This window comes from Pseudomonas lutea (assembly GCF_000759445.1).
In the GTDB taxonomy this organism is placed as follows: domain Bacteria; phylum Pseudomonadota; class Gammaproteobacteria; order Pseudomonadales; family Pseudomonadaceae; genus Aquipseudomonas; species Aquipseudomonas lutea.
The window spans coordinates 1,548,451-2,471,196 of the sequence record NZ_JRMB01000001.1 but is presented as its reverse complement, the minus strand read 5'-3'; the positions used below and the strand labels follow the sequence as shown (position 1 = coordinate 2,471,196).

Here is a 922,746-nt window from a genome sequence, read left to right as displayed (position 1 = left end):
AATCAACTGTAGGAGCGCGCTTGCCCGCGAATGCGGTGTCGCTGACGCATGAGTCCACGCCTGACCCACCGCATTCGCCAACAAGCCGGTCCAACAGGGCGGTGGTCCCGTTGAGGCAACAAATGCTCCCCCCACACGACGTTGATCCGCAGACCTGCATCCGCTGCACCAAATCTGCGACAATCCGCGCCCAGCATTTCAGACAGAAAGATCCCGCGCCCTGATGACCGACGATTCGACCTCCATCGACCAACTCTTCAAAAACCTCGACCACGCGATGATCAGCGATCGTCATCGCTTGCGCCGGCAATTGCACGAACTGCGCAAGAAACCGGACGAGACGAAGCTGGCGCAGTGGATCGAGCGAGTCCAGTCGTCCTGCGCGCGCGTGGTGAGTCGGGCGCAGAGCGTGCCGACCATTCGCTACGACGAAAACCTGCCCATCGCGGCCAAACGCGACGAGATCAAAAAAGCGCTGCTGGAACATCAGGTGCTGATCATCGCGGGCGAAACCGGCTCGGGCAAAACCACCCAACTACCGAAGATATGTCTGGAAATCGGCCGAGGCCAGCATGGCCTGATTGGCCACACCCAGCCCCGTCGAATTGCAGCGCGAAGCGTCGGCAGCCGGGTCGCCGAGGAAATCGGCACGCCGCTGGGCGGTCTGGTGGGTTACCAGGTACGTTTCGAAGACCAGAGCGACGAAAACACCCTGATCAAGCTGATGACCGACGGCATCCTGCTGGCCGAAACCCAGCACGACCGCTTTCTGGAGCGTTACGACACGATCATCGTCGACGAAGCCCACGAACGCAGCCTGAACATCGATTTCCTGCTCGGTTACCTGAAGACCCTGCTGCCGCGTCGTCCGGACCTGAAAGTTATCATCACCTCGGCCACCATCGACCTCGAACGCTTCTCCGAGCATTTCGACAAGGCGCCGGTGATCGAAGTCTCGGGCCGTACCTTTCCGGTGGAGACCTGGTACCGCCCGATGACCGCCCAGCAGGACGAAGAGGGCAACAGCATCGAGGAAGACCTGACCGTCGATCAGGCGATTCTGGCCACGCTGGACGAACTCGCCGCCTTCGAGCGCAGCGAGCGCAAGTCGCCCGGCGATGTGCTGGTGTTTCTGCCCGGCGAGCGAGAGATCCGCGACGCCGCCGAAATGCTGCGCAAGGCGCAACTCAAGCACACCGAGATTCTGCCGCTCTACGCGCGTCTGTCGCCGGCCGAGCAGCAACGCATATTCCAGTCGCACCCTGGCCGCCGCGTGGTACTGGCAACCAACGTCGCCGAAACCTCGCTGACGGTGCCGGGTATTCGTTACGTCATCGACACCGGCACCGCGCGCATCAGCCGCTACAGCTACCGCGCCAAAGTGCAGCGCCTGCCCATTGAAGCTATCTCCCAGGCCAGCGCCAACCAGCGCAAGGGCCGTTGCGGTCGGGTCGAGCCGGGCCTGTGCGTGCGCCTCTACAGCGAGGAGGATTTTCTCTCGCGGCCGGAATTCACCGATCCCGAGATCCTGCGTACCAACCTGGCGGCGGTGATCCTGCAAATGCTCCACCTGCGGTTGGGGCAGATCACCGATTTCCCGTTCATCGAGCCGCCGGACGGCAAGGCCATCAGCGACGGCTTCAACCTGCTGCAAGAACTGTCGGCGGTCGACCGTGAGAACAACCTGACGCCGATGGGCCGTCAGTTGGCGCGCCTGCCGGTCGACCCGCGCATGGGCCGCATGTTGCTCGAAGCCGCCAAACAGGGCAGCTTGCAGGAAGTGCTGATCGTGGCCAGCGCGATGTCGATTCAGGACCCGCGCGAGCGGCCGCCGGAACGTCAACAGGCAGCGGACCAGGCCCACGCGCAGTGGAAGGATCAGGATTCGGACTTCGCCGGGCTGGTCAATCTTTGGCGCGGCTTCGAGGAGCAGCGTCAGGCGCTGACGGCAAGCCCGCTGCGCAACTGGTGCCGGCGCAACTTCCTCAATTACCTGCGTCTGCGCGAATGGCGTGACTCCCACCGGCAGCTGAGCCTGATCTGCCGCGACTTGCAGCTGACGGTCAATAAAGAGCCGGCCGATTTCCCCAAGTTTCACAAGGCCGTTCTTTCCGGGTTGCTCAGCCAGATTGGCCAGAAAACCGAAGAGGGCGACTACATGGGCGCCCGTCAGCGGCGTTTCTGGGTGCATCCTTCCTCAGGACTGGGCCGCAAGCGCCCGCAATGGATCATGGCCGCCGAGTTGGTCGAAACCACCAAGCTGTATGCGCGGATGGTGGCGAAGATCGAGCCCGACTGGATCGAGCCGCTGGCTGGCCACTTGATCAAGAAGAACCATTTCGAACCGCACTGGGAGAAGAAGCGCGGCCAGGTCGTCGCCTTCGAGCAGATCACGCTGTTCGGGCTGATTGTCGTTGGGCGTAGGCCGGTGCATTTCGGGCCGATCGATCCGGTGGTGTCCCGCGAATTTTTTATCCGCGAAGGCCTGGTGCGCGGTGAAATCCAGTCGCGGGCCAGATGCCTGAGCGCCAACACAAAACTGCTGGAGCAGCTTGACGAGCTGGAAGCCAAGGCGCGCCGGCGCGACATCCTGGCCGACGAAGAAACCCTCTACCGCTTTTACGACGAGCGTTTGCCGGCCGAGGTCCACCAGACGGCGACGTTTGACACCTGGTACCGGATGGAGAGCCAGAAGAACACGCAACTGCTGATCATGCGCGAGGAAGACGTGCTCGCCCGTGAAGCCAGCGAGGTCACGGCCAACCAGTATCCCGACACCTTGCGACTGGGCGAACTGACCCTGGCGCTGACCTATCACTTCGAACCCAATCACCCCCGCGATGGCGTGACCCTGCGGGTGCCGGCGCCGTTGTTGCTGTCCTTGCCGGCCGAGCGCCTGGAGTGGTTGGTGCCGGGGCTGCTGGAAACCAAGTGCGTGGCACTGGTGCGCAACCTGCCCAAGGCGCTGCGCAAGAACTTTGTGCCGGTGCCGGACTTCGTCAAGGCCGCCCTGCAGCGCATGGTGTTTGCCGAGGGCTCGTTGCCCCAGGCGCTGGGCCGCGAATTGCTGCGCATGACCGGGGTTCGGGTGACTGACGAAGCCTGGGCCGAGGCCGCGCAGCAGGTGGAAAGCCACCTGAAGATGAACCTTGAAGTGGTCGATGCCAACGGCAAGTTTCTCGGCGAAGGACGCGATCTGGATGAGCTGACCGCGCGCTTTGCCGAGGCCGGCCAGGCTGCATTGGCGGTGCCGCAATCGGCAAAAGGCCAACAGCCTGTTGAAGCCAAGGGCTTTGCTGCGGTGGCCGAGAAGACTCAACAGAAGATCGCCGGGCTGTCGATGACGGTGTATCCGGCGTTGGTAGAAGAGGGTGGTGCGGTCAAGGAAGGGCGTTTCTCTACCCAGGCCGAAGCCGAATACCAGCACCGACGCGCCTTGCAGCGGCTCTTGCTGCAGCAACTGGCAGGGCCGACGAAGTTCCTGCGCAGCAAGCTGCCGGGTCAAACCGAGCTGGCGCTGCTGTATCGCGATTTGGGCCGGGTTGACGCGCTGATCGAGGACATTCTGCTGGCCAGCCTGGACAGTTGCATTCTGGAGGGCGAAGCGAGCCTGCCGCGAGACGGCGCCGGGCTGCTGTCACTGGCGGAGCGCAAGCGCGGCGGTCTGACCGAGCATGCCGAGCGTCTGGCGAAGCTTACGCTGGAGATCCTCAAGCTCTGGCACGGGCTGCAGAAGCGCTTCAAGGGCAAGATCGATCTCGCGCAGGCGGTGGCGCTGAACGACATCAAAGGGCAACTGAGCAAACTGGTCTACCCCGGTTTCGTCCGTGAGACGCCTGCAGCCTGGCTGAAGGAACTGCCGCGTTATCTAAAGGCTGTTGAAATCCGTTTGGAGAAACTCGGCAGTCAGGCACAGAAGGACCGGGTCTGGAGCATCGAGCTGGGCAACCTGTGGGCGCAATACCAGACCCGCGCCGACAAGCATGCGCAGGAAGGCAAGCGTGACCCTGAGCTGGTGGTCTATCGCTGGTGGCTTGAGGAATACCGCGTCTCGCTGTTCGCCCAGCAACTGGGCACCAAGGTGCCGATTTCGGACAAGCGATTGAGCAAGCAGTGGAGCCAAGTTGAAGGGTAGGGTGTTTCGGCTGCATGAATGAGATTACCGGTCGGACAAGACTTGGCGATTGCCGAAGGTTGCAGATGTTGCCCGGATCGACTGTAAGAGCGCCCTTGCCCGTGAATGGCGATTTTGCTGCGACCCACTTGTCGCCTGATCCACCGCGTTCGCCAGCAAGCCGGCTCCTACGAACTTTGCGTTTCGCCGGCAAGCCGGCGCTTGCAGACTTTGCGTTTCGCCGAAGGTTGCCGGTGTTGCCCGGATCGACTGTAGGAGCGCGCTTGCCCGCGAAGGCGATGGTGCTGCGGCGCACTTGTCGCCAGATCCACCGCGTTCGCCAGCAAGCCGGCTCCTACAGATTTTTTGCTTTCGGCAGATCAAGCCGGCGCCTACAGATTTTGCTTCCGCCAGATCAAGCCGGCGCCTGCAGACTTTGCGTTCACCGTAGGTTGCCGGTGATGCCCGGATCGGCTGTAGCAGTGCGCGGCGTGATGGCTGTGTGTAATAGCGCGAAAAACCGGCCGTTATGGCAAACTTCGCGGCTAAACTTCAAAGTGTCATCAATATCCGTCGTCCGCCAAGCGAGTCGCTGCATCGTTGCATTGGGACTGTAGTTCCAGATCAATCGCCGCCCATGCTTGTGCTGGCTGTTCAGCTGCTGCCGTCAACCAGCCGCTTTTATCTCAAGAGGAACGACCGTGTACGAAGTCGTGATCAGTGGCACCGGGCTTTTTACTCCCGCCAACAGTATTTCCAACGATGAGCTGGTGCAGTCTTTCAACACCTACGTGGCCCGGTTCAACGCCGACAATGCCGCCGCTATCGAAGCCGGAGACGTCACGGCCCTGACGGAATCCAACGCGGCGTTCATTGAAAAAGCCAGCGGCATCAAGAGCCGCTTCGTCATGGACAAAGACGGCATCCTCGACCCTCAACGCATGAAGCCGCGCCTGCCCGAGCGCTCCAATGACGAGTGGTCGATCCTCTGCGAAATGGGCGTAGCGGCAGCTCACCAGGCCCTCCAGCGCGCCGGCAGGACAGCCGCCGACATCGACGGCGTCATCGTCGCTTGCTCCAACCTGCAGCGCGCGTATCCTGCCATCTCCATCGAAATCCAGGCGGCACTGGGGGTCCAAGGCTTCGGCTTCGACATGAACGTGGCCTGCTCGTCGGCAACGTTCGGCATCCAGACCGCCGCCAACAGTGTCAAGCTGGGCCAGGCCCGCGCGCTGCTGGTGATCAGCCCGGAAATCTGCACCGCGCACCTCAATTTCCGTGACCGGGACAGTCATTTCATCTTCGGCGATGCCGCCACGGCCGTCGTCGTGGAACGCGCTGATCTGGCCACTTCAGCGCACCAGTTCGACATCGTCGGCACCAAGCTGCTGACGACCTTCTCCAACAACATCCGCAACAATTTCGGTTTCCTCAACCGCACCGCGGAAGAGGGCGAAGGCAAGCCGGACAAGCTGTTTGTGCAGGAAGGTCGCAAGGTGTTCCGCGACGTCTGCCCGATGGTTGCCGAGTTGGTGGCCGCGCATCTGGAGGAAAATCAGCTGAACATCGCCGACGTGCAACGGTTCTGGCTGCATCAGGCCAACCTGAGCATGAACCACCTGATCGTGAAGAAGCTGCTGGGCCGCGATGCCACCGTGGAAGAAGCGCCGGTCATCCTCGACCGCTACGCCAACACCAGCTCGGCAGGTTCGGTCATCGCCTTCCACGAATACCAGGACGACCTGCCAAGCGGCGCGCTGGGCGTGCTCAGCTCGTTTGGCGCGGGGTATTCGATTGGCAGCGTGATTTTGCGCAAGAAGTGATCTGACAGGCTCCGCTGTAAATTGTGGGAGTGAGCTTGCTCGCGAAGTTCTTTCAGCCCCCAGAGATGTGGTAGTCGGACTGGCCCCTTCGTGAGCAAGCTCACTCCCACAAGAACTGCGCCAGCTGCAAGAGAGGGAATATCTCGTGCAGTGGAGGGATCAGCACAAGATTCGCAGAGTCCACAAAAAAGCCCGGCGCTGCTCTGTCGGAACGGATGATGGGGATCCGGCAGGGCAACGGCGGGCTTTAGTGTTAGCGGCTTCAAACGGCAGAAGCACGCCGCTTGAAGCTTTTAACTTGTCGCTTGCAACTTGTGGCTTGGAGCTCGCTTTCTTAGAATTTCGCCAGCACGTCCAGTTGCAGCGTATTGGCATCCTGGTCACGCGGCAGCGCCGACGTTGCAAAGTCTGCCTTGGTCAGGAAGTACGTCGCGCCGACAGCGAAGTTCTTGTCGATGTCGTAGGAAACGCTCAGCTTGTGGCCACGCGACCCGGTCGTGCCGTTGGCGAAGTCAGAGTCCGTGAACGCACCGACCACCGCATTACGCTGCGTGTCGCGGTAGTTGTAGTCCAGACCGAAACCGAACACCTTGGTCTTCACACCCGCCAGCCAGGCGGTGTCTTCGTCGCTGTTCGTCGCGCTGTTGACCACGTACTGACCGTACAGACCGACCGGCACGGCGAACCCGGTCAGGTCCAATTGACCGAAGCCTTCGTACAGGCGGAAGTCCGTGGTGTTGTTGCCGTTGATGCTCAAGCCACAGAACGTCGTGCTGGTGCTCGCAGCGGCCGGATTACAGTCGTTGGAGTTTTCGTAGTTGTAGACCGAACCACCGACCGTCATTTTCACGTTATCGGTGATGGCAACGCGTGTGCCCAACTGCGCAGCGTTGAGGCGCAGGTCATTCTTGAACTGCGTACCTTCGCCGCTGATGTTGTCCTTGAGAGTGTAAGTACCGGCGCTGCCGAACAGCTCGAAACCTTTATTGATCGGCAGGCTGTAGGTGGCCGCCAGACCTTCAGGGTTGATGTCGTTGTCCCAGATGACGTCGCCTTCGCTGACCCACGGCTGGGCCATTTTGCCGCCAATCACGTGCAGGTTCTGGATGGCAGTCGGGTGGTAGTCGATAAAGCCCTGATCCAGCCACAAGTCTTTTTTGGTGAAGTAATCGTTCTGGTCAACGTTGGTGGAGTTGGCCTTGTTGTCGCCACCGGTGGCGATGCGAATGCCGGTGCTGACTTGCGGGTTGATATCGGTGTAAGCGCCCAGTCGCACGCGAATGCGCTGACGGTTTTTATCCTGGCTGTTGTTCTGGTCGTCGATCTTGACCGTCTCTTGCCGAACGCGAACGTCACCTTTGAACTGAGTCTTGGCGGCCCACGCTACTTTTTGCTCGAAGGCCGAGAGCTCGGAGGACTTGGCGGCAGTGGCGGCGGCGATTTGGTCAGAGGTGGCTTTCTGGGCCTGCTGCTGAGCCAACTGATCTTTCGTCAGCTCGGTTTGCAACTCGGCATACTGGGCCGGGGAAATCGAGCCGTTGGCCTTGAGCATGTCGAGCAGTTTCGCGTCGACTGCGGCACTGGCCGGAACGCTCATGGCCAGCAGCACACCACCACACAGGGCTGCCGCAGTTTTCGTGGAAGCAAGACGCATATCAATCTCCGTAACTGAGAGGGATGACCGAATCATCCAGGGAACAACCGACCAAATTCGGGCGGGAACAAATCGGAGTTTTTAGAACTTCTGGCTCTAAAAACAGGCGCCAGTATTGCCAGCGTTTATGACGAAACAGTGGCTAAGTGATGTCATGTCGATGACATGTGAAAATTTCGTTGGACCTGCGGGCTAGAGCGGTGCCATGAGTAATTTCATGTGCAGAACGGGTGAATAGGTGATACTGCGCCCACGTTGGCGCGACCTGGAGTGGTGGGATGTCGTTACACCGATTGGATAAGCTCTCTGACCTTGCGCCTGAACAGTGGGACGCCCTGATACCTGGCGATTCACCGTTTCTGCGCCATGCTTTTCTCAGTTCGCTGGAAGACAGCGGCAGCCTCGGGCCGCGCTCCGGCTGGCGCGCCGAGCATTTGCTGCAGTACGAGGGCGAGCAGCTGATCGCTGCGCTGCCGGCGTACCGCAAATGGCACTCTTACGGCGAATACGTCTTCGATCACGCCTGGGCGGACGCCTGCCGTCGCGCGGGTCTGGCTTACTACCCGAAACTGTTGGTGGCGGTGCCGTTCAGTCCGGTAAGCGGGCCACGGCTGTTGGCGAAGACACCCGAAGATGGCCGCGAACTGCTCGCGTGCCTGCCGGGCTATGCCCAGAGCGAGGAGCTGTCCAGCGTTCACGTCAACTTCACCGACCCCGTTGCCGACGCGTTGCTCGCCGAACAACCCGGCTGGTTACAGCGCATCGGTTGTCAGTACCACTGGCAAAACCGCGGCTACCGGGATTTTCAGGATTTCCTCGACGCGCTGAGTTCACGCAAGCGCAAGCAAATGCGCAAGGAGCGCGAGCAAGTGGCGGGGCAGGGCTTTGATTTCGACTGGCTCGAAGGGCACGAGCTGAGCGAGGCGCATTGGGATTTCGTCTACGCCTGCTATTCAAATACCTATGAAGTGCGTGGGCAAACGCCGTACCTCACGCGAGAATTCTTCAGCCTGGTCGGCGAGCGCATGCCCGACGCGATTCGTGTGGTGCTGGCGCGGCAGGGTTCACGGCCGGTGGCGATGGCGTTCAGCCTGACGGGTGGCGACAGCTTTTACGGTCGCTATTGGGGCTGCCTGGCCGAGTTTGATCGGCTGCACTTCGAGACGTGTTTCTATCAGGGGATGGATTACGCCATCGCCCACGGTTTCAAGCGCTTCGACGCGGGCGCCCAGGGGGAGCACAAGTTGATTCGCGGCTTCGAGCCGGTGATCACCCATTCGTGGCATTACCTGGCCCACCCGGGATTGCGCGAAGCAGTGGCAGACTTTCTGACCCAGGAGCGCGCGGGGGTTCTGGCCTATGCCGAAGAAGCGCGCGGGGCGTTGCCGTACAGGCAGGCTGAGTAGCTATACAGAGCTCGGCGCGTTTGCGTACCAAACAGCGCGCCGGCGAATGCGGTCATTCACCACCAACGCAACTGAACAGCGCATTCCCCTGTAGGAGCCGGCTTGCTGGCGAACCGATTTATTCAGCCACATCAATGGTGAATGACGGACCGGGTTCGCCAGCAAGCCGGCTCCTACAAAGTCGTTACCATCACCATCACCATCACCATCGCCATCGCCATCGCCATCGCCATCGCCATCGCCATCGCCATCGCCATCGCCATCGCCATCGCCATCGCCATCACCGCCCAGCCACACCCCGGCCCGAGCCACAGCCACCATCACCGCCCGATCAATCCACCCCGACGAACCCGCCTGTTTGATGCGCCCACAACCGTGCGTACAGACCCTTGTGCGCAAGCAGCTCGGTGTGGGTCCCGCTTTCGGCAATGCGGCCGTTTTCAAGGACAATCAAGCGGTCCATCCGCGCAATGGTTGACAGCCGGTGCGCAATGGCAATAACGGTCTTGCCCTGCATCAACGTTTCCAGACTCTCCTGAATCGCCGCTTCGACCTCGGAGTCCAGTGCAGAAGTAGCCTCGTCCATGATCAGAATCGGCGCGTCTTTGAGCAGCACACGAGTGATGGCGATGCGCTGACGCTGGCCGCCGGACAGCTTGACGCCGCGCTCGCCGACGTGAGCATCCAGCCCGCTGCGGCCCGCGGAATCAGTGAGCAGCGGAATGAATTCATCCGCGCGGGCCTTGCGCATGGCTTCCCAAAGCTCCGCGTCGGTGGCGTCGGGTTTGCCGTACAGCAAGTTGTCGCGGATCGAGCGGTGCAACAGCGAGGTGTCCTGCGTGATCATGCCGATGTGCGAGCGCAGACTTTCCTGCGTTACGTGAGCAATGTCCTGATCGTCAATCAGGATTCGCCCGCCCTGAACGTCATACAGGCGCAGCAGCAGATTGACCAGCGTCGATTTGCCTGCGCCCGACGGCCCGATCAGGCCGATTTTCTCCCCCGGCTTGATGTCCAGGTTAAGCCCATGAATCACACCCTTGCTTGTGCCGTACTGAAAGTTGAGGTCCTGAAATTTAACCCCGCCGCGGTTGACGGACAGTTTGGGCGCGGCGTCGCGATCCGTGATGCCGACGGGCTGAGCAATGCTCTGCAGACCGTCCTGAACCATGCCGATGTTCTCGAAAATGCCATTGACCACCCACATGATCCAGCCGGACATGTTGACGATCCTGATGGCCAGTCCAGTCGCCAGCGCGATCGCACCCACCGATATCAACGACTGGGTCCACAGCCACAAGGCCAGGCCTGTGGTGGTGACAATCAGAATCCCGTTGAGGGTGGTGATGACCGTGTCCATCTCAGTAATGACACGGCCGGCCAGCTGGGTCTTTTCGGTCTGCTCGCTGATGGCTTCGCGCGCATATTGCTGCTCGGACTGGGTGTGAGCGAACAACTTGAGCGTGGTGATGTTGGTGTAGCCGTCGACGATGCGCCCCATCAGTTTCGAGCGCGCATCGGAAGAAATAACCGAGCGTGCCTTCACCCGCGGGACGAAGTACCACAGGGAAAGGACGAACGCGATGATCCAGCTCAGCAGGGGGAGCATGAGGCGCCAGTCAGCCTCGGCGAACAGCACCAGGGCGCTGATCGAATAGATCAGTACGTGCCACAGCGCGTCCACCGATTGCACGGCCGATTCACGCAACGCATTGCCGGTCTGAACGATGCGCTGGGCGATGCGCCCGGCGAAGTCGTTCTGAAAGAAATTCACGCTCTGCTTGAGCACGTAACTGTGGTTTTGCCAGTTGATCATGCTGGTCATGCCGGGGCTGATGGTCTGGTGAACCAGCAGGTCATGCAGGGCGACGAAGATGGGCCGCAGAATGAGCGCGACGATGAGCATCCACGTCAGCTCGAATGCGTGCTCGCGGAAGAAATTCGGGTTGGGCGTACCCTGGGCCAGATCGATGATGCGGCTCAGGTAACTGAACAGCGACACTTCGATCAGCGCGCCAATCAGGCCAACCACCAGCAATGCAGCGAATGTCGGCCACACCTGCCGTAGGTAATACAGGTAGAACGACGAGACGGTGTTGGGCGGGGCGGCGCTGGGGGCTTCGCGGAAGATATCGATCAGCTGTTCAAAACGGCGATAGAGCATTGGCAATGACGCCCACGCTTGAGCGGGCTCTCCTTTCGGTAGGGTGTGTATGCAGCGGCATGAGAGCAGCTAGAGGAAGGTCCCCGATTCAGACCGCACGAAACCGCGATTGCTCAGGTTGATTCAAGCGGTCAGGCCCTGAAATGCAAAAGCCGGGCAGAGGCCCGGCTTTTGCGCTCAAGGCAGAGCTTAGTTCACGCGCTTGGCCGTCTTGATAAAGATCGGGTCCACGGGCACGTTCTGCATGCCGCCTTTGGTGCTGGTCTGGACGTTGACGATCTGGTCAACCACGTCCATGCCTTTCACCACCTTGCCGAATACTGCGTACCCGTAGTCGCGGGCACCGTGGTCGAGCATCGCGTTGTCGACGACGTTGATGAAGAACTGGCTGGTCGCCGAATTGACGTCCGAGGTCCGTGCCATGGCAACGGTACCGCGCACGTTGTGCAGGCCGTTGTCAGCTTCGTTCTTGATCGGGTCGTTGGTGTTCTTTTGCTGCATCTGCGCAGTGAAACCGCCGCCCTGAACCATGAAGCCCGGGATAACGCGGTGGAAAATGGTGTTGTTGTAGAAGCTGCTGTCGACGTATTTCAGAAAGTTCTGAGTGCTGACAGGCGCCTTGTCCTGATTCAGCTCGATTTCGACATCGCCGAAACTGGTGGTGAGCACGACATGAGGCGCCGGAGCGGCCATCAGATTTCCGGCGAACAACATGGCAGTGGCGCAGAGGGCAAGTTTCTTCAGCATGGGCAGTGTCCTGAAAGTGATTTCGACGGCGATAAAACAGGACGTAAGGGAACCACGTTTGCGCGGATTTGGACAGTGGGGACCTGCTAGTGGGACCGGCTTCAGCCGGGAAGAGGCCAACAACACGGCGTCCTTGTGGGACCGGCTTCAGCCGGGAAGAGGCCAACAATACGGCGCCCTTGTGGGACCGGCTTCAGCCGGGAAGGGGCCAGCGTGAACGCCGTCAATCTCGCGGTGTAACCCCTGGCGCATTCCCGGCTAAAGCCGGTCCCACTGAATGCACACACACACACACATTCACACATCGCCAATGACACTTTCTTCAGAGCATCTGCTTGGGCCCTGGAAAGGGGGCGTCCAGCGGCGCAGTGTCAAAGCTCTGGATCAGATCGATAAGGATCTGCGTCGCAGGACCCAGCGGCTTGTCTTTGCTGGAATAAAGGTAAAACGTCGGATGCCGGCTGCCGCCTTTGTCCAGCGGCAGAATCTTCAGCACGCCTTCGTGGATCTCTCGCTCGATGATGTGGCGTGGCAGCCAGGCAAAGCCCAATCCGCTGCTGACGAACGCAGCGGCCGTCGCCAGGCTGCCCACGGTCCAGCGCTGTTCGGCACCGAGCCATCCCACATCCCGGGGTTGATTACGCCCCGAGTCACGGATCACCACCTGCAACTGGCTTTCCAGATCCTGGAAGTTAAGCTCGCGCTGCAACTGGTGCAGCGCATGCCCGGGGTGCGCCACCGCAACGAACTCCACCTTGCTCATCTCATTGCCAAGGTAGCCCGGAATGCTGAAGCCACTGATGGCAAGATCGGCTACGCCCTCCAGCAAGACTTCCTCCACGCCTGACAGCACCTCCTCACGCAAGCGCACGCGACAGCCGCGGCTCTGCGGCATAAAAGCGGTCAGTGCCCGCACCAGTCGAGCGTTAGGGTAGGCGGCATCCACCACCAGACGCACCTCGGCCTCCCAGCCTTGTTCCATGTGGTGCGCCAGATCTTCCAGCTGGCTGGCGTTCTTCACCAGCTGCCGCGAGCGCCGCAGCAGCACCTCGCCCGCCTCGGTCAGTACCGCTTTGCGGCCGTCAATGCGCAGCAGCGGCACACCGAGCTGATCCTGCATCCTGGCCACGGTGTAGCTGACGGAGGACTGCGAACGGTGCAGGGCCTCGGCCGCTTGAGCAAAACCGCCATGGTCGACAACGGCCTGCAGAGTGCGCCATTGATCAAGGGTCACGCGGGGCGCTTTCATCTGTCGCTCCTGTTGTCCTAAGCTGGCCGTCCCTGCATGGAGACTGCCGCATGAAAATAATCAGTTGTGTGCTGCTGGCGATGTTGCCGCTGAGCGCGTTTGCCTACCCGATCGATGTCGAAAAGAACATCAAGGGCGTGCAGGTCGACTACAACAGCCATGACGTCGCCTATGACATCGGCAACATCACCCTGAACAACTTTGGCGACGTGCCTGCCAAATGCAGCGTGGTCTTCCGAAACGGCCCGGAAGCGCCGCGTACGCGCCGGGTTCAGGTCGCACCCAGGAGCAGCACTGAAGTCACCGCGAAATTCACCCGCGACATCGTCAAACTGCGTATCTCTCTGAAGTGCGAGCCGTTGTAAGGCCATGCCCGGCGTCGACGGAGCGTACTGCGCCGTCGGCGATAAAACAAATTCTTGAATGGGTTAGGGGTGATTTCCGTGCGCATTGATCGAGAGCGCTGCCAAGACCTGCCATCCGTTGGCTGACGGCACATCCCGCCAAAGCGTCATTCAATCGTTAATCGCCCGTTAATCCTGCCGCGTGATCATCCTCTCGTTCATCGACACTCCATTGGCACTCGTTCGCTCCTGAGTGCATTGCCCGATCGACCCGCAGGATTGCGCCGGGTCATCGGGTTTTTTCTTTTACGGTCGCTGCTGCCGCGTTCACGGGCGGGCAACGCAGGCAACGTTGCGCAATGGACACGTCATGGGCCAAACGGCTAAGGTCGCCGCCTTCAAAAAAGGGGCAACCATGGGCTATCTACTTTTCGTGACGCTGATCCAGGCGTTCTCCTTCAGCCTGATTGGCGTTTACCTGGCCGGGCACGTCGACAGCTACTTTGCCGTGCTGTTTCGGGTGCTGCTGGCGGGGCTGGTCTTCATCCCTCTGACCCGCTGGCGTCGAGTAGAGGCGCCGTTCATGCGCGGCATGCTGCTGATCGGGGCCTTGCAGTTCGGCGTGACCTACGTCTGCCTCTATCTGAGCTTCCGGGTGCTGACCGTACCGGAAGTCCTGCTGTTCACCATCCTCACACCGCTCCACGTCACGCTGATTGAAGATGCCCTCAATCGACGCTTCAACCCGTGGGGTCTGCTGGCGGCACTGGTCGCCGTGCTCGGCGCGGTCATCATCCGTTACGACCGGGTCGATCCGGATTTCCTGGGCGGCTTCCTGTTGCTGCAGCTGGCAAACTTTACCTACGCCGCAGGGCAAGTCCTCTACAAACATCTGGTGGCCCGCTATCCCGGCGATATGCCGCATTACCGCCGCTTCGGCTATTTCTACCTCGGCGCACTGGCTGTGGCGTTGCCGGCGTTTCTGCTGTTCGGCAACGCCCAGCGCCTGCCGGATGCGCCAGACCAGTGGGGGGTCCTGCTGTTCCTCGGCCTGTGCTCAACCGCGCTCGGCATGTACTGGTGGAACAAAGGCGCCTGCCTGGTCAATGGCGCCACGCTGGCGGTGATGAACAACCTGCATGTGCCCGTCGGGCTGCTGATCAATCTGCTGATCTGGGGGCAAAACGAAGACCTGGGCAAGCTGTTTTCCGGCGCGCTGGTGATTGTTTTGTCGGTCTGGATCAGTCGGCGCGGTCTGGTCGAACGCCGAGCGGCAGCCTGAAACATCCGGGTTAGACACCCGCGTCAACGACATCAGCGGCGGTGATGTTAGCTATCTTCACGCTTGGTTTTTCATGTTGGGGCCGACCCATTAGATTGGCCCCAACGAAACGAGTTAACCAACTTACTACCCACTAAGCGGAGATTTAAAACATGAAAAAGTCCATCGCCTTCGGTTTCGCATTGTCCATCCTGGCCGCCGGTTCAGCCTTCGCCAGCCCTGAGCAGATCAGCCAACGCGCCATCGTTGACGCCTCCAGCGCCACGCTGCTGGACAGCAAAGTAGCCAGCAAAGACGCGGTCAAGCCGTTCGCCGCTCAGACTTCGGGCACATTGACCGTCGCTGAAAACCGCAAGGAATTCGGTTCCAGCTACCAGCGTGACCGTTAATACTCTGGATGTTTAAATATCCAAAACATAAAAGCCCGGCAGACGCCGGGCTTTTTGTTGTTCGCTTGGAAGTTCCAATTGCCAAACAAGCTCTCTTTAACAGACGAAGCAAAGACTAGTTACAGCTGCACTCACATCGGTTCATCTTCCTTTAAGGACCTGATACCCGACAATCCTGCCAATCCGGTTCGCAAGTCCGACCCACTCGGCTGTTGATAAACCCCCAGCCCGAACTCCGGCAATACCGCCAGCAGGTAATCGAAGATATCGCCCTGAATCCGCTCGTAGTCAGCCCAACTGGTGGTGCGGGTAAAGCAGTAGATCTCCAGCGGCACACCCTGCGCCGTGGCTTCCATCTGGCGGACCATGCAGGTCATGTCCGGGTGAATGTCGGCGTGGCTTTTCAGGTACGCCAGTGCGTAAGCGCGAAACGTGCCGATGTTGGTGATGCGTCGGCGGTTGGCGGCCATTTCGCTGACATTGCCCTGCGCCTGGTTCCAGGCTTGGAGCTCGGCCTTTTTGCGGCCCATGTAGTCGGTCAGCAGACGCACCTGGGTCAGTTTCTGCTCCTCTTCATCGGAGACGAAACGCACCCCACTGGCATCGATAAACAGGCTGCGCTTGATCCGGCGTCCGCCTGATTGCTGCATGCCGCGCCAGTTCTTGAACGACTCCGACATCAGCCGCCAGGTCGGAATCGAGACGATGGTCTTGTCGAAGTTCTGCACCTTGACGGTGTGCAGGGTGATGTCCACCACGTCGCCGTCGGCGCCGACCTGGGGCATTTCGATCCAGTCGCCTACGCGCAACATGTCGTTGCTGGTCAGCTGCACGCTGGCAACGAACGACAGCAGGGTGTCTTTGTAGACCAGCAGAATCACTGCCGACATCGCGCCAAGGCCGGACAGCAGCAGTAGCGGCGATCGGTCAATCAATGTGGCAACGATGATGATCGCGGCAAACACGTACAGGATCATCTTCGTCAGCTGCACGTAGCCCTTGATCGAGCGGGTACGGGCGTGCTCGGTGCGCGCGTAGATGTCCAGCAACGCGTTGAGCAACGCGCCGATGGTGAGCATCAGGAAGAGAATGGTGAACGCCAGGGCGATGTTGCCCAGCACATGGTTGGCGGCGGGGCTGAGGTTGGGAACCAGGTTGAGACCGAACTGGATCACCAGCGACGGGGTGACCTGGGCCAGCCGATGGAAGACTTTGGTGTGCAGAAAATCGTTGAGCCAGAACAGCGCCGGCTGGCGGCTGAGCGCCTTCATGGCGTACAGAATGATCCAGCGTGCAAGCCGCCCGAGGGCGAAGGCGGCGACGAGCAAGAGCAGCAAGCCGACGATGGTGCGCAGCATTGGCTGGTTCTCCAGCAGCGTCCAGATTTCCTGGGCGCGTAGCCAAAGCGAAGAGGTGTCCATGGGCGCTGCATCTCCTGATCAAAAAAGCGGGGCGCGATTAGAGCATTGTTGGGAAAGGGAGGGCAGTGCGGGGCAAATCCGGTAACAAAATAGGCCCTTTGAGCTAAAGACGCTCGGCGAATCGGGCTTAAACCGGTAACCTATGCGACTGTTTTTTTGTATTCCGCCGAGGTAACACCCGTGTTCTCCCAATTCGCCCTGCACGAACGCCTGCTAAAAGCCGTGGCCGAACTCAATTTCGTCGAGCCTACGCCTGTGCAAACAGCGGCCATTCCGCTGGCGCTGGAAGGGCACGATCTACGGGTGACGGCGCAGACCGGCAGCGGCAAGACTGCCGCGTTCGTATTGCCGATGCTCAATCGTCTGATGGGTCCGGCCAAGGTGCGTGTGGACATCCGCGCAGTGATCCTGTTGCCGACCCGCGAGCTGGCGCAGCAGACCCTCAAGGAAGTCGAGCGTTTCTCCCAGTTCACCTTCATCAAGGCCGGGCTGATTACCGGTGGCGAAGACTTCAAGGTTCAGGCCGCCATGCTGCGCAAGGTGCCGGACATCCTCATCGGCACGCCAGGCCGCCTGCTCGAACAACTCAACGCAGGCAACCTCGACCTCAAGCACGTCGAGCTGCTGGTGCTCGATGAAGCCGACCGCATGCTCGACATGGGCTTTGCCGAAGACGTCGAGCGTCTGGCTGGCGAATGCGCCAATCGTCAACAGACCATGCTGTTCTCGGCCACCACCGGCGGTTCGGGTCTGCGCGAAATGATCGGCAAGGTGCTGAAAGACCCTCAGCACCTGCAGGTCAACAGCGTGAGCGAGCTGGCCCCGGGCACCCGTCAGCAAATCATCACCGCCGACCACAACGTTCACAAAGAGCAGGTCCTCAATTGGCTGCTCGCCAACGAGACCTACCAGAAAGCCATCATCTTCACCAACACCCGCGCCATGGCCGACCGTATCTATGGGCGTCTGGTGGCGCTTGAGTACAAAGCGTTCGTGCTGCACGGCGACAAGGACCAGAAGGACCGCAAGCTGGCGATCGATCGTCTGAAGCAGGGCGGCGTGAAGATTCTGGTAGCCACCGACGTCGCGGCCCGTGGTCTGGACGTCGACGGCCTGGACATGGTCATCAACTTCGACATGCCGCGCACCGGTGATGACTACGTTCACCGTATCGGCCGTACTGGCCGGGCGGGCGGCGAAGGTCTGGCGATCTCGCTGATCACCCACGGTGACTGGAACCTCATGTCCAGCATCGAGCGCTACCTCAAGCAGAAATTCGAGCGCCGCACGATCAAGGAAGTCAAAGGCACCTACACCGGACCGAAGAAGGTCAAGGCGTCGGGCAAGGCTGTTGGCGTGAAGAAGAAAAAAACCGATGGCAAAGGTGACAAGAAGGGCGACAAAAAGAAGGCCGTCGCCAAGGGGCCGACCAAGCGCAAGTCGGTGAATCGCCCGAAAGCCGAGTCTTTGGTCAGTCAGGACGGGATGGCGCCGCTGAAAAAGCGCGTCACGCGCCCGCCGGTCGCTGAATAACGCCGGTTTCTGCCACCGCCAGCCTGCTGAACGGCTGGCGCTCCGCTGGGTCACATCCACAGAGCATCAAGCCCGATGACCGGATGTCACGGGTATTGCCCTGTTGGCCCACTGGAGGTTGAGATATGTCCAAACGATACGACTGGGACGTGATCGAGCGTCTGTTGCACGACGTTCAAAACAGCGTCGCAAGCGCCGATGCATCAGAGGCGTCTGCCACCGAATTGAAAGCATTGTTGCTTGAACGTGGGTTCATTGCCGCTCACACCAGTGGTGCAGGCGGGAATGGCCAAGGCGCCAGCCTTACCCCCCGAGGCGCAAGCTTGCTGGCGATGATCGACAGCAGCATCCCGGGCAATGACCATCCGCGTCAGGTGCTGGATGAACAGGGCGATGCGCTGGATACGGCGACCTTTGATGAAGTGGCCTCCAAGGCGCAGATCGCCTGACTCTCAAAGCGTCCTGATCAGGACGCTTTTTTCATGCTCTTGTAGCAACTCAAATCTGTGAAATCCTTGCGCACGTCGGCGATCTTGGTCAGCAGCTTCTGCCGTTGATCGTCGGTGCTCTGCGCCATCAAGTCGGTGATCAGCGAGATGGCCGCCTGCTCGGTGTGGTCGTAGGCCGTGCGGTATTCGGGCGTCCAGAAGGTCTGCCGGTCCTGCAACAGGCTGGCGATCTTCTGATCGAAGCCCGGAGCATTGCGCTGTTTGACTGCGGTCAGTAGCAGCGACTGCCAGTGCGCGCGGTTGTCGATCCATACGCGGTTTTGTTCGCCCAGGGAGGTCGACCACTGCACCACTCGCGCATGCTGTGCGGGGTTCAGCTTGCCTATCCAGGGTGTCAGCCTTTTCTCCATGCGTTCGGCACGATCGCGAATCTGCCGATCCAGTGGCTGGTCCACGTATTCGTCCTCATGCTTGCGCAGGTCCTTGGCGAACGCGGCCTGCATTTCGCCCACTTGCTGATCGTCCAGCTGGCGAAGCAGCTCGACCGCCGATGGCGTGATTTCCCTGGAAAGGGTGGCGATGGCTTGCCGCGCTTCAGCGGTGCGCGCCTTGAGCTGGTCTTCGTTGACCTGGTTGTCCCGGACCATCGCTTCCAGGCGGTCCAGCCAGTCAAGGTAGCCGGGAATCTGGGTGGTGCAGTGCCAGCTCAGATGCTCCTTCAGGCGTTCATCGAGCCAGTCTTTCTGCGAAGCGTTCATGTCCAGGTAGTCGTTGAGCGACCAGGGAATGATGAAGTCCAGATGCCGATACGTCAGACCGATCTGACTGCACCCTGCCAACAGCGCCAGGCTCAGCCACAGCGTAAAACAGGTCTTCAACACAATGCCCATGACAGCTCCTTGCCGGTTCGTCTCCCAGTTATAGAGCAAGTCAGGTCATGGCGGTTCAGCCGATCAGAAAAACGAACGCACAACCTTGAGCGTGACCGTGCTTTCGCATTGGGTGTTGTGCCCGCTGTAGGCGCTGCAATCTGCGCCGGTCAGGCTGGAGCCGCTGTACATCAGGTTCATGTCCATGCCCAGCACAGGGCGCGACACGTTGAACGACCAGTCGCTGTAGGCGTTGACCACGCCGCCGCCGTCAATGACCGAAGGGGAGTCGAGTTGGTGATTGCCGTACTGCATGCGCAGGTCAAGGCCCAGCGGAATCACGCTGCCAAGGTCCAGGAACAACGTGCTGTCCTGGCGCCCGGCGTCGGTGCTGAAAGCGGTGCCAATGCGGCTGTCAAAGATGCGGAAGCCGGCATACAGCTCGTGGCTGTCGAGCTGATCGGTATTCGGGTAGCTGTAGCGGATAACGCCCAACTCATAACCGAGGGTTTTGTCGAACGGCTTTTTGAACCCCATGTAGGAGTCGACTTCCAGCGAAGTATCTGGCGCCAGCCCTGTGCTGGGTGACCATTGGCCGAAGTAGAAGCCGCTTTCGTGAGTCAGGTCGAGCCCGCCATGGAATTTTGAATCGCCACCACTCGGGGTGACCAGGCCCTGGGCCATGGTCCGGCTTGGCGTTGTGCCGAGCTTGAGGCTGAAGTCGCCCAGCTCGCGCTCGATCACCTGAGCGCTGGCGGTGTGGTGCATAAGGGTGGCGCAGGCGAACACCGCACCGGTCCAACGGGTAAAACAGCGAGCATGGGGCATGCTTCACTCCTTTCAGGTTCAGAGGAGTGGGTCGGAGGTCTTTATCCAGAAGCCGGAAGGCCAGACAAGAACCGCGAGCTAGAGCGTCGCAAGGATACCGCTGATTGACGATCTCTCGCGACCATTGGTCGATTCAATGCAGATGCACCGGATATAGCGATCAGTTTCTGGGGGAAACCAGCTGATTGACGACGATCAGCGCCTGGGGGAACGAGGGATAGCCACTCGTGGCCACGTCCAGCTTGTCGTACCTGGCACGGTAGGCGCTGGCCTTGTCCGGGTCTTGCGTTCCAGCGCGTTGCGCCAGGAGCGCGATGGCCAGCGGGTAATTGTCATCGGCAGCATCGTTGAGCTTGTCGTCCACCAACGCCGGGCTGGCATTCTGGCGCACCAGCAAGATCGCCTGATAAAACGCCGCTTCGCCCGTCGTGTCATCCCGGGCTGCCCGCTCAAGCAAGGCGCTGGCGAGCTCGTCATTCTCCGGGCGACGCTCGTTGAGCAGCAGCTTGGCCTGGAGCATGTCGTTCTGATACAGCAGATAGTCAACACGACAGGCACTGCCCGCCTGGCTGGTGTCACAACCGTGAGTCGCACAGCCCGCCAGCCCGAGGCTTAACAAGGCACCGATGATCATCCGTTTGTTCATGACTGTTTTCCGCAGAGACGTCAGCAGATCAGCGCATCGTCCGTTCATTCGCCATGGTCGTGCACAGTGCTGCGAAGAGGCAACAAGGTGCGCTGTGTGACGAAAGAGTAAAGCAGAGCTTTGTGAAGCGAGGAGCGATGGACCTGGCGCCTTGTGATCAAAGCGCCTGGATGTCGACCGCGGAGGCGGGAGAAAATTTACTTTTTGCCGAGGGAGATCTGCTTGGACGGGCCGAAGGTCTGGCCGCTGACACCTTTGGCGATTTGCTGGATCTCGCCACCGGATTTCAGAAAAGCTGCAATTTGTGCGTTGATCGAATCGCTGGTTTCAACGGCAGGAGCTGGTTTGGCTTTCGAATTGGATGCTTTTACACGCATGGCTGCAATTGACCTATATAAATTTAATACGGCCGGCCATCCTATCGGAATCAGGCACAAATTGCTTGGTAATTATCGGGCGACCGGACAGTGGGGAATGAATAATTCCCGGGCAATCTGGTTGTGATCACACGACTAAATGCCTGTTTTAATTGCATTGTTTGACTTTGGAGTCAGGCGGAAGCGCACAGGCGCTCACCTTCTGAGCAGATTCGATAACCTGACGAATGGCCTTGGCCAGCCTTGGTCACGGCAAGCGGCATGAGCGGCGCTTCATTTATTGTGGTGTGGCCGAAGGGACCGCACAGCCATGTCAAAGGGCGAAGCCAAATGCAGGCGGGAATTCGGGTAGAATGCCGCCGACGTAACGAGGGTATCTGCACATGGCTTTAGTCGGGCGCTACAACAGTTTGCAAGTGGTTAAACACACCAACTTCGGTTTATATCTGGACGGGGCGCAGGACGGCGAGATATTGCTGCCCAATCGATATATTCCCAAAGACATTCCCAGCGAAGATGAAGACTGGCTCAACGTTTTCATTTATCTGGACAGCGATGACAAATTGATCGCTACCACCGAGAAGCCAAAAGTTCAGGTGGGCGAATTTGCCAGCCTCAAAGTGGTTGAGGTCAACAGCATTGGTATCTTTCTGGACTGGGGATTGCCCAAGGATCTGCTGCTGCCGTACTCGGAAGAAAAGCGACCGTTGAAGGCTGGTGATTACTGCGTTGTGCATGTCTATCTCGACAAGCACACCCGGCGGATCACGGCGACCACGCGTCTGGATCGTTACCTGGATAAAACGCTGGCCAATTACGCGGTCGGTCAGGAAGTCGATTTGCTGGTGGCCGAAGAGACCGCGATGGGCTTCAAGGCGATTATCAATAACAAACACTGGGGCCTGATTCACAAGAACGAGGTGTTCAAGTTCCTGCGTTCGGGTAAACAGGAAAAAGGCTTCATCAAGGAAGTGCGCAGCGACGGCAATATCAGCCTGAGTCTGCAGCCGGTGGGCGAGCAGCTTGCCAGCAGCCTGAACGCGCAGATCCTCGGCAAGTTGCGCGACAACAACGGTGTGTTGCCGGTCAGTGACAAAAGCGATCCGCAGGTCATCAGCAACCTGTTCGGGGTCAGCAAAGGCAACTTCAAGAAAGCGATCGGCGCGCTGTACAAGCAGGGCCAGATCGTCATTCACGCTGACCGCATCGAGCTGGTCTGACGTGAGAGCAAGCCGCAGCGCCGGTGAGCCGGGCTGCGGTTTTTACATCATTTCCCGCTGTTTAATTCTGCACGAAAGCCGCGAAGCTCAGGTTCGCGCCGTTCGGGCGCATGTCCTTCAAGTACGAATCCTTGTCTGCCGAGAGCTCTAGGCTCACGGTGGATTTGCGCTTGCCTTCGTTGCGGATGACCACGCCGTCTTTCTGCTCGCGCAGGAACTTGGTTGTCACTTTGAGGTGAATCAACTCGTCGGTGGCCGGTGTGTGCAACAGCAGGTGCAGCCACTCGTACTGACCCACTGCCAGGCGGCTCATGGGCAAGTCGAACCACCAGATATTGCGCTTGGGGTCGAGAACCGCGAAATGCGTGTTGTTGGTGCCGAGCACGGCGCCGCCGAGCTGTTCGTTACGGCGGGCAATGGCCTGCTGCTTGTCGAGTTTCATAACATTCCTGAATCGCTGTCTCGTCAACCGGGGCCAGCGCCATTGAGCGCGTCCGGTTCGGTCGGGCATTCTCCGAGGTTCCGGGGCAAACATAAAGTCAAAATTGGTGCAGGTCGCCGTCTTGTCTCCAGCTATCACCCGACCGTTGCAGTGCCCGCAATGTTCACGGTAGGCGGTGAGATGCAGGAGCGCGCCCGCCCGCGAATGCTTCATTTCAGGCGATACATGCGCTGGGCCTGGAACGCCTTCGCGGAAAACCGCGCTCCTGCAGGGCCCGGATCAATAGGCGGACATTCATAATGGGAGTCGCCGGATTCGCGGGCTGATCAACCCGCCGTGACCTCCAATCAATCCGTTTGAGAATTCATTGAACCTCTGATCGCAGGCTTCGGTCAGTTCTAGTGTCGAGACAATGACATCCTATTCTCACCCTGGAGTGAACCCTATGAGCAGCACCGGCGATAAAGTCAAAGGCATGGCTAACGAAGCAGTGGGCAATATCAAGCAGGGCGTCGGTAAAGCGACCGACAACGACAAACTGCGCGCAGAAGGCAAGGCGCAGGAAGTCAAAGGCGAAGCCCAGCAGACTGTTGGCGACGCAAAAGACGCCGTGAAGAAAGGCGTAGACAAGGTCTAAATCCCTTGCGCCGGCGGCTGTAGCGCTCCCGGCGAGCTGATTTGAATCACCGTAACGGCCATCCTTTGATGGCCGTTATTGTTTGTGTCACCGGTAGCTGGAAACTCAACAACGCTGGCCAACCGGGAAGGCTAAGGGTAAAAAGCCGGGCACTGCGGGCGGCCGACGGAATTTCAACGCGTTTGCCTGCTCGTATGCTTAGCGCCTGTAGATGCGTTCGAATTGAAAAATAGGCTTGGGCTACATCTGTGTCGCGAAGGAGACGCCATGATATTCCCGGAATTGCGCCAGCTCAGTGTCAAAACAGTGTTGGTCAGAACGGTCAAAGAGTTTCTCGATGACGAGATGTCGACGTACGCCTCGGCACTGGCCTACCAGATGCTGTTTTCGTTGTTCCCCTTCCTGCTGTTCCTCATCGCCCTGATCGGCTTCCTGCACCTGCCGGACTTTTTCAGCTGGTTGCGACTGCAATCCGAGCTCGTGCTCCCGCCGCAGGCGCTGGACCAAGTGAACCCGGTCATCGACCAGCTACAGCAGTCCAAAGGCGGCTTGTTGTCGATCGGTATCGTCATCGCCCTCTGGACCGCCTCTGCCGGCGTGAGGCTGATGATGAGCGCAATGAATGCTGCGTATGACGTGGTGGAAGCCCGTCCGGCCTGGAAGCGCATTCCATTGTCGGTGTTCTATACCATCGGCATCGCCGGCATGCTGCTGACCGTGGCGGCGTTGATGGTGACAGGTCCGCAGGTCATGAACTGGCTCGCTGCACAGATCGGCATGGAAGACTTCATCGTCACCTTGTGGACGATCCTGCGCTGGCCGCTGATCATCATGCTGCTGATGGTGGCAGTTGCAATCATGTATTACGTGATGCCGGACGTTAAGCAGAGCTTCCGGTTCATCACCCCGGGCTCGGTCCTGGCGGTGGTGGTCTGGATTGTCGCGTCGCTGGGTTTTGCCTATTACGTGAAGACCTTCGCCGATTACAACGCGATGTACGGCAGCATCGGGGCGATCATCGTCTTGCTGTTGTATTTCTACATCTCGGCAGCGGTATTGCTGCTGGGCGCAGAAATGAATGCGGTGATCGAGCACATGTCAGCCGAAGGCAAGGACAAGGGCGAGAAGGAAGAAGGCGAGCGTGACACCGTGGCCAATGTAGAGACGGTGCACATCAAGCAGCACGTATCCGGGCTTGGCCGTGACCATAGCCATGATCACGATTACACGCCTGTGCCGCCGACGCTGAAGACCGATAAATTCTGATAACGCTTGCGACAAGGGTTCCGCTTCGGGGCCCTTGCTCCTTGTCGGTTACCCCTTGCTCCTTGCCCGTTACATAGGTGCCGCAATGATTCGTGAAATTCTGAAAATGGGTGACGAGCGTTTGTTGCGTATCGCACCGCCTGTCCCTGAATCGATGTTTGGCTCCCGGGAGTTGAAAACCCTCATCGAGGACATGTTTGAAACCATGGAGAGTGTCGGCGGCGTGGGTCTGGCCGCCCCGCAAATCGGCATTGATCTGCAGTTGGTCATCTTCGGCTTCGAACGCAGTGAGCGTTACCCCGATGCAGAGGCGGTGCCGCAGACCATTTTGCTCAACCCGTTGATTACGCCGCTGGAGCAGACGCTGGAGGAGGGTTGGGAAGGCTGCCTGTCAGTGCCCGGCCTGCGCGGTGTGGTGGATCGATACGAGCACATTCGCTACGAAGGCTTCGACCCTGACGGTCATCGTATCCAGCGCGAAGCCCGAGGGTTCCATGCGCGCGTTGTTCAGCACGAATGCGATCACCTGATCGGGCGCTTATACCCTTCGAGGATCACCGACTTCAGCCGGTTCGGGTTTATCGAAGTGTTGTTCCCGGGGATGGACCCGAACAGCGACGAATGAAGGCCAAAAAGACGCAGAGCCCTACCACGACGCAGACCCGTTGTAGGAGCCCGCTTGCCCGCGAATGCGTAGTGTCAGCCGCCATTGATGCCAATGACCCACCGCGTTCGCCAGCAAGCCGGCTCCTACGGATCTGGGGCAGCTGCAATTTCTAAAAACGACGCAGAGCCTTACACGACGCAGACCCCTTGTAGGAGCGCGCTTGCCCGCGAATGCGTAGTGTCAGCCGCCATTGATGCCAATGACCCACCGCGTTCGCCAGCAAGCCGGCTCCTACGGATCTGACCTGACTTCAAAAATTTGAGTGATTGTTGCCAATTCGTGCACTGCCCGCACCCTCTCAAAAGTGACGCAAACTGGTGTAGGAGCGCGCTTGCCCGCGAATGCGGAGTGCCAGCCGCCATTGATGCCGATGACCCACCGCGTTCGCCAGCAAGCCGGCTCCTACGGATCTGGGGCAGCTGCAATTTCTAAAAACGATGCAGAGCCTTACACAACGCAGACCCCTTGTAGGAGCGCGCTTGCCCGCGAATGCGGTGGGTCAGCCGCCATTGATGCCAATGACCCACCGCGTTCGCCAGCAAGCCGGCTCCTACGGATCTGACCTGACTTCAAAAATTTGAGTGATTGTTGCCAATTCGTGCACTGCCCGCACCCTCTCAAAAGTGACGCAAACTGGTGTAGGAGCGCGCTTGCCCGCGAATGCGGAGTGCCAGCCGCCATTGATGCCGATGACCCACCGCGTTCGCCAGCAAGCCGGCTCCTACAGTCGACACTTATTCAAGCGCGTTACTGCCGTGATCTTCATTCCAGCGCGCTCCCGCAGGTGATCTATTAAACCGCACCCACAGGTCAAACGCGGACGAAGGCAATCAGCTGTTTGCTCTGTCGGTAGCGGGCGAGTCTTTCAGCGAGCGGTGGTGGCAGGTCGGTTGCCTCAGCAAAGCCAAGCCGCTGATAAAATCCGCCAAGTTCGGGTTCGCAAAATAACCAGACATCGCCATTCGTTGCTGCCAGGGCCGCCGCCACCAGGCCCGCGGCGACGCCGCGTCCGCGCTCGGTCGGTGCGACGAAGAGCCCGGTCAGCCAGTGCCCATCAGCAGCAGGTGTCAGGCACAGGCCGCCGACAATCTCGGAAGTCCGCGCAACCCACAGCTGCGCCTCGCCTCTGGCGCGCATGGGCGAGCGATGCGCTCGGTAGAATTTCGCCAGCAGCGGGCGCTGCAAATCGGGAAGTGGCAGAAACAACATGGCGGGCATGTGCGGTATCAGCGGGGGAATGGCGCATGGTTCTACCGTCATAACCATTTGGTCTACAAGTTTTTTCCGAGCCGTTGCACAAGGGTTTATCAGCCCGAATGCAGGAACCGGCAATGCCCAACTACCTGGACGACGCGCAGCGCGAAGAAATCGTGCGCTTGCGTGCAAGCTTTACAGGCCGCACGGAATGGCCGACATGGTTGTTGCTGGTCGGCGTGTACACAGGCTGGCCAGCGTTGCTGCTTGCCAGCCCACACTTGGGGGCGTCGCTGAGCACGCTGTTGATGATTCCCCTGCTGGTGCTGTGGATGTCGGTGCAGCATGAGGTCCTGCACGGCCATCCGACGCGCTCGCTGAGATTGAACAAAGCGCTGGGCTACGCGCCGTTGGCGGTCTGGTACCCGTACACCCTTTACCGTGACACGCACATGCAGCATCACCGTGATGAAGACCTGACTGTGCCCGGTCGCGACCCGGAAAGCCGTTACCTGAGCGAGTTGCAGTGGAAGCAGACTGGCACCTTGATGCGCGTCCTCCGTTGGCTCGACAAGACCCCGCCGGGGCGTCTGGTGTTCGGCGTGCCATTGGCCCTGAGCAGCCTGTTCGTCGGCGAAACCCGGCGGCTGCTGCGAGGCAAGCGTCAGGCCTGGCTCATGTGGTCCACCCATGGCTTCTTCTTGATCCTGACGTTCACGTTCATCGAGCGTTACAGCGCGATGTCCGCAGTGCATTACCTGCTTTTCTGCAGCGTGCCGGCGCTGGCGGTATCGATGGTGCGTTCCTATTACGAGCATCGCCCTGGCGAACAACCTCAGGAGCGCACCGTGATCAACGAAGCGTCGTGGCCATGGGCGTGGCTGTTCCTCAATCTGAACCTGCATCTGGTGCATCATGATTTGCCCGGCTTGTCGTGGTATCACATGCCCCGGGTTTACCGGGCGCGGCGTGAGCAATGGCTGGCGCGCAGCGGCGGGTTTCTGGTGGCCGGTTACGCTGAACTCTTTCGTCGCCACAGCTTCAATCCTATCGACAGTCCGCAACATCCCTACGTCTGAAGCGGAAACCAGAACATGCAAACGGGCTTTGCCGAACTCCTGATGTACGTGGCCCCGCAACGCATTGAGCAGGCGCAACACCAGTGGCTGCAGCAAATAACCCGAATCCTCGGGGTCGAGCGACTGGATGCGCAGGCTGCGGGGCTGGCGTCGGACCTCATGGCGCTGTGGCTGTCGCCGCAACTGCTGCTGACGCAAACCTGTGGCTATCCGCTGATGACGGCGCTGCGCGGCAAGGTCCAGGTCGTTGGCCGTCCTGTTTACCAGTTGCCTCACAGTAACGAAGGCGCCCATTGCAGCCTGTTGGTCGCGCGCGCGGACGATTCTCGCCAGACCCTTGAGGCGTTCCGCGGCAGCCACGGCCTTGTTAATTCCCGGGACTCGAACTCCGGCATGAACCTGTTCCGTCACGCCTTGGCGCCGCTCCAGCGAGAAGGGCGGTTCTTCGCCGATACCATGCTCACCGGTGGCCATCGCAACAGCCTTGCCCGGATCAAGGCGGGCGAGGGCGACCTTGCGGCCATTGACAGCGTCACGTTCGATTACCTGGCCCGCGACGAAAGCGATGAAGTCGCCGGCCTGAAAGTCGTTGCTCGCACGGCGCCCGGACCTTGCCTGCCCTACATCACCCGCCTGGGTGCCGACGCAGCGGCCATCCGTCTGACAATGAATCAGGCATTGCTCGAACACCCGGAGGTCGCGGCGGCATTGGCGATCAGGGAAGTGCTGCCTGCGAGTGAAGCCGACTACGAGGTGTTGCTCGATTACCAGCGCCAGGCGGCATCGCTCGGCCTACATGAGGTCTGATTATTCCAGAACGGTCTATCAGTTCGCCTTTTAGGTATTTTTACTGCATAACTGCGCTTGCTAGGATGCCCCCAACAAACTCCCGACGACACGACTCAGGGCAGGGGATGTTCGATGACCGGTGCCGATCCTACGCATAGCAACTATGTAAGCGAGCTTTTTGCCCAGCACCACGGCTGGTTGTGTCTGCGCATTCGCCGTTGGGTGGACAGCATGCAAACCGCCGAAGACATCGCGTCCGACACCTTCCTGCAAGTGCTCGCTGCACCCAACGTTGTGCCGATCCGTGATCCGCGTGCGTTGCTGACCACCATTGCCCAACGCCTGGTCTATGAGCACTGGCGGCGACGTGACCAGGAGCGCGGCTACCTGCAAGGAGTGTCCCAAGAGGCCTCGGTTTCCTCCGCATCGGTAGAAAGCCATGCGGCCACGCTGCAAATTCTTGACCGCCTGGACCGCCGCCTCGACCGCCTGCCAGTGAAGATCAAATCGACCTTTGTGCTGTCACGGCGCGGCGGTCTGACCTACCCTGAAATTGCCGCGCACCTAGGCATTTCGCAGCGTTCGGTGAGCGACTACATGGATCAGGCTGAAACCTGTTGCCGCCGCGCTTGTCTGGAGTAAAGCGTGCGCTGTGCCCAACCGAACGAGCTTTTCCCATCCCTGAGCGACGAGAGACCTCATGACACCAATCAAAAAACTGCTGGGCGGCTCGCTGCTTGCACTGGCGGCCCTCACCGGCTCGGCGCACGGCGCAGACAAAACGGCGCCCATTCATTTCGGTGACATCACGTGGGAGAGTGGCAGCCTGATCACCGAAATCCTGCGCACCATCGTAGAGAAGGGCTACGGGTATCCCACTGACAAGCTGCCGGGTAGCACGGTCAGCCTGGAAGCGGCGCTGGCGAAAAACGACATTCAGGTGATCGGCGAAGAGTGGGCCGGTCGCAGCCCTGCGTGGGTCAAGGCCGAGGCGGAAGGCAAGGTGCATGGCCTGGGCGACATCGTCAAAGGCGCGACCGAAGGCTGGTGGGTGCCGGAATTCGTGATCAAGGGCGATCCGGAGCGCGGTATCAAGCCGCTGGCGCCGGACCTGAAATCGGTGGCGGACCTGCCCAAGTACAAAGACGTTTTCAAGGACCCTGAGTCCCCGGACAAGGGCCGCTTCCTCAACAGCCCGACCGGCTGGACCTCGGAGATCGTCAATACGCAGAAGCTCAAGGCGTACAAGCTCAACGACAGCTACGTGAACTTCCGCACCGGCTCCGGTGCGGCGCTGGATGCGGAAGTCGCTTCGTCGATTCGTCGCGGCAAGCCCGTGCTGTTTTACTACTGGTCACCGACGCCGCTGCTCGGTCGCTTCAAGCTGATCAAGCTTGAGGAGCCGCCGTTCAACGAAGCCGCCTGGAAAACCCTCGCCGACGCCAGCAACCCGAACCCCATCGGTTCGAGTTCTCTGGCTGCGCACCTGGCCATCGGCGTGTCGGAGCCGTTCCGCCAGCAGTACCCGGACCTGGTGAGCTTCTTTGAAAAAGTCGACCTGCCGATCGACCAGTTGAACAAGACCCTCGGCGAGATGAGCGAAAAGCGCCAGGAGCCTTCCGTTGTGGCGAAAAGCTTTTTGAAAGACCACCCGGACGTCTGGTCCAAGTGGGTGCCTGCGGACGTCGCCAAGAAGGTGACGGCGGGCCTGTAAGCGGGGGCCGTTCAGGCTGAGAGGCGAGCGTCATGGTCACTGATTTGCCTGAACGCGCCAATGTGGAAGCGGCTGATACCTTGCTGGAAACCGAGCGGCTAATGCTGCGCCGGCTCACACCGGATGATCGTCCGGCGCTGGCGCAGATACTGGGCGATTCCGAGGTCATGCAGTATTCGGTGGCCGGGGTGTTGTCGGAAAAGGCCACGGGTGAGTTCATCGAGTGGTGTCAGTATTCCTACCAGCAACACGGCTTTGGTCCCTGGGCAGTGGTGGAGAAATCCAGCGCTGCGCTGGCCGGCTTCTGCGGTCTCAACGCCGAGCGCGTCGATGATGCCGATGAAATCGAGCTTGGTTATCGGCTTGCGCCGGCATTTTGGGGCAGGGGATTGGGCACCGAAGCCGCCCGCGCCGCGCTTCGTCATGCTTTTGAACACCTCAACGTGGCGTCGGTGATCGCAATTGTCCAGCCGGGCAATGTGGCGTCGGTGGGGGTGATCAAGAAGCTGGGGTACAGTGGGTTTGTCTACAGCCAGTATCATCGCCGGGCAGTGAGGATTTACCGCATGACGGCGTTGCAATGGGCATCAGTGAGTAGCAAGTCGCTTTAGCGATGCCACTTCAGCTTTCCCGGCTAAAGCCGGTCCTACAGTATGCAATCAGTGTGCAATAAGTGTGCAATCAGTGTGCAATGCTCACGCAGCCGACTCCGCAGAGCGCACTTTTGCAGGACAGGCTGCAGCCGGGAAGAGGCCTTACCACTTTTTGTGGGACCGGCTTCAGCCGGGAAGAGCCCGTTTCGTCCGATACATGACCCACGGCACTGACGTTAGCCGACAAAAGGCGGTCAGAGCGTTGATCACACTGAAAAGTCGCCGGGAGAGGACATGGAATATCGCAGATCGACAGCGCTGACGTTGCCACGCGCAACGCGGGCACTGGCGCTAATGGGCGCGATACTGCTGCCTTCAATCACCGTCGCCGCAGACATCACGCCAGCACCGGCAACGGATTCCGCGCTGACCTTCGTCCAGGACCGGCACTTGGGCGAAAGCCTGGGCTGGCTCGGCTACCAGGTCGCGTCGCACACGGTGACTTTCGCCACCATCGTCGAGGCCGTTGGCCGCACCAAAGCGCAGGAAATCGTGCAGGACGAATTGCAAAGCCTGCAGCCCAACTACCAGCAGGAATGGGACCGCAACCTGGCGGCGGCCTACGCTTCATCGTTCAGCCCCGAAGAGCTGCAGGCGCTGGATGCCGCAGACCCGGCGCCGGACGTAGCGAGCAAATTCCGCAACAAACAGCGCGATGTCGGCGCGGACATGAAAGACCGCTCCAGCGATCTGCTCAAAGTTTACGTGTCCACCGCACTGGACAACGCGCTGAAAAAAGCCAAGCCTTGAGTGCGCGCCTTTCTCAGGCGTTGCATCGTCGAATACCCCGTCACCCAGCAAGGAGAGACCATGGACCCATTCATGCAAGCGGCCATCGATGAGGCGCAAAAAGGCCTGGCCGAAGGCGGCATTCCCATCGGCTCGGTCATCGTCCACGACGGCAAGATCATCGGCCGCGGCCACAACCGCCGGGTTCAGGAAGGCAGTGCCATCAAGCATGGCGAAATGGACGCGTTTGAAAACGCCGGCCGCCAGCCTGCCCGGGTGTACCGCGAGGCAACGCTTTACACAACCCTCTCGCCCTGCGCCATGTGCAGCGGTGCCATCCTGTTGTACGGCATCCGCAAGATCATCGTCGGCGAGCACGAAACGTTCATGGGGGAAGAGGAGCTGCTCAAGGCTCGCGGCGTTGAGGTGGACGTGTTGCATGATCCGGTTTGCGTCGGCCTGATGCAGCAGTTCATCGCCGACAAGCCGGAGCTGTGGAACGAGGACATCGGCGAGTAGGCTACGGCTCAGGCTTCAACTGCGCTGCGCCGAACAGCTGCACCTGCTGCAACTGCCCGTCGCGCTCGATCAGGCGCAACGGCGCGGTGCCGCCGGGCATCACCACCTCGACCAATCCCGCTTGCACCCACCCGCACAACCACGCGGCTGACGCGACAGCGCTGGCGCTGGTACCCGAAGATGCCGTCGGGCCTTCGCCTCGCTCGAACACCCGCGCGGTGATGCGGTTTGAGCTCGATTGCGCGGCCCATTGCAAGTTGATTCCGCCGGGGCAGGGGTCGCCGTTGCCTGACGCACCGGCGACGAAGGCAATTCGCGTCAGTGCTGCATTCAGCTCAGCTTCGTGCAGATCCTCGAAGCCTGGCAGGTCGCTGGTCTGACTGACCAGCGTGACGCAATGGGGATTGCCGACCCGCACAAACACGCTGCTATGCCAGGCCGGGTTCAGGGCGGCCAGCCGTTCGACCCGATTGACCTCGCGCGTGTTGAACGTCGCGGTGCCGACCCCATCTCCAGTGGCGCCCAAGGCGTGTGCGCCAAAACCCGGTGCGCCGATGTTCAGCCAGAAGCCGCTAGCTCCGTCGAGCAGTGCAGGGGTCACTTGGGTGGGTACGGGGCTGACCGAGCCCGTGTTGTCGTGATGCACATTCAAAATGAACGGCTCGGTGCCGGTGATTCGGCCTGCATCCGTCAGCGATTGCGCGAAGATGGTCAGCCCGTTGCCGCTGCGTTCGGCAAACGTGCCATCGGTGTTGACGATCAGCACGTCATACGACGCGGACGGTGCGGACATTTCACCCGGTGCAGGCATTTCACACGGCGCCGCCGCTTGAAACGGCCCTACCAGCAACCCGTCGCAGCGATGGGTTTTGCTGCCGAGCGGCCGGGTGCCTGGCGGCCAGTCACAGATCGCGGCGATGGCCTGAGCTGTCCAGTTATGACGCTGGGCAGCAGCGTCTGCGGCTGAGACGGGCAGAGCAACGCCGAGCCCGCGCAGGGCTTCAGGGGTAATCACCGCGTAGAGGTTGCCGCGTGCGTCGTAGAGGCGAGCCATGGTCGGTCCGAATCAGGGGATCAGCGGGCATTAAATCACGGCCCGTTGGAGCCTGCCGTCGGAGGATTCAGACCACCAGCGTTAACCACGCCGACACCAGCAGCAGCACTGCCATCGCCTGGTTGAAGCGCTTCATGCTCTGCGCCGAGCGGCAGAATCTGGCGGCACTGACGCCCAGATACGCCCAGGCGCTCATGCACGGGATCGACACCAGAAAGAACGCTAGCGACAGCCAGATCACCCGCATCATGCGGTCCGCGTCGGTGCCGGCGAATACACTGACCACGGCCAGCGCCATCATCCAGGTTTTCGGGTTGACCAGTTGCAGGCTCGCAGCGCCCCAAAGGCCTAGCGTCGGGCCACCGCGCGGTTGCGTCGGGTCGATCGCCTCGGCCGGCGCGCTGAAAATCTGCCAGGCCAGCCAGGTCAGCCAGCCGATCCCGACCCAGGACATTACCGTTTGCACCTGCTGGTGCCGAGCCAATACGTCGCCCAGCCCGGTGCCCACCATCAGCACCAGCAACGCGGCACCGGCACAGGCGCCGAAGACTATTGGGAGCGTGCGCAGCAAGCCGTAACGCGAGCTATTGGTCAGCACCAGGATGTTGGTTGGGCCCGGCGTAATGGAGGCGACGAAGGCGAAGAGCAAAAAAGGCAGCAGCGTTTGCATGGGGCAACTCGACGGTCGTTGATCGTCTGGCCATGATCGACGTGCGGTGCGCTGTCAGTCTGGAACAATTGAGCAGCGCCGCCGGTAATCGGCGGGCGTCACGCGGTAGGCGCGCTGGAACCAGCGGCCCAAGTGGCTTTGATCGGCGAAGCCCAGCGCTGCGGCGACGTTGACCGGCAACTCGCCCCGCGCCAGCAGCAGCCGGGCACGGGTCAGGCGCAGCTGAATCAGGTAGGCGTGGGGTGCCATACCGAATGCAGCCTTGAACGCGCGGCTCAGGCGAAAGCGATCAACGCCCGTTACCTGGGCCAGGTCGTCCAGACCAATGTCCTGATGCAAATGGCTGTGCAGGTAGTCGCGTGCGCGTTGCGCCACCAGCGGCAGACGTGGATCGGGATTGAGCACGGTGCGCCAGCGCAGGTGGCTGGTCAGGTTGGCAAGCAGGTGATCCAGAGCGGTCTGGCGGACGATGCGCAGCTCGTCGTGGTGCATCGCTTCAAAGGCACTGGCGGTGGCGATTGCCAGTTGCGGGTCTTCGGCCAGGGTGGCGGCGAAGCTTAACTGGGTGTTGTCAGGGGTGTCCTCAAACTGCGCACGCAGTTCGCGGTCCAGCCAGTTCGGGTCCAGGTACAAGGTGCGGTAGGTAAAGCCGCCCGCTTGTGGGGCCGTGCCGTCGTGGATATCGCCGGGCTCAAGCAGAAACACCTTGCCCGGCGTGCTGTTGTGCTGCTGCCGTCGACAATTGAACTGCTGCAGACCCTGTTCGGTAATGCCCACCAGATAACTGTCGTGCCAGTGCGGGTCGTAGGCATGGCCCTCGAAATGCGCGCGCACTGTCTCGATGCCGGACGTGGGGTCCTGCTTGAGCTCGATCCAGTTACGGTCGGACATTGCGGCCTCGGGGCGGGTGGCGTGGCGGGTGTGGGTCGTCAGTCAAGTCGGATACGTTACCGCGCTGATTACGGCAGGTCTGGAAGAATTGTGCAGAAGCCGACGAGGCGTCGTGGGTGGGTGTGCATCTGTCGCCGCGCCGCCGATCTGAAGAATGTGATCTGGCGTTCAGCCTGTAGAGGCTGGACTCATGCGTTCGCCAGCAAGCCGGCTCCTACAGATTGGTGTGATCCCGAAATATGGACGTTGTCTGCGTGACGTCCGCCTATTCGGTCCCAGCCAGATGATCGCCGACTATTCTTGTTACAAAGCGAATCGTCCTACACGTTGCCGATCCATCCGTCCGGCGCGAACCTACGCGCTTGAGCGCCATCAAAGACCGGAATCGTTACCCATCCCACAGAAGGTAAATGATGAACAGTTTTTCGCGACACCTTGCCGTTGTGCTGCTCGGCGGGCTCATGTCTGTAGGGCTCCTGCCCGCCGGTGTGGTGCAGGCCGATGAACACACCGCGCCAGCACCGCAGTTGCTGGCCGCCGCCGGTTACCCCAACCGCTCGATCAATGTGCCCGACAACGGCGCCATTCGCCGCGCCAACCCCAACAGCCGTCAGGGCACCGACTCCATCGCGCCGCGCGTCGATGGTCCGCGTCTCGGGCCTGCCCAGCCGCGGCCGCCCACGCTCGAAAACGGCGGCATCGGCAACGGCTATCCCACTCGGCAAGCACCCGCTCGGCCTTCCGGCGATGCCCAGCGTCGCAGCAATTGAGCCCGGCTGTTGATCGTCCAACCGATTCATCGCATCTCCTTCCATCTCACAAGGAATCGTCCATGTTGCGCACCACTTTCCTCCGCAAGACCTTGCTGGCGACCTTATGCGCTTCCGCGTTGCTGGGCATCTCGGTACAGGCGACCGCGGCAACGTACCAGAGCGAAAACGGCACGCTGACCGTCGATGAAGTGGTCGGCGGGCTGCAGCATCCATGGGCGGTGGCGTTTTTGCCGGATGCCCAGGGCATGCTGGTCACCGAACGTGCGGGCAATCTGCGCCGGGTCACGCCGGACGGCAAACTCTCGGCGCCGATCTCGGGCGTGCCGAAGGTCTGGGCGCAGGGGCAGGGCGGTTTGCTCGATGTCGTGCTGTCCCCCGATTTTGCCAAGGACCGCATGGTGTACCTGACCTACGCCGAAGCGGCCAGTGACGGCAAAACCGGCGGCACGGCGGCGGGCCGCGCGAGACTCTCGGACGACATGACCCGACTGGAGGGCTTCACCCGCATCTTCCAGCAGCAGCCCAAGTTGTCTGTGGGCAACCACTTCGGTTCGCGCATGGTGTTTGATCGAGACGGCTACCTCTTTATCGCGCTGGGCGAAAACAACGAGCGGGCCACGGCTCAGGACCTCGACAAGCTTCAGGGCAAAGTAGTGCGCCTTTATCCCGACGGCACTGTGCCCAAGGACAACCCTTTTGTGGGCCAGAAGAACGTGCGCCCGGAGATCTGGAGTTACGGCCACCGCAATCAGCAAGGCGCCGCGCTCAACCCATGGACCGGCACGCTGTGGACCAATGAACACGGTCCGCGCGGCGGCGATGAGATCAACATCATCGAACGCGCCGGCAATTATGGCTGGCCCATTTCGACCTTCGGCATCAATTACAGCGGCGAGGCGATCCCTGAATCCAAAGGCAAGATCGTCGAGGGCGTGAAAAACCCGTTTCATGTGTGGGAGAAATCACCAGGCATCAGCGGCATGGCCTTCTATGACGCGAGCACCTTCAAAGCGTGGGACCACAATATTTTCATCGGCGCGCTCGCGTCGGATGACCTGATCCGTCTGGAGCTCAAGGACGATAAGGTCGTGCACGAAGAGCGGTTGCTCGGCGAACTCAAATCACGCATCCGCGACGTGCGCCAGGGCCCGGACGGTTATGTGTATGTGTTGACGGACGAGGATGACGGCAAGTTGTTGAAGGTGGGTTTGAAGGTCGAGAACTGATAGGAATTCCCGGTCCTGGGATAGCGGTGTGGGGCTGGGTTTAGGCGGGAAGAGGCGGGTGCAGTTCATCTGGATGCATGCTGTGGGACCGGCTTCAGCCGGGAAGGGGCCAGTCCTGGCACCCTCATTGTCGCGACGTGACGCGCGGGCTTCCCGGCTAAAGCCGGCTCCACTAAGGGCAGAGGCTTCCAGGGCAAAGCAGGTCCTATGAAGCCAGCTAGGCTGGGTCGATGGATTCATTGCAGTTGTAAAAAGTCGGCGCAGAACGTACAAGATGCGCCGCCGAACTGGCCTGCGTTTTTTGCTGCCCGACTGCTTATTCCAGGAATTGCCCGCCGATGACCATCTCTTCCCGTCCTGCTGCCGGTTTCACGCGTCGGCTGTTGCCGCTGAGTATCGCCTTCGCTTCGCCGTGGCTGGCGGCCCAAGAAGCTGAACCGGTGACGCTGGACGCGCTCAGGGTGACGGGTGAGCAGGAATCGGTTTATCAGGCCGGCAGCGCATCAGTTGGCGGTTTCAGCGAGGCGCCTCTGCGCGACACGCCGGCGTCGATTTCGGTATTCAACGCCGAACGGCTGCAAAACCAGCAAGCCAAACTGCTCAGCGACGTATTGCGCAATGACGCCTCGGTGGGCGACAGCTATGCGCCGGTGGGGTATTACGAGAATTTCGTCGTGCGTGGCTTCTCCCTCAACGCCGCCAACAGTTATCGCATCAACGGCCGCAGCATCACCGGCGAGCAGAACGTGGCGCTGGAAAACAAAGAACAGGTCGAATTGCTCAAAGGCCTCTCGGGGCTGCAAAGCGGGGTGTCGGAGCCGGCGGGCGTGGTCAATTACAAAACCAAGCGCCCGGAAGACGTGCGGTCGGTGACGGTCTCGACCAACGAGCATGGCGAGCGCTACATCGCCACCGACGTCGGCGGCTGGTTTGGCAGCGAGAAACAATTCGGGCTGCGCGCCAACGTCGCCCACGAGGACATTCGTTCCTACGTCGAACACGCCAATGGCCAGCGCGATTTCGCCTCGCTGGCGTTCGACTGGAACATCAACGAACAGTCCACCCTGCAACTTGACGTCGAATACCAGACCAAAGAGCAGCGCTCGGTCCCGGGCTACCAACTGCTGGGCGGCACCGAACTGCCCCATGACGCCTCGCCACGCAAACTGCTGGGCTATCAAAGCGACTCGAACCCGGTGGGCATCGATTCGCTGAACATGAACGGCCGTTATGAATACCGTCTCACCGATGACTGGAAAGCCAGCCTCAGCGCCTCCCGCAGTCGCGTGGTCATCGACGACTACAGCGCCTTCGCCTATGGCTGTTATTTCCAGAGCGACTGCCCCGCAGAGCCGCTGACGGGGCACTTCACGCCGAGCGGCGGCTACGACATCTACGATTTCCGCAGCCCCGATGACACCCGGCGCAACGACGAAGTCGAGGCCACGATGACCGGTCTGTTCGCCACCGGCGGGCTCGATCACGAGCTGACCTTTGGCACCAGCGCGTTCCGCCGCACCGTGGACACCCGGCCGTATTTCAGCGAATACGTCGGCTCCGGGAACATCCACGAGACGCCCGACCAGTTCGCGCCGTCGGACCTCACCCCAGGCCACACCGAGCGCCGCCTCGACAGCCGGCAGTACGGACTGTTTGCCACGGACCGCATCAGTTTCAACGAACACTGGCAGACGGTGATTGGCGGGCGTCAGGTCAAGCTCGACGAAAAAGCCTACAACGAAGACGGCAGCGAAAATCGCCACACCGAGCGGTCGATCTTCCTGCCGCAGGCGGCGCTGATCTACAAGCCGATTGACGACGTTTCGCTCTACGCCAGCTACAGCAAAGGGCTGTCCCTGGGCGGCACGGCGTCGGTGTTCGACAGCAACGTCGGCGAGATCCTGGCGCCGACGATTTCTCGTCAGCTCGAAGCCGGGGTTAAATACGACTGGCGCCGCATGAGCTTCACCGCAGCGGTGTTTCAAACCCGCCAGGCCTATCAGTATTCAAGGCCCAACGACGACGGCAGCCTGACCTTCGTCCAGCAGGGTCAGCAAAAAAACACCGGCGTCGAGCTGGGCGCCAACGGCTACCTGACCTCGCAACTGCAACTGTCGGCCAGCGTCGCGGCCATCAAGGCAAGGGTCGAAGACAGCGGCACCACGGCCTATGAAGATCATCAGGCGATCAACGTGCCGAAATTCCGTGGCAGCCTGTCGGCCGACTACGCCTTGCCGATTCAGGGCCTGGCGCTGCTCGGCGGCGTGCAGTACAGCACAAGCAAATACGCCAACCGGGAAGGCTCGGTGAAAGTCGATGACTACGCCGTGTTCAACGCGGGCAGCCGCTACAGCACCAAAGTCGAGGGCTACGACACGGTGTTGCGCCTGACCGTCGACAACCTGTTCGACAAACGCTACTGGCGCGATGCGGGCGAATACCTGGGCGACGATTATCTGTTCCTCGGCGCACCGCGCACGGCACGGGTCTCGGCAACGGTGAGCTTCTGACCCGTCGGGTCGATAGCGCCAGCCGTCAGTGATCCGCCCTCAAATCGTCAGCTTTGTTATCCTGCGCGCCTTTGTCGCACCTAACTGCCGTTTCAACCTGTGATTTGGGGTCTTTCATGACAGCCATTCTTGGACCACGCCCACAACCGATCAGCCGGGGAGACTACAAAACCCTGGGCCTGGCGGCGTTGGGCGGGGCGCTGGAAATCTACGACTTCATCATTTTCGTGTTTTTCGCCCTGACGCTCAGTCAGCTGTTCTTTCCGCCGGAAATGCCCGAGTGGCTGCGCCTGCTGCAAAGCTTCGGGATCTTCGTCACGGGCTACCTGGCGCGCCCGCTGGGCGGCATTCTGATGGCGCACTTTGCCGACAAGCTGGGCCGCAAACGTGTCTTCAGCCTCAGCATTCTGATGATGGCGCTGCCTTGCCTGCTCATCGGCATCATGCCGACGTACGCGGACATCGGTTATTGGGCGCCGTTGGTGCTGTTGGCGCTGCGGATCCTGCAAGGGGCTGCGGTCGGCGGGGAGGTGCCGAGCGCATGGGTGTTCGTTGCCGAGCACGCACCGAAAGGCCATCGTGGCTATGCGCTGGGCGTGTTGCAGGCGGGGCTTACCTTCGGCTACCTCATCGGCGCGCTGACCGCGACCTGGCTGGCGAAAGTCTTCAGCCACGCGGAAATCCTCGATTACGCGTGGCGCATCCCGTTTCTGCTGGGCGGTGTGTTCGGCGTCATTGGCGTGTGGTTACGCCGCTGGCTCAGTGAAACCCCTGTGTTCATGGCCCTGCATGCGCAGCGCGAAGGCATGACCGAACTGCCGCTGCGCGCGGTTCTGCGTCAGCATCGGCAATCGCTGTTACCCGCCGCACTGCTGACCTGCGTGCTGACCTCCGCCGTCGTCACCCTGGTGGTCATCACGCCTACCGTAATGCAGCAACGCTTCGGCATGAGCCCCAGCGACACCTTCGCCCTGAGCAGCGTCGGCATCGTCTTTCTCAACATTGGCTGTGTCCTGGCGGGCATGCTGGTGGACCGCATTGGCGCCTGGCGCGGGGTGGTCCTTTACAGCTTGCTGCTGCCTGTGGGCGTTGGTGTGCTTTATGCCAGTCTGGTTGGCCACTGGCTGCCCATGGGCCTGGCCTATGCCGTGGCGGGGCTGGCGTGCGGCATCGTCGGCGTTGTGCCGTCGGTCATGGTCGGACTGTTCCCGGCGAATATTCGCGTCTCCGGCATCTCACTGACCTACAACATCAGCTACGCCCTCTGGGCCAGCACTACGCCGCTGGCACTGATCGCCCTGATGCCATGGAGCCCGTGGGTGTGCGTGGGCTACTGCGTGATCATGGGGGCGGTGGGTCTGGCCACCGCGATGTTCTTTGGCATGCGCAAAGGCATGCAGGTGGATGACACCCGCGTGGTACACACCGGCGGTTGAGCAGAGCAGGGGCGCCGCAATGGCGCCCGTTGGTTTCTTCCAGCTGATTCCAGACCCCGGCAGCGCAACGCTTCATCCGCTCATTTGTAACAGATGATTGTAATTATCATTTGCAGCGTTTATTGTCCCTGTCTATACAACTTGCCCGACTTTATATATATCCCGCGGCCCCTCAGAGGGTCATGCTCGACTGTGCTGCTATGCAGTTAGCTTGAGATGTATCGCACTTGTTTGTAGGAAACTTTACTTATTCTGATTCGGCTGTCCTGAACCTGATCAAGCCAGCGCTGCCATATCGGGCAGTTGCGAAAGTACCACTGTCAAAGGTGGTTTAAACAATGAGCGCAACAAGCGGAGCCTGACGAGCATAAATGTCTGAAGAAGAACGCAAGCGAAAACGATTGAATCGAGCCACACCGCGAGAACTGGAAGTCCTGCAGCTGGTATTGCAGGGGCAGACCAACAAGGACATCGCTCAGCGGCTGGGAATCAGTGATTACACGGCGCGGGACCACGTTTCAGCGTTGCTCAGGAAGCACGCCGTGAAGAGCCGAGGTCAGCTGATCGCACTGCATGCCGCCCCCCCCTCGCACGAGAAAAACATCCCCACCCCTACATCTGTCGGATTGTTCCGCAGAACGGTAAGTGCATAATCACCCTGATTTGATAACAGTGCTGAGCCAAGTTTTGCCTGATAAGTTGTGATGCTTTCTCGCGTCACTGTGTTCGCTTTTGAATATAACTCGCTGTGAGCGCTTTGGGCGGTCCGTCAAAGTGTGCACGGTGATGTACTTCAATAATCACCAATAATAAGGATGGAACCGAATGACCATTCAAATCACAACATCCGGGCCCCTCGAACACTGCCTGATCGACACCGGCTCCCATATCGATGCCTCTGTGGCATTTCAACGATTGGTTGAAGAACAAAACACTTTCTCCAGAAAACAGTTAAGCGAACTCCATGGGCAATGGCTTGGGCCGCATGGTGTGTTCGCAGCCTTCAGTGCGGAAGTCGAGCGCCTTGGGCGTCAGGCACCGGTGCTGGACGACCTGGCCTCGCTCAGCAGCACAGCCCGCATCAACGAGGCCGAGCAGGCAGTCGCCTTCGCTTTGGCGCAGTGCAACCGACGTCATGCGGCGATCAACCCTTTTGGTGGCCGCTCGCGCCAGGAGTTGTGCTGCGTGGTGTTCGACGCGTCCGGGACGTACAGCCTGGCGGAGCGCTACGCCGCCTTCGAAGCCATGCGCCAGAGCGACTCGGACTTTTTCATCAAACTGATTGCCACCACACGCGGCGTGACCGAGCGACGCATTGTCTTTCTTGGCCTGCTCGAACACTACGACCGGCTTTTGCCGGTGGAAAAAAGCATCTACCCCGAGGCGTATCGCGAGGTGCAGCAAACCCATCTGGAGCGGGAAGAGGGGTTGTACGGGCCGTTGGTGCTGAGTGACAGCCTGCAGACACTGCTGACGCGCATGACGCCGCTTGAACTGCTGAAACAGATTGATACGCCAACCGACGCCATGGCGTGCGCCGATTAGGTACCGCTTACTGCTGGCACCCATCCAGCAGTTGCCTCACCCAAGCGCCGCCCCTTCCCGGGCGCAGGCTTTGCCGGACGGGCGCGCCGACGTCACGCGGTTACGCCCGGCGCTTTTGGCCTCATACAGCGCCATGTCTGCTTCATGCAGCCACATGCCGGCGTCGGTCAGGTGCGGGCCGTACGCGGCGACGCCAATGCTCAGGCTCAATGTGAGGTCGGGGAGGGCGGAATGGGCATGGTCGTGCACCGTGCGGCGCAGCCGTTCGAGTATCTCGGTGGCCTGGGCGAGAGTGGTATCAGGCAGGATGACGCAGAATTCATCGCCGCCGTACCGCCCGGGCAGATCCGTCTGACGCAGACCGGCGCACAGTGCGTTGCTCAGTTGCTTGAGTACATTGTCGCCGGTGATGTGTCCGTAGGTGTCGTTGATGGTTTTGAAGTGGTCGATGTCAATCAACGCCACACTGTGCTGACGATCCTGGTTCTGGCACTGATCGAATTCCAGCGCCAGCCGATCCTTCCACGCGCCGTGATTCATCAGGCCGGTGAGGCTGTCGGTGGTGCTGAGCTTTTCCAGGGTCTTCTTGCTTTTTGACAGCTGCACGGCGACGCGGTAACAGACCAGGCCGATTGCCATGGGGTAGATCACCAGCATCGGTAAACAGGCGTAGAGCTGCAGCTCGTTGACGTGGGGAAACATTGGCGGCAGAAAGAGCCTGTAGGCGACCAGCGCGCCCGCGATCTGCGCGACCGAACCCATGACGAACAAACGCATGCCACCGGCCGCGATGTTGTTCATCGCCATCATCGACAGCACCGTCACGGTCGGCAGCGGGCTGATCCCCATCGCACCCGCCCAGAAGCCCCCGCCCAGCGAGTCATAAATCAGGTTCCGGCGCTCGGCGGCGTAAGGTTGGCGTGAGCGCCTGGCCAGTTGGTAGGCAACATGTGGCCAGGCATAACCGTGGGCGATCATCGCGATCCACACCCAGAGCGGCGGCTGGGACGGTTGCAACGCTGCGGCCACCGCAAAGAAGCCAATGCCCATGCCAATGCTGCGCGGCAAGTACATGCGTCTGGCGAAGGAGAGACCTTTTTGGACCGAAGTGTTCATAGCGCTCACCGGGTTTCAACACAGCATCCCGACTGATACATCGGTCACGAGTAACGGCTCAGAGTGTGGGCCTACGGGTGTGGGGCTGGGAAGAGCGTTGTGCCACTATTCATCAAATAATTCACACCGGCTGTCGGCCGACCGCCCTGGCAAGCCGGATGCGATCTGCATGAACGCCGACGGCATCTGTCATGGCCTGTTTTGCGGCCATCTGTGTATAGAAAGTTCTGCGCAGGTTGGTTGAAATGTCCGCCGATAGGGCATCGTCCGCGAGGCCTTCATTACGCGGCAGGAGCCCACGATGCCCGAACTCTCCAACCTTATCGCTTTCTCCCTCATTGCTCTGGGCATGGTGCTGACGCCGGGTCCCAACATGATTTACGTGATTTCGCGATCCCTCTCACAAGGGCGCAGGGCAGGGCTGATCTCGCTTGGTGGCGTCGCCGTCGGCTTTTTCTTTTACATGCTTTGTGCGGCCTTGGGCATCACCGGCCTGGTGATGGCCGTCCCTTATGCCTACGACACCCTGCGCATGGCAGGTGCCGCGTACTTGCTCTATCTCGCCTGGCAGGCTTTGAAACCGGGCGGCCGCTCGCCGTTTCAGATCAAGGCGCTGCCCAGGGACAGCCATCGACAGCTGTTTCTGATGGGCCTGATGACCAGCCTGTTCAATCCCAAAGTGGCCGTGCTTTACCTGTCTTTACTGCCCCAGTTCATCAGCGTCGACAACGGCAGCAGCGTGCTGAGCCAGTCGCTGATTCTGGGCAGCGCGCAGATTCTGGTCAGCCTCACCGTCAACACACTAATCGTTATGGCCGCTGGCTCCACGGCGCTGTTCCTCACGCAAAAGCCCGCTTGGGCGGCGGCGCAACGGTGGTTGATGGGCACGGTGCTGTTCGGCTTCGCGGTGAGGATGGCGGTGGACGGCCGGCGCTGAGTGGAAGCACCGTGGGGAATATTCCGCAAACCCTTGCCAGATGCTCGCCTATTCGCGAGATTGACGCCCCCGCTTCGTTAGCATCTTCACAAGGGACGTCTGATGCCTGTTTCGCTTTCCGTTGTGCGCACGGCCTGCCTCATTGCGCTGGTAGCGCCTTTTACCCTTCACGCCGAAAGCGCTGTCCATGTTCTTACCGGCACATTGGGCAAATCGCCGATTGTCGTTGAGCTGAATCTGACCAGTGCCGAGGAGGTGACCGGCCGCTATTTTTATGAGAAGTACCACAAGGACCTGCCGCTTTCGGGTAGCTCAAAGGGCAACGATCTCACGCTGACCGAAGGCCTCAGCTACGACGAACAAGCCGATCTGCCGAAACTGGTGCTCCACAAAAATCCGGACGCGACCTGGGCCGGTCAGTGGAGCAGCAAAGGCAAGACCTTCAAGGTGCAGCTGGAAGAGCGCGCTATTGCTGCGCCGGACCAAGCCGCTGAACCGGGCTGGCAGGACATCTACAAGCAGTCGGCCTACGACTATTTACGGCTGACTCAGCTACCGCTCAAGGCGGATAAAAAGACCACGTTCATGGGCCATGCGTTGCAGTGGTGGGTCGAGCCTGCGTCGGGCGTCTCGATGTTTGAAATCACATCGGGCTACCCGACGGATCAGGCGGCTCGCATCAATCAGCAACTGCGCGCGCGATTGTGGCAAGAAGTGGTCAGCTACAACGAGTGCATGCTCAATGCCAGTCGCTCGGGTGGCGACTTTGCCCAGACCGTTACACCGCATTTGCTCACGCCGGGCATCGTCAGCCTCAACGTGTTTACCTCCTACGATTGCGGCGGCGCGCACCCCGATTTCGGCGACTCACCGCTTAATCTGGATGCCGGTACGGGGAAGGCTTTGACGCTGGAAGATGTGCTGTGGGTCGGCAAGGGCGCGCCGCTGCATTACGAGCGAGATGAACAGGGTGACGGGAGTTTCGAGACTTATTCGGACTACCGCAGCAAACAGTTCGCCCCGTGGCTCGTCGCCCAGTTGAAAGCGACGCAGCCCGCCGACATGCAAGCGCCCGCGACCGAAGACGATTGCGACTACACCGACCCCTCGGTGTGGGAATTCCCTTCGTGGTACTTCACCGAAAAAGGCGTTTACTTCGGGCCCTATTTCGCCCGCGTTCAGCGCGCCTGCGAGGGCCCGGAGTGGTCAGTGGTGCCCTACAGCGTCGTCAAAGCGCATCCGGGCGGGACGAAATTGATGCTGCCGGAATGATTCAGGCTGCTGCCAGGGGCTGAGGGATCCGATGACGGTAAGTGGTGCTTTTCCGGCTGCAATCGCTGTCGGGACTGCAGCAACTTTACTTCCCTCCCGTCACGCCTTTCACCACGTCGGCATGGGCCTTGGCGTCTTTGGCCAGGGAAATCACGTTCACCATCGCCGTGCGTTTGCCGTAGGCGGCGGTGATCGTGGTGCTCAGCACCCGGCCGCCTTCGACGCTGCCGGCAATGTCCAGCTGACGCATGCCGAAGCCTTTTCGTACGATCTTCTTCTCGCCCAGTTTCTTGAAATCCCTGTAGCTCGTCTGCTGCTGTTGCAGCGTGTCCGCGATGATGCCGTCGAGGGTCTGTTTGTCGTTTGCGCCGACCTTCTGATCATTCGGCAGCGGCGCTTCAGTGATGATCACCACGCGTTTGGCCGGCTTGTTCATGTACATCGAACCGGTCACACCCGCGGCCCTGGCCTTGGCATCGATCTCCTCCATCGGACCTTTGACGTAGTCCTTCGGCAGGGTGAACAGGAATTTGCCGCCGAGCATCGAGACCTTCTGCCCCGACGGTTTCGGCGCGGGTTTAGCCTTGGTAGCGCCCTCAGCGCCGACCATCCCCAGACAAGCAGCCAAGGCCGTACAGACCAGCAGGGTTTTCAAACTGAACAAGCGCATTCCGACCACTCCCGGGGATGATTCCTACATAGGTCCGGCATTTTGCCTGAGGGTGTTTCCCAGTGGCACAAGAATGCGGAATATTCCCGCAGGGCTGCTTGCCTCCACGGGGCAAGCGCATTTCACCGACGTGACCCCAGCCGCCTAACCCCTGGGACCGGCTTCAGCCGCCAAACCTGTAGGACCGGCTTCAGCCGCCAAACCTGTGGGACCGGCTTCAGCCGCCAAGCCTGTAGGACCGGCTTCAGCCGGGAAGAGGCCAGTGCCTGCCACGAGATATCGGTGTCCCCCGCCGATCGGTGTAGGAGCGCGCTTGCCCGCGAACAGGCCGGTACATCCGACGCATGTGTGCACTCCGTGCCCAAGCCTTCGCGGGCAAGCGCGCTCCTACACCCAGAACTGCGGCAGGTCATTGCTCCCGTGTGACATCCGACGCCTCTTGGCTGACGCCGGTCCCACGACTGTCAGCGTTTCTCCGGCGGGGTTGTCATACACAGGCTCAATTGTGGGACCGGCTTCAGCCGGGAAGAGGCCAGTGCGTGCAACGAGGTATCAGTGCTCGTTGCCAATCGGTGTAGGAGCGCGCTTGCCCGCGAACAGGCCGGTACATCCGACGCATGTGTGCACTCCGTGCCCAAGCCTTCGCGGGCAAGCGCGCTCCTACACCCAGAACTGCGGCAGGTCATTGCTCCCGTGTGACATCCGACGCCTCTTGGCTGACGCCGGTCCCACGACTGTCAGCGTTTCTCCGGCGGGGTTGTCATACACAGGCTCAATTGTGGGACCGGCTTCAGCCGGGAAGAGGCCAGTGCCTGCAACGAGATCGCAGTGTTCGCCGCCGATCGGTGTAGGAGCGCGCTTGCCCGCGAATAGGCCGGTACATCCGACGCATATGTGCAGTCCGTGCCCAAGCCTTCGCGGGCAAGCGCGCTCCTACACTTTGAGGTGTGACATCCGACGCCTTCCCGGCTAAAGCCGGTCCCACGACTGCCAGCGTTTAACCGGCTAGGTTGTCATGCGCAGTCCCACTGCTGCCAGCGTTCAGCTGGCCGGATCGCCAGGCGCGATTATCCGTGACCCAGCCTCAGGCCAGTGTCAGCACGACGGACGGCAGGCCGGTGATCTCGCCCTGTACTTCAGCCATCCCTTGGGCGAAAAATATGCCGGTGTAGGAACCCGTGGTGATCACAAAGTCTTCGGGCAAGATCAGCCCCTGGAGCGTGTGATGATTGACCAGCCACGGCAACAAACGGCGCGGATCGCCTGCCGGATTGGCCGCCTTGCCGGGGACGACGCTCTCACCGTTCACCGTGAACGACAGCGTCGGTTCGGCGAACGGAAAAGACGCGTCATACGGCACGAAATCACCTACCACCAACGCGCCGTGGTTCAGCAGGTCGGCCAATTGCGTCAGCGGCTCGATCTTTGGCCACGCCGCAAATCGGCTGGACACCACCTCCACGGCCGCAGCCATCTCGCCTATGCCGGCCATCACCTCTTCGTCGCTGTACGCCTCTTCCCGAGGGCTGAAGGTGCGGTTAAAGCGAAAGGCGATTTCCAGCTCCAGACCGACCGGCGCGTACAGGCTGCGGTCCAGCGTGCCAGTGGACGGGAACAGGCAATCGCGCGGCAGGGGCGATCCCTGAATCGGCCCGGTCAGGGATTTCGAGCCGATCTTCCAGCCGCCTGCCTCCACCCCACGCAGGCGCAGGATTTTCTGCTGGGTCAGATAAGCCGCGTCGCGGTCCTTCGGGTTCAGATCGAAGTCAGGCGCGTCCAGAAGGCTGTGGGCGTTTTGCGCATCGACGATCAGCTGCGCCAGGCGCGAAGGTTGGGTCTCAGTGTCCAAAAATATTCTCCGTTCAAGTGCTTGTTGCAAGCTGCCGGATGAAGGCTTTAGCGCGTCCGCCGACGCCTGATCTATTTACTGACGATCGGCGCCGGCGTCGCATTAGCCGCCTGAGGCGATGCTGGCTTTACATACTCAAACTTGTTCTGCGGCTTCATGCGGAACGAAAGCACCACGCCAATCGCCAGCAGCACAATGCTGACCAGAAACGGCAGCTGCCAGTTGCCGAATTTGTCGATCAACAGACCGGCGGCCACTGGGCTGACGATGGCCGCCATGGCCGAGCCGGTGTTCATCATGCCGCTCGCGGTGCCGCAGTGGTCCGGCGCGATGTCCATGGGGATCGCCCACATCGGGCCGATGGTCATTTCCGAGAAGAAAAACCCGATCGCCAGACAGGCCAGGGAAATGTGCATGTCCTTGGTGAACATCAACGGCACCAGCGAAATCAGCGTCAGCCCCAGACACACGGCGACCATCAGGCTTCGCGCCTTGCTCAGGTCCTTGGTGCGCGTATAAATGCGGTCGCTGACGATCCCGCCCAGGGTGTCGCCGACCACCCCACCGAAGAACACCGTGGACGCGAAAATCGCGGTGCCTTTCAAGTCCAGGCCCATGTTCATGAAGTACATCGGCACCCAACTCAGCAGCAGCCACAGCGTCCAGCCATAACAGAAGTAAACGATGGTGACCGGCGCCATGCGCTTGAACAGGCGACCCCACGGCAGCACGACGCTGGATTTCACTTTTGGCGGCGGCAGGGTGTCCAGCTCCTGTTTCGAGATACGCGGGTGGTCCTTCGGATGCTCGGTGAACACCATCATCCATAGCAGGACCCACACGAAGCTGATGCCGGCGCAGACGTAAAACGATTCCCGCCAGCCATAGGTGGCCATGATGGCGATCATCGCGGCCGGGGCCAGCGCGTTGCCGAGGCGCGCGAACGCATGAGTGATGCCTTGGGCAAAGCCGCGTTTCTCCTTGGGGATCCAGCGCGACATCGCCGCCGTTGCGGCCGGAAACGTAGCGCCTTCGCCCAGTCCGAGGAGGATTCGCGCAACGATCAACGAGGCGAAGCCACCCGCCAGGCCGGTCAGCACCGTGGCGCCGGCCCAGATCAGCCCGCACACCACCAGTGTTCGCTTGGCGCCGAACCGGTCGCTGACCCAGCCGCCAATGATCTGAAAGATCAGATAGGGGTACGCGAAGGCCGAAAAGACGATGCCGATCTCGGTCTTGGTCAGATTGAACTCTTTACCGAAACCGACCGCGGCGGTGCTGACATTCACGCGGTCCAGGTACGTAATGAAATACATGGCGCACAGCATGAACAGCACCACCGCCGTGGGGCGCAGACGTAAAAACTTCATGTGCTATCTCCAGTTTCTTATTGTTTTCGCTGACAACGCGATGATTCGGGATAGTTCGGGACAGTTCGGGACAGTTCTGATAGTCGGGACAGCTTTGGTGTAACGCAGGAAGATTGAAAAACAGCGGAAATCATCAGGCTGCGGGCGTGCCGCAGCCAGGTGTTGCATCACTCGCGCCGCAGCGGCACGGATTGCCCTCCCAGGTAATCCATGGCCGCCAGCACGCCGCTGGACTGCAATTTCACACCGGCCATCTGCAGGCCCATTTCGCAGCCGGTCAGCGTCGCCATCAGCATCAGGTCGTTGCAGTCGCCCAGGTGGCCAATGCGGAACATGCGGCCCTTCATCTTCCCTAGGCCGGTACCCAGGGACATGTCAAAGCGCTCGTAAATGGTCTTGCGGACAAGGTCAGCGTCGATGCCGTCGGGCGTCATCACGCCGGTCAGCACCGGGCTGTACACGCTTGGGTCAGCGCACTGAATTTCCAGGCCCCAGGCATTGACGGCGGTGCGACAGGCCTTGGCCAGGCGGTTGTGGCGGATGAACACGTTTTCGAGGCCTTCGCCGAGGATCATGTCCAGCGCCTCGGACAAGCCGTACAGCAAATTGGTGTTGGGCGTGTAGGGCCAGTAACCGGTCTTGTTCATTTCGATGATTTCGTCCCACGCCCAGAAGCTTCGCGGCAAACCGCCGCGCTTGCTCGCCTCGATGGCTTTGGGCGACAAGGCGTTGAAGCTGATGCCGGGCGGCAACATCAGGCCCTTCTGCGAGCCGGAGACCGTCACGTCTACGCCCCACTCGTCGTGCCGATAATCAGCGGAGGCCAGGCCCGAGATGGTGTCCACCAGCAACAGGGCAGGGTGGCCCGCTGCATCAATCGCCTTGCGCACCGACGCGATGTCCGACGTCACGCCGGTACTGGTTTCGTTGTGGACGACGCACACCGCCTTGATGCGATGGGCGCTGTCGGCACGCAGGTGGTCTTCGATCATTTGCGCGTCCACACCACCGCGCCAGCCTTCAATGCCCGGCCGGCCAATGAACTGCGGTTTGAGGCCAAGGCTGAGGGCCATCTTCTGCCACAAGGTGGCGAAGTGGCCTGTCTCGAACATCAGCACTTCGTCACCCGAGCTCAACGTATTGCACAGCGCCGCTTCCCAGGCCCCGGTCCCCGATGCCGGGTAAATCACCACGGGATGCACGGTTTTGAAAATTTGCTTGATGCCTTCCAGCACCTTCAGCCCCAGCGCGCCGAACTCGGGGCCGCGGTGATCGATGGTGGGGTAACTCATGGCACGCAGGATGCGGTCGGGCACCGGGCTCGGCCCCGGGATCTGCAAAAAGTGGCGGCCGGCAGGGTGGAAGTCGAGCTTGAGCATCGGTGACTCCTTATTATTTTGTATTTTGAATTCAAAATTACCGTAGCACAGGGCAGTGGTGTGTCAAACGAGCCAATTACGCTAATATTTCCTGCGAACTGGTGCGTTTTCGAATAAGGCGCGTGGCTCTCACGCCGTCCTCAAGGATTTTTGAATGCAAAATACTGAAGACACCGGCCAGCTGCCTGGCGCCCCGCTGATCCCCAAAGTTGAACGCCAGCGCTTGCACGACACCGTGATCGAGCACCTGCGCGGCTTCATCACCGAAGGCGTGCTCGCGCCGGGCACCAAGCTCAACGAGCGCGAGCTGTGCGAAACCCTCGGCATTTCGCGTACGCCGTTGCGCGAAGCGTTGAAGGTGCTGGCGGTGGAGGGCTTGATTGAAATCAACCCCAATCGAGGCGCCAGCGTTGCGCGGATGTCGGAACTGGAGATTCGCGAGACCTTCGAACTGATGAGCGGCATCGAAGCGTTCGCCGGCGAGCTGGCGTGCGAGCGCATCACCGACCAGGAAATCGAAGAGATCAAGGCGCTGCACTACGCCATGGTCGTCAGCAAAAACCAGAACGACCTGCCGGGCTACTACCAGCGCAACCGCGCCATCCACGATCTCATCAACCTCGCCGCGCGCAACTCGGCGCTGCGTCAGGTCTACCTGTCGCTGAACCGGCGTATCCACGCATTACGCTTTCTCTCCAATCACCAAGCCCCTAAATGGGACCGCGCGCTGCACGACCACGAAGAAATGATCGACGCCCTGCAAGCCCGGGACGGCAAGCGCCTGGGCAGCATCCTGCGCCACCATCTGCTGGAAAAACGCGACGCCCTGATGCTGCTCGTCAGGGATGAGTCGGAGCACCCCAACTCAATTCGCCGCTAACCCCTCACTCAGGAAGCTGCCGACCATGCCCCGTGATCTCGATGCCTTGCTCTGCGCCTGTGCCGACCGGCTGCCGCAACTGCAGACGCAGCGCCTGATGCTGTATGCCGGCGCCAACCTGCCCAGCGCCCGCGCCATGGCCGCGTATAACCCGGCGCTCAGTGCTTACCCGGCCATGGGCCCGACTGACCACAAGGAGCAGCCCGACACCGACTTGGTCAGCGAACTCGAAAGCTTCACAACCCAGTCCGCCATGACCTTGTTCAACGCCGCCTGGGCCGAAGTCCGGCTAGCCAGCTGCACCCTGGCCAACCTCGCCATCTTCCACGCCTACTGCCAACCGGGCGACACAGTGCTGGCACCCGCCGCCGAACACGGCGGGCACCTTAGTCAGCGCCGAGGTGGCACGCCGCAACTGGCAGGCCTGGTCGTCGAAGACCTGCCGTACGACCGCCACAACTGCACGCTGGACACAGCGCGCGCGGCGGAAATGATCATGCGCATTCGCCCGAAGCTCGTCGTGCTGGGACGCAGCATCATGATCAAGGCTGACGACATCGTCGCAGTGGTCGAGGCGGCGCGCACGGTCGGCGCAAAAACACTGTTCGACGCCTCCCACGTGCTCGGCCTGATCGCCGGCGGCATGTACCCCAACCCCTTCGACGCTGGCGTCGACCTCATCAGCAGCTCCACCTACAAAACCCTGCCCGGACGCCCCCAAGGGCTGGTGCTCGGCCGCGACCCGGACGACGCACCGGCGCTGCGCAAGCTCCTCGACACCCGCATGCTCGCCAACTATGACGCCGGCCGGCTGCCGTCCCTGGCGGTCACCCTCACCGAAGCCCAGGCCAGTGGCCGTGAATACGCTGCCAGCATCGTCAGCAACAGCGCGGCTTTGCACCGATCGCTGCTCGACATCGGCTTGCCTGTCATCGGGGCCAACGGCGGGGAAGTGCATACCCATCAATTGCTGCTCCCGCTGTCCCTCGACGCCGACCCACGCGCGGTGATGCACGCCCTACAGACACAGGGAATTCTGATCGGGACCTGCGTCGATCCTTCCCGCGCGGGGCATCAGGCTTTGCGGCTGGGGACGCAATTCATCACACGGCAGGGGATGGATGTGCAGGACATGACAGAGGTCGCGCGATTGCTTGGCGATGTTTTGCGGGTGGGTGCTTGCGGTCGGCTTCATGCGCGCCCGGTTGCCGACACTGCGCAGATAGCAGGTCGGATTCAACAAATCCTGAGCAAAAAAAAGCCGCTGGGGAGCGGCTGAAGTTTGGAGCTTGGAGGCACCACGTCGGGAGCAACGACGCAGCGAACGACAGAAACAAAATGCTACGTGCAGATCAGCTGTTTGACGTTTCTCCGGCTTGGGTGTGGACGTTCACCGTATCCGCGCTGGGCGGGTTCGATGGGGTGAAGCCACCTTACGAAGCATCGCGGGCAGGGGCAAATGAAACCCGGATAACTATTTGTTAGCGAAATTGTTATGTGGGGAAGGGGGTTCAGGCGGGAACTTTCCCGTGTTTGGTAGCGCTTCACTTTTGTACGGGCGCCGCCCGACAGCCCCTGCCAAGCACACATCCACTGTAGGAGCGCGCTTGCCCGCGAAAATGGCCTCAGCACTCAACTTGTCACTGACACACCGCCATCTCATAACCCAGCCAGGCGTAGCAGCCGCTTTGTCCCTGCCAAGCACACATCCACTGTAAGAGCGCGCTTGCCCGCGAAAATAGCGTCAGCGCCCAATCCGTCACTGACACAACGCCATCTCATAACCCAGCCAGGCGTAGCGGCCGCTTTGTCCCTGCCAAGCACCGATCCACTGTAGGAGCGCGCTTGCCCGCGAAAATAGCGTCAGCGCCCAATCCGTCACTGACACAACGCCATCTCACAACGCAGCCAGTGTGTTGGCGTGGCGGCCGCTTGTTGCTGCGATATCTGTGTAGAGGACGTCAGGCATTGGCTGACGTCCTTATCGGGTCTGGCGCCGTCACTTCACCGTCATTGGCGCGAAGATCGGACGAATCCCCCGGCATTTCGGGTAATCCCCACAACCCCAGAAATTCCCGCCCGCGTTGGCGCCACTTCTCGCGACACGCACCACCATGGTCTTACGGCAATGTGGGCATAGCGGGGCAGGAGGCAGGGACGCAGGTTTCGGCTCGGCTTCTTGGGTGACGGGTTGCGTTAGCGTTGCAGCTGGCGCTTGAACTGGAAGAGGGGCGAGGTCGGCGCTCGGCGTCACCACCGGCTCCCGCTCCACAACCACTGGCTCGACACGCTCTGGCAACACCTCGGCAGCAGGTTGCGGACCGGGCTTTCTTGCTTCAGCGATCCACTGCTTCAGCACTGTGCCGTCGACCAACTGCACATTACGTCCGGCCGCAAAATCCCTCGCTGGTTTGGTGAACGTCCCACTGGTGACCACGAAACCACCGACAGCGCCCTCGGCCGCCATCGCGCCATACAACTCCCGCACCACTGGCAAGCCCACCTGCATGGAGCGCCATTGCTTGCACTGCACCACGTACGTCTCGCCGTCTTTGCGGGCAATCAAATCGATGCCACCGTCCGGACCGTTCTTGCCTGTTTCTCGGACTGAGTAGCCCCGGCGGCGGAGGGCTTCGCCTACCAATAACTCGAACTCGTGCCAGGTGATGCTGAGCAGGGGATTGCCTTGGGTGGTGGCGGCGGATTCGAAAAGCTTGCGGGGGCGTCGGCGTTTGACGATCGACGCTATGGCGCCTCCTGCGAATATTAGCGGCACCAAATACTGGCCGAACATCGCAAACGTGCGCCAGAAGGTGCCGAACACCACTGATTGCAAGCGTTGAGGGTCTGAGTAGACCGGCATCGGCGCGGTTGCTACGGAGTGCAGGTAAACGCCGGAGCTGATTGCGATCAGTGCGCTAAGCCACCAGGGCAGTTTGCTGGCGATGTGAAACAGGTCTTCGAAGAGAGAGGTTTTCTTGGCCATTTCCTTGGTCTTTTTTGGTCCATGAGGGTGGGATTTTGCCAGCGGTGCTGCAGCTGCAGGTGTGAGCTTATTTGAAAGGGAAGGACATCCAGAGCTCGACGGAGCAAAATTAGAGTTTATACTGGCTATCCATACAGTATCGACAATATCCAGTCACGTCCGATGCTTTGTCGGGACCGTATGATGGCCAAATGATGAATTTACTTCCTGCATCATAGGAATAGAATGGTGACGATCCGTCACAGCTTTGACCCAGCGAGCACCTAGGGCATATGAATTTTTACACACCTACAGAATCAGAAGAGAAATTTCTAGGGCAGGAGGGCGCCATTCAGGTTTCCGACCCGGCCGATGACATGGCGCTGCTTGGGAAGCTGTTAGAAATCTATGATCAAGGGCAGCTAGCAGCAAAACTTAATGAAATAGGATCATCTCACTGCCGCGAAACAGTTAATCGTTGGGTAAAGGGTAAAGCCTCGCCTCGCTTGACCTACAGAGAGTATAAACATCTGGAGTCGCTTCTCCCTACTAAGCCGAGCTATAAGCCATCTTTTACTTTCATTGATTTATTTGCGGGTATTGGAGGGATTCGGAAAGGATTTGAGGCTGTCGGAGGAGAGTGCGTATTCACCTCTGAATGGAATGAGTATGCAGTGAGGACTTATAAAGCAAATCACTACTGTGATCCGTCCCGTCACCGATTTAACAAAGACATCAGATCGGTGACGTTGTCGGATAGGCCTGAGGTGAGTGAGGAAGATGCCTACACACACATCGATACAGAAATCCCTGATCATGACGTCTTGCTAGCTGGGTTTCCTTGTCAGCCGTTTTCGTTGGCCGGTGTTTCAAAAAAGAATTCGCTTGGCAGAAAACACGGGTTTGAGTGCGAGACTCAAGGAACTCTTTTTTTTGATGTGGCCCGGATTATCGCAGCCAAGAAACCGGCTGCGTTTCTGCTTGAAAATGTGAAGAACCTAAAGAGTCATGACAAAGGCACTACCTTTCGCATTATTTGCGAGGCACTTGATGAGCTTGGATATGAGGTGTCCGACGTCAATGCGCCGAAGGGTGCCGATCCCAAGGTAATTGATGCTAAGCATTTCGTGCCCCAACATCGCGAGCGCATTGTATTGGTTGGTTTTCGTCGTGATCTAGGCGTTCACGATGGTTTTACGTTGAAAGATATCCATAAGCTCATCCCAAAAGAACGTCCAAGTTTCGGTGATATTCTTGATAAAGATGTTGACAGCAAGTACATCCTTACTCCGAAGCTTTGGGACTATCTATACCGCTACGCGGAGAAGCATCGACAGAAAGGTAATGGCTTTGGGTTCGGCCTGACTAGGTCCGACGATGTTGCAAGGACGCTGTCCGCTAGGTACCACAAAGACGGTTCTGAAATTTTGGTGGATCGTGGGTTTGTGGCGGGTCTGGATTTCCACAGCGAACTGAATCAGATGAATCGTCCAAGAAGGCTAACACCCCACGAATGTTCGCGTTTGATGGGGTTTGATAAACCAGGCGAAAGCAAGTTTGTGATCCCCGTATCGGATACCCAAGCGTACAGGCAATTTGGGAATTCGGTTGCAGTTCCGGTTTTTGAGGCGGTAGCGAAACTAATGAAGGACCGCATTATCAAAGCGAAAGAAAGAAAGTCTGATTTTGGTTTGGTCGCTGGTGATGGTATGTAAAGTTCGAATATTTTGGAGTCAGCTATATGCTGCTCTATGATTGTTATGGCGTGTGGAGGTGTTGTTGATAGACGTCGTTGATTCCGCAACCCGATCCCGGATGATGTCCGGGATAAAAAGTAAAAATACTCTTCCTGAGATCAGAATCCGAAAAGCCCTGCACGCCCGGGGGTTTCGTTATCGTATTCATGTACCCAATATCCCGGGTAAGCCTGACATAGTTCTGCCCAAATACAATAGTCTGATTATGGTTCATGGGTGTTTTTGGCATGGTCATAGCTGTCGATATTTTAAGGTTCCAAAGAGCCGGACACAGTTTTGGCTGGATAAAATCGGCAAAAATCAGGCGCGCGATCAGGTGCAGTTGTCGGCATTGACTGATACTAAGTGGAAAGTCCTCATCGTTTGGGAGTGCGCTATTCGAGAAATGCGTAAAGAGAAAGATCACGATATTATCGATCAAATTGAAAGATGGATTTTACAGGGTGCAGATGCGCCATCCGGGGATCATAGGAGCCCCGTGACTGAGATTTCCGCTGCCGAATCCCCGGGGCTAGGAGTCGGGTCGATTAGAAATTGCACAGTTAATTAGTATTTATGATATTTTGCATTTCTGATACGGTGAGCGGCGGATCTCGGCGATGCATAATGGTATGGCAGTTAGAGCACACTGGCACTAAATCTTTTCTGGGATCTAATTTATAGCTTCCGCCCATATCAGACACCATCACTAGATGATGCACTTCAATCACATCCTTTCCCAAGCTTCCGTATTTTGCACCAAAATTGAAGCCGCAGGCTTTGCAACTGCTTCCATGATGAGCTATGCACGCAGCCCTATTATTTTTATTTCGTTCATACCTATTAACGGTAACTTTCATGGAGGCGCCCTCAGGAAGGCCGTCTTCATAGAGAGGGGGGAACTCTCTTGAGTCCTCCAGTTGAAGCAGGGATAAAGCAAGAGATGTACAGGTGGCAGTAACTTCTACAAGAGCGTCAAAGGCGACGGTGTTTGTAATTGCTCTTAGTGGCATCCTTTTGTCACAATCAATCTCGAATCTTGACCAGTCTCGAGCCGATAAGTCTTTTTCTGTTTCAATTATCGAGTCGTCCAAGGTCGCGTTTACAGTCAGTCCCCTTGCTTTTGCATCTTGAAGTAAGGTTATGAAGAGTGACTGGGCGTCGCTATCTGCTTCGCCCATGAGTCTTAATAACGCACCCGCAAATCGATCGGCTTTGAAAGATGCTTCAACCCGTCGCGGTGTCCTTCCGACGACGATACTGAAGCCGGTGCCTCTATCTAGGTCAGAAGGCCGGATGACGATAAAACGGCCCCCTTCGACGTCCTCTACAGTTCCATCAAACGGTACTAAAAATCGATTTGAGATTAAGCCTGCCAAGGCATTGGCATCGATATCACTCATGACTTACTCCTGCGTTTCGGGCGCGTCCGGTAAGTCCGCTACTAATTTGAGTAGATTTCGCGATACATCAATTCGATACTCCTCGAAAGCATCTTTGCTTTCGCCAGATACATTGTTAACTTCAGCTTGAGCTAGAGCCCATAGCATAAAGTCGAGCGCCTGTATCACAGCGCTGTTCTCTTTATTTGGCAAATATGCCTTTGCATAATAGGGATGCCCCGTATTCAGTGTGACACCGGGTTTCCCATTTATGAGGGACGGTTCCCAAAGAACTCTGTTATCTAAGCTTTCAGCTGTATCTATGTGAGCAGTTCCGGGAGAACTATCGGTAACAATCCGGAAATGAGCAACTGACGTCCCGGAATTATTCTGTACGGAAGCTTCGCCTGTCTCCGAATTAATCTCGGTTACGGTCGCTTTTCGCAACGTCTCCATCTTCTGGTGCAATGCGTTGTTAGAGGAAGTGTGCAACAAGGCAGTCGATCCTTTAGCAACACTTGCGGCCCCTTTGCGGTAGCGTGTTTCAGCTTCACGACGGGGGTGAGCAAGAAAAGACTCACGGAGCCACCTATAAAGGCCCTCATTCAGTAGAATTCGTGACTTCTTTATATCTACTTGGAAAGCATCGTCTAACTTATGATCAAAGCTGAGTTCTACACGAAGCAGCGAAAAGTGAGGTTCTTGTCTGAACATTCCCAACCAGTCAGGACCATGGATAAGCCGGTTCTCCCGATATACATATACGCCTTGACGCTCATTCGAGATCGCTGCCATTTCTTTCTCGGCTGTAGAGGCAAACTCCTCTTTCCTTGGTAGTATAAAGGCTCTGACGGTAAAAGAAGTTCTCTCTCCGTTGGGAAGCTCAATCGCTTGGATATTTTCTAAAACAGGCTCATTGTTAAAGGCAGTAAAGAATGGGTCCCATGCCTCAACTTGTATGCCGTTAAGCTTGATCACAATGTTCTGCGCACGGTCATCTTTAGGATCTAAAAAGCGCTGATAGACTAACGAGATATGCGTGCTCAGATTGTCGGTATAACGTTTCAGCGCTTTTTTTATCGGTTTTCCATCGGATTTTTTATAGTCAGGAAGCAGGCGATCAATTTTGTCCCATATGACCACCGTGCCGGGCGCATCGTCAGCAACTGCTTCTAGTAACGCGATTTCGGCTTGCCCAGGCTGGCGCAGTTGTAATGACCAATCTTTCGCCTGAGCGATAAAGTCTAAGTCCCAAATTGCAGATAAAGCTGGTTGTGCACTACTTGCGCGCGATGTAACTATCAATTTTCTGCAAAAAGCAGTCGATGCGGTTTTTAGCCCTAGTCCGAACTTTCCTAAACTGGACAGGTTTGCTCGCTGCTTAGATCCGTACCTCATCGCATCGATCAGTTCCTCCCGATTCATCCCTACGCCGTCGTCTGCCACTGATACTATTACGTCGTTCATGAAGTCTACTGCGACACGAACGTCAACATGGCTAGCACCCGCAGCGATCGAGTTATCTATAATGTCTGCAATGGCCGTATTAAACTCGTAGCCAGTGTCGCGAAGACCATTAGTGATTCGAGCAATGTCCGGTTCAACAGGAATCGTTTCGTGCGAAGTCATGATAAATAATCCTTTACAATGAAATTACTTTCCAGCCACCGGACAAAATTAGCACCCCGTCGGTATCTTCACAAGGGGTGACTTTGCTACGTCTGATATTTACATATATACATGCATTTTCGTCTTTATAAAATTCCAGCTCATCGTCGGGCTGTAGATCAGCTGCTCTACAGAAACGAGTCATTCCTGTCAACCGATATTCGTTTCTAGTGCCGCCAAACAGTTTGTTATTGTAATAGATTAAATTGAAATCCCATCTGGTTTCGCTATTTTTTTCGCGAACGGTCAATTGTATCCGGGGGTTTTTTTCGGTCCGGTTAAGCGAAGGAAAAAAAGCCAAGATTTCTTCTTGTTTTGGAATTAATATCCCAGCTTGGTGGCCGCCGGTATAGCCTATGTCGTTAGCGCTTAGCTTCTTTATTATTGAACTCATCTTAAAAGCTCGATTTCTGGTTGATGGGGGAGCGGGCCAGTGCTTTTTCGACCAAAGAGACGTCTACCTCGCCATCATGACCAGTAACCGCATGGTCTGCGAGGGTTCGTTTGAACATCGCACGTTCGAGTATCACTTGTTCAATGGTATCTATGTAATACAGCGAATGTACGGTGACAGGGCGGGTTTGCTTTCGGCGGTGAGCCCTAGCAGTGGCTTGGTCTGTCAATGCTGGGTTCCATTCAGGATTAAAATGAACCACGTGGTTCGCCGCAGTAATATTCAAACCCGTACCCGCCGCTTTTGGGTTGAGAAATAACGCGCCTGCGCCCTGATGCTCAAAAAAACTATCTACAATTGGTTGGCGCAGGTGGACTGGTACTCTACCGTCGATGTAATCAAAGAAATGACTGCTCCATCGTTTGCGAGCTTCATCCATAAACATGTTTGTCATGTCTTGATAAGTCGTGAATACCAAAACCTTTTCACCATGATCGAAAATTTCTTCCAAGATTTCAAGCAATCTTACGAATTTCGGCAAATCTTCGATCTCGTACTTGTCTTGGATAAGCGCTAGGGACGGGTGAGCGCAAAAAAGACGAAGGTATGTTGTGGCTACAAGTCCCGCTGATGCGCCGTATGAGGCCAGTGCTTGAAGCCTTATATATTCGTAATCATCAGCCAAGTTTTGGCTGAGTTCTATTGCTTGGGGGATTTCAATACGGGCGGGTAGATCGGTGGCGACATCTGCAACCCTGCGCCGCAGCAGGATCGGTTTTACTATGGATGAGACGGCAGCTGCATCATCGACGTTGTTTTCGAATTTGGCTTTAAAGTCTTTTAAAGTACCCAGTAGCCTTGGAAGCACGAAGTCAGCTACGGACCATAGATCTTCGAGACGGTTTTCAACAGGGGTCCCCGTTACGGCGATGGAGACGGTTCGGGGTAGCCGTTTGACTGCTAATGTTCTTGTTGCGCCAGGATTTTTAATATTTTGGGCTTCATCTAGTACTACTAGATCCCAGTTGATATGGGCAAGTAACAACTCGTCTCGGATCAGCGTCTCATAAGAAACTATGATGACATCTGCGGACTTAAAGTCATTAGGTATCCCACTTCGTTGGGGGCCTGAGTGAATTTTTGTCTGCACAGACGGTGAAAATTGCGCAATCTCTCTGCGCCAATTCTCTAAAAGCGTTGCAGGAGCAATTACAAGAAAATGATTTTTGTTCCGCTGTTTCAAGAACAAAATCAGACCAATTATCTGGAGTGTTTTGCCTAGCCCCATCTCGTCTCCCAATATGCAACCTACTTCCTGAGTTGCAATAGCCGAGAGGAAGTTTATTCCAGTCATCTGGTACGGGTATGGGGTGGCTTCGAGGTTTTTAATCTGGCTAAAATAGTCAGTAGATTGGCTTGACTCTGTAAAGTTCGAAGTTGCATCTATATGTTGAAACGGCAAATCTAATGCTGAATTTAAAGCGATTAGTTGTCCAATAGTTGGCGGAGCTTTGGGGTTGAGTTTTCTGTTGACGAGCCATTCATTAGCCTCATCTACGAAATTAGTATCAATCGGGTACCAACAGTTATCAATGATGCATTGGTCGTATTGCCACTCCGCAGTGTGGAACCTACCGTCGACTATCAAGCCGGTTTCAAAGGTCATATTAGAGGGGGGACTGCCTCCTATACGAACAGCTAATTCAGGAGCGAATCTTGAGAGTTCTAAAGGGTGTAGATCCTGTCTTATACGTTGCGAGATGTCCGGGTTGTCGTTAAAGGCTTGGTTAAAGACCTCCGCGGCGGTTGGACTTGACTCAATCTTCTCGGAGGTCACTAGAGTGATGCGATTCTGTACCACCTTCCAGCACGGATATGTCATAAGGCATCCTTGATCTCTAATGGTTTCCGTGTATTGACCTTAAACAGCAACTATCTCGTTTGACTAACGGAGGGGTTCTCGTCATTTTTAGCGAATATATTTGGATCGTGAGTTATTAATGCTCCAAGGGTGCTAAGTTACTAACGGCACCCTTGGTGTAACGGATCGTTCAATCCCAGCTCAACGCCCCACCGGTCTGATACTCAATAACCCGCGTCTCAAAGAAATTCTTCTCTTTCTTCAGGTCCATGATCTCGCTCATCCATGGGAACGGGTTGGTGGTCCCTGGGTACTCTTCCTTCAAACCAATCTGGCTCAAACGACGGTTCGCGATGAACTTGAGGTAGTCCTCCATCATTGCTGCGTTCATGCCGAGTACGCCGCGGGGCATGGTGTCGCGGGCGTATTCGATTTCCAGCTGGGTCCCTTGCAGGATCATCTGGGTGGCTTCTTCTTTCATTTCGGCATCCCACAGGTGCGGGTTTTCGATTTTGATCTGGTTGATCACGTCGATGCCGAAGTTCAGGTGCATGGACTCGTCACGCAGGATGTACTGGAACTGTTCTGCGACGCCGGTCATTTTGTTGCGGCGACCCATGGAGAGGATCTGGGTGAAGCCGCAGTAGAAGAAGATGCCTTCCAGAACGCAGTAGTAGGCGATCAGGTTGCGCAGCAGTTCTTTGTCGGTCTCGACGGTGCCGGTTTCGAACTTCGGATCGGAGATCGAACGGGTGTACTTCAAGCCCCAGGCTGCCTTTTTGGCGACTGACGGGATCTCGTGGTACATGTTGAAGATCTCGCCTTCGTCCATGCCCAGCGATTCGATGCAGTACTGGTAGGCGTGGGTGTGGATCGCTTCCTCGAAGGCCTGGCGCAGGATGTACTGGCGGCATTCAGGGTTGGTGATGAGGCGATACACGGCCAGCACGAGGTTGTTGGCAACCAGGGAGTCGGCGGTGGAGAAGAAGCCCAGGTTGCGCAGGACGATGCGGCGCTCGTCGTCGGTCAGGCCTTCCGGGTCTTTCCAGAGGGCGATGTCCGTGGTCATGTTGACCTCTTGCGGCATCCAGTGGTTGGCGCATCCGTCAAGATACTTCTGCCAGGCCCAGTCGTACTTGAATGGCACGAGCTGGTTGAGGTCGGCGCGGCAGTTGATCATGCGTTTTTCGTCGACCGCGACGCGGGCGGCGGAGCCTTCGAGTTCGGCAAGACCTTCAGCGACGTCCAGTTTGTCCAGCGCAGCTTTGGCGCGGGCAATGGCGTCGGAGTCGTTTGCGCTGACGGCGCGGGCTTCAAGCGCAGCAGCACCACCGGCGCTGTCGAGTTTGTCCATCGCGGCTTCGGAAGCGTGGCCGGCGTTGGCGCCTTTGGCGGGTTCAGCGGCGTCTTCTTTGTCGAATTCGTCCCAGCTCAGCATGGTGAGGAGGCTCCTGCTAGAGGACCGGTTTTAAGCGGCCTGTGGATTTCAAAGTAAGCGTTGCCAGCGTTGCTGATAGCGGGGCTGGCAACGGGAAATAGGTTGGGTGGTTCTGGTTACTACTGTGATTGATCGAAAAAGGCGCTAAATGCTGCTTCAAATCGATCGACGAACATACTGCGAGGGCTGCCTGCGGCGCACCTGCGAAACAAGTCAACGGAGGCTGATTTCAGAGTGACGGTTTGGCGGGTGCAAGCGGTCATTTTGAGTACCCTGGATGAGCGCGGATTATACAGATTTTGCCCGGCGCAGGTTCGTCCGTGACGGAATCCGAGGGCTGATTTGCCGTCGTTTTCCTTTGCGTTAATTCCCGATTCGTGCGTTGGAAAAAACGCTGCCGAAATTGGACGGATCACGTATCTAGTGTGTCTTCGTGTTGCGAGACACATCATATAGTGCGTCAGATCGCTCGGCAATCGGTTGACAGGCGTCAATGTGTCGCTACGAATGCGGCGACAGAAGCGGTTTTTTTGCATTCAGACGTTAATCGTTGCGGATTCAAAGGGCCGCAGCGTCAGGCGCAATAGCATCGGCGTTTAACGGCCTGCAATGTTGATGGAAAAAATGGGACCTAATCGCGACGAATGGCGTTACGCAGGTCACCGGTCCCCCAAATCAAGCTCCTTTGCAATCAATTGCAATCACCCCACCAACACACCGCTCAAACACCCTGACCATCCCTTCATAATCACACCCCACCGCATCCACATTCGCCCGAATCCATTCTTCCGCTTCCACCGGCCACCAGCTGATCTCAAACCCCGCATTCACAATGATGTGCTCAAACAGAATCCGCTGCGCACGGCCATTCCCTTCTCGGAACGGGTGAATCACGTTCAGGTCCCCAAACAGCTCTGCGCTGGCGGCAATCAAGCGCCCGCGATCCAGGTCCTGAAACCAGTTCGCCTCAGCCAGTCCTTTGAACAGCTTGTTGGCTTCCGGCTCTATGCGATGGGTGACGCAGAAGTGGGTCTGGTCTTTGGAGATGTCGACCGTGCGCAATTCGCCCGCCCAGTCATAAAGATCGGCGAACAGCTGGCGGTGGATGGCTTGCAGGTAGGGCAGGTCATACGGAGGAGGGGAGAAGTCGATGGTTTGCGCGGCGACTTCGGAAAGATCGCGCTCGGCTTGCGCCAGGATTTTTACGTCGGTGAGGTCGAGGCGGTTGCGCAGCACATGGCTGCCGGGCGGACAGTAAGGGTCTTGTCCGACGCCGTATTTGTCGACCATCAGGCCTGTTTTTTGCGGTAGCTGTTAAGCAGCTCTTCCCGGGAGGGCAGGCGGCGTTCGGAGTCGGCGGGCGAGCTCTCGAAACCTTCCAGACGCAGGCTGGCGGCGTAGTTGGAGCGGCGCGTTTTGGCGCAGTAGGCTTTTTTGGATTCTAGCGAGGCAGCTGGCATGGGGCGTACTCCTGGCTGGGAATGAGGGGAGTGTAACGCAAGAAGGCCCCGCGCCCCAAGGGAGCGCGAGGCCTTCAATCATAGCGTCACCCGGAGGTGACGCTTGACGGTATTGCTTACTGGCAGGCTTCGCAGTCTGGCTCGTCGATCGCGCAGGCTTTTGGCACTGGCGCTGGACCGGCCGGTGCGGCTTCGGCCGGGCGCGGGGCGGTGATCGCCGAGTCGTCCGGGCCGTGGCCACCGCTGGAAACGGCGTTCAGCTTGCCGGTGTTGATAGTCGACTTCTCGGTGCTGGTCGCGGCCAGGGCACGGAGGTAGTAAGTGGTTTTCAGACCACGGTACCAGGCCATGCGGTAGGTCACGTCCAGCTTCTTGCCCGACGCGCCGGCGATGTACAGGTTCAGCGACTGCGCCTGGTCGATCCACTTCTGACGACGGCTGGCGGCGTCAACGATCCACTTGGTGTCCACTTCGAACGCGGTCGCGTAGAGGTCTTTCAACTCCTGCGGGATGCGCTCGATCTGCTGCACCGAACCGTCGTAGTACTTCAGGTCGTTGATCATGACCGAGTCCCACAGGTCGCGGGCTTTGAGGTCGCGAACCAGGTACGGGTTGATCACGGTGAATTCGCCCGACAGGTTCGATTTCACGTACAGGTTCTGGTAGGTCGGTTCGATCGACTGCGACACGCCGGTGATGTTGGCGATGGTCGCGGTCGGTGCGATGGCCATGATGTTCGAGTTGCGAATGCCTTTCTGAACGCGAGCACGCACTGGCGCCCAGTCCAGGGTTTCGTTCAGGTCGACGTCGATGTACTTCTGGCCACGCTGTTCGATCAGGATCTGTTGCGAATCCAGCGGCAGCACGCCTTTGGACCAAAGCGAACCCTGGAACGTCTCGTAGGCACCGCGCTCGTCCGCCAGATCGCAGGAAGCCTGGATCGCGTAGTAGCTGACGGCTTCCATCGAGCGGTCGGCGAATTCGACAGCCGCATCGGAACCGTAAGGAATGTGCTGCAGGTACAGCGCGTCCTGGAAGCCCATGATGCCCAGACCGACCGGACGGTGACGGAAGTTGGAGTTCTTCGCTTGCGGCACCGAGTAGTAGTTGATGTCGATCACGTTGTCGAGCATGCGCACGGCCACATCGATGGTGCGCTTGAGCTTGTCGGTGTCCAGCTCGCCGTTGACGATGTGGTTCGGCAGGTTGATCGAGCCCAGGTTGCAGACCGCGATCTCGTCCTTGTTGGTGTTCAGGGTGATCTCGGTGCACAGGTTCGAGCTGTGAACCACGCCCACGTGCTGCTGCGGCGAACGCAGGTTGCACGGGTCTTTGAAGGTCAGCCATGGGTGGCCGGTTTCAAACAGCATGGACAGCATCTTGCGCCACAGGTCTTTGGCCTGGATGGTCTTGAACAGCTTGACCTTGCCCGGGTACTCGGTCAGCGCTTCGTAGTACTCGTAGCGCTCTTCGAAGGCTTTACCGGTCAGGTCGTGCAGGTCAGGCACTTCGGATGGCGAGAACAGGGTCCACTTGCCGTCGTCGAAGACACGCTTCATGAACAGGTCAGGGATCCAGTTGGCGGTGTTCATGTCGTGGGTACGACGACGATCATCACCGGTGTTCTTGCGCAGCTCGATGAACTCTTCGATGTCCATGTGCCAGGTTTCCAGGTACGCACAGACAGCGCCTTTGCGCTTGCCGCCCTGGTTCACGGCCACGGCCGTGTCGTTGACCACTTTCAGGAACGGCACGACGCCCTGGGATTTGCCGTTGGTGCCCTTGATGTAAGAGCCCAGCGCGCGAACCGGCGTCCAGTCGTTGCCCAGACCGCCTGCAAATTTGGACAGCATGGCGTTGTCGTGGATCGCGTGGTAGATGCCCGAGAGGTCATCCGGCACGGTGGTCAGGTAGCAACTCGACAGCTGTGGACGCAGGGTACCGGCGTTGAACAGTGTCGGGGTCGAGGCCATGTAGTCGAAGGACGACAACAGGTTGTAGAACTCGATGGCGCGGTCTTCGCGGGCTTTCTCTTCGATCGCCAGGCCCATGGCCACGCGCATGAAGAAGATCTGCGGCAGTTCGAAACGGATACCGTCCTTGTGGATGAAGTAACGGTCGTACAGGGTCTGCAGGCCCAGGTAGGTGAACTGCTGGTCGCGCTCGTGGTTGATCGCCTTGCCCAGTTTTTCCAGGTCGAATTCAGCCAGAACCGGGTTCAGCAGTTCGAACTGGATGCCTTTTTCGACGTAAGCCGGCAGGGCCTTGGCGTACAGGTCGACCATTTCGTGGTGCGTGGCGCTCTCGGCGACACCCAGGAAACCCAGGCCTTCGGCACGCAGGGTGTCCATCAGCAGGCGCGCCGTCACGAACGAGTAGTTCGGCTCGCGCTCGACGAGGGTACGCGCGGTCATCACCAGTGCGGTGTTGACGTCGGTCAGTGCAACGCCGTCGTAGAGGTTTTTCAGGGTTTCGCTCTGGATCAGGTTGGCGTCAACCTCGGCCAGGCCTTCACACGCTTCGGTGACGATGGTGTTCAGACGGCCCATGTCCAGCGGCGCGAGGCTGCCGTCTTTGGCGGTGATGCGGATCGACGGGTGCGCTTGCACCGGAGTTTCGCCAGCGGTGCGACCGGCACGCTCCTTGGAGCGCTCGTTGCGGTAGATCACGTAGTCGCGGGCAACTTTTTGCTCGCCAGCGCGCATCAGCGCCAGTTCGACCTGATCCTGGATTTCTTCGATGTGGATGGTGCCGCCCGACGGCATGCGGCGCTTGAAGGTTGCGGTGACCTGTTCGGTCAGGCGCGCGACGGTGTCGTGGATGCGCGACGAAGCGGCAGCGGTGCCGCCTTCAACTGCGAGAAAGGCCTTGGTGATGGCGACGGTGATCTTGTCATCGGTGTACGCAACGACGGTGCCGTTACGCTTGATCACGCGCAGCTGACCCGGAGCGGTAGCGGACAGGTCCTGCTGGGTAGCCCCTGTCTGCGGCGCGGTGGCCTGCGGATTCTCGCGAGTTGTGTCGGTTTGCATGGGTGTCTCCAAGTTCTCTATGTTTGTTTGGGCGCAAGGTTCGCGCCCACCGTTTCGTCTTGCGGCAGTGAACTGACAAACGTCAGGCCATGACTTCAAGACGAATGGGAAGGCGGATTACCCTCCCTGGCGTTGAAGTCGAAAAGGGCGCCGGATTTGAGCCCGTCACCCTGAAAAGCAGTTGCAGATTGCGCCGTTTATGTTGCATCTCATGCGCCGCTACGCGCAGCTCCCCAGGCGGGGTGTCTGCCATTCGCGTGAGCGCGGTCCAGCGATGAAATCGGAGGTTATACGGCCCTTCTTGCACACGTCCTACAGGAGAAAAAAACCTTGAAATCCTGATACGACTTGTGTTTGGAATTTGCATGAAAACCCCACATGTAGGGTCTCCGTCGTCGAAGGGCTACAAGATATGCGTTTCGGACACTTACTGCAACGCATGACCTGTGGATAAAGCTGTGTGTAATTTGTGTGTGAAACGGGGAAATTGCGTGTAGGCCGCATGGCGTCTGGGATGGGCCACCGGTCGCTGTTTTTTCAGCGCCGCCCAGCGTGTCGAAAAACGGTTGGCCGGTCTTTTGCGGGCGCGAACGCTATCACAAAAAACCGCTTTGACAAGTGCGGTCCTACACTGGATTTGCGCTGGCCCACGCCTCAAGTCAAAACCCCGGACCCGTAGGAGCCGGCTTGCTGGCGAACGCGGTGTGTCAGCCGAAATCCATGGCACAGACCCACCGCCATCGCGGGCAAGCGCGCTCCTACAGTGGTTTTGCGTTGGCCGAAATCCCAAGGCAAAACACCTACATTGGTTGCGTCGGCCGATATATCAAGGCATGACACGGACCCGTAGGAGCCGGCTTGCTGGCGAACGCGGTGTGTCAGCCGAAATCCATGGCACAGACCCACCGCCATCGCGGGCAAGCGCGCTCCTACACCGGGTTTTGCGTCGGCCGAAATCCCAAGGCAAGACACCTACATCGGTTGCGTCGGCCGATATATCAAGGCATGACACGGACCCGTAGGAGCCGGCTCGCTGGCGAACGCGGTGTATCAGCCCAAATTCATGGCGCAGACCCACCGCCTTCGCGGGCAAGCGCGCTCCTACACCGGTTTGCGTTGGCCGAAATCTCGAGGCAAGACACCTACATCGGTTGCGTCGGCCGATATATCAAGGCATGACACGGACCCGTAGGAGCCGGCTTGCTGGCGAACGCGGTGTATCAGCCGAAATCCATGGCACAGGCCCACCGCCATCGCGGGCAAGCGCGCTCCTACACCTGGTTTTGCGTTGGCCGAAATCTCGAGGCAGACACCTACGCCGGTTTTGCGTCGGCCGATATATCAAGGCATGACACGGAACCGTAGGAGCCGGCTTGCTGGCGAACGCGGTGTATCAGCCTAAAACCATGGCACAGACCCACCGCCATCGCGGGCAAGCGCGCTCCTACACCGGGTTTTGCGTCGGCCGGTATCTCTGCGTCAGGCGCGGGATCGTTGGGTCATCTATAAAGGAACAGCGATGCGCCGGTGTTTGAAACCGCCGATGGCCGCGAAGGCGTTGTGTCGGCCGTCCGGTTTGCCCATCATCAACCGCATTTGCGAGTAAAGGCGCCATCCCCCCGACACACCCACCCCGGCCATTTCATAAGAACAACACCAGGAGCCTCACCGTGCCGCAACAACCCTGGCAGGTATTGATCGTCGAAGATGATCAGCGCCTGGCCGAGCTCACCCGCGATTACCTAGAAAACAACGGCCTGCGCGTGAGCATCGAAGGGGACGGCGCGCGGGCCGTGCAGCGGATTGTCGATGACCAGCCCGATCTGGTGATCCTTGACCTCATGTTGCCCGGCGAAGACGGCCTGAGCATCTGCCGCAGGGTGCGCAGCCGTTACGACGGGCCGATTTTGATGCTCACCGCGCGCACCGACGACAGCGACCAGATCCAGGGCCTGGACATGGGCGCCGACGATTACGTCGGCAAACCGGTGCATCCGCGGGTTCTGCTGGCGCGCATCCATGCGCTGTTGCGGCGCAGCGAGGCGCCCGAAAGCCCCGTCCAGGACCGGCAACGGCTGGAGTTCGGCGCGCTGGTGGTGGACAACACCCTGCGCGACGCCTGGCTCAATCACCAGAGCATCGAGCTGACCAGTGCCGAGTTCGACCTTCTGTGGCTCCTGGCCGCCAACGCCGGGCGCATTCTCTCCCGCGAAGAAATCTTCACCGCCCTGCGCGGCGTGGGCTATGACGGCCAGGATCGCTCCATCGACATACGCATCTCAAAAATCCGCCCGCGCATCGGCGACGATCCCGATCATCCGCGGCTGATCAAAACCGTGCGCAACAAGGGTTACCTGTTCGTGCCCCACGCCGTCGCGCCAATGCCGCCCTCAAGCGCCACGGGCGAGCGATGAACTCCATTTTCCTGCGCATTTACGGCGGCATGCTCGGCGTTCTGGTGCTGGTGGCGCTGCTCGGCGTGCTGACGCTGCACCTGGTCAACACCGTTCGCGCCGAGCACTACCGCGAACAGTTGGCCCACGGCACGTTCACGCTGATGGCGGACAATCTGCGCAGCATGAACGCCATCGAGCGCACCCGCGCCCTGGCGGTATGGGAACGCTTGCTGGGCATCCCCCTGACGCTGGAAAGCGCCGAGCAGGCGAAACTCGACGGCATCGCGCTGAGCCGCCTGAGTCGCGGGCAGGTCGTGGTCGAGCAGACCGGGCCTCATGCCGCGCGGGTGTTCCGGGAGGTTGAGCCGGCGCCCGCGGACAATCCGCTGCTGCTGACCGGCGAGGTGCGGCAAATCAGCGAGCAACTGGCCCGCGCCACGATCTTTCTTTTATTGGATGAGCTGGTGCGGCTGCCGGTGCAGGAGCAACCGGCGCGTCTTGAAGCGTTGCACCAGAGCAAGGGCTTCGGCTTCGACATGCAACTGATTCGCCTGGAGCAGCTGGATGTCGATGAGGATCAGCGTCGGAGGATCGACGAGGGCGACACGGTGATGGCGCTGGGCAAGGGCGGCGATTCGATCCGCGTCCTGTCGGGCGTGGGCGAAACGCCTTGGGTGCTGGAAATCGGACCGCTGTATCAGATGAATCCCTATCCGCCGCAGTTGCTGATCCTGATCACGCTGGTCGGCCTGTGCCTGATCGGCCTGGTGGTGTACCTGCTGGTGCGTCGGCTGGAGCACCGTTTACGTGGCCTGGAGTCCGCCGCCACGCAGATCGCCCAGGGCAGTCTGGAAACCCGGGTGCCAGAGGCGGGCGCGGATTCAGTCGGGCGGCTGGCGTCGGCGTTCAACGGCATGGCCGAGCACTTGCAGCGCTCGCTGATGATCCAGCGCGAACTGGTGCGCGCCGTTTCCCACGAACTGCGCACGCCGGTGGCGCGGTTGCGTTTCGGCCTGGAAATGATCAACGACGCCACGACCCCGCAGGCGCGGCATAAGTACATGGTCGGGATGGACAACGATATTCAGGACCTCGACAAGCTGGTGGACGAGATGCTCACCTACGCGCGCCTTGAGCAGGGCGCGCCGACCCTGGATTTTCAGCGCATCGACCTGAATGCGCTGGTCGATCAGGTGATCACCGAACTGGCGCCGCTGCGGCCGCTTATTCGCGTCAGGCGCGGGCAGTGTGTCGATGCGCTTCAACACAGCGCAGCGGATGACGGACACTGGGTTGAAGCCGAACCGCGCTATTTGCACCGGGCCGTGCAGAATCTGGTGAGCAACGCCATGCGCCATGCCGAGTCGCAGGTGTGCATCGGGTATCAGCTGAGCGAAAACCATTGCCGCATCGATGTCGAAGACGATGGCCCGGGCGTGCCGGAAAGTGCGTGGGAGCGTATTTTCACCCCGTTCATGCGCCTGGATGACAGCCGCACGCGGGCGTCGGGCGGTCACGGTTTAGGCTTGTCGATTGTGCGGCGCATCATCCATTGGCACGCCGGACGCGCATTAATCGGGCGAAGTCAGAGCCTCGGCGGCGCATGTTTCAGCCTCGCCTGGCCGCGCCGGCAGGAACGGCCGTGATATTCGAGGGCCCATTGGCCGGGTTTGGGCGAACGCGGGTGATCGATGGCGAGCGGCCGGTGTTGCCGTTGACTGAGCTGTTGCGCGACGAGGTCCTGGCGCGTTTGCTGCTGCAGGTCTACGGCGCGGAATTGGTGAGGGACCAGTTGCCGGTGCTGGCCTCCCAATGGATGAAGTACTACGCCATGCAGCTGATTCCACCGGTGGTGGTGGCGAGCCTTGTCCATGGCGTGAGTTGGTCGCTGTCGCTCGACCGGCTTGCCTTTGCCGTGGACGAACGCGGTGTGCTGGACGGGGTGCGCTTTGACGGGGCGGCCTGTGCGCTGGCGCCTGCGGATGAGCCGTTTGCGCCGCTGCTGGAAAACCTTCGGCAGGTGATTGAGCGTTTGAGCGCTTATGCCAACGTGCCTGCAGCGGTGCTGTGGTGCACCGCCGGGGATTACCTGGAAACCTGCCTGCGAGAGCTTGCCGCCGTCAGCGATGTTTGTCTTGCGCCGGGCCATGCCTTGTTAAAGGAAAAGCTGACGCCGAGCGGGTTGCGTAACCCACTGTTCAATGCCATCCGTTACACAGCGCGGCGGGATGGGCAAAGCCTCCGGCAACGGCGCACCTGTTGCCTGAGTCATCGCGTGGCGTGGGTGGGCAGGTGTGAGCATTGTCCGTTGCAGGTGTAGGCCAGCGGGCTGGAATGTGTTGGAACCGCGCAGCGTCTTGCCGGCGATGCAGCACTTGCAGGAGTGAGCTTGCTTGCGAAGAGTCCGCCTCATCCACCGAATTCCTCTCAGCCCGCAATCGCCACCAGAGTGAGTAACTGCCCATCTTGCACACTGAACTGGGCGTCCAATTCCTTGCCGTGATGCCATTCAGGTGACAGGTCAATGTTCAGGCGCAGCCGAGCGCTGCCGTCGTCCGACCATGACAGCACCTCGGCGTCCTCGAAATAGAAGCGCTTGAGCACCAGAGGGTAGAGCGCCTTGAACAGGCTTTCCTTGAGCGAAAAGGTCAGGGTCACGACTTTGGCGGCGTCATGCTCGGGCCCATCATTCAGGCGCTGCATCTCTGCCGGAATCAGAATCTCCCCGGCCAGACGCATGGCGCGTTCGTTGCTCATCAGTTGCTCCACGTCCAGACCCAGTCCACGCCAGTCGGTTGTGCGCGCAACGACGGCTGCGGCCCATCCGGCGCTGTGTGTGATCGAGCCGGTGATGCCCTGAGGCCAGACCGGCGCGCGATCTTCACCAATGGCCGGCACGTGCAGGCGACCGTCCAGACGACGCATGGCCTCGCGGGCGCACAGACGCCCGGCCAGAAACTCGGCCTGGCGCTTGGCGACCGAGCGTTGAATCGAGGCGGGCGGGTCGATCAGGCAGCGCCGAAAGTCGCCATCGCCAAGGGAATGCGGATCGAAACGAGCGCTGACCAGCACCACCTCCGCCAGCCCTTTGGGCAACGGCCAGTGAGCGGTCAGGGCAGGGCAGCATTCGGGGAGTTTTGTGGGTTGGGTCATGCCCGGCATTCTGCCGGAACCGCGACGTCGTGCGCAAAATCGGTTTGTCGGCAGGTCCCAGAATCTGCAGGCGCCAGGCAACCGAATCGAAAATCGCCCTACGCCGCGGTTCATCGCCATACAAAAGATCAATTGCAGGAGCGCGCTTGCCCGCGAACGCGGTGTGTCAGGCGATATCAATGCCACAAACCCACCGCCGTCGCGGCCAGGCCCGTGACGAGCGTTGCAGTGCGCCACGGTTTATCGGCATGCGAAGATCAAATTGTAGGAGCGCGCTTGCCCGCGAACGCGGTGTGTCAGCCGACGTCAATGCCACAAATCCACCGCCATCGCGGCCAGGCCCGTGACGAGCGTTGCAGTGCGCCACGGTTTATCGGCATGCGAAGATCAAATTGTAGGAGCGCGCTTGCCCGCGAACGCGGTGTGTCAGCCGACGTCAATGCCACAAACCCACCGCCATCGCGGCCAGGCCCGTGACGAGCGTTGCAGTGCGCCACGGTTTATCGGCATGCGAAGATCAAATTGTAGGAGCGCGCTTGCCCGCGAACGCGGTGTGTCAGCCGACATCAATGCCACAGACCCACCGTAATCGCGGGCAAGCGCGCTCCTACACCGGTGTGCGGTGGCCGAGATATCAAGGCAAGACACCGGTTTTCCGGCGGATGCCATATCAAAGCCACACACAAAACCTGAGCCGGCTTGCTGGCGAACGCGGCGTGTCAGGCGACATCAATCCCACAGACCCACCCCAATCTCAGGCAAGCGCGCCCCTACAGCCGCAACGCTTTTTCAGCCCCGGTTGAATGCGGTTCAGGAGGGGTTCAGCGCTCGCTGGGTATGCTTCACCCGTACCTGACAAGGCGCGTGGCGCCGGAGGACCTGCTCATGCTGACGTTCAACAAGCTCTTTCTGGCGCTGGCGTTTCTTGGCAGCAGCGCTGCGGCGCAAGCGGCTGATGGCAATGCAGACGTTTCCCGCACCGATTACGGCAAGAACACCGAACGCTCCGACCGCATCAACGGCCTTCGTCGCAGCCTTGCGACCAGTGCCCAGGTCGGCAGCTGGAGCCAGGCGTTCAGCCAGCAGCCTGCGGACAATGCCTACGTCGCGGGTTACGGAAGCTTTACGGCCCAGGTCAACGGCGTCCGACTGCAACCGGCCAACCTTAGCGCCTACACTGTGCAAACACCCCAGACGAGTCCGACCAGACTGTCGGGCGCCCACGCCAACACGTCGCCCCGCACTCTTCAACAGTCACCCTCGCTGAGTTTGAGCGAAAGCCCGCACACCTATTTACCCGTCCACCACATTTTGTAAGCCGCCAGCCTGTTTTTCGCAGCGTCTGGATTGCACAATCGCTGCCGGGCTCGTCACTATGATCGCGCTCGGCAGCGTCTTTGACTCGTGAACAAACGATTCGTGAAACAGCCGATTCGTGAGACATACAGATTCGCGAAACGAGAGGTATGCCTTTGCCTGGGAGAGCGTCATGAAATTGCTGGTCGTCGAAGATGAAGCCCTGCTGCGTCATCACCTGCAGACCCGCCTGACCGAAAGCGGTCATGTGGTCGAGGCGGTGGGCAACGCCGAGGAAGCGCTGTATCAGGCGGGCCAGTTCAACCACGATCTGGCGGTCATCGACCTGGGCCTGCCCGGCGTGGGCGGGCTGGACCTGATCCGCCAGCTGCGCGTGCAGAACAAGGCGTTCCCTATCCTGATCCTGACCGCGCGCGGCAACTGGCAGGACAAAGTCGAAGGCCTTGCAGCCGGCGCCGATGACTACGTGGTCAAGCCGTTCCAGTTCGAAGAGCTCGAAGCGCGCCTCAATGCCCTGCTGCGACGTTCCAGCGGCTTTACGCACTCGACCATCGTCGCTGGCCCGCTGACCCTGGACCTCAACCGCAAGCAAGCCTCGCTGGATGAGCAACCGCTGGCGCTGACCGCCTACGAATACCGGATTCTCGAATACCTCATGCGCCATCACCAGCAAGTGGTGCCCAAAGAGCGCCTGATGGAGCAGCTGTACCCCGATGACGACGAACGCGACCCGAATGTCATCGAAGTGTTGGTCGGGCGCCTGCGTCGCAAGCTCGAAGCACCGTCCGGCTTCAAGCCGATCGACACCGTGCGTGGTCTGGGCTACCTGTTCACCGAGCGCTGTAAATGATTGGTTCGCTGCGCCTGCGATTGATGCTGGGCGCCGCGACCCTGGCGGTCATCTTCATGCTGCTGATGCTGCCGGCGCTGCAAAAAGCCTTCAGCCTGGCACTGGAAAGCTCCATCGAAAAACGCCTGGCTTCGGACGTCACCACACTGATTTCCGCCGCTCGCGTTGAAAACGACCACCTGCTCATGCCGGCATTGTTGCCCGGCGAGCAGTTCAGCCTGCCCGACAGTCGCCTGCTCGGCTATATCTACAACCGTGCCGGCAAACTGGTGTGGCGGTCTCGGGCGACCGAAGACGAAGCCATCGACTACCAGCCGCGCTACGACGGGCGAGGCAACGAATTCGCCAAAATCCGCCAGCCCAATGGCGACGAGTTCTTCGTCTACGACGTCGAAATCAAATTGCTCGGCGGGCGCAACGCCGCGTTCAGCATCGTCGCCCTGCAGCCGGTGCGCGAATACCAGGAAACCATCTCCGGCCTGCGCCAGAAACTCTATCTGGGTTTCGGCGGCGCGTTGCTGGTGTTGCTGATTCTGCTATGGGGAGGTTTGACTTGGGGCCTGCGTGCGTTGCGGGGCATGAGTCAGGAGCTCGATCAGGTCGAGGCCGGCTCCCGGGAGAGCCTCAGTGAGGAACACCCCAGCGAACTGCTGCGCCTGACCGACTCACTCAACCGGCTGTTACGCAGCGAGCGCGAGCAGCGCATTCGTTACCGCGACTCGCTGGGCGACCTGGCCCATAGCCTGAAAACTCCGCTGGCGGTTTTGCAGGGCGTCAGCGAGAAAATCGCCAAACGCCCGGAGGACCTGGAGCAGGCGCGGATTCTGCAGTCGCAGATCGAACGCATGAGTCAGCAAATCAGCTACCAATTGCAACGCGCCAGCCTGCGCAAAAGCGGGCTGGTGCGCTACCACGTGGCGCTCAAACCGGTGGTGCAAAGCCTATGCAACACCCTGGAGAAGGTCTACCGCGACAAGCGCGTGAACGTGGTGCTCGATTTGCCGGACAACTGCCAGGTGCAGATGGAGGAGGGCGCGCTGCTGGAAATGCTGGGCAACTTGCTGGAAAACGCCTACCGCCTCTGCCTGAGTGAAGTGCGCGTGAGCTGGCGGCCGTCGATGATGGGCGATGAGTTGTGCATCGAAGACGACGGCCCCGGCGTTCCGGAAAGTCAACGCGCGCGCATCCTCGAGCGTGGCGAACGGCTCGACACGCAGAACCCGGGGCAGGGCATCGGCCTGGCGGTGGTCAAGGACATTATCGAAAGCTACGGCGCGCAATTGACCTTGGGCGATTCGGAGCTGGGCGGCGCGGCGTTCCGTATTCAATTCACGATCTAGCGCCGGTTCCACTCGCTGCGCGTCCCTGGTCAAGGCGGATACCCGCCAGTGTGGCGAGCGAATTCACGTCAAACGGCGGAAAACCGCCACCCTCACTCCGCCCGCATAGGGCCCTGTTGACCGCCCGGTTCACAGGATCCGGGCCTTTCAGCGGTTTACTCGATACTGGCACGGTGCTTGCGATGCACTGTGCAGAGGTCTGCCGCGCGCAGCTCGACAAAAACAAATCCCTCCGAGCAGGAGGGTTCGCACTTTAGGCGTCTCTGCAACCGGAATGCTGCAGACCGATGCTCTTGAGGAAACTGCAATGACGACTCGTCAGCCCATCTATAAATCCCTGTATGCCCAGGTGATCGTCGCGATCATCGTCGGTATCGCCCTCGGTCACTGGTACCCCGAAACTGCCGTCACGCTCAAACCTCTGGGCGACGGGTTCATCAAACTGATCAAAATGGTCATTGCACCGATCATCTTCTGCACCGTCGTCAGCGGCATCGCTGGCATGCAGAGCATGAAATCCGTGGGCAAGACCGGCGGCTACGCGCTGCTTTACTTCGAAATCGTCTCGACCATCTCGCTGATCATCGGCCTGATCGTGGTCAACGTCGTGCAGCCGGGCGCCGGCATGAACATCGACGTTTCCACCCTTGATGCCTCCAAAGTCGCTGCCTACGTGACCGCCGGTAAGGATCAGAGCATCGTCGGCTTTATCCTCAACGTCATTCCGAACACCATCGTCGGCGCGTTCGCCAACGGCGATATTCTGCAAGTGCTGATGTTCTCGGTGATCTTCGGTTTCGCCCTGCATCGCCTGGGTGCTTACGGCAAGCCGATCCTGGACTTCATCGATCGCTTCGCTCACGTCATGTTCAACATCATCAACATGATCATGAAGCTCGCCCCGATCGGTGCACTGGGTGCCATGGCATTCACCATCGGCGCCTATGGCGTCAGCTCGCTGGTGCAGTTGGGTCAGCTGATGCTGTGCTTCTACATCACCTGCCTGCTGTTCGTGCTGGTGGTGCTGGGCTCCATCGCGAAAGCTCACGGCTTCAGCATCCTCAAGCTGATCAAGTACATCCGCGAAGAGCTGTTGATCGTTTTGGGTACCTCGTCCTCGGAGTCGGCGCTGCCACGCATGCTGATCAAGATGGAGCGTCTGGGCGCCAAGAAATCCGTTGTTGGCCTGGTGATTCCGACCGGCTACTCGTTCAACCTGGACGGTACCTCGATCTACTTGACCATGGCCGCCGTGTTCATCGCGCAGGCGACCAACACCCACATGGACATCACCCATCAGATCACCCTGTTGCTGGTGCTGTTGCTGTCGTCCAAGGGTGCTGCTGGCGTCACCGGTTCCGGTTTCATCGTACTGGCCGCCACGCTCTCTGCTGTGGGCCATCTGCCGGTGGCCGGTCTGGCGCTGATCCTGGGCATCGACCGCTTCATGTCCGAAGCCCGTGCCCTGACCAACCTGTGCGGTAATGCCGTGGCAACGCTGGTTGTCGCCAAGTGGGTCGGCGAGCTGGACGTTCCACATATGCAGGCCGAGCTGGCATCCGGTGGCCGCGCCATCGACAACACCGCGCCAACCGACGACCTGGGCGTTGCCGAAACTGCACCGACCCCGGTTGTGCGTTCGTAATCCGCAAAGGCGGTAACGGTTGCTGAAAAAGCCTGTCTTCGGACAGGCTTTTTTTATGTGTTTTTTAAAGGCTGGAAGCTAACGAATATCGCAATGCACCGAGATTCATCGACATAAGGAGATCAGTTTGCAGGAGCGCGCTTGCCCCCGAACGCGGTCTACCAGCCCAAATCCCCAGCACAGACCCACCGCGTTCGCGGGCAAGCGCGCTCCTACACCGGTTCGGTGTCAGCCGACATTTCCGGGTGAATCCCAAATGTGCGTCAGCCGACATTTCCAAGTCAGACCTAAATCTGTATCCGCCGACATTTCCCAAGCCAGACGCCAAACCTGTAGGAGCCGGCTTGCTGGCGAACGCGGTATCTCAGCCCAAATCCAAGGCCCAGACACACCGCCTTCGCGGGCAAGCGCGCTCCTACACCGGTTCGGTGTCAGCCGATATTTCCGGGTAACCCCCAAATCTGCCTCCGCCGACATTTCCAAGTCAGACCTAAATCTGTATCCGCCGACATTTCCCAAGCCAGACGCCAAACCTGTAGGAGCCGGCTTGCTGGCGAACCCGGTGTCTCAGCCCAGATCCATGTCACAGACACACCGCCTTCGCGGGCAAGCGCGCTCCTACACCGGTTCGGTGTCAGCCGACATTTCCGGGTGAACCCCAAATCTGCGTCAGCCGACATTTCCAAGTCAGACCTAAATCTGTATCCGCCGACATTTCCCAAGCCAGACGCCAAACCTGTAGGAGCCGGCTTGCTGGCGAACGCGGTATCTCAGCCCAAATCCAAGGCCCAGACACACCGCCTTCGCGGGCAAGCGCGCTCCTACACCGGTTCGGTGTCAGCCGACATTTCCGGGTGAATCCCAAATTTGCGTCAGCCGACATTTCCAAGTCAGACCTAAATCTGTATCCGCCGACATTTCCCAAGCCAGACGCCAAACCTGTAGGAGCCGGCTTGCTGGCGAACCCGGTGTCTCAGTCCAAACCCACGGCACAGACACACCGCCTTCGCGGGCAAGCGCGCTCCTACACCGGTTCGGTGTCAGCCGACATTTCCGGGTGAACCCCAAATCTGCGTCAGCCGACATTTCCAAGTCAGACCTAAATCTGTATCCGCCGACATTTCCCAAGCCAGACGCCAAACCTGTAGGAGCCGGCTTGCTGGCGAACCCGGTATCTCTGCCCAAATCCATGGCACAGACACACCGCCTTCGCAGGCAAGCGCATTCCTGCAAGTAGACCTTCGCTGAACCGGGGACTTGCCGTCACTCCACCCGCGTTTCGCCGCTGAACACCAGGAGTCCGCGGCAGCGTTTGCACAGATAGCGCCGACCTTTGCGCACGAGTTTGTGGCGCTGGGGGGTGAAAGGGAAATCGCTGTCCGGGCATGGGCAGCGGTAGATGTAACGCGTCACGCTGCGGCGCTGGATTTCATAGGTATGGCAGCGGTTCGGCGGCAGCTCGTAAACGCCGCGCATGATCAGCTGCCATTCCTCGCCGTGGGGCTGGATGGTGTCGCCGAACAGTTGATGCGCGACCAGGTGCGCGACTTCATGCGGGACGGTCTGACGCAGGAAATCCTCGCTGTTCTCCAGGAACAGCTGCGGATTGAAGCGCAGCATGTTCTCGTGCAAGTGCGCCACGCCAGCTTTTTGGCCGCGCAACTTGACGCTCACGACCGGGCGTTTGAAAGGGCGTTTGAAAAAGTCTTCGGCTTGTTGATAGCAGGATTCGACGCGGGTATTGAGTGTTTCGAGCATGCTTCATCGGTCTCCAGAGACCGCAAGTATGCCGCAAGGCCGGGCATTTCCGAAAACCCGCGCGCCGAATGGTGTGCTGAAAGTCGCCACCCGCGAGCCACCCGCTAATTCACGTATTCAGGCCCCATCCCCACACCCCACAAGACCACGGTAAAGGCCAGGATCGCCATCAGCACGACCAGTCCCACCGCCAGCACCGAGCTTGAAAACATAAAGCCTTCTTCCGGATGCACGCCCATGTAAACGGGCAGGCCCACGTACAGCAGGTACATGGTGTAGGAAACCGCCGCAAGCCCGACCATCATCCCCAGCCACATGTGCGGATACAGCGCGGCCAGCCCGCCGATGAACAGCGGCGTTGCCGTGTAGGTCGCAAAGGCAACGCAGCGCGCCAGGCTGGGAAACGCATCATAGGTGCGCGCCATCCAGTGCACGAACCCGCCCATGACGCCGACCCCGACCAGCATGGCGATGTACGACATCAACGCCATCCACCCGGCGCTTTCTGCGGTGACCACCACCGGAGCCCGGTCGCCTATGACCCAGCCGACCTGCGTGGTGCCAATGTACGCAGACACTGCCGGGATAGCCGCCAGGATCAACGTGTGGGTGAGATACAGGTGGCCGATGCTTTCCTCACCCTCGCCACGTATCTCCTGCCATTCCTGGTCGGGGTGGGTGAAGAGGCCCAGAACGTGATGAATCATGGTCGAAACTCCCGTGATGTGGCGCCGCTCCGTGTGGAGCGTCTGCCCGATCAACTGCCGTCGGTAAGAGGTCATCTCGCGCGAAGGATGATGGCCCTTTAAAGCAGTATAGAAACCACGGCAGGGGGCAAACCCTGTTGCTTAGAGTGATTGCGCCGTTTATACCGGCTGCTAATCGCGATTGGCGATCAACAGGGCTTGGCAGAAGGCATATCAAGGGCACGCCGGCTGGACCAACAGCCATTACCCGATTCGGGGTTTATGCGTAAAATGCCGACCCTTTCTTATCGTCTCTTCACCTCACAGCAAGCGGAAAACAGCGCCATGGGCACCCTTTCAGTCAACCAGAACAAACTGCAGAAGCGCCTGCGCCGGCTCGCGGGCGAAGCGGTGGCCGATTACACCATGATTGAAGAGGGCGACAAGGTGATGGTCTGCCTGTCCGGCGGCAAGGACAGCTACACCCTGCTTGATGTGCTGCTGCACATGCAGAAGGTAGCGCCGATCAAGTTCGACATTGTCGCGGTGAACATGGACCAGAAGCAGCCGGGTTTCCCCGAGCACGTACTGCCGGCTTATCTGGAGCAGTTGGGCGTTGAGTACCACATCGTCGAGAAAGACACGTACTCGGTGGTCAAGGAGTTGATTCCCGAAGGCAAGACCACGTGCTCACTGTGCTCTCGCCTGCGTCGCGGCACGCTGTATACCTTTGCCGATGAGATCGGCGCGACCAAAATGGCCCTGGGTCACCACCGTGACGACATCGTCGAGACCTTCTTCCTGAACATGTTTTTCCAGGGCAGCCTTAAGGCCATGCCCCCCAAGCTGCGCGCCGACGATGGCCGCAACGTGGTGATTCGGCCGCTGGCGTACTGCGCCGAAAAAGACATTCAGGCGTATTCGGACCTCAAGCAGTTCCCGATCATCCCGTGCAACCTGTGCGGTTCGCAGGAGAACCTTCAGCGTCAGGTGGTCAAGGACATGCTCCAGGAATGGGACCGCAAAACCCCGGGCCGGTCTGACATGATCTTCCGCAGCCTGCAGAACGTGCATCCCTCGCAACTGGCCGACCGCAACCTGTTCGACTTCAACCGCCTGCGCATCGACGAAACCGCCGCGTCTCGGTTTATGAATGTGGTGAATGTGTAAGGCGTGATGCAGGCTGAACCCGTGCAACCGCCTTCCCGGCTAAAGCCGGTCCCACTGAGTGTGCGTCGATCAATGGAATCGGTTAGCAGATCCCACTGAACGCCTGGACAGTGGGACCGGCTTCAGCCGGGAAGAGGCCGGTTCAATCACCCTCGATCTGCATCGGAACACGCAGACTCGCTCACCCGGAAACCGCGTGCATCACAAACCCACCTCCGGCAAGACCGGCTTGTTCGCCAACGCCGTCTTCATCAACTTTTCTACGTATTCCCGATCACTGTCCGGCAGCGGGAGGCGAGGTGGGCGGGTGAGGGCGCTGCCGCGCTCCATGATCGCTTCGCACAGCTTGATGCACTGCACCAGGTCCGGACGCGCGTCCAGGTGCAGCAGCGGCATGAACCACTCATACAGCGCCATCGCCTCGGCGAAGCGGCCGGCCTTGGCCAGACGGAACAGCGTCTCGCCCTCTTTCGGAAAGGCGTTGGACATCCCTGACACCCAGCCCACCGCGCCGACCGCCACGCTCTCCACCAACACGTCGTCCAGCCCCGCGAACAGCACGAAACGGTCACTGACTTCATTGCGCACATCGATGAACCGGTTGGTGTTGCCCGACGAGTCCTTGAAACAGACGATGGTGTCGCAGTCCGCCAGGGAGATGAGAATGTCCGGCGTCACGTCGTTTTTGTAAATCGGCGGGTTGTTGTAGACCATCATCGGCAGGTCGGTGGCGGCGGCCACGGTGCGAAAGTGCGTGGCAGTCTCGAACGGCTTGGCTGAATAGACCAGTGCCGGCATCAGCATGATTCCGTCGGCTCCGGCTTTCTGCACGTCCTTGGCCACGGAGCAGGCGTTGGCGCTGGTGAACTCGGCGATGCCCGAAATCACCGGCACTCGACCACCTGACGCGTCTTTGGCCGCTTCCACCAAACTGATTTTTTCGGCCACGCTCAGCGAAGTGTTTTCACCAACCGTGCCGCAAATCACCAGCCCTGAAACGCCGTCGCGCACCAGGTTGGAAATGACCTTGTGGGTTGCCTCCAGGTTGAGCGAAAAATCATCGTTGAATTGGGTAGTAACGGCAGGGAAGACCCCGCTCCAGGATACGGACTGGCTCATGATTGACTCCTGTTGGGCTAAAGGTATTTCGTATACGTTCTGTTTCGGGCAAACCACGCCCGATGATTTGGCGTTTCACTGGTACTTCACAATGTTCCCCATGCCTGTAGCGGCGCAGTCCCTGTAGGAGTGAGCTTGCTCGCGAAGGCGGTATGTCTGTGATGCACAGGCTGACCGGAACAATGCATTCGCGGGCAAGCGCGCTCCTACAGGGCGTTGTGTTTATTCCGTGACATTGATGTAGCCTTCACAGCTTCAACCCCACCGGCCAGGTATCACTCAATTTGTACCCTTCCGGCCATGGGTCGCTGGGGTCGAGCATGTGTTGGTGTGTCCCGGTGATCCATGCGCGGCCCGACAGGCTAGGGATGATCGCCTTGCGTCCGGCGACCTCGGTTTCGCTCTGGATCTTGCAGTGGAACTCGGAGCCTATGATTGATCGCCCGATAAACCGGTCGCCGACGTTCAGCTGGCCTTTGGCATGCAGCACCGCGAGCCGAGCCGAACACCCGGTGCCGCAGGGCGAGCGGTCGATCTTGCCGGGGCGGATCACCACCGCATTGGCCGCATTCGCCACGCCGCCTTCATGGTTGACGGGCGCCGCGATCTGACAAAACGAAATGTGGTTCCAGTCCCGGTTCAGCGGATGGCTGAAACCCAATTGTTCGTTCGCGGCTTTGGTGATTTTCAGGCCGGTGTCCACCAGATCCTTCGCCTCATCAGCGGTCAGGGCGAACCCCAGCTTCACCGAGTCGACGATGGCAAAGCTGTCCCCGCCATAGGCGGTGTCGACCTGAATCGAACCCAGCCCTGGCACCTCGATCCATACGTCCAGTTGATCGGCAAAGGAGGGGTGGTTGTGCACCTCAACGCTTTGCACCTTGCCGTCGCGGCATTGGGCTATCGCCTCGATCAGGCCGCCGGGCGCTTCCAGAATCAGGCGGGTTTCCGGCTCGGTCATCGGCAAGATGCCGCTGTCCAGCAGCACCGTCGCCACGCACAGTGAATTGGAACCGGACATGGGCGGCACGTCCGCCGGCTCCATGATGATCCAGCCCATCTGCGCCTTCGGGTGCTTGGGCGGCACCAGCAGATTGACGTGACGAAACACGCCGCCGCGCGGCTCGTTCAGCATGAAATTGCGCAGCACGTTGTCCTGCTCGATCCAGCGTGATTGCTCCCAGATCGTCTCCCCGGGGGGCGGCGCAACCCCGCCAACAATCACATCGCCCACTTCGCCTTCGGCGTGACAACTGACCACATGAATCACTTTCGATGAGCGCATACCTTAAAGCCCTCCTGTCGGACACGGGTTGAACTGACGAAGAAGATCAACCTGCAGGAGCCGGCTTGCTGGCGAACGCGTGTTGTCATTCACCGCCGTGGTGGCTGAACGGACCGGTTCGCCAGCAAGCCGGCTCCTACGGGTGTGCTGTGTCAAACACCACAACATTGACTGGCCTCCTGCTGAATCCATTGGATTCGATTGAGCCGGTGAGCTAAACCAATCAGGCCGGTTCGACTCGATCCGTAGGAGCCGGCTTGCTGGCGAACGCGTGTTGTCATTCACCGCCGTGGTGGCTGAACGGACCGGTTCGCCAGCAAGCCGGCTCCTACGGGTGTGTTGTGTCAAACACCACAACATTGACTGGCCTCCTGCTGAATCAGTTGAGTTCGATTGAGCCGTTGGATCCATTGGATTCGATTGAACCGGTGAGCTCAACGAATCAGGCCGGCCCGACTCGATCCGTAGGAGCCGGCTTGCTGGCGAACGCGTGCTGTCATTCATCGCCGTGGTGGCTGAACGGACCGGTTCGCCAGCAAGCCGGCTCCTACGGGTGTGTTGTGTCAAACACCACAACATTGACTGGCCTCCTGCTGAATCAGTTGAGTTCGATTGAGCCGTTGGATCCATTGGATTCGATTGAACCGGTGAGCTCAACCAATCAGGCCGGTTCGACTCGATCCGTAGGCGCCGGCTTGCTGGCGAACGTGTGTTGTCATTCACCGCCGCGGTGGCTGAACGGACCGGTTCGCCAGCAAGCCGGCTCCTACGGGTGTGTTGTGTCAAACATCCCGACATCGATTGACCTGCTGCTGAATCCGTTGCATTCGATTGAGCCGGTGAGCTAAACCAATCAGGCCCGTTCGACTCGATCCGTAGGAGCCGGCTTGCTGGCGAACGCGTGGTGTCATTCACCGCCGTGGTGGCTGAACGGACCGGTTCGCCAGCAAGCCGGCTCCTACGGGTGCGTTGTGTCACACACCACGACATTGATGGCCTCCTACAGACGTGTTGTGCCGTACTCCACAACATTGATGGCTTCCTACAGGCGTGTTGTGTCAAACATCCCGACATCGGTTGACCTCACCGCATAATCGATCAATTGATCGACCGCAAAAAATCTGCCGTTTCCGGCCGCTGCGGATTGCCGATCACCTGATCCGGCGTGCCGATCTCGTGCACCAGGCCGTTGCGGAAAAACGCCACGCGGTCCGACACGTCGCGGGCGAAACGGATTTCGTGGGTCACCAGAATCATCGTCATGCCGTCTTCGGCCAGCATGCGCATGGTGTCGAGCACCTCGCCCACCAATTGCGGATCGAGGGCGGACGTCGCTTCGTCAAACAGCATGTAATCCGGCGACATCGCCAGCGCCCGGGCGATCGCCATGCGCTGTTGCTGCCCGCCCGAGAGCTTGCCGGGAAACACCTTGAGCTTGTCGCCCAGCCCCACGTGGGTCAGCTGCCTGACCGCCAGCGCTTCGGCTTCGGCCTTGCTTTTGCCCAGCACGGTGCGCGGCGCCAGCATCACGTTTTCCAGCACCGTCAAATGGGGAAAAGCGTTCCACTGCTGAAAAACGATACCGATCTTCTGCCGCAGCTTGTTGATGTCCGTGCCCCTGGCGTGCACCTCCGTGCCATCAACGCGAATGCTGCCGCTTTTGATTGATTCCAGCCCGTTGATGCACATCAGCAGCGTCGACTTGCCCGAGCCCGATCCGCCGATGATGGAAACCACTTCGCCCTTGTTCACCTGCAGGCTCACGCCCTTGATGACTTCGAGCTCACCGAATGACTTGTGAACGTTGTCGATCTCAATCATTTTCCTGCCACCTCGTTTCCAGCCGGGCGCCCAGACGCGCGACCACCAGACTCATGACGTAATAAATCAGCCCGGCGATGCACAGCACCAGCAACGGTTCCTGAATGCGCGTGACGATGGTCTGCGAGGCACGCAGCAGCTCGACAATGCCGATCCACATCACCAGCGCGGTGTCTTTCATTACCCCGAGCAGCAGATTGATCCAGCCGGGAAAAGCGACACGAGTGGCCATCGGCATGACGATCTGGCGCAAGTCCTGCCAGTACGTCAGGCCCAGCGAGCGGCTGGCGCGGCGCAGGCTGAGCGGCACCGACAGCACGCCGCTGCGCACGATCTCCGTGCAGTAAGCGGTGACGTACAGGCCGAGCACCACGCAAGCCACGGTAAACGCACTCCAGTTCAAACCGGCGATGCTTTTCAGTGCGTTGAACAACACAAACTGAATCAGCAACGGCACGCTGCGAAACACGTCCAGCACCCAGGCCAGCGGAATCGTGCTGCGCGGTAACAAAGCCCGCGCCATGCCACAGACCACCCCGGCGACCGTGCCGATGAGCATCGACACCACAGTGAGCAAAATCGTGACCCAGGCGCCCTGCAGCATGAATTGCAGGTCGTTCCAGGTGAACGTACTGTCGAACATGCCCCTCTCCTCAGTACCGGAACAAGCGCCAGGACAGCAGCCGTGCGACGACCACGATCAGCTTGGCGATCAGGTAATACAGCACCGCCGCAATGGCGAAGAATTCAAAGGTGCGGAAGGTTTTGACGTTGTAGTCCTGGGTCACACCGGTGAGGTCATTGTTCAGCCCGACGATCACCCCCATCGACGTCATCAGGACGGCCCAGACCATCTGGTTGGTCAGCGGATAGAAGACGATGCGCAGCAGCTGTGGAATGACGATCAACCGGTAGGCCTGCGGCGCGCTCATGCCCAGCGAGCGGGCAGCGCGCAATTGCGTGTCGGGCACCGCCTTCAGGCCGCCGCGAAAATTCTCCGCCAGATAGCCCGCGTTGTTGATGGTGATGCCCGCCAGCAACGCCGCCCAGGAACTGATGTGCAAGCCGAACGAGCCGAGGCCGAAATACAGGATGTACACCTGAAACAACGACGGCGTGTTGCGCGCGATGGAAATCCAGGTCGCGGCGAACCCGCGGAACAAACGGTTTTTGCCTTGACGCATGAACACCAGAAACAGCGCGATGGTCACCCCGAGGATCATCGACAGTGCTGCGGTTTCGAACGTTACCCATGCGCCATTGAGCATGTCGGGCAGGGCCTTGAACGCCGCGCGCCAATGGAAGTTGTAATCAAACATGGGCGCTGTCCTCCGCGTGTGCGGCGCCGCGCAGCCACTCCGGCAAACGGCCGCTGGCCAGCCCCGTGCAGGCGCTTTCGACGCACTCGACCAGGCTGGCGAAATGCACCCGACGGCCCACCAGCCCCGGGGCGTAATGCGCGTATTTGCCGGAGTTGGTCATCAGCGTGCGCGCCGTTGGCGGAATGACTGGCTCACCCAGCATGCACCAGCAGGTGTCGGTGACGAACTGCACGCCGAAGCGTTCCAGCGTGGCGACATAGCCGGCCTGTTGCGCGCGGTCCAGCGTGGCACGGCCGCAGGTCACCACGATCGCCACCGCGTTGTGCTTACGCTGAACGCCGCACAGGTGCGCCAGCGTCGCGCATTCGCTCAGGGAAAAATGCGGGTTGCCGAGGGTGATGACATCGACGTCGGACGTTTGCGCGCTGTTCAGTTCGCGCCAGCTTTGCAGCAGGTCCGCCGCACTGATGCGCAGGGTTTTGTCCGGCGCATGCCCGCCGAGGGCCAACTCTGCGGTGGTCGCTTCGGGCGTCACGCCGGCCATGTGAAACATTGGCGCAGCAGAGGTGGTGGCGAAGGCCGCGCCGAAGGCCTTGAGGTCATCCAGCGTCGGTCCCTTGTGCTCCAGACCGCAGATCACCGGAATCGCGGCGCCGCACATCAGCCCTACGTGATAGCCGAGCAACGGGTAGAAGCTGTCGTCCAGGCCGTCCAGTTCAGGCACGTCGATGCGCAGCGTCGCCAGCCGTTGTTGCGTCAGGTGGCACCCGATTTTCGGCGCGCGGCCGGTGAGGGCGATGCAGATGTCGAGGTAGTCCGGGTATTTCAACGTACGCGCGCCGATCACGCTGTTGGCATACACCACGGCGTTGGATTCGGCCCAGACGATTTGCTCGCCCAGCTCGGGTGCGCTGTCGAGCAGGTACGGCGCGCAAGTGAAGCTGACCCGCGCGCCCATGTCCATGTAGGCATCGCCCAATTGGCTGGCCGGCTCGCCGAGGGCCGGATCGATGCCGAGTTCGCGCCAGCGGCGCTTGTCCACCGAGATCGAATTAAGGGTGGTGGGGACGCGAACCTTGGCGCCCCATTCCACCAGTTGACGGGCGAAGCGCAGGCTGGCTGGCCCGGTGTAGATGCAACCGTCGATGTGCGCCTGGGTGATGTCCAGCAACTCGGTGGCGCCTTGCAGTTCAGCCATGCGCAGGATGATGCCCATCGCCACCTGCGCGGCTTTGCCATAGGCGCCGTCGAGCAGGCCCTGATCGGTTTCGCTCAGGCTGATCTTGCTGACGGCGTTGATGGCGGGTCGGTTTTCTGGCCGCCGTTCAAGGGCTGGGGGAGGGCTGTTGAAGCCGGTCACGCGATCGGCCTCGACCCGTACGAAAGCGACGCCACGCAGCGCCGCGAATCCTGCTTCGCCCAGGCTGATGACCGGGATCGAGTGCCCAAACATTTGCTCGGCCACCAGCACGCCCAGGGTCAGGATGTCTTCGACGCGCTCGAACACCAGGGCAGCCGGCGCATGGCCGTTGAGAATCAGCTCAAGCAACACGCTGCTGCCGGTACAGGAGCCGCGCCCGCTGGGGATGGCCAACACGCGGCCGCTGATGAATTGCCCGCTGAGCGGATGGTGACGGTCGATAACTTCGCCGGTGAACGGCTCGACCCCGCCCCAGAAGCTCAGGCCCACGTCGGCATACAGCAACGCGCCCTGAGCACTGCCGGCGACGAGACACCGCCCGTTTAACGAAACTTCAGACATCGTGGGCTCCTGAGTGAGTGAATCGGTTGCGGGTGACGTCAATGATCGTTCCCACGCGGAGCGTGGTAACGCCGCCTGCAACGCTCCGCGTTGTGGTTCTGACGCAGAGCGTCAGGAGATGCATGCCCACGCGGAGCGTTGAAACGATCATCGGGCTGATTGCATCGCACCTGTAGGAGCGCGCTTGCCCGCGAAAGCCATTTGTCTGTGTGCTCATTGGCAGCTGACCCACCGCGTTCGCCAGCAAGCCGGCTCCTACAGGTTTTGCGTTCGGCGGGGTAGCGGCGCTGGTGATCGTTCCCGCGCTTGCGGGGTAACGATCTGGCCAGGCCTCGGCGCCACGAATCAGTAGTAAACCCCCGGCACGGTGAGGTCGACCGGCTTGCCCGTTACCCACTTTTCATACAGCTCGGCGTAACGGCCTGACCGCACTTGCTGGTTCACGAACAGGTTCAGGTAGTGAATCAACCCGTACTCGTTGCGCTTCGCTGCAAGGGAAACGTAGTCGATGGTGTAGGGCGCGTTGCCGGCGATTTTCAGGCCTTTGTATTTGCCTGATTTGATCGTCGCAGCGGCGACGGTGTTGGTGACCACGGACGCTTTGATGTGGCCCTGGGCAACCGCGAGAATGGTGTCGTTCTGGGTCTGGTACGCGCGGAAACTGCCGCTGCCCCATTTTTTCTGGTCCTTCTCCAGCGCGATGGCTTCGAAGGTGCCGCTGGTGTTGCCGACGTCCTTGCCTTTGAGGTCGTCGTAGCTGTTGATGCCTGCGTCTTCGCGGGTCAGCACGACCATCTGGAACGCGAAATACGGAATGGTCATGCCGACCGTTTTGGCCCGTTCCAGTGTGTCCGAGGTCGAGGCCACGATCACGTCGGCACGACCCGAGACCAGCGCAGGGATGCGGTCCGGGAACGGGGTTTCGACCACTTCGGCCGTCACGCCGAGCACCTTCGCCAGGTCGTTGCAGTAATCCACATCGAACCCGACCGGGTTGTTTTTATCATCGCGCGAGCCCATGGGCGGGAAGTCCAGCGTCACCGCGCAGCGCAGTTTGCCGGAGTCGATGATGTCATCGAGCTTGTCGGCCTGCGCAGTGTTGAGGATCGATGAGGTCATGACGGCGAGAAGAGCAACGGCGACAGCTTGGTTTTTCATAAAAGCCTCGTGCGTGCAGATGAGAAACGGCCGGTTAGGTAATTTCGTATACGATATTTGATATGCATGCAGCGTGCCCGTTTTGTGGGGCCGTCGTGCAGGGCTCTGGATCAGCGCGTTGGCCGGGGAGGGCGTCTTTCGAGCGAGGTGATGGGTGTTACATAAAGGAGCAGGAATGCGCGGTGTGCTTCATAGGTGCACGTTGATGTAAGGCGAAAGGGTGGGGATATCGCCCCGCACGGCAAGTATTCAACGGATTGCGATCACCTGTGGGACCGGCTTCAGCCGGGAATGCGTCAGTGGTCACACTGCAAGTACTTAGGCGTCCACACTGGCCCCTACCCGGCTAAAGCCGGTCCCGCAAAAAAAAATAGGTGATCATCGAAATGAATGGCAGGAATTCAGACGCTCTTTCGCGTCTCCCGATACTCGCTCGGTGACGCGCCGGTCAAGGCCTTAAACTGGCGGCTGAACGCGCTGTGATCGGTGTAACCGCAGCGCAGGGCGACTTCCGTGATCGACAGGTCTTCCTGCAACAGCCGCGACGCTTCGCCCAGCCGCGCCTTGTGGATCATCTGCCGTGGCGTGAGTTGAAAAATGCGTTTGCAGTGCCGCTCCAGCTGCGCGATCGAGAGCCCGGCGATGGCGGTCAGTTGCTGCAGGGTGATGGGGCGGGCGAAGTGTTCGCGGATGTAGCGGTCGACCTCCACCAGCTTTTGATAGGCCGGCTGGGTCGTTTGCGGCGTTTGCAGATCCCGTGAAATACCCGCCAGCCCGATGATCACGCCGTCATGGTCGCGCAGGGCGATTTTGTGGGTCAGGCACCAGATCGGCTGGTTGCCGTAATACAAGTGCAGCTCCAGCTGATCGCTCAATTGCCTACCATCGGCCAGCACGCGACGATCCTGCGCGGTGTACAGCGGCCCGAAGCGCGCGGGAAATACCTCTTCGGCGGTCAGGCCTACAATCTGATTCTTTGCCTTGTAGCCGCAGCGCTGCACCAGCGTTTGATTGACCAGCGCATAGCGCGCCCGGGCGTCCTTGACGAAGAACACGACGCCGGGAATCGCATCGAACAGCGGCGCGACCTGCGCCAGGCTCGCGAGCAGTTGGTCCAGGTCGTGCAGCGGCGTGGCGGGGAGGAGGTCGATCATGTTCACGGGTGGGGCAGCCGGACTGGAAGATAAAGCCGATCATGCGACATCTGCCATGCGCCGCCTAGTCGAGGGGGCCCGATTCTCCAGTTGCCGCGGGGACTGTGGGAGTGAGCTTGCTCGCGAATACGTGGGTGCAACCGCTGAATATCCTGCGTCTGCAACGCCGCCTTCGCGAGCAAGCTCACTCCTACAGTTGCGGTGAACTGGCCGAGATAAATTCAGACGATGACACCCTCAAATCCCGCGCCGGGCGCAATGCCACTGTAGGAGCAATCGGAGGTTACGACGGTCGCGAAGGCGGCGGGTCTGTCACCGCAGCTTCCCCCTGCGAACGAACAGGTCGAGGTATCAAAAGAGCCTGTCCCTCATGAGCGAGAAGTAGCCTGGGTGTTGCCCCCGCCATCCTTTACTCTGGGTTCCCCCTAAACCACGTCACCCTCATCCAGGCAGGCCAGCGTTGAAATCCGCGCGGGGCTGAAGGGTGGGCGCAGCTGTGGCGGGTCCCAGCCGAACAAGGTCTGCGCAGCGGTCGAGCAGACGCGCCCCTGACAAGCGCCCATCCCGCAACGGGTGGCGAGCTTGGCATGGCTCCAGTTGCCGTGCTCGACGAGGTCGGCGTGGCGCACATCCTCGCAGCGGCACACGACAGTATCCGGCTGCGCCAGCGTTCTCAGTGCCGGGTCAAGGCTGAAGGCTGTGTTCAAGCGATCTGCAAAACCCTGCCAGCGACGCCGTTCCGCCCACATTTTTCGCGCCTCGTCGCGTGCGCCGATGGCCGCCAGCCCGGCGATGCGCCCTTCAACCAACGCCAGTTCGCCGCCGCCGAAACCGGTGCACTCACCCGCAGCATAATGATCGGCGACGCTGCTGGCCTGCCAGTCATCCACCACCACGGCCTGATCCCGCACGGCGCAGCCCAAGGCACTGGCGATCTCGACGTTGGGCACCAGACCGAAACCGCAGGCCAGACGCTCGCAGGCGAGTTCTTCTACCTTGTCACCCACCTTGACCCGCACAGCCTCAAGGCGATCCCTTCCCAATGCCGCCAGCACGTGGGCCGAGGTTCGGTAGACGGCGCTGCCCAGCGTGATGGCCTGTATGGCCTTGTTCGGCCAGCGCCACAACCCGGCGGCGAATCCTGCGACGGCGGCCAAAGGGGCCTGTTCGGCGATGCGCACTACCTGCGCGCCGTGTTTCTGCGCGGTAGCGGACGACGCCAGCAGCAGCGGGCCACTGCCGGCAATGACGACGCGTTCGTCGGCGACCGGCAAACCGCCTTTGATCAGCGCCTGCAGCCCGCCCGCGCCGGTGACGCCCGGCAGCGTCCAGCCGGGGAAGGGCAGCAGGCGTTCGCGCGCGCCCGTGCACAGAATCAGCGTGTCGTAACCCAGCACCCAGCCGCGCTCGGCGTCTTCCAGCAGCAAGCGCTTCGGCCCCGCCAGAGCGATCACCTTGCAGCCGCTGTGTACGCGCACATTGTCCAGTTGTTGTAACTGCGCGCGCATGTCCCGGGCCTGTTGAGGCACGTGCGCCTGAGGGCCGTCACGCCAGATCTGCCCGCCCGGCAGCGGGTTGTCATCGAGCACGGCAATGTTGAGCCCGCGAGGCGCCGCCGCCAATGCAGCGGCCATTCCGGCGGGGCCTGCGCCGATGATCAGCAGATCGACATGCTCGGTCATGGTCGCGTCTCGACCTGCATGCCGTCGCGGCACAGCGTCTGGCAGGCCAGCCGGCGCATACCATCGATGTTCACTCGGCATTCCTGACAAATCCCCATCCCGCACAGCGGGGCGCGACGCTGCCCGCTGACCGACGTGCGACTGCAGCGGTCGCCGCTGGACATCAACGCGGCCGCCACCGTGGTGCCCGGGACAAAGCGATGCGGCAGACCATCAATGCTCAACTCAGGCATGGGTGTGGGCTCCGATAAATCGTTGGGGCAAATACGGTTGCAGGTCGAGAGGCGGTTGAGTACGCAGCATTTGCGCTGCCAGCAAATGCGCGGTGCCTGGCGCGGTGGTCACGCCGAGCCCTTCATGCCCGACCGCCAGCCACAGCCCGGGCTGATGCGGGTGTTCGCCAATCAACGGCTGGCCGTCGGGGCTGGCAGAACGAAAGCCGGTCCAGCTGCGAATCCCGTTCATCTCGCCCAGGCCAGGAAGAAAGTCCATGGCCCGGCGCAGCATCCGCCCGAGCATGGTCGCGTCAATGTCCGGGTTATGGTTGTCGAACTGCCGCGATGAGCCGATGAACAGCTGGCCGGTCGGGCGCTGCTGCACGTTGAACGCGACCGAGGGGCCATTGCCCTTGTGCGCGCTGGTGACATAGCCCAGCTCTACCAGCGTGTGGGCGATCTGCGCCGGGTAACGGTCGGTGATCAGCAGGTGACCTTTCTTCGCCTGCAGCGGTAAATCCGGGCACAGCTCGCGGGCATAAATGCCGCTGGCCAGCACCACCGCCGGGGCTTGCAGCCATTCGCCGCTGGCCAGTCGTACGCGGTTGCCCTGTAACTCGACCGCTTCGGCCTGACGCCGGGTAATCCGCCGGCCCTGGCGTTGCAACAGCCAGCGCGCAGCATTGGGCGCGTAGAGAATGCCGTCGCCGCTGACCTTCAAGGCGCCCAACAGGCCGGGGCGCAAGGACGGCTCGGCGCGGGCCAGCTCGGCACCGGTCAGCAGCTGGCAGCTCAGACCGTAGGCACTTAACGCCACCTGCTTGCGCTCGGCTTCGGCCATTTCTTCTTCGTTGCAGGCCAGCCACATCGTGCCATTGGTGCGCATCGCGCAGTCCTCCGGCATCTGCGCTGCCAGCTCGCGCCAAGCCCGGACCGAGTATTCGCCCAGCGCCAGCTCGGCCTCACTGTGGTCGAGCACTACCAGGTGGCCCATGCCGGCAGCGGTTGCGGCGGGGCGCTGACAATCCAGCACCAGCACATGCAGTCCGCGTGACGCCAGTTCATCGGCGCAGGCCGCACCGATGATCCCGCCGCCGATGATGATCACATCCGCGGCGTCGCCTTTGAGCGCAGGGCTGTCGGTCACGCGCGGATGCCCCAGGCGAACGGGTCTTCGTCATCCAGCAACAGGGTCGCTTCGGCGCTGATGTAGGCGCGGCCTCGGATGGTTGGCACGATCCGATCCCCGACCTGACGCTCGCCGTGCAGCCAGACGAAACTGCCTTCGAACTGACTGCCGATGACGCTGGCCTGCTGCCAGAGCGTGCCGGGCTCGAGTTTGCCGTCGGCGGCCAGGCAGGCCAGTTTGGCGCTGGTGCCGGTGCCGCAGGGCGAGCGGTCGTAGGCTTTGCCGGGGCACAGCACGAAATTGCGGCTGTCGGCGTGATCGTCGTCGGCAAACAGCTCGATGTGGTCGATGATGCCGCCGTCTTCTCCCCGGATACCTTGGCTTTCCAGCGCCTGGCGGACTTTCCAGGTGTAGTCGGTGAGGGCATCGAGATTATGGGCGGCGACGCTGAGGCCATGGTCGGCGATCAGGAAAAACCAGTTGCCACCCCAGGCGATGTCGCCGGTGACACTGCCGAGACCGGGCACTTCGACGACGAAATGCTTGCGATAGCGGTAGGAGGGGACGTTGTCGACGCTGACCGAGCGGTCCTCATGCAGAGTGGCCTGGACGGTGCCGACCGGGGTTTCGATGCGATGGACGCCGGGGCCGATTTTGCCCAGGTGGGCCAGCGACACCACCAGGCCAATGGTGCCGTGGCCGCACATGCCGAGGTAGCCGGTGTTGTTGAAAAAGATCACGCCAGCACAGGCTTCAGGGTCGACCGGCTCACACAGCAGCGCGCCGACCAGCACGTCACTGCCGCGCGGCTCGAGCACCGTGGCGGCGCGCCAGTCATCGAATTCGTCGGCAAGGCGCTGACGCCGTTCAGCCATGCTGCCTCGGCCGAGGTCGGGAAAACCATCCAGCACCAGACGCGTCGGTTCACCGCCAGTGTGGGAGTCAAGGATCTGGATGCGTTTCATGTATTCCCCTGGTAGGTCTGGCCTGCGCCGGAACGACGTTGGTTGTGTCTCTGCAAAATTCAGGTTGTTGCCGCTGGCCTCTTCCCGGCTAAAGCCGGTCCCACGTAGAGCACTGCGTACATCTTGGGAGCTGGCAGCACCGTGAGGTAGGACCGGCTTCAGCCGGGAAGGCATTGGCCGTCACGCTGCAAAATTCAGGCTGTTGCCGCTGGCGTCTTCCCGGCTGAAGCCGGTCCCACTTAAACCACTGCGTACATCCCGGGAGCTGGCAGCGCCGTGTGGTAGGACCGGCTTCAGCCGGGAAGGCATTGGCCGTCGCGCTGCAAAATTCAGGTTGTTGCCGCTGGCCTCTTCCCGGCTGAAGCCGGTCCCACTTAAAGCAGTGCGTACATCCCGGGAGCTGGCAGCGCCGTGTGGTAGGACCGGCTTCAGCCGGGAAGGCATTGGCCGTCACGCTGCAAAATTCAGGCTGTTGCCGCTGGCGTCTTCCCGGCTAAAGCCGGTCCCACGTAGAGCACTGCGTACATCTTGGGAGCTGGCAGCGCCGTGAGGTAGGGCTTCAGCCGGGAAGGCATTGGCCGTCACGCTGCAAAATTCAGGTTGTTGCCGCTGGCGTCTTCCCGGCTAAAGCCGGTCCCACTTAGAGCACTGCGTACCTCTCTGGTCCCACGTAGAGCACTGCGTACCTATCCGCTGCCACGTAGAGCAGCGCGCTGCGTTTCGATTCCGATCAGAGTGCCGCGAAGCAGGCCCGGGGTCTTGACCGATTTCGCCCGTCACGATGACGAAATCGGCACAGCGGCTGACCGCTCAGATTTCGCTGAGGACTGCGTGGGGGAGGTGGGCGTATAGCGTTCGGCAGACACCGATGATGTGGTGCTCGATCAATTCGGCGGCCTTGTCGACATCACGATCGGCACAGGCCTTGAGGATCTCGCGGTGTTCCTGATCGGCGCGTTCTTTGCCCTCGTCAAAGCTCATCTGCACGCGCAGGTAGCGTTCGACCTTGTCGTGGATCGAACGAATCATGTTCAGCAAAAACGGCCGTTGCGCCGCCTCGTACAGGCAGGTGTGGAACGCCCAGTTCAGCTCTGCCCAGCGCCCGATGTCGTCGTCGCTCATGAACTCATCGCAAATCGCCTGAGCCCGATCAAGCTGGGCGGCGGTCATTCTTGGCACTGCAAGGCGTATGGCCTGGACCTCCAGCAGCACCCGCACTTCGAAAATCTGCGCCAGCTCCGGCTCGGAAATCCGCGTGACCACGGCGCCCTTGTTGCGCTGGAATTGCACCAGTCCTTCGGCCTCCAGGCGCTTCAGGGCTTCACGGACCGGAATCTTGCTCACGTTGAACACCCGGGCAATGTCGTCCTGGCGAATCGGCTCGTCCTCGGCGAATTGCCCCGAGATGATCGACTCGCGCAGGTATTTGGAGATCACCTCGGACGCGGAGGGCGCGACGCCGAGGTTGGGGGCGTCAGAAAGAAGAAAAGGCACGCGAATGACTCGGCAGGAACGGATGGCGAATATTGTATACGACCGCCGATTTGTTACGCGCTGTGTCTTTTTGCTCTGCCGGGAAAGCGATCAGTGGTTGGCGGTGTAAGACAGCATCATCGACAGCTGGCTCATCGGCCTGCCGCTCTCGGCGTGCCACTGGTTGAACGCCGTCTGCACCGCTGCCTGATCGCGCTGACTGCTCGGCACGCGGTCGACGATTTTCTGGGCGTTGAGCGCAGCCACCACGTCATGGCTGGGGATGAAGGTGTCCTTGCCGACCATGCGCAGGAAACGGGGCGCCGACAGCCCGCCCATCTGGTTGCCGTGCTTGAACAGATAGCGCCACAGCCCGACGATGTCGGTCACTGGCCAGTCGGCGATGAAATTGCCGAAGCTGCCGTGTTCATGGGCGATGTCGAGGATCAATTGCGCGTTGCGCGGCACGCTCTTGAGCTTGCCCAGGTGGCGGATGATCCGCGCGTCCTGCATCAGGCGTTCCAGATGGTCGCCGCCCATCAGCGTGACTTTTTCCGGGTCGAAGCCGAAGAAGACCTGCTCGAAGGCCGGCCATTTGGCGTCCACCAGGCTGTGTTTGAGGCCGGCACGAAATACCCGTAGCGCCATGGTCGACAGGTAGCGGTCGTCAGTCAGGGCCTTGAGTTTCTTCGGCGTGGCAGGGGTGGGCAGATGCGCCTCAAGGGCGGCGGCGGAACCAAAGCGGTTGAGACAGTATTCATTCAGCCATTTGTAGTCTTGCATGCCCTCTCCAAAACAAAATTCATGTGCGCGATCGCTGCTCAAAACCGGTTACGAATGTTGACGCCGTTCCCTTGCAGGGGCGCGCTGGGTCTGGGCCGCAGCCAAGAATCGTCGTATCAGTCGATAACGACGTCTCGGACAGGTCGCTGCGGCTCAGCCCCGGTGCGCGTTCACAAAGCTGTGCATTCGACCCGGTTTGAGCAAGGGGTTCCCACAATCGAGCGCGAGCACTGCCTGCGGTTGTTAGCCCTTGGCGGGATCCAGCAGCAGCGCGGTTTTCGCCAGACGCTGGCCCAGTGCGCGGCACAGCGCGGTTTCGTGCTCATCCAGCGCGCGCTTGCCGTCGGCCCCTGCGTGATGGCTCGCGCCATAAGGCGTGCCGCCGCCACGGGTTTCGACCAATGCCGCTTCGCTGTACGGCAGGCCGCTGATCAGCATGCCGTGGTGCAGCAGCGGCAGCAGCATCGACAGCAACGTGGTTTCCTGGCCGCCGTGCAAGCTGGCGGTGGAGGTGAACACGCTGGCAGGTTTGCCCACCAGCGCGCCGGTCAGCCACAGGTTACTGGTGCCGTCGAGGAAGTACTTCAAGGGCGCGGCCATGTTGCCAAAGCGGGTCGGGCTGCCCAGCGCCAGGCCGGCGCAGTTTTTCAGATCGTCCAGCGTGGCGTACAAGGCGCCGGTCTCCGGAATGCTCGGGGCCACCGCTTCGCAGTCGGTGGACACGGCCGGAACGGTGCGCAACCGCGCCTCCATCCCGCCCATCTCGATACCGCGGGCGATCTGCCGGGCCATCTCGCCCGTCGCGCCGTTGCGGCTGTAAAACAAAACCAGAATATAAGGCGCACTCACGGCAGGATCTCCAGGATGTTTTCCGGCGGGCGGCCAATCACGGCCTTGTCGCCAACGACGAAAATCGGGCGTTCGATCAACTTGGGTTGCGCCGCCATCGCAGCGATCAGTTGTTCTTCGCTGAGGCCGGTGTCGGCCAGATTGAGGGTTTTGTACTCCTCCTCACCGGTGCGCATCAGTGCACGCGCGCCAATGCCGAGCTTGCTCAGCAGGTCGCGCAATTGCGCCGCGTCGGGAGGGGTTTCCAGGTAACGGATGAGGGTCGGCGTCAGGCCGCGGGCTTCGAGCAATTCCAGCGCGCCACGGGATTTGCTGCAACGCGGGTTGTGGTAGAGCGTCAGTTCGGTCATTTGCAGGTCGCATCTTGCCTGAGGTGGCGGCTATTCTACCTTCGTCACGGCAATGACCGGTATCAGGCGGTGAACGATGCACAACCGACACCGCGAAGAGCCGGAATAAACAGCACGCAGAAGGAAACGGCATCATGGCAAGGCGATTGGCAGCGGTAGCAGCGCTGGTGGGAAGTCTGTTGCTCAGCGGCTGCGGCGTGGACCTGGGCACGGACCAGAACGGCCAGAAAGTGGCCAGCAACCGCATCGACAAGCACTGGCTGGTGGTCAATTACTGGGCCGAATGGTGCGGTCCGTGCCGGACAGAAATCCCCGAGCTGAACCGGCTGTCCGAGCAATTGAAAGATCAGAACGTCAGCGTCTTCGGTGTCAATTTCGACAACCTGCAAGGTGAAGACCTCAAGAGCGCCAGCAAGGCACTCGGCATCACATTCACTGTGCTGGCCCAAGACCCCGCCGAGCATTACGACCTCCCCAAAAGCGGAGCCCTCCCGGTGACCTACATCATCGACGACAAGGGCAAGGTGCGCGAGCAACTGATGGGCGAGCAGACGGCAGCGGGCGTCATGCAGAAACTGACGGAGTTGAAGGGCAGGGGGTGAGGCGGTATTGCTGCGGGACTGCCATTGTTGCAGCCTCGTCCTTTATTTTCGAACGGGGTGAGGCATGGACTGGAGTGACATGCGGGTGTTTCTGGCGATTGCCCGCAGCGGCTCGCTGGGTGGCGCCGCCCGGCAGTTGGGGGTCAGTCACCCGACGGTGGGGCGACGCCTGCAAGTGCTTGAGCAAACCAGCGGGCAGCCGTTTTTTCTGCGCACTGCCCAAGGGCTGGTACTCACCGACAGCGGCGAGAAGATTCTCAGTCTGGCGCAGGACATGGAACACAGCGCCCTGGCCATCGAACGTCGTCTGGCAGGGCATGGCGATCAGCCGGAAGGGCTGTTGCGCATCTCCTCAGCGGACTGGTTCGCCTGCCACGTGCTGTCGCCGGTCCTCAGCGAACTGGTACGGCGGTATCCGCTGATCGTTCCTGAGGTCATCGCCGGGCATCGGTTGTTTGACCTTGCCCGCCGGGACGCCGACATTGCCTTCCGGATCGTCCCTTTTACCGAACCTGACATCGTCCATCGCAAGCTGACCACATTGCCCTACGGACTTTACGCCGCGCTGCATGCCCCGGCGCCGAATACTGACGGCGAGGGCCTGGGCCTGATTCTCATGAATGTCGCCCAGGCTCACTACCCTGACGTGCAATGGCTGCAGCAGCGTTATCCGCTCGCACGCACCGTGTTCACCAGCAGTAGCCGAACGGTTCAGGCGCGAATGTGTGCGAAAGGTCTGGGCGTCGCCGTCTTGCCCCGGGTGCTGGGCGACTCGGAGCCGGGGCTGCGACGGTTGGATGAGGACGAGCCGCCACCGGGACGAGACATCTGGATGGGCTATCACCAGGACATGCGCCAGATGGATCGGTTGCGTGCGCTGGCCGACCTTGCCTCAAGCATGATCGGCGCAGGGTAGAGCGGGAGGGTCGTCGTTTCTCAGGTCGAGCGCGCAGCCGAGGTTTCCGTTATCTGCACAGGCTGGCGGACCAGACTCAGGCTCAGCGCAACACCTGCCGCCAGGCAGACGGCGATGCACAGAACAGAGACCGTGAAGGCGTGAGTAATGCTGACTGTCGTTGCCTGTTCCCCTTGCAGCGTATAGAACACGCCGCCAATCAGGGCGACGCTCAGCGATGTGCTGATCTGCAATGTGGCGCTGGTGATGCCTGCGATCATGCCGGCATACGCTGGCGCGACTCGGCCCGTCACCATGCGCATCAAGGTCGGCAGCGCCAGCCCTTGCCCCAATCCAATCAGAAACAGAATGACGGCCAGGGAACTGAAGGGTGGTGCGATCGCGGCCGGGGTTGATGACACCAGCCAGCCGAGCCATAGAAAGCCGATGACTTCCAGTCCCATGCCAGCGGGATTCACGTAGTCTCCAAGGATGCGCCTGAGTGCAGGAACCGACAGGGGACCGAGCAGAAATCCCGCTCCAAAGGGCAAAAAGATCAGCCCGGCGTCCAGTGCGCTCATCTGCAGCGCGCCTTGGACGTACACCGAAAAAATCAGAAAAAACACGCCGACCGCGTAGAAACACAGCGCGACCAGTAAAGCTCGGCCGAGACCAGGCGCCTTTAGCGCAGCTGGGTCGAGGAGGGGCGTGCCGCCGGCCAGGTGCAGGCGGGTTTCATAGCGCCAGAACAGCACGGCCAGCACGGGCGCTGCGGCCAGAGATAACCATGCCCACAGCGGCCATCCTGCTGCGCGCCCCTCAATCAAGGGCACCACCAGCGCAGTCAGTGTCAGCATCGACAATGCCGTGCCCACCAGGTCGAGCTTGCTGGCGCGCCGCGCACGGGTTTCCTTGAGCACCGGAAGGCCGAACGCGATGACCAGCAATGCCACCGGCAGATTGACCAGAAAAATCGCACGCCAGCCCATGCCCATCACGTCGACCGCAATCAAAAAGCCACCCAGCGCTTGGCCGATCACGGACGCGAGCCCGAATACAGCCCCATACAGACTTAATGCCAGTGGTCTTTGCGACGCCGGGAAGATCGCCTGCACCGAGGCGAGGGCCTGAGGCGCCATGACGGCGGCGGTCACGCCCTGCAAGGCGCGTCCCAGGATGAGCATCCCGGGTGACGCCGCCAGGCCGCACATCAGCGACGCCGCGGCGAAGCCCAGCAGACCCAGGAAAAACATCCGCCCCCGCCCGTACAGATCTCCAAGCCGCCCACCGGTTATCAGGGTCACGGCATAAAGCGTCGCATAAGAGGAGATCACCAACTGCTCGGCCGAGGACCCGGTGCCCAGGTCCTGCTGGATCGACGGCAGCGCGACGTTAACGATAAAAAAATCCAGAGGCGGGAGAAACGCCCCTACCAGCAATATGGCGAACATCAACCAGCGCCGAGGGTCGGGCGCGTCGATTTCAATTTCGGTTCGGGACATGACAGACATCCTGTGCGGAACTCAGGGTTCGCAGCGAGAGAAAGACAGAGATTAAAGACCCGGCCGTTTGGAACAGGCGTCTCGCCCGGCCGGCCAGACCGCTGCGCCCCAACTTAGGCGAATGCTGCCGCCTTTTCGCCTTACAAAACTGCACGGTGGTCGTTCATTCGTGTCAGTGCCGCGCGGCTGCCATGACGCTCATCATTGGGCGAGGTCGTTCCAGACCACCTCCAATATCCACAACCAGGAAGTCAGACATGTCAGGTAAATTCGCCCAGCAGGTGGCCGTCGTAACAGGCGGGTCCACGGGGATCGGTTTTTCCATCGCACAAGGCTTGATCGCCGAGGGAGCGAAACGCGTTTACATCACCGGACGGGGAGCAGACACGCTGGGCGCGGCGGCTGACAGGCTCGGCGACAAGGCCGTTGCGGTGATCTCCAATGTGTCGTGCCAGGCGGATCTAGATGCGCTCAAGGCCACAATTGAAAGGCAGGGCGACCGGCTGGACGCCGTGTTCGCGAACGCCGGAATATGCGAGAAAAATCCGCTGGGAAAAACCAGCGAGGCCGCTTACTACGGCATGTTTGACGTTAACGTCAAAGGCGTTTTCTTCAGCGTCCAGACGCTTCTTCCCCTGATGAAGGACGCTTCCTCCATCATCCTGACCGCCTCGATTTGCTCCAGCAACGGCATGGAAGGATTGAGCCTGTACAACGCGTCCAAGGCGGCAGTGCGATCTTTTGCGCGCACGTGGGCCAATGAGCTCAAGGACCGTAGAATCCGCGCGAACGTTTTGAGCCCTGGCTTCACCCGCACGCCACTAATGGACAACGGCCTCAACATGAGCGAGAGCGACATCGCTGCATTGCGCCAGCACGTCGAGCGGATCACGCCCCTGGGCTACATGGCAGAGCCCGAAGAAATCGCCAGTGCGGCGCTGTTCCTGGCATCTGAAGACGCCCGATACGTGAACGGCGTGGAATTGATGGTGGATGGAGGCTTGTCGCAAATCTGACGCACCGTGAAACTTGTTGTGACTCTTTTCGAATTTGTGTGTAATCCGCGCACTTCTTCAGGGATGAAGGCCGCTTGATCACACCGATGTGCTGATCCATCCCTGCAGATTTCTCTTTTACGCCAGAGGACTGTGCGATGGATCTTGCAAAAAAAACCGCTGCCGCGTTGCTCGTATTGAGCATTGGTTTTTCATCCGGTTGCGCCACGTCGGGTCCCGACTGGGCTAACAAGGAAAACATCGGCACGGTCATTGGCGGCGCCGCTGGCGTACTAATCGGCAGCCGCATTGGTTCGGGCGGCGGGCGAACCGCAGCGATGTTGATCGGTGGCCTGGGCGGCGCATTGCTGGGTAAAACCATCGGCGCGAAGATGGATGAAGCTGACCGTGCGGCGCTCGCCGTCCAGACCCAGCAAGTGCTCAGCAGAAACCAGGACGGGCAGGCCAGCAGCTGGCAGTCCGATCACAGCGGCAGCAGCGCGCAAATCACCCCTGTCAGTACCGAGACCCAGGCGCGCCAAGTGGCGGTCAAGCGCCTGCCGAAGATCCAGCCGGTCACCGACATGACCGTGTTGAACAAACCCTACCGGACCATCAAATCGGCCAACCTGCGCAGCGCGCCGGACAGCAATGCCGAGAAAGTGGGTGGGTTACCGCCGAGCTCGACCTTCACGGCGTTGGGCCGCACCCACAACGACTGGATCATGGTCGGCCGCCGCGGCGTGACCGTAGGCTACGTGTACGCCCCACTGGTGGAAGCCGTGGCGCCCAAGCCTGTCATGGTTGCCGCCAATGCTGCCAAACAGGCGCCTGCCGACAGCGCCACCGATCTGGACAACCTCGACGCTGCCAGCGCCGCCAAACAGGGCGTAGATCTTGATGCCATCGATGCCAAGCCGGTGGAAGACAAGCTCACTGCACAAACCACCTGCCGCACGATTACCTACGACGTCAAAGCCAAGGACAGCCAAGCCGAGAAGCAGACTGTCAAGGCCTGCCAGGCAGGCGACGGCGCCTGGGAACTGATTTGATGAAAAACCTGAGTAAACAATTGCCGCTGGCCCTGCTCGGGCTTGCCGTGTGTGCGAACGTTCATGCGGCCGCGTACCGACTGGCGTTTTCCAAGGGCGAAAACGTCGAAGTGTTCGTTGACCATGCCGACAACCAGCCGTGGTGCACCAACCCGCTTGCGTTGCGCTTTGCCTTCGCAGGCACGCCGGATAACGAAGCGGTGGCGCGCCTGCTGCCTAAACTGGGCGGCCTGCTTGCCAGCCAATGCCCGAGCGCTGCGACGGTGACCTGGAAAAGCTACAACGCCCAAGGTCAGCTTGTTGCCAATGGCGCGGCCGCGAAGGCTGAGGATTGGTCCAGCCACGTAGCGGCAAGCCCTGCGTCGGCTGCATCGGGCTCTGAAAGCGCTGCCGCACGTGTGCCTGAGCCAAACCCGACCTCCGCACCCGTTGTTCCTGCACCTGCAGCTGTACCCGCTGTACCCGCTGCACTCGCTGCGGCTACGGCGGCGAACCCGGTGCCTTCACCTGAACCTGCTGCGGCAGCAAATCCTGCACCTGCAGCCTCTGCGGCTTCAGATCCAGTTCCGCCACCCGCGCCTGCAGTGGCTGCAGCTCCAGCCCCTGCACCAGCACCGCCAGCAGCCGTACCCGCTGCTGCACCCCCACAAGCGCCTGAGCCGATTGCGCTGCCCGAATCACCTGCGCCTGCGACGAACGCCCGTGTGGCGCCGGCTTTCGCGGTGTCCGGCTGGACGCCGCCCGCCGAGGCCGATGCGATCAAAGCCGCGACCTTTTTCTACGAGCTCAAAGACCAGAATGGCTGCCTGTTTCGGACCACCTACAAGCCGGACGGTGACGCCAACTTTGTCAGTGCAAAATCCACCGGTGTGACTTGCGGATCCGATGGCTACGCCACAGGCGAAGGCGCAGTGGTGCTCATGCGCGCAGACGGGGTGAAGCTGAAGGAATATGAGGGCAGCTTCCATAAGGGCATCGCGTTCAATCGCCAGGCGCCGGCGCTGCCAATCGTGGGTTTCGACAACCAGAAGAACGCCCTGATGCTGCTTGCCAGTGACCCGGCCAGCCGCATTCATTACCTGCTGCGAGCGTCTTACAGCTGGAGTGGCTCTTGGGATACACGCAACCCGGCGCTGGTGGCTGTCGCTGAGAATCAGGAGCTTTTCCGCCAGCTTGAAACCATTAAAACCACTGTGTTCAGTGCGCTGAGCGCGCTGGACCAGGTTCAGCCGAAGACCTCAGGCGTTAACTTCATCGCCGTTCGGGATCTATCGCAGGGCCTGCTGAAAAATGACCGCGACAGCTGGCTTTACGAAATCAATATCAACCGTAGCTGGAGCACCAAAGGCTGGCAGTTCAACCCGCAAAACGCCAACAACTACCTCTTCATGCATGAGGCGCAGATGGCCGAGCGACAACGTGCTGCCGAAAATCAGCGCCAGTTTGAAGAACAGCTCAAGCTTCAGCAGGCTGGCTACCAGGCGCAGACTCAACTTGAGCAATTTGCCCGGCTGAAAACTGAAACCAAAGACCTTAAAAAGATCCAGTCTCGACTGCTGAACGACGTCAGTTATTCACCCATGTCGGGAGGAGGGTATGCCCGCCTGGTGGCCGGCGGCAAAGCCGACTACAGCCAGATTGTGCACATAAGCGGCAAGTCGGACGGGCGTTGGGAAACCGACTATCCCTATGAATCTCAGCTGGACATCGTGGGTGCCAATTCAAAACCCGAGAAGGGTTGGTTTCTGGCCAAAGGCAACGTCACGCTGGATCCGGTCAAGCGAGACGGGGAAGACCTGCCACTGACCCTGGTCGCTGTCAGTTACCTTCAGCCGTGCGCCGAAGAGGGCTGCAGCGATCTGCGTGATCCACTGAAACTCATGCGCATGCAGTTGGGCGACGACAACTGGACACCCGACGCGGCGCGCCAGGTATTCAAACAGGCCTGGCCTGACCGCAGTATCGAGGGGGATGTGCAATGATCCAGAAAAAACTGCTTGTCCCTGCTGCCGCTGTGGTGATTCTCGCCGCGGGTTACTTTGGTCTCTGTGCCTATGCCAGCAAGCAGGCCGAGAAGCGCCTGGACGACTTTGTGTACGACAACCATCTCAATGACAGCCTCAGTTGGGCGTCGGTGAGCTCGTCGCCCTTCGGCGGCAAGGTCGTGATCAAAGGCGTCGAGTTTGGTAACGGTAAGTCCGGCGGTGTGCATGCCGACACCGTCACGTTGACCGATCTGATCAACAGCGACAGTCGTTCCCGTGTTCGCCTGGAAGCCGCTGGCATTCAGGCTTCTGACGGCTCTCTGCAGAGCCTCAAAAACCTGGGTGCCATGGCGAGCATGATGGGGGCAGGCTTCATGGGCATGAATGGTTTTGGCCCTCTGTTGAGCAGCGGGCGCAATCAACTCAAACCGTTCGACCTCACGCTGTTCCTTGACCTGGATGACGACGCCACCCGCGCGACGGGCGAAACCTTCGTAGACATGCCTGACCTGTTCACCTTCAGTGCCAGCTATCGCATGGACAACGTCAAGGACCTTCACCGTACGGTCAACGACTTGCAACGCGGCAGCAGGACGGACGCCTATACGGTACTCGGCGGCGCAGCTCAGGGGTTGCAAGGCGCATTCGCAAGGGCTGAGTTGAGCGAGCTGAAAGTCAGCTTCCAGGACAAGGGGATGGTCAAGCGCAGTGCGCTGCTGCAGCAGCGTTACGCAACGCCATTGGACCCGCTTGCCGGCAGCGCCGATAAACAGCGTCAGGCCTGGTTTGAAACAAGCCTGGATAACTGGCAGAAGAACTGTGAAAGCGGCATGCGGCAGAATGCGCCGATGCTCAGTGATGGCTGCGAGCTGATGGTCAAGCTGTTCAAGGGCAAAAACGACGGCATCCAGTTGAGCATTGACCCGAAAGACCCGGTACGGGTCATGGACCTGATGAGTGTGTTTGGAGGAGGCAATAGCAGGCGCGTGCTGGAGCGGTTGAATCCCGAGGTGAGTTCACTGTAGGTCTGGCGCCAGCGGCCTGAAACCCCGCACACATCGAAAGCCTCTCCCGTTGAGGGAGGGGCCTTCAACAGGCCTTGACCTCACTTCATCACACGTCTTCGACCACTTCCCTTGCGCAAAATCAATGCTGGGCTATCGTCTGGCCTGAGGTATTACTGCGGCCGAACCCGATGGGTTGCTTTAGGCGCTTTCGAGCGATAGCAACTGATCGGGGATTCGTATGCAAGAGGTGAGACGATTTCACGCGCTGGACAGCCTGCGCGGTATTTGCGCGATAGCGGTTGTGCTCTACCACACTCATCTGGTCGGCAGCGTCACGGAGTGGGCCTTCTTCTCCAACGCCGACCTGTTCGTCGAGTTCTTCTTCGTCCTCAGCGGCTTCGTCATGGCTCATGCCTACGGCAGCAAGCCGCAACTGGATTTTAACCACTTTCTGGTTTCTCGCACCTTTCGCCTTTTGCCCCTGCATGCCGTCATGCTCGCGGTGTTCGTCGGCCTGGAGTTCATCAAGTACGCCGCCTACCAACACGGATTCGGCTTCAATCAGACGCCGTTCACCGGCATCTACGCGCCCTCGCAGATTCTGCCCAATCTGCTGCTGCTGCAAAGCTGGACACACCTGACGGAAAACCTGTCATTCAATACCCCTGCCTGGAGCATCAGCATCGAGTACTGGACCTACATGGTCTTCGCCGCAACCATGCTCACCGCATCGGCGGGCCGCTACCTGCTGTGGGCCGTTGTTGCCCTCAGCGGATTTGCGCTGTTCTACAGTCAGGCGGACGTGCTGACCAGTTACGCGCAAAAGGGTCTGGGTTGTTTTTTCGCCGGAACCCTGGCTTACGTGTGCTTTAACCATCTCAAACGCAGGATAGCGCCGGGCTTTGCGCTGCTCAGCGTGCTGGAAGCGCTGGCAGCCATCGCCATTTGGGCGGTGCTGACCAGTCAGTTGCAGCAAAAATCATTGGCCGCCAGCGCAGTGTTCTGTGTGACCATCGTGTTGTTTGCCTTCGATGGCGGCGCGCTCTCGCGGGTGCTCAGGTACGAATTCTTCGCGCGTCTGGGGCGCTGGTCCTATTCGATCTATCTGACCCATCTGGCCGTGCTGTTCTTCGTGATTTCGGGGTTTATGGTGGTGCAGAAGAAAACCGGCCTGGAAGCCGCGCCCATGATCGGGGATATCCGTTACCTGGACACAGGTCAGGTCTGGTCGAATAACGTCGTGGTGCTGCTGATTCTGGCGGTGGTGGTGACGGTTTCCTGCGCCACTTACCACTACGTCGAGCTCAAAGGGCAGGGGTTGGGCAGGCAGTTGCTGCGGCGCAGGATGGTGCCCGCGGGTTAACGCAGTGAGTCCTTCTACCGCCGTTACGCCGATAACCACGCCAGCGTCAATATTTGTTAATTTATCAAGCACATAGCCAGAACCAATTCAGGAATAACGGGCTCGGACCGTAGGCTTTGACTCTCAGAACAACCAAAACAGAGAGAGTCCACGATGTACTTACCCCGCTCCCCTATTGCCGCCAGCCTGATTGGCGCGAGCCTGATGGTCAGTTCTGCCGCTTACGCAGACACCCTGACCCGCGACAACGGCGCCGCCGTCGGCGATAACCAGAACTCCCAAACCGCCGGCCCCAACGGCCCGGTCCTCTTGCAAGACGTGCAATTGCTGCAAAAACTCCAGCGCTTCGATCGCGAACGCATTCCCGAGCGCGTCGTGCATGCGCGTGGGACGGGCGTACACGGCGAATTCGTCGCCTCCGACGACGCCTCTGACCTGAGCAAAGCGAAGGTCTTCAGCAAAGGCGAGCACACACCGGTATTCGTGCGGTTCTCGGCCGTTGTTCACGGCAACCACTCCCCTGAAACCCTGCGCGACCCTCGCGGATTCGCCACCAAGTTCTACACGGCCGATGGCAACTGGGACCTGGTCGGCAATAACTTCCCGACGTTTTTCATCCGTGACGCGATCAAGTTCCCGGACATGGTCCACGCCTTCAAGCCTGACCCGCGCACCAACCTGGATGACGATTCGCGACGTTTCGACTTCTTCTCGCACGTTCCGGAAGCCACACGCACCTTGACGCTGCTGTACTCCAACGAAGGCACACCCGCCAGCTATCGGACCATGGACGGCAACGGCGTACACGCCTACAAACTGGTGAACGCCAAGGGCGAAGTCAACTATGTGAAGTTCCACTGGAAAAGCCTGCAGGGCCTGAAAAACCTCGATCCACAGCAAGTCGCCGAGGTGCAGTCCAAGGACTACAGCCACCTGACCAACGACCTGGTTGCCGCCATCAACAAGGGCGATTTTCCCAAGTGGGACCTGTACGTCCAGGTGGTCAAGCCTGAGGACCTGGCGAAGTTCGACTTCGACCCGCTGGACGCGACCAAAATCTGGCCAAATATCCCTGAGCGCAAAATTGGCCAGATGGTCTTGAACAAGAACGTGGATAACTACTTCCAGGAAACCGAGCAGGTCGCCATGGCGCCCGCCAACGTCGTGCCGGGTATCGAGCCTTCGGAAGACCGCCTGCTGCAAGGTCGGGTGTTTTCCTACGCTGACACGCAGCTCTATCGCGTGGGCCCGAATGTGCTGAGCCTGCCGATCAACGCGCCACGGGTGAAGGTCAACAACGGCAACCAGGACGGGCCGCTCAATACCGGGCACACCACCACTGGCGTGAACTACGAGCCAAGCCGACTCAACCCGCGTCCAGCGGTGGAAGAGGCGCGCTACAGCCAACTGCCGTTGTCCGGCAGCACCCAGCAAGCCAAAATCCAGAAAGAGCAGAACTTCAAGCAGGCGGGCGACTTGTACCGTTCCTATAGCGAGAAGGACCGCAAGGACCTGATTCAGAGTTTTGGTGAATCGCTGGCGACGACCGATGCCGAAAGCAAGAACATCATGCTGTCGTTCCTCTACAAGGCTGACCCGGAATACGGCACCGGCGTAGCCAAGGTTGCCAAGGGTGATCTGGCCAAGGTCAAGCAACTGGCCGCGGCACTGCAGGACTGACCGACCCCCTCGGCCCGCGTGCAAGGCGGGCCGAGGCTTTTGGAACCGATTACCTTGTGGAGGACATCACATGCGCAGAACCCTGTATGCGTTGCTGCTGTGTCTGACGGCGGGCATGGCCCACGCCAGTCCGTCTGATACCGGCACCGCCGCCGACACCCAGGCGCAGCTCAGGGAGCTGTTCTTTCAGGCCGCCCGAGACGGCCGCCAGGACATGCTCAGCGAGTTCGTCAATGCCAGGTTCGATCTGAACGTACAGGACGAAAAAGGCTACACCGCTCTGATTCTCGCCGCTTACCACGGGCAACAAGCGGTCGTTACTCAACTGCTGAATGCGGGTGCCGATCCCTGCGCCAAGGATCTAAGGGGCAACACGGCCTTGATGGGGGCGATCTTCAAAGGCGAGCTCAGCATCGCTCGGCAACTGGTCGCCGCTGACTGCGCGGCCGATCAACGCAATAACGCCGGTCAGACCGCCGCCATGTACGCGGCGCTGTTTCATCGCAAAGACATTCTTGAGGCACTGGCCGCCAAAGGTGCGGATCTCAATGCAACGGACGCCATGGGCAACCGGGTGCAGAGTTTGGAGCGCGGGGAATTCCAGCCGTTGCCGGCGACCCGGTGACTCACGCGGCGCGCATTCGTGAGTCCGGATGCAGTCAGTTCTCTTCCAGCCAAAACCGCAACGGTTTGCCCTGGGCAGGCCACAGGCGCAATTGCTCGATGGGCGAGATGTCCCATCGCTGAACCTTGCCCAGCGCTTCAAGGAAGCGATGCTCCTGCTCCATCAATGCCGGCGCGCACATTTTGCGGGTGCTGCCGACCGGGCCGAAGCTCAGGGTCTCGCCCTGCAATTGGTAAGGCGCGAACCAGTGGTTGCAGCCGGCGTTGCCGTAAGCGCGGCCGTCGTTGCCCAGGGTCATGGTCAGGTGGCTGTTGTCGATCAACGGACGCTCGCCTATCCATTCCAGCACGTAGCCGTGGTCCTGCTTGAGAGGTGAAGGCTCGCTGGCACAGCCGCTTATCAGCACGGCTGCGAGCAATGTGAGCAACAGCGATTTCATGCGGCTTTCTTCGCGCAGGCAGGGCAAAGGTGGTTCTCGCCCACGACCTTCCAGCCCAGCTCCTGAATGCGCGCAGTGGCGGCGGGCTTCAGGGCTTTTTTGCCGTCTTTGCCATCGACCATGAATTCGATATCACGCTCTTTGCCGCAGTCGTTGCAGTTGACCTTCCAGGTGTGAATCGCCAGCTCGGTAAACGCCGGGCCGTTGGCCACGGCCACCCATTGGCCGGTGGGGTTGATCAGGTGACGGACTTTTTCCACGTTCAGGCGCATGAACAGCTCTTTGCTGCCTTTGACGGTGACCAATAGAACGTCGTCGGGCTTGATTGAGCCGCCGTTGCCGGTCACTTGGTAACGACCGACGGCCAGGCTGCGGCATTCGATCAGGGTGTGTTGAGGGGTGAGCATGCTGTAGCGAAAATCGTGTTCGGCCATGGGGGTCTCCAAATAGGCGCGCATGCTAACACTTAGCGGCGGGGTTCTCGCAGCCGCGCGGCAGACGACCGCGCTGATCTGCCGCGCCGCAGCGTGTGCCTGCAACGGATTGCGTCAGGACGAGCGCAGTCGGGAATGACGGGCTACACCTGATTCTGCGGGCTACCGGTCGCCCAGCCGCTGATGTTATCCAGCGTTGTCTGAGCAATGGCGCCCAGTGCTTCACGGGTGAGAAACGCCTGATGGGCGGTGACCACCACGTTAGGGAATGTCAGCAGGCGGGCGAGCACATCGTCCTGCAGCGGCAGGTCCGAACGGTCTTCGAAAAACAGCTGGGCTTCTTCTTCGTAGACGTCGAGCCCCAGGTACCCCAGCTGGCCGGTTTTCAGCGCGTCGATCAATGCCGGCGTGTTGACCAGCGCGCCGCGTCCGGTGTTGATCAGCATCGCGCCACGCTGCATGCGTGATAGCGACGCGGGGTTGATCAAGTGCCGGGTGTCGTCGTTGAGCGGGCAGTGCAAACTGATGATGTGCGCTTCGGCGAGCAAGGCGTCGAGGGGCAGATAGCGCGCGCCCAGCGCCTCGACTTGCGGGTTGGGGTAAGGGTCGTAGGCCAGCAGTTTGCAGCCGAAGCCCGCCATGATGCGCGCGAAAGTGGCGCCAATCTGTCCGGTGCCGACCACGCCGACGGTCTTGCCCACCAGGTCGAAACCGGTCAGGCCGTGGAGGCTGAAATCGCCGTCGCGGGTCCGGTTACAGGCGCGGTGCAGGTGGCGGTTCAGCGACAGGATCAACGCCACCGCATGCTCGGCCACCGCATGGGGAGAGTAGGCGGGCACCCGAACGACGCTCAGGCCCAGACGCTGGGCGGCAGCAAGGTCGACGTGGTTGAAACCTGCCGAGCGCAAGGCGATGAGCCGGGTGCCGCCAGCGGCCAGTTGCTCAAGCACGGGCGCGCTCAGGTCGTCATTGATAAACGCGCAGACCACCTCATACGCCTCGGCCAGCGCCACGGTGTCCAGCGTCAACCGCGCGGGCTGGAAGTGCAGTTCGATGTCCGCCGGGACCTGCGCGGCCAGGAAGCTCTCGCGGTCGTAGGTTTGGCTGCTGTAGATAAGCGTACGCATGGTTGCTCCTCAAAAGATGGGCCTTGGATTCGAACGCGTTGGGGCGGTCACCCAACCCACTGTAGTAGCGCGCTTGCCCGCGAATACGATTTCTCAGCGCCATTGCCATTGCCTGATACACCGCGATCTGTTCGCGCCTTCGTCATTGCCTGACCCACCGCGTTCGCCAGCAAGCCGGCTCCTACGGACGTGGCGGCGGACGCGAAATTGGGGGCTGACCCAAACCCATTGTAGGAGCGCGCTTGCCCGCGAATACGTGCTGTCAGCGCCATCGTAATTGCCTGATACACCGCGATCTGTTCGCGCCTTCGTCATCGCCTGATACACCGCGTTCGCCAGCAAGCCGGCTCCTACGGACGTGGCGGCGGACGCGAAATTGGGGGATGACCCAAAGCCACTGTAGGAGCGCGCTTGCCCGCGAATACGTGCTGTGAGCGCCATCGTAATTGCCTGATACACCGCGATTCGTCAGCGCCATCGGCATCGCTTAATACACCGCGATCTGCCAGCCACATCGCCATCGCCTGACACACCGCGTTCGCCAGCAAGCCGGCTCCTACAGACGTGGCGGCGGACGCGGAATATGAAGCTAACGCCAATCCACTGTAGGAGCCGGCTTGCTGGCGAACAGGGCCCTTCAGCACTCGCTATTCATCCTGATCCACCACCGAAACCCCACAGTCTATCCATTAAAAAACCGAACACGATGACCCAGATCAAGCCGTCACGCGGGCCTCGGTCTCAAGCCGGCTGATCGCCTTCTCCAACTCGTCCAGCGCCTTGTCGCTGTCGGCAGAATCCTGTTTGAGCAGGGTTTCGCTGCGCTGGCACGCCGCGCGCAGTTGCGGAACGCCGCAGTAACGGGTCGCACCGTGCAAACGATGCACGCGTTCAATCAGCGCAACGGTATCCTTGGCCTCGCGGGCGTTACGGATCGCTTCCCGGTCGGTGGCCAGAGAAGCCAGCAGCATGGCCAGCATGTCCGCCGCCAGGTCGGCTTTACCCGCCGCCAGGCGCAGCCCTTCCTCGTGATCGAGCACCTGCAGGTTGAGGCCGTTCTGGGCAAATTCGACGTGCCGCTCCGGTGCCTGATTGCGCAACGCCAGCCCGGTCCATTTCAACACCACCTGCGCAAGCTGGCGTTCGCTGATCGGTTTGGTCAGGTAGTCATCCATCCCGCTCTGCAACAGCGCGCGCTTTTCGTTGGCCATGGCGTGGGCGGTCAGAGCGACGATTGGCAGCGACGTCGCCTGGCGCTCGCTTTCCCAGCCGCGAATCGCCTCGGTCGCCTGACGGCCGTCCATGCCCGGCATTTGCACGTCCATCAACACCAGATCGAAAGGTTCGTCCTGCACCGCCTGCACGGCTGCGTAACCGCTGTCGACCGCCATCACTTTCGCGCCCATGTCTTCGAGCAACGTCTGCACCAGCAGCAGGTTCGCCGGGTTGTCGTCGACGCACAGAATGCGCGGCGGCCGGCTCGACAGCGGCTCCGGCACCTCGTTGCGCAACTGCTTGGGATTGATCAGCTCCGACAGGGCGCGGCGCAACTTGCGCGTACAGGCCGGCTTGGCTTGCAGCTGGTTGTACGCATCAGGCACCGACAATTGATACAGCGCCTGCTCGGTGGTCGGGCACAGCACCAGCACCTTGCAATTGAGGTTTTCCAGGTCCCAGATTTGCTGGCGCAGGCGCTCGGGTGGCAGTTCGTGGGCGGTCACCCCCAACACGGCCATGTCGATGGCGTGGGGCGTCTGATGCACCACCGTTACGCCGTTGATGAGGTTCTCCAGATTGTTGAAGACCATCGGCTGCAGGCCGCAGTCCTCCAACTGGTGCTCAAGCGCCTGGCGTGACAGGTCGTGATGCTCCAGCACCGCTACGCGCCGGCCCAGCAGCGGCGGGGCGGGCAGGTCTTCGAGGTCGTCGCGGGTCTTCGGCAGCGTCAGGCTGATCCAGAATTCAGAGCCTTCGCCCGGCGTGCTCTCGACGCCGATTTCGCCGCCCATCTGTTCGACCAGCCGCTTGGAAATCACCAGCCCCAGCCCGGTCCCGCCGGAGTGGCGCGACAGCGAGTTGTCTGCCTGGCTGAACGCCTGAAACAGCGCACGCACGTCCTGACTGGACAGCCCGATGCCGGTGTCCTGCACGCTGATGCGCAGTTGCACGGTGGTGTCGTGCTCTTCCTCCAGCATCGCCCGCGCGACGATGGTCCCCTCGCGGGTGAACTTGATCGCGTTGCTGACTAGATTGGTCAGAATCTGCCTCAGCCGCAGTGGGTCCCCGACCAGTGACAGCGGCGTGTCGCGGTAGACCAGGCTCACCAGCTCCAGCTGTTTGGCGTGGGCCGCGGGGGCAAGAATGGTCAGTGTGTCCTGCAACAGGTCGCGCAGGTTGAACGGGATTGCGTCGAGCACCAGCTTGCCGGCCTCGATCTTCGAGAAATCGAGAATCTCGTTGATGATGCTCAGCAGGTTGTCGGCAGATTTTTCGATGGTACCCAGATAGTCGTACTGGCGCGGCGTGAGCTCGCTTTTCTGCAACAGGTGGGTGAAACCGAGAATGCCGTTGAGCGGCGTGCGGATTTCATGGCTCATGTTCGCCAGAAACTCGGACTTGATCCGACTGGCCTCCAGGGCCTCCTTGCGGGCGAGGTCCAGCTCGATGTTCTGGATCTCGATGGTTTCCAGATTCTGGCGTACGTCTTCTGTAGCCTGCTCGATGCTGTGCTGCAATTCCTCCTGGGCGTTCTGCAGCGTCGCCGCCATGCGGTTGATGCCCGAGCCCAGCTGGTCGAGTTCGTAACTGCCCATCGGCGGCAGCCGTGCTTCGAGGTTGCCGTCTTTGAGCTGCGCGACCACGTGTTTGATCTGCGTGATCGGCCCATTGATGGTGCGGCTCATGCGCAACGCCAGCATGGCGGTCAGACCCAGACCGATGAGAATCAGGATCAGGCTGGCGAACAGACTGCGATAGCCGCGCAACAGCGTCCCGTTGTGTGAAAGCTCCAGTTCGACCCAGCCCAGCAGGCGGTCGGCCTCGGCCGGAACGACATTGCCGGTCAGGTGGCGACTTCGCCCGAACACCGGCATCAGGTAGCGCGTGGCGTCGTTTTCCGAACGCTGCTGTATGCGGGAGCTATTACCGACCGGGGCCTGGTTGATCATGCTCGGCCCGGCGTGCGCCAACATGGCGCGGTCGGCGTCGAGGAACGACACCGCGCGCACGTCGGCCTGCTCCAGCACTTGCCCGGCGATACGCTCCAGCATGGCCTGATCACCATCAGCCAGCGCACCGGCAGACAGGGGCGCCAGCTCGTTGGCGATCATCTCGCCACGCTTGAGCAGTTGGGTCTGCAACTCGGACAGTTGCATCCAGGTGAAATAGCCCCCGAGCAATGCCGCCATCATGCAGGCCGGCACCAGGGTCAGCAGCATGACGCGGCCTTTGATGCCCACTTTTCTCAGCACACGTGTTCTCCAGCAATTCCGACGAATCCAAGCAACGGCTGCGTCAATGCGGCGCGTAACGCTTGATCATCTGCGCAGTGTAGTCATTTGCGCTTCCCCAGGGTTGACCCGATGAACCACACGAGCATCTGATGGACGGAACGCTGCCCACGCGGCAGTCGCTTTAGGTGGGGAAAAGCGACAGTCATCACACCGCGCAATGGAGGGTGCGCAAACTGGCCTCTTCCCGGCTGAAGCCGGTCCCACTATAAAAACGCGTAGGCCTATGGGACCTGCTCAAGCCGTTCCCACTGCAGGAACGCGCACGCCTGATGGCACCTGCTGAAGCCGGTTCCACTACAGGAATGCGCAAGCCTGATGGCACCTGCTGAAGCCGGTTCCACTATTCAAACGCGTACGCATTGTGGGACCGGCTTTAGCCGGGAAGGCATTGGACGTGACACCGAGAAAATCGACGGTGTCCCAGTTGCCTTGTTCCCTGACCGCAGCAGCACTGGAAAGCGCACGGCACCGGCGGGCCAGCATTGCCCCGGCACGCTCAATCTTGAATAATCCGCGTCTTGAGAATCAGTCGCAGACGCCAATGACTCCCGCCACCCTCCATCGCCCCCACATACTCGCCATCGAGGATGACCCCGTGCTCGGTGCCTTTGTCCACGAGCAGCTTGACCGCTGCGGGTTTCAGGTGACCTGGTGCCAGAATGGCGCCGAAGGGCTGGCCTGCGCGCAGCGAGAGCCGTTCGACGTCGTGCTGATGGACATCTTGCTGCCGGGCATGAACGGCCTCGACATCCTTACCCACCTGCGGCGTCGCCACAGCATGCCGATCATCCTGATGTCGGCGCTGGGTGCCGAGGCTGACCGCATCACCGGCTTTCAGAACGGTGCCGACGATTACCTGCCCAAACCCTTCAGCGTCGATGAGCTGCGAGTGCGCATCGAGGCCATCCTGCGTCGGGTCGAACTCGAGCGACGTTTTCACGCGCTGACGGTAAGCCCGCCGGAGCCCGATGACGACACCGAAGATGCGCACGGCCTGACGTTCGACGAAGGGCGTTGCGACGTGTTGTTCGCGGGGGCCCCGGCACAGTTGACCGGCACCGAGTTCCGCTTGCTCGACACCCTCTGGCGCAATCCCGAAGACGTCCTCAGCAAGGCCTTTCTCTATCAGCATGTGCTCCAGCGCGGCTACTCACAGCATGACCGCAGCCTGGACATGCACATCAGCCAGATTCGCCGCAAGCTCAAGGCCATCGGATACCAGGCGCGGCAGGTGCGCACAGTCTGGGGCAAAGGCTATGTGTTGACGGCGGTCGTGCTGGATGCCTGAGGTGCGCAAACGGCTGCCCGGCCGCCATTCGCTGTTCTGGAAACTGGCCATTCTGTTGGTGGGATTCTGCCTGCTGATGATCTGGCTGAGCTGGTATTGGGGCCGCTACATCGAGACCCGCAACGCTTACCTGAGCGCCGAAGCCCATAGGGTACTCAATGGCTATGCGGCCCAGGCTGAACAGGCATGGGAGACCGGCGGCCGAGCGGGCATCGACACATGGCTGACGCACATTCGTCAGCAGGAAGACGTCTGGATCACAGTGATCGGCAGCGATTTGCAGCCACTGGGCAGCGCGCCGCTTACAAGGGATCAGTCGCAACACATGACCTTCATGCGCGGCATTGACTGGCCCATGAGCACACGCCAAAAGACCGTGCCCTGGCTCAAGATTGCCTTCCCCGGCAACCCCGACGCAGGCAGTCTGGTGATCGAATTACCCGAACGCTTCAAGCCAGGTCGATACGCGCTCATCGGGCAAATGCTCACCAACGTGCTGATTCCTGCGCTCTTCACCTTGCTGTTGTGCGTCGGGCTGTACCGTCTGCTGATTCGCCCGCTCAATCAACTGCGCGAACAGGCCAACGCCTGGCGTGCCGACCGACTGTCCAGCCGTCTCTCCCCGCAAATGACCGGGCGCCGCGACGAACTGGGCGAGCTGAACCGCGCGTTTGATCACATGGCCGCGCGCCTGCATTCCACCGTGCAGGTTCAACAGCAATTGCTGCGTGACCTTTCCCATGAACTGCGCACACCGCTCAGTCGCCTGCGGGTGGCGTGCGACAGCGAGCAAGGCCTGCCTGAACTGCGCGAGCGCTTGCGGCGTGAGGTCGACGGCATGCGCCGGCTGGTGGATGACACCCTGCAACTGGCATGGCTGGACACCGAACGCGAAAAACTTCCCGGTGAAGATATTCAGGTTGTGGCGCTTTGGGAAATGCTCGTCGATGACGCCTGTTTCGAAACCTGCTGGCCGTCCCGCCAATTGCGTTGCGATCTGGACAGCGAATGCTGGGTGAGTGGCCATCTCAATACGCTGGCACAGGCGCTGGAAAACATTCTGCGCAACGCCATCCGGCATTCACCCCCGCAAGGGATCGTGCGCCTGGACGGGCGTCGTGACGGAGATGACTGGCTGCTCTGGCTGGAAGACGAAGGCGGCGGCATCGACGAAGGCGACCTGGAGCGCATCTTCGCGCCGTTCATCCGCCTGGACGGCGCGCGTCCCGGTGACGGCGGTTTCGGACTGGGCTTGAGCATCGCGCGCAATTCGCTGCGGCTGCAAGGCGGCGATCTGTGGGCCGAGAACACGGGGCAGGGGCTGCGCATGACCATGCGGCTGCCTATGGGGGTGAAGGAGTGAGGACTTTCAGCCGAACAGCCAGACCTTCGAAGGTCGGACTTAGCGACGGGACATCACGGCGTTATGCACGGGTAATGCCTGACGTTCGGGATGCTCCTGCAAAAAATGCCTGATCGCCTGGTCTTGGCGGTCCACCACACACACGTTCACGCTGGGTCGCGGCACGCTGCATTCGCCTAATGCCAAAAAGCCGCAGTTTTTAACGCCGTACACTGCAACCGGTTGTGCGACAGCTGAGCAGCCATACACCATCTCGCCAAGATAATTCAGCTGCCCTTGGGTGACCGTGAAACGCAACGGTTTGGAATAAGCGCCCATGAGGCCTTGGCGATTTCCCAAGCCGCTGACCTCATAGTCACCGGCGGGCAACCAGGCAGCATAATCATCCTTGGGACCCCAGCCATAGGTTTGGTTGCTCTTGGTATCGCGAAATTCGAGGTACGTCCCGTAGGGACCGCCCTCCAGCAGCGCGCCGACTACCAAACCCGCGTTCTTCTCATCGTATACGGGGGAATTCAACGCCATTTCGGCAGGTAAGGACGAGCAACCGACCAATGAGCCAATCAGGCTTATTGCAAAGAGGTGTTGCGAGCAAAGCATTCCAAATCCTCGGTGAGAACTGAACAAGACGTAGACGATGGCGAAAGCCGCGCTGGACGGCTGCGACTGGCTTGATTAGCATGATGGCCCTTAGCCGCTTTGTACATCAAGGACGATACATTTTCATGTTCATTCTTTTCCAACGACACCTCCGTGCCGCTGTAGGTATTGCTGCGCTCTTGCTCGGCGGTTGCAGTGTCAACGGCACCTTCGTGGATGCCACCGCACCGGATGCAGCGAAACTGCGGTTTATCAGTACCAACGAAAGCGCCACGCTGGATATCTTCGACGCCGAACACTGCGGCGGCCAAACCACAGGCATTCTCAATAATCTGTTTCTTGCCAATACGCGACGGCGAGCCGTCATGAGCGCTGCGGCGCCAAGCGACGCCAAGGCTTATCTTGAGGTGCGCTTGCAGCCAAACCGTGAATTGTTCGCACGTGCCAACACGCTAAGCACCGGTAGCGTGTGCACCGTAGGGTTCAACTTCACGCCGCAGAGCGGCGGCGAGTACGAAGCGGACTTCCGCTATTTCGGCAATAGGTGCCAAGTGTCTCTTAGCCGGCTGCGCGAGATTGACGGCAAAGTCATGCGCCTGCCGATTGCGCTCACCGACAAAGGGCTGCCCGCCTGCGCTGGCCGCGGTCCGCTTTTTCCCAAAAGCGCTGAAGCACCGGCTCAATCAGCGGAGCGTGCAGCAATGATCGCGCAGATTGTGGACGCCAGCGTCATCGCGAAAATGCGGCCCGACGCCGATGACTCGTCATTCCCGACCGCTGTGATTGATAAGTCTGAAGAGGAACGCAAGCAGCGCCTGGGGTTCACGATGCCAGACACCTATTGGACCGAATATCGCAAGAATCTGGAGCAGTTCGGCAATGAACTCAAGGCCACCAAAACGCGTTCATTGCAGCTTTACAAGGATTACTACACCAAGCACCTAAGTCTGCTCGAAACTCCCGAAATGCTGAAGCTTGTGCCAGAGGGACAAGCAGCCGACCGCAGCGAGGCGATGCGCACGAATAATTCAATGCTTGAGTATTACTACCGAACCCACGAGGAACTGTTGAGGGAAACGCTGAGCGCACATCAGGCACGCATGGCTGACCTGGATCAGCGCTTCGACGTGTGTAGGCGATTCGCCGCTTGCTCGCAAAATTGAAGAGGGGCCGCATGGCAGCTTCAATGTGCTTAGCTGCGGCACGGAGAACGAACAGTCAGAGCCGACCGGCAGGGCACGAACCCGCTCCCGCACACAGAGCCCGACCCCGTCGACGTGCATCCAGGGATGGGACCGTGGATGGAACGTAGCGTGCTTTAGCCGCGTACGGAATCTGTAGATGAATGATCACCCACTCAGAAGGTTTTGAGCTTTATCCCGCAAACTTATAATCACCGCCCTTTGCCACCGCTGCGATGTATGCCGGCCGCGCCTGGAATCGCTCGATCCAGGCGGCAAGGTTAGGGTAGGGCTGCAGCATGCCTTGGGTCGAGAACAACGTGGCGTCACTTGCGCGACGCCGCCGACTGGTCGTTATCGGCTTTCTGGGCGGCAGCTCCGTCAAGGACTTCAATCTGCTGGCGTTGATGGAAAAGCAAGGCTCGGTGACAGGGTCGATGATGCGTTCGCGCAGCGCGGAGGAAAAAGCCGAGATAGCTCGCGCCATACGGGCCAATGTCTGGCCGTTGCTCAGTCAAGGCGAATGCCTGGCTATCATCGACCGTGTCTTCCCGCTCGCCGACGCAGCACAAGCGCATCAGCGAATGGAACAGGGCGACCATGTCGGCAAGATCGTGCTAAAGGTGTTGTAAATGGAAATCGCCCGGTGCGCGTCATAGACGGCCCCCGGGCGTCACCTTTCGTTTGAGGTGGCTGTGGTTGTATGGGTGGCGAGCGGCGGCTTCTGCCCGGTTTCAATGTAGAGCTTGTTACTCATGCCGCACGCTGCCACAAAACCCAACACCGCAAAAACACTGGCTCAGCTGAATGATCGCCCCACGGGAGTCATTCTCAGCTGCTACGCCGGCAACGGCCCATACGCGCGGTACGAATCGACCAGGGCATCGAAAAGCGAGATGTCCGAGCGACTTCTGGCGAAGAGCTGGGCACCGACAATAGCGGAAAAAATGGCACGTGCTCGGGATTCACTCTCACTGGGTTCGCACACCTTCGCAGCCAATAGAAGCTTGGTTAGCCACGCAATGTTCACATCAGCAAAGGTCTGAATTTCTTTCGTCATCTCGGTGGGCAGAGTGTCGGTTTCAGCCCCCATGAAGCTCCCCAGGCAGAGACGATTGTCGGCCTCAAGCGATCTGCGGAAGATCTCGGGAAAGCGACGCAAGGCCTCGATCGGGGAAGAGCTTTCAGATTCGATCGTCTCGAGCGCGAGCGCGCCGTCCTCCCAATACCGTTTGGCTACGGCAATGCCCAGGTCGGCTTTGCTTGGGAAATGGTAGTAAATACTCGCCGCTTTGATACCAACGGCTTGCGCAAGGTCGCGGAAATTCAAACCGTTGTAGCCCTGCGATTGGGCGATTTTCTTGGCAGCCAGCAAAATGGCCTCTTTGGCGTTGACGCTCATCTTGATGCCTTTCGTCTTGGGACGATCTCTTAAACAGGGTGGCTAATTTACAGCAAAGGCCTGCTGTGTGACCGGTAGATTGCCATTGAGAGCAGCGAGCTCAAGGCGAGTTGGATGTTTAACAGCAGCCGTTCCATTAAGGTTCAGCAGGCGGCATCGTCATCCGATACCAAGGAGACCACTGCCGTCACCGAGAAAGCCTGCGTGTGGCGATCTCGGCGTACGGAGTTTCCATTGAGATACCGTTATTGGGCTGGCGAATCCAGTTCAGGAATGCCGCTGTTGCCATCAGCGTAGGCAGCCTGGAAGCTCGGACGCTTGGTCCAGCGCTGCCAGTACGCGTCCAGGAACTCAAAACGCTCATCCAATGGGGTAGCGTTGACCGGAAATTTCGAGAAGGCGATCGCGGTTGCCAGAGTAATGTCCGAGAAGGTCGGGGCATCGCCGCCCAGCAGCCATTCGCGTCCGTCTGACAAATGACGATTGACCAGTGCAGCGTGAGCCAACGCTTCCTTACGGCAGTGCTCGCCCCAGGCTTCGTTTTTGGTCAGTTCCAGCTTGAAGCCGAGCCCGGTGTGCAACACATGGAACGCGGTAACGATGCGGTACAGGATGTGCACCCACACCCGGTTATCCCACATGTTGTCCAGACCCTGTTCCAGTGGGGTCGCTCCCATGATCTTGCGACCGGGATACTCCTGATCGAGATAACGAACGATGGCAGCCGTTTCTGAAATGTAGCTTCCGTCAGCCAGTTGAAGGGTGGGCGTTTCGCCCCACGGGTTCATATTCAAATGACGCCAGCCACGCTGTTCGCCGACAGGGGACATGTCGTAGATGGTCTCGGCAAATTGGTCAGCGATGCCCTTTTCGTGCATGAACAGGCGCAGACGCTGCGGGTTAGGGAAGGCCGAAGGTGAAGTGAAAAGCTGGAGTTGAGTAGTCATGGTTAATCCTGCAAAAGAGGTGGTTTGTCTACCTAACACTCGTTAGGTAGATAAACCTTAGCGAAGCAGCTGACCCACGTCAACACCTATCTAACGATTGTTAGGTAAATTTTTTCTTGCGGTGTCTGGCTGCATTGGTTCGATTGAGGTGTCTCGCTCGGTTCGATCCGGAAGGGCGCGCGCCGCGTGGCGTCGGGCGCGATTCACGTGCTTTATCCGAGATGCCGGCCTGCATGGATTTGACCGCGTACTGCAACTCCAGCAAGGCCACGTGGTTCAAGCTGGCTAGGCAGTATGGGTACGAGAAGAAGGGTGCAGCTGACAGTCAACTCTGGGACAAGATCGGTCAGTTGCAACCGGCCGCAGCGGGCAAGAGCGGTCAGTCGGTAACCGGTAGACTCGATAGAAGGAATGGCCAAACAGACCTGCGTTAACTACGCCCGATCTATTCGCCCTGAGTAGCAACCCTGTTTGGCATTGTGAACATGAATGTAACTTACCTCTGGATTGGCAAACATCCGAGTGACTACAGGTTCCATCACCATTCCATCAGCTACGTCGGCGTCCAGCATCATCCCATCATCATTGAAAGCACGAAGTGATAGCAGGCGGATGCGCATTGACTCAGGTACCTGGTCGACTGCGTCATAAGCTTGCGTAGCCCACTCCCGTATGAAGATCGCGTGTGAAGCGCGGTATGGCGTCTTGGCTGGCTGACAGACATGGTTGAGTAAAAACACGCTCTGACCCAGTTCCGCATCTTTCATTTCGATACGGTCAGGAAAACCCGGGTTGCTGTCGACGATGTAACGCTTCACTCCAAAAGATGCCAGATCCTGGTCGGGCAATCCATAAAGTGACTGGAATGGCTCGGGGGCAAGGCCAGTTATACGGAACGCCATGGTCGGACTCCTATTGGTTCGGAGTCCTATCAGACTGTGAGACGCACAGTACTTACTATCCGATTCTTGCTGCCTTATTCAACTGCCCCGACCGGCTGCTTTGAGTGGAAACCAGAGAGCTGCAACTGACAGCTATCGACCCGAAGCTGACTCTGCATTGGCCGTAAAGAGATGAGGGGTGATCTTCTCTTGGGTGAGAGAAGAACGCATCCGTTGACGTTGTGGCTGAGACAAGCACCGCAGGATGCAGGGCGAGTCTGGAATTCAGTGCCGTGATTTAATAATTGGGATCCAATTCACAGAATCTGCGCGAACTTTTCTGCATTGCTTGGCACTAAGGTATCTCTTCGGAATGATGGCCATTTAGTAGCAGTCCATCAGGCGTGCTGATCCTCAACTGATGGCCCGCCGCTTGTCGGAGAGCACTTTCCGGTAACAGGCTGTAACTCTTTCCTGGCGCCTTGTTTTACTGCCCATCAAAGCCTTGCAGATTTATCAGGCGCGAATGCCCACCTGATCCAACGCTTTGGATCAACGGGATTCGATGTTAATTTGCCGCCCCTTGATTTTTCGACGGATCGAACATGCCCTTGTCATTGCCACGGATTCGGTTGTTGCTTTGCACTTTTCTGCTCGCGTGTATGAGCCTGAACAGCGCCACCGCTGCCCCAACGCCCGGCGATCAGGACCTGATCCGCGACCGGCAGAACCGCCTTCTCGAAGAGCAGAGCCGCCGCCTGCAAGAGCTTCAGGACTTGCCCGGCAAACAGGCCAAGCCCGAGGCCCCGGCCACGCCGGCCGATAGTCGTTGCTTCCCGATTCAGGATATCGAGCTCAAGGGTGCCGACAGCCTGTCCGACACTGACCGCACGCGTCTGCTCAAACCCTACATCGGCCAATGCCTGGGCGTGACGCAGCTCAATGAACTGCTCAAGGTCATCACCGACTACTACATCGACAAGGGCCGCGTCACCAGCCGTGCCTACTTGCCGCAACAAGACCTCTCCAGCGGTCACCTGCAGGTGCTGGTGGTCGAAGGCAAACTCGAAGCGTTGAAAGCCGCCGAGGGCAGTACCGTGACGGACCGCGAGCTGGCCATGGCCTTTCCCGGCAAGGTCGGCGAGGCGCTCGACCTGCGCGAGATCGAACAACTGGTGGACCAGCTCAACCGTTTGCCCTCCAGGCAGGCGCAGATGCGACTGACCCCGGGCCAGCAGATCGGCGGCAGTGAAGTGGTGGTCAACAACGTCCCGCAAAAGCCCTGGCGCGCGAGCCTGTCGCGTAACAACGACGGTCAGGAAAGCACCGGTGAACAGCAATGGGACGCAGGGCTGGAATGGGACAGTCCGCTGGGCCTGGGCGACCAATTGATACTGCGCAGCGGCCACGACGCTGTCAGCGACCACCAGAAAACCTCGAAAAACAACATGCTGTATTACAACGTGCCGTGGGGCTGGTGGAACTTCAGCTACACGTACAGCGAAAGCGACTATCGCACCTACGGCGAGACCGACAGCAGCAAATTCAAGCTCAATGGCGACAACGAGAACCACCAACTGCGCGCCGAGCGGGTGATCCATCGCGATGACGTGAGCAAGACCTCGGTGAACGCCGGCCTGGCTCATCTGCGTACCAACAACTACGTTCTCGACGTGCGCACCGAGCCGAGCAGTAACCGCCTCAGCGAACTCCAGCTCGGCATCAACCACGGTCGGCGCATCGGCAATGCGTTCGTCAACCTTGACCTGGGCATGCAGAACGGCATCGGCCTACTCGATGCCCAGTCTGAAGAAGAACGCGATGAGTTAGGCAACCGGCAGGCCAATTCGCGCTACCGCAAATACACCGCCACCGTCAGTTACCTGCAGCCGTTCACGCTGTGGGGCGAGTCGTTCAGCTTTTCCAGCCTGGCCACCGGTCAGCGCAGTGAAGACATTCTCTTCAGCCCGCAGCGCATTAGCCTGGGTGGCTCGGCCTCGGTACGCGGTCTCAAGGACCAGCAACTGACCGGCGACAGCGGCGGTTACTGGCGCAACGAAGTGCGCTGGGCACGCCCGGTAACGCTGGATTGGATGCGCCCGGCCTTTGCCGAGTACGGCACCAGCGTCGGCTACGACCAGGGCGTGATCAGCAACGACCGCTACAACGGCGACGTACATGGTCGCGTGTCCAGTAATTCTCTGGAGCTGTTCGCTCGGGGCAAGTACGTCAGCACCAGCGTGACCTTTGCCCATTCTTTAGAAAGACCGGGAGTGGTCACCGAGCGCGAAGCGCCGATCTACTTCCGCATGGATTTCTTCCTGTAATTCAACGCCCCGTTACATCGAGAATCTGACAATGGACGTTCGCCAGTTTGCCTTCCTTGCCCGCCAACCTTCTGCTGCGCTGAAGCCGCGGGACTCGTTCTTCGGTCTGCCCAAGCGCGGCCTGGTGCTGATCCTGATCAACGCGCTGTTCTGGCAGCCACTGCTGGCTCAGGCCGAAGGCATCGTGGTCAGTGCGCCGGGCACCACCGTAGGTCAGGCGGGCAACGGCGTGCCCGTGGTGAACATCGCCACGCCGAACGGCAGCGGCCTGTCCCATAACAAGTTCCAGGACTACAACGTCGGCGCAAACGGCGTGATCCTCAACAATGCCACCGGCACTATGGCCAACACCCAGTTGGGCGGCTACATCGTCGGCAACCCCAACCTCAAGGGCGGCGCGGCCAACGTTATCCTCAACGAAGTCACCGGCAGCAACCCCAGCCAGTTGCGCGGCTACACCGAAGTGGCGGGGCAGTCGGCCAAAGTCATCGTTGCCAACCCGTACGGCGTCACCTGCAGCGGCTGCGGCTTCATCAACACACCGAACGTCACCCTCACCACCGGCAAGCCCGTGCTCGACGCGAACGGCCAACTGAAAAGCTACCAGGTCGACGGCGGCGCCGTGACCATCGACGGTGAAGGCCTGAACGCCAGCAACGTCGACCGCTTCGACATCATCACTCGCTCGGCCAAGATCAACGCGCAGATCAATGCGCGCGAACTGAATGTGATCGCCGGTCGCAACGATGTGGACGCCCAAAGCCTGACAGCCACACCCCGCGCCGACGATGGCAGCACCAAGCCCGAGCTGGCGATTGACTCATCGGCCCTTGGCGGGATGTACGCAGGGGCGATCAAGCTGGTGGGCACCGAAGCCGGTGTGGGCGTGAAGCTGGACGGCACGCTGGCGGCCAGTGGCGGGGATATTCAACTGGATGCCAATGGGCGCCTGAGCATGGCTCAGGCGGCGGCCACCGGTAACATCAGGGTTACGGCGCAGAGCGTCAACCTGACTGACAAGGTTTACGCCACCGGCAACGTAAACGTCACCAGCGCTCAAGCCCTGGTCAACCAGAAGAGCGTGGCCGCCGGCCAACGCATTGAACTCAACGCGGCCAGCGTGACCAATGCCGGCATCATCGAAGCGGGCGTGGCAGCGGACAACAGCCGCAACGCCACCGGCGACCTCGTGGTGAACGCGCAAACCGTCAACACCAGTGGCGACCTGCTGGCCAGCCGCGCCTTGGCGATCACCGCCGCGCAGGCGCTGACCAACCAGGGCAGCATCGTCCAGGCCAAAACCGTCAGCGTCAATACGAGCACCCTGACCAATCAGGGCGCCGCCGCACGCATCTTCGGCGAGCAAAGCCTGGCAATAAGTGCACCGGCCATTGCCAACCTGGGCGGCTTGATTCGCTTCGGTGAAGGCCAGGCCGCGACGCTCAACACTACCTCCCTGGATAACCGCCAGGGCCGCATTGAAATGGCCGGTGGCAGCCTGGTGCTCAGCAGCGCCGACCTGAACAACAGTGGCGGGCAAATCGTCGCCAACGACCTGACCGTCAACGCAGCCAGTCTCAACAACCAGAACGGTGTGCTGGTCGCCGGTGCGCTGACGGTGAACGCCAGCGACCTCGACAACAGTCAAAAGGGCCTGATCCAGGCCGACAACGGCGCGCTGAACCTCTCCGTTGCCAATGCCTTCAACAACAGCCTGGGGTTTGCCCAGGCCGGCACTGACCTGAATCTCAACGCAGGCAGCGTTAGCAGCAACGCCAATGGCGTACTCAGCGCCAATACCGGCAAGTTGACCTTGGTGACCGCCCAGCAGCTCGATAACGCTCAGGGCCGCTTGCAAGCCGGGCAGGGCAACGTGGAGCTGCACGCCGCGAAACTGAACAACCAGAGCGGCGTGATCGTTGGCAAGCAGATTCTGCTCGACGCCAGTGGCGGTGACATCGACAACCGTTCCGGGCGTGTGCTGGGTGATCAACTCGACGTGCGCGCGTCCAGCCTGGACAACCGTGACGCGGGTCTGCTGGCCGGCGGTGCGCAGGGTGTGAGCCTGCTGCTCAAAGGGCCGGGCCAATTGCTCAACGCCCAAGGCCGCATTCAAAGCGAAGGCCTGTTGCAACTGCGCGGCGAGCGCCTCGACAACAGCGCGGGGATCCTGCTCGGCCAGTCGATCGAAATGACTGCGCCGACCTTCACCAACAGCAATAAAGGTGCACTGGTCAGCGACGGCGGCGACATCACCCTCAACGTCAGCGACCTGCTGACCAACGCTGGCGGAACCCTTGATGCGGGTGAGCGCAGCATTCTGGTCAAGGCCCTCACCACCCTCGATAACAGCGGCGGCACTTTACGCGGCAAGCGCGTGGACATTACCGCCCAACACCTGAACAACGACGGCGGCCAACTGCTGGCTGGCGATCAAGGCCTGAGCTATAGCGGCAGCGATGTGTCCAATCGTAAAGGCCTGATCCTCAGCGGAGGCGCACACACCCAGCTGGACACCGGCAGCCTGAACAACAGCGGTGGCACCGTGCAGGGCGATACCCTGACCGTCACCGCCAACACGGCGGACAACGGCGACGGTGGCCTGATGGCAAGCTTGCTCGGCAACTTGCAACTGACCGTCGAAGCCCTGGCCAATCGCGGCGGCAAGCTGTTCGGCAAAGAGCAGGTAACCGTCAGCGGTGGGACCCTCGACAACAGCGGCAACGGCCAGATCAGCGGCAACTTGCTCAACCTGACTTCACGCGACACGCTCACCAACAACGGCGGCCTGATCGAGGCCAACCAGGGTCTGACCCTAATCGGCGGCAACGTCGACAATAGCGCCGGCGGCCAGCTGCGTGCACTGGGTGGTGCCAGTAGCAGCCTTAACCTCAGCGGCGCACTCAACAACCAGAACGGCACCCTCGAATTCGGGAGCACGGCTTTTAGCCTCGATGCCGCCAGCCTGAACAACCAATCCGGGCAATTGCAGCACGCAGGTTCTGGCCTGTTCCGCCTCAACACCGCCAGCCTCAGCGGCAGCCAGGGCAGCATCAATGGCATGGGCAGCGCCGATTGGGCATTCGGCACCGTCGATGGCCTGGGGAGCGTGCAACTAAACGAAGTCCTCACCTATAAAAGCACCCAAGGCCTGACCCTGAAGGCGGGCGACCGCATGGCCAGCGGCAAGGGTTTGATCCTCGACGTAGCCAGCCTGAACAACGGCGGAGAACTGCTCAGCGACGGTGACTTGAGCATCACCACCACCGGCGACATGACCAACAGCGGCCGGGTGTCAGCCCTGCAAACACTGAGTGTGGCGGCGAATAACCTCAGCCAGAACGACGGGCGTCTCGCAGGCGTCAATATCCAGGTCAAACTGGGCGGGACTCTGGACAACCTCGGTTTCCTCACTGCGCGTCAGCAGCTGGACATCGCAGCGGCGCAGATCAATAACCGGGGCACCCTCGGTGCTCAAGGCGCGGTGAACCTGACGGCCGTCAACGGTATCAACAACGCGGCAGACACGCTGTTGTTCAGCGGCGGCGACATGACGTTGCGCGGCAATGGTTTCAGCAACCTGTATGGCGACGTTTACAGCAAGGGCGACCTGAGTTTTGCAGCGGCGGATGGCGGCAAGGCGGCGCTGTTCAGCAACCGCTCCGGCACCGTGGAAAGCGAAGGCTCCATCGGCATCAATGCAGGCTTTGTCGAAAACGCCAAAGATGAATTCGAACTCGGGCAGACGTTGACCACCGGCAGCCTGAGTTGGATCTGTTACCAGCACTGCGGCGAGAAAGACAGCTGGGAACGTGGCGAGATCACCATCTACGAGACGTACCTTGAGGCGGCGACCAAGGATTCGGTAGCTGCGCGCCTGGTGGCTGGCAAAAACATGCTGGTGCAAGGCGACAATGTGCAGAACCGCTACAGCTTGATGGCTGCCAATGGCGACCTGAGTATCACCGCCGGTGACCTGCTGAATCAGGGCGCCGCGACGCGCACAGGGGAGCGCAAGATTGTCGTCAGCACGCCAGGTCACGTTTCCGATGATTTGTTTGAACGCATGCAATATGTCGACGTTCCAGCGTTCAATGCGGCCACGGCGGCTGGGAATTTCGACAAGGCGCGCTTCGAGGAACTGAAAAACCGCTCACCCGACAGCCAGCCTTTCGCCCACTCAAGCGACGTTACCACCTGGACCGACAACGGCGGCCCAGGCTACGCCGCCACGATGCAGGCCGGCGGCACCGTCAACCTCAACGTCGCGCGCACCCTGCAAAACGGCACGCTGCATAACAACACCCTGGCGCAGTTGACCGGCACCTTGGGCGATGACCAGACCGGCATCCCCGTCGGCGGCATCAACATCAACCTGAGCAAACACGCCAACGACCCAAGCGCCCAAGGCGCCGGCAGCGTGTTGCCGGTTGCCAGCGTCGCCCCCGGCGGCGGCTTCGTACCCGTGGACTACACCGGCACGCCGTTCGCGCCGGTCGACCCGACCACCGCGCCGAACTTCCAGACGCCCAAGGGCGAGTACGGCCTGTTCGTCAAAAACCCCGACCCTACCAGCCATTACCTGATCGAAACCAACCCGGAATTTGCCACCACCGCGGGCTTCCTCAGCTCCGACTACATGCTCGGCAAGCTCGGGTTAACCGGTGACAACGCCTGGCGCCGCCTGGGCGATGGCCAATACGAGAGCCGCCTGATCCGCGACGCCGTCCTCGCGCAAACCGGCCAACGCTTCCTCGTCGGCGGCCTTTACAGCGACGCCGACCAGTTCCGTTACCTGATGGACAACGCCCTGGCGAGCAAAGACGCCCTGCGCCTGAGCCTCGGCGTGACGCTCACCAGCCAGCAAGTCGGCGCCCTGACCCACGACATCGTGTGGATGGAAAACCGGGTGGTCGAGGGCCAGACCGTCCTCGTGCCCGTGCTCTACCTGGCCCAGGCCGAATCACGCAACGTACGCGGCAACAGCCTGATCCAGGGCCGCGATCTCAACCTGGTCACCGGCGGCGACCTGATCAACGTCGGCACCCTGCGCGCCAGCAACAACTTCACCGCCGTCAGCACCGGCAGCCTTTACAACGGCGGCCTGATCGAAGCCGGCAACAACCTGAGCCTGCTGGCCCAGGACAGCATCCGAAACGCCATGGCCGGCGAAATTCGCGGCAACCAAGTCAGCCTCGCCGCCCTCAAGGGCGACATCACCAACGACAACACCGCGATCCAGGTACGTGACGGCGCCGGCATGCGCACCCTCACCGATACCAGCGCGAGCACCATCGTCGCCCGCGAAAACCTCGCCATCGACGCTGGCCGCGACCTCACCAACCAAGGCGTACTCACCGCTGGCAAAGACGCCAACCTGACCGCCGGCCGTGACCTTAACCTGATTGCCGCCAGCGACACCCGCATCACGCACGAGAGCCGCGACGGCGGCGAAAAATCCAGCATCACCACCGACGTCAAAAACCTCGCCGCCAGCGTCACGGCGGGCGGCAACCTCAACATGAAGGCCGGGCAGGACGTCAACATCATCGGCAGCACGGCCACGGCCGGCAAAGACCTGACCGTTGAGGCTGGGCGCGACTTCAACGTGGCGTCGGTCAGCGACATGCACAACGTCGAGGGCAAGGAAAAACACGGCAAGGAACGCATCAAGACCTCGGACGACCAGACCACCCAAGTGGCGAGCGTGTTGACGGCGGGTGGGGATTTTGTGAGCCAGGCCGGGCGCGATACGACGATTGTGGCGAGCAAGATCAGCGCGGGGAATGAGGCTTATCTGTATAGCGGGGATAAGTTGAGTTTGTTGGCGGCTGAGAACAGCACGCACACCCTCTACGACATGAAGAAAAACAGCGGCTGGGGTTCCAAAAAGACCCAGCGCGATGAGGTCACCCGCGTTACCAATGTCGGCACAGAAATCAAAACCGGCGGCGACCTGATACTCGAGAGTGGAGGCGACCAGACCTATCAACTCGCCAAGCTCCAAAGTGGTAAGGACATTACTCTGGACAGCGCTGGTGCTATCACCTTCGAGGCGGTCAAGGACCTGCATCAAGAGAGCCATGAGAAGAGCAATAACAATGCGTTCTGGGTCTCCTCCAAAGGTAAAGGAAACACCGACGAGACCGTCCGCCAGAGCCAATTAATCGCCGAAGGTAATGTTGCGATCAAAGCTGTCGCCGGTTTGAAGATCGACATCAATCAAGTCAATCAGGAAAGCGTCACCCAATCGATTGATGCAATGGTCAAGGCCGATCCGCAGTTGGCTTGGATCAAGGATGCCGAGAAGCGCGGTGATGTGGATTGGCGGCAGGTCAAGGAGATCCACGACAGCTTCAAATACAGCAACTCGGGGCTAGGCCCCGCATCGCAAATCATTATCGCCATCGTCATGGCAGCGGTAGTAGGCCCCATGGCAATGGGGGCGGTAGGTGCTTCTACCGGCGCGGCGGTCACTGCCGGAACGATGGGCGTCAATACTGCGGCGTTCCTGACCGCAGGAGCGGGTGCTGTGGCCGCAGGCGCCGCGACTAATGCGACTGTGAGTGTGATCAACAACCGTGGGAACCTGGGAGCGGTATTCAAGGACGTGACATCGTCCGATGCTCTGAAGGGGTATGCCATCTCGGGTGTAACCGCTGGCCTGACCGCTGCGTATTTTGATGATTTGACCGGCACTCACACCGATGTAAACACCGGAAAGATTACGGGTCCTAATCTTTCCACATGGGAAGGCGTTGGCCAGTTTGCGGGTAATCAGGTTCTGCAAAACGGAACGTCAACCCTGCTAAGCAATGCGCTGGGTGAAGGCGGTAGCGGCAGTGATGCACTGAAAACCGCACTGTTCAACACCTTGGCAGCGGCCAGCTTTAACGCCGTAGGGGACTACACCTACGGCAAAATCTCGGATGGCACACCGCCCAAGGTCATCATTCACGCCATGGTGGGCGGCCTGCTGTCAGAAGCGACGGGTGGAGATTTCAGAACGGGCGCACTGGCGGCCGGGGTCAATGAAGCTCTGGTTGGGCATCTGAACGAGTTGGTCAAAGGCGATCAAAATCTGTTGAACATGAGTTCTCAGATCGTCGGCGTGGTAGCAGCAGCCGCACAAGGCGACGCGGATGCGAAATCACTCGAGAAGGGCCGCTGGATTGCCCAGAACGCAACGCAGTACAACAAGGGTCTTCATCAACCCGCTGCGATGGAGCTTGAAAAGGCGCGCAATGAGAATCCGGACCGTGCGGTGAGACTTGATGCGGCTGCCTGCGCCCTGGCTCATTGCAGCGCTTCCGTACCTACCACCGACAAACACTATGATGAGCTGCAGGCGCTTGAAGCAGCAGGCGCGGGCTACACCCGTGAACTGGCTGAACTGAAAGCGACAGGTCAGTTTGACTACGGCTACATGGACAGTGCCGACGACTTCATCGCCCGGCATGATGAGGCGGCAACCCGGACCGGCGCTCTTGTCAGCACCGGTGTGAATACATTCATCGGCGGGAGTTCGTCACTGGGCGCCGCTGCAACACTGCCGGGATGTGTGTCTATTTTTGGTTGCGCGGTTCCCGCCGGTCTTGGCGGCGTGGCGGCATGGTCGTTCACCAGTGCAGCCGAGTCTGCAAGCGCTATCACCGGGCCGTATGTGTCAACCGAGGGACAACGGGTCCTCAGCTCTCTCAATCCCGCAAACAACACGCCAGACAACAGTGCATTGACGGCGTTGGCCAGAAATGCCGCTGAGTCGGTCGCCGAGGCGATTATTTTGCGGGGGACTGGTAAGCTTTTGTTGAAGGCTTATGGGGAAGGTGCAAAAGAGGTAGCAGGTACAGCTGCGACGGGCGGTGCAAAAGAGGTAGTAAGCCCAGATGCGACGGGCGGGAAGAAAGTTGGTCCAGAGACCGACCTAGCCCCCGAAGTAAATCTGCATTCAGATGGAAGCTATCGAACCCCTGACGGAAAATTTGCTAGCCCGAAGGGTCTAGCTCCTCCGGGAACAGTTAAGGCAGATGAGTTTGCTAAGCATTTAGAAGCAAATGGAATGGAAGTTGTAGGCACTGAGATGGTCGTTAAAGGGCCTCTCGGTGATCGTAGGTATGACATTGTAGTCCGTGACGCAAATGGTAAATTACACGGTCTTGAGGTGAAAAGCGGAACTGCTAGTAAGACCAGCTATCAAGAATTCACCGATTATTTTGTCAATCAGTTTGGGGCGCAAGGGAAGGGACGGCTAAAAGGCGAAGTCATCGAAAGCGCTACAACAGTTTATGTGCCGTGAAGGTGAGGAATATGAAGCTCGAAGCCGAAAATAGTCCCGTATTAATTGACGTTAACCAGGCGCAGCTTGTAAAAGTGTTAAAAAAATTAAAAAGCTACGGTCCAAGCTCATACGCATGCATAACTGACGACGACGGTAATTATGTGCAAGTGGCAGGAGGCAGATTCACTTGCTTTATTGAAAGATATGACGCAAAAAGTAAAGCTCTGTTTAGAGGGTATCATTCAAATTCCAGCACGAACTTTGAAGATGGGAGCTTGCTGTCGTTTGGTGCAGGGCGTGTTCAATTAAAGAAAGATGAGTGGTTTAATATTGACGATGTGATCGAAGTTTTCTCCCGATTCAATCAGAATCAGCCTTTACCAGAAAATATTTACTGGCGCGAGGTAAAGATTTTGAATCAGAGCGACAGTTGATGAGTTGGTGCATAAGCAACTGGGGCTGTTGTAGATGACACAATCAAGGCATTACCAGCCCCAAGACAAATAGATGCATCGTGGAGCGCGAGCACTTATAACAACGGCGGTTTGATGACAGGTATTGAGCATGTATTCTATCGCCACGGACCTGACTCAGGATTTGCTAATGTTAGTAAGTTCTCGCAAGGAACATCTGTTAAAGATGTCTCTAGTTATGTTGATAACGCGCTGAGATATGGGAATGTAACTCCTAATGGCCCAGGTGGGCACGTTATTGAGTACAACACAGGTAAGGTGATTGGAACAAACGTCTCAGGCGTTCCAACATCGACAATCAAAATAAATATTCGGGATGGTGTGATTAAGACTGCATTCTCGTACTAGTTAGGAATGGTTATGAGCAGTGGCGGCACAATAATAGAACGATTTGTCGCGCAAGAGTTGAACGACAGCGTTCGCTCTATTTTGAAAGATGCCTTTGATGAGCGGATTTGCTCAAAGAGCGTTCTGTTCAGGGAGTTCGAGTTTAATTGCTTTGACGTTTCTTTGGACTTTGAAAAAGGCATCGTCACATTGCAAGATGTTCTTTCCGCTGGGGAGAGTAGCTTTCTTGATATACCGATACGTGATTTTATCTCTGCTTGTGGTTTGAATGTCTCTTGTTAATTGTAGAGTCCTAGATGTGATCTGACGCCGGCCTAGCGCCGGTGTTTTTGCACCCAATCTGCACCCTTTTTGCCGCCTTCTTGCATCCTATTTGCGCAAAACGAGAAAGTCCGTCTGACTTGGGCAGATGATAGCCCGATTGTCGCGAACGGGGAGGAGGTCGTTGCTTTCAAGTCTACAGACAAGCAATACACGGACTCGCGGCTATTCAATCCTTCGAGCAATACCACCTACAACAATGAACCCGGCGGTATGGGGGTCGTGCCTGATGCGTGGACCGAGCAATATGGAGAAGGTACGGCTGTCAGGAAGCTCCCTGAAATCGCTGCGCTCAGTTCTGACGCCGCGTCCCAAGCAGAGCAAATAGACCGGCTTCGGGTTTTGGTAGGCGGTGGCGTCAATTCAAATGTTGATCTCAAGCTGCTTGCAGAGCTCATGCCGATCGGGGGAGTGGGTAAGGGAACACTTTTAAACGCGATTAAAGAGTTGGCTGCCCGAGATGTATTGGCGGTCAAGGGTACGGAGGCTATTGCAGGGAAGGCGGCGGAAACTGTTGCTGGTAAAGGTCTCGAGAAAGGTCCGTGCTGTTTTGCTGCTGGCACCAAGGTGTCGACCCCGAGCGGCGCCCGGGCTATCGAATCGCTCAAAGTCGGCGACGTGGTGTGGAGCAAGCCAGAAAAAGGCGGCAAACCGTTTGCCGCGAAAATCCTGGCCACCTACCAGCGTTCCGACCAGCCTATCTACCGCCTCAAGCTGAAAAGCGTCCGCGCCGACGGCACAGCCTCAGGCGAAACCCTTTTGGTGACGCCAAGCCACCCCTTCTACGTTCCAGCGAAACGTGACTTCATCCCGGTCATCAACCTGAAACCCGGAGATCTGCTGCAATCACTGGCCGATGGCGACTCGGAAAACACGTCGTCTGAGGTTGAATCGCTGGAGCTGTATCTGCCGGTGGGCAAGACGTACAACCTCTCGGTGAATGTTGGGCACACGTTCTATGTTGGCGAGCTGAAGACGTGGGTTCATAATACTGGGCCGTGTGATTTGCCTGAGGGGTATTTTGGTCCAAAAGAAGCAGGTGCAGCAGGCACTGAAGTCCCAGTAATAAAAGTCAATGCTGGCAATGTTGTAAAAGGTTCGCCTGAGTTTGATTTGCTCAATAATTCTAACGCCAGAGCAGCGGATACACGATATGAACCTGATAATGGTAATTCCTTCAAAACTAACAGTGCGGGTCAGGTAGAGGAGTTAACTTTTACCCCTGTTAATACGAAGGTACCACGAGACTCTAGGCAAACAGAGGCCGGGAAGCGGGGGCGTGATACTGACGTTGGCGGACATGCTCAGGCGTGTAGCCAAGGTGGTACTTGCGATGGTTATAATTTATTTCCGCAAGATGCGAACTTTAATAACTCCGCCTATAAGGTATTTTATGAAAATAAAATCAAGGCAGCTTTGAATAATCCTGGTCAAACGGTCGGTAAAACAACTATAAGGTATTAGAGAACAGATCCTAGCTCACCTCGGCCAGATTCTCTGACGCTTACATACACAATTAACGGTAAAGAAAAAACTGTTGATTTTAAAAATGAAGCAAAAACACTGCCAACGGAGTAATTATGATCACTAAAGATTTTGAAGTGGCACAAGAAATTTTTTCGCTGATTAGTGACGGAATTGTTAATGGATATGATTCATTTTCTTTTAAAGCGGAGGTCCACTCAAATTACATTGAGTCAGAATTGTTAGTGTCTGTTGAAGGAGGTGAGGTGAGTAATGCTGAAACGGATTTCAATCGCGCAAATTTATATGAACTGTTAGAAAAGTTTAAAAGAGGCTTCGCTGATCGCGGTGAGAATTGGAAAGCATTTACCATGACTCATACTCAAGGTGGTAAAGTTGAAACTCACTTTGAGTATTAGGCTGAAGATGGTCTGGCGTAATCGGGGGGCAGACGCCAGTTAACCATCGTTAACGATTTGCCCCGAGCGCTGGTTTGGCTCCCAGACCATGCCAACTATAGCAACCTCTCCTCGGTAATCCGCGGGTAAGCCCGTGGTCGAGTTCTTAAAGCAAAGAAAGAATCGGGGGGCGGACCACGATAAAAAATCTTTTTAGTCGCAGTACGCCGGGATCAGGCTGCGGTTAGATAACAAGCTCTTTAATAATTCGGTATTTGTTACTGCTATTTCCCGCTGTTGCGCTGCGTCGGCGAGTGGCTTATTCATTGAAAATCAGGGTCCTACCACGAGAAAGGGCGCGGTAATGTTTATTTCCAGCCTGAACCCCTACAGCTGAAGTGGAGCACTGCGGCGCTACCGGTTACTTGACCCGCATCACCCTTAACCAGCAATTACCTCCTGATCTGGCCCAGCAGCAGATCAACCCGCTGAGCTTGCCCGGCTTTACCTTGCCGAGCGGGCAGGGCGGCCTTTTCCGCCTCAGCGGTCAAAGCGCCAGCGTGCCGAACTTCCAGACGCCCAAGGGCGAGTACGGCCTGTTCGTCAAAAACCCCGACCCGACCAGCCATTACCTGATCGAGACCAACCCGGAATTCGCCACCACCACGGGCTTCCTCAGCTCCGACTACATGCTCGGCAAGCTCGGGTTAACCGATGACAACGCGTGGCGCCGCCTGGGCGATGGCCAATACGAGAGCCGCCTGATCCGCGACGCCGTCCTCGCGCAAACCGGCCACCGCTTCCTCGCCGGTGGCCTCTACAGCGACGCCGACCAGTTCCGCTACCTGATGGACAACGCCCTCGCCAGCAAAGACGCCCTGCGCATGAGCCTGGGCGTGACGCTCACCAGCCAGCAAGTCGCCGCGCTGACCCACGACATCGTGTGGATGGAAAACCGCGTCGTCGACGGCCAGACCGTCCTCGTGCCCGTGCTCTACCTGGCCCAGGCCGAATCACGCAACGTACGCGGCAACAGCCTGATCCAGGGCCGCGACCTCAACTTGGTCACCGGCGGCGACCTCATCAACGTCGGCACCCTGCGCGCCAGCAACAACTTCACCGCCGTCAGCACCGGCAGCCTTTACAACGGCGGCCTGATCGAAGCCGGCAACAACCTGAGCCTGCTGGCCCAGGACAGCATCCGAAACGCCATGGCCGGCGAAATTCGCGGCAACCAAGTCAGCCTCGCCGCCCTCAAGGGCGACATCACCAACGACAACACCGCGATCCAGGTACGTGACGGCGCCGGCATGCGCACCCTCACCGATACCAGCGCGAGCACCATCGTCGCCCGCGAAAACCTCGCCATCGACGCTGGCCGCGACCTCACCAACCAAGGCGTACTCACCGCTGGCAAAGACGCCAACCTGACCGCCGGCCGTGACCTTAACCTGATTGCCGCCAGCGACACCCGCATCACGCACGAGAGCCGCGACGGCGGCGAAAAATCCAGCATCACCACCGACGTCAAAAACCTCGCCGCCAGCGTCACGGCGGGCGGCAACCTCAACATGAAGGCCGGGCAGGACGTCAACATCATCGGCAGCACGGCCACGGCCGGCAAAGACCTGACCGTTGAGGCTGGGCGCGACTTCAACGTGGCGTCGGTCAGCGACATGCACAACGTCGAGGGCAAGGAAAAACACGGCAAGGAACGCATCAAGACCTCGGACGACCAGACCACCCAAGTGGCGAGCGTGTTGACGGCGGGTGGGGATTTTGTGAGCCAGGCCGGGCGCGATACGACGATTGTGGCGAGCAAGATCAGCGCGGGGAATGAGGCTTATCTGTATAGCGGGGATAAGTTGAGTTTGTTGGCGGCTGAGAACAGCACGCACACCCTCTACGACATGAAGAAAAACAGCGGCTGGGGTTCCAAAAAGACCCAGCGCGATGAGGTCACCCGCGTTACCAATGTCGGCACTGAGATCAAGACGGGGAGCGACTTATCGCTTGTCAGTGGCGGCGACCAGTTGTATCAGCGCGCCAAGCTCGACAGCGGCAATGACCTGACGATTGCCAGCGACGGCGCGGTGACATTCGAAGCGGTTAAAGACTTGCATCAGGAGAGCCATGAGAAGAGCAATAACAATGCGTTCTGGGTTTCTTCCAAAGGTAAAGGAAACACCGACGAGACCGTCCGCCAGAGCCAACTGATTGCCCAGGGCCAGACCGTGATCCAGGCCGTGAACGGGCTGAAGATCGATGTTAAGCAAGTCAATCAGCAAACCGTCAGCCAGACCATCGACACCATGGTCAAAGCCGATCCGCAGTTGGCGTGGATCAAGGATGCCGAGAAGCGCGGTGATGTGGATTGGCGGCAGGTCAAGGAGATCCACGACAGCTTCAAATACAGCAACTCAGGTTTGGGGCCGGCTTCGCAGATCATTATCGCGATATTTATGGCGGCAGTGGTTGGGTCGCTTGCAGCTGCTGCTGCAGGTGGAGGCACTGTCGGCGCCGTTGCTGGTGCCGTTGCGGCCGGTGCTTCAACGAATGCGACCGTGAGTGTGTTCAATAATCGGGGCAATCTTGGCGCTGTACTCAAAGACGTGACTTCTTCAGATGCAATGAAGGGATACGTTATTGCCGGCGCTACAGCGGGTCTGACGGCTGAATATTTTGGTGATTGGACTGGAACCGAAACAAACACTGCAACGGGGAAAATCAGAACGCCGGGCATCCTGAATAGCTGGAGTGGTGTTGGTCAATTCGCGGCCAACCAAACGCTGCAGAGCGGTACTTCCATGCTGTTAAGCAAGGCGTTCGGACAACGTGGCAGTGCAAGTGATGCACTTAAAAACGCGTTGTTCAACACCTTGGCGGCTGCCAGTTTCAATTCGTTGGGTAATTACACCAAGAATCTGTTCGCAGACGGTTCTGCACCGAAAATTGCGATTCACGCCATGGTCGGTGGGTTACTAGCAGAGGCTACTGGAGGAGACTTCAAGACCGGCGCGTTGGCGGCAGGGGCGAGCGAGGCATTGGTCACTCATCTGGACAGCTTGGTTAAAGGTGACGATAACTTGCTGACGATGAGTTCGCAGATCGTCGGTGTGCTAGCGGCTGCAGCACAAGGGGACGTAGATGCGTCTACGCTTGAAAAAGGCAGCTGGATTGCTCAGAACGGTACGCAATATAACTATCTGAACCACAATCAGCTTGAGAGAGCAGCCAAGAAAATAGCGGGGTGTACGGACACCTCCTGCATTGAAGACACCACACGTAAATTCAAAGAGTTGAGTCTTCAACAGGATATTGACGCGATTGCCGGCTGTAAGGCTGATCCTTCGACGTGCGCCGCGCGATCTAAAGAAGTCGCCAATACCATAGCGGATCTGAACCCCATTAAAGACATAGTGGAGTACGGCTCGCCGAAGGCTCGGGAAGCCGTACAAAACCTTATCAATTCAAACTTCGAATTCCAGGAGATGTTAGCGGCAGCGACGACTGAGCACACGGTCGGTGCGATGGTCGATACGCTCAAAGCAAAATGGAATCTGAGCGACGCGCAAGCGAAAGACATTACCGACGGCCTCAAAGTTGCGCTTGCGGTGGGGCTGGGTACTGCCGCCGGGGCGTTGGCGTACAAACGCGCCATCGCGGCCAGTAAGAGAGAGTCCCCAGCATCTTCAAGACCGGATGTACTGCCGCCGGAAAGCGGCAAAAATGTTTGGGATCTTGAACCGCGCCCCCGAGGCAGGCAGATTGAGACAACGCTTACAGATACGGACTACAAAGACTGGGCCCGAACGGACGACCTCATCAATCCCAAGACCGGACAGCCCTTTAAATCTAATAACTTCCCAGTCATTGATTTTCAGCTTGACACCAATGTGGTGAGTTTGAAAACGATTGATACCCGAGGTAAAGGGTGGTCTTATGACATGAGATCCCATATCGATACGTTGCAAAGTTCAAAAATTACCGTGGATGGCGTGCCGGCAACAAAAATTTTGGACATTCGAGTTCAACCGGGTGGATCGGCGGACGCGAACAAGCTTATCGAGTATGGGAGGCAACGTAATATTACTGTGATTATCAAAGAATTCGGAGGTTAACGATATGGTTGAAATTGAAGTTGTGTTTGGCGAACGGTTGCATGGCGGCGCTTCAATTGTGTGGGGAAGCCTAATCCAGCCGCTCAAGAAATTTAATGAGAACGCAGTCGTTGATGGTTTTACGGGCAAAGAAATATTGTTCTCGGAAGTTTCAAACTACTTGATGAGTAATAAGTGTCGGAGCTTTTTTATTGAGCTCGCATCCGGTTCGGTCGAGTTTTCGTATGTGGCAGATAAAGAATTTTATCGACTTGATATAAAAAGCTTGGTGAATTCGATCGAGACGGCGCAGTCCTTGATCGAAGCGTTGATCAATGTGTCCGGCTTTGTTCAGGCTCGAGTTTACGACGCTGAGTATGATCGATGGCAAAATGCAGAGAATCTTACGCTCTTTGAAGCTGAGTGCATTGAACATGCCCATCTGCCCAAGAAAAGTAACGGGCTTCCGTTCCCGTTGACCCAAGAGATCGTAGATATATCAAAAAATCCTGGGCGTTGGGTTTTAAGAACCGGCTATATTGAGGCAGTTGGCGCTTTCATGTGGGTAAGTAAATTCTTGCTTCAGGTAATGGGTGTGAACGAGAAGAAATTAATGGATGTCGACTGCTTTTCAATTGAAGATCTGGGTAGCGTGGTGAAAATTGCCGCCTACGACCGGTGCTTCACTTCAGCCGTAGGCGCTGAAGCTGAGAGGCAGGCCTTGCTGAGGAAAGTTTTATTTAACGCGTGAAATTTCAGCGAGAGGCGGGCACGTTTAGTTGAGTGTTTTAGCCATTTTGCGACTCGGATGAGTCTGCCTCCTTTATCTTCCTCTTGGCTGCTCGTTCATAGAGACCACTGAAAAGGAAAGCGTCTCGCTGCGCCGTGTCACCAAAATTGCGACGGGCGACCAACGTTACGCCGGCATCATCCAGGCTGGCGGCGCGGCCACTGTCATCCACCCAGAACAACATCGATAATACCGTGGTGCGCCTGGGCTATACCTACGTGGGTGCGGGCGCAAAACCGGCACCGATGCCGAAAGTCGAGGTTCAGGCTAAAGCTTCAGCGGGTCCAATGGTTTCGATAGCATTGTTAGTATTAGGACAAGAACCCTATGAGTGCAGCAGATATAGAACTATGGCTTTATGCGTGCCTTGATAAAAGTCTTACTATAAGTCAGCGACATGCTGAAGTCATGGATAGGATGTCTCGTGTCGGTGCTCCATTAGGATTTTCAGTCAACGGCGCCAAGAGATCTGAACGAGCAGACTTTGTGGAACAGAGTGACAGAAAATCCCTCTGCCGGTCGTGATACAAAGCTAGCGGGCGATAAAGACTTCCCGCGGAGTGAGGGATGGAGAAAAATGGAAGTAAGTCACCGTCTACCTAGCGGAGAAAATATAACCGTCCACTACCAGTACAATTCCGTAACCGGTGAAGCATACGATATGAAAATTACTACGCCGCAACAGCTGCCCCCTGCGCTACAGCCCGGTAGGACTATTGAGTGATGTGGATATGATTATTCGAGAAATTGGACGAGAAGAGCCTGTACATGTGTTTGGGATTTACTGGATAGAGAACGAGCTTTTTTACTGGGTCATTCCTTATGATGGCTACGGTGGCCTTATGTCACTCAGCGATAGAGAAGTCAATGTTGTTGACTCTTCTTTGTCAAGTGATCTCATCCTCTGCAAGGATGGGGGGGCGGGGACATGATTCTGCATTGGGCAGCGGAAGATTTGATTGAAGAACTTGTGGAGCGTGATCCACTGGCAATGGTCGAGTTCTTAGAGCGCATAAAAGGCTGATGGTCCAAAAGCTACAGGCGGTGCTGCAGAAAAGGTAGATGATTTTGTAGCTCCATCGTCTAAACCTGAATGGTTGCAACGGCTTGATGCGGGTAATGAGTTTAGTAAGGTACAGTCTAAAAACTACCCGAATAACGAAGTTTATATTCAGTGACCTGACGGGAATGGCTATTATCGTGTTGATTCGTATAATCCCATAAAAGGCGAAATTGTCTCTCGTAAATTGACACAGCTTTCTGAGGTTTCAGAGGCGACAGCAAAGAGCTACATAAATGAGGTCATTACGAAATACCCTTCTGGTGCGACCATTGCGAAAGTTCCATCTAGTGGGTCTTTGGGTGGTCAAAAATTGCAAGGTACTGTTACCTTGGAGGTTCCTCCACAGAATGGAGTAATTCCAAAAACCATCTTGGACTCTGCCAATAAAGCAGGGGTTTTAATTAGAGATACTAATGGGAAGGTGTATTGATGGAGCTATCTATTTATTATTGTAAGACTTGGTTTCGGATGAAGAAGTTTGCGATAGAGCCTATGGATGAATCTCTGGCACATTCTAGGCATCTCTCGGGTGAGTCATATACGGCTCTCATTGGCTCGGACTCTGCGCCATCTTGCTTTGTTGAGTTCTCCATAGATAAAGGAATGGTTGGTGTCGGTTTTTTAGATAAAAAATGTCGTGAGTACCTGACCTGCCAATTTCAAGTAACAGATTCGAATAACTTGTTTTTGACTATGGCGACTCATCGTGAGTTTGAAGGGGATGGAGACGAGGTCATAGGTGGGGAGTCCTATATTTTCAATGAGGAAGGCGGCCTTGTTATTAGGCGAGAAAAATTTAATCCTCATGAGATTGAAGAGGCCAGATCAAGTTTCGAACCGTCTCGAAATCATGAAAAAATTCCCAAGTTTGGTTGTTACTCTAATTTAACAAAAGCTGAAAGATGAAACAGGCAGGTGAGTTCCATTATAAATTTTAAGGGGTCTGAGTTGATATGGCACCGGCCTTGCGCCGGTGTTTTTGCACCCTGTCTGCACCCTTTTTGCTGCCTTCTTGCATCCTATTTGCATCCTTTCTACAGTCAAGCTGCATCCCTTTTGCATCCACCCTGACGACCTACGGTCTAGCTGCTCAATATGCCCTCTTCGAGCATGATTTTTCGCCCCTTAACAGGACCAAAATCTCAATACAAAACACGCACCTCTTGCGAGGTGGGTATTTACTATATGTATCAATTGGTTATCCGGTTTATGTCTTCTAGACAGTGCTACACAAGGAGCTAGCGGCCTCTGAGTTCAACGTACCAGCGAATGGGCAGATTGCGTGGACAAAGGAATACCATCAATGCTTTGATGCAGCTAATCTTAATATTAACAGCGCCACGGAAAATTTGGTTGCGGTGCCAGCACACAGAGGGCCTCATCCTATCGAGTACCATCAGTATGTATTTGGTAGCTTGGAGCAGGCTACTCGAGGATTAGAGTCAGGGACCAAAGCTTATCAATCAGCTGTGACGAGAACATTAGAGGGGATTAAGAAGGAGGCAGTAATCGTGGGTAGTGAAGTTAATAAGTGGCTTACGAGGGACTGAGATGAAATATTATTTAATGCGGCAAGACGTAACTGTCTGCGATAAGTGGGTGCTTGGCGACGTGAAGCATGTAAATAACTGGCATTTTAGTGATCCTCCAGTTAATTTCATGGAGCCAGGTACGTATACGCTTGATGTCAAGTTCGACGGTAGAGAGGTTGATTATTCCCTCGCTGGATACGCAGGTGTTCCAGTCTTAAGCGAAAAAGCACGGAATTCGCTAGTCGGCTTGCGCGAAGTTGATGAGCCTTATCGAAATGTCATTTTTGCGCCAGTTGAAATAAGTAATAAAGAAGTTTGTCAGAACTATTTCCTGATGATCATTGAGACGCAAATTGATTGTGTAGATGAAAAATGCTCGCGCTTCAAAAAGTTTGAAGTTGATGATCCTGTCAGGCCTGATATGGCTGGCAATTACCGTGCTTTCTACAATTTAGTAATCGATCTGGATAAGGTGGGTGCAAGTCATATTTTTAGACTAAAAAAATATTTGGGCGCTATTATAGTTAGTGAGGAAGTGAGGCAGCGGTTTATCGCGGCTGGCATCGTCGGCGTCCTGTTTGACTCAGTCATTGGCGATCAAGAAACTGTTACTCAGCTGGTCGATTAGTGGTGAGGTCCTTCGGTCAACATTTGCTAAGATTGATTCGATAGCTTTACGAAATATATACCTTTGTGGAAACCCAGCGCCTAGGGGGTGGTATTGATATTTTGGATTACAAGTCAAGCGTGAGATTTGGATGTAAGTTGCTGGGTTATTCAGCACGCCAAGGGTGTGCGCCATGAACGTTAAAAAATATCCCTCCGCTCGCCACCCATACACCACAGGCACCACAAACAAAAAATGAACAACCCCCGGCGGAACCTATAACACCCGCCGGGCGATTTTCATTTACAACACCCGCAGCACGATCTTGCCGACATGGTCGCCCTGTTCCATTCGCTGATGCGCCTGAGCGGCCTCGGCGAGCGGGAAGACACGGTCGATGATAGGCAGGCATTCGCCTTGACTGAGCAACGGCCAGACATTGGCCCGTATGGCGCGAGCTATCTCGGCTTTTTCCTCCGCGCTGCGCGAACGCATCATCGACCCTGTCACCGAGCCTTGCTTCTCCATCAACGCCAGCAGATTGAAGTCCTTGACGGAGCTGCCGCCCAGAAAGCCGATAACGACCAGTCGGCCGCGTCGCGCAAGTGACGCCACGTTGCTCTCGAAATAGCTCCCGCCCATGATGTCGAGAATCACGTCTACACCTTTCTCTTGGGTTTGCCGGGCGATTTCCTGAGCGAAGTCCGCCTCGCGGTAATTGATCGCTTCGCCCCCCAGTGCGCGGATTCGGTCGCATTTTTCCTGGCTGCCGGCCGTTGCAAAAGCCTTGATCCCCAAAGCCTTGCACAGCATCAGCGCGGTCGTGCCGATGCCGCTGGTGCCGCCATGGATCAATACGGTGCAGCCCTTTTCGGCACGGCCCAGTTCGAAAAGATTGGCCCACACGGTGAAGAACGTTTCCGGAATGGCCGCAGCCTGAATCATGTCCACGCCATCGGGGACCGGTAATGATTGGGTGGCCGCCACCACGCAGTATTCGGCGTAACCACCGCCATTGGTCAGCGCACATACCTTGTCGCCCAGCTTGAAGTCAGCCACTTTTGCGCCAACTCCAACGACCTCACCGGCCACTTCCAACCCGGGCACAGGCGTCATGCCGGGTTTCATCGGGTATTTGCCCGAACGCTGTATGACATCAGGACGATTGATGCCGGCGGCGTGAACCCGGATCAGCAACTCGTGATCACCGGGCGTTGGCACATCGGCCTGCATTAACTTTAATACTTCAGGGCCACCGGGCTGGGTGATCTCGATGTAGTTCATACGGTCTGGCACATTCATGGGACACCTTTTGTTGAGTGAGCTAATTGTTGAGTGAGCTAAAGACTCTGAAAGCTGAATGTCACAGACATTCAGCCTGTTTAGCTGCCCATCGAATCAACCCTCGACTGTAAACCTCAGTCCGGCGTTCTCGGTCAGGCGCTTGAGCAACGCCTCATTCAACGCCGCCGCGGGCGTCCAGCAACCGCCTGGGGTCTGATCACGTGTCACGTCGAACGCCAGCGCCATCGCTGACTCGGCCAACATCTTGGATGTCGACAGGTAGCCCGGATCCTCATCGCAACTCACGGATGCCTTGAGCACCTGACCGTCTGCCAGTTCGGCGATGAACAGCACATCATAGAAGCCTGCATCGAGCTCCTTCTGGGTCGGCCCTTGCCCCGGTTGCGGATGACCGCCTTCATTAAAGGAGAAACCCGCCAGGCCACGTTCGTCGTCTTCGCTAGGTTGTGCATTGAGCATCAGCATTTCGTCGTACTGAAACGACGTGCCCCACACGTGCCCCTCCAGCAAGTTTGTGCGATGCACCGCCTTGGAATTGATGCCCGACATGATGAAAGGGCCGACCCAGGACTGCGCCAGTTCATCCCGGTAGGGAGTCTGGTCATCAGGTTGCTCGGCACCTTTGAAGCCTGATGTGTAGGCAAACGGATCGGCCACCAGTGCGCCAAGCGCAGGATCCTGTGCTGCCGCTGCGACTACCGCATCGACACTCAGGAATGTGCCACCGGACAGCACGCCTTGCATGTTCCGCACGCGGCCCCTGATCCTAGGCGCGTAGCGGGCGAACTTTTTCATGATCTCTTGCTGGGTGAACCATACGCCGAGGTCGAACGGCACCGAATCAAAACCACAGGAGAACACCAGTCGCGCACCCGATGCCTGAGCCTGGGCCTGATGACTATCGATCATCCGGGCAATCCAGGGGATCTCCCCCGAAAGGTCAACGTAGTCCGTCCCCAACTCGGCGCAGGCTGCCACCAGGTCCGAGCCATAGACCGAGAACGGCCCTGCGGTGGTAATTACGACCCGGGTCGCCGCAACCATGGCGCGCACGGACGCCTGATCCTGTGCGTCGGCCACGATCAGCGGCAGCGCTGCGGCGTTTGCCCAACTGTCCCGAATGGCTTCCAGCTTACTCAAGCTGCGGCCGGCAATGGCCCATTTGACAGGGCCATCGATGCCGTATTGAGCGAAGACGTATTCAGCGACCAGCCGACCGGTGTACCCCGTGGCGCCAAAAATGATCACATCGAATGTTTGTTTACTCATGGAAAAGATGATTCCTGAAAGCGCCGCAAAGCAAAGGCGACACTCTAGCCATCCTTCCTACAAATGATTAGATGGTATGGTTGGAATAGACCTATAACCGCAGAGCATCAATCGTGCGCGACACCGTCACCGACCTCCTGGCCCTCCTGCGGGTCGCCCGTGAAGGCAGTTTTACCAAAGCGGCGGCGCAGCTTGGCGTTTCCCAGCCTGCGCTGAGCCGCACCATCACCAAACTGGAATCGCGCCTGGGCGTGCAATTGCTGACCCGCAGCACTCGCAGCGTCGCGCCGACCGAAGCCGGAGCGCGCCTGATCGACAGCATCGGGCCACATTTTGACGGGATCGAGTCAGGGCTCAACGAGCTGAGCGAACTCAGCGGCACGCCGGTGGGTAACCTGCGCATCACCTCCATGGAACACGCAACCCCGCTGGTCCTTGCCCCGGCAGTGCTGCGATTGATGACCGACTATCCGGGCATCAAGGTTGAAATAAATGACAGCTACGCATTGGTCGACATCGTCGCAGAGCGCTTCGATGCCGGTATCCGCCTGGGAGCGCAGCTGGCTCAGGACATGATCAGCATGCCCATCGGCCGGGATTTTCGCATGGCACTGGTGGCCGCCCCCGCCTATCTGGAACAACGTGCCAAACCAATGACCCCACAGGATCTGACCGAACACGCCTGTATCAACCTGCGCCAGCCCACCTCGGGAGGATTGTGGGCTTGGCCTTTCGCGAAAAACGGAAGAGAAATAAAAGTACGCGCCGACGGGCATCTGGTGAGTAACAACATCTGGCTCATGCGCGATTTCGTCAGGGCAGGTGCGGGACTTGGCTACTTCCCGGAGCATCTGGTCGAGCAAGATCTGGCGCAAGGTCGCCTGGTGCGGCTGCTGGACGACTGGACTGGCACCGTCACCGGGTACCATTTCTACTACCCAAGCCGGCGCCAGCACAAACCGGCTTTTCGTCTGCTTCTGGAGGCTTTGCGGGATCAGGCAGGTCGCTGACTTCTCGCCGATTGCTCCTCTTACACAGCATTACCCCGGCCAACAAAATCAACGAGACGCTCGAGTCGCCGGAGGAAAAGTAAATTCACGCCCGCTCATCGCTGATCATCGGCAGGCCAATAGGCACCTTGCCCCCGAAGCGGCTATCTTGGCGCTTGTGAGTCAGCGCAGGCCAAAGGCACGTGTCACGATCATCCGCAGCGTGGCTCCAACCGCTGTCGCTGTATCGAAAACTGGATCGTCTGATCGATAACCGAAATAATGCCTGTTCGTACCGTCATGAACGGAATCGGCCCTACAGCCACGTCATTAAAGCCGCTCGTACAAAGAAAACGTTAGCCGGCGTTGGGAGATAGTTTTGCCTACTGCACCCGTGGATCCAGCAAGCGAAGATCGCCTGTTTCACGTGCTCGACGCCGGCGAGCGACTGGCGGCGGCAACCTCGGTGGATGAAGTCGTCGCAGTGCTTCGCGACACTGCCCGTGCCGCGGTAGGGGCTCAGGGCATATCGGTTGTCCTGGAGCAGGAAGGGCGCTGTTTTTATGCGGCGGAAGAGGCTGTCTCCCCGCTTTGGCAGGGGCAGAAGTTTGCCGCCGAGCAGTGCATCTCGGGATGGGCGATGCGGCACAGGGAAACGGTCACCGTCAGTGACGTTCGACTGGACCCGCGCATCCCCCAGGATGCCTACACCCCGACGTTCGTCCGTAGCCTCATCATGGTCCCCATCGGCCGGCCCGTTGCGGTGGCGGCGCTAGGCGCCTACTGGTCGGAGGTGCGCACCCATGATCAGAATACGATCAAGCGGCTGCAGAGCCTGGCCAGTCTGGCCACGATTTCGATTGAAAACGCGCGACTGACCGAGGCGCGTCATCGTGCGTCTGCTCTGGGGGACGCGCAGAACCGAATTTTGAAATTGTCTGTTGAAGACACGCCCCTCGATGTCGCCCTGGATGCGATTGTCCGGGAAGTCGAAGCGTTGTCCGCTTCACGGTTTCTGGGCAGCATCCTGCTTTTGAACAGTGAGCACCAAGGGCTGCGCCATGCAGGCCCCAGTCTGCCTGACGCATTCAACGATGCCGTCAAAAACATGATGACGGACATAGCCGGAGGCTTTGGCGCTACAGCCCTGCGCGACGGAGCCAAGGCACTGCCTGACGCGCCCGACGGCCTTCTCTGGCCCGAGTTGGAGCAGCTCGCCATGCGTCATGGCCTGCATGCCTGCTCGTCTTTCCCGATCCTGTCGGCACAAGGCGTTGTGCTCGGCATCTTCGTCCTGTACCACCCTGAGCTGCACGAGCCTGTATCGATAGACGTCCAGATCCTGGAGTTTGTTGTGCAGACCGTTGGACTCATCCTGCACCGTGCCAGGGCAGAGGCCAAAATTCGGGTCAGTGAAGCGCGCTACCGACAGATCGTCGAGGGCGCCGAAGACTTCGCGATTATTACCTTCGACGCACGAGGGGCCGTCACCAGTTGGAGTGCCGGGGCACAGCGCATAATCGGTTACGGCGCAGAGGAAATGCTTGGGCGCAGGGGCGATTTCTTTTACACAGAGGGCGATCAGGTCGAGCGGGTGTTTTACCTTGAGCTCGAAATTGCCCGTCAGCAGAGTCGGGCGGTCAACGAACGCTGGCACATTCGCAAGGATGGCTCGCGATTCTGGGGGTCGGGGCTGATGATGCCGCTGGCGCTGGATCACGGCGGTTTTGTGAAAATTTTCCGTGACCGCACGGCCGAGCACCAGGCAGAGGCGGCGCTTGAAGAAAGCGCGTCACGGCTGCGCTTTTTCGATGAGCTGGACGCTCGCCTGTTCAACACCCGGCATGCCGAAGACGCGATGGTCGCCGCGACCGGATTACTCGGGCGAATGCTTGACGTGTCGCGGTGCGCCTACGCCGATGTCGACAGCGACCATGACCGGTTCTGGATTCGCAGTGACTACAGCGCTCCCGGTGTCGAGACCTCTGTAGGGGCGCACAGCCTCGATGTGTTCGGACCGCGGGCCGCCGCCGATATGCGCGCCGGTCGTACGCTGATCATCCGCGACGTCGAGGCAGAACTTACGCCCACTGAAGGTCTGGAGACATTTCAAGCAATCGGCATCAACGCGATCATTTGCTGCCCGCTCGTCAAAGATGGTTACCTGACCGCCATGATGGCCGTTCACCAGAACTCGCCCAGGGACTGGTCGCATTCGGAAATCTCACTGGTAAGAGAAGTCGCCGAGCGCTGCTGGGCACACGTTGAACGAGTCGGCGCCGAAATGCGGCTGCGCCAGAGCGAGGAGCGGTTGCGGCTTGCCGTCGAACACGCCGATGTCGGCTTTTGGGACGTCGATATGGTGCACGACACCTTGATCTGGCCAGCCCAGACCAAAGCGATGTTCGGCATCTCCAGCGACGTGCCGGTCACGTTGCGCGATTTTTATGAAGGGCTGCATCCAGAGGACAGGGAGGCAACCATCGAAGCGTTCTCGGCGGCCGTCGACCCCGAACGCCGGGCGCTATACGAAGTCGACTACCGCACCATCGGCCGCGAAGACGGCATCGTTCGCTGGGTCGCGGCCAAGGGCAGGGCGGTATTCGATCCGGCCGGACGCTGTCTGCGCTTCACGGGCACTGCGGTCGATGTCACGCCGCGCAAGGTTGCCGAGGAGCAATTGCGCGAGCTCAATGCCACGCTTGAGATGAGGGTGGCCGAAGCCATCGCCGAACGGGAAGTCGTCCAGCAGGCCTTGCGTCAAAGCCAGAAGATGGAAGCGATGGGGCAGCTCACCGGCGGGGTGGCGCACGACTTCAACAACTTGCTGACCCCGATCGTTGGCACCCTGGACATGCTTCAGCGCAGGTCTGTGGGTGGCGAGCGGGAACAAAGGCTGATCTCGGGCGCCTTGCAGTCGGCTGATCGAGCGAAGACATTGGTGCAACGGCTGCTGGCCTTCGCCCGGCGTCAGCCGCTTCAGCTGGTTCCGGTTGATGTGGCGAAGCTGGTCAGCGGGATGGGCGAGCTTATCGCCAGCACGACCGGGCCGCAGATCAAGGTCATCGTCGATGCGCCGCAAGCTTTGCCGGCTGCAATGGCAGACGCCAACCAGCTCGAAATGGCGGTCCTTAATCTTTCTGTAAACGCGCGCGATGCCATGGTCAACGGCGGAACAATACGGATATCCGCCAGTGAAGAGCGGGTTGACAGCGGCCACCGCTCGAACCTCCCGCCAGGCGAATATATCTGTCTTTCGGTGGCCGACACCGGAGAAGGCATGGACCCGGCCACACTTGCCCGGGCGGTGGAACCGTTTTTTTCGACCAAGGGAGTCGGCAAGGGTACCGGGCTTGGCCTTTCGATGGTTCATGGGCTTGCCAGCCAGCTGAACGGCGCGCTCACGATCCAGAGCTCCCCCGGACTGGGCACCCACGTGGAGCTCTGGCTCCCGCGCAGCATCACTCCTCAGGTTGCAGTGCTGCCCTCGGGCGAAACCATGGACCGCCAGTCTGTGCAAGGCATCGTGTTGCTGGTCGACGATGAAGAGCTTGTCCGCGCGACGACGTCGTACATGCTGGCCGACCTGGGGTACCACGTCATTGAGGCCGCCTCAGGCGAGGAAGCGTTAAGCCTGGTAGAGGCCGGGCAAACGCTTGATGTGCTGGTCACGGATCACCTGATGCCTGGCATCACCGGCACCGAACTCGCCCGGCTGGTCAAAAGCATGCGACCTGGCATTGGTATCCTGCTGATATCCGGCTACGCCGAGCGCGAAGGGCTTGACCCGGACATACCACGGCTGAACAAGCCGTTTCGAAAGGATGAGCTTGCGGCAAGTCTTTCCCGGAACGGGGGGTGATGACCGGACGGTTGAAGCCCGGTGTCACATGCGCAGTTGCAGAGGCCGTCCCCCGGCCGCTTATACCTTTCAGCGATAACGACCTCACTTTGCGTGATATGGGCTGGCGACGATTGCCGGTATGATAGGCGACCCCCGCACGTCTGGATCGCGAACACGCCATGACCCTGCAGTATCAAACCATCGCCGATTGCGTCGGCAACACTCCGCTGGTGCGTCTGCAACGCATGGCCGGGAACACCAGCAACACGTTGCTGCTCAAGCTCGAAGGCAATAACCCGGCCGGCTCCGTCAAAGACCGCCCGGCGCTGTCGATGATCACCCGCGCCGAGTTGCGCGGTCAGATTCATCCCGGCGACACCCTGATCGAAGCCACCTCCGGCAATACCGGCATCGCCCTGGCCATGGCCGCAGCGATCAAGGGTTACCGCATGATTCTGATCATGCCGGACAACTCCAGTGCCGAGCGCAAGGCGGCCATGACCGCTTACGGCGCCGAACTGATTCTGGTCAGCAAGGAGGAGGGCATGGAAGGCGCCCGTGATCTGGCCGAGCGCATGCAGTCCGAAGGCCGCGGCAAGGTGCTGGACCAGTTCGCCAACGGCGATAATCCCCAGGCTCACTACGTCGGCACCGGCCCCGAAATTTGGCAGCAGACCGGTGGCACCGTGACCCACTTCGTCAGTTCCATGGGCACCACGGGGACCATCATGGGCACCTCGCGCTTCCTCAAGGAACAGAACCCGAACATCCAGATCGTTGGCCTCCAGCCCATGGACGGCGCATCGATTCCCGGCATTCGTCGCTGGCCGACGGAGTACCTGCCGAGCATTTATCAGGCTGAACGCGTCGACCGCATCATGGACATGGGCCAGGCCGAAGCCGAGGACGTCATGCGTCGTCTGGCGCGCGAAGAGGGCATCTTCTGTGGCGTGTCATCGGGCGGCTCCGTGGCGGGCATGCTGCGCCTGTCCCGGGAAGTCGAAAACGCGGTCATGGTCGCGATCATCTGTGACCGTGGCGACCGTTACCTGTCGACCGGCGTTTACGATGCGCCCAACTGATGGCCAAGCGTGATGCAGGCCTGCGTTTCCAGCCCAGTGGCGGCACCCGGACCGCGCAGGTTCCGACCGGCAAAAAACAACGCCTGAGTATCGAGCGGCTGGCCAACGACGGTCGCGGCATCGCATTCGTCGAAGGTCGTACCTGGTTTGTCATGGGCAGCCTCGCCGGGGAAGAGGTCGAAGCCCGCGTGCTCGGCGCTCACGGCAAGGTCGTTGAAGCGCGAACCGAGCGAGTGTTTCAGGCGAGCCCCTTGCGGCGGCCGCCGGCGTGCCCGCATTTCGGCCGCTGTGGTGGGTGCAGCACTCAACAGATGCCCCATGCCGAACAGCTTGCCCTGAAACAGAGCATGCTGGCTGAGCAGTTAAGTCGCATCGCCGGGGTCGAGCCGCAAGAGTGGGCTGCGCCTTTGACCGGCGAAGAATATGCCTACCGCCGGCGCGCCCGAGTGGCTGTTCGCTGGGACGTGCGGGCCAAACGCCTGGACGTCGGCTTTCGTGCGGCTGCGAGTCAGGACATCATCGCCATCGAGCAGTGCCCGGTGCTGGTACAGGCCTTGCAACCGATCATGACAGCCTTGGCGCCGATGCTTCGACGGTTGAGCAAACCTCAGGCCTTGGGGCACGTCGAGCTGTTCAGCGGCTCGGCCAATGCGGTGCTGCTGCGCCACACCGCGCCGCTGCCCGAAACCGATGTGGCGATCCTCAAGGCATTTTGCGACCAACATGCCGCGCAGCTCTGGTTGCACGGCGAAGGTGATCCGCAGCCCGTCGACCCGTCGGCGCAGCTGGGCTACCGCCTGGAACCCTGGAATCTGTCTCTGGCGTACCGCCCCGGTGACTTCGTGCAGGTCAACGCGCAGGTCAATACCGCGATGATCCAGCAGGCCCTGGCCTGGCTTGCGCCGCGTGCGGAGGAACGAGTGCTGGACTTGTTCTGCGGGCTTGGTAACTTCGCTCTACCCCTGGCGCAAATGACGCGTGAAGTGGTGGCAGTGGAGGGCGTCGATGCCATGGTGCAGCGCGCCACGGCCAACGCGGTCCATAACGGTTTGGGCAATGTGCAGTTTTATCAGGCCGATCTGTCGCAGCCACTGGACAAGGCGGCCTGGGTGGCGGATGGTTTTGCCGCAGTGCTGCTGGATCCGCCTCGTGACGGGGCGTTTGACGTAGTGGGTAAACTCAAATCGCTGGGCGCCGAACGCGTCCTTTATGTGTCGTGCAACCCGGCCACGCTGGCGCGCGACACCGCTGAACTGATCAGGCAGGGCTACCGATTGAAACGTGCCGGAATCCTCGATATGTTCCCGCAAACAGCGCATGTCGAGGCAATGGCGTTATTTGAAGCGAGTAAGTGAGGCGGCGACTCAGGACATGACGTCGCCTTACACGGAGTCTCGTTTAATCCGACTGGCCCGCGCGTCGACCGCCTTGCATGGCCCGCAAGGCGCACGCGCTCAAGAAGGCCGGCGACTGATGGCGCATTTCATCGCGCCGTAGGGAAGGTAAGCAACATGGTACAGGTGAGAGCACACCAGCCGATCAACACCGACGGCAGTATCAACCTCGACGCGTGGCTTGATCACGTGGTCAGCGTCGACCTCGCTGTAGACCGACAGGCCCTCAAGGAGGCCTGTGAATTTGCCCGGGTTGCCGAGCAACAGGACAACGCCGCCAAGAACCTCTGGGCGGAAGGCACGTCGAGTTTCCAGACGGGCCTGGAAATCGCTGAAATCCTGGCCGACCTCAAGCTCGATCAGGACTCGCTCATCGCCGCGGTGATTTACCGCGGCGTGCGCGAAGGCAAAATCTCGCTGCCCGACGTCAACCAGCGCTTCGGGCCGACCGTGTCCAAACTTATCGACGGCGTGCTGCGCATGGCGGCAATCAGCGCCAGTCTCAGCCCGCGTCAGTCTCTGGTACTGGGCACTCAGGCGCAGGTCGAGAACCTGCGCAAAATGCTCGTGGCGATGGTCGATGACGTGCGCGTCGCATTGATCAAGCTGGCCGAGCGGACCTGCGCCATCCGCGCGGTGAAAAACACCGACGATGAAAAACGCAACCGGGTTGCCCGGGAAGTCTTCGATATCTATGCGCCGCTGGCCCACCGGCTGGGCATCGGTCACGTCAAATGGGAGCTGGAGGATCTGTCCTTCCGTTACCTCGAGCCCGAGCAGTACAAGCAGATTGCCAAGCTGCTGCACGAGCGCCGACTTGACCGCGAGCGCTTCATCACCGACGTGATGTCGCAGCTTGAGGACGAATTGCTGGCTACCGGCGTCAAGGCCGACATCAGCGGCCGGGCCAAGCACATTTACTCGATCTGGCGAAAAATGCAGCGCAAAGGCCTGGAGTTCAGCCAGATCTACGATGTGCGCGCCGTTCGCGTGCTGGTCCCGGAAATGCGCGACTGCTACACCGCGCTCGGCATCGTGCACACCTTGTGGCGGCACATCCCCAAAGAATTCGACGACTACATCGCCAACCCCAAGGAAAACGGCTATCGCTCGCTGCATACGGCCGTGATCGGTCCGGAAGGCAAGGTGCTGGAGGTGCAGATTCGCACCCACGCCATGCACGAAGAGGCCGAGCTGGGTGTCTGCGCACACTGGAAATACAAGGGCACCGACGTCAAATCCGGTTCCAACCACTACGAAGAAAAAATCTCGTGGCTGCGTCAGGTGCTGGAGTGGCATGAAGAATTGGGCGACATCGGCGGTCTGGCCGAACAGCTGCGCGTCGACATCGAACCCGACCGCGTTTACGTGTTTACCCCCGACGGTCACGCCATCGACCTGCCCAAGGGCGCGACGCCGCTGGACTTCGCCTATCGCGTGCACACCGAGATCGGCCACAACTGCCGTGGCGCCAAGATCAACGGGCGTATCGTGCCGCTCAACTACAGCCTGCAGACCGGCGAGCAGGTCGAGATCATCACCAGTAAACACGGCACGCCGAGTCGCGACTGGCTGAACTCCAACCTGGGCTACATCACGACGTCCCGCGCCCGGGCGAAGATCGTGCACTGGTTCAAGTTGCAGGCGCGCGACCAGAACGTTGCCGCCGGCAAGGTGCTGCTGGAACGCGAACTGGCGCGTCTGGCGCTGCCGCAGGTGGATTTCGACAAGTTGGCCGAAAAGGCCAACATGAAGATCGCCGAGGACATGTTCGCTGCTCTCGGTGCCGGTGATCTGCGCATTGCGCAACTGGTCAATCTGGCCCAGCAACTGGTCGAGCCGGAGCGCGGCAACGAGCAGCTGGAGCTGATTCCGCGCAAGGCCACGGGCTACAAGCCGGGCAAGCGCGGCGACATTCAGATCCAGGGCGTCGGCAACCTGATGACGCAGATGGCCGGCTGCTGCCAGCCGCTGCCGGGCGATGCCATCGTCGGCTACATCACTCAGGGGCGCGGCGTGAGCATTCACCGTCAGGACTGCGCCTCGGTGCTGCAACTGGGCGGGCGCGAGCCGGAGCGGATCATTCAGGTCAGCTGGGGCCCGGTACCGGTGCTCACCTATCCGGTGGATATCATCATCCGCGCCTATGACCGCTCGGGTTTGTTGCGTGATGTCTCGCAGATACTGCTCAACGAGCGGATTAACGTGCTGGCGGTCAACACGCGTTCAAACAAGGAAGACAACACCGCGCTGATGTCGCTGACCATCGAGATTCCGGGTCTGGACGCACTGGGCCGGTTGCTGGGACGCATCTCGCAACTGCCGAACATCATCGAGACGCGGCGCAACAGAACGCCGTGACCTTGTAGGAGCGCGCTTGCCCGCGAACACGTTGTGTCTGCGACGAATAAGTCGATGACACACTGCAATCGCGGGCAAGCGCGCTCCTACATGTACGGTGTTCAACGGGATGACTATGTATAGCCTTCAAGACCTCATCAATCTCATGGCCCGTCTGCGTGATCCGCAATACGGTTGCCCGTGGGACGTAAAGCAGAATTACGCGACCATCGTGCCGCACACCCTCGAAGAGGCCTATGAAGTGGCCGACGCCATCGAGCGGGGTGACTTCAACGACCTGCGCGGTGAACTCGGCGATCTGCTGTTTCAGGTGGTGTACTACTGCCAGTTGGCGCGTGAAGAAGGGCGCTTCGAGTTTGACGCCGTGGTCGACGGGATTACCCGCAAGCTGATTCGCCGCCACCCTCACGTGTTTCCGACCGGCGATCTCTATGCGCCTCTGGAGACGCCGCGCCTCAGCGAAGACCAGGTCAAGCAGCGCTGGGAGCAAATCAAGGCCGAGGAACGCGCGGAAAAGTCCGCCGCGCCCGAACAATTGTCGCTGCTCGACGACGTGCCGGCCGTGTTGCCGGCGCTGTCACGGGCAGCGAAGTTGCAGAAGCGTGCGGCTCAGGTCGGTTTTGACTGGCCGGACGCCTTGCCGGTGGTGGATAACGTGCGCGAGGAACTGGACGAAGTTCTCGAAGCCATGGCCGACAACGACGGCGCGGCTATCTCGGAAGAGGTCGGGGATTTGCTGTTTGCCGCCGTGAATCTGGCTCGCCACCTCAAGGTTGATCCGGAAAATGCCCTGCGCGCCGCCAACGCGAAATTCGAGCGGCGCTTCAGATTTATCGAACAGGCCTTGCGCGACACCCGGCGCCCCATCGAAGATTGCAGCCTCGAAGAGATGGATGCGCTCTGGGGCGAAGCCAAGCGTCAGGAAAAGATCACGCCCAACTGCGGTTGAGTGGACTATTTAGAGAGAGAAGACAGATGGCGGGTATTTCCCTTCGTGACCAGTTGCTGAAAGCCGGCCTGGTCAATGAAAAACAGGCCAAGCAGGCGACCAAGAGCAAGCAGAAGGAACAGCGCCTGGTGCACAAGGGCCAGGCGGTCGCTGACGATACCCACCAGCGTGCGGCGCAGGAAGCAATGGCCGAAAAGGCCAAGCGTGACCAGGAGCTCAATCGCCAGCAGCAGGAGAAGATCGAGCAAAAGGCCCGTGCCGCGCAGGTCAAACAGCTGATCGAGGCGACGCGTCTGCCGAAGCTGACCACCGAGGATTACTACAACTTCGTGGACGACAAGAAGGTCAAGCGCCTTTCGGTCAATGCTTTGATGCGCAGCAAGCTCAGCAACGGCTCATTGGCGATCGTGCACCACGGCGGCACTTATGAAGTGATCCCCCGCGAAGCTGCGCTCAAGGTGCAGGAACGCGACCCGCGCCGCATCGTCATGCTCAGCGCTCCGACAGAAGAGCCGGATGGCGACGATCCGTACGCTGCGTACAAGATCCCGGACGATCTGATGTGGTAATCACCCTCGTTTCTGTGGGCCCGGCTCGCGGACCACTACGATGTGACCGGCACGACACCGTCCTGTAGGAGCCGGCTTGCTGGCGAACCGGTTGTGCCAGCCGCCGCCGATGGTGACTGACCCGCCGCGTTCGCCAGCAAGCCGGCTCCTACAGACGATTTTGAGCGGGCTTACATATGGGTGATTGGCGACAACACCGTTTGCACAAACAACAAAACCCGCCGAGGCGGGTTTTGTTTTGCTGCGATTCCGAAATTACGAATGACTGGCCTGCTGCTTCGCTTCTAGCTCGGCAAGCTCTGCTGCGTAACGCTGTGCGTCCGATTCATAGTGAAACATCCCTACCAACTGGTCTTGTTGGCGCACATCCCAGATCTGAATGCCATCTGCGATCGTTTCGTGAGAGATGTGGGCGTCGTCGCGTTCAGTAACAGTTACGGTCATAGTGCAAACTCCTGACTTTTGAATATCTGCGGCAGGACGTCGCAGGCCTTCTTTATAGGTTTGCCTCGCCCTCCGAGTAAACGCGCGCATCCGGCAACAGTTATTTACCGAATCGGTAACAGTGCGCTAAATGCTTGTAATTGAAGGGCCTGCGGCGTTTCGTCACACTCGGTTGAAGGGCGTGAAGAATCTTTCATGTTGGAGAGGTATTGCTATGGATCGCATTGTAGAAGCCCGCTTACCCGCGATCTGGCGCGAGGTGGCAGCAAACGATGCACGCCATGCATCAGGCGAACCGAGTCGCCAGGTTTCACGACTGCTGCGCGGCCGATCGCGGGCAAGCGCGCCCCTACAAGGTGCGGGGTATGGCGGGACCTTCAATAAAAAACCCCGCCATCAAGGCGGGGTTTTTGCGATCAGCGTCAGCGTTAATCAGCTGCCTTTGACCGACTTACCGTTCACCGTGCCGTCTTGCAGCATGATGTTGTACTCCTTGCCGTCGGTCTCTACCTGTTGCAGGCGGACCAGCAGGTAGTCGTAGTCCTTGGCAAACCACATCACGGTGATGCGCTTGTTCTGGGTCGGGTCACGCACGCGCTCGACCTTGATGGCGTCGACCGAGCCTACTTTGGTCTCGACCTTCTCGGTGCCCAGCACACGGAAGTCGTAGGTGTCGACCTCGTCGCCGTCCACCACCTGATAGGACATGCTCTTCTTGCCCGCAGCCACGTCATGCTGCAGGGCGAGCTGGTAGGTGGACTTGTCGAGGACGCCGGCATTCAGCGGGATTTTCACCGCATCACCACGGTCGGAACCGGTGATGAACTTGGTCGGCCAGTCAAACACCAGATCGACCGTCTTGCTCTTGCCCAGGCCGCCGCGTTCAAAATGGTAGGTCTGTGGCAGGAGCTGATCCTTGTCGACTTTGATGGTGCTGACCTCAGTCAGGCTGGCAATCATCATCGAGGCCTTGAAACTCAGGGTCCAGGTGCCGTTGGCGTTCTTCTCCAGGCTGCGGCTGGCGCTGCCACCGCTCATGGGCAGCTGCTTCCAGTCAGCGGTGTAGCTGGCCGAGAAAGGTTGAAGGTCGGCCGCGTTGACGGCGGGAAGTGCAAACAGGGCGAAAGCGAAGAGCAAAGCGCGACGCATAGATTCTCCTAATATCGGATCAAGTGGCCGCTGGGCCCTAGGGGCTCGCCGTCCAGTGAGGCGCCGTGTTCGTCGAGGGTCAATCGCCCTTCAGCGAACCAGCGAATGGCCAGGGGGTAAATCAGGTGCTCCCGGGCGTGAACCTTCTGTGCCAGCGTGGCGGGCGTGTCGTGCAACTCTACAGAAACAACTGCCTGTACGACCAGAGGCCCCCCATCGAGTTCCTCGGTGACAAAGTGCACGCTGCAGCCGTGCTCGGCACCGCCGGCATCCAGCACGCGCTGGTGCGTGTGCAGGCCCTTGTACAGCGGCAGCAGGGAAGGGTGGATGTTCAGCAGACGCCCATGATAGTGGCGGACAAAGCCGGGCGTGAGGATACGCATGAACCCGGCCAGTACCACCAGTGCGGGCTGAAACGCATCAATGGCCTGGATCAGCGCAGCATCGAAGGCCTCGCGGCCCTCGTAAGCGGTGTGATCGAGAACGTGGGTGGCGATGCCCGCGCGGGCTGCACGTTCAAGGCCGAAGGCATCGGCGCGGTTGGAAATCACCGCGCAGATGCGGGCCGGGCTTGCCCGTTCGTGCAGGCTGTCAATCATGGCCTGCAGATTACCGCCGGTGCCGGACAACAGCACCACCACATCACAGCGTTGGGGCATGTCAGGCATTAATGGGCCTTGACGTTCTTCAGCTCTACTTGCGCAGCGCCTTCGGCGGCAGTGCCGATCTGGCCGATCACCCACGGCTGCTCGCCGGCTTCACGCAGGGCGTTCAGCGAGACGTCGACGTGTTCCTGGGCCACACAGATAACCATGCCAACGCCGCAGTTCAGAACGCGGTGCATTTCGTGCTCGTCGACGTTGCCCTGTTCCTGCAGCCACTCGAAAACCGCCGGACGGGTCCAGCTGGCCACGTCGACGATGGCTTGCGCGCCTTCAGGCAGCACGCGCGGGATGTTGTCCAGCAGGCCACCGCCGGTGATGTGCGCCATGGCCTTCACCGCGCCGGTGTCTTTGATCAGCTTGAGCAGTTGCTTGACGTAGATGCGGGTCGGCGCCATCAGCAGGTCGGTCAACGGCTTGCCGTCGAGCTGGATGGTTTCGATGTCGGCACCCGACACTTCGATGATCTTGCGGATCAGCGAGTAGCCGTTCGAATGCGGACCGGAGGAGGGCAGGGCGATCAGCGCGTCGCCGGCAGCGACCTTGGAGCCGTCGATGATCTCGGCTTTTTCAACCACACCGACACAGAAACCGGCCAGGTCGTAGTCTTCGCCTTCGTACATGCCGGGCATTTCAGCGGTTTCGCCACCGACCAGCGAGCAGCCGGCCAGCTCACAGCCCGCACCAATGCCGGTGACGACCTGTGCTGCGGTGTCGACGTTCAGTTTGCCGGTCGCGTAGTAATCAAGGAAGAACAGCGGCTCGGCGCCGCACACCACCAGATCGTTGACGCACATGGCGACGAGGTCGATGCCGATGGTGTCGTGCTTGTTGAGGTTCAGCGCCAGACGCAGCTTGGTGCCGACACCGTCGGTGCCGCTTACCAGAACAGGCTGCTTGTAGCCGGCCGGGATCTCGCACAGAGCGCCGAAGCCCCCCAGCCCGCCCATCACTTCCGGGCGCTTGGTGCGCTTGGCGACGCTCTTGATGCGTTCGACCAGCGCTTCACCGGCGTCGATGTCTACACCGGCGTCTTTGTAGCTCAGGGAGGGTTGCTTGCTCATGATCCAGGCCTTTAGGGGGGATTCGGGGTAACGACCGACTGGCAACGACGCGGGGCCGTGTCATCGCCGGTCTGCGAAGGCGCGCGATTTTATCAGGGTTGGGCGCAAGCGGCCATCCTTGGGCCGACCGGCTGGGCCGCGATGAATAAAAAATAACGGGGTTTGGCCCTCGGATCCGTTCGTCGCCGCAACGATCCGGTGTAACGTTGGCGCCTGAGTGAGCGATTCGGGCGCATCTGCGGTCAGAGTCGGGTCACTGATGTTCATGCAGCTATTCATAGCGCTGCCTTTTTACCCAGCGGGAATCTTTCATGCGTCCACCTTCATTCATGCGCCTAAAAAACTGCCTGTTCGTGGGTTGTCTCTCATTAATGAGTTTGCCGGCGGTCGCCGAGACAGTGAACAACCTTTATCAAGTGCGCGAACCGGTCAGCGGTCAGACTCCGGACGAGAAAACCCGCGCCACCCAAGCCGCGTTGGAAACCTTGGTCATCCGCCTGACCGGCGACCCCAAGGCTGTCCAAAACGGCGGGCTTGCCGAGGTGCGCAAGGACCCTCAGCAAATCATCAGTCAGTACGGGTATGACGCCGGCCCGCCCGAAAGCCTGCAGGTCGATTTCGACCCGGCGAGTACCGAGCGTGTCATGCGTCAGGCAGGTTTGCCGCTGTGGGGCACCAACCGTCCGGTAATCATGGCCTGGTGGCTGAACGACGCAACCGACGGCGCCAATCTTGTGGGCGACGGCCAGGCTTCGGCCGAACCGCTGCGTCGCGCTGCTCAGCACCGCGGTTTGCCATTGCGTTTGCCATTGGCCGATCTCGGCGAGCAGGGCATCGGCAACGCCAAAACCCTGGACGGTAATAATGTAGGTCCGCTCAAAGAGGCTTCCGAACGTTACGGCTCGGACGCGATTCTGGCCGTTCACGCCCAGGAAAACGGTGGCCAGTGGCAGGGCAAATGGCACCTGTGGCTGGGCGACAAGATGGAGCAGGGCAGCGCCAGCGGTGCAAGCTCGGCAGATCTGGCAGACGCGGTGTTGCTGGCGGTAAGTCAGCGTCTGGCGCCACGTTTCGTGGTCAAGCCGGGCGCATCGACCGGCATGGTTTTGGACGTCCAGGGCATGAACCTTGAACGTTACGCGCAACTGCTGCGCCTGCTGGAACCGTTCGGTGGTCGTCTGAAATCAGCGGAGGGTGATCGCATCGCCTTCGACGTCAGCGGCAGCCCCGATCAACTGCGTTCCCAACTGGCCCTGGCGAAATTGCAGGAAGTGCCAGCCAGTGAAATCGCCAGCGCGCCGATCAACACGGTGGCTGGTGCGGCCGACGGCGCGCCGGTACCCGCACAACCGCCTGCTGTTTCACCGACAGCGTTGCACTTCCGCTGGTGAACAGGTTCATAACGACGTTGCACGAAGCACATCATCCCGGGGATAGAGGCAGTAATGACTGATACGCGTCGTTGGTTCTGGTTAGGCGGAGTTGTTCTTGTCTGCCTGTTCGTCTGGTTACTGCATTCGATTCTTACGCCGTTTCTCGTGGCGCTGCTGCTGGCGTACATGGGCGATCCGCTGGCGGACCGGCTGGAGAAGCTGAAACTGTCACGGTCGATGAGCGTGGTGACGGTGTTTGTGCTGTTCACCCTGATCTTCATGGGCCTGTTGCTGGTGTTGGTGCCCATGCTGGCCAAGCAGCTTTACCGCCTGTATGAGTTGGCGCCGCAGATTCTCGACTGGCTGCAGCACACTGCGTTGCCCTGGACACAGGCCAAACTGGGTCTGGCGGACGGTTTCTGGAAGTTCGACAAGGTCAAGGCGGCGATCTCGGAGCACATGGGGCAGACCGGCGACATTGTCGGCATCGTGCTGGCCCAGGCCACTACCTCGACGCTGGCGCTGATCGGCTGGCTGACCAATCTGGTGCTGATCCCGGTGGTCTGCTTTTACCTGCTGCGTGACTGGGATGTGATGACGGCGAAGGTACGCAGCCTGTTGCCCCGTCACCGCGAGAAGAAGATCGTTGCGCTGGCAGATGAGTGTCACGAAGTATTGGGTGCGTTCATCCGCGGCCAACTGTTGGTGATGGTCGCTCTGGGCGTGATTTACGCTGCCGGGCTGATGCTGGTCGGGCTGGAGCTGGGACTGTTGATCGGCGTCATCGCCGGGCTGGCGGCCATCGTGCCGTATATGGGGTTTGTGATTGGTATCGGTTCAGCGATTCTGGCGGGTTTCTTCCAGTTTGGCGGTGATCTTTACCCGATGTTGGGCATCGTTGCGGTGTTCATGGTCGGTCAAGCGCTGGAAGGCATGGTGTTGACGCCCTTGCTGGTAGGCGATCGCATCGGCCTGCACCCGGTTGCGGTGATCTTCGCAATTCTGGCTGGCGGTGAGTTGTTCGGTTTCACCGGCATCCTGCTGGCGCTGCCAGTGGCGGCGGTGATCATGGTATTGGTGCGCCATGTTCATGATCTGTACAAGGACTCCGACATTTACGGTGGACTGGACGACCCGGATCTCTGATCCGCGCCTGGGCAGGCGCAGCTCCCCGCTGCGCCTGATGTTGTAGGCCCCGGCTTGCTGGCGAACCGGGTGGGCCCGTCACATGTGTGGTATCTGGTCCGCCGCATTCGCCAGCAAGCCGGCTCCTACAGAGGTGCATCGATCAATGATTCGCCTCATGCCCCGACGCCGTGCCATGCGCCAACAAATGATTCGCGTCATGCCCCGATCCGTAGGAGCCGGCTTGCTGGCGAACCTGGTGGGCCCGTCACATGTGTGGTGTCTGGCCCGCCGCATTCGCCAGCAAGCCGGCTCCTACAGAGGTGAGTCGATCAACGATTCGCCTCATGCCCAATTCCGGTGGCGTGCGTCAACATGATTCGCGTCACGCCCGACGCCGTGCCATGCGTCAACACATGATCCGTGTCAGCCCACCGACCCGTGGCCATGCGCCAATACATGATTCGCGTCATGCCCCGACGCCGTGCCATGGGCCAACACATGATCCGGGTCAGCCCACCGACCCGTGGCCATGCGCCAACACATGATTCGCGTCATGCCCCAACGCCGTGCCATGGGCCAACATATGATTCGCTCACGCCCCGATCCGTAGGAGCCGGCTTGCTGGCGAACCGGGTGGCCCCGTCACCTTTGTGGTGTCTGGCCCACCGCATTCGCCAGCAAGGCGGTTCGTTGATGGTGCGTCACGTCAACTCGCGATCCGCGCTTCCAGACTGATGTCTTCACGGGCGTTGTTTGCGTGTAATACCCAGCGCCGCCAAGGACATACGCAAGCCTTTGATTTTGCTGGCGGTCTGCCGCATTGTGCGTGCAGCCCTGCGGGTATAGACTTTGCGCACTTTTCACAGAGGCCCTTTGGCGGTTCGTCTCGAACCGTTCAGCCAGCATGAAACCAGTTCAGCTGCCCCTGAGTGTGCGTCTGCGGGATGACGCCACCTTCATCAATTACTATCCAGGCGCCAATGCCGCTGCACTCGGCTACGTCGAGCGGCTGTGCGAAGCCGAGGCCGGCTGGACAGAAAGCCTGATCTACCTGTGGGGCAAGAACGGGGTAGGGCGCACCCACTTGTTGCAGGCCGCCTGCCTGCGCTTCGAACAAATGGGCGAGCCGGCTGTTTACCTGCCGATGGCTGAACTCCTCGATCAAGGGGTCGGCCTGTTCGATCATCTGGAACAGTACGAACTGGTCTGCCTGGACGACCTGCAGGCGGTGGTCGGCAAGCCGGAATGGGAAGAAGCGTTGTTTCACCTGTTCAATCGGCTGCGCGACAGCGGTAGACGTCTGCTGATCGCGGCGTCATGTTCGCCCCGGGAGCTGCCGGTCAAACTGGCCGACCTCAAATCCCGGCTGACCATGGCGCTGGTGTTCCAGATGCGCCTGTTGTCCGACGAAGAAAAGCTCCGCGCCTTGCAATTGCGCGCCTCGCGCCGGGGGCTGCACCTCACCGACGAAGTTGGCCATTTCATCCTGACCCGCGGCAAGCGCAGCATGAGCGCGTTGTTCGATCTGCTTGAACAACTGGATCAAGCGTCGTTGCAGGCCCAGCGCAAGCTGACCATTCCTTTTCTGAAAGAAACCCTCGGTTGGTGAGTGCATCCGTCGACCCGGCACTGGTCCGGCAAACCGCGGCGGCGTTGCGCCACGCGACGCGCATTCTCATCATCACCGGCGCCGGCCTCTCGGCGGATTCGGGTTTACCGACTTACCGCGGCGTAGGCGGCTTGTATAACGGCCAGACGGATGACGGACTGCCCATCGAGATGGCGTTGTCCGGCCCCATGCTGCGCCGCGATCCCGCCCTTTGCTGGAAGTACATCGCACAATTGGGCAGCGCTTGCCTGGGAGGACGTCCCAATGCGGCGCACTATGCCATCGCCGAATTGCAACGACGCAAGCCGGAGTGCTGGGTGTTGACGCAGAACGTGGACGGCTACCACCGTGCGGCGGGCAGTCCGTCCGAACGCTTGATCGAGATACATGGACAGCTCGCGCCGCTGTACTGTCAATCTTGTGGCGCCGAGGATCCGCTGTTGAGTGAGCATCTCGCTCGACCCCTCCCACCGCTGTGCGCCTGCTGTAATGGCGTTTTGCGGCCACCGGTGGTGTTATTTGGGGAGATGTTGCCGGAGTTGGCACTGAACGTGCTTCAGGAGGAGATGGCGAAAGGCTTTGACGCTGTTCTCAGCATCGGAACCACTGCCAGCTTCCCCTACATCCATGAGCCTATGTTGCGTGCTCGTGTCGCGGGAGGCTTTGCTGCCGAAATCAATCCCTCGCCGACCGATCATTCCGCGCACATGGATGCGTTTCTGAGGTGTAAAGCCTTAGAAGTGATGGACGACATCGTAAGTCACATTTGTTTCGATTGAATTTGCAAATGATGACGATAGAGGGCATAGTCTCGGCTTCTTTACACCTCAGCCACGGTCGTGCCCATGCTATACCGCTTCGCACCCCTCGTGCCTCTCGCACTCGTAACGCTGCTGTTCGGCTGCGCGGCCCAGATGCCAGCGTCGCAACAGCAGTCGCAGAGCCCGCAATTCCGGGACGCTGCCACCGCTCAATCCGCCAGCAAGCGTGCTGATTACGCATCCGCCCTGCTGGATGACGAAGTCGCCACCGAAGACGAACTCGCTCAATTCGCTGACAACAAGCCTTACCGTTTGCCGGTTCTGGCTGACAGCATCCTTGAACGTGGCAAATCCTTGATAGGCACGCGCTATCGCTTCGGCGGTACGTCGACCACTTCAGGCTTCGACTGCAGCGGCTTCATTGGTTATCTCTTCCGTGAAGAGGCCGGCATGAGCCTGCCACGTTCTTCGCGCGAAATGATCAACATCGATGCACCCCTGATCAAGCGCAATGACCTCAAGCCTGGCGATCTCTTGTTCTTCAGCACTGCCGGCCGCGGCCGCGTCAGCCACGCAGGCATCTATCTGGGCGATGACCAGTTCATCCATTCCAGCAGCCGTCGCAGTGGCGGCGTTCGTGTTGACAGCCTTGACGACGCCTACTGGTCCCGTACCTTCATCGAAGCCAAACGCGCACTGGCCATGGCACCTTCAACGGTCCCTGAAACCACTACCGCGATGACCTCGACTACAATCAAGCGCCAACACCGTTAATCCCGGGCGCGCAAAGGGGCTAAACCCTGCTTGCGCGCGATTCCGGCTACCGGCAAAGTAAGCTGCATCCCGCACAGGTTGTCGTGTTTATGTCGTTAACGGTTCGCCTGACTGTTGCTCTCCTGGCCATGCTGCTGGCCGCATGTTCCAGCACGCCACCGCCCGCGCCACGCAAGGTCGTCTACCGGCCTGTCGTCTCCGCTCCTCCGCAATTTCCCTCACCGCTCGCTGACGACGTGCTGCTGCGCGCCATCGGGCTGGTGGGCACCCCGTATCGCTGGGGTGGAAATACGCCAGATTCGGGCTTCGACTGCAGCGGCCTGATCGGCTATGTCTACCACGATGCTGCCGGTATCAACTTGCCGCGATCCACGCGGGAAATGATCACGCTGCGTGGGCCCGATATCGACCGTAGCCAGCTGCAGACCGGCGATCTGGTGTTCTTCGCCACGGGTGGAGGCTCGAACGTCAGCCACGCCGGCATCTATGTCGGCGAGGGGCGTTTCGTCCACGCCCCGGCCACCGGCGGTACGGTCAAGCTCGACAGCCTCGACAAGCCTTATTGGCAGAAAGCCTGGCTGAACGCCAAACGCGTCATCCAGCCATCAAACCTCGCTAAGCAATGATCTCTCCTGACGCAGCGTGTTCAAAGGCCGTTGGCCAGCGAACACTCCACCGGTGGCTCCTGCAGATTGCGTTTTGACAATGGCCAGGCTCGATCGGATCTGCGCCGCATCAGTGCGCCATGTGCGATCCCTCGATTGACGCTCCCCAGTCAACCCTCTAACCTTCGCCGCATGTTTCAGGTGCCCGGGACTCATGGGTCCGCAGGGTGAAACAGGGAAGCCGGTGCGACCGCATGTTGCGATCAATCCCGGCGCTGCCTCCGCAACGGTAAATGAGTCAAGGCCACGCACGATGCCACTGTGTTCATTGAGCATGGGAAGGCGCCTGGCCCGCCGCTTCGGCGGCAACTCATGAGTCCGGAGACCGGCCTGATCCATCGAACAGCATCACGGAGGGCGATGCTCTGCTGCAGGCCGGCCGTGTCCGGTGCCTGCTGTCAGTCTTTGCCTGTGCCCTCCGTTTGCCACACTTGCCCTCAAGCGGAGAGCTGAGATGAGCGAATCCCCCGAACGAGACGAACGCCACCTGGCGCGCATGCTGCGCAAAAAGGCGGTGATGGACGAGCGCATATCCAGCGCACCCAACGAATGTGGGTTGCTGCTGGTGCTGACCGGTAATGGCAAGGGCAAGAGCAGTTCTGCCTTCGGCATGCTCGCCCGCGCCATGGGGCATGGCATGCAATGCGGCGTCGTGCAGTTCATCAAAGGCCGCAACAGCACCGGCGAAGAGCTGTTCTTCCGCCGCTTCCCCGAGCAAGTGCGCTATCACGTCATGGGCGAAGGCTTTACCTGGGAAACCCAGGATCGGCAGCGTGACATTGCCGCAGCCGAATCTGCCTGGGCCGTGACCCGGGAAATGCTCAACGACGCTTCTCTGGGCCTGGTGGTTCTGGACGAGCTGAACATTGCCCTCAAGCACGGCTATCTTGACCTGGAGCAGGTGCTGAGCGACCTGCAGGCGCGTCCGCCGATGCAGCACGTCATCGTCACCGGTCGCGGTGCAAAACAAGAGCTGATTGATCTTTCCGACACTGTGTCCGAGATCGGCGTGGTCAAGCACGCTTTTCAAGCGGGCATCAAGGCGCAAAAAGGCATCGAGCTGTGAGTGATCGCCAACCCCGGCATTGCCCGGCCGTGTTGATCGCCGCGCCCGCATCAGGCCAAGGCAAAACCACCGTCACTGCGGCACTGGCCCGCTTGCACCGCAATCAGGGGCGAAAGGTGCGGGTGTTCAAATGCGGCCCCGACTTTCTCGATCCGATGATTCTTGAGCGCGCCAGCGGCCACCCGGTTTACCAGCTGGACATGTGGATGGTCGGCGAAGCCGAAAGCCGCCGCTTGTTGTGGGAAGCCGCCGCCGAAGCGGACCTGATTCTCATCGAAGGCGTCATGGGTCTGTTCGACGGCACGCCTTCGAGCGCGGACCTGGCCCGGCGCTTCGGCGTGCCCGTGCTGGGGGTCATCGATGGCACGGCCATGGCGCAAACCTTTGGCGCTCTGGCGCTGGGTCTGGCGCGTTATCAGCCGGACCTGCCGTTCGCGGGTGTGCTGGCCAACCGCGTCGGTACGGTGCGCCACGCGCAGTTGCTGGAAGGCAGTTTGACCGAGGGCCTGCGCTGGTACGGTGCGCTGTCCCGCGAGACCGGCATCGAACTGCCCAGCCGTCACCTCGGGCTGGTTCAGGCCAGCGAACTGAACGATCTGGACGCGCGCCTGGATGCCGCTGCCGCAGCGCTGGGCAGCACCTGCGATGCCACGCTGCCGCCGCCAGTGACCTTTACCGCGCCGGAGCATGTTCCTGCCGAACCTTTACTCGCCGGTGTACGCATTGCGATCGCCCACGATGAAGCCTTCGCCTTCTTCTACGGCGCGAGCCTGGACCTGTTGCGGGAAATGGGCGCCGAGTTGCTGTTCTTTTCGCCGATCCGCGACCGCGAGTTGCCCGACGCAGATGGCCTGTATCTGCCAGGCGGTTACCCGGAACTGCACCACACGGCCCTCGCTGAAAATCATGGGATGCGTGCCGCCATTCGCGCCCATCATGCGGCCGGCAAACCGCTCCTCGCGGAATGCGGGGGCATGTTGTACCTGCTCGACGCCTTGACCGATGTTGAGGGTCAGCGTGCTGAAGGGGTTGGCTTGCTCAAGGGCGAAGCGGTGATGCAAAAACGGCTGGCGGCGCTGGCGCTGCAATCGGTCGAGCTGCCGGAAGGCACGCTGCGCGGCCACACGTATCACCATTCCCTGACCAGCACCGAACTCACGCCTATCGCCCGTGGCCTCAGCCCCAACGGCGGGCGTGGCGCTGAGGCGGTGTACCGCGAGGGGCGCATGACTGCTTCCTACGTGCATTTCTACTTCCCCTCAAATCCTCAGGCGGTGGCGGCGCTGTTTTTGCCATGAACATGCCTGATCTCGGTCTTCTGTCGCTGCCTCCTTGTGGGAGCGAGCTTGCTCGCGAAGGCTGTCTGTCTGACGTATTTGCCTGTCTGACCCAGCGCTTTCGCGAGCAAGCTCACTCCCACAATGGCTGCATCGACGGTGATTCCTGTGTTTCAAACGCGGGGCAGGCAATCCATGACTGACCACACCTTCACCGATCCCGAACGCGCCGCCGTTTACCGCGCCATCGCCGAGCGTCGAGACATGCGTCACTTCGCAGGCGGCGTGGTTGCGCCCCAATTGTTGAATCGTCTGCTGGAAGCAGCTCACCACGCCCCGAGCGTCGGGCTGATGCAGCCGTGGCGCTTCATCCGCATCACCGATTCGGCGCTGCGTGCGCAGATACAAGCCCAGGTGGAAGAAGAGCGCATCCGCACTGCCGAAGCACTGGGCGAGCGTTCCGACGACTTCATGAAGCTCAAAGTCGAGGGCATCACCGACTGCGCCGAAGTGCTGGTGGCAGCGCTGATGGATGACCGTGAAAAGCATATCTTCGGCCGCCGGACCTTGCCGGAAATGGACATGGCCTCGTTGTCGTGCGCCATTCAAAACCTATGGCTGGCGGCGCGCGCCGAGGGCCTGGGGATGGGCTGGGTGTCGTTGTTCGAGCCACAGGCACTGGCCGAGTTGCTCAAGATGCCAACCGGTTCGAAACCCCTGGCCATTCTGTGTCTGGGCCCGGTCAAGGAATTTTACCCGGCACCGATGCTGGTGCTGGAGGGCTGGGCGCAGCCGCGCGCGGTGCAAGAGCTGGTCTACCAGAACACATGGGGAGTGACTGAATGAGTGTGGCGTTGTTGAGCGTCGCCGGGGTGGCGCTGGACGCGCTGCTAGGTGAGCCCAAACGGAACCACCCGTTGGTAGCGTTCGGTCGTTTTGCCGAGCGCATCGAACAACGCCTGAACGCGGCCGGCAGGGGCTGGCGCAGCCATGGCGTGACGGCGTGGTTCATCGCTGTGATCCCGCTGACACTGATTGCAACGCTGCTCAGTTGGCTGCCGTTCATTGGCTGGCTGGTGGAAGTGCTGGCGCTGTATTGCGCGCTGGGTTTGCGCAGTCTGGGTGAGCACGTCGAACCGGTGGCCCAGGCGCTGCGCAGCGACAATCTGGACGAAGCCCGTCGACGGGTGGGCTATCTGGTCAGCCGGCAGACTGCGGAGCTGGACAGCACCGAAGTGGCCCGTGCGGCGACCGAGTCGGTGCTGGAAAACGGCAGCGACGCCGTGTTCGCGGCGATCTTCTGGTTTGTTGTGCTCGGCGCACCGGGCGTCGTGCTTTACCGCCTGAGCAATACGCTCGACGCGATGTGGGGCTATCGTAACGAACGCTTTGAACGCTTCGGCTGGGCGGCGGCGAAAATCGACGACCTGCTCAACTATATTCCGGCCCGCCTGGTAGCGCTGACCTACGCGCTGCTGGGCAACACACGACTTGCGCTGCGTTGCTGGCGCACCCAGGCACCGAAGTGGGACAGCCCCAACGCCGGGCCGGTAATGGCTGCCGGGGCTGGCGCTTTGGGCGTCGAACTCGGTGGCCCGGCGATTTACCACGGCGAGCTGCATGATCGCGCGACCTTGGGCGACGGCGTGCCGGCGGACGCCGACTCGATTGATCGCGGTTGGCAACTGGTGCAGCGCGGCGTGTGGCTGTGGTTGCTGATCTTGTGTCTGGGGACAGAATTTTATGCTTGAACACGGCGGCCGATTGCGTGGAGCAGTCCTGAAGTACGGCATTGATGAAGCGGACTGGCTTGACCTGTCCAGCGGCATATCACCCTGGTCCTGGCCCGTTCCGGCCATCCCGGAAGCTGCGTGGGCGCGCCTGCCGGAAACCGAAGACGGCCTGGAAGCCGCTGCTCGCCGATACTACGGCGCCATGGACGTGTTGCCGGTGGCCGGTTCTCAAGCCGCCATTCAGACCCTGCCGCGCTTGCGTCAGACCGGCAAGGTCGGCGTGCTGTCTCCCTGTTATGCCGAGCATGCCGAAGCCTGGCGCAGCAACGGGTTTCTGGTGCGAGAAGTGCTTGAGCATGAGGTGGAGCGTTTCATTGACCTGATCGACGTGCTCGTCGTGGTCAACCCGAACAACCCTACCGGGCTAAGCCTGCCGCCCGAACGCCTGCTGGAATGGCACGCACGTCTGGCCCAGCGTGGCGGCTGGCTGGTGGTCGACGAAGCGTTCATGGACAACACGCCAGAACTGAGCCTGGCCGCCTACACCCAGCGCTCGGGGCTCATCGTGCTGCGTTCGTTCGGCAAGTTTTTTGGACTGGCCGGCGTGCGCCTGGGCTTTGTGCTGGCCGAATCGCGTTTTCTGAAAGTCATGGCACGGCAGATCGGTCCCTGGTCAGTCAGCGGCCCGACCCGCATCCTCGGACAGGCATGCCTGAATGACGTCGCAGGCCACCAGCGCCAGCGCTTGCGCACCGAGCAGGCGGGTCAGCGGCTGGTCGAGGTGCTGGATCGCCACGGCTTCGCCCCCATGGGCGGCTGCGCGCTTTTTCAATGGCTGATCACGCCGCTGGCCGAGGATGTGTACGAGTTCTGCGCACAACGCGGCGTCCTTCTACGCCTCTTTACCCACAACAGCAGCCTGCGTTTCGGACTGCCTCGCGACGAGGCTGACTGGCAGCGTCTGGAGCAGGTGCTGAGCGAATTCTCCCGGGATCGAGCATGAACGTCGGCAAGACCCTGATGGTGCAGGGCACCACCTCCGACGCGGGTAAAAGTACGCTGGTGACGGCCATCTGCCGCTGGCTGACCCGCCAGGGTGTACGCACCGTGCCGTTCAAGCCACAGAACATGGCGCTCAACAGCGCCGTGACAGCGGATGGCGGCGAGATCGGCCGAGCGCAGGCAGTGCAAGCGCAGGCGTGCGGGCTCGCGCCGCATACCGACATGAATCCGGTGCTGCTCAAGCCCAACAGTGACACCGGCGCACAGGTGATCATTCACGGGCGCGCTGTCACGACCATGAACGCTGTGGCGTATCACGATTACAAAGCGATCGCCATGCAGGCGGTGCTCGCCTCCCATCGGCGGCTCAGTGAAAACTGGCCCGTGGTCATGGTGGAAGGCGCCGGGTCGCCGGCAGAAATCAACCTGCGCGCAGGCGACATCGCCAATATGGGCTTCGCCGAAGCGGTGGATTGCCCGGTATTGCTGGTGGCCGATATCAATCGCGGCGGGGTCTTCGCGCATCTCGTCGGCACACTGGAGTTGCTGTCGCCCAGCGAACAGGCGCGCGTCAAAGGCTTCATCATCAATCGGTTTCGCGGCGACATCGCGTTGTTGCAGCCCGGCCTGGATTGGCTTGAACAGCGCACCGGCAAGCCCGTGGTCGGCGTGCTTCCCTACGTGATGGACTTGCACCTGGAAGCTGAAGACGGACTTGACCAGCGCCAGACCGATAAAGCCGAGCAGGTGATCAATGTCGTGGTCCCGGTGTTGCCGCGCATCAGCAATCACACCGACTTTGACCCGCTGCGGCTGCATCCGCAGGTCAATCTGCAGTTTGTCGGGCCGGGGCAAGCCATTCCGCCGGCCGATCTGATTATCCTGCCCGGCTCGAAAAGCGTGCGCAGTGATCTGGCCTACCTGCGCGCCAACGGCTGGGACACCGCCATTCAACGTCACCTGCGCTATGGCGGCAAAGTGCTGGGTATTTGCGGTGGCCTGCAAATGCTCGGTGAGGAGTTGCACGACCCGCTGGGGCTCGAGGGTGCTGCCGGGTCCAGTCCGGGTCTGGGACTGTTGGCCTTGAGCACGGTGCTCGAAGAAGAGAAACAACTGCGCAACGTGAGCGGTCGACTGACCCTAGAGGGCGCAGAGGTGACGGGGTACGAAATTCACGCGGGCGTGACAACGGGTCCTGCGCTGGAGCAGCCTCTGGTGGCGTTGGCGGAGGGACGCAGCGATGGCGCGCGCAGTCTCGATGGCCAAGTACTGGGCACCTACTTGCACGGGCTGTTCGAGAACCCGGCGTCGAGCAGCGCCTTGCTTCGCTGGGCCGGGCTGCAAAACGTGCAGCCGGTCGATTATCACGCGTTGCGCGAGCGCGACATCGAGCGCTTGGCCGATCTGGTGGAAGCCCACCTGGACGGCCAATTACTGCGTGAACTCTGCGGCCTGGAGCAACCCTGATGCTGCAATTGATTCTGGGCGGTGCACGCTCCGGCAAAAGCCGATTGGCCGAAAAACTGGCCAGCGACAGTGGGCTGGACGTGATCTATATCGCCACCAGCCAGCCGCTGGATGGCGAAATGAATCAGCGCGTCGCGTTGCATCGCCAGCGGCGCCCGGAGCAGTGGGGTCTGATCGAGGAGCCTGTTGAACTGGCGCGCGTTCTCCGGGACAACGCCGGCGCCGGACGCTGCCTGTTGGTGGATTGCCTGACGCTGTGGCTGACCAATCTGCTGATGCTGGACGATCCGCAACGCCTCACCGAGGCGCGCGATGCATTGCTCGACTGCCTCGCGCAACTGCCCGGCGAAATCATTTTTGTCAGCAACGAAACCGGGCTGGGCGTCGTGCCCCTCGGAGAGCTGACCCGTCGTTACATCGATGAGGCCGGCTGGCTGCATCAGGCGCTGGCCGAACGTTGCCATCGCGTGGTGTTCACCGTCGCCGGACTGCCGATGACACTGAAAGGACCTGCACTATGAACAACGTCTGGTGGCTCACACCTGCCCGAGAAGTCGATCAGGCCAGCCGCGAAGATGCGCTGGCCCGACAGCAGCAACTGACCAAGCCCAGCGGTTCGCTGGGGCGTCTGGAACAGGTCGCGGTGCAACTGGCCGGGCTGCAAGGCCGTCCGCGGCCGAAGGTTGACGAGGTCTGGATCGCGATTTTTGCGGGTGACCACGGTGTAGTGGCTGAAGGCGTTTCAGCGTACCCGCAGGCGGTGACCGGTCAAATGCTGCACAACTTCATCATGGGCGGCGCGGCCATCAGCGTGTTGGCCCGGCAACTCTCGGCGCAGCTAGATGTGGTCGACCTGGGTACGGTGGCGCCCCTCAACCTGCCGGGTGTTCGGCACCTCAACCTCGGCCCGGGCACGGCGAACTTTGCTCAGGGCCCGGCGATGAGCGAAGCCCAGCTTAAAGCCGCGCTGGACGGTGGGCGCGATAGCGTTCTACGTGCAAGTGCGGCAGGTGCGCAATTGTTCATCGGCGGGGAAATGGGGATCGGTAACACCACCGTCGCCACGGCGCTGGCCTGTGCGTTGCTCGAATGCCCGGCGGCCTCGCTGGTGGGTCCTGGCACCGGCCTGGATGCGCAGGGCGTTAGCCACAAGGCTCAGGTGATCGACCGCGCATTGCGGCTGCATGCTCAATCCATCGGCGACCCGCTCGGCAGCCTTCGCGCCTTGGGTGGGTTCGAGGTTGCGGCGTTGGTCGGCGCGTACCTCGCGTGCGCTCAGGAGGGCATGGCAGCGCTGGTCGATGGCTTTATCTGCACGGTGGCGGCGCTGGTGGCAGTGCGCATCAATCCGTCCTGTCGGGAGTGGCTGTTTTTCGCTCATCGTGGCGCCGAGCCGGGCCACCGTCTGGTACTGGAAGCCTTGCAGGCCGAACCCTTGCTTGATTTAGGCTTGCGCCTGGGCGAAGGCAGCGGTGCAGCGCTCGCGGTCCCGCTGTTGCGCCTGGCCTGTGAACTGCACAACGGCATGGCAACATTTGCCGAAGCCGCCGTGGCAGACCGTCCCGCATGAGCCTGCGCCTGGACTTGTTGCGCCATGGCGAGACCGAATTGGGTGGCGGGCTGCGCGGCAGCATCGACGACGCGCTGACCGACGCTGGCTGGCAGCAGATGCGTGCGGCGGTGCTCGACCATGGGCCATGGAATGTGATCGTCAGTTCGCCGCTGCAACGCTGCGCGCGCTTCGCTGAGGAACTGGCTGCGCAGCTGGGCTTGCCGGTCGAGCAGGAAGCGGATTTTCAGGAGCTGCACTTTGGCGACTGGGAAGGACAGAGCCCCGCGCAGTTGATGGAAACTGACGCAGCGGGGCTGGGGCGCTTCTGGGAAGACCCGTACGCCTTTACCCCGCCCAACGGCGAACCGGTGCAGGCATTTGCAAACCGTGTGCTTGCTGCCGTTGAGCGGGTGCAGAACGCACATGATGGCAAGCGCGTGCTGTTGATCAGTCACGGTGGGGTCATGCGTTTGTTGTTGGCCCGCGCCCGTGGCCTGCCGCGCGAGCACCTGCTGCAGGTCAGCGTGCCTCACGGTGGCCTGTTTGGCCTCGACGTGCAGGCCGATGGTCAGTTGATGGAGCGCTGAATGCTGCCTTTCTGGATCGCTTTGCAGTTCCTCAGCAGCTTGCCGATTCGTCTGCCGGGCATGCCGACCCCGCAGCAATCGGGGCGCTCGTTGTTGTTTTATCCCTTGGTAGGGCTGTTGTTCGGCCTGCTGCTGTTGGCGCTCGATCAAGTCCTGGAAGGCTCGCCGTTGTTGTTGCATGCGGCCTTGCTGCTGGGCGCCTGGGTGATGCTTAGCGGTGGGTTGCATCTGGACGGTCTGGCCGACAGCGCTGACGCCTGGCTGGGTGGATTCGGTGACCGCGAGCGCACGCTGGTCATCATGAAAGACCCGCGCAGCGGCCCCATCGCCGTGGTCACGCTGGTGGTGGTCTTGTTATTGAAGCTCAGCGCCGCGCTGGCCCTGGTTGAGGCGCACTGCAGCCTTGGCCTGTTGCTGGCCCCGGTGATTGCCCGCACGGCCATGCTGGCATTGTTTATGAACACACCTTATGTTCGCCCCGGCGGGCTGGGCCAGGCGCTCGCCAACCATCTGCCGCGCAAGGCCGGTTTGCGTGTGCTGGCGACGGTGGTTCTGTTTTGCGTATTCATGGGCGGTTGGGCTGCGGTATGGGTGTTGCTGATCTGCACCGGTAGTTTCTTCTGGCTGCGCCGGGTAATGATCCGGCGCTTGGGAGGCAGTACAGGCGATACCGCCGGGGCCATGCTGGAGCTGCTCGAAACCCTGGTGCTGGTCACATTGGCGCTGATGTGAGATGGGTAGACGCGGCGACGCGTCGCTGACGTACGTTGTGTCAGCCGATAAAGATGGCGCTGACCCATCGCGTTCGCCAGCAAGCCGGCTCCTACGGTCTGCGGCCATAATCGGGTCCTACAGCCTGCGCGCCCAAGGCGTCGACGAAATTGCCGGAGAGTGTCATGCGCCGTGTCCTTGTAGGAGCCGGCTTGCTGGCGAACCGGTTGTGTCAGCCGATAAAGATGGCGCTGACCCAACGCGTTCGCCAGCAAGCCGGCTCCTGCGGTCTGCGGCCATCATCGGCTCCTACGGTCTGCGGCCATAATCGGGTCCTACAGCCTGCACGCCCAAGGCGTCGACGAATCGGCGGCGGGTGCCATGCGACGCATCCCTGTAGGAGCCGGCTTGCTGGCGAACCGGTGGTGTCAGCCGATAGAGATGGCGCTGACCCACCGCGTTCGCCAGCAAGCCGGCTCCTACGGTCTGCGGCCATAATCGGGTCCTACAGCCTGCGCTCACAAGGCGTCGACGAAATTGGCGGAGAGTGCCATGCGACGCATCCCTGTAGGAGCCGGCTTGCTGGCGAACCGGTGGTGTCAGCCGATAGAGATGGCGCTGATCCACCGCGTTCGCCAGCAAGCCGGCTTCTACGGTCTGCAGCCATAATCGGGTCCTACAGCCTGCGCGCCCAAGGCGTCGACGAAATTGGCGGCGGGTGCCATGCGACGCATCCCTGTAGAAGCCGGCTCGCTGGCGAACCGGTGGTGTCAGCCGATACAGATGGCGCTGACCCACCGCGTTCGCCAGCAAGCCGGCTCTACGGTCTGCGGCCATAATCGGCTTCTACGGTCTGCGGCCATAATCGGGTCCTACAGCCTGCGCGCCCAACGCGTAGACGAAATTGGCGGAGAATGCCATGCGCCGTGTCCCTGTAGGAGCCGGCTCGCTGGCGAACCGGTTGTGTCAGCCGATAAAGGTGGCGCTGACCCACCGCGTTCGCCAGCAAGCCGGCTCCTAAAGACAGAATCAGGTTCCACAGCGTGCGTTACCATGGCAGCGGTCAGCATCGGTGCCGGAGCGGGGCCGGAGGTCGCACCAGGCTTCGTTCATAGATTCAATCCATCGTGTTCCGGGAAAGCCGGAGAGGTGTCATGCATAGCGTTGCTCTGGTCGTCTACCCCCAATTCCAATCCCTCAGCCTGTCAGTCGGGTCGGTGCTGACCTGCGCGAACCTCATGCAAGGCGAGGCGGCGTACTCCTTCCACCTGGTGTCCGAGAGCGGCGGGGCGGTCATGTCATCCGAGGGCTTTGCGGTGAACACTACGCCGTTACAGCCCGACGGCTACGACACCACCATCGTCAGTGGCTACCTGGACCTGCAATTGCCAACGCTCAGCCTGCTTGAGTTCGTCCGCGCTGCGTCCGCTCAATCGCGCCGGGTAGCGTCGCTGTGCACGGGCGGCTTCGTACTGGCCGAGGCCGGGCTGCTGGACGGCAAACGCGCAACCATGCACTGGCTCCACGCGCCCGAGTTTCGCAAGCGCTACCCGAACGTTCGCGTGGAAGACGACAAACTGTTTACCGTGGACGGCCAGATCTGGACCGGCGCCGGCATGAGCGCAGGTCTGGACCTCGCACTGGCTATGGTGGAGAACGACCTTGGCGCCGACATTGCACGCCAGGTTGCGCGCAAACTGGTGGTCTATCAGCGGCGTGGCAGTGAGCAATCGCAGTTGTCGACGCTGCTGGAGCTGGACCCCAAGTCTGATCGCGTGCGACTGGCCCTGGCCTACGCCCGCGAAAACCTCACGAGCGACCTTTCCATTGACGCCCTCGCGGCGATTGCCCGGTTGAGCCCGCGCCAGTTCAGTCGCGTGTTTCGTGAGGAAACCGGGCAGACGCCGGCCAAAGCCGTCGAGTGCCTGCGGGTGGAGGTGGCGCGCGCCATGATGGAAACCAGTCGCCACCCCATCGAGGTGGTCGCCCGTGAGGCCGGCTTCGGTGATCGGGAGCGAATGCGTCAGGCGTTTCTTCGCACCTTTGGCGAGCCGCCGCAGGCCATGCAGCGAGCGTTCACTGGCTAAACAGCGAAGGGTCGCTCGCGGCTGTGTTGCCGCCCTTCAGGCATCACTAGGCATTCGCGGCGCGGCAGAGTAGCGTGTCATCAGCGCCCTTTGCCTTGCCCGACCTAGAACGGATACCGCCATGCCCCTTCGCTGGATTCATGCGCCTCTGCTATTGCTTGCCCTCAGCGGCGCAGCCATGGCGGCAGATTGCCCACCGCTGCTTCAGGGCGAATTGCCCAAGCTGCGCGCCAAACAGAACATCGATTTGTGCAAGACGTTCGCAGGCAAGCCGATGGTGGTGGTCAACACCGCCAGTTTCTGTGGCTTCGCGCCGCAGTTCAAAGGCCTGGAGGCATTGAACCAGCGCTTCAAGGGCGAGGGGCTGGAGATCCTCGGTGTGCCGTCCGATGACTTCTTGCAGGAATCCAAAGACGCCGCCGAAACCGCCAAAGTCTGCTACGTGAACTACGGCGTGACCTTCGCCATGACCGAGCCGCAGCCCGTGAGCGGCGCCGACGCCATCAACCTGTTCAAGGTCTTGACGCAGCAGAGCAGTGCGCCTCGCTGGAATTTCTACAAATATGTGGTGGACCGCAAAGGCAATGTGGTCGCCAGCTTCTCCAGCAACACCGCGCCCGATGACCCCGCGCTGATCTCAGCCATTGAGAAGGCGATCGCGTCTGCGCCTTGAGCCCGTTTTGCCACTGGCTTCGGGTTTAAACCCGCTCCAACGAAAAACCCCGCAGGCATCGCTGGCTGCGGGGTTTTTCTGTATGGCGGACAGGTGATGTGCCTGTCCCGCCAACGGCATCAGAAGCGGTAGGTCATGCCCACGCCAAAACCATTGGCGCTGTTTTCATACTTGGCGTTGTAAGACTGGCCCAAGGCATTGGCGTCGCTGACCTTGACGTCTTCTTCCTGCAGGTAGGAATAAGCCACGTCGATGGTGAGGTCTTCGGTCGGGCTGTAACCGGCGCCCAGGCTGAAGATCGTACGGTCACCCGTTGGGATGCGCGGCGAGCGGTTCTCGTTGTTGGTCGGCGACTGGTCGAATGACAGACCGGTACGCAACACCCACTGCTTGTTCAACTGGTACGAAGTACCCACGGCGTAGGCCCAGGTGTCATGCCAGTTTTGCTCTTCGCTGATGGTGCCGACCAGAGATTGGGTAGCGTCGCGGCGAGAGACCGGGGTGATGCCGGAGTTTTTGACAGTGATGTCTTCCAGGCGGCTCCAGCGTGTCCACGTCGCACCGGCGTACAGCTTCCACGCGTCATTCATTTTCTGAGTGACGGAGAAGTCGACGGTTTCCGGAGTGTCGATGTTCAGCTTCGCGTCATAGCGACCGCCTGGCAGGATGGCCGAAGGCACGCCAGCCCCGGGGGTCACTTCAGTGTGGCCTTCAAGCTTGTAGGTCACTTTGGAATGGTAAGTCAGACCCACGCTGGTGGTGTCGGTGGCTTGCACCAGGATACCGGCATTGAAACCGTAACCTACGTCATCGCCTTTGACCTGGACGCGGCCGTCACCGGTGCGTGCACCCAGCAGCGGGCTCACGTTCAGCGCTGATTCCAGCGCACCGGAGATACGGTTGATGGTCGGACCGAAGCCGATCGACACTTTGTCATTGAAGGCGTAGCTGACCGTCGGCTGGAACGTCACGACTTTCACGATGCTCTTGCTGCCGAAGTTGCGGCCCTGGAAGCTGTTTTCGTAGTCGGTCACCAGACCAAACGGGGCATAGACACCGAAGCCGAATGCCCAGTGTTCATCTACCGGGTTGACGTAGAAGCCCATCGGCACGGCGATGAAAGGCACCATGTCGCCCTTGTTCGTGCCGGTGCTTCTGCCGCTGGTGTCGGTGATATCGGTTTTGGCATCGATTGCAGCGACCCCCACGGTCGCTTGCGCGCGCTTGAGCTGCGACATGCCGGCAGGGTTGCCGTACACGATGCTGGCGTCGTCAACAGAAGAGGTACGGCCCGCAAACCCGGTCCCCATCCCGCTGATGCTTTGTTCGTTGAGGGCAAAACCGGAAGCGAAAATCTGAGTGGAGGCAAGTGTAATGGCGAGACTGAGGCTGGATTTGATCATTGTTTTTTTCATTGTTAGAACTCCTGTTGATCACCGCGCGGAAATTACCAATATTTCTCACTACGCGCTATAGCCTGGAGCAGCCGATTTAGAGCGGTTTTTGTAGGACAATCCTGAAAGTTCGTGGCGTTTTCACCTAAAACCGGCGGGTCACGAAATGGCCGCCGAGGGCTGAAACAGTGGGCTGACCCATGTTTGCCAGGCTGAAGTGAAATACTGGAGCTGGCCTTCGGGTTGAAATATCTCGCGCCACATTTGTGCCATGGCCAACGAATCATCAGCGTGTGGCAACGAAATTTGACTGGCTTCGATCATTAACCAGGCGATCGCGGTGGCGTAACGCAAATTTACCGTCAGCTCCATATCGGGGCCGGTCAGGAAGGCGTGCTGGCTGGCGAGCCCTCGAACGAGGCTGGCGAGGTCCGGATCCAGCGCCAGGTATTCGTCCCAAAGTCGGCGGTGCTGGGCGTCAGCGATGCTGTAGAGGCCATGACCGCGCTGGCTGTCCAGTTCAGCCCCCAACGCGGACTGACATGCGGCAACGCCCAGCAAAAAGGCCTCTGCAGCCTGATTGTATCGATCGAGGTACAGGAGAGTCGGGCGAATTACGTAGGAACACAGTTCACTGGCGGCGATTCCCATAAAACCCTCTGGGGTTGGTGGGTCGGCGGACCCCGACGCTTGGCAGCAATAATGGAGCGGGCCCGCCGGCAGCGACCTGCGCCGCTGACTTGAAGTGTAGTGTGATACTTGCGCCGTAAAGGGCTGTTTTAAGGAGGGTTCGTCGGCGCGAGCAGCGCGCGAACCGGAGGCCGGAGGTAGCTCTGACGCTTTTCTCTAGATAAAACAGGCACAAAAAAGCCCCACCTGTATGAGGTGAGGCCTTGTCGATGCAGCTTTACATGCCGACGGGCGGTATCAGGCAACCAGTGCCTGACGGGTCCGTTCGATCACAGCCTGCAATGGCGCAGGGCTGGAGTATTGATCCGGGTACAGACGCTCGCTGTGGCGGGCGATACCGTGCTCGTTGACGATGGTGAAGCTGAAGCAGCCTTTGCGCGCTGCCATGATCAGGCAGTTCATTGGAGCAAAAGCGTTGGTCAGTGTGCGAATAGCGTTTTGAGTCTGGATATGAGTAGCCATGGTTTCGGTGTTTCCTGAATCGACACGCAATAAGAGGCGTGCAATATAAAAACGTTCCAGTAAACGCGGACCGATGCTCGAATGCGAGTCAGTGGCAGGGCGCAGAACCTGTCTGGAACAAAAGCAGCCAGTTGAGCGCATATAAAATGTGGCGCGGGGCTGACTGGTAGGTACTTAGGAGGGCAGGCAACACAACATGAGCGAAGGTTCGATGCTCGAGGTGAAGATCCTGATCAATTTGCAGGCTGGTTGAGCAGTGCATGAGTTGTCTGAACACCCCTCCGTTTTGCCGGTAGGAGGTGAGAGGTCATGCCTGGAAACCATCGAGGTGATCGATCCCTTTTTTCAATCCGTTCGCTCAGTTGGCGAACCGGGATTGGGGGATTTAGTCGATCAGAATTGACTTTCAGCTTGGTACTAACGGCGGCGATGCTAATGGACTTGCTCACACATGGCAAGCATTGAATTACTAAATACGCCCGGCAGCGCGTGTAAGTGTCTGCAGGGTGGCGCAACGGTGGGTAGCTCTGCGCTTTGTTTGCGAAAATGCCAACGGGCGTGCGCGGATGGAAAACCCGCCTGATCGGAGGCAGATTTTGACTTGTGCACATTGCGAAAGGTATCTGTCATGTCACTGTCACGTCCGCCGCTAACCGCTTGATTTAATGCAACGAATTATTAAGTCAATGAAAACCATCGTTTTTTTACGCTGGTGAAAAAATCGTCAGTTTGAACGCAGGCCCCATTCTGCGTGCGTTTGCGGAAGCTTAAGGGGTGTTGTCCACTGACTTATCCACAGGTTCTGTGGATTGTCCCAACCGCTGGCTCTACCTCGGGGCTCTCGCCAGCTTTATCTCCGCTTTGCAGCCTTTTGCGGGTTGTTTTATCGAGATCGGACGTCTGCATCGGTTCTGCGCATAATGCGGTCTGCATCAACGTGGAGTCGCAATGTTATGGTTTTTGATTTAACCAGCCTGCTACTGGGCTTGGCAGCCGCGGGCGTACCGTTGCTGGTAGTGGCGTGGCAACTGCACCGTCGCCTCGCGCAACGTGAAGCAGACAGCCTGTTACTTGATGAGCGCTTGAGTAATGCGCAGATGGCCCAGGACGGTCTCAACGCCCAGCTCGACGCCAGCCGCGACGAAATCAGCGATCTTGCTCAAGCCAATGCGGTCAAGCAGGCAGATCTGGCGGCGTTGCGCCGTGAAGTCGAGTTATTGCGTCAGCAGCACGAGGGAGCGCGGGAGGCACAGGCGGAATGGGCCCACGAGCGGACTGCCCGTGAGGCCGAGCTGCGCCGCCTGGACGCCCAGTGCGCATCATTGGGCGCCGAGCTTCGCGAACAGCAAGACAGTCACCAGCAGCGCCTCACCGATTTGCAGGGCTCTCGCGATGAACTGCGTGCGCAGTTTGCCGAGCTGGCGGGGAAAATCTTCGATGAGCGCGAGCAACGCTTCGCCGAGACCAGCCAGCAGCAGTTGGGGCAACTGCTGAACCCGCTCAAGGAACGCATTCAATCCTTTGAAAAGCGCGTCGAAGAGAGTTACCAAAATGAAGCCCGGGAGCGGTTCTCGCTCAGCAAGGAGCTGGAGCGATTGCAGCAGCTCAATCTGCGTTTGAGCGATGAAGCCACCAACCTCACCCGCGCGCTCAAAGGGCAGAAGACCCAGGGTAATTGGGGCGAGCTGATCCTGGAGCGTGTCCTTGAGCATGCGGGACTTGAGAAAGGCCGTGAGTACCAGACGCAAGTCAGTCTCAAAGGCCCTGACGGCGAGCGCTTTCAACCGGACGTGTTGATTATGCTGCCGGGTGATAAACAGGTGGTGGTGGACGCCAAGGTCAGCCTCACCGCTTATCAGCAGTACGTTTCGGCCGACGATGAGGTGATCTCGCAGGCGGCCCTGAAGCAGCACGTGCTGTCGTTGCGCAATCATGTGAAAGGTCTGTCGGGCAAGGATTACAAACGGCTTGAAGGGCTGCACAGCCTCGATTTCGTATTGCTTTTCGTACCCATAGAAGCGGCGTTTTCGGCGGCATTGCAAGCCGAGCCGAACATGTTTCAGGAGGCCTTCGACCGCAACATCGTGATTGTCAGCCCGACCACCTTGCTGGCCACGCTCAGGGTCATTGACAGCCTGTGGAAGCAAGAGCGGCAAAGCCAGAACGCTCGTGAGATCGCGGAGCGGGCAGGGTGGCTGTACGACAAATTCGTTTTGTTCATTCAGGACCTGGACGAGGTCGGCAACCGGCTTCAGCAACTCGACAAAGCCTACAGTGCCGCGCGCAACAAGCTGGTCGAAGGGCGCGGCAACCTCGTCAGCCGCAGCGAGCAACTCAAGCTGTTGGGGGCGCGAGCCAGTAAAAGTCTGTCGCCTGACTTGCTGGAGCGGGCCATGACAGATCCAGAAGGCCTGATGCAGTTGCCGGAGTGACCTGTAGCCAGGGATGACCCTGTCGTCTCTGGCTTTTGTACGGTCAGCCCCACCCCAATCGTATACAAAAAGCAGCATCGCCGGCTTGCGTCGCTTTTGCCCTGTCTCGCACCGTCATTGATCACGCTGCACTGCCGATAGGCGTTCTGCCGTGCATACGGCCAGAAGCCTGGACCTGCCCTGACGCAGGCGGGTACCGCGCATCCCTCTGTTTCAGCACCTCGCCCGACTTTTCAACGGAGAGTGGCACGCATTCTGCGTATTGGTTCGTATACAACCCGTGCTTGCTCTCGTACCCAGTGTGAGAATCAGTTGAGCGCGGGCCGCTTCATCCGACAAGGGAGAAATGCGATGAACGAGCCAATGCCCCACGGTTATAGCCCCCGCTTGTACAACCAAGACCTCGGGCCTGTTCCGCAGAAGTGGACGTGGTACAACATCTTCGCGTTCTGGATGAGCGACGTGCACAGCGTGGGCGGCTACGTATTTGCTGCCAGCCTGTTCGCGCTGGGGCTGGCCAGTTGGCAAGTGTTGATCGCGCTTCTGGTCGGCATCTGCATCATTCAGGTGATTGCAAATCTGCTCGCCAAGCCCAGTCAGCAAGCGGCGGTGCCTTATCCCGTGATCTGCCGTCTCGCGTTCGGTGTGTTCGGCGCGAACATCCCCGCGGTGATTCGCGGCCTGATTGCTGTGGCGTGGTACGGCGTGCAAACGTACCTGGCTTCAAGCGCGCTGATCATCGTAGTGCTGCGCTTCTTCCCGCAGATGTCAGTGTTTGTGGAGCCGCAGTTCGCCGGCCTGTCTTACTTGGGCTGGTTCGGTTTCCTGGCCCTTTGGGTGGTTCAGGCTGCTGTGTTCTGGACCGGCATGGATTCGATCCGCCGTTTCATCGACTGGGCCGGCCCGGTCGTCTATGCGGTGATGTTCATACTGGCCGGCTGGATCGTGTGGAAGGCGGGTTGGGCCAATATCAGCTTTACTCTGTCCGAGAAATCACTGACCGGTTGGGAGGCTGTTTCCCAGGTCATCATGGCCACTGCGCTGGTGGTGTCCTACTTTTCGGGTCCAACGCTCAACTTCGGTGACTTCAGCCGGTACTGCCGCAGCATGGCCGAGGTCCGCCGAGGTAACTTTTGGGGCCTGCCGATCAACTTCCTCGCGTTCTCGCTGGTGACCGTCGTGATCGTTTCGGGCACGTTGCCGGTCTTCGGCGAGATGCTGCATGACCCGATCGCCACCGTCGCGCGTATCGACAACGACGTGGCGGTCTTGCTGGGCGCATTCGCCTTCGTCACTGCGACCATCGGTATCAATATCGTCGCCAACTTCGTTTCACCGGCGTTCGATTTCGCCAACGTCGCACCGAGCAAGATCAGCTGGCGGGCAGGTGGAATGATCGCCGCCGTTGCGTCGATCTTCATCACGCCCTGGAATCTGTTTAACAACCCTGAGGTGATCCACTACACCCTGGATGTGCTTGCAGCGTTCATCGGACCCCTGTTTGGCATCTTGCTGGTGGATTTCTACGTGATCAAAAAACAGCAGATCGACGTTGATGCGTTGTTCAACGACGGCCCGACCGGGCGCTATTGGTACAGCGGCGGGGTCAACTACACGGCAGTCAAGGCGCTGATCCTGGCAACGGTGGCCGGTATCGCGATTACCTTCATTCCGGCGTTGCAGCCAATGGCCAACTTTGCATGGTTTACAGGATGTTTCCTGGGGGGCGGGCTGTTCTATCTGTTCGCCAGACGTCGCCAGGCCCATGAATGCGTGGTGTTGACGCCCGCAGCGGCGGGTTGACGGAATACCGTTGGTCGCGTGCGGGCTTCGCAAAAGCGATTTGGACGGTCACATGATCATGCAAGGCCAAAAAAAATCCTGCCGCGACACTCGGTAGCAGGCGTAAAGTGCGCCTTAGCACTATGATCTGCCTTAAGCAGTTCGGACATTGGCTGCCGAGTATTTCCCTGAAGGGGGCGTTATATGAACAGCAAACTCCAAGAATGGCTTCACGATGTAGGCGTCGCGCTCGGTTTGATCGAGCCGCCCAAGCTGCAACCCGTCCCTGTGCGCACCAACGATGACGAACGTCGTCGCCCACGGCGCTGAGTGACTCCACAGCAGGCTGAGCAAAGCGGTGCTATCGCCCGATAGCCCGCTCGTATTTTATCCTGGCCATTTGGCCATCCCCATGCCCAAAGCGACAATCATCCGCTGGACAATCACCCGCTGATTGACCTCAGGTCAGTGGTGGCTGCGTTGTTTTTGTTCGATGAGAATAAGATCGATGAGCCCTTGAAGGGTCAACTGTCCGAAAGGCGAATGGACTGACGCTGCCGCTATATCGGCTTTGATACGAGGCGCCAGGTGAATACTGAAGTCGTTCTGCAATATCCAGAAAAACTCCTTGAAGTCGGCCTCGTCCAGTTCCAGTTCACTGAGCATGACGTCGTCTTGCCCCTGAATCAGGGATTTATCGACGAGGATTTTGCCGATCGTGTCGATCACGTGCTGTCTGACTTCGGTACGCTTCATGGCAGGTCTCTGTTTTGATTTAAGTGGTAATCACCCCAACATCAAAATACAGAGGGTTGTGGCGGCAATGCCCTGTAAGCAACCACCCTGGAAAAGCCGCAGCGCCATTGCGCAACGCTGGCAGTGTGTAATCAAGGCTAGCCTATCCTGGGGAAACCGGAATGCGGCGCAGCGATGGTTTTTTTGTAACAGTGCATGAAAAAGCGCCCGAAGGCGCTTGAGTAGGCTAAAGCACGGCTCTGTGTCACGTTATGGCACGCGAGAGTCCTCTCAGCGGCGCTCGACCCCAGGCAAAACGCATAACATTTCGTACAGAAGGTTCGCGCCCAGCAACGACGTGTTGCCGGTCGTGTCGTAGGGCGGGGAGACTTCGACCAAGTCGCAGCCGATCAGCTGCAGTCCCTGGCATCCGCGGATGATTTCAATCGCCTGAATGGTTGTCAGGCCGCCGATTTCCGGCGTGCCCGTGCCCGGAGCCCACGCCGGGTCGATACCATCAATATCGAAGCTCAGGTAAACCGGACCACCGCCCACTTTCTCGCGCACTTCAGCCATCAGCGGAGCCAGCGACTTGTGCCAGCATTCCTCTGCCTGGACCACCCGAAAACCCTGTTTGCGGCTCCAGTTAAAATCCTCGGCAGTATAGCCCTGGGCGCGAAGGCCAATCTGAACCACGCGATCGCAGTCCAGCAGGCCTTCCTCAACGGCTCTGCGGAACGTTGTGCCGTGGGCGATCTTCTCGCCGAACATGTGGTCGTTGACGTCCGCATGTGCGTCGATATGGACCAGCCCCACCTTGCCGTGCTTTTTATGCATCGCGCGCAGGATTGGAAGCGTGATGGTGTGATCCCCGCCCAGCGTCAGGGGGATGATGTTGTGCTCCAGAAAGCCGTCGTAGGCTTCTTCGATGATGCGCACAGCATCCAGCAGGTTAAAGGTGTTGATCGCCACGTCGCCGATGTCCGCGACTGAGAGCGAATCAAACGGCGCTGCGCCTGTGGCCATGTTGTAGGGGCGGATCATTACCGATTCCGCACGGATTTCCCGCGGCCCGAACCGTGTGCCGGCGCGCAGCGAGGTGCCGATGTCCAACGGCACACCGACGAAAGCAGCGTCCAGACCGGCTGCGGTTTGTAGATGTGGGAGGCGCATCATGGTGGCGATGCCGGCGAAGCGCGGCATTTCGTTGCCGCCCAGTGGTTGGTGAAAAATCTTGTCCACAGGATTGCCTCATCGATTTAATCAAAAGGAGGGAGCTGACTTCCAGCGTGGCCTCGATTCTGTTGATCGGCCCATCGGTGAACAATCGCCCACGCGAAATACTTAGTTCAGATTTTCCAGAAGTATCGAGTAAGCTGCGCCCAAACCCCTTCATGGACACGCCATGGCCAGCGCGTTACCCGATCTGAAACTGCTGCGTATCTTCGCTTGCGTCGTCCGTCATCAGGGCTTTGCCAGCGCACAGCAAGAGCTGAACCTGTCGACGTCGGCCATCAGCACCTACATGAGCCAGCTTGAAGCCACCTTGGGTATCGTGCTGTGTCATCGCGGGCGGGGCGGGTTCAGTCTGACCAGCAAGGGCGAGCTGTTCCATCAGGAAACCCTGCGCCTGCTTGGTGAACTGGAAGGCTTCGAGCTCTATGCCGCAGCCCTCAAGGGCGAGCTGCGCGGCACGCTGAATCTTGGGGTGCTGGATTCCACGGTGAGTGATCGAGCGCTGCCCTTCGCCGAGGTGATCGGGGCGTACAGCGCCGAACACCCGGCGGTCCACCTGCACTTGTCGGTGATGAGCCCGTACGAGTTGCAGCTGGGTGTGCTGGATAACCGCCTGGACCTTGCAATCGGATCATTTTCCACGCGCATGAACGGCCTGCTGTATCAGCCGTTATACCGCGAGCAGCACTGGCTGTACTGCAGCAACCGGCACGCGCTGTATGCAGAGCGGAGGATTCCTGAACCGGTCATCACCCAGCAGCGCATGGTGGGTCGAGGCTACTGGAGCCAGGCCGAGCTTGCCCGCCACGGCTTCAAGCACAGCGCTGCCACGGTTGAAAGTATGGAAGCGCAGCTCATTCTGGTGTTGTCAGGGGCTTACATCGGTTACCTGCCCGAGCATTACGCCCAGTCGTGGGTGGATTCTGGACATTTGCGCGTCCTGCTGCCTGCCACGTTTGGCTATCAGGCGCCGTTTTCGATGATCCTGCGCCGTGGCCGCAGCCGGGAGCCGCTGATTCAGACCTTTCGCGATCTGCTGAAAGCGCAGCTCAATCCCCTGTAGGAAGCCGACAATGTCCCGTGCCCGATGCGATCGCTGCCTGCGTCCGACCGATCACTGCCTGTGCCCACTGATACCGAAGCTCGGTAGCCAGACCCGCGTGTTGATTCTGCAGCACCCGAGCGAGGTCAATCACGCGCTGAACACGGCGCGCCTCGCAGCGCTCGGGTTGGAGAATGCAGAGTTAAGGGTGGGCGAGGTGTTTGAGGATTTGGCGCAATACCTGAATCCGCCTGGCTATCAAGCACGATTGCTGTTTCCGGGGGAGGGCGCCACGACGTTGACGGCAGCACCTGCCGATGAACAACCGGTGCTGTTGGTAGTGCCTGACGGGACGTGGCGCAAGGCGCGCAAATTGCTGCATCTCAACCCCTTGCTGGCGCAGCTGCCGAGGGTCTTTCTGGAGAACGCACCGCCGTCGCGTTATCGGTTGCGCAAAGCCCCGGGGCCGGACGCACTGTCGACGCTGGAAGCGATAGTGCATGCGCTGCACACACTTGAGCCGGGGAGGTCATTCGACGCGCTGTTGCGCCCGTTCGATGCGTTGATCGAGGGGCAGATTGCGGCGATGGGCATGGAGACCTTCAGCCGCAACCATTCCTGAGTTTGACGGCGAATCAACCGTTCAGCGAGGAGGGCATGCCTGGCTGATAGGGGCTGGCTGCCTGCATGCGGCGGATGTAAGCCTCGGTTTCACGTTCGGCGTCCTGCTTGCTGACGAACGGCCCTTCGAGGGTGTTTTCCCGGGTACTGAAAAAGTACAGGCCATTCACGCGGGATACGCGGTCGCTGCGGAAACGAACGGTCGGGGCTGGATCTTGTTCACGCTTGCTCAACATGGCCTTCTCCGGGCTTCAAGTCACTACGCTGGTCATCAAAAGGGGGTGGACAACGGCGGCGTTAAAGAACATCCCGCGCTCACTAAGCAAACCAACTGCTGGCCGACTGACACTGTACCCTGAACTGAACGACTGACTGTAGAGGCATTAGCGCCTCTGCAACGTAAGTCACAGCGTTTGAATAACGGTTTTCACCAGCGTTCCATCAATTTGCAGCGTGGTGCGACAAATTGTCCCGGCAGGTTGGGAGGTGGTCAGCGCTTGCCCAAGGCCTCAGCCTGACGAATCCACTGCTGGCGCTGCTCCTCGGTAGAGCTGCGCACCGGCGCAAATTCGGTAAGCCGGGAGGTCTTGATCCCACAGAACTCCAGGATCGTCCTGACCATCTGTCGATGGGCCGGGGCCTTGAATACCCAGCGAAAGTAGCGTGACGGTGTGTCCATCGTCACCAGGAGTTCCGCAGTTCTGCCTTTGAGCAATTCATTGGAGGGATGATGCCGGCCGTGGGCCTTGAAGGCGAAACCGGGCATGAATACCCGCTCGAAAAAACCGCTGAGCAGACTGGGCAGCCCGCCCCACCAGACCGGATACACAAACACCAGATGCTGCGCCCAGTGCACCTCGCGCTGGGCTTCGAGCAGGTCATGTTCCAGCGTCTGCGCGGATTCATAGCCGCCGCGCAGTATCGGATCGAACTCCATTTCATCGAGCTTCAGCACTCGCACCACATGACCCTGACTGCGCGCGCCCTGGGCATAAGCCTCGGCCAGCGCGTGGCCGAGGCTTATGCTTTTGGGGGTGCCAATGATCATGAGGATGCGTTTGCCGTAGCCTTCCAGTGGCGTGGCGCCGCTGATGGGTTCAGCCATTGCTGCCGGCCTCAAGCATCTTCTCGGGACGCACCCAGGCGTCGAACTCGGCGTCGGTGAGGAAGCCCAGTTGCAACGCCGCCTCGCGCAGGGTCAGGCCTTCGCTGTAGGCCTTCTTGGCGATCTGCGCCGACTTGTCATAGCCAATGTGGGGGTTCAACGCGGTCACCAGCATCAGGCCGCGCTCCAGATGCTCGGCCATCTTGGTGGCGTCGGGCTCCATGCCGGCGATGCAGTGTTCGTTGAAGTTACGGCAGCCGTCGCCGAGCAGTCGGATCGACTGCAGCAGGTTGTGGATGATGACCGGCTTGAACACGTTCAGCTGCAGGTGACCCTGGCTGGCGGCAAAGGTGATCGTAGTGTCGTTGCCCATGACCTGGCAGGCCAGCATCGACAGCGCTTCGCACTGAGTCGGGTTAACCTTGCCCGGCATGATCGAACTGCCCGGCTCGTTGGCAGGCAGTTTGACTTCGGCCAGCCCTGCGCGTGGGCCTGAACCCAGCAGGCGCAGGTCATTGGCGATCTTCATGAGGGTCACCGCGAGGGTTTTCAGCGCACCCGACAAGGCGGTCAGCGGCTCATGCCCGGCCAGCGCAGCAAATTTGTTCGGTGCGGTCACGAACGGCAGGCCGGACAGCGCGGCCAGTTCCGCGGCGACGGCTTCGGCAAACCCATGCGGCGAGTTCAGGCCGGTACCTACAGCCGTGCCGCCCTGCGCCAGTTCACAGACGGCAGGCAATGCGGCGCGGATGCTCTTTTCGGCGTAGTCGAGCTGTGCGACATAGGCCGACAGCTCCTGACCGAACGTGATCGGCGTCGCGTCCATCATGTGCGTACGACCGGTTTTCACCAATTTCATGTGGCGCGCAGATTGCTCGGCCAAACCGGCGGACAACTCGGCAATGGCCGGCAGCAGTTGTTCTTTCACCGCCTGAACGGCCGCGATGTGCATCGCAGTGGGGAAACAGTCGTTGGAGCTTTGCGAACGGTTGACATGGTCATTGGGGTGGACCGGCGATTTGCCGCCGCGGCCCTGGCCGGCGAGCTCGTTGGCGCGCCCTGCAATCACCTCGTTGACGTTCATGTTGCTCTGGGTGCCGCTGCCGGTCTGCCAGACCACCAGGGGGAATTGGTCGTCGAGCTTGCCTTGCAGCACTTCGTCGGCGGACTGCTCGATCAGGTTGGCGATGTCAGCGGGCAGGTCACCATTGCGGTTGTTGACCCTGGCGGCGGCTTTTTTGATCAGCGCCAGCGCGTGCAGTACCGGCAGCGGCATGCGCTCCTGGCCAATGGCGAAGTTGATCAGGGAGCGTTGCGTCTGCGCCCCCCAGTAAGCGTCCTCGGGGACGTCGATCGGACCTATGCTGTCGGTTTCGGTACGGCTCACTGGACTCACTCCTTAAGATCGATAGGCGCAATTTAGTGCCCGGGAATCCGGTGGGGTTCCCCGTGACAGCCGCGCGGTCGCAACAGGCGCTGACAGTGTGCGACAAAAGCGGCCGGCCGGTCGCCCTAAACCTTCGCGTGTGCGGGTGCGTGAGAGCTGTGGCATAACCGCTCGTAGGGTCGGGGGTTGAGGGAAACGCGCAAAGGGGCGCAGAATGGCCGGCCTTGGGGTTCTGCCTCGCCTGCTAGATAAGGAAACTCGATGACCCGTCTTCGTGCCATTTGTGCTGCGGTTGCTCTGGTCTGCGCCAGCGGCCAGGTTCTTGCCGACACCGCCAGCCATGACGCCAGTGCTGTAGCGTTCCTCAAACTGGCTCACGCCGATCAACTGGGTGCGCCGGTTTACATGCAAGTCCAGCAGATGTTCGCTCAGCGTTTCGCTGAAACCAAAGCGCCGGCGTCCAAGCAAGCCACGCTTGAAACCTATCAGGCCAAAGCCAACGCTGCGCTGAACCAGGTGATCAGCTGGGACAAGTTGCAGCCTGACATGGTCAAGCTGTACACCTCCAACTTCACCGAAAGCGAGCTCAAAGACCTCGTTGCTTTCTATCAGTCGCCGCTGGGCCAGAAAGTCCAGGCCAAGATGCCGCAGATCAGCCAGCAGTCGTTCCAGCTGACCCAAAGCAAGCTGGAAAGCGCGGTGCCTGTGGTCAACAAGCTGCTCGCCGACATGACCAAGGAACTGACCCCGGCCGGCGCCAAGCCTGCTGCCCCGGCAGCGCCTGCCAAAAAGCCATAAGCGAAGCCTGACATGAGCATGCAACAGCGAATCGAATCCGCGTTGACGGTCTTTCAGCCTGAGTACCTTCAAGTGCTCAACGAAAGCCACATGCACAGTCGCGGGACGGACACTCACTACAAGGCGGTAGTGGTCAGCGATCAGTTCGCCGGCCTCAACGCTGTCAAGCGCCACCAGAAGGTCTACGGCCTGCTGGGTGGCTTGATGGGTGAGTTTCATGCCCTGGCGCTGCACACCTACACCCCTGAAGAGTGGGCGAAGCTCGGTGCAGCGCCGTCTTCACCGACCTGTGCTGGTGGGCACGACTGACTGGCGTCCGACCTTCGTAGGAGCGTGCTTGCCCGCGATCGCGGGGTGTCAGACACGTGAATGTGTCAGGCAAATCGCATTCGCGGGCAAGCACGCTCCTACAGTCGGTGTTGCCTGTAAACGTTTCATCACTCGCCTCACTCCGCTGATCACGACCCTGCCTGCCCGACGTTGATTCTTGATAGAATCCGCGCCGCGTTGCCCGGTCGGCGCGCGTTCACCTGAATCATTCACCCGGTAGGCCCTTTGCGAGGGTCACCACCTGGAGACGCTACATGACCCACACCGCACCCATCGTCGTCGCGGCGCTGTACAAATTCGTCACCCTTTCCGATTACGTCGCGCTGCGCGAGCCATTGCTCCAGGCGATGGTCGACAACGGCATCAAAGGCACATTGCTAATCGCCGAAGAAGGCATCAATGGCACGGTGTCCGGCAGCCGCGAAGGCATCGACGGCTTGATGGCCTGGCTCAAGAAAGACCCGCGCATGGTCGATATCGACCACAAGGAAACGTACTGCGACGAGCAGCCGTTCTACCGCACCAAGGTCAAACTCAAAAAAGAGATCGTGACTCTTGGCGTTCCCGGTGTTGACCCGAACAAGGCGGTGGGCACCTACGTCGAGCCTCAGGACTGGAACGCACTGATCGCCGATCCCGAAGTGCTGCTGATCGACACCCGCAATGATTACGAGGTTTCGATCGGCACCTTTGAGGGCGCCATCGACCCCAAGACCACTTCCTTCCGTGAGTTCCCGGAGTACATCAAAGCCCATTTCGATCCGGCCCGACACAAGAAAGTCGCGATGTTCTGCACCGGTGGCATTCGTTGTGAAAAAGCCTCCAGCTACATGCTGGGCGAAGGGTTCGAGGAGGTCTATCACCTCAAGGGCGGCATTCTCAAATACCTGGAAGAAGTCCCTCAGGAAGAAAGCCGCTGGCGTGGTGACTGCTTCGTTTTCGACAATCGCGTCACCGTGCGCCATGACCTGACCGAGGGCGACTACGATCAATGTCATGCCTGCCGCACTCCGATCAGTGCAGAAGACCGGGCCAGCGAGCACTATTCGCCGGGCGTCAGCTGCCCGCATTGCTGGGATTCCCTGAGCGAGAAGACCCGCCGCAGCGCCATCGACCGGCAAAAGCAGATCGAGCTGGCCAAAGCGCGCAATCAGCCGCACCCGATCGGCCGTAACTACCGAGCCCTTGACGCTCACGACACCGAAGCGCACCCCACAGAAACGCCTGCTGCTGAACCCCAACGCCACGAGGCCTGAGCCATGTCCACCCGCCTGCTGTACGTGATGGACCCGATGTGTTCGTGGTGCTGGGGGTTTTCTCCGGTGGCCGAAGCATTGGTGAAGCAGGCGGGGGCGGCCGGCGTGCCGTTGCATCTGGTCGTGGGCGGGCTGCGCACCGGCAGTGGCGCGTCGCTGGAGCCCTCGACCCGGCGTTACATTCTCGAACACTGGCAGGCGGTGCAAGAGACCACCGGCCAGGTGTTCCGCTTCGAGGGCGCGTTGCCCGATGGTTTCGTCTACGACACCGCGCCCGCATGCAGGGCCATCGTGGCGGCGCGCAGCCTGGCGCCGGATGTCGCCTGGCGGCTGGTCAAAGAGATTCAGCAAGCCTTTTATCTGCAGGGTCGCGACGTGACCCACGGCTCGGTGCTGGCCGAACTGGCGGAAAAAGCCGGTCTGCCGCGCATCGAGTTCGCTGAAGCCTTTGACAGCGTCGAGCAGCATGCCGCGACAGCGTCGGATTTCTCCTGGGTTCAAGACCTGGGCATTGCCGGGTTTCCAACCCTGCTTGCCGAACGGAATGGCCAGCTGGCGTTATTGACCAATGGCTATCAGGCACTCGACGTGCTTCAGCCGTTGCTCGGGCGCTGGCTGGAGCGCAACGCCGGTGTCTGACTCCCGAAATCTGGAACAGGGCGAACCCGACGCGGCGACCGATGCACCGGCTCAGGTTGATCGCCTGAACTGGGCGCAGATCCGCCGCCTTGCCCTGCAGCATAAAAAAGCGCTATGGCTGGCCAACGGCGTCGCTGTTCTGGCGGTGCTGTGCTCAGTGCCGATTCCTTTGCTGCTGCCCTTGCTGGTCGATGAAGTGCTGCTGGGCAAAGGCAACTCGGCGCTGATGTTCATGAATCAGTTTCTGCCTGCGAGCCTGCACAAGCCTGTCGGTTACATCGGCCTGATGCTGGTGGCCACACTCTTCCTGCGCCTGGGCGCGCTGGTGTTCAACGTGGTTCAGTCGCGGCTGTTCGCGGGGCTGGCCAAGGACATTGTTTATCGCATCCGGGTCCGTTTGATCGAGCGACTCAAGCGCATCTCGTTAAGTGAATACGAGAGCCTGGGCAGTGGCACCGTCGCCGCACACCTGGTCACCGATCTCGACACTGTGGACAAATTCGTCGGCGAGACGCTGAGCAAGTTTCTGGTCGCCACCCTGACCCTTACCGGCACCGCGGCCATTCTGATGTGGATGCACTGGCAGCTGGCGCTGCTGATTTTGCTGTTCAACCCGTTGGTGGTCTTCGCGACGGTCAAGCTTGGCAAACGCGTCAAACACCTCAAGAAGCTGGAAAACGACAGCACCTCCCGGTTCACCCAGGCGCTCACAGAGACGCTCGATGCGATCCAGGAGATCCGTGCCAGCAACCGTCAGGGCCATTTCCTCGGGCTGCTCGGTCTGCGCGCGCGGGAAGTGCGCGACTACGCGGTGTCGTCGCAGTGGAAGAGCGACGCGTCGGGGCGCGCCAGCGGTTTGTTGTTTCAGTTCGGCATCGACATTTTTCGCGCCGCCGCCATGCTCACGGTGCTGTTTTCCGACCTGTCCATCGGCCACATGCTCGCCGTGTTCAGCTACCTGTGGTTCATGATCGGTCCGGTCGAGCAACTGCTCAATCTGCAGTACGCCTACTACGCTGCGGGCGGTGCGTTGACCCGAATCAACGAACTGCTGAGCCGTGCCGATGAGCCGCGGTATCCGGTCCGAACCAATCCGTTTGTGGGGCACAAAACGGTGAGCATCGATGTGCGCGGTCTGAGTTTCGGCTACAGCGACGAGAGAGTGCTGGATCAGCTCGATCTGACGATCAACCCCGGCGAGAAGGTCGCTATCGTTGGCGCCAGCGGCGGCGGTAAAAGCACGCTGGTTCAGTTGTTGCTGGGTCTGTACAGCGCCGACGCCGGGGTGATCCGCTTCGGCGGGGCCAGCCTGCAAGACATCGCCCTGGAAACCGTGCGAGATAACGTTGCCGTCGTGCTGCAGCATCCGGCGCTGTTCAATGACACCGTGCGCGCCAATCTGCTGATGGGCCGCGAGCAGCGCGATGAGGCGTGCTGGCAGGCGCTTGAAATCGCTCAACTGGACGCCACGATACGCGCGCTCCCCAATGGCCTGGACAGCGTCGTGGGTCGCTCGGGCGTTCGCCTCTCCGGCGGCCAGCGCCAGCGGCTGGCGATTGCGCGCATGGTCCTGGCCGATCCCAAGGTGGTGATTCTCGACGAAGCGACCTCGGCGCTGGATGCGGCCACCGAATACAACCTGCATCAGGCCCTCAACCGCTTTCTAAGCGGCCGTACCACGTTGATCATTGCCCATCGGTTGTCGGCGGTAAAACAGGCTGATCGTGTCCTGGTATTCGACGGCGGGCGCATTGCGGAGGACGGTGGCCATCAACAATTGATCGCCGACGGAGGCTTGTACGCGAGGCTTTACGGGCATTTGCAGCAGGTTTAACCCACGCAGGTCCGACATCGTGATCAAATGGCTTAGTGCCACTGGAACACGTCAATTCTTCAGCTAAGCTTGGCTGCGATGAGGCCGGAAATGTGAAAAGCGTCATATTTACGTCTCTGCATTCAATTGGCTGGTTACGTCTTGATATAGATGTGAGAGATTGTCCGCTGCATCGTGGAAATTAGCGAAGTCCCTCAGGCTCCAGGAAGGTCGCCTGGCGAGGGGGATGGGTATCAGGCAGTGCTGATGAAAGGGACACCATGAAGCAAAAGCGGATTCTCGAGAAGCCTCGTCTTCTGGGCATCGTTTGGCCATTTATTGCCGTCGTGCTGTTACAGGCGCTGCTCGGCTGTGTCAGCCTTTATATGATGTCGGCTGTGCGCAGTTACATCGGTGGTGAGAGCCTCTGGTCCAAGGGCCAGAAAGACGCCATCTATTATCTGAATCTCTACGCCAACAGCCGCGACGAAATCAACTACCTCAAATACCAGAAAGCCTTTGCCATTCCTCAGGGCGGGCATGACCTGCGCCTGGCCATGGATCAGCCGGTGCCTGACATCGCACGCGCCAAGGCCGGGATTCTGCAAGGCGGCAACCATCCAGACGATGCACAGAGCATCATCTGGCTGTACCTGAACTTCCAGCACTTCAGTTATCTGGAACAGGCGATTGATCTGTGGAAGGTCGGGGATAATTACCTGGTGCAGCTCGATGAAGTGGCCCGGGAGATGCACGCGCGTATTCAGGAAGGGGACGTCACCAACAGTGATGTCATGGGCTGGCGTCAGCGCATCAGCGCGATCAACGAAGGCGTTACGCCCGCTGCCATGGCGTTCAGTGACGCACTGGGGGAGGGCTCGCGCCTCATCCTGCGCATTCTGCTGGTGATCAACCTCGCCACGGCGGTCTGCCTGATCATTCTTGCCTTGCTGCGCACGCACAAGCTGCTGGAGCAGCGCCATGCCTTTGCCGTTGCGCTGCAGATGGAGAAGGAGCGTGCGCAGATCACTCTGGAATCCATCGGCGACGGGGTTATCACCACGGATGTCGATGGCTCCATTGTTTACATGAACCCCGCCGCCGAACACATGACCCACTGGAAGAACGAACAGGCAGCCGGTTTACCACTGGCGGCCTTGTTCAGCCTGCTCGACGAAAACGACCAGAAGGACACCTCGACGCTGATTGAGCGCATGCTCAGCGGCAACCTGGGCGGCGGCAGTGAAAGCTCCAGATTGATCCAGCGCCTGGACGGCAGCACCGTGTCGGTGGCGCTGGTGGGTTCGCCGATCCGCACCGAGGGCAAGGTCAGCGGCGCGGTGCTGGTGCTGCACGACATGACCCAGGAGCGTCAGTACATCGCCGACTTGTCCTGGCAAGCGACCCACGACGCCCTCACCGGGCTGGCCAACCGCCGCGAGTTCGAATACCGCCTGGAGCTCGCACTCAATGGTCAGAGCGCGCAACCGGCGCAGCACACGCTGATGTTCCTCGATCTGGACCAGTTCAAGCTGGTCAACGACACCAGCGGTCATGCCGCCGGGGATGAATTGCTGCGACACATCTGCACGCTGTTGCAGCAGGGCGTGCGCGAGGGCGACACGCTCGCTCGCCTGGGCGGCGACGAGTTTGGCATCCTTCTGGAACATTGCGCGCCGGAAGCGGCCGAGCGAGTGGCCGAGAGCCTGCGCCAGACGGTAGAAAGCCTGCATTTCGTCTGGAAGGGCCGTCCGTTTGTCACCACAGTCAGCATCGGGCTGGTGCATATCGACGAGGTCCCGACGACACTCGAATCGTCCCTGCGCGCGGCGGATATGGCCTGCTACATGGCCAAGGAGAAAGGCCGCAACCGGGTTCAGGTCTACCACGACGACGATTCCGATCTGTCGACCCGCTTTGGCGAAATGGCCTGGATCCAGCGCTTGCACATGGCTCTGGAGGACAACCGCTTTTGCCTGTATTCACAAGAAATTGCGGCACTGGGGCGCAACGCGGTGCAGAGCAACGGCCATATCGAAATCCTGCTGCGGCTGCGCGACGAGTCGGGGCGCATGATTCTGCCTGACAGTTTCATTCCCGCCGCCGAGCGTTACGGCATGATGACCACTCTGGATCGCTGGGTCGTCCAGCACGTTTTCATGATCATCGCCGACTGCCTCAAGTCCGAACACTACACAGGGCCGATGGCTGTGTGCGCCATCAACCTGTCCGGCAGCAGCATTGGCGATGACGCCTTTCTGGAATACCTGCGCCAGCAGTTCCAGATCTACGCAATACCGCCTGAACTTATCTGTTTCGAAATCACCGAAACCAGTGCGATCGCCAACCTGGGCAGCGCCATTCGGTTTATCAACGAACTTAAAAGTCTGGGATGCCGTTTCTCTCTGGATGACTTCTGTGCAGGCATGTCGTCATTCGCTTACTTGAAGCACTTGCCTGTGGACTTCCTGAAGATTGATGGCAGTTTCGTAAAAGACATGCTCGACGACCCGGTCAACCGGGCGATGGTAGAAGTGATCAACCATATCGGGCACGTAATGGGCAAACAGACGATCGCCGAGTTCGTCGAAAGCCCTCAGATAGAGCAGGCGTTATTGGAAATCGGTGTGGACTACGCTCAGGGTTATGTTATCGAGCGACCGCAATTATTCACCTGCGAATCTCTGCACGCGCGGCCAGCGAGGCAGACCCCACTGTTGTTCAGCGCTCCCGGGACTTTTCGCTGAATACATACCATGAGCAACCTCATACAAAGGAGCTACACAGTGATCGATATGTTCATTAGAACCGGTCCGCTGATGGATGCCAGCAGTTACCCCGCTTGGGCACAGCAATTGATTGAAAATTGCAGTGACGCCAAGGCCAAGGTGGTAGGGCATGAACTTTATCAACGCATGCGTGATGGGCGGCTCAGTTCTAAAACCATGCGCCAGTACCTGATTGGTGGCTGGCCGGTGGTCGAACAGTTCGCGGTCTATATGGCGCATAACCTGACCAAAACCCGATTCGCCCGACACCCGGGCGAAGACATGGCGCGACGATGGCTGATGCGCAACATCCGCGTCGAACTCAACCATGCCGATTACTGGGTCAACTGGAGCGCCGCCCACGGCGTCACTCTGGAAGACCTGCAGGCGCAACGCGTGCCGTCGGAACTGCATGCATTGAGCCACTGGTGTTGGCACAGCTGTTCGTCCGATTCGCTGGTGGTAGCGATCGCCGCTACCAACTACGCCATCGAAGGTGCCACGGGCGAATGGTCCGCAGTGGTCTGTGCTCAGGACACCTATGCTGACATGTTCCCTCCGGAGAACCGAAAGCGTGCGATGAAATGGCTGAAGATGCACGCCCAGTACGATGACTCGCACCCGTGGGAAGCGCTGGAAATCATCTGCACGCTGGCGGGCAATAACCCCAGCGAGCAGTTGCAGAGCGAGCTGAGAATGGCCGTGTGCAAAAGCTACGAGTACATGCACCTGTTCCTCGAGCGGTGCATGGCCACGGAGCGTTCGCAGGAGGCCAACGGTACAGTGCGCGAACACCGCATCGCGGCACGCGCCTGATCGATCAGCCGGCCATTTCCAGGCGGTTGCGACCTTTGCGCTTGGCAGCGTAAAGGGCCGTGTCGGCGCGACGCAACATGCTGTCGGAGGATTCCCCCGGCAGCAGCGTCGAGCAGCCAAGGCTGACGGTCAGCTCCACTGGCCGTCCCTTCACCGGATACGCGAGTCGCAGTGCCGCACTGCGCAGGCGTTCGCCCACCAGCGCGGCTGACTCACGACCGGTATTGCTCAGCACCACAAGAAACTCCTCGCCCCCAAATCTGAACACCTGATCGATATTGCGCAGGCAGTCCTTGACCGCATGGGTCACCGCCCTGAGCACTTCATCGCCTGTGGCGTGGCCGTGGCTTTCGTTGATGTTTTTGAAGTGATCGATGTCCAGCATCAACACTGACAGCGGCTGCTGCTGGCGGCGTGCGATTTCGAACTCACGCATCAGCGATTGCTTCATGGCAATCCGGTTGCCGGCTCCGGTCAGGGGATCGCGCAGCGCACTCAGGCTTGCATGACGGTAAAGCAGCGCGTTGCGAAGGGGATAGAGCAAGCTCGACAGCAGCGACTCAAGCTGCAGAAGCTCATGTTCGGCAAATCGATGGTCGCGCTGGAAAGAAAGCTCGCCCATCTGTTCGCCTTCGTGCGTCATGGAGTAAGTGGCCTTGTGGCGGCCGCGCTCGCCGAGCTCCAGGCGCAAATCGGTGGGCAAGTGCTTGTAGCTGAGCGCATTCAGCGGAATGAGTTGTTGAACGCTCTGGAAAAGCATGGACAGGATCTTGTCCGCTTCAAGGCTGGTCTGCAGCTGCAGATCCAGTTGGCGCCTTAGCTGCTCGTAGTCCAGCGCCGGCCGAACGTGGCTGTGCTGCGGCGCGAAACCATGGCGTTGCAGCCGGGCGTTATCGAAATCAATGGCATTGGTAGTGGATGGAAAAATCATGGTTCCGCTCCTGCGCCTCTACGGGCTTGAAATGGAGAGAGCGAAACTCGTGCCAATTCGATTGCCTGCGTGGAAGTAACTGTCAATCAATAAGTTGCGGCGGATTGTGACAGGTTCGCGGGCTTTTCGCGCCTTGGATTTGACTGAATAGCCCGGTCGCGCGGGAATGATCAGTAGGAGACGCCGGAAAACCGCCGATTGGCGGCGTTCCGGGCCTTGAGACATTCATATGAAGGCAGCGCACATTGCACGCGCTTGCCTTGTCAGCGTATCAGCGGGTTTGCGCATCCAGCGCCTGCCCATTGATGCCTTTGCTGTCCGGGCCCATCAGGTACAGATACACCGGCATGATCTGTTCCGGTGTCGGGTTATTGGTGGGGTCTTCGGCTGGGTATGCCTGGGCACGCATGTCGGTGCGGGTTGCTCCCGGGTTGATGCTGTTGGCCCGGATCGAACCCAGACCGTCGATCTCGTCCGCCAGCGTCTGCATCAGACCCTCGGTGGCGAATTTCGATACGCCATAAGCGCCCCAATACGCACGACCCTTACGGCCGACGCTGCTGGAGGTGAACGCAATGGAGGCATCCGGCGAACGTTTGAGCACCGGCAACAGCGCTGTCGTCAGCATGAACGTGGCGTTGACGTTGACGTGCATGACCTGCATGAACTGCTCGCCCCTGAGCTGTTCGATCGGCGTGCGCGGCCCGATGATCGAGGCGTTGTGCAGCACGCCATCGAGCCGGCCGAATTCGGCTTCGATCATCGCGGCAAGTTCTTCGTACTGCTGCGGCTGAGCGGCCTCAAGGTCAAACGGAATCACGACCGGCCGAGGCGCGCCGGCCGCTTCGATCTCGTCATACACCTCGTTCAGGTTTGCTTCGGTCTTGCCCAGTAACAGCACCGTTGCACCATGGGCGGCGTAGGTCCGGGCGGCAGCAGCGCCAATGCCTCGGCCAGCACCGGTCACCAGGATCACCCGGCCTTCAAGCAGGTCGGGGCGGGCAGAGTATTTGAACATGGGGGTCTCCTTTCATCACACGGTGTGAGCCGAAGGTACGCATCTCATGCTGGCGGCATCACTGTGGAAGCGAGCTTGCTCGCGAATAAATGATGGATGCAGCAAAGGTGCGACGGCTGCGCCGCCCCCTTCGCGGGCACGGGTCACGCCGGTCGTCCTCCACGGATTGGCATCCAGACTCAGGTCAGCAACTGCACATCGCGTCATCCAGCACCCGACGCAGCTCCAGCGGGTGATTCACCACCACGTCCGCGCCCCAGTGATCCGGGTTGTCGTGGGGATGAATATAGCCGTAGCGCACGGCGGCGGTCTTGGTGCCTGCATCGCGGCCGGACTCGATGTCGCGCAGGTCATCGCCCACGAACAGCACGCTGGCAGGGTCCAGGTCGAGCATCTTGCAGGCCAGCAGCAGCGGCTCGGGGTCGGGCTTGCTCTTGCTGACGTGGTCCGGGCAAATGAGCACCGCAGAGCGCTCCGACAAGCCCAGCTGTTCCATGATGGGCTGAGCGAAGCGCACGGGTTTATTGGTGACCACACCCCAGATGAGCTTGGCGCTTTCAATGTCGGCCAGCAACTCGGCCATGCCGTCGAACAGTTTGCTGTGCACCGCGCAATCGACCTGATACCGCTCCAGAAACTCCAGGCGCAGTGCTTCAAATTCGGGTGCTTCCGGTGACATGGCAAATGCCGCCGAGACCATCGCCCGGGCACCGCCCGAGATTTCGTCGCGAATGAGCTTGTCGTTTACGGGCGGGAAGCCGCGCTCGGCCAGCATGGCCTGACAGATCGCGATGAAATCCGGCGCGGTGTCGAGCAACGTGCCGTCCATGTCGAAGAGAACTGCCCTCAGGCGCATGGCTTATTCTCCCCGCAGCGTCTGGATCATGTAGTTGACGTCGACGTCGGACGCCAGCTTGTAGTGCTTGGTCAGCGGGTTGTAGGTCAGGCCTGTAATGTCCTTGACCTGAAGTCCGGCATCCCGGCTCCACGCGCCCAACTCGGAAGGGCGAATGAATTTCTTGAAGTCGTGGGTGCCCCGCGGCAGCAGGTTCATGATGTATTCGGCGCCAATGATGGCGAACAGGTAAGCCTTCGGGTTGCGGTTGATGGTGGAGAAAAACACCTGGCCGCCCGGTTTGACCATCCGGTAACAGGCGCGAATGACCGAAGAGGGGTCTGGCACATGCTCAAGCATCTCCAGGCAGGTGACGACATCGAACTGCTCGGGCATTTCTTCGGCCAGGGCCTCGGCGGTGATCTGCCGATACTCAACGCTGACGCCGGACTCCAGCTGGTGCAATTGGGCGACTGCCAACGGCGCTTCGCCCATGTCGATGCCGGTCACGGTGGCGCCGCGCAGGGCCATGGCCTCGCTCAGAATGCCGCCGCCGCAGCCGACGTCCAGCACTTTTTTGCCGGCCAGATTGACGCGCTCGTCGATCCAGTTGACCCGTAGCGGGTTGATGTCGTGAAGCGGCTTGAATTCACTGTTGCGATCCCACCAGCGATGGGCCAGGGCCTCGAATTTGGCGATTTCGGCGTGGTCGACGTTGCTCATGTGGTTTCCTCTAAAACTGAATTCGGGGTCCGGCACGGTATCTGACCGTGGCCGTGCTCAATGGGTCAGGCTTTGGCTTCAGCGATGCGCTTGCCCCAGGCATTGGCGGTGCGGGTCAGCGCTTCTTCGTCCATGCGGGTCAGGCGCTTGTCCTGCAGCAAGGGCTTGCCGGCCACCCACACGTGGGTAACGCAATCGCGACCCGTCGCGTAAATAAGTTGTGAGACCGGATCGTAAACCGGTTGTTGCGCAAGGCCCGAGAGGTCGAACGCGACCATGTCGGCGGCTTTGCCGATTTGCAGCGAGCCGGTATGGCCGTCGATCCCCATGGCCCGAGCACCGTTGAGCGTGGCCATGCGCAGGGCGCGGTGCGCGTCCAGCGCAGTCGCTGACCCGGCAACCGCTTTGGCCAGCAGCGCGGCGGTGCGGGTCTCGCCAAGCAGGTCAAGGTCGTTGTTGCTGGCTGCGCCGTCGGTGCCGATGGCCACATTGACGCCGGCCTGCCACAGACGCTCAACAGGGCAGAAACCGCTGGCCAGCTTCAGGTTGGATTCGGGGCAGTGGATGATGCTGGAATTACTCTCGACCAGCATCGCGAGGTCGTCATCGCTGATCTGCGTCATGTGGACCGCCTGGAAGCGTGGACCCAGTAGTCCCAAACGTTGCAGGCGGGCGAGGGGGCGTTCCTGACGTTGCTGAACGGCGTCGTGGACCTCGAATGCGGTCTCGTGGACGTGCATCTGAATCATCGCGTCCAGCTCATCGGCGATGACCCGGATTTTTTCGAGGTTTTCATCGCTGACCGTATAAGGGGCATGCGGGCCCAAGGCGATTTTGATGCGATCGTGATGCGCCAGGTCGTTGAAAAGCTCGATGCCGATGTGCAGGGATTCGTCGCAATTGCGCGCGCCCGGAATCGGGAAGTCCAGCACCGGCACGGTTATTTGCGCGCGCATCCCGCTGTTGTGCACGCGCTCGCAGGCGACCTTGGGGAAAAAGTACATGTCCGAGAAGCACGTAATGCCGCCCTTAAGCTGCTCGGCAATGGCCAGGTCGGTGCCGTCGCGCACAAAGTCTTCGTTGACCCACTTGGCTTCAGCCGGCCAGATATGGTCCTGTAGCCAGGTCATCAACGGTAAATCGTCCGCCAGGCCGCGGAACAGCGTCATTGCTGCATGACCGTGCGCGTTGATCAAGCCGGGGCTGAGGAGCATGCCGGGTAGCTCGCGCACTTCCAGGGTCGGCTGGCGCAAGGCCTCGGCGCGCGGGCCGATGTAAACGATCAGGCCATCGCGAATGCCGATGCCGTGCTGCTGCAACACGACGCCGGCGGGTTCGACCGGCACCAGCCAGTCCGGCAGCAAGAGCAGGTCAAGCGGGGCAGCGGAATGAGGCATGAGCGGGCATCCAATGGCTTATTACGGGGACGGCGAAGTATACCCGAGCGTCTTCCCGGGCGGCTCGCTATAATCGGCGGCTTTTTAAGAGCTTCGGGCGCACGGGCAGCGTGGTTCGTTCAAAAATTCATCATGTGGGGTGTGCAATGCGCGATCGGTTACTGGCTGCGGAGAAGGTAAAGGCCATCGATTGGCGGGACGGCACCTTGTACCTGCTGGATCAGCGGGTCTTGCCCTTCGAGGAAACCTGGCACCCTTACACCAGCGCCGAGGGCGTGGCCGAGGCTATTCGCACGATGGTTGTGCGCGGCGCGCCGGCCATTGGCATCAGTGCCGCCTACGGCATTGTCCTGGCAGTCATTGATCGCCTCGCCGAGGGCGACAATTGGCAAATGGCGCTGGAAGAAGACTTCGAGCTACTGGCCAACTCCCGGCCCACGGCGGTCAATCTGTTCTGGGCATTGAATCGCATGCGTGAACGCCTGTACCGCATCAAGGACCATGAAGATCCGCGCAAGATCATGGAGGCGGAAGCGGTGGCCATTCACTTGAGCGACCGCGAAGCCAACCTGACCATGGCGCAACTGGGTGCCGAACTGATCCGCAAGCACCAGGGCAACCTGCAGACGGTGCTGACTCATTGCAACACCGGGGCGCTGGCGACCGGCGGATTCGGCACGGCGCTGGGGGTCATTCGCGCGGCTCATCTTGAAGGCATGATCGAGCGTGTTTACGCCGACGAGACCCGCCCATGGCTGCAGGGCTCCCGGTTGACCGCATGGGAACTGGTCAACGAAGGCATTCCGGTCACGCTCAACGCGGACTCTGCGGCGGCGCACTTGATGAAAACCAAGGGCATCACCTGGGTCATCGTCGGGGCTGACCGAATCACCGCCAACGGCGACGTCGCCAACAAGATCGGCACCTATCAACTGGCAGTGGCGGCCATGCACCATGGCGTGCGGTTCATGGTGGTGGCGCCGAGCTCCACCATCGACATGAACCTGGCCAGCGGCGACGACATTCCCATCGAAGAGCGCGACGGGCGCGAGTTGCTCGAAGTGGGCGGCAAGCGCGTGGGCGCGGACGTCGATGCGTTCAACCCGGTGTTTGACGTGACGCCCGCCGATCTCATCGACGCCATCGTTACCGAGAAGGGCATCGTCGAGCGTCCCGACACCGCCAAAATGGCGTTGTTGATGTGCCGTAAACGCCTGCATTGATCACCTTGTCGCCGGTAATGCCGTTCATCGTCACACCCGCTATCGGGCCCTGTGAGCGCGTCTCAGCCGTCTGCTGCAAAAATGGTGTGTCTGTGGCGCCTGCAAACAGTTCGTGCCTGACGGCGATTGTGGTACCATCCGGCGCTTTCCAGAGGACCGTCCAGCGGTCCCTGTGACTGCTCACATTCATGGCATAACTCGCTGATTTGTCATAAGTCGCTGCATGACAATCGTCGGCAGCGGCAAGCCTCGTTTATCCCGTATGGCTGACGAGGTTTCACCAGAAAAAGGAATCAGGCTTCTCATGGGCGAACTGGCCAAAGAAATCCTCCCGGTCAATATCGAAGACGAGCTGAAGCAGTCCTACCTCGACTACGCGATGAGCGTCATCGTCGGACGAGCTCTCCCCGATGCGCGCGACGGCTTGAAGCCCGTGCACCGGCGGGTACTGTTCGCGATGAGCGAACTGGGTAACGACTGGAACAAGCCGTACAAGAAATCCGCCCGTGTGGTCGGTGACGTCATCGGTAAGTACCACCCGCACGGTGACACTGCGGTCTACGACACCATCGTTCGTATGGCCCAGCCGTTTTCCCTGCGCTACCTGCTGGTAGACGGCCAGGGCAACTTCGGCTCGGTAGACGGCGACAACGCCGCTGCCATGCGATACACCGAAGTGCGCATGACCAAGCTGGCCCATGAGCTGCTGGCCGACCTGCACAAGGAAACCGTGGACTGGGTGCCGAACTATGACGGCACCGAACAGATCCCCGCGGTCATGCCGACCCGTATTCCCAATCTGCTGGTCAATGGCTCAAGCGGTATCGCCGTCGGCATGGCGACCAACATCCCGCCCCACAACCTCGGTGAAGTCATCGACGGCTGTCTGGCGCTGATCGACAACGGCGACCTCACCGTCGACGAGTTGATGCAATACATCCCCGGTCCCGACTTTCCTACCGCCGCCATCATCAATGGCCGTGCCGGCATCGTCGAGGCCTACAAGACTGGCCGAGGCCGCATCTACATGCGCGCCCGTTCGATTGTCGAAGACATCGACAAGGTCGGTGGCCGCCAGCAGATCGTTATCACCGAACTGCCGTACCAGCTGAACAAGGCGCGTCTGATCGAGAAGATCGCCGAGCTGGTCAAAGAGAAGAAGCTTGAAGGCATCACTGAACTGCGCGACGAGTCCGACAAGGACGGCATGCGCGTGGTCATCGAGCTGCGTCGTGGTGAAGTGCCTGAGGTCATCCTCAACAACCTGTACGCCCAGACCCAGCTGCAAAGCGTTTTCGGCATCAACATTGTTGCGCTGATCGACGGCCGTCCACGCATCCTGAACCTCAAGGACCTGCTGGAAGCCTTCATCCGTCACCGTCGCGAAGTCGTCACCCGTCGCACGGTGTTCGAACTGCGCAAGGCCCGCGAGCGCGGTCACATCCTTGAAGGTCAGGCGGTTGCCCTGTCCAACATCGACCCGGTCATCGCTCTCATCAAAGCCTCGCCGACCCCGGCCGAGGCTAAAGAAGGTCTGATAAGCACGCCGTGGGAATCCAGCGCCGTGGTCGAGATGGTCGAGCGCGCAGGCGCCGAATCGTCCCGCCCGGAGAACCTCGATCCCAAGTACGGCATGCGTGATGGCAAGTATTTCCTGTCGCCGGAACAGGCGCAGGCGATTCTTGAATTGCGTCTGCACCGCTTGACCGGCCTGGAACACGAGAAGCTGCTGACCGAGTACCAGGAAATCCTGACTCAGATCGGCGAGCTGCTGCGCATCCTCAACAGCGCTACCCGCCTGATGGAAGTCATCCGCGAAGAACTCGAACTGATCCGTGCCGAGTACGGCGACGTGCGCCGCACCGAGATCCTCGATGCGCGCCTGGACCTGACCCTCGGCGACATGATCCCCGAAGAAGAACGCGTCGTGACCATCTCCCACGGTGGCTACGCCAAGACTCAACCGCTGGCCGTCTATCAGGCCCAGCGTCGCGGCGGCAAAGGCAAATCGGCGACCGGCGTCAAGGATGAGGACTACATCGCTCACCTGTTGGTCGCCAACAGCCACACCACGCTGCTGATGTTCTCCAGCAAAGGCAAGGTGTACTGGCTCAAGACCTACGAGATCCCGGAAGCCTCCCGCGCTGCCCGTGGTCGTCCGCTGGTCAACCTGTTGCCGTTGAGCGAAGGCGAATACATCACCACCATGTTGCCGGTCGATCTTGAAGCCATGCGCAAGCGGGCTGACGAAGAAGAAGCCGAGGGCGTGGACGTCGAGGCTGAAGATCTCGAGAACAGCAACGAGACCGAAGAAGAGCGCAAGGCGCGTATCAAAGCCGCCGACAAGAAGAAGGCCCCGTTCATCTTCATGTCGACCGCCAACGGTACCGTCAAGAAGACCCCGCTGGTAGCGTTCAGCCGTCAGCGCAGCGTCGGCCTGATTGCCCTTGAGCTGGACGAAGGCGACATCCTGATTTCTGCCGCCGTCACCGATGGCGAGCAGGAAATCATGCTGTTCTCCGACGGCGGCAAAGTGACCCGCTTCAAGGAATCCGAAGTGCGCGCCATGGGCCGTACGGCCCGCGGTGTACGCGGTATGCGACTGCCGGAAGGGCAGAAGCTGATTTCCATGTTGATCCCGGAGCAGGGCAGCCAGATTCTGACCGCGTCCGAGCGTGGCTATGGCAAGCGCACCGCGATCACCGAGTTCCCTGAATACAAGCGTGGCGGGCAGGGCGTCATCGCCATGGTCAGCAACGAGCGTAACGGCCGTCTGGTCGGCGCCGTTCAAGTGCAGGAAGGCGAAGAGATCATGCTGATCTCCGACCAGGGCACGCTGGTGCGTACCCGCGTCGGTGAAGTTTCGAGCCTGGGCCGTAACACCCAGGGCGTAACTTTGATCAAACTGGCCAAGGACGAGAAACTGGTCGGGTTGGAACGTGTGCAGGAGCCATCGGAAATCGAAGGCGAAGAGCTGGAAGGTGAAGTGTTCGAAGGCGAAGAAGCCGATGACGCGGTCATCGGCGCCGTTGATACCGACGAGTCCGCCGACGACCTGCCAGCGGATACCGCCGCCGACGAAGAAGAGCCTCAGCAGTAACGTTCAAACGGGGGGCTGGTGACAGCCCCTCTTTCTGAACGCTGACCAAAGCGACGGTCAACGTTCCGGTCACAAAGAGGCTTCACTCAGAGCCTCAGTGCATCCCCCGCATTTCACCCGTTCCAAATTAAACCCGTGACACGACGAGAGTGGATATGAGCAAGCGAGCCTTTAACTTCTGCGCAGGTCCTGCCGCGCTCCCTGAAGCCGTTCTGCTGCGTGCCCAGGCCGAACTTCTTGACTGGCATGGCAAAGGCCTGTCCGTCATGGAAATGAGCCATCGCAGCGACGAGTTCGTCTCCATCGCCACTAAGGCGGAGCAGGATTTGCGCGATCTGCTGGCGATCCCCTCCCACTATAAAGTGCTGTTTCTTCAAGGCGGCGCCAGTCAGCAGTTTGCTCAGGTTCCACTGAACCTGCTGCCCGAAAACGGCACGGCCGATTACATCGAAACCGGTATCTGGTCTCAGAAGGCGGTTGAAGAGGCATCCCGTTACGGCAACATCAATGTGGCCGCCAGCGCCAAGGCTCATGATTACTTCGCCATTCCCGACCAGAGTGAGTGGAAGCTGTCCAGGGACGCTGCCTATGTTCATTACGTCTCCAATGAAACCATCGGCGGTCTGCAATTCAACGGGATTCCCGACACCGGCAACGTCCCTCTGGTGGCTGACATGTCTTCGGACATTCTCTCCCGCCCGGTCGACGTGTCGCGCTTCGGGATGATCTTCGCCGGGGCGCAGAAGAACATCGGCCCGAGTGGCATTGTTGTGGCGATCATCCGCGAGGACCTGCTGGGTCGCGCACGTTCGCTGTGCCCGACGATGCTCAACTACAAGGTAGCGGCCGACAACGGCTCCATGTACAACACGCCGCCCACGCTGGCGTGGTACCTGTCCGGCCTGGTCTTCGAGTGGCTGAAGGAGCAGGGCGGCGTGGAGGCAATGGCCAAGCGCAACGACATCAAGCAGCGCACGCTGTACGACTTCATCGACGCCAGCGGCTTGTACAGCAACCCGATCAATCCGTCGGACCGCTCGTGGATGAACGTGCCGTTCCGTCTGGCCGATGACCGCCTCGACAAGCCTTTCCTGGCAGGCGCCGAAGCACGGAATCTGTTGAACCTCAAGGGTCACCGTTCGGTCGGCGGCATGCGCGCCTCTATCTACAACGCCATCGACATCGCGGCGGTCAATGCACTGACTGCGTACATGGCAGAGTTCGAGAAGGAACACGGCTAATGTCTGAACAAGAGCTCAAGGCGCTGCGGGTTCGCATCGACAGCCTGGACGAGAAAGTGCTGGAGCTGATCAGCGAGCGCGCTCGCTGTGCCCAGGAAGTTGCCCGGGTCAAGATGGCCAATCTGGCCGCTGGAGAAGAGCCGGTGTTTTATCGCCCCGAGCGTGAAGCAGCGGTGCTCAAACGTGTGATGGAGCGCAACCGCGGTCCGTTGAGCAATGAAGAAATGGCGCGGCTGTTTCGCGAGATCATGTCTTCGTGCCTGGCGTTGGAACAGCCGCTCAAGATCGCCTATCTCGGTCCTGAGGGCACCTTCACCCAGGCTGCTGCGCTGAAGCACTTTGGCCATGCCGTCATCAGCAAGCCGATGGCGGCCATTGATGAAGTGTTCCGTGAAGTGGTCGCCGGCGCGGTCAACTTTGGTGTGGTCCCGGTGGAAAACTCCACCGAAGGTGCGGTTAACCACACCCTGGACAGCTTCCTCGAGCATGACATGGTCATCTGCGGCGAGGTCGAGCTGCGCATCCACCATCACCTGCTGGTCGGCGAGAACACCAAAACCGACAGCATCAGCCGTATTTATTCCCATGCACAGTCGCTGGCGCAATGCCGCAAGTGGCTGGACGCGCACTACCCGAACGTCGAGCGCATCGCTGTTGCCAGCAATGCCGAGGCGGCCAAGCGGGTCAAGGGCGAATGGAACTCGGCAGCCATCGCCGGTGACATGGCCGCAGGCCTCTATGGTCTGACCCGCATTGCCGAGAAGATCGAGGACCGCCCGGACAACTCCACGCGCTTCCTCATGATCGGCAATCAGGAAGTGCCGCCCACTGGCGATGACAAAACATCGATCATTGTGTCGATGAGCAACAAGCCGGGTGCCCTGCATGAATTGCTGGTGCCGTTCCATCAGAACGGCATTGACCTCACGCGCATCGAGACGCGTCCGTCGCGAAGCGGTAAATGGACCTACGTGTTTTTCATCGACTTCGTCGGGCACTATCGCGACCCGTTGATCAAGGCCGTGCTTGAGGAGATCAGCCAGGAAGCCGTGGCGCTCAAGGTGCTGGGTTCGTATCCCAAGGCTGTGCTTTGATTCAGCGTTCGACCCCGCGCAGCGTGTCTTGATGACCGGCTGCGCGGACGCTTCTCGTCAAGATCAGAAAAGGTATAGCGGTACATGAGCGGCGACTTCCTCGCGCTGGCACAGCCCGGCGTGCAAAAATTATCGCCTTACGTTCCCGGCAAACCGGTGGACGAGCTGGCGCGTGAGCTGGGCATTGATCCGGCGCGCATCATCAAGCTTGCGAGCAACGAAAACCCGTCGGGCCCAGGCCCCAACGTGCTGAAGGCGCTCAACGACGCGCTGGCGGAACTGACTCGCTACCCCGACGGCAACGGTTTCGAGCTCAAGCAGCGGCTGTCGCAGGCTTGCGGCGTGAACGCTGAGCAAGTGACGCTGGGCAACGGCTCCAACGACATTCTCGAAATCGTTGCCCGAGCCTATCTGGCGCCGGGCTTCAATGCGGTATTCAGCGAGCATGCGTTTGCCATCTACCCGATCGTCACTCAGGCCGTAGGTGCCCGTGCCCATGTAGCGAAGGCCAGAAATTGGGGGCACGATTTGCCCGCCATGCTGGCTTTGATCGACAGCCATACGCGGGTGGTCTTCATTGCCAATCCGAACAATCCCACCGGTACCTGGTTCGGCGCGGATGCGTTGGCCGACTTCCTGGCGCAAGTGCCGAAGAACGTCCTTGTGGTTCTGGACGAGGCTTATATCGAGTATGCCGAAGGTACCGACCTACCGGACGGGCTCGACTTCCTGAACGACTACCCGAATCTGCTGGTGTCGCGCACGTTTTCCAAAGCCTATGGCCTGGCCTCTTTGCGTGTTGGCTACGCGCTGTCGTCACCTGTCGTGGCCGATGTGTTGAATCGCGTGCGTCAGCCGTTCAACGTCAACAGCCTCGCGCTCGCCGCTGCCTGCGCTGCGCTGGATGACACCGACTATGTTGCGCAGAGCCGCCGCTCGAACGCGTCCGGCATGCAGCAGATGGAAGCGGGTCTGCGCCGGATCGGCCTGGGCTGGATTCCTTCCCGCGCCAACTTCATTGCCGTGGACCTGGGGCAGGAAGCCGCGCCGGTGTACGAAGCCTTGCTGCGCGAAGGTGTGATCGTTCGTCCCGTCGGTGGTTACGGAATGCCGAATCACTTGCGGGTGAGCATCGGTTTGCCGGCTGAAAACGAACGTTTCCTTGAGGCGCTGAGCAAGGTTCTGGGGCGTGGTTGATATCATGCCGTTGCAAACCGCGACGCCCGTGATAGGCCGTCTTGTGGTGGTTGGTCTCGGCCTGATCGGGGGTTCGTTCGCCAAAGGCTTGAAAGAAAGTGGCCTTTGCCGTGAGGTGGTCGGCGTTGATCTTGACCCTCAATCGCGCAAGCTGGCTGTTGAGCTGGGCGTAGTCGACCGCTGCGAAGTCAATATTGCCGCCGCTTGTGTAGGTGCTGACGTTATCCAGCTCGCCGTTCCTATCCTGGCAATGGAGAAGCTCCTCGGCGTACTGGCTGGCCTGGAGCTGGGCGACGCTGTGCTGACGGACGTCGGCAGCGCCAAGGGCAATGTCGTACGCGCCGCCCGTGGGGCGTTTGGCGTGATGCCGGCGCGCTTTGTGCCCGGCCACCCGATCGCGGGCTCCGAGCAGAGCGGGGTGGAAGCCTCCAACGCTCAGTTGTTCAAGCGCCACAAAGTAATCCTCACACCCCTGGCCGATACCGATCCGTTGGCGTTGTCGCTGGTCCACAGAATGTGGTCAGCGCTGGGTGCGGACGTTGAGCACATGCAGGTCGAACGGCACGATGAAGTCCTCGCGGCGACCAGTCATCTGCCGCATTTGCTGGCGTTTGGGCTGGTGGATTCGCTGGCCAAGCGCAACGAGAACCTCGATATTTTCCGTTACGCAGCCGGTGGCTTCCGCGATTTCACCCGCATTGCCGGGAGCGACCCGGTCATGTGGCACGACATCTTCCTGGCCAATCGCGAAGCTGTGCTGCGCACGCTTGATACCTTCCGCAGCGACCTTGATGCGCTGCGGGATGCCGTAGACGCGGGCGATGGTCATCAATTGCTGGGCGTATTTACGCGTGCGCGGGTGGCCAGAGAGCATTTTGGCAAGATTCTCGAACGCCGGGCTTATGTCGAGCCGGCAGCGCCCGCCGACCTGACTTTTGTCGCCCGGCCGGGCGGCGCGGTGTGCGGGCGGGTTCGCGTGCCCGGTGACAAGTCCATTTCCCACCGCGCGATCATGCTGGGCTCGCTCGCCTCGGGGACGACGGTCGTCGAAGGCGTTCTCGAAAACGAAGACGCGCTGGCGACGGTGCAGGCGTTCCGTGACATGGGCGTGGTCATCGAAGGTCCCCAGCAAGGCCGCCTCACGATTCACGGCGTAGGCCTTGATGGCCTGCAACCCGCGCCGGGCCCCATCTACCTCGGCAACTCGGGAACGTCGATGCGTTTGCTGTGCGGCCTACTGGCTGGGCAGCGTTTTGACAGCCAGCTGACCGGCGATGCCTCGCTGTCCCGGCGCTCGATGGAGCGGGTCATCGAGCCGCTGCGTCGGATGGGCGCCGTGATCGAAACGGCAGAAAACGGTCGGCCGCCCTTGACCCTCCGCGGCGGGCATTCGCTGACAGCGATCCGCTATGACATGCCGCTGCCGAGTGCTCAGGTGAAATCCGCGTTGCTGCTGGCCGGTCTTTATGCCGAGGGCACAACAGTGGTGCACGAGCCGGCGCCCACCCGAGACCACACCGAGCGCATGCTGCAAGGATTCGGCCGCCTGATTTCAGCCGAAGACGATAGTGTGTCGGTCCGGCCGGGGAGAGCGCTTACGCCGTCGCGCATCGAAGTCCCTGCCGACCTCTCTTCAGCAGCGTTTTTTCTGGTGGCGGCCTCCATTGCCCCGGGTTCCGAGTTGCTTCTTGAAGGCGTGGGCGTCAATCCGACGCGCACGGGGGTGATTGATGTTCTGCGCCTGATGGGGGCGGACATCACGCTGCAAAACCCGCGAGAAGCTGGCGCGGAGCCGGTAGCCGATCTCCACGTGCGCCATGCGCCTCTCAAGGGCATCACCATTCCCCAGGGGCTGGTGCCGTTGGCCACTGACGATTTCCCCGCCATCTTTATTGCTGCAGCCTGTGCCGAAGGACGAACGGTGCTGCGTGGCGCTCAGGCGTTGCGCGCCAGTGAGTCCGACCGGATCAGGATCATGGCCGACGGTCTGGCAACGTTAGGCATTGCTGTCGAAGTCACCGCAGATGGCATCATTATTGATGGTGGGGCCATGGGCGGTGGTGAAATCAATGCCCAGGCTGACCCGCGCATTGCCATGGCATTCAGTATCGCGTCGCTGCGTGCGGCCAGCCCGATCCACATTCAGGGCTGCGTCGCTGTGGCGACTTCTTTTCCCAGTTTCCTGACGCTCTGTGCGCAGGTGGGTATTCGTGTAACGCAAGAGGGGCAATCGTGAAAGTTCAAGCTCCGGTCATTACGATCGACGGACCCAGCGGTTCCGGGAAGGGCACGGTGGCCGGCAAGCTGGCCAAACGTCTGGGGTGGTCGCTGCTGGATTCTGGCGCGCTGTATCGGCTGCTGGCTTTTGCCGCCGTCAATCATCGCGTCGACCTGACCAATGAAGAAGCGCTGAAGCTGCTCGCGGCGCATCTGGACGTGCAGTTCATGGCGTCAACCGACGACCATGGTCAGCGCATTATTCTGGAGGGCGAGGATGTAACCCTGGCCATCCGCAACGAGCAGGTCGGCAGCGGTGCATCGAAAGTCGCCTCGCTGCCAGCCGTGCGCGAAGCATTGCTGCAGCGTCAGCGGGCCTTTCAGGAGTTCCCCGGCCTGATAGCCGACGGACGGGACATGGGCACAGTGGTCTTCCCTGCCGCGCCCCTGAAGGTATTTCTGACCGCCAGCGTCGAAGAGCGTGCCCGCCGGCGATATTTGCAGTTGAAGGCCAAGGGGGACGATGTTAGTCTGCCGAGTCTGCTAGATGAGATCCGTGTCCGTGACGAGCGCGACACCCAGCGAGCGGTAGCCCCGCTAAAGCCGGCGCATGACGCCATTCAGCTGGATTCCACCGAATTATCCATCGAGCAGGTGTTGGAACGCATCCTGAGCGAAGTCGCACTCCGCGATCTCGCCGGATGACCAGAGAGCCATGTGGGAGACCAGTCATAGTCCCGCAGGCTTTCTTTCATATGAACGAAACCCACGTTGTCTGGAGCGTGGCAGATGGGCGTTTTCTTCGCCCTTATCAACAGGAATTAAAATGAGCGAAAGCTTTGCTGAACTTTTCGAAGAAAGCCTAAAGACCCTTAACCTTCAGGCCGGTTCGATCATCACCGCGATCATCGTCGATATCGATTACCAGGCTGGTTGGGTCACCGTTCACGCTGGTCTGAAGTCCGAAGGCCTCATCCCGCTGGAGCAGTTCCACAACGATGCTGGCGAGCTGACCATCAAGATTGGCGATGAAGTCCACGTTGCGCTGGACGCGGTCGAAGACGGCTTTGGCGAAACCAAGCTGTCCCGCGAAAAAGCCAAGCGTGCAGAGTGCTGGATCGTTCTGGAAGCGGCTTTCGCAGCTGAAGAAGTGGTCAAGGGCGTTATCAACGGTAAGGTTAAAGGCGGCTTCACAGTCGACGTTAACGGCATCCGTGCGTTCCTGCCAGGTTCTCTGGTTGACGTCCGTCCAGTGCGCGACACCACGCATCTGGAAGGCAAAGAGCTGGAATTCAAGGTCATCAAGCTGGACCAGAAGCGCAACAACGTTGTCGTTTCCCGTCGCAGTGTCCTGGAAGCCGAAAACAGCGCCGAGCGCGAAGCTCTGCTGGAATCGCTGCAGGAAGGCCAACAGGTCAAGGGTATCGTCAAGAACCTCACCGATTACGGCGCATTCGTCGATCTGGGTGGCGTCGATGGCCTGCTGCACATCACCGACATGGCCTGGAAGCGCATCAAGCATCCATCTGAAATCGTCAACGTTGGCGACGAGATCGATGTCAAGGTCCTGAAGTACGATCGCGAGCGCAATCGTGTTTCCCTGGGTCTGAAGCAACTGGGCGAAGACCCATGGGTTGCTATCAAGGCGCGTTACCCGGAAGGCACTCGTGTCACCGCTCGCGTTACCAACCTGACCGACTACGGCTGCTTCGCAGAGCTGGAAGAAGGCGTGGAAGGCCTGGTACACGTTTCCGAAATGGACTGGACCAACAAGAACATCCACCCTTCGAAAGTCGTTCAGGTTGGCGATGAAGTGGAAGTCATGGTTCTGGACATCGACGAAGAGCGTCGTCGTATCTCCCTGGGCATCAAGCAGTGCAAATCTAACCCGTGGGAAGATTTCTCTGGCCAGTTCAACAAGGGCGACAAGATCTCCGGCACCATCAAGTCGATTACCGATTTCGGTATCTTCATTGGTCTGGACGGCGGCATCGACGGCCTGGTTCACCTGTCCGACATCTCCTGGAACGAAGTGGGCGAAGAAGCCGTACGTCGTTTCAAGAAGGGCGACGAGCTTGACACCGTGATCCTGTCGGTTGATCCAGAGCGTGAGCGCATCTCGCTGGGTATCAAGCAGCTGGAAAGCGATCCGTTCTCCGAGTACGTCACTGTCAATGACAAAGGCGCTATCGTCCGCGGTATCGTTAAAGAAGTTGACGCCAAAGGCGCCATCATCACTCTGGCCGACGACATCGAAGCGACCCTCAAAGCTTCCGAAATCAGCCGTGACCGCGTTGAAGACGCGCGTAACGTTCTGAAAGAAGGCGAAGAGATCGAAGCCAAGATCATCAGCGTTGACCGCAAGAGCCGCGTGATCAGCTTGTCCATCAAGTCGAAAGACGTTGAAGACGAGAAAGAAGCGATTCAGAGCCTGCGTAGCAAGCCTGAAGCCGCTGAAAGCACTGGTCCTACCACTCTGGGTGACCTGCTGCGTGCTCAAATGGAAAAGCAGAACTAAGTTCTGTCTGACCATTCAAAAAGGGCGACTTCGGTCGCCCTTTTTTGTGGGCGGATGGTTTTGCTTTCTGGCTGCGCAGTGTCCGCTAACGGTGGACGCACAGCCTCAAGTCTTGCCTCGCACCTCGGTTGATGAGGGATTCAGTAGGTTGCCTCTCAAGTTCTTCGAATCGGACTCATTTAACTCTGGACACAGACTGTTCAAATGTCTCAGGTCATGCTAAAACCTTCAAAGCGCTTTACCTAGCTGCTTGAAAAAGAAGGGAAAAATATGACGAAGTCGGAGTTGATCGAACGAATTGTCACCCATCAAGGACTGCTCTCATCCAAAGATGTGGAGTTGGCCATCAAGACCATGCTTGAGCAGATGTCGCAGTGCCTTGCGACGGGCGACCGTATTGAAATACGCGGCTTCGGCAGCTTTTCCCTTCACTATCGCGCACCCCGCGTGGGTCGCAATCCCAAGACAGGACAATCCGTCAGCCTTGACGGCAAGTTCGTCCCGCACTTCAAGCCAGGTAAAGAGCTCCGTGACCGGGTGAACGAAGAAGAGGAGCATGAGCTCCAATAGCTCTTTGAGGAGTTCTCATGCGAAACCTTAAACGCCTGATCTTTATTATCATCGCCCTGTTGATCGCAGCGGCGATTGTCGTATTTGTGCTTGAAAACCAGCAAAGCTTCGCTCTGGTATTTTTCGGCTGGAATGCGCCGGAGTTGCCCGTTGCAGTGCCGGTGATCTTCGCGTTGTTGGTGGGGATGATGATCGGCCCGCTTTTGGTTTCAGTCGCGCGTCTGCGCAAGAAGCCCAAGGCGTCACGTTTACCCTGATAGAATCGGTGCGCGCGGCTGTCACGGCTCGCGCCAAAGATAATTACAAGCGCCTCTATAACTAATCTTCTTTTTCAATGCCTAACCCACGCCTCAAGCTGTCAGGCGCGAGGGTTGCGTGCAGTTCGCCATTGAGCTGCTTTTACTGAACAGAGGAACCTTCGGGTTTTTTTCGTCGCATAGGTATCTACACATGAGTTCGGACTTTCCTGCTATTGAGACTCGCTGCTTCAAGGCCTACGACATCCGGGGTCAGGTGCCCAATGATCTGGATGACGACATTGCGTACCGCATCGGGCGGTCCATGGTCGTTGAGCTGGGTGCCAAAAATATCGTGGTGGGCCGAGACATGCGTCTCGAAAGCCCGGCGTTGGCTCAGGCCTTGATCAAAGGGATCCAGGAAGCTGGCGCAGATGTCATTGACATCGGCCTGTGTGGGACCGAGGAAGTGTATTTCGCGACAAGCCACTACGCCGCAGACGGCGGTGTGATGGTTACCGCCAGTCATAACCCGAAGGGTTATAACGGCATGAAGCTTGTGCAGAAATCGTCCCGTCCCATCAGCGGTGATACCGGCCTGGATGCCATTCGCCAGCGCGTTGATGCAGGCGATTTCGGTCAGGCTGCAGCTCAGCACGGTAGTGTCCAGTCCAAGCCGGATAAAACCGCTTACATCGAGCACCTGCTGACCTATGTCAAAGGCGCCGAGCTTCGTCCGTTGAAAATTCTCGCCGATCCGGGCAACGGTGCAGTGGGTCCTGCGCTGGACGCTATCCGCGCCCAGCTGCCGTTCGAATGGGTGATCATCAACGCGGAACCGGATGGCAACTTCCCGAACGGCGTACCCAACCCGCTGCTGCCGGAAAATCGCAGCATCACCCGCGACGCGCTGCTCAAGCACGGTTGCGATCTGGGTCTGGCCTGGGACGGTGACTTCGACCGCTGCTTCTTCTTTGACGAACAGGGTCGTTTCGTAGAGGGCTATTACCTGGTTGGCTTGCTGGCCGAGATGCTGCTCAAGCAACATCCGGGTTCGAAGATCATCCACGATCCGCGACTGACCTGGAACACGATTGACCAGGTCGAGCAAGCGGGCGGTACGCCAGTGCTGTGCAAAACCGGTCACGCGTTCATCAAGGAGCGCATGCGCCTGGAAGACGCTGTCTACGGTGGCGAGATGAGTGCACACCATTACTTCCGCGATTTCGCGTACTGCGACAGCGGCATGATCCCTTGGCTGTTGGTCGCTGCGTTGATGTCGGTATCCGGCAAGAAGTTCTCGCAGCTGGTTGACGAGCGCATGGCGGCTTACCCGTGCAGCGGCGAAATCAACTACAAGGTCGACGACGTCAAAACCGTCATCGCCAAGATCCTCGATCATTACTCCCCGTCCTGCTCGAACATCGACAAGACCGACGGCATCAGCCTTGAATTCGCCGAGTGGCGTTTCAACCTGCGCGGTTCGAACACCGAGCCTTTGCTGCGCCTGAACGTCGAAAGCCGTCGTGACCCAGGCCTTGTCGAAGCCAAGGTCAAAGAAATCGAAGCATTGCTCGCCAGCAAGTGATACATCGGTCCAACGGCGGCTGCCTGAACGGCAGCACCGTTGGCCAACCCCTCTTCAATGGCTCCGCTGCCTTTCAATCGGCAGCGCGGGCTCGCCTCAAATCAACAATCGCATGGACCGGATATGACCAGAAAGATCCTGGTGACGGGCAGTTCCGGATTCCTGGGGACTGCGCTGGTTGAGCACTTTGCAGGTCTGTCGGACACACACACCGTCGCGGTCAGCAGAAAGGCGATGGCCCACACTGACTCCCACGTCACGAATGCAGTGATAGCGACGCTGGATGCCGACACTCAATGGCAGCCGGTGCTGCAGGGCGTTGACACGGTTGTCCACGCGGCGGCGCGAGTGCATGTCATGCATGACACGGCGGCTGACCCTCTTTCGCTGTACCGCGAGGTCAATGCCCTCGGCACGCTTAACCTGGCCAGGCAGGCGGCCAGCGCTGGTGTTCGCCGTTTTATCTTCATCAGCACCATTAAGGTCAACGGTGAGTCGACCGGGCGTGGTCAGTGCTTTCATGCAGACGACACACCCGCGCCAAGCGATCCATACGCGGTCTCCAAGTACGAAGCCGAGCAGGGGCTTATGGCCCTGGCAAAAAGCAGCGCGATGGAAGTCGTGATCATCCGCCCGGTGCTGGTCTACGGACCTGGCGTTAAAGCCAACTTTCTGCAGTTGATGCGCGCTCTGCGCCGCGGCGTGCCACTGCCGCTGGGTGGTGTCAACAATGCTCGCAGTCTCGTGTCTCTTGATAACCTGATCGACCTCATCCGCGTGTGCCTGGATCATCCAGCCGCTGCCAACGAGGTATTTCTGGTCAGTGATGGTCAGGATCTGTCCACACGTGACCTGGCTAATCTGCTCAAGCGACATCTGCCGGCATCGAGTTGGCTCATTCCCGTTCCAGAATCCCTTATCATGCTCGGCGCCACGTTGCTGGGGCGCAAATCCGCGGCTGAACGCGTGTTGGGCTCGCTGCGCGTGGACATCGGCAAAACCCGCGGACGGCTGCAATGGCAGCCGCCCGTGTCGGTAGAGGACGGTCTGAAGAAGACCGTCGAGCATTTTCTGGTTACGGATCGAGCATGAATTATTGGTGGGTCGCGGTCGCTGTTGGGGTGTTTTCATTTGCGCTGACGCATGTGTTGCGACGCTATGCGCTTCACAAGAGTCTGCTAGATATCCCAAACGGCAGGAGCTCGCATACCGTTGCGACGCCCCGCGGCGGCGGGGTGGCCATCGTGGTCAGTTACCTGGTTGCGCTGGTCTGGATGCTTTCTTCAGGGCTGATGGCGCGTGATCCATTCCTCGCCATGTTCGGGGCCGGTGTACTGATTGCGGCATTGGGGTTTCTTGACGATCACGGCCACATCGCTGCGCGCTGGCGCTTGCTGGGGCATTTCCTTGCAGCGGCCTGGGCGTTGTTCTGGCTGGGCGGTCTTCCGGCGATCGATGTGTTCGGCATGACGCTCGCTCGGGGCCTGGTCGTGAACGTGCTGGCGGCCTTCTACCTGGTGTGGCTGCTCAACCTTTACAACTTCATGGACGGTATCGACGGGATCGCCAGTGTGGAGGCGATCTGCGTGTGCATCGGCGCGGCGATCATCTACGCACTGAGCGGTTTTGCCACTTTAATGTGGTTGCCCGTCCTGCTCGCCTGCGCAGTGGCCGGCTTTCTGATCTGGAATTTCCCGCCGGCCAGGATCTTCATGGGGGATGCCGGTAGCGGGTTCCTCGGCATCATGCTCGGTTGTCTGTCGCTGCAGGGTGCGTGGATTTCCTCGCAGTTCTTGTGGGTATGGCTTATTCTCCTCGGGGTTTTCATCGTAGACGCTACAGTAACCCTCATCCGTCGGCTCATTCGGGGCGACAAGGTCTATGAGGCTCACAGAAGTCATGCTTATCAATTCGCCTCGCGACGATTTGGCAAGCACCTTCCGGTGACGTCCGCAGTCGGTGTAATCAATCTCTGCTGGCTGTTGCCGGTCGCGGTGGGTGTCGCCCGGTTCGGGCTCGACGGTGCCCTCGGCGTGATCATTGCTTATGCTCCGTTGCTTGTTCTGGCCTTCGTCTTCAAGGCTGGAGCGCTGGAAAAGAGCTGAGTGCGAGCTGCCTGCGCTGACGGTGACGACCACGGTTCTCATGCGGGGCAGGAATCAATAGCCGTCATAGGGGTCGACTGAAAGGACCATGAACGCGTGTCTGAGGGGATGATGGAAAAACTACGCACTTCGTTGCTGGCCTTGCCTCGCCGGCACAAGCGGATCATGCAGGTCGCCGCAGACGTCTGTCTGATCTGGTTCGCGTTGTGGATGGCGTTTGTGGTGCGTCTGGGCATCGATGACCTCATCAATCCTCTTGAAATCCACACCTGGCTGTTCGCAAGCGCGCCAGTGGTAGCGATCCCCTTGTTCATCCGTTTCGGCATGTACCGTGCGGTGATGCGCTACTTCGGCAATGACGCGCTGATTGCGATCATCAAGGCGGTCAGCCTCTCGGCGTTGATTCTCGGCATCGTGGTCTACCTCTACAGTAACCATCAGCATGTCGTGCCGCGCTCGGTCATGTTCAATTACTGGTGGCTGAGCATGGTGATGATCGGCGGTCTTCGCCTGGCCATGCGACAGTACTTTCTCGGCGACTGGTTCTCCGCCGCCCGTCATGTGCCCTTTGCAACCCGCGACGATGGCCTGCCCAAAGTGGCGATCTATGGGGCCGGCGCTGCAGGGAACCAACTGGTGGCGGCGTTGCGCATGGGGCGGTCCATGCGCCCAGTCGCGTTTATCGATGACGATGACTCGATCTCCAATCGAGTGATTTCGGGCCTGCAGGTCTACAAGCCCAAGCACATTCAGCAAATGATCGATGTCACGGGTGCGCAGGAGATTCTGCTGGCCATCCCGTCGTCCGCGCGGGCGCGCCGCAGGGAAATCCTCGGCTTTTTGGAGGGCTTCCCGCTGCACGTTCGCAGCGTTCCGAACTTCTCTGACCTGGCGGCGGGTCGCGTGAAAGTCGACGATCTGCAGGAGGTCGACATTGCCGACCTGCTGGGGCGTGACGCGGTGCCTGCGCAGGAGGAACTGCTCGAACACTGCATCAAGAACCAGTGCGTGCTGGTGACCGGGGCGGGCGGTTCGATTGGCTCGGAGCTGTGCCGGCAGATACTGCTGCTCAAGCCAACCACGTTGTTGCTGCTCGACCACAGTGAATTCAACCTCTACACGATCCTCACGGAGCTGGAGCGGCGTGTTGCCCGTGAGTCGCTCAAGGTCAAGGTGCTGCCGATTCTCGGCTCGATCCGCAACCACGCCAAGTTGCTGGATGTGATGAAGACCTGGCAGGTCAACACCGTCTACCACGCTGCGGCGTACAAACACGTGCCGATGGTCGAGCACAACATCGCCGAGGGCGTGTTCAATAACGTTGTGGGCACGCTCAACGCCGCCCAGGCTGCATTGCAGGCGGGTGTGGCCAACTTTGTGCTGATCTCCACCGACAAGGCGGTGCGCCCGACCAATGTCATGGGCAGCACCAAGCGCCTGGCCGAACTGACGTTGCAAGCGCTGAGCCGCGAGACGGCGCCGGTCATGTTCGGCGACCGCTCCAATGTGCATCAGGTCAACAAGACCCGGTTCATCATGGTGCGTTTCGGCAACGTGCTGGGTTCGTCCGGCTCGGTGATCCCGCTGTTTCACCAGCAGATAAAATCGGGTGGGCCGCTGACGGTGACGCATCCGAAAATCACCCGTTATTTCATGACCATCCCCGAGGCGGCGCAACTGGTCATTCAGGCCGGCTCAATGGGGCAGGGCGGCGACGTATTCGTGCTCGACATGGGCGAGCCCGTGCGCATCATCGAGCTGGCCGAAAAGATGGTGCACCTGTCGGGCTTGAGCATTCGCTCCGAACACAACCCACAGGGCGATATCGCCATCGAGTTCACCGGCCTGCGTCCCGGCGAGAAGCTGTACGAGGAGCTGCTGATTGGCAACAACGTGGCAGCGACTCGTCACCCGATGATCATGAGTGCACAGGAAGACTTCCTGTCGTGGGACGTGTTCAAGCAAAGCCTGTCGCAGTTGGTCAAGGCGCTGGACGATGACGACTATGACCGGGTTCGGCAAATTCTCGCCGACACCGTCAGCGGTTATGCGCCCGAGGGCGAAATTGTCGACTGGATTCATCAACAGCGCCGTCGAGAGCCGTGATCGGCGGACCCGCGAAACCTTTGCTTACTCAGTGGTTCCGAACCGCATCAAGGCGACAGGGCCCGGGCTGAAAGGCCTCTCGGTGACGTACATATCCGGTCACCGATCCCTGCGTTGACGCAGCGCCGCCATCGGCTAGGTTTGGGAAGCAGCTCAGGAATGCTGCTTCCACTTACGATGCCCATGGAGCATGACTTATGCGTACTTCTTACCTGTCCTCACTGATCTTCGCATTGCTGGCGAGCACTTCCCTCGCCGTGACGGCCGCGCCCGCTGCTGTTCCTTCGGCAGAGGTCAGCAAATCCGCCATCGCCGCCCCACCAGTCGGGCAGAGTGCCAAGGTCAATCTCAACTCGGCCAGCGCGGAAATCCTCCAGAAAGAACTGTCCGGCGTCGGTGCCGCCAAGGCCAACGCAATCGTCGCGTACCGTGAAGAACATGGCGGCTTTACGGCGGTCGACGAGTTAATCGAAGTCAAGGGCATCGGCAAGGCGCTCCTGGACAAAAACCGCGACAAGCTCTCCATTGACTGAACATCCCGTAGCAAAAGGCCGATCTCAGATCGGCCTTTTTTTTGCGTCCGCCTGCCCACAATTTTCGCTATCAAGCTAACAAATATAAAAATGTCGACCGACATATTATTTTTTAAATTACGAGCGTAATATCCCTCCGCAGCTAACCTCACTATCCACGGAGAACGTTCATGAGCACTCAGACCCAAGGCAAGGCTGTAATCACCGGCGCATCGTCCGGTATCGGTTTCACCTACGCGGACCGCCTGGCGCAGCGCGGATTCGATCTGATACTGGTTGCGCGCGACCAGGCACGGCTGGAAGCCCTGGCGACTGATCTGCGGGCCAGGCATGCGGTTCAGGTGGAGGTCGTGAAAGCCGATCTGACTCAGCCTGATGACGTCAGCGCTCTCGAACAACGGCTGCGCTCGGATGCTTCAATCACCTTGCTGCTCAACAACGCCGGCGTGGCATCGAGCACTCCGCTGGCCGAGGCCGATCTGAACGAAGTGGATCGCCTGATTCAGCTCAACGTTGTCGCGCTGACGCACTTGGCATCGGCGGCAGCCGCCGGTTTTGCGGCGCGTGGCAACGGGACAATCATCAATATAGCGTCCGTCGTGCCCATGCTGCCGGAGCGGTTCAATGCGGTGTACACCGCCAGCAAGGCCTACGTACTGAGCTTGACCCAATCTTTAGCGACTGAACTAAGCGAGAAGGGCGTACGGGTTCAAGCGGTGATGCCCGGCGCGACCCGGACTGAAATCTGGGAGCGCGCGGGTATGGACATCAATGCTTTCCCGCCGGAGATGGTGATGGACGTTGACGAAATGGTCGACGCTGCCCTTGCCGGGTTTGATCAGCAAGAGCTGGTGACCATTCCGTCGCTGCCTGATGCTGCCGATTGGCAGGCCTTCACCCAGGCGCGCCTGGCATTGGGCCCGAATCTGTCGCTGCAGCATGCCGCGCAGCGTTATAAAACCGCGGACGCGTGATGGCGTCGGCATTGGCAAAACAGCTTAAAGAAGGTGAACGCATGAGCGAGCGTCGCATCGTAGTGACGGGAATGGGGCTGGTAACGCCATTGGGATCGGGTGTCGAGGCGGTATGGCGGCGGTTGCTGGAAGGTCGCTCCGGCATCGTGCAGTTGCCCGAGCAGACGGTGGCGGACCTACCCGGCAAGGTGGGCGGTCCGGTGCCCACTCTTGAAGAGGACCCGCAAGCCGGTTTCGACGCCGACGCCGCCGCGCCGCCCAAAGAGCAGAAGAAGATGGACCGCTTTATTCTGTTTGCGCTGGGCGCCGCGCAGGAGGCTGTATCTCAGGCGGGCTGGGCGCCATCGACCGAAGAAGAGCGCGAACGTACCGCGACCATCATCGGTGCGGGTGTCGGCGGATTCGGTGCTATCGCCGAGGCCGTCCGCATCACCGACACACGGGGGCCGCGGCGGTTGTCGCCCTTTACCATCCCGTCGTTCCTGGTCAATCTGGCGGCCGGCCATGTGTCGATCCGGCATGGCTTCAAAGGCCCGCTTGGCGCGCCGGTGACTGCCTGTGCCGCCGGTGTCCAGGCCATTGGCGATGCCGCGCGGTTGATCCGCAACGGTGAAGCAGACGTGGCCATCTGCGGCGGTGCCGAGGCCTGTATCGATCGCGTCGCCCTGGGCGGGTTCGCTGCTGCACGGGCGCTGTCCAGCGGCTTTAACGAGACGCCTGCGCGTGCTTCGCGGCCTTTCGACCGTGATCGCGACGGGTTTGTCATGGGCGAGGGCGCGGGGATCATCGTCATCGAGACGCTGGAGCATGCGCTCGCACGGGGTGCCACGCCGATTGTCGAGCTGGTGGGCTATGGCACCAGCGCAGACGCTTATCACCTGACCGCCGGGCCTGAAGACGGCAGCGGCGCGCGTCGGGCAATGCAGGCGGCGATTCGTCAGGCCGGTATTCAGCCCGCCGATATCCAGCACGTCAATGCCCATGCGACGTCTACGCCAGTGGGCGACAAGGGTGAAATGGCGGCGATCAAAACCGTGTTTGGTGATCAGAATGGCGTGGCGGTGACCTCAACCAAATCGGCGACCGGACACCTGCTCGGCGCAGCCGGCGGCATTGAGGCGATTTTCACGGCATTGGCCATACGCGATCAGATCGCCCCCATGACGCTCAATCTGGAGAACCCGGACGAGGCGGCGGAGGGTATCGACATCGTTCACGGTGAAGCACGCCCGATGCAGATCGAATATGCACTGTCGAACGGCTTCGGTTTCGGCGGTGTAAACGCCAGCGTGCTGTTCCGTCGCTGGCATCCCTGAGACGTTGCTGAAGATGCCGGTTCCCTGCAGCAAAGGGCAGGGAGCAGGCAGCAGGAGGTGGGTATCAGCCTTCGGCCAGAGCCTTGAGCTGCTCGCGGGTGGTCTGCAGGATTCGCTCGGCCAGTGCCGGGTCTTTCGCGCTGCGGGCCAGCACCATTGCCCCCACCAGGCCGGACATGAGCATCACGCTCTTGTCGCTGCTCTGGTCATTGGCCGGCATCCCGGCTTCAAGTGTTGCCAGCATGCGCTGCATCAGTTCGTCGGTAATCTCGCTCGGCTGCCCACGCTGGCCCAGCTCGGAGGCCATGGTGGGCAGTGGGCAGCCCTGTTCCGGATGGTCGCGATGAGCAATCGACAGGTACATGTCGATGAAGGCCTTGGTGGAGCTGTCTTCAGCCAGTTTCTCGGCGCGTGCAGCGTGCAGTTGATCCACGGCGCAGCGCAGTGATTTTTCGACCAGATCGTCCTTGGATTTGAAGTGGGCGTAAAAACCACCGTGGGTCAGACCCAGCGCCTTCATCAGCGGCTGCAGACCGGTGGCGCCGATGCCGTCACGACGAAAGCGCGCGGCCGCCTCATGCAGAATGCGCTGGTGGGTCTGGGCTTTGTGATCTTCGGCGTAACGCATGAAACGAGCCTCCCGACGGTGGCGCTTGAAATGGTGGTCGACATTTTTACACGTATGGCTCGCTACTGCAGTAGCGCTGTCATTACCCTTGTCGCCACCGATCAGAAGGCAGCGGCGGTGGTCATCCGATTTCGGTGGGTATGAGCCGGGGTCGGAAGGCGGTGATGACCGGTAGGTCACCGACACTGGGTGCGCGGTGACCGGCTGGGCTCGTGCATAATCCGCCGTTAATCCGATTGCGCTCCAATCGGTTTTTTTGGGGCCGACCCATGCACGTACTGCTTTGTGAAGACGACGACCTGATTGCCAGCGGCATTGTTGCCGGGCTCGATGCCCAGGGCTTCACGGTGGATCGTGTCGCCACCGCCTCGTCCGCTCGGGCCATGCTGTCCGCCGCGCATTTCGACGTCATGATTCTGGACCTGGGCCTGCCCGATCAGGATGGGCTGAAGCTGCTGCGTCAGTTGCGCCAGGAGGGCGTTGAGCTGCCGGTGCTGATTCTGACCGCGCGCGATACCGTCACAGATCGCGTGGATGGCTTGCAGGCCGGCGCGGACGACTACCTGCTCAAGCCCTTCGACCTGCGCGAGCTCAGCGCACGCCTGCACACGCTGGTGCGACGCATGGCCGGGCGCAGCGTCAACGTGATCGAGCATGGCGTGCTCAGCTATGACCCGAGCAGCCGGGAAACGCGACTCGCAGGCCAGCCGGTCGATCTGTCGCGGCGCGAGCAGGCATTGCTGCAGGCGCTCTTGAACAACAGCGGTCGGGTTCTTTCCGGCGAGCAGTTGAAGGACTGCATCTATGGCTTCGGCGACGAAGTGGAAAGCAACGCGCTCAACGTTCACATTCATCATCTGCGCCGAAAATTGGGCGGCGGCATTATAGAAACCGTCCGTGGCCTGGGTTATCGCCTCGGGCCGGCCGGTCCTGATTCGGGTCCTGCAGCATGATGAGCCTGAGGACACGGCTCAGCCTGATTCTTGGCTCGGCGTTCATTGTGATCTGGGTGTTGGCCGCCGCCTGGATGCTGCGCGACTTGCGCACGCAAATGATGCAGTCGCTTGATCAGCGGCTCGAGGCGTCTGCGCGGATGGTGGCAGGGCTGCTCGAACAGGTGCAGATGCCGACTGGCACTGACGCCCGATCGCTGCGGGCCGACGATCCGGCATTGCCCAGCGGCATGGCGTGTCAGTTGAGCTCCCTGCGCGGGCAAGTGCTTGCCCGGACCGACAGCTCGCCGAGCGAGCCACTCAAGGCTGACGCCAGCGGCTTTCACGACCAGATGATCGACGGCGACCACTGGCGGGTTTACACGATGATGCACGGCAACGTGCGGGTGAGCACCGCTGACCGCCAGATCGAACGCGATGTGCTGGGCCATTCGGTTTTGCTGGCTGCGTCAGTGCCGGTGCTGGTCGCGCTGTTTGGCAGCCTGGCGCTGGTCTGGTTTGGCATCGGTCGGGGGCTGGCGCCGCTCAACCGCATGCGCGATGCGCTCAATCGACACAGCGCCGACTCGGTCGAGCCGCTCGATGTGCCCAATCTGCCCAGCGAGTTGCAGCCACTGCTGACGAGTCAGAACCAATTGTTTCAGCGCATCGCCCAGACCCTGGAGCGCGAACGCAGGCTGACGGGCGACGCTGCCCATGAGCTGCGGAGCCCGCTCACGGCCATCAAAACCCATCTTCAAGTGGCGCGCATGACCGAGGGCGACAAGCGCGATACGGCGCTGGCGCATGCGGAGGAGGGCGCTGACCGTATGCACCGCACCCTTGAGCAATTGCTGTTGTTGGCGCGGGTGGAGGGCAGTCTGTCGTTTGATGACGGTGTGCAGTGCACTGCCGAGGAGGTCGCGCGGCTGGCCATTCACGACGCCAGTCATGGCGACGAACAACGCATCCAGCTTATTTTGCCGTCGCGGCTGTCCACTGCTGCCGTGCAAATGCCCGCGGCGCTGGCGGTGGCTGCGTTGCGCAATTTGCTGGACAACGCGCTGCGTCACAGTCAGGCCGCTGCGCAAGTGGAACTCAGCGTCGAAACCTTCGACGAGCAGGTGCATTTTCGTGTTCGCGACTATGGTCCCGGGATTCCGGAGCCGGACCTGGACAAGCTCACCCAGCGCTTTTGGCGCAACGGCAACAGCCCCGGCGCGGGGCTGGGCCTGGCCATTGTTCAGGCCATCGTCCAGCGCTGTGCGTGCTCGCTACGCTTTGACAGCCGCCGCGACGGTTTGCGGGTGGAGTTGAGCATGCCGTTGCGGCCCGATGTCGCAGGGGAGTGACGTGTGGGAAATGTCTGAAAGTCAGGTCGGCTGACGTCAGGATGTCAGCCGACTGTTTGTCCGAGAAACTTTTACTCAGGCATGGCCGAGGAATGATGGGAAGTGATGAGCCATTCGCCGCCAATTCGCGCATAAGTAAAGGTATAACGCGCATTGACTTCAGGCATGTCGCGGAAGCGGAACGTGTAAGTGCCGGTGTCGGTTGCACTGTTGCAACTGGTAATCAGCGTGCTGCTGTCCAGGGTGCCGATCGGGCCGCTTTTCAGAAAGTAATTGAAATAATCAAGTTTACCGCTCAGATTAGTTCTCGGCTGATTGGAGAGGGTCGGCAGCAGGACTGCGTCTGCGGTGTAATTGGCGGCCACCTTGGCTGGGTCGCCGGTTTGCAGTGAGGTGTTCCAGCGTTCAAACAAGTTTCTTGCCTGTTCTGCGTCCAGCATCGCGCACTGCGAAGAGGATGTGTTTGCCAGTACCGGTGTGGAAATAAGGAGCAGTGCAATAACAGCGGGAATCTTCTTCATAAGTTGCCTTCCATGGGCGGTTGTTTGAATCGAGAGCCTAGTGCACAGGTGTGGAACTGTTCTACTGCCGTGGAATTACAACAAATTTCAGGTCGCTGGAAGTTGCGATCCGCGTGTGGGAAATGTCTTTAGTACCCAGTAATAAAGGTTTCTCCGTGAGGGTGGAAGTCGTGCCGTTTCTGGCGCTCCTCTCGGCGCTGTCCGGACTTTTGGTCCGACAAGCCTTTGATTCTGCTTCCTAATCCCGGACAATCGCGCCCCTTTCCCTGTAGAGAATCGGTCAGGGACGCAGACCGCGATGTTTTTTCGGCAGCGTCGTTGACCATGTAGCTATGACCGGCAACGGAGAATCGACCGGATGAATGATCAGGCCAACAGTGTCGAACAGACTGTCGATGCTGCACCCGTGAGCGTCACCTCCTGGAATCGCAATGACACCACCTGGATGCTCGGGCTGTTTGGCACCGCCATCGGCGCGGGCACCTTGTTCTTGCCGATCAACGCAGGGATCGGCGGCTTCTGGCCGCTGTTGATTCTGGCCCTGCTGGCGTTCCCGATGACGTTTTATGCGCACCGCGGGCTGACCCGCTTCGTACTCTCGGGCCGGGATGGCGCAGACATTACCGAGGTGGTCGAGCAGCACTTCGGTAAAAAAGCCGGCGCCCTGATCACGCTGCTGTATTTCTTCGCCGTGTTCCCGATCCTGCTGATCTACAGCGTGGCGCTGACGAACACCGTCGGCAGCTTCCTGGAGCACCAACTGCATGTGCAGCCGCCGCCACGCGCGCTGCTGGCGTTTGTGCTCATCCTCGGTCTGCTGGCGGTGGTGCGCTGCGGGGAGCAGATCATCGTCAAGGCGATGAGCCTGATGGTGTACCCCTTTATCGTGGCTCTACTGTTCCTCGCTGTGTTCCTCATCCCGCACTGGAACGGCGGCATTCTCAGCACGGCCAGCAGCTTTCCGGGGCCGTCGGCGCTGCTGCATACGCTCTGGCTGGCCATCCCGGTTATGGTGTTCTCGTTCAATCACTCGCCGATCATTTCGGCATTTGCCGTGGATCAGAAGCGTCAGTACGGCGAGCAGGCCGAACCCCGCAGCGCGCAGATCCTCGCCCGCGCTCATGGGTTGATGGTCGTGATGGTGCTGTTTTTTGTCTTTAGCTGCGTGCTGACCCTGACCCCGGAGCAATTGGCCGAAGCCAAGGCGCAGAACCTGTCGATCCTGTCTTATCTGGCCAACCATTTCAGCAACCCGACCATTGCCTTCGCCGCACCGCTGATTGCGTTCGTGGCGATCACCAAGTCGTTTCTGGGGCACTACATCGGGGCCAGCGAGGGCCTCAAGGGCCTGGTGGTGAAGACCGGCCGTCGGCCTTCGCCGCGCACGCTTGATCGTCTGACCGCAGGTTTCATGCTGGTCGTCTGCTGGCTGGTGGCAACGCTCAATCCGAGCATTCTGGGCATGATCGAAACCCTTGGCGGGCCGGTGATTGCCGCCTTGCTGTTTCTGATGCCGATGTACGCCGTGCGCAAGGTGCCGGCCATGCGCCGATACGCAGGCAAGCTGTCGAACGTATTCGTGGTGGTGATCGGCTTGATCTCGATTTCGGCGCTGGTGTATTCGCTGCTGCAGTAAAAGTCGATATCTCACGAAGTTGGCTGACCCGCAACGCAAGGTCTCGCCGGCCTGGAAGGCGGCTCGTGCGGAGCGAGCGACGAGATACTGCGGGCTGGCGCGCAACTTGTAGGAGCGCGCTTGCCCGCGAATGCATTTTTTGCTGGTCCTTGTCGGTTGCCTGACACACCGCCTTCGCGGGCAAGCGCGCTCCTACAGTTCGGCTTGGATCGCCCGTTTTTCGTTCTGGACACGCCTGATCCAGGTTTGACAATGCGCTGAGCAGCGCCGCATGATTCTGCTCGTTTCCGATTGATACAGCTCGCACAGAGGCCCCATGTCAGCCAATCCCGAAGCGTTTCCCGGCGAGCGCCAGCGTTTGATCACCGAGCGTCTGGCCGTTCACGGTCGGGTGATTGCGGCGGACCTTGCGGCCGAATTCAACGTGTCCGAGCACTCCATTCGCCGTGATCTGGGTGCGATGGCTGCCGCCGGGTTGTGCAAGCGCGTGTACGGCGGTGCGATCTCGCTGGCGTCCGATGGGCCGCTGGCCGACCGTGTCGAGCACCAGCCCGGTCGCAAGCGTCAACTGGGTATTGCCGCGGCACGTTTGATCAGTGCCGGGCAGCATGTGTTTATCGATGGTGGCTCGACCAACCTGGCCATTGCCAAAGCCCTCGATCCTGGCATGGCGTTGACCGTCACGACCAACGCGCCGCTGATCGCAGTGGAGTTGATGAAGCTGCCGTCGGTGGAGGTGATCCTGCTCGGCGGTCGTCTGAGCCCCGTGGCCGGGAGCACTTACGGCTTCACAACGATCCAGCAACTTGCTCACTTCAACTTCGATCTGTGCTTTTTGGGCGCGTGCGCGCTGGATGCGCTCAAAGGCGTCACCGCGTTCGACATGGACGTCGCCGAGTTCAAACGCGCCGTTGTGGCGCGCAGCGGTCAGGTGGCGGTGGCGGTGATCAACGAAAAACTCTCCAGCATCGCCCATTATCAGGTGGCCGAATGCGCAGAGGTGGGCGCGTTGGTGGTCGAACACGAGGCCCCCGCTGACCGCCTGGAGCTGTTTCGCGGCAAGGTGGCGCACATCGTTATGGCGCAGGCAGCGCGCTGAGCATTGTGGTTTCCTGCCAAGCCACGGTTCGATTGCGGCCCTGATGCTTGGCCGCATACAGCGCGGCATCCGCTCGCTTGACGAAGTCTTCCGGCGTCTGACATTCCCGCGCCTGGCAACCGTAGACCCCCAGGCTGATGCTGACAATGCCGATGGGGTTGCCCTGGTGCTCGAGCGCCCGGCTCAGCACGGCCAGTCGAATCTTTTCCGCCAGACTCACCGCGCCCTGCACCTCGCTGTAAGGCAGAAACACCGCCATCTCTTCGCCACCGTAACGCACGGCCAGGTCGCCGCTGCGGTTGAGTGTGCTGCGAACGCATTCGGCCACCGCGATAATGCATTTGTCGCCAGCCACGTGTCCGTACGTGTCGTTGTAGCTCTTGAAAAGATCGATGTCGATCATGATCAGGCTCAACGGATGCAGGTTTGACTGCCCGTTGTGAAATTCCAGCCCGAGGATTTCCTGAAAATGCCGACGATTGGCCAGCCCGGTCAGGCTGTCCTGCAACGCGAGTTTTTCCAGCGAATGACTGGCAATGCGCAGTTGTGATTCGGCATTGAGCCCAAAACGGATCTGCTGGAACAGCAGCACGCCGAACAACAGGTTGGCGACCACCACGCAGATGATGATTGCCAGCGAACGCCAGGCATACTGCCGCCACTCGTCGAGCACTTCGCGCTGGGAGAGGCCCGCCAGCAGCACCATTGGGTAACGGTCCAGTTTCTTGTAGCCATAAAGACGTTGCTCTTGGTCGAGCATCGACACGACATTCGCCGTGCCTTCATAGTGTTCTTTCACATGCAGACGGAACAACTCACCCTCACCGATGGACGTGCCACGCACGTTTTCCAGCATCGGGCGTCGGGCGAGCACGGTGCCGTCAGCCATGGCCAAGGTGATGACGCCGTGCTTGCCAATATCGAAGCGCTCGAAAAACCGCTCGAAGTAGTTCAATTCGATGGTGGCCAGTACCACGCCGGCGAAGTTGCCTGCTGAATCGTCCACTCGGCGGGACACTGGAATGATCCAGTCGCCGGTGGAACGGCTGCGGATGGCTGGACCGACATGGGGCAAGGTGCTGGCCATGGTCTGATGGAAGCGGAAGTACTCACGGTCGGCGTTGTTGGCGTTGGCCGGTACCTGGCTCAACGAGGTGCCGGCCCAGTAACCGTCCTTGTCGTAAATGAACAAACCCTGAAGTTGCTCGACGCTGGCGGCGGTGGCCCGCAGGTAGTCGTGCATGCGTGAACTGCTCGCTGCACCGAAGCCGTCGTACGAAAGCCGCTCGACCACTGCAGACACCGCGATGTGCGCCTGATCGAAAGCGTCGTCGGCATGCTGCGCCATTGAGCGTGAAAGGTTGGCGACGTTGGTGTTGGCAATGTCCAGCTCGTGAATGCGCGTCTGACGCAGTTGCCAGACGGTAATGCTGGTGATGGAAACGCACACCAGCAAGGTGAACAGTCCTGCCAGCCACAGCACGGGCATGCGCTTGAGTCGACGGCTTCTGATGCCCAGTTCTGACTCTTCTACCTGTCTCAAACGCCACCCTCACTGACTGCCACGATTTCAGACCCGCCCCTGTGACGAACAAACCACCCGTTCGGACACGCAGCATCGCAACAGCGAACCGTCTGACTCACAGCGTAGGACAAGTGCGGGATTTTGAAGGGAAATTTCGGACTTATAAATCAGCGGCGGGGTATTCCCGCCGCGTGTGTAAAGCCTGTCCTTAAGCAGCGAGCGGAGCACGCAAGGTGGTTCCTCGCCCCGGTCGATCCCCCCGGTTGATTGTCCGAAGTAGAACGCAGCTACCGGCCATGCCTTGCTCGGCCATTCAAACCCGACGTCCCTGCACCTCTCCATCATTCGCCTGCCACGCTTTCTGCGCCGTGCCGGTGTGTTCCGGGATGGGCGTTTTGAGCAGCACGAAATAAGCGATGGCCGAAAGCAGCGCGACGATGGCGCTGACCGCGAAAGCCGTGGCGAACGTCCCCGAATATTGCACGCTGAAACCGGTGACGATGGGTGCGATGGAGCCGGCGATATAGCCGCCGAAGTTCTGGATTGACCCCAGCGACGCCACGCGCTTGGTGTCGACCACCGTATTGACCACCATCCACGCCGTGGCGCTGGACAGGTTGATGCCGAACAGCGCCAGGCAGAGCAGCGCGATGCAAACACTGAGGCCGGTGACAAACGTCAACGGCAGAGTGAAGACGGCGGCAAACACCAGCCCGCCAATCACAGTGTATTTGCGGCTGTTGAGCACACCAACGCCGCGTTTCACCAATCGATCACAGATGCGTCCTGCGGCGATGGTGCCAATCGCACCGAATACATAGGCAAACGACACCACCCAGGCGGTTTGATAGGGATCAAGGCCGTGCTCGCGCTGAAAATAACCGGGTAGCCAGGTCAGGTGCAGCCAAAGCATGTAGATCACGCCCATGAAACCCAGGAACGTGCCCCAGGTGCTGCGGTGTTTGAAGAGGTCCAGCCAGCCGGCAAAAAACGACGCTTTAGGGGCCGCATCGGCCTGAACTGCCTGAACAATTGGCTCGCGCCCCTGCGCTGCCAGCTCCTTGAGGTATTGCGCACGGCTTTTGTAAAACATCAGCCAGCACAACGACAGCACGATGCCGAGTACGCCGGTGATGATGAACATGCCTCGCCAGCTGAAGTTGACCATGAACAGTGTCAGCAGTGGTGGTGCCAGGCATGGCCCGATGCACGTTGCTGACCAGACGATCCCGGTTGGCGTGCCGCGCTCGTGTTCCTCGAACCATTCATTGAGAGTCTTCGCTGCGGAGGGGAACATGGGTGCCTCGCCGATACCGAGCAATACACGCAGGGCGAAGAATCCGCTGAAGCTGTTGACGAAACCCGAAGCAGTTTGGGCGATGGACCACACCATCAGCGCGCCGCCCAGGGCAATCTTGCTGCCCAGCTTGTCGATGATCATTCCCATCGGCAACTGCGCAAACGCATAGGCGAGCGAGAAGGCCGACAACAGAATGCCCATCTCGGAAGGGCTGATGAGCATGTCTTTCTGAATCGTCGTGTTGGCGATGGACAGCGCGCTGCGGTCCAGGTAATTGACGACCCCGAACAGCATCAGGAAGACGATGGTGATCGTCTGGTAAGTCTTGAGGGATTTCATTGCGCACCTTTTTTATTGTTGTCGGGCTTGAGGCTTCATTGTTCTGGTGGGACCGGCTTCCGCCGGGAAGGGGCCTGTTTGGGCACCTTCCATGTTGCGGTGTGACGACAGAGCTTCCCGGCTAAAGCCGGTCCTACCAAGCAAACGCAGGTCCTACAAGGCGAACGCACGTCTGAGTGTAGGACCGGCTTCAGCCGGGAAGGGGCCAGTGTGGGCACCCTCCATGTTGCGGTGTGACGACAAAGCTTCCCGGCTAAAGCCGGTCCTACCAAGCAAACGCAGGTCCTACAAGGCGAACGCACGTCTGAGTGTAGGACCGGCTTCAGCCGGGAAGGGGCCAGTGTGGGCACCCTCCATGTTGCGGTGTGACGACAAAGCTTCCCGGCTAAAGCCGGTCCTACCAAGCAAACGCAGGTCCTACAAGGCGAACGCACGTCTGAGTGTAGGACCGGCTTCAGCCGGGAAGGGGCCAGTGTGGGCACCCTCCATGTTGCGGTGTGACGACAAAGCCTCCCGGCTGAAGCCGGTCCTACCAAGCAAACGCAGGTCACACTTGGTGCTCCAGGCTAAAGCCTGTCCTGCCAGCTGCTCGCGGCTAGGTCACTGCGCCAATGTGCCAGGGCACGAATTCGTTCTGGCCATAGCCGTGCTGCTCGCTCTTGCTGCGGGCACCGGAGGCGATATCCAGCATCATCTGGAACACGTAGGCGCCACGCTCCTCGATGGTGGTCGTGCCCTCGGCGATCCCGCCGCAATTGACGTCCATGTCCTCCTGCTGAAATTCGAAGACGCGGTTGTTGGTCGCCAGCTTGATCGACGGCGTCGGCGCGCAGCCATAGGCCGAACCGCGCCCGGTGGTGAACGCGATCAGATTGGCGCCACCGGCCACCTGGCCGGTGGCTGAAACCGGGTCGTAGCCAGGGGTGTCCATGAACACCAGCCCCTGGGCGCGCACCGCTTCGGCGTATTCATAAACGCCCATGAGATTGGTCGAGCCCGCCTTGGCCACCGCGCCGAGGGACTTTTCCAGAATGGTCGTCAGCCCGCCGGCCTTGTTGCCAGCGGAAGGGTTGTTGTTCAGCTCGGCGTTCATGCGCTGGCAGTAGTCTTCCCACCAGTGAATCCGCTGCACCAGTTTTTCGCCGATGGCCTGGCTTGCGGCACGACGCGTCAGCAAGTGCTCTGCGCCGTAAATTTCCGGCGTCTCGGACAGGATTGCCGTGCCGCCCGCCGCGACCAGCCGATCCACCGCATTGCCCAAGGCCGGGTTGGCCGTGATCCCGGAATAGCCGTCCGAGCCGCCACATTGCAGGCCGACGATCAGATGTCGGGCACTGACCGTCTCCCGGGTGATCTGGTTGGCTCGGGGCAGCAGCGACTGCACCTGTTCGATGCCACTGGCGATGGTCTTCGACGTGCCGCCAGTGCCCTGAATCGTGAACGCGCGCAACTGATCGCTGGCTTTGAGCCCCTGGCTGTCGAGCATGTCCTGGATCTGATTGGTCTCGCAGCCCAGCCCCACCACCAGCACGGCGGCAAAATTGGGATGGACGGCATAACCACCCAGGGTCCGGCGCAACAGGTCGATGGCTTCGCCTTTGGAATCGATGGCGCAACCGGAGCCGTGAGTCAGCGCGACCACGCCATCAACATTGGGATAAGCGGCCAGAGCTTCGGGGAAAATATCGCGACGAAAACGGTCGGCGATGGCCTTGGCGACGGTCGCCGAACAGTTAACCGAGGTCAGGATGCCGATGTAATTGCGAGTGGCAACGCGTCCGTCGGCGCGCACGATGCCCTGGAAAAAGGCCTCGGTCTTCGGCGTATCGTGGGCGTCTACGCCGTAGGCATAGTCACGGGAGAAATCGCCCATCTCGACGTTATGCACATGCACATGCTCGCCGGGATCGATGGGCTGTGAGGCGAAGCCGATGATTTGACCATAGCGCCGCAGCGGCTGGCCCTGCTCGACACGCACCGTCGCGACCTTGTGCCCGGAAGGAACGGGCTGGGAAACAGTCACATGTTCCTCGTCCAGGTACGTGCCTTCACTCAGCGCCTGCCGAGCGATCAGCACGTTATCGAGAGGGTTGAGGCGGATAAACAGCGCGCTGCTGTCGAACGCGGGCGTTTTGGCGATGAGTTCCATGCAGCCTCTCATGACGGTCTTGGCCTGCATCAACAGTGCGACGCTCCTCCAGTACGGGAAGCGGCATCGTTGCCGGCCACTTATTGTTATTCGGAGAGCGGGAGCCATGTGGCGCCCGCGGGTCGGTGACGGCCCTGTCCTGTTTCAGCCACTCTATGAAGCCGTCCTGCAATTTCCCAATGAAAGGTTTCGATTGCGTGATAACTCAGGGTTATCGATTTGCGGCATCATCTGAGGATTTAAGAAACGTCAGAAGGGCCTTCAACGCGGCCGACGGCGGCCTGGCTTTGGACGTCAGCAACCCGAGATTAGCCATGCTCAGCGGCAGTTCGACCGGCAAAATGGCGATCATCCCATAGCGCGCGTAGTGTTCGGCAACGTCGTTGGGCACCACGGCGATCATGTCCGATGACTCCAGCATCGCCGTGGTGGCCAGAATCGAACGGGTCTCGATGATGTCCAGCGGCTCGATAAGCTGCGCGGCCTGCAGCGCATGTTCGACCTGGCGCCGCATGGGGCTGCCGATGGGGTGGAGGATCCAGGTCAGCGGCGCCAGCGCTGCCAGCGTCAGGCCCGCCCGCGTCAGCGTGTCGAGTTGAGCCAAGGGATGCTGAGGCCGGGCAATGATGCGCATACGCTCGCCCTGTTCAAACAGCTGAATGTCCAGGCCCTGGCCATCGAGTTGATCGGGCAGCCTGCCCAGTACCACATCGAAGTCGCCGCGAATCAACGCGGGCAGCAGCTCATCACTGGTGCCGACGTCCAGAGCGATGCGCACTTTCGGGTGCGCAGCCTTGAACGCCAGCACGCCTCGGGTGAGCAGTGTCGGCACCGGGCCCATGACCGTGCCGATGCGCACCATCCCCGTGGCTCCGCGCGCCAGTTCGGCCAGTTGCGCTTCGGCGTATTCGAACTCGTGAAGTGCGCCCCGGGCGTACCGAATCATGACTTCACCGAACGCCGTCGGCTGCATGCCACGGGGCAAACGCTCAAACAGCTGCACGCCGAGACGTTCCTCCAGTTGTTGCAGCAGCAGGCTGGCGGCCGGTTGGGTGGTGTGGATGGCGCTGGCCGCCTTGCGCAGGTTGCCCAGTTCGCCCAGCGCATTGAGCAGCGCAATCTGCCGGCTGGAGATTTTCAGCGTGGGAAACGTGCCGGGCAGTGGCAGGGCAGGGGGGGCGTCTGACATATCGGATTTGGTATCGATGATTAGGATTTGGCGATTATGCCTGTATCGCGCAGGGGCCTACAGTCAGTCTTCAGACGGCGCACAGCTGTAGGAGCGCGCTTTCCCGCGAACGCGTTATTTATGCCGCCACCGCTTCGGAGGATATCCAAGCCTCCTCGCGAGCCACCGCTCTCCCACACGTCCGCGTCAGTACCCCTAACAAGAAGAGCCCACCATGCAGATCACCTCCATTTCCGTACGCGACATCCGCTTCCCCACCTCTTTGTCCCTCGATGGCTCCGATGCGATGAACAGCGCGCCGGATTATTCGGCGGCCTACGTTGTGCTTCACACCGATTCTGCCGAAGGCCTTGAGGGCCATGGCCTGACGTTCACCATCGGGCGCGGCAACGAGATTTGCGCCGCCGCGATTCACTCCCTCGCGCCATGTGTCGTCGGGCTGAGCCTGGAATCGATCATTGCCGACATGGGCGCGTTCTGGCACGGCATCACCGCCGGTGACAGCCAGTTGCGCTGGCTGGGCCCGGAAAAAGGCGTGATTCATCTCGCCACGGCGGCGCTGGTCAATGCGGTCTGGGACCTCTGGGCCAAAGCCGAAGGCAAGCCGGTCTGGAAACTGCTGGCGGACATGAGCCCCGAGCAATTGGTCAAATGCCTGGACTTCAGCTACGTCACCGACGCCATCACCCCCGAAGAGGCCATCGCCTTGCTGCGCCGACGCTTGCCAGGCAAGGCCGGGCGCGAGGCCCAGATGCTTGAGGAAGGCTATCCGGGTTACACCACGGCGCCCGGCTGGCTGGGTTATTCGGAAGAGAAGATGCGCCGTCTCGCCCGCGAGGCAGTGGCTGACGGCTGGACCCACATCAAGCAGAAGATCGGCACCGATATCGAAGAAGACTTGCGCCGCGCCGCGATATTGCGCGACGAACTCGGCCCGGAGCGCACGCTGATGATGGACGCCAATCAGGTGTGGAGCGTCGATCAGTCGATCAGCAACATGCGTCGGTTGGCCGCGTTTGAACCTTGGTGGATTGAGGAACCGACCCATCCCGATGACATTCTGGGTCACGCGACCATACGCCAGCGCATCGCGCCCATCGGTGTGGCGACCGGCGAACACTGCCACAATCGGGTGATGTTCAAGCAGATGTTCCAGGCCGGCGCGCTGGACTTCTGTCAGCTTGACGCGGCACGGCTGGGTGGGCTCAACGAAGTCTTGATCGTGCTGCTGATGGCGGCGAAATATGACATCCCGGTGTGCCCGCACGGCGGCGGCGTGGGGTTGTGTGAATACGTGCAGAACATCTCGATCTTCGATTACATCGCGGTGTCCCGTTCGCTGGACAAGCGCGTGCTCGAATACGTCGATCACCTGCACGAGCACTTCCTCGATCCGGTGGTTATCCGTCGTGGCCGCTACATGCCGCCACAACGGCCGGGCTACAGCATTGAGATGCACGCGGATACGCTGGAGCGGTATCAGTTTCCCGATGGCGCGGTGTGGGTGGAGCTGGCAAACAACCGCTGATCCAGACACCAGGGCCTGGGTCTCTCTGGCGGCCAGCTTTCGTGGGGTGGATACCAATCATGTGGCAGTGAGCTTGCTCACGAAGAGACCGGCACTTGCGCCGAATTTTCTGGAGGCCGCTTTCGTGAGCAAGCTCACTCCCGCAGGGGCGTTAGCGCCACAGATATCGGCGACACCTCTCTGCGGTTGAGGCGTGTGCAGCGGCAACAGACAATTCCATGTCGCTGCGAATGCGGGCCTTCCCTGCGCATGACCGGTATGATCCGTCGCATCTACCCGACCACGGTGCGACATGAATTCCCCCGAGCCCGGCAACGTCACTCCTCCCGCCAGCGCACCTGTCACGCCGCCCGAGCGAGGGCGGGTGTCGGCGTCACTGCTCGGCGGCGGTTGCGAACCTGACCCACGCTTCACCCTTGCCAACGAACGCACGTTCCTCGCCTGGATCCGCACGGCGCTGGCGTTCCTGGCCGGTGGCATCGCGGTCGAAGCCTTCACCAGCGATGTCTTCAGCCCGGGCCTGCGTCGAGGCGTTGCCTTGTCGCTGCTGGTGCTGGCGTTACTGGTCAGCGCCAGTGCTTGCCTGCGCTGGCTGAAAGTCGAGCGGGCGATGCGTCAGCGTAAACCGCTGCCTTTGCCGGTGCTGGTGCCGATTCTGTCGTTGGGCGGAGCCTTGGTGGCGGCGGGGCTGATTGTCTTCCTGATCAACGGCGCGTCGTGATTCGTCGCGGTCATCCCGTGTCGTCACGGCCGTTGCGCCACGACGATCCCGGCCTGCAACCCGAACGCACCTTGCTGGCCTGGCGCCGGACGCTGTTGACGCTGATCGGCGTGTGCCTGCTGTTCCTGCGCTGGATTCCGCCGTTTGGCTTGATGGCGCTGCTGCCGATCATGGTTTCGCTGGTCGCAGCCATGCTGATCCAGATCGGCCTCAACGCACGCTACCGCAAAAGCGCGAAAGGCATGACCCAAGAGCGCATCCCCGCGCCGCTGCGCGAGGTCGCGGCGCTGGGTTGCACGGTAATCGTGTTGAGCGTGGTGGCGATTGTTGCAGTCGTGTCCGGCTGACTTCGCCGGTAAGGCATACACCGATCCGTAGGAGCCGGCTTGCTGGCGAACGGGGTGTGTCAGCCGAAATAAACGTCGCTAACACACCGCTTTCGTCCGGATGCGGCCCAGACCAAGCGCGCTCCTACAGTTTTTGCGTTGGCCTTGACGCTGCCGTCAGCTGGCATGCACCCATTCTGTAGGAGACTCCGATCGTCCAGACGCCGCGCTGTCGCGCAGCAAACACGATCCCTGTGGGATTGACCGGGGTGGCGCTCCACCTTGCTCGCGAAGGCGGAGTTACAGGTTTTGCGTCAGCCGTAGGATCGAGTGGGACCGGCTTCAGCCGGGAAGCCGCCCGCACTGAATCGCTGTCAGATCAATAAGCCGCAACCAACCCATCCTTCCTCGGGTCTGTTCCTCCGACGTAACCATGGGCCGTGCGCTGGATGATCTGCGCGCCACCAAAGGCGAATACACCGCTCGGGTCTTCGATTTCCACGTCATGGCCTTTGGCGCGCAGCGCTTCGATGACCTGCGGATCAAACGACCGCTCCACCGCGACCTTCAGGCCGGACTCGATCCGCCACCGCGGCGCATCGGCGGCGGCCTGCGGGTTCTGCTTATAACGCAGAATGCGCAGCATCATCTGCAGATGCCCCTGCGCCTGCATCGGGCCGCCCATCAGGCCGAACGACATCAGCGGCGTGCCGTCGGCGTTCATTACAAAGCCCGGAATGATGGTGTGGAATGGCCGCTTGCCTGGCGCAACGGTGTTGACGTGATCAGGGTCCAGGGTGAAACCCGCGCCGCGATTCTGCAGGCTGATGCCCGTGCCCGGCACCACTACGCCGGAACCGAAACCCATGTAGTTCGACTGGATAAACGAGACCATCATGCCGCTCTCGTCAGCCGCCGAAAGATACACGGTGCCGCCAGGCTTCGGCGCGCCGTGCAGTGGGTCCTGCGCCTGCTCGCCGACCAGCGCCGCGCGGTCACGCAGGTAAGCCGGGTCGAGCATGTGCTCGGCGGCGACGCGCATGTGGTCGTTGTCCGTCACGTGCTGATTGAGGTCGGCCAGCGCCAGCTTCATCGCCTCCAGCACCGGGTGCACGGTTTCAGCGCTGTCCACGGGCTGGTCGCCAACGCCCAGCGCTTCGAGCATGCCCAACCCCGCGAGCGTGGCGATGCCCTGGCCATTGGGTGGCAGCTCGTGGACCATCGCGCCGGCGTACGGCACCGACAGGGTGTCGATCCAGTCCACGCGATGGTTCGCCAGGTCATCAAGGCTCATGACGCTGCCATTGGCATTGGCGTGGTTGATCATCGCCTCCGCCAGCTCGCCGCGATAGAACGCCTCACCCTTGGTTTGAGCAATCAGCTCCAGCGTTTTCGCGTGGTCCCTGAGCGCGACCTTTTCGCCAGCCTTCGGCGCCTTGCCGCCCTGCAAAAAGCACTCGGCAAAACCCGGTTGATCCTTGAGCAACGCCGCACCCCGACGCCACAATTCGGCGATGATCGGCGTGACCTGATAACCGTCGCGCGCATAGCTAATCGCCGGGGCCGCAAGCGTGGCGAAGGGCAGCTTGCCGTAGCGTTCGGACAACGCGACCCAGGCCGATACCGCGCCCGGCACCGTGACCGAAGGCCAACCGCGCTGGGGCATTTCCTGCTGACCGGCGAAGTACTCGGGGGTCCAGCCCTGGGGCGAACGACCGGATGCGTTCAAGCCTTGCAGGGTCTTGCCGTCCCAAACGATGGCAAAGGCATCGCTGCCGATGCCGCAACCGGTGGGTTCGACCACGGTCAGCACCATGGCGGCGGCGATGGCGGCATCAACGGCGTTGCCGCCCTGACGCAGCATGTCCAGCCCTGCCTGTGCGGCCAGCGGTTGCGAGCAGGCGACCATGTTGTTGCCCATTACCGGCGAGCGGGCGGACGCGTAAGGTTGGCTGTAATCCAGATCATCGAACATGCAGTCGTCTCTTCTTGGCAGTTGATCGGTAGTAAGGGCGCAGCTTTCGAGCCGGTGGGCATCGAAGCCTTCAGCTTTTCGGATCGAGGGCGTCACGCAGCCCGTCACCCAGCAGGTTGAAGCACAACACCGTGATATAGATCGCCACGCCTGGGGCGATGGACATCCACGGCGCCTGCTCCATGAAGTTCTTCGCCGTGTTGAGCATCGAACCCCAGGACGGCGAGGGCGGTTGCTGACCCAGGCCGAGAAACGACAGGCTCGCTTCCGCCAGGATCGCCGAGGCGATGGTCAGGGTCGCTTGCACCACCAGCGGCGACAACACGTTGGGCAGGACGTAGCGCAGGATGATCCAGCGATCCGGCAGGCCGATGGCGCGGGCGCCTTCCAGGTAATCTTCGTGACGGATCGCCAGCACCTGGCCGCGGGTCAGTCGCGCGAAAATCGGCATCGCCGACAGCCCGATGGCGATCATCGCGTTGGTCAGGCTCGGGCCGAGAAACGCGCCCAAGGCAATGGCCAGCACCAGAAAAGGACATGACAGCAGCGCTTCCATGATGCGAGAAATAACCGCATCCAGCTTGCCACCGAAGTACCCGGCCAACAGGCCCAACGGCACGCCGATGACCATGGCGATTGCTACCGAAACGCCGCCGGCCAGCAATGAACTGCGCGCCCCCCAGAGCAGGCGCGAAAACAGGTCACGGCCCAGCTCATCCGTGCCTAGCCAGTAGATCAGCGAAGGCGCCTTGCGCACGGCGAGGAAGTTGGCCTTGAGCGGGTCATGGGGCGCGATCCACGGCGCCAGTAACGCCGCAAGAACGAACAGGATCAGCACGGCCGCGCCGACCACCGCGCCCTTGTTGGCGAGAAACTTCTTCACGAACGGCGAACGCGTGCGGGGTTTAAGCGACTCTTTTGGAGCCACAACAGGATGGGCCAGCGAAGTCATCAGGCAGTCCTCAGGCGCGGATTGATCAGGCGATACAGCACGTCGGCCAGCAAATTGAGCAGCAGAAAACCGATCGCCACGCACAGCACCACGCCTTGCACCACGGCGTAATCGCGATTGAACACAGCATCAACGATCATCTTGCCGAAGCCCGGAATGCTGAACACTTGCTCGGTCAACACCGCACCGCCGAGCAATTCGCCAAACAGCAGCGTGGTCAGCGTGACGATGGGCATCAGCGCATTGCGCAGGGCGTGCTTCAAAATCACCGTGCGCGGGAACAGACCCTTGGCCCGCGCAGTGCGCACGTAATCGGCGCGCAGCACTTCGAGCATCGCGCTGCGGGTATGGCGCATCAGCACGCCTGACAACCCGGCGCCCAGCACAAAGGCCGGCAGGATCAGGGTTTTCAGGTTCTGCCCGACGTCTTCACCCAGCGGCACGAAGCCCGAGGCCGGAAGCCATTGCAGTTTCACGGCGAAGATCATGATCAGCAGAATGCCCAGCCAGAAGTGCGGAATGGAGATCCCCGACAGGGCGAACACGTTGGCGGCGTAGTCCACCGACGTGCCCTTGCGCACCGCCGAAATCACCCCGGTTGGAATGCCGATCACCAGCGCAATGATCAGCGCCAGCACTGCCAGCTCGATGGTCACCGGCAGCTTCGACGCCAACAATACGGTCACCGGTTGCTCGGTGCGCAATGACGTGCCGAAATCGCCTTGCAGGACGTTGCCGACCCAGTGCACGTATTGCAGCGGCAGCGGGTCGTTGAGCCGGTATTTCTCGCGCAAGTATTCCATGACCGCAGGGTCGCGCTCCTCGCCCGCCATGGCCTGCACCGGGTCACCCGGCAACAGCTTTTGCAGGGTGAAGACGAACAGCGAAACCAGAATCAGCGTCGGAATGGCACTGAGCAGGCGTCGCAGGATGAATGTCAGCATGACGAGTCCTCGCGGCCGAAGCGGTTATCCACGCGTGCCGTTGTCATTTGAAAGCGACGTTGTTCAGGCGAATCAAACCATCGGGGTTGGGCACGAAACCGGTGAGGTTGCTGCGCATGGCGATGATTCGCGGATCGAAGTACAGGTAGCTGGTAGGCACGTCTTCGGCCAGCAGGCGCAGGGCCTCGAAATAAAGCGCCTGACGCTGGGCCTGATCGTTCACAGTGCGGGCCTTGTTCAGCAGCTCGTCGAGTTTCGGGTCGCAGAAATGGCCGTCGTTCTGGCCGCCCTTGCAGGTCACGAACTGATGGATATCGCCGTCCGGGTCCGGGCGGCCCGACCAGGCGCTCATGCCGATCTGAAAGTTGCCCGCCTGTTGCTCGCTGAGCAGCGTGGCGTATTCAGTCGCGATCAGATTGACCTTGAAGCCGGCTTCCTCAGCCATCGCCTGAATGATCTGGCCGACCTGCTGGGCGATAGGGTTGTTGGCCACCTTCAGTTCGACGCTGACCGGGGTTTTGACGCCGGCTTCGGCAAGCAGCTTCTTGCTGGCCTCGACATCGCGGGTCGGCAGCGGCAGGTCCTTGTCGTAATACGGGCTGTTTTTCGGGAACGGCTGGGCGCTCGGGGCGTACAGGCCTTCAAACACCACCTGATTGATCGCGTCGCGGTCGATGGCCAGTTCGAAGGCCTTGCGCACGCGCTTGTCCTTCCCCAGCGGATTGTTGGCCTTGTCGCCGTTATTGGTGTTGTACATCAGCTGCATGTAGCCCAGCCCCGGCGTGCTGAACACCTGCACATGGCTGTCGGCTTTGGCGGTCTTGACGTCGGTGGGTGCGACGCGTTCGATGATGTCCAGATCGCCGGAACGCAGGTTGGCCAGGCGCACGGAGGTGTCAGGAATCGGCAGGAAAATCACTTTGTCGAAGTGGTAGGCCTGCTTGTTCCAGTAATTGTCGAAGCGCTCCAGTACGATGCGATCCTGCTGCACGCGCTGCACGAACTTGTACGGCCCGGAACACACCGGTTTCGAGGCCACGTCGGTTGCAGAGGCCTTTGGCGCGAGCATCATCCCGGCGCGGTCCGACAGCTGCGAGATCAGCGTTGCGTCGGGTTGCTTGACCTTGATCGCCACGGTCTTCGCATCAATCACGTCCACGCTTTCCACCGAGGCCAGCTCACTTTTGCGCAGCGAATCGGGGAGGGTGCGCGCGCGGTCGAGGTTGAATTTCACGGCGGCGGCGTCGAACACCTCGCCGTCGTGGAAGGTCACGCCGTCGCGCAGGGTCATGGTCAGCGTCTTGCCGTCTTCGCTCCAGTTCCAGGCCGTGGCCAGTTGCGGCACAAAGGTCAGGTCGGGATTGACGTCCACCAGCTTGTCGCACAGCGCGGTGTAGACCAGGCGCCCGGAGTAGGTGCGCGAGCGGTGCGGGTCGAGCATGTCAGGGTCATCCTGAATGCCGATGCGCAGGGTGGTTTCGGCGACAGCCGCATTCGCAGCGAGCAGCAACAACGTGGTTGTCATCAGGTGGGCGAACTTCATGGCTGACTCTCCAGAGAAAGGGCTTGATGGCTTTTGAACAGATTGAGGCGTTGGCTATAGGCGGCGCTGGGCGCCGGTACGATCAGCGAACCGGCGCCGGCATTGGCGATTTCGCGCCAGAAGTGGCAGGCCACCTGGCGGCCCGGCTCGACCGTTTCAAACACCGGCTTCACCTCGCGGCACAGCGCTTTGGCATGCGGACAACGGGTGTGAAAACGGCAGCCGGACGGCGGCTTGCTCGGGCTTGGCATGTCGCCGCCGAGCAGCGGCCGCGGGCGACGTAAATCGGGGTGGCTGACCGGCACGGCGGCCATCAGCGCCTGGGTGTAGGGATGAAAAGGCGTTTCGAACAACGCGTTGACCGGCGCCAGCTCGACGATCTCGCCCAGGTACATCACCGCCACGCGATCACTCATGTGACGGATCACCGCCAGGCCGTGGGCGACGATCAACAGGGTCAGGCCGAATTGATGCTTGAGGTCTTCCAACAGGTTGACCACCTGCGCCTGCACCGAGACGTCCAGCGCGGAGACCGGTTCGTCGCCCAGAATCAGCCGTGGCTCCGACGCCAGCGCGCGGGCAATGCCGATGCGCTGACGCTGACCACCGGAAAACTCATGGGGGAAACGACTGCCGTGCTCAGGCGCCAGGCCGACCGTGCGCAGTAGCTCGGCGACTTTGTCCTGGCGTGCGCTGCGGCTGTCGTCACGGTGCAGCCAGATCGGCTCGCCGATGATTGATTCGACGCTCATGCGCGGATTCAGCGAGGCGAATGGGTCTTGGAAAATGATCTGCAAATCGCGGCGCACTTGGCGCAGCTTGTCAGCGGGCAGGTTGCCCAGATTGCGACCTTCATAAATCACGTCGCCCGCAGTGGGCTTGAGCAGGTTCAGGAGGACCCGGCCCAACGTCGATTTGCCCGAGCCCGATTCACCCACCAAGGCCAGGGTTTCGCCCCGACGCACCGCCAGCGAGACTTCATTGACAGCTTGTACGGGCGGCTTTTTGCGCTGCAGGAACCCGGCTTCGCTGTAGAAGTGCTTGCTGACTACGATGCTTTCAAGAATCGGCTTCTCAACCACAGCCGCCGGGAGCCCGGCCTGGATCATGTTCTCGACTGGACCGCTCATGCGCTGACTCCCACGTGCTGTTCGAGTGGCGCGCGGATGCACGCAGCGAAATGCCCGGCTGAGATCTCCAGCAAGGGCGGGCGTGCTTCGCGGCAGGCGGCGATCACGAATGGGCAACGGCTGGCAAAGCGGCAACCCGTGGGCATTTCGGCCGGGGTGGGCACGCGGCCGTTGATAGTCGCCAGACGACCTTCCCGCGGACCGACCGAAGGCATCGAGCCCATTAAACCGATGGTGTACGGGTGCTGCGGGTCGTCGAAGAGGGTTTTCACCGAGCCGCTTTCCACCACGCGTCCGGCGTACATCACCATGACCTCGTCGGCCACCTCGGCGACAACGCCCAGGTCGTGGGTGATGAGGATCATCGAGGTGCCGGTTTCGGCCTGAAGGCTGGCGACCAGCGAGAGAATTTGCGCCTGTATGGTCACGTCCAGCGCGGTGGTGGGTTCGTCGGCGATGATCAGCGCCGGGTCGTTGGCCAGCGCCATGGCGATCATCGCGCGCTGGCGCATGCCGCCGGACAGCTCGTGAGGGTAGGCGTCGAGGCGCTGAACCGCGTCGGGCACACGGACCTTCTCCAGCATCTGTAATGCGCGCTGGCGGGCGGCGCTGGCGGACAGCCCCTGATGGCGGGTCACGCTCTCGGCGATCTGATCGCCAATGGTGAACACCGGGTTGAGCGAGGTCATCGGCTCCTGAAAGATCATCGCCATGCGGTTGCCACGCACGTCCAGCAGGCGCTCATCGGACATGCCCAGCAACGCTTCGCCCAGCAGGCTGGAAGCGCTGGCCTGGACGGTCGCGGTGTCGGGGAGCAGGCCCATAAGCGCCATGGACGTCACGCTTTTGCCGCAGCCAGACTCCCCGACGATGGCCAGGGTTTTGCCCGGCTGGATGGCGAACGACACGCCGTCGACCACATTGGCCGGCGCATCCTTGAAGCGCACGGTCAGGTCGCTGACGCTCAATACCGATTCATTTCTCTCGTGTGAAGCGCTCATACGCTGGCCTCAAGGTCTTGCTGGATAACGTGATCGAGCGCTTGCTGCAGCGCCCGCAGATGCCCGCGCATGGCGGTGGCGGCCTTGGCCGGATCGCGGCTTTCAATGGCGCCGACGATGTCGTGGTGATCGTGGCTGTAGGTGCTCAGGCGGTCGGTGTTGCGGGCGCGCTGACGCAGATCGCGCCACGCCGGGTCCAGGCGGATCGCGTCGAGCATTTCAAAGATGTCCAGCATCAGGCGGTTGCCAGCGGCTTCGGCGATGGCGCGGTGCAAGGCGCTGTCCCACAACTCGATGCCTTCGGCGTCGGGTTCGCTGGCGTGTTGCTGGTGGGTGGTGCGCTCGGTCAGGCGCCGCAGGATTGCCATCTGCTCACCGCTGGCGCGCAGGGCAGCCAGCGAGGCCAGCGCCGGCTCCAGATAGATGCGCGCTTCCATGACTTCGCTGAAATTGGTTCGGCTCGACAGCTTGGCAAAGCTCATCGCCGCGCTCGGCGGGGTAGGGCCGACAAACGTACCTTTGCCCTGCCTGCGCCAGATATGCCCTTCGGCTTCAAGCACCGCCAGCGCGCGGCGAATGGCGCGGCGGCTGACGCCGAAATCCACCGCCAGGTCGCGCTCGGTCGGCAGTGGCCGCTGCGGAAACGCTGCTTGCTGGGCGACCATCTGGCGCAGCGCGTCGAGGGCCATCTTCGACGATGTGTCGTGCGTTGCGTCGGTGTCGATGCTGTCCATCTGCGTCCCTCGTCACGGGGTAAACCGGAGGCCGGGCGCTTGATCAAGCAAGGCCTGGCTAATGAGGACGAGTGCAATAGCGATGCCAATGAAAATTGGTTCACGGGCAAGGTCCGATGGCCGGGCTTGCGGCCAGGCGTGATCCCGCCGCAGCGGGCCAATCGGCAATGGTTCGGGAGTCTGGTTCGCGGGGAACGGCGGGATTGGTTCAGGCAGTAAGCGAACCAATTTCAGAGGCGGCGCCGACAGGGCGCCTGTTTATGGTTCGGGTGCGTTATTAGAGGGCGCCGAATGCAGAGCTCAGCGCTCAGCGCGGCGCTGTGGGAGTGTGGGGATTGCGCTCTTTGCTGATTGCCCATTGTGGTCCAGCACACGCTGGCCACTGTGGGAGTGAGCTTGCTCGCGAAGACGGCAGTTCAATCCATAAACGTGTAGTGGATGTACTGGCCTCTTCGCGAGCAAGCTCGCACCCACAAGTGCCTTACTTGAATCCAGGCAGCCAGGTGTCAGGGGGGCATCCCTGGTCTTGTGCTGGCATCAATCCCACTGCGGCGCGAGGCTCGCCGGGCTGGTCAGGCGATGACCGCGGTCGAGCTGGGCAATCTGTGCCATGTCGTCGTCGCTCAGTTTGAGGTCCACGGCTTTGAGGTTGCTTTCCAGGTTCTCGCGCTTGGTCGACGATGGGATCACCGCATAACCGAGCTGCATGGCCCAGGCCAGCGTCACTTGTGCAGGGGTTGCGTGGTGGCGCTGGGCGATCTGGCCGATCACCGGGTCCTTCAACACTTCTCCGTAGGCCAGCGTCATGTACGAGGTGATCTTGATGCCGTGCTGTTTGGCGAATTCGGCCACCGTGCGATTTTGCAGGTACGGGTGCAACTCGATCTGGTTGGTGGCGATGTTTTCGGCACCGACCGCCGCGATGGCTTCTCCCATCAGCGCAACGGTGAAGTTGGAAATGCCGATTTCGCGGGTTAGGCCCTGCTGCTTGGCTTCCAGCAGCGCGCCCATGAATTCGGCGACGGGCACCTGGCCTTTGGGCGACGGCCAGTGGATCAGCGTCAGGTCAACGTGATCGGTCTTGAGCTTGGCCAGGCTCTCCTTGAGGCTCGTGATCAGTTTGTCCGCGGCGAAGTTGTCGGTCCAGATCTTGGTGGTGATGTAAAGCTCGTCACGCGGCACACCGCTCTGCTCGATGGCCTGACCGACTTCGGCTTCGTTGCCATAGATTTGTGCGGTGTCGATGACCCGATAGCCCAGCTCCAGGCCGGTGCTGACGGAGTCGATGACGACCTGATCTTTGAGGCGGAACGTGCCGAGGCCAAATGCGGGAACAGTCATAGGGGACTCCATGGTTCTGGTGGAAAAGGAAACGGATCGGATGCCCAGTATCCCGTGCCGGACGGCGGCGAAAAACCGCGGCGCAGGCACGGGACTTTTGCCGGGCGATCATCAATGCCATGGAGTTTGGGGCAGCGCTTGATCGCGATCGTTCAGTGGAATGTCGTGAGTGCAGCGCCTGAACCACCGCATTCGCGGGCAAGCGCGCTCCTACACCGGGTGCTGCGTTGGCCGATTTATTAAGGCAGGACACGGACCTGTAGAGCCGGCTTGCTGGCGAACGCGGTAGATCAGGCGAAATGGATGACACAGGCAAATCGCATTCGCGGGCAAGCGCGCTCCTACGCCGGGTGTTGCGTTGGCCCATTTATCAAGGCAGGACACGGACCTGTAAGACCCGGCTTGCTGGCGAACGCGGTGGGTCAGGCGAAATGGATGACACCGGCAGATCGCATTCGCGGGCAAGCGCGCTCCTACACCGGGTGCTGCGTTGGTCGATTTATCAAGGCAGGACACGGACCTGTAGGAGCCGGCTTGCTGGCGAATGCGATGGATCAGGCGAAATGGATGACACAGGCAAATCGCATTCGCCGGGAGCCGCGCTCATACACCGGGTGCTGCGTTGGCCGATTTATCAAGGCAGGACACGGACCTGTATGGGCCGGCTTGCTGGCGAACGCGATGGGTTAGGCGAAATGGATGACACAGGCAGATCGCATTCGCCGGGAACCGCGCTCCTACACCGGGTGCTGCGTTGGCCGATATATCAAGGCAGGACACGGACCTGTAGGAGCCGGCTTGCTGGCGAACGCGATGGGTTAGGCGAAATGGATGACACAGGCAGATCGCGTTCGCCGGGAACCGTCAAAATTGATCCGGCAGGCGTAAAAGCGGGCGCAGAGCCAAGCGGTGCAGTGAGCATGCTGCTTTCCCGAGGACAGAAACATGCGCCCACTCCAAGCCTGCGCCCGGTAGCGTTGTACTGAACCTGTGCTGAACCACCATGTGCCGTTTAATCCACCGGTTCGGGGTACAGCGGCTTGGAACGCTGCATGATGCTGGCGTAGTCGTAAACGTACTGACGGCCCGCGTGACTGGTCATACGCAGGCGGTCGATCAGTTGTCGCTCTTTCTTGTTCAGGTATCTCAACCCCTGGTGGTCACTGGACTTGAGGCGATCACGTTCATGGGCGTCAGGGAAAGTGATGACGTTCGTCATGAAATATCTCCTTGGTTAAATCCGTGTCCCCGGCTCCGTATTCCGGGATTCACCGTTTATCGTGCGACAACGCACCTTACCCACAAAAAGTCGGACGCTACAACCCTGCAAATGATCAGTGGATCACAGGATCTGCGTGATCTCGAAGGATTGGCGGCTGCCGTTGACCACCACCTGCACCTCGTCCCCGTCGAGCTTGCCGAGCAGGTTCTGGCCCAGAGGCGCGCGCGGGGTGATCACGGTAATCGACTGCTCCTCGACGCTGACTCTGAGCCCCGCCGCGTCTGGTGCAAGAAACAAAAGCTGCTGCGTACCGTTGTCTGCCTGAAGGGCGATAAGGTCGCCGGTCTGAATGCCACGCTGTTCGTCGAAAGGCTTCAGCACAAGCTGGCGACACAGGTTCAGTGACTGGCGAATTTCCTCCACCCGGCGCGCCTGACCCGCAGCCAGGTACGAGGCCTCCAGCCCGAGCGTGTCGTACTTGTTCTCGGCGATGTTCTCTTCGTGGGTCGCGGTTTCGTAAGCGGTCTGCGCGGCGCGTACGGCCACGTCGAGATCGACCTGCAGCCGTTCGACGATGCACTGCAGGACTGCTGACTTGTTCAGGGGCATGGGTTGACTCGACAAGGGGTTCTATCCGCAGAACTGATAAACGCTCGCGCGGCTTTTCTCGCTCGGAGCGGTCTGGTTTTGCTGCATCCAGAACTGGCACTTTGGCCCGTTGAAGCTGCGCTGGCGTTCCGCCTGTTCGGCCGCCTGCGACTGACGGGCCTCGCTGTCGCGCAGCATCTGTTGGTACTGGTCGAACATCGGGTTGGCGCTCTCGGGCTTTGGCTTGGCCGACGGCGGGTTGGCCAACTGGGCGGCCGCGTCATTCAACGCTTGCGTCTGGCTGGCGGGGAGAAGGGCGTAGATCAGCCACAGGGTCAGTAGCACGGCCATGAACCCTAGCCAAATGCCAGCAGCAATCGACGCGATCAGCTTGAGCGGGCGCAGCGTGACGGACAATTCGCGGTGCTTGACGTACATGACAGACTCCAGACTTGTATGCAGGTGGCCAGCGGTGACGGCGATTGTCGCACGGCCGGGGCTGGTGGTTCTGCGTCCTGATGAAGGACAATCGGTTTTTTTGAACATCCTCAGGGAGCCCGGATGAAAGCCTCTTGGGATATTTTCTGCAGCGTTGTCGATAATTTCGGCGACGTCGGCGTGACCTTTCGCCTGGCCCGACAACTGGTCGCCGAGCACGACCTGAACGTGCGCCTCTGGATTGACGATCTGAATGCCTTTGCGCGGCTGCGTCCGGGCGCTGATCCTTTGGCCGACGAGCAAATCAGCGACGGCGTGACCGTTTGCCGCTGGCCCAAAGAATGGCGGCCCGTGGAGCTGCCTGAAGTGGTCGTCGAAGCCTTCGCCTGTCGCCTGCCAGCGGAATACATTCAGGCCATGGAGGCGTGTGAACATCGCCCGCTCTGGTTCAACCTCGAATACCTCAGCGCTGAAGACTGGGTATCGGGATGCCACGGTTTGCCGTCGATCCAGTCCTCGGGCGTGCGCAAATATTTCTTTTTCCCAGGCTTCACCGACAAGACCGGCGGGTTGCTGCGTGAGGCGGGGCTGATCGAGCAACGCCACGCCTTTGAGTCAGACCCTGCCGAACGAGGGGCCTTCCTTCAGTGCTTGAACATCCTGCCCCACACCGATGCGCGGCTGATCTCGCTGTTTGCCTACGAGCACGCCGGGCTTGGGAGCTGGCTGGACTGCCTGGCGCAGGCCGAGCGTCAGACCCACTTGCTGGTGCCCGAAGGACGCATCCTCGGCGATGTGCAGCGGTGGTTGGGAACGCAGGCATTAAGTGCCGGCGCGGTGCACGCGCGCAACAACCTGACAATCCAGGTGCTGCCCTTCGTGCGTCAGGAAGATTACGACCGGCTGCTCTGGTGTTGCGATTTCAACGTGGTGCGCGGGGAGGATTCCTTCGTCCGCGCACAATGGGCCGGCCGCCCGCTGATCTGGCACATCTACGAGCAGGACGATGACGCCCATTGGGCCAAGCTGGATGCGTTTCTGGAGTTGTACGGGGTCGGGCTTTCGGAGGGGGCTCAGCAAGCGCTGACTCAGGTCTGGCGCAACTGGAATGCTGGCGAGGACATGGCACAAGGCTGGATTGCTCTGGAGCGGCACGCCGCCGAATTGGCCGCGCATGCCCGCCGCTGGTGTCTGGAACAGGCCTTGCAGGAGGATCTGACGACTGCGCTGGTAAGGTTTTACCGAAATTGGATATGATACGCGGCCTTGTATTAAGCCCTGTACGAAAAGTGGCTTTTCGTACAGGGCTTAGAAAGAACTTTCATCCAAATTCGGATACTCGTAATGAAAACTGGTAAAGAGCTTAAACCCGGTACCGTGATCAAGCTGGAAAACGACCCTTGGCTGGTTCAGAAAGCTGAATTCACCAAGTCGGGCCGTAACAGCGCGATCATGAAGACCAAGCTGAAAAACCTGCTGACCGGCTACAAGACTGAAATCGTCTACAGCGCCGACGACAAGCTGGAAGACGTGATCCTGGACCGTAAGGAAGCCACGCTGTCTTTCATCAGCGGCGACACTTACACGTTCATGGACACCACTGACTACACCATGTACGAGCTGAACGCTGAAGACATCGAAGCCGTTCTGCCGTTCGTGGAAGAAGGCATGACCGACGTCTGCGAAGCGATCTTCTTCGAAGACCGTCTGGTATCCGTAGAGCTGCCGACCACCATCGTTCGTACCGTCGACTACACCGAAGGTTCGGCTCGTGGCGACACCTCGGGCAAAGTGATGAAGCCAGCCAAACTGGCCAACGGCACCGAGCTGCAGGTTGCTGACTTCATCGAAATCGGTGACAAGATCGAAATCGACACCCGTGAAGGCGGTTCCTACAAAGGCCGTGCGAAATAAGCACCGCTTTTGTAATGCCGGTGATGTGATGCCGGAACAGAAAAGCCCGACCCTCGAGTCGGGCTTTTTTGTGACTGCTGTCTGGACACTGTTCAGATGCTCGCGCCGCACTGAACAAACGCACGAAGTGCTTATTACGTCAATCCTGCAGGAGCCGGCGTGCTGGCGAACGCGGTGTGTCAGGCTGGGCGATGTCACGGCTGATCTTTTTCGCGGGCAAGCGCGCTCCTACAGCAGACCCAGGCCGCCTCAGGAATCCGCGGCATAAGGAAGCCTGCGGCGTAAGGAACCTGCGGTGTAACGAAACCTGCGGCATGCGCGAATCTGTAGGAGCCGGCTTGCTGGCGAACGCGGTGTGTCAGGTTGGGCGAGGTCATGGGCTGATATTTTTCGCGGGCAAGCGCGCTCCTACAGTCGATCCAGGCCGCCTCAGAAATCTGCGGCATAAGGACGCCTGCGGTGTAAGGAAACCTGCGGCCTACGCGAATCTGTAGGAGCCGGCTTGCTGGCGAACGCGGTGGGTCAGGTTGAGCAATATCATGAGCTGATATTTTTCGCGGGCAAGCGCGCTCCTACAGTCGATCCAGGCCGCCTCAGAAATCTGCGGCATAAGGACGCCTGCGGTGTAAGGAAACCTGCGGCTTACGCGAATCTGTAGGAGCCGGCTTGCTGGCGAACGCGGTGGATCAGGTTGGGCGGTGTCACGGCTGATATTTTTCGCGGGCAAGCGCGCTCCTACAGTCGATCCAGGCCGCCTCAGAAATCTGCGGCATAAGGAAACCTGCGGCCTACGCGAATCCGCTTTTACCAAGAGTCATAAGGTATGCCGAATTTGTCGATGTAGGCCTGCGATGCCTCATTGGGAGGGCGATAGTAAAGGCCGTTTGAATGGCCTTCATGAGGACCTTTCTCGACTATGCGACCTTGTACGCGGCTGACTTCAATCGGGTCTAGGCACCCGCCTCTTATCCAGGTTTTAGCAATGCCGCCCGGAGCGAGCCCGATTACCAGCAGCTCGCGGTGATCCGTGATCCACTCTTTGGTTCCTCTGCAGTACGTTTTTTCTTTGATCTCCAACATTGCATGCCGAGCTGATTCCGGAATTTCAATGTAAGCCTCGTAGGTCTGTGGCTCGGCCAAAGACTGCCAGCGTACGTAGATCTGCCTTGGAACATCTGCTCGCCAGACGTGCTTACCTGCTCCGTCCCCTGGCCTTGTCGGCCAGCCTCTTGGATTACCTGTTAGATTAGGTGGAGTCTGAACCGCCGCCACGCCACTCATTGCACGCCTAAATAATCGTCCTTTCATATCGACGACGTCCGCTGTCTCGATCCAGACTTCCATGTAGTTGGGAGCAAAGAAGCCCAGTCGCCATGCGTCGTAAGGTAGCTCTACGCCATAGTCATTGGCGCTGCTGCATCCGCTCAGAATCAGGCCTAATAAGCATCCGAAAAAAACGTTGATGTTTTTTGATGCGCTTTTACCAAGAGTCATAAGGTATGCCGAATTTGTCGATGTAGGCCTGCGATGCCTCATTGGGAGGGCGATAGTAAAGGCCGTTTGAATGGCCTTGATGAGGACCTTGCTCGACAATCCGACCTTGCACGCGGCTGACTTCAATCGCGTCAATGCAAACTCCCATGAGCCAGGTTTTAACAACACCACCGGGAGCGAGACCTACGACCAGATTCTTTCGGTAGTCCTCGATCCATACCTTGCTTGCATCGCAGTAGGTTTTCCCGCCTTCACGCATGGATCGTTGAATCTGCTCCGGAATATCAATGTAGGCTTCATAGGTTTGGGGTTCTGCTAACGATTGCCAGCGTACATAGATCAGCCGAGGGACATCTGCACGCCAAACATGTTTACCGGCTCCGTCCCCGGGGTTTTTAGGCCATCCTCTCGGGGTTCCCTTGAGGTTGGGCGGGGTCTGTACCGCCGCCACGCCACTCATTGCACGCCTAAATAATCGTCCTTTCACATCGACGACATTGGCTGTCTCGATCCAGACTTCCATGTAGTTGGGAGCGAAGAAGCCCAGTCGCCATGCGTCGTAAGGCAGCTCTACCCCGTAGTCATTAGCGCTACTGCATCCGCTCAGGATCAGGCTGAATACACATCCCATTAAGACGTTGATGTTTTTTGATGCGCCTTTACCAAGAGTCATAAGGGATGCCGAATTTGTCGATGTAGGCCCGTGACTCAGGTTCTAGCTCAAGGGCATAACGGCCGTTTGTACGTCCCAAGTCGGGTCCTTTCTCAACGACCTTGCCTTGCACGCGACTGACTTCCTTCGGATCGAGGCACGTGCCTCTTATCCATGTTTTAGCAATACCGCCCGGAGCCAGTCCTATTACCAGCAGTTCACGGTGGTCAGTGATCCAGCTCTTGGCCGCTTTGCAGTATGTGTTTTCCTGTATCTGCAGCATGGCGTGGCGAGTTGCCTCAGGAACCTCGACGTACGCTTCGTAAGTTTGAGGTTCAGCCAATGATTGCCAACGGACATAGATCAAACGAGGCACGTCTGCGCGCCATACATGCTTTCCTGCTCCGCTTCCAGGTCTCCTGGGCCAGCCTCTTGGAGTGCCTTTGAGGTTGGGCGGGGTCTGAACCGCCGCCACGCCACTCATTGCACGCCTAAATAATCGTCCTTTCACATCGACGACGTTTGCTGTCTCGATCCAGACTTCCATGTAGTTGGGAGCAAAGAAGCCCAGTCGCCATGCGTCGTAAGGCAGCTCTACGCCATAGTCATTGGCGCTGCTGCATCCGCTCAGGATCAGGGTGAATACGCATCCCATTAAGACGTTGATGTTTTTTGATGCGCCTTTACCAAGAGTCATAAGGTATGCCGAATTTGTCGATGTAGGCCCGTGACTCAGGTTCTAGCTCCAGGGCATAACGACCGTTTGTACGCCCCAAGTCAGGTCCCTTTTCAACGACCTTGCCTTGTACGCGGCTGACTTCGACCGCATCAATACAAACTCCCATGAGCCAGGTTTTAACAACACCACCGGGAGCGAGACCTACGACCAGATTCTTTCGGTAGTCCTTGATCCATACCTTGCTTGCATCGCAGTAGGTTCTCCCGCCTTCACGCATGGATCGTTGAATCTGCTCCGGGATATCAATGTAGGCTTCATAGGTTTTGGGTTCTGCTAACGATTGCCAGCGTACATAGATCAGCCGAGGGACATCTGCACGCCAAACATGTTTCCCGGCTCCGTCCCCTGGGTTTTTAGGCCATCCTTTCGGGGTTCCCTTGAAGTTGGGTGGGGTCTGAACCGCCGCCACGCCACTCATTGCACGCCTAAATAATCGTCCTTTCATATCGACGACGTCCGCTGTCTCGATCCAGACTTCCATGTAGTTGGGGGCAAAGAAGCCCAGTCGCCATGCGTCGTAAGGCAGCTCTACGCCATAGTCATTAGCGCTACTGCATCCGCTCAGAATCAGGCCGAATACGCATCCAAGGAGCGCCTTGATCCTACCGATTGCCATGAATAATCCGCTGGTAGTCATCGGTTGGCCGGTTGATGAACATTGGTGTGATGCTCGTTCTATTCCTTTCCTTCACCGCGTTCCAACTGGCGGAAAGGTGTATGTAGCGACGCAGGAGTAACGCCTCTTCGTCGGTGCTGAGGCTTAACGCGGCTACATGTCCAAAGGCGTAGGCTTTCAGTTTCTCAGCGATCGGCTCCAGTTCTGACGGCAAAGCTAATGAAGCGATTTGCGGGATATCTTTAAAGGGCACGCTGTACCGTAATCCCAACTCACGCATCACCCTCAGATAAATCTTCGACAAATCTCCATCCACCTCGCGATCAAGAGTGGTGAGGACGTGAACCTGCTTGTATAGAGGGATTTGGTTTTCCCGCGTGCGCTCTTCGTCTTCGGAGCGGCAATGTATCTCTACCTCAAGACCCTGATCGATCAAGCGTCTGACCAAAGGACCGACGCTTTGAATGGATTGTGAATAAGCAAGCGACTGTTGGTTGCGCGTGGTCTTTCGTTCTTGGCTACTCGCTGGTTTCGCGACCAGAAGCCGCTCACGCATATGAGGTCGGTAGCCGCCGCCAATGTCTGAATGCGAGCCGGGCAGAACGATATCGTTCTCGGTGCGGATCAGGGCGAAGTTCAATCGATGCTCATCCCGCGCTACCAACTGCACCACTTTGCGTGCGGCACCCGTTGGAAGCCCCAGGTTGAGTCCGCCGTTGCGGTCGTTGCCGGGGCTGAAATCCAGCATGAACGGCGTGACGATGGCTGGCACGGTGTCAAAAAGACCAATGAAGTTCAGATGCACATCATGCTGGACTCTCCAACCGAACCCTTCAACGAATATTGAATCACTCGTAGGCAATGCCTTTGCAAGCAAGCTTTCCGCACCTTTACGTACGTCATTTGCGAAATGACGAGCGGCGGCCGCTCCGCGGCTGAACCCGAATACATCGATCTCAAGCCGACGGATTATTACTATCGGATTGATTTTTTTAAGCCTCAGCAAGCGCTCCACAATCAATGCCGAACTCTGTTCAACCCGCGCAACGACCCCGTTTTTACCTCTACCAGTTGCTTGCCCCCACAGATCATCTTCGCCTCCGCTGACAGTTCCAATGCCCTCCAGATAAACTTTCAGCGCCGCCTCTTCAGCATCCGGGTTGATCGATACGTCGGAATGGTCCTTATACAAATCATAAAGCCGCGCTACATTCGAGGTGTCATTACCGAAGCTGTTGTCCGGCGCACTCCCGTCAATCCCATAGCCAAACTCGGCACAGAACTTCTGAATATCTTCGGCTTCATTTTCCAGCCCGACATCGCTCGCCATGCAACCTGCAACCGTTTCGCTGTTGGCCTGGTTGTTACCGGTGCCATCGAAGAACACGCCAAGGCGCAGGGTGATGAGTTGCTCTTGCTCGACTTCTTCTTCCTCTTCTTCGAGGTCCTGCTCCATCCGCGCGTCGGCAGTAAGGCTTGCGTTGAGAGGCTTCGGCGTAGCTGCAGCGGTAGCCCCTTGCCGGTAACCAGCGGCGGAAAAAGGTCTGGCCGCGAATGCCGCCGGACTGTCCTCGTTCTCGTAGGTGGCACAGAACAGCGATGGTTCCAACCGGGCTTTGCACGGGCAACCGCTGACACTGTCCAGGGTACCGGCCAGGCGAATGCCGTCACTGGTCATGTGGGAAATTCCGCCTCTGATCCGATACGTTTTGCCGTCGACACCGCACCTCACCGCGTCGCCCTCTCGCGACTGATCGATGCCGTGCAACCCCATGCCAGAGGTTGCTTCCAAGACGAATCCGCCACAGCTGGTCTTGTCGTACAGTCGAATGTAATAACCGGTAGCCATCGATGCTCGTTCCCTGTTCAGGTGTCGCGTCCACGCGAAATGTTGGAGACGTGGGTGATCCCCGCGAACGCCTGATGGGCAGGTCGCGCATTTCAATCAACGGGGGTGTTATTCGGCGTTCGCGCTACCGGCGGCGGGCAGAAAGTCATCAGCCAACGGGACGCCCTGACGGGTTACGAACAATACGTGGTGCTGTGGCGTGTTGATGATGTCGTCGCCATTGCACAAGCGGCTTCCCACCAGTGCAACGTGGCTATTGCTGCGCCCGGCGCCTGTGATGATTTGAGCGGTGGAACCATCGGGATAAAGAACGCAATCTCCGCGATGCGCTACGCGCACTTGCTCGCCGTTCTCCAGGGTGCACGTAATCGTCGACTGCGTTTCTTGAACAATGCCGCCGTTGCGCGTCTGGCTGCCTTCAGTGGCAAGCCTGTAGATGCCAATCGGCGGATGTTCCAGGCAATACGCTTCGTTTTTGCGAATGATCGCCACAGCGTCTTCGTGAAATTCAGCAATTTGTTCAGAAGTGAAGGTGGGCGTGTCGAGTGACTGAAGAAAGTCGCCTGTCACTTCATTGGTGTACATCGGAGCGAGTGAGGTAGTCATGCCCAGGTCCTGAGTCGTGATCATTCTGAGACGGCCGTATCAATCAATTCGAAGTGATTGAGCGGGTCGGGCAGAAATGATGATCAGGATCGAAGCCATGAACCGAAGCGCAGTGCCTGTGATGACGTAGGACGGAAATGAAAAACGCGTCGTCCATTTCATGCAGAACGTATCTATTCGTACTCAGCAAAAAGCCCCTGACTCTTGGGATTCACATTGCCTGCGGAGCGTTTAATTTTCGGCCGTTTGATCAAACGAGCGAAGTGCTTATAGCGCCGATCCAAGGAGCCAGCGTGCTGGCGAACGCGGTGGGTCAGGCTGGGCGATGTCACGGCTGATATTTTTCGCGGGCAAGCGCGCTCCTACAGCAGACCCAAGCCGCCTCAGGAATCTGCGGCATAAGGAAGCCTGCGGCGTAAGGAACCTGCGGTGTAACGAAACCTGCGGCCTACGCGAAACTGTAGGAGCCGGCTTGCTGGCGAACGCGGTGAGTCAGGCTGGGCGATGTCACGGCTGATATTTTTCGCGGGCAAGCGCGCTCCTACAGCAGGCTCAGGCCGCCGCAGGAATCTGCGGCATAGGGACCCTGTGGCATAAAGAATCTTGCGGCGAAACGAGCCTGCGGCCTACGCGAATCTGTAGGAGCCGGCTTGCTGGCGAACGCGGTGGGTCAGGATGGGCGATGTCACGGGCTGATATTTTTCGCGGGCAAGCGCGCTCCTACAGCAGGCTCAGGCCGCCGCAGGAATCTGCGGCATAGGGACCCTGTGGCATAAAGAATCTTGCGGCGAAACGAGCCTGCGGCGTACGCGAAACTGTAGGAGCCGGCTTGCTGGCGAACCGGGTTTGTCATTCATCCGTGCGGCGCCGGAACCACCGCTTTCGCCAGCAAGCCGGCTCCTGCAGTTAGGGACTACGGCGCGCTCAAGTTCTTTGGGTCAGATCAGGCCGGGCTGTCGCAGCAAATCGCCCATATTTCGCGACCATCTCAACGCAAAACGGGCCGACCATTGCGGGTCGACCCGTTTTTCACACCGGTGCTGCTTTACTTCAAATGCACCTTCAACTCCTGCGACGCCTGCAGCATCGCAGAGCGCACTTCCGGCACCTGGCTGACCACGTTCAACAGCCCGTAATCGTGGATCATGCCGTTGTAGCGAACCGCCGTAACCGGCACGCCGGCCTGGTCCAGTTTGCGAGCGTAATCTTCGCCTTCGTCGCGCAGCACGTCGGCGCCGGCGGTTTGCACCAGAGCAGGCGGCAGGCCTTTAAGCTGGTCGGTCGTGGCCCGCAGCGGCGACGCATAGATCTCGGCGCGCTGCTTCGGATCGGTGGTGTAGTTGTCCCAGAACCACTTCATCATGTTGCGGGTGAGGAAGTGACCTTCGGCAAACTGCTCATACGAACCGGTATCGAAGTTGGCATCTGTCACCGGCCACAGCAGGACCTGATAACGGATCGCCGGAGTGCCTTTGTCTTTGGCCATCAAGCTGACGACGGCCGCCATGTTGCCGCCGACGCTGTTGCCCGCCACCGCCAGACGTTTGCCGTCGACGTTGATTTCCTTGCCGTGCTCGGCAACCCATTTCGTTGCCGCGTACGCCTGGTTGATCGCAACCGGATAGTGCGCTTCAGGTGATGGCGTGTAATTGACGAACACCGCCACTGCACCCGAGCCCTCTACCAGATCCCGAACCAGACGCTCGTGGGTCGGGTAGTCGCCGAGCACCCAGCCGCCGCCGTGGAAGTACATGAACACGGGCAACGTGCCCTTGACGCCTGCCGGACGAACAATCGTCAGGCTGATGTTCTGGCCATCGACCGTAATGGTCTTCTGGCTGACGTCGGCTTTGGGCAGGGTCAGCTTGACGCCAGCCTGCGCACCGGTCAGGACCGCCCGTGCATCCTTGGGCGAAAGCTGTTCAATCGGCTTGCCGCTTCCGGAGTTGAGTGCGTCCAGGAACGCCTGAGTGTTGTGCTCCACGCCGGTGTCGGTCGCTGCGAAAGCGTTGCCGACGGACAGAGCGAGAAGCGAGCCAGCCAGAATCTTGCCAAACGTGTTCATGTTCTTCTCCCGGTCGGTCTAGGCGTTAGACAGTGACGTGCAAGCGGACGTCGACGTTGCCACGTGTGGCGTTGGAGTACGGGCAGACCTGATGGGCCGCATCAACCAGCGCCTGGGCTTCTGCCTGATCAAGACCTGGCAGGCTGATGTGCAGATCGATGTCCAGACCGAAACCGCCGGGGATCTGGCCGATGCCGACATGCGCGGTAATCGACGCATCAGCAGGGACGGTTTTCTTGCTCTGACCGGCAACGAATTTCAGTGCGCCGATGAAGCAGGCCGAGTAGCCGGCAGCAAACAGCTGCTCGGGGTTGGTTGCTTCGCCGCCTGCGCCCCCCAGCTCTTTCGGGGTTGCCAGTTTGACGTCGAGGATTTTATCGCTGGAAACAGCACGGCCATCACGGCCACCGGTTGCGGTTGCGACTGCAGTGTAGAGAGCTTGCATGGTAATTCCTCACTTGCTGATGGGTAGATGGCTTGGGTCTTGAATCTGGTTTGCCTGGCGCTAAATGTTTGTGCGCTAAGCAAGTGAGATGGAATGTACTGCGCTAATGTTTAGTGCGCAAGATAAATTTTTGAAATTTCTTCGCGTCGTGTTTTCAGGCTGTACGTCAGAGGCTTTCGAGCAGATTGCCGCGCAGTGCGAGCAGGTCTTTTTGCAGCGCCTTGAGTTGCTCAAGATTGATGCCGCTGGCCGCCAAAATGCAGTGGGGGATGCTCTGAGCTTTTGTGTGCAGCGCTTTACCCTGCGCCGTCAGCGTCAGCAGGACGACGCGCTCGTCTTCCTTGCTGCGCGTCCGGCTGATCAGGCCCTCGGCCTCCAGCCGTTTGAGCAGCGGCGTCAGCGAGCCCGGGTCGGTCAGCAGGCGAGTGCTGACTTCTCCCACGGTCAGTCCGTCTCGCTCCCACAAGACCAGCATCGCCAGGTACTGCGGGTAGGTCAGGTTCAGCTCCTGTAACAGGGGCTTGTAGACTTTGGTCATCATCAGCGATGTCGAATACAGGGCGAAACACAGCTGATTGTCGAGCAGCAATGTGTCGCAACTGCCAGCGCCAGCCTGGGTTGCGCTCTCGTTGGCGTTCATGGGTCGTTCCTCATTCAGTTCGTAATCGTCACTAATTTAGTGCTCTGATGTTTATTGCACCAGATAATTTCGGTAATCGGTGGGCGGACGGTTGCCTATCGTCAGCGGGTCTCTCGCAGGCTCACGCTCTGACGGCCGCCCGTGGATATCTGCGTGGCGGATTTCCTCGGCGGCGCTGACTGCGTAGCATGCGCGCAGAAATGGATGAGAGGATCGGACGTGATTGTCGATGTATTGCTGTACCTGCTGTTGGGCGCTGCCATGGGCACATTGGGCGGGTTGTTCGGCATTGGCGGCGGGCTGGTGGCCATCCCGGCGCTGGGGGTGCTGTTCGGGCTCGATCAGCAATTGGCGCAAGGCACGGCGCTGTTGATGGTATTGCCCAACGTGCTGTTGGCATTGTGGCGCTACAACCAGCGCAACCGGGTGTCGGTGCGTCATGCGCTGATGCTCATCGTGCCGAGTTTTACGATGTCCTGGCTGACGTCACTCTGGGCTGTTCGGGTCGATCCGCAACTCATGCGCCTGGGGTTCGTAGCCTTTCTGGTCGTGCTGACCCTGTTCAACCTGATCCAGATGTTCTGGCGCAAAGGCACTGCCGGCGCCGAGCTGCGCCATGCCCGATGGCTGTGGTTGTTGGGGCTGGGCTCGGGCGTCACCGCCGGCTTGTTCGGCGTTGGCGGCGGGGTGATCGCCACGCCCATCCTGACCGGCATCTTCGGCGCGACCCAAGTGGCAGCGCAAGGCCTGGCACTGGCATTGGCGGCGCCGAGCACCACCATCACTTTGGCGACCTACGCCTTGCATGACCATGTGGACTGGCAGATGGGCATTCCGTTGGCCATGGGGGGGCTGGCCAGTATCAGTTGGGGAGTGGCTCTGGCGCACAGCTTGCCGGAGCGGGTATTGCGGTCGTTGTTCTGCGGCTTTCTGGTGATCTGCGCGATCATGCTGTGCTTCAAGCTCTGACTGGGCGTTGACCCTCGGCTAAAGCTTGAAGCCTTCGGCAATGTGGTCAGCCAGACATTCAGTAATCGGCGAAGGATTGTTGGGGTTGCGCAGCAGCACGATGCTCGCCGAAGGCAACTGCGGCAGCCCGTGGCTTTCGCCCAGAACTTCCAGGTCCGAGGTGATCAGGCTTTGCAGCTGCGCCGTCACCGCCAGCCCTGCGCTGACCACTGCCATGATCGCTGACAGGCTCGCACTGGTATACGCCACTCGGTACTCCCGACCGGACGCCTCCAGCGCGTTGGTCGCCCACTGTCGGCAAAAGCAGTCGGTGTTGAACATTGCCAACGGCATCGGCGTTTGCTCATGAGGGCAAAAGCCTGCGCCGACAGCCCAGACGAACCGCTCCTGACGCAGAATCTGACCAATTTCCTTGCCCGGCTCGCGGGTGACGATGCTGAGGTCGAGGTCCTGGCGTTGCAGCAGTTGCGAAGAAGACTCGCAATGCACCTCCACTTGCACCAGCGGATAGGCCTGGGCAAAGCGCTGCAGAATCCCCGGTAAAAAACGCATCACATAATCGTCGGGCGTGCCGATTTTCACCGTACCGACCATGTGCGGCTCGCGCAGCGTGTTGAATACCTCGCTGTGCAGCTTCAGAATCCTGCGCGCGTAACCCAGCAGCACCTGGCCTTCCGCGGTAAAGCTGACGGTGCGGCCGTCTTTGACAAACAAGGGCCGCCGCACCACATCCTCCTCCAGCCGTTTCATCTGCATGCTGACTGCCGACTGCGTGCGGTTAACCACCTCGCCAGCCTTGGTGTAGCCGCCTTCGTCTGCGATGGCGACGAAGGTGCGCAGCAGTTCGCTGTCGATGCTCGGGTAGGTGGTCATGCATCAATCTCCCAGATGCAGTGCATAAGAAACATTCGTTGGATTGATCTTAAGCCTGAAGCAACACTCTGCCTATCCCCACTTGGAGGGCAGGATGATGAAAAGCCAAAAAGGTTATGTGCTGGTGGTTAAACCCGTGTCGCGGCAGTTCGCGCCTGAACGCTGGTGGAAGGCAGCGGTGGAGCAGATTGCGCGTTGGTGGAAGCTGCACCGCGAGCGCGTCGAGTTGGCGACGCTAAGTGATGACGCACTGAAGGACATGGGCCTCAGCCGTGCAGATGTGTACGAGGAAATGGAGCGGCCGTTCTGGGACGATCCTATGAAGCGTTGAAAACCGAAGGGAAGAAGGAGTCCGGTCGATGAGGCCCTGACAGAACCCCGGTGATCGGTTAGCGTTGGGCTCTGCCAAGGAGGTCGAGATGCCCGCCGAACCGCCGATTTACACGCAACTTTCCATCCAGCATGCGCGCCGTCTGGCGCTGGCGGCTCAGGGATTTGGCAGCCGCCAGCCACCTGCAACGATCAAGGCGGCGCACGTTACTCGGCTGATTGCACGGCTCGGCGTGCTGCAGATCGACTCGGTCAATGCGCTGGTGAGGTCGCACTATCTGCCGCTCTTTTCCCGGTTGGGTAACTACTCGCGCACCTTGCTTGATCAGGCGGCGTGGAGCCAGGGCCGGCAGCGCAAGCTGTTCGAGTACTGGGGCCACGAGGCGTCGCTGCTGCCGATCGAGTTGTACCCGCTGATGCGCTGGCGAATGCGCCGCGCCGCCCAGGGGGAAGGGATTTATCAGCACCTGGCGACATTTGGCCGTGAGCAAACGGCGACCATCGCCAGGGTGCTGCAGACCGTTCGCGAACGGGGCGCGTTGGGCGCCGGCAGCATCAGCACCCGTCAGGAGCGAGCCGGGCCATGGTGGGACTGGAGTGCTGAAAAGCAGGCGCTGGAATGGTTATTCGCAGCGGGTGAAGTCACGGTCGCCGGCCGTCGCGGCTTCGAGCGGCTTTATGATTTGCCCGAGCGCGTGCTGCCATCTGCGGTCATTCAGCATCCCGACATTGGCGAAGCCGACGCCCAGCGCGGCTTGCTGCTGCAGGCGGTCACGGCGCTGGGTGTTGGCACTGAAAAGGACGTGCGCGATTATTTCCGTCAGGACCCGGCTCCCGCCAGGCGTGGCTTGGCGGAGCTGGTGGAGGAGGGCGCAGTTCAGGTTGTTCAGGTGGAGGGCTGGAAACAATTGGGTTACGCACTTGCGGGCGCAGCGGTGCCGCGCAAAGTCACTGCCAGCGCCTTGCTCTCGCCATTCGATTCGTTGATTTGGGAGCGGGCACGCACCGAGCGGCTGTTCGATTTCCATTACCGCCTGGAAATTTACACCCCTGCACACAAGCGGGTTTATGGCTATTACGTGCTGCCATTTCTGCACAACGAGCGGATTGCCGCGCGTATCGATCTGCGTGCCGAACGAGCGGCGGGGCGGTTGGCGGTGCATGCGGTGCACGAAGAGCAACCTGGGCTGGATGACGAGGGCATGCACGCCCTGGCGCACCAGCTGCGGCAACTGGCCAACTGGCTAGGCCTGCCGCAGGTGCTGATCAATTGCCAGCGCGCCAGTGCGACACGCTTGCGAGGGGCCTTTGTCGCCAGCGGCTTCGATCATCTGTAAACGCATCTTGCAGTTGACGGCGCTTCTGCAAGAGCGCGTTTGCCCGCGAAAATATCAGCCGGTGACATCCCCGAACCTGACACGCCGCGTTCGCCAGCAAGCCGGCTCCTACAGGTCCGTGGATGCCGCAGATTTCTGAGGTGGCCTGGACCGACTGTAGGAGCGCGTTTGCCCGCGAAAAATGTCAGCCGGTGACATCGTCGAACCTGACACACCGCGTTCGCCAGCAAGCCGGCTCCTACAGATTCGTGTAGGCAGCAGGTTTCCTTGTGCCGAGGTTTTCTGAGGCGTCCGGATCGATTGTAGGATCGCGCTTGCCCGCGAAAAATGTCAGCCGGTGACATCCCGAACCTGACACACCGCGTTCGCCAGCAAGCCGGCTCCTACAGGTCCGTGGATGCCGCAGATTTCTGAGGTGGCCTGGACCGACTGTAGGGGCGCGCTTTCCCGCGAAGAGAAAGCGCGCTTTTAGTGGGACCGGCTTTAGCCGGGAAGGGGCAATCTCGGCCAGCCGCAGCCCCGCTTATCGACGCACCTGCTTCAACGTTTCGGCAATCAAAAACGCCAGCTCCAGCGACTGATCGGCATTCATCCGTGGGTCGCAATGGGTGTGATAACGATCCGACAGGCCGTCTTCGGTAATCGGACGGGCGCCGCCGATGCACTCGGTGACGTTCTGACCGGTCATCTCGATGTGAATGCCGCCGGCATAAGTCCCTTCCGCCTGATGCACCTGGAAGAAAGCTTTCACCTCGGCCAGGATCTGCGCGAAATCGCGGGTCTTGTAACCGCTGCTGGCCTTGATCGTGTTGCCGTGCATCGGGTCCGAGCTCCACAGCACCTTTTTGCCTTCGCGCTCGACCGCACGAATCAGCCCCGGCAAGTGATCCCCCACCTTGTTGGCGCCCATGCGCGCGATCAGGTTCAAACGCCCCGGATCGTTGTCCGGGTTGAGGATGTCGATGAGGCGAATCAGGTCGTCGGTATTCATGCTCGGGCCGACCTTGACGCCGATCGGGTTCTTCACCCCGCGCAGAAATTCCACATGGGCGCCGTCCAGCTGCCGCGTGCGGTCGCCGATCCACAGCATGTGCGCGGAGCAGTCGTAGAAGTCGTTGGTCAGGCTGTCGCGACGCACGAACGCTTCTTCGAAATTCAACAGGAGCGCTTCGTGGGCGGTGAAGAAACTGGTCTCACGCAGCTGCGGCGAGGTGTCCAGGCCGCACGCGCGCATGAACGCGAGGGTCTCGTCGATGCGGTCAGCGAGCTGGCTGTACTTGTCCGACAGGGCCGAGTTGGCGATGAAATCAAGGTTCCACTTGTGCACCTGATGCAGGTCGGCAAAACCGCCTTGAGCGAAGGCGCGCAGCAAGTTGAGCGTTGCAGTGGACTGGTGATACGCCTGGAGCAGGCGGTCAGGGTCGGGCACACGGCTTTTTTCGTCGAAGCCGATGCCATTGACGATGTCGCCGCGGTAGGCGGGCAGTGTCACACCGTCTATGGTTTCGTCGTTGGAGGAGCGCGGTTTGGCGAATTGGCCGGCCATGCGCCCGACCTTCACCACAGGGCAGCCGGCAGCGAACGTCATGACGATCGCCATTTGCAGCAGCACTTTGAACGTGTCACGGATTTTCGCAGCCGAGAACTCGAAGAAGCTCTCGGCGCAGTCGCCGCCCTGCAGCAGGAATGCGCGGCCCTCGGTGACCTCGGCAAACTGCCTGCGCAGCTCGCGCGCCTCCCCGGCGAAGACCAGCGGGGGATAGCTGGCCAGCGTCTGCTCGACACGGCGCACGTGCTCGGCGTCAGGGTATTGCGGTTGCTGCTGGATGGGCAGGCTCCGCCAGCTGTCGGGGCTCCAGGGTTGGCTCATGGTGAACTCGAAGTCAGTGCGATCGGACAGGCATGGTAGCAGCTCATTCCGAGAATTTGCGTGACCTGCGGGGCGCGATTCGCCGACAATCCGCGCTTTCCCATGGGCACGAGAGCAGTAATGACCGAGGAACGCGTAGAGCACGTATTGGCCGAGGTTCACGACGACTTCGGGATGATCCGCGTACTCGAGGTGGCCGACTACCGCTTCCTCGAATTCGGCGACGCCATCGAACAAAGCTGCACGTTCACCGCCGATCCCGCTTGGCTCGAATACGACTACACCCGTGCGATGTTCGTTGGTGCGCTCTGCCATCCGAGCCCGGAGAGCGCGTTGTTCATGGGCCTTGGCGCGGGCACATTGACCCAGGCCTGTTTGAAGTTTCTGCCCCTGGACGACGTCGAAGCCATCGAACTGCGCCCCGACGTGCCGCGTCTGGCCATGGAGTTCATGGGCCTTCAGGACGATCCGCGACTGTATGTGCGCATTGGCGATGCCCTCGAATTGCTGCCGAGCGCTGAAGACGCCGACCTCATCTTCGTCGATCTGTATACCGACACCGGCCCGGCGGTGGGCCACCTGGCATGGGGGTTTCTGGAGAAATGCCAACAGCGCCTCAACCCAGGCGGCTGGCTGATCATCAACCAGTGGGCGTCAGACGACGGCAAACCTCTGGGTGCCGCGTTGCTGCGCGGGTTGTATCACCGGCATTACTGGGAACTGCCGGTGAAGGAGGGCAACGTCATTCTCATCGTCCCTGCCGACCTTGAGCAGACGCTGGACATTGAGGCCCTGACCCAGCGCGCCGAGAGCCTTGCGCCGCAGCTGGGCTATTCACTGTTGCCACTGATCAAAACACTGAGGCCCGCCACCTGATCGGCACGCTCGTCAGCAGCCCTTGAACTGCGGCGGGCGTTTGTCCAGCAACGCCTGCAAGCCTTCCGTTGCGTCCTCGCTGTCGAGCACCCGCCGAACCAGTGCGGGCAGCGCCCTGGCCGCCACGGCTTCACCCTCCAGTACCGCCTGCCGCGCTGATTCGAGGGTTGAGAGAACGCCCAGCGGCGCGCGGTCAGCGATGTGTTGTGCCAGGCGCAACGCAGCGGGAAAGAGGTCTTCGGGCGCCAGCACTTCCTGCACCAGACCCATGCGGCACGCTTCGTGTGCGTCGAATTCGTCGCCGGTGAGCAGCCAGCGCATGGCGTTTCCCCAGCCGGCGATCTGGTGCAATCGAAGGGTGGCCCCGGCAAAGGCAAAAATCCCGCGTTGTACTTCCAGATGGGCGAAGCGGGCGTTGCTGGCACAGACGTTGATATCGGCGGCCAGCATGAGCTCAATGCCCAGCGTCAGGCAGTAACCCTGGGCAGCCACAATCACCGGTTTGCTGACCCGCGGACCGATCCCCAGCCGCCAGGGGTCATACCCACCCGGTGGCAGCGTCCAGCCCTCCTTGAGGGAAGGGCCGGCTTCTGCGAGGTCAAGCCCACCCGTGAAATGCTCGCCATGTGCAAACACAACCGCCACTCGGGCCTGCTCGTTACGCTCGAAGTCACCGTAGGCCAGGCTTAACTCGTCAAGCATGTGGATGTCGAAGGCGTTGCGTTTGCTGGCGCGGTCCAGGCCAATGAGCATGATTGCGCCGCGCTGTTCCTTGCTGACGTGGCCTTGAGTCGAAGAGGTCATGTCGCTGTTTCCTGCAGATGAGGAGAAAGGAAGGGTGAGGTGTCGCACTGTGCGGGTGAATCGTTTAAGCTCTGTTCGCCATCGATACCGGGGCAGTTGAAAAGTAGACACTGTCGCAGCTTTGCGCAAAGCCTGTGACAGTTGGCCGCAAGGCGCTGTTTTGCGAAAAAAATCCTCACTTTTTTCAGTATTTCCGGTATAGTGCGCGCCGGCCTTTCATAGGGCCCTCGTCACGGTATGGGTTTGTGAAGCCATCTTCATTAACCGGTTCGGTCACGAACCACCCATGACGATCCATTCATCAATACGTTTTCGCAAATCCCCGCCGACAAAGCAGCCAGGGTGACTCTAGGGTCTTACACGGCACGCGCAGCTTTGAAGCATGGGTCTTTGCGGATGCACTCAGAGGCAGACCCATGACCCAGGAAACCGGCGGCTTCGCCGCTCTTAACCTTCATCCGAATATTGTTGCAGCTGTAGTCGCTACCGGCTACGAAGAGCCTTCGGCCATTCAGCAGCAATCGATTCCAATCATTCTCGCCGGTCACGACATGATCGGCCAGGCGCAGACAGGGACCGGTAAAACCGCCGCCTTCGCTCTGCCTATCCTGAGCCGCATCGACCCGGCAAAACGCGAGCCGCAAGCGCTGATCCTCGCGCCGACTCGTGAACTGGCCCTGCAAGTGGCCACCGCGTTCGAAACCTACGCCAAGCAAATGCCGGGCGTTACCGTTGTGGCTGTCTACGGCGGCGCGCCGATGGGCCCACAGCTGAAAGCCATCCGCAACGGCGCTCAAATCGTCGTCGCCACCCCGGGTCGTCTGTGTGACCACCTGCGCCGTGACGAGAAAGTCCTGGCCACGGTGAATCACCTGGTGCTCGACGAAGCCGACGAAATGCTCAAGCTGGGCTTCATGGATGACCTCGAAGTCATCTTCAAGGCCATGCCGGAGACCCGTCAGACCGTACTGTTCTCGGCGACCCTGCCGCAGTCGATCCGCGCGATCGCCGAGCGTCACCTGAAAGACCCGAAGCACGTCAAGATCCAGAGCAAGACCCAGACCGTTACCGCGATCGAGCAGGCTCACCTGCTGGTTCACGCTGACCAGAAGACCTCTGCCGTGCTGAGCCTGCTGGAAGTCGAAGATTTCGACGCCCTGATCATGTTCGTCCGCACCAAGCAGGCGACTCTGGATCTGGCAAGCGCCCTCGAAGCCAAAGGCTACAAGGCTGCTGCACTGAACGGCGACATCGCCCAGAACCAGCGTGAACGCGTCATCGACTCGCTCAAGGATGGCCGTCTGGACATCGTTGTGGCCACCGACGTTGCTGCCCGTGGTCTGGACGTTCCGCGCATCACTCACGTGTTCAACGTTGATATGCCGTACGACCCGGAAGCCTACGTTCACCGTATCGGCCGTACTGGCCGTGCCGGTCGCGAAGGTCGGGCGCTGTTGCTGGTAACGCCGCGTGAGCGTCGCATGCTGCAGGTAATCGAGCGCATGACCGGTCAGAAAATCGCCGAAGTGCGTCTGCCGGACTCCCAGGCCGTTCTCGATGCCCGCATCAAGAAACTGACCAACAGCCTGTCGCCGCTGGTCGCCGATGCTGAAGCAAGCCACGGTGAACTGCTGGACCGCCTGACTGCCGATATCGGTTGCACACCGCGTGCCCTGGCCGCCGCTCTGCTGCGCAAGGCCACCAATGGTCAGGCGCTGACCCTGGGTGCTATCGAGAAAGAGCGTCCACTGGTGCCGAACAACGCGCCACGTGGTGATCGTCCCGAGCGTCCGGCAGGCGACCGTCCTGACCGCGGCGACCGCGAACGTCGTGCTCCGGTGCCGTTGGCCGAAGGCCGTGCTCGTTGCCGTACTGCGCTGGGTGCCCGTGACGGCATCGCTGCTAAAAACCTGCTGGGCGCCATCCTCAACGAAGGCGGTCTGGCTCGCGAAGCAATCGGTCGCATCCAGGTGCGTGACAGCTTCAGCCTCGTCGAGCTGCCGGAAGACGGCCTCGAGCGCCTGCTGGCCAAGCTGAAAGACACCCGCGTTGCTGGCAAGCAGCTGAAACTGCGTCGCTATCGTGAGGACTGATCAACTCTCTTGAGTTGTTTGTCTGAATAAAAAATCCCCGACTGGTTCGGGGATTTTTTTGTGTGGGATTTGGGTTGGTTTTTTGTTTTGGCGATTTTGATGCTGGTTGGCAGAGCACGGCGTCAAGGAGCGCTGGCAGGCTGTTTACTTCTATAGGACCGGCTTAAGGCGGAAGCTAATGTGTGCGCAGTTACTGTCTGAAAGAAACGCAATCTTGCCTCCACGTCCCACGCGCCTTTTTACGCTCTGCAGAGCCCGATCCCATAGATCAGCTCGTCTCTGAACGGCTCGCCGAGAATTGAAAGTATTTCTGCAGCTTGAGGGGCCGTAAGGTCATGCTCGCCGGACGGCACGTCTTGTTTGGAGGCCCAACCCATTACGTTCAGCACCAGGGGTTCTGCGCGCGATGGTATGTCTTTTTCAAATTGCAGCGAGCTGTCTGGATTCGGCTCGGGGAAGAAGCCAGTCAAAAGGAGAAATGTCATAAATAGGCCTGTTCATTTTGCTATTTTTCTTTCGGGTTTGGCTTCACCGGTCTGTTCCCCGGTTTCGGGATCGAACTCACCCAGATGATTGCCCTGTTTGTCGTACACCTCAACTGCTCCATGCTGGTAGTCCCACTCATAAACTCTCTTCTTACTCTCCCATCTGCGCCGGTTACCCTTCCGGCGAGCCGGCGCGGCTTCGGGAAATGCCGCTAGCTCTTTCGGTGGCGGATGATACCCATGATCCCCATTAAATGGCCGCGCATACACCACATACATTGACCGTAGTCCCGACTCAGCCGGGAACACGACGATGCAGTCTTCGGCAGTGACGTCTTCGCCTGGGAGGCCTTCGAGCTGGCTGTCCATGTCGTCTGGGATCGGGTGGACGAGGACGGTGCCCAGGCGTGCGTCGCTGTTTTCGGGATAAATCAGCGGGTCCAGCGACCCGAAGCGGCCCCGGCGCGGTGTCCATAGAATGGTGACGCCGCTGAGGTGGGCCTCCATCGCAGTTTTGTCAGCGTTCCAGCGGGCTTGCACTGTGCGGACCGAGTCGTCGCCCGACGCTTTGGAGTGAATGCCGTAGACCTGCAGCTCGCCCGCGTCGTCACGACGTAGCTGGAAGCGCACCCGTGTTGTCGCTTGGGCCATGCTGCGCAGTTCGTCGTCGGTGTAGAGCGTACCATCGCCCATCTTTGCCGGGAGCATCCCCAGAACGAAGAGGCTTGCAGGGCCGCCCGCTCCGCGAAGCAGCCAGGTATGGCCGCGTTGCATGATGCCGCCGCCAGCCATGCGCCCCAATGCCATGTCTGCGCCGAGTGCGGTGGCGATTGCTTCGGAAGCGGACGGCATGAGCATGGCGCCCGCCATCATGATCGCGCCGAAGTTGGAGGCGGGCTCTATCTCGGTTCCTGCGTCAGTGCTGCACCAATTGCCCGCGGCGCAGGACTTGGCGAAGACTTTGTCGGTCCGCTCACTGGGAGCGGGCCAACGTTCAGGTATCGGGGTTTGCACCCGCTCGGGTTCCGGGGGCGGGTTCTGTCCGGCCCACGATGCGCCGCCGTTGGGAAGCTTCGTGCCCGCGAAGAGCGAGTCCCCCCAGAAGGGATCTTTGTTGTCGTCCTGGAACATGACCCTGCTGGTGTCCGCGAATTTGAGGCCGGGGAGGATGCAGGCGTGCCGATGAGCGGTCAACGGCAGGGCGATTACGGGATGTTGCTGGGTATTGGAATATGGAAAGAGGGCGGGAGGTATGGTCGTTGAGAGATGTTCGTTGTTTCAGCCAGAGCAGACGTCACGGACAGATAGCGTTCGCCAGCAAGCCGGCTCCTACGGATTTGCATGAGCAGAGCTAACGCCGACCCCAGGTAGCCCGTCTTTAACGCCGCCGCGGGTTGATTGCCTTGAGGCCATCCGACGGAACTACCACTCAACCAAACCGATAGATATCCATGCCCAGCGCGCCCATGGTGAAGCCTTGATGGGCGATGCTAAACGCTCCGCCCGCCGCGCGCGCGAAATACAGCGGCAGCAGGTGTTCATCGGTCGGGTGGTTGCGCGCAGCGTGCGGTGCCTGGCTTCGATAGTCGTGCAACGCGTCCAGGTCGTCAGCTGCCAGCTTTTGCACCATCCAGTCGCGAAACGCCAACGCCCAGGGCTCGATGCTTTCGGGACCGGCGTGCCAGTCCAGTTCCCGCAGGTTGTGGGTGATGCTGCCGGAGCCGATCACCAGAACATCTTCCTCGCGCAGGTGTTTGAGCGCCTGCCCGACGCGTGTCTGCAAGGCAGGGCCCTGGCGAGCTGGTAACGAAACCTGCACCACCGGAATATCGGCGTGCGGGTACATCAGCGACAGCGGCACCCAGACGCCATGGTCGAACGGGCGTTGCGTGTCGATGCGCGCCTCAAGGCCCGCATGTGCCAGCAGTCCCACCACGCGCTGCGTCAATTCCGGCAGGCCGTACGCCGGATACTGCACGGCAAAGAGCTCAGGCGGGAAGCCGCCGAAGTCATGCCAGGTCTCGGGCTGCGGGTTACCGTTGACCCGCAGCTCGGCAGTCTCCCAATGCGCCGACACGATGACGATGGCCCTGGGGCGTGGCAGGTTGGCGGACAGTCGTGCGAGTGCCGGACCGCTCTCACCCGGTTCGAGCGCGAGCATCGGCGAGCCATGGGAAATGAACAGACTAGGCAGCATTTGCAGTGACCTGAGCGTATAAGATGAGCAACATGATCGGGCAGGCCATCGATCAGAATCTAATATAAGTTTTCGTCCCTTTTGATCGGTATATCAGGAGTGTCTATGGAGCCTCGGTTTTGGCATGAGCGCTGGGCGATCAATCAGATCGGCTTCAATCAGGCGTCAGTGAATTCGCATCTATTGCGCCTGTGGACAGAGCTCACCATTGATCCGGGGGCGCGGGTGCTGGTGCCACTGTGTGGCAAAAGCATCGACATGGTCTGGCTGGCCAACCAGGATTTTCATGTGGTCGGCGTCGAATTGTCCGAAATCGCCGTGGCCGGGTTCTTCAGTGAAAACGGCCTGCAGGCGGAAATTGAGACCCGGGGCGCCTTCAAGGTCTATCGCGCGCAAGGGTTTGAGATCTGGTGCGCTGACTTCTTTGCCCTCGGTGCCGAGGACATCGGCGACTGCACCGCGTTTTACGATCGCGCCGCCTTGATCGCGCTGCCCCCCGATCTGCGCTGGCGTTACATCAAGCAGCTCAATCATCTGCTGTCCGAAGACGCCTGTGGGTTGCTGATCACGCTGGATTACGATCAGTCACTGATCGCCGGGCCACCGTTCGCGGTCGACGAGGACGAGGTCATGCAGCTGCTGTCGCCGGACTGGCGGGTCAAACGCGTTGCGGATCTGGACGTGCTGGAGCAGGGCGCCAAGTTCAGGCAGGCCGGCGCCACGTCTCTGATGGAATATGCATACCGGCTGTATCGGCGCTAAAGGCGGGATGGGCTTGGAGCGGCATTAAGTCCAAGTGAACGGCGATTTTTTTGGGCAAAAAAAGGGCGACTTGTCAGTCGCCCTTTTTCGTTGCCCGGCTGTGATCAACCGCGGCGGCGAAGCGCCTCGATGCGCTCTTCCAGTGGCGGGTGGCTCATGAAGAGACCGGCCAGGCCGTGCTTCAAGCCACCGTTGATACCAAAGGCGGTCATGCTTTCCGGCATCTGCACCGGAACGCCCTGCTCCGAGCGCAGGCGCTGCAGTGCGCTGATCATCGCGCCAGTGCCGGCGAGGCGGGCACCGGCATCGTCGGCGCGGTATTCACGCTTGCGCGAGAACCACATGACGATGGCGCTGGCCAGGAAACCCAGCACGATTTCAGCGAAGATGGTCGCGATGTAGAACGCGATACCGCGGCCCTCTTCGTTCTTGAAAATCACCTTGTCGACGAAGTTGCCGATGATCCGCGCGAAGAACATCACGAAGGTGTTGACCACACCCTGGACCAGCGCCAGCGTCACCATGTCGCCGTTGGCAACGTGACCGATTTCGTGCGCCAGCACCGCTTTCACCTCATCGGGCGAAAACCGTTCCAGCAAGCCCTGGCTGACGGCAACCAGCGCGTCGTTTTTATTCCAGCCGGTCGCGAAAGCGTTGGCCTCGTAAGCCGGAAAAATACCCACTTCCGGCATTTTGATCCCGGCATCGCGAGACAGCTGTTCTACAGTCTGCAGCAGCCATTGTTCGTGGCGGGTGCGGGGTTGAGTGATGATTTCGGTGCCTGTGCTCATTTTCGCCATCCACTTGGAGATGAACAGCGAGAACAGCGAACCGGCGAAACCGAACACGGCGCAGAAAATCAGCAGCTGATTGAGGTTCAGATCAACCCCGTTGGCCGCCATAAACCCGTTGAAGCCAAAAAGGCTCAGGGTAATGCTGGCAATCAGCACGACCGCAAGGTTAGTGGCCAAAAACAGCAAAATGCGCATCATGGTTAAGAGTGTCTCCTCGGAAGAATATGTATCGTACTGCGGGGGTATATAAGGTGATGCGGAGGCGTATTCAACCGGGCGACTATTTCAAACTGTGTCGCCTGGCTGTGGCGCGGCAAATGAGGGCCTTGGCGAGAGTGCAGGATTAGAGCGATTGGGCACTAAACTGCAGGAGCCGGCTTGCTGGCGAATCCGGTGTGTCAGGCGACATCGTCGTCACTGATAATCGGGTTCGCCAGCAAGCCGGCTCCTACAGCAAGCAGCATTACTGCTTGTACGATTTCAGGAAATTGCCGATCCGGCCAATGGCCTGTTCCAAGTCATCCACACGCGGCAGCGTCACAACGCGGAAATGGTCCGGCCATGGCCAGTTGAATGCCGTGCCTTGAACGATCAGCAGTTTTTCCGAGAGCAACAGGTCCAGCGCGAATTTCTCGTCGTTGTGAATCGGGCACACTTTCGGGTCGATCCGCGGAAAGGCATACAGCGCGCCCATGGGCTTGACGCAGCTGACGCCAGGAATATCGTTCAGCAGTTCCCAGGTCCGATTGCGTTGCTCCAGCAAACGGCCTTGCGGCAGGATCAGGTCATTGATGCTTTGATAGCCGCCCAGCGCTGTCTGGATCGCATGCTGGCTCGGCACGTTGGCGCACAGGCGCATGTTTGCCAGGATGTCGATGCCTTCAATGTAGCTTTGCGCATTGTGCTTGGGCCCTGAAATGGCGATCCAGCCGGAGCGGAAGCCCGCCACGCGATAGGATTTAGACAGACCGTTGAAGGTCAGGCACAGCAGGTCCGGTGCCAGCGAGGCGGTGCAGATGTGCACGGCGTCGTCGTACAGAATCTTGTCGTAGATCTCGTCGGAAAAGACCACCAGATTGTGCTGACGGGCGAGTTCCAGCATGCCCAGCAGTACTTCGCGGGAATATACGGCGCCGGTCGGGTTATTGGGGTTGATGATCACCATGGCTTTGGTGTTCGGCGTGATCTTGGCCTTGATGTCGGCCAGATCCGGCCACCAGTTGGCCTGCTCGTCACACAGATAATGCACAGGGTTGCCGCCCGACAGTGCCACGGCCGCAGTCCACAGCGGATAATCCGGGGCCGGCACCAACACTTCGTCGCCGTTATTGAGCAGGGCCTGCATCGACATCACGATGAGTTCGGACACGCCGTTGCCCAGGTAGATGTCTTCGATGCCGACGCCTTCGACTTCCTTCTGCTGGTAGTACTGCATCACCGCCTTGCGCGCACTGAACAGACCCTTGGAGTCACTGTAGCCCTGGGCTGTTGGTAGGTTGCGGATGACGTCCTGCAGGATTTCCTCAGGCGCCTCGAAACCAAAAGGCGCCGGGTTGCCGATGTTCAGCTTGAGGATGCGATGGCCTTCCTCTTCCAGGCGCTTGGCGTGCTTGAGCACCGGCCCGCGAATGTCGTAGCAGACGTTGGCGAGCTTGTTCGATTTGCTGAACTGCATGGTGATGGGTCCCGATAAGAGACGGCCTGCTGTATGAAAAAGCGCAGACCGTTGAGCATGACGCCAGCAAAATGGATTTGTACGCGACAAACGCGGGTGACAGACTGGCGCCCAACGAAGGCGCAATCATACGTGCCACCCGATCCGTGGAAAAGACACAGATCGGGCTTTTTCAATTGTGGAGGTTGACCCGTGGAAAAGCTGGATAAAACCCTTGAAGAATGGAAAGCCATGCTTGATCCGGAGCAGTACAACGTCTGCCGGCTCAAGGGAACGGAGCGCCCCTTCAGCGGCAAATACAACGAGACCAAGACCGACGGCGTCTACCATTGCATCTGCTGCAACGAGCCGCTGTTCGATTCCACCACCAAGTTCGACTCGGGCTGCGGCTGGCCGAGCTTTTACGCGCCGCTTGCAGGCAGCGCGGTGGTCGAAGTGCGCGACGTCAGTCACGGCATGATCCGCACCGAAGTCGTCTGCAGCAAATGTGATGCTCACCTCGGTCACGTATTCCCCGATGGACCGCCACCGACTGGTCTGCGCTATTGCATCAATTCTGTGTGCCTTGATCTGGTGCCGCGAAGCGCCTGATGCCGGCTTATCACAGGCAATAATGGGATGGCGCGCCGGAGAACGGCGCGCTAGCTTGGCGGTTTACGACTCTGAGGCATCGCCATGAACGACAGTCTGCTCAACATTCCGGTGCAAACGATCAAGGGCGAGCAGAAGACGCTCGCCGACTATGGCGGCAGGGCGGTACTGGTGGTGAATACCGCCAGCAAGTGCGGGTTCACGCCGCAATACAAGGGCCTTGAGGCGTTGTGGCAAGGTTACAGGGACCGCGGGCTCGTGGTGCTGGGCTTCCCGTGCAATCAGTTTGGCAAGCAGGAGCCGGGCAATGAAGGCGCAATTTCCGACTTCTGTGAACTGAACTACGGTGTGACCTTTCCGCTGTTCAAGAAAATCGACGTCAACGGCAGCCAGGCCCACCCGTTGTTCGTGCAGCTCAAAAAGCGCGCCCCGGGTCTGCTGGGGTCTCAGGGCATCAAGTGGAACTTCACCAAATTTCTGGTGGGACGTGACGGCAAGCTGGTGAAACGCTACGCCCCTTTGACCAAGCCCGAAGACATTGAAGCCGACATCGAGGCGCTGTTGAAGGAATCATCGGGCAGTTGACCGCCCCTTTGTGTGGCAGCCCCTAGTGTGACAGCCTCTTGGTTGATAGCCCCTTTATTGGGGCTGCTCAACGGGGATCCACTGGTCCAGCAGTGCCACCAGTTCTTCGCGTCGAAACGGCTTGGCCAGGTAGTCGCTCATGCCGGCGGCCTTGCAATGCTCTCGTTCTTCCGGCATCGCGTTGGCCGTCAGCGCGATGATCGGCAGAGCGGACCATCGCTCGTTCTTTCTGATCTGCCGCGTGGCGTCGTACCCATTCATGACCGGCATGTTGCAATCCATCAACACCAGGTCGAAGTGATCCTGCTCAAGTTGCTGCAGGGCCTCGGCACCGTTGCTGCTGATCACAACATCGCACCCCAGCTTGCTGAGCATGCCTCTGGCTACCAGTTGATTCACCGGGTTGTCTTCCACCAGCAGGATGTGCGCGCGATGTGCGGGCAGCGCCATGCCTTGCTCGGGGCTGGTGTTGGGCTGGCCTTCGATTCGGAGGATCCGCGCCAGGCTTTGATAAAGCACGGTACGCGGCAGAGGCCGCGCCTGTTGCTGCAACGGGGCCAACGCCTCGACTTGATCGGCAGGCATGAAATTGCCGTATGCCGTCACCAGCAACACCGGCACGCGACTGGCATCGCGTATGTCTACCAGGCACTCGGGGCAATCAGTGATGAGCAGGTCGGCGTCTGCGTCGGGCGCAGCGCCCGTTTCCAGCTGCTGGCAGGCGACACCCCAATGCGGGAGCAATCGGCCAAGCATCTCCAGCAACCCGCTGTTGGCGTTGCTGGCCACCAGCACCTTGCCCTTCAGCGGTGCCCACTGCACCGGTGGAGTGTGCGCCGGCAAGGGCAGGTCGACGCAAAAGCGGCTGCCAACGCCGAGGTTCGACTCGATGCTCAATTGACCATTCATCGCATCGGTCAGGTTATGCGTCAGGGTCAGCCCCAGGCCGGTCCCACCGTATTGCCGAGTGATCGCCGCTTCGGCCTGGGTGAACGGCTGAAAGATCTTCGCTTGCGCGTCCTGAGCGATGCCGATGCCGGTGTCGCACACCTCGATGCGCACCCTGTCGCCGTAATGCGCGAGGCGTACATCGACCCGGCCGGCCCGGGTGAATTTCAGCGCATTGGACAACAGGTTGCTGACGATCTGACGCACCCGGGTCGGATCGCCCAGCACCGAAGCCGGGAAGTGCGGATCGATCAGGCAGGTCAGTTCGACGTTCGGCGCTGCGTTCTGCGACAGCAGGCTGGCGGTGTCTTCAAGCAACGCGGCGAGGTCGAACGGGATGCGCTCAAGCTCGACCTGGCCGGCATCGAATTTGGACAGGTCCAGAATGTCGTTGAGCAGTTCAACCAGCACCTTGCCCGAATCGTGAGCGATAGACAGTTGCTGGCGCTGTTCGGCGCTGAGCGGACCGTCCAGAGACAATGCAAGCATGCCCAGCAGGCCGTTCAGTGGCGTGCGAATTTCATGGCTCATGTTCGCCAGAAAGGCTGACCTTGCATGGGCCATGTCCAGGGCCGTGCTGCGCGCGACCTGCAATTCCTCATTGGACTGGCTGAGCCGGGCGTTGATGGATTCGAGTTGCTGGGTGCGGGCAGAGACGATGTCCTCCAGTTCGTTGAGGTGGTCATTGAGCTGCTTTTCAGCCTCCTGCCGCCGGGCGAACTCGCTGGCCACCGTCTCGAACTGCCGATTGGTGACCGCTACCAGCACGCCGATTTCATCATTTTCGTGGCCGGGCGGGCAGGGCATTGCCTCTTGATTCAGGCTTCGCGGGTCCCGCACAGAGAGCGCGCGGATCATCCCGGTCAGCGGTTTGGTCAAGGTGAAGTAGAACAGCGCCAGCAGCAGGCCGGCCAGCACCAGACTGCGCACGAATCCATTGATGAGGGTAATGACGGCGCGCTGCAGGAAATGACTGCCAAACGCGAACGTGTCGATGTCCAGATGCAGCGTGCCGATCGACTCGTCGGGCATGTGATCCAGGCGCAATACATCGTCGAACTGCCGGCTCTTGCCGAACAGAAAGTCGCTGACCATTCGGTAAGGGCTCTGTGCCAAGGGGCGCGTGACGCTGGCGAGAAGGACATGGTTGTTGTCGGCCAGGCGCGCGCCCACCACGGCGGGGGAGTGCAGCAGGCCCAGGGTCAGCTCTTGCGCGAGTTCGGCGTCCAGGTTGTAGGCGATACGCGAGGCGGGGTTGTGGCTGATTTGCAGCAGGGAGCGAATTTCACGATCGATGGAGGCGTCTTCGCTGGCATAATCGATCGCGATTTGAAACAGACTGAGCAGCGTGCCCAATACAAAGCCGATCAGCACAGTCAAACGGGCCTGTTTGAAAGACAGCCGGTGGGTGATCGGAATATCCATAAGGGCGCTGTTACTTCTTGTGTCCGTCGCCGAGCTAGCATAGCTGATCGCGGGCGGGCGTTAACCCGTTAAATCAAGGAGAAACCGTGGATTCTCGATTGAACGCATTTCTTGAGCGCGCCGAATCGGTACTGGCGCGGCTCGAACCCTTGCTGCCTGCCGTGCGGCAGCCCGTGGACTGGGAGACCACCCTGGCGGCGCGCTGGGTGCGCGAGGGTCGTGTCGGATACCTGATGCCACTCGACGTCACCCTGGACATGCGCCTGTCCGACCTCATCGGCGTCGACCGTCAGCGTGAGCAACTGGGCCGCAATACGCAGCAGTTCATCGACGGATTACCCGCCAACCATGCGCTGTTGTGGGGCTCTCGCGGTACAGGCAAGTCATCGCTGGTTCGCGCCCTGCTGGCCGAGCATGCCAGAGCGGGTCTGCGCCTGATCGAGATCGAGCGCGATCATCTGGGTGACCTGCCCCGCGTGGTCGAGCAACTGCAAAAGCTGCCACAGCGCTTCGTGTTGTTTTGCGATGACCTGTCGTTCGAATCCGGTGAAGGCGATTACCGCGTTCTTAAAAGTGTCCTCGACGGTTCGCTGGAGCAGGCGCCGGACAACGTTCTGCTGTACGCCACCTCCAACCGCCGCCACCTGGTGCCCGAGAAGGAGAGCGACAACGCTCACTGGCAGCGCGGTGATGACGGCGAGATTCACCCCAGCGAGGCGGTGGAGGACAAGATCGCGTTGTCGGACCGCTTTGGCCTGTGGCTGTCGTTTTATCCCTTCACTCAAGAACACTTTCTGGATGTCGTCGAGCATTGGGTTGGCGAGTTGGCCACCAAGGCCGGGCTGCAATGGCAGCGCGACGAAGCGCTCGACATCGAGGCCGTGCGCTGGGCAACCGGCCGTGGCAATCGCAACGGACGTTGCGCGTATCAGTTCGCCCGTTATTGGGTTGGTTTGAAAATGCTGGAGCAACACCCATGATCGATTTGAATACCGCAGGCGAGGGCCTTGATGGCTACCGCCTGCTCGCGGCACAGCTGGAATCCCTTCTGGCGGATGAGCGTGACTTCATTGCGAATGCTGCGCAGTTTTCGGCATTCCTTTATACCCAGCTCGATGATCTGAACTGGGCAGGCTTCTACCTCAATCGCAGTGAAGAGCTGGTGCTGGGCCCGTTTCAAGGGCAGATCGCCTGCGTGCGCATTCCCTTCGGTAAAGGCGTCTGTGGCACTGCTGCGCAAAGTCGCGAAACCCAGCGCGTGGTCGATGTCCATGAGTTTCCCGGACACATCGCCTGCGACAGCGCCTCCAACAGCGAGCTGGTGGTGCCGTTGGTCAAAGAGGGGCGGCTGATTGGCGTTCTGGATCTGGACAGCCCGAGCGTTGGGCGTTTCAGCGAGGAGGATCAGGCGGGGGTTGAGGGGCTGGCGGCTATCTTCTTGAAATATACCGATTGCTGAACTGAGGCCTGACGCACCGCACTGGGCGGTGCGTCAGGCCCGAGCCATCAGTCGTAGATGGCTTTCTTTTTCCATTCGGCGTCGGCTTCCACCACCCGCAGCCCTTCGGTCAGCTCGTTATTGTCATCTTCGGTCGGGGCGATGGTGTCCAGCACCATCGAATTGGCGCGTGCCAGCTGCCGTTCCATGGCCTGCAGGTGGGTTTTCCACGGCGCTGGCTCTGGCTGATTCTTCAAATACTGAACACCGCGCTCGAAGGCGAGTCGGGCCTGGCCGGGCTGTTCCTGATTCAGGGCGTGCTGCCCAAGATTATTGAAGAACTCGATGTGCAACAGCACCAGCATATTGCGGATCTCGCGAATCCAATGCTTGGCCTCGGCGGTCTGCAGAAAGCCATCGTGGGCCGCGCGAGTGACTTGGCCATGCATGGCTTCTAAAAGGAAGCGCACATCCTTGGCCTTGGCCTCGGTCTGGATCGGGCTGGCCGGGTTGCTGATGGTGATGGCATCACCCTGAGCCACGAGCGCTTCGAGTTCGGTCTTGCGTTCTTCAAGGTTCGGGTTGTTTCTTCGTTCCAGCGCGATCAGGCGCTTGACTACGTTGAGCTCCAGCCTGACCAACAGCAACTTCAGCGCCGGCGTCATCAGCTGACCCGGGAAGGTTTCGGACAGCTCGCTGCAGCGTCGCAGTCGGTCATTAAGCTCGACCAGGCTGCGCGCGCGCTCGACCTTTTTGCCCTCTGCGACATGGTTCAAATAGCCGACAGCGATGAGGAGCACGATGCCTGCTACGACGAACAGGGTGATAATGAGTGGAGTCACCGCACAAGCCTCAATCAAGTCAATTTGCGCGAGTGTAGTGGCAATCCACTATCGCGGGAAGATGGTCCTGTCGGTCCGCTTGATATAAGCCGCGGTGCCTGACACGTGTGTATCGGCCGTCCATGAGCTAAATAAAGGGCGAAGTCATTGATTTGAATAAATTTTCACTGGGGGGTTGACGACCCCTATATCCATCCATAGAATGCGCGCCACTTGCAGCGTAAAGCACACAGCCAAGCGTAGCAGGTAGTGAATGATGTAGCGTGTCCCCTTCGTCTAGTGGCCTAGGACACCGCCCTTTCACGGCGGTAACAGGGGTTCGAGTCCCCTAGGGGACGCCATTGCGGGAATAGCTCAGTTGGTAGAGCACGACCTTGCCAAGGTCGGGGTCGCGAGTTCGAGTCTCGTTTCCCGCTCCATTTTTAAGCAGCTTTGCTCCAGGGTGAAGTTGAGTGAAACCAGGAAGTGTCCTTGGACATGTTTCTGGAACTGGAACACAACACCATGGTGTTTCCAGGCAGTGTCCCCTTCGTCTAGTGGCCTAGGACACCGCCCTTTCACGGCGGTAACAGGGGTTCGAGTCCCCTAGGGGACGCCATTTGCGGGAATAGCTCAGTTGGTAGAGCACGACCTTGCCAAGGTCGGGGTCGCGAGTTCGAGTCTCGTTTCCCGCTCCAAATTCTCAAAAACGCCGCTCACCAGAGCGGCGTTTTTGTTCGTGTCGATTTTGTGGTCAGGGATTGCGTAGCTGTCAGTGCTGAACAATCTGCATATTTCAATATAACTATATTGAATTTATTTAATATAAATTTCGATGCTATGGTTCGTGTCCCCGCGCTGCGTCAAGCGGCAGGGCCTGGATCGGCTACCGCACAGGCGGACCGGCGTTCATTTCATGATCCGGTTCTGATGAGCCTTTCGGAGACAGCCTGTGTCGATCAAATCCATTCTGCTACGCCCTGCGTTATCCCTTCTTCTATTAACAACCTCTCTTCACGCCGCTCTGGCCGCCGAGCTGATCGTGGGCGACCAGAGCTACGGCGCGCGGACGGTCATGGAGGCGGCTGGCGTACTCGATGATTTGCCCTACACGCTGGAGTGGAAGCAGTTCACTGCGGGCTCGCCCGTAGCAGAAGCGTTGAACGCGGGCAGTCTGGACGTCGGCTTGCTGGGTGACGCGCCGGTCTTATTTCTCGGTGCGTTGGGCGCCCCGATCAAAGTGGTGGGCGTGTCCCGGCAAAACCTCGCGGGCGTGGCGATCGTGGTCGGTAAGGACTCAACAATCAAATCGGTGGCGGACCTTAAGGGCAAGCGCGTGGCCATCTGGAAAGGGTCGTGGAGCCAGCAGTTGATGCTGACCGCGCTGGACAAGGCCGGCATTGCCCGGGACGCGGTCGAGTACCGCTACCTCAGTGCCCTGGACGCGTCTCATGCTCTGGATGGCGGTTCGGTTGATGCCATCGCCACCTGGGACCCCTATGTGATTCAGCAGGAACGGCAAGGCAGCCGGGTGATCATCACCGCGCAGAACCTGATTCCGGCGCAGAGCTTCATCGTCGCCAATGACCGCTCGATTACCGGCAAGCGCGAGTTGATCAGCGATTTCATCCAGCGCCTGCAAAAGGCGCGGGCCTGGTCCGTGGCCAACAAGCGAAACACCGACACCTATGCCAATGCCTGGGCGGTCCTGTCCAAAGCGGACCCGGAAGTGGCGCGGCGCTGGTTCGAGCGTTCTGCGACGGTGGTATTGCCCATCACGCCGCAAGTCATCAGTCAGGCCCAACAGACCATCGACTTTTTCAACGACGCCGGGCTGACGAAATCCTATCCGGCTGGCACTGTGTTCGATGACTCGTTCGCCTCCGCTTTCAAGGCTGTAGAGCAGGCTCCGGCACAAGCGGCGCGTTGATCACTCATTGCCAGTCACCGCAGGCTCTGGTCTGCAGGAGCACGTATCCATGGGCTTCACCTCGCTGCATTGGGGCGTTTACCGTCCGCGCGTTGTCAACGGGCGTCTAACAGGCATGGACCCGGCGCACTGGGACGGGGACCCTTCACCGATCGGTGCGTCCATTCCGGGTGCGATCGACTCAACCACGCGCATCCGTCGGCCCGCCGTGCGGCGCAGTTTTCTTGAGCGCTTTGACGATCACCCGGCGTTGCGCAATCCGCATCTGCGCGGCAATGAAGCATTCATTGAGGTGTCGTGGGACGTCGCTCTGGACCTGGTGGCGACGGAGCTCACCCGGGTAAAAGGCGAGCACGGCAACCAGGCCATCTTCGGCGGCAGCTACGGCTGGGGCAGTGCAGGGCGCTTTCATCACGCCCAGAGTCAGTTGCACCGGTTTCTCAACAGTTATGGCGGCTACGCGTACAGCGTTGACAGTTACAGCCTTGGCGCGGGTCGTGTGTTGATGCCGCATATCGTCGGCAACATGGACTGGCTGCTGGCGGCGCACACGTCCTGGCAAAATCTGGCGGAGCATTGCGAGCTGTTCGTGGCATTCGGCGGCCTGCCCGTCAAGAACGCGCAATGCAGCCCCGGTGGCGCCAGCGATCATCTGGTCAGCAGCGGCATTCGTCAGATGTCCAACGCCGGCGTGCGCTTCGTCAATGTCAGCCCGTTGCGAGACGACCTGCTCGGGCCCGAGCATACTGAATGGCTGGCCGTGCGGCCCGGCACTGACACGGCGTTAATGATGGCGCTGTGTTGGGTGCTGGTGGATGAAGGGCTGCACAATGAGGCCTTCCTGCGCGAGTACACCGTGGGCCATGAGCGGTTCATCGAGTATGTGCGTGGCGCAGCCGATGGTGTGGCCAAGACGCCCGAGTGGGCGGCTTTACTGACAGATATCCCCGCTTACCGCATCACTGAACTTGCACGCGAGATGGCCGCGAAGCGCACCATGATCAACGTCGCTTATTCATTGCAGCGCGCGCAGTTTGGCGAGCAGCCATTCTGGATGACGGTGACGCTGGCGGCGATGCTGGGTCAGATCGGCCTGCCGGGCGGCGGGTTTGGTCTGGGTTATGGCTGCATGAACAACACCGGCAGCGGCCGCAAGGCATTTTCCGGGCCGCGCTTTTCTCAAGGGGTTAACCCGGTCAAGGCGTTCATACCGGTCGCGCGGGTGACCGACATGCTGCTTCACCCAGGTGAAAGCTTTGATTACAACGGCCAGCGTCATGTGTACCCGGACATACGGCTGGTGTATTGGGCTGGCGGCAATATTTTCCACCATCATCAGGACATCAACCGTCTGTTGACCGCCTGGCAGCGGCCGGAAACCATTGTCGTTCACGAACAGTTCTGGACGGCTCAGGCCAAACACGCAGATATCGTGCTGCCAGCCACCACTGCGCTGGAGCGCGATGACATCGGCAGCGCGGCGTCGGACCGCTTCATGATCGCCATGCATCAGGCAATCGAGCCGGTGGGGGAGGCGCGCGATGACTACGCAATTTTTGCCGAGCTGTCCCGTCGGCTGGGCTGTGAATCTCTGTTTACTGAAGGCCGCGACGCCGGGCAATGGCTGCGCTTGCTGTATGAAGAGTCGCGGCCGCGCGCCAGAAGCTTCGCCATTGAATTGCCCGAGTTTGAGCAATTCTGGCACGAAGGCCTGATCGAGCTGGATTACCCGCTCGATGAGACGGTGCTGCTGCGGGCGTTTCGTGAGGACCCGTTGGGGAACCCGCTGCAGACGCCTTCGGGCAAGATCGAGATATTCAGTGAAACGATCGCCGGGTTCGGTTATGCCGACTGCCCCGGCCATCCCGTGTGGCTGGACAAGCCCGCGCCATTGCTGCCCCTGCATCTGCTGTCGAATCAGCCGAAGACGCGCCTGCACAGCCAGTACGACCATGGAAGTTACAGTCAGGCGTCGAAAATACAGGGCCGTGAGCCGATGACGATCAGCCCGCAAGACGCCCTGGCGCGGGGGATTTGCGAGGGGGATGTGGTCCGGGTTTACAACAGCCGAGGCGCGTTTCTGGCCGGGGTGCGGGTGTCCGACGATATTCGGCCGGGCGTCGTGCAGATAGCCACAGGCGCCTGGTTTGATCCGCTGGTGAAAGGGCAAGCCAATAGCCTGGAAATACACGGCAACCCCAACGTGGTGACCGAGGATGTCGGTGCGTCGAGCCTGTCTCAGGGATGTTCGGCGCAGACGGTGTCGGTCGAGGTCGAAAAATGGCACGGCGAGCTGCCCGCCATCACCGCATTCGCGCCGCCGGAGATGTTGGCTTGATAGGCTGAACGTAGGTATGGCTTTAGCCGGGAAGACGTCGCATGTCACGCTGCAAGATTGGGTGTGCTCATAGTGGCGCCTTCCCGGCTGAAGCCGGTCCTACAGGTTCTCTATAGCTGCGCGCCACCCCTCGCAGTTCACAATTTGACCGCACGCCCCGCAAATACCGCTTTGCCCACCCCTTGCAACACCACGTCATTCTGCGGCGTGTGCACGCGGCCGCAGAGTACGTTGCGGTAGTGTCGTTGCAGCGGGTTGCTTCGCGACAGGCCGGGGTTGCCGGTTGCCTCGATGGCCAACTCGACCGCACGGATTGCGTTGCTGGTCACCAGGTATTTGATCTGCGCTGCATGGGCGGGCGGCGTCAAGCCGTGGCTCGCCGCTTGCAGCAATGTCCTGTTGGCGAACAGCAGCGTGTCGATGTGGCCGAGCACTTCCTGAAAGCGCGGCAGCGTCGACAGCGATGCGCCAAGATTTGAGGGCGCGCGTTGCTCCAGGAAATCCACCAGCCAGTCCCGTGCCGATTGCGCGATGCCGTCATAGACCGACGACAGCAGCACCGCCATCCACAGCAAACCGATCGCATCCAGCTCTGGCTGGGGAGACCTTGCCGGGCTGGTGTTGACGGCATGCTCGAGCGGCACCAGCACGTTGTCGAAAATCACCTCGTGGCTGGACGTCGCGCGCATGCCCAAATGGTCCCAGTCCTCGACAATGCGCACACCCGGGCTGTTCCTGGGCACCAGCCAAACGCCCACGCGCGGATCGACGTCATCGCTGCGCGCCCAGACATTCAGCCAGGTCAGACCGTGGCTGCCTGTCGAGTAAATCTTGCGGCCGTCGATCCGCCATCCTTCTGCGGTGCGGCGTGCAATTGTCGCCGGCAGCCCACCGCGCGAAGGCGAACCCAGGTCCGGCTCAACCCGCAGGGCATTGATCAGCGCGCCGTTTCTTACCGCATCAAGCGCCACTTGCCGGTAGAGAGGGTCAGGCCAGTTTTTGGCCTCGCGCATCCGCGCATGCTGAAGGTACTGCATGACCAGAATCAACGCAGTGGACGGTTCACCCCGCGCCACGGCGCTGATCACCTGCCGTGCTTTTTCGAGATCGGCATCGCCGCCACCCAGTGCAGCCTCGACAGTCAGCCCAAGTAAGCCGTGCTCGTGCAGCAAACGGAAGTTGGCGTGGGGGAATTCAGCGCTTTCATCGTAGTGCTGCGCGGTTTCGGCCAACCGCTGGGTGATGCCCTGCAAACGCGCGGCAAACGCGGCATCTGACTCAACGTCCGGCGTCGGGGCGGCTTGCCACTGCACACCTGCGTTCATGCCGGAACCTGCGCATGAGCGTTTGGATAACGGGGCTCTGCATCAGTCTGCTCCGCCTGCCGTGCGGCGGTGTAACGATTGACCGGAAAGGCCAGACCGAAGTGTTCGCGCAACGTCGAGCCGTTGTAGTCGCTGCGCTGCAGACCGCGCTGCTGAAGGACAGGTATGACCCATTCGGTGAACGTCTTAAGGCCGTCCGGCAGCAACGAATTGATGATGAAGCCGTCACTGGCACCATGCTCAAACCAATGCTGGATCGCGTCGGCGACCTGCTCGGGTGTGCCAACGAATTCGCGCCGGGGACTGGAAAAGTCCAGTGCAACCTGGCGCAGGGTGAGTTTTTGCTCCCGCGCCTGCTGCTTGATGCGATCAGAGCCGCCTTTCTGACTGTTGGCACCCAGATCCCCTACGTCCGGGAATGGCGCATCCAGCGGATACTGGCTGAAGTCGTGGTCATTGAACGGCCGGCCCAGCGCGACGATGGCATCTTCGATACTCACCAGTTCGACGGCTTGCTGATAGCGCCGCTCCACCTCCGTGGCATCGCGACCGACGATGGGACGGATTCCCGGCAGGATCGACAGGTCATCCGGGTTGCGGCCGAACCCTATGGCGCGTCGTTTGAGGTCTGCGTAGTAAGCCTGCGCTTCCTCCAGCGACTCGGCGTGGACGAATATCGCATCGGAGTATTCGGCGGCGAAATTGCGCCCGTCCTCGGAAGTGCCGGCCTGAAACAGCACCGGCTGGCCCTGACGCGACCGGGCAATGTTCAGCGGGCCCTTGACCTGAAAGAAGTCGCCCTTGTGATTCAGGGCGTGCAGTTTGCCGCGGTCGAAAAACTCGCCGGTCTGTTTGTTGCGGGTAAAGGCATCGTCTTCCCACGAGTCCCACAGCCCTTTGACCGTCGACACGTGCTCCCTGGCGATTCGATAGCGCACGGCGTGGGGCGGGTGCTCGTCCTTACTGAAGTTTTCCGCCGTGCCGCTGAGCCAGGACGTCACAACGTTCCATCCCGCGCGACCGCCGCTGATGTGGTCCAGGGAGGCAAGCTGTCGCGCCACCTGAAAGGGCTCGGTATAGCTGACGGTCACGGTGGCCACCAGGCCGATCTTCGAGGTTGTCGCTGCCAGCGCCGACAGAAGGGTCAGCGGTTCGAAACGGTTGAGGTAATGGGGGCTGGATCGCTCGTGGATGTGCAGGCTGTCGGCGATGAATACGAAGTCGAACTTCGCGTCTTCGGCCAATCGGGCCTGGCCCTTGTACCAGTGGAAGTTAGTGCTGGCGTCGGCCTGGGCCTGCGGGTGGCGCCATTCGCCCCAGCCGTGGCCCACGCCGTGGACCATGGCGCCAAATTTGAGTTGACGAGGTTTGCTCATGATGTGTGCTCCTGAGTCGCTGATTCGAGGCGGCGCTTAGCGCGCAGCTTGCGGATTGGTCGGGTTGGCAGCGCGCTCGGCGGCCAGGCGAATGGCGTTGAACTCCGGATCGAAACCGTGAGACACGTCGACATGCCGGGTGAGGATGCCCTCGCGCTGATAGATGTCTGCGGTGTTCTGCAGGCCTTTGATCACGCCATCGTCAATGCTCACCCGCTCCATTTTTGTGTCCTGGTTGACGGCCAGATGCACGGCCAGTGGCAGCCCTGTGACCTTGGTCTGCGCGGCGGCGTATTCGGCAGGGTGATCGTTGACCCAGCGATAGGCCCGGTCGAGGCGCACCACGAAGTCATCCAGTTGCACGCGCTTATCGGCGATGGCTTTGCTGGTCGCAGCCAGGTAGGAATGGTTGGTCAACAGGTCCGGCCCGCTCGGCAGGATGCGCGCGCCGTTCTGCGTCGCGACGGTGGTGTACGGTGCCCACGTGGCCCACGCATCGGCGTCCCCGTTATCGAGAATCAGGCGGGATTCACTGGGTAACAGATAGACGAAGTGGACGTCGCTGGTTTTCAGTCCCGCTTCGTTCAACGCGCGGATGGCCAGGTAGTGGCCGATGGAGCCGCGGCCGGTGACGATGCGCTTGCCCTTGAGGTCGGTGACAGATTGGATCGGCGAGTCATCGCGCACAATCAGCGCCGTGGTGTAGCGACCGCTGACGTGGGTAATGCTGATGACCTTCAACGAGGCGCCCGCGCCCAAGGCGAACACGTACGGCGCATCGCCCAGCGCGCCGACGTCGACCGCGCCGGCATTCAGTGCTTCGCCCAATGGCGATGCTGAAGGGAACTCCGAAAATTTGATTTCATACGGGACGTCTTTCAGCTCGCCGGAAACCTCCAGCAGCACCTTCAAGGCAGATTTCTGGTTGGCCACTAGCAAGGGCTGTAGCGGTTCGGCGGCATGTGTGGCGCCGCCGAATGACAATGCCAGCAAGCTGGCGAGCCAGACGGTTCTGACGCGTCGCAAGGCAGGGAAGGGGGCGAACATGGTGCGTGTCTCCAGGCGTCGAGGTGAATGCTTGGCCTCCGCCTGGAGAAGGGGTCGGCAAGAGGTTTGACCTTATGCCTATAAGAAAGGGAATAGAAGTATCGTTTGGTTATAAGCTAATTATGTATTTGTGTGATTATATAAATGCACTTATATCAGATTAATGCATATAGAGCTTCGAGATGATGCGTGTTTGTGTAGGAGCGCGCTTGCCCGCGAATGCAATTTGCATGCGCCGTATCCGGTCACTGACACACCGCTATCGCGTATCGCGGGCGAGGACTCCTGCACGCAGGACCCGGCTCAGATTAGATAGCTCAGATCACGTGGCTCAGATCACATAAAAGCCGTGGGTGCCGTCGCGGGCCAATTGCTCAACCAGCCCATATTCCCAGTCCAGATACGCCTGCATCGCTTCGCGTGGCGCATCCGTACCTTCATAAGGTCGGCGGTAGCGGTCAATGCGCGGGGACGCCAGATGACTTTCACCATGCTCAAGCTCCAGCCCTGCAGCGATCCAGCTGGCGGTGCCGTCCTTCAGCACAAACACCGGCTTGCCGGTCAGCGCTTCGACTTCCGCCACCGCAAGGCGCGCAAGCTTGCTGCTCCCGCAGGTGAGCACGTAACGCCCCGCGACGGGGATCGCTTGCAGCGCCTGCGCAAGATCGGCTCGCAGGGTCCACCATGCGCCTGGTATGTGCTGCTTGACGTAGTTCGCGCTGGAGGTGAAGTCAAGTACCGCAACGTCGCCGTGCCTGCGCCATTCGCGTAACGTTTCGGCCGAGACTTCCTCGACTTGAGGCTGCGGTGGCGTCGGTGCATTCCAGGCGCCGTGCTCGCTGAAATCCTCGGCATTCAAGTCGTCCAGCACTGCCACCTCCCAGCCCAGTTGCGCCAGCCAGGACGCCGACATGTTCCCGCGCACCCCGTCGTCGTCAACCAGCACAATCCGTGCACCGCGCACACTGGCGTAGTGATCGGTCTCCTGCACCAGTTGGCCGCCCGGTGTAGAGCGGGCGCCCGGCACATGCCCGGCTTCAAACTCCTCAGGCGTGCGCACGTCGAAGAGGTACGTCGTGCGGGTGGTGTCCGCCTGCCAAGCGGCCAAATCGGCACGGCTGCCGCGTTTCACGCCGGCTTTGTCCGCGACCCGGCGCGCATCCGCCCGGGCGACCTCAAGCGTCGCAGGACTGACCTGCGCAAAGCGCCGCGACTGGCCATGATCCAGCGTCTGCCCGGCCAGCAGCCAGCCAATCGTACCGTTGCGCAGCGCGGACACCGGGTTGGGCAGGCCAGCGTTCACCAGCGATTGAGTGCCGATAATGCTGCGCGTCCGGCCGGCGCAATTGACGATGATGCGGGTCTGCGGATTGGGCGCCAGCTCGCGTGCACGCAACACCAGCTCGGCGCCAGGCACGCTGACGCCGTTGGGAATGCTCATGGTCTGGTATTCGTCGAACCGGCGCGCATCCAGCACCACCACGTCGGCTTTGGCGTCCAGCAACTGCTTCACCTCTTCGGGGGCCAGCGAAGGTGTGTGGCGGTGATGCTCAACCAGCTCACCAAATGCCTTGCTGGGTACATTGACGTCGATGAACAGCTCACCGTCCGCGTCGCGCCAGCTCTGCAGGCCGCCCTCAAGCAGTTTGACGTCGCTGTACCCGAGCGATTGCAGACGCGCCAGCGCACGCTCGGCCAAGCCTTCGCCGTTGTCATACAGCGTGATGGCCGTGTCGCGGCGGGGGATGCGCGCGAGCACTTCGAGCTCCAGCTTCGACAGCGGGATATTGGCTGCAAACAACGGGTGAGCTTCAGCGAACGGCGCTTCTTCGCGAACATCGACCAGCGCGACTTCTTCGTGAGCCAGCAGTGCCTGGCGGACATCAGCATATGAACGGGTGTGCAGGGTCATTGGGCTTGGCTCTCTTTGGACAGATCCCAGATGTTCGGGAGAAAGGCATTTGAATAGCCGGAGATGAACAGTTTCTCGCTGCCATCCGCTTGATAGACAGCGCGCTTTACCGCGCCGATATTGGCGCCATACACATGAATGCTGATCGAAACCTGATTGTCGAACGCGTTGCTCACCTGATGAATATCATTGCTGTGCGGCGATAGCGTCTCGACCTGACCGGGTTCGAGGCGGATCGGCCGTCCCTCCTGCTCAAGGCGGCCATCGGCGCTGCGGGCAAAGCCCTGTGAGTACTCGGCGCCGCGCAGCATGCCGATCAGACCCCAGACCCGGTGATCGTGGATGGGCGTTTCCTGACCGGGCCCCCAGACAAAACTGACCACTGAAAATCGCTGCCGCGAATCGGCATGCAGCAGAAATTGCTGATAGCGGGTCTGATCGGGAACCGTGAATTCGTCCTGCAGCCAGTCGTCATGGCTGACCAGTTGGCGAAGCAGCTGACCGCCCCGGGAAAGCAGATCGCTTTCCCGCGGGACGTCCTCGATCAGTTCGGCCATCGCACTGATAAAAGTCCTGAGCCGTTCAGGGTGGCGGGTATGAGTCATGTCGGCTCCGCGTAGTTTGGGGTGGCCAATATAAGCATAATGCGGGCGTCTAATATGCTATCTATTGATGATTAGGTTATAACCAAAACGAAGCGCTTGATTGCTACCCACACCCCCGACTGTATTCGGACTATTCACAGATGAGGATAGCCATTATGATTTTTGCCTATCTTGTTCCTTAAATTCCATGTGCGATCCGAATGAAAATTGATGACATCGATGCCTTCGTGGCGGTGATCCGCTGCCAGTCGATCAGCCATGCCGCTGAATCTCTGGAACTGACACAGCCCGCCATCACGCGCCGCGTGCAGAACTTCGAGCAAGCGCTGGGTGTGGAGTTGTTCGACCGTAACACCAAGCCACTCAAGCCGACCCCGATGGGGACACAGGTTTATCAGAAATGCCTCGCGATCCTGCGGGAAATGGACGCGTTGCGCGAACTGGTCGCCAGCGATACCCCGCCCAGCGGCCTGCTTCGGCTGGGTGTGCCGCAAACCATCGGCGACGTGGTGCTGCTGGACGCGCTGAAACATCTGCGTGGGCAATTTCCCGATCTGCGTGCGCAAGTGGTGACCGGGTGGGGCAGCAATCTGATTGGCAAAATCGAAAACGGTGAGCTGGATGCCGCCGCCGCGTTATTCCCGGCGGGGAAAATTTTCCCCGAGGGCATCGTGGGCGAATCCCTCGGGAAGATGGAGTTGGTGGTGGTGTGCGCCCGGCAAGCGCTGCCGAAGAAGCCGGTCAAGCTGGCCGATTGTTACGACCTGGGATGGGTGCTCAACCCGGATGGCTGCGGTTTCCGCGCCGGGCTGCAACGCACCCTGACGGATCAGGGTTTGAGCTTGAAGGTTAACCTTGAAACCTTCGGCACCGAGCTGCAACTGGGCCTGGTCGCTGACGGGTTGGGCCTGGGTCTTGTGCCACGCCCGCTGCTGGAGCGCAGCAGTCACCGGGATTCGCTCGCCGTCATGCCTCTCAAGGACTTCAAGCCGGTGCTGGACCTGTGGCTGATCCAGCCGCGCTTTTTGGGCAACTTGCAGGCGCCGGTGGCTGCGTTCGGCAACCTGGTGGCTGATTCGCTGAAGCAGGAGCGGGATGCGGCGTGAATCCCCGACGCCGCACCGAGGTGGCTGCACAAGCGCATCCCCCTGTAGGAGCCGGCTTGCTGGCGAACGCAGTCTGGGTATTCACCTTAGGTGTGCCTGGCTAGCCCTGTTCGCCAGCACACCGGGTTCATCTCATAATAAAAAAAATTGATGATTAGCTTAGAAGTAAATGTGCTTTTTAATCATTTACTTCACCGGCTAGGCTGCGCTGATTACGTCTGATCCAGACTATCAGGGAGTCAAACATGAGCATCGTCAGTTCTTTGCCCGTTCTGTCAGGCAACATCGGCAGCGTGCGCGATCGAGTTAGCCCGCAAGAGTGGGAGGTGCGGGTGAAACTGGCGGCGGCCTACCGGATCGCGGCCCTGAAACGCTGGACCGACCACATCTACACGCACTTTTCCGCGCGTGTTCCGGGGCCTGCCGAGCATTTCCTGATCAACCCTTTTGGGCTCCTGTTCGATGAGATCACGGCCTCCAATCTAGTGAAGGTCGACATCGACGGCACCGTGATCGACGACCCGACCGGGCTGGGCATCAACAACGCCGGTTACGTGATCCACAGCGCTATCCATGCCGCGCGTCCCGATTTGCAGGCGGTGCTGCATACCCATACCCGCGACGGCATTGCGGTGTCCGCGCAGAAAAACGGTTTATTGCTCATCTCGCAGCATTCCCTGGCTTTCTCCGGCAGGGTGGCCTATCACGGCTATGAAGGCATTGCCCAGGACCTGGGCGAACGCGAACGCCTGGTGGCGGACCTTGGCGATAAAAGTGTGATGATTCTGCGCAATCACGGGCTGCTCACTGCAGGCGTGAGCGTCGAGCATGCGTTTCAACAGCTGCATAACCTCGAATACGCCTGCACTATTCAGATCGCTGCGCAGGCAGCGGGCAATGTCGAGCTGATCTTTCCGCCAGATGAGGTGGTCAAGCGTGTGGAGGCGCAGGCCAGTGTGATCAAAAGCGGTACGGGGCCAGGCGTAGCGCGGCACTGGAACGCTCTGATTCGCGAGCTGGACCGGCATGGCACCGGTTATCAGGACTGACCGGGATTTGCACGACGCCGTTGATAGTTGTCACAGCGATTGCTGATTGCTGATTGCTGATTGCTGATTGCTGATTGCTGACTGCTGAGTGCTGAGTGCTGACTGCCGAATGCCGGCCGCTGATTGCTGACCGCTGACTGCCGAATGATGACTGCCCGGCACCCGACATTGTAGGAGCGCGCTTGCCCGCGAAGAGGTCAGTTGATACGCCGCATCTCTAGCGCTGGAAAAATCCATTCGCGGGCAAGCGCGCTCCTACAGAAGCCGGGCAATGGCACCAATCTCGGCCATCAGCTGAGGTCCGGGCATTCAACCCGCGACGCGCGCCATGCTGCGATACCTGTAGGAGCGCGCTTGCCCGCGAAGAGGCCAGTTGATACGCCACATCTCTAGCGCTGGAAAAACTCAATCGCGGGCAAGCGCGCTCCTGCAAAAGCGGGGCGATGGCGCCAAACTCGGCCATCAGATGAGGTCCGGGCATTCAACCCGCGACGCGCGCCATGCTGCGATACCTGTAGGAGCGCGCTTGCCCGCGAACGCGATATACCTGGGTCATTTAAATGCCTGACACACCGAGTTCGCCAGCAAGCCCGCTTTTACAGGGGGGCGGTCGATTTGCGTCTTGCCTGGGCCTCGCACTGGAGGCTAAAACTCAACGCCTGTCAGTGCTTCGATTCGCTCTGCGACATCGCCAGCAGCTGCTTTTCCTGATTCCAGTCAAACGGCTCGTCGTTCTCGGCGGCTTCGTGGCGGCGCTCTTCCAACGCCGTGTAGAGGTCGATCTCATCGTCCGGCATGAAATGCAGGCAGTCGCCGGCGAAGTACCACAACAGGTCGCGCGGCACGAGATGGGCAATCTGCGGATAGCGCTGAATCACCTGACACAGCAAGTCCTGGCCCAGATACTGGCTTTCGATAGGGTCAGCTGGCAGGAGGGTCAGTAGCTCGTCGTAACGTTCGAGGAACAGCGCATGACTTTCCTCGGGGACCTGCTCGGCCTCTCCCAGCGCGACCAGGATGCCGCGAAGGTGCAGCAGCAGATTCATTGTGTGGTCGAGATTGGCGTCGGCCATGATGAAGCCCTCAGAGACAAAAACAGGCGGGGGAGTATAGAGGCCCCCGATGCCTGCCGCTATCTCAATGCCACAATCCCGCCAGATACCGATGACCTGCTTCGGTGAGCGCGAAGTGAGCGTAGGTGTGGTCCGGGCTCGGGAGACGGGTGACGAAGCCAATCATCAGCAGGGTTTGCAGGGTTTGTGAAGGCGCGCCGCTGTAAAGGTCTTCACCCGAGGCGATGTCGGCAAGCAGGCAGCGATGAGTCATGCGATGGTCAATCATGATGCGTCCCCTTGGTGTTTTCTTGTTGTTACCAAGGAGTGTAGGACAATTCTCTCGTCCGGTGTATGTAGACGTAAGTCGTGTTCAGGCTTGCGACAGGCTGACTAGACTGCGCAGCGATAGATGCAGGGGGGACCTTGGCCGAGAAAGCCTGACACAGTCGACTGGTTTTCATCGACTGTGTCACCGCCATCGCGGGCAAGCGCAGCTCTACATATTGACGGCGATCAGCGGGTTTTGCCTTCGGTGGCGAGCAACGCTTCCTTGGCAAAGTCATCCACATCGATGACCTTGCGACGGGCCGCCTCGGCTTCCCGCAGCGTTTGTGCTTCCGCAGGCAGCAGCACGCCAGCATTAAGTGCGGCATCGATCAGATGCTCACCGCCCGCCGGCTTCACCTGACCGCTCTTCACCGCGTGATACAGCTTGCTGCGCACGGCCCTGGCGCCATTCAGCAAATCGCTTGCGTGCTGCAACGCGCCCACCGGGTCGTCCGCATCCGTCGGGCGATAGCAGCCGGCGAGCACCGATTCCAGAGCCGGATCACCCTTGCTGCGACCCAGGATTTCCGCCACTTGCGCATCAAGCCGGTCCGACGGCCCTTTGTGGCGACGACCAAACGGGAACACGATCACCCGCAACATCGCGCCCATTACCCGGTTCGGGAAATTGCTAAGCAGTTCATCAAGTGCACGTTCGGCCTCACCCAGCGCCTCTTCCATGGACCAGCAGAACAGCGGCGCCAAGGCTTCGGGATAATCCAGATCGTGGTAGCGCTTGAGGGATGCCGACGCCAGGTACATATGGCTCAGCACATCGCCGAGGCGCGCCGACAGCCGCTCGCGCCGCTTCAGCTCACCGCCCAGCAACATCATGCTCAGATCGGCGAGCATGGCGAAAGCGGCGGCTTGACGGTTGAGCGCCCTATAGTAACCCTGACTCAGGCGGTCGCCGGGTACGCTGTCGAAGTGACCCAGGCCCAGGTTCAGCACCAGCGTGCTGGCCGCGTTGCGTACGGCGAATCCGATGTGTTGCATCAACAGGCCGTCAAATTCCACCACGGCGCGGTCACGATCCGTACGACCGGCGAGGGCCATTTCCCTCAGCACGAACGGATGGCAGCGAATGGCGCCCTGACCGAAGATCATCAGGTTGCGCGAGAGAATGTTCGCGCCTTCGACCGTGATGAAGATCGGCGCTCCCTGCCACGAGCGACCCAGATAGTTGTTCGGGCCCATGATGATGCCTTTGCCGCCATGCACGTCCATGGCATGGGTGATGCAGTCGCGGCCGCGCTCTGTGAGGTGGTACTTCAGAATCGCCGACAGCACCGAAGGCTTCTCGCCCAGGTCCACCGCGTTGGCGGTCAGAATGCGCGCGCTGTCCATCAGCCAAGCGTTGCCACCGATGCGCGCAAGGGATTCCTGAATGCCTTCGAACGCCGCCAGTGGCACGTTGAATTGCTCGCGAACCTGTGTGTACTGGCCCGTCACCAGACTGGTGAACTTGGCTGCGCCGGTGCCCACTGCCGGCAGGGAAATCGATCGTCCCACCGACAGGCAGTTCATCAGCATCATCCAGCCCTTGCCGAGCATGTCTTGACCGCCGATGAGGTACTCCAGCGGGATAAACACATCCTTGCCCGAGTTGGGGCCATTCATGAATGCCGCGCCCAGCGGCACATGCCGGCGGCCGATTTCAACACCGGGGGTGTCCGTAGGAATCAGCGCCAGAGTAATTCCCAGGTCTGCCTTGTCGCCGAGTAGATGCTCAGGGTCGTAAGCCTTGAACGCCAGGCCCAGCAAGGTCGCGACCGGGCCGAGGGTGATGTAACGCTTTTCCCACGTCAGGCGCAGGCCGATGACTTCCTCACCTTTCCACTGGCCTTTGCAGATAATGCCCGTGTCCGGCATTGCACCTGCGTCGGAACCAGCAAGCGGGCCGGTCAGCGCGAAGCAGGGGATGTCGTCGCCACGCGCCAGGCGCGGCAGGTAATGGTTGCGTTGTTCGTCGGTGCCGTAATGCAGCAGCAGCTCGGCCGGGCCCAGCGAGTTGGGCACCATGACCGTGGACGCGAGGTCGCCGCTACGGGTGGCCAGCTTCATGGCCACTTGTGAGTGAGCATAGGCGGAGAACCCCTTGCCACCGTACTCTTTGGGAATAATCAGGGCGAAGAAGCCATGTGCCTTGATATGCGCCCAGGCCTCAGGCGGCAGGTCCATCGCCTGGCCAATCTCCCAGTCGCTGACCATGGCGCACAGCGCTTCTGTCGGGCCGTCGAGGAACGCCTGTTCTTCTTCAGTCAGCTGGCTTTTCGGATAGCTGAGCAGAGTGTTCCAGTCCGGACGGCCGCTGAACAGCTCGCCATCCCACCAGACCGTGCCGGCGTCGATGGCGTCGCGCTCGGTGGCCGACATCGGCGGCAGCACCTTTTGAAACCACGTGAACATTGGCGCACTGAAATGCCGCCGGCGCAGGTCGGGCAGCGCGAGAAACAGCGCGACACCCAGCCACAGCAGCCAAGGGATGACCATCCAGCCGTGGGCATGGCTGAATGCGCCCATCGCCAGCAAGTAAACGGCGACGATGCCCAGGGCAGGGAAGGGCGCAATTCTCCGGTGGGCCAACCAGGCCACGCCGACTACCAACACGACAATCCACAACAACAGCATAAACAGCCCTCCATGATGGCGGCGGCGATCAGCGCAACCGACGGCGCAGTCGGCCGCTCTGGCCCGCGCATCGATAGTGACCCCATGCTACCAAGGGAGTTCGTGCGCTGGCCGATGCGCAGGAAGTTGTGGCTTGAACACCCGCATCCCGGAGTAGACTGTGGCCGCAAAAATCCTCACAGCGCGTTGACCACACGGAGATAGACCACCATGTTGAAGATCTGGGGCCGCAAGAACTCATCCAATGTGCGCAAGGCGCTGTGGATCGCCGAAGAACTGGGGCTCGACTACGAGTCGCTCAATGCCGGCGGCGCATTCGGGGTCAACGACCAGCCCGAGTATCTGGCCAAGAACCCCAATGGCGTGGTGCCGATGATCGAAGACGGGGCGTTCGTGCTGTGGGAATCCAACACCATCGTGCGTTATCTCGCTGCACAGTATGGCGCTGACACCGGGCTCTATCCTGCCGATCCTCAGAAGCGGGCCCAGGCCGAGAAGTGGATGGACTGGACCACGTCCACCTTCGCAGGTCCTTTCCGCACAGTGTTCTGGGGCGTGTTGCGCACCCCCGTCGAACAGCAGGACTGGGCACAGATCAATGCGGCGAAGGCCGGGATCGAGCAACTGCTGAGCATTGTCGATCAGGCATTGGCCAGTCAGCCCTATCTCTCTGGCGCCGAATTCGGTGTGGGCGACATTCCCCTCGGCAGCTTCATTTATGCCTGGTTCGAAATGCCGATTGAACGCATGGAGCTGGCTCACCTCAAAGCCTGGTACGAGCGTTTGCAACAGCGTCCGGCGTACCGCAAGGCCGTCATGACTGCGCTGACCTGAGTTCAGGCAAGCGTCGAGTTAATACTGACTATCAACCGATGTCGTTGTACTTGGGCGACATCGGCCAGCAAAATGGCGGTCACCGCGCAGGGCAATCCGAGGCGCGGCGCGTGAAACATCAGCGCCCGCATCAGCCCGGCGACTGCACTTTGTATTCGTTCATCATCCCCTTTTCATTTTATTGGTGTGTGTTCAGTCATGAGTTCAGCCCTGTCCATCCGGCAGCTAACCAAGACCTACGGCAACGGTTTCCAGGCCCTGAAGGGCATCGATCTGGACGTCGCCGAGGGTGATTTTTTCGCATTGCTCGGCCCCAACGGTGCCGGCAAATCCACCACCATCGGGATCATCTCGACGCTGGTGAACAAGACCACCGGCACGGTGAATATCTTTGGCAACGACCTGGACCGTAACCCGGCGCAGCTCAAACGCTCGATTGGCGTGGTGCCTCAGGAATTCAACTTCAATCAGTTCGAGAAAACCTTCGACATCGTCGTGACCCAAGCCGGCTATTACGGCATTCCTCCGAAAATCGCCAAGGAGCGTGCCGAGCAGTACCTGACTCAACTCGGCCTGTGGGACAAGCGCGACGTGCCTTCGCGCTCGCTGTCCGGTGGCATGAAACGCCGCCTGATGATTGCCCGTGCGCTGATTCATGAGCCGCGCCTGCTGATCCTCGACGAGCCCACCGCGGGCGTGGATATCGAACTGCGCCGTTCGATGTGGACCTTCCTCACCGAGCTCAACGAGAAAGGCATCACCATTATTCTGACCACGCACTATCTCGAAGAAGCAGAGCAGCTGTGCCGCAACATCGGCATCATCGATCATGGCACGATCATCGAAAACACCGGCATGAAGACGCTGCTCAACAAGTTGCATGTCGAGACCTTCCTGCTGGACCTGCGCGATCCGTTGCAGGTAGTACCTCAGCTTAACGGCTATCCGGTGCAGCTGGTGGACAACCACACCCTTGAGGTGCAAGTCGACAAAACCATCGGCATCACGTCGCTGTTCAGTCAGTTGTCGCTGCAGAACATTCAGGTGCTGAGCCTGCGAAATAAAACCAACCGCCTTGAGGAGCTGTTCGTGGGTCTGGTCGAAAAGAATCTGGCAAAGGTGGCGATATGAGCTCGGAGCTGCGCCCCAATCTGATTGCCCTGAACACCATCGTCTACCGCGAGGTCCGGCGTTTCATGCGGATCTGGCCGCAGACCCTGCTGCCGCCTGCGATCACCATGGTTCTGTACTTCGTGATCTTCGGCAACCTGATCGGCCGGCAGATTGGCGACATGGGTGGCTTCACCTACATGCAGTACATCGTGCCGGGTCTGATCATGATGTCAGTGATCACCAACTCGTACGGCAACGTGGTGTCCAGCTTCTTCGGCGCCAAGTTCCAGCGCTCGGTCGAGGAGTTGATGGTCTCGCCGGTCTCGCCTCACACCATCCTGATCGGCTACACCATTGGCGGTGTGCTGCGCGGGCTGGCAGTGGGCGTCATCGTGACGATCCTGTCGATGTTCTTCACCGATCTGCAGGTGCACCATTTGGGCGTCACCGTGATCGTGGTGTTGCTGACGGCGACGATCTTCTCGCTGCTTGGCTTCATCAATGCCGTGTTTGCGCGCAATTTCGATGATATTTCGATCATCCCGACGTTCGTGCTGACGCCGTTGACGTACCTCGGCGGGGTGTTCTATTCGATCAACCTGCTGCCGCCGTTCTGGCAGACCGTGTCGCTGGCCAACCCGGTGCTGCACATGGTCAATGCATTTCGCTTCGGCATCCTCGGCGTGTCTGACATCAAGATCAGCATCGCCCTGGCGTTCATGGTCGTTGCGACCATCGTGCTCTACGTGGCATGTGCGCGCTTGCTGGTGAGCGGGCGCGGGATGCGTCAGTAATCTGCAGGCATCTCGCGGACTCGCTAACGAGTGCGCAACCCTTTGTGGGAGTGAGCTTGCTCGCGAAGGCTGTGTTACACGCGCTGAATATGTAGCGAGTGTACTGGCCTCTTCGCGAGCAAGGTGGAGCCCTCCGGCCACTCCCGGATTTGCTGGGAACCTCCCCTAAACCACCTTGCGCCGCTGCCGGCGCGCCTTCCACTGCCGCCCGACCCACCAGCGCCAGTAGGCCATCGTTCCGAAGTACCCCACCAGCCCCAGCACGACTCCCATTACCACTGATCCCAGCAAAAAGGGTTGCCACAGCGTGGACAGCTGCCCGCTGATCCAGTCCCAGCTCAGCGAGTCCGGAAAATGCCTGGGTGGCAGACCCATCAGCACCGCACCGGTTTTGTAAGTGCAATAAAACACCGGCGGCATGGTGAGCGGATTGGTCAGCCAGCACAGACTCACGGCAATCGGCAGGTTGGCCCGTACCCAGATCGCCAGGACGGCGGCCAGCAGCATTTGCAGCGGCATCGGCATCAAGGCGGCGAACAGGCCGATCCCCATCGCGCGCGCCACCGAGCGTCGATTGAGGTGCCACAGGTTGGGGTCATGCAGGAGCCGGCCAAGAAAACGTAAGGATTTGTGTTCCCGGATGCTGTTCGGATCGGGCATGTACCGCTTGATCAGGTGGCGTGGCATACGGGAATCCGGCGAGGTGGGCGGGAAATTGGGGGGAAGTATGCACGGATAGTCGCCGCCGGAAATTCAGACTTTGTGACAATTAATAAGCGCGTGCACCTCAGCATCAGCTAAGCCATGGGAGTCGATTTCACCCGCAGACAAGGAAAGCCCCATGCGCACAGGGATGATTGCGCTCGCGCTCGGATTACTGACGTTGCGTTTTCTACCGGCCTTACCGCCGGTCTGGTTGTTGCTGCTGATGCCCGTCGTGGCCCTGATGCTGCTGCCGTTTCGCACGTATCCGTTGGCATCGTTCCTGTTCGGGTTGACGTGGGCCTGCGTGTCGGCAAAGGCGGCGATGGATGATCGTCTGCCCGAGCGGCTCGACGGGCAAACCCTTTGGCTGGAAGGCCGCGTGGCCGGTCTGCCGCAAACGATTGATGGCGTGGTGCGGTTTCAGCTCGACGACCCTGTCTCCCGCCGTTCGCGGCTGCCGCAGCAGATTCGCATTGGCTGGTACGGTGGCCCGGCGGTGGGCAGCGGCGAGCTGTGGCGTCTGGCGGTCAAACTCAAACGCCCCGGCGGTCTGGTCAACCCTGGCGGGTTCGATTATCAGGCCTGGCTACTGGCCCAGCGCATTGGCGCAACCGGCACCGTGGTCGACGGCCACCTGCTCCAGCCTGCCGAGGGCAACTGGCGCGACGGTGTTCGTCAGCGTCTGCTGGAAGTCGACGCGCAGGGTCGGGAGGGCGGGTTGGCTGCCTTGGTGCTTGGCGATGATTCCGGTTTGAGCTCCGCTGACTGGCAAGCCCTGCAGGCCACCGGCACCGTTCACCTGCTGGTGATATCAGGCACCCATATCGGCCTGCTGGCCGGCTTGCTGTACGGACTTGTCGCCGGACTGGCCCGCTGGGGCGCATGGCCGACTTTTCTGCCGTGGCTACCCTCAGCCTGCATCGCTGCGTTTATAGGCGCGCTGACCTATGGGTTGCTGGCGGGTTGGGAGGTGCCGGTCCAGCGCGCGTGCATCATGCTGGGGCTGGTTTTGCTGTGGCGCCTGCGCTTCCGCCATCTGGGCACGACGTGGCCGCTGCTGCTGGCGCTCAATCTGGTGCTGATCGCGGAACCGCTGATCAGCCTGCGTCCCGGCTTCTGGCTGTCTTTTCTGGCGGTAGCGATCCTGATGTTGATCTTCAGCGCACGGCTCGGTCCGTGGAGCTGGCTGCAGAGCTGGAGCCGGGCGCAGTGGCTGATCGCAGTCGGTTTGTTGCCGGTGTTGCTGGCGTTGAACCTGCCCGTGAGCATCAGCGGCCCGGTGGTCAATCTGCTGGCCGTGCCATGGGTCAGTCTGCTGATTTTGCCGCTGGCGCTGCTCGGCACGTTGCTGCTGGCCATCGCGCCCGTGGGCGAAAGCCTGTTGTGGCTGGCAGGCGGGGCGATGGAAGGGCTGTTTCGCTTTCTCGTGTTCGCTGCCGATCTCGTTCCGGCCTGGACAGGTCCGCACGTCCCGCCCTGGGTCTGGCCGCTGAGCCTTTTGGGGCCTTGCTGTTGTTGCTGCCCCGCGGCCTGCCGCTGCGCCCACTGGGCTGGCCCATGCTGTTGCTGTGCCTGTTCCCGCCCCAGAAGAGCGTGCCTGTCGGTCAGCTTGAAGTGCTGCAGCTGGACGTCGGCCAAGGCCTGGCGATCCTGCTGCGCACTCGCGATCACGCCCTGCTGTATGACGCCGGGCCGCGCTTCGGTGACTTCGATATTGGCGAGCGTGTGGTCTTGCCGGCCATTCGCCGAGCCGGACTGAAACAGCTGGACACGCTGCTGCTCAGCCATGCCGATTCCGACCACGCCGGTGGCGCCGCAGCCATACTCAAGGGCGTGCCGGTAAAACGCGTGTTGGCGGGAGACATTGCACGCATGCCCGTTGAGCTGTCGGCGCAGGCCTGTCGCAACGGAGAAACATGGACCTGGAATGAGGTGACGTTCGCCACCTGGATCTGGGAGCACGCTGAAGAGGGCAATCAGGCTTCGTGCGTACTCAGCGTCGAGGCCAACGGGGAACGGCTGCTGCTGACCGGCGATATCGATGTCGACGCAGAACGCGCGATGCTCAACGACGTATTCAACGTCAGCGCGCACTGGCTGCAATCCCCGCATCACGGCAGCCGCAGCTCCTCGTCTCGTGCTTTTCTGCGGGCTGTCGGGGCGCACGGGGTGCTGATTTCCCGAGGCCGCAATAATGCGTTCGGTCACCCCCATCCACTGGTTGTGTCCAGGTATGGTTGGTCCGGCATGGCAATCCACGACAGTGCCGAGCGGGGCGCTATTACCGTGCGGCTTGGCGCTTATCAGGCCGCCAGCGCCGAGCGCAGCACGCGACGCTTTTGGCGTGACTAACCGGCATGACTGGCCGGCGTGGCCTACAGGGGTGCAGCAGGCAAGAGTGAAAGAGGGCTGGTTATTCATCGACACGTTCGGCGAGGGGCCGACGCTATGTTAGAGTGGCACCACTTTTTTTCGGGGGGTGGTCGCTGTGTGGGAGCTGGTCAAATCAGGTGGCTGGATGATGCTACCGATCATTTTGAGTTCCATTGCCGCCGTCGGAATCATCATTGAGCGCCTCTGGACGTTGCGCGCCAGTCGCATCACGCCACCGCATCTGTTGGGTCAGGTCTGGCGCTGGATCCAGGACAAACAGCTGAGCGCCGAGAAACTCAAGGAACTGCGCGCCGATTCGCCGCTGGGTGAAATCCTTGCCGCCGGCCTCGCCAACTCCCGGCACGGTCGCGAGATCATGAAAGAGTGCATCGAGGAAGCCGCCGCCCGGGTCATTCACGACCTCGAACGCTACCTGGCGACACTCGGTACCATCGCGGCCATGGCCCCATTGCTGGGGCTGCTGGGTACCGTGCTCGGCATGATCGACATTTTCAGTTCGTTTACCAGCAGCGGCATGACCGGCAACGCCGGGATGCTGGCCGGTGGCATCGGCAAAGCGCTTATCTGCACCGCTTCGGGCCTGACGGTCGCGATCCCTGCAATCTTCTTCCACCGCTACCTGCAAAGCCGGGTCGACGAACTGGTCGTCGGTATGGAGCAGGAAGCCATCAAGCTGGTGGAAGTGGTGCAGGGCGACCGTGACGTCGACCTCACCGACGCAAAGCCGGACCTTAAAGCTGCCGCGCGTGGCGAGGGCAAGAAGAAGTGAAATTCCGCCGTCGCAAGCCCAGGGAGACCATCGACATCAACCTGGTGTCGCTGATCGACGTGGTCTTTATTCTGCTGCTGTTCTTTGTCGTCACCACCACTTTCACTCGGGAAACCCAGCTGCGTGTGGACCTGCCGCAGGCGGTGACCGGTGCCTCGGCGGATGATGTGGATAAAAAGCACCTGGACATCACCATCAACGCCGACGGCGTCTACTCGGTGAACAATACCCTGCTGGCCGACAGCAAACTTGATACCCTCATCGACGCCTTGCAAAAGGAATCGGGAGGCGACACCAGCCTGCCATTGTCGATCAGCGCTGACGGCAAGACACCCCATCAGGCGGTCATCACCGCCATGGATGCCGCCGGTAAAATGGGGTTTGCCCACTTGCGCATGACCACCGTCGAGGCCGCATCGGCTAACTGATGGCACTCACCGACCGATTGCTAGACGCCTGGTACAAAGGCCATCCGGCGCTGGCGTTGATGCGCCCGCTCGAAAGCCTCTACCGGCGCGTGGTGAACCGCAAACGCGCACGGTTTCTTGCAGGCCAGAGCGAGCGCTACAAGGCGCCGGTGCCGGTCATCGTTGTCGGTAATATCACCATCGGGGGCACCGGCAAGACGCCGCTGATTCTCTGGATGATCGATTACTGTCGGGCACGCGGGCTGCGGGTCGGCGTGGTCAGTCGGGGTTACGGCGCCAGGCCGCCGAGCCTGCCCTGGCGTGTGCATCCGCAACAGCCTGCCGAGCAGGCGGGGGATGAGCCGCTGCTGATCGTCAATCGCACCGGCGTCCCGCTGATGATTGACCCGGATCGCTCGCAAGCGGTGCGTGCGTTGCTGGCGCAGGAGCCGCTCGATCTCATTCTTTCCGACGATGGCCTGCAGCATTACCGCCTCGCCCGTGACCTGGAACTGGTGCTCATCGACGCCGTTCGCGGGCTGGGCAATCGCCGTTGCCTGCCGGCCGGTCCGTTGCGCGAACCCGTGGAGCGACTGCAGAGCGTCGATGCGCTGCTGTATAACGGCGCGGCAACGGATCAAGCCGATGGTTACGGATTTCGACTCAAGCCTTCGGCGCTGGTCAACCTGCTGACGGGTGAACGCCAGCCGGTCGATCATTTTCCGCCCGGCCAGGCGCTTCATGCGGTGGCGGGCATCGGTAACCCGCAACGTTTCTTCAACACCCTCGAAGGGCTACACTGGCGGCCTGTTCCCCATGCGTTCGCCGACCATGCCGTGTTCACTGCGCAGGCGCTTTCATTCAGCCCTTCGTTGCCGGTGGTCATGACCGAGAAGGACGCAGTCAAATGTGCGCCCTTCGCCGCGCCAGACTGGTGGTACCTGGCGGTAGAAGCCGTGCCTTCTCCCGCCTTTGTCAGTTGGTTCGATTCGCAGTTAAACCGTCTTTTGCCATGACTCGCTCAGGATTTCTTATGGACACCAAATTGCTCGACATCCTTGCTTGCCCGATCTGCAAAGGTCCTCTCAAGCTCAGCGCCGACAAAACCGAGCTGATCAGCAAGGGCGCCGGCCTGGCCTATCCTATTCGCGACGGCATCCCGGTCATGCTTGAAAGCGAAGCGCGTACGCTGACCACTGACGAGCGTCTGGACAAATGACTGCGGCCTTCACCGTTGTCATCCCGGCGCGTTATGGCTCCAGTCGTTTTCCCGGCAAGCCTCTGAAAACCATTGCCGGCAAGCCGATGATCCAGCACGTCTGGGAACAGGCGCGTAAAAGCAGTGCGCAGCGCGTGGTGGTTGCTACCGATGACCCGCGTATTGTTGAAGCCTGTCAGGCCTTTGGCGCCGAAGTGCTGATGACCCGGGATGACCACAACTCCGGGACCGACCGCCTCGCAGAGGTGGCCGCCCAGCTGGGTCTGGCCAACGACGCGATTGTGGTCAACGTCCAGGGTGATGAGCCCATGATTCCACCGGCAGTGATCGATCAGGTCGCCGACAACCTCGCGGCGCACCCTGAGGCGCGCATGTCGACGCTTGCCGAGCCCATCGAAGACGTGGCGTCGCTGTTCAATCCGAACGTGGTCAAGGTGTGCTCGGACATCAACGGGCTGGCACTGACCTTCAGCCGCGCGCCGTTGCCCTGGGCCCGCGATGCGCTGGCCCTGACGCGCGAAGTGTTACCCGAAGGCGTGCCGTACCGCCGCCACATCGGCATCTATGCCTACCGCGCAGGCTTCCTTCATGACTTCGTCAGTTGGGGCCCTTGCTGGCTGGAAAACACCGAAAACCTCGAGCAACTTCGTGCGCTGTGGCACGGCGTGCGCATCCACGTGGCCGACGCCCTGGAAGCACCGCCGGCAGGCGTGGACACCGCCGAAGACCTCGAGCGCGTTCGGCGGCTGCTGGAGGTTTGATGAGCGTCCCGCTGTTTGATCTCCCAATGTTTATGCGGATGCACCCATGAGCCTGAACGTGCAGACGAGCGTGTCCCTCAAGGCGTACAACACGTTCGGTGTCGAGGTGAGCGCCAGGCACTTCGCCGAGGCGTTCACCGACGACGATGTGCGCGAGGCCCTCGCATACTCGGCCAGCCACGATCTCCCGCTGATGGTCATCGGCGGCGGCAGTAATCTGCTGCTCACCCGCGACGTCGATGCGCTTGTGCTGCGCATGGCCAGTCGCGGTACCCGGATCACCCACGAGGATTGCGGCGGTGCGATTGTCGAAGCCGAAGCGGGGGAGCCCTGGCATCCTTTCGTTCTGGAGACGCTCGCGCAGGGCTTGGCCGGGCTGGAAAATCTGAGTCTCATCCCTGGCACCGTCGGGGCTGCGCCGATGCAAAACATTGGCGCCTACGGCGTGGAGCTCAAGGACGTTTTCCACAGCCTCATTGCGATGGATCGGCACAACGGTGAGCTGCGCGAATTCACGTTGGCCGACTGTGCGTTCGGCTATCGCGACAGTGTGTTCAAGCAGCAACCGAACCGATGGCTCATCCTGCGGGTTCGCTTCAAACTGAGCTTTTCCGCAAGCCTGCACCTGGACTACGGCCCGGTCCGGCAGCGCCTGGAAGAGCAGGGCATCAGGGAGCCTTCGCCCATGCATGTGAGCCGCGCGATCTGCGCCATCCGCAGCGAAAAACTGCCGGATCCAGCGACGCTGGGTAACGCCGGGAGCTTTTTCAAAAACCCGCTGGTGCCCGCGGAGCAGTTCGCCTTCATCAAAAGCGCCTGGCCGGGCGTGGTCGGCTACCCGCAGGCTGACGGGCAGGTCAAACTCGCGGCAGGATGGTTAATCGAGCATGCCGGATGGAAAGGGTTTCGCGAGGGTGACGCTGGCGTGCATGCGCTGCAGTCGCTGGTGCTGGTCAATTATGGCCAGGCGTCAGGCAAGCAGTTGCTTGCACTCGCGCAGCGGATCCAGTCGGACATTCTGGAGCGCTTCGGTGTCGCCCTGGAAATGGAACCCAACCTGTATTGAGCCAGGCTGTTCTTGCCGAGCTCAAGCGGTCTTCAGCCGGGTTTCAGTGAGCGTTTGGACGGAGAGGGCAGAACATGAGTGAAACCCTGTGTGCGATCGTTCTGGCGGCGGGGCTTGGCAGCCGCTATCGCAAGATTGCAGGTGAGCATCGCAACAAACTTCTCGCTCAATGTATTGGTCGTGACGGCATCGAGCGATCGGTGCTGGAGCAGGTGCTGGTCAATGTCCGTCCCGTCGCTGCAAAAACTGTACTTCTGACCCGCTCGGATTACTGCAGCGTCGCCGAACTGGGCCTGCGCCACGGCTGTGAAGTGGTGCTACTGGATTCTCCGGGCATGGGCGACAGCATCGCTGCTGCCGTGTCTGCAGAGCCGGCCCATTGCGGCTGGTTGATTGCGCTGGGCGACATGCCCTTTATTCACGCTACAACGCTCGAACAGGTCGCAGGCTCAGTGGCAGACGACGCCATCAGCGTGCCGGTACATGGCGGGCGCTATGGGCATCCGGTCACTTTCGGGCGCCTGTTCGGTCCGGCGCTCATGACGCTGGCAGGTGAAAAGGGCGCAAAACGGCTTTTCCAGAATGCGCGCATCCATGAAGTCCAGGTCGACGACCCTGGCGTGCTTTGGGACGTTGACGTTCCCGCTGCGCTGACTTTTCCGTCCCGCTGATCCCTCCAATGCATAAAACGGCCATCCGCCGAGCCGGGTGTGCCATGCGCCAAGCCTTAACAAAACCCAGGCGAAAAAAAGCCCCACCTGCTTTCACAGGTGGGGCTTTCGTAGTTACGCCTGTGTAGCTACGACCGTGTAGCTACGACCGTGTAGCTACTGCCGTGTAGCTACTGCCGTTTAAACAAGCGGCTTTGGCTCGTCGTGCTCGGCACGTGCTGCAGCTTCGGCTTGAGCGTGTGGCGCAGCATTCGAGGCTTGCGCCTCTTTCTGCTGACGCTCGGCTTCCAGACGACGGCGACGCACTTCACGAGGATCGTTCGGTGCACGGCCATTGCTCGCCATAGGCAGCGCTGGCTTCTCTTCAGCTACAGGCTCTACCGCCGGCGCCTGGGGAGGCTCGACCGCGACGGGCGCGGCGACGATCTCCGGCGCAGCGGTCTGGGCTGCTGCGTCGATGGCCGGTTCGGTCGCCACTGGCTGCTGTACAACAGGCTCGGCGAATTTCGGAACATCGATTTCAGACACGTTCGCCTGCACCGGCTCTGCAGCCTTGCCCGGCTCTTCGATCTGGGAAGGCTCTGCAACCTTGAAAGGTTCGACAACGTGCACAGGCTCCGAAGCGGCCACTTCAACGGCCTGGAAAGCAGGCGCAGGTGCTGGCGTTTCTACGGCCACAGGTGCAGGTATTTCCGTTGCCGCCGGTACTTCGACGACGACCGGCGCTTCTGCGGCAACTGGCGTCTCGGTGGACTCGGCTTCGGCAGCTGCCTTGACCTGACGTTCAAACGGGCTCAAAGAGGCGTCGAATGTTGCGACTTCCACTTCCGGCATCACCGAACGCTTGGTTTCTGCGGAAGGTGCCTCGACGGCAGGCGCTTCTGGCGCTGCATCGTTGGCCTGAGCCACCGGAGCGGCTTCAGTTGCGCTGGCCTCAACAGAGGTATTCGCACGTTCAGCCTGACGATGAGCATCGGCTTCGGCGGTGGCGCTGATGACACGCTCCGCTACAGCAGCAACGCTTGCACCTGCGGCAACTTCGCCACGGTCGGCATTGGCGTGCACTTCGTCGTGGGACGTCTGAGCGTGCTCATGGCCTTCACCGTCGTTGGCTTCGGAAGCGTCGGAGCCTTCCGTGCCTTCGATTTCGTTGCCATTGGCATCACGTTGACGCTCGCGACGATTGCTGCGACGACGCTGACCGCGCGAACGACGACGAGGGCGGTCGCCTTCGGCGTGCTCCTGATTGTCATCCTGCTGCTCTTCACTGTTCAGCAACGTTTCGTCTTCGGCGGCAACGGCAGCCTGTTCGGCACGCGGCTGACGTTCTTCACGCGGTGGACGCGGCTGACGTTCTTCACGCGGCGCGCGCTCAGGGCGTTCTTCGCGGGGCAGATTGACAGCCGATGCGGCGTCCAGTGGCTCGCGCAGTTCACGCACGCGCTCTTCACGCGGCTTGCGGTCTTCACGCGGTGCACGTGGCTGACGCTCTTCGCGCGGGGCACGGGCCTGGCGCTCTTCGCGTGGTGCAGTGGTTTCTTCACGGGCTTCACGTGGCTCGCGCGGTGCACGTTCTTCACGAGGCGCGCGTTCCTCACGTGGAGCACGTTCTTCACGCGGAGCGCGTTCTTCACGGTCGGCACGCGGCGCACGCTCTTCACGAGGCTTGCGTTCTTCGTCGCGGCGGCCGTTACGGCTGCGGCTCTGCTGACGGCCGTTACGGCGCTCGTCGTTACGTGCAGGGCGCTGCTCGGCAACCGGCTTTTCGACCACGGCAGCCGGTGCGGCTGGCTCTTCCTTGCTGGCGAACAGACTGACCAGCGATTTCACCAGGCCTTTGAACAGGCTTGGCTCGTGGGCAACCGGAGCAGGGGCGGGCGCGACCGGAGCAGCGGCCTCGACCGGGACCGGCGCATTGGCACGCGCTGGAGCGGTCTTGACGGCCGCTTCCTGGCGAACCAGCGTGCGGGTGGCAGCAGCAGGCGGAGCCACTTCTTCAACCTCGGCAGCCGCCGCGGCGATTTCATAGCTGGTCTGCAGGCTGTGCGCTTCAGGGCTGTCATCACGCAGACGCTGGACTTCGAAGTGAGGCGTTTCGAGGTGGTCGTTCGGCAGGATGATGATGCGGGCGCGGGTGCGCAGTTCGATCTTGGTGATCGAGTTGCGTTTTTCGTTGAGCAGGAACGCGGCGACCGGGATCGGCACTTGAGCGCGCACTTCGGCAGTGCGGTCTTTCAGCGCTTCTTCTTCGATCAGGCGCAGGATCGCCAGGGACAGCGACTCAACGTCACGGATGATGCCGGTACCGTTGCAGCGCGGGCAGACAATGCCGCTGCTCTCGCCCAGGGACGGACGCAGACGCTGACGGGACATTTCCAGAAGGCCGAAGCGCGAGATGCGACCGACCTGGACACGGGCGCGGTCGGCTTCAAGACTTTCCCGGACCTTTTCTTCAACAGCGCGCTGGTTCTTGGCCGGGGTCATGTCGATGAAGTCGATGACAATCAGGCCGCCGATGTCACGCAGACGCAGTTGACGGGCGATTTCCTCAGCCGCTTCAAGGTTGGTCTGCAGCGCGGTTTCTTCGATGTCGCTGCCCTTGGTGGCACGCGCCGAGTTGATGTCGATGGACACCAGTGCTTCGGTCGGATCGATAACGATGGAGCCACCGGAAGGCAGTTCGACGACACGCTGGAAGGCGGTTTCGATCTGGCTTTCGATCTGGAAACGGTTGAACAGCGGAACGCTGTCTTCGTACAGCTTGATCTTGCTGGCGTACTGCGGCATCACCTGACGGATGAACGTCAGCGCTTCTTCCTGGGCTTCGACGCTGTCGATCAGCACTTCGCCGATGTCCTGGCGCAGGTAGTCGCGGATGGCGCGGATGATGACGTTGCTTTCCTGGTAGATCAGGAACGGCGCGGAGCGGTCGAGGGAGGCCTCTTTGATCGCGGTCCACAGCTGGAGCAGGTAATCGAGGTCCCACTGCATTTCTTCGCTGCTGCGGCCAAGGCCGGCAGTACGAACGATCAGGCCCATGTCGGCTGGAGCAATCAGGCCGTTGAGCGCTTCGCGCAGTTCGTTGCGCTCTTCGCCTTCGATACGACGGGAGATACCGCCGGCGCGAGGATTGTTTGGCATCAGGACCAGGTAACGGCCGGCCAGACTGATGAAGGTGGTCAGGGCTGCGCCCTTGTTGCCACGCTCTTCTTTCTCGACCTGAACGATGACTTCCTGGCCTTCGCTCAGGACGTCCTTGATGTTGACGCGGCCTTCGGGCGACTTCTTGAAGTATTCGCGGGAGATTTCTTTCAGCGGCAGGAAGCCGTGACGCTCGGAGCCGAAGTCGACAAACGCGGCTTCAAGGCTGGGTTCGATACGCGTGATCCGGCCTTTATAGATGTTGGCCTTCTTCTGTTCGCGGGCCCCGGATTCGATGTCCAGGTCGTATAGGCGCTGGCCGTCTACCAGCGCAACACGCAACTCTTCGGGTTGAGTTGCGTTAATCAGCATTCTTTTCATGTAGTACCGTCGGTTTCCGGGCTGCCGGAAACGGCGTTCGGCACACACGACTTCTCACGGTCGGTGTCAGGGCACGTCAGGAGTGCTTGAACACTCCAGTGTCTAACGAGGTTCGGCCAGCGGGGCCGAGTCGCGACGACGTTCCTGCTTGCTGTGGTGACAAATGACACCCTGTCAGCAAAAGCTTTGTCAGGAGGAGGAATCAACCATCGGTAGCGGACGATATGAAGCGTCTTGAATAAAGCCTTGTGCTACACAGTCCGACGGTTGTGCGTCTCCACCCCACACGTATCCCTGATAATTCGGGTGCTGCCGCGCGCTGAATCCGCAGCGGGTTGCATTTATCGCGAGCCTCCATTGGAAGTCCGCGCGTCATGGCTCAAATAAGGCATGGTTTCCGAAACATTCGCCCGGAGCGACTGCCAGCGACTGCACTTTGTGAACTGGCCTTGAACGTGGGCCTCGATGGCGAGTGACTCACTCTGCGATCGGGCTTGTTTCAGGCCTCATGTCACCTGCGCTTGTTACGCTTGCTGATCTTCCGTTGTCACCGAAAGCCCCGTAGGACGGCCTCGCGCCCTCGTGAATTGCGTTGGGCAGGGCCGGTTGTCATACCGTTTGTCCGCTGTCCAGGCCGCTTTTGGCGGCGTTCGCGACTATAGCAGCAATCATTAAGTGCTTCAAATCCATAAAAAATTGTTATGATTTGCGCCATGACAAATATCACCCCCCCAACCCCCGGCGTCCGGCTGGTAGAGGTTGCGCCGGAACTTGCCGGTCAACGCATCGATAACTTTCTGATTACGTACCTCAAGGGCGTTCCCAAGACCTTGATTTACCGCATTTTGCGTAAAGGCGAAGTGCGCGTGAACAAGGGCCGGATCAAGCCCGAGTACAAGCTTCAGGCCGGCGATATCGTGCGCGTTCCGCCCGTTCGCGTGCCTGAGCGCGACGAGCCCGTGCCGGTTGCCCAAGGCCTGCTTCAGCGCCTTGAGGCCGCCATTGTCCATGAGGACAAAGGCCTGATCGTTCTCAACAAACCTGCCGGTATCGCGGTGCACGGCGGCAGCGGTTTGAGCTTCGGCGTTATTGAGGCTTTCCGTCAGCTGCGTCCCGATGCCAAGGAGCTGGAGCTGGTCCACCGTCTGGACCGCGACACTTCCGGGCTACTGATGATCGCCAAGAAGCGCAGCATGTTGCGCCACCTGCACGAGCAATTGCGCGGCGACGGCGTCGACAAGCGTTATATGGCGCTGGTCCGTGGAAACTGGCCGACCGCGCAGAAGCAGGTCCGCGCGCCGCTGCTCAAGAGCAATCTTCGCTCCGGCGAGCGCATGGTCGAGGTCAACGAAGAGGGTAAAGAGGCGCTGACCCTGTTCAAGGTCCTGCGCCGCTTCGGTGATTTCGCCACCATGGTCGAGGCCCGGCCCATCACCGGCCGTACTCACCAGATCCGCGTGCACGCGCTGCATGCCGGTCACTGCATCGCCGGCGATCCCAAGTACGGCGATGAAGATTTCAGCCGCGAAATCCGTGACCTTGGCGGCAAGCGTCTGTTCCTCCACGCGTATGCCCTGACAGTGCCGCTGCCCGATGGTGGCGAGCTGAAACTTGAAGCCCCGGTCGACGAGATGTGGGCCAAAATCGTGGAGCGACTGCTGCTTGCGCCCTGACTACGAACTGCTGATCTTCGATTGGGACGGCACGCTGTCCGATTCCATCGGCCGCATCGTCGAGGCGATGCAAGCCGCAGCGCGCCTCGCAGGTCGGCCGGTGCGCGATGACGTGGCGATCAAGGGCATTATCGGGCTGGGGTTGCCGGAGGCCATCCGCACGCTGTACCCGGACATCACTGCCAATGACCTGATCAATTTTCGTCAGCACTACGCAGACCATTACATGGCCATGGACGTTGAGCCGTCCAGGTTGTTCGAGGACGTGCATGAGTCGCTGGACGCCTTTCGCGCCGAGGGCTATCAGTTGGCCGTCGCGACCGGCAAGGCTCGCCGAGGGCTGGATCGGGTGTTGAAGGCCCATGGCTGGACCGATTTTTTCGACGCCACCCGCGCAGCCGACGAAACCGCGAGCAAGCCAGACCCTCTGATGCTCAATCAGATCCTTCAGCAGTGTGGCGTCAGGCCTGAAAAGGCGTTGATGATCGGCGATGCGTCGTTTGATCTGATGATGGCGCGTAACGCCGGGATGGACTCAGTGGCGGTCGGGTATGGCGCGCAGCCGCTCGACTCGCTGCTTGAATACCAGCCCCGTCTGGCGATCAAACATTTTTCCGAATTGCGCACCTGGCTGGGTGCGCGGGCTGCTGAAACTTCGCTGTTGGGGTAATTGATCTATGTCGGACGAATGGAAATCTCCGTCTTCGCCAGAGCGCGATGACACAGGGGACGCAAAAAGCTGGAAATTGCTGGAAAAAACCCTGCTTGCCAGTGTGCAGGAGCAGCGTCGTTCGCGGCGTTGGGGGATCTTCTTCAAGTCGCTGACCTTTCTTTATCTGTTCGGCGCGCTGGCACTGTTCTCGCCTCTGATGGATTTCGGCAAGGGCGGCTCGCGCAGTACCAGCCACACGGCTTTGATCGAGGTGAAGGGCATGATCGCCGACACCGAAGCGGCCAGCGCTGACAACATCGTCGGTAGCTTGCGAGCTGCGTTCGAAGACGAAAAAACCAAAGGCGTGATCCTTCGCATCAACAGCCCGGGTGGCAGTCCGGTGCAGTCCGGCTATATCTACGACGAAATTCGTCGCCTGCGCGCGCAGAAGCCGGACATCAAGGTGTATGCGGTGATTACTGATCTGGGCGCTTCGGGTGCGTATTACATCGCCAGCGCCGCTGACCAGATCTACGCAGACAAGGCCAGCCTGGTGGGTTCGATCGGCGTAACGGCCGCGGGGTTCGGTTTTGTTGGCACCATGGAAAAGCTGGGTGTCGAACGTCGCACGTATACCTCGGGCGAACACAAAGCCTTTCTTGATCCGTTTCAGCCGCCAAAGCCTGACGAAACTGCGTTCTGGCAGGGCGTTCTGGACACCACGCACAAGCAGTTCATCGCCAGCGTCAAAGCAGGGCGGGGCGATCGCTTGAAGGACAAGGATCACCCCGAGTTGTTTTCCGGGCTGGTCTGGACCGGCGAGCAGGCCGTCGGTTTGGGGCTGGTGGACGGGCTTGGCAGTGCCAGCTACGTGGCGCGGGACATCATCGGCGAGAAAGAGATGGTGGATTACACCGTGCAGGAATCTGCGTTTGATCGCTTCTCCAAAAAAATGGGCGCCAGCGTTGCCGAGCAAATCGCGATGTGGGCGGGGTTCAAAGGGCCCTCGATGCGCTGATCCTTCCGGCAGGCCTGATGCATTGCGCGACAAATACCCGGCCACTGGTCGGGTTTTTTATGGCCGTCAAGGCAACTCGACGCCTTCATTCATAAGCATGTCCACAAGGCGTATTAAAGGAAGGCCGATCAAGCTGGTGGCGTCGGGCCCCTCTGTGCTTTGGAACAGGCTGACGCCCAAACCTTCTGCCTTGAAGCTGCCAGCGCAGTCGTAGGGCTGTTCCGCCTGCAGGTAACGGCGCAGATGCGCATCGTCGAGCAGGCGCATGTGTACGGTAAACGGAACGCAGTCGACCTGGCACTTTCCGGTGCGGCTGTTGAAGAGGGCAAGGCCGGTGAGAAAGCTCACACTCTTGCCACTGCTGGCCTTCAGCTGTTCCAGGGCACGCTCGAAGGTATGGGGTTTGCCAATGATGCGGTCGCCCAACACGGCCACCTGATCCGAGCCGATAATCAAGTGGTTGGGAAATTGTGTGGCCAGCGCCATGGCTTTTTCCTGCGCCAGCCGTCTCACAAGCTGGGTGGCCGACTCGTCCGGTCGGTGGCTTTCATCGATGTCGGGCGATGCGCAGACGAATGGCAAGCGCAGCCGATCGAGTAATTCGCGACGGTAAGGCGAGCTGGAAGCAAGGAGTAGAGGCTGCATGGGTTGCTCCGAAACATGAAAGTCGAGTGTAATCAGCAGCTCAGGTTGCGAACAGGCCTGAATTTCCTTTGACAGTCGAAAGGGTCGTCCCTAGAATGCTGCGCCTATGTTGAATGACCCGATTCCACCTCACGTTGACCCGCGCAAATTAGCTGATCGTGGCACTACTCTTCAGGGAGAGATGCTGCTGGCTGATTTGGAGAGACTCTGCGACCCGCTTGCTGACAATCTCGGTACGGTGCAGGCGAAATTCGTTTTTGAACGAGACGAGCAACGCGCTGTGGTCATCCATAGCGAAATTGACGTCGAAGTCAAAATGGTTTGCCAGCGTTGTCTTGAGCTGGTCACCTTTCCCATCCACAGCGAATGCAGTTATGCCGTGGTGAAGGAGGGTGCAAACACCCAGTCGTTGCCGAAAGGCTATGACGTGCTGGAACTCGGCGAAGATCCCATGGATCTGCTGGCCTTGATCGAGGATGAGCTGTTGCTCGCCTTGCCCATTGTTCCAACTCATGATCCGAAAGAATGCCAGCCGCCGGCGGACCTCAATGAGCCCGAGCCGAGCGAGGACGAGGTAACGCGGTCCAACCCGTTCAGTGTATTGGCGCAGTTAAAGCGTGACCCAAACGTTTAGGAGTTAATCAATTATGGCTGTTCAGCAGAACAAAAAATCCCGCTCTGCCCGTGACATGCGTCGTTCGCACGACGCTCTCGAGGCTAGCACTCTGTCTGTAGAAAAAACCACTGGTGAAGTTCACCTGCGTCACCACGTATCGCCAGAAGGCGTATACCGTGGCCGTAAAGTGATCGACAAGGGCGCTGACGAGTAATTTCTTGTCTGCTCCGGTCATCGCGATCGACGCAATGGGCGGGGACTTCGGTCCCCGCAGCATTGTTCAGGCCAGCATTGCCTGCCTGCTTGCTACACCCTCGCTACACCTGACCCTTGTCGGTCACGCTCCCCTCCTTGAAGAACTCATCGCACGCCATCCCGGTGTCGATCGCTCGCGTCTGCGCGTTGTGCATGCCAGTGAAGTCATCACCATGGACGAGCGTCCGTCGCAGGCGCTGCGCGGCAAGCCTGATTCATCCATGCGTGTGGCTCTGCAGCAACTCGCCGACGGCCAGGCGCACGCCTGCGTGAGCGCCGGCAATACGGGCGCGTTGATGGCGCTTTCCCGGCTTGTGCTGAAAACCCTTCCCGGCATCGACCGCCCGGCGATGGTGGCGGCCATTCCCACGCAACGCGGTTGCTGCCAGCTCCTGGATCTGGGCGCGAATGTCGACTGCAGCGCCGAGCAGCTCTATCAGTTTGCAGTGATGGGCTCAGTCGCGGCCGAGTCGCTGGGCGTGAAGCGACCCAAGGTTGCGTTGCTGAATGTTGGCACCGAGGACATCAAGGGCAATCAGCAGGTCAAGCTGGCCGCCAGCCTGTTGCAGGCGGCGCCAGGGTTGAACTACGTCGGCTTTGTCGAAGGTGATGGCCTGTATCGAGGCGAGGCGGATGTCGTCGTCTGCGACGGTTTCGTGGGTAATGTGCTGCTCAAGTCCAGCGAAGGCCTCGCGTTGATGATCGGCGACCGAATCGAGGCGCTGTTTCGCCGTAACCTGCTGTCGCGTCTGGCTGGGCTCATCGCCAGGCCCGTGCTGGGCCGGCTTAAGACCGATCTGGCGCCAGCGCAGCACAACGGTGCCAGCTTTCTCGGTTTGCAGGGGATTGTGCTGAAAAGCCACGGCTCAGCTGACGCCCAGGGGTTTCAGAGTGCCATCCAGCGCGCGCTGGTCGAGATTCAGGAGAACCTGCCGCAGCGCTTGCGCGGTCGTCTGGAGGAGCTGCTTTAGGGCCTGAGTGCCAGTCTTGCGCTAGAATGTGACGCCTGTGACCGCCGGGTCATCCAACTTTCCATCGCAACACATTGAATTACCTCGCGTTCGGCTCGCCGGGCGCTCTTTTTGACGAGAATAATCAGGGGCTTGTTAATGTCTGCTTCCGTCGCATTTGTCTTCCCGGGCCAGGGCTCGCAGTCCCTCGGCATGCTGGCCGAGCTGGGCGCGCAGCATCCGCTGGTGCTGGATACCTTCAAAGAAGCTTCCGATGCTCTGGGTTATGACCTCTGGGCACTGACTCAGCAGGGCCCGGAAGAGAGCCTTAATCAGACGGACAAAACCCAGCCCGCCATTCTCACTGCTTCGATTGCCTTGTGGCGTCTGTGGCTGGCGGAAGGCGGCGTGCGCCCTGCTTACGTTGCGGGCCATAGCCTGGGTGAGTACAGCGCGCTGGTTGCCGCAGGCAGCCTGACCCTCGCGGACGCGGTCAAACTGGTCGAGCGCCGTGGTCAGCTGATGCAGGAAGCTGTGCCGGCGGGGCAGGGCGGCATGGCGGCCATTCTGGGTCTTGATGATGCGGTGGTCATTGCCGCTTGCGCCGAGGCGGCCCAGGGTGAAGTGGTCAGTGCGGTTAATTTCAATTCGCCCGGTCAGGTTGTCATTGCCGGTGCCAAGGCCGCCGTCGAGCGCGCCATTGAAGGCTGCAAGGCCAAGGGCGCCAAGCGTGCCCTGCCGTTGCCGGTAAGCGTGCCCTCGCATTGCGAGTTGATGCGCCCGGCGGCGGAACGGTTTGCCGAATCGATCGCTGCCATTGAGTGGCAGGTGCCGCAGATCCCGTTGGTGCAAAACGTCAGCGCCAGCGTTGTGTCTGACCTCGACACGCTGAAAACCGATCTGCTGCAGCAGCTCTACAAACCAGTGCGCTGGGTCGAGTCGATTCAGACCCTGGCCGCAGAGGGTGCCCTGCACCTGATCGAATGCGGCCCGGGCAAGGTCCTCGCCGGTTTGAACAAGCGTTGCGCCGATGGCGTGACCACTCACAATCTCAATACCCCAGACGCCTTCGCCGCCGCTCGCGCGGCGCTGGCCTGAATAGGAGACGCCTGCATGAGTCAGGGTAAAGTTGCACTAGTCACCGGCGCGAGCCGCGGCATCGGCCGGGCCATCGCCCTGGAACTGGGACGTAACGGTGCTACGGTTGTCGGCACGGCGACGTCGGAGTCCGGCGCCGAGAAGATCACCGCCTATTTCAAGGAAAACGGTATCGAAGGCTTCGGCCTGGCGCTGGATGTCGGCAGTGACGAGTCCGTGGCCGCTGCGCTGGCCCAGATCACCGAGCGTGTGGGTGCGCCGTTGATTCTGGTCAATAACGCCGGCATCACCCGTGACAACCTCATGATGCGCATGAAAGATGACGAGTGGCATGACGTTATCAACACCAACCTGAGCAGCCTGTTCCGCCTGTCCAAAGGGGTCCTGCGTGGCATGACCAAGGCACGCTGGGGCCGGATCATCAGCATTGGGTCGGTGGTGGGTGCCATGGGCAACGCAGGTCAAGTAAACTACGCGGCCGCCAAGGCGGGTCTGGAAGGCTTCAGCCGTGCCCTGGCACGTGAAGTCGGGTCGCGCGCGGTCACGGTCAACTCGGTGACCCCGGGTTTCATCGACACCGACATGACGCGCGAGCTGCCAGAAGCGCAACGGGATTCCCTGACGGCCCAGATTCCTCTGGGCCGACTGGGGCAGGCAGAAGAGATCGCGCATGTTGTCGCTTTTCTTGCTTCAGAAGGTGCAGGCTACGTTACCGGGGCTACAATCCCCGTTAACGGCGGCATGTACATGTGACGAGTCGTATTGAAAAAATGTCATACGGGCTGTCTAAAATCCGTTATAAAGCTGAAATCTATTAAGGGGCAGAGGGTCGTCGGGCTTAGCGGAAAATGCGTTTAGCTTGAAATGCGCAAATCCTCTTCTATACACTTACCCATCGGCCAGCTGCCTGAATTTGTCCACTAGGAGTTAAAACACGGTATGAGCACCATCGAAGAGCGCGTCAAGAAAATCGTTGCCGAACAACTTGGCGTCAAGGAAGAGGAAGTCACCAACAGTGCTTCCTTCGTTGAAGACCTGGGTGCCGACTCCCTTGATACCGTTGAGCTGGTAATGGCTCTGGAAGAGGAATTCGAGACCGAAATCCCTGACGAAGAAGCCGAGAAGATCACCACCGTACAAGCGGCTATCGATTACGTTACTGCCCACCAGGCGTAAGATTTTGTAATCGTAGTTTGCTGTCCTGGAGAAACCGCACTGCCCTTGGCGTGCGGTTTTTTCTTTGAATAGGGCAGCGTTTCATCAATAGAAGAAAGGAGAGTCCTGTGTCGCGTAGACGCGTCGTGGTCACCGGTATGGGTATGCTGACGCCTTTGGGCACGGATGTGCCGAGCACCTGGCAAGGCATTCTGGCTGGCCAGAGTGGCATTGGGCCTATCGAACACACAGACCTGTCCAAGTACACCACCCGTTTTGGCGGTTCGGTGAAGGGATTCAATGTCGAGGAATACCTGTCGGCCAAAGAGGCCCGCAGACTCGACCTGTTCATTCAGTACGGGCTGGCTGCCAGCTTCCAGGCCGTGCGCAACTCCGGCATCCAGATCGACGACAGTAATCGCGAACGCGTTGGCGTGGCGATGGGATCGGGCATCGGAGGTCTCACCAACATCGAAAACACCAGCCGCCTGATGCACGAGCAGGGGCCGGGCAAGATCTCCCCGTTTTTCGTACCGGGTTCGATCATCAACATGATTTCCGGGTTTCTGTCGATCCATCTTGGCGCACAGGGTCCCAATTACGCCATCGCCACGGCCTGCACCACGAGCACCCATTGCATCGGCATGGCGGCGCGCAACATCGCCTACGACGAAGCAGACGTGATGATTGCCGGTGGCGCTGAAATGGCCGCCTGCGGTCTGGGAATGGGCGGCTTCGGCGCCTCCCGCGCGCTGTCCACGCGCAACGACGAGCCTGCTCGCGCCAGCCGTCCGTGGGACAAAGGCCGCGATGGCTTCGTGCTGTCCAATGGCGCCGGTGCCATGGTGCTTGAAGAGCTGGAACACGCCAGGGCACGTGGCGCGACCATCTACGCCGAGCTAATCGGTTTCGGCATGAGCGGCGACGCCTTCCACATGACCTCGCCGCCTGACGACGGTGCCGGCGCAGCGCGCTGCATCACCAATGCCCTGCGCGACGCCAGGATTCGTCCTGAGGACGTGCAGTACATCAACGCCCACGGCACCTCAACGCCTGCTGGCGATCTGGCCGAGGTCAGCGCCATCAAGAAGGTGTTTGGTGAACACGCCTACAAGCTCGCGGTCAGCTCGACCAAATCGATGACCGGCCACCTGCTGGGCGCCGCCGGTGCGATCGAAGCGATCTTCAGCGTGCTGGCAATCAAGGATCAGGTCGCGCCACCGACCATCAACCTCGATGAGCCGGACGAGGGCTGTGACCTGGACTTCGTGCCTCACGAGCCGCGCAGAATGCCCATCGACGTGGTGATATCCAACTCGTTCGGTTTTGGCGGCACCAACGGTTCGCTGGTCTTCCGTCGGTACGCCGAGTGACCCTGAGCTGGATCGACGGCCTTGCAGCCGACTCCCTTGCCGTCAAGGACCGGGGTCTGGCTTACGGCGATGGTCTCTTCGAAACCTGTCTGGTCAAGGCCGGGCAGCCGCTGCTCTTCCAGCGTCACCTGGAGCGGCTGTCAGCAGGGGCACAGCGCCTGGCGTTGAACCTTGACCTGCCGTTGACTGAGCGCGAGTGCCGCAGTTTTGCCGGGGAAGTAGGCGAGGGCGTGATGAAGCTCATCGTCACCCGTGGCGACGGGATACGGGGTTATGCACCGGCATCGAACGCCACGCCGCGCCGCATTCTGCAGGCCGGCCCGTTGCCCGCGTACCCCGAAGCCCATGCACAGCAAGGCATCAGGCTGTTCTCCTGTCAGACTCGTCTGGCCGAGCAGCCGTTGCTGGCCGGGCTCAAGCACCTGAACCGTCTTGAGCAAGTGCTTGCCCGCAGCGAATGGCAGAACGCTGACTATGCCGAAGGCCTGATGCGGGACGTATCCGGGCGAATCATCGAAGGGGTTTACAGCAATCTTTTCATGGTCAAGGGCGGCGTTCTGCTGACGCCGGACCTGCGCCGATGCGGTGTGGCGGGCGTCATGCGAGCCGAGATCCTGGCGCTGGCGGAGCGCGAGAATATGCCTGCCCGGGAGCTGGATCTGCACATGGCTGACCTGCAGAAGGCCGACGAGGTGTTTGTCTGCAACAGCGTGTACGGCATCTGGCCGGTGCTGGGCATCGAGCATCTGAACTGGCCGGTTGGGCCGCTGACCCGTAAACTCCAACACCTTGTTCGCGGGCTTCTGGATATCTGATTCGTGATCCGAAAATTTCTTGTCTTGCTGGAAGCAGGTGTGGTTCTGGCGGGGTTGCTGCTGGGTGTGGCTTATTGGCAGCAGAGCAGCGCGCTGCATCAGACACTCAACCTGACCCAGGAAAAACTGCTGGATGTACCGGCTGGTTCCTCGCCGACCGGTGTGCTGAATCGGCTCCAGGCCGACGGCGTCATCGACGATGCCTTTTGGCTGCGGCTGTACTGGCGCTTCAATTTGCAGGGACAGTCGCTGCACAGCGGCGAGTACCGCATGGTCCCCGGTATGAACGCCGAGTCTCTGCTCGATCTCTGGCAGAAAGGCGAAGTCGTCCAATACAGCGTGACGCTGGTCGAGGGCTGGACTTTCCGCCAGGTGCGTGCGGCGCTGGCCAAACAAAACAAGCTTGAGCAAACCACCGCCGATCTTGATGACGCGGGGCTGATGGCGAAGCTTGGCCATCCCGACGTCTTTCCGGAAGGGCGATTCTTCCCGGACACCTATCGCTACGTGCGCGGCATGACGGACGTTGAATTGCTCAAGCAAGCCTACAATCGTCTTGATGAAGTACTGCAGGAGGAGTGGGACAAGCGCGCTGCCGATGTGCCTTACAACGATGCCTACCAGGCGCTGATCATGGCGTCGCTGGTGGAAAAGGAAACCGGTGTGCCTCAAGAGCGTGGCCAGATCGCAGGGGTGTTTGTGCGTCGCTTGCAGCAAGGCATGCTGTTGCAGACCGATCCAACCGTGATCTACGGCCTGGGCGATCGCTACAACGGCAAAATCACCCGGGCGCTGCTGAAAGAGCCTACGCCTTACAACACCTACGTCATTGCCGGTCTGCCGCCCACCCCGATTTCCATGGTCGGACGCGAGGCAATCCATGCGGCGATGCACCCTGTTGCCGGCAACAGCCTGTACTTCGTGGCAAGAGGGGACGGCAGTCATGTTTTTTCTGCGGACCTGGACGCGCACAATGCGGCGGTGAAGGAGTTTCAGCTCAAGCGCCGCGCGGATTACCGTTCGAGTCCGGCGCCTGTCGCCGTACCGGTAATGCCAGCCGACACCACAGAAAAGCCGGCCGACGCGACGCCGCCTTCCTCTGAGCCGCAGCCTTCGGCGTTGAAAGCCGTCGAGCCGGAATCGAGTGAGCCGCCATCGAAACCGCAGACCGAGACGGCAGACCCGTCGACCCCGGCCAATGGCAACGGCGAACCCTCGCAATGAATCTGACCAAGGACTGCCTGTGACCGGTTTGTTTATTACCCTGGAAGGCCCCGAAGGCGCGGGCAAAAGCACCAACCGCAATTATCTGGCCGAGCGCCTGCGCAGCGAAGGCATCGACGTGGTGCTGACCCGCGAGCCGGGCGGCACACCATTGGCCGAGCGCATTCGCGAGCTATTGTTGGCGACTGGCGACGAGCAGATGTTCGTCGATACCGAGTTGCTGCTGATGTTCGCCGCCCGCGCGCAACACCTCGCAGCGTTGATCCGCCCGGCGCTGGCCCGCGGTGCGGTAGTGCTTTGCGATCGGTTTACCGATGCGACGTACGCGTATCAGGGCGGCGGCCGAGGCTTGCCCATCGAGCGTATCGCCGTACTGGAGGATTTCGTTCAAGGTGCATTGCGGCCCGACCTGACGCTGGTGTTCGACCTGCCCATCGAGATTGGTCTCGCCCGCGCCTCTGCCCGCGGTCAGCTTGACCGGTTCGAGCAGGAGGGCCGTGCGTTTTTCGAGGCTGTGCGCAGTACGTATCTGTCCCGCGCTGCCGCGGCCCCCGAGCGTTATCGCCTGGTGGACGCTGCGCTGCCGCTGACCGATGTGCAGGCGTCTCTCGACCTGCTGGTTCCCGAATTGCTCACGCTGCTGGCGGCCCGCCGACATGGCTGAGGCCTATCCCTGGCAGCACGGTCTCTGGCAGCAACTGGCCGGGCGCACGCAGCATGCTCATGCGTACCTGCTGCACGGCCCGGCGGGTATCGGCAAACGGGCGCTGGCCGAGCGGCTGATGTATCTGCTGCTGTGTCAGCGCCCAGCGGGGCTTGAGGCGTGCGGGCAATGCAAGTCCTGCTCGCTGCTGGCGGCTGGCAGTCACCCCGACCATTACGTGCTGGAGCCGGAGGAGGCCGACAAGGCGATCAAGGTCGATCAAGTGCGCGATCTGGTCAGTTTCGTGGTGCAGACCGCACAGATGGGCGGGCGCAAGGTAGTGCTGATCGAACCGGTCGAGTCAATGAACATCAATGCCGCCAATGCGCTGCTCAAAAGCCTTGAAGAACCCTCGGGCAACACTATTCTGCTGCTGGTCAGTCATCAACCGAGCCGGCTGCTGCCGACGGTCAAAAGCCGGTGCGTGCAACAGGCGTGTCCGCTGCCGAGCGAGGCCATGAGTGTCGCCTGGCTGGCCGACGCGCTGCCCGATTGCACAGAGCAGGAGCGTATGGACCTGCTGGTGCTCGCCGCCGGTTCGCCACTGGGCGCCGTCAAGCTGCAAGCGCAGGGCGTTCATGAGCAACGCGCGCTGGTGGTGGAGGGCGTCAAAAAGCTGCTCAAAGGCCAGCAGTCTCCGACGCAACTCGCCGAGGGGTGGAAGGACATCCCCTTGCTGCTGCTTTTCGACTGGTTCTGCGACTGGTCGAGCCTGATCCTGCGCTACCAGCTGACGCAGGACGAAGATGGTCTGGGCCTGAACGACATGCGCAAGGTCATACAGTATCTGGCGCAGAAATCCTCGCAGCGCAACGTACTCGCCATCCAGGACTGGGTGCTTATGCAGCGGCAGAAGGTCATGTCAAAAGCGAACCTGAACCGGGTTTTGTTGCTCGAAGCATTATTGGTGCAGTGGGCAGGTCTGACCGGACAGGGTTAGACTGGCGCACTGCATGACATCAGCATTGCCGAGGAAACCGAGATGAGTGTGCCATTGAGCCCAGGTCCGCGTAACGGCATCCTGTCCCTGACCATCAAGGACAAGTCCGTCCTCTACGCCGCGTACATGCCGTTCATCAAAAACGGCGGGCTGTTCATTCCAACCAGCAAAAGCTACAAGCTGGGCGATGAAGTGTTCATGCTGCTCAACCTGATGGACGAGCCTGAAAAAATCCCGGTCGCCGGCAAGGTCACCTGGATCACGCCGAAGGGTGCCCAGGGCAACCGCGCCGCGGGCGTCGGCGTTCAGTTCAACGACGGTGACAACACTGCGCGGAATATGATTGAAAACTACCTGGCCGGCGCTTTGAAGTCCGACCGTCCTACCCACACGATGTAAGTTGCTCCCGCCGCCATGCTTGTAGATTCCCATTGTCACCTTGATCGCCTCGATCTCAGCGCCCACGACGGCTCCCTCGACAACGCCTTGCAAGCAGCGAGGGACAGGGGCGTCGGGCACTTCCTGTGCATCGGCGTCAGCGCCGAAAACGCAGGCGCCGTGAAAGCCCTGGCCGAACGTTACGATGACGTTGATTGCTCGGTGGGTATACACCCGCTGGACCTCAAGCCCGGCGAGGCGCCTGCGCTGGAGTGGTTGCTCGGCGAGCTGAATCACCCGCGAGTGGTGGCCATTGGCGAAACCGGGCTGGACTATCACTACGAGCCGGAGGCCGCGGAGTTGCAGCAGGCCTCTTTCCGCCTTCATTTGCAGGCGGCTAACGTGACGGGCAAGCCGGTCATCGTGCACACCCGTGGCGCTCGTGCCGATACGCTGCAATTGCTGCGCGAAGCGGCATTGCCCCAGGGCGGTGTGTTGCATTGCTTCACCGAAGACTGGGACATGGCCAAAGCCGCTTTGGACCTGGGCTTCTATATTTCACTGTCCGGCATCGTCACCTTCCGCAATGCCGAGGCGTTGCGGGACGTCGCCAGCAAGGTGCCGGCTGACCGGTTGCTGGTCGAGACAGACTCTCCCTACCTGGCGCCCATCCCGTACCGTGGCAAGCCGAACCTGCCGCAGTATGTGCGTGAAGTAGCCGAGTTCCTGGCCATGCTCCGCGGCGAGACCTTCGAGCGCTTCGCCGAACAGACCAGCGAGAACTTCAAGCGGCTGTTCCCGCTGGCCCACGTCAGGAACTGAACACGCCCCTCAAATCGCGGCCAAAAAAAACCCGGGTTCTGGGGGGTGAATCCGGGTTAAGACCATTAGGAGTACAACAAAGACACGCTATCCGTAGGTGTCCTTACCGGCGCTGGCACTTGGGGGAGATGCCGCGCTGGCGAAGATAAGTATTGGCTAAAATCGGCCCGCGTCCAGTCGGTCGCTGTGTGATTTTTAAACAGTTTTGGAATACCCGGCGCATTCCTGATACCCCAATCTCTCTGAGCCCTCGCGCAATTGACCGCCTGACCCGCATCGACAAAAAGCGAAACTGTATTGGCCTTGTGCGTTTCCTTTTGCTTCGATAGAGCAAAATTCGTCAGAAAACGGATACAGGTCGGATGCCCCGTGCATTCTGCTGCGAGATAGGCATAATGTGCGGCTTCGATTTCGAACCCGCAGCCCCTCCTATGCAGAAAGAACCTCGTAAAGTCCGTGAGTTTCGCCGCCGTGAGCAGGAAATTCTCGACACCGCGCTTAAGCTGTTCCTGGAACAGGGTGAAGACAGCGTCACTGTCGAAATGATCGCGGACGCCGTGGGCATCGGCAAAGGCACCATCTACAAGCACTTCAAATCCAAGGCCGAGATTTATCTGCGCCTGATGCTCGACTACGAGCGGGATTTGAACGAGCTTTTGCATTCCGCGGATGTCGACAAGGATAAGGAAGCGCTGTCCCGCGCCTACTTCGAATTCCGTATGCGCGACCCGCAGCGCTATCGCCTGTTTGACCGGCTTGAAGAGAAAGTCGTCAAAGGTAACCAGGTGCCGGAGCTGGTCGAGGAGCTCCACAAGATTCGCGCTTCAAACTTTGAACGCCTGACCTTGCTGATCAAGGGCCGGATTTCCGAAGGCAAGCTCGAAGACGTCCCTCCGTATTTTCACTATTGCGCCGCATGGGCACTGGTGCACGGGGCGGTGGCGTTGTATCACTCGCCGTTCTGGAGCAATGTCCTTGAGGATCAGGAAGGTTTTTTCCAGTTCCTGATGGACATCGGCGTGCGCATGGGCAACAAGCGCAAGCGTGACATTGATCATGCGCCCGAAGCCAAGCCTGCCTCCGCGGCAGAGTAAGAATCTGTCCAGGGCACCGCCTTCAACAAGCAAAGTTTCCTCCCCGGTCGATGTGGCGCAAAAGCTGCATTAACTGGCCATTCGCCGGTTTTCCGTCGCCGGACTTTGGAGGAAATAATGCGTAGCCTGGTTTTACTGCTGGCTCTACTGGCGTTGAGTGGCTGCATGCACGTCAGCGATCTGGCACAAGGCGCTCACGACGAGCTCAGTGACGCCGGGCTGCTGGATCACAGCTCAACCCGCCGGTTGAACAACTTTCGTCTGCAACCCGACTCGTTCATCTACATTGCCCAGGGCGCGTTCGTCCCGCGCGGTGGCGCATACCCGCGCCCCAACGTTGTGGCTGAAGAAGCGTTCAACGGCTTTGTCGAGTATTTCCCGATGGTCCGCCGCGCTCGCGCCCCGGAAGGTCTGGACGACGCGATGAACGAAGCCCGCTCTGCCGGTGCGCACTACTTGTTGTATACGCGGTTTGCCAAGGCGGACGACCGCATTGGTACTTTCGATGAATGGTCTGATCAGGAAGCCGTGGATCGTCTGGGCATCGACAATGGCGTCATCCAGCTGATGCTGATCGAGACCAATACCCGCTATCTGATCGACTCGGCTCGCATCCACAGCCGCGGTGGTTTGCTGACGTTGTACGACACCAAACCCGAAGATTTGCTAGGACCCCCTATGGAAGCTTACGCTCGGAGTTTGTTGGGCGTGGAAGCCCGCTGAGGAGGGGTGTATGACTGGCGAGGACAAAGCCAACGATTTGCTGGCGCAGATTGCCACGGGCGGCAAGGGCTTGCCGCCTGTGCATTTGTGGAACCCGGCGTTTTGCGGCGACATCGACATGCGCATCGCCCGCGACGGCACTTGGTTCTATCTGGGTACGCCTATCGGTCGCAAGCCCATGGTCCGGTTGTTTTCCACCATCATCCGCCGAGACGGGGATGAATATTTTCTGATCACCCCGGTAGAAAAGGTCGGCATCAAGGTCGACGACGCACCCTTTGTTGCGGTGCTGCTGAGCACTGAAGGCGCCGGGGAGTCGCAGGTTCTTCGATTCACCACCAACGTCGAGGACGAGGTGGCAGCCGGGCCCGAGCATCCACTGCGCGTCGTGATCGACCCGCACACCCATGAACCTTCACCTTATCTCCATGTGCGCAACAACCTCGAAGCGTTGGTGCATCGCAATGTTTTCTATCAGTTGGTGGATCTGGCCGTCACCCGTGAAATCGACGGCGAGCGCTGGCTGGGTGTGTGGAGCGCAGGCGAATTCTTCCGCATCGGTCTCGAACCCTGAAGTCCGCTTTGCCGTTGGACGCTGCACGCTCCGCCAATTGCCTGGCCTGCGCGGCGCGGTTACAGTGCCGCCCCCCGTTTTTTCCTGAGGTTTTTCCATGAGTCAGTCCTTTGATATCGCCGTGATCGGCGCCACCGGTACTGTCGGCGAAACCATCGTGCAGATCCTCGAAGAGCGCGACTTCCCGGTTGGCGCATTGCATTTGCTCGCCAGCGCCGAATCGGCCGGCAGCTCTGTGCCGTACCGAGGCAAGAATGTTCGGGTGCGCGAGGTCGACGCATTTGATTTCAACAACGCGAAGATTGCGTTCTTTGCCGCGGGCGCCGCAGTTACGCGCAGCTATGCCGAGCGCGCCACTGCAGCAGGCTGTGCGGTCATCGACTTGTCCGCTGGCTTGCCGGTCGAGCAGGCTCCCAACGTAATTCCCGAAGTCAACGGCGCCAGCTTGAGTGCTCTGGCCGCGCCGGCTCAGGTTGCCTGCCCAAGTTCCAGCGCTGCAGCGCTTGCGTTGGTGCTGGCTCCGCTGCGATCGCTGATGAACATCGAGCGGGTCACGGTAACGGCCTGCCTGGCAGTCTCGAGCATGGGCCGCGAAGGGGTCACTGAACTGGCCCGACAAACCGCAGAATTGCTCAATGTGCGTCCGCTGGAGCCCCGAGTGTTCGACCGGCAAATGGCGTTCAACGTGCTGGCCCAAGTGGGCAAGCCTGATGACGAAGGTCACGTGCCCCTGGAAAAACGTTTGGTCAGCGAGTTGCGCGAGTTGCTGTCGCTGCCTTTAATCAAGATCGGCGTCAGTTGCATCCAGGTGCCGGTGTTCTTCGGCGACAGTCTGAGCGTGTCGGTGCAGACGAGCGAAGCGGTGGAGGTCGCGGCGGTGAGTCGCGCCCTTGAAAGCGCCGAAGGCATCGAACTGGTGGATGCAGGTGATTATCCGACGCCGGTGGGCGATGCGGTTGGACAGGATGCTGTCTATGTAGGACGTCTGCGCCTAGGTGTCGACGACAGTTGCGAGCTGAATTTCTGGGTTACGTTGGATAATGTGCGCAAAGGCGCAGCGCTGAACGCTGTGCAGGTGGCTGAGTTGTTGATAAAAGACGTTGTGTAAAAGATACTTGCCCACAATTCGAAGAATCATTCTAGCTGCGGCGTGTCGATACGCCCTACACCCGAGCAGGCATTATCTTCGCGATTGCCGGGGAAATTTCAAACAAGGGATGGGCTATGGTTCAGGTTCGTAAACTCGTTTTAGCAATCGCTGCGGCGTCGGCGCTGTCATCTGGAATGGCCCAAGCGCTCGGCCTCGGCGGTCTGACCGTGAAGTCGACCCTGAATCAACCGCTGTTGGCCGAGATCGAGCTCACGGAAGTCCAGGACCTGAGTGCCTCGCAGGTGGTGCCGAGCCTGGCGACCTCTGCAGAGTTCGCCCAGGCGGGCGTTGGTCGTGTGGCGATACTCGATGACTTGACCTTCACTCCGGTGGTCAATCCCGGTGGCAAAAGCGTTCTGCGCATTACTTCCACCAAACCCATCCGCGATCCCTATGTGAAGTTCCTGGTTCAGGTGCTCTGGCCCAACGGCCGAGCGCTGCGTGAATACAGCCTGTTGCTGGATCCGCCGAAATTCTCCCCGCAAGCCGCTGCGGCCGCCGCTGCGGGCTCGGCACAGCTGCCCTCTACGGCGCCGAACGCCGCGCCGGCGACAGCGCCTGCTGCTGAAGCTCCAGCACCGGCACCCGCACCTTCGACGCCCGCACCCGCGCCTGAGCCGAAATTCACTCAATACACCACCGCCAACAACGACACGCTATGGGAAATCGCCGAGCGCGTTAAGAATGGCGGCACTGTGCAGCAGACCATGCTGGCGATTCAGGCGTTGAACCCCGATGCGTTTATTGCCGGCAATATCAACCGCCTGAAAAAGGGCCAGGTGTTGCGTCTGCCGTCGCCTCAGGAATCAACGGCACTGGCTCAGCCCCGTGCGGTTGCCGAGGTCGCCGAGCAGAATCGCGCCTGGCGAGAAGGCCGGCGCCTGCCGAGCGGCGCCCGGCAGGTAGATGCGACCCGTCGCGACCGTACCGGCCCTTCGCCTTCGCAGATCGACGCCAAGGACAGCCTCAGTCTTGTCTCGGCCAACGCCAAGCCTGGCGCAAAAGGCGCCGCCAGCGACAATGCCGATGTCAGTACCCAGCTGGCGACGACCCAGGAAAGCCTCGACAGCACCCGTCGCGACAACGCTGAGCTGAAAAGCCGCATGACCGACCTGCAAAGCCAGGTCGACAAGCTGCAGCGTCTGATTCAGCTCAAGAATGACCAGTTGGCGAAGATGCAGGCCTCGGGTGCCGCGATCCCGCCGCCCGTCGATCCTGCCAACGCGGCAAATCCCGCCAACCCTGCGGTCAGCCCCAATAGCGTCACCAACCCCAACAATGCTGCCAACCCGGCGATGCAGGCTGAGGTGGTGCCGAACGCTGCTGCCCCGGATGCTGCCGGCAAGGCCCCCAACGAAATCGCACCGGAAGACGCGTTGCCGGTAGACGGCGCAGCTGTCACCAGCGCGACGCCTGATCAGCCGTTGATTGTTCCGGCTGAGCCTGTGGTCGATGAAGACAACCGCAGCGCGCTCGACAAGATCCTCTCCAGCCCGATGCTGATGGGCATCATTGGCGGAGGGGCGCTGCTGGTATTGCTGTTGCTTCTGCTGTTGTTGGCGCGTCGTCGCAATGCGCTGATCGAGGCTGAAAAACACCGCCAGATGGCCCGCGCTCTGTCTGAAGAGTCCGACTTCGCTTCTGACATGGACATGCCGCCCAGCAGTTTCGAAGGGCTCGAGACGCCGGCACCCCATGCAAAGATGCCGCCGGCGCCGACCGTCACCGAGCCGGTCCGCGAACATCCGGCTGACGCGCTCGTTCAGGCTGAAATCCACATTGCCTATGGCCGCACCAATCAGGCGGTCGCGGTGCTTGAAGACGCCATCAAGCATGAGCCTGAGCGCAGTGATTTGCGCCTCAAACTCATGGAGGTCTATGCCGAGCAAGACAACACCGCCGGGTTCGTCGCGCAGGAGCGGCAACTGATTGCCACGGGAAAGAACCACGCTGAAGTCGAAGAACTGAAATCCCGGTATCCGTCGATGGCCGCTGCGGCAGCTGCCGTTGCCGGAGTGGCCGCAGCAGCGGTTCTGGCGTCGGAGATGGACGCCAAGTACGTCGAAGACCTGTTGCACGACGAACCTGAAGTGGCCGCTCAACCTCAGCCACATACCGAAGTGCCGCTGGACGAAGAATTCGACAACGCTTTCGACCTGAGCCTGGATGACCTGGACGGCGAGTCGACGCCCACCGCGTCCAACCGTGCCGTGGCGCAGGAAGACGCAACGCTCGACGATCTGGACCTGGACGCGCCCTTCGCCGGTTCGGCCGCTGACGATCTGGATTTCGACGCCATTCTGCGTGAGCAGCAGGCGGTTTCAACGGACGCCAAGCCTGCAGATCTGGACGATTTTGACCTCGACTTGTCCGAGGATCAGCCAGCGCTGAAGGCCGAGGACGATTACCTGCTGGGCATGGAAGACGATCTGCGAGATCCGTCGCCGGCGGTGCCTTCCGCAGAGCCGGGCGCCACAAAGGCCGACGCTGCAGACGACATCGACTTGCCGGCGGATTTCGACCTGTCGCTGGCCGATGAAATGGAAACCGATCAGGCCTCGCAAGCGTTCGCTTCCGAAATCGACGACGTCAACGCCGAACTCGATCGCTTGTCCCAGAGCCTTGAGCAGCCACCGATCGCCAAGCCATTTGACGCGCCGCCGGTGGATTCGCCTCGCTTCAATGAACAAGACGCACTGCTGGCCGATGACGAGCCGGAGTTCGACTTCCTGTCCGGCACCGATGAGGCTGCTACCAAGCTGGATCTCGCCCGGGCCTATATCGAAATGGGTGACGCCGACGGCGCTCGCGACATTCTCGACGAAGTCGTCGTTGAAGGGGATGACGGTCAGAAGACTGAAGCGCGTGACATGTTATCGCGCCTCGTCTGATCGGCTAACTCGCTTGAAAAAACGACCGCTTCGGCGGTCGTTTGCGTTTTCGGACGGGTGCTTGGGGTCGCCATTGCGCAGTGGATTAACGGCGTGTCAGGTCGATGGCGTCTTTTTGTTCGATCCGTATAATGGCCGCCCTTGCGCACATCGACAGGCTTTAAGTTCTTGGCAACTACAGACACCATGGCAGAAACGGCGGTCGCCGAACTCGCCGCTGAAGGTTTTTCCAGAATCGCATTGGGCGTGGAATACAAAGGCTCACGCTACAGCGGTTGGCAGCGGCAGCTGACCGGCGTGCTGACGGTTCAGGAAACGCTGGAAAATGCCCTGTCGAAAGTCGCTGACTCGCCGGTTTCGCTCATGTGTGCCGGCCGCACCGATGCGGGTGTGCATGCGTGCGGCCAGGTGGTGCATTTCGACACCCGGGCCGAGCGCAGCATGAAGGCCTGGACCATGGGTGCGAACATCAATCTGCCCCATGACATCAGTGTGACCTGGGCCCAGGTCATGCCCGCGCATTTTCACGCGCGGTTTAAAGCCATCGCCCGCCGCTACCGCTACGTGATTTACAACGACCAGATCCGCCCGGCTCATCTGGGGCAGGAAATCACCTGGAACCACCGTCCGCTGGATGCCGACCGGATGGCGCTGGCCGCCGAGTACCTGGTGGGCACCCATGACTTCAGCGCATTCCGTGCCGGGCAGTGCCAGGCCAAGTCGCCGATCAAGCAGCTTCATCATTTGCGCGTCACACGGCACGGCAAAATGATCGTCATTGATGTCCGCGCCAATGCCTTCCTGCACCACATGGTGCGCAACATCGTAGGCGTGCTCATGACCATCGGTGCGGGTGAGCGGCCTATCGAGTGGGCGCGTGAAGTATTGGAGAGCAGGGTGCGACGGACCGGCGGCGTGACAGCTCATCCTTTCGGGTTGTATCTGGTGCAGGTCGAATACCGCGACGAGTTTCCGTTACCGGATCGCTATATCGGGCCGCATTTTCTCACCGGCTTCACGGAACTGGACGGCTGACGCAGCTGACGGCATTTGCTACCATCCGTGACTTTCGCAAGGCCTGAGGTCTCAGTGCATGTCAGCCGTTCGCAGCAAGATCTGCGGGATTACCTGCATAGAAGATGCGCTGGCCGCCGTTGACGCGGGAGCCGACGCCATCGGGCTGGTGTTTTATCCACCCAGCCCACGTTTCGTTTCGGTGGAGCAGGCCCAGGCGATAGTCGCCGCGCTGCCGCCTTTCGTCAGCACCGTCGGCCTGTTCGTCAACGCCGAGCGCGCCGAATTGAATGCGCTGCTTGACGCGATCCCCCTCGACCTTATCCAGTTTCATGGCGATGAAACCCCGGAGCAGTGCGAAGGCTACAGTCGTCCTTACATCAAGGCGCTGCGCGTTCAGGCTGGCGACGACATCGCGGCGAGCTGTGATGCTTATGCCAACGCTTGCGGAATCCTGCTCGACACCTATGTCGCGGGTATTCCGGGCGGGACCGGCGAGACCTTTGACTGGGCGCTGATCCCCAAACGCCTTAGCAAGCCGGTCATTCTCGCGGGTGGTCTGACCTCGGCGAACGTCTCTCAGGCCATCGCCCAGGTCCGTCCCTATGCGGTGGATGTCAGCGGCGGGGTCGAGAAATCCAGGGGTCTGAAAGATCACGACAAGATCCGCGCATTCATGAGTGCCGTACACGGCGCCTAGGCGATGGCTGCGTCGGTCCGCCCGTAATGTGACGGCGGCCCGCCGGTCGCCGTCCACTAGCCTGCCATTCGCTCGTAGCAATGGCCGAATTGAGCAAACGAAGACGCACTGCGTCTCGTATGAAATTAAGAGGGGTGTAGGCGAGGGTTGTACTGGCAGGTCAGGCTTGGCGCCGACCGTCATACCGCCTTCGCGACGCCTTACCTGACATTGGTTTTAGGGCATGCGCATGGCACCGACTGCCATCGCGTTCGAGCCATCGGTACTGGAGAAAGAAAGCATGAGCAACTGGTTGGTAGACAAACTGATCCCTTCGATCATGCGCTCCGAGGTCAAGAAGAGCTCGGTGCCTGAAGGTTTGTGGCACAAGTGCCCGTCCTGCGAGGCGGTGCTGTACCGCCCCGAACTGGAAAAGACCCTGGACGTCTGCCCTAAGTGCAATCACCACATGCGTATCGGTGCCCGTGCCCGTCTGAATATCTTTCTGGACGCAGAAGGTCGCGAAGAGATCGGCGTTGATCTCGAGCCGGTTGACCGACTCAAGTTCCGCGACGGCAAGAAGTACAAGGATCGCCTCGTGGCGGCCCAGAAGCAGACCGGCGAAAAAGACGCGCTGATTTCCATGAGCGGCACCCTGCTGGGCATGCCGGTGGTGTGCAGCGCGTTCGAGTTCTCCTTCATGGGCGGCTCGATGGGCGCCGTGGTAGGGGAGCGTTTCGTTCAGGCTGCCAACTACGCGCTGGAAAACCGCTGCCCGATGATTTGCTTCGCGGCATCCGGTGGTGCACGCATGCAGGAAGCGCTGATCTCGCTGATGCAAATGGCCAAGACTTCGGCCGTTCTAGCGCGTCTTCGTGAAGAAGGGCTGCCGTTCATCTCCGTGCTGACCGACCCGGTCTATGGCGGCGTTTCCGCCAGTCTTGCGATGCTGGGCGATATCATCGTTGCCGAGCCCAAGGCGCTGATCGGCTTCGCCGGTCCTCGCGTGATCGAGCAAACCGTGCGCGAAAAACTGCCCGAAGGCTTCCAGCGCAGCGAATTCCTGCTCGACCACGGCGCTATCGACATGATCATCCATCGCCAGGAGCTGCGTCAGCGGCTGGGCAATGTGCTGGCACAAATGATGGGCCTGCCGACGCCTACATTCGTCGCGCCAAAGCTTGAGCCGATCGTCGTGCCGCCTGCACCGGCGAACCTATGACCGCACGCTCTCTGGGCGAGTGGCTTACCTATCTGGAGCAGCTGCATCCGTCCGCCATCGACATGGGGCTGGACCGTTCGCAGCAGGTCGCGGCGCAGATGGGCCTGACCCGGCCGGCGCCGCAAGTGATCACGGTGACCGGCACCAACGGCAAGGGCTCAACGTGTGCCTTCATGGCGTCGTTGTTGCGCGCCCAGGGCCTGAAGGTGGGCGTTTACAGCTCCCCGCATTTGCTGCGCTACAACGAGCGCGTGCAGGTGCAGGGTGTCGAAGCCACTGACGACCAGCTGTGTGCCGCGTTCGAGGCGGTCGAGTCCGGTCGTGGCGATATTTCCCTGACGTACTTCGAGATGGGCACGCTGGCAGCTTTCTGGCTGTTCGAACAAGCGAAGCTTGACGCGGTGGTGCTCGAGGTGGGGCTTGGCGGACGGCTTGATGCCGTTAACCTGATCGACGCTGACATGGCGCTGGTGACCAGCATTGGTGTAGACCACGCCGATTGGCTGGGCAACACCCGCGAGAGCGTGGCGTTCGAGAAGGCTGGCATATTCCGCGAAGGGCGTCCGGCGCTGTGCGGTGATCTTGACCCTCCGCAGCCATTGCTCGACAAGGCGCAGGCGCTCAATTGCCCGCTCTCGCTAAGGGGTCGCGACTTTGATCTACAGATCGGAGCAACGGCCTGGAACTGGTCGGGCACCGATGCGAACGGTCAGAGCGTTGAGTTGCGCGCGCTGCCGTTGCTTGACCTGCCGATGCAAAATGCCGCCCTGGCACTGCAGGCTTATTTGCTGCTGGGTTTGCCATGGGAGGAGGGCACCCTTCGCACTGCACTCACTGACACCCGGGTCACCGGGCGCCTGGACCGTCGCAGTTTCGAGTGGCAGGGCAAGCTGTTGAATGTCTTGCTGGATGTCGGCCATAACCCCCACGCAGCAGCCTTTCTTGCCCAGCGCCTGCAGCAAAGACCCGTCCCCGGCAAGCGGCTGGCGGTGTTCGGTCTGCTCAACGACAAGGACCTCGACGGCGTACTGGGTCAACTTGGCGAGACCTTCGGCAGTTGGGCCGTGGCGCCACTGCCGACGCCTCGCAGCCGGCCAGCAGAAGAGATTGAACAGGCATTGCAGAACCTTGGCGTTTCCGTGACGTCTCACCCGAGTATCGCGCTGGCCCTTGAGGCCCAGTGCGCGCACGCAACAGCCGACGATGAAATTGTTCTGTTCGGGTCTTTTTACTGCGTAGCCGAGGCCCTGGAATGGCTTGCTGGCGCGTCACGGAGGAAGTGACACATGGCATTGCTGGATAAAGCGTACAAACAGCGGATGGTCGGGGCGCTGGTGCTGATTGCCATCGCGGTGATTTTCCTGCCGATGCTGTTTTCGCGTCAGGACGAAGCACGTCGCGTGCAGGTCGACGCGCCCGCTGCGCCACAAGCACCGGCCCCTACGCAGCTCAAGGTCGAGCCGGTCAGCGTGCCTGAACAACAGCCGCTGCCGCAGGAACCTGTGCCATCGGACGAGGAATTGACGCAACCTGTCCAGCCCGCCCGTCCTGCTCAGCCAGTTCAGCAGCGCACCAGTCAGCAACCGCCTGCGATGCCCATTGCGCCCGCGCCTTCCAAACCTGTGGCTGCCGCGCCGAAACCGGCTCAGACCGCGCCCGCCAAACCTGCTCCGGCGCCGAGCTCTGCACCTGTCCAGGCACCAGCCGCGCCGGCGGCTGAGACCAGCCGTGTCGATACGAACGGGTTGTCGGTCACCTGGTCGGTGCAACTGGCGAGCCTGTCAAACCGTGCGAACGCCGATAACCTGCAAAAGACACTGCGCACGCAGGGCTACAACGCCTACATTCGCACCTCCGATGGCGTGAATCGAGTGTTCGTGGGGCCGGTGATCGAGCGCGCGGAAGCTGACCGCCTGCGCGACACGCTGGAAAAACAGCAGAAGATCAAAGGCATCGTTGTGCGCTTCCAGCCAGAGCGTAAGTAGGCGTCATCCCGACCGACGCCTTCCCGGCTAAAGCCGGTCCCACATTGAACGACGCCTTCCCGGCTAAAGCCGGCCCCACGGTGAACGACGCCTTCCCGGCTAAAGCTGGTCCCACGGGGTGAACTCAACCGCCCTTGTGGGGCTGGCTTAATCTCACAGAGTGTCACCACCGCCCCTGTGGGACCGGCTTTAGCCGGGAAGAGGCCAGTCCGGGCGCCCTCTAATTCAAGGGCGGATGGGCCGCGACCTTCACCAAAGTCCAATAGTTCGCCTTAATTGCTCACCATCGGCAATCGCTGCTTACCGGCAGGCGAGTGCTCTGCTAAAATGCGCCGCCTCATCAGTCTGTAGGCTGCGACGTGTCATTTACTCCGGTTGACTGGGCGATCATTGCAATTGTCGCCATCTCCGCTCTGATCAGTCTCAAGCGCGGCTTCGTCAAAGAAGCACTGTCCTTGCTGACATGGATCATTGCAGGTGCCGTCGCCTGGATGTTTGGCGGATCGCTGGCCCAGTATCTGGTCAATTACATCGAAGCACCTTCGGCTCGCGTGATTGCGGGCTGCACCATTCTTTTCGTCGCCACGCTGCTGGTTGGCGCCATGGTCAACTTTCTGATTGGAGAACTGATTCGCGTCACCGGGCTGTCCGGGACCGATCGTTTTCTGGGCATGGTGTTCGGCGCTGCGCGCGGCGCCCTGCTGGTTGTCGTTGCGGTCGGGCTGTTGAGCCTGGGCCCGGTACAACAGGATCAATGGTGGCAGCAGTCCAGGCTGCTCCCGCAATTTGTCATGGTCGCTGACTGGTCGAAAAACCTGATTCTCGGGATGTCCAGCAAGTGGCTAGCCAGCGGAGTCAGCGTACCTGTTGACATCCCGTTCAAGGATCACCTCCTGCCGCCTACAACGCCGCCGGAAGTGTTCGGTAAATCCAGTTCCACTAAGTAGGGGTTGTGTCGCATGTGTGGCATCGTCGGTATCGTCGGCAAGTCGAACGTCAATCAGGCGCTTTATGACGCGCTCACCGTCCTCCAGCACCGCGGCCAGGACGCTGCCGGTATCGTGACCAGCCATGACGGCAAGTTGTTCCTGCGCAAGGACAACGGTCTGGTTCGTGACGTGTTCCACCAGCGCCATATGCAACGGCTGGTCGGACACATGGGCATTGGTCACGTTCGTTATCCAACAGCGGGCAGCTCGACTTCGGCCGAAGCCCAGCCGTTCTACGTCAACTCGCCTTACGGCATCACCCTGGCGCACAACGGCAACCTGACCAACGTCGAGCAACTGGCCAAGGAAATCTTCGAGTCAGACCTGCGCCACGTCAATACCGCCTCCGACTCTGAAGTCCTGCTCAACGTGTTTGCTCACGAGCTGGCGGTGCGCGGCAAACTTCAGCCGACCGAGGAAGACATCTTCGCCGCCGTCGCTGACGTGCATAAGCGCTGCCGCGGCGGTTACGCGGTTGTGGCGATGATCACCGGCTACGGCATTGTCGGTTTCCGCGACCCTGACGCCATTCGCCCGATCGTCTTCGGTCAGCGTCACACCGACGAAGGCGTCGAGTACATGATCGCGTCCGAGAGCGTCTCCCTCGACGTGCTTGGGTTTACGCTGATTCGTGACCTCGCACCGGGCGAAGCGGTGTACATCACCGAAGACGGCAAGCTGCACACCCGTCAGTGCGCGGCCAATCCCAAGTATGCGCCGTGCATCTTCGAACACGTTTATCTGGCGCGTCCTGACTCGATCATTGACGGCATCTCGGTCTACAAGGCGCGTTTGCGCATGGGCGAGAAGCTTGCCGACAAGATCCTGCGCGAGCGTCCCGATCACGACATCGACGTGGTCATCCCGATCCCGGACACGAGCCGTACGGCAGCGCTGGAGCTGGCGAACCACCTGGGCGTCAAGTTCCGCGAAGGCTTCGTCAAGAACCGCTACATCGGCCGTACCTTCATCATGCCCGGTCAGGCCGCGCGGAAAAAATCCGTTCGCCAGAAGCTCAATGCAATCGAGCTGGAATTCCGCGGCAAGAACGTGATGCTGGTGGACGACTCCATCGTCCGCGGGACCACGTGCAAGCAGATCATCCAGATGGCCCGTGAAGCCGGCGCCAAAAACGTGTACTTCTGTTCGGCGGCCCCGGCCGTGCGCTTCCCCAACGTCTACGGCATCGACATGCCGAGTGCCCACGAGCTGATCGCTCACAACCGTTCCACCCAGGACGTGGCCGACCTCATCGGTGCCGACTGGCTGGTCTATCAGGAGCTCAATGACCTGATCGAGGCGGTGAGCGGCAGCAAAAAGATCAAGATCGATAATTTTGACTGTTCGGTCTTTGACGGCAAGTACGTGACCGGTGACATCGACCAGCATTACCTGAACAGGATCGAGCAGGCGCGCAATGACGCCTCCAAGGTCAAGACTCAGGCCGTGAGCGCGATCATCGATCTGTACAACAACTAATCCAGACAAGGAGCAGGCGGCATGACTCAGGAATGGGATGCCGGGCGACTGGACAGCGATCTGGAGGGCGTCGGTTTCGACACCCTCGCAGTTCGTGCCGGTCAGCACCGCACGCCGGAACGCGAACACAGCGATCCACTGTTTTTCACGTCGAGCTACGTGTTCCGCACGGCCGCAGAAGCGGCGGCGACGTTTGCCGGAGAGATTCCGGGCAACGTTTATTCCCGCTACACCAACCCCACGGTTGCCTCGTTCGAAGAGCGCATGGCAGCCCTGGAAGGTGGCGAACAGGCCGTGGCGACCTCAACCGGCATGTCGGCCATTCTCGCCACGGTGATGAGTTTCTGCAGCGCCGGTGATCATGTACTGGTGTCCAAAAGCGTCTTCGGTTCAACCATCAGCCTGTTTGAGAAGTACTTCAAGCGCTTCGGTGTCGAGGTCGACTACGTGCCGCTTGCCGAACTGTCAGGGTGGGAAGCGGCGATCAAGCCGAACACCAAACTGTTGTTTGTCGAATCGCCTTCCAATCCCTTGGCGGAGCTGGTGGACATCAGCGCGCTGGCGCAAATCGCCCATGCCAGGAGCGCGCTGCTTGTTGTCGATAACTGCTTCTGCACCCCGGCATTGCAGCAGCCGCTGCGCATGGGAGCAGACGTGATTGTGCATTCGGCTACCAAGTTCATCGACGGCCAGGGCCGCGCCATGGGTGGTGTGGTGGTCGGGCGCAGCGAACTGATGAAAGAAGTCGTCGGTTTTCTGCGCACGGCGGGCCCAAGCCTGAGCCCGTTCAATGCGTGGCTGTTCCTCAAGGGTCTGGAAACTCTCAACATCCGCATGCGTGCCCACTGCCAGAGTGCGCTTGAGCTTGCGCAGTGGCTCGAACAGCAGGACGGCATCGAGAAGGTGCATTACTCCGGTCTGCAGAGCCACCCGCAGCATGCGCTGGCCAAGCGTCAGCAAAAGGCGTTCGGCGCCGTGGTGAGTTTTGAGGTCAGGGGCGGCAAGGAGGGCGCATGGCGCTTTATCGACGCCACCCGGCTGATTTCGATCACCGCGAACCTGGGTGATACCAAAACCACCATCACCCATCCGAGCACCACGTCTCACGGTCGTTTATCGCCACAAGAGCGCGAGGCGGCCGGTATTCGTGACAGCCTGATCCGGGTTGCGGTCGGTCTGGAAGACGTCGCTGACCTGCAGGCCGATCTGGCGCGCGGTCTGGCTGCGTTGTGATGCCGGCAGAGCGTTGGCGGCACGACAGCCACGCTGGCTAAACAAGCGAGCCTCAGGGCTCGCTTTTTTGTTCACGCTATCCAGCTTCGCTTGACCGGGAAAAACTGCCCTGCTGAAAAAAACTTCAAGCAGGCTATTGACTTAGGTTCATCACCTGCGTAAATTTCGCGGCCTCAGCGAAGCAAGGGTGATTAGCTCAGCCGGGAGAGCATCTGCCTTACAAGCAGAGGGTCGGCGGTTCGATCCCGTCATCACCCACCATCGTTGAGTGTTTCAAAGCAGCATTAAACGCTGAAGGTTACTGAGATTCAGCAGGACGAAAGTCCAAGCAATGCGCAGCGGTAGTTCAGTCGGTTAGAATACCGGCCTGTCACGCCGGGGGTCGCGGGTTCGAGTCCCGTCCGCTGCGCCATATTTTCCGAATCGGGTTTTCCCGGTTTGAGATTGAAAGCCACGGTTTTCGGTCAGTGTTTCACGAGGCAGGCCCAAGGGTCGGTTTCAACAGCGTTAAGCAGATGCAAGTCTGTGCGACAAGCAGCGGTAGTTCAGTCGGTTAGAATACCGGCCTGTCACGCCGGGGGTCGCGGGTTCGAGTCCCGTCCGCTGCGCCATACATCGCTTCGAGGCCCTTGAACTCCTTGAAGCAATAGAGAAAGCGATCCCCGGATCGCTTTTTTTGTGTCTGCGATTTGATGAAACGTCGGCTGTCTCGCCGGATGCTGCAGAGCCCGGCGATAAATGCCATGATCGCCGGCTGTTGAAGCGGCGCTGTGCGGTGCCTGATTTCGAATTTGGAGAGCTGAACATGGGCATGAATCAAACCATCACTGTCATCCCGCCGGGCGTACCGCTGACGGGGCATGTGTCGCCACCCGGTTCGAAGTCCATCACTAACCGCGCGCTGCTGCTGGCGGCGCTGGCCAAGGGCACCAGTCACCTGCGCGGCGCGCTGAAAAGCGACGACACACGGCACATGTCCAACGCGCTGCGGCAGATGGGTGTGACCATCGATGAGCCAGACGACACCAGCTTTGTGGTCACCAGCAGCGGCCATCTCCAGGCGCCGCCAGACGCGCTGTTTCTGGGCAACGCCGGGACAGCGGTGCGGTTCCTGACGGCGGCGGTGTGCACGGTCGATGGCCGCGTGACCCTGGACGGTGATCACTACATGCAGAAGCGTCCCATCGGCCCTTTGCTGGAGGCGTTGCGCAAAGGCGGTCTGAGCGCCGATAGCGCCACAGGTTGCCCACCGGTGATCATCCACGGCACTGGCGCCATCACGGCAACGCGCTTCGAGATCGACGGCGGGCTGTCGAGCCAGTATGTCTCCGCACTGTTGATGGTGGCGGCCTGCGGCGATGGGCCGATCGAGGTCGCACTGACCGGTAAAGACATTGGCGCGCGCGGCTACGTTGACCTGACCATCGCCTGCATGCGCGCTTTTGGGGCCGAGGTCGAGGTGCTGGACGACGCGTCGTGGCGCGTGTCTCCCACGGGTTACACCGCCTGCGATTACCAGATCGAGCCGGACGCATCCGCTGCTACCTACCTGTGGGCCGCCGAAGCGCTGACCGCGGGCAAGATAGACCTGGGCGTGGCGGGGGAGGCCTTTACTCAGCCAGACGCCCAGGCCATGGACGTCATCGCGCAATTCCCGAAGATGCCCGCAGTGATCAATGGCTCCCAGATGCAGGACGCGATACCGACGCTCGCAGTGCTTGCTGCCTTCAACGAGACGCCCGTTCGCTTTGTCGATCTGGCCAATCTGCGGGTCAAGGAGTGCGACCGTGTTCAGGCCTTGCACGATGGCTTGAACCAGGTCCGGCCCGGGCTTGCCTCGGTGGAAGGTGATGATTTGCTGGTAGCGTCCGATCCTGGCTTGGCCGGCACCAACAGCCACGCCTTGATCGACACTCACTCCGACCATCGCATTGCCATGTGTTTCGCGCTGGCCGGTCTGAAGGTGGCGGGCGTGCGTATTCGGGACCCCGAGTGCGTCGCAAAAACCTACCCCGGCTACTGGCGTGCGCTGGAATTCCTGGGTGTGAAAACGGTGCGTGGCGAGGTCTGAGTTCAACCGCTCTCACGGGGCCGAGTCGACCACGTATCGTCCGCTGACGTTGTGCAAGGACCTTTTCGGACGATGGGGTGGCCTGATTACCGATGTGGCTGTTTGATCGAGAGGCCTGTTCACGCCCGCCCCGTGGGTTTTCACCGTCCCGATGTATCCACACGGTTGCAAACTCTGCGTTGATCCCATGCCAGCCTTGTTGCAGACTTACCGGCGTTTTCTTCGGTCCACTTCCAGTTGACCATTTGCCCCAGGATGTTTGATGCCTAAATTACTGAGCTTTCCTACCGCGTGCTGGGTATTGGCCCTGCTGGTTGTCGCAGGCTGCTCGTCAAAGAAGCCGGCCATCTATGAGCATGAGAACTTTGACGATGCGGGCACTTTTTCTCGCACCTATCCGGTGTCCGATGCCGCGACCTGTGAAGCGGCCCGTCGGGCACTGCTGAGTCAGGGCTACATCATCACCAGCAGCGATCCCAAAGTCATCAGCGGCCACAAAAGCTTCCAGCAAACCGGCGAAACCCACATGGAGATCAGCTTCAACGTGGTCTGTGCGCCGGACGGCAGTGCCGACAGCCGCACCACGATGTTTGCCAACGCCTTGCAGGATCGCTACGCGCTGAAGAAGGTCAACAACTCGGCGAGCCTGGGGGTCGGAGTGCTGGGTTCGGTGTCGATGCCGATTGGTTCGACAGATGACTCAATGGTGAAGGTCGCCAGCGAGACCGTAGCGTCTTCCAAGTTTTACGATCGCTTCTTCGGGCTGGTGGAAAATTTCCTGCCCCCTGAGGTGAAGAAGGCGGCGCACATCGAGGAAAAGCCCAAGACTGACCTCGGCATGCCCGAGCCTGTACCCGGTAAACCTGCCGCGCTGACTGAGCAGAAGCCTGCGGCTGCACCGGCACCGGCACCTGCTGCTGCGCCAACTACGCCATCGCCGGCCCCGTTGGCCACGCCGGCAACCCAGCCTGCGCCCGCTGCCGAACAAAGTAGCGAACCGATGCCTGCGCCGGCTGAACCGGAGCCGTTGAAGGCCGAAACGGCAGCCCCTGTCGAAACGCCAGCCGCCACGACGCCCGCACCGCAAACGCCGGCCGAGCCAAGCGGCTCGCCAGCGGTTGAACCAACACCAGCGCAGTGAGCGATTAGCCGGAATTACCTGTAAGGTCAGACGCCGCGCCTCATCGCACTGATCAAGATCCGTTGGGGCGAGTAAGCTTGCCCTGCGAATTTGGGGGGGCAGGCGATTTCAATGGCGCTGGAAGATTGCATTCGCCAGCAAGCCGGCTCCTACGGATCGCGTGCACCCCGCCGATACGTCATTCGCCGCAGATCCCGTTTACGCGCGTGTACCGCGTCGATGCGTCATTCGCCGCAGATCCCGCATACGCACGCGTACCCGTCGATACGTCGTCCGCCGCAGATTCCGCATACGCAGGCGTACCCGTCGATACGTCATTCGCCGCAGATCCCGTGTACACCCCGTAGTTATGTCATCCGCTACAGATCCCGTGTAGGAGCGCGCTTGCCCGCGATGCGGTGTGTCAGGCAAAGATGATGCACCTGGAAGAATGCATTCGCCAGCAAGCAGGGTCCCACGGACGTCATTCCCCCACCGATACGTCGTTCGCCGCAGATCCCGGCGTACGCGCGCGTACCCGTCGATACGTCATCCGCCGGAGATCCTGTGTACATCCCGTGGTTGCGTCATCCGCTACAGATCCCATGTAGGAGCGCGCTTGCCCGCGATGCGGTGTGTCAGGCAACGATGATGCAGCTGGAAGAATGCATTCGCCAGCAAGCAGGGTCCCACGGACGTCATTCCCCCACCGATACGTCATCCGCCGCAGGGCCCGCGTACGCACGCGCACCCCGTCGATACGTCATCCGCCACAGATCCCCTGTAGGAGCGCGCTTGCCCGCGAAGGCGTTGGGTCAGGCGATGTTAAGGGGGCGGGCAGATTGTATTCGCCAGCCATCACCCCAAAAACAGCTTGTACGCAGGGTTTCTGGTTTCGTCCCAGTACGGATAGCCAATCTCGGCCAGCGCCTGCGGCACCAGATGCCGCTCATCCTCCGGCACCACCAGGCCCGCGACCACTCGTCCATCCGCCGAGCCATGGTTGCGGTAGTGGAACATCGAGATATTCCACCGACCGCCCAGCTTGTTGAGAAAGTTGAACAGCGCCCCCGGCCGCTCGGGGAATTCAAAACGCATCACCACCTCGTCGCTCACCCGCTCCGAATGGCCACCCACCATGTGGCGTAAATGCAGCTTGGCCAGTTCGTTGTCGGTGAGGTCGAGCACCGGAAAGCCCTGCTCGGTGAGGCTCGCGATCAACACCTTGCGCGGGTCGGTGTCGGGGTGGGTCTGCACGCCGACAAAGATGTGCGCTTCGAGATCGGTGTGGTAGCGGTAGTTGAATTCGGTGATCTGCCGCTTGCCGATGGCTTCGCAGAACGCCTTGAAGCTGCCCGGCTGCTCGGGAATGGTCACGGCAATGATGGCTTCGCGGCCTTCGCCCAGCTCGGCGCGCTCTGCCACATGCCGCAAACGGTCAAAATTGACGTTGGCGCCGGAGTCGATGGCGACAAACGTTTGCGCGGTGACTTCGTATTGCTCGGTGTACTTCTTGATCCCGGCCACGCCCAGGGCGCCGGAGGGTTCGGTGATTGAGCGGGTATCGTCGTAGATGTCCTTGATCGCCGCGCAAATCTCGTCAGTGCTGACGGTGATCACTTCATCGACGTAGTCCTTGCAGATCTCGAAGGTGTAATGGCCGATCTGCGCCACGGCCACGCCATCGGCAAACAGCCCGACCTGCTGCAAGACCACCCGCTCGCCGTAGGCCATCGCCTGCTGCAGGCAGTTGGAATCGTCCGGCTCCACGCCGATCACCTTGATCTCCGGGCGCAGGTATTTCACGTACGCCGCGATGCCGGCGATCAACCCGCCACCACCCACCGGGACGAAGATCGCGTCCAGGGGGCCCTGATGCTGACGCAGGATCTCCATTGCCACCGTGCCTTGCCCGGCAATGGTGTCGGGGTCGTCATACGGGTGGACGTAAACGTAGCCGTGTTCCTCGACCAGCTGCAGCGAATGCGCCAGCGCCTCGGGAAACGAGTCGCCGTGCAGTACGACCTTTCCGCCACGCGAGCGGACGCCTTCGATCTTGATTTCCGGCGTGGTCTTGGGCATCACGATGGTCGCCGACACGCCCAGGGTCTTCGCCGCCAGCGCCAGGCCCTGCGCGTGATTGCCAGCCGACGCCGTGACCACGCCACGCGCCAGCTCTTCCGGGCTCAATTGCGCGAGCTTGTTGTACGCGCCGCGAATCTTGAACGAGAACACCGGCTGCAAATCTTCACGCTTGAGCAGCACCTGATTGCCCAGGCGCTCGGACAGCTGTCGGGCGGCGTGCAGCGGGGTTTCCACGGCGACGTCGTAGACACGGGAGTTGAGGATTTTCTTCACGTAACGATTGAGCAGGTCGCCTTGGTCGTTCGGGTGCAACGTCATAGGGGTCATTGCGCGGGCCTCGTGGTCGGGCCTGACACGATCAAAGACGCAGGGAAAAAGGCGAGGGAAGGGCGGATGATCATGTCTGGCTCCTGGTGTGTTTTTGGCCCGGAGACAGAGAGAAAAAACCCGCCTCTAGGGCGGGTTGGGTGCAAACGTCGGCTAACCCGCCATGACTGGAATGGCGGTAATAATAATCTGGCCGACGAAGTGCTTGGGTAAGTTCATGCCGCTGAGACTATGGCGAACCGAGCGCAGCCGTCAAGAGTGGATGAGCCAACCTTTTCGCGTGCAAGCGCTCCTACACGGACCGAGTGTCGTGGAGTGTTCAACCGATCTTCATTTTTTGTTCATCACGGCACTTTAGGGTGAGGGCTGTAGTCAGTGAATCTACCGTTCGATTAGAGCGGCAAGTCGCGATCATTTACACAGAATCTGCCACGAGGGCGCACCCATGGATGAGTACCAGGAAGAGCTGTTGGAATACCGGGCATCTGAGCTGGACCCGCTGGAACCTGCGGATGATGCGACCGAGCTGTAATGCCAGGTGCGTGATGCTCAGCGCGACTGCCGCTGGCTGCGTCGAAACGCTCCGGGCGTTTGCCCGGTCCAGCGCTTGAAGGCGCGCTGGAACGCCTCGGCTGAAGCAAAACCCAGCAAGTAGGCGATCTCGCCAAAAGCCAGTTCGGTGTCGCGGATATAGGTCATGGCGAGGTCGCGCCGGGTGTCATTGAGTATCGCCCGGAACTGCGTGCCCTCATCTGCCAACTTGCGTCGCAGGGTCCAGGTCGGCAGCTTCAGGCGCGCCGCCACCTCCTCAAGGTCCGGCTCCCTCCCGCCATTCAATAACGGCCCCAGCAATTGGGTGATGCGTTCGCGCAGGCTGCGAGTGCGCGTGAGTTGCGCCAGCTCCTGTTCACATAAATGCGTTAGCAGCCGCCACGTACTCGGCACATGATCGAGGTTGCGCAAACCCAGCTGCGCCTGGCCAAGGCGTAGCTGATTGGCACCGGCAGCAAAATTAACTGGCTGCTTGCAGAGGGCGGCGTACTCGTCAGCATAGGCAGGCGCGTCAAATTCGATCTCCAGGCGTTCGGCCATCAACTGAGTCCCGCTCAGCGTTGACAGCTGATGCAGCCAGCCGCTCAAGATCGAATCCACCACAAACCGGTTGTAATCGTTGTACGGATTGATCGAATAAAAGCGCAGCCAGGCGCCTTCGCTGTCCTCGTGAAAGCTTGATTGACCGCGGTAGTTCGAGCCGTAAAGGGCCTCAAATCGAATCAAGGTACGCGCCGCTTCACGGACCGTAGGCGCCTGGGCGGCGGTGATGCCGGCCAGCCCGGCGTGGCTCAGGCGACTGGCTTGACCCAAGCGCAACCCCAGCGCAGGCGTGGCGGTCAGTTCAATAGCGGCATGACCCAGACGCATGTAGCGCGGTATCGACAGCCGCGCACCGGCCTGTGCCAGCCGGGCGGCGTCCAGCCCATACTGCTCAAGTAAAGGTTGCGGATCTTTGCCTGCGCTGCGTACCGCGTCGGCGAGACTGTGGACGAATCCCACTGACAAATCGCCCAGACGCACGCGAGGAGAGTTCATCTGTCACAGCCACAGATTGATCAGGCGCGCACCTTGACCGGGGCGCACCCCTTTGGGGGCGGCACTGATGGATTGTTCGGCGATGCTTTGCCCGCCGCGGCTGGCGAAACTGTGACCGGCGCTGCCGAGGTCCCAGAATTGGCCGCGCATGAACACGCCGATACCCGCTTTGGCGGTGCTTGCCGGCGTCAGTGCCAGTCGACGCCAGGCTTCGCCTTCAGTCATGGGCTTGGCGTCCAGGTGCAGATGGGTCGCCAGCGCCTGGTGCTTGTCGGTGCGCCACGGCTGTGACCAGCCGCCACTGCCTGCCACGTAGGCCGGGACGGCGATCAGTTCGGCACCGCTGGCGTTGAGCCGCGCGTAGTTGTCCGGGTACCAGCTGTCACTGCCGATCAACGTTGCCAACCGGCCGGCCGGGGTCTGGATGACATTCAGCGGGGCGTCCTTGCCGGGACGAATGTAGCCGCGCTGGTTCCAGCCAGGGAACAGCTGACGCTGCGGCTGCCCCAACGGACTGCCGTCGGGGCCGAACACCAGACTGCTGTTGTAGAGTGCGCCATGGCCGATGTGTAACTCTCCGCCTTCCACTGTAGGACTTGGCAGCACGATTGAGCCCGCCACCAGGGTCACGCCGAACTCGCGGGCCAGGCCGCCGAATACGTTCTGGTAATCCTGCGCCATGCTGCGTGCTTTCATGCGCAGACGCGCATCATCGAAACGGCTGCTCCCGCGCGCATGAATCACGGCGTCGAGAAACAGCAGCGGATTGCTGAACGCCAGCCAGTTCATGGCTTCATCAAGGGTAGTGGCCTGATAGAACTGGGCCTTCTCGTCCACAGCCAGTAGCCAGGTGCCAATGTGCTCGGGCAGCACCACGATGGTTTTGTCATTGAGCAGCCCGTGGTCGCGAGCTTGCAGCAGATAAGACGCGAGCTTGCGATGCAGGCGCTTGACGCTGGAGTAATCGGAGGGGAATAGCTCGGGCTGGATACCCAGCAAATTGCCGTGTTCCCCAGGCTGCCCGTCGTTGATCACCACTTGAATGCGCAGGTCGGTCAGGTAATGGCCGACATGGCGCTTGCTCGTCCACAGCCCGTAGCTGACGAGCAGAATCGCCAGCACCGCAGCGGTCAGTGAACCCAGAACTTTGCGCATGTAGAAAAAATACACCCTTGGAAGCGAGCGCACAGGGCGCCATGACGTGCCGGAAGGCTACGGCAAAACGGTGCTTTGGAGAAGGCGTACGGCTGCGTCGGCGGCGCGAGACGTGCTGCTGACGTTGTGTCTGTGATCAACGCGGCCCCAAATGACCGGGGCAATGCCTGCCCTATCATCCGTGCGCGCGTTGATCATTAACTTGTTACTTACGGCCATTGAGCAGGGGCGTGGTGCTGTTTACTGTCTGCGCTATGCATTGGGCCCCATTTTTAGCCCTGCTGATCAGACGGGCACCGCAGAGCGCCCGCATCCCGTGATGATGTTGATGGAGTTTTCGTATGGCCGCCCCTCACTACCCGCATCTGCTGGCTCCGCTGGACCTGGGTTTCACCACGCTGCGCAACCGCTCGCTGATGGGCTCGATGCACACGGGGCTGGAAGAGAAGCCGGGCGGGTTCGAGCGCATGGCGGTGTATTTTGCCGAACGCGCGCGCGGCGGGGTCGGCTTGATGGTGACCGGCGGCATTGCGCCCAACGCAGAAGGCGGGGTGTACTCGGGCGCGGCCAAGCTGACCACGCCCGAAGAGGCGGCCAATCACCGCATCGTCACCAAGGCGGTGCATGAAGCCGGCGGCAAGATCTGCATGCAGATTCTTCACGCGGGGCGCTATGCCTACAGTCCCAAACAAGTGGCCCCAAGCGCGATTCAGGCGCCGATCAATCCGTTCAAGCCAAAAGAGCTGGACGAAGAGGGCATCGAAAAACAGATTCAGGATTTCGTGACATGCGCGACGCTGGCGCAGACTGCCGAATACGATGGCGTCGAAATCATGGGCTCCGAAGGCTATTTCATTAACCAGTTCCTGGTGGCCCACACCAATCATCGAACCGACCGTTGGGGTGGCAGCTACGAAAACCGCATGCGCCTGCCGGTGGAGATCGTGCGGCGGGTGCGGGAAGCCGTGGGCGCGAACTTCATCATCATTTATCGCCTGTCGATGCTCGACCTGATCGACGGCGGCAGCACATGGGAAGAAGTGGTGCAGTTGGCCCAAGCCATCGAGCGAGCCGGCGCGACGCTGATCAACACCGGCATCGGCTGGCACGAGGCGCGCATTCCGACCATTGCCACTAAAGTGCCGCGCGCGGCGTTCGCCAAAGTGACGGCGAAAATGCGGGGCTCGGTGTCGATCCCGCTGATCACCACCAACCGCATCAACACCCCTGAAGTCGCCGAACAGATCCTTGCCGAGGGGGACGCCGACATGGTGTCCATGGCGCGCCCGTTCCTGGCCGACCCCGAGTTCGTCAACAAAGCCGCAGCCGGACGCGGCGATGAAATCAATACCTGCATTGGCTGCAACCAGGCGTGTCTGGATCATACCTTTGGCGGCAAGCTCACCAGCTGCCTGGTCAACCCGCGCGCCTGCCACGAGACCGAGCTTAACTATCTGCCGGTCACCCAGGTTCGCAAGATCGCCGTGGTTGGTGCTGGCCCTGCAGGTTTGGCGGCCGCTACCGTGGCGGCCCAGCGTGGTCACGAGGTCACCTTGTTCGACTCGGCCAGCGAAATCGGCGGGCAGTTCAATATCGCCAAGCGCATACCCGGCAAGGAAGAGTTCTACGAAACCCTGCGCTACTTCGGCCGCAAGCTTGAGACCACCGGTGTTGACCTGCGCTTGAACACCCGTGTGAAGGTCGATGACCTGCTCGGCCAAGGCTATGACGAAGTGATTCTCGCGACCGGCATCGCGCCGCGCACACCGGCCATCCCCGGCGTCGACAACCCCAAAGTGCTGACCTATCTGGACGTGATCCTGGCGCGCAAGCCGGTCGGCAAGTCCGTCGCCGTAATCGGCGCCGGCGGCATCGGCTTTGACGTGTCCGAATACCTCGTCCATCAAGGCGAGGCCACCAGCCTGGACCGTGATGCGTTCTGGGACGAGTGGGGCATCGACACGCAACTGGCCGCGCGCGGCGGTGTGGCCGGGATAAAAGCCCATCCTCATGCGCCTGCGCGTCAGGTGTTTCTGTTGCAGCGCAAGGCCACCAAGGTTGGCGACGGCCTGGGCAAAACCACCGGCTGGATTCACCGCACCGGACTCAAGAACAAACAAGTGCAAATGCTCAACAGCGTCGAGTATCTGAAAATCGACGACGCCGGGCTGCACATTCGCATCGGTGCGGAGGGTGAAGAGAAGCTGCTGCCCGTGGACAACGTGGTGATCTGCGCCGGGCAAGACCCACTGCGTGAGCTGTACGAAGGACTGCAGGCAGCAGGGCAGAGCGTGCACTTGATCGGCGGCGCCGACGTGGCGACCGAGCTCGACGCCAAACGCGCGATTGATCAGGGGTCGCGGTTGGCGGCGGGTTTGTAGGGGCTATGCTGCGGCGAATTTAGCGCGGCAGGGCTGCACACGCTGGCGGCTTGGGGCCTCCAGCGGGGGCGGGTGAATTTACCAGCTGCCGTAGGGAATACCGTGCTGGTCGATCCAGGCTTGAGCCTTTGGATTAGGTGCTCGGTAAAACAACCCTTTTCCGTTTCGGTAAGGGCCAAGAGGCTCTACCTTGGCTTGGTACCGCCCGACCTCTTTGAAGCCTAGGCATGGCCCACCCATCCAAACCATGACAATTCCTCCGGGTGCCATTCCCAAGGTGATGACGTTCCGGTAATCCTTTTTCCATTTATTTGGAACGAGACAAAATGCTTCTGTAGGACGAACCATTTCGGCTCGCACCCACTGAGGAATCCGGATGCTAATTTTGTAAGCTTGAGGTTCTACCAGTGACTGCCAGCGCAGGAGAAGTTGGTCTGGCAAATCGACATTATTGATGGGTTTCCCCCGGATCCTCCCTTATGCCACCCGTCGGGTTTGCGCGTGTAACCTGCAACACCGCCATGCACGTTGAAGAAAACGTAGCCGCGCTGGTCAAGGACATCAACACTTTCCACCCACACCTCCATGTGTTTGGGTGCAGCGAAGCCCACATACCAGGCCGGATAAGGCACCTTCACGGGTGGCGGTATCGAGCCACCCGTTGCACACGCGCTGAGACTGAGTAACAAAACAACCGCGCAGAACAGGCGCCTCATGCTGAATAAATGGCATGCGATTGATCGTACTTGCAGGCGCGGTGGGCCGGGCGGCAACACGATTACGTCTGGATTGCGCCGAAGATTCAGATGCGCATTCACGGTGGAGTTACCAGCTTCCATAGGGAATACCGTGCTGGTCGATGTAGGCTTTGTTCTCAGGTTCAAGCGGTATGTACTTGCCTTTGCTGGCTCCGCGGTAAGGTCCAAGCGGTTCGACTTTAGCTTGGTAACGGCCCACTTCTTTGAAGTTGAGACAGGATCCACCTATCCAAACCTTGATGATCCCGCCTGGGGCCATCCCTAAAGTTATGGTGTCGCGGTAATCCTCTTGCCACTCACCTGCCCACTGGCAAAACCCTTGCTCTGGCTTAAGCATCTCATCGCGCACCCATTGTGGTATCCGGATGCTAATTTTGTAAGCTTGAGGTTCTACCAGTGACTGCCAGCGCAGGAGAAGTTGGTCTGGCAGATCGACATTACTAATCGGTTTGCCCCCGGATCCTCCCTTATGCCAGCCCTCGGGTTTGCGCGTGTAACCTGCAACACCGCCATGCACGTTGAAGAAAACAAAGCCGCGCTGGTCAAGTACATCAACACTTTCCACCCAAACCTCCATGTGTTTGGGTGCAGCGAAGCCCACATACCACGCCGGATAAGGCAGCTCGACGGGTGGCGGTATCGAGCCACCCGTTGCACACGCGCTGAGACTGACTAACCAAACAACCGCGGAGACCAGGCGCCTCATGCTGGAGGTACAGTTGGTTACGCATTGCGTTTGTCGACGCCGCAGACCGGGCCTACCCTCGATTACATCTGAATTGCGCCGAAGATTCTTGTGGGCACTCATGGTGGAATTACCAGCTTCCATAGGGAATACCGTGCCGGTCGATGTAGGCTTTGTTCTCAGGTTCAAGTGGTATGTACTTGCCTTTGCCAGCCCCACGGTAGGGACCGCGCGGCTCAATTTCAGCCTGAAAGCGACCAACTTCTTTATCTTTAATACAACCTGCACCTATCCATACCTTAACAATGCCACCGGGAGCCATACCTAGGCTGATCGTTTGCGGAAAGAGCGTCACAACCTTTTGATCCCAAGTACAGAACACTCGTTGAGGCTTTACCATCTCGTCACGAACCCACTGTGGAACACTGATTGTTATCTTGTAAGCCTGAGGCTCCGCCAGCGACTGCCAACGTAAGTGGATACGCTCAGGGAGGTCTACATTGTTTATGGGTTTTCCTCCCCCGCCCTCTGTAGGCCATCCTTCGACAGTGCCGGTATAACTGGCCCGGCCACCATGCACTCGATAAAAAGCGAGCCCGCGCTGGTCAAGCACATCAACGCCCTCCACCCAGACTTCCATGTGGCGAGGCGCGATAAGGCTGACATACCATGCGGGGTAAGGAAGTTTCGGTGTCGGCGGCAACCTCGGGCCACTCGCACAGGCACTTAGGCTGCAGACCAAAATTACCGCACAGGCCAGGCGCCTCATGCTGGATAACCTTCTTGCGGACGGTTGAGGTGCACGTTACGGCGGTTCAGCGCTGCCGGTCTGCTCAGTAAGAAAGGCCCTATCGGGGTCCAATGTGCAGACATGTGGATGTAACGCGCTCTTAGCAACACTTCCTGCGTGGGTTCAAGTCGCACGGCCTGGTTTGCCATGACCTGCCGTATGATTTGCTCGTTGATAGGCTTGAGCTCATCTGGCAATTCGAGCCCAGGCCACTCTTCCAGCCCTTTGAAAGGAACGCCATGACGCACGCCCAACTCGCGCATCACCCGAAGCGCAATGAGGGCCAGTTCACCGCGGATAGGCCGCTCCAGCGTGACGGTAACCCAGTAATCCTGCGTAACCGACTCAGCCTTGCCCCGAGGACTGGTCGGTGCAGGCCATGCCTTGACCGCAACAGTCCCTTCACGCGCCGCGCCTGATTCGCGTAGCACCTTGGCCTGGCCATCCGCGCTGAGCCAGATCGGATGGGCTTCGATTCTCTGACGCTCGCCGACACTGGCCTTGCGTGGCCGTATCATCCATAACTTTTCTCGGGCACGAGGCAGGTAGCCGCCACCGATATCCGAATGCGCGCCGGGCAGGCCGATTTGCAGGTGGGTGGAGTGCACGGCCTTAAGAGAGTAATCAGCCCGATATTCGTCAAGAGCTTGCAGCTGGATGACTTGTCGGGCGCAGTCAGGTGGAAGGTAGAGATTGACGCCACGATTGACGTCATCGCCGGGACTGAAGTCGCCATGCAAAGGGTCTGAGATCGCAGCGACGGTGTCGAAAAGGCCGACCAGGTTGATGCATGCGTCAGCGACGGCGCGCTTTTTCACATTTCCAGACTTATCGGCCTTGAGTAGCTTGGCAAATATTCCGCGCCCAGGCTTCAATACCTCGTTGGCACAGTGCCGAGCGGCCGCTGCGCCACGGCTGAACCCAAAGATGTCGAACTCAATTTGCCCTATCAGCAGGTTAGGATTCGCTGAACGAAAACGATCTAACTGCTCTGCAATCAATAATGGTACCTGCCTCACCCGCGCTACCACGCCCGTTTCCCCCTGCCCGAGACCCTGCCCAATCAGCGTTGCATCCGCACCGCCGCTACGAGTGCCGATCCCTTCGAGGTACACCTTGATGTATCCGGTTTCTGCGTCAGCCGAAAGGCCATCTACGGCGCTGTCAGGGTACAACCGGTACAAATGCGCCACATTGCTCGGTGCATTCCCGTAACTGTTATCCGGCGCGCTGTTGAACCCGCTCCCGTCAAACTCGCCAAACCCGTATTGCTCGCACATTGCCGCAATGCTCTCCAGTTCTTCGGCCGTGAAACTGTTCAGATCCTGACGTCGGCATTGCTCCGTCGCCGCCGCATTGCTCTGGTTGTTGCCGGTGCCGTCGAAGAACAGGCCAATCCTCAGGGTGATGCCCTCGGTGAGCCCTTCGGTGATCTCCTCTTCCTCCTCTTCCTCTTCCAATGGCTCGGGCTCTAGCTCAGGCCCGGTATCGCCCGTCGCGCTCTGCTCGGAGTGGGTGTTACTGCCGCGAAGGCTGGGTCCAAGCCCATGCAGGTTCGATGGAGCCTCCAGCCCCGCCGGCAAGACGGGCAGAATTGCCGCCTGTGTGGCTTTTGGTCTGAAGTCGAAGTGCGCGGCCTTGATCAGGTAGTCGCCGGCGGTGCCGGTTTCGATGCTGCATTGCTCAATGGCGAGGTAGCTGCCGCCTGCATTGAGGACGATGCGTTTCTTGGCGGTGATGTGAATTTCGTCTTCGGTGCTGGTGATGTTCAGGCCTTGGCGGGCCAGCAGTTCCAGATGATCGTTTTGCGCCTGGATACTCACCGGTCCCTGGTTGGCGATCAGTTTGATCCCGAGCTTGCGCACGAACACGCTCAGCCCCTGGCCGATGCCCATGAACATTTTCTTCACCACGCTGATGTCGGCTGCGCCGCCCGCGTTGAGCATCAGGTTGTCTTGCGAGGCCAGCTGCAGATGCCCGCCGCTGGTCAGCGCAATGCCCTGCGGGGCGCTGAGCAGAAGGACGGATTGCTGCAGTGCCTTGAGCTTGTCTGTCAGCAGATCGAGCTGCGCCTGTACATCCGCTGGATCTGCCTGGCTGAGAGCGGCGTCGGCCGATAGCCGTTCGAGCTGTTCGCCGGCGTGCTGCAAGCGGCCCACTGCTGCATCCATGTCCAGCTGCTTGCCTTGGGCTTTGGTCTGTTCATCCGCACTGATAAACAACCCATTCCCGGCCCGAATCGCACCCTGGGCATCGGTACGCAGCTCGAACCCTTCACCACGCTTGAGCTTCTCGTCATCGACCAGATGCCCAAGATTCAGCTGGCTCTTGCCGCTGTGTACGGTGCTGAGTTTGATGTGCTCTTTGCCGCGCTCGTCCTCCATGCGCAGTTTGTTGTTGGCCGGGGTACGCAAGACATTGCGGGTGTAATCCCGGCGCAGCAACGTGACGTGGTCGGGATGTCGGCTGTCGTGCAAAGCGTGGGCGATGTACGGCCGGTCGGGGTCGCCTTGTTCAAACGCAATCGCCACTTCGGTGCCGCAGATCAGCGGCAGGTGCAGGCCGTGGGTATCTCCGGCATACGACCTGGCAAGACGCAACCACAGGCTCTCCTGACCCAGCTTCCAGCTGTCGCGGTCGAATAAGAAGCTGACCTTGTAGCGGCCTTCACTGTCGATGTGGCTGTACGGATCGTTGGCCAGCGAACTGGTCACGCGGGCCGGAACAGTCCCGGCCATCTTCGGTTTTCCAAGCAACGGCGGTCGGAAGCACAGGCTTTCCGAATAGGGAATCGCCTCGAAGCTCAGCTCGAAACTGCGGTCCCGCGCGGCACGCAGCACCAATCGGGTAACAACCGCGCCTGGCTCAAACGCCTGCGGCGCGCCGCCTGAAATCTGCAGCACCTGCGCCAGTCCCAAAGAAGCACTGCTACAAACACCGCTGAGCAACGTCTGCCCATTCAGATACCGTTCATGCCGAAGCCGGGCATAGAAAAACCCGCTTTCCCCCAGCAGGTCCTCATCCTGATCAAGCTTGTCACCCAGCGCGGTATAAGGTTCGGCGTAGTGATACGCCTCACCATAAGTCGTCGTGTCACCCCGGGTCTGATCCACCGACCCGTCCAGCCATGCACGGGCATCGCGATGGTGATAAGCCCGAAAGTGGATGCTTTTTTCGACCACCTCATGACTCGCCTGCAACTGCCAGACGCCGTCCTCGCCACTGCTTCCCAAACCGGACTGAGGGCGATACGGAAGACTGATCCGCGGCTTGACGTAGTGGCGCTGATCGTCGTGAAACTCGACCACCGCAAGACCCAATCGCTCGTCGTTGGTGAACCGGTACCAAATGCCCACTTCTGCGAGCAGGCGCGAAATGAAGGCCAGGTCACTCTCGCCGTACTGCATCACCTGCTCGCGACGTGGATACTCGCGCACAAGGGTGAACCGGAAATCCTGCCCCTCGAAATCATGCCGCGTGCGCAAGATGCTCTCAACGATCTCCGGCACCGACTGGTGCTGGTAGATCCGGTATTGCTTGCCACGCCCGAGCAAGGCCAGCAGCGGCTGCAGCGTCACTTCGTAGCGCGCTTCATCCGCCGAACCCGAGAGCCGCTTGAAACCGGTAATCGCGCCATGCAGCGTGCGCAGCGCCTGGACCTTCGGCACCGGCAAGCCCCGAATGGCTTTGGGCAAGGTATGCGGGGCAGCATGCAGGCTGAACTGGGCGCTCTTGCCCAGGATTTGATCGGCCGCGATGTCGCGATCAAGGGAGGTGAATTCGATGCGGTAAAGAAACGGCTGACTCAGCTGTTCTTCGCCTTCAAAAGCCAGAACATCGAGCGAGACAGGCAAGCTATGGACAACGAGCGTGTGGCGGCTGTGATCGAAGAAAGGTGGCAGTGCGGTGAGCATGGATGAGCGTCCCTGGCAGGAAGAAGCGCCCCTGACCGGTCAAGCAAAAACCGGATCAACTCGTCCATGAGAGAGGGCTGAAGCGGGCGAAGATGCGGCATTTCAAAGCCCCATTCCATAGCCAAAACACGAAGAAGAAGCGTCCTAATAAAAGTCAGGAATCGCCCTACACAGCGCGCAAAAACGGCGATCAAACGCGAGGGTGCTAGACTCGCGCACCTTCCGTTACCCGACCCAAACACATGTTTGCTGTTACGTCACCCATGCCGCCCGCACCGCTGCAACGCCTGCAGTTCGACTGGCTCCAGTCGGCCGGCGTGCAGCTGGCGATCCTGCGTCTGGACCTGGTCGATCCGCTGATCAGCGGCAATAAGTGGTTCAAGCTCAAGCATCACCTGGAAGCAGCTGAGCGAGCCGGTGCGCGGGGTGTCATCAGCCTGGGCGGTGCGCATTCCAATCACCTTCATGCGCTGGCGGCGGCAGGCAAGCGGTTTGGTTTTGCCACCGTCGGGCTGATGCGCGGGCATGCGGTCGAGACGCCGACGGTGCTGGATCTGCAAGCTTTCGGCATGGAACTGCACTGGCTGGGTTACGCCGGCTATCGTGCGCGGCATGCTGCCGACTTCTGGGACCCGTGGCGTGAACGTTATCCCCACCTGTTTCCGGTGCCAGAGGGCGGTGGCGGGCTTGATGGCGCGTTGGGGTGCGCCGACATCGTTCATCAGGCGCGTAGTCAGCTTGGGCAGTTGGGTTGGCAGGATTACGACGCCTGGTGGCTCGCGTGCGGGACTGGCACGACGCTCGCCGGTCTGGTGCTGGCTGAAGCGGGGCAGCATGAAGTGATCGGCGCAACGGCGCTGCCTGCACATCATGGGGTCGAACGGAACATCGACGCCATTCTTGAGCCCTTCGCGAGCAAGCTCGCTCCCACGAGTGCGATGTCTTTCCGCACCGATGAGGTGTTATCCAGCACGGGGCGCTATCGGCTGGTGGATGCCAGCCGTGGAGGTTTTGCCAAGACCGATTCGGCCTTGCTGGACTTCATGGCTCACCATGAGGCCGAGTCCGCTGTTCCCTTTGAGCCCCTGTATACCGCCAAGGCCTTGCTGGCCCTGCGAGAAGCGGTGGAGGCGGGACGGATCGCCGAGGGCACGCGACTGATCTTCCTGCACACGGGAGGATTGCAGGGCAGGCGGACCTTCGACCTCGCATAGGCGCGTCGCTGACGGTTGCCGAGCCATCTGGGCTTCCTGGCGAAAGCGCCGGTCGGCATCTAGAGCAGCGTCATCCCGAATCGCCCGAACACTGGCATGAATCCTGCGGACGAGAGAGATCAACAGGTCGGTCCTGAATACGTCGGTGACACTTCTGGAGTCAGGCGATCGGGGCGCTGTACCGATAATCGGATCTTTCCCACGCGCGCCGAGGTTTGCATGACCACTCCCGTCTCTGAGCAGGTGGAGCCTGCCACTTTGCGAAAAGTCATCGTTGCGGCCGCCATCGGCAATTTCGTCGAATGGTTCGATTTCGCTGTCTATGGATTCCTGGCCACCACCATCGCCCAGCAGTTCTTTCCCAGCGGCGACGCGAGCGTGGCGCTGTTGAAGACCTTTGCGGTGTTCGCGGTCGCCTTCGCGTTCCGGCCCCTTGGCGGGGTGTTTTTCGGCATGCTCGGCGACCGCATTGGCCGCAAACGCACATTGGCGTTCACCATTCTGCTGATGGCCGGGGCCACGACGATCATCGGCTTGTTGCCCACTTATGCAGCGATCGGGGTCACCGCGCCGATTCTGTTGACGATCATCCGCTGCGCTCAAGGTTTTTCCGCCGGGGGCGAATACGCCGGTGCATGCGCTTACCTGATGGAGCACGCACCGCGCACGCAACGGGCGTGGTACGGGAGTTTCGTGCCGGTGTCGACCTTCTCGGCATTCGCGGCAGCGGCCATCATCGCTTACGCGCTTGAGGCTTCGCTCAGCGCGGAGGCCATGGGCAGTTGGGGGTGGCGGCTTCCATTTCTGATTGCGGCACCGTTGGGTCTGGTCGGGTTGTACCTGCGCTGGAAGCTCGACGAAACGCCGGCGTTCCAGGCGGTGAAGGAGGAACATGCAGTCGCTCATTCGCCGTTGAAAGAAACCCTGCGCAACCACGGCGCCGCGATCTGTTGCCTGGGGGCTTTCGTGTCGCTGACGGCGCTGTCGTTCTACATGTTCACCACTTATTTCGCGACGTACTTGCAGGTCGCCGGTGGCCTGACCCGGGCTACCGCGTTGCTGGTGTCGTTGATTGCGCTGCTGTTCGCGGCTGCGATCTGTCCACTGGCCGGGGCGTTTTCCGACAAGGTCGGGCGGCGCGCGACAGTGGTCAGCACCTGCGCCTTGCTCATCGTGGTGGTGTATCCCTCGTTCCTCATGGCGAGTTCCGGTTCGTTTGCAGCGTCGATTGTCGGTGTGATGCTGCTGGCGATCGGTGCCGTGCTGTGTGGCGTGGTCACGGCGGCCTTGCTGTCGGAGACTTTTCCTACGCGCACTCGCTACACCGCCTCGGCAATAACTTACAACATGGCGTACACCATTTTCGGTGGAACGGCACCGCTGATGGCGACCTGGCTGATTGGCGCGACGGGCAGCAACCTGGCGCCGGCGTTTTACCTGATTGTGATTGCCCTGTTGGCGCTGGCGGGCGGGCTGGCCTTGCCGGAAACGTCCAGGGTGTCGTTGCATGAGGTCGAAGGTTCGCTGACGTCGCGGGGCAAGCTTCAGACAGCAGTCTGAAGCCGCGCCATCGGCTGAGGCGTGCCGTGGTCCGACGATCGCGGTGGGTCAGTCAGCCATGAAGAGACACGACAAATGCATTCGCGGGCAAGCGCGCTCCTACAATGGATTGCGTTAGACGCGGAATATGCGCCATCCACAAACCTGCAGGAGCGCGCTTGCCCTCGAACACGTTGGGTCAGCAATACACGCGGCGGCTGAAAGAATGCATTCGCGGGCAAGCGCGCGCCAACAGCGGATTGCGTCAGACGCGGAATATGCGTCGTCCACAAACCTGTAGGAGCGCGCTGCCCGCGAACACGTTGGGTCAGCAATACACGCGACGGCTGAAAGAATGCATTCGCGGGCAAGCGCGCTCCTACAATGGATTGCGTTAGACGCGGAATATGCGCCATCCATAAACCTGCAGGAGCGCGCTGCCCGCGAAGACGGCCACGCATTCAGCACCGGTTTCGGCTGACACCCCATGACAACGCAGGCTCCAAAAGGGTGGCTTTGCTGTTAAGTACCAAAAAGACTGCGGTCACGATCAACGCACAAACCAGCAACAAAACATGGCAGCGCTGCCCCAAAAAATGGCACATTGGCGGCCCCTTGCGCCGCTGACATGTTCTGTAACGAGTTCCACGGCGCGTCAACGTTCGACGGATGCACCCGATGGCCGTTACCCGCACCGCAACTTCGCCCGCGACCGGCGCCACGTCCGCGCCGCAATCCAGCCCACTGGTCATGCGCATCATCGGTGCAGTCGCACTGGCGCATCTGCTCAATGACCTGATTCAGTCGATCCTGCCCTCGATCTACCCCATGCTCAAAGCCTCCTACAACCTGAGCTTTACGCAGGTGGGGCTGATTACCCTTACGTTTCAGGTCACTGCCTCCCTGCTGCAACCCTGGGTCGGGTTCTACACCGACCGGCACCCCAATCCTCTGGTCCTGCCGGTGGGATCGCTGTGCATTCTCGGCGGCGTGTTGATGCTGGCGACTGTAGGCAGCTTCCCGCTGATCTTGCTGGCAGCCGGCCTGATCGGCATCGGTTCGTCGACATTTCACCCTGAAGCCTCCCGCATCGCCCGGCTGGCCTCGGGCGGGCGCTTCGGTCTGGCGCAGTCAACCTTTCAAGTCGGCGGCAACAGCGGCTCGGCCATCGGACCGTTGCTTGCAGCGGCGATCATCATTCCGTTCGGCCAGGGGCACATCGCCTGGTTCGGGTTGGTGGCGTTGTTCTCCGTAGGTTTGCTCTACGCGATCAGCCGCTGGTACAAGGCGCACCTGGCGCTGTTCAAACTCAAGGCCGGGCACGCCGCCACCCACGGCCTGTCGAAGCGCCGGGTGACCAGCGCGCTGGTGGTGCTGGCGCTGCTGGTGTTCTCCAAGTACTTCTATATGGCCAGCTTCACCAGCTACTTCACCTTCTTCCTGATCGAAAAATTCCAGTTGTCGGTCGCCAGCTCGCAGTTGCACCTGTTCATGTTCCTGGCAGCCGTCGCGGCAGGCACGTTTTTCGGCGGCCCTATCGGTGACCGCATCGGGCGCAAGGCGGTGATCTGGTTCTCGATCCTCGGCGTCGCCCCGTTCACCCTCGCGCTGCCCTATGCGGACCTGTTCTGGACCAGCGTGCTCAGCGTGATCATCGGTTTCATCCTCGCTTCGGCGTTTTCGGCCATCGTGGTGTACGCGCAGGAATTGGTGCCGGGCAATGTTGGCATGATCGCCGGTATCTTCTTCGGGCTGATGTTCGGGTTCGGCGGCATCGCTGCCGCTTTATTGGGGCACCTGGCGGACCTTCACGGCATCCTCTATGTCTACTCGCTGTGCTCCTATCTGCCCTTGCTGGGCATCCTCGCCATTCTGCTTCCGAGAACTCCCAAGAAATGCTGATCGCCGTCCTGATTTTTCTGATCACCATCACGTTGGTGATCTGGCAACCCAAAGGCCTGGGCGTTGGCTGGAGTGCAACCTTTGGCGCCGTGCTTGCGCTGCTGTCCGGCGTGGTGCATCTGAGTGATATCCCGCAGGTGTGGCACATCATCTGGAACGCCACCGGCACCTTCATTGCGCTGATCATTATCAGCCTGTTGCTGGACGAAGCCGGGTTTTTCAATTGGGCCGCGCTGCACGTGGCGCGCTGGGGCAACGGCAAGGGCCGGCGCTTGTTTGCGTTCATCGTGCTGCTCGGGGCCCTGGTGTCGGCGCTGTTTGCCAACGATGGCGCGGCGCTGATCCTCACCCCGATCGTCATGTCGATGCTGCTGGCGCTGCGCTTTTCGCCTGCGACGACGCTGGCGTTTGTGATGGCGGCGGGGTTCATTGCGGATACCGCGAGCCTGCCGCTGGTGGTCTCCAACCTCGTCAACATCGTGTCCGCCGATTACTTCGGCATCGGCTTCAATCGCTACGCTTCGGTCATGGTGCCGGTCAATCTGGTCAGCGTGACGGCGACGCTCGCGGTGCTGATGCTGTTCTTCCGCCGCGACATTCCGAAAACGTTCGACGCTTCGCAACTGGCCGAGCCGTCCTCGGCGATCAAGGACCGCGCGACCTTCATGACCGGCTGGTGGGTGCTTGGCATTTTGCTGGTGGGCTGTTTTGCGCTGGAGCCGCTGGGCATCCCCATCAGCGCGATTTCCGCCGTGTGCGCAGCGATCCTGCTGGGCATCGCTGCCAAGGGCCACCGCATTTCGACGCGCAAGGTGCTGAAAGACGCGCCGTGGCAGATCGTGATTTTCTCGCTAGGCATGTATCTGGTGGTCTACGGCCTGCGCAATCAGGGGCTGACTGACTATCTGGCGACCTGGCTGGACCGCTTCGCCGAGCACGGTCTCTGGGGCGCGGCGATGGGCACCGGGGTGCTGACGGCGTTGCTGTCGTCGGTGATGAACAACCTGCCGACGGTGCTGATCGGTCTGCTCTCCATTGACGCCAGCCAGGCCCATGGTCTGCTGCAAGAGGCGATGATTTACGCCAACGTCATCGGCAGTGACCTGGGCCCGAAGATCACCCCGATCGGCAGCCTCGCGACACTACTGTGGCTGCATGTTCTGGCCAAGAAAGGCGTGACCATCGGCTGGGGCTATTACTTCAGGGTCGGCATCGTTCTGACGGTGCCAGTGCTGTTGATCACCCTGGCGGCGCTGGTGCTGCGCTTGAGTCTTTGACGCGGCGGGCATCCGGCAGATTCGGCCACAGGTCGGACACCAGAAACAGCCGCTCGGCTTCCTCCCAGTGGGCGTCGCCAAGTTGCGCCAGGCGCACCAGCAGTTGCGCGGGTGCCAGCGGGTCGAGGGCGTCCAGCCAGTTTTGAAACTGGTGCGGTGTCCAGGCCCCGTCACAGCGCGCCGGTGCCAGCCACGAAGGGCGCGGCAGCAGTTGCCAGCGGCCTTCGGGCGAGTGTGCGGCGTACGCAGGCCAGTCTTTTTGATGCAGCCAGTGGCCGCGCAGATGCTCGGGGTTTACCCCTCGCGGCGAGGCGGCGACACCGGGCCACGGATAAAACAGATAGCCCCCCAACCAGAGTGAAGCGCTAAACGTTTCCACACCCCGCGCGGCGAGAATGGCGGTGCTCTCCGGGCGCGAAGACATGGGCAGTTGATGCTGTTCCAGATGCGCAAGTTTGAGATCCAGCCGGTCCTGCGAGCCCGGCCCGAGCCAGTTCGCCGGGTCGTCGCCGTTGGCCGCTTGAGCTCCCAGGTACAGCTTGATCGCCAGCTCGATGTGATGGACGCCGTGCGTGTCCCGCAGCAGTATGTCCAGCTCGCCCAATGTGCGGCCTTCGCCTTGAATCGGCAGGTTGGCGGCGAGCATCTCGACACCGGGCGCGTGTTGGATTGCGAAGTGCCACAGGCGCTCGTAGTACAGCCCCAGCCGGCGAGTCGAGCTTCTTGAAAGCCAGTCGCTGAGTGCGCTGTCGTCGCGGTCCAGTTGCTTTAAAAAAACTTCGAGCGCCTCGGGATGGTGTACCCAGTGGCTGCCGCTCAGGGGATGACGTTGAGGCCATTGGGTTTCTGCCAGCATGGCCGGGGACAGGAGGGTCCATGCCAGATCACGCACGATGGGCGTACGGAGTTGACGGGGCAGGGCGCTCAGGGTCGGAAAAGGGTTGTTCATCCGGGCAGAATAGCGGGTGATGGGCGCTCGCGGCCATCGTATCCAGGCGGAGCGTCAGCCGGCATCTGTGCCGAACCTGCCGACGTCTTCGCGGGCAAGCGCGCTCCTACAGGTTTAGCGCGCTCCAGGCTGCCCGGTTAACGCCAATCTTCTGTAGGAGCCGGCTTGCTGGCGAATGCGGTGTTTCAGCGTCAAACATGCCGGCTGGTACATCGCGTTAGCCCACAAGCCCACAAGCCCACAAGCCCACAAGCCAACAAGCCAACGAGAAGCCAACAAGCCCGCAGCTACGGCGTCGTTAGCCGCACGGTGGGATGCCTATTAATGCACCACAACGCGGGCGCTGGCCCTATCCGCGCAGTTCCCCATTTGCCGCACCCGACCCCTTCGCCCATAATCGCGTTCTTTACATGCATCAAGCCTGCGGGAGCCCCATGGAGCAATTTCGAAACATCGGCATCATTGGTCGCCTGGGCAGTACTCAGGTGGTGGAGACCGTTCGCCGACTCAAGAAATTTCTGATCTCGCGGCACCTGCATGTGATCCTCGAGGATGCCATCGCCGAAGTCTTGCCAGGCCATGGCCTGCAAACCTCTTCACGCAAGATGCTCGGCGAAGTCTGCGACATGGTCATCGTCGTCGGCGGCGACGGCAGTTTGCTCGGTGCCGCGCGTGCGCTGGCCAAGCACAACGTTCCGGTACTGGGGATCAACCGCGGCAGCCTGGGTTTTCTAACCGATATCCGCCCCGACGAACTGGAAGTCAAAGTCGCCGAAGTCCTCGACGGCCACTATCTGGTTGAAAACCGCTTCCTGCTGCAGGCCGAAGTGCGCCGCCACGGCGAGGCGATCGGGCAGGGCGACGCCCTTAACGACGTCGTTCTGCACCCCGGCAAATCCACACGCATGATCGAATTCGAAATTTACATCGACGGCCAGTTCGTCTGCAGCCAGAAGGCCGACGGTCTGATCGTTGCCACGCCGACCGGGTCCACCGCCTATGCGCTGTCGGCGGGCGGCCCGATCATGCACCCCAAGCTCGACGCCATTGTCATCGTGCCGATGTACCCGCATACGCTGTCGGGCAGGCCGATTGTCGTGGATGGAAACAGTGAGTTGAAAATCGTTGTCTCAAAGGACATGACGATCTATCCCCAGGTTTCCTGCGATGGCCAGAACCACTTCACCTGTGCCCCGGGTGACACCGTGACCGTGAAAAAGAAGCCGCAGAAACTGCGACTGATTCACCCCCTCGACCACAACTACTACGAAGTCTGCCGGACCAAACTCGGTTGGGGCAGTCGGCTCGGCGGCGGGAGCGATTGATGCTCGATCCCGCGCGTAGCTACGATCTGATCGGTGACGTGCATGGATGTGCCCAGACCCTTGAGCACTTGCTCGACACCCTCGGTTACCGTTTTCAGGCGGGCGTCTGGCGCCACCCTGAACGTATTGCCGTGTTCCTCGGCGACATCATCGACCGCGGCCCGCGAATTCGCGAGACGCTGCATATCGTCCATGACATGGTCGAGGCCGGCCACGCGTTTTGCATCATGGGCAACCACGAGTTCAATGCGCTGGGCTGGAGCACACCTGCGCCGGCGGACAGCGGCAAACAGTTCGTGCGCGAACACACCCCGCGTCATGCGCGCCTGCTGGGTGAAACCCTGGCGCAGTTCGAGCAGCATCCGGGGGAGTGGAACGACTTTCTCGAATGGTTCTACGAGCTGCCGCTGTTCATCGACGCCGAGCGGTTCCGGCTGGTGCATGCGTGCTGGGACGCAGCGCTCATCGACGCCATGCGCAGTGACCGCGGTGACGGGCGCATCGACCAAGCCTTCGTTCAGGCGTCGGCGCTGCCGGGCAGCTTTGCCAGTGCGGTGTTCGACCGTCTATTGCGTGGCACCGACCTGCGTCTGCCCCATGGCATGACCCTGACCGGCGGCGACGGCCTGACCCGCGCCTCGTTTCGCACCAAGTTCTGGGAAGATGACCCGCAAACTTACGGCGACGTGGTGTTTCAGCCCGATGCCCTGCCGGAGCCGGTGGCCAGAAGGCCGCTGTCGCCCAGTGAAAAGAACGCGTTGCTGCGCTATGGCGCTGATGAGCCACTGCTGTTCGTCGGCCATTACTGGCGCAGCGGCGTTCCCGCCCCTATCCGTCCCAACCTGGCGTGCCTGGACTACAGCGCCGTACTGTTCGGCAAACTGGTCGCGTACCGGCTTGATCAGGAAACCCGAATTGACCCGAACAAATTCGTCTGGGTCGACGTCACTCGTCCGGAAATACCTCAATGAGTCCTGTCGCTGTATTACGCCTGCCGCTGCAGACCGATTTAAGCGGCTTCGTCGAATTGCTGCGTCGCCTCAACGTGCCCCACCGGGTGAGCGAGGAGGCAGGCCAACAGGTGCTCTGGGTGCCGGATGCGCCGCAGCTGGCCGATGACATTCGTCAGCTGTATCAGCAGTACCCTGAAGGCGACCCCACCGCGCAATTGCCGCCGGGCCGGGAAGTCGTGGCTGTCAGCCGCCCGAGCCCGCTGCTGCAGGTGCGCCGCAGTCCGGTGACCAGCATTATTCTGCTGCTGTGCCTGATCGTGGCCGGCGTGACCTTGCTCGGCGACAACTTCGAGGCGCTGAGCTGGCTGACCTTCAACGACTTTCGCGTGCGCGGCGAGTACATCGCTTTCACCCCCGTGGCAGCAACGCTGGCCGCCGGCGAGTGGTGGCGCATCTTTACGCCGATGTTCATCCACTTTGGCGTGCTGCATCTGGTGATGAACGCCCTGTGGTTCTGGGAGCTTGGCCGGCGCATCGAAACGCGTCAGGGCCATTGGCAGTTGCTCGGACTGACCCTGGCGTTCAGTGCGTTTTCCAACTACGGCCAGTATTTCTGGAGCGGACCGAGCCTGTTCGGCGGCCTCTCCGGCGTGCTGTATGCGTTGCTCGGTCATTGCTGGATCTTTCAATTGCTCGCCCCCAACCCCATCTATCGTTTACCGCGTGGCGTACTGGCCATGATGCTGATCTGGCTGGTGGTGTGCATGACTGGCGTGGTCGGTGTGCTGGGCTTTGGCGAAATCGCCAATGGCGCCCACGTCGGCGGGCTGATCATCGGTTGTGCTACAGGTCTTGTGGGCGGTGCATTGGCCCGCCGCAAACATTAAAATCGCCCGCTCAATTCTGGGAGAACCCAATGTCCTCTTTTGTCGAAATGATTGAAAACATCACCCCCGACGTCTACGAAAGCTTGAAGCTGGCGGTGGAAATCGGCAAATGGTTCGACGGTCGCAAGCTGACACAGGAGCAACGCGAGCTGTCGCTGCAGGCCCTGATTGCCTGGGAAGTGCGCAACGTTCCCGAAGACCAGCGCATCGGCTACATGGGGCCGCAAGAGTGCGCGTCCAAATCGGCACCCGTGCCCAATATCCTGTTCAAGTCGGACTCCATTCATTGATTGAAATCGGTAGAGGCGCTGTCAACAAAATGTCCGCGCGGCTTGAGGCCTCGCGGGTTGAATACGCATTTCGTCTGGGTGATGCGCAGATCCCGGTCAACCCGTTGATCGGCAAGACCGTGCGCCTGGAATACCTCGGCGCGATTCACTGCAGTCATTGCGGCAAGCGCACCAAAACCAGCTACAGCCAGGGTTATTGCTACCCGTGCATGCTCAAGCTGGCGCAGTGTGACCTGTGCATCATGAGCCCCGAGCGCTGCCACCACGAGCACGGCACCTGCCGGGATCCGGCCTGGGGCGAGCAGTTCTGCATGACCGAGCACGTGGTGTACCTGGCCAATTCGTCGGGGGTTAAAGTCGGCATCACCCGCGCGACCCAGTTGCCGACGCGCTGGCTTGACCAGGGTGCGAGTCAGGCCTTGCCCATCGTGCGCTGCGCCACCCGGCAGCAGTCCGGCTTCGTGGAAGACCTGTTTCGCAGTCAGGTGGCCGACCGCACCAACTGGCGGGCGTTGCTCAAGGGCGATGCGCCGGCGGTCGACCTGAGTGCCATCCGCCAGCAACTGTTCGAGTCCTGCGCCGAAGGCCTGGTCGCGTTGCAGATGCGTTTCGGCTTGCAGGCCATTCAGGTGATGAACGATGTCGAGCCCATTGAGATCCGATACCCGGCAGAGGCCTACCCGACCAAGATCGTCAGCTTCAATCTGGACAAGGATCCGATCGCCGAAGGGACCCTGCTGGGTGTCAAAGGGCAATACCTGATTTTCGACACCGGCGTGATCAATATTCGCAAATACACGGCGTACCAACTCGCCGTGCATCAGTAGCCCGTATTAGCAGAAGAAGGGACCGCACCATGCGCACCGACCAGCCGAAAATGATTTACCTGAAGGACTATCAGGCGCCTGAGTACCTCATCGACGAGACCCACCTGACCTTTGAATTGTTCGAGGACCATTCGCTGGTTCATGCGCAGTTGGTGATGCGCCGCAACCCCGAGCGCGCCCAGCTGGCACAAGGCGGCGCGTTGCCGCCACTGGTGCTCGACGGTCAGTTGCTTGAGCTGCTGTCGGTGAAACTGGCGGACGCCGAGCTCACGCCGCAGGACTATCAGCTGACGTCGGACAGCCTGACGGTGCAGCCGGCCAGCGAGTCTTTCACGCTGGACACCAGCGTGAAGATCCACCCGGAAACCAACACCGCGCTGGAAGGCCTGTACAAGTCCAGCGGCATGTTCTGCACCCAGTGCGAAGCCGAAGGCTTTCGCAAGATCACCTACTACCTCGACCGCCCGGACGTGATGAGCAAGTTCACCACCACGGTCAGCGCCAACAAGCAGGCCTTCCCGATCCTGCTGTCCAACGGCAACCTGATTGCCGCCGGCCCGTCCGAGGAAGAAGGCCGTCACTGGGCCACCTGGGAAGACCCGTTCAAGAAGCCGGCTTACCTGTTCGCGCTGGTCGCTGGCGACCTGTGGTGCATCGAGGACACCTTCATCACCATGACCGACCGCAAGGTCACGTTGCGCATCTTCGTCGAGCCCGAAAACGTCGATAAATGCCAGCACGCCATGGACAGCCTGAAGAAGTCCATGCGCTGGGACGAAGAGGTTTACGGCCGCGAATACGATCTGGACATCTTCATGATCGTGGCGGTCAACGACTTCAACATGGGCGCCATGGAGAACAAGGGCCTCAATATCTTCAACTCCAGCGCCGTGCTGGCCCGCGCCGAGACGGCCACCGACGCTGCACACCAGCGGGTCGAGGCCATCGTCGCCCATGAATACTTCCACAACTGGTCGGGCAACCGCGTCACCTGCCGCGACTGGTTCCAGCTGTCGCTGAAAGAAGGCTTCACGGTGTTCCGTGATTCCGGCTTCTCGGCCGACATGAACTCCGCCACGGTCAAGCGCATTCAAGACGTGGCCTACCTGCGCACGCACCAGTTCGCCGAAGACGCTGGCCCCATGGCCCATGCCGTGCGCCCGGACAGCTTCATCGAGATTTCCAACTTCTACACCCTGACCGTGTACGAGAAGGGTGCGGAAGTGGTCGGCATGATCCACACGCTTCTGGGCGTGGAGGGCTTCCGCAAGGGCACCGATTTATTCTTCGAGCGCCACGACGGCCAGGCCGTGACCTGCGACGACTTCATCAAGTCCATGGAAGACGCCAACGGTGTCGACTTCACCCAGTTCAAGCGCTGGTACTCCCAGGCCGGCACGCCGCGTCTGGCGGTCAGCGAATCCTATGATGCCGACGCCAAAACCTACAGCCTGACGTTCCGCCAAAGCGCACCGACCACGCCGGGCCAACCGGGTGAGCAGAAACTGCCGTTTGTGATTCCGGTTGCCATGGGCTTGCTGGATGCCGAGGGCCAGGAACTGCCTCTGCGGTTGCAGGGCGAAGCGCCGGCGGTGAATACCTCACGCGTGCTTTCAGTCACCGAAGCCGAGCAGACGTTCACCTTCGTCGACATCGCTGAGCAGCCGCTGCCTTCCTTGCTTCGCGGCTTCTCCGCTCCGGTGAAACTGAGCTTCCCGTACAACCGCGACCAGCTGATGTTCCTGATGCAACACGACAGCGACGGTTTCAACCGCTGGGATGCCGGGCAGCAACTGTCGGTTCAGGTGCTTCAGGACATGATCGCCCAGCACCAGAAAGGCGAGCTTCTGGTCATGGACCAGCGCCTGATCACCGCGCTGCACACCGTGCTGTCGGATGAGAGCCTGGATCAGGCCATGGTCGCCGAGATGCTGTCGCTGCCGGGTGAGGCGTACCTCATCGAAATCAGCGAAGTGGCGGACGTCGATGCCATCCACGCCGCACGCGAGTTTGCTCGCCAGCAACTGGCTGACAACCTCAGCGACGCCTTGTGGAAGCGCTATCAGACCAACCGTGAACTGTCCAGGCAGACGCCGTACGTGGCCGCGTCCGAGCACTTCGCTCGCCGTACGCTGCAGAACATCGCGCTGTCGTACCTGATGCTGACCGGCAAACCTGAAGTGCTGGCCGCGGCCATCGACCAGTTCGACACTGCCGACAACATGACCGAGCGCCTGACCGCGCTGGCCGTGCTGGTGAACTCGCCGTTCGACGCCGAGAAGGCCAAGGCGCTTGAAGTGTTTGCCGAGAACTTCAAGGACAACGCGCTGGTGATGGATCAGTGGTTCAGCGTGCAGGCGGGCAGCACGTTGCCGGGCGGGTTGGAACGCGTCAAAGCGCTGATGCAGCACCCGGCCTTCACCATGAAGAACCCGAACAAGGTGCGTGCGCTGATCGGTGCGTTTGCCGGCCAGAACCTGATCAACTTCCATGCAGCGGACGGTTCCGGCTATCGCTTCCTGGCCGATCTGGTCATCGAACTGAACGGCTTCAACCCGCAGATCGCATCGCGCCAGTTGGCGCCGTTGACCCGCTGGCGCAAATACGACAGCGCGCGGCAAGCGCTGATGAAGGCGGAACTGGAGCGCATCCTGGCCTCCGGCCCGCTGTCGCCGGACGTCTATGAAGTGGTGAGCAAAAGCCTGGCGTAACTCGGGCGATTGTTGAAAAGGGCTGTCCGTTTGCGCGGACAGCCCTTTTTTGTGGGCGCTGCTTCAAGGTTTCAGCGGCTTTGGACGTTGTCTTGCACGCCGATGCCTTTGTAGGACTGGCTTTAGCCGGGAAGAGGCCGGTTTGTGTGTCATCCAGTTTGCGGTGCGACGAATGACGCCTTCCCGGCTGAAGCCGGTCCCACAAGCCGAGATGTCCAATTCCGGCGAGCGGTCGATCAGGCGTTGAAGCCGATAATGGCTTTGGTCTCGAGATACTCTTCAAACCCCTGCACGCCGTACTCGCGGCCATTGCCCGAACGCTTGTAGCCGCCGAAGGGCGCCATGGGGTCCCACGCCGGATAGTTCAGGTGCACTTGCCCGGCGCGGATGCGCGAGGCGACTGCTCGGCCCAGTTCCAGGTCCTGCGCCTGCACATGGGCGCCCAGGCCGTAGACGGTGTCATTGGCGATGGCCACCGCTTCGTCGATCGTGTCGTAGGCGAGAATGCACAGCACCGGACCGAAGATTTCCTCTTGCGCGATGCGCATCGCTGAGTCCACTTCGGAAAACACCGTCGGCCGGGTGTAATAACCTTTTTCAAACCCATGCACACGGCCCGGCCCGCCGCACAACAGTTTCGCCCCTTCGCTGATGCCCGTCTGGATCATGGCTTGAACACGGCTGAACTGGGCTTGATTGGCAATTGGCCCGAGTTGGGTATCCGGCGATTGCGGGTCCCCGACGATCAACGCATTGGCGGTGGCCGTTGCCAATGCCTCGACTTCGGCGAGGCGGGCGCGGGGCACGATCATTCGGGTAGGCGCACTGCACGACTGGCCGACGTTGCGCAGGGCCGACAGCACCCCCAGCGGCACCGCCTTGGCGAAGTCAGCGTCGGGCAGCATGACGTTCGGCGATTTGCCGCCCAATTCCTGGGTCACGCGTTTCACCGTCACCGCAGCCGCCTGCGCGACGAGGGCGCCGGCACGGTTTGAGCCGGTGATGGAAATCATGTCGATGTCAGGGTGCGAGGCGAGGGCTGCGCCGACGTCAGGACCGCTGCCGTTGACCAGGTTGAACACGCCGGGGGGCAGGCCGGCGTCGTGCACCAGCTGGGCGAACAGCAGGGCACTCAAGGGTGAGAGTTCGCTGGGTTTCAGGACCACCGTGCAACCGGCAGCAATGGCCGGCGCGACTTTGGCGGTGATCTGGTACAGCGGCCAGTTCCATGGCGTGATCAGGCCGCAGACGCCGATGGCTTCACGTTCGATGGCGGTGGTGCCTTCGACGGTCTGAAAGCGATAGGTGGACAGCAGATCCCGGGCGACGCGTACGTGTTCGGCGGCCAACGGCACCTGCATGGAACGGGAGAAACTGATCGCCGCGCCCATCTCCAGCGACAGGGTCTGGGCCAGCGACTCTTTGCGCTCCAAGATCAATGCATGGATTTTCCCCAGAATCGCTGCGCGTTCTACGGCCGGCGTTGCGGACCAGCCCGCGAACGCCCCCCGCGCAGCTGCCACGGCCCGGTCAACGTCCTCGGCCGAACCTTGCGCCACCTGGGCCACCACCTCTTCAGTGGCTGGATTGACCACGGGAAGACGGGCTGGAACAACGGGGGATGCCCACTCGCCGTTGATGTAAAAATGCCCGGCGTGTTGCAGCTCAGTGCCGTGGGTGTTGAAAGGGTGTGAGGTCATCCGGTGAGCTCCCTGGAGCGGAAAAAGTGCTGCGAACAGCCCGTTCAAACGTCCTCATACGCTAACAAACCGGCCCAGGCGAAAGATGCCGTTGTTGCAGCCTGCAAGGGAGAATCTGCTGAATCCGGCGGCGTGCGCGCCATCAGTTTTGCGGTGTAACTGCCGACGCTTTCCCGGCTAAAGCCGGTCCCACAATGAGTGCTTGAACACCAGTGGTGGCGATGACGCGGAGCGTCAGGGGATGCATTCCCACGCAGAGCGTGGGAACGATCGATACGATCGAGATCAAAGGCTTCCCGGCTAAAGCCGGTCCCACAATCAGTGCTTGAACACCAGTGGTGGCGATGACGCGGAGCGTCAGCGGATGCATTCCCACGCAGAGCGTGGGAACGATCGATACGATCGAGATCAAAGGCTTCCCGGCTAAAGCCGGTCCCACAAGGTGTCGGCGTTTTTCAGTGGGACCGGCTTCAGCCGGGAAGTTTTTGATCTGCTTTAAGAGCGCTTTTGATCTCCGTATACAAAAAGTCCAGTCACCGCCAATCGCGACTTGGGTGCAGGCTGAACGCAGGTCTCGTGGAGTGGGCCGAGCGGCATGGATGCCGCGAGAGCCGCCCCCCGCCATGGATGGCGGATGGCGGCGGGCCCACGGAGCGAGACCGAAGTGAAGGAACCCTGACGAAGGAAGGGCCCAACCAGGAGCAAGCACCCTTGGTTACTTGGGGTGTTTTTCCAAGTAACTCGCCGAAGGCGAAACCCGAGGCCGTTAGGCCGACGCCCTTGATCTTGATCTGAAAAAACGCTTATTTCACCGCATATACCTTGCGAACGTAAACCGCACTCGTCCACGCACAAAACGCCCCCTTCGCCACAAAAACCGTATCACCCGCATTCACCGTCACCTCAACACCCGCCTCATCCGCCAGCGTCACGCTCCCCTCCAACAGATGCATCAACTCATGCAACCGGTGCGCACGACCATGACGCTGATAAGGCGTCGAATCCCAAATCCCCACTTTAAACTCCGTCACCGCATCATCAAACAGACTCAACGCCCGACACTGCGGCGCCGGTCCAATCAAAATCGGCGGCTCCAGCGTCGCAGACGGATCCAGCCACAGATGCGCCGGCAACAGCGTCAAGCCGGGGCGCGCCGGTGCGTTTTCCACATCCACCGCACAAAATGCCCACTCGCTGCCAGCGCTCGCCTGCACCGTGACGCGACTGCCACGGCCAATCACCGCGCTGCTCCCGATGCCCAACTCAAGCGTCTGGTCCGCACTGCTCAACACCACATGCCCGGCGTGCACCACCAGCGTCTCGCTATAGGGAAAATCCTCAATCAAGGCATCGCCGCTGAACCGCACAACACCGGCAGACACACCATCGTCGCCTCGCCACGCCACCTTTCGTGCCTCGGCGAAGGGGTCACGCGCGTTTAACGGCGCCGAGCTAAACGACGTCGCAACGCCGCTGCCATCAGCACGCGCCAACAGCAAAATACCGGGAGTAGACATGGGTAACGCTCCGTGGGGAATCAGCCGATCGCCTGAGTGATCAGCGCAAAAGGTTGAATGCCCTGGCTGGACTCGGGCGGCGTGCCCCGCGCCATCTGAACAACGGTGTCGATGTTCTTCAGGCCTGCTGCTTCCAGCCAGTCACTGAGGCCGCACGCCACGGGGATGTCGATGCGCACAAACGTGTCCGGCACCTGCGCCAGCAAAACGGCGATCAGGTGTTTGGCCTGATGGCTGTTCTCCGCCACCACCGGGCCGATGCAGCGCCCGCGCCCGAACGGTCGCAGCAGGGCGAAGCCGCGCAGCTGACCGTCACGCTCGATGCCCACGGCGTGCTCCACTTGCAGGTCGCGCAACACGTCGCTGCGGTCCAGGCCGCTGGCGGCGTTGGCGAGGGTGAGCAGGGCAGCATGATCGTCAGCATTAAGGGCACGGCAGGTTTCGCCGTCCGCCAGCTCCACCAACGCCGGCACGATGGCCTGGCCTTGATGCTGCTGCACCCGACCAAACTCAACAAAACCCTGGCTGGCATATAACGGCTTGCCGGCAACGGTGGCATTGAGGGTCGGCGTGCGCGGCTCGCATGCGGCTAGGGCCATCTCCATCAAGCGGCGGCCGATGCCCTGGCCCTGATAATCACTGCTGACGATCACCAGCCCGATGGTTGCGAAATCACCTTGAGGGCAGACAAAGGCGCTGCCGATCAGGCGGCTGCCGTCCATCACCACGAAGCCGTCGCTGACCCGATGCAACATGGCCCAGTCGTCCAGGCGGTGGGGCCACTTCAGTTGAACCGACAGGTCGTGGGCGGCGGGCAGGTCAGCCACGGTCATGGGGCGGTAGGTATAAGAAGGGTGTGGCAGGGCGGACATGGCGAGGCTCCGTTATGCATTATTAAGGTAAGCGCTGGAGGCCTGTATCCCACCTGATGCGAGGGCTGACAAGGGGCGTTGGCATATTCGGCAGATTCGTCCCGCGCCGGGGGACGGGACCCTACTTCGTACTTAAATCCGGGGCGAGTGCGGCAGCAAATGCCAAGCCCGGATTTTATCGTTTCAGCCGCTACGATCGATCCTGCGCTCTGCGTGCAGGCGATCAAGCCGCCTCGCCACATTATCTGCCGCCGCAAGCCCCATTCTTAAGCCTTCCCACGCTGCAATCCCCGGAAAAGCCCCCTAAAGGCGCACAAACACAGGCCCCGCCCAAGCCTGGCGCGCACCGCAAAGTCTGCTGAGGCCAGCCACCAAAACGGTGGTTTGTATTGAGCGCGGGTCGTTTTAGACGGCATATGCTGATTTCACAGTGATGTAATGAACCTGTGCTGCAACGAGGCCGCCGCGCCGCCAGGGCAGCGAACGCTTGCCACACTCAACTGACTTCAGGACCGCACTCAATGAGCTTTCTTCGTCCCAAATTCATTACGTTCGACTGCTACGGCACGCTCACCAACTTCCACATGGGCACCATGACCCGCGAGCTGTTCGCCGACCGCGTCAAGCCTGAACAGATGGACCAGTTCGTCAAAGACTTTTCGGCCTACCGGCTCGACCAGGTAATGGGCGACTGGCAGCCCTACGACGTCATTCTCAAGACCGCCCTGGCCCGAACCTGCAAACGTTGGGGCGTGGAGTACCGTGATGAAGGCCAGCTGTATTACGACGCCGTGCCGACCTGGGGTCCCCATGCCGACGTGCCGGCCGGTCTGTCGAAGATCGCCGACAAGATTCCCCTGGTGATCTTCTCCAATGCCAGCGACAGCCAGATCATGTCCAACGTCGACAAGCTCGGCGCGCCGTTCCACAAGGTCTTCACCGCCGAACAGGCCCAGGCCTACAAGCCACGTCTGGCCGCGTTCGAGTTCATGCTCGACAACCTCGGCTGCGGCCCGGAAGACATCTTGCATGTGTCTTCCAGCTTCCGTTACGACCTGATGTCGGCCCACGACATGAAGATCAAGCACAAGGCCTTCGTGGCCCGTGGGCATGAAGTACCGGCGAATGCGTTCTTCGAGTATCAGCAAATTACCGACATCGGCGGACTGCCGGCGCTGGTGGGGCTGTAACTCAGGCACCGTCTACCGGTTTTCGGCACGCAGGTTTTGACGCAAGGGGTTAAAGATGGGCAGTGAATCCTATTGGCTCGACACCGCACCGGCCTTCACCGGTGCCCAACTCGGCGGCTTGCCCGGGCAGGTCGACGTGGCCGTGATCGGGGGTGGATTCACCGGCCTGTCGGCAGCACGTGCGTTAGCGCTCAAGGGTGCCAGCGTGGTGGTGCTGGACGCCGGTCGCGTGATCGGCGAAGCCTCGGGGCGCAACGGCGGGCAGTGCAATACCGGCGTGGCGCAGGACTACGCCGGTCTGCGCGCCAGCCTCGGTGCGGCCAAAGCGCGAGCCTATTACCAGGCGTATGAAAGCGCGGTGCAGACCGTGGTTTCGCTGGTCGAGCAGGAAGCAATCTCTTGTGATCTGGTGCGCAACGGCAAGCTCAAACTGGCGGCCAAACCCCTGCATTACGAAGGCCTGGCTCGCACCTGCGAGCTGATCCGTCAGGAGGTGGACGCCGATGTCGAGCTGCTGAATGCCGAGCAAACCCGTACCGAAGTCAACTCGGCGCAGTTTCACGGTGGCTTGTTGCAGCGTAATGGCGTTCAGATGCACGTCGGCCGTTTTGGTGTCGGGCTGGCGGAAGCCGCTGCCCGCCGCGGCGCAATGGTCTACGAACACACCCCGGTCAAGGACTGGAAGCCCAAGGCTGGCGGTTATCAGGTCAACACCGCCAAGGGTTCGCTGCAGGCAGGTCAGGTGCTGTTGGCGACCGGCGCTTGCCAGCACGGGGACCTTGGCTGGTACCGCCGGCGGATCGTGCCGGTGGGCAGTTTTGTCATCGCCACCGAAGTCTTGCCTCAGGCGCTGATCGACCAGTTGTTGCCGCAGCATCGGGCGTACGTCACCAGCCGGATGATCGGCAACTACTTCCGCCTGACCCCGGACAACCGCCTGCTGTTTGGCGGCCGCGCGCGGTTTGCCATGTCCGACGGCGTGTCCGACGCCAAGAGCGGCAAGGTGCTGCAGGCGGCAATGCTTCAGATGTTCCCGCAATTGGCCGACGTGAAGATCGACTATTGCTGGGGCGGCCTGGTGGACATGACGTCCGACCGTCTGCCCCGCGCCGGCCAGCACGGCGGCGTGTTTCATTCCATGGGTTACAGCGGCCATGGCGTGCAGATGTCGGTGCACATGGGCCAGGTCATGGCTGAGGTCATGGCCGGCAACGCAGCGGCCAATCCCTGGCGTGAGCTGGAATGGCCGGCGATCCCCGGGCACTTCGGCAAGCCCTGGTTTCTGCCGTTTGTGGGCGCCTATTACCGCTTGCAGGACTATCTGCACTGAATCATGCACTGACTCGCCGCTGTAGCGTCACCGTCGTTTGCGTTTCCAGGACGCTCCGGACATCCGTGAGCACTCGAATATCCCGATCATCGACAGGTAGCCTGATATGACTGACCACAAAGACACCCCCGAGCTTATCTCCGGCCCAGACAGCCTGCGGGTATTTGAAGGCCTCAATCGCGGCATGTCGCGGCGCAACGCCTTGCAGATGCTCGGCCTGGCTGGCGTCGCTGCAGCGGGGGCGGGCAGCCTGTTCGGCAGCGCCGGCAAACTGTTCGCCGAAGAAGCCACCGCCGGCGGCAAGGGCAAGCCTGGCGGCAAGATTCGTGTGGCCGGCATGTCCAGTTCCACCGCCGACACCCTCGACCCGGCCAAGGGTGCGTTGTCCACCGACTATGCCCGTCAGTACATGTTCTACAACGGCCTGACCCGTTTCGATAAGCATCTGGTGCCGCAGCTGGAGCTGGCCGAGCGCATCGACAACGTAGATGCCACGCTGTGGACCATCACCTTGCGCAAGGACGTGACGTTCCACAACGGCAAAGGCCTCAGCGCCGCCGACGTGGTGTTCTCCCTCAGCCGCCACAAGGACCCGCTGACCGGTTCCAAAGTCATGCCGCTGATGGAGCAGTTTGCCGAGATCAAGGCCACCGGCCCTAACGAGGTGCAGATTCGCCTCAGCGCCGCGAACGCCGAACTGCCGTCGATCCTCGCCGTGTCACACCTGCTGATCGTTCCCGAGGGCACCACCGACTTCAACAAAGGCATCGGCACCGGGCCGTTTACCGTCGGCGAGTTCAAGCCGGGTGTCCGTTCGGTGGCCGTGCGCAACAAGAACTACTGGAAACCGGGCCTGCCGTACCTCGACGAGATCGAGTTCATCGCCATTGGCGACGAGCCATCGCGGGTCAACGCGCTGCTGTCCGGCGACGTACACATGATCAACGAGGTTAACCCGCGCTCCACCACGCGCATTGCTGCCAGCCCCAAGCACCGCGTCGTCGATGCACCGTCGGGCAACTACACTGATTTGATCATTCGCCAAGACCAGTTGCCCGGCAAAAGCCCGGAATTCACCCAGGCCATGAAGCTGTTGCTGGACCGCGAACAGGTCAAGTCAGCCGTGTTCCGTGGCTTCGCCGTGGTCGGCAACGATCACCCGATTGCCCCAGGGTCGCGCTACTTCAACACTGACTTGCCGCAGACCGTTTACGACCCTGAAAAAGCCAGGTTCCTGCTGAAGAAGGCCGGCATGGAAAGCATCACCATGCCGGTCATGGCGTCGCCTGCCGCCACCGGTTCGGTGGACATCGCCGTGCTGCTGCAGCAGTCGGCGAAACAGGCCGGGCTGAAGCTGGACGTGAACCGTCTGCCCAGCGACGGCTATTGGTCCAACCACTGGATGAAGCACCCGTTGAGTTTCGGCAACATCAACCCGCGGCCGAACGCCGACGTGATGTTCTCCCAGTTCTTCCAGTCCAAGGCGCCGTGGAACGAGTCCGGGTGGCAGAACGACCAGTTTGACCAGTTGCTGATGCTGGCACGGGGCGAAACCGACGACGCCAAGCGCGCCAGGATGTATGGCGACATGCAAACGCTGGTTCACGATCACTGCGGCATCGGCGTACCGGTGTTCATCAGCAACATCGACGGCGTCGACCAGCGCATCAAGGGCTACGACTCTAACCCGCTGGGCGGCTTCATGGGTTACATGTTCGCCGAACAGGTGTGGCTGGACGCTTGAGGAGGCTGTGCGATGAATAGCCATACGCTGTGGTTGATCTGCCGGCGCTTCGGTGCCGGGATCGTGACCTTATTGATCGTGTCGATGGTCGTCTTCGCGATCACGGCCGTGCTGCCGGGCGACGCGGCGCAGCAATCCCTCGGTCAGTTCGCCACCCCGGAACAGGTGGCGGCGCTGCGCCTGAAACTGGGGCTCGATCAACCCGGCGTGTTGCGCTATCTGCACTGGTTGATGAGCCTGCTGACCGGCGACATGGGCCAGTCGGTGTCCAACGCCATGCCGGTGGGTGAATTGATGGCCGGCCGCGTGCCGAATACGCTGATGCTGGCGGCGGCCACGGCGCTGGTGTCTGTGCCTCTGGCGCTGATCCTCGGCATCGGTTCGGCCATGGGCCGGGGCGGGCGCATCGACAGCTGCCTGAGCTTCATCACCCTGGCCATGGTCGCGGTGCCGGAGTTTCTGGTGGCGACCCTGGCGGTGCTGATTTTCGCGGTCAACCTCGGTTGGCTGTCGGCGCTGTCCTATGCCACCGACATCACCTCGCCGCTGCAGTTTTTGCGTACTTATGCCTTACCGGTGATGACCCTGTGCTGCGTGATTGTGGCGCAAATGGCGCGCATGACCCGCGCTGCCGTCATCGACCAGCTCGACAGCCCCTACGTAGAAATGGCCCGTCTCAAAGGCGTGAGCCCGATCCGCATCGTGCTGCGGCACGCCCTGCCCAACGCGATTGGACCGATTGCCAACGCCATCGCCCTGAGCCTGTCGTACCTGCTGGGCGGGGTGGTGATCGTCGAGACCATCTTCAATTACCCCGGCATCGCCAGCCTGATGGTCGATGCCGTAACCAACCGCGACATGGCCCTGGTGCAAGCCTGCACCATGCTGTTCTGCGCGGCCTATCTGGCGTTGGTCTTACTTGCCGACCTGTGCGCCATCCTCTCCAACCCGAGGCTGAGAAACCAATGAACCCGCTCATTGCGAAATCCAGGCCTGCATCTTCTGCTCTGGCCCTGGCCAAAGTCTCCGGCAACCCGCCCTGGCTGGGGCTGGTCGGCGCCGCCGTCTGCGTGATCTGGCTGTTGGTGGCGCTGTTGGGTCCTTGGGTGGCGCCGCACCCGGTCGGCGAAGTGATCTCCGACAACATCTTTGAAGGCTTCACGCTGGCGCATCCGTTCGGCACCGACTACCTGGGCCGCGACATGCTCAGCCGGGTGCTGGTGGGCGCGCGCTTCACCGTCGGCCTGTCGCTGGTGGCGGCGCTGTTGGCCAGCACCTTGGGCACCGGTTGCGCGCTGCTGTCAGTGGTGTCGCCAAAGTGGCTGGACGAAATCATCAGCCGGATCATGGACGCCTTCATATCGATCCCCAGCAAAATGCTCGCGTTGATCATGGTCTCGGCATTTGGCTCGTCAGTCACGCTGCTGATCTGCACGGCGGTCATCAGTTACATCCCCGGTTCGTTTCGGGTGGCCCGCAGCATGGCGGTGAACATCGAAGCGCTCGAATACGTGCAAGTGGCGCGCACCCGGGGCGAAAGCAAGTTGTACGTGGCGTGCCGTGAAATTCTGCCAAACATGCTCAATCCGGTGCTGACGGACCTGGGCCTGCGTTTCGGCTACATCGTGCTGTTGCTCAGCGGCATGAGCTTTCTGGGCCTTGGCGTGCAGCCGCCGGACGCCGACCTGGGTTCGCTGGTGCGGGAAAACATCGGCGGCCTCAATCAGGGCGCAATGGCGATCATCATTCCGGCGCTGGCCATTGGCACGCTGACCATCGGCGTCAATCTGCTGATCGACTACCTGTCGTCCCGACGTGGTCGGCGCTCGGGAGGCCATTGATATGACTCAATTGATTCGCGTCGAAGACTTGCGCGTGGTAGCCGGTGATCCGGGCCAAGAGGTTGAAATCGTCAAAGGGCTTAGCTTTGCCCTTGAAAGAGGCGAAGTGCTGGCACTGATAGGCGAGTCCGGCTCCGGCAAAACCACGATTGCCCTGGCCTTGCTCGGTTATGCGCGGCGCGGCTGCCGGTTGTCCGGCGGCGTGGTGCAGGTCGGCGACCACGACATGCTCGCCCTGAGCGAAAAACAGCTGCAGGGCCTGCGCGGCAATCGCGTGTCCTACATCGCGCAAAGCGCTGCTGCAGCGTTCAATCCGGCGAAAAAACTCCTCGATCAAGTGGTGGAAGGCCCCTTGATCCATGGCCTCGGCACCCGCGCGGAGCTGGAAGCCAAGGCCATCGGCCTGTTCCACGACCTGGCCTTGCCGAACCCGGAACGCATCGGCCGTCGCTACCCGCACCAGGTGTCCGGCGGGCAACTGCAACGGGTGATGGCGGCGATGGCGCTGATCAGCGACCCGTTGCTGGTGGTGCTCGATGAGCCGACCACGGCGCTGGACGTGACCACCCAGATCGACGTGCTGCGGGCCTTCAAGCGTGTGGTGCGTGAGCGCGGCGCCACGGCGGTCTACGTGTCCCACGACCTGGCGGTGGTCGCGCAAATGGCCGACCAGATTGTCGTGCTCAACGGTGGGCAGATCCTTGAACAAAGCGCCACCGCGCCGCTGCTCAAGGCGCCGGCCCACGATTACACCCGCAGCCTGCTGGCGGCGGCGCGCCCCGACACGCGCATTCGCCCGCCCTGCGGCGTCGCCGAAGAGGCGCCGTTGCTGACCATCTCAGGCCTGACCGCCGGCTACGGCAACAAAAACCTGCACGGCATGCCGGCCATCCGCGTGCTCGAAGACATCGACCTGACGGTGCGTCGGGGTCAGGCCATTGGCGTGATCGGTGAGTCGGGTTCGGGCAAATCAACCCTGGCGCGGGTAGTGGCGGGGCTGCTGACCCCGGCCCTCGGCGCGCTTACGTTTGACGGCCAGCCCTTGGGTGGCAGCCTGTCCGAGCGCACGCCGGAGCAGTTTCGGCGGATCCAGATGGTCTTCCAGAACGCCGACACAGCGCTCAATCCGATGCACAGCGTCGCAACCATCCTCAGCCGTCCGCTGAAAATGTATTTCGGCCTGAAGGGGGCGGCGTTGCAGGCGCGTATCGGCGAGCTGCTCGACCTGGTGCGCCTGCCGCGGGACATGGCCGACCGCCGGCCCAACGAGCTGTCCGGGGGGCAGAAACAGCGGGTCAATCTGGCCCGGGCGCTGGCGGCCAAGCCCGACCTGATCCTCTGCGATGAAGTCACCTCGGCCCTCGACACGGTGGTCGGCGCGGCGATTCTCGAACTGTTGCGCGACCTGCGTCAGCAACTGGGGGTGTCCTACCTGTTTATCAGCCATGACATCTCCACCGTGCGCGCGCTGTGCGACGACATCGTGGTGATGTACAGCGGCCACAAAGTCCACGCCGGCCGCCGCGAGTCGTTTACCGAGGCACCGTACCATCCGTACACCGACCTGCTCATTCACTCGGTGCCGGAACTGCGCCAGGGCTGGCTGGAAACCTGCGGCGCCACCCATGGCGAGCTGCCTCCGATCGGCGAGCGGGCCAACCTGCCTGAGCTGTGCACCTTCCTCAATCGCTGCCCGGTGCGCGTCGACGGCCTGTGCAACCGGACCGCGCCGAAGCGCCGCACGCTGGACAACGGCAGCGAAATCCTCTGTCACCGCGACGGCGCCGATCTGCTGGCCACCCAGCGCGGCGTTACCCTTACCAGCTTGGGAGCATATGCATGAAAGGGCGTTTTGTGAGGCTGGCCGAACAGGGCCGGCCGACGGTCAGGCTGACCGTGGATGGCACGCCGGTCGAAGCATTGCAGGGCGACACGCTGATGGTGGCGTTGCTGACCCAGGGTAACGCGCTGCGCCAGTCGGAATTCGACAGCGGCCGCCGTGCCGGTTTCTGCCTGATGGGCGCCTGTCAGGATTGCTGGGTCTGGACCCGTGGCGGTGAACGCCTGCGAGCCTGCTCCAATGAGGTCCGCGACGGTCTGGACATCGTCACCACACAACCGGAGGCGACATGGCCACTTCACAGCTGAGTTCCCATCGGGTCGTTATCGTGGGCGCGGGGCCTGCCGGTGTGCGCTGTGCCGAAACCCTGCTCGCGGCGGGCATCAAACCGATTCTGGTGGACGAAAACCGCCGCGACGGCGGACAGATCTACCGCCGCCAGCCAGACGGCTTCACCCGTGATTATTCCGCCTTGTATGGCAGCGAAGCCGACAAAGCCAAAGACCTGCACCAGACGTTCGACCGCCTGCGCGGCGCCATCGATTACCGACCCGACACCTTGGTCTGGAACCTCACGCCGGGGCAGTTGTGCTGCGTCAGTCAGGGCCGTCACAGCACGCTGGACTACGACGCGCTGATCCTCTGCACCGGCGCCACCGACCGGCTGATGCCCGTCGAAGGCTGGCAACTGGCGGGCACCTACAGCCTGGGCGGGGCGCAGATCGCGTTGAAAAATCAGGCCGTTTCCATTGGCCATCGTGTGGTGTTCATGGGCACCGGTCCGTTGCTTTATCTGGTCGCCAGTCAGTACGTCAAAGCCGGCGCCACTGTGGCGGCGGTCCTCGATACTTCGCCCTTCAGTCTGCGCGTCAAAGCCCTGCCCAAACTGTTGGCGCGGCCAGGTTTGTTGTGGACCGGAATGAAGTTCCTGGCGCAGTTGTATCAGGCCAAAGTGCCGGTACATTTGGGCGTCAAGCCGCAGCAGGTACTGGGGGATGCCGCCAACGGCGTGGCCGGGGTGAGCTTTATCACAGGCAGCGGCCGAGCCGTGACCGTGCAGGCGGATGCCGTCGCCCTGGGTTATCACCTGCGTCCGGAAACCCAGTTGGGTGACCTGGCCGGTTGCACCATGGCCTTCGATCAGGCTTCCAGCCAATGGTGGCTGGCGACCGACGAGGCCGGTCGTACTTCGGTGAGCGGCGTGTATGCCGCCGGCGACGGGGCGAAGATTCGTGGCGCCGATGCTGCCGAGCTCGCCGGACGCCGCGTGGCCCTGGCGCTGCTTGAAGACCTCAAGCAGCCGTTCAATGCCGGGCTGCGCGATGAACAACAACAGGCGCTGGCGGTGATGGACCAGTTTCGTCTGGGCCTGGCCGAAGCCTTTCCCTGGCCCGGCGAACAAGCGAAGGCCTTGCCCGACAGCGCCATCATTTGCCGCTGCGAGATGATTACGGCCGGCGAATTACGCCGCACGGTCAACGAGAAGGGCGCTTGTGAAGTCAACCGAGCCAAGGCTTTCAGCCGCGTCGGCATGGGCCGCTGCCAGGGGCGTTATTGCTCCCAGGCGGGTGCCGAGGTGATTGCCGCAGAAGCGGGTGTGCAGGTGCAGGAGGTCGGTCGCCAGCGCGGGCAGGCGCCGGTCAAACCATTGTCGATGCTCATCGAGGAGGTGTCGCCGTGAGCGTGCAAAAAGCAGATGTGGTGATTGTCGGCGGTGGCTTCATGGGCGCGGCGACGGCGTTCTTTCTGCGCCGGCGCGGGCAGTCGGTGATCCTCCTGGAGCGTGATCAGATCGGCCAGTACGCCAGCGGCGTCAACTTCGGCAACGTGCGTCGACAAGGGCGATTCCTTGGGCAACTGGCGCTGGCCAACCGCTCGTGGGCGCTGTGGAAACGCCTGCCGGAACTGATCGACGACGACCTTGAGTTCATCCCCAGCGGGCACATGCGCGTGTGTTATCGCGAGGACGAAATTGCCGAGCTGGAGGCCTATGCGGCTGCGCCGGAAGCCGAGCAGCTGGATTTGAAAATCTACCGCGGCGCCGAGCTGCACCAGCGTTTTGGCTTCCTCGGCGCAGACGTCAAAGGCGGCTCGCACGCGCCCCACGACGGCCACGCCAACCCGCGCCTCGCCGCGCCGGCCTTCGCCCGCGCCGCCCGACGGCTCGGGGCGCAGATTGAGGAGCGCACGGAAGTGGCCGAGGTCGAGAAGGTCGGCGGTGATTTCCACGTCACCACCACCGACGGCCGCCGGTATCAGGCCGCGCAACTGTTAATCACCGCTGGCGCCTGGGGCCAGAAACTCTCGGCGCAATTTGGCGAACCGGTGCCGCTGGATACTCATGGCCCGCAGATGGCCGTCACCGAGCCGGTGCCCTACGCGTTGCCGACGGTAATCGGCGTGTACACGAAGATTCCGGAGGAGGTGATCTACTTCCGCCAGATCCCCCGCGGCAATATCGTTATCGGCGGTGGCGTTCGCAGCAAACCGGACATGCTCAACCGTCGCGCTTATGTCGAGCCGCGCAGCATTGTCAATCAGATCGAACAGATGCGCCGCCTGCTGCCGGGCGTCCAGAACCTGAACATCATCCGCGTATGGAGCGGTATCGAAGGCTACCTGCCCGATTCGCTGCCCATCATGGGGGCCAGCGGCACGGTCGAGGGATTGTTTTACGCCTTCGGCTTCTGCGGCCACGGTTTTCAACTGGGCCCGGGGGTCGGTGACGTGATGGCCGAACTGCTCGCCACCGGCAGCACCACAACGCCCGTCGAGCCATTTTCCATCACGCGTTTTGCCCTTCCTGCCGAGCAACGGAGCCAAGCCTCATGAAACCCCGCGTCCTCGAGATTCTCAAACGGCTGATGGCCTTCGAAACGGTGTCGTCAGAGTCCAACATGGCGTTGATCGAGTACGTCCGCGACCTGCTGCTCAGCAAGGGCGTCGAGTCGCTGATCGTCAAGGACGCGAGTGGCAAAAAAGCCAACCTGTTCGCCAGCACCGGGCCGAAGGACCAGCCCGGCGTGCTGCTCTCCGGGCACACCGACGTGGTGCCGGCGGCGGGGCAGGCATGGACCTTTCCAGCGTTCGCCGCCACCGTGCAGGACGGGCGAATTTATGGCCGTGGCAGCTGCGACATGAAGGGCTTCATCGCCCTGGCCATCGACACCATGCTCGACGCGGCAGAGCACTCACTCAACCGCCCGCTGCAACTGGCGTTGTCCCATGACGAGGAGATCGGTTGCGTGGGCGTGCGACGCTTGCTCGACGTGCTGCACCTGACCCCTGTGCGGCCGTTTCTCTGCGTGGTCGGCGAACCGACCAACATGCAGTTCGTCCTGGGCCACAAGGGCAAGGGCTCCTACCGCACCCATTGTCGGGGCCAGGAGGCGCATTCGTCGCTGGCGCCGCGTTCGGTCAACGCCATTCACGTGGCCTGTGACTTCATCGCTTCCCTGCGGGAAAGCCAGCAGCACCTGCAACACCACGGCGCGCAGGACACCGACTACGACGTGCCCTACAGCACCGTGCATGTCGGCCAGATCAGCGGCGGCAAGGCGCTGAACATCGTGCCGAACCTGTGCACCCTGGATTTCGAAGTGCGCAACCTGCCGGCGGATAACCTGGATCAATTCATCGAGCAGATGCGCGAGCGTGCCGAAGTGATTGTGCGTGAGGCGCAGAAGCTTTCGAGCGTGGCGGCCATCGAGATCGAAACCATCAACGTCTACCCTGGTCTCGACACCCACCCCACCGTCGAGGCGGTGAGCTTCCTCAAGCAATTTGCCGCGCCGGACACCGGCATGAACAAGGTCTCGTTCGGTACCGAAGGCGGCCTGTTCAAGCAGCGCCTCGATGTGCCGGTGGTGGTGTGTGGCCCGGGGTCCATCGAGCAGGCGCACAAGCCGGACGAGTTTATCGAGGTCAGCCAGATGGACGCCGGTGAACGCTTTTTGCAAGGTTTGCTGGGCTCGCTGAAGGCGTAGCAGAGCCTGCCGTCCTGCGTTGAATTTCAGCACGGCACGCTGGTTTGAAGGCGCTTTCGGCATCCTCCGCCGAGCCAGATCCCTAGACTGGAATCTGTCTCGGATCAGGACTCGACCATGCTCAAGAATCGCTTGCAAGACCCCGGCCTGCTGGCTGAACGCGCTTACGTAAATGGTGAGTGGATCGCCGCCGACAGCGGCGCTACCCTTGAAGTCCGCGACCCCGCCACGGGCGACCTGCTTGCGCAGCTCCCGGCCATGGACGCAATCGATACCCGCCGCGCCATCGAAGCGGCCGAACTCGCCTGGCCGGCCTGGCGGGCGCGGCCGGCGGCAGAACGCGCGGCGCTGCTGGAGCGCTGGTTCCAGGCAATGATCGACCACCTCGACGACCTCGCGCTGATCATGACCTGCGAGCAGGGCAAGCCGCTGAACGAGGCCAAGGGCGAGGTCCGCTACGGCGCCGGCTTCGTCAAATGGTTCGCGGAAGAAGCGCGCCGGGTCTACGGCGAAACCATGCCGGCCCCCAGTGGCGACCGCCGTCTGCTGACCCTCAAGCAACCCGTGGGCGTCTGCGCGGCGATCACCCCGTGGAATTTCCCCAACGCGATGATCACCCGCAAATGCGCCCCGGCGCTGGCTGCCGGTTGCCCGGTCATCGTCAAGCCGTCTGACCTCACGCCGCTGTCGGCCCTCGCGCTGGCGGTCCTGGCCGAGCGCGTCGGCATTCCAGCCGGTGTGTTCAACGTCCTCACCGGAATGCCTGCCGGCATCGGTGCAGAACTTACCGGCAACCCGACGGTGCGCAAGATTTCATTTACCGGCTCCACTGCCGTCGGCCGCCTGCTGATGCGCCAAAGCGCCGAACACATCAAGCGCCTGAGTCTGGAACTGGGCGGCAACGCCCCGTTTGTGGTGTTCGACGACGCCGACCTGGAACAGGCCGTGGCCGGGGTGATGATCAGCAAGTTTCGCAACGCCGGGCAAACCTGCGTGTGCGCCAACCGCATCCTGGTGCAGGCGGGGATTTACGACCGCTTCGCCGCGCGACTGGTGGAGGAGGTGGGCAAACTCAAGGTCGGCAACGGCCTGGAAGAGGGCGTGACCATCGGCCCGCTGATCAACCCTGCGGCGGTCAGCAAGGTGGCGCGGCACATCGACGATGCCCTGAGTCAGGGCGCGAAACTGCTCTGCGGCGCGATTCCCGCAGGCGACAGCCAGTTCGTGCAACCCACTGTGCTGGCTGAGGCCCACGCCGGGATGTTGTTGGCGAATGAGGAAACCTTTGGCCCGGTGGCGCCGTTGATGCGCTTTATTGATGAAGCCCAGGCGCTGGCCTTGGCAAATGCCACCCCGTTTGGCTTGGGCGCCTACTTTTTCACCCAGGACCTCAAGCGCTCGTGGCGTTTTGGCGAGGCGCTGGAATTCGGCATGGTCGGCCTCAACACCGGGATCATCTCGATGGAAGTCGCGCCGTTCGGCGGCATCAAACAATCGGGTCTCGGCCGCGAAGGCAGCAAATACGGCCTGGACGAGTACCTTGAAGTCAAAGCCTTCCACATCGGCGGCTTGAACTGATTCATCCCGGGGGGGCGCAGCATGAGCAAGGCATTCAGAATCGCCGCAATTGCGGGCGATGGCATCGGCAAGGAAGTCCTGCCGGAAGGGTTGCGGGTCCTGGAGCAGGCGGCCAGGAAATGGCAACTGAACCTGAGCATCGATGTGCTCGACTGGGCCCACTGCGACTACTACCTGGCGCACGGGCAGATGATGCCCGATGACTGGTTCGAGCAGCTTAAAGGCTATGACGCGATCTACTTCGGCGCGGTCGGCTGGCCCGACAAGGTCCCGGACCACATTTCTCTGTGGGGGTCCTTGCTCAAGTTTCGCCGGGACTTCGACCAGTACGTGAACATCCGTCCGGTACGCCTGTTCCCCGGCGTACCCTGTTCGCTGGCGGGGCGCAAACCGGGCGACATCGACTTCGTGGTGATCCGCGAGAACACCGAGGGCGAATATTCGTCCGTAGGCGGCAAGATGTTCGAAGGCACCGACCACGAGTTCGTGCTTCAGGAATCGGTGTTCACTCGCCGTGGCGTCGACCGCATCCTCAAATTCGCTTTCGAACTCGCTCAGACCCGCCCGCGTAAATGCCTGACGGCGGCGACCAAATCCAACGGCATCTCCATCAGCATGCCGTACTGGGACGAGCGCACGGCATTGATGGCGGCGAACTACCCCGAGGTGACGTGGGACAAGCAGCACATCGACATCTTGTGCGCACGCTTCGTATTGCAGTCGGACCGCTTTGATGTGGTGGTGGCGTCGAATCTGTTCGGCGACATCCTGTCCGACCTCGGCCCGGCGTGCGCCGGCACCATCGGCATCGCGCCCTCGGCCAATCTCGACCCGGAACGGCGTTTCCCCTCGCTGTTCGAACCGGTGCATGGCTCTGCGCCGGACATCTATGGGCAGAACATCGCCAACCCCATCGCGATGATCTGGTCCGGCGCGCTAATGCTCGACTTCCTCGGCAACGGCGACGAACGCTACCGCGCGGCCCATGACGGGATATTGAGGGCCATTGAGGAAGTGATTGCGCAAGGCCCGATTACCCCGGACCTGGGCGGGAAGGGCTCGACGCAAGATGTCGGGGCGGCGATTGCCGAGAGGTTGGTTTAGCGGCGCGGGCAGCGTTTCAGTGGGACCGGCTTTTGATGTTTAGTGGGACCGGCTTTAGCCGGGAAGGCGTCACACGGCACACCCCAAAAATTGATCACGACTGGACTGGCCTCTTCCCGGCTGAAGCCGGTCCCACAGGGACGCGGAGCGTCCGAGGCTGCGTTACCACGCAGAGCGTGGGAACGATCAAAGTTTCATGCCCGTCCCTGTGGGAGCGAGCTTGCTCGCGGATGCTTCGGTTGGAACGCCACAAGCGTCGAGCCTCAAGCGATGTCGATCTAAGAAAACTCAATAGCCCCGATTTCGATCAATCTCACCCACCATCCGCTCCCCCCGCTCAAACCGCCTAATATTCTCCAGCAACACCCCGAATGCACTGGCCGGCTGCGTCATCGCCGCCACATGCGGCGTCAGCACCACCTGCGGGTGACCCCAGAACGGATGATCCGCCGCCGCCGGCTCCACCTGCAGCACATCCAGAACAGCACCCCCCAACTGCCCACTCTCAAGTGCCTCCAGCAAATCCTCCTCCACCAGATGCCCGCCGCGCCCCATATTGATCAGCCCTGCGCCTCGCGGCAGCAACGCAAACAGATTCCGGTCCAGTATCCCTTCCGTCTGCTCCGTCAACGGCAACACACACAGCAACATATCGCACTGCCCCAGAAACGCCGCCAACTGCGCCTGACCCGCAAAACAAGTCACCCCCTCAATCTCGTGAACACTGCGTGCCCAACCCGACAACGCAAACCCGAACGGCGCCAGCGTCGCCAGAATCTGCTGCGCCTGGGTGCCCAGCCCCATCACCCCCACACGCCGGTTCTCGGCGGGTTGCAACAGGTGCGCCTGCCAACAGCGTGCCGCCTGCTGCTCGCGATACCGCAGCATATCCCGATGCAAACTCAACACCGCCCACGTCGCGTACTCGCACATCCCCCTCGTGATGCCCGGATCCAGCAGACGCACCACCGGCAGATCCGCCGGCAAACGCGACAGATCCAACTGATCGACCCCTGCCGACAAGGCAAACAGCACTTTCAGATTGGGCAGCAACTGCTGCAGATTGTCCGGCGCCTGCCACGCTGCCAAATACTCGATCTCCTCGGCATTGCCAATGTCCGGCCAAGCGCGCCACTCAATGTCCGGTGCATGTTCAGCGAACAGCATCCGCCAGTGTGGCGCGCGCGCGGGGTCGGCTTTGTAAAGCAAGGCCATGGGCATTTCCTGCTAAAGAGAGGCGGAAGGGAGGTTGATGTGAGCAAGCACCATCATCCCCCAAGCCCGACGCAGGATCTGTCGAAAGCCGGGGCCAAAACAGTTGATCCGAATGTCTCACGGGCCAAGTTCGGCTAAGTGCGTTGCCCGCACGCCGTAACCTGACAGCATCGCAACCGCCTCCCGGTTGCCGGACTCACGATGGGAAATGCCATGAACAGCAAAGTCGACGAAACCCCTCATTTGCTCCGTCAGCGCGAGCAGTTTGTGCCCCGTGGCCTGGTGACCGCGCACCCGCTGGTGATCGACCGCGCCCAGGGTACCGAGTTGTGGGACGTGGATGGCAAGCGCTACCTGGACTTTGTCGGCGGCATCGGCGTGCTCAACATTGGCCATAACCATCCGAAAGTGGTCGCGGCGGTGCAGGCGCAATTGCAAAAAGTTTCCCACGCCTGTTTTCAGGTGGCGGCTTACACGCCTTATCTCGATTTGGCCCAGCGCCTGTGCGAGATGATCGGCGGGCAGGAAGCCTACAAGGCCGCATTCTTCACCTCCGGCGCTGAAGCGGTGGAAAACGCGGTGAAAATTGCCCGCGCCCACACCAATCGTTCGGCGGTTATCGCCTTTCGTGGCGGCTTCCATGGACGCACTTTGCTCGGCACCACGCTGACCGGCATGAGCCAACCGTACAAGCAAAACTTCGGGCCGTTTGCGCCGGAGGTGTTCCATACGCCGTATCCGAACGCGTATCGCGGCGTTAGCAGTGTTGACGCAATCAATGCCCTGAACGAATTGCTCGCTACCCAAGTGGCACCGGACCGCGTCGCCGCCATCTTGATTGAACCGGTGCAGGGCGACGGCGGCTTCCTCACCGCGCCGCCGGAGTTTCTCCAGGCCCTGCGCGCCTTGGCCGACAAGCACGGCATCGTGTTGATCCTCGACGAAATCCAGACCGGCTTCGGCCGCACCGGCACTTGGTTCGGCTACCAGCACTCTGGCATTCAGCCTGATCTCGTCACCGTGGCCAAAAGCCTTGCCGGTGGTTTGCCGTTGTCGGCGGTAGTCGGCAAGGCACACATCATGGACGCGCCACTGCCCGGCGGCTTGGGCGGAACCTACGGCGGCAACGCGCTGGCCTGCGCGGCAGGTCTGGCGGTGATCGATGCGTTTGAAGAAGAACAACTGCTGGCGCGCAGCCAACTCCTGGGCGAACGCCTGCGCCAGGGCCTGCTCGGCCTGCAAGCGCGTTATCCGCGCATCGGCGATGTACGCGGCACCGGCTTCATGCTGGCGATCGAACTGATCAAGGATGATGCCGCGCGCACCCCGGATGCCGACCTTAATGCACGGGTGATCGACGAGGCCCGCGCCGGCGGTTTGCTGGTCATCAAATGCGGCGTCTACCGCAACGTGCTGCGCTTCCTTGCGCCGCTGGTGACCACCGAAGCCCAAGTCGACGAAGCCCTACAGATCCTCGACGCCGCCTTGGCACGGGTCTTGAACTCGAATTCGAAGTAGCGCTTTGCCCGCAACGGGCCAGATGCGTCCAGGAGGTTTGATCCACATGGGGCTGACAGAATTGGGGCTGACCGGAATTGGGCTAACAGAGTACAGAGCGCTGGTTATTGATTGCGACGAAGTGCTGGTGGATCGCGATTCGGGCGTCTGGGCCGCGCTGCACCCGCTGCTCGACAGCCGTGGCGGTCGACCGGCCAAAGACCAGGTACTGGAAGAATTCAACGCCGTCATCGCCACCCTTTATCCCCGTTTCGCCGAGCTGGGCTTCAGTGGCATGTTGTGTTTCGCCCATCGCCAGCTCGCCGAAAAGTGGGGCTTGCACGCCAGTTGGGAGGAGGGCATGAGCTTCGCCCGTTCGGCGGGCAACTGGTCACTGTTCGAAGACGCGCCGGGCGCAATGCTGTATCTGCGCAAGTTTTATCGACTGCTGGTACGCGGCGACCGCGATGCCGAGGACCGCGACCTTCTGTGCGAGCGACTGGGAATTGCACCGGAAGATTTCATTTCCCTGGCCGAAGGTCCGCAATGGCTCATCGATCAGGGCGATCAGGTGCAACCGGTCCTGCACGTGACCCGACCGTCGGTCGAGCCCTTCGCCGCGCTGGACCGCTGCTTGATCGGCCGCCACCGGGCGCGTCAGCCATCGCCGTGTGCGGCCGAGTACTGCATCAACAGCATGGCCGATCTGGTGGCGCAGCATCAGCTGTCTTTACGGCGCTGATTTTGCTAGAAGATTGTCTTACAACGGCAGTCAAGAGGTACGTGATGGAAGGGCTCGTAAAACTGGATCGGATCGACATCAGCATCCTGGTCGAACTGCAGAAGGACGGCCGGATGACCAACGTCAGCCTTGCCGATGCTGTCGGTCTGTCTGCCAGCCCGTGCCTGCAACGGGTCAAACGGCTTGAATCGGCCGGTTATATCTCCAGCTACAAAGCGCATCTGAACCTGGCCAAGATCACCGACTCGGTCACCGTCTTTACCGAAATCACCCTCAGTGACCACAAGCGCGAAGACTTCGCCAAGTTCGAATCCAACATCCGCCTGGTTGACGAAGTCCTCGAATGCCACCTCATTAGCGGCGGCTACGACTACCTGGTGCGCTTTATGACGCGCAGCATTCAGCACTATCAGGAGGTAGTGGAAAGCCTGCTCGACAAAAACATAGGCATCTCGAAGTACTTCAGCTACATCGTGATCAAATCGCCTGTGCTCAAGGATGGAGTGCCGTTGCGCAAGTTGCTGCGGCACTGACATGACTTCAGGCGTTTTGTAGGCAATCTCGACGTCCCAGTGTTTATTTTTCACGCACCTTCTTCAGAAGCGCCCGGCAGAAACTTGCCTCGCGGCGCTTCATCCTCATCTCCCTCATTGAACGACACGTTGCATCAGCGACGCTTCGTTCAAACATGAAACTTTCAGAAACATCTAGTCGGCTTATTGACGTCATTCTAATGACTAATTACCATCGCGCCGTCATTTGATATCACTATGCTATTGCAAGGATGCTTCGTGGACCTCTCCACCTCCCGGGTTGCGCTGCTTGTGCTGCTCGCTGCAACGCCGCTTACCGCCCGCGCTGCCCCAAACCCGGGCGATCAGGATTTGCTACGCGACCGTCAGGAGCAACTGCTTCAAGACCAGCAACGTCGCCTCGAGGACCTCAAGAGCCTGCCCGGCAAGCAAGCCGCACCTGTCGCGCCGGCTGCCCCTGTCGACTCGCGTTGCTTCACCATCACTACGATCGAGCTCAAAGGTGCTGCATCGTTGTCCGATTCCGAGCGGCAGCGCCTGACCCAGCCTTATCTGGGCACGTGCATGGGCGTGTCCCAACTCAACGAATTGCTCAAGACCATCACCAACCTCTACATCGAGAAAGGATGGGTGACCAGCCGTGCCTACCTGCCGCAGCAGGATCTGTCGAAGGGCCAGTTGCAAGTGTTAGTGGTCGAGGGCCAGCTGGAAAAACTGCGCAGTGCTGCCGACAGCGGCCTGAGCGAGCGCGAGCTGGCGATGGCTTTTCCGGGGCGGGAAGGGCAGTTGGTCAACCTGCGGGAGATCGAGCAGATGGTCGATCAGCTCAATCGTCTGCCGTCCAATCAGGCGCAAATGGAGCTGACGCCAGGTCAGGAAGTCGGCGGCAGCGACGTGCTGGTCAAGAACAGCCCGCAAAAACCGTGGCGGGTCAGTTTGTCGCGCAACAACGATGGCCAGCGCAGCACCGGCGAGCAAATGTGGGGCACAGGGTTTGAATGGGACAGCCCGCTGGGGCTTGCCGATCAGTTGAGCCTGCGCGGCGGCCATGACGCGATGACCGACCATCAGCACACCTCACACAACGCCGGGCTGGCCTATAACCTGCCGTGGGGCTGGTGGACCTTCGCTTACAGCTACAGCGAAAGCGATTACCGCTCCCAGGCGCAAGCCAACGGCTTCAATTTCAAGCAGACCGGCGACAGCCAGACCCACCAGTTGCGTGCAGAGCGGGTGATCTACCGTGACGCGGTGAGCAAGACTTCGCTGAATGTGGGCGTGTCCAACCTGCGCTCCAACAATTACATCGAAGACAGCCGACTGGCGCAGAGCAGCAACCGCATCAGCGAAGCGCAGTACGGCATCAACCACGGGCGGCGCGTGGGCTCGGCGTTTCTCAACATTGATCTGGGGATGCAGCAGGGCATCAGTGCGTTCGGCGCTCAGGCCAACAACCACCCGGGGCCGGGCGAAGCGAACGCGCGCTATCGCAAATACACCGGCACCGTGAGTTATCTGCAACCGTTCAAGCTGTGGAATGAAAGTTTCACCTTCACCAGCCTCGCCACCGGACAGCGCAGCGAAGACGTGCTGTTCAGCGCTCAGCGCATGAGCCTGGGCGGGTCATCGTCGGTGCGCGGCTACAAGGACCAACTGCTCGCGGGCGACAGCGGCGGCTATTGGCGCAACGAACTGCGCCTGACCCGGCCCGTCACTCTGGACTGGCTGCGCCCCGCGTTCACCGATTACGGCACGGCCGCCGCGTATGACCAGGGCGTGATCTCCAACGACCGATACAACGGCGACACCCATGGGCGCTTGTCCAGCAACTCCATCGAGTTGTTCGCACGGGGTCAGCACGTCGCCGCGACCGTCACCTTTGCCCACTCTCTGGAGCGTCCCGGCGACCTGATCGAGCGCGAGTCGCCGATCTATTTCCGCATGGACTTTTTTCTCTAACGTTTGACCGAGATACCTGACATGGACGTTCGCCACTTCGATTTCCTCGTGCGCCAGCCTTCTGCTGCGCTGACCGAGCGCCCGCGTTTCTGGGGCATGCCCAAGCGCGGGATCGCGTTGATACTGGCCAACGCCATGTTCTGGCAACCGCTGCTGGCACAGGCAGACGGGATCGTCGTGAGTGGCACGACCAACACCACATTGGGCCAGGCGGGCAACGGCGTGCCCCTCGTCAATATCGCCGCACCCAACGCCAGCGGCCTGTCTCACAACCAGTACCAGCAGTACAACGTCGGCGCTCAGGGCGTGATCCTCAACAACGCCACGGCCCGCACCCAGAACACGCAGTTGGGCGGGATTGTGGTCGGCAACCCCAACCTCAATGGCCGTGCCGCGTCGATCATCCTTAACGAAGTGACCGGCGCCAATGCCAGCCAGCTTAACGGCTACACCGAAGTGGCCGGGCAGGCCGCGCACGTGATCGTCGCCAACCCGTACGGCATCAGTTGCAACGGCTGCGGGTTCATCAACACCCCGCGCGCAACCCTCACCACGGGCACACCGGTGCTGGACAACGGCCGTCTTGATCATTTCCGCGTTGAAGGTGGCGGCGTGTCCATTGACGGCGCCGGTCTGGATGCAGGCGGTGTCGATCAGTTCGACATCATCACCCGCAGCGCCAGGATCAACGCCGAAATACACGCCAACAAGCTCAACATCATTGCCGGCCGCAACGACGTCAACGCGCAGAGCCTCACCGCCACCGCTTTGGCCGATGACGGCAGTACCAAGCCGCAACTGGCCATCGACAGCTCTGCTTTGGGTGGCATGTATGCCGGGGCCATCCGTCTGGTGGGTACCGAAGCCGGGGTCGGCGTGAAGGTCGCCGGCAATCTCGCCGCCAGCGCCGGTGATATCCAGATTGACGCCAACGGCCAGCTGAACATTGCCCAGGCGGCCGCGACCGGCACCGTCAGCGTCAAGGCCCTGAACACCCAGGTTCAGGGCCCGGTGTATGGCGCCAGCGTGGACCTGCAGGGCCACGATGCGTTGAACATCCAGCAGAACGTCGCCGCTCGTGATCAGATCAGGCTGTCCACCAGTGGGCAGCTGACCAACAGCGCCATCGTCGAAGCCGGCGTCAATGCCGACAACAGCCGCAACGGCACCGGCGATGTGACGATCAACGCCCAGGACGTGCGCAACGCCGGTAACGTCGTTGCCAGCCGAACGTTGCAAGTCAGCGCTGCCCAGTCGGTCAATAATCAGGGCGGAACACTGAGCGGCCAGGCCGCCACCCAACTGAACGCCGCCAGTCTGGACAATCGCCAGGCCGGTCGCGTGCTGAGTCAGGGCGGCCTGACCCTTGTGGCCACTCAGGTCTGGAACGCCAGCGGCGGCCTTATTGCGAGCAACGGCAATCTGTCGATCACCGCGCAGAACCTCGATAACAGCCAGCAGGGCAAGGTATCGAGTGCGGCGGCCTTAACGGCGGACATTGCCGGGCAACTGCTGAACAGCGCAGGCCTGATCACCGCCAACGGCGCGCAAATCAAAGCGTCGACACTGGACAACCGCCAGGCCGGTCAGGTGCTGAGTCAAGGCGGTCTGACCCTCAACGCCGGCCAACTGTGGAACGCCGGCGGTGGCCTGATCACCAGTAACGGCAACCTGTCGATCACCGCGCGCGATCTCGACAACAGCGCTCTGGGCAAGATCTCGAGCGTTGCCGCTTTGTCTGCGGACATCTCCGGGCAACTGCTCAACAGCGCAGGCCTGATTACCGCCAACGGTGTGCAGATCAACACGGCGACCCTGGATAACCACGAGGGCGGCCAAGTGTTGAGTCAGGGCATTCTCTCGATTGCCGCCAATCAGTTGAAGAACGCCAGCGGCGGTGCGGTCACTAGCAACGGTGACCTGTTGATCACCGCGCAAAACCTCGATAACAGCCAGCAGGGCAAGGTGTCTAGTCTTGCTGCCTTGACCGCGAACATTTCCGGTCCACTGCTCAATAACGGTGGTGGGTTGATCACCGGCAGCGGTGTGCAGATCAACACCACCATGCTTGATAACCGTCAGGCGGGTCAGGTGTTGAGTCTGGGCAGTCTGACCATTGCAGCCCCTCAGGTATGGAACGCCAGCGGCGGTCTCATTTCGAGCAACGGCAATCTGTCGATCACCGCGCGCGATCTCGACAACAGCACTCTGGGCAAGATATCGAGCGTTGCCGCTTTGTCTGCGGACATCTCCGGGCAACTGCTCAATCAAGCCGGTGTGATCACCTCTAATGGCGCGCAAATCAAAGCAGCCAGCCTGGACAACCGTCAGGCCGGTCAAGTGTTGAGCCAGGGCGATTTGTCGATAGCCGCCAGCCAACTGTGGAACGCCAGCGGCGGCCTGATCACCAGCAACGGCAACCTGGCGATCACGGCACAAACCTTCGACAACAGCCAGAAGGGCAAGGTAAGCAGTGTTGGCGCGCTGTCGGCGGATATCGCCGGACAACTGCTCAACGGATCGGGAACGGTCACCGCCAACGGCAGCACCCGCATCAACGCGGCCAGCGTGGACAACCGCGGGGGCGAGCTGACCAGCGTCAGTGACCTGAGCCTGCAAAGCGGCGCGGCCGACAACAGCAACGGCGGTCGAATGGCGGGGGCTGGCGTCACCGTCAACACCGCCGCATTCAACAACCGCAACGGGACATTGACCAGCACCGGCGCGCTGCTGCTGACAGCGCAGCAAGTCGATAACAGCGACGCAGGTCGCATTGCCAGTGCGAAGGCACTAACGGCGTCTGTCACCGGGCTGGACCAGCACAACGGCGGGCATCTTTACAGCAACGGCGATGTCAGCCTGGACCTCCACGGCGGGCTGCTCAACAACCAGGGTGGCGTGATCACGGCGCCGGGGCAGTTGCTGCTGAAAAACCTCACTCGGGTCGACAACCGCTCCGGCGAAATTTCCAGCCTCAACGCCTTTGCCTTAGAAGCTGACGACCTGCAAAACGACGACGGCTCGCTGATCAGCAAACAGTCGCTGCTCTTAACGGTTAACCGGGAACTGAGCAACGTGCGCGGGCTGATTTCCGGCAAGGGCATCGACCTGCACGCCGGCACGCTGCTCAACGACGATGGCAGCGTCAGCAGTGATGCAGCGTTGAATGTGGTCGTCGACGCCGCACTGTCGAACCAGAACGGCGAGCTGTCGGCGGCGCAGATCGGCACCGTCACGGCGGCCAGTCTGAACAACGCTGGCGGGCAGATCACCGCCGATGAACGCCTGACCGTAGGCGTCAGCGGCGCGATCAACAGTCAGGGCGGCACACTGGGTGCCGCCGATAGCGTGACCCTCACCGCGAGCAGTCTGGACAACAGCCAGTCAGGCACTGTGGTGTCTGATGGCGACGTCACGCTCACGCTCATCGGCGCGTTGAACAATCAGGCCGGCGGCAGTATTCAGTCCAAAGGCGCATTGGCCTTGCAAAGCCTGTCGCTGGACAACCGAGGCGGCGTGGTGTCGACGCAGAACGCCTTGACCCTGCGCAGCGCGACCGTCGATAACCGCGGCGGCTCGATGCGTGCCAACAAAGACATGCAGCTGTTCATCGATGCGCTGGATAACAGCCAGCAAGGCCTGATCAGCGGCAAGGGCGGGATTGCGTTCTTCGGCCAGCAGTTGAATAACCAGAACGGCCTGCTCAGTGCCGCCGGTTTGCTGCAAGTCCAGGCCGACAGAGTGCGAAACGGCGCTGGCCGCATCGCCAGTCAGTCCGACCTGGTGGCCAACGTCGGCGACCTCGCGCAGCAGGGGGGTGAGTTCGTCGCTCAGGGCAATCTGACGCTGACCGGTAACACCCTCGATAACAGCGGCGCAGGATTGGTGGGTGCGACAAAAGCGCTGAAACTCAGCGTCGGAAACGTGAATAACCGTGGCGGCGAGCTGTCCAGCCAGCAGGACGTGACGATCACCGGGCAGCAACTGGACAACAGCGACGCCGGCAAAGTCATTGCCGGCACGGCCTTGCAGCTCAACGTCGATCGTCTGATCAACCGCGCCAAAGGGATGCTGTTTGGCGACACCCTGCACCTGACCGGCTCAACGCTGGACAACAGCGCCGGCACCCTCGCGAGCCAGAACGGTCTGGCCGTCGACCTTGGCGGCGCGCTGCTCAACGACGCCGGGTTGCTCAGCAGCGAAGCCGCACTGAGCCTCAAGGCAGCATCGCTGTCGAATGCCGCAGGCAGCGTATCCAGCGCGGGTGCGTTGACGATCACCAGCGCCGGCGCGATCAACAACCAGCACGGCTCGATCACCACCGACAGCGAGCTGACCCTCGCCAGTGCCAGCCTCGATAACCGCAACAAGGGGGCGCTTTCCGGCAAAACCGGCGCGGTGGTCACGACCGGCGCCTTCGATAATAGCCACGGCGGTCAACTCACCAGCGCCGACACCCTGACCCTCACCGCAGAACAGGTGACCAATCAGGACGGCGCGCGCATCGCCGCCACCAAGACGGTCACCGCGAGCGTGACCGGCCTCGATCAGCAGGGCGGCGAGCTGTTCAGCAACGGCGCCTTGACCCTCGACCTCAATCACGGCCAGCTCAACAACCAGAATGGCCTGATCAACTCGCCCGGCGCGTTGCTGTTGAAAAACCTGGCGGGCGTGAACAACCAGAACGGCGAAATCTCCAGCACCCAGGCCTTCACCTTCAGCGCCGACAGCCTCGATAACAGCAGCGGTAAGTTGCTCAGCGATAAAGCCCTGATCGTGCGCGTGGCCCAAGCGCTCGACAACGTGAAAGGCGTGATTTCCGCCGCGTCACTCGACGCCAATAGCGACAGCCTCGACAACACCGACGGCCTGCTCAGCAGCCAAGGTGCGTTTAACCTCACCGTCAGCAACGCCCTGAATAACCATAACGCCACCTTGGTGGCCGACGGCAAGCTGACCCTCAATGCCGCCAGCGTCGACAACGGCCTGGGCCAGATCGCCAGCAAACAGGACCTGATCGCCAACATCGGCGGCCTGCAACAGCAGGGCGGCCAGTTGATCGCCCTGGGCGCGCTGAACCTCACCGGCGCAAGCCTGGACAACCGCCAGGACGGCCTGGTCAGCGCCAACGGCGTCATGACCTTGAACGTCGACAGCATCGACAACCGCGGCGGTGAGCTGTCCAGCCAGGACAACATCAGCATCACCGGCCAGCGGCTGGACAACAGCGACGCAGGCCGCGTCATCGGCCAAAAGTCCCTGACCCTGACCGTCGATCAATTGCTCAACCGTAATAGCGGCGTGTTGTCCGGCAAGTCATTGCTGACGGTTACGGGCACGCAGCTGGACAACAGCGGCGGCAATCTGGCCAGCGAGCAGAACATAGACGTAGACCTCAGCGGCGCGTTGCTCAACAGCCAGGGCTTGATCGACAGCGAAGGCACCCTGAACGTGCGCAGCGCTGCGTTGACCAACGACGCCGGCAGTCTGTCCAGTGCCGGTGCGTTGACCGTCAACAGCAGCGGTGCGATCGGCAACCAGGGCGGCAAGCTGGTTACTGATGGCGCGTTGACCCTTAACAGCAGCAGCCTCGACAACAGCCAAAGCGGCAGCATCAGCGGCAAAGGCGCGCTCTCGCTGCACACCGGCGACTTCACTAACAGCCAGAACGGCCGCGTCAGCAGCGCCTCGACACTGGAGATGGTGGCGGCTCAGGTGAGCAACCGCGACGGCGGCAGCATTGGCAGCAACGGCGCGCTCTCGGCCAGTGTCAGTGGGCTGGATCAACAAGGCGGGATGCTCTTCAGCAACACCGACCTGACCCTTGATCTGAATCACGGCCAGCTGAATAACCAGAGCGGCCTGATCAACGCCCCCGGCGTTCTGCTGCTGAAAAACCTGGCCGGCGTTAACAACCAGAAGGGTGAAATCTCCAGCACTCAGGGCTTCACCTTCAGCGCCGACAGTCTCGACAACAGCAACGGCAAACTGCTCAGCAACCAGCCGTTGATTGTCCGCGTTGCCCAGGCGTTGACCAACGTCAAAGGCATGATCGCTGCCGCCAGCTTGAACATCGACGCCGGCTCGCTGGACAACAGCGCCGGCACCCTGACCAGCCGCAGTGACTTCGGCCTGAATGTTCACGGCCTGCTCACCAACCAGAGCAACGGCTTGATCAACGCGACCGGCGCGCTCGACGCCACCGCTGTCGACCTCGACAACCGCGGCGGCCTGCTGCTGGCCGGCACTGACCTGACCCTGCACAGCGGTTCGCTGGACAACCGCACCTCCGGGCTGATCAACAGCAAGGGCACACTGCACCTGAACGCTGCGTCGCTGGATTCCAGCGACGGCGGTGAAGTCTCGGCCAAGGGTGACGTGACCCTCGCGCTCAACAGCCTGACCCAGAACGGCGGACGGCTCTTGGGTGACGGTGCCGTGACGCTGGACCTCAACGGCGGGGATCTCAACAACCAACGCGGGCTGGTCACGGCGAAAGGCGCCTTGACCGTCAACCGTCTGCGCGACTTCAACAACCAGGCTGGCGAGATGTCCAGCGCCCAGAGTTTCACATTGACCGGGCGCACGCTGGACAACAGCAGCGGCCGACTGATCAGCAACCAGAACCTGGCGCTCAACGCCAGTACGCTGGTCAACCAGGCCGGCCTCATCTCCGGTTGGGAAGGGCTCAGCGTTAACGGCGCAACGCTGGACAACCGCAACAGCGGCACACTCTCCAGCCGTAGCGGCGATGTCGGCGTCAACCTGACGGGCGCATTGCTCAACGGCAACGCCGGGGCGCTGGTCAGCCAGAAAGGCCTCAATGTGCGCGCCGCCAGCGTCGATAACCGCGGCGGGATTCTGTCCAGCGGCGGCGGCCAGACGTTCAACGTCGGCGGCGTGCTGGACAACAGCCAGAACGGCCTGATCGACAGCGGCGCCGCCCTGACCATCAATGCCGCGAAACTCGGCAACGCGGCAGGCACGGTCAACGCGCAACAGAACATCAGCTTCACCGGCACCGACCTGGACAACAGCGCGGGCACGGTCGCGGGTAACGCCGCCGTCACCCTCGACCTGCTTGGCACCCTGACCAACACCGGCGGCAAGCTCGCCAGCGCTGGCAACCTGCTTATCCAGCGCGCCGCCCAGATCAACAACCAGGGCGGCCAACTCGCCAGCCAGCGCGCGCTGACCCTCACCACCGGTGGCCTGGACAACAGCAATCGCGGCACCGTCGCCGCCAACGATCAGTTTCAGGTCAACGCCAGCGGCGCCGTTCAGAACAACAACGACGGCCTCATCTACAGCAAAAACGCCAACCTCGCGTTGCAGGCTGCAAGCCTTGCCAACGCCAGCGGCACCCTGCAAAGCCAGGGCGCGCTGGACCTGACCGTCAACGGCAACATCGACGGCCAGAACGGCCGGATCATCGCCCAAGCCGGCAACCTCAACCTGACCGCCAACAACGTCGACAACCGCGGCGGCGTGCTGTCGAGCCTGCAGAGCGCCTTCGTCGCGCGCATCACCGGCGTGCTGAAAAACGGCTACGACACCAATCGTCAGGGCGGCATCACTCAGGCGCAAAGCCTCGACATCCGCGCACTCGCCGGCATCGACAACTACGGCGGCCGGGTCTCCGCGCAGAGCGGCGACGCGCTCATCTACACCGGCGGCGGCAACTTCGACAACCGCAACGGCGGCCTGTACGCCAGACAGCGGATCAACGTCACCGGCAACAATTTCGATAACAGCGGCGACAACGACGGCCAGATTGCCGGTCAGCAAATCGACCTCAGCCTCGCCGGTGCCTTGAACAACCGACTCGGCATCATCGAGAGCGACAGCACCCTTAACATCAGCGCCGCCAGCCTCGACAACCAGACCGGCAAACTGCGCGCACTCGGCACCAGCGGCCTGACCAACCTGCAAATCAGTGGCCTGTTCGACAACCGCAACGGCGCCCTGGAAACCGCCAACACCGACCTGGCTGTCGGCGTCGGCAGCCTGCTCAACGGCGGCGGCAGCATTTTGCACGTCGGCAGCGGCAACTTCGGCGTGTCCACCGACAACGTCATGAACGCCGGCGGCAGCCTGGTCACGCGCGGCGTGCTGACCCTCAACGCCGACACCTGGACCAACAGCAGCGTTCTTCAAGCCGGCACGTTGAACGTCAACGTCAACAACTTCACCCAGACAGCGGCGGGTCAGTTGCTGGCCTCGAACGCATTTGTCGGAACGGGCGGCAACTGGATTAACGACGGGTTGATCGCCAGTGACGGCGCGATGAATGTCTCGTTGTCGGGCGGTTACTCGGGCAATGGCCGACTGACCAGCCTGGGCACGTTGGGCTTGAGCGCGAATCGGCTCGATCTGAATGCGCCGACCTCGATTGCAGGGGGTGGGCGGACGGATATCAATGTGGCGGGGGCTGTGAACAACTTCGGTCGCCTGACTTCAAGTGCGGACCTCTTTGTCACTGCGGGCAGCGTCACCAACTACGGCACGTTGGGCGCGGGCCAGTCCCTCACGATCACGACGCCTTCGCTGAACAACAATCAGGGGCTGATCTTCAGCGGCGCGAACATGCAGCTGAATACCGGCACCCTGACCAACACGAAGGGCGATTTCTACAGCCTGCGTGATCTGAGCATTGGCGGTTACGGGACTGCACGTGCCGGCCAAGTCTCCAACGTCTCCGGCTCGATGGAGAGCGGTCGCACGTTCACCATCAATGCCACAGCGTTTGAAAATCGCACCGAGGGTTCGGGCGGCGCGCAGGATTTTGCGGTCGGCCGCACCCTGGTGAGCGGGTTTATTGCGGTGCAGTGCGTCGACTGCAGCGGTGACCATTACTCGGTTAATTACATCGCCCGCGAAACCTTCGACGCAGGGCAGGACAACGATACCAGCGCTTCTGCATTGATGACGTCCGGCGGTAATTTCAACTTTACCGGCGGCAGCTTTCTTAACAGCAAGAGCACGGTAAGTGCAGTCGGCAATATTTCGATCCAGGCGGATAACGTCAAGAACATTGGTGCGGTGAGTGGGACGGTTGAGCGCACACGGACGTTCTTCCATGGTGGTTCTACAGATGGGACGGTCAGACGCTTCCTGCCTACGATTGATGCCTTTAACCAACGCGACAACCCCGATTTTCCAAAGATCTACTACGTGGCCCCGTCGGGCGAGCTGCGCCTTGCGGTTGTCACCTATAAAACCGGCCGGGAGCCGGGGCATGACGGTGGCACCGTAAAAGTGACTTCAATCACGGATGCGATAACCGGCGCTGCTGTTACCAATACGCTTACAGGTTACGGATTCGGCTCCAAGCCGGTCTCCCAATACGACCCGGCAAACCTTCTGCAACTACCCACCGAAATCACGGCCATGACGCTGGTCAGCGACGTCGAAGTCGCCAAAGACGGCACCGGCAACGCCGGTCGCAGCGCCGTCATCCAGGCGGGCGGAAACGTGGCGATCACTGCCACCAAAGATCTGCAAAACAGCGTCATCCACGAAGACTACGCTTCCGCCGGCGGCACCAACAAAGTCGCCGACACCCACGCCAACGGCACTGGTCAGACCGTCGTCGTCCGCCTGAATGCACAGCTGCCTCCCGACCTCGCGCAACGGCAGGTCGATCCTACCGCGCTGCCCGGATTCAGCCTCCCCACCGGACAAAACGGCCTCTTTCGCCTGAGCGGGCAGGGCGGCAGTAACGCCGCTGTCGCTGCCCCCACTGCCGCACCGCAAAGCTGGACCATGACCGGCGCCAGCATTTCAAGCGCTCAACGCGACCAGGCCCTTCCCGTAGGTCAGGGCAGCAGCCTGCAGATCGCTTCCGCAAATCAGGCACTCGGCACAAGCCGGCAGCTCGGCGATTCGACCCGCAATGCATCCGGGATCAATGCCAATGCATCGGCTTTCGACCTCTCGGCACCCGGCGATACAGGGAACGGCGGATTCTCGGTTCCAAGCCACCAGCCCGGCTCTGGCGGCATTGCAGCCGTCGACCAAGTCGCAGGTGTCGCGAGTGTCTCAGGCGTCAGAGGCGTAGCAGGTGTCAGCGGTAGTACCGGTGTCGCCGGCCCAGCAGACGTTACTGGCTCCTCAGGAACTCGGGGCTCTACAGGCACTTTCGGCACCGGTACCGGCGCAAGCGCCATCGCAACAAGCCATTCCGCGACCGCACAAACCGTCGCCCGAGTTCAGGGCCTGCCGTCCACCGCAGCCACGCCCAACACCGGCAAATACCTGATCGAAACCAACCCGGTGCTCACCGACCTCAAGCAGTTCATGAGCTCGGACTACCTGCTCGCGGGCCTGGGCTACAACCCCGACGAAAGCGCCAAGCGCCTGGGCGATGGCCTCTACGAACAGCGTCTGGTGCAACAAGCCGTCACCTCGCGTACCGGCCAGGCGTTCATCGACGGACAGACCTCCAACGAGGATCAGTTCAAGTACCTGATGAACAACGCCATCGCCAGCAAGGATCAGCTCAACCTGTCCGTCGGCGTGTCGCTGACCTCCCAGCAGGTAGCGGCGCTGACCCACGACATCGTCTGGCTCGAAGAGCGTGAAGTGAATGGCGAAAACGTGCTGGTGCCGGTGCTCTACCTGGCCCAGGCCGACGGTCGTCTCGCCCCGAACGGCGCGCTGATCGCCGGTAAGGACGTGACCCTCATCGCCGGCCAGAACCTCGACAACGTCGGCACCCTCAAGGCCACCCACAACCTGTCCGCCACCGCCGGCAATGACCTCGTCAACAGCGGCCTGATCTCAGCGGGCAACCGCCTGGACTTGCTCGCGGGCAACGACGTCACCAACAAAGCGGGCGGCATCATCGCCGGTCGCGACGTCACCGTGACCGCCATCGGCGGCGATGTCACCAACGAGCGCAGCGTCACTTCGCTGGACAGCGACGTGCGAGGCGAACTGCACAAGGAGTACGCCGACAACGCCGCGCGCATCGAAGCGGCCAACGACCTGAACGTCTCGGCTGGCCGAGACATCAACAACATCGGCAGCGCGCTCCAGAGCGGCCGCGACATGGCGCTGAACGCTGGACGAGACGTCAACACCGCCTCGACCCAGCTGACCGACAGCCTCGTGCTGAATCGCAAACACACCAGCAGCGACATCACCCAGATCGGCTCGACGGTCAGCGCAGGCCGCGACCTCTCGGTTCAGGCCGGACGCGATATCAACGCCATCGCCAGCCAGATCGACGCCAAACGCGACATCGCCATGGCTGCGACCGAAGACGTCACCATCAGCTCGGCGGCGGATGAGGAGCATTCGTACAGCAAGAGCAAGAAGGTCAAAAAGCAGGAAGATCACGTCAGCCAGGTCCAGACCGAGATCACGGCGGGCGGTAGCGTGGCTGTCAGCGCCGGGCAAAACCTGGCCGTCACCTCCAGCCGCATCGCCGCCAACGACGAGGCGTACCTGGCGGCTGGCAACAAACTCGAAATCCTGGCCGCGCAGGACAACGATTACTCGCTGTACGACATGAAGAAAAAGGGTCACTTCGGCGCCAAGAAAACCAAGCACGACGAAGTCACGCAAGTCACCAACATCAGCAGTGAGATCACTTCTGGCGGCAACCTTGTGCTGGTGAGCAGCGGCGATCAGACCTATCAGGTCGCCAAACTCAACAGCGGTAAAGACCTCACGATCAACAGCGGAGGTGCGATCAACTTCGAGGGTGTTAAAGACCTGCATCAGGAGAATCATTCGAAGAGCAATAGCAGCCTTGCCTGGAACTCCATGTCCGGGAAGGGCAAGACCGATGAGACGTTGCGCCAGAGCGAATTGATCGCCAAAGGCAATCTCGTTGTAGATGCTGTTGATGGTCTGCACATCGACGTTAAACAGGTTAACCGGCAGACGGTAAGCCAAGCGATCGATGCGATGGTCAAGGCTGATCCTGATTTGGCCTGGCTGAAAGATGCGGAGAAGCGGGGTGATGTTGATTGGAACTTGGTGAAAGAGGCGCATGACTCCTTTAAGTACAGTAATTCAGGGTTAGGTGCAGGCGCGCAACTGGTCCTCGCCATTGCATTGGCGGTAGCACTAGGCCCTGCAGGTCTTGGACTGGCTACCACTGACGCCGCTTTTGTGGCAAGTCTGGCCAATACCGGCATAAATAGCGCGATCTCAAACAAAGGCAATATTGGTGCTGCGTTTAAAGACACGTTCAGCGGCAGCAGCCTTAAAAATGCTACGGTTGCCGCACTCACTGCTGAAGTTGGTCAGACTTTCAACTTCGATCCAACGGTGCTAAACGCAAATACTGTTATTGCAGCGGGTGAAACAGCACTTGCAAATGCGTTTATCACTACAGTTCTGCAGGGCGGAAACCTTGGAAAAAACTTTCTTGGTGCGCTGGCTGGAGAGGGCGTGACCATTGCGGGTGCAACGTTAGCCAACAACATCAGTGGTTCATCATTTGCAGGCGGAAAGATAACAAAGGTTGGCCTTCATGCAATGTTGGGCGGATTACTGTCGATGGCTCAAGGCGGTGATTTTGCGACTGGCGCGCTTGCGGCTGGCGGTGATGAAGCGCTCGTGGAAGCGGTGGCCAGCGTGGTGGCGCCAAACACTTTGAGTGGAACAGCGACACCTGAACAACAAAAAGCTGAGAGCGCGAAATTGTTGGGTGTGTCTCAGCTAATTGGTGTTCTGGCAGCGGCTGCGACTGGCGGCAAGTTGAACGTTGGAGCAGCTGTTGCAGCCAATGCAACCGAATACAACTTTCTCGGGCCGGTTTCACAGGCGCGACGCGATGCAGACCGTGAAGCGATGAAAAACGGCACTGCCACTGCGGAGCAAAAGGCGGAATTTGTCAGCGCATGGCAGAACGATCAACGAAGTGATTATCTTTTTGACAAGCTTCATAACAATCAGACGCTAACTAATGCTGAGCGAGAGGAGCTCAATAACGACTTTAAATCTTATCTGGATGAAATGGCTGGTCAAGTGGGTATCCAAGCTGCCCAAGATGCCTTATCCGGCCTGCAACAGAATGGTGTGTACAAAACCTACGATTATCCTTTTGCAGGCACTGCAGACCAGAAGGCAGCGTGGACGGCAGCCAATTCGCAGACGGTCAAGGACTTTTTCCAGACTCAGGTTCGAGGGGCTTCCGAAGACGAGCATCTTTACAACGGTATTGGCCATAGTGCTCAGATCGCAGCCGCCCAGGAAGACGACGCCAGGATCGGGCAGCTCGCTTTCTTGCTTGAAGAAGAGATGGCTATTAAGATCGCGATCGCCGCGAAGGTTTTTGCGGACGGCGTTGGCGCAGCTGGCGCAGCGGAAGGCGCTTTGCTTAGCGGTGTAAAAGCAACAGTCAGCTCTCCGTTAAAACTTGGCGAAACCAAGGTAGTCAACGATGTCAGCATGACTCGTGTAGGAAGGTGGATGTCTCCTGATGAGCTGGCGCAGATGCGAAATACAAAAAAAGTGGTGCAAGGCGGTGGAGGACAAACCTTTATTTCGACTAATGGCGTCGCCGACTTTAAAGGGCCTGCACCCAAAGGCTCTGTCTATGTTGAATTTGATGTTCCAGCTAACAGCTTGCTGCAAGGCGGGAAAGATGGCTGGTTTAAAATGATTGGCCCTGATGCGGGTAAGTCTCAACAGTTCTTGCTCAATAAGCAGGGCGGCGAGTATCTTCCGGCGATCAAGAATATTGAAATTCTAGATAAGAAGTGAGAAGTCTTATGGATGGCGCTTGGTTTAATGAAAGCGTGAAACCACTTTTGAAGGGTTTTTCTCTTGAATACTCATCATTTGCTGATGGAGATTTTGGTGACCTTGAAAGGATAGAGTTGGACGGTTTCAACAAGCTAGCTACTGTAGAATTTTGGTCTAAAGGTTGGGTGGGTATTGATATATATGACTGTGCTCTTGATGATCAGGTTATGAATATATTGCTTTCGCCAAAAGAAAAGGAATCTGTTTCTCAGGCATTTGAGAAGTTTGTAAAGATATTGACCCAGAATAGTTAATGGTGCAAAAGGCCCGGGCACAGGAAACGCGCCGTACAGCTCGACTGTCTCGACGGATGGTGAGGCTGGCATGCCGTATGCCCACCCCGTAAATGAGGCTGGTGCAAAGGTCTCGACTGGCATCAATCCTGTACTTGGAAACGTAAGTAGCACGCTGATCAAGGACACCCACAGCGGGGATCGCTTCCGCATCGCGGGACACGCGGGCAGCCAGTCTGCCAGGACGACGATGTCGACGCTGGCGCTCGCTTACGCCTTCTAGGCCCTGTCGCAAGCCGTGCTGCAGCGTGTGCCGAATGCGCATTCGGCACGGTTGACGACTGAATTGGCGATTTATAGCCACGACGCGCCCACCATCGCGGATTCCTCAATCACTCATAGTGATAACCCCCCAATCACCCACCCCGTGCTTAACAAAAGATAACGTCATGTCGATTGTCATACGTTTCCAAAGCTGGCTAGGATGAGGTCGCTTCGGTACGGCCGTCTCGCGCGCAGGCTAGAGCGTCTGCGCGAGGCGAATAGGCCCTGAAGAACCTAATAAAAATAAAGAAGGGGAAGCTCCATGCGTGAGCCTGTTATCTGGCGCACTCGGTTTGCAAGGGTTCGTGCCGACTCCTGCACACGAACACGATTCAATAGCCTGCCTTTCAGCGCTGCGCTGTCGCTTTTCATGACCCCCTTCTTCTGTGGTGTGGCGTTTGCCGCCGACACCGCACCCGCCGTCACGCCCGCCGTTACACCTGCCAACGCTGGCGAGTCCGCCGTCTACGCCCTCGAATCCGCAAAAGCCTCCCGCAGTCTGCTGCTGGACGTGACCCATGCCGGCAAACGCATGGTGGCGGTAGGGGATCGCGGCCACATCCTCTATTCCGACGACCAGGGCAAAACCTGGACCCAGGCCAAGGTGCCAACGCGCCAGATGCTAACGGCGGTGTATTTCGTCGATGAGCAACACGGCTGGGCCGTGGGGCACGATGCGCAGATCCTTGCCAGCAGCGATGCCGGCGCCACCTGGACCAAACAGTTCGAAGACCTCAAGCGCGAAGCACCCCTGCTGGATGTCTGGTTCAAGGACCTGAACACCGGCATCGCCGTGGGCGCCTACGGTGCGGTGTTGGAAACCACCGACGGCGGCCAGCACTGGGAAGACATCGGCGAGCGGCTGGACAACGAAGATCAGTTTCATCTCAACGGCATTGCGTACGTGAAGGACGCCGGCCTTTTCGTGGTCGGTGAGCAGGGCAGCATGTTTCGCTCGCCGGACGACGGCCAGACGTGGGAAAAGCTCGAAGGCCCGTATCAGGGGTCGTTATTCGGTGCAGTCGGTACCGCCGAAGCCAATACGCTGCTGGCTTACGGTCTGCGCGGCAATCTGTTCCGCTCGACCGATTTTGGCACCACCTGGGAGCCCGTTCCGCTGCAAGGTGAGCGCGGCCCGCTGGAGTTCAGCATCGCCAATGCGTCGCTGATGCCGGACCGCTCCATTGTGCTGGTGGGCAATGGAGGCAGCGTGATGCGCAGCACCGATGATGGCGAAAGCTTCACAGTGGCCAATCGTCCCGACCGGCTGTCGCTGTCGGGCGTGGCCGAAGACGACAAGGGCAATCTGATTCTGGTGGGACAGGGCGGCGTTCGCGTCACCTCGCCGACGGGCGCTGACGGCACCCGATAATAAGAACGACGCAGGCGAGGATTCGTTTTCATGACCAACCTTCAACAACATCACGACAAGCCGACGCGCCTGGAGCAGTTGATTTTCAACAACCGTCCGATGGTGATCGGCATTTGCCTGCTGGTGAGTATCTTCCTGTTCTGGCAAGCCACGCTGGTGCGCCCGTCCACCAGTTTTGAAAAGATGATCCCTCTCGGTCACCCGTTCGTTCAGAAGATGATGGAGCACCGCAGCGACCTGACGAACCTCGGCAACACGGTGCGCATCTCGGTGGAGGCCAAACAAGGGGATATCTTCTCGAAGGATTACATGGAGACCCTTCGTCAGATCAACGACGAAGTGTTTTACATATCGGGCGTTGATCGCTCCGGACTCAAGTCGTTATGGAGTCCCAGCGTGCGCTGGACGGAGGTTACCGAAGAGGGGTTCGCCGGCGGTGAAGTGATCCCGCAAAGCTACGACGGCTCGCAGCAGAGCCTCGACACGCTGCGCAACAACGTCCTCAAATCCGGACAGGTCGGGCGTCTGGTGTCCAACAACTTCAAGTCGAGCATTGTCGACGTGCCGCTGCAGGAGTTCTACCCGGACCCCAACGACCAGAGCAAACTGCTGCCGCTGGATTACCGTCAGTTCTCCCACCAGCTTGAAGAGAAGATCCGCGACAAGTACGAAGCGCAGAACCCCAACGTAGAGATCCACATCGTCGGTTTCGCCAAGAAAGTCGGCGATCTGATTGATGGTCTGATCATGGTGGTGATGTTCTTCGGCATCGCTTTCCTGATCACGCTGGTCTTGCTGATGTGGTTCACCCGCTGCGTGCGCAGTACCGTCGCGGTGTTGAGCACCACGTTGATCGCCGTGATCTGGCAGTTGGGGCTGATGCATGTGGTGGGGTTTGGTCTGGATCCCTACTCGATGCTGGTGCCGTTTCTGATCTTCGCCATCGGTATTTCCCACGGCGTGCAGAAAATCAACGGCATCGCTCTGCAGTCCAGCGATGCTGACAACGCGCTGACGGCCGCCCGACGCACGTTTCGCCAGTTGTTCCTGCCGGGGATGATCGCGATTCTTGCGGACGCCGTCGGCTTCATCACGTTGTTGATCATCGACATCGGCGTGATCCGCGAGCTGGCGATTGGCGCTTCCATCGGTGTCGCGGTCATCGTGTTCACCAATCTCATTCTTCTGCCCGTTGCCATTTCCTATGCTGGCATCAGTAAAAAAGCGATTGTGCGCAGCAAGGAAGATTCAGTACGGGAGCATCCGTTCTGGCGTCTGCTGTCGAATTTCGCCGCGCCCAATGTGGCCCGCGTCTCGGTGGGGCTGGCATTGGTCGCGCTGGTGGGTGGCCTTTGGTATGGCCATAACCTGAAGATCGGCGACCTTGATCAAGGCGCGCCGGAGTTGCGCCCGGACTCGCGTTACAACCAGGACAACAATTTCATCATCAGCAACTACTCGACCAGCTCCGACGTGCTGGTGGTGATGGTCAAGACACCGCCCGAGGGATGCTCGGCGTATCAAACGTTGTCGGCGATCAACGAGTTGTCGTGGAAGATGGAGAACACGCCAGGAGTGCAGTCGGCTATTTCGCTGGTGACCGTTTCCAAGCAGGTCATCAAGGGCATGAACGAGGGCAACCTGAAATGGGAGTCGCTGTCGCGCAACAAGGACGTGCTCAACAGCTCAATCGCGCGGGCCGACGGCTTGTATAACAACACCTGTTCGCTGGCACCGCTGTTGATTTTCCTCAACGACCACAAAGCCGAGACACTGGACAGGGCAGTGCATGCGGTGCAGGAGTTTGCTCAACAGAACAACAAGGACGGCCTGGAGTTTCTGCTCGCGGCGGGTAATGCCGGCATCGAGGCGGCGACCAACGAGGTCATCAAGCAGGCCGAGCTGACCATCCTGATTCTGGTGTATGTGTGCGTGGCAGTGATGTGCATGATCACCTTCCGCTCCTGGGCGGCGACGCTGTGCATCGTCCTGCCGCTGGTGCTGACGTCGGTGCTGGGCAACGCACTGATGGCCTTCATGGGCATCGGCGTGAAAGTCGCGACGCTGCCGGTGGTGGCGCTTGGGGTGGGCATTGGGGTCGATTACGGGATTTACATCTACAGCCGTCTGGAGAGTTTCCTGCGGGCAGGGTTGCCGTTGCAGGAAGCTTATTACCAGACGCTGAAGTCCACCGGCAAGGCGGTGTTGTTCACCGGCCTGTGCCTGGCGATTGGCGTGTGCACCTGGATTTTCTCGGCGATCAAGTTTCAGGCTGATATGGGCCTGATGCTGACCTTCATGCTGCTGTGGAACATGTTCGGCGCACTGTGGCTGCTGCCGGCGCTGGCGCGGTTCCTGATCAAACCGGAGAAGATGGCGGGTAAGGTCGGGAATTCGCTGTTTTCCCACTGAGTGACGGCGTTCAAGCGAATTTCTGAAGGTCGACGCGGTGAGGGGTGAATGACGGACTGCGTTCGCGGGCAAGCGCGCTCCTACAGTGGGTTGCGTCGAATCGGCACTCCGGCGTTGGGCACGATATTTGTAGGAGCCGGCTTGCTGGCGAATGTGTTGAGTCGGCCGATATCTTCGTTGCGGACTCACCTTCGCCAGCAAGCCGGCTCCTACAAAGGATTGTGCCAAACTGGCAATTCGCGTCTAGCTTAAGGGTTCAACGCTGACTTGCCTCAGTTATAGGTAAAGAACCCACGCCCGGTCTTGCGTCCCAGATACCCGGCCGCCACCATTTCCTTGAGCAGGGGAGCGGGGCGGTATTTGCTGTCGTTGAAGCCGTCGTGGAACGCTTCGACAATCGCCAGCAAGGTGTCCAGGCCGATCAGATCCGCCAGCGCCAGTGGCCCGATTGGCTGATTGCAACCCAGGCGCATGCCGTCGTCGATGTCCTGAGCGGTGGCCAGACCTTCCTGCAGCACCAGAATCGCCTCGTTGATCATCGGCACCAGAATCCGGTTGACCACAAAGCCCGGCCGGTTGCCGGCGGTGATCGCGGTTTTGTTCAGCCGCTCTGCCAGCTTGATCGCTGCGATGTGGGTGGTGTCCGCTGTCTGCAAACCACGAATGACCTCGATCAGGCTCATCATCGGCACCGGGTTGAAGAAGTGCAGGCCGATGAACCGTTCCGGGTGCTCGACGCTGGCCGCCAGCTGGGTAATGGACAGCGACGAGGTGTTCGAAGCGATGACACACTCGCGGTCGACATCCCCGGCGATCTGCTTGAGCAGGCGCAGCTTCAGCTCAAGGTTTTCGGTAGCGGCTTCGATCACCAGCTGCGCCCCACGCAACTGACCATAGTCGGTGGTGAGGCTGATGCGCCCCAGGGCCGCTTCGGCAACATCGGCCGCCACCGTTTGCTTGACCACCTGACGCTCCAGATTCTTGCGCACGGTCGCCATGCCGCGCTCCAGTGCGGTGTCGGAAACGTCCATCAGCGTGACGTCGAAACCGGCCACCGCGCACACCTGCGCGATGCCGTTGCCCATGGTCCCCGCGCCGATCACGGCAATGTGATGCATGTTCATCAGCAGCCTCCTTACACGCGTTCGAAGATGACGGCGATGCCCTGACCGCCGCCGATGCACATGGTCACCAGCGCATAGCGGCCCTGGATGCGGTGCAGTTCGTGAATGGCTTTGGTGGCGATGATCGCGCCGGTGGCGCCCACCGGATGACCCAGGGAGATGCCCGAGCCGTTCGGATTGACCTTCGCGGGATCAAACCCCAGCTCACGGGCAACTGCGCAGGCCTGTGCGGCAAAGGCTTCGTTGGATTCGATGACGTCCAGATCAGCCACCGTCAAACCGGCTCGCTCCAGCACCTTGCGGCTGGCCGGGATCGGTCCGAGGCCCATCAGCGAGGGCTCAACGCCGGCATGGGCATACGCCACCAACCGCGCCATTGGCTTGAGGCCGTGTTCGCGAACCAGGTCGCCGTTGGCCAACACCAGCGCCGCGGCGCCGTCGTTCAGGCCGGAGGCATTACCGGCGGTGACAGTGCCGTCCTTCTTGAAGGCGGTCTTCATCTTTTCCAGCTGCTCGGCAGTTACGTCGCCGCGCACATGCTCGTCCTGGGCGAAGGTCACGGTGCCTTTGCGCGTGGCGATTTCAATCGGCACGATCTGACTGTCGAAACGCCCCTCGGCGATGGCACGGGCGGCACGCTGCTGGCTGGTCAGCGCAAGGGCGTCCTGGTCCGCGCGGGTGATGCCGTACTGCTCGGCGATGTTCTCGGCAGTAATACCCATGTGGATATTGGCAAACGGGTCATGCAGCGCGCCCAGCATGTAATCCAAGGCCTGCATGTTACCCATGCGCGCGCCCCAGCGGGCCTGCGGCATGATATAGGCGCCGCGGCTCATGGACTCGGCGCCACCGGCCAGCGCCGCGCCCGCATCGCCGAGCATCAGCGACTGCGCAGCAGAGACGATGGCTTGCAGCCCGGAACCGCACAGGCGGTTGACGTTCATGGCCGGGGTTTCTTTGGTAAGGCCGGCTTCCATGGCGATGACTCGGGACAGATAGGCATCGCGCACTTCAGTCGGAATCACATGGCCCATCACCACGTGGCCGATGTGCTCGGGCGCCAGACCGGATTTTGCCAGCGCGGCGCGGCTGACCTGGGTGCCCAGTTCAATGGGCGAGACATCCTTGAGCGAACCGCCGAATCCACCGATGGCGGTACGCAATGCGCTGACGACGAAAACTTCGGTAGTGCTCATAAGGACTCCTGAAACGTTGGGGATGTAAGGCGTCATCTGAAATCGGGATTTGACCAGAGACCGGCTGGCGGCAAGTCTAGACCTGCGTTTGAGCAGGGCCTATGCCAAAACTGTCCAGATGGAATGGCGTTCTTTACCATCGGCAGATGAGTCGGTGGAGCACCACACAAAAAAGGGAAGGCGGTCATGCGGGAAAAGGATTCAGTGTCGATCTACTTCGTCCAGCTGGTGGTCCACGCGCTGCGCGACCAGCCGCTGCGGCTGCAATCGGTGCTGGAGGCGGCCGAGATCGACATGGCGTTGCTCGACGACGCCGGCGCGCGCGTCTCGGCCAGCGCCTTTGCAGCCCTGTGGCTGATACAAATCAAGGAACTGGGCGATGAATTCTTCGGCCTCGACTCCCACGGCATGCCGTTGGGCAGCTTCGCGCTGATCTGCCGCGGGCTTATCCAGGAGCCCAACCTGGAAAAAGCCCTGCGCCAGTGCCTGAGCAACTTCAGTCTGTTCCTGCGCGATTTTCGCGGCAGTCTGGTCGTTCGCGGCCAGCGCGCGGTGCTGGCTGTGGAGACAGCCACGGACGATCCGGTTCGTCAGCGCTTTGGCGAGGAAACCTTTTTACTGCTGATGATCAGCCTGCTGTGCTGGCTTGGCGGGCGGCGTATCAGCATTGATCGGGCACAGTTTCGTCAGCGTCGCGAGCGCCTCAGCGACGATTCGCTGCTCTGGGGGTTCAACCTGAGCTTTGGCGAGCAGCGCACCGAAATCGAATTCTCCAGCCATTACCTGCGCTTGCCCGTGGTGCAGACCCTGCCGGCGCTCAAGTCATTCCTGCGCACCGCGCCGCAGTGGCTGGTGATCCGCTTTCGCAACCAGCGCGGCTTGGCGGCGCAGGTCTATCAACGGCTGCGCAACAGCCATTACGGGCATTGGCCAACGCTGCTGGAAATGGCCGAAGAGTTGAAGCTCAGCGCTACTACGTTCCGTCGCCGCCTTGAACGCGAAGGCTGCGCGTTTCAGGGCATCAAGGACGATGTGCGACGCGGTATCGCCCAGCAGAAACTGCGCGACACCGAATTGAGTGTGGTAGAGATTGCCTCGCTGGTAGGGTTTCAGGAGCCCAGCGCGTTTCACCGGGCGTTCAAGAAGTGGACGGGGGAGAGCCCGGGGCAATTTCGGGCCGGATTTGCTCACCGACTAACCACTTGATTTTGGCCAGACGCAGCTCGATATCAGTCGAGCCATACGCTACGCCATGCTTCCATTCTCGGCGTATGAAGAAGGTGTCCTCCGAGCGTCTGGGTTTGTAGCTCGATACCTTGGTCTGTCAACACTTGAGGCGCCGCGATATAGGCCCGAATTTTCTGGATCCAGGCACTTGGGTAATTACATAAACGGGTCACCGGCAAATCGCCGGCATCGCACGCGTTCTCGCTGCATAGAACCGCAAAGCCGCACGCACCGTAGTGAAGAAGGCGGGCCAGGCTCTGAGCTGACTGCAGCGGCTCGTCGAGCAAGGGCAATAAAGCCAAATCCAGATCCATGCCTGCCAAGGCATCGGCCAGTCCAGATTCCTCCACCTGGAAGCGCTGGTCCCGTACGAAAGGACGTAACTCGATCGGGCACCAGCCCATTACCACGAAGTCAACTTCATCTGCCAGGGCGGGTACGATCTCGGCCAGTAGTCGAAGATCCAGTTGGTCGTGATCACCCCGCCATCCCACACGAAGTTTATTTCCTGTTTGGCGACGGCTGCGGATATTGGACCAGGAAACCGGTAACGACTCAGCCATGATGCGGATGTCGTCATGCATGCCATCGACCGCTGCTGCAAGCTCGGAGGACGCGACGACAACGCGGTTGACCAACTCCAGGCTCCGCAGGAAGGCCGGATCGCTTTTGTAGTTTGCGGGCAGTCGATCCAGGTCCAACACCCTAAGCGCGGGGGAAAGTTGCGTTATCAACTCAATTGCCGGGATCTGATCGGAGGTGAAGGGTTGCTGATATATAACGACGTGAGGGCGCAGGCGCTCAATTTCCACCACATTCAACAAACGCTGGGAGATAGCTCCGTCGACAATGTCTGCATCACGCAATGCCTGAAGCGGAATCGAATTTCGGCAATCCCCGTCGTTCCAGCGGCGTTGCCTCTGCAATAGAACGAGGGGCAAAGGTCGCCATGGTAAGGCCCTCCAAGTAAGATCCACCACCGGCTCGATTTCAAAGCCAGCTCCGTTCAGCGCGAAATGGCAATTGTATGCTGGGTCGTTGGCGAGGACCGGCAACCACTTTCGGTACATGGAAAACTGCTCGCCGCGAAATCGAGAAATTCTCTTTTCATAGGCTGTTGTATCAGTCTGGATCTGGCTGACACTCGATTCGTGCAGCAATGCTGCGTGGGGTGTCCATACCACAAGATAGCCCAACGCTCGTACCTTCAGGCACAAATCGACATCGTTGTACGAAATCTTAAATTCGACTTCATCGAGCCCACCCACTTCCATATATACAGATTTTCGAATCATGAGGCAGGCGGCGGTCACTGCGCTGTAGTTTTGATCGACTTTGAGACGCTGCATGTAACCGGGGCTGTCGTGAGGATGGCCTAAAAACACATGCTGTGCGGGTGAGTCGATGCCTAGTATCACCCCGGCATGCTGGACCGTTCCGTTTGGAAAGTAGAGCTTGGCGCCCACGATGCCTACTTCGGGCCGGATGGCATGGTTAAGCAAGTTGTCGAGCCATTCGGCATGGAGGACGGCAGTGTCGTTATTCAGTAAGACGAGGTACTCGCCGCGCGCATGGCGCGCGGCCGTATTGTTGATCTCGGAGTAGTTAAATGGATAAGGATGACGCAGGATACGCACCTTGTCGCTTTGCAGGCTTTCAATGCCAGCCAGCCATTCCAGCGCATCCTGCTGTTCACTGTTGTTGTCGATTATTATTATTTCGTAATTATCGTAAGCGGTTTTCTCCAACACGCTTTCAACGCAGCGAGAGAGAATACCGAGTTGGTCCTTGGTTGGGATCAGAATTGAGACTAGCGGACGTTGCTGATGGTTATAGCAAATCCGGTACTGCCCGTCAGAAGTTTCCACGACGTGGCTGCCGAGATAGCCACGCGACTGCAGATAACGACTTAGCGCAACTGTCTGGTCCTCGTTTTTTTCGGACAAAATCTCGTCACAAATTAGGATAGGTTCGGCCAGATGCTCCAAGTGTTCGACGTTCTCCCTCTGGATCAATCGCAGAATGTAGTCAAATTCGTAAGCGCGGGGATAGCGAGTGTCGAACCCTCCGAAGTCCAGTAGTGTCTGGCGATGAAAAATCCAATGCTTACACAGGGCCGCCGGGTAGCTAAGGAGAAAATCAAGGTTGAAATCCGGGCGAAATGCCGGCTCATGATTTCCTGAGGCAGTTCGGTGCATTTCATCTGCATAAAATGCAGGAGAGCTGTTCAGCTCGGGAAGTTTAAGACGTAGTCTGGATACGCCTTGAACCGTAAATACAGTGCCAGCTTTTACTATCATAAACCAGTCACAGTAATGCTCTGCTAGCTTGCGGTTTATTGCAGCTGCCTCATTGTCAGCTTTTAGGCGGTGCCATTCGATCCGGGCGTCGCGCACCCAGTCGACCGGGCACGGATTGATTGAAAACACCGCAACGCTCAGTGCGTGCGATAAAGACTGACGCTCGGTGATGCTGTTTATAGTGGAACGCAGCCCTGCCATGTCCCCAGCGTCGTCGCAAATAATCAAAAGCAGTGAGGACCCAGAGCTGTTGGCATTGATCACAGAGTCGATCAGCGCCTGCTGGGCCGCGCGGACGGTATGCCCAGCCATCCATCGACTGGGACTGAATGCAAGGTGTTTGCTGTTTTGCGCGCTTGCGAAGTACGGCCGCAAGTCGACTTCCGTGAACCGATAGCGATCCATGAAGGTGGCGACTTTTATCATCATGGGCTCGTCAATGCGCTGTGACCAACCCAGTTCACCAATACGCTTCTGGAAGATCGCGTGAGACTCTTGAGCAACTTTCGGGTGCGTTCTGCCGCCGGCACTGAACTGCACTTCCGAAACCCGGAAGAGGGAAAGCGGCTCAATGAGCATCGCCAAGTTGCCACGACGCAACAGTTTAAAATAAAGCGCGACGTCACCTACCCAGTCAATCGAACTTCCGTTGAGAACCATAAGGTCATCACCGAAGGCAGCGATGTCCGCGCGCCTGCACATGACGCACGTCGGTTCTCCAATGAAATTAACCGTGAACTGGCCGAGGAAGGCTATGAGTTCAGGCCCGGAGAAGATGACATCATGAGAAAAGGGGAAGCCTGTCGCCCAATTCTCTGGAAGGATATTCCCCTGTTCATCAATCATGTGCCTGCGTGAGCTGGCTAGCGAAATTTCTGGATGATCGTCAAGTAATTCGAGCAGCAGGCTCACGCAATCGGGCTGCAATAGGTCATCGTCGTAGAGGAATTTAAGATACTCGCCGTGCGATTGACGAACGCAGCGAGCGACATTTTTAGCCTCGCCTAACGGCACGTCATTGCGGAAGTACCGAATCGGCCACGGGCTTATCGGGCGAAGCCTCTCCACGATGTCATGCACAGCTTCGCTTCTACAGTCGTCACAGATGACAATCTCGATCTCGTCGTGTGTCTGGTTGAAAGCACTGAGGAGCGCTTGTTCAAAGAACTGAGGCTTGTAGGCTGGTATCGCAATGCTGACCAAACGACGAGAGTTCATCCTGTTATCCGCAATCAAATGTGTGTCGCTTTCAAGAAATCAAGCGAAAAAAGAGTCGGCATCGCTATGCCACGATAATGACGTGTCGCCAACTGAAGCAAAAAGGCGGCCAAGCTCATCACGTTGCAGCGCCGTGGCCTCGTTTAGTCTCATGAGTCGTTCTTCAATAGGGGGCGGCTCCGCCACTGTCAGAAGATGGTTCGTATCTTGCTTAGGACGTAAGCCTAGCCAAGTAATTGAACACCGAACACCGGCCGGGCAAATATCGTCTGGTTCTACGGTTGTAATGAGGTCGTGTAGCAATGAGTAGCAAAAAACTGATTATTGTTGGGGCAGGAGGGCTCGGCCGTGAGGTGCATGGCTGGATTAAGGATTGGGTCGTGCATCATCCAGATCACGTGCTGACCGGCTTTATTGACGATGGCGGCATCTCGCTTAACAGATTCAGCCATTATGCCGATGTCATTTCCACCGTGGATGCATATGAGCCAAAGGCAGATGAGTACCTGGTGTGTGCCATCGGCAAGCCTTCCGATAAGAAGTACGTCATTGACAAGCTCATTGCCAAAGGCGCCCAGTTCTTGACGCTAATTCATCCCACGGCCATCGTCGGGGAAAATGTCACCCTAGGGCGCGGCGTTCTCATTTGCCCGTACTCGGTATTATCCGTGGATCTGACCGTGGGGGATTTTGTCACCGTCAACACGCTGTGCACCATTTCCCACGATTCACACGTAGGACATTTCAGCACGTTAAGCCTTCACTGTGACGTTACAGGAGGAGTAATTCTGGAAGACGGGGTTTTTATGGGCTCACGGGCATCAGTCCTGCCCAAGCTCCGGGTTGGCCGGGGTGCTGTGATCGGAGCGGGTGCCGTGGTAATTCGAGACGTTTTGCCAGGCAGTACGGTCGTGGGCGTACCGGCAAGATGCATCGCACAGAACTAATAGTCGATGTGTCGGCCATAGGTTTGGCCTCGAGGGTCCGATCGAGCTGCTAAAAATCGTCGAATATTCCGGTCCCTCATCCCTGATCCAAAGCCCCGCTCGAAACTGGGCTTATCAAGGCTTTGTCCCGATGTATAGGATACTTTGCTCGGTAATCCCATGGCGCCTGAAAACGCCCGGACCAAACGATTGAGAGTCAAGCTCAAGGAGTTCGAAGCCTCCCTCCCTTATCCGCGCCATGTAGTCATCTTTGGCATACATGCGCACATGGTCGTCTTGTCCAAATCGCGCCCAACGCACATTTACATCAAGTTCCTCCGGATCCTCATCGGTATATTTTGCAGTCAACAAAATAGGGACCATTAAAATCGCCACGCCGTTATTGGCGAGTACCCTAAAAAGCTCGGTAATAGCCTTCCGGTCATCCGAAACATGTTCAAGAACATGGGAGCACACAATAAAGTCAAAAGCTTTATCAGCGTAGATACTCATATCCATGATATCCACTACATCGTCTGCCAGAGGCGAATACAGGTCGGCGGAGCGATAGCTGATATCTGGGATGCTCTTCAGAAACTGCGATAGCAGGGGGGCAGGAGCGAGATCCAAAATGCGCAACGAGCTGCCCTGTGGTCGGGCCAGGAACCTTCGGACAAAAAGGGCATATAACCGGTCACGGTCCGAAGCAGCGCAGCACGGACAGCTATATTGCCCGGTATTAAGGGTTTCAAAGTCTTCGAGGGAATAACCGACGTTGAGCTTGTTGAGCATCTCAAAGTACTGCGGTGTCAACGGTAAGAAATTGGCGAATTCTGATGAGCATACTGGACAGGTGCGCATTAATGGGTCCCCCGTGCCGCTTGAACGATTACGCTCAGAACGTCTTTTATCTCTTCCTCGGCGAGGCTGTCGAAAATGGGTAGGCAAAGTATGCGTTCAGCGATGCTGTTTGCGATGGGAAGCTTGTGCTCCCGTGCCGAGTCGAGACCACGGTACATCGGAAATGCCGATATCAAAGGATAAAAGTATCTCCTCACCATAATATTCCGCTCCCGAAAGCGCTCGAACAGCTCATCTCTGCTCAAGGGAAACTGCGTGTTAACCAGTACTGGGAAGTATGAATAGTTGTGACCCTCCCTGTCGTCCCACGCAACGGTAATGCCTTCTATGTCGCTCAGTGCGTCGCGATAAGTCGCATCCACCTGCCGACGGCGAGCCAACGCTGCATCGATGTGTTTGAGTTGTAGAACACCGAAAGCAGCATTGATTTCACTCATCTTCCCGTTGATCCCCGGCGCGACCACCGTGACCTCATCGGCAAAACCGAAGTTTTTAAGATAGTCGATACGCTGTTTAGTTTTCGCATCAGGGCACACAATCGCTCCGCCCTCAAATGTGTTGAAGACTTTGGTAGCGTGGAAGCTCATCACTGAAAGATCGCCATGGCGCAGGATGCTCTGGTTGTTCTCGCGGACGCCAAAGGCGTGGGCGGAATCATAGATAACTTTTAATCCATACCGGTCCGCAAGGCGCTGGATTCCCTCTACGTCACAAGGCCTGCCATAACAATGAACCGGCATAATTGCCGTTGTCGCCGGCGTGATCGCTTCTTCGATTCGCGCGGGGTCGAGGTTATAGGTAAGCGGATCAATGTCTACAAACACGGGTTTGAGACCGTTCCACAAGAGCGAGTGCGCTGTCGCCACAAAAGAATAAGGTGTGGTGATAACTTCGCCCGTGATCCTCAGCGCCTGTAAGGCGGTCACTAAGGCAATGGTGCCGTTTGTGAACAGCGATAAGTGTTCAACGCCAAGGTACTCGGCTAGCTCTTTTTCCAGCTGCTGATGAAACGGACCGCCATTAGTCAGCGTTCGGGTTTCCCAGATCTTTTCCAGATATGGGATGAACTCTTCAAGCGGCGCGAGCAAAGGCTTGGTGACTGGGGTCGTTTTGCTCATTGGCGTTCTACGCTCTGTCTAGATGGCGGTGTAAAACTCACCCGCTGGTAATGAAATTTGGACACCTTTTGCAGGGTGTCAGCAAAATGGCGGTCCATTGGACATACAGTGTCTCAGCAAGAAATCGGCCAACTGGAGCAAGCGATGATGTGCTTGATATTCCGAACGCCCGACGCTTATTTTGTACGCCTTGCCGCGATGCGGTGTGCCCAACGAAAAAGGACTTGAGTCATGAGTAGCGATGACCACCATTCACTCGCGCAGCGACTGATGGGCATTGATGAAATTGAATGCGTCACGCCGGACTTGAATGGCGTGCCGCGAGGGAAGGTGATGACCGCCGATGGCTTTCTGGAAGGCCGTCGCTTGCAGCTGGCCCGCGGTGTGCTGCTGCAATGCATCATGGGCGGCTACCCGCCGTCCAGATTCTACGGCAGCGACGACGGCGATCTGGCGTTGGTTGCCGACCCGCAGCAGACCCATCTTCTGCCATGGAGCGACGAGCCCCGGGCCTTGGCCATCTGTGATGCCGACGAGCTCGACGGTCAGCCATCGCCTTTATCCACGCGTGGCCAGCTCAAATCCGTCATTGCCCGCTATGCCCGGCATGGCTGGTCGCCGGTAGTGGCCACCGAGCTGGAGTTTTTCGTCTTCGCCGCCAACCCCGATCCGACCCAGCCGTTTCAACCACCGGTCGGTCTGGACGGTCGTCGGGAAGACGGCCAGTCAGCGTTCAGCATCAGCTCCAACAACGGGCTGCGGCCGTTCTTCAAGGAAGTCTATGCGTGCATGGCGGCGCTCGGCTTGCCGCGCGACACGGTGATGCACGAGATGGGCGTCAGCCAGTTCGAGATCAATCTGCTGCACGGCGATCCGCTTTTACTCGCCGACCAGACGTTCCTGTTCAAACACATGCTCAAGGAAGTCGCGCTGAAGCACGGCCTGATCGTGGTGTGTATGGCCAAACCGCTGGCGCACACGCCCGGCAGCTCGATGCACATTCACCAGAGCGTGGTCGAGACCGCCAGCGGGCAGAACATCTTCAGCGACGCCCAGGGCGAAGCCACTGCGCTGTTTCATCATTTCATCGGCGGGCAGCAGGCGGCCATGGCTGATTTCACTGCGTTGTTCGCGCCGAACGTCAATTCCTACCAGCGCCTGTGCCATCCCTTCGCCTCGCCCAACAATGCCTGCTGGTCGCATGACAACCGCGCGGCAGGCCTGCGCATTCCGGCCAGTGCGCCGGTCGCCCGTCGGGTCGAAAACCGTTTGCCCGGCGCGGATGCCAACCCCTATCTGGCCATTGCCGCCAGTCTGGCTGCGGGTCTGCATGGCATTGAGCATTCGCTGGAGCCATCGCCGCCGATTCAAGGCGAGTTCGTTGTGCCCGATAATCTGTCGTTGCCATGTACCTTGCACGCTGCCCTGGAACGTCTGACTCGCAGCTCGCTGGCCAAGGAACTGTTTGGTGCCGAATTCATCGAAGGCTACATCGCGTCGAAGACCCTGGAAATGACCAGTTTCTTCAACGAAATCACTCCCTGGGAGCGCCGCGTTCTGGCCGCTCAGGCTTAAGAATCGCTGTTCGGAAATCCTCTGCAGAAGAGGGTTTCTGTTTTTTGGAAAGCTATGCGCCAAATCTGGAAGTCCTTTCGAGCGCTGTATTTCGCTTCGCTGATGATGTTGATCGGCTCGGGCCTGTTGAGCACCTACTTGGCCCTGCGTCTGGCGGCGGATCAGGTCGACGGTTTGTGGGTCGGCGCGTTGATGGCGGCCAACTACGTCGGCCTGGCGCTGGGCGGCAAGATCGGCCACCGGCTGATCGGGCGAATAGGGCACATCCGTGCGTACGCGACCTGCGCCGGTATCGTCGGCGCAGCGGTGCTGGGCCACGGGCTGTTTGACTATCTACCGGCCTGGATCTTCCTGCGGATGATCGTCGGCCTGGGCATGATGTGCCAGTACATGGTCATCGAGAGCTGGCTCAACGAGCAGGCCTCGCCCAAGCAGCGCGGTACGGTGTTCAGCCTGTACATGATCGCGTCCTACCTGGGGCTGGTCCTCGGGCAATTGATCCTGGTGGTCCACCCGCAGTTGGGCCCTGAGCTGCTGATGCTGGTGGCGATGTGTTTTGCGCTGTGTCTGGTGCCGGTCGCCATGACCCGCAGCATTCACCCGGCGCCGATGCACCCGGCGCCGCTGGAGCCGCTTTTCTTCATGCGCCGGGTGCCGCAGTCGCTGACCACGGTGCTGAGCGCCGGCATGGTCATCGGCTCGTTTTACGGTCTGGCACCTCTGTATGCCGCGCAACAGGGGTTGTCGACCGAGCACGTCGGCTTGTTCATGGCCAGTTGCATCGGCGCGGGCCTTATCGTGCAGGGCCCGCTGGGCAAGTTGTCCGACCGCTACGACCGCGCCTGGCTGATCCGTGGCGTAGCCGGCTTGCTGGTGCTGGCATCGCTGCCGCTGGCGGTGCTGCCCAATGTGCCGATGGAAGTGCTGTTGGCGGTGGGCTTCGTTGCCTCACTGCTGCAGTTTTCGCTGTATCCCCTGGCGGTGGCCTTCTCCAACGACCACGTCGAAGGCGAGCGGCGCGTCTCCCTGACGGCCATGCTGCTTATGACCTACGGCGTCGGCGCCAGTATCGGCCCGCTGGTCTCCGGCGTGCTGATGAAGATGTTCGGCAGCAACATGCTCTACGCGTTCGTCTGCTTCGTGGCATTGGTGCTGGTGACGCGGATTCGTCCGAAAGCTGTGACCAACCTGCACCAGGTCGAAGACGCACCGCTGCATCACATCGCGATGCCCGACAGCATGTCCAGCTCACCGCTGGTGGTTGCCCTCGACCCTCGGGTCGATGAGCAAGTGGTGCAGGATCAGATGCAGGACGTTGAGCCTGAGCCTGAGCCTGAGGTTTCGCCTGATGTGGCGGCTGAGAGCGACGTGCAGCCGGAGATGGTCGAGCGGGTTGTGGCGTCAGGCGAGGGCGTTGTGCGGCCGGTGGCGATCATGGATGAGGAAGTGGCTGTCGAGCCTGAGGCGTCAGGGCTGGACGAGACGACCGAAGTGCGTCGGGATGTCGGGGTGGATCGGCCTTTGTGATGGGGGGGCTGCTGATGTGGCCCCCACATGTCTCGTTACTCATGCTGAAGCTGCGCTAACGGCAAAGCCATGTGGGAGCGAGCTTGCTCTGGGGCGCATCCGGGCGATGGCGGGGTGTCTGTGAAATGGATTTCGGCGGACTCACCCTATTCGCGAGCAAGCTCACTCCTACAGGTTTCTGCCTGATACCGACATTTTGACCGATGCAAAACCTGTAGGAGCGCGCTGGATTGCGGCGCCGTCCGAAACTCGAGCGACCCCGCAAACGGCTCTGAATCAGTTAACTACGATGTCGCCTGGGCAATAGCCGATCAAAAATCGTCGTCTTTGTCGAAGCGTCGCGCTTCACGCTGCAACTGGTAAACAAAACGCTCGACCTGACGCTGCACCAGCCCGCTCATGTTGTGGAAGCGTACGCCGGCGAAGGTGGTGTTGATGCGCTCTTCGAAGTGCAGGTAGCGCAGCTCCACCGGCGTGGTCATGTTGCCGAAGGGCAGGGCGGCGATGAAGCGTTCGTAAACCTGACCCAACTGCATGCGTTCGGACACATCGCCTTCGAAACGCAGCTTGCAGCCCAGTGCAGAGACGTCCAGCAATTTGCCGCGCAGCGGAGACTTCAGCTTGTCGCCACCGATCTCGACATTGATCAGCGAAGCAAGCTTGAGCGCTGCACGGAATGCATTACGGCGCTGGTGATAAACCACTTCTTCGGGGAGGGGGCCGCGATAGCTGCGCGGTTCTTCGATCACCGTCAGCTGTGCTTTGCTTTCCCAGGCGATCCGCACGCCATCGTGGAAGCCCTCGACTTTGAAAGGTTCGCCAGCCGCGAGGAAACGCTCACCGTCGCGCGGGATCATCTCGTCGAAGGTAACCGCGTTAGTGTCGCGGTCGACGTCGATGACGTAACTCTGAAAACGCTGGCTACGCTCGTGAAAAGTGATGATCAGCGGGTCATGACTTTCCATCAACAGCCGTAGATTGGCGGCGATTTCGAGGGGGGTGTTCAGAACCTTCGGGGGCTGCGGAACATCGTCCGCGCTTGGGGCATTCACGGTCTATCCATCTCCAGGCAAATAACGACAGCGTGCAGCGCGCGGCATATTGCCACCATGCTGCGCGCCTTGATACAAGAACTTACGCCTGGCTGAGCGGACGCGGTCTGGCCTTGCCCGACGTCGAGCCGCGGCTATCGTAGAGCGTGGGGGTGTCGCCGCCGTTGAGGATCCTCAACTGCTGTGCCGTGGTGAGTTGCTGGAGCTGGATGAGGCTGCCGTTCTGCTCGTTGGCTGCCTGGCATTCACTCATCAATGCGCTGAGTTCATCGCCCGAAGCCAGCAAGGCTTCGCCCACTGAAGAATGCCGGGCCACTTCTTCGAGTCCCGCCCGATTGGCGGGCAGGCCCAGGCTGGTCATCAGCTGGGTACGTCTGCGTCCATGCTGCTCAAGCACGATCACCAGCGCCTGTTTCTGCGCCAGGATGTGTTCCATTTCGACCATATTGCGCCCGTGAAGAGCCACTGACTCGGCTTTCAGGATGTCCAGCAGATGCCGGGCCGGCGCAATGTCGTCCGTGATGAGTTGAAGCAATGTAGTGTCTTGCATCGCATGCCCTGGTGTTTAAGCGTCCAGAAGCCCCTGCGCAGACCGGGGGCTAGCGCTGGGCTTCGAAGTTAAGCAGTTTGCTTGCAACACGATTGCTGTCGACCTTGTAGCTGCCGTCGGCGATCGCCTGCTTCAACTCAGCCACGCGGCTGCTGTTGACGACTGGCTGATCACGCAACGAATCGCTGATCTTCTGCAACTGTTGAGCTTCGCTGCTCAAATGTACTGCCTCACCGCTACCGGGCACGCTCGAGGTGCCGCTGACCGCTGCCGTAGCTTCGGTTTTTGCGGCTTCCTTGGTGCTGGCGGTACGAGTCGTACTGCCAACGGTAGTGGAGCTGTTCAAACGGTTGAAGTCGATGACCATGATTGAAAAACCTCTGGGTTCTAGGACGCTTGCCTTGGTTTCGGCCAAACCCGGAATAACTTTAGGGCCCGTGCGAAAACAGTCTCGAATGGACTTCGCACGGGTCATTGGGGTTCCGAGTGTAGGAAAAGCGCAGGCACAGCGCCAGAGGTCTTGCCCTCAGATGTGACTTACATAGCAACCTCGACCTGGCCGGGGGCCACGATATTGGCTTTGATCACGCGTTTGGAATTGAGGTTCTTTACCCGTATTTGCTCGTTGAAACCGCCGTCCGAGAGTGCTTCGCCCGGCATGCGCACGCTCATTGAACCGCTGCGCGCGCTGATCACGACCTGATCACCCTTATGAACCATTTGTGGTTGATCCAGATGCACTGGCGTCAGGATCTGATCGATGACCGTTGGTCGGACAACCTTTTGACCGATCGCCTGATCGAGTGAGTCCAGAAATCCCTGACCCAGCAGACTGACGTCACGTTCACGCAATGCCACATCGCCCTCGGACACGATGGCATCACGCTTCATCGGGCGAACTGCGGTGACCACATTGCGGTACAGATGGACCTGGGCGGGAACGAACACCGTCCACGGCGACGTGCCTTCACAGCGAACGCGCACAGTGACGCGGCCAATCGGCTGGGCCGGGCTTTCCAGTGAGGCTGTCAAATCCTTGTCACACAGGGGCATGCGCAGACGGGGGTCGAGCTGCTTGACCTCGATCTCGTAACGGCCTGCGGTCTGGTTGGTTGCCATATAGTCTTCAACAGTGAATTCAAGAAAGCCCTGGGTCACGCCGATAAGGGTTTCAGGCAGCGTCATGTTGTCCGCACGGCCCAGGCCAGCGGCACACAACAGACACAGCGCAACCAGCACGCGAATGAAGCTGAGAGTTGCGGGAGCCGGGCGTCGGGATACTGTCGTTTGTGTGTTCATGATGAGTAAATAGCAAGGCCCGTGCCGCTTACCGATTCGGTAGCGCAATTGGTCGTTTTGGGAGGAGTGGTGCATGGCTGGTGTGATGGATTCAGTAAACCAGCGCACTCAACTGGTAGGGCAGAACCGCCTTGAACTGTTGCTGTTCCGTTTGGACGGCAAGCAGTTGTACGGGATCAACGTGTTCAAGGTAAAAGAGGTGCTTCAGTGCCCGAAACTTACCCACATGCCCAAATCCAGTCCGATTGTGCGCGGCGTGGCAAATATTCGTGGCGGGACCATCCCGATCCTCGACCTGGCACTGGCGACCGGCGGCAAGCCGCTGAGCGACATTGCCAATTCCTTCGTGATCATCACGGAGTACAACACCAAGATTCAGGGCTTCCTGGTGCATGCGGTGGAACGCATCGTCAACATGAACTGGGAAGACATTCATCCGCCACCCAAGGGCACCGGTCGCGACCACTACCTCACGGCGGTGACGCGTCTGGACAACCAGTTGGTGGAGATCATCGACGTCGAGAAGATCCTCGCCGAAGTGGCGCCGGTTTCCGAGAACATCTCGGTCGGCGTGGTCACGGCCGAGGTGCAACACAAGGCGCTGTCGTTGCGCGTGTTGACCGTGGATGACTCGTCGGTGGCGCGCAAGCAGGTCACCCGTTGCCTGCAAACCGTGGGTGTGGAAGTGACGGCGTTGAATGACGGTCGTCAGGCGCTCGAGTTCCTGCGCAAACTGGTCGATGAAGGCAAGAAACCGGAAGAAGAATTCTTGATGATGATCTCCGACATTGAAATGCCGGAGATGGATGGCTATACCCTTACTGCCGAGATCCGCAGCGATCCGCGCATGCAGAAGCTGCACATCGTGCTGCACACGTCGCTGTCGGGCGTGTTCAACCAGGCGATGGTGAAGAAAGTCGGCGCTGATGATTTCCTGGCCAAGTTCCGGCCGGATGATCTGGCGGCGAGGGTGGTAGAACGGATCAAGGCGGCAGATATCAGCTGAGGAGGGGTTTTCCTCCTTGCTGTTCACATGATTTTGAGAGGCGGCATGTCGACAGGTAATTTGGATTTTGAACAGTTCCGGGTCTTCCTGGAAAAAGCCTGCGGCATTTTGCTGGGTGAAAACAAACAGTATCTGGTGTCCAGCCGTCTCAATAAATTGATGGAGCAGCAGTCCATCAAGTCGTTGGGGGAGTTGATTCAACGCATTCAGACCCAGCCGCGCAGTGGCCTGCGCGAGCAGGTGGTTGATGCGATGACGACCAACGAGACGCTGTGGTTTCGTGATACGTACCCCTTCGAGGTGCTGAAGAACAAAGTCTTGCCGGAGGCGATCAAGGCCAGTCCCAACCAGCGTTTGCGGATCTGGTCGGCGGCGTGTTCGTCAGGGCAAGAACCGTATTCGCTGTCGATGTCGATCGATGAGTTCGAGCGCAGCAACCCCGGGCAGTTGAAATCGGGCGTGCAGATTGTGGCGACGGATCTGTCGGGCACGATGTTGAACAATTGCAAGACGGGCGAATACGACAGCCTGGCCATTGGTCGTGGTTTGTCGCCGGACCGCCTGCAGCGGTTTTTCGATCAGAAGACGCCAGGGCGCTGGACGGTGAAGGCGCCGATCAAGAGTCGGGTCGAGTTTCGTTCGTTTAACTTGTTGGACAGTTATGCGGCGTTGGGCAAGTTCGATATGGTCTTCTGCCGCAACGTGTTGATCTATTTTTCGGCGGATGTGAAGAAGGACATTTTGTTGCGGATTCATTCGACGTTGAAGCCAGGGGGCTATTTGTTCCTGGGTGCGTCGGAGGCGTTGAACGGTTTGCCGGATCATTATCAGATGGTGCAGTGCAGTCCCGGGATTATTTATCAGGCCAAGTGATTGTTTGTGGTTTTGATTGGCTGAGAACCCCGCTTAGGCGGGGTTTTTGTTTTGTGTTGGCGCTGGGATTGTTGGCTTGCTCTTGATCAGAGCGGCGCTTGGAGGGGGCTGCCTGTCGGCAGAACTGTTTCGCCTTCGGCGAGTTACTTGATAGAGCCCCGCCTTCAATTTCAAAGAGCAGCCAAGGGCTTGTGCTCCTGGTTTGGCCCTCCCTCGTCGGTTCCCTCACTCCGGTCTTGCTCCGTAGGCCCGCGCCGAACGGACATCCATGTCCTGACTGCGCTCTCGCGGCATCCATGCCGCTCGGCCCACTGCGCAAAACCTGCGTTCAGCCTGCACCCAAGTCGCGTTTTGCGGTGACTGAGCTTTTTGCGCAGGAAAGAGCAAAAGCAACAGCCACAGCAAAAGCAAAAGCTTCCCGGCTGAAGCCAGTCCTACGGGATGCACGCACCTCTCTGTAGGAGCCGGCTTGCTGGCGAACGCGGTGGTCCAGTCAGGCGGATGGTGGCCGGAAGAATGCCTTCGCCAGCAAGCCGGCTCCTACAGAAGTCCGCGTAGACCCGGCCAGATCGGCGCATGCAGGACGCAGAGCTTCCGAGGCGGCATTCCCACGCGGAGCGTGGGAACGATCACAAGCAACAGCAACAGCAACAGCAACAGCAACAGCAACAGCACCAGCACCAGCAACAGCAACAGCACCAGCACTAGCAACAGAAATAGCGACAGCGAAGGCAAAAGCGTCCCGGCTAGAGCCAATCCTGCGGGATGCACGCATCTCTCTGTAGGAGCCGGCTTGCTGGCGAATGCGGTGGGCCTGTCAGGCGGATGGTGGCTGGAAGAATGCCTTCGCCAGCAAGCCGGCTCCTACAGAAGACCGGTTAGACCCGGCGAGATCGGCGCATGCAGGACGCAGAGCCTCCGAGGCGGCATTCCCACGCGGAGCGTGGGAACGATCACAAGCAACAGCAACAGCGACAGCTTCCCGGCTAAAGCCGGTCCCACAGTCGAGGTTGACGCCATTTTATCTGGGTAAACGCGCTGCTCTTTAGTGGGACCGGCTTCAGCCGGGAAGCTGTTGATCTTGATCTTGATCTTCATGCACAGCCAGCCCAGACGATGACAATCGCGACTTGGGTGCAGGCTGAACGCAGACGACGCGCAGTGGGCCGAGCCGCATGGATGCGGCGAGAGCGCCGTCAGGACAGGGATGTCCGTTCGGCGCGGGCCCACGGAGCGTCGTCGAAGTGAGGGAACCCCGACGAAGGAGGGGCCCAACCAGGAGCAGGCACCCTTGGTTACTTGGGGTGCCTTTCCAAGTAACTCGCCGAAGGCGAAACCGGAGGCCGTTAGGCCGACGCTCTTGATCTATATCCAGCCCCTCGTGCGAAAGCGCAATACGGCAAAAAAACGGCACCGCTCTTGCCACTTTCGTCCCACCAAGCGGAAAACTCTTGCCGCTTTTCTGTCATCACTGCCACTCAACCCTCTGCAAGCCCCGTAAAACGGCACTTCCAGCAACTGGCACGCCACTTGCTATAACTCCTGCAAGTACATCTGGTCAGCCCTCAAAGGTCCCGACATGAGCATCAGTTTCGACAACGCACTTGGCATCCATGAAAAGGCACTCAACTTCCGTGCCCAACGTGCCGAAGTGCTGGCCAACAACATTACCAACGCCGACACGCCCAACTACAAGGCGCGGGACCTCGACTTCTCCAAAGTCCTGGCGGCGCAAAGCGACAAGACCACCAATGGCCACTTCGCCCTCGACATGACCAACACCCGTCACATCGAAGCCGAAGGCATGAGCGATGGCGAAGCCAGCCTGCTCTACCGCACCCCGTCGCAGCCGTCGCTGGACCAGAACACCGTCGACTCCCAGGTCGAGAACGCCAATTACGCCGAAAACGCCATCGGTTTTCAGGCCAGCTTCACCTTGCTCAACAGCAAATTCAAAGGGCTGGTTGCAGCCCTGCGCGGAGAGTAATCCATGTCCCTATCCAGTGTTTTCAATATTGCCGGTAGCGGCATGAGTGCCCAGAACACTCGCCTCAACACCGTGGCCAGTAACATCGCCAACGCCGAAACCGTGTCCTCCAGCATGGACCAGACCTACCGCGCCCGCCATCCGGTGTTCGCTACCGTTTTCCAGGGTCAGCAGTCCGGCGGCAGCGGCTCGCTGTTCGAAGACCAGGGTCAGGCCGGCACGGGCGTACAGGTGACAGGCATCGTCGAAGACGCCTCCAACTTGGAAGCACGTTACGAGCCAAACCACCCTTCGGCGGACAAGAACGGCTACGTCTACTACCCGAACGTCAACGTGGTCAACGAGATGGCTGACATGATCTCGGCCAGCCGTTCGTTCCAGACCAACGCGGAAATCATGAACACCGCGAAAACCATGATGCAGAAGGTCCTGACCCTCGGTCAGTGATAAGGGGCACGACACATGACTTCCATCAGTAATAACACGACCACCGACTACCTCAAGTCGCTGCAGGCGCCGACCTCCGGCAAGACCGGCGACAGCACCACCGGCGCCAACAGCCTGGGCAAGGACTCGTTCCTGCAGCTGCTGGTGACACAGATGCAGAACCAGAACCCGCTGGACCCACAGGACAACAGTGAGTTCGTGGCCCAACTGGCGCAGTTCAGCAGTCTGGAAACCATGCAGAACCTGAGCACCTCGGTCGATGCCATCGGCGGAATGTACCAGTCTTCCCAGGCGCTGCAGGCGTCTTCGCTGGTCGGGCGCTCGGTGATCGCCGAAGCGGGTTCGACCAACGTCGACACCACCAAAGGCATGAGCGGCACCGTGGTCGTACCGGGGGCCAGCTCGCTCACCACCGTCAAGATTTACGACAGCACAGGCACCAATGTTGTCCGCACCATCGACCTGGGCGATGCCAAAGCAGGCAACACCCCCTTCGAGTGGGACGGCAAGGACGAAGCGGGCCAGCCGCTCGAATCGGGCAATTACAGTTTCGTCGCAACCGGCACCGTCGAGGGCGCCAACACTGGCTTCAAGACGTACCTGCCGGCAACGGTCAGCAGTGTGACCATGGGCACCTCGGGTGCAGCAATGACGCTCAACCTGGCCAACGGCAGCAACATCGCCTTGTCCAAAGTTCAACAAATCGGAATCTAGAGCCGACTAGACGGCGCAGGAGTGAAACATGTCTTTCAACGTAGGTCTTAGTGGGCTCTATGCAGCAAATAAAAGTCTCGACGTCGCCGGCAACAACATTGCCAACGTCGCGACCGTCGGTTTCAAGAGTTCCCGTGCGGAATTTGCCGACCAGTACGCGCAATCCATTCGTGGCACATCGGGCGGCACCAACGTCGGCAGCGGCGTGTACACCGCCGCTGTGACCCAGCAGTTCACCCAGGGTGCGCTGACCACCGGCACCGGCCGTGATCTGGACCTGGCGATCAACGGCAACGGCTTCTTCATGATGAGCAACAACGGCGAGAAGCTGTACACCCGCGCCGGTAACTTCCACACCGATACGTCGGGCAACATTATCGACACCAACGGCAATAACCTGCAGGGTTACGCCACCGATGCCAGCGGCAACGTGAAGACGGGCGTCTTGACCAACCTCAAGGTCGACACCTCCAACATGGCGCCGAAGACCACCTCGAATATTTCGATCAAGTCGAACCTGGATTCGTCGAAGCCGATCAACACTGGCGCGGCCTTCAATCCTGCTGACACCTCGACCTACACGTCGACTTACAGCACGCCGATCTACGACAGCCAGGGCAACGAACACACCCTGTCGCAGTACTTCCGCAAGACGGACACCAACTCCTGGACCATGTACACGCTGATCGACGGGCGCAACATGTCCGATCCGACCACCGAGCCTGCCGTTGCGGCTGACCAGACTCAACTGAAGTTTGACGAGTCGGGCAACATCATCACCAACCCAGCGCCGACCACCACCGCCGGCATTTCGGTAAACGGCGACGGCACGTTCAACATCGAGAACTGGAAACCGGCTCAGGGCAAGACCGTCGGTTCGACCACCACGTGGGTTGCCAACGGCGCGGCCACGGTTGACATGAAACTGGACATGCTCGCGACGACCCAGACCAACGCAGCAGGCGGGGCGATCTCCAAGACTCAGGACGGTAACTACACCGGCCAGATCAGCGCCATGAACGTCGATTCCACCGGTAACCTGTTCGCCACCTACACCAACGGCGAATCCCGGGTGATCGGTCAGGTTGCGCTGACGTCTTTCGCCAACGTCCAGGGCCTGTCGCCTGCGGGCGGCACCATGTGGCGTGAGACCTACGCGTCGGGTATTCCGGTCACCGGCGCGCCGGAATCGGGTACGCTGGGAAACATTACCGGTTCGGCGCTGGAAGAATCCAACGTTGACCTGACCGGCGAGCTGGTCGAGTTGATCAAGGCGCAAAGCAACTACCAGGCGAACGCCAAAACCATCTCGACGCAAAGCACCATCCTGCAGACCACGATCCAGATGGGCTAATAACGCCCGCTTGATCAGCGTCAATCGAACCCCTCTTCGGAGGGGTTTTTTTATGGGTTTTTTTCCGCCTTTTGTCGCGCGGTTGGCAGGGCGAAAACTTCAAGAGCCGTCCCACTCCACAACTGGAAACTTCCTACTTTCGTCGATGCGAGAATCAAATTCGCTGACAAATAAATGCCATCGAACGGCGCTGCAACCGGGTGTTGTCCGATCGCATTCCTTTGTCCGCGAAACCTTAGATGCATTGACGAACGTGTCGTTGAACAACGACTCAGGGAGTGTTCATGTCATTCAATACAGCGGTTTCCGGTTTACACGCGGCGCACAAGCGCATGGAGGTCACCGGCAACAACATCGCCAACGTCGGCACGGCCGGGTTCAAGTCTTCGCGCGCCGAATTCTCGGCGGTGTATTCGTCTTCCATGCTGGGCGGTAGCCGGACCGCAGCGGGGCAGGGCGTTGAAGTGGCCAATGTCTCGCAGAACTTCGCCGCGGGCGGCGTAATCTCCAGCCACGGCCGCGCCCTCGACATGCGCATCGAGGGCAACGGCTTCTTTGTCATGAGCGATCGAGGCTCCATCAGCTATGGCAGGGCTGGCGCGTTTATCAAGGATGCCGAGAATTACGTCGTCGATGCCCATGGCAGCCGCTTGCAGGGCTACGGTGTGACCGAAGACGGCAAGGTTATCAGCGGCGTGCGCACCGATCTGAAAATCGATTCGGCGTCGCTCTCGCCCAGGGCCACGGGCAAGATGGAAAAAACGTTGAACCTGGATGCGGGAGCGGCTTCACTCGCCGCCATTCCACGCTTCGATCCTGCCGATCCCACCACCTACACCCGGGTCACAAGCCGCGTCATTCAAGACGCCGCCGTCCCGCCACAGGATCACCAGCTCAAGCAGTATTTCGTCAAGACCGAAGACGATCAGTGGACCTCGTACCTGCTCATTGACGGGCTCAATCCGCTAGACCCCGCCAGTACCGCACCGCTCGAAGTGGGGCTGCAGGTTTCGGCTGCGGGCAAGCTGTCGCTGACGGGCAATTCGGCGGCGGTGAAAGTCGAGTCCGACACCGAGTTATCGCTGCGAGTGTGGCGGCCGGCGGTCCAGGTCAATGGCAGCTGGGTGCCCGGACCTTCGCCAAGTCCGGGACCGATCAGCCTGCCGTTGCTTGACGGCGGCGCTGCGCTGCTGGATCCCGCCGATCCGCTGATGCCGCGACCGGTGCCGGCGTTCAAGCCTGCCGACATCACCACGTACAACAAGGCGATGACCTTCGGCGTGTTCGACAGTCTCGGCGAGCGCCATGAGCTGACGCAGTATTACGTCAAGGACGGCAGCAACAGCTGGAAAATGCACACGCTCATTGACGGTCGAAATCCGCAGGACCCGGCCAGCACCGAGCCGGTGACGGCCAGCATGCTGTTTGATGCCGGTGGCACGTTGCAGTCGTTGGTAGGTAGTCAGTGGCTGAGCGCGGCGAATAATGCGTTGACCCTCAGCGGCTGGGTGCCGGCCAAACCGCTGGAAGGCAACAAGCCTGGCGGTCGCTGGGGCGCAAGCGGTGCCTCGGGCAGCGGCGACGGAATCGTCATCGACATGAGCAAAGCCAGTCAGCACCGCGCGCCCACCGGCAGTACAGGCGCGGTGATTGACGGGCATTCGGCCGGGGAGGCGACCAAGCTGTCCATCGACCGCAGTGGCATGCTCAGTATCGGTTTCAGCAATGGGCTGCAGCGCAACATCGGCCAGGTCATGCTCGCTAGTTTTGCCAACAATCAGGGCCTGCAACCGGTGAGCGACACCCGTTGGGTGGAGACCCGGGCCAGCGGCGCCGCCAATTACGAGGCGCCGGGCATCGGCACGATGGGCAGCGTCATCGGGCACTCCCTGGAAGGCTCCAACGTCACCTTGACGAACGAACTGGTGGAACTGATCCAGGCGCAAACGGCCTATCAGGCCAATTCAAAAACCCTGTCGACAGAAGCTGAATTGATGCAGACGCTCATCCGCGCGACCTGATAAAGCTGTCGGACAATTGCGTTGGGCCAGCCGTGAAGATAGCGACTGACTCAGCGTATCCGGACGGTTGCATCGGGTCAGGCGATATCCTTGTCGCCTACACACCGCTTTCGCCAGCAAGCCGGCTCCTACAGTGGTAGCTGCCCGGACCGCCAAAGTTGCGCCCGCCGCAAACCGGGTTTGCACCCGCCGTAAACCAGGTTTGCACCCGCCGCAAAACTGTAGGAGCGCGCTTGCCCGCGAATGCGGTGGTATGCAACGACGGTGTCATCTGATCCAACGCAGTTTGAGCGCGTTGGGTCATCTGCATTTTGGTTGCTGGCCCGCCGTGTTCGCCAGCAAGCCGGCTCCTACAGTGGTAGCCAGACCGCCAGATTTGCACCCGCCGCAAAACTGTAGGAGCGCGCTTGCCCGCGAATGCGGTGGGTATGCAACGACGGTGTCGCCTGACCCAACGCATTCTGAACGTGTTGAGTCATTCGCATTATGGTTGCTGGCCCGCCGTGTTCGCCAGCAAGCCGGCTCCTACAGTGGTAGCCAGACCGCCAGATTTGCACCCGCCGCAAACCAGTTTTGCACCCGCCGCAAAACTGTAGGAGCGCGCTTGCCCGCGATTTGATGTGCTTGCGACTGGAATATGCCTGACACCAGCATCCGCACGTTCGCGTCACCGCATCAGCATCACTTCAAATCGAGCAATCAGATTTCACAAACGCGCCACCCAACCGGGTCCAGCCCTTGCCGGGGCTGGTTTGTGCGCACAGCGTTTGATGCTTGCCTTGCCACCAGTAATAACGCGCCTGCTCGGCGAGCGCGAGGCTGGCGCAGAGCCCGGTGGGGAGGGCGAGGGCGAGCAGTAGGGCAAGGCGCAGACGCATGACAATTTTCCGTGGCCACAAGATGAAGAGTGAAAGTGCTGCAAGTTTCGCACCCCCATGGAAAGTTTTTTGGCGTTCGCTCTCACCGATACGACCGAAACCGGCAGTCCCTTGTCACCCCGCCTCTGAAACCCCGTGGCCAACTGCCCATGCCGCCCGCAAACATTGAAAAATCAAGGCGTTAAGACCTCGCTGAAAAACTGGTTCGATTATTGCTATGACCTGTTCAGTACAGCTACAGGCGGCAAGCGTCTGTCGGAGGAGGAAGACTGTGGACAAGTTGCTATACGTGGCCATGAGCGGGGCGTCTGAAAACGCCATCGCGCAAAAAGCCCATGCCAACAACCTGGCGAACGTTTCGACCAACGGGTTTCAGCGCGACCTTGAACAGGCGCGTTCCATGCCCGTGTTTGGCGAGGTCAACCCGTCTCGGGCGTACGCCATGAGCGAGCGTCCCGGGACTGACTTCAGCCAGGGTTCGATGGTCGACACCGGTCGCGAGCTGGACGTTGCCGTCAAGGGCGATGGCTGGATGGCCGTGCAGACCGCCGACGGTGGCGAAGCCTACACCCGCACCTCGAGCATGAACATCGACGCCCTCGGCGTGTTGCGCGATGGCAACGGTTTGCCGGTCATGGGCAACAGCGGGCCGATTGCCGTGCCGCCACAGCAGCAGATCGAGATCGGCGCCGACGGCACGATCAGCGTTCGCTCCCTGGGTGAAAGCCCGCAGGTGATGGCGCAGATCGACCGCATCAAGCTGGTCAAAGGCGACCAGTCGACCATGGAAAAGGGCCCCGACGGCCTGATGCACACCAAAAGCGGCCGACCGGCGCAAGCCGACGCCACGGTTCAGGTGGAGTCCGGATTTCTGCAGTCGAGCAACGTCAACGCGGTAGACGAGATGACCTCGGTACTCGCGCTGTCCCGCCAATTCGAACTGCACATCAAGATGATGAAGACCGCCGAGCAGGATGACGAGTCGATGGCTCGCGTCTTGCAGATGGGCTAATGACTGACAGCTTGCGCCGATAAACAGGCGCTCGAGGAGATTCAATAATGCTTCCGGCACTCTATGTTGCTAAAACCGGTCTGGCCGCCCAGGACACCAACCTGACGACCATTTCCAACAACCTGGCCAACGTTTCGACCACCGGTTTCAAAAGCGACCGCGCCGAATTCCAGGACCTGCTTTACCAGATCAAGCGCCAGCCAGGTGCTCAGTCCACTCAGGACAGCGAGCTGCCTTCAGGCCTGCAACTGGGTACCGGTGTGCGCATCGTCGGCACGCAGAAGAACTTCACCGCCGGCAGCCTGCAGACCACCAATCAGCCGCTGGACATGGCGGTCAACGGTCGCGGTTTCTTCCAGATCCGCCAGCCTGACGGCACTCTGGCGTACACCCGTGACGGTACCTTCCACCTGGACAGCAACGGCCAGATCGTGACCTCCAGCGGTTATGCCCTGGAGCCTGCGATTGTCGTTCCGCAAGATTCGCAGACCTTCACCGTCGGCGAAGACGGCACCGTATCGGTGACCACTGCGGCCAACTCGGCGACGCCGCAAATCATCGGTAACGTGCAGACGGCGGACTTCATCAACCCGGCCGGCCTGCAATCCCAGGGCGGCAACCTGTACCTGGAAACCGCTTCCAGCGGTGCCCCGCAAGTGGGTACGCCGGGCTTGAACGGTCTGGGTGTGGTCAAGCAGAACACCCTGGAAAACTCCAACGTCAGCACCGTTGAAGAGTTGGTGAACATGATCACCACTCAGCGCGCCTACGAGATGAACTCCAAAGTGATCTCGACCGCTGACTCGATGCTCCAGTTCGTGACCCAGAACTTGTAAGCCGCTCTTGAAACGCCTGATGTCCTGCAGCGAAACACCTGATCAATCTGAAGGGGCGCCTGAAAAACGCCTGCTACACCGCGAGGTTTTAAGTGTCATGAAACGGCTCTCTGTATTGCGGCTTTCCCTGTTGGCGGCACCGTTGTGCGGAATCGCGCTGCTGACCGGCTGCGTTGCGCCTGCGGCCAAACCCAATGACCCTTATTACGCGCCGGTGTTGCCGCGCACACCGTTGCCTTCAGCGGCCAGCAATGGCTCGATCTATCAGGCCGGCTTCGAGCAGAACATGTATGGCGACCGTAAAGCGTATCGGGTGGGTGACATCATCACCATCACCCTGTCCGAGCGCATGGCCGCCAGCAAGGCCGCCAGCTCCGGTATCAGCAAAACCAGCAAGACCAGCCTTGGCCTGACCTCGCTGTTTGGTGCGGGCGTGAGCACCAACAACCCGGTGGGTGGCGGCAACCTGAGCCTGGACGCCGGATACACCGGCGACCGCGCTACCAAGGGTGACGGCAAGGCGGCGCAGAGCAACAGCCTGACCGGCTCCATTACCGTGACCGTCGCCGACGTCATGCCCAACGGCATTCTGCTGGTGCGTGGCGAGAAGTGGATGACCCTGAACACCGGTGACGAACTGGTGCGCATCGCCGGCCTGATTCGTGCCGACGACATCGCCACCGACAACACCGTGTCGTCGACTCGCATCGCCGATGCACGCATCACTTATTCCGGTACAGGCGCGTTTGCCGATTCCAGTCAGCCAGGCTGGTTCGACCGATTCTTCCTCAGCCCGTTGTTCCCTTTCTGATAGCGGGATAGCCATGATCACGTTCAAGCAACTGATAGCGGCAGCGCTGCTGTTCACCACCGCACTGGGCGCACACGCCGAGCGCCTGAAGGACATCGCCAGCATTTCCGGTGTGCGGACCAACCAATTGATCGGCTACGGTCTGGTGGTGGGCCTCAATGGTACGGGCGACCAGACCACGCAGACCCCGTTCACCCTGCAGACCTTCAACAACATGCTCTCGCAGTTCGGCATCAAGGTGCCGGCGGGCTCTGGCACCGTGCAGCTGAAAAACGTCGCGGCCGTGGCCGTGTACGCCGACCTGCCGCCGTTCGCCAAGCCGGGTCAGCAGATCGACATCACCGTGTCCTCGATCGGTAACTCCAAAAGCCTGCGTGGCGGGGCGCTGCTGATGACCCCGATGAAGGGGATCGACGGCAACGTCTATGCCGTGGCTCAGGGCAACCTGGTGGTCGGCGGTTTCGATGCAGAAGGCCGCGATGGCTCGAAGATCACCGTCAACGTACCGTCTTCCGGTCGCATCCCCGGCGGTGCGTCGGTTGAACGTGCAGTGCCGAGTGGCTTCAACCAGGGCAATTCGCTGACCCTTAACCTGAATCGCAACGACTTCACCACGGCCAAGCGCATCGTCGACAAGATCAACGACATGCTTGGCCCTGGCGTCGCTCAGGCGCTGGACGGCGGTTCCGTGCGCGTCACCGCGCCGCTGGACCCCAATCAGCGCGTCGATTACCTGTCGGTGCTGGAAAACCTGGAAATCGATCCGGGCCAGACCTCGGCCAAAGTCATCATCAACTCGCGGACCGGCACCATCGTGATCGGCCAGAACGTCAAGGTGTCGCCGGCAGCGGTGACCCACGGCAGCCTGACCGTGACCATCACCGAAGACCCGATCGTCAGCCAGCCGGGCGCGTTCTCCAACGGCCAGACGGCAGTGGTCCCGCGCTCGAAGGTCAACGCCCAGCAGGAAATGCACCCGATGTTCAAGTTCGGGCCGGGCACCACGCTGGACGAGATCGTTCGTGCGGTTAACCAGGTGGGTGCAGCGCCAGGCGACTTGATGGCGATTCTCGAAGCACTGAAGCAGGCCGGCGCATTGCAAGCCGACCTGATCGTGATTTAAGAGGCAGAAGACTCATGAGTATTCCAAGTGGCGGCGTTTCATCAGGCGATTCGGGTGCGTATACCGACCTCAACCGCCTGACGGCGATGAAAACCGGCGACCGCGACAGCGAGGGCAACCTCAAGAAAGTGGCGCAGGAATTCGAGTCACTGTTCGTCAGCCAGATGCTCAAGGCCATGCGTTCGGCCAACGAAGTGCTGGCCAAGGACAACCCGATGAACACCGCGGCGACGCGGCAGTATCAGGACATGTACGACCAGCAGCTGTCGGTGAGCATGTCCCGCGAGGGTGGCGGCATCGGCCTGCAGGACGTGCTCATGCGTCAGCTGTCGAAGAACAAGAGCACCGAAGTGGCACCGGCCAGCACCGGCCTTGTCGCGGGTGGTAAAACCGCGACGCCGGCTGACGGCAAGACCGATGCGCCAGCGCAGGCCGGCCTGGCCACGCGCGTTGCCCAGCGTCCACTCTGGGCCAGCCGTGCAGTGGCTGCGCCGGACGCGGCTGACGGCACGGTTCACAACGACGTCGCTGCGCTCAATTCCCGTCGCCTGTCGCTGCCAAGCAAGCTCAGCGATCGCATCATGGCCGGTATCGTGCCGAATGCGTCGGGTGCCCAGGACCCTGCCACCAGCGCCACCACGCTGAAAAACCGCATTGCCGTGTCCAACGCCGTGGCGGCCGCGAAAAGCGCCGGTCAGAAGGACAATGGCGACTGGACCGTCGGCCCGCAATACGCCGCCGACGCCAATGCCTATGTGCGCAGCCGCGTGCAGACGCCGCTGGCGCCGGGCAAGAGTGCGTTCGCCAACAAAGACGACTTCGTCGCCACGATGATGCCGTTGGCCAAGGACGCCGCTGCACGCATCGGCGTCGACCCGAGCGTGCTCGTGGCACAGGCGGCGCTGGAAACCGGCTGGGGCAAATCGATCATGCGTCAGTCCGATGGCGGCAGCAGCTACAACCTGTTCGGCATCAAGGCCCAGGGCGGCTGGAAAGGGCCGGAAGCCCGTGCAATTACCAGTGAGTTCCGCGACGGCCAGATGGTCAAGGAAACGGCGGATTTCCGCGCCTACGACTCTTACGCCAGCAGCTTCCACGATCTGGTGAGCTTCCTGCAGAACAACAGCCGCTATAAAGAAACCCTGAAATCTGCCGATAGCCCGGAACAGTTTGTGAAAGAGCTGCAGAAGGCCGGGTACGCCACTGACCCGTCCTATGCCAGCAAGATTTCTCAGATAGCGAAACAGATGAAGAGTTACCAGACCTACGCATCCGCCTCGGGCTCTTCCACGACTTTATAAGGTTTGAACCATGTCACTGATTTCAATTGGGCTTTCGGGACTGAACGCCAGCAGTGCTGCGATGACCACCATCGGCAACAACACTGCCAACGTTGACACGCTCGGTTACTCGCGCCAGCAAGTGATGACCGCTGCCGGCGCACAGCAGAATATCGGCGTCGGCTTTGTCGGCACCGGTACGACGTTGTCCGACGTGCGCCGCATCTACAACGGCTTCCTCGACACCCAATTGCAGACCAGTACGGCACTCAGTTCCGACGCCACGGCCTATCTGAGCCAGGCGAGCAAGCTGGATTCGATCCTCTCGGACAGCTCAACCGGCATCAGCACCGTGTTGTCGAAGTTCTTCAGCGACCTGGGGACGTTGTCGACCCGGCCAACCGACTCGTCTGCGCGCACGACCTTCCTGACCAGCGCCTCGGCCCTGGCCGGTCAGTTCAACTCCATCTCGTCGCAGATGAAAGATCAGAACGCCAGCATCAATACCCAGATGAACACCGTGGCTGGGCAAGTCAATGCCCTGGCGTCGTCCATCGCCAGCATGAACCTGCAGATCACTCAGGCGCAGGCCTCCGGCGGTCAGCCGAACACACTGCTCGACTCGCGCAGCGAAGCCGTGCGCCAGCTCAATGACCTGGTCGGCGCCAAAGTCGTCGAAACCAACGGCAACTACGACGTCTACATCGGCACCGGCCAGCCACTGGTCACCGGCAGCAAAGCCAACACGCTGACCGCCTCGCCGAGCGATGCCGACCCGAACGTGTATTCGCTCAAGCTCAACTATCAGAACAGCAACGTCGATGTGTCGAGCGTGGTCACCGGCGGTACGCTGGGCGGCCTGCTGCGCTATCGCAGTGACGTGCTGCAGCCGGCGGCCAATGAACTCGGTCGTCTGGCGGTTGTGGCTTCCGATCAGGTCAACGCCCAGCTCAATCAGGGCATCGACGCCAACGGCAACTTCGGCGCCAACCTGTTCATCAATGTCAACGACCCGAGCCTGACGGCTCAGCGCAGCGTTGCGAACAAAACCAACGATCAGGCGTCGGGCAACTTCGCGGTGTCCATCACCAACAGCGGCGCGCTGACCACCAACGATTATCAGGTGACGTTCACCAACGCCTCCGGTCAGTACAGCGTCAAGCGCATGCCCGACGGCAAGGACCTGGGGTCTTACAACACCAGTGATGCCAATCCGCCGATCATCGACGGCTTCTCGTTGAAGTTCAAGGGCGCCTCGGGGGAGGGTGACACCTTCAAGATCAGCCCGGGAAAAACCGGCGCCGACGGCATCAAAGTGGTAATGACCGACCCTAAAACCATCGCCACGGCTGGTCCGCTGACCGGCGGCGCGAGCGCGAGCAACAAGGGTTCGGGTACGTTCACTCAGCCGGTGCTGTCCAACCAGGCCGACATCTACAACCCGACGGCCACCGCCGACTTGCGCAATGCGCTGACGGCCTCGATGCCAATGCGCATGATCATGGGCGACGACGTCAACGGTGCCCAAAGCTACTCGCTGGTCAACGCTCAGGGTCAGCCGGTGCTGGATAAATCCGGCAACGCGATCACGGGTTCGATCGTGCCTGGCGTGTCCAACGACGTCAGCCTGGAAGTCGGCTACACAGACTCTTCAGGCGCCAAGCAGTCTTTCACCTTTGGCACGACCATCGGTGGCACCGCCAAAGCTGGCGACACCTTCAGCATCGCCATGACCGCTGCCGGGTCTTCGGACAACCGCAACGCTGCGTCGGTGATTACGCTGCAGACCAAACAGACCCTCGACAATGCTGCCGGCAACGGCACAGGCATGAGCCTGAGCGGTGCCAACGCCAACATGATCACCACCGTGGGCAGCAAAGCGGCGCAGGCGAAAAACGACACGACGGCGACCACGGCGGTGCTGACCCAGGCCAAGACCGCGCGCGACAGCGTCGCCGGTGTGTCGCTGGATGAAGAAGCCGCCAACCTGGTCAAGTACCAGCAGTACTACACCGCTTCGTCGCAGATCATCAAAGCGGCTCAAGCCATCTTCAGCACGCTGATCAACAGTCTTTAAGGAATCGTAATCCATGCGTATTTCAACGGCCCAGTTTTACGAAACCAGCGCGACGAACTACTCGCGCAGCTACGCCAACGTCACCAAAACCGGCGACGAAGTGGCCAGTCAGGTCAAGCTCAACACCGCCGGCGATGACCCGGTTGGCGCCGGCCGCGTGCTGCAATTGCAGCAGATGGGCACGATGCTCAACCAGTACAACGCCAACATCGGCACGGTCAATACCAGCGTGGTGCAAACCGAGACTGCGATGACTGCCATCACCTCGGCCATCCAGCGCGCTCAGGAACTGGTGCTCGGCGCTGCCAATGCGACCTTCACCGATAAAGACCGTCAGGCCAATGCCGCGGAACTGAAGGAAGTGCAAACCCAGATTCTCGGCCTGATGAACAGCAAGGACGCCGATGGCTCCTACCTGTTCTCCGGGTCCAAATCCACGACAGCGCCGTACTCCGTCAACCCCGATGGCACATACAGCTACCAGGGCGACCAGACGCGCAACCTGTTGCCGATCGGCAGCGGCATTTCCATGGCCGCCAACACCACCGGCTGGGATGCGTTCGAGCAGGCGATCAACACCACTCGCACCACGACGACACTGACATCGCCTGCGGTGAACGACAACGTCATTGCCCTGTCGGGCGGCAGCGTCAGCAATACCGCGGCCTACGACAACAAGTTCGCCCCGGGTGAGCCGTACAGCATTTCGTTTCAGAGCAGCACGCAGTACAAGATTCTCGACAAGGCCGGCAACGACGTCACCGCCGATGCCACCTCGACCGGCAAGTTTTCGTCGAACAACGAAGGCAATCAAACCATTGGCTTCCGCGGGCTGGAGCTGACCCTCAACGTCAATCTGACCCCGGCGCAGTACGGCGACGCGACACAGGCCGATGCGGCCATTGCCGGTCATACGTTCAGCCTGGCAGTGTCCAACAGCACGGTGAGCACGACCCGTTCGCCGGGTAACCCGTCGACCACGGTGGTCACCGATTCAACTGTTACCGACCAGACTCAATTCAACGAGACCTTCCCGTCGGGCGGGGCGATCATCCGCTTCAGCAGCGCCACAGAGTTCGACCTGTATGCCGCGCCGTACGACGCCACCACCAGCAAGCCGGTCTCCAGCGGCACGTTGACCGGTACCCCGGTGGCCAATCAGGCCGTGGCGTCGGGCGTGACCTTCACCTTCAGCGGCACTCCGGTGACGTTGGCCAGCGGTGATCAGTTCACGGCGCAGTCGTCGACTCAGCAGAGCCAGAACATCCTCAACACCTTGTCCAACGTCATCACGGCGTTGAACGGTAAAGTGGACGGTGACCCGGTCGCCAAGCAAAAACTGCAGGCCACGCTGAGCTCGACCATCGGCAACCTGACCAGCGCGGCCAACCAGATCAACGACGCAGTCAGCGACGGCGGTGCGCGGGCAAAAACCGCCACTGACCAGGGCGTGACCAACCAGAACCTGCTGGACAACGGCAGCAACGAGGCTCAAGGCATCACTGCCTCCGACCCGGTTGATGCCATTGCCCGCCTGACCCTGCAGAAGACCATGTTGCAAGCTTCGCAGCTGGTCTTTACTCAGCTGTCAGCGCTGAACCTGTTCAGCAAACTGTAAGTGCGCCGCTGAACGGAGCGCGGGCCGAGCCTGCGTTCCCGCCCGCTGAGCGTTAACCGTTATAGTCAGCGGTTAGGCCGGCCCTTCGCGCTGAAGGCCGGCACCGCTCGTGAGTCTGCCTGTGAATTCAGTTCCCCTCGTCAGCATCGTCATCCCTGCCTATAACCCTCGGTTTTTCCAGACCGCCCTGGCCAGCGCCCTGACCCAGACCTATGAGCGTCTGGAAGTCATCGTTTGCGACGACTCCCCTGGCAGCGAAATACGCGAGATCGTCGACACCCTCACGCCTTTGAGCAACGTTGAGCTGCGCTACGTGCGCAACCCGCAGCGGCTCGGTTTTGTGGGGAACCTGCTGCAGTGTCTGGCGCAGGCGCAGGGAGAGTACGTCAAGTTTCTGTGCGATGACGATCGGTTGTTCCCTGGCTGCATCACCTTGCAGGCGCAGGCGTTCGTCGCCAATCCCGACGCCAATCTGGTGCTGGCGCAGCGCTTTCTCTGGGACGCTGACAGCATTCAGTTGCCGTCGCGTCTGGAGAACACACCGGTCGCGCCCAAGGACTCGCTGTTTCTCGGCACCGACATGCTGGCGATCTTCGAGAACTTCCCGTCCAACTTCCTCGGCAGCTTCACCAGCGCGATGTTTCGCCGCGCCGACATCCAGGAGCTGCTGCCCGCCTTGACCGGTAAGGACCAAGGCTTCGCTGCGATGCTGGATCTGGCGCTTTACACCTGCCTGCTGCGGCGCGGCAATTTGATCGTGCTCAACCAGGTGCTCAGTGTCGAGCGCCTGCACCCCGAGCGCCTCAGCCGCCAGCAAGCCATGCGCATCGCCGCTGCCAACGAATTGACCTGGCTGGTGGACATGCTCAAGGCCCGGACCAGCGAACCACCGCCCGCCCAGGGATGGGTGCGTTACGTCGAGCTGGACCATGCCGAGCGTCAGCCACGCGTCTGGGAGGAGCTGGCGTTGAGCCGGACCCTGGGCAGCCAACAGGCCGTGCTGCCACTTAAAGTGGGCGTCGACAGCCAGAGCTTTGCCGAACTGTATGCCCAGTGGCTGAGTTGCCGGACCTTCAACGCGCATCAGCAAGCCTTGCTGCCCGACAGGCTGCGACGCTTGCCCGTGCAGCCGAAGATCGTCGCCGTGGTCATCGACGAACACGGCAGCAGCGCGCGGCGCAAGCTGACGCTGGACAGCCTCGCCGAGCAGTTTTACCCCGCCGAGCTGACGGTGATGTTGACCGGTTCGGTCACCGAACCGGTGCTGGAAGAACGCCTGTTCAAATTGCCGCTTCAAGCCGACTGGGCCGATCAGCTCAATGGCCTGCTGCCTCAGTTGGAAGGCGCGGACTGGTTTTACCTGCTGCGCGCCGGTGACCGCCTGGTGGCGCCCGCGTTGTTGACCCTCGCCGACCGCATCGCTAATGCTCCGCAGGTGCGCTGTTTTTACAGCGATGAAGGCGCGCTGCGTGAAGGCGAATCCGCCGAGCCGGTGTTCAAACCCGCTTTCAACCTGGACTTCTTGCGCAGCTATCCTTATGTAGGCCGAGTGCTTGCCTTCGAGCGCCAGCGGTTCATCGCGCTGGGTGGCTTCGATGCAGGCTTCGGCGAGCTGGCGCCCCATGACGTGATCTGGCGGCTGGTGGAGAACGATGGCGCCGAATCCATCGGTCATATCGCCGATTTGCTGGTGGAAAGCCAGTTCGCGCTGGGCCAGTGGCTGATCTCGGACGAGGTCATCGAACACAACCCTCGGGTGGTGCAGGCGCATTTGCAGCGCTGCGGCATCGAGCATCACTTGCGCCAGGGCAACCAGCCGCTGCTCAATCGGATTGACTATGAGCATCCGCAGCAGCCGTTGGTGTCGATCATCGTCAGCCATCGCAATCAGTTGGCGGCACTGCAACGCTGTTTCGACAGCTTGCTGGAGAAGACCGCTTATCCGCATTACGAGCTGTTGATCGTCGACAACGGCAGCGACAGCGCCGAGGCCCGGGGCTGGCTTGAAGGCCTGGCGAACATGGGCAGCGACGCGTTTCGTGTGCTGTACAGCGGCGAGGTGCTCAGCCCCACGGCGTTGCGCAACCTGGCTGCGCAACACGCGCGCGGCGAGTACTTGCTGATGCTTAATCCCTATGCGGTGGTGACCCAGGGCGACTGGCTCGGCGAGTTGATGAATCACGCCCAGCGGCCGGAGGTCGGGGTCGTCAGCGGCAAGCTGTTCGATGCCAGCGGGGCGATTGTTCACGCCGGGGTGATCCTCGGTTTGCAGAACTCCGCGGCGACGCCGTTCTACGGCGAATCGCTCGATGCAGCGGGCTACATGCAGCGCCTGCAAGTGGTTCAGGACCTGAGCGCCGTCGGGCCTGATTGCCTGCTGGTGCGCAGGTCCGTTTTCGAGCACGTTGGCGCGCTGGATGCCGAAGCCTTTGCCGACTCGTTCAGTGAAGTCGACCTGTGTCTGCGTGTGCGAGAGCAGGGCTACCTGGTGGTGTGGACACCGTTTTCGGTGATGGCGCTGGGCGCAGCGCCGGTCAAGACGCGCGATGACGAAGCCCAACAGCGTCAGACCCGTGAGCTTGAAGCGCTGTATTTGCGCTGGTTACCGATCATCGCCCGCGACCCGGCGTATAACCCGAGCCTCACCCTGGACGCCTATAGCTTCCGCCTGGACCCTGGCCTGCGTACCGGGTGGTCGCCGTTTTCCGAACGCTCACTGCCCAGCGTGCTGGCACTGCCGATGAACGCTACTGCGGTCGGCCATTACCGCGTGACCCAGCCGTTTATCGAGCTGTCGGCGGCTGACCGGATCATTGGCCAGATTGCCTACGACGCGCCGACCACCATCGAGCTTGAACGCCGCTCGCCGGATGTGATCGTGCTGCAGGGTCGATACCACGAGGCGTCGATGGAGGACACGGTGCGTCTGAAGACGTTTTCAAACGCCCGACGCATCTTCGAACTGGACGATTACGTGATCAGCGTGCCCAAGAAAAACGCCCACGGCCGGCACATGCCGACCAATCTGGAGGCGGTGGTCAAGCGGGGTATCAGCCTGTGCGACCGCGTGGTGGTGTCCACTCATGCGTTGGGCAACGCGCTGTCTTCGATGCATCACGACATTCGCGTGGTGCCGAACATGCTCGCGCCGCACTTGTGGACGGGCCGTCGTGCGCAGCGCCGGACGTCGTTCAAGCCCCGCGTGGGTTGGGGCGGCGGCACCAGCCATGGCGGCGATCTGGAGATTATTGCGGATGTGATTCGCCAGTTGGCGGACGAGGTGGATTGGGTGTTTTTCGGGATGTGCCCTGCGGATCTGAGGCCGTTCCTGAAGGAGTTTCACCCGGCGGTGAGTCTGGAGGCGTACCCGGCGAAGTTGTCGAGCCTTAATCTGGATCTGGCGCTGGCGCCATTGGAGTATCACATTTTCAATGACTGCAAGAGCAATCTGCGGCTGTTGGAGTATGGCGCGTGTGGTTATCCGGTTATTTGTACGGACACTGAGGCGTATCGGGGGTATTTGCCGTGTACGCGGTTGACGGGCAATACGACTGAGGAGTGGCTTGAGGCGATTCGTATGCATTTGGCTGACCCGCAGGCCAGTTACAGGATGGGTGATGAGTTGCATGAGGTGGTGATGCGCGATTTCATGTTGCGGGGTGACAATTTGCAGTATTGGGTTAATGGGTGGCTTGCGGATTGAGGCTTTTTGGTTGGTAGATCGAGGGCAAGGGCAAGGGCAAGGGCAAGGGCAAGGGCAAAGGCAAAGGCGTCTGCCTGGGGGCAGACTGTTTCGCCTTCGGCGAGTTACTTGATAAAGCCCCGCCTTCGGTTTCAAAGAGCAGCCAAGGGCTTGTGCTCCTGGTTTGGCCCCTCCTTCGTCGGGGTTCCCTCACTCCGGTCTTGCTCCGTGGGCCCGCGCCGAACGGACATCCATGTCCGCAACGGCGCTCTCGCCGCATCCATGCGGCTCGGCCCACTGCGCAAGACCTGCGTTCAGCCTGCACCCAAGTCGCGATGGGTGTCGTCTGGACGTTATGTGTTTGAAGATCAAAGGCAGATCAACCGCAGATCAAAGGCAAATCGCGGCAGATTAATGCAGGTCGGGGGTAGATCACATGCAGATTAGCGGCTCCCCGGTTAAAGCCGGTCCTGCTGGATAAACGCGTTTTCCCGTAGGAGCCGGCTTGCTGGCGAATGCTTGCTCCCAGCTGCGTCTTCATATCTGACCCACCGCTTTCGCCAGCAAGCCGGTCCTACCGGGGATCACATTCGGTTGTCGATCGTCCCCGCGCTTCGCGTGGGCCTGCGCGCCGTGATGATCGGCGTCATAGCTGACTGCCTTTCTGATCGTTCCCACGCTCCGCGTGGTAACGCCGGTCCGGACGCTCCGCGTCCCTCTGAAGATATGGATTCAGGCCCAGGTAAGTGACGCCTTTACTAATGCCACGGCATGCTCACCGGTTTTGGCTGCACACACCCCTCTGTAGGAGCCGGCTTGCTGGCGAATGCTTGCTCCCAGCTGCGTCTTCGTATCTGACCCACCGCTTTCGCCAGCAAGCCGGCTCCTACCGGGGATCACGTTCGGGTGTCGATCGGTCCTACGATCCGCGTGGACACTCACCCGTGACGCTCCGCGCTCTGGTCCCGCTGTCCCGTGCCAAGCTGGCGCGTTTCCTGCAATCCCGTCCTTCATTCTGTTGTCTTTCGCGTGTTTTCCGGCGCGGGGGATGGCGTGTGGGGCCGGTATTACTGACCTCGACTTTTAATTCGGTGGGGATGGGCAATGTCCGGGGTTACGACTTCAGTATCCAGCGTCAAAAAAACTGCTTTGGCTAACGCTCACAATACGTTGCTGGTGATTTCGCGGGATCAGCCTGATTTCTTGCGCCGCACGTTGCAGTTTTACCGGGAATACGCCGGGCCGTTGCTGGTTCTTGATACGTCTGTCGAGGCGCCGTCGGTGGGGGCTGGCTTGGCGCCGGAGGTGACGGTTCTCCATGCGCCGCATTTGGCGGGGGCGAGCGCGGTACAGGCGCTGGCTCATGCGCTGGAGCGGGTGAATACGCCTTTCGTGACCCTTGCCAGGGTCGACGACTTCCTCATGGAGGACGCGCTGGCCGAGAGCGTGGGCTTTCTGCAGGACAACCCCGACTACGGTTTCTGCCACGGTTATTCCCTGAGCTATCGTGACACCGGCAGCCAGGTTGAGTATTTCCGTCGCGACAAAAAGGTACCGGAAGATGTGTGCGATGACTCCGCCGAGGAACGCGTCCAGCAGGCAATGGCGGCTTTCATTACCCCGGCGCAGGCGGTCATGCGCACCGAGCTGCTGCGCGAGTGGTGCAGCGCGGTGCCGGAGGACGTCAATGAGGTGTGGCATGGCATCGGCCTGGCCTGGTTCCTGATTGCCCGCGCCAAGGGACGAGTGCTGCCCCTGGCCTTCGCGGTCCGCGAGCAGACCACCGCGCCTGCGCGCAACAAGACCAGCCTCATTGCCGCGCTGAGCGACGCCGACCCGGTGTCTAAAAATACCCGCGAGTCGTTCGCCGACTTCCTCGCCTCCCTGTCAGGTGTCGCCCTCGGTGATGGCGCGAACACCGCGCGCGCCGTCGTGCTCGACAGTTTCAATACCCTGCTCAAGTGCGTGCGCGAAGACGCTGCTTCGGCCCACGAATTGATCATCGAATCCAGCTGGAAAAGCCCCCTGAGCGGACCGGTTCGGCGCTTCGGGGTCAATCAATATGTCGAGTTGCCGTTCTACAATCAGCCGTTCTTCGACCGCCTCGCCGATATCGAATTTCTGATGGGGGCGCTGCCGGCCGGATCGGCGCAGCGGGCCGAGCTGGAAGGCATGTGGGTGTCGCAGGCGCAATTGCTGACGCTGCACGACAACGACACCGCGCAGACCATCACCGAGCGGCTGTGGGAAGCGCTGGACGTCAACGTGTTTAACACGACGGTGGTCGCGCGGCTCGCCGAGCAACTGGCTCACCTTGACGAGCCCCAGGAGGCGCAGGGCATGCGTCAGTGGCTGGAGCGTCTTGAAGCGGTGGGCGCCGAGGACCGGCAGCACCTGCTGCATGCCACCGCGTCCGGTCAGCTGCTGCACTGGCTTGAAGGGCGCCGGCCGGATGCCGATGTCACCGCCAGGGCCGTTGCCCGTCTGGCGGCGGAGGGTGGCGGTGCGCAATTCGGGATCTTCCTGCTGGACCTCGAAGACGACATGCGCAAACTTCAGGTGACCCTGGACAGCCTCGTCGAGGGCGCCTACAAATCCTTCCGCATCGTTGTTTTCACCACCGGCGAACCGCCCGTGGCGACGTCTGTTCAGAACACGCTGCACTTCGTCAAAGTCAGCAAAAGCAACTACGTCGACAAGCTCAACCAGGTTGCCCGGCAGATCGCCTCTGGCTGGCTGATGCTGGTAGAGGCCGGTGACCAGTTCCTTCCCGGCGGGCTGCTGCGTGCGGCGCTGGAGCTGCAGGGCGCGAGCGATGTCCGCGCTGTCGCCGGTGACGAGATCCATCGCCAGTCCAATGGCGCGTTGAAAGATGTCCTGCGACCGGGCTTCAACCTCGACCTGCTGCTGCGCAACCCGGGATTGATGGCCCGTCACTGGCTGATCCGCAAGGACGTGTTGCTGGACGCGGGCGGTTACAGTGCTGATTTCACCGGCGCGCTGGAATTCGATCTGCTGTTGCGGGTAATCGAGCAGGGCGGCCCTTCGTGGCTGGCTCACCTGGACGAACCGCTGTTGATCAGCGCATCGCCCGAAGGCCTGGACAACAGCGACGAGCGTCTTGCGATCACACGCCACCTGACCGCGCTGGGCTACAAAGCGCACGTCACCTCGGCCCGTCCCGGCACCTGGCAGATCGACTATCGCCACGCCGAGCGTCCGCAAGTGACCGTGATCGTCCCCAGTCACGACAACCTTGACCAGTTGCAGCGCTGCCTGACGGCCATCCTGCAACGCACTCGCTATACGCGCTACGACGTGCTGATTGTCGACAACCACAGCCAGTCACCGCAGGTCCATGAATGGCTGGACCGTCAGCAACAGCAGAACAAACGCATCCGTGTGCTGCGCAGCGAGGTTGTCCTCAGCGAGGCTGCGCTGTACAACGCAGGCTCGCAACACGCCGACGGCGACTATCTGGTGCTGCTCGCAGCTGACAGCGAGGTGGTCAACCCGAACTGGATCGACGCCATGCTCAATCACGCGATGCGCCCCGAAGTGGCCGTGGTTGGCCCCAAACTCATTGAACGCGACGGCACCGTGACGGGCGCGGGCCTCATCCTGGGGATGAATGGCGGTGTGGGTTCGGCGTTTATTGGCGAGCTCAAAGAGGCGAGCGGTTACATGCAGCGCCTGGTGCTGGAGCAAAACTATTCGGCGGTGTCGCCTGCCTGCGTGATGGTGCGCAAGTCGTTGTTCCAATCCACGGGCGGTCTTGATGAGGCGCACTACGGTGACGCTTACGCGGTGGTGGATTTCTGCCTGAAGATCGGCCAGAGCGGTTTCCTGACGGTCTGGACACCTCAGGTTCACGTCGTGCATCCGGGCGAAACAAAACAGGCGCCGGCTGCATTGGCGCGCTTGCAGGCAGAATGGACCGCAGCGTTCGCTCATGATCTGGCCTATAACCAGAACATGAGCTTGTCAGGGAAGGGTTTCGCCCTCGACACCACGTCGCGTGCGGATTGGATGGCTCTGATCGCTTAAGGTCGCCCCCAGGTTAAGGACTTCAACATGTTCAACGGCAAATCAGTATTCATCTCCGGTGCCACCGGCTCCTTCGGCCGGATGTTCATCCGCACGCTGCTGGCGCGTTATCAGCCCCGGCGCGTGGTGGTCTTTTCCCGCGATGAGCTCAAGCAGTATGAAATGCAGCAGGAATTCAACGCCCCCTGCATGCGCTATTTCCTCGGGGACGTGCGCGACGCCGAGCGGGTGGTGCAGGGCATGCGCGGCATCGATTACGTGGTCCATGCTGCGGCCCTCAAACATGTGCCCGCGGCGGAATACAACCCGACCGAGTTCATCCGCACCAACGTCAATGGCGCGGAAAACATCATTGCGGCCGCCATCGCCAATGGCGTGACGAAAGTCGTGGCGCTGTCCACCGACAAGGCGGCCAGCCCGATCAACCTCTACGGCGCCACCAAGCTGCTGTCGGACAAATTGTTCGTCGCCGCCAACAACATCGGCGGCGAAGAGCAGACCCGTTTCGCTGTGGTGCGCTACGGCAACGTCGCTGGCTCGCGCGGTTCGATTGTGCCGTTCTTCAGCAAGCTGCTGGCCGGCGGTGCGGCCGAGCTGCCCATTACCGACCCGCGCATGACACGCTTCTGGATCACCCTGGACCATGGCGTCGATTTCGTGATGCAGAGCTTTGAGCGCATGCACGGCGGTGAAGTGTTCGTGCCCAAGATCCCCTCGGTGCGCATCGTCGACCTGGCCCAGGCCATGGCCCCGAAGCTGCCGCACAAGATCGTCGGCATTCGTCCCGGCGAGAAACTCCACGAGCTGATGGTGCCGCAGGACGATGCGCGCATGACCCTCGAGTTCGACGATCACTACACCATCGTGCCGTCGATTCGCTTCAACAACGTCGACACCGACTTCGCCGTGGATGCGACCGGCGCACAGGGCAAAGCGGTCCACGATGACTTTGAGTACCGCTCCGACACCAACCCGGACTTTCTGTCGATCCGCCAGATCGGCGAGCTGCACGCTGACGTCACGCCATGATTCCGTACGGCAGGCAAAGCGTTGATCAGGCTGATATCGATGCCGTTGTGGACGTGCTCAAGTCCGACTGGCTGACCCAGGGGCCGACCCTTGAGCGCTTCGAAAACGCCATGGCCGAGCGCTGTGAGGCCGGCTTTGGCGTGGCGGTGTGCAACGCCACGGCGGCGCTGCACATTGCCTGCCTGGCCGCAGGTCTCGGCCCGGGTGACTGGCTGTGGACCAGCCCGAACACCTTTCTGGCCTCGGCCAACTGCGGGCGCTACTGCGGCGCCGATGTGGATTTTGTCGACATCGACCCGCTGACCTGGAACCTCGACACCGCCGCGCTGGCGCGCAAGCTCGACGCGGCCGAGTTTGCGGGGCGACTGCCGAAGGTGCTGGTCGCTGTGGCATTTTCCGGCCAGAGCTGCGACATGCACGCCATCGGTGAGTTGGCCCGCCGTTACGGGTTTGTGGTGATCGAGGACGCCTCTCACGCCGTTGGCGCGCGCTACGCAGGGCGTCCGGTGGGCTGCGGCGAATTCGCCGACATGACTGTGTTCAGCTTCCACCCCGTGAAGATCGTGACAACCGGCGAAGGCGGCCTGGTGCTGACCAATCGGCCCGAACTCGCCGAGCATCTGCGCCGCCTGCGCAGCCATGGCATGACACGGGATGCCGCGCAGATGGACGAAGCCAGTCATGGCCCCTGGTACTACCAGCAAATCGAGCTCGGCTTCAACTATCGCCTGACCGATCTGCAAGCGGCACTCGGTCTCTCACAGTTGAACAAGCTGGACGCTTTTCTGGCCCGTCGCCGTGAGCTGGCGGCGCGTTATCAGACGCTGCTGGCGGACCTGCCGCTGAGCTTGCCCACCAGCCAGCCCGGCGCCGAGTCCGCCTGGCATCTGTACGTGGTGAGGCTGCAGACCGAGCGACTGGCGTTGAGTCATCGGCAAGTGTTCGAAGGGCTGCGCGCTGCCGGCATCGGTGTGAACGTTCATTACATTCCGGTGCACCTGCAGCCCTATTACCGCGAGCTGGGCTTCAAGGCCGGCGATTTTCCCGAGGCCGAGGCGTATTACGCGCAAGCCATCAGCCTGCCGCTGTACCCGGCGATGACCGACGCTCAGCAGGATGAAGTGGTCGATCAGCTGCGCCGCCTGCTCGGCGAAACGGCGCGGGCGGCCAACTGATGCGCGCCCTGTCATGAAAGGCCGTCGACCGTGAGCGCCATTGCGATCATTCCCGCACGCGGCGGCAGCCAGCGCATCCCGCGCAAGAACATCAAACTGTTCAACGGCGAGCCGATGATCGCCCATTCCATTCGCGTTGCGCTGGCAAGCGGGGTGTTCGACCGCGTCATCGTCAGCACTGACGACGAAGAAATCGCCGACGTCGCCCGCGCTTCTGGTGCCGAAGTGCCGTTCATGCGTCCTGCCTATCTGGCAGATGCGTATACCGGCACGGCGGCGGTCATTCAGCATGCGCTTCAGTCCGTCGCGGGCACTCTCAGTCAGCCATTCGATTACGCCTGCTGCATCTACGCCACTGCGCCGTTGTTGCAGGCGCGATTTCTCCGTCAGGGCTATGAAGCACTGCACGCGGCGCCGGAAAAATCCTATGCCTTCTCGGTGTCCAGCTTCGGCTTTCCGGTGCAGCGGGCGCTGTTGATTGACGGCGATGGCTGCGTGAACGCCATGTACCCGGAATTTCGCGGCGTGCGCTCTCAGGACCTGCCAGTGGCTTATCAGGATGCGGGGCAGTTTTACTGGGGTCGCAGCGATGCCTGGTTGCGCGGCGACACGGTCTTTTCCGAACTCAGCCTGCCGGTGATCCTGCCCCGGCATCTGGTGCAGGACATCGACAGCCCTGAGGACTGGCTGCGCGCAGAATATTTGTACGCTGCGCTGAAGGCAGGCGGGGAGCTGGAATGATGCGCGTGCTGATCCGTGCCGACGCGTCCGTGACCATCGGCAGCGGTCACATTGCCCGTTGCCTGACGCTGGCCCATGTATTGAAAAACATGGGCGCCGATGTGCGCTTTGCCTGTCGCGCATTGACCGGCCACCTGCTGGAGCGCCTGGCCGATCAGGGCTTCATCACGTACGCGCTGCCGGCTCGCTATCAGGCTGACGAAGACGAGGACATCGAAGCGCCCCTGCCGTGGCAGTCAGATGTGTCTGCCTTGGGTGAGCAATTGCAGGGGCAGCCCCCGTTCGACTGGCTAATTGTCGACCACTACGGGCTGGACGCGCGCTGGGAGAACGCGGCACGCGGGTTTGCAGCCCGAATCATGGCCATCGATGACCTGGCCAATCGGCCCCACGCGGTCGAGCTGTTGCTGGATCAGAATTTCAGCGCCCAGATGCTCGATCAATCTTACGCGCGCTGGGTCGGGCCTGAATGCCAGACGTTTCTGGGGCCGCGATTCGCTTTGCTGCGCGACGAGTTTCAGTGTGATCCCATTGCAATCAAGCCCCGGGTTGAACGGGTGTTGGTGAATTTTGGCGGTTTCGACGCGGCCGGCCAGGTGTACGCCACCTTGCTGGCGCTGGAAGGATTCGACGATGTACAGGTGGATGTTGTCGCCGGCCTGCATAACCCGCACTGGCAGGCAATGAGCGAGCTCGCCGCCTCTCGACCACTCTGGCGATTGCACACGCTGACCGGCGATTTTTTTGCGCTGATGCAGTCGGCGGATCTGTTCATCGGCGCGGGCGGCGGTACGACCTGGGAGCGCGCGGCGCTGGGCTTGCCGACGGTGTGCATTTCGGTGGCCAACAATCAGCAGCTCAACGCGCAGTTGCTCGCCGAGGCCGGGGTGCACCTGTACCTGGGCGCGCATGTACAACTGGACACTCGGCAACTGCGTGATGGCATCGCGCGAGTCATCGGTGACGCGGCGTTGCGTCGCGCTTTTGCCCGGGCGTCGAGGCGTTTGGTCGACGGGCGTGGTGCCAGGCGGATTGCCGAAGCGTTGACCGCCATTGATCGTGGCGCAGCAGCAGGGCAGGGCGCATGAAGCGTCGCCCGGCAACTTTTTCACGGACCGGCCCGGCGCCGGCCCACATCAGTTCAGTGAGTGAGCAACGATGAGTCATTTCAAGATCGGTTCCCGCAGCATCGGCCCCGACGCGCCGCCGTTTATCATTGCCGAGATGAGCGGCAACCATAACCAGTCTCTGGATCAGGCGTTGCGGATCGTCGAGGCGGCGGCCAAAGCGGGCGCCCACGCCTTGAAGTTACAGACGTACACCGCCGACACCATGACGCTGGACATCGCCGAGGGCGAGTTTTTCATCAAGGACCCCAACAGCCTGTGGGCCGGCACCTCGCTGTATGCGCTGTATCAGCAGGCGCACACGCCGTGGGAATGGCATGCGCCGATCTTCGAGCGAGCCAAAGCGCTTGGGATGCTTGCGTTTTCGACTCCGTTCGATGAGACCGCCGTAGACTTTCTGGAAACCCTCGACGTGCCGGCCTACAAGATCGCCAGTTTCGAGAACACCGATATCCCGCTGATTCGCAAGGTCGCGGCCACCGGCAAGCCGATGATCATTTCCACCGGCATGGCCAGCATCGCCGAACTGGACGAAAGCGTGCGCGCGGCCAGGGCAGCGGGTTGCAAAGACCTGGTGTTGCTTAAATGCACCAGCACTTATCCGGCAACACCGGCCAACAGCCACATCCGCACGATTCCTCATCTGGCCGGGCTGTTTGGCTGCCAGGTGGGCCTTTCCGATCACACCATGGGCGTCGGCGTGTCGGTGGCGGCGGTGGCCATGGGCGCAACGGTCATCGAGAAACACTTCACCCTCGACCGTGCCGATGGCGGCGTGGATGCCAGTTTTTCCCTTGAACCGGCGGAGATGGCCAGCCTGGTCGTCGAAACCGAGCGCGCCTGGGCCGGCATGGGCCACGTGCAATACGGTGCCACCGAAGCCGAACAGAAATCATTGCAGTACCGACGCTCGCTCTATGTGGTGCGAGACATCGCCGAAGGCGAGGCTTTCAGCGCAGACAACATCCGAGCGATTCGCCCCGGCCTGGGCCTGGCGCCCAAGCACATCGACGCCGTGCTGGGGCGCAAGGCACGCCACGCCTTGAAACGCGGCACCGCGTTGAATTGGGAAGTGGTCGGTTAAGAAAGAGGGTCGTACAGCGCAAAACCGATGCCTGCCGTCAAGGGTGCGTACCACCCAAAAACCGATGCTTGGCGCCGAGGGTGTTCCAGCGCAGCCCCGGTGTAGGAGCGCGCTTGCCCGCGAAGGGGCCGGTACATCCGATAAATTTTTAGCGTCTTAAACGCAGTCTTCGCGGGCAAGCGCGCTCCTACAAATGCCAGGTTCGCCCGACCGGTGTGTGGCCGCCGAGGGTTTCTACGGCGCAAAACCGATGCGTTACGGCCGAGGGTGCGTACAGCGCAGCCCCGTTGTAGGAGCGCGCTTGCCCGCGAAGGGGCCGGTACATCCGATAGATCCCTAGCGTCTGAAACGCAGCCTTCGCGGGCAAGCGCGCTCCTACAAATGCCAGGTTCGCCCGACCGGTGTGTGGCCGCCGAGGGTTTCTACGGCGCAAAACCGATGCGTTACGGCCGAGGGTGCGTACAGCGCAGCCCCGTTGTAGGAGCGCGCTTGCCCGCGAAGGGGCCGGTACATCCGATAGATCCCTAGCGTCTGAAACGCAGCCTTCGCGGGCAAGCGCGCTCCTACAAATATCAGGTTTCGCTCGCTGGTTTTGCGAGCGCGCATAAGGGCCTCCTCCCGGCTGAAGCCGGTCCTACAACCCGCCACACTCCGATGACATCTTCATGTCAATTGCCTGTCTGAGCGGCAATCCGGCCTTGCGCAGCACCCGTCGGTCAGCTAAAAGCATGTAAAACTTTTGGTGACCTGTGGGTCATAACGCGCATCTTCACTGTATCGTGTTGGCGGGCCGTGACGTCAACGGGCTGTTTGCAGAGTGACTTCTGGTGTCGCCCTGGCGTATGCGTCGCCTTTCTACCAGGCCGCAAGCCCCCGAATTTTCAACGCCCCGCCTAATCGCGCCGGGTGATGTTCAGCAGTTTTTTATTGGGAAGCCATGATGATTGGCATCAAGAGCATAGCGAGTTATGTGCCCACAGCCGGCGTCGACAATTACGCCCAGGGTGCCAAATTCGGAAAGGATGAAGACTTCATCCTTGGCAAGATCGGTTCCGCTTTTCTGCCGCGCAAAGACGATGCTCAGGAAACCTCCGACCTGTGTGTCGAAGCGGTCAACCAGCTGTTTGCCAACAACCCGGCGCTGTCGCGGGACTCCATCGACGCGCTGATTGTCGTCACCCAGAACGGCGACGAAGAGGGCCTGCCGCACACGGCCGCCATCGTGCAGCACAAGCTGGGCCTGCCCACCCACGTCGCCGCGTTCGATATTTCCCTGGGCTGTTCGGGTTACGTCTACGGCATTTACGCGCTCAAGGGGTTCATGGAAGCGACCGGGCTGAAAAACGGTTTGCTGGTCACCGCCGACCCGTATTCCAAGATCGTCGACCCCGAAGACCGCAACACCACCATGCTCTTCGGCGACGCCGCCACCGCCACCTGGATGAGCGACGACGCCCCATGGCAGCTGGGCAAATCCAAGTTCGGCACCGACGGCTCTGGCGCGGAATTCCTCAAGACCACCGACGGCGCCTTCTACATGAACGGCCGTCAGGTGTTCAACTTCGCTCTGGTCAAAGTGCCGGCGCACCTCAACGAGTTGCTGGCGGACTCCGGCCTGCAATCCTCTGACGTCGACGCGTTCTGCATCCACCAGGGCAGCGCCGCCATTGTCGATGCGGTCGCCCGTCGTTTCGAGGACGGCAAGGCGCCGGAGAAGTTCGTCAAGGACATGCTCGAAACCGGCAACACGGTGTCCTCCAGCATTCCGCTGCTGCTTGAAAAGCATGTGATGAACGCCAGCTGGAAACGCATCGCAGTCAGCGGCTTCGGCGTGGGCTTGTCGTGGGGCTCGGCGATCCTATATCGTCCGTGACAGCGCTGCACCCGGCCGTACCCGGCCTGCACAACGGCGACACTGAATTTCAGGTCGCCGTTGTGCGTTTTGCAGGCCTCACCGGAAAAGGATTGCCGTCTTGAGCGAGATACTTCAGCACAACCTCGCTGTCATCGAGCAACGCTGGCCGGACGTGGCCCAGCGATTGTGCGGCGAAGACGCCGGGTCCGTTCCCGCGCAGTTGCTGGAAGGTCGTGAATCGACCTTGAGCATCCACGGTGTTCAGCTCACCAGTCGCCATGACCGCTTCGCCGAAGCGCTGACCCAGGCGCACAGTCTTCCGGTCCACAGCCCGGTGGTGCACATTTACGGCACCGCGTTGGGTGACCTGCAGCGGGTGATGCTGGCGGACCCTTCGCTGCAGAACCTGCATGTCCATATCCTCAACGGTGCGTTGTGCGCACTGGTGCTGCAATTGCTGGATCAGCACGACTGGCTGTCGGACCCGCGAGTGACGCTGGCCTATGCCGACGTCCGCGACGAAATCCAGCTGCCATTTTTCGCCTTGCCCGCCGAGCTGGTGCTCGCTGATGACTCCAGCGCACGCATCCGTGATCGCCTGGTCAGCGAGGTCCACGTCGGCTTCAACAATGAGGCGTTTGTCGCAGATACGCCGGACAATGCGCGCTTGCTGGAGCAGGGCAGGGACCTGCTGCAACGCGACACTGATGTCGCTGCGCTGTTCGCTGCCCAGCCGGGGCGCGACGTGTTCGTCATCGCCACGGGACCGAGTCTTCAGCAACACCTGCCGCGCCTCCTGAAGGCCTCCACAAGCGCCGAGCGGCCGCTGATCATCTGCGTCGACACCGCCTACGTGCCGTTGCGCAACCAGGGCATCCAGGTCGATATCGTTGTCACCATCGACCATCGCATCACCTCGCGGCACTTGCCCGCCGACGATTCGGCCGGCGTTGCGCTGGTGTATCTGCCCGGCCAGGACGTTGCCATGCTCGAAGGGTGGCAAGGGCCGCGCTACGCAGGCTATTCCACCAGTCCGCTGTACGCCCGGCTGCGCGCGGAGATTCCCCGGGCCACACTGCATGTGGGCGGCAGCGTCATCCACCCGGCCGTTGACCTTGCCGTGAAAATGGGCGCGGCGCGCGTCACCCTGTTTGGCGCCGACTTCGCCTTTCCCGGCGGCAAGACCCACACCGGTTGGCAGGACGGCGACCTCGGCCCTGCATCCAGCATCGCCAAACACTGGGTGCGGGACGGGCGCGGCAACAAGGTCAAGACGCAGCTCAACTTTCGCAGCTACCTCATCGAACTCGAGCGCTACATCGCTCGCCACCCGCAGGTGGCGTTCTTCAACACCAGCCGCGATGGCGCGCTCATCGCCGGCACCCACTTCGACCCTGACTGGACCGCACCATGACCCTGCATCAAGCCACCATTGACGAGGCGCGCGATTGCGCACGGCTGTTTCGTCTGGGCCGCGACATCGAAGGGGCGCTGAAGATGGTCGAGCTGATTGACCGCTCAATGCCGTTGCTCGGTGAAATGTCGGCTGTCGACCAGGCCAAGGGCGCGCAAGTGCTGGGCGAAATCCTGGCGTGTCAGGAACGTCAGGACTGGATAGGGTTGGCAGATTGGCTTGAAGTAGAGTTTGTAGAGCTGTTCTGAACGCCGTTTCCATTAAGAATCCAGTGAAAGAAACTTCCTACATTAGTTTCAGTTTTATCTGAAAACAGCGCGCGCGGCCGGTTGTTTTTTAGTGTTTTTTTTATTGTCGGATTATTCAAATAGTTAGGCAGGTTTAACCCCTGCAGTTGTCGGGGTTGAAAGTCCGTGGTGGGCGATTGTGGGTTAAAGCCCATGCAGGGCTCGTCGATAGGTGGACAGTAAGTTCTTCGGGAGAAAGGGACTTCCCCGAGTGTTCGAGAACTTTCCGTTCTTATCAACGAGGAATTAAAAATGGCTTTAACTGTTAATACGAATATTGCGTCGCTGTCTGTTCAGAGGAATCTGGGCCGCTCTTCCGACTCCCTAAGCACCGCCATGACGAGGCTTTCCTCTGGTCTGCGCATTAACAGCGCCAAAGATGACGCAGCTGGAATGCAGATTGCCACCCGGCTTACCACGCAGATTCGAGGGCTCACTGTAGCAGCCAGAAATGCAAACGATGCCATCTCAGTTATTCAAACAACCGAAGGCGCACTGCAAGAGTCCATTGGTATTTTGCAGCGGATGCGTGAGCTGGCTGTGCAAGCCAAAAACGGAACTAACAGCCCAAGTGATCGGGCCGCTTCCAATAAAGAGTTTGATGAAAAAGTAGCGGAGCTTAATCGCCTTGCCGGCAGCACCAAGTTTGGTCAGGACTTGAAACTGCTGGATGGCAGCGCGGGCATTTTAACTTTTCACGTAGGCGCCAACACGGGTCCTGATGAGCAAATCGATGTAGCACTTACAGAAGACTTCTCCGGGAAGGCGCTGTTCACCGCGAAAGAGGACACCGCGGCGGTGACAGCGGAACTTGGCGACGCCGCAGCGAACAAGCCGCTGGTGGTCGGCAGCCGAGACATTAAAGCCGGGGACGATATCACCCCGAAAATCGACGGGTCCGGCATCTACGTGGGGCTCACGCGAGCTGACCCTTTGAAGCCCACCAAAGCGGAGCTGGAGCTGGAATCTGCCGTGACAGCTAAAAACATCGACGATGCGATCATCCAGATCGACAAGGCGTTGGCCACGGTGTCTGCGGCCACCGCCGAACTGGGCGCCAAGCAGAACCGGCTGACCTCGACCATTTCCAACATCACCAATATCGTCGAGAACGTCACCGCTTCGCGCGGACGGATAGAAGACGTCGACTTCGCCGCCGAAACAGCGGAGCTCACCAAACAGCAAACCCTGCAACAAGCCTCCACCGCCATCCTGTCACAGGCCAATCAGCTGCCAGCTGCCGTTCTCAAGCTGCTGCAATAACCAAGGCCTCTCTATAGAGAGGGCAACCACACCGGGCGCGCCTTGGGGCGCGCCCCTCTTTATGTGCACTGGTTAACAAAATGCCGAGTCCGGTTAAAGCTTCAAGGGGTTGGGCCGAAACGTTGTGTATCCCCGGACAACACTCTGCGGGGGTGGCGCTCTGGTGGCAAAAAATTTTGAAAAAGCCCTCAAGCTCCTGGCAACCGCGACGATAAACATTATGTAGGTTCTCTAGGCCACACCCGGCGCTTGCCAGGGCCGGAAAGCCGCAGTACCCAACCAACGAGGAATTCATCATGGCTTTAGGCGTAAACACCAACGTAGCTTCCCTGGCTGTTCAGAAGAACCTGTCAAAAGCTTCCGATGCACTGTCGACTTCGATGACTCGTCTGTCTTCCGGTCTGAAAATCAACAGCGCTAAAGACGACGCAGCCGGCCTGCAGATCGCCACTCGCGAAACTTCGCAAATCCGCGGCCAGACTGTTGCAATCAAGAACGCCAACGACGGTATCTCGATGGCTCAGACTGCTGAAGGCGCTCTGCAAGAGTCCACCAACATTCTGCAGCGTATGCGTGAACTGGCTGTTCAGTCGCGAAACGACACTAACGGCACGGCTGACCGTACCGCTCTGAACGCTGAATTCGGTCAGATGTCCGACGAACTGACTCGTATCTCGTCTTCGACCAACCTCAACGGCAAGAACCTGCTGGACGGTTCGGCTGGCACCATGACCCTGCAAGTCGGTTCGAGCACTGGCTCGGCCAACCGCATCGACCTGGTTCTGAGCTCCAAGTTCGACGCTACTTCCCTGTCGGTTGCAAGCGGTTCGGTTGCGATCACTGGCACCAGCGCCACCGCCAGCACCAACATCGACAACGCAATCACTGCAATTGACGCTGCTCTGGCAACGATCAACAGCACTCGTGCAAACCTCGGTGCTTCGCAAAGCCGTCTGACCAGCACCATTTCCAACCTGCAAAACGTTAACGAAAACGCCACTGCTGCACTGGGCCGTATTCAAGACACCGACTTCGCCGCTGAAACCGCTAACCTGACCAAACAACAGACTCTGCAACAGGCTTCCACCTCTGTTCTGGCCCAGGCTAACCAGCTGCCATCCGCTGTTCTGAAACTGCTTCAGTAATCACGGTTTGAGTTTTGGCGGGGGAGTATGCTTGCGTGCTCTCCCGCTTTTTACTTTCAGAGGTGAGTGGGCATGGAAATAAGTAGCAGACCGAACTTTGCTTATCCAGTGATCCAGTCGATGCCCGCGGTGCCTGTGGTTGCTGACAAGCCAGCCGTGGCGCCTCAAGTCGTTTCTGCTCCTGCTGCCGCAGCGCAGTCGGACACTTCGACGCGAAAAGACTCGGAACCTGGTGAAAAGTCGGAAGAACTGGAAGCCGCAGTCAAACAGATGGAACAGTTCTTTCAGTCGGTTCATCGCAATCTGGAATTTTCCATCGACGACAAATCGGGGAAAGTTGTGGTGAAAGTCATTGCCACCGAGACAGGTGAAGTGGTGCGGCAATTGCCCTCCGCCGAAGCGTTGAAACTCGCCGACAGTCTCAAGAACGCAAACAGCCTGTTGTTTGACGCAAAAGTTTAATTGGCACCCAGCGTGAACGCGATACTTGTGCATCGCGTGCTCGTCACACTGCCAACCACAAGCGAAAGGAGACTCACATGGCTAGTCCAATTACACCTGCAACCGGCCTCGGCTCGGGCCTGGCAATCGGGGAAATCGTGACCGCGCTGGTCAACTCCGACAAAACCGCCAAGCAAACCCAGATCACCACCCAGACCAAGCTGGTGACCACCAAGTTGTCGGGCATCGGTACGCTGCAATCGGCGATGGCCGCTTTCCAGGCTCTGGTCAATCCGCCGTCCGGCACCACCAGCAAACTGCAGTTCACTGGCTACGCTGCGAAGTCCTCTGACGAAACCAAGATGACCGTCAGCTCGGATAACACCGCGGTGCCCGGTACCTATTCGATCAAGGTTGATAAAACGGCCACCAGTTCAAGCGTTGCCACGGCTGCATTCGCCGGCGGTGCTACCAGTGCCATTCCGAGTGGGGACCTTACCCTCACTCAAAATGGCATTTCCAAGGCTTACACCATTCCGGAGGGGGCCACCCTGGCCTCGGTCGCGGCGCAGATCAACAAAGACACGAAAACCACCAACATCAGTGCCAACATCATCACTGACGACAAGGGCACGCGCCTGGTTTTCGGCTCGACGGTGACAGGTGCCGATTCCGAAATCACCACCAACAGCAGCATTGCCGGTTTCACCATCGGTAAAACGGACAAGCTCGATGCGAACTCCGCTTCGTCGGCCGGTTATATTGGCAGCCCGCCAATCAGCGCTTCGTTGACCATCAACGGACTGCAAGTGACCAGCAAGAGCAACACCGTCGACAAAACCCTCGGCGGGGTAACGATGAAACTGTTGCCCGGCAGTGACAACACCACCACCACGGTGACGGTGAGCACCAACACCGACAACCTGAAGGCGTCGCTGCAGGCGTTCGTCGATTCCTACAACGCCGTGCTCAGCGCGGTGACGACGGTGACCAAAGCCTCGGTCAGTGACACCCCGGACAAAACCACCGGCGCCACGGTGACACCAGCTTCATTGACCGGCGACGCGATGCCGCGCGCGATCATTTCGGCGTTGCGCAAAGAGCTGGTCACCACCGGTGCGCCAGGCCAGCTGTCCGTGCTGTCCCAGTTGGGCATCACCACCGGGCAAAGCGACGGCAAGCTGACTCTGGACGACAAGAAATTCACTGCGGCGATGGACGCTGGCCTGGCGGGTGACGTTCAGCAGCTGTTCACGGGTACCGGCGACGGCAAGAACGGTCTGCTCGCCCGGATGAACGCGGCCGTGACGCCCTACACCCAGACCGGCGGCATCTTCGACACGCGCAAGACCAGTCTGAACAAGCAGCAGAGCAACCTTCAGGATCAGCAAGCCGCACTCGACCTGCGCGTGACGACCCTGACGGCGACCCTGACTGCCAAGTACAACGCGATGGACTTGCTGGTAGGCCAACTGAAAGCCTCCGCCACCAACATCACGTCGTTCTTTGACTCGCTGAACGCCCAGAAAAACGCTTGATCGTTGACGAGCTGAACAAGACCCGGCCTCCGTGCCGGGTTTTTGGCATCTGGCCTTAAAGTTTTTGCAGGCCGTGTCGATACCCTCAATATAGAAACTTCGAGTTGTGCGAGGTAAGACAATGAACCGTATGGCAGCCCTTCGGCAGTATCAGAAGGTCAATTCACATGCCCAGACCGCAGTGGCCACGCCTCACCGCCTGGTGCAGATGCTGATGGAAGCCGGCCTGGACCGCATCGCCCAGGCCAAAGGCGCCATCGAGCGCAAGGACATCCCCGCCAAAGGCCTGTTGATCGGCAAGGCGATCGAGATCATCGGTGGTCTGCGCGAAGGTCTGGATATGGAAAAACAGGCTGAAGCTTTGGCCCATGTCGACAACCTGTACGTCTACATGATGAAGCGTCTGGCGGAGTCCAACATCAAATCCGATCCCAGGATTCTTGACGAAGTCAGCGGCCTGCTGACCACGCTCAAGGAAGGTTGGGATGCGATCGGCGATCAGCAACCCGTGCTCTGAAGGAGAGACCCATGAGCGCTGCACTCAAGCGAATCGAAGAAACCCGCGAAGCCTTGGTCGATGCTCTCGAACAGCGTGACTGGGAGGCAATCGGCCAGCTCGATATGGCCTGCCGGGCCTGTGTCGACGAAGTCATCAGTCAGGCGAGCAACGATGAGCCCGAGTTGCGGACCAATCTGGAAGAGCTGCTAGGCGTCTATCGCAAGCTTATCGACGTGGCTGTAGGCGAACGTCAAGCAATCGTCGACGAAATGTCGCAGATCCAGCGAGCGAAAAGTGCTGCAAAGGTTTACCATCTGTTTGGTTGACGCCAGTTTGATGGCAAAAAACGTGTACGCCATAAAATTGACCGTGAACGGTTTTTTGACTTAACCAGCGAAGTTCACTAATTTCTGGTGATTGACACGTCTCATCGGACGATACGAAAGCCAAGCTTGCCCGAGATCGGGCATCGAGTTGACTAGGGAAGTTGCTATTGCATGTGGCGTGAAATCAAAATCCTGCTGATCGATGACGATAGCCAGCGCCGCCGTGACATGGCGGTGATTCTGAATTTTCTGGGCGATGAAAACCTGTCGTGCTCAAGCACCGACTGGCAACAAGTCGTGGGTTCGCTGACCTCTACCCGAGAAGTTCTTTGCGTGCTGGTAGGCAGTGTCAACGCCCCGGGCAGCCTCCAGGGCCTGCTCAAAACCGTTGCCGCCTGGGACGAATTCCTCCCTGTCCTGCTGATGGGCGAGAACTCATCGGCTGAACTGGCCGACGACCTGCGTCGTCGTGTGCTCTCCACTGTCGAGATGCCGCCCAGCTACAGCAAACTGCTGGACTCCCTGCACCGCGCCCAGGTCTATCGCGAGATGTACGACCAGGCCCGTGAACGTGGGCGTCAGCGTGAACCCAATCTTTTCCGCAGCCTTGTCGGCACCAGCCGTGCGATTCAGCACGTGCGCCAGATGATGCAGCAAGTGGCCGACACCGATGCCAGCGTGCTGATCCTCGGTGAATCCGGCACCGGCAAGGAAGTGGTCGCCCGTAACCTGCATTACCATTCCAAGCGCCGCGATGCGCCGTTTGTGCCGGTCAACTGTGGCGCCATTCCGGCCGAGTTGCTCGAAAGCGAACTGTTCGGTCACGAGAAAGGCGCCTTCACCGGGGCTATTACCAGCCGGGCAGGGCGGTTTGAACTGGCCAACGGCGGCACGCTGTTCCTCGATGAAATCGGCGACATGCCGTTGCCAATGCAGGTCAAGTTGTTGCGCGTGCTGCAAGAGCGGACCTTCGAGCGCGTGGGCAGCAACAAGACCCAGAGCGTCGATGTGCGGATCATTGCCGCGACGCACAAAAACCTCGAAGACATGATCGTGATCGGCAGCTTCCGTGAGGATCTGTACTACCGCCTCAACGTGTTCCCGATCGAAATGGCGCCGTTGCGTGAGCGCGTGGAAGACATTCCGCTGCTGATGAACGAGCTGATTTCGCGCATGGAGCACGAAAAGCGCGGGTCGATTCGCTTCAACTCCGCTGCGATCATGTCGCTGTGCCGTCACGGTTGGCCGGGCAACGTTCGTGAGCTTGCCAACCTCGTCGAGCGAATGGCGATCATGCACCCGTACGGTGTCATTGGCGTCGCCGAGCTGCCGAAGAAATTCCGCTACGTCGACGACGAGGACGAGCAACTGGTTGACAGTCTGCGCAGCGATCTGGAAGAGCGCGTAGCAATCAACGGCCACTCGCCCAACTTCGGCAGCAGTGCGCTGCTGCCGCCGGAAGGCCTGGACTTGAAGGACTACCTCGGTGGTCTGGAGCAGGGGCTGATTCAACAGGCGCTGGACGACGCCAACGGCATCGTGGCCCGGGCTGCCGAGCGCCTGCGCATCCGACGTACCACGCTGGTTGAAAAAATGCGCAAGTACGGCATGAGCCGACGCGAAGGCGACGAGCAGGTCGAAGACTGACACTCGTTTGACGCGCCAAAAATAAACCGCTGATTTATCAGCGGTTTTTTTTCGGCACGGGGATTGCTAAGTCTCTGGGAACATACCGTTTACTGACGGTTCGCTACCCGAGAGATCAACTATGTCCCAGGCCGCTCAGACGTCTTCCGAACCCGGCTTCGCCGTGGGTGCGCGAGTGCAGCAGTCCCCGGAAGCCGCCAGCCGACAAGGCCTTGAGCATGCTTTTGCACTGTTCAATCAGATGTCGACCCAATTGACCGATTCCTACAGCCTGCTGCAAGCCCGGGTCACCGAGCTCAAGGGCGAGCTGGCGGTGGTCAGCGCGCAGCGCATGCAGGAACTGGCGGAAAAGGAGCGTCTGGCCAACCGCTTGCAGAACCTGCTGGATCTGTTGCCCGGCGGCGTCATAGTCATCGACGGCACCGGCATGGTCCGCGAGGCCAATCCTGCCGCGCTGGATCTGCTGGGTGAGCCGCTGATCGGCATGCTCTGGCGCCATGTGATCGCCCGCTGCTTTGCACCGCGCGAAGACGACGGCCATGAGATCTCTCTCAAAGACGGACGCCGGCTGTCCATTGCCACGCGTTCACTGGACGCCGAGCCAGGCCAGCTTGTGTTGCTGAATGATCTGACCGAAACCCGCCATCTGCAAAGCCAGCTGGCGCGCCACGAACGCCTGTCGTCACTGGGCCGAATGGTCGCATCCCTTGCACATCAGATTCGTACACCCCTGTCTGCCGCGATGATCTACGCCAGCCATCTGGCCGAGCAGGCACTGAACGTGGAAACCCAGCAGCGTTTTGCCGGACGGCTCAAGGAGCGCCTTCACGAGCTTGAGCATCAAGTTCGCGACATGCTGGTGTTTGCACGCGGCGAGCTCCCCATGACTGACCGGGTTACCCCGACGGGGCTGGTCGCCGCGCTGGAATCTGCTGCGCAGACGCACCTTCGGGGCGTCGCCGTGCGTTGGCAATGCGACAGCCCGGCGGGCGAGTTGCTGTGCAACCGCGACACGTTGGTGGGTGCATTGCTCAACCTGATTGAGAACGCGATGCAGGCCAGCGCCGGGTGTGCGCGCATCAAGATTCACGCCTACCGCCGCGGCAATACGCTGCGGCTGTGTGTAAGCGACAGCGGCAGCGGCATTGAACCGGCGGCATTGGCGCGCATGGGCGAACCTTTCTTCACCACCAAAGCCACTGGCACCGGCCTGGGGCTAGCGGTTGTCACGGCCGTAACCCGAGCGCATCAGGGCAGCATCGAGTTTCGCTCGCGTCTAGGGCGCGGCACTTGCGCCATCGTTTCATTGCCACTGATTCCCGGTACGGGAGCGCTGCCAATGTCGTCGGGTGACCTTTCATGACCATTAATGTATTGCTGGTCGAGGATGATCCCTCCCTGCGCGAAGCCCTGGGCGAAACCCTGGCGCTGGCCGGCCACGTCTACCAGGCAGTGGGTTCTGCCGAGGAGGCGCTGATCGCTGCGGCTGCTTCACCGTTCAGCCTGGTGGTGAGCGACGTCAACATGCCCGGCATGGACGGTCATCAGTTGCTCAGCCAATTGCGCAGCCGCTATCCGCAGCTGCCGGTGCTGCTCATGACCGCACACGGTACGGTGGACCGTGCCGTTGATGCCATGCGTCAGGGTGCCGCCGATTATCTGGTCAAGCCTTTCGAGCCCAAGGCGCTGCTGGCCCTGGTGGCCCGTCACGCACTGGGCCGACTGGAACCGGCGGAGGGTGACGGACCGATCGCCGTGGAGCCGGCCAGTGTGCAACTGCTTAACCTGGCCGCTCGGGTGGCGCGTAGCGACTCGACGGTGCTGATTTCCGGCGAATCCGGCACGGGCAAAGAGGTGCTGGCGCGTTTCATTCATCAGCAGTCACCCCGCGCCGGCAAGCCGTTCATCGCAATCAACTGCGCCGCGATCCCGGACAACATGCTCGAAGCCACGCTGTTCGGCCACGAGAAGGGCTCCTTTACCGGGGCTATCGCCTCCCAGCCCGGCAAATTCGAGCAGGCCGAAGGCGGCACCTTATTACTCGACGAAATCTCGGAAATGCCCATGGCCCTGCAGGCCAAGTTGTTGCGCGTGTTGCAGGAGCGGGAAGTGGAGCGAGTCGGTGCGCGCAAGCCCATCGCGCTGGACATCCGCGTGGTGGCGACCACTAACCGTGATCTGGCGGGGGAAGTGGCGGCCGGGCGGTTCCGCGAAGATCTGTTTTATCGCCTGTCGGTGTTCCCGCTCGCCTGGCAGTCGTTGCGTCAGCGGCCCGCCGACATTCTGCCGCTGGCCGAGCGCCTGCTCGCCCGGCACGTCAAGAAAATGAAGCACGCTGCGGTTCGCCTGTCGGCCGAGGCGCAGAAATGCCTGATCAGTTACGCCTGGCCGGGCAATGTGCGCGAGCTCGACAACGCCGTGCAGCGCGCGTTGATTCTGCAGCAGGGCGGCGTCATTCAGGCTGAGGACTTTTGCCTCACGGGCCCGGTTACGTTTGCCGCATCGGCCACACCTCAGCTGACGGCCGTTGCAGCCAGCGCCACGGAAGTGGCGCCGGATGCCGGCGGCGGGGAAGGGGCCGGCGCCTTGGGCGAGGACCTGCGGCGGCGTGAGTTTCAGATGATCATCGATACCCTGCGCGCCGAACGCGGCCGTCGTAAAGAAGCTGCCGAACGCCTGGGGATCAGCCCGCGGACGTTGCGCTACAAGCTGGCGCAGATGCGCGATGCAGGGATGGATGTCGAAGGGTTTTTGTTCGCCTCCTGAAGACTCGTAAGCCGAGCATAAATCTGACGCCCCACGGTGCCTGATCTCATAGACAGCTCATGCTTCGCGGGACCGGCTTTAGCCGGTAAGACGTCAGCCCTGACAATAACGACCCTATGCCACTGATGGCTGCTTCCCGTCTGAAGCCGGCCCATCGAGGCGTCGGAGCGTTATTTGTTCGGCGCCCCGACATGCCTGTGCCCCCAAAAATATGGCCTGCTGAACTCTTTCATCAAACGTGGCACATTGCCGCTATTGGTCTGGCACCGTTGTTGCTAATACATGGGTAACCGCTGAATCCGTGTCAAAAATCTGCGGCCCTTTTGAGAGAAACGTCATGACCCAAGGTGTTGAATTTAATCGCTTGATGCTGGACATGCGCGCCATGCAAATGGACGCCATGGCCCAACCCAAGGCAATCGCAGCGCCGGAACAGGCGGGTGCGAGCAGTTTCGCTGACATGCTCGGCATGGCGGTAAACAAGGTCAACGACACCCAACAGGCGTCGAACCAGCTGTCGACTGCCTTTGAAATGGGCAAGAGCGGCGTGGACCTCACTGACGTGATGATCTCCTCGCAGAAAGCCAGCGTGTCGTTCACAGCGCTGACCCAGGTACGCAACAAGCTGGTTCAGGCGTACCAAGACATCATGCAAATGCCGGTTTGAGGACGATTTAAGTCATGGCCGAAGCCGTCGTCGATAACGTACCCGCCAAAACGGGTGCGCCAGGAAGCAAGCCACCGATGTTCGGGTTGGCGTTCCTGCAAAATCTCTCCGAGATGACCATGCTGCGTCAGGTCGGCCTTATGGTCGGTCTGGCTGCCAGCGTGGCGATTGGTTTCGCCGTGGTGCTTTGGTCGCAACAGCCCGATTACAAGCCGCTTTACGGCAGCCTGTCGGGTATCGACACCAAGCAGGTGATGGACACGTTGGCGCAGTCCGACATTCCCTACACCGTCGAGCCCAATTCCGGCGCGCTGCTGGTGAAGGCCGATGACTTGTCTCGCGCCCGCATCAAGCTGGCCGGCGCCGGTATTGCCCAGAACGACGGCAACGTCGGCTTTGAAATCCTCGACAAGGATCAGGGTCTGGGCACCAGTCAGTTCATGGAAGCCACGCGTTATCGCCGTGGCCTGGAAGGCGAACTGGCACGCACCATCTCCAGCCTGAATAACGTCAAGGGCGCTCGCGTCCACCTGGCGATTCCCAAGAGCTCGGTGTTCGTGCGTGACGACCGCAAGCCCAGCGCCTCGATTCTGGTAGAGCTGTACGCCGGCCGTACGCTGGAGCCGGGCCAGGTGTTGGCCATCATGAACCTGGTCGCGACCAGCGTCCCGGAACTGAACAAGTCGCAAATATCTGTCGTCGACCAGAAGGGCAACCTGCTCTCCGATCAGGCCGAGAACTCCGAGCTGTCCATGGCCGGCAAGCAATTTGATTACACCCGCCGTATGGAAAGCATGCTGACCCAGCGCGTGCAGAACATCCTGCAGCCGGTGCTGGGCAATGACCGCTATAAGGCAGAAGTGTCGGCAGACGTTGATTTTAGCGCCGTCGAATCCACTGCCGAGAGCTTCAATCCGGATCAGCCTGCACTGCGCAGCGAGCAGACGGTCAACGAACAACGCTCCAGCGGCAGCGGTCCGCAAGGCGTACCGGGCGCACTGAGCAACCAGCCGCCTGGCCCGGCAACCGCGCCACAAAACGCCGCCGCCGGTGCTGCCGGGGCCGCAGGTGCAATCGCTCCAGGTCAGCCGCTGCTGGACGCCAATGGTCAGCAGATCATGGACCCGGCCACCGGTCAGCCGATGCTGGCACCGTACCCGGCCGACAAACGTAATCAGTCGACCAAGAACTTCGAGCTGGACCGTTCCATCAGCCACACCAAACAGCAGCAGGGCAAGGTCAATCGCCTGTCGGTAGCGGTGGTGGTCGACGATCAGGTCAAGGTCAACCCGGCCAACGGTGAAACCACCCTGGTGCCGTGGACCGCCGATCAATTGGCGCGCTTCACCCGTCTGGTGCAGGACGCCGTGGGCTTCGATGCCAGCCGTGGCGACAGCGTCAGCGTGATCAACGTGCCGTTCTCGACTGATCGCGGCGAAGTGATCCCGGACATCCCGTTCTATTCGCAACCGTGGTTCTGGGACATCGTCAAACAGGCCATGGGCGTGATCTTCATCCTGGTGCTGGTGTTCGGTGTGCTGCGTCCGGTGCTCAAAGGCATCACCAACCCGCAGAGCAAGGGCGGCGAGCGTGACTCCGAGCTGGGCGGCATGGTCGGGATGGACGGTGAATTGGCGAACGACCGCGTCAGTCTGGGCGGTCCGCAAAGTATTCTGTTGCCGAGCCCTACCGAGGGTTATGACGCACAGCTCAATGCAATCAAGAGCCTTGTGGCCGAGGACCCGGCGCGTGTAGCGCAGGTCGTCAAAGAGTGGATCAACGCTGATGAGTGAGAGAGCTGCTGCAGTCAAATTGAGCCGCGTTGACAAGGCGGCGATCCTCCTGCTCACCCTGGGTGAGACGGATGCCGCGCAGGTGTTGCGGCACATGGGTCCTAAAGAGGTTCAGCGTGTGGGCGTGGCCATGGCGCAAATGCGCAACGTGCACCGCGAGCAGGTCGAGCAGGTGATGAGCGAGTTCGTCGACGTGGTCGGCGATCAGACCGGCGTCGGCATCGGCTCGGACGGTTATATCCGCAAGATGCTTACCCAGGCGTTGGGCGAGGACAAAGCCAACGGCTTGATTGACCGGATTCTGCTGGGCGGCAACACCAGCGGCCTCGACAGCCTGAAATGGATGGAGCCGCGCGCGGTGGCCGACGTTATCCGCTTCGAGCACCCGCAGATTCAAGCCATCGTGGTGGCCTATCTGGACGCCGATCAGGCCGGTGAAGTGCTCAGCCATTTCGACCACAAGGTGCGCCTGGACATCATCCTGCGCGTGTCTTCGCTGAACACCGTGCAACCGGCGGCGCTCAAAGAACTGAACCAGATCCTCGAGAAGCAGTTCTCGGGCAACGCCAACACCTCGCGTACCACCCTGGGCGGTATCAAGCGCGCGGCGGATATCATGAACTTCCTCGACAGCTCGATCGAAGGCCAGCTCATGGACTCGATCCGCGAAGTGGACGAAGACCTGTCGACGCAGATCGAAGACCTCATGTTCGTCTTCAACAACCTGTCCGATGTCGACGATCGTGGTATTCAGGCGTTGCTGCGCGAAGTCTCTTCGGACGTGCTGGTACTGGCGTTGAAGGGCTCGGACGACGCGATCAAGGAAAAGATTTTCAAGAACATGTCCAAACGTGCCGCCGAACTGCTGCGCGACGACCTGGAAGCCAAAGGCCCGGTTCGCGTCAGCGACGTGGAAGGCGCCCAGAAAGAAATTCTCACCATTGCCCGTCGTATGGCGGAGGCCGGGGAGATCGTTCTTGGCGGCAAAGGTGGCGAGGAAATGATTTAAGCGTAGGTGCCGTTGATGTCCAGCTCTGATAAAGCACCACCCAGCGAGCTTATTCGTGCCGGGGATTTGCGCGGGATTGACGTCTGGGCCCTGCCCAGCTTCGACCCGCAGGTGGCAACGCCCGAGCCGGAACCGGTGATCGAGGAAGCCGAGCTCGCCGACAGCGAAGAAGTGCCGCTGGAAGAAGTCCAGCCGATGACCCTCGAAGAGTTGGAGAGCATCCGCCAGGACGCCTACAACGAGGGTTTTGCCATCGGCGAAAAAGAGGGCTTTCACAGCACCCAGCTCAAGGTTCGCCAGGAAGCGGAAGTGGCCCTGGCTGCCAAGCTGCAAAGCATGGAAGTGCTGATGGGGCACTTGTTCGAGCCCATCGCCGATCAGGACGCGCAAATCGAGAAATCGATGGTCACGCTGGTCGAGCACGTGGTCCGCCAGGTCATCCAGCGTGAGCTGAAAACCGACTCCAGCCAGATCGGCACCGTGCTGCGTGAAGCTTTGCGGCTGTTGCCCATGGGCGCGGCGAACGTGCGGATTCTGGTCAATCCTCAGGACTTCGAGCTGGTCAAGGCCATGCGTGAACGTCACGAGGAAACCTGGCGCATCCTGGAGGACGACACGTTGCAGCCGGGTGGTTGCCGCGTCGAGAGCGAGCACAGCCGAATCGATGCCACGGTCGAGAGCCGTATCAGCCAAGCCATCGGCAAAATGTTCGACCAGTTGCACGAACAGGCCCTGCACCCGGCAGTGCCCGACGTGACCATCGAGCTTGAGCAGGCGATCCAGAGCGCCGAAAAAACCATCTATCCGCTGGGTGCTATCGATGCGCCTTGAACGCACCAGCTTCACCAAACGCCTGAGCGCGTACCCCGAGGCCATCTCCCTGCCCACGCAGCCAATCGTCGAAGGACGACTGCTGCGCATGGTCGGTCTGACGCTTGAAGCGGAAGGCCTGCGCGCCGCGATGGGCAGCCGCTGCGTGGTCATCAACGACGGCAGTCACCAACCGGTTGAGGTCGAAGCCGAGGTCATGGGTTTCGCGGGCGGCAAGGTGTTCCTGATGCCGGTGGGCAGTGTCGCCGGCATCGCGCCGGGCGCCCGCGTGGTGCCTCTGCCGGACACCGGACGCCTGCCCATGGGCATGACCATGCTCGGCCGCGTCCTCGACGGTGCCGGTCGGCCGCTTGACGGCAAGGGCGGCATGAAAGCCGAGGACTGGGTGCCGCTGGACGGCCCCACAATCAACCCGCTCAAACGCGACCCCATCAGCCAGCCGCTGGACGTGGGCATTCGCTGCATCAACGGTTTGTTGACGGTCGGCCGCGGTCAGCGTCTGGGCCTGTTTGCCGGTACCGGCGTGGGCAAGAGTGTGCTGCTGGGCATGATGACCCGCTTCACCGAGGCCGACATCATCGTGGTCGGCCTGATCGGTGAACGGGGCCGCGAGGTGAAAGAATTCATCGAGCACAGCCTCGGCGAAGAAGGCCTAAAGCGTTCGGTGGTGGTGGCATCCCCAGCGGACGACGCGCCGTTGATGCGTCTGCGCGCAGCGATGTACTGCACGCGCATCGCCGAGTATTTTCGCGACAAGGGCAAGAACGTCCTGTTGCTGATGGATTCGCTGACGCGTTTCGCCCAGGCCCAGCGGGAAATCGCGCTGGCCATCGGCGAGCCGCCAGCGACCAAGGGTTATCCGCCGTCAGTGTTTGCCAAGCTGCCCAAGCTGGTTGAGCGCGCTGGCAACGCAGAGGCGGGCGGTGGCTCGATCACCGCGTTTTACACGGTTTTGTCGGAAGGCGATGACCAGCAGGATCCGATTGCTGACTCGGCCCGGGGCGTGCTCGACGGGCACATCGTATTGTCCCGGCGGTTGGCGGAAGAGGGTCACTACCCGGCCATCGACATCGAGGCGTCCATCAGTCGGGTCATGCCGTCGGTGGTCGATCCGCAGCACATGGTTCAGGCGCAGTATTTCAAGCAGTTGTGGTCGCGCTACCAGCAGAGTCGCGATTTGATCAGCGTGGGCGCGTATGTCGCCGGCGGTGATCGCGACACCGATTTGGCGATTTCGCTGCAGCCGCAGTTGGTCAAGTACCTGCGGCAGGGCTTGCAGGAGAACGAGAGCATGCAGAGCAGCGAAGAGCAGTTGGCCAAGATTTTCAATCCTCAGGCCGGTGGTTAATCGGTTATGGCGCTGAGTCGCGCAGCCCGTCTGGCGCCGGTGGTCGAGATGGCCGAGAAGGTCGAGAAGGCGGCGGTGCAGCGCCTGGGTCATTTTCAGGGTCAGGTACGGCTGGCCGAGGCCAAGCTGGGTGAGCTGGACAAGTTTCGCTCCGATTATCAGCAGCAGTGGATTGATAAGGGCGCCCATGGGGTTTCGGGGCAGTGGCTGATGAATTATCAGCGCTTCCTTAACCAGTTGGAGACGGCGGTGGCGCAGCAGCGTCAGAGCCTGGCCTGGCATCAGAATAATTTGAACAAGGCGCGCGGCGAGTGGCAGAAGGCGTATGCGCGGGTGGAGGGGCTGCGCAAGTTGGTGCAGCGGTATATCGATGAGGCGCGGGCGCTTGAGGATAAGCGCGAGCAGAAACTGCTGGATGAGTTGGTGCAGCGGTTGCCCCGGACAGAGCAGTTTTAAGAAGGGCTTAAAGATCAAGATCAAGATCAACATCTAAAGCGGTCTGCCTAACGGCAGACGTTTCGCCTTCGGCGAGTTACTTGGAAAAAACACCCCAAGTAACCAAGGGTGTCTGCTCCTGGTTTGGCCCTCCTTCGTCGGGTTCCCTCGCTCCGGTCTTGCTCCGTGGGCCCGCGCCGAACAGACATCCCTGTCCTGACGACGCTCTCGCCGCATCCATGCGGCTCGGCCCACTGCGCAAAACCTGCGCTCGGCCTGCACCCAAGTCGCGTTTTGCGGTGTTTGGACCGGCGTGGAATAGATCAAGATCAAGATCAAGATCAAGATCAAGATCAAGGTCAGGGCGGGGTCAGGGTCCACGGCAGGGAGGGAAAGGGGGGAGGTCCGTAGGAGCCGGCTTGCTGGCGAAGGCGTCGGGCCAGACACCGATACTGCAACTGATCAATCGCATTGATCGTCCCCTCGCGGAGGTGGGAACGATCAGAAAACTGATGGCAGCCAAACTGGCCTCTTCCCGGCTGAAGCCGGTCCCACTCAGGCATCGCATGCATCTGGTGGGATTGATTTTGCTCTAACTGTAGGACCGGCTTCAGCCGGGAAGCTTTTAATCTGCTTTGATCTGCTTTTGATTTTCATACAGAGCCAGCCCAAACACCGCCCATCGCGACTTGGGTGCAGGCTGAACGCAGGTCTCGTGGAGTGGCCGAGCGGCATGGATGCCGCGAGAGCCGCCCCCCGCCATGGATGGCGGATGGCGGCGGGCCCACGGAGCGAGACCGGAGTGAAGGAACCCCGACGAAGGAGGGGCCTAACTGGGAGCACAAGCCCTTGGTTACTTGGGGCTTTATCAAGTAACTCGCCGAAGGCGAAACAGTCTGCCGTTAGGCAGATGCTTTTGACCTTGGGCGACCTGCGATAGGTAACTCGCCGAAGGCGAAACGATCTGCCGTTAGGCAGATGTTCTTGATCTTGAAGGGCCCTGACACCAACCAGACCTAACTATTTGCCACGCCCCGTAACCCCTGCTAAAACTTCAAGCGTATGGCGCCGTTTCATATAAGGAATTTGCCAATGTCAGTTACCTCCGAACGCTCCGCCGATGGTCAACAACTGACCATCACCATCTCAGGACGCTTCGACTTCTCCACCCACCAGGATTTTCGCGGCGCCTATGAAAAAGAAACCCAGGCCAAGCGCATCGTGGTTGACCTCAAAGACACCTCCTACCTCGACAGCTCCGCGCTAGGGATGCTTCTGCTTCTGCGCGACCATGCCGGTGGCGACAAGTCAGACGTGCAGTTGACCAACTGCAACAACGACGTCCGAAAAATCCTCGAGATATCCAACTTCTCCAAACTCTTCAACATCGCCAAACCCGCCTGATGCTGCCGTCCGCCCCCGATCGCCTGACGGTCCTCATCGCCGATGACAACGTCAGCGACCGGATGCTGCTGTCCGCCATCGTCAGCCGACAGGGCCATGATGTTCTGACCGCCAGCAACGGCGCCGAGGCGGTGAGCCTGTTCGAGCGGCGGCGGCCGCAGCTGGTGCTGATGGACGCGATGATGCCGGTCATGGACGGCTTTGAAGCCGCTCGGCAGATCAAGGCGCTGGCGGGTGATGCACTGGTGCCGATCATCTTCTTGACCTCGCTGACCGAAGGCGAAGACCTGGCCCGCTGTCTGGACGCCGGCGGCGACGATTTCGTTGCCAAGCCCTACAACCAGCTGGTGCTGGCGGCGAAGATCAACGCCATGAACCGGCTGCGCGTGCTGCAGGAAACGGTCCTGCATCAGCGCGACCTGATCACCCGCCACCACAAATACCTGCTCAACGAACAGCGCGTGGCCAAGGCGTTGTTTGACCAGATCGCCCACTCCGGCTGCCTGAGTTCGACCAACATTCGTTACCTGCAATCGCCCTATGCGCTGTTCAACGGCGATCTGCTGCTGGCCGCGTGGTCGCCGTCCGGCAACATGCACCTGCTGCTGGGCGATTTCACCGGCCATGGCTTGCCGGCTGCGGTCGGTGCGATGCCCCTGGCCGAAGTGTTTTACGGCATGACCGCCAAGGGCTACGGACTGCGTGAGACCTTGCGCGAGATGAACGCCAAGCTCAAACGCATCCTGCCGGTTGACATGTTTTGCTGCGCAGCGCTGTTGAGCCTCAATTTCAAACAGCAACTGGTCGAGGTCTGGAACGGCGGGCTGCCCGATGGCTACCTGCTGCACGGCGACGGCCGACCGCACACGCCGCTGATTTCCTCGAACGTACCGCTTGGCGTGTTAAGCGCCGGCAGCTTTGACGACAACACCCAGGTGTACCCGTTTGGACCGGGTGACCGGGTGTTTTTGCTGTCCGACGGTGTGGTCGACAGCACGGGTCAGGACGGCGAGCTGTTCGGCGCCCGCCGCTTGCAGAATGTGCTGGTGAGCAATCGCAACCCGGCACTGCTGATCGAAGAAGTTCAGTGGGCCCTGGCGCGGTTCAACGGACAGGCGCGGGACGATGTGAGCATGGTCGAAGTGGCGTTTACCGAGCCCGACTTGCTCGGCCCGCCTTCGGTCATCTACACCGACAGCGGGGATTGCAGCCCGCTGGACTGGTCGGCGTCGTTCGAGTACCGGGCGGTAACGCTCAAGCGTTTCAATCCGCTCCCGTATCTCCTTCAGCTACTGCAAGAGGTCCATGGCCTGCGCTCGCAAAGCGGTGAGCTGTACATCGTATTGTCCGAGCTGTACAGCAACGCACTGGAGCATGGTGTTTTAGGGCTGGACTCGGCGTTGAAACGCGACGCCGAAGGTTTCGGGCTGTATTACCAGCAGCGCGGCGAGCGCCTGGACACCCTGGAGGATGGCTTTATCCGTATCGATTTCAACATCGTGCCGGCAGGGGATGGCGGGCGACTGACCGTGCGCGTGCAGGACAGCGGCGCGGGTTTCGATTCCGATAGAGTGCTGGCGATGCCGCCGGCGACCAACCAGTTGTCGGGGCGCGGGCTGTCGCTGGTGCGGCAACTCAGTGACCGTTGCCAATGGTCCGATGACGGCCGGACGGCCAGCGTGGAATTTGCCTGGGAGGGTCTGGCATAATCCGCGCGTCTTGATCAAGGAGTGAACAAGTGTCGAACAATCCGGTGGACTACAACGTGCTCAGCACGCTGCGCGAAGTGATGGAGACCGAATACCCCCTGTTGGTGGAGGTGTTCATGGATGACTCTGTCACGCGTATCAATGAAATGGTCCAGTTGCTGGACAACCCTTCTTTTTCCACGTCTTCAGCGGCGTCGCTTGAGAACCTTGGCCTGATGGCGCACAGCTTCAAGGGCAGCACGGGGAATATGGGCGCGACCCACCTGTCCGAACTCTGCCTGCAACTTGAAGAGCAAGGGCGCGGCATCGTTGCGACGGACGAAGCCCGTATACGGCTACTGGTGTCGCAGATCGAGGCTGAATTCACCGCCGTTCGAGACATCTTCGAGCGTGAACTGCAACTCTGCCATGCCGGTCATTGAGCAGGGGCAGTGTTTCGCCCGGTTTAGCCAGTTCGCCAGCTTCGCCCTGTTCTGCAGCCTTGCCTGAGCGTTAGCGCTACAGTTCTCAGGGTTGGCCCGCCAATTGCTTGGTCTCTCTGCATTAGTGCTCTTGCGGAGATTGAAATGGCCCTCGCCACCAACCCATTACTGACGGCTTTGACAGCGGCCAAGGTCCAGAAAGCCGGCAATAGCCCCGCGGCAAAGGCGCCTGACCCCGTCAAGAACCACAGTTCCAGCTTCTCCGACGTGTTCGCCAAGCAGTCGCCTGTCAAGCCGAACAGCGTGGATAACCCGCCGCCCAAGCCGGCAAGCGCCAAGAGTTCGGCAGGGGATGACAAGCCATCCGCTAGCCATACGTCTGCCGCCACCGACAAGACGGTTGCCGATAGCGGCAACGGTTTGCCTGGCAAGCCTGTCAAGGACAAGGATGCCGATGACAGCGGCGCCAAAGGCGACACCCACGACAAAGACGAGGCGGCTGACCCGGCACAGGATCCGACCGTGGCCGATGCGCCCGTGGTCGACCCTGCACTGGACCCGACGCTTGATCCAGCATTGGTCGCGACGGCTCCTGTCACTGAGCCAGTGGTGGTTGCCCCGGCAGTCGATCCGGTGGTTGATCCGGCACTGCTCGCTCGGGCATTACCGCTGACACCGGCGCCGGCTGATCAGGCCACGACGGATGCACCGGACGACGGCTTCGACCCTTCGGCCGATCCGCTTGAAGGTTTGACGGCGGTGCAGGTCGCTCTGGACAACAAGGCGCAGCAAGCGGCGCAGACCAACGGCGTGCATGGCGATGGGAAGGGCTCCGGCAAGCAGGACCCGAACATCGATCCTTCTCAGTTGCAGGCCGGTAATCTGGCAGCGCTGGGCGATCAGTCGGTGGACAAAAGCATGACCGAGGGCGGGGGTGACAAAGCCTTCAGTGGCTTGTTGGCCGACGGTCTGAAAGACGTGAAGGGTGCCACCAGCGATACCCGGATCGACAACTTTGCTGACCGTCTGGCGGCGTTGTCCCAGGCCGCGCAAGTGAAGAGCACCGCGGCGCCGGCGGCACCGCTGCTCAATCAACCGCTGGCGATGAATCAGGGTGGCTGGACCGAGGGCGTGGTCAACCGCGTGATGTACCTGTCCAGCCAGAACCTCAAGCAAGCGGACATTCAGCTGGAACCTGCCGAACTGGGCCGTCTTGATATCCGTGTCAATATGGCGGCGGACCAGCAAACCCAGGTCACCTTCATGAGCGCCCATGTGGGCGTGCGTGAAGCGCTGGAAAGCCAGATGTCGCGCCTGCGTGATTCATTCGTCCAGCAGGGCATGGGCCAGGTCGACGTCAACGTTTCCGACCAGTCACGTGGCTGGCAGCAACAGGCTCAGCAGCAGTCCGGTGGTGAAGGGCAGCGCAACGGTGGTCCCAATGGCACCAGCGGCGTGGGCGGCAGCGACCTGATCGCCGACGGCGCCCCGGTTGACGCGGCATCGGCGGCCGCCAGTGCGCCGTTGACCGTGGTTGGCTCCAGCGCGGTCGACTACTACGCCTGAAAACGCGTACCGCTCATCTGTAGGAGCCGGCTTGCTGGCGAACGCGTTTTATCAGGCAACATCGTCGTTGCTGACCCACCGCATTCGCCAGCAAGCCGGCTCCTACAGATCGCATGCCTCCCGGGATTTGGCACCCGGCCTCCAGAGGGTGAAACCGCCCTCATTGCTGCCCTGCCGTGGGCCAGCGCGTCCCAATCCAGACTGAATCACACTAACCAGCTGCCCATGTGGCACAACCCTTGCTCTTGCTCTGTCACGCAACACCGAACCCTTTGGATAGTGACGGATTATTGGCATGGCGAAGAGCGACGACGCAGTTACGGACCCCGCAAAAAAAGGCAAGCTGAAAGTCATCATCCTGATTGTGGTGGGGCTGCTGCTGGCCATTGGTCTGTCGGTCGGGGCGACCTGGTTCATCATGCACAAGGCCGAGAGCAAGCCGGACCCGGCGGCTGTTGCGGAAGCGGCGAATGCCAAAAAAGAGGCGATCTTCGAACCGCTGACGCCGCCCTTCGTCGTCAACTACAACGTCAACGGTCGTCAGCGCTATATGCAGGTCAGCATCACCTTGCTGGCTCGCGATCATGCTGACCTGGAAGCCTTGAAAGCACACATGCCGGTTATCCGTAATAATCTGGTGATGATGTTCTCAGGTCAGCCATTCGATACCATCGCCACGCCGGTGGGTATGGAAATGCTGCGCCAGAAAGCCGCTGCCGTGGTTCAGGAAGTGGGCCAGAAAGAGCTGAGCAAGAGCGTCATCGAACAAGTACTTTTCACTAACTACGTACTGCAGTAGGACCACGACATGGCCGTGCAAGACCTGCTGTCCCAGGATGAGATCGACGCGCTGCTGCATGGCGTCGACGATGGTCTGGTGCAGACCGATAGTGTTGTCGACCCTGGCAGCGTAAAAAGTTACGACCTCACCAGCCAGGATCGCATCGTCCGCGGACGCATGCCGACCCTGGAAATGATCAACGAGCGTTTCGCCCGTTACACACGCATCAGCATGTTCAACCTGCTGCGTCGCTCTGCCGACGTTGCCGTGGGCGGCGTGCAGGTGATGAAGTTCGGCGAATACGTGCATTCCCTTTACGTGCCGACCAGCCTCAACCTGGTCAAGATCAAACCCCTGCGCGGCACGGCGCTGTTCATCCTCGACGCCAAGCTGGTGTTCAAGCTGGTGGACAACTTCTTTGGTGGCGACGGTCGTCACGCGAAGATCGAAGGGCGTGAATTCACCCCTACCGAACTACGCGTCGTACGGATTGTGCTGGATCAGGCGTTCATTGATTTGAAAGAAGCCTGGCAGGCGATCATGGAAGTCAACTTCGAGTACATCAACTCCGAAGTCAACCCGGCCATGGCCAACATTGTCGGCCCGAGCGAGGCGATCGTGGTGTCCACGTTCCACATCGAACTGGACGGCGGTGGCGGCGATCTGCACGTGACCATGCCGTATTCGATGATTGAGCCGGTGCGCGAAATGCTCGACGCCGGTTTCCAGTCGGATCTCGACGACCAGGACGAACGCTGGGTCAATGCGCTCAAGCAAGACGTGCTCGACGTGTCGGTGCCGCTGCGTGCAACCGTTGCCACGCGTCAGCTCAAGCTGCGGGACATCCTGCACATGCAGCCGGGGGACGTGATCCCGGTCGAGCTGCCGGAGAGTCTGGTCATGCGCGCCAACGGCGTGCCGTCCTTCAAGGTCAAGCTGGGTTCGCACAAGGGCAATCTGGCCCTGCAAGTGGTCGAACCGATAGAACGCCGCTGACGCTCAGGCGTCGGCTAAATGAATGTGCTGCGTAAACGAATCAATGTTCCCCGAGGACAACCATGGCTAATGATAACGAAATGAACTCCGCTGACGACCAGGCTCTGGCTGACGAATGGGCGGCTGCACTGGGCGAGGCCGGGGAAGGGCAAGCGGACATCGACGCGCTGCTGGCGGCTGATGCGGGTAACTCCACCAACCGCATGGCGATGGAAGAATTCGGCGGCATGCCGAAAAGCAACGGCGCGGTGACTCTGGACGGCCCGAACCTGGACGTGATCCTTGATATCCCGGTGTCGATTTCCATGGAAGTGGGCAGCACGGACATCAACATCCGCAACCTGCTGCAGCTCAACCAGGGATCGGTGATCGAGCTCGACCGTCTGGCCGGCGAACCGCTGGACGTGTTGGTCAACGGCACCCTGATTGCTCACGGCGAAGTGGTGGTGGTCAACGAAAAGTTCGGCATCCGTCTGACCGACGTGATCAGCCCGAGCGAACGCATCAAGAAGCTGCGTTAAGTGCGCGGTGTGTTCAAGACACTGACGAGCCTGCCGCTGCTGGCGTTGTCCTGGGCAGTGATGGCGGCCGACCCGGTAACGCCCGCACCGGCTGCGGCTTCCGGCGTGAGCACTGGCGCGGTAGTGACGACTGGGGCCCCGGCTGCAGCTGCCCCGGTCGCCGGTACGCTGGGCAGCGGAATTGGTGGTCAGTTGCTGCAACTGGTGCTGGGTCTGCTGTTGGTGATCGGCCTGATCTTCGTGCTCGCCTGGCTGATGCGCCGGGTGCAGCGCGCGGGCCCGGCCGGCAATCAGGTGATCAAGCTGGTCGGCTCCCGCGCATTGGGTACACGGGACCGGCTGGTGCTGGTGCAGGTCGGCAACGAGCAGGTGCTGCTCGGTGTGTCGCCCGGCAGCATTACCGCTTTGCACGTCATGAAGGACCCGGTGGACGTACCCGATCCGCAGAACGCACCGCCCGAATTCGCCAAACGCTTGCTTGAGGCCCTGGGCAACAAGGGCGTGGCCGGGCAACGGGTGACCCAGCGTTCGGATAACAGTTCGGTTAACAAAGGCTTTGGTACTCCGGATCAGAAGGACACGAACTGATGCGCATTGTTTTGACGCTGCTGCTGTTGCTTGCAGCGCCGCTGGCGTTCGGCGCCGATCCATTGTCGATCCCGGCCATCACGCTGGGCACCGGCGCCAATGGCCAGCAGGAATACTCGGTCAGCCTGCAGATCCTGCTGATCATGACGGCGCTGAGCTTCATTCCGGCGTTCGTCATGCTGATGACCAGTTTTACGCGGATCATCATCGTCTTCTCGATCCTGCGTCAGGCCTTGGGCCTGCAACAGACGCCGTCCAACCAGATCCTCACCGGGATGGCGCTGTTTCTGACGATGTTCATCATGGCGCCGGTGTTCGATCGGGTGAACAACGATGCCCTGCAGCCCTATCTGGCGGAGAAGCTCTCCGCCCAGGACGCCGTGGCCAAGGCCGAAGTGCCGATCAAGGACTTCATGCTGGCGCAGACCCGTTCCAGCGACCTTGAGCTGTTCATGCGCCTGTCCAAGCGCACCGACATCGCAACGCCGGACGCAGCACCGCTGACCATTCTGGTGCCGGCATTCGTGACGTCCGAACTGAAAACGGCGTTCCAGATCGGCTTCATGATCTTCATCCCGTTTCTGATCATCGATCTGGTGGTCGCGAGCATCCTCATGGCGATGGGGATGATGATGCTGTCGCCGCTGATCATTTCCCTGCCGTTCAAAATCATGCTGTTCGTGCTGGTGGATGGCTGGGCGCTGATCATCGGCACGCTGGCCGGCAGCTTTGGTGGCGTATGAACCTGTTTGACGTGGAGTGCGCAGCATGACCCCGGAAGTAGCAGTTGACCTGTTTCGCGAAGCGCTGTGGCTGACCACGACCATGGTCGCCATTTTGGTGGTGCCGAGCCTGATCGTCGGCTTGATCGTCTCGATGTTTCAGGCCGCCACGCAGATCAACGAACAGACGTTGAGCTTCCTGCCGCGCCTGTTGGTCATGCTGGTTACGCTGATCGTGGTCGGCCCGTGGATGGTGCGCACCTTCATGGAGTACATCACGTCGCTGTACACCAGCATTCCCCAAGTGATCGGCTGATCCCTCGATGGAACCTGTGCTGGCGCTGACCGACACACAGATCAGCACGTGGGTGGCGGCGTTCATGCTGCCGCTGTTTCGCATCGGCGCGCTGCTGATGACCATGCCGATGATCGGTACCGCCCTGGTGCCCAAGCGCGTGCGTCTCTATCTGGCGCTGGCAATCACGGTCGTCGTCGCGCCGAGCCTCCCACCCATGCCCGCCGTCAACGCGCTCGACCTCAGCGGGCTCCTGTTGATCGCTCAGCAAATCCTCATCGGCGCCGGCATGGGCCTGTCGCTGCAGTTGTTTTTTCAGGCTTTCGTGATCGCCGGGCAGATCATCGGCATCCAGATGGGCATGGGCTTCGCGTCCATGGTCGATCCGGTCAACGGGGTGTCGGTGGCGACCATCGGGCAGTTTCTAACCATGCTGGTGACCCTGCTGTTCCTCGCCATGAACGCGCACCTGGTGGTGTTCGAAATCCTGATCGAAAGTTTCACCACCCTCCCGGTGGGGCAAGGTATCAGCACGGCGGACATCTGGCTGTTGGTGATGCGGCTCGGCTGGGTGCTCGGCGCGGCGCTGGTGCTGGTGCTGCCGGCCATTGCTGCGCTGCTGGTGGTGAACATCGCCATGGGTGTGATGACCCGCGCGGCGCCGCAGCTGAACATCTTTTCGATCGGTTTTCCGCTGACGCTGGTGCTGGGCATGGTGATTCTGTGGATCACCCTCGGCGACATTCTCAATCAATACCAACCGCTGGCGGTCGACGCCTTGCAGTTGCTCAGAGACTTGGTCAAGGCGCGCTGACATGGCCGAAAGCGAGAGTGGTCAGGACAAGACAGAAGACCCCACGGACAAACGCAAACGCGAGGCCAGGGAGAAGGGCGAGATTGCCCGCTCCAAGGAACTCAACACCGTTGTCGTGATGATCGTGGGCGCTGCGGGGCTGCTGGCATTCGGCGGTTCCATGGCGGAAATGATGATGCAGTTGATGCGCGACAACTTCACCATCACGCGCGCGGCCATCCTCGACGAGCGCAGCATGGCGATCATGCTCATGGCGTCGGGCAAGGCGGCGTTGCTGTCGGTTCAGCCGATTTTGCTGGCATTGACCCTGGCGGCGTTTATCGGGCCTATCTCACTGGGTGGCTGGCTGTTTGCCGCCGGTTCTCTGGCACCCAAGTTCAGCCGCATGAACCCGGCGGCGGGCATCAAGCGCATGTTTTCGCCGAAAGCGTTGATTGAACTGCTCAAGTCCCTGGCGAAATTTTTCATCGTGCTGATGGTGGCGCTGGTGGTGCTGGGCAAGGACAAGGCGGACCTGGTTGCCATCGCCCATGAGCCGCTGGAAATGGCGGTGGTGCACAGTTTGCAGCTGGTTGGCTGGAGCACGCTGTGGATGGCGCTGGGGCTGTTGATCATTGCAGCGGTGGATGTACCGGTGCAGTTGTGGGAATCGCACAAGAAGCTGCTGATGACCAAGCAGGAGGTGCGCGATGAGCACAAGGACAGCGAGGGGCGGCCGGAGGTCAAGCAGCGGATTCGTCAGTTGCAGCGGGAGATGTCGCAGCGGCGGATGATGACGGCGATTCCGGACGCGGATGTGATCATCACGAACCCGACGCATTATGCGGTGGCGTTGAAGTATGACGCGGAGCGGGGCGGGGCGCCGATTCTGCTGGCCAAGGGCAGTGATTTCATGGCGTTGAAGATTCGGGAGATTGCGGCGCAGCATGAGATTCTGTTGTTGCAGTCGCCGGCGCTGGCGCGGTCGATTTATTACAGTACGGAGTTGGATCAGGAGATTCCGGCGGGGTTGTATCTGGCGGTGGCGCAGGTGTTGGCGTATGTGTATCAGATTCGTCAGTATCAGGCGGGGCGCGGGAAGCGACCTGATCCGTTGAAGGATAATTTGCCGATTCCGCCGGATCTGAGGCGCGATTCGTAAACTTGGTTTTGGATCAAGATCAATATCAACGGCGCGGCCTAACGGCCTTGGGTTTCGCCTTCGGCGAGTTACTTTTAAAAAGCCGGGAGCCGGACCAACTAAAAGTAACCAAAAGTGCCTGCTCCTGGTTGGGCTCCTCCTTCGTCGGAGTACCTTCACTCCGGGCTTGCTCCGTGGGCCCGCCGCCATCCGCCATCCATGGCGGGGGGCGGCTCTCGCCGCATCCCTGCGGCTCGGCCCACTGCGCAAGCCCTGCGTTCAGCCTGCACCCAAGTCGCGATTGGCGGTGACTGGGCCATTTGTGTATGACGATCAGAGCAGATCAAAAGCAGATCGACTGCAGAGCCAAGGCAGATCAAAGGCTTCCCGGCTGAAGCCGGTCCCACTGACGGCACGCGCTGTTTTTAGTGGGACCGGCTTCAGCCGGGAAGCTTTTGCTTCTGCTTTTTGCTGTTGCTTTGTTGATCGTTCCCACGCTCCGCGTGGTAACGCCCGTCCGGACGCTCCGCGTCCCTCTGGAGATATGGATTCAGGCCCAGGTAAGTGACGCCCATACTAATGCCTCGGCATGCTCACCGGTTTTGGCTTCACACACCCCTCTGTAGGAGCCGGCTTGCTGGCGAATGCTTGCTCCCAGCTGCGTCTTCATATCTGACCCACCGCTTTCGCCAGCAAGCCGGCTCCTGCCGGGGATCACGTTCGGTTGTCGATCGGTCCTACGATCCGCGTGGGTATGCACTACATGACGCTCGGCGTCACAGCGGCGCGCCTTCGCCCACACCGCAACGGGCTCACCACTCTTCTGATCGTTCCCACGCTCCGCGTGGTAACGCCGGTCCGGACGCTCCGCGTCTCTCTGAAGATATGGATTCAGGCCCAGGTAAGTGACGCCTTTACTAATGCCCCGGCATGCTCACCGGTTTTGGCTTCACACACCCCTCTGTAGGAGCGCGCTTGCCCGCGATCGCGGTGGGTCATTTGGCGCTTTCACCTCCGACCCAACTAGCCCAACCCTTCAAACGCGACTAGAGTGGCCGCAGTCTCCCTCAAGGCCTCGCCACTTGACCATTCGATCGAATGCCGCTCATTCCTCTGACGCTCAGTCCGGCGCCGAGGCGTTGAATGTCTTGATGCAGGCTTGCGGCAGCGGCAATCGGGTGGCGTTTGAAGCGGTGTATCGCGCTACGTCTTCCAGATTGTTCGGGATTTGCCTGCATTACTCGGATAATCGGGCCGAGGCCGAAGAGGTACTTCAGGAGGTGTACATCATGGCGTGGGTAAAGGCGTCTGGATTCGATCCCCGGCTGGGCAGCGCGATGACGTGGCTGTCGACCATGGCCCGCCACAAGGCCATCGACCGGCGCAGAGCCCATCGTCATCATGACCCTCTTGAGACGATCCCCGAAGCCGCATCGCAGGACTCCCTTGTGGACACGCTTGAGCGCGAGCAGCAAGGCAGCCAGCTGGACCGTTGCCTTGAAACGCTGGAAGAGGCTCAGCGACGCTATATCCGGGTTGCATTCTTCGAAGGGTATTCCTACGCCGAACTGGCCGAGCGTCATGGTATTGCGCTGGGCACGATGAAAAGCTGGATTCGTCGCGGGTTGCTTCGACTGCGCGTGTGCCTTGGCCTATGAGCGAGCATCCCGTGCCTCCCGACGAGACCCCGGACCTGCTGATCGCGGAGTACGTGCTTGGCGTGCTCAGCCGCGAAGAGTGTGATCGGGTGGAAGCGATGATCGCGCGGGAGCCGCGCCATCAACGCGCGGTGGCGCAATGGCAGGCGCAGTTCGCCGAGTGGCTCGGTCAATTGCCTGCATCCAGTCCTCCGGCGGGTGCGTGGGCCAGAATTGAGCAACGGTTGTTTGTGGATACCAGTCATCCGCCGTCGCAGGCTTCGGGCTGGTGGAACAGTCTCGGGCTCTGGCGCTGGACGACAGCCGCGCTCGCTGCCGGATTGCTGGCCTCGGTGTTGATCCTTCAGCCGCCTGTTTCGGGGCCAACATCGGGATCGACGTCAGGGTTGCCACTGTTGGCGCGTCTTGAACAGACAGATGGCACGACACTTTTTGCCGCGACGATCGATCCTGGCAGGCGGAGCGTATTGTTCGTCAACACGGCCCGGGCCGACTGGCCGGGCAAGAGTGCCGAGGCGTGGGTGATCGCCGCCGATGGCAAGCCGCGCTCGCTGGGCCTGCTGCCGGTCAATGCCTCGGCAACGTTAAACGTGACGCCGCAACTGGCTGACCTGCTTGCCAGCGGGGCAGTGCTCGCCGTCACCCTCGAGCCGCTGAACGGGTCACCGAGCGGGCAGCCAACCGGACCGGTCGTCGCTCAGGGAAAAATATCTTCGCTTTGATGCATCCGTTACGGCGCCTGCTTCGTATCTCTCTCACCTTCATCCGAAGGACCGAAGATTCTGGGAGAACTACCATGTTGACCCTTGCCAAACGCATTGCCGCTGTCTCCTTCGCCGCTCTCTGCCTTGCTGCATCGCCAGGCTTTGCCGCCGACACGGTCATGGTCGGTGGCGCCGCCATGTACCCGAGCAAGACCATCGTCGAGAACGCCGTCAACTCCAAGGACCACACGACCCTGGTAGCGGCGGTCAAGGCTGCAGGTCTGGTGGACACGCTAAACAGCAAAGGCCCGTTCACCGTCTTCGCCCCCACCAACGAGGCTTTTGCCAAACTGCCGGCGGGCACGGTAGACACACTGGTCAAGCCTGAGAACAAAGCGGACCTGACCAAAATTCTGACGTACCACGTCGTCGCCGGGACCCACACCGCCAAACAATTGATGGCGGACGCCAAAATGAACGGCGGCAAGGTGATGCTGAAAACCGTACAAGGCGAATCCCTTACCGTCATGCCCCATGACGGCAAGCTGTGGGTGACGGACGCCAAAGGCGGCAAAAGCGCGGTCAGCATCGCTGATGTCATGCAGTCCAATGGCGTCATCCACGTCGTCGACTCGGTGCTGATGCCGTAAGCGCTGGCGTCATCACTGCTCTACCCGGTGGACATCAGCTCGGTCCACCGGAGTCCAGGGCCTGACTTGGCGACTGACGTCGTGTCAGGCAACGGACACTCTCTGCTGTGTCTCCCGTCCCCCTGATGTTCCCCGCGCGTATTTATTTTCAATTCGTTGCATCCGTTTCGTTCTCCCACGGGTAGTACAAGAAGTAGCGATGGCTGCTGACCTGTTTATCCAATGGAGAGATGGCATGAACGCTAAGAAAATGTTGGGCGCTTTGGGTGTTTCAATGGCAGCCACTTGCCTGCTGGCCACGGCGCCGGCGGCGTACGCACAGATGGCATTGCCTGACGCGGTCAAGGTTCCGGACGGCCACAAGGTCGCGATGCAGACCGTGGGCGTGGGCGAGATCACCTATGAGTGCCGTGACAAGCCGAACGCCGCCGGCCAGACCGAATGGACCTTCGTGGGGCCCAAAGCGGTGCTGAATGATCGCAGTGGCAAGCAGGTCGGCACGTACTTTGGGCCACCCGCCACCTGGCAGGCCGCTGACGGCTCGAAGGTCACCGGCACGCAAGTTGCCGTTGCCCCTGCCGGTTCAGGCGACATTCCCTATCAGTTGGTCAAAGCCAACCCGGCCGAAGGCAAGGGCGCGATGGCCAACGTCAGCTACATCCAGCGCACGGCAACCAAGGGCGGCGTGGCGCCGAAGATGGAATGCTCGATGGCCACCAAGGGCAAGCAGGAAGTGGTGAAGTATCAGGCGGACTATATTTTCTGGGCTGCTCAGTAAGCCCGAGTCGCGCATCACTGATCGTCGCTGCCGCGTAAATTCATCTACGCTGCAGCGACGCAACCCCGGCTTACGGCCGGGGTGTTCATTTGACGTCGGCGGTTGAAGAATTTTGTCCCTACCCGAATTCTGTTTTGACTATGAAGCGTGCCTTGCGGCGTGCGCACGAGGTGAGCAACGGGCCTTGCGCGATCTCTACACACAGGAGAGTGCGCGTCTGCTGGGTGTTGCCAGGCGAATCGCGCGCAGTGACGCGCTGGCCGAGGACATCGTGCATGACGCCTTCATCAAGATCTGGACCCGCGCCGCGGCCTACGATCCGGCGCGAGGCTCTGCCCGTGGCTGGGTCTTCAGCGTGACGCGGCATCTGGCGCTCAACGCCATGCGTGACCAGGGGCAGACGGTGCAGGTCAGTGAGCAGAGCGAGCACGCGCTGCAGGACCAGGCATCCCTGGAAACAGCAACCCACGCAGACACCTTCGAATACCGAGCCCGCTCGGACCGGGTTTTCGGGTGTCTTGAGCAATTGGAGCCGGCCCGTCGCAGTTGCATTCTCCACGCGTATGTCGATGGTTATACGCATTCGGAAATAGCGCTGAAAATTGGCGCGCCACTGGGCACCGTGAAAGCCTGGATCAAGCGCAGCCTGGTGGCATTGCGGGAGTGCATGGGATGACGGGTCAAACGGAAGACGACGGCATGAATGACCTTGACGCCCTTGCCAGCGAATACGTCCTGGGCACGCTGGAGCCTGGGCAGCGACGCGATGTGCAAAATCGCCTCGCCATGGATCCTGACTTGCGCGCTGCGGTTGACGCCTGGGAAGAGCGGTTGCTCGCATTGACCGAGCTGGCAGAACCGCAAACACCCAGCCCGACGCTGTGGGGGCGCATCGAGCGCAGCCTGAACCATCAGGACCTCCGTGCCTCCCGACCTGCGCCTACCGCGCAGTCATGGTGGAACCTGCTGCCACTCTGGCGCGGGCTTGCCGGTGCCGGTCTGGTTGCTAGCTTGCTACTGGGCATGCTGCTGTTGAACCGGCCGGCGACGGAAGCCCCCACCACCTACCTTGTGGTGCTGGTCGCTCCGCAAAATCAGGCGCCTGGCTGGGTCATACAAGCCAACAATCCAACCCAGATCCAGCTGATACCGTTGAGCGTCAGCCAAGTCCCCGCCGACAAAGCCCTGCAGTTCTGGACCAAGGCCGATGGCTGGCAGGGGCCAGTTTCATTGGGCATGGTCGAACCCGGGCATACCCTCTCCGTGCCGCTGGACAAACTGCCACCGCTGCAACCCAACCAACTTTTCGAACTCACCCTCGAAAACCCAAACGGCTCCCCGACCGGCAAGCCCACCGGACCGATCCAATTCATCGGCCGTGCGGTAAAAGTGATCTGAACCATCGCCTCCAACCAAAGGACGCGAAGCGTCCGAGGCTGCATTCCCACGCAGAGCGTGGGAACGATCAGCCACAGGCCCGTGTACGGCGCCAGATTCGCGGTGTAGCACCTTACGCCTTCCCGGCTAAAGCCGGTCCCACAAAGAGCAGCGCGTCCAGTCAATGAACCCGGCGGCGACCGTAGTGGGACCGGCTTTAGCCGGGAAGCTCTTGATCTGCCCTTGACCTGCCTTTGATCTGCCTTTGATCTTCAAACGCAAAAAGTCCAGTCACCGCCAATCGCGACTTGGGTGCAGGCTGAACGCAGGTTTTGCGCAGTGGGCCGAGCCGCAGGGATGCGGCGAGAGCGCCGTTGCGGACATGGATGTCCGTTCGGCGCGGGCCCACGGAGCAAGACCGGAGTGAAGGAACCCCGACGAAGGAGGGGTCAAGCCAGGAGCACAAGCCCTTGGTTACTTGGGGCTCTATCAAGTAACTCGCCGAAGGCGAAACCCGAGGCCGTTAGGCCGAAGCTTTTGATCTGGATCCTCACCCCAGCGATACAAAACCGTCGCCGTGACAAAAATCTAAATACTGGCATTCTGATATTTTCCCGCCCAACCCAAATGTTGGACCCCTTCTTGCAATAACCCCGATACAACGCTTCGGCGTCAAAAGATTGATTTAACACGCAGGTGCCCAATCGGTGGAACGCTCTCAGATAATCTCCCACGCCCGAACCGGATTGATCGGCCTGGGCCGTGGACAACTCGGCGTACCTTTGCTGCTCCTCGTCATGCTCGCCATGATGATGCTGCCCATGCCACCGTTCCTGCTCGACGTCTTCTTCACGTTCAACATCGCACTCTCCATCGTCGTCCTGCTCGTCTGCATCTACGCCCTGCGGCCGCTCGACTTCTCCGTATTCCCCACCATCCTGCTCATCGCCACCTTGCTGCGTTTGGCCCTCAACGTCGCCTCCACCCGCGTCGTCATGCTTCACGGGCAGGACGGCCATGCCGCCGCCGGTAAAGTCATCCAGGCCTTTGGTGAAGTAGTCATCGGCGGCAACTACGTCGTCGGTATCGTCGTCTTCGCCATCCTCATGATCATCAACTTCGTCGTCGTCACCAAAGGTGCCGGACGGATCTCCGAAGTCAGCGCCCGCTTCACCCTCGACGCCATGCCCGGCAAACAAATGGCCATCGACGCCGACCTCAACGCCGGCCTCATCGACCAGCCCGAAGCCAAGCGCCGCCGCCTTGAAGTCGCCCAGGAAGCCGAGTTCTACGGCTCCATGGACGGTGCCAGCAAATTCGTCCGCGGTGACGCCATCGCCGGCCTGCTGATCCTGTTCATCAACCTCATCGGCGGCATGCTGGTCGGCATCTTTCAACACAACATGAGCTTCGGCGACGCCGGCAAGGTGTACGCGCTGCTGACCATCGGTGACGGTTTGGTGGCGCAATTGCCATCACTGCTGCTGTCGACCGCTGCGGCAATCATGGTGACCCGTGCTTCCGGCTCGGAAGAAATGGGCAAACTGGTTGGCCGCCAGATGTTCGCGTCGCACAAGGCGCTGGCCGTGTCAGCCGGGATCATGATCGTCATGGGTCTGGTGCCGGGCATGCCGCACTTCTCCTTCATCAGCCTGGGCCTGGTCGCTGCCGGCGGCGCCTACCTGCTGTGGAAGAAAGAGAACCAGGTCAAGCTTGCTGCGGTGCAAGAGGTCAAGCGTCAGCAAGAACTGTTGCCCTCACCGATCCGCGCTCAGGAATCCAAGGAGCTGGGCTGGGACGACGTCACCCCGATCGACATGATCGGCCTGGAAGTCGGCTACCGCTTGATTCCGCTGGTTGACCGCAATCAGGGTGGCCAACTGCTGGCGCGGATCAAGGGCGTGCGCAAGAAGCTCTCCCAGGAGTTGGGCTTCCTGATGCCGACCGTGCATATTCGCGACAACCTGGATCTGGCCCCCAGCGCCTATCGCTTGACGCTGATGGGTGTGACCCTGGCCGAAGCCGAGATTTACCCTGACCGCGAGCTGGCCATCAACCCCGGCCAGGTATTTGGCAGCCTCAACGGCATCACTGCCAAAGACCCGGCGTTCGGCCTGGAAGCGGTGTGGATCGAAATCAGCCAGCGGGCCCAGGCGCAATCGCTCGGCTACACCGTGGTCGACGCCAGCACCGTGGTCGCGACTCACTTGAACCAGATTCTCTACAAGCACTCTCATGAATTGATTGGCCATGAGGAAGTCCAGCAGTTGATGACCTTGCTGGCCAAGGGCTCGCCAAAACTTGCGGAAGAGCTGGTACCTGGGGTGCTGTCACTGTCGGCCCTGTTGAAAGTACTGCAGGCGCTGTTGGCCGAGCAGGTGCCGGTGCGAGACATTCGCTCCATCGCCGAAGCCATCGCCAACAACGCTGCACGTAGTCAAGATACCGCCGCGCTGGTGGCCGCCGTACGGGTCGGATTGTCCCGCGCAATCGTGCAAAGCATTGTCGGCATTGAGCCGGAGCTGCCTGTCATCACACTTGAGCCAAGGTTGGAACAGATCTTGCTAAATAGTCTTCAGAAGGCAGGACAGGGTCAGGAAGAAGGCGTTCTCCTCGAACCGAGCATGGCTGAGAAGCTTCAGCGCTCGTTGATCGAAGCGGCGCAGCGTCAGGAGATGCAGGGGCAGCCGGTTATTTTGTTGGTCGCAGGTCCGGTTCGCGCCATGTTGTCCCGCTTTGGACGGTTGGCTGTACCGAATATGCATGTTTTGGCTTACCAGGAAATTCCTGACAATAAGCAAGTCACCATCGTAGCGACTGTCGGGCCTAACGGCTGAGGTAGTGAGTCATGCAAGTTAAGCGTTTTTTCGCCGCCGATATGCGACAAGCCATGAAACTGGTTCGTGATGAGCTGGGCGCTGAAGCCGCCATCATCGGTAACCGGCGGATCGCCGGCGGCGTGGAACTGACCGCCGCCCTGGACTACAAATTGTCAGCGCTGGCACCGCGTGTGCCGAACATCGAACTCGAAGACGAGCTGCGCAAGACCCAGTCGCGCATCGTGACCGCTCAGGCCGAGCTGACCTCGCGCAGCGAGCTGGACACTGTCGCCAACCGCCAGCTGTTCACCGGCCTGGCGATGGACGACAGCAAGCAGATCGAACCGACCCTGGAAGAACCGTTTCGCCCGTCGGTTCACGCGGCCGTGGCAGCCGAACGCGCCGAGCGCAATGCCGAACCTTCGGTCAGCCATCACGTGTACGAGTCGATGCGCTCCGAATTGAACGGCCTGCGCGAACTGCTGGAAGTCCAGCTTGGCTCGCTGGCCTGGAACCAGCTGCAAGGCAGCCGTCCGCAGCAGGCCAATCTGTGGCGCCGTCTGCAGCGCGTTGGCCTGTCCGGCCCCCTGTCCCGCGATTTGCTGGCGATGGTCCCGGACTCGAACGATCAGGCTCACACCTGGCGCATGTTGCTGGCCCACCTGGCCCGCATGATCGCAACGCCGGACGTAGAGCCCCTGGAAGAGGGCGGTGTGATCGCCATGGTCGGCCCTGCCGGCATGGGCAAAACCACCACGCTGGCTAAACTGGCAGCCCGATATGTGTTGAAATACGGCGCGCAAAATATCGCGCTGGTGAGCATGGACAGTTTCCGCATTGGTGCTCAGGAACAGCTGAAGACGCTGGGCCGGATCCTCAATGTACCGGTGACCCACGTCGACCCGGGGCAATCCCTGGCGCAGGCGCTGGAACCGCTGCTGCGCAAGCGCGTCGTGTTGATCGACACCGCGGGCCTGCAAGCCAGCGATCCGGCATTGCGTCTGCAACTGGAGACCCTGGCCGGGCGTGGCATCAAGGCGCGCAACTACCTGGTGCTGGCGACAACCAGCCAGAAGCAGGTGCTGTCTGCGGCGTACCACAGCTATAAACGTTGCGGCCTGGCCGGGTGCATCCTGACCAAGCTCGACGAAACCGCCAGCCTGGGCGAAGTGCTCAGCCTGGCGGTGACACACGAACTGCCTGTGGCCTATCTCACTGATGGCCCACGGATACCGGACGATCTGCATTTGCCGCGTCGGCACCAATTGGTGAGCCGGGCTGTCAGCGTGCAGATGCAGGAGGAGCCTAGCGAGGAAGCGATGGCGGATATGTTTGCGGATCTTTATCACAGCACCGGCAAGCGAGCGGGCTAGGTGAAGAAAATGACAGTGGAATTTTCCTGCATCGATGGTCTGCCAGGCATTGTTCAGGCACTGAACGTGCAGCCCGACATGTGGCTTAGGTCTAAGCAAGACAAGGTAAACAATTAACATGGGCAGCATGCATCCCGTACAGGTTATCGCGGTGACCGGTGGCAAAGGTGGCGTAGGCAAGACCAACGTTTCAGTGAATCTTTCACTGGCGCTGGCCGAGCTGGGACGTCGCGTCATGCTGCTGGACGCCGATCTGGGTTTGGCCAACGTTGACGTACTGTTGGGCCTGACCCCCAAGCGCACCCTGGCTGACGTCATCGAAGGGCGGTGCGAGCTGCGCGACGTCCTGCTGCAGGGCCCGGGCGGCGTGCGCATCGTACCGGCGGCGTCGGGGACACAGAGCATGGTCCACCTGACCCCGGCCCAGCATGCCGGGCTGATCCAGGCATTCAGTGACATCGGCGACAACCTGGATGTGCTGGTCATCGACACCGCTGCCGGTATCGGCGAGTCAGTGGTGAGCTTCGTTCGCGCCGCTCAGGAAGTGCTGCTGGTGGTGTGCGACGAGCCTACGTCGATCACCGACGCCTACGCCCTGATCAAACTGCTCAACCGCGATTACGGCATGAACCGCTTCCGCGTGCTGGCCAACATGGCCCAGAGCCCGCAGGAAGGGCGCAACCTCTTCGCCAAGCTGACCAAGGTCACCGACCGCTTCCTTGACGTGGCGCTGCAGTACGTCGGCGCGGTGCCGTACGACGAGTGCGTACGCAAGGCGGTGCAGAAACAGCGCGCCGTGTACGAAGCGTTTCCGCGTTCCAAATGTGCGCTGGCGTTCAAGGCCATCGCGCAGAAAGTTGACACCTGGCCGCTGCCGGCAAACCCGCGCGGTCACCTGGAATTTTTCGTTGAACGCCTCGTGCATCACACCAGCGCAGGGCCCGTCTCATGACAGCAAGTGGCTATCGCATGTACAGCAAATCGTCCAAAGATTCTCAGTATGAGCTGATCGAGCGTTATGCCCCGCTGGTCAAACGAATCGCCTATCACTTGCTGGCACGTCTGCCAGCCAGCGTTCAGGTCGAGGACTTGATCCAGGCGGGCATGATCGGCTTGCTCGAAGTCTCGACCAAATACGACTCCACCAAAGGGGCCAGCTTCGAGACGTACGCGGGTATTCGTATCCGTGGAGCGATGCTCGATGAAGTGCGCAAGGGGGACTGGGCGCCGCGCTCGGTCCACCGCAACACGCGCATGGTCAGCGACGCGATTCGTGCAATCGAAGCAAAAACCGGCCGTGACGCTAAAGATCACGAGGTTGCTGCCGAACTTCAATTGAGTCTCGACGATTACTACGGGATTTTGAACGATACCCTGGGCAGTCGCTTGTTCAGTTTCGACGACCTGTTGCAGGACGGCGAACATGAAGGGCTGCACGAGGACGGCGCGAGCCAGTCGCTCGAGCCGTCGCGGGACCTGGAAGACGAGCGCTTCCAGGCGGCATTGGCGGAGGCCATTGCCAACCTGCCGGAGCGCGAACGTCTGGTGTTGTCGCTGTACTACGACGAAGAGCTGAACCTCAAGGAAATCGGTGAGGTACTGGGTGTCAGCGAATCGCGCGTCAGCCAGCTGCACAGTCAGTGCGCCGCGCGTCTGCGGGGTCGTCTTGGCGAGTGGCGCGCCCGCTCCTGAATTCTGACGCACGCCGCAAGGCCTGCGAGTTGCTTGTAAGACCGGCTGTGCAAGACGTTGAGCGGGAAGTGGAAGAGGCAGGCAGGAGTCGGTCGAACCGGGTCGTAGATGATCCGGTTTCGCTGCGCTCGTCCCGGTCGATCCCAGCCCTCCGATGTCCGGCACCGCCGGTATTGATTGAACGCGCGTTCAGGTGCTGAACGCGTTAAAGACTGCTTGGAGGTCGAATTGGACAAGAACATGAAAATCCTCATCGTTGATGACTTCTCAACGATGCGGCGGATCATAAAAAACCTGTTGCGTGACCTTGGGTTCACCAACACGGCCGAAGCAGATGACGGACTCACCGCATTGCCCATGCTGCAAAGCGGCGCCTTTGACTTCCTCGTCACTGACTGGAACATGCCCGGCATGTCCGGCATCGACCTGCTGCGTCAGGTGCGTGCAGACGAGCGTCTGCGCAGTCTGCCGGTGTTGATGGTCACTGCCGAAGCCAAACGCGAGCAGATCATCGAAGCCGCTCAGGCCGGTGTGAACGGCTACGTGGTGAAGCCGTTCACTGCGCAAGTGCTCAAAGAAAAAATCGAAAAGATATTCGAGCGCGTCAATAGCTGATGTCCGCTGCGAGGGCGCTATGGATTCCAAAGATTCGACAATGGGTGACTTTGAGTCAACCCTGAAGAAACACGCACAAGAGCTGGTCGCGAGCCTTGAAAAAGGCAAGTTCGGCGATGCCGTGCAACTGATCCATGAGCTTAACCAGACCCGGGACAGAGGCCTGTACCAGGAGGTCGGCAAACTGACGCGCGAGCTGCACAGCGCGATCGTCAATTTCCAGATCGACCCGAACATGCCTCAGGCCGAGGAGGTCTCTCAGATCACCGACGCCACCGAGCGGCTCTCGTACGTGGTCAGGCTGACCGAAAACGCGGCCAACCGGACCATGGACCTGGTGGAGCAGAGCACGCCGTTGATGAGCGGGCTCAGTGCCGACGCCAAATCCTTGAGCGCCGACTGGGGACGCTTCATGCGCCGCGAGATCAGCGCCGAAGAGTTTCGTGATCTGGCGCGCCGCGTCGATACGTTCCTGACGCGCAGCGAAAAGGAGACCACCGAGGTCTCCGCGCACCTCAACGACATTCTGCTGGCCCAGGATTACCAGGACCTCACCGGTCAGGTGATCAAGCGCGTGACCACGCTGGTGACCGAAGTGGAGCGCAACCTGCTCAAGCTGGTCCTCATGGCCAGCCAGGTAGACCGTTTCGCCGGCATCGAACACGACCAGGAAGTCTTCCGTCAGCAAAAAGAACAAGAAAAACTTCACTCCAAGGGTGAAGGTCCGCAGATCCATGCCGATAAACGTGAAGACGTCGTATCCGGACAGGATGATGTGGACGATCTGCTATCCAGCCTCGGCTTCTGATTCGGTCATCCGGATTTCAGATTTCAGGTTCTCTGTGAAAGTGGCTGCTGGACCCGCGCGCCAATGCTTCGACGAAAGCAATGCGCGCTGGCCGTCAGTGCAGCCTCCGGATCGGTTTGACGGTTAATTTTAGGAGCACCCCCCAATGAGCTTCGGCGCCGATGAAGAAATCCTTCAGGATTTTCTGGTAGAGGCCGGCGAGATTCTGGAGCAGTTGTCCGAGCAGTTGGTTGAGCTGGAAAGCCGGCCAGACGATGCGGATCTGCTCAATGCAATTTTTCGCGGTTTTCACACTGTAAAAGGGGGCGCCGGCTTCCTCCAGCTCAACGAGCTGGTTGAATGCTGTCACATCGCCGAGAACGTGTTCGACATCCTGCGCAAGGGTGAACGCCGCGTCGACTCGGAGCTCATGGACGTGGTGCTCGAGGCCCTCGACACCGTCAACAGCATGTTCGGTCAGGTGCGCGAGCGTTCCGCCGTGACCCCGGCCACGCCTGAATTGCTGGCGGCCCTGGCACGTCTGGCCGAGCCGGCCTCTGCCGACGAAGTCGCTGCCGCACCGGTGGTCGAAGAGCCGGTCGCTGAAGCGCCGTCCGAAGACATCACCGACTACGAATTCGAACAGCTTCTGGATTCGCTCAACGCCGTCAAGGCTCAGGCGGCTGGGGGTGTTGTTGCCCCCGTTGCTCCTGCTGCGCCCGCTGCTGCCGCGCCTGTTCCTTCACCGGCTCCGACAGCATCGACGAGCAGCGCGCCCAGTGACGAGATCACCGACGCCGAGTTTGAATCGCTCCTCGATCAGTTGCACGGCAAAGGCCAGTTCGCCGTTGATGCCGTACAGCCGACCGCCGCGGTGACGCCTGCGGCTGCGCCGGCCAGTGACGAAATCACGGACGACGAATTCGAGTCGCTGCTTGATCAGTTGCATGGCAAGGGCTCGTTCTCGCCAGACGCCGCTGCTTCTGCTGTGGCAGCCGCACCCGCCGCACCCGCCGCGCCGGCTGCTCCTGCTGCGCCCGCCGCTGCGTCGAAAGCCGCTGCCTCGGACGAGATCACCGATAACGAATTCGAAGACCTGCTGGATCAGTTGCACGGCAAGGGCAAGTTTGAACCTGCCGTCGCCGCCGCTGCGCCTGCTGCACCGGCCAAAAAGCCTGAGCCCGCTGCCAAGCCCGAACCGGCTAAAGCGACACCTGCTGCTGCGGTACCGGCCAAAGCTGCACCCGCCGCCGCGCCTGCACCGGCCCGAGCGGCTGCTCCGGCGCCCAGCGAGAAGCCGCCGTCCGAAGCGGAAACCACCGTGCGCGTCGACACCGCGCGGCTGGACGAAATCATGAACATGGTCGGCGAACTGGTGCTGGTGCGTAACCGACTGGTCCGCCTGGGCGCCAACAGCGCCGATGAAGCCATGTCCAAGGCCGTGTCCAATCTGGACGTGGTCACCGCTGACCTGCAGACCGCGGTCATGAAGACCCGCATGCAGCCGATCAAGAAAGTGTTCGGCCGCTTCCCGCGACTGGTTCGCGATCTGGCGCGTCAGTTGAAGAAAGAAATCAGCCTTGAACTGGTGGGTGAAGAAACCGACCTGGACAAGAACCTTGTAGAGGCCCTGGCCGACCCGCTGGTCCACTTGGTGCGCAACGCGGTTGACCACGGTATCGAGTCGCCGGAAGAACGCGAGGCGTCGGGCAAGTCCCGTAACGGTCGTGTGGTGCTGGCGGCCGAACAGGAAGGCGATCACATTCTGCTGTCGATTTCCGATGACGGCAAAGGCATGGACCCCGCTGTCCTGCGCGCCATCGCGGTGAAGCGCGGCGTGATGGACAAGGATGCAGCCGATCGCCTCAGTGACACCGACTGCTACAACCTGATTTTTGCACCGGGCTTCTCGACCAAAACCGAGATCTCGGACGTATCCGGTCGTGGTGTGGGCATGGACGTGGTGAAGACCAAGATCTCCCAGCTCAATGGCTCGATCAGCATCGATTCCACCAAAGGCCTGGGCTCGAAGATCATCATCAAGGTGCCGCTGACGCTGGCGATCATGCCGACGCTGATGGTCATGCTCGGCAATCAGGCCTTCGCGTTCCCGCTGGTCAACGTCAACGAGATTTTCCACCTGGACCTGTCGACGACCAACGTCGTCGACGGTCAGGAAGTGGTCATTGTCCGGGACAAGGCGCTGCCGCTGTTCTACCTCAAGCGCTGGCTGGTCAGCTCGGCCGCGCACGAGGAACAACGCGAGGGCCATGTGGTGATTCTGTCGGTTGGCACCCAGCGTATCGGCTTCGTGGTCGATCAACTGGTCGGCCAGGAAGAGGTGGTCATCAAGCCACTGGGCAAGATGCTGCAAGGCACGCCGGGCATGTCAGGCGCCACCATCACCGGTGACGGCCGTATCGCATTGATCCTCGACGTACCGAGCATGCTCAAGCGCTACGCGGCACGACGGATTGGCTAAGCAGTGCGGGCTTCGGTAGTGCGGCTCGCGATGTCTTTCAGTGGAACCGGCTTCAGCCGGGAAGAGGCCGGCAGGGACACCGTGGATGTCGCGGTGTGACACCCAACGGTTTCCCGGAGTAGGACCGGCTTCAGCCGGGAAGAGGGTAGGGCGAACACCGTGGATTTTGCGGCGTGACATCCGATGCGTTCCCGGCTAAAGCCGGTCCTACAGGTCCTACAGGTCCTGGTTAACGCGCGAAAATTGGTCCCACTGGCCTTTCCCGCATCGCCAGATGTGACCCAAGCTACATGATTCAGGGCGTGCGGACTCCCAGGGTGGCGCGCGTTCTATGGAGTGTTTATGGCAGTCAAGGTTCTCGTCGTGGACGATTCGGGTTTCTTCCGACGTCGCGTCTCGGAAATTCTCTCTTCAGATCCCACGATCCAGGTGGTCGGCACTGCCACCAATGGCAAGGAAGCCATTGATCAAGCCTTGGCGCTCAAGCCCGACGTGATCACCATGGACTACGAAATGCCGATGATGGACGGCATTACCGCGGTCCGCCACATCATGCAGCGCTGCCCGACCCCGGTGTTGATGTTCTCGTCGCTGACTCACGAAGGCGCCCGGGTGACCCTCGATGCGCTGGACGCCGGGGCGGTGGATTTCCTCCCGAAGAACTTCGAAGACATCTCGCGTAACCCCGAGAAGGTCAAGCAGATGCTCTGTGAGAAAGTGCACAGCATCTCTCGCAGCAATCGCCGCTTCAGCGGTTACGGCAGCAATTCGACGCCTGCGCCAACGCCTGCTGCCGCAGCGGTTTCGCCGCGTGCATCGTCCGCTGCGCCAACCCCGTCGCGTCCGGCGCCTGCCGCTGCACCTGCCCGTTCAGCGCTGCCAGCGGCTCACGCGCATGCGGCACATACATCAGCCTCGACGGCTCATCCGCACGCAGCACATTCCCCGGCGCCCAAGCGCAAGGCCTACAAACTGGTAGCGATTGGAACGTCCACTGGCGGCCCGGTGGCCTTGCAGCGGGTGTTGACTCAATTGCCGGCCAATTTCCCGGCGCCCATCGTGCTCATCCAGCACATGCCGGCCGCGTTCACCAAAGCTTTTGCCGAGCGCCTCGACAAACTCTGCCGCATCAGCGTGAAAGAAGCCGAAGATGGCGACATGTTGCGGCCCGGGCTGGCGCTGCTGGCCCCCGGCGGCAAGCAGATGATGATCGACGGTCGCGGCGCGGTGAAAATCCTGCCAGGCGATGAGCGCCTGAACTACAAGCCGTGTGTCGACATTACCTTTGGCTCTGCAGCCAAGTCCTACAACGACAAAGTACTGGCGGTCGTCCTGACCGGGATGGGCGCCGATGGCCGTGAAGGCGCGCGCCTGCTCAAGCAGAGCGGCAGCCAGATCTGGGCGCAGGACGAGGCCAGTTGCGTGATCTACGGCATGCCGATGGCAATCGTCAAAGCCGAACTGGCCGACGCCGTCTACAGCCTCGATGACATCGGTCGCCACCTGGTGGAGGCCTGCAGCTGATGGATGTCTTGACGCTCATAGGGATCATTCTCGCGTTCGTCGCGATCATTGGTGGCAACTTCCTCGAAGGCGGGCACCTGGGCGCATTGCTCAACGGCCCGGCCGCGTTGATCGTGCTCGGCGGCACGCTGGCCGCCTGCCTGCTGCAAACGCCCATGAGTGCGTTCAAGCGCGCGATGCAGATCTTCATCTGGATTCTGTTTCCGCCACGCATCGACCTGGCCGGCGGGATTGATCGTGTCGTGTCCTGGAGCCTGACCGCCCGCAAGGAAGGTTTGCTGGGCCTTGAAGCCGTGGCCGACTCCGAGCCCGATGCCTATTCGCGAAAGGGCCTGCAGCTGCTGGTCGACGGGGCTGAGCCTGCGGCCATTCGCGGCATTCTTGAGGTGGACTTCCTCACCCAGGAAAGCCGCGATATTCAGGCAGCCAAGGTCTATGAAAGCATGGGCGGCTATGCCCCCACCATCGGGATCATCGGCGCGGTCATGGGCCTGATCCACGTGATGGGCAATCTGGCCGATCCCTCCCAATTGGGCAGCGGTATTGCCGTCGCGTTCATCGCGACCATTTATGGCGTCGCGTCCGCCAACCTTTTTCTGCTGCCGGTGGCCAACAAGCTCAAGGCCGTAGCCATGCGCCAGTCGCGCTACCGAGAAATGCTTCTGGAAGGGTTGCTGTCGATCGCCGAAGGTGAAAACCCTCGTTCTATCGAACTGAAGCTGCAAGGCTTCATGGAGTGATGGACTGATGGCCCGCCGACGTCGCCACGAAGAGCACGAAAATCACGAACGCTGGCTGGTGTCCTACGCGGACTTCATCACCTTGCTGTTCGCCTTTTTCGTGGTCATGTATTCCATCTCTTCGCTCAACGAAGGCAAGTACAAGGTGCTGTCCGAGGCGCTGGTCGGGGTGTTCAACGAACCCGAGCGCAGCGTCAGACCGATCCCCATCGGCGAGCAGAAACCGCAAACCGTACGCCCGGCCGACCCGTTGGTGCAGGACAGCGAGCAAACCGATGCGGCGCTGGGGCAGGGCGCCCAGGACCCGCTCAAGTCGATTGCCGACGACGTCAATGCAGCCTTTGGTGACCTGATCGCCTCCAAGCAGATGACCGTGCGCGGCAACGAACTGTGGATCGAGATCGAGCTCAATTCCAGCCTGTTGTTTGGCAGCGGCGACGCAATGCCGAGCAATCAGGCGTTCGACCTGATCGACAAAGTCGCCAAAATTATCAAGCCGTTCGACAACCCGGTGCACGTCGAGGGCTTCACCGACAACCAGCCGATCAACACCGGGCAGTTCCCGAGCAACTGGGAGCTGTCGTCGGCGCGTTCGTCGAGCATCGTCCGAATGCTGGCGATGGACGGGATCAACCCGGCACGCCTGGCCTCCGTCGGTTACGGCGAATTTCAGCCGCTGACCTCCAATGCCACCGCCGATGGCCGCGCGCGCAACCGTCGCGTGGTGCTGGTGATTTCTCGCAATCTCGACGTACGCCGCAGCCTGACCGGCTCGGGCACCACCGCCAATGCAAAACCGGACGCGGCGCTGCGCCGTGCTGGCACACAAACTGCACCGGTCCCGACCACACCGCCGCAAGGCGTCAAATCTTCGTCATCTGCCCCTTAAACCCGGTCGCTGCTTCAGTCGGGGGGAAAAACGCGTACATGAGAGTCTGGGCAGTAGCCAATCAGAAAGGCGGGGTCGGCAAGACCACCACCTCCATCGCCCTCGCCGGATTGCTGGCAGAGGCGGGCAAGCGCGTGGTCGTTGTGGACCTCGATCCCCATGGCTCGATGACCAGCTACTTCGGGCATAACCCCGATGCGCTTGAACACAGCACGTTCGATCTGTTCCTGAACAAGGGCCTGGTCCCCAACGGGCTGCCGGGCCAGCTGCTGCTGCCGACCAGCGACAAACGCATCTCGTTGCTGCCGTCCAGCACAGCCCTTGCCACCCTTGAGCGTCAGTCGCCGGGGCAGAGCGGGCTCGGGCTGGTGATGGCCAAGACCCTGGCGCAGCTGTGGCAGGACTTCGATTACGCGATCATCGACAGCCCGCCGCTGCTTGGCGTGTTGATGGTCAACGCTCTGGCCGCAAGCCAGCAGCTGGCAATCCCGGTGCAGACCGAGTTCCTGGCGGTGAAGGGCCTTGAGCGCATGGTCAACACCCTGGCGATGATCAACCGCTCGCGCAAGGTGCCGCTGCCGTACACCATCGTGCCGACGCTGTTCGACCGCCGCACCCAGGCGTCGATGAGCACCCTCAAGTTGCTTCGCGACAGCTACCCCGAGCACGTCTGGAATGCCTTCATTCCGGTGGACACGCGCCTGCGCGATGCCAGCCGCGCCGGGCTGACGCCTTCGCAGTTCGATGGCAAAAGCCGCGGAGTGCTGGCGTACCGCGTCCTGCTCAAGCACATGCTCACCGAGCAGCTTGTCGGGCAGGTGGCTTGAATGGCCGGTCATCATTATTTGTCGAGCGGCGCGCCTGCACGCTCAAGTCCATCGGCTATGCAGCCGATATCTGTTTCAGGCGGCAATCGCTTCACTACTTTTCGGGCTCCCGTATGAACCGCCCCCTGGACATCGCTTCACGACCACAACTGGCACTCCAGAACTACCTGGACGCGTTGCTGCAAGACGCGACCGAGGAACTGGAAGTCGTCGAGCACATTGATGAGTTCCAAGCGGCCGTGCTCGAAGAGCAGGCCCATGATGCGCGCATGCGTTCTGCGGTTGCGGCGGCCGTTGCTGCCGCGCTGCCATCGCCTGTGCCGCTGACGCGCCCTGCGCCCGTCTCGCTGGCCTATACCGCGCCAGTTGAGCCGCCTGCTGCCCGGGTCATGGAGCGTCCGGTGGCCTTGCCGCCGGTGATCCTGCCCCCGGTTATTGCGCCTGCCATGCTTGAGCCGACGCCTGAGCCGGCAGTTGAAGCGCCGCAGGTGGCGCTGGTCGAGCCGATTGTTGACGTGCATGTGTCTGCGCAGCAGCCCCCGGTCTCTCCGCCCGCCAGCGACGAGCGCCCGGCCTGGGCCGCCGAGCCGTTCGAGTGCCTGCTTTTCGACGTGGCGGGTCTGACTCTCGCGGTGCCGCTGGTGTGCCTGGGCTCGATTTATCCGCTGGCGGGTCACGACCTGACGCCGCTGTTCGGTCAACCGGACTGGTTTCTCGGGATCCTGCCCAGCCAGGCCGGCAACCTGAAGGTGCTGGACACCGCGCGCTGGATCATGCCGGACCGTTATCGCGACGATTTCCGTCAGGGGCTGCAATACGTGATCTCGGTTCAGGGCTACGAATGGGGGCTGGCGGTGCATCAAGTCAGCCGTTCGTTGCGCCTGGACCCCAATGAAATCAAATGGCGCTCCCATCGTGGTCAGCGGCCCTGGCTTGCCGGGACGGTGATCGAGCACATGTGTGCGCTGCTGGACGTTTCCGAATTGGCCGAGCTGATAGCCAGTGGCGCGGTCAAGCAGATGAAAGCAATCAAATAACCATCATCAGATCAACACAGGTCGGCGTACGAAACGCCGTCCGCACCGCACAACACGCAAGGGGTTAGGGGTATGAAGAAGTCGTCAGCACAGGGTTCCGAAGATCCGATTCTGCAATGGGTCACCTTCCGCCTGGACAACGAGTCGTATGGCATCAACGTGATGCAGGTTCAGGAAGTGCTGCGCTACACCGAGATCGCTCCGGTCCCGGGCGCGCCAAGCTACGTGCTGGGCATCATCAACCTGCGCGGTAACGTGGTCACTGTGATCGACACCCGTCAGCGCTTTGGTCTGCCGCCGGTTGAAGTCAGCGACAACACGCGTATCGTGATCATCGAGGCCGACAAGCAAGTGGTCGGGATCCTGGTCGACAGCGTGGCTGAAGTGGTTTATCTGCGTCAGTCGGAAGTCGAAACTGCGCCGAACGTCGGCAACGACGAGTCCGCCAAGTTCATCCAGGGCGTCTGCAACAAGAACGGCGAACTGCTGATCCTCGTCGAACTTGACAAGATGATGTCCGAGGAAGAGTGGTCCGAGCTGGAGAGCATCTGATTGATTTTTGATGTAGCGGTTATTTTCCTGGCGGTGTTGTGGGTCGCGAGCGTTGCGATGTTCATGGCCCACACCAAGCGTTTGCGCACGCTGGCGACGCAGCAGCTTGAGGCGGATTCGCTGCGTGATCAGCGCATCCGCGATCTGGCCCGGCGTCTGGAGAATTACCAGAGCGGCACGGTGAGAATGGGCGAGGAACTGCACGAGCTGCGTTCCCTCGTCGCGTTGCTGCCCGACAAGATCACCGCGCTGGAACAGCGCGATCCGTCGACGCTGTCCTTCGCCCAGGCCGCGCGCCTGGTCGGCATGGGCGCCAGCATCGACGAACTCACCCAGTCCTGCGGCCTGACCCAGGCCGAGGCGCAACTGATGACCAAGCTGCACGGCCACAATCGTTAGGCGAGGGCACCAGCGTCATAGGCGCTGACGCCGTCGCCCGGACGTGGCTCGCAGCGACCCTGCCTCTACCGATCAAGCCTGCGCCGCAGGTTTCAGGCGTTGTCAGGACCGTCTGTAGGAGCGCGCTTGCCCGCGAAGAGGCCGGTACACCCGACGCAAAGTGACCGTCTGTGCTGACGCCTTCGCGGGCAAGCGCGCTCCTACAATGGGATGCGGTCAGCCGGCTATGGCGGGTTCACACAAATCCGTAGCAGCCACCTCATCCCTACGCCGCAGCTTCCAGGTATTGCCGCGACCCGCTGTAGGAGCGCGCTTGCCCGCGAAAAAATATCAGCGCCCGCCATCAACGCGTCTGACCCCCGCAGCCCCTGTAGGAGCCGGCTTGCTGGCGAATCAATTTCCCAAACTTCGAAACCGGCGACTGACACACCGCGTTCGCCAACACGCCGGCTGCAACAACGGGCCGGGGTGTACGAGCAATCACGGTTAAACACAAATCCGTAGCAGCGTTGAGCCTTCAACGCGGGGTGATGTCGCGCTCCACCGGCCCGGCGTCCGGGTCGAACCCCACCGGGAATTTGCCCTTCAATCGCCAGGCAAACGCGATGATTTCGGCGATGGTCAGGTACAGCTCCTGAGGAATGCTGTCGCCCAATTCAAGGCGGGCGAGCATTTTGACCAGCTCGGCGTTCTCGTAAATCGGCACCTTGTACTCCCGGGCGATCGCCAGGATGGCCTCGGCCAGGGCGTCGTCGCCTTTGGCCGTCAAGGTCGGTGCATGCTGGCCGTCGTAGTTCAGCGCGATGGCCTGACGGGGGGTGTGCTCGGAAGTGCTCATCAGGCGTTCTCGTCGATCCAGCGTTGTTCGAGCACGGTACGTGACCCTTGCGGCGGGGTGCCGCGGTTGCACTCCAGTTCCTTGACGTTCAGCCCGCACGCAGTCAGGCGCGCGCGCAAGTCGCCCAGCTCATTTGAAATCAGCTCGGCGCTGCCGGCACGCTCCGCCCATAACTGGCTGGCGATGCTGCCGGCGATCAGTTGCGCCTGCACGTGCAGCGGGCCGAGAGGCTCCAGATCAAACGCCAGTTCCACCCGCCATAACTTCTCTTTTTCTTTCGCTTCCGGGGTCGAATCGCTGGCGGTGTCTTCGCGTTCGGGTGTTTCCTCGCGCTGCACCTTGACCTGCAGCGGCACGATGTCGTGGGCGTTGCGCATGGGGATTTCCAGTTGCCAGGTCGTCACTTGGGTGCCGTCGGCCTGGGTACGCGTTTGCTCCAATCCGCCCAACTGATGGCTCTGCAGGCGCGAGATGGCGCCGGCCGCCAGTTTCAGCAGCGTCTCCAGGTCGTCCTTGCTGTCCGGGTGACCCAGGGTGCGTGGTGGTAATGGGAAGTTGATCGGCTGGTTCGGTGTCGCCACCAGCCCCAGCGTGCCGAACGCACTGCGCAGCACGCTGGGCATGGCCCTGGCCAATGTATTGCCGGCGGCGATGGCGTTATAGCTGACGTTGTCCGGCAGACCGGGAAGCATCTGGGTGACCAGCCGCAGCAGGTTGGCTTTCATGTCCGGGACCAGGGTCGGGTTCTGGCCTGCGAGCAAGCGCGACTCCATGAACAGGCCGCTGGCACTGAGGGCCTGCGCTACGCCCTTGCCGGTGGTCATCTGCGGGATGTCCGGCAAGTCTGCCAGCAACTGTTCGATGCTGGCCCGCAACGATGGCGAAAGGTTATCGCCATCGGCGGGTGGCGGCAGGGTTTGCAGGGCTGCAATCAGCCCCTGCAGCGATCCCTGACGGCTTTGCTGGGTCGAGAGCTGCTGAGCCAGCGCCAGTTCGTCGAGCCGGTTTGGCAGCGCCACGAAATTCAGCGCCTGACTGTTCTGCACCTGAGCGCTGAGCAGACTGCCGACGCGCAATGGCTGCGGACTCTCGACCGTCAGGCTGCTGCCGGCCAGCGCCGTGTTGAGCAGCATGACGATGGAGCGGTAAGTGGCCGGCTGCGCGGTGCCGCTTGACTGGCCCGTCAATTGAGCGACGTTTTGCGCGGCGACCTGCGTGGTCAACACCTTGCCTTGCAGCAGGGTGCCGGCCGGCAGTTGCCGCGTATCGATGCTGGTCAGGCTGTTGGTGACGGCTTTTTGCAGGTCTTGCACGCTGATCGTCAGCGTATCGGCCGAACCCTGCGCCACGTTCACGCTGGTGCCGGGCGAGAGTGGCAGGGAACTGCTGACGGGCAGGGTGGTTTGCCGGCCGTTGTCCATGGTCAGCTTGAGCAACAGCTGAAAGTCCTGGCCCAGCTGCTTGAGGCTCACCACCTCAGCGCTGGCCACCTGGCCCGAGGTCAACAGCCCTTCGCGCGGCTCCATCAGCTTGAGCACTTCGCCCGCCGGTACGCCTGCGCGCAGCAGGGCAGTGGCTGCGGCTAAGGGTGAAAGATTGGGTATATCGCCTGTCATCAGATCCCGACTCGGTAAATTTGCGCTCTGGCTGGCGGGTCCGGGTATGTATAATCCGGCACCGACTTCGTCGGCGGTCTACCGTTAAGCTGCATCAGTATAACGGCCGTCATGATCCTGACTTGAACATCCCGAGTTGAACGTCATGACTTGAGCCGCCGTGTATTGCCGCTACTGAAAAGAAGGTCCTCATGTCGATCCCCGTTCTTGAAGCCATGGCGCTGACGTGTGAGCGCGACTGGCGCCTGCTGTTCGAGGATCTCGAATTGCGGCTGAGCGCGGGCGACCTGCTGCAGATCAGCGGTCCGAACGGCAGCGGCAAGACCAGCCTGCTGCGCCTGCTGTGCGGCCTGATGCAGCCAACCGCCGGCAACGTGCTTCTCGACGGCAAACCCCTGGCCAGCCAACGCAGCGAAGTGACCCGCCACGTGCTGTGGATCGGCCACGCCGCCGGCATCAAAGACCTCCTCACTCCGCTGGAAAACCTTGCCTGGCTCTGCGCGCTGCACACGCCTGCGCATGCCGATGAACTCTGGCGCGCCCTTGCGGTGGTTGGCCTGCGCGGCTTTGAAGACGTGCCGTGCCACACCTTGTCGGCCGGTCAACGGCGTCGCGTCGCACTGGCGCGTCTGTATCTGCCTGGCCCCGCGATGTGGATGCTCGATGAGCCGTTCACCGCGCTGGACAAACAGGGCGTGGCCCAGCTTGAAGCCCATATTGCCGATCACTGTGAAAACGGCGGTGCCGTCGTGCTGACCACCCATCACACCTTGAGCCGCGTCCCTGCGGGGTATCGCGATCTCGATCTGGGGCAGTGGGCGGCATGAGTCATGTGTTTACCCTGCTGATCGCCCGCGAAGCACGGCTGCTGTTCCGACGCCCGGCCGAGCTGCTCAACCCGCTGGTGTTCTTCGCCATCGTCATTGCGTTGTTTCCCCTGGCCGTCGGGCCTGATACCCAACTGCTGCAGCGCCTGTCGCCAGGGTTGGTGTGGGTGGCGGCGCTGCTGTCGGTGCTGTTGTCGCTGGACGGGCTGTTTCGCAGTGATTTCGAAGACGGTTCCCTCGAACAATGGGTGCTGTCGCCACAGCCGCTGGCGCTGCTGGTGCTCGCCAAAGTGCTGGCGCACTGGGCCTTCTCCGGCCTGGCGCTGGTATTGCTGGCGCCGTTGCTGGCGCTGATGCTGGGGCTACCGGGCGCCTGTGTGCCGGTGCTGTTGCTGTCGTTGCTGCTGGGCACGCCGGTGTTGAGCCTGCTGGGCGCAGTGGGCGCGGCCCTGACCGTGGGCCTCAAGCGCGGCGGCCTGCTGCTGGCATTGCTGATCCTGCCGCTGTACATCCCGGTGCTGATTCTGGGCAGTGGCGCTTTGCAGGCGGCGCTTGAGGGCATACCCGCGATCGGTTATCTGCTCTGGCTTGGAAGCCTCACCGCGTTGGCGGTTACCCTGACGCCCTTTGCAATCGCCGCTGGTTTGAAAATCAGCGTTGGCGAATAATCGGCGTTTGACCGAGCGGACAGTTTTTACCTTTAGCCCCGGACGCCTCTGCGACTCAAGGCAGGCCATAGATGAAAGCTTTTTTATAAAAAGTCTTTTGATGAATGCACCGTGATAATGAGCACCCCGATGAAAAGGCAGCGTGATGAACACAAGCGCCAAGGCTAGAGGCGGCATGAGCTGGGCCTGGTTCCACAAGCTCGGTTCACCCAGATGGTTTTACGGCATCAGCGGCCGTCTGTTGCCGTGGCTGACCGTTGCGGCAGCGCTGTTGATCGGCATCGGCGTGGTCTGGGGCCTTGCGTTCGCGCCGCCTGACTATCAGCAAGGCAACAGCTTTCGCATCATTTACATTCACGTTCCGGCCGCCATGCTGGCGCAGTCCTGCTACGTGATGATGGCGGTCTGCGGCGTGGTCGGGCTGGTGTGGAAGATGAAAATGGCCGATGTCGCCCTGCAATGCGCAGCGCCCATCGGTGCCTGGATGACTGCCCTGGCGCTGGTGACCGGCGCAATCTGGGGCAAGCCGACGTGGGGCTCGTGGTGGGTCTGGGATGCACGGCTGACGTCGATGCTGATTCTGCTGTTTCTGTATTTCGGCCTGATCGCGCTGGGCAACGCCATCACCAACCGCGACAGCGCAGCCAAGGCCTGCGCCGTGCTGGCCATCGTCGGGGTGATCAACATTCCGATCATCAAATACTCGGTAGAGTGGTGGAGCACCTTGCACCAGGGCGCCACGTTCAGCCTGACGGAAAAACCGGCCATGCCTGCCGAAATGTGGCTGCCGTTGCTGTTCACCGTGCTGGGGTTCTACTGCTTCTTCGGCGCGGTGTTGCTGATGCGAATGCGCCTGGAGGTGCTCAGGCGCGAAGCCCGCGCCGGCTGGGTGAAGGATGAGCTGTCGCGGCAATTGGGTCCAGGCTCCAAGTCGGCATCTGGCCCGCCATCCGGCGCCGGGTCATCGCGCGACGGAGGCAAACGATGAGTTTCGAATCATTCAGCGATTTTCTGGCGATGGGCAGGCACGGGCTCTACGTCTGGTCGGCCTACGGCATCTGCGCGTGTGTGCTGGCAATCAATGTGCTGGCACCTGTTTTTGCGCGTCGGCGTTACCTGCAACAAGAGGCGCGCCGTCTGCGCCGGGAGAGCACGCCGTGAATCCGCTGCGAAAAAAGCGACTGTTGATCATTGTGGCGATACTCGCCGGGGTCGGCATCGCGGTCAGCCTTGCACTCAGCGCGCTGAAGGAAAACATCAACCTGTTTTACACCCCGACCCAGATCGCCAGCGGCGAAGCCCCCCGCGACACTCGTATTCGTGCCGGCGGGATGGTGGAAAAAGGCTCACTGCAGCGCTCGGCCGACTCGCTGGACGTGACCTTTGTGGTCACCGATTTCAACAAGTCGGTGACCATCAGCTACCGCGGCATCCTCCCGGACCTGTTCCGCGAAGGGCAGGGCATTGTTGCCCTCGGCCGGCTCAATGGCGATGGCGTGGTGGTGGCCGATGAAGTGCTGGCCAAACACGACGAGAAATACATGCCGCCGGAAGTGACCAAGGCGTTGAAAGACAGCGGCCGCCCCGAATCGGGCGCGTCCTATGCACCGGCCACGTCTCCAGCGAAACAGGGGTAACCGATGATTCCCGAACTCGGCCATCTGGCCATGATTTTGGCGCTGTGCTTCGCGCTTGTTCAGGCCGTGGTGCCACTGATGGGCGCCTGGCGTGGGGACCGGCTGTGGATGAGCCTCGCGCAGCCGGCCGCGTGGGGGCAGTTCGCTTTTCTGCTGTTCGCCTTTGGCTGCCTGACCCATGCGTTCATGGTGGATGATTTTTCCGTGGCCTACGTCGCGGAAAACTCCAACAGCGCGTTGCCGTGGTACTACAAGTTCAGCGCCGTATGGGGCGCGCACGAGGGCTCGCTATTGCTGTGGGCCTTGATACTGGGCGGCTGGACCTTTGCGGTGTCGATCTTTTCGCGGCAACTGCCGCAGGTCATGCTCGCCCGCGTGCTGGCGGTGATGGGCATGATCAGCGTCGGCTTTCTGCTGTTTCTGATTCTCACGTCCAACCCGTTCAGCCGCATCCTGCCGCAGGTGCCCCAGGACGGACGCGACTTGAACCCACTGCTGCAGGACATCGGCCTGATCGTCCATCCGCCGATGCTCTACATGGGCTACGTCGGGTTCTCGGTGGCGTTCGCCTTTGCCATCGCCGCGCTGCTCGGCGGGCGTCTGGACGCAGCCTGGGCACGGTGGTCGCGGCCCTGGACCATCGTCGCCTGGGCCTTCCTCGGCGTGGGCATCACCCTGGGCTCCTGGTGGGCGTATTACGAACTCGGCTGGGGCGGCTGGTGGTTCTGGGATCCGGTCGAAAACGCCTCGTTCATGCCCTGGCTGGTGGGCACGGCGCTGATTCACTCCCTGGCGGTCACCGAGAAGCGGGGCGTGTTCAAGAGCTGGACCGTGCTCCTGGCCATCGCGGCGTTTTCATTGAGCCTGCTGGGCACGTTCCTCGTGCGCTCGGGGGTGCTGACTTCGGTGCATGCGTTTGCCTCCGATCCAGCCCGTGGCGTGTTCATCCTGATCTTCCTGCTGATGGTGGTGGGCGGTTCGCTGACCCTGTTTGCCGTGCGCGCGCCGGTTGTGAAAAGCCACGTCGGCTTTGGCCTGTGGTCGCGGGAGACCCTGCTGCTGGGCAACAACCTGGTGCTGGTGGTGGCGGCGTCGATGATTCTGCTCGGCACGCTGTATCCGCTGGTGCTGGACGCCTTGAGCGGGGCGAAGATGTCCGTCGGTCCGCCATATTTCAACGCGATGTTCGTGCCGCTCATGGGCGTGCTGATGGCTGTCATGGCCGTGGGCGTGCTGGTGCGCTGGAAAGACACGCCGGTCAAGTGGCTGCTGAGCATGCTTGCCCCTGTGCTGGTGGGCAGCGCGGTGCTGGCGGTGATCGCCGGCTTTGCCATGGCCGATTTCCACTGGGCAGTCCTCGCCACCTGCTTGCTGGCAGCCTGGGTGTTGCTGGCCGGGGTGCGTGACCTGCTGGACAAGACGCGCCACAAAGGCCTGCTCAAAGGCATGCGCTCGCTGACCCGCAGTTACTGGGGCATGCAAGTGGCGCATATCGGCATCGCAGTGGTGGCATTGGGCGTGGTGTTGTCGAGCCAGAACAGCGCCGAACGTGATCTGCGCATGGCACCGGGAGAGTCGGTTGAGCTGGGCGGTTATACCTTTGTGTTCGAGGGCGCGCAGCATTACCAGGGGCCGAACTTCACGTCCGACCGCGGCACCCTCCACGTGCTGGAAGACGGCAAGGAAATCACCGTGCTGCACCCTGAAAAGCGGCTCTACACCGTGCAGCGCTCGATGATGACCGAGGCCGGCATTGACGCCGGTTTCACCCGTGATCTGTACGTGGCGCTGGGCGAACCGCTGGAGAACGGCGCATGGGCGGTGCGCGTGCACGTCAAACCGTTCGTGCGCTGGATCTGGTTTGGCGGGCTGATCACGGCGCTGGGCGGTGTGCTCGCCGCGCTGGACAAGCGTTATCGGGTCAAAGTCCGCAGCCGGGTTCGTGACGCGTTGGGGCTTCCGGGAGCAGCGGTATGAGGCGCTGGATGTTGCTGGCACCGCTGGTGCTGTTTCTCGGGATGGCGGCGTTGCTCTATCGGGGTTTGTACCTTGACCCATCGGAATTGCCCTCGGCGCTGATCGGTAAGCCATTCCCGGCCTTCAGCTTGCCCGCTGTGCAGGACGGCAAGCCGCTGACCCGCAACGACCTGCTTGGCAAGCCGGCGCTGGTCAATGTCTGGGGCACCTGGTGCGTTGCATGCCGGGTCGAGCATCCGGTGCTGACCAAACTGGCGGAGCAGGGCGTGGTGATCTACGGCGTCAACTACAAGGACGTGAACGCCGATGCGGTGAAGTGGCTGTCGGAGTTTCACGACCCCTACCAGCTGAACATCAACGACGAAGCCGGCAGCCTCGGCCTGAATCTGGGCGTCTACGGCGCGCCAGAGACCTTCTTGATCGATGCCAGGGGCGTCATTCGCTACAAGCACGTCGGCGTGATCGACCAGACCGTCTGGCGCGAGAAGCTGGCGGGCCAATATCAGGCGCTGATTGAAGAGGGCCGTCAATGACCTTGCTTAATGATAAGGATGTCATGCCAGACCCCATTTTCCCTGACGATGGCGTTCATGTGGGAGCCGAGCTTGCTCGCGAGGGCGTCGATTCAGCCCCTGGAGATGTATCGGCTATTAAGGCCTCTTCGCGGGCAAGCGCGCTCCTACAGGGGATCCCGCGGCGGCGGACAGGCGTGCTTGCGCGGAGGGTGCGGCGGCTGGTTGCCGGTTTGGTGTTGGCGTTGGGATGCGGGGGTGTAGCCCAGGCGGCTATCGACGCCTACACCTTCAAGGACGAAGCGGAGCGCGGGCGTTACGCCGAGCTCACCCGCGAACTGCGCTGCCCCAAGTGCCAGAATCAGGACATTGCCGATTCCAACGCCCCTATCGCAGCGGACCTGCGCAAGGAGATCTACCGGATGCTGGGCGAGGGCCAGAGCAACCAGCAGATCATCGATTTCATGGTCGATCGCTACGGCGAGTTCGTGCGCTACAAACCCGAGCTCAACGCGCACACCTGGCTGCTCTGGTTCGGACCGGCCGGGCTGCTGTTGGGCGGCGTGGCCTTGATTGGCGTGATCGTCGTGCGCCGACGCCGCTCAAGCCGCGATGCCACCGATGGGCTTTCCGACGAGGAGCGCCAGCGCCTCGCCTACTTGCTGGATAAAAACCGCGAATGATCGATTTCTGGATGGCCGCTGGCCTGTTGTTGCTGGTGGCCCTGAGTTTTCTGCTGATCCCCGTGCTGCGTGGTCGCCGCGCTCAAAGCGAAGAAGATCGCACCGCCCTCAACGTCGCCTTGTATCAGGAACGCATCGCCGAACTCCAGGCGCAGCAGGAGGAGGGCGTACTCTCGGCAGCTCAGTTGGACGGCGGCCGCGCCGAGGCGGCCCGTGAACTGCTCGCCGATACGCAAGGCACCGGCGCAGAGCGGGTGTCCCGCCTGGGCAAACCGTGGCCGGTGCTCGCGGCGATTCTGGTGCCGGTGTTGGCGTTGGGCCTGTACCTGCACTTCGGCGCGTCGGACAAGGTCGAGCTGGCGCGGGAGTTCTCCCAGCCCCCAAGTTCGCTGGCGCAGATGACCGAGCGACTGGAGCGTGCGGTCAAGGCGCAACCGGACTCCGCCGAGAGCGCGTATTTCCTTGCCCGGACCTACATGGCCCAGGACCGCCCGGCCGATGCCGCACGGATGTTCGAGCGTGCCGCGAAGCTGGCGGGTCGTCAGCCTGAGCTGCTGGGGCAGTGGGCACAGGCGCTGTATTTCGCTGGCAACAAGGCCTGGAGCCCGCAGATTCAGGGGATTGCCGAAGAAGCGTTGAAGCTCAATCCCGGGGAAGTCACCAGCCTCGGCCTGATGGGCATCAATGCCTTCGAGAGCCAGCATTTCGATCAGGCCGTGAGCTACTGGACGCGTCTGTTGGCGGTACTGCCGCCGAACGACCCTTCGCGTGAAGCACTCGAAGGCGGGATCAAGCGCGCCGGTGACAAGCTGGTGCAAAACGGCGGCAAGCTGGAAACCACCCAGCCCATGGCAGTACCGGGCGCGCGCATGAAAGTGCGCGTCGCACTGTCGGCGTCGGTGCAAGACAAGGTGCAGCCCGGCGAGAGCGTATTTGTGTTTGCCCGAGCGGTTTCCGGGCCGCCCGCGCCCCTGGCGGTCAAGCGCATCACGGTCGCCGACTTGCCGCTGGAGGTTGAGTTGAGTGACGCCGACGCGATGATGCCGCAGCTGAAACTGTCCAACTTCGCCGAAGTCCAACTGGTGGCCAGGGTGTCCCGCGCCGGTCAGCCCACGGCAGGTGAATGGGTCGGTCGCAGTCAGCCGTTGCCTTCCAGCGTCACGGCGACGCAGGCGTTGACCATTGACAGTCCCGATCAGTAACCCCGTTAACGCAGCGAGTAGAGAGCCTTTATGTATCGCGTCGCCCGTTTTGCCTTGTTGAGTCTGGTGGTGGGATTGACCGCAGCGTGTGCGGTTCAGCATCCGGGATCGCAGAGTTCCGAGCAGAGTTCGGAGCCCATCCAGACTATCCCCGGCCCGTCGCCGACCCCGCAGCCCGGCACTCCGCGGACCGCGCCACAGACGCCGCCGTCCGCGCCGATCCCTGCGCCGGGTCCGAAAACGTCCTCGCATTTCGCTCCGCCGCCGGGTGGCAACAGTCACTGGGACGCGCGCCTGGGGGTGCATGTGCTGGACAATGTGCCGAATACGTTTTACCGCCAGCGTACCTATTACCGCTGGAACAACGGCTGGACGTGGTCGACTTCGCCAAGCGGTCCGTGGCAGGAGACCGATGCGAGTGGCGTGCCGCCGGGGTTGAGCAGGCAGTTCGGGAACTAAGGTACCCGGTGGGGTTTAGTGCGCCAAGATCAAGATCAAGATCAAGATCAAGATCAAGATCAAGATCAAGATCGAGAGCGTCTGCCTGGGGGCAGACTGTTTCGCCTTCGGCGAGTTACTTTTAAAAAGCACCAAAAGTAACCAAAAGTGCCTGCTCTCGGTTTGGCTCCTCCTTCGTCGGAGTACCTTCACTCCGGTCCCGCTCCGTGGGCCCGCGCCGAACGGACATCCATGTCCTGACGGCGCTCTCGCGGCATCCATGCCGCTCGACCCACTGCGCGAAACCTCCGTTCAGCCTGCACCCAAGTCGCGATTGGCGGTGTCTGGGCTGGCTGTGTATGAAGATCAAAAGCGCTTAGTAGGACCGGCTTTAGCGGGGAAGCCTTTGATCTAGATCGTTCCCACGCTCCGCGTGGGAATGCATCCCCTGACGCTCCGCGTCACCGGTCTCATCGGCTGGGTGCGGTGCATTTTTTGTGGGACTGGCTTTAGCCGGGAAGCCCTTGATCTGCCTTCGCTTTTGATCTTTTGATCGTTCCCACGCTCCGCGTGGCAACGGCGCCCCGGACGTTCTGCGTCCCGCATACGAAGCGCATTCAGGCTTAGGGAGGTGACGCGGAGCGTTACCGGATGCATTCCCACGCGGAGCGGGGGAACGATCACTGACACACCGCGTGCTTTTAGTGGGACCGGCTTTAGCCGGGAAGCCCTTGATCTGCCTTCGCTTTTGATCTTCCTGCGCATAACGTCCAGACGACACCCATCGCGACTTGGGTGCAGGCTGAACGCAGGTTTTGCGCAGTGGGTCGAGCGGCATGGATGCCGCGAGAGCGCCGTCAGGACATGGATGTCCGTTCGGCGCGGGCCCACGGAGCAAGACCGGAGTGAAGGAACCCGACGAAGGAGGGCCCAACCAGGAGCACAAGCCCTTGGTTACTTGGGGCTTTATCAAGTAACTCGCCGAAGGCGAAACAGTCTGCCCTTAGGCAGACGCTCTTGATCCTGGTTTATTTCGCCGGGTAGATCTCGTCAAACACCCCGCCGTCATTGAAGTGGGTCTTCTGCACGGTGCGCCAGTCGCCGAAGGTTTTTTCGACCGACAGGAAGTCCACTTTCGGGAAGCGGTCGGTGTATTTGGCCAGCACCGCCGGGTCGCGGGGACGCAGGTAGTTGGCAGCGGCAATTTCCTGGCCTTCGGGGGACCAGAGGTATTTCAGATACTCCTCGGCCACCGCGCGGGTGCCTTTTTTGTCGACCACCTTGTCCACGAGGCTCACCGGCGGTTCCGCTTCGGCGGAGACGCTTGGGTAGACCACTTCAAACTGGTCGCGGCCGAACTCGCGGGCGATCATCTCGGCCTCGTTTTCGAAGGTCACCAGCACATCGCCGATGTGGTTGGTCATGAACGTGGTGGTCGCGCCTCGACCGCCGGTGTCGAGCACAGGCACGTGGCTGAACAGCGCGCCGACGAATTTTTTGGCCGCTGCTTCATCGCCGCCGTTTTTCAGCGTATAGCCCCAGGCTGACAGGTAGGTGTAGCGACCGTTGCCCGAGGTTTTCGGGTTCGGCACTACCACCTCAACGCCATCCTTGATCAAGTCGGGCCAGTCTTTGAGTGCCTTCGGGTTGCCCTTGCGCACGATGAACACCGTGGCCGAGGTGAATGGCGCGCTGTTGTTCGGCAGCCGGGTGACCCAGTCCTTCGGCACCAGCCCGCCGTTGTCAGCCAGGGCGTTGATGTCGGTGGCCATGTTCATGGTGATGACATCGGCGGGCAGCCCGTCGATGACCGAGCGCGCCTGTTTGCTGGAACCGCCGTAGGACATCTGGATCGTTGGGCTTTCTTTGTGCTCCGCTTCCCAGTGCTTCTGGAATGCTGCGTTGTAGTCCTTGTAGAAATCGCGCATCACGTCGTAGGACACGTTGAGCAGCGATGGCGCGGCCTGTGCGGCGCTGCCCAGGGCCAGTCCTGCGGCGAGCAGGGAAGCGGCGAAGATCTTTTTCACTGTGAGTTCCTTGTGGCGTTGAGCGCGGGGCTTTGAATGGGCTGCTTGTGAGAGCGCCATTGGTCTAAATCGGAAAAGATGGCCAATGGCTGGCGACTATAACCAATGTCGCCTGTGGCCTCATAGATCGAAAACTCATGTGCTTATGTCACGCCGCGTCTCCTGCGGCGCGCTCAAGGTATCCACCCGGGGAAACAGCGGATTGCCGCAGCGCGAGCAGAACGCCGCGTTGGGCTCATGGCCGTTCTTGGCGCATACGGGGCAGTCGTGCTGCAGTTGGTCGCCGCGCATGGCGTTGGCCAGTTCGGCGGTGAAGATCCCGGTGGGCACGGCGATGATCGAGTAACCGATGATCATCACCATCGACGAGAGGATCTGCCCCAGTGGCGTTTTCGGCACGATGTCACCAAAGCCCACCGTGGTCAGGGTGACGATCGCCCAGTAAATGCCCTTGGGGATGCTGGTAAAGCCGTGCTCCGGGCCCTCCACGACGTACATCAGCGTGCCGAACACCGTCACCAGGGTCGAGACGGTCGCCAGGAACACAATGATCTTCTGCTTGCTTCCACGCAGGGCGGCGAGCAGGTAATTGGCCTGTTTCAGGTACGGGCTCAGCTTGAGCACGCGGAAAATCCGCAGCATGCGCACCACGCGCACGATCAGCAGGTACTGCGCGTCGCTGTAGTAGATGGCCAGAATGCCCGGCACGATCGCCAGCAAGTCGATCAGCCCGTAGAAGCTGAACGCGTAGCGCAGCGGTTTGGGCGAGCAGTACAGCCGCAGCACGTACTCCACCGCAAAAATGAACGTGAACGTCCACTCGATCCAGGCCAGCGGGGCGGCGTAAATGCGGTGCACCGCCTCGATGCTGTCGATGATTGCCACGAGCAGGCTGCAGAGGATGAGCACCAGCAGGACCTTGTCGAAGCGTCGGCCCGGTTTGGTGTCACTCTGAAAAACGATGATGCGTAGCTGTTCGCGCCAGCTGATGTTGCTGTCCATGGGGTCTTTCCAGGTGCAAGGTCGGCAGAGCGTGGGACAAAGCGCCCTGGAGCGCAACCTGTCAGGCGTTAGACCCACTTTCGATGGCGCTCACACCGACGTCTTCCCGGCTGAAGCCGGTCCTACAAACATCGCATACCGTGTAGCACCGGCTTCAGCCGGGAAGCCGGTCCCACAACCACCGCATACCCCCGTAGGACCGGCTTCAGCCGGGAAGCCGGTCCCACAACCACCGCATACCCCTGTAGCACCGGCTTCAGCCGGAAAGGCGGTCCCACAAACACCGCATACCCCTGTAGGACCGGCTTTAGCCGGGAAGCCGGTCCCACAACCACCGCATACCCCCGTAGGACCGGCTTTAGCCGGGAAGGCGTCAGTCGCCTACACCCGAAACTGCCTCAACAACCCATTCAGCTGTTCACTCAAGCCCTTGAGCTGGTTGCTCGCCGCGCTGGACTGTTCGGCCGCCACGGCGGTGCTCTGCGACAGCTGAGCGGCCTGGGTGACGTTCTGGTTGATGTCCTCGACCACGTGGGATTGCTGCAGGGTGGCGCTGGCGATGGAGGCGTTGAGGCCATTGAGGTTACGCAGCGCCTGACTGATCGACGTCAGGCTCTGGCCGGCCAGGTTTGCCTGTTCGATGGTCAGTTGCGACGAACGACTGCTGTCGGCGATCACTTTGACCGCCGCGTCCGAATGCGCCTGCAACCGCTCGATCATGCCCTGGATTTCGGCAGTGGATTTCTGCGTGCGCTGGGCCAGCAAGCGCACCTCGTCGGCCACCACGGCGAAGCCTCGACCCTGGTCACCTGCGCGTGCGGCTTCGATGGCGGCGTTCAGCGCCAGCAGGTTGGTCTGTTCGGCGATCGAGCTGATCACGTCCAGCACCCCGCCGATTTGCGTACTTTCGCTGGCCAGGGTGCGGATCACCTCCACGGCCTGGTCGATGGTGCCGGATAAATGACCGATCTGCTTGAGGCTGCTGTCGATGTTGGCCTGGCCCTGTTGCGCCTGGGATTCGGCGTTGCGCATTTCGCTGGCCGCGTGCTCCGCGTTTTTGGCCACGTCCTGCACGCCATAGGTCACTTCGTTGACGGCGGTGGCAACCTGTTCCATCTGCAACGACTGCTGCTGGCTGCGCTCCTGGGCCTGAATCGCATTGCTGCCCAGGTCGCTGGAGGCCTGGCCCAGACCGACGGCCGACGACTGCAGCTCCCCGACCACCCGGCGCAGCTTGGCGGTAAAGGCATTGAAGTGACGAGCCAGTTGCGTGACTTCGTCGTCGCCCTGGGTCTCCAGCGTGCGGGTCAGATCGCTTTCGCCGCTGGCTATGTTCGCCATGGCTTCTACGGTGGCGTTGAGCGGACGAGCGATGCTGCGCGCGATGGTGATCAGCAACAGCGCCATGACCAGAATGATGCCGGCACTGATCGACAACGCCTTGACCACCTGGCGGTAGAACTCGGCCTGCACGTCATCGACATAGACGCCAGACCCGATGATCCAGCCCCATGGCGAGAACAGCGAGATGTAGGAGGTCTTGCCAACCGCTTCACTGGCGCCGGGCTTGGGCCAGCGGTAATTGACCATCCCGGCGCCTTTGGCTTTGGCCAGCGTGACCATCTCGTTGAAAACCTGGAACCCGTCAGGGTCCTTGATGCCCGACAGGTCCTGGCCCACCAGCTTCGGATTGGCCGGGTGCATGATCATCACCGGGCGCAGGTCGTTGATCCAGAAGTAGTCGGTCTGGTTGTAACGCAGCCCGCGAATGGCATCCATCGCCTGCTGCTGCGCCTGCTCGCGGGGCAGCGTGCCCGCGGTTTCCAGCCCATGGTAGTAGTCGAGCAGGCCACTGACGGTCTGCACCACGTGCATGGTCTTGACGGTCTTGGCTTCGTACAGATCGTCGTGAATCTGCTTGAGCATCGCCGCCGCCAGCGTGAACAGCATTACCACGGCGACGATGAGGATCAGCCACAAGCGTCGGCTGATCGAAAGGTTGCGCATATTCATGATCGTCACTCCGTTTCTTTATTCTTTTTATGGGCGCAGACATGTTGGAACAGCGCGCCGGACAAACCGGATGCGCAACTGCGAATCGACAACCACGCAATGACAACGACAATGAGAGTGCGCGGTGTCATTAAGCGTCTCGGCTTGCCGCCGACAAACCTGAGAGCGGCGAAGGGATTTATCTGCAATTTGCCGTTACGCGAACCACATTCGATGTAAGAAATGCCTTCGCTTTGCGTCAGATCCACTACCGGTATAGCGAAACGCTTACACGAGGAGAGGAAGTTGGCTCTAGGCCGGATGGCCCACACGCGTTACATTGGATCCATCAACTGCAGCAACGGACCGCTGCAGGATCAAGGACGATTGACCGTTGCCAGGCATTGGCGGCCAACAGGAAGTTGGACGGTGTTGGAAAAGCCCGCTTCGGCGGGTTTTTTATTGCCTGCGTTCGGCAAATGCCTTCTGCGCCACAACAATTAGGCCAATCTGCCAAACGTTTCGACCAAATGTTGTTTTCCGAGGGAATTTCCTGCGCGCGCGCCGCTCACAGTACGGACTACACCCGAGTCCAGGACAGGGCCGGCCGGGCAGGCAATGGGAATAATTATTGTGGATGTGGCGCAAATGGCAGCAGACGTACCGAACAAGGGACTCATTCTGGTAGTTGAGGACGAGGAAATCATTCGCGATTTCGTCTGCGAAATCCTCGGTGACGAAGGCTACGACACTTACGCGCTCGAGAGTGCGGACAAGGCGGAGCAGTACCTCAATGATCATGCAGGCAATGTGTCGCTCCTCCTGACCGACATCCTCATGCCAGGCACTTTGAACGGTGCCGACCTCGCCAACTTGTCAGGCAACAAGTGGCCAGAGATTCCGATCCTGATCATGTCCGGTCATGAAACACCGGAAAGCTCCGGCGTGGTCCATCCCGTGGAGTTCATCCGCAAGCCCTGGAGCTTTGGGCAACTGATCGACGGCGTCGACAGGGCCCTGCTGAGCGTCAAGGGCGCGTGAGCCTCATCGGTCCGGCTCGCAGCCTTTGAGCACGAGCCGAATGATGGTCCGGGCGGCGGCTTCGTAGTCGGCGTCGTCCAGGGTGGGCTTGCCGGTCACCGTGGAGATCTGCCAGTCGAAGTCGGCGTAAGTTTGAGTCGCCGCCCATATGCTGAACATCAGGTGATGTGGGTCGAGCGGCGCAATCAGCCCGTCGTCGATCCATCCCTGAATGCACTCGATGTTATGCCTCGCCTGACCGTTCAACTGCTCGACTTGCTCGGGCGTCAGGTGCGGCGCCCCGTGCATGATCTCGCTGGCGAATACTTTTGAAGCGAAGGGCAGGTCGCGGGAGATGCGGATCTTCGAGCGGATGTAACTGCTCAGGACTTCGGCGGGCACGCCTTCGCGGTTGAACGGGGTGGATGCCTGCATGATCGGCTCGATGATGCTCTCAAGCACCTCGCGGTACAGGTTGTCCTTGGACTTGAAGTAGTAATAGACGTTGGGCTTGGGCACACCGGCCTTGGCGGCGATGTCGCTGGTCTTGCTGGCGGCGAATCCCTTGTCGGCGAATTCTTCACTGGCTGCGCGCAGGATCAGTTCTTTGTTGCGCTCGCGGATGCTGCTCATAAACCGGTTTGTCCTTGCCTGCTCGGCGGTGGCGAATGTTAGCACCGGCCTCGCAGCAGGCTCAAGATTGCCACCGCCCCACAAAACTCCCTGGGTTGAACACAGGCGCGACGCTGCCGCCGGCACGCGCCGGTGTTATTGTGTGGGCGCAGTAACGGGAGGCTTGGATCAACTGACGCCTTTACAAGGCTGAACGCGTATTCGGTGGCGAGGTGTCGGCAGAATGAACAGCCCTTTGTTTTCCAGCGTCGTTGCATATGCCCAGCATTGCGAGCGTCAGCTGGTGGAAATCCTGCATCGCCGGCCGACGCTTGACCGGCAGCAGGTCATGACCTGGGTCGACGAGCAGAGCCATGCCATGAAAGACCGCGATCCTCTCGACCTGTTGCGCTCGCTCAATGCGAGGGTCAGAGCGGGCAAGCCGCTGCCGTGGGAAGGGCAGGCCTGAGAGGGTCGCGCTTGCCCGGGTGAGGAGGTTGCAGTGGGCCGGGTCAGGCACCGCCAAGGTGCCTGACCCGATTCCTTTGCGACGCTCGCCTGAAGCGACGTGCAGCCGGGGTTGGCCCCCATGTTCATCCCAAGATGCGCTTAGAAAAACACCTTCACCAGCAAACTGGCGGTGTTCTGGTCGGTGTCGAAATAACGCGTGTCGTTGATGCCGTATTTGTTGGTCCAGTAGTCGTACTCAATGCCCACATACAACTGCCGCTCCGGCAGGTTCATGGCTTTGCCCAAGTCATATTTGATCTGCGGGTTGAAGTGCAGGTTGGAGTGGTAATCGCCTTTGCTGTTGGACTGTTTATTGTCCACGACCCAGTCCATAAAGCCGTCAATCAGAATGTCCGATTTACCCACGGGCAGGGTGTAAGACCAGACCGGTGTAATCTGCCATGCGCCATAACCCGCCCGATGACCATCGTTGTAGCGCTTGTAGAAGTTGAGCTGGAAATAGTCAAAACCCGGGACCTTCAGATCAAAACCCGGCCCGATCAGAAACGATTCAACATCGCCTTCGCCAAACTCGTAGGTGGTGGCCAGCAACACGTCCGTGATGGGGCCCAGCTGGAATTTCTGATCGAAAATCTTGCCCAGGGACAGCCGCGGCGAGATTTCGCCGTACGTCGTGGCGTTGCCCACGCCCGCATCTTTCTTGCCGTTGTAACTGATGTAATCGAGGAAGACGAAGTTGTCTCCGTATTTCCAGCCGTCGGCATGTTCGTAGGTGAACGTCTGCTGATTCTCGGGGTTCACGGCGAAGTTCTTGCCGTAAAGATAGGTCAGGCTGTTGCTCTGCCACTGCAGTAGATCGCCCGACATCGCCGGCGCGGCGGCAAGCAGGCTACTTGCGGCCATCAGGCTGGAAAGTGTGCGTTTCATCTGGAGATTCCCTTGGTTTGACGTCGTTGTTTTTTCACGTAGTGACGCTCTGTAATGGCGCCTTGGTTGATTCACTTAGTTGTCTGTTTGGTCAGCTTTGACTGGATAGCAAGAGCTGAGCCAACACCTTGAAAAAAGACAAAAAAGCCCCGCCGGCTGTTGGAGTGACAGTCGATTGGTGTGCGTTTCATTGCCGTTTGGAAGAGGCGCTGGCTGGCCGACGCGGTGTCCGGTCGGTCAGACGGGTAGCATGTTGTTATTGGGCTGAATTCGAGCGGCGGCGGAGGATACTGACTCGCGCAGCGGCGCTCAAGTGCTCTGTGACAGAGCACTCCCGTCGAAAACAGGGCGGCCTACTGATGCGAATGCAGCGGCCCTGCCATCGCTGCACGTCCGGCGCCGCCCAGCACGTTGAACAACACGTTGAGCAGCACCGCGCTGAGGGTCGCCATGGCGATGCCGCTGTGGGTGATCGGCCCCATCCACAGCGGCAACTGGCTGAAAAACTCAGGCCGCACCACCGGTATCAGGCCCATGCCGATGCTCACCGCCACCAGCAGTTGATTGCGACGGTCCGAAATATCGGCTTCCTGCAGGATCTTGATCCCGGTCGCGGCCACCATGCCGAACATTGCGATGGCCGCACCGCCCAGCACCGCCGCCGGAATCGAGGCGACCAAATACGCGGCTTTCGGCAGCAGGCTGAGCACGATCAGGAAGGCGCCCGCGACCGCGGTGACCGAGCGGCAGCGCACCCCGGTCATTTGCACCAGGCCGATGTTCTGGGCGAACGAGGAATGAGTGAAAGTGTTGAGGAACCCGGCGAGAAACGAGGCAGCGGCGTCGCAGAGCAGGCCACGGCGCAACATGCCCGGCGTCACTTCGCGGTCGGTGATCTTGCCCAGCGCGAGGAACATGCCCGTGGATTCGACGAAGATGATCACCACCACCAGGCACATCGACAGGATCGGCGCGAGGCTGAACTGCGGCATGCCGAAGTGCAGGGGCGTCACCACTTTCAGCCATTGCGCCTGGGCCAGACCGCTGAGGTCGACCATGCCGATGACACCGGAAAGAACATAGCCCAGGCCCATGCCGATCAGCACCGAGATGTTGACCCAGAAGCCGCGCATGAAGCGGTTGATCAGCAGGATGGTCAGCAGCACCAGCGCGGCAACGCCCAGATAGAGCGGGTCACCGAAACTCACCGCTTTGCTGCCGCCGCCCGCCCAGTTGACGGCCACCGGGAACAGCGACAGACCGATCGAGGTGATCACCGTGCCTGTCACCAGCGGCGGGAAGAAGCGCACGATTTTCGACATGAACGGCGCAACCAGCATGCCGAAGAACCCCGCCGCAATGGTTGCCCCGAAGATCCCCGGCAGACCGACGCCGTCCATTCCGGCCATCGCCACCATGCTGCCCACCGCGGCGAAACTCGCCCCCATCATGATCGGCATGCGGATACCCAACGGGCCGATGCCGATCGATTGCACCACGGTGGCAATACCGGCGACCAGCAAGTCGGCGTTGATCAGAAACGCGATGTCTTCCCGCGACAATCCGGCGGCCTGACCGATGATCAGCGGCACGGCCACGGCGCCTCCGTACATCAACAGGACGTGTTGCACGCCCACCAGAATCAGTTGCAGCAGTGGCAGGGGCTGACGTGGCGGCGCAGCAGGGATGCGCGCGTGAGTGGGCTCGGACATGCAACACCTCATTTGTTCTTATTGTATGAGTACGCCCGGTGCAGCAGGGCGGTGGAGCGTTTACATCGCAGCAGTCATGGTGCGATCTTTTGTAGGAGCCGGCTTGCTGGCGAATGCTATCCATCTGACACATTGTGGTCGGTTGACACACCGCTTTCGCCAGCAAGCCGGCTCCTACAGGATTGGCTTCGTCAGGCAGATCTGCAGGGCATCAGCCCCGCCCCGTTCATTAGTTCGCCTGCGCCCCCTTATCGATCCATTGCCCCAGCAGGTCGCGTTCCTGTTGGGTCATCTGGGTGATATTGCCCAGCGGCATGATCTGCGCCGTCACGGCCTGAGCCTGAATGCGCGGGGCCAGTTGCTGGATCTGTTGCGGCGTGTCGAACATGATCCCGGCCGGCGCGCTGCTGAACAACGGGCTGGTGGGTTTGGCGGAGTGGCAGACGGTGCAGCGTTCCTGAATCACGCTATGGACCTTCTCGAAGTCCACGCCGCCGGTGCTGGCTTGCGCCGGCTGGGCTGCAACCGCCTCGGCAGGCGCTGGGGTCGAGGCCGTCACCGGGGCCGTGGCCGGGGCTGAAGCGGGTGCAGGCGCTGACGCCACGTCAGGTTTCGGCTCGTCGGCGCGATGGCCGCCAATGGCCGTGCCCGGCAGCGGCTGATACTGGATTTTCTCTGCCACGTCCGGCCCGCGAGGCATTTGCGCAGGACCTGTGACGTACGCCAGGCAAACCATCCCGAGCGCACCCACTGGCAAGGCCCAGGCGTATTTGTGGCTGTTGTGACGGGTATTGAAGAAATGACGGACCAAGACCGCACACACCGCGATCCCGGCCAGGATCAGCCAGTTGTACTGACTGCCGTAGGTGCTCGGAAAGTGGTTGCTGATCATGATGAACAGCACCGGCAGGGTGAAGTAGTTGTTGTGCCGCGAACGCAGCAAGCCCTTGGCCGGCAGTGACGGGTCCGGCGTGCGGTTCTCGGCAATGGCGGCGACCAGCGCGCGCTGCGCCGGCATGATGATGCGCAGCACGTTGCCCACCATGATCGTGCCGATGATCGCACCCGTGTGCAGGTAAGCTGCCCGCCCACTGAACACCTGGCTGAAGCCGAAACAGGCAGCGATGACCAGCACGAACAGCACCAGACCCAGCAGGGCAGGGCGTTTGCCCAGCGGCGAATCACACAGGATGTCGTAGATCGTCCAGCTGGCGATCAACGAGCCGACGCCGATGGCGATGCCGGCGCCGCCACTCAGCGTGCTGCCCGGTGCCAGCAGGTAAAGCGTGGGGTTGGAATAGAACACGATGCACAGCAGGGCGACGCCCGACATCCAGGTCCAGTAGGCTTCCCACTTGAACCAGTGCAGGTCGTCCGGCATGGTCGGCGGCGCCAGCTTGTACTTTTCCAGGTGGTAGATACCGCCGCCGTGAATCGCCCAGAGGTCGCCCGACAAACCGTCACGGGGGTTGGCGCGATTGAGGTTGTTCTCCAGCCAGACGAAATAAAAGGACGCCCCGATCCAGGCAATCCCGACGATCATGTGAATCCAGCGCACGCTCAGATTCAGCCATTCCATCAGATGTGCAGCCACAGTCTTACCCTTTGCCTGCCACCCCTTGGCGGGTGGTCGGGCCCTTCTTATAGTTGGGGATCGAGAACCATCTTCTGACTCTCTTCGAAGAAATGCTCATCGCAGTTATTGCCACTGCCACTGCGATCAACCACCAGGAAGTCATCCCGCTTTTCGATCGTCAGCACCGGGTGGTGCCAGACGCCGCGATGGTAATTAACACCCTGCCTGCCATTGGTGATGAAGGCGCGGGTCAACTCTGGTTCAGGTGCATCGCCAATGGGCGCGACCACGACCAGAAAAGGATGGCCGAGCAGCGGAATGAAGGCCTGGCTGCCCAACGGATGTCGCTCCAGCATGCTGATGGTCAACGGCATGGCCAGCGCTTCGGCGCGGAAGATGCTGATGATCGCCTTGTCCTCCGGTGTCGCCGTTTCCACCTCGGCCAGACGGTGGAAACGCATGGTCGAGCCGTTGTTGATCATGAAATGATCGCTGCCATCGGTCTCGATGACATCGCCAAACGGGGCGAAGGCGTGCTTGGTCAACGGCTCGATAATCAGTGTGCGCATGCGGGCTCTTCTGTTTCAGGTTCAGAATGAAAGCGCGTCCTCGCGGACACGGATCGTTAATGACAATGCGTCCGTGCGAACACGGATCATTAAATGACAATGCATCCTTGCGAACACGGATCGTTAAATGACATGCGTCCTTGCGGACACGGATCGTTGATGACAATGCGTCCCTGCGGACACGGATCGTTTGGGCTTGCACATTCCTGTAGGAGCCGGCTTGCTGGCGAAGAGGCCTGTTCGACCGCCACACACGCCTGGCGGTCTGTCCACCGGGTTCGCCAGCAAGCCGGCTCCTACAGGTTCATGCGTTGCTCATCCCAAGGCGTTACCACGCGGAGCGCGGGAACGATCGAACCGTTCAGTCGCGCTCGTCAGGCGTTACTTCGCAACTTTGCCCAACACCCGCAGCCGGCTCACGCCGCCATCGGGGAACACGTTCAGGCGGATGTGGGTGATCGGCCCCAGCGCCTTGATCTGCTCGACAAAGGTGTGTTCAGCATGCATCTCCAGCTTCTGACTGGGCAGCAGTTCACGCCAGAACAGGCTCTGTGTTTCGATCTGGCTGTCGGTGCCGCCTTTGACGAACGCCGCCTGGATCGAGCAGCTGTCCGGGTAGTTGCCCTTGAAATGCAGGGTGTCGACCACGACTTGCTCAACCTCACCCGCATGGCCGAGGGCGACAATCACCCAGTCATTGCCGGGCGTGCGGCGGCGTGCCGTTTCCCAGCCGTCGCCCATGTTCACACCACGGCCCGGGTTGAGGATATTGCTCATGCGCCCGAAATGCTCGTCTGAACAGGCCAGTGCGCGACCGCCATTCAACGCAGCGGCGAGGTCGATCTGTTCGTTATCGCCCACGGCTGACCAGTCCCGGTGCGGCACGCCGTACACGCGCAGACGCGCCACGCCGCCGTCCGGGTAGATGTTGAAACGCAAATGGCTGTACGCCTTGGCGTCGCTGATCTCGTGGTAATGGTGGCTGCCGCCTTTGAGCTCTACCGCGCCCAGCACTTCGCTCCAGACGGTGTTGTCATCCGGCTCACCCGACGCCAGGAAGCAGCCTTCCAGCGAGGCGGATGGCGGGTAGTTCCCGGTGAAGTACGAGGTGTCGATGTCCACGCCCTTGATGCTCCCGGCGACGCCGAGTCGGATCACCGCGCTGTCGTAACCTTCAAAACGCTTGCGCCTCGATTCCCAGCCATCCATCCACTTGCCGTTGTCGTCGAACACGCCTTCCTTCCACACCGCCGGGGTGGGCTGGAACAGGCGGTTGGCGTCGGCGAACCAGTCATCGGTGACGGAGAGGATCTTCGTCCCGAGACGCGCATCGGCCAGGTTGACGAACTTCTCGAAGGGTGCGGCGTAAGCTTTCATTCTTTTTGTCTGCCTTTGTGGGTGGGCGTGGGAGGGTCGGTCAGAGGGCTTGCAGGCGGAACATCGCGATCTTGTTGATCTCGTCGAGGGCGCAGGTGAACTCGGCGTCGGCCGTGTGGTGAATGCGCGTCTCGAATGCCGCGAGGATTTGATGCCGGTTGCTGCCTTTCACCGCCATGATGAAGGGGAACGCGAATTTCGCTTTGTAAGCGTCGTTCAGCTCGGTGAAGCGCTGGAACTCTTCGGCCGTGCAGTGGTGGATACCGGCACCCGCCTGTTCAGAGGTGCTGGCTTCGGTCAGTTGGCCTTGCACGGCGGCTTTGCCGGCAAGGTCAGGGTGGGCGTTGATCAGTGCCAGTTGCCCGGCGTGATCAGCGCTCAACAGGATGTCGCTCATGCGTGCATGCAGCGTCGCGATGTCGTCCAGCTCGTGCAACTGGCCTAGGTCATACGCCTGTTCGGCGACCCACGGCGAGTGTTCGTAGATGTCGGCGAACGCCTGGACAAATTCGTCGCGGCTGAGTGAGGAGGGGGTCAGGGTCTGAAAGCGGCTCATTCGGCAGCTCCGTGGTTGAAGGGGTGGACCTGATGCCAGTGGCGCGCGATCTCGACCCGGCGGGCGAACCAGACCTGTTGATGGCCTTTGACGTATTCGAGGAAACGCTGCAGCGAGGCCAGCCGGGCGGGGCGGCCAATGAGCCGGCAGTGCAGGCCGATGGAAAGCATCTTCGGCGCCTCGGCACCCTCGGCGTAGAGCACATCGAAGGCGTCTTTCAAGTAGTCGAAAAAGTCGTCGCCCTTGTTGAAACCCTGCACTTGGGTGAAGCGCATGTCATTGGTGTCCAGCGTGTAGGGGATCACCAGATGCGGTTTGCCGGTGGGTGTGTTCGGCTCCCAGTAAGGCAGGTCGTCATCGTAGGTGTCGCAGTCGTACAGAAAACCGCCTTCTTCCATGACCAGCCGCCGGGTGTTGGGCCCCGTACGGCCGGTGTACCAGCCCAGCGGACGCTCGCCGGTGAGTTCGGTGAGGATGCGGATGGCTTCGAGCATGTGCTCGCGTTCCTGAGCCTCGTCCATGTTCTGGTAGTCGATCCAGCGATAACCGTGGCTGCAGATCTCATGGCCGGCCTCCACCATGGCGCGGATCACATCGGGATGGCGTTGCGCGGCCATGGCCACGGCGAAAATGGTCAGCGGGATGTCGAATTGCTTGAACAGCTTGAGCACGCGCCACACGCCGGCACGGCTGCCGTACTCATAGAGCGATTCCATGCTCATGTTGCGCTGGCCCTGCAGCGGTTGCGCGGCGACCATTTCCGACAGGAACGCTTCGGACTCCTTATCCCCGTGCAGAATATTGCGCTCGCCGCCTTCTTCGTAATTGAGCACGAACGACAGCGCGATCCGGGCATTGCCCGGCCAGCGGGGATGGGGCGGGTTACTGCCGTAACCGATCAGGTCGCGTGGGTAGTCGGCGCTCACTGGATCTTCCTTATCTGCGTGTGTGCTGTGGCAAAGTGCATCGGGCGATGGCTGCTCACCACCGGGACGGTCATTGCGATGTGAGATTGTATACAACTTTATTTACAAGTTGTAACGCTGTTTTTGCGCTCAGTCCCAGTTTTGTCCTCGGGAAGGACGTTGCAAGAAACCTGCCTGCTTAGTCAAATAATCGTCTTCGAACGCCTTTGCTGCGTCGATAGCGCGACTGTGGGGCTGCCCAGCAATGAACAGCGGTGTGCCGCTAGCAGCCTGTTTTTAATTGTGTACAATCCATGGCGAAACTGTCTTAATTCACCCGTCATCTGATCGAGGACGCTCTTTTCCGGTGCGTTCAGGTCTCACACCTAACTCAGGAGGCTTCACGCCATGGGACGACTCACCACTCACGTGCTGGACGCTGCTCACGGTTGCCCCGGCAGTTCGCTGCGCATTGCGCTTTACCGGGTCGAGGGCGATCAGCTGGAGAAAATTGCCGAGGCGCTGACCAACAGCGACGGACGCTGCGATGCGCCGTTGTTGCAGGGCGATGACTACCGCTCAGGCGTCTATCAGCTGCAGTTTCAGGCGGGCGATTACTTTCGCAGCAAGGGCGTGCAGTCGGGCGGGCAGGCGTTTCTTGATGAGGTGGTGCTGCGCTTTGGCATCGATGCCGGGCAAGATCATTACCACGTCCCGCTGCTGATCTCGCCCTACAGTTATTCAACGTACCGCGGCAGCTAAGCGGCTGCCGCTCCATCGCTTTGCCCCTGTTGCTCTTGCCCGCTCACACTGCGGGCTTTTTTTCGTCCCTTGCTTTCCACCTTGAAGTCAGTGGCTGATCAACGCGGCGGTCCCCGCACTGCCGAAAAGGCCGGCGCTGACGCGGTTGAACCAGGTCTGGCCCTTGCCGGTGCGCAGGTAGCGGGCGGCGCTTTGGGCGCTGAGCCCGTAGAACAATTTGCAGCTGAGGTCGAGCACCGTCCAGGTGATGATCATGGTGATCAACTGGCCGAGGAACGGCTCGTCGGCGCGGAGAAACTGCGGCAGAAAGGCTGCGAAAAACAGGATGTCCTTGGGGTTGCTGCCACCCAGCACGAACGCGCGCCAGAACAGTGAGCCAAAGGCCGGTTTGCTGAGCGCATCGGGCACCTCGGCAGCGGTGGCAGGCCGGCGCGATTGTTGCCAGCTCTGCCAGGCGAGGTAAAACAGGTACAGACCGCCGACGATCTTCAACGCGCTGAAAAGCTGTTCGGACGCCAGCAGCAACGCGCCCAGCCCCAGCGCCGAGGCGCTGAGCAGGCAGATCGATGCGCAAACGCCACCGAGGAAGGCGGGGTAGGACCGCAACAGGCCGTAGTTGAGGCTGTTGCCGATCATCAGCAACGACAGCGGGCCGGGGATCAGAATCACCACCAGCGCGGCGCCGCTGAACAGCAGCCAGGTGTCCAGTGTCATGGGTGTTCTCCTTGTCGGTTTAAATCGAAAATATTGCCTGCGACCCCGATTCACTATCTGGCGCAAATCCACTGTAGGAGCCGGCTTGCTGGCGAACGCGGTGCGTCAAACGGTTCATCCTTTGGGCGTTGCAGCGGGTTCGCCAGCAAGCCGGCTCCTACAGAGTCCGCGTATGACCGTGATCCATCGTCAGCGCTGTCTGGGTGATGGCTTACAAAAACACAAACTTGGCGATGAAAATCGCGCACAGCACCCACAGGCTGACCGAGATCTCCCGGTGCCGACCGGTGCCTGCCTTGAGCACCACATAGGTGATGAACCCCAGCGCGATCCCGTCCGCCACTGAAAACGTCAGCGGCATCATGATCGCCGTGACAATCGCCGGGATGCTTTCGGTGGCCTCATCCCAATCAATGTGCGCCATACCGCCCATCATCAGCATCGCCACGTAGATCAACGCGCCTGCGGTCGCGTAAGCGGGAATCATGCCAGCCAGCGGGGCGAAAAACATCGCCGCCACGAACAGCACGCCCACCGTCACGGCGGTCAGACCTGTCCTGCCGCCCGCCGCCACGCCCGAGGCGCTTTCCACATAGCTGGTCACCGGCGGCACACCGACCATGGCGCCGAATACGCTGGACGCGCTGTCCGCTTTCAACGCCCGCGAGAGGTTTTCAATGCGGCCATCCTCACGCACCAAACCGGCGCGTTGTGCCACACCCATGAGCGTGCCGGCCGTGTCAAACATGTGTACGAACAGAAATGCCAGCACCACGCTGATCATGCTGACGTTGAACACGCCGGCCAGGTCCATCGCCATCCAGGTCGGTGCCAGGCTCGGCGGCATGGAAAAGATGCCGCCGTAATGCACCAGCCCCAAGCCCCAGCCTGCCAGGGTCACGGCAATGATGCTGATCAGGATCGCGCCGAACACCCGGTGATAACTGAGCACGGCAATCATCAGAAAACAGATGGCCGCGAGCAGCGGACCGGGTTCGCGCAACGAGCCGAGCTTGATCAGCGTCGCCGGGCTGTCCACCACAATGCCCGCTGTCTTCAGGCCGATCAGCCCCAGAAACAGCCCGACCCCGGCGCCCATGGCGTAGCGCAGGCTGACCGGAATGCTATTGAGCAGCCATTCGCGGATGCGCGACAGCGTCAGAATCATGAAGATCACGCCCGAGACGAAGACCGCGCCCAGCGCCGTTTCCCAGCTGTAGCCCATGGTGCCGACCACGGTGTAGGTAAAAAAGGCGTTCAGGCCCATGCCCGGCGCCAGTCCGACAGGCCAGTTGGCGTATAGCCCCATTAGCAGGCAGCCCAACGCGGCGGCGATGCAGGTGGCGACGAATGCCGCGCCATGATCGATCCCGGCATCGGCCATGATGTTGGGGTTGACGAAGATGATGTAGGCCATGGTGATGAAGGTCGTCAGGCCGGCCAGTAACTCGGTCCGGACCGTCGTGCCATGCAGGCTCAGCTTGAAAAGCCGCTCCAGCACACCTTTGTGCGGCGACGTGAGGTCGAGTGGCGCGGCTTCGGTTTTGCGACTTTCCACAGTGAAATCCTCGGGGTGTTTTTGTTGTTATTGCAAAGCCGACGGCAGGCTTTGGGAGGCGGTGGACCTGACAGGCCTGTTTGTTGACTGCGAGGTCAGAAACGTGCACGAGGGGATTATGCGTTTGTATACAAATATTGCAAATAATGTTTTTTATTATGTGTGCTTTATGGGTCGGATTGTATGCATACGAGTCCTGCTTTTACGGGCCTGTGCAGACGGGGTCGGCTGTGTACAATGCGCCATTACTTTTACTGTGACTTTGCCGGGATATCTGCTATTGGTTGCTTCAACAGTGGTCGTACCCGCCCTGATCACGGCAAGGCCCAGCGCCGGATTCTGTTCCCACGAGTGCCCATGAACGATCAGTTGCAACCCCTCAAGAAACACCCGCGTCCGACCAAGTCCGGCCGCAGCGGAACCCAGGACGACATCGTCTACGCGCATATCTTCGAGGCCATTCTCGAACAGCGCCTCGCGCCAGGCACCAAATTGAGTGAAGAAGCCCTCGGTGAGATCTTCGGCGTGAGCCGCACCATCATCCGCCGCGCATTGTCGCGTCTGGCCCATGAAGGCGTGGTGTTGCTGCGTCCCAACCGTGGCGCTGTGGTCGCCAGCCCCAGTGTTGAAGAAGCGCGTCAGGTGTTCTTCGCCCGGCGCCTGGTGGAAAAGGCCATCACTGAACTGGCCGTCGAGCACGCCACTGCCGAGCAGTTGGGCGAGCTGCGGCAGATGGTCAGCGATGAACGTGACAGCTTTGCCAAAGGGGATCGTGGCGCAGGTATTCGCCTGTCCGGGGAATTTCATCTGAAACTGGCGGAAGCGGCGAAAAACGCGCCGTTGATCAGTTTCCAGCGCAGCCTGGTGTCGCAGACCTCGCTGATCATCGCCCAGTACGAAAGCGGCAATCGCTCGCATTGCTCGTACGACGAACATACCCAGTTGATCGACGCCATCGAAGCCCGCGACGCGGCGCTGGCCGTCGACCTGATGATGCATCACATGGATCACATCGACAGCAAACTCAACCTCGACGAAGACAGCGCCTCGGACGACCTCCACGCCGTGTTCTCGCACCTGATGCTGCCAAAGAAAAAAGCAGGCCGCAGCACCGCGGCCTGACCCCAGCCGTTCGCTGCAGCACCTGTGGGAGTGAGCTTGCTCACGATTGCCTCGGGTCAGCAATGCATGCGGTGGCTGAAAGAGTGCCATCGCGAGCAAGCTCACTCCTACAGTGGTTGGTGGTATTCGCGAATGGTTGATCTGGCCAAGGACCTGTAGGAGCGCGCTTGCCCGCGAACACGGTGGGTCAGCCATGCACGCGGTGGCTGAAAGAATGCCATCGCGAGCAAGCTCACTCCTACAGTGGTTGGTGGTATTCGCGAATGGTTGATCTGGCCAAGGACCTGTAGGAGCGCGCTTGCCCGCGAACACGGTGGGTCAGCCATACACGCGGCGGCTGAAAGAATGCCTTCGCGGGCAAGCTCATTCCCACATGGACCATGTTTGCTGCGCGACAGCGCGGCGTCTGGACGACGACGAATCTCCTACACTTTCTGACGCTCATCCAATCCGCATTGAACGCAAATCTCTGTAGGAGCAATCGGAGGTTACGACGGTCGCGAAGCGGCGGGCCTGCGACATCAATGTCGGCTGACACACCGCATTCGCAGGCAAGCGCTTCTACCGTTCGCGGCGCTGCCTTACCGCTTATGCACCAACACCCCTGCCGAATACGTTTCGCTGACGGTGCGGTCGTCGCCCAGCGTCATCAACACAAACAGCTGCTCTTCGATGCTCGTCGCCTGTTTCATGCGGTACGACAGCAGCGGTGTGGCGTTGAAATCCAGCACCACGAAATCCGCTTCGCTGCCCGCCTGCAGGTTGCCGATCTTGTCTTCCAGCCGCAGTGCGCGAGCCCCGCCAAGAGTCGCCAGGTACAGTGATTTGAACGGGCTCAGCCTCGCTCCCTGCAACTGCATGACCTTATAAGCCTCGTTCAATGTGTGCAGCAGCGAAAAACTGGTCCCCGCGCCAACATCGGTGCCCAGGCCGACGTTGACCTTGTGCCGCTCCGCCATCGGCAAATCGAACAGCCCGCTGCCCAGAAACAGGTTCGACGTCGGGCAGAAGGCAATGGCCGACCCGGTTTCGGCCAGGCGCTCACATTCCTCGTCGCACAAATGAACGCCGTGGGCGAACACCGAGCGTTGGCCCAGCAAGTTGAAATGGTCGTACACGTCCAGGTAGTTTTTGTGCTCGGGGAACAGCGCCTTGACCCATTCGATCTCTTTCAGGTTTTCACTGATGTGGGTCTGCAGGTAAAGATCCGGGTATTCGGTCAACAGTTGGCCGGCGAGAGTCATTTGCTCCGGCGTGCTGGTCGGCGCAAACCGTGGCGTCACCGCGTAATGCAACCGGCCCTTGCCATGCCAGCGCTCGATCAGCGCCTTGCTGTCGTCATAGCTGGACTGCGCGGTGTCCACCAGATAATCCGGCGCGTTGCGGTCCATCATCACCTTGCCGGCGATCAGCCGCAGATTGAGCTTTTCGGCGGCACTGAACAGCGCCTCCACCGACGCCTTGTGACGGCTGCCGAACACCAGCGCCGTGGTGGTGCCGTTGCGCAGCAATTCGTTGAGAAAGATGTCGGCGACCTGCGCCGAGTGCTCGGGGTCTTCGAACTGCTTTTCGCAGGGGAAAACGTAGGTGTTGAGCCAGTCAAGCAACTGCTCGCCGTAGGACCCGATCATGCCGGTCTGCGGCAGATGGATATGGGTGTCGATGAAGCCCGCGGTAATGAGCGCGTCGTCATAGGCCACCACTTCGACGTCGTCGGCGAGCGTGGCCAGCAAGTCTTCTGCATCGCCGAGCGCGACGATACGACCGTCTTCAACCAGCATCAGGCCGTCTGCGAAGTATTCGTACGACGCCTCCACGCCCACCTCGGCGGGGTCAGCGAGGCTGTGCACAATCGCAGCGCGGTAAGCTTTTTTAGCGTGGGGCAGTGCTTGGGGCAGTGCTTGGGACAGAGGGGTGGTCATGTCTGGATTCGTTCTTCAGGGATTCAGGGCGTCAGGCTGCGGCGTGAGGCCGGCAGCAGACGGGCGACAGGTTCGGCGGACACGCTGTGCTCGCCGAAATGAGCGTTGTAGGTGGCAATCACTTCGCCGGCGATGGACACGGCGATTTCCATGGGCAGCTTGCCTTTGACCTCGGTCAGGCCCATCGGGCAACGCATGCGCTGCAGCGCAGCGGCGTCGAAGCCACGATCACGCAAGCGGTGTTCGAATTTGACGCGTTTGGTTTTCGAGCCAATCAGCCCGAAATAGCCGAAGTCACCGCGCTTGAGGATCGCTGCGGCCAACTCCAGGTCCAGTTGATGGTTGTGGGTCATGACGATGCAATAGCTGCCGGCCGGTAGATTGTCGACTTCTTCGATGACGTCCTCGGTGAGGACCTGCGTCACGCCCTCAGGCAGATGCGCTGGAAATTCACCCTCGCGAGAATCGATCCAGCGCACCCGGCAGGGCAGGCTGGCAAGCAAGGGCACCAGCGCACGACCGACGTGACCGGCACCGAACACAGCGATATGCGCCTGGGGCTGGCCCATCGGTTCAAACAGCAGGACATTCACCCCGCCGCAGCACTGACCCAGGCTGGCGCCAAGGCTAAAGCGCTCCAGTCGGGTGTGCCCACTGCTACTGGCGAGCATGTCCCGGGCGATTTCCATCGCCTTGAACTCCAGGTGACCGCCGCCAATGGTGTCGAAAATGCGCTCGGCGCTGACCACCATTTTCGAGCCGGCATTGCGTGGCGTCGAGCCGCGTTCCTCGATGATGGTCACCAGCACACAGGCCTCGCCCTGGCGCTGCAGATCGGCGAGGGCGCTGATCCAGTTATTCATGTGATTCTCCTCATCGAACATCGATCGTACCCACGCTCTGCGTGGGCACGGCGGCTATGACGCTCGGCGTCGCTCAATCGGCGCGGAGCGTCTCGGGCTGCATTCCCACGCGGAGCGTGGGCACGATCTGCGAAGCCGCTGAATTGCGTCGCAACGCGCGCATTTGCTCACATCCCCACAACACCCGTTCCGGCGTCGCAGGTGCATCAATCCTTGGCTGATGCCGGTAATCCCCCAGGCTCGCGACGGCGTCCTTGATCGCACACCAGGCGGCGATCCCCAGCATGAACGGTGGCTCACCCACAGCTTTGGAGTGGAACACCGTGTCCTCGGGATTCTTGCGGTTCTCGACGAGTTTTACGCGCAGGTCCGCCGGCATGTCGGCCACCGCAGGAATCTTGTAACCCGCCGGGCCGTTGGTCATCAGCTTGCCCTTGTCGTTCCACACCAGCTCTTCAGTCGTCAGCCAACCCATGCCTTGAATGTAGCCGCCTTCGACCTGGCCGATGTCGATGGCCGGGTTCAGTGAGGCGCCGACGTCATGCAGAATGTCCGTGCGCAGCATCTTGTACTCACCGGTCAGCGTGTCCACCAGCACCTCGGTACACGCCGCACCGAAGGCGAAATAGTAGAAAGGCCGGCCGCGCGCCTGGCTGCGATCGTAGAAAATCTTTGGCGTCTTGTAGTACCCGGTGCTCGACAGCGACACCTGGCCCATCCAAGCCTGCTGCGCCAGGGTGTCGAAGCTGATCACTTGGTCGCCAACGCGCACGTGGCCGTTGCGAAATTCCACGCGCGACTCATCGCACTGGTAATGCTTCGCCGCGAATTCCACCAGCCGCTGCTTGAGGATTTCCGCCGCGTTCTGCGCTGCCTTGCCGTTCAGGTCGGCGCCGCTGGACGCGGCCGTTGGCGAGGTGTTCGGCACCTTGTCAGTGTTGGTCGCGGTGATTTGCACGCGGTCGATATCGACCTGGAACACTTCGGCCACCACCTGCGCCACTTTCACGTTCAGCCCCTGACCCATCTCGGTGCCGCCATGATTGAGGTGGATGCTGCCGTCGGTGTAAATGTGGATCAGCGCGCCAGCCTGATTGAGGAAACTGGCGGTAAAAGAAATGCCGAATTTCACCGGGGTCAGTGCCAAGCCTTTCTTCAACACCGGGCTGCTGGCGTTGTAGGCCTGGATGGCTTTGCGTCGCTCCACGTAGTCGCAGCTTTGCTCCAGCTCGGCGGTCATCTCTTCAAGCATGTTGTGCTCGACCGTCTGGTAGTAGTGCGTCACGTTGCGCTCGGTCTTGCCGTAATAATTCGCCTTGCGCACCGCCAGCGGGTCCTTGCCCAGATGCCGGGCGATGACGTCCATTACTTCCTCGATGGCGACCATGCCCTGCGGGCCGCCGAAGCCGCGGTAGGCGGTATTCGATGCAGTGTTGGTCTTGCAGCGATGACCGTTGATGGTGGCATCGCCCAGGTAGTAAGCGTTATCGGCGTGAAACATCGCGCGGTCGACGATCGAGGCCGACAAATCGGGCGAATAACCGCAGTTGCCGGCCAGGTCCAGCTGGATACCCTGCAAGCGCCCGTCGTCGTCAAACCCCACGTCGTATTCGACATAAAACGGATGACGCTTGCCGGTCATCATCATGTCTTCCATGCGCGGCAGGCGCATCTTGGTCGGTTGCCCGGTGAGGCGAGCGATCACTGCGCACAGGCAAGCCGGGCTCGCGGCCTGGGTTTCCTTGCCGCCGAAGCCACCGCCCATGCGCCGCATGTCCACGACGACTTTGTTCATCGAAACGTCCAGCACTTCGGCGACGAGCTTTTGCACTTCGGTCGGATTCTGCGTCGAGCAGTAGACGATCATGCCGCCATCTTCAGTGGGCATGACCGAAGAAATCTGCGTCTCCAGATAGAAATGCTCCTGGCCGCCGATGTGCAGCGTGCCCTGAAGCCGGTGGGGCGCGGACGCCAGGGCGGTGGCCGAATCGCCGCGCTGGTGAGTGTGGCTGTCGAGCACAAAGTGCTTGTTGCGATACGCCTGAACCACCTCCAGCACCGGCTCCAGGTCTTCGTACTCGATGATCGCGGCCATCGCCGCCTTGCGCGCGGTTTCCAGATCCCGAGCCGCCACGGCAATCACCGGCTGACCAACGAACTCCACCGTGTCGATGGCCAACAACGGGTCGCCCGGCAGCAGCGGACCGATGTCCTTCAAACCCGGAATGTCGCCGTGGGTGATGGCGATGCGCACACCCTCGAAGGCGTAGCAAGGCGATACGTCGACGCGAACGATGCGCGCGTGGGCACGATCGGACAGGCGTGCGTAGACGTGCAGCTGATTGGGGAATTCCAGACGGTCATCGATGTAAATCGCTTCGCCGGACACGTGCTTGTCGGCACTGTCGTGCTTGACGCTGCGGCCGACGCCGGTGGTCAGGTCCTGTTGAAACAGGGCGAGCATGTCCTCTTGGGACCTGGCTGAATGATGGTTAGACATAGTCTGTCACCCGCGTCTGAATGTGGGGCGTCTTCACTTCAATGAAGTACTTGCGCAACAGGTTTTGCGCGCTGAGCAGCCGGTATTCCTTGCTCGCGCGGAAATCCGTCAGCGGGGTGAAATCTTCTGCCAGCGCCCCACACGCACGCTCCACGGTGGCCTCGGTCCACGGCTGCCCGATCAGCGCCTGCTCGCAGCGCGTGGCACGTTTGGGAATGGCCGCCATCCCGCCAAATGCAGCGCGGGCGTCGACGATGACGTCATTTTCCACCTGCAGCCGGAACGCCGCACAGACCGCCGAAATATCGTCGTCCAGCCGCTTGGACACCTTGTAGGCGCGGAACGTCTGTCGGGCGTTGGCCCGGGGCACGATGATGCGCTCGATGAATTCGCTTTCCTGCCGCGCGGTCACGCGGTAGTCGATGAAGTAATCCTCCAGCGCCAGGATGCGGCGCTGCTCACCTTTGCGCAGCACGATTTGCGCACCCAGAGCGATGAGCAGGGGCGGGGAGTCACCAATGGGCGAGGCGTTGCCGATGTTGCCACCGAGGGTGCCCTGATTGCGGATTTGCAGCGATGCAAAACGGTGCAGGAGCTGGCCGAAGTCCGGGTACTCGTGGCTCAGCGCGTCATAGCAGTCGGTGAGTGATGTGGCCGCGCCAATCTCGATGCGGTCGTCGAAGTGCTGGACTGTTTTCATCTCGGCCACGTTGCCGACGTAAATCATTACCGGCAGCGGGCGGTGAAACTGGGTGACTTCAAGGGCCAGATCGGTGCCGCCGGCCAACAGCCTGGCGTGCGGGTGAGCACTGTAGAGATCGGCCAGATCGGCCACGGTCAGCGGCACCAGGCAGCGCTTGTCGCCGCTGTCCAGTTCGCCGGTCTGCGTCGGTACGATGGCCTTGAGGCGCGCAATGGTCTGGGCCTTCAGGGCATCGAACTGGTCCGCTTGCGGTGCTCTGCAGCATTGCTCGGCGGCAGCGAGAATCGGTCGATACCCGGTGCAGCGGCACAGGTTGCCGGCCAGGGCCTCGTGGGCCTGGGCCTGTCTGGATTCAGACGACGCGTTCTCGGTGCTGTTTTTCTGCAGTGCAAACAGCGACATGATGAAGCCTGGTGTACAGAACCCGCACTGTGAGCCGTGGCAGTCCACCATTGCCTGTTGAACGCTGTGCAATTGACCCCGATGTTTGAGGTCCTCGACGCTGAGCAATTGTTTGCCGTGCAGCGAGGCCACAAAGGTCAGGCAGGAGTTGAGGCTGCGATAACTCAGTTGCTCCTGTCCCGCAGCATCGGTGGTCAATTCGCCCACCACGACAGTGCACGCGCCGCAGTCCCCGCTGGCGCAACCCTCTTTGGTGCCGGACTTGTGCAGATGCTCGCGCAGGTAATTGAGCACCGTCACGTTGGGGTCCAGAGCGTGTTCGGTTTTCAGCTCTTGGTTCAGCAGAAACTGGATCACGGGTCGCGCCTCGTTCTTGTCGTTGATAAGCACCGCTCACAGCCGCCGACGAGCGTGTCATCGAACGTGTCGATGAATTTATCAGCTCTGACTATCGGGTCAATAAATTTCTGACTCAAAGGTCAAGAAAATCACTGTTTCGTTTCATTGCCGACCGACCGTCGTTGCTACAGCGGGTCGTGGCGGTGAGAACCAGTGGTCAGAACTTCCATGTTTCTGCTTATTTCGTGCCAGTTTCCACAGGATGGCCCTGCGCCACAGGTGAGCAGTGCGATACACTCCGCCGCTTGTTTGCAGCTAATGAAGTTGAAGGAAAGAAATGACGTTCAAGGCACCTGACAGCCTCGCCGAGCAGATCGCTCATCACCTTGCCGAACGGGTCATCCGCGGCGAGCTCAAGCCCGGAGAGCGGATTCAGGAACAGAAAGTCACGGCCGCGCTGAATGTCAGCCGCGGTTCGGTGCGCGAAGCGTTGTTGATTCTGGAGCGTCGTCACTTGATTGTGATCCTGCCGCGCCGTGGTGCGCAGGTGTCGGTGCTGACCCCGCACAACATCACCAGCTTGTGCGCGCTGATGAGCGAAATGTACATCCTGCTGGGCCTTGCCGTTGCGCGCAGCTGGAAAGAGCCGCTGGACCTCGCGCCCTTCATGCAGATCCAGCAGCGGCTGATCGCCAGTGGCGAACGCCAGGACGTCAAAGCCTTCGTTGAAGACAGTTTCAACGTGATGCGCGCGGCCTATCCGTTCGCCAACAATCCCTACCTGGAAGAGACCGTCGAGAACCTGCAACCCTCGATGAGCCGTTTTTATTTCCTGGCGCTGGACCAGCGCCAGGCAGAAATGAGCGAGTACCTGACCCTCTTCAGTCAATTGCTTGAAGCGGTCGTGGTGCGAGATCTTGCGCGCATCCGCGATGTGCTCACCCGTTACGCCGAGCGCAGCTGCCAGTCGGTGCTGTCCGCCCTGGAAGCCAGCTGATCCATGCGCCTGAAGTGCATCAGGCTGGCGGGGTTCAAATCGTTCGTTGACCCGACGACCGTGAACTTCCCCAGCAACATGGCGGCCGTGGTCGGCCCCAACGGATGCGGCAAATCCAACATCATCGACGCGGTGCGCTGGGTCATGGGCGAAAGCTCGGCCAAGAACCTGCGCGGCGAGTCGATGACTGACGTTATCTTCAATGGCTCCACCAGCCGCAAGCCGGTGAGCCAGGCGAGCATCGAGCTGGTTTTCGACAATTCCGACGGCACGCTGGTCGGTGAATACGCCAGTTACGCCGAGATTTCCATTCGCCGCAAAGTCACCCGCGACAGTCAGAACAGCTATTACCTGAACGGCACCAAATGCCGCCGCCGCGACATCACTGACATCTTCCTCGGCACCGGCCTGGGCCCGCGCAGCTACTCGATCATCGAGCAGGGCATGATTTCCAAGCTGATCGAAGCCAAGCCCGAGGACCTGCGCAATTTCATCGAAGAAGCGGCGGGCATCTCCAAGTACAAGGAGCGTCGCCGCGACACCGAAAACCGCATCCGGCGCACCCACGAGAACCTGGCACGCCTGACCGATTTGCGCGACGAACTGGGCCGTCAGCTGGAGCGTCTGCAGCGTCAGGCCCAGGCCGCCGAGAAATATCAGGAATACAAAGCCGAGGAGCGTCAACTCAAGGCGCAGTTGTCTGCGTTGCGTTGGCAGGCGCTGAACGAACAAGTGGCACAGCGCGAATCGGTGATCGGCAATCAGGAAGTCGGCTTTGAGGCGCTGGTGGCCGATCAGCGCAGTGCCGACGCCGCTATCGAACGCCTGCGTGATGGCCATCACGACCTCTCCGAGCGGTTCAATCTGGTACAGGGCCGTTTCTACTCGGTGGGCGGTGACATTGCGCGCGTCGAGCAAAGCATCCAGCACGGCCAGCAACGCTTGCGCCAGTTGCAGGATGACCTGCGCGAAGCCGAACGTGCGCGCCAGGAAACCGAATCCCACTTGGGCCATGACCGCACGCTGTTGGCCACGCTTGGCGAAGAGCTGGAAATGCTCGAGCCGGAACAGGACATCACCCTTGCGGCCGCCGAAGAATCCGCCGCCGCGCTGGAAGAAGCCGAAACCGCAATGCACGGCTGGCAGGAGCAGTGGGACGCTTTCAATCTCACCTCTGCCGAGCCCCGGCGTCAGGCCGAGGTGCAGCAGTCGCGCATCCAGCAGCTGGAAACCAGCCTGGAGCGTCTGGCCGAGCGTCAGCGGCGGTTGGGCGAAGAGCGCCAATTGCTCGCGGCTGATCCTGAAGACGCGGCCATTCTTGAACTCAGCGAGGACCTTGCTGCGCGCGACATGGCTCTCGAGGAACTGAATGCTGAAGAAGAGCAGCTTATCGAGCGCCTTGAGCAGCTGCGCGTCGATCTGCAGCAGGCCACGCAGTCGCAGCAACAGGCCCAGGGCGATTTGCAACGCCTGAACGGCCGCATCGCCTCGCTGGAGGCGCTGCAACAGGCTGCGCTTGATCCGGGCACCGGCACGGCGGAGTGGCTGCGCGATCATCAACTGAGTGAGCGTCCGCGACTGGCGGAGGGGCTGCGCGTTGAGGCCGGTTGGGAACTGGCGGTGGAGACCGTGCTGGGCGCCGATCTGAATGCTGTGCTGGTCGACGAATTTGCCGGGCTCGACCTGGCCGGTTTCAGCCAGGGCGACCTGCGGCTGGTGAGCGCCGGCGCCGACGTGACGCGCATCCCTGGGAGTTTGCTCGACAAGGTCGAGACACAGGTCGATCTGACCCACTGGCTGGGCCCGGTCAAACCCGTTGAAACCCTTGACGATGCGCTGTCGCTGCGCGGCCAATTGAGCGCCGGGCAAAGCCTGATCAGCCGCGATGGCTACTGGGTCGGGCGGGATTTTCTGCGCGTGCGCCGGGCCAGCGAGGCCGAAAGTGGCGTGCTGGCCCGGGGGCAGGAATTGCAGCGTCTAGAGGCCGAGCGCGAAGAGCGTGAAGCCACGCTGGCGGCGCTGGATGAACAACTGCTCAGCCAGCGCGAGCAGCAGCGCACCCAGGAAGATCACCGCGAGCAATTGCGCCGTCGCTTGCAGGACGAAGCCCGTCAGCAAAGCGAGCTGAAAGCGCAGTTGTCCGCTGCCAAAGCCAAGGTCGAGCAGTTGACCCTGCGGCGCACCCGGCTGGACGAAGAATTAACCGAGCTCGCTGAACAGCGGGCCATGGAGCAGGAAACCCTTGGCGAGTCGCGCCTGCAACTGCAGGACGCCCTCGACAGCATGGCGCTGGACACCGAACAGCGCGAACTGCTGCTGGCCCGGCGCGACAGCCTGCGCGAGCGTCTGGATCGCGTGCGGCAGGAAGCTCGTCAGCACAAGGATCACGCCAACCAGCTGGCCGTGCGCCTCGGCTCATTGCGTGCCCAGCACGATTCCACGCGCCAGGCGCTGGAGCGTCTGGAGATGCAGTCCGAACGCCTGACCGAAAAGCGCGAGCAACTGAGCCTCAACCTGGAGGAGGGCGCCGCGCCGCTGGAAGAACTGCGCATGAAGCTCGAAGAGCTGCTGGAGAGGCGCATGGTGGTCGACGAGGAAATGCGCACCGCCAAGAACGCGCTGGAAGACGCTGATCGCGAGTTGCGTGACGCCGAGAAGCGCCGCACCCAGGCCGAGCAGCAATCGCAGCTGTTGCGCGGGCAGCTGGAGCAGCAGCGCCTGGAATGGCAAACCCTCACCGTGCGACGCAAGGCCTTGCAAGAGCAATTGCACGAAGACGGCTACGACCTGGACGGCGTTCTGACGACCCTGACCGTTGACGCGAACGAGAAAGACGCAGAGGACGAGCTGGAGCGCATCGCCGCGCGGATTCAGCGGCTGGGTGCGATTAACCTGGCGGCCATCGACGAGTATCAGCAGCAGTCCGAACGCAAACGCTACCTGGACGCGCAGGACGCCGACCTGGTCGAGGCGCTGGATACGCTCGAAAGCGTGATCCGCAAAATCGACAAGGAAACGCGCAACCGCTTCAAAGAGACCTTTGATCAGATAAACAGCGGAATTCAGGCACTCTTTCCAAAAGTTTTCGGTGGCGGCAGCGCTTACTTGGAACTGACGGGCGAAGATTTACTCGATACAGGGGTGACGATCATGGCGCGTCCTCCCGGCAAGAAAAACAGCACGATTCATTTGCTGTCCGGCGGTGAGAAGGCCTTGACCGCACTGGCACTCGTTTTCGCCATCTTCAAGCTCAACCCGGCGCCGTTCTGCATGCTCGATGAAGTCGACGCACCGCTGGACGACGCCAACGTGGGGCGCTATGCCCGGTTGGTCAAGGAGATGTCACAGACGGTGCAGTTCATCTACATCACCCACAACAAGATCGCCATGGAAATGGCCGATCAGTTGATGGGCGTCACCATGCACGAACCCGGCTGTTCGCGGCTGGTGGCGGTAGACGTGGAGGAGGCGATGGCGCTGGTGGAGTCATAGTGGATGCGCAGTTGATCGCGCGGCGGTCATGCAGATTGATGGGCAAAGGTGGCAGTCGCACGACCCGTACAGGAACCACCGTTGCAGCGTGACAGATGCTTGTGACCTGCCAGATGTACGAGACGGTGTAAAGTTGCCTTTGGTCGTGCTAGCTTAATGGCCACTTTTTCATTTCGCGTGGGTAAAAGGCCATTCAGAACATAGAGTTGGCTCCACGTTTTAAAGGGGTTTGCGCCCTTAATTTTTCAGAATTTCATTAGAGGCACGGGACTACATGGAAATCGGTCTGCGAGAGTGGCTGATCGTCATCGGCATAATTGTCATCGCCGGTATTCTTTTTGATGGCTGGCGCCGGATGCGCGGCGGCAAGGGTAAGTTGAAATTCAGGCTGGACCGCAGTTTCTCCAACGTGCCGGACGACGATGAACCAACGTCCGCCGAAGTGCTCGGTCCTGCTCGCGTGCTGGACACGCACAAAGAGCCGCAACTGGACGAGCACGACCTGCCGACCATGAGCGCCGCGCCGCGTGAGCGTGCCGAACGTGAGCCTCGCCGCGGCAAGCGCAAGGACGAGCCACATCAGGGCGATCTGAACTTGAGCGCCAATGGGCCGGATCTGTTCAGCGCACGCGATGATGATTTCCCGGACGACAAGCCGAACCAGCGCATTACCGAAGACAAGGACCTGCCGCCGGTTGAAGAAGTGCTGGTGATCAGCGTTATTTCCCGGGACGAAAGCGGCTTCAAGGGCCCGGCGCTGCTGCAGAACATTCTGGAAAGCGGCCTGCGCTTCGGCGAGATGGACATTTTCCACCGTCACGAAAGCATGGCGGGCAATGGTGAAGTGCTGTTTTCGATGGCCAACGCAGTCAAGCCGGGCGTGTTCGATCTGGACGACATCGACCATTTCAGTACTCGCGCGGTGAGCTTCTTCCTCGGCCTGCCGGGCCCGCGTCATCCCAAGCAGGCATTCGATGTGATGGTTGCCGCCGCTCGCAAGCTGGCCCATGAGCTCAACGGTGAATTGAAAGATGACCAGCGCAGCGTCATGACCGCGCAGACCATCGAGCACTACCGTCAGCGCATCGTCGAGTTCGAACGCCGCGCATTGACCCAGCGTCGCTGATTCGTTGAGTGGCGTGTCCCTGTAGGAGCGCGCTTGCCCGCGATTGCGGTGGGTCAGTCACCAGCGCGTCGATTGCACGGACACTTTCGCCGGCCACCAGGCTCCTACAGTTACAAGCATCACAAATTGAGCAGCTTCGGCTGCTCTTTTGCATTTTGAGAATACGCCTATGAAAGCCGCCGAAACCCGCATCCTGGAATTGCGCGCTGAGCTGGATCAGCACAACTACCGTTACCACGTGCTCGACGAACCGAGCATCCCGGACGTGGAATACGACCGCCTGTTTCACGAGCTCAAGGCGCTGGAGGCGGAGAACCCGCATCTGGTCACGCCTGATTCGCCGACGCAGCGGGTGGGCAGTGCCGCGTTGTCGGCATTCACCCAGGTGCGTCACGAGATCCCGATGCTGAGCCTGGGCAACGCCTTCGAAGAAACCGACATGCTCGAGTTTGATCGTCGGGTCAACGAGGGACTGGACCTGCCGGCTGCTTCAAAAAAGGTCGAATACAGCTGCGAACCCAAGCTCGACGGTCTGGCCGTGAGCCTGCTGTACCAGAACGGCGCGCTGGTACGCGGCGCCACGCGCGGCGACGGCACCACCGGCGAAGACATCAGCGTCAACGTGCGCACCGTGCGCAACATTCCGCTGAAGCTGCACGGCAAGGGCTGGCCGGAGACCCTGGAAGTACGCGGTGAAGTGTTCATGTCCAAGGCCGGTTTCGAGCGCCTCAACGCCAGCCAGCTGGAAGTCGGTGGCAAGACCTTCGCCAACCCGCGTAACGCAGCGGCCGGGAGCCTGCGTCAGCTGGATTCAAAGATCACTGCCAACCGTCCGCTGGAATTCTGCTGCTACGGCATCGGTCAGGTGTCCCATGACATCGCCGACACCCATACCAGCAACCTGCAACAGCTCAAAGCCTGGGGCATGCCGATCAGCCGCGAGATGAAAATCGCCCATGGCATCGACGACTGTCTGAAGTACTACCACGACATTGGCGAGAAACGCCTGTCGCTGCCGTACGAAATCGACGGCGTAGTCTTCAAGGTGAACAGCATTGCCTCCCAGCGCGAGCTGGGGTTCCGTGCGCGTGAGCCACGCTGGGCCATCGCTCATAAATTCCCTGCCATGGAAGAGCTCACCGAGCTGCTCGACGTCGAGTTTCAGGTAGGGCGCACTGGGGCCGTGACGCCCGTCGCACGCTTGAAGCCGGTGAAAGTGGCCGGTGTCACCGTTGCCAACGCCACGCTGCACAACATGGACGAAGTGGCGCGACTGGGCCTGATGATTGGTGACACGGTGATCATTCGCCGGGCGGGCGACGTGATTCCGCAAGTGGTGCAGGTGGTGCAGGAGCGCCGCCCGGCAGACGCGCGCGTGGTCGAGGTCCCGCAGGTGTGCCCGGTGTGCGGTTCGCAGGTCGAGCGCACACAGCTGATCAAGCGCAGCAAGGGCAAGGAAACCATCAGCGAGGGCGCGGTGTATCGCTGCGTCGGACGTCTGGCCTGTGGTGCGCAGCTCAAACAGGCCATCATCCACTACGTCTCGCGTCGGGCGATGGACATTGAAGGCCTGGGCGACAAGACCATCGAGCAACTGGTGGACGAGAAACTGATCGGCTCGCCGGCCGATCTGTACAAGCTGACCTACGAACAGATCATCGACCTCGAAGGTTTTGCCGACATCTCTACTAAAAAGCTGCTCAACTCGATCGCCGAGAGCAAGAAGCCGACCCTGGCGCGGTTCATCTATGCGCTGGGCATCCCGGATGTCGGCGAGGAGACGGCCAAAGTGCTGGCCCGCTCGCTGGGGGCGCTGGATCGGGTCACGGTTGCATTGCCCGAAGTGCTCACGTATCTCCCCGACATCGGCCTGGAAGTCGCGCACGAGATCCACAGTTTCTTCGAGGACGAGCACAACCAGAACGTGATCGGCGCCTTGCTCGGCGAATGCGAGATGCAGCTGCAGGACACCGGCGATCTGGGCGCTGAGTTCGCGGCGAGCGCCACGCTGGGTGGCATGCTCGACAAGTTGAATATCCCGACCGTGGGGCCGGGCGCTGCGCAGAAGCTGGCAGACAAGTTCGGCACCCTTGAAGCGGTGGTGCGCGCCGACTGGCTGGACATGCGTCAGACGTTGCCGGAGAAACAGGCGCAGGCGGTCAGGGCATTTTTCGACATCGACGATAATGCGCAGCGGGCCCTGGCTATCGAACAGCAGCTCAAAGACTTTGGCATGCACTGGCACAGCGAGAAGAAGGTGGTCGAGGGCCTGCCGCTGGCGGGCCAGACGTGGGTGCTGACCGGTTCGCTGGAGTTGATGAGCCGCGACGTGGCGAAAGACAAACTGGAAGGGCTGGGGGCCAAAGTGTCCGGCTCGGTTTCAACGAAGACCCACACAGTGGTGGCGGGGCCTGGTGCAGGCTCCAAACTGACCAAAGCCAACGAACTGGGCCTGAAGGTCCTGGACGAAGAGGCGTTTGTGGGCTTTTTGAAGAAGCACGGCGTGGAAGTAGATTGAGGTTTACCCAGCGCCGACCAGCTTCTAAAGCCTCAACATCTGATTTAAGGCGTGTCGCGCTCCATTGCAGGAGCGCGCTTGCCCGCGAACAAAAGCTTCTCGGCTGAAGCCGGTCCCATTGAAAGCACCGAGTACAATCCGTGGGACCTGCTTCAGCCGGGAAGCCTTTGATCTGCACCTGATCTTGATCTTCATATACAGCCAGCCCAGACACCGCCAATCGCGACTCAATCATCCCACGCTCAGTCTGGGCATGCAGCCAAGATGCTCCGCGTCGCTCCCGCCGTTTTTTGCGCAGGCCCGACATGTCAAACCCTCTGTAGGAGCCGGCTTGCTGGCGAACGCGGTGTGTCAGCCCCCTTATTCATACCTGATCCCCTGCATTCGCCAGCAAGCCGGCTCCTACGACGACATCATCACGCCAAGCACCGGCGGCCATTGCCGAGCTCCCCCTGCGGCTGCCTTGCTCCGTGAATCCACGGAACCCCCGTCACCCTTAACGATCTAGTGCTTGCAGCCCCCCCTCAGGATATCGCCATGTTCCAATTCTTCGAGCAACTCAGCACACGGATCGCGGCGCCATTCGCCGGGGAGAGCAAACGCAACAGCAAAGTCTGGCAGTGCCGGTGCGGACAGTCGGTGTTCTTCCGCAACAGCCAATGCCTGGCATGCTCGGCAGCGCTGGGCTATCTGCCTGAGCAGAGCAAAATCGCCGCGCTGGAACCGGGGCCTGACGCGCAAACCTGGCGCGTCAGTGACGAACCCCAGGCCGGCCTCTACCGTCGCTGCGCGAACCTCAACACAGCGGCGGCCTGTAACTGGATTTTCCCCGCACTCAACGCAGGTGATTTCTGCATCGCCTGCAGCCTCAACAAGACCATCCCCGACCTGTCCGTGCCGGAGAACCCCGAGCGCTGGGGCAAGATTGAGACCGCCAAACGCCGACTGGTGGCGCAGCTTATAACCCTGGGCCTGCAGGTCATCCCCAAAAGCGTCGACGAAGAACGCGGCCTGGCGTTTGAGTTTCTCGGCGTCGACATCGAGGGCAATTTGCCCACCACCGGCCACGCCAATGGCTTGATCACCCTCAATGTCGAAGAAGCCGACGACGCCATCCGTGAGAAGGTGCGCGTGCAAATGCACGAACCCTACCGCACATTGCTCGGGCATTTCCGTCATGAAGTGGGTCATTACTATTGGGATCGCCTGATCGCCAACACCTACTGGCAGGACGGCTTCCGCCACCTGTTCGGCGACGACCGCGCCAGCTACGCCGATGCCCTGGACCATCATTATCAGCACGGTGCCCCGACCGACTGGCAGCAGCATTACGTCAGCGCCTACGCCACCATGCACCCCTGGGAAGACTGGGCCGAAACCTGGGCGCACTACCTGCACATGATGGATGCTGTCGACACCGCCCTGAGCCTGGGCATGAGTGCGCGGGACATGGACCTCGATTACCAGCCGTTTCCCCTCGAAACACTGTACGACCCCCAACATCCAGGCGGCCTGGCGTTCCTCTCCTTCGTCAATGCGTGGATCGAGCTGGCCGGCATGCTCAACGAGCTGTCCCGTGCCATGGGACAGGCGGACTTCTATCCGTTCGTGCTGCCGCCGGCCGTCATCACCAAGCTGCACTTCATCCATCTGGTCATACAGGGGGCGGGCGGCAAGGCGGATGAGGTCCTGCAAGCACAGTGACCCCCTCATTCGAGTGAGATGAGGCCCATCCCGGTACGAAGCGGTGAGACCTTCCACCGCTTGTCCGTCACCCCTGCACGGGCGGAAATCTGGTGCTATTTTCCCTATATATATCGTTTTGATACTACTGGCGAAGCGGTTGATGAAGCGGTTCAAAAGGGATTTAAGTTATGGCCACCAGTGCTCCATTGCCCAGGAACGAGCGTTCACGGCTTTCGCGCATCACCCATATGGGGCTTATCGATGCGGCGGCGGACGACGTCCTCGATCACATCATTTCGATGGTGACCCACTATTTTGAGGTCCCCATTGCGCTGGTTTCCATCGTCAGTGAGCACCGTCAGTGGTTCCGGGCCCGCGCAGGCCTGGAGGAGCGGCAGACCCCGCGCGAAATCGCCTTCTGCGCCTACACCATCCTCAGTCACGAGACGTTCCAGGTCCCGGACGCGATGCTCGACCCACGCTTCAGCGACAACCCGCTGGTCACCGGTGAGCCGCATATCCGCTTTTACGCCGGCGTGCCCCTGGTAACGGCCGATGGCCTGGCGTTGGGTACGCTGTGCATCATCGGCACCCAGCCCCGGCCGCTGCTGGATAAGCGCGACGCTGCCATGCTGGAGATGTATGGCCAGTTGGTGATGAAGCGCCTTAATAACCTGCGCAACGCCAGTTACGTTGACCAGCCCACCGGGCTGTTCAACCGCCTGCGTCTGGAAGAAGACCTCGGCGCGCTGACCGATCGGCGCAAACATGCGCTGGTCGCGCTGGACATGGTCGCGCCCACCTTTCTCGACAGTATCGTCAAGGCCCTCGGTTACAGCTTCGCCCAGGAGCTGGTGCGCTGCATGATCGATAACTGCCGCAGTCAATTGCCCGCCGACACCGCACTCTATAAGGTCAGCCCGACACGCATCGCGCTGATCACCCGCAATGCCAGACCGGAGCAGGCGGAGCGGCTGTTCAGGCAACTGCTTGAACATTTTCGGCGGCCGCTGGTGTGTCGCAATATCCCGATCCAGATGGACGTCGGCATCGGCGTGCTGCCGCTGGGGCTTGAGCGCTGCGATGAGGGCGACTGGATTCGGCTGGTGGTCAGCGCGGCGGACGAAGCCCGCGGCAAGTCCATCGGCTGGCGCTGGTACGAGCCGCACCTGGACTTTGCCCAGCAGCGCGCTTTTTTGCTGCTGGCTTCGCTGGCCGAGGCGGTGCGCAGCCCGGATCAACTGTCTTTGGTGTATCAGCCACGGCTGGAAGTGGCGACGGGGCGGGTCGTCACCGTCGAAGCTCTGTTGCGTTGGCAGCACCCGGTGCTGGGGCCGATCAGTCCGCTGGAGTTCATCCCGCTGGCGGAAAAAACCGCGCTGATTCGTTCACTCAGCCTTTGGGTACTGCACAAAGCGGTCGCCCAGGCCGCGCGCTGGCAGAAGCAGGGTTTTGCCTTCAAAGTCGCCATGAATGTGTCGGCGATCGACTTGGCCAATTCGTCATTCAGTGACGCGCTGTTCGAGCAGTTGACCACCAGTGGGCTAGAGCCCAGTGGCTTCGAGCTTGAGTTCACTGAAAGTGCGCTGTGCGATAACCCCGAGGTGACCCGTTTACAGCTGGAGCGGCTGCGCGCGCTGAACATCGACATCGCCATCGACGACTTCGGCACCGGCTACAGCAACTGGACCTACTTGCGGCAGCTGCCAGCCACCACGGTCAAGCTGGACAAATCCCTGGTTGAAAATATCGACAGCGACGAGAAGGATCGCGGCCTGGTGGAGGCCATCGTCGATCTGGCCAAGCGCCTGGGCTATCGCGTCGTCGCAGAAGGCGCGGAGACCGAGGCCGTGTATGAAATCCTCTGCGAGCTGGGCTGCCACGAAGTTCAGGGCTTCCTGATTGCGCGCCCGATGAGCGTCAGCGCGCTTGAACACTGGATGAACGCAGAGCGCCGTTGCAAGGTTCGGGCGTTGCGGTCTCTGGCGCACTGACCGCTAGAGCTTCAGGCGCATCACGCATTCCGCCCCTGCATTCACTGCGTCACGCTCCGGCAGCTCCTGCCAACCCTGCGCCCGGTACAGCTCGCGTGCGACGTGGTTGCCGGCGTCCACGGCCAGCATCAGTTGCTCGGTGTCAGGCCACAGCGCCCGGGTGAGTTCGGGCAGCGCTTGCAGGCAGCGCTTGCCCAGACCCTGGCCTTGAAACCGCCGATCAATCATCAGCGCGTGCAGCGTCGTTGTTACATGGGATTGTTGAAGCGCCCAATCCGGCAGCAGCGTCCGGCGTTTGAGCAGGAAAAACCCCCGGGGGAGTTCATCGATCAGCAGCACAAAGCCCTGCCTGTCGGCGACGGGACGGGCTGTCAGGGTCTGCAGCCCGCCGTGGATGTCGCCGACGTGGCGGATTTGTTGCTGGGTTAACGCAAGGTCCAGCAATTGATCGTGTTGGCCGGGGGAAAGCGATTCGTAGCGGGTGAGGGCAACATGCATCGGGGTTTACCTGTGTCTTGCGCCAGGGCGCTTCAGCAGCGGGTCGGCGAGAAGCCTAAAACAGCGCGTCATTGTGCCGTAATCGGTCCTCAGCGAATGCAGCCGCATGGGTGACAAAGGCTTGAACGCGCTAAAAATCTTAATCTGAAACAAGAGGTTGTAACTTGGCGCGAGACCGGTACAATGGCGCGGCTCGCCACTGGCGAGCGTCGTTATGGTGACCCCATCGGTCCCCCCGCAACGATTACCCGTGAACCTGGTCAGAGCCGGAAGGCAGCAGCCACAGCGGGAACATTGTGTGCCGGGGTGTGGCTGGTGGGGTTGCCTCCTATCTAAAAACTCGTTGAAAATCAATGAGTTGTCAGTTGAAAAATCCCGAAGTGTGACAGCGTTTAGGTACACCTAAGTGGTGCACTGTGCTGGCGATCTTACATCGTTCATTTTTTGCAAGCTATCGTCAGCTAATGCTCGTTGCGTCAGCTAGATGCACGTCCCAGCAAACAATCAACAGCAGCATCCTTACGCACCAGACCCCGCCAGATATGCTGTACCACGTATAGAGCTAGGCGATTCCGAAAGCTGTGGCGGTCGTACCGAACCCTGAACGTGAACTCGTTCCAGAGTACGCCCCAATCGCGTTACCAAGGGTGGGCAAGCTGGTCGTGATTCCGACCGTTCCAGATGTGGACGATGACGCTTTCGACGACTCACCAGAATGGATGCGGGGGGCAGCATGACCCCATGGCGAAGGTCATCCTGCACCCTGCTGTAGCTCAATATGAGCCTTCCGGCGTAGGTCAAAATGCACCAGCAGACAGACAGAGTATTTATACAGAGAGAAGTAAACAGACAGATGTAGAAGCGTTGCACGAACAAACTGAAGAGCGTGTGAAGCAAGGGCAAGAGCTGGATTTCTATCGTCTTCGTACTGGATCGGTGTACATCCGCAAGGATGAGGGTGAGGTCACTAGCGCAAGCGGGACTGTGTGGTGGCTAACTGCCCGCGACTCAGCTAGGATCGAGCAACTTTAATTCGAGGTTCAGGTTATGAAGGCAGGGATGGCAGTAATGGCGGGGATGCTTGGTCTAGCTGTTTCGACGCTCGCCAATGCTGGATGGAGCACGACGGTTCAAGACGACATCTTCAGCGGCGGAAAGAGCGCCATGATGGTTGGAACTATCAGCGCGTACCAATCGGTCGTCTTAGATTGCAACTCGGAAGGGCTTACCCTCGCACTAATTCAGCAGGAGAAATGGCAGGAAGGACACGACAATTCGACTTGGAGCTTGTTAGTAAAGGTTGATGACGGGGACGTTCACCGCTTCACCGCAGCCAGCGGTCGACGAAATGACAAATTCAGCCAGTATGGTACTGCTGAACAAGACGAGATTTTGAAGGTGCTGAACGATCTGCGTAACGCCAAATCGCAGGTGCTGCTTGGGCTCCAATCAGACGTGTACAACGCTAAGTGGTCCGGGACTGCCCCAGTGAACGGTTCCACTAGTGCAACAGATCGGTTTATGCAGGCGTGTAAGCTGAAGGGCGCTTGAAGAAGTTCCTCCGATCACAGTGAGGTAGGTCCCCTTGAATACAAAATTCCGCGCCTTGAGAAAATTGCCTAACCGACGGGGTAGCCGTAGTCAGACAGACCAAGAAGGCGTTGGAAGTGGCTGTGCATGAGAGTAAGGAGCGTAAGGGTGTTGCACCAGAGAGAACGGATGACTATCAGCCTGCACCTTCGCTGGTAGCGTTTGATTTGAAGTGCTAACGATGGACCATACAAGGAGGATGGGTCATGAGGCAGAGTGAGGGTAACTGGGACGAAGCGATGGACGAAGCTGTGAAATGGCTAGGCGCCGAGATCAGCGAGATCAAACAGTTTCAGCAGGACTGCGAGCAAGACAAGATCATAGCAATGCTGATGCAGATGAATGAAAAGCAGATGACGCAGGCGACTGCATATACGAACCTGATATTGGTTGCTGGGTACGCTGGGTATTTTGCGTTCTGGTCAACACTGGTAACCAAACTTCCATCTTGGATTTATGCGCTTAGCGGACTTCTCGCCATCGTGTCGCTTCTTTGCTTCATAGCTTGGGAGCTGGTCAAGATGATCTGGGGCAACACCTACTTGAATCGCACTAACAAAATGATCACAAAGACGGTAAGGGGGCCAGAAGCCCTAAGACTGATCGAAGCGGCCTCATCCCTACACAGCGTCAGCATCAACAAGGTGTGGATGTGGTTCTTAGTGCCTACGATCACGTGTGGGATGAGTGCCGGGGTTTTACTGGTGGGATACTTCGCTTCCGAAGTCTGGAAGTCGATCCACTGAGTCGCTTTCCCGTGGTTCCCAAGTTCCCCCGCTGCGGGCAGGCCGTAAACTGTCTATTCACAGGATTCGAGCGCGGCACGGAGGCTTGCGGCGATTCCATGGTCGCGTCCCTTTGGCTAGACGGTGCATCGGCTCCGATTGGACGCGTGATCCTGCCAACCGCTAGTGTCGATGTGCTACTTTAGCCTTTTATCCTTGTCGAGCCATCCTGTATGACTGCAATCAACCCTCCACCGACAAAGAAAGAGTTTTGTATTACGTTCCCACTGTATGAACAGTTCACATTTGCCGAAGAGGACGATGAAGCAGGCTGGAAAGTTGCGTATTCGCGGGAGCCTATTGATACGTATTGTCCGGAATGTAATATGAGTAGCATTTTCCATCAGCATGTAGTGGGCAGTGTCCCGGTGGCCGATGATGCGTGGGTGGGTAATAGAAGATTCAGTGTTTTCCTTAGATGTTCACGGAATAACGATCATCAGCTGTTTTTCCTGTTCGATGTTAAGGGTAGGACGATGCAGAAAATTGGACAGCATCCTTCGCTTGCTGATCTGCACATGTACGATGTGCGTCAGTACTCTGCTGTGCTGTCCAAGGAGGATTTCAGGGAGTTTACCAAAGCGATCGGTTTAGCCGCGCATGGGGTAGGTGTCGGTTCATTTGTGTATCTAAGGCGAATCTTTGAGAATCTCGTCAATGCTGCTCACCAGATCGCAAAAAGCGATGATGGATGGGATGAGGAGGCCTACCGCAATGGGCGGATGGCTGAATGTATACAGCTGCTAGCAGGGCACCTCCCCGAATTCCTCGTAGAGAATCGCTCGATGTACAAGATTCTCAGTAAAGGCATTCATGAGTTGACAGAGAACGAGTGCTTGTCTGCATTCCCCGTCCTTAAAATGGGCATTGAGCTAATTCTTGATGAAAAGCTTGCCGCAGCGGCGAAGCAACAAAAACTGGATCAGGCTAAGAAGGCGCTGCATGTCCTCAGCAGTAAAGCAGGCACAGTTGCTCGATCTGACTAGTCAGGCGGCAGCAGGCCGAGCACAACCAGGGACGACGACCATGAAGGCAATCGCTGCAACTGTTTTCCTAGCTGCTCTGGCGGGCTGTGCCAATCACGAATCAGACCCTGCCCAAGTGGCGATTAGGGATGATGCACAGTGCCAATCATACGGCGCCAAGCCCGGATCAGATGTATATGTGCAATGCCGGGTTGCTCTTGCTAATCAGCAGGGACAAGCGAACGAGGCTCGGCGGCAACGCGCGCTACAAATGCTTATGAACCAGCAAGGACAGAAGCCCCAGCAGCCCTACATGTTGCAGCCTGCTCCCGTCAGACAACAGACAAACTGCGTTTTCAACAGCGTTGGGCAGACCGTCTACACCAACTGCCAATGAGGAGAATCACCACAATGGGTAAGCAATGGATGGCAGCGGTTGTACTAGTTGGTGCTGTACTTTGGGGTCAGCTAGCACAGGCCGACACTGGTGCTGAGATGGCAGGACACTGCCGGGCGTTCTTAAGTGAGAAGCCGGACCCTGAGCAGTCTTACGGCGCCGGTGTATGTTTCGGATTGGTCTACGGCGTTACCGATACTCTGAAGACCGCCCATCTTGTAAGCCCAGAGGCGGTGTCTGTCTGCATCCCGATAGAGGATTTCACGATGGGGCAGGCTGCTCGAATCCTGCTTAAATACCTCGACGACCATCCCGAGACTCTCAACGAGAGTTCCTCGACGCTCGCTATAAAGGCATTTCGCAGAGCATATCCGTGTAAATGACTAAGCCGTTTTCTGCTGAAAACCAATCCCGCCGCCCAGGACAGACCTCGCACGGGGTGGGGGTCGTCCTGCGTAGTTCTGGCTAGAATAAGTATCGGGGCATGCACCAACGCTGGCGACAGATTTTCATCCTATCGGCTTAACACAGCGCGTAGGGGGCAGATGGCTTTCGCCGTAAAACGAAAATAAGTCCTGACGGCTCTGCTGGGCTTGCTTGCAGCGTGCTCATCGCTAGAGTTTGATAACTCTCACGGCCAGGAACACTGAGTGACAAAGGGAGCACAAAGGCCCGTAGTGAGCGCTGTATCAGGTGAAGGCGAGTCCCAGAGTCTTCATCACGCGACTTACCTGTATCGCTGACCATTCACCGCCACGGGCCGTGGCCATCTTCTTGTCATTCAAGCAATCGGCGACCTGTTGCAGGGTGTTGCCCTTGTCGTGCAGGCACATCGGTGATGTGAGGTCGGACAGCCTTCACCCATGATCTAACACGGTCTTGAACTGCTGCTGTAGCCTTCGCCCTGTTGACCTCTGTACGGCCCCTTGCCAACACCTCTGTGCGATTCTGCACACTTTGAATGGCCTCGGCATCGCCCTTTGCGGCTTTCTGCTTGAGTGCTGCCAGAGCGTCCTTAGTGCGTCCTGCGATGAACTCCCGCTCCTGTTGGGCAAGCGCCGCAAACAAGTGAATTTGGAAGTCGTCAGCGTGGGGCATAGTGGCAATTTTGATGGTTGCACGCTTCATCAGACCAGCAATGTGCTTAACGTCACGACTGATGCGGTCAACCTTTGCAACCAAGGTCGGCAGACCATGGGCAAGTGCCTTCTTGCACTCTGGACGATCTAAGGGGGCAACCGTACCGCTCTCTTCGAGTCGTGCCCCTGTAGCTCGCCGGAGCAGAGGCAACCAGTAACGCCACGGGTGATTGGTGGATTCGGTATGTAAAGCTTCTAGGTCGAGCAGGGCGGTTAGGTCGATACGGTCCAAGGATAGTCGCGCTTCCTTCGCTGAACCTGCTGTCATCGCCTTGAGGCCAGCCAACGGATTTTCGGTTATGTATCCGTTCGATTTACACCAGTTCATGAAGGCGGTCATCTTCCGCAGTCGGTTATTCACTGTCACAGCAGTAATGGCCCTGTAGCTGGCGCCGGACTCGACCACCTTCAGCAACGACTTTTCTTTGAACTGGGGTAACAGGGCGAATACTGGGGACAGCGGGAGAGCCTATCTTTCAACAATCTTGCCTGTTGTACATCGAATGCCTGAATTGGCATGTCGCCCACCAACTCAGTCATGTCTCGCAGCGCTCTTTCCACCTCGATGGTGCTCACTTGGCGCCATGTCTCACCACGCTTCCCCTCTTCGAGATACGTCTTGATCAATGATTCAAGTGTCGTACCATGAGCATTTTGGTTTGGGAATGAGCTAATCACAGACGGGGTCGAACGATGCATTCTGGTAGGCGAGGCGTCCCTCCACCCTTTGCACATGCGGGTCAACGTTACGACGTCTGTAAGCGGGTGTTCCGCTAGGTGTTCATGGACACACTGTGCAAGTGAAGTGGCAAGAAAGGTTGCTGTTTGGCGTGCACTCACGTTGAGGCTCAATCGCAAGGTGTGACAGCTAGGGAAAAGGTGCTTGGGGAGCCGTAAGTTCAGGTAGTAGAAGGCTCCGCGATGGATCAGATAGGCCATGTGTGACACCGATGTGTGACAGCTAAGTGTGACAATGCTGGCTACACCTCAGAGACTTGACCGACGTGCTACATCTCCGCACGGTAGATGCAGGGCTACCTCACTAGCCTGAAACCCTTACCCCATAAGGCCGCAACGATTACCAAGCATGCTTGCATGCCACCTGGTCAGAGCCGGAAGGCAGCAGCCACAGCGGGAACATTGTGTGCCGGGGTGTGGCTGGTGGGGTTGCCTCCATAACGGATTCTCGTCGCAACGACGTGATGTGATCCTTCCATTCATTGGATGTCGATCAGCCCCCTGTACCAATACCCCAACGATTTCATGCATGCATCACGAGCATCCCGTCTCGCGGCCTCATCGATTTCGTCTGGAAATCGCCGCCGCGCGATCCGTCTGCGTCCTCCAGCCCATTCCCGCACGTCTTCAGGCGCTCACGCCACCAAAGCCCAAATAAATCTGCCCTCGTTTCGAATCAATACGATAGTCTTCGCACCATGTCGATACGGACACCTGACTGGAACGCAATAGATGGCACCTGATGACTATCTGGTAATGAGCAGCGCGGAGTGGGCGGGGCTGCGTGCCAGTACGCCATTGACGTTGTCGGAGGAAGATCTGGCGGCATTGCGGGGCGTGAACGAAGACATTTCCCTTGAGGATGTCGCCAACATTTACCTGCCGTTGTCGCGCCTGATCAATCTGCACGTCAGCGCGGCGCGCAATCTGGACAGCATCAAAGACACCTTTCTGGGACGGCCCGCCAAACGTCAGACGTATGTAGTGGCGGTGGCCGGCAGCGTCGCAGTGGGCAAGAGCACGTTTGCCCGGGTGCTGCAGGCCTTGATGGCGCGCTGGCCGGACCATCCACGGGTCGATCTGGTCACCACCGACGGTTTTCTGCACCCTAACGCCCGGCTTGTGGCCGACGGCATCATGCACCGCAAGGGCTTTCCGGAAAGCTACGATCGCAAGCGCATGGTCAAGTTTCTCTCGGACCTCAAGGCGGGCACGCCGGAGATCAGCGCGCCGGTGTATTCCCACATCAGTTACGACATCGTGCCCGACCAGTTCCTCAAGGTCAGCCAGCCGGACATCCTGATTTTCGAAGGGCTCAATGTTCTGCAGACCGCGGGCAACGATGGCCAGAAGCCGGGCAGCATCGTGTCGGACTTCTTTGATTTCTCGATCTACCTGGATGCCGCCGAGAGCGACATTGAGCGCTGGTACGTCGAGCGTTTCCTGATGCTGCAGCGCACGGCCTTTCGCGCACGCGGCGCCTACTTCCGCGAGTTGGCGGACTTGCCCCCGGAAAAGTCCCCCGACGCCGCGCGCAAGATCTGGCGCGACATCAACCGTCCCAACCTGCTGGAGAACATCCTGCCGACCCGCGAGCGCGCCAGCCTTGTCGTGCGCAAGGCGTCGGATCATTCGGTGAAGGAACTGTGGCTGCGCTGATGAGCTCGCTCGTGGGCAGACCCATTGTCGTGGTGTCTGCCTTTTTTGCGCTGTGCTTGAGCGCAGGGGCGCGGGCGGACGGCAATCAACTGCTTGAGGAATGCCAGGACGGCATTAACAGCATGAGCGGCGGCGTTAGCCGCAACAGCGTCGGCGTGGGTCACTGCGTCGGGGTGCTCCAGGCGACGATGGACACGCTGGATCTGTTCCATGAAGCGGGCGGGCTGCCGCGGCTGGTGTGCGTGCCGGAAGGCGGCATTCCGATGATTCAGTCCATGCGCATCGTGGTGCAGTCGCTGCAGGCGCATCCCGAAAGCCTGCACCTGAACGAGTCGGTATTGGTCGTCTCCGCGCTGAAAAACGCATTCCCCTGCCAGTAATTTCCCGCATTTGCGCTAGCCTGTTGGTTGAGTCGAGTTGATGGTCTGACTCAGTCCGCCGCGGCTTGCGTGGCGGTTTGCGCTGAGGACGATGGCAATGCGTGTCAATGGACTGATTGTGTTGCTGCTGACGGGGCTGGTGGCCGCTACCTACGGGTTCGGTATCTATCTTTTCGCTCAGCTGGTGCCGGACATGCGCGCCAGTCTGGGTTTCGACATCGCTTACGTCGGAACCATTACCGCAGCGGGGCAGGCGGGCTTCCTTGCCAGCGCGTTGCTGGCGGCCTGGCTCACGCCCCGCGTGGGCGGCGGTTGGGTGATCTTCGCTTCCGGGGCGGTGTGCGCATTGGCTTTGCTGCTGATGCCACTGGCCCAGAACATTGTGCTGATCGGCGTGCTGCTGACCGTGCTGGCTGGCACGGCAGCGACGGTGTTCGTGCCGATGGTCGATGTCATCTCCCGCGCCGTGCCCTACCAGTACCGGGGCATGGCGATGGGGCTGGTGTCGAGCGGCACCAGTTACGGGGTGTTTATCAACAGCCTGCTCGTGCCCCTTTACGCGCCACAAGGCGAGTGGCGCACGGTGTGGTGGATCGTCGCAATACTCACCGTTGTGCTGGCTGCGGGCGTGTTTCTTGTGTTCAAGCGTGCCCGGTTGTTTGCCTGCGAGCGCGACCACGCCGGCACTCCCAGGCCTGGGAGGAGTGTGCTGCGTGAGGCCCTGCAGGGCTGGGTCTACAAGGTCTGGTCGATGAATTTTCTGATTGGTTTCTCGACCTTTCCGTTTCAGAACTATCTCTCTTCCTACTTGCGCACGGAGCTGGGTTTCGGCGTCGACTACACCGCGCAGATATGGGCCGGCATCGGCTTCGTCGGCATGTTCAGCGGCCTTGCGCTGGGTGCGTTGTCGGACCGGATCGGGCTGCGCGCGGCAATGCTGCTGGTGTACGCCTGCGTCGCGTCGGCAGCGGCGATTCTGGTCGTCGCGCCGAGCGGCTACTGGCCGTTGGTGGCGGGGGTCGTATTCGCGCTGGCGTTCTATCCGATCTTTGGATTGATCCCGGCCTATGTGTCGAAGATGGCGGCCAGTGCAGCGCTGGCGGTGACCATTTTCGGCATCGCCAACATCATGCAAGGCGTCGGCGGCATGCTCGGCAATTATTGCGCGGGTGTGCTGGCGAGCATGAGCGGCTCGTTTGTGGCGGTGTATGCGGTGATCGCAGCTGTCGCTGCGCTGCTGGCCGGCTTGACCCTCTGCCTGCCGAACGAGCGCAGCGGTGGGCGTCACGCAACCCATGATCACGCCCTGAATCGGTAGGAGCCGGCTTGCTGGCGAACCCGTTTCGTCAGTCGACACCATCGGTTTTGACCCACCGCATTCGCCAGCAAGCCGGCTCCTACAGGTGTTGCATGGCCATTTCAGATTGGCCAGCAACAGCAGGGCACTTGCTACGCCGAAAACTGTAACGTATTACTCAAATCACCCATCGGCGCCTGCCCGCGCGCCGCCATGGCGGTGTCCGGGTTGACCCGCTGTCTGCCGAACGAGCGCAGCGGTGGGCGTCACGCAACTTGTGATCACGCCCTGAATCGGTAGGAGCCGGCTTGCTGGCGAACCCGTTCCGTCAGTCGACACCGTCGGTTTTGACCCACCGCATTCGCCAGCAAGCCGGCTCCTACAGGTGTTGCTTTGTCATTTCAGATTGGCCAGCAACAGCAGGGCACTTGCTACGCCGAAAACTGTAACGTATTACTCAAATCACCCATCGGCGCCTGCCCGCGCGCCGCCATCGCGGTGGCTTGGTTGAGTGTGTGTCTGTCTGCTTGCCGAACGAGCGCAGCGGTGGGCGTGGCGCAACCCATGATCACGCCCTGAATTTTGGAGCCGGCTTGCTGGCGAACCCGTTCCGTCAGTCGACACCGTCGGTTGTGACCTACCGCATTCGCCAGCAAGCCGGCTCCCTACAGGTGTTGCTTTGTCATTTCAGATTGGCCAGCAACAGCAGGGCATTTGCTAGGCCGAAAACTGTAACGTACTGCTCAAATCACCCATCGGCGCCTGCCCGCGCGCCGCCATTGCGGTGTCCCGTTCGGTCAGGCCATTGAGTTTTTCCAGGCCGTGCACGCGGGTGATCAGGCGCAGAATCGAGGCGGTGTCGTAAGTCGTGTGGTCGACCGTGCCTTTGCGCGCAAACGGCGAGATGACGATGGCCGGCACCCGCGTGCCCGGGCCCCAGCGGTCGCCCTTGGGCGGCGCCACGTGATCCCACCAGCCGCCGTTCTCATCGACGGTCACGACAATCACCATGTTCTCCCACTGCGGGCTGTTACGCAGCACCTTGATGACGCGATCAATGTGGCGATCACCCGCTGCGACGTCGGCGTACCCGGCGTGCATGTTGAGGTTGCCCTGGGGTTTGTAGAAGGTCACTGCAGGGAGTTTGCCGGCCTCGGCATCCGCGAGGAATTTGTTGGTTGACGATTCGTCACCCAGTCCGGCATCGCGCAGGCGCTTGCGGCGTTCGGTCGGGTTGTCCGGGCCTTGCTGTTTGAAGTAGTTGAACGGCTGATGGTGATACTGAAAATTCGGGATCTTGGGAATGCCCGTGGAGTCCTTGTACTCGTCCAGCGTGACCTGCCAGGCGCCGGCATACCAGGCCCAGTCGATGTCCTTCTTGGAGAGCTTGTCGCCGATATGCTCGTGGGTCTGGGGCACCAGCACGTTGGCCAGCCCGGGCTGAGAATAATCGGGCTTGTCCTTGTCACGCAGCCAGGTCGGCCAGTAGGGCGGGGCCATGGTGTTGACACCGAACCCGTCGGGCGTCAGCGCGCTGGGCCCGAATTGCGGCGGGCCGGTCATGGCGCTGGCAGGGGATTTTTCCAGCGGTTTGAGTCGGTAGTCCAGAGGGTCGCTGCTTTCCAGCACGGCAATTTGCGACTTCGCCGGGGAGTTCGCCGCGTCCGGGTAGAAGGGTGCTCTGGCGGCGATGAGGTACTGGTGGTTCAAAAACGAGCCGCCGAAAGCGCCCTGGAAGAAGTTGTCGCAGAGCACGAACTCCCTGGCCACGTCCCACAGGCGCAGGGAATATTGGCTCTGCGCGTAATGACCCATGGTCAGGCCGCCCGAATCCGCCCACGCAACAAAGGCGTCATTTTTGCCGCCGTTGATTTGCATCTGGTTCTGATAGAACACGTGCCACAGGTCGCGGGTGACGATGCTCAAGGGCAGGTCCTCGCCGCTCGGGCCTTTGAGCGGGAAGGGTGCGTTGGGCAGGTTTTCCTGGTACTGCACGCCCGTTGCATAGGTCACGCCGTCGACGCTTTGCGGTCCGACCTGGCACACGCCGCCCCAGCATGGCGGCAGCGTTTCGAGCAGCTTGCCGTCGCGATCGCGCTGGCGGTATTCCTGCGGCTTGACCGCCGAGAGCGGGTGGTCAACGCCGGGGAAATTGGCGAACAGGTTATTGAAACTGCGGTTCTCACCGTAGATGACGACAATGGTTTTGATGTTGTCCTGCAGCGCTTTGTCCAGCGCCGCGCCGCTCAGTACCGTGCCTGCGGCAGGCTTGCCGTCGACGGTCTCGGCGGCGCCGACGACCCCGCTCAGGGTCGCACCTGCGCCGAGCACTGCAACGCCCCCGAGGAACCGCCGGCGACTGCCGTTGACGGGCGTCTGATTGGCTGCTGCTTGGGCGGGATCTTCCGGTTTCTGGGTCATGGCAGGGCGCTCGCTCGTCGACTTGTTACAACATGTGTCGAAGGAGCCTAGCGAGGGAAGATGACGGAATTGCTACAGCAATGCGCCGCTTGAATATCGCGCTAAGCTCCACGCCGCCTTCCCGGCTAAAGCCGGTCCCACACTTGTCGGCAATCCCACATTTATCGGCAGTCCCCTAATGGAAAATGCGGCGCGGCCTTAATGTCCATCAGTCGCGTTACCCGAATGCACTTGATACCGCTCGACAATCCGTTCGATTTCGCCGGACATCTTCATCCGTAGCAGGGTGCGCATGATTCGTTGGGACGGCACACTGGGGTCATTGCGAGTCACGCAGCCCACTGGCTGCTCGTCGATGACCCAGACCGGCTTGAGTTTTTCATCGGCCTTGCGGTCGCGGTTGTACCAGTCCAGCGACCACTGGGTATCTACGGCATAGCGGTAGCGGTGGGCCGACAGCTTGGGCAGCACCTGTTCCTGCAGCCTGGCGTCTTCGCGGATCAGATCACCCGTGGCGAACAACGGGTCGAGCACCGGATAGGCATAGCCCAGCACGGTGCCGATGTGATCCCCAAGAATGGCGCTCAGATGAAAGGGCGCGGTGTCATAAGCACTGCCGACCAGCACGTTGTACTGGGTGAGCAGGGGCAGGCTCCAGGTGTAGTCGCCGGACATGTCCGGCAACCAGGACTGGGCGGCATAACAGCGCACGTCGACTTCGCCACGTTCGGTAGCCGCCTGCACGCGCAGTCGTGGATAGACACGGTACTCAGCCGTCTGGCCGATCTGCCTGGCCAGGCTTTCCATGATGTCGAACAGGATTCCGGTTTCGGGGCCTCCGGGACCGACTTGCATGAGCGGCATTGACCAGCTGTCGGCCACCGCAAAGCGAAGAGGCGGGCCATCGGCCGCCGCCGAAGCACTGAGCAGCCCCACCGCACACATCATCCATTTGCGCATCCGGATCCCTCGAAGTAACAGTGCGACGCCTCCGGCCCACCGCTCCGCGCGATTCCTGTGCGGAGCCGGCGTGAGGCGCTGGGTGGGAGAATCATCGTTCGAGCTGTCTTGCGCAGCCGCCCTGCGGGAGCCCGGCCGCCATAATAAAGCGATAAGCAGCGGACACCAGATGCAATTTTGCCCCTGCTCCGCTAGCATTGGCGGTCTTCCGCAACCCAGTCGACGGTTTTCAATGAGTTATCAGGTTCTTGCACGTAAATGGCGTCCGCGCTCGTTCCGCGAAATGGTCGGCCAGACCCATGTGCTCAAGGCCCTGATCAACGCGCTCGACAGCCAGCGCCTGCACCACGCCTATTTGTTCACGGGCACCCGGGGTGTTGGCAAGACCACCATCGCGCGCATTATTGCCAAGTGCCTGAACTGCGAAACCGGTATCACATCAACGCCGTGCGGAGAATGCTCGGTCTGCCGCGAAATTGACGAAGGCCGCTTCGTCGACCTGATCGAGATCGACGCCGCCAGCCGTACCAAAGTCGAAGACACCCGCGAGCTGCTCGACAACGTGCAGTACGCCCCGAGTCGTGGCCGCTTCAAGGTCTACCTGATCGACGAAGTCCACATGCTCTCCAGCCACTCGTTCAACGCGTTGCTGAAAACCCTCGAAGAGCCGCCGCCCTACGTCAAGTTCATCCTGGCGACGACCGATCCGCAGAAGCTGCCGGCGACCATCCTGTCGCGCTGCCTGCAGTTCTCCCTGAAAAACATGACACCTGAACGTGTGGTCGAGCACCTGACCCACGTCCTTGGCGCCGAAAATATTCCTTTCGAGGACGACGCGCTGTGGCTGCTGGGCCGCGCCGCCGATGGCTCGATGCGTGACGCGATGAGCCTGACCGATCAGGCAATTGCGTTCGGTGAAGGCAAAGTGCTCGCGTCTGACGTACGTGCCATGCTCGGCACGCTGGACCACGGCCAGGTGTTCGACGTACTGGCTGCATTGATCGAGGGCGATGCCCGATCGTTGCTCGAGGCGGTGCGCCATCTGGCCGAGCAGGGCCCGGACTGGAACGGCGTGCTGTCCGAGATTTTGAACGTGCTGCACCGGGTTGCCATCGCTCAGGCGCTCCCCGAGGGGGTCGACAATGGCCACGGTGACCGCGATCGCGTGTTGGCGCTGGCCCAGGCATTGCCCGCCGAAGACGTGCAGTTCTTTTACCAGATGGGCCTGATCGGTCGTCGGGACTTGCCGCTGGCGCCCGACCCGCGCGGCGGCTTTGAGATGGTGCTGCTGCGCATGCTGGCGTTCCGTCCCGCGGACGCCGACAACGCCCCGACACAGCCGTTAAAGTCAGTGGGGATCAACCCGGCCACGGTTGATTCCCGGACAGCGGTGGCGAGTTCAGCGTCCGCATTACCAGCACCAGCACCAGCACCAGCACCAGCACCTGTCGCCGCTCCTGCGCCCGTTGTTCACGCGCCTGCCGCAGCGGCAGTGGCTGAGGCGCACGCAGTGCCTGCGCTTGCGTCCGAGGAAGCACTTGACCTGCCCTGGAACGAGCCCAAAGCAAAGCCGCCTGTCGCTGAACCTGTACCTGCGCCTGTCGCAGAGCCAGCTGCCGATCCCGTAGCGGAAATCCCCGAACCAGTGCTCGACACGGTGTCCGAGCAACCTGACCTCACGCCCATGCCTGCGCCCACCCCGGCGAGTCCGGTACCGGACGCGCCGGAGGTTGAGTCGCTGGAGCAACTGCAGGCCGCTGCCGAAACGGTGACGGCGCAGAGGATTGAGCACGTGCCCGATGCGACGGCCTATGTGCCCGCGCCCATGGAGCGCGACGACGAGCCGCCACCCGATGACGATTACTACGAGCCGGACATCGACATCGACCCGGCATCGTTTGCCTACCTGGATGACCTGGCGCATGAGGCTGTCGAAGCGGTGGAGAAGGAGCCCGAGCTGCTTCCTGCCGCCATGCCTGCCACCGGCCTTGCAGCGGAATGGCTTGAGCTGTTCCCGAAGCTGCCCATCTCCGGCATGACCGGCAGCATTGCCGCCAACTGCACGCTGATATCTGTGGAAGGCGACAATTGGCTGCTGCACCTGGATCCGGCCCACAGTGCTTTATTCAACTCCACGCAGCAGCGCCGTTTGAATGATGCGCTGAACCAATACCATGAACGCACCCTCAACCTGAGTATCGAACTGATCAAGCCCGAGCAGGAAACCCCCGCTCAGGCGGCGGCCCGCCGGCGCGCCGATCGGCAGAAGCAGGCCGAGGCGGCGATCCACGGCGATCCGTTCATCCAGCAGATGATGCAGCAGTTCGGTGCGTCGATCCGCGAGGATACGATTGTTCCGGTGGATGCGCCGGCGCAGGCTCATTGATTTCATCGACGCCAGCCCGGCTGGCGCCCGCACGACACCCACGACTTTTGACCCAATGGCTTTCGAGGAGAAACTCCCATGATGAAAGGTGGCATGGCAGGCCTGATGAAGCAGGCTCAGCAAATGCAGGAAAAAATGGCCAAGATGCAGGAAGAACTGGCCAACGCCGAGGTCACCGGCCAGTCCGGTGCCGGTCTGGTGAGCGTGGTCATGACCGGGCGTCATGACGTCAAGCGCGTCAGCCTGGACGACAGCCTGATGCAGGAGGAAAAGGAAATTCTGGAAGACCTGATCGCTGCGGCCGTCAACGACGCCGTGCGCAAGATCGAAGCAGCGAGCCAGGAGAAAACTGCCAGCATGACCGCCGGCATGCAGCTGCCGCCAGGCATGAAACTGCCGTTCTGATCGCGTAGCGACCTCAAAAAAGCCAGGCCTGAGTGCCTGGTTTTTTTTCGCCTGCACATCCAACCGAACGCGTCCCGGTGAGGACGGTCTGCTCTCTATATCTTCGCAACTTGATATGGAGCCCGTTCCGATGACGCAAGAAATGATCCTCAACCAGCGTATTGTCCTGGCCTCCCGCCCACAGGGCGCACCCACTCCGGAAAACTTCCGACTCGAGCGTGAAGCACTGCCTGACCTGCAAGACGGCCAGGTGCAATTGCGCACGCTTTACCTGTCGCTTGACCCTTACATGCGCGGACGCATGAGCGACGCTCCGTCCTACGCCGCTCCCGTGGAAATCGACGCAGTGATGGAAGGCGGCGCAGTCAGCGTGGTCGAGCAGTCACGTCACCCGACATTCAAAGAAGGCGATCTGGTGGTCGGCCAGACCGGCTGGCAGACCCACAGCATCTCCGACGGCAGCAACCTGTTGCCAGCGCCGAAGGACCTGCCTAGCCCGTCCATGGCGGTCGGCGTGCTGGGCATGCCGGGCATTACCGGCTACATGGGCCTGATGGACATCGGCAAACCGAAGGCCGGCGAGACGCTGGTCGTCGCTGCCGCGTCCGGCGCGGTCGGTTCAGTGGTCGGCCAGGTTGCCAAACTCAACGGCCTGCGTGTAGTCGGCGTTGCCGGTGGCGAAGAGAAATGCCGCTACGTGGTGGACGAGCTTGGTTTTGACGCCTGCATCGATCACCGCGGCGAAGATTTTGCCGAGCAGCTGAAGGCGGCTTGCCCGGACGGCATCGACATCTATTTCGAACTGGTGGGCGGCAAAGTGCTGGAAGCCGTGATACCGCTGCTCAATCAGCACGCGCGCGTGCCGTTGTGTGGCCTGATCGCCCATTACAACGCCCAGTCTCAACCAGAAGGCCCGGATCGTCTGCCGCTGTTGATGCGCACACTGTTGACCAAGCGCGCGCGGATTCAGGGCTTTATCGTCTACGAAGAGTACTACCACCGTCTGGAGGAATTCATGCAGGCCATGGTGCCGCTGGTAAAAGACGGCAAGGTCAAATTTCGCGAAGACGTGGTGGAAGGTCTGGAGCACGCACCGGACGCATTCATCGGCCTGCTCGAAGGCAAGAACTTCGGCAAGCTCGTGGTCAAGGTGTCGTGAGCCTGATTTGACGGTAATCAGAGGCGCGGGTATAAACCGCGTCTCGTGTTTTTGTCGGACGTTTCTCCAATGAGCTTCAGCCCCCTGATTCGCCAGTTGATCGACTCCCTGCGCATTCTGCCCGGCGTCGGTCAGAAAACCGCCCAGCGCATGGCGTTGCAGCTGCTGGAGCGTGATCGCAGCGGCGGCTCGCGCTTGTCCCAGGCGCTGAGTCAGGCGATGGAAGGCGTCGGTCACTGCAAGCAATGCCGCACCCTCACCGAAGAAGAGCTGTGCCCGCAGTGCGCGGATGTCCGCCGCGACGACACGCTGCTCTGCGTGGTCGAGGGGCCAATGGACGTGTATGCGGTAGAGCAGACCGGTTATCGCGGCCGCTATTTTGTGCTCAAGGGGCATCTGTCGCCGCTGGACGGCCTGGGGCCGGAAGCCATCGGTATCCCGCAACTGATCGCGCGGATTGAAGAACAGGATTCCTTCACCGAAGTGATTCTGGCGACCAACCCGACGGTCGAGGGCGAGGCGACAGCCCATTACATCGCGCAACTGCTGACCCCCAAAGGCCTGATCACTTCAAGGATCGCTCACGGCGTGCCGCTGGGCGGCGAGCTTGAATTGGTCGACGGCGGCACCCTCGCGCACTCATTCGCCGGGCGCAAGCCGATCCAGTTGTAAGCATCGCGATTGCGATGGCGCAGAAGCGTCATCGAAGCCCGCATGCCGCAGATTTCGTTGGGATTGCGTACGGCGCAGATATCGGGGTTTGCCTGGGTCGACAGTAGGAGCGCGCTTGCCCGCGAAACATATCAGCCTGTGACATCGCCGAGCCTGTCCCACCGTGTTCGCCAGCAAGCCGGCTCCTACAAATCCGGCGCTGGCCACACATTTCTGCGCGACGACTCGGGCGCTGGCCCACCCATCTCTGCGCGGTGACTTGACTGTTTTCCGACATAGGCCTGCCCACACAAAACCTGTAGGAGCCGGCTTGCTGGCGAACGCGGTGGCTCAATCGATGAGGTTGAAGCGCCTGTCGACGATCACTTTTCCGTCAACGCGAACTCGGTCAGGCAGAAGGTCGGGATTTCCATGCCGCGCAGGCGTTGGGAGCCGCCCAGTTCTGGCAAGTCGATAATCGCAGCGGCTTCGTGAACCTTGGCGCCCATGCGGCGGATCAGGTTGGCGGCGGCAATCAGAGTGCCCCCCGTCGCAATCAAGTCATCGAACATCACCACCGAGTCGCCGTCGCACAGGCTGTCGGCGTGTACTTCGAGCAGCGCTTCGCCGTATTCGGTCTGATAGGCCTCGGCCAGCACGTCAGCCGGCAGCTTCCCCTGTTTGCGAAACAGCACCAGCGGCTTGTTGAGCTCATAAGCGACGATCGAACCGATCAGAAAGCCGCGTGCATCCATGGCGCCCACATGGCTGAAGTCGGCATCGATGTAGCGCTGGATGAAACTGTCGATGACCAGGCGCAGGGCCTTGGGCGACTGGAACAGCGGGGTGATGTCACGAAAGATCACGCCGGGCTTGGGGAAATCCATGACAGGGCGGATCAGGGTTTTGATGCTGGATTCGTCGAAAAGCATAAGGTTCTCGGGCAGGACATGACTCAAAAGACGCCAGTCTAAGCCCGCCCGGGCCGTGATGCATCAGCTTTCCAGCGACCCGCCGGCCAGCGCACACAACTGAATGGGATCAAGAATATGGATTTCCTTGCCCTCGGCGGCAATCAACTCGTTTTGCTGGAAGCGGGTAAATACCCGGGACACGGTCTCTACCGCCAGCCCCAGATAATTGCCGATCTCGTTGCGCGACATGCTCAGGCGAAACTGGTTGGCGGAGAAGCCACGGGCACGAAAGCGCGCCGACAGGTTGACCAGGAACGTGGCAATTCGCTCGTCGGCGGTCTTCTTGGACAGCAGCAGCATCATCTGTTGGTCGTCGCGGATTTCCCGGCTCATGACGCGCATCAACTGCCGACGCAATTGCGGCAACTGCACCGACAATTCGTCCAGGCGGTCGAAGGGGATTTCGCAGACCGATGTGGTTTCCAAGGCCTGAGCGGTGACGGGATAAGCCTCGGCGTCCATGCCGGAAAGCCCGACCAGTTCGCTGGGCAGGTGAAAGCCGGTGAGCTGTTCAGCGCCGCTGTCGCTCAGGCTGAAGGTCTTCAGCGCGCCGGAGCGGACGGCGTAGACGGAATCGAAGGTGTCGCCCTGGCGGAACAAAATATCGCCTTTCTTCAAGGGCCGGCCGCGTTTGACGATTTCGTCCAGTGCATCCATGTCTTCCAGGTTCAATGAAAGCGGAAGGCACAACGGGGCCAGGCTGCAGTCCTTGCAATGGGCCTGGGTGTGAGCGCGCAGTTTGACTGGCTCAGACATCGGGTAATTCCTTGTAAAAAACACACATAAGTCGTAAGGGTAACTCAGGGGTCAGCCCTGCGACTACCACGCGCCGTCCATGGCAAAAAGGGTGGCTGCTGCGCTTGAGGCGCAGAAAGCCTATATGACGCGGGAGAATCGCTGACGGTTCTGGCCGCCCAAATAAGCGTCGAAGACCATGCAGATCGAGCGCACCAACAGGCGCCCCGCCGGTGTCACGGTGATCCCGCCCACATCCAGCTGGATCAGCCCGTCCGTGGCCATGACGAGCAGTTGCGGCCATTGCTCACGAAAATACTCCTGAAAATGGATAGCGAAGGTGTGCTCGATGCGCGCGAAATCCAGGCGGAAATGGCAGATGAGCTGGCCGATGATGGCCCGCCGCAATTGATCGTCTCTTGTGCAACTCAGCCCGCGCCGGGTCGGCAATTGATCGCTTTCCAGCAGGCTCTGGTAGTCGTTCAGATCGCTGGTGTTCTGAGCGTAAAGCTCGCCAATCTGGCTGATGGCCGAGACACCGAGGCCGATCAGGTCGCAGTGGCCATGGGTGGTGTAGCCCTGGAAATTGCGCTGCAACGTGCCGTCTTCCTGGGCCATCGCCAGGTCGTCATCGGGCAGGGCAAAGTGGTCCATGCCAATGTAGCGGTAGCCGGCGCGGGTCAACTGTTGGATGGTGCGCTGGAGCATCTGCAACTTGTGTTCGGCGCTGGGCAATTGCGCCGTGTCGATGCGCCGCTGGGGCATGAAACGTTCGGGCAGGTGCGCGTAGTTGAACACCGAAAGCCGGTCGGGCTGCAGCGCGATCACCTCGTCGACGGTCCGGGCGAAACCCTCCGGAGTTTGCAGCGGCAGCCCGTAGATCAGGTCGATGTTCACCGAGCGAAACTGCAACGTGCGTGCAGCCTCGACGATGGCGCGGGTTTCCTCCAGGCTCTGCAGACGGTTGATCGCCCGTTGCACCAGCGGATCGAGGTCTTGCAGGCCTAGGCTGACCCGGTTGAAGCCCAGTTCACGCAGCAGGCCCATGGTCGACCAGTCCGCTTCACGTGGATCGATCTCGATGCCGTAGTCGCCGGAATGGTCGTCCAGCAACGTAAAATGCTGGCGCAGATGGCCCATGAGCTGGCGCAGCTCAGCATGACTGAGGAACGTCGGCGTGCCCCCGCCCAAGTGCAGCTGTTCGACCACCTGACGATCATCGACATGCGCGGCGATCAGGCTGACCTCGCGTTCGAGGCGTTGCAGGTACGCCTGCGAGCGGCCGCGATCCTTGGTGATGACTTTATTGCAGGCGCAGTAGTAGCAAATGTTCGCGCAAAACGGGATGTGCACGTAGAGCGACAAGGGCCTCGACGCCTTGCGGCTGTCCCGCAGCGCATGCAGCAGTTCAAAGGCGCCAACCTGCGTATGAAATTGCACGGCAGTGGGGTAGGAGGTATAACGCGGCCCCGCCAGATCGTAGCGGTGGATGAGTTCAGAATCCCAACGAACGTCGTCGAGCATGCGGGTATTCCCGATAAGGCTGGCGGTGCGGGCAGTGTAGGGAGCGCACGGGAGAAGACATTGATCTGGATCAACGAATGCGGGCTCTTAACCCTTCAGGAGATGGCAGTCGTCCAGGCGTCGCGCTGTCGGGCAGCAGCTGACCATTGCGCAGGAACAGAGTGGGACACCCCCTTGAACAGCAATGCTGGGGGCTCAGTCTGAGGTCTGACGCCGGCTCAGCCGTGCGCCATGCCGGCGTGTTCCATGGCGTGATGATGATGCCCCATGAGCCATTGTTGGTGCGGGCCGGGGAGGGTCCAGAGGCCGAATACAATCACCAGCACGCCGCCGGCGACGCGCACGCTGCGGCGACGGAGCAGGGCGGTGACACGCTCGGCGGCCACGCCGGTCGCCAGCAGCACCGGCCAGGTGCCGAGGCCGAACGCGAGCATCAATAATGCGCTGTGCCATGCATTGCCCTGGCTCGCCGACCACAGCAGTGTGCTGTAAACCAGCCCGCACGGCAGCCAGCCCCACAGCGCGCCCAGCAACAGCGCTCGCGGCGCGGTCGACACCGGCATCAGGCGGCTGGCGATGGGTTGCAAGTAGCGCCATATCCAGCGGCCCAGCCCTTCGATTCGGGTAAGGCCGCTCCACCAGCCGGCGAGGTAAAAGCCCATGGTGATCATCAACACGGCCGCGATGACCCGCAGCATGATCGCGGCAGGACTGTTGGCCACGGCCCAGCCGAGCAGCCCGGTCAGCAGCCCGGCACAGGCATAACTGAAAACCCGCCCGGCGTTGTAGGCCAGCAGCAGGCGCAGGCGTCGGCTGTATTGCGCTTTGGGGATGGCCAGGGTCAGTGCGCCCATGAGTCCGCCGCACATGCCCAGGCAATGCCCACCCCCAAGCAGGCCCAGGATCAGGGCAGACACGAGTTGGGGTAGGAGGTCAGGCATCGGCGTTTCTCCAAAGGGTGGCGTTGACGGTACTGACGTCTTCGCGGGCAAGCGCGCTCCTACAAGGGATCGCGTTCCGATGCGCAGCCGCGCCCGTACTAAAGACTGGGTCCCATTGTAGGAGCGCGCTTGCCCGCGAAAGCGCCTTTGCATGCACCGCAAAAACCCACGGGCTCACGCGTCACCGTCCCGGCGCTCGCTTGCCCTGCCTTCCCCTGATGCCTCATCCACGCCGGCCTGATGCCCCGGGTCCTGGTCGTCAAACAAAATGCTGTGGGCCGGGCCGTCGAGGTCGTCGTACTGGCCGCTGTCCACGGCCCAGAAGAACACGTAGATCGCCACCGCCACGATCAGCAGCGCCACAGGAATCATGATGTACAGCGCGGGCATGCAACCTCCCAACTCGCTGGCAGGCTCATGCCGACACCGCTCGGCTTGATTCGGCAGGGCTTGAATCGGCCGTCTCCGTCTTGATCCGCGTCAGGCGCAGGGCATTGAGCACCACCACCAGCGAACTGACCGACATTCCGGCTGCCGCCCAAAGCGGCGTCACCCAGCCCAGCGCCGCGAAGGGCAGCACCAGCCCGTTGTACAGCCCGGCCCAGGCCAGGTTCTCCACAATGATGCGCCGCGTACGATCGGCCAGGCCAAAGGCCTCCACCACTGCAAGCAGCCGATTGGACAGCAGCACCGCGTCCGCGCGGGTCTTGGCCAGATCGGTGGCCGAGCCCACGGCAACGCTGATGTCGGCCGCTGCCAGCACCGGCACGTCATTGACCCCGTCGCCGATCATCAGAATCGTCCGCCCCTCGGCGCGCAGCTGCTGGAGCACGGCGAGCTTGTCATCGGGCGTCAGGCTGCCCCGGGCGCTATCAATATTCAGTCGCGCCGCGACACTGAACACCGCAGGTGAGCTGTCGCCGGACAGCAGTAATGTTTGCCAGCCGCGCTGACGGCAGGCCTTGACCAGGGCAGCGGCGTCATCGCGCAGGCGATCCTCCAGCGCCAGCCAGGCCAGAGGCTGAGTGTCATCCCCAAGCAGCAACCACTGGCCGGGCTCGTCTGGCATCTTCGGCACCGCGCTACCGCTGAGGGCGCTGACGAAGGCCGCCTCGCCGATGCGTAAGTGCCGACCGTTGACGCAACCTTGAAGGCCCAGGCCTGGCGTCGCAACAACCTCGTGCGCTGCCAAAGGCGCCCGACCAAACGCCCGGGCAATCGGGTGTTCGGAATGGCTTTCCAGTGCGGCCGCCAGGCTCAGGCAGTCGTCGTTGCTCAGCGCGCCCAGACGGTGAATGGCCCGCAGCGTAGGGCGGCCTTCAGTCAGCGTGCCGGTCTTGTCGAAAATCACCGTGTCGATTTTGCTCAGCCCTTCCAGCACATGGCCACGGGTCAGCAACAGCCCGCGCTTGTGCAGCGTGCCCGTGGCGGCGGTGAGCGCGGTCGGCGTTGCCAGCGACAGGGCGCAGGGGCACGTGGCAACCAGCATGGCCAGCACAATCCAGAACGCGCGTGCAGCGTCGACCTGCCACCAAAGCACGCCGACACACGCTGCCGACAGCAGCGAAACCAGCAAAAACCAATGGGCCGCGCGGTCGGCCATCTGCGCCAGCGGCGGCTTCTCCGATTGTGCCCGCTCCAGCAGGCGCACGACCGCCGAGAGCCGGGTGTCAGGCCCCAGGGCGAGCACCTCCACCGTGAGCACGCTGTCCACGTTGGCGGTGCCGGCGGTGACAGCGTCGCCGAGCTGACGGGGCTGCGGCATCGATTCGCCGGTGAGCAGCGACTCGTCGATGTTCGATCTCCCGGCGATAATCCTTCCGTCTGCCGGCACCAGCGCGCCGGGGTGCACCAACACCTGATCGTGAAGGCGCAGTTGATCGATCAGCATGCGTTCGGGCTGGCCGTCTGTGTTCAGCCGCAGGCACGACGGCGGCAGCAGGTTGACCAGTTGTGCGGTCGCCGCGCTGGTGCGTTCACGGGCGCGGCGCTCAAGGTAGCGGCCCGTGAGCAAGAACAACGCGAACATCCCGACCGCGTCGAAATACAGCTCGCCGATGCCGGTGACCGCGGTCCACAGCCCGGCGATGTAGGCTGCGCCGATCGCCAGCGACACTGAAACGTCCATCGTCAGATGCCGAGCGCGCAGGTCCCGCAGCGCGCCTTCGAAGAACGGCGCGCAGCTGTAAAAGACGATTGGTGTCGTCAGAAACATCGCCACCCAGCGCAGGATGGTGTGCATCTCCGCGCTGAGGTCGAGGTTGAATTCGGGCCAGGTCGCCATGGTCGCCATCATCGCCTGAAACCACAGCAGCCCGGCGACACCCAACTGCCGAAGGCTACGGCGATTGCCCAGGGCCAGTTGCTCCGTCGCGGTGTCGGGGCGGTAAGGGTGAGCGGCGTAACCAATGCTGCGCACCTCGCTCAGCACTTGACTCAACGACAATGCCTGGTCGTCCCAGCGCAGGTGCAGTCGATGACTGGACAGGTTCAGCCGCGCCTCGATCACCGCGGGCAGCCCGCGCAGATGACGCTCGATCAACCAGCCGCACGCGGCGCAGGTGATGCCCTCGATCAGCAACGTGACTTCGGCCACCGTCGCATGTCCGCAATCAGTACCTTCTTCACGCTGGGCGGAGATCCGTTGCAGGAGCCCGCTTGCCCGCGAACGGGGTCTGTCTGCGGCAGATGACTCGTCTGGCCCACCGCCATTCGCGGGCAAGGGCGCTCCTGCCGCCTTTTCCGCTCGACCGGGACCTGTACGTTCGCGCGCCTCAGGGACACGGTGGACGAACGCTTGCTGTACGTCGGGGCGGTCGTAGAGCGCCTGTTCGTCTGCTGGCGGAACGGGCAGCGCCTGGGGCGAAGTCGAGGCTTCACTGCGGTGCCGGTAATAGCTTTCCAGCCCGCCGGCGACGATGGCATGGGCCACCGCCTGACAGCCGGGGCAGCAGAATTCACGCGCCTGGCCGAGTACCGGCGTGACAAACCGACTGCCCGGGGGAACGGGCAACGCGCAGTGATAGCAAGCGAGCGGGTTTTTCACGTCAGTGCCTGTCCGCGCCTTGAATCGGCTCGTCGCCCAGCGTCAGGCGCTGTCCGGGAGTGATTCTTTCTTCCTCGAACAAACGCCATACCCGACCGTTTTCCACGCCCAGCAATTCAACGAATCGCCGCCCCTCGACACGGTCGCTCAACTGCCCGACGTAACGCCCTGGCTGGGAAGGATTGCGCGCGAGCACGACCTTGCGGTCCTTGTCCGGTTGGGTCGGTGAGATCAGGTTCAGCACCAGTGTCTCCGGCTGACTGGCGCCGCTCAAACGCACGTCGACTTCGCCGGTCAGCTCATCCACGCCGACGCCGACGCCGACGCTGGCGCTGAGCTTGAGGGCATGGCCGAACAGTTCGCGGTCAAGGGCGCGATTGATGCCTTTTCCGGCCTCATAATAATTATCGGTGACGAGGTTATCCGGGTGGGTCACGGCAATGGCCACCATCGCCAGCGTCAGCCCCACTGAGCAGGTCAAAACGCCAATGATCACCCACGGCCATAGATGCCGGTGCCAGGGACTTGCTGCGGGGGTGGCGTTCATCTTCAGCCTCGGTCAGCGAGTGGACGGGCCGATGAAACGGCTCTTGGCGTGGACGTCGGTGTCGCGGCTGTTGGAACGGTCAGCTGCGGTGTTTTTGAGGGTAAAAATGACTTCTTGGCTGCCCGCCGGCAGCTGTTCAGGCGCGACCGACAGTTGCACCGGCACGCTGACGATTTCGCCGGCAGGCACCTTTACTGCTTGGCCGCCTTGCAGCTTGAGCCCGGGCAGCCCCGAGGCGTCGAGTGCGTAGGTATGGTCAAGCTGATCCTTGTTGATGATCTTCACGCTGTACACGTTTTCAATCCGGCCATCGGTGCCTTCCCGGTACAGCATGCGGTCCTTGCTGACATCCAGCCCCACCAGCGGGCGCGTCATGAACGCGACGGTCAGCAGGCCGATCATGATGAGCAGCACCGCGCCATAGCCGATCAGCCGAGGCCGCAACCGGCGGGTCACTTGCCCGGCGAGGGCGTGCTCGGTGGTGTAGCTGACCAGCCCGCGCGGGTAGTTCATTTTGTCCATAACCGTGTCGCAGGCGTCAATGCATGCCGCGCAGCCGATGCAGGCGATCTGCAAGCCGTCGCGGATGTCGATGCCGGTGGGGCAGACCTGCACGCACATCGTGCAATCAATGCAGTCGCCGAGGCCCTGGGCCGGGTAGTCCACGTCCTTTTTTCGCGCACCGCGTGGCTCGCCGCGTCGTGGGTCGTAGGAGACGATGAGGGTGTCCTTGTCGAACATCACGCTCTGAAATCGCGCGTACGGGCACATGTGGATGCACACCTGTTCGCGCAGCCAACCGGCATTGGCATAAGTGGCAAGGGTGAAAAAGCCCACCCAGAAATACGCCCAGCCGTCGGCCTGACCGATGAAGAAGTCGCCCAGCAATTCACGGATCGGCGAGAAGTAACCGACGAAGGTCAGCCCGGTCGCCAACCCGATCAAGACCCAGAGGCTGTGCTTGACGGCCTTGCGCATGAAGGTATTGCCGGTCATGGGCAGCTTGTCGCGTTTGATGCGCTGGTGCCGGTCGCCCTCGGTGAGCTTTTCGCACCACATGAAGACCCAGGTCCATACGCTTTGCGGGCAGGTGTAGCCGCACCAGACGCGTCCGGCCCAGACGGTAATGAAGAACAGGCCGAAGGCGCTGACGATCAGGATCCCTGACAGCAGGATGAAATCCTGCGGCCAGAACGTTGCGCCAAAGATGTAGAACTTGCGCTCCGGCAGGTTCCACCACACCGCTTGATGGTTGCCCCACTCAAGCCAGACCGTACCGAAGTACAGCAGGAACAGCAGCGCGCCGCCCGCCATGCGCACGTTGCGGAACAGCCCGGTGAAGGCGCGGGTGTAAATCTTTTCCCGCGGCGCATACAGGTCGACTGTGTCGCTGTTGTTATCTGTGGGCGGCGTAATGTTGTGCAGCTCAATCCGGTCATTCATGGAAGCATCCCATAACGGCGGAGCATGGAGATAAAGCACAGCGCTGGAGCGGTGGGCGCATGGGAGGAAGTTCGCACCTGGCTGATCATTGCGGTGTGTCTGCCGGTGAGTCTGCCGGTTTGCCTTCGTGGGACAGGCTGTAGACGTACGCCGCCAGCAGATGAACCCGGTCATTGCCTTGCAGCACCGCCTGGGCGGGCATTTGGCCCTGGCGACCGAACTGGATGGTCTGCTGCAACTGCGCAAAGCCGGCCCCGTAAATGAATCCGGCCGGGTGGGTGAGGTCAGGTGCGCCCAACGCGGCGACGCCTTTGCCTTGCGGGCCATGGCAGGCGCTGCAGGTCGTGGCGTAGATCTTCTGCCCCGCGGCCGGGTCTGCCTGGGCATCAGCGGGCAGGGCACGGCCCGCCAGCTGAGCCAACACGTACGCCGACACGTCCCGCACGCCCTGTTCGCCGATCACTGCGCCCCATGCCGGCATGACCGCGTGGCGGCCCGCCATGATGCTGGTTTTGATGCTTTGCGGGTCGCCGCCCCAGCGCCAGTCGGCGTCGGTCAGGTTGGGGAAACCGTAAGCGCCCCTGGCGTCGGAGCCATGGCACACCGAGCAGTTGGAAGCGAACAGCCGGCCGCCCATCTTCAGCGCTTGAGGATCCTTGGCCACTTCCTCAATGGGCATCGCAGCGAATTTGGCGAAGATCGGCCCGAAGCGCGCCTCTGACTGAGCCATTTCCTTCTCCCACTCGTGCACGCCGGTCCAGCCTGTGGCGCCGTCGGAAAACCGGATTTTCTTGTCGTTGTCGGCGTAGTCATAGCCCGGCAACAGGCCCGCCCAGTTGCCCAGGCCGGGGTACAGCGCAAGATAACCCAACGCGAAAATCAGGGTGGCCACGAACAGCAGAAACCACCACCTGGGCAACGGGTTGTCGTACTCCTCGATGCCGTCGAAGGCATGGCCGACGGTTTCATCTGTGGTGTCGACGCGCTGGCCTTTGCGCGTGGCAAACAGCAGCCAGACCATCGCGAAAATCGTACCCAGCGTCAACACCGTGACGTACACGCTCCAGAAGGTGCTCATTCCTTTGATCTCCTTGCGGTCTGTTGCGACGCCTGGGCCTGGGCCTGGGCCTGCGCCTGCTCATTGCGGTTGAGCGGGTGGGGCGCATGAGGCTCATCGGCAAACGGCAGCAGCCTGGCATCGTCGAATTCAGCCTTGCGACGCGGGCTGTACACCCATAACGCCAGGCCGATGAAGGCCACCATCACTACAACAGTGCCCAGACCTCTAATCGTTCCCATGTCCACGGCGATCACCGTTTGCTCTTGATGAGGGTGCCCAGGCCCTGCAGGTAGGCCACCAGCGCATCCATTTCGGTCTTGCCTTTCACCGCTTGCGCGGCACCGGCGATGTCGGCATCGGTGTAGGGCACGCCGAGGCTGCGCAGCACTTGCATCTTCTTCGCGGTCTGCTCGCCGTCGAGCGGCGTTTCGGCGAGGAAGGGGTAAGCCGGCATGATCGACTCCGGCACCAGGTCGCGCGGGTTGTACAAGTGCGCGCGGTGCCAGTCATCCGAATAACGACCGCCCACCCGCGCAAGGTCCGGCCCGGTACGTTTGGAACCCCACAGAAACGGGTGATCCCAGACACTTTCACCCGCCACCGAGTAATGCCCGTAACGTTCGGTTTCGGCGCGCAATGGCCGGATCATCTGGGAATGGCAGCCCACGCAACCATTGGCCATATAAACGTCGCGGCCTTCGAGCTCCAGCGCAGGCCGTGGCGTCATGCCCTCGACCGGCTGAGTGGTGACGTCCTGAAAAAACAACGGGACGATTTGCGTCAGCCCGCCAATGGCAACGGCAAGGACCATGAAGATCGACAGCAGGCCGATGTTCTTCTCGAGTGCTTCGTGTTTGATCATCAGTGCGCCCCCACGACAGCGATCTGTGCGGCCACTTGCGCCTCATCCCTATCCGCTGCGCGAATCGTGCGGAACACGTTGTAGGCCATGAACAGCATCCCACTGGCGAAAATCGCCCCGCCCAGCGCGCGCACGATGTAACCGGGATGACTGGCCTGCAGCGCCTCGACGAATGAATAGGTCAGCGTGCCGTCGTCATTGATTGCACGCCACATCAAGCCCTGAGTGATGCCGTTGACCCACATCGAGGTGATGTAGAGCACGGTGCCGAGGGTGGCCAGCCAGAAGTGGGTATTGATCAGCGCCACGCTGTGCATCTGCGCACGGCCGTAAAGCCGGGGGATCATGTGGTAAACCGCGCCGATGGAGATCATTGCCACCCAGCCCAGCGCGCCGGCGTGAACATGGCCGATGGTCCAGTCGGTGTAGTGGGAAAGGGAGTTGACGGTTTTGATGGCCATCATCGGCCCCTCGAACGTCGACATGCCGTAGAACGCCAGCGACAGCACGAGAAAGCGCAGGATCGGGTCGGTGCGCAATTTATGCCACGCGCCGGATAAGGTCATCATGCCGTTGATCATGCCGCCCCAGCTGGGCACCAGAAGGACGATCGACATCACCATGCCCAGCGACTGCGCCCAGTCCGGCAGCGCCGTGTAGTGCAAGTGATGCGGCCCGGCCCAGATGTACAGGGTGATCAAGGCCCAGAAGTGCACGATCGACAGGCGATAGGAGTAAATCGGGCGTTCGGCCTGCTTTGGCACGAAGTAATACATCATCCCGAGAAACCCGGTGGTGAGAAAAAATCCCACGGCGTTGTGCCCGTACCACCACTGGATCATGGCGTCCGTGGCACCGGCGTACGCCGAATACGACTTGAACAGGCTCACCGGCAGCGCGATGTGATTGACGATGTGCAGCATCGCCGTGACCACGATGAAGGCGCCATAAAACCAGTTGGCGACATAAATGTGTTTGGTCTTGCGGTTGACGATGGTGCCGAAAAACACGATGCCGTAGGTGATCCAGACGATCGCCAGCAGGATCGCGATCGGCCATTCGAGTTCGGCGTATTCCTTGGTGGTGGTGTAGCCCATCGGCAAGGTGACGATGGCGCCGATGATCACCGCTTGCCAGCCCCAGAAGTGAAACGCGGCCATACCGTCGGAAATCAGCCGCGTCTGGCAGGTTCGCTGGACCACGTAGTAGGAGGTGCCGAACAGCGCGCAGCCGCCGAACGCGAAAATCACCAAATTGGTGTGCAGAGGGCGCAGCCGGCCGAAGGTGGTCCACGGCAGACCGAAGTTCAGATCAGGCCACACCAGTTGCGAGGCGATGAACACCCCCAGGCCCATGCCGATGATGCCCCAGACCACCGTCATGATGGCGAACTGGCGGACGACTTTGTAGTTATAAGCAGTCGGGTTCGGTGCAGTGCTCATTTCAGGTCCCACGGTGTGTATTAAAGAGTGGTAACGCCCGCACCCTCAACGGCGCCTGGACCTGCTGCGCAATGGCGAAGGCGAGGGCGAGGCAATGCTGGGCGCAGCACACGCAGACACACAGGCGCTTTAGCGCAGGGCGTATCTGGCTGAGTGGTCTGAAAGAGAGAAGACAGGTCGAGCAGGATCGCGCGCGTGAGTAGGAAGGATTGGATACAACCCTGCGGGTGAAAACAGTGCTGTGCTGTTTGTCTGCAAGAGGGCTGCGGTGCCGTGCACAATCTTATTGCCTGGCCTGTGGCTAGCTGTCGCCGGTCCACTGTGCGGGCACAGCTTAGACGCGATTGATCGCGGAGGGAAGGCTTGAAAACGACCGCTGCGACACTTGGCCGCGCTGGGAGTGAAGTTGCCGCGTCCCGCACGGGACGCGGCGATCAACCATTTCCGGAGATAGCTGAAACGGTTCTCCGCCTGCCGTTCCTGAGCATCTTGAGAGCGTTTCGACTGCAAAGTTGTATACAAAAAGCCGCTGACATTGTCACTTTTATCTGCCCAAAAATATTTGGCCCGAGCTGGCAGAAGATCGGCGATCGTCACGGGTAATCGTCCGGCGCGGACAAAAAGCATGTTCCGTCGATGAAACCGCCCGGTTGTGTGCAGGTTGGGGCGCTCAGGGTTCGGTGCTTCTTGCCGAAGTGCCAGGACAGACTAACGGCCGGGAGCTGAACCCTTGCTGTCGCAGAGTACATGGCACGCCGGCATGGACAGTATGAGCAGCGTTGTTGCCCGCCATTGCCCCGACCTCCTGAACCATGGCCCATAATGTCCGCCGTAGCGCCCGGCGCGGTGTCCGGGCATTGAGCGATTCAAGAGAAAAGGTCCCCATGAGCAAGGCACACTCAGTCAGCAACAACGCCCAGGCATGCGCTCAATTGGCAGAGCAACACGGCTGGTTGTGGAACGCGCCCACCGGGACGGCGACGAACCCGGCGGCCACGTTGATCCTGGCCCACGGCGCGGGCGCGCCGATGGACAGTGACTTCATGAATGACGTGGCCGGGCGTCTTGCCGCGTTGGGCGTCGGCGTGCTGCGCTTTGAATTCCCGCACATGGCGCAGCGCCGGATCGACGGACGCAAACGGCCGCCCAACCCACAAGCCAGGCTGCTGGACAGCTGGCGTGAGGTATACGCCGCTGTGCGTTCGGGTGTTGACGGGCGTTTGGCAATCGGTGGCAAATCCATGGGCGGACGCATGGCCAGCCTGATCGCCGATGACGTGCAGGCCGACGCCTTGTTCTGCCTCGGCTACCCGTTTTACGCGGCCGGTAAACCGGAGAAGCCGCGCGTCGCGCACCTGGCGGAGCTGCAAACGCCCACGCTGATCGTGCAGGGCGAGCGAGATGCGCTGGGCAACCGCGAGATGGTCGAAGGGTACTCTCTGTCGAAACAGATCGACGTGCATTGGGTGCCGACCGCCAACCACGACCTCAAACCGCTGAAATCGTCGGGTGTCACGGCTGAGGCGTGCATGCAGGAGATGGCGGAACTGATCGCGGGCCGCCTGGCGAGCTGATGCGTCAGGGATGGCGCGTAGGGTGGTGCGTTGTAATCGGAAGACGCCGTCTCGCGACGACGTCTTTGAGCCGTGTGGTCAGGCGCTCAAGCCTGACCGCCTGACAACAGAGTGGATTAGCGAATCGCGACGCCCAGGCTGTTGTTGATGTGAAGCAACTTGAAGTCCTGGCCGGTATTGAGGTTCTTGACGTAATACCACTTCGCCCCAAATACGTTCTTCGCCACCGTGGAAGACCAATAGTTGGCGTTGCCCATCGGCCAGCGGTTGCCGTAAGCGTTGTAGATTTCGATCAGCTCGTGGATGCTCGGGATCCGCGCACCGATGCGGGACGCTGCGTTGGACACTTGAGTGAGATTGCCCGAGCCCACGCCGTGGCATTCGATGACGCCGGTGACGGAGACGTCATAGCTCTGCTTCTCGCCCGCAGCATCGATGACCGTGATCGTCGCCACGCCGTTGCCGCGTACCGACGTGAGACCGGAGGCATCGACGACCGCCACCTTGAGGTCGCTGCTGGAATACGTATAAGGAGGACGACCGCCACTGGCCGGGCGGAGCACCGTGGTACCGCTCGGGAACGCCGCCGGCAGCAGGCCCGGATAACCCGGGACAAGGTAAACCTTGCCGGCCAGCGTGACCGGCGAGGTGTCGAACACCATGCCTTCGATGATCGACAACTCAAGCGGCTCAGACGCCATGTCGGTTCCGTTGCGAGTGACGATGTACGTCAACGTGGCAGTGCCGCCCGTATCTGCCTCAATGACAGCTTTCGGTACGCCGAACACCAGTTCGGACAGATCGCCAACAGGCGTGACATTGGTTTCAAACGTCTGCTCGCCCACCCAGCGCACGCGCACGAGGTCTTGTTGCTCCATGGCGCGATAGCTAACGCGCACCACCGCATCGGGACCTGCGATCAGAGAGGGACGCAGAACGCCGTCCGGCCCCACGGAGTCCACGGTGGGCGCCGGCAACACCAGTGCCGCGCTCATGATCTTCAGGTCAAGCCGGGCCGATTCCTGCACGGTCCCGCTGGCGCGCGTCACGCTGTAGGTGACCACGACGTTCTGGCCGTCGTTGGCCACTACCACGCTGTTGGAGAACACGAGGGCGAACGCCTTGCCGGCGTCGGTGGCAGAAATGAGTTTTTCCTGGCTTTCGTTGCTCTTGGGGCCTTTCCACCGTGCAGTCACGATTTCGCCTTCGCGCAGATTAGCCGATGCACCGATCACCAGCGTAGCGCCGTTCGAGGCATTGGCCGGGTCCAGGATATGGCCGTTGGCTTCGAGGATCACCGGGTCGGGCAAAGGTGTCAGCACCGACAGTTGCAGGTCGATCATCACCGGCTCGGACACCATAGACACATTGCCCGCGCGGTCCGTCACGGTGTAGGTCACGGCTGAGCTTTGCCCGTCGGCCTGCTCCAGAAATGCACGGGTGAAGTCCACCATGACCCGGTTCAGGCCCATGTCGTCTGCATCGACAACCGTCATCGGCCCTTCGGCCGCGCCCCAGTAGGTATGGATTTCGTCACCCGCGGCCATGCCGGTGTAGCCGGCGATCTTGCCGGGGAGCGAGTTGCCCAGGTCTTCCAGCTCGGAGGAGGTCAGGGTGTTTTGAATGGCGTCCGGGAAGATGATGGGGCCGAGTTGCGGGGCGCCGGGGGCGGTTTGGTCGATTTGGATTGTGATAGCGTCGGACCGGTCATACCGCATATTGATCGGGTTCATGATTTCGTAAGCCAGGCGATGGTTGCCTTCGACCAGATAAGCTTGAGGGATTTCAAGAGTGAGCAGGTCGCCTGGAACTTCGCTATCTAACGTCATCAGGGAACCAATACGCTCATCGTCCCACAGCAGCTGACAAGTGTATCCGGGGCGAGCGCCATTCCATACTTCAAACTGAACCGGGACTGGGCCAGCGAGCTGGCTCGTTGTCAGCAGCCCGTCTGGAAGTGCGCCGGGTACAGCGGGCGCGACTAGATTTGTTAGTGTTTCACTGGAAATCATGTTGGCCATTTTGTTAATCCTTTATTATGGCGATACAAAGAGCGCGGGCCAACGTGGCCCGCGGTTCAAAGTTAGAGTGAGCAGGTTATCTCAGCCGGATCCAACATATTTACGATGACCCGGGTGGTTTTCGAGTTGGCGGGACTTTGATTGCTGCCTTCACTCGGCTCAACTTTGAAAGTTGCTTCGGCGAAGCCAGTACAAATGGTTCGTACGTTTCGATGAGGTACCGTAAAGACATAGCCATTGGCAATGTCGTCATCATCGATTCGTCGTGATGCCGTGAAACTCGCAGCGTCGATGGGATTGTTAAAATCGTCGAAGCCTTTGAACGTGAGCGTTACCAATTGATCACGTGAGATATTCACATAAGGCGGGATGGTTACGTCAGCGCCATCAGGGTTTTCGTTAGGCCCCAGGACGCCAGTCGTGGTCAGATTAAACGTGGGTCCCTCGAGCCCATCTGGACCTCCGGGTAGTTCTTCTTTAGATCTGACGACTACAAGTTGCACTGGACTGGATGTGGCGTTTGGATTGCCGAAGCGAGAGATTTTAAAACTGACAGGGATCTCGGCGCCCGTGCCTTGAGCTTTGATGATTTCATTGGAAATTGGAATATTCAGTTCGCGGGCTGCGGTGACGTCGCTGGCTTTGATCTGGTACCACTGGGCTTCAACTTGATCACCCCAGTGAAGATCGATATCGTCTCCATTTTGGAGGTCCATATTCCATTTGATGAGGCCGCGTGCACTGAGCTCGTAGTCGTCTTCGTCAATAAAGTTATCTTCAATATTGGGTCCGGATACGCTTGTCCCTTTTACTACAATGGCGCTAATCGGCGCCACAACCGGTCGTGTCAGAAATACCTCGATCATACTGGCCAGCGAACTGCCCACAATCTGATCCGCTCGCCAGACTTCGTAGCTCACTTGAACCATCCCTTCCGGGAAGGTCTCAATGGTCTTGAACGGAACCCTTAGCGATAAAACAATATCGTTTGATTCATCGCCAGGCGAGATTTCTACCGACGTCATTCGGGTCTCTCCCCAATACAGCCTGATGCTATCAAAGGCACTGGCGTCCGGATAATGAGGGATATCAACGCGTATACCTGTTTGAGCCTCGTTGAAATCGATCAGACTGCCAACACCTTCATCAATAATAGGGGCGGGGAAGTCGGTGGGCGCGTCTCTAAGTTTGAGCACGACGGTGGCAGGGTTCGAGAGCATTGATGGATTTCCCGCTCTATCAAATACTTGGTACTTAACAACGTGAGGCTCTTCGCCTATTGAGTCCAGAAACTCGCGAGAAAACTCCAGTTTTACCTCATCCAGTCCCACGTCGCTTTCATTCACCACTGCCTCTGGGCCAGGGATGTCACCCCAATAGGTTTTAATCAGGTCGTGCTTTGCCATACCCGTGTACCCGGCCACGTGGGCGGGCAGCACACCGCCCAACGCGGCCAATTCCGCAGAGGTCAATCCACCTTCGATCTCTTTCGGGAATTGGATCGACGCCAATTCAGGTGCACCCGGCGGGGTTTTATCAATGATCAGCGTAAAGGCCGGTGATGTTTTGGACACTTGGTTTGCCGGATTGGTCACCTCGTACGCGACGGTATGCTCCCCCTCGCGCGACAGGAGCTGGGTTTCAATTTCCAGTGTGATTGGATCGCCAGCAATGGCGTCGTCGCTAATTACCTTCAAGGAGCCTGTGGTTTTTGTATCGTAAACCAATTGATACGTATAACCCGGACGGGCGCCGTCCCACACTACAAAATCGATGACGATGGGTGCGGTTAGCATACTAATGGGTACCAAGCCAAAATCGTCCGAGTCATGAAATGCTCCCTTGATATCGGGAGGCATTAATGAGGGATCCAGTTCGGAACCGAAGGGGTTACGAATAACAGTAGGGGTGTAAATGTCATTGTTCATGAGATTTCCTTTGTCATTTATTATTGAATTCGATCGTTTGGTTTGTGCTGATCTGATGTCAGTTCACGTATAAGACGTAATAGAGCTATTGATCGTGTGTCAATATTTTTTTATATGAATTTCTTCGAGTGTCGGAAGCACGCAAGCGGCCGTCAAGTCGATATTTATTTATTATTTCTGGGTGGTTGCAATGTGAGACAGGTATCACGAAGATTTCAGAAAATTCCTACAGATTTGATGCTGACGAATCGATGTCCAGTTTTATTCCACACGTGGATGCTGCTCAGTCCGATATATGAGGAATATCCATGCAGCCTTCAATGTCAAAACGCTTAAATACCACTTTGGGAGCCTGTGCCCTTAGTTGTATTTACGCTTCTAGCGCCAATGCTTCCTTCGTAAGTGGCACAAATCATTTTCTGGTTTCTGAAGTGCAGAAAAACGAGAGATCTAGAGACGTCGAGCATTCACCGATGCAGGTGGTCGCTGACGAAGAACTGACCATCGATGCCTCGGTGCCGGCTGACTCGTACGATTTATACGATGATGCAGTGTTGAATATTGTGGGTGGTGGCGAGGCAAGCGCTGTTGATGCAGATAGTTCTCGTGTAAATGTTAGAGGTGGTGTGATCACGTCAGGGCTTTTTTTGACGTTTAGCAAAGCCGCTGTCATCGACAGTGAAATCAGCAACGCGGATGGCTTTGGCATATCCATTGGTGCATCAGGGAACAGGATAGGGTACGGCTCTGATGTAAGCCTCATGTCGAGCTCCGTTTCAGGTAAGGACTATGCGATAGGGTTGGGTTTATATGGTGCAGTGCAACTCAATGATACTGATGTCCGGGGATTGTCCGAAGACAGTAGCGGGATACTCGCTGCGAATGGAAGGTTGGATGCGCGTGAAGGGAGTCACATATTCGGTGGTGTCAACGGCGTAGAAATTATCGATGGTTATGATTTTTATCCCTCCAGCCCAGAAGACCGACGCACTCAGATTCTTCTCAATAACTCGAGCATAGAAGGCGGTACCGGCGCTGCGATAAAAGTGCACAGGCCAGACAAATACGCGACCGAGGCAAACATTCTGGTTGAAAATAGGGCAGAGTTGCGCGCCGGCAATGGCAGACTTTTGGATGTTCAGGACGGAAGCATCGTCAATCTTTGGGTCGATGACAGTGAGTTGAGAGGTAATCTCGTTGCAGATGAATCGAGCGCCCTCAACGTGACGTTGCGCAACGGCGCTCAATTGACGGGAGGACTGATAAACGTGAACACCTTCACGCTGTCCTCCGGCGCTCGTTGGAATTATGTGGGAGGTAACGATATCCGGGAAGTGCATCTGGACGACGGTGTGGTCGCATTCTCGGATGGCACTCATCAAGTTCTCTCTGTGGGCAGCCTTTCGGGTTCTGGCGTTTTTGGCATGCGCATCAACCTGGACAATGGCACCGGTGATTTGCTGAGCGTGAACGGCGAGGCGACGGGTCGTTATCGTTTGCGTGTCCAGAACACCGGGCTTGAAGCTGTGCCGGCGGAGTTCGACCCTTTGCGGGTGGTTCATACCGAGAGCGGCGATGCGGAGTTCGGGCTGGTGGGCGGTCGTGCGGACCTCGGGGTGTATTCGTATGGGCTTGAGCGGCAGGGCACGGACTGGTTCATCGTTGGCGAGGGCAAGGAAATCAGCCCGTCCACCCAGAGTGCGCTGGCGTTGTTCAATACTGCACCGACGGTGTGGAACAGTGAGCTGACGACGCTGCGCAGCCGTATGGGTGAGGTTCGGGGTCAGGCGCAGGGCGGTGGCTGGATGCGCACTTATGGCAGCCGTTTCAACGCGTCTCTGGACTCTGGTGTTGACTACAGCCAGAAGCAGCAAGGGCTGTCGTTCGGAGCCGACGCGCCGGTACCGGTCGGCAACGGCCAGCTGTTGCTCGGGCTCATGGGCGGTTACAGCAAGTCGGACCTCGACATCGGCCGAGGGACTTCGGGCGAAGTCGACAGTTATTACGTAGGCGCCTATGGCACCTGGTTGTCGGAAGGCGGCTATTACGTGGACGGTGTGCTGAAACTCAACCAGTTCCATAACGAGTCGAAGGTGGCGATGAGCGATGGCACCAAAGCGAAGGGCGACTACAGCAGCAAGGCAGTCGGCGGATCGCTGGAGGTTGGCAAGCACATCACCCTGAGCGACGCGTATTTCGTGGAGCCGTTTGCGCAGGTGTCCAGCGTCTGGATTGATGGGAGCAGCTACACCCTCGACAACGGCATGCAGGCCAGGACCCGTCAGACCCAGTCGGTTCTTGGCAAAGTCGGCAGCACGGTAGGCCGCAGCTTTGCCATGAAGGACGGTGGCGTGGTCAAACCCTATGCGCGGCTGGCGCTGGCCCAGGAGTTCAGCCGCAGCAATGACGTCAGCGTGAACGGGCAGCGGTTCGACAATGACCTGTTCGGCTCCCGCGCGGAGCTGGGCGCCGGTGTTTCGGTGTCGTTGTCTGAGCACCTCCAGGTGCATGCTGATTTCGATTACATGAAAGGTGAACATGTTGAGCAGCCTTGGGGTGCGAATGTGGGTCTGCGCCTGGCCTTCTGACGCTCGCGTGGGTTGATTGAAAAAGCGGTATGAGCCCGGACTTCAGTGATGAAGCCCGGGCTTTTTTACGCTGGGCGCCACGGATAGAATCCCGGCGCCTGGCGCATCAGCTCACGGCTTGGGTTGGACCCGGCGACGTCGCGGCGGGCGGCCCGAAGGCGATGCCTTGCCCCGACGTTTGCTCTGGCGGGGCAGTTTGACGGTCAGCGTCTCCGAGATGCCGACGAGCTTGGTCCGCCGAACCACTTCATAGCGCACCTCGACTCGCCCGCTTTCGTAGTCCCCCAAGGCCTCGTTGTTCAGGTATTGAACTTGGCGTGGACCATTTCGCCCCTCGACTTTGCCAACCGTGGTGTAGAACGTGTTCTGGCCCCAGCGCAGCTTGAGGTGATCACCAAACCACAGCTTCGAGGAGCGCGGGATATTGATGTAAATGCCCATGCGCAACTGCGCTTCGGTAAGGGCATCCGCGTCGCCGCCGGTGATGTAGGGCGCGCTGAACACAGGCGTGGGGTTCGGATCTTGAGAATCGTGATGCCAGGGAAATCCCGGCACGTTCGCCAGATGCCCGACATAGAAGTGCGGATTCTCTGCCGCGCCCTGGCCGCTCGGCGGCTCGGCAATCAGATGCTCATAAAGCGGCACCGAAGATTTGCCGGCCGGTTTCTTCAGGTTTTTGCTGGCGGTATTTGCAATAGGCCCTTTCTTGTCTTTGTTGGATTCATCGGGTGGTGACTGGAGTGTTGGTTGTATATCCATGTCATCTTCCATTGGAACTCCTTGATCAGATCGCTAGTGCGAGAATTACAGGGCTAAATGCCGTGAGCCTGTTTGTAGGATTGCGCGCTTCACGTGCCTATCATCGATTCCAAAAATAGTACTGTCAAACAAGCGCAGTGCATGGGTTTGCGTGGCTTCTTTGAAAAATATTTGCTGTTGAATCACTCCTTGATATGTGAATGCGGCGTCTTTCGAGGGGTTGAGCGCTTGATTTATATAAATATGTGTTCCGCGTAGTCTATAAAATTTTGATAGTCCATCAGACACTTCCTACGGATATGTAGGTTCTCTGGAACCTACATGCTGAAAATAAATTTAAATATTTTTTCCGTGGTGGATTTGTTGACAGAACCTCCATGCATAAGCGTGGAGGTCGTAACCTTTGGTATTCAGATGAAGGGTGTATACGAGCAGTTACAATTGCACCGACACGAGCATCGGCAGGCTGGTGATGGAGGTATTGCCCGCGCGGTCGGTCACGGCGTATTCGATGGACACCATTCCAGGTGCATGGGGTTGCAGGTGTTCGCGAGTGAAGCCGATCTCGACCGGACGCAATGTCAGCTCGTCCGCTGTCACCGTGTGGTTCGGGCCCGGGCTGCCGTTGAGCAGTGTCTGAACGACATCGCCCTGCTGCATGCCGGCGTAACCGGGCAGCAGACCGGTGAGCTGGTCGCTTAAGGTGGCAGTGGGGAAGATGAGGGGGGCGAGGAGGGTTGCGCCGGGTTGGGTGCGGTCTACACGTAATGTCACTGTAGGGGAGTAATCGGAGACCTCTGTGTTTGGGCTCGTTGTTTTATACCCCAGTTCGTAGGTGCCTTCATGCTCGAAGGCAGTTTCACTTAACAAGACCGTGATGATGTCGCCAGGTTGATCGTTCTCGCTGATCACTCGGATTTCACCTAGAGGTAGCCCATTGAGCATTAGCTGAAAATAATATCCAGGTTCGGCTGCTTCCCACACTCGGACTTCGACAGGCACCGGATTTTCGAGTGCTGAGATTTTAAGCAGCCCATCTTCAGGGTAAGCGCTGGGTACAACAGGGGCAGGCAGGGGGATCGGGTATCGTACAGTATCTTCAGTCATCACAAACTCCATCAAACACACTCTCCGTTTTACATCCACAGAAAGTGCGCTCTATTAATTGATTGGTGAGATCAACGATAACCCACCACGTGGTGGTAACTATTTATCGCCTCTCCACAATCAACTAATAGAGTTCTACAAAACCTGTCAACCGCCAAACCTGTGTTCTCATCCAAAAAACACGCCGCTCCATACTTTTCAGAAATATCCTACTTCTCTCCCAAAACAAAAAGCCCCGGCAGTGTCGCTGCCGGGGCTTTCTTATATCGCCGTGGGTATCAGCGATTGAAGCGCTCCACCAGGGAGTACTGGGTGTTGGCGGTTTGAGTCAGCTCTGCACTCAGCGTGGCAGAGCGGCGGGCTTCGTCGGAGGTCTGGTCGGCCAGGTGGGCGATGGTGCTGATGTTACGGCTGACCTCTTCGGCGACCGAGCTTTGCTCTTCGGTGGCCGCGGCGATTTGCGTGGTCATGTCTGTGATGTTGGCCACCGCGTCGCTGATGCCCACCAGCGCTCTGTCGGCTTCCATGACCTGCTCAACACCTTCTTCGGCCTGACGACGACCTGTGTTCATGGTCTGTACCGCGTTGTTGGCGGTGTGTTGCAGCTTGGCGATGAGGGAGTGGATCTGGCCTGTGGATTCAGTGGTGCGTTGCGCCAGTTGGCGGACTTCGTCGGCAACGACCGCGAAACCTCGGCCCATCTCTCCGGCGCGTGCGGCTTCGATAGCGGCGTTCAAGGCCAGCAGGTTGGTCTGGTCGGCAATGCCTTTGATGACGTCGACGACGCCGCCGATTTCGTCACTGTCCTTGGCCAGTTGGGTCACGGTCAGGCCGGTTTCGCCCACGGACGTAGACAGGCGCTGAATGGCTTCGCGGGTTTCGCTGGCAATCTCGCGACCCCGACGGGTTAGCTCATTGGCCTGCTGCGTGGCGTCGGCGGTGCGCTGCACGTGATTGGCGACTTCCTGAGTCGTCGCGGCCATCTGGTTGACGGCGGTGGCGACCTGTTCGGTTTCGACGCGCTGGCGTTCCAGGCCGCTGGAGCTGGCCTGGGCCAGGGTGTCGGACTGCCGCGCCTGAGCGTTCAGGTGCTCGGCGGTGTCCTGCAGCCGGGTCAGGCAGGTCTTCAGACGGGCCTCTTGGCTGAGGATCGACATTTCGAGGCGCGCCTGAGCGCCACGACTGTCGGTGTACATCTGCGCGATCAACGGGTCGGACGTGGTTTGCTCGGCCAGACGCAGCAGGCGCTTGAGGCCGCGCTGTTGCCAGCTCAGGCCCAGCAGACCCAGTGGCACGGAGAGCGCAGCGGCCAGCAGGAAGCCCCACGGGGAGTTTAGCCAGACGCCGATCAGAAAACTCAGCTGGCTGACCAGAATGAACGGCAGCCAGTCCTGCAACATCGGCAGCCATTTGTCACGGCTTGGCACAGCGCTTTTGCCGCTGTTGAGGCGTTTGTAGAGCGCTTCGGCGCGGCGGATCTGTTCGGCAGTCGGCTTGATGCGCACGGACTCGAAGCCCACCACCTGCTTGTTCTCGAAAACCGGGGTCACGTAGGCGTTGACCCAGTAGTGATCGCCGTTCTTGCAGCGGTTTTTGACAATGCCCATCCACGGCAGGCCCTGCTTGAGCGTGGCCCACATGTGCTCGAACACCGCAGACGGGACGTCGGGATGGCGCACCGTATTGTGCGGGGAGGTGATCAGCTCATCTTTGGAAAAACCGCTGATTTCTATGAAGGCGTCGTTGCAATACGTAATGACGCCGCGCGCATCAGTGGTGGAAATCAACCGTTGCTGCGCCGGGAAAGTCCGTTCGCGTTGAGTGACGGGCTGGTTATTTCGCATGAGCTATTCGATCCAGGAAGGCTTTGACGAGTTATCGGCCCGAGGCAACAAAAATTAAGTTTTTGTGAACTGCGTCATGCTGTGGATGTCGTCGTACGCCTCAGCGGTCAAACATCGGGTAGGTCAGCAGGCTGAAATGCAGCAGGTTCAGGCCAAAATGGGTGAGCACTGCCGCGGGCAAGCCGCCGAGACGATAGCCGACTCCATAGCCCAGGCCTGCCATGCCGGCCAGAAGTGCCCATTCCCACCCGGCACCCACGTGGGCCAACCCAAACAGTGCCGACGCCAGGAGGATCGCGACAGCGTCATGGTAAGGCAGCCGCCGTAAGCATCTTTGCAGGCCGCCCTGAATGTAGCCCCGAAACAGCAGCTCCTCCGTTAGAGAAACCAGCAGGAGATTGTTGACGGACCAGATGCCTGCCTGCTCCGGCCACTTCGGTGACCAACCGACGATCCCCATCACAACAGCGGCGTTTAAACAGAGGGCGGCAGTGACTGGCAGGGTGATTGCCGTCACGACTGCCCAGCGCCGTGGATTGAACACGATAAACACCCAGGGGCAGGCCAGCGCGATCCACACGCCGATGAGGGGTTTGTCGAGATGCAAGTACATCGAATACGGCGAGGCTTCAGGGCTGAGACGCTCGCCGGCGATCACCCTGGCGCTGAAAAACCCCGGCAGCCAGTGGCTAGCAAGCCCCGCTGAGAGGGCAATGAACAGCAAGTGCCCAAAGGTGCGTACGGCAGGGTGCGAAAACTGGCTGACGCACGTCCAGGCCATGACCAGCAAGGCCAGGGTGACGATCACCGAAACGCTGAGTTGGCCGTACAGCAGGGCAACGCTATAGCCAACAGATAACAGGAAGAGTGCAGTCCAGCGTTGCGCCGACATGGCGTCATCCTTGGATGTCGGAAAAGGCTGGCGATTCTAGCGTTTAGTAAACGCGGGTGTATGTCGGAACTTGAGGGTGTCGGTCCGAATATCGCGTCGATGGTGGATGATGCGGTGTAAGGCGTTTCCGACGATTGCTGGAGATCGTGCAGGCATCTTCCCGGCTAAAGCCGGTCCCACGGAAAGCATGCGCTGCTCCAGGACCAGCTAAAGCCGGTCCCACGAAAAGCATGCGCTGTTCCAGGACCAGCTAAAGCCGGTCCCATGGAAAGCATGCGCTGTTCCACGACCAGCTAAAGCCAATCCCACTGGAAGCATGCGCTGTTCAGTGGGACCGGCTTCAGCCGGGAAGGGGGCGATGCAGGCGCGGCAGGGTGTCCGCCGCGCTTGAATCAGGACGCGATCAACTGGCGCAGCACGTAGTGCAGAATGCCTCCTGCCTTGAAGTACTCCACTTCGTTGACCGTATCGATCCGACACAGCACGTCGATGTGGTCCTGCTGCCCATTCTCACGGGTGATCTGCACGGCCAGGCTCATGCCCGGCTGCAGATTGGCACCGGTCAGGCCGGTGATGCTCAGCACTTCCTTGCCGGTCAAGCCGAGAGTCTTGCGGCTTTCACCGCTGCGGAACTGTAATGGCAACACGCCCATACCGACCAGATTGGAGCGGTGAATACGCTCGAAACTCTCGGCGATGACTGCTTTCACGCCCAGTAGATTGGTGCCTTTGGCGGCCCAGTCGCGGCTGGAGCCGGTGCCGTATTCCTGACCTGCAACAATCACCAGCGGCGTGCCTTCTACTTGATAACGCATTGCGGCATCGTAGATCGGCAGTTTCTCGTCGGTTGGCACGTGCAGGGTATAGCCGCCTTCTTCGCCGCCGAGCATTTCGTTGCGAATGCGGATGTTGGCAAAGGTCCCGCGCATCATCACTTCATGGTTGCCGCGCCGCGATCCGTACGAGTTGAAGTCCTTGTATTCAACGCCTTTGCTGCGCAGGTAGCGGCCCGCCGGGCTGTCCAGCTTGATGTTACCCGCCGGCGAGATGTGGTCAGTGGTGACTGAGTCGCCGAGTACTGCCAGCACGCGCGCCTGCTGCACATCGGCAATGACCGGCAGGGGTCCGGCAACATCCTCGAAGAACGGTGGATGCTGAATGTACGTCGAGTCCGGCTGCCAGACGTACGTCGCTGCCTCAGGCACCTGGATGGCCTGCCACTGCTCATCACCCGCGAAGACCTCGGCGTACTCCTTGTGAAACATGCCGGTGCTGACGTTCATTACAGCGTCGGCGATCTCCTGCTGAGTCGGCCAGATGTCGCGCAGGTAAACCGGCTGGCCGTCCTTGCCTTCGCCCAGGGGTTCGCTGCTCAGGTCGACGCGCACACTGCCGGCCAGCGCATAAGCGACCACCAGCGGCGGCGAGGCCAGCCAGTTGGTTTTTACCAGCGGGTGCACGCGGCCTTCGAAATTGCGGTTGCCGGACAGCACCGACGCGACGGTCAGGTCCGACTGCTGGATGGCTTTTTCGATCGGGTCGGGCAGCGGCCCCGAGTTGCCGATACAGGTGGTGCAGCCGTAACCGACCAGATCGAAGCCCAGCGCGTCGAGGTATTCAGTGAGCCCCGCCGCGTTGTAGTAATCGGTCACGACCTTGGAGCCCGGCGCCAGTGAGCTCTTCACCCACGGTTTGCGCTGCAGGCCTTTTTCCACGGCTTTTTTGGCCAGCAAACCCGCTGCCATCATCACGCTGGGGTTGGAGGTGTTGGTGCACGAGGTGATCGCCGCGATCACCACCGCGCCGTTTTTCAAGCGATAGGTCTGGCCGTTGTATTCGTACTCGGCCTCGCCAACCTGCGCCGCGTTGCCCACCGCGACACCGCCGCCGCCTTCGCTTTCCAGCCGGCCTTCTTCGTGCTTGCCGGGTTTGAGCGCCAGGCCCAGAAAGTCGCTAAAGGCCTGGGACACATCGGGCAGGGCCACCCGGTCCTGCGGGCGTTTTGGCCCGGCGAGGCTGGCGACCACCGAACCCATGTCCAGCTCCAGTGCATCGGTGAACGCCGGTTCCTGGCCGGGCAGCCGCCACAAGCCCTGAGCCTTGCAATACGCTTCGACCAGTTGCACCGTTTCGTCCGGCCGCCCCGACAGGCGCAGGTAATCCAGGGTGACGTCATCGACCGGGAAGAAGCCGCACGTTGCGCCGTATTCCGGCGCCATGTTGGCTATGGTGGCGCGGTCTGCCAGTGGCAAATCCGCCAGGCCGTCGCCATAGAATTCGACGAACTTACCGACCACGCCTTTCTTGCGCAGCATTTGCGTCACCGTCAGCACCAGGTCGGTAGCCGTGATGCCTTCACGCAGTTTGCCGGTCAGTTTGAAGCCAATGACTTCGGGGATCAGCATCGACACGGGCTGACCGAGCATGGCCGCTTCCGCTTCGATGCCGCCGACGCCCCAACCCAGCACGCCGAGGCCGTTGATCATGGTGGTGTGGGAATCGGTACCGACCAGTGTGTCCGGGAAGGCGTAGGTGCGGCCGTCTTCTTCCTTGGTCCAAACGGTGCGGCCGAGGTATTCCAGGTTCACCTGATGGCAGATGCCGGTGCCCGGCGGTACCACGCTGAAGTTGTCGAACGCATTCTGGCCCCAGCGCAAAAAGGCGTAACGCTCGCCGTTGCGTTGCATCTCGATGTCGACGTTCTCGCCGAAGGCTTTGTCGTCGCCGAACCGGTCGACCATCACCGAGTGGTCGATGACCAGGTCCACGGGCGACAGCGGGTTGATGCGTTGCGGGTCGCCACCGGCCTTGGCCACGGCAGCGCGCATGGCCGCGAGGTCGACCACGGCGGGCACGCCGGTAAAGTCCTGCATCAGTACGCGCGCAGGGCGGTACTGGATTTCTCTTCGGGATTTGCGTTCGGTCAGCCAGTCGGCGATGGCCTTGAGGTCGTCACCGGTTACCGTGCGGTTGTCTTCCCAACGCAGCAGGTTTTCCAGCAGTACCTTGAGCGACATCGGCAGTTTGTCGAGATCGCCCAGCGTGCGCGCGGCATCCGGGAGGCTGAAGTAATGGTAGGTTTTGTTGTTGACGTCGAGTGTCTTGAGGCTTTTCAGGCTATCGAGGGAGGGCATGACTGACTCCTTGACGGTCCGTGCAGCTCAGCGCGGACGGGCGAACGAACGGTAAGACGGGGCGTGTTTCAGCGCTCTGTGCGGCGCCTTTTATGTTCATTGAGTAGTACTGGACCCGCCGGCTGAGCCAGTGGTTCCTGATTCGGCTATCATGCGCCGCTTTCGAGTCATTGAGGTTAATCCTCATGTACAGCTTGCGCTGCGGCCCGGTTCGTGGCGCGCGAGGAGACCGTCCTGTGAACACCCTTTTCATGCATTGCCGTCCCGGCTTCGAAAGCGAGGTCTGCTCGGAGCTTAGCGAGCACGCCGCGCGCCTTGAGGTGTCCGGCTACGCAAAGGCAAAGACCGACGCCGCCTGCGCCGAATTCATCTGCACCGAGCCCGACGGCGCCGAGCGGTTGATGAACAGCCTGCGTTTCCGCGAGCTGATTTTCCCCCGGCAATGGGCGCGTGGCATGTTCGTGCAGTTGCCCGAAACCGACCGCATCAGCGTGATCCTTGAGCACATGGCCGGCTTCGTACCGTGTGGCAGCCTGTGGCTGGAAGTGGTCGACACCAATGACGGCAAAGAGCTCTCGACCTTCTGCCGCAAGTTCGAGGCGCCGCTGCGCAAGGCCTTGGAGAAGGCCGGCAAGCTGGTGGACAACCCGAGCCTGCCGCGCCTGTTGCTCACCTTCAAAAGCGGGCGCGAAGTGTTTCTCGGGCTGGCCGATGCGAACAATTCGGCGATGTGGCCCATGGGCATCCCCCGCCTGAAGTTCCCCCGGGAGGCGCCAAGCCGCTCCACCCTCAAGCTCGAAGAAGCCTGGCATCACTTTATTCCCCGTGATCAGTGGGACGAACGCCTGTCCGGCGACATGACCGGTGTGGACCTGGGCGCCGCGCCGGGCGGCTGGACCTATCAGCTGGTGCGACGCGGCATGCTCGTTACTGCGATTGATAACGGGCCGATGGCCGAAAGCCTGATGGACACCGGGCTGGTCCAGCACCTGATGGCGGACGGCTTTACGTTCAAGCCGCGTCAGCCGGTTGACTGGATGGTCTGTGACATCGTTGAAAAGCCTGCGCGCAACGCCGCATTGCTTGAAACCTGGCTAGGGGAGGGCCTGTGCCGCGAAGCGGTGGTCAACCTCAAACTGCCGATGAAGCAGCGTTACGCCGAGGTGCGACGTTTGCTCGAGCGTATCGAAGACGGCTTCAAGGCCCGCGGCGTCAAGGTGGCCATCGGCTGCAAACAGCTGTACCACGACCGCGAAGAAGTCACCTGTCACCTGCGGCGATTGGACATGAAGCGCAAGGCCTAAAGCCGGTGGTCTTGCACGGCGTGACGGCAGGGCGGCACCTGCTGGCGAACGCGGAGGGTCAGCTTGCATCTGCGGCGGCAGCGAGCCGTGTGGGGGTGACGCTGCACCTGTAGGAGCCGGCTTGCTGGCGAACGCGGTGGGTCAGCTTGCATCTACGGTGGCGGTAAGACCTGTTCGCGGGCAAGCGCGCTCCTACAAAGGAACACCGCAGCAGCCTGGCCCGATGGTGGTCCCCAAAGAAGAACATCGCCAACGCACAGGCAGTGCCGATGACCCCGCATCGTGGTGACTGGGTGACTGGGTGACTGGGTGACTGGGTGACTGGGTGACGGGATGACGTGGTGGCGGTGTGCCGGGGTGCGCGCGATGACACGGTCACGCTGCACCTGTAGGAGCCGGCTTGCTGGCGAACGCGATGCGCCAGCTTGCATCTGCGCCAACAGCTGGCGAATCCGGTGGGCCAGGCTTGCATCCTGGGTGGCAGTGGGATTCATAATCCGCCGTGCGCGCCCGTGTGGCGAAGAATAGGCGAGAAGCAATGACTCCTGAACACAACCCACCGGACGCTGACGTCCTTATCATTGGCGGCGGCCTGAGTGGCACCCTGCTTGCCGTGCAGCTCCTGCGCCTGCCGGGTCAGCGACGGATCGTCATCGTCGAGTCGCGCAGCGAACTGGGGCGCGGCGAGGCCTACAGCGCTACCGAACTGGGCCACACGCTAAACGGCAACGCCGCGCGCATGAGCGTTGACCCGGACGACGCCGACGATCTCACCCGCTGGTTGACCGCCTACATCGCCTCAGGTGGCTGGCCGGAATCCGATCAGCAACATGTTCCGGTCGCCGAGCTGTTTCCCCCACGCGGCATCTTCGGGATTTACGTCCAGCAACGCCTCGCCGAAGCCCAGGCCGTCGGCGAGCGCTTCGGCTCTACCGTCGAGCACGTGCGCGGCGAAGTCACTGACCTGCAAGTCGAGGCGTCCGGCGTACGCGTCAGCCTGGCCGGTCACACCGAGCCTTTGAACGGCCGCTTCGGCGTACTGGCAACCGGCATGTTCGCCGCCGCCCGTACGCCTCAACGCGACTCCAACGCCCTCAACGCCGCCGCAGTCGACCCCTGGGACGTCAACGCCATGCGTCAACTCGACCCTCGGGGCCGCGTGCTGATCATCGGCTCAGGCCTGACCATGGTCGACGCCGTGGTATCGCTTGAGCAGGCGGGGCATCGAGGCCCCATCGATGTGTTCTCTCGCCATGGCCTGCAGCCCCATGTCCGTCGGCAACCGCCGACGTGGCCGGATTTCCTCGGCGCCGACCACGCCATTCGCAGCACCCGGCAGTTGGTCCGGGCGTTGCGCGAACAATGCCGGCAGGCGGCAGAGCAAGGCATCGACTGGCAGGCGCCCCTCGACACCGTGCGCGTGCACATCCCACGGTTGTGGAGCCAGGCGACTGACCTGCAGCGCCGCCAGTTCGTACGCCATGTAAGGCCGTGGTGGGAGAGCCATCACCATCGCTCGCCACCGACCAGTGCGCAATTGCTGGATCGGCTGATTGCAGAAGGCCGCCTGCACGTGCATGCCGCATCGTTGCTCGACGTTGAAGACTCGCCGGCCGGGGAGGTGCGCATACGCGTGCGTTATCGCGGCCGGGAAGACGCCAGCACGGAACGCGGCGCTGCGCTCATCAACTCCACGGGCATTCAGTACGACTGGCGGCGGGTCGACCGGGCATTACCGCGCAACCTGCTCGCACGCGGACTGATCAAGCCCGGCCCGCTGGCGCTGGGCATCGCCGCCGATGCCGGTGGCGCAGTGCTGGACGCAGAAGGCGCCGTTTCATCACGCCTGTTCGCCATGGGCCCGCCGTTGCGTGGCCTGTGGTGGGAAAGCACCGCCGTCAACGATGTCGCCTCGCAAGCCAAGGCGCTTGCCGCGCGATTGGCGGCAGCCAGCCTGTAACCGGGCGATGCATGCCAGGCACTGTCGGCCCGGAGGCAGTGCTCAATCCTGATCCAGCAACTGCGGCCCGGCGCCGCGCTCGCCCAGGCTGTCGCCGAAGTTGCGCAGCGGGCAGGCCTCCATCGACAGGCAGCCGCAGCCGATGCAGCCGTCGAGTTGGTCGCGCAGCGCGGTGAGGCGGTTGATCCGCTCGTTCAAGTCGGTTTTCCAGCGCTCGGACAGCCGGGTCCAGTCATCCAGACTGGGCGAGCGGTCCTGTGGCAGGGTTTGCAGCGCGGTCTGAATGGTCGCCAGCGGGATGCCCAGACGCTGAGCGGTTTTAATCAGGGCCACACGGCGCAGCACATCCCTGGGGTAGCGACGCTGGTTGCCGGCGTTGCGCTGGCTGCTGATCAGCCCTTTGGCTTCGTAGAAACGCAAAGCGGTGATGGCCACGCCGCTGCGTGCGGAGAGCTGGCCGACCGTAAGTTCGCGGGCAATGGGCGGGGCGTCGTGTCCAGGCATGCAATCTCCGAAGCTGGCAGAAGAAGCTTGACCTCAAGTTAACTGGAGGTTTTAACCTGCGCAGCATCCCGTGTCAGAGCTTGCATGGCAAGCGGCACTCCGGCGCAAGAAACGTATGGGCTAAAGCCGGACCGCGCCGCATCCTGTTCAGCACCCAACCGCCATCCCTGGAGAGCCTTCATGACCCCAGTTACCGCCCACCTTCCGTTCAGCCAGTTCGTCGAGTTTGCCGTGGACCCGCGCCATCAGGCAGGGCTGGTGGACGCGCTCAACGACCGATTCGAACGCTTCACCCGCACCTACCCCGGCTTTGTCTGCGCCAGTGTTCAGGTCAGCGAAGACCGGCGGCGGGTGCTCAGCCATGTGCAGTGGCTGTCAAAACGCGACTGCGAGCGCGCGTTTGAGAATGCCGAAGAAGGCGAGGCGGACATGTGGGGGCTGATTCGTCAGCACCGCGCCACCTCGATGACGTTCAACGCGTATGAAGTGGCCGCACAAATCGTCGGACCTCGCCACAGCTGAGCTCGGATCAGCCTGGCTCGGCGGATCGGATCAACCTAGCGCCTTCCTGCGCGTTACACCGACAAATGCAGCATTCGGTCGCCCTGGGTCTGTTCACCCGGACGGCGTTTGTTGACGGCCAGTTCGCCGATCTTGATCAGCCGCGCGCGCACGACGTTGCGGCTCAGGCCCAGCAGTTGGGCGGTGTGCACCTGGTTGTAGTGGCTGAAGCGATACGCGGCCCTCAACAGAGCGTCCTCGACCTTCTCGTGCAGCGCCCCGGCCTGTTCCTCGAACAACCGCTGGAACGCACGGGCCAGCAGCGCTTCGGTGGAATCGTCCACCGCCGGTGAAGCGTCCTCCTGACGTTCAAGGCGCAAATTCGACAGGCGCAAGTCGCTGGACTGAATGATCCCGTTGCGGCAGATCAGCAGGGTGTGGTGAATGACGTTTTCCAGCTCGCGGATATTCCCCGGCCAGCCGTAGGTGCGCAGCTTGTGCTCGGCCTCGGCGCTGATCTGGATCGGCCCGCAACCCAGTCGCTGGCTGTAAACCTCGATGAAGTGGCGGGTCAGCGGCATGATGTCGCCGGGGCGCTCGCGCAGCGTGCTCAAGACCAGATTGACCACGTTGAGACGGTAAAACAGGTCCTCGCGAAAATGCCCGGCGTTGATCGCGCGTTCCAGCTGCACATTGGTGGCGGCCAGCACCCGCACGTTGATCGGCGTACTTTTGCGCGAACCCAGGCGGACCACCTCGCGCTCCTGCAAAACGCGCAGCAACTTGACCTGAATCGCCAGGGGCAAATCACCGATTTCATCGAGAAACAGCGTGCCGCCGTTGGCTTCTTCAAACCAGCCGGCCTTGGCGGTCAGGGCACCGGTGAACGCGCCTTTCTCCTGACCGAACAGCTCGGCTTCCACCAGTGACTCGGAAAACGCGCCGCAATTGACGGCCACAAAGGGCTGATGACGACGGCTGCTCAGGTTGTGGATGTGGCGCGCCACCAGCTCTTTGCCGGTGCCGGTCTCGCCGATGATCAGCACGCTGGCGTCGCTGGGCGCGACTTGTTGAATATGGGCCAGCAGGGCCTGGGATCTTGGGTCTTCGAACACTTGCGCGGTGGCGCGAACGGACGTGGCCAGAGCCGGCGAGGGCGGAAGTGTCAGTAGCTGCATGTGGGTCACTTGTGGTTGGAACGGTAAGCTGGCTGCCATGAAGGACTCCTTGTCGCGGTCGCGCAGCACGCGGGCTATCCCTGCAGGAGCGCCACCCGGTCACTCCTACAGGGTGAGCGGTTGCGGAGTTACTTCTGCGGTGGCAAATCGTTGGCGATCATCTCGCCGAACGGCCCGGTCAGGTTGGTGATGCCGCGGCCGGCCAGGCTGCGATACGGCTCGGGCAGCAGCGGGAAGACCAGCTCGGCAAAGCGGTAGGCCTCTTCCAGGTGCGGATAGCCGGAGAAGATGAAGCTTTCGATGCCCAGGTCCGCGTATTCCTGAATCCGCGCAGCGACTTCCTGCGGATTGCCCACCAGCGCCGTGCCCGCGCCGCCACGCACCAGGCCCACGCCCGCCCACAGGTTCGGCGCGATTTCCAGGTTGTCGCGGCGGCCGTCGTGCAGCGCGGCCATGCGCCGCTGTCCTTCGGAGTCGAAGCGCGAGAAGGATTTTTGGGCGGCGGCGATGGTTTCATCGCTGATGTGCTCGATCAGGGTGTCCGCGGCTTTCCAGGCTTCTTCGCTGGTCTGGCGGACAATGACGTGCAAACGGATACCAAATTTCACGGTGCGCCCCTTGCGTGCGGCGCGCTCGCGGATGTCCGCCAGCTTCTCGGCGACAGCGGCGGGCGGTTCGCCCCACGTCAGGTAAACGTCGACCTGATCGGAGGCCAGTTCATGGGCCGCCTCGGACGAGCCACCGAAATACAGCGGCGGGTAAGGTTTTTGGATGGGTGGATAGAGCGCTTTGGCATTCTGCACTTTCAGGTGCTTGCCTTCGAAGTCCACGGCTTCGCCCTGCAAGACGCGGCGCCAGATCTGCAGGAATTCGTCGGTGACCTCGTAGCGCTCGCTGTGATCGAGGAAGCTGCCATCGCCACGGTTTTCATCAGGATCGCCGCCGGTCACGACGTTGATCAGCAGGCGTCCGCCGGACAGACGATCCAGGGTCGCGGCCATGCGCGCCGAGACCGTGGGTGAAATGATGCCTGGCCGGATCGCCACCAGATAACGCAGGCGCTCGGTCAGCGGCACGAGGGCCGAAGCGATCACCCATGAGTCCTCGCAGGAACGGCCGGTGGGGATCAGCACGCCGTGGTAGCCCAGATCGTCCGCCGCCTGCGCGACCTGCTTGAGGTAGTTGAGCGTGACCGGGCGCGCGCCCTTGGTCGTGCCCAGGTAATGGCCGTCGCCGTGGGTCGGTAGAAACCAGAAAACATCCATGAGAAATCCTTCGAACAGATACGGTTGGCTTATAACAAGTGCGTCAGTTATAGAGGCTCCGATTTATTCCGTAAAAGAACTGAATCCCATATTTTTATAACGTTTGGAGATATGGCTGCGTTTCGCAGTGAATACGAGCCTGCCTGAAACACCCGACAGATCGCCGATTTGTAAGAGCCGGCTTGCTGGCGAACGCATTCCAAAAGGCATCGCTGCACTGAATCAATAATCGGGTTCGCCAGCAAGCCGGCTCCTACAGTGGATTTGTGTTGGCAGGGGATGCCGGCTCCTACAGTGGATTTGTGTTGGCAGGGGATGCCGGCTCCTACCGTGGATTTGCATTGGCCGGGATTCCGCCTCCTGCGCAAAATCTGAGCCGGCTTGCTGGCGAATGCGGTGGGTCAGGCGAAGCTGTGGTCCCAGACAGACTCCATTCGCAGGCAAGCGCGCTCCCACCGTGGATCTGCATTGGCCGGGATTCCGCCTGATGCGCAAAATCTGTAGGAGCCGGCTTGCTGGCGAATGCGGTGGGTCAGGCGAAGCTGTGGTCCCAGGCAGACCCCATCCGCAGGCAAGCGCGCTCCTACCGTGGATCTGCATTGGCAGGGATTCCGCCTCCTGCGCAAAATCTGTAGGAGCCGGCTTGCTGGCGAATGCGGTGGGTCAGGCGAAGCTGTGGTCCCAGGCAGACTCCATTCGCGGGCGGGGCGCTCCTAGAGTGGATTGGCGCCAGTCGGCTGATCTGGTCAGCCATAATCGACGGGCAAAAAAACAGGCGCCGAAGCGCCTGAAGGTGAGTACGGGAGACTCGTTGAAATCAGAAAATCTGCGTGAACAGCCAGTACAGGCTGCCCGACAGCAAAATGGCCGCCGGCAGGGTCAACACCCAGGCCATGGCCAAGTTGCGCAGGGTGCGCATCTGCAGGCCGGAGCCGTTGGCGACCATGCTGCCCGCCACCCCCGATGACAGCACGTGAGTGGTTGAGACCGGCAATCCATACATGTCCGCTGCGCCAATGGTCAGCATGGCGACCACCTCAGCCGATGCGCCCTGGGCATAGGTCAGGTGCGTTTTGCCGATCTTTTCACCCACGGTGATCACGATGCGCTTCCAGCCCAACATGGTGCCCAGGCCCAGCGCGATGGCCACAGCCACCTTGACCCACAGCGGAATGAAGCGCGTCGCGGTGTCGATCTGCTGCTTGAACTGATCGACCTTGGCCTGAGTGTCTGGGTCGAAGTTGCCGACCTTGTTCTTGTCCATCACGCGGATGGCCTCGGACGTCAGGTACATGTCGTTACGCACGTTGGCAGTGGCCTCGGCCGGTACCTTGGCGAGCGATCCGTAGCTGGCCACCTGATCGCCGATCTTGCCGGCCATCACCGCCAGCGCCGGCACCAGGTCAGGGGTGGCCTGCTTGTCGCGAATATAGGTGGAGAGCGTCTGGCGCGAGTCGGCCGGCGCGGGCAGCGGCGCCGCTTTGGTCAGCGCCTGTTGGGTGACCTGCGCGACGGCGGCGAACTGCACCGATTGGTCGGCGGGCATGGCACGGTTCAGGGCATAGGCCATGGGCAGTGTGCCGACCAGAATCAGCATGATCAGGCCCATGCCTTTCTGACCGTCGTTGGAACCGTGGGCGAAGGAAACGCCAGTGCAGGTCAGGATCAGCAGGCCGCGAATCCAGATGGGCGGCGGCGTGTTGCCCTCGGGCGCTTTGTACAGTGCCCTGTTCTTCACGAACATGCGCAGCGCCAGCAGCAACAGCGCGGCGCAGGTAAAGCCCACCAGCGGGGAGAGCAATAGCGAGTAACCGACCTTGGTCGCCTGAGACCAGTCCACGCCGCTGGTGCCATCGCGACCATGCATCAGCGCGTTGGCGATGCCCACGCCGATGATCGAGCCGATCAGCGTGTGCGAAGACGACGCCGGCAGGCCCAGCCACCAGGTGCCCAGGTTCCACAAAATGGCTGCGATCAGCAGGGCGAAGATCATCGCGTAGCCGGCAGACGAGCCGACCTGCAGGATCAGCTCCACCGGCAATAGGGCGATGATGCCGAACGCCACCGCTCCGCTGGAGAAGAGCACCCCGAGGAAGTTGAAGGTGCCCGACCAGACCACGGCAAAATTTGGCGGCAGGGAGTGGGTGTAGATCACCGTAGCGACAGCGTTGGCGGTGTCGTGAAAGCCATTGACGAACTCGAAACCGAGCGCAATGACCAAGGCCACGCCGAGCAGAATGAAGGGCGTCCAGGTCAGTACGACGGTGCCCAGATCGTCCATGTCCTGCTTGAGGCTGTAGCCGGTGTAAAACAGACCCAGTGCAAGCACGACGAAGAAGATCACCATCGTCAGCACGCCAGGCTTGCGCCCGAATTGGGCGCTCAGGCCGGGACCCTGCTGCAGGGAGCCTTGGGTCAGTGTGGGGGTCGCCATGGGGCACAGTCCTGTTCATGTGGGATGGCGCCCATGATCATTACAAAATGTGACAGAGATGCGACACAGGTCACAATTTGCGTGTATTTGCTGGGGTTCAGGGACCAGTGGATGAGCCAGTGGCTCTGCTGTTAAAAATCCCGGCTCTTGCGAAACGCCCACCTTCCTGCAATGAACGTAAACGTCGCCACCAGCGCAACCAACACCCAGAACCCATGGGGGTCGGTCGCCAGCGGGATACCGCCGACGTTCATGCCGAAGAAGCCCGCGACGATATTGATCGGCAGTGCCAGCACCGTCACCACGGTCAAGGTGAACAGCGTGCGGCTGCTTTGCTCGTTCAGGTTGGCGGCGATTTCTTCCTGCAGCAGCTTGATCCGCTCGCCCAGGGCGGTGAGGTCGCTGATCACCAGTGCTGATTCTTCGGTGGACTGGCGCAGCTCCTGAAGGTCTTCCTCCAGCAACCATTGCGGCGGCCGGTGCAGCAGGCGCATCAGCGAGCCGGGCTCCAACGCCAGCAGCCTCTGCAGGCGCACCAGCACCCGGCGCATGGCGCCCAGCTCGGTGCGGTTGTTGCTCAGGCGCTGCGCGAGCAGTTGATCTTCGATCTTGTCGACGCTGATGCTGGTCTTGCGCATGAACTGGCTGAGCACGTCGCTCTGGTCACGCAGCAGGTGCGCCAGCAGCTCCAGCGGAGAGCGGAAGGTCTCGCCCTGTTTCACTGACGAGCGCAGGCGATCCACCGAGCGCAGCGGCTGGTGCCGTGCCGAGATCATCAGGTTGCTGCGCACGCAGACCCACAACGTGGCGATGTCGGTGGAGACCCGATTGAAATCGAAAACCACATCGTTGACCACCGCCAGCAGCGCCGAATCGACATGCTCGATGCGGGTGGAGCGTGACCCTTCGTGCAGGGCTTCGAGGAACTCGTCGGGCAGGTCGAGGTTGGTTTTCAGCCAGCGTTCGCAGCTGGCGTGGGTAAGGTTCAGGTGCAGCCAGACGAACTCGTCCGGCTCGGTCGGTCGGCGCAGGCATTCCATCGCCGCCGTCGAATCCAGCTCGCGGCCGGGCTCGCCGGGGCGAAAGCGGAACCCGTACAGCAGGCCAAACAGATCGGGGTCCTGATGGTGCGCGATGCGTTGATTCATGGAGGCTCGCAGACGGGGAGTGCCAGGTGAAGGCACGGGTCGAAAGCGGCATCATCGCAAGGGGTTTTGACAGTTTTGTGACGGGTTGTATCAAAGGGTTACGATTCGCATGCGGTCATTGCAGGAGCGCGCTTGCCCGCGAAAAGGTCTCGCCAACGAAAACGGGTTTGGCTGGCAATCTGGACCTTTCCGAACGTGGCCCAGAGCAAGCACGCCCCGCATAAGCGCTGTCATCACACCATCGACAGGGATTTTTTGCGGGTCGGCGCCGGCCATGAGCTGTCAATCAGCAGTTCATCATCGATCGACAGCTCGATCTCGGCGGCTGCGGCGTTCAGCTCGATGTGGTGCGGATCCACCGCCTTGGGAATCGCGATGACCCCGTCCTGGCGCAGCACCCACGCCAGGCTGATTTGCGCCGGCGTCGCGTCATGCCGCTCCGCGACTTCGAGAATGGCCGGGTTCATCAACAGGTTGCCGGCCTGGCCGATCGGGCAGTAGGCCATAAGGGGCATGTTGGCGCTCTGCATCCAGGGCAGCAGGTCGTATTCGATACCGCGTTCTTCCGGGTTGTAGAGCACCTGATTGGTGGCGCAGTGAGGGTTGTTCAAGTCAATCATGTCGGACACGTCGAAATTCGAAACACCCCAGCGTCCGATTTTGCCGGCTTCACGCAGACGCTCGAACGCTTCGACGGTTTCCTCCAGCGGATAGGAGCCCGGCCAATGCAGCAAATAAAGATCGATGTAATCGGTCTTCATGCGTTTGAGGCTGCGTTCGCAGGCTGCCGGAATGCCCGCGCGGCTGGCGTTGTGCGGGTAGACCTTGCTCACCAGCACCACCTCGTCACGACGCCCGGCAATGGCCTGGCCCACCACTTCCTCGGCGCCGCCTTCGCCGTACATCTCGGCGGTGTCGATCAGCGTCAGGCCAAGATCGATGCCCAACTGGAGCGCCGAAACCTCCGCCTGCAGCTGGCGGCGATCCTCGCCCATGTGCCAGGTGCCCTGACCTATGACGGGGACGGTTTTGTCTGCCAGTTCAAGCGTGCGCATCGGGGGTGCCTCCGGGCTGATGGGTCTGAGTCATTAAGAGTCAGGCAGTACTCGTCCGCAGGGGTTCAATCTCAAGCGAATACGCGGTGCGTGAGCGGGCTGCGCACCCATTGTAGGACCGGCTTCAGCCGGGAAGAGGCAGGTATGAGCGACATCAATTCCGCGGTGTGGCACCCGACGCCTTCCCGGCTAAAGCCAGTCCCACAACGAACGCGGTCAATTAGTAGGACCGGCTTCAGCCGGGAAGAGACAGGTATGAGCGACATCAATTCCGCGGTGTGGCACCCGACGCCTTCCCGGCTAAAGCCAGTCCCACAACGAACGCGGTCAATTAGTAGGACCGGCTTCAGCCGGGAAGAGGCAGGTATGAGCGACATCAATTCCGCAGTGTGGCACCCGACGCCTTCCCGGCTAAAGCCAGTCCCACAACGAACGCGGTCAATTAGTAGGACCGGCTTCAGCCGGGAAGAGGCAGGTATGAGCGAAATCAATTCCGCGGTGTGGCACCCGACGCCTTCCCGGCTAAAGCCAGTCCCACAACGAACGCGGTCAATTAGTAGGACCGGCTTCAGCCGGGAAGAGGCAGGTATGAGCGACATCAATTCCGCAGTGTGGCACCCGACGCCTTCCCGGCTAAAGCCAGTCCCACAACGAACGCGGTCAATTAGTAGGACCGGCTTCAGCCGGGAAGAGGCAGGTGTGAACGACATCAATTCCGCGGTGTGGCACCCGACGCCTTCCCGGCTAAAGCCAGTCCCACAACGAACGCGGTCAATTAGTAGGACCGGCTTCAGCCGGGAAGAGACAGGTATGAGCGACATCAATTCCGCGGTGTGGCACCCGACGCCTTCCCGGCTGAAGCCAGTCCTACAACGAACGCGGTCAATTGGTAGGACCGGCTTCAGCCGGGAAGAGGCAGGTGTGAACGACATCAATTCCGCGGTGTGGCACCCGACGCCTTCCCGGCTGAAGCCAGTCCTACAGTCGAGTTCACCGGCAGTCCCACAGTAAAGGGCGCCGCCAGTTTCACAGGCTGACTGCAAGCTCTATGTGGGACCGGCTTCAGCCGGGAAGGGGTCGGTGTGTACAACTCCTATTCAGGGCTGTTTTCCCAACCCCCACCCAGCGCCAGGAACAGGTCGATCTGCCCCATGGCCACTTGGGTATTCGCCGCCGCCAGTTGCGCCGTAACGTCGGTGTAGGTGCGTGTCGCTTGCAGATCGGCGAGGAAGGATTCGCGGCCGGCGAGGAAGAAACGATGCGTCTGTTCAGCCGCCTGGCGCGCGGATTCTTCGGTTTCAATCAGCGCGTCGCGGCGTTGCAGCAGCGAGGTGTACTGCGACAGCCCGGTCTGTGCCTCGCGGATGGCGTTCAGCACCACACCGTCGAAATGCGCCAGGGCCGCCTGATTGGAGGCTTCGGCGATGTGAATCCGCGCACGCGCGCCGTTGGAAGGGATGGTCCAGTTGATCACCCCGCCAAAGCCCCAGCGATTGGTCGATGGATCGCCCAGCTCGTCGAGAATCCCGACGGTGCCGACGGTCGCGCCGATGCTGATGTCCGGGTACAACTCGCCGGTGGCCACACCAATCGCGGCAGTGGAGACCGCCAGCCGCCGTTCGGCCTGACGCACGTCAGGGCGACGTTTGAGCAACGCTGCGCCATCACCGACCGGCATCACTTGCGCGATGTGCGGCAGTTCCGCGCAGTCGGCCACGCCCTGGGGCAATTGATTGAGCGGACGCGCCAGCAGCATCGACAGCCGGTACAACGCGGCCTTTTGCGCCGCTTCGTAACGCGGCAGTTCGGCGCGCAAGGACCTGAACTGAGTTTGCGAACGCGTCACCTGGGTCTCATCGCCACGGCCGGCGTCACGCAGGCGTTGGGTCAGGTTCAGGCTCTGCTGCTGTAAGTCCAGAGAGTGCAGGGCGATGTTGCGCTCTTCATTGGCCGCGCAGACCTGGGTGTACGCCCGCACCACATCGGCCACCAGCGTGATGCGCGCGGTGTCCGCCGCCGCCTGGGTCGCGTCGGCGTTGGCCTGCGCCGCTTCGATGCCACGCTGCAGCACGCCGAACAGGTCGAACTGGTACGAAGTGGTCAGGCCGACGTCGCCGACGTTCGCCACCGGCACTTTCTCAGGCAACAAGTAGGCTTGACCGGCTTCCTGCAAACGCTGTGCGCCGGCTTTGGCCGTACCGCTCCAGCCGCCCGCCGCGTCCGCCTCGCTCATCTGGAAGCGTGCCCGCTGCAGGTTAGCGGCAGCCACGCGCAGGTCGGTACTCGACGCCAGCGCCTGGCGCACCAGCTCGTCGAGCTTCGGATCGTGATACAGACGCCACCAGTCACCCGGCACGGGCGCCGACACCACGTTGGACGAAGCGCCGGCCAGCTCGCCCTGCAGATCAGGGCGGTTAACCGCTGCATCTTTTGGCAGTGTGTAATCCGGGCCGACCACGGTGCAGGCCGACAGCAGCAGGCCCATGCCCACGGTCAGCAGGCGTGCGCGGTGTTTCATTTAGGGGCTCCTGACGTGTCGGGCTGATTATCAACGCGAGCATTGTCCTGATCGCCATCGATGATCGACACCGTCGCGGTGCGTCCGGCGATCATGCGGAAGTCGGCCGGCACTTCATCGAAGGCGATGCGCACCGGAATCCGCTGGGCCAGACGTACCCAACTGAAGGCCGGGTTGACGTTGGGCAGCAGGTTCGAGCCGCTGCTGCGGTCGCGGTCTTCAATGGCCGCAACGATGCTCACCACGTGGCCGCGCAGGCGGGCGTTGTCGCCGATCACACGGATGTCCACCGCTGAGCCGATGTGAATCCCGTCCAGCTTGGTTTCTTCAAAATAACCGTCGATGTGGAACGAGTTGCTGTCGACCACCGAGAGCACGGGGCGCCCGGCGCTGACGAACTCGCGGTCGCGCGGCGCACGGTCATTAAGGTAGCCGTCCACCGGGCTGCGGATCACCGAGCGGTCCAGGTTCAGCTGCGCCGAATCGACCGCCACCTGCGCTTCATTCAATGCCGAGAGCGCGCGGGCTTCCCGGGACTGGCTTTCTTCCAGTTGCTCGCGGGCCACCAGATTGCCAAGGCTGCGGTTACGGCGGTTCTCGCGTTGGGCCTGCTGCCAGATTTCCTTGCGCTCGGCCACGGTGGCCTGCGCCTGACGCAGGGCCAGACGAAAGCGGTCCTGGTCAATGGTGAACAGCAACTGGCCTTTCTTGACCGGCTGGTTGTCGCTCACCGCAACCTTTTCGATCAGGCCGGACACATCCGGCGCAATCTGGATCACGTCGGCGCGGATATGCCCGTCGCGGGTCCACGGCGCGTACATGTAATACATCACCATGCGCCAGACGACGATGGCGGCAAGGATGACAACCAGCAGGGTGAGGACCACGCGGCCCAGCGTCAGCAGAGGTTTTTTCATTTCATCAGGTATCGACTAAGGGTATCCACGACGCCGAGCAGCAGTGCGTATAGACCGACGTTGAACAAAGCCCGGTGCCAGACCAGGCGATAGAAGCGGGCGCGCGTCAACACGGCGTGCACCACCAGAAAAATCAGGTACGCGATGCCCATCAGCACCAGAAAGGTCGGCAGGAAGATCCCGCTGATGTCCAGATCACCGATCATGACGGCGCTCCATCGATGCCATACGGCGGTTGTTCTTCCTGCTCGGCGAGCACATCGACAATCTCGACGCCCGGCAGCAGCGCCAGGCGCAGACCACTCAACGCGTGCAGCAGGTTCATGCGGGCGCTGTCATCGCCGGTGCTGTTGAAGGTCAGGGCGCGACGGGCGCGGTCCATGGTCATCAACAGACCCTTGGGCGCGGGCAAACGCTCACGCGCTTTGAGGCAGGCGCGGAAGTGCGCACCGACTTCACTGGCCACCTGGCCGAGCAGCCGACGTGGTGCGGGCTCGACACGTGGCATGTAGGCCAGCAGGTCCAGCATGTTCAAGGCCACGCGTACTTCACGCAGCGCACTGGTGGAGTCCTGAGCGGTGATCGCCAGACGCGGCAGGTGTTGCATCAAGCGATCAAGCATGCGCACGCCCATCTGCCGATGTTCGGCCAGCGAAGCCTCTTCGCTGAGGGAAACGATGTCGCGCCAGCTGAAACGGGTCAGGCGCTTGGCCGCCACCTCCGTGCCGAAGGGCCGCACGATCAGCGTCCAGACAAAGGCGAACGCCAGGCCCGCCGGCCCCGCGAGGTTGGAATTGACGAAGTTGAGGAAGTCGGCGTCGTAGGCGCTCTGAATGCTGATAAAGGACGAGGTGTTGACAATGGTCAGCAGCGTGCCGAGGTAGAACTTCGGCTGCACGGTCAGCGTACCCACGCAGATGAACGGCACCGAGAACGCCAGCACCAGCATCGGGAAATCGTGCAGGTTGGGCAGCACCACGAACAGGTAAAGGCTGGCGAAGATCACCGACATCATCGTCCAGAAGAAGAACCGGTAAATCTGCGGCGCCGGGTCGTCCATGGCGGCGAAGAAGCTGCACGAGACGGCCGCCAGCGCGACGGCACTGGCGCCATCCTGCCAGCCCAGCAAGATCCACAACACCGATGCCACGATGATCGCGCTGACCGAAGTCGCCACGGAATACAGCATCATCCCGCGGTCAAGAAACGGCGACAGCCGACCGAGCCGCCAATGGCGGTAAACCGCACGCCACGGTGAGTGGTCATCGGTCTCGATGGCGTGTTGCAGGCTGCGGCAGTCCTGCCACAGGTCGATCCATTCACGCAGGCGGTACAAGGCGTTGGACAGCAACAGCTGGCAACGGTCGTCGATTTGAGCGGGGGTCGGTTGCAGACGGTCGAGTTCGTCGTGCAGCGCCTGCCAGTACTTGACCGGCGCGCCCTGGGCGGTCTGTTCGACCCAGTCGCGGCATTCGATCAACAGCGGCGCGAGCTCGGCGACATGCTCGGGAGAGCGTCGCTCCAGTGCCCACAGCGCATCGTCCAACGCATCGATAACCGGCAGCAGGTGGATCATCCGCCCGCGCAGTTCCTTGGCGTTGCGCACGGTCTGGCGGTGCGCGCCTTCGTGGGGCAACTGGCCGATCATCAACTCCAGGCTGTTGAACGTGCCCACCATGGCCGTGCGAAGGCCGCCGACCGCTTCCGGGTTGGCGCTGCGCGAGAGGAACAGGTCGCTGTACGCGGAGGCATCCTTGAACCACTTGCCCATGGCATCGACCAGCACTGGCGCCAGGCGACGCGGCCAGAACATCGCGCCTACGACAGCGGCGCAGACGATGCCGAGGAAAATCTCTTCGGTGCGCGACACAGCGATGTCGAACACCGCCTGGGGGTTGTCGACTACCGGAAAGGAAATCAACGGCATGGTGTAGCCGGCAAGCATCAGCGCGTAGCTGTTGGCGGTGCGCAGGTGCAGGGAGAGGAAGAGCAGGGTGCCGGTCCACAAGGCAATGACGATCGCCAGCAAAAAGGGCGTCTGCACAAACATCGGCACGACGATGACCGACGCCGCCGCGCCCAGCAGCGTGCCGGCGGCGCGGTACAGCGCTTTGGAGCTGGTGGGTGCCACGAACGGGCTCGAAACAATGTAGACGGTCGCCATCGCCCAGTATGGTCGGGGCAGCTCCATCATCAGCGCGATGTACAGCGCGAGCATGGAGGCGGCAAAGGTGCGCACGCCGTAGAACCAGTCGCGGCCGGGCGGTACGCCGTCGAAAAAGCCCTTGAACCTGCCGTTCACGACGAGGCCTCCGGGGTCATCGGCGTAGCCAGTGCGATGGCGTTGAACACCCGCAGCGTGGCTTCAAGGTCAGCGGGGTCGACGTTGCCGAAGATGTCGCGGCGCAGGCGGATCAGTTCTTCTTCGATCGAATTGGCCAGGGCGCGGCCCTGATCGGTGAGGCTCAAGGCCTTGGCGCGTCGATCGGTGGGGTCTTCGGTGCGCTGCACCAGGCCGGCTTTGCAAAGCTGATCGAGCAGGCGCACCAGAGAAGGGCTTTCGAGCCCGCAGGCCTGGGCCACCGTCACCTGCCGAACGCCTTCACCCAGTCGGGCGATCATCAACAGCGGGCCGGCACAGGCCTCGGTCACCCCGACGTTGATCAGCGTGGTCTGGCACACACGGCGCCACTGCCGAGAGGCGGCGACGACGCCGCCGGTGATGCGCATTTGCAAGGTGTCGAGGTTCATGAGGTGGCCAATGATGCGCTGCAGGTTGGTTAGCAGGTGAATGATTAGACGCTGCATTATTAGGAAGCTAACTATAATATCCTGTAACAAAGTACGGTCGTCAAATGGAAAATTGCGGGCTGAGACAGACGGAATGCCAACCTGCCCGAGCATCGCCCACGACTGATAGGAACGTTAAACCTGTGGCGCCGTTGACTACAGGCGACGAAACGCGCGGGAAAGTTCGCTCGATCCCATACCGCCTGTCGGGTGTCGGTCTGGTCAATGAACTATTTTTTTCAGCGCCGTCTAAGCGCCACTCCAAAAAAATGGCGCCAAATTAATAGCTACGGCCCGCGTGATTCGCTGGCTTTACACATTCGGGGGATTCGTGGGTTTTGAGCTGGGTGGTGGCGCAATAGTGGCTTTTATGGTGGAAAGCGCCGTTTCGGCGGTTTCTTGACTCCGGGGACGACTAAAGATAAACCGGTTCAGCCGATAGCAAAGACGACGGGAACGGCAGTCACAGGCCTGTTCCAGACACCTTCTTTGCTGTGCGCAACGCGCACCATGAGTGCACCCATGATTGATCTCGCTATCTGGAATCTTTCTATACCGGTCGGTATCGCAGCCGCCACCATCGACACGCCAAAACTTGTCGGCGGTTACCAGGATGGTTACTTCCGTTCAGGGGACACTTTGTTCTTCTGGGCGCCGGTTACAGGGTCAAGGACTGACAATGCCAAATTCCCCCGTACTGAACTGCGTGAGACTTACGCCAACGGTACGGTTCACAACTGGACGTACTCTGACGCGGACAATTTCCTGCGTGCGGCGCTGGCCGTGGACCAAGTGCCTTCGACGGGCAAAATCGTCATCGGCCAGATCCACGCCTATGGCAGTACCGAGCCGCTGCTCAAGCTCGAATACCAGTACAAGGAAAAAACCAAGACCGGCAACCTCGTCGTGAAATATCGCGCGACGCCGACTTCCGAGCCCGAAGTCATTCAGGTCGCAACCGGCGTGCTGCTCAAGCAACGCTTCACTTACACCATCCACCTGACTCAGGCCGGCAACCTGACCGTCAATGCCTACGACATGCAGTGGGGCGCCAAGCTCGACCTGTCCTGGAAAGGCAAGCCGCTGTATTTCAAGGCAGGCGTGTACACGCAGGACAATGCCGGCTATGCCACCGAAGGCGGCGCGGCGACGTTCTACAAACTGGTCGCGACCCACGACAAGAAGGCATGAGGTAGTTCAGGGATTGATGGCGTAAAGCGGTTCAGCGGCGCGCACCTGGATGACTGAAACACCGCATTCGCTGCCGTCGTAGCCTCCGGCGTCTCCTACAGGGGACGCGGCGTTCTTGAGAGCCGCTCAACGGATCGGAAACACCAGACTGAAACAGATTCGCCCCGGCGAGGGCTGGGCAGCGGTCACTTCGCCGCCGTGCAGCTGCATGATCGCGGCGACGATGGCCAGGCCCAGGCCGTTGGAGTCCGAACTCTGGTGGCGTGAGGCATCGCCCCGGTAAAAGCGGTCGAACAGTTTGCCCAGGGTGGCGTCGTCCAGCGTCGGCCCCTGGTTCTCCACTTCGATGCGGCAGTGTTTGTTGCGTTCAATGACGCGGATGTCGATGGTGCTGCCTTCGTCGGCGTAGCGTATGGCGTTCGCCACCAGATTGCTCAAGGCCCTGCGCAACAGCAGCGGATCGGCGTCCAGTTGCGCTTGCCCCTCTGTGCGCAAGGTGATTTCACGTTCCTCGGCCAACCCCTCGAAATAGCCCGCCACCCGCTGCAGTTCGTCCGCCAACGCCAACGTCTGGCGATTCAGCGCTGCCTGGGCTTCATCGGCGCGGGCCAGAAACAGAATGCTTTCGACCATCCGCGAGATACGCTCCAGCTCCTCAAGGTTGGAGGCCAGCAGCGCCTGATATTCGTCCGCCGTACGCGGTTGTCGCAGCGCGACCTGACAATGGCCCATCAGCGAGCCCACCGGCGTGCGGATCTCATGGGCGAGGTCGGCCGAAAACTGCGTCAGCCGCTGGTAGCCGTCGGCGAGCCGATCAAGCATCGCGTTATAGGCCTCACCCAGCTGCTGCACTTCCACCGGCGTGTCGCTGTTGTCCATGCGGCTGTCCAGCCGGGCCGGGGTGATGGCTGCGGCATGGCTGGCCATCTTGCGCAGCGGCCGCAGGCCCCGGCGCAGCAGCAGGTAACCGAGCAGTGCGGTGAACACGAACGCCAGTGCAACGGCGAACAGGATGCGGTTGCGGAAGCCGGCCAGCGTGGCCATTTCCTTGACCGCAATGTGCGCTGCCGTGAGGTGCACGAGCTTGCCGCCGGAAACGGCCTCGACCGTCGCCGCGCGCATGGGGACGCCTGAATCGAGCCGGCCGCTGCGCATGTCGTCAACGCTCAGCGGCCGGTTGGTGGGCACGACCGGCATTTGCGGAAGCGGCGCGTGCAGCGGATTGACCATGATGACGGCCGGCTTGCCCGACTCGGTGATGATGAAAATGTCGTCTTCGCTGTCGAGCATGTTTTCGAACAACTGCGGGCTGCTCTGCAGCGTGTCCAGGGTCAGGTCGTACTGCAGCAATTTGCGAAAGTGATCCAGCCGCGCCAGCACGGCATGGTCGCTGCGGGTCATGACCGCGCCTTTCATGGTCTCGTAGAGGTACATGCCGGCGCTGCCGACGGCGAGCATGGCGACGACCGAAAACGCCAGCGTCGCGCGCAGGGTCAGGGATGGCTGGCGTCGGGCTCGCATGGCCGCACCTCGCAGACGTAACCGATGCCGCGCACGGTGTGGATGAGTTTGATCGGGTAGGGCGTGTCGACCTTGCTGCGCAGTCGTTTGATCGCCACATCGACGACGTTTGTGTCGCTGTCGAAATTCATGTCCCAGACTTCCGAGGCGATCTGGGCTCTCGATAACACATCGCCCTCGCGACGCAGAAACAGGTGCAGCAGCGCGAACTCTTTGTTGGTCAGCGTGATGACGTGCTGCTGGCGCGTGACACGACGGCGCAGCAGGTCCAGCTCAAGGTCGGCGAGGTGGAAGTGGTCGGCCTCGCGCACCACACCCCGGCGCAGGATCGTACGGATGCGCAGCAGCAATTCGGTGAAGGAAAACGGCTTGACCAGATAATCGTCTGCGCCCAGTTCCAGCCCGCGAATGCGGTCCTGCAACTGATCGCGGGCGGTGAGGAACAGCACTGGCACGTCCTGTTTGGCGCGCAGAATTTCAATGATCTGCCAACCGTCGATGCCCGGCAGCATCACGTCGAGCACCAGCAGGTCGTAGTTGTGTTCCAGGGCCATGTGCAGGCCGTCAGTGCCGTGCTGGGTCCAGTCAACTTTGTAACCGGACTCGCTGAGGCCCTTTTTCAGGTACTCGCCGGTCTTGGTGTCGTCTTCGATAAGCAGAATGTGCATCGTCGGTCATGCTCGCTTCACGTCGTTGGCAGCGTCGCCGGCGTGGGATGTCAGGAGGGGTGAGGCCTGATGCAGCGGGCTACAGGCCGCGCCGGATGAGGAGTGTAAACAACTGGGGAGACGAGGTCGGTTACATTTTTGTCATTGATCGCGGCCATGACCCGCCTCGCCGCCGAATGACAAAAATGTAATCGGGCGGTCATTGTCCGGTGCCGGTTGCGGGTACAGGATGGCTGCCATGCAACACCAAGACGCTCTGGTCCAACTCTCCCGAACTGCCCTGAGGATTTTACCGATGAAGATGAAGACAGCCCTGTCCACCACGTTCGGCATGCTGATGCTCAGCGCTGCTGTCATGGCCTCCGCAGCCGGCATGGCCGCCGGTGACATGCCAGTGGTCAAGCCACTGCGCGGCACGGTCGACAGCGTCGACAACAACACCCTGAATTTCACCACCCGCTCCGGTGCCCACCAGAGCATCGGTCTGAGCGACAAGACCGGCATCCGCCTGGTGTCGAAGACTGACGTCGAGTCGATCAAATCCGACAGCTTCATCGGTTCCGCCGCCATCCCCCAGGCCGACGGCACCCTCAAAGCGCTGGAAGTGACCGTGTTCGAACCGAGCCTGAAGGGCAGCGGCGAAGGTCACTACGGTTGGGAAAACGCCGACGGTAGCACCGGCACCATGACCAACGGCACCGTGGGTAAATTGAGCAAGGCCAACGGCCGTACCCTGAGCGTCGGTTACAAAGGCGGCGAGAAGCAGCTGGTCGTGCCGGAAGACGTGCCGATTGCCTATGTGCAGCCGGGCAAGGTTGATGAGCTGGTCAAGGGCGCGAAAATCGTGGTGTTCCCAGGCGAAGACGGCAAAACCGCTCGCGGCGTAGCGGTCGGTAAAGACGGCTTCCAGCCGCCGATGTAAGCGGGTTGCGGCGCCTCACGGCGCCGCGGCGCAGTGTGCAGGAGCGCGCTTGCCCGCAATGACGGTGTGTCAGCTAATCGTTCTTTGGCAGGCATGCCGATTTCGCGGGCAAGCGCTCCTGCTGTTGCTGATGTACCGAATTTACCCGTGATGAGTCTCGCACCATGAAAAAAACCAGAATTCATCCATGGCCCATCCGCCTCACGCACTGGATCAATGCCTTTGGCATGGTCTGCATGTTCATGAGCGGATGGGGCATCTATAACGCGTCGCCGCTGTTCAGCTTCACCTTCCCGCGTGACTTCACCGTGGGCGGCTGGCTGGGCGGCGCGTTGGCGTGGCACTTCGCAGTGATGTGGCTGCTGGTGATCAACGGCCTTGTCTACTTCCTGTATGGCGTGCTCAGTCGGCACTTCAAGCGCGATTTCCTGCCGGTCACGCCCAACGCCGTCAAACGCGACATGCTCGATGCGCTGCGCTTTCGCCTCAAGCACGAGAAGGGTGTGTACAACGCGGTGCAGCGCCTGCTGTATTGGCTGGTGCTGGCCGCAGGCGTGTTGATTGTGCTGACAGGGTTGGCGATCTGGAAGCCGATTCAGCTGCAGGAATTGACCGCTGTGTTCGGCGGCTACGACTTCGCGCGGTATGTGCATTTCGCAGCAATGGCGTTCATTGGCGGCTTCGTGGTGGTGCATCTGGTGTTGGTGCTGATGGTGCCGAAAACCCTGCTGCCGATGATCACTGGCGGCACGCGTGGGATTGAGAGCGGGAAGGTCGAGCATGATTGAGCCTAAAAAACGCGCCATTGCGCGCATCAAGCTGGAACCGGCGCAGCAGATTCAGCTGGAAAGTCTGCAGCGTCGGCATTTCCTCAAGGGCGGACTGACCGTGGGCGCGATGGCGATGCTCACCGGTTGCAACCTGCAGGACGGCGATCAGGTGGACAAGGTGCTGTGGAGCATGTCCCGCTGGAATGACCGGGTTCAGGCCTGGCTGTTCAGCGGGCAGAAGCTGGCGCCGACGTTCAGCAAGGATCAGGTGCGGAATCCGTTTCCGTTCAACGCGTTCTACGGCGAGGACGATATCCCGGAACTGGACACCGCCGACTGGAAGTTGGGCGTGTCGGGGCTGGTGCGTGACAAGGCGCCGTGGACGCTGGAGGGGCTGCGCAAGTTGCCGCAGCGCAGCGATATCACGCGGTTGATCTGCGTCGAGGGCTGGAGCGCAATCGGGCAGTGGGGCGGTGTGCCGCTGCGCACGTTCCTTGAGCATGTCGGGGCGGACACGACGGCGAAGTTTGTGGGTTTCAAGTGTGCCGATCGGTATTACTCGAGTCTGGACATGCCGACGGCCTTGCATCCGCAGACGCTGCTGGCGCTGGATTTTGCCGAGGTGGCGTTGCCGCCGGAGTATGGCTATCCGTTGCGGGTGAGGGTGCCGACGAAGTTGGGGTTCAAGAATCCCAAGCACATCGTCGAGATTGTGGTGAGCAATGAGAATCCGGGGGGGTATTGGGAGGATCAGGGGTACAACTGGTTTAGCGGGATATGACCCGGGTTGTTTTTGAATCGATGTTTATATCCATTATCGGTGGTGACGCGTGTATTGGTTCCGCCCTTACGGCGGGTCACTTTTTCCAAGAGCCGAAAAAGTAACCAAAAAGGCCCTGCTCCTGGTTTGGCCCGACTTCGTCGGGTTCCCTCACTCCGACGACACTCCGTGGGCCCGCGCCGAACGGACATCCATGTCCTGACGGCGCTCTCGCCGCATCCATGCGGCTCGGCCCACTGCGCGTCGTCTGCGCTCGGCCAGCACCCAAGTCGCGTGTGGGGTCGTCTGGACTTCTTGCACACGAAGATCAAAAGCAAAGCAAGGCAAGCAAAGGCTTCCCGGCTAAAGCCGGTCCCACTGAGTGTGCGTGGTGTCCTGTGGGACCGGCTTCAGCCGGGAAAGCGTCGATCATGATGCCGCAAAACCAATGACGAACAATCTGGCCTCTTCCCGGCTGAAGCCAGACCCCACTCAATGCACGGTGTCCTGTGGGACCGGCTTTAGCCGGGAAGCTGTTGATCTGCCCTTGATCTGCCCTTGATCGTGCCCACGCTCCGCGTGGATATGCATCCCAAGACGCTCCGCGTCCATTCCCGGCTAACGCCGATCTCACCGTCCGCGTTGGTCTCGCTGGCTGAATGCAACCTACTGTAGGAGCCGGCTTGCTGGCGAACGCATTTAGTCAGCCGCCATCTCCCTGCCAGACCCACCGTGTTCGCCAGCAAGCCGGCTCCTACAGGATCTCCGTACCCGTCAAAAACCGAAGCGCCGTCAGGACATGGATGTCCGTTGCCGATCGTGCCCACGCTCCGCGTGGATATGCATCCCAAGACGCTCCGCGTCCATTCCCGGCTAACGCCGATCTCACCATCCGCGTTGGTCTCGCTGGCTGAATGCAACCTACTGTAGAAGCCGGCTTGCTGGCGAAAGCGTTTAGCCAGCCGCCATCTTTCTGCCAGATCCACCGCGTTCGCCAGCAAGCCGGCTCCTACAGGATCTGCGCAACCGTCGAAACCACGGTTGCCGATGCCATTGCCGATCGTGCCCACGGTCCGCGTGGATATGCATCCCAAGACGCTCCGCGTCCATTCCCGGCTAACGCCGATCTCACCGTCCGCGTTGGTCTCGCTGGCTGAATGCAACCTACTGTAGGAGCCGGCTTGCTGGCGAAAGCGTATAGCCAGCCGCCATCTTCCTGCCAGATCCACCGCGTTCGCCAGCAAGCCGGCTCCAGGATCCGCGCACCCGTCGAAAACCGAAGCGCCGTCAGGACATGGATGTCCGTTGCCGATCGTGCCCACGCTCCGCGTGGGTATGCATTCCATGACGCTTCGCGTCTCTTCCCGGCTGAAGTGCCGCTCACGCTGGCTGTGCTGGCCTTGCTGGCTGAATGCAACCTACTGTAGGAGCCGGCTTGCTGGCGAAAGCGTTTAGCCAGCCGCCATCTTCCTGCCAGATCCACCGCGTTCGCCAGCAAGCCGGCTCCAGGATCCGCGCACCCGTCGAAAACCGAAGCGCCGTCAGGACATGGATGTCCGTTCGGCGCGGGCCCACGGAGCGGGACCGGAGTGAATGAACCCCGACGGAGGAGGGGCCCAACCAGAAGCACAAGCTCTTGGCTGCTCTTTAAAACCGAAGGCAGGGCTTTATCATGTGACTCGCCGAAGGCAAAACGATCTGCCGTCAGGCAGATGCCCTGGACCTGGCTTCAAAATCACCAACAACAAAAAACCCGCCTGCCAATCCCTCGGCAAGCGGGCTTTTCATCGCATCGAAATCAGTTCAAACCCAATTTCCCGCGCATCTGCGACAAATCCTCAGCCAACGTATTGACCGGACCTGCCAGCGCCTTGCGGTCCTGCTCCTTCACTTTGTCGTACGTCTCGTAGCCACCGTCCTTGGTCTTGTACTTCGCCAGGATCTTGTCCACCGTCGCAAAGTTCTTCTCGACCTTGGCCACGAATGCCTTGTCCGACTGCTCCAGCTGCGGCTTGAACAGGTCAACGATCTTCTTCGAGCCGTCCACGTTGCCCTGGAAATCATAGAGATCGGTATGGCTGTAACGGTCTTCCTCACCCGACAGCTTGGTTGCCGCGACTTCTTCCATCAGTGCGGCAGCACCGCCGACCACTTTCTCGGGCGGGAAGGTCATGTCGGCAATGCGCGACTGCAGCTCTTTCACGTCAGCCAGCAGCTTGTCGGCGAACACGGCTTGATCCTTGGTGGTGTTCTGCGAGAACAACGCGTATTCCAGACGGTGGAAACCGGTGAAATCGTCGGCCTTCACGCCGTTCTCGTGATCGTCTTCGCGTGAGTCGATCGAGGCGTCCAGGTCGCTGAACAGCTCGGCGATGGGCTCGATCGATTCGTAGGACAAACGCGTGGTGGGGAACAGTTTTTTCGCCGCCGCCAGGTCGCCTTTTTTGATCGCGTCAGTAAATTTCTGAGTGTCAGCGGCCAGCGTGTCGACGTTCTCGGTCACGTAGATTTTGTAATCCGACACCGGCGTCACCAGGTCCAGCGGCGCAGTGGCGGCGAACGCGGACATCGAGGTCTGCAACACGCCAAAGGTAAGCAACAACGCGAGAGGCGACTTTTTCATAGAGCTCTTCCTGTGAGGTAAGGGTTGTCAGGCAGTTTTTGTTGTTTGGGCAGATGCAGCCAGCAATGACCGGCCAATGAAATCGTTACGGTCGACCACGCCCGGCAGGGTGAAGAAGTAGCCGCCACCGATGGGCTTGAGGTACTCCTCCAGCGGCTCGCCGTTGAGGCGGGTCTGCACGGTGATGAAACCTTTCTCCAGATCTGCCTGATAGCAGATGAACAGCAAACCCATGTCCAGCTGACCGTTCTTGTTCACGCCGTTGGAGTAGTTGAACGGGCGACGCAGGATCAGGTTGCGCTGGGTTTCCGCGGTGCGCGGGTTGGCGAGGCGGATGTGCGAGTCGAGTTTGGTGATCTTGCCTTCCGGGTCTTTGTGGTAATCCGGAACGTCGGCCTCGGTCTTGCCATCCATCGGCGCACCGGTGGTTTTGACCCGGCCGAAGATCGCTTCCTGCTCTTGCAGGGGCGTACGGTCCCAACGCTCGACGAAGTTGCGGATGATCCGCACCGCCTGATAGCTGCCGTTGGCGGCCCAGGCTGGTTCGTCGCTGCCCGGCTGCACCCAGACCAGCTCGTTCATGGTCTTCTGGTTGTTGGAGTCCGGGTTGGCCGAACCGTCGCGGAAGCCCAGGAAGTTACGCGCGCTTTCCGGCGCCTGGCCCGGTTTCAACGGCGCCTGGGCGGGCACGGTGCCTTCCTGTTTCCAGCGCACCAGCAGCAGGTCGGGCAGGTTTTTAACGATGTCGCGCAAGGCGTGAATGTTGCTGTCCGGCGCGTTCGAGCAGAACTGAATGCTCAAGTCGCCGTGGCAGCAATCGGCCTCCAGGGCGTCGTTAGGGAAGCCGACCATGCGCTGCAAACGCTTGGGTTTGACCGATTCCAGGCCAAAGCGGTCGTCGAACAGCGAGTCCCCGACCGACACAGTAATGGTCAGGTTGTCCGGTGTAACCACCGGGCCAAGGATGCCGGAATCAAGAGGCGGCAGTTTCGGATCGACCTGCGGCACTGCGCCGCCGGTCATCAGGAATGCGATGCGCTCGTTCAGCGTGCGGAACATGCGCTCAAGGTCTTCGCGGTCCTGCGCCAGCACGTCGAACGACACCATCATCCCGGCAGTCGGGCGCGGGTTGACGATGCCGCTCTGGTGAATGCCATGGAACTCGTTGTGGTCCTGGGTCTTTTCGCTTTTCGGCGCTTCGGTCACTTGGGCCGGCGCCGGTGGGGTCGCGGCGAACGCATTGCCGGTCAGGCTGGCACCGGCAACCGCTGCGCCTGCGGCACCGAGGCCCAGCAGGACGCGGCGACGGTCAGTGGAGATCGGCGAGTTTTTTGAGTCATCTTTCATGGGAATGCTGTCTTCGCTCTGGTTTCAGGGCCGGGCGGGCGCTTAGGGCACCCGCCTGGGCACGCTCACAGGCCTGAGAGGCCGAGGGCCGGATCGATTCCATCGAGTGCGTCGGCCAGTGCCTTGGCCTTGTCTGCTATCTGTTGTCGTTGTTCGGTGCTGACCTGTTCGTACGGCTTGAAGCCGTCGGCGGTCTTGAGCATCAGCAACTGGTCATCCAGTGCGGTGCTCGCGGTGTCGATCTTCTTGAGCACCTCGCCCGAGGTCTTGGTGAGCAGCGGGCGCAACAGGTCGACGACCTTGCGCGTGCCTTCCAGGTTGGCGGCAAAGCCGTTCACGTCCAGGTGGCTGTAGCGTTCTTCTTCACCGTTGCTGCGCACTTCGGCGATGCTGCGCATGTTGCGCACCACCATGCTTGCCAGTTGCTCGGGGGCGATGCTCTGGGCCAGCAGTTGCTGTTTCAGGCTGGCGATATCGGCTTGCAGTTTCTGCACGACCGGCGCCAGGCCGTCGACCGACTTCTGCGAGAACAGACCGAATTCGAGGCGGTGGAAGCCACCGAAACCGGCGTCTTGCTCGCGTTTTTCGTAGTAGTCGGCGCGCGCGTTGATGGCGTTGTCCAGCTCTGACAGGCGCTGGGCGGCAGGGGCGATGCGCTGGTAGGCAGCACGCGCCGGTGCGTAGGCTTTTTGCGCCTGCGCCAGGTCTCCGCTGTCGATGGCTTGCTGCAGGTCGTTGACCGTGCGGATCAGCGCGCTGCTCTGGGTGCTCAGGTACACCCGGTACTCGGACAGCGGCCCGATGAAGGCGACCATCGAGGGACGCGCTTTGGCGGCGGCGTCCGATTCAGCAGTCGGGGTCACGTGCAGCGTGCCGCGCGGGTTGCTCAGCAGGCCGCAGGTGATGGCGTAGTCGCCGGGCTGCAAGTTGGCGTTGATGATCTGGCTCAGGCCCGGAACGATGTTTTCGCGCTCTTCGACAACCAGCACGCCGTCGAGAATTTCCCACTCCACGGCGCGGTCCGATGCGTTGACGATGCGGAAGGCATTCTTGCCAGCCGGCACGGTGATCGAGTTCGGTTCGCAGCTCTTTGCGTTGATGGTCACGACGGTTTCATTGCCGGCGTTGGCCACGCGTTTTTTCTGCGCGGCCTGGGACGCGAAATAGAACATCGCGCCGGCGGCGATCATTAGCACGACCGAGCCCGCAACGGCGAACTGCAGAGCGCGGGAGGGCTTGGCTTTCTTCGGAGGAAGGCCGTTGGCTGTGGAGTTCATGGGAGCCCTTATTTGTTCGTAACTGAATGCGTAACGGAAGAGGTGTGGCCGTGTTCGTGGGCCGGGCGGGTGGGCAGACTCACCACCCGCGCCTGCGGCTTGAAGAACAGGAACAGCGCAAAGACCAGGTAGGCCAGGTACGCCACCAATACGCTGACGGTCGGCGCGTCCTGATATCCGAACATGCCGGCCAGCACCGAACCGGTCGGACCGTCCATTGGCAGAATGGCGCTGATGTCGAAAACCACGTCCTGGAAGTGGTTCCAGACGCCGGCTTCATGCAGCGAACGCACGGAGTTGGCAAGGATGCCCGCCGCCACGACGAGGATGAACAGGCCGGTGTAGCGGAAGAACTTGCTCAGGTTCAGGCGCATGCTGCCTTTATAGATGCCGACGCCAATGCACACGGCGATGATCAGGCCGAACAGCGCGCCCAGCGGGCCGGACACGCCTTCGCTCTGCTGGAACACGGCCAGCAGAAAGAACACGGTTTCGAGGCTTTCGCGGGCGACGGCGAAGAACACCATGCCGATCAGCGCGTAGGTCTGGTTTCTCGAACCGGCCAGCGCAGCGTCCAGTGACTGGTGCAGGTCATGCTTGACCGAGCGCGCGACCTTGCGCATCCACACCACCATGGAACTGAGGATGACCACGGCCACCAGACCGACGACGCCTTCGAACAATTCCTGCTGCTTTTGCGGGAATTCAGCGCTGACCATTTCCAGGCCACCGCCGACGAACAACGCCAGGGCGACGGCTAGAAACACGCCGATCCACACCGCAGGCATCCACTCGCCGCGGCCGGTTTGTCTCAGGTAACTGGCAATGATGCCAACGATAAGCGCGGCTTCAATCCCTTCGCGCAGCATGATCAAAAAAGGAACGAGCATTTGTCACCGATACGAATCTGGTAGGGTGTGCAGCGTGAATGCGTCAGGTAGCCATTCGCATTCAAACGCCGTGTAACATAATGATACTCATTATTGAATGCGAGTACTGGTTTTTTTGCAAAATCCTGCTTCTTGTTCAGCCGTTCAGGTGGTGTTCAGGCAGCAGCGGTGGACGGCCTGCGGAATTCTGTCCGCCGCAGATCACGGGAATGGTCGAAATCGACTGTAGGAGCTGGCTTGCTGGCGAACCTGCCACGTCACAGAAGGGCGATGCGTGATCACGGACGCCTTCGCCAGCAAGCCGGCTCCTACGCAATTTACGATGACAGTGTGTGCGTCATTGTCTCGACAAATCTCTGGGCGGCGGGGCTCAGGCTTACACCCGTTCGGGTGATCAGCCCTATTTCCCTACACACCCCGGGATGCTCGACCCGCACTTGCACCAAATCGCTTCGGCCTTCGTTGGCGGATTCCGGCAGCAATGTCATCCCCAGGCCTTGCCGCACCAGCGCCATGACCGTCGACATGTAGTTCGCTTCCAGCCCGGGCGTGAGCACCAGGCCTTCTTCTGCAAATAAGTGCTCCACCCGCTCGCGCACGCTGCTGTCTCGCCCGGTGAGGATGATCGGTTGTCCGGTCAGTGCCTGCAGGGTGACCGAACGCTTGCGTGCGAGCGGATGATCCGCAGGAACAAACAGGCTTAGCCGGTCGACCATCACCACCTCGAACGCCAACCCGTGACCGACACGGGCCCGCACACCCAGCCCGAAATCCACTTCGCCCTCACGCACCAACGCATCGATCCGCTGCGCCACCACGTCACGCAGGCGCACCTCAACGCCGGGGAATTGCTCGCGGAAGGTTTTCAGGATCGGCGGCAACGTGCCGGAACACATCGAAGGCAGCGCGGCAATGGTCACCACGCCCCGGCGCAGCGCTGCCAGATCCCGCGAGCCGCTGACGATGTTGTCCAGATCCAGCAGCAGTTTCTCCATCGGGCCGCGGTTGTTCTGGCCGGCAGCAGTCAGCGTGACCTGACGCGGGCTGCGCTCCAGCAGGGGTACGCCGAGCCATTCCTCCAGTTGCTGGATCTGCACGGTCAGTGCAGACGGCGACAGGTTCAACTCCAAAGCGGCTTTGGCGAAGCTGCCCGTGTTGGCCACGGTGAGGAAGGCGCGAATGTGCTGGATCGAGTTTTTCAACGCTCAGTGCCTCGATTGGGCGCACGGGAGACGGCGTTCGGTTTTTCCGAACGTGGCTCACCGAACATTTCAATTTACAAAGCTTACCCCCGTTTTGATACTCGCTGAAAACAACAACAGCTCTCCCGCCGCCTGCCGGTCAGGGACGACAAAGGATCCATCATGCTCGCCACCTTCGGTGTCATTACCATCCTCAGCTTGCTCGCCGCCGTCATGAGCAAACGCCTTTCGCCCCTGGTTGCCCTGATTGCGCTGCCTATCATTGCCGCGCTGATTGCCGGCTTCGGTCTGCAAACCAGCGGGTTCATCATCACCGGCATCAAGAACGTCGCCCCCGTGGTCGGCATGTTCGTGTTCGCCATCCTGTTCTTCGGGGTGATGACCGACGCCGGCATGCTCGACCCGATCATCGACCGCATCCTGCGCACGGTCGGGACGCGTCCTACCCGAATTGTGGTCGGCACCGCGCTGCTGGCGTTGTTGGTGCACCTCGACGGCTCGGGTGCGGTGACTTTTCTGGTGACAATCCCGGCGATGCTGCCGCTGTATACGCGGCTGGGCATCGACAGACGCATTCTCGCCTGCGTCGCGGCGATGGCGGCAGGGGTGAACTTTCTGCCTTGGACCGGCCCGGTGCTGCGCTCGTCGGCGGCATTGCATGTGCCGGTCTCGGAGCTGTTTCAACCATTGATTCCGGTGCAGATCGTGGGCTTGGCGTTCGTGTTTTTCAGCGCCTGGATGCTCGGGCGTCGGGAAGAGAAACGCCTTGGGCTGGGGGCAGGCGCCACGGTTGATGTGGTGCCGCAGCGGGTGCTCACAGAGCAGGAAGAAGTGCTGCGTCGGCCGCGCCTGTTCTGGCTCAACCTGCTGCTCACGGTAGTGGTGATGGCCGTGATGATTTCCGGCTGGGTCGACCCGGTGGTGATGTTCATGGTCGGCACAGTGCTGGCGCTGTGCATCAATTACCCCAATGTCGATGCCCAGCGCGCGCGCATCGACGCCCACGCCAAGACCGCCCTGACCATGGCGAGCATCCTGCTGGCGGCGGGCGTGTTCACCGGCATAATGCAGGGCACCGGCATGCTCAAGGCCATGGCCGAAGTGGCCGTGGCGCAGATTCCGGCCGGTCACGGCAAGCTGATCCCGATGGTGGTGGGTTTTCTGTCGATGCCGCTGAGCCTGCTGTTCGACCCCGACTCTTTCTATTTTGGCGTCATGCCGGTGATCGCCGAGGTTGGCCGCGCCTTGGGCGTCGATCCGCTGCAGGTGGCGCAGGCGTCGCTGCTGGGCGTACACACCACGGGCTTTCCGGTGAGCCCGCTGACCCCTGCGACGTTCTTGCTGGTTGGGCTGTGCAAGGTCGAACTGGCCGACCACCAGCGCTTCACCATTCCGTTCCTGTTCGGCGCATCGGTGCTGATGACCCTGACCGCATTGCTGCTGGGAGTGTTTTAAATGAAAAGTCTACGTATCGGCTCGGGTGCCGGGTATTCAGGGGATCGCATCGAGCCGGCGGTCGAGCTGGCCGAAAAGGGCGATCTGGATTACCTGGTGTTCGAGTGCCTGGCCGAGCGCACCATTGCGCTGGCGCAACAGGCACGGCTCAGCGACCCCGAGGCGGGTTTCGATCCACTGCTGGGCGAACGCATGCGCCGCGTTCTGCCGTTCGTGGAGCGCGGGCGCGAAGAGGGGCAGCGTCGACTGCGGTTGATCAGCAACATGGGCGCGGCCAATCCGCTGGCGGCCGCGCGCGAGGTGCGGCGCATCGCGGTCGAGCTGGGTCTGCAAGGGTTGAAGGTTGCCGCATTGACGGGGGATGACGTTTTGGCTGTCCTGCAAGCCGATCCCGGCCAGTTACTGGATAACGGCGCGACGCTGGGCTCGCTGGGCGACCGTCTGATTTCTGCCAACGCCTACCTCGGGGCGCAAGGGATAGTGGAAGCGCTGCAGGCGGACGCTGATGTGGTGATCACCGGACGTGTCGCTGACCCGTCGCTGTTTCTGGCGCCTCAGCTGTTCGAGTTCGGCTGGGCTGAGGACGACTGGACGCGGCTGGGACGCGGCACGCTGGTGGGGCATCTGCTGGAGTGCGCGGGACAGATCACCGGCGGCTATTTTGCCGATCCGGGCGTTAAAGACGTGCCGGACCTGGCGCGCCTGGGCTTTCCCCTGGCCGAAGTCGATGCCGAGGGCAGGGCGGTGGTCAGCAAAGTGGCGGGCTCAGGGGGGCGCATCGACACGGCCACCTGCACCGAGCAGATGATTTATGAGGTACACAATCCGGCGGCGTACCTCACCCCGGACGTCACGGCGGACTTCTCCGGCGTGTCGTTCAGCATGGTCGCGGCCAGCGAGGTGCGGGCTGAAGGCGCTGATGGTCGCGCTCGACCCCAGACGTTAAAGGTCTCGGTAGGCTATCTCGACGGCTGGATCGGCGAGGGGCAGATCTCCTATGGCGGGCCCGGTGCCGTGGCCCGCGCGACGTTGGCTCGGGACGTGGTGCTGGAGCGCCTGCACCTGACTGGCGTGGTTTTTGATGAAGTGCGCGCCGAGCTGATTGGCGTGGACGCCCTGCATGGCTCTGCGCTGGGCACGCGCACGACCGCCGAGCCCTGGGAGGTGCGATTGCGCGTGGCGGCCCGCTGTGCGGACAAGGCCCAGGCCGTGCGCATCGGCAATGAAGTGGAGACCCTTTACACCAACGGGCCTTACGGCGGCGGCGGTGCCACCAAGGGCGTGCGCCAGGTCGTTGCCGTGGCGTCTTTATTGCTGCCGCGCGATGCAGTGCAGCCGCGTGTCCATCTGGAGGATGCCTCGTGAGCACGACAAAACTGCGGGAACTGGCCCATTCCCGGACCGGCGACAAGGGCGATACGTCAAACATTTCGGTCATCGCATTCAGACCCGAGGACTACCCGCGATTGCTTGTGGCCCTGACAGTGGAACGCGTCGCCGCTCATTTCGCTGAACTGCTGGGGGGCGATGCGGCGCGCGTTCGACGCTTTGAGCTGCCGAATGTGCATGCGCTCAATTTCGTGCTGCCAGGCATTCTCAAGGGCGGCGTGACACGGTCACTGGCGCTGGACGCCCACGGCAAGGCGCTGGGCGCGGCGTTGCTCGATATCGAGGTTTGAGATTCGGAGTTTGCGGCGCGGCGACTGACGCCTTCCCGGCTGAAGCCGGTCCCACGGGGATGGTTTTGCGGTTGGATCGAGATCGACCTGTAGGAGCGCGCTTGCCCGCGAAGGCGGCGTGTCAGTCAACCGATTCGTCACAGGCAGAATGCGTTCGCCAGCAAGCCGGCTCCTACAGTAGGTTGCATTCAGCCAGCAAGGCCAGCGCAGACGGTGAGATCGGCGTCAGCCGGGATTGGACGCGGAGCGTCATGTGATGCATAGCCACGCGGAGCGTAGGCACGAGCTGGCATCTGCAACCGTGGTTTCGACGGGTGGGCAGGTACTGTAGGAGCCGGCTTGCTGGCGAACACGGTGGCTCTGGCAGGAAGATGGCGGCTGACTAAATGCATTCGCCAGCAAGCCGGCTCCTACAGGGATCTGTGTTTCGGCGCCGATTTGGCCGGCTCTGATTCAACGGAAACACCACATACACGGCTGGTGCATCCTTGCTGGAAATTGAGGTTTGAGATCGGAGTTTGCGGTGCGGCGACTGAGGCCTTCCCGGCTGAAGCCGGTCCCACGGGGATGGTTTTGCGGTTGAGGTGAGATCAACCTGTAGGAGCGCGCTTGCCCGCGAAGGCGGCGTGTCAGTCAACCGATTCGTCACAGGCAGAATGCGTTCGCCAGCAAGCCAGCTCCTTGTAGGTTGCATTCAGCCAGCAAGGCCAGCGCAGACGGTGAGATCGGCGTCAGCCGGGATTGGACGCGGAGCGTCATGTGACGCATAGCCACGCGGAGCGTGGGCACGAGCAATAGGGGGATCGGCAACCGTGGTTTCGACGGGTGGGCAGGTCCTGTAGGAGCCGGCTTGCTGGCGAACACGGTGGGTCTGCCAGGAAGATGGCGGCTGACTAAATGCATTCGCCAGCAAGCCGGCTCCTACAGGGATCTGCGTTTTGACGTCGAGCTCGGTCAGTTCTGATTCAACAAAAACACCACGTACCCCCGAAACCACGGGCTGTCCTGCAAGTACCCGGGTGCTTGCCATTCCCCGCCTTGCACGAGGCCGATCTTGAACGGCAGGCCCATTCGGCTGATGCGCGGCAGGTAAGCGGCATAATCGGGGATGCTGTGGCGGCCCTGATACGTCTGCACCACGACCTCATCGACCACGCCTTTCAACTCGCCGATCGCTCGCGAGTCTGCGTTGCTCCCCCAATCCATCAACCCGGTAATGCCCAGCTTCAGCTCAGGCGGCAAGCGTTGGCGCAGGTTTTTGAGAAATGCGACGTAGTCCTGCAGATAACGAGTACGTGCGTCGAAATCAATCTGCACGCCAGTGACTGCGGTGCCGGTGTTTCGCCAGCGCTGCACCTGGGCCAACAGCTGTTTGTAAACCGGTTCGGGCCAACGCAGCGAATGGGCGCGGTAGACGATCCACACCTGCCGTTGCGGCAAGCGCCTTACGCCCATGCCTTGCGCAATCAGCCGCACTGCCTGGCGGTCTGATCGCGGCGCGCTGATCTGGCCCTGCAGCACGTACAACGTTTGCGCCTGATCCAGCACCGGCTGCGTCGCCACACCGCTCCATAACCAGAACGCGTCATGATCGTGGGCATTGACCGCGGCGCCGCTCGTGGTGCTCGTCAGGGCCGCGGTCAGCATCAACATCGCGCTGCAAGCTGCCCTTGCACGCCGGGTCCAGCGCCGGGAGATCACCAGTAATACTGCAGCGATTTGCCCCAGCGAGTGCCGCTGTAGGTGGATTTGAGCTGCTTGAACCAGCCTTTACGCACTGCCGGCGCCACGTCCTTGCCGCCGCAGCTGTTATAACCCGACGGCGCGTAGCAATTGATCGCCCTGAACAACGCGTAGGCCCTGTCATCCGACGACGCCTTGCTGTCGGCGATCACCGTCTGGTAGCCGTTCAGCCGGGAAAACACGTCGCCCTTGAAGGCGGGCTCGCTGCCGCCCAATTCACCCGCGCCGGGCTGGTGGTCCAGCGGCATGCCGTCCAGGCCGTTGCGCAGGATGAACTCGCCCAGGCAATTCAAGCCCTTTGCGTCCCTGGCGTTGGTCTGCAACAGGCCGGCGACCTCGCCGATGCTCGGGCAGGCGTAACCGGACTCGGCCTTGGCGCCGTTCCAGCGGAACAGCTGCAACGAATGGCCGGCGTCGTAGACATACCCCAGGCTGGTGCCCAGTTTGGTGTCGGCCGGGGTCTCCGGCAGCGCCTTCAAGTCGTCGGCAAAGGCGGCGTATTGGCTGCGAATCAGCTCCTTGTAGAGCAGAACGAATTGCGCGGTGGCTTTCTCGGTGTCGCTGATGCCCTCGCCGATCTGCTGACGCAGCAGCGACGCATCGGCGGCTTTGCCCAGCAGAATCAGACGCACCTGAGCGGAGGTAATGGGCGAGTCGCCGGCGAACACCTTCCTCAGTTGCCCGCTGCGCTGGTAGTTCATCGCCAGTGCCAATTCCAGTTGCTCGCGCTGCAAGGGCTGCTGCGCCAGAGGCAGCAATTTCAGCCACAGCGCTTGAGCGGCCGGGAGATCGTTCCCGGCTTCCATGGCCAGGCCGCGCAGGGTCTGCTGGCTGAACGCCAGGTAACCCAGCTTTTCGGGGATGTCGTTCGGCAAGCGCTTGAGTGCTTCGGCGGGCTTCTTGTCGACATAAAACGCGAACGCTGCCTGCAAATAGTCAAACATCGCCGGCTGCTGATCGAACAACGACTTCTGCGCCAACAATTGCTCGCGGGTCAGCGGATTTGGCAGGTTCGCACGCATGATCATCAAGTCATGGGTCGCGGTTATCAGTGCCGACGAGGTGGCACCGGTCAGGCCGGTCAGCAGTTTGTTGTCGGCCTCCTGGATCAACGTCTCCGGCGAGGCAGACGCGCGCGCGTCGCCTGCTTCTGTGAGCTGCCAGGTGTAATCGGCGGCGAGCTTGTCGGCATCCCCGGCCAACCAGTGCACCCGGCGCAGCAGGCCCCTGGCCGAGCGCGTGTAATGGCCGTCGGGGTAGGCGCTGAGGTAGCGATCGAATGCCTCGGCGACGCTGTCGTAAGCCGCACGGTCGCGGTCCTCCTTCAGGCTACCGTACTCGTCGAAGGCGTCCTGTTCCGCGGCGTTGAGCCGGGTGCGGGCAATCATGTACAGCGATGTTTCCTTGAGCCAGGGCTGCGCAGTGTCGGCGAGGCTGGCGAAAGCCTTCTCGGCCTCGCTGAAGCGGCCGTTGTAGAAATCCATCGCGGCTTGCAGGTACGCAGCAAACGCCCTGGCCTCAGGCGATTGAACAGTGGACGGCACCAGGCCGGCCTGAGCATCCCCCTCCCAGGTACAGGCTTGCAGCATCTGCAACCGGGCGCGAGCCAGTGACTGACGCTCCTCGACGGCAAGACCCTCGGTGTCCACCAACTGGCCAATGAAGTCGGCCGCGCTTTCGTCGCGGTTACTGCGGCAGCGGCTGCCTTCGCCCTGAAGGAACGCCTGGCCTGCGGTGTCGTTGCTGTCGCGCGCAAGGCCGAGCTTGCCGAGCAGGTCGCTCATGGCCGCGGCGCCGGATTCTTCGCTCTCGTCGCCCTCGATGTCTTCATTCGCCAACCGAAATGCGGCGAACGGCACCGGGCCGTAGCCTTCGGCGAGCTCCTGGTCAGTCAACGCATTGGGCTTGAGCGGCACTGCGTTGCGATCCGCCAGCAGCAGGCGCAGATTGACTCGGCTGTCGTTGCCGGGCGTGAGGAACGGCAGGTTGTTGCAGACGTCCAGCGAATCGTGCAGCAGCGACCAGTCGGGGTAGCAGGAGTCGTCACTGCTGGCCTGGGCCTGGCCGCCCAGCGTCGCGCCGATGATCAATGCAAGTGGGGTCAGGGAGCGGATACGCATGAACAGTCCTTGATTTCGCTACGTAGAGGGAGGGAAGCGCGGCGAATGATACAGGGTGTTTCACGCATTCCGCTGAGTGCCTCCAGCGGCTGATTCAAAATTATTTTCAGAATCGTGTGAGGCTCTTGCCGCATTCATGTGCCCCGGCGCCACTGCGCGAAACCTGCGTCCAGCCTGCACCCCGGTCGCGTTTGGCGGTGACTGAGCCTTCTGCGCACAAAGATGGAACGCGGATCAAAGCAGATCCCAGCAGTTCAAGAGCTTCCCGGCTGAAGCCGGTCCCACTGACCGCACGCGTCGCCTTCAGTGGGACCGGCTTTAGCCGGGAAGCTTTTGATGCTGATCGTCTCCGCGCGGAGCGTGAGGACGATCAAAGTCATTAGAGGTCCGTGATCTTCACCGTGCCGGTCGCTATCCGCGCCGGCAGTTTCAGTTGCGCGCACAGGCCACCGCCTTCGCGGTTGCTGAGGCTCAACGTGCCGCCCAAAGCGATGGTCAATTGCTGGGCAATCGCCAGCCCTAGACCAGTGCCGCCGGTGTCGCGGTTGCGCGAGCTTTCCACGCGGTAAAACGGCTTGAGCACTTCGGACAGTTGCGCTTCGGCAATGCCGGGGCCGCGGTCCAGCACTTGCAGCGACAGGCTGTTGTCCGGGTTGGCCAGCACTTGAATCTGCGCCGCGCCGCCAAACTTCAGGGCGTTGTCGGTCAGGTTCACCAGCACCCGGCGCAGCGCGTGGGGACGGGTGTCGATGACTGCGCCGGTTTTGCCCGACAACTCGACCTCACGGCCAACGTCCTGATAATCGAACACCAGGCTGTCGAGGAAAGAATCCATGTCCACCCGCCGTGCCGTCTCGGTGGACGTGTCCATGCTACGGGCATAGGCCACGCCTTCCTGCACCAGATGCTGCATCTCGCTCAGGTCGCTCCACAGCTTGTCCTTCTCGACGCCATCGTCCATGAACTCGGCACGCAGCTTCATCCGCGTAATGGGGGTCTGCAGGTCATGGGATATCGCCGCGAGCAGCTGCATGCGCTCCTTCACGTAGGCCGCGATGCGTTGCTGCATGGTGTTGAACGCCACGGCGGCGAACGCCACCTCGGCCGGGCCGCTTTCATCCAGCCGAATCCCTTCGCCGTTCGGGTCGAGGTTGTCGACCGCATGGGACAGGCGCGTCAGCGGCCGAATCGCCGTGCGCACCGCAAGCCAGGTGCAGGCGATGAGCAGCACCAGTTGACCGATCAGCAGCAGCGGCAGCCACGGCGACAGCGGTGTAATCTGCGGGCGCACGTCAATGGTCAGCGGATTGCCGTCCTTAAGCGTCAGATGCGCCTGATAGTGCGGGTGGCTGTCGGCGATGTTATTGAACGTCAACGTGTAGTCGCGACCCAGGCTGTCTTGCATGGAATGCACCGACATCGGCGCCTTGTCCATGTCCACCGGCGTGCCGGTCTGCCCGGGGCCAAGGACGTAGCGGTAGGTGGGGTGTTCAAAACGCGGCAGCCAGGACGGGCGCTCTTCGACCGGCAGACGCTCCAGGATCGCGACCGTCGTGGTCAGATCGCGCTCCATGTTGCCGAGCATCGTGGTCATCGCCGACTCGTAGCGCTCATAAAACTGCAGCCCGAAGGACAGCCCGTGGGCCAGCACCAAACTGATCAGAAAGATCAGCGAAAGCCGCGAGGCCAGCGTGCGCGGCCATCCAAAACCGCGTTTCATGGGTTGTCCCCGAGAATTTCCACCGCGTAGGTGAAGACATAGCCCTCGTTGCGCACGGTCTTGATATAGGCGGGATCGCGCGCATCGTCGGCCAGGCGCTGGCGCAGGCGGCTGACCAGCAGATCAATGGAGCGGTCGAACAGGTCGGCGTCGCGGCCTTGAGTCAGGTTAAGCAACTGATCGCGGCTCAAGACCCGCTGCGGGTGATCGAGAAACGTCCGCAGCAGGCGGTATTCCGCACCGCTGAGGGTGACGACCGTGCCTTGGGCATCCAGCAAATGGCGGGCGGTGGTGTCCAGCTGCCACTTGCCGAAGGCCAGCAGCCGACCGGCTTCAGTCACGACCAGGTTGGGCGGCAGCATGCGCGTGCGACGCAGCACGGCGTTGATCCGCGCCAGCAGCTCGCGGGCAGCGAAGGGTTTGACCAGATAATCATCAGCCCCCATCTCCAGGCCGATGATGCGATCGGTTTCGTCACTGCGGGCAGTGAGCATCAGCACCGGCGTGGTTTTGTGCTTGCCAGTGCGCAGTTCACGGCACAGCACCAGGCCGTCGTCCCCGGGCATCATGATGTCGAGCACGATCAGGTCCACGGGCGTCGACTCCAGAAACGAACGCATCTGCCTGCCATCCGCCACCACGGTGGTGCGCAGGCCGTTCTTCTTCAGGTAGTTGCCCACCAGCTCCCGGATCTCCCGATCGTCATCGACAATCAGAATGTGATCGACGTGCTCCATTGGCCCTGCTCCAGTGTTCATGGGTGTGTGACGCATCTTAACCAGTCGCGCGTGACTTGCCTGCCGGCGTTTGTATTCCACTGTATCTGGCGGCGTCGGGCATACACGCGCATTCAAAATGCGGATTTTTCGGCGCGAATGTATCGCTGTGTATCTGCGGCGCGCTCTGACACGTAAGGATGTTTTTCCGGCGGTTCGCGACACAAGCGAGATACCTGAGGGGCGTTCAATGGGACCCATCGAGACGACAGACACACACCGCCTCGAACCCCTGACGAATGACCCTTTAGATACCGGAGAACATCATGAACTGGAAAAACCTCAGCATCGCCACTCTCTTTGCCGCCCTGAGCCTCGGTGCCCTGAACGCACAAGCCCAGCCGGTTGTTCAAGCGCATAACTACATGTATGGCGAGCATCTGGACATCGCCAAGGCGCTGGCCACCGAAGTCGATCCGACCCCGGCGTGCGGTGTGGTCAATGCCCACTTGCGCTACCTCGATTCCCAGGGTCAGCAGCAGATCCTCAACTACGAAACCGTTTCGCAGAACTGCCCGCAGGACAACTGAGTCACGCGCCGACCGGCCGTCACGCTTGCGACGGCCCAGCCCGCTCATTACTGATGAATTTCGTGAGGATCACACCATGACACCGATCAAGACCACGTTGTCCGCCCTGGCTTTCGCGCTCGCCGGTTTCGCTGTGCAGGCCAATGCCGCCACTCACTCCAGCTGCGCCGATGGCCGCACCTGCCTGCAGATTGCGCCGCTCGTGGCCGAAGACGGCTCCGACAAAACCCCGCTGGTGATGTGGATCGAAAGCCGCAATCAGGAAGTGGCCGAAGGCGGCTCGGAACATACCCGGGCAGGCGTGACCGGTGAGCAGCAGAGCCGGGTTTGACGGTCGACGGCGCGGGCGGCCGGTCAGCGTCTGAGCATTGGCAGCGACACGCCAGTGGGCGGTCGTCGGGTGGCAGGAGTAAGCTGTGCTCCTTTTTGACTGCCCGCGCCCACGCGCCGCTCAGGACCCAGCCCCCGCAATGAGATCAACCGCTGCCTTCGCGCCACCCCCGTCGCTGTTTTTGCCCCTGACCGAAGCGGTGTGCAAAGGCCTGGCGGCTGGCGAACCGCTGGAAGACTTCCTGAGCCAGGCGGGTCGGCCACAACTTGCCGCGTTGATGTTGCTGCTCAATCTCGACGCGCTGATGGCGCAGAACACCGCCGTCGAACAGCTCGAACGCATGCTGGATGACGTCATGCGCGCGGCCGCCTCGGTTGAAGACGCGGGCGGCCGCTTCGCCGATCTGCTGCGCGGCAGGTTTACGGCCGAACGCCTCGCCGCAGGGCTTGCCGTCATCGAGGTGGCTGGCGTCAGCTTGCTCGAAGAGGTCGACATCGAGCGCCAGGATTACCTGGATGGGGAAGGGCAGTGGGACTTCGGCTTCGGCCTGCGTCATCGCGACACGCTGGAGCCGCTGACCCGCGAAATCGTGATGCCCTCCGGCGATGTCTTGCGCCTGAGTGACCAGCAGAGCCGGATCTTCGACGAGTTCAAAGTCTGCAACGAAGAGTCGTTTCACCTGCAGGCTTATGCCGGGGTGGGCAAGACGTACTTGCTGGCGAAGTTTTTTGAAGTGCTGGTGCCAGACAAGACCTTGCTGATGGCCACTTTTCCGGGCCAGGTTGCAGCACTTCAGGCCCGTGTGCGTCAGTCCTGCCCGGATGCGCGGATCAATGCGTGTACCTTCGGCCATATGGCCAATCTGCTGCTCAACCGCGACCTGACGGCTCGCGGCTGGCGCAACACCGACACCCACCGCACGGGTGCAAGCTCGCTGGTCGATGACAGGCAGGTGGCGCAGTGGCTGAATTTCCAGGCCGTCGGTGCCCTGCAGCCACGTGAGGTGGCGCGGGTGTGCCGCAGCACGGTGCACAGTTTCAGCCTGTCTTCGCGGGCGACGATTGAAGCCCGGCATTTGCCCTCGCTGGGCCATGCCGCGAGTCAGGCGGACATCGCCCTGCTACTGGAATACAGCCGGGTGTTGTGGCGCGAGACGGTCAGGCCGTCTGCGCCGCACATTCGTCTGCCGATCCGCAACAGCCACCGGATCAAGTTTCTGGCGCTGACCGATGAGGTGATCCCGGAAAACTACACGCACATCATCATCGACGAGAGCCATGAGCTGACCGCGCCGATGGTGCAGATCCTGGATCGCAGCCCACAGGCGGTCATCACCTTGGGCGACGAATTCCAGCAGCTCAGCGGCAAGGCCCCGCGCCATGGCGGTTTCATTCGCCAGCGCTTCATGACGCAGTCGATTCGCGCCGGGCGGCAGATGGCCGACGTGCTCAATCCCATGATTCAGTTGCACCCCAGCGACATCAAGGAAGGCTTCGTTGGCCGCGCACCTTACCCGACGCGGATCATCGGCCACGGCGTGATGCCGATTCCGGAAAAGCCCACCACGATTCTGGTCGCCAACGAATGGGGTTTGTTTGCCTGGTTCAAGCGCTTGACCGAGGCGGGCGCGCGCTTTCAGTTGCCGCCACGCACGCTCGAACACCTGACGCTGTTCGTCAAAGGCCTCGACCTGTTGTACCGCGAGGACCTGCGCCCGCAGCACCGGCTGATCTTTCGTTACGCCTACTGGGACGCGCTCGCTTCGGCCATGGGCGGCAGCCATGAATTCAAGGCGGTGCACGAATGGCTCGGCCAGGGCAACCGTCTGCAGGACTTCATCGAGACGGCCCAGCGCTTTTGCAACGACCCGGCCGCCATCCTCAAACTGGCCAAGGTCGAAGACGTGAAGAACCAGGAATTCGACTCCGTGCTCCTGTCCCGCGACCTCATGCGCCCACCCCGCGCAGGCTCGGTGCATTCCCTGGCCAGCGTCTGCTCACTTCTCTACACCGCCAGCTCCCGCGCCCGGCATGAGCTGCTGCTGCCCGGCAACATGAATGACTGGTTGCAGGATTTGGGGCGTAAATAAACCGCGTGCCTCAGTGCAGGCAGTGTCGCCTTGGACATCGCGTTCGCGGGCAAGCGCGCTCCTACAATGGATTTGCGCCAGCCGCGTGACTGGCGTCGGCTGTTACGGTAATCGATTTCCGGCGGTCGCATGATCGGCGTCAAGCGCAACATCTGTAGGAGCGCGCTTGCCCGCGAAGAGGCCGGCACATCCACCATCGTCATCGCCAGACACAACGCCTTCGCCAGCAAGCCGGCTCCTACGGAATCTTGGTCGCCGCAGGTGATCAGGATGTTGATCCCTTGCAGGGATCAGCCGGCGCCTGGGAATCAGCACCCATTCCATCCTGCGCAGCCGGTTAAACGTGCGCCGGCTGATGACCTCGCCATTGCTTCGGGCTCACCCCAAACCAGCGTTTGAACGCGCGTGAGAATGCGCTGGTTTCGGAGTAGCCGAGCATGGAGGCGAGTTGGGTGATGCTCAGGTCCTGCTGGTTCAAGTGCTTGATGGCCAGGTCCCGACGGGTCCGGTCCACCAATTGAGTGAAGCTTAGGCCGTGTTCACGCAGCTTGCGCTGCAACGTCCATTCGGAGAGGTCCAGGCTGCGCGCGAGGTCGTTCAGTTCCGGCTCGCCCAGGTGCAGGGTCGTCAAAAGGCGCTGGCGCGCGCGGTCGATCAGCGTTGGCTGGCTGCTGCTGACAGCCCCCGAACCGTTGTCGCCCAACTGGCGGATCGCGTCCTTGATCAGCATCAGCAGCACCGGGTCGCTGCCGGGCATGACTTTGCCCACTACGTCCATCTTGGGAATCAGCAGCGAATTGCAGCGCTGACCGAAACACACCTCGGCACTGAACACGTCGCGGTGCTCCTGCCAGCTGTGCGGCCGGGCGTGTTCAAAGGCGACCTGACGCGGTGCCCAGTCCGCGCCGAGCACATGGCGGATCAGGTTCAGCGCCATGCCCATGGTCAGCTCGGCGTCCTGGCGACGTTCGTTGATGGCGCCGTGGCGCACCTGGTAATCGAAACGGTAGCACTCGCCCTGATCGACCAGTTCGATCAGGGTGCTGTGCTGGTGGAACGGGAAGGCGGCGGAAAAATTGATCAGCGCGTCTTCCAGCGTGGCCGAGCACAGGCCGATGTAGCCCAGCAAACCCAGCGCCTGTGGCTGGAATTGCTGGCCGTAACGCAGGCCGAAATTGTCGCAGCCGGTCTGCACAGCCGCTTCTTCCAGCACTTTGCAGTAATTGGTGAGCGGCAGGCTCAACGTCGGGTGCAGCAACTGCTCGGGATCAATGCCCGAGCGGCCGAACACCTGATCGAGATCACCCCCGTGCTGCACGATAAAGCCGTCCAGGCCATTGGCTGCAGCCGACAGCACGCCACGATTGCTGGTGCCGGGGGCGTTCGGTGCAGCGACGGAGACGAGGGTCGGGAGCATGGGGAGGGGGCTCTGACGATGTGTAGGCCTGGGTTGCAAGCAAATGTCATACCTTTCGCCCACGGCCAGCATCGTGCAGGAGCGCGCTTGCCCGCGATCTCCGGGGCCCTGGCACAAATGTGTTGAATGTAACTGTGTTGAATGGAACGAGGTCTTCGCGGGCAAGCGCGCTCCTACAAGGGGCGGATCGCTACCCGGCGACTCATCCGGCAACCAGGGTTTTGGGAAGTACGGTGCCACGCCGACCCGCAAGTACAGCCTCACACTGACCTGCAATCGTGAGCCCCAATAAAGCACCGGGCCGTTTTCACGCGCCAGCATGGCGCACCCCCGGCAGATACCCGGAAAACTTGACCGCACGCGACACGCCATGCGCCGTACGGTCAAGCCTTGGCCCGCCGGCTGTGACTATGCTCGACGTCAGACAAATACCGTCGCCTGCTACCGGGGTACACGCTCATGACTGCTTCACAACTCAAACCAACACTGGGAACCCTGCATTTGTGGGGGCTGGCCGTCGGCCTGGTTATCTCGGGGGAATACTTCGGCTGGAGTTATGGCTGGGGCACCGCCGGTACGCTGGGCTTTTTGGTCACCACGCTGATGGTTGCGGTGATGTACACCTGCTTCATCTTCAGTTTCACCGAACTGACCACAGCGATTCCCAACGCTGGCGGCCCGTTTGCCTACAGCCTGCGCGCCTTTGGCGTCACCGGCGGGATGATCGCCGGGCTGGCGACGCTGATCGAATTCGTGTTTGCCCCGCCTGCGATTGCCATGGCGATCGGCGCCTACCTCAACGTGCAGTTTCCGTCCCTGGATCCCCGCGTGGCGGCCATCGGTGCTTACTTCGTCTTCATGACCCTGAACATACTCGGCGTCAGCATCGCCGCGACGTTCGAACTGGTGGTCACGATACTGGCGGTCGCCGAACTGCTGGTGTTCATGGGGGTTGTTGCGCCGGGCTTCAGCTTCAGCAATTTCGTACTGGGCGGCTGGGCCGGTTCCGACACCTTCAGCCTGCCGGCCGTCAGCGGCATGTTTGCTGCGATCCCGTTCGCCATCTGGTTCTTCCTCGCCATCGAGGGCGCGGCCATGGCGGCCGAAGAAGCCAAAGACCCGAAACGCACCATCCCGCGCGCCTACGTGGCGGGCATTCTGACCCTGGTGGTGCTGGCGATCGGTGTGATGATTTTTGCCGGCGGCGTGGGTGACTGGCGCACGTTGTCGAACATCAATGACCCGCTGCCGCAGGCCATGAAAGCCGTGGTCGGCGGCAATTCCAACTGGATGCACATGCTGGTGTGGATCGGCCTGTTTGGTCTGGTGGCGAGCTTCCACGGCATCATTCTGGGTTACTCGCGTCAGTTCTTCGCCTTGGCGCGGGCGGGCTTTCTTCCGCCGAGCCTGGCCAAGCTGTCGCGCTTCCAGACCCCGCATCGCGCCATTCTGGCAGGCGGCGTGATCGGCATCATCGCGATTCTCAGCGACGGCGTGATCAACCTGCAGGGCATGACGCTGACGGCGGCGATGATCACCATGTCCGTGTTTGGGGCTATCGTGATGTACATCATCAGCATGCTCAGCCTGTTCAAACTGCGTCGCAGCGAACCGAACCTTGAGCGCAGCTTCCGCGCGCCGGGCTATCCGGTGGTGCCGGGCATCGCTCTGGTACTGGCGGTGGTGTGTCTGGTCGCGATGGTCTGGTTCAACCTGCTGATCTGCGCCATATTCATCTGCCTGATGGCGGTGGGCGCGCTGTTCTGTAAAACGGTGCGCGGGCGCAATGCGCCGGTGGCAGTGACCGGTTGATTCCGCGTTTCGAAAGATGAGGTGTGCATGAGCTTTTCCCACAGCATCGGTGGCATGGTCTGGCGCTTCGACAGCTTGCGCGAGCTTATGGCCAAGGCCAGCCCCGCGCGTTCCGGTGATTACCTGGCCGAGGTTGCCGCCAGCAGCGATGCCGAACGCGCAGCGGCCCAGATGACCCTGGCGGACGTGCCGCTCAAGCAGTTTCTGACCGAGGCGCTGATTCCGTACGAACAGGACGAAGTCACGCGCCTGATCGTCGACAGCCATGACCGCGCGGCCTTTGCGCCGGTCAGCCACCTCACGGTCGGCGGGTTTCGCGACTGGTTGCTCGGCGACGATGCCACCGAGACCAGCCTCGCCGCGCTGGCGCCGGGGCTGACGCCTGAAATGGCGGCGGCGGTGTCGAAGATCATGCGCGTGCAGGACCTGGTGCTGGTGGCGCAGAAGATCCGCGTCGTCACCCGCTTTCGCAACACTGTCGGCCTGCGCGGGCGCATGTCGACCCGCCTGCAGCCCAATCACCCCACCGATGACCCGGCCGGCATCGCCGCCAGCGTGCTCGACGGCCTGCTGTACGGCAACGGCGACGCCATGATCGGCATCAACCCGGCCACCGACAGCGTCAGCGCCATCAGTGAACTGCTGAAAATGCTCGACGGGGTGATCCGTCATTATGAAATTCCCACGCAGTCTTGCGTGCTGACCCACGTCACCTCGTCGGTGGCCGCTATCGAAAAAGGCGTGCCATTGGACTTGGTGTTTCAATCCATCGCCGGCACCGAAGCGGCCAACAGCGGGTTTGGCATCAGCCTGGAAATCCTCCGGGAAGGTTATGAAGCTGGTCTGAGCCTCAAGCGCGGCCCGCTGGGCGACAACCTGATGTACTTCGAAACCGGGCAGGGCAGTGCCTTGTCGGCGAACGCTCATCACGGCGTCGATCAGCAGACCTGCGAAGCGCGCGCCTACGCGGTCGCGAGGCATTTCAATCCGTTTCTCGTCAACACAGTGGTGGGTTTCATCGGCCCGGAATACCTGTACAACGGCAAACAGATCATCCGCGCGGGGCTTGAAGATCACTTCTGCGGCAAGCTGCTGGGTGTACCGATGGGCTGCGACATTTGCTACACCAACCACGCCGAAGCCGATCAGGACGACATGGACGTGCTGCTGACCCTGCTCGGGGTGGCCGGGATCAATTTCATCATGGGCATTCCGGGGTCGGACGACGTGATGCTCAATTACCAGACCACCTCGTTTCACGACGCATTGTACGCACGCAAGACCCTGGGCTTGCGCCCGGCACCGGAGTTCGAGGATTGGCTGACGCGCATGGACATCCTGCGCCAGGACGACGGTGGCGTGCGTCTGGGGCAGGGCGTGCCGCCGTTGTTTCGGCGGGCATTGGCGCAGCTGACTTAGTCCGTTTATGAGCAGTGCCAAAAAGGGTTTGAGCCATGAGCGATGACAAACAATCCCCCGCACAGGCCGATGCCTGGCAGCAACTCCGCTCGCTGACGTCGGCGCGCATCGCCCTTGGGCACGCGGGCACCAGCTTGCCGACCGCGGCGCAACTGGATTTCCAGTATGCCCACGCCCAGGCGCGTGATGCGGTACACCTGGCGCTCGATCATGCCGCGCTGGCCGAGCAATTGGCGGGCCGTGCTCGTGAAAGCCTGACGCTGCAAAGCTCGGCGCCGGATCGGCACACGTATTTGCAGCGGCCGGACCTGGGGCGGCGGTTATCCGATGCCTCGGCCGAGCAATTAAGGGGCTACGCGACTGGACACCCGGAGGGTTTCGATGTGGCGCTGGTGGTGGCGGACGGTTTGTCTGCGCTGGCCGTGCAGCGCCACAGCCTGGCGATGCTGGAACGGATCGACGAAATCGCGGCAGCGGAAGGCTGGAGCGTAGCGCCGGTGTTGTTGGTGGAGCAGGGGCGCGTGGCCGTCGCCGATGAAGTGGGCGAGCTGTTGAAGGCGCGCATGGTGGTGATCCTGATCGGTGAACGCCCGGGCCTTAGCTCGCCGGACAGCCTGGGGCTGTATTTCACCTACGCCCCCCGCGTGGGCCTCAACGACGCGGCGCGCAACTGCATTTCCAACGTGCGCCTGGAGGGCATGAGCTATGCGATGGCCGCGCACAAACTGCTCTATCTCATGCGTGAAGCATGGCGTCGGCAACTGTCGGGCGTGAGCCTGAAAGATGACGCGCAAGTGCCTGTGCTGGAACAGGGCGAGGGCACCCGGCCGGGGAATTTTCTGCTTGGCGGGTGATTGTTTGCTACAGCAGGTGCTCAGCGACTGCGCCCTCCTGCGGACTTGCTTCTGTGGTGTGCGCAGGGGTATAGCCGGATCACTGAACTGTGGGAGCCGGCTTGCTGGCGAAAACGGCGTGTCAGCCTCGGTGATATGACTGACAGATCGGGTTCGCCAGCAAGCCGGCTCCTACAGGATGCAATCTTTCACGGAGAGTCAGCTCATGCCCACCGCCTGCCAGAACGCTGCCGCTACGCATTTCCTGCATGAATTCTGGCTGGCCCTGGGTGGTCAGGCCGGCGATCTTGCACAGGTCCAAATGACCGGCAACGGGGTGCTGGCCTCGATATTCCCGGTCACTGATGTCGCCTCAGCCGCCATCGCCGCCGCCCACCTGGCGGTGGGCGAGTTGCTTGGTCAGACCCTCGGCACTGCGCCCGCGATCACGGTTGATCGTCGGCTGGCGTCGTTGTGGTTCGCCACCTCGCTGCAACCCCTCGGCTGGGAGCTGCCGGCGCAATGGGACGCGGTGGCGGGGGATTATCGCGCGGCGGACGGCTGGATTCGTTTGCACACCAACGCGCCGCACCATCGTCAGGCTGCGCTGGCGGTGCTGAAGACCGCACCGGAGCGCGACGCAGTGAGTCAGGCCGTGCTGCGCTGGCAAGCCAGTCAGCTGGAGCGCGCGGTGGTTGACAATCAAGGCTGCGCCGCCGCCATGCGCAGCGCGTCGGCCTGGCGCGAGCACCCCCAGGGCCGTGCCGTTGCCCTCGAACCCTTGTTGCACTGGCTGGATCCTGGCGCGGGCCCGGATTCAGCCGGAAACCGTTCAAGCCGCTCAAGCCAGGAACAGACCGTTTGGCGAGGCAGCAGGGAGCGTCCGCTGCAAGGCGTCCGCGTGCTTGACCTCACGCGCATCCTGGCCGGCCCGGTGGCGACCCGTTTTCTCGCCGGTTTTGGTGCCGATGTGTTGCGCATCGATCCGCATGGCTGGGACGAACCCGGCACCGTGCCGGAAGTGGTGCTCGGCAAACGCTGCGCGCGGCTGGATCTGCGTGACCCAGCGGATCGCGCCGTTCTGGAGCGGCTGCTGAGCGAAGCCGACGTGATCATCCACGGCTATCGCGCCGATGCCCTCGCACGTCTGGGTCTTGATGCCGACAGGCGCCGCCAGCTCAACCCCAGCCTCATCGACATCTCGTTGAACGCCTACGGCTGGACCGGCCCGTGGCGCGCGCGACGCGGGTTCGACAGCCTGGTGCAGATGAGCTGCGGCATCGCTGAGGCCGGCATGCGCGCGGCGGCAAGTGACCGGCCCGTGCCGTTGCCGGTGCAGGCGCTGGACCACGCAACCGGGTATCTCATGGCGGCGGCTGCAGTGCGCGGGCTGACTCAGCGCTTGAACACCGGACGAGGTGTTCAGGTGCAAGCATCTCTGGCACGCACGGCCTTGTCGCTGATGTCGTGTCCGCAACCCCATGCGTCGTCCGAAGCCTTCAGCCCGCGGACCGCCGATGAATTTAGCCGGCGGCACACGGCCGACTACGCCACGGACATCGAGCACACGGCATGGGGCCCGGCGCATCGCCTAAAGCCCGCCGGGCAGATCGACGGCACGCCGACGCGCTGGGACTTTCCGGCGACCAGGCTCGGCAGCGCCGACGCCAGATGGCGATGACAGTGGCTATGACAGCGGTTATGACGCGGCTCTGTTCCGAAGCGGTTCAGGCACCTGCAATCATCAGATCAAGGTTCTGAACGGCTGCTCCGGCGGCGCCTTTGCCGAGGTTATCAAACACCGCAGCCAGCAAGACATGCCCCTCGTTTTCAAACACCATCAGCCGCAGGTTATCGGTGCCGTTGAGTTGGCGTGGGTCGATCCCGCTGAGCGCGCGCGACTGCTCCATCGGCACCACCTCGACGAACTCGCTGCCTTGATAGTGTCTGGTCAGGGCAGTGTGCAGAGTTGCGCCGGTCACGCCTGTAGGCAGCAATCGCGTTTGTAGTGCAACGGTCAGGACAATGCCCTGCCGAAACGAGCCATAGGCAGGGATGAACACCGGCCGCTCGCTGAGCCCGCTGAATTGCTGGATTTCGGGAACATGCTTGTGCGCGAGGCTCAGCCCGTAGACCTGAAAGGGTATCGCCTGGGCGGCGTCCGGCCCTTCGAACTCGTCAACACCGGCGCGGCCCTTGCCCGAATAACCGGACACCGCGTTGATGGTGATCGGGTAATCGCGCGGCAGCAGCCCTGCGTCCAGCAATGGCCGCAACACGCCAATTGCGCCGGTGGGGTAACAGCCAGGATTGCTGACCCGGCGGGCGCCGGCAATGTCGCGTGCCTGCTCAGCGTTCATCTGCGCAAAGCCGTAAACCCAGTCGGGGCTGGTGCGGTGCGCAGAGCTGGCGTCGATCACCCGTACGTCCGGGTTGCTGATACTGGCCACGGCCTGGCGCGCGGCGTCGTCCGGCAAACACAGCACGGCGATGTCGCAGGCGTTGATCGCAGCGGCCCGGCTGTGCGGGTTCTTGCGCTGCTCGGCTGGCAGCGTCACCAGGCGCAGGTCGGTGCGCCCTTGCAGGCGCTGGTGGATTTGCAGGCCAGTGGTGCCTTGGTCGCCGTCGATGAACACGATAGGAAGAGACATGGGGGTGGAGTCCGCAGGAGGTCGTTGATGCGGGCATGTTCCAATGCGCTGACAGATAGAGAAAGTTGAATTTGATGACGGTACACTTCAGGTTTTCTGAATAACGAGCCCAGCCCATGCGTGAAATCAGTCTGGACCGCTTGCGCACACTCGTCGCCATCGCCGATCACGGCTCCTTCGCCGAGGCAGCGCGCGTGCTCAACCTCGCCCCGCCAACGGTCAGCCTGCACGTCGCCGACCTTGAACAGCGGGTGGGCGGGGCGCTGCTGTCGCGTACCCGGGGGCGGGTCCAGCCGACCGTCATCGGCGACACCCTGATCGAACGCGCGCGTCGCTTGCTGGCCGATGCCGAGCAGGCGCTTGAAGACGTCGAACGTCAGGTGCAGGGCCTTGCCGGTCGCGTGCGGCTGGGAGCGTCCACCGGTGTCATTGCGCAGTTGTTGCCTCATGCGCTGGAATCGCTGGAGCAACGGCATCCGGGCATCGATGTGCAGGTCGCTGTGCTGACTTCGCAGCAGACGCTGCAAAAACTCGCCGACGGCAGCCTGGAGATCGGTGTCATCGCCTTGCCGCAAGCGCCTGTCAAAGGACTCGCCATTCAACCCTGGCGACGCGATCCGGTGATGGCTTTCCTGCCGTCACGGTGGGATTGCCCATCGGTCATCACGCCATCGTGGCTCGCCGGGCAGCCGCTGATTCTCAACGACGCCACCACGCGGCTGTCGCGTCAGGTCGCCGAATGGTTCGCCGGTGAGGGGCCGCAACCGCTGCCGCGCATTCAGCTCAATTACAACGATGCGATCAAAAGTCTGGTGGGGGCCGGCTACGGGGCGACGTTGCTGCCCCACGAAGCGTCGACTCCGGCACCCGAGAGCCGAATAGCCATGCGTCCATTGCAGCCTGCGCTCTGGCGGGAGTTGGGCATTGCGCACCGTGCCGGCAACGTCGAGCGGGCGACGCGGCATGTGCTGGAGGTGTTGGAAGAGCTGGAGGCGTTGTAGCAATACGAGCTGCAGCAACAGGCGCTGCAGCAATGTGAGTTGAAGCAACAAAAGGTGTAGCAGACCGGCGCCCAGGCGTGTGCGGGTCCGGTCGGCTACGTCAGCGACGTCTGCGGATCAGAATTTGAACGCCTGGCGACCGATCAGCAGCCATTGGCCTTTCTGTTTCTGCCAGATCTGGAAGTTCTCGATTTCGGTAGGCACGACTTTGCCGCTGTTCACCGCTTCTGCCGAGAAGTGGTTGCGCACCAGCGCGGTGTCGCCGTTCATGTTGATTTTCTGATTTTTCATCTCCAGCGTGTTAAAGCCACTTCGACCGGTTTCGATGTCGGCGATGAATTCTTCCTTGTTCTGGATTTTGCCGCTGGAGTGGCCATAGGTGACGTTGTCGGAGGTCAACGCGCCCAGGGCTTTGATGTCCTTGTGCAGCATGGCCTGGGTCATTTTGTCGACGGCCTTGGCCACCTCCTGCTCATCGGCGGAGGGTGCGGCAGCCACGAAGCCCGAGAACAGGCACAGGAAACCCAGCGTCACTTTGAGTTTGGTCATTGATCGATCCTTTTTTATTGTTGATGACATCGAAGGGCAGTCAGGCCGCCGATGTGTCGGCGGCTTTGTACGTCGTCGTACAACTGCGATGCTCAGGCTAGCCCACATTCCGAGGATTGAAAAGCACGCCATGAAATGTGTCGCTCTGCGGGCGCACGTCTAACGCAACGATGCCAAACGCTGCTTTACTGAAGGCTCGGTGCGGCATGTTCAGGCATTTGCCGCTGCGCCGGTGGCCGCTGAAATCGACGAGGATGCGCACTGATGACCCGTCTCACCGCTAAAGACTTCGACCCGCAACTGCTTGAGCTTTACGACTTCTACGTGCATGGCAAGATCAACCGACGCGAGTTTCTCGACCGCGCGGCGGTGTTCGCCGTGGGCGGTCTTGCGGCCACGACGCTGCTGGCCTCGCTGAGCCCCAATTATGCGCTGGCCGAGCAGGTCGAATTCACCGACCCGGACATCATCGCCGAGTACATCACCTACCCGTCGCCCAAGGGCAACGGCCAAGTGCGCGGTTATCTGGTGCGGCCGGCCAAGGCCGACGGCAAAGTCGCGTCGGTGATGGTGGTGCATGAGAACCGCGGCCTCAATCCTTACATCGAAGATGTCGCCCGTCGCGTGGCCAAGGCCGGGTTCATCGCCCTGGCGCCGGACGGCCTGTCCTCGGTGGGCGGGTATCCGGGCAATGATGACAAGGGCCGCGAGCTGCAGCAGAAGGTCGATCCCGAGAAGTTGATGAATGATTTTTTTGCCGGCATCGAATGGCTGATGGCCCATCACGCCTCGACCGGCAAGGTCGGGATTACCGGCTTCTGCTATGGCGGCGGTGTCGCCAACGCGGCCGCCGTGGCCTACCCGGAGTTGGCCGCTGCGGTGCCGTTTTATGGCCGTCAGCCCAAGGCCGAGGACGTCAGCCGCATCAAGGCGCCGCTGTTGCTGCATTACGCCGAGCTCGACAAGCCCATCACCGACGGCTGGCCGGCGTACGAAGCTGCGCTGAAGGCGGCAGGGAAAACCTATCAGGCCTACGTTTACAAAGGCGCCAATCACGGCTTCCACAACGACTCGACCCCGCGCTACGACGACGCCGCCGCGACCCTGGCCTGGAATCGCACGGTGGACTGGTTCAAGAAATATCTGGTGTGAAAGGGGGGCGCTATAACTGAATGGCGGGTGGATGACGCCGGGCGGTTGCGGTGGGTCAGGATCGTCGATGTTTGCGCTGGTATTTTTCGCGGGCAAGCGCGCTCCTACAGTGGATTTTCGTCAGCTGCGGCATTGGCGTCGTGCGCAGTGGTGCGTCAACCGCGGCATTGGCGTCGTGCGCAGGAGTGCATCAACCGCAGCATTGGCGTCGTGCGCAGGAGTGCGTCAACCGCGGCATCGGCGTGGTGCGCAGGAGTGCGTCAACCGCAGCATTGGCGTGGTGCGCAGGAGTGCGTCAACCGCGGCATTGGCGTGGTGCGCAGGAGTGCGTCAACCGCAGCATTGGCGTCGTGCGCAGGACCTGTAGGAGCCGGCTTGCTGCGGGCCGCGTTCGGACGAACCCGGTCTAACCCTCGCTGCTGCAGCGTCTGACCCCATGCGTTCGCCAGCAAGCCGGCTCCTACAGAGGTAGCGGTGGGTCAGGTGCGCCGATGTGGAGCGCTGGACTTTTCGCGGGCAAGCGCGCTCCTACAGTGGATTTTCGTCAGCTGCGGCATTGGCGTGGTGCGCAGGAGTGCGTCAACCGCGGCATTGGCGTCGTGCGCAGGACCTGTAGGAGCGCGCTTGCCCGCGAACCTGGTCTAACCCTCGCTGCTGCAGCGTCTGACCCCATGCGTTCGTCCGAACGCGGCCCGCAGCAAGCCGGCTCCTACATAGGTAGCGGTGGGTCAGGTGCGTCGATGTTGTGCGCTGGTATTTTTCGCGGGCAAGCGCGCTCCTACAGTGGATTTTCGTCAGCTGCGGCATTGGCGTCGCGCGCAGGTGCCCCAACCGCGGCATTGGCGTCGCGCGCGGATTTGCGTCATCCGCTCCTGTGAGTGGTGCGCCGATGGCACCAAAAGCTTGCACACGGTGCCCGTTTTGGGCGCGTGGCGGGCTGCATTCCACCGTTGTGTCCTCGATTTTCGCCATGGGGCGGGGCTTGCGCGGCCATGGCCCGGCTTTTGCTTTTGTTGAATCCAAACTTGGATACAAGATGGATGCCTCCCATGCACGAGCTGCAAACCCCTCATTTCGGCTGGACCATCAATGAATGGCTGACGGCCTATCAGACCGGGCAACTGACGCCGGATGTGCTGCTGTCACTGGCCGAGTCCTATCCTCAAACGGATACCGCATGGATAGCCCGGGCCAGCCAGGCGCAGCTCAGCGAACAGCTGAAGGCCCTCGCTGAACGCCTTGAATCGCACAACGGCGACATCAGCCAACTGCCGTTGTACGGCGTGCCGTTTGCCATCAAGGACAACATCGACGCGGCCGCCTGGCCGACGACGGCGGCATGCCCCGAGTTCGCCTATACCGCCAGTGAAGACGCAACAGCACTGGCACGCCTGCGCGCAGCGGGCGCGATTTTGATGGGCAAGACCAACCTCGACCAGTTCGCCACCGGCCTGGTCGGCACGCGATCGCCCTATGGCGCGGTGCCCAACAGCTTCAACCCCGATTACGTCAGTGGCGGCTCCAGCTCGGGCTCTGCTTCGGTAGTGGCACGCGGCTTGGTGGCGTTTTCCCTCGGCACCGACACCGCAGGTTCCGGACGAGTGCCCGCCGGCTTCAATAACATCGTCGGCCTGAAGCCGACCAAGGGCCGCTTGCCCAATACCGGGCTGGTGCCGGCGTGCAAAACCGTGGACTGCATCTCGGTGTTCGCGCTGACCGTGGCAGACGCACAGATAGTCGCTGGCCTCGCCGAAGGCTTCGATGCGGCCGATGCCTATTCCCGGCACAACCCGGGCACCGCGCCGGTGGGGTTCAGTGCAGGCTTGAAACTGGCGGTGCCGGACACCCTGGAGTTTTTCGGTGACAGCCAGAATCAGGCAGTGTTCGAACAGGCGCTGCACCGGCTGAGCGACATGGGCGCTGAAATCACCCGCATCGACTTCACCCCCTTCAAGGCGCTGGCCGAGCAGCTGTATTACGGGCCCTGGGTGGCCGAGCGCACGGTAGCGCTGAGCGCAATGCTGGACACCCGACCCGGCGCAATCAACCCGGTTGTGCGCGGCATCGTCGAGAGCGGTCTGGCGTACAGTGCCTGTGACGCCTACCGCGCCGAGTACCTGCGCGCCACCCTCAGCCGGCAGATCAACGAAGCGCTGGCCGCATTCGACGCGCTGGTCGTGCCCACCTCCGCGACCCTGCGCACCCAGGCTGAAATGGCCGAAGAGCCGGTCTTATACAACTCGCAGTTCGGCTTTTACACCAACTTCACCAACCTGGCCGACCTCTCAGCGCTGGCCGTGCCGGCGGGCATTCGTGCCGATGGCTTGCCTTCGGGAATCACCTTCATCGCTGCGGCCTGGCACGACACTGCGCTCGCCCGTTTCGGGCAGCGCTGGCAGGAAAGTCTGCGCTTGCCACTGGGCGCCACCGGGCGTGCCATGCCTGCGCCGAGGGCTTCGCTCCCCGTTGCACCGCGTGGCAGTGTGCGCGTTGCGGTAGTGGGCGCGCACCTGACCGGCATGCCGCTCAACCGCCAACTGACTCAACGCGACGCCGTGCTGGTCGAGCAAACCCTCACCGCAGGCGACTACCGGCTTTATGCGTTGCCAGGCACTGTGCCGCCTAAGCCGGGCCTGGTGAAATCGACCAGCGGCGCGGCGATCATCGTCGAGCTGTGGGACATCCCGCTGGCGCGTTTTGGCGAATTCGTTGCCGAGATTCCCGCGCCGTTGGGCATCGGCAATCTGACGCTCAAAGACGGTCGCAGCGTCAAAGGCTTCATTTGCGAGCCATGGGCAATTGAAGGCGCGCTGGACATCACCGCTTTCGGTGGCTGGCGCGCTTACATCGCCAGTCTGCAGACCGCCTGAGCCCACCCTGGGGCGGCGAACAGTTCGCCGCCCCAGAGCTTCACTGTCCTTGCCGGAGTATTCAGCCCATCATTTCCGCTCAGACACCCAAGCCGCGCCCGGCCAACCTGGCCGAGCGCATTTACCGGCAGCTCAAACAGGACATCTTCGAGTTCCGCCTGCTGCCCGGCGACCGCTTCAGCGAGGGGGAGGTGGCCGAACGTGTGCAGGCCAGTCGCACGCCGGTGCGCCAGGCGCTGTATCGCTTGGAGCGGGAGGGTTATCTGGAGGTGTACTTTCGCAGCGGCTGGCGGGTGAGGGCGTTCGATTTCGCCTATTTCGAGGAGCTTTACGACGTCCGTATCGTGCTGGAGTGTGCGGCCCTGGCCCGACTTGAGCAGTTGGACCTGAAACAGCAGCCGCTGATCGAAGAAATCACCCGGACCTGGCGGCTCGAACCGTCGCACCGCCTGCGCGATGCTCACGAGGTGTCAGCGCTGGACGAGCGTTTCCATTGTGCGTTGGTTGAGGCCGCCGGCAATGGCGAGATGACGCGCATGCACCGGGAGATCACCGAGAAGATTCGCATCATCCGCCGTCTGGATTTCACCCAGACGGCGCGAATCTATGCCACCTATGACGAGCATGCGCAGATCCTCGATGCCGTGCTCGCCTGCCAGACCGCCAAGGCGCAGCGGCTGTTGACCCGGCACATCGAACTCAGCAAGCAGGAAGTGCGCAAGATCACGCTGCACCGCCTGCATATCGCCCGGCCATGAGCCCAGGCCTCTCGCCTCAGTTGCGGCTCATTAGGTGCAGCGTTGTTCAATGCGGTTCAGCACGGTTCAGCACGGTTCAGCGGGGGTTGCGTCGCTCAGCCACCTCGGCGAGTACCGCGAGATCCATTTCGCCCTGACCATGCTCCATGGCGTCCTGCAGATGAGCACGGACCAAGTCGGCCAGCGGCATGTGTACCGAGACTTGCCCGGCGGCTGCCAGCGCCAGGTCTACGTCTTTAAGGCCAAGCACGGCCTTGAACGCGGCCGGTTCGTACTGACGCTCACCAATCAGCGCGCCGTAGCCGGCATAGACCGGGCCGGGGAAAACGGTTGAAGACGCCAGCTCCACCAGGTCCGCGGATTTCAAACCGTGGCGGGTGACCAGCACGGCCGCTTCGCTCATCGCTTCAATGGCTGAAACCAGCATGAAATTCATCGCCAGCTTCATGACGTTCGCGCTCGAAGGCGTCTCGCCGATGTGCCAGGTCTTGGTGCCGATCAGGTCGAACAGAGGCTGCACGGTATCGATGGCCTGACCCGAACCGGCCGCGATGATGTTGAGCTTCCCGGCGGCGGCCACATTGGGCCGGCCCATCACTGGCGCGGCGATGTAATCGACCCCTTGTGCTGCATGCAGCCCCGCCAGTTCATCGGCGAAGGCGACAGCGATGGTGGCCATGTTGACGTGGATCAGCGGGCCCTTGAGTTGCTTGAGCAATCCGGAATCCAGCAGCACCGCACGCAAGGCCTTGTCATCGGCGAGCATGCTGAAGACCACGTCAGCGGCAAACGCCTGCGCGGGTTCGCTGACCGCCGTGGCGCCTTGCTCGACCAGTGCTTGCGAAGCACCGGGTGAACGGTTCCAGACCAGCAGTTCATGACCGCCTTTCAACAGATTGGCGGCGACGGCCTGGCCCATATTGCCAAGGCCCAAAAAACCGATTTTCATGGGGATGCGCTCCAATGGAAGGTGGATGTGTGGCGCACACTCGTACCATCAAACCTTCGGCCATTCACCTGAAACTTTGGTCATCTGTCGGAATTGATCGGTGCAGCCGTGACAGACCCGCCCTGCAGCGCGTGCTCCAGGCCTGACCCGCCGTCTGCAACTGAAGGCTGCACGTCACGCAGGCTCTTGCGCTTGCCGCGCTTCCCCGCGTATCACCAGGCCAATCCCCAGCGTAGACACCGCCATGCCCAATGCCATCAGCCATGACAGCGGCTCATCGAACATGGCCCAGGCCAACAGCAACGTCAGCGGCGGGCTGAGATAGAGGACGCTTGCGACTCGGGTGGCGCTGGAACGGCGCAGGCACATCCAATACAGGCCGTAGCCGCCCAGCGTCGACAGCGCTACCGTCCACAGCACGCTCGTTACAAAGCCGCTATTGGCGACGGGCGCGAGACTGCCATGCCAGCCGGCAACAACGGCGAAGGCGAAGGTCGACACGAAGCACTGCAACCAGAGGTTGGGGAGCAAGCCCATGGCCTGGGAGGCGGGCGCCTGTTTTTGCCACAGGGTGGCGACGGCCAGCGACAGCATGCCCAGCACCGGCAAGGCATAGGCCCATGGCGGTGCGCTGCCCAACGCCAGCGCGTCGTGAGTGGCCAGCATCACGCCGGCCAGGCCGATCAGCAAACCGGCCCACACCCGTCGGCCCAGCCGCTGGCGCAGGACCACCGCCGCCAGCACCGCCATGCCCATCGGCAGCAAGTCGGCGAACAGCGCCGCCAGCCCGGCCGGCACGCCGAGGGCGATGCCTTCGGTGACGCCAATCAGGTAACCGGCCATGGCCAGCAGACCGATACCCGCGTTTTTCAGCAGCACCGTTCGCGGTGTCTGGCGCAATTGCCGGGCGACGAACGGGAAAAGGATGAGCGTGACCACGACGCACCGCCAGAACACCACCAGGGAGGCTGGCGCGTAATCGATGGAGAAGCGCGCGCCGATAAAGCCCGAGCTCCAGGTCACCACAAGCCCGGCTTCGAGCAGCGGCAGCGGCAGTGCTCGACGCGGGGCAACGAGTGGCAGGGTGGCACTGGTCAGTTCGTTTGAAGTGTTCATGGACCTACCGTACGCAACCGCCGTAATCTGATAAATCAAAATAAACGGCAGTAGTCATTCGGGATTCGTAAATCATGGGCGCCATCCTCGATATCGAACACGTCCGCACATTTCATGCCGTGGCACGCATCGGCAAATTCAGCGCGGCGGCCGAGCATCTGCACAAAAGTCCGGCGGCGGTCAGTGTTCATGTCCAGCGGCTGGAGGCTGTGGCGGGCGGGCGATTGCTGCATCGGGACAATCAGTCGGTGTCGCTGACCCCGCTGGGCCGGCGCTTCCTGACGTCCACTCGCGCGCTGCTGAGCACCCATGATCAAGTGCTGGCTGATCTGCAGGGCACGCGCCTGGCCGGGCGCATCACCTTGGGCGTGCCGGATGAATACGCGGCGCATCTGATTCGCGACGTGCTGCCGGCCTTCGCTGCGGCGTGGCCGAACATTGTGCTGGAGCTGAAAACCGCACCCAGCTACGCGCTGCGCGATCAGGTGCAGCGAGGGCGTTTGCAGGTAGCGATCATGGCGCAGCCCAGGGGTCAGCTGGGCGCCGACGATCAACTGCTGGTGCCCACGACGCCGGTTTGGGTGGGCGCCGCGCATCCTTCGGGAGATTTGCCCGACCCGTTGCCGCTGGCGGTGCATGCCGCGCAGTGCCCCTACCGGCAAGTCATGATCGAGTCGCTCAAGCGCAGCGGCCAACGCGTGCGCATCGTGCTGGACAGTCCGTCCAATCAGGCGGTCAAGGCGTGTGTCGAAGCGGGTCTGGCCATCAGCCTGATCGACCGCGCGCGCGTGACCGATGCCATGCGCATCCTTGAGGGGCTTCCGAAAGTGGATGACCACGACGTCATCGTGGTGCGTTCGGCGGCCTCGAAAGGCGATGACGCGGTGGACCTGCTACGTCAGGCGATCGGGCAGAGTTTTCGGCTTTGAGAGGAGAGGTCAGTCCTCGGAGCGCTCGCAAAACCGCAGGCGATTGCCAAACGGGTCGGCGATTTCCATGACCTTGCCCCAGTCCAGGTCCTGAATGCCGGGGCGCGAGTAGCCGTAGTTTTTCGCCAGCAGTTCGCGCTGCAGTTCAGCGATGTCCCTGACCGGCGCGAAGACCGTCGAGCCCGGCGTGGCGTCGCCATGGTGTTCGGTCAGGTGAATGACGAGCTGGTCCCGGCGGGCCTGGGCATACAGCGGCAGCCCGGGTTCGAAGCGATGCTCCCAGTCGAGACTGAAGCCCAGAAAATCGACATAAAACTCCTTGGCCTTGGCTTCGGAAAAAATACGAATCAACGGTATCGCCGGGGACATCTGCACAGGGTTCGCTCCTTGAGGGTCTGAGCGGGCGATTTTAGCTTAAGCCGGTGAGCCGCGCTGGCCCCGTTGCCATCCCGGTCCCAAGGGGCAGGGCATGGGTGAGATTCTGCGACGCGTGCGCCGAAGTTTCCCGAGGTTGCCCGGAGCAACGGTAGGAGCCGGCTTGCTGGCGAAAGCGTCGGGCCAGTCAGCACCGTCATTGCAGACCCATCGCCTTCGCCAGCAAGCCGGCTCCTACAGATTTGCGTACGCCGAACATTTGAGAGGTTGCCCGGATCGAGTGTAGGGCGCGCTTGCCCGCGAAAAATATCCGCCCGTGACATTGGCGAACCTGACCCACCGCCTTCGCCAGCAAGCCGGCGCCTACAGATTTGCGTACGCCGATGGTCTCCGGGGGTGCCCGATCAATTGTAGGAGCGCGCTTGCCCGCGAAAAATATCCGCGCATGACATTGGCGAACCTGACCCACCGCGTTCGCCAGCAAGCCGGCTCCTACAGGTTATGCGTACGCCGAAAATATCCGAGGTTGCCTGGATCGAGGGTAGGAGCGCGCTTGCCCGCGAAAAAAAATATCCGCCCGTGGCATTAGCGGGCCTGACCCACCGCGTTCGCCAGCAAGCCGGCTCCTACAGATTTGCGTACGCCGATGGTCTCCGGGGTTGCCCGATCAATTGTAGGAGCGCGCTTGCCCGCGAAAAATATCCGCGCATGACATTGGCGAACCTGACCCACCGCCTTCGCCAGCAAGCCGGCGCCTACAGATTTGCGCACGCCTAAAATATCCGAGGTTGCCTGGATCGAGGGTAGGAGCGCGCTTGCCCGCGAAAGATATCCGCCCGTGGCATTGGCGGACCTGACCCACCGCCTTCGCCAGCAAGCCGGCGCCTACAGATTTGCGCACGCCGAAAATATCCGAGGTTGCCCGGATCAACCGTAGGAGCCGGCTTGCTGGCGAAAGCGTTGGGTCAGGCAACACTGTCGTTGCAGAAACACCGCCTTCGCCAAAACGCGGAAGGGCCGCTGTCTCGGGTTAGCAAAGATTGTTCAAAGGGGGGCGGTGATGGCGCCGTGCTGGCACATCAGCCACGGCGCGCGTCAGAGAAGCGGAGGGTCAGGCGATCAACTGCGCAGGTCTTTGTTGATTTCGTCTTCATCCTTGTGCGGAACGGATGTAGTCGGCAGCTCGGGCGGGTAGAACTCGCCTTTGAGACCAAGAGCAGCAATGCGGCCCTTGAGCTTTTCGATGACGGTGTCGATGTCGTGCTGATCATCGAGGTCGTCAACGCGCAGCCAAAGGTGCGGAAGGTTCTCGAAATACACGCCGTCGATTTCCACGTCCTGGGTCATCTCGCGCTCCTGGCGCCACAGGCACTTGCGGTGCACGGTCGCCGGGTCCTGCGGCCAGGTTTCCGACGTGGTGAGCCAAACCTCGTGGTAGTCCTGCAAATCGATACTTTCAACTTTGTCCAGAGGGATAAAAGTATTCACACATCACCTGTCAGCCAAGGGGATCGGGTCAGGCCGTTGCGCTGCTGCCTGCCGCAGATCCATTACCGTTCAAAAAAGCGCACAACACTATGGCCGCCGTTTGGCTGATGAGTTCAACCCTGCGCGCTATCGCCCGCAACGGCGAGGCCCGTTCACTGCAGAGCCGGCTCACGGCTGAACGTCTCAACCGCACGCACCAGCCCCTTGGCGGCGAGCGCCACCAGTTCAGCGCCTTTTTCCGGGCTTGCCAATGCGGGGTCGGAGCCCATGCGCCCATCGGGGAAACGCGCCCGGAAATCCCTGGCCTCACGGATCGGGCCGGACGGCGCGATCTGCGGTGAATAGTCTGCGGTTTTGATGGATTCGGGGTAGGCCCACTGGGTCACGGCGATTTCGGACGGCGTCGCATGCGAGCCGTGGCCAACCGGGAACTGCCGGTGAGCCAGGTCGCCCACGCCCTCCAGATCCCACCAGTTGGTCAGCTTCAGGGCGAAACCTGCGGGGCGTCGGGCAAAACTGGCCTCGGCATACAGCTCGGAGAAAGCGGCTTCGATCGACGCGATGTTGCCGCCATGGCCATTGAGGAAAAGTATTTTTTCAAAGCCGTGGCCTGCCAGCGAACGCGTCCAGTCGCCGATGGCGGCAATGAAGGTCGATGGGCGCAGGGAAATCGTGCCGGGAAAGCCCAGATGGTGCTGCGCCATGCCAATGTTGAAAGTCGGCGCGATGAGTATGTCGGCGCTCTTCTGCGCTTCGTGGGCAATGATCTGCGGGCACATCCAGTCAGTACCGAGCAGCCCGGTGGGGCCGTGTTGTTCGTTGGAACCGATCGGTACGACGATCGTGCGGCTGCGCTTGAGAAACTGCTCGATTTCGATCCAGGTGCTGTGGTGCAAAAGCATTTCAGGTCCTCTTCAGACAAAAGATTTGAAAGGTGGTGGACACGGCCGAGGGGCTGCGCAGTGCACAGCGGTGAGGACCCGCGACAGCGCAATCGACGCTCACGCCTGCGGCACCGCCGGAAAGCGCGCCACGAAGCAGGTCCCCGACTCAGCCGACGAATTCACGGTCAGCGTGCCGTCGTGGGCGGTGGCGATCTGTGAGGCGATATACAAGCCCAGCCCCAGACCTTCTCCGCGCCCGCCGGCTTCGGAACGGGTGAACGGCTCAAACAGCAGCGGCATCATCCGGGCAGAAATGGGCGTGCCACGGTTGGTCACCGAAATGACCACTTGGCCATCGTCCTGCGTCACGTCGAGATGAATAGGCGTGGCGATCGAGCCGTGCGTGACCGCGTTACCCAGCAGGTTGGACAGCAACTGGCTGATGCGCAGCGGGTCGCAGTAGACGCGCTCGCCCAGGCTGATCCGTTCCACAAAAATCGCTTGCGGCTGGGACGCCCGGACCTCTTGCACCGTCGCTGCCAGCACGTCGCCGAGGTCATCCGTGAGGTGGCGCTTCACAGGGATACCACCGCCCATGCGCCCGCGAGCGAAATCCAGCACGTTTTCGATCAACACGCCCATGCGAATCGAGCTTTGCCGGATGGCCGCTACCAGCCCCAGCGAGCGCTTGTCTTCGGTCTTGGTTGCCAGCAGGTCGGCGCTCATGCGAATGGCACTCAACGGCGTGCGCAGGTCGTGACCCAGCACCGCCATGAACTGCTCGCGCAGCCGGCCGTGCTCATTGGCGTCGCTCAGTTCAGCACGGGCCGTGTCCAGATGGCCTTGAGTGTCCAGGCTCATGGCAATCAGCTGCGAGAACAGGGTCAGCGTCTTGACGATGGCCGGGTCGTCCAGGTCGGCCGGCACCGAATCGATGGCGCACAGGGTGCCGAAAAAGCGACCGTCGGCCAACACGATGGGGAGGGAAATGTAGCTTTCCAGACCGTACGCAAGGGGCGTGTGATGGGTGCTGTAGTGCGGGTCGACGCTGGCATGGCCGAACACCACCGGGTTGTGATGCTGACGAATCTCATGACAGATGGTCGATTCCAGTACCAGCTCGCCGCCCGGCTTGAGACCGAAGTTGATTGAATCATCCACGGCGCAGGCGACCCAGTGGCTGTCCGTGACCCGGGCAACCGCGGCAAAGCGCATGCCGGTGAGGTGCTTGACCATGCTCAAAACGACCGGCACGGCCGGGATCGCACTGATCGCCTCGACATCCAACGCAAACTCTGGGCGGGTCATCGGATCTGGCTCTGAAAGGTGAGGGGGCAGCGTAGCGTGAAATGTTGAGTATGGCGAATCCCGGAGGGCAGCCGCGTAATGCCCCTGGGCGCCTGGTCGCTGCGGGTATAAGCCCGGTTAATCACTGTTGCAGATTGAACCCTCACCTCTGCAAGAGGGTCGGTTCTTTAGTGCCCCGGGAGCAAATGTCATTTGCGTCCAGCCGGCTGTTTGCCGTGGGTCGCCGTTGCAATACTTCCCTGCCTTATGTCTCTCCAATAACAGGCCCATGGATGGCCGTCGCGAGGTTGAACGATGATAGCGTTGCACCGATTTGCACTGTTGATGACCACTGCCGCGATGCTCAGCGCCTGTGGCGAAACGGCCAAGCTGCCGTTCCAGGCCGGCGTCGGTCCGCAACCGCAGCTGCCCGAGCCCAACAGTTCGCTGATTCCGACGGTCAAGGTGTCCAAAGCCGTGGGCTGGAACGGCACCGACACGCCCAAGGCCGCCGAAGGCTTCAAGGTCAGCGCACTGGCCGAGAACCTCGATCACCCGCGCTGGCTGTACAGCCTGCCCAATGGCGACATTCTGGTCGCCGAAAGCAACAAGCCGCCAAAGCCTGAAGGCGCGAAGGACGGCGGCTCAGGGGTAATGGCCTGGATCAAACGCACGGCCACCGGCATCGTCATGAGCCGTGTCGGCGCCGAAGCCGATAGCGCCAACCGCATCAGCATCCTGCGTGACGCCGACGGTGACGGCCGTGCCGAGATGAAAAAAGTCTTCCTCAGCGGTCTGACTTCGCCGTTCGGCATGGTGCTGGTGGGCAACGAGCTGTTCATCGCCAACGCCGACGCGGTGGTCAAAGTCCCGTACAACGCCGGCCAGACCGAGAGCACCGCCACGCCAGTGAAAGTCACTGACCTGCCAGCCGGGATCAACCACCACTGGACCAAGAACATCATCGCCAACCGCGAAGGCACCAAGCTTTACGTCACCGTGGGCTCCAACAGCAACGTGGCCGAAAATGGCCTGGAGGCCGAAGAAGGCCGTGCGGCGGTGTGGGAAGTGGATGTCAAAACCGGGCAGAAGCGCCTGTTCGCCAGCGGGTTGCGCAACCCCAACGGGCTGGGCTGGAAACCCGGCAGCAACGAGCTGTGGACAGTGGTCAATGAGCGTGACGAAATCGGCAGCGATCTGGTGCCCGATTACCTGACGTCGGTCAAGGATGGGGCCTTTTACGGCTGGCCGTGGAGCTACTACGGCAACCATGTCGACAGTCGTCTGCAACCGCCGCGCCCGGACATGGTCGCCAAGGCCATTGCCCCCGACTACGCCCTCGGCACCCACGTTGCGCCGCTGGGCCTGACCTGGTCCGACGCGCGCGGCATGCCGGCGAACTTCTCGGATGGCGTTTTCATTGGCGAGCACGGTTCGTGGAACCGCAAGCCGCAATCAGGCTACAAAGTGGTGTTCGTCGCCTTCAAGGACGGCCGCCCATCGGGCATGCCGGTGGATTTCCTGACCGGGTTCCTGAACGCCGACGGCGATGCCCAGGGCCGGCCAGTGGGCGTGATTCTCGACAACAAAGGCGCATTGCTGGTCGCCGACGACGTGGGCAACAAGGTCTGGCGCGTCAGCCAGGCCAAATAAGGCCAAGCGTGCGATAAATGAAAAATGCCGGCGATGAGCCGGCATTTTTCGTTTCAGGTCTCCTGACAAAGACACGTCAATTCGGACGAAGGCGGTCAGGTGCTTTCCCGCGACAGAATCAGATACCCGGTGACAACCTGCTGCGCACTGCGCGGCTGACCTTCGCGTCGGTCCCGGGCGGCGGCCACCAGCAATTCACCCGCGCGACGCCCGATGTCGTAAGGGTCGACCGCAATGGTGGTAATGGTCGGGGTGCAGTAACGCGACACTTCAAAATCGCCGAAGCCGGCCACGGCCATATCGCCCGGCACCTTCAGCCCGCGACGGTGGCATTCCATGACGGCGCCGAACGCCGACAGATCGCTCACGCACATCACCGCATCGGTGTCCGGCCATTGCTGCAGCAGCAGGGCAACCGATTCGCCGCCGTGGCTCATGGTAATCGGCGATTCGCCGTGCTCAATCAGCCGAGGCGCTAAACCCAGTGCACTGAGGGCCTGAAGGTAACCGCGCTGGCGCTGCCGGCCGCGATCATCCAGCACCGACGCTCCGCCGATGAACGCGATGCGCCGGTAGCCTTTGTCGTGCAGGTGACGAACCATGCTCGCCGCGGCTTCAACATTGGAAAAACCCACTGACTGCTCGATCGGGTTGTCAGGCACGTCCCAGGTCTCGACCACGGGCACTTGCGACTGCAGCAGCATCTGGCGGGTGCTGTCCAGGTGTGAACCGCCGGTGAGCATGATGCCCAGCGGACGATGCCGCAGCAGCGTGCGCACCAGCAAGGCTTCTTCGTCGAGGTGGTAATCGGTGTCGCCCAGCAGCAGACACAAGCCGTGTTTGCCGAGCACGTCATTGAGCCCGCGAACAGTGTCGGCGAAGTTGGAACTGACCAGCGACGGCACCAGCGCCACGACGAACTCGGAACGCCCGCTGGACAATGCGCCGGCCGAGGCATCGGGCACATAACCGAGGCTGTCGATGGCGGCCTGTACGCGCCGGGTGGTTTGCGGGGATACATCGCGTCCGGCCAACACCCGCGACACGGTCATCTTCGACACGCCGGCGAGCCTGGCCACATCGGCCATGCGGGGCACGGCGGCGGGCTTGTCTTGATCTTTCACACTCATAACGTCGGCTGTCGTCCTGCTATCCGGGCGAGGGCGCGTCGTTGAGCGCCCGGTCGTCGAAATATACAGGGTCGATGATCGCTGCGTGGGTGCAAAATCTCGCGCGTTCAGCTTGAAAACCGGCGCGCTCCCAAGACGCAAAGCACGACTCCCGCCGTGACGCCCAGCATGCCCGGGCTCACGCGTTCATCGAGCAGCGTCGCGGCCAGTGTCAGACCAAAGAACGGTTGCAACAACTGCAACTGGCCAACCGCCGCGATCCCGCCCTGTGCCAGGCCTCGGTACCAGAACACAAACCCGATCAGCATGCTGAACAGCGACACATAGCCCAGACTCCACCAGGCCTGTGCGCTGATACCTGACAGCGAGGGCGGCGCGCTGATGGCGGTCATCACCAACATGAGCGGCAAGGCCAGCACCAATGCCCAGCAAATCACCTGCCAACCGCCCAGGCTACGGGATAGCTTGGCACCCTCGGCGTAGCCCAGACCACAGACCACCACTGCCAGCAGCATCAGCAGATCGCCGGTCAGCGAAGCCGCCAGACCTTGGGCGCAGGCAAAGCCGACGACCAGCGCGCTGCCCAGCAGCGAACAAAGCCAGAACGTCGGCCGGGGACGCTCGCCGCCACGCAGCACGGCGAACACGGCGGTGGCCAGCGGCAGCAGGCCGATGAAGACGATGGAGTGCGCCGACGTGACGTGCTGCAAAGCCAGTGCAGTGAGTAACGGAAAGCCGACCACCACGCCGCTGGCCACTATCAACAGCGCGAACCACTGCTGGCGCCGGGGACGTTGTTCTTTCAACAGCCACAGCAGGCACAGCGCGACAGCACCGGCGATGGACGCCCGCGCCACGGTCAGAAACAGCGGCGCGAATTCCAGCACGGCGATCCGGGTGGCCGGCAGCGATCCGCTGAAAATGATCACGCCGATGATCCCGTTAAGCCATCCACCCATCTGGGGCCGATTAGCAAGCGGCTGAAGCTTTGAGGAGTGTTCCATGAGGGCGAGCCTTTGAGGGGACGAGCGCACCGCGTACATGAGCGCGACAGCTTGTCGGAAGGATGGGCGAGCTTGGTTTCGTCTTGGCACCCTAAAGCGCAGACTCGGCACAATCAAAAAATTGTCATGGATACAGTGTCATGCCCCGCGCCCGTTACAAATCGCTGGTCGACCGGCTCGCTGCTCAGATCGCGGCTGGCAAACTTCCACCGGGAACGCGCCTGCCGACCCATCGACAGCTGGCCGCGCAAGAGGGCTTCGCGCTGGTCACCGCGTCCCGGGTGTACGCTGAGCTTGAAGCCATGGGGCTGGTCAGCGGCGAGACCGGACGGGGGACCTTTGTTCGGGAAATCAGCCTGCCGCTCAGCCACGGAGTCCATCAGCACGCCACCGCCCCGGGCGTACTCGACCTCAATTTCAATTACCCCACGCTGCCGGGTCAGGCCGATCTGCTGCGCACCGGTCTTCGGCAGTTGGCGCTGTCCGGTGATCTGGACGCCTTGTTGCGCTACCAGCCCCACCCCGGTCGTGGCCATGAGCGGGCCTGCATGGCTCGGCATCTGGCTGAACGCGGCCTGGCGGTTCAGGCAGAGGAGGTGGTCATCGTCAGCGGCGCACAACAGGGTCTGGCCGTCACCGTGATGGCCTTGCTGAAACCGGGTGATGTGGTTGCGGTGGACGCGCTGACCTACTCGGGCTTCAAAGTCCTGGCTGAGGCCTGCCGGCTGGAGCTGTTGCCGATCCCTCTGACGTGTAACGGGCCGGATCTGGATGCCCTCGAACGGCTATGCCAGCAACGACGCGTCAAAGCGGTTTACACCATGCCGACGTTGCACAACCCGATGGGTTGGGTCATGGATGTGTCGTGGCGAGCGCGTTTGATTGCCATCGCCCGGCAGCGTGATGTGCTGCTGATCGAAGACGCGGCGTACGCGTTTCTGGTCGAGGACGCGCCGCCGCCGTTGAAGGCCCTGGCCCCTGAACTGACGGTGTACGTGTCGGGCTTCTCGAAAAACGTCGCCACCGGTTTGCGGGTGGGGTATGTGGTCGCCCCGCTGGACAGAATTGCCGCCATTGAGCGCGCGATCCGGGCGACTGCCTGGAACACGCCGGGCGTGATGACCGCGCTGGTGTGCGGCTGGATTGAGGACGGCACCGTTCTGCGCCTGGAGGCCGAAAAACGCCACGATGCCCAAGCCCGACAAACACTGGGGCGGCAGCTGCTAAACGGGTTGAACGTCGTCAGTCACCCGGCGTCCTACTTTATGTGGCTGCCACTGCCTGAGGATGCTAGGGCGGATCAGGTGGTGAGAGAGCTGTTGAGCAGGAACGTCGCGGTGTCGCCCGCCGAGCCTTTCGCGACCACCAGCGCGGCGCCCCATGCGATACGGCTGGCGTTGGGTTCCCTGGACCGTGAAGCGTTGGCTGGGGCATTGCGCGAGGTGGCCAGCACGATCGGCCGGTATGTCTACTGAGCAGCGTGGAAGGGCGGATGGCGAGCGGCTTTGTTGACGCATCGGTAAGGGTGTTTCTCAGCCTGACTACCATTCCGGAAATCGATAGTCACCATCACGGCAGGTGCGTTCTCTTTTTTTCCGAAAGGAAGGAGGATGGCCCCATACCGAACTTGCTTTAGAAGGACGCCACGCGATGAGACTTTCAACCCTGCTGACCCTTGTCGCCGTGCTGTCCAGCGGTTTCGCCGCAACGGGCGCTGCTCATGCTGCCGATGCCGAAGCCTGCCACTTGCTGCCGGTGGTTGAAAGCCGTGTGGCGCTTCATTCGTCTCAGAGCGTCGGCGTGCTCTACAGCGAAAACACCGTCAGCACCCTTGAATACCTTGAGCGCTACCATGCGGTGGCACTGAAGGGTGTGAAGAATGGCGCGCTCGATGCACGGATCCGTGACGCCTTTATCAGCAGCTCCGATCCGAAGCTGGCGGTGGACTGGTTGAAGGGCTCACTGCAGAAAGAATTTGCGTCGGTGACGGTCTACGAGAATCTGGATGCGCTGATGCAAGCGCGCCCTGATGTTGTGGTGATGCTTGATACCTACAATCGCCTGGTGTCCAAACGCAACTCGCAGGTCGAGGCGCGCTTCGCAGCAACCTTCTACGACTCGAACCTGCAATTCATTGGCAAAGCCGAAGGCCTGGGTTTCAAGGAATTGAACTCGGTGTGGGTTCGTGACAAGGCCGCGCCAGAGATCGCTGCGCAGATCAATCAGCAACGTGATTTGCAGATCAATGCACTGAAGCAATTCGACGCCTCGCTCAAGGCGTTGGTGACCACCGGTCATACGGCGGAAGTGGCGAGCAACTGATCAGTTACGCATCGCTGCTCAGGGTATCAGTGGGCGTATCCGGCGCTGAGAATCATCCGTGATCGCTGTGCCCTGAGGGGTCGTATTGCGGACGAGCGCGCCTGCGCAGCGCCTGGGCTCGGCGTCCGAATTGCGTGCTCAATCACTGCGTCAGGAATTCGCGCAAGCGCTGCTGCAGACGGTCGACGGCATTGTCCATCGCCAGGAAGCTTTCAACCGGCATCACCTGCCAGCGCTGGCCTTCATCACCAAAGACCACCTCATCGAACAGGCCTTCACGCACCTCGGTCACAAAAAACCAGGTGTCGAGACCGTTGTTCCCCTGGCCGGGGTAGACCTGCTTGTGAATGAATGATGCAGGGTCCAGGACGATGCCGAACTCCTCAAGCGTTTCCCTCACGGCACAGTCTTCCGGCGTCTCCTCGCCTTCGCGCCCGCCGCCGGGCAAGTCCCACAGGTTAGGCGACGGAATGTCCGGCTTATTGTCGCGCTGGTAGGTCAACAGCATGCCATTGCACAGAATGGCCACTTTTGCGCCTGAAAAGGGAGGGTGCATGGAGAGGGTCAGGCCTTGGGTCATTAGATCCCCTCAAGTTAACACTTCCCGGCTGAAGCCGGTCCCACAGGAACAGCGCGTACTCAAGTGGGACCGGCTTCAGCCGGGAAGACATCATGCGCCACACTGCAAATTTAACATTATTCATACTGGCTTTTTCCCGGCTAAAGCCGGTCCCACAGTAGCGCCGCGTGCTACTTGCGTTCCACAACATTCAGGAGCAGCCATGGACATTGCATCACTCAAAGCGGCGTACCAAGGCTACATCGCCTGCCTCAATCGTCAGGACTGGCTGGCGTTGGGTGACTTCGTGGACGAGCACGTGCGTTACAACGGGGAGCGCGTCGGGCTGGACGGTTATCGGCGCATGCTGGAGGAGGACTTTCGCCGCATCCCCGACCTGCGCTTCGTCATCGACCTGCTGATCGCCGAGCCGCCACGTATCGCTGCGCGCCTGTGCTTCGACTGCACGCCCGCAGGTGAGTTGTTCGATGTACCGGTCAACGGCAGAAGGGTGAGGTTTACAGAGAACGTGTTCTACACGTTCGAGGCGGGGCGGATCGTCGCTGTCCAGTCGGTCATCGACAAGGCGACGGTGGCGGCGCAGGTACTGATGACCTGACACCGCCTGAGCGCGTCGAGGCGCTGCTGACTCACCACCCGCGCGGGCAGCCAGTCAGCATCAGCACCGACTGTCAGTGCAACGCGCTGGCGCGATTCTTCGCCACATCCTCCGCTTTGACTTCGCCATTGCTTTGGCCGAAGCGACGCAGCACGAAGGTGCTGACAGCCGCCAGCTCGGCGTCGCTGTAGCTTCGGGCAAAATCAGGCATGCGCTGATCGACGCGGTCGGCCGTTGGGGTGTGACCCTCCAGCAATGTCGCGACCAGATTGCGCCCTTTTGGATCGTTGACGGTTTTCAGACCGGCCAACCCGCCTGCCGGCGACTGCCTCCCGCTGCCGTCGAGCTGGTGGCAGGCCACGCAGGTGTCGTTGAACAGCTTCTGCCCCAGGCCTTTTTGCAGGGCCGCATCGTTCATGACCATGGACGGCCGGGGAATGCCTTCGCTTCGCGCCGGCGTGCTCTTGAGGTACACCGCCATGGCTTTCAGGTCGGCGGGGTCGAGGTAGCGCAGACTGTGCTCGACCGCGTCACCCATCGGCCCGCCCGCGCCGCCGAAACCGGCAGCGTAGCCTTTGGACAGGTAGCTGACGATGGCCTCTTCAGGCCACGCGCCGATGCCGTATTTGGCGTCGGAACTGATGTTGTAGGCCTGCCAGTTGCCCAGCTCTGCACCGGCCAGGGAGTTGCCGGTGCTCATGGCCTGGAAGATATTGCGCGGGGTGTGGCACTCGCCGCAGTGGCCCGGGCCCTGAACCAGATACGCGCCGCGGTTCCATTCAGCGGACTGTTTGCTGTCCGGGACGAAGCGCTCGTTGGAGGCGAAGATCGCGTTCCAGAACATCATTCCCCAGCGCTGGTTGAACGGGAAGCCGATCTTGTTCTCGGGCGGCGCCTGCTTGACCGGCTCCAGGCTGAACAGATAGCCCTTGATCGCCAGAATGTCTTCGCGGGGCATCAACGTGTACGAGGTGTAAGGGAAGGCCGGGTAGTAATGCTTGCCATCCTTGCCGACGCCTTTTTGCAGGGCATCGACAAATTCGTCGTCGGTCCAGTTACCGATGCCGGTTTCCTTGTCCGGGGTGATGTTGGGCGAATACAGGCTGCCGAACGGCAACTTGAATTCCAGCCCGCCAGCGTATGGCTTGCCGCCCGGTACGACGTGGCAGGCCACGCAGTCAGCAGCACGGGTCAGGTACTCGCCCTTGCTCATGGGCGCGGTGTCGCTCGCGTAAACGGTGCTCGCCAGGCAGCCGGCCACGAGTCCGAGCGCAGTGTTGAAAACTTTCATGACGCGCTCCTCAAACAGTGAAATAGCCAAAGCGGCTCAACGGCAAACGACGTTCGCGCACACCGGTCGCGGCGTACACGGCATTGACCAGCGCCGCCGCAGCGGGCACCGCGCCAGTCTCGCCGACACCGCCAGGCGTCTCGACGCTGTCGACGATGTGCACTTCCACAGGCGGCGCATCGCTCATGCGGATCTGCCGGTATTCATGGAAGTTGGTCTGTTGCACCTGGCCTTTCTCAATGAGGATTTCGTTGAACAGCGCAGCTGACAGGCCGAACAGCGTGCCGCCTTCCATCTGCGAAGCAACGGACGTCGGGTTGTTGGCAAAACCGCAATCGATGACCGTCAACAGCCGCGTGATCCGCAAGCCTTTGTCGCCCTGTTTCTCCAGCTCGACGATGGTCGCGACGAAACTGCCGAACACCGCCGTCACCGCCACGCCACGACCGGCACCGGCAGGCAGTGGCTTGTCCCACTCCACCAGTTGCGCCGCCTTGGTCAGCACGGCCTGGGCGCGGGGTTGGGATTGCATTAGTGCCAGTCGGTACTTCACCGGATCGACCTTGGCGTTGTGTGCCAGCTCATCGATGAAGCACTCGATGGCATACGTGCTGCGCAGCGGACCGACGCCGCGCCACCAGGAAACCGGGATCACCTCCGGGTCGTGGCGGATGTAGCGCACTTGCAGGTTTGGCAGGGTGTAGATCGGGTCCTTGGCCACTTCAACGGCATCACCGTCGACGCCATCGGGCGGCAAGGATCCGATGTAGGCAGCCATCACCGAGGCCCCGGCGATGCGATGTTCCCAGCCGACCGGGCGCAGGTCTTTGTCGAGCGCGGCGTTGAGGCGGTCGACGTAGTGCGGACGATAACGGTCGTGGGTCATGTCCTCTTCGCGGCTCCAGATCAGCTTGATCGGGTAGCTCAACTGGCGAGCGATATCCACCGCCTGGAAGATGAAGTCGGACTCCAGACGACGGCCGAAACCGCCACCGATCAACTGGTTGTGGATGACCACTTTTTCGACCGGCATGCCGCAGACTTTCGCGGCGCCCATCTGCGCCAGCCCCGGCGCCTGGCAGCCCACCCACAGCTCGCACGCATCGGCGCGCACATGGGCCACGCAGGTCATCGGCTCAAGGGGCGAGTGCGAAAGAAAAGGTTGCTCGTAGATAGCTTCGAAGCGGCTGGAGGCGTTTTTCAGCGCGCCGGCGATGTCACCGGACTGGTGCGCGAACACGCCGTCACCCGCACTGGCATCAAACAGCGATTTGTCCAGCTGGGCCGAATCCAGGCTTGCATGAGGGCCCATGTCCCACTCGATGTCCAACGCTTTCAGCGCTTGCTGGCAGGACCAGAAGTTGCTCGCCGTGACTGCAACGGCATTGTCCAGGCGAACGATGTCGCGCACCCCGGCGATCTTGCGCGCGGCGTCTTCATTCTTCAGGCCGCGCAGCTTGCCGCCATGGACCGGGCAGGTGAGGGTGGACGCGATCAGCATCCCCGGCACTTGCAGGTCGATGGTGAATTTGGCCGTACCGTTGACCTTGTTGGGGGTGTCCAGTCGCTGCACCGGCTTGCCCAGCAGCTTGAATTCGCTGATCGGCTTGAGCGGGATGTCGGAGGGCAACGGGAGCGCTGCGGCGGCGTCAACCAGCTCGCCGTAACCGGCACTCAGGTTGTTGGGGCCAATGACCCGACCGTTCTCGGCATGGCACTGGCTCGGCGCGACTTTCCAGCGCATCGCGGCGGCCTGGATAAGCACGATGCGCGCGGCGGCGCCGGCCTTGCGCAATGGCTCCCAGCTGTAGCGTGTGGAGGTGGACCCGCCGGTGGCCTGGAAGCTCAGCAGGGCGTCGGTATACAGCGCGGCATTGGGCGGAGCCTCGGTAATGGTGATCTGGCTCAATGGTACTTCGAGCTCTTCGGCAACCATCATGGCGATGCCGGTCTGGACGCCCTGGCCCATTTCGATCTTCGGCGAAATCAGCGTGACGGCGCCGCTGTGATCGATGCGCACAAATGCGCCGTAGCCCTGCTCGGCGTTGGCGCCCAGGCTGGCGCCCTTGACTGCCTCGGCGGCAAAGCTGCGAGTGATTGTCCCCGGCAGGTAAGTGCCGATGACCAGACCGCCCAGCAGTGCGCCGCTCTTGAGCAACCCGCGACGCGAGAGCATCGCGGCAGATGAATGTGATTCGGACATGATGACTTCCTTCAGGCCTGACTGACGCTTTTGATGGCGGCGCGAATGCGGGTGTAAGTGGCGCAGCGGCAGAGGTTGCCCGACATGGCGTCGACGATCTGCTCGTCATTGGCTTTGGGGTGCTGCTGCAACAGCGCGACGGCGGACATGATCTGCCCCGACTGGCAGTAGCCGCATTGCACGACTTCATGCGCCAGCCAGGCCTGCTGTACGGCCTGACCCACCGGCTGCTCGCCGACCGCTTCAATGGTCGTGACCTTGCGCCCGGCCACTGCGCTGACCGGCAGCACGCATGAACGCACGGCCTGGCCATCCAGGTGGACGGTGCACACGCCACACTGAGCGATGCCGCAGCCGTACTTGGTGCCCGTCAGGCCCATCACGTCGCGCAGGACCCACAACAATGGCATGTCGTCAGCGACATCCAGGTCGTGCTCCTGGCCGTTAATCATCAATTTCTGCATCGCAACCTCAGAAGGTCATCACGGTTGACGCACTCCACCACGAGCAGTGTCGCGGAAGGGCATCAAGGCTTCGGTTTGTTTTGATAGCGCCGTGCCGATGGCCAGCGCTTTATAGGGGTCTGTTCGGGATCATGGGGTGGTCACGAGTCAGCGAAGCGGATGGTAGTACGTTCATCCGGCCTTTTGTTTAAATACGTTAAAAAATATTTCACGATTTCACGTTTATTTAATGCCTGTCACGCGGCTGCGCCGAAAGCAGGCAGGCCGATAGGGCGCCGCACCAAAATACGACTTGAAGTCCTACACCCACTCCCAAAAGTATGCTTCCTCCCAGTTCGGGTAATAATCTATTGCCAGAGTTGATGTAATCAAAATGCGCATCGATACCAGTGATGGGCTGTATCGATTTTAAGTATTTATCATCAACGCGGATCGCGAACAGAATGGGCCCCAGAAGCAAAACGACAAGCGCTTTGCTCACTGACTACTTAAGCAAACTTCTGGAGAACCACCATGAAAGTATTAGCCTTCGCCGCCCTGTCCCTTGTAAGTGTTTTTGCAGCCGCTGGCGAACTTCCCGCCGCACAACATGCGCCACTGACTCAGGTAGAGCAGTACAACCAGCACAAAGGCCTGGACATTGCCAAGGTCATCAGCACCAAGACTGCTCAGGACCCACAGAAAGTAGATGGTCCAGTGCAATCCACCATGGTTTATGTTGACCACGCTGGTGTGACCCACAGCCTTGACTACACCACCATGGGCTACGGTCGTCAAAATGGTTGATCGCCAGTGCCCTGGCGGCTTCAACTACAAACGCTACAAAAGAAACGCTGCATTGAATGCAGCGTTTTTTTTTGCCTGTTATTTGGTCGCGGAACAACTTCCCTTCGAGGTATTGCTGTTTAAGCTTTCGCGCCGGTTTATATTTTAAGTGCGCAGCAGGCGCCGACAATATTCGCGTTCAGGGCATCTGTTGGATGAAGTTGATGAACGCTTTCAACGGAGACGGCAAATAACGCCGCCCGGGGTAATAAAGAAACGGGCCGCTAAAGGTTTGCCACCATGGCTCGAGCACAGGCTCCAGCGTGCCGCTGTCCATGTACGGCCGCAGCCAGTCTTCAAACAGATACACCATGCCGAGCCCGTCGACAGCGGTTTGCACGGCCAGGTCGACGGCGCCGCCGATGCGCACGGTCAGCGGACCGCGAGGGTCGATGCGGACCTGTTCACCCTCACGCTCGTATTCCCACAATGGCACTGAACCGCTGGGAAATTTGCCGCGCACGCAACTGTGATCGAGCAGTTCGCGCGGGTGTTGCGGGCGGCCCCTGGCATTCAGATAGGCAGGCGATGCGGCCGTGGCGAAACGCTGGACGCGCGGGCCGATCGGCACGGCGATCATGTCCTGCTCGAGCCGATCATCGTAGCGGATGCCCGCGTCGCATCCTGCGGCAAGCATGTCGACGAAGCTTTCTTCGGTAATGACTTCCATGCGGATGTCGGGGTGCGCCTGCAGAAACGGCGTGATGATTGAGGGGAGGATCAGCCGCGCGGCGCTCACCGGGACGTTGAGCCGCAGCGTGCCCGAGGGGCGATCGCGGAAATCATTGACCACGTCCAGCGCCGCTTCGACCTCGCCAAGGGCCGGCACGATGCGCTCCATCAGTCGCGCGCCGGCCTCGGTGGGCACGACACTGCGCGTGGTGCGGTTGAGCAGACGCACGCCCATCCGCGATTCCATGCGGCGAACTGCGTCGCTGAGGCTTGACGGCGACTTGCCGCTCAAGCGCGCTCCTTCGCGAAAGCCGCCTGCGTTGACGACTGCCACAAAAGACAGCAAATCCTGAATGTCTGTTGCCATTGTCCGCTCACTCGTACAGCCCGTGCCGATTGCACCTGATTATCAGCGTAGCGGTCAACGCCTATAGTCGCTGCATCCACCCTTACAGCAACGATCAACGAGGCGTCACCCATGACTCAGGCGAGTAAAGCAGGGACTTTTTCCATCGGCGGCAGCACCGTCAATCGCATGGGCTATGGCGCCATGCAACTGGCCGGACCGGGGGTTTACGGGCCGCCCAAGGATCACGCTGGCGCCATTGCCGTACTGCGGGAAGCGGTGGCATCGGGCGTCAATCACATCGATACGTCCGATTTTTACGGCCCTCACGTCACCAACCGATTGATCCGTGAGGCGTTGCATCCTTATGCGGACGAGCTGTTGATCGTGACCAAGGTCGGCGCATCACGCGGGACAGATGCTTCATGGAATCCCGCCAACAGCCCGGCCGAACTGGTCAGCGCGGTGCATGACAACTTGCGCAATTTGGGCGTTGATGTGCTGCAGGTGGTCAATTACCGGTCCTGGGGCACCGGGCATTCGCCCGATGAGCTGTCGATCGAGGCGCAGTTCACGGCACTGGCCGAATTGCAGCAGCAGGGTCTGATCCATCACTTGGGCCTGAGCAACGTCAGCGCGAAGCAAATCGCCCAGGCGCAGAGCATTGCCGATGTCGTTTGCGTGCAGAATCATTACAACCTGGCGCATCGGGACGATGAGCACTTGATCGCCGAACTCGGCAAGCAGGGCATTGCCTACGTGCCGTTCTTTCCGCTGGGCGGCTTTACGCCGTTGCAATCACAAACCTTGTCGGATGTCGCTTTGCGCCTCGACTCCTCGCCGATGTGCGTGGCCCTCGCATGGTTGCTGCAGCGGGCGCCGAACCTGCTGCTGATCCCGGGCACGTCCTCGGTGGCGCACCTGCACGAAAACCTGAGCGCTGCCGAGCTGGTGATTCCACAGGAAATGCTCGCCGAACTCGACGGGCAAGGTGCTTGAGCGCGATTGCGCTGCGTTAGTGGGACCGGCTTTGGCCGGGAAGATGGCGGGCCCGACATTGCCACCGGATGCTACGCAGGTGCTCTGTAGGAGCCAGCTTGCTGGCGAAGGTGGTGTGTCAGTCGCCGGGTATGTCTCCTGGGAACCGCGTTCGCCAGCAAGCCGGCTCCTACAGTATCGGGTTGTGCCGACAACGCCGGTCCTACTGTTTATACGCGGTGCCTTGGTGGGACTGGCTTTAGCCAGGAAGATGGCGGGCCCGACCTTGCCACCGGATGCTACGCAGGTGCTCTGTAGGAGCCGGCTTGCTGGCGAAGGCGGCGTGTCAGTCAACGTGTATGTCTGCGAGGAAGCGCGTTCCCCAGCAAGCCGGCTCCTACAGTATCGGGTTGTGCCGACAACGGCGGTCCTACTGTTTATACGCGGTGACTTGGTGGGACTGGCTTTAGCCATGAAGATGGCGGGCCCGACATTGCCACCGGATGCTACGCAGGTGCTCTGCAGGAGCCGGCTTGCTGGCGAAGGTGGTGTGTCAGTCGCCGGGCATGTCTCCTGGGAACCGCGTTCGCCAGCAAGCCGGCTGCTACAGTATCGGGTTGTGCCGACAACGCCGGTCCTACTGTTTATACGCGGTGCCTTGGTGGGACTGGCTTTAGCCAGGAAGATGGCGGGCCCGACCTTGCCACCGGATGCTACGCAGGTGCTCTGTAGGAGCCGGCTTGCTGGCGAAGGCGGCGTGTCAGTCAACGTGTATGTCTGCGAGGAACCGCGTTCGCCAGCAAGGCGGCTGCTACAGTATCGGGTTGTGCCGACAACGCCGGTCCTACTGTTTATACGCGGTGCCTTGGTGGGACTGGCTTTAGCCAGGAAGATGGCGGGCCCGACCTTGCCACCGGATGCTACGCAGGTGCTCTGTAGGAGCCGGCTTGCTGGCGAAGGCGGCGTGTCAGTCAACGTGTATGTCTGCGAGGAACCGCGTTCGCCAGCAAGCCGGCTCTTACAGTATCGGGTTATGCCGACAATGCCCGGATTGGCCTTAGCCGGGGGAAAGGCCGGTACAGAGACGCACCGGCCGGTCGAGGTTAATCCAGGTCGGTGGCGTCGTGGCGTTCGGGGACTTGGGTGGCTTCATCGCCCCAGGTGCGGTTGACGCGCAAGCCGCGGATCACTGCCGGGCGTTGCGCAATGGTTTCGGCCCAGCGCTGCACATGGGTGTACTCGTGCGCCGCGAGAAACTGCGCAGCGCCGTAAACCGTGTTGCGCACCACTTGGCCGTACCAGGACCACACTGCGATGTCCGCAATGGTATAGCTGTCGCCCGCCAGGTAGGTGCTTTCGCCCAAACGTCGATCCAGCACATTGAGCTGACGCTTGGCCTCCATGGTGAAGCGGTCAATGGCGTATTGGATCTTCTCCGGGGCGTACACGTAGAAGTGCCCGAAGCCGCCGCCCAGATACGGCGCAGCACCCATTTGCCAGAACAGCCAGTTCAGCGTCTCGGTGCGGCCGGCCAGGTCCTTGGGTATGAATTCGCCGAACTTTTCCGCCAGGTACAGCAGGATCGAACCGGACTCGAACACGCGAATCCCCGGCTCGACGCTGCGGTCCAGCAATGCCGGGATCTTCGAATTGGGGTTGATGTCGACGAAGCCGCTGCCGAACTGATCACCCTCGCCGATGCGGATCAGCCAGGCGTCGTATTCGGCGCCGCTGTGACCCAGTGCGAGGAGTTCTTCGAGCAGAATCGTCACCTTGACGCCGTTGGGCGTGGCCAGTGAGTACAACTGCAACGGATGCTTGCCGACGGGCAGGGCTTTTTCATGCGTGGGCCCGGCAACAGGCCGGTTGATGCTGGCGAACTGGCCGCCCGAAGGCGCTTCGTGTTTCCACACGGTGGGCGGGACGTAAGGTGCCTTGCTCATTGACGCATCTCCTGAATGTAAATGCCTGCGTGAGGGGCGAGGGCGCTTGCCCCCGCGTAAGAGTTATGACCGCCCGGATGCCGAGGACAGAGGCGGTGTGCGCGGCGGGATCATTCGCTGGCTGCCGATCGCCTCGAACGCAGACGCGAAGCTCAGCAGTGCGGAGTCGTCGTACGCGCGGCCGGCGAAGGTCAGGCCGACCGGCATGCCGATGTCAGCCATCACGCCCATTGGCACGGTGACGGTCGGCACGCCAAGGTGGCGGATCGCAAGGTTGCCGTTGGCCACCCAGACGCCATTGCTCCAGGCAATGTCGGCAGAGGCCGGATTGACATCGGCGTCAGCCGGGGCCACATCAGCCACGGTCGGAAACAATACCGCATCAAGCCCCAGCGCTTGCATCCAGTCTTCCAGATCAATACGGCGAGTGTGTTCCAGCCCGCGAAGGCCGTCTGCCAGCGTCTCGATCTGATCCCACGCCGTGATGCCACGCTGGGCCATATTGACGTACTCGTCCATGCCTGCAGCCAGATCACCCTCGCGGTTGGGAAGGGTGCCTGGATCGTGCGGGAAAATCAGCGGTCCGTTGACGTCGGCCAGGCGGTTCAGTTTCGGGTCGCCATTGGCTTGCAGGAAATCATCAAAGGCCCAGGCGGTCAGGTCCCACAGTTCGTGATGCAGGAATTCTTTGGAGACAATGCCGCGGTTGTACACCGTCGGCGCGCCGGGACGATCACCCTCGCAGTTGGAGACCAGCGGGAAATCAACCTCGATGACTTCCGCACCCTGGGCTTGAAGCGCCTGGCGCGCCTGCTCCCACAGATCGATCACCGAAGCGCGGGTAACAATGCGCTGGCCGGTCGGGCCGCCGATGCCGGGCGCTTCAGCGGTGCCCGCGTCCGGGTCGGCATTGATGTACATGCGCGGCACGCCGAAGCGCTTGCCGGCCAATGTTTGCGGGCTGGCGGCAAGCGTCGCGTAGGAGGCCGGACGCACCGAGTCGACAGAGGGAATCGGCACCCATGGCTGGAGACGCCACAGGTCGCCGCGGGTGTCGGGGTCGGCGGCGACCACCACATCCAGCACCTCAAGCAGGTCGGCCATGGTGCGCGCGAACGGCACCACGACGTCCATGGTCGGCGTCAGCGGCCAGTTGCCGCGCACCGAAATCACCCCGCGCGACGGCGTGTAGGCGCACAGGCCATTGTTTGACGCAGGGCCACGTCCGCTCGACCAGGTTTCTTCGGCCAGCCCGAACGCCGCGAAGCTGGCTGCCGTCGCGGTACCGGCGCCGTTGGACGAACCGGAAGCGAAAGGCGCGGTGAGAAAGTCCGCGTTGTAAGGGCTTTCAGCGCGGCCATAGACCCCGCGCTGCATGCCGCCGTTGGCCATCGGCGGCATATTGGTCTTGCCCAGGCAGATCGCCCCGGCCGCCCGCAACCGTTCAACGGTAAAGGCGTCGCGATGCGCGACGAGCTCGGCAAATGCCGGGCTGCCCGATGCGGCGGTCAGACCTTTGACGAGGTAGCTGTCTTTGGCGGTGTAGGGGATGCCGTCGAGCGGCCCGAGGGTTTCGCCGCGGGCACGGCGGTCATCGGAGGCTTGGGCTTCGTCGAGGGCCTGCGGATTGCGGACCACCACGGCGTTGAGCGCGGTGGGTGTGTGGGCACCGTCGTAAGCGTCGATTCTGGCGAGGTAGGCGTGTACCAGTTCGACGGCGGTCGTCTGACGTGCTTCCAGGGCAGCGCGCAATTGCGCAATGGAGACTTCGGTGACTTCGATCATGGCAGGCTCAGGTCGGCAGCTGTTTGTGTGCGCTCATTATGCCCGCGGCCTGCCATCGCCGCGAGGGATGCGCAGCCCTGCAGTAACTTGAAGGCCGGAACCGGCAAGACCTGCCCGACACAGACTATGGCGAAAGGCTTACACGCTGCGGAGCAAACACGCCGTTTACAGCGCAACGCCACAAGCGCAACCTAGGATCCATCAACCGAGGCGCTGGATGTGCTTCGCAGGTCATGGATGATCTACCATTTGCCGGGACGGCTACTGACAGGATGTTGGAATGGTGTTGAAAGAAAAGAACCCGCTCAGGCGGGTTTTTTATTGCCCGCAGAATAGTGCCCCGGGCTCGGAGACTGTGATTAACTTCCGTGCATCTTTCCATGGCAGGGCCCGCAATGACGATTCCCCACGGCACCCATCGGCAAGTCATCGGAATGTGGCTGATGGCGGGGGTGGCGCTGACCTTCGCCAGTCATGACGCGATCTCCAAGACCCTGATCTTTTCGTTGCCGGTGATCTTCGTCGCCTGGGCTCGCTACCTCGTCCACTCCACACTGGTAACCACCGTGTTATTGCGCAGCGGTGGGGGAAAGGTCTTTCACACCCGGCGGCCGTGGTTGCACTTGCTGCGGGCGGTGGTCCTGCTGGCCGACAGCCTGACCTTCATGTTTGGCCTGACCCACGTGCCGATTGCCGAGTCCACTGCGCTGGTCTTTCTGGCCCCGGCCTTCGTGACGATCCTTTCGCCCTTGCTGTTTGGCATCAAGGCGGATCGCTGGCAATGGCTGTCGGTGTTGCTCGGCTTTGTCGGCGTGCTGGTGATCATCAATCCGGCCAGTGATGCGTTTTCGCTGTGGATGCTGTTTCCGCTGGCGACGGCGCTGTTCTTCGCGCTGTATCAACTGTTGACGCAGTTGGCAGGGGAGACCGACAGCCCTTCGGTGTGCAGCTTCTACGTCGGCGTGTTTTGCACCCTGATTCTCAGCGCGATCGTGCCTTTCTACTGGGCTGACCCCGACTGGAAGCAACTGGGCCTGCTGTTGGTGCTCGGCGGTCTGGGACTGTGCGCGCATTTTCTGATGGCCAAGTCCTACCGTTACGCGTCCTCGTCCGTGCTTGCGCCGCTGGGCTACCTGCAAATCATTTTCGCCGTGGCGTACGGCATTCTGCTGTTTGGCAACTTCCCGGGGCTGGCATCGATGTTCGGCATCGCGCTGATCTTTCTCAGCGGCCTGCTGGTGTATGCCAAACGCCAGCCGCCGGCGCCCGCTACCCCAGGCTGATTGCCGAACCCGGGAAAAGACTCAGGCGTTCGGGTTGCCGGGCCGGGTGAAGGAAAAGCGGTCGATATCGCCCCGCAATTGCCAGCCCAGGTTCTGCCAATAGGTCGCGGCGGCGTGGTTGGTTTTGAGCACGTCAATGTGGCTTTTGTGAATGCCCAGCGCCTCCAGCGCCAGCAGGCAACGCTCGACCAGCGCCTGGCCGATGCCCTGTCGTCGATACGCCGGCAACACCAGCAAGTGCTGCAGATACCCGCGTCGACCGTCATGGCCCGACATCACGCAGCCGCAAATGCCCGCGTCATCCTCGGCGACAAAACTCAAACCGGGGTTGCGCAACAGATACCGTTCCGTCGATGCCCGCGAGTCGGCGTCGCGCAACGAAATACCCGGAGTAGCGCGCATGAGCCCGACGACTGCGTCGTAATCGTCCAGTGTCATAGTGCGGAGGGTGAGCATCGTGGTTGCCTGAAGAAGAGAGGTGCAGAAGCCTAGCAGCGTGCGGTTAGCGCCGCCATGAGGGGGAACACATATCCGTAGGAGCCGGCTTGCTGGCGAACGCGGTGTATCAGGCAATGGCGGTGGCGCTGCCGGATCGCGTTCGCGGGCAAGCGCGCTCCTACATTTGTTTGGGTCATCGCCCAATTCCGCGTTCGGCACCACGTCTTTAGCCGGCTTGCTGGCGAACGCGGTGTATCAGGCAATGGCGATGGCGCTGCCGGATCGCGTTCGCGGGCAAGCGCGCTCCTACAGTGGGTTGGGGTCATCGCCTAATTTCGCATTCGGCACCACGTCTGTAGGAGCCGGCTTGCTGGCGAACGCGGTCGGTCAGAAACGTAGATGTCAGGCGATACAGCTCCTTCGCCAGCAAGCCGGATCCTACGGAAGATCTCCGGTGCAGACACGTGGCGCCAGGGCTGAAGCCCAAAGTCGACAAGAGTGCGCCCCTCATCTGATCCGTATTTATACGCTTTAGCTGGGTCTGTACTGAAACAGCCTGAACCCTGAAGATCCTCCCAACCCCGGCCGATAGAGCGAGCCCGACCGGAGGGTGTCGCACCGGCTCGCCTCACTCTGTATCGCACGCTTTGCGTAGGAGATTTCATGGCCAAGCTCGCCATCTTTTTGTTCGGATTTCTCGCCCTGACCCTGATGATCGGTGCGCTGGCCACCATCTCGCCCGTCTGAACAGCCCCATGCCCGCCACACTCCCGCAAACGGCAGATTGAAATCTGCTGTTTTCGTTTGCCTCCCTCCTACGCAAGCCTCCCATTCGCCATTCGCCATTCGCCATTCGTCCGCAGATCCAGGCGCACTCCCTTGACGGTTTTTTGTAACGGGACAATACTCGGCGCAGATTCATATAGATGACTACATAACTACAACAGCGAAGCGCCTCCATGAACCGACTCTCCAGTGATGTTCGCCTGCCGCTCTATCAACGTCTGCGTGACCAACTCGCCGAACAGATCGCCAACAATCGATGGCGGCCGGGCGAAGCCATTCCTACCGAAGCGGCGCTGTCGAGCGAGTATTGCCTGTCGACCGGTACGGTGCGCAAAGCCGTGGACATGCTGGTCAGTGAAAACATTTTGGAGCGCCAACAGGGCCGGGGCACCTTCATCAGGCGGCCGCAGTTTCAGTCTTCGCTGTTCCGGTTTTTCCGTTTTCAAAGCGTCTCCGGCGAGCGCCAAGTGCCAGAGAGCCGCATCCTCTCCATCGAAGCGGTCAGCGCGCCGTCTGCGGTTTCCCATGCCCTGGGCCTGCCGCTGGAGGCATCGGTCATTCGCCTGATCCGAGTGCGTCTACTCGACGCTCAGCCGGTGCTTGCCGAAGAAATATGGCTGCCGCAAGTGCAGTTTCAGACGCTGCTGGAAGTCGACCTGAGCCGCCAGGGCCCGCTGCTCTATCCGATTTACGAAGAGCTCTGCGGACAAGTGGTTGCCTATGCCGAAGAAACCCTTACCGCCGAAGCCATCAGCGAGGTACACGCCCGTTTGCTGCAGGTGCCGGTCAACAGCCCTGTGGTGGTGATTGAGCGCCTGGCGCGCAATTACGCCGGGCAACCGCTGGAATGGCGCCGCTCGCGTGGGCATGCCAGCCACTTCCGTTACAGCGTGGACATCCGCTGAGCAGCGGACCCTGCTCACCGACATCAGCGCTCAAGCCCGTCATCAAGAACGGGCTCTGCACCCCTGCCGCTTCACACTCATAAGGACAAAAAAGCATGTTCAATTGGTATCGCCAAGTCACTCCGCGTGAACGCAAGACGTTCTGGGCCTGCTTCGGCGGGTGGTCGCTCGACGCCCTCGAAGTGCAGATGTTCGGCCTGGCCATTCCGGCGCTTATCGCCGCGTTCGCCTTGAGCAAAGGCGACGCCGGGCTGATCAGTGGCGTGACGCTGGTCACTTCGGCCCTCGGCGGCTGGGTCGGCGGCACGCTGTCGGACCGCTACGGCCGGGTGCGCACGCTGCAGTGGATGATCCTGTGGTTCTCGTTTTTCACCTTCCTTTCGGCGTTCGTGACCGGCTTCAGCTCGCTGTTGATCGTCAAGGCGTTGCAGGGTTTCGGCATTGGCGGAGAGTGGGCGGCAGGGGCGGTGCTGATGGCCGAAACCATCAATCCCAAATACCGCGGCAAGGTCATGGGCACCGTGCAAAGCGCGTGGGCGGTGGGCTGGGGGCTGGCAGTGGGTGTGTTCACCCTGATCTATTCGTTCGTGCCTCAGGACATCGCCTGGCGGGTGATGTTTCTGGTCGGCCTGCTGCCGTCGCTGCTGATTATCTGGGTGCGCCGCAATGTCGAGGAGCCGGACAGCTTCCAGCGCCTGCAAAAAGAAAACGCCATCCCGCAGAGTTTCTTCAAGTCCCTGGCCGGTATCTTCCGCCCGGAGCTGATCCGCGTGACGCTGCTCGGCGGTTTGCTGGGGCTCGGTGCTCACGGCGGTTATCACGCCGTCATGACCTGGCTGCCGACATTCCTTAAAACCGAGCGCAACCTGTCAGTGCTCAACTCCGGCGGCTACCTGGCGGTGATCATCGTCGCGTTCTGGTGCGGCTGCGTGGCCAGCGGCTTTTTGATTGACCGCATCGGCCGACGTCTGAACATCGTGCTGTTTGCCCTGTGCTGCGTGGTGACCGTGCAGTGCTACGTGTTCCTGCCGCTGACCAATACGCAAATGCTGTTCCTCGGCTTCCCGCTGGGGTTCTTTGCGGCAGGCATTCCGGCCAGCCTCGGTGCGCTGTTCAATGAGCTTTACCCCGCCGATGTGCGTGGCGCAGGGGTGGGCTTTTGCTACAACTTCGGCCGGGTGCTGTCTTCGGTGTTTCCGTTTCTGGTGGGCCACATGAGCGAATCGATGTCGCTGGGTTCGGCCATCGGCATCGATGCCGGGATCGCCTACGGCGTGGCCGTGATCGCCGCCCTGTGCCTGCCGGAAACCCGCGGCCGCAGCCTGGAGGGCAGCGCCTCTTCCACTCCTGCGACAGACCCGCGCAGCGAAACGGCCCGCGCCTGATTCTTCCCGCTCGCGCGACGCCCTGTGCGTCGCGCATCTTCAGACAGATGAGATCAATGTCCGACATTTTTTCCACGCCCCTCGCGCCCATTCTTGGCATTGACGGCCATGCACACGTATTCAGCAGGGAGCTGGACCTGACATCGGCGCGACGCTACACACCGGGTTACGACGCCACGCTGGCGATGTACCTGGAACAACTTCAGCAGCACGGTCTGAGCCATGGCGTACTCGTGCAGCCAAGCTTTCTCGGCACCGACAATCGCTATCTGCTCGATGCGCTGCGGCAGGCGCCGGGGCAGTTGCGCGGGGTGGTGGTGGTCGAGCCCGACATCAGCCGCGCCGCGCTGGAGGAGATGGACCGGTTGGGCGTTGTCGGTGTGCGGTTGAACCTGATGGGCAAGGCGCTGCCGGATTTTGCCGAGCCGCACTGGCAGGGGTTTTTCGCGCACCTTGCCGCGCTGGACTGGCATGTTGAAGTCCATCGCCATGTCGCCGACATGCCGGCGCTGCTGTCGGGATTGATGTCTTTCGGCGTCAGGATCGTCATCGACCATTTTGGCCGACCGGATGCCCGCTCCGGCCTCGGTCAGCCAGGCTTTCGCGAGATGCTGGAGCTGGGCCGCAGCGGTCAACTGTGGATGAAAGTCTCCGGCGTTTATCGTCTGGGAGGCAGCGCGCAGGAAAACCTCGCTTTCGCCCGCGCCGCGCTGCCGTTGTTGCTGGATACCTTTGGCCAGCAGCGTCTGGTCTGGGGCAGCGACTGGCCGCACACACAGCATGAAGAACAGATCAGTTACGCCTCCGTAGTCGAGCAGATGCGCGCACTGGAGTGCTCGCCACAGCTCATGCGCTCATTACTCATCGGCGCGCCGCAGGTGCTGTTTGATTTTGCCCCGGTCGAAGCCTGATACCGCTGGGCTGCCGAAACCCGGGCCGGTCCGGGCAACGTCAGCCTGCGCAGCCCGGCTCATGGGCGGCTGATGGAGGGCCGGTCAGGCGCGTCGCCTGGGCTCTGAATGTTGATGCGTCGGGCCTTCGCCCCCTGCGGCTCCACACGCAGCAGGAAAATCATCAGCAAACCGTTTTTGAAGGTCGCGCCTTGCACCTCGATGTGGTCAGCCAGATGGAACACCAGTCTGAAAGGCCCGTGCGCAATGCCCTGATGCAGGTAGGTCACGCCACCGTCGGTGTGTGCCTCGCCGCCGCACACCGTCAGCACGTCTCTTTCAAGTGTCAGGTCCAGGTCGGCGGCGGCCAGGCCTGCCGTCGCGATCACGATCCGGTAATGATCGTTGCCATAGCGCTCGACGTTGTGAGGGGGGCCGCTGGCGTTTACCTCGCTGTGCAGCGCAGATTCGAAAAAGTCATTGAAGCGATCGAAGCCCACTGATTGCCGGAACAGCGGAGCCAGTGAAGCGGTGGTGGCCATGCCTGAATCTCCTGGAGATTGCCACGGTGGTCGAGAAGGCAATCGAGGCCGACTCTGCATTTAGAGTTAGGCTCAAGCGCCGCAAAATACAAGCACCGGCGTTAAATACTCCCCTGACAGAAGCGCTCTATCGTCCCCCAAGCATTTGCCTATTAGACGGCTGGCCCGAGTCGGCTAGTCTTGTGCGGGTGCTAGTCCGGGCCGTTTCGCTTACGGCCAAATAAAAAAGAAGGTGAGTAGACCATGTCGACCGAATCGAAATGCCCGTTCAACCACGCAGCCGGGGGCGGCACGACCAACCGTGATTGGTGGCCGAACCAGCTGAATCTCAAGATTCTGCATCAGCACTCGCCGCTGACTGACCCGATGGGCGAGGCATTTGATTACCCCAGCGCCTTCAAAAGCCTGGACTACGAAGCCGTAAAACGCGACCTGCTGGAAGTGATGACTCAGTCCCAGGACTGGTGGCCGGCCGACTTCGGGCACTATGGCCCGCTGTTCGTGCGCATGGCCTGGCACAGCGCCGGCACCTACCGCACCGGCGACGGTCGAGGCGGTGCAGGGGCAGGGCAGCAGCGATTCGCGCCGCTTAACAGCTGGCCGGACAACGTCAACCTGGACAAGGCCCGGCGACTGATCTGGCCGGTCAAACAGAAATACGGCAGCCAGATCTCCTGGGCCGACCTGATCGTGCTCACGGGCAACGTGGCGCTGGAATCCATGGGCTTCAAAACCTTTGGCTTCTCGGGCGGCCGTGCCGATGTCTGGGAGCCGGACGAGGACGTGTACTGGGGCGCCGAAACCACCTGGCTTGGCGGTGAGGATCGCTACGGCGCGCACAAAGACATGCAGCAGCCCGGTGAGGGCACGCTGGTCGCCGAACCCGAGCATCACAGCGAAGAGCAGACCCGTACCGCCAACGGCGAACGCAACCTCGAAAACCCTCTCGCCGCCGTGCAGATGGGCCTGATTTACGTCAACCCCGAAGGCCCGGAAGGTGTGCCGGATCCGGCCGCATCGGCGCGTGACATTCGCGAAACGTTTGGCCGCATGGCCATGAACGATGAGGAAACCGTCGCCCTGATTGCCGGCGGTCATGCGTTCGGCAAGACCCACGGTGCAGGGCCTGCCGACAACGTCGGTGCGGAACCGGAAGCGGCGGGTCTGGCGGAGCAAGGCCTTGGCTGGCGCAGCAGCTACGGCTCCGGCAAGGGTGGCGATACCATCACCAGCGGCCTGGAAGTGACCTGGACCTCGACGCCGACCCGCTGGAGCAACGAGTACCTGGAAAACCTGTTTGGCTTCGAGTGGGAGCTGACGAAGAGTCCGGCCGGGGCGCATCAGTGGAGACCTAAAAACGGCGCTGGGGCAGGCAAGATTCCCCATGCTCACGACCCGGCCAAACGCCAGGAACCGCGCATGCTGACTTCTGATCTGGCGCTGCGCGTGGACCCGGCTTATGAGCAGATATCCCGACGCTTCCTGGAGAACCCGGATCAGTTGGCGGATGCATTCGCGCGCGCCTGGTTCAAGTTGACTCACCGTGACATGGGACCGCTGGCCCGTTACCTCGGCCCGGAAATGCCTGCCGAAGAGCTGCTCTGGCAAGACCCGATTCCCGAGGTCAATCACCCGCTGGTGGATGCCAGTGACGTGGCGGCGCTGAAGGAAAAAATTCTTGCTTCCGGTTTGTCGGTGTCGCAACTGGTCTCCACGGCCTGGGCAGCCGCTTCGACCTTCCGCGGTTCCGACAAGCGCGGCGGCGCCAATGGCGGTCGTCTGCGTCTGGCCCCGCAGAAGGACTGGGCGGTCAACCAGCCGGCGAATCTGGCGATTGTGCTGGAAGCGCTGGAGCGGATTCGCAGCGAGTTCAATACCGCACAGTCAGGGGGCAAGCAGATTTCACTGGCTGACCTGATCGTGCTTGGCGGCAGCGCGGGTGTCGAACAGGCCGCGAAAAACGCTGGCCACACCGTCAGCGTGCCGTTTACCCCGGGACGCATGGACGCTTCGCAGGAGCAGACCGATGTCGAGTCGTTCAGCTTCCTTGAGCCCATCGCCGATGGCTTCCGCAACTACCTCAAGGGTCACTATCGGGTTTCGGCCGAGAAGCTGCTGGTCGACAAGGCGCAATTGCTGACCCTGACGGCGCCGCAGATGACCGTGCTGTTGGGCGGCCTGCGGGTTCTGGACATCAACGCCGGGCACAGCCGTCATGGGGTGCTGACCGACAAACCGGGTGCGCTGAGCAACGACTTCTTCAAGAACCTGCTGGACATGGGCGTCGAATGGAAGGGCGTTTCGGGTGGCGATCAACTGTTCGAAGCTCGCGACCGCAGCACCGGCGAAGTCAAATGGACCGGCACCCGGGTCGATCTGGTGTTCAGCTCACACGCTCAACTGCGCGCGGTGTCCGAGGTGTACGCCAGTGCGGACGGGCAGCAAAAGTTCGTCGAGGATTTCGTGGCCGCCTGGACGAAAGTGATGAACCTGGACCGCTTCGACTTGGCTTGATATCAGGTTTATCCGCGGTTGAGGGCTTCATAGCCGAGGCCTCCTAAACGGAGGCGGGGTTCATCGCGTGATAATCAACGCCTCCGCAATGGAGGCGTTGTTTTGTTCGCTGAAGATGGATGCTGCCGAGACCGGCTGTAGGAGCCGGCTTGCTGGCGAACGCGGTGGGTCAGCGCCGCAAGTGCCGACTAACGAAATCGGTTCGCCAGCAAGCCGGCTCCTACAGGTTTAAACATGTGAGACCTGAACCCCTTCGCCCTGGCTTGAGGTCAGCTCTTAACGGCGTTCAACACGTTATAACCAACGCCTCGTAAACGGCGGGGGTTCAGCGCGGCATAACCAACGCCTCCGCAACGGAGGCGTTGTTTTGTGCGCTGATGATGGATGCTGCCGAGACCGACTGTAGGAGCCGGCTTGCTGGCGAATGCGGTGGGTCAGCGCCGCAAGTGCCGACTAACGAAATCGGTTCGCCAGCAAGCCGGCTCCTTGTATCTCGACTTTGTCTTCTCAGAAGGTAAAGTTCTCGACTGATCATCGAGGGAAAGGCGTGAAGATGACCGGCTCCTAGTGGCGTTGTAGCCTGCGAAGTAGATCCATTCTCCGCCTTTCCAACCTCACTCATTGAGCTCGTACGATATCTAGAGCCACTTTGTGAGCTCGCATTTACAAGGTCGAAGCCGAGTGACGCGATGATTGATCTTTAGTTGAAAAGGAGAACAGCATGTCTTCATTCGTTGGCGTTGACATGGCCAAGAATACTTTTGATGTTGCGACGCCGTTGGACAATGGCAAACACCGCACCAAGGGCAAGTTGAGCAATGATGCCAAGGGCTTTGCCGAGTTCGAGTCCTGGCTTCGCAAGCACGCCACAGCGGACGCGCTGATTGTCATCGAGGCCACGGGTAATTATCACGAAGCGTTGGCTGACTTCCTTTTTCAAAAGGGATATCGGCTTCATATCGCGAACCCTGCCACCACCGCCGCTCACGCCAAGTCGGAGTTGTCACGCAACAAGACTGACAAGACTGACGCCAAACTCATCTCCGATTTCGCCATGCAGAAGCATCGCAAGTTACGGCTTTGGGTGCCTGAGCCACAGTCGCGGCGCCGTCTGAGGGCTTTGGTCCGCCGCTTGGAAGATCTCAACGAGATCCGCCAGATGGAGAAAAACCGCTTGGAAGTTGCCAGCCCGAACGTCGTAACGTCGATCGAATCGGTGATTGCTCATGTCTTGGAAGAAATCACCAAAACGGAAAAAGCGATCAAGCAACACATCGACGATGATCCTGACCTACGCGGCAAGAGCGAGTTGATGACCTCCATTGATGGTCTAGGCGAGAAGACCGCCGCGCTGATCCTCGCGGAACTGGGAGACCCTCTGGACTACGAAGGACCGAAAAAACTTTCTGCCTTCGCTGGATTATCGCCCAGACAGGACCGCTCTGGAGGCTACGTGGGTCCAACCCGCATAAGTCGAACCGGCTCGTCGCGACTCAGGGGCGGCCTTTACATGCCCGCGATCGTAGGAATACAACACAATGTGGTGCTGAGAGAGTTCGCCAAGAGATTGAAGGCGAACGGAAAGGCTCCCCGGCAAATTATCTGTGCAGTGATGCGTAAGATGTTGCACTTGGTCTATGGCGTGCTTAAAAGCAACAGGCCTTTCGAACCTGAAATTGCTTTGGCTCATTAACGGCTGATCAAGTAGGACTTGAATGGCTAGGATGTCGCTGCGGGATGGGCCGCGGGCGTATATTCGTGCCTGCTTGAAAAGCAGCAGCGCTAGCGCGCTGCTGGGCTTGCAGTAGGAGCATTAAGACGATATCTACAGGTTTGAACATGCCAGACCTGGACCCCTTCGCCCTGGCTTGAGGTCAGGGTTTCCCGGCGTTCAGCGCGGCATAACCAACGCCTCGTAAACGGCGGCGGGGTTCAGCGCGTGATAACTAACGCCTCCGCAACGGAGGCGTTGGTTTGTTCGCTAATGATGCGGCGCTGCCGAGATCGACTGTAGGAGCCGGCTTGCTGGCGAACGCGGTGGGTCAGCGCCGCAAGTGCCGACTGACGAAACCGGTTCGCCAGCAAGCCGGCTCCTGCGGGTTTGAACATGAGCCGCAAGCCGCAAGCCGCAAGCCGCAAGCATTCAAGCCAGTGCCAACACCCGTCGACACTCCAGCACCAGACTCGCGCCGCCCGACGGGCTGCTGCCGATGCGCAGTTTGAAGCCGTGCAGGCTGACGATCGCGGCGACGATGGACAGGCCCAGGCCGAAGCCGCTCTGCTGATTACCGTTTTCGCTGCGGTAGAAACGTTTGAACACCGCCTCGCGTTCGGCGTCCGGGATGCCGGGGCCGGTGTCCTGTACTTCGATGAACGTGGTGTCGCCTTCGGCGCGAGCGATGAGCAAAACCTGCCCGCCCGGCGGGGTAAATTTGATCGAGTTGCTCAGCAGGTTGGACAGCGCCTCGAACAACAGCGCCCGATCGCCCACCAGCGGGGGCAGCGTTTCGGCCACTCTGAGTTGCAGGGAGACGCGGCCTTCCTCGGCCAGTGGCAGGTAAAAATCGTGCAGCTCCTGTAGGAGCGGCCTGGGGTCAAGCTGCCCGAATGCCGATCGGCGCTGATGATCCTCAAGCTCGGAGATCCTCAGCAGGCCCCGGAACCGCGCCATCAATGTGTCGGCATCGGCGATCACCAGGGCCATTTGCTCGCCCAGTGGCGAGTCTTCCGGCGACTGCTGTTGAATCCGGTAAAGCTGCGCGCGCAGACGGGTGAGTGGCGTACGCAGATCATGGGCGATGTTGTCGCAGACGCCTTTTACCTCGTTCATGAGCCGCTCTATGCGGTCGAGCATGGCGTTGACGATGTCGGCGAGCATGTCCAGTTCGTCGCGACGGTCCGACACCGGCAGGCGCTTGGCCAGGTCGCCGGTGACAATCGCCTCGGCGCTCACCTGTATCGCCCGGATACGCCGCAGGGGCCGCCGACCCAGCAGGTGCCACCCGGCGATGCCGGGAATGATCGTCAACGATATGCCCCACAGCAGCGCGCGCAGGATAAGCGTCGTCACGGCAAACAGCGAGCCGTTGTCGCGCACCAGCACCAGCCAGCGATCATCCATCGTGTGAATGGCCACGGCATCGCAGCCGGAGCTTGGCAGATCAGGGTCGTCGGAATCGATGCATGTTTCGAGCTCCTGGATCGCTCCCGTCAGCTTAAGGCCCTGAGGAATACTCTGGATCGGGCCGCTGATGGGCTGCAGGTCTTTGTCGAACAGGCCGTAGGCGTCGACCGAGCGGATGTCGAACTTGTCGCTGGTTTTGAGCGCATCGTCCAGTTGCGCGCCCTCAAAGCGGGAGAACAGCTGCTGGCGCTGCATCAGCGAGTGGCGGGCGAGGGTGTTGAGGTAGCTGGTGACTTCCCAATACAGCACCCCCATCAGGATGCTGCTCCAGGCAACGAACAAGAAACTGTACAGCGCCAGCAGCCGGCTGCTGGAGGAGCGCCAGCCCTTAGACGGGTTCGGCAATGACATAACCTGAGCCTCGAACGGTACGTATCAGCGGCGTCAGGGTAGGGGGATCGATTTTCTTGCGCAAGCGCCCGATGTGGACGTCGATCAGGTTGGTGCCGGGGTCGAAGTGATAACCCCAGACTTCTTCGAAAATCATCATGCGGGTGATGATCTGGCCGCTGTTGCGCATCAAAAATTCCAGCAGCTTGTATTCGGTCGGCAGCAGGTTCAGGGGCTGACCGGCGCGGCTTGCTTCACGGGTGATGAGGTTGAGCTCAAGGTCGGCGACCTTGAGCATGGTCTCGGCCTGAGTCCCCGCATTGCTGCGGCGCAGCAATACTTCTACCCTGGCCGCCATCTCATCGGAGGCGAAGGGTTTGGACAGGTAGTCGTCGCCGCCGGCACGCAGCCCGCGCACGCGTTCGTCGACATCGGACAAGGCGCTGATCATCAGGATCGGCGTGGCGATGCCCAGGGCGCGCATGGTCGTGACAATGGCCAGGCCGTCAACTTCCGGGAGCATGCGATCAAGGGTAATCAGGTCGTAATCGCCGCTCACGGCACGCACCAGGCCCTCGCGACCGTTGTCGACCCAATCCACTTGCAGCCCGTGGCTGCTCAGCTCGGCAACGATTTCCTTCGCCGTGACGGCATCGTCTTCGATTGTCAGAATTCGCGTCATGGGAAGTCAGGGCCATGTGAGAGGACAGAAGGCTGCAGTTTGCCTCTAAACGCTGTCGGTTTTTCTTAAAAATAATTTAAGAAGGGCATGAGGCCATGTTTGATGCTAGCGGGCGCGCCGAAGGAGGAGCACGCCGCACCGTCAACCTGTGGGAGTGAGCTTGCTCGCGAATGCGTCCTGTCAGGCAATCATTCACCAACAGGTCCGACGCCTTCGCGAGCAAGCTCACTCCTACAGGATAAGTGCCAGGCTGACACTCAGCACTCAGCACTCAGCACTCAGCACTCAGCCCAAGGTCAGCTCAGAACTCAGCTCAGGACTCAGTTCAGAACTCAGACTGAGTCCCAACCAACCAACCACCCGCCCGGGCCTCAAGCGCCTTTGCGTTCAGTTTCAGCCTTGGTCGGCGCGTCTTCTCGCTGATCCTTCTTCAGCGCTTTTTTCGAGCCTTTCTTGTCCGGCGTGTCGCCCTCGCTTCGGATCTGCGCGTGGCTGATCAACGCGAAGATAAAGCTGCCGCCGATGATGTTGCCGGCCAGGGTCGGGCCTGCGAACACCAGCCAGAAGTCTTTCCACGGCAGTTCACCGGCGAACACCAGGTACGACACTTCCGCCGAGCCCACGACGATGTGAGTGAAGTCACCCAGCGCCATCAAGTACGTGATCATCACGATGATGCCGATCTTGGCGGTTTCCATCGACGGGATCATCCACACCATGGTGGCGATCATCCAGCCGGAAATGATGCCCTTGGCGAACATCTGACCGCTGTCGTTCTCCATCACCTTGCGGCCGATTTCGAGGAAGGCCTGGTCGGTTTTGGTATCGAAGATGGGCAAGTGCAGCATGACGTACGCCACCAGCAGCGTGCCGCACAGGTTACCCACCAGCACCACCCCCCACAGCCGGAACAGACGGGCGAAGTTGTTGAGGGTGGGTTTGCTCATGACCGGCAGCACGGCCGTCAGGGTGTTTTCGGTGAACAACTGCTGACGCGCCAGAATGACCGCCAGGAAACCTGCGCTGTAGCCCAGGCTGGCGATGACTTTAAAACCGTCGCCGTCGGGCAGGCGTGAATTCAACAGACCCATGGCCATCAATGACAGCCCCATGGTGAGGCCCGCCGCGAGGGCCGACCAAAACAGCGCTGCCACGTTGCGCTCCAGTTCCTGATCGCCCTGCATGCGGATCGTTTCATGGAGGACGGCTGCACGGGGTGGCTGGTTTTCGTCGATTTCGCGTTCTTCTTCCGGCGTCAGGCCGGGGGTCTTGCCGTCTGGTTCGTGTTCCATGGTGATCCTGTGGAGAGGCGGAGGCGTGCGGTCGATGGGAGGCGGCGGTTCACTTGCACAAGCTTGCTGCGCGGCGCTGATGCTTCAGACACAATCCGTTACCCGTCGTTCGCCAGCGGCGACTGCCTTTTCACTGACCCTGGAGACCCTCTGTGACCCTTCATATCCGCGACGCAACCCGAGCCGACGCTGCCGTCATCCTGGGATTCATCACCGAGCTTGCGATCTACGAAAAAGCCGAACACGAAGTGAAGGCCAGCGTTGCCGACATCGAACGCAGCCTGTTTGACGAACCTTCGCCGGCCAAGGCGTTGATCTGCTTGCAGGACGGGCAGCCTATCGGGTTCACGGTGTACTTCCTCAGCTACAGCACATGGCAGGGCCGCAAAGGTCTTTATCTGGAAGACCTGTTCGTGTCGGCCGCCCACCGGGGCGTCGGCGCCGGCAAACGGTTGTTGCGCCACCTGGCGAAGATTGCCCACGACAGCGGCTGCGGCCGGTTTGAGTGGAGCGTGCTGGACTGGAACCAGCCGGCGATCGATTTCTACCAGTCAATCGGCGCCGCGCCACAGGACGAGTGGGTCCGTTACCGGATGGAAGGGGAGGGATTGAAGCGCTTTGCGCTGGGGCAGGATTGAAGCGCTTATCGAAGGTGCGCACATCGTGCATAGACCCTGATGTTGATCGCGACCCGTTGTAGGAGCGCGCTTGCCCGCGAATTGCGGTGGGTCAGTCGCACCTGTTCGGCTGACCCTCCTCGTTCGCGGGCAACCGCGCTCCTACAATAATTTGCGGTGAGTCAGGCAGATCGGCGATGCCGACCCGTGGACACTGGGTGTTTAGCTGGTCAGAGCTGCGCTGTCTATCCGGCTGACCCCCGCCAGCGCCATGTCCTTCCAGGCCTGGTCCAGCGAGCCATTCAGGTCGATGGCCTTGCACGCGTCGGCAATCACCCAGGTGTTGAACCCTGCAGAACGCGCATCCAGCGCGGTCCATGCCACGCAGAAATCCAGCGCCAGTCCGACCACGTAGACGCTGTCGATGCCGCGCTCGCTCAAATACCCCGCCAGACCGGTACGCGTGGCGCGGTCGGCTTCGACAAACGCCGAGTAGCTGTCGATGCCGGGGTTGCAGCCTTTGCGCAGGGTGAGTTGCGCATGAGGAATGTCCAGGCCGGCATGCAACTGCGCCCCGTGACTGCCTTGCACGCAGTGATCAGGCCACAGGGTCTGCGTCCCGTAAGGCAGCGTGATGAACGGCGCGCGGCCGGCGTGGCTGGAAGCAAAGGACACATGGCCACGGGGATGCCAGTCCTGCGCCAGCACCACATTGCGAAACTGCGCCCCGAGCCGGTTGATGATCGGCACCAGCGCATCGCCCTCGGCCACGGCGAGCGCACCACCGGGCATGAAGTCGTATTGCATGTCGATTACCAGCAAGGCGACACGTGGGTCGTCGGGCAGTCGGGAAAGTGGCGGGGTCATCATCGAATCCTGCATGCAATGGAGGGGGCGGCGTCAGGCAAACACACGAACCGCTGCGCCGGCGTGCCAGGCCTGGATGTCTTCGATCATCTGGCTGAAGAACATCCGATAGTTGTTCTCGGTGACATAACCCACATGGGGCGTGGCCAGCACGTTCGGCAGCGTGCGGAACGGATGGTCGGCAGGCAGTGGTTCGACGCTGTAGACATCCAGGGCAGCCCCGGCAATTTTCCTGTTTCTGAGCACGTCGATCAGCGCGTCCTCGTCGACAATCGGGCCGCGCGCGGTATTCACCAGATACGCCGTTGGCTTCATCCGGTTCAGCGAATCGGCGTCGACCAGGCCACGGCTGCGCTCGCTGAGCACCAGGTTCACCGAGACCACGTCTGCCTGCTCGAACAGCGCCTGCTTGCTCACACAGGTCACGCCATGCTCGGCCGCGCGTTCAGGGGTGAGGTTTTCGCTCCAGGCGATTACCTTCATGTCGAAGGCTTTGCCGTAGCGAGCGATTTTCTGGCCGATGCTGCCCAGCCCGACGATGCCCAGGGTCTTGCCGTACAGGTCACTGCCGATGCCGATCTGCCAGTTGCCGGCGCGCAGGGAGTTGGCTTCGTCCACCAGATTGCGCGTGACCCCCATGATCAGCGCCCAGGTCAGCTCCGGCGCCGCGTATTTATAGCTGTCGGTGCCGACCACCGTAATGCCCAGGCGAGCAGCGGCTTTAAGGTCCAGCGCAGCGTTGCGCATGCCGCCGGTGACCAGCAGTTTCAGGTTGGGCAATTGGCTCAGCAGGGCGTCGTCAAAAAGGGTGCGTTCGCGCATCACGCAGATGATCTGGAAGTCTTTAAGGCGGGCGACCATGGACGCCGTGTCGGCCGGGTAGTCGTGCAAAAAGCTGACCTTGCCGATGGGCTTCAAGACCCCCCAGTCCACAATGTTTTCAGCGACCGATTGCCAGTCGTCGAGTACGGCGATGTTCAGCCCGGAATCCTGAGTCATTAAGCGAGGCCTCGTTCAGCAGCGATGTTGGATTTTGTGGCGCTCACAGTACGCTTGCCTGGACGGCTCTGGAAGTCCGGAGCCCCCGATGCAAGCAGAACGGCTAAGGTCGGTTTGCTGCGGGCCGTGATCAGACGAACGCGTTGAGTTAAATCCGCAGCAGTGAAGGTCAACCGGTTCGCCAGCAAGCCGGCTCCTACGATTTTGCGTCTGACGGTGATTGATTCCGCACCGCGAGCCAGCTTCGCAGCTACTTCAATTGAACAGCCCCGCCGCGATGTTGATCGAGAAACCCAGAATGGAGGTGTTGAACACAAACCCGATCAACGACTGCGCCAGCACCACCTTGCGCAGGCCGCGCGTGCCCACACCGACGTCCGACGTTTGCACGGCGACGCTCAGGGTGAACGAGAAATACAGGAAATCCCAGTAGTCGGGGTTCTCCTCGCCATCAGCGAAGCGCAGCGCCGGCTTCTCCCCGCTCCAGGTGTAGAAGACCCGCGCGTAATGCAGGCTGAACACCACGCCAATCAGCAGCCATGAGCCGACGATGGTGAACCCGGTGAAGGCGTAATGCAGCGCCTTGTCGCTGTCCTTCATGTCCTGAATGCCGGCCAGCTCAAGAATGATTGCCGCCAGGCTGGCAATCGCTGCCACGCACACGACGAACAGCACCAGGCCGGCATTTTCGTCCTCGATTTCCGCGACCCGGCGCACGTCTTCAGCGCTGGATTTGAAGGTGCGCCGCATGATCATCGCCATGTACAGCCAGCCGGCGACGTTCCAGCCGATCAGGCATTTGCTGATCACCGAAATGTCGGGGGCAACGACCGCGCTGGCGATACCCGCGGCGAAGCCCAGGGCAGTGGCAATGGTCAGGCGAGGGTGAGTCTTGGTCAGGCGGGGCATGGAGGACGTCACGGCAGTGAGATGCGCGAACAGTAGCACGCGGCCGCTACAGGGGAAGATGAAGAAAAACGGCGCGCAAGGGGTTACGCGCCGGTCGCCATTTGGCAGTGTACGTGGGCCTGCTCAAGCAAGCGTCCAAGGGTCAGGCCCGGACGCTCAGCATGAACAGGTCGGCTTGAGGGAATCAGCGGACCAGGCAAGGCTGCTTGTTGTTGAACGCCCAGTTGGGAACCAAAAATTGCATCGCGACGCTGTCGTCCCGCGCGCCCAGGCCCATGCCTTTGTACAGCTCGTGAGCCTTGGCGACTTGATCCATGTCGATCTCCACGCCCAGCCCCGGCTTCTTCGGCACCTGCACATTGCCGCCAATGATCTGCAGCGGCGCCTTGGTCAGACGCTGGCCGTCCTGCCAGATCCAGTGGGTGTCGATGGCGGTGATGTTGCCCGGCGCGGCGGCAGCGGCGTGGGTGAACATGGCCAGCGAGATGTCGAAATGGTTGTTGGAATGCGAGCCCCAGGTCAGGCCCCATTCGTTGCACAGTTGCGCGACCCGAACCGAGCCTTGCATGGTCCAGAAATGCGGGTCCGCCAGCGGGATGTCCACCGACTGCAGCTGAATGGCGTGGCCCATCTCGCGCCAGTCAGTGGCGATCATGTTGGTCGCGGTGCGCAAACCCGTGGCACGGCGGAACTCCGCCATGACTTCGCGGCCCGAGTAGCCGTTTTCAGCGCCGCATGGGTCTTCGGCGTAAGCCAGCACCTTGTGCTGATCGCGGCACAGCCGTACGGCTTCCTTCAATGACCATGCGCCGTTGGGGTCCAGGGTGATGCGCGCTTTCGGGAAGCGCTCGGCCAGCGCAGTCACCGCTTCTATTTCCGCGTCGCCGCTGAGCACGCCGCCCTTGAGTTTGAAGTCCTCGAAGCCGTATTGCGCATACGCCGCTTCGGCCAGGCGCACCACCGCTTCCGGGGTCAGGGCTTCTTCGTGACGCACGCGGAACCACTCGTTGTCGGCATCGGCTTCGGTGCGGTAGGGCAAGTTGGTTTTGTGCTGGTCACCGACGTAAAAGAGGTAGCCGAGCATCTTCACTTCATCACGCTGCTGGCCTTCACCAAGCAGCGCCGCCACCGGCACTTCAAGGTGCTGACCGAGCAGGTCCAGCACCGCCGCCTCGATACCGGTGACCGCATGGATGGTGATGCGCAGGTCGAAGGTCTGCAGCCCGCGGCCGCCCGCATCGCGTTCGGCGAAGGTACGGCGCACGTCGTTGAGAATCTTCTGGTAGTTGCCAATGCTGCTGCCGACCACCAGCGAGCGCGCGTCTTCCAGGGTCTGGCGGATCTTCTCGCCGCCCGGTATCTCGCCCACCCCGGTGTGGCCGGCGTTGTCCTTGAGAATCACGATATTGCGAGTGAAATACGGGCCGTGGGCGCCGCTCAGGTTGAGCAGCATGTCGTCGTGGCCAGCGACCGGGACAACCTGCATGTCGGTGATGACGGGGGTGCTGCCGGAATTCTGTGCGTTCATGGCTAAATCCTTAGTGATACCGAGCGCGGCGGGCGCGCTGTCTTAACGGGTTCAGAGGTCGCAGGCGTTAGGTATGGCTGGGTGTCACGTCGGCCTTCGCCACTGGCAATGCACCGGGCTTTGGCGTGGTGCGCACGGTGAACACCAGAATCGCGGCGATGATCGAGGTGGCGGTCAGGCCATACAGACCGCCCTGGATCGAGCCGGTCTGCTGCTCAAGGATGCCGAAGGTGGTCGGCGCGACGAAGCCGCCCAGGTTGCCCACCGAGTTGATCAGCGCGATGACCCCTGCGGCAATCCGCGCGTCCAGATAGCCCTGAGGGATGGGCCAGAACAGCGACGACGCCGACTTGAAGCCCATCGCCGCGAAGCAGATGGCGACGAAGGCAAACACTGGCCCGCCCGTGGTCGACATGAACATGCCGGCCGCCGCAATCAGCAATGCCACCGCGACCCACGCCTGCTGGTGCTTCCACTTGGCCGACAGCGAGGCGAAGCCGTACATGCAGACGATGGCGATGAACCAGGGGATCGAGTTAAACATGCCAACCTGGAAGTCCGTCAGGTCGCCCATCTTCTTGATGATGCTCGGTAGCCAGAAGGTGGCGGCATAGATGGTCAACTGGATGAAGAAGTACATCAGGCAGAACAGGATGATCTGCGGGTCCTTGAGCAATTTGCCAATCGACAGTTTCACCGGGTTGGCCGCTTCGCGCGCCCGTTGCTCCTCGTCGATCGCGCCGACCAGCGCGTCTTTTTCGGCCTCTGTCAGCCACTTGGCGTCATGGGGTTTTGAGTCCAGCCAGAACCAGACAAAGAAGCACAGACCGACCGAGAACATCCCTTCGATGAAGTACATCCACTGCCAGCCGTGAAAGCCCAGGCCTTCGATCTGCAGCAGCAGGCCGGACAACGGGCCCGAGATCAGCGAAGCGAATGCCGAGCCGCTGAGGAAGATGGCGATGGCCTTGCCCCGTTCAACGCCAGGCAACCAGCGGGTGAAGTAGTAGATCACGCCCGGGAAGAAGCCGGCCTCGGCCACGCCCAGCAGAAAGCGCAGGATGTAAAAGTGGGTCTCAGTCTGGATGAACGCCATGCCGGCCGCCACCAGGCCCCAGGTCAGCATGATTCGGGTCAGCCAGATACGCGCTCCGACTTTTTGCAGGAGGATGTTGGAGGGCACTTCGAACAGCGCATACGCGATGAAGAACAGGCCGGCACCGAAGCCGTAGGCCGCCGCACCAATACCCAGATCATGTTCCATGTGGCTACGCACGAACCCGATGTTGACCCGGTCGATGTAGTTGACGATGAACATGATGACGAACAGCGGCAGGATGTGTCGTTTGACTTTCGAGACCGCCGATTGCAGGACGGAATCGTTGGCGTCATCCGCCCGTGATGAGGATGTGTTCACTCTGGTAACTCCCACTGATTATTTTTATGCGGGTGGTTAAGCTTTTGTGTGTGACAAGGTGTGACCCTGTTGCCAGTCATCATACAAGTTGGGCTTGGGTTGGCAACCGTATTTGTTAGGGTTGTCGCGGTTATTTCATCGGGTTAGTCTGGCCTGTCTGACAAGTTGAATGAGTGCAACGCGGCGCTCGAAATCCTGTATTTTCGGGACTGCCAACGGTGTTCTGTTGGCCTGACCGCGTTAGCTGCAGGGCGTCTGCGATCGAGTACCGGTCAAGAAAATACAAGTGGACAGCCCGTCACGAGTTCGGTCGTCGATCGACTGCTTATAGGACAACCCCATGAATACCGTCGGACCGTTGCCGCCCAAGCGCCGCCAGCACAGCCTGGCCACCGATCTGGTGACTGATCTCAGTCAGCGCATCCTGATGGGCACCATTGCGCCCGGAGCGAAGCTGCCCTCTGAAAGCGAGATCGTGCGCGAGCATGGCGTCAGTCGAACCGTGGTGCGCGAGGCGATTTCCAAGCTGCAGGCGTCCGGGCTGGTCGAGACGCATCAGGGCAAAGGCACCTACGTGCTGGCGCGTGCGGAGCAGAGCGCGCTGCATTTGAAGGTCGAAACCGCGTTCAGCGTGCGGCATATCATCGAGTTGCGCATGGGGCTGGAAACCCAGGCAGTCGCGCTGGCTGCGCTGCGGCGTACCCATGAGCAACTGGCGGCAATGCGTCTGGCGCTGGACGATTATCAGGACCTGCTGGCGAAGGACGACAGTTGCGTCGAGGCCGACCGCCGCTTTCATCTGCTGATCGCTGAAGCGACCGGCAACCCGTATTTCCTGGAGATCCTGCAGAACCTCGGCAACGCCGTCATTCCCCGTAGCCGCATCGCCTCCAGTGAGCGCGCCGGCGCGAGCCTCACCCACCATGCGTATCTGGCCAACCTCGAACACGAAGCCATCCTCGCCGCCATCCGCCGCCAGGACCCCGACGCCGCCCGCGCCGCCATGTGGACACACCTGAGCAACAGCCGCGAAAGGCTCGCGCCCGCCGAGTGACAAACCGACGCGTTACTGGACGTGGCGAGGTGCCTGACCCCGCCCGGGTCCTTCCAGCCGGGAAGCGGCAGGGCGGATCAGTGTCGTTCTGGGTGATGGCATGCGACGCTTTCCCGGCTAAAGCCGGTCCCACAGGGGAACGCATTCTGATAGTGGGACCGGCTTCAGCCGGGAAGGCGTCGGGTGTTGCACCGTCACAGGTAAGGTATGTCGACTGGCAACATTCGCCCGCCAACGAATCAGCCAGCCGGTGCCTACAAGCTGGATTATCTATGCCCGAGCACCTCCAGCATCACCCTGGACTGCCATTCGAAATAAGGATTGAAGGTCAACCGGGCAAATATTTTGCCCGGTTCGCGGTGACCCCAATCGGAATACCACACCGGCTCGCCACTCAGGCATTTCTGCATGTCGGTCGCCTGCTGACCGTTCCAGCAAATTCGCTGGCTGCCGTCCACGCCATACAACGGATCGGCAGGGGAAAACATCAGCCCCATGTGGGACAACTGCGCGATTCGGTACTCGGGCAAGAAGTCGTTGCGCACCAGCACCCTGGGCGATGTCTGGGAAGCTGCCGGGGCATTGCCATACCAGATCAACCGACTGGCCGGGCTGGTGAAGCGTGCATTGAAAGTGTCCAGCACGTAGCCCGTATCAAGCACCGAATCGTGTTCGGTGATCGCCACAAACACCGGCTTGTCATAGACCGCCTGATGCACATGCTTCTGGGCCAGCAAGGCACTGCGATAGAACTGGGCGAAGCCATTGGTGGGCACGTTGAGGTAGCGCACCGGCGTCTGCATCGGGCGGACGCCATCATCGGGCTTCGCCAGCCAGGGGCGGAACCAGCCAATGTATTGAGTGAGCCAGGCGTAGGTGTTTTCCGGTTTGAACGCAGGGGAAAACAGCACCAGCCCGGCGATTTCAGGATGCTCGTAGGCGTAGTCCACCACCAGATTGGCACCCGTAGAAAATCCGCCCAGATAGACTGTCGGCACTTCCTTTTCAAGAATTTGAGTCTGCTCGCGGACCACACGCTGCCACTGCTTGAGGGTGACATCCAGCATGTCGGCGGGCTTGCTGCCATGCCCGGGCAGCAGCACCGTGCGCACCAAAAAGCCCTGCGCTGCAAGGGACGCACCGACATCGTTGAATGACCAGGGCGAATCGCCCAAGCCATGAACCAGAAGAATGCCGCGAGTGGGCGGTGTTTTAGGGCGCCATTCCTGCGGCGCGTTCCACTCGATCTCGGCCGCATGATTCGAGGTCTGGAACGACCGGTTCGCCTTCATCCACGCGATGGTCTGCTGGCGATACTCGGCAAAGCTTGCCTGGCCCAGCGGCTGATCGCTTGCGGCGCAGGCCTGCAGTGCCAACGCGCAGAGGAGGAGGGGGAGGCGGTGCAGACGCCGGGCAGCAAGTATTAGCGTCAAATGTGATTACTCTCAAATGCCAAGGCGATGCATGCACTCTGCCACGTCAGCGTTTCGCTTGGCATCCACCAATGTGCTGACGGACGGGAAGTTCGGGGCAATTTCAGGCAGACTCCAGACACCCCAAAAACAAGACCTGATGTGTATGACCTCCAACTCACACTGCTCCACGGCGGCCTCTCATGTTCGCCCTTGATCACACCCTTGCTCAGGATATTGTCGATCGGGCGATGGCGATCCTGCCGTGCAACGTCAACGTTATGGACTACCTCGGCATTATCATCGGCAGCGGTGAGGCCGAACGGCTGTACACGCGTCATGAAGGTGCGCAGCTAGTGCTCGCCAACCGCCGTGTCGTGGAAATCGATTCTCACGCGGCACGCCAGCTCGACGGTGTGCGTGCCGGGGTCAATCTGCCGCTCATGCTGGATGACAAACTCATCGGCGTGCTCGGCATTAGCGGTGAGCCGGACGAGGTGCGGGTGTACGCCGAGCTGGTGAAGATGACCGCCGAGATGCTGATGGAGCATCGACGCCAGCAGGCCGATCGGCAGTGGCGGCAGCAGCGTGGCGAAGACCTGCTCTCGCGGCTGTTGCTCGGCGACAGCAATGCGCACTTGATTGCCGAGGCTGAGCAGTTGGGGCTGCATCCTCAGTTGCCGCGCCAGGCGGTCGTGTTCGAACTGCCCGAAGGGGCGACCTGCGCCGGTTCGCTCTGCGCATGGCTGAGCGCCCGTTACGCCAACAGTTGGTGCCTGCCGTGCGAACCGGGACTGATCCACTGGTGCCGCGCGGTCGGCAAGGACCGCGACGACGCCCTGTTGCTGGAACAATTTGCCGAGCAGGGCTGGCCCGTGGAGCGCATGGCGACTGTCGAGCCTTCGTCGGATTTGGCCTCCCTGCGCAGCGCGTGCACCGCCGCGCGTGATCTGCTTGATTACGCCCGGCATGTCTGCCCGTCACTGAAATTGCTTCGCCTGCCCAGCCATCGCCTGGCGTTGTTGTTCTGGCGCAATCGGCACGACTGGCTGGCCGAGGGCATCGCTGAGCCCATCCAGCGCCTTGAAGATAACCCCCAACTGCTCGACACCCTGCGCGCCTGGTTTGACTACAGCGGCGAGAGCCGGGCGTGCGCCGACGCGCTGGGCATCCACCGCAACAGCTTGCGCTACCGGCTTGAGAAAATCGCCGAACTGACCGGCTGCGACCCCTATCGGACCGAGGACCTGTTGCGCTTGTACCTTGGCGCGCAGATCGTGCCCCGCTAGGTAGGCCTCTGCGACGATCACCACCCGCCTGCAGTTGTTCAAATGACCGACCGTTGGCGCGCTCCGTTGTGCAAGCGTAAGGCGCCGCGGTCGGGCGAAAGTGCGACCATCGGGTGAACGGCAGGTTTCGCCGTCCAGTCAGTTCCGACCGTGCAGTCAATTACGACCGTCCAGTCGGCCAGACGCGTCCAAAACACAGATCGGCCATCGCCAAGGAGAATCGCATGAAAGTCGTCATCGCCCCGGATTCGTTCAAGGACAGCCTCAGCGCCCAGGCCGTCGCTCAGGCCATTGCCGGAGGGCTCAGGGAGGTATGGCCGGACGCCCGGCTGATCGAATGTCCGATGGCCGATGGCGGCGAGGGCACCATCGAAGCGGTATTGGCCGCCTGTGACGGGCAATGGATGAGCGTGCAAGTCAGTGGCCCGCTGGGGCAGCCGGTTCAGGCGCAATGGGGCTGGCTCGCGGCATCGCGCACGGGGATCATCGAGATGGCCATGGCCAGCGGCCTGCAGTTGTTGAGCCTGGAGCAGCGAGACGCGACAGTGACCAGCACGTTCGGCACCGGTCAGCTCATCAACGCCGCGCTGGACACTGGCGCCGAACGGATCATTCTGGCCATTGGCGGCAGCGCGACCAACGATGCCGGCACCGGCATGCTTTCGGCGCTGGGCGCGCGTTTTGTCGATCAGCACGACCAACCACTCGTTGCCGGCGGTCTGGCCTTGCAGCAATTGACGCGCATCGACCTGAGCGGTCTCGACCCGCGATTGAGCAGCGTGCAGTTCGAGGTGGCCGCCGACGTCAACAACCCATTGTGCGGCGTGCAGGGCGCTTCGCACATCTTCGGTCCGCAGAAGGGCGCTTCCCCCGAGCAGGTGCTGGCTCTGGACGCCGCTTTGGCACATTTCGCCCGTCACTCTGCGCAGTCGCTGGGCAAAGACGAAAGCGAATACCCCGGCAGCGGCGCGGCCGGCGGCATGGGCTTTGCGGCAAAGGCTTACCTGAATGCCTCGTTCCGGCCAGGCGTGGAAGTGGTCGCTGACCTGACCGGCCTGGCCGAAGCCCTCGAAGGCGCTGACCTGGTCATCACCGGTGAGGGCCGCTTCGATGCGCAGACGTTGCGTGGCAAAACGCCGTTCGGGGTCGCCCGGATTGCTCGGCGCAGCAACGTGCCGGTCATTGTATTGGCCGGCACGTTGGGCGAGGGATACGCCGAGCTCTATGGGCATGGCATCAGTGCGGCGTTCGCCGTGACCAGCGGGCCGATGACGCTGGAGGCTGCCTGCGCCAACGCGGCCACGCTGCTGCATGACCGGGCGCGCGACCTGGCGCAGCTGTGGGCCCTCGCCGCTCGCTGAGCTGAGCTGAGCTGGGCATGGGCAAGCGCGACATGTGCAGTGATCGCGCCCTGCAAGTCCGTCTGGCGATCAGGCCGTTTTCAAGTGCGTGACAGGGATCGGGCTGCGCATCAACCCGCCGACCAGCGCCGCTGCGAACAGCGCGACAAGGCCGGAAACCCAGAGCACCGAGCCGAAGCCTGTGACGAACGCTTCCCGGGCCAGCGGTTGAATCATTGCTCGTGCGCCAGGCTCCAGTGTTTCCAGCGCGGCGGCCATGTCGCCGGCCACGACGCGCGATGCGATGTGTTGTGCCTGGCTCAGCAGATCGGGCGCGGTACTCGCCAGTGTGTCGTTTAACTTGTCCAGCGTAGCGCTGGCCAGCAGCGCGCCATACACCCCGATGGCCAGCATGATCGCGCTGAAGCGCATGGTCGTGCTCATTCCTGAGGCCATGCCCGTGCGGTCGCGGGGAACGCACGCCATGATGTTTTTCTGCGTATCGCCATTGAGCAGTCCGGCGCCGGCACCGGTCACCGCCATGGCCGCCGCGAACGCAGGGTAACCCTCAACACCCGTTGCCCAGGCGCAGAGCAGGTCGCCCACTCCCACGAGGGTCAAGCCCAGCGCCATCATCGCCGCCGGGGACAAGTGCCGGGACAGTGTCGGCCCCAGACGGGGCAACAACAGCATGGTGACCGCGAAGGGCAGCATGCCCAGGCCCGAGTCGATCGCGCTGAAACCCAGACCGTTCTGCAGATAAAACGGCAGCAGCGTCATCATCACCTGGGCGCAGCCGGCGTAAGCGAACATGCCGAGCAAAGCGCCGATGAACCTCGGGTATCTGAACAGCTGCAAGTCGACCATGGGCCGACGCTGCATGCGCTCCACGATTACAAACAGGGCGAGTAACAGTGCGCCTGCAGTCAGGCGCAAAGAGGTGAGCGGGGCGCCCCAGCCGATTCGATTGGCCTCGATCAGCCCCCAGATCAGGCTCAGCAGGCTGGCGCTGAAAAACAGGCTGCCCCACGGATCAAGTCGTGCCGACTGCTCGTTGCGCGACTCGTCGATGTTGCGCATGACCAGTGTCAGCAAGCCCACGCCCACCGGCAGGTTCAGGTAGAAAATCCAGCGCCAGCCCATCAGCTCGGCGATAAGGCCGCCGACGGTGGGCGCCGCCGTCATCGCCACGCCCATGCATGCACCCCAAAGCGCCCAGGCCCTGGCGCGCTCGGCTTCGTCGTGAAAAACATGGCCAATGGTCGCCAGCGCCGAGGTCAGCAGCAGCGCGGCGCCAACGCCTTTGATCGCCCGGGCGATGTCGAGGTAAACAATGTCAGGCGCCGCGCCGCAACCCAGCGACGCCAGGATGAACAGCACCAGCCCCGTCAGCAGCATGCGCTTGCGGCCGAACCGGTCGGCCAGGCTGCCGGCCGGCAGCAACAGCGCGGCGAAGGCCAGCATATAGGCGCTGATCACCCATTCGATGTCGGCGAACCCGGCGTTCAGATCGCGGGCGATGCTTGGCAGCGTGACGGCGACAATGTTGGTGTCGAGCACGATCAACGCGCACACGCCGGAGGCCGTGAGCAGGGTCTTGCGGGGGCTGGCGTGAGACATGTTCGGGACTCCGGGGCCGTTAGGTGCTGGCTAAGGGTGCTGGCTGACGATGCTAACGTGGAGACACGTCCACGTCGTTGATCCAGCGCTAGAGTAAGCGCGCATGGCCTATGCTCTGTTACCCGTCGTCCGCTATTTCATTACCTGAAAGGTAACGCTCCATGGAAATACGTCACTTCCGTTACTTCCTGGCGGTCGCCCGGCACCGGCATTTCACCCGCGCCGCCGAGCAGCTGGGCATCGCGCCCCCGACGCTGACTCGCCAGATCCAGGACCTGGAAAACGCCCTGGGCACTCCCTTGTTTCTGCGTGAGCAGCGGGAAGTCAGGCTGACCGAAGCAGGGCGGGCATTGCAGATCGAAGCGGAACTGGCAGTGCGGCAATTTGAAACCGCGCAGTTCAATGTCCAGCGCGCCGGACGCGGCGAGGCCGGCCGGATAGAGTTGGGCTATGTCGCCTCAGCGGTGTTTTCGGGGGTGCTGCAACGGCATGTGGGTGAGTTTCGCCAGCGCCACCCGGACGTCGAGTTCAGCATCATCGAACACCTCATGCCGACGCTGCCCCGGCGAATAGAAGAAGGCCGGCTGGATGTCGGGTTCATCCGCTCCCCGATGCAATTGCCCGACTCCCTGAGCGCCGTGGAACTGTTGACGGAAGGATTTGTGCTGGCGCTGCCGGACACCTGCTGGCTCGGCAAACTCAAGGTCATCAACGCGCAGCATGTGCAAAACGAGACCTTCATCCTGCCCGAGCAGATATCCGGCACCCTGGAAGTTGCAGCCCATGGCGGCTTCGCGCCAACACTCGGTCCGCAACCGGGAAGCCTGGTATCAGTGATCGCCCTGGTCAGCCTCGGCCAGGGCATAGCAGTGGTGCCCGAGTCGGTGGTCAATCACATCCGCTTGCCCAACGTGCTCTACCGCCCCCTGGAAGACTGCCGCCCGACCTCATCGCTGTCGCTGATCCACCGACGCCACGAAAAGGCCCCGGCCACGAACCGCTTCATCGACCACATCAAAGCCGCGCAGACACCCTGAGCCCAACCTCCCGCAAAGACGCAAACGCTTCCCGGCTCAAGCCGGTCCCACCAAAAGCAACGCATGCAGTCAGTGAAACCGGCTTTAGCCGGGAAGCCTTTGATCCGCCCTAAACCCGCTTTTGATCTCGATCTTCAAACGCAAAAAGCTCAAACACCGCCAATCGCGACTTGGGTGCAGGCTGAACGCAGGTCTTGCGCAGTGGGCCGAGCGGCATGGATGCCGCGAGAGCCGCCCCCCGCCATGGATGGCGGATGGCGGCGGGCCCACGGAGCAAGACCGAAGTGAGGGAACCCCGACGAAGGAGGGGCCAAACCAGGAGCAAGCACCCTTGGTTACTTGGGGTGCTTTTCCAAGTAACTCGCCGAAGGCGAAACCCGAGGCCGTTAGGCCGACGCCCCTGATCTTGATCCGAGCCTGATCCTGATCTAAAAACCGCTAAACCTTAGCCGCCTCCGGCACCCGCCCATACACATCAGTGAACCGCACGATATCGTCCTCACCCAAATACTCGCCGCTCTGCACCTCAATCATCACCAAATCAATCACACCCGGATTGACCAGACGATGAGTATGCCCAGGCTTGATGAACGTCGACTCATTAGTGTCCAGCATGAACTCATCATCATTATTGGTCACAAGCGCCATACCACTGACCACGATCCAGTGCTCGCTGCGGTGATGATGCATCTGCAACGACAGCGACGCCTGCGGCTTGACCACGATACGCTTGATCTTGAAACGCTTGCCTTCCTCCAGCACCGTGTACGTGCCCCACGGGCGAGTCACCGTGTTATGCAACAGATACGCCGGATGCTGCTGACGCTTGAGCTCCTGCGCGATGATTTTGACTTCCTGACTGCGGTCAGCGTCGGCAATCAACAACGCATCCGGGGTGTCAATGATGATCAGGTTATCCAGACCCACGCCCCCGACCAGCCGCTTCTTCGAGTCGATGTAACAATTGGTCACGTCATGCAGAACGACCTGACCGTTGCACTGGTTCCCGTTTTCATCGGCCGAGGACAGCTCGCGGATCGCGCTCCACGAACCGATATCGCTCCATCCCAACTCGCACGGCACCACCGCGACCTTCTGCGAATGCTCCATCAGGGCGTAATCGATCGAGATGTCCGGCGCCAGCGCAAACGTCGCGCTGTCCAGTTCGATTTGCAACTCGTTGCGACCTTCCTTGGTGTTGCATCGCGCCAGGCATTCACGGACAGCCGCAAGCACCTGCGGGGCGTGGATCTCCATTTCGGCCAGCAGCACGTCCACACGCATGCAGAACATGCCGGCGTTCCACAGATGCAGCCCGCCTGCAACGTAGTCCTGCGCCGTCGCAGCATCGGGTTTCTCTACGAAGCGTGCGACCTGAAACGCCTCGCTGCTGAGCGCCTGGCCTTTTTCGATGTAGCCAAACCCGGTCTCGGCACGGGAGGGGATGAGCCCGAACGTGACCAGCCAGCCCTCGTCGGCCAGCTTGCTCGCGCTCTTCACCGCAGCACCAAACGCAGCCACGTCGTTGATCAGCTGGTCGGCTGGGAGAATCAGCAACTGCGCGTCGTCGCCATGACGCGCCTGTGCGTGCAACGCGGCCGCAGCGATGGCAGGGGCGGTGTTGCGGCCAGAGGGTTCAAGCACGAATTCCAGCGGCAGGTTGCGTTGGTTGAGCAAGCGATAGTCATCAACGGTGCGGAAATACACCTCTCGATTGGTGACGGTAAGCACGCTCTCAACGCCGTCCAGTTGGCTGGCACGGTTGAAGGTCTTCTGCAGCAGGCTTTCGCCATCCGGCATGCGCATGAAGAATTTGGGCATGGCTTCACGTGAAACAGGCCACAACCGGGTGCCGGCGCCGCCAGCGATTATGCAGGGGATAAGAGTGCCCATCAGAAAACCTCGTGGGTAAAGAGCACTGCCGCAACAGCGCGCTGTAGAAAGTTTGAATCGAAGCGGGCGGCGCGTTTCACACAATAAAAACGCTCCCCGATTAAAGGGCGGCTCAGGTACAAGGCGTTTACGCCTCCGGTAGACGGCCCTGAAGAAGACACATACACGGCGTTTGGGTACAGCTGCATAGGTCTCCCTACCTCTTCGATCCATGAATCAGTGACTGAACGGCTGCCTTTGCAACACGCTAAAAGTCAATAAAATGACCTTTTTGAGAAGGTTGCTCGGATTAGCCAATTATTTGTCGATTAAGCACTTTCCGTCTGCGGTTTTCAAGTGTCTGTAACGATTCGTTAACGCCTCTCGTCCTTTATTTACGGGTGTGAACGGGGCCAACCGGCGCGATCTGTCACCGCCAATGGCGGGTTTTTGGGACAGCCAGTCAAGGTAAGTCTTTGGGCTGTAAGGCTTTTTGCCAGCATTCGCGGAAATGCCTTGGCAAGCGGTTGCGCTTTGTCCGGTTTCTCCGATGTCCATTGGCTCATTGCGCTGCGACTAAAAGATTTATCGGTTGCCGGGCTTTTTTCGTAGCGCGTGCGGTCAACTCATCACGCATCAACTCGTACACGTAGAAGGAAGGGATATGACAGCGCGCAGGGCATTACTGATTCTCCATGGCAAGCAGGCGCTCAACGACGATGTCCGCACAGCGGTAGAGCGCAAGCGTACTCACGGCTGGGAACTCGATGTGCGCGTCACCTGGGAAGCCGGTGATGCCCAGCGGCTGGTGCGAGAAGGCTTGGCCGCAGGCCATCGGCAGATCATCGCCGGTGGCGGCGATGGCACGCTGCGCGACGTCGCCGAGGCCCTGGCGCTGTCGGAAGTCGACGCCAGCCTGGTAATCATGCCGCTGGGCACCGCCAACGACTTTGCCCGTTCGGCCGGGGTTCCGCTGGAACCCGAGCGAGCCCTGGACCTGCTGGACGTACCGGCACGTGCAGTGGACATGGGAGCCGTCGGCGAGCAGATGTTTCTGAACATGGCCACCGGCGGCTTTGGCAGTCAGGTCACTGCCAACACCTCCGAGGACCTGAAGAAGATCCTTGGCGGCGCGGCCTATCTGTTCACCGGGTTGACTCGGTTCAGTGAGCTGACCGCCGCCTCTGCAGAACTGACCGGCCCCGATTTTCACTGGCAGGGCGACTTGCTCGCGCTGGGGATTGGCAACGGACGTCAGGCTGGGGGCGGTCATCCGCTGTGCCCGGAAGCGCTCGCCGACGACGGCCTGCTGGACATCAGCATTCTGCCAGCGCCTCAGGAAGTGGTCAGCACCCTGAGAAGCCTGCTCGAAGGGGGCCTTGGTCTGGACAACATGTTCGTCCGGGCGCGGCTACCTTGGGTGGAGCTTAAATCGGCGCAAGGGCTGACCATCAATCTTGACGGCGAACCGTTGCGTGGCGATGCCAGGCGCTTCGAAGCGCGACCGGGGGCGCTGCGCGTGCACCTGCCGTCTCACTCACCCTTGCTGGGCCAGACCCGGCAACTCGCCTGAGCCTGTGACAGCCGCTCACACTTCACTGGCAGCGGCGAACTGGAGCATAGGTGCGCTGCGCCGTTCCGCGCTTGCGGGCCGCTCCGGTGCACCGGTTCGGTCCTCCTGCCGTTTGCCCAACTCGCACAGGCAAGCCAAAACGCCCAGTAGAGCACGCTGTTCGCTGTCGTCCAGTGCCAGCAAGCCGGTGTGCGGGTCGATCAGTTCCAGCTGCCAGCCCATCAACGCCAGGCAGTGCTCAAGGGTGTGCCGGACCAGAGGGTGCAAGTGCCCTGAAGCGCTGGCGAGGCGGATCAGCCCGCTCAGCTCCCGGGCAAACGCGCTCAGGGTTTGAATGCCGTGGGTACCGGCTTGCGCTGCAAGTTGCTGCAATGCCGTCAGCAGGCCCTCCATTGCGTCGCGATCATCGCTGATAAGTGCCAGGTGATCGAGGCAGTCGCCAGCGCGGCACATGAGCACGTGGCTGTCGCTGAAAAAACCTGCGTGCAACCGTAGCCAGTCATTGCCATTGCGCATCTGCAATATTCCCTTTCTCAGCGTTGCGGTATCGGATCGCGGACAGCGAGTGGCACAAAGTAATGTTGGAGCTACAGGCACGTCTGTAGGGCGTTTCTGATTGTTTCCCGCGGGCGATGAAGAAGCGTCCCTGTGCACCTCCAGGCCGTTGCGGTCAATCGTCTGAAAACCGTGGCCGACGCCTGCGGGCAGGGGTGTACGGGATACTCAGGTTTGCGCGGTGATGTTATTGTGGCATCACTTACGGCGCACACTTGATTTTCCCGATTAAGGTCTGTCATGGCGCTGCCGATAAAGGGTAGGCGGACTTACTTGAACCCTGCTCCAGGAGCAACAGATGGCTGGCATTCTCGACACAGTAGACCAACGTACACAGCTGGTAGGTGAGAACCGCCTGGAAATTCTCATGTTCCGCCTGGCTGGCCGTCAGTTGTTCGCAATCAACGTATTCAAGGTTCAGGAAGTTCTGCAACTGCCCAAGTTGACGCTCATGCCGCAACGTCACCCGTTCGTGTGCGGCGTGGTCAACCTGCGCGGCCAGACGCTGCCGGTGATCGATCTGTCCCAGGCCATCGGCATGCGCCCTCTGGTACCGGGCCCGTCGAGCACGATCATCGTCACCGAGTACAACCGCTCGGTGCAGGCGTTCCTGGTAGGTGGGGTCGATCGCATCGTCAACATGAACTGGGAGGCGATTCTGCCGCCTCCGACCAGTGCAGGTCGTCAGCATTACCTGACCGCGATCAGCAAGGTGGACGACCAGTTGGTCGAAATCATCGACGTCGAAAAAGTCCTGGCCGAAATCGTGCCTTATAGCGCCAAGGTCTCCCGTGACAAGCTGGACGATCCGGTCCTTTCACGTGCCGTTGGCCGCGAAGTGTTGCTGGTGGACGACTCCAACGTGGCGCTTTCGCAACTGCGCGACACCCTGGGTCAGTTGGGCGTGAAGATGCACGTTGCCCGTGACGGTCTGAAGGCCCTGAACATGCTCAAGGCCTGGGCCGACACTGGCGAGGTCATGACCGACAAGCTGCTGATGGTCTTTACCGATGCTGAAATGCCGGAGATGGACGGATATCGTCTGACCACCGAAATTCGTAATGACGCGCGTTTGCGCGGTTTGTATGTCGTACTGCACACGTCTTTGTCCGGCAGCTTCAACGAGTCCATGGTCAAGAAGGTCGGCTGTGACAATTTCCTGTCCAAGTTCCAGCCGGACAAGCTGGTCGATGTAGTTCGTGAGCGTTTGATGCTCGATAACTGAGCCATCCTTTTTTTGAGCCCCTTGCTGTATGGAGGGGCTTTTTTGCATCTGTACCGCTTGCTTTCCCGACGCCTCGTATAGAGTGACGCCTTTCTGCTCTGGCATAAGGACGCGTACATGTTGCACCTCAGCGCGCTGTATCGGTATCCCCTCAAATCCTGCATGGCCGAGCCGCTGCAGCAGGCCGGCTTCGATGAGTTGGGCATGAGCGGCGACCGTCGCTGGATGCTGGTGGACGAGGCCAGTGGCCGGTTCTACACCCAGCGCGCGCTGCCGCAGATGGCCCAATTGTCGGTGTTGTGGACGGGCGATGCAGTGACGTTGTCGGCGCCAGGTCTTGGCAGTCTGGACGTGCAGGTGCCGGCGGATGAAGAAGCTAACTTGCGCGGCATTACCATCTGGCGCGACAACTTTCGGGTGCCCGATGCGGGCGAGGAGGCGGCGCGCTGGGTCAGTGCGTTGGTGGGCAAGCCGACGCGGCTGGTGCATGTTCCGAAAGCCCGGGCACGCTGGCTGCCCTCCGGTTATGGAACGGTCGAAGACCGTGTCGGGTTCGCTGACGGCTTTCCGCTGTTGTTGATCGGGCAGTCGTCGCTGGAAGACTTGTCGCAAAAAGTCGGGCGCCCTCTGGAGATGCTGAGGTTCCGTCCCAATCTGGTGGTCTCAGGGGCTGAAGCGTTCGCCGAGGATGGCTGGAAGCGAATTCGCATCGGCGACGTAGAGCTGCGGGTGTTGAAGCCCTGCTCGCGGTGCATCATGACCACGATGGACCCGGCCACCGGTGAGCGCAGCGCTGACCGCGAGCCGATGACCACGCTCAAAACCTATCGAGAAAGAAACGGGGAGATCTGGTTCGGGCAGAATCTGGTGAGCGATGGGCCTGGGCAGGTCGAGGTCGGCATGCCGGTGGAAGTGCTGGAGTAGCGCGAGCCTGGCACATCAGTCATGCAGCCCTCCTGGCCAACACCCGTCATGCAGAACCTGCACGCACCTGCGCAGGTCATGCTGAACCGGCACATCTCTACTGTAGGAGCCGGCTTGCTGGCGAACGCGGTGAATCAGACGCTGCTGCGTTGAACGCTTGACCGTGTTTGCCAGCAAGCCGGCTCCCACAGATCGGTGAGTGAATCAGGCGCCGCTGGGGGGAACGCCTGACAGGGTTCGCCAGTTCAAGCCGGCTCCTACAGGTCGATGAGGTCCAGGATTACTTTTTCGCATCAGCGACGCGGGTTTCAAACTGTTGGAGTGATAGCGGCGGGGGATATTGACCGCAATGCCACGCGGCTTTTATGCAGGCTTCTGGCCGACGCAGGTCGTGGAGAACCTGCGCATACCTACTGTAGGAGCCGGCTTGCTGGCGAACGCGGTGAATCAGACACCGCTGTGGTCAATGCCTGACCGTGTTCGCCAGCAAGCCGACTCCTTCAGGTTCATCTGACCCTACTGGCCCGACTGGCCTGGACAATGATGGCATCGATTCGGTGCTTTCCGCTTAAAGCCTGTCTCATGATGCCTGCCCAGCCTCACAAATCATCAAAAAAACGTTCATGCCAGTCCACCAGCGGCTGCGGTGAATTGAGCTTTTGGCCGTAGATGACTGCGTATGACAACACGTTTTGCACGTATTGACGTGTTTCGTCGAACGGGATGCTTTCAACCCAGACGTCGAAGGCCAGGTGATTGGCGCCCCTCAGCCATTGGCGGACACGTCCCGGCCCTGCATTGTAGGCCGCCGAGGCGAGAACCCGGTTACCGTTGAACTGCGCATGCACCTGGCTCAGGTAAGCGGCACCAAGCTGGATGTTTTTGTCCGGGTCGAGCACCTGCGCCGGTGATGCCAGCGGGATGCTGAATTTACGCGCGGTCTCTTTGGCCGTAGCGGGCATCAACTGCATCAAGCCGCTGGCGCCGACGCCGGACCGGGCATCGTCCATGAACGCGCTTTCCTGACGAGTGATCGCAAAGACCCAGCTGGAATGCAGCCCGCGGACCTGAGCCTCGCGCACCAGGGTGTCGCGGTGAGCCATGGGGAAGCGGATATCCAGGTCGTCCCAGTACTGCGCCTGGCTGATGGTGCGGATGGCCGGGAAGTACCAGTGCATGTCGTACGCAAGCTTGGCCTGGGCGACCATTTCGTCCCGGCTGAAGCGACGGGTGACGTGGTACCACTCGCGGCGACCGTCGACGATCTGTCCGCGGTCATAAAACTCCAGCGCACGGCGCACGCCCGGCGTGTTGCGCACTTTGGCGATCAGCGCCGGGCTCATCACCAGGGGCTTGTTGTTGAGCATGTACGGCGTCTGGATGCGGTCGGCGGCAAGAAAGCCGTAGAAGTCACGCTCCTTGGCAACGGTCTTGTACAACCCCGGCAGCAGCGGGCTGTTGGGCTGGGCCAGTTCCAGCGAGCGTGCCTGCCAGTAGCGCCAGCGGTTTGTGGTTGCCAAATCCTGGGGCAGGCGACGCGTCAACTCGTAGGCGTCGCTCCAGCGGCCCAGACGCAGTAAAAGGCGCAGGCGCCATTCAGTGACCGTATTGTCACGCAGGTCCGGGTCGTATTTGGTCATCACCTCAAGGGCGCGACCGTCGTAACTGCGGGCCAGCGTCAGACCGATTTCCTTGGCGATCTGGACCTGTTCTTCATGGGAAAAATGCAAAACCGGCGCGTAGCTGTCGAGCAGTTCCATCGCGCGCTGCGGGTCCTGTTTGGCCAGTCGGCGCAGGCCCAGCCCAACCACATCGGACATCGCCTCGTCGGCCGGCATGAACTGCCCCTGGTTGTTGACCATCTCGGGCTTTTGCGCCACGGCGATCAGCAGACGGCCCTGAGGCGCCAGGGTGGTCATGCTGTTGACCAATTGCGTGGCCAACGCGTAGTTGCGCACCTGGGCGGCGAGCTTGGCGCGTTGCCAGCGCTTCTGTTCGGTCAGTTGGCCTTCAACGGCCCACTGGGTGAAAAACGTGTCGCAAGCCGCCGGCAGGGTTTTGCCGGTCATCCAGGTCTTTTCAGCGTTGGCGTAGCCTTCTGACTTCTGGCCATGGCCGAGCTGATACGAGCCATAAAGACAGTCGAGTTCGACGAAATTGAGCTTGGGGTCGTAGTACTTGACGAAAGGCTGCCAGTCGCCGCGTGACGCCAGAAGCCGCAACCAGCGCAACTTCATGTAGTTGGCCTGGGGCAGGTCGCCATGCTCGGCGAAGAACTTCTCGACCTCCTCATTGCTCGCGCCGTTCAACCGCGCCGTCAGTTCGTCGTAGGCCAGGTATGGCTCGAGCGGGTAATCCGCAAGGGCGGCGGCGTACATGCGATAAGGGCCGCCGTCGCCCTTGGCCAGCGCGCGTTTGGCTTCATCGTAATACTGGCGTTGAGTGGTGAGATCGACCGCTTGGACGGACTGGGCAGCGGTGGCCGACAGAAGCAGGCAGGACAAAAGGCTGAACAAACGACTGCGCATGAGACTTCCGTGCAGATGAATCGTGAAAAGTGGCGCTAGCTTAGCGTGTTGCCCGCGTCGGTTGAAGCGCTGCCGCACCGGTTGTGATGGATGGGAACGCAGCCGTTCCGAAATCGGCTGGCTGGCGGGTTCGGACGACGTCCTGTCATCGATTAGCCGCCCCTCTGCCGGGTTATCTCAGGTAGAATGCGCGCCCGGTTTTTGGAGAAGCTCATGACCCTGCTCAAATTCAGCGATGTGTCCCTTGCGTTCGGCGCCATGCCGTTGTTGGACAAGGTGTCCTGGCAGATCGCCCGTGGTGAGCGGGTCTGCATCATCGGCCGCAACGGCACTGGCAAATCCAGCATGTTGAAGCTGGTCAAGGGTGTGCAGATGCCCGACGACGGCAATGTCTGGCGCGCGCCCGGCCTGAAAATCGGCGAATTGCCCCAGGAGCTGCCGGTCGCCGACGGCCGCACCGTGTTTGACGTCGTCGCCGAAGGCCTTGATGGTGTCGGCGAGCTCCTTGCTCAGTATCATCACCTGAGCCAGAACATCATTACCGCCGAAGACCTCGACAAGCTCATGCATGTCCAGTCGGACCTCGAAGCCCGTGACGGCTGGCGCCTGCAGCAACTGGTAGACAGCACGCTCAGCCGCCTGCAACTGCCTGCAGACAAAACCCTCGCCGAGCTCTCCGGTGGCTGGCGTCGCCGTGTGCTGCTCGCCCAGGCCCTGGTCTCCGAACCCGACCTGCTGATGCTCGACGAGCCCACCAACCACCTGGACATCGGCGCCATCGCCTGGCTCGAAGAAGCGCTGAAGGAATTCCAGGGCGCGGTGTTGTTCATCACCCACGACCGTTCCTTCCTGCAAAACCTGGCCACCCGTATTCTGGAACTGGATCGCGGCGGCCTGATCGACTGGAATGGCGATTACGCCAGCTTCCTGGTCCACAAGGAAGCCATGCTGGCGGCCGAAGAGACCGCCAACGCCTTGTTCGACAAGCGCCTGGCCCAGGAAGAAGTGTGGATCCGTCAGGGCATCAAGGCTCGTCGTACCCGTAACGAAGGTCGTGTGCGCGCCCTCAAGGCATTGCGTGTCGAACGCAGCGACCGCCGCGAACGCACTGGCAAAGCCAACATCCAGCTCGACACGGCCGACAAGTCCGGCAAGCAGGTGATGGTCCTCGACAATGTCAGCTTCGCCCACCCGGGCGGGCCGATGTTGATCAAGGACTTCTCCATGGTGCTGCAGCGCGAGGACCGCATTGGTCTGCTTGGGGCCAACGGTACCGGCAAGACCACGCTGCTGAAGCTGATGCTCGACAACCTGCAGCCCACCAGCGGCAAGGTTGAAGTGGGTACCCGTCTTGACGTCGCCTATTTCGACCAGTTGCGTCATCAGCTCGATCTGGAAAAGACCGTCATCGACAACGTGGCCGAAGGGCGCGACTTCATCGACATCGACGGTCAGAGCCGCCACGTCCTCAGCTACCTCGGCGACTTCCTGTTCAGCCCGCAGCGTGCCCGCACGCCGGTCAAGGCGTTGTCGGGCGGCGAGCGTGCCCGTCTGTTGCTGGCCAAACTGTTCAGCAAACCGGCCAACCTGCTGGTGCTCGATGAGCCCACCAACGATCTCGACGTCGAAACCCTTGAGCTGTTGGAAGAAGTGCTGTTGACCTTCAAAGGCACCGTTCTGATGGTCAGCCACGACCGGGCATTCCTCGACAACGTCGTCACCAGCACACTGGTGTTTGAAGGCGAGGGCAAGGTTCGCGAATTCGTCGGCGGCTATCAGGACTGGATTCGTCAGGGCGGTTCGCCGCGTTTGCTCGGTGTCAGTGACAGCAAGTCCGGCAAGTCCGAGCTGGCGACTGCTGTGGTGCAGGCGGCGCCGGTTGCAGCGACAGAAATGCCCGTTGCCAAAAAGAAGCTCAGCTACAAGCATCAGCGCGAGCTCGAAGCGCTTCCGGCCCAAATTGATAGCGTCGAGGCGCAGATGGCAGCCCTGACCGCCGAGATGGCCGAGCCGGGTTTCTATCAGCGTCCTGCCGAGCAAACCACAGCGGTCATGGCCCAGCTTGAGAGCCTGCAAGGCGAGCTGGATGGTCTGCTTGAGCGTTGGGCCGAGCTGGACGAGTAATCGACAACCTGCAGCAATTAAAAAGCCCGGTCCTTTTTCAAGGGCCGGGCTTTTGTTTGCAGGCGCGGATCAATCGACGCGTTTGACCAGTCGTACCGCCAGCACGTCGCACGGCGCACCGTGCAGCACGTCGTTGGCAGTCGAACCCAGCAGCAGCGACAAGCCATGACGGCCATGGCTGCCGACCACGATCAAATCAACTCGGTGTTCCTTAGCCAGGTTGTGGATTTCAGTGCGCGGCTGGCCATAGGTCAGATGACTGTCGCCGGTTTTTACGTCAGGGTATTTCAGCTTCAACGCTTCCAGCTTTTCCTTGGCCTGGTCGAACTGTTGTTGCTGCAGCTGCGACAAATCCATGGGCACGTCGCCGCCAAAGGCCATGGCCATCGGCTCGACGATATGCACCAGCGACAGTTTGGAGCCACTGGCCAGCGCCAGCGCCATGGCTTTTTTGATGACCGGATCGCACTCTTCAGTGAGGTCCACGGCTACCAGGATATGTTCATAGGACATGGGGTGTTCCTTCTGAGGTCTGCGATGGTTTTGATTATGGCTCTTTTCACGCGCCTCTGGCACGCCAAGCTGTTCCGTCCGGCGCTTGCGGCGGCGGGGGGCGTACAAATATGACGGTGTGGATCATCCTGTCAATCATTGCAGTGGTTTTAAGTCCGCTGGTCTGGTTGCGTCCCTCGCGTTCGCAAAGCGGACGCATGGCCATGCGCATGGCCGCGCGGCGGATGGGCCTGGCCATGCAACTGATTCCCCAGGAGTGGCCGCACTGGCTGCCCACCGAGCCACCGAGCCCTTGCCCCCAGTATCACCGGCCACGCTCCGCGCGGACGCCTGACACTTGGGTGTATTGGCAGATGGAGGCGGGCGTGTGGGTCAATCAGTGGCGCGAGCCCTGCGCAGATCCTCGCCTGCTCGCGCAGTTCAGTACCCTGCCGGCAGACGTGTACAAGGTCGAAGCGGGCCAGCAATTGATAGCTGTGTACTGGGCCGAGCGGGGTGAGCCCGAAGTGTTGCAACGAATTGCAGCCGCGCTGAAGGCCTTGGCCTGACGCCTCCGGTAGCTGAATCGCGCGCATTAAAAAGCCCGATAACATCATCGGGCCGGGGTTGGCCAGGCAGGCCGTAATTCATGTTGGGTGCGGTGCAATGCCGCCTACCCGTTACGCTCACTTCGACGTTGCGACGGTCGAAACGACCCGCATTGAGGCGCAGCGAACTGAATGTAGACCTTAATGGTGCATTTGTCTGCTGATCTTTTCCTCCATCGCCACGCCTTGCTTGTGCCTGCATCTGACTCGTTCAAAGGGCTCGGCAGACGATCAGGCTCTTGAATGGCGTCGTATCAGACGCATTTTTTACCTGCGATTTGCCTGTTTTGCCCGCTGCCTGTCGAATTGACAATTGCTGGAATATGGCCGAAGGTAGCCGCACCCAAATCAAACGGGCGTATGAATTGAGCGTTTGTCATAAAACCGCTCCTTTTTCGCGCTCGAACCGAGTCGACGGGGTGCCTGGCGATTGGTGTTCGCCTCGACGGAAACGTCTTGAGTTTCGCCGGATCCCAGCGTCTGACACGTATTGTTCAGCTTCCATATCGTGGAGATCAGTTGATGATTTACGAAGGTAAAGCCATCACGGTTAAGGCTCTTGAAAGTGGCATCGTCGAATTGCAATTCGACCTCAAGGGTGAGTCCGTCAACAAGTTCAACCGTCTCACCCTCAACGACCTGAGTCAGGCCATCGAAGCCATCAAGGCCGACAGCACGATCAAGGGCGTCATCGTCACCAGCGGCAAGGACGTGTTCATCGTCGGCGCCGATATCACCGAATTCGTCGATAACTTCAAGCTGCCGGACGCCGAGCTCGTTGCGGGCAATCTGGAAGCCAACAAGATCTTCAGCGCGTTTGAAGACCTCAATGTGCCAACCCTCGCTGCGATTAACGGCATCGCACTCGGCGGCGGCCTGGAAATGTGCCTGGCGGCTGATTTCCGCGTCATGTCCGCCACCGCCAAAGTCGGGCTGCCTGAAGTGAAGCTCGGCATCTATCCGGGTTTCGGCGGCACGGTTCGCTTGCCGCGTCTGATCGGCGTCGACAACGCCGTCGAGTGGATCGCTTCGGGCAAAGACAACACCGCTGAAGATGCGCTCAAAGTGGGCGCTGTCGATGCAGTGGTCGCGCCGCAGAAGCTTCAGGAGGCCGCGCTGGATCTGATCAAGCGCGCCATTTCCGGCGAGTTCGATTTCAAGGCGAAGCGTCAGCCCAAGCTGGACAAGCTCAAGCTCAATGCAATCGAGCAAATGATGGCCTTCGAGACCGCCAAAGGTTTCGTGGCAGGCCAGGCCGGGCCGAATTACCCGGCGCCTGTCGAAGCCATCAAGACCATCCAGAAAGCCGCCAACTTCGGTCGCGAAAAAGCGTTGGAAGTGGAAGCTGCCGGTTTCGTGAAAATGGCCAAGACATCGGCCGCCGCGAGCTTGATCGGTCTGTTCCTGAATGATCAGGAACTGAAAAAGAAAGCCAAGGTTTATGACCAGGTCGCCAAGGACGTGAAGCAGGCCGCCGTGTTGGGCGCCGGCATCATGGGTGGCGGTATTGCCTATCAGTCGGCGGTCAAAGGCACGCCGATCCTGATGAAGGACATCCGTGAAGAGGCCATCGCACTGGGCCTGGGCGAAGCGTCCAAGCTGCTGGGCAAGCGTGTCGAAAAGGGCCGCCTCACCAGCGCGAAGATGGCCGAAGCGCTTAATGCGATTCGTCCTACGTTGTCTTACGGCGATTTCGGCACCGTTGACCTCGTCGTTGAGGCCGTGGTCGAAAACCCGAAGGTCAAGCAGGCCGTTCTGGCTGAAGTGGAAGCACAGGTGGGCGAGGACACGATTCTGGCCTCCAACACCTCGACCATCTCCATCAGCTTGCTGGCCAAAGCCCTCAAGCGTCCGGAAAACTTCGTCGGCATGCACTTCTTCAACCCGGTGCACATGATGCCGCTGGTTGAGGTCATCCGTGGCGAGAAGTCCAGCGAAGTCGCGGTGGCGACCACCGTGGCCTATGCCAAAAAGATGGGCAAGAACCCGATCGTGGTCAACGACTGCCCGGGCTTTCTGGTCAACCGCATCCTGTTCCCGTATTTCGGCGGCTTCGCCAAGCTGGTCAGCGCTGGCGTGGACTTCGTGCGCATCGACAAAGTCATGGAAAAATTCGGCTGGCCGATGGGCCCGGCGTACCTGATGGACGTGGTCGGCATCGACACCGGCCACCATGGCCGCGATGTGATGGCTGAAGGTTTCCCGGACCGCATGAAGGACGATCGCCGCACGGCCGTTGACGCGCTGTACGACGCCAACCGCCTTGGCCAGAAGAACGGCAAGGGCTTTTACGTCTACGAGACCGACAAGAAGGGCAAGCCGAAGAAAGTGGTCGACGCTTCCGTTCTTGAAGTGCTCAAGCCGGTGATCTACGAACAGCGTGAAGTCAGCGACGAAGACATCATCAACTGGATGATGATCCCGCTCTGCCTGGAAACCGTGCGTTGCCTGGAAGACGGCATTGTCGACAGCGCTGCCGAGGCCGACATGGGCCTGATCTATGGCATCGGGTTCCCTCCGTTCCGGGGCGGTGCGCTGCGTTACATCGATTCGATCGGTGTCGCTGAATTCGTTGCCCTGGCTGACCAGTACGCTGATCTGGGCGCTTTGTACCACCCCACTGCGAAGCTGCGTGAAATGGCCAAAACCGGCCAGCGCTTCTTCGGCTAAGTGCCCAACGAACAGGTGAAGATATGAGCTTGAATCCGAGAGATGTGGTGATTGTCGACTTCGGTCGCACACCCATGGGCCGCTCCAAGGGTGGCATGCACCGCAACACCCGCGCCGAAGACATGTCGGCGCATCTGATCAGCAAACTGCTTGAGCGCAACAACAAGGTCGACCCGGCGGAAGTCGAGGACGTGATCTGGGGCTGCGTCAACCAGACCCTGGAGCAGGGCTGGAACATTGCGCGCATGGCGTCGCTGATGACACAGATCCCGCACACGTCTGCTGCGCAAACCGTGAGCCGCCTGTGCGGGTCCTCCATGAGCGCGCTGCACACCGCGGCCCAGGCGATCATGAGCAACAACGGTGACGTCTTCGTCATCGGCGGTGTCGAGCACATGGGCCATGTCGGCATGATGCACGGTGTGGACCCCAACCCGCACATGTCTCTGTACGCGGCCAAGGCCTCCGGCATGATGGGCCTCACCGCCGAAATGCTGGGCAAGATGCACGGCATCACCCGCGAAGCTCAGGATGCTTTTGGCGTGCGCTCCCACGCACTGGCACACAAGGCCACGCTGGAAGGGAAGTTCAAGGACGAAATCATCCCGATGCAGGGTTATGACGAGAACGGCTTCCTGAAGATGTACGACTTCGACGAGACCATTCGTCCGGAGACTACTCTGGAAAGCCTGGCTGCGCTCAAGCCTGCGTTCAACCCCAAAGGCGGCACGGTCACGGCCGGTACCTCGTCACAAATTACCGATGGCGCGTCCTGCATGATTGTCATGTCCGGACAGCGCGCCATGGACCTCGGCATCCAGCCTCTGGCGGTCATTCGCTCGATGGCGGTGGCGGGTGTCGACCCGGCGATCATGGGTTACGGACCGGTTCCGGCCACCCAGAAAGCGCTCAAGCGCGCAGGCCTGAGCATCGCTGATATCGACTACTTTGAGCTCAACGAAGCGTTCGCCGCACAGGCCCTGCCGGTGTTGAAAGATCTGAAAGTGCTCGACAAGATGGGCGAGAAGGTTAACCTGCACGGCGGCGCCATTGCCTTGGGCCACCCGTTCGGTTGCTCGGGAGCACGTATTTCCGGCACCTTGCTCAACGTGATGAAGCAGCAGGGCGGCACCTTGGGTGTTGCCACCATGTGCATCGGGCTGGGTCAGGGAATCACCACCGTATTCGAACGCGTTTAAGCGCTGTCAGTGTGCGAGCCGGGGCCTGGTGCCCCGGCTTTTGTTTTTTCCGGAAATGTATGTTTGATTCTTTTTTCCTGTTATTCCCGAGGTTGCCCGCATGCCGCTCCAGCCAGGTCTGTACCGTCATTACAAAGGCCCCGAGTACCGTGTTTTCGGTGTCGCGCGGCATTCCGAGACCGAGGAAGAAGTGGTGTTTTATCAGGCCCTGTATGGCGAATACGGTCTGTGGGTACGCCCTTTGAGCATGTTTCTACAGTCAGTTGAGGTTGACGGCGAGCAGGTGCCGCGCTTTGCTTTGGTTCAGGCCGAACCGGATCTTTTTCCTCGGGCCTGAGGCGGGACCTTGCATTAGCCATTGCTTGACCTCACCTTTCAGCCACTATATATAGCGGGGCCTCGACGGCTTCGACGTCTTTTTTCTTGCATTAGGAATTTTCCGATCCATGGGCAAATCGCTGGTCATTGTGGAATCCCCGGCTAAGGCCAAGACCATCAACAAGTACCTGGGCAACCAGTACGTGGTGAAGTCGAGTATCGGCCATATCCGAGACCTGCCCACCAGCGGTTCGGCTAGCGCCTCCAAAGAGCCTGCTGCCAAGCGCGGCAAAACCGCGTCCGAAGCGCCTGCGCTGTCGCCCAAGGAAAAGGCCAAGCGCCAGCTTGTGGCGCGCATGGGTGTCGACCCGGATCACGGCTGGAAGGCCAAGTACGAAATCCTTCCCGGCAAAGAGAAAGTGATCGACGAGCTGCGCCGCCTGGCGAAAGACGCCGACACCATCTATCTCGCGACGGACTTGGACCGCGAAGGGGAGGCTATTGCCTGGCACCTGCGCGAAGCCATCGGTGGTGATGATGCCCGCTACAAGCGTGTGGTCTTCAACGAAATCACCAAGAAAGCCATCCAGGAGGCGTTTTCCAAGCCGGGCGAACTCGACATCGACCGCGTGAATGCCCAGCAGGCGCGCCGTTTCCTCGACCGGGTTGTCGGGTACATGGTATCGCCGCTGTTGTGGCAAAAGATCGCCCGTGGGCTGTCCGCCGGCCGCGTGCAGTCCGTGGCCGTCAAACTGGTGGTGGAGCGCGAGCGTGAAATCCGCGCGTTCAACCCTGAAGAATATTGGGAAATCCACGCTGACCTCGGCACCGCCAAGGGCGCCAACGTGCGCTTTGAAGTCGCTCGGGAAAAGGGCGAGGCGTTCAAGCCGCTGAACGAAGCGACCGCCATGGCGGCGCTGGAGAAGCTCAAGGCTTCGGCCTACAGCATCAGCAAGCGTGAAGACAAACCGACCAGCAGCAAGCCGTCGGCACCCTTCATCACGTCTACCCTGCAACAGGCAGCGAGCAACCGCCTGGGCTACGGCGTGAAGAAAACCATGATGATGGCCCAGCGTCTGTACGAAGCGGGTTACATCACCTACATGCGTACGGACTCGACCAACCTGTCGGCCGATGCGGTGGCGATGGCGCGCACTTACATCGAGACTGAGTTCGGCAAGAAGTACCTGCCGGAATCGCCGATCGTTTACAGCAGCAAGGAAGGCGCTCAAGAGGCTCACGAAGCGATTCGTCCCTCCGATGTGAATACCCATCCGAGCAAGCTGACCGGCATGGAACGTGATGCAGAGCGCCTGTACGAGCTCATCTGGCGCCAGTTTGTGGCCTGCCAGATGCCGCCTGCGCAATACCTTTCGACCACGGTCACTGTTGCCGCCGGCGATTTCGAACTGCGCGCCAAGGGCCGCATTCTCAAGTTCGACGGTTACACCCGCGTCTTGCCACAAATGACCAAGCCGGGCGATGACGACGTGCTCCCGGACATGGCGCAGGGCGACAACCTGAAGCTGATCAAGCTTGACCCGAGTCAGCACTTCACCAAGCCGCCTGCGCGGTATTCGGAAGCGAGCCTGGTCAAGGAGATGGAAAAACGCGGTATCGGCCGTCCATCGACCTACGCGGCGATCATTTCGACCATTCAGGACCGCGGCTACGTGGCCCTGCACAACCGTCGCTTCTATTCGGAAAAGATGGGCGACATCGTCACCGAGCGACTGTCTGAAAGCTTTTCGAACCTGATGGACTACGGCTTCACCGCCGGTATGGAAGAGAACCTCGACGACGTGGCCCAGGGGCAGCGCGACTGGAAGAACGTGCTGGACGAGTTCTACGGTGACTTCAAGAAGAAACTCGAAGTCGCCGAGGCCCCGGACAGCGGCATGCGCGCCAACCAGCCGGTAATGACAGACATTCCGTGCAAGGTGTGCGGTCGTCCGATGCAGATTCGTACGGCGTCCACCGGTGTATTCCTCGGCTGTTCCGGTTACAGCCTGCCGCCGAAAGAGCGTTGCAAGGCCACGGTCAATCTCACGCCGGGCGACGAAATCGCTGACGACGATGAGGGCGAGTCCGAATCACGCGTGTTGCGTGGCAAGCACCGCTGCCCGATTTGCAGCACGGCGATGGACGCTTACCTGCTGGATGAAAAGCACAAGCTGCACATCTGCGGCAACAACCCGGATTGCTCGGGTTACGAGATCGAAGAGGGCACCTACCGCATTAAAGGCTATGAAGGCCCGAGCGTGGAATGCGACAAGTGCGGCGGCGAGATGCAGCTCAAGACTGGCCGCTTCGGCAAGTTCTTCGGCTGCACCAACTGCAAGAACACTCGCAAACTGCTGAAGAGCGGTGAAGCGGCACCGCCGAAGATGGACCCGGTGAAGATGCCGGAGCTCAAATGCGAAAAGGTCGACGACACCTACATATTGCGTGACGGCGCTTCGGGGCTTTTCCTGGCCGCGAGCCAGTTCCCGAAGAACCGCGAAACGCGTGCGCCACTGGTGCTGGAAATCGCGCCGCACAAGGACGAGATCGATCCGAAGTATCACTTTCTTTGTGAGGCACCGAAGAAAGACCCAGACGGTCGTCCGGCAGTGATCCGCTACAGCCGCAAGTCCAAGGAGCAGTACGTGCAGACCGAAGTGGACGGCAAGCCTACCGGCTGGCGCGCGTTCTACGACGGCGGCAAATGGAAGGTTGAAGACAAGCGTTGATCGCCTGATCTCGCTGCGACTGGTCAGCCTCTTCGCTTTGCGTTAAAAGAATCCTTCGGCGTGTGCAGATGCTCCGAAGGATTTTTTTCATCCTTTGCCGGACTGATTCTCCGCTTGCATGCTGTTGATTGACTCCACTTTCAGAGGCCCTGTATGGCTCACGAACTTTATACACGCACCAACCAGAAGCTGTTTTTCGCGGGCCTGGCTCTGGAAGCCATGGCCAAAGCCGTGGAGAGTCGCGCGATGAACGCGCAGGGACTTGAGCAGGCAGAGCGTGAGTCGGCCATCTTTCACCTCTATGGGGCGTTGCTGGGCCTGTGTCACGAAATCGCCGGCTATTACCGCTTGCCCCAAGCCGCCACGCCACGTGCCGAGGATCTGCTGTCGCCAAAGGTACTGGAAGCGATTGCCATACCGGAGATGGGTGAGCTGATCGAGCTTGCCCAGCACCGGGAAACCTGGCTGGCGCAGCTTTTGGCTTCGTACCATGCGCTGTTTATGCCGCCGAGCGCACCGCGCAAGCCAAAGGGAGATGTCACCCAGCCGTTGATTATCGCTGTCGGTGCCCAGGAGGAACCCGAGCAGGTGCTGACCCGAGAGGAAATGGAAAGCTGGCGTCAGCAGCTCAAGGGTCTGGCGATCCGCTTCCGCGAAGGCCTGAGCGAGTGCTGATACGGAGTGATCGATGGGCTAGGGGCTGAGTCGTCTGGCTGTTACAATGCCGGCCTTTCGTGGAGAACTCCCCTGATGCCAACCTCGTTTCTGGAAATCGTAGAACTGCCTGACGGTCGCATCGAACTGCGTCGCGCCGAGGACGAAGGCTCGCTCGTTACACTGAATTTCTCGGAAGACGCCAAGGCGTTCCTGCAAGGCCAACATGTCGAGGTTGCCAAGGCGATGCTTAGCGTAGGGGTCCAGATGGCAGGCCGCCTCGCTGAAGGCGAACTGACCAAGGATGAAGAAGGGCCGCGCGTGCTGCATTGATACCGGGATTCGCTCGATGACCGCTGTCTTGCAGTCTTGTTGTGCCAGATCACCGCAATCCCGCTGTTCCCCACGCCATCCCGCTTCCCGAACCTCAAGAAGCGTCTGCTCGTTGCAAATCCTCGAATAATCTCCGCCGCGCTCAGCCCAGACGAATGTTCAGGCTTTGTGCATCACCGCTTCGCGCTGCGCTGGCGAGTTGCTGACGCGCGCCACTGGAGATCGGATTGATCCAGCTAACCACGGTATGACTGCGGCCAAGCCGTAAGACCTCGCGGGTGAGTTCCAGTGGACTTTGAGTACCGCGTGGCTGCATCAGAATAATGCGTTCCCGGTTCAGACCCGCATCCCGTAGCCATGCCTGGGTGACGCTGGCAGGCGGTGCGACCAGGGTCAGCCAGCGATCATTGGTGTCCTGGCTCAGCTCACGCAAGACGGGGGCGAGCAGGTTGAGGCAGTTCCCGGCAGCGCCGCGCAATGACAATTCACTAAAGACTTCCGGTTCGTTGCTCCAGGGCGACTCGACAATCTCGGCCAGGGCCGGGACCTGCAGCAGAGGAACGTCGAGCATCGGCACGCCAGGCACCATGAATGCTTCGAACAGTGGCAGTTGTGCGTGTTGCTGCGGTGTGTGTGGGAGCTGCATCTACGTTCTCCTTATCGACGTATAACGCCGACGCTCAAGCCTTCAATGACAAGATCCTGATCTTTCAGATTGACCTCGATCGGCGCGAAGTCGGCGTTCTCCGCCAGCAGCCAGACCTTGCTGCCTTCACGCTTGAAGCGCTTGACCGTGACCTCGTCACCGATGCGCGCGACGACGATCTGGCCGTTGCGAGCCTCCCGTGTGGTATGTACGGCCAGCAGGTCCCCGTCGAGAATCCCGACGTCTTTCATGCTCATGCCGTGTACCCGCAGCAGGTAATCAGCGCTTGGATGGAAAAAGGCCGGGTTGATCGCCAGGGATTCTTCGATGTGTTGCTGGGCGAGAATGGGAGCACCCGCTGCAACCCGACCAATGATTGGGAGGCCGCTGTCGTCGGGTTTGGCTTCAAAACCAGGGATGCGAATGCCGCGGGAAGCGCCCGGGGTCATTTCGATAGCGCCCTTGCGGGCAAGTGCCTTGAGGTGTTCTTCGGCAGCGTTGGGTGATTTGAAACCCAGCTCCTGAGCGATTTCGGCGCGCGTTGGCGGATAGCCGTTGTCTTCGAGGCAGCGCTTGATGAAGTCCAGAATCTCGGCTTGGCGTGACGTCAGTTTGATCATGTGCATCGCTCTGGCTTTTTATACAGTGACTGGGATTATATACAGTGCTTGCCGGTTGGCAATGCTCCTTTTCGGCCTGCTTGTGGTCAAGTGTGGGCGAGTGACGCTACAGGCCCCGGTTTGTATGGTTAAATGCCGTGACTGATCGGGCAGATTGCGGACGCTCAGGGTTGACAGTGATGCGACTGAAACGTATGTTTCAAACAAGTGTTTGTCAGGCGTGGAATCATGGCTCAGTCGGAAACAGTTGAACGAATTCTCGATGCAGCGGAGCAACTCTTCGCCGAGAAGGGTTTTGCAGAAACCTCGTTGCGGCTGATCACCAGCAAGGCGTCTGTCAATCTGGCTGCCGTGAATTACCACTTCGGTTCCAAGAAGGCGTTGATTCAAGCGGTGTTTTCCCGATTCCTCGGCCCATTCTGTATCAGCCTTGACCGCGAGCTTGAGCGTCGTCAGGCCAGGCCTGAACACAAACCCACCCTTGAAGAACTCCTCGAAATCCTCGTAGAGCAAGCGCTGGTGGTGCAGCCACGCAGCGGTAACGATCTCTCCATCTTCATGCGCCTGTTGGGGCTGGCCTTCAGTCAAAGCCAGGGCCACTTGCGCCGTTACCTCGAAGACATGTACGGCAAGGTCTTCCGCCGCTACATGCTGCTGGTGAACGAAGCGGCCCCACGTATTCCTCCCATCGAGCTGTTCTGGCGAGTGCACTTCATGTTGGGCGCCGCGGCCTTCAGCATGTCGGGCATCAAGGCGTTGCGCGCCATTGCCGAAACCGACTTTGGCGTCAACACGTCTATCGAGCAGGTCATGCGCCTGATGGTGCCGTTTCTGGCCGCTGGCATGCGTGCGGAATCAGGCGTCACCGACCCGGCGATGCTCGCCGCGCAACTTCGGCCGCGCACCAAGACGACGCCGCCGGTTCCTGCCAAGGCCTGAGCCCGGCTCGGGCTGACGCCGGCCTGATTTGCATCGCATCCTTCGATCCCTCACCATGCCGGCCTGAGCATTGGTTGTTGAAGGATTTTCCTATGAGTTCTGGCCTGCAAGGCTCCCTGATGGTGGATGTGGCCGGCACTTGGCTGACCGCTGAAGACCGTCAGTTTCTGCGTCAGCCCGAAGTGGGCGGTCTGATCATTTTCGCGCGAAACATCGAAAGCCCTCGGCAAGTGCGTGAGTTGTGCGCGTCCATTCGCGCCATCCGCCCCGACTTGCTGCTGGCGGTCGACCAGGAGGGTGGCCGGGTACAGCGCTTGCGCCAGGGGTTCGTCAGGCTGCCGCCAATGCGCGCCATCGCCGATCAGCCGCACGCCGAGGTTCTCGCCGAACACTGCGGTTGGCTGATGGCAACTGAAGTGCTGGCAGTGGGTCTGGACCTCAGTTTCGCCCCGGTACTGGATCTCGACTACCAGCGCAGCGCTGTGGTGGGGACACGCTCATTCGAAGGCGATCCCGAGCGCGCTGCCACACTGGCTGGCGCGTTCATACGGGGCATGAACGCTGCGGGCATGGCGGCCACGGGCAAGCATTTTCCCGGCCACGGCTGGACAGAAGCCGATTCTCACGTTGCCATTCCTACCGACGAACGCAGCCTGGAAACCCTCCGCGCCAACGACTTGGTGCCCTTTCAGCGCCTGAGCAAAAGCCTGGCAGCGGTTATGCCTGCTCATGTCATCTATCCCAGAGTGGATTCGCAGCCAGCCGGGTTCTCGCGGCGCTGGCTGCAGGACATCCTGCGTGGCGAGCTGGGATTTGACGGCGTGATCTTCAGCGACGACTTGTCGATGGCCGGGGCACATGTGGTGGGAGATGCAGCCAGCCGTATCGAGGCTGCGCTTACCGCCGGGTGCGATATGGGCCTGGTCTGCAACGACCGGGCAGCTGCTGAACTGGCCTTGACTGCGGCTCAGCGCCTGAAGATAACGGCGCCCCAGGCGCGATTGAGCAGAATGCGCGGCGCAGGTCTTGCGACCACCGAATACCGGCAGCACCCTCGCTGGCTCGCGGCGCTGACCGCACTGCGCGCAGCCCATTTGATCGACTGAGAATAAGCCATGACTGTTTACGCGATTATCGGCGGCACCGGCCTGACCGAGCTTGAGGGGCTGACGATCCGTCAGTCACTGTCCGTCAACACGCCCTATGGCGTGCCCTCTGGTGACGTTCACGTCGGAGACTACGCCGGCCGCGAAGTGATGTTTCTCGCCCGCCACGGGCACCCGCACCGTTTCCCGCCGCACAAGGTCAACTACCGCGCCAACATCTGGGCGCTCAAGCAGGCAGGGGCGCAAGCGATCCTCGCAGTCAACGCCGTTGGCGGCATTCATCCAGCCATGGGCACTGGTCACTTCTGCGTGCCCCATGACCTGGTCGACTACACCAGCGGGCGGGAACATACGTTCTTTGCCGACGATCTGGAGCACGTGACCCACATCGACTTCAGCTTTCCTTATAGCGCAGCACTGCGGGCCCGTCTGATTGCGGCACTGGCGGCCGAGGGTTGCGCCTTCAGCGACTCTGGCGTTTACGCCTGCACCCAGGGGCCACGCCTGGAGACGGTGGCAGAGATCGCCCGGCTTGAGCGGGACGGCTGCGACATCGTGGGCATGACCGGCATGCCGGAAGCCGCGCTCGCGCGTGAGCTTGAGCTTGAATACGCGTGCCTGGCCCTGGTGGTCAATCCGGCTGCGGGGAAGTCGGCGCAGGTCATCACGATGGCCGAAATCGAACAGGCGCTGCGCGACGGAATTGGCAAGGTCAAGGCAACACTCGCCCGGGTTTTGAGCGCTGCCTGATCCTCGCACGGTCTGGCCTGCCACTGGCATACCAAAGGGTCATTTGCCGACGGCTGCTACGCCGCGGAGGTATTTAAAGTCAACGTAAATTCGTACAAAAGTTGTCCACGGAAAGCGTGAATATCTCTGTGGATAAGTTTCTGTAAGCCTGTAAATGCAAGGCCTTAGCTGCAATGGTCGTTTAATGATCAGGTTTTGTAATGAGGCGGATGCAGTGGGTCAATCGTCCGAAGTCGCTTCGGATGACGAAGCCTGAGGCTCAAAAAAAAGCAGGAGAAAAAGGGGAAGGACTCCGGGCTGCGCGGTGTTGCAGGCGCGGCCCAGTCCACTTACCTGATGGGGAGTCAGCAGAACAATTTACCTGGTTCAGTCGAGACTGAGTCAGGATTCCGCCCACTCGACATCAGTCAAGCCGAGTTGCTCGGCCTTGGGTTTGGTTACCTTGGGAACGCGGTCAGAGCGGTATTTGGGGATTTGGCCAAACCCCGCGTCAACTGAAGCCCAATGCCAGGCAGATGCGTTGTCCATGGCTTCGGCGCTGATGTAAAAGCTTTTGTAGCTGCCGTGCAGCAGATAATCGATTCTGAAATGCTTGTACTGTGCCACGCTTGCAAACCTCCCTATCAGTCACTCTCTTTGTAACTGAGTCGTCACCGCCAGGAAAATTCACTCCAAATTGCCGTTTAAAGCCAAATGGTTGCGTTTGGTACACAAGGGTGAGACGGCGGGTCGTCATCCGGACAAATGGATGGCAAACCCCCGGTTTTGAGCGGTCAGGACCCGTGGCGGTCTGGCTTTCACCAGTAGGTAAGCGGCAGTGCAGACCCAAAAGCCCTACGCTGCCGCTCGATCGTGCATCCAAATGGCTACTTGTTGAGGAACTTGAAGACCGTGGTCTGCGTATAGGCCTTGCCCGGGTCCAGGCGCGTCGACGGGAAGTTCGGCTGATTCGGTGCATCCGGGTAGTGCTGGGTTTCGAGTGTGAACGCGCCCCAGTGCGGATAGATCTTGCCGGCTTTGCCTTTCACGGTGCCGTCAAGGAAGTTGCCCGTATAGAGCTGTACGCCTGGCTCAGTGGTGAACAGCTGCAGCCGGCGGCCGGATTTCGTATCGACTACGTCCGCTGCCAGGTTGGCCAGTTTCCCTTTGGTGTCCAGCACCCAGTTATGGTCATACCCGCCCTGCGTCGGTTCTGCGAACTTGAGCTGAGTGTTGTCCTCGCGGATTCGCTTGCCGAACGCGACGGGTTTCAGGAAGTCCATCGGCGTGCCAGCCACGGCAGCCAGTTCCCCGGTCGGGATCAGCTTTTCATTGACCGGCGTGTAGCGGGATGCATGGACCACGGCGACCTGATCAAGGATGTCGCCATTACCCGCACCGGCGAGGTTGAAATAGCTGTGATTGGTCAGATTGAGGACGGTCGGCTTATCCGTGGTGGCGTGGTACTGGATGCGCAGCTCGTTCTTGTCGTTCAGGCTGTAAGTCACTTCGGTTTTCAGCGTGCCGGGGAAGCCCATCTCACCGTCGACCGAAACGTAGGTCAGCTTGACACCCACTGAGCCTTTGTCTTTGACCTCTTCAGCCTTCCAGATCTGCTTGTCGAAACCCTTGGGCCCGCCGTGCAGTGCATTGGTCTTGTCGTTCAATGGCACCTGATAGCTTTTGCCATCCAGAGAGAACTTGCCGTCGGCCAATCGATTGCCGAAGCGTCCAATCGTTGCGCCAAAAAACGCGGTGCCTTTCTGATAGCCGTCAAGATCATCGAAACCCAGCACTACGTCCTCGGCCTTGCCATGCTTGTCAGGAACCAGCAGCGACTGAAGGGTAGCGCCGTAGGTAATAACGGTAGCCTGCATGCCCTGACTGTTGCGCAGCGTGTACTTCTCCACCGCCGTGCCGTCGGCAAGCTTGTCGAAAACGCCATGTTCGCTGGATAAGCCGGCGGCGTGGACTTGCAGGGCGGCCGCCATCAACGACAGACCAATGGCAGGTATAAGCGTCTTTCTCATTACGTCCTTCCTTTTGTTGTTATGGAGGTTGTTGCAGGTACCGGGTGAAACGCGCACCGCTGTTGCGGGACTCAACTCAGGAGCGAGTACCCGAGCAGACCAGTGCGAGACGATTTGGTCATACTATTTAGGCAGTGCCGTGCCGATATTTCGAGTTATAGATCAAAAACCCTCGCTTTAAAAATAAATTGTAATACTATTCGGCGAAAGCGGACCTCAAGCCCCTGGCGGACAGGTCTAGCCTGATAGACCAAGGTTTTGCGAGTGTTTGACTCCTAATCATATGATCATTAGCCTCGATTTGCGGAAGTCACCGTAAACAGGGGCGGATCAATGAGCAGCAGTTTTCATGCGTCAACGGTAGACCGCCTCGGCGCCTGGATTGCTCAGGGCAACGTGATGCCGGGGCAGTCGTTGAAAGTTGAAGCAGCATTGGGCGAAGAATTCGGAGTCAGCCGTACAGTGATTCGCGAAGCCATCAAAACCTTGGTGGCCAAGGGATTGCTGGAGGTGGGCCCCAAGGTCGGCACTCGGGTACTGCCGGTGCGCAACTGGAATCTGTTTGACCCGCAGGTAGTGGGCTGGCTTGCGGCGAAGGGCTTGCCGCAGAGCTTTGTGCTGGACTTGCTGGACCTGCGTCGTGCGATCGAACCCATGGCGGTCAGATGGGCCTGTGAAAGGGCTACGCCCGAGCAGATCGCAGGCATTCAGGCAGCCTACGTGCGGCTGGAGGCCAGCGTTGCGGACCAGGTTGATTACAACGTCGCCGATCAGCGTTTTCACGAGGCTGTGCTGGCGGCCAGCCACAACCAGTTGATCGAGCAGATGTTACCGGCGCTCGGCGCGTTGCTGGCGATCTCGTTTGAGGTGTCGTCGGCGGTACCCGGGGAGCTGGGCAGGACACTGCCGCTGCACAAGGATCTGGCGGACGCCATCGCCAATCGCGATTCTGCGCGGGGAGTCTGGGCCTGCATGAGCCTGATCGAGAATGCCGGTGAAGTGATTACCCGCTCCCGGCAGCCTCCTTTGTCCCGCTGTTTATGATGCAACCCGCTGTGATGGCTTGACGGATTCAAGGTGAGACGCTCCAGGCGCCTCGCTGACCCACAATAATAAGCAGGAAGATTTCGATGAAATGGCTGCCGGTCTGCGATCAGCGTTTCAAATTGGCCGAAGGGCCGTTCTGGGACCACACCCATCAGGCCCTGTATTGGGTCGACATTGCCGGGTTCCGGGCGCTGCGCCTGAACGAGGGCAAGGTCTGCTTTTGGCAATTCAACGAGCCGGTCTCCGCGTTTATTCCCACTCATTCTGGCGACGCGCTCGTCACCCTGGCCAGCGGCGTTTATCGCCTAGACCTTGATTCCCCTTCGAGCCAGCCCGCCCTCAGACTGCTGTGCGCGGCCGATCCTGTTGCCGGCAATCGTGCGAATGAAGCGCGTTGTGACCGTCACGGCCGGCTCTGGCTCGGGACCATGCAAAACAACCTGGACGACCAGGGCGGCGACCTGCCGTTAGAGCGTCGGTCCGGCGGGCTGTTCCGCATCGATGGCCAGGCGTCGGTGACGCCTTTGTTGGCGGGGCAGGGCATCGTCAACACGTTGCTTTGGCCAGCAGACGGTGCGTCAGTGCTGACCGCCGACACGCTCGATGGCGTGATCTACCGCTACCCCATCCACGCTGACCACTCTCTGGGCGATCGCCAGCTCTGGGCTGCCGAACACCCCCGTGGCGCACCCGACGGCTCGGCGATGGACGCACAGGGGTTCGTCTGGAATGCGCGCTGGGGTGGCGGCTGCCTCATCCGCTTCGCACCGGACGGCAGCGTAAACCGGGTGATAGAACTCCCCGTCAGTCATCCCACCAGCTGTGTGTTCGGCGGCCCGCAGATGTCGACCCTGTTCGTCACCAGCGCGCGGCCTGCCGAAGGCGCACTCGAGCTGGATGGTTATGTAATTCAAGCCCAGGTAGGCATCGAAGGAATGGAGTCTCACCGCTTTGCCGGGTGATGCCGGCCATGGGTTGGATGAGCGTGACACTCGGTTACATAGGCGTCATTGATAATATGATATGACTGTTTTCAGTCGAACGGCCTGCCGTTAAAAGCACGGCAAGCTGTTCCGACACTCACTGCTGAACGCTGTAGCTAGTCAATAAAAATAAGGAGTTAGCTATGTTGAGTCGCCACGGGATTCGTTCCCTGTGCTGTGCTGCTGTTGCCACCGCCATTCTGGGCATGAGCGCCGGTGTTTCCGCCGCTGACAAGGTCAAGATCGGTTTTCTGGTCAAGCAGGCTGAAGAGCCCTGGTTCCAGACCGAATGGGCCTTCGCAGAAAAAGCCGGCCAGGAACATGGTTTTGAAGTGATCAAGATCGCCGTTCCGGACGGTGAAAAAACCCTCTCCGCCATCGACAGCCTTGCCGCCAATGGCGCCAAGGGCTTCGTCATCTGCCCGCCTGACGTTTCTCTGGGCCCGTCCATTGTTGCGAAGGCCAAAGCCAACGACATGAAAGTCATGGCCGTCGACGACCGCTTCGTCGACGCCAAGGGCAAGTTCATGGAAGACGTCCCGTACCTGGGCATGGCAGCGTTCGAAGTCGGCCAAAAACAGGGTGCGGCGATGGCGACCGAAGCCCAGAACCGCAAGTGGGACTGGAAAGAAACCTACGCGATCATCAACACCTACAACGAACTCGACACCGGCAAGAAGCGCACCGACGGTTCGGTGGATGCGTTGAAGAAAGCCGGGCTGCCTGAGGATCACATCCTCTTCGCTCCGCAGAAAACCCTCGACGTCCCCGGCAGCATGGATTCCACCGGCGCTGCTTTGCCCAAGCTCCCCGCTGCCGCGAAGAACCTCATCATCGGTGGCATGAACGACAACACCGTTCTGGGTGGCGTGCGTGCAACCGCAGGCGCCGGCTTCGCAGCGCCCAACGTGATCGGCATCGGCATCAACGGTACTGACGCCATCGACGAACTGAAGAAGAAAGACAGCGGTTTCTTCGGCTCGATGCTGCCAAGCCCTGACAAAGAGGGCTACAACACCGCCCTGGCGATGTACGAGTGGGTCACCACCGGCAAAGAACCTGCCAAATACACCGCGATGGACGACGTGACGCTGATCACCCGCGCCAACTTCAAGGAAGTACTGACCAAGATCGGTCTGTACAAGTAAGCGCGGCAGTCGAGTCGGGGCGCCTGTAACCCGGGCGGATATCTGCAAGGCCTCGCTCCACCTGAGAAGGGTGGGGCGAGGTGGAGGTGGTTCATGCAACAGGCATCGGTACAGCAACACGTTCAGCAGGGCGGCAGTCTGCGCTTCAACGGGATCGGCAAGACCTTTCCTGGTGTGAAGGCGCTGTCCGACATCAATTTTGAAGCTCGGCCAGGCAGCGTTCACGCGCTGATGGGCGAGAACGGCGCGGGTAAATCCACGCTGCTGAAGATTCTCGGCGGCTCGTATCAACCCAACAGTGGTGATCTGCAGATTGGCGACCAGCGTCTGGCGTTCAAGTCTACCGCCGACAGCATCGCGGCCGGTGTGGCGGTGATCCACCAGGAGCTTCATCTGGTGCCGGAAATGTCGGTGGCGGAAAACCTTCTGCTCGGCCACATGCCCAATCGCTGGGGCATGATCAACCGTCGGGCCATGGTCCGGCGCGCACGGGACCTGCTCAAAGGCCTGGCCGACGAGATCGATCCCAACACGCGTCTGGGTGACCTGTCTCTCGGTCAACGGCAGTTGGTGGAAATTGCCAAGGCCATGTCACGCAATGCGCATGTCATTGCGTTTGATGAACCTACCAGTAGCTTGTCCGCGCGTGAGATCGACCGGCTGATGGCGATCATCACCAAGCTGCGCGATGAAGGTCGGGTCATCCTCTACGTCTCCCACCGCATGGAAGAAATCTTTCGCGTGTGTGACGCCGTCACCGTGTTCAAGGACGGCCGCTTCGTGCGCACCTTCAACGACATGGCCGAGCTGGACCACGACCGTCTGGTCACCTGCATGGTCGGCCGAGACATTCAGGACATCTACAACTACCGGCCGCGTCAGCATCAGGGGCCTAGCCTGCGTGTCACCGGCCTGATGGGGCCCGGCCTGCAGGAGCCGGTCAGCTTCGCTGTGCAAAAGGGCGAGATTCTGGGCTTTTTCGGCCTGGTCGGTGCTGGCCGCACCGAAATGTTCCGCATGCTCTCAGGCCTGACACGGGCGCAGGCGGGAACGCTGCAACTGGATGGCAAGCCGTTGAACCTGCGCTCGCCACGCGACGCCATCAATGCCGGGATTCTGTTGTGCCCCGAGGACCGTAAAAAAGAAGGCATCGTGCCGCTGTCCAGCGTTGCGGAAAACATCAATATGGGCGCGCGGCCTCGCCACGTGAATCTGGGCTGTCTGATTCAAGGGCGTTGGGAGCGTGACAATGCCGCTCACCAGATCAAGTCCATGAACGTCAAAACCCCTTCACCCGAGCAGCAAATGCTGTTTCTGTCGGGCGGCAATCAGCAGAAAGCCATTCTGGGGCGCTGGCTGTCGATGCCCATGAAAGTCCTGCTGCTGGACGAGCCAACCCGAGGCATCGACATCGGCGCCAAGTCCGAGATCTACCAGATCATCCATAACCTCGCGGCTGACGGCATTGCCGTCATCGTGGTCTCCAGCGATTTGATGGAAGTCATGGGCATTTCCGATCGCATCCTGGTGATGAGTGAAGGGGCGATCACTGGCGAGCTGACCCGCGAGGAAGCCAACGAGCAACGTCTCCTGCAACTGGCACTGCCGCGTACGCGCGGTTAAATCCGGCTATTGAAAACTGGCTATGAAAAATAAAAACGAGGTGCGTATGTCTACCGAATCCAGCCTGACGGCTCCCCGCCAGGGCATGAACATGCGTCGATTCGTCGACGACTGGGCCATGCTCATGGCCGCGCTGGGCATCTTTGTGCTCTGTGCCTTGCTGATCGACAACTTTATGTCGCCGCTGAACATGCGGGGCCTGGGCCTGGCGATTTCCACCGTCGGCATCGCCGCCTGCACGATGCTGTACTGCCTCGCCTCCGGACACTTCGACCTGTCGGTTGGCTCCGTGCTGGCCTGTTCCGGGGTCATTGCCGGTATCGTTATCCGCGACACGGACAGCGTCTTTCTGGGTGTTTCTGCAGCCCTGGCGATGGGCCTCCTGGTCGGCCTGATCAATGGCATCGTGATCGCCAAGCTGCGCATCAACGCGCTGATCACCACGTTGGCGACCATGCAGATCGTACGCGGGCTGGCCTACATCTTTTCCAACGGCAAAGCAGTTGGCGTGGGCGACGAAGCGTTTTTCGTCTTCGGCAACGGGCAGTTGTTCGGCGTGCCGGTGCCGATCCTGATTACCATCGTCTGCTTCATATTCTTCGGCTGGCTGTTGAACTACACCACCTACGGGCGCAACACGCTGGCCATCGGCGGTAACCAGGAAGCGGCGCTGCTCGCCGGGGTTCATGTTGACCGCACCAAGATCATCATCTTCGCCGTTCACGGCCTGATCGGCGCACTGGCTGGCGTGGTGTTGGCGTCGCGCATGACCTCGGGTCAGCCGATGATCGGCCAGGGCTTTGAGCTCACAGTCATCTCGGCTTGCGTCCTGGGCGGGGTCTCGCTCAGTGGCGGCATCGGCATGATCCGCCACGTTATCGCAGGGGTGCTGATCCTGGCGATTATCGAAAACGCCATGAACCTGAAGAACATCGATACCTTCTACCAGTACGTGATCCGCGGCACGATTCTGCTGCTGGCGGTGATCATCGACCGTCTCAAGCGCCGCTAAGCGCGTTGACCCTATAGACGATGCGCGGCATTAGCCGCGCATCGTTTGTCAGGCAGGCATGTATACCGCTTAGGGCTGCATCGCTAAACCTCCCGCGTAACACTCCTCCCGCATAACATTCTTGTGCGGTTCCCCGTCGCGATTACCCTCAGACCAGTTTGGACGTCTCGAAGATCAGGCGCATGGTGGCTTGCGCCAGTGACTGTGCCTCCGCCCGGACATTATCGAGCTGGGCATTTGCCTCACTGTACTGAGGATCTTTGGCACGAACGTCGACCAGCCGCGTCAGCTGCAAGGACGCGTCCATCAAGCCAAACAAGTTGCGGTGCAACTGATGACTGACTTGTGTCAAAGGCTGAGAGAGGTCTTCATTTTCTTCGGTAAGAGGGCGGTCGCCCATGCTTTCGAGGTTACGGTGTCTGCTACCCGTCAGGACGAAGTCAAGGTCCACGCCCGCGCCTGCAACCCGTAACAGGTAGTCGGCCTTGGGATAGCGTGCCCCACTTTCGTAGTTTCCCTGAGCGTTGGTTTCGACTCCGCCGACGGCGCCCAAAGCGCTTTGCGACAGTTTGAGCCTGGTGCGCTCTTGCCTCAGCCGCAGGCCAATCCCTTTCATGTTATTCAACTCCTGTTGATCACGCGAGACAGGCCCTTCGAGGCGACTCGAGGGCTTTTCTTATTCCAGGAAAGCAAATCAATGCAAGCGCGTGCTTCGGCAGGCGCACAGAACGCCGTGCTGACTACATTCTGGATCCAAACTGTACATCATGTAAGAAATTTCTCAAACAGTTGTATGATCTCACTCCACTTGAATAAGAATAAGGAGAGAAATCACTCTTTTGAGTGATATCGCCGACGGCTTCGAAGCGGGCTAGAACGAGGGAGTGGGCACGTTATGTGCCCGTACGGATAGATTCAGGAAGGGCAGCGCGTGGAGGGTTGACGCGCCCATTGGGCGGCGGTGCGTGAGACGTTGTCGGCCAGCGTTGCAACAGCGCTCTGATGGGCCAGCACCAGATTTTCCATGCCTACGCCTGCAGGCTGGCGAATCACGCTGCTGCACGTCAGCGTCTGACGCTTGCTGCCGGGACCTGCGCCGGCCCCTCGCAGGCTCAGACTCCAGACCACGTCGATCAGCGCGTACTGGTCCAGCACCGACTCGAAGCGGCGCACGTCGGTGCGTACTGACAGCACGGGTTCGTCCGCCTGCTTTGGCAAGCCTGCCAGGTCACGCGAGCCAAAGCGCCGCTCAAGTTGCCCGGTCAGGGCATCGTGAAATTCGTCGCCCAAAGGCGCACCCCAACGCTCGTTCTCGAGGATCGCCAGGCTGCCGTTGCCCTGACGAATGACCAGCGGCGGCTGATCGACTTGTACCGCCATCAGCACGGGCTGCATTTCGAACTGAAATGGCGCCTGGGCTGGACTGGCGGGAGATTGGCCGGCTGGCGCGATCAGCGTGTAGTAATGGGTCGGCGTTGACGCGCAGGCCGACAGGCCCAACACGCAGGCGAGTGTCAACAGGGGTTTACGCATTGTCATTGCTCAGGCTCCGGTGCGATTTCGCGGGAAGAGGATGATCCTTTAAAAGAACCAGGCGCCGCGTCGCCCGAGCGGCCGCGAATCAGGGATTCGGGGTGGCGGCTGAGGAAGTCGGTCAGCACCCGCACCGAACGCGCCGTGCGCTGTACTTCTTCCATGGCCTGGCCCAGCTGCTGGCGGGCCGGCGAGTCGTCAGACAAGGTTTCGTTGGCCGTACCCAGGGTCTTCTGTGCTTGCTGCAAGGCGCCACGCATCTGTGGCAACACGTCACTGTTGACCTGCTTCATGGTTTTTTGCAGTTCAATCAGGCTGCCGTTGAGGTTCTTCGCCAAATCGTCGAGAGGGATCTTGCCAAGCTTGTCGACGAACGCCTGCAGTTGTTCCTGCAACTTGTCGAAGCTGCCGGGCACGGTAGGGATTTCCAGCGGGCGGGCTTTAGCGTCGTAGGCGACCTTCGTGGCCTTCGGATCGAAATCCATGGCGATATAGAGCTGGCCCGTCAGCAAGTTGCCCGTGCGCACCTGGGCGCGCAGGCCGCGGTCGACGAACTGGCCAATAATCTTCGACGTCTGGGCTTCTTCGTCCCCCCCGCCAGCCTGCTCTTTGAGCTTGTCGTTGGCTGCGCCCAGCCGTTGCGGATAGATCACCGCGCCGACGATGCCCGGAAAGGTGCCCGTGGCCGGGTCATAGTCGAGGTCCACCGACACTACGCGGCCGACATTGACCCCCAGGAAGTCGACCGGCGCATTGACCACCAGGCCGCGCAGCGATTGGTTGAAGCGCATGCGGATGTACTTGGGCTCGCCATCGGGGGGTGCCAGTGCGGTGGCCTGATCCTCGAACAACTTGAATTCGGCGTTGGTTTCGGCAGGTTTTGCATCCGGGCTGTACTTGGGCTCGCGGAAGGCAATGCCGCCGGAAATGATCGAGGCCATGGACTGCGTGGAGACCTTGAGGCCTGAGGCGCCGAGCGTCACGTCGACACCGCTGGCATTCCAGAAACGTGAGTCGTCGAGCACGTACTGATCATTGGGTGCGCCGACGAAAATCTCGACGTCTACGCCTTTGCCGTCTTTGGCCAGCTCGTAAGCCACGACTTGACCCACTTGAATCCGGCGGAAGTACACCGGCGAGCCGATGTCCAGCGAACCGAGGTCATCGGTGTGCAGGATGAAGCGCTTGCCTTTCTCGCCGAATGTCACGGCGGGTGGGGTTTCAAGGCCGGTAAAGTCCTTCTTGGTTTCCTCCGAACTGCCAGCATCGGCGCTGATGAAGGCACCGGACAGCAAGGTGTCCACGCCCGACACGCCGTGAGCGCCGATGCGCGGGCGCACCACCCAATACTGGGTATCGGCGCGGGTAAACGGTGTGGCCGACTGGTTCAGGTCAATGCTCGCAAGCACGTGGGTGCGGTCATCGCTGAGCTCGATGTCGGTGACCACGCCGATAACCACGTTCTTGTATTTGACCTGGGTTTTCTTGGCTTCCAGGCCTTCGGCGGTGAGGAACGTCACCACCACCTTGGGGCCGACATTGAGGAAATCGTGCACCACCATCGACAAGCCGATCAGGGCGGCGACGATCGGCACCAGCCAGACCAGTGACACACGCAACTTGCGCGCCTTGACCTGCGGTCGGCTCGGTGGGGTAGGGGGTAGGGTGTTATCGGACATCGTCAACCTCTGCGTCCCAGATAAGCCGGGGATCGAACGTCATGGCGGCGAGCATTGTCATCACCACCACCAAACCAAAAAACAGAATGCCAAGGCGCGGCTCAATGGTGCTCAGGCCGTGGAACTGCACCAGTGCCGCGACCAGCGCGACGACCAGCACATCGAGCATCGACCAGTAGCCGATCAACTCGATGAAGCGAAACAGCCGGGAGCGTTCACGCATTGCCCATGTGCTGCGACGCTGACACGTTACCAACAGCAGGCCGAGCACCAGGAACTTGATGCACGGCACGATCACGCTGGCGATGAAAATCAGGATGGCGATGTCCCACGAGCCGCCTTCGGCGAACTCGATGACCCCGCTCATGATGGTGTTTTCGCTGCTGCTGCCCAGCATGGTCGTGTACATCACCGGCAGCACGTTGGCCGGGATGTAGAAGATCAGCCCGGCGATCAGAAACGCCCAGGTGCGCGCCAGGCTGTTGGGCTTGCGCCGATGCACCGATGAATCGCAGCGCGGACACTCGTGGGCGTCGTCGGGGCACACGTAACCGCAGACATGGCATAACGTGACGCGGTGTTCGCGGGCAAAGGGGATGCCGTTCATAGAGGCTCTACCCCAAGCTCGTCCCACAGGCGACGGATGTCCTTGCCGGCAATCAGCACAATCAACACCATCAGCATCGCCATGGCCCACAGCCCGACGCCTGCATGGACGTCGAGCATCCCTGCCAGTTTGACGATGGCCACCAGGATGCCCAGCAGACAGACTTCCAGCATGCTCCATGGCCGCAGGTGCTCAAGGGTGCGCATGCACATCTTGAAACCGGGCGCGATTTCGTTGCGATGCGCGTGGAACAACACCCAGAACAGCAAGGCGATCTGCAGCGCGGGGGCAAGAATGATGGCCAGGCCGGCGACCAGTGCGATGAGGGTGATCTGTCCCTGGGCCAGCGCTTGTACCGATCCCCACAGCGTTACCTCGTTGTGCAGGCCCTGCATGCTGATGCTGATGACCGGGAATACGTTGGCAAAAATGAACATGACGCAGGCGGCAATGCTCAGCGCCAGCAGTTGTTCGACGGACAGCCGGTGACTGCGGCCCAATACGGCTGCGCAGCGCAGGCAGTGCGCCGATTCGCCCTTGCTCAAGGGTAAGGCTTCGTACAGCGAATCGCAGTGCTCGCAAATAATCCACTGTACCGGGCCAGTCTGCATGCTGTTGGCGGCGTGTGCAGGAACGTGTGCAGGCAACTGCGTCCCGCTATTGGGCGTGTCGGTCATCGGCGCATGCGTCGTGGAGGTCATGGATGTATTCACGATAGATCGGCTTTCGTCGATTGCGCGCCGGCTCGGCGGGCGGGCAACGATACCTTGTCGCGGAGGCGCAGGCTCGTTTTAGTTGGATTGATTGCCATGAGGGACGCGCCCGCGAAAAGACTTGAGTGATTGACCACAATGCCATCATCGGGTTCGGGCTATTTTGCCCGGTGGTCGATGACAGCCCCTGCCGATTACGTCTACCGGCACTGTCAGCCAACGCGTTCAGAGGCGGGCCCAGAAGTCTTCAGCGAAATCGCTCAGCGCCATGGCGGGTCTGAACAGGCGGATTTCCAGGGGAATGTCCCAGTGCTCGTCCAGTGCGCGGACCAGTTTACCGTTCGCCAGCTCTGGCCCCGCCAGCGTTTCCGGCAGCCAGGCAAAGCCCTTGCCCTCCAGCGCCATGGACAGCAGCACCGCCGCCAGATGCGAACTGAAAACCGTGTCCAGTGCCGGCGGCTGTGTTTCCCGAAGCAAGCGCGCCGAGACAATTCGCCCCAGCCCGGAGTCTGCGGTGTAACCCAGCAGCGGCAACGTGGCCTGAGGGTGCGGCGGCGAGTCATGCCAGGCTTGTAGAGGAATCAGTAAATCCCGGCCCACGACTTTGGAGTGAAACGACTCGGCAGCAAAGCGCGGAGGGACGTCCGGGTGCTGGTGGCACAGGAGAAACTGCGCTTCGCCGCTCAACAGCATCTGTTCACAGACGCGCATGTTGTCGGAATGCAGCCGAATCGCTTCAATTGGCCCGGCCCGCTCGGCGGCCCGCACCCAGCCCGGAAAGAAGGTGAACGAGAGCGAATGCGTCGCGGCGAAGTGCAGCGTGCGCGCTTGCTTGCCTGCCACTTCTCGCGCTTCCTGACGCATTTGGTACAGGCGGCGGGTCAAGTCCTGTGCCGACTCGATCATCTGGCGTCCGGCGTCGGTCAGCACAGCGCCCTGCGTCGTGCGTTCAAACAGATCCACGCCCACCCAGTTTTCCAGCGCGCGGATGCGTCGGCTGAACGCAGGTTGGGTAACGTGACGCAGCTCGGCCGCCCGTGAAAAATTGCCGCTTTGCGCCAATACATTGAAATCTTCCAGCCAGAGCAATTCCATCGTGATGCCGTCCGCGCGCCTGAGTGCGGCGTTTTTAGCATTCAGCGCGCCCGAAGGTCCAGTGCCGGGCCGGCACTCAGGGCGTTAGATCGGTCAGGTTACAACTTGCAGGCTTTTGCGGTGGTAGACTTTCGACCACTTCAAACGAGGAGCAACAGACGTGCGCACGATGGCAATGATGGTGGCGGTATTGATGCTTGCAGGATGTGACGGCGGCAAGCCGGCTGCACCTGCCCAGGTTCCCAGCACTGATTCGGCGACCGAAGCGCCAACCCCGGCCTCACAAAAATGGACCATTCGCGTCCACTTGAAAGAAGCGCTGAGCGACATGACCTATTGGTTGGTCGAGCACCATTACCCGTCTTATGTGGTCAAGGTCGATGGCAGGGAAGTGGTCATGATCGGACCCTTCGAGTCGCAATCCGAGGCCGAGAAGGCCAAGACCGAGATCGATGCGGCTATGGCAAAGGCCCACCGCCTGTCGCAGCTTGAGGTCATACCGCCACGGTCTTGAGCGCGTGTGACGTGATGGCAAACCTGCAAGGGAGGTGTCTCGGGTGACACCTTGGCGGCATTGGGTGACACCTTTGCAGCTATAGCCGGCCCTGGCGGGTTCCGACTATAGCGAGGGTTCAAAGGGCAGTCGGGTGAATCAACGACGACCCAGCAGCAAACCCACGACCAGACCAAAGCCCGCGGAGACCGCCACGGTTTGCCACGGGTGGCCGCCAATGTAGTTTTCGGTGGCTTCGACGGCAGGCTTGGTGCGGTCGCGCACGCTGCTGACCGATTCCATTGCCTGCTTGAGCTTCTGGCTCAGTTGGGCCCGCACGGTGTCCGCTTCTTCTCCGACCAACGAAGCGCTGTCCTTGAGCAGTTTGTCAGACTCTTCAATCAGGGCGGCCAGTTCGCTGAATGCTTGATCCTTGATCTGTTCGACAGCGGCGTTTTGGGCAGCAGTTTTACGAGCCATGGCAATTTCCTTTCAGTGGTTATGGCAGTGTGCAATGGAGTTTTGCGCGACCGAAAAGTTGCAGGGCAATTCCGGGCGCGTTCAAAGCGGGCGACGAATGTGGTCGGGAATCGGGGCGACCGGGTGTAAGATGCCGACGCTTTCGAGCCGCTCGCCGGCTCTGTTTTTTGCGTGTCGTCTGCATATCGAGGTACATACCATGAGTCACAACCTGGCCAACAAAACCCTTCCGGAACGCGCCGCCATCGAGGACGAAAAGTCCCGTCTGTTCGATCTGTGGCAAAGCAATCTGGGCAAGGCCAAGGGCGACGCTGCCCGGCTGATGGGCGAAAGGGGCAAGCGCAAAGGCAAGTGGTCGGAGTGGGTGCGTGGGGAGCTGGACGCCATGTCGCCGCCTGAGTACGCCAACATGGTGCGCGCCGAAGTCAATCGACTGGTGGCGGCGGCGCGAGGCTGATACACCGCCCTGCCAGCTCTGGCAGGGTCACCAGCTGCCGCTGGCCGGCTGCGGCAGGCTTAACGTGCCGCTGTCTTCAAAGCGCAGGGTCCCGAACAACCCGCCGGCCAGCTTGCCGTGCAGCTCATAGGGCAGATTGTCCAGGCGTTGCTGTTCGGTGAGGCCAACGGCCTGACGTAGCGCCGCGAACGCCGAGACCGTTACCGGGACCGTCAGCACACCTTCGGAAAACCGCGTGATCGTGCCTTTCTGGCTGCTCACACCCGAAGCGAGCAATTTGCCGTTCACATCCAGGTTCAAGGCCACACCGTCGTACTGGATGTCGTTGTCATTGGGGTTTTGCAGGCGCAGCTTCACCGCAAAGCGGATCTCGAGGTCCTGGCTGGGCAGCGGCTCGATGCCTACAACGTTGATGTTGAGCGGGTCGCGATTGGGAAACAGCGCGCACGCACTCAGCGCAACCATCATGGCAAGGCCCGCGATCAGGGTGCGGATCGGACGTGGCGACATTCAAGACTCCTTGGGCAGGCCGTCGGGGCGTAATACGTCCCTTGCAACGCCTTGGCGATTCAACTGTGCGACCTCGTGCGCAGGGAGAGGTTCTGCATCGCGAGTAGCAGGCGGGTCCTGAAGCACCTTTAGCGTCGCAGCTTCCGGGTCAAATTCGGTGAGCTCCGGCGCCTGGTATTCCTCCGGCAGGAAGATGTTCAGAATGATCGCGCAGAATGCCCCGACGGTAATGGGCGATTCGAAAATGTTATGCAGCGCCTTGGGCAGCTCGCGCAAGACCTCCGGCACTGCAGCAACGCCCAGTCCCATGCCGAGAGAAATGGCAACGATCAGCATATTGCGGCGGTGCAACCCGGCTTCCGAGAGAATTTTGATACCCGCCACTGCGACAGTGCCGAACATAATCAGCGTGGCGCCGCCCAGCACCGGCTTGGGCATCAACTGCAGCACTGCGCCGATGATCGGAAACAACCCCAGCAACACCAGAATGCCCGCGATGAAAAACGCCACGTAGCGGCTGGCCACGCCGGTCAGCTGAATGACGCCGTTGTTCTGCGCGAAGGTGACCATGGGCAGGCTGTTGAACGTCGCGGCCAGCGCCGAATTCAGCCCGTCGGCCAGCAGCCCCGACTTGATCCTGCGGATATACACCGGCCCACTGACCGGTTGTTGCGAGATCATCGAGTTGGCGGTGAGGTCTCCGGCGGCTTCCAGTGGCGAGACCAGGAAAATCACCGCGATCGGGATGAACGCCACCAGATCGAACGAGAACCCGTATTTGAACGGCACCGGAATGCTCATCGCCGGCACCTGGGGCATCTGCGCAAAATCCACTCGGCCCATGAACCACGCCACGGCGAAGCCCAGTGCCAGCCCGATGATGATTGCACTGAGGCGCAGCAGCGGAATATTGAAGCGGTTGAGCACCACGATGGTGACCAGCACCACGGCAGCCAGCCCAAGGTTTGCGGCCGACCCCAGATCGCTTGCGCCAAAACCGCCGGCCATGTCCGTCATCGCGACTTTCAACAGCGACAGGCCCATCAGCGTGATGATCGTGCCGGTCACCACCGGCGTGATCAGCTTGCGCAGTTTGCCGATGAACTGGCTGAGCGCGACTTCAACAAACGCTGCGCAAAAGCACACCCCGAAGATGGTGGAGAGGATTTCGTCGGTGCCGCCACCGCGACTCTTGACCAAAAAACCTGCGCTGAGAATCACGCTGAGAAACGAGAAGCTGGTGCCCTGCAGGCACAACAGCCCCGAGCCGATCGGGCCGATGCGTTTGGCCTGAACGAAGGTGCCCAGCCCGGACACGAACAGCGCCATGCTGATCAGGTACGGCACTTCGCTGTCCAGGCCCAGCACGCTGCCGACGATGAGGGTCGGGGTGATGATGCCGACGAAACTGGCCAGCACGTGCTGCAGCGCCGCAAAGATGGCCGCCGTAAAGTGCGGACGGTCGTCGAGCCCGTATATCAGGTCAGCCTTGGGTGGCGCAGAATGGGTCGAGGCGCTGCGATGCGGAGCGGTCATGGTGAGCCTCCGGGTTGGCCGTGGCAAAAAGGGCGCGCAGGATGCCAGAAAACGCGGCGCGGGTCAGCGGCAAGATATCGCAAACGATGGTCGTAAAACGCTGAACGATTCTCGTTGCCCAGCCTCCATTATTCTGACTGTCATCGGGCTGTCGGGTTTTCAGCGCATTATCTGTATGTGGCGGTCATCACTGAGGCATCAGAATCATCATGAGTACGGCAGAGCAGTTTCCGTTGAGTGATTCGCAAGTTGCATTGATCGCAAGAGCGCTGGCAGACAGCCGTCGCTACCGGATCCTGGTTCAGATCGGCGCCAGTGAGCAGGCATTGCCGTGCGCCGAAGTGCTCAAAGCCCACCCCGTAAGCGCGGCCACCGTTTCACACCACACCCGAGAGCTTGAGCGCGCGGGGCTGATCGCTACCTTGCGCGAAGGCAAGTACGCCAGCTTCATGCTTCAGCGTGAAGTGTTGCAGGCCTACGCACGTCAGCTGATGCAGCTCTAGCATTGAAAACCGGGCCGGGCGCCCCTATCTCTCAGTCTGTCCCTCAGCCGATTTTGATCGCGAGCGGCGCGCACCCGGTCCGGGTCGGCGCGCCTTTGTCCCTTCCGTCTCTTGCGAGGCGCATCCGGAGTTCCCATGTATCCAGACGTTCAGCTGTTCATCGATGGTCAGTGGCGTGCCAGTGCAGATGGCCGCACCCTCAATGTCATCAACCCGGCCGACGGCGAAACCCTCGGCACGGTGGCGCACGCCGATATCGCCGATCTGGATCAGGCGCTGGCAGCGGCCGAGCGAGGATTTGAAACCTGGCGCAGCACCCCGGCCTATGACCGCTACAAAATCATGCAGAAGGCCGCCGATCTGCTGCGCGACCGCGTCGATCACATTGCCAACATCATGACCCGCGAGCAGGGCAAGCCGCTGGCCGAGGCACGCATGGAAACCCTGTCCGCCGCCGACATTGTCGACTGGCTCGCCGAGGAAGGGCGTCGCGCTTACGGGCGTCTGGTGCCTTCGCGCAACGTCGCGGTGGAGCAGAAGGTGATCAAGGAACCGGTCGGCCCGGTGGCTGCGTTCACGCCGTGGAACTTCCCGATCAATCAGGTGGTGCGCAAGCTGTCCTCGGCGCTGGCGGCCGGCTGCTCGATCATCGTCAAAGCCCCTGAAGAAACCCCGGCCTCGCCTGCCGAACTGGTGCGCGCGTTCGTGGATGCCGGTGTTCCGGCGGGTGTGATCGGCCTGGTGTATGGCGATCCGGCGCAGATTTCGAGCTACCTGATCGCGCACCCGACCATCAAAAAAGTCACCTTCACCGGCTCGACCCCGGTGGGCAAGCAGCTGGCGGCCCTCGCGGGACAGCACATGAAGCGCGCCACCATGGAGCTGGGCGGTCACGCGCCGGCGCTGGTGTTTGATGATGCTGACATCGATCTGGCGGCACGCACGCTGGCAGGCGCCAAGTTCCGTAACGCCGGGCAGGTCTGCGTATCGCCGACGCGGATTTTAGTGCAGAGGGGCGTGTTCGATGCGTTCGCCGAAAAATTCGTTGGCCTGGCCCACGAATTGAAAGTCGGCAATGGTCTGGAGCAGGGCGTTACCATGGGCCCGGTGGCCAACGAGCGACGTATTCCGGCGTTGACGGCGTTGATCAAGGACGCCAGCGATAAAGGCGCCACGCTGCATGTCGGCGGCAAGGCGATCGAAGGGCCGGGCTACTTCTTCGAGCCCACCGTGATCAGCGGCCTGACCACCGAGATGCGCATCATGAACGAGGAGCCTTTCGGCCCGGTGGCCCTGCTGGTGCCGTTCGATACGGTCGAAGACGCGGTCAGGGAATCCAACCGCGTGCCGTTCGGCCTGGCGTCGTACGCGTTCACCTCATCGATGAAAACCGCGCACATCCTCAGCACCCGCATCGAAGCCGGCATGCTGTCGATCAACCATCAAGGCATCGGCCTGGTTGAAGTGCCGTTTGGCGGCATCAAGGACTCCGGCTACGGGTCCGAAGGCGGCACCGAAGCGATCGAGGCGTACCTGAACACCAAGCTGGTGACCGTGTACAACTTGTAACCTCACGCGACAGCGGCAAAAGAACCCACCATTTGGTGGGTTTTTTATGCCTCGGGCTGAATCGCGACCGCGGACGCATCCATCCGACCACTGACCCGAACGGTAGGAGCCGGCTTGCTGGCGAACGCGTCACGCCGTTCAACCGCGCCGTAGCTGACACCCCCCCATTCGTAGGAGCCGGCTTGCTGGCGAACGCGTCATGCCGTTCAACCGCGCCGTAGCTGACACCGCCCATTTGTAGGAGCCGGCTTGCTGGCGAACGGGTCATGCCAGTCACCCTCACCGTTGCGGTGCTATCGCGGTTCGCCAGCAAGCCGGCTCCTACAGATTCGCGTAGGCCGCAGGTTTCTTTATGCCGCAGATGCCTGAGGCAGCCTGGATCTATTGTAGGAGCACGCTTGCCCGCGAAAAATATCAGCCCGCGATCTCGCCCAACCTGACCCACCGCATTCGCCGGCTCGCTGGCGAACGCGTCAAGCCGTTCAACCGCGCCATAGCTGACACACCTCCATTCGTAGGAGCCGGCTTGCTGGCGAACGCGGCAAGCCAGTCGCCCTCACCGTTACGGTGCGATCGCGGTTCGCCAGCAAGCCGGCTCCTACAGATTCGCGTAGGCCGCAGGTTTCTTTATGCCGCAGATGCCTGAGGCAGCCTGGATTTATTGTAGGAGCGCGCTTGCCCGCGAAAAATATCAGCCCGCGATCTCGCCCAACCTGACCCACCGCATTCGCCGGCTTGCTGGCGAACGGGTCAAGCCGTTCAGCCGCGCCATAGCTGACACACCTCCATTCGTAGGAGCCGGCTTGCTGGCGAACGCGGCAAGCCAGTCGCCCTCACCGTTGCGGTGCTATCACGGTTCGCCAGCAAGCCGGCTCCTACAGATTCGCGTAGGCCGCAGGTTTCTTTATGCCGCAGATTCCTGAGGCGGCCTGGATCTATTGTAGGAGCGCGCTTGCCCGCGAAAAATATCAGCCCGCGATCTCGCCCAACCTGACCCATCGCATTCGCCGGCTTGCTGGCGAACGCGTCAAGCCGTTCAACCGCGCCGTAGCTGACACACCTCCATTCGTAGGAGCCGGCTTGCTGGCGAACGCGGCAAGCCAGTCGCCCTCACCGTTGCGGTGCTATCGCGGTTTCGCCAGCAAGCCGGCTCCTACAGATTCGCGTAGGCCGCAGGTTTCTTTATGCCGCAGATTCCTGAGGCGGCCTGGATCTATTGTAGGAGCGCGCTTGCCCGCGAAAAATATCAGCCCGCGATCTCGCCCAACCTGACCCATCGCATTCGCCGGCTTGCTGGCGAACGGGTCAAGCCGTTCAACCGCGCCATAGCTGACACCGCCCATTCGTAGGAGCCGGCTTGCTGGCGAACGGGTCATGCCAGTCACCCTCACCGTTACGGTGCGATCGCGGTTCGCCAGCAAGCCGGCTCCTACAGATTCGCGTAGGCCGCAGGTTTCTTTATGCCGCAGATTCCTGAGGCGGCCTGGATCTATTGTAGGAGCGCGCTTGCCCGCGAAAAATATCAGCCCGCGATCTCGCCCAACCTGACCCACCGCATTCGCCGGCTTGCTGGCGAACGCGTCAAGCCGTTCAACCGCGCCGTAGCTGACACCGCCCATTTGTAGGAGCCGGCTTGCTGGCGAACGGGTCATGCCAGTCACCCTCACCGTTGCGGTGCTATCACGGTTCGCCAGCAAGCCGGCTCCTACAATTCGCGTAGGCCGCAGGTTTCTTTATGCCGCAGATGCCTGAGGCGGCCTGGATTTATTGTAGGAGCGCGCTTGCCCGCGAAAAATACCAGCCCGCGATATCGCCGAACCTGCCCCACCGCATTCGCCGGCTTGCTGGCGAACGCGTCATGCCGTTCAACCGCGCCGCAGCTGACACCGCCCATTTGTAGGAGCCGGCTTGCTGGCGAATGCGTCAAGCCGTTCAACCGCGCCGTAGCTGACACACCTCCATTTGTAGGAGCGAACGCGTCATGCCAGTCGCCCTCACCGTTGCGGTGCTATCGCGGTTCGCCAGCAAGCCGGCTCCTACAGGCGCAGCGCCTGCTAGCCAGGCAGGGTTTCAGGCCCGGCTGTGGTTGTTGCGTTTCAAGGTGATCAGCTGTTCGCTGAACTCCGGGCCGCGCCATGAACTCTGAACCCACACCACTTCCGATGCGGGGATGAGTCATGGCGATCAGCGGCGTGCAGGCAGGAGCAGACCCTAAAGGCGAAGTGTTTGAGACGGACTTGCCGGCCCGGCTGGACCGTCTGCCATGGGGGCGGTTTCATACGCTGCTGGTGTTCGCGCTGGGCATCACCTGGTTGCTCGACGGGCTTGAAGTGACCCTGGCGGGTTCTGTTTCGGGTGCGTTGAAGGACAGCCCGGTGCTGCGCCTGACCAATGCCGACATCGGCCTGGCCGGCGGCGCCTACATTTGTGGCGCGGTGCTGGGCGCGTTGTTTTTCGGCTGGCTGACGGACCGTCTGGGTCGGCGCAAACTGTTTTTCATCACCCTGGCGTTGTACATCACCGCAACCGCTGCGACGGCGTTTTCATTCAGCCTCTGGAGCTTCCTGCTGTTTCGCTTCCTCACCGGGATGGGCATCGGCGGTGAGTACACCGCGATCAATTCGACCATCCAGGAGTTCACCCCGGCCCGCTTCCGGGGCTGGGTCGACCTCACCATTAACGGCACCTTCTGGATCGGCGCCGCCCTGGGTGCGGTCGGCTCCATCGTCCTGCTGGACGCCACATGGGTCAGCCAGGAGCTTGGCTGGCGCCTGTGCTTCGGCATCGGCGCGGTACTGGGCCTGATCATCCTGCTGATGCGCCTGTGGTTACCGGAAAGCCCGCGCTGGCTGTTGATTCACGGCCAGGCCGAGGAGGCCAGGGCCATCGTAGAAAGCATTGAAGACCGACTGCGCCAACAGGGCCATGACCTGTCGGCCCCGGTGGGACCCCCGTTGCGTTTGCACGCCCGGGACCACACGCCGCTCAAGGAGATATTTCACACGCTGTTCAACGTCTACCGCCGCCGGGCACTGGTGGGGCTCACCTTGCTGACCGCGCAGGCATTCTTCTACAACGCGATTTTTTTCACCTACGCGTTGGTGCTGACCGAGTTCTATCAGGTGCCGTCCGCCTCGATTGGCTGGTACGTACTGCCGCTGGCGCTGGGCAATTTCTGCGGGCCGTTATTGCTCGGCCGGTTGTTCGACGTCGTCGGGCGGCGGGTGATGATCAGCCTGACCTATGCAGTTTCCGGGGTTTTGCTGACGATCACCGGCTACCTGTTCGAGCAGGGCATTCTGGACGTGACGCAGCAAGCCATCGCCTGGATGGTGATTTTCTTCTTCGCATCGGCCGCAGCGAGTTCGGCGTACCTGACGGTGGCCGAAACCTTCCCCCTGGAGATCCGCGCCCTGGCGATTGCCGTGTTCTATGCCTTCGGCACTGCGCTGGGCGGCATCGTCGGGCCCACGCTGTTCGGGCAATTGATCGACACCCATGAACGCGCGCCGGTGTTTTTCGGCTATCTCATCGGTGCGGCGTTGATGTTGCTGGCGGCGGCGGTGCAGGCGATATGGGGCGTGGCTTCAGAAGGCAAATCCCTCGAAGAAGTCGCCAGACCGTTGTCCCAGGCCCACGACTGACGCCTAGGCCCAAGACGCGTGACCGAGGCTGGAAACGAACAGCCGTCCTCGATGGGGCAGTTTTGTTCAATCCTCTCGTCTTGTCCGCTCCTTACACTCTCCCGACAGACCATGACGGGAGAAAGCTGCGATGAACCTGATGATTTCCATGGCGGCCTTTGCGCTGGCCGCGTCCATATCGCCGGGGCCGGTCAACGTCGTCGCCCTCAGCTGTGGCGCGCAATTCGGGCTAATGCCAACGTTGCGCCACGTACTGGGCGCAACCGTCGGCTTTGTCGTGCTGCTGATGTTCACCGGCTTCGGCCTGCATGAGGTGCTCCCGCGGTACCCATTACTCACCGAGCTGATTCGCTGGGCAGGGCTCGCGTTTCTGCTGTATCTGGCCGTCAAGCTGGCGATGGATGACGGAGAGCTCGACCTCGGCAAACCTGTCCGTCAGCCTTCTTTTCTTCATGGGGCGGCGATGCAGTGGCTCAACCCCAAGGCCTGGCTGGCGGCGGTGGCCGGCATGGGTGCGTTTGTGGCCGATGGTGAAGCACGACTGATCAGCCTGTTTGCCCTGATCTACTTCATCGTGTGTTATCTGTCGGTCGCTTGCTGGGCGTACGCGGGCGCCTTCCTCGGCCCATATCTGCGCAGCGCGCGGCGAATCAGGGTGTTCAATCGCAGCATGGCGGCGTTATTGGCCGGCTGCGCGGTGTCGTTGTTCTACGTCTGAGGCCAGTCACTTCATAGCCCGCGCGGAAAGTGACTCAAGGTTTGTATTGGCCTGGGGTTGCCGCCAGGTGCTTTTTGAATGCGCGCTGAAAATGCGCCTGATCGGCGAAACCACTCTGCTGAGCGATGTCGACAATGGCCTCGCCGCTGCGCAACTGTGCCTGAGCATGCTGGATACGGCGGTTGACCAGCCAGGCGTGCGGGGTCATGTGGTAGTGCCGCTCAAAGGCCCGAATCAGGTACGCCTCGGACAGCGTCGCCACTGCGCAGAGCTCTTCAAGCCGGACAGGTCGCAAGTAGTGCTCGTCGATGTAGCGCGCCGCACGTTCAACCTTGACATTGGACTTTCTGAACGGCGGCCTCGATCCACCCAGTTGCGCCTCGACCAAGGTGAAAAAGGCGAGGGCCGCTTGATGTTTGGTCAGCACGTCCAGCGAGGGGTCGACTAGCGTGCGGTGGAGTGCCAGAAGGCCCTCGAAAACCGCCGGGTTCGTGCTTTGGGACGCCCCGTACGGGCGAAAGCAGCTGCCATTGCCAATGCCGCAATCGCCTTGCAGCGCCGCCAGCCAGTGGGCGTCCACGTACAGCATGATGTAGGACCATGGCTGATCATCGATGGGATTGCAGGCGTGGACCTCGCCCGGATTCATCACCACCACGGTCCCGGAGGCGATGGTCCGGGTGGTCTTTTCATGCAGATAGGTGCTCTGGCCGGCGGTGATCGCGCCGATGGAAAACACCTCGTGGGCGTGGCGCGAGTAGCAGACCTTGCGCCCGTCCTCGATGGATCTCGCTTCGATGAACGGCAGTTGTGGATCACGCCAGAACACCGGTTTATCACGCGTCTGCACCGGGTTCTGATCGCTCATTTCAACTCATCCGTTGTTACGTTTGCAGCTGTGAAAGAGGTCCAGCGCCGGCTGGTATTCCGTGCTGGTGACGCCGAGCAAGCCTAGCACCGAATGAAACATGTAGTCATGGCTCAAGTCGGGCTGATCCTGCTTGGCAGACAGGCAGCTGCGATCCACGCTGGCATCCTCTAGGGTCGAATGACCGAACCACATCACCATCGGCACATGGGTCTGCGCCACGGGGGCGATGGCGTAAGGCGCAGCGTGCAGGTAGATGCCGTTTTCACCCAGCGACTCGCCATGGTCCGAGACGTAGATCATCGAGGCATCGACCTTGTCCTGGTTGCGTTTGAGCAGCTCGATGGTCTGCGCCAGGAAGTGATCGGTGTACAGAATGGTGTTGTCGTAGACGTTTTTCAGCTCATCGGACGTGCAGCTGCCCAACTGGTTGGTGTGGCAGACGGGGCTGAAGCGCTCCATCGTCTTGGGGTAACGATCGTAGTATTCCGGTCCGTGGCTGCCGTCGGAATGGAGCACGATGATGGCGTTGTCCTGAAGTGAATCGATGTAGTCCTGCAAACCCACCAGCAGCGCCTCGTCCAGGCACGTGGCGCCATCGCAGAAAGGGCTGGGCTGATTCTTGGGAACGTCGCTATGGGGGACGCGCAGGCAGGTGCCCTTGCAATCGCTGTTGTTGTCCAGCCAAACGACCTTCATGCCCGCACGCTGGAGCATGTCCAGCAAGCCTTCGTAGGTCTTGCCCTTCTTGTCGCTGTAGTCGCTGCGCGGGAATTTGGAGAACATGCACGGCACCGACACGGCGGTGGAGGTGCCACAGGAGGCCACGTGGGTGAAGTTGAGAATGTCCTCTTTCTTCAATTCCGGATTGGTTTCGCGCTCGTAGCCGTTGAGCGAGAAATGGTCGGCGCGCGCCGTCTCGCCGACGACGAAAATCATCAGGCTCTTTTTCGGCCGTTGCTGGGCTTGCGCACTCAGCGCCGCGTCGGCACCGACGGTCTGGATTTTCGGTGTCTCTTTGATGGCGACCGTCTGTTTGGTCAGCTTACCGATGGCATAGAAATAGTTGGTGGGGTTGATGAAATGGGTGAGCTTGTCTTCATCGCGGAAGATCGGCGCGTAGGTCGAATAGAACGGCGCGACCGCGGCAGCGATCGCCAGCAGGCAGCCGACGCACACCACGATTTTGTTGACCAGACCCGGCAGCACACGACGATAAGTCACCGGCAACCACCAGATCACGGCGACCGGCAGCACGCCCAGCAGACCCAGGTACCCGAACAACTTGCCGCTCAACAGGGCTTCGGCTTCCCCCGGGTTTGTCTCCAGCACGTTCTGCATCATCGTCGTGTCGATGCTGACGCCATAGCTGTTCATGAAGTACGCCGCGGCGGCGGAGCACAGCGCGACCACGCTCAGCATCGGCTTGAGCGTCAGGCGAAACGAAAAGGGCGTCAGCAGCAGGGTGATGGCGGCCCACAGCAGCACGGCAAACGAGCAGTAAAACGCCCCGGCCTTGAAGCCCTGGAGCTGGGCCAGCGCCACCAGTGCGCGCCAGGTCGCCAGGTTGTAAAACACCACCAGACACAGGGAAAACAGCATCACCAAACGAGTAGAAGTGACCGGTTTGACCATCGCATTCATTCCGAACAGGGGGACCACGCGGTGCCTGGCTGCGGGTGCATCAGGCAGTTCCGTCCTTCACACCGAGACGTGGTGTGGCTCAGTCAGTGGCTGGCGGACGGGGGAGGCGAGGCAGATCGCGCGGAGTTTTCCAAAAGGATTGTGAAGGCTGTGTGAAATCAACCTGTCGATGGCACCGGGAAAGCAGGCCCCGCTTTGACGGGGGGCTGGATGCATGCGCTTATTGCCCTGCGATGAGCTTGTCGACGGTGCCGTTCTGCTTCAGTCGGGCAAAGGCGGCGGTGATTTTTTCCACGACTTCATCCGGCGTGTTGGCACTCATGGCGACGTACAAACCCTTGGAGAGTTCGTCGAGGGCGAAGACGCTTTCCAGGTTCTCGAAGGGGATGTGCAGATCGGCGCACTGCTCCCGTGCTTCGCGCTCAGGCATCGGGATGAGTTCGACCTGACCGGTGATGAGCTTGCGCAGATTGTCGAGGTTGTTGGCGGAGACCACCATTTTGCTGAAGCCCTTGCTCTCCAGGTATTGCTGGCGTGAGTCATCGCGCACCACGCCGACCGTGTAATGCGCCGCCTCTTGCAGGCTCGCCACCCACACGTCACGGCGCTCGCGCAGCTTGTAAAACATCGGGTGGACCCGTTCCAGCTCGCCGACCCACTTGAAGGAATCTTCACGCCCACTGCTGCGAATCATCGGATAGATCAGCACGTTGGCTTCGAGCCGGGCAATGTCGTAAGCCCTTGCCCACGGGTAAAGGGTCATGTGGTAATCGGTGATGCCCGCGGCGGCGAGGGTCATCTCGACCACTTGGCTGGCAACGCCCACGACCTTGCCGTCCTCCAGTGCGCTGTATGACGAGTCCTCAGTCACCACTTGCAGCGTCGCCGCGTGAGCGCAGAGGCAGACCATCAACATCAAGGCAGTCGCCAGCACGCGGTGGTGACGATGAATTTTTCCCATGGCAGTCCTCTCGGTTCAGATCACACAACGGTCCCGGCCCTGGCTTTTCGCCCGGTACAGTGCCCGGTCGGCGTTTTGCAGCAGTTGATCGAAATGCGCCATGTTCGCCGGGTCCAGCTCCGCGACACCGATGCTCAGGGTGACAAAGGGCGAAACCGGTGAAGCGCTGTGGGCCAACCGTTGTTGAGCCAACAGCTCGCGCAGGCGATCAGCCGAAACCTGCGCCTGTTGACGGTTCTGGCCCGGGAGCACGACGGCGAACTCCTCACCACCGAGCCGTGCGACCAGCTCGCCAGAGCGAGAGAACAGTCCGCTCATGGCCAGCGCTACGTTGCGAAGGCATTCATCGCCCATGGCATGGCCATAGGTATCGTTGTAACGCTTGAAGAAATCGATATCACACATCAGCACCGACAGCGGCTGGCGATGACGCAGGGCGCGGTTGAATTCCAGCTCCTTGAGCTCATCGAAATGCCGGCGGTTGGCAAGGCCGGTGAGCGGGTCGAAACGGGTCAGCGCTTCGAGCCGGGTATTGGCGGCCTTCAGCTCGGCAGTGCGCTGCTCGACCAGTTCGGCGAGCTGGTCGCGATTGGCCGCCAAGGCGATCTCGTCACGCGCCTGGCGTTGCAGGTGCGCCGCCAGTTTGTCCTGCAGGTCGTTGACGCCCGCCTCCAGCAGGTCGAGCTCATCACCGGCCTTGCCGCGACGATCCAGACGCAAATGGGTTCTCAGGTTGAGCGGCGTCAGGTGCTCAAGGTGGCGCGCAATGCGCCGCACATGCAGCGTCACCGAACGGTTGAACATACCCATGATCAGCCCGGCCAGGGCGAGTGACTGGATGATCTGGGTGAGCATGATGATCGCCACCTCTTTCCAGAGACGCCTCCACAGCAGGCCCTCGTCGCCTTCGATGGTCAACTCGCCCACCACCTCGCTGGCACCGGGGTAGGGCGCAACGGTCAGCTGCCGATGAAGCGCTGGAGCAAGCTGCGAGCCGGTGTGGCCCGGATGTTCACGGACCAGCAGTTCAGGCGCCCGCCCTGGGCGCAGGATCTTCAATTCGACCCGACCGACCGGCGCGGCCGTGGCGACGCTGCCGATCTGGGTTTGCAGCGCCTGGTCGTCCATCTCCCAGACGGCCTTGGACAGCGTGCCCTGGAACACCTGGTCGATCAGCGTCAGTTCGGCATTCATGTTGGTCAGGTTGCTGTTCCAGGCAAACCAGGTGCGCACCGCGACCGTCGCTGCCGTAAACAGCACACAGAACGCCAGCGTCGCCAGCACCAGGCGGCGCGCCAGGGAGCCGTTGCGCGGGGTGGCGCGTGCGTTCGCGGGGGTGTCTGGAGGCGGCTCCATCAGCATGCTCATTGCCACTTGCGCGCGATGGCGTCGTAAGTGCCGTTGGCACGCACGGTGTCGAGGGCTTTTTGAAACAGCTGGACCGTGGTGTCGGGCGTGCCGGCACTGAAGGCCATGCTGAAGCCGCCAGCGTCTTCGAGTTCCGGCACGCGCAATGACTGCACCAATGTGCGCGCAGGGTCGTCGCCGGCCTGCCGCGCCAGGTAATAGGCGTTGAGCTCATCGGAAATCCACAGGTCGACGTGGCCGCTCTGCAGTTTCTGGTAATTGAAGGCATAACGGTTGCTTGATTGCAGTTGCTGGCCGATCTGGAACTTGCGCGCCATCAAGTACTGCTCGCCGACGTCCTCGTTGACCGTCGCGGTCTGCCAGTCGCGGGCATCTTCCAGGGCCAGCAGCCGGACCGGATGGCTGGCTGAGGAGTACAGGTACCAGCGCGAGGCGGCGATGGTGCCTACCCACTTGAACAGGTGCTCGCGCTCTGCAGTGCGGGTAATCGAATAAATCAGCACATTGGGGGTGTGCAGCGCCAGGTCATAGGCGCGCGCCCAGGGCATGGACTGAATGGGCGCCTGCATATTGGCCTGTTTGAGCACCGCCTGAACCACCTCGGTGCTCATGCCGGTGAGCACGCCGTCGCGGGTCATGTTGTACGGCGGCAGCTCTTCGGTCACAACGTGGATGGGTTGAGCGGGGACGGGCTCGACATGAATCGATTCAGCTCTCGCCGCGTCAGCCGTCATACACAGCAACAGCGCCACCCGGAGTGTGCTGCCCAGCGTGTGAATGAGCGAATGAAGAATCATCGATGGCTACCTCGTCGGGTGCAAGAGAGGCGGGTTCCGGACCCTGAACCGTCCGGCGCGACCTGACCGACTGTCTTGCACACCGTGATATCGGCTGAATAATCCGCCACTTGAGACGGCTTCCTGCCGGTCATCCTAACAGGCTTGGCAGAGGCGTCCGGTTTCCCGGCACCGTGCACCGCCACACCCTGCTCGCGAACGGACCGGCCTCTTCCCGGCTGAAGCCGGTCCCACTAAGGCACCGCGTACAGTCCAGATATGCAGGCGCATGCACTGGCCTCTTCCCGGCTGAAGCCAGTCCCACTAAGGCACCGTGTGCAGTCAGTGGGACCGGCTTCAGCCGGGAAGCCTTAGATCTGCTTTTGATCTTCGTACACAAATGTCCAGACACCGCCAAACGCGACTTGGGTGCAGGCTGAACGCAGGTCTCGAGGAGTGGGCCGAGCGGCATGGATGCCGCGAGAGCGCCGTCAGGACATGGATGTCCGTTCGGCGCGGGCCCACGGAGCGAGACCGGAGTGAGGGAACCCCGACGAAGGAGGGGCCCAACCGGGAGCAGGCACTTTTGGTTACTTTTAGTTGGTCCGGCTCCCGGCTTTTTAAAAGTAACTCGCCGAAGGCGAAACAATCGGCCGTTAGGCAGACCCTCTCAGCCGCACCGCGAACCTCGCCGCTTTTTAAACGCGCTCTCCAAGAACCGTGGCGTTCTGCCACACCCCGCCACAAGCAGTTCCTTGACCTGGATCAACAGTATCGAAAGGGCATGAAGGAAAAATACCTCGCACCCTGACGAGTCCTCAACATGCCCGGTCCCCTCGACTTTCTCAAACACCCACTGGCCAAAGACATCGGTCTGATCCTGCTGATCAAACTTGTCCTGCTGATGGGCATCCGCAGCGTCTGGTTCGACGCCCCGGTGGAGGTCAAGGACGACGGGGTGCAAGCCGCCCTGCACGTATTGGGCGCCCCAACCGTATCTTCTGAGAAGAACCCCAAATGATTTCGGAATCAGTCGTCGACTTATCCCGGCTGCAGTTCGCGATGACCGCGCTGTACCACTTCCTCTTCGTCCCGCTGACCCTGGGCATGACCTTTTTGCTGGCCATCATGGAATCGGTCTACGTCATGACCGGCAAGCAGGTCTACAAAGACATGACCCGTTTCTGGGGCAAGCTGTTCGGCATCAACTTCGCCCTGGGCGTGACCACCGGGCTGACCATGGAATTTCAGTTCGGCACCAACTGGGCGTATTACAGCCACTACGTCGGCGACATCTTCGGTGCGCCGCTGGCCATCGAAGGAATGATGGCGTTCTTTCTTGAATCGACCTTCATCGGCCTGTTCTTCTTTGGCTGGGACCGCCTGACCCGCGTGCAGCACCTCACGGTGACCTGGCTGGTCGCCATCGGCTCGAACATGTCAGCGCTGTGGATTCTCATCGGCAACGGCTGGATGCAAAACCCGGTCGGCGCCGAGTTCAACTTCACCACCATGCGCATGGAGCTCACCAGCTTCAGCGACCTGCTGTTCAACCCCGTCGCGCAGGTCAAGTTCGTGCACACCGTGGCTTCGGGCTACGTCACCGGCGCGATCTTCGTGCTGGCGATTTCGAGCTGGTACCTGCTCAAAGGCCGCGACATCGCCTTCGCCCGACGTTCGTTCGCCATCGCTTCGGCGTTCGGCATGGCCTCGATTCTCTCGGTGATCGTGCTGGGGGATGAATCCGGTTACGAGATCGGCGATGTGCAGAAAACCAAGCTGGCAGCCATCGAAGCAGAGTGGGAAACCGAGCCGGCCCCGGCGGCGTTTACCTTGTTCGGCCTGCCCAATCAGGCGCAGCAGCGCACCGATTACGCGGTCAAGATTCCCTACCTGATGGGCATCATCGCCACGCGCTCGATGGACAAACAAGTCACTGGCCTCAAGGACCTGATCAGCGAGCATGAAGGGCGCATTCGCAACGGCATGACCGCCTACGACTTGCTCGGAAAACTGCGCGGCGGTGACAAAAGCGAGCAGACCCTCAACGCTTTCAACGCGGTCAAGAAGGACCTGGGCTACGGCCTGTTGCTGAAGAAATACACCGCCAGCGTCGTTGACGCCAACGAGCAACAAATCAAACAGGCGGCGCTGGATTCAATCCCCCAGGTGGCCTCGATCTTCTGGACCTTCCGCGTGATGGTGCTCAGCGGGGTGCTGATGCTGCTGTTGTTCGCCTGCGCGTTCTGGGCCTCGGCGCGCAAAAACGAGACCGGCAAGCGCTGGCTGCTCAAATGGGCGTTGTTAAGCCTGCCGCTGCCCTGGGTCGCCACGCAGACCGGCTGGTGGGTGGCGGAACATGGTCGCCAGCCCTGGTCCATCGGCGAAGTGCTGCCGGTGCACCTGTCGGCCTCGACCCTGTCGCCGGGCGATGTGCTCGGTTCGATTGTGGCGCTGGTCGGCTTCTACACCGTGCTGTTGATCATCGAGATGTACCTGATGATCAAGTTCGCCCGACTGGGTCCAAGCAGCCTGCACACCGGCCGCTATCACTTCGAGCACAGCGCGGCCATCCCGCCTGCGCGCGCCCCACAACCGGCCCTGGCCTGAGGAACGTTCGATGTTCGATTACGAAACCCTGAAGATGATCTGGTGGGTGCTGGTCGGCGTGCTGTTGATCGGCTTCGCCCTCACCGACGGCTTCGACCTGGGCGCGGCAGTGTTGATGCCCTTCGTCGGGCGCAGCGATAACGAGCGGCGTGTGGTCATCAACACCATCGCTCCGCACTGGGACGGCAATCAGGTCTGGCTGATCACTGCGGGCGGCGCGCTGTTCGCGGCATGGCCGCTGGTCTACGCCGCGGCGTTCTCGGGACTGTACTGGGCGCTGCTGCTGGTGCTGTTCGCGTTGTTCGTGCGACCGGTGGGTTTTGACTACCGCAGCAAGCTGGAAAACACCCGTTGGCGGCAGAGCTGGGACTGGGGCCTGTTCATCGGCGGTCTGGTGCCTTCGCTGGTCTTCGGGGTGGCCTTCGGCAACCTGCTGCTGGGCGTGCCGTTCCAGTTCGACGACACCCTGCGCTCAAGCTATCAGGGCAACTTCTGGCAACTGTTGAGCCCCTTCGGCCTGCTCGCCGGTGTGGTCAGCCTGAGCATGCTGGGGCTGCACGGTGGCACCTGGTTGATGATGCGCACCGAAGGCGCGATTGCCCAGCGTTCACGGCGTGCGGCGCAGGTGTTGTCGTTGGTATTTGTACTGGCGTTCATCTGTGCGGGCGTGTGGCTGCTGGTCGGCGGCATTCAGGGCCTGGCGATCACCTCGGCGTTCGATGCGGGCGCGGCACTCAATCCGTTGTCGAAAACCGTGACGGCGAGCAACCACGGCTGGCTGGGCAATTACCAGCAACACCCGCTGACGGTGGCCGCGCCATTGCTGGGGATCTTCGGCGGCCTGCTGGCGTTACTGGGTGCCAGCGCGGGGCAGGGCAGGACGGCGTTTCTGGGCAGCAGCCTGGCAATCGTCGGTGCGCTGTGTACGGCAGGCTTCGCGTTGTTTCCCTTTGTGATGCCATCGAGTCTGGACCCGGCCTCCAGCCTGACCGTGTGGGACGCCGTCTCCAGCCACAAAACCCTGATCATCATGTTGATCGCAGCGACCATTTTCGTGCCGTTGATCCTCTGCTACACGCTTTGGTGCTACGCCAAGATGTGGGGCAAGGTCACCACCGCGCACATCGACCACAACCCGCACGGCCTGTACTGAGCCGCGTCGCAAAGGAGAGACAATCATGTGGTATTTCGCCTGGATTCTCGGCGTGCTGCTGGCCTGCAGCTTCGGCATCATCAACGCCCTGTGGCTGGAAGCCTCGGACGCCGCCGCGCTGGAGCGTGGCCGTGACCGCTGAGGCGGGCAGTGAACCGGTCCGGTACAGCATCGGCCGGGCAGTGTCCCTGCTGATGGCGGTACCGCTGAGCCTGGTTCTGCTGATCCATCCGGCCTCAATGCTCGACGCCAATGGCCACTACTCCCACAGTGTGCTGATGCTGGTCATGTGGGGCGTGGCCGGAGGGTTCGTCCACGGCGTCGGTTTCGAGCCGCGTGCCATGGCCTGGCGGGTGGTGTTTCACCTGCTGCCGGCCTGGGTGCTGATGGCGCTGGGGTATGGCATGTGGCTCACCGCGCGTCAGTGGTTTTAAGCATCTGCACGTATCAGTGGGCGGCCACCCTGGCCGCTTTCACTGCCGGCACGATGGACAGCGCAATCAATGCCACAATTGCGCACAGCAGGCCGGAAATGAAGAACGCCGGCAGATACGTGGCGAAGTGCGTGCGTGTCCATCCCGCCCCGAATGCCGCGAAGGCGGCCCCTAATTGATGACCGGCGAAGACCCAGCCAAACACGATGTTGGCACGCTCGACGCCGAATCGCTGGGCGGTCAGCTTCACCGTCGGCGGCACCGTGGCGATCCAGTCCAGCCCATAGAGCAGCGCGAACACTGACAGCCCGAACACGGTGAAGTCCAGAAACGGCAACAGCACCAGCGACACGCCGCGAAAGCCGTAGTACCAGAACAGCAGCCAGCGGTTATCGAAGCGGTCCGACAGCCAGCCGGAACCGATAGTGCCGAAGAAATCGAAAATCCCCATCACCGCCAGCATGCCCGCCGCCGTGGTTGCGGCCAGCCCGTAGTCGCCGCACAGGCTGATGAAGTGCGTCTGTATCAGGCCATTGGTGCTGGCCCCGCAGATGAAAAAGGTCATGAACAAAACCCAGAACGTCCACGTCCCGGAGACCTCGCGCAGCACCTTAAGCGGCGTCATCAAAAGCTGGGCGAAGGTCTGGGTGCTCTCGGGGACGGGCTGGATGTCGTCATCGCCATACAGCGGCAGCTGCAGGTCGGCGGGACGGTTGCGCATCAGCGCCAGTACGGCGAAACCGGCGATCACGATGGCGGCGCAAATACACGTCAGCGCCGTGCGCCAGCCAAACTGCTCGGTGAGGTTCGCCAGCAGCGGCATGAACACCAGCTGGCCGGTCGCGGAACTGGCGGACAGCAAGCCCATTGCCAAACCGCGATGGCTGGAAAACCAGCGCGTAGCCACGGTGGCGCCGAGCACCATGGCCGTCAGCCCGGTGCCGAAGCCCACAACCACGCCCCACAGCACGACCAATTGCCAGAAGCGGGTCATGAACAGCGACAGCAGCATGCCGCTCGCCACCAGCGTCAATGCCGTGAGCACCACCTTGCGCACACCGAAGTGATTCATGAACGCGGCGGCGAATGGGCCGACCAGGCCAAACAGCGCAAAGCGGATCGCCAGGGCCGAAGAAATCTCCGCGGTGTCCCAGCCGAATTCCGCTTGCAACGGACGGATGAACACCCCGGGCGCGCCCACGGCGCCGGCCATTACCAGCATGGTCAGGAAAGTCACCGCCAGAATCACCCAGCTGTAATGAATACGGCGACGCGACAGGGATGCCGCCAGAGCAGTCGAAACCATGAGAGTTCACCAAAGGAGCGGGGCGTTTGAATGATGGCTGTACTTTAAACATGAACGCTTATCCCCGGGCCCTTCGTCAAGCAGATATTTCTGAATGTTGCAGGCCGTTTGGAAGTGGCCCTTCGGAAGGGCTGTCCCGGCGCCGCAGGCCGATGTTTCACCGTTCAGCATTTCATTCCCTGAAACAGTGGATTGCTTTTTCTGGTCATTCCCCGGCCCGGCAGCAAGTCGCACACTCGCCTCCACCAGCACGGTCTACCGAAACCGCATAACCCCCGCGCTGACCCGACTCATTCGCCCAGGAGACACGCTTCATGACCGCCATCAAGCTCTATCACTTCCCGCTGTCCGGCCACTCCCACCGCGCCGAACTGATGTTGTCACTGCTGGGCCTTGAGCCGCAGATTCAATTCGTCGACCTGGCCAAAGGCGAGCAGAAAACCCCGGGCTTCCTGGCCGTCAACGCGTTCGGTCAAGTACCGGTGATTGACGACAACGGGGTCATCGTTGCTGACTCGACGGCCATCCTGGTGTACCTGGCGAAGAAGTACGACGCCTCCGGCCGCTGGCTACCCAATGACCCGGAGGGCGCGGCGCAGGTCCAGCGCTGGTTGTCCGCCGCATCCGGTGCCATTTACCTGGGGCCGGCACGGGCGCGTCTGATCACGGTGTTCGACGCCGGCTTCGATCCTCAGGACACGATTCAGCGTGCCCATGAAGCCTTGCAGGTCATTGACCAACACCTGAATGGCCGTGAATTTCTCGCCGCTGACCACGCCACCATCGCCGATGTCGCGGCCTACAGCTACATCGCCCATGCCCCGGAAGGCAACGTGTCGCTGGATGAGTACGTGAACGTGCAGGCCTGGCTGTCACGCATCGAAAACCTCCCAGGGTTCGTGCCCATGCCGCGTACGGCGGCAGGTTTGGTCAAGTAGCCACTGATGACGCCGAGGAGTTCGCCCCATGAACCAGATTCGCACTGAAACGGCCTCGCCCTGGCATTCCGGCGAGCGCGCCCTGCAAGCCAGGGTCGGGGTTGCAGAACGCATGGAGGCGATGGGCAAGCGCGTCATTCGTGACTATATGCCCGACCAGCATCGGGACTTTTACCAGCACCTGCCTTATTTGATTGTCGGGGCGGTGGACGGCGAGGGCTGGCCGTGGGCGAGCGTGCTGGACGGCCCGTCAGGCTTCATTCAATCCCCGGATGCGCGTCGTCTGGACATTCATCGGCGCCCCGATGCCGAGGACCCGGCCAGCGCGCAGTTCGTGCCGGGCGCGGCACTGGGCATGCTCGGCATTGACCTGCACACCCGTCGTCGCAACCGCATCAACGGTCACATCAGCGAAGTGACGAAGGACGGCTTTGCAATTGCCGTGGAGCACGCATTCGGCAATTGCCCTCAGTATATTCAGGAGCGTGAAGTGCTCGACGTCGCCCCGTCCCCTGCAGCATCGACGGGTGTAACGTCAATGCCTGCAGCAGAACGGTCGAGCACGCTGGACGCATCGGCCACGGCCGTCATTCAGAACGCTGACACCTTTTTCGTCGCCAGCTACGTAGACCTGGACGGCGAGCCGTTCCATCGCTCGGTCGACGTTTCCCACCGTGGTGGCCAGGCCGGTTTCGTGCGGGTCGACGGCGAGGTGCTGACCATTCCGGATTTTGCCGGGAACCTGCACTTCAATACGCTGGGCAATTTCCAGCTCAACCCCCGGGCGGGATTGCTGTTCATCGATTTTCAGACGGGCGATTTGCTGCAATTGGCCGGCACGGTCACGCTGATTCTCGACGGGCCAGAGATCGCCGCCTTCCAGGGCGCAGAACGGCTTTGGCAAGTGCGCGTCGAGCAGGTCGTGCGGCGGCCGGCAGCCTTGCGCTCGCGCTGGGTATTCAAAGGCTGGTCGCCGAACAGCCTGATGACTGGTGACTGGCAGCAGACTGCTGCGCGCTTGCAGGCCGAAACCCTGCGTGATCAGTGGCGGGCTTTTCGGGTGACGCGCATCGAGGACGAAAGTGACGGCATTCGTTCGTTCTATTTTGAATCCGCAGATGGCATTGGCTTGCCTGCGTTCAAGGCCGGACAGCATTTACCCCTGCGTCTCTCGCCGGAGGGCCGTACGCCGCCGGTGATCCGCACCTACAGCCTGTCCAGCGCTCCGTCCGATGACTTCTTGCGCATCAGTGTCAAACGCGACGGCCTGGCCTCTGCCTATCTGCACGATCAGATCAAGGCCGGCGACGTGCTGGAAGCGCGGGCGCCGCAGGGTGGTTTCGTGGTCGACCCGCAGGAGCGCCGCCCTCTGGTGTTGCTGGGTGCCGGTATCGGCGTCACGCCCATGCTCTCGATGCTGCGCGAAGTCATTTACGAGGGCAAACGGGTGCGGGGAGGGCGGGCAACCTGGTTCATCCAGAGCGCCCGTCGTCTGGCCGACCTGGCGTTTCGCGAAGAAGTGGACACACTCATTGCCAGGGCCGGCGATCAACTGACCGCGATCCGTGTGCTGAGCCAGCCGGAAACCACCGCGCGCCGGGGTGAGGATTACCACCTGGCCGGGCGGATCGATCTGGACCTGCTCAAGACGCTGCTGCCGTTCAACGATTTTGATTTTTATGTGTGCGGGCCCGCCGCGTTCACCCAGGAAATCTACGACGGCCTGCGCGGCATGCATATCCGCGATGAGCGGATCCATGCCGAAACCTTCGGGCCGTCCAGCCTCAGGCGCAGCGGCGACTCGCATGCGGTGGCTTTCGAGCAGCCGCCTGCCGCCACCGAAGCCGTGCCGGTGCTGTTCGAGCGTTCCGCCAAAGAGGCGCGCTGGCAGCCCGGCGCAGGCAGCTTGCTGGAGTTGGCCGAGCGCCGCGGTCTGAGCCCGGAATTCAGCTGCCGCGGCGGTTCATGCGGCACCTGCAAGACACGGCTCATCAGTGGCCAGGTGCATTACCCGGTACCGCCCGCTGACAGGCCGGCGCCGGGCCACGTATTGATCTGCTGCGCAGTCCCGGCCTCAGGGCCGTTGGTGCTTGATCTTTAACCATCCATGCGAGTGCGGGAGAGACTGCAATGAGCCATTGGCCAGCGTTGGAGCAAGATGACCATCCGATTCACTATCCGGCAACCGAGCGGGAGAGTTCCTGGTTGCTGCCACAGTCGCTGGGTTCCCTGGCCGGCGAACTGGCTGGCGATCTAACGGGTGAATGGCCGGGCGAGCGCACAGGCGATCACGCGGTCAACCCTAACCGGGCGAGCAATCGATGGTTTCTGTGGATTCGCTCAGTGTCGGGTTTTAATCGGCCGCACTGATCGACGCCATCGGTTCATCGGTAGGGCTGTGCGCAGTCGCCTTTCGGTCCGACGACGTACGGATGTCGCAGCGTCTGGTCAGATAACGGGTGCCCCGTTTACAGTACGCTCGCGGTGGCCCACCAAGTCGCTCCCTGTGCGGGCAGCGCAATGGTCCACTCAGCGCCCGTTGTCATTCACAAGGACGTCCATCTTGATCACCCGCAGAACCCTTATCGGCGCCTCGTTATTCGCAGTTCCCGCTTTTTTGAGTCTGTCCTCACTCGCCGCCGGGCCCCTTTTCGAGCCCGCCTCGGATCAGACCATCGCGCAACGCCTGGTTGAGCTGGAGCGTCGTCACGGCGGGCGGCTCGGCGTCGCTATTCTGAATACCGCAAGCCAGCGGTTGATCGACCACCGCGGCAATGAACGCTTTGCCCTGTGCAGCACGTTCAAATGCCTGGCTGCAGCCTGTGTTCTCGCCCGGGTTGATCAACAGCAGGAAGCACTTTCCCGGCGCATCGTTTATGGCCGTGAGCAACTGGTGCCGTACTCGCCGACCACCGAATCCCACGCAGGCGGGCAGGGTCTGAGCGTCGGCTCACTGTGCGAGGCTGCCTTGACACTGAGCGACAACACGGCAGCCAATCTGCTGCTGGACAGCATTGGCGGGCCGCAGGCGCTGACCCAATGGCTGCGCTCCATCGGCGACACCCAGACCCGCCTGGACCGTCGCGAACCGGAGCTTAATGAAAACCGGCCCGGAGACGAGCGCGACACCACCACACCCATGGCCCTGGTGCAGACGCTGAACACCTTGATCCTGGGCGACGTGCTCTCGCTGCCTTCACGCGATCAGCTGACGGCGTGGCTGGTCAATAATCAGACCGGAGACAAAAAACTGCGGGCGGGTCTGCCCCGCGGTTGGCGGGTGGGTGACAAGACCGGTTCGGGCGCCAATAACGCCAGCAACGATGTTGCTATTCTCTGGCCTGGCGACCGGGCGCCTGTTCTGGTGTCCGTTTATTACACCGGGTCCATCGCCGGCGGCGATCAGATCAACGCGCTGATGGCCGAGATCGGGAGCCTCGCAGCGACGGTCTAGACGTCATCAGTTGCGGTGTTGCCCTCACATCGCAACGTCCCGAAACATATCTCATCGCCTTGCTTGTGCTCGGATGCTCGGGGTAGGGCAAGCCAGCCTGTCCGAGTGCGCGTTTGCACCGCACTGTTGCGCCTTTTCGAACCACAATCGGCCACCTATCGCTCGCCCGAATTGCCACAAAGTGCGATCCGTCGGCCTGGATTGTGGCGCATTGATATTAATTCTCGCGAGCTAGACAACTGCCTCTTCGTCCAATGGATACGGGTGTTTCGTATTTTACGGCTGTAGGAAAAGTCTGACAGACGGTGCCGTATTTGCCCTCTGTCTAAAGACTGTCATCAAACAGAAATGTTTCCAGTTTTAAATCTGCCTCGGGTCTTCAACTGTGACCACACATACAAAATTCTCTTGTTGAGGTATTGCCGTGATTCTGCTGACTAAAAAACGCCTGTCACTACTGCTGGCTTCGATGTGCCTGTCGGGTATGGCACACGCCGTTGACGTCACTGGCGCTGGTTCGAGTTTCGTGTTCCCGGTTATCTCTCAGTGGTCGCAGGACTACAGCAAAACTGCTGACAATCGCGTCAACTACCAGTCCATCGGCTCGGGCGGCGGTATTGCTCAGATTAAGGCAGCAACCGTGGATTTCGGCGCCTCCGACGCCCCGATGTCCGCAGAAGACCTCAAGGCCGGCGGCCTGGGTCAGTTCCCAAGCGTCATCGGCGGTATCGTCCCGGTGGTCAACCTGGAAGGCGTCAAGGCCAACGACCTTAAGTTGAGTGGCCAGGTAGTTGCCGATATTTTCCAGGGCAAGATCACCAAGTGGAACGACCCGGCGATCGTAAAACTGAACGATGGCCTGAAGCTGCCTGACACCAACATCACCGTGGTTCACCGTTCGGACGGTTCGGGCACCTCCTTCAACTTCACCAGCTACCTGAGCAAAGTCAGCGACGCGTGGAAAGCAGGCCCAGGTACCGGCTCCGCTGTTCAGTGGCCAGTGGGCGTGGGCGGCAAGGGTAACGAAGGTGTCGCTGCTTACGTCAAGCAGATCAAAGGCTCGATTGGTTACGTTGAGTACTCCTACGCCACCAAGAGCGAAATCGCTTACACCCAACTGCAGAACGCCGCTGGCGAGTTCATCAAGCCTGACGCCAAAGCTTTCGCCGCCGCTGCTGATACCGCTGATTGGGCAAACGCCAAAGACTTCAATCTGATCATGACCAACGCCCCGGGCAAGACGGCCTGGCCGATCACCGCAACCACCTGGATCATCATGTACAAGCAGCCGAAAAACGCCGAGAAGAGCAAGGCGGCTTTCGACTTCTTCAAATGGTCCCTGGAAAAAGGCCAGAGCTCGGCTGAGAAGCTGGAATACGTACCCCTGCCTGCATCGCTGGTCAGCAAGATCGAAGACTACTGGAAAACCGAGTTCACCAAGTAACTCGACGTTATCCGGCTAACCCCTGTCACCGAGCGCTCGGTGACAGGGTTTCCTTGCGAGTGGACCCACCATGACTGAAAACACCCAATACATGTCCGCTGTGATTCCGGATGCTGCATCCGAGAGCGATAAACGCGCGGCCCGCGATCACCGACACGACGCCTGGTTTCGGCGCACGATGCTGGGAGCGGCTCTGTTGGTGCTGCTGTTGCTGGCGAGCATCGCCGGCTCGACGCTTTGGGGCGGTGCCCTGGCGTTCAAGACCTTTGGCTTCGAGTTTCTGACCAGTACCGAATGGGACGTGGTCAACGGCAAATTCGGCGCACTGGTGCCGATCTACGGCACCCTGGTCACCTCCTTTCTCGCGCTGCTGATCGCCGTTCCGGTGAGTTTCGGCATCGCTATTTTTCTGACTGAAGTCGCGCCGCCCTGGTTGCGCATGCCCATTGCCTCGGCCGTGGAACTGCTGGCGGGTATTCCTTCGATCATCTACGGCATGTGGGGCCTGTTCGTGTTCGGCCCTTTCATGGCAGAAAACATGGCCCCGTGGATCAACGACAACCTTGGCGCACTGCCACTGATCGGCCCGATATTTCAGGGTCCGCCCCTCGGCATCGGCATGCTCACGGCCGGTATCGTGCTGGCGATCATGATTATCCCGTTCATCACCTCGGTCATGACCGAAGTATTCCGCAGCGTGCCTATTGCCCTCAAGGAATCGGCCTACGCACTGGGCGGCACAACCTGGGAAGTGGTCTGGGACATCGTTCTGCCCTACACCCGCTCGGCGGTGGTCGGCGGTGTATTCCTGGGCCTCGGCCGCGCACTCGGTGAAACCATGGCGGTGACCTTCGTCCTCGGTAACGCCCATCAGTTCTCCGCGTCGCTGATGATGCCCAGCAGCTCGATTGCTTCGGTGATCGCCAACGAGTTCAGCGAGGCCTACACCGACCTGCACCGTTCTGCGCTGATCGCCCTGGGCTTCCTGCTGTTTGTCGTCACCTTCATCGTGCTGGCGATTGCCCGTCTGATGCTCTCTCGTCTGTCGCGCAAGGAGGGTCTATGAGTAAGGCCGACAACGAAAACCTCTACCGGGTCCGCAAGATCAAGAACATGATCGCGATGGTGCTGAGCTGCGGCGCGACCGTGTTTGGCCTGCTGTGGCTGGTGTGGATCCTGCTGACCACTATCGTCAATGGCTTCGGGGCGCTGAACCTGAGTCTGTTTACGGAAATGACGCCGCCACCGGGCTCGACAGGCGGGCTGGCCAACGCGTTTTACGGCAGCATCCTGATGTCTGGCATCGGTCTGCTGATCGGTACCCCCATCGGGCTGATGGCCGGTATCTGGCTCGCCGAGTTTGCGCGTAATACCAGGCTGGGCAACGCGGTGCGCTTCATCAACGACATTTTGCTGTCGGCGCCGTCGATCGTGCTGGGCCTGTTCGTGTACACCGCGGTGATCCTGCCGCTGAGCGCCGTCACCAACCATCAGGTGGGTTTCTCGGCCTTTGCCGGCGCACTGGCCCTGGCGTTGCTGGTGATCCCCGTGGTGGTGCGTACCACAGACGAAATGCTTCAGCTGCAACCCTCGACCATGCGCGAAGCCGCACTGGCGCTGGGCGTGCCGCAGTGGAAGCTGACGCTGCAGATCGTCCTGCGTGCGGCCAAGGCCGGCGTGGTCACCGGCATCCTGTTGGCACTGGCTCGCATCACCGGCGAAACCGCACCGCTGCTGTTCACCGCGTTCGGTAATCAGTTCTGGAGCAGCGATCTGCTCAAACCCATCGCAAGCGTGCCTGTGGTGATCTTCCAGTACGCGATGAGCCCGTTTGATGACTGGCACTCTCTGGCCTGGGCCGGTGCCCTGATCATGACTCTGTTTGTACTGGTGCTGAGCCTCAGTTCCCGTCTACTTCTTTTGCGCAATAAGGCGTCCTGATGAACAACCTATCCCTCGCCGACGAAAAAACCAAAATCCAGGTCCGTGGTCTCGATTTCTTTTACGGCGGCCAGCGCTCGCTGAAATCGGTCGACATGATCATTCCCGAAAAGCGCATCACGGCGATCATCGGGCCATCCGGCTGCGGCAAGTCCACGCTGTTGCGGGTGTTCAACCGCATCTATTCGATGTACCCGAAGCAGGAAGCCAAGGGCGAAGTGATCCTCAACGGTGAGAACATCCTCGCGCCGGGCTATTCGATGAACCGCCTGCGCAGCCACGTCGGCATGGTGTTTCAGAAGCCGGTGCCGTTCCCGATGTCGATCTACGACAACATCGCCTACGCGGTGCGTCACCACGAAAAGCTCTCCCGTCGCGAGATGGAAGAACGCGTCGAGCAGGCGCTGCGTGGCGCTGCGCTGTGGGATGAAGTCAAAGACAAGCTCAAGCAGAGTGCGAACAGCCTGTCCGGTGGCCAGCAACAGCGTCTGTGCATTGCCCGCACCATCGCCCTGCGCCCGCAAGTGCTGTTGCTCGACGAACCGACCTCGGCCCTTGACCCGATCTCGACCGGCCGCATCGAGCAGCTGATCACCGAGCTCAAAGAGCAGTTCACCGTGATTATCGTGACCCACAACATGCAACAGGCCGCGCGCTGCTCGGACTACACCGCGTTCATGTTCATGGGCGAGCTGATCGAACACGGCGACACCGACACCATCTTCACCAAGCCCTCCAAAACCCAGACCGAGGACTACATCACCGGTCGTTTCGGCTGACATCCGCGCATCTCAGTAGGAGCCGGCTTGCTGGCAAAGCCGATTGATCGGATACATCGACGGTGGCTGTACGGCCGCTTTCGCCAGCAAGCCGGCTCATACAGCTGATCGAGGCAACCGCCGATATCTCGGCGTGCGCGAATCTGTAGGAGCCGGCTTGCTGGCGAATGCGGTGGGTCAGGTTGTGCGATATCGAGGGCTGATATTTTTCGCGGGCAAGCGCGCTCCTACAGTTGACCCGGGCAATCTCTGAAATGTTAGGCGTGCGCACATCTGCAGGAGGCAACCTCCGATATCTCGGGGTGCGCAAATCTGTAGGAGCCGGCGTGCTGGCGAATGCGGTGGGTCAGGTTGTGCGATATCGAGGGCTGATATTTTTCGCGGGCAAGCGCGCTCCTACAGTTGACCCGGGCAACCTCTGAAATGTTAGGCGTGCGCACATCTGCAGGAGGCAACCGCCGATATCTCGGCGTGCGCGAATCTGTAGGAGCCGGCTTGCTGGCGAATGCGGTGGGTCAGGCTGTGCGATATCGAGGGCTGATATTTTTCGCGGGCAAGCGCGCTCCTACAGTTGACCCGGGCAACCTCTGAAATGTTAGGCGTGCGCACACCTGCAGGAGGCAACCGCCGATATCTGGGGGTGCGCAAATCTGTAGGAGCCGGCTTGCTGGCGAACCCGATCGTTCAGACGCAGCAACGGCGCTGCACTGTCGCTTTCGCCAGCAAGCCGGCTTCTACAGGATCGGCATCTAATGAGGGGGGCATTTCCAGGGGCCGGCATTTATTCGCCAACCGGTGACCCCAGGACGCCCAGGCATCAAGCCGCCGGCCAATCCCTCTCAAACACCGCTCGAATCCCCCATGAATTCCTCAAGCCGCTTGCGCAGCCAGCGTTCGGCCGGGTCGGTGTCCATCACGCTGAGCCAGACCATCGACAGCTCCAGATTCGGCGTCACGAAGGGCAGTGGATCGCCGCGCAGCCCGGTTCGGCGCATGGCCTGGGTGAGGTGGTCCGGCAAGTTGCAGAGCAGGTCCGTTCCCTCCATCAACGCCGGCAAGGTGCTGTACTGCGGCACCGACAACACGGCGGTGCGCTTGCGACCGATCGCCGCGAGCCACTCATCCGCGAAACTCGAAATATTGGCCACGTACGACACCACGACGTGGGGCCGCGTGCAGTATTCGTCCAGGGTAATCGGATCGGTCCCCGCATCGGCGCGCACCACCATCGGCTGCATCCGGCGCAGCATTTTGCGCTTGGCATTGGCCGGCAGCTCACGGGTCAGGCACACCCCGACGGTGATGTCGCCCGACATCAACAACTCCGAGACATTCCAGAAGTTGACCTGCTTGATCACCAGCACGACGCCGGGGGCTTCCTCGCGGATGGCGCGCAGCAGCGGCGGCAACAGGCTGTATTCCACGTCATCGGACAGGCCGATGCGAAAGGTCATGTCGCTGCTGGCGGGGTCAAACTCCCGGGTCAGGCTCAGGGCGACTGACATTGCGTCCAGCGCTGGCGACAAATGACTGATGATTTCGTTGGCCCGCGCAGTCGGCTCCATGCGGTGGCCCACACGGATGAACAACGGATCGTTGAACAACGCCCGCAGGCGATTGAGGGCGGCGCTGATGGTGGGTTGGCCGAGGAACAGCTTTTCGGCAGCGCGGGTCACGTTACGCTCTTGCATCAAGGTCTCGAACACCACCATGAGGTTGATGTCGGCCTTGCGCAGCTCATTGCGATTCATACACCGTCCCCGTTGCCTGACATTCGTCACCCTGCTATGGAAGGCCTGCGATATTGATGGGCGTCAGTTTATGGAGCGCCGTCCTTCTGCGTCCAGCCTTCCCGGCCAAAGCCAGTCCTGCAGCGGGACGCGTGCGTGTGAGTGGGACCGGCTTCAACCGGGAAGGGGCCCGCAGTCACAAGCCGCGTTCGCCAGCAAGCCGGCTCCTACAGAGGAATACGGCTGGTCAGCTGCAATGGCGATGCCCCCTGACTTGGCAGTGTGGCGACTGACGCCTTCCCGGCTAAAGCCAGTCCCACAAGGTATACGCGTGCCTGAGTAGGACCGGCCAAAGCCAGTCCCACAAGGTATACGCGTGCCTGAGTACGACCGGCTAAAGCCAGTTCCACAGGGTATACGCGTGCCCGAGTGGGACCGGCTTCAGCCGGGAAGGGGCCAGCGGGCCAACCCTCGACTTTGCGGTGTGGCTACGACGCCTTCGGCTAAAGCCAGTCCCACAGGTTTGCGGTGACCGCCCAAGTGTTGCCCGCCAGAGCCAGCGCCCGCAGCGGTTTGCCATGGGAGCGAGCCTTTTCCCGATGAACTTCGGCAGAGCCTAGCGAGTCAGCATTAAAACGCTCACCATGAGGATCGACATTCCATGCAGATTTCCCTGAAAGGCCAAGTCGCAATCGTCACCGGTGCAAGCTCCGGACTGGGCGCCGGGGCGGCAAAAGGGCTCGCCGCATCGGGCGCCGCGGTAGTCATCAATTACCACTCCCAGCCGGAGCCTGCACAAAAGCTTGCCGAGGAGATCATCGCCGCGGGCGGCCAGGCCATCGCCGTCGGTGCCGACGTGTCCGATGAACAGGACGTGGAGAAACTGTTCGCCGAGACGCTCAAGGCGTTTGGTCGCGTTGACATCCTGGTCGCCAACTCAGGGCTGCAAAAGGACGCCCCGATCGCCGACATGACGTTGAAAGACTGGAACACCGTGATCAACGTCAACCTCACCGGCCAGTTCCTCTGCGCACGCGCGGCCCTCAGGCAGTTCGCCAGGCAGGAGATCCGCCCGGAGGTGTCGCGCGCACGGGGCAAGATCATCCACATGAGCTCGGTGCATCAGGTCATTCCCTGGGCCGGGCACGTGAATTATGCCGCCTCCAAAGGCGGCGTCGACCTGCTGATGCGCAGCATTGCCCAAGAGGTCGGCGAGCAGCGGATCCGTGTCAACAGCATCGCGCCGGGAGCGATTCGAACCGCCATCAACACCAAAGCCACCGAAGGCGACGCCGAGAAAAAGCTGCTGGAACTGATTCCTTACGGGCGAGTGGGTGAGGCGGACGACGTGGCCAACGCGGTGGTCTGGCTGGCTTCGGACGCGTCCGATTATGTGCATGGTACGACGCTGTTCATCGACGGCGGGATGAGTCTGTACCCCGAGTTTCGCAACAATGGTTGAGCCCACCGCCACCCCGGATGAACAGGCCGGGCAAGAGCCGCAGAACGCCATCGAGAATCACGGGATCATCGGTGATATGCGCAGCGCGGCTCTGGTCGCCGACACCGGCAGCATCGATTTTTTCTGCTGGCCCGATTTCGACAGCCCGAGCATTTTTACCGCGTTGCTGGACACGCCCGAGGCGGGGATCTTTCAGCTGGCACCGGTACTGCCGGACGCACGCCGGCAGCAACTGTACCTGCCTGAAACCAACGTGCTGATGACCCGCTGGATTGCCAAAGACGCGGTTGTCGAAGTGACCGATCTGATGCCCATCGCTTCGGAAGTCGACAACCTCCCGCGGCTGATCCGGCGGATCCAGGTTCGCCACGGCCAGACGGCGGTGCGCATGTTGTGCCGGGTGCGCCACGATTACAGCCGCGCTGACACGGCCGCTCGGATGGAGGGGCAAGACGTATGCTTCGAGGCCGAGGGCCAGCCTGCGCTGCGCCTTGCCGCTACCACCGGCATACGTCTTGAGGGTCAGGCGGCGGTGGCCGAGTTCGAAATGAAACAGGGCGATATCGTCGAGTTCATGCTCGGCGGTGCCGAAGATCCGCTGGTCACGGCGACGAACTGCGATTGCGACCTGAAAACCACGGTCAGTTACTGGCAGCACTGGAGCCGCCACTCCAACTACCGCGGGCGCTGGCGTGAGGTGGTCAACCGTTCGGCGCTGGCGCTCAAGCTGCTCACGTCGCGCAAGCACGGCGGCATTGTCGCCGCCGCCACGTTTGGTCTGCCGGAGGAAGAGGGTGGTCAGCGCAACTGGGACTACCGCTACACCTGGATCCGCGACGCCTCGTTTACCGTCTACGCCTTCATGCGCCTTGGGTATTCCGATGAGGCCAATGCCTTTATGCATTGGGTTCGCGACCGCATGGGCGACTGCTGCGAAGATGCCAACAAGTTGGGCATCCTATATTCGCTAGATGGGCGCGAAGAACTCCCGGAAAAAGAGCTGGATCACCTGAGCGGTTACGGCGGGGCGACCCCGGTGCGTGTGGGGAACGAAGCGTACAAGCAGACGCAGCTGGACATTTATGGCGAGTTGCTCGACGCGGTGTATCTGGCCAACAAGTACGGCGAAGCGATCTCCCACGAAGGCTGGAAGAACGTCACCCGCCTGGTCAACGACCTGTGCGAAAACTGGCAGAGCAAAGACGTGGGCATCTGGGAAATGCGCGGCGAGGACCAGCACTTTCTGCATTCACGGCTGATGTGCTGGGTTGCCCTGGACCGCGCGCTGCGTTTGTCCTTGAAACGCTCGCTTCCAGCGCCTTTCGAGCGATGGGACAAGCAGCGCCAGGCCATCCACGATGACATCTGGGACAATTTCTGGGACGCCGATCTGGGCCATTTCGTCCAGCACAAAGGCAGCAAAAACCTGGACGCCTCGATGTTGCTGATGCCGCTGGTGCGTTTTGTGGGTGCCAGTGATCCAAAATGGCTGCAGACCCTGGACGCCATTGAGGGCGCGCTGGTCCGCGATGGGATGGTGTTCCGCTATCGCAACGACGATGACTATCACGATGGTCTCGATGGCGAAGAAGGCGCCTTTGTGGCGTGTTCGTTCTGGTACGTTGAATGCCTCGCTCGCGCGGGACGTTTGGAGAAGGCGCACCTGGAGTTTGAACAGTTGCTCCGTTACGCCAATCCGCTGGGCCTGTACGCCGAGGAGTTCGACGCCCATGGCCATCACTTGGGCAACACGCCACAAGCGCTGAGCCACTTGGCGCTGATCAGCGCGGCGAGTTTTCTGGATCGCAAACTTGAAGGCGGCCAGACCCTCTGGCAGCCCTGAAACCGGAGAAGGTAGATGCCTCACGCATTCAAAGTGGGTGATCACGTGCGCTGGAATTCCGAGGCCGGGCACATCCTCGGCAAAGTGACCAAAGTGCATACCAAGGAAGTAGAGTTCATGGGCCGCCACCGCCATGCTTCACCCGAAGCGCCACAGTACGAGGTCAAGAGCGACAAGACCGGCCATCTGGCGATGCACAAGGAGGACGCGCTGGAAAAGGCGTGACCTGTCCTCTTCAAATTAACGGCAGACAAAAAAACCGCGGCGATGACAGATTCATCGCTGCGGTTTTTTGTGTGGCACGGGCGGCTGCGTTACGGGATCAGGCGCTGGGCACGGAGCGTGTCGAAAACGTCGAAGAACGCCTGGTCACTGGCCTGGAATTCCTTGAAACCCAGCGCACGGCTTTTCGACATGTCAGTCACTACCTCGATTGGCCGGCCCAGGTCCGCATCGCTGTGCCACGGTGAAATAAGGCGGGTGATATCGGCCTCTTTCAAGCCGTGGGTGCGAACCAGTTCATCCCAGGCCGGCTGGTCATTGGCCATCTGTTCTTCCAGCGGAGACGGCTTTTCCGGGAACGCTGCAGGGTGCAGTCCGAAGTACTCGGCGATCTGGCCCCACATCCACTTCCAGCGGAACACGTCACCGTTGGTGATGTTGAACGCCTGATTGGCGGCGGCCGGGGTGGTGGCGGCCCAGAGTTGCTGTTTGGCCAACTGGCGAGCGTCGGTCATGTCGGTCAGGCTGTCCCACTGCACGCGGGAGCCAGGAAACACGAATGGCCGGCCGGTGGCCTTGCAGATCGAAGCGTACACCGCCAGAGTCGTGGCCATGTTCATGGCATTGCCCACCGCAACCCCGGTGACCGTGTGCGGACGGTGCACGCTCCAGGTGAAGCCGTCGCGCTTGGCTGCTGCGAACACTTCGTCTTCTTGGGCGTAATAGAAGTTTTCGATGTCCAGCCGGCCTTGGGATTCACGGAATGGCGTCTGCGGCAACGTGCCCTTGCCATAGGCTTCAAACGGGCCCAGGTAATGCTTCAAACCGGTGACCAGCGCCACATGCCGAACGCTTTTTGCCGGGCTCAAGGCGTCGAGAACGTTGCGCACCATCGCGGCGTTGACCCGGATGTTCTCCGCTTCGGTGGCCTGCCGTGACCACGTGGTGAGAAACACGTGGGTGGGTTTGAGGTCGGCGAGGGCCTGTTTGACAGAATCCGGATCGTGCAGATCGGCTGCCACGGGGATCACGCCAGGCATCGCCGAAGGACGGCGGGAGAGGGCAGCGACTTGCCAGCCGTTATCGAGCAACAGTTGAGTGGTTGCACTGCCGACGATGCCGCTGGCGCCGACGACCAAGGCGGTCTGAGTCATGTGGGTCTCCTGATTGATCGAGTTGAACGGGCTCCATAAGGATGCAGCTCTAGGGTTTCAGAACGGCATCGGTGCAGATAGGTTCATCGCGATTGGCCGGGTGCGACCACAGACCGCGCACGCGCGCTTTGCATTCAGCCTGGTGCAATCAGCCGACCAGCAGCGCCGTCCCGTACATGCCAACGGCAAAGACCACGTGCCCGAGTACATTTTGCAAGCGGGCAACGTTCGGCTTGGGCGCCTTGCTGCAGGCAACCCCGACGCCCATGCCCGGTTGCAGGATGAACCAGCCCGCACCGATGGTGACCAGCCCGACGATCAGTGCGGGAAGAAAGGTAGGCGAGTGCGCCCATTGCACGCCCCAGATCCCCAGCAGTACGGCCGCAAACACCACGCCGACGGCGTAATGCATGAACCAGCCAACCGCCAGTTCGCGATGGATAACAGGCGAGTTGCCGATGCCGTCGCGGTGCCGGAATCGTCCCTTAGGCATTCCGGCGAACCAGCGGCCAACGAGGTGCCAGGGCGGGGTCGGCAACCCCAGGATAGCCTTGAGCAGCAACGCCCAGAGGTCGAGCAATGCCGTGCCGCCCATGCCAATGAGAATTGCCAGAAAGATGAATTCAAACATGTCTGTCCCTGCAGGTGGTCTACGGGCCTGTGTTGGCCGGACACGTTAGCAGAGTTGTCAGGGAAGCGGCATTAGCGGGGAAGCGGCCAGCCCTACAATCTGGATTTTGCAGGGTTGCCGCTGACGTCTTCCCTTGCGGCCTGGGTTTATCATTGTTGCCGCTGACGCTTTCCCGGCTAAAGCAGATCCCACATGTGAATGCGGTCAGTGGGACCGGCTTCAGCCGGGAAGAGGCCAGCCCGGACTGCCTGGATTTTTTCGTTGTTGCCACTGACGCTTTCCCGGCTAAAGCCGGTCCCACAGGTGGGTGCGGTCAGTGGGACCGGCTTCAGCCGGGAAGAGGCCAGCCCGGACTGCCTGGATTTTTTCGTTGTTGCCACTGACGCTTTCCCGGCTAAAGCCGGTCCCACAGGTGGGTGCGGTCAGTGGGACCGGCTTCAGCCGGGAAGAGGCCAGCCCGGACTGCCTGGATTTTTTCGTTGTTGCCACTGACGCTTTCCCGGCTAAAGCCAGTCCCACAGGTGAATGCTGTCAGTGGGACCGGCTCAGCCGGGAAGAGGCCAGCCCGGTCAATCTGGCTTCAACCGGGAAGCGTCACGCGGCGGGCTGCAAAATTACCAGCGGTCGTAGCCACGGCCGTGGTCGAAGCCCCTGCGATAGCCACCATCGTAATAGCCGCGCGGTGGCGGGGGTGCGAATCGACGGTACTCAACGCGCTCGCGCACCGGCACATAAACCACACGCTGGTACTGCTGCTGATAACGCGGCGCATATTGTGGCTGCGGGCGGTAATCCTGGTAACGCTCGCGCCCGTGATGGTTCGACTGACTGATCACTGCCGCCAATACCGCGCCTACGGCCGCCCCGGCGATAACCGGAACAATCACGTTGCGTTCGCTGGCCGATGCGGTACCGGCCGCGGCGAGCAATCCGGACAGAATCAAGGCGTGGCTCATCTTCGACAACATGGTGTCTCCTCAGGCGGTATAGTGAATTCGCCATGGCCCTATGAAACACCGGATGCATGTAAAGCTGCGTCCGGTATTGGTAAAGGTTAGGTAAACCACGTGAGGTCCAGGAAGTGTTGCTCATGTTGCCGTTCAACCCGGCGTGTCGCCGATGACCAGGGGGCAGCCTTGCCGAGGGACCGACCGCTCATCAGGCCGCGTCCCGGCTATCGAAACCCTGAACGCCAAAGTGGATCAACTGGGTAAGCAAGCGATGCAGAGGAAGACACAATGGTGACCGACGATCTCGTACGGTGGAACAGCCACTGGCGGTTATCAGACCACACAGTGTTATGCAGAACCTGCAAGGCCAGGCAACGCGAGTCCGAGCGCGAATCGACATTTGAGCATTTACCCACTTGTGGCTACGCACGTGAGATGGCGCACCCGTGGGACGAGCTGGATGCCAGCTGTGCGGAGCACGCTGCGCACTAAGGCGCTCTGTCGGTGATGACCGATGCCGGACGCCTGCCGTTTATAACGCTTTCAGCGATGCTGCCGTCGCCTTGAACAACAAGCTCGGTGGCTGACCGGGTACGTCGTCGAGTTCGCCACAGCGCCGCATGCCGATCTTTTCCAGGACCCGGGCCGAGGCGAGATTGGCGGGCCGCACGAAACCAAATACTTCGTCTAACCCTAACGTGACGAACGCGTGCCGCAACGCCGTTTCTCCTGTTTCCGTGGCAAACCCCTTGCCCCATGCCTCCACCGCAAACCGGTAGCCCAGGTTCATGCGCTGCTCCCCCAGATAATCGTGAAACGCGATTCCTCCGAAACCGATTATGTGGTGAGGGGCGTCCTTGCGCGCGATGGCCCACCAGCCATAACCGTGAATGTTCCAATGGTCAGTCCAGCGGGCGAGCAACGCCTGCGCCTGAGCTTCTTCGGTCATCGGGCCGGACGGGTTGAATTGCTGGGTTTGAGGGTCGCTGTAGATTGCATACAGACGGGCAAGGTCGGCAGGCGTCGGGGCTCGGTAAATCAAGCGCGCGCTGGTCAGGGGCATGGCGGGCAATCCTTCACTGGGTCGGCAGCGAACTGCGGTCATCGGCTCTCTGGTCTACCAGCCGAAGCCGATTGCGTCCACCCCGTTTCGATTCGTATAACGCTGAGTCGCTGCGCTCGATAAGCACGGCCAGGCTCGCGGGGGCTTCGCTGAACAGACTGGCGCCTATGCTCAGCGTGACCGCCTCGGGAGTGGCAAAGCGGTGTAACGCGGACGCCTGAAAAGCCTCGCGCAGCGCAGTGCTCCATGCCAGAACCCGCTCACTTGACGTGTCGTCCAGCAGGATCACGAACTCATCGCCGCCCAGTCGCGCCGCAAGCGAGCCGTCCGGGAGGGTCGAGCGTATGAGCTCGCTCAGTGAGATCAGCAACTGATCCCCTGCCGAGTGTCCGTAGAGATCGTTGACCAGTTTGAAGTGGTCGATGTCCATGAGCAACAACGCTGCCGGCCGGGTATCCGTTACCTTGTCCAGCAGCCGCTGCCCGCGTGCTTCGAATTCCCGCCGATTGTAGAGCCCGGTCAGAGGATCGCGTGCTGCGAGCCTGGCGATATGTTTTTCCCGGCGATAACGCTCCGAGCCGGTCATCGACAGCGCAATAAGCATGATCGCCATCGCCCCTTCGACCAGCGATATTTGAATGATCTCTCCTCGAAAGGCTGCCAGATCAATCAGCGTGCCCGGCATGACGGCCGTCACTGCTTTAGCGAGATAAAACATGCCGTGGGCCAGCAAGATGTAGCGCAACTGCACGGCGCCGACGCTCAGAGACCTGCCATGCGGGCGCAACAGCCAACTGGCCTTGAGCATCAGCAGCGTGACCAGCAGGGAGTTGCTCACCAGCATCACCTTCGACCACCAGGGTTGATCCGGCAGCAGCAAAAGCCCGAGCCATAGCGCAAAGATCAGGTACCAGTTTTTCGACAGTGTTGTCTGGGTAAACCGCGCCACCCCCAGCAGAAAGAGCCAGTGCGCAGTCACCAGCAAACCGTTGGCAAACCAGATACCGATGAGCAAAATGCCGCTGCCACGCAACAGCGCGAGGGTCGAGCCGATGGAGATGGTCGCAAAGCCCGCGCTCCAGAGCAGCAGCGAAGGCGCCTGCACCGCCCGCCATTCCATGCCCAGGTACAGCGCGGCGGCGGCTGCGAGGGCAATGGTCATCGTCAGCATCGTCATCGGATCGAGTGCCATGAAAGCAGCCTGGGTCAGTGAGCGGGTGGGTTGGGCCGGCAACTTCTCGCAGGGGATGGTTTTTTGCAGGCCGACCTGTATCGGCACGCCTGACTAAACTTTAATGCCGGCGCCGTTCCGCTAGAATTGCGCTGCCGCTTTTTAAGTCGAAGAGCGGCGGGCGCGAACGTGAGGCAGCAGTGATCGAACGGCGAGAATTCAGCGGTGGCATGAAGGGCAAGAACCTTCGCTACGTGGACGAGAACAAACGCGACCCGTCAACCCAGGCGCGCGCGGGCTTTATCTTGCTCGAGCACTTCTCGTTGCCGGCGTTCACCCAGGCACTGGACACCCTCGTCACCGCCAATCTGCTGCGCCCCGGTCTGTTTGCATCGCGCACCTTTGGCTTGCGCGAAGGCGAAGTCGCCAGTGATCTGGGTCTGGTCATCCGGCCCGACGCGCGGCTGGAAGCCTCAGCTTTGAGGGAGCTGGATCTGTTGGTGATCTGCGGCGGATACCGCACCGAGCTCAAGGCCGATGAAGCGTTGAACACCCTGCTTACGATGGCCGCTGAACTTGGCGTTACCCTCGCGGGGCTGTGGAACGGTGCCTGGTTTCTGGGGGCCGCTGGCGTGCTCGACGGCTATCGCTGCGCCATCCACCCCGAGCACCGCGCCGCCCTGGCCGAGGTGTGCAAGGTCAGTCAGGTCACCAGCGAAGCGTTTGTCATTGACCGTGATCGCCTCACTGCGTCAAGCCCGGCCGGGGCGTTCCACATGGCGCTGGAATGGATCAAAGGTCTGCATGACAAAGCGCTGGTCGAGGGCATCGAAGACATCTTGTCCTTCGAGGAATCACGCTATCGACGAATCAAACCGAGCCGACACCTGACCGTCAGCGCGCCGCTCAAAGAGGTGGTCAGGCTGATGGATGCCAATCTTGAAGAGCCCCTGGAACTGGAGCAACTCGCCGAATACGCCGGCCGCTCGCGTCGGCAGATCGAACGGCTGTTCAAGGAACAGCTGGGCACCACCCCGCAGCGCTATTACCTGGAGTTGCGTATCACCGAGGCGCGGCGTTTGCTGCAGCACACCGACTTGTCTCAAGTGGACGTCCTGGTGGCCTGCGGGTTTGTTTCGCCAAGCCATTTCAGCAAATGCTACAGCGCCTATTTTGGTTATCGACCGTCCAGGGAAGTACGCCTGGTCAAGTGAGCGTCGACTTGATTTGCCCGCCGCCAGGCCCAACCCTGTAGGCTTGCGCGAACGAGCCAGCCCGCCCGGACCGAGAAAGCATTGATGAGTGAAACCAGCACCAAAATAATCACCGTCGAGGGTCACGCAGCCCTCAAAAAGGAGCTCGATTACCTCTGGCGAGAACACCGGCCCGACATCACGCAAAAAGTGGCGTGGGCCGCTTCACTGGGTGATCGCAGTGAGAACGCCGACTATCAATACAACAAGAAGCTGCTGCGCGAAATCGACCGGCGGGTGCGCTATTTGCGCAAGCGGCTGGAAGACATGCGCGTCGTGGTGTACTCGCCCGAGCAGGAGGGCCGGGTGTTTTTCGGCGCATGGGTTGAGGTTGAGGACGAAGAGGGCGACACCAAGCGGTTTCGCATCGTCGGGTACGACGAGATTTACGGCCGGATGGACTACATCTCGATTGATTCGCCCATGGCGCGGGCGCTGCTGAAGAAAGAAGTGGGCGATGAAGTGTCAGTGCCCGTGCCGACCGGCAGCAAATTATGGTGGATCAACAAGATCGAATACCCAAAATAGCGGCTGCGATGCGCGCACCCGCCAGCTGACCCGGATGGGCGGCCCGGTCGCCGCCCACCCCAAGCCTGTCTGTGGATCTTACCCCTCGCGCAGCACTTGCAGCGGACTGGCATTCAGCGCCCGTCGCGTCCCGAACACCCCCGCGCCACCCACCAGCAACGCGCCAATCAGCGGCAACGCCAACAGCCAGACGTGGGGATGCCACTGCAGATTGAAGGCGTAGCGGTACAGGGCGAAGCTGACCAGCTCGCAGCCAATCGCCGCCAGCACACCGCTGACCGCGCCCAGCAACCCGAACTCGATGCGCCGCGCCTTGATCAACAACGCGCGGCTGGCGCCCAGCGCTCTTAGCAACGCGCCCTGGCGAATCCGCTCGTCCAGCGTCGCCTGCAGCCCGGAGAACAACACCGCCATCCCGGCTGCCAGCACGAACAACAGTACGTACTGCACCGCCATGGTCACTTGATCGAGGATGCTGCGCAGCTGTTCCAGAAGCGCCTCCACCTGCAGGATCGTCACCGCCGGGAAAGCCCGGGACAGCTCGACGATGTGCTGATCATTGCCCGGCGCCAGATAGAAACTGGTCAGGTACGTGGCAGGCACGTCCTTCAGGGTGCCGGGCTGGAAGATCATGAAAAAGTTGGGCTGGAAGGTGTCCCAGTTGATGTCGCGCAGGCTTGTCACACGGACCTCGCGGGTCAACCCGCCGATCACGAAGCCAAGGGTGTCGCCCAGCTTCACGTGCAGGCTGTCGGCCAGTTTGGTTTCCACCGATACACCGGGAACGACGTCGTCGGCAGGGGGCTTGTCGGTGGACCACCACTGGCCTGCCGTGATGCTGTTGCCTTCCGGCAGCGTTGCCGCCCATGTCAGGTTGAGGTCGCGCTGGGTCGCGTTTTCGCCTCGCGAGTCCTTGGTGACGAATTTGCTCACCGGTTCGCCGTTAATGGTCATCAGACGCCCGGGAATCATCGGGTATAACGGCGCGCTGTGTGTCGAGAGCTGGCCCATACGCTCGGCGAAACGGTCTTTGTCGTTGGGCAGGATGTTCAAGGCGAAGTAGTTGGGCGCGTCTTTGGGCAACTGATTCTGCCAGGTGTCGAGCAGCTCGCCACGCAACAGCGCAATCAGCGCCATGGCCAGCAGGATCAGGCCAAACGCCAGCGATTGACCCGCAGCGGCCATCGGGTGGCGCAGCAATTGGCCCAGGCCCAGACGCCACGGCAAGGATGCTCCGGCCAGCAACCTTCGCAGGCTTTTCAAGGCCAGCAGCAACACGCCGCCCAGCAGCAACGCCGCGATTACGCCGCCGCCCAGCAGGGCGAACGTCAGCACCAGGTCGAGGCTCAACCGCCACATGATCAGCCCCAGCGCGAAGAGCGCCGCACCGTACACCAGCCAGGTGCTGGCGGGTATCGGCAACATGTCCCGACGCAGCACCCGCAGCGGTGGCACGCGCCCCAACGCTGCCAGCGGCGGCAGTGCAAAGCCGGCCAACGCAACGAGCCCGGTGCCGATACCCGCTACCGCAGGCAGCCAGCCACCCGGCGGCACCGCGGCCGGCAGCAGGTTTTCCAGCAGATGAAACAGGCCCAGCTGGGCAAACCAGCCGAGCAGGGCACCCGCCGCGCTGGCGGCCACGCCGAGCATGGCCAGCTGCAGACTGAACAGAACCAGTGCTTCGTTGCGCGACAGCCCCAGACAACGCAGGAGCGCACTGGCATCGAATCGGCGCACCGCAAAACGCGCCGCCGACAAGGCTACGGCGACACCCGCCAGCAGCACCGCGACCAAACTGGCCATGTTCAGATAACGCTCGGCTTTGCCCAGCGCACCGCCGATCTGCTGATTGCCGTCGCGGGCGTCGTCGATTTTCTGGTTCGGCGCCAGCCCCGGTTCGACGGTTTTGCGGTAGGCAGCCAGATCCTGCGGTGTGCCGCGCCACAAATCTCTGTAGGAAACCCGGCTACCAGGCTGCACGACCTTGGTGGCCTCAAGGTCGGCCATGTTGATCATCACCCGCGGCGTGAGGCTATAGAAATTGCCCGCACGGTCCGGCTCGTAGGTCAGCACCCGGGTGAGCTTCAAGGTTCTGGAGCCGACGTCGATGCTGTCGCCCACCTTGAGATTCAGCGCGACAAGGATCCGCGCCTCTGCCCAGGCTTCGCCGGGCCCTGGCTCACCGCCCGTCGTTTCGCTTTCATACGGTGCCGGGGCGCTCTTCAACTCGCCGCGCAAGGGGTACGCCGCATCAACGGCTTTGACGCTGGCCAGCTGGATGCCGTTATCGGTGGCCACCACGCTGGAGAAAATGACGATCCTGGAATGGTCCAGTTTCAGCGCCTTGCCGGCGTCGATCTGTTCGGGCGTCGCTGGCGTCGAGCCGCCGAGGATGAGGTCAGCCCCCAGGAATTCGGTCGCGCGCAACAGCATCGCGCTGTTGAGCCGTGCGCCGAAGTAACCGATTGCGGTGCTGGCAGCGACCGCCACCACCAGCGCGAAGAACAGCACGCGCAGTTCGCCGGCGCGGGCGTCGCGCATCAGCTGGCGCGCGGCGAGACTGAGCAGACGTGAAAAGGGCAGGCGTGCCATCAAGGCTCCATGGGGGCGACCAGTCGGCCACCTTCAAGACGGATCAGGCGTCGGCAGCGGTGTGCCAGGCGCTCATCGTGGGTGACCAGCACCAGGGTGGTATTGCGCTCTTTATTGAGTTCAAACAGCAGGTCGCTGATGCGCTCGCCTGTGTGACTGTCGAGATTGCCGGTGGGCTCATCGGCGAACAGCACGTCCGGGTCGGCGGCAAAAGCCCGGGCGATGGCCACCCGTTGCTGCTCGCCGCCCGACAGCTGGCGCGGCGTATGCGTCAGGCGTTGACCCAGTCCCACCCGCTCCAGCAGGTGCCGTGCCTGATCGCGGGCGTCTTTGCGGCCCTCAAGCTCCATCGGCAGCATGACGTTTTCCAGCGCGTTCAGGCTGTCGAGCAGCTGGAAGGACTGAAATACAAACCCAACGTGCTCGGCGCGAACCCGGGCCCGCTGATCCTCGTCCAGCTCGCTGAGATTGCGGCCCGACAGGATCACCGAGCCGGCGCTCGGCAGGTCGAGACCGGCCAGCAAACCGAGCAGGGTGGATTTGCCCGAGCCCGACGCGCCGACGATGGCCAGTGTGTCGCCCTTGTTTAGTTCCAGGGAGAGTTCGTGCAGGATGGTCAAGTCACCTTCGGTGCTTGGGACCACTTTGCTGAGGTTCCGAGCACTGAGAATACTTTCGCTCATGGAGAATCCGATGCGTGCGTGGTTTTTAAGTGCTGGCCTGGGTTTGCTGCTGGTGTCTCAAGGCGCGATGGCGGGCACGGTGCTGATCGTTGGCGATAGTATCAGCGCGGCTTTCGGCCTGGATACCCGGGTCGGCTGGGTCAGCCTGCTGGAGCAGCGCCTGGCAGAGGAAGGTTACAAGGAAAAGGTCATCAATGCGTCGGTCAGCGGCGACACCAGCGCAGGCGGCCAGGCGCGGCTGTCGGCGCTGCTGGCCGAGCACAAACCTGATCTGGTGGTCCTCGAACTGGGCGGCAATGACGGCCTGCGCGGCCAGCCCCCGGCGCAATTGCAACAAAACCTTACCGACATGGTTGAGCGGTCCAAGGCGGCGGGGGCCAAGGTGCTCTTGCTGGGCATGAAAATCCCGCCGAACTACGGTGAGCGCTACACCACGGCATTCGCGGCGGTGTACCCGAAAGTCGCCGAAGCCACCGATGCGGCACTGGTGCCGTTCATGCTGGAGGGCGTGGGCGGCAGGCCTGACATGACGCAAAACGATGGAATCCACCCTAACGTCCAGGCGCAGCCTTATTTGCTGGATAACGTCTGGCCGGTGCTCAAGCCTTTGCTTTGACTGGGGCCTTTGCGAGGTGGCCGGGCTGGGCGTTGTCCTGATCGCCGGATATTCGGGCCCGGTGACAGAGAACGGGTCAGCGCCATTGTCAGTCTGTGAGTTAGCGCCTATGGTGGGCGAAACCTATACAGGATGCAGATGATGTACAAGAAAGAGCAGTGGCCTTTGACGCTGTATTTCGACGGTGACTGCCCCCTTTGCGCGCGCGAGATCAAGGTCCTGCGCTCGCACGCGTCGCCAGGGCGGTTGCAGTTCGTCGATATTGACGAAGAGGGCTTCGATGCCGCTGCGCTGGGGTTTAGCCTTGAGCAGATGCACGACGCCCTGCATGCCAGGTTCGCAGACGGCACCTGGGTCACGGGCCTCGACGCTACGCTCTGGAGTTGGCGCGCAGCCGGCCTGGGCGCATGGGCTGCGCCGCTGTCATGGCGGCCGCTCAGACCGTTGCTTAACCTCGGTTACAGGTTGTTCTGCCGCTGGCGTCCGCATCTGGCGTGGTTGCCTCATCCGGACGGCAGTCGTCGATGCCGCGACGGCAGTTGCCCGGTTTCTCCGCCTTCAGACCAAAACCGCTGATTTAAAGGCCTGCAGGCCTTTTCCAGACGGGGGCTTTCGGCTAATGTGGCGCCCCCGATCTGGAGCCCCCGATGCCGCGCCGTCCTGCCTGGTCCCTTTATGCCTATCAACTGATCGAGCCTGACGAACAGCTCGACCTGTTCGCGTGCCAGGAAATCCTTGTGCACCTGGTTGCTCGCCAGCTCGAACTGGCAGGCTCGGCCGACCGGACATTGTGCGGCACCCTGCTGCCCGCGCAGCCGCGCTGGTCACCCGTCGAGCAGACGGTTTATCAGGACGAGCGGCTGTGCCCGCTGTGCCGGGCCATCATCGACGCCCAGCGACGTGGCTGGCACCCGATCTGGCCGGAGCTGGAAGCCGGCGTTTAAGGCGCGCGAGCACTCCCTGAGGCGCAGGCGTGCGTGTACAATCGCGCTCAATCAAGCCTCCCGTTTACCAAGGATCCTCCGGATGTTGTCGCGCATTCCAGCTTTCGCCCGCTGTCTGTCGTTCGCTGCGCTGTGCGCGGCCGGCCCCGCCTCCGCACTGGAGTTTCCGCTGCCGCCGCCCGGTGAGGACATCATTGGTCAGGTGCAAACCGTGACCGCCAAATACGAAGACACCTTTGCTGACCTGGCCACCCGCTACGATCTGGGCTACCTGGAAATGATCGCCGCCAACCCTGGCGTCGATGCATGGCTGCCGGGTGCAGGCACCCAGGTGGTGTTGCCGACTCGCTTCATTTTGCCGCCGGGCCCGCGCGAAGGGATCGTCATCAACCTGGCCGAGTACCGTTTGTACTACTACCCGAAAGGCCGGAACGTGGTGTACACCTTCCCGCTGGGCATCGGCCGCGAAGGTTGGGGCTCACCGATTTCGACGACCAAAGTGACGGCCAAGACCCCTAACCCGACCTGGACGCCGCCCGCGTCGGTCAAGGCCGAACATGCCGCCGACGGTGACATCCTGCCCAACGTGGTGCCGGCAGGGCCTGACAATCCCCTGGGCCCGTTCAAATTCGGCCTCGGCTTGCCGGGCTACCTGATCCACGGCTCGAACAAGAAGTTCGGCATCGGCATGCGCACCAGCCATGGCTGCTTCCGCATGTACAACAACAACGTGCTTGAAATGGCCGACATGGTGCCGGTGGGCACCACTGTGCGCATCATGAGCGAGCCCTATAAGTTCGGCGTCAGCGGCGGCAAGGTGTTCCTCGAAGCGCACACGCCCCTCGATGAAAGCGGCAACCCTTCTGTGGTCGACAAGCACACGGCGGTCATCAACGCCTTGCTCAAGCGTGAAGACCTGGCCAACAGCCTGCGAATCAACTGGGATGAGGTGCGGGACGTGGTAGCGGCCGAAGACGGCATGCCGGTAGAGATCGCCGTGCCGACCGCGCCGGTGGTCAATGAAGCACCGCTGACGCTGCAATAACGGCGCGCTGTCTCTCCCCGCCGATGCCCGCCCATCCCGTGTTGATAGCGCAGGAGGGCGGGTTTTTTATTGCCTGGCAACCTGGCCTTCGCGAGGCGAGGGGGCAAACTCCGGGCAATAAAAAAGCCGATCCGTACACGGATCGGCTTATCAATAACCCCGAGGGATTATTACTTACGGCTAGCCTTGTCCAACATGCGCAGAGCGCGCTCGTTGGCTTCGTCAGCAGTTTGCTGAGCTTTTTGAGCAGCAGCCAGAGCTTCATCAGCCTTGCGGTAGGCTTCATCGGCACGCGCTTGCGAACGAGCGGCTGCGTCTTCAGTTGCAGTCAGACGGGCTTCGGTTTCTTTGGATGCGCTGCTGCAACCGGTAGCCAGAACTGCGGCCAGGGCCAGAGCAGAGAATTTCAGAACGTTGTTCATCGTGTTCCCCTTAAAGGACTTCTATCAAATTAGTCATCTCTCGAAAGTGAGAAAATGACCGGCGTACATAGTACTCATTGTTTGTAGTAAGTAAACGGACCGAGTGCAAGATCTGCCTAAAATTCTTTGCTTTGAAGGTGTTCCGTGCAACTCCTCACGCTTTTTATCCGCACGAAGCAGCCTGCCTGATGAAGGCATCCCCAAGGGGGTGAAACACTGATCAAGTAACTCAACTACAAGCGTCGCGTCTCAATGGACATTGGCCGGCGACGACAGGTTCCGCGTGGGTTGCGGTCAGATGTGCGGCAGCGCAATTAACAGTTCATTCACTTGAGCCCGTTCGCAGAAGGGGCCTACTATTTGCCTGTGCTGATATTCAAGAACATCGGTCTGCTTCGCGGTGTCCAAATGGCACAGGGCGGCGTAGTCAGGCCCAGTCTTGCAGCCCGATAAACGACACGGGGTCTGCAGAGGTTCCTTCGCCGGGAAAATGTCGATAAGGTAGGGGTCCAATTCCAAGACCCGCGAGGAGTAGCGATGAGCGAGGCGTTGTCCATCCACCATGACGAGACCGGTCACCAGTTCGAAGTGAACATTGACGGTCATCGTGCCTATCTGACTTACATGGACCTGGGTAAACAGACCCTGGACATTTACCGTACGTTCGTTCCCAACGAATTGCGCGGGCGGGGGATAGCAGCAGCCTTGACCGAAGTGGCGCTCAACTATGCCGATGACATCGGCTATACCGTGATCCCTTCGTGCTCTTATGTGGAGCGCTATATGGAGCGCAACCAGCGGCAGGCGGCCAAGATTTAACCGCGCCGCTTTTCATCCGGTAAGCTCCACACAATAAAACGCCGAGCATTTGCTCGGCGTTGTCGTTTCTGCAATCAGCCCTTTTAGCCGCGTTTACGGCCGGGCAGCACGTCCTTGAGTTTGGCGTGCATGCTGCGCAGGGTTTTCTCGGTGCTTTCCCAATCGATGCATGCATCGGTGATGGACACGCCGTATTGCAAATCGGCGAGGTCTTTGGGAATTGCCTGACAGCCCCAGTTCAAATGACTCTCGACCATCAGCCCGATGATCGATTCGTTGCCTTCGAGAATCTGGTTGGCGACGTTTTCCATCACCAGCGGCTGCAGCGCCGGGTCTTTGTTGGAGTTGGCGTGGCTGCAATCGACCATGATGTTCGGCTTGATCTTCGCCTTGTTCAGCGCCTGCTCGCACAGAGCCACACTGACCGAGTCGTAGTTGGGCTTGCCGTTGCCGCCGCGCAATACGACATGGCCGTAAGCGTTGCCCTTGGTGGTGACGATGGACACGCCGCCTTCCTGGTTGATACCCAGGAAGCGATGCGGGCTCGACACTGATTGCAGGGCATTGATCGCGACCGTCAGACCACCGTCGGTGCCGTTCTTGAAGCCGACGGCCGAAGACAGGCCCGACGCCATTTCGCGGTGGGTCTGGGATTCGGTGGTGCGCGCGCCGATGGCCGACCAACTGATGAGGTCTTGCAGATACTGCGGCGAGATAGGGTCGAGCGCCTCAGTGGCGGTCGGCAGGCCTTTTTCGGCCAGATCGCGCAGCAGTTGACGGCCGATGTGCAAGCCATCCTGAATCTTGAAGGAGTCGTCCAGGTACGGGTCGTTGATCAGGCCTTTCCAGCCCACGGTGGTGCGCGGTTTTTCGAAGTACACGCGCATGACCAGATACAGCGTATCGGACACTTCGGCGGCCAGCGCCTTGAGGCGGTCGGCGTATTCGTGGGCGGCCTTGAGGTCGTGGATCGAGCACGGCCCGATCACGATGAACAGGCGGTGATCCTTGCCGTCGAGAATGTTGCGGATGACTTCGCGACCTTGGCTGACCGTGGCCTGGGCGGCAGGGGTCAGCGGGATTTCGCGTTTCAGCTGATCCGGGGTGATCAGTGTCTCGTTGGAGGCAACGTTGAGGTCGTCAATCGGTAAATCAGCCATCGTGTTACTCATCAGGTCGCGGATGCTGGCCGCCAGCGTCCCCGTGCGGCGGAGCCGAGCATGATTGAGCGCAACGGGGGAGCGGAACCTTAGCGCGTTAGCCCATCCTTCGACAATGGGTAAGCGTGGCTTTCGTCCAACAGTTGCGGCATTGTCTGACCTGTTTCGGGCGGCGCAATCGCACTTCGGGTGGTCCCGACTCACGCCGCTCGCGATGTCAAAGCGCTATTCACAGCAAAGCCAGTCCTGCCAGAACCGGCGGCGGGCATACAATCAGCCGCACATCATTCAGAGGAGAAGCGCGTGGATCAACTGCAATTGACGGACTTCGACCTCGACCAGCAACTGCTGGCGCTGCCGGGCGTGTCACTGCTGATTTTCACCAGCCTGGGCTGCTCCAGTTGCCGCTGGGCCCGCCATCATCTGCCGGAGCAATCGATCCCTGTGGATCGTCTGTGCTGGATTGATGCCGAGGAAAATGGTGGCGCGGTGCAGCGCTATGGCGTTTTTCACCTGCCGGCGATGTTCGTGGTGCGGGACGGCGCATTATTCGGCCCGCTGCGCACGCAAATATCCGCCGAGGCGATCACCGCCGGGCTGGCGGTCGCATTGGCCACTGCGCCAGACGAACTTCCCTGAATCGGAGCAAACATGAGCGAAAGCGCAATCAAACCCCGCATCGGCATCATCGGCACGGGTGCGATCGGCGGGTTCTACGGCGTGATGCTGGCGCGGGCCGGCTTCGATGTGCATTTTCTACTGCGCAGCGAATTCGATGCCGTGTCCCGCGACGGTTTGACGGTGGACAGCCAGGTGCATGGCCTGCTGAAGCTGGACAAGGTGCAGGCCTACGCCTGCGCTGCCGACATGCCGCCGTGCGATTGGCTGCTGATCGGCGCCAAGACCACCGGCAATGGCGGGGTGGCCTCCGCCATCGTGCAGGCCGCCGCGCCCGGCGCCAAGGTGCTGCTGTTGCAAAACGGTCTGGGCGTGGAGGACGCGCTGCGGGCCGTACTGCCCGACGCGCTCCACCTTTTGGGCGGGCTGTGCTTCGTTTGTGTGCATCGCACGGGGCCGGGGCAGATCACCCATCAGGCGTTTGGCGCGGTCAATATTGGCTACCACAGCGGCCCGGCCGACGCCCCGACGCGCAATCATTGGGTCGAGCAGGGCGCCTCTTTGTTTCATCAAGCCGGCATCGATTCGGTAGCGATGGACAACCTCGACCTGGCCCGCTGGCAAAAACTGGTGTGGAACGTGCCTTACAACGGCCTCTCGGTGTTGCTCAATGCCAGCACCACGCCACTGATGGCCGACGCCGACAGCCGCGCGCTGATTCAAGGGCTCATGGCCGAAGTGGTGCAGGGCGCCCAGGCGTGCGGGCACGGGCTGCCAGAGGGCTATGCCGAGCACCTGCTCAAAGTCACCGGCCATATGCCGGATTACCGGCCGAGCATGTACCACGATTTCACCGAACGACGTCCGCTGGAACTCGATGCGATTTACGCCCGGCCTCTGGCCACTGCGCTCGCGGCCGGCTGTGACATGCCCAAGGTTCGCGCTCTTTACCATGCGCTGGCGTTCATCGACCGGAACAATCGATAGAAACCGTTGCCGTACTCCGCGCACCTGACCCATGAGGATGAAGATGAGCAACGCGCTGAACGTAAAGCCTCTTGCGAGCAAGCTGGTCCTGGCGATTTCCTCGCGGGCGCTGTTTGACTTACGCGAAAGCCATGAGATCTACATGGCGGAGGGTGTAGCGGCCTATCGTCAATACCAGATCGAGCATGAAGATGAAGTGCTTGAACCCGGCGATGCGTTTCGGTTGGTCGAAAAGCTGCTGAGCCTTAATGCCGGTTTGACCCAGTCGCGGGTGGAAGTGGTGCTGGTCTCGCGCAACAGCGCCGACACCGGCTTGCGGGTGTTCAATTCGATCCAGCATTACGGCCTGGACATCTACCGCGCGGCGTTCGTCGGCGGGCGCAGCCCGTTCCCTTATCTGGCGGCGTTTGGCAGCCATCTTTTCCTGTCGACCCACGCCGAGGACGTGCGCAGCGCCCTGGACGCCGGTTTCGCCGCCGCCACCATTCTGTCCGGCGGTGCCCGGCGGGCCGCCAGTGCCGAGCTGCGCATCGCCTTTGACGGTGACGCCGTGCTGTTTTCCGACGAGTCCGAGCGCGTTTACCAGTCGGGCGGGCTTGAAGCGTTTCAGGCCAATGAGCGCGAGGCCGCCCGCAGGCCGTTGCCGGGCGGACCGTTCAAGCCGTTTCTGGCTGCGCTGAATGCCCTTCAGAGAGAATTTCCCGAAGAGTCTTGCCCTATTCGCACGGCGTTGGTCACCGCACGCTCCGCTCCGGCTCACGAGCGGGTAATCCGGACGCTGAGGGAGTGGGACATTCGTCTGGATGAGTCGCTGTTTCTGGGCGGGTTGGACAAATCCGCATTTCTGGAAGCGTTTGCGGCGGATGTGTTCTTCGACGACCAACCCGGTCACTGCGAACGGGCGCGCGAGGTCGTCGCGACCGGGCACGTGCCCCATGGCATCAGCAACGAGCTAAAACCTTGAGGCGTTAGATCGAAAAGCAGCAGGCGGACGTCGCATTGCTCGAGGCGCTGCTACGCTTGCTGGGACTTCATCTGAAAGGTGGTCCCGGGGGCTTTATGATCCGCTCGATGCTCTACGCCACCGACCTCGGCCTGTATGCGCCGTACGTGCTGCAGCACGCTGTGGTGCTGGCGCGGACGTTCAAGGCCGAGCTGCACGTGGTGCACGTGGTTGAGCCGATGGGGCTGTTCGCCGAGTCGGTGCTGCAGAGTTACCTGACCGCCGATGCGCTGAAGGAACTCCACAGCGAAGGCGTCAATACCGTCATCGACGGGATCGAGGCCAGGGTTTTGGCCAGTTTTCGCGAAGAGTTGGGTGAGGGCCACCAGGACCTGGCGTTGATCTGCAGCGTCCGCGTGGTTCAAGGCGACCCCTCCAAAGTGATACTCGATCAGGCACGCCTGCTGGGCGTCGATCTGCTGGTGCTGGGCAGCCGCAGCAAGGGCGGTGAGGGGGATACGCCGATCGGACGGACCGCCGCGCGGGTTCTGCAACTGTCCAACGTGCCGGTCTATATGGTGCCGATGCTGCAGAGGCGACCACAGACGTGATGGCGGTTGCGTGAATATTTCGAACGCTTGAAAAGCTGCGTGCCATTACGGCTCAAAAGTGATAAAAAGTTCTAGCTTTGCCATCCGGACCAATAATCCAGTTATATACCGTTGCTGATGCCTATGGCGTCTTACGGCTTTGAGGGATACATATGAAGCTTCAACAACTGCGCTACATCTGGGAAGTGGCGCACCACGACCTCAACGTTTCAGCGACGGCGCAGAGCCTCTACACCTCGCAGCCGGGCATCAGCAAGCAGATCCGCCTGCTGGAAGACGAACTGGGCGTGGAAGTCTTCGCCCGCAGCGGCAAGCACCTGACCCGCGTGACTCCGGCAGGCGAGCGCATCATTACCACCGCAGGGGAGATCCTGCGCAAAGTCGAAAGCATCAAGCAAATCGCCCAGGAATTCTCCAACGAGAAAAAAGGCACTTTGTCCATCGCCACCACCCACACCCAGGCGCGCTACGCGCTGCCACCGGTGATCAGCAATTTCATCAAGCAGTACCCGGACGTTGCATTGCACATGCATCAGGGTTCGCCGATGCAGATCGCCGAGATGGCCGCCGACGGCACCGTCGACTTCGCCATTGCCACCGAAGCCCTGGAGCTGTTTGGTGATCTGGTGATGATGCCTTGCTACACGTGGAACCGCTGCGTGGTCGTGCCCCAGGGCCACCCGCTGACCAAGGTGCCAAAGCTGACGCTGGAGATCCTCGCCGAGTACCCGATCGTGACCTACGTATTCGGCTTCACCGGCCGCTCCAAGCTGGACGAGGCTTTCAGCCACCGCGGGCTGACCCCGAAAGTGGTGTTCACCGCTGCGGATGCGGACGTGATCAAGACCTACGTCAGGCTGGGTCTGGGCGTGGGCATCGTTGCCAAAATGGCGGTGGATGCCAAGCTGGACAACGATCTGGTGGTGCTTGATGCCAGCGAATTGTTCGAAGCCAGCGTGACCAAGATCGGCTTCCGTCGCGGAACCTTCCTGCGCGGCTTCATGTGCGATTTCATCGAGAAATTCGCCCCGCACCTGACCCGCGATGTCATGGCCAAAGCCATTCAGTGTCACAACAAGCAGGAGCTGGAAGAACTGTTCGCCGGGGTAGAACTGCCAGAGCATTGAGAGGCGAACCTCAGCTTCAAGCGGCAAGTTTCAAGCTGCAAGAAACAGCAGACCCCACGCGGACCGCCGTTCTCTTGCAGCTTGAGGCTTGATGCTTGATGCTTGAAGCTTGCAGCTGCCTCTCTATCCTTTCGCGATTAGATTGCCCGCATGCAGCCCGCATTCCTTCTGCGTGGCTTCTTCCCACCACCAACGGCCTTCACGCTCATGCTGGTTGGGCAGAACCGGGCGGGTGCAGGGTTCGCAGCCAATGCTGATAAAGCCGCGCTCGTGCAGAGGGTTGTAAGGCAGTTCAAGCATGCGGATGTAATTCCACACGTCCGCGCTGCTCATTTGGGCCAGCGGGTTGAATTTGTAGAGTGGGCGTTCCGGCGTCGAGAATGCACCGTCGATTTCGACCACCGCCACGTTGTTGCGCGTGCTTGGGCTCTGGTCCCGACGCTGCCCGGTGGCCCAGGCGGTGACGCCGGCAAGTTTGCGCCGCAACGGCTCGATCTTGCGAATACCGCAGCACTCGCCATGGCCGTCGCGGTAGAAGCTGAACAAGCCCTTTTCCTTGACCATAGGTTCGAGTTTTTCCCGATCAGGGCTGACGATATCGATGTCGATCTTGTACTGCTCGCGCACCTGATCGATGAAACGATAGGTCTCCGGGTGCAGCCGGCCGGTGTCCAGACTGAAGACTTTGACGTTTTTGTTGAGTTTCCAGGCCATGTCCACCAGTACCACGTCTTCGGCACCGCTGAAGGAAATCCACAAATCGTCGCCAAAGTGCTGGAAGGCGAACTTGAGGATGTCGGACGGGGATTTATTGGCGTACGTGGCGGCGATGTCATCGACGTCGAAAGGGTGATTCATCAGGCGGCTTCCTATATCAGGCTGGCGCTTAAGCGCTCGTAATGGCGCAGATGGTAACAAAAAATCTGGCCTCGTTTGGCTGAAAGCGGGGATTGCCTGGGCTTGGAGATTGGAGATTGGAGCTGGGCGGATGGCGCAGAGGGCGGATCAGGGGGGGGCGCTGACATTCCGGTTGATCACATGACTTGTAGGAGCGCGCTTGCCCGCGAAGACGTCGGCAAGTTCAACGCCGTATTCACCTGACGCACCGCGTTTCGCGGGCAAGCGCGCTCCTACAGACCGTATTCCGCCGAATGTATGAGGTGGAATCCCAGGGCCTCTTCACGCGTTAGAAATACTGATTCGCGATAGCGGCAGCGTGGTCAGCCGACCTCACCGACACACGCTGATCCTACGGGGCTGCCAGTGCTCACGTGTGAGGGACCACCCAGACCCAAGGATTTGCGTCAATGAGGGGGGGGGGCTGCCACTCATAACCTCTCAAGCGTCTGCATCAACACCCGCACTTTGGTGAAGGTCTCTTGATACTCCGCCTCCCACTGCGAATCAGCGACGATGCCGCCGCCGCCCCAGCACGCAATCTGGCCGTCTTTGGCCAGCAAGCTGCGGATGGCAATGGAGCTGTCCATTTCGCCGCGCACGTCCAGGTACATCAGCGAGCCGCAATACAGGGCCCGCCGGGTCGGCTCCAGTTCTTCGATGATCTGCATCGCGCGGATCTTCGGCGCGCCGGTGATCGACCCACCCGGAAAACCGCCGCCGATCAGGTCCAGCGCATCCTTGCCCTCGGCCAGCTCGCCGGTAATGGCGCTGACCAAGTGATGCACGTTGGGATAGCTTTCCAGCCTGAACAGCTCCGGCACCTTGACCGAGCCGATGCGGCAGGTGCGCCCCAGGTCATTGCGCAGCAGGTCGACGATCATCAGGTTCTCGGCGCGGTCTTTCTCACTTGCCAGCAACTCATCGGCAAAGGCTGCGTCCTCAGCGCTGTTTCGACCCCGCGGACGGGTGCCCTTGATCGGACGCGTCTCGACCTGACGCTGACTCACCTTGACGAACCGCTCGGGTGACAGGCTCAACACCGCATCGCCCTTGGGCAGGGCCAGATAGCCGGCGAACGGGGTAGGGCAGGCGACGCGCAGCGCCTGATACGCCGTCCATGGGTCGCCTTCAAAGCAGGCGCGAAAGCGCTGGGCGAAATTGACTTGGTAGCAGTCACCCGCCTGGATATAAGCGTGAATGCGCTCGATGGCCTGCCGGTACTGCCCGGCGTTGATGTCCGATGCGAAGGGCGCCGTCAGCTTGAACGATATGTCCGCTTGCGCCGCGGGGTGCTCGAACAGCGCAATGAGGTGCTGGCGTTCGGCGTGCGCCAGCGCCGGGTGAAACACCAGTTGGCTGGTCTGCTCCTGGTGATCGCTGACCAGCGCCCAGGCATACAGCCCCAATCGAGCGGAGGGCAGGTGCAGGTCATCGATGGCTTGATCGGGCAGGGGTTCAAACAGGCGGCCGAAGTCGTACGCCAGATAGCCGATTAATCCGCCGGCGAACGGCAGCGCGCAGTGCTCGGGTAAATCGGCTTCACCGAGGCGGGCCAGTGACTCACGCAGGCGCTGTAGAAAGACCGGGCCGGATTCATTCGCAACCGGCTGCAGTGTGTCCAGCGGCCAGGCACTGAGCAGATCGAAGCGGCCGCGGTCAGCCGTCGGGCGGCCGCTGTCCAGCAGCACGGCGCCCTGAGCAAACCGCACGCGGGCGAAATACCCGCAGGGGTCGGCACGATAAGGCAGTGGGTGTAAAGAGCAGATAGGCATGCGAGGCGTGGATCAGTCTGGGCGCGAGGACGGCGATTGTAGTCTTCCGCGGGGCCGAGTTGTAGGGGAATGCTGTGGCCGGCGGCGAGCCAGGCAAGATTCTTTGCCCCTCCTCAATGCTGGCGGCGCGATGCTTCACGCCTTCACGCCTTCCCGGCTAAAGCCGGTCCCACATACGCATTTCGCTATGGGCGCGCGCTTGATGTACGGCGAAGGCTCGCGGCGTGGCTTGGGTCGACTGTAGGAGCCGGCTTGCTGGCGAACGCATCGGCCCAGTCAACACCGTTATTGCTGACCCACCCGGTTCGCCAGCAAGCCGGCTTCTGCAGATTCTGCGCCTGCCGCAGATCTCAAACGTGCCCAAACAACCCTTGAGCGAACGTGACCCGCGCTTCCGGGCTCTCATGACGACCTTCCGCAGCTAGCGTTTCCAGTCGCTGCTCCACCGCGACGGTGCGGTGCGTCAGCCCGCAGTCGTTGGCAATCTGGATGTTGAGCCCCGGCCGGGCGTTAAGCTCCAGGATCAGCGGCCCGCGGTCCTGGTCCAGCACCATGTCGACGCCGATGTAACCCAGCCCGCACAGCTCGTAGCATTCGGCGGCGAGTTTCATGAAGCCGTCCCAATTGGGCAGTTGCACGCCGTCCACTGCATTGGTGGTGTCGGGGTGCTTGCTGATGATGTTGTTCAGCCAGGTGCCGCGCAGGGTCAACCCGGTTGCCAGGTCAACGCCGACCCCGATGGCGCCCTGATGCAGGTTGGCCTTGCCGCCGGACTGCCGGGTCGGCAGGCGCAGCATGGCCATCACCGGATAGCCCATCAGCACGATCACGCGGATATCAGGCACCCCTTCGTAACTGATGCTCTTGAAGATCTGGTCGGGCGTTACGCGGTACTCGATCAGCGCCCGGTCACGATGGCCACCCAGGGAGTACAGGCCGGTGAGGATGCTGGAAATCTGATGCTCGATTTCCTCATGGCTGATGATGCGCCCGGAGACCGTGCGGAAGCGTTCTTCGAAGCGGTCGGCGATGACCAGAATGCCGTCGCCGCCTGCGCCTTTGGCGGGCTTGATGACGAAATCACGGCGTCCGCCAATGATCGTATCCAGCTTGTCGATCTCCTTTTCGGTGGAGATAACCCCGTACAGTTCAGGCACGTGGATGCCCGCCGCAATGGCGCGCTCCTTGGTGATGATCTTGTCATCGACGATGGGGTAAAGGCTGCGCTTGTTGTACTTGAGCACATAGTCGGCGTTGCGCCGATTGATGCCCATGATGCCCTTGGCTTCCAGCGCCTTCCACGTCTTCCACCAGCCCATCATTTGAAGCTATCCCGTTCGGCGTCTTCCTTGATGAACGCCTTGAAGCGAATCAGTTCGGTCAGCCGATAGCCGCGATAGCGCCCCATGGCCAGCATGAAGCCCACGAGGATCAGCAGGATCGCCGGGAAGGTGAACACGAAGTAGATGAACTCCGGGACGCTCATGATGATATGGGCGAGAGAAGCGGCGAACAGCGTGCCGATCGCGACTTTCATCGCATGGCCACCGCCACGTTCTTCCCAGGTGATCGACAGACGCTCGATGGTCATGGTCAGAATCACCATCGGGAACAGCGCCACCGACAGCCCGCGCTCAAGCCCCAGCTTGTGGCTGAACAGGCTGATGGCCGCAATCAGTACCACCACGAACGTCAGCACCACCGAGAGCCTCGGCAACATCTGCAGCTTGAGGTGTTCCAGATACGAGCGCAGCGACAGGCCCAGCGCGGTGATGATGGTGAACAACACAATCCCGAAGCCCAGCTGGGTCTCGCGGAACGCCAGGGCGATCAGCACCGGGGTGAAAGTGCCCAGAGTCTGCAGCCCGATCAGGTTGCGCAGGATCAGAATCACCAGCACGCCGATAGGGATCATCACCATGATCATGAAGGTCTGCTGGGTCTGCAGCGGCAGGCCATACAGCGAGTACTCGAGGAAATCGGCGTCAGTGCTTTCGTCCGTCAGCTTGGCCAGACGGATCGCGTTCATTTCGCTGTTGTTCAGACTGAAGCTGACGGTGGCCTTCTTGCCGCCTTCGACGGAGATCAGGTTGTCGTCGCCAATCCACCAGAGCAGGCGATCCTGCGGCAGGCCGGCCTCGCCGGTGTCGGGGTTGAAATACAGCCAGTCCTTGCCATTGAAACTGCGCAACCACAGCTCGGGGGACTGCGGCTGGTCGGCCACCAGGCGAATGGTGTGCACCTTCTCCACGGGCACGTGGGCAATGGACAACAGGGTTTCGGTGATGCGCGCCTTGTTCTGTACCGACGTATCACCCGCCAGCAGCAGCTTGACGTTGTCGTCGCTCAGATTATTGACGCGTTTGATGGCTTCGCTGACGAAGGTCTCGACGTCGGCGGAATGCTGGCGGATGGGCGCAAGCAGCGCGTCGGCGGCAATTTTTTCCGGGCCTTCGACGACGATGCTGTCGCGGAAGATCGGGCCCTTGACCTTGGCTTTTTCGCCGCTGTAACGCTTGGTCAGTACCAGTCGGTAATACAGCGTCTGGTTACCGTTGGCCCGCCGCGCCGACCAGGTGACTTTGCGGTTGCCGTCGGCGCGGTTGACGTTCACGCCATAGTTGTTGGAGATAAAGCTTTCATTGAGGCTGATGTAGTCGCGCGACAGGGGCGGCACATACATCTGCACTTTGACCGTGTCTTTGGGATTGGCGACGAACTCGACTTTGGCGTCGATGTTCCACAGGTCGTCGGTTTCGTCTTCGGTCACCGGAATGCCGAGCACCAATATCTGGTAAGCCGTGATGGCGATGCCCAGTGTCACAAGGGTCGCGATCAGGATTTTCAGATGGAGGGTAAGAGAGCGCATGTCGTTACTCTGCGGTTTGAGCATGGGTGACGCAGGCAGGCTTGCCTGCTGCGTATTTCAGGCTTGGGTCGACCAGCGCGTCGAAGTGCTTGAGGGCTTCGGAGCCAATCAAAAGCGGGTATTGGAATGCGCTGCGATCGGTCAAGTTCACTTCTATGTTGCGCAGCGCACTGCCCATGCACACATCAAGGCTGATGACCGGGCGGGCGGTGTATTTCTTGTCGTCGTCGGCATCGATGTCCCCGGCGCGGCGCTTGATCTTGCTGACGCGCGCCAGAGGACGTTCGATGGGGTGTTCGTGGGCATCGTCGATCGCCAGATAAAAGCGCACCCACGATTCACCGTTGCGCTTGAAGCGTTTGATGTCACGGGCACTGAGGGAGGCGGTTTTGGCACCGGTGTCCAGCTTGGCCGCGACCTGCAGATCGATGTCCGCAAGCTCTGCGTACTCGTTCAAGCCATAGACGGTCTTTTCGGCGGCCTGACACAGTCCGGGCAGAAAAAGACCCGGTAAATAGAGGGAGAGCAGGAAGAGAAGAGGGTGGCGGCTCATAAGTCCAGGCGCGATGAAAGTGAGGGAGCTGCTTTGACGTCAGGGTGCGGTGCTGTGTTTCAGCGCGACCTTGCGGCAAAGCGCCTGCTGGACGGATCGGCAGTCTGAGGCGGGCCGCATTCTAGCATGAAGGTTTTATGGCGCCAGTGAAGGGGAACGCGGATACGTGTTGTCGGAGACTGCCCTGATCGGCTGAGGTATTAGACGATTGTCGACAATCAGCGGTTTAGCTTTGACGCGAGCCTCATCTTTGGCTAGATTCAGGGCTATTCACAGATGAGGTGTCAACAATGTTGGATGCAGCGGAAGTCCTGCCCGCTAATGCTGTCGATGCCGAAACACTGTCCGAGAACGTTTTTCGCCGCATCCAGGCTGCCATCGTCAAGGGCGATATTGCGCCCGGCAGCAAGATTTCCGAACCCGAGCTGGCGCGGACCTACGGCATCAGCCGGGGACCGTTGCGCGAGGCTATACACCGGCTGGAAGGCCAGCGTTTGCTGGTTCGCATCCCCCACGTTGGCGCACGCGTCGTCTCGTTGAGCCACGCCGAGCTGGTCGAGCTGTACGAAATCCGTGAGTCTCTTGAAGGCATGGCGTGCCGCCTGGCGGCCGAGCGCATGAGCGTTGAGGAAGTCGCCGAACTGCGTCGGGTGCTGGAAACCCATGAGCGGGACACTGCTTTTCAGGCCGGGGTTGGCTACTACCAGCAGGAAGGCGACTTCGATTTTCATTACCGGATCATTCAGGGCGCGCGCAACAGCACGCTGACGCAGATGCTGTGCGATGACCTTTACCAACTGGTGCGCATGTACCGCATCCAGTTTTCGACCACGCCCAACCGTCCGCGCCAAGCGTTCAGCGAGCATCACCGGATTCTCGACGCCATTGCCGACCGCGACGGCGAGCTTGCCGAGCTGTTGATGCGCCGCCACATCGCCGCGTCCAAACGCAACATTGAGCAGCATTTTCAAGCTGCAACTGCCCGAGGTGAACAATGACAACACGCACCACTCCCGGCCAACGCTTCCGTGATGCCGTGGCCAGCGAACACCCGCTGCAGGTGGTCGGCACGATCAACGCCAACCACGCGCTGCTCGCGCAACGGGCCGGCTTCAAGGCCATTTACCTGTCCGGTGGCGGTGTCGCCGCGGGCTCTCTGGGCGTGCCGGACCTGGGCATTACCGGGCTGGATGACGTGCTCACCGACGTGCGCCGCATCACCGATGTCTGCGAGCTGCCGCTGCTGGTGGACGTCGACACCGGTTTCGGCGCTTCGGCATTCAATGTCGCGCGCACCGTCAAATCGATGATCAAGTTCGGCGCGGCCGCGATGCACATCGAAGACCAGGTCGGAGCCAAGCGCTGCGGTCATCGGCCGGGTAAAGAGATCGTCTCGCAGCAGGAGATGGTTGATCGGATCAAGGCAGCCGTCGACGCGCGCACCGATGACAGCTTTGTGATCATGGCGCGAACGGACGCGCTGGCGGTGGAAGGCCTGGAGTCGGCACTTGACCGGGCTGCGGCGTGCATCGAAGCAGGCGCCGACATGGTCTTCCCTGAAGCGATCACCGAACTGGACATGTACAAGCTGTTCGCTTCGCGCGTGAAGGCGCCCATTCTCGCCAATATCACTGAATTTGGCTCGACCCCACTGTTCACCACCGAACAGCTGAAGTCGGCCGAAGTCGCGCTGGTGTTGTATCCGCTGTCTGCGTTCCGGGCGATGAACAAGGCGGCCGAGAACGTCTATAACGCCATCCGTCGCGACGGGACGCAGCAGAATGTCATCGACACCATGCAGACCCGAATGGAGTTGTACGAGCGCATCGATTACCACGCGTTCGAGCAGAAGCTCGATGCGCTGTTTGCACAGAAGAAAGGCTGACCACGCCCAGGTGCAGGAGCGCGCTTGCCGGCGAATGCTTTCTTCCAGCTGACGATGAAATTTGCTGACACGACGCTTTCGCGGGCAAGCGCGCTCCTACAAAGGGGGCGGGTATACCCAGCGATATTTGGCTGACTTACAAAACTGAATTGCCGATTCCCACAACTACAAGACTGGAGACAGCAATGGCTGAAGCAAAAGTACTGAGCGGTGCAGGCCTGCGGGGCCAGGTGGCCGGACAGACCGCGTTGTCCACCGTTGGCCAGGCCGGTGCCGGATTGACCTACCGTGGCTATGATGTGAAGGACCTGGCCGCCGACGCCCGGTTTGAAGAAGTCGCCTACCTGCTGCTGTACGGCGCACTGCCGACTCAATCGCAACTCGACGGTTACCTGCAAAAGCTCCAGGGCCTGCGCGACCTGCCCCAGGCGCTGAAAGAGGTGCTTGAGCGCATTCCCGCTGACGCCCACCCGATGGACGTCATGCGCACTGGCTGCTCAATGCTCGGCAACCTGGAGCCTGAATCCAGCTTCGCTCAACAACTCGATTCCACCGACCGGCTGCTCGCCGCCTTCCCGGCGATCATGTGCTACTGGTACCGCTTCAGCCATGAGGGCAAGCGCATCGATTGCGTCACCGACGAGGTGTCGATCGCCGGGCATTTCCTGAAACTGCTGCTGGACAAGGCGCCCAGCGAGTTGCATCGCAAGGTCATGGACGTCTCGTTGATCCTTTACGCCGAGCACGAGTTCAACGCATCGACCTTCACCGCGCGCGTCTGCGCTTCGACCTTGTCCGACCTGTTCTCCTGCATCACGGCGGCCATTGGCACCTTGCGCGGCCCGTTGCATGGCGGCGCCAACGAGGCGGCGATGGAGATGATCGAGAAGTTCTCGTCTGCTGAAGAGGCCGCCAAGGGCACGCTGGCGATGCTGGAGCGCAAGGACAAGATCATGGGCTTCGGTCATGCGATCTATAAAGACAGCGATCCGCGTAACGAGGTGATCAAGGGCTGGTCGAAAAAGCTCGCGGAGGAGCTGGGCGACACGGTGCTGTTCCCGGTGTCCGAAGCCATCGACAAGACCATGTGGGAGCAGAAGAAGCTCTTTCCCAATGCTGACTTCTACCACGCCTCGGCGTACCACTTCATGGGTATCCCGACCAAGCTGTTCACGCCGATATTCGTCTGCTCGCGCCTGACCGGCTGGGCCGCTCACGTCTTCGAACAGCGTGCCAACAACCGCATCATCCGACCGAGCGCCGAGTACATCGGCGTCGAGCAGCGCAAATTCGTGCCAATCGAACAGCGCTGATGGGCAAAGGAGAGTTCCACGGGGCTCTCCACCCGTAACTTTTCCGTGATCGAGTCCTGACGATGAACACTGAATACCGCACACCACTGCCCGGCACTTCGCTGGATTACTACGACGCCCGCGCGGCGGTCGATTCTATCCGGCCCGGTGCTTACGACACGCTGCCGTACACCTCCCGCGTGCTCGCTGAAAACCTGGTCCGTCGTTGCCACCCGACAACCCTGACGGCCTCCCTCACGCAATTGATCGAGCGCAAGCGCGACCTCGACTTTCCGTGGTTTCCGGCGCGGGTGGTGTGCCATGACATCCTCGGCCAAACCGCGTTGGTGGACCTCGCCGGCTTGCGCGACGCCATCGCCGACATGGGCGGCGACCCGGCGCAGGTCAACCCGGTGGTGCCGGTGCAACTCATTGTCGACCACTCGCTGGCCGTCGAATGTGGCGGTTACGACCCGGATGCGTTTACCAAGAACCGCGCGATCGAAGACCGTCGCAACGAAGACCGCTTTCACTTCATCAACTGGACCAAGCAGGCGTTCAAGAACGTTGAAGTCATCCCGCCAGGGAACGGCATCATGCACCAGATCAATCTGGAGCGGATGTCGCCGGTCATCCAGACGCTCAACGGGGTGGCCTTCCCCGATACGCTGGTCGGCACCGACAGTCACACCCCGCATGTGGACGCCCTGGGCGTCATCGCTATAGGCGTAGGCGGCCTTGAGGCCGAGAACGTCATGCTCGGCCGCGCCTCGTGGATGCGCCTGCCGGACATCATTGGCGTGGAGCTTGCCGGCCGTCCGCAGCCAGGCATCACCGCCACCGATGTGGTGCTGGCGCTCACCGAATACCTGCGTCAGCAGAAAGTGGTTGGCGCGTACCTGGAGTTCTACGGGGAGGGCGCCCGCGCGCTGACCCTTGGCGATCGCGCGACCATTTCCAACATGGCCCCTGAATACGGGGCGACGGCGGCGATGTTCGCCATCGATCAACAGACCATCGACTACCTCAGGCTGACCGGCCGCGAAGACGCGCAAGTGCAGCTGGTGGAAACCTATGCCCGGCAGGCGGGGCTGTGGGCGGATAGCCTGGAGAGCGCCGAATACGAGCGGGTGCTGCATTTCGACCTGTCCAGCGTGGTGCGCAACATGGCCGGCCCGTCCAATCCCCATGCTCGGGTAGCAACCAGCGATCTCGCCGCCAAAGGCATCGCGGCGCCGTGGTTGGAGACACCGGGCGAAATGCCGGACGGCGCGGTCATCATCGCCGCGATCACCAGTTGCACCAACACCAGCAACCCGCGCAACGTCATCGCCGCCGGCCTGCTGGCGCGCAACGCCAATCGCCTGGGGCTGGTGCGCAAGCCTTGGGTGAAGTCGTCTCTTGCGCCGGGCTCAAAGACCGTCGCGCTGTACCTGGACGAAGCGGGTTTGACCTCGGAACTGGAACAGTTGGGCTTCGGCGTCGTGGCCTTCGCCTGCACCACCTGCAACGGGATGTCCGGGGCCCTGGACCCCGCGATCCAGCAGGAAATCATCGACCGCGATCTGTATGCCACGGCGGTGTTGTCGGGCAACCGCAACTTCGACGGACGCATTCACCCTTACGCCAAGCAGGCGTTTCTCGCCTCGCCCCCGCTGGTGGTGGCCTACGCCATCGCCGGTACGATTCGCTTCGATATCGAGAAAGATGTGCTGGGCCTCGGTCCGAACGGCGAAGAAATCCGCCTGAAGGACCTCTGGCCGAGCGACGCCGAGATCGATGAGGTGGTGAAGGCGTCGGTTAAGCCCGAACAGTTCCGTCAGGTGTACATCCCGATGTTCGCCATCCACGAAGACACCGGCCCGAAAGTCGCGCCGCTGTACGACTGGCGTCCCATGAGTACGTACATTCGCCGCCCGCCGTATTGGGAAGGCGCGCTGGCCGGCGAGCGAACCCTGCGCGGCATGCGACCGCTGGCGGTGCTGCCGGACAACATCACTACCGATCACCTGTCGCCCTCCAACGCGATCATGCTCGACAGCGCGGCGGGGGAATACCTGGAGAAGATGGGCCTACCGGAAGAAGACTTCAACTCGTACGCGACCCATCGCGGTGACCACCTGACCGCTCAGCGCGCCACGTTCGCCAACCCTAAACTGTTCAACGAGATGGTGCGCGAGAACGGCAAGGTCAAGCAGGGCTCGTACGCTCGGATCGAGCCGGAAGGCACGGTGACACGGATGTGGGAGGCCATCGAAACCTACATGGCGCGCAAGCAGCCGTTGATCATCATTGCGGGTGCCGACTACGGCCAGGGTTCTTCCCGTGACTGGGCGGCCAAAGGGGTGCGGCTGGCAGGCGTGGAGGTCATCGTCGCGGAAGGGTTCGAGCGTATCCATCGCACCAATCTGGTAGGCATGGGCGTGCTGCCACTGGAGTTCAAACCGGGGACCAACCGACTGACCCTGGGCATCGATGGCAGTGAAACCTATGACGTGGTGGGTGCGCGCACTCCGGGTGCCACGCTGACGCTGATTATCCAGCGCAAGACCGGCGAGCGTGTGGAGGTGCCGGTGACCTGCCGTCTGGACACCGGTGAAGAAGTGTTGATCTACGAGGCCGGTGGCGTGTTGCAACGCTTTGCCCAGGACTTCCTCGAATCGTCGGCCGTTGCCTGAGCCGTCGCACACTCGGCTCTCTGGATTAGAAAGAATAAGAAGGACCCATTCATGGCTAACGCAGCACAGATCAGAATTCCCGCCACGTATATGCGCGGGGGCACCAGCAAGGGCGTGTTTTTCCTGCTCGGCGACTTGCCTGAAGCGGCGCAAACTGCCGGGCCGGCACGTGATGCGTTGTTGCTGCGGGTGATCGGCAGCCCAGACCCTTACGCCAAGCAGATCGATGGCATGGGCGGCGCGACCTCAAGCACCAGCAAGACGGTGATCCTGTCAAAGAGCAGCCGCGCCGACCACGACGTCGATTACCTGTTTGGTCAGGTCTCCATCGACAAGCCTTTCGTCGACTGGAGCGGCAACTGCGGCAATCTTTCGGCGGCGGTCGGGCCGTTTGCGATCAGCAACGGCCTGGTTGATCCGGCGCGAATTCCCCGCAACGGTGTGGCGGTGGTGCGTATCTGGCAGGTCAATATCGGCAAAACCATCATTGCCCACGTGCCGATCACAGACGGCGTGGTGCAGGAAACCGGCGACTTCGAGCTCGATGGCGTGACCTTTCCTGCGGCCGAAGTGCAATTGGAGTTCATGGACCCTGCCGCAGAAGAGGAAGGTGCTGGCGGCTCGATGTTCCCGACCGGCAATCTGGTTGATGACCTTGAGGTGCCGGGGTTGGGTACGTTAAAGGTGACGATGATCAACGCCGGCATCCCGACCATCTTCGTGGACGCCGCCGCCATCGGCTACACCGGCAGCGAGCTGCAGGACGCGATCAACAGCGATCCGAACGCCTTGAGCATGTTCGAAACGATCCGCGCCTATGGCGCGGTGCGCATGGGCCTGATCGGCAATGTGGATGAGGCTGTCACCCGTCAGCACACGCCAAAAGTTGCGTTCGTGGCGCCGCCGGCAGAGTACCTTTCTTCCAGCGGCAAAAGGGTCACACCCCAGGACACTGACCTGCTGGTGCGGGCCATGTCCATGGGCAAACTCCATCACGCGATGATGGGCACGGCGGCGGTGGCCATCGGCACCGCAGCGGCGATTCCCGGCACGCTGGTCAACCTGGCAGCGGGCGGCGGCGAACGCAGCGCGGTGCGTTTCGGTCATCCCTCCGGAACGTTGCGGGTCGGCGCCGAAGCGGCGCAAGTCAACGGCGAATGGCAAGTCAAAAAAGCCATCATGAGCCGCAGCGCACGGGTGTTGATGGAAGGGTGGGTGCGGGTGCCGGGCTGAAAACCCGGTTTCATCGGCCACCTCGGTCTGTAGGAGCCGGCTTGCTGGCGAACCGGCTATTCATGCACACCCATGGTACTGACCCACCGCTTTCGTACGATCGCGGTGAGTCAGGCACTGAAAATGGGGTCTGAAGCCTCGGTTCGCCAGCAAGCCGGCTCCTACAGGTCTGAAGCCAAGCGCTTATTTAAAGCGCCGTTCCACGCCTTTCTCCACCAGCACCTTCGCCGAGATTTCCTCGACTGAAAAGTGCGTTGAGTTAATGTTCGGAATGTTTTCGCGGCGGAACAGGCTTTCGACTTCGCGCACTTCAAACTCGCATTGTGCGTAGCTGGAGTAGCGGCTGTTGGGTTTGCGCTCATGGCGAATGGCGGTAAGGCGGTCGGGGTCGATGGTCAGGCCGAACAGCTTGTCGCGATGCAGCTTGAGCGCCGGGGGCAGCTGCAAGCGTTCCATGTCGTCCTCGGTCAACGGGTAGTTGGCCGCCCGAATCCCGAACTGCATGGCCATATACAGGCAGGTCGGCGTTTTGCCGCAGCGCGACACACCCACCAGGATGATGTCGGCCTTGTCGTAGTAATGCGTCCTGGCCCCGTCGTCGTTGTCCAGCGCGAAGTTCACTGCCTCGATTCGCTCCATGTAGTTGGAGTTGTGCCCGATGGAATGGGATTTGCCCACCGAATAGGAAGAGTGTGAACTAAGCTCCAGCTCCAGCGGGGCGAGGAAGGTCGAGAAGATGTCGATCATGAAGCCGTTGGAGGTGGCGAGGATTTCGCGGATGTCCTGATTCACGATGGTGTCGAAAATAATCGGACGGGCCTCATCCTTTTCGGCAGCGTTGTTGATTTGCTGGACCATCGCCCGAGCCTTCTCGACGCTGTCGATATAGGGCCTCGTGAACTTGTTGAAAGTAATGTTTTCAAATTGCGCTAACAGACTTTGCCCCAGGGTTTCGGCGGTAATGCCGGTGCCATCGGAGATGAAGAAAGCGGATCGTTTCATTTGCGCCCCGGGGCCTTAAGCTGATGGTCATTTATGGATATGATAGGCCGGCTTGCAGGCCCTGACTCGCTGCATTCTACCTGTATTCGGCAATCGGATTGCCCGGTCGACACAGCCACAACCCGGCTGTTCACGATCCAAAGCTGTGGGCTTGTCCTGATTACCTGCGATTCCAGCACCAAAGCGTTTCCCAACAATAATCGGTTAGTGGAGAGATCACCTTGGTAGAGTACGTAGTTTCCCTCGATAAGCTCGGCAAACATGATGTTGAGCATGTGGGGGGCAAGAACGCATCCCTCGGCGAGATGATCAGCAACCTGGCGGGCGCAGGCGTGTCCGTTCCCGGTGGCTTTGCCACTACAGCTCAGGCCTATCGTGATTTTCTTGAGCAAAGTGGTCTGAACGATCAGATCCATCAGGCCCTCGACGCTCTGGATGTCGACGACGTCAACGCGCTGGCCCGCACCGGCGCGCAGATTCGTCAGTGGATCATGGAGGCCGAATTCCCCGAGAAGCTCAACGCCGAAATTCGCACCGCCTTCGCCGAACTGTCGGCAGGCAACCCGGATGTCGCTGTTGCCGTGCGTTCTTCCGCCACCGCAGAAGACTTGCCGGACGCCTCGTTCGCCGGCCAGCAGGAAACCTTCCTTAACATTCGCGGCGTGGAAAACGTCATTCGTGCGGCCAAGGAAGTGTTCGCTTCGCTGTTCAACGACCGCGCCATTTCCTACCGGGTGCACCAGGGCTTCGACCACAAGCTGGTGGCGCTGTCTGCCGGTGTGCAACGCATGGTGCGTTCGGAGACCGGCACGGCAGGCGTCATGTTCACCCTCGACACCGAGTCGGGTTTTCGCGACGTCGTGTTCATCACCGGCGCTTATGGTCTGGGCGAAACCGTCGTGCAGGGCGCCGTCAACCCGGACGAATTCTACGTTCACAAGAACACCCTTGAGGCCGGTCGCCCGGCGATCCTGCGCCGCAACCTGGGCAGCAAGGCCATCAAGATGATCTACGGCGAAGAAGCCAAAGCCGGCAAGTCGGTGAAAACCATCGACGTCGAGCCGGCCGATCGCGCACGCTTTTGCCTCAGCGATGAAGAAGTCAGCAACCTGGCTCGCCAGGCGATGATCATCGAGAAGCACTACCAGTGCCCGATGGACATCGAGTGGGCAAAGGACGGCGACGACGGCAAGCTGTACATCGTCCAGGCGCGGCCCGAAACGGTGAAGAGCCGGACATCGGCCAACGTCATGGAACGCTACCTGCTTAAAGAGAAGGGCACCGTCCTCGTCGAAGGCCGCGCCATTGGCCAGCGCATCGGAGCCGGCAAGGTACGGATCATCAAGGACGTCTCCGAGATGGACAAAGTCCAGGCCGGTGACGTGCTGGTCTCCGACATGACCGACCCGGACTGGGAACCGGTGATGAAGCGCGCCAGCGCCATCGTCACCAACCGCGGCGGGCGCACCTGCCACGCGGCGATCATCGCCCGTGAGCTGGGCATTCCGGCAGTGGTCGGTTGCGGCAACGCCACTGAGTTGTTGAAGGATGGCCAAGGCGTCACCGTGTCCTGCGCCGAGGGCGACACCGGTTACATCTTCGAAGGCGAGCTGGGTTTCGACATCAAGCAGAACTCCGTCGACGCCATGCCGGAGTTGCCGTTCAAGATCATGATGAACGTCGGCAACCCTGATCGCGCGTTCGATTTTGCCCAACTGCCTAACGCGGGCATCGGCCTGGCGCGTCTGGAATTCATCATCAACCGGATGATCGGCGTGCACCCGAAGGCACTGCTGAATTACGGCAACCTGCCGCTGGACATCAAGGAAAGCGTTGACAAGCGCATCGCCGGCTATGACGACCCGGTCGGTTTCTATGTCGAGAAGCTGGTCGAGGGCATCAGCACCCTGGCCGCCGCGTTTTCGCCGAAGAAAGTCATCGTGCGGCTCTCGGACTTCAAGTCCAATGAATACGCCAACCTCATCGGCGGCAAGCTCTACGAGCCGGAAGAAGAAAACCCCATGCTGGGCTTCCGCGGCGCCTCGCGTTACATCAGCGAAAACTTCCGTGACTGCTTCGAACTCGAGTGCCGCGCCCTCAAGCGTGTGCGCAACGACATGGGTCTGACCAACGTCGAGATCATGGTGCCGTTCGTGCGCACCCTGGGCGAAGCCAGCCAGGTGATCGATCTGCTGGCCGAAAACGGTCTGGCGCGGGGCGAGAACGGGCTGCGCATCATCATGATGTGCGAACTGCCCTCCAACGCGCTGATGGCCGATGAGTTCCTGGAGTACTTCGACGGCTTCTCCATCGGCTCCAATGACCTGACTCAGCTCACCTTGGGTCTGGACCGGGACTCCGGGATCATCGCGCACCTGTTTGACGAGCGTAATCCTGCGGTGAAAAAGCTGCTGTCCAATGCCATTCAGGCCTGTAACAAGGCCGGCAAATACATCGGCATCTGTGGCCAGGGGCCCTCCGATCACCCGGACCTGGCGCGCTGGTTGATGGAGCAGGGCATCGAAAGCGTCTCGCTGAACCCCGATTCAGTGCTGGAGACCTGGTTCTTCCTGTCCGAAGAGGACGCTCCAACCTGATGCAGATGGAGTAACATGCCGGCCCGTTTGTACGGGCCGGTTTCCTGAAAAAGGGCGGGTTTTAACGAATCCGCCCTTTTTCATGGGTGATTTTCAGCGCGCAGAGAGCGTCAACCTGCAGTAATGGCCTGCGGTACAAGCCTGCAGCCACGGCGGCCAGCCACCACTGTCAGCCGCCACTGTCGGCCACCACCAATGGCGGCCGCAGAAGCAGTTCCGACACGGGTCTGAACCGGACCGAACCCGACTCACTCAAGACTTCCAGCAAGAGCACCATGCAAAGCAGCAGTCATCTTTTCCCTGTAGCCCTGATCAGCGCCGAGCGTCGTGGCGACCTGACCGAGGACGTGTACCGCCTGAAGCCCGGCAACAGCCCGGATTTCACTGTCGAAATTGCTGTCACCCGACTGGGTCGTGTTGCGGCGCCGGACGCCCGGGGCGTGCCAGCTGTGCTGCTGCACGGCAGCTTTTCCAATCGCCGCTTCTGGTATTCGCCAAAGGGTATTGGCCTGGGTGCGTACCTGGCGCGCGAAGGGTTCGACGTCTGGATCGCGGAGATGCGCGGCCACGGGCTGTCAGCGCGCAACAGCGCTTATGCGGGCAACTGTGTCGCCGATTACGCCCGCTACGATCTGCCGGCCATCGCCGCGTTCGTCCGTGAGCAGACCGGTCAGGCGCCGCACTGGGTCGGTCATTCCCTGGGCGGCACCACGCTGGCGGCCGCGCTGGGCGGGCAGACGCTGACGGCGGACGACGCAGCCTCCGTGGCAATCTTCGGCAGCCAGGTCACCCGCAGCCACTGGCCGCTCAAAGTACCGCCGCTGCAGTGGCTCGCACGGCTGACACTCAAGCGCTTCGAGCATGTTTCGGGCCCGCGCTTCAAACGCGGCCCTGAGGATGAGCCGATGGGCGTGATCCTGGAAAGCATGCGCTGGCACGGCCTGTTCGGGCGCTTCGGGGATAAAAAGGACAATTGGTGGTCGGGGCTGGCGCAGGTGACGGTTCCGCTGCTGGCGGTCGCCGCAGTCGGGGATCATCAGGACCCGGAATGGGCGTGCCGCGAACTGTTCGATCAGTTTGGCGCGCCCGACAAGTCATTTCTGGTCCTCGGTCGCGACCACGGCTTCAGCGAGGATTTCGACCATGTGCAGATGCTGGTCAGCAAAGCCGCGCAGACCCAGGTGTGGCCGCGCGTCGCGGACTGGCTGAACCGCCATGCCGCAGCCGCCAAGACTGAATCAACGCTGAACATGATGGCAACTCCGCACCTATGAGGGTCGCGACCATTCCTTGCGCGCCGACTTGGGGATAAGCTGCGCTCACGTCAGTCCGGGTCAGTAAATGCACGTCACGACTCGTCGGTCGGGTTTTTGTTCTATATAAGAAGACGGCGCGGGGCGTTTCGGTGTGTTACACCCGCGAGCTATGCTCGAGCCGTTGTATCCGACCCGTAGAGCCTTTCTGACAGGAGTTACCCCATGCACTACATCACCCCGGACTTGTGCGACGCTTACCCTGAACAGGTTCAGGTGGTCGAGCCAATGTTCAGCAACTTCGGTGGCCGTGATTCGTTTGGCGGCGAGATCGTGACGCTCAAATGCTTTGAGGACAATTCTCTGGTCCGTGAGCAGGCTGAGCAGGACGGCACGGGCAAGGTGCTGGTGGTTGACGGCGGAGGCTCGCTGCGTTGCGCGTTGCTGGGCGACATGATCGCCGAGAAAGCTGCGAAAAACGGCTGGGAAGGGATGGTCATCTACGGCTGTGTGCGCGACGTCGATGTCCTGGCGCAGACCGATCTGGGCGTGCAGGCGTTGGCCAGTCATCCGCTGAAGACCGAAAAGCGCGGCCTGGGTGAACTCAACAAGGTCGTCAACTTCGGTGGCGTGACCTTCAGGCCGGGCGAATTCGTGTACGCCGACAACAACGGCATCATTGTCTCGCCCATCGCATTGACGATGCCGGACTGATCAACTTTCATTCTTATGGGTGCAGCCACCAGGTCTGCATCGCAGTCAGCAAGGATACGAATGTTCGACGAATCAAACGCGCAGTGGGGGCTGGTTCATGCCCTCGTGCTGGACGGTAAGGGCGGAGCGCGTTCGATTCCTCGAACCGAACTGGATGGTTTGCAACTGGAGCCCCACGAAAGCGTGTGGCTTCACTGGGATCGCAGTCATCCGCAGACCCAGACGTGGTTGCGCAGTGCGAGCGGGCTAAGCCAGTTCGTCTGTGACCTGATGCTGGAAGAGAACACCCGGCCGCGCTTGCTGGCGCTGCCCGAGAACGAGTTGTTGCTGTTCCTGCGTGGCGTCAACCTGAACCCGGGGGCGGAGCCGGAGGACATGGTCTCGGTGCGGATTTTCGCGGCGGCTCAGCGAGTGATCTCATTGCGCCTGCGCTCCCTGCGGGCGACTGACGAGTTGATCGCCTCGCTCAACGAAGGCAAGGGGCCCAAAACCGCATCAGAGCTGCTGCTTTATCTGGCCCAGTTTCTCACCGACAAGGTGCAGGCCGTCGTCAGCGAGCTGACCGAATTGGTCGATGACATGGAAGAACGCATAGATGCCGACGAGCGGTATATGCCCGAGCACGGCAACATGGTGCACATCCGCAGGCGCGCGGCAGGGCTGCGGCGTTTTCTTGCGCCGCAGCGTGAGATCTACGCGCAACTGACGCGCAGCAAGATGCCGTGGTTCGTGGAGGACGATGCGGACTACTGGAACGAATTGAACAACAGTCTCACCCGGTATCTGGAAGAGCTGGAATTGACCCGAGAGCGAGTGGGGCTGGTGCTTGAGGCCGAAGACCGCCGCCTCAGCGAGCGCATGAACAGGACCATGTACCGGTTTGGCATCATCACTGGAATTTTTCTGCCGATGAGCTTTCTGACAGGCTTGCTGGGCATCAACGTGGGAGGCATTCCCGGCTCGGAAAACCCATACGGTTTTCTCTTCGCGTGCCTTTTGATGCTGGTGGTTGCGATAGGCCAGATGTGGTTGTTCAAGCGCCTGCGTTGGGTATAACGGTAAAAAAGTCACAGCCGTCTGGATGTGTTGTGTGACTCCTGCACATCTGCCTGCGTCTTTCAGTGACATAGCGTGAGGTGCCCGATGCACGACCCGTTTGAAGAATCACTGCGAGACATGCTCAATTCGTCGTCCAGCAGCCGCGACGACGATGCCGTTCTGGGCCGGGTATTGAAGACCGCTAACCGTCAGGTGGGCGCCGGTGATCTGTTCAGTCTTCTGGGTCGTTGCACGCAAGCGTTGATGATTGCCGTAAACAACGGCTCCGCTCACGTTTCACCTGTTTCCCGTCGCAAGGCGACACGCGCCGGCACCACGTTTACCGGCGCACAAGACAAGGCTGATTGAATATGGAATTGGATCTCTGGACGCAGAGTCTGGTCACTGCAATGACTGCGTTGTGGACCAAAGTGGCAAACTTCATCCCGAATCTGTTCGGGGCTCTGGTGGTCGTGCTTTTGGGTTTCGTGGTGGCGAAGCTGCTCGACACCCTGCTTTCCAAGCTGTTGGCAAAACTCGGTCTTGATCGGCTGATGGGCGGTACGGGGCTGACCAAGCTGATCAGCCGCGCAGGCATTCAGGTCCCGATTTCCACCTTGATCGGCAAGATCGTTTATTGGTTCGTGCTCTTGATTTTTCTGGTGTCGGCGGCAGAATCGCTGGGGCTGGAGCGGGTATCCGCGACGCTGGACATGCTTGCGCTGTATCTGCCGAAGGTATTCGGCGCTGCGCTGGTGTTGCTGGTGGGCGTATTGCTCGCGCAACTGGTTAACGGCATCGTGCGTGGCGCGGCCGAAGGGGTAGGGCTGGATTACTCGGCCGGCCTCGGCAGGATCGCTCAGTGGCTGGTGATCATCATCAGTATTTCGGTGGCGATCAGTCAGCTTGAGGTCAAAACGGACCTGCTGAACCACGTCATCGTCATCGGATTGATTACCGTTGGTCTGGCCGTTGCGTTGGCCATGGGTCTGGGAAGCCGCGAAATCGCGAGCCAGATCCTGGCGGGAATTTATGTACGGGAGTTGTACCAGGTAGGGCAACAAGTGCGTGTTGGAGAGGTCGAAGGGCAGATCGAGGAAATTGGCACGGTGAAAACCACCCTGCTGACCGAGGAAGGCGAGTTGGTGTCTTTGTCCAACCGGATCCTCCTTGAGCAGCGAGTGAGCAGCCGTTGAGTCGGCGAACCTGCTAATGTATGCCGCCGCAAAAATCCGGGCGAGTTCCGGGTGCGGTGGACATCTCCCTGACCGTCGGCACGACTTGTTTTGAATAACGCTCAATCGCCCTCTCTGCGCTATGACCCACGCGAGCTCTCCGACGAGGAGCTGGTGGCGCGCTCGCACGACGAGCTGTTCCATGTCACGCGTGCGTATGAAGAGCTGATGCGTCGTTACCAGCGGACACTTTTTAACGTGTGCGCACGCTATCTGGGGAACGATCGCGATGCTGACGATGTCTGTCAGGAAGTGATGCTTAAGGTGTTGTATGGCTTGAAGAACTTCGAGGGTAAATCGAAGTTCAAAACCTGGCTCTACAGCATTACGTACAACGAATGCATCACGCAGTACAGGAAGGAGCGGCGAAAGCGTCGGTTGCTGGACGCTTTGAGTCTTGACCCCCTCGAGGAAGCGTCGGAAGAAAAGGCGCCGAAACCAGAAGAAAAGGGCGGGCTTGATCGCTGGCTTGTGTATGTGAACCCGATCGACAGAGAGATTCTGGTGCTACGATTTGTCGCAGAGCTGGAGTTTCAGGAGATCGCAGACATCATGCACATGGGCCTGAGTGCCACGAAAATGCGCTACAAACGGGCACTTGATAAATTACGTGAGAAATTTGCAGGCGTTACCGAAACTTAACTCGGCGCAAATATCTCTAACGAGCAGGCAAGTTCTGATAGACTTGCCGACGAGTTGTCTCTCGCTTAGGGGGACTGCTTTACAATCACCAGATGGGGATTTAACGGATGAAACTGAAAAACACCTTGGGCTTGGCCATTGGTACTATTGTTGCCGCAACTTCGTTCGGCGCTCTGGCACAAGGCCAAGGCGCAGTCGAAATCGAAGGCTTCGCCAAGAAAGAACAGTTCGACAGCGCTCGTAACTTCAAAAACGACGGCAACCTGTTCGGCGGTTCTGTTGGCTACTTCCTGACCGACGACGTTGAATTGCGTCTGGGCTATGACGAAGTGCACAACGTCCGTAGCGACAATGGCCAGAACATCAAGGGCGCGAACACCGCTCTGGACGCTCTGTACCACTTCAACAACCCGGGCGACATGCTGCGTCCATACGTTTCGGCTGGTTTCTCCGATCAGAGCATCGATCAGAACGGCAGCAACGGTCGTAACCGTTCCACCTTCGCCAACATCGGCGGCGGTGCCAAGCTGTACTTCACTGACAACTTCTATGCCCGTGCTGGCGTTGAAGCTCAGTACAACATCGATCAGGGCGACACCGAGTGGGCTCCTAGCGTCGGTATCGGTGTGAACTTCGGCGGCGGTTCGAAGAAAGTTGAAGCAGCACCAGCTCCAGTAGCTGAAGTGTGCTCCGACAGCGACAACGACGGCGTCTGCGACAACGTTGACAAGTGCCCGGACACCCCTGCAAACGTGACTGTTGACGCTAACGGCTGCCCAGCTGTTGCTGAAGTCGTTCGTGTAGAGCTGGACGTTAAATTCGACTTCAACAAGTCGGTTGTGAAGCCAAACAGCTACGGCGACATCAAGAACCTGGCTGACTTCATGAAGCAGTACCCACAGACCACCACCACTGTTGAAGGTCACACTGACTCCGTCGGTCCTGACGCTTACAACCAGAAGCTGTCCGAGCGTCGTGCAAACGCCGTTAAGCAAGTTCTGGTTAACCAGTACGGTGTTGGCGCTAACCGCGTGAACTCGGTTGGCTACGGCGAAACTCGCCCAGTTGCTGACAACGCAACTGACGCTGGCCGTGCTGTTAACCGCCGCGTAGAAGCACAAGTAGAAGCCCAAGCTAAGTAATTAGCCTCGCTTCACGAAAAACCCGGCTTAGGCCGGGTTTTTCTTTGCCTGCGATTTAGCATCCGCAGTGAACCGTCGGGTAGGGATCTGCCGTGGCTCAAGGATTGAGCATCCAGGCCAGCATCAGCAGATTGATTACTAGCGAGAGCAAGGCGATTGTGCGCCAGACCTTCAACGGCTCTCGTTCAAGCAACGGCAGCGTGCGCCGGTCATGTAGCTGGAGTTCGCCTTGTCGAAACGCTATCAACCAATGCTCGGCCGTCTCGAAGCGCTTGAGTGGGTCAGCAAGCAATGCGCGCTGTAGATGATGTTCCAGCCACTCCGGGACATCCGGGCGGTAACGGCCAGCGGGTTGTGGATGACCATAGCGGTGGTGCTGGAAGGGTTCGATTTCGCCGTAGGGGTAGTGGCCGGTCAGCAGAAAGTACAGCGTCACGCTGACCGCATACAGATCGAACGCGGGGCAGGGCTTTGCGCCGTCGAAGGCCTCGGGCGGCATGAAGCTGGGTGTGCCAGGCACATCACCGTCCTCAACGACAGACAGTCCGGGACAGTAGGCCAACCCGAAGTCCAGCACGCGGAGTGCGCCTGATGCATCGAGGAGCAGGTTCTCCGGTTTGATGTCGCGGTGAATGATATTGCGGCGGTGCAACAGCGCCACGGCGCCGATGAGGTTCTGCGCCAGTCCAAGCCATTGAGGCAGCGGCATCGGTCCGTCACTCACGAAGAGTTCGGCAAGGGTTCGGCCCGCATGCTCACGCATCACGTAATACAAGTGCTGGCGCTGGGTGCAGGCATGCACCTGCGGGAAGCTGACGCCTGCGACGCGCCTCAGAAACCACTCTTCGAGCAACAAGGCTTGGCCTGCGCCCGCTTCATCAACCCGCGCAGGTGCAATCGTCTTCAACAACCATGGCTGCTGCTGACTGTCACGGACGCGATAGAGCAGCGATTGCCGCGAGTCGCCAATACGTCCCTCAACGTGCCAGCCCTCAAATGTCTGGCCTGCCTTGAGCTTCGGCGGGACGGGCCACTGTTGCAGTTGCATCAATGTTTCGCCCAGGCTGTCGGAGCCCAGCTGATCGACCTCAATCAGCACAGCGCTGGCATTGTCGGTGCTCCCGCACAGATGTGCCGCGTTGACTAATGTGCGCACCGCCGAATCCAGGTCGGCTTGTTCGCCCAGGATCGCACCTATCTTCGCGTCACCCAATGTCGCCCACACGCCATCGCTGACCAGCAGCAGTCGCTCGCCTGCGTGGAGTTCACCGTCCAGGTAGTCCATGACCACGTACTGGTCCAGGCCGAGTGCGCGTTTGAGCACGTGTTGCATGTCGGGCTGCTCCCAGACATGGTCCTGGCTGATTCGCTGAAGCTGGCCCGGCTGCCATCGGTACACGCGGCAGTCGCCGACATGGGCGAGGGTGAAGCGACGGCCGCGCAGGACCAGCGCGCTCAGCGTGGTCAGTAAGCCGTTGGCGAGCAGCCAGCGGTTCTGCGCAAGAAGCAGGCGATCCATCGCCACTGCGACGCTCCAGGTTTCCGGCGTCGCGTAGTAATCCATCGCCAGCGCCTGCAAGGTGGCGCGAGCGGCCAGGCCGCCGTCGGCGCATTGGCTGACACCGTCGGCAAGCGCGAACAAGTAGCCCTTGCTGGCGGCGAGGGCCGGGGCGGGTGTCACCACGCGCATGGCGTCCTGATTTTCGGCGCGCGGCCCGGTCGCGCTGTGTTCGGCGACGCGCAGTTGCAGGCCGCTCACGGTATTGGCGACCCGGACGTTGGGCTGATTGAGACTCACGCTCTAGACGCGGGCGGCGGTCACCGCCGCCGAGCCCCAGGTGGTTCTCCAGCGACGCTTGACGTTCATCAGCCCGAACCACGCCAGCACGCCCAGCAGCGCAAACAGCCAAAGGCCCAATTGGTATTCGCCGGTGTTCTGTTTGATGGCCCCCAGTCCTGCGGCAAGCAGGAAGCCGCCGATGCCGCCGGCCATGCCGATGAGCCCGGTCATCACGCCGATCTCTTTGCGAAAGCGTTGTGGCACCAGTTGGAACACCGCACCATTGCCGGCCCCGAGACCCAACATGGCAGCGACGAACAATGCCAGGGCCGCCCACGAACTGGGCAGGTTGAAGCCGACTGCTGCAATGCAGATTGCCGCCACTGCGTACATCCCGGAGAGGGTTCTGATACCGCCGAAGCGATCGGCCAGCGCGCCGCCCAACGGGCGCATCATGCTGCCGCCAAACACGCAGGCGGCGGTGTAGTAGCCGGCGGTCACCGGGCTCAGGCCGTATTGGTCGTTGAAGTAGCCGGGCAGGGCGCTGGCCAGACCGATGAAGCCGCCAAAGGTCACGCTATAGAAGAACATGAACCACCAGCTGTCGCGGTCGCCCAGTGCCTTGAAGTAGTCGGCCATGGACTTGGCTTTGGGACGTTCGGGCGCGTTTTTCGCCATCAACGAGAACGCAATCAGGGTCAGCAGCAACGGCGCCACAGCAAACCCGAACACGTTGTTCCAGCCAAAGCTGGCGGCCAGGACCGGCGCGATCAGGGCGGCGAACACGGTCCCGGAGTTACCGGCGCCGGCGATGCCCAACGCCTTGCCCTGATGCTGCGGCGGGTACCACTGCGAGGCCAGCGGGAGTGCGACGGCGAACGAGGCGCCGGCCATGCCCAGAAACACGCCTAACAGCAGCGCCTGTTCGTAGCTGTGGATCCCCAGCTGCCAGGCACCCAGCAGGGCGGCGATAACGATCACCTGGCCGATGATGCCGGCGATTTTCGGTGAGAGCTGATCGGCAAGCATGCCCATGATGAAGCGCAACACGGCGCCTGCCAGGATGGGCGTAGCGACCATCAGGCCGCGTTGCTGGGTGGTGAGGTGCAAATCGGCGGCGATCTGCACCGCCAGCGGGCCGAGCAGATACCAGACCATGAAGCTCAGGTCGAAGTACAGGAACGCGGCGAACAGGGTCGGTTTGTGGCCGGCTTTCCAGAAACTTGTATTCATCTAACACCTCATCTGCAGGAAATCGTGATCGGTGCCGGCATCGCTCGCACCGCTTCGGGTCAGGTCATGCAGGCGAAGCACCAGAGCGGCACTCCACCCGCCCCGATGTGCTCGGGGCTAAAACGAAAAAACGCCGCAGCCCTGCGCGGATTCGCGAAGGGGTGCGACGTCTGTGTCGTGAGTGGGCAACCGCCGTTGGCTACCTGTGAGGTCTAACTAGCAAAACGCACGCCAGAATCACCCCGGCTGCACGGGGTTCATTTTGTAGGACCCGGCTTACCGCGGGCCGCGTTCGGACGAATGCGGTGGGTCAGCGGTGTAGATGTCGGCTGACAGGAAGGTTCGCCAGCAAGCCGGCTCCAGGGTGAGCTGCGTGTAGTCAGGTGATTACCGGCAGCCTTCGCTGGCTTGCTGAAGCTTCATTAAGCTTGCTCCCGGACATTGCGGCAGTCTCCAGGCCATCAACCCAACAGCTCGCTCATGGCAATGATCTGTTCGGCCACCTGAATCAGCTTCTGCTGCCGGCTCATGGCCTGGCGTCGCATCAGCGTGTAGGCCTCCTCCTCGTTGCACTGCTTCATCTTCATCAGCAGGCCCTTGGCGGTCTCGATGCGTTTGCGTTCGGCCAGTTGCTGGTCACGGGCGTGCAGTTGCGCACGCAGGTCCTGGTCGCTTTCGAAGCGCGCCATCGCCACATCGAGAATCGGCTGCAGACGCTGAGCGTGGATGCCCTCAACGATGTAGGCACTGACCCCCGACTTGATCGCCTGGCGCATCACGCCGGGATCGTGCTCGTCAGTAAACATCACGATCGGGCGCGGCAGGTCGCGGGTCACCAGCACCACTTGTTCCAGAACGTCCCGGCCAGGGGATTCGGTGTCGATGAGAATCACGTCGGGGCGCACGGCCTGGACGCGCGCCGGCAGATCGATGATGAGGCCGGATTCGTCGATCACCTCGAAACCGGCTTCGGTCAGCGCAGCCTTGAGGCGACCGACTTTTTTAGGGGTGTCGTTGATCAGCAGGATTCGCAGCATGTCGGCGTCTCCTCAGTGATCAGTGCTAACGAGGGCGGCATCGGCGAGGGCATGCAGTTTGAAACTGCGCGCGTACCGGGCGGGGTCGCTGCCATCCCAGACCTTTCCGTCGATCAACTGACTGCTGCGCATTGGCGATGCGGGGACGGCGATGTCCAGCGCTTCGGCGGCCTGACGGTACAACCCCAACTGCTGGACGCTGCGAGCCACGCCGAGATAATCCGGGTCCTGGCGCAGCAAGCCCCAGCGGCGAAACTGGGTCATGAACCACATGCCGTCCGACAGCCACGGCATGTTGACCTCGCCGTTGCGATGGAAGCGGATGGCATGGTGATCGGACCACTGGTTGCCGAGCCCGTCGTCGTACTCGCCGAGCAACCTGGATTCGATCGCGCCAACCGGCGCATTGACGTAGTCGGCGGCGCTGAGCAATTGCGCGGTGCTGCGCCGGTTATCCGGATTTGCCTCAATGAAGCGGCTGGCTTGCAGTACCGCCATCACCAGTGCCCGCGCGGTGTTTGGATACTGGCGGACAAATTCGAGACTGCACGCCAGGACCTTTTCCGGGTGGTCCGGCCAGATGGCCTGAGACGTCGCCAGTGTGAAGCCCAGCTTCTGTTGCACCGCGCTGGCGCCCCACGGCTCACCGACGCAAAAGCCATCGATGCGCCCGGCCTGCAGATGCTCGACCATTTGCGGCGGCGGCACGACCACGCTGTTGACGTCGCGCAGCGGGTGAATGCCCTGGCTCGCGAGCCAGTAATAAAGCCACAGCGCGTGATTGCCGGTGGGGAATGTTTGCGCGAACGTCAGTTTTGAGTCGCTTTGGTGCGTATGCCGATCAAGTGCCTCAGGAGTGGTCACGCCGGCGTCCTGCAGCGAGCGCGACAGGTTGATGCTCTGACCGTTCTGATTCAGGCCCATGAGGACGGCCATGTCTGTTGCGGGGCCGGCCAGACCCAATTGAACGGCGTAGACCAGGCCGTAGAGGCTGTGGGCAGCGTGCAGCTCGCCGCTGACCAACTTGTCGCGCAGATTTGCCCACGACGTCTGCCGGTGCAGGTTGATGTGCAGCCCGTACGGCTGGGCAAAGCCCTGGGTGGCGGCGACGACCAGCGAGGCGCTGTCGGTGAGGGCCATGAAGCCGAGGTCGACGCTGGCCAGTTCGGGGGCGTCGCTGCCGTTGATCCAGACCTGCGAAGGGTTAATCGTGTCATTCATTGTTTACGAGCCCGCCTGGAGGTCGGCATGTGCAAGAGAGCGCTGCCGAACGTCCAAAAAAACGCCGCCCCGCCCCGGTTGATCCGGGGCGACAGCGACGTCGTTGTCCTGTGTCTCGCTCCGCCATTGGATCGAGTCGTTGAAGGGCATCAAGCAAGCCATATGCCAGTGGCGGAGGTGGGCTTCAGCAAAGTTCTCGACATGCCTCGCGCTTGGCCCGTACCGGCGTTTATAATCCGCCGCTGATCCCAGCCGCAATCGAGCCGCGACCGCCCATGTATAATCTGGCCCGCCAGTTACTGTTCAAACTTTCCCCGGAAGCGTCCCACGATCTGTCCATCGATCTGATTGGAGCCGGTGGGCGCCTGGGCCTTAATGGCCTGTTCAACAAGGCACCGATGCAGCTGCCGGTGACCGTCATGGGCCTGCGCTTCCCCAACCCGGTCGGGCTGGCGGCGGGGCTGGACAAGAACGGCGCGGCCATCGACGGTTTTGCCCAGCTGGGCTTCGGTTTCGTCGAAATCGGCACCGTCACGCCGCGCCCGCAACCGGGCAATCCGAAGCCGCGCATTTTCCGCCTGCCCCACGCCGAGGCCATCATCAACCGCATGGGCTTCAACAATCTGGGCGTCGACAATCTGGTCAGCCGTGTGCAGGCCGCGCAGTACAACGGCGTGCTGGGCATCAACATCGGGAAGAATGCCGACACGCCGGTCGAGCGGGCAGTCGATGACTACCTTATCTGTCTGGACAAGGTCTACGACCACGCCAGCTACATCACCGTCAACGTCAGTTCGCCGAACACGCCCGGGCTGCGCAGCCTGCAGTTCGGCGATTCACTCAAGCAGTTGCTCCAGGCCTTGCGTTCGCGCCAGGAAGCCCTGACCCACATTCACGGCAAGCGTGTGCCGCTGGCGATCAAGATCGCCCCCGACATGACCGATGAGGAAACCGTGCTGGTTGCCAGCGCGCTGCTGGAGTCGGGAATGGATGCCGTGATTGCAACCAACACCACCCTCAGCCGTCAGGGCGTCGAAGGGTTGCCCCACGGCGACGAAACTGGCGGGCTCTCGGGCGCTCCGGTGCGCGAGCAGAGCACGCATATCGTCAAAGTGCTGGCTGGTGAGTTGAGCGGGCGGATGCCGATCATCGCCGCCGGCGGCATCACCGAAGGCAGGCACGCCGCCGAGAAGATCGCGGCCGGAGCGAGCTTGGTGCAGATCTATTCAGGTTTTATTTACAAGGGCCCGGCGCTGATTCGCGAATCGGTGGACGCCATCGCATCGATGAGCCGTCAAGCGGTGTGACGAAAAGAGGGGTTCCCACTGGAACCCCTCTTGGGCCTTGGCCCGCCGCCCGGGTGGGACGTGCGTGTTATCGGTGTAGCGAGTCAAAAATGTCGAAGAAGCTTTAGGTCAGGCTGTAACGTGAGGTTGCGTCAGCCGACCGCGTGAAGTTCGTTGAGTCTGTGAATGCCCGCAGTGCCGGTCATACCGTCCCAGTTGTCGCCGCGTCCTTCTCGCCAGCCATTGATCCAGGCTTGACGCACTGACGGTAGAGTAAATGGGCAAAGCTCACGGGATTTACCAGATACGCCGTATTGATATCCGCGCGAAAATGCTCTTTCCAACGGATCACGCTTAAGTCTTCTCATAGGGTGTTGCCCTCGTTTGTTGACTGTAATGTCCCTGGAGACCTCGGGTTGAGGTCGGGCAGAATGCTCTGCCATTAACGGCCCGCTGCCGGCGTCGCGGGCTTGATGCCATCGCCGTTGCGGTGATGGCCTGGATGATTTCTAACCAATGAAGGTTGCCCTGTGAATGACCGTTTAGTCATAAGAACGTCATATCTCAGGCATAAGCGCCATAAGGCGTGCAGCCTTTGAACCGCGCTTTTTTTTGAAAGCCCCTTGAACCGCGGTTCCTGGGGGAGAGTGCAAAAGTTTCGCACTTACGACTGATGGCCGTTTGCGGCCAGCCGAAAAGCGACGAAGGGTCACCGATGTGACTTTTTATTGCCGCCACCGTCGTGCTGAATAGTCTTTTTTATACCAAACCGTCGCGTTCACACGTTGGCGGGCCGTCGTATCCGAAATGCATCGGTGCGAAGGACAGGCACAAACTGTGTGCCGCGCAGCCGTCCTCCTTGAAAGGCGTCTGTTTGAATCGGGTCGGACAATGCGTTGTCCGGCCGCTATAGCCCAAGGCTCTGGAATACTCATGTCGGACCGTTACGAACTCTTCCTCACCTGCCCGAAGGGCCTCGAAGGCTTGCTTGCCGAGGAGGCCACGGCCCTTGGCCTGGAGGAAACCCGCGAGCACACGTCGGCCATTCGCGGCACCGCCGACATGGAGACCGCTTACCGGCTGTGCCTGTGGTCGCGACTGGCCAACAGGGTACTGCTGGTCCTCAAGCGCTTTCCGATGAAGGACGCCGAAGACCTTTATCACGGCGTGCACGACATCGAGTGGGCCGACCATCTGGAGCCGGAAGGCACGCTGGCCGTGGAGTTCAGCGGGCACGGTTCGGGCATCGACAACACGCATTTCGGCGCCTTGAAGGTCAAAGACGGCATCGTCGACCGCTTGCGCACTGCCGACGGACTGCGCCCCTCGGTCGATAAACTCAACCCCGACCTGCGCGTGCACCTGCGCCTGGACCGGGGCGAAGCGATTTTGTCCCTGGACCTGTCCGGCCACAGCCTGCACCAGCGCGGTTACCGCCTGCAGCAAGGCGCTGCGCCGCTCAAGGAAAACCTCGCCGCCGCCATTCTGATTCGCTCCGGCTGGCCACGCATTGCTGCTGAAGGCGGCGCGCTGGCTGACCCGATGTGCGGCGTCGGCACATTTCTGGTGGAGGCGGCGATGATTGCCGCCGATATCGCGCCCAACCTTAAGCGCGAGCGCTGGGGTTTCTCCGCGTGGCTGGGTCACGTGCCGGCGATCTGGCGCAAGCTGCATGATGAAGCGCTGGAAAGGGCGCAAGCCGGCCTGGCCAAACCGCCGTTGTGGATTCGCGGTTACGAAGCCGATCCGCGGTTGATTCAGCCCGGCCGCAATAACGTCGAACGCGCCGGCCTGAGCGAATGGATCAAGATCTATCAGGGCGAAGTGGCGACCTTCGAGCCGCGTCCCGATCAGAATCAGACCGGCCTGGTCATCTGCAACCCTCCCTACGGCGAACGTCTGGGCGACGAGGCGAGCCTGTTGTACCTCTATCAGAACCTCGGCGAGCGTCTGCGTCAGGCCTGCCTGAACTGGGAGGCCGCAGTGTTCACCGGCGCCCCGGACCTGGGCAAGCGCATGGGCATCCGCAGCCACAAGCAATATGCGTTCTGGAACGGCGCGCTGCCGTGCAAGCTGCTGTTGATCAAAGTCCTGCCGGACCAGTTTGTGACCGGCGAGCGCCGCACACCGGAGCAGCGTCAGGCCGAGCGTGAGCAGGCCGCTTACGACCAGACCCCGGACGCGCCGCAGGAGCGTCAGTACAACAAGAACGGCAACCCGATCAAGCCGGCACCGGCGCCGGTCATCGAGCAACCGCGCCTGAGCGAAGGCGGGCAGATGTTTGCCAATCGCCTGCAGAAGAACGTGAAGGCACTGGGCAAATGGGTCAAGCGCGAAGGCATCGATTGCTACCGCGTCTACGATGCGGACATGCCCGAGTACGCCATGGCCATCGACCTGTACCACGACTGGGTGCACGTCCAGGAATACGTGGCGCCGAAATCCATCGACCCGGAGAAAGCGTCCATCCGCATGTTCGATGCACTGGCAGCCATTCCGCAGGCACTGGGCATCGACAAGAGCCGGGTGGTGGTCAAGCGCCGCGAGCGCCAGAGCGGCACCAAACAGTACGAGCGCCAGAGCGCCCAGGGCAAATTCAACGAGGTCAACGAAGGCGGCGTCAAGCTGCTGGTCAACCTTACGGATTACCTGGACACCGGGCTGTTCCTCGATCACCGGCCGATGCGTATGCGCATTCAGCGCGAAGCGGCTGGCAAGCGTTTTCTCAACCTGTATTGCTACACCGCGACCGCCAGCGTGCACGCGGCCAAGGGCGGCGCGCGCAGCACCACCAGCGTCGACCTGTCCAAGACTTACCTGGACTGGGCCCGTCGCAACCTCTCGCTCAATGGTTTCTCAGACAAGAACCGTCTGGAGCAAAGCGATGTGATGGTCTGGCTTGAGGCCAGTCGTGATGAATACGACCTGATCTTCATCGACCCGCCGACCTTCTCGAACTCCAAGCGCATGGAAGGGGTGTTTGACGTGCAGCGCGATCAGGTGCAGTTGATCGACCTGGCCATGGCGCGCCTGGCGCCCGGCGGCGTGCTGTATTTCTCCAACAACTTCCGCAAGTTCCAGCTCGAAGAGACGCTGGTGGAGCGGTACGCGGTGGAAGAAATCACTCAGCAGACGGTTGACCCTGACTTTGCCCGCAACGGAAAAATCCACCGGGCCTGGAAAATCACTGCGCGTTGATGGCAGCTTCTTTCCAGACGTCTGGGCGCGGGTAGGGCAGAACATGCCCGGAGCCGCGAGCCATGTTGTTCAGGCAACGTGGCTCAGTTCAGCGGCAGGGCAACGATGACCTCAAGCCCGCCGCCGGGCTGATTGCCAAGGGTCAGCGTTCCTCCGTGTTCAAGTACGGTGGCGCGCGCCGCCGACAAGCCCAGGCCGACACCGCCGGTGTGCTTGTTGCGTGAGCCTTCGATGCGATAAAAAGGCGCAAACACCTGCTCCTGCAGCTCGGGTGCAATACCCGGGCCGCGGTCCTTGACGCAGATTTCGACCCAGTCGGGCAGAGTGTCCAGCTCAACACTGACCTCAAGTCCGTATTTCACTGCGTTATCGATCAGGTTGACCACGGCCCGCTTGATGCCGACGGGGCGACCGTTATAGACCAGACGGCCAATCCCTGTGTAGGCCACATCGACGCCTGCATCCTTGAAATCATCTATCACCGTGAGCAGCAGCTCGGCCAGATCGAAGTCCGTGGCGGGTTCCAGGCGCGAATCGTCGCGGAAAAAATCCAGCGCGGAATTGACCATGCTTTGCATCTCATCCACATCCCGGAACAGTCTGGATTGCTGTTCGGCGTCCTCGACGAACTCGCCGCGCAGGCGCATGCGTGTGAGCGGGGCCCGCAGGTCATGGGAAATGGCCGCGAGCATCTGCGTGCGGTCGTTGAGAAAGTGCTGGATCTGCGCCTGCATGGCGTTGAACGCCAGGATCGCCTGACGAATTTCATGGGGCCCGACGACGGCAATCGGCGGCGCGCGAAAATCCTTGCCGAATCGTCTGGCGCCTTCCGCGAACCGCTCCAGCGGCGTGGCCAGGTGACGGGTCGCGATCAGCACCACTATCAGTGTCGAGATCAAGGCCAGTATCAAAACGACGAGATTGCGCTTGAACGGGTCGAGCCCCCATTTGCGCGTGGGCACGGAGAACTGCAACCAGGAGCCGTCGGCAAGCTGCAGCATCAGGACGTAGGGCCGCTCGACGTATTGGCTGCCCCAGTCGTCCGGGTCATAGGCTTCGATCGAGGCCTGGGGCATCTCCAGCAGTTCGCGCAATAGCGCCTGACCGTCGCTGAAACCCGGCTCGTTAATGGCGGGCAGGTGCGCATCGTCATGGCGCAACAACCATCGGACATTGAAGGTTTTGTCGGCGGCCGCGTCAGCGATATTTGCCCGCTGTGAAGCCGGAGCGGCATTGATGATGCGCCCAATCGTGGCGACTTTTTCCATCAGCCCGGTTTCGAGAATGGGCGGGCGCGCCCAGACCCCGGCCAGCAGACTGAACGCGCCGTTCAAGGCCAGCGAGGTCAGCATTGCCAGCAGGGTAGTCAGGGCGATCCAGCCGGCCACCGTGTCATGAGCGCGCCTCAGGCGAGTGCGCCAGTCGGGCAACGCCTTCATCGCCTCACCACCGAGGGGCTGAACAGATAACCGCCATTACGGATCGTGCGGATCATGGGTTCGCTGTGAAGGTCCGCTTCCAGCTTGCGCCGCAGCCGGCTGACCTGCACGTCAACGCTGCGATCAAACGCGTCGTATGACTCGCCGCGCGCCATGTCCAGCAGTTGCTGACGGCTGAGCACGCGTCTTGGATGCTCGGCAAACACCAGCAGCAGCTCGAACTCCCCGGTGGAAAGCGGGATCATGACCTTGTCCGGCGAGCGCAATTCACGGCGCGTGACGTCAAGATGCCAATTGGCGAATTCCAGAATCGAGCGCGACGCATCGGTGGGTTCCCTGGCCCCGTCGCCCACTCGCCTGAGCACGGCGCGCACCCGGGCCAGCAACTCCCGGGCATCGAAGGGCTTGGTCAGGTAATCGTCGGCACCCAACTCCAGCCCGACGACGCGATCGCTCAATTCGCCCATGGCCGTCAGCATGATCACGGCCACGGCGTGTTGCGCGCGCAACTGCTGACACAGCACAAGACCGCTCTCCCCGGGCAGCATCACGTCAAGAATGACCAGGTCCGGCCGCCGTTTTTCGACAGCCTGCCACAACGATGCGCCGCCGGTTGCGACGGCCACGCTGTAGCCGTGTTGCTCAAGGAATTTCTGCAAGAGGGCGAGGACTTCGACATCGTCATCGACCAGGAGTAAATGGCTCACGGTTGGACTCGCTGCGGGCGTGGCTGGATGCGCCCATCTAAAATCATTCCGCCCGCCGCGTCATATATTTCAACTCGGTAATAAAGCGTCCCGCCGGCAATAAAGCAGACATGTTCAGGCAAAAAAGCGCAGGCAGGATCTCGCCCAGTCCTCGTCGAGATCATCTTGTATGCCTACGTTCAAACATGCTCCATCGGCTTGCCACGTGGCTTTCACCGTGTGCACTGCCTTGCTCGCCAGCGGTTGTGCCCAGGCGCCTGTCGCGCCAGTCGACTCCTGTGCCGAGGTCGCTTACACCGTCCATGATCCGGCTGAGTCGGCGAACCGTGGCATCTTCGCGTTCAACCGCACGGTAGACGACTACGCCTTGGCGCCGGTGGCACGGGGTTATCGCCATCTGCCGTCGTTCTTCCAGGCGGGCGTTCACAACTTCGTCGCCAACTTCGGCGAGCCCAAAGTGTTCATCAACGACGTGCTGCAAGGCAACGGCAACCGGTCAGTCGCGACCCTGGGTCGCTTCGTCATCAACACCACCGTGGGCATCGTGGGCTTGATCGATTTCTCGGGCAGGATGGGAATAGAACGGCATACGTCTGACTTCGGGCAAACCTTCGGGGTCTGGAATATCGCCAACGGGCCGATCGTGGAATTGCCCTTGCTGGGCACAGCGAACCTGCGCGACGCGACGGGCAAGGTGTTGAGCTTCGTGGTTGACCCGTTGGGCAGCAACAGCGATACCGTTCAGACCCTCGGCACCGTCAATACCGTGGGCGGCATCGTCGATGGTCGTGCCGAGCTGTTGCCGGTCACTGACCGGTTGCGCCTGCAGCCTGACTATTACGTCGCGTTGCGAGACACCGTGGCCCTTAAGCGCGCGGAGCGCGTGCTGGAAGGAAAAGCGGGTGCGGTGGTGTCACCGCGTTCGAGCTGCCCGGGGGATGTATCGAATGATCAATAACCCTGACACTTGGGTGCTGCGACGCACGATCCGCAGACCTGCGCCGGCGACGTTACACAGCCGCGAAGTCGAGTTGCGCATGACCGACGATGGCCGCTACGTGACGCTCAGCCGATATGTCGAACGCTATGGCGACCCCGACACCGCCTCGTGCGTCGTCCGTCATCATCGGGTGCCGGTGGCGCAGATGATTCGCTGGATGGTCAGTCACGGCGTGGTTGAGGAGGAAACCTCGGAACTGCAAAGCCTGAGAGTGGGTTGAATCCTGGGCACCCAGCGATCAGCGCTGCACCGCGATGCACTTGATCTCCACCAGCAGCCCCGGCCTGGCAAGCTCGCTGACGCCCAGGCAGGTCCATGCGCACGTAGCTCGGGGGAAGACGCTGTCTTTCACGGCCCTGAACAGGGGCATGTCGCGCTGAAGATCGGTGTGGTAGGTCGTCAGGTCCACCACGTCTTCAAAGGTGCAACCTCCGGCCGCCAGAACCAGGCGCAGGTTTTCCCAGGCGGCAATGAACTGCTGCTCCGGGTCTTCTATCACTGCCAGATCAGGGGTGCGGCCGACTTGGCCCGCGCAGTAGAGGGTTTTGCCGACCTTGACGGCAGGCGCGTAGCCTGCGCGCTCGGCCAGTAAGCGCATTTCGTCGGGGATGATGATGTGACGGTCGTTCATGCGGGCATGACCTGAGGAAAGCGCGGGTCCGCACGCTATCTTATTTGGCGGGAGGCGGTCTATCGATTCAGGGCAAAGTCTTAATGACACGGGCTGAGCGCACGTAGGGCGTGCGCTGCCAACCTTGAGGGGCGAGGCGGTTTCACGCGCCGCCGCGATCCGGGCGACTAACGTAGAACCATCAATGCACCGCCCACGAACGCGGCGCCGGGGTGTGGCTGAATTTGCTGATGCCTTTCACCCAAAAGCGTCGGTGCGCGGTCTGGTCCGGCGGCAACAGGGGCTGGCTCGACCATTGATGATGACGCTTGGACTCGTCGCGATACGCTTTCCACTCCATGGCTTCGGCGGTGTCGTGTGCGGCGCGTTCGTCATCGAACCACCCCAGCACTGAAACTTCACCTTGATCGCGGCCATGTTCTACCAGCAGAAAAATGTTGTTGTACATACCTATGCCTTTCACTGATCCGGTCCGACCCGACATTCGGGCTCTACGAATAGCGTATCGACAGCCGCGGCGGAAAATTTAGCGCGAATACATCGCAGCGCCGCATCCCTCGGCCTTCACTGGGGAAGGGGTTCAAGGATGTCTGCGTTGTCGTCGAGCAGAATGAACACCAGCAGCTTCGCCGGCTGTGTGGCGCTGGCGTTGCGGGATTCGTAATGCCGGGACCCGGCCGGTTCGTACCAGGTCTGGCCGGCTGTATAAGTCTGTGCTTTGCCATCGTTGACCCGCGATACGACTGCGCCCTCGAGCACGTAGGCGATTGCACTGCCGCTGTGGCTGTGGGCGATTGAGGCCTGCCCCGGGGCGTAGTCCACGGTCAATGTCATGGCTTTTTTCCCGGGGGCGTTGAGCATCGGGTGCGCCTCCAGCACCGTGACTTTCTCCTGGCCTGCATCGTGAGCGTGTACGTGGGCGGCGAACGCGAGCGCAGCAAAGGCGATCCCGGAGAGTGGTGCAGTGAGGCGTTTGTAGGCTTTCATGGTGGATTGTCCGATAGCGGTGGGTAACGACCACGCTAAAGGTTGGGGTGTTCTGCGGACACGTCCAATTGGAGGGAAGCTGTGGAGGCCATTTCCTGTCCTCACCGTTATGCCAGCGGTGGCTTTTCCCTGTGCAGAGCAGGAGTTAAGGCAGGCTGCGGTAGGAAGGGAAGCGAATCACCCGAAAACACTACTTTTTCGCACGCACAAAAAAAGGCCGAAACATGTTCGGCCTTTCCTGTATTCATCGGTGAGCAGGCGTCATACCGCCAGCGCTCACCTGCAACGCGACAATTACTTGCTGCCGCTGGAGCCGCTTGCGCCACCGGTACCACCAGTGCCGCCGCCACTGCCGCCCATGCCGTTGCCGTTGGTCATGCCGCCGCCTTCGCCATCGGTAGTACGATTGGTGCCGTTGGTGCTGCCCATGCCCTTGGTGCCTGGGGTGGACGTGCCAGGGGAGGTGCCGTCGTTGTTCTGGCCACGTGTGGAGCTGCTCGACGCCGGGCCGTTCTTGTCAACCGGATCGGTTGGGCTGGTGGCGCCGGCAAATGCGGAACCGGTAGCGACAGCCATCAAGCCAGCGAGTGTCAGGGCAGTGAATTTGTTCTTGATCATGATGTGAATCCCTTTGTTGTCATGGATACCTATTGGTCAGTTGGCTAACCAAAAGGGTGCATGACAGCCGACGGACGGTCATTTCATATTTAAAACCGGTACGCCGTCGGCACATGTTCGGCGATGTACGATTGGGTATGTTCCAGGAAAGAGGCTTGCAGCTTTGAGGCCGGGCCGCGTACCGGCAACAACGCCAACCCGATGCTGCAGAAGCGCGCCAGCCCGCGAACGGGGTGGGTCAGCTACGGATATGCAGCTGATCCAACGCATTCGCGGGCAAGCGCGCTCCTACACCATGATTTGCGGTGTGTCAGTGAGAGACATCTGCTGATTTTAGGTGCGGCATTAAGCGGCATATGTCCGCGATCAGGAGGGATAATCAGGATGCCGAGCCCACCCGATCCTGTAGGAGCGCGCTTGCCCGCGAACGGGGTGGGTCAGCTACGGATATGCAGCTGATCCAACGCATTCGCGGGCAAGCGCGCTCCTAAACATGATTTGCGGTGTGTCAGTGAGAGACATCTGCTGATTTTAGGTGCGGCATTGAGCGGCATGTGTCCGCGATCAGGAGGGATAATCAGGATGCCGAGCCCACCCGATCCTGTAGGAGCGCGCTTGCCCGCGAACGGGGTGGGTCAGCCACTGATATGCAGCTGATCCAACGCATTCGCGGGCAAGCGCGCTCCTAAACATGATTTGCGGTGTGTCAGTGAGAGACATCTGCTGATTTTAGGTGCGGCATTGAGCGGCATGTGTCCGCGATCAGGAGGGATAATCAGGATGCCGAGCCCACCCGATCCTGTAGGAGCGCGCTTGCCCGCGAACGGGGTGGGTCAGCTACGGATATGCAGCTGATCCAACGCATTCGCGGGCAAGCGCGCTCCTACACCATGATTTGCGGTGTGTCAGTGAGAGACATCTGCTGATTTTAGGTGCGGCATTGAGCGGCATGTGTCCGCGATCAGGAGGGATAAACAGGATGCCGAGCCCACCCGATCCTGTAGGAGCGCGCTTGCCCGCGAACGGGGCGGGTCAGCCACTGATATGCAGCTGATCCAACGCATTCGCGGGCAAGCGCGCTCCTACACCATGATTTGCGTTGTGTCAGTGAGAGACATCTGCTGATTTTAGGTGCGGCATTGAGCGGCATGTGTCCGCGATCAGGAGGGATAAACAGGATGCCGAGCCCACCCGATGCTGTAGGAGCGCGCTTGCCCGCGAACGGGGCGGGTCAGCCACTGATATGCAGCTGATCCAACGCATTCGCGGGCAAGCGCGCTCCTACACCATGATTTGCGGTGTGTCAGTGAGAGACATCTGCTGATTTTAGGTGCGGCATTAAGCGGCATATGTCCGCGATCAGGAGGGATAATCAGGATGCCGAGCCCACCCGATCCTGTAGGAGCGCGCTTGCCCGCGAACCGGGGTGGGTCTTCTGTTGAGAGGTGACTGATCCAACACATCCCGTTTCAGCCGATAAATACCCGGCGTCTGTACCGCCCTATTCCCGGCTAAAGCCGGTCCCACAAGGGCAGCGCGCATCCAGTGATGACTGGCTTCAGCCGGGAAATCATCATTCCCACAAGGGCAGCGCGCATCCAGTGATGACTGGCTTCAGCCGGGAAATCATCATTCCCACAAGGGCAGCGCGCATCCAGTGATGACTGGCTTCAGCCGGGAAATCATCATTCCCACAAGGACGACGCGCATCCTGTGGGACCGGCTTCAGCCGGGAAGCTTTTGCGCTTCCGGCGGTTGACGTATTGCTCGCAAGCCAGGCTATTTCGCCCGCAATTCATAGCCCACTGCCAACGCCTGCAGGGTAAAGCGATCGGAGATGCTTGAGCAGTAGCTGGTGCGTGCCAGGAAGGCGCCGGGGCCGTCGAGGTACGACTCGATGTTCTGCGCGCCTTCGCACAGCGCGATGGTCCGGCCCTTGAGCAACCCACCAGCTTGTGCCGAACGCAGTGCTCCGTTGGGCGTCCAGTCGGAGACGATCAGCGCGCCTTGCGGGGCCGACTGCTCGTAACTGCGGGCGAACGATTCGGCCGAGCGGTCGCGCAGGTAGGGCACCATGAAATAGTGAATGTCTTCACGGAAAGGCAACGCCTCTTTGTGGGTGGGCAGTGCGACCACGCCGCTGGCGTATACCGCGTACACCGCTAGAATCGCTGCGGGGCCGCTGAGGGGCAGGGCGTAAGCGACAGGGGCGGCGTTATGACGCGCCAGCCAGGCTTGCACATGAATCACCCCGATGATGCTCAACAGCACAGCGCCCGGCAGAAAAAAGGTGAAGCGATCGGTGACGTTGTACGTCACCGCAAAAATGAAATTCATCATGGCCGCGCACCACAACAACCGCAGGCGCCGACTCTTGGGGAACAGCACCAGCGCCACCAGCTGCGGGCCGATCAACGAGAGCATCAGCAGCACCACCGAATTCTTCTCGTGCCACAGCTCGTCGAAACGAAACAGCGAACCCTGCCAGCTCTGCTCGGTGGTCCTGTCTGGAATGCCAATCAGATAACGATGCCCAATATCGATCAGGCTCAGACCGTTTTGCAGCTCTTGCAGAATGCCGGGAACCGCCACCGCGAAGCCCACGATAAACCCCGGAATCGTCAACAGCACACGCGCCCGGTGCTGCCACACCAGTTGCACATAAAGCGGAAACAGCACGATGAACGTCAGTTGATGGATGGCCGCCGCCAGGCCGGTCAGCACGCCGATGACGAACAATGCCTTGAGCAGGCCCAGCCGCGATTTGTCCCGAAAATGCACCATGTACGCCAGGGTCACGAGCACGGTATGCAGGAGGTACACCTCAGCCTTGGTCGAGACCCAGAAAACGCAGTGGCACAGCACCGCGGCAGCGACCGCCAGCAGGGCCTGCTGCGACGTCGCGCCGACGCCTTTGGCGAGACGGAAAATCGCCCATGCCAGCGGAATCAGCAGCATCGAGTTCAGGAAGCTCAAGACCAGCGGCCCGAGCTGCGCGAACATCGCGGTGGTGACAAACAGGTACAACGGATGATCCAGCGGCCCCAGGGTTTCACTGAAATAGCGACCCTCCGAGGCATCGGCGATGAAGATACCGTTGTCCATCCACTGAATCGGTCCGCTGGACGCCAGGAAACTCCAGATGATGGCGGCCACCACCAGCAACAAGGGAATTCCGAACAACGCTCGATAACGTACTGCTGCCACCATGTCTTGCACTCCTGCCCTTTATTGCGTCAAAAAGCGTTATTGAATCGGTTGCAGGGGAGGCGTCGCGGCCTCGCCCTTGAGTTTGATCAGCATCACCGCGCCAATGGCCACGGCGAACCATAGGGTGGCCAGACGAATCAGCACGGTGGCGGCGACGGCGTCGGCGCTGTTCATGCCTTTCCAGACCAGCAGGCCGACCATCACCGCCTCCGCGCCGCCCAGCCCGCCGGGCATGAAGCTCACCGCGCCGGCGAGCATCGCCAGGGCGTAGACAAACACCGCGAAGGTCAACGGGATGTCGGCGCCCATCCACTTCAGAATCCAGTCGAAGGCCAGCGCCTCGGCGCTCCAGGCGACCACGCTCAGGGCGGTCAGGCCAAGCATCAGGCGCAGGCGATGGCACTGTTGCGCATGCACCAGCACCTGCAGCAAGTGGCGCATCAGGCCCAGCACTTTGCCGCCGCCGCTCGGCACCTTGCGCATCAGGTGCTCAAGCAATCGCCGTTGCGACAGCACCACCAGGCCGACCGCGACCAATGCCACGCCGACCACGATCATCGGCCACGCTTGTGGATACAGCGACAGGCCAAACAGGGTCAGCAGCACCACCGCAAAAAGGTCCGATAGCCGCTCGCTGAAAAACGCCGCGAAGCTTTGGGGGTAAGGCACGCCCCAGCGTTTGAGCAGCACTCCGCGCAGCGCTTCGCCGGCTTTGCCCGGCGTGGTGGTCAAGGCGAATCCGGCCAGGTAAATATTCAGGCTCGGTCGCCATGGCATCGGATGGCCGAGCACCTTCAGGTAGCTCTGCCAGCGCAGGAAGCGCAGCCCGTAATTGACCGACGACATGAACAGCGCAATGACGATGCCCAGCAGCCCGACTTCGCCCACCGCAGCGCCCACCGCGTGCCAGCCGCCCCACAGCGAAAAACCCAGATAGCCCAACGCCGAGCCGACCACTGACAGCACCACGGCGCGGTAACGCCAGCCGGACAGATGCGAGTGATCAGCCTGGGCGGTGTTCACAGGTTCAGCCTCTTGAACACCGGCTGAGGGATCGAGCGGATGATCAACATGATCAGCGCCCAGAACCCCGGCGCATAAAGCGTCGGCACTTTGTTGGCGATGCCTTTGACGATGCGTTGCGCGACCTGCGCCGGTTGCGCGAGCAGGGCGGCCGGCAGCGACAGGCCTTGGGTCATCGGCGTGTCGACGAAGCCCGGCTTGATCGTCGTGACGTGGACGCCCACCTTGAACAGGCGCGCTTGCAGCCCTTCGCAGTAAGTCGACACCGCCGCTTTGGCGCTGCCGTACAGGTAATTCGAGGGGCGGCCACGGTCGGCGGCCACCGAAGAGATGATCGCCAGACTGCCGCAGCGCTGGGTCTCGAATTGCATCGCCAGCACGGTCAGCAGCGCGATCACCGACGTGCAGTTGTTGGCGAATTCCTTCAGCGCAAGGTGCACGTCCCGCTCGCAGGCCTTCTGGTCGGGCAGCGTGCCGTGGGCGATCAGGGCGATGTCGATCTGGCCCAGCGCGGTCAGGCAGCGGCCCATCATCAGCGGGTGCGCCTCGATGTCGTTGGCATCCATCTCGTGCAGCGTGACATGGCTGGCGCCACGCGCTTTAAGGTCGGCTGCGGTCTGTTCCAGCTTCTCGACGTTGCGCGCCACCAAGAAAAAATCGCTGCCTTCCGTGGCCCACAGACGCGCGCAAGCGCTGGCGATGGCGGAGGTGGCGCCGATGATCAGGACTTTCTTCACTGCAGTTTTCATAAGATCACACGGCTCCAGAAACGGGACATCAAAGAGGGGTCGCGCAGCGCTTCCAGCTGCTCCCAGGCGGGGTACGCGCGACGGAAGTCGGCGCCGCTCATGTGTGCGTCCTTGGCCGGGTACATGCGCCCGCCCGCCGCGCGAACGATGTCGTCGAGTCGCGGGAACAGCACGTTTTCCAGGTGCTCGCTCTGGGCAAAGTCCAGGGCCAGCGAGGTGCCTTCCAGCGGGAACGAAAGCAGCCCCGGCGACGCAATGTCGCCACAACGCTTGAGCACGGCCAGGAACGAACCCTGGCCGGCGTCGGCGATGGTGCGCAGCAAGTCGCCCATGGCCGCTTCGGCATTGGCGGTTGGCACCACGCATTGGTATTGCTGAAACCCCCGACGGCCGTAGATGCGGTTCCAGTGCAGAATCCGGTCGAGGGGGTAAAAAAACGGCTCGTAGTCGCTGCGGCCCGGTTTGCGCTGGCTGGGGTGCAGGCGCCAGTACAGATTGTTGAACGCGCTGAGGGAGACCTTGTTGATCAGCGACACAGGCGGCGTGAGCGGCACGCTGAGTTTCTTGCGCTGGCCGACCTCAAGCGAGCCGTACTGCGCGTGGTCCCCGACGATGAACACCCCGCGGCCGGTTTCCGGTCCCTTTGCCAGGCAGTCCACCCAGGCCACGCTGTATTCGTGTTGCTCGTCGAGCTCGGCCGACAGCGCGAAGAATTCCGCCAGATTGGCGAAACGCACAGTGGTGGTACTGACCTGGCTGGCGCGGATCGGCATCAGTTGAATCTGCGCCCAATGGATGACGCCGGTGAGGCCAAGGCCGCCAATGCTGGCGCTGAAAAGGGCAGGCTCGACGTCGGGTGAGCAGAACAACTCTGGCTCGCCACGGCGCAACAGGCCGAAGCCGAGGACATGGCGGCCAAACGTGCCGCGAACGTGGTGGTTCTTGCCGTGGACGTCGTTGGCGATCGCCCCGCCCAGGGTCGCAAACTGGGTGCCCGGTGTGACCGGCAAAAACCAGCCCTGCGGGATGGCCACCGCGAGCAGTTCGGCCAGGGTGATGCCGGCTTCCGCCTTGATCACGCCGGTGCCCCAGTCGGCCTCGATCAGCCGGTCCAAAGAGCGCATGTGCAGCACCTGGTCGCTGGCCGCCAGGCAGCTGTCGCCGTAGCTGCGGCCATTGCCGTAAGGCAGAGCGCTGTGGTGCGCCTCAACCACGCGGTCGATGTGCGCGGGGAGCTCGTCCAGCCAGACGCAGCCATGGCCACGCTGCGGGGTATGCGGGAAACGGCCCCAGGAATACAGCGGCGTGCTCATGCGGCGATCCAGAACATGAACAGAAACGCGGCACCGATGAGCTGGCTGGTGCGGTCGCGAATGGCGAACACCACCGGGTCTTCGTTCATCTGGCCGCGGTGAGTCAACATCCACACCCGCGTCACCCAGAACAGCAGCAACGGGCAGGCGAGCCAGATGACGTGGGGGGTCGCGTACAGATCAGTGGTTTTCGAATCCTGGATGTACAGCGCCAGAACCATCACCGAGAGATAGCCCGACGACGCGCCAAGCGAGGCAATCATGTCCAGATCGCCGGGGTGATAGCCGCGACCGCGGGCCAACGTGTTGACCTCCCGCGCACGCGCATCCCGCAGCTCGGCGTAGCGCTTGACCATCGCCAGACTCAGAAAGATGAACATCGAAAAGGCCAGGATCCAGAACGTCAGCGTCAGGCTGAACGCGGCGACACCGGCGATGATCCGCGCGGTGTAGAGCATCGCCAAGGCAATCACGTCCCAGGCCATCAGACGTTTGAGCTTCAACGAGTAGGTGAGCGTCAGCCCGTAGTACGCCGCCATCACTGCCGAGAACTGCCAGGGCAAAAGCAACAGCGCGGCACCGAAGGCCAGCGCCAGCAGGGTCGGCACCATCACCAGTCCGGCTTTGATCGACAAGCGGCCGCTGGCGAACGGCCGGTTGCATTTGCTTTTGTGATGACGGTCATCACACAGGTCGAGCAGGTCGTTGAGGATGTAGACGCTGGAAGCACACAGGCCGAAGCACAGAAAGGCGATGACGCCGTCGCGCATCAATTCAAACTGAGCGAGGCGGTGCGATGCCAGCAACGGCACGAACACCAGTGCGTTTTTCAGCCACTGGTGCATGCGCAGCGCCTTGCGCCAGTCGCGCAGGCTCGGGGTGTTGCTGCGTATCGTGGGTTCGACCCGGACTCTGGCCTGAACCTTCGCCTCGACGCCGCGATCGGGATTGACCACGTAGGCCTGACGGGACACGTCCCAGATGGGCAAGTCATCTGCGGAGTTGCCAATGTAATCGAACCCGCCCTCGCCAAAGTGCGCAACTAAGAGATTACGTTTGTTGTGCCCGGACAAGTTGCGATTGGCATTGGAGGCCAGGACCAGATCAAACAATTGCAAGTGTTCGGCGATGCGTTCGGCCAGGCTCACGTGGCTTGCCGTGGCCAGCACTATCATGCGACCCGCATCGCGTTCATGCTGGATCATTTCAATGATCTGGGGATCGTAAGGCAGTACGGAGACATCTATTTCTGTGTTCAGCGCCAGGCCTTCCTTGAGCGCGGCCTTACCCTTGAACAGCCAGCCAAGCATCTTCAACGCCTTCAGCGGCTGGCTGCGCACGAACGCCATGGCCGTTTCCATCAGCAGATCGGACCGCAGTAAGGTGCCATCCAGATCAACTACCAAAGGGGGGGAAGTTTCAAGAACTCTTCCCTGAATTCTGGCCATAGTGAGTGCTCCTGTAAGGTCACTGGACTATAAACAAAATAAAATTTTCACAACTTCATTTAAATTAAAGAGTCTCGTCGACGCCGTCGTTGAAGTGGCGTCAGAATTAATCAGGGCTTATTCATTCGCGTTAACTTCAACGGCTGTCTCAATCACGACACAGGCCCTGGTGATTAATTGGCGACCGGTTAATGACGCTGAGGGAGTGGCGGTTAACCGTCGTGACCAAACCTGACACTGCTCTCTCTTAAAAGTCATAATGACTCGCTCAGTGCGCCATCCGGCGCCGTGCAGAAAACGCCGTCCAGGAGACTTCATGACTCACCCGTTGCTGCTGGCACTGATTCCGCTGGTTGCCGATCTGTCCCGCGACTTGCCGGACGAGGAGCGCTACCGTCGGCTGCTGCGTTCGCTGCGCCAGTTGTTCCCCTGCGACGCCGTGGCCTTGCTCAAGCTGGAAGATGAGGTGCTGGTGCCGCTCTCGGTCGAGGGCTTGAGCCCGGACACGCTGGGACGCCGGTTTCGGTTGGGTGAGCATCCGCGGCTGGACATCATCGTGCAAAACCGCGAGCCCACACGTTTCTCCACCGACTGCGACCTGCCCGATCCTTATGACGGCCTGGTCGAGGGTGTGCATGGCGATCTGGAAGTACACGATTGCCTGGGTTGCCCGCTGTATGTCCAGAGCACGCTCTGGGGCGTGATCACCCTGGATTCGCTGGACCCGGCGCGCTTTGGCCGGGTGGACCTCGGCGACTTGCAGGCGTTTTCCAGCCTGGCAGCGGCAACCGTCATGGCCAGCGAACGGATCAGCCAGTTGGCGCGCGGCTTCGAGGACCAACGGCAACTGGCCGAAGTGTACAAACGCGCCGCAGGCGGCCGCGGACCCCGGGAGCTGATCGGACAAAGCCAGGTACACAAGCGTTTGCAGCAGGAAATCCAGCTGGTGGGCAACAGCCCGCTCACGGTGTTGATCACCGGCGAGACCGGAGTGGGCAAGGAGCTGGTTGCCGAGGCCATTCACCTGCAGTCCCCCCGCGCGCAGAAACCGCTGATCAGCCTGAATTGCGCGGCGCTGCCCGAGCTGCTGGTCGAGAGCGAGCTGTTCGGCCACGTCAAAGGTGCATTTTCCGGCGCGGTCAGCGGCCGAAGCGGCAAATTCGAGTTGGCTCACGGCGGCTCGTTGTTTCTCGATGAAGTGGGCGAGTTGCCGCTGCCGGTGCAGTCCAAGTTGCTGCGAGTGTTGCAGAGCGGGCAGCTGCAACGGGTCGGCTCCGATCAGGAGCATCACGTGGACGTGCGCATCATCGCGGCGACCAATCGTGATCTCGCGGCGGAGGTGCGCGCCGGGCGTTTCCGGGCCGATCTTTATCACCGCCTGAGTGTGTACCCCTTGGTGGTGCCACCGCTGCGCGAGCGCGGTCGCGATGTACTGCTGCTGGCGGGCTTTTTTCTGGAGGAGAACCGGGCGCGCATGGGGCTGCGCAGTTTGCGGCTGAGCGCCGAGGCGCAGTCGGTGCTGCTGGCACATGCATGGCCCGGGAACGTGCGCGAGCTGGAACATTTGATCAGCCGGGCGGTACTCAAGGCGCTGTCGATGCACCGCGACCGTCCGCGCATCCTGACCATTGAGGCGCAAGTCCTGGGGCTTGATGAGGCGGGGTTTCCAGCGAAGGTGGCCCCGGCGCAGGCCGGCGATGCGCCGGTGATCGAGTCAGGGGAAGGGCTCAAGGAGGCGCTGGATGGCTACCAGCGAAGGCTCATCACTGAAGCACTCGAACGCCATCACGGCAAATGGGCGGACGTGGCGCGGGAATTGAAGGTGGACCGCGCGAACCTGACGCGCCTGGCACGGCGGTTGGGGATCGCGCGCTCTCAGTAGGACCGACATACTTCCCCGTGGGACGGGCTTTAGCAGGGAAGGCGTCGGCTGCCACGCCGCAGGATTTTGGATGTTCACGCTGGCCTCTTCCCGGCTGAAGCCGGTCCTACAAAGTCAACAGCTTCCCGGCTGAAGCCGGTCCTACAAGATCAACTGCTTCCCGGCTGAAGCCGGTCCTACAAAGTCAACAGCTTCCCGGCTGAAGCCGGTCCTACAGGATGCGCGCGGTCCTACAAGATCAACAGCTTCCCGGCTAAAGCCGGTCCTACAGGATGCGCGCGGTCCTACAGGATCAACAGCTTCCGGCTAAAGCCGGTCCTACAGGATGCGCGCGGTCCCACCAGTTCAACAGCTTCCCGGCTGAAGCCGGTCCCACAGGATGCGCGTGGTCCGTTAGTGGGACCGGCTTTAGCCGGGAAGAGGGCGGCGGGCCTATTTGGGCGTATGAAAATCCCCCTTTTCCGGCACCATCTCCGTACCGGGCTCAAAGCCGTCGGGGTCGTTGCCTTCGTCAATCGGGTCCAGTTCCTCCTCGACAGGGTCCGGAACCGTCTCTGGGAACGACACGGTGCGTGGGTCGGTGTCAGGGTCTTCAGGGCGCGTGCCACTCATGCTGTTTCTCCGTTCAACGTTCACAAGTTGGGTGCTGAGCGTTTGAAAATCCCCCTAAAACCCCGTTCACCCCGTCAGGATGAACGGTCGCGCTGGACGTCAAGCGCCTCATGCAAAGACCCACGGCAACAATGCGCTCCTATCGGGCCGCAATGTCTTCCAGCGCCAGATTGCGAGTTCGCGGGCCGAAGCCGCCGATGGTGATAATCACGATCAACATGCTCATCACGATGAACGTCAGTACCCCCGGCGTCCCGAAGTGATCGAGAAACAGGCCGATCAACAGGCTGCTGAACACGGTCGACAAGCGACTGAACGAATAACAGAAACCCACCGCGCGGGCGCGTATGTTGGTGGGGAACAGCTCGCTCTGGTACGAGTGATAGCTGAAGCTCAGCCAGGCGTTGCAGAAGGTGATCATCACGCCGCAGAAGATCAACCCGGCGGCGGTGGTCTGCTGCGCGAACAGTGTGCCGAAAATCATCGACCCCAGCGCAGAGCCGACGATCTGCCACTTGTTCTCGAAACGATTGGCGAACTTCACAAACAACAGTGGCCCCAGCGGGTAGGCGAGGGTGATCACAAACGCATACGCCAGGCTGTGAGTGACGCTCACCCCTTGGCCGGAAAGCAGAGCGGGCAGCCAGTTGCCGAAACCGAAAAAACCGATTGCCTGAAACACGTGAAAGACAATCAGCATCAGCGCCCGACGGCGGTAGGGCGGCTGCCAGATGTCGGCGAAACGGCCTTTGCCTTCCACCGCCACGTTGTGGGTTTCCGGCTCGTCCAGCGCCTTGCCATGGTCCTTCACGCAGCGCGCTTCAAGGTCGTCCATGATCTTCTCGGCCTCGCTGAAGCGACCGTGTTGCGCCAGCCAGCGGGGGGATTCCGGCAGCCGCGAGCGCAGCCACCAGATGAACAGCGCGAACACGGCGCTGGCCAGCACCACCCAGCGCCAGCCGGACACGCCAAACGGGTCCTGCGGCACCAGCCACCAGGACATCAGTGCCACCGACGGCACGGACAGAAACTGCACGAAAAAGGCGAACGCGAACGCCGAGCTGCGCATGCGCTTGGGCACCAGCTCCGACAGGTAGGCATCAATGGTCACCAGCTCGATGCCCAGGCCGATCCCCACCAGAAAGCGCATGCAGATGATGCCCAGCGCTGACGTCTGGATGCCCATCAGCACCGTCGCGACGGTGTACCAGATCAACGCGAAGGTGAAGATCGCGCGGCGGCCGTAGCGGTCGGCAATCGGGCTCAGCAGGCTGGCGCCCAGGAACAGCCCCAGAAAGGTCGCCGAGGCGAAAGCTGCCTGATCTGAAAACCCGAAGACGCCCTGCGCTCCGGTGGCGAATAGCCCGGCGCGAATCAGCCCGGGACTGATATAGGCCGTCTGAAACAAGTCATAGAGTTCAAAGAAGCCGCCGATGGACAGCAGGGCGACCAGCTTCCAGATCGTGGCGACGGCGGGCAGTCGGTCGATGCGCGCGGAAATACGTGCAGCCCGTACAGGGTCGATTCCGTCTTGCGTCGAACGGGCGTTTTCGGGGGTGTCAGGCACGGCTTGCATTATTGTTTTTTCCGAATCGGTGAGACGCTGCATGTTAGAGGCATAGAGATTCAAGACAAAACATTTCTGCGCGTTTAAGCTCCCAGGCTCACCGCCAACGCATTTTCGGATTCCCGTGAAGTACAAACTCCCCACCACCGCCACCGCGCCTTTCTGCCCGTCGGCCACCACCGACAGCGTCACGATTCCGGCCAACGCCTCGTTTCTGCGCAAGCTGATGCTGTTCGTAGGTCCCGGGCTGCTGATTTCCATCGGCTACATGGACCCCGGCAACTGGGCGACCGCCATCGAAGCCGGTTCGCGCTTCGGCTATGCGCTGTTGTTCGTGGTGGTGCTGGCCAGTCTTTCCGGGATGGTGCTGCAGAATTTGTGCTCGCGGCTGGGCATTGCCACCGGGCGCGATCTGGCGCAATTGTCCGCCGAGCGCTACAGCCACCGGGTCGGCATGGGCCAGTGGATCCTGGCCGAGCTGTCGATTCTCGCCACTGATCTGGCAGAAGTGCTGGGCGCGGCGTTGGCGTTTCATTTGCTGCTTGGCGTGTCGATTACCACCGGCGTGGCATTGACCGCGTTCGACACGATCATCGTGCTGGCCTTGCAGGGCGCCAATTTTCGACGCCTTGAAGCCATCGTGCTGGGGCTGATCGCGACCATTGCCACGTGCTTCTTCATCGAACTGGTGCTGATCAAGCCATTCTGGCCAGACGTCGTCGCAGGCCTGAAACCGTCCTGGGACGTACTGAGCAATCAAGAACCGCTGTACATCGCCATCGGTATTCTCGGCGCGACGGTGATGCCGCATAACTTGTACCTGCACTCATCGGTGGTACAGACCCGGGTCAACGGCACATCCGTCGAGAGCAAGGCCAGCGCCATTCGCTACGCCCGGGTCGACACCATTGCCTCGCTGAGCCTGGCGCTGGTGATCAACGCCGCCATCCTGATTCTGGCCGCCGCCGCGTTCCACGGCAGCGGCCATTCGGATGTGGTGGAAATTCAGGACGCCTACCACCTGCTCGATCCGCTGGTGGGCGGGGCAGTGGCCAGCGTGCTTTTCGGTATCGCGTTGCTGGCGGCAGGGCAGAGTTCGACCTTCACCGGCACCATCGCCGGGCAAGTGGTGCTGGAAGGCTTTCTCAAAGCGAAGATCCCGTGCTGGCAGCGGCGCCTGGCGACCCGTGGCCTGGCGCTAATCCCGGCGTTCATCGGGGTGATCTGGTTCGGCGACGGCGCGGTCGGCAAGATGCTGGTCCTCAGCCAAGTGGTGCTCAGCCTGCAACTGCCGTTCGCGCTGTGGCCGCTGATTCGCTTTACCAGTGACAAAAGCCTGATGGGGCCGTTTGCCAACAGCGCCGTGACCAAGACGCTGGCCTGGGGGCTGTTCGGGCTGATTTCGGCGGCCAATCTGACGCTGATGTTTTTCTGGGTGAGTTAAGCGCTCCAGATACCTTACGAGCGCGTGCGGCGAGGTTTGACGAAGTCGATGTAAAACGCGGCCAGACCAAACAGCGTGATCACCGAAACAATCATTAAACCGATCACTGAGTTGTCCATTGCGTTATCCAGCACGTTGCCCGGAGGCGGGTGCTCATTCAGAGCTTTAACGCAATGGACTTCAATCAATACGACGCTTTCTTTACGCCAACGCTGCGCTGCATAACGGAATTTATATAAGCGTGTCGGCGCCGCGATACAAAACCACCGACGCGCGCAGTTTATCGGTACCAAAGCAACTCATGCCGGCAAATTCTTTATGGCTGACGGGCATGTATTGGCAGTCCATGGCCTGGCGCTGTTGGCTGTGATCAACGTCCGGGTCGTGCAAGTAAACGAAATCCTCATCACAGCCGGTGACCAATACCCAGTGCGGGGCCTTGGAACGGGTCAGCCGATAGCTGCTGATCAGCACCAATGCCAAGGCATTTTGCTGGTGCAGGTGCCGCAGATCGAGGGGCGCACTGCCCAGCTGATGGACCGTGCTGGCGCTCAGTTCGCGGCTGAACTCCTCATGAACCAGGCGCATGACCTGGCGTTTTTCTTCGCTGCGCACGCCAGCAAGAAACAGCGGTCCGCGGACGGACACCTGCAGGCCCACCTCGAAACCGCGACGCAGGGCGGCCAGTGCCAGGCCTTGCGGACTGCAACCGCCGTGACCGGAGGTCATGAACACGGTGGTCGCTTCGCGCCAGACTTGCAGCTCTTCACGGCGCTGCATGGAGCGTGATGGCTGCAGGGCTTTCATCGCCATCAGCAGGCACGCCGGGCCGCAGCTGAAGTCCAGCGTTTGCGGGTAGTACGGCACTTGCCTGACCGCACCGGTGGCATGTTCGCGAATGCGTTTCTCGAAGCGCAGCGCCGCAGAGTGGTCTTCGTAGTAGTCGTCGACACGGTCAAACAGCCGATAACCGTTGCGCTCGTACAGTCGAATCGCCGCCCCATTGTCAGGCCGTACTTCGAGTCGCAGATAGGCACACTCGTGCTCCAGTGCATGCCGTTCCGCCTGGGCGAGCAGGCTCTGGCCCAACCCCTGGCCGCGTGCGTCATCACTGATCGCCAGGGAATAAAGCCGACCCAGTGAAGTGCCGCGATGGAACAGCACCAGTGCATACCCGGCCAGGCGTACGTCGGCGCCCTTGTGCAATGCCACGATCAACCGGGCGTTGGCGCGCGTGACCATCCACAGAAAACTGCGCGCATTCAATCGGTCAGATTCGAAACACTGGTTTTCAAGCGCCAGCAGATTATCCACATCGGCAGGCTGAGCGAGGCGATATATAAAGTTCATGTCGGTCACCGTAAAGAGTGAGTAACGAAACGGGACATTTCTAAAAACTCATGTTTTATAGAAAGGACTGTTTCCCGAAGGATCCACTCATGAATGCGGTGCCGGTTAAGACCGACGAAGTATCAGCACACCCTCAGCGTTCGGCAACTTTTAATATGAATTCGCCGAAAATACTAACCACCCGAAGCCGGGTATTGATTGTCGTGGAGCGCCTGGAAGATTGGTCGTCTTACTTGCCCAGCGAACAGTTGATCAGCGCTCAGGATTATCTGGAAAACCCGCCGCAAGACAGCGCAGGCCAGCGGGTGCAAGTCATCAACCTGTGTCGCAGCTATCGCTACCTGGGCCATGGTTATTACTGTTCACTGCTGGCCGAAGCGCGTGGGCACCATGTCATCCCGTCGGTGAAAACCATCAGCGAGCTGACCCGCAAATCCCTGTACGGTCTGGTGTTGGATGACCTCGACAAGCGACTCGAACATGCGCTCCGCGATCACCCGTACGACGAAACCGAAGGGTTCACGCTGACCCTGTATTTCGGCCAGACCGATCTGGCGCCTTTGCAGGATCTGGCCCGCCAGTTGTTCGAGGCGTTTGCGGCGCCGATTCTGTTGGTCGAGTTTCGCAAGCGCGACAACTGGCACATCGCAGGGGTCAAGACCGGCGCGTTGATACGCTTGCGCGATCATCAGCAGGACCAGTTCGCCCAGTCACTGGACAGCTTCAGCCGCAAAATATGGCGCCAGCCGGCTTCACGTCGTGCCTACCGTTACGACATGGCGATCCTGCACGACCCACAAGAAGCGCTGCCGCCGTCAAATCGCAAGGCACTGGAGAATTTCATTCGGGTCGGCCAACAACTGGGTGTGGATGTCGAGCTGATCGAGAAGAAGGACTACGCGCGGCTCGCCGAATACGACGCCCTGCTGATCCGCGAGACCACCAGCGTCGATAATCACACCTACCGGTTCGCTAAAAAGGCCGAGAGCGAAGGGCTGGTGGTGATGGATGACCCGACGTCGATCCTGCGTTGCACCAACAAGGTCTACCTGACCGACCTGCTCAAGAGCCACAAACTGGGCATGCCGGCCACGGAAATTCTCTACAAGGAGCGCCCGGATGACCTGGAATGGGTGGCGGCACGGTTGGGTTTTCCACTGGTGTTGAAAATCCCGGACGGGTGTTTTTCCAAAGGTGTGATCAAGGTCAAAGACGCCCGACAACTGCAGGAAGCGGCCCGCGAGCTGTTCGAACACTCGGTGCTGCTACTGGCGCAGGAATACCTGTACACCGAATACGACTGGCGCATTGGTGTGCTCAACCGCAAGCCGGTCTTTGCGTGTCAGTACTTCATGTCGAAGGGGCACTGGCAGATTTACAACCACAAAGCCCTGGGTGCCGACATCAACGGTGAGTGCCGCACGCTGGCCGTTCACGATGCGCCGCGCGCAGTGGTCGACCTGGCCGTGAAGACCGCCAACCTCATCGGCGACGGCCTGTATGGCGTCGACCTCAAGCAGTCCGGCGAGCGTGTGGTGGTGATCGAAGTCAACGACAACCCCAACCTGGATGCGGGCACCGAAGACGCCTGGCTGCAGGACGACTTGTACGCGCTGGTGCTGGAGGAGTTCATTCGCCGGCTCGACATCAAACGCCGCGGTCTGGCGGGTTAGGACGGTGATCCGCAGCCACCGCCTGGAGGCGGGCAGGTTGACGCCGTGCGCGGAGGCTGAGGCCAGCGTGCTCTGCTTCAGCGACCCGAATCCAGCGGAAAAGGCCCTGCTGCTGGAGCGTTTTCACCTGGATGACCGTGCCCTGGCGTCTGCGCTGGACCCGGATGAGGTGTCGCGCATCGAGTTTCATCCCGATGCGTTGTTCATGATCTGGAAGCGTCCGGAGAACTACTCCGGCAAGCAGACGTTTGCCTTCGACGTGTCATCGTTCGGGTTGCTGCTCAGCCAGCAACACATGGTGCTGATCTGCGCAGACGACAAGCAGCTCGACGACCTGAACCTTGGGCAGCATCGACCGATGCATACGCCGCTGGACGTTTTGCTGGAGCTGCTGTTCGACAATATTCATCACTATCTGGGCCACCTCAAGGTCATCAAAATGATCGCCCGGGAGTTGCAGCAGCAGTTCAATGCGTCGATGGACAGCCGCCATCTGGTGCAGATGTTCAACCTCAGCGAAAGCCTGGTGTATTACATCAATGCCATCGACAGCAACGGCTCGGTGCTGACGCGTCTGCGTAATCACGCGCACAAACACCAGTTTGCCAGCGACAACGTAGCGCTGATCGAGGACATGATCATCGAGAACGAGCAGTGCCATAAACAGGCGAACATCTACTCCACGGTGTTTGCCAGCCTGATGGACGCGCGGGGGAATCTGGTCAATAACAACACTAACAACCTGCTGCGCAAACTGACGCTGATCAATGTGGTGTTTTTGCCGCTGAACCTGCTGGCGGGCATTGGCGGGATGTCGGAATTCAGCATGATGACCGCACCCCTTGCGTGGTGGATCAGCTACCCGGCGTTGCTGATCGGGATGGCCGGGCTGGGCGTGGGGATGGTGGTGATGCTAAAGCGCCTGGCGCGGGCCAGTCATTGAGGTAGCCCTGTTGCAATTTACCAGAGCGTGGCCCAACGCGGCCCTGCAGGAGCCGGCTTGCTGGCGAACGCGGTAAGTCAGTAACGGAGATGTTGAGTGACACGACGCCTTCGCCAGCAAGCCGGCTCCTACAGATTTGCGGCGTTAACGGATCAGGGGCGGAACGTGATGCTTTCGCGGCGGCCGCCGACCCGATACGCGAGGGCGCCTGACTCTTCCCGGTAGCCGGCGCGACACCACCCTGTTGGAATTCACACGAATCAGCGTGCGCCGTGTTGGAGCTCGCTGAAGCTATGGCACGACCTCCTTCGGTAGGAGCCGGCTTGCTGGCGAACGCGGTGGGTCAGCGCCGGACATGTTGAATGACACGACGCATTCGCCAGCAAGCCGGCTCCTACAGATTTGCGGCGTTACCTGTTGCGCGAGGGCGTCTGACTCTTTCTGGTAGCCGAAGCGACGCCACCCTGTTGGAATTCACAGGAATCAGAGTGCGTCGTGTTGGAGTTCGCGGAAGCTACGGCACGACTTCCTTCGGTAGGAGCCGGCTTGCTGGCGAACGCGGTGGGTCAGCGCCGGACATGTTGAATGACACGACGCCTTCGCCAGCAAGCCGGCTCCTACAGATTTGCGGCGTTACCCGTTGGGCGGCGATACCTGATGCATTCCAGGTGGCAGCCGGTTCGATGCGCAAAGGCGTGACATGTCATAAACAGGAACCACGGCTCGACATCCCAGTAGGCATTCATTCGAGCCATGGCCCGACACCACCCTGTCGGAATTCACAGAAGCGGTGGCCCGACCCCGCCCTGTAGGAGCCGGCTTGCTGGCGAACGCGGCGGCGCAGCTGGCGCTGTTAATCCGACGCCTGCAGGCCTTTTTGCTTCATCACCAGGTTCTTGTCCTTCTTGTACTGCAGCGCGACTTCCGGCGCCGGACCGCTCTTGCCGGTCTCCATCCACAGGCGCATGCGGCTGGCGTCAGCGAAATGGGTGTATTTGCCGAACGCATCGAGAATCACCACCGACACCGGACGATTGGCCATGCTGGTCAGCAGCACCAGGCAATGGCCCGCCTGATTGGTGAAGCCTGTCTTCGTTAGCTTGATGTCCCAGTTGGACTTACGCACCAGATGGTCCGTGTTGCTGAAACCAAGAACGTAGGTCGGTTTGCGGAACGTGACGGTTTTTTCCGGAGTCGTGCTCAGCTCGCGCAGCAGCGGGTAATTACGCGCCGCGAGCGCCAGTTTGGTCAGGTCGCGCGCGGTGGACACGTTGAACACCGAGAGCCCGGTGGGCTCCATGTACACCGTATGGCCCATGCCAAGCGCTTTCGCCTTGGCGTTCATCGCCCGGATGAACGCCGGATAGCCGCCCGGGTAGCTATGGGCCAGGCTCGCCGCCGCGCGGTTTTCCGAGGACATCAGGGTAATCAGCAGCATGTCACGGCGATTCAGTTCACTGCCCAGCTTGACGCGGGAGAACACGCCTTTCATCTCGGCGGTCTGTGAAATGTCGACCTTGACCATCTCGTCCATCGGCAGTTTTGCGTCGAGTGTCACCATTGCCGTCATCAGCTTGGTCACCGAGGCGATGGGCACAATGATGTCGGGGTTGCTGGCATACAGCACCTGACCCGTCTGCAGGTCGGTGATCATGGCGCTGCCGGAAGCCAGGTGAAGATTGGCCGGGTCGCGATTGAAAGCCGCAGGCTCGTTGGCGAGAGTGACGGTAGAAAGTGCGCAGCCTGTAAGTGCAAATAATAGGCCGATGAGGGAGTGACGAATTTTCAAGAGCAAAGCTCACTTAGTGATGGCAAGTTGCGTGGAAGGTCGCACTTTCTTCAAGGACGACAACAAGTTCGGCGCATTTTAGGAGCAAGTTTCTGAAGATGTCGATGGGCCGAGGCCTGGTTTCGTTAATAAACGTGCGCCGTATGGGTGAGGTTCAGGTAGCGGATCCAAAAAGCCTGTATCTAACAGGGTCCTGTTACTGAATTTGGCGGTGACGTTTGTCTGTAGCGTGCAGTCCGGGACACCCGAGCCGTGCGGGAACACCGATGTCGAGACAAAAAAAAGCCCGCGTCACAAAGGAGGCGGGCTAAAGGGGTGTGCGGAGCAACGCACGATTCACAGGGAAGAGCGAATAGGGGGTTCAGCTATTGAGCGGGCGGCCTTCAAGTTGCTGCGACAACGCTTGCGCCGCAGGCAAAGAGGGCAACGGACCGCTGACCGGCTCGCCGTTCTGAACCAGGTACCAGCAGGCCAACAGACCGCGCTCACGAAGTTGGGCGGGAACCGCGCTGCCGACAACCGACATGATTTGAACCTTGGTCATAAGTGCCTCCATCAATCTATGGCGCTACTTTACGGACCGGTTCGTTGATGCAGAAATCACTGTGCTCGATAGTGGTCATTGATGAGCGGTGGGGGCGGCGTTCAAGCGCTTGTGCGCACAGCGTCGCGGGACGGGTCGGGAAACCGGAAAACAAAACCCCGCCGGGGAGGCGGGGTCGTTGTAGAAGGGCGGCTATTCGGATGACGCCGCCTTCTTGCCAGGTTTAACGAGGCGCCGTTACCAGCGACCACCGCCGTGGTAGTAGCCTGGCGGTGGGCCGTAATAACGTGGCGGGCCGTAATAGCGGCGTTCGTACACCACAGGCCGTTCAACCACATAAGCGGGCTGGTAGTAAACCGGTGGCGGAGGCGGTGGCGCGTAATAAACAGGCGCCGGGGCCGCGTACACGGGGGCGGGCGATACATACGTCGGACCGGAAGCCACGGCTGCGCCGACGACACCGCCGACGACCGCTCCGATCACGGCTGCTCCGCCCCAGCCCGGGCCGCCGCCGTGAGCTTGTGCCTGGCCGGCGAGGGCGAGGGCGCCTAACAACAAGGCAACTTTGGGGATCTGACGAATCATGACTGTTCCTCGGTGTTCGGTCCCGTTGTCGCGTGCCTGCGTTACGCTCAGGCACTGCCACGGGATAACTTCTCAGACAACGACTTTGGAAATATCTGCGAGGCCGTTGCGTAAATTTTGTGTAAGGTATTCGCCAACTTTAATGACACTGACAGCCACGGGATTTGCATCCCTGCGGACAGGCGTCGCGATTCTACGCCTTTGCTCAGCGCCGTTCTAACACCACTCGGGAGATTTCATGTTGGTCACCGCCAGTAAGGAAACACTGTTGTGCATGTCGCTGGCCGGGCGCCCCGGCAACTTCGGTGTGCGATTCCATAATCATCTTTATCAGCAGTTGGGTTTGAATTTCTATTACAAGGCCTTCGCACCCAGCGACTTGCCCGCTGCCATCGCCGGCATGCGTTCGCTGGGCATTCGTGGATGCGGCGTGTCGATGCCGTTCAAAGAGGCGGCCATCGAACTGGTCGACGAAATGGACGCCTCCGCTGCTGCTATTCAATCGATCAACACCATCGTGAACACCGACGGTCATTTAAAGGCCTATAACACCGACTACATTGCCATCGCGCAACTGGTGGACACCCATCAAGTGCCGCGTACGCGCTTCGCCCTGCGTGGCAGTGGCGGCATGGCTAGAGCCGTCGCCTGCGCATTGCGCGACGCGGGCTTCACTGACGGTCTGATCGTCGCGCGCAATGAAACTGCGGGAAAGGCGCTTGCGCAGACTTGCGGATTTGCCTGGCAGGCCGAACTCGGCGGTGAACGGCCACCATTGCTGGTGAACGTCACACCCTTGGGCATGGCCGGCGATCAAGCCGACGCGCTGGCGTTTGACCAGGCCGCCATCGAACGCGCCGAGACTGCGTTTGACGTCGTCGCCACACCGGCGCGCACGCCATTCATTATTCAAGCCGAACGGTTGGGCAAACGCCTGATCACCGGCGACCAGGTTGCGGCCATTCAGGCGCTGGAGCAGTTCATTCTCTACACCGGCGTGACGCCCACCGAGGCGCAGTATCAAGCCGCGGCGGCGTTCGCACGGGGTTGAGAATAAAGCCGCAGCGGCAGCCGATGATCGTTTAGCAAATGATGCGGGATTTCGATGCGGATGCGGATGGAGGTTGGGCTGCTTATGCGGAATGCGCGCAACAATGCCGGCCGCCGCCACGACCTGTAGGAGTGCGCTTGCCCGCGAATGCGTTGGGTCATTGCATGCAGCTGTGTCGGGCAGGATGCCTTCGCGGGCAAGCGCGCTCCTACAATTGGCCGTCGTTTCAAACCAATCAATGGGTGACGCTGGCTTAAGCAACCATACCCCGCCAGCGACGGCAGCGACGGCAGCAACGGCAGCTGCGCAAGACAACGCCTGCGCCGCCACCACCTGTAGGAGCGCGCTTGTCCGCGAATGCGTTGGGTCATCGCATGCAGCTGCGTCGGGCAGGACGCCATCGCGGGCAAGCGCGCTCCTGGAATTGGCCATCGTTTCAAACCAATCACTGGGTGACGCAGGCTTGAGCCAACTTACCCCTCCAGCAACGCCAGCCGTTCTTCCAGCTCGGTGATGCGGGCTTCGAGCGTATCGATTCGCTCGATAAGCGCCGCATTGCCCGATCCACCTGAGCTGGAGGTGCCGCTAACGCCACGCTCCGCCGCGTGCTGTCGTGCGGCGAGGGCGGTTTCAAGGTCTGCCGGGTCGCCCAGTGCGTGCATGTAGCGGTCTTCACGCTGACCGGCCTGCCGTGGGATCAGCACCGCCAGGCCGCGCCCGATGAGCCGTTCGAGCTGATGCACCACTGCAGCCGTGTCGTCGAAATCGTGCATGCGGTTGCTGCGGGTCAAGAGCTCGTTGACGGTTTGCGGACCGCGCAAAAACAGCAACCCGCTCAGAATCAGTTGCGCCGGTACCAGCTCCAGGGTCTTGTCGACGCGGTGCTCCCAGCGGTCCGCCCGGCTGCCCATGACCAGTCGCGTCAGCTGCAGGCTCTCTAGCGCCCGCAGGCTCTGGCCTACTTGCCCCGGCGTCAGGTTCATCACCGGCTCCCGACTGGTTTTCTGGTTACACGCCAGCACCAGTGCATTTAGGGTGAGGGGGTAGCTCTCGGGATGGGTCGCCTGCTTCTCGATGAGGCAGCCCAGGATGCGCACCTCAATGCTGTTCAGTTGCAGCGCCTCTGCGGTTTCAACGGTATTTTCGCCATCCTGCTCGTCAGCCATGACCCATTCCCCAAGCGTTGAAAAGGCTATGAGGGTAGGGGCTGGATGAGGTAAAAGACAAGCCGCGATCGCGTTCGCCCTCAGGCGACCCATTCCTTCAGGAACTGCCATGACCCTTTCTCTCTACGCCGCTTCGATTCCCGTCTTCAAGCAAATGCTTACCGCCCTGGCTGCCGTATTGGCCAAAGGTGAAGCTCACGCCACCGCCAAAAACATTCAGCCGGACGCCCTGCTGCAGGCGCGTCTGTTCCCCGACATGTTCCCTTTGGTGCGTCAGGTGCAGATCGCCGTGGATTTCGCCAAAGGCGCCGGCGCACGTCTGGCGGGCATGGAACCGCCAAAATACGAAGACAGCGAAACCACCTTCGCCGACCTCCAGGCGCTGCTGACCAAGGTCCTGGCCTTCCTGGACACCATCAAGGCCGAGCAAGTCGATGGCAACGAAGCGCGGGAAATCGTGCTGCGCCCCGGCACTGACAAGGAAAAGCGCCTGGACACTCAGACCTACCTGCTGCACTACTCGTTGCCGCAGTTCTTCTTCCACGTCACCACCGCCTATGACCTGCTGCGTCACAACGGCGTGGAAGTCGGCAAGCGCGATTACATGGGCGCTTACTGATCGGTCTCGCTGGGTCGCCTGACTCGCTGTCTGACTGGCTTCGCAATCCGGTTCAGCTCAGGCAGTGAGTCGTGTTTGGTGCAGCGTCTCTGATACCCTTCGCATCCAGTTTTTTGCCACATCCGATCGACCGCTCCGCGAGGACCGGTCGTTTCGTCGTTCTGGAGACTTCATGTTTTTCCCCATTTACCTGTTGTCGGCCGCCGGCTTTACGGTACTGACCACAGAGTTCGTGATCGTCGGTCTGCTGCCTGCCATCGCCCGAGACCTGGCCGTCACCATCCCCCAGGCCGGCTTGCTGGTCACCTTGTTCGCCTTCACCGTCGCCTGTTTCGGGCCGTTCCTGACAGCGTGGTTTTCACGCTTCGAGCGCAAGCGCCTGTTCATCTCGGTGCTGATTCTGTTCGGCATATCCAACGCCGTCGCGGCACTGGCCCCCAACATTTGGGTGATGGCCGTCGCGCGACTGATCCCGGCACTCGGGCTGCCGGTGTTCTGGGCGCTGGCCAGCGAGACTGCCGTGGACATTGTCGGCCCGGATCACGCCGGACGCGCGATCGCGAAGATTGGTTTCGGTATCGTCTGCGCCACCGTTTTCGGCATCCCGGTCGGCACCTTGATCTCTGATGCCATCGGTTGGCGCAGCGCTTTTGCCATTCTGTCCTTGGTGGCTTTTGCCAAGGCGTTGCTGTTGTTCATCTATCTGCCGCGCAGCCTGCACAAGGATCAGGCGTCGCTGCGCAGTCAGTTCGGCATTCTGCGCAGCCCGTTGATGCAGGGGCATGTCCTGCTGTCGGTGCTGGTGTTCAGCGGCATGTTCACCGCCTACACCTATCTGGCCGACATGCTTGAACGGCTCGCCGGGTTCGACGGCACTGTGGTCGGCTGGTGCCTGATGGGCTTCGGCGCAGTGGGTTTGCTGGGCAACTCGCTCGGCGGGCGGCTGGTGGACCGTCATCCCTTGATCGCCAGCGTGATCTTCTGCACGTTCATGATCGGCGGCATGGTCATGGTGGTGCCAAGCATGCATACCCTGCCGGCCCTGGCATTGGCTTTGGCGGTTTGGGGCGCGACCCAGGCGGCGCTGTTTCTGGTCAGTCATGTCCGGTTGATGAAGGCAGCACCCCAAGCCCCGGCTTTCGCCGCATCGCTGAACATCGCCGGGGCCAACCTGGGCATCGGCATTGGCGCGATCATTGGCGGTCGGGTGATCGATCATCTCGGGCTGGGGAGCCTCGGCTTCGCGGCAGCGGGCATCATTGTGCTGTCGATCCTGCTGGCACTGCTGCTCATGACTGTTCGACCGCGCACCGCGACCTGCGAGGGCTAGTCCGGGAACAACTGACGACGGGCGCCTTCGGTGATGGCGATGATGCCGGGGTGGCTGACCTTGCGCTCGACCGAGATCGCATAGAACGACTCGGTAACCGCATCGGTATGGCCGATCAGCTCGACGTCATATTGCTCGATCACTTCATCGGCGATGACGCTCGGCGCGATAAAGATGCCGCTGCCGGACTTGCCAAACGCCTTCATCAGGGCGCTGTCGTCAAACTCGCCGACGATCTTCGGCTGAATGTTCTGCTCGGCGAACCAACGCATCAAGCGGCTGCGCACCACCGTCTGCTGGCCTGGCACCAACAGTGGTGCGCCTTGCATGCCATGGGGGAAGTTCTGCCCGTAAGCGGCGGCGAGCGTGCGGGTGGCAAAAAAACTCACGCCGCATTCGCCCAGCTTCTGGCTATAACCTTTAATGTCCAGATGGGAAGGCATAGGGCTGTCGGAGATCACCAGATCAAGGCGCTGAATGGCGAGGTCCGCCAGCAGACGCTCCAGTTGATCTTCCCGGCAACTGATCCGCACCAGTTCGTTGAGCGCCATGCTGGGGGCGATCAGCCGATAGACGATGGACTTGGGCACAACGTCGGCGACGCCGACCCTGAACAGAATCTGCTGTTCGTCGGGTTGTGCGCGCAGCACAGCCTCGAGTTCACCGCCCAGTTGGAACATTTGTTCGGCGTAGGGCAGGGCAACGCGACCGGTTTCGGTCAGCTCGAGCTGGCGGCCGACGCGCTTGAATAACTCAACGCCGTAAGTCTGTTCCAGCAGGCTGATCTGCCCGCTGATGGTCTGCGGCGTGAGGTTTAACTGCTCGCACGCCCGGACGATGCTGCCCGTCTTGGCCACGACCCAGAAGTAATGCAGCTGCCGGTAGTTGAGCATAGGTCTCGTCACTTCGTAAAAACCGAAGTATACGCCTGAAAAATACGAATTTTGCTGAAGTGTTTCCGTGCCTAGAATGCCGGCCTATCCCTGAACGAACCTGGACAACCGTTATATGGAATACCTTCTGGAACTGGCTGCAAGCCCAACGGCGTGGATCGCGCTGGCGACACTCGTCGTCATGGAAATCGTGCTCGGCATCGATAACCTGATCTTCATCTCGATTCTCACCAACAAACTGCCCGTGCATCAGCGCACCAAGGCGCGCCGTATCGGTATCAGCATGGCGCTGATCCTGCGTCTGGGCCTGCTGACCACTGTCGCCTGGATCGTCCAGTTGACCGAACCGGTGGTAGAGATTTTGGGCCAGACATTCTCCTGGAAGGACATGATTCTGATCGCCGGTGGTCTGTTCCTGGTCTGGAAAGCCACCACTGAAATTCACCACAGCGTAGACATCAAGACCGAAGCCGAAAAAGCTGCCTCCAACACGGTCACGTTGGGCATGGCCGCCGCGATCGGTCAGATCCTGATGCTCGACCTGGTGTTTTCGATCGACAGTATCGTCACCGCCGTGGGCATGACTGAACACCTGCCGATCATGGTTATTGCTGTGATTGCTGCGGTGATTGTGATGCTGGTAGCGTCCGAACCGCTCGCCAAATTCATCAATGACAACCCGACTGTGGTCATGCTGGCGCTGGGTTTCCTGATCATGATCGGTATGACCCTGATCGCCGAAGGTTTCGGCGCCCACGTTCCAAAAGGCTACGTCTACACCGCCATGGCGTTCTCGGCTCTGATTGAGGTGCTGAACATGCTGGTGCGCAGGTCTCGCCAGAGAAGGCTTGACGCTGAAGCCCAGGCACAGAAGGTCTGATGCACAGCTAACTGCTGCGAATTGCACAATGCGGTAAACAAAACGGTCGGGATGGTTGCCATCGCCGACCGTTTTTTATCGGCGTCGTGTGCGTCCTGAGCGAAGCATCAGTGCGCAGTGACGTGGTGAATCTTGCGCTGTGCGCGCTGCTGCGGTTTGGCAGCTTCGGTTTGCCGATAATGCGGGTGATGACGGCGGGAAATCCGCATCACACCCCACAACATGGCGGCTGCAACGGCAAGCCAGGCGGCGATCAACATCACAATGGTCATTCCGAGGCTCATGGCTTCCTCCGGCTCTTCTCTTCGTCTCTTAGTCATCGACAGTCTACTCACCGGGTTGTTGCCAGAAGTTGACCGATGGTCAAAATAAGTGGACCGGTTTGTTCTATCCGGCCTCGTGGGAAGTACCTTGAGCTTTAGCATAGGGGGAGGCCGGGCTATACCACGCCGTTGCAGCGCTCTATCATCCGGGCTCAGGCTGGATCCAGAGATCCTTCGCCATCTGTCAAGTGAGTAGAGAACGTGCAGGCATTGACGCGAATGGATAGGGTGGCAGGGCAACGAAAATGGCTGGCGGTTGCCGCTCTGCTGGTGCTGTCGGGCTGTTCGAACCAGCACAACTGGAAGCCCGGATATCCGCCGCAGTACAAGGCGCTCCCCGATCGTGTGGAGATCAACGCGGTGCCGTCATTTCGCGGCAAGGATTACCAAAGCGCGCCCTTTGCGCTGGCCAGCATGCTGACCGTTCACGGCGTTCAGACCACGCCGGGGCTGCTCGAGAAACCACTGAAGTTACCCGGCGCGGAGGACTCGCTGGACCGGAGCATGCCGAATCTGGCCCGTGAATACGGTTTTGTGGTGTACCCGGTGGATCGCAACTTGCCGGACGTGCTGGCGCAGGTTTCAGCGGGTTACCCGGTCATGGTGCGGTTTTCGGATGGCTCGCTGTGGTGGAAAGAGCAGCGCTATGGCGTGCTGGTCGGCTTTGATCAGAACAAGCGCACGGTGTTGATCTACACCGGGCCGGGGCGCGTCACCGAAAGTTTCGAGTCGTTTACTTCGGACTGGAATGACGGCGGCAACTGGGCGGTGCTGATCCAGAGCCCGCGGCAATTGCCGGTTCCGGTCGACCGCGAGCGCTGGTTGAAAGCCGCCAATGATCTGGCCCAGGCCGGGCAGGAACAGGCGGCGGGCGAGGCGGTGAAGGCGCTGAACAATCCGGCTGCCCGCTCAGAGAAGTGAGCGGTGGTGCTGGATCGCATGGCAAAACCTGTAGGAGCCGGCTTGCTGGCGAATGCGGTGAATCAGCCAAGAGGATGCAAGCTGGTTAAACGGGTTCGCCAGCAAGCCGGCTCCTACGGGTCTGATGCCCGCCATCAAGCCATCAAGCCATCAAGCCAGCAAGCCAGCAAGCCGGCTCCGGCGGGTCTGGTGCCCGCCAGCACGCCGGCGCCTGCGGGTGTGATGGCCGTCGGCAAGCCGGCTCCTGCAGGTGTGATGCCCGCCAGCACGCCAGCCCCTACAGGTGTGATGCTCTGCCCGCTCAGAGAAATAAGCGGTGGCTGGATCGCATGTAAAAACCTGTAGGAGCCGGCTTGCTGGCGAACGCGGCGTTTCAGTTGCTACATTAGCGTCTGATCGATCGCATTCGCGGGCAAGCGTGCTCCTACAATCGGATGAGCATCCGAGCCGATGCAAGACGCCGGCGTTTTCCCTCAGAACCCCAGCCTGTCCCGCAAGCTGTAGTACCAGGCGCCCAAGGCGGTAAGCGGCGTGCGCATCAACTGGCCGCCTGGAAACGGGTAGTGGGGCAGGCCGGCGAACGCGTCGAACCGCTCTGCCTGACCGCGAAGTGCCTCCGCCAGCACCTTCCCCGCCAGGTGCGTATAGGTCACCCCGTGACCGCTGCATCCCTGGGAATAATAGATGTTGTCACCCAGCCGACCGACTTGCGGCAACCGCGAGAGCGTCAGCAGGAAGTTTCCGGTCCAGGCGTAGTCAATTTTCACATCTTTGAGCTGGGGAAACGCCTTGAGCATCTTCGGACGGATGATGGCTTCGATATTGGCGGGATCACGAGCGCCATACACGACGCCGCCGCCGAAGATCAGACGCTTGTCACCTGACAGTCGGTAGTAATCCAGCAGGTAGTTGCAGTCCTCGACGCAGTAATCCTGCGGCAACAGAGTGCTTGCCAGTTCTTCGCTCAACGGTTCTGTCGTGATGACCTGCGTCCCGCAGGGCATCGATTTGGCTGCCAGCTCCGGCACCAGATTGCCCAGATAGGCATTGCCCGCCACGATGATAAACTTGGCCCGAACCCTCCCTTCGGCGGTATGCACGACGGGGTTCACGCCGCGGTCGATGCTAATGGCGGCCGACTGCTCATGGATGACTCCACCCAGTGACTCGACAGCTGCGGCTTCGCCCAGCGCCAGATTGAGCGGGTGGATGTGGCCGCCGCTCATGTCGAGCATGCCGCCGATGTACTGATCACACGCAACCACTTCACGGATACGGCGTTGATCCATCAACTCCAGCTGGCTGTGCCCGTAGCGCTCCCAAAGGCGTTTTTGTGCCTCCAGATGGCCCATCTGCTTGGGCGTGATCGCGGCAAAAACGCCGCCGTCCTTCAGGTCGCATTGGATCTGATATTTAGCCACCCGGTCGCGGATGATCTGCGCGCCTTCAAAAGCCATGTGCCCCAACAGTTGGGCTTCCTTGGCGCCGACGGTGTTCTCGATGACGTCGATGTCACGGCTGTAGCTGTTGACGATCTGCCCGCCGTTGCGGCCTGAAGCGCCGAAGCCGACTTTTGCGGCTTCCAGAACGGTCACCCTGAACCCGTGTTCGAGGAGGAACAGCGCGCTCGACAGCCCGGTGTAACCGGCGCCGATGATGCACACGTCCGTTTCGATGTCCCCTTGCAGGCGGGGCCGTGCCGGAGCCACGTTGGCCGAAGCGGCGTAATAGGAATGCGGATATGAAGTGTTCGTCATCCTGTAAGCCCCGTTTTATATTTTTTACGAATGGGCGGATGCTACCTGAGATGAAATTCACTCACCAGCCGGGCATGGCCTTTGAAATCGCGGCGAGGGGCGAGAAAAGGAGTGCACGGGCATGGGCGGAGTCGAGCTTGGGGTTTCAAAAGTCTTCCGCTTTCATGGGGTTAGGAGGTAATCACCGTTGACAGCAATCCTGATCCCGGTAGAATGCCGCCCCACAGCAGGCACGTAGCTCAGTTGGTTAGAGCACCACCTTGACATGGTGGGGGTCGTTGGTTCGAGTCCAATCGCGCCTACCAAACAAATCCGCTCTGCTGGGCGGTAACGAAAAAGGGTGGTCCGACAGGACCACCCTTTTTTTTTTGTTCGTAAAGGCTTTCAGGCGGACGACGTCCCGCGCGATCTGTCAGTCGGCCTTGGCCCGGGTAATCCGACCGGCCCGGATTTCATCGACATAGGCCCGTAGACGGTCTGCGTCCTTGTACTGCTGGTTCATCAGATGCAGCACCGCTACTACGTCCACGTCGTTGACGCGTTCGGCGAGGCGGCTGATTTCACCGGCGGTGCGCTCCAGATTCGCCGCGATGGTGCTCAGGTCACGCTTGAATTCCATCGCTGATTTTTTCATGCCCACGGTGCCATTCTCCACTGTTGATCATCCGTCTCGCGACGCATTGTCAGGCGCGGCGGCGACGCACTATAACAAAGCAAAGGCGACAGGCACGAAAAGGGCGCTGTTCAAGCGCCCCGGGATTACTGCATCCACATCGTGCTGTCAGCCGCCGGCGCCGCCAGCGCTGGACGAGCCTGACCCTTTGCTGCCGCCGCCGTTGGTGGTGTCTCCGCCTGGCAAGTCGGCATCGTTATTACTGCCGGTGCCGTTGCTCATTGAAGTGCCGCCGCCGAAGCTGATGCCCTTCTTGGTCTGGGTGTCTACCTCGGAACCTTGTCGAGACGGGTCACTGCCCTGTACGCGCGGGTCGATTCCGGTCTGTGACGGCGGCGGCCCCATGTCTGGAGAAGTCGCGCCCGCCAGTGCGCCGAGCGAGGTGCATGTCAGGGCGCAGCCGAGAGCCAGTGCAGCAATTGATCTATTCATCAGGTGATCTCCGTGTGTCGTGGTCCTTGTGTGCGTTGGGCATCGGATATCCGCCCGTAGTGCCATGCCGGCGACAGGCGGCAGCTGAGCCTTCATTGTCGATGGTCTGGTTGGGCCTGCGGCGTCGGCAAGGCCGGGTGATCGATTCGCTAAATAATTTGCAGATTCAGGGGCTTACTGAGCGAAAAAGACGTTGACAGCTATTTGAATATCCGTAGAATGCCGACCCACAGCAGGCACGTAGCTCAGTTGGTTAGAGCACCACCTTGACATGGTGGGGGTCGTTGGTTCGAGTCCAATCGCGCCTACCAAACAAATCCGCTCTGCTGGGCGGTGAAGAAAAGGGCGAATCTAAAGATTCGCCCTTTTTATTGCCCGCGATTTTGTTGTCTGCGATTTACGTCTTCTGTCGTTGCCCACGTCGGGTGGGCAAGCCCACCGCTGATAGCGGGCCCGCAGCCCAGGACGCTCTACCCCAGCCCAGGCTCAATTCATCGGGCTCAATGAAATAATTCCGGTTTTTTCCTCCTTGCGTCTGGACCTTTTCCCCTGATGCGCGATCATCAGTGCATGGAAATCCAGAGGAGGTGTGTATGTTTAGCCGGTCGTTGACCCTTGCCGTTTTGTTCGCCGTGTCGAGCCCTTTGCTGGCTGCCGACGGCGATACCCCACTGTCACAGGAGCGCGGCAAGACCCGTCCACTGATCGTGATCGCGTCAAGCTCCGTAGACCCCACGCTGGTCAGCCTGAAGAAAAATCTGGAAGAACCCGCCAACAAGGAGGGGTTCGCCAAGCGCGACATGGTGCTCTACACCATCATCAACACGGTCGGGCAGCGCAACGGTAAGGATCTCGACGCCCAGACCACCATGGCGCTGGTGCGCGAACTCAAACTGGGCGCCCAGGCAGGCGGCCAGGCTCAAGTGATTCTGGTGGGCAAGGACGGCGAGAAGAAAATGACCCACAACGGTCCGATTGAGCCCAAGGAAATCTTCAGCACCATCGATCAGATGCCGATGGCGGAAAAGGAAGCGGCCGCCGCCGCGCCTGCAGCCCCTGTGGCCGAACCCAAGGCGGCTGCACAACCTGGAAAACCCGGCAAGCCGGGGAAAGCCGCACCTGCTGCGCCGCCGGCCGGCCTGGATGACTGACCCGACAATCGGATCGGAAGAAGCGCCCGTTTAACGCCAGGCGTGTGGCCTGGATGAGGTTGCTGGTACCATCGGTCCTTTTTTACCAAAAGGGATTGTCATGAAGCAGTGGGCGGGCGCGCTGGCGCTGGTGGCGTTGACGGGTTGCATGAGTTTGAACCAAACGCGTTCGGCGGGTCCGGCGCAGGTGTATACCAGTCAGAAACCTGCCACTGCCGTGGCCGAATGCATCAAGGTCACCTGGGCTAACGTGCAATTGTTCGGTGACGTGGCGGATGTCTTCATGGCCAAGGGCGAGCCCGATGCCTTTACGGTCTACACCACCGAGGGCCAGTATTTCGCCGACGTCGCCGGCAAGGCAGGGATGACCAGGGTCAGCTTTTACGCCAAGCCAGGCGCCAATGCCGTAGAGCAGCGCGGCGCAGTGCTCGCCACCTGTCTCTGATTCATCCGATGGACGCTCGGGGCAGGGCGGCGAATCTGGCCAATCGGCCGGGTACTCGCCCTGTCCTGGCGGCCATCCCGTGCTTCACATGGGCGGTGTCACGCCATTTTCTCCGGCAGAAACCGATAGCGCGGTCAGCGTGCTGTCGGCTGCTTTCTGCGCCTGCAGGACCACTTTCACGCCTGGCTTGAGCAGCCCTCGATCACCCGGCACCAGATTGACGATCGGTACGTCATCGGGAATGACGATGGTCTTCTGCCCGCCCTTGTAATTGACGGTGATCGTGCGCCCGTTGCTGGCGACGAGATCACCCACCGAGCCATTGGTCATTGTGCTGTCCGGCGTCAGGTCGAATGCGCGATGGCCGTCGCCCGTGCCTGCCATCTCTGGCGGAAACACATGGACCTCCAGTGCTTTCAACGAGCCATCCGGCAACGGCACTGCCGCGGAACCGATGTAGCTGCCCGGTTTGATTTCGGACACCTGCGCCAGGGTTACGCCGCGAATCTGCGTGTTCGGGGTCACGGCCACCTGCAGATCTTCGCCACGGTTGCTGTGGATTTTCAACGCGTCACCGTCGACCGCCGTGATTGTGCCGCGCACGCGCATGGGCTTGCCATCCTCCGCGCAGGCAGGCAACGCGCTTGCCAGCAGGGTGCCCAGCAAGGCCGACATCAGAAGGGTGCGACGCAAAGGTTGAGGCTTATGGATGTTCATTGAGAGCAGAGATCCTGTGATGGGGCGAGCTCTCAGCATAACGCCAGTCTTGAGAGCGGTGGATGACATCGGCGTCAGTGATCATGACTTCGCGAGCACGCTCTTCGCGATTGTGCGGTTCTCGCCACGCGCATTGGGCACGGCGGGCTCAAGCAGGCAGTGACTTGCACTGAGCGATTACATAGAACACTTGCATAGTGGAATAGAATAAAAATGAATTTAATTAATTATCGCGTGAGTGTTAGGGTTTTAAAAAGTCAGACTTACCCGGGTTTTTGGTTATTAAGCCGTCGTTGCTGACTGTCATTTCACTCATTCGGTAAGGGAACACCATGGCCCGTTTTGATCAATTAAGCCGACGGCGCGTGCTGGGCATCGCCGGGGCTGCGCTGGCTTCGCCACTGCTGCTGTCGTTACCCCGCGTCCTCTGGGCCGCTGACGAACACGCAGACCATGCCGGGCAGGGCGGTGATCCTGCAGCAGAGCCGGCGGGCACCGGGCAATTCATCCGCCTCGATCAACCGTGCTCGCTGAAGCTTGCAATCAATCTGAACGCGGTCTGCCTGGCGCCGGTGGTGATCGCCTACGGCCAGGGCTTCTTCAAAAAGCACAATCTGGAGGTCGAGCTGGTCAACTTCGGCAACTCCACTGAAGTGCTGCTGGAAGCGATTGCAACAGGCAAGGCTGATGCGGGCATCGGTATGGCGCTGCGTTGGCTCAAGGCGCTCGAACAGGGGTTCGACGTCAAGCTGACCGCCGGCACCCATGGCGGGTGTTTGCGTTTGCTCAGCGCAGCGGACGGCCCGGTCAACAGGCTGGAGGACCTCAAAGGCAAGGCCATCGGTGTCACCGATATGGCGAGCCCGGACCGGAACTTCTTCTCCATTTTGCTGAAGAAACATGGCGTTGACCCGGTTCGCGATGTGGAGTGGCGGCTGTATCCGGCCGACCTGCTGGGCACCGCGCTGGAGCGGGGCGAGGTCCAGGCCGTGAGCGGAAGCGACCCGTTCATGTACCGGCTGATCAAAGCCGGCAAGGCGCGCGAACTGTCGTCCAATCTCGTGGAAGACTACGCCAATCTCAGCTGCTGCGTGGTCGGGGTCACCGGCAAGCTGGCCCGTGATGACAAGCGTGTCGTGGCCGCGCTGACCCAGGCCATTCTGGAGGCCCATGACTATTCGGTAACGCACCCGGAAGAGGTGGCCAAAGGGTTCCAGGCCTACGCCCTCAACACCACAACGGAGGAAGTGGTTGCGATTCTGCATGACCACACCCACGGCCATCATGCGGTCGGCGCAGCGTTGACCGCAGAAATCGCCACCTACGTGCGCGATCTGAAGACTGTCGAAGTCATTCGTCAAAGCACCGATGCCGATGGCTTTGCTGCGGAGATCACTGCCAATGTCTTCAATTGAGATGACGGCCGACGTGGAGCGGTTGAACACCCCGGCAAACCCGTTTTGGTTACAGGGGCTGCTGGCTGCAGCGTTCTGGCTGGCGACCGCGTTGCTGGTTGTGTACGTGCCCAACGCATCGCGCAGCTGGCCGATGACCCAGGGCCTGGCCAATCTTTGCCTGATCGTGACCGGGCTGATTGTGCTCGCCGTGATCCTCAGGCGCTGGTCCCGTCCGTTGGCGGTGCGTACCGCCAGACTCGGGCCGTGGCTGATTGCCCTGCCGCTTCTGCTGTCCGTCTGGGAGCTGCTTACCGCCAAACTCGCCTGGCTGCCGGTGCCGTTCTTCGCCCCGCCCCAGGCGTTGCTGGACGTTTACGTGGATGACTGGCGGCGCCTCGCCGACAGCCTGTTTCACTCGGCCATCCTATTGGGCAGTGGCGTAGCGCTCGGTGCGTTGACGGGGTTCATTGCCGGCGTCGCCATCGGCTGGTCGCGCAGTATCGGCTACTGGCTGCATCCGGTTTTGCGCATCCTGGGGCCGGTGCCGTCCACCGCCTTGCTGCCGCTGTGCTTTTTCCTTTTTCCCAGCAGCTGGAGCGCCAGCGTTTTTCTCATTGCTCTGGCGACCTGGTTTCCGGTCACGGTGCTGACCTGGTCAGGGGTGGCGAGCGTCGACAAGGCCTACTACGACGTAGCGCGTACCCTGGGTGCCAATCAGCGTTTTCTGATCTTCAAAGTGGCGATCCCCGCCGCGCTGCCTCATGTGTTCGTGGGCTTGTTCATGGGCCTCGGCGCGTCGTTTTCAACACTGGTGGTGGCGGAGATGATGGGCGTCAAGTCGGGAATCGGCTGGTACCTGCAATGGGCGCAAGGCTGGGCGGCGTACGCCAACATGTACGCGGCGTTGTTGATCATGGCGCTGGCGTGTTCGGGGCTGATTTCAGCGCTGTTTCTGGTGCGTGACCGTCTGCTGGCGTGGCAACAAGGAGCGATGAAATGGTAAGTGCAGGGATAGCAGAAAGCGTTGAGTCCACTCGTGGCCTGGCGCTGCGCATCGATAACCTGAGCCACGGCTTCGTACTTGAGGGTCACCGGTTGCCGGTGCTGGAGCACGTGTCGCTGGCCGTCGAACCGGGAGAGTTCGTCGCGCTGCTGGGGCCTTCGGGTTGCGGAAAATCAACCCTGCTGCGTCTGGTCGCAGGGCTTGAGAGGGCGGACAGTGGAGCTTTGCTGGCGGATGGCGAAGCGATCACCGGGCCTGATCCGACCCGCGTGGCGGTGTTTCAGGACCCGACGCTGTACCCATGGCGCCGGGTCTGGGACAACGTGGCCTTGGGCCTCGACGCCCGGGGGTTGCTGAAAACCACCCGGGGCAAGGTCGATGAAGCGCTGGCGAAAGTGGGCCTGAGCCAGTTCGCCCGAGCCTACCCGCGACAACTGTCGGGCGGGATGGCGCAGCGAGTGGCGCTGGCACGGGCGCTGGTCAACGAGCCACGGCTGCTGATCCTTGACGAGCCACTGGGCAAGCTTGATTCTCTGACCCGGATTGCCATGCAGCAGGAGCTGATTGATCTGTGGCAGCGCCAGGGTTACACCGCGCTGCTGGTCACTCACGATGTCGAGGAGGCGCTGTTGCTCGCCAATCGCGTCATCGTGTTCAGCGACCGGCCGGCGCAGATCAAAGCCGAATTGACGATCGACCGGCCGTACCCTCGGCATCGCGATGACCCGTACCTGGTCGATCTGCGCAGGCAGATTCTGGGCCTGCTCGGACTGGGACAAAGCTGGTAGCGAACAACGAGGGCGGCGTGCACCGATCGACGCGAGTGCAAGCCGTTGGGCGACTCGCACCTGCACCGCCGAGCGTTACTGCTGCAGGGAAATGGCCGTGTTCTGCAGTTTCGGCTGGTTGTACAGACTGACCAGCACCTCATCGAGCACCGAGGACGCGCCCCACGGACGCGGGTCGTTGAGAATCGCGACCACCACCCAGGTGTTGCCGTTGCTGTCACGGCTGAACCCGGAGATCGCGCGAACCGTGTTCAGCGTGCCGGTCTTGATGTGGGCCTGACCCCGCAGCGCCGTACTCTTGAGGCGCTTGCGCATGGTGCCGTCCATGCCCGCCAGCGGCATCGAACTCATGAATTCTGCCTGATACGGGCTGTTCCAGGCGGCCTGGAGCATCTGCGCCATCTCGCGCGCACTGACCCGTTCGGCGCGGGACAGGCCAGAGCCGTTCTCCATGACCAGATGGGTCGCAATGATGCCTTTTTTCGCCAGCCACTGGCGCACCACGCGCTGCGCTGCCTTGGCGTCATCGCCGTCCGCTTCGTTGCGGAACTCCGCGCCCAGGCTCAGGAATAACTGCTGCGCCATGGTGTTGTTACTGAATTTGTTGATGTCGCGAATGATCTCGGCCAGGTCCGGAGAAAACGCTCTCGCCAGCAGCTTGGCGCTGCCCGGAGTGACGTCCAGCCGGTCCTTGCCAAGAATGCTCCCGCCCAGTTCCTGCCAGATGGCCCGCACGGCGCCTGCCGTGTAGGTCGGGTGGTCAAGCAGCGACAAGTACGTCTGAGAATTACAGCCATCGCCCAACTGACCTGTAACGGTCACGCTGATGCCGCCGTCGGCTTCCGGGACCGGGTTGTACAGCACATCGCCGGTACACTTGTTCGACGACAACGCCTTGACCTGGTTATTGATGTGGATGGCCGCGATGGGCGGCTCAACCGAGATCAGAATCTTGCCGCCGTCGTTGCGGGTGATGAAGCGCAGGGCCTTGAGGTTGACCATCAACGAGTCCGGGCGGACCAGGAATGGTTTGTTCTTGTCGTTGCCGTCGTCATCGAAGACCGGCAATTGCGGCTGCACGAAATGGCTGCGGTCGAGCACCAGATCACCGGTGACTTGCTGCACGCCATTGGCGCGCAGGTCTCGCATCAACAGCCAGAGGCGTTCCATGTTCAGCTTGGGGTCGCCGCCGCCTTTCAGGTAAAGGTTGCCGCGCAGCACGCCATTGCTGAGGGTGCCGTCGGTGTAGAACTCGGTTTTCCACTGGTGGGTAGGGCCAAGCATTTCAAGGGCCGCGTAAGTCGTCACCAGCTTCATGGTGGACGCCGGATTGACCGAAACGTCGGCATTGAACACCGTCGGCGTGCCCGGGCCGCTGACCGGCAGCATCACCAGCGACAGCGCATCATTCTGCAGTTTGCTGGCTTTGAGTGCTGCCTGGACCTTGGGTGGCAAGGCAGTGTTGATCGGGGCGGCGGCGATAGAGAACGAAAGGGGGAAGAGCAGGGTGGCCATCAACAACGGACGCAAAGACTTGATCATTCAATAAACCCTACTGCACTGATAACGAGATGAAGAGGGGATGAATTCCCTCGCAGTGTGAACACAAGACCAGAAAATGCCCGTGGGCCGGGCGTGACACTGGCCTTCGGTAAAGCGGCATTATGCCCCAAGCTTTGGTGACTTGCGCCGGGTTACTGCCGTCAAACGGCGCTATTTTTTGCTCATGTCCATTCAATGTCACGTTAAACCGTCAAATTCCTGCGCCGGGTGCTCATAACTGACCCGGTCACGCCTGCGTCGCTTTGCGTTGTTGGGCCAATCTTGATGGCAGAGAACAAAATCGCAGGCAAAAAAAACCACCCTTCAGGGTGGCTTCTTTGGGTATCAGCGTGGCGGGAGACCGCCTGCTGATCAGCTGGCCGCGTTGATCGGCGTTTCAGGGTACCAGGCGTCCAGCAGCGGGCTGACAGTTACCTTGGTCAGCTCGTCACGGCCGTTCAGCCAAGCCTCGACAGCAGCGCGCTGCTCTTCGGTGACCGAACCACGATCAGCCTTGCAGACCAGACCGAAGTCGTCGCCGCCGACGTAGTCCAGGCCGTTACCGTCCATGGCTTCTGTCAGGAACGCGTCGAGGAATGCATCGATTGCCTCGTCACTCAGATCCTCTTTGAATTCCAGGTTCAGCTCGAAGCCCAATTCCTGAAACTCGTCGACACAGAGCTTTTTGCGCAGACGACGGGAGCGATTAGTGGCCATTGAAGCATTCCTCTTGAGTAATTTCGGGGCGCAGTCTACCAGCTTAGTAGCCGCCCTGCCTGCTTCGTCGGCGGCCGGTTGGCCAGACGCCCGCAAGCCGAACATCCGCGCCGGGCTTTCAACGCGCAGCCGCTTGGCGATTACGCATCATCAACAAGGCAACCAGGATCGCCACGACCGCGATCGCAGTCGCCACCCATCCCAAAGACCCGAGGCCGAAGTGGCCGATGCCCAGCCCACCGAAAATGGCTCCCAAGCCAATACCGGCATTGGCCGCTGAAATATTCATCGTCGCCGCCAGCGCCTGGGCTTTTGCCCCTGCCTGCATCACGCGCACCTGGCATACCGGGAACAGCGCGGTGTAGGCAATGCCCCACAGGACTAGCGCGGCGATCAACCAGACATGTTCAGTTGCCAGCGGAATGGCGGCGGCCATGCCGATGCTCAGAATGACCAGAAACAGCACCATTGCACCCAGCGGGCTGCGATCCACCAGCGCGCCACCCCAATGGTTGCCGATCATGCCGACTGCGCCGAAGCCCATCAGCCACCAGCCCACCTGGTTGGTCGGCACACCGGCGAGGGTCTGCAGGATGTCGGCCAGGTAGGTGTAAGCCGTGAACATCGCGGTGAACGCGAGCACCGACAGCGCGATGTGCGCCAGGAAGCGCGGCTGCTTGAGGATGTCCGTCTGCTTTTCACCGTGCTTGGCCGGAGACGACGGCAGGGTTGGCATGCAGAGCTGCATCAGGATGGCGATCACCAGCGAAATGACCGCCAGCACCCAGAAACTGCCGCGCCAGCCAAGGGTATCGGCGGCCACGGTGCCCAGCGGCACGCCAAATACCAGAGCCGCGGAAATGCCGAGATACACGCGCGACACCGCCTGACCCGATTTACCGGGCGCTGCCAGTTGCCCAGCCGTTTCGCTGGCCGTGCCCCAGAACACTGGCAAGCCCAGCGCCGGAATAAACCGCGCGAGGGCCATGACCCAGATGTTGGTGGACAACGCCGCCAGCACGTTGGACGCCGCAAACACCAGCAGGATGATCGTGAAGAGCTTCTTGCGTTCCACGCCTGCCAGTTTTGCCGTGAGGAACGGCCCGAACAACATGACAGTGAAGGCGAACAACGTGACGACCTGGCCTGCCACCGCGATCGACACGCCAAGGTCACGGGCCATCGCCGGGAGCAATCCGACGATGAGGAATTCAGTGGTGACGATTATGAACGCGGCGATCGCCATGATCAGAATCTGGACGCCTGAACGGGATGCAGCAGCAGGCTGCGACGCCGTGGCGGAGGTGGAAGGTGGCATAGGTTAACTCCAAAGACTTTGCCATAGCCTATTGAAGATTTGCTTTCTCATCCGCGACATAAATGACTTACTCTCGCGAACTGAATTCCTGAATGGTAGTTGGCATGTTCTCCTCTGAACGTCTCAAGGGCATAGATGTGTTCGTGGCCGTCGCTGATTCCGGCAGTTTTGCCAGTGCAGCCATGAAGCTGAACCTGACCGCGTCGGCCGTCAGCAAAGGCATCGCCCGTCTGGAGCAGCGCCTGGGCCAGCGCCTGTTCAGCCGCACCACGCGGCGCTTGTCGCTGACCGAAGCCGGAGTGAAGTTTTACTCCACTTGCAGCGGCGTGCTCGCCGACCTCGAAGAAGCCGAACTGGCATTGGCATCGGAACGCCACGAACCCCACGGCCGGGTGCGCATTGATTTGCCTGCGTCATACGGACGTCTCCACGTGCTGCCGCTGATCCTTAACTTCGTGAAGCAATACCCGTTGCTGCAGCCGCATATTTCCTTTTCCGACCGGTTCATTGATCCCGTACACGAAGGCATCGACATTGTGGTTCGTATCGGCGGCGCTGATGCCTGGGCTGCGGGGCTCGGTCATCGGTTCATCGGCGCTCAGCGGCTGGTCTTTTGTGCTGCGCCCGGTTACATCGCCGAGCACGGTCAGCCCGCCACCGATGCCGACCTCGAGCACCACCATTGCATCGCCTATGGGCAATCCGACGGGCAGGTTGGCCCCTGGTATTTTCGCGGGCGACAGCCTGGGGACCGGGAGCGGCGCATCATTCATCCCCGTATAGCGGTGGGCGACGGGGAAGGTGAAGTGTCGGCGACCATTGCCGGGCATGGCATCGCGCAGTTGCCCACCTGGCTGGTCCAGACTCACCTCAACGAAGGACGGCTGGTTGAGGTGTTGCCGGAGCTGGCCACCGACGGACTGCCCATGAACCTGGTCTGGCTCAAAACCCGGGAAGCCCTGCCCAAGGTCAGCATCCTGCTCAAGTACCTGAGTGAGCACCTGGCGCCTTATGGCAGCGTGGACGCTGCAACCGGGCCGGCTTAGCGCCCAGAAAAACCGGCTATGACGCCTTGGACAAGGTTATTTCCCGTGCCTGCATCCCGACGGTTTCGTAGAGCTTTCGAGCGGCGACGTTGTCCGAAAACACGTTGAGCTCCAGACGACGAATCCCGCGCTCCAGGGCCCACGCCTCAACGACCTCAAGCGCTTCCCTGCCCAGGCCCTGACGCCTGAAAGGCTCATGAATCTCCAGGTCATAGATGAACAGTCGTGCAGGCAACGGCGGCGACGCCACGATGCCCATCCAGAGGCTGCCCACTTCGAGGCCTGCACCCACGCATAACCGGCAGAACCAATGCCCGTCGGTGTCCAGGCCGTGCGTCAACAGGTCATCGAAATCTGCCCGGGCGCTTTCGCAGGCGACAGCGTCGTGCAGCGTGTAGGTACGAGCAATATCCTTGGCGTATCCGGCAACCGACCGTTGGGCAAATACTTCAAATTCAGCAGGGTTCATGGGGATCAGCTTCATGGCAGCGGTCCTGTTCGAGGCACGGAGGTTGTCGCACGATAGGCACTCAGCGCCAGCTCCAGCGTGGTCATGGCGCGCTCAAGTGCCACCTGCCGCTCGCCGATGTCTTCGTCCGAAGCCTCGGCGTCGCATGCGGCCTCGAGCGCTTCGCACTGTTGGATGACGGCTGTCGCGCAGATGATGTTGGCTGCACCACGCACTTTGTGGCCGACGTCTTTCAACTGATCCCGGCCGGTGGCCGAAGCGAGCTCGGCGCGGTCCTGGCGAATGCTGTCAATGAGTTGATCGAGCAGGCGCTCGTTCATGTCGATCCTGCCGCCCGTTAGCGTGGCAATGGCGTGCGGGTCGAAGGCCTCATTCGCAACGGCGGCCGGCGCCTCGGCCATGACCGCCAATGGTCTTACTTTGCTCAGGCGGTCATTAAGGGCATTCAGGCTGATGGGTTTGAACAGGCAATCGTCCATGCCCGCTTCGCGACAGCGTTGTTTCTCTTCCGGCTGTGCGTTTGCGGTGTAGCCCAGCACCGTGCAGCGAGGCCGTGCTTGCTCGTGCTCCGCTTGCCGGATCGCCCTCGTGAGGTCATAGCCGTTCATGACCGGCATGTTGCAATCTGCGATGACCAGATCGAAGGGTTCGTTCTTCCAGCGTTCGAGGGCCTCGGCGCCCTGTATCGCCATGTCGCAGCGATGCCCCAGGAAGCACAATTGTTCGAACAGCAGGAGGCGGTTTGCCGGGTGGTCATCGACAATCAGAATGTGCAGCGGCTCGGCAGTGTGTGGTGCAGCCTGGGGCGTGATGTTGCGGGTGTCGAGCGGGTCGAGGGTGGTGAGCGCGAAGACCATCTCAACCCGGGTGCCATCTCCGGGCCGGCTGCTCAGCGTCAGCGTGCCGCCCATCATTTCGCACAGGCTGCGGCAGATCACCAGGCCGAGGCCCGCGCCGGTCCGTGCCAGTTGTCCGGACTGGTCGACCTGGGCGAAGGGCGCAAACAGGCGCTGCTGATCCTGGGCCGTGATGCCGATCCCGCTGTCGTGAATGATCACCTGCACGGTCATGTGCTGAGGGCTGCGTCCTGCCTCGGTTTGCAGGCTGATCCGGACCTGACCCTGTTCGGTGAATTTGATGGCGTTGCTGATGACATTGGAAAGAATCTGCTTGAAGCGCAGCGGATCGATCAGCACATCGGTGTTGGTGCGGGGGTCGAGATCCAGCGCCAGGGTAAGGCTTTTCTGGCGTGCCAGGCCGTCGAAGACCCGCACGACCGATTCAACCAGTTGCCGCAAATTGGCGCGTTCGGGGCTCAGGCTCAGGCGACCGGACTCGATGCGCGCGATGTCCAGAATATCGCCGATCAGCTCCAGTAAATCCTTCGCTGAACTGTACGCAACCTCAATGGCCGGGCGGTCGAGGTGTCCGTTGTCGGCGCGTTTCAGAGCGAGCTCGAGCATCCCGATGACAGCGTTCATCGGCGTGCGGATTTCATGACTCATGGTCGCCAGGAAAGTGCTTTTCGCACGATTGGCATCGTCCGCCAGGTCCTTGGCCGTCTGCAGTTGCTCGATCAATTGGCGACGTTCACTGATGTCGATCCAGCCGCCAATGATCCCTTGAACCTTCCCCAGTGAGTCGCGGAAGGGCAGGATCCAGTGATAAATCGTCAATTCCCGGCCGCCGATGTGCAGCGAGCGGTCGAGGATCAGTGGCTCGTTGTCGGCCATGACACGGTTGTAGTCATCAACGTAACCCAGCGCTTCCTCGCTGTTGCTCAGAATCCCTTCAAGAATGCTCTTGCCGATGACGTCTTCGCGCTGTGCAGCAAAAGCGGCGAGGTAGCTGTCGTTGCAGATTTTCAGCAGACCGTCGCGATCACGCACGTAGATGGGATGAGGGGTACCGTTGACCAGTGCGCTCATGAACTCGAACTGGTCATTAAGCGCGCGCTCGGCCCGCTCACGCTGTTTGATCTGACGGCGCATCCAGGCATTCCAGGCCAGTGAGCCCAGCAGCAGGATGCCGGCGCCCCCTATGATCTGGTAGATCAGCAACTGGTAGTCATGCCACGCACCGCTGCCTCGGGGCGAGTAGGTGCGCCAGCGGTTGTTGATGGCGGCGAGGTCTTCGGGCGCGATGCTCGACAGCGCCTTGTCGAGGATTGACGTCAGTTCGGTCGCATTGCGTGACGTCGCCATGGCGATGCGCGCCGGCTCCTGGCCGACCGTGACGCGCATTTGCAGCGTGTCGTTCAGGCCGCGTGACGACAGGAAGTAGCTGGCGCTGAACAGTGAGGTGATTGCGCCTTCTGCCCGACCGTGGGCGAGCAGGTCCAGTGCCTGCGCCGGGTTGTCCACTTCCACCGGATAGATGCCGGGGTGATGTTCACGCAGGAAGGGCAGAATCGGGCTGCCGAGGGTCAGCGCCACTCTCTTGCCATCCAGCTGGTCGAGATTGGACGGGGCCGAGGTTTCCTTGCGCGTGACCAGGACGAACACGTTGTCCAGATAAGGCCGACTGAAATTGAAGCGGTTCTCGCGCTCGTCGCTGGGGATCATCGCCGCAATAAGGTCAGCCTGGCCCTGACTGAGCTGGCTGGCCATGTCGTTCATGCTGGCGGCGTGGCTGACCTCGAATGTCAGCCCGGTCCGCAGCCGGATGAGCTCAAGCAGGTCGGCCGTCACCCCGCTGAAGTTACCGGCGGCATCGTAGAACGTCAGAGGCGCGTACGCCTCGTTGAACACCACACGCACGACCGGGTGCTGGGCGATCCAGCGCTCCTCCCGCTGATTGAGCTGCAGCTTTTGATCGGTCAGCATCAAGTCGCTGCCGGCGCCCCAGCGCTTGGAAATGGCGATACGCTCTTCCACGGGGATGCCTTTGAGCACGCCGTTGACGATGTCCAGCAGCACCGTGTTCGATGCGTGTACGGCGAAGCTGAAACCGTTGGCCTCATGCTTGCCGAAATTGGCCATCTGCACGTTATTCAGATAGCCCTTGTTGATCACGTAATGGGTGGAAATGGTGTCGCCCAGAAAGACGTCAGCCTGATTGAACGCGACTGCGTTGATCGCGCTCTGGAACGATGAAAAGGTCTGCAGGCGCGCCTTGGGGTAGAGCGCCGCGATGACGTCAGGTGGCAGATAGTGATAGGCCATGCTCAGGCGCAGACCGTTGAGGTCGCCGTTCAGTGGCCGGGTTTCGCCGGTGCGGGTCACCAGCACCGGCTGGTCCACCGCGTAGGGGGTGGACAACGCGATGCCGCTGGATGCCGCCTCGTAACCGTTGGCGCTGCCCAGCAGGTCGATCTCGCCCTGGTTGAGCGCCAGAATGGCCTCGTCGCGGCTGGCGAAACGCAGAACCTTGACCGGCAGGTCGAGCACGCGGCCCAATATCCCCACGTAATCGGCAGTGAAGCCTTCGTAGTCGCGGCCGGTCAGGGTCAGGTCGAAAGGCGGATAGTCGGGCGCAGACGTGCCCAGAATCAGCTCGCGTTTGTTACGCACCCACTGCCATTGGGAGCGGTCCAGGGTCACGTCCATATGCGACGGGTTGGAGCGACTCAGCAGTGTGTAGCGTTCCGGTGGGCGGGAGTCTGCCTGGGCATCCAAGCCCAGGCAGATAAGTACCGCCGCGATCCAATAGTCCTTTAACGCCTTTGCCATCCTGTTTCTCACACTAACGAATTGCGTTTTGCCATCTCGATAAGTTCTACCAGAGTCTTGGCCTTGAGTTTCTGCATCAAGCGGGTTTTGTAGGTGCTGACGGTTTTATTGCTGAGAAACATGCCCTTGGCTATCTCTTTGTTGGTGCGACCCTGGGCAAACAGTTGCAATACCATTAGCTCACGGTCGTTGACGAGTTTGAAGCGCTCAATCTCGTTGGGGTCACCTTCTTTTTTGATCGTTGCGGCAAGCGCCTGACTGGGAAAGTAATTGTAGCCGGATAATACGGCTTTGACGGAGCTGACAAGTTCGCTCAGGTCTTCCTGCTTGCACACGTAACCGGAGGCCCCGGACTGCATGCAACGGATGGCAAAGAGACTGGGGGCCTGTGCGGTCAGGACGAGAATCTTGGACGGCAGGTTCATTGCGTTGAACCGGGCAAGGACTTCGAGCCCGTCCAGCTTGGGGATGCTGATGTCGAGGATGATCAGGTCGGGCATGCACTCACGGACCATCTGCATGGCGTCGACGCCATTGTCGGTCTCTCCGACCACTTCGTAATTCTCGTTCTCAAGAAGCATTCTTATGGCCATTCGAATGACCGGATGGTCGTCGATAATAAAAATAGAGTTCATGGTCAATCCATAATGAGTGGCAAGAAAGCGCGCACCTTATCCCAGATGTTCAACAGCGCCCATAAAGAGATCATGCCCGAACCGCTATATAGGAATAGTCCTACAAGAATAAGCGTATGTGCGTACATTGATGCACGCGGCGACCATGAATGTTTAATAAAAAGCAATGTGCGAGGTTGAGTAAAACAATGCGTATATACGGCTGTTTATTTCGAATCGGAATATACCGGGATTTTTCAATGGGCCGCCGGGCTGTTTAATTTCTACCCATGGAGCACCACCAATGATGGCTTTACGATCCGATATTGCCACCTGCGACTTATAATCCGGGTAGCGCACCTCACACACGATAGGGGCCTCAGGCGGGAGCCGAGATCAGGCTGATCAGCTCCAGCGTGTTCAATGGTTTGCTCAGGCAGCCCAGCAGCGGAAGTCCCATCGCTCTGGCCTCGGATTCAAGCGTCGCCAAAGGGGCCGCCTCCAGGCCACTGAGCAGGATCGCGCGCTGAATCAGCCCGCGACGGGTGGCCGTCTGAATCAGTTCCAGCCCGCACATGCCCGGCAGACGCTGATCGCACAGCAGCAGGTCATAAGGCTCGGGGCTGCGCTCCATGGCGCCCAGCGCTTCGCTGGCGTTCAGCGCGGGCGTGACCCGATAGAGGCCGTTGTTGTTTAAAAGGATTTGCAGAGCGATCAGTTGAAACGGGTGATCCTCAACCAGCAGGATTCGGAAATTTTCAGTGAGCATCGGCGGTTCCAGGCGAAGGAGGGGATGGGTGCGACCGCCTTGCCGGATGTCCGGCGGCGTCGGCACGCGAGCAATGTCTTCGGGAGGTAATGGGTCGGGTTGTCTCAAGGCTCGGAATGGCGCGGATTATTCGGCAGTGATGTGTGCGCAGCGATAAGGGCATTCCGACGGTTGTGTAGGAAATGTCCGAAGTTGCTGTTGGATCTGCTGAGAGCCCAACGAGAAATGCCCGAAACCGGCGTCGGATTCGGGCATTCGCGGCGCTGTCAGAGGCAGCGCAAGGTGCTTGTCGTGGGGTTAGACGGGGCTGGAGTGTCCGGTCATCTCACGGGCCATTTCGCTGGCGTAGCTGTCGGTCATGCCGGCGATGAAATCGATCACCCTGAGAAACGAGGTGTGCAGCGGCCAGGAGGGATCAGGCGCGTTATTACCCAGCAGATCTAGAATGCGCCGGCTCTTGAATGATGGTTCGTGCCCGCCGAACTGCTCCAAAGCGGCGCCGCAGAAGGCATTGAGCAGGATTTCCAGCGTGGTGTAAGCGCCGATCTCGTGCAGCGTCTTGCGTTTGTCCTGAAAGATTTTCTTGCGTGCCATGTCCTTGGCGCTGAGCACACAGCGCTTGGCCGGGCCATGCATGTGTTCGACCAAGTCACCCTGCAGCGTACCGGCGAGCAACGCATCCTGCTGTTCAACGAAGGCGCGCGCGGCGGCGTTGGTCAGGTGCTCGATGGCCTTGCCGCGCAGAATCGCCAGTTTGCGGCGGCGCGAGTCACCCGGGCCCAGTTGGCGGTAGGTTTCCGGCAAGTCATCACCCACCAGCCCCAGCAGCAACGACTCGACCTCGGTGTAGTTGAGCAACTCCATTTCCAGACCGTCTTCGAGGTCGATGAGGGCGTAACAAATATCGTCGGCAGCTTCCATCAGGTACACCAGCGGATGCCGTGCCCAGCGCTGTTCTTCCAGCTGCGGCAGGCCGAGCTTGCTGGCGATCTGCTCAAGAATCGGCAGTTCGCTCTGATAGCAGCCGAATTTATGCTTCTTGTAGCCCAGAGAGTCCGCATGGCGAGCCGTCCATGGGTATTTCAGGTAAGTGCCCAGCGTGGCGTAAGTCAGCCGCGTGCCGCCTTCGAACTGGTGATATTCAAGTTGGGTCAGTACGCGAAAGCCTTGGGCATTGCCTTCGAAATTCAGGAAGTCGTTGCGCTCGACCTCGCTCATCGCATCCAGCCAGCCGCGGCCCGCCGCCTGTTTGAACCAGTTGCGGATAGCGTCTTCGCCTGAATGCCCGAAGGGCGGATTGCCGATGTCATGGGCCAGGCAGGCTGACTGCACCACCATCCCCAGGTCGCTGGGATCGCACCAGTCGGGCAGCGCGCTGCGCAGGGTTTCGCCGACGCGCATGCCCAGTGAACGGCCGACGCAGCTGACTTCCAGTGAGTGGGTCAGGCGCGTGTGGATGTGATCGTTGCTGGTCACCGGATGCACCTGCGTCTTGCGGCCGAGACGGCGAAAGGCACCGGAGAAAATGATCCGGTCGTGATCCTTGTGAAACGGGCTGCGCCCCAGTTCTTCGGGGCTGTGCAAGGTTTTGCCAAGGCGCTCGCGGGTGAGCAGGGTCTGCCAATCCAAGGCCGGTACTCCGTCGGGTGATTACCGCGCTAGCTTCCCGGTTCGCCCGGCACGCTGCAAGCACAAGATCGCCGAGGGAAGCTTAAAACCCCGCAGCGTCGACATCGATCAGAAGCAGCCGCTCACCGTTATCAAAGAACTGCCCTGCGGTCAGGCAATACTGATTAGTGGTGGCGTCGCGGTAAGTGCTCGACAGTGTCAGACGCCGCTCATGCCAGCCTTCGGCGAGCAGGTGGTAGAAGTAGGGCCGCCACGACCAGTTGTGGCCCAGATATTTCGGGTCGGCCGTCCATGCGCCGTTACGCCATTCCAGATTCGGCGTGAGCTGAGTGCCCTGACGGTCGCACTGGTAAAAGCGCAGCAGCCAGGGAAAATCCGTACCGTTGGGCAAGCCCGCTATTGCCCCGTCGTCCTCGGCCCAGCGTTGCAGCCGACACATCAAATGCGTGAGGTGTTTGCGCAGTGTCATCAATCGCTCGCGCTCGGCGACTTTTTTCATCACGTAGCAGTCGCGCAGTGCAGCGAAGCGATTGACGAAGGCATCGGCCTCGAAGAAGTCCAACTGCGCCTGGGCAAACAAATAGCCCTGCACATACCGCGAGCCGCACTCCAGCGCGAAGTCGAGTTCGGCTTCCGTCTCGACGCCTTCGGCGATGATCCAGCAGCCGGTTTTCTCGGCCATCTGCGCCAGCGCTCTGACCACATCGCTGCTCGGACCGCCCCGCGCTGCCGCCTGGAACAGACGCATGTCGAGCTTGAGTATGTCGGGCTGCAATGCCAGCACCCGATCCAGCTGGGAATAACCGGCGCCGAAATCGTCGATGGCAATGCGCGCCCCGGCGTTGCGGTAATGGGCGACCACCTCTTTGAGGCGCTGATCGTCGCCACTCAGTTCGGTGATTTCGAAAACGATGCGTTCTGGCGCGATCCCGAAGCTTTCAAGGCGTGCGAGGCTGGGGGGCGGTTGGTCAGGCCGCAAGCGGCTTATCCAGCGCGGTGAGATGTTCAGGCTCAGAAACCAGTCGACCGGAGCCTCATGCAAACGGCTCATGGCGTTGTCGCGGATCTGCCGGTCGAGCCTTCGTAGTTGCATGGCGGGGCGCCGCGGGTCTGCGAAGAGTGGACCTACCGACTGCAAGCTTCCGTCTGCCTGGCGTAAACGGCCCAGCGCTTCAATGCCGGCAATGCGGCCGGTGGCAGTGTCGATGAACGGCTGAAAGCAGGCGAGCGGTTGCCCATCGAACACGGGGCCTCCTTAGTGAGGGTGGGTAGAGAGTAAATGGGTGCATTAGCGGAGCCATGACGACAAGCCCACACGCACTCCGCCTCGCCCGGTGGATTACCGGGCAAGGCGGAGTTGGATAGCAAGAATGTAGCCAGAATGCGCCTAACGGCGGCGGGAGGAGTTCTGCAGAGCCATTTTGATCAGCGGCAACACGGTTGCACTGAATTTGATCAGGCGCGTGACGCTGCCGGTGCGCTTGCTGCGTGTGCCTTTGCCAGTCAGGAACCCCAGCAGAGTCACGGCGCCGACGCCCCACAATGGCGCATGCTTGATGCCGAGCGAGCCGGGAAGGTCCGACGCCATACCGCGCATGCGTTGCAGCGGGTGCATCAGCCGTGAGGATTCCTGACGGATCTCCTGCCGATGCATTTCCATGCGCAGGCGAATCAGTGCCTTGCGCAGCTCACGCCGATTGTGAGTCTGGGGCAATTGAGGTGCATTGCTCATGGCATCAGTCGCTCGCGGTCGTTGGCCAGTTCTTCCAGTGTCGAATGGAAGGGTGAAGACTCATCGAAGACAGCGGCCTTGAGGCGCATCGCACAGAACAATGCCGCCAGCGTATACAGCCCGCACAGTCCGATGATGCCGGTAAGGCGATAGCTGTCCCATACCAGGATAAGCAACAGCGCGGACAGGCCGATGAGCAGCAGCAACGCGAAAACCAGTGCCAGGCCCGCAAAAAGCAGCAGGCGGACGGTGCGGGCTTTCTGCTCCTGAAGCTCGATACCGAACAGCTCCACATGGCTGTGCAATAGCCCCAGAAATGCCGCACCCAGCCGCCGTGGCGAAGAGGATTGATCGGTCCCGGTTGGACCTGTCGGCGACGTCATGACCGTTAGCGCCTTGTGGCCAGCAGGCCCAGCAGGAACCCAACGCCAGCCGCGATGCCCACCGATTGCCATGGCTTGTTCTGCACGTAATCCTCGGTGATGATCACTGCTTCCTTGCCACGTGCGCGGAGGGTTTCTTCCGTCAGCTTGAGGGTTTCACGGGCACGCAGAAGACTTTCGCGGATCTGTTCGCGCAGCTCGTCAGCTTGTTCGCCGGCCAGAGAAGCCGTGTGGGCCAGCAGTTTTTCCGTATCGGCAACCAGCGTCTGGAAGTCGGACATCAAGACGTCCTGGGCTTTTTCTGCGGTAGGTCGAGCCATGGTTTTCTCCTTAGGGGATGACGATATGGGGTTTCGAGTATGGCGCATTCCTGAAGGTTCATTCCAATCGCGTCAACAAGCCCAGCCGTTTAGCCCGCGAGGGTCAGCGCTGCCAATGCGCGCCTGCACAGCGCTGCAGAGTTTCCTGTCGTTGCGAAAAATCCGCAGGAGCCGGCTTGCTGGCGAAAGCAAGGTCCTGGCCGCGTTTTACATCTGACGCAGCGCGCTCGTTTGACCGCAGCCCGCAGCTAGCCGGCTTTCATCAAACATCACCACGGCGCTCTCTCCCACAGGGACTCTGTTTGCCGCGCGACAGCGCGGCGCCTGGACGACGGGGATCGCCTACGGTCAATCTTGTTGGGTCCGGAGCCCGCGCAGGGATGCTTGTGTTCCGGGGGGCTCGGGTGGGTTGCTCGACGAGTATGAAGGTGCGACCTAAACTTGCCTGTCAATTCCCTGGAATCGCAGCCATAGAGGGGCCTAGCCATGCCACCGGAATGTCAGCTGTTCGGAACGTTGGGGTGTCATCTGTGCGAGGTGGCCGAAGCCGAATTGATGCCGCTGGTGGAGCACGGCTTGTTGGTGGAGTTGGTCGACATCGCCGAGAGCGACGCGCAATACCAGGCGTATTGCCTGCGCATCCCGGTGCTGAGGCGGGCAGACACCGGTGCCGAACTGGACTGGCCGTTCGACACCGATCAGGTGGTGCTGTTTCTGCGTGACTGACGCGCGATCAATCCATCACCGCGCGCAACACCGGCTCGGTCCCTGTTCAGCCTGGATCAAAGATATTGAGTGTCGACCACCATGGCCTGTGCAACTGCGGCTTTCTGCTCCTCGGTCATGCCGTCCCAGACATGCACTTTGGCGTAATAGCCCAAGCCGGCGATCACGTACAGGCTCAGGGTAAACACGATGAACAGCGACATGAACGTCCAGCGTCCAACGTCCTGGTCATCGTCGGAAAAAGACTGCGAATAGTTTTCGTCGTTCTGGCTGGACGTGCCGGTGGAAAGTCGTTTGATCCATTGGAAAAACTGAACAAGCATGGGTAAAACCTCAAAAGTGGCGAAACGAATTCAGGGTGGGCAGTCGCGGGACACAAGGTCTGCGGCGGTGCCGACGTGTGCTGCGGCCCATGCACGTGGCGTGCTTGCAAACGCTGAAAACGAAAAAAGCCCGTCGATGACGGGCTTTCTTTTTATGAGTTCAGGTCTGGCAGGCTTTGATCGAGGGGCGAACAGGTCGCGACCGCTCGGATTCATGCCTGCATGCCGATTTCGTAACATTTTAGGACAAATCATTTTACGCATCCAGCGCAGTCATGTGGTTGTCAGACAACTGGCGCCGTTTTTCCGTGCGGCATAACGTCGCGCGCCTGCGTGCGGCCCGGGCTAGAGCCATCGCCACATTCATCCCGTTGCCCTGTCGCGTTAACAAACGTTGACGTTGATAATGCCGACGTTACCTTCAGCCAGCCGAGTCGTTTATGTCCGCTCCCGCTTTCACCGCCTCCGATCGTCAAGCCAGCACCTTGTACCTGCCGCCGGGTTCATGGGGGACAGTCCTGGACTGCCTTTGCGAGCGATTCAGTGCGATCAGCCGCGAACAGTGGCTGGACCGGATCGTCCGAGGCAAGGTGCTCGATGGTAACGGCCTGCCGATTGCGGTCGATCTGGCGTACCGCGAAGGCCTGCGTATTCATTATTTCAGGGAGGTCCCTAACGAAACGCCGATCCCGGTGCAGGAGGCAATTCTGTACGCCGACGAGCATCTGGTGGTCGCCGACAAACCGCATTTTCTGCCAGTGACGCCCGCCGGGGAGTACGTCGAGCAGACTTTATTGCGCCGGCTTATCCGTACGCTGGATAACCCCGATCTGGTGCCACTGCACCGCATCGACCGGCACACGGCAGGGCTGGTGCTGTTTTCCGCCAACAAGCAGACGCGGTCTGCCTATCAGGCCTTGTTTCCAACCCGGCAGATCGAAAAACGTTACGAGGCGATTGCCCCGGCGCTTGCGCACCTGACATTTCCTTGCGTACACAAAAGCCGCCTGGTCGACGGCGAGCCGTTCTTCCGCATGCAGGAAGCCGAGGGTTCGGCGAACACTGAAACCCGAGTCGAGGTAAGCGAACGTCGCGGCGAACACTGGCGTTACGCGCTGTTTCCGGTCACGGGCAAAAAACACCAGTTGCGGGTTCACATGGCGGCGCTGGGTGCCGGGATCTGCAATGACCCGTTTTATCCGAACGTGATCAAAGACGCCGTGGACGACTACCACAACCCGCTGAAACTGCTGGCTCAAGGCCTGCGGTTTACGGATCCGGTGACTGGTCAGGAGCGAGTGTTCGAGAGCCGGATCATGTTGGACTGGTAACGGGGCTTTTGGAGGGAGCATCGGTCCGCAAAAAACAAAAAACCCGCCAAACGGCGGGTTTTTTTGACAGTGACCGTTTTAAACGAAACGGTCCTTCGCTGGCATCACAGCTCTTTAACGGTGCGCACTTGGTCTTTGTTGATGCGAGTCTCTTTACCGTCCAGCTGTTTGAACTCGTAGAAACCCGACTCTTCGTCGTATTTCGGCGCGTCGGTTGCCTGGATTTCACGGCCGTCGTTCAGGGTGATCACAGTCGGCGACGAGCAACCGGCGAGGCCGGCAAGGCTCAGTGCGAGCAGGAAGGCGGCAGGAAGAGTCCGTTGGTTCATTGCTGTGTCTCCGGGTATTTGTTTAGTGATGTGTCTGACGCAGAGTGTAACGGCAAAGTTCCATGAAACCTGCCCGTTGCGCTCAGGCCTTGATCCCGGTCAACAGATCCGGCGTGTTGAGATTGGCCAGCCTGCGGTCATCAGCCTCGCATTGCAGCGCGACGGCGCCCAACGCTGCCAGCGTACGCCGCGGGCTGCGCTGACCTTGCCGCCAATGCTCCTCGAACACGCTCGCATGGACCGTGGGAATGCAGCACAGGAGCGGCTGCCATTGCTCTCCCTGGCGAACAATGACCGGCAGGCCCGGGTTCGCCGCCGCAGTGGCACGCAGGTCATTGAGCAGGTCGCGATCCAGCAGCGGCATGTCACAGGGCATCACCAGCAGGAGTTCGTGCCTGGCGGTGCCAAGGCCGGCGCGGATACCCGCGTAGGGGCCGGGGAAATCCTGCTGCTCATCTGTCACCAGCCGATCGGCGTAGTCCGCGTAGCGTTCCTGATTGCGGTTGCACGAGATGATCAAATCATCGGTGAGCGGTCGTACCAGGCCATGCAAATGCTCGATAAACGGCGCGCCGTTCCAGTCAATAAGGCCTTTGTCGCGACCGCCCATACGCTGGCCCCGACCGCCGGCAAGCAGCAGGATGGAGCAGGGCGCAAGGGTGTTGGATACGTTCATGGTCAGCTCGGCAGGCGCGGTCAAAACAGGTGCTGTGATATAACACCGGCCTGTTTCCTCTACAACCGGACCTCGCCATGAAAGCCAAGGCAGACACGCCTTTCGTACCCCTGAATATCGCCGTGTTGACCGTCAGCGATACCCGCACCTTCGAAACCGACACCTCCGGCCAGATGTTCGTCGACCGCCTGACCGCCGCTGGCCATGGTCTGATTGAGCGTGTGCTGCTCAAGGATGACCTTTACAAGATCCGCGCCCAGGTCGCGACCTGGATCGCCGACGATGAAGTGCAGGTGGTGTTGATCACCGGCGGCACCGGCTTCACCGGGCGTGACAGCACGCCCGAAGCTGTCGCCTGCTTGCTCGACAAACAAGTGGATGGTTTCGGCGAGCTGTTCCGGCAAATTTCCGTGCCCGACATCGGCAGCTCGACCATTCAGTCCCGTGCGCTGGCCGGGCTGGCCAACGGTACGCTGGTGTGCTGCCTGCCGGGCTCGACCAACGCGGTGCGCACCGGATGGGACGGCATTCTCGCCGACCAGTTGAACAACAGCTTCCGCCCGTGCAATTTCGTGCCGCACCTGAAGAAGGCCGCGCCTTGCGCGACGCGCGGTTGAGATTGATGAGCACGCCTGAAATGAAGCCCTTGATGCCGGTCGAAGAGGCCATGCAGCGATTGATGGAGCTGGCGGCGGCTGCGCCCATCACCGGACGCGAGGAAGTCGGGTTGGCCGACGCCCAGGGCCGAGTGCTGGCTGAAGACCTGGTGTCCACCCTGGATTTGCCGCCATGGCCCAACAGCGCCATGGACGGTTACGCATTGCGCATGGCGGACTGGCACGGTGAGCCGCTGCCGGTCAGCCAGCGGATTTTTGCCGGTCAGGCGCCCGAGCCACTACAGCCGGGGACATGCGCGCGCATTTTTACCGGCGCCCCGGTTCCGCAAGGCGCCGATTGCGTCGAGATGCAGGAGAACGCCGAGGTCCAGGCAGACCAGACCGTGCGCTTTGTGCAATCGCTGCGTACTGGTCAGAACATTCGACCCAAAGGGCAGGAGACCACGGTGGGCGACAAGGTGCTGGAGGCTGGCACGGTGCTGGGTCCAATCGAATTGGGCCTGGCCGCGACCATGGGCTTTGGCCATGTGCAGGTCGTGCGCCGTGCCCGTGTCGCGGTGATTTCTACCGGCGATGAATTGGTTGAGCCGGGCCAGCCACTTGGCCCGGGGCAGATCTACAACAGCAACCGGGTCTTGCTGTGCAGCTGGCTGAGCCGATTGGGTTGCGAGGTCATTGATGCGGGCATCCTTCCGGATAACCTGGAGAAGACCCGAGCTGCACTGGCAGGCTTGAATGGCGTCGACCTGATCCTTTCCACCGGCGGCGTGTCCGTCGGCGAAGCGGACTTCCTCGGTCACGCGCTGCGGGAAGAGGGCGAAATCGCCTTGTGGAAGCTGGCGATCAAACCTGGCAAACCGCTGACGTTTGGTCACTTCCGCGGCGTGCCGGTGATCGGCCTTCCCGGCAATCCCGCGTCGACGCTGGTGACCTTTGCGCTGCTCGCCCGGCCTTATCTGTTGAGGCGTCTGGGCGTGCAGGGGGTCAAGCCGCTGCAGTTCAAAGTGCCTGCTGCCTTCACCTGGACCAAGCCAGGCGCGCGGCGCGAGTACCTGCGTGGACGTCTGGAGCAAGGCCGGCTGGTTGCCTACCGCAATCAGAGTTCGGGCGTGTTGCGCAGCGCCGCGTGGGCCGACGGGCTGATCGAGATCATCGAAGGCACGACTGTGGCAGAGGGTGATCTGCTCAACTTCATTCCGCTGAGCGAAGTGATGGGCTGAACGGTTGAGTGGCCGTGAGGGCACTCAACCGGGGCGCCGGACGTTGAATAAGCCCGAGCGGCAGGCTTTAGATGCGGGCGTCGGCGGCAGGGCGCAGGTCGCTTGCTTCCTCGTCGATGCGGTCGGACTCGAACAGTTCGGCCAGTTCGGTTCGGGCTTCCAGCGCGCTTTGCATGACCTTCGCTGCGTCGTCGTAGATCAAGTGCTGGCGGTTGAGCACTTGTTCGTCATGCCGCTTGAAGCGCTCGATGCGGGCGCTGGCCTGCGTTTCGCTCAGGCCCAGCCCGATCAGCGTGCGCCGGGTCATCTCCAGGCTTGAATAAAAGGTTTCCCGCACGGCCTCGGCGTTTAGATCGAGCAAACGGTGAACGTGCTGACGGTTACGGGCTCGCGCGATGATCTTCATGTGCGGGTACAGCCTGCGCACCAGCTCTGCGGTCTTGATGTTGGTGTCTGGATCATCCGTGGCAATGACAAAGTATTCGGCCTGATCGACCTTTGCGGCGCGCAGAATCTCCGGGCGCAGCGGGTCGCCGTAGAACACCGGGACGTTGCCGAAGCTTCGGGTGAATTCGATCGTCTCCACCGAGGTGTCCAGCGCAATGAACGGGATGTTCTGCGCGCGCAGGATACGGGCAACGATCTGGCCCATCCGGCCCATCCCGGCGATGACGACGCGCGGGTTATCCGACTCGATCTCCTTGTAGTGCGCCGGGACTTCCTTGACCACAGGCTTGGGCTTGAGCCACCTCGCCATGACCAGCAGCAACAGCGGCGTCAGCGCCATCGACAAGGTGATGGTTAACACCAGGGTGTCGTACAGCGCCGCATCGAACAGCCCCTGATCGCGGCCAATCTTGAACACCACGAATGCGAACTCACCGCCCGCCGCAAGCACCAGCCCAAGACGCAGAGCGCTTTGCTTGCCCAGGCCGCCGGCCAGACGCCCGACGAAAAACAGCAGGGGCAATTTCAAGCCGATCAACAGCAGCGTCAGGCCCAGCACCGTCAACGGCGAATTGATCAGCAGGCCGATGTTCGCGCCCATGCCGACACTGATGAAGAACAGCCCGAGCAGCAAGCCCTTGAACGGCTCGATCTGCGATTCCAGTTCGTGGCGGTATTCAGAGTCGGCGAGGAGCAGGCCGGCAAGAAAGGCACCCAGCGCCATGGACACTCCGACGAGGTCCATCAGCCATGCTGTGCCGATCACCACCAGCAAGGCCGTTGCCGTGGAGACTTCCTGAAGCTTGGTTTTAGCCACGATGCGGAACACCGGGCGCAAGAGATAACGCCCGCCGACCACAACAATGGCAATGCCGCCCAGCACTTGCAGGCCGTGGCGCAGGGAGTCGCCGGAGTTGTCATCATGTGCACCGCCGGCCAGCATCGGTACCAGCGCGATCAGCGGAATGGCGGCGATGTCCTGGAACAGCAGGATGGCGAAAGCCAGGCGTCCGTGGGGCGCGTTGAGCTCTTTGCGCTCTGCCAGGCTTTGCAGGCCGAACGCGGTCGATGACAGCGCCAGCCCCAGACCCAGCACGACGGCGCTGTTGAGGGGCTGATTGAAGCCCAGCAGGGCCACTGCGCCGATGGCCACTCCGGTCAGCAACACTTGCGCCAGCCCCACACCAAACACTGACTTGCGCATGGTCCAGAGGCGGCGTGGCGACAATTCAAGGCCGATGATGAACAACAACAGCACCACGCCCAGCTCCGAAATGTGCGCAACGCTCTGCGGGTCGCCGATAAGACCCAGGCAGGACGGGCCGATAATCACGCCGGCAATCAGGTAGCCGATGACGGCGCCCAGTTGCAGACGTTTGGCCAGAGGAACCGTGACGACGGCGGCGAGCAGGAACACGACTGCGGCCTGCAGCAGGCTGCCTTCATGGGGCATTGGGGACTCCTTGTAAAAGAGGGCTCGGGGCGGATGCTGCGTCTATGGCAGGTACGTCGTTGAGCCCTGTGACGCATGAGCGATGGAAAAAGTGGCGCGTATTAAACCACGTGAAAGTGACGGACATCAGCAGCCGGGACGCTGGGTCGCAGGCGTGCGGACCACGGCGGCGTGCCAGCGCCGTCCAGAGCAGGTAACCTAGGTGCGCCGATTCATCGCGCCGACATCAGCCCCTTTGCTCTCGACAGGTTTTCAGGAATCCCGTAATGACTAACAAACAGCGTCTTGTTTACTCGATCATCATTGCCTTGAGCGTCCTGGCGATCATGCTGGGGCTTTCCCATTTGCAGAACATCGGCGTGCTCAGCGAAAAAACCTTTCAATACATTGCGATATTCGTCGCCGTTGTCGTGGTGGTCTTGAACGGCGTGTTGCGCCGCAAGGTCAGGCGCTGATCCCGCCATGCCGGACACCCCGATACCTCCCGGAACGGTGTCCGGCACGCTGTAGCATCAACCGGTTACAAACCGCGGATGAACTATTTTTCGGCCCCTGAACTCCAAAAAACCGCATTCAAAAAGCCCGCAAAGGGAAATGGAGTTCACACATGATCAAGAAACTTACCGCTGCCGTCCTCGCCACCGCTGCCCTGACCACCGCACAGTTCGCCCTCGCGGACAAGCCGGGCGCTGGCTGGATCACCATCGAAAAAGCGATCGAGAAAGCCAAGTCGGCGGGTTATACCGAGATTTACAAAATCGAAGCCGACGACAACGGCTATTGGGAAGGCGAAGGTCGCAAGGCTGACAGCCTGACTTATGAATTCCGCATCGACGGTACTTCCGGCAACGTTCTGCGCGATCAGAAAGACTGATCGACGCAGCGTTTGCCAGGCGGGGGCCCTCGGGCCTCCACCTCTATCCTCCCGCTTTACTCCCGCACACCAATCCGACAATCTTGGCTTCCCGATTTCATCAGCAGGAAGCGATGCATGAGTGTCCGGATCGAGTTCAAATCCAATCCCTCCGAAGAAGAACGTCTGCAGATCCTCGAGCCATTGAGGGCCTATAACGCCGCACAGGCGGGCGACGGCAAGTCTGAAAAATTTGCCCTGTTTGTTCGTGACGAACACACCGATGCCGTGATTGGCGGGCTCCACGGCCGCATCCTCTACCGCTGGCTGTTCATTGAGTTGCTGGTCGTGCCCGAACAGGTGAGAGGCCAGCGCATGGGGAGCCAACTGATGGGCATGGCCGAGGACCTGGCCCGCGAACGCGGTTGCCTCGGCGTCTGGCTCGACACCTTCGATTTTCAAGCGCCGGACTTCTACCGCAAGCACGGCTATGAGGCCTTTGGGCAGCTGGATGACTATCCGCCGGGCCACCAGCGGTTGTTCTTCCAAAAACGCATCAGCGCAGCGTAGTCAGTGCGCTCCCGCGGCCGTCCTACCCGGGCGGTCGCAATTCCCTAATGGCACCCTGGCCGTCGCGCAGTATTCTCAAGCCGCCTGCCTTTCTGTCGCGCTTCCCGTCCCAAAACCTCAACGGAGCTTCAGATGACTACCGACCACAACAGCTCCGCAAGCCGGACGATTACCTGTACTGACCTGACCGAGCTGCTGCGGCAGATCTTCCTGCGCCACGGGACCTCGGCCGAGGTTGCGCGGGTGCTCGCCGAAAATTGCGCTGGCGCCGAGCGCGACGGCTCCCACAGTCATGGCATCTTCCGCATCAAGGGCTACCTGTCGTCACTGGCGGCGGGTTGGGTTGACGGCCAGGCCCGGCCTAAGGTCGAAGACGCAGGGGCCGCTTTCGTGCGCGTTGACGCCATGGGCGGTTTTGCGCAACCGGCCATGCAGGCCGCCAAAGGGCTGGTCATCGAAAAGGCTCGCAGCGCCGGCATCGCGATTCTGGCGATCCGCAACTCGCACCATTTCGCTGCGCTGTGGCCAGATGTCGAGCCGTTTGCGACGCAGGGGCTGGTGGCACTGAGCGTGGTCAACAGCATGACGTGCGTCGTCCCTCACGATGCGCAGAAGCCGCTGTTCGGCACCAACCCGATTGCGTTCGCCGCGCCGCGCGCCGAGGGGCCGCCGATCGTCTTCGACATGGCGACCAGCGCCATTGCCCATGGCGACGTACAAATCGCCGCCAGAGAAGGGCGCATGCTGCCGCCTGGCATGGGCGTTGACCGCAACGGCGAGCCCACTCTGGATCCCAAGGCGATTCTTGAAGGAGGCGCGTTGTTGCCATTTGGCGGCTACAAGGGATCGGCGTTGTCGATGATGGTGGAACTGCTCTCGGCTGCGTTGACCGGCGGGAATTTCTCGTTTGAGTTCGACATGTCGAAAGCGCCCGGCGCGCAAACCCCCTGGACCGGTCAGGTGATCATCGTCATTCACCCCGACAAAGGCAGCGGTCAGGTCTTTGCCGAGCGCAGCGAAGAGCTCGTCCGGCAGATGCACGGTGCGGGACAACAACGCATGCCGGGCGATCGTCGTTATCGTCAGCGCGAGCGGTCCTTGAAGGAGGGGATCGTAGTGTCGGCAGAGGACCTTGATCGGCTTGAAGCGTTAGCCCGCGCTTGAATCCGGGCGCGCCTATTCGGTGCCGAGGCGTATTGAGCTGGCGCAGGAGACGAGAATGGATCAGCGGCCCGCGGTGACCATTCGTCGCGACAGGACTTGCGTTCAGGGGGCGTAGAAAATACTGTATGTTTAAACAGTATCGAGAAGAAGAGAGCGCCCATGCAAACCAATCAAGCGAACACCCGCACTGAATGTGCTGCACAGCAACATGAATCTTCGTTCAGCAGCATCTGGGGCAATGAGATGCAGCGCGAGGATTTTCTTGCTCTGGCGTCAGGGCTTCGCCAGTTCAGCGCCAATCAGGCCGACCTCGCGTTTGCCCCGTCGGCGAGCGGCTATGCGACGGCCAACATGGCCCACGTAAGCCAGCTCGCGGCAGAGTGACGCTTTGTGGGGCAAGCCGCAAGCAGGCCGGTTCAGGGCTTGAATCGCACCATCACCGGCACCGGAGTCTGACCCGCAACCGTGTCATCAGCGTCGGGCTGGCGATTCTTGCCGGTACGAATCATGGCCAGCGCGACTGAAGTGCCCACTGCCGATACCGCGCACCATGCAAGCAAGAAAGTGGTCATGTCTGGTTCTCCGAACTGCAGAAATCGGGCTGCCCATTCGAAATGAGGGGCTGTACGTCAGAACCTATCGGCCGCTCAACGGATTGCTTGAGTCGACATTTCAGAAGATTGACCAATTGAGCGCCTGGTCGCAACTCCCTCGGACCAATGGGGTCTTGCATGTTGAACACAGTAAATTTCAGGACCCTTGTTTATGAAAGATCTCGGCTCACGTCTGAAAGAAGAACGCAAAAGGCTCGGTCTGTCGCAGCAGGACTTCGGCTCAATCGGTGGCGTTGAAGCCAATGCTCAGGGCAAGTATGAAAGCGGGGAGCGTATTCCGCGCTCGGACTACATGGCAGCCCTTGGCAAAAAGGGCATCGATGTTATGTATGTGTTGTCGGGCCAGCGTACTCCCATCGCTACCGATACCCTGAGCGAGGCGGAGCGGGCGGTCATTACTCATTACCGTGCGCTGAGCGAAGATGATCGTGAAGCGATATCCCAGTTGGCAACGTCTTTGTCCGAATGCGCCACCGAGTGTTCATCCTGACACTTGCCGGTAAGTCATGAGTCGGTTGCGTGAAAATATACGAAACATATATGCTGCGTATATTCTTCGCGAGGTCGCCATGGGTCTGGTAAAAATTTCCGAACAGATGCACGCCAATATCCGCTGTGCCAGCGCAGCGTTGAGCCGATCGATCAATTCGCAGGCCGAACACTGGATGCGCGTCGGCATGCTGGCCGAGCTTCATCCGGGGCTTAATTACAGCGAAATCTGCCAACTGCTGATCCGCGCCGAAACGTCGGGCGGCGCTGTGTTGAGTCTTCAGCCTTGCGACCTTGTGCCCGATCTCTCAGAAAACAGGGCGGTGTCGCAATGAGCATCAGCATCAAGAGTGAAGCCGATCTGGTCGGGCTCCGTGTAGCGGGTCGTCTGGCCGCAGAGGTGCTGGCCATGATTGGCGAGCACGTCAAGCCGGGCGTCACCACCGAGGCGCTGGATGACCTGTGTAACGACTTTATCGTCAACCAGCTCAAGGTGATCCCCGCGAACGTCGGCTATCACGGCTTCACCAAAACCACGTGTATATCCCCGAACACCGTCGTTTGCCACGGCATTCCCTCGGCAGACGACGTGCTGAAAGCAGGCGATATCGTCAACATTGACGTCGCGGTCATCAAGGATGGCTGGTATGGCGATACCAGCCGCATGTACTACGTGGGGGAGGTAAGCCCGCTCGCTCGCCGATTGGTCGAAACCACCTATGAAGCCACACTCGCCGGTATCCACGCTGTCAGGCCTGGCGCGACACTGGGCGACATTGGGCATGCCATCCAGACCGTGGCGTACCGTGAGGGCTTCAGCGTGGTACGCGAATATTGCGGGCATGGCATCGGCCGCAAATACCATGAAGAGCCTCAGGTCCTGCACTACGGCTCAGCGGGCAAGGGGCTCAAGCTCAAGCCCGGGATGGTGTTTACCATCGAGCCTATGATCAACGCCGGCAAACCAGGCACTTACGTGCTTGACGATGGCTGGACCGTCCTCACGCGTGACCAGTCCCTCTCGGCGCAGTGGGAGCACATGGTAGCGGTGACCGGGGACGGTTTCGAGCTGCTGACCCCTTGGCCGGAAGGCACCGGCGATTACCCGGCGGTCTGAGCTTGACTCATCAAGTCACACAAGTGGGCGTGACGAAAAAGGCCGCTGACTTGTAGGCTGTTTCCTGTTCCCCTGTGGTGCTGCTTCCTGACAGGCTGTCGAGTGTCCAGTGCAGGTAGCGCCAGGGGAGAACACCATCATCGATTCCAAAGAAAACCGGCCTTGGCCGGTTTTCTTTTGCACGCATGAGCGTGAACGCGCTCGCTAGCCAGCCTGCAACTGCTTGGCGGCGTCCACTCCGGATGAGCTGAGCTTGATAGGGTACTTCAGGGACCGGTCACCCTCAGCAGGGCGGTTCACGCAGCCGTCGTGAATCAGCCCGGCATCCTGCAGGTGCTCAAGGGTATCGGCGACAGCATTTTCCCCCCTGTAGTTGTCCAGCACTTCCTTGCCCAGCCCGTGTGGATGAGCGTGCAACAGGCGGGTGAGAACTTCCTTTTTCAGTGCGTTATCGATGGTCATGTTTACCTCGCTTTGCTGGTGTGATGAGCGCTGCTTATAAATTCCGACCGCACGGATACCCATTTGTTTAGCGTTTCGCCTGATTCGTACTCGATGGAGCAGCGTCACACCCGATCGCGACGACGACTGGGACCAGCGATGCGAGGCATATACCCCGGAGCCCTCATTGAGCCCATCGCCCGAAGAATAAGGTGGAAGGCAATTTGATGGCCCGCAGGTATCAGCATTTCTGGAAAAATCCTTTTTTTTTGATGGATTTCAGGACGATGCGGATGTGCACGCGTAGGGTGAGTCTGGCCGTAGTGATGGGGTTTCTGGCAGCTGTGTCGGTGAGCGCGCACGCCAGGGCCATCAGCAAGAACGAACTGCAGGTCTGCAAATGGGGGGCGGGAATGGCAGGGGTGGCGCAGCAATCCAAACTGTCGGGGACCACGCTCTACAGCGCCCGGAAGAAACTGCAAAGCCGCACGTTCAGCAAACCCTGGATGCGCAAGATGGCGCTGGGCATTACGGAGCAAACCTATAAAAGCCCCTCGAAGTTGAAGCCCGCCGCCGTACGGCAGACCTACTACGAGGGGTGCATTCAGCACGATCTCGCCCGCAAGTGAGTATGTGCGTGTGAATAGACGCAGAGCCTGCCAACTGCCGGCAGGCTATTGCAGCCCGGCATGGCCGGGGCTATCGGCAATTCCCTGCCAGACGATAATGCTGAGCCTCGGCAACCGCAGCGCTGTTGAATTCGACACGGTTTTTTTCGGCGATTGCGTTGTACGAAGGGCAGTCAGGGCGGTGATAGACCATGGTCTTTTTGTTGCCGCGGATCGCCAGCGCCAGATGGGTCGACGGGGTGTTTACGGCCGGCTTCATCGGACTGTCCGCACCTGGTCGCGCCTGCGCCGTCACAGCCGACCCACTTTGCGCCGCACTGCCGCCACTCAGGCTTGCATCGAGAAAAATCGGCGCATGGTCGGACACGCTGTCCCGTCCCTTCGCGTGGGTCAGCCCCAGAAACTTCGGGTAGTCGTAGACCGCGACTTTGTTGACGCGGATGGCCGAGTCCTTGCTGATGAAAATATTGTCGTAAAGGTTGGCGAACTTACCGTCCGTGGTGGACAGGGTGCTGGCGCCATCCAGTACGAGCGGTCTGGCACTGCTGTCGAGTTTGCTCCACGCGGGAGAATTGGGCGGCGTGTTGAAGTCACCCATCAGCATGATCCGGTTATTGCCGGGGTAGGTTTCCTGCAGCCAGGTCCAGTAGTTTGAGAGGGCGACGATTTCTGAAGCACGGTCTGCCTGGTTCTTGCCGTACAAGACATGCACGGTTGCAACGACGAAGGTCTTGCCGTCTTTCAGGGACCTGAACTGCGCGGAGTAAGGCTCGCGCTCGAAGGTGTCGGTGCGGTCCAGGTAGCTCACGGCGCCGTCTTCATAGGCAACCGCCTCATCCCGCCACAAGAAGCCGTACATTTCTTTGTAGGAAGATCGCCCAACAGCATGCGACGCCATGGAGCTCCAGTGCTTGCCCGTCTGCCGGGTCAACTCCGACGCCAGCGCTTGCAGCGCTTCTTCACTCATTAATTCCTGAACCGCGAGAAAGTCGACTTGCCGCGCAACCTTGGCGATGCTCTGGAAATCCTTGTTCGGGCGCACGCTCAGGTGCTCAAGGTTCCAGGTGCCGATTTTTACATCGGCGCAAGCGGTGTGCAGGAAGCTAAACGTTAAAAACAGGGCGACACAAAATCTGAACATTGTTATCCAACTGGGTTATTCAAAAGGGGAGGCTGGGTAAACGGTAGCGGGCCCGGTGGCCGCAGGACTGGCGCCTACGGCCACACAAGCGCTGAGCAGGGGGCGTCATGCATAGGCTGAGACAAGCGGTGATGCCAACTCAGTCTTCCTTGGGCACTGTCCAGAAGATCTGTACGCCACCATCGTCTCGCCAGGCCAGGGTCACGTTGTCGTTCTCGTCGATTTCTTCCAATAACTGCTTCCAGTCGTCTTCCAGTTCGTCTGCCAGTCGAAAAATCAGGGCAGCGCGAGCTTTCTGCGCACTTTGGGAATTAATGATCTTTTGTACCCGAACGGCCATTCGTTCGTAATGGCCTGGCGAGGCGGCGGTGGATGCATCGGACTCAGACATGAAGTGACCTCCTGTTCGCTGTATGCGCATACAGTATTTGAGTGTCGGACGTTTCGCAACAGTGGAGCGGACAAAAACCCACGGCGGCTCAAGTCGCTGATTTGTCTGCTGATTCGCAGACTGGCGAACCAAACTCCAACGGGCTGATCTGATCGCTAGATGACGATTGATATCTCAAGCGCACATGGCTTGGACATTTGAAACCAGGAGGCTTTATGAAGATTCAATCACTGCTGATGCCGGTGGCATTCGCTTGCTGCGCGGCGCTGGCCGGGTGCTCTACTTCGACTGTGGTGACGTTGCAGAACGGCACTCAGTATGTGACCAAAGACGCGCCCAAAACTAAAAGCAAAGATGGCTTTTACGAGTTTGAGGACATTTCCGGCAAGACCATTCGGGTCCGTGCCGACGAGGTCGCAACCGTCAAAGAAGAAGACTGAGGTATCCCGAGGGTCCTGGGTGACGCCGGGACCCTTACTGTATGGAAAACTGTATTCATCTGAATGGAACGTCTTCGCATTGGCCTTGTTCTAAACGAGGCTATTTGATCACGCTAATTCCTCTCAGGCCCTAATTATGGAAAACCCTCCTAACACCGGCTATAGCGCAGCGCCTCTGCGTTTTCTTGCCAACGGCGGTGCGGTCGGTGATCTGCTTCGGTCCCCCCTGATTGAAAGCTCGCCTCTGGGTGCGCCTGTAACATGGCCGGACAGTCTCAAGGCTCTGATGAGCACGGTACTGCCGGTTCAGGCGCAAATCGTGCTCTTTTGGGGGCCCGATTACATAGCGCTGTACAACGACGCCTATGCGCCCAGCATCGGTGAAAAACATCCCCGCGCGCTTGCCCGACCTGCCATCGAAAACTGGCGTGAACTCTGGGATGACCTCGAGCCTCTGTTGCGCGGCGTCCGTGAGACCGGCGAGACCTTTGCCGCCAAAGACCGTCCGTTCTATATCGAAAGGCACGGTTACGGTGAAACGGTCTACTTCGACGTTTCCTACTCGGCGGTGTATCAGGGGGATGGCTCGGTGGGCGGTGTGCTGTGCATCGTGACCGAGACCACTGACCGCGTTCAGTTCGAACGTCGACAAGCATTGCTGCTTGAGTTGGGCCAGGCCTTCCCGTCGATCCGCGACCCCGAGCAGATCGAAGTCGATGTCATCAGCCGGGTCGGCAGCGAGTTACATGCCGCTCGCGTGAATCTGGCGGAGGCGGACGAGGAGTCCGGTGGTTTCCGGGTCAGCCGGGAATACCGCGCAGGTGATATCCGCAACGACCCCGCTCTCGTTTCCTTCAGCGACCAGACCTGCCGTGCACTGCGCCAGGGCATGACTGTTCAGTACAGCGCAACGGCTGACGTGGATAACGCCCCTCAAGACGCGCTGGGTGGTCTGGCCAAGGGGATGGCGCGCTCATCGGTGCATGTGCCGCTGATGCGCCATGACACCCTGGCTGGCGTTTTTACGATGGAGTTCGATGGCGATCGGGTCTTCAGTCGGCACGACATTCACCTTATCGAGGAAGCGGCGAAGCTCGGTTGGCTGTGGATCAATCACACCCGAGCCGAGTCGGCGTTGCACGCGAGTTCAGCGCAACTAGCCGGGATGTTCGAACAAGCGGGTGCGGGGATTGCGCTCTGTGATCACGAAGGGGTCTTTCGACAAGTCAACGACCGATACTGCGAAATCCTGGCGCTGCCCCGCGAAGCCATTGCCGGGCATTCGATGCTCGACGTGCATAAAGACTGCACCGCAAACGTTCAACCCCTTTTTCACGAACGCTTTCTGAGCGCAGACACACCCTTTGAACTGACCCAGCACCATGTACGCGCAGATGGTTCTGTCGTGTGGTTGCAAACACATGTGACGCCGCTGCTGGACGAGGGGCACGAGCTCAGCGGCCTGCTGTTTGTCTGTGTCGACATCACCGCACGCGTGGGTGCCGAGCATCAGTTGATAGAGCTCAACGAAGGCCTTGAGCAGCGGGTCGCAACCATGGTGGCCGAGCGCGAGGCGGCCATTGCCCTGCTGCACGAGTCTCGCAAGATCGAAATGGTCGGCCAACTGGGTGGCGGCATTGCCCATGACTTCAACAACCTGCTGACGCCGATCATGACGTCACTGGAACTGCTTCGTCGCCAGCCTGCCGCCAATGACCGCTCCCATCGTCTTATAGATGCGGCGCTGCAAGCTGCCGATCGCGCGCGCATTCTGGTGGGCCGGCTGCTGACCTTCGCAAGGCGCCAGACGCTCAAGCCGCAGGTAGTGGCTGTCGATGCACTCGTGACTGACATGCGCGACCTGATCCAGCGATCCCTGGGACCGACGATCGAGGTGATCGTCGACATCCCGGCCGGCTTGCCGAATATCCTCATCGACCCGCACCAGCTGGAGTTGGGCATTCTCAATCTGGCCGTCAACGCCCGCGACGCCATCCCGGAACACGGCTTTTTGAAGATCAGCGCGCGTGTGGACGTCGTTTCCGACAGCCCGGGTCTCGGCCAGACGCCGGCGCAAGGGCAATACGTCAAATTGACCGTGAGTGACAACGGCAGCGGCATGAGCAACGAGGTGTTACAGCGTTGTGTCGAGCCGTTTTATTCCACCAAAGGCGTGGGCAAGGGCACCGGGCTGGGACTGTCGATGGTTCAGGGGTTGGCGCTGCAGTCCGGGGGAGGTTTCGGCATCCAGTCGGTGCCGGGGGAGGGTACCCGCGTCGACCTCTGGCTGCCGGTCTCCTGCGCAGACGTCCAGCACGCCGATGACGGGCAGGAAGAGCAAGAGTCTGCGGCGGTCCATCCCTTTCACGTGCTGATGGTGGATGACGAGGACCTGGTGCGGTACACCGTCGCCCTGCAACTGCGCGACCTGGGGTATCGGGTGACTGAAGCCGAGTCTCCGTCGGCAGCCGAACACCTGGTCGAGACCGGGTTGCGGCCTGACATTCTGATCACCGACCAGCTGATGGCAGAAAAGAACGGCACCCAACTGGCGGAAAGCTTGCGAGTGCGGATTCCGGAGCTACCGGTGCTGATCATCACCGGTTACACCAACGAGGCTTCGACGCATATCGGCGGTTTTGATGTAGTTGCAAAACCCTTCACCCGTAGCGATATCGCGTCGCGGGTGGCGAAGGCATTGGGCCGCTGTGGAAAATTTGGCGCAATCAAGGCGCCCGTTGCAACGAACGCCTGACCCTCGCGTTTCACGCAGGACTTTGCCTGTGTGAAACGCGAGGTGCGTTTATGGTGTGGGCGAGCCCCGTTCAGTGATCGCTGTACAGCCGGTCGAGATGGCGGGTCGGGCTCAGACCGAGCGCCCGATGGCCTGCTCGTAGCACGACAGGAAATACTGCCATTGCGACTCATCCCAGAACGAGTGGCGCCTGAGCTGCGGGATATCGTGACGCGCGGCGCCCATGATGGTGATCCGCCCATGGGACTTCTCAAGATCAAGCAACGCCAGTTCAAAGTCGAACCGCGTCTCGGTGGCTGTTGCCTTGATGAAGATGTGTTTGGAACGCATGCAGCCATGCTGCCATTTGCCCAGGTGCATCTTGGCCAGCGTCTCAGCCAGGCGCTTGAAGAGTTTCTGGTGCTGCTCAGTGGTCAAGGTGCGAGCGCCGCCTTGGGCATACCAAGTATCCAGGTCAATAAAACCGCCAAGATCCTTGGTCACCAGTACGCCTTGCCAAACACCGGCAACTTTGCGCGCCCCGTAAAACACCGGGCGTGGTGCATTAACGCCCAGCTCGGCCAGACGAGACAGGGCTATGCCCTCACGCAATGCTGTCGGACGGCCTGCAGGGTAGCGAAGGCTACGGAATAGATGGCCGGTCTGGCGTTTGACGTAGAGCGTGTTGCCGTCGTGGACGACACGCTGAACGCCGCTGGTGCCGTTTCTGCGCACATTTGGCGGCTCCACCCAAGGGCCAGACGTGCCCCACCAAAACTCGAATTCGTTGTTTGCCCGACCCATCATGCGCTCCAAATACGGTAGAAATTTTGCCACCATGCAGCGCCTGTCAGTGTGCAGTGCGCGCCCCTCAGGCCTCTGCGGCCCAGGATAGTTCCAGCATTCATCTATGGCTGTTGGCTATTAGCCAGTTTCAGCCGTTCAGCTTACTCACTTGCCACACCTTCTTTTCGCCCAA

At 60.8% G+C, this 922,746-nt stretch carries 786 protein-coding genes, 9 tRNA genes, 1 other RNA gene, 8 pseudogenes and 1 riboswitch; of the genes and pseudogenes, 475 read left to right on the top strand and 329 right to left on the bottom strand.

Annotation, left to right across the window (positions count from 1 at the left end):
• Positions 1 to 223 precede the first annotated feature (223 nt).
• Positions 224 to 4,135 carry an ATP-dependent RNA helicase HrpA gene (gene hrpA / locus LT42_RS10580; RefSeq protein WP_037012194.1) on the top strand — a complete coding sequence of 1,304 codons (3,912 nt, stop codon included), beginning with the start codon at positions 224 to 226 and terminating at the stop codon, positions 4,133 to 4,135.
• A gap of 680 nt (positions 4,136 to 4,815) precedes the next feature.
• Positions 4,816 to 5,937, top strand: a complete 1,122-nt coding sequence (locus LT42_RS10575; protein ID WP_037012193.1) for a beta-ketoacyl-ACP synthase III — start codon at positions 4,816 to 4,818, stop codon at positions 5,935 to 5,937.
• 334 nt (positions 5,938 to 6,271) lie between these two features.
• Here LT42_RS10575 and LT42_RS10570 read toward each other — a convergent pair whose 3' ends face one another.
• A complete protein-coding gene (locus LT42_RS10570; RefSeq protein WP_037012190.1) occupies positions 6,272 to 7,591 on the bottom strand; it encodes a putative porin in 1,320 nt (439 codons plus the stop codon).
• Positions 7,592 to 7,869: 278 nt separating this feature from the next.
• Here LT42_RS10570 and LT42_RS10565 point away from each other — a divergent pair, with 278 nt between their 5' ends.
• Positions 7,870 to 8,997 (top strand): GNAT family N-acetyltransferase, encoded by a 1,128-nt coding sequence (locus LT42_RS10565; protein WP_037012188.1) that lies wholly within the window; start codon positions 7,870 to 7,872, stop codon positions 8,995 to 8,997.
• Positions 8,998 to 9,328: 331 nt separating this feature from the next.
• Here LT42_RS10565 and LT42_RS10560 read toward each other — a convergent pair whose 3' ends face one another.
• The 3 genes from LT42_RS10560 to LT42_RS10550 form a co-directional block, all read right to left on the bottom strand.
• Complete coding sequence (locus tag LT42_RS10560) at positions 9,329 to 11,161, bottom strand: ABC transporter ATP-binding protein (protein ID WP_037012187.1); 1,833 nt, start codon at positions 11,159 to 11,161, stop codon at positions 9,329 to 9,331.
• Positions 11,162 to 11,350: 189 nt separating this feature from the next.
• Complete coding sequence (locus tag LT42_RS10555; RefSeq protein WP_037012186.1) at positions 11,351 to 11,908, bottom strand: peptidylprolyl isomerase; 558 nt, start codon at positions 11,906 to 11,908, stop codon at positions 11,351 to 11,353.
• 322 nt (positions 11,909 to 12,230) lie between these two features.
• Positions 12,231 to 13,157, bottom strand: a complete 927-nt coding sequence (locus LT42_RS10550) for a LysR family transcriptional regulator (RefSeq protein WP_037012184.1) — start codon at positions 13,155 to 13,157, stop codon at positions 12,231 to 12,233.
• A gap of 50 nt (positions 13,158 to 13,207) precedes the next feature.
• Between LT42_RS10550 and LT42_RS10545 the strand changes: the two genes are divergently transcribed.
• From LT42_RS10545 to LT42_RS10535, 3 genes are all read left to right on the top strand, one after another.
• On the top strand, positions 13,208 to 13,522 hold the full coding sequence (locus LT42_RS10545) for a hypothetical protein (protein WP_037012183.1): 315 nt from the start codon (positions 13,208 to 13,210) through the stop codon (positions 13,520 to 13,522).
• A gap of 394 nt (positions 13,523 to 13,916) precedes the next feature.
• Entirely contained in the window at positions 13,917 to 14,783 is an 867-nt protein-coding gene (locus LT42_RS10540) for a carboxylate/amino acid/amine transporter (RefSeq protein WP_037013233.1), read from the top strand.
• Between the two features lie 152 nt (positions 14,784 to 14,935).
• A complete protein-coding gene (locus LT42_RS10535; RefSeq protein ID WP_037012180.1) occupies positions 14,936 to 15,172 on the top strand; it encodes a hypothetical protein in 237 nt (78 codons plus the stop codon).
• Positions 15,173 to 15,303: 131 nt separating this feature from the next.
• Here the strand turns inward: LT42_RS10535 and LT42_RS10530 are convergent, their stop codons facing one another.
• Positions 15,304 to 16,593, bottom strand: a complete 1,290-nt coding sequence (locus LT42_RS10530) for a mechanosensitive ion channel family protein (protein ID WP_037012179.1) — start codon at positions 16,591 to 16,593, stop codon at positions 15,304 to 15,306.
• Between the two features lie 180 nt (positions 16,594 to 16,773).
• On the opposite strand from LT42_RS10530, the gene LT42_RS10525 reads away from it, so the two are divergent.
• A complete protein-coding gene (locus tag LT42_RS10525; RefSeq protein ID WP_037012177.1) occupies positions 16,774 to 18,126 on the top strand; it encodes a DEAD/DEAH box helicase in 1,353 nt (450 codons plus the stop codon).
• Positions 18,127 to 18,251: 125 nt separating this feature from the next.
• Positions 18,252 to 18,575 (top strand): hypothetical protein, encoded by a 324-nt coding sequence (locus LT42_RS10520; protein ID WP_037012175.1) that lies wholly within the window; start codon positions 18,252 to 18,254, stop codon positions 18,573 to 18,575.
• Between the two features lie 17 nt (positions 18,576 to 18,592).
• Here LT42_RS10520 and LT42_RS10515 read toward each other — a convergent pair whose 3' ends face one another.
• The 4 genes from LT42_RS10515 to LT42_RS10500 form a co-directional block, all read right to left on the bottom strand.
• Entirely contained in the window at positions 18,593 to 19,465 is an 873-nt protein-coding gene (locus LT42_RS10515) for a DUF6279 family lipoprotein (protein WP_037012173.1), read from the bottom strand.
• Between the two features lie 63 nt (positions 19,466 to 19,528).
• Positions 19,529 to 20,272, bottom strand: a complete 744-nt coding sequence (locus LT42_RS10510; protein WP_037012172.1) for a TorF family putative porin — start codon at positions 20,270 to 20,272, stop codon at positions 19,529 to 19,531.
• A 160-nt stretch (positions 20,273 to 20,432) separates the two neighbouring features.
• Entirely contained in the window at positions 20,433 to 20,918 is a 486-nt protein-coding gene (locus tag LT42_RS10505; protein WP_037012171.1) for a hypothetical protein, read from the bottom strand.
• A gap of 197 nt (positions 20,919 to 21,115) precedes the next feature.
• Complete coding sequence (locus tag LT42_RS10500) at positions 21,116 to 21,295, bottom strand: hypothetical protein (RefSeq protein WP_037012170.1); 180 nt, start codon at positions 21,293 to 21,295, stop codon at positions 21,116 to 21,118.
• 383 nt (positions 21,296 to 21,678) lie between these two features.
• On the opposite strand from LT42_RS10500, the gene LT42_RS10495 reads away from it, so the two are divergent.
• A complete protein-coding gene (locus tag LT42_RS10495; protein WP_037012169.1) occupies positions 21,679 to 22,515 on the top strand; it encodes a CvfB family protein in 837 nt (278 codons plus the stop codon).
• 61 nt (positions 22,516 to 22,576) lie between these two features.
• Here LT42_RS10495 and LT42_RS10490 read toward each other — a convergent pair whose 3' ends face one another.
• Positions 22,577 to 22,957 carry a hypothetical protein gene (locus LT42_RS10490; RefSeq protein ID WP_037012167.1) on the bottom strand — a complete coding sequence of 127 codons (381 nt, stop codon included), beginning with the start codon at positions 22,955 to 22,957 and terminating at the stop codon, positions 22,577 to 22,579.
• 445 nt (positions 22,958 to 23,402) lie between these two features.
• On the opposite strand from LT42_RS10490, the gene LT42_RS10485 reads away from it, so the two are divergent.
• From LT42_RS10485 to def, 3 genes are all read left to right on the top strand, one after another.
• Positions 23,403 to 23,594, top strand: coding sequence for a CsbD family protein (locus tag LT42_RS10485; protein ID WP_037012165.1), 192 nt, complete (start codon positions 23,403 to 23,405; stop codon positions 23,592 to 23,594).
• A 267-nt stretch (positions 23,595 to 23,861) separates the two neighbouring features.
• Positions 23,862 to 24,860 carry a YihY/virulence factor BrkB family protein gene (locus tag LT42_RS10480; RefSeq protein ID WP_037012164.1) on the top strand — a complete coding sequence of 333 codons (999 nt, stop codon included), beginning with the start codon at positions 23,862 to 23,864 and terminating at the stop codon, positions 24,858 to 24,860.
• An 85-nt stretch (positions 24,861 to 24,945) separates the two neighbouring features.
• A complete protein-coding gene (gene def, locus LT42_RS10475; RefSeq protein WP_037012162.1) occupies positions 24,946 to 25,485 on the top strand; it encodes a peptide deformylase in 540 nt (179 codons plus the stop codon).
• Positions 25,486 to 26,337: 852 nt separating this feature from the next.
• Here def and LT42_RS10470 read toward each other — a convergent pair.
• Complete coding sequence (locus LT42_RS10470; protein WP_037012160.1) at positions 26,338 to 26,745, bottom strand: GNAT family N-acetyltransferase; 408 nt, start codon at positions 26,743 to 26,745, stop codon at positions 26,338 to 26,340.
• Between the two features lie 113 nt (positions 26,746 to 26,858).
• Between LT42_RS10470 and LT42_RS10465 the strand changes: the two genes are divergently transcribed.
• The 7 genes from LT42_RS10465 to LT42_RS10435 all read left to right on the top strand — a co-directional run bounded on the left by LT42_RS10465 (position 26,859) and on the right by LT42_RS10435 (position 32,204).
• On the top strand, positions 26,859 to 27,800 hold the full coding sequence (locus LT42_RS10465) for a fatty acid desaturase (RefSeq protein ID WP_037012159.1): 942 nt from the start codon (positions 26,859 to 26,861) through the stop codon (positions 27,798 to 27,800).
• A gap of 15 nt (positions 27,801 to 27,815) precedes the next feature.
• Positions 27,816 to 28,607 carry a phosphate/phosphite/phosphonate ABC transporter substrate-binding protein gene (locus LT42_RS10460; RefSeq protein ID WP_037012156.1) on the top strand — a complete coding sequence of 264 codons (792 nt, stop codon included), beginning with the start codon at positions 27,816 to 27,818 and terminating at the stop codon, positions 28,605 to 28,607.
• A gap of 114 nt (positions 28,608 to 28,721) precedes the next feature.
• On the top strand, positions 28,722 to 29,231 hold the full coding sequence (locus LT42_RS10455; protein WP_037012154.1) for a sigma-70 family RNA polymerase sigma factor: 510 nt from the start codon (positions 28,722 to 28,724) through the stop codon (positions 29,229 to 29,231).
• Positions 29,232 to 29,289: 58 nt separating this feature from the next.
• On the top strand, positions 29,290 to 30,303 hold the full coding sequence (locus tag LT42_RS10450) for an ABC transporter substrate-binding protein (protein WP_037012152.1): 1,014 nt from the start codon (positions 29,290 to 29,292) through the stop codon (positions 30,301 to 30,303).
• Between the two features lie 32 nt (positions 30,304 to 30,335).
• Complete coding sequence (locus LT42_RS10445) at positions 30,336 to 30,914, top strand: GNAT family N-acetyltransferase (RefSeq protein WP_052075222.1); 579 nt, start codon at positions 30,336 to 30,338, stop codon at positions 30,912 to 30,914.
• Positions 30,915 to 31,190: 276 nt separating this feature from the next.
• Positions 31,191 to 31,706, top strand: a complete 516-nt coding sequence (locus LT42_RS10440) for a hypothetical protein (RefSeq protein WP_052075221.1) — start codon at positions 31,191 to 31,193, stop codon at positions 31,704 to 31,706.
• Positions 31,707 to 31,766: 60 nt separating this feature from the next.
• Positions 31,767 to 32,204, top strand: a complete 438-nt coding sequence (locus LT42_RS10435) for a nucleoside deaminase (protein ID WP_037012150.1) — start codon at positions 31,767 to 31,769, stop codon at positions 32,202 to 32,204.
• Between the two features lies 1 nt (position 32,205).
• On the opposite strand, the gene LT42_RS10430 is transcribed toward LT42_RS10435, so the two are convergent.
• The 3 genes from LT42_RS10430 to LT42_RS10420 form a co-directional block, all read right to left on the bottom strand.
• The gene (locus tag LT42_RS10430) at positions 32,206 to 33,258 is read right to left on the bottom strand and encodes a DeoR family transcriptional regulator (protein ID WP_037012148.1); all 1,053 of its coding nucleotides are present in this window, start codon (positions 33,256 to 33,258) and stop codon (positions 32,206 to 32,208) included.
• 67 nt (positions 33,259 to 33,325) lie between these two features.
• Positions 33,326 to 33,928 carry a LysE family translocator gene (locus tag LT42_RS10425; protein ID WP_037012146.1) on the bottom strand — a complete coding sequence of 201 codons (603 nt, stop codon included), beginning with the start codon at positions 33,926 to 33,928 and terminating at the stop codon, positions 33,326 to 33,328.
• A 54-nt stretch (positions 33,929 to 33,982) separates the two neighbouring features.
• A complete protein-coding gene (locus LT42_RS10420; RefSeq protein ID WP_037012144.1) occupies positions 33,983 to 34,819 on the bottom strand; it encodes an AraC family transcriptional regulator in 837 nt (278 codons plus the stop codon).
• A 413-nt stretch (positions 34,820 to 35,232) separates the two neighbouring features.
• Between LT42_RS10420 and LT42_RS10415 the strand changes: the two genes are divergently transcribed.
• The 6 genes from LT42_RS10415 to LT42_RS10390 all read left to right on the top strand — a co-directional run bounded on the left by LT42_RS10415 (position 35,233) and on the right by LT42_RS10390 (position 42,309).
• The gene (locus LT42_RS10415; protein ID WP_037013229.1) at positions 35,233 to 35,589 is read left to right on the top strand and encodes a hypothetical protein; all 357 of its coding nucleotides are present in this window, start codon (positions 35,233 to 35,235) and stop codon (positions 35,587 to 35,589) included.
• Between the two features lie 62 nt (positions 35,590 to 35,651).
• A complete protein-coding gene (locus LT42_RS10410) occupies positions 35,652 to 36,818 on the top strand; it encodes a PQQ-dependent sugar dehydrogenase (RefSeq protein WP_037012142.1) in 1,167 nt (388 codons plus the stop codon).
• 338 nt (positions 36,819 to 37,156) lie between these two features.
• A complete protein-coding gene (locus tag LT42_RS10405) occupies positions 37,157 to 39,328 on the top strand; it encodes a TonB-dependent siderophore receptor (RefSeq protein ID WP_037012140.1) in 2,172 nt (723 codons plus the stop codon).
• A 116-nt stretch (positions 39,329 to 39,444) separates the two neighbouring features.
• The gene (locus LT42_RS10400; protein ID WP_037012138.1) at positions 39,445 to 40,764 is read left to right on the top strand and encodes an MFS transporter; all 1,320 of its coding nucleotides are present in this window, start codon (positions 39,445 to 39,447) and stop codon (positions 40,762 to 40,764) included.
• Between the two features lie 371 nt (positions 40,765 to 41,135).
• The gene (locus LT42_RS10395) at positions 41,136 to 41,417 is read left to right on the top strand and encodes a helix-turn-helix domain-containing protein (protein ID WP_052075220.1); all 282 of its coding nucleotides are present in this window, start codon (positions 41,136 to 41,138) and stop codon (positions 41,415 to 41,417) included.
• Between the two features lie 172 nt (positions 41,418 to 41,589).
• Positions 41,590 to 42,309 (top strand): hypothetical protein, encoded by a 720-nt coding sequence (locus LT42_RS10390; RefSeq protein ID WP_070356520.1) that lies wholly within the window; start codon positions 41,590 to 41,592, stop codon positions 42,307 to 42,309.
• A 36-nt stretch (positions 42,310 to 42,345) separates the two neighbouring features.
• Here LT42_RS10390 and LT42_RS10385 read toward each other — a convergent pair whose 3' ends face one another.
• On the bottom strand, positions 42,346 to 43,425 hold the full coding sequence (locus LT42_RS10385) for a diguanylate cyclase (RefSeq protein ID WP_052075219.1): 1,080 nt from the start codon (positions 43,423 to 43,425) through the stop codon (positions 42,346 to 42,348).
• Between the two features lie 301 nt (positions 43,426 to 43,726).
• On the opposite strand from LT42_RS10385, the gene LT42_RS10380 reads away from it, so the two are divergent.
• Positions 43,727 to 44,362 carry a LysE family translocator gene (locus LT42_RS10380; protein WP_037012136.1) on the top strand — a complete coding sequence of 212 codons (636 nt, stop codon included), beginning with the start codon at positions 43,727 to 43,729 and terminating at the stop codon, positions 44,360 to 44,362.
• A gap of 102 nt (positions 44,363 to 44,464) precedes the next feature.
• Positions 44,465 to 45,634 carry an RsiV family protein gene (locus tag LT42_RS10375; protein ID WP_037012134.1) on the top strand — a complete coding sequence of 390 codons (1,170 nt, stop codon included), beginning with the start codon at positions 44,465 to 44,467 and terminating at the stop codon, positions 45,632 to 45,634.
• 85 nt (positions 45,635 to 45,719) lie between these two features.
• Here the strand turns inward: LT42_RS10375 and LT42_RS10370 are convergent, their stop codons facing one another.
• The 4 genes from LT42_RS10370 to LT42_RS10355 form a co-directional block, all read right to left on the bottom strand.
• Positions 45,720 to 46,304, bottom strand: coding sequence for a DcrB/PsbP domain-containing protein (locus LT42_RS10370; protein WP_037012131.1), 585 nt, complete (start codon positions 46,302 to 46,304; stop codon positions 45,720 to 45,722).
• 1,084 nt (positions 46,305 to 47,388) lie between these two features.
• Positions 47,389 to 48,153: a 2-keto-4-pentenoate hydratase gene (locus LT42_RS10365; RefSeq protein ID WP_037012129.1), complete on the bottom strand. Its 765-nt coding sequence runs from the start codon at positions 48,151 to 48,153 to the stop codon at positions 47,389 to 47,391.
• Between the two features lie 71 nt (positions 48,154 to 48,224).
• Positions 48,225 to 49,523: an MFS transporter gene (locus LT42_RS10360; protein WP_037012127.1), complete on the bottom strand. Its 1,299-nt coding sequence runs from the start codon at positions 49,521 to 49,523 to the stop codon at positions 48,225 to 48,227.
• Between the two features lie 167 nt (positions 49,524 to 49,690).
• Positions 49,691 to 50,902 carry a pyridoxal-phosphate-dependent aminotransferase family protein gene (locus LT42_RS10355; RefSeq protein WP_037012125.1) on the bottom strand — a complete coding sequence of 404 codons (1,212 nt, stop codon included), beginning with the start codon at positions 50,900 to 50,902 and terminating at the stop codon, positions 49,691 to 49,693.
• Between the two features lie 154 nt (positions 50,903 to 51,056).
• On the opposite strand from LT42_RS10355, the gene LT42_RS10350 reads away from it, so the two are divergent.
• Together LT42_RS10350 and LT42_RS10345 are read left to right on the top strand one after the other, a co-directional pair.
• Positions 51,057 to 51,782, top strand: coding sequence for a GntR family transcriptional regulator (locus tag LT42_RS10350; RefSeq protein WP_037012123.1), 726 nt, complete (start codon positions 51,057 to 51,059; stop codon positions 51,780 to 51,782).
• 25 nt (positions 51,783 to 51,807) lie between these two features.
• Complete coding sequence (locus LT42_RS10345; protein ID WP_070356519.1) at positions 51,808 to 53,061, top strand: PLP-dependent aminotransferase family protein; 1,254 nt, start codon at positions 51,808 to 51,810, stop codon at positions 53,059 to 53,061.
• A 720-nt stretch (positions 53,062 to 53,781) separates the two neighbouring features.
• Here the strand turns inward: LT42_RS10345 and LT42_RS10340 are convergent.
• The gene (locus LT42_RS10340) at positions 53,782 to 54,768 is read right to left on the bottom strand and encodes a restriction endonuclease (protein ID WP_037012121.1); all 987 of its coding nucleotides are present in this window, start codon (positions 54,766 to 54,768) and stop codon (positions 53,782 to 53,784) included.
• Positions 54,769 to 55,124: 356 nt separating this feature from the next.
• Between LT42_RS10340 and dcm the strand changes: the two genes are divergently transcribed.
• Positions 55,125 to 56,462, top strand: coding sequence for a DNA (cytosine-5-)-methyltransferase (gene dcm / locus LT42_RS10335; protein ID WP_037013221.1), 1,338 nt, complete (start codon positions 55,125 to 55,127; stop codon positions 56,460 to 56,462).
• Between the two features lie 52 nt (positions 56,463 to 56,514).
• On the top strand, positions 56,515 to 57,054 hold the full coding sequence (locus LT42_RS25260; protein ID WP_338050485.1) for a very short patch repair endonuclease: 540 nt from the start codon (positions 56,515 to 56,517) through the stop codon (positions 57,052 to 57,054).
• Here the strand turns inward: LT42_RS25260 and LT42_RS24885 are convergent.
• From LT42_RS24885 to LT42_RS10300, 8 genes are all read right to left on the bottom strand, one after another.
• Positions 57,047 to 57,886: an HNH endonuclease gene (locus LT42_RS24885; RefSeq protein ID WP_052075217.1), complete on the bottom strand. Its 840-nt coding sequence runs from the start codon at positions 57,884 to 57,886 to the stop codon at positions 57,047 to 57,049. The genes LT42_RS25260 and LT42_RS24885 overlap by 8 nt on opposite strands.
• A gap of 3 nt (positions 57,887 to 57,889) precedes the next feature.
• The gene (locus LT42_RS10325; RefSeq protein ID WP_037012118.1) at positions 57,890 to 59,494 is read right to left on the bottom strand and encodes an ATP-binding protein; all 1,605 of its coding nucleotides are present in this window, start codon (positions 59,492 to 59,494) and stop codon (positions 57,890 to 57,892) included.
• A 13-nt stretch (positions 59,495 to 59,507) separates the two neighbouring features.
• Positions 59,508 to 59,927 carry an EcoRII N-terminal effector-binding domain-containing protein gene (locus LT42_RS10320; protein ID WP_037012116.1) on the bottom strand — a complete coding sequence of 140 codons (420 nt, stop codon included), beginning with the start codon at positions 59,925 to 59,927 and terminating at the stop codon, positions 59,508 to 59,510.
• A gap of 1 nt (position 59,928) precedes the next feature.
• Positions 59,929 to 61,593 (bottom strand): DEAD/DEAH box helicase, encoded by a 1,665-nt coding sequence (locus LT42_RS10315; RefSeq protein ID WP_160176718.1) that lies wholly within the window; start codon positions 61,591 to 61,593, stop codon positions 59,929 to 59,931.
• Between the two features lie 385 nt (positions 61,594 to 61,978).
• Positions 61,979 to 63,226: a ribonucleotide-diphosphate reductase subunit beta gene (locus LT42_RS10310; protein WP_037012114.1), complete on the bottom strand. Its 1,248-nt coding sequence runs from the start codon at positions 63,224 to 63,226 to the stop codon at positions 61,979 to 61,981.
• A 675-nt stretch (positions 63,227 to 63,901) separates the two neighbouring features.
• Positions 63,902 to 64,516, bottom strand: a complete 615-nt coding sequence (locus LT42_RS10305; RefSeq protein WP_037012113.1) for a putative adenosine monophosphate-protein transferase Fic — start codon at positions 64,514 to 64,516, stop codon at positions 63,902 to 63,904.
• Positions 64,516 to 64,686, bottom strand: a complete 171-nt coding sequence (locus tag LT42_RS25695) for a YhfG family protein (RefSeq protein ID WP_108120523.1) — start codon at positions 64,684 to 64,686, stop codon at positions 64,516 to 64,518. Before LT42_RS25695 ends, LT42_RS10305 begins: the two co-directional genes overlap by 1 nt.
• A gap of 116 nt (positions 64,687 to 64,802) precedes the next feature.
• Positions 64,803 to 67,718 carry a ribonucleoside-diphosphate reductase subunit alpha gene (locus tag LT42_RS10300; RefSeq protein WP_037012112.1) on the bottom strand — a complete coding sequence of 972 codons (2,916 nt, stop codon included), beginning with the start codon at positions 67,716 to 67,718 and terminating at the stop codon, positions 64,803 to 64,805.
• Between the two features lie 1,670 nt (positions 67,719 to 69,388).
• Here LT42_RS10300 and LT42_RS10295 point away from each other — a divergent pair.
• Genes LT42_RS10295 through fhuF form a run of 3 tightly spaced genes read left to right on the top strand, consistent with a single transcriptional unit; the run spans position 69,389 to position 72,434 of the window.
• A complete protein-coding gene (locus LT42_RS10295) occupies positions 69,389 to 70,132 on the top strand; it encodes a response regulator (protein WP_037012111.1) in 744 nt (247 codons plus the stop codon).
• Entirely contained in the window at positions 70,129 to 71,760 is a 1,632-nt protein-coding gene (locus tag LT42_RS10290; protein ID WP_037012109.1) for an ATP-binding protein, read from the top strand. The genes LT42_RS10295 and LT42_RS10290 overlap by 4 nt, the downstream gene beginning before the upstream one ends.
• The gene (fhuF, locus tag LT42_RS10285; protein ID WP_037012107.1) at positions 71,718 to 72,434 is read left to right on the top strand and encodes a siderophore-iron reductase FhuF; all 717 of its coding nucleotides are present in this window, start codon (positions 71,718 to 71,720) and stop codon (positions 72,432 to 72,434) included. The genes LT42_RS10290 and fhuF overlap by 43 nt, the downstream gene beginning before the upstream one ends.
• A gap of 107 nt (positions 72,435 to 72,541) precedes the next feature.
• Here the strand turns inward: fhuF and LT42_RS10280 are convergent, their stop codons facing one another.
• Complete coding sequence (locus tag LT42_RS10280) at positions 72,542 to 73,267, bottom strand: 4'-phosphopantetheinyl transferase family protein (protein WP_070356518.1); 726 nt, start codon at positions 73,265 to 73,267, stop codon at positions 72,542 to 72,544.
• An 885-nt stretch (positions 73,268 to 74,152) separates the two neighbouring features.
• Between LT42_RS10280 and LT42_RS10275 the strand changes: the two genes are divergently transcribed.
• The 4 genes from LT42_RS10275 (at position 74,153) to LT42_RS10260 (ending at position 78,419) form a co-directional block, all read left to right on the top strand.
• Complete coding sequence (locus tag LT42_RS10275; protein ID WP_152597619.1) at positions 74,153 to 74,584, top strand: hypothetical protein; 432 nt, start codon at positions 74,153 to 74,155, stop codon at positions 74,582 to 74,584.
• A gap of 172 nt (positions 74,585 to 74,756) precedes the next feature.
• Complete coding sequence (locus LT42_RS10270) at positions 74,757 to 75,434, top strand: response regulator transcription factor (RefSeq protein WP_037012102.1); 678 nt, start codon at positions 74,757 to 74,759, stop codon at positions 75,432 to 75,434.
• Positions 75,431 to 76,774 carry an ATP-binding protein gene (locus LT42_RS10265; RefSeq protein WP_037012099.1) on the top strand — a complete coding sequence of 448 codons (1,344 nt, stop codon included), beginning with the start codon at positions 75,431 to 75,433 and terminating at the stop codon, positions 76,772 to 76,774. The genes LT42_RS10270 and LT42_RS10265 overlap by 4 nt, the downstream gene beginning before the upstream one ends.
• Positions 76,775 to 77,081: 307 nt before the next feature.
• Positions 77,082 to 78,419, top strand: coding sequence for a dicarboxylate/amino acid:cation symporter (locus LT42_RS10260; protein ID WP_037013217.1), 1,338 nt, complete (start codon positions 77,082 to 77,084; stop codon positions 78,417 to 78,419).
• Positions 78,420 to 79,682: 1,263 nt separating this feature from the next.
• Here LT42_RS10260 and LT42_RS10255 read toward each other — a convergent pair.
• Both LT42_RS10255 and LT42_RS10250 read right to left on the bottom strand, forming a co-directional pair.
• Positions 79,683 to 80,177, bottom strand: coding sequence for a SprT family zinc-dependent metalloprotease (locus LT42_RS10255; protein ID WP_037012098.1), 495 nt, complete (start codon positions 80,175 to 80,177; stop codon positions 79,683 to 79,685).
• Between the two features lie 104 nt (positions 80,178 to 80,281).
• A complete protein-coding gene (locus LT42_RS10250) occupies positions 80,282 to 80,884 on the bottom strand; it encodes a Yip1 family protein (protein ID WP_037012096.1) in 603 nt (200 codons plus the stop codon).
• A 270-nt stretch (positions 80,885 to 81,154) separates the two neighbouring features.
• Here LT42_RS10250 and ttcA point away from each other — a divergent pair, with 270 nt between their 5' ends.
• The gene (ttcA, locus tag LT42_RS10245; protein ID WP_081955378.1) at positions 81,155 to 82,033 is read left to right on the top strand and encodes a tRNA 2-thiocytidine(32) synthetase TtcA; all 879 of its coding nucleotides are present in this window, start codon (positions 81,155 to 81,157) and stop codon (positions 82,031 to 82,033) included.
• A gap of 201 nt (positions 82,034 to 82,234) precedes the next feature.
• Here the strand turns inward: ttcA and LT42_RS10240 are convergent, their stop codons facing one another.
• The 16 genes from LT42_RS10240 to arsC form a co-directional block, all read right to left on the bottom strand.
• Positions 82,235 to 83,152: a dihydrodipicolinate synthase family protein gene (locus tag LT42_RS10240; RefSeq protein WP_037012094.1), complete on the bottom strand. Its 918-nt coding sequence runs from the start codon at positions 83,150 to 83,152 to the stop codon at positions 82,235 to 82,237.
• Positions 83,153 to 83,399: 247 nt separating this feature from the next.
• Positions 83,400 to 84,437, bottom strand: coding sequence for a trans-3-hydroxy-L-proline dehydratase (locus LT42_RS10235; protein ID WP_037012092.1), 1,038 nt, complete (start codon positions 84,435 to 84,437; stop codon positions 83,400 to 83,402).
• Between the two features lie 1,098 nt (positions 84,438 to 85,535).
• The gene (locus LT42_RS10225) at positions 85,536 to 86,258 is read right to left on the bottom strand and encodes an amino acid ABC transporter ATP-binding protein (protein ID WP_037012088.1); all 723 of its coding nucleotides are present in this window, start codon (positions 86,256 to 86,258) and stop codon (positions 85,536 to 85,538) included.
• Positions 86,251 to 86,901, bottom strand: coding sequence for an amino acid ABC transporter permease (locus LT42_RS10220; protein ID WP_037012086.1), 651 nt, complete (start codon positions 86,899 to 86,901; stop codon positions 86,251 to 86,253). The genes LT42_RS10225 and LT42_RS10220 overlap by 8 nt, the downstream gene beginning before the upstream one ends.
• Before the next feature lie 10 nt (positions 86,902 to 86,911).
• Positions 86,912 to 87,577, bottom strand: coding sequence for an amino acid ABC transporter permease (locus tag LT42_RS10215; protein ID WP_037012083.1), 666 nt, complete (start codon positions 87,575 to 87,577; stop codon positions 86,912 to 86,914).
• Positions 87,570 to 89,342 (bottom strand): cis-3-hydroxy-L-proline dehydratase, encoded by a 1,773-nt coding sequence (lhpI, locus tag LT42_RS10210; RefSeq protein WP_037012080.1) that lies wholly within the window; start codon positions 89,340 to 89,342, stop codon positions 87,570 to 87,572. Before lhpI ends, LT42_RS10215 begins: the two co-directional genes overlap by 8 nt.
• Positions 89,343 to 89,687: 345 nt before the next feature.
• Complete coding sequence (locus LT42_RS10205) at positions 89,688 to 90,500, bottom strand: ABC transporter substrate-binding protein (RefSeq protein WP_037012079.1); 813 nt, start codon at positions 90,498 to 90,500, stop codon at positions 89,688 to 89,690.
• Between the two features lie 401 nt (positions 90,501 to 90,901).
• Positions 90,902 to 91,654, bottom strand: a complete 753-nt coding sequence (locus tag LT42_RS10200; protein ID WP_037013214.1) for an AraC family transcriptional regulator — start codon at positions 91,652 to 91,654, stop codon at positions 90,902 to 90,904.
• A 425-nt stretch (positions 91,655 to 92,079) separates the two neighbouring features.
• The gene (locus LT42_RS10195; RefSeq protein ID WP_037012077.1) at positions 92,080 to 93,336 is read right to left on the bottom strand and encodes an NAD(P)/FAD-dependent oxidoreductase; all 1,257 of its coding nucleotides are present in this window, start codon (positions 93,334 to 93,336) and stop codon (positions 92,080 to 92,082) included.
• Positions 93,333 to 93,569, bottom strand: a complete 237-nt coding sequence (locus tag LT42_RS10190) for a (2Fe-2S)-binding protein (protein WP_037012076.1) — start codon at positions 93,567 to 93,569, stop codon at positions 93,333 to 93,335. The genes LT42_RS10195 and LT42_RS10190 overlap by 4 nt, the downstream gene beginning before the upstream one ends.
• A complete protein-coding gene (locus LT42_RS10185) occupies positions 93,562 to 94,698 on the bottom strand; it encodes an NAD(P)/FAD-dependent oxidoreductase (RefSeq protein WP_037012075.1) in 1,137 nt (378 codons plus the stop codon). Before LT42_RS10185 ends, LT42_RS10190 begins: the two co-directional genes overlap by 8 nt.
• Positions 94,695 to 95,645 (bottom strand): 4-hydroxyproline epimerase, encoded by a 951-nt coding sequence (locus LT42_RS10180; protein WP_037012074.1) that lies wholly within the window; start codon positions 95,643 to 95,645, stop codon positions 94,695 to 94,697. The genes LT42_RS10185 and LT42_RS10180 overlap by 4 nt, the downstream gene beginning before the upstream one ends.
• Positions 95,646 to 96,455: 810 nt before the next feature.
• Positions 96,456 to 97,139 (bottom strand): GntR family transcriptional regulator, encoded by a 684-nt coding sequence (locus LT42_RS10175; RefSeq protein WP_037012073.1) that lies wholly within the window; start codon positions 97,137 to 97,139, stop codon positions 96,456 to 96,458.
• Positions 97,140 to 97,229: 90 nt separating this feature from the next.
• The gene (locus tag LT42_RS10170; protein ID WP_037012071.1) at positions 97,230 to 97,901 is read right to left on the bottom strand and encodes a DNA-3-methyladenine glycosylase I; all 672 of its coding nucleotides are present in this window, start codon (positions 97,899 to 97,901) and stop codon (positions 97,230 to 97,232) included.
• Positions 97,902 to 98,144: 243 nt separating this feature from the next.
• Positions 98,145 to 98,750, bottom strand: a complete 606-nt coding sequence (gene wrbA / locus LT42_RS10165; RefSeq protein WP_037012069.1) for an NAD(P)H:quinone oxidoreductase — start codon at positions 98,748 to 98,750, stop codon at positions 98,145 to 98,147.
• Positions 98,747 to 99,100 (bottom strand): arsenate reductase (glutaredoxin), encoded by a 354-nt coding sequence (gene arsC, locus LT42_RS10160; RefSeq protein WP_037012067.1) that lies wholly within the window; start codon positions 99,098 to 99,100, stop codon positions 98,747 to 98,749. Before arsC ends, wrbA begins: the two co-directional genes overlap by 4 nt.
• 134 nt (positions 99,101 to 99,234) lie before the next feature.
• Here arsC and LT42_RS10155 point away from each other — a divergent pair, with 134 nt between their 5' ends.
• Together LT42_RS10155 and LT42_RS10150 are read left to right on the top strand one after the other, a co-directional pair.
• Positions 99,235 to 99,702 (top strand): TlpA disulfide reductase family protein, encoded by a 468-nt coding sequence (locus LT42_RS10155; protein ID WP_037012066.1) that lies wholly within the window; start codon positions 99,235 to 99,237, stop codon positions 99,700 to 99,702.
• Between the two features lie 64 nt (positions 99,703 to 99,766).
• On the top strand, positions 99,767 to 100,618 hold the full coding sequence (locus LT42_RS10150; protein ID WP_037012065.1) for a LysR family transcriptional regulator: 852 nt from the start codon (positions 99,767 to 99,769) through the stop codon (positions 100,616 to 100,618).
• A 20-nt stretch (positions 100,619 to 100,638) separates the two neighbouring features.
• Here the strand turns inward: LT42_RS10150 and LT42_RS10145 are convergent, their stop codons facing one another.
• Positions 100,639 to 102,099: an MFS transporter gene (locus LT42_RS10145; protein ID WP_037012063.1), complete on the bottom strand. Its 1,461-nt coding sequence runs from the start codon at positions 102,097 to 102,099 to the stop codon at positions 100,639 to 100,641.
• 191 nt (positions 102,100 to 102,290) lie between these two features.
• Here LT42_RS10145 and LT42_RS10140 point away from each other — a divergent pair, with 191 nt between their 5' ends.
• From LT42_RS10140 to LT42_RS10110, 7 genes are all read left to right on the top strand, one after another.
• Positions 102,291 to 103,115, top strand: coding sequence for an SDR family NAD(P)-dependent oxidoreductase (locus tag LT42_RS10140; RefSeq protein ID WP_276209509.1), 825 nt, complete (start codon positions 102,291 to 102,293; stop codon positions 103,113 to 103,115).
• A gap of 137 nt (positions 103,116 to 103,252) precedes the next feature.
• Entirely contained in the window at positions 103,253 to 104,146 is an 894-nt protein-coding gene (locus LT42_RS10135) for an SH3 domain-containing protein (RefSeq protein ID WP_037012059.1), read from the top strand.
• Positions 104,146 to 106,128 carry a hypothetical protein gene (locus LT42_RS25690; RefSeq protein ID WP_152597618.1) on the top strand — a complete coding sequence of 661 codons (1,983 nt, stop codon included), beginning with the start codon at positions 104,146 to 104,148 and terminating at the stop codon, positions 106,126 to 106,128. Before LT42_RS10135 ends, LT42_RS25690 begins: the two co-directional genes overlap by 1 nt.
• Complete coding sequence (locus LT42_RS10125) at positions 106,125 to 107,156, top strand: hypothetical protein (RefSeq protein ID WP_037012056.1); 1,032 nt, start codon at positions 106,125 to 106,127, stop codon at positions 107,154 to 107,156. The genes LT42_RS25690 and LT42_RS10125 overlap by 4 nt, the downstream gene beginning before the upstream one ends.
• A gap of 220 nt (positions 107,157 to 107,376) precedes the next feature.
• Positions 107,377 to 108,501 carry an acyltransferase family protein gene (locus LT42_RS10120; RefSeq protein ID WP_037012052.1) on the top strand — a complete coding sequence of 375 codons (1,125 nt, stop codon included), beginning with the start codon at positions 107,377 to 107,379 and terminating at the stop codon, positions 108,499 to 108,501.
• 204 nt (positions 108,502 to 108,705) lie between these two features.
• Entirely contained in the window at positions 108,706 to 110,181 is a 1,476-nt protein-coding gene (katB, locus tag LT42_RS10115) for a catalase KatB (protein ID WP_037013212.1), read from the top strand.
• 70 nt (positions 110,182 to 110,251) lie between these two features.
• Complete coding sequence (locus LT42_RS10110; RefSeq protein WP_037012050.1) at positions 110,252 to 110,806, top strand: ankyrin repeat domain-containing protein; 555 nt, start codon at positions 110,252 to 110,254, stop codon at positions 110,804 to 110,806.
• A 34-nt stretch (positions 110,807 to 110,840) separates the two neighbouring features.
• Here the strand turns inward: LT42_RS10110 and LT42_RS10105 are convergent, their stop codons facing one another.
• The 4 genes from LT42_RS10105 to LT42_RS10090 form a co-directional block, all read right to left on the bottom strand.
• Positions 110,841 to 111,245: an META domain-containing protein gene (locus LT42_RS10105; RefSeq protein WP_037012047.1), complete on the bottom strand. Its 405-nt coding sequence runs from the start codon at positions 111,243 to 111,245 to the stop codon at positions 110,841 to 110,843.
• Positions 111,242 to 111,679 carry a hypothetical protein gene (locus LT42_RS10100; RefSeq protein WP_037012044.1) on the bottom strand — a complete coding sequence of 146 codons (438 nt, stop codon included), beginning with the start codon at positions 111,677 to 111,679 and terminating at the stop codon, positions 111,242 to 111,244. The genes LT42_RS10105 and LT42_RS10100 overlap by 4 nt, the downstream gene beginning before the upstream one ends.
• Before the next feature lie 143 nt (positions 111,680 to 111,822).
• On the bottom strand, positions 111,823 to 112,806 hold the full coding sequence (locus LT42_RS10095; RefSeq protein WP_037012042.1) for a 2-hydroxyacid dehydrogenase: 984 nt from the start codon (positions 112,804 to 112,806) through the stop codon (positions 111,823 to 111,825).
• 716 nt (positions 112,807 to 113,522) lie between these two features.
• Positions 113,523 to 116,276: an ATP-binding protein gene (locus LT42_RS10090; RefSeq protein WP_037012040.1), complete on the bottom strand. Its 2,754-nt coding sequence runs from the start codon at positions 116,274 to 116,276 to the stop codon at positions 113,523 to 113,525.
• Between the two features lie 583 nt (positions 116,277 to 116,859).
• Here LT42_RS10090 and LT42_RS10085 point away from each other — a divergent pair.
• The gene (locus LT42_RS10085; RefSeq protein ID WP_037012039.1) at positions 116,860 to 117,606 is read left to right on the top strand and encodes a response regulator transcription factor; all 747 of its coding nucleotides are present in this window, start codon (positions 116,860 to 116,862) and stop codon (positions 117,604 to 117,606) included.
• On the top strand, positions 117,599 to 118,969 hold the full coding sequence (locus LT42_RS10080) for a sensor histidine kinase (RefSeq protein WP_037012036.1): 1,371 nt from the start codon (positions 117,599 to 117,601) through the stop codon (positions 118,967 to 118,969). The genes LT42_RS10085 and LT42_RS10080 overlap by 8 nt, the downstream gene beginning before the upstream one ends.
• A 39-nt stretch (positions 118,970 to 119,008) precedes the next feature.
• Here LT42_RS10080 and LT42_RS10075 read toward each other — a convergent pair whose 3' ends face one another.
• Positions 119,009 to 119,569: a hypothetical protein gene (locus LT42_RS10075; RefSeq protein WP_037012035.1), complete on the bottom strand. Its 561-nt coding sequence runs from the start codon at positions 119,567 to 119,569 to the stop codon at positions 119,009 to 119,011.
• 125 nt (positions 119,570 to 119,694) lie between these two features.
• Between LT42_RS10075 and LT42_RS26235 the strand changes: the two genes are divergently transcribed.
• Entirely contained in the window at positions 119,695 to 120,732 is a 1,038-nt protein-coding gene (locus LT42_RS26235; RefSeq protein ID WP_276209507.1) for a hypothetical protein, read from the top strand.
• Positions 120,733 to 121,049: 317 nt separating this feature from the next.
• Entirely contained in the window at positions 121,050 to 121,382 is a 333-nt protein-coding gene (locus LT42_RS10065) for a zinc-binding dehydrogenase (RefSeq protein ID WP_052075214.1), read from the top strand.
• Positions 121,383 to 121,588: 206 nt separating this feature from the next.
• On the opposite strand, the gene LT42_RS10060 is transcribed toward LT42_RS10065, so the two are convergent.
• The 3 genes from LT42_RS10060 to LT42_RS10045 all read right to left on the bottom strand — a co-directional run bounded on the left by LT42_RS10060 (position 121,589) and on the right by LT42_RS10045 (position 124,001).
• Complete coding sequence (locus LT42_RS10060; RefSeq protein ID WP_037012033.1) at positions 121,589 to 122,152, bottom strand: TetR/AcrR family transcriptional regulator; 564 nt, start codon at positions 122,150 to 122,152, stop codon at positions 121,589 to 121,591.
• 245 nt (positions 122,153 to 122,397) lie between these two features.
• Positions 122,398 to 123,099, bottom strand: coding sequence for a glutathione S-transferase family protein (locus tag LT42_RS10055; RefSeq protein WP_037012031.1), 702 nt, complete (start codon positions 123,097 to 123,099; stop codon positions 122,398 to 122,400).
• A 434-nt stretch (positions 123,100 to 123,533) separates the two neighbouring features.
• On the bottom strand, positions 123,534 to 124,001 hold the full coding sequence (locus tag LT42_RS10045) for a DUF1203 domain-containing protein (RefSeq protein WP_037012027.1): 468 nt from the start codon (positions 123,999 to 124,001) through the stop codon (positions 123,534 to 123,536).
• 584 nt (positions 124,002 to 124,585) lie between these two features.
• On the opposite strand from LT42_RS10045, the gene LT42_RS10040 reads away from it, so the two are divergent.
• The 11 genes and pseudogenes from LT42_RS10040 to LT42_RS09985 all read left to right on the top strand — a co-directional run bounded on the left by LT42_RS10040 (position 124,586) and on the right by LT42_RS09985 (position 145,702).
• Entirely contained in the window at positions 124,586 to 126,307 is a 1,722-nt protein-coding gene (locus LT42_RS10040; protein WP_037012026.1) for a ShlB/FhaC/HecB family hemolysin secretion/activation protein, read from the top strand.
• Positions 126,308 to 126,338: 31 nt separating this feature from the next.
• Positions 126,339 to 134,603, top strand: a complete 8,265-nt coding sequence (locus LT42_RS10035) for a two-partner secretion domain-containing protein (RefSeq protein ID WP_276209506.1) — start codon at positions 126,339 to 126,341, stop codon at positions 134,601 to 134,603.
• 11 nt (positions 134,604 to 134,614) lie between these two features.
• Entirely contained in the window at positions 134,615 to 135,019 is a 405-nt protein-coding gene (locus LT42_RS10030; protein ID WP_010428178.1) for a hypothetical protein, read from the top strand.
• A gap of 399 nt (positions 135,020 to 135,418) precedes the next feature.
• The gene (locus tag LT42_RS10025; RefSeq protein ID WP_037012024.1) at positions 135,419 to 135,688 is read left to right on the top strand and encodes a hypothetical protein; all 270 of its coding nucleotides are present in this window, start codon (positions 135,419 to 135,421) and stop codon (positions 135,686 to 135,688) included.
• Between the two features lie 252 nt (positions 135,689 to 135,940).
• Positions 135,941 to 137,191 carry a polymorphic toxin-type HINT domain-containing protein gene (locus tag LT42_RS26225; protein WP_037012022.1) on the top strand — a complete coding sequence of 417 codons (1,251 nt, stop codon included), beginning with the start codon at positions 135,941 to 135,943 and terminating at the stop codon, positions 137,189 to 137,191.
• A gap of 116 nt (positions 137,192 to 137,307) precedes the next feature.
• Positions 137,308 to 137,610 carry an immunity protein YezG family protein gene (locus tag LT42_RS10015; RefSeq protein ID WP_037012020.1) on the top strand — a complete coding sequence of 101 codons (303 nt, stop codon included), beginning with the start codon at positions 137,308 to 137,310 and terminating at the stop codon, positions 137,608 to 137,610.
• A gap of 542 nt (positions 137,611 to 138,152) precedes the next feature.
• A pseudogene (locus LT42_RS10010) lies at positions 138,153 to 141,710 on the top strand (DUF637 domain-containing protein); the annotation flags it as partial.
• A 4-nt stretch (positions 141,711 to 141,714) separates the two neighbouring features.
• Positions 141,715 to 142,440 carry a hypothetical protein gene (locus LT42_RS10005; protein WP_037012018.1) on the top strand — a complete coding sequence of 242 codons (726 nt, stop codon included), beginning with the start codon at positions 141,715 to 141,717 and terminating at the stop codon, positions 142,438 to 142,440.
• A 1,531-nt stretch (positions 142,441 to 143,971) separates the two neighbouring features.
• Positions 143,972 to 144,448: a lytic transglycosylase gene (locus LT42_RS25240; RefSeq protein ID WP_081955344.1), complete on the top strand. Its 477-nt coding sequence runs from the start codon at positions 143,972 to 143,974 to the stop codon at positions 144,446 to 144,448.
• 317 nt (positions 144,449 to 144,765) lie between these two features.
• Complete coding sequence (locus tag LT42_RS26520) at positions 144,766 to 145,092, top strand: AHH domain-containing protein (protein ID WP_081955343.1); 327 nt, start codon at positions 144,766 to 144,768, stop codon at positions 145,090 to 145,092.
• A gap of 1 nt (position 145,093) precedes the next feature.
• On the top strand, positions 145,094 to 145,702 hold the full coding sequence (locus tag LT42_RS09985; protein WP_037012011.1) for an imm11 family protein: 609 nt from the start codon (positions 145,094 to 145,096) through the stop codon (positions 145,700 to 145,702).
• A 282-nt stretch (positions 145,703 to 145,984) separates the two neighbouring features.
• Here the strand turns inward: LT42_RS09985 and LT42_RS09980 are convergent, their stop codons facing one another.
• Both LT42_RS09980 and LT42_RS09975 read right to left on the bottom strand, forming a co-directional pair.
• Positions 145,985 to 146,983, bottom strand: coding sequence for an NAD(P)H-quinone oxidoreductase (locus LT42_RS09980; RefSeq protein ID WP_037012009.1), 999 nt, complete (start codon positions 146,981 to 146,983; stop codon positions 145,985 to 145,987).
• Between the two features lie 96 nt (positions 146,984 to 147,079).
• Positions 147,080 to 148,255 (bottom strand): saccharopine dehydrogenase family protein, encoded by a 1,176-nt coding sequence (locus LT42_RS09975; RefSeq protein ID WP_037012007.1) that lies wholly within the window; start codon positions 148,253 to 148,255, stop codon positions 147,080 to 147,082.
• Positions 148,256 to 148,365: 110 nt separating this feature from the next.
• Between LT42_RS09975 and LT42_RS09970 the strand changes: the two genes are divergently transcribed.
• From LT42_RS09970 to LT42_RS09940, 7 genes are all read left to right on the top strand, one after another.
• On the top strand, positions 148,366 to 149,265 hold the full coding sequence (locus LT42_RS09970) for a LysR family transcriptional regulator (protein ID WP_037012005.1): 900 nt from the start codon (positions 148,366 to 148,368) through the stop codon (positions 149,263 to 149,265).
• Between the two features lie 358 nt (positions 149,266 to 149,623).
• Positions 149,624 to 153,106 carry a PAS domain S-box protein gene (locus LT42_RS25675; protein WP_152597617.1) on the top strand — a complete coding sequence of 1,161 codons (3,483 nt, stop codon included), beginning with the start codon at positions 149,624 to 149,626 and terminating at the stop codon, positions 153,104 to 153,106.
• 161 nt (positions 153,107 to 153,267) lie between these two features.
• Entirely contained in the window at positions 153,268 to 154,170 is a 903-nt protein-coding gene (cysM, locus tag LT42_RS09960) for a cysteine synthase CysM (RefSeq protein ID WP_037012003.1), read from the top strand.
• Positions 154,170 to 155,525: a 23S rRNA (uracil(1939)-C(5))-methyltransferase RlmD gene (gene rlmD / locus LT42_RS09955; protein ID WP_037012000.1), complete on the top strand. Its 1,356-nt coding sequence runs from the start codon at positions 154,170 to 154,172 to the stop codon at positions 155,523 to 155,525. Before cysM ends, rlmD begins: the two co-directional genes overlap by 1 nt.
• 156 nt (positions 155,526 to 155,681) lie before the next feature.
• Positions 155,682 to 157,925: a GTP diphosphokinase gene (gene relA, locus LT42_RS09950; protein ID WP_037011997.1), complete on the top strand. Its 2,244-nt coding sequence runs from the start codon at positions 155,682 to 155,684 to the stop codon at positions 157,923 to 157,925.
• A 115-nt stretch (positions 157,926 to 158,040) separates the two neighbouring features.
• Positions 158,041 to 158,874, top strand: a complete 834-nt coding sequence (mazG, locus tag LT42_RS09945; RefSeq protein WP_037011994.1) for a nucleoside triphosphate pyrophosphohydrolase — start codon at positions 158,041 to 158,043, stop codon at positions 158,872 to 158,874.
• A 26-nt stretch (positions 158,875 to 158,900) separates the two neighbouring features.
• On the top strand, positions 158,901 to 159,443 hold the full coding sequence (locus tag LT42_RS09940; RefSeq protein WP_037011991.1) for a DUF2058 domain-containing protein: 543 nt from the start codon (positions 158,901 to 158,903) through the stop codon (positions 159,441 to 159,443).
• Positions 159,444 to 159,698: 255 nt separating this feature from the next.
• On the opposite strand, the gene LT42_RS09935 is transcribed toward LT42_RS09940, so the two are convergent.
• The 4 genes from LT42_RS09935 to purM all read right to left on the bottom strand — a co-directional run bounded on the left by LT42_RS09935 (position 159,699) and on the right by purM (position 162,762).
• Entirely contained in the window at positions 159,699 to 159,887 is a 189-nt protein-coding gene (locus LT42_RS09935) for a hypothetical protein (protein ID WP_037011988.1), read from the bottom strand.
• Positions 159,888 to 160,319: 432 nt separating this feature from the next.
• Complete coding sequence (locus LT42_RS09930) at positions 160,320 to 161,036, bottom strand: DUF3108 domain-containing protein (RefSeq protein ID WP_037011985.1); 717 nt, start codon at positions 161,034 to 161,036, stop codon at positions 160,320 to 160,322.
• 8 nt (positions 161,037 to 161,044) lie between these two features.
• Positions 161,045 to 161,695, bottom strand: coding sequence for a phosphoribosylglycinamide formyltransferase (gene purN, locus LT42_RS09925; protein WP_037013203.1), 651 nt, complete (start codon positions 161,693 to 161,695; stop codon positions 161,045 to 161,047).
• 8 nt (positions 161,696 to 161,703) lie between these two features.
• The gene (gene purM / locus LT42_RS09920) at positions 161,704 to 162,762 is read right to left on the bottom strand and encodes a phosphoribosylformylglycinamidine cyclo-ligase (RefSeq protein ID WP_037011983.1); all 1,059 of its coding nucleotides are present in this window, start codon (positions 162,760 to 162,762) and stop codon (positions 161,704 to 161,706) included.
• Between the two features lie 329 nt (positions 162,763 to 163,091).
• Here purM and LT42_RS09915 point away from each other — a divergent pair, with 329 nt between their 5' ends.
• The 18 genes from LT42_RS09915 to LT42_RS09830 all read left to right on the top strand — a co-directional run bounded on the left by LT42_RS09915 (position 163,092) and on the right by LT42_RS09830 (position 181,227).
• Positions 163,092 to 164,153, top strand: a complete 1,062-nt coding sequence (locus LT42_RS09915; RefSeq protein WP_037013201.1) for a DUF2066 domain-containing protein — start codon at positions 163,092 to 163,094, stop codon at positions 164,151 to 164,153.
• A 54-nt stretch (positions 164,154 to 164,207) separates the two neighbouring features.
• Positions 164,208 to 165,281, top strand: coding sequence for an AI-2E family transporter (locus tag LT42_RS09910; protein ID WP_037011981.1), 1,074 nt, complete (start codon positions 164,208 to 164,210; stop codon positions 165,279 to 165,281).
• Positions 165,282 to 166,167: 886 nt separating this feature from the next.
• Entirely contained in the window at positions 166,168 to 166,872 is a 705-nt protein-coding gene (gene hda / locus LT42_RS09905; protein WP_037011979.1) for a DnaA regulatory inactivator Hda, read from the top strand.
• Positions 166,869 to 167,651 (top strand): NAD-dependent deacylase, encoded by a 783-nt coding sequence (locus LT42_RS09900; protein ID WP_037013198.1) that lies wholly within the window; start codon positions 166,869 to 166,871, stop codon positions 167,649 to 167,651. Before hda ends, LT42_RS09900 begins: the two co-directional genes overlap by 4 nt.
• A gap of 66 nt (positions 167,652 to 167,717) precedes the next feature.
• Positions 167,718 to 168,407 (top strand): C40 family peptidase, encoded by a 690-nt coding sequence (locus LT42_RS09895; RefSeq protein ID WP_037011977.1) that lies wholly within the window; start codon positions 167,718 to 167,720, stop codon positions 168,405 to 168,407.
• Positions 168,408 to 168,496: 89 nt separating this feature from the next.
• The gene (locus tag LT42_RS09890; RefSeq protein WP_037011975.1) at positions 168,497 to 169,033 is read left to right on the top strand and encodes a C40 family peptidase; all 537 of its coding nucleotides are present in this window, start codon (positions 168,497 to 168,499) and stop codon (positions 169,031 to 169,033) included.
• A gap of 161 nt (positions 169,034 to 169,194) precedes the next feature.
• A riboswitch (cobalamin riboswitch) is annotated at positions 169,195 to 169,420 on the top strand.
• 106 nt (positions 169,421 to 169,526) lie between these two features.
• Positions 169,527 to 170,138 carry a cob(I)yrinic acid a,c-diamide adenosyltransferase gene (cobO, locus tag LT42_RS09885; RefSeq protein WP_037011974.1) on the top strand — a complete coding sequence of 204 codons (612 nt, stop codon included), beginning with the start codon at positions 169,527 to 169,529 and terminating at the stop codon, positions 170,136 to 170,138.
• Entirely contained in the window at positions 170,135 to 171,436 is a 1,302-nt protein-coding gene (locus LT42_RS09880) for a cobyrinic acid a,c-diamide synthase CobB (protein ID WP_037013196.1), read from the top strand. Before cobO ends, LT42_RS09880 begins: the two co-directional genes overlap by 4 nt.
• 174 nt (positions 171,437 to 171,610) lie before the next feature.
• Positions 171,611 to 172,261, top strand: coding sequence for a 5,6-dimethylbenzimidazole synthase (gene bluB, locus LT42_RS09875; RefSeq protein WP_037011972.1), 651 nt, complete (start codon positions 171,611 to 171,613; stop codon positions 172,259 to 172,261).
• Positions 172,258 to 173,166 carry an adenosylcobinamide-phosphate synthase CbiB gene (gene cbiB, locus LT42_RS09870; protein WP_037011971.1) on the top strand — a complete coding sequence of 303 codons (909 nt, stop codon included), beginning with the start codon at positions 172,258 to 172,260 and terminating at the stop codon, positions 173,164 to 173,166. Before bluB ends, cbiB begins: the two co-directional genes overlap by 4 nt.
• Positions 173,159 to 174,151 carry a threonine-phosphate decarboxylase CobD gene (gene cobD / locus LT42_RS09865; RefSeq protein ID WP_037011970.1) on the top strand — a complete coding sequence of 331 codons (993 nt, stop codon included), beginning with the start codon at positions 173,159 to 173,161 and terminating at the stop codon, positions 174,149 to 174,151. Before cbiB ends, cobD begins: the two co-directional genes overlap by 8 nt.
• A complete protein-coding gene (locus tag LT42_RS09860) occupies positions 174,148 to 175,617 on the top strand; it encodes a cobyric acid synthase (RefSeq protein WP_037011967.1) in 1,470 nt (489 codons plus the stop codon). Before cobD ends, LT42_RS09860 begins: the two co-directional genes overlap by 4 nt.
• Positions 175,617 to 176,138, top strand: a complete 522-nt coding sequence (gene cobU, locus LT42_RS09855; RefSeq protein WP_037011965.1) for a bifunctional adenosylcobinamide kinase/adenosylcobinamide-phosphate guanylyltransferase — start codon at positions 175,617 to 175,619, stop codon at positions 176,136 to 176,138. The genes LT42_RS09860 and cobU overlap by 1 nt, the downstream gene beginning before the upstream one ends.
• Positions 176,135 to 177,187: a nicotinate-nucleotide--dimethylbenzimidazole phosphoribosyltransferase gene (cobT, locus tag LT42_RS09850; RefSeq protein ID WP_037011963.1), complete on the top strand. Its 1,053-nt coding sequence runs from the start codon at positions 176,135 to 176,137 to the stop codon at positions 177,185 to 177,187. The genes cobU and cobT overlap by 4 nt, the downstream gene beginning before the upstream one ends.
• Positions 177,184 to 177,756 (top strand): alpha-ribazole phosphatase family protein, encoded by a 573-nt coding sequence (cobC, locus tag LT42_RS09845; RefSeq protein ID WP_037011961.1) that lies wholly within the window; start codon positions 177,184 to 177,186, stop codon positions 177,754 to 177,756. The genes cobT and cobC overlap by 4 nt, the downstream gene beginning before the upstream one ends.
• On the top strand, positions 177,757 to 178,488 hold the full coding sequence (locus tag LT42_RS09840; RefSeq protein WP_037011959.1) for an adenosylcobinamide-GDP ribazoletransferase: 732 nt from the start codon (positions 177,757 to 177,759) through the stop codon (positions 178,486 to 178,488). It begins immediately after the preceding gene.
• 1,133 nt (positions 178,489 to 179,621) lie between these two features.
• Positions 179,622 to 180,554 (top strand): GlxA family transcriptional regulator, encoded by a 933-nt coding sequence (locus LT42_RS09835; protein WP_037011957.1) that lies wholly within the window; start codon positions 179,622 to 179,624, stop codon positions 180,552 to 180,554.
• Positions 180,555 to 180,675: 121 nt separating this feature from the next.
• The gene (locus LT42_RS09830; protein ID WP_037011955.1) at positions 180,676 to 181,227 is read left to right on the top strand and encodes a glutathione peroxidase; all 552 of its coding nucleotides are present in this window, start codon (positions 180,676 to 180,678) and stop codon (positions 181,225 to 181,227) included.
• A 119-nt stretch (positions 181,228 to 181,346) separates the two neighbouring features.
• Here LT42_RS09830 and LT42_RS09825 read toward each other — a convergent pair whose 3' ends face one another.
• From LT42_RS09825 to LT42_RS09815, 3 genes are all read right to left on the bottom strand, one after another.
• Positions 181,347 to 182,642: an OmpP1/FadL family transporter gene (locus tag LT42_RS09825; RefSeq protein ID WP_037011953.1), complete on the bottom strand. Its 1,296-nt coding sequence runs from the start codon at positions 182,640 to 182,642 to the stop codon at positions 181,347 to 181,349.
• Between the two features lie 138 nt (positions 182,643 to 182,780).
• Entirely contained in the window at positions 182,781 to 183,272 is a 492-nt protein-coding gene (locus LT42_RS09820; RefSeq protein ID WP_037011951.1) for a hypothetical protein, read from the bottom strand.
• Positions 183,273 to 183,548: 276 nt separating this feature from the next.
• Complete coding sequence (locus tag LT42_RS09815) at positions 183,549 to 183,773, bottom strand: hypothetical protein (RefSeq protein WP_037011949.1); 225 nt, start codon at positions 183,771 to 183,773, stop codon at positions 183,549 to 183,551.
• Positions 183,774 to 184,870: 1,097 nt separating this feature from the next.
• On the opposite strand from LT42_RS09815, the gene LT42_RS09810 reads away from it, so the two are divergent.
• The 3 genes from LT42_RS09810 (at position 184,871) to LT42_RS26220 (ending at position 188,317) form a co-directional block, all read left to right on the top strand.
• Positions 184,871 to 186,205, top strand: a complete 1,335-nt coding sequence (locus LT42_RS09810) for a DNA recombination protein RmuC (protein WP_162835403.1) — start codon at positions 184,871 to 184,873, stop codon at positions 186,203 to 186,205.
• Between the two features lie 351 nt (positions 186,206 to 186,556).
• The gene (locus tag LT42_RS09805) at positions 186,557 to 188,008 is read left to right on the top strand and encodes an NCS1 family nucleobase:cation symporter-1 (protein WP_037011943.1); all 1,452 of its coding nucleotides are present in this window, start codon (positions 186,557 to 186,559) and stop codon (positions 188,006 to 188,008) included.
• 183 nt (positions 188,009 to 188,191) lie between these two features.
• A complete protein-coding gene (locus tag LT42_RS26220) occupies positions 188,192 to 188,317 on the top strand; it encodes a PA1414 family protein (RefSeq protein ID WP_152597616.1) in 126 nt (41 codons plus the stop codon).
• 135 nt (positions 188,318 to 188,452) lie between these two features.
• On the opposite strand, the gene LT42_RS09800 is transcribed toward LT42_RS26220, so the two are convergent.
• A complete protein-coding gene (locus tag LT42_RS09800) occupies positions 188,453 to 188,743 on the bottom strand; it encodes a hypothetical protein (protein ID WP_037011941.1) in 291 nt (96 codons plus the stop codon).
• Between the two features lie 270 nt (positions 188,744 to 189,013).
• Positions 189,014 to 189,964, bottom strand: coding sequence for an agmatinase (speB, locus tag LT42_RS09795; RefSeq protein ID WP_037011940.1), 951 nt, complete (start codon positions 189,962 to 189,964; stop codon positions 189,014 to 189,016).
• A 163-nt stretch (positions 189,965 to 190,127) separates the two neighbouring features.
• Here speB and LT42_RS09790 point away from each other — a divergent pair, with 163 nt between their 5' ends.
• A complete protein-coding gene (locus tag LT42_RS09790; RefSeq protein WP_037011939.1) occupies positions 190,128 to 191,021 on the top strand; it encodes a LysR family transcriptional regulator in 894 nt (297 codons plus the stop codon).
• A gap of 10 nt (positions 191,022 to 191,031) precedes the next feature.
• The gene (locus tag LT42_RS09785; protein WP_037011938.1) at positions 191,032 to 191,622 is read left to right on the top strand and encodes a tRNA-uridine aminocarboxypropyltransferase; all 591 of its coding nucleotides are present in this window, start codon (positions 191,032 to 191,034) and stop codon (positions 191,620 to 191,622) included.
• A gap of 13 nt (positions 191,623 to 191,635) precedes the next feature.
• Here LT42_RS09785 and LT42_RS09780 read toward each other — a convergent pair whose 3' ends face one another.
• The 3 genes from LT42_RS09780 to LT42_RS09770 form a co-directional block, all read right to left on the bottom strand.
• Positions 191,636 to 191,857: a DUF6316 family protein gene (locus tag LT42_RS09780; RefSeq protein WP_037011936.1), complete on the bottom strand. Its 222-nt coding sequence runs from the start codon at positions 191,855 to 191,857 to the stop codon at positions 191,636 to 191,638.
• A gap of 254 nt (positions 191,858 to 192,111) precedes the next feature.
• Positions 192,112 to 192,726, bottom strand: a complete 615-nt coding sequence (locus LT42_RS09775; RefSeq protein WP_037011933.1) for an NAD(P)H-dependent oxidoreductase — start codon at positions 192,724 to 192,726, stop codon at positions 192,112 to 192,114.
• Positions 192,719 to 194,113, bottom strand: coding sequence for a class II fumarate hydratase (locus tag LT42_RS09770; protein ID WP_037011931.1), 1,395 nt, complete (start codon positions 194,111 to 194,113; stop codon positions 192,719 to 192,721). Before LT42_RS09770 ends, LT42_RS09775 begins: the two co-directional genes overlap by 8 nt.
• Before the next feature lie 261 nt (positions 194,114 to 194,374).
• Here LT42_RS09770 and LT42_RS09765 point away from each other — a divergent pair, with 261 nt between their 5' ends.
• From LT42_RS09765 to LT42_RS09735, 7 genes are all read left to right on the top strand, one after another.
• Entirely contained in the window at positions 194,375 to 194,911 is a 537-nt protein-coding gene (locus LT42_RS09765; RefSeq protein WP_037011929.1) for a DUF2059 domain-containing protein, read from the top strand.
• 12 nt (positions 194,912 to 194,923) lie between these two features.
• Positions 194,924 to 195,220 (top strand): BolA family protein, encoded by a 297-nt coding sequence (locus tag LT42_RS09760; protein ID WP_037011928.1) that lies wholly within the window; start codon positions 194,924 to 194,926, stop codon positions 195,218 to 195,220.
• 275 nt (positions 195,221 to 195,495) lie between these two features.
• The gene (gene trhO / locus LT42_RS09755; RefSeq protein ID WP_052075213.1) at positions 195,496 to 196,497 is read left to right on the top strand and encodes an oxygen-dependent tRNA uridine(34) hydroxylase TrhO; all 1,002 of its coding nucleotides are present in this window, start codon (positions 195,496 to 195,498) and stop codon (positions 196,495 to 196,497) included.
• A gap of 36 nt (positions 196,498 to 196,533) precedes the next feature.
• The gene (locus tag LT42_RS09750; RefSeq protein WP_162835402.1) at positions 196,534 to 197,136 is read left to right on the top strand and encodes a DsbA family protein; all 603 of its coding nucleotides are present in this window, start codon (positions 196,534 to 196,536) and stop codon (positions 197,134 to 197,136) included.
• Positions 197,066 to 198,970 carry an ABC transporter ATP-binding protein gene (locus LT42_RS09745; protein ID WP_081955342.1) on the top strand — a complete coding sequence of 635 codons (1,905 nt, stop codon included), beginning with the start codon at positions 197,066 to 197,068 and terminating at the stop codon, positions 198,968 to 198,970. The genes LT42_RS09750 and LT42_RS09745 overlap by 71 nt, the downstream gene beginning before the upstream one ends.
• A gap of 260 nt (positions 198,971 to 199,230) precedes the next feature.
• Positions 199,231 to 201,696, top strand: a complete 2,466-nt coding sequence (locus LT42_RS09740; protein WP_037011925.1) for an EAL domain-containing protein — start codon at positions 199,231 to 199,233, stop codon at positions 201,694 to 201,696.
• A 39-nt stretch (positions 201,697 to 201,735) separates the two neighbouring features.
• The gene (locus LT42_RS09735; RefSeq protein WP_037011923.1) at positions 201,736 to 202,533 is read left to right on the top strand and encodes an iron-containing redox enzyme family protein; all 798 of its coding nucleotides are present in this window, start codon (positions 201,736 to 201,738) and stop codon (positions 202,531 to 202,533) included.
• Between the two features lie 4 nt (positions 202,534 to 202,537).
• Here LT42_RS09735 and LT42_RS09730 read toward each other — a convergent pair whose 3' ends face one another.
• The 5 genes from LT42_RS09730 to LT42_RS09710 all read right to left on the bottom strand — a co-directional run bounded on the left by LT42_RS09730 (position 202,538) and on the right by LT42_RS09710 (position 207,437).
• Positions 202,538 to 203,464, bottom strand: coding sequence for a GGDEF domain-containing protein (locus LT42_RS09730; RefSeq protein ID WP_037011921.1), 927 nt, complete (start codon positions 203,462 to 203,464; stop codon positions 202,538 to 202,540).
• 271 nt (positions 203,465 to 203,735) lie between these two features.
• Entirely contained in the window at positions 203,736 to 204,482 is a 747-nt protein-coding gene (locus LT42_RS09725; protein ID WP_037011919.1) for a YciK family oxidoreductase, read from the bottom strand.
• A gap of 184 nt (positions 204,483 to 204,666) precedes the next feature.
• The gene (gene mupP / locus LT42_RS09720) at positions 204,667 to 205,338 is read right to left on the bottom strand and encodes an N-acetylmuramic acid 6-phosphate phosphatase MupP (RefSeq protein WP_037011917.1); all 672 of its coding nucleotides are present in this window, start codon (positions 205,336 to 205,338) and stop codon (positions 204,667 to 204,669) included.
• Positions 205,339 to 205,341: 3 nt separating this feature from the next.
• On the bottom strand, positions 205,342 to 206,040 hold the full coding sequence (gene ubiG / locus LT42_RS09715) for a bifunctional 2-polyprenyl-6-hydroxyphenol methylase/3-demethylubiquinol 3-O-methyltransferase UbiG (protein ID WP_037011916.1): 699 nt from the start codon (positions 206,038 to 206,040) through the stop codon (positions 205,342 to 205,344).
• 65 nt (positions 206,041 to 206,105) lie between these two features.
• Entirely contained in the window at positions 206,106 to 207,437 is a 1,332-nt protein-coding gene (locus LT42_RS09710; protein WP_037011914.1) for a TRZ/ATZ family hydrolase, read from the bottom strand.
• 146 nt (positions 207,438 to 207,583) lie between these two features.
• On the opposite strand from LT42_RS09710, the gene mtnA reads away from it, so the two are divergent.
• The 17 genes from mtnA (at position 207,584) to fabF (LT42_RS09625) (ending at position 229,455) form a co-directional block, all read left to right on the top strand.
• Positions 207,584 to 208,660, top strand: a complete 1,077-nt coding sequence (gene mtnA, locus LT42_RS09705) for an S-methyl-5-thioribose-1-phosphate isomerase (protein WP_037011912.1) — start codon at positions 207,584 to 207,586, stop codon at positions 208,658 to 208,660.
• A 304-nt stretch (positions 208,661 to 208,964) separates the two neighbouring features.
• Positions 208,965 to 211,760, top strand: coding sequence for a DNA gyrase subunit A (gene gyrA / locus LT42_RS09700; protein WP_037011911.1), 2,796 nt, complete (start codon positions 208,965 to 208,967; stop codon positions 211,758 to 211,760).
• A 155-nt stretch (positions 211,761 to 211,915) separates the two neighbouring features.
• Positions 211,916 to 213,001, top strand: a complete 1,086-nt coding sequence (gene serC, locus LT42_RS09695) for a 3-phosphoserine/phosphohydroxythreonine transaminase (RefSeq protein WP_037011910.1) — start codon at positions 211,916 to 211,918, stop codon at positions 212,999 to 213,001.
• Positions 213,001 to 214,095, top strand: a complete 1,095-nt coding sequence (pheA, locus tag LT42_RS09690; protein ID WP_037011909.1) for a prephenate dehydratase — start codon at positions 213,001 to 213,003, stop codon at positions 214,093 to 214,095. The genes serC and pheA overlap by 1 nt, the downstream gene beginning before the upstream one ends.
• 84 nt (positions 214,096 to 214,179) lie before the next feature.
• Positions 214,180 to 215,292 (top strand): histidinol-phosphate transaminase, encoded by a 1,113-nt coding sequence (gene hisC, locus LT42_RS09685; RefSeq protein WP_037011907.1) that lies wholly within the window; start codon positions 214,180 to 214,182, stop codon positions 215,290 to 215,292.
• Complete coding sequence (locus LT42_RS09680; protein WP_037011905.1) at positions 215,285 to 217,528, top strand: bifunctional prephenate dehydrogenase/3-phosphoshikimate 1-carboxyvinyltransferase; 2,244 nt, start codon at positions 215,285 to 215,287, stop codon at positions 217,526 to 217,528. Before hisC ends, LT42_RS09680 begins: the two co-directional genes overlap by 8 nt.
• A complete protein-coding gene (gene cmk / locus LT42_RS09675) occupies positions 217,525 to 218,214 on the top strand; it encodes a (d)CMP kinase (protein WP_037011904.1) in 690 nt (229 codons plus the stop codon). The genes LT42_RS09680 and cmk overlap by 4 nt, the downstream gene beginning before the upstream one ends.
• Before the next feature lie 121 nt (positions 218,215 to 218,335).
• On the top strand, positions 218,336 to 220,027 hold the full coding sequence (gene rpsA / locus LT42_RS09670; RefSeq protein ID WP_037011903.1) for a 30S ribosomal protein S1: 1,692 nt from the start codon (positions 218,336 to 218,338) through the stop codon (positions 220,025 to 220,027).
• 270 nt (positions 220,028 to 220,297) lie between these two features.
• Positions 220,298 to 220,597 (top strand): integration host factor subunit beta, encoded by a 300-nt coding sequence (gene ihfB, locus LT42_RS09665; RefSeq protein ID WP_037011901.1) that lies wholly within the window; start codon positions 220,298 to 220,300, stop codon positions 220,595 to 220,597.
• A 17-nt stretch (positions 220,598 to 220,614) separates the two neighbouring features.
• The gene (locus LT42_RS09660) at positions 220,615 to 220,854 is read left to right on the top strand and encodes a lipopolysaccharide assembly protein LapA domain-containing protein (protein ID WP_037011899.1); all 240 of its coding nucleotides are present in this window, start codon (positions 220,615 to 220,617) and stop codon (positions 220,852 to 220,854) included.
• 193 nt (positions 220,855 to 221,047) lie between these two features.
• Positions 221,048 to 222,421 carry a phosphohexomutase domain-containing protein gene (locus tag LT42_RS09655; protein WP_037011897.1) on the top strand — a complete coding sequence of 458 codons (1,374 nt, stop codon included), beginning with the start codon at positions 221,048 to 221,050 and terminating at the stop codon, positions 222,419 to 222,421.
• Between the two features lie 123 nt (positions 222,422 to 222,544).
• The gene (locus LT42_RS09650) at positions 222,545 to 223,513 is read left to right on the top strand and encodes a UDP-glucose 4-epimerase family protein (protein ID WP_037011896.1); all 969 of its coding nucleotides are present in this window, start codon (positions 222,545 to 222,547) and stop codon (positions 223,511 to 223,513) included.
• Positions 223,510 to 224,526 carry an MraY family glycosyltransferase gene (locus tag LT42_RS09645; protein ID WP_037011895.1) on the top strand — a complete coding sequence of 339 codons (1,017 nt, stop codon included), beginning with the start codon at positions 223,510 to 223,512 and terminating at the stop codon, positions 224,524 to 224,526. Before LT42_RS09650 ends, LT42_RS09645 begins: the two co-directional genes overlap by 4 nt.
• Positions 224,527 to 224,637: 111 nt before the next feature.
• Positions 224,638 to 226,632, top strand: a complete 1,995-nt coding sequence (locus LT42_RS09640; protein WP_037013192.1) for a polysaccharide biosynthesis protein — start codon at positions 224,638 to 224,640, stop codon at positions 226,630 to 226,632.
• A 197-nt stretch (positions 226,633 to 226,829) separates the two neighbouring features.
• Entirely contained in the window at positions 226,830 to 227,165 is a 336-nt protein-coding gene (locus tag LT42_RS09635) for a ComEA family DNA-binding protein (protein ID WP_037011893.1), read from the top strand.
• A gap of 170 nt (positions 227,166 to 227,335) precedes the next feature.
• On the top strand, positions 227,336 to 228,139 hold the full coding sequence (locus LT42_RS09630; protein WP_037011891.1) for an SDR family NAD(P)-dependent oxidoreductase: 804 nt from the start codon (positions 227,336 to 227,338) through the stop codon (positions 228,137 to 228,139).
• A 41-nt stretch (positions 228,140 to 228,180) separates the two neighbouring features.
• Complete coding sequence (gene fabF, locus LT42_RS09625) at positions 228,181 to 229,455, top strand: beta-ketoacyl-ACP synthase II (RefSeq protein WP_037013190.1); 1,275 nt, start codon at positions 228,181 to 228,183, stop codon at positions 229,453 to 229,455.
• A 64-nt stretch (positions 229,456 to 229,519) separates the two neighbouring features.
• Here fabF (LT42_RS09625) and LT42_RS09620 read toward each other — a convergent pair whose 3' ends face one another.
• Positions 229,520 to 230,083 carry a TetR/AcrR family transcriptional regulator gene (locus LT42_RS09620; RefSeq protein WP_037011889.1) on the bottom strand — a complete coding sequence of 188 codons (564 nt, stop codon included), beginning with the start codon at positions 230,081 to 230,083 and terminating at the stop codon, positions 229,520 to 229,522.
• Positions 230,084 to 230,352: 269 nt separating this feature from the next.
• On the opposite strand from LT42_RS09620, the gene LT42_RS09615 reads away from it, so the two are divergent.
• Positions 230,353 to 231,036, top strand: a complete 684-nt coding sequence (locus LT42_RS09615; RefSeq protein WP_037011887.1) for a response regulator — start codon at positions 230,353 to 230,355, stop codon at positions 231,034 to 231,036.
• Positions 231,033 to 232,367 (top strand): ATP-binding protein, encoded by a 1,335-nt coding sequence (locus LT42_RS09610; RefSeq protein WP_037011885.1) that lies wholly within the window; start codon positions 231,033 to 231,035, stop codon positions 232,365 to 232,367. The genes LT42_RS09615 and LT42_RS09610 overlap by 4 nt, the downstream gene beginning before the upstream one ends.
• Positions 232,368 to 232,438: 71 nt before the next feature.
• Here the strand turns inward: LT42_RS09610 and LT42_RS09605 are convergent, their stop codons facing one another.
• Entirely contained in the window at positions 232,439 to 232,888 is a 450-nt protein-coding gene (locus LT42_RS09605; protein WP_037011883.1) for a DUF4440 domain-containing protein, read from the bottom strand.
• A gap of 358 nt (positions 232,889 to 233,246) precedes the next feature.
• On the opposite strand from LT42_RS09605, the gene LT42_RS09600 reads away from it, so the two are divergent.
• Both LT42_RS09600 and LT42_RS09595 read left to right on the top strand, forming a co-directional pair.
• The gene (locus LT42_RS09600; RefSeq protein WP_037011880.1) at positions 233,247 to 234,524 is read left to right on the top strand and encodes a serine/threonine transporter; all 1,278 of its coding nucleotides are present in this window, start codon (positions 233,247 to 233,249) and stop codon (positions 234,522 to 234,524) included.
• 316 nt (positions 234,525 to 234,840) lie between these two features.
• On the top strand, positions 234,841 to 235,623 hold the full coding sequence (locus tag LT42_RS09595) for a DeoR/GlpR family DNA-binding transcription regulator (RefSeq protein WP_037011877.1): 783 nt from the start codon (positions 234,841 to 234,843) through the stop codon (positions 235,621 to 235,623).
• Here LT42_RS09595 and LT42_RS09590 read toward each other — a convergent pair.
• From LT42_RS09590 to LT42_RS09575, 4 genes are all read right to left on the bottom strand, one after another.
• Positions 235,601 to 237,166, bottom strand: a complete 1,566-nt coding sequence (locus LT42_RS09590) for a sensor domain-containing diguanylate cyclase (RefSeq protein ID WP_152597615.1) — start codon at positions 237,164 to 237,166, stop codon at positions 235,601 to 235,603. The genes LT42_RS09595 and LT42_RS09590 overlap by 23 nt on opposite strands.
• A gap of 295 nt (positions 237,167 to 237,461) precedes the next feature.
• Entirely contained in the window at positions 237,462 to 238,787 is a 1,326-nt protein-coding gene (locus LT42_RS09585; RefSeq protein ID WP_052075211.1) for an MFS transporter, read from the bottom strand.
• A 595-nt stretch (positions 238,788 to 239,382) separates the two neighbouring features.
• Complete coding sequence (locus LT42_RS09580; protein ID WP_037011874.1) at positions 239,383 to 240,936, bottom strand: UxaA family hydrolase; 1,554 nt, start codon at positions 240,934 to 240,936, stop codon at positions 239,383 to 239,385.
• Between the two features lie 211 nt (positions 240,937 to 241,147).
• Positions 241,148 to 242,125, bottom strand: a complete 978-nt coding sequence (locus tag LT42_RS09575; RefSeq protein ID WP_052075210.1) for a LysR family transcriptional regulator — start codon at positions 242,123 to 242,125, stop codon at positions 241,148 to 241,150.
• A gap of 214 nt (positions 242,126 to 242,339) precedes the next feature.
• On the opposite strand from LT42_RS09575, the gene LT42_RS09570 reads away from it, so the two are divergent.
• The 3 genes from LT42_RS09570 (at position 242,340) to LT42_RS09560 (ending at position 244,721) form a co-directional block, all read left to right on the top strand.
• Positions 242,340 to 243,653, top strand: coding sequence for an L-fuconate dehydratase (locus LT42_RS09570; protein ID WP_037011871.1), 1,314 nt, complete (start codon positions 242,340 to 242,342; stop codon positions 243,651 to 243,653).
• Between the two features lie 292 nt (positions 243,654 to 243,945).
• Complete coding sequence (locus LT42_RS09565) at positions 243,946 to 244,374, top strand: YidH family protein (protein ID WP_037011870.1); 429 nt, start codon at positions 243,946 to 243,948, stop codon at positions 244,372 to 244,374.
• Positions 244,371 to 244,721, top strand: a complete 351-nt coding sequence (locus LT42_RS09560) for a DUF202 domain-containing protein (RefSeq protein WP_052075209.1) — start codon at positions 244,371 to 244,373, stop codon at positions 244,719 to 244,721. Before LT42_RS09565 ends, LT42_RS09560 begins: the two co-directional genes overlap by 4 nt.
• A 358-nt stretch (positions 244,722 to 245,079) precedes the next feature.
• On the opposite strand, the gene LT42_RS09555 is transcribed toward LT42_RS09560, so the two are convergent.
• The 11 genes from LT42_RS09555 to LT42_RS09505 form a co-directional block, all read right to left on the bottom strand.
• Positions 245,080 to 246,675, bottom strand: coding sequence for a gamma-glutamyltransferase family protein (locus LT42_RS09555; RefSeq protein WP_037011868.1), 1,596 nt, complete (start codon positions 246,673 to 246,675; stop codon positions 245,080 to 245,082).
• A 70-nt stretch (positions 246,676 to 246,745) separates the two neighbouring features.
• Complete coding sequence (locus LT42_RS09550; RefSeq protein ID WP_037011867.1) at positions 246,746 to 247,627, bottom strand: ABC transporter permease; 882 nt, start codon at positions 247,625 to 247,627, stop codon at positions 246,746 to 246,748.
• Positions 247,627 to 248,571, bottom strand: a complete 945-nt coding sequence (locus LT42_RS09545; RefSeq protein ID WP_037011865.1) for an ABC transporter permease — start codon at positions 248,569 to 248,571, stop codon at positions 247,627 to 247,629. Before LT42_RS09545 ends, LT42_RS09550 begins: the two co-directional genes overlap by 1 nt.
• 43 nt (positions 248,572 to 248,614) lie before the next feature.
• Positions 248,615 to 250,114: an ABC transporter substrate-binding protein gene (locus LT42_RS09540; RefSeq protein WP_037011863.1), complete on the bottom strand. Its 1,500-nt coding sequence runs from the start codon at positions 250,112 to 250,114 to the stop codon at positions 248,615 to 248,617.
• A complete protein-coding gene (locus LT42_RS09535; RefSeq protein ID WP_052075208.1) occupies positions 250,111 to 251,244 on the bottom strand; it encodes an ABC transporter ATP-binding protein in 1,134 nt (377 codons plus the stop codon). Before LT42_RS09535 ends, LT42_RS09540 begins: the two co-directional genes overlap by 4 nt.
• Positions 251,241 to 252,245, bottom strand: a complete 1,005-nt coding sequence (locus LT42_RS09530; protein ID WP_037011861.1) for an ABC transporter ATP-binding protein — start codon at positions 252,243 to 252,245, stop codon at positions 251,241 to 251,243. The genes LT42_RS09535 and LT42_RS09530 overlap by 4 nt, the downstream gene beginning before the upstream one ends.
• On the bottom strand, positions 252,242 to 252,979 hold the full coding sequence (locus LT42_RS09525; RefSeq protein WP_037011859.1) for a FadR/GntR family transcriptional regulator: 738 nt from the start codon (positions 252,977 to 252,979) through the stop codon (positions 252,242 to 252,244). Before LT42_RS09525 ends, LT42_RS09530 begins: the two co-directional genes overlap by 4 nt.
• Positions 252,980 to 253,516: 537 nt before the next feature.
• Positions 253,517 to 254,320, bottom strand: a complete 804-nt coding sequence (dkgB, locus tag LT42_RS09520; protein WP_037011857.1) for a 2,5-didehydrogluconate reductase DkgB — start codon at positions 254,318 to 254,320, stop codon at positions 253,517 to 253,519.
• A gap of 1,012 nt (positions 254,321 to 255,332) precedes the next feature.
• Positions 255,333 to 255,539 (bottom strand): hypothetical protein, encoded by a 207-nt coding sequence (locus tag LT42_RS09515; protein WP_037011855.1) that lies wholly within the window; start codon positions 255,537 to 255,539, stop codon positions 255,333 to 255,335.
• A gap of 123 nt (positions 255,540 to 255,662) precedes the next feature.
• Positions 255,663 to 256,145, bottom strand: coding sequence for a GreA/GreB family elongation factor (locus LT42_RS09510; RefSeq protein ID WP_037013177.1), 483 nt, complete (start codon positions 256,143 to 256,145; stop codon positions 255,663 to 255,665).
• A gap of 27 nt (positions 256,146 to 256,172) precedes the next feature.
• Positions 256,173 to 256,568: a hypothetical protein gene (locus tag LT42_RS09505; RefSeq protein WP_037011853.1), complete on the bottom strand. Its 396-nt coding sequence runs from the start codon at positions 256,566 to 256,568 to the stop codon at positions 256,173 to 256,175.
• A gap of 123 nt (positions 256,569 to 256,691) precedes the next feature.
• Here LT42_RS09505 and earP point away from each other — a divergent pair, with 123 nt between their 5' ends.
• Positions 256,692 to 257,825 (top strand): elongation factor P maturation arginine rhamnosyltransferase EarP, encoded by a 1,134-nt coding sequence (earP, locus tag LT42_RS09500; RefSeq protein WP_037011851.1) that lies wholly within the window; start codon positions 256,692 to 256,694, stop codon positions 257,823 to 257,825.
• A gap of 87 nt (positions 257,826 to 257,912) precedes the next feature.
• The gene (locus tag LT42_RS09495; RefSeq protein WP_037011849.1) at positions 257,913 to 258,482 is read left to right on the top strand and encodes an elongation factor P; all 570 of its coding nucleotides are present in this window, start codon (positions 257,913 to 257,915) and stop codon (positions 258,480 to 258,482) included.
• 804 nt (positions 258,483 to 259,286) lie between these two features.
• Here LT42_RS09495 and LT42_RS09485 read toward each other — a convergent pair.
• From LT42_RS09485 to LT42_RS09445, 9 genes are all read right to left on the bottom strand, one after another.
• Positions 259,287 to 259,976, bottom strand: coding sequence for a DUF2931 family protein (locus tag LT42_RS09485; RefSeq protein ID WP_052075207.1), 690 nt, complete (start codon positions 259,974 to 259,976; stop codon positions 259,287 to 259,289).
• Positions 259,963 to 260,649, bottom strand: a complete 687-nt coding sequence (locus LT42_RS09480; protein WP_276209505.1) for a DUF2931 family protein — start codon at positions 260,647 to 260,649, stop codon at positions 259,963 to 259,965. Before LT42_RS09480 ends, LT42_RS09485 begins: the two co-directional genes overlap by 14 nt.
• A complete protein-coding gene (locus LT42_RS09475; RefSeq protein ID WP_276209504.1) occupies positions 260,636 to 261,325 on the bottom strand; it encodes a DUF2931 family protein in 690 nt (229 codons plus the stop codon). Before LT42_RS09475 ends, LT42_RS09480 begins: the two co-directional genes overlap by 14 nt.
• On the bottom strand, positions 261,312 to 261,983 hold the full coding sequence (locus LT42_RS09470; protein ID WP_037011841.1) for a DUF2931 family protein: 672 nt from the start codon (positions 261,981 to 261,983) through the stop codon (positions 261,312 to 261,314). The genes LT42_RS09475 and LT42_RS09470 overlap by 14 nt, the downstream gene beginning before the upstream one ends.
• Complete coding sequence (locus LT42_RS09465; protein WP_037011840.1) at positions 261,970 to 263,832, bottom strand: DUF2235 domain-containing protein; 1,863 nt, start codon at positions 263,830 to 263,832, stop codon at positions 261,970 to 261,972. The genes LT42_RS09470 and LT42_RS09465 overlap by 14 nt, the downstream gene beginning before the upstream one ends.
• A 108-nt stretch (positions 263,833 to 263,940) precedes the next feature.
• Positions 263,941 to 264,438: a hypothetical protein gene (locus tag LT42_RS09460; protein WP_037011838.1), complete on the bottom strand. Its 498-nt coding sequence runs from the start codon at positions 264,436 to 264,438 to the stop codon at positions 263,941 to 263,943.
• Positions 264,439 to 265,483: 1,045 nt separating this feature from the next.
• Positions 265,484 to 266,503, bottom strand: coding sequence for an alpha/beta hydrolase (locus LT42_RS09455; protein WP_037011836.1), 1,020 nt, complete (start codon positions 266,501 to 266,503; stop codon positions 265,484 to 265,486).
• Positions 266,504 to 266,528: 25 nt separating this feature from the next.
• Positions 266,529 to 266,948 (bottom strand): organic hydroperoxide resistance protein, encoded by a 420-nt coding sequence (locus tag LT42_RS09450; protein ID WP_037011834.1) that lies wholly within the window; start codon positions 266,946 to 266,948, stop codon positions 266,529 to 266,531.
• 166 nt (positions 266,949 to 267,114) lie between these two features.
• A complete protein-coding gene (locus LT42_RS09445; protein ID WP_052075206.1) occupies positions 267,115 to 267,588 on the bottom strand; it encodes a MarR family winged helix-turn-helix transcriptional regulator in 474 nt (157 codons plus the stop codon).
• A gap of 204 nt (positions 267,589 to 267,792) precedes the next feature.
• Between LT42_RS09445 and LT42_RS09440 the strand changes: the two genes are divergently transcribed.
• Positions 267,793 to 268,557: a sulfite exporter TauE/SafE family protein gene (locus tag LT42_RS09440; protein ID WP_194734089.1), complete on the top strand. Its 765-nt coding sequence runs from the start codon at positions 267,793 to 267,795 to the stop codon at positions 268,555 to 268,557.
• 18 nt (positions 268,558 to 268,575) lie between these two features.
• Here the strand turns inward: LT42_RS09440 and LT42_RS09435 are convergent, their stop codons facing one another.
• Positions 268,576 to 269,430 (bottom strand): LysR substrate-binding domain-containing protein, encoded by an 855-nt coding sequence (locus LT42_RS09435; RefSeq protein ID WP_037011832.1) that lies wholly within the window; start codon positions 269,428 to 269,430, stop codon positions 268,576 to 268,578.
• 97 nt (positions 269,431 to 269,527) lie between these two features.
• On the opposite strand from LT42_RS09435, the gene LT42_RS09430 reads away from it, so the two are divergent.
• Positions 269,528 to 269,761, top strand: coding sequence for a DUF1127 domain-containing protein (locus tag LT42_RS09430; protein ID WP_037013169.1), 234 nt, complete (start codon positions 269,528 to 269,530; stop codon positions 269,759 to 269,761).
• A gap of 88 nt (positions 269,762 to 269,849) precedes the next feature.
• Positions 269,850 to 271,097 (top strand): winged helix-turn-helix domain-containing protein, encoded by a 1,248-nt coding sequence (locus LT42_RS09425; protein ID WP_037011830.1) that lies wholly within the window; start codon positions 269,850 to 269,852, stop codon positions 271,095 to 271,097.
• 523 nt (positions 271,098 to 271,620) lie between these two features.
• Here the strand turns inward: LT42_RS09425 and LT42_RS09420 are convergent.
• Positions 271,621 to 272,967 carry a class II 3-deoxy-7-phosphoheptulonate synthase gene (locus LT42_RS09420; RefSeq protein WP_037011829.1) on the bottom strand — a complete coding sequence of 449 codons (1,347 nt, stop codon included), beginning with the start codon at positions 272,965 to 272,967 and terminating at the stop codon, positions 271,621 to 271,623.
• A gap of 120 nt (positions 272,968 to 273,087) precedes the next feature.
• On the opposite strand from LT42_RS09420, the gene LT42_RS09415 reads away from it, so the two are divergent.
• A complete protein-coding gene (locus tag LT42_RS09415; protein ID WP_037011827.1) occupies positions 273,088 to 273,843 on the top strand; it encodes a spermidine synthase in 756 nt (251 codons plus the stop codon).
• 12 nt (positions 273,844 to 273,855) lie between these two features.
• Here the strand turns inward: LT42_RS09415 and LT42_RS09410 are convergent, their stop codons facing one another.
• Positions 273,856 to 274,647 carry a crotonase/enoyl-CoA hydratase family protein gene (locus LT42_RS09410; RefSeq protein WP_037011825.1) on the bottom strand — a complete coding sequence of 264 codons (792 nt, stop codon included), beginning with the start codon at positions 274,645 to 274,647 and terminating at the stop codon, positions 273,856 to 273,858.
• Between the two features lie 416 nt (positions 274,648 to 275,063).
• Here LT42_RS09410 and LT42_RS09405 point away from each other — a divergent pair, with 416 nt between their 5' ends.
• A complete protein-coding gene (locus LT42_RS09405) occupies positions 275,064 to 276,740 on the top strand; it encodes a DEAD/DEAH box helicase (RefSeq protein ID WP_037011824.1) in 1,677 nt (558 codons plus the stop codon).
• A gap of 239 nt (positions 276,741 to 276,979) precedes the next feature.
• Here the strand turns inward: LT42_RS09405 and LT42_RS09400 are convergent, their stop codons facing one another.
• The 3 genes from LT42_RS09400 to LT42_RS09390 all read right to left on the bottom strand — a co-directional run bounded on the left by LT42_RS09400 (position 276,980) and on the right by LT42_RS09390 (position 279,422).
• The gene (locus LT42_RS09400; RefSeq protein WP_037011822.1) at positions 276,980 to 277,225 is read right to left on the bottom strand and encodes a pyocin S6 family toxin immunity protein; all 246 of its coding nucleotides are present in this window, start codon (positions 277,223 to 277,225) and stop codon (positions 276,980 to 276,982) included.
• A gap of 12 nt (positions 277,226 to 277,237) precedes the next feature.
• Complete coding sequence (locus LT42_RS09395) at positions 277,238 to 278,356, bottom strand: S-type pyocin domain-containing protein (RefSeq protein WP_037011820.1); 1,119 nt, start codon at positions 278,354 to 278,356, stop codon at positions 277,238 to 277,240.
• Between the two features lie 298 nt (positions 278,357 to 278,654).
• Positions 278,655 to 279,422, bottom strand: a complete 768-nt coding sequence (locus tag LT42_RS09390) for a DODA-type extradiol aromatic ring-opening family dioxygenase (protein WP_037011818.1) — start codon at positions 279,420 to 279,422, stop codon at positions 278,655 to 278,657.
• Between the two features lie 105 nt (positions 279,423 to 279,527).
• On the opposite strand from LT42_RS09390, the gene LT42_RS09385 reads away from it, so the two are divergent.
• Positions 279,528 to 280,184 carry a thiopurine S-methyltransferase gene (locus tag LT42_RS09385; protein ID WP_037011816.1) on the top strand — a complete coding sequence of 219 codons (657 nt, stop codon included), beginning with the start codon at positions 279,528 to 279,530 and terminating at the stop codon, positions 280,182 to 280,184.
• Positions 280,185 to 280,288: 104 nt separating this feature from the next.
• Here the strand turns inward: LT42_RS09385 and htpX are convergent, their stop codons facing one another.
• Together htpX and LT42_RS09375 are read right to left on the bottom strand one after the other, a co-directional pair.
• On the bottom strand, positions 280,289 to 281,176 hold the full coding sequence (gene htpX / locus LT42_RS09380) for a protease HtpX (protein ID WP_037011815.1): 888 nt from the start codon (positions 281,174 to 281,176) through the stop codon (positions 280,289 to 280,291).
• A 265-nt stretch (positions 281,177 to 281,441) separates the two neighbouring features.
• Positions 281,442 to 282,653, bottom strand: coding sequence for a pyridoxal phosphate-dependent aminotransferase (locus LT42_RS09375; RefSeq protein ID WP_037011814.1), 1,212 nt, complete (start codon positions 282,651 to 282,653; stop codon positions 281,442 to 281,444).
• 192 nt (positions 282,654 to 282,845) lie between these two features.
• On the opposite strand from LT42_RS09375, the gene msrB reads away from it, so the two are divergent.
• Both msrB and LT42_RS09365 read left to right on the top strand, forming a co-directional pair.
• Positions 282,846 to 283,244: a peptide-methionine (R)-S-oxide reductase MsrB gene (gene msrB / locus LT42_RS09370; protein ID WP_037011813.1), complete on the top strand. Its 399-nt coding sequence runs from the start codon at positions 282,846 to 282,848 to the stop codon at positions 283,242 to 283,244.
• Between the two features lie 84 nt (positions 283,245 to 283,328).
• Entirely contained in the window at positions 283,329 to 283,829 is a 501-nt protein-coding gene (locus LT42_RS09365) for a glutathione peroxidase (protein WP_037011812.1), read from the top strand.
• A gap of 54 nt (positions 283,830 to 283,883) precedes the next feature.
• Here the strand turns inward: LT42_RS09365 and LT42_RS09360 are convergent, their stop codons facing one another.
• Positions 283,884 to 286,202: a hybrid sensor histidine kinase/response regulator gene (locus tag LT42_RS09360; protein ID WP_037011811.1), complete on the bottom strand. Its 2,319-nt coding sequence runs from the start codon at positions 286,200 to 286,202 to the stop codon at positions 283,884 to 283,886.
• Between the two features lie 86 nt (positions 286,203 to 286,288).
• Here LT42_RS09360 and LT42_RS09355 point away from each other — a divergent pair, with 86 nt between their 5' ends.
• Both LT42_RS09355 and LT42_RS09350 read left to right on the top strand, forming a co-directional pair.
• A complete protein-coding gene (locus tag LT42_RS09355) occupies positions 286,289 to 287,182 on the top strand; it encodes an ATP-binding protein (protein WP_037011810.1) in 894 nt (297 codons plus the stop codon).
• On the top strand, positions 287,179 to 287,661 hold the full coding sequence (locus LT42_RS09350; RefSeq protein WP_037011809.1) for a GAF domain-containing protein: 483 nt from the start codon (positions 287,179 to 287,181) through the stop codon (positions 287,659 to 287,661). The genes LT42_RS09355 and LT42_RS09350 overlap by 4 nt, the downstream gene beginning before the upstream one ends.
• Positions 287,662 to 287,708: 47 nt before the next feature.
• Here the strand turns inward: LT42_RS09350 and LT42_RS09345 are convergent, their stop codons facing one another.
• Positions 287,709 to 288,482, bottom strand: a complete 774-nt coding sequence (locus LT42_RS09345; protein WP_037011807.1) for a hypothetical protein — start codon at positions 288,480 to 288,482, stop codon at positions 287,709 to 287,711.
• Between the two features lie 265 nt (positions 288,483 to 288,747).
• Here LT42_RS09345 and LT42_RS09340 point away from each other — a divergent pair.
• The 6 genes from LT42_RS09340 (at position 288,748) to LT42_RS09315 (ending at position 292,729) form a co-directional block, all read left to right on the top strand.
• Positions 288,748 to 288,823 (top strand) — tRNA-Glu (locus LT42_RS09340).
• A gap of 2 nt (positions 288,824 to 288,825) precedes the next feature.
• Positions 288,826 to 288,901 (top strand) — tRNA-Gly (locus LT42_RS09335).
• 103 nt (positions 288,902 to 289,004) lie between these two features.
• Positions 289,005 to 289,080: transfer RNA gene (locus LT42_RS09330), tRNA-Glu, on the top strand.
• Between the two features lie 3 nt (positions 289,081 to 289,083).
• Positions 289,084 to 289,159: transfer RNA gene (locus LT42_RS09325), tRNA-Gly, on the top strand.
• A 269-nt stretch (positions 289,160 to 289,428) separates the two neighbouring features.
• Complete coding sequence (locus tag LT42_RS09320; protein WP_070356532.1) at positions 289,429 to 290,391, top strand: ABC transporter substrate-binding protein; 963 nt, start codon at positions 289,429 to 289,431, stop codon at positions 290,389 to 290,391.
• 49 nt (positions 290,392 to 290,440) lie between these two features.
• Positions 290,441 to 292,729, top strand: coding sequence for a molybdopterin guanine dinucleotide-containing S/N-oxide reductase (locus tag LT42_RS09315; protein WP_037011805.1), 2,289 nt, complete (start codon positions 290,441 to 290,443; stop codon positions 292,727 to 292,729).
• A 137-nt stretch (positions 292,730 to 292,866) separates the two neighbouring features.
• Here the strand turns inward: LT42_RS09315 and LT42_RS09310 are convergent, their stop codons facing one another.
• The 5 genes from LT42_RS09310 to LT42_RS09290 all read right to left on the bottom strand — a co-directional run bounded on the left by LT42_RS09310 (position 292,867) and on the right by LT42_RS09290 (position 298,994).
• Positions 292,867 to 294,054, bottom strand: coding sequence for an acyl-CoA dehydrogenase family protein (locus LT42_RS09310; RefSeq protein WP_037011803.1), 1,188 nt, complete (start codon positions 294,052 to 294,054; stop codon positions 292,867 to 292,869).
• On the bottom strand, positions 294,051 to 295,430 hold the full coding sequence (locus tag LT42_RS09305; RefSeq protein ID WP_052075205.1) for an LLM class flavin-dependent oxidoreductase: 1,380 nt from the start codon (positions 295,428 to 295,430) through the stop codon (positions 294,051 to 294,053). The genes LT42_RS09310 and LT42_RS09305 overlap by 4 nt, the downstream gene beginning before the upstream one ends.
• Before the next feature lie 36 nt (positions 295,431 to 295,466).
• Entirely contained in the window at positions 295,467 to 296,477 is a 1,011-nt protein-coding gene (locus LT42_RS09300) for an ABC transporter substrate-binding protein (RefSeq protein WP_037011800.1), read from the bottom strand.
• 331 nt (positions 296,478 to 296,808) lie between these two features.
• On the bottom strand, positions 296,809 to 298,389 hold the full coding sequence (locus LT42_RS09295) for a rhodanese-related sulfurtransferase (RefSeq protein WP_037011798.1): 1,581 nt from the start codon (positions 298,387 to 298,389) through the stop codon (positions 296,809 to 296,811).
• Complete coding sequence (locus tag LT42_RS09290; protein WP_037011796.1) at positions 298,386 to 298,994, bottom strand: cysteine dioxygenase family protein; 609 nt, start codon at positions 298,992 to 298,994, stop codon at positions 298,386 to 298,388. The genes LT42_RS09295 and LT42_RS09290 overlap by 4 nt, the downstream gene beginning before the upstream one ends.
• 200 nt (positions 298,995 to 299,194) lie before the next feature.
• Between LT42_RS09290 and LT42_RS09285 the strand changes: the two genes are divergently transcribed.
• Together LT42_RS09285 and LT42_RS09280 are read left to right on the top strand one after the other, a co-directional pair.
• Positions 299,195 to 300,100 carry a LysR family transcriptional regulator gene (locus tag LT42_RS09285; protein WP_037011794.1) on the top strand — a complete coding sequence of 302 codons (906 nt, stop codon included), beginning with the start codon at positions 299,195 to 299,197 and terminating at the stop codon, positions 300,098 to 300,100.
• 245 nt (positions 300,101 to 300,345) lie between these two features.
• Positions 300,346 to 301,149, top strand: coding sequence for a class II aldolase/adducin family protein (locus LT42_RS09280; RefSeq protein ID WP_037011792.1), 804 nt, complete (start codon positions 300,346 to 300,348; stop codon positions 301,147 to 301,149).
• 662 nt (positions 301,150 to 301,811) lie between these two features.
• Here the strand turns inward: LT42_RS09280 and LT42_RS09275 are convergent.
• The 3 genes from LT42_RS09275 to LT42_RS09265 form a co-directional block, all read right to left on the bottom strand.
• Positions 301,812 to 302,222, bottom strand: coding sequence for a PA2817 family protein (locus LT42_RS09275; RefSeq protein WP_037011790.1), 411 nt, complete (start codon positions 302,220 to 302,222; stop codon positions 301,812 to 301,814).
• Between the two features lie 64 nt (positions 302,223 to 302,286).
• Positions 302,287 to 302,490: a hypothetical protein gene (locus LT42_RS09270; protein ID WP_037011788.1), complete on the bottom strand. Its 204-nt coding sequence runs from the start codon at positions 302,488 to 302,490 to the stop codon at positions 302,287 to 302,289.
• Between the two features lie 227 nt (positions 302,491 to 302,717).
• Entirely contained in the window at positions 302,718 to 305,162 is a 2,445-nt protein-coding gene (locus LT42_RS09265; protein WP_037011786.1) for an acyl-CoA dehydrogenase, read from the bottom strand.
• Positions 305,163 to 305,372: 210 nt separating this feature from the next.
• Between LT42_RS09265 and LT42_RS09260 the strand changes: the two genes are divergently transcribed.
• The 3 genes from LT42_RS09260 (at position 305,373) to LT42_RS09250 (ending at position 307,903) form a co-directional block, all read left to right on the top strand.
• Positions 305,373 to 305,996, top strand: coding sequence for a glutathione S-transferase family protein (locus LT42_RS09260; protein WP_037011784.1), 624 nt, complete (start codon positions 305,373 to 305,375; stop codon positions 305,994 to 305,996).
• A 198-nt stretch (positions 305,997 to 306,194) separates the two neighbouring features.
• Entirely contained in the window at positions 306,195 to 307,127 is a 933-nt protein-coding gene (locus LT42_RS09255) for an ABC transporter ATP-binding protein (protein WP_037011782.1), read from the top strand.
• Positions 307,124 to 307,903 carry an ABC transporter permease gene (locus LT42_RS09250; RefSeq protein ID WP_037011780.1) on the top strand — a complete coding sequence of 260 codons (780 nt, stop codon included), beginning with the start codon at positions 307,124 to 307,126 and terminating at the stop codon, positions 307,901 to 307,903. Before LT42_RS09255 ends, LT42_RS09250 begins: the two co-directional genes overlap by 4 nt.
• A 165-nt stretch (positions 307,904 to 308,068) precedes the next feature.
• On the opposite strand, the gene LT42_RS09245 is transcribed toward LT42_RS09250, so the two are convergent.
• Positions 308,069 to 308,590 carry a DUF2062 domain-containing protein gene (locus LT42_RS09245; protein ID WP_037011779.1) on the bottom strand — a complete coding sequence of 174 codons (522 nt, stop codon included), beginning with the start codon at positions 308,588 to 308,590 and terminating at the stop codon, positions 308,069 to 308,071.
• Positions 308,591 to 308,744: 154 nt separating this feature from the next.
• Between LT42_RS09245 and LT42_RS09240 the strand changes: the two are divergent.
• The 8 genes and pseudogenes from LT42_RS09240 (at position 308,745) to LT42_RS09205 (ending at position 315,895) form a co-directional block, all read left to right on the top strand.
• Positions 308,745 to 310,960, top strand: a pseudogene (locus tag LT42_RS09240) (DNA internalization-related competence protein ComEC/Rec2).
• A gap of 136 nt (positions 310,961 to 311,096) precedes the next feature.
• The gene (locus LT42_RS09235) at positions 311,097 to 311,771 is read left to right on the top strand and encodes a MotA/TolQ/ExbB proton channel family protein (protein ID WP_037013163.1); all 675 of its coding nucleotides are present in this window, start codon (positions 311,097 to 311,099) and stop codon (positions 311,769 to 311,771) included.
• A complete protein-coding gene (locus tag LT42_RS09230; protein ID WP_037011778.1) occupies positions 311,768 to 312,199 on the top strand; it encodes an ExbD/TolR family protein in 432 nt (143 codons plus the stop codon). The genes LT42_RS09235 and LT42_RS09230 overlap by 4 nt, the downstream gene beginning before the upstream one ends.
• A complete protein-coding gene (gene lpxK / locus LT42_RS09225) occupies positions 312,199 to 313,194 on the top strand; it encodes a tetraacyldisaccharide 4'-kinase (RefSeq protein ID WP_037011777.1) in 996 nt (331 codons plus the stop codon). The genes LT42_RS09230 and lpxK overlap by 1 nt, the downstream gene beginning before the upstream one ends.
• Positions 313,195 to 313,211: 17 nt before the next feature.
• Positions 313,212 to 313,397 carry a Trm112 family protein gene (locus LT42_RS09220; protein WP_003174668.1) on the top strand — a complete coding sequence of 62 codons (186 nt, stop codon included), beginning with the start codon at positions 313,212 to 313,214 and terminating at the stop codon, positions 313,395 to 313,397.
• On the top strand, positions 313,394 to 314,158 hold the full coding sequence (gene kdsB / locus LT42_RS09215; RefSeq protein ID WP_037011775.1) for a 3-deoxy-manno-octulosonate cytidylyltransferase: 765 nt from the start codon (positions 313,394 to 313,396) through the stop codon (positions 314,156 to 314,158). Before LT42_RS09220 ends, kdsB begins: the two co-directional genes overlap by 4 nt.
• 46 nt (positions 314,159 to 314,204) lie before the next feature.
• On the top strand, positions 314,205 to 315,224 hold the full coding sequence (gene murB, locus LT42_RS09210) for a UDP-N-acetylmuramate dehydrogenase (RefSeq protein ID WP_037011774.1): 1,020 nt from the start codon (positions 314,205 to 314,207) through the stop codon (positions 315,222 to 315,224).
• A 74-nt stretch (positions 315,225 to 315,298) separates the two neighbouring features.
• Positions 315,299 to 315,895, top strand: coding sequence for a nucleotidyltransferase family protein (locus tag LT42_RS09205; RefSeq protein ID WP_037011772.1), 597 nt, complete (start codon positions 315,299 to 315,301; stop codon positions 315,893 to 315,895).
• 180 nt (positions 315,896 to 316,075) lie between these two features.
• Here LT42_RS09205 and rne read toward each other — a convergent pair whose 3' ends face one another.
• A complete protein-coding gene (rne, locus tag LT42_RS09200; RefSeq protein ID WP_208855895.1) occupies positions 316,076 to 319,408 on the bottom strand; it encodes a ribonuclease E in 3,333 nt (1,110 codons plus the stop codon).
• A gap of 722 nt (positions 319,409 to 320,130) precedes the next feature.
• Here rne and rluC point away from each other — a divergent pair.
• Genes rluC through sppA form a run of 3 tightly spaced genes read left to right on the top strand, consistent with a single transcriptional unit; the run spans position 320,131 to position 322,760 of the window.
• Complete coding sequence (gene rluC / locus LT42_RS09195; protein ID WP_037011771.1) at positions 320,131 to 321,090, top strand: 23S rRNA pseudouridine(955/2504/2580) synthase RluC; 960 nt, start codon at positions 320,131 to 320,133, stop codon at positions 321,088 to 321,090.
• Positions 321,080 to 321,760, top strand: coding sequence for an HAD-IA family hydrolase (locus tag LT42_RS09190; RefSeq protein ID WP_037011769.1), 681 nt, complete (start codon positions 321,080 to 321,082; stop codon positions 321,758 to 321,760). Before rluC ends, LT42_RS09190 begins: the two co-directional genes overlap by 11 nt.
• Positions 321,761 to 321,767: 7 nt before the next feature.
• Positions 321,768 to 322,760 carry a signal peptide peptidase SppA gene (gene sppA / locus LT42_RS09185; protein WP_037011768.1) on the top strand — a complete coding sequence of 331 codons (993 nt, stop codon included), beginning with the start codon at positions 321,768 to 321,770 and terminating at the stop codon, positions 322,758 to 322,760.
• Positions 322,761 to 322,826: 66 nt separating this feature from the next.
• On the opposite strand, the gene LT42_RS09180 is transcribed toward sppA, so the two are convergent.
• Positions 322,827 to 323,405, bottom strand: a complete 579-nt coding sequence (locus LT42_RS09180; RefSeq protein WP_037011766.1) for a Maf family protein — start codon at positions 323,403 to 323,405, stop codon at positions 322,827 to 322,829.
• Positions 323,406 to 323,511: 106 nt separating this feature from the next.
• Here LT42_RS09180 and LT42_RS09175 point away from each other — a divergent pair, with 106 nt between their 5' ends.
• The 31 genes and pseudogenes from LT42_RS09175 (at position 323,512) to LT42_RS09025 (ending at position 351,979) form a co-directional block, all read left to right on the top strand.
• Positions 323,512 to 324,039, top strand: coding sequence for a YceD family protein (locus LT42_RS09175; protein ID WP_037011765.1), 528 nt, complete (start codon positions 323,512 to 323,514; stop codon positions 324,037 to 324,039).
• Positions 324,040 to 324,052: 13 nt separating this feature from the next.
• The gene (rpmF, locus tag LT42_RS09170; protein ID WP_003179396.1) at positions 324,053 to 324,235 is read left to right on the top strand and encodes a 50S ribosomal protein L32; all 183 of its coding nucleotides are present in this window, start codon (positions 324,053 to 324,055) and stop codon (positions 324,233 to 324,235) included.
• Positions 324,236 to 324,239: 4 nt separating this feature from the next.
• Complete coding sequence (plsX, locus tag LT42_RS09165) at positions 324,240 to 325,247, top strand: phosphate acyltransferase PlsX (protein ID WP_037011763.1); 1,008 nt, start codon at positions 324,240 to 324,242, stop codon at positions 325,245 to 325,247.
• Between the two features lie 138 nt (positions 325,248 to 325,385).
• The gene (fabD, locus tag LT42_RS09160) at positions 325,386 to 326,324 is read left to right on the top strand and encodes an ACP S-malonyltransferase (RefSeq protein WP_037011761.1); all 939 of its coding nucleotides are present in this window, start codon (positions 325,386 to 325,388) and stop codon (positions 326,322 to 326,324) included.
• A gap of 15 nt (positions 326,325 to 326,339) precedes the next feature.
• Positions 326,340 to 327,077: a 3-oxoacyl-ACP reductase FabG gene (fabG, locus tag LT42_RS09155; RefSeq protein ID WP_037011760.1), complete on the top strand. Its 738-nt coding sequence runs from the start codon at positions 326,340 to 326,342 to the stop codon at positions 327,075 to 327,077.
• A 186-nt stretch (positions 327,078 to 327,263) separates the two neighbouring features.
• On the top strand, positions 327,264 to 327,500 hold the full coding sequence (gene acpP, locus LT42_RS09150) for an acyl carrier protein (RefSeq protein ID WP_016973676.1): 237 nt from the start codon (positions 327,264 to 327,266) through the stop codon (positions 327,498 to 327,500).
• Between the two features lie 107 nt (positions 327,501 to 327,607).
• A complete protein-coding gene (gene fabF, locus LT42_RS09145; RefSeq protein ID WP_037011758.1) occupies positions 327,608 to 328,852 on the top strand; it encodes a beta-ketoacyl-ACP synthase II in 1,245 nt (414 codons plus the stop codon).
• A complete protein-coding gene (pabC, locus tag LT42_RS09140) occupies positions 328,849 to 329,667 on the top strand; it encodes an aminodeoxychorismate lyase (RefSeq protein WP_162835394.1) in 819 nt (272 codons plus the stop codon). Before fabF (LT42_RS09145) ends, pabC begins: the two co-directional genes overlap by 4 nt.
• A 3-nt stretch (positions 329,668 to 329,670) precedes the next feature.
• The gene (mltG, locus tag LT42_RS09135) at positions 329,671 to 330,891 is read left to right on the top strand and encodes an endolytic transglycosylase MltG (RefSeq protein ID WP_052075203.1); all 1,221 of its coding nucleotides are present in this window, start codon (positions 329,671 to 329,673) and stop codon (positions 330,889 to 330,891) included.
• Positions 330,892 to 330,910: 19 nt separating this feature from the next.
• Entirely contained in the window at positions 330,911 to 331,555 is a 645-nt protein-coding gene (tmk, locus tag LT42_RS09130; RefSeq protein WP_037011756.1) for a dTMP kinase, read from the top strand.
• Positions 331,548 to 332,534 carry a DNA polymerase III subunit delta' gene (locus tag LT42_RS09125; protein WP_037011755.1) on the top strand — a complete coding sequence of 329 codons (987 nt, stop codon included), beginning with the start codon at positions 331,548 to 331,550 and terminating at the stop codon, positions 332,532 to 332,534. The genes tmk and LT42_RS09125 overlap by 8 nt, the downstream gene beginning before the upstream one ends.
• A 42-nt stretch (positions 332,535 to 332,576) precedes the next feature.
• Entirely contained in the window at positions 332,577 to 332,933 is a 357-nt protein-coding gene (locus tag LT42_RS09120) for a PilZ domain-containing protein (RefSeq protein ID WP_037011754.1), read from the top strand.
• Positions 332,934 to 332,948: 15 nt separating this feature from the next.
• The gene (locus tag LT42_RS09115; protein ID WP_037011753.1) at positions 332,949 to 333,734 is read left to right on the top strand and encodes a TatD family hydrolase; all 786 of its coding nucleotides are present in this window, start codon (positions 332,949 to 332,951) and stop codon (positions 333,732 to 333,734) included.
• A gap of 431 nt (positions 333,735 to 334,165) precedes the next feature.
• Positions 334,166 to 334,828 carry a TetR/AcrR family transcriptional regulator gene (locus tag LT42_RS09110; protein ID WP_037013156.1) on the top strand — a complete coding sequence of 221 codons (663 nt, stop codon included), beginning with the start codon at positions 334,166 to 334,168 and terminating at the stop codon, positions 334,826 to 334,828.
• A gap of 117 nt (positions 334,829 to 334,945) precedes the next feature.
• A complete protein-coding gene (locus tag LT42_RS09105) occupies positions 334,946 to 335,551 on the top strand; it encodes a DUF4823 domain-containing protein (protein WP_037011750.1) in 606 nt (201 codons plus the stop codon).
• 10 nt (positions 335,552 to 335,561) lie between these two features.
• On the top strand, positions 335,562 to 336,125 hold the full coding sequence (locus tag LT42_RS09100; RefSeq protein WP_037011749.1) for a DUF1285 domain-containing protein: 564 nt from the start codon (positions 335,562 to 335,564) through the stop codon (positions 336,123 to 336,125).
• A 97-nt stretch (positions 336,126 to 336,222) separates the two neighbouring features.
• Positions 336,223 to 337,233, top strand: a complete 1,011-nt coding sequence (locus tag LT42_RS09095) for an aspartate-semialdehyde dehydrogenase (protein ID WP_037011747.1) — start codon at positions 336,223 to 336,225, stop codon at positions 337,231 to 337,233.
• A gap of 116 nt (positions 337,234 to 337,349) precedes the next feature.
• The gene (locus LT42_RS09090) at positions 337,350 to 340,166 is read left to right on the top strand and encodes a FimV/HubP family polar landmark protein (RefSeq protein ID WP_037011745.1); all 2,817 of its coding nucleotides are present in this window, start codon (positions 337,350 to 337,352) and stop codon (positions 340,164 to 340,166) included.
• Between the two features lie 186 nt (positions 340,167 to 340,352).
• Positions 340,353 to 341,201 (top strand): tRNA pseudouridine(38-40) synthase TruA, encoded by an 849-nt coding sequence (gene truA, locus LT42_RS09085; protein ID WP_037011743.1) that lies wholly within the window; start codon positions 340,353 to 340,355, stop codon positions 341,199 to 341,201.
• 58 nt (positions 341,202 to 341,259) lie between these two features.
• Positions 341,260 to 341,880, top strand: a complete 621-nt coding sequence (locus LT42_RS09080; RefSeq protein WP_037011741.1) for a phosphoribosylanthranilate isomerase — start codon at positions 341,260 to 341,262, stop codon at positions 341,878 to 341,880.
• A 280-nt stretch (positions 341,881 to 342,160) separates the two neighbouring features.
• Positions 342,161 to 343,081 carry an acetyl-CoA carboxylase, carboxyltransferase subunit beta gene (gene accD / locus LT42_RS09075; RefSeq protein WP_037013154.1) on the top strand — a complete coding sequence of 307 codons (921 nt, stop codon included), beginning with the start codon at positions 342,161 to 342,163 and terminating at the stop codon, positions 343,079 to 343,081.
• A pseudogene (gene folC / locus LT42_RS09070) lies at positions 343,078 to 344,384 on the top strand (bifunctional tetrahydrofolate synthase/dihydrofolate synthase). The gene accD and the pseudogene folC overlap by 4 nt, the downstream one beginning before the upstream one ends.
• Positions 344,368 to 345,066: an SPOR domain-containing protein gene (locus LT42_RS09065; protein ID WP_037011738.1), complete on the top strand. Its 699-nt coding sequence runs from the start codon at positions 344,368 to 344,370 to the stop codon at positions 345,064 to 345,066. The pseudogene folC and the gene LT42_RS09065 overlap by 17 nt, the downstream one beginning before the upstream one ends.
• Positions 345,067 to 345,425: 359 nt before the next feature.
• Entirely contained in the window at positions 345,426 to 346,013 is a 588-nt protein-coding gene (locus LT42_RS09060; RefSeq protein WP_037011737.1) for a CvpA family protein, read from the top strand.
• A gap of 12 nt (positions 346,014 to 346,025) precedes the next feature.
• Entirely contained in the window at positions 346,026 to 347,534 is a 1,509-nt protein-coding gene (gene purF / locus LT42_RS09055) for an amidophosphoribosyltransferase (RefSeq protein ID WP_037011735.1), read from the top strand.
• A 21-nt stretch (positions 347,535 to 347,555) separates the two neighbouring features.
• Positions 347,556 to 348,767, top strand: coding sequence for an O-succinylhomoserine sulfhydrylase (locus LT42_RS09050; protein ID WP_037011733.1), 1,212 nt, complete (start codon positions 347,556 to 347,558; stop codon positions 348,765 to 348,767).
• Positions 348,768 to 348,952: 185 nt separating this feature from the next.
• Positions 348,953 to 349,028: transfer RNA gene (locus LT42_RS09045), tRNA-Val, on the top strand.
• A gap of 74 nt (positions 349,029 to 349,102) precedes the next feature.
• Positions 349,103 to 349,179, top strand: a tRNA-Asp gene (locus LT42_RS09040).
• A gap of 122 nt (positions 349,180 to 349,301) precedes the next feature.
• A tRNA-Asp gene (locus LT42_RS09035) sits at positions 349,302 to 349,378 on the top strand.
• Between the two features lie 194 nt (positions 349,379 to 349,572).
• On the top strand, positions 349,573 to 350,838 hold the full coding sequence (locus tag LT42_RS09030; RefSeq protein WP_037013153.1) for a 3-phosphoshikimate 1-carboxyvinyltransferase: 1,266 nt from the start codon (positions 349,573 to 349,575) through the stop codon (positions 350,836 to 350,838).
• A 262-nt stretch (positions 350,839 to 351,100) separates the two neighbouring features.
• Complete coding sequence (locus LT42_RS09025; RefSeq protein ID WP_037011731.1) at positions 351,101 to 351,979, top strand: DUF2242 domain-containing protein; 879 nt, start codon at positions 351,101 to 351,103, stop codon at positions 351,977 to 351,979.
• An 837-nt stretch (positions 351,980 to 352,816) separates the two neighbouring features.
• Here the strand turns inward: LT42_RS09025 and ilvA are convergent.
• The 3 genes from ilvA to LT42_RS09005 all read right to left on the bottom strand — a co-directional run bounded on the left by ilvA (position 352,817) and on the right by LT42_RS09005 (position 357,115).
• A complete protein-coding gene (gene ilvA, locus LT42_RS09020) occupies positions 352,817 to 354,361 on the bottom strand; it encodes a threonine ammonia-lyase, biosynthetic (RefSeq protein WP_276209531.1) in 1,545 nt (514 codons plus the stop codon).
• A gap of 558 nt (positions 354,362 to 354,919) precedes the next feature.
• A complete protein-coding gene (locus LT42_RS09010; RefSeq protein WP_037011729.1) occupies positions 354,920 to 355,960 on the bottom strand; it encodes an AraC family transcriptional regulator in 1,041 nt (346 codons plus the stop codon).
• A gap of 3 nt (positions 355,961 to 355,963) precedes the next feature.
• A complete protein-coding gene (locus tag LT42_RS09005; RefSeq protein ID WP_037013149.1) occupies positions 355,964 to 357,115 on the bottom strand; it encodes a carbon-nitrogen hydrolase family protein in 1,152 nt (383 codons plus the stop codon).
• Between the two features lie 341 nt (positions 357,116 to 357,456).
• Between LT42_RS09005 and LT42_RS09000 the strand changes: the two genes are divergently transcribed.
• Entirely contained in the window at positions 357,457 to 359,496 is a 2,040-nt protein-coding gene (locus LT42_RS09000; protein WP_037011727.1) for an NADPH-dependent 2,4-dienoyl-CoA reductase, read from the top strand.
• 78 nt (positions 359,497 to 359,574) lie between these two features.
• Here LT42_RS09000 and LT42_RS26340 read toward each other — a convergent pair.
• From LT42_RS26340 to LT42_RS26200, 4 genes and pseudogenes are all read right to left on the bottom strand, one after another.
• A pseudogene (locus LT42_RS26340) lies at positions 359,575 to 360,212 on the bottom strand (DUF2931 family protein).
• 109 nt (positions 360,213 to 360,321) lie between these two features.
• Entirely contained in the window at positions 360,322 to 360,960 is a 639-nt protein-coding gene (locus LT42_RS08995) for a DUF2931 family protein (protein ID WP_037011724.1), read from the bottom strand.
• Between the two features lie 109 nt (positions 360,961 to 361,069).
• Positions 361,070 to 361,708: a DUF2931 family protein gene (locus tag LT42_RS08990; protein WP_037011722.1), complete on the bottom strand. Its 639-nt coding sequence runs from the start codon at positions 361,706 to 361,708 to the stop codon at positions 361,070 to 361,072.
• 1,672 nt (positions 361,709 to 363,380) lie between these two features.
• Positions 363,381 to 365,643: pseudogene (locus tag LT42_RS26200) on the bottom strand (type VI secretion system Vgr family protein); the annotation flags it as partial.
• Positions 365,644 to 365,885: 242 nt separating this feature from the next.
• Between LT42_RS26200 and LT42_RS08980 the strand changes: the two are divergent.
• The 4 genes from LT42_RS08980 to LT42_RS08965 all read left to right on the top strand — a co-directional run bounded on the left by LT42_RS08980 (position 365,886) and on the right by LT42_RS08965 (position 371,575).
• Positions 365,886 to 366,857, top strand: a complete 972-nt coding sequence (locus LT42_RS08980) for a 1-aminocyclopropane-1-carboxylate deaminase/D-cysteine desulfhydrase (RefSeq protein WP_037011719.1) — start codon at positions 365,886 to 365,888, stop codon at positions 366,855 to 366,857.
• A gap of 219 nt (positions 366,858 to 367,076) precedes the next feature.
• Positions 367,077 to 368,417: an MFS transporter gene (locus tag LT42_RS08975; RefSeq protein ID WP_052075202.1), complete on the top strand. Its 1,341-nt coding sequence runs from the start codon at positions 367,077 to 367,079 to the stop codon at positions 368,415 to 368,417.
• Positions 368,418 to 369,074: 657 nt separating this feature from the next.
• On the top strand, positions 369,075 to 370,298 hold the full coding sequence (locus LT42_RS08970) for an MFS transporter (RefSeq protein ID WP_037011716.1): 1,224 nt from the start codon (positions 369,075 to 369,077) through the stop codon (positions 370,296 to 370,298).
• Positions 370,292 to 371,575 carry an arsenic transporter gene (locus LT42_RS08965; protein WP_037011713.1) on the top strand — a complete coding sequence of 428 codons (1,284 nt, stop codon included), beginning with the start codon at positions 370,292 to 370,294 and terminating at the stop codon, positions 371,573 to 371,575. The genes LT42_RS08970 and LT42_RS08965 overlap by 7 nt, the downstream gene beginning before the upstream one ends.
• On the opposite strand, the gene LT42_RS08960 is transcribed toward LT42_RS08965, so the two are convergent.
• Positions 371,538 to 372,524 (bottom strand): DUF1853 family protein, encoded by a 987-nt coding sequence (locus LT42_RS08960; protein ID WP_037011711.1) that lies wholly within the window; start codon positions 372,522 to 372,524, stop codon positions 371,538 to 371,540. The two genes, LT42_RS08965 and LT42_RS08960, sit on opposite strands and share 38 nt — an antisense overlap.
• A gap of 434 nt (positions 372,525 to 372,958) precedes the next feature.
• Here LT42_RS08960 and LT42_RS08955 point away from each other — a divergent pair, with 434 nt between their 5' ends.
• Genes LT42_RS08955 through pepN form a run of 6 tightly spaced genes read left to right on the top strand, consistent with a single transcriptional unit; the run spans position 372,959 to position 379,517 of the window.
• Positions 372,959 to 373,849, top strand: coding sequence for an NAD(+) kinase (locus LT42_RS08955; RefSeq protein ID WP_037011709.1), 891 nt, complete (start codon positions 372,959 to 372,961; stop codon positions 373,847 to 373,849).
• Positions 373,849 to 374,820, top strand: coding sequence for a metallophosphoesterase (locus LT42_RS08950; protein ID WP_037011707.1), 972 nt, complete (start codon positions 373,849 to 373,851; stop codon positions 374,818 to 374,820). The genes LT42_RS08955 and LT42_RS08950 overlap by 1 nt, the downstream gene beginning before the upstream one ends.
• Positions 374,817 to 375,689, top strand: a complete 873-nt coding sequence (locus LT42_RS08945; protein ID WP_037011705.1) for a rhomboid family intramembrane serine protease — start codon at positions 374,817 to 374,819, stop codon at positions 375,687 to 375,689. Before LT42_RS08950 ends, LT42_RS08945 begins: the two co-directional genes overlap by 4 nt.
• Positions 375,690 to 375,718: 29 nt before the next feature.
• Positions 375,719 to 375,979, top strand: a complete 261-nt coding sequence (locus LT42_RS08940) for a YeaC family protein (RefSeq protein WP_037011703.1) — start codon at positions 375,719 to 375,721, stop codon at positions 375,977 to 375,979.
• Positions 375,976 to 376,806 (top strand): DUF2797 domain-containing protein, encoded by an 831-nt coding sequence (locus LT42_RS08935; protein ID WP_037011701.1) that lies wholly within the window; start codon positions 375,976 to 375,978, stop codon positions 376,804 to 376,806. The genes LT42_RS08940 and LT42_RS08935 overlap by 4 nt, the downstream gene beginning before the upstream one ends.
• Positions 376,807 to 376,835: 29 nt before the next feature.
• Entirely contained in the window at positions 376,836 to 379,517 is a 2,682-nt protein-coding gene (pepN, locus tag LT42_RS08930) for an aminopeptidase N (RefSeq protein WP_037011699.1), read from the top strand.
• Between the two features lie 236 nt (positions 379,518 to 379,753).
• Here pepN and LT42_RS08925 read toward each other — a convergent pair whose 3' ends face one another.
• The 3 genes from LT42_RS08925 to LT42_RS08915 form a co-directional block, all read right to left on the bottom strand.
• Positions 379,754 to 381,217, bottom strand: a complete 1,464-nt coding sequence (locus tag LT42_RS08925) for an aldehyde dehydrogenase family protein (protein ID WP_037011697.1) — start codon at positions 381,215 to 381,217, stop codon at positions 379,754 to 379,756.
• Positions 381,218 to 382,020: 803 nt separating this feature from the next.
• Positions 382,021 to 382,734: a cupin domain-containing protein gene (locus tag LT42_RS08920; RefSeq protein ID WP_037011696.1), complete on the bottom strand. Its 714-nt coding sequence runs from the start codon at positions 382,732 to 382,734 to the stop codon at positions 382,021 to 382,023.
• 20 nt (positions 382,735 to 382,754) lie between these two features.
• The gene (locus LT42_RS08915; protein ID WP_037011694.1) at positions 382,755 to 383,606 is read right to left on the bottom strand and encodes a GNAT family N-acetyltransferase; all 852 of its coding nucleotides are present in this window, start codon (positions 383,604 to 383,606) and stop codon (positions 382,755 to 382,757) included.
• A 521-nt stretch (positions 383,607 to 384,127) separates the two neighbouring features.
• On the opposite strand from LT42_RS08915, the gene LT42_RS08910 reads away from it, so the two are divergent.
• The 12 genes from LT42_RS08910 (at position 384,128) to LT42_RS08855 (ending at position 398,219) form a co-directional block, all read left to right on the top strand.
• Positions 384,128 to 384,796, top strand: coding sequence for a haloacid dehalogenase type II (locus LT42_RS08910; protein WP_037011693.1), 669 nt, complete (start codon positions 384,128 to 384,130; stop codon positions 384,794 to 384,796).
• A 55-nt stretch (positions 384,797 to 384,851) separates the two neighbouring features.
• Positions 384,852 to 386,126 (top strand): NAD(P)/FAD-dependent oxidoreductase, encoded by a 1,275-nt coding sequence (locus tag LT42_RS08905; RefSeq protein WP_037011692.1) that lies wholly within the window; start codon positions 384,852 to 384,854, stop codon positions 386,124 to 386,126.
• 106 nt (positions 386,127 to 386,232) lie between these two features.
• Complete coding sequence (locus tag LT42_RS08900; protein ID WP_037011690.1) at positions 386,233 to 387,870, top strand: ABC transporter substrate-binding protein; 1,638 nt, start codon at positions 386,233 to 386,235, stop codon at positions 387,868 to 387,870.
• Positions 387,871 to 387,882: 12 nt separating this feature from the next.
• A complete protein-coding gene (locus tag LT42_RS08895) occupies positions 387,883 to 388,839 on the top strand; it encodes an ABC transporter permease (protein ID WP_037011688.1) in 957 nt (318 codons plus the stop codon).
• The gene (locus LT42_RS08890; protein WP_037011686.1) at positions 388,836 to 389,711 is read left to right on the top strand and encodes an ABC transporter permease; all 876 of its coding nucleotides are present in this window, start codon (positions 388,836 to 388,838) and stop codon (positions 389,709 to 389,711) included. Before LT42_RS08895 ends, LT42_RS08890 begins: the two co-directional genes overlap by 4 nt.
• 1 nt (position 389,712) lies before the next feature.
• Positions 389,713 to 391,554 (top strand): ABC transporter ATP-binding protein, encoded by a 1,842-nt coding sequence (locus tag LT42_RS08885; RefSeq protein ID WP_037011684.1) that lies wholly within the window; start codon positions 389,713 to 389,715, stop codon positions 391,552 to 391,554.
• Positions 391,551 to 391,859: a (2Fe-2S)-binding protein gene (locus LT42_RS08880; RefSeq protein WP_037011682.1), complete on the top strand. Its 309-nt coding sequence runs from the start codon at positions 391,551 to 391,553 to the stop codon at positions 391,857 to 391,859. Before LT42_RS08885 ends, LT42_RS08880 begins: the two co-directional genes overlap by 4 nt.
• Positions 391,841 to 393,232 carry an FAD/NAD(P)-dependent oxidoreductase gene (locus LT42_RS08875; RefSeq protein WP_037011680.1) on the top strand — a complete coding sequence of 464 codons (1,392 nt, stop codon included), beginning with the start codon at positions 391,841 to 391,843 and terminating at the stop codon, positions 393,230 to 393,232. The genes LT42_RS08880 and LT42_RS08875 overlap by 19 nt, the downstream gene beginning before the upstream one ends.
• Positions 393,229 to 394,383, top strand: a complete 1,155-nt coding sequence (locus tag LT42_RS08870; protein ID WP_037011677.1) for an NAD(P)/FAD-dependent oxidoreductase — start codon at positions 393,229 to 393,231, stop codon at positions 394,381 to 394,383. The genes LT42_RS08875 and LT42_RS08870 overlap by 4 nt, the downstream gene beginning before the upstream one ends.
• Positions 394,380 to 395,537, top strand: a complete 1,158-nt coding sequence (gene argE, locus LT42_RS08865; RefSeq protein ID WP_037011675.1) for an acetylornithine deacetylase — start codon at positions 394,380 to 394,382, stop codon at positions 395,535 to 395,537. The genes LT42_RS08870 and argE overlap by 4 nt, the downstream gene beginning before the upstream one ends.
• A 117-nt stretch (positions 395,538 to 395,654) precedes the next feature.
• A complete protein-coding gene (locus LT42_RS08860) occupies positions 395,655 to 397,115 on the top strand; it encodes an NAD-dependent succinate-semialdehyde dehydrogenase (RefSeq protein WP_037011673.1) in 1,461 nt (486 codons plus the stop codon).
• A gap of 21 nt (positions 397,116 to 397,136) precedes the next feature.
• A complete protein-coding gene (locus LT42_RS08855; protein ID WP_037011671.1) occupies positions 397,137 to 398,219 on the top strand; it encodes a tartrate dehydrogenase in 1,083 nt (360 codons plus the stop codon).
• Positions 398,220 to 398,507: 288 nt separating this feature from the next.
• Here LT42_RS08855 and LT42_RS08850 read toward each other — a convergent pair whose 3' ends face one another.
• On the bottom strand, positions 398,508 to 399,434 hold the full coding sequence (locus LT42_RS08850) for a 2-hydroxyacid dehydrogenase (protein WP_037011669.1): 927 nt from the start codon (positions 399,432 to 399,434) through the stop codon (positions 398,508 to 398,510).
• Between the two features lie 213 nt (positions 399,435 to 399,647).
• Between LT42_RS08850 and gabT the strand changes: the two genes are divergently transcribed.
• The 8 genes from gabT to LT42_RS08805 all read left to right on the top strand — a co-directional run bounded on the left by gabT (position 399,648) and on the right by LT42_RS08805 (position 422,270).
• Positions 399,648 to 400,952: a 4-aminobutyrate--2-oxoglutarate transaminase gene (gabT, locus tag LT42_RS08845; protein ID WP_037013143.1), complete on the top strand. Its 1,305-nt coding sequence runs from the start codon at positions 399,648 to 399,650 to the stop codon at positions 400,950 to 400,952.
• Positions 400,953 to 401,028: 76 nt separating this feature from the next.
• Complete coding sequence (locus LT42_RS08840; protein WP_037013142.1) at positions 401,029 to 401,673, top strand: tautomerase family protein; 645 nt, start codon at positions 401,029 to 401,031, stop codon at positions 401,671 to 401,673.
• Between the two features lie 44 nt (positions 401,674 to 401,717).
• Complete coding sequence (locus tag LT42_RS08835; protein ID WP_003174918.1) at positions 401,718 to 402,206, top strand: Lrp/AsnC family transcriptional regulator; 489 nt, start codon at positions 401,718 to 401,720, stop codon at positions 402,204 to 402,206.
• A gap of 258 nt (positions 402,207 to 402,464) precedes the next feature.
• On the top strand, positions 402,465 to 404,165 hold the full coding sequence (locus LT42_RS08830) for a ShlB/FhaC/HecB family hemolysin secretion/activation protein (RefSeq protein WP_037011665.1): 1,701 nt from the start codon (positions 402,465 to 402,467) through the stop codon (positions 404,163 to 404,165).
• A gap of 21 nt (positions 404,166 to 404,186) precedes the next feature.
• Positions 404,187 to 417,887 (top strand): two-partner secretion domain-containing protein, encoded by a 13,701-nt coding sequence (locus LT42_RS08825; RefSeq protein WP_070356517.1) that lies wholly within the window; start codon positions 404,187 to 404,189, stop codon positions 417,885 to 417,887.
• A gap of 8 nt (positions 417,888 to 417,895) precedes the next feature.
• Complete coding sequence (locus tag LT42_RS08820) at positions 417,896 to 418,183, top strand: hypothetical protein (protein WP_037011664.1); 288 nt, start codon at positions 417,896 to 417,898, stop codon at positions 418,181 to 418,183.
• A 565-nt stretch (positions 418,184 to 418,748) separates the two neighbouring features.
• Positions 418,749 to 419,858 carry a WD40/YVTN/BNR-like repeat-containing protein gene (locus tag LT42_RS08810; RefSeq protein ID WP_152597610.1) on the top strand — a complete coding sequence of 370 codons (1,110 nt, stop codon included), beginning with the start codon at positions 418,749 to 418,751 and terminating at the stop codon, positions 419,856 to 419,858.
• A 30-nt stretch (positions 419,859 to 419,888) separates the two neighbouring features.
• A complete protein-coding gene (locus tag LT42_RS08805; RefSeq protein ID WP_037011661.1) occupies positions 419,889 to 422,270 on the top strand; it encodes an efflux RND transporter permease subunit in 2,382 nt (793 codons plus the stop codon).
• 272 nt (positions 422,271 to 422,542) lie between these two features.
• On the opposite strand, the gene LT42_RS08800 is transcribed toward LT42_RS08805, so the two are convergent.
• Both LT42_RS08800 and LT42_RS08795 read right to left on the bottom strand, forming a co-directional pair.
• Entirely contained in the window at positions 422,543 to 423,394 is an 852-nt protein-coding gene (locus LT42_RS08800) for a 3-hydroxybutyryl-CoA dehydrogenase (protein ID WP_037011659.1), read from the bottom strand.
• 11 nt (positions 423,395 to 423,405) lie between these two features.
• The gene (locus tag LT42_RS08795) at positions 423,406 to 424,590 is read right to left on the bottom strand and encodes an acetyl-CoA C-acyltransferase family protein (protein WP_037011657.1); all 1,185 of its coding nucleotides are present in this window, start codon (positions 424,588 to 424,590) and stop codon (positions 423,406 to 423,408) included.
• A gap of 186 nt (positions 424,591 to 424,776) precedes the next feature.
• Between LT42_RS08795 and LT42_RS08790 the strand changes: the two genes are divergently transcribed.
• On the top strand, positions 424,777 to 425,796 hold the full coding sequence (locus LT42_RS08790) for an AraC family transcriptional regulator (protein WP_037011656.1): 1,020 nt from the start codon (positions 424,777 to 424,779) through the stop codon (positions 425,794 to 425,796).
• A 23-nt stretch (positions 425,797 to 425,819) separates the two neighbouring features.
• Here LT42_RS08790 and LT42_RS08785 read toward each other — a convergent pair whose 3' ends face one another.
• A complete protein-coding gene (locus LT42_RS08785; RefSeq protein ID WP_037011655.1) occupies positions 425,820 to 429,335 on the bottom strand; it encodes a glycosyltransferase in 3,516 nt (1,171 codons plus the stop codon).
• 302 nt (positions 429,336 to 429,637) lie between these two features.
• On the opposite strand from LT42_RS08785, the gene LT42_RS08780 reads away from it, so the two are divergent.
• Positions 429,638 to 430,282 carry an acetyltransferase gene (locus tag LT42_RS08780; protein WP_037011654.1) on the top strand — a complete coding sequence of 215 codons (645 nt, stop codon included), beginning with the start codon at positions 429,638 to 429,640 and terminating at the stop codon, positions 430,280 to 430,282.
• Between the two features lie 114 nt (positions 430,283 to 430,396).
• Here the strand turns inward: LT42_RS08780 and LT42_RS08775 are convergent, their stop codons facing one another.
• Positions 430,397 to 431,122, bottom strand: a complete 726-nt coding sequence (locus tag LT42_RS08775) for a class I SAM-dependent methyltransferase (RefSeq protein WP_037011652.1) — start codon at positions 431,120 to 431,122, stop codon at positions 430,397 to 430,399.
• A complete protein-coding gene (gene vioA, locus LT42_RS08770; RefSeq protein WP_037011651.1) occupies positions 431,122 to 432,240 on the bottom strand; it encodes a dTDP-4-amino-4,6-dideoxy-D-glucose aminotransferase VioA in 1,119 nt (372 codons plus the stop codon). Before vioA ends, LT42_RS08775 begins: the two co-directional genes overlap by 1 nt.
• A 333-nt stretch (positions 432,241 to 432,573) precedes the next feature.
• On the opposite strand from vioA, the gene LT42_RS08765 reads away from it, so the two are divergent.
• Both LT42_RS08765 and LT42_RS08760 read left to right on the top strand, forming a co-directional pair.
• The gene (locus LT42_RS08765; RefSeq protein WP_208855907.1) at positions 432,574 to 433,815 is read left to right on the top strand and encodes a glutamine synthetase family protein; all 1,242 of its coding nucleotides are present in this window, start codon (positions 432,574 to 432,576) and stop codon (positions 433,813 to 433,815) included.
• A gap of 54 nt (positions 433,816 to 433,869) precedes the next feature.
• On the top strand, positions 433,870 to 435,342 hold the full coding sequence (locus LT42_RS08760; protein WP_081955338.1) for an MFS transporter: 1,473 nt from the start codon (positions 433,870 to 433,872) through the stop codon (positions 435,340 to 435,342).
• A 311-nt stretch (positions 435,343 to 435,653) separates the two neighbouring features.
• Here LT42_RS08760 and LT42_RS08755 read toward each other — a convergent pair whose 3' ends face one another.
• The 4 genes from LT42_RS08755 to flgA all read right to left on the bottom strand — a co-directional run bounded on the left by LT42_RS08755 (position 435,654) and on the right by flgA (position 438,243).
• Positions 435,654 to 436,394, bottom strand: a complete 741-nt coding sequence (locus tag LT42_RS08755) for a flagellar brake protein (protein WP_037011646.1) — start codon at positions 436,392 to 436,394, stop codon at positions 435,654 to 435,656.
• Between the two features lie 82 nt (positions 436,395 to 436,476).
• Positions 436,477 to 436,944 carry a flagella synthesis protein FlgN gene (locus LT42_RS08750; RefSeq protein WP_037011643.1) on the bottom strand — a complete coding sequence of 156 codons (468 nt, stop codon included), beginning with the start codon at positions 436,942 to 436,944 and terminating at the stop codon, positions 436,477 to 436,479.
• Positions 436,945 to 436,993: 49 nt separating this feature from the next.
• Positions 436,994 to 437,311, bottom strand: coding sequence for a flagellar biosynthesis anti-sigma factor FlgM (gene flgM, locus LT42_RS08745; protein ID WP_037011641.1), 318 nt, complete (start codon positions 437,309 to 437,311; stop codon positions 436,994 to 436,996).
• 170 nt (positions 437,312 to 437,481) lie between these two features.
• Entirely contained in the window at positions 437,482 to 438,243 is a 762-nt protein-coding gene (gene flgA / locus LT42_RS08740) for a flagellar basal body P-ring formation chaperone FlgA (protein ID WP_037011639.1), read from the bottom strand.
• Between the two features lie 73 nt (positions 438,244 to 438,316).
• Here flgA and LT42_RS08735 point away from each other — a divergent pair, with 73 nt between their 5' ends.
• Together LT42_RS08735 and cheR are read left to right on the top strand one after the other, a co-directional pair.
• A complete protein-coding gene (locus tag LT42_RS08735) occupies positions 438,317 to 439,249 on the top strand; it encodes a chemotaxis protein CheV (RefSeq protein ID WP_037011637.1) in 933 nt (310 codons plus the stop codon).
• Positions 439,250 to 439,294: 45 nt separating this feature from the next.
• On the top strand, positions 439,295 to 440,122 hold the full coding sequence (cheR, locus tag LT42_RS08730) for a protein-glutamate O-methyltransferase CheR (RefSeq protein ID WP_037013138.1): 828 nt from the start codon (positions 439,295 to 439,297) through the stop codon (positions 440,120 to 440,122).
• Positions 440,123 to 440,662: 540 nt separating this feature from the next.
• Here the strand turns inward: cheR and LT42_RS25940 are convergent.
• Positions 440,663 to 440,893, bottom strand: coding sequence for a hypothetical protein (locus LT42_RS25940; protein ID WP_070356516.1), 231 nt, complete (start codon positions 440,891 to 440,893; stop codon positions 440,663 to 440,665).
• 808 nt (positions 440,894 to 441,701) lie between these two features.
• Here LT42_RS25940 and flgB point away from each other — a divergent pair.
• The 5 genes from flgB to LT42_RS08695 all read left to right on the top strand — a co-directional run bounded on the left by flgB (position 441,702) and on the right by LT42_RS08695 (position 446,645).
• Positions 441,702 to 442,109 (top strand): flagellar basal body rod protein FlgB, encoded by a 408-nt coding sequence (gene flgB, locus LT42_RS08715; protein WP_037011630.1) that lies wholly within the window; start codon positions 441,702 to 441,704, stop codon positions 442,107 to 442,109.
• Positions 442,110 to 442,112: 3 nt separating this feature from the next.
• Entirely contained in the window at positions 442,113 to 442,556 is a 444-nt protein-coding gene (gene flgC, locus LT42_RS08710) for a flagellar basal body rod protein FlgC (protein WP_037011628.1), read from the top strand.
• A gap of 15 nt (positions 442,557 to 442,571) precedes the next feature.
• Positions 442,572 to 443,270 (top strand): flagellar hook assembly protein FlgD, encoded by a 699-nt coding sequence (locus tag LT42_RS08705; RefSeq protein WP_037011626.1) that lies wholly within the window; start codon positions 442,572 to 442,574, stop codon positions 443,268 to 443,270.
• A gap of 28 nt (positions 443,271 to 443,298) precedes the next feature.
• Positions 443,299 to 444,624 carry a flagellar hook protein FlgE gene (gene flgE / locus LT42_RS08700; protein ID WP_037011624.1) on the top strand — a complete coding sequence of 442 codons (1,326 nt, stop codon included), beginning with the start codon at positions 443,299 to 443,301 and terminating at the stop codon, positions 444,622 to 444,624.
• Positions 444,625 to 444,908: 284 nt separating this feature from the next.
• Entirely contained in the window at positions 444,909 to 446,645 is a 1,737-nt protein-coding gene (locus LT42_RS08695; protein ID WP_037011621.1) for a flagellar hook protein FlgE, read from the top strand.
• Between the two features lie 686 nt (positions 446,646 to 447,331).
• Here the strand turns inward: LT42_RS08695 and LT42_RS08690 are convergent.
• Positions 447,332 to 447,523, bottom strand: coding sequence for a hypothetical protein (locus tag LT42_RS08690; RefSeq protein ID WP_037011619.1), 192 nt, complete (start codon positions 447,521 to 447,523; stop codon positions 447,332 to 447,334).
• 271 nt (positions 447,524 to 447,794) lie between these two features.
• On the opposite strand from LT42_RS08690, the gene LT42_RS08685 reads away from it, so the two are divergent.
• The 64 genes and pseudogenes from LT42_RS08685 (at position 447,795) to LT42_RS08365 (ending at position 520,270) form a co-directional block, all read left to right on the top strand.
• Positions 447,795 to 448,535, top strand: coding sequence for a flagellar basal body rod protein FlgF (locus tag LT42_RS08685; protein ID WP_037011617.1), 741 nt, complete (start codon positions 447,795 to 447,797; stop codon positions 448,533 to 448,535).
• A 47-nt stretch (positions 448,536 to 448,582) separates the two neighbouring features.
• On the top strand, positions 448,583 to 449,371 hold the full coding sequence (gene flgG, locus LT42_RS08680) for a flagellar basal-body rod protein FlgG (RefSeq protein ID WP_037011614.1): 789 nt from the start codon (positions 448,583 to 448,585) through the stop codon (positions 449,369 to 449,371).
• 97 nt (positions 449,372 to 449,468) lie between these two features.
• Positions 449,469 to 450,182: a flagellar basal body L-ring protein FlgH gene (flgH, locus tag LT42_RS08675; RefSeq protein ID WP_037013137.1), complete on the top strand. Its 714-nt coding sequence runs from the start codon at positions 449,469 to 449,471 to the stop codon at positions 450,180 to 450,182.
• 13 nt (positions 450,183 to 450,195) lie between these two features.
• Positions 450,196 to 451,305: a flagellar basal body P-ring protein FlgI gene (locus LT42_RS08670; RefSeq protein WP_037011612.1), complete on the top strand. Its 1,110-nt coding sequence runs from the start codon at positions 450,196 to 450,198 to the stop codon at positions 451,303 to 451,305.
• A 14-nt stretch (positions 451,306 to 451,319) separates the two neighbouring features.
• Entirely contained in the window at positions 451,320 to 452,606 is a 1,287-nt protein-coding gene (flgJ, locus tag LT42_RS08665) for a flagellar assembly peptidoglycan hydrolase FlgJ (protein WP_037011611.1), read from the top strand.
• Positions 452,607 to 452,616: 10 nt separating this feature from the next.
• Positions 452,617 to 454,662 carry a flagellar hook-associated protein FlgK gene (gene flgK / locus LT42_RS08660; protein WP_037011610.1) on the top strand — a complete coding sequence of 682 codons (2,046 nt, stop codon included), beginning with the start codon at positions 452,617 to 452,619 and terminating at the stop codon, positions 454,660 to 454,662.
• A 13-nt stretch (positions 454,663 to 454,675) separates the two neighbouring features.
• Positions 454,676 to 456,280 (top strand): flagellar hook-associated protein 3, encoded by a 1,605-nt coding sequence (locus tag LT42_RS08655; RefSeq protein ID WP_037011607.1) that lies wholly within the window; start codon positions 454,676 to 454,678, stop codon positions 456,278 to 456,280.
• 121 nt (positions 456,281 to 456,401) lie between these two features.
• Entirely contained in the window at positions 456,402 to 459,983 is a 3,582-nt protein-coding gene (locus LT42_RS08650) for a glycosyltransferase (RefSeq protein WP_037011604.1), read from the top strand.
• 1,128 nt (positions 459,984 to 461,111) lie between these two features.
• Complete coding sequence (locus tag LT42_RS08645; RefSeq protein WP_276209502.1) at positions 461,112 to 464,009, top strand: TIGR00180 family glycosyltransferase; 2,898 nt, start codon at positions 461,112 to 461,114, stop codon at positions 464,007 to 464,009.
• A gap of 27 nt (positions 464,010 to 464,036) precedes the next feature.
• On the top strand, positions 464,037 to 465,038 hold the full coding sequence (pseB, locus tag LT42_RS08640; RefSeq protein WP_037011600.1) for a UDP-N-acetylglucosamine 4,6-dehydratase (inverting): 1,002 nt from the start codon (positions 464,037 to 464,039) through the stop codon (positions 465,036 to 465,038).
• A complete protein-coding gene (pseC, locus tag LT42_RS08635) occupies positions 465,035 to 466,213 on the top strand; it encodes a UDP-4-amino-4,6-dideoxy-N-acetyl-beta-L-altrosamine transaminase (protein ID WP_037011598.1) in 1,179 nt (392 codons plus the stop codon). The genes pseB and pseC overlap by 4 nt, the downstream gene beginning before the upstream one ends.
• Before the next feature lie 30 nt (positions 466,214 to 466,243).
• Positions 466,244 to 466,954 carry a pseudaminic acid cytidylyltransferase gene (pseF, locus tag LT42_RS08630; RefSeq protein ID WP_037011597.1) on the top strand — a complete coding sequence of 237 codons (711 nt, stop codon included), beginning with the start codon at positions 466,244 to 466,246 and terminating at the stop codon, positions 466,952 to 466,954.
• Positions 466,951 to 468,042 (top strand): UDP-2,4-diacetamido-2,4,6-trideoxy-beta-L-altropyranose hydrolase, encoded by a 1,092-nt coding sequence (gene pseG / locus LT42_RS08625; RefSeq protein WP_070356515.1) that lies wholly within the window; start codon positions 466,951 to 466,953, stop codon positions 468,040 to 468,042. The genes pseF and pseG overlap by 4 nt, the downstream gene beginning before the upstream one ends.
• 70 nt (positions 468,043 to 468,112) lie before the next feature.
• Complete coding sequence (gene pseI, locus LT42_RS08620) at positions 468,113 to 469,165, top strand: pseudaminic acid synthase (RefSeq protein ID WP_037011596.1); 1,053 nt, start codon at positions 468,113 to 468,115, stop codon at positions 469,163 to 469,165.
• A gap of 940 nt (positions 469,166 to 470,105) precedes the next feature.
• Positions 470,106 to 471,038: a ketoacyl-ACP synthase III gene (locus LT42_RS08610; protein ID WP_037011592.1), complete on the top strand. Its 933-nt coding sequence runs from the start codon at positions 470,106 to 470,108 to the stop codon at positions 471,036 to 471,038.
• A gap of 100 nt (positions 471,039 to 471,138) precedes the next feature.
• Positions 471,139 to 472,434 carry a motility associated factor glycosyltransferase family protein gene (locus LT42_RS08605; RefSeq protein WP_037011590.1) on the top strand — a complete coding sequence of 432 codons (1,296 nt, stop codon included), beginning with the start codon at positions 471,139 to 471,141 and terminating at the stop codon, positions 472,432 to 472,434.
• Positions 472,431 to 472,682, top strand: a complete 252-nt coding sequence (locus LT42_RS08600; RefSeq protein ID WP_037011589.1) for a hypothetical protein — start codon at positions 472,431 to 472,433, stop codon at positions 472,680 to 472,682. The genes LT42_RS08605 and LT42_RS08600 overlap by 4 nt, the downstream gene beginning before the upstream one ends.
• A gap of 291 nt (positions 472,683 to 472,973) precedes the next feature.
• Entirely contained in the window at positions 472,974 to 473,984 is a 1,011-nt protein-coding gene (locus LT42_RS26515; RefSeq protein WP_037011587.1) for a flagellin N-terminal helical domain-containing protein, read from the top strand.
• A 296-nt stretch (positions 473,985 to 474,280) separates the two neighbouring features.
• On the top strand, positions 474,281 to 475,129 hold the full coding sequence (locus tag LT42_RS08590; protein ID WP_037011586.1) for a flagellin domain-containing protein: 849 nt from the start codon (positions 474,281 to 474,283) through the stop codon (positions 475,127 to 475,129).
• A 72-nt stretch (positions 475,130 to 475,201) separates the two neighbouring features.
• On the top strand, positions 475,202 to 475,591 hold the full coding sequence (locus tag LT42_RS08585) for a flagellar protein FlaG (RefSeq protein ID WP_037011584.1): 390 nt from the start codon (positions 475,202 to 475,204) through the stop codon (positions 475,589 to 475,591).
• Positions 475,592 to 475,668: 77 nt separating this feature from the next.
• Positions 475,669 to 477,108 carry a flagellar filament capping protein FliD gene (gene fliD / locus LT42_RS08580; RefSeq protein WP_037011582.1) on the top strand — a complete coding sequence of 480 codons (1,440 nt, stop codon included), beginning with the start codon at positions 475,669 to 475,671 and terminating at the stop codon, positions 477,106 to 477,108.
• 121 nt (positions 477,109 to 477,229) lie between these two features.
• Positions 477,230 to 477,625, top strand: a complete 396-nt coding sequence (fliS, locus tag LT42_RS08575; protein WP_037011580.1) for a flagellar export chaperone FliS — start codon at positions 477,230 to 477,232, stop codon at positions 477,623 to 477,625.
• A gap of 11 nt (positions 477,626 to 477,636) precedes the next feature.
• Positions 477,637 to 477,933: a flagellar protein FliT gene (gene fliT / locus LT42_RS08570; RefSeq protein WP_037011578.1), complete on the top strand. Its 297-nt coding sequence runs from the start codon at positions 477,637 to 477,639 to the stop codon at positions 477,931 to 477,933.
• Positions 477,934 to 478,104: 171 nt separating this feature from the next.
• A complete protein-coding gene (locus LT42_RS08565; protein ID WP_037011577.1) occupies positions 478,105 to 479,580 on the top strand; it encodes a sigma-54 dependent transcriptional regulator in 1,476 nt (491 codons plus the stop codon).
• Positions 479,581 to 479,701: 121 nt separating this feature from the next.
• Entirely contained in the window at positions 479,702 to 480,943 is a 1,242-nt protein-coding gene (locus LT42_RS08560) for a sensor histidine kinase (protein WP_037011576.1), read from the top strand.
• On the top strand, positions 480,940 to 482,346 hold the full coding sequence (locus LT42_RS08555) for a sigma-54-dependent transcriptional regulator (protein ID WP_037011575.1): 1,407 nt from the start codon (positions 480,940 to 480,942) through the stop codon (positions 482,344 to 482,346). Before LT42_RS08560 ends, LT42_RS08555 begins: the two co-directional genes overlap by 4 nt.
• 337 nt (positions 482,347 to 482,683) lie before the next feature.
• Positions 482,684 to 483,013, top strand: a complete 330-nt coding sequence (gene fliE / locus LT42_RS08550) for a flagellar hook-basal body complex protein FliE (RefSeq protein WP_037011573.1) — start codon at positions 482,684 to 482,686, stop codon at positions 483,011 to 483,013.
• 14 nt (positions 483,014 to 483,027) lie between these two features.
• Positions 483,028 to 484,806 (top strand): flagellar basal-body MS-ring/collar protein FliF, encoded by a 1,779-nt coding sequence (fliF, locus tag LT42_RS08545; RefSeq protein ID WP_037011571.1) that lies wholly within the window; start codon positions 483,028 to 483,030, stop codon positions 484,804 to 484,806.
• Positions 484,799 to 485,815 carry a flagellar motor switch protein FliG gene (gene fliG / locus LT42_RS08540; RefSeq protein WP_037011568.1) on the top strand — a complete coding sequence of 339 codons (1,017 nt, stop codon included), beginning with the start codon at positions 484,799 to 484,801 and terminating at the stop codon, positions 485,813 to 485,815. The genes fliF and fliG overlap by 8 nt, the downstream gene beginning before the upstream one ends.
• Positions 485,816 to 485,830: 15 nt before the next feature.
• Positions 485,831 to 486,646, top strand: a complete 816-nt coding sequence (fliH, locus tag LT42_RS08535) for a flagellar assembly protein FliH (protein ID WP_037011559.1) — start codon at positions 485,831 to 485,833, stop codon at positions 486,644 to 486,646.
• Positions 486,636 to 487,994, top strand: coding sequence for a flagellar protein export ATPase FliI (gene fliI / locus LT42_RS08530; RefSeq protein ID WP_037011557.1), 1,359 nt, complete (start codon positions 486,636 to 486,638; stop codon positions 487,992 to 487,994). Before fliH ends, fliI begins: the two co-directional genes overlap by 11 nt.
• Before the next feature lie 6 nt (positions 487,995 to 488,000).
• Positions 488,001 to 488,450, top strand: a complete 450-nt coding sequence (fliJ, locus tag LT42_RS08525; RefSeq protein WP_037011555.1) for a flagellar export protein FliJ — start codon at positions 488,001 to 488,003, stop codon at positions 488,448 to 488,450.
• Positions 488,451 to 489,521: 1,071 nt separating this feature from the next.
• Positions 489,522 to 489,833 carry an STAS domain-containing protein gene (locus LT42_RS08520; RefSeq protein ID WP_037011553.1) on the top strand — a complete coding sequence of 104 codons (312 nt, stop codon included), beginning with the start codon at positions 489,522 to 489,524 and terminating at the stop codon, positions 489,831 to 489,833.
• Positions 489,833 to 491,542: an ATP-binding SpoIIE family protein phosphatase gene (locus tag LT42_RS08515; protein WP_037011551.1), complete on the top strand. Its 1,710-nt coding sequence runs from the start codon at positions 489,833 to 489,835 to the stop codon at positions 491,540 to 491,542. Before LT42_RS08520 ends, LT42_RS08515 begins: the two co-directional genes overlap by 1 nt.
• A gap of 29 nt (positions 491,543 to 491,571) precedes the next feature.
• Positions 491,572 to 491,964, top strand: a complete 393-nt coding sequence (locus tag LT42_RS08510; protein WP_037011549.1) for an Hpt domain-containing protein — start codon at positions 491,572 to 491,574, stop codon at positions 491,962 to 491,964.
• Between the two features lie 144 nt (positions 491,965 to 492,108).
• A complete protein-coding gene (locus tag LT42_RS08505) occupies positions 492,109 to 493,530 on the top strand; it encodes a flagellar hook-length control protein FliK (RefSeq protein ID WP_037011546.1) in 1,422 nt (473 codons plus the stop codon).
• Positions 493,531 to 493,825: 295 nt separating this feature from the next.
• On the top strand, positions 493,826 to 494,329 hold the full coding sequence (gene fliL / locus LT42_RS08500) for a flagellar basal body-associated protein FliL (protein ID WP_037011545.1): 504 nt from the start codon (positions 493,826 to 493,828) through the stop codon (positions 494,327 to 494,329).
• 9 nt (positions 494,330 to 494,338) lie between these two features.
• Complete coding sequence (fliM, locus tag LT42_RS08495; protein WP_037011544.1) at positions 494,339 to 495,307, top strand: flagellar motor switch protein FliM; 969 nt, start codon at positions 494,339 to 494,341, stop codon at positions 495,305 to 495,307.
• 62 nt (positions 495,308 to 495,369) lie between these two features.
• Positions 495,370 to 495,828 (top strand): flagellar motor switch protein FliN, encoded by a 459-nt coding sequence (gene fliN / locus LT42_RS08490; RefSeq protein ID WP_037011542.1) that lies wholly within the window; start codon positions 495,370 to 495,372, stop codon positions 495,826 to 495,828.
• Between the two features lie 60 nt (positions 495,829 to 495,888).
• Positions 495,889 to 496,320, top strand: a pseudogene (gene fliO, locus LT42_RS08485) (flagellar biosynthetic protein FliO); the annotation flags it as partial.
• Between the two features lie 95 nt (positions 496,321 to 496,415).
• Positions 496,416 to 497,159, top strand: coding sequence for a flagellar type III secretion system pore protein FliP (fliP, locus tag LT42_RS08480; protein ID WP_037011539.1), 744 nt, complete (start codon positions 496,416 to 496,418; stop codon positions 497,157 to 497,159).
• Positions 497,160 to 497,184: 25 nt separating this feature from the next.
• Positions 497,185 to 497,454 (top strand): flagellar biosynthesis protein FliQ, encoded by a 270-nt coding sequence (gene fliQ / locus LT42_RS08475; RefSeq protein WP_037011537.1) that lies wholly within the window; start codon positions 497,185 to 497,187, stop codon positions 497,452 to 497,454.
• Between the two features lie 7 nt (positions 497,455 to 497,461).
• Positions 497,462 to 498,247, top strand: coding sequence for a flagellar biosynthetic protein FliR (gene fliR, locus LT42_RS08470; RefSeq protein WP_037011536.1), 786 nt, complete (start codon positions 497,462 to 497,464; stop codon positions 498,245 to 498,247).
• 1 nt (position 498,248) lies between these two features.
• A complete protein-coding gene (gene flhB / locus LT42_RS08465; protein WP_037011535.1) occupies positions 498,249 to 499,388 on the top strand; it encodes a flagellar biosynthesis protein FlhB in 1,140 nt (379 codons plus the stop codon).
• Positions 499,389 to 500,449: 1,061 nt separating this feature from the next.
• Positions 500,450 to 501,025, top strand: a complete 576-nt coding sequence (locus LT42_RS08460; RefSeq protein ID WP_208855894.1) for a sigma-70 family RNA polymerase sigma factor — start codon at positions 500,450 to 500,452, stop codon at positions 501,023 to 501,025.
• Entirely contained in the window at positions 501,022 to 501,747 is a 726-nt protein-coding gene (locus LT42_RS08455) for an anti-sigma factor (protein ID WP_037011533.1), read from the top strand. The genes LT42_RS08460 and LT42_RS08455 overlap by 4 nt, the downstream gene beginning before the upstream one ends.
• 74 nt (positions 501,748 to 501,821) lie before the next feature.
• Positions 501,822 to 502,379, top strand: coding sequence for a fasciclin domain-containing protein (locus tag LT42_RS08450; protein ID WP_037011531.1), 558 nt, complete (start codon positions 501,822 to 501,824; stop codon positions 502,377 to 502,379).
• A gap of 235 nt (positions 502,380 to 502,614) precedes the next feature.
• Positions 502,615 to 503,157 (top strand): DUF3455 domain-containing protein, encoded by a 543-nt coding sequence (locus LT42_RS08445; RefSeq protein ID WP_037011530.1) that lies wholly within the window; start codon positions 502,615 to 502,617, stop codon positions 503,155 to 503,157.
• 112 nt (positions 503,158 to 503,269) lie between these two features.
• Positions 503,270 to 503,833, top strand: a complete 564-nt coding sequence (locus LT42_RS08440; RefSeq protein ID WP_037011528.1) for a sigma-70 family RNA polymerase sigma factor — start codon at positions 503,270 to 503,272, stop codon at positions 503,831 to 503,833.
• Positions 503,834 to 503,856: 23 nt separating this feature from the next.
• A complete protein-coding gene (locus tag LT42_RS08435; protein ID WP_152597658.1) occupies positions 503,857 to 504,555 on the top strand; it encodes an anti-sigma factor in 699 nt (232 codons plus the stop codon).
• A gap of 686 nt (positions 504,556 to 505,241) precedes the next feature.
• Positions 505,242 to 507,371 (top strand): flagellar biosynthesis protein FlhA, encoded by a 2,130-nt coding sequence (flhA, locus tag LT42_RS08430; protein WP_037011524.1) that lies wholly within the window; start codon positions 505,242 to 505,244, stop codon positions 507,369 to 507,371.
• A gap of 11 nt (positions 507,372 to 507,382) precedes the next feature.
• Complete coding sequence (flhF, locus tag LT42_RS08425; protein ID WP_037011522.1) at positions 507,383 to 508,726, top strand: flagellar biosynthesis GTPase FlhF; 1,344 nt, start codon at positions 507,383 to 507,385, stop codon at positions 508,724 to 508,726.
• Positions 508,727 to 508,844: 118 nt separating this feature from the next.
• The gene (gene fleN / locus LT42_RS08420) at positions 508,845 to 509,678 is read left to right on the top strand and encodes a flagellar synthesis regulator FleN (protein WP_037011520.1); all 834 of its coding nucleotides are present in this window, start codon (positions 508,845 to 508,847) and stop codon (positions 509,676 to 509,678) included.
• Positions 509,675 to 510,418, top strand: a complete 744-nt coding sequence (gene fliA / locus LT42_RS08415; protein ID WP_037011519.1) for an RNA polymerase sigma factor FliA — start codon at positions 509,675 to 509,677, stop codon at positions 510,416 to 510,418. Before fleN ends, fliA begins: the two co-directional genes overlap by 4 nt.
• A 240-nt stretch (positions 510,419 to 510,658) precedes the next feature.
• The gene (locus LT42_RS08410) at positions 510,659 to 511,033 is read left to right on the top strand and encodes a chemotaxis response regulator CheY (protein ID WP_172612850.1); all 375 of its coding nucleotides are present in this window, start codon (positions 510,659 to 510,661) and stop codon (positions 511,031 to 511,033) included.
• Between the two features lie 19 nt (positions 511,034 to 511,052).
• On the top strand, positions 511,053 to 511,841 hold the full coding sequence (locus LT42_RS08405) for a protein phosphatase CheZ (protein ID WP_037011517.1): 789 nt from the start codon (positions 511,053 to 511,055) through the stop codon (positions 511,839 to 511,841).
• A gap of 145 nt (positions 511,842 to 511,986) precedes the next feature.
• Positions 511,987 to 514,302, top strand: coding sequence for a chemotaxis protein CheA (locus LT42_RS08400; protein WP_037011515.1), 2,316 nt, complete (start codon positions 511,987 to 511,989; stop codon positions 514,300 to 514,302).
• A 342-nt stretch (positions 514,303 to 514,644) separates the two neighbouring features.
• On the top strand, positions 514,645 to 515,826 hold the full coding sequence (locus LT42_RS08395) for a protein-glutamate methylesterase/protein-glutamine glutaminase (RefSeq protein WP_037011513.1): 1,182 nt from the start codon (positions 514,645 to 514,647) through the stop codon (positions 515,824 to 515,826).
• On the top strand, positions 515,826 to 516,566 hold the full coding sequence (locus tag LT42_RS08390; protein ID WP_037011511.1) for a flagellar motor protein: 741 nt from the start codon (positions 515,826 to 515,828) through the stop codon (positions 516,564 to 516,566). Before LT42_RS08395 ends, LT42_RS08390 begins: the two co-directional genes overlap by 1 nt.
• 7 nt (positions 516,567 to 516,573) lie before the next feature.
• Positions 516,574 to 517,455 (top strand): flagellar motor protein MotD, encoded by an 882-nt coding sequence (motD, locus tag LT42_RS08385; RefSeq protein WP_037011509.1) that lies wholly within the window; start codon positions 516,574 to 516,576, stop codon positions 517,453 to 517,455.
• 38 nt (positions 517,456 to 517,493) lie between these two features.
• Entirely contained in the window at positions 517,494 to 518,282 is a 789-nt protein-coding gene (locus tag LT42_RS08380) for a ParA family protein (RefSeq protein WP_037011507.1), read from the top strand.
• Between the two features lie 113 nt (positions 518,283 to 518,395).
• The gene (locus LT42_RS08375; protein WP_037011505.1) at positions 518,396 to 519,319 is read left to right on the top strand and encodes a CheW domain-containing protein; all 924 of its coding nucleotides are present in this window, start codon (positions 518,396 to 518,398) and stop codon (positions 519,317 to 519,319) included.
• A 72-nt stretch (positions 519,320 to 519,391) separates the two neighbouring features.
• Positions 519,392 to 519,871 (top strand): chemotaxis protein CheW, encoded by a 480-nt coding sequence (locus LT42_RS08370; RefSeq protein ID WP_037011503.1) that lies wholly within the window; start codon positions 519,392 to 519,394, stop codon positions 519,869 to 519,871.
• Entirely contained in the window at positions 519,872 to 520,270 is a 399-nt protein-coding gene (locus LT42_RS08365) for a DUF2802 domain-containing protein (protein ID WP_037011501.1), read from the top strand.
• A 517-nt stretch (positions 520,271 to 520,787) separates the two neighbouring features.
• On the opposite strand, the gene LT42_RS08360 is transcribed toward LT42_RS08365, so the two are convergent.
• Together LT42_RS08360 and fliK are read right to left on the bottom strand one after the other, a co-directional pair.
• Entirely contained in the window at positions 520,788 to 521,108 is a 321-nt protein-coding gene (locus LT42_RS08360; protein WP_037011500.1) for an EscU/YscU/HrcU family type III secretion system export apparatus switch protein, read from the bottom strand.
• On the bottom strand, positions 521,108 to 522,724 hold the full coding sequence (fliK, locus tag LT42_RS08355; protein WP_037011499.1) for a flagellar hook-length control protein FliK: 1,617 nt from the start codon (positions 522,722 to 522,724) through the stop codon (positions 521,108 to 521,110). The genes LT42_RS08360 and fliK overlap by 1 nt, the downstream gene beginning before the upstream one ends.
• 191 nt (positions 522,725 to 522,915) lie before the next feature.
• Here fliK and ccmA point away from each other — a divergent pair, with 191 nt between their 5' ends.
• The 10 genes and pseudogenes from ccmA (at position 522,916) to LT42_RS08305 (ending at position 530,689) form a co-directional block, all read left to right on the top strand.
• On the top strand, positions 522,916 to 523,551 hold the full coding sequence (gene ccmA, locus LT42_RS08350) for a cytochrome c biogenesis heme-transporting ATPase CcmA (protein ID WP_037011497.1): 636 nt from the start codon (positions 522,916 to 522,918) through the stop codon (positions 523,549 to 523,551).
• Complete coding sequence (gene ccmB, locus LT42_RS08345) at positions 523,548 to 524,219, top strand: heme exporter protein CcmB (RefSeq protein WP_037013130.1); 672 nt, start codon at positions 523,548 to 523,550, stop codon at positions 524,217 to 524,219. Before ccmA ends, ccmB begins: the two co-directional genes overlap by 4 nt.
• Positions 524,220 to 524,394: 175 nt before the next feature.
• A pseudogene (locus LT42_RS08340) lies at positions 524,395 to 525,123 on the top strand (heme ABC transporter permease); the annotation flags it as partial.
• Between the two features lie 80 nt (positions 525,124 to 525,203).
• Complete coding sequence (gene ccmD / locus LT42_RS08335) at positions 525,204 to 525,380, top strand: heme exporter protein CcmD (RefSeq protein ID WP_037011495.1); 177 nt, start codon at positions 525,204 to 525,206, stop codon at positions 525,378 to 525,380.
• On the top strand, positions 525,377 to 525,856 hold the full coding sequence (gene ccmE / locus LT42_RS08330; protein WP_037011493.1) for a cytochrome c maturation protein CcmE: 480 nt from the start codon (positions 525,377 to 525,379) through the stop codon (positions 525,854 to 525,856). The genes ccmD and ccmE overlap by 4 nt, the downstream gene beginning before the upstream one ends.
• 3 nt (positions 525,857 to 525,859) lie before the next feature.
• Entirely contained in the window at positions 525,860 to 527,833 is a 1,974-nt protein-coding gene (locus tag LT42_RS08325; RefSeq protein WP_037011490.1) for a heme lyase CcmF/NrfE family subunit, read from the top strand.
• On the top strand, positions 527,830 to 528,366 hold the full coding sequence (locus LT42_RS08320) for a DsbE family thiol:disulfide interchange protein (protein ID WP_037011488.1): 537 nt from the start codon (positions 527,830 to 527,832) through the stop codon (positions 528,364 to 528,366). Before LT42_RS08325 ends, LT42_RS08320 begins: the two co-directional genes overlap by 4 nt.
• Before the next feature lie 191 nt (positions 528,367 to 528,557).
• The gene (locus LT42_RS08315) at positions 528,558 to 529,028 is read left to right on the top strand and encodes a cytochrome c-type biogenesis protein (protein WP_037011484.1); all 471 of its coding nucleotides are present in this window, start codon (positions 528,558 to 528,560) and stop codon (positions 529,026 to 529,028) included.
• Positions 529,025 to 530,230, top strand: coding sequence for a c-type cytochrome biogenesis protein CcmI (gene ccmI, locus LT42_RS08310; protein ID WP_037011482.1), 1,206 nt, complete (start codon positions 529,025 to 529,027; stop codon positions 530,228 to 530,230). Before LT42_RS08315 ends, ccmI begins: the two co-directional genes overlap by 4 nt.
• A gap of 30 nt (positions 530,231 to 530,260) precedes the next feature.
• A complete protein-coding gene (locus LT42_RS08305; RefSeq protein ID WP_037011480.1) occupies positions 530,261 to 530,689 on the top strand; it encodes a hypothetical protein in 429 nt (142 codons plus the stop codon).
• Positions 530,690 to 531,696: 1,007 nt separating this feature from the next.
• Here the strand turns inward: LT42_RS08305 and LT42_RS08300 are convergent.
• The 3 genes from LT42_RS08300 to LT42_RS08290 form a co-directional block, all read right to left on the bottom strand.
• A complete protein-coding gene (locus LT42_RS08300; RefSeq protein ID WP_037011477.1) occupies positions 531,697 to 532,695 on the bottom strand; it encodes a sulfate ABC transporter substrate-binding protein in 999 nt (332 codons plus the stop codon).
• Positions 532,696 to 532,830: 135 nt separating this feature from the next.
• Complete coding sequence (locus LT42_RS08295) at positions 532,831 to 533,697, bottom strand: ion transporter (RefSeq protein ID WP_052075195.1); 867 nt, start codon at positions 533,695 to 533,697, stop codon at positions 532,831 to 532,833.
• Between the two features lie 381 nt (positions 533,698 to 534,078).
• Positions 534,079 to 535,710 (bottom strand): methyl-accepting chemotaxis protein, encoded by a 1,632-nt coding sequence (locus tag LT42_RS08290; protein ID WP_037011475.1) that lies wholly within the window; start codon positions 535,708 to 535,710, stop codon positions 534,079 to 534,081.
• Positions 535,711 to 536,337: 627 nt separating this feature from the next.
• Here LT42_RS08290 and LT42_RS08285 point away from each other — a divergent pair.
• Positions 536,338 to 536,730, top strand: coding sequence for a response regulator (locus tag LT42_RS08285; protein ID WP_037011473.1), 393 nt, complete (start codon positions 536,338 to 536,340; stop codon positions 536,728 to 536,730).
• A gap of 3 nt (positions 536,731 to 536,733) precedes the next feature.
• On the opposite strand, the gene LT42_RS08280 is transcribed toward LT42_RS08285, so the two are convergent.
• On the bottom strand, positions 536,734 to 537,342 hold the full coding sequence (locus tag LT42_RS08280) for a TetR/AcrR family transcriptional regulator (RefSeq protein WP_037011471.1): 609 nt from the start codon (positions 537,340 to 537,342) through the stop codon (positions 536,734 to 536,736).
• A gap of 223 nt (positions 537,343 to 537,565) precedes the next feature.
• Here LT42_RS08280 and LT42_RS08275 point away from each other — a divergent pair, with 223 nt between their 5' ends.
• On the top strand, positions 537,566 to 537,790 hold the full coding sequence (locus tag LT42_RS08275) for a hypothetical protein (protein ID WP_037011469.1): 225 nt from the start codon (positions 537,566 to 537,568) through the stop codon (positions 537,788 to 537,790).
• Positions 537,791 to 537,930: 140 nt separating this feature from the next.
• Here LT42_RS08275 and LT42_RS08270 read toward each other — a convergent pair whose 3' ends face one another.
• From LT42_RS08270 to puuE, 7 genes are all read right to left on the bottom strand, one after another.
• On the bottom strand, positions 537,931 to 538,719 hold the full coding sequence (locus tag LT42_RS08270) for an outer membrane protein OmpK (RefSeq protein ID WP_037011467.1): 789 nt from the start codon (positions 538,717 to 538,719) through the stop codon (positions 537,931 to 537,933).
• A 353-nt stretch (positions 538,720 to 539,072) separates the two neighbouring features.
• Positions 539,073 to 540,431: a nucleobase:cation symporter-2 family protein gene (locus LT42_RS08265; RefSeq protein WP_037011465.1), complete on the bottom strand. Its 1,359-nt coding sequence runs from the start codon at positions 540,429 to 540,431 to the stop codon at positions 539,073 to 539,075.
• 229 nt (positions 540,432 to 540,660) lie between these two features.
• A complete protein-coding gene (locus LT42_RS08260) occupies positions 540,661 to 542,025 on the bottom strand; it encodes a urate hydroxylase PuuD (RefSeq protein ID WP_037011463.1) in 1,365 nt (454 codons plus the stop codon).
• 47 nt (positions 542,026 to 542,072) lie between these two features.
• On the bottom strand, positions 542,073 to 542,576 hold the full coding sequence (locus LT42_RS08255; RefSeq protein WP_037011461.1) for an ureidoglycolate lyase: 504 nt from the start codon (positions 542,574 to 542,576) through the stop codon (positions 542,073 to 542,075).
• Between the two features lie 381 nt (positions 542,577 to 542,957).
• Positions 542,958 to 543,953 carry an allantoicase gene (gene alc, locus LT42_RS08250; RefSeq protein ID WP_037011459.1) on the bottom strand — a complete coding sequence of 332 codons (996 nt, stop codon included), beginning with the start codon at positions 543,951 to 543,953 and terminating at the stop codon, positions 542,958 to 542,960.
• Positions 543,954 to 543,993: 40 nt separating this feature from the next.
• Positions 543,994 to 544,509 carry a 2-oxo-4-hydroxy-4-carboxy-5-ureidoimidazoline decarboxylase gene (gene uraD / locus LT42_RS08245; RefSeq protein ID WP_037011457.1) on the bottom strand — a complete coding sequence of 172 codons (516 nt, stop codon included), beginning with the start codon at positions 544,507 to 544,509 and terminating at the stop codon, positions 543,994 to 543,996.
• Positions 544,506 to 545,435 carry an allantoinase PuuE gene (gene puuE, locus LT42_RS08240; protein ID WP_037011456.1) on the bottom strand — a complete coding sequence of 310 codons (930 nt, stop codon included), beginning with the start codon at positions 545,433 to 545,435 and terminating at the stop codon, positions 544,506 to 544,508. The genes uraD and puuE overlap by 4 nt, the downstream gene beginning before the upstream one ends.
• A 387-nt stretch (positions 545,436 to 545,822) precedes the next feature.
• Between puuE and uraH the strand changes: the two genes are divergently transcribed.
• Positions 545,823 to 546,176 (top strand): hydroxyisourate hydrolase, encoded by a 354-nt coding sequence (gene uraH / locus LT42_RS08235; RefSeq protein ID WP_037011453.1) that lies wholly within the window; start codon positions 545,823 to 545,825, stop codon positions 546,174 to 546,176.
• A gap of 87 nt (positions 546,177 to 546,263) precedes the next feature.
• Here the strand turns inward: uraH and LT42_RS08230 are convergent, their stop codons facing one another.
• Positions 546,264 to 546,890, bottom strand: coding sequence for a LysE family translocator (locus tag LT42_RS08230; protein WP_037011451.1), 627 nt, complete (start codon positions 546,888 to 546,890; stop codon positions 546,264 to 546,266).
• 211 nt (positions 546,891 to 547,101) lie between these two features.
• Positions 547,102 to 548,448 carry an NCS2 family permease gene (locus LT42_RS08225; protein ID WP_037011450.1) on the bottom strand — a complete coding sequence of 449 codons (1,347 nt, stop codon included), beginning with the start codon at positions 548,446 to 548,448 and terminating at the stop codon, positions 547,102 to 547,104.
• 357 nt (positions 548,449 to 548,805) lie between these two features.
• Here LT42_RS08225 and LT42_RS08220 point away from each other — a divergent pair, with 357 nt between their 5' ends.
• A complete protein-coding gene (locus LT42_RS08220; RefSeq protein ID WP_037011449.1) occupies positions 548,806 to 549,570 on the top strand; it encodes a GntR family transcriptional regulator in 765 nt (254 codons plus the stop codon).
• A 581-nt stretch (positions 549,571 to 550,151) separates the two neighbouring features.
• Here LT42_RS08220 and guaD read toward each other — a convergent pair.
• The 4 genes from guaD to xdhA form a co-directional block, all read right to left on the bottom strand.
• Positions 550,152 to 551,492 carry a guanine deaminase gene (guaD, locus tag LT42_RS08215; RefSeq protein ID WP_052075193.1) on the bottom strand — a complete coding sequence of 447 codons (1,341 nt, stop codon included), beginning with the start codon at positions 551,490 to 551,492 and terminating at the stop codon, positions 550,152 to 550,154.
• Positions 551,493 to 551,515: 23 nt separating this feature from the next.
• A complete protein-coding gene (gene xdhC / locus LT42_RS08210) occupies positions 551,516 to 552,355 on the bottom strand; it encodes a xanthine dehydrogenase accessory protein XdhC (protein ID WP_037011447.1) in 840 nt (279 codons plus the stop codon).
• 73 nt (positions 552,356 to 552,428) lie between these two features.
• Positions 552,429 to 554,855 carry a xanthine dehydrogenase molybdopterin binding subunit gene (gene xdhB, locus LT42_RS08205; protein ID WP_052075191.1) on the bottom strand — a complete coding sequence of 809 codons (2,427 nt, stop codon included), beginning with the start codon at positions 554,853 to 554,855 and terminating at the stop codon, positions 552,429 to 552,431.
• Entirely contained in the window at positions 554,848 to 556,317 is a 1,470-nt protein-coding gene (xdhA, locus tag LT42_RS08200) for a xanthine dehydrogenase small subunit (RefSeq protein WP_037013124.1), read from the bottom strand. Before xdhA ends, xdhB begins: the two co-directional genes overlap by 8 nt.
• Before the next feature lie 319 nt (positions 556,318 to 556,636).
• On the opposite strand from xdhA, the gene LT42_RS08195 reads away from it, so the two are divergent.
• The 6 genes from LT42_RS08195 to LT42_RS08170 all read left to right on the top strand — a co-directional run bounded on the left by LT42_RS08195 (position 556,637) and on the right by LT42_RS08170 (position 568,112).
• Entirely contained in the window at positions 556,637 to 557,296 is a 660-nt protein-coding gene (locus LT42_RS08195; RefSeq protein ID WP_037011445.1) for a GntR family transcriptional regulator, read from the top strand.
• A 3-nt stretch (positions 557,297 to 557,299) separates the two neighbouring features.
• Positions 557,300 to 560,788, top strand: coding sequence for a chromosome segregation protein SMC (smc, locus tag LT42_RS08190; protein ID WP_037011443.1), 3,489 nt, complete (start codon positions 557,300 to 557,302; stop codon positions 560,786 to 560,788).
• Positions 560,789 to 561,062: 274 nt separating this feature from the next.
• The gene (zipA, locus tag LT42_RS08185) at positions 561,063 to 561,914 is read left to right on the top strand and encodes a cell division protein ZipA (protein WP_037011441.1); all 852 of its coding nucleotides are present in this window, start codon (positions 561,063 to 561,065) and stop codon (positions 561,912 to 561,914) included.
• Positions 561,915 to 562,083: 169 nt separating this feature from the next.
• The gene (gene ligA / locus LT42_RS08180) at positions 562,084 to 564,432 is read left to right on the top strand and encodes an NAD-dependent DNA ligase LigA (protein WP_037011439.1); all 2,349 of its coding nucleotides are present in this window, start codon (positions 562,084 to 562,086) and stop codon (positions 564,430 to 564,432) included.
• A 537-nt stretch (positions 564,433 to 564,969) separates the two neighbouring features.
• Positions 564,970 to 566,136 (top strand): zinc-binding metallopeptidase family protein, encoded by a 1,167-nt coding sequence (locus LT42_RS08175; protein WP_037011437.1) that lies wholly within the window; start codon positions 564,970 to 564,972, stop codon positions 566,134 to 566,136.
• Positions 566,137 to 566,306: 170 nt separating this feature from the next.
• Complete coding sequence (locus tag LT42_RS08170; RefSeq protein ID WP_037011435.1) at positions 566,307 to 568,112, top strand: putative bifunctional diguanylate cyclase/phosphodiesterase; 1,806 nt, start codon at positions 566,307 to 566,309, stop codon at positions 568,110 to 568,112.
• Positions 568,113 to 568,115: 3 nt separating this feature from the next.
• Here LT42_RS08170 and LT42_RS08165 read toward each other — a convergent pair whose 3' ends face one another.
• On the bottom strand, positions 568,116 to 568,610 hold the full coding sequence (locus tag LT42_RS08165; protein ID WP_052075190.1) for a GNAT family N-acetyltransferase: 495 nt from the start codon (positions 568,608 to 568,610) through the stop codon (positions 568,116 to 568,118).
• A 224-nt stretch (positions 568,611 to 568,834) separates the two neighbouring features.
• Here LT42_RS08165 and ffs point away from each other — a divergent pair.
• From ffs to LT42_RS08135, 6 genes are all read left to right on the top strand, one after another.
• An RNA gene (gene ffs / locus LT42_RS24975) (signal recognition particle sRNA small type) lies at positions 568,835 to 568,931 on the top strand.
• A gap of 420 nt (positions 568,932 to 569,351) precedes the next feature.
• Entirely contained in the window at positions 569,352 to 569,642 is a 291-nt protein-coding gene (locus LT42_RS08160; protein ID WP_037011434.1) for a hypothetical protein, read from the top strand.
• 15 nt (positions 569,643 to 569,657) lie between these two features.
• Positions 569,658 to 570,161: a hypothetical protein gene (locus tag LT42_RS08155; protein ID WP_152597607.1), complete on the top strand. Its 504-nt coding sequence runs from the start codon at positions 569,658 to 569,660 to the stop codon at positions 570,159 to 570,161.
• 245 nt (positions 570,162 to 570,406) lie between these two features.
• Complete coding sequence (locus LT42_RS26080) at positions 570,407 to 570,946, top strand: hypothetical protein (RefSeq protein WP_208855893.1); 540 nt, start codon at positions 570,407 to 570,409, stop codon at positions 570,944 to 570,946.
• Positions 570,947 to 571,158: 212 nt separating this feature from the next.
• On the top strand, positions 571,159 to 571,971 hold the full coding sequence (locus LT42_RS08145; RefSeq protein WP_037011431.1) for a hypothetical protein: 813 nt from the start codon (positions 571,159 to 571,161) through the stop codon (positions 571,969 to 571,971).
• Positions 571,972 to 572,361: 390 nt separating this feature from the next.
• Positions 572,362 to 572,730, top strand: coding sequence for a Rap1a/Tai family immunity protein (locus LT42_RS08135; protein WP_037011427.1), 369 nt, complete (start codon positions 572,362 to 572,364; stop codon positions 572,728 to 572,730).
• A 394-nt stretch (positions 572,731 to 573,124) separates the two neighbouring features.
• Here LT42_RS08135 and LT42_RS26195 read toward each other — a convergent pair whose 3' ends face one another.
• Positions 573,125 to 573,538, bottom strand: a complete 414-nt coding sequence (locus LT42_RS26195; protein ID WP_276209527.1) for a recombinase family protein — start codon at positions 573,536 to 573,538, stop codon at positions 573,125 to 573,127.
• Between the two features lie 57 nt (positions 573,539 to 573,595).
• Positions 573,596 to 574,425 (bottom strand): annotated as a pseudogene (locus tag LT42_RS26190) (site-specific integrase); the annotation flags it as partial.
• 531 nt (positions 574,426 to 574,956) lie between these two features.
• Here LT42_RS26190 and coaA point away from each other — a divergent pair.
• The 3 genes from coaA to LT42_RS08115 all read left to right on the top strand — a co-directional run bounded on the left by coaA (position 574,957) and on the right by LT42_RS08115 (position 577,581).
• Complete coding sequence (coaA, locus tag LT42_RS08125) at positions 574,957 to 575,883, top strand: type I pantothenate kinase (RefSeq protein ID WP_037011425.1); 927 nt, start codon at positions 574,957 to 574,959, stop codon at positions 575,881 to 575,883.
• Between the two features lie 11 nt (positions 575,884 to 575,894).
• Positions 575,895 to 576,263, top strand: coding sequence for a Rap1a/Tai family immunity protein (locus LT42_RS08120; protein ID WP_152597606.1), 369 nt, complete (start codon positions 575,895 to 575,897; stop codon positions 576,261 to 576,263).
• A gap of 97 nt (positions 576,264 to 576,360) precedes the next feature.
• Entirely contained in the window at positions 576,361 to 577,581 is a 1,221-nt protein-coding gene (locus tag LT42_RS08115; RefSeq protein ID WP_052075188.1) for an MFS transporter, read from the top strand.
• 696 nt (positions 577,582 to 578,277) lie between these two features.
• Here the strand turns inward: LT42_RS08115 and LT42_RS08110 are convergent.
• Entirely contained in the window at positions 578,278 to 579,981 is a 1,704-nt protein-coding gene (locus tag LT42_RS08110; protein ID WP_037011421.1) for an acid phosphatase, read from the bottom strand.
• A 198-nt stretch (positions 579,982 to 580,179) separates the two neighbouring features.
• Positions 580,180 to 580,941 carry a substrate-binding periplasmic protein gene (locus LT42_RS08105; protein WP_037011419.1) on the bottom strand — a complete coding sequence of 254 codons (762 nt, stop codon included), beginning with the start codon at positions 580,939 to 580,941 and terminating at the stop codon, positions 580,180 to 580,182.
• A gap of 232 nt (positions 580,942 to 581,173) precedes the next feature.
• Here LT42_RS08105 and dnaX point away from each other — a divergent pair, with 232 nt between their 5' ends.
• The 4 genes from dnaX to recR all read left to right on the top strand — a co-directional run bounded on the left by dnaX (position 581,174) and on the right by recR (position 585,563).
• Positions 581,174 to 583,327 (top strand): DNA polymerase III subunit gamma/tau, encoded by a 2,154-nt coding sequence (dnaX, locus tag LT42_RS08100; protein ID WP_037011418.1) that lies wholly within the window; start codon positions 581,174 to 581,176, stop codon positions 583,325 to 583,327.
• A gap of 78 nt (positions 583,328 to 583,405) precedes the next feature.
• Positions 583,406 to 583,732 (top strand): YbaB/EbfC family nucleoid-associated protein, encoded by a 327-nt coding sequence (locus tag LT42_RS08095; RefSeq protein ID WP_037011416.1) that lies wholly within the window; start codon positions 583,406 to 583,408, stop codon positions 583,730 to 583,732.
• A gap of 130 nt (positions 583,733 to 583,862) precedes the next feature.
• The gene (locus LT42_RS08090) at positions 583,863 to 584,891 is read left to right on the top strand and encodes an NADP-dependent oxidoreductase (RefSeq protein WP_037011415.1); all 1,029 of its coding nucleotides are present in this window, start codon (positions 583,863 to 583,865) and stop codon (positions 584,889 to 584,891) included.
• Positions 584,892 to 584,960: 69 nt separating this feature from the next.
• Positions 584,961 to 585,563, top strand: a complete 603-nt coding sequence (gene recR, locus LT42_RS08085; RefSeq protein WP_037011414.1) for a recombination mediator RecR — start codon at positions 584,961 to 584,963, stop codon at positions 585,561 to 585,563.
• Positions 585,564 to 585,925: 362 nt separating this feature from the next.
• Here recR and LT42_RS08080 read toward each other — a convergent pair whose 3' ends face one another.
• The 12 genes from LT42_RS08080 to ccoN all read right to left on the bottom strand — a co-directional run bounded on the left by LT42_RS08080 (position 585,926) and on the right by ccoN (position 598,116).
• Positions 585,926 to 586,474, bottom strand: a complete 549-nt coding sequence (locus LT42_RS08080; protein WP_037011413.1) for an adenine phosphoribosyltransferase — start codon at positions 586,472 to 586,474, stop codon at positions 585,926 to 585,928.
• A 63-nt stretch (positions 586,475 to 586,537) separates the two neighbouring features.
• Positions 586,538 to 587,272 carry a fumarate/nitrate reduction transcriptional regulator Fnr gene (gene fnr, locus LT42_RS08075; protein ID WP_037011412.1) on the bottom strand — a complete coding sequence of 245 codons (735 nt, stop codon included), beginning with the start codon at positions 587,270 to 587,272 and terminating at the stop codon, positions 586,538 to 586,540.
• Positions 587,273 to 587,392: 120 nt separating this feature from the next.
• Positions 587,393 to 588,775 (bottom strand): oxygen-independent coproporphyrinogen III oxidase, encoded by a 1,383-nt coding sequence (gene hemN / locus LT42_RS08070; RefSeq protein WP_037011410.1) that lies wholly within the window; start codon positions 588,773 to 588,775, stop codon positions 587,393 to 587,395.
• A gap of 218 nt (positions 588,776 to 588,993) precedes the next feature.
• Positions 588,994 to 589,716 carry a sulfite exporter TauE/SafE family protein gene (locus tag LT42_RS08065; protein ID WP_037011409.1) on the bottom strand — a complete coding sequence of 241 codons (723 nt, stop codon included), beginning with the start codon at positions 589,714 to 589,716 and terminating at the stop codon, positions 588,994 to 588,996.
• A 174-nt stretch (positions 589,717 to 589,890) separates the two neighbouring features.
• A complete protein-coding gene (gene ccoS, locus LT42_RS08060) occupies positions 589,891 to 590,106 on the bottom strand; it encodes a cbb3-type cytochrome oxidase assembly protein CcoS (protein ID WP_037011407.1) in 216 nt (71 codons plus the stop codon).
• Positions 590,107 to 590,131: 25 nt separating this feature from the next.
• Complete coding sequence (locus tag LT42_RS08055) at positions 590,132 to 592,762, bottom strand: heavy metal translocating P-type ATPase (protein WP_052075186.1); 2,631 nt, start codon at positions 592,760 to 592,762, stop codon at positions 590,132 to 590,134.
• A 1-nt stretch (position 592,763) separates the two neighbouring features.
• Positions 592,764 to 593,309: a FixH family protein gene (locus tag LT42_RS08050; protein ID WP_037011405.1), complete on the bottom strand. Its 546-nt coding sequence runs from the start codon at positions 593,307 to 593,309 to the stop codon at positions 592,764 to 592,766.
• A gap of 12 nt (positions 593,310 to 593,321) precedes the next feature.
• Entirely contained in the window at positions 593,322 to 594,752 is a 1,431-nt protein-coding gene (gene ccoG / locus LT42_RS08045; protein WP_037011402.1) for a cytochrome c oxidase accessory protein CcoG, read from the bottom strand.
• An 85-nt stretch (positions 594,753 to 594,837) separates the two neighbouring features.
• A complete protein-coding gene (ccoP, locus tag LT42_RS08040; protein WP_037011399.1) occupies positions 594,838 to 595,830 on the bottom strand; it encodes a cytochrome-c oxidase, cbb3-type subunit III in 993 nt (330 codons plus the stop codon).
• Positions 595,827 to 596,057 (bottom strand): CcoQ/FixQ family Cbb3-type cytochrome c oxidase assembly chaperone, encoded by a 231-nt coding sequence (locus tag LT42_RS08035; RefSeq protein WP_037013117.1) that lies wholly within the window; start codon positions 596,055 to 596,057, stop codon positions 595,827 to 595,829. The genes ccoP and LT42_RS08035 overlap by 4 nt, the downstream gene beginning before the upstream one ends.
• Before the next feature lie 5 nt (positions 596,058 to 596,062).
• Entirely contained in the window at positions 596,063 to 596,674 is a 612-nt protein-coding gene (gene ccoO / locus LT42_RS08030) for a cytochrome-c oxidase, cbb3-type subunit II (protein ID WP_162835393.1), read from the bottom strand.
• The gene (gene ccoN, locus LT42_RS08025) at positions 596,674 to 598,116 is read right to left on the bottom strand and encodes a cytochrome-c oxidase, cbb3-type subunit I (RefSeq protein ID WP_037011397.1); all 1,443 of its coding nucleotides are present in this window, start codon (positions 598,114 to 598,116) and stop codon (positions 596,674 to 596,676) included. Before ccoN ends, ccoO begins: the two co-directional genes overlap by 1 nt.
• Positions 598,117 to 599,000: 884 nt before the next feature.
• Between ccoN and LT42_RS08020 the strand changes: the two genes are divergently transcribed.
• Complete coding sequence (locus LT42_RS08020; RefSeq protein ID WP_037011396.1) at positions 599,001 to 599,690, top strand: alpha/beta family hydrolase; 690 nt, start codon at positions 599,001 to 599,003, stop codon at positions 599,688 to 599,690.
• A gap of 116 nt (positions 599,691 to 599,806) precedes the next feature.
• Here the strand turns inward: LT42_RS08020 and LT42_RS08015 are convergent, their stop codons facing one another.
• Positions 599,807 to 601,702, bottom strand: a complete 1,896-nt coding sequence (locus LT42_RS08015) for a hypothetical protein (protein ID WP_037013114.1) — start codon at positions 601,700 to 601,702, stop codon at positions 599,807 to 599,809.
• A 71-nt stretch (positions 601,703 to 601,773) separates the two neighbouring features.
• Entirely contained in the window at positions 601,774 to 603,639 is a 1,866-nt protein-coding gene (locus LT42_RS08010) for a hypothetical protein (RefSeq protein WP_208855892.1), read from the bottom strand.
• 308 nt (positions 603,640 to 603,947) lie between these two features.
• Between LT42_RS08010 and LT42_RS08005 the strand changes: the two genes are divergently transcribed.
• On the top strand, positions 603,948 to 606,227 hold the full coding sequence (locus LT42_RS08005) for an autotransporter outer membrane beta-barrel domain-containing protein (RefSeq protein ID WP_276209500.1): 2,280 nt from the start codon (positions 603,948 to 603,950) through the stop codon (positions 606,225 to 606,227).
• 111 nt (positions 606,228 to 606,338) lie between these two features.
• Here the strand turns inward: LT42_RS08005 and LT42_RS08000 are convergent, their stop codons facing one another.
• The 5 genes from LT42_RS08000 to acnA all read right to left on the bottom strand — a co-directional run bounded on the left by LT42_RS08000 (position 606,339) and on the right by acnA (position 613,963).
• Positions 606,339 to 606,998: a hypothetical protein gene (locus LT42_RS08000; RefSeq protein WP_037011395.1), complete on the bottom strand. Its 660-nt coding sequence runs from the start codon at positions 606,996 to 606,998 to the stop codon at positions 606,339 to 606,341.
• A 423-nt stretch (positions 606,999 to 607,421) separates the two neighbouring features.
• Positions 607,422 to 608,093, bottom strand: a complete 672-nt coding sequence (locus LT42_RS26070) for a hypothetical protein (protein WP_208855891.1) — start codon at positions 608,091 to 608,093, stop codon at positions 607,422 to 607,424.
• A gap of 278 nt (positions 608,094 to 608,371) precedes the next feature.
• Positions 608,372 to 609,937 (bottom strand): methyl-accepting chemotaxis protein, encoded by a 1,566-nt coding sequence (locus tag LT42_RS07990; RefSeq protein WP_037011394.1) that lies wholly within the window; start codon positions 609,935 to 609,937, stop codon positions 608,372 to 608,374.
• A 100-nt stretch (positions 609,938 to 610,037) separates the two neighbouring features.
• Entirely contained in the window at positions 610,038 to 610,829 is a 792-nt protein-coding gene (locus tag LT42_RS07985; protein ID WP_037011393.1) for a CPBP family intramembrane glutamic endopeptidase, read from the bottom strand.
• 392 nt (positions 610,830 to 611,221) lie between these two features.
• The gene (gene acnA, locus LT42_RS07980) at positions 611,222 to 613,963 is read right to left on the bottom strand and encodes an aconitate hydratase AcnA (protein ID WP_037011392.1); all 2,742 of its coding nucleotides are present in this window, start codon (positions 613,961 to 613,963) and stop codon (positions 611,222 to 611,224) included.
• 236 nt (positions 613,964 to 614,199) lie between these two features.
• Here acnA and rlmM point away from each other — a divergent pair, with 236 nt between their 5' ends.
• Together rlmM and LT42_RS07970 are read left to right on the top strand one after the other, a co-directional pair.
• Positions 614,200 to 615,267 (top strand): 23S rRNA (cytidine(2498)-2'-O)-methyltransferase RlmM, encoded by a 1,068-nt coding sequence (gene rlmM / locus LT42_RS07975; protein ID WP_037011391.1) that lies wholly within the window; start codon positions 614,200 to 614,202, stop codon positions 615,265 to 615,267.
• A gap of 538 nt (positions 615,268 to 615,805) precedes the next feature.
• Positions 615,806 to 617,227 (top strand): FAD/NAD(P)-binding protein, encoded by a 1,422-nt coding sequence (locus LT42_RS07970; RefSeq protein WP_037011390.1) that lies wholly within the window; start codon positions 615,806 to 615,808, stop codon positions 617,225 to 617,227.
• Between the two features lie 42 nt (positions 617,228 to 617,269).
• Here LT42_RS07970 and soxR read toward each other — a convergent pair whose 3' ends face one another.
• Positions 617,270 to 617,731, bottom strand: a complete 462-nt coding sequence (soxR, locus tag LT42_RS07965) for a redox-sensitive transcriptional activator SoxR (protein WP_037011388.1) — start codon at positions 617,729 to 617,731, stop codon at positions 617,270 to 617,272.
• Between the two features lie 180 nt (positions 617,732 to 617,911).
• Here soxR and LT42_RS07960 point away from each other — a divergent pair, with 180 nt between their 5' ends.
• The gene (locus LT42_RS07960; protein ID WP_037011386.1) at positions 617,912 to 618,253 is read left to right on the top strand and encodes an antibiotic biosynthesis monooxygenase; all 342 of its coding nucleotides are present in this window, start codon (positions 617,912 to 617,914) and stop codon (positions 618,251 to 618,253) included.
• Between the two features lie 53 nt (positions 618,254 to 618,306).
• Here LT42_RS07960 and LT42_RS07955 read toward each other — a convergent pair whose 3' ends face one another.
• The 10 genes from LT42_RS07955 to LT42_RS07910 form a co-directional block, all read right to left on the bottom strand.
• Entirely contained in the window at positions 618,307 to 619,410 is a 1,104-nt protein-coding gene (locus LT42_RS07955; RefSeq protein WP_037013110.1) for a sigma-54 interaction domain-containing protein, read from the bottom strand.
• Between the two features lie 128 nt (positions 619,411 to 619,538).
• Positions 619,539 to 620,675: an FMNH2-dependent alkanesulfonate monooxygenase gene (ssuD, locus tag LT42_RS07950; RefSeq protein ID WP_037011385.1), complete on the bottom strand. Its 1,137-nt coding sequence runs from the start codon at positions 620,673 to 620,675 to the stop codon at positions 619,539 to 619,541.
• 817 nt (positions 620,676 to 621,492) lie between these two features.
• Entirely contained in the window at positions 621,493 to 623,109 is a 1,617-nt protein-coding gene (locus tag LT42_RS07945) for an inorganic phosphate transporter (protein WP_037011382.1), read from the bottom strand.
• A gap of 131 nt (positions 623,110 to 623,240) precedes the next feature.
• Positions 623,241 to 624,257 (bottom strand): transporter, encoded by a 1,017-nt coding sequence (locus LT42_RS07940; RefSeq protein WP_037011380.1) that lies wholly within the window; start codon positions 624,255 to 624,257, stop codon positions 623,241 to 623,243.
• Positions 624,258 to 624,490: 233 nt separating this feature from the next.
• A complete protein-coding gene (locus tag LT42_RS07935; protein WP_037011379.1) occupies positions 624,491 to 625,312 on the bottom strand; it encodes an aldo/keto reductase in 822 nt (273 codons plus the stop codon).
• Positions 625,313 to 626,405: 1,093 nt separating this feature from the next.
• Positions 626,406 to 627,830, bottom strand: a complete 1,425-nt coding sequence (locus LT42_RS07930) for an efflux transporter outer membrane subunit (protein ID WP_037011378.1) — start codon at positions 627,828 to 627,830, stop codon at positions 626,406 to 626,408.
• Entirely contained in the window at positions 627,827 to 628,747 is a 921-nt protein-coding gene (locus LT42_RS07925) for an efflux RND transporter periplasmic adaptor subunit (protein WP_037011377.1), read from the bottom strand. Before LT42_RS07925 ends, LT42_RS07930 begins: the two co-directional genes overlap by 4 nt.
• A complete protein-coding gene (locus LT42_RS07920; protein WP_037011375.1) occupies positions 628,744 to 628,953 on the bottom strand; it encodes a DUF1656 domain-containing protein in 210 nt (69 codons plus the stop codon). Before LT42_RS07920 ends, LT42_RS07925 begins: the two co-directional genes overlap by 4 nt.
• Entirely contained in the window at positions 628,950 to 631,049 is a 2,100-nt protein-coding gene (locus LT42_RS07915; RefSeq protein WP_037011373.1) for an FUSC family protein, read from the bottom strand. Before LT42_RS07915 ends, LT42_RS07920 begins: the two co-directional genes overlap by 4 nt.
• Positions 631,046 to 631,498 (bottom strand): MarR family winged helix-turn-helix transcriptional regulator, encoded by a 453-nt coding sequence (locus LT42_RS07910; protein ID WP_037013109.1) that lies wholly within the window; start codon positions 631,496 to 631,498, stop codon positions 631,046 to 631,048. The genes LT42_RS07915 and LT42_RS07910 overlap by 4 nt, the downstream gene beginning before the upstream one ends.
• Positions 631,499 to 632,059: 561 nt before the next feature.
• Here LT42_RS07910 and LT42_RS07905 point away from each other — a divergent pair.
• On the top strand, positions 632,060 to 632,728 hold the full coding sequence (locus LT42_RS07905; protein ID WP_037011371.1) for a polysaccharide lyase family 7 protein: 669 nt from the start codon (positions 632,060 to 632,062) through the stop codon (positions 632,726 to 632,728).
• A gap of 126 nt (positions 632,729 to 632,854) precedes the next feature.
• Here the strand turns inward: LT42_RS07905 and LT42_RS07900 are convergent, their stop codons facing one another.
• Both LT42_RS07900 and LT42_RS07895 read right to left on the bottom strand, forming a co-directional pair.
• On the bottom strand, positions 632,855 to 634,249 hold the full coding sequence (locus LT42_RS07900; protein WP_037011368.1) for a heavy metal sensor histidine kinase: 1,395 nt from the start codon (positions 634,247 to 634,249) through the stop codon (positions 632,855 to 632,857).
• Positions 634,222 to 634,917 (bottom strand): heavy metal response regulator transcription factor, encoded by a 696-nt coding sequence (locus LT42_RS07895; protein ID WP_037011366.1) that lies wholly within the window; start codon positions 634,915 to 634,917, stop codon positions 634,222 to 634,224. Before LT42_RS07895 ends, LT42_RS07900 begins: the two co-directional genes overlap by 28 nt.
• A gap of 301 nt (positions 634,918 to 635,218) precedes the next feature.
• Here LT42_RS07895 and LT42_RS07890 point away from each other — a divergent pair, with 301 nt between their 5' ends.
• From LT42_RS07890 to LT42_RS07880, 3 genes are all read left to right on the top strand, one after another.
• Complete coding sequence (locus LT42_RS07890; protein WP_037013108.1) at positions 635,219 to 635,839, top strand: hypothetical protein; 621 nt, start codon at positions 635,219 to 635,221, stop codon at positions 635,837 to 635,839.
• 164 nt (positions 635,840 to 636,003) lie between these two features.
• Entirely contained in the window at positions 636,004 to 636,627 is a 624-nt protein-coding gene (locus LT42_RS07885; protein ID WP_037011365.1) for a cytochrome b/b6 domain-containing protein, read from the top strand.
• On the top strand, positions 636,620 to 637,390 hold the full coding sequence (locus LT42_RS07880) for a molybdopterin-dependent oxidoreductase (RefSeq protein ID WP_037011364.1): 771 nt from the start codon (positions 636,620 to 636,622) through the stop codon (positions 637,388 to 637,390). Before LT42_RS07885 ends, LT42_RS07880 begins: the two co-directional genes overlap by 8 nt.
• A gap of 1,777 nt (positions 637,391 to 639,167) precedes the next feature.
• On the opposite strand, the gene efeO (LT42_RS07870) is transcribed toward LT42_RS07880, so the two are convergent.
• The 5 genes from efeO (LT42_RS07870) to LT42_RS07850 all read right to left on the bottom strand — a co-directional run bounded on the left by efeO (LT42_RS07870) (position 639,168) and on the right by LT42_RS07850 (position 644,708).
• The gene (gene efeO / locus LT42_RS07870; protein WP_037011361.1) at positions 639,168 to 639,992 is read right to left on the bottom strand and encodes an iron uptake system protein EfeO; all 825 of its coding nucleotides are present in this window, start codon (positions 639,990 to 639,992) and stop codon (positions 639,168 to 639,170) included.
• 27 nt (positions 639,993 to 640,019) lie between these two features.
• The gene (gene efeB / locus LT42_RS07865; protein WP_037011359.1) at positions 640,020 to 641,339 is read right to left on the bottom strand and encodes an iron uptake transporter deferrochelatase/peroxidase subunit; all 1,320 of its coding nucleotides are present in this window, start codon (positions 641,337 to 641,339) and stop codon (positions 640,020 to 640,022) included.
• Between the two features lie 65 nt (positions 641,340 to 641,404).
• Complete coding sequence (gene efeO, locus LT42_RS07860; RefSeq protein WP_037011356.1) at positions 641,405 to 642,616, bottom strand: iron uptake system protein EfeO; 1,212 nt, start codon at positions 642,614 to 642,616, stop codon at positions 641,405 to 641,407.
• Between the two features lie 8 nt (positions 642,617 to 642,624).
• Positions 642,625 to 643,506, bottom strand: coding sequence for an iron uptake transporter permease EfeU (gene efeU / locus LT42_RS07855; protein WP_037011353.1), 882 nt, complete (start codon positions 643,504 to 643,506; stop codon positions 642,625 to 642,627).
• 317 nt (positions 643,507 to 643,823) lie between these two features.
• Positions 643,824 to 644,708: a LysR family transcriptional regulator gene (locus LT42_RS07850; protein ID WP_037011350.1), complete on the bottom strand. Its 885-nt coding sequence runs from the start codon at positions 644,706 to 644,708 to the stop codon at positions 643,824 to 643,826.
• 162 nt (positions 644,709 to 644,870) lie between these two features.
• On the opposite strand from LT42_RS07850, the gene LT42_RS07845 reads away from it, so the two are divergent.
• Genes LT42_RS07845 through LT42_RS07835 form a run of 3 tightly spaced genes read left to right on the top strand, consistent with a single transcriptional unit; the run spans position 644,871 to position 647,842 of the window.
• A complete protein-coding gene (locus LT42_RS07845; RefSeq protein ID WP_037011347.1) occupies positions 644,871 to 646,163 on the top strand; it encodes a CitMHS family transporter in 1,293 nt (430 codons plus the stop codon).
• On the top strand, positions 646,164 to 647,528 hold the full coding sequence (locus LT42_RS07840; protein WP_037011345.1) for an acyclic terpene utilization AtuA family protein: 1,365 nt from the start codon (positions 646,164 to 646,166) through the stop codon (positions 647,526 to 647,528).
• Positions 647,525 to 647,842, top strand: coding sequence for an AtuA-related protein (locus LT42_RS07835; protein ID WP_037011343.1), 318 nt, complete (start codon positions 647,525 to 647,527; stop codon positions 647,840 to 647,842). Before LT42_RS07840 ends, LT42_RS07835 begins: the two co-directional genes overlap by 4 nt.
• 954 nt (positions 647,843 to 648,796) lie before the next feature.
• Here LT42_RS07835 and LT42_RS07830 read toward each other — a convergent pair.
• The 4 genes from LT42_RS07830 to LT42_RS07815 form a co-directional block, all read right to left on the bottom strand.
• Positions 648,797 to 649,495 (bottom strand): DUF3142 domain-containing protein, encoded by a 699-nt coding sequence (locus LT42_RS07830; RefSeq protein ID WP_037011341.1) that lies wholly within the window; start codon positions 649,493 to 649,495, stop codon positions 648,797 to 648,799.
• Positions 649,496 to 649,539: 44 nt separating this feature from the next.
• On the bottom strand, positions 649,540 to 651,705 hold the full coding sequence (locus LT42_RS07825; protein ID WP_037011338.1) for a PA5441 family protein: 2,166 nt from the start codon (positions 651,703 to 651,705) through the stop codon (positions 649,540 to 649,542).
• A 379-nt stretch (positions 651,706 to 652,084) separates the two neighbouring features.
• Entirely contained in the window at positions 652,085 to 653,425 is a 1,341-nt protein-coding gene (locus tag LT42_RS07820) for an ATP-binding protein (RefSeq protein ID WP_037011336.1), read from the bottom strand.
• Positions 653,422 to 654,162 carry a response regulator gene (locus LT42_RS07815; RefSeq protein ID WP_037011335.1) on the bottom strand — a complete coding sequence of 247 codons (741 nt, stop codon included), beginning with the start codon at positions 654,160 to 654,162 and terminating at the stop codon, positions 653,422 to 653,424. Before LT42_RS07815 ends, LT42_RS07820 begins: the two co-directional genes overlap by 4 nt.
• Positions 654,163 to 654,467: 305 nt before the next feature.
• Here LT42_RS07815 and LT42_RS07810 point away from each other — a divergent pair, with 305 nt between their 5' ends.
• The 3 genes from LT42_RS07810 (at position 654,468) to LT42_RS07800 (ending at position 657,151) form a co-directional block, all read left to right on the top strand.
• Positions 654,468 to 654,731, top strand: a complete 264-nt coding sequence (locus LT42_RS07810; protein WP_037011334.1) for a DUF2790 domain-containing protein — start codon at positions 654,468 to 654,470, stop codon at positions 654,729 to 654,731.
• 76 nt (positions 654,732 to 654,807) lie between these two features.
• The gene (locus LT42_RS07805; protein ID WP_052075184.1) at positions 654,808 to 655,062 is read left to right on the top strand and encodes a hypothetical protein; all 255 of its coding nucleotides are present in this window, start codon (positions 654,808 to 654,810) and stop codon (positions 655,060 to 655,062) included.
• Between the two features lie 139 nt (positions 655,063 to 655,201).
• A complete protein-coding gene (locus LT42_RS07800) occupies positions 655,202 to 657,151 on the top strand; it encodes an AAA family ATPase (protein ID WP_052075181.1) in 1,950 nt (649 codons plus the stop codon).
• 337 nt (positions 657,152 to 657,488) lie between these two features.
• On the opposite strand, the gene qhpR is transcribed toward LT42_RS07800, so the two are convergent.
• A complete protein-coding gene (gene qhpR, locus LT42_RS07795; protein WP_037011333.1) occupies positions 657,489 to 658,568 on the bottom strand; it encodes an AraC-like transcriptional regulator QhpR in 1,080 nt (359 codons plus the stop codon).
• Positions 658,569 to 659,027: 459 nt separating this feature from the next.
• Between qhpR and eat the strand changes: the two genes are divergently transcribed.
• The 4 genes from eat (at position 659,028) to LT42_RS07775 (ending at position 664,313) form a co-directional block, all read left to right on the top strand.
• Positions 659,028 to 660,380 carry an ethanolamine permease gene (eat, locus tag LT42_RS07790; RefSeq protein WP_037011332.1) on the top strand — a complete coding sequence of 451 codons (1,353 nt, stop codon included), beginning with the start codon at positions 659,028 to 659,030 and terminating at the stop codon, positions 660,378 to 660,380.
• A 27-nt stretch (positions 660,381 to 660,407) separates the two neighbouring features.
• Positions 660,408 to 661,799, top strand: a complete 1,392-nt coding sequence (locus LT42_RS07785) for an ethanolamine ammonia-lyase subunit EutB (protein WP_037011331.1) — start codon at positions 660,408 to 660,410, stop codon at positions 661,797 to 661,799.
• 35 nt (positions 661,800 to 661,834) lie between these two features.
• Positions 661,835 to 662,653 carry an ethanolamine ammonia-lyase subunit EutC gene (eutC, locus tag LT42_RS07780; protein ID WP_037011330.1) on the top strand — a complete coding sequence of 273 codons (819 nt, stop codon included), beginning with the start codon at positions 661,835 to 661,837 and terminating at the stop codon, positions 662,651 to 662,653.
• Between the two features lie 301 nt (positions 662,654 to 662,954).
• On the top strand, positions 662,955 to 664,313 hold the full coding sequence (locus LT42_RS07775; RefSeq protein ID WP_208855906.1) for a CoA transferase: 1,359 nt from the start codon (positions 662,955 to 662,957) through the stop codon (positions 664,311 to 664,313).
• 46 nt (positions 664,314 to 664,359) lie between these two features.
• Here LT42_RS07775 and argC read toward each other — a convergent pair whose 3' ends face one another.
• Positions 664,360 to 665,283 (bottom strand): N-acetyl-gamma-glutamyl-phosphate reductase, encoded by a 924-nt coding sequence (gene argC / locus LT42_RS07770; protein ID WP_037011326.1) that lies wholly within the window; start codon positions 665,281 to 665,283, stop codon positions 664,360 to 664,362.
• Between the two features lie 116 nt (positions 665,284 to 665,399).
• Between argC and LT42_RS07765 the strand changes: the two genes are divergently transcribed.
• Entirely contained in the window at positions 665,400 to 666,284 is an 885-nt protein-coding gene (locus LT42_RS07765) for a LysR family transcriptional regulator (RefSeq protein ID WP_037011324.1), read from the top strand.
• A 117-nt stretch (positions 666,285 to 666,401) separates the two neighbouring features.
• On the opposite strand, the gene LT42_RS07760 is transcribed toward LT42_RS07765, so the two are convergent.
• A complete protein-coding gene (locus LT42_RS07760; protein ID WP_037011323.1) occupies positions 666,402 to 666,833 on the bottom strand; it encodes a nuclear transport factor 2 family protein in 432 nt (143 codons plus the stop codon).
• Positions 666,834 to 667,097: 264 nt separating this feature from the next.
• Between LT42_RS07760 and yghX the strand changes: the two genes are divergently transcribed.
• From yghX to LT42_RS07740, 3 genes are all read left to right on the top strand, one after another.
• Positions 667,098 to 667,985 carry a YghX family hydrolase gene (yghX, locus tag LT42_RS07755; RefSeq protein WP_037011321.1) on the top strand — a complete coding sequence of 296 codons (888 nt, stop codon included), beginning with the start codon at positions 667,098 to 667,100 and terminating at the stop codon, positions 667,983 to 667,985.
• A 1,049-nt stretch (positions 667,986 to 669,034) separates the two neighbouring features.
• Positions 669,035 to 670,855, top strand: coding sequence for an allophanate hydrolase (gene atzF / locus LT42_RS07745; protein ID WP_152597605.1), 1,821 nt, complete (start codon positions 669,035 to 669,037; stop codon positions 670,853 to 670,855).
• Between the two features lie 59 nt (positions 670,856 to 670,914).
• The gene (locus tag LT42_RS07740; protein WP_037011313.1) at positions 670,915 to 671,613 is read left to right on the top strand and encodes a GntR family transcriptional regulator; all 699 of its coding nucleotides are present in this window, start codon (positions 670,915 to 670,917) and stop codon (positions 671,611 to 671,613) included.
• A gap of 76 nt (positions 671,614 to 671,689) precedes the next feature.
• Here LT42_RS07740 and LT42_RS07735 read toward each other — a convergent pair whose 3' ends face one another.
• Complete coding sequence (locus LT42_RS07735) at positions 671,690 to 672,562, bottom strand: NAD(P)-dependent oxidoreductase (RefSeq protein WP_037011310.1); 873 nt, start codon at positions 672,560 to 672,562, stop codon at positions 671,690 to 671,692.
• A 174-nt stretch (positions 672,563 to 672,736) separates the two neighbouring features.
• Positions 672,737 to 673,678 carry a DMT family transporter gene (locus LT42_RS07730; RefSeq protein ID WP_052075179.1) on the bottom strand — a complete coding sequence of 314 codons (942 nt, stop codon included), beginning with the start codon at positions 673,676 to 673,678 and terminating at the stop codon, positions 672,737 to 672,739.
• 74 nt (positions 673,679 to 673,752) lie between these two features.
• Between LT42_RS07730 and LT42_RS07725 the strand changes: the two genes are divergently transcribed.
• Positions 673,753 to 674,607, top strand: a complete 855-nt coding sequence (locus LT42_RS07725; protein WP_037011307.1) for a LysR family transcriptional regulator — start codon at positions 673,753 to 673,755, stop codon at positions 674,605 to 674,607.
• A 9-nt stretch (positions 674,608 to 674,616) separates the two neighbouring features.
• Here the strand turns inward: LT42_RS07725 and LT42_RS07720 are convergent, their stop codons facing one another.
• The 4 genes from LT42_RS07720 to LT42_RS07700 all read right to left on the bottom strand — a co-directional run bounded on the left by LT42_RS07720 (position 674,617) and on the right by LT42_RS07700 (position 678,662).
• Positions 674,617 to 674,982, bottom strand: a complete 366-nt coding sequence (locus LT42_RS07720) for a glyoxalase superfamily protein (RefSeq protein WP_037011304.1) — start codon at positions 674,980 to 674,982, stop codon at positions 674,617 to 674,619.
• 1,119 nt (positions 674,983 to 676,101) lie between these two features.
• On the bottom strand, positions 676,102 to 676,470 hold the full coding sequence (locus tag LT42_RS07710) for a hypothetical protein (protein ID WP_037011298.1): 369 nt from the start codon (positions 676,468 to 676,470) through the stop codon (positions 676,102 to 676,104).
• A 152-nt stretch (positions 676,471 to 676,622) separates the two neighbouring features.
• A complete protein-coding gene (locus LT42_RS07705; protein ID WP_037011295.1) occupies positions 676,623 to 677,372 on the bottom strand; it encodes a creatininase family protein in 750 nt (249 codons plus the stop codon).
• Between the two features lie 99 nt (positions 677,373 to 677,471).
• Complete coding sequence (locus LT42_RS07700) at positions 677,472 to 678,662, bottom strand: GAF domain-containing sensor histidine kinase (protein ID WP_037011293.1); 1,191 nt, start codon at positions 678,660 to 678,662, stop codon at positions 677,472 to 677,474.
• 294 nt (positions 678,663 to 678,956) lie between these two features.
• On the opposite strand from LT42_RS07700, the gene LT42_RS07695 reads away from it, so the two are divergent.
• Positions 678,957 to 680,294: a PQQ-dependent sugar dehydrogenase gene (locus tag LT42_RS07695; RefSeq protein WP_052075177.1), complete on the top strand. Its 1,338-nt coding sequence runs from the start codon at positions 678,957 to 678,959 to the stop codon at positions 680,292 to 680,294.
• Positions 680,295 to 680,389: 95 nt separating this feature from the next.
• Here the strand turns inward: LT42_RS07695 and LT42_RS07690 are convergent, their stop codons facing one another.
• Positions 680,390 to 681,424: a LacI family DNA-binding transcriptional regulator gene (locus LT42_RS07690; RefSeq protein WP_081955335.1), complete on the bottom strand. Its 1,035-nt coding sequence runs from the start codon at positions 681,422 to 681,424 to the stop codon at positions 680,390 to 680,392.
• A 107-nt stretch (positions 681,425 to 681,531) separates the two neighbouring features.
• Entirely contained in the window at positions 681,532 to 682,428 is an 897-nt protein-coding gene (locus tag LT42_RS07685) for a DMT family transporter (protein WP_037011289.1), read from the bottom strand.
• Between the two features lie 140 nt (positions 682,429 to 682,568).
• On the opposite strand from LT42_RS07685, the gene LT42_RS07680 reads away from it, so the two are divergent.
• Complete coding sequence (locus LT42_RS07680) at positions 682,569 to 683,903, top strand: aminotransferase-like domain-containing protein (protein WP_037011286.1); 1,335 nt, start codon at positions 682,569 to 682,571, stop codon at positions 683,901 to 683,903.
• A 175-nt stretch (positions 683,904 to 684,078) separates the two neighbouring features.
• Positions 684,079 to 684,750: a hypothetical protein gene (locus LT42_RS07675; RefSeq protein WP_037011284.1), complete on the top strand. Its 672-nt coding sequence runs from the start codon at positions 684,079 to 684,081 to the stop codon at positions 684,748 to 684,750.
• Positions 684,751 to 684,892: 142 nt separating this feature from the next.
• On the opposite strand, the gene LT42_RS07670 is transcribed toward LT42_RS07675, so the two are convergent.
• Positions 684,893 to 685,330, bottom strand: a complete 438-nt coding sequence (locus tag LT42_RS07670; RefSeq protein ID WP_208855890.1) for an NUDIX hydrolase — start codon at positions 685,328 to 685,330, stop codon at positions 684,893 to 684,895.
• Positions 685,331 to 685,532: 202 nt separating this feature from the next.
• On the opposite strand from LT42_RS07670, the gene LT42_RS07665 reads away from it, so the two are divergent.
• Complete coding sequence (locus LT42_RS07665; protein WP_037011281.1) at positions 685,533 to 685,928, top strand: ester cyclase; 396 nt, start codon at positions 685,533 to 685,535, stop codon at positions 685,926 to 685,928.
• Positions 685,929 to 686,001: 73 nt separating this feature from the next.
• On the opposite strand, the gene LT42_RS07660 is transcribed toward LT42_RS07665, so the two are convergent.
• The 3 genes from LT42_RS07660 to LT42_RS07650 are packed head-to-tail and all read right to left on the bottom strand — an operon-like array spanning position 686,002 to position 689,886.
• Positions 686,002 to 687,219 (bottom strand): cytochrome c, encoded by a 1,218-nt coding sequence (locus tag LT42_RS07660; protein ID WP_037011279.1) that lies wholly within the window; start codon positions 687,217 to 687,219, stop codon positions 686,002 to 686,004.
• Positions 687,220 to 687,229: 10 nt separating this feature from the next.
• Complete coding sequence (locus tag LT42_RS07655) at positions 687,230 to 689,422, bottom strand: xanthine dehydrogenase family protein molybdopterin-binding subunit (protein WP_037011277.1); 2,193 nt, start codon at positions 689,420 to 689,422, stop codon at positions 687,230 to 687,232.
• Positions 689,423 to 689,433: 11 nt separating this feature from the next.
• The gene (locus tag LT42_RS07650; RefSeq protein ID WP_037011275.1) at positions 689,434 to 689,886 is read right to left on the bottom strand and encodes a (2Fe-2S)-binding protein; all 453 of its coding nucleotides are present in this window, start codon (positions 689,884 to 689,886) and stop codon (positions 689,434 to 689,436) included.
• Positions 689,887 to 690,399: 513 nt separating this feature from the next.
• Between LT42_RS07650 and LT42_RS07645 the strand changes: the two genes are divergently transcribed.
• Entirely contained in the window at positions 690,400 to 690,672 is a 273-nt protein-coding gene (locus tag LT42_RS07645; protein WP_037011274.1) for a DUF2790 domain-containing protein, read from the top strand.
• Between the two features lie 178 nt (positions 690,673 to 690,850).
• On the opposite strand, the gene LT42_RS07640 is transcribed toward LT42_RS07645, so the two are convergent.
• The gene (locus LT42_RS07640; RefSeq protein ID WP_037011272.1) at positions 690,851 to 691,750 is read right to left on the bottom strand and encodes a LysR family transcriptional regulator; all 900 of its coding nucleotides are present in this window, start codon (positions 691,748 to 691,750) and stop codon (positions 690,851 to 690,853) included.
• 111 nt (positions 691,751 to 691,861) lie between these two features.
• Here LT42_RS07640 and LT42_RS07635 point away from each other — a divergent pair, with 111 nt between their 5' ends.
• Positions 691,862 to 692,728 carry an aldo/keto reductase family oxidoreductase gene (locus LT42_RS07635; protein WP_037011271.1) on the top strand — a complete coding sequence of 289 codons (867 nt, stop codon included), beginning with the start codon at positions 691,862 to 691,864 and terminating at the stop codon, positions 692,726 to 692,728.
• A 1,082-nt stretch (positions 692,729 to 693,810) separates the two neighbouring features.
• On the opposite strand, the gene yghU is transcribed toward LT42_RS07635, so the two are convergent.
• Entirely contained in the window at positions 693,811 to 694,650 is an 840-nt protein-coding gene (gene yghU, locus LT42_RS07630) for a glutathione-dependent disulfide-bond oxidoreductase (protein ID WP_037011269.1), read from the bottom strand.
• A 63-nt stretch (positions 694,651 to 694,713) separates the two neighbouring features.
• Positions 694,714 to 696,435, bottom strand: a complete 1,722-nt coding sequence (locus LT42_RS07625) for an amidase (RefSeq protein WP_037011266.1) — start codon at positions 696,433 to 696,435, stop codon at positions 694,714 to 694,716.
• Between the two features lie 395 nt (positions 696,436 to 696,830).
• Here LT42_RS07625 and LT42_RS07620 point away from each other — a divergent pair, with 395 nt between their 5' ends.
• The gene (locus tag LT42_RS07620; protein WP_052075175.1) at positions 696,831 to 697,718 is read left to right on the top strand and encodes a DMT family transporter; all 888 of its coding nucleotides are present in this window, start codon (positions 696,831 to 696,833) and stop codon (positions 697,716 to 697,718) included.
• 21 nt (positions 697,719 to 697,739) lie between these two features.
• Here LT42_RS07620 and LT42_RS07615 read toward each other — a convergent pair whose 3' ends face one another.
• Positions 697,740 to 698,174, bottom strand: a complete 435-nt coding sequence (locus tag LT42_RS07615) for a GNAT family N-acetyltransferase (RefSeq protein ID WP_037011261.1) — start codon at positions 698,172 to 698,174, stop codon at positions 697,740 to 697,742.
• A gap of 941 nt (positions 698,175 to 699,115) precedes the next feature.
• Between LT42_RS07615 and LT42_RS07610 the strand changes: the two genes are divergently transcribed.
• The 3 genes from LT42_RS07610 to LT42_RS07600 all read left to right on the top strand — a co-directional run bounded on the left by LT42_RS07610 (position 699,116) and on the right by LT42_RS07600 (position 702,143).
• Entirely contained in the window at positions 699,116 to 699,847 is a 732-nt protein-coding gene (locus tag LT42_RS07610) for a GntR family transcriptional regulator (RefSeq protein WP_037011260.1), read from the top strand.
• 95 nt (positions 699,848 to 699,942) lie between these two features.
• The gene (locus LT42_RS07605; protein ID WP_037011259.1) at positions 699,943 to 701,232 is read left to right on the top strand and encodes an MFS transporter; all 1,290 of its coding nucleotides are present in this window, start codon (positions 699,943 to 699,945) and stop codon (positions 701,230 to 701,232) included.
• 56 nt (positions 701,233 to 701,288) lie between these two features.
• Positions 701,289 to 702,143, top strand: coding sequence for an amidohydrolase family protein (locus tag LT42_RS07600; RefSeq protein ID WP_037011258.1), 855 nt, complete (start codon positions 701,289 to 701,291; stop codon positions 702,141 to 702,143).
• A 59-nt stretch (positions 702,144 to 702,202) separates the two neighbouring features.
• On the opposite strand, the gene LT42_RS07595 is transcribed toward LT42_RS07600, so the two are convergent.
• Complete coding sequence (locus tag LT42_RS07595) at positions 702,203 to 702,664, bottom strand: Hsp20 family protein (protein WP_037011256.1); 462 nt, start codon at positions 702,662 to 702,664, stop codon at positions 702,203 to 702,205.
• 243 nt (positions 702,665 to 702,907) lie between these two features.
• On the opposite strand from LT42_RS07595, the gene katG reads away from it, so the two are divergent.
• Positions 702,908 to 705,178: a catalase/peroxidase HPI gene (gene katG, locus LT42_RS07590; protein ID WP_037011253.1), complete on the top strand. Its 2,271-nt coding sequence runs from the start codon at positions 702,908 to 702,910 to the stop codon at positions 705,176 to 705,178.
• 721 nt (positions 705,179 to 705,899) lie between these two features.
• A complete protein-coding gene (locus tag LT42_RS07585) occupies positions 705,900 to 706,871 on the top strand; it encodes an IS110 family RNA-guided transposase (protein WP_037011250.1) in 972 nt (323 codons plus the stop codon).
• A gap of 450 nt (positions 706,872 to 707,321) precedes the next feature.
• Here the strand turns inward: LT42_RS07585 and LT42_RS07580 are convergent, their stop codons facing one another.
• From LT42_RS07580 to LT42_RS07570, 3 genes are all read right to left on the bottom strand, one after another.
• Positions 707,322 to 708,713, bottom strand: coding sequence for a sensor histidine kinase (locus LT42_RS07580; protein WP_037011244.1), 1,392 nt, complete (start codon positions 708,711 to 708,713; stop codon positions 707,322 to 707,324).
• Positions 708,691 to 709,374, bottom strand: a complete 684-nt coding sequence (locus LT42_RS07575) for a response regulator transcription factor (RefSeq protein ID WP_037011241.1) — start codon at positions 709,372 to 709,374, stop codon at positions 708,691 to 708,693. The genes LT42_RS07580 and LT42_RS07575 overlap by 23 nt, the downstream gene beginning before the upstream one ends.
• Before the next feature lie 371 nt (positions 709,375 to 709,745).
• Complete coding sequence (locus LT42_RS07570) at positions 709,746 to 710,666, bottom strand: formate/nitrite transporter family protein (RefSeq protein WP_052075169.1); 921 nt, start codon at positions 710,664 to 710,666, stop codon at positions 709,746 to 709,748.
• Between the two features lie 152 nt (positions 710,667 to 710,818).
• On the opposite strand from LT42_RS07570, the gene LT42_RS07565 reads away from it, so the two are divergent.
• Entirely contained in the window at positions 710,819 to 711,304 is a 486-nt protein-coding gene (locus tag LT42_RS07565) for a GNAT family N-acetyltransferase (protein WP_037011238.1), read from the top strand.
• A gap of 201 nt (positions 711,305 to 711,505) precedes the next feature.
• Here the strand turns inward: LT42_RS07565 and pncA are convergent, their stop codons facing one another.
• The 5 genes from pncA to LT42_RS07540 all read right to left on the bottom strand — a co-directional run bounded on the left by pncA (position 711,506) and on the right by LT42_RS07540 (position 717,003).
• Positions 711,506 to 712,150 carry a bifunctional nicotinamidase/pyrazinamidase gene (pncA, locus tag LT42_RS07560; RefSeq protein ID WP_037011236.1) on the bottom strand — a complete coding sequence of 215 codons (645 nt, stop codon included), beginning with the start codon at positions 712,148 to 712,150 and terminating at the stop codon, positions 711,506 to 711,508.
• A gap of 33 nt (positions 712,151 to 712,183) precedes the next feature.
• Positions 712,184 to 713,149, bottom strand: coding sequence for a D-2-hydroxyacid dehydrogenase family protein (locus LT42_RS07555; protein ID WP_037011234.1), 966 nt, complete (start codon positions 713,147 to 713,149; stop codon positions 712,184 to 712,186).
• A 255-nt stretch (positions 713,150 to 713,404) separates the two neighbouring features.
• Positions 713,405 to 714,058: a DUF1345 domain-containing protein gene (locus tag LT42_RS07550; protein WP_037011232.1), complete on the bottom strand. Its 654-nt coding sequence runs from the start codon at positions 714,056 to 714,058 to the stop codon at positions 713,405 to 713,407.
• A 184-nt stretch (positions 714,059 to 714,242) separates the two neighbouring features.
• Positions 714,243 to 715,586: a glucarate dehydratase gene (gene gudD / locus LT42_RS07545; RefSeq protein ID WP_037011229.1), complete on the bottom strand. Its 1,344-nt coding sequence runs from the start codon at positions 715,584 to 715,586 to the stop codon at positions 714,243 to 714,245.
• 67 nt (positions 715,587 to 715,653) lie between these two features.
• A complete protein-coding gene (locus LT42_RS07540; protein WP_037011227.1) occupies positions 715,654 to 717,003 on the bottom strand; it encodes an MFS transporter in 1,350 nt (449 codons plus the stop codon).
• A 340-nt stretch (positions 717,004 to 717,343) separates the two neighbouring features.
• Here LT42_RS07540 and LT42_RS07535 point away from each other — a divergent pair, with 340 nt between their 5' ends.
• Complete coding sequence (locus tag LT42_RS07535; RefSeq protein WP_037011225.1) at positions 717,344 to 718,057, top strand: FadR/GntR family transcriptional regulator; 714 nt, start codon at positions 717,344 to 717,346, stop codon at positions 718,055 to 718,057.
• A 266-nt stretch (positions 718,058 to 718,323) separates the two neighbouring features.
• On the opposite strand, the gene LT42_RS07530 is transcribed toward LT42_RS07535, so the two are convergent.
• On the bottom strand, positions 718,324 to 719,490 hold the full coding sequence (locus tag LT42_RS07530) for an alpha/beta hydrolase (RefSeq protein ID WP_276209499.1): 1,167 nt from the start codon (positions 719,488 to 719,490) through the stop codon (positions 718,324 to 718,326).
• Positions 719,491 to 719,672: 182 nt separating this feature from the next.
• Here LT42_RS07530 and LT42_RS07525 point away from each other — a divergent pair, with 182 nt between their 5' ends.
• Positions 719,673 to 720,758, top strand: a complete 1,086-nt coding sequence (locus tag LT42_RS07525) for a sugar diacid recognition domain-containing protein (protein WP_037011222.1) — start codon at positions 719,673 to 719,675, stop codon at positions 720,756 to 720,758.
• Between the two features lie 224 nt (positions 720,759 to 720,982).
• A complete protein-coding gene (locus LT42_RS07520) occupies positions 720,983 to 722,119 on the top strand; it encodes a glycerate kinase (RefSeq protein ID WP_037011220.1) in 1,137 nt (378 codons plus the stop codon).
• 69 nt (positions 722,120 to 722,188) lie between these two features.
• Here LT42_RS07520 and LT42_RS07515 read toward each other — a convergent pair whose 3' ends face one another.
• On the bottom strand, positions 722,189 to 723,718 hold the full coding sequence (locus LT42_RS07515; RefSeq protein WP_037011218.1) for an MFS transporter: 1,530 nt from the start codon (positions 723,716 to 723,718) through the stop codon (positions 722,189 to 722,191).
• A 161-nt stretch (positions 723,719 to 723,879) separates the two neighbouring features.
• Here LT42_RS07515 and LT42_RS07510 point away from each other — a divergent pair, with 161 nt between their 5' ends.
• Complete coding sequence (locus tag LT42_RS07510) at positions 723,880 to 724,755, top strand: LysR family transcriptional regulator (RefSeq protein WP_037011216.1); 876 nt, start codon at positions 723,880 to 723,882, stop codon at positions 724,753 to 724,755.
• 438 nt (positions 724,756 to 725,193) lie between these two features.
• On the opposite strand, the gene LT42_RS07505 is transcribed toward LT42_RS07510, so the two are convergent.
• Positions 725,194 to 726,648, bottom strand: coding sequence for a mannose-1-phosphate guanylyltransferase/mannose-6-phosphate isomerase (locus LT42_RS07505; RefSeq protein WP_037011213.1), 1,455 nt, complete (start codon positions 726,646 to 726,648; stop codon positions 725,194 to 725,196).
• A gap of 643 nt (positions 726,649 to 727,291) precedes the next feature.
• Between LT42_RS07505 and yegS the strand changes: the two genes are divergently transcribed.
• Positions 727,292 to 728,200 (top strand): lipid kinase YegS, encoded by a 909-nt coding sequence (gene yegS, locus LT42_RS07500; protein WP_037011212.1) that lies wholly within the window; start codon positions 727,292 to 727,294, stop codon positions 728,198 to 728,200.
• Positions 728,201 to 728,215: 15 nt separating this feature from the next.
• On the opposite strand, the gene LT42_RS07495 is transcribed toward yegS, so the two are convergent.
• The gene (locus LT42_RS07495) at positions 728,216 to 728,716 is read right to left on the bottom strand and encodes a hypothetical protein (protein WP_052075167.1); all 501 of its coding nucleotides are present in this window, start codon (positions 728,714 to 728,716) and stop codon (positions 728,216 to 728,218) included.
• A gap of 337 nt (positions 728,717 to 729,053) precedes the next feature.
• On the opposite strand from LT42_RS07495, the gene LT42_RS07490 reads away from it, so the two are divergent.
• From LT42_RS07490 to LT42_RS26185, 3 genes are all read left to right on the top strand, one after another.
• Entirely contained in the window at positions 729,054 to 729,980 is a 927-nt protein-coding gene (locus tag LT42_RS07490; RefSeq protein ID WP_037011210.1) for a chemotaxis protein CheV, read from the top strand.
• Between the two features lie 117 nt (positions 729,981 to 730,097).
• A complete protein-coding gene (locus LT42_RS07485; RefSeq protein ID WP_037011208.1) occupies positions 730,098 to 730,904 on the top strand; it encodes an MOSC domain-containing protein in 807 nt (268 codons plus the stop codon).
• A 21-nt stretch (positions 730,905 to 730,925) separates the two neighbouring features.
• Positions 730,926 to 731,057 (top strand): hypothetical protein, encoded by a 132-nt coding sequence (locus LT42_RS26185; protein WP_274603732.1) that lies wholly within the window; start codon positions 730,926 to 730,928, stop codon positions 731,055 to 731,057.
• Positions 731,058 to 731,503: 446 nt separating this feature from the next.
• On the opposite strand, the gene LT42_RS07480 is transcribed toward LT42_RS26185, so the two are convergent.
• Positions 731,504 to 733,432, bottom strand: coding sequence for a transglycosylase SLT domain-containing protein (locus LT42_RS07480; protein ID WP_037011207.1), 1,929 nt, complete (start codon positions 733,430 to 733,432; stop codon positions 731,504 to 731,506).
• Between the two features lie 213 nt (positions 733,433 to 733,645).
• Here LT42_RS07480 and LT42_RS07475 point away from each other — a divergent pair, with 213 nt between their 5' ends.
• Complete coding sequence (locus LT42_RS07475; protein ID WP_037011206.1) at positions 733,646 to 735,556, top strand: ATP-binding cassette domain-containing protein; 1,911 nt, start codon at positions 733,646 to 733,648, stop codon at positions 735,554 to 735,556.
• A 69-nt stretch (positions 735,557 to 735,625) separates the two neighbouring features.
• Here LT42_RS07475 and LT42_RS07470 read toward each other — a convergent pair whose 3' ends face one another.
• Positions 735,626 to 736,069, bottom strand: coding sequence for a universal stress protein (locus LT42_RS07470; RefSeq protein ID WP_037011205.1), 444 nt, complete (start codon positions 736,067 to 736,069; stop codon positions 735,626 to 735,628).
• A 110-nt stretch (positions 736,070 to 736,179) separates the two neighbouring features.
• Here LT42_RS07470 and LT42_RS07465 point away from each other — a divergent pair, with 110 nt between their 5' ends.
• The 7 genes from LT42_RS07465 to LT42_RS07435 all read left to right on the top strand — a co-directional run bounded on the left by LT42_RS07465 (position 736,180) and on the right by LT42_RS07435 (position 744,562).
• Complete coding sequence (locus LT42_RS07465; protein ID WP_037011204.1) at positions 736,180 to 736,617, top strand: hypothetical protein; 438 nt, start codon at positions 736,180 to 736,182, stop codon at positions 736,615 to 736,617.
• 561 nt (positions 736,618 to 737,178) lie between these two features.
• Positions 737,179 to 739,326 (top strand): fatty acid oxidation complex subunit alpha FadB, encoded by a 2,148-nt coding sequence (gene fadB, locus LT42_RS07460; protein WP_037011203.1) that lies wholly within the window; start codon positions 737,179 to 737,181, stop codon positions 739,324 to 739,326.
• Positions 739,327 to 739,349: 23 nt separating this feature from the next.
• On the top strand, positions 739,350 to 740,525 hold the full coding sequence (fadA, locus tag LT42_RS07455; RefSeq protein ID WP_037011202.1) for an acetyl-CoA C-acyltransferase FadA: 1,176 nt from the start codon (positions 739,350 to 739,352) through the stop codon (positions 740,523 to 740,525).
• A 100-nt stretch (positions 740,526 to 740,625) separates the two neighbouring features.
• Positions 740,626 to 740,862 carry a DUF1653 domain-containing protein gene (locus LT42_RS07450; protein ID WP_037011200.1) on the top strand — a complete coding sequence of 79 codons (237 nt, stop codon included), beginning with the start codon at positions 740,626 to 740,628 and terminating at the stop codon, positions 740,860 to 740,862.
• Between the two features lie 109 nt (positions 740,863 to 740,971).
• A complete protein-coding gene (gene topA / locus LT42_RS07445; RefSeq protein ID WP_037011197.1) occupies positions 740,972 to 743,575 on the top strand; it encodes a type I DNA topoisomerase in 2,604 nt (867 codons plus the stop codon).
• A gap of 153 nt (positions 743,576 to 743,728) precedes the next feature.
• Entirely contained in the window at positions 743,729 to 744,250 is a 522-nt protein-coding gene (locus tag LT42_RS07440; RefSeq protein WP_037011195.1) for a DUF6586 family protein, read from the top strand.
• Positions 744,251 to 744,325: 75 nt separating this feature from the next.
• The gene (locus tag LT42_RS07435; protein ID WP_037011193.1) at positions 744,326 to 744,562 is read left to right on the top strand and encodes a hypothetical protein; all 237 of its coding nucleotides are present in this window, start codon (positions 744,326 to 744,328) and stop codon (positions 744,560 to 744,562) included.
• A 142-nt stretch (positions 744,563 to 744,704) separates the two neighbouring features.
• On the opposite strand, the gene sulA is transcribed toward LT42_RS07435, so the two are convergent.
• Both sulA and lexA read right to left on the bottom strand, forming a co-directional pair.
• The gene (gene sulA / locus LT42_RS07430) at positions 744,705 to 745,208 is read right to left on the bottom strand and encodes an SOS-induced cell division inhibitor SulA (protein WP_037011191.1); all 504 of its coding nucleotides are present in this window, start codon (positions 745,206 to 745,208) and stop codon (positions 744,705 to 744,707) included.
• Positions 745,209 to 745,219: 11 nt separating this feature from the next.
• On the bottom strand, positions 745,220 to 745,828 hold the full coding sequence (gene lexA / locus LT42_RS07425; protein ID WP_037011189.1) for a transcriptional repressor LexA: 609 nt from the start codon (positions 745,826 to 745,828) through the stop codon (positions 745,220 to 745,222).
• A gap of 228 nt (positions 745,829 to 746,056) precedes the next feature.
• On the opposite strand from lexA, the gene LT42_RS07420 reads away from it, so the two are divergent.
• From LT42_RS07420 to LT42_RS07410, 3 genes are all read left to right on the top strand, one after another.
• The gene (locus tag LT42_RS07420; RefSeq protein ID WP_037011188.1) at positions 746,057 to 746,767 is read left to right on the top strand and encodes a TetR/AcrR family transcriptional regulator; all 711 of its coding nucleotides are present in this window, start codon (positions 746,057 to 746,059) and stop codon (positions 746,765 to 746,767) included.
• A 104-nt stretch (positions 746,768 to 746,871) separates the two neighbouring features.
• Entirely contained in the window at positions 746,872 to 747,873 is a 1,002-nt protein-coding gene (gene nagZ, locus LT42_RS07415; RefSeq protein WP_208855905.1) for a beta-N-acetylhexosaminidase, read from the top strand.
• Between the two features lie 9 nt (positions 747,874 to 747,882).
• A complete protein-coding gene (locus tag LT42_RS07410) occupies positions 747,883 to 748,623 on the top strand; it encodes an S-methyl-5'-thioinosine phosphorylase (RefSeq protein WP_037011184.1) in 741 nt (246 codons plus the stop codon).
• A gap of 381 nt (positions 748,624 to 749,004) precedes the next feature.
• Here the strand turns inward: LT42_RS07410 and LT42_RS07405 are convergent, their stop codons facing one another.
• Positions 749,005 to 749,229: a DUF6555 family protein gene (locus LT42_RS07405; protein ID WP_037011182.1), complete on the bottom strand. Its 225-nt coding sequence runs from the start codon at positions 749,227 to 749,229 to the stop codon at positions 749,005 to 749,007.
• A gap of 260 nt (positions 749,230 to 749,489) precedes the next feature.
• On the bottom strand, positions 749,490 to 750,632 hold the full coding sequence (locus LT42_RS07400) for an aldose epimerase family protein (RefSeq protein ID WP_037011180.1): 1,143 nt from the start codon (positions 750,630 to 750,632) through the stop codon (positions 749,490 to 749,492).
• Between the two features lie 333 nt (positions 750,633 to 750,965).
• Between LT42_RS07400 and LT42_RS07395 the strand changes: the two genes are divergently transcribed.
• The 5 genes from LT42_RS07395 to araH all read left to right on the top strand — a co-directional run bounded on the left by LT42_RS07395 (position 750,966) and on the right by araH (position 756,445).
• Positions 750,966 to 751,676 (top strand): FadR/GntR family transcriptional regulator, encoded by a 711-nt coding sequence (locus LT42_RS07395; protein WP_037011178.1) that lies wholly within the window; start codon positions 750,966 to 750,968, stop codon positions 751,674 to 751,676.
• Positions 751,677 to 751,762: 86 nt separating this feature from the next.
• Positions 751,763 to 752,641 (top strand): SMP-30/gluconolactonase/LRE family protein, encoded by an 879-nt coding sequence (locus LT42_RS07390; protein ID WP_037011176.1) that lies wholly within the window; start codon positions 751,763 to 751,765, stop codon positions 752,639 to 752,641.
• Between the two features lie 164 nt (positions 752,642 to 752,805).
• Positions 752,806 to 753,810, top strand: a complete 1,005-nt coding sequence (locus LT42_RS07385) for a substrate-binding domain-containing protein (protein WP_037011173.1) — start codon at positions 752,806 to 752,808, stop codon at positions 753,808 to 753,810.
• A gap of 93 nt (positions 753,811 to 753,903) precedes the next feature.
• Entirely contained in the window at positions 753,904 to 755,433 is a 1,530-nt protein-coding gene (gene araG, locus LT42_RS07380) for an L-arabinose ABC transporter ATP-binding protein AraG (protein ID WP_037011171.1), read from the top strand.
• A gap of 46 nt (positions 755,434 to 755,479) precedes the next feature.
• Entirely contained in the window at positions 755,480 to 756,445 is a 966-nt protein-coding gene (gene araH / locus LT42_RS07375) for an L-arabinose ABC transporter permease AraH (RefSeq protein WP_037013092.1), read from the top strand.
• A 148-nt stretch (positions 756,446 to 756,593) separates the two neighbouring features.
• Here araH and LT42_RS07370 read toward each other — a convergent pair whose 3' ends face one another.
• The 6 genes from LT42_RS07370 to LT42_RS07345 all read right to left on the bottom strand — a co-directional run bounded on the left by LT42_RS07370 (position 756,594) and on the right by LT42_RS07345 (position 762,072).
• On the bottom strand, positions 756,594 to 757,061 hold the full coding sequence (locus tag LT42_RS07370; RefSeq protein WP_037011169.1) for a helix-turn-helix domain-containing protein: 468 nt from the start codon (positions 757,059 to 757,061) through the stop codon (positions 756,594 to 756,596).
• A gap of 299 nt (positions 757,062 to 757,360) precedes the next feature.
• Positions 757,361 to 757,984 carry a PqiC family protein gene (locus LT42_RS07365; RefSeq protein WP_037011166.1) on the bottom strand — a complete coding sequence of 208 codons (624 nt, stop codon included), beginning with the start codon at positions 757,982 to 757,984 and terminating at the stop codon, positions 757,361 to 757,363.
• On the bottom strand, positions 757,981 to 759,657 hold the full coding sequence (locus LT42_RS07360) for a PqiB family protein (protein WP_037011164.1): 1,677 nt from the start codon (positions 759,655 to 759,657) through the stop codon (positions 757,981 to 757,983). Before LT42_RS07360 ends, LT42_RS07365 begins: the two co-directional genes overlap by 4 nt.
• Entirely contained in the window at positions 759,647 to 760,264 is a 618-nt protein-coding gene (locus LT42_RS07355) for a paraquat-inducible protein A (RefSeq protein ID WP_037011162.1), read from the bottom strand. Before LT42_RS07355 ends, LT42_RS07360 begins: the two co-directional genes overlap by 11 nt.
• A complete protein-coding gene (locus LT42_RS07350) occupies positions 760,261 to 760,875 on the bottom strand; it encodes a paraquat-inducible protein A (RefSeq protein WP_037013091.1) in 615 nt (204 codons plus the stop codon). Before LT42_RS07350 ends, LT42_RS07355 begins: the two co-directional genes overlap by 4 nt.
• A gap of 327 nt (positions 760,876 to 761,202) precedes the next feature.
• On the bottom strand, positions 761,203 to 762,072 hold the full coding sequence (locus LT42_RS07345; protein ID WP_037011160.1) for a LysR family transcriptional regulator: 870 nt from the start codon (positions 762,070 to 762,072) through the stop codon (positions 761,203 to 761,205).
• Positions 762,073 to 762,232: 160 nt separating this feature from the next.
• Here LT42_RS07345 and LT42_RS07340 point away from each other — a divergent pair, with 160 nt between their 5' ends.
• Positions 762,233 to 762,586, top strand: coding sequence for an SPOR domain-containing protein (locus LT42_RS07340; protein ID WP_070356513.1), 354 nt, complete (start codon positions 762,233 to 762,235; stop codon positions 762,584 to 762,586).
• 138 nt (positions 762,587 to 762,724) lie between these two features.
• Here LT42_RS07340 and LT42_RS07335 read toward each other — a convergent pair whose 3' ends face one another.
• Positions 762,725 to 763,045 carry an ElaB/YgaM/YqjD family protein gene (locus LT42_RS07335; RefSeq protein WP_037011157.1) on the bottom strand — a complete coding sequence of 107 codons (321 nt, stop codon included), beginning with the start codon at positions 763,043 to 763,045 and terminating at the stop codon, positions 762,725 to 762,727.
• Positions 763,046 to 763,244: 199 nt separating this feature from the next.
• On the opposite strand from LT42_RS07335, the gene LT42_RS07330 reads away from it, so the two are divergent.
• Complete coding sequence (locus LT42_RS07330; protein WP_037013089.1) at positions 763,245 to 763,502, top strand: hypothetical protein; 258 nt, start codon at positions 763,245 to 763,247, stop codon at positions 763,500 to 763,502.
• Positions 763,503 to 763,529: 27 nt separating this feature from the next.
• On the opposite strand, the gene LT42_RS07325 is transcribed toward LT42_RS07330, so the two are convergent.
• Complete coding sequence (locus LT42_RS07325; protein WP_037011154.1) at positions 763,530 to 764,012, bottom strand: LEA/WHy family protein; 483 nt, start codon at positions 764,010 to 764,012, stop codon at positions 763,530 to 763,532.
• On the bottom strand, positions 764,013 to 765,548 hold the full coding sequence (locus tag LT42_RS07320; RefSeq protein WP_052075165.1) for a nucleobase:cation symporter-2 family protein: 1,536 nt from the start codon (positions 765,546 to 765,548) through the stop codon (positions 764,013 to 764,015).
• A 209-nt stretch (positions 765,549 to 765,757) separates the two neighbouring features.
• On the opposite strand from LT42_RS07320, the gene LT42_RS07315 reads away from it, so the two are divergent.
• From LT42_RS07315 to LT42_RS07300, 7 genes are all read left to right on the top strand, one after another.
• The gene (locus tag LT42_RS07315) at positions 765,758 to 766,051 is read left to right on the top strand and encodes an ArsR/SmtB family transcription factor (protein WP_037011152.1); all 294 of its coding nucleotides are present in this window, start codon (positions 765,758 to 765,760) and stop codon (positions 766,049 to 766,051) included.
• 135 nt (positions 766,052 to 766,186) lie between these two features.
• Positions 766,187 to 767,620, top strand: a complete 1,434-nt coding sequence (locus LT42_RS07310; RefSeq protein WP_037011148.1) for an NAD-dependent succinate-semialdehyde dehydrogenase — start codon at positions 766,187 to 766,189, stop codon at positions 767,618 to 767,620.
• A gap of 1,184 nt (positions 767,621 to 768,804) precedes the next feature.
• Positions 768,805 to 768,969, top strand: coding sequence for a hypothetical protein (locus LT42_RS25935; RefSeq protein ID WP_160176717.1), 165 nt, complete (start codon positions 768,805 to 768,807; stop codon positions 768,967 to 768,969).
• A 111-nt stretch (positions 768,970 to 769,080) separates the two neighbouring features.
• Positions 769,081 to 769,245, top strand: coding sequence for a hypothetical protein (locus LT42_RS25930; RefSeq protein ID WP_160176716.1), 165 nt, complete (start codon positions 769,081 to 769,083; stop codon positions 769,243 to 769,245).
• A gap of 356 nt (positions 769,246 to 769,601) precedes the next feature.
• Entirely contained in the window at positions 769,602 to 769,766 is a 165-nt protein-coding gene (locus LT42_RS25925; RefSeq protein WP_160176715.1) for a hypothetical protein, read from the top strand.
• Positions 769,767 to 769,797: 31 nt separating this feature from the next.
• Positions 769,798 to 771,264 carry an MFS transporter gene (locus tag LT42_RS07305; RefSeq protein WP_037011147.1) on the top strand — a complete coding sequence of 489 codons (1,467 nt, stop codon included), beginning with the start codon at positions 769,798 to 769,800 and terminating at the stop codon, positions 771,262 to 771,264.
• A 130-nt stretch (positions 771,265 to 771,394) separates the two neighbouring features.
• Positions 771,395 to 771,982: a LysE family translocator gene (locus LT42_RS07300; protein ID WP_037011145.1), complete on the top strand. Its 588-nt coding sequence runs from the start codon at positions 771,395 to 771,397 to the stop codon at positions 771,980 to 771,982.
• A 34-nt stretch (positions 771,983 to 772,016) separates the two neighbouring features.
• Here LT42_RS07300 and LT42_RS07295 read toward each other — a convergent pair whose 3' ends face one another.
• The 5 genes from LT42_RS07295 to LT42_RS07275 all read right to left on the bottom strand — a co-directional run bounded on the left by LT42_RS07295 (position 772,017) and on the right by LT42_RS07275 (position 777,620).
• Positions 772,017 to 772,850, bottom strand: coding sequence for an AraC family transcriptional regulator (locus tag LT42_RS07295; protein WP_037011143.1), 834 nt, complete (start codon positions 772,848 to 772,850; stop codon positions 772,017 to 772,019).
• Between the two features lie 6 nt (positions 772,851 to 772,856).
• Positions 772,857 to 774,485, bottom strand: a complete 1,629-nt coding sequence (locus LT42_RS07290; protein ID WP_276209498.1) for a phosphoethanolamine transferase — start codon at positions 774,483 to 774,485, stop codon at positions 772,857 to 772,859.
• Between the two features lie 229 nt (positions 774,486 to 774,714).
• Positions 774,715 to 775,455 carry a substrate-binding periplasmic protein gene (locus tag LT42_RS07285; protein WP_052075163.1) on the bottom strand — a complete coding sequence of 247 codons (741 nt, stop codon included), beginning with the start codon at positions 775,453 to 775,455 and terminating at the stop codon, positions 774,715 to 774,717.
• A 15-nt stretch (positions 775,456 to 775,470) separates the two neighbouring features.
• Positions 775,471 to 776,811: a diguanylate cyclase gene (locus tag LT42_RS07280; protein ID WP_037013084.1), complete on the bottom strand. Its 1,341-nt coding sequence runs from the start codon at positions 776,809 to 776,811 to the stop codon at positions 775,471 to 775,473.
• A gap of 8 nt (positions 776,812 to 776,819) precedes the next feature.
• The gene (locus LT42_RS07275) at positions 776,820 to 777,620 is read right to left on the bottom strand and encodes a substrate-binding periplasmic protein (protein ID WP_081955334.1); all 801 of its coding nucleotides are present in this window, start codon (positions 777,618 to 777,620) and stop codon (positions 776,820 to 776,822) included.
• A gap of 802 nt (positions 777,621 to 778,422) precedes the next feature.
• Between LT42_RS07275 and cydP the strand changes: the two genes are divergently transcribed.
• From cydP to LT42_RS07250, 5 genes are read left to right on the top strand one after another with little or no spacing between them, the layout of a single operon-like run.
• Complete coding sequence (gene cydP / locus LT42_RS07270) at positions 778,423 to 778,620, top strand: cytochrome oxidase putative small subunit CydP (protein WP_037011139.1); 198 nt, start codon at positions 778,423 to 778,425, stop codon at positions 778,618 to 778,620.
• Positions 778,617 to 780,209: a cytochrome ubiquinol oxidase subunit I gene (locus tag LT42_RS07265; RefSeq protein ID WP_037011137.1), complete on the top strand. Its 1,593-nt coding sequence runs from the start codon at positions 778,617 to 778,619 to the stop codon at positions 780,207 to 780,209. The genes cydP and LT42_RS07265 overlap by 4 nt, the downstream gene beginning before the upstream one ends.
• Before the next feature lie 10 nt (positions 780,210 to 780,219).
• Positions 780,220 to 781,362, top strand: a complete 1,143-nt coding sequence (gene cydB / locus LT42_RS07260; protein ID WP_037011135.1) for a cytochrome d ubiquinol oxidase subunit II — start codon at positions 780,220 to 780,222, stop codon at positions 781,360 to 781,362.
• Between the two features lie 25 nt (positions 781,363 to 781,387).
• Positions 781,388 to 781,504 carry a cytochrome bd-I oxidase subunit CydX gene (cydX, locus tag LT42_RS24970; protein ID WP_037011134.1) on the top strand — a complete coding sequence of 39 codons (117 nt, stop codon included), beginning with the start codon at positions 781,388 to 781,390 and terminating at the stop codon, positions 781,502 to 781,504.
• Entirely contained in the window at positions 781,494 to 781,796 is a 303-nt protein-coding gene (locus LT42_RS07250; protein ID WP_081955333.1) for a cyd operon YbgE family protein, read from the top strand. Before cydX ends, LT42_RS07250 begins: the two co-directional genes overlap by 11 nt.
• 13 nt (positions 781,797 to 781,809) lie before the next feature.
• Here the strand turns inward: LT42_RS07250 and LT42_RS07245 are convergent, their stop codons facing one another.
• Positions 781,810 to 783,102: an MFS transporter gene (locus LT42_RS07245; protein ID WP_037011132.1), complete on the bottom strand. Its 1,293-nt coding sequence runs from the start codon at positions 783,100 to 783,102 to the stop codon at positions 781,810 to 781,812.
• Between the two features lie 314 nt (positions 783,103 to 783,416).
• Between LT42_RS07245 and LT42_RS07240 the strand changes: the two genes are divergently transcribed.
• From LT42_RS07240 to pstB, 8 genes are all read left to right on the top strand, one after another.
• Positions 783,417 to 784,040: a glutathione S-transferase family protein gene (locus LT42_RS07240; protein ID WP_037011130.1), complete on the top strand. Its 624-nt coding sequence runs from the start codon at positions 783,417 to 783,419 to the stop codon at positions 784,038 to 784,040.
• 28 nt (positions 784,041 to 784,068) lie between these two features.
• Positions 784,069 to 786,141, top strand: a complete 2,073-nt coding sequence (locus tag LT42_RS07235) for a 2Fe-2S iron-sulfur cluster-binding protein (RefSeq protein WP_037011129.1) — start codon at positions 784,069 to 784,071, stop codon at positions 786,139 to 786,141.
• 29 nt (positions 786,142 to 786,170) lie between these two features.
• Positions 786,171 to 786,410 (top strand): hypothetical protein, encoded by a 240-nt coding sequence (locus tag LT42_RS07230; RefSeq protein WP_037011127.1) that lies wholly within the window; start codon positions 786,171 to 786,173, stop codon positions 786,408 to 786,410.
• A gap of 193 nt (positions 786,411 to 786,603) precedes the next feature.
• Positions 786,604 to 787,494 carry a class A beta-lactamase gene (bla, locus tag LT42_RS07225; protein ID WP_081955332.1) on the top strand — a complete coding sequence of 297 codons (891 nt, stop codon included), beginning with the start codon at positions 786,604 to 786,606 and terminating at the stop codon, positions 787,492 to 787,494.
• A gap of 424 nt (positions 787,495 to 787,918) precedes the next feature.
• Positions 787,919 to 788,938 carry a phosphate ABC transporter substrate-binding protein PstS gene (gene pstS / locus LT42_RS07220; protein ID WP_037011125.1) on the top strand — a complete coding sequence of 340 codons (1,020 nt, stop codon included), beginning with the start codon at positions 787,919 to 787,921 and terminating at the stop codon, positions 788,936 to 788,938.
• Between the two features lie 70 nt (positions 788,939 to 789,008).
• A complete protein-coding gene (gene pstC, locus LT42_RS07215; RefSeq protein WP_037011123.1) occupies positions 789,009 to 790,004 on the top strand; it encodes a phosphate ABC transporter permease subunit PstC in 996 nt (331 codons plus the stop codon).
• Complete coding sequence (gene pstA / locus LT42_RS07210) at positions 790,001 to 790,879, top strand: phosphate ABC transporter permease PstA (RefSeq protein WP_037011120.1); 879 nt, start codon at positions 790,001 to 790,003, stop codon at positions 790,877 to 790,879. Before pstC ends, pstA begins: the two co-directional genes overlap by 4 nt.
• Positions 790,879 to 791,658, top strand: a complete 780-nt coding sequence (gene pstB / locus LT42_RS07205; protein ID WP_037011117.1) for a phosphate ABC transporter ATP-binding protein PstB — start codon at positions 790,879 to 790,881, stop codon at positions 791,656 to 791,658. Before pstA ends, pstB begins: the two co-directional genes overlap by 1 nt.
• An 839-nt stretch (positions 791,659 to 792,497) precedes the next feature.
• Here pstB and LT42_RS07200 read toward each other — a convergent pair.
• On the bottom strand, positions 792,498 to 793,409 hold the full coding sequence (locus tag LT42_RS07200) for a LysR family transcriptional regulator (RefSeq protein ID WP_037011114.1): 912 nt from the start codon (positions 793,407 to 793,409) through the stop codon (positions 792,498 to 792,500).
• Positions 793,410 to 794,049: 640 nt separating this feature from the next.
• Between LT42_RS07200 and LT42_RS07195 the strand changes: the two genes are divergently transcribed.
• Genes LT42_RS07195 through LT42_RS07185 form a run of 3 tightly spaced genes read left to right on the top strand, consistent with a single transcriptional unit; the run spans position 794,050 to position 796,918 of the window.
• Positions 794,050 to 794,850 carry a glucose 1-dehydrogenase gene (locus LT42_RS07195; protein ID WP_037011111.1) on the top strand — a complete coding sequence of 267 codons (801 nt, stop codon included), beginning with the start codon at positions 794,050 to 794,052 and terminating at the stop codon, positions 794,848 to 794,850.
• On the top strand, positions 794,843 to 796,693 hold the full coding sequence (locus tag LT42_RS07190) for a glycoside hydrolase family 15 protein (RefSeq protein ID WP_052075160.1): 1,851 nt from the start codon (positions 794,843 to 794,845) through the stop codon (positions 796,691 to 796,693). Before LT42_RS07195 ends, LT42_RS07190 begins: the two co-directional genes overlap by 8 nt.
• 15 nt (positions 796,694 to 796,708) lie before the next feature.
• Positions 796,709 to 796,918, top strand: a complete 210-nt coding sequence (locus LT42_RS07185) for a hypervirulence associated TUDOR domain-containing protein (protein WP_037011108.1) — start codon at positions 796,709 to 796,711, stop codon at positions 796,916 to 796,918.
• An 89-nt stretch (positions 796,919 to 797,007) separates the two neighbouring features.
• Here the strand turns inward: LT42_RS07185 and LT42_RS07180 are convergent, their stop codons facing one another.
• The 5 genes from LT42_RS07180 to LT42_RS07160 all read right to left on the bottom strand — a co-directional run bounded on the left by LT42_RS07180 (position 797,008) and on the right by LT42_RS07160 (position 801,905).
• Entirely contained in the window at positions 797,008 to 798,069 is a 1,062-nt protein-coding gene (locus LT42_RS07180) for an SDR family oxidoreductase (RefSeq protein WP_037011105.1), read from the bottom strand.
• 148 nt (positions 798,070 to 798,217) lie between these two features.
• On the bottom strand, positions 798,218 to 798,700 hold the full coding sequence (locus tag LT42_RS07175; RefSeq protein ID WP_037011102.1) for a DUF2938 family protein: 483 nt from the start codon (positions 798,698 to 798,700) through the stop codon (positions 798,218 to 798,220).
• Positions 798,701 to 799,314: 614 nt separating this feature from the next.
• Complete coding sequence (locus LT42_RS07170) at positions 799,315 to 799,668, bottom strand: hypothetical protein (protein WP_037011099.1); 354 nt, start codon at positions 799,666 to 799,668, stop codon at positions 799,315 to 799,317.
• A 514-nt stretch (positions 799,669 to 800,182) separates the two neighbouring features.
• A complete protein-coding gene (locus LT42_RS07165; RefSeq protein ID WP_037011096.1) occupies positions 800,183 to 800,713 on the bottom strand; it encodes a GNAT family N-acetyltransferase in 531 nt (176 codons plus the stop codon).
• A 13-nt stretch (positions 800,714 to 800,726) separates the two neighbouring features.
• Entirely contained in the window at positions 800,727 to 801,905 is a 1,179-nt protein-coding gene (locus tag LT42_RS07160) for a GGDEF domain-containing protein (RefSeq protein ID WP_037013078.1), read from the bottom strand.
• A 179-nt stretch (positions 801,906 to 802,084) separates the two neighbouring features.
• Here LT42_RS07160 and LT42_RS07155 point away from each other — a divergent pair, with 179 nt between their 5' ends.
• Together LT42_RS07155 and greB are read left to right on the top strand one after the other, a co-directional pair.
• A complete protein-coding gene (locus tag LT42_RS07155) occupies positions 802,085 to 803,098 on the top strand; it encodes a GlxA family transcriptional regulator (RefSeq protein WP_037011093.1) in 1,014 nt (337 codons plus the stop codon).
• A gap of 84 nt (positions 803,099 to 803,182) precedes the next feature.
• Positions 803,183 to 803,665, top strand: coding sequence for a transcription elongation factor GreB (greB, locus tag LT42_RS07150; RefSeq protein WP_037011090.1), 483 nt, complete (start codon positions 803,183 to 803,185; stop codon positions 803,663 to 803,665).
• A 78-nt stretch (positions 803,666 to 803,743) separates the two neighbouring features.
• Here greB and LT42_RS07145 read toward each other — a convergent pair whose 3' ends face one another.
• The gene (locus tag LT42_RS07145) at positions 803,744 to 806,257 is read right to left on the bottom strand and encodes an ABC transporter permease (RefSeq protein WP_037011089.1); all 2,514 of its coding nucleotides are present in this window, start codon (positions 806,255 to 806,257) and stop codon (positions 803,744 to 803,746) included.
• A complete protein-coding gene (locus LT42_RS07140) occupies positions 806,257 to 806,940 on the bottom strand; it encodes an ABC transporter ATP-binding protein (protein ID WP_037011087.1) in 684 nt (227 codons plus the stop codon). The genes LT42_RS07145 and LT42_RS07140 overlap by 1 nt, the downstream gene beginning before the upstream one ends.
• A gap of 10 nt (positions 806,941 to 806,950) precedes the next feature.
• Between LT42_RS07140 and LT42_RS07135 the strand changes: the two genes are divergently transcribed.
• From LT42_RS07135 to LT42_RS07120, 4 genes are all read left to right on the top strand, one after another.
• The gene (locus tag LT42_RS07135) at positions 806,951 to 807,556 is read left to right on the top strand and encodes an arylesterase (RefSeq protein ID WP_037011084.1); all 606 of its coding nucleotides are present in this window, start codon (positions 806,951 to 806,953) and stop codon (positions 807,554 to 807,556) included.
• 141 nt (positions 807,557 to 807,697) lie between these two features.
• The gene (locus LT42_RS07130) at positions 807,698 to 808,132 is read left to right on the top strand and encodes a thiol-disulfide oxidoreductase DCC family protein (RefSeq protein WP_037011081.1); all 435 of its coding nucleotides are present in this window, start codon (positions 807,698 to 807,700) and stop codon (positions 808,130 to 808,132) included.
• 71 nt (positions 808,133 to 808,203) lie between these two features.
• A complete protein-coding gene (locus LT42_RS07125) occupies positions 808,204 to 808,500 on the top strand; it encodes a hypothetical protein (protein ID WP_037011079.1) in 297 nt (98 codons plus the stop codon).
• Between the two features lie 82 nt (positions 808,501 to 808,582).
• Positions 808,583 to 809,545, top strand: coding sequence for a L,D-transpeptidase family protein (locus LT42_RS07120; RefSeq protein WP_037011076.1), 963 nt, complete (start codon positions 808,583 to 808,585; stop codon positions 809,543 to 809,545).
• 170 nt (positions 809,546 to 809,715) lie between these two features.
• On the opposite strand, the gene oprI is transcribed toward LT42_RS07120, so the two are convergent.
• Entirely contained in the window at positions 809,716 to 809,967 is a 252-nt protein-coding gene (gene oprI / locus LT42_RS07115) for an outer membrane lipoprotei OprI (protein ID WP_003199355.1), read from the bottom strand.
• A gap of 537 nt (positions 809,968 to 810,504) precedes the next feature.
• Between oprI and LT42_RS07105 the strand changes: the two genes are divergently transcribed.
• On the top strand, positions 810,505 to 810,786 hold the full coding sequence (locus LT42_RS07105; protein WP_037011068.1) for a GNAT family N-acetyltransferase: 282 nt from the start codon (positions 810,505 to 810,507) through the stop codon (positions 810,784 to 810,786).
• Between the two features lie 83 nt (positions 810,787 to 810,869).
• On the opposite strand, the gene LT42_RS07100 is transcribed toward LT42_RS07105, so the two are convergent.
• Positions 810,870 to 811,946: a 3-deoxy-7-phosphoheptulonate synthase gene (locus LT42_RS07100; protein ID WP_037011067.1), complete on the bottom strand. Its 1,077-nt coding sequence runs from the start codon at positions 811,944 to 811,946 to the stop codon at positions 810,870 to 810,872.
• A gap of 303 nt (positions 811,947 to 812,249) precedes the next feature.
• Here LT42_RS07100 and LT42_RS07095 point away from each other — a divergent pair, with 303 nt between their 5' ends.
• The 5 genes from LT42_RS07095 (at position 812,250) to cysB (ending at position 816,232) form a co-directional block, all read left to right on the top strand.
• The gene (locus LT42_RS07095) at positions 812,250 to 812,585 is read left to right on the top strand and encodes a YbbN family protein (protein WP_037011064.1); all 336 of its coding nucleotides are present in this window, start codon (positions 812,250 to 812,252) and stop codon (positions 812,583 to 812,585) included.
• 12 nt (positions 812,586 to 812,597) lie between these two features.
• On the top strand, positions 812,598 to 813,551 hold the full coding sequence (locus LT42_RS07090; protein ID WP_037011063.1) for a putative 2-dehydropantoate 2-reductase: 954 nt from the start codon (positions 812,598 to 812,600) through the stop codon (positions 813,549 to 813,551).
• A gap of 43 nt (positions 813,552 to 813,594) precedes the next feature.
• Positions 813,595 to 814,515, top strand: coding sequence for a 5'-nucleotidase (locus LT42_RS07085; RefSeq protein WP_052075158.1), 921 nt, complete (start codon positions 813,595 to 813,597; stop codon positions 814,513 to 814,515).
• Between the two features lie 95 nt (positions 814,516 to 814,610).
• Complete coding sequence (locus LT42_RS07080; RefSeq protein ID WP_037013076.1) at positions 814,611 to 815,105, top strand: universal stress protein; 495 nt, start codon at positions 814,611 to 814,613, stop codon at positions 815,103 to 815,105.
• A gap of 152 nt (positions 815,106 to 815,257) precedes the next feature.
• Positions 815,258 to 816,232, top strand: a complete 975-nt coding sequence (gene cysB, locus LT42_RS07075) for an HTH-type transcriptional regulator CysB (RefSeq protein ID WP_037011062.1) — start codon at positions 815,258 to 815,260, stop codon at positions 816,230 to 816,232.
• 123 nt (positions 816,233 to 816,355) lie between these two features.
• On the opposite strand, the gene LT42_RS07070 is transcribed toward cysB, so the two are convergent.
• The 5 genes from LT42_RS07070 to rloA form a co-directional block, all read right to left on the bottom strand.
• Positions 816,356 to 817,090 (bottom strand): phosphoadenylyl-sulfate reductase, encoded by a 735-nt coding sequence (locus LT42_RS07070; RefSeq protein ID WP_037011061.1) that lies wholly within the window; start codon positions 817,088 to 817,090, stop codon positions 816,356 to 816,358.
• 470 nt (positions 817,091 to 817,560) lie between these two features.
• Positions 817,561 to 818,904: an aminodeoxychorismate synthase component I gene (pabB, locus tag LT42_RS07065; protein WP_037011060.1), complete on the bottom strand. Its 1,344-nt coding sequence runs from the start codon at positions 818,902 to 818,904 to the stop codon at positions 817,561 to 817,563.
• A 350-nt stretch (positions 818,905 to 819,254) separates the two neighbouring features.
• Complete coding sequence (locus LT42_RS07060; protein ID WP_162835400.1) at positions 819,255 to 820,223, bottom strand: alpha-L-glutamate ligase-like protein; 969 nt, start codon at positions 820,221 to 820,223, stop codon at positions 819,255 to 819,257.
• Positions 820,223 to 821,773: an osmotic stress tolerance membrane protein RloB gene (gene rloB / locus LT42_RS07055; RefSeq protein ID WP_037013074.1), complete on the bottom strand. Its 1,551-nt coding sequence runs from the start codon at positions 821,771 to 821,773 to the stop codon at positions 820,223 to 820,225. The genes LT42_RS07060 and rloB overlap by 1 nt, the downstream gene beginning before the upstream one ends.
• A 4-nt stretch (positions 821,774 to 821,777) precedes the next feature.
• On the bottom strand, positions 821,778 to 822,326 hold the full coding sequence (gene rloA, locus LT42_RS07050; protein WP_037011058.1) for a retropepsin-like aspartic peptidase RloA: 549 nt from the start codon (positions 822,324 to 822,326) through the stop codon (positions 821,778 to 821,780).
• 290 nt (positions 822,327 to 822,616) lie between these two features.
• Between rloA and LT42_RS07045 the strand changes: the two genes are divergently transcribed.
• The 5 genes from LT42_RS07045 to prpF all read left to right on the top strand — a co-directional run bounded on the left by LT42_RS07045 (position 822,617) and on the right by prpF (position 829,414).
• Positions 822,617 to 823,324: a GntR family transcriptional regulator gene (locus LT42_RS07045; RefSeq protein WP_037011056.1), complete on the top strand. Its 708-nt coding sequence runs from the start codon at positions 822,617 to 822,619 to the stop codon at positions 823,322 to 823,324.
• A complete protein-coding gene (gene prpB, locus LT42_RS07040; RefSeq protein WP_037011055.1) occupies positions 823,321 to 824,211 on the top strand; it encodes a methylisocitrate lyase in 891 nt (296 codons plus the stop codon). The genes LT42_RS07045 and prpB overlap by 4 nt, the downstream gene beginning before the upstream one ends.
• Before the next feature lie 185 nt (positions 824,212 to 824,396).
• Positions 824,397 to 825,524 (top strand): bifunctional 2-methylcitrate synthase/citrate synthase, encoded by a 1,128-nt coding sequence (gene prpC / locus LT42_RS07035; protein WP_037011054.1) that lies wholly within the window; start codon positions 824,397 to 824,399, stop codon positions 825,522 to 825,524.
• A gap of 62 nt (positions 825,525 to 825,586) precedes the next feature.
• Positions 825,587 to 828,181 carry a Fe/S-dependent 2-methylisocitrate dehydratase AcnD gene (gene acnD / locus LT42_RS07030; protein WP_037011052.1) on the top strand — a complete coding sequence of 865 codons (2,595 nt, stop codon included), beginning with the start codon at positions 825,587 to 825,589 and terminating at the stop codon, positions 828,179 to 828,181.
• 51 nt (positions 828,182 to 828,232) lie between these two features.
• Positions 828,233 to 829,414 (top strand): 2-methylaconitate cis-trans isomerase PrpF, encoded by a 1,182-nt coding sequence (gene prpF, locus LT42_RS07025; protein ID WP_037011050.1) that lies wholly within the window; start codon positions 828,233 to 828,235, stop codon positions 829,412 to 829,414.
• A gap of 183 nt (positions 829,415 to 829,597) precedes the next feature.
• Here the strand turns inward: prpF and ppsR are convergent, their stop codons facing one another.
• The gene (gene ppsR / locus LT42_RS07020) at positions 829,598 to 830,416 is read right to left on the bottom strand and encodes a posphoenolpyruvate synthetase regulatory kinase/phosphorylase PpsR (protein ID WP_037011048.1); all 819 of its coding nucleotides are present in this window, start codon (positions 830,414 to 830,416) and stop codon (positions 829,598 to 829,600) included.
• Between the two features lie 221 nt (positions 830,417 to 830,637).
• Here ppsR and ppsA point away from each other — a divergent pair, with 221 nt between their 5' ends.
• The 8 genes from ppsA (at position 830,638) to LT42_RS06980 (ending at position 839,037) form a co-directional block, all read left to right on the top strand.
• Positions 830,638 to 833,013, top strand: coding sequence for a phosphoenolpyruvate synthase (gene ppsA / locus LT42_RS07015; RefSeq protein ID WP_037011046.1), 2,376 nt, complete (start codon positions 830,638 to 830,640; stop codon positions 833,011 to 833,013).
• A gap of 275 nt (positions 833,014 to 833,288) precedes the next feature.
• On the top strand, positions 833,289 to 834,287 hold the full coding sequence (locus LT42_RS07010; protein WP_037013072.1) for an alpha/beta fold hydrolase: 999 nt from the start codon (positions 833,289 to 833,291) through the stop codon (positions 834,285 to 834,287).
• Positions 834,288 to 834,491: 204 nt separating this feature from the next.
• Entirely contained in the window at positions 834,492 to 834,980 is a 489-nt protein-coding gene (rraA, locus tag LT42_RS07005; protein WP_037011044.1) for a ribonuclease E activity regulator RraA, read from the top strand.
• A gap of 60 nt (positions 834,981 to 835,040) precedes the next feature.
• Positions 835,041 to 836,036 carry a zinc transporter ZntB gene (locus LT42_RS07000; RefSeq protein WP_037011043.1) on the top strand — a complete coding sequence of 332 codons (996 nt, stop codon included), beginning with the start codon at positions 835,041 to 835,043 and terminating at the stop codon, positions 836,034 to 836,036.
• 87 nt (positions 836,037 to 836,123) lie between these two features.
• Positions 836,124 to 836,387, top strand: a complete 264-nt coding sequence (locus tag LT42_RS06995) for a hypothetical protein (RefSeq protein ID WP_037011042.1) — start codon at positions 836,124 to 836,126, stop codon at positions 836,385 to 836,387.
• A 2-nt stretch (positions 836,388 to 836,389) separates the two neighbouring features.
• A complete protein-coding gene (locus LT42_RS06990; RefSeq protein ID WP_037011040.1) occupies positions 836,390 to 837,214 on the top strand; it encodes a mechanosensitive ion channel family protein in 825 nt (274 codons plus the stop codon).
• Positions 837,215 to 837,304: 90 nt separating this feature from the next.
• A complete protein-coding gene (sigX, locus tag LT42_RS06985; RefSeq protein WP_037011038.1) occupies positions 837,305 to 837,895 on the top strand; it encodes an RNA polymerase sigma factor SigX in 591 nt (196 codons plus the stop codon).
• Between the two features lie 107 nt (positions 837,896 to 838,002).
• A complete protein-coding gene (locus tag LT42_RS06980; protein WP_037011036.1) occupies positions 838,003 to 839,037 on the top strand; it encodes an OmpA family protein in 1,035 nt (344 codons plus the stop codon).
• A 97-nt stretch (positions 839,038 to 839,134) separates the two neighbouring features.
• Here LT42_RS06980 and LT42_RS06975 read toward each other — a convergent pair whose 3' ends face one another.
• From LT42_RS06975 to LT42_RS06960, 4 genes are all read right to left on the bottom strand, one after another.
• Positions 839,135 to 840,796, bottom strand: coding sequence for a bifunctional protein-serine/threonine kinase/phosphatase (locus LT42_RS06975; RefSeq protein WP_276209526.1), 1,662 nt, complete (start codon positions 840,794 to 840,796; stop codon positions 839,135 to 839,137).
• 42 nt (positions 840,797 to 840,838) lie between these two features.
• A complete protein-coding gene (locus LT42_RS06970) occupies positions 840,839 to 842,050 on the bottom strand; it encodes a nitrate/nitrite transporter (protein ID WP_037011034.1) in 1,212 nt (403 codons plus the stop codon).
• 461 nt (positions 842,051 to 842,511) lie between these two features.
• Complete coding sequence (locus tag LT42_RS06965; RefSeq protein ID WP_037011032.1) at positions 842,512 to 843,087, bottom strand: ANTAR domain-containing response regulator; 576 nt, start codon at positions 843,085 to 843,087, stop codon at positions 842,512 to 842,514.
• A 12-nt stretch (positions 843,088 to 843,099) separates the two neighbouring features.
• Positions 843,100 to 844,308: a CmpA/NrtA family ABC transporter substrate-binding protein gene (locus LT42_RS06960; RefSeq protein WP_037011029.1), complete on the bottom strand. Its 1,209-nt coding sequence runs from the start codon at positions 844,306 to 844,308 to the stop codon at positions 843,100 to 843,102.
• Between the two features lie 275 nt (positions 844,309 to 844,583).
• On the opposite strand from LT42_RS06960, the gene LT42_RS06950 reads away from it, so the two are divergent.
• Entirely contained in the window at positions 844,584 to 845,615 is a 1,032-nt protein-coding gene (locus LT42_RS06950; RefSeq protein WP_037011026.1) for a quinone-dependent dihydroorotate dehydrogenase, read from the top strand.
• 131 nt (positions 845,616 to 845,746) lie between these two features.
• Here the strand turns inward: LT42_RS06950 and rmf are convergent, their stop codons facing one another.
• A complete protein-coding gene (gene rmf / locus LT42_RS25200) occupies positions 845,747 to 845,962 on the bottom strand; it encodes a ribosome modulation factor (protein ID WP_081955331.1) in 216 nt (71 codons plus the stop codon).
• Positions 845,963 to 846,527: 565 nt separating this feature from the next.
• On the opposite strand from rmf, the gene rlmKL reads away from it, so the two are divergent.
• Positions 846,528 to 848,792 (top strand): bifunctional 23S rRNA (guanine(2069)-N(7))-methyltransferase RlmK/23S rRNA (guanine(2445)-N(2))-methyltransferase RlmL, encoded by a 2,265-nt coding sequence (gene rlmKL / locus LT42_RS06945; protein WP_037011024.1) that lies wholly within the window; start codon positions 846,528 to 846,530, stop codon positions 848,790 to 848,792.
• Positions 848,793 to 848,875: 83 nt separating this feature from the next.
• Here rlmKL and LT42_RS06940 read toward each other — a convergent pair whose 3' ends face one another.
• Complete coding sequence (locus tag LT42_RS06940; RefSeq protein ID WP_037011022.1) at positions 848,876 to 850,231, bottom strand: sensor histidine kinase; 1,356 nt, start codon at positions 850,229 to 850,231, stop codon at positions 848,876 to 848,878.
• Positions 850,228 to 850,938: a response regulator gene (locus LT42_RS06935; protein ID WP_037011020.1), complete on the bottom strand. Its 711-nt coding sequence runs from the start codon at positions 850,936 to 850,938 to the stop codon at positions 850,228 to 850,230. Before LT42_RS06935 ends, LT42_RS06940 begins: the two co-directional genes overlap by 4 nt.
• Before the next feature lie 169 nt (positions 850,939 to 851,107).
• On the opposite strand from LT42_RS06935, the gene LT42_RS06930 reads away from it, so the two are divergent.
• Together LT42_RS06930 and LT42_RS06925 are read left to right on the top strand one after the other, a co-directional pair.
• Complete coding sequence (locus LT42_RS06930) at positions 851,108 to 851,896, top strand: MlaA family lipoprotein (protein ID WP_037011019.1); 789 nt, start codon at positions 851,108 to 851,110, stop codon at positions 851,894 to 851,896.
• Positions 851,886 to 852,158, top strand: a complete 273-nt coding sequence (locus LT42_RS06925; protein WP_037011017.1) for a hypothetical protein — start codon at positions 851,886 to 851,888, stop codon at positions 852,156 to 852,158. Before LT42_RS06930 ends, LT42_RS06925 begins: the two co-directional genes overlap by 11 nt.
• Positions 852,159 to 852,176: 18 nt before the next feature.
• Here LT42_RS06925 and LT42_RS06920 read toward each other — a convergent pair whose 3' ends face one another.
• From LT42_RS06920 to LT42_RS06880, 9 genes are all read right to left on the bottom strand, one after another.
• A complete protein-coding gene (locus tag LT42_RS06920; RefSeq protein WP_037011015.1) occupies positions 852,177 to 852,569 on the bottom strand; it encodes a RidA family protein in 393 nt (130 codons plus the stop codon).
• 181 nt (positions 852,570 to 852,750) lie between these two features.
• Positions 852,751 to 853,017: a hypothetical protein gene (locus LT42_RS06915; protein ID WP_037011013.1), complete on the bottom strand. Its 267-nt coding sequence runs from the start codon at positions 853,015 to 853,017 to the stop codon at positions 852,751 to 852,753.
• 116 nt (positions 853,018 to 853,133) lie between these two features.
• Positions 853,134 to 853,556: a cupin domain-containing protein gene (locus LT42_RS06910; protein WP_037011011.1), complete on the bottom strand. Its 423-nt coding sequence runs from the start codon at positions 853,554 to 853,556 to the stop codon at positions 853,134 to 853,136.
• Positions 853,557 to 853,850: 294 nt separating this feature from the next.
• The gene (locus LT42_RS06905) at positions 853,851 to 854,174 is read right to left on the bottom strand and encodes a hypothetical protein (RefSeq protein WP_037011009.1); all 324 of its coding nucleotides are present in this window, start codon (positions 854,172 to 854,174) and stop codon (positions 853,851 to 853,853) included.
• A 1,779-nt stretch (positions 854,175 to 855,953) separates the two neighbouring features.
• On the bottom strand, positions 855,954 to 857,384 hold the full coding sequence (locus LT42_RS06900; RefSeq protein ID WP_052075157.1) for a hypothetical protein: 1,431 nt from the start codon (positions 857,382 to 857,384) through the stop codon (positions 855,954 to 855,956).
• Positions 857,385 to 857,420: 36 nt separating this feature from the next.
• Positions 857,421 to 858,407: a lysylphosphatidylglycerol synthase transmembrane domain-containing protein gene (locus LT42_RS06895; protein WP_037011007.1), complete on the bottom strand. Its 987-nt coding sequence runs from the start codon at positions 858,405 to 858,407 to the stop codon at positions 857,421 to 857,423.
• On the bottom strand, positions 858,404 to 859,144 hold the full coding sequence (locus tag LT42_RS06890) for an SDR family oxidoreductase (RefSeq protein WP_037013068.1): 741 nt from the start codon (positions 859,142 to 859,144) through the stop codon (positions 858,404 to 858,406). Before LT42_RS06890 ends, LT42_RS06895 begins: the two co-directional genes overlap by 4 nt.
• 8 nt (positions 859,145 to 859,152) lie before the next feature.
• Entirely contained in the window at positions 859,153 to 860,469 is a 1,317-nt protein-coding gene (locus LT42_RS06885; protein ID WP_037011005.1) for an FAD-binding oxidoreductase, read from the bottom strand.
• Positions 860,466 to 861,917 carry a UbiA family prenyltransferase gene (locus LT42_RS06880; protein ID WP_037011004.1) on the bottom strand — a complete coding sequence of 484 codons (1,452 nt, stop codon included), beginning with the start codon at positions 861,915 to 861,917 and terminating at the stop codon, positions 860,466 to 860,468. The genes LT42_RS06885 and LT42_RS06880 overlap by 4 nt, the downstream gene beginning before the upstream one ends.
• A 316-nt stretch (positions 861,918 to 862,233) precedes the next feature.
• Here LT42_RS06880 and norR point away from each other — a divergent pair, with 316 nt between their 5' ends.
• On the top strand, positions 862,234 to 863,799 hold the full coding sequence (gene norR, locus LT42_RS06875) for a nitric oxide reductase transcriptional regulator NorR (protein WP_037011003.1): 1,566 nt from the start codon (positions 862,234 to 862,236) through the stop codon (positions 863,797 to 863,799).
• A 432-nt stretch (positions 863,800 to 864,231) separates the two neighbouring features.
• Here the strand turns inward: norR and LT42_RS06870 are convergent, their stop codons facing one another.
• Together LT42_RS06870 and LT42_RS06865 are read right to left on the bottom strand one after the other, a co-directional pair.
• On the bottom strand, positions 864,232 to 864,411 hold the full coding sequence (locus LT42_RS06870) for a hypothetical protein (protein ID WP_037011001.1): 180 nt from the start codon (positions 864,409 to 864,411) through the stop codon (positions 864,232 to 864,234).
• A gap of 139 nt (positions 864,412 to 864,550) precedes the next feature.
• Complete coding sequence (locus LT42_RS06865) at positions 864,551 to 865,987, bottom strand: MFS transporter (RefSeq protein ID WP_037011000.1); 1,437 nt, start codon at positions 865,985 to 865,987, stop codon at positions 864,551 to 864,553.
• A gap of 115 nt (positions 865,988 to 866,102) precedes the next feature.
• Between LT42_RS06865 and LT42_RS06860 the strand changes: the two genes are divergently transcribed.
• The gene (locus LT42_RS06860) at positions 866,103 to 867,422 is read left to right on the top strand and encodes an Nramp family divalent metal transporter (protein ID WP_037010999.1); all 1,320 of its coding nucleotides are present in this window, start codon (positions 866,103 to 866,105) and stop codon (positions 867,420 to 867,422) included.
• A gap of 231 nt (positions 867,423 to 867,653) precedes the next feature.
• Here the strand turns inward: LT42_RS06860 and LT42_RS06855 are convergent, their stop codons facing one another.
• Positions 867,654 to 868,772, bottom strand: coding sequence for a GNAT family N-acetyltransferase/peptidase C39 family protein (locus LT42_RS06855; RefSeq protein ID WP_037010998.1), 1,119 nt, complete (start codon positions 868,770 to 868,772; stop codon positions 867,654 to 867,656).
• An 89-nt stretch (positions 868,773 to 868,861) separates the two neighbouring features.
• Here LT42_RS06855 and LT42_RS06850 point away from each other — a divergent pair, with 89 nt between their 5' ends.
• On the top strand, positions 868,862 to 870,445 hold the full coding sequence (locus tag LT42_RS06850; protein WP_037010996.1) for a RimK family protein: 1,584 nt from the start codon (positions 868,862 to 868,864) through the stop codon (positions 870,443 to 870,445).
• A 4-nt stretch (positions 870,446 to 870,449) separates the two neighbouring features.
• Positions 870,450 to 871,388, top strand: coding sequence for a magnesium transporter CorA family protein (locus LT42_RS06845; RefSeq protein ID WP_037010994.1), 939 nt, complete (start codon positions 870,450 to 870,452; stop codon positions 871,386 to 871,388).
• Positions 871,389 to 872,241: 853 nt separating this feature from the next.
• Here the strand turns inward: LT42_RS06845 and pbpG are convergent.
• The 3 genes from pbpG to LT42_RS06830 form a co-directional block, all read right to left on the bottom strand.
• Positions 872,242 to 873,177 (bottom strand): D-alanyl-D-alanine endopeptidase, encoded by a 936-nt coding sequence (gene pbpG, locus LT42_RS06840; RefSeq protein ID WP_037010992.1) that lies wholly within the window; start codon positions 873,175 to 873,177, stop codon positions 872,242 to 872,244.
• Positions 873,178 to 873,538: 361 nt separating this feature from the next.
• A complete protein-coding gene (locus LT42_RS06835; protein WP_037010989.1) occupies positions 873,539 to 873,721 on the bottom strand; it encodes a hypothetical protein in 183 nt (60 codons plus the stop codon).
• 237 nt (positions 873,722 to 873,958) lie between these two features.
• The gene (locus LT42_RS06830) at positions 873,959 to 874,306 is read right to left on the bottom strand and encodes a hypothetical protein (protein WP_037010986.1); all 348 of its coding nucleotides are present in this window, start codon (positions 874,304 to 874,306) and stop codon (positions 873,959 to 873,961) included.
• 238 nt (positions 874,307 to 874,544) lie between these two features.
• On the opposite strand from LT42_RS06830, the gene LT42_RS06825 reads away from it, so the two are divergent.
• Positions 874,545 to 875,357, top strand: coding sequence for a shikimate 5-dehydrogenase (locus LT42_RS06825; RefSeq protein WP_037010983.1), 813 nt, complete (start codon positions 874,545 to 874,547; stop codon positions 875,355 to 875,357).
• A gap of 473 nt (positions 875,358 to 875,830) precedes the next feature.
• Here the strand turns inward: LT42_RS06825 and LT42_RS06820 are convergent, their stop codons facing one another.
• Entirely contained in the window at positions 875,831 to 876,523 is a 693-nt protein-coding gene (locus tag LT42_RS06820; RefSeq protein ID WP_037010980.1) for a YceH family protein, read from the bottom strand.
• Positions 876,524 to 876,632: 109 nt separating this feature from the next.
• Here LT42_RS06820 and LT42_RS06815 point away from each other — a divergent pair, with 109 nt between their 5' ends.
• Positions 876,633 to 877,142, top strand: a complete 510-nt coding sequence (locus LT42_RS06815; protein WP_037010976.1) for a DUF1993 domain-containing protein — start codon at positions 876,633 to 876,635, stop codon at positions 877,140 to 877,142.
• Between the two features lie 172 nt (positions 877,143 to 877,314).
• Positions 877,315 to 878,472, top strand: coding sequence for an MFS transporter (locus LT42_RS06810; RefSeq protein ID WP_037010974.1), 1,158 nt, complete (start codon positions 877,315 to 877,317; stop codon positions 878,470 to 878,472).
• Here LT42_RS06810 and nhaR read toward each other — a convergent pair.
• Positions 878,469 to 879,365, bottom strand: a complete 897-nt coding sequence (gene nhaR, locus LT42_RS06805; RefSeq protein WP_037010972.1) for a transcriptional activator NhaR — start codon at positions 879,363 to 879,365, stop codon at positions 878,469 to 878,471. The genes LT42_RS06810 and nhaR overlap by 4 nt on opposite strands.
• Positions 879,366 to 879,480: 115 nt before the next feature.
• Between nhaR and LT42_RS06800 the strand changes: the two genes are divergently transcribed.
• Entirely contained in the window at positions 879,481 to 880,245 is a 765-nt protein-coding gene (locus tag LT42_RS06800) for a TerC family protein (protein ID WP_037010970.1), read from the top strand.
• A gap of 107 nt (positions 880,246 to 880,352) precedes the next feature.
• Here LT42_RS06800 and LT42_RS26005 read toward each other — a convergent pair whose 3' ends face one another.
• The gene (locus tag LT42_RS26005) at positions 880,353 to 880,529 is read right to left on the bottom strand and encodes a hypothetical protein (RefSeq protein ID WP_162835392.1); all 177 of its coding nucleotides are present in this window, start codon (positions 880,527 to 880,529) and stop codon (positions 880,353 to 880,355) included.
• 258 nt (positions 880,530 to 880,787) lie between these two features.
• On the opposite strand from LT42_RS26005, the gene LT42_RS06795 reads away from it, so the two are divergent.
• On the top strand, positions 880,788 to 881,489 hold the full coding sequence (locus LT42_RS06795; protein WP_037010968.1) for a lipoprotein: 702 nt from the start codon (positions 880,788 to 880,790) through the stop codon (positions 881,487 to 881,489).
• Between the two features lie 473 nt (positions 881,490 to 881,962).
• Here the strand turns inward: LT42_RS06795 and LT42_RS06790 are convergent, their stop codons facing one another.
• Positions 881,963 to 883,246 (bottom strand): NAD(P)/FAD-dependent oxidoreductase, encoded by a 1,284-nt coding sequence (locus LT42_RS06790; RefSeq protein WP_037010964.1) that lies wholly within the window; start codon positions 883,244 to 883,246, stop codon positions 881,963 to 881,965.
• Positions 883,247 to 883,474: 228 nt separating this feature from the next.
• On the opposite strand from LT42_RS06790, the gene LT42_RS06785 reads away from it, so the two are divergent.
• Positions 883,475 to 883,551: transfer RNA gene (locus tag LT42_RS06785), tRNA-Val, on the top strand.
• Positions 883,552 to 883,658: 107 nt separating this feature from the next.
• Here the strand turns inward: LT42_RS06785 and LT42_RS06780 are convergent.
• Both LT42_RS06780 and LT42_RS06775 read right to left on the bottom strand, forming a co-directional pair.
• Complete coding sequence (locus LT42_RS06780) at positions 883,659 to 883,880, bottom strand: hypothetical protein (protein WP_276209497.1); 222 nt, start codon at positions 883,878 to 883,880, stop codon at positions 883,659 to 883,661.
• A 147-nt stretch (positions 883,881 to 884,027) separates the two neighbouring features.
• On the bottom strand, positions 884,028 to 884,351 hold the full coding sequence (locus LT42_RS06775) for a hypothetical protein (protein ID WP_037010962.1): 324 nt from the start codon (positions 884,349 to 884,351) through the stop codon (positions 884,028 to 884,030).
• Positions 884,352 to 884,585: 234 nt separating this feature from the next.
• On the opposite strand from LT42_RS06775, the gene LT42_RS06770 reads away from it, so the two are divergent.
• The 3 genes from LT42_RS06770 to LT42_RS06760 all read left to right on the top strand — a co-directional run bounded on the left by LT42_RS06770 (position 884,586) and on the right by LT42_RS06760 (position 885,947).
• Positions 884,586 to 884,662, top strand: a tRNA-Val gene (locus LT42_RS06770).
• Positions 884,663 to 884,944: 282 nt separating this feature from the next.
• Positions 884,945 to 885,502, top strand: coding sequence for a DUF4174 domain-containing protein (locus LT42_RS06765; protein ID WP_037010959.1), 558 nt, complete (start codon positions 884,945 to 884,947; stop codon positions 885,500 to 885,502).
• Positions 885,503 to 885,602: 100 nt separating this feature from the next.
• Complete coding sequence (locus LT42_RS06760) at positions 885,603 to 885,947, top strand: hypothetical protein (RefSeq protein WP_037010956.1); 345 nt, start codon at positions 885,603 to 885,605, stop codon at positions 885,945 to 885,947.
• Between the two features lie 84 nt (positions 885,948 to 886,031).
• Here the strand turns inward: LT42_RS06760 and LT42_RS06755 are convergent, their stop codons facing one another.
• Positions 886,032 to 886,664, bottom strand: coding sequence for a DUF5666 domain-containing protein (locus LT42_RS06755; protein ID WP_037010948.1), 633 nt, complete (start codon positions 886,662 to 886,664; stop codon positions 886,032 to 886,034).
• Between the two features lie 332 nt (positions 886,665 to 886,996).
• On the opposite strand from LT42_RS06755, the gene LT42_RS06750 reads away from it, so the two are divergent.
• From LT42_RS06750 to LT42_RS06740, 3 genes are read left to right on the top strand one after another with little or no spacing between them, the layout of a single operon-like run.
• Positions 886,997 to 888,079, top strand: coding sequence for an ABC transporter substrate-binding protein (locus tag LT42_RS06750; protein ID WP_037010946.1), 1,083 nt, complete (start codon positions 886,997 to 886,999; stop codon positions 888,077 to 888,079).
• On the top strand, positions 888,066 to 889,064 hold the full coding sequence (locus LT42_RS06745) for an ABC transporter permease (protein WP_208855889.1): 999 nt from the start codon (positions 888,066 to 888,068) through the stop codon (positions 889,062 to 889,064). The genes LT42_RS06750 and LT42_RS06745 overlap by 14 nt, the downstream gene beginning before the upstream one ends.
• Positions 889,058 to 889,852 carry an ABC transporter ATP-binding protein gene (locus LT42_RS06740; protein ID WP_037010944.1) on the top strand — a complete coding sequence of 265 codons (795 nt, stop codon included), beginning with the start codon at positions 889,058 to 889,060 and terminating at the stop codon, positions 889,850 to 889,852. The genes LT42_RS06745 and LT42_RS06740 overlap by 7 nt, the downstream gene beginning before the upstream one ends.
• Positions 889,853 to 889,927: 75 nt before the next feature.
• Here the strand turns inward: LT42_RS06740 and dacB are convergent, their stop codons facing one another.
• The 3 genes from dacB to LT42_RS06725 form a co-directional block, all read right to left on the bottom strand.
• Complete coding sequence (gene dacB, locus LT42_RS06735) at positions 889,928 to 891,394, bottom strand: D-alanyl-D-alanine carboxypeptidase/D-alanyl-D-alanine endopeptidase (protein WP_037010942.1); 1,467 nt, start codon at positions 891,392 to 891,394, stop codon at positions 889,928 to 889,930.
• 372 nt (positions 891,395 to 891,766) lie between these two features.
• Positions 891,767 to 892,111: a YggL family protein gene (locus tag LT42_RS06730; protein WP_037010941.1), complete on the bottom strand. Its 345-nt coding sequence runs from the start codon at positions 892,109 to 892,111 to the stop codon at positions 891,767 to 891,769.
• Positions 892,112 to 892,229: 118 nt separating this feature from the next.
• The gene (locus tag LT42_RS06725) at positions 892,230 to 893,429 is read right to left on the bottom strand and encodes an MFS transporter (RefSeq protein WP_037010940.1); all 1,200 of its coding nucleotides are present in this window, start codon (positions 893,427 to 893,429) and stop codon (positions 892,230 to 892,232) included.
• Between the two features lie 104 nt (positions 893,430 to 893,533).
• On the opposite strand from LT42_RS06725, the gene LT42_RS06720 reads away from it, so the two are divergent.
• Complete coding sequence (locus tag LT42_RS06720) at positions 893,534 to 894,475, top strand: LysR family transcriptional regulator (RefSeq protein WP_037013065.1); 942 nt, start codon at positions 893,534 to 893,536, stop codon at positions 894,473 to 894,475.
• 16 nt (positions 894,476 to 894,491) lie between these two features.
• On the opposite strand, the gene LT42_RS06715 is transcribed toward LT42_RS06720, so the two are convergent.
• The 9 genes from LT42_RS06715 to LT42_RS06675 form a co-directional block, all read right to left on the bottom strand.
• Positions 894,492 to 894,959 carry a GNAT family N-acetyltransferase gene (locus LT42_RS06715; protein ID WP_052075156.1) on the bottom strand — a complete coding sequence of 156 codons (468 nt, stop codon included), beginning with the start codon at positions 894,957 to 894,959 and terminating at the stop codon, positions 894,492 to 894,494.
• Positions 894,956 to 898,615, bottom strand: a complete 3,660-nt coding sequence (locus LT42_RS06710) for a transporter substrate-binding domain-containing protein (protein WP_052075155.1) — start codon at positions 898,613 to 898,615, stop codon at positions 894,956 to 894,958. The genes LT42_RS06715 and LT42_RS06710 overlap by 4 nt, the downstream gene beginning before the upstream one ends.
• Positions 898,616 to 898,623: 8 nt before the next feature.
• Positions 898,624 to 899,250 carry a response regulator transcription factor gene (locus tag LT42_RS06705; RefSeq protein ID WP_037010938.1) on the bottom strand — a complete coding sequence of 209 codons (627 nt, stop codon included), beginning with the start codon at positions 899,248 to 899,250 and terminating at the stop codon, positions 898,624 to 898,626.
• Between the two features lie 358 nt (positions 899,251 to 899,608).
• A complete protein-coding gene (locus LT42_RS06700) occupies positions 899,609 to 899,998 on the bottom strand; it encodes a response regulator (RefSeq protein ID WP_037010937.1) in 390 nt (129 codons plus the stop codon).
• A gap of 297 nt (positions 899,999 to 900,295) precedes the next feature.
• Entirely contained in the window at positions 900,296 to 901,627 is a 1,332-nt protein-coding gene (locus LT42_RS06695; protein ID WP_037010936.1) for a deoxyguanosinetriphosphate triphosphohydrolase, read from the bottom strand.
• A gap of 82 nt (positions 901,628 to 901,709) precedes the next feature.
• Positions 901,710 to 902,873, bottom strand: a complete 1,164-nt coding sequence (locus LT42_RS06690) for an EAL domain-containing protein (protein ID WP_037010933.1) — start codon at positions 902,871 to 902,873, stop codon at positions 901,710 to 901,712.
• Between the two features lie 141 nt (positions 902,874 to 903,014).
• Positions 903,015 to 903,359: a hypothetical protein gene (locus tag LT42_RS06685; RefSeq protein ID WP_037010930.1), complete on the bottom strand. Its 345-nt coding sequence runs from the start codon at positions 903,357 to 903,359 to the stop codon at positions 903,015 to 903,017.
• Positions 903,356 to 903,742 carry a phage holin family protein gene (locus LT42_RS06680; RefSeq protein ID WP_037010928.1) on the bottom strand — a complete coding sequence of 129 codons (387 nt, stop codon included), beginning with the start codon at positions 903,740 to 903,742 and terminating at the stop codon, positions 903,356 to 903,358. The genes LT42_RS06685 and LT42_RS06680 overlap by 4 nt, the downstream gene beginning before the upstream one ends.
• Before the next feature lie 5 nt (positions 903,743 to 903,747).
• Positions 903,748 to 904,062, bottom strand: a complete 315-nt coding sequence (locus LT42_RS06675) for an ElaB/YgaM/YqjD family protein (RefSeq protein ID WP_037010926.1) — start codon at positions 904,060 to 904,062, stop codon at positions 903,748 to 903,750.
• 486 nt (positions 904,063 to 904,548) lie between these two features.
• On the opposite strand from LT42_RS06675, the gene LT42_RS06670 reads away from it, so the two are divergent.
• On the top strand, positions 904,549 to 904,788 hold the full coding sequence (locus tag LT42_RS06670; protein ID WP_037010925.1) for a glutaredoxin family protein: 240 nt from the start codon (positions 904,549 to 904,551) through the stop codon (positions 904,786 to 904,788).
• A 56-nt stretch (positions 904,789 to 904,844) separates the two neighbouring features.
• Here the strand turns inward: LT42_RS06670 and LT42_RS06665 are convergent, their stop codons facing one another.
• On the bottom strand, positions 904,845 to 905,111 hold the full coding sequence (locus LT42_RS06665; RefSeq protein ID WP_037010924.1) for a hypothetical protein: 267 nt from the start codon (positions 905,109 to 905,111) through the stop codon (positions 904,845 to 904,847).
• Between the two features lie 440 nt (positions 905,112 to 905,551).
• Here LT42_RS06665 and LT42_RS06660 point away from each other — a divergent pair, with 440 nt between their 5' ends.
• Entirely contained in the window at positions 905,552 to 906,442 is an 891-nt protein-coding gene (locus tag LT42_RS06660) for a pseudouridine synthase (protein ID WP_037010923.1), read from the top strand.
• Positions 906,443 to 906,546: 104 nt separating this feature from the next.
• On the opposite strand, the gene LT42_RS06655 is transcribed toward LT42_RS06660, so the two are convergent.
• Entirely contained in the window at positions 906,547 to 906,771 is a 225-nt protein-coding gene (locus LT42_RS06655) for a YgdI/YgdR family lipoprotein (protein WP_037010921.1), read from the bottom strand.
• Between the two features lie 82 nt (positions 906,772 to 906,853).
• A complete protein-coding gene (mobA, locus tag LT42_RS06650; RefSeq protein WP_037013061.1) occupies positions 906,854 to 907,447 on the bottom strand; it encodes a molybdenum cofactor guanylyltransferase MobA in 594 nt (197 codons plus the stop codon).
• Between the two features lie 77 nt (positions 907,448 to 907,524).
• On the opposite strand from mobA, the gene moaB reads away from it, so the two are divergent.
• Positions 907,525 to 908,064, top strand: a complete 540-nt coding sequence (moaB, locus tag LT42_RS06645) for a molybdenum cofactor biosynthesis protein B (protein WP_037010919.1) — start codon at positions 907,525 to 907,527, stop codon at positions 908,062 to 908,064.
• A gap of 5 nt (positions 908,065 to 908,069) precedes the next feature.
• The gene (locus LT42_RS06640; RefSeq protein WP_037010917.1) at positions 908,070 to 909,284 is read left to right on the top strand and encodes a molybdopterin molybdotransferase MoeA; all 1,215 of its coding nucleotides are present in this window, start codon (positions 908,070 to 908,072) and stop codon (positions 909,282 to 909,284) included.
• Between the two features lie 67 nt (positions 909,285 to 909,351).
• Here the strand turns inward: LT42_RS06640 and LT42_RS06635 are convergent, their stop codons facing one another.
• Positions 909,352 to 911,184 (bottom strand): monovalent cation:proton antiporter-2 (CPA2) family protein, encoded by a 1,833-nt coding sequence (locus LT42_RS06635; RefSeq protein ID WP_037010916.1) that lies wholly within the window; start codon positions 911,182 to 911,184, stop codon positions 909,352 to 909,354.
• A 266-nt stretch (positions 911,185 to 911,450) separates the two neighbouring features.
• Here LT42_RS06635 and LT42_RS06630 point away from each other — a divergent pair, with 266 nt between their 5' ends.
• The 5 genes from LT42_RS06630 to LT42_RS06610 all read left to right on the top strand — a co-directional run bounded on the left by LT42_RS06630 (position 911,451) and on the right by LT42_RS06610 (position 914,155).
• On the top strand, positions 911,451 to 911,639 hold the full coding sequence (locus LT42_RS06630) for a hypothetical protein (RefSeq protein ID WP_037010915.1): 189 nt from the start codon (positions 911,451 to 911,453) through the stop codon (positions 911,637 to 911,639).
• Between the two features lie 152 nt (positions 911,640 to 911,791).
• Positions 911,792 to 912,058: a PepSY domain-containing protein gene (locus LT42_RS06625; protein WP_037010913.1), complete on the top strand. Its 267-nt coding sequence runs from the start codon at positions 911,792 to 911,794 to the stop codon at positions 912,056 to 912,058.
• A gap of 117 nt (positions 912,059 to 912,175) precedes the next feature.
• Entirely contained in the window at positions 912,176 to 912,607 is a 432-nt protein-coding gene (locus tag LT42_RS06620; protein ID WP_037010911.1) for a GNAT family N-acetyltransferase, read from the top strand.
• Positions 912,608 to 912,739: 132 nt separating this feature from the next.
• Positions 912,740 to 913,771 carry an Ldh family oxidoreductase gene (locus LT42_RS06615; protein ID WP_037010909.1) on the top strand — a complete coding sequence of 344 codons (1,032 nt, stop codon included), beginning with the start codon at positions 912,740 to 912,742 and terminating at the stop codon, positions 913,769 to 913,771.
• 159 nt (positions 913,772 to 913,930) lie between these two features.
• Positions 913,931 to 914,155 (top strand): hypothetical protein, encoded by a 225-nt coding sequence (locus LT42_RS06610; protein ID WP_037010907.1) that lies wholly within the window; start codon positions 913,931 to 913,933, stop codon positions 914,153 to 914,155.
• A gap of 32 nt (positions 914,156 to 914,187) precedes the next feature.
• Here the strand turns inward: LT42_RS06610 and LT42_RS25920 are convergent, their stop codons facing one another.
• Complete coding sequence (locus LT42_RS25920; RefSeq protein ID WP_160176714.1) at positions 914,188 to 914,343, bottom strand: hypothetical protein; 156 nt, start codon at positions 914,341 to 914,343, stop codon at positions 914,188 to 914,190.
• A gap of 193 nt (positions 914,344 to 914,536) precedes the next feature.
• On the opposite strand from LT42_RS25920, the gene LT42_RS06605 reads away from it, so the two are divergent.
• The 3 genes from LT42_RS06605 (at position 914,537) to map (ending at position 915,991) form a co-directional block, all read left to right on the top strand.
• On the top strand, positions 914,537 to 914,875 hold the full coding sequence (locus tag LT42_RS06605) for a helix-turn-helix domain-containing protein (RefSeq protein WP_037010905.1): 339 nt from the start codon (positions 914,537 to 914,539) through the stop codon (positions 914,873 to 914,875).
• Between the two features lie 79 nt (positions 914,876 to 914,954).
• Positions 914,955 to 915,209 carry a ParD-like family protein gene (locus LT42_RS06600; RefSeq protein ID WP_037010903.1) on the top strand — a complete coding sequence of 85 codons (255 nt, stop codon included), beginning with the start codon at positions 914,955 to 914,957 and terminating at the stop codon, positions 915,207 to 915,209.
• Complete coding sequence (gene map, locus LT42_RS06595) at positions 915,206 to 915,991, top strand: type I methionyl aminopeptidase (protein WP_037010901.1); 786 nt, start codon at positions 915,206 to 915,208, stop codon at positions 915,989 to 915,991. Before LT42_RS06600 ends, map begins: the two co-directional genes overlap by 4 nt.
• Positions 915,992 to 916,195: 204 nt before the next feature.
• On the opposite strand, the gene LT42_RS06590 is transcribed toward map, so the two are convergent.
• Positions 916,196 to 916,453: a hypothetical protein gene (locus LT42_RS06590; RefSeq protein WP_037013059.1), complete on the bottom strand. Its 258-nt coding sequence runs from the start codon at positions 916,451 to 916,453 to the stop codon at positions 916,196 to 916,198.
• Positions 916,454 to 916,725: 272 nt separating this feature from the next.
• On the opposite strand from LT42_RS06590, the gene LT42_RS06585 reads away from it, so the two are divergent.
• On the top strand, positions 916,726 to 917,061 hold the full coding sequence (locus tag LT42_RS06585; protein WP_037013058.1) for a hypothetical protein: 336 nt from the start codon (positions 916,726 to 916,728) through the stop codon (positions 917,059 to 917,061).
• A gap of 70 nt (positions 917,062 to 917,131) precedes the next feature.
• Here the strand turns inward: LT42_RS06585 and LT42_RS06580 are convergent, their stop codons facing one another.
• Positions 917,132 to 918,202: an endonuclease/exonuclease/phosphatase family protein gene (locus tag LT42_RS06580; protein ID WP_052075154.1), complete on the bottom strand. Its 1,071-nt coding sequence runs from the start codon at positions 918,200 to 918,202 to the stop codon at positions 917,132 to 917,134.
• Between the two features lie 139 nt (positions 918,203 to 918,341).
• A complete protein-coding gene (locus LT42_RS06575; protein WP_037010900.1) occupies positions 918,342 to 918,593 on the bottom strand; it encodes a DUF1654 domain-containing protein in 252 nt (83 codons plus the stop codon).
• Between the two features lie 215 nt (positions 918,594 to 918,808).
• On the opposite strand from LT42_RS06575, the gene LT42_RS06570 reads away from it, so the two are divergent.
• Together LT42_RS06570 and LT42_RS06565 are read left to right on the top strand one after the other, a co-directional pair.
• A complete protein-coding gene (locus LT42_RS06570; RefSeq protein WP_037010898.1) occupies positions 918,809 to 919,033 on the top strand; it encodes a YgdI/YgdR family lipoprotein in 225 nt (74 codons plus the stop codon).
• 136 nt (positions 919,034 to 919,169) lie between these two features.
• Entirely contained in the window at positions 919,170 to 921,788 is a 2,619-nt protein-coding gene (locus LT42_RS06565; protein WP_052075153.1) for a PAS domain-containing protein, read from the top strand.
• Between the two features lie 111 nt (positions 921,789 to 921,899).
• Here the strand turns inward: LT42_RS06565 and LT42_RS06560 are convergent, their stop codons facing one another.
• The gene (locus LT42_RS06560) at positions 921,900 to 922,571 is read right to left on the bottom strand and encodes a lipopolysaccharide kinase InaA family protein (RefSeq protein WP_037013053.1); all 672 of its coding nucleotides are present in this window, start codon (positions 922,569 to 922,571) and stop codon (positions 921,900 to 921,902) included.
• Between the last annotated feature and the right edge of the window lie 175 nt (positions 922,572 to 922,746).

Excerpts from the sequence above, each read along its gene's own strand:
- LT42_RS07060 (WP_162835400.1), bottom strand. The coding sequence starts at position 820,223 with ATGGGCTGGTGGAAGACGTGGAAGGCGCTGGAAGCCAAGGGCATCATG.
- LT42_RS09120 (WP_037011754.1), top strand. The coding sequence starts at position 332,577 with ATGAGTGTGCCATTGAGCCCAGGTCCGCGTAACGGCATCCTGTCCCTG.
- LT42_RS07325 (WP_037011154.1), bottom strand. The coding sequence starts at position 764,012 with ATGTCGCCACGTCCGATCCGCACCCTGATCGCGGGCCTTGCCATGATG.
- ccmA (WP_037011497.1), top strand. The coding sequence starts at position 522,916 with ATGTCGATCCCCGTTCTTGAAGCCATGGCGCTGACGTGTGAGCGCGAC.
- LT42_RS08280 (WP_037011471.1), bottom strand. The coding sequence starts at position 537,342 with ATGAGCAGCATCCGCGAGCGCAACAAAGAACTGATCCTGCGCGCAGCC.
- LT42_RS06560 (WP_037013053.1), bottom strand. The coding sequence starts at position 922,571 with ATGGGTCGGGCAAACAACGAATTCGAGTTTTGGTGGGGCACGTCTGGC.
- LT42_RS06575 (WP_037010900.1), bottom strand. The coding sequence starts at position 918,593 with ATGTCTGAGTCCGATGCATCCACCGCCGCCTCGCCAGGCCATTACGAA.
- LT42_RS07895 (WP_037011366.1), bottom strand. The coding sequence starts at position 634,917 with ATGCACATTCTGCTTATCGAAGACGACACCAAGACCGGCGAGTACCTG.
- LT42_RS08565 (WP_037011577.1), top strand. The coding sequence starts at position 478,105 with ATGTGGCGTGAAATCAAAATCCTGCTGATCGATGACGATAGCCAGCGC.
- LT42_RS07840 (WP_037011345.1), top strand. The coding sequence starts at position 646,164 with ATGAAAAGTCTACGTATCGGCTCGGGTGCCGGGTATTCAGGGGATCGC.
- LT42_RS09175 (WP_037011765.1), top strand. The coding sequence starts at position 323,512 with ATGTTGAATGACCCGATTCCACCTCACGTTGACCCGCGCAAATTAGCT.
- LT42_RS10060 (WP_037012033.1), bottom strand. The coding sequence starts at position 122,152 with ATGAGCGTCAACGCCAAAGAGGCCATTTTGCTGGCTGCCAAGAAAATC.
- LT42_RS10560 (WP_037012187.1), bottom strand. The coding sequence starts at position 11,161 with ATGCTCTATCGCCGTTTTGAACAGCTGATCGATATCTTCCGCGAAGCC.
- LT42_RS09565 (WP_037011870.1), top strand. The coding sequence starts at position 243,946 with ATGAATTCCCCCGAGCCCGGCAACGTCACTCCTCCCGCCAGCGCACCT.
- LT42_RS06610 (WP_037010907.1), top strand. The coding sequence starts at position 913,931 with ATGCAAACCAATCAAGCGAACACCCGCACTGAATGTGCTGCACAGCAA.
- LT42_RS06995 (WP_037011042.1), top strand. The coding sequence starts at position 836,124 with ATGCACGACCCGTTTGAAGAATCACTGCGAGACATGCTCAATTCGTCG.
- LT42_RS09100 (WP_037011749.1), top strand. The coding sequence starts at position 335,562 with ATGACTGGCGAGGACAAAGCCAACGATTTGCTGGCGCAGATTGCCACG.
- LT42_RS06700 (WP_037010937.1), bottom strand. The coding sequence starts at position 899,998 with ATGCTCACTGAAAATTTCCGAATCCTGCTGGTTGAGGATCACCCGTTT.
- LT42_RS10430 (WP_037012148.1), bottom strand. The coding sequence starts at position 33,258 with ATGGCTCGCCTCTACGACGCACGCGGCAACCTCTACGCGGTGATTACC.
- coaA (WP_037011425.1), top strand. The coding sequence starts at position 574,957 with ATGGCACCTGATGACTATCTGGTAATGAGCAGCGCGGAGTGGGCGGGG.
- LT42_RS10220 (WP_037012086.1), bottom strand. The coding sequence starts at position 86,901 with ATGTTCGACAGTACGTTCACCTGGAACGACCTGCAATTCATGCTGCAG.
- fliJ (WP_037011555.1), top strand. The coding sequence starts at position 488,001 with ATGGCGCTGAGTCGCGCAGCCCGTCTGGCGCCGGTGGTCGAGATGGCC.
- LT42_RS07620 (WP_052075175.1), top strand. The coding sequence starts at position 696,831 with ATGACGATTCCCCACGGCACCCATCGGCAAGTCATCGGAATGTGGCTG.
- LT42_RS10025 (WP_037012024.1), top strand. The coding sequence starts at position 135,419 with ATGAGCAGTGGCGGCACAATAATAGAACGATTTGTCGCGCAAGAGTTG.
- LT42_RS07400 (WP_037011180.1), bottom strand. The coding sequence starts at position 750,632 with ATGAGAAAGACGCTTATACCTGCCATTGGTCTGTCGTTGATGGCGGCC.
- ccmI (WP_037011482.1), top strand. The coding sequence starts at position 529,025 with ATGATCGATTTCTGGATGGCCGCTGGCCTGTTGTTGCTGGTGGCCCTG.
- LT42_RS08165 (WP_052075190.1), bottom strand. The coding sequence starts at position 568,610 with ATGCATGTTGCCCTCACCCGCTACGAATCGCTTTCCCCCGGCCAACAC.
- LT42_RS09890 (WP_037011975.1), top strand. The coding sequence starts at position 168,497 with ATGTCGTTAACGGTTCGCCTGACTGTTGCTCTCCTGGCCATGCTGCTG.
- LT42_RS09205 (WP_037011772.1), top strand. The coding sequence starts at position 315,299 with ATGAGTGAAACCCTGTGTGCGATCGTTCTGGCGGCGGGGCTTGGCAGC.
- LT42_RS09080 (WP_037011741.1), top strand. The coding sequence starts at position 341,260 with ATGTCAGCCGTTCGCAGCAAGATCTGCGGGATTACCTGCATAGAAGAT.
- LT42_RS08105 (WP_037011419.1), bottom strand. The coding sequence starts at position 580,941 with ATGCGCAAATGGATGATGTGTGCGGTGGGGCTGCTCAGTGCTTCGGCG.
- argC (WP_037011326.1), bottom strand. The coding sequence starts at position 665,283 with ATGTCTCTTCCTATCGTGTTCATCGACGGCGACCAAGGCACCACTGGC.
- LT42_RS06800 (WP_037010970.1), top strand. The coding sequence starts at position 879,481 with ATGGAATACCTTCTGGAACTGGCTGCAAGCCCAACGGCGTGGATCGCG.
- LT42_RS07175 (WP_037011102.1), bottom strand. The coding sequence starts at position 798,700 with ATGTTTGAATTCATCTTTCTGGCAATTCTCATTGGCATGGGCGGCACG.
- LT42_RS08875 (WP_037011680.1), top strand. The coding sequence starts at position 391,841 with ATGGCCACTTCACAGCTGAGTTCCCATCGGGTCGTTATCGTGGGCGCG.
- ubiG (WP_037011916.1), bottom strand. The coding sequence starts at position 206,040 with ATGAGCAACGTCGACCACGCCGAAATCGCCAAATTCGAGGCCCTGGCC.
- LT42_RS09930 (WP_037011985.1), bottom strand. The coding sequence starts at position 161,036 with ATGCGTCGCGCTTTGCTCTTCGCTTTCGCCCTGTTTGCACTTCCCGCC.
- LT42_RS07295 (WP_037011143.1), bottom strand. The coding sequence starts at position 772,850 with ATGAGCGATCAGAACCCGGTGCAGACGCGTGATAAACCGGTGTTCTGG.
- LT42_RS09610 (WP_037011885.1), top strand. The coding sequence starts at position 231,033 with ATGATGAGCCTGAGGACACGGCTCAGCCTGATTCTTGGCTCGGCGTTC.
- ccmB (WP_037013130.1), top strand. The coding sequence starts at position 523,548 with ATGAGTCATGTGTTTACCCTGCTGATCGCCCGCGAAGCACGGCTGCTG.
- cobC (WP_037011961.1), top strand. The coding sequence starts at position 177,184 with ATGAGCCTGCGCCTGGACTTGTTGCGCCATGGCGAGACCGAATTGGGT.
- LT42_RS06940 (WP_037011022.1), bottom strand. The coding sequence starts at position 850,231 with ATGAAGGCGTTGCCCGACTGGCGCACTCGCCTGAGGCGCGCTCATGAC.
- LT42_RS08860 (WP_037011673.1), top strand. The coding sequence starts at position 395,655 with ATGCTCAAGAATCGCTTGCAAGACCCCGGCCTGCTGGCTGAACGCGCT.
- LT42_RS07990 (WP_037011394.1), bottom strand. The coding sequence starts at position 609,937 with ATGCGAAATAACCAGCCCGTCACTCAACGCGAACGGACTTTCCCGGCG.
- LT42_RS10385 (WP_052075219.1), bottom strand. The coding sequence starts at position 43,425 with ATGAACACTTCGGTCCAAAAAGGTCTCTCCTTCGCCAGACGCATGTAC.
- fliM (WP_037011544.1), top strand. The coding sequence starts at position 494,339 with ATGGCCGTGCAAGACCTGCTGTCCCAGGATGAGATCGACGCGCTGCTG.
- LT42_RS26005 (WP_162835392.1), bottom strand. The coding sequence starts at position 880,529 with ATGAGCCTCGGAATGACCATTGTGATGTTGATCGCCGCCTGGCTTGCC.
- LT42_RS09535 (WP_052075208.1), bottom strand. The coding sequence starts at position 251,244 with ATGAGCGGTCCAGTCGAGAACATGATCCAGGCCGGGCTCCCGGCGGCT.
- LT42_RS10045 (WP_037012027.1), bottom strand. The coding sequence starts at position 124,001 with ATGGCGTTCCGTATAACTGGCCTTGCCCCCGAGCCATTCCAGTCACTT.
- LT42_RS08775 (WP_037011652.1), bottom strand. The coding sequence starts at position 431,122 with ATGCGCACCTGTCCAGTATGCTCATCAGAATTCGCCAATTTCTTACCG.
- LT42_RS06990 (WP_037011040.1), top strand. The coding sequence starts at position 836,390 with ATGGAATTGGATCTCTGGACGCAGAGTCTGGTCACTGCAATGACTGCG.
- LT42_RS07805 (WP_052075184.1), top strand. The coding sequence starts at position 654,808 with ATGACACCGATCAAGACCACGTTGTCCGCCCTGGCTTTCGCGCTCGCC.
- LT42_RS10545 (WP_037012183.1), top strand. The coding sequence starts at position 13,208 with ATGAAAATAATCAGTTGTGTGCTGCTGGCGATGTTGCCGCTGAGCGCG.
- fabF (WP_037013190.1), top strand. The coding sequence starts at position 228,181 with ATGAGCGAGCGTCGCATCGTAGTGACGGGAATGGGGCTGGTAACGCCA.
- rmf (WP_081955331.1), bottom strand. The coding sequence starts at position 845,962 with ATGAGAAGACTTAAGCGTGATCCGTTGGAAAGAGCATTTTCGCGCGGA.
- LT42_RS09660 (WP_037011899.1), top strand. The coding sequence starts at position 220,615 with ATGCGAAACCTTAAACGCCTGATCTTTATTATCATCGCCCTGTTGATC.
- LT42_RS10225 (WP_037012088.1), bottom strand. The coding sequence starts at position 86,258 with ATGATTGAGATCGACAACGTTCACAAGTCATTCGGTGAGCTCGAAGTC.
- LT42_RS08290 (WP_037011475.1), bottom strand. The coding sequence starts at position 535,710 with ATGAATATGCGCAACCTTTCGATCAGCCGACGCTTGTGGCTGATCCTC.
- LT42_RS09655 (WP_037011897.1), top strand. The coding sequence starts at position 221,048 with ATGAGTTCGGACTTTCCTGCTATTGAGACTCGCTGCTTCAAGGCCTAC.
- flhF (WP_037011522.1), top strand. The coding sequence starts at position 507,383 with ATGCAAGTTAAGCGTTTTTTCGCCGCCGATATGCGACAAGCCATGAAA.
- LT42_RS08380 (WP_037011507.1), top strand. The coding sequence starts at position 517,494 with ATGAGAGTCTGGGCAGTAGCCAATCAGAAAGGCGGGGTCGGCAAGACC.
- LT42_RS09790 (WP_037011939.1), top strand. The coding sequence starts at position 190,128 with ATGGCCAGCGCGTTACCCGATCTGAAACTGCTGCGTATCTTCGCTTGC.
- mtnA (WP_037011912.1), top strand. The coding sequence starts at position 207,584 with ATGCGCGATCGGTTACTGGCTGCGGAGAAGGTAAAGGCCATCGATTGG.
- fnr (WP_037011412.1), bottom strand. The coding sequence starts at position 587,272 with ATGTCTGAGCCAGTCAAACTGCGCGCTCACACCCAGGCCCATTGCAAG.
- LT42_RS06925 (WP_037011017.1), top strand. The coding sequence starts at position 851,886 with ATGATCAATAACCCTGACACTTGGGTGCTGCGACGCACGATCCGCAGA.
- LT42_RS09550 (WP_037011867.1), bottom strand. The coding sequence starts at position 247,627 with ATGACTTCGCTGGCCCATCCTGTTGTGGCTCCAAAAGAGTCGCTTAAA.
- katB (WP_037013212.1), top strand. The coding sequence starts at position 108,706 with ATGGTCAGTTCTGCCGCTTACGCAGACACCCTGACCCGCGACAACGGC.
- LT42_RS07775 (WP_208855906.1), top strand. The coding sequence starts at position 662,955 with ATGACCGGCAACGGGGTGCTGGCCTCGATATTCCCGGTCACTGATGTC.
- LT42_RS07335 (WP_037011157.1), bottom strand. The coding sequence starts at position 763,045 with ATGGCTCGTAAAACTGCTGCCCAAAACGCCGCTGTCGAACAGATCAAG.
- LT42_RS07350 (WP_037013091.1), bottom strand. The coding sequence starts at position 760,875 with ATGCAGACTGGCCCGGTACAGTGGATTATTTGCGAGCACTGCGATTCG.
- LT42_RS06615 (WP_037010909.1), top strand. The coding sequence starts at position 912,740 with ATGACTACCGACCACAACAGCTCCGCAAGCCGGACGATTACCTGTACT.
- LT42_RS25920 (WP_160176714.1), bottom strand. The coding sequence starts at position 914,343 with ATGACCACTTTCTTGCTTGCATGGTGCGCGGTATCGGCAGTGGGCACT.
- LT42_RS07200 (WP_037011114.1), bottom strand. The coding sequence starts at position 793,409 with ATGAATCGCAATGAGCTGCGCAAGGCCGACATCAACCTCATGGTGGTG.
- rlmKL (WP_037011024.1), top strand. The coding sequence starts at position 846,528 with ATGTCGGACCGTTACGAACTCTTCCTCACCTGCCCGAAGGGCCTCGAA.
- LT42_RS07315 (WP_037011152.1), top strand. The coding sequence starts at position 765,758 with ATGAGTACGGCAGAGCAGTTTCCGTTGAGTGATTCGCAAGTTGCATTG.
- LT42_RS09785 (WP_037011938.1), top strand. The coding sequence starts at position 191,032 with ATGTCCCGTGCCCGATGCGATCGCTGCCTGCGTCCGACCGATCACTGC.
- LT42_RS06680 (WP_037010928.1), bottom strand. The coding sequence starts at position 903,742 with ATGACGTCGCCGACAGGTCCAACCGGGACCGATCAATCCTCTTCGCCA.
- LT42_RS09615 (WP_037011887.1), top strand. The coding sequence starts at position 230,353 with ATGCACGTACTGCTTTGTGAAGACGACGACCTGATTGCCAGCGGCATT.
- truA (WP_037011743.1), top strand. The coding sequence starts at position 340,353 with ATGGCAGAAACGGCGGTCGCCGAACTCGCCGCTGAAGGTTTTTCCAGA.
- LT42_RS06915 (WP_037011013.1), bottom strand. The coding sequence starts at position 853,017 with ATGTACAACAACATTTTTCTGCTGGTAGAACATGGCCGCGATCAAGGT.
- LT42_RS07510 (WP_037011216.1), top strand. The coding sequence starts at position 723,880 with ATGGAAATACGTCACTTCCGTTACTTCCTGGCGGTCGCCCGGCACCGG.
- flhB (WP_037011535.1), top strand. The coding sequence starts at position 498,249 with ATGGCCGAAAGCGAGAGTGGTCAGGACAAGACAGAAGACCCCACGGAC.
- LT42_RS10345 (WP_070356519.1), top strand. The coding sequence starts at position 51,808 with ATGCCCCGTGATCTCGATGCCTTGCTCTGCGCCTGTGCCGACCGGCTG.
- LT42_RS06885 (WP_037011005.1), bottom strand. The coding sequence starts at position 860,469 with ATGAGCACGCCGCTGTATTCCTGGGGCCGTTTCCCGCATACCCCGCAG.
- LT42_RS26515 (WP_037011587.1), top strand. The coding sequence starts at position 472,974 with ATGGCTTTAACTGTTAATACGAATATTGCGTCGCTGTCTGTTCAGAGG.
- LT42_RS06950 (WP_037011026.1), top strand. The coding sequence starts at position 844,584 with ATGTATAATCTGGCCCGCCAGTTACTGTTCAAACTTTCCCCGGAAGCG.
- LT42_RS08275 (WP_037011469.1), top strand. The coding sequence starts at position 537,566 with ATGAACAGCCCTTTGTTTTCCAGCGTCGTTGCATATGCCCAGCATTGC.
- smc (WP_037011443.1), top strand. The coding sequence starts at position 557,300 with ATGCGCCTGAAGTGCATCAGGCTGGCGGGGTTCAAATCGTTCGTTGAC.
- pstC (WP_037011123.1), top strand. The coding sequence starts at position 789,009 with ATGACTGAAAACACCCAATACATGTCCGCTGTGATTCCGGATGCTGCA.
- LT42_RS08920 (WP_037011696.1), bottom strand. The coding sequence starts at position 382,734 with ATGTCTACTCCCGGTATTTTGCTGTTGGCGCGTGCTGATGGCAGCGGC.
- LT42_RS10305 (WP_037012113.1), bottom strand. The coding sequence starts at position 64,516 with ATGGTCGACAAATACGGCGTCGGACAAGACCCTTACTGTCCGCCCGGC.
- LT42_RS07490 (WP_037011210.1), top strand. The coding sequence starts at position 729,054 with ATGGCTGGCATTCTCGACACAGTAGACCAACGTACACAGCTGGTAGGT.
- LT42_RS08175 (WP_037011437.1), top strand. The coding sequence starts at position 564,970 with ATGTTCCAATTCTTCGAGCAACTCAGCACACGGATCGCGGCGCCATTC.
- LT42_RS08780 (WP_037011654.1), top strand. The coding sequence starts at position 429,638 with ATGAGTAGCAAAAAACTGATTATTGTTGGGGCAGGAGGGCTCGGCCGT.
- LT42_RS07695 (WP_052075177.1), top strand. The coding sequence starts at position 678,957 with ATGATAGCGTTGCACCGATTTGCACTGTTGATGACCACTGCCGCGATG.
- flgC (WP_037011628.1), top strand. The coding sequence starts at position 442,113 with ATGTCCCTATCCAGTGTTTTCAATATTGCCGGTAGCGGCATGAGTGCC.
- LT42_RS06620 (WP_037010911.1), top strand. The coding sequence starts at position 912,176 with ATGAGTGTCCGGATCGAGTTCAAATCCAATCCCTCCGAAGAAGAACGT.
- LT42_RS07700 (WP_037011293.1), bottom strand. The coding sequence starts at position 678,662 with ATGACCCGCCCAGAGTTTGCGTTGGATGTCGAGGCGATCAGTGCGATC.
- prpC (WP_037011054.1), top strand. The coding sequence starts at position 824,397 with ATGGCTGAAGCAAAAGTACTGAGCGGTGCAGGCCTGCGGGGCCAGGTG.
- LT42_RS09810 (WP_162835403.1), top strand. The coding sequence starts at position 184,871 with ATGGCCCAGGACGGTCTCAACGCCCAGCTCGACGCCAGCCGCGACGAA.
- pheA (WP_037011909.1), top strand. The coding sequence starts at position 213,001 with ATGTCTGAACAAGAGCTCAAGGCGCTGCGGGTTCGCATCGACAGCCTG.
- ligA (WP_037011439.1), top strand. The coding sequence starts at position 562,084 with ATGAAAGCCGCCGAAACCCGCATCCTGGAATTGCGCGCTGAGCTGGAT.
- LT42_RS08995 (WP_037011724.1), bottom strand. The coding sequence starts at position 360,960 with ATGAGGCGCCTGGTCTCCGCGGTTGTTTGGTTAGTCAGTCTCAGCGCG.
- LT42_RS06685 (WP_037010930.1), bottom strand. The coding sequence starts at position 903,359 with ATGAGCAATGCACCTCAATTGCCCCAGACTCACAATCGGCGTGAGCTG.
- LT42_RS06670 (WP_037010925.1), top strand. The coding sequence starts at position 904,549 with ATGCCACCGGAATGTCAGCTGTTCGGAACGTTGGGGTGTCATCTGTGC.
- LT42_RS08835 (WP_003174918.1), top strand. The coding sequence starts at position 401,718 with ATGGAAGGGCTCGTAAAACTGGATCGGATCGACATCAGCATCCTGGTC.
- LT42_RS09030 (WP_037013153.1), top strand. The coding sequence starts at position 349,573 with ATGGGCATGAATCAAACCATCACTGTCATCCCGCCGGGCGTACCGCTG.
- LT42_RS09480 (WP_276209505.1), bottom strand. The coding sequence starts at position 260,649 with ATGACTCTTGGTAAAGGCGCATCAAAAAACATCAACGTCTTAATGGGA.
- LT42_RS09725 (WP_037011919.1), bottom strand. The coding sequence starts at position 204,482 with ATGTTCAAATACTCTGCCCGCCCCGACCTGCTTGAAGGCCGGGTGATC.
- LT42_RS10500 (WP_037012170.1), bottom strand. The coding sequence starts at position 21,295 with ATGCGTGTAAAAGCATCCAATTCGAAAGCCAAACCAGCTCCTGCCGTT.
- pstA (WP_037011120.1), top strand. The coding sequence starts at position 790,001 with ATGAGTAAGGCCGACAACGAAAACCTCTACCGGGTCCGCAAGATCAAG.
- LT42_RS09820 (WP_037011951.1), bottom strand. The coding sequence starts at position 183,272 with ATGGGAATCGCCGCCAGTGAACTGTGTTCCTACGTAATTCGCCCGACT.
- LT42_RS06710 (WP_052075155.1), bottom strand. The coding sequence starts at position 898,615 with ATGGCAAAGGCGTTAAAGGACTATTGGATCGCGGCGGTACTTATCTGC.
- LT42_RS07275 (WP_081955334.1), bottom strand. The coding sequence starts at position 777,620 with ATGATTCTTCATTCGCTCATTCACACGCTGGGCAGCACACTCCGGGTG.
- LT42_RS09295 (WP_037011798.1), bottom strand. The coding sequence starts at position 298,389 with ATGACCCTGCACACCCGTTCATATGCTGATGTCCGCCAGGCACTGCTG.
- cydP (WP_037011139.1), top strand. The coding sequence starts at position 778,423 with ATGCCCGGTCCCCTCGACTTTCTCAAACACCCACTGGCCAAAGACATC.
- ppsR (WP_037011048.1), bottom strand. The coding sequence starts at position 830,416 with ATGAAACGATCCGCTTTCTTCATCTCCGATGGCACCGGCATTACCGCC.
- LT42_RS09650 (WP_037011896.1), top strand. The coding sequence starts at position 222,545 with ATGACCAGAAAGATCCTGGTGACGGGCAGTTCCGGATTCCTGGGGACT.
- serC (WP_037011910.1), top strand. The coding sequence starts at position 211,916 with ATGAGCAAGCGAGCCTTTAACTTCTGCGCAGGTCCTGCCGCGCTCCCT.
- LT42_RS09395 (WP_037011820.1), bottom strand. The coding sequence starts at position 278,356 with ATGTTCCAGGACGACAACAAAGATCCCTTCTGGGGGGACTCGCTCTTC.
- LT42_RS07435 (WP_037011193.1), top strand. The coding sequence starts at position 744,326 with ATGCCAACCTCGTTTCTGGAAATCGTAGAACTGCCTGACGGTCGCATC.
- LT42_RS06910 (WP_037011011.1), bottom strand. The coding sequence starts at position 853,556 with ATGAAAGCCTACAAACGCCTCACTGCACCACTCTCCGGGATCGCCTTT.
- LT42_RS09935 (WP_037011988.1), bottom strand. The coding sequence starts at position 159,887 with ATGACCGTAACTGTTACTGAACGCGACGACGCCCACATCTCTCACGAA.
- accD (WP_037013154.1), top strand. The coding sequence starts at position 342,161 with ATGAGCAACTGGTTGGTAGACAAACTGATCCCTTCGATCATGCGCTCC.
- LT42_RS10455 (WP_037012154.1), top strand. The coding sequence starts at position 28,722 with ATGACCGGTGCCGATCCTACGCATAGCAACTATGTAAGCGAGCTTTTT.
- LT42_RS26220 (WP_152597616.1), top strand. The coding sequence starts at position 188,192 with ATGAACAGCAAACTCCAAGAATGGCTTCACGATGTAGGCGTCGCGCTC.
- LT42_RS09420 (WP_037011829.1), bottom strand. The coding sequence starts at position 272,967 with ATGAGCCAACCCTGGAGCCCCGACAGCTGGCGGAGCCTGCCCATCCAG.
- LT42_RS09425 (WP_037011830.1), top strand. The coding sequence starts at position 269,850 with ATGCCCGCCGAACCGCCGATTTACACGCAACTTTCCATCCAGCATGCG.
- LT42_RS08320 (WP_037011488.1), top strand. The coding sequence starts at position 527,830 with ATGAGGCGCTGGATGTTGCTGGCACCGCTGGTGCTGTTTCTCGGGATG.
- rpsA (WP_037011903.1), top strand. The coding sequence starts at position 218,336 with ATGAGCGAAAGCTTTGCTGAACTTTTCGAAGAAAGCCTAAAGACCCTT.
- LT42_RS09765 (WP_037011929.1), top strand. The coding sequence starts at position 194,375 with ATGACCCGTCTTCGTGCCATTTGTGCTGCGGTTGCTCTGGTCTGCGCC.
- LT42_RS09455 (WP_037011836.1), bottom strand. The coding sequence starts at position 266,503 with ATGAACACGTTTGGCAAGATTCTGGCTGGCTCGCTTCTCGCTCTGTCC.
- LT42_RS07420 (WP_037011188.1), top strand. The coding sequence starts at position 746,057 with ATGGCTCAGTCGGAAACAGTTGAACGAATTCTCGATGCAGCGGAGCAA.
- LT42_RS09895 (WP_037011977.1), top strand. The coding sequence starts at position 167,718 with ATGCTATACCGCTTCGCACCCCTCGTGCCTCTCGCACTCGTAACGCTG.
- LT42_RS06960 (WP_037011029.1), bottom strand. The coding sequence starts at position 844,308 with ATGAATGACACGATTAACCCTTCGCAGGTCTGGATCAACGGCAGCGAC.
- yghX (WP_037011321.1), top strand. The coding sequence starts at position 667,098 with ATGACCCGTCTCACCGCTAAAGACTTCGACCCGCAACTGCTTGAGCTT.
- LT42_RS08805 (WP_037011661.1), top strand. The coding sequence starts at position 419,889 with ATGACCAACCTTCAACAACATCACGACAAGCCGACGCGCCTGGAGCAG.
- pabB (WP_037011060.1), bottom strand. The coding sequence starts at position 818,904 with ATGCCTATCTGCTCTTTACACCCACTGCCTTATCGTGCCGACCCCTGC.
- LT42_RS07820 (WP_037011336.1), bottom strand. The coding sequence starts at position 653,425 with ATGAAACGCGGTTTTGGATGGCCGCGCACGCTGGCCTCGCGGCTTTCG.
- LT42_RS08760 (WP_081955338.1), top strand. The coding sequence starts at position 433,870 with ATGCGCCAAATCTGGAAGTCCTTTCGAGCGCTGTATTTCGCTTCGCTG.
- LT42_RS09280 (WP_037011792.1), top strand. The coding sequence starts at position 300,346 with ATGAGCATCGTCAGTTCTTTGCCCGTTCTGTCAGGCAACATCGGCAGC.
- LT42_RS08065 (WP_037011409.1), bottom strand. The coding sequence starts at position 589,716 with ATGCCTGACCTCCTACCCCAACTCGTGTCTGCCCTGATCCTGGGCCTG.
- LT42_RS08610 (WP_037011592.1), top strand. The coding sequence starts at position 470,106 with ATGATTGGCATCAAGAGCATAGCGAGTTATGTGCCCACAGCCGGCGTC.
- LT42_RS07900 (WP_037011368.1), bottom strand. The coding sequence starts at position 634,249 with ATGCGAGCCCGACGCCAGCCATCCCTGACCCTGCGCGCGACGCTGGCG.
- arsC (WP_037012067.1), bottom strand. The coding sequence starts at position 99,100 with ATGACCGAACTGACGCTCTACCACAACCCGCGTTGCAGCAAATCCCGT.
- cysB (WP_037011062.1), top strand. The coding sequence starts at position 815,258 with ATGAAGCTTCAACAACTGCGCTACATCTGGGAAGTGGCGCACCACGAC.
- LT42_RS07595 (WP_037011256.1), bottom strand. The coding sequence starts at position 702,664 with ATGGCCACCACCGCTTCACTGGCTCCGCTGTTCCGGCAATCAGTGGGC.
- LT42_RS07330 (WP_037013089.1), top strand. The coding sequence starts at position 763,245 with ATGAGTCACAACCTGGCCAACAAAACCCTTCCGGAACGCGCCGCCATC.
- rpmF (WP_003179396.1), top strand. The coding sequence starts at position 324,053 with ATGGCTGTTCAGCAGAACAAAAAATCCCGCTCTGCCCGTGACATGCGT.
- LT42_RS09285 (WP_037011794.1), top strand. The coding sequence starts at position 299,195 with ATGAAAATTGATGACATCGATGCCTTCGTGGCGGTGATCCGCTGCCAG.
- xdhC (WP_037011447.1), bottom strand. The coding sequence starts at position 552,355 with ATGAATAACTGGATCAGCGCCCTCGCCGATCTGCAGCGCCAGGGCGAG.
- LT42_RS07245 (WP_037011132.1), bottom strand. The coding sequence starts at position 783,102 with ATGGTTTCGACTGCTCTGGCGGCATCCCTGTCGCGTCGCCGTATTCAT.
- LT42_RS10395 (WP_052075220.1), top strand. The coding sequence starts at position 41,136 with ATGTCTGAAGAAGAACGCAAGCGAAAACGATTGAATCGAGCCACACCG.
- LT42_RS07190 (WP_052075160.1), top strand. The coding sequence starts at position 794,843 with ATGGTTGAGCCCACCGCCACCCCGGATGAACAGGCCGGGCAAGAGCCG.
- LT42_RS07575 (WP_037011241.1), bottom strand. The coding sequence starts at position 709,374 with ATGACGCGAATTCTGACAATCGAAGACGATGCCGTCACGGCGAAGGAA.
- atzF (WP_152597605.1), top strand. The coding sequence starts at position 669,035 with ATGCACGAGCTGCAAACCCCTCATTTCGGCTGGACCATCAATGAATGG.
- LT42_RS09775 (WP_037011933.1), bottom strand. The coding sequence starts at position 192,726 with ATGGCTGAACCCATCAGCGGCGCCACGCCACTGGAAGGCTACGGCAAA.
- LT42_RS07165 (WP_037011096.1), bottom strand. The coding sequence starts at position 800,713 with ATGCCCCTGACCAGCGCGCGCTTGATTTACCGAGCCCCGACGCCTGCC.
- LT42_RS08450 (WP_037011531.1), top strand. The coding sequence starts at position 501,822 with ATGTTGACCCTTGCCAAACGCATTGCCGCTGTCTCCTTCGCCGCTCTC.
- guaD (WP_052075193.1), bottom strand. The coding sequence starts at position 551,492 with ATGACCACCCCTCTGTCCCAAGCACTGCCCCAAGCACTGCCCCACGCT.
- LT42_RS07100 (WP_037011067.1), bottom strand. The coding sequence starts at position 811,946 with ATGGCTGATTTACCGATTGACGACCTCAACGTTGCCTCCAACGAGACA.
- LT42_RS06715 (WP_052075156.1), bottom strand. The coding sequence starts at position 894,959 with ATGAAGCTGATCCCCATGAACCCTGCTGAATTTGAAGTATTTGCCCAA.
- LT42_RS10250 (WP_037012096.1), bottom strand. The coding sequence starts at position 80,884 with ATGATTCATCACGTTCTGGGCCTCTTCACCCACCCCGACCAGGAATGG.
- pseC (WP_037011598.1), top strand. The coding sequence starts at position 465,035 with ATGATTCCGTACGGCAGGCAAAGCGTTGATCAGGCTGATATCGATGCC.
- LT42_RS08695 (WP_037011621.1), top strand. The coding sequence starts at position 444,909 with ATGTCATTCAATACAGCGGTTTCCGGTTTACACGCGGCGCACAAGCGC.
- LT42_RS09580 (WP_037011874.1), bottom strand. The coding sequence starts at position 240,936 with ATGGAACTCATCGCCAAAACGCCCGCGTTCGACAGCAGCGCGCTGTTT.
- LT42_RS08005 (WP_276209500.1), top strand. The coding sequence starts at position 603,948 with ATGCAGCCTTCAATGTCAAAACGCTTAAATACCACTTTGGGAGCCTGT.
- LT42_RS10290 (WP_037012109.1), top strand. The coding sequence starts at position 70,129 with ATGAACTCCATTTTCCTGCGCATTTACGGCGGCATGCTCGGCGTTCTG.
- LT42_RS09825 (WP_037011953.1), bottom strand. The coding sequence starts at position 182,642 with ATGAAAAAAACAATGATCAAATCCAGCCTCAGTCTCGCCATTACACTT.
- ttcA (WP_081955378.1), top strand. The coding sequence starts at position 81,155 with ATGCCGACCCTTTCTTATCGTCTCTTCACCTCACAGCAAGCGGAAAAC.
- LT42_RS09090 (WP_037011745.1), top strand. The coding sequence starts at position 337,350 with ATGGTTCAGGTTCGTAAACTCGTTTTAGCAATCGCTGCGGCGTCGGCG.
- LT42_RS06905 (WP_037011009.1), bottom strand. The coding sequence starts at position 854,174 with ATGATCAAGAACAAATTCACTGCCCTGACACTCGCTGGCTTGATGGCT.
- LT42_RS10005 (WP_037012018.1), top strand. The coding sequence starts at position 141,715 with ATGGTTGAAATTGAAGTTGTGTTTGGCGAACGGTTGCATGGCGGCGCT.
- alc (WP_037011459.1), bottom strand. The coding sequence starts at position 543,953 with ATGAAAGCTTACGCCGCACCCTTCGAGAAGTTCGTCAACCTGGCCGAT.
- cobO (WP_037011974.1), top strand. The coding sequence starts at position 169,527 with ATGAGCGAATCCCCCGAACGAGACGAACGCCACCTGGCGCGCATGCTG.
- LT42_RS06830 (WP_037010986.1), bottom strand. The coding sequence starts at position 874,306 with ATGATTCGTCAGATCCCCAAAGTTGCCTTGTTGTTAGGCGCCCTCGCC.
- LT42_RS09980 (WP_037012009.1), bottom strand. The coding sequence starts at position 146,983 with ATGAATGTGCCAGACCGTATGAACTACATCGAGATCACCCAGCCCGGT.
- LT42_RS08010 (WP_208855892.1), bottom strand. The coding sequence starts at position 603,639 with ATGAACAATGACATTTACACCCCTACTGTTATTCGTAACCCCTTCGGT.
- LT42_RS24885 (WP_052075217.1), bottom strand. The coding sequence starts at position 57,886 with ATGAGTGATATCGATGCCAATGCCTTGGCAGGCTTAATCTCAAATCGA.
- LT42_RS09740 (WP_037011925.1), top strand. The coding sequence starts at position 199,231 with ATGAAGCAAAAGCGGATTCTCGAGAAGCCTCGTCTTCTGGGCATCGTT.
- LT42_RS08825 (WP_070356517.1), top strand. The coding sequence starts at position 404,187 with ATGGACGTTCGCCACTTCGATTTCCTCGTGCGCCAGCCTTCTGCTGCG.
- rloA (WP_037011058.1), bottom strand. The coding sequence starts at position 822,326 with ATGAGCCGCCACCCTCTTCTCTTCCTGCTCTCCCTCTATTTACCGGGT.
- LT42_RS09050 (WP_037011733.1), top strand. The coding sequence starts at position 347,556 with ATGACTCAGGAATGGGATGCCGGGCGACTGGACAGCGATCTGGAGGGC.
- LT42_RS06880 (WP_037011004.1), bottom strand. The coding sequence starts at position 861,917 with ATGGCCAGAATTCAGGGAAGAGTTCTTGAAACTTCCCCCCCTTTGGTA.
- LT42_RS07480 (WP_037011207.1), bottom strand. The coding sequence starts at position 733,432 with ATGCGCAGTCGTTTGTTCAGCCTTTTGTCCTGCCTGCTTCTGTCGGCC.
- LT42_RS10420 (WP_037012144.1), bottom strand. The coding sequence starts at position 34,819 with ATGTCCGACCGTAACTGGATCGAGCTCAAGCAGGACCCCACGTCCGGC.
- LT42_RS07290 (WP_276209498.1), bottom strand. The coding sequence starts at position 774,485 with ATGGTCAAACCGGTCACTTCTACTCGTTTGGTGATGCTGTTTTCCCTG.
- LT42_RS09780 (WP_037011936.1), bottom strand. The coding sequence starts at position 191,857 with ATGTTGAGCAAGCGTGAACAAGATCCAGCCCCGACCGTTCGTTTCCGC.
- cbiB (WP_037011971.1), top strand. The coding sequence starts at position 172,258 with ATGAGTGTGGCGTTGTTGAGCGTCGCCGGGGTGGCGCTGGACGCGCTG.
- LT42_RS09525 (WP_037011859.1), bottom strand. The coding sequence starts at position 252,979 with ATGGACAGCATCGACACCGACGCAACGCACGACACATCGTCGAAGATG.
- LT42_RS06665 (WP_037010924.1), bottom strand. The coding sequence starts at position 905,111 with ATGCTTGTTCAGTTTTTCCAATGGATCAAACGACTTTCCACCGGCACG.
- LT42_RS08905 (WP_037011692.1), top strand. The coding sequence starts at position 384,852 with ATGGGCAGTGAATCCTATTGGCTCGACACCGCACCGGCCTTCACCGGT.
- LT42_RS09815 (WP_037011949.1), bottom strand. The coding sequence starts at position 183,773 with ATGGCTACTCATATCCAGACTCAAAACGCTATTCGCACACTGACCAAC.
- LT42_RS09000 (WP_037011727.1), top strand. The coding sequence starts at position 357,457 with ATGGCCGCCCCTCACTACCCGCATCTGCTGGCTCCGCTGGACCTGGGT.
- LT42_RS08950 (WP_037011707.1), top strand. The coding sequence starts at position 373,849 with ATGCTCGATCCCGCGCGTAGCTACGATCTGATCGGTGACGTGCATGGA.
- LT42_RS07920 (WP_037011375.1), bottom strand. The coding sequence starts at position 628,953 with ATGATCGGTGATCTGGACATCAGCGGGATCTTCCTGCCGACCTTTCTG.
- hda (WP_037011979.1), top strand. The coding sequence starts at position 166,168 with ATGAAACCAGTTCAGCTGCCCCTGAGTGTGCGTCTGCGGGATGACGCC.
- LT42_RS09270 (WP_037011788.1), bottom strand. The coding sequence starts at position 302,490 with ATGATTGACCATCGCATGACTCATCGCTGCCTGCTTGCCGACATCGCC.
- LT42_RS10265 (WP_037012099.1), top strand. The coding sequence starts at position 75,431 with ATGATTGGTTCGCTGCGCCTGCGATTGATGCTGGGCGCCGCGACCCTG.
- LT42_RS09445 (WP_052075206.1), bottom strand. The coding sequence starts at position 267,588 with ATGAACGCCAACGAGAGCGCAACCCAGGCTGGCGCTGGCAGTTGCGAC.
- LT42_RS07905 (WP_037011371.1), top strand. The coding sequence starts at position 632,060 with ATGATTGATCTCGCTATCTGGAATCTTTCTATACCGGTCGGTATCGCA.
- fhuF (WP_037012107.1), top strand. The coding sequence starts at position 71,718 with ATGTTTCAGCCTCGCCTGGCCGCGCCGGCAGGAACGGCCGTGATATTC.
- pseG (WP_070356515.1), top strand. The coding sequence starts at position 466,951 with ATGATGCGCGTGCTGATCCGTGCCGACGCGTCCGTGACCATCGGCAGC.
- LT42_RS09645 (WP_037011895.1), top strand. The coding sequence starts at position 223,510 with ATGAATTATTGGTGGGTCGCGGTCGCTGTTGGGGTGTTTTCATTTGCG.
- LT42_RS08990 (WP_037011722.1), bottom strand. The coding sequence starts at position 361,708 with ATGAGGCGCCTGGCCTGTGCGGTAATTTTGGTCTGCAGCCTAAGTGCC.
- LT42_RS10215 (WP_037012083.1), bottom strand. The coding sequence starts at position 87,577 with ATGTTTGATTACAACTTCCATTGGCGCGCGGCGTTCAAGGCCCTGCCC.
- LT42_RS09405 (WP_037011824.1), top strand. The coding sequence starts at position 275,064 with ATGACCCAGGAAACCGGCGGCTTCGCCGCTCTTAACCTTCATCCGAAT.
- kdsB (WP_037011775.1), top strand. The coding sequence starts at position 313,394 with ATGACTGCGGCCTTCACCGTTGTCATCCCGGCGCGTTATGGCTCCAGT.
- LT42_RS10240 (WP_037012094.1), bottom strand. The coding sequence starts at position 83,152 with ATGAGCCAGTCCGTATCCTGGAGCGGGGTCTTCCCTGCCGTTACTACC.
- LT42_RS10200 (WP_037013214.1), bottom strand. The coding sequence starts at position 91,654 with ATGATCGACCTCCTCCCCGCCACGCCGCTGCACGACCTGGACCAACTG.
- LT42_RS09110 (WP_037013156.1), top strand. The coding sequence starts at position 334,166 with ATGCAGAAAGAACCTCGTAAAGTCCGTGAGTTTCGCCGCCGTGAGCAG.
- LT42_RS08360 (WP_037011500.1), bottom strand. The coding sequence starts at position 521,108 with ATGAGCACTTCCGAGCACACCCCCCGTCAGGCCATCGCGCTGAACTAC.
- cobD (WP_037011970.1), top strand. The coding sequence starts at position 173,159 with ATGCTTGAACACGGCGGCCGATTGCGTGGAGCAGTCCTGAAGTACGGC.
- map (WP_037010901.1), top strand. The coding sequence starts at position 915,206 with ATGAGCATCAGCATCAAGAGTGAAGCCGATCTGGTCGGGCTCCGTGTA.
- flgK (WP_037011610.1), top strand. The coding sequence starts at position 452,617 with ATGTCACTGATTTCAATTGGGCTTTCGGGACTGAACGCCAGCAGTGCT.
- LT42_RS10450 (WP_037012152.1), top strand. The coding sequence starts at position 29,290 with ATGACACCAATCAAAAAACTGCTGGGCGGCTCGCTGCTTGCACTGGCG.
- LT42_RS09835 (WP_037011957.1), top strand. The coding sequence starts at position 179,622 with ATGCATAGCGTTGCTCTGGTCGTCTACCCCCAATTCCAATCCCTCAGC.
- LT42_RS08705 (WP_037011626.1), top strand. The coding sequence starts at position 442,572 with ATGACTTCCATCAGTAATAACACGACCACCGACTACCTCAAGTCGCTG.
- LT42_RS08445 (WP_037011530.1), top strand. The coding sequence starts at position 502,615 with ATGAACGCTAAGAAAATGTTGGGCGCTTTGGGTGTTTCAATGGCAGCC.
- LT42_RS09010 (WP_037011729.1), bottom strand. The coding sequence starts at position 355,960 with ATGAACTCTCCTCGCGTGCGTCTGGGCGATTTGTCAGTGGGATTCGTC.
- gudD (WP_037011229.1), bottom strand. The coding sequence starts at position 715,586 with ATGAACGCACAGAATTCCGGCAGCACCCCCGTCATCACCGACATGCAG.
- LT42_RS07195 (WP_037011111.1), top strand. The coding sequence starts at position 794,050 with ATGCAGATTTCCCTGAAAGGCCAAGTCGCAATCGTCACCGGTGCAAGC.
- LT42_RS10155 (WP_037012066.1), top strand. The coding sequence starts at position 99,235 with ATGGCAAGGCGATTGGCAGCGGTAGCAGCGCTGGTGGGAAGTCTGTTG.
- LT42_RS06965 (WP_037011032.1), bottom strand. The coding sequence starts at position 843,087 with ATGCTGCGAATCCTGCTGATCAACGACACCCCTAAAAAAGTCGGTCGC.
- LT42_RS08020 (WP_037011396.1), top strand. The coding sequence starts at position 599,001 with ATGAGCAAGGCACACTCAGTCAGCAACAACGCCCAGGCATGCGCTCAA.
- rne (WP_208855895.1), bottom strand. The coding sequence starts at position 319,408 with ATGCTGATTAACGCAACTCAACCCGAAGAGTTGCGTGTTGCGCTGGTA.
- LT42_RS09310 (WP_037011803.1), bottom strand. The coding sequence starts at position 294,054 with ATGAACGCAGGTGTGCAGTGGCAAGCCGCCCCGACGCCGGACGTTGAG.
- LT42_RS08295 (WP_052075195.1), bottom strand. The coding sequence starts at position 533,697 with ATGGACAGCAACATCAGCTGGCGCGAACAGCTACGCATCATCGTTTTT.
- flgJ (WP_037011611.1), top strand. The coding sequence starts at position 451,320 with ATGAGTATTCCAAGTGGCGGCGTTTCATCAGGCGATTCGGGTGCGTAT.
- LT42_RS08880 (WP_037011682.1), top strand. The coding sequence starts at position 391,551 with ATGAAAGGGCGTTTTGTGAGGCTGGCCGAACAGGGCCGGCCGACGGTC.
- LT42_RS10415 (WP_037013229.1), top strand. The coding sequence starts at position 35,233 with ATGAACAGTTTTTCGCGACACCTTGCCGTTGTGCTGCTCGGCGGGCTC.
- LT42_RS08155 (WP_152597607.1), top strand. The coding sequence starts at position 569,658 with ATGAAGGCAGGGATGGCAGTAATGGCGGGGATGCTTGGTCTAGCTGTT.
- LT42_RS25925 (WP_160176715.1), top strand. The coding sequence starts at position 769,602 with ATGCCAGTCGCCCTCACCGTTGCGGTGCTATCGCGGTTCGCCAGCAAG.
- LT42_RS09275 (WP_037011790.1), bottom strand. The coding sequence starts at position 302,222 with ATGGCCGACGCCAATCTCGACCACACAATGAATCTGCTGCTGCACCTT.
- LT42_RS06660 (WP_037010923.1), top strand. The coding sequence starts at position 905,552 with ATGTCCGCTCCCGCTTTCACCGCCTCCGATCGTCAAGCCAGCACCTTG.
- LT42_RS09450 (WP_037011834.1), bottom strand. The coding sequence starts at position 266,948 with ATGCAAGCTCTCTACACTGCAGTCGCAACCGCAACCGGTGGCCGTGAT.
- LT42_RS10485 (WP_037012165.1), top strand. The coding sequence starts at position 23,403 with ATGAGCAGCACCGGCGATAAAGTCAAAGGCATGGCTAACGAAGCAGTG.
- fliR (WP_037011536.1), top strand. The coding sequence starts at position 497,462 with ATGGAACCTGTGCTGGCGCTGACCGACACACAGATCAGCACGTGGGTG.
- LT42_RS09115 (WP_037011753.1), top strand. The coding sequence starts at position 332,949 with ATGCTTGTAGATTCCCATTGTCACCTTGATCGCCTCGATCTCAGCGCC.
- LT42_RS08050 (WP_037011405.1), bottom strand. The coding sequence starts at position 593,309 with ATGAACGCCACCCCCGCAGCAAGTCCCTGGCACCGGCATCTATGGCCG.
- LT42_RS08800 (WP_037011659.1), bottom strand. The coding sequence starts at position 423,394 with ATGAACATGCATCACATTGCCGTGATCGGCGCGGGGACCATGGGCAAC.
- LT42_RS06630 (WP_037010915.1), top strand. The coding sequence starts at position 911,451 with ATGACTAACAAACAGCGTCTTGTTTACTCGATCATCATTGCCTTGAGC.
- LT42_RS09555 (WP_037011868.1), bottom strand. The coding sequence starts at position 246,675 with ATGTTCGATGATCTGGATTACAGCCAACCTTACGCGTCCGCCCGCTCG.
- flgH (WP_037013137.1), top strand. The coding sequence starts at position 449,469 with ATGAAACGGCTCTCTGTATTGCGGCTTTCCCTGTTGGCGGCACCGTTG.
- fabD (WP_037011761.1), top strand. The coding sequence starts at position 325,386 with ATGTCTGCTTCCGTCGCATTTGTCTTCCCGGGCCAGGGCTCGCAGTCC.
- LT42_RS10460 (WP_037012156.1), top strand. The coding sequence starts at position 27,816 with ATGCAAACGGGCTTTGCCGAACTCCTGATGTACGTGGCCCCGCAACGC.
- LT42_RS07395 (WP_037011178.1), top strand. The coding sequence starts at position 750,966 with ATGAGCAGCAGTTTTCATGCGTCAACGGTAGACCGCCTCGGCGCCTGG.
- LT42_RS06815 (WP_037010976.1), top strand. The coding sequence starts at position 876,633 with ATGACCCTTTCTCTCTACGCCGCTTCGATTCCCGTCTTCAAGCAAATG.
- qhpR (WP_037011333.1), bottom strand. The coding sequence starts at position 658,568 with ATGCTCCCGACCCTCGTCTCCGTCGCTGCACCGAACGCCCCCGGCACC.
- LT42_RS26235 (WP_276209507.1), top strand. The coding sequence starts at position 119,695 with ATGTTCATTCTTTTCCAACGACACCTCCGTGCCGCTGTAGGTATTGCT.
- htpX (WP_037011815.1), bottom strand. The coding sequence starts at position 281,176 with ATGATGCGCATTTTGCTGTTTTTGGCCACTAACCTTGCGGTCGTGCTG.
- LT42_RS10310 (WP_037012114.1), bottom strand. The coding sequence starts at position 63,226 with ATGCTGAGCTGGGACGAATTCGACAAAGAAGACGCCGCTGAACCCGCC.
- LT42_RS10480 (WP_037012164.1), top strand. The coding sequence starts at position 23,862 with ATGATATTCCCGGAATTGCGCCAGCTCAGTGTCAAAACAGTGTTGGTC.
- LT42_RS06825 (WP_037010983.1), top strand. The coding sequence starts at position 874,545 with ATGTTGGTCACCGCCAGTAAGGAAACACTGTTGTGCATGTCGCTGGCC.
- trhO (WP_052075213.1), top strand. The coding sequence starts at position 195,496 with ATGACCCACACCGCACCCATCGTCGTCGCGGCGCTGTACAAATTCGTC.
- LT42_RS10120 (WP_037012052.1), top strand. The coding sequence starts at position 107,377 with ATGCAAGAGGTGAGACGATTTCACGCGCTGGACAGCCTGCGCGGTATT.
- LT42_RS09745 (WP_081955342.1), top strand. The coding sequence starts at position 197,066 with ATGGCTATCAGGCACTCGACGTGCTTCAGCCGTTGCTCGGGCGCTGGC.
- ccoP (WP_037011399.1), bottom strand. The coding sequence starts at position 595,830 with ATGAGCACCTTCTGGAGCGTGTACGTCACGGTGTTGACGCTGGGTACG.
- LT42_RS08810 (WP_152597610.1), top strand. The coding sequence starts at position 418,749 with ATGCGTGAGCCTGTTATCTGGCGCACTCGGTTTGCAAGGGTTCGTGCC.
- LT42_RS08890 (WP_037011686.1), top strand. The coding sequence starts at position 388,836 with ATGAACCCGCTCATTGCGAAATCCAGGCCTGCATCTTCTGCTCTGGCC.
- LT42_RS07515 (WP_037011218.1), bottom strand. The coding sequence starts at position 723,718 with ATGTCTCACGCCAGCCCCCGCAAGACCCTGCTCACGGCCTCCGGCGTG.
- cheR (WP_037013138.1), top strand. The coding sequence starts at position 439,295 with ATGTCGACAGGTAATTTGGATTTTGAACAGTTCCGGGTCTTCCTGGAA.
- vioA (WP_037011651.1), bottom strand. The coding sequence starts at position 432,240 with ATGAGCAAAACGACCCCAGTCACCAAGCCTTTGCTCGCGCCGCTTGAA.
- LT42_RS08390 (WP_037011511.1), top strand. The coding sequence starts at position 515,826 with ATGGATGTCTTGACGCTCATAGGGATCATTCTCGCGTTCGTCGCGATC.
- argE (WP_037011675.1), top strand. The coding sequence starts at position 394,380 with ATGAAACCCCGCGTCCTCGAGATTCTCAAACGGCTGATGGCCTTCGAA.
- LT42_RS06730 (WP_037010941.1), bottom strand. The coding sequence starts at position 892,111 with ATGGCCACTAATCGCTCCCGTCGTCTGCGCAAAAAGCTCTGTGTCGAC.
- LT42_RS06705 (WP_037010938.1), bottom strand. The coding sequence starts at position 899,250 with ATGAACTCTATTTTTATTATCGACGACCATCCGGTCATTCGAATGGCC.
- LT42_RS10465 (WP_037012159.1), top strand. The coding sequence starts at position 26,859 with ATGCCCAACTACCTGGACGACGCGCAGCGCGAAGAAATCGTGCGCTTG.
- hisC (WP_037011907.1), top strand. The coding sequence starts at position 214,180 with ATGAGCGGCGACTTCCTCGCGCTGGCACAGCCCGGCGTGCAAAAATTA.
- LT42_RS10015 (WP_037012020.1), top strand. The coding sequence starts at position 137,308 with ATGATCACTAAAGATTTTGAAGTGGCACAAGAAATTTTTTCGCTGATT.
- LT42_RS06755 (WP_037010948.1), bottom strand. The coding sequence starts at position 886,664 with ATGAACATCCATAAGCCTCAACCTTTGCGTCGCACCCTTCTGATGTCG.
- pstB (WP_037011117.1), top strand. The coding sequence starts at position 790,879 with ATGAACAACCTATCCCTCGCCGACGAAAAAACCAAAATCCAGGTCCGT.
- LT42_RS07355 (WP_037011162.1), bottom strand. The coding sequence starts at position 760,264 with ATGAACGGCATCCCCTTTGCCCGCGAACACCGCGTCACGTTATGCCAT.
- LT42_RS08015 (WP_037013114.1), bottom strand. The coding sequence starts at position 601,702 with ATGATTTCCAGTGAAACACTAACAAATCTAGTCGCGCCCGCTGTACCC.
- LT42_RS10190 (WP_037012076.1), bottom strand. The coding sequence starts at position 93,569 with ATGCCTGAGTTGAGCATTGATGGTCTGCCGCATCGCTTTGTCCCGGGC.
- LT42_RS07240 (WP_037011130.1), top strand. The coding sequence starts at position 783,417 with ATGACCGCCATCAAGCTCTATCACTTCCCGCTGTCCGGCCACTCCCAC.
- LT42_RS07505 (WP_037011213.1), bottom strand. The coding sequence starts at position 726,648 with ATGGGCACTCTTATCCCCTGCATAATCGCTGGCGGCGCCGGCACCCGG.
- flgM (WP_037011641.1), bottom strand. The coding sequence starts at position 437,311 with ATGGTCATCGACTTCAACCGTTTGAACAGCTCCACTACCGTTGGCAGT.
- LT42_RS10235 (WP_037012092.1), bottom strand. The coding sequence starts at position 84,437 with ATGCGCTCATCGAAAGTGATTCATGTGGTCAGTTGTCACGCCGAAGGC.
- mazG (WP_037011994.1), top strand. The coding sequence starts at position 158,041 with ATGTATAGCCTTCAAGACCTCATCAATCTCATGGCCCGTCTGCGTGAT.
- bluB (WP_037011972.1), top strand. The coding sequence starts at position 171,611 with ATGACTGACCACACCTTCACCGATCCCGAACGCGCCGCCGTTTACCGC.
- fliT (WP_037011578.1), top strand. The coding sequence starts at position 477,637 with ATGAGCGCTGCACTCAAGCGAATCGAAGAAACCCGCGAAGCCTTGGTC.
- LT42_RS07385 (WP_037011173.1), top strand. The coding sequence starts at position 752,806 with ATGTTGAGTCGCCACGGGATTCGTTCCCTGTGCTGTGCTGCTGTTGCC.
- LT42_RS09470 (WP_037011841.1), bottom strand. The coding sequence starts at position 261,983 with ATGGCAATCGGTAGGATCAAGGCGCTCCTTGGATGCGTATTCGGCCTG.
- LT42_RS07440 (WP_037011195.1), top strand. The coding sequence starts at position 743,729 with ATGGCTCACGAACTTTATACACGCACCAACCAGAAGCTGTTTTTCGCG.
- LT42_RS09915 (WP_037013201.1), top strand. The coding sequence starts at position 163,092 with ATGCGCCTAAAAAACTGCCTGTTCGTGGGTTGTCTCTCATTAATGAGT.
- LT42_RS06635 (WP_037010916.1), bottom strand. The coding sequence starts at position 911,184 with ATGCCCCATGAAGGCAGCCTGCTGCAGGCCGCAGTCGTGTTCCTGCTC.
- LT42_RS09515 (WP_037011855.1), bottom strand. The coding sequence starts at position 255,539 with ATGACGAACGTCATCACTTTCCCTGACGCCCATGAACGTGATCGCCTC.
- LT42_RS09595 (WP_037011877.1), top strand. The coding sequence starts at position 234,841 with ATGTCAGCCAATCCCGAAGCGTTTCCCGGCGAGCGCCAGCGTTTGATC.
- LT42_RS08080 (WP_037011413.1), bottom strand. The coding sequence starts at position 586,474 with ATGCTTTTCGACGAATCCAGCATCAAAACCCTGATCCGCCCTGTCATG.
- LT42_RS10320 (WP_037012116.1), bottom strand. The coding sequence starts at position 59,927 with ATGAGTTCAATAATAAAGAAGCTAAGCGCTAACGACATAGGCTATACC.
- LT42_RS10065 (WP_052075214.1), top strand. The coding sequence starts at position 121,050 with ATGCCTTGGGTCGAGAACAACGTGGCGTCACTTGCGCGACGCCGCCGA.
- prpF (WP_037011050.1), top strand. The coding sequence starts at position 828,233 with ATGGCTAACGCAGCACAGATCAGAATTCCCGCCACGTATATGCGCGGG.
- LT42_RS06570 (WP_037010898.1), top strand. The coding sequence starts at position 918,809 with ATGAAGATTCAATCACTGCTGATGCCGGTGGCATTCGCTTGCTGCGCG.
- LT42_RS10075 (WP_037012035.1), bottom strand. The coding sequence starts at position 119,569 with ATGCTTTGCTCGCAACACCTCTTTGCAATAAGCCTGATTGGCTCATTG.
- LT42_RS06795 (WP_037010968.1), top strand. The coding sequence starts at position 880,788 with ATGGATAGGGTGGCAGGGCAACGAAAATGGCTGGCGGTTGCCGCTCTG.
- LT42_RS09180 (WP_037011766.1), bottom strand. The coding sequence starts at position 323,405 with ATGCAGCCTCTACTCCTTGCTTCCAGCTCGCCTTACCGTCGCGAATTA.
- LT42_RS09105 (WP_037011750.1), top strand. The coding sequence starts at position 334,946 with ATGCGTAGCCTGGTTTTACTGCTGGCTCTACTGGCGTTGAGTGGCTGC.
- LT42_RS08370 (WP_037011503.1), top strand. The coding sequence starts at position 519,392 with ATGAAGAAGTCGTCAGCACAGGGTTCCGAAGATCCGATTCTGCAATGG.
- LT42_RS08850 (WP_037011669.1), bottom strand. The coding sequence starts at position 399,434 with ATGGCCTTGCTTTACAAAGCCGACCCCGCGCGCGCGCCACACTGGCGG.
- ccoN (WP_037011397.1), bottom strand. The coding sequence starts at position 598,116 with ATGAGCACTGCACCGAACCCGACTGCTTATAACTACAAAGTCGTCCGC.
- LT42_RS08505 (WP_037011546.1), top strand. The coding sequence starts at position 492,109 with ATGGCCCTCGCCACCAACCCATTACTGACGGCTTTGACAGCGGCCAAG.
- LT42_RS09805 (WP_037011943.1), top strand. The coding sequence starts at position 186,557 with ATGAACGAGCCAATGCCCCACGGTTATAGCCCCCGCTTGTACAACCAA.
- LT42_RS26185 (WP_274603732.1), top strand. The coding sequence starts at position 730,926 with ATGCAGCCCTCCTGGCCAACACCCGTCATGCAGAACCTGCACGCACCT.
- flgA (WP_037011639.1), bottom strand. The coding sequence starts at position 438,243 with ATGAACACACAAACGACAGTATCCCGACGCCCGGCTCCCGCAACTCTC.
- LT42_RS25930 (WP_160176716.1), top strand. The coding sequence starts at position 769,081 with ATGCCGCAGATTCCTGAGGCGGCCTGGATCTATTGTAGGAGCGCGCTT.
- pseB (WP_037011600.1), top strand. The coding sequence starts at position 464,037 with ATGTTCAACGGCAAATCAGTATTCATCTCCGGTGCCACCGGCTCCTTC.
- LT42_RS07885 (WP_037011365.1), top strand. The coding sequence starts at position 636,004 with ATGAAAAAAACCAGAATTCATCCATGGCCCATCCGCCTCACGCACTGG.
- LT42_RS10275 (WP_152597619.1), top strand. The coding sequence starts at position 74,153 with ATGCTGACGTTCAACAAGCTCTTTCTGGCGCTGGCGTTTCTTGGCAGC.
- LT42_RS07320 (WP_052075165.1), bottom strand. The coding sequence starts at position 765,548 with ATGACCGCTCCGCATCGCAGCGCCTCGACCCATTCTGCGCCACCCAAG.
- LT42_RS25240 (WP_081955344.1), top strand. The coding sequence starts at position 143,972 with ATGGAGCTATCTATTTATTATTGTAAGACTTGGTTTCGGATGAAGAAG.
- LT42_RS07625 (WP_037011266.1), bottom strand. The coding sequence starts at position 696,435 with ATGATCGAAGTCACCGAAGTCTCCATTGCGCAATTGCGCGCTGCCCTG.
- LT42_RS10180 (WP_037012074.1), bottom strand. The coding sequence starts at position 95,645 with ATGAAACGCATCCAGATCCTTGACTCCCACACTGGCGGTGAACCGACG.
- mupP (WP_037011917.1), bottom strand. The coding sequence starts at position 205,338 with ATGCGCCTGAGGGCAGTTCTCTTCGACATGGACGGCACGTTGCTCGAC.
- yegS (WP_037011212.1), top strand. The coding sequence starts at position 727,292 with ATGACAGCGCGCAGGGCATTACTGATTCTCCATGGCAAGCAGGCGCTC.
- efeO (WP_037011361.1), bottom strand. The coding sequence starts at position 639,992 with ATGAAAAAGTCGCCTCTCGCGTTGTTGCTTACCTTTGGCGTGTTGCAG.
- LT42_RS26225 (WP_037012022.1), top strand. The coding sequence starts at position 135,941 with ATGGGGGTCGTGCCTGATGCGTGGACCGAGCAATATGGAGAAGGTACG.
- LT42_RS09385 (WP_037011816.1), top strand. The coding sequence starts at position 279,528 with ATGGAGCCTCGGTTTTGGCATGAGCGCTGGGCGATCAATCAGATCGGC.
- LT42_RS07730 (WP_052075179.1), bottom strand. The coding sequence starts at position 673,678 with ATGAACACTTCAAACGAACTGACCAGTGCCACCCTGCCACTCGTTGCC.
- dkgB (WP_037011857.1), bottom strand. The coding sequence starts at position 254,320 with ATGACTGTTCCCGCATTTGGCCTCGGCACGTTCCGCCTCAAAGATCAG.
- LT42_RS06930 (WP_037011019.1), top strand. The coding sequence starts at position 851,108 with ATGCCTACGTTCAAACATGCTCCATCGGCTTGCCACGTGGCTTTCACC.
- LT42_RS09350 (WP_037011809.1), top strand. The coding sequence starts at position 287,179 with ATGATCGATTTGAATACCGCAGGCGAGGGCCTTGATGGCTACCGCCTG.
- LT42_RS08375 (WP_037011505.1), top strand. The coding sequence starts at position 518,396 with ATGAACCGCCCCCTGGACATCGCTTCACGACCACAACTGGCACTCCAG.
- LT42_RS07645 (WP_037011274.1), top strand. The coding sequence starts at position 690,400 with ATGAAAGTATTAGCCTTCGCCGCCCTGTCCCTTGTAAGTGTTTTTGCA.
- LT42_RS07535 (WP_037011225.1), top strand. The coding sequence starts at position 717,344 with ATGAATACCGTCGGACCGTTGCCGCCCAAGCGCCGCCAGCACAGCCTG.
- LT42_RS09505 (WP_037011853.1), bottom strand. The coding sequence starts at position 256,568 with ATGTACGTCAAGCACCGCGAATTGTCCGTCACGCTGCGCCCGCTCAAG.
- LT42_RS07465 (WP_037011204.1), top strand. The coding sequence starts at position 736,180 with ATGACGGTGTGGATCATCCTGTCAATCATTGCAGTGGTTTTAAGTCCG.
- LT42_RS08670 (WP_037011612.1), top strand. The coding sequence starts at position 450,196 with ATGATCACGTTCAAGCAACTGATAGCGGCAGCGCTGCTGTTCACCACC.
- LT42_RS08195 (WP_037011445.1), top strand. The coding sequence starts at position 556,637 with ATGACGTTCAAGGCACCTGACAGCCTCGCCGAGCAGATCGCTCATCAC.
- purF (WP_037011735.1), top strand. The coding sequence starts at position 346,026 with ATGTGTGGCATCGTCGGTATCGTCGGCAAGTCGAACGTCAATCAGGCG.
- sppA (WP_037011768.1), top strand. The coding sequence starts at position 321,768 with ATGTCGGACGAATGGAAATCTCCGTCTTCGCCAGAGCGCGATGACACA.
- LT42_RS07120 (WP_037011076.1), top strand. The coding sequence starts at position 808,583 with ATGTTGTCGCGCATTCCAGCTTTCGCCCGCTGTCTGTCGTTCGCTGCG.
- LT42_RS07640 (WP_037011272.1), bottom strand. The coding sequence starts at position 691,750 with ATGGCAACAGACATTCAGGATTTGCTGTCTTTTGTGGCAGTCGTCAAC.
- LT42_RS06640 (WP_037010917.1), top strand. The coding sequence starts at position 908,070 with ATGAGCACGCCTGAAATGAAGCCCTTGATGCCGGTCGAAGAGGCCATG.
- LT42_RS06765 (WP_037010959.1), top strand. The coding sequence starts at position 884,945 with ATGTTTAGCCGGTCGTTGACCCTTGCCGTTTTGTTCGCCGTGTCGAGC.
- LT42_RS07360 (WP_037011164.1), bottom strand. The coding sequence starts at position 759,657 with ATGTCCGATAACACCCTACCCCCTACCCCACCGAGCCGACCGCAGGTC.
- LT42_RS10260 (WP_037013217.1), top strand. The coding sequence starts at position 77,082 with ATGACGACTCGTCAGCCCATCTATAAATCCCTGTATGCCCAGGTGATC.
- purM (WP_037011983.1), bottom strand. The coding sequence starts at position 162,762 with ATGAGCAAGCAACCCTCCCTGAGCTACAAAGACGCCGGTGTAGACATC.
- LT42_RS10495 (WP_037012169.1), top strand. The coding sequence starts at position 21,679 with ATGGCTTTAGTCGGGCGCTACAACAGTTTGCAAGTGGTTAAACACACC.
- LT42_RS10530 (WP_037012179.1), bottom strand. The coding sequence starts at position 16,593 with ATGGACACCTCTTCGCTTTGGCTACGCGCCCAGGAAATCTGGACGCTG.
- LT42_RS07300 (WP_037011145.1), top strand. The coding sequence starts at position 771,395 with ATGAACCTGATGATTTCCATGGCGGCCTTTGCGCTGGCCGCGTCCATA.
- fliQ (WP_037011537.1), top strand. The coding sequence starts at position 497,185 with ATGACCCCGGAAGTAGCAGTTGACCTGTTTCGCGAAGCGCTGTGGCTG.
- LT42_RS10300 (WP_037012112.1), bottom strand. The coding sequence starts at position 67,718 with ATGCAAACCGACACAACTCGCGAGAATCCGCAGGCCACCGCGCCGCAG.
- LT42_RS06675 (WP_037010926.1), bottom strand. The coding sequence starts at position 904,062 with ATGGCTCGACCTACCGCAGAAAAAGCCCAGGACGTCTTGATGTCCGAC.
- LT42_RS08970 (WP_037011716.1), top strand. The coding sequence starts at position 369,075 with ATGGCCGTTACCCGCACCGCAACTTCGCCCGCGACCGGCGCCACGTCC.
- sulA (WP_037011191.1), bottom strand. The coding sequence starts at position 745,208 with ATGCAGCTCCCACACACACCGCAGCAACACGCACAACTGCCACTGTTC.
- pncA (WP_037011236.1), bottom strand. The coding sequence starts at position 712,150 with ATGACCCCGCCACTTTCCCGACTGCCCGACGACCCACGTGTCGCCTTG.
- gabT (WP_037013143.1), top strand. The coding sequence starts at position 399,648 with ATGAACAGCAAAGTCGACGAAACCCCTCATTTGCTCCGTCAGCGCGAG.
- LT42_RS08305 (WP_037011480.1), top strand. The coding sequence starts at position 530,261 with ATGTATCGCGTCGCCCGTTTTGCCTTGTTGAGTCTGGTGGTGGGATTG.
- LT42_RS10535 (WP_037012180.1), top strand. The coding sequence starts at position 14,936 with ATGAAAAAGTCCATCGCCTTCGGTTTCGCATTGTCCATCCTGGCCGCC.
- LT42_RS07930 (WP_037011378.1), bottom strand. The coding sequence starts at position 627,830 with ATGAAACACCGCGCACGCCTGCTGACCGTGGGCATGGGCCTGCTGCTG.
- LT42_RS10205 (WP_037012079.1), bottom strand. The coding sequence starts at position 90,500 with ATGAAAAACCAAGCTGTCGCCGTTGCTCTTCTCGCCGTCATGACCTCA.
- LT42_RS09465 (WP_037011840.1), bottom strand. The coding sequence starts at position 263,832 with ATGGCTACCGGTTATTACATTCGACTGTACGACAAGACCAGCTGTGGC.
- LT42_RS10360 (WP_037012127.1), bottom strand. The coding sequence starts at position 49,523 with ATGAAGTTTTTACGTCTGCGCCCCACGGCGGTGGTGCTGTTCATGCTG.
- LT42_RS08735 (WP_037011637.1), top strand. The coding sequence starts at position 438,317 with ATGGCTGGTGTGATGGATTCAGTAAACCAGCGCACTCAACTGGTAGGG.
- LT42_RS10565 (WP_037012188.1), top strand. The coding sequence starts at position 7,870 with ATGTCGTTACACCGATTGGATAAGCTCTCTGACCTTGCGCCTGAACAG.
- moaB (WP_037010919.1), top strand. The coding sequence starts at position 907,525 with ATGAAAGCCAAGGCAGACACGCCTTTCGTACCCCTGAATATCGCCGTG.
- LT42_RS08520 (WP_037011553.1), top strand. The coding sequence starts at position 489,522 with ATGTCAGTTACCTCCGAACGCTCCGCCGATGGTCAACAACTGACCATC.
- LT42_RS06820 (WP_037010980.1), bottom strand. The coding sequence starts at position 876,523 with ATGGCTGACGAGCAGGATGGCGAAAATACCGTTGAAACCGCAGAGGCG.
- LT42_RS09750 (WP_162835402.1), top strand. The coding sequence starts at position 196,534 with ATGTGTTCGTGGTGCTGGGGGTTTTCTCCGGTGGCCGAAGCATTGGTG.
- LT42_RS08095 (WP_037011416.1), top strand. The coding sequence starts at position 583,406 with ATGATGAAAGGTGGCATGGCAGGCCTGATGAAGCAGGCTCAGCAAATG.
- LT42_RS08940 (WP_037011703.1), top strand. The coding sequence starts at position 375,719 with ATGTCCTCTTTTGTCGAAATGATTGAAAACATCACCCCCGACGTCTAC.
- LT42_RS07410 (WP_037011184.1), top strand. The coding sequence starts at position 747,883 with ATGACTGTTTACGCGATTATCGGCGGCACCGGCCTGACCGAGCTTGAG.
- LT42_RS09830 (WP_037011955.1), top strand. The coding sequence starts at position 180,676 with ATGCCCCTTCGCTGGATTCATGCGCCTCTGCTATTGCTTGCCCTCAGC.
- LT42_RS08750 (WP_037011643.1), bottom strand. The coding sequence starts at position 436,944 with ATGCAAGACACTACATTGCTTCAACTCATCACGGACGACATTGCGCCG.
- purN (WP_037013203.1), bottom strand. The coding sequence starts at position 161,695 with ATGCCCCAACGCTGTGATGTGGTGGTGCTGTTGTCCGGCACCGGCGGT.
- norR (WP_037011003.1), top strand. The coding sequence starts at position 862,234 with ATGACTCACCCGTTGCTGCTGGCACTGATTCCGCTGGTTGCCGATCTG.
- LT42_RS09800 (WP_037011941.1), bottom strand. The coding sequence starts at position 188,743 with ATGAAGCGTACCGAAGTCAGACAGCACGTGATCGACACGATCGGCAAA.
- LT42_RS08170 (WP_037011435.1), top strand. The coding sequence starts at position 566,307 with ATGGCCACCAGTGCTCCATTGCCCAGGAACGAGCGTTCACGGCTTTCG.
- acnA (WP_037011392.1), bottom strand. The coding sequence starts at position 613,963 with ATGCCCTCCCTCGATAGCCTGAAAAGCCTCAAGACACTCGACGTCAAC.
- LT42_RS10095 (WP_037012042.1), bottom strand. The coding sequence starts at position 112,806 with ATGCGTACGCTTATCTACAGCAGCCAAACCTACGACCGCGAGAGCTTC.
- LT42_RS10425 (WP_037012146.1), bottom strand. The coding sequence starts at position 33,928 with ATGCAAACGCTGCTGCCTTTTTTGCTCTTCGCCTTCGTCGCCTCCATT.
- LT42_RS06580 (WP_052075154.1), bottom strand. The coding sequence starts at position 918,202 with ATGTTCAGATTTTGTGTCGCCCTGTTTTTAACGTTTAGCTTCCTGCAC.
- LT42_RS07345 (WP_037011160.1), bottom strand. The coding sequence starts at position 762,072 with ATGGAATTGCTCTGGCTGGAAGATTTCAATGTATTGGCGCAAAGCGGC.
- LT42_RS07520 (WP_037011220.1), top strand. The coding sequence starts at position 720,983 with ATGAAAGTCGTCATCGCCCCGGATTCGTTCAAGGACAGCCTCAGCGCC.
- LT42_RS10410 (WP_037012142.1), top strand. The coding sequence starts at position 35,652 with ATGTTGCGCACCACTTTCCTCCGCAAGACCTTGCTGGCGACCTTATGC.
- LT42_RS07145 (WP_037011089.1), bottom strand. The coding sequence starts at position 806,257 with ATGGCACGCCTGCCCTTTTCACGTCTGCTCAGTCTCGCCGCGCGCCAG.
- LT42_RS10170 (WP_037012071.1), bottom strand. The coding sequence starts at position 97,901 with ATGCAAGACTACAAATGGCTGAATGAATACTGTCTCAACCGCTTTGGT.
- LT42_RS08220 (WP_037011449.1), top strand. The coding sequence starts at position 548,806 with ATGAACGATCAGTTGCAACCCCTCAAGAAACACCCGCGTCCGACCAAG.
- LT42_RS25935 (WP_160176717.1), top strand. The coding sequence starts at position 768,805 with ATGCCGCAGATTCCTGAGGCGGCCTGGATCTATTGTAGGAGCGCGCTT.
- efeO (WP_037011356.1), bottom strand. The coding sequence starts at position 642,616 with ATGAACTCCACAGCCAACGGCCTTCCTCCGAAGAAAGCCAAGCCCTCC.
- LT42_RS07080 (WP_037013076.1), top strand. The coding sequence starts at position 814,611 with ATGATCCGCTCGATGCTCTACGCCACCGACCTCGGCCTGTATGCGCCG.
- LT42_RS10080 (WP_037012036.1), top strand. The coding sequence starts at position 117,599 with ATGCCTGAGGTGCGCAAACGGCTGCCCGGCCGCCATTCGCTGTTCTGG.
- fliE (WP_037011573.1), top strand. The coding sequence starts at position 482,684 with ATGACCCAAGGTGTTGAATTTAATCGCTTGATGCTGGACATGCGCGCC.
- LT42_RS10520 (WP_037012175.1), top strand. The coding sequence starts at position 18,252 with ATGTCCAAACGATACGACTGGGACGTGATCGAGCGTCTGTTGCACGAC.
- LT42_RS07550 (WP_037011232.1), bottom strand. The coding sequence starts at position 714,058 with ATGCCCCGCCTGACCAAGACTCACCCTCGCCTGACCATTGCCACTGCC.
- LT42_RS07880 (WP_037011364.1), top strand. The coding sequence starts at position 636,620 with ATGATTGAGCCTAAAAAACGCGCCATTGCGCGCATCAAGCTGGAACCG.
- LT42_RS09365 (WP_037011812.1), top strand. The coding sequence starts at position 283,329 with ATGAACGACAGTCTGCTCAACATTCCGGTGCAAACGATCAAGGGCGAG.
- LT42_RS08585 (WP_037011584.1), top strand. The coding sequence starts at position 475,202 with ATGGAAATAAGTAGCAGACCGAACTTTGCTTATCCAGTGATCCAGTCG.
- LT42_RS09300 (WP_037011800.1), bottom strand. The coding sequence starts at position 296,477 with ATGTTCGCCCCCTTCCCTGCCTTGCGACGCGTCAGAACCGTCTGGCTC.
- LT42_RS08515 (WP_037011551.1), top strand. The coding sequence starts at position 489,833 with ATGCTGCCGTCCGCCCCCGATCGCCTGACGGTCCTCATCGCCGATGAC.
- LT42_RS07890 (WP_037013108.1), top strand. The coding sequence starts at position 635,219 with ATGAAGACAGCCCTGTCCACCACGTTCGGCATGCTGATGCTCAGCGCT.
- LT42_RS09495 (WP_037011849.1), top strand. The coding sequence starts at position 257,913 with ATGAAAACTGGTAAAGAGCTTAAACCCGGTACCGTGATCAAGCTGGAA.
- ccoS (WP_037011407.1), bottom strand. The coding sequence starts at position 590,106 with ATGCCCGCGCTGTACATCATGATTCCTGTGGCGCTGCTGATCGTGGCG.
- LT42_RS07925 (WP_037011377.1), bottom strand. The coding sequence starts at position 628,747 with ATGAAAAAACCTCTGCTGACGCTGGGCCGCGTGGTCCTCACCCTGCTG.
- zipA (WP_037011441.1), top strand. The coding sequence starts at position 561,063 with ATGGAAATCGGTCTGCGAGAGTGGCTGATCGTCATCGGCATAATTGTC.
- LT42_RS07525 (WP_037011222.1), top strand. The coding sequence starts at position 719,673 with ATGTTCGCCCTTGATCACACCCTTGCTCAGGATATTGTCGATCGGGCG.
- LT42_RS07235 (WP_037011129.1), top strand. The coding sequence starts at position 784,069 with ATGAACCAGATTCGCACTGAAACGGCCTCGCCCTGGCATTCCGGCGAG.
- LT42_RS10340 (WP_037012121.1), bottom strand. The coding sequence starts at position 54,768 with ATGGCCAAGAAAACCTCTCTCTTCGAAGACCTGTTTCACATCGCCAGC.
- LT42_RS10505 (WP_037012171.1), bottom strand. The coding sequence starts at position 20,918 with ATGAACAAACGGATGATCATCGGTGCCTTGTTAAGCCTCGGGCTGGCG.
- acpP (WP_016973676.1), top strand. The coding sequence starts at position 327,264 with ATGAGCACCATCGAAGAGCGCGTCAAGAAAATCGTTGCCGAACAACTT.
- fliI (WP_037011557.1), top strand. The coding sequence starts at position 486,636 with ATGCGCCTTGAACGCACCAGCTTCACCAAACGCCTGAGCGCGTACCCC.
- LT42_RS07685 (WP_037011289.1), bottom strand. The coding sequence starts at position 682,428 with ATGGAACACTCCTCAAAGCTTCAGCCGCTTGCTAATCGGCCCCAGATG.
- LT42_RS10195 (WP_037012077.1), bottom strand. The coding sequence starts at position 93,336 with ATGACCGAGCATGTCGATCTGCTGATCATCGGCGCAGGCCCCGCCGGA.
- LT42_RS08455 (WP_037011533.1), top strand. The coding sequence starts at position 501,022 with ATGAGCGAGCATCCCGTGCCTCCCGACGAGACCCCGGACCTGCTGATC.
- LT42_RS09600 (WP_037011880.1), top strand. The coding sequence starts at position 233,247 with ATGAATGATCAGGCCAACAGTGTCGAACAGACTGTCGATGCTGCACCC.
- LT42_RS06625 (WP_037010913.1), top strand. The coding sequence starts at position 911,792 with ATGATCAAGAAACTTACCGCTGCCGTCCTCGCCACCGCTGCCCTGACC.
- LT42_RS10570 (WP_037012190.1), bottom strand. The coding sequence starts at position 7,591 with ATGCGTCTTGCTTCCACGAAAACTGCGGCAGCCCTGTGTGGTGGTGTG.
- cydB (WP_037011135.1), top strand. The coding sequence starts at position 780,220 with ATGTTCGATTACGAAACCCTGAAGATGATCTGGTGGGTGCTGGTCGGC.
- LT42_RS09260 (WP_037011784.1), top strand. The coding sequence starts at position 305,373 with ATGTTGAAGATCTGGGGCCGCAAGAACTCATCCAATGTGCGCAAGGCG.
- LT42_RS09390 (WP_037011818.1), bottom strand. The coding sequence starts at position 279,422 with ATGCTGCCTAGTCTGTTCATTTCCCATGGCTCGCCGATGCTCGCGCTC.
- LT42_RS07000 (WP_037011043.1), top strand. The coding sequence starts at position 835,041 with ATGTTCGACGAATCAAACGCGCAGTGGGGGCTGGTTCATGCCCTCGTG.
- LT42_RS07815 (WP_037011335.1), bottom strand. The coding sequence starts at position 654,162 with ATGGAGCACGTCGATCACATTCTGATTGTCGATGACGATCGGGAGATC.
- LT42_RS10125 (WP_037012056.1), top strand. The coding sequence starts at position 106,125 with ATGATCCAGAAAAAACTGCTTGTCCCTGCTGCCGCTGTGGTGATTCTC.
- LT42_RS10280 (WP_070356518.1), bottom strand. The coding sequence starts at position 73,267 with ATGACCCAACCCACAAAACTCCCCGAATGCTGCCCTGCCCTGACCGCT.
- LT42_RS07635 (WP_037011271.1), top strand. The coding sequence starts at position 691,862 with ATGACTCAGGCGAGTAAAGCAGGGACTTTTTCCATCGGCGGCAGCACC.
- LT42_RS09255 (WP_037011782.1), top strand. The coding sequence starts at position 306,195 with ATGAGTTCAGCCCTGTCCATCCGGCAGCTAACCAAGACCTACGGCAAC.
- LT42_RS10510 (WP_037012172.1), bottom strand. The coding sequence starts at position 20,272 with ATGCCCCATGCTCGCTGTTTTACCCGTTGGACCGGTGCGGTGTTCGCC.
- LT42_RS10400 (WP_037012138.1), top strand. The coding sequence starts at position 39,445 with ATGACAGCCATTCTTGGACCACGCCCACAACCGATCAGCCGGGGAGAC.
- dacB (WP_037010942.1), bottom strand. The coding sequence starts at position 891,394 with ATGATCAAGTCTTTGCGTCCGTTGTTGATGGCCACCCTGCTCTTCCCC.
- fliK (WP_037011499.1), bottom strand. The coding sequence starts at position 522,724 with ATGACAGGCGATATACCCAATCTTTCACCCTTAGCCGCAGCCACTGCC.
- LT42_RS09635 (WP_037011893.1), top strand. The coding sequence starts at position 226,830 with ATGCGTACTTCTTACCTGTCCTCACTGATCTTCGCATTGCTGGCGAGC.
- fliH (WP_037011559.1), top strand. The coding sequence starts at position 485,831 with ATGTCCAGCTCTGATAAAGCACCACCCAGCGAGCTTATTCGTGCCGGG.
- def (WP_037012162.1), top strand. The coding sequence starts at position 24,946 with ATGATTCGTGAAATTCTGAAAATGGGTGACGAGCGTTTGTTGCGTATC.
- LT42_RS09005 (WP_037013149.1), bottom strand. The coding sequence starts at position 357,115 with ATGCGCAAAGTTCTGGGTTCACTGACCGCTGCGGTGCTGGCGATTCTG.
- LT42_RS09410 (WP_037011825.1), bottom strand. The coding sequence starts at position 274,647 with ATGACCTCTTCGACTCAAGGCCACGTCAGCAAGGAACAGCGCGGCGCA.
- ilvA (WP_276209531.1), bottom strand. The coding sequence starts at position 354,361 with ATGACGTTGCACCCGAACGACCAAGGCGACCTGCTCAATCGTTACGTG.
- fadB (WP_037011203.1), top strand. The coding sequence starts at position 737,179 with ATGATTTACGAAGGTAAAGCCATCACGGTTAAGGCTCTTGAAAGTGGC.
- LT42_RS25690 (WP_152597618.1), top strand. The coding sequence starts at position 104,146 with ATGAAAAACCTGAGTAAACAATTGCCGCTGGCCCTGCTCGGGCTTGCC.
- gyrA (WP_037011911.1), top strand. The coding sequence starts at position 208,965 with ATGGGCGAACTGGCCAAAGAAATCCTCCCGGTCAATATCGAAGACGAG.
- LT42_RS07985 (WP_037011393.1), bottom strand. The coding sequence starts at position 610,829 with ATGTCGGCGCAACGCTGGACTGCACTCTTCCTGTTATCTGTTGGCTAT.
- LT42_RS09415 (WP_037011827.1), top strand. The coding sequence starts at position 273,088 with ATGACCGAGGAACGCGTAGAGCACGTATTGGCCGAGGTTCACGACGAC.
- LT42_RS09570 (WP_037011871.1), top strand. The coding sequence starts at position 242,340 with ATGCAGATCACCTCCATTTCCGTACGCGACATCCGCTTCCCCACCTCT.
- LT42_RS07810 (WP_037011334.1), top strand. The coding sequence starts at position 654,468 with ATGAACTGGAAAAACCTCAGCATCGCCACTCTCTTTGCCGCCCTGAGC.
- LT42_RS09975 (WP_037012007.1), bottom strand. The coding sequence starts at position 148,255 with ATGAGTAAACAAACATTCGATGTGATCATTTTTGGCGCCACGGGGTAC.
- LT42_RS07935 (WP_037011379.1), bottom strand. The coding sequence starts at position 625,312 with ATGCGCACGCTTGAACTGGCAGACAAAACCGTCCCCGTCATAGGTCAG.
- LT42_RS08790 (WP_037011656.1), top strand. The coding sequence starts at position 424,777 with ATGCGGGAAAAGGATTCAGTGTCGATCTACTTCGTCCAGCTGGTGGTC.
- LT42_RS07010 (WP_037013072.1), top strand. The coding sequence starts at position 833,289 with ATGCAAAGCAGCAGTCATCTTTTCCCTGTAGCCCTGATCAGCGCCGAG.
- LT42_RS08270 (WP_037011467.1), bottom strand. The coding sequence starts at position 538,719 with ATGAAACGCACACTTTCCAGCCTGATGGCCGCAAGTAGCCTGCTTGCC.
- ccmD (WP_037011495.1), top strand. The coding sequence starts at position 525,204 with ATGAGTTTCGAATCATTCAGCGATTTTCTGGCGATGGGCAGGCACGGG.
- LT42_RS06855 (WP_037010998.1), bottom strand. The coding sequence starts at position 868,772 with ATGAACTTTATATATCGCCTCGCTCAGCCTGCCGATGTGGATAATCTG.
- LT42_RS26080 (WP_208855893.1), top strand. The coding sequence starts at position 570,407 with ATGAGGCAGAGTGAGGGTAACTGGGACGAAGCGATGGACGAAGCTGTG.
- LT42_RS10380 (WP_037012136.1), top strand. The coding sequence starts at position 43,727 with ATGCCCGAACTCTCCAACCTTATCGCTTTCTCCCTCATTGCTCTGGGC.
- LT42_RS10040 (WP_037012026.1), top strand. The coding sequence starts at position 124,586 with ATGCCCTTGTCATTGCCACGGATTCGGTTGTTGCTTTGCACTTTTCTG.
- LT42_RS07605 (WP_037011259.1), top strand. The coding sequence starts at position 699,943 with ATGTTCAATTGGTATCGCCAAGTCACTCCGCGTGAACGCAAGACGTTC.
- rlmD (WP_037012000.1), top strand. The coding sequence starts at position 154,170 with ATGGCCAAGCGTGATGCAGGCCTGCGTTTCCAGCCCAGTGGCGGCACC.
- LT42_RS07665 (WP_037011281.1), top strand. The coding sequence starts at position 685,533 with ATGGACATTGCATCACTCAAAGCGGCGTACCAAGGCTACATCGCCTGC.
- LT42_RS08915 (WP_037011694.1), bottom strand. The coding sequence starts at position 383,606 with ATGTCCGCCCTGCCACACCCTTCTTATACCTACCGCCCCATGACCGTG.
- LT42_RS09985 (WP_037012011.1), top strand. The coding sequence starts at position 145,094 with ATGAAATATTATTTAATGCGGCAAGACGTAACTGTCTGCGATAAGTGG.
- fliF (WP_037011571.1), top strand. The coding sequence starts at position 483,028 with ATGGCCGAAGCCGTCGTCGATAACGTACCCGCCAAAACGGGTGCGCCA.
- LT42_RS07485 (WP_037011208.1), top strand. The coding sequence starts at position 730,098 with ATGTTGCACCTCAGCGCGCTGTATCGGTATCCCCTCAAATCCTGCATG.
- LT42_RS10030 (WP_010428178.1), top strand. The coding sequence starts at position 134,615 with ATGAAGCTCGAAGCCGAAAATAGTCCCGTATTAATTGACGTTAACCAG.
- LT42_RS26070 (WP_208855891.1), bottom strand. The coding sequence starts at position 608,093 with ATGACTGAAGATACTGTACGATACCCGATCCCCCTGCCTGCCCCTGTT.
- LT42_RS07845 (WP_037011347.1), top strand. The coding sequence starts at position 644,871 with ATGCTCGCCACCTTCGGTGTCATTACCATCCTCAGCTTGCTCGCCGCC.
- LT42_RS09220 (WP_003174668.1), top strand. The coding sequence starts at position 313,212 with ATGGACACCAAATTGCTCGACATCCTTGCTTGCCCGATCTGCAAAGGT.
- LT42_RS06900 (WP_052075157.1), bottom strand. The coding sequence starts at position 857,384 with ATGGTGGCAGCAGTACGTTATCGAGCGTTGTTCGGAATTCCCTTGTTG.
- LT42_RS10255 (WP_037012098.1), bottom strand. The coding sequence starts at position 80,177 with ATGCTCGAAACACTCAATACCCGCGTCGAATCCTGCTATCAACAAGCC.
- LT42_RS08135 (WP_037011427.1), top strand. The coding sequence starts at position 572,362 with ATGGGTAAGCAATGGATGGCAGCGGTTGTACTAGTTGGTGCTGTACTT.
- LT42_RS07735 (WP_037011310.1), bottom strand. The coding sequence starts at position 672,562 with ATGAAAATCGGTTTTTTGGGCCTTGGCAATATGGGCCAGGCCGTCGCC.
- ccoG (WP_037011402.1), bottom strand. The coding sequence starts at position 594,752 with ATGAATGACCGGATTGAGCTGCACAACATTACGCCGCCCACAGATAAC.
- LT42_RS10515 (WP_037012173.1), bottom strand. The coding sequence starts at position 19,465 with ATGGGCATTGTGTTGAAGACCTGTTTTACGCTGTGGCTGAGCCTGGCG.
- LT42_RS08965 (WP_037011713.1), top strand. The coding sequence starts at position 370,292 with ATGCTGATCGCCGTCCTGATTTTTCTGATCACCATCACGTTGGTGATC.
- LT42_RS07125 (WP_037011079.1), top strand. The coding sequence starts at position 808,204 with ATGCCGCGCCGTCCTGCCTGGTCCCTTTATGCCTATCAACTGATCGAG.
- LT42_RS06740 (WP_037010944.1), top strand. The coding sequence starts at position 889,058 with ATGGTAAGTGCAGGGATAGCAGAAAGCGTTGAGTCCACTCGTGGCCTG.
- LT42_RS08555 (WP_037011575.1), top strand. The coding sequence starts at position 480,940 with ATGACCATTAATGTATTGCTGGTCGAGGATGATCCCTCCCTGCGCGAA.
- LT42_RS07585 (WP_037011250.1), top strand. The coding sequence starts at position 705,900 with ATGTCTTCATTCGTTGGCGTTGACATGGCCAAGAATACTTTTGATGTT.
- LT42_RS06775 (WP_037010962.1), bottom strand. The coding sequence starts at position 884,351 with ATGAATAGATCAATTGCTGCACTGGCTCTCGGCTGCGCCCTGACATGC.
- LT42_RS06780 (WP_276209497.1), bottom strand. The coding sequence starts at position 883,880 with ATGAAAAAATCAGCGATGGAATTCAAGCGTGACCTGAGCACCATCGCG.
- LT42_RS08855 (WP_037011671.1), top strand. The coding sequence starts at position 397,137 with ATGAGCAAGGCATTCAGAATCGCCGCAATTGCGGGCGATGGCATCGGC.
- LT42_RS06565 (WP_052075153.1), top strand. The coding sequence starts at position 919,170 with ATGGAAAACCCTCCTAACACCGGCTATAGCGCAGCGCCTCTGCGTTTT.
- LT42_RS08955 (WP_037011709.1), top strand. The coding sequence starts at position 372,959 with ATGGAGCAATTTCGAAACATCGGCATCATTGGTCGCCTGGGCAGTACT.
- LT42_RS07085 (WP_052075158.1), top strand. The coding sequence starts at position 813,595 with ATGAGCAACGCGCTGAACGTAAAGCCTCTTGCGAGCAAGCTGGTCCTG.
- fliD (WP_037011582.1), top strand. The coding sequence starts at position 475,669 with ATGGCTAGTCCAATTACACCTGCAACCGGCCTCGGCTCGGGCCTGGCA.
- LT42_RS08785 (WP_037011655.1), bottom strand. The coding sequence starts at position 429,335 with ATGAACTCTCGTCGTTTGGTCAGCATTGCGATACCAGCCTACAAGCCT.
- LT42_RS07310 (WP_037011148.1), top strand. The coding sequence starts at position 766,187 with ATGTATCCAGACGTTCAGCTGTTCATCGATGGTCAGTGGCGTGCCAGT.
- LT42_RS08600 (WP_037011589.1), top strand. The coding sequence starts at position 472,431 with ATGACCCTGCATCAAGCCACCATTGACGAGGCGCGCGATTGCGCACGG.
- LT42_RS06720 (WP_037013065.1), top strand. The coding sequence starts at position 893,534 with ATGTTCTCCTCTGAACGTCTCAAGGGCATAGATGTGTTCGTGGCCGTC.
- LT42_RS06790 (WP_037010964.1), bottom strand. The coding sequence starts at position 883,246 with ATGACGAACACTTCATATCCGCATTCCTATTACGCCGCTTCGGCCAAC.
- LT42_RS09620 (WP_037011889.1), bottom strand. The coding sequence starts at position 230,083 with ATGCGTTACGCCGAAGATCACAAAGCCCAGACCCACCAGCGCATTCTG.
- xdhB (WP_052075191.1), bottom strand. The coding sequence starts at position 554,855 with ATGTCTAACCATCATTCAGCCAGGTCCCAAGAGGACATGCTCGCCCTG.
- LT42_RS07940 (WP_037011380.1), bottom strand. The coding sequence starts at position 624,257 with ATGAATCAACGCATCGCGCACCATCAGGACCCCGATCTGTTTGGCCTG.
- LT42_RS07280 (WP_037013084.1), bottom strand. The coding sequence starts at position 776,811 with ATGGAGCCGCCTCCAGACACCCCCGCGAACGCACGCGCCACCCCGCGC.
- LT42_RS08160 (WP_037011434.1), top strand. The coding sequence starts at position 569,352 with ATGGCGAAGGTCATCCTGCACCCTGCTGTAGCTCAATATGAGCCTTCC.
- LT42_RS09605 (WP_037011883.1), bottom strand. The coding sequence starts at position 232,888 with ATGAAGAAGATTCCCGCTGTTATTGCACTGCTCCTTATTTCCACACCG.
- LT42_RS09545 (WP_037011865.1), bottom strand. The coding sequence starts at position 248,571 with ATGCTGACATTCATCCTGCGACGCCTGCTCAGTGCCATTCCGACGCTG.
- LT42_RS08145 (WP_037011431.1), top strand. The coding sequence starts at position 571,159 with ATGACTGCAATCAACCCTCCACCGACAAAGAAAGAGTTTTGTATTACG.
- LT42_RS08895 (WP_037011688.1), top strand. The coding sequence starts at position 387,883 with ATGAATAGCCATACGCTGTGGTTGATCTGCCGGCGCTTCGGTGCCGGG.
- LT42_RS09290 (WP_037011796.1), bottom strand. The coding sequence starts at position 298,994 with ATGACTCATACCCGCCACCCTGAACGGCTCAGGACTTTTATCAGTGCG.
- yghU (WP_037011269.1), bottom strand. The coding sequence starts at position 694,650 with ATGAGCAAGGCACCTTACGTCCCGCCCACCGTGTGGAAACACGAAGCG.
- LT42_RS10325 (WP_037012118.1), bottom strand. The coding sequence starts at position 59,494 with ATGACTTCGCACGAAACGATTCCTGTTGAACCGGACATTGCTCGAATC.
- LT42_RS06835 (WP_037010989.1), bottom strand. The coding sequence starts at position 873,721 with ATGACCAAGGTTCAAATCATGTCGGTTGTCGGCAGCGCGGTTCCCGCC.
- LT42_RS06980 (WP_037011036.1), top strand. The coding sequence starts at position 838,003 with ATGAAACTGAAAAACACCTTGGGCTTGGCCATTGGTACTATTGTTGCC.
- LT42_RS09360 (WP_037011811.1), bottom strand. The coding sequence starts at position 286,202 with ATGGATATTCCGATCACCCACCGGCTGTCTTTCAAACAGGCCCGTTTG.
- LT42_RS06760 (WP_037010956.1), top strand. The coding sequence starts at position 885,603 with ATGAAGCAGTGGGCGGGCGCGCTGGCGCTGGTGGCGTTGACGGGTTGC.
- ihfB (WP_037011901.1), top strand. The coding sequence starts at position 220,298 with ATGACGAAGTCGGAGTTGATCGAACGAATTGTCACCCATCAAGGACTG.
- LT42_RS07105 (WP_037011068.1), top strand. The coding sequence starts at position 810,505 with ATGAGCGAGGCGTTGTCCATCCACCATGACGAGACCGGTCACCAGTTC.
- LT42_RS08115 (WP_052075188.1), top strand. The coding sequence starts at position 576,361 with ATGCGTGTCAATGGACTGATTGTGTTGCTGCTGACGGGGCTGGTGGCC.
- dcm (WP_037013221.1), top strand. The coding sequence starts at position 55,125 with ATGGCGCTGCTTGGGAAGCTGTTAGAAATCTATGATCAAGGGCAGCTA.
- LT42_RS08560 (WP_037011576.1), top strand. The coding sequence starts at position 479,702 with ATGTCCCAGGCCGCTCAGACGTCTTCCGAACCCGGCTTCGCCGTGGGT.
- LT42_RS09250 (WP_037011780.1), top strand. The coding sequence starts at position 307,124 with ATGAGCTCGGAGCTGCGCCCCAATCTGATTGCCCTGAACACCATCGTC.
- LT42_RS10350 (WP_037012123.1), top strand. The coding sequence starts at position 51,057 with ATGCAAAATACTGAAGACACCGGCCAGCTGCCTGGCGCCCCGCTGATC.
- LT42_RS09485 (WP_052075207.1), bottom strand. The coding sequence starts at position 259,976 with ATGACTCTTGGTAAAAGCGCATCAAAAAACATCAACGTTTTTTTCGGA.
- LT42_RS08975 (WP_052075202.1), top strand. The coding sequence starts at position 367,077 with ATGACCACTCCCGTCTCTGAGCAGGTGGAGCCTGCCACTTTGCGAAAA.
- LT42_RS09460 (WP_037011838.1), bottom strand. The coding sequence starts at position 264,438 with ATGACTACCTCACTCGCTCCGATGTACACCAATGAAGTGACAGGCGAC.
- fliN (WP_037011542.1), top strand. The coding sequence starts at position 495,370 with ATGGCTAATGATAACGAAATGAACTCCGCTGACGACCAGGCTCTGGCT.
- uraH (WP_037011453.1), top strand. The coding sequence starts at position 545,823 with ATGGGACGACTCACCACTCACGTGCTGGACGCTGCTCACGGTTGCCCC.
- LT42_RS10440 (WP_052075221.1), top strand. The coding sequence starts at position 31,191 with ATGGAATATCGCAGATCGACAGCGCTGACGTTGCCACGCGCAACGCGG.
- LT42_RS09065 (WP_037011738.1), top strand. The coding sequence starts at position 344,368 with ATGGCATTGCTGGATAAAGCGTACAAACAGCGGATGGTCGGGGCGCTG.
- LT42_RS06970 (WP_037011034.1), bottom strand. The coding sequence starts at position 842,050 with ATGAATACAAGTTTCTGGAAAGCCGGCCACAAACCGACCCTGTTCGCC.
- LT42_RS07160 (WP_037013078.1), bottom strand. The coding sequence starts at position 801,905 with ATGGCACTCGATCCGATGACGATGCTGACGATGACCATTGCCCTCGCA.
- LT42_RS07760 (WP_037011323.1), bottom strand. The coding sequence starts at position 666,833 with ATGACCAAACTCAAAGTGACGCTGGGTTTCCTGTGCCTGTTCTCGGGC.
- LT42_RS07960 (WP_037011386.1), top strand. The coding sequence starts at position 617,912 with ATGACCCCAGTTACCGCCCACCTTCCGTTCAGCCAGTTCGTCGAGTTT.
- LT42_RS10470 (WP_037012160.1), bottom strand. The coding sequence starts at position 26,745 with ATGCCCGCCATGTTGTTTCTGCCACTTCCCGATTTGCAGCGCCCGCTG.
- LT42_RS07555 (WP_037011234.1), bottom strand. The coding sequence starts at position 713,149 with ATGACTCAGGATTCCGGGCTGAACATCGCCGTACTCGACGACTGGCAA.
- LT42_RS07045 (WP_037011056.1), top strand. The coding sequence starts at position 822,617 with ATGTTGGATGCAGCGGAAGTCCTGCCCGCTAATGCTGTCGATGCCGAA.
- LT42_RS07140 (WP_037011087.1), bottom strand. The coding sequence starts at position 806,940 with ATGAGCGAAAGTATTCTCAGTGCTCGGAACCTCAGCAAAGTGGTCCCA.
- LT42_RS10085 (WP_037012039.1), top strand. The coding sequence starts at position 116,860 with ATGACTCCCGCCACCCTCCATCGCCCCCACATACTCGCCATCGAGGAT.
- LT42_RS08655 (WP_037011607.1), top strand. The coding sequence starts at position 454,676 with ATGCGTATTTCAACGGCCCAGTTTTACGAAACCAGCGCGACGAACTAC.
- LT42_RS07970 (WP_037011390.1), top strand. The coding sequence starts at position 615,806 with ATGACTCCTGAACACAACCCACCGGACGCTGACGTCCTTATCATTGGC.
- LT42_RS07945 (WP_037011382.1), bottom strand. The coding sequence starts at position 623,109 with ATGGCGACCCCCACACTGACCCAAGGCTCCCTGCAGCAGGGTCCCGGC.
- fliP (WP_037011539.1), top strand. The coding sequence starts at position 496,416 with ATGCGCATTGTTTTGACGCTGCTGCTGTTGCTTGCAGCGCCGCTGGCG.
- LT42_RS08000 (WP_037011395.1), bottom strand. The coding sequence starts at position 606,998 with ATGGAAGATGACATGGATATACAACCAACACTCCAGTCACCACCCGAT.
- LT42_RS07370 (WP_037011169.1), bottom strand. The coding sequence starts at position 757,061 with ATGAAAGGGATTGGCCTGCGGCTGAGGCAAGAGCGCACCAGGCTCAAA.
- LT42_RS08945 (WP_037011705.1), top strand. The coding sequence starts at position 374,817 with ATGAGTCCTGTCGCTGTATTACGCCTGCCGCTGCAGACCGATTTAAGC.
- LT42_RS09315 (WP_037011805.1), top strand. The coding sequence starts at position 290,441 with ATGGGCTTCACCTCGCTGCATTGGGGCGTTTACCGTCCGCGCGTTGTC.
- LT42_RS09435 (WP_037011832.1), bottom strand. The coding sequence starts at position 269,430 with ATGACCACCTACCCGAGCATCGACAGCGAACTGCTGCGCACCTTCGTC.
- LT42_RS07470 (WP_037011205.1), bottom strand. The coding sequence starts at position 736,069 with ATGTCCTATGAACATATCCTGGTAGCCGTGGACCTCACTGAAGAGTGC.
- LT42_RS10370 (WP_037012131.1), bottom strand. The coding sequence starts at position 46,304 with ATGCGCTTGTTCAGTTTGAAAACCCTGCTGGTCTGTACGGCCTTGGCT.
- LT42_RS06810 (WP_037010974.1), top strand. The coding sequence starts at position 877,315 with ATGTTTTTCCCCATTTACCTGTTGTCGGCCGCCGGCTTTACGGTACTG.
- LT42_RS07450 (WP_037011200.1), top strand. The coding sequence starts at position 740,626 with ATGCCGCTCCAGCCAGGTCTGTACCGTCATTACAAAGGCCCCGAGTAC.
- LT42_RS07185 (WP_037011108.1), top strand. The coding sequence starts at position 796,709 with ATGCCTCACGCATTCAAAGTGGGTGATCACGTGCGCTGGAATTCCGAG.
- LT42_RS09575 (WP_052075210.1), bottom strand. The coding sequence starts at position 242,125 with ATGTCAGACGCCCCCCCTGCCCTGCCACTGCCCGGCACGTTTCCCACG.
- LT42_RS07070 (WP_037011061.1), bottom strand. The coding sequence starts at position 817,090 with ATGAATCACCCTTTCGACGTCGATGACATCGCCGCCACGTACGCCAAT.
- LT42_RS08590 (WP_037011586.1), top strand. The coding sequence starts at position 474,281 with ATGGCTTTAGGCGTAAACACCAACGTAGCTTCCCTGGCTGTTCAGAAG.
- LT42_RS09710 (WP_037011914.1), bottom strand. The coding sequence starts at position 207,437 with ATGCCTCATTCCGCTGCCCCGCTTGACCTGCTCTTGCTGCCGGACTGG.
- uraD (WP_037011457.1), bottom strand. The coding sequence starts at position 544,509 with ATGAGCCGCTTTCAGACCCTGACCCCCTCCTCACTCAGCCGCGACGAA.
- oprI (WP_003199355.1), bottom strand. The coding sequence starts at position 809,967 with ATGAACAACGTTCTGAAATTCTCTGCTCTGGCCCTGGCCGCAGTTCTG.
- LT42_RS09860 (WP_037011967.1), top strand. The coding sequence starts at position 174,148 with ATGAACGTCGGCAAGACCCTGATGGTGCAGGGCACCACCTCCGACGCG.
- LT42_RS07725 (WP_037011307.1), top strand. The coding sequence starts at position 673,753 with ATGGGCGCCATCCTCGATATCGAACACGTCCGCACATTTCATGCCGTG.
- rluC (WP_037011771.1), top strand. The coding sequence starts at position 320,131 with ATGACAAATATCACCCCCCCAACCCCCGGCGTCCGGCTGGTAGAGGTT.
- LT42_RS10315 (WP_160176718.1), bottom strand. The coding sequence starts at position 61,593 with ATGACCTTTGAAACCGGCTTGATAGTCGACGGTAGGTTCCACACTGCG.
- LT42_RS07495 (WP_052075167.1), bottom strand. The coding sequence starts at position 728,716 with ATGCGCAATGGCAATGACTGGCTACGGTTGCACGCAGGTTTTTTCAGC.
- LT42_RS09265 (WP_037011786.1), bottom strand. The coding sequence starts at position 305,162 with ATGCTGTTGTTGTGGATTGTCGTGTTGGTAGTCGGCGTGGCCTGGTTG.
- LT42_RS10435 (WP_037012150.1), top strand. The coding sequence starts at position 31,767 with ATGGACCCATTCATGCAAGCGGCCATCGATGAGGCGCAAAAAGGCCTG.
- hemN (WP_037011410.1), bottom strand. The coding sequence starts at position 588,775 with ATGCTCGACGACGTTCGTTGGGATTCTGAACTCATCCACCGCTACGAT.
- katG (WP_037011253.1), top strand. The coding sequence starts at position 702,908 with ATGTCGACCGAATCGAAATGCCCGTTCAACCACGCAGCCGGGGGCGGC.
- LT42_RS06585 (WP_037013058.1), top strand. The coding sequence starts at position 916,726 with ATGTGCACGCGTAGGGTGAGTCTGGCCGTAGTGATGGGGTTTCTGGCA.
- LT42_RS07130 (WP_037011081.1), top strand. The coding sequence starts at position 807,698 with ATGTACAAGAAAGAGCAGTGGCCTTTGACGCTGTATTTCGACGGTGAC.
- lpxK (WP_037011777.1), top strand. The coding sequence starts at position 312,199 with ATGGCACTCACCGACCGATTGCTAGACGCCTGGTACAAAGGCCATCCG.
- LT42_RS07800 (WP_052075181.1), top strand. The coding sequence starts at position 655,202 with ATGAGATCAACCGCTGCCTTCGCGCCACCCCCGTCGCTGTTTTTGCCC.
- motD (WP_037011509.1), top strand. The coding sequence starts at position 516,574 with ATGGCCCGCCGACGTCGCCACGAAGAGCACGAAAATCACGAACGCTGG.
- LT42_RS08265 (WP_037011465.1), bottom strand. The coding sequence starts at position 540,431 with ATGTCCGAGCCCACTCACGCGCGCATCCCTGCTGCGCCGCCACGTCAG.
- prpB (WP_037011055.1), top strand. The coding sequence starts at position 823,321 with ATGACAACACGCACCACTCCCGGCCAACGCTTCCGTGATGCCGTGGCC.
- LT42_RS08795 (WP_037011657.1), bottom strand. The coding sequence starts at position 424,590 with ATGAGCACTACCGAAGTTTTCGTCGTCAGCGCATTGCGTACCGCCATC.
- LT42_RS08410 (WP_172612850.1), top strand. The coding sequence starts at position 510,659 with ATGAAAATCCTCATCGTTGATGACTTCTCAACGATGCGGCGGATCATA.
- LT42_RS07670 (WP_208855890.1), bottom strand. The coding sequence starts at position 685,330 with ATGACCCAAGGCCTGACCCTCTCCATGCACCCTCCCTTTTCAGGCGCA.
- pepN (WP_037011699.1), top strand. The coding sequence starts at position 376,836 with ATGCGCACCGACCAGCCGAAAATGATTTACCTGAAGGACTATCAGGCG.
- LT42_RS10540 (WP_037013233.1), top strand. The coding sequence starts at position 13,917 with ATGGGCTATCTACTTTTCGTGACGCTGATCCAGGCGTTCTCCTTCAGC.
- LT42_RS07170 (WP_037011099.1), bottom strand. The coding sequence starts at position 799,668 with ATGTTGTCGAAGATGAGCCACGCCTTGATTCTGTCCGGATTGCTCGCC.
- LT42_RS07570 (WP_052075169.1), bottom strand. The coding sequence starts at position 710,666 with ATGGAACACGAACCAGACGGCAAGACCCCCGGCCTGACGCCGGAAGAA.
- earP (WP_037011851.1), top strand. The coding sequence starts at position 256,692 with ATGAAAGCCTCTTGGGATATTTTCTGCAGCGTTGTCGATAATTTCGGC.
- LT42_RS09585 (WP_052075211.1), bottom strand. The coding sequence starts at position 238,787 with ATGAAATCCCTCAAGACTTACCAGACGATCACCATCGTCTTCCTGATG.
- LT42_RS10135 (WP_037012059.1), top strand. The coding sequence starts at position 103,253 with ATGGATCTTGCAAAAAAAACCGCTGCCGCGTTGCTCGTATTGAGCATT.
- LT42_RS09400 (WP_037011822.1), bottom strand. The coding sequence starts at position 277,225 with ATGACATTTCTCCTTTTGACTGGCTTCTTCCCCGAGCCGAATCCAGAC.
- LT42_RS08820 (WP_037011664.1), top strand. The coding sequence starts at position 417,896 with ATGGATGGCGCTTGGTTTAATGAAAGCGTGAAACCACTTTTGAAGGGT.
- LT42_RS10550 (WP_037012184.1), bottom strand. The coding sequence starts at position 13,157 with ATGAAAGCGCCCCGCGTGACCCTTGATCAATGGCGCACTCTGCAGGCC.
- LT42_RS09440 (WP_194734089.1), top strand. The coding sequence starts at position 267,793 with ATGAGAGGATCGGACGTGATTGTCGATGTATTGCTGTACCTGCTGTTG.
- LT42_RS09940 (WP_037011991.1), top strand. The coding sequence starts at position 158,901 with ATGGCGGGTATTTCCCTTCGTGACCAGTTGCTGAAAGCCGGCCTGGTC.
- LT42_RS07690 (WP_081955335.1), bottom strand. The coding sequence starts at position 681,424 with ATGAGTGTGAAAGATCAAGACAAGCCCGCCGCCGTGCCCCGCATGGCC.
- LT42_RS08255 (WP_037011461.1), bottom strand. The coding sequence starts at position 542,576 with ATGCGCACACTGATTATCGAGCCGTTGACCAAGCACGCCTTCGCCCCG.
- LT42_RS06865 (WP_037011000.1), bottom strand. The coding sequence starts at position 865,987 with ATGCAAGCCGTGCCTGACACCCCCGAAAACGCCCGTTCGACGCAAGAC.
- fliA (WP_037011519.1), top strand. The coding sequence starts at position 509,675 with ATGACAGCAAGTGGCTATCGCATGTACAGCAAATCGTCCAAAGATTCT.
- rloB (WP_037013074.1), bottom strand. The coding sequence starts at position 821,773 with ATGCGCTCTCTTACCCTCCATCTGAAAATCCTGATCGCGACCCTTGTG.
- LT42_RS07765 (WP_037011324.1), top strand. The coding sequence starts at position 665,400 with ATGCGTGAAATCAGTCTGGACCGCTTGCGCACACTCGTCGCCATCGCC.
- LT42_RS09095 (WP_037011747.1), top strand. The coding sequence starts at position 336,223 with ATGAGTCAGTCCTTTGATATCGCCGTGATCGGCGCCACCGGTACTGTC.
- LT42_RS06920 (WP_037011015.1), bottom strand. The coding sequence starts at position 852,569 with ATGAACGACCGTCACATCATCATCCCCGACGAAATGCGCTTACTGGCC.
- eutC (WP_037011330.1), top strand. The coding sequence starts at position 661,835 with ATGAGCGATGACAAACAATCCCCCGCACAGGCCGATGCCTGGCAGCAA.
- recR (WP_037011414.1), top strand. The coding sequence starts at position 584,961 with ATGAGCTTCAGCCCCCTGATTCGCCAGTTGATCGACTCCCTGCGCATT.
- LT42_RS25695 (WP_108120523.1), bottom strand. The coding sequence starts at position 64,686 with ATGCCAGCTGCCTCGCTAGAATCCAAAAAAGCCTACTGCGCCAAAACG.
- mobA (WP_037013061.1), bottom strand. The coding sequence starts at position 907,447 with ATGAACGTATCCAACACCCTTGCGCCCTGCTCCATCCTGCTGCTTGCC.
- lexA (WP_037011189.1), bottom strand. The coding sequence starts at position 745,828 with ATGATCAAACTGACGTCACGCCAAGCCGAGATTCTGGACTTCATCAAG.
- cobT (WP_037011963.1), top strand. The coding sequence starts at position 176,135 with ATGAACAACGTCTGGTGGCTCACACCTGCCCGAGAAGTCGATCAGGCC.
- LT42_RS09730 (WP_037011921.1), bottom strand. The coding sequence starts at position 203,464 with ATGATTTTTCCATCCACTACCAATGCCATTGATTTCGATAACGCCCGG.
- LT42_RS07675 (WP_037011284.1), top strand. The coding sequence starts at position 684,079 with ATGAGACTTTCAACCCTGCTGACCCTTGTCGCCGTGCTGTCCAGCGGT.
- LT42_RS07660 (WP_037011279.1), bottom strand. The coding sequence starts at position 687,219 with ATGAAAGTTTTCAACACTGCGCTCGGACTCGTGGCCGGCTGCCTGGCG.
- LT42_RS07705 (WP_037011295.1), bottom strand. The coding sequence starts at position 677,372 with ATGCTTTTGCACCACAGCACCTGGATCGAAATCGAGCAGTTTCTCAAG.
- LT42_RS08405 (WP_037011517.1), top strand. The coding sequence starts at position 511,053 with ATGGATTCCAAAGATTCGACAATGGGTGACTTTGAGTCAACCCTGAAG.
- fliL (WP_037011545.1), top strand. The coding sequence starts at position 493,826 with ATGGCGAAGAGCGACGACGCAGTTACGGACCCCGCAAAAAAAGGCAAG.
- LT42_RS10555 (WP_037012186.1), bottom strand. The coding sequence starts at position 11,908 with ATGCTGAAGAAACTTGCCCTCTGCGCCACTGCCATGTTGTTCGCCGGA.
- LT42_RS06605 (WP_037010905.1), top strand. The coding sequence starts at position 914,537 with ATGAAAGATCTCGGCTCACGTCTGAAAGAAGAACGCAAAAGGCTCGGT.
- hrpA (WP_037012194.1), top strand. The coding sequence starts at position 224 with ATGACCGACGATTCGACCTCCATCGACCAACTCTTCAAAAACCTCGAC.
- flgG (WP_037011614.1), top strand. The coding sequence starts at position 448,583 with ATGCTTCCGGCACTCTATGTTGCTAAAACCGGTCTGGCCGCCCAGGAC.
- LT42_RS09630 (WP_037011891.1), top strand. The coding sequence starts at position 227,336 with ATGAGCACTCAGACCCAAGGCAAGGCTGTAATCACCGGCGCATCGTCC.
- dnaX (WP_037011418.1), top strand. The coding sequence starts at position 581,174 with ATGAGTTATCAGGTTCTTGCACGTAAATGGCGTCCGCGCTCGTTCCGC.
- efeU (WP_037011353.1), bottom strand. The coding sequence starts at position 643,506 with ATGCTCGTTCCTTTTTTGATCATGCTGCGCGAAGGGATTGAAGCCGCG.
- LT42_RS08690 (WP_037011619.1), bottom strand. The coding sequence starts at position 447,523 with ATGCGTCTGCGCCTTGCCCTACTGCTCGCCCTCGCCCTCCCCACCGGG.
- LT42_RS07610 (WP_037011260.1), top strand. The coding sequence starts at position 699,116 with ATGAACCGACTCTCCAGTGATGTTCGCCTGCCGCTCTATCAACGTCTG.
- LT42_RS08230 (WP_037011451.1), bottom strand. The coding sequence starts at position 546,890 with ATGACACTGGACACCTGGCTGCTGTTCAGCGGCGCCGCGCTGGTGGTG.
- relA (WP_037011997.1), top strand. The coding sequence starts at position 155,682 with ATGGTACAGGTGAGAGCACACCAGCCGATCAACACCGACGGCAGTATC.
- LT42_RS09430 (WP_037013169.1), top strand. The coding sequence starts at position 269,528 with ATGAAAAGCCAAAAAGGTTATGTGCTGGTGGTTAAACCCGTGTCGCGG.
- fliS (WP_037011580.1), top strand. The coding sequence starts at position 477,230 with ATGAACCGTATGGCAGCCCTTCGGCAGTATCAGAAGGTCAATTCACAT.
- LT42_RS07285 (WP_052075163.1), bottom strand. The coding sequence starts at position 775,455 with ATGGGAAAAATTCATCGTCACCACCGCGTGCTGGCGACTGCCTTGATG.
- topA (WP_037011197.1), top strand. The coding sequence starts at position 740,972 with ATGGGCAAATCGCTGGTCATTGTGGAATCCCCGGCTAAGGCCAAGACC.
- LT42_RS06600 (WP_037010903.1), top strand. The coding sequence starts at position 914,955 with ATGGGTCTGGTAAAAATTTCCGAACAGATGCACGCCAATATCCGCTGT.
- LT42_RS07615 (WP_037011261.1), bottom strand. The coding sequence starts at position 698,174 with ATGCTCACCCTCCGCACTATGACACTGGACGATTACGACGCAGTCGTC.
- LT42_RS06750 (WP_037010946.1), top strand. The coding sequence starts at position 886,997 with ATGGCCCGTTTTGATCAATTAAGCCGACGGCGCGTGCTGGGCATCGCC.
- cysM (WP_037012003.1), top strand. The coding sequence starts at position 153,268 with ATGACCCTGCAGTATCAAACCATCGCCGATTGCGTCGGCAACACTCCG.
- LT42_RS10270 (WP_037012102.1), top strand. The coding sequence starts at position 74,757 with ATGAAATTGCTGGTCGTCGAAGATGAAGCCCTGCTGCGTCATCACCTG.
- LT42_RS08110 (WP_037011421.1), bottom strand. The coding sequence starts at position 579,981 with ATGACCCAGAAACCGGAAGATCCCGCCCAAGCAGCAGCCAATCAGACG.
- LT42_RS08960 (WP_037011711.1), bottom strand. The coding sequence starts at position 372,524 with ATGAACAACCCTTTTCCGACCCTGAGCGCCCTGCCCCGTCAACTCCGT.
- LT42_RS07655 (WP_037011277.1), bottom strand. The coding sequence starts at position 689,422 with ATGTCCGAATCACATTCATCTGCCGCGATGCTCTCGCGTCGCGGGTTG.
- LT42_RS06590 (WP_037013059.1), bottom strand. The coding sequence starts at position 916,453 with ATGACCATCGATAACGCACTGAAAAAGGAAGTTCTCACCCGCCTGTTG.
- fabG (WP_037011760.1), top strand. The coding sequence starts at position 326,340 with ATGAGTCAGGGTAAAGTTGCACTAGTCACCGGCGCGAGCCGCGGCATC.
- ccoO (WP_162835393.1), bottom strand. The coding sequence starts at position 596,674 with ATGATCAAACACGAAGCACTCGAGAAGAACATCGGCCTGCTGTCGATC.
- LT42_RS07600 (WP_037011258.1), top strand. The coding sequence starts at position 701,289 with ATGTCCGACATTTTTTCCACGCCCCTCGCGCCCATTCTTGGCATTGAC.
- LT42_RS06745 (WP_208855889.1), top strand. The coding sequence starts at position 888,066 with ATGTCTTCAATTGAGATGACGGCCGACGTGGAGCGGTTGAACACCCCG.
- LT42_RS10445 (WP_052075222.1), top strand. The coding sequence starts at position 30,336 with ATGGTCACTGATTTGCCTGAACGCGCCAATGTGGAAGCGGCTGATACC.
- LT42_RS08900 (WP_037011690.1), top strand. The coding sequence starts at position 386,233 with ATGACTGACCACAAAGACACCCCCGAGCTTATCTCCGGCCCAGACAGC.
- greB (WP_037011090.1), top strand. The coding sequence starts at position 803,183 with ATGAGTGAAACCAGCACCAAAATAATCACCGTCGAGGGTCACGCAGCC.
- LT42_RS09530 (WP_037011861.1), bottom strand. The coding sequence starts at position 252,245 with ATGAGCGCTTCACACGAGAGAAATGAATCGGTATTGAGCGTCAGCGAC.
- fadA (WP_037011202.1), top strand. The coding sequence starts at position 739,350 with ATGAGCTTGAATCCGAGAGATGTGGTGATTGTCGACTTCGGTCGCACA.
- cobU (WP_037011965.1), top strand. The coding sequence starts at position 175,617 with ATGCTGCAATTGATTCTGGGCGGTGCACGCTCCGGCAAAAGCCGATTG.
- LT42_RS06850 (WP_037010996.1), top strand. The coding sequence starts at position 868,862 with ATGAATGCGGTGCCGGTTAAGACCGACGAAGTATCAGCACACCCTCAG.
- LT42_RS10355 (WP_037012125.1), bottom strand. The coding sequence starts at position 50,902 with ATGCTCAAGCTCGACTTCCACCCTGCCGGCCGCCACTTTTTGCAGATC.
- LT42_RS07230 (WP_037011127.1), top strand. The coding sequence starts at position 786,171 with ATGAGCCATTGGCCAGCGTTGGAGCAAGATGACCATCCGATTCACTAT.
- LT42_RS10110 (WP_037012050.1), top strand. The coding sequence starts at position 110,252 with ATGCGCAGAACCCTGTATGCGTTGCTGCTGTGTCTGACGGCGGGCATG.
- efeB (WP_037011359.1), bottom strand. The coding sequence starts at position 641,339 with ATGAAAGATGACTCAAAAAACTCGCCGATCTCCACTGACCGTCGCCGC.
- LT42_RS07180 (WP_037011105.1), bottom strand. The coding sequence starts at position 798,069 with ATGACTCAGACCGCCTTGGTCGTCGGCGCCAGCGGCATCGTCGGCAGT.
- LT42_RS10140 (WP_276209509.1), top strand. The coding sequence starts at position 102,291 with ATGACGCTCATCATTGGGCGAGGTCGTTCCAGACCACCTCCAATATCC.
- LT42_RS08325 (WP_037011490.1), top strand. The coding sequence starts at position 525,860 with ATGATTCCCGAACTCGGCCATCTGGCCATGATTTTGGCGCTGTGCTTC.
- LT42_RS07390 (WP_037011176.1), top strand. The coding sequence starts at position 751,763 with ATGAAATGGCTGCCGGTCTGCGATCAGCGTTTCAAATTGGCCGAAGGG.
- LT42_RS09910 (WP_037011981.1), top strand. The coding sequence starts at position 164,208 with ATGACTGATACGCGTCGTTGGTTCTGGTTAGGCGGAGTTGTTCTTGTC.
- LT42_RS08285 (WP_037011473.1), top strand. The coding sequence starts at position 536,338 with ATGGCAGCAGACGTACCGAACAAGGGACTCATTCTGGTAGTTGAGGAC.
- LT42_RS09025 (WP_037011731.1), top strand. The coding sequence starts at position 351,101 with ATGCCTAAATTACTGAGCTTTCCTACCGCGTGCTGGGTATTGGCCCTG.
- LT42_RS08910 (WP_037011693.1), top strand. The coding sequence starts at position 384,128 with ATGAGCTTTCTTCGTCCCAAATTCATTACGTTCGACTGCTACGGCACG.
- LT42_RS07785 (WP_037011331.1), top strand. The coding sequence starts at position 660,408 with ATGAGCTTTTCCCACAGCATCGGTGGCATGGTCTGGCGCTTCGACAGC.
- LT42_RS07580 (WP_037011244.1), bottom strand. The coding sequence starts at position 708,713 with ATGTCATTGCCGAACCCGTCTAAGGGCTGGCGCTCCTCCAGCAGCCGG.
- LT42_RS09760 (WP_037011928.1), top strand. The coding sequence starts at position 194,924 with ATGAGCATGCAACAGCGAATCGAATCCGCGTTGACGGTCTTTCAGCCT.
- LT42_RS08090 (WP_037011415.1), top strand. The coding sequence starts at position 583,863 with ATGACGCAAGAAATGATCCTCAACCAGCGTATTGTCCTGGCCTCCCGC.
- LT42_RS07365 (WP_037011166.1), bottom strand. The coding sequence starts at position 757,984 with ATGACAATGCGTAAACCCCTGTTGACACTCGCCTGCGTGTTGGGCCTG.
- fliG (WP_037011568.1), top strand. The coding sequence starts at position 484,799 with ATGAGTGAGAGAGCTGCTGCAGTCAAATTGAGCCGCGTTGACAAGGCG.
- LT42_RS08400 (WP_037011515.1), top strand. The coding sequence starts at position 511,987 with ATGAGCTTCGGCGCCGATGAAGAAATCCTTCAGGATTTTCTGGTAGAG.
- LT42_RS08435 (WP_152597658.1), top strand. The coding sequence starts at position 503,857 with ATGAATGACCTTGACGCCCTTGCCAGCGAATACGTCCTGGGCACGCTG.
- LT42_RS07090 (WP_037011063.1), top strand. The coding sequence starts at position 812,598 with ATGAGCGAAAGCGCAATCAAACCCCGCATCGGCATCATCGGCACGGGT.
- LT42_RS07910 (WP_037013109.1), bottom strand. The coding sequence starts at position 631,498 with ATGAACCTCGACACCTTGCAAATGCGCATCACCGGCGGCGTCGTCGCC.
- flgE (WP_037011624.1), top strand. The coding sequence starts at position 443,299 with ATGTCTTTCAACGTAGGTCTTAGTGGGCTCTATGCAGCAAATAAAAGT.
- flgB (WP_037011630.1), top strand. The coding sequence starts at position 441,702 with ATGAGCATCAGTTTCGACAACGCACTTGGCATCCATGAAAAGGCACTC.
- LT42_RS09540 (WP_037011863.1), bottom strand. The coding sequence starts at position 250,114 with ATGAAGTTCGCCCACCTGATGACAACCACGTTGTTGCTGCTCGCTGCG.
- LT42_RS07955 (WP_037013110.1), bottom strand. The coding sequence starts at position 619,410 with ATGCAGCTACTGACACTTCCGCCCTCGCCGGCTCTGGCCACGTCCGTT.
- LT42_RS10100 (WP_037012044.1), bottom strand. The coding sequence starts at position 111,679 with ATGGCCGAACACGATTTTCGCTACAGCATGCTCACCCCTCAACACACC.
- soxR (WP_037011388.1), bottom strand. The coding sequence starts at position 617,731 with ATGCCTGGACACGACGCCCCGCCCATTGCCCGCGAACTTACGGTCGGC.
- araH (WP_037013092.1), top strand. The coding sequence starts at position 755,480 with ATGTCTACCGAATCCAGCCTGACGGCTCCCCGCCAGGGCATGAACATG.
- LT42_RS08980 (WP_037011719.1), top strand. The coding sequence starts at position 365,886 with ATGTTTGCTGTTACGTCACCCATGCCGCCCGCACCGCTGCAACGCCTG.
- LT42_RS07265 (WP_037011137.1), top strand. The coding sequence starts at position 778,617 with ATGATTTCGGAATCAGTCGTCGACTTATCCCGGCTGCAGTTCGCGATG.
- LT42_RS09305 (WP_052075205.1), bottom strand. The coding sequence starts at position 295,430 with ATGAGCAAACCTCGTCAACTCAAATTTGGCGCCATGGTCCACGGCGTG.
- LT42_RS10490 (WP_037012167.1), bottom strand. The coding sequence starts at position 22,957 with ATGAAACTCGACAAGCAGCAGGCCATTGCCCGCCGTAACGAACAGCTC.
- LT42_RS07305 (WP_037011147.1), top strand. The coding sequence starts at position 769,798 with ATGGCGATCAGCGGCGTGCAGGCAGGAGCAGACCCTAAAGGCGAAGTG.
- LT42_RS09125 (WP_037011755.1), top strand. The coding sequence starts at position 331,548 with ATGGCTGAGGCCTATCCCTGGCAGCACGGTCTCTGGCAGCAACTGGCC.
- araG (WP_037011171.1), top strand. The coding sequence starts at position 753,904 with ATGCAACAGGCATCGGTACAGCAACACGTTCAGCAGGGCGGCAGTCTG.
- LT42_RS10105 (WP_037012047.1), bottom strand. The coding sequence starts at position 111,245 with ATGAAATCGCTGTTGCTCACATTGCTCGCAGCCGTGCTGATAAGCGGC.
- LT42_RS06870 (WP_037011001.1), bottom strand. The coding sequence starts at position 864,411 with ATGAGTGGCACGCGCCCTGAAGACCCTGACACCGACCCACGCACCGTG.
- LT42_RS10035 (WP_276209506.1), top strand. The coding sequence starts at position 126,339 with ATGGACGTTCGCCAGTTTGCCTTCCTTGCCCGCCAACCTTCTGCTGCG.
- LT42_RS09475 (WP_276209504.1), bottom strand. The coding sequence starts at position 261,325 with ATGACTCTTGGTAAAGGCGCATCAAAAAACATCAACGTCTTAATGGGA.
- nhaR (WP_037010972.1), bottom strand. The coding sequence starts at position 879,365 with ATGCTCAACTACCGGCAGCTGCATTACTTCTGGGTCGTGGCCAAGACG.
- LT42_RS07825 (WP_037011338.1), bottom strand. The coding sequence starts at position 651,705 with ATGCGTATCCGCTCCCTGACCCCACTTGCATTGATCATCGGCGCGACG.
- LT42_RS10145 (WP_037012063.1), bottom strand. The coding sequence starts at position 102,099 with ATGTCCCGAACCGAAATTGAAATCGACGCGCCCGACCCTCGGCGCTGG.
- murB (WP_037011774.1), top strand. The coding sequence starts at position 314,205 with ATGAGCCTGAACGTGCAGACGAGCGTGTCCCTCAAGGCGTACAACACG.
- LT42_RS08765 (WP_208855907.1), top strand. The coding sequence starts at position 432,574 with ATGACCGCCGATGGCTTTCTGGAAGGCCGTCGCTTGCAGCTGGCCCGC.
- LT42_RS09640 (WP_037013192.1), top strand. The coding sequence starts at position 224,638 with ATGGAAAAACTACGCACTTCGTTGCTGGCCTTGCCTCGCCGGCACAAG.
- LT42_RS10150 (WP_037012065.1), top strand. The coding sequence starts at position 99,767 with ATGGACTGGAGTGACATGCGGGTGTTTCTGGCGATTGCCCGCAGCGGC.
- LT42_RS06655 (WP_037010921.1), bottom strand. The coding sequence starts at position 906,771 with ATGAACCAACGGACTCTTCCTGCCGCCTTCCTGCTCGCACTGAGCCTT.
- LT42_RS07680 (WP_037011286.1), top strand. The coding sequence starts at position 682,569 with ATGCCCCGCGCCCGTTACAAATCGCTGGTCGACCGGCTCGCTGCTCAG.
- LT42_RS10405 (WP_037012140.1), top strand. The coding sequence starts at position 37,157 with ATGACCATCTCTTCCCGTCCTGCTGCCGGTTTCACGCGTCGGCTGTTG.
- fleN (WP_037011520.1), top strand. The coding sequence starts at position 508,845 with ATGGGCAGCATGCATCCCGTACAGGTTATCGCGGTGACCGGTGGCAAA.
- LT42_RS07135 (WP_037011084.1), top strand. The coding sequence starts at position 806,951 with ATGCGTGCGTGGTTTTTAAGTGCTGGCCTGGGTTTGCTGCTGGTGTCT.
- LT42_RS10055 (WP_037012031.1), bottom strand. The coding sequence starts at position 123,099 with ATGACTACTCAACTCCAGCTTTTCACTTCACCTTCGGCCTTCCCTAAC.
- rraA (WP_037011044.1), top strand. The coding sequence starts at position 834,492 with ATGCACTACATCACCCCGGACTTGTGCGACGCTTACCCTGAACAGGTT.
- LT42_RS07830 (WP_037011341.1), bottom strand. The coding sequence starts at position 649,495 with ATGTTGATGCTGACCGCGGCCCTGACGAGCACCACGAGCGGCGCCGCG.
- LT42_RS09375 (WP_037011814.1), bottom strand. The coding sequence starts at position 282,653 with ATGCAGTTCAGCAAATCGAACAAGCTCGCCAACGTCTGCTACGACATT.
- eat (WP_037011332.1), top strand. The coding sequence starts at position 659,028 with ATGACTGCTTCACAACTCAAACCAACACTGGGAACCCTGCATTTGTGG.
- ssuD (WP_037011385.1), bottom strand. The coding sequence starts at position 620,675 with ATGGATGTTTTCTGGTTTCTACCGACCCACGGCGACGGCCATTACCTG.
- LT42_RS09840 (WP_037011959.1), top strand. The coding sequence starts at position 177,757 with ATGCTGCCTTTCTGGATCGCTTTGCAGTTCCTCAGCAGCTTGCCGATT.
- LT42_RS07650 (WP_037011275.1), bottom strand. The coding sequence starts at position 689,886 with ATGCAGAAATTGATGATTAACGGCCAGGAGCACGACCTGGATGTCGCT.
- LT42_RS10375 (WP_037012134.1), top strand. The coding sequence starts at position 44,465 with ATGCCTGTTTCGCTTTCCGTTGTGCGCACGGCCTGCCTCATTGCGCTG.
- cydX (WP_037011134.1), top strand. The coding sequence starts at position 781,388 with ATGTGGTATTTCGCCTGGATTCTCGGCGTGCTGCTGGCCTGCAGCTTC.
- LT42_RS10390 (WP_070356520.1), top strand. The coding sequence starts at position 41,590 with ATGACCATTCAAATCACAACATCCGGGCCCCTCGAACACTGCCTGATC.
- LT42_RS08395 (WP_037011513.1), top strand. The coding sequence starts at position 514,645 with ATGGCAGTCAAGGTTCTCGTCGTGGACGATTCGGGTTTCTTCCGACGT.
- acnD (WP_037011052.1), top strand. The coding sequence starts at position 825,587 with ATGAACACTGAATACCGCACACCACTGCCCGGCACTTCGCTGGATTAC.
- LT42_RS09245 (WP_037011779.1), bottom strand. The coding sequence starts at position 308,590 with ATGCCACGCCACCTGATCAAGCGGTACATGCCCGATCCGAACAGCATC.
- LT42_RS08885 (WP_037011684.1), top strand. The coding sequence starts at position 389,713 with ATGACTCAATTGATTCGCGTCGAAGACTTGCGCGTGGTAGCCGGTGAT.
- LT42_RS06725 (WP_037010940.1), bottom strand. The coding sequence starts at position 893,429 with ATGCCACCTTCCACCTCCGCCACGGCGTCGCAGCCTGCTGCTGCATCC.
- LT42_RS07475 (WP_037011206.1), top strand. The coding sequence starts at position 733,646 with ATGACCCTGCTCAAATTCAGCGATGTGTCCCTTGCGTTCGGCGCCATG.
- LT42_RS08925 (WP_037011697.1), bottom strand. The coding sequence starts at position 381,217 with ATGACCTCACACCCTTTCAACACCCACGGCACTGAGCTGCAACACGCC.
- lhpI (WP_037012080.1), bottom strand. The coding sequence starts at position 89,342 with ATGTCTGAAGTTTCGTTAAACGGGCGGTGTCTCGTCGCCGGCAGTGCT.
- pseI (WP_037011596.1), top strand. The coding sequence starts at position 468,113 with ATGAGTCATTTCAAGATCGGTTCCCGCAGCATCGGCCCCGACGCGCCG.